The 922,746-nt window shown below is 42.9% G+C and carries 821 protein-coding genes, 1 tRNA gene, 10 pseudogenes, 2 riboswitches and 1 other annotated feature (2 of these 835 running past the window's edge); of the genes and pseudogenes, 587 read left to right on the top strand and 245 right to left on the bottom strand.

From position 1 onward, the window contains the following. A protein-coding gene (locus tag NST58_RS20660) for a DUF418 domain-containing protein (protein ID WP_076182853.1) crosses the window boundary here: on the bottom strand, positions 1-703 show its 5' portion. Its footprint begins 344 nt before the window's first position; 703 of the gene's 1,047 nt are visible here — the first part of the coding sequence; the start codon lies at positions 701-703; its stop codon lies off the left edge, out of view. Positions 704-887: 184 nt separating this feature from the next. Between NST58_RS20660 and NST58_RS20655 the strand changes: the two genes are divergently transcribed. From NST58_RS20655 to NST58_RS20640, 4 genes are all read left to right on the top strand, one after another. Next, positions 888-2,036, top strand: a complete 1,149-nt coding sequence (locus tag NST58_RS20655; protein ID WP_339244057.1) for a VanZ family protein — start codon at positions 888-890, stop codon at positions 2,034-2,036. 153 nt (positions 2,037-2,189) lie between these two features. Then, the gene (locus tag NST58_RS20650) at positions 2,190-2,957 is read left to right on the top strand and encodes an ABC transporter ATP-binding protein (RefSeq protein ID WP_038572078.1); all 768 of its coding nucleotides are present in this window, start codon (positions 2,190-2,192) and stop codon (positions 2,955-2,957) included. Continuing rightward, positions 2,944-4,863, top strand: coding sequence for an ABC transporter permease (locus tag NST58_RS20645; RefSeq protein ID WP_339244055.1), 1,920 nt, complete (start codon positions 2,944-2,946; stop codon positions 4,861-4,863). The genes NST58_RS20650 and NST58_RS20645 overlap by 14 nt, the downstream gene beginning before the upstream one ends. 5 nt (positions 4,864-4,868) lie before the next feature. Beyond that, the gene (locus tag NST58_RS20640; RefSeq protein WP_076301684.1) at positions 4,869-5,222 is read left to right on the top strand and encodes a YxeA family protein; all 354 of its coding nucleotides are present in this window, start codon (positions 4,869-4,871) and stop codon (positions 5,220-5,222) included. Between the two features lie 82 nt (positions 5,223-5,304). Here NST58_RS20640 and NST58_RS20635 read toward each other — a convergent pair whose 3' ends face one another. Then, positions 5,305-6,699, bottom strand: a complete 1,395-nt coding sequence (locus NST58_RS20635; protein WP_339244053.1) for a HAMP domain-containing sensor histidine kinase — start codon at positions 6,697-6,699, stop codon at positions 5,305-5,307. 6 nt (positions 6,700-6,705) lie between these two features. Beyond that, positions 6,706-7,407 (bottom strand): response regulator transcription factor, encoded by a 702-nt coding sequence (locus NST58_RS20630; protein WP_076127196.1) that lies wholly within the window; start codon positions 7,405-7,407, stop codon positions 6,706-6,708. Between the two features lie 341 nt (positions 7,408-7,748). On the opposite strand from NST58_RS20630, the pseudogene NST58_RS20625 reads away from it, so the two are divergent. From NST58_RS20625 to NST58_RS20570, 12 genes and pseudogenes are all read left to right on the top strand, one after another. Next, a pseudogene (locus NST58_RS20625) lies at positions 7,749-8,026 on the top strand (hypothetical protein); the annotation flags it as partial. Positions 8,027-8,320: 294 nt separating this feature from the next. Next, the gene (locus tag NST58_RS20620) at positions 8,321-9,184 is read left to right on the top strand and encodes a MurR/RpiR family transcriptional regulator (RefSeq protein ID WP_042129113.1); all 864 of its coding nucleotides are present in this window, start codon (positions 8,321-8,323) and stop codon (positions 9,182-9,184) included. Between the two features lie 573 nt (positions 9,185-9,757). Further along, positions 9,758-10,663, top strand: coding sequence for an N-acetylmuramic acid 6-phosphate etherase (gene murQ, locus NST58_RS20615; RefSeq protein WP_076278682.1), 906 nt, complete (start codon positions 9,758-9,760; stop codon positions 10,661-10,663). 57 nt (positions 10,664-10,720) lie between these two features. Continuing rightward, positions 10,721-12,175 (top strand): extracellular solute-binding protein, encoded by a 1,455-nt coding sequence (locus tag NST58_RS20610; protein WP_076190768.1) that lies wholly within the window; start codon positions 10,721-10,723, stop codon positions 12,173-12,175. A gap of 104 nt (positions 12,176-12,279) precedes the next feature. Then, the gene (locus NST58_RS20605; protein ID WP_060622964.1) at positions 12,280-13,182 is read left to right on the top strand and encodes a sugar ABC transporter permease; all 903 of its coding nucleotides are present in this window, start codon (positions 12,280-12,282) and stop codon (positions 13,180-13,182) included. Between the two features lie 18 nt (positions 13,183-13,200). Next, positions 13,201-14,061, top strand: coding sequence for a carbohydrate ABC transporter permease (locus tag NST58_RS20600; RefSeq protein WP_076127188.1), 861 nt, complete (start codon positions 13,201-13,203; stop codon positions 14,059-14,061). After that, the gene (locus NST58_RS20595; RefSeq protein ID WP_339244049.1) at positions 14,061-15,281 is read left to right on the top strand and encodes an anhydro-N-acetylmuramic acid kinase; all 1,221 of its coding nucleotides are present in this window, start codon (positions 14,061-14,063) and stop codon (positions 15,279-15,281) included. Before NST58_RS20600 ends, NST58_RS20595 begins: the two co-directional genes overlap by 1 nt. Further along, entirely contained in the window at positions 15,282-16,253 is a 972-nt protein-coding gene (locus tag NST58_RS20590; protein ID WP_339244047.1) for a GNAT family N-acetyltransferase, read from the top strand. It abuts the gene before it with no gap. A 2-nt stretch (positions 16,254-16,255) separates the two neighbouring features. After that, a complete protein-coding gene (locus NST58_RS20585) occupies positions 16,256-16,963 on the top strand; it encodes a PIG-L family deacetylase (RefSeq protein WP_076106428.1) in 708 nt (235 codons plus the stop codon). Between the two features lie 98 nt (positions 16,964-17,061). Further along, positions 17,062-18,204 carry a DUF1343 domain-containing protein gene (locus NST58_RS20580; protein ID WP_339244044.1) on the top strand — a complete coding sequence of 381 codons (1,143 nt, stop codon included), beginning with the start codon at positions 17,062-17,064 and terminating at the stop codon, positions 18,202-18,204. 17 nt (positions 18,205-18,221) lie between these two features. Beyond that, complete coding sequence (locus NST58_RS20575; RefSeq protein ID WP_339244042.1) at positions 18,222-19,784, top strand: glycoside hydrolase family 3 protein; 1,563 nt, start codon at positions 18,222-18,224, stop codon at positions 19,782-19,784. A gap of 128 nt (positions 19,785-19,912) precedes the next feature. Continuing rightward, positions 19,913-20,830, top strand: coding sequence for a BadF/BadG/BcrA/BcrD ATPase family protein (locus NST58_RS20570; protein WP_339244040.1), 918 nt, complete (start codon positions 19,913-19,915; stop codon positions 20,828-20,830). A 96-nt stretch (positions 20,831-20,926) separates the two neighbouring features. Here NST58_RS20570 and NST58_RS20565 read toward each other — a convergent pair whose 3' ends face one another. After that, positions 20,927-22,135 carry a GNAT family N-acetyltransferase gene (locus NST58_RS20565; RefSeq protein ID WP_339244038.1) on the bottom strand — a complete coding sequence of 403 codons (1,209 nt, stop codon included), beginning with the start codon at positions 22,133-22,135 and terminating at the stop codon, positions 20,927-20,929. A gap of 339 nt (positions 22,136-22,474) precedes the next feature. Between NST58_RS20565 and NST58_RS20560 the strand changes: the two genes are divergently transcribed. The 3 genes and pseudogenes from NST58_RS20560 (at position 22,475) to NST58_RS20550 (ending at position 23,710) form a co-directional block, all read left to right on the top strand. Further along, entirely contained in the window at positions 22,475-22,792 is a 318-nt protein-coding gene (locus NST58_RS20560; RefSeq protein WP_339244036.1) for a hypothetical protein, read from the top strand. A 90-nt stretch (positions 22,793-22,882) separates the two neighbouring features. Continuing rightward, positions 22,883-23,251 (top strand): annotated as a pseudogene (locus tag NST58_RS20555) (SIS domain-containing protein); the annotation flags it as partial. 114 nt (positions 23,252-23,365) lie between these two features. Continuing rightward, complete coding sequence (locus tag NST58_RS20550) at positions 23,366-23,710, top strand: GyrI-like domain-containing protein (protein WP_254848986.1); 345 nt, start codon at positions 23,366-23,368, stop codon at positions 23,708-23,710. Between the two features lie 222 nt (positions 23,711-23,932). On the opposite strand, the gene NST58_RS20545 is transcribed toward NST58_RS20550, so the two are convergent. Next, positions 23,933-24,154, bottom strand: a complete 222-nt coding sequence (locus tag NST58_RS20545) for a helix-turn-helix transcriptional regulator (RefSeq protein WP_076285355.1) — start codon at positions 24,152-24,154, stop codon at positions 23,933-23,935. A 115-nt stretch (positions 24,155-24,269) separates the two neighbouring features. Between NST58_RS20545 and NST58_RS20540 the strand changes: the two genes are divergently transcribed. The 13 genes and pseudogenes from NST58_RS20540 to NST58_RS20480 all read left to right on the top strand — a co-directional run bounded on the left by NST58_RS20540 (position 24,270) and on the right by NST58_RS20480 (position 34,902). Then, positions 24,270-24,560, top strand: coding sequence for a DUF6809 family protein (locus tag NST58_RS20540; protein ID WP_254848985.1), 291 nt, complete (start codon positions 24,270-24,272; stop codon positions 24,558-24,560). A gap of 423 nt (positions 24,561-24,983) precedes the next feature. Next, positions 24,984-25,421 (top strand): annotated as a pseudogene (locus NST58_RS20535) (recombinase family protein); the annotation flags it as partial. A 21-nt stretch (positions 25,422-25,442) separates the two neighbouring features. Next, complete coding sequence (locus NST58_RS20530) at positions 25,443-25,964, top strand: recombinase family protein (RefSeq protein WP_339244031.1); 522 nt, start codon at positions 25,443-25,445, stop codon at positions 25,962-25,964. Beyond that, complete coding sequence (locus NST58_RS20525; RefSeq protein WP_076306892.1) at positions 25,965-26,321, top strand: hypothetical protein; 357 nt, start codon at positions 25,965-25,967, stop codon at positions 26,319-26,321. Between the two features lie 113 nt (positions 26,322-26,434). Next, the gene (locus tag NST58_RS20520) at positions 26,435-26,737 is read left to right on the top strand and encodes a hypothetical protein (protein WP_076306891.1); all 303 of its coding nucleotides are present in this window, start codon (positions 26,435-26,437) and stop codon (positions 26,735-26,737) included. Positions 26,738-26,927: 190 nt separating this feature from the next. Then, positions 26,928-28,685 (top strand): GTPase, encoded by a 1,758-nt coding sequence (locus NST58_RS20515; protein ID WP_076306890.1) that lies wholly within the window; start codon positions 26,928-26,930, stop codon positions 28,683-28,685. Between the two features lie 187 nt (positions 28,686-28,872). After that, positions 28,873-28,942, top strand: a tRNA-Ala gene (locus tag NST58_RS20510). A 313-nt stretch (positions 28,943-29,255) separates the two neighbouring features. Further along, positions 29,256-31,157, top strand: a complete 1,902-nt coding sequence (locus NST58_RS20505; protein ID WP_076306889.1) for an AAA family ATPase — start codon at positions 29,256-29,258, stop codon at positions 31,155-31,157. A gap of 39 nt (positions 31,158-31,196) precedes the next feature. Then, positions 31,197-32,153, top strand: a complete 957-nt coding sequence (locus NST58_RS20500; protein WP_339244022.1) for a restriction endonuclease — start codon at positions 31,197-31,199, stop codon at positions 32,151-32,153. Between the two features lie 634 nt (positions 32,154-32,787). Then, positions 32,788-33,180, top strand: a pseudogene (locus NST58_RS20495) (DDE-type integrase/transposase/recombinase); the annotation flags it as partial. Positions 33,181-33,190: 10 nt separating this feature from the next. Continuing rightward, complete coding sequence (locus NST58_RS20490; protein WP_339244019.1) at positions 33,191-33,442, top strand: IS3 family transposase; 252 nt, start codon at positions 33,191-33,193, stop codon at positions 33,440-33,442. Between the two features lie 203 nt (positions 33,443-33,645). Next, positions 33,646-34,560, top strand: a complete 915-nt coding sequence (locus NST58_RS20485; RefSeq protein WP_076307480.1) for a hypothetical protein — start codon at positions 33,646-33,648, stop codon at positions 34,558-34,560. Positions 34,561-34,743: 183 nt separating this feature from the next. Continuing rightward, complete coding sequence (locus NST58_RS20480; RefSeq protein WP_175619035.1) at positions 34,744-34,902, top strand: hypothetical protein; 159 nt, start codon at positions 34,744-34,746, stop codon at positions 34,900-34,902. Here the strand turns inward: NST58_RS20480 and NST58_RS20475 are convergent. Continuing rightward, positions 34,899-35,321 (bottom strand): hypothetical protein, encoded by a 423-nt coding sequence (locus NST58_RS20475; protein ID WP_076307481.1) that lies wholly within the window; start codon positions 35,319-35,321, stop codon positions 34,899-34,901. The genes NST58_RS20480 and NST58_RS20475 overlap by 4 nt on opposite strands. A gap of 517 nt (positions 35,322-35,838) precedes the next feature. Here NST58_RS20475 and NST58_RS20470 point away from each other — a divergent pair. The 6 genes from NST58_RS20470 (at position 35,839) to NST58_RS20445 (ending at position 41,402) form a co-directional block, all read left to right on the top strand. Next, positions 35,839-36,912 (top strand): HEPN domain-containing protein, encoded by a 1,074-nt coding sequence (locus NST58_RS20470; protein WP_076307483.1) that lies wholly within the window; start codon positions 35,839-35,841, stop codon positions 36,910-36,912. A gap of 154 nt (positions 36,913-37,066) precedes the next feature. Beyond that, positions 37,067-37,600 (top strand): hypothetical protein, encoded by a 534-nt coding sequence (locus tag NST58_RS20465; protein ID WP_076307484.1) that lies wholly within the window; start codon positions 37,067-37,069, stop codon positions 37,598-37,600. 411 nt (positions 37,601-38,011) lie between these two features. After that, complete coding sequence (locus tag NST58_RS20460) at positions 38,012-38,989, top strand: hypothetical protein (RefSeq protein WP_339244014.1); 978 nt, start codon at positions 38,012-38,014, stop codon at positions 38,987-38,989. A 114-nt stretch (positions 38,990-39,103) separates the two neighbouring features. Then, entirely contained in the window at positions 39,104-39,316 is a 213-nt protein-coding gene (locus tag NST58_RS20455) for a DUF255 domain-containing protein (protein ID WP_339244012.1), read from the top strand. Between the two features lie 237 nt (positions 39,317-39,553). Beyond that, positions 39,554-40,396: an HNH endonuclease signature motif containing protein gene (locus NST58_RS20450; protein ID WP_339244010.1), complete on the top strand. Its 843-nt coding sequence runs from the start codon at positions 39,554-39,556 to the stop codon at positions 40,394-40,396. A 205-nt stretch (positions 40,397-40,601) separates the two neighbouring features. Beyond that, positions 40,602-41,402 carry a hypothetical protein gene (locus NST58_RS20445; protein ID WP_339244009.1) on the top strand — a complete coding sequence of 267 codons (801 nt, stop codon included), beginning with the start codon at positions 40,602-40,604 and terminating at the stop codon, positions 41,400-41,402. A gap of 171 nt (positions 41,403-41,573) precedes the next feature. On the opposite strand, the gene NST58_RS20440 is transcribed toward NST58_RS20445, so the two are convergent. Then, positions 41,574-41,816 carry a helix-turn-helix transcriptional regulator gene (locus NST58_RS20440; protein WP_339244007.1) on the bottom strand — a complete coding sequence of 81 codons (243 nt, stop codon included), beginning with the start codon at positions 41,814-41,816 and terminating at the stop codon, positions 41,574-41,576. A 333-nt stretch (positions 41,817-42,149) separates the two neighbouring features. Here NST58_RS20440 and NST58_RS20435 point away from each other — a divergent pair, with 333 nt between their 5' ends. From NST58_RS20435 to NST58_RS20395, 9 genes are all read left to right on the top strand, one after another. After that, positions 42,150-42,797, top strand: a complete 648-nt coding sequence (locus NST58_RS20435) for a hypothetical protein (RefSeq protein ID WP_339244005.1) — start codon at positions 42,150-42,152, stop codon at positions 42,795-42,797. A 45-nt stretch (positions 42,798-42,842) separates the two neighbouring features. Then, positions 42,843-44,597 carry a copper amine oxidase N-terminal domain-containing protein gene (locus NST58_RS20430; protein WP_339244003.1) on the top strand — a complete coding sequence of 585 codons (1,755 nt, stop codon included), beginning with the start codon at positions 42,843-42,845 and terminating at the stop codon, positions 44,595-44,597. A gap of 428 nt (positions 44,598-45,025) precedes the next feature. Continuing rightward, complete coding sequence (locus NST58_RS20425; RefSeq protein WP_339244001.1) at positions 45,026-45,568, top strand: hypothetical protein; 543 nt, start codon at positions 45,026-45,028, stop codon at positions 45,566-45,568. Positions 45,569-45,637: 69 nt separating this feature from the next. Continuing rightward, positions 45,638-46,081, top strand: a complete 444-nt coding sequence (locus tag NST58_RS20420; RefSeq protein ID WP_339243999.1) for a hypothetical protein — start codon at positions 45,638-45,640, stop codon at positions 46,079-46,081. Between the two features lie 161 nt (positions 46,082-46,242). Then, entirely contained in the window at positions 46,243-46,923 is a 681-nt protein-coding gene (locus NST58_RS20415; RefSeq protein ID WP_339243997.1) for a helix-turn-helix domain-containing protein, read from the top strand. A 460-nt stretch (positions 46,924-47,383) separates the two neighbouring features. Continuing rightward, on the top strand, positions 47,384-47,932 hold the full coding sequence (locus tag NST58_RS20410; protein WP_339243996.1) for a site-specific integrase: 549 nt from the start codon (positions 47,384-47,386) through the stop codon (positions 47,930-47,932). Positions 47,933-48,007: 75 nt separating this feature from the next. Next, positions 48,008-48,265 (top strand): hypothetical protein, encoded by a 258-nt coding sequence (locus NST58_RS20405; protein WP_339243995.1) that lies wholly within the window; start codon positions 48,008-48,010, stop codon positions 48,263-48,265. A gap of 166 nt (positions 48,266-48,431) precedes the next feature. After that, on the top strand, positions 48,432-48,758 hold the full coding sequence (locus tag NST58_RS20400) for a hypothetical protein (RefSeq protein ID WP_339243994.1): 327 nt from the start codon (positions 48,432-48,434) through the stop codon (positions 48,756-48,758). Positions 48,759-48,955: 197 nt separating this feature from the next. Further along, positions 48,956-49,567, top strand: coding sequence for a hypothetical protein (locus NST58_RS20395; protein WP_339243992.1), 612 nt, complete (start codon positions 48,956-48,958; stop codon positions 49,565-49,567). A 50-nt stretch (positions 49,568-49,617) separates the two neighbouring features. On the opposite strand, the gene NST58_RS20390 is transcribed toward NST58_RS20395, so the two are convergent. Continuing rightward, complete coding sequence (locus NST58_RS20390) at positions 49,618-49,791, bottom strand: hypothetical protein (protein ID WP_339243991.1); 174 nt, start codon at positions 49,789-49,791, stop codon at positions 49,618-49,620. A gap of 111 nt (positions 49,792-49,902) precedes the next feature. Here NST58_RS20390 and NST58_RS20385 point away from each other — a divergent pair, with 111 nt between their 5' ends. From NST58_RS20385 to NST58_RS20355, 7 genes and pseudogenes are all read left to right on the top strand, one after another. After that, positions 49,903-51,414: a recombinase family protein gene (locus NST58_RS20385; RefSeq protein WP_339243989.1), complete on the top strand. Its 1,512-nt coding sequence runs from the start codon at positions 49,903-49,905 to the stop codon at positions 51,412-51,414. A 525-nt stretch (positions 51,415-51,939) separates the two neighbouring features. Further along, positions 51,940-55,047, top strand: coding sequence for an ATP-binding protein (locus tag NST58_RS20380; protein WP_312148155.1), 3,108 nt, complete (start codon positions 51,940-51,942; stop codon positions 55,045-55,047). Further along, positions 55,040-55,945, top strand: a complete 906-nt coding sequence (locus NST58_RS20375; RefSeq protein ID WP_038593750.1) for an RNA-binding domain-containing protein — start codon at positions 55,040-55,042, stop codon at positions 55,943-55,945. Before NST58_RS20380 ends, NST58_RS20375 begins: the two co-directional genes overlap by 8 nt. 358 nt (positions 55,946-56,303) lie before the next feature. Further along, a pseudogene (locus tag NST58_RS20370) lies at positions 56,304-56,423 on the top strand (DUF255 domain-containing protein); the annotation flags it as partial. Between the two features lie 224 nt (positions 56,424-56,647). Further along, complete coding sequence (locus NST58_RS20365) at positions 56,648-58,429, top strand: hypothetical protein (RefSeq protein WP_312148150.1); 1,782 nt, start codon at positions 56,648-56,650, stop codon at positions 58,427-58,429. A gap of 949 nt (positions 58,430-59,378) precedes the next feature. Beyond that, positions 59,379-60,467, top strand: a complete 1,089-nt coding sequence (locus tag NST58_RS20360; RefSeq protein ID WP_248548598.1) for a DUF1648 domain-containing protein — start codon at positions 59,379-59,381, stop codon at positions 60,465-60,467. A 210-nt stretch (positions 60,468-60,677) separates the two neighbouring features. Beyond that, a complete protein-coding gene (locus tag NST58_RS20355; RefSeq protein WP_339243984.1) occupies positions 60,678-61,667 on the top strand; it encodes an aldo/keto reductase family protein in 990 nt (329 codons plus the stop codon). Between the two features lie 8 nt (positions 61,668-61,675). Here the strand turns inward: NST58_RS20355 and NST58_RS20350 are convergent, their stop codons facing one another. Continuing rightward, a complete protein-coding gene (locus NST58_RS20350) occupies positions 61,676-62,575 on the bottom strand; it encodes a LysR family transcriptional regulator (protein ID WP_248548599.1) in 900 nt (299 codons plus the stop codon). A 205-nt stretch (positions 62,576-62,780) separates the two neighbouring features. Here NST58_RS20350 and NST58_RS20345 point away from each other — a divergent pair, with 205 nt between their 5' ends. The 6 genes from NST58_RS20345 (at position 62,781) to NST58_RS20320 (ending at position 69,723) form a co-directional block, all read left to right on the top strand. After that, on the top strand, positions 62,781-63,788 hold the full coding sequence (locus NST58_RS20345) for a zinc-binding alcohol dehydrogenase (RefSeq protein WP_076127168.1): 1,008 nt from the start codon (positions 62,781-62,783) through the stop codon (positions 63,786-63,788). A gap of 15 nt (positions 63,789-63,803) precedes the next feature. Then, positions 63,804-64,637, top strand: coding sequence for a sugar phosphate isomerase/epimerase family protein (locus NST58_RS20340; RefSeq protein ID WP_076301669.1), 834 nt, complete (start codon positions 63,804-63,806; stop codon positions 64,635-64,637). 35 nt (positions 64,638-64,672) lie between these two features. Continuing rightward, a complete protein-coding gene (locus tag NST58_RS20335; RefSeq protein WP_076304571.1) occupies positions 64,673-65,512 on the top strand; it encodes a sugar phosphate isomerase/epimerase in 840 nt (279 codons plus the stop codon). A 41-nt stretch (positions 65,513-65,553) separates the two neighbouring features. Further along, complete coding sequence (locus NST58_RS20330; RefSeq protein ID WP_248548601.1) at positions 65,554-66,444, top strand: AraC family transcriptional regulator; 891 nt, start codon at positions 65,554-65,556, stop codon at positions 66,442-66,444. A gap of 161 nt (positions 66,445-66,605) precedes the next feature. Next, on the top strand, positions 66,606-69,035 hold the full coding sequence (locus NST58_RS20325; RefSeq protein WP_339243978.1) for an ATP-binding protein: 2,430 nt from the start codon (positions 66,606-66,608) through the stop codon (positions 69,033-69,035). After that, positions 69,004-69,723, top strand: a complete 720-nt coding sequence (locus tag NST58_RS20320) for a histidine kinase (RefSeq protein ID WP_339243976.1) — start codon at positions 69,004-69,006, stop codon at positions 69,721-69,723. Before NST58_RS20325 ends, NST58_RS20320 begins: the two co-directional genes overlap by 32 nt. Here the strand turns inward: NST58_RS20320 and NST58_RS20315 are convergent. Next, positions 69,707-70,255, bottom strand: coding sequence for a CDP-alcohol phosphatidyltransferase family protein (locus NST58_RS20315; RefSeq protein WP_076278672.1), 549 nt, complete (start codon positions 70,253-70,255; stop codon positions 69,707-69,709). The two genes, NST58_RS20320 and NST58_RS20315, sit on opposite strands and share 17 nt — an antisense overlap. A gap of 152 nt (positions 70,256-70,407) precedes the next feature. Here NST58_RS20315 and NST58_RS20310 point away from each other — a divergent pair, with 152 nt between their 5' ends. Further along, positions 70,408-71,541 carry an SGNH/GDSL hydrolase family protein gene (locus NST58_RS20310; RefSeq protein WP_076278671.1) on the top strand — a complete coding sequence of 378 codons (1,134 nt, stop codon included), beginning with the start codon at positions 70,408-70,410 and terminating at the stop codon, positions 71,539-71,541. 69 nt (positions 71,542-71,610) lie between these two features. Here NST58_RS20310 and NST58_RS20305 read toward each other — a convergent pair whose 3' ends face one another. The 3 genes from NST58_RS20305 to NST58_RS20295 all read right to left on the bottom strand — a co-directional run bounded on the left by NST58_RS20305 (position 71,611) and on the right by NST58_RS20295 (position 76,828). Then, positions 71,611-73,296, bottom strand: a complete 1,686-nt coding sequence (locus tag NST58_RS20305) for an ABC transporter substrate-binding protein (protein ID WP_076127158.1) — start codon at positions 73,294-73,296, stop codon at positions 71,611-71,613. A 105-nt stretch (positions 73,297-73,401) separates the two neighbouring features. Beyond that, positions 73,402-75,012: a response regulator gene (locus tag NST58_RS20300; protein ID WP_076278670.1), complete on the bottom strand. Its 1,611-nt coding sequence runs from the start codon at positions 75,010-75,012 to the stop codon at positions 73,402-73,404. 4 nt (positions 75,013-75,016) lie between these two features. Then, the gene (locus NST58_RS20295; RefSeq protein WP_076278669.1) at positions 75,017-76,828 is read right to left on the bottom strand and encodes a sensor histidine kinase; all 1,812 of its coding nucleotides are present in this window, start codon (positions 76,826-76,828) and stop codon (positions 75,017-75,019) included. Between the two features lie 144 nt (positions 76,829-76,972). Here NST58_RS20295 and NST58_RS20290 point away from each other — a divergent pair, with 144 nt between their 5' ends. The 18 genes from NST58_RS20290 (at position 76,973) to NST58_RS20205 (ending at position 97,988) form a co-directional block, all read left to right on the top strand. Then, a complete protein-coding gene (locus NST58_RS20290; RefSeq protein WP_036688682.1) occupies positions 76,973-77,929 on the top strand; it encodes an ABC transporter permease subunit in 957 nt (318 codons plus the stop codon). A 15-nt stretch (positions 77,930-77,944) separates the two neighbouring features. After that, positions 77,945-78,817, top strand: a complete 873-nt coding sequence (locus tag NST58_RS20285) for a carbohydrate ABC transporter permease (protein ID WP_036688680.1) — start codon at positions 77,945-77,947, stop codon at positions 78,815-78,817. 317 nt (positions 78,818-79,134) lie between these two features. Beyond that, on the top strand, positions 79,135-79,782 hold the full coding sequence (locus NST58_RS20280; protein WP_076278668.1) for a FusB/FusC family EF-G-binding protein: 648 nt from the start codon (positions 79,135-79,137) through the stop codon (positions 79,780-79,782). Between the two features lie 250 nt (positions 79,783-80,032). After that, a complete protein-coding gene (locus tag NST58_RS20275; protein ID WP_076127152.1) occupies positions 80,033-81,385 on the top strand; it encodes a sodium-dependent transporter in 1,353 nt (450 codons plus the stop codon). A 261-nt stretch (positions 81,386-81,646) separates the two neighbouring features. Further along, entirely contained in the window at positions 81,647-82,318 is a 672-nt protein-coding gene (locus tag NST58_RS20270; RefSeq protein WP_052097124.1) for a GntR family transcriptional regulator, read from the top strand. A gap of 20 nt (positions 82,319-82,338) precedes the next feature. Beyond that, positions 82,339-83,499, top strand: coding sequence for an amidohydrolase (locus NST58_RS20265; protein ID WP_076278667.1), 1,161 nt, complete (start codon positions 82,339-82,341; stop codon positions 83,497-83,499). Positions 83,500-83,526: 27 nt separating this feature from the next. Beyond that, the gene (locus tag NST58_RS20260) at positions 83,527-84,570 is read left to right on the top strand and encodes a methionine ABC transporter ATP-binding protein (RefSeq protein ID WP_076276173.1); all 1,044 of its coding nucleotides are present in this window, start codon (positions 83,527-83,529) and stop codon (positions 84,568-84,570) included. After that, positions 84,545-85,204, top strand: coding sequence for a methionine ABC transporter permease (locus NST58_RS20255; RefSeq protein ID WP_036688669.1), 660 nt, complete (start codon positions 84,545-84,547; stop codon positions 85,202-85,204). Before NST58_RS20260 ends, NST58_RS20255 begins: the two co-directional genes overlap by 26 nt. 30 nt (positions 85,205-85,234) lie before the next feature. Continuing rightward, positions 85,235-86,254, top strand: a complete 1,020-nt coding sequence (locus tag NST58_RS20250; RefSeq protein WP_036688667.1) for a uroporphyrinogen decarboxylase family protein — start codon at positions 85,235-85,237, stop codon at positions 86,252-86,254. An 11-nt stretch (positions 86,255-86,265) separates the two neighbouring features. After that, complete coding sequence (locus NST58_RS20245) at positions 86,266-87,093, top strand: MetQ/NlpA family ABC transporter substrate-binding protein (protein ID WP_076141012.1); 828 nt, start codon at positions 86,266-86,268, stop codon at positions 87,091-87,093. A gap of 17 nt (positions 87,094-87,110) precedes the next feature. Beyond that, positions 87,111-87,917, top strand: a complete 807-nt coding sequence (gene proC, locus NST58_RS20240; protein ID WP_076182764.1) for a pyrroline-5-carboxylate reductase — start codon at positions 87,111-87,113, stop codon at positions 87,915-87,917. Between the two features lie 2 nt (positions 87,918-87,919). Beyond that, a complete protein-coding gene (locus NST58_RS20235; protein WP_339243969.1) occupies positions 87,920-88,684 on the top strand; it encodes a VOC family protein in 765 nt (254 codons plus the stop codon). Positions 88,685-89,060: 376 nt separating this feature from the next. Further along, a complete protein-coding gene (locus NST58_RS20230; RefSeq protein ID WP_339243967.1) occupies positions 89,061-89,705 on the top strand; it encodes a Type 1 glutamine amidotransferase-like domain-containing protein in 645 nt (214 codons plus the stop codon). 310 nt (positions 89,706-90,015) lie between these two features. Further along, on the top strand, positions 90,016-91,164 hold the full coding sequence (locus tag NST58_RS20225; RefSeq protein ID WP_076309704.1) for a DUF3626 domain-containing protein: 1,149 nt from the start codon (positions 90,016-90,018) through the stop codon (positions 91,162-91,164). A 185-nt stretch (positions 91,165-91,349) separates the two neighbouring features. Beyond that, positions 91,350-93,926 carry a glycosyl hydrolase gene (locus tag NST58_RS20220; RefSeq protein ID WP_339243964.1) on the top strand — a complete coding sequence of 859 codons (2,577 nt, stop codon included), beginning with the start codon at positions 91,350-91,352 and terminating at the stop codon, positions 93,924-93,926. A gap of 404 nt (positions 93,927-94,330) precedes the next feature. Then, entirely contained in the window at positions 94,331-95,380 is a 1,050-nt protein-coding gene (locus NST58_RS20215; protein ID WP_339243963.1) for an iron-siderophore ABC transporter substrate-binding protein, read from the top strand. 1 nt (position 95,381) lies between these two features. Beyond that, positions 95,382-96,158, top strand: a complete 777-nt coding sequence (locus tag NST58_RS20210) for an IucA/IucC family C-terminal-domain containing protein (protein ID WP_339243961.1) — start codon at positions 95,382-95,384, stop codon at positions 96,156-96,158. Positions 96,159-96,266: 108 nt separating this feature from the next. Further along, a complete protein-coding gene (locus NST58_RS20205) occupies positions 96,267-97,988 on the top strand; it encodes a helix-turn-helix domain-containing protein (RefSeq protein ID WP_339243959.1) in 1,722 nt (573 codons plus the stop codon). A 93-nt stretch (positions 97,989-98,081) separates the two neighbouring features. Here NST58_RS20205 and NST58_RS20200 read toward each other — a convergent pair whose 3' ends face one another. Together NST58_RS20200 and NST58_RS20195 are read right to left on the bottom strand one after the other, a co-directional pair. Continuing rightward, positions 98,082-98,303, bottom strand: coding sequence for a helix-turn-helix transcriptional regulator (locus NST58_RS20200; protein WP_076127127.1), 222 nt, complete (start codon positions 98,301-98,303; stop codon positions 98,082-98,084). Between the two features lie 60 nt (positions 98,304-98,363). After that, complete coding sequence (locus tag NST58_RS20195; RefSeq protein ID WP_076100339.1) at positions 98,364-98,582, bottom strand: helix-turn-helix transcriptional regulator; 219 nt, start codon at positions 98,580-98,582, stop codon at positions 98,364-98,366. Positions 98,583-98,686: 104 nt separating this feature from the next. Here NST58_RS20195 and NST58_RS20190 point away from each other — a divergent pair, with 104 nt between their 5' ends. The 4 genes from NST58_RS20190 (at position 98,687) to NST58_RS20175 (ending at position 101,296) form a co-directional block, all read left to right on the top strand. Continuing rightward, positions 98,687-98,989, top strand: coding sequence for a DUF6809 family protein (locus tag NST58_RS20190; RefSeq protein WP_076100341.1), 303 nt, complete (start codon positions 98,687-98,689; stop codon positions 98,987-98,989). A gap of 372 nt (positions 98,990-99,361) precedes the next feature. Then, positions 99,362-99,640: a hypothetical protein gene (locus tag NST58_RS20185; RefSeq protein WP_339243958.1), complete on the top strand. Its 279-nt coding sequence runs from the start codon at positions 99,362-99,364 to the stop codon at positions 99,638-99,640. Positions 99,641-100,027: 387 nt separating this feature from the next. Then, a complete protein-coding gene (locus tag NST58_RS20180) occupies positions 100,028-101,020 on the top strand; it encodes a hypothetical protein (protein ID WP_339243956.1) in 993 nt (330 codons plus the stop codon). A gap of 15 nt (positions 101,021-101,035) precedes the next feature. Then, on the top strand, positions 101,036-101,296 hold the full coding sequence (locus NST58_RS20175) for a helix-turn-helix domain-containing protein (protein WP_076190848.1): 261 nt from the start codon (positions 101,036-101,038) through the stop codon (positions 101,294-101,296). Between the two features lie 31 nt (positions 101,297-101,327). On the opposite strand, the gene NST58_RS20170 is transcribed toward NST58_RS20175, so the two are convergent. Then, positions 101,328-102,161 (bottom strand): MurR/RpiR family transcriptional regulator, encoded by an 834-nt coding sequence (locus NST58_RS20170; protein ID WP_076127116.1) that lies wholly within the window; start codon positions 102,159-102,161, stop codon positions 101,328-101,330. A gap of 181 nt (positions 102,162-102,342) precedes the next feature. Between NST58_RS20170 and NST58_RS20165 the strand changes: the two genes are divergently transcribed. From NST58_RS20165 to NST58_RS20145, 5 genes are all read left to right on the top strand, one after another. Continuing rightward, complete coding sequence (locus tag NST58_RS20165) at positions 102,343-103,221, top strand: cell division protein FtsQ (RefSeq protein ID WP_076127114.1); 879 nt, start codon at positions 102,343-102,345, stop codon at positions 103,219-103,221. Continuing rightward, positions 103,214-104,956, top strand: a complete 1,743-nt coding sequence (locus tag NST58_RS20160) for an energy-coupling factor transporter ATPase (RefSeq protein ID WP_339243953.1) — start codon at positions 103,214-103,216, stop codon at positions 104,954-104,956. Before NST58_RS20165 ends, NST58_RS20160 begins: the two co-directional genes overlap by 8 nt. After that, entirely contained in the window at positions 104,943-105,776 is an 834-nt protein-coding gene (locus NST58_RS20155) for an energy-coupling factor transporter transmembrane component T (protein ID WP_076100351.1), read from the top strand. Before NST58_RS20160 ends, NST58_RS20155 begins: the two co-directional genes overlap by 14 nt. A 34-nt stretch (positions 105,777-105,810) precedes the next feature. Further along, positions 105,811-106,608 carry a PHP domain-containing protein gene (locus NST58_RS20150; RefSeq protein ID WP_305953529.1) on the top strand — a complete coding sequence of 266 codons (798 nt, stop codon included), beginning with the start codon at positions 105,811-105,813 and terminating at the stop codon, positions 106,606-106,608. 92 nt (positions 106,609-106,700) lie between these two features. Further along, positions 106,701-108,259 (top strand): IS3 family transposase gene (locus tag NST58_RS20145; RefSeq protein ID WP_143762009.1). Its coding sequence is split into 2 segments (ribosomal slippage): positions 106,701-107,334 and positions 107,334-108,259, totalling 1,560 coding nucleotides; the frame shifts between segments, so codons are not numbered across the junction. Between the two features lie 331 nt (positions 108,260-108,590). Here the strand turns inward: NST58_RS20145 and NST58_RS20140 are convergent. Next, positions 108,591-108,815 carry a hypothetical protein gene (locus NST58_RS20140; protein WP_076306639.1) on the bottom strand — a complete coding sequence of 75 codons (225 nt, stop codon included), beginning with the start codon at positions 108,813-108,815 and terminating at the stop codon, positions 108,591-108,593. Between the two features lie 170 nt (positions 108,816-108,985). On the opposite strand from NST58_RS20140, the gene NST58_RS20135 reads away from it, so the two are divergent. The 7 genes from NST58_RS20135 to NST58_RS20105 all read left to right on the top strand — a co-directional run bounded on the left by NST58_RS20135 (position 108,986) and on the right by NST58_RS20105 (position 115,246). Beyond that, positions 108,986-109,825 carry a DegV family protein gene (locus NST58_RS20135; RefSeq protein ID WP_036688632.1) on the top strand — a complete coding sequence of 280 codons (840 nt, stop codon included), beginning with the start codon at positions 108,986-108,988 and terminating at the stop codon, positions 109,823-109,825. A 155-nt stretch (positions 109,826-109,980) separates the two neighbouring features. Beyond that, on the top strand, positions 109,981-110,688 hold the full coding sequence (locus tag NST58_RS20130) for a response regulator transcription factor (RefSeq protein WP_170914177.1): 708 nt from the start codon (positions 109,981-109,983) through the stop codon (positions 110,686-110,688). Further along, positions 110,666-112,084: a HAMP domain-containing sensor histidine kinase gene (locus tag NST58_RS20125; RefSeq protein WP_339243948.1), complete on the top strand. Its 1,419-nt coding sequence runs from the start codon at positions 110,666-110,668 to the stop codon at positions 112,082-112,084. Before NST58_RS20130 ends, NST58_RS20125 begins: the two co-directional genes overlap by 23 nt. Before the next feature lie 41 nt (positions 112,085-112,125). After that, positions 112,126-113,232 carry an AI-2E family transporter gene (locus NST58_RS20120; protein WP_076306638.1) on the top strand — a complete coding sequence of 369 codons (1,107 nt, stop codon included), beginning with the start codon at positions 112,126-112,128 and terminating at the stop codon, positions 113,230-113,232. Between the two features lie 28 nt (positions 113,233-113,260). Further along, positions 113,261-113,611, top strand: coding sequence for an Asp23/Gls24 family envelope stress response protein (locus NST58_RS20115; protein WP_076127105.1), 351 nt, complete (start codon positions 113,261-113,263; stop codon positions 113,609-113,611). Between the two features lie 80 nt (positions 113,612-113,691). Then, positions 113,692-114,069: a hypothetical protein gene (locus tag NST58_RS20110; RefSeq protein WP_036688624.1), complete on the top strand. Its 378-nt coding sequence runs from the start codon at positions 113,692-113,694 to the stop codon at positions 114,067-114,069. A 160-nt stretch (positions 114,070-114,229) separates the two neighbouring features. Further along, complete coding sequence (locus NST58_RS20105; RefSeq protein ID WP_339243946.1) at positions 114,230-115,246, top strand: S66 peptidase family protein; 1,017 nt, start codon at positions 114,230-114,232, stop codon at positions 115,244-115,246. A gap of 48 nt (positions 115,247-115,294) precedes the next feature. Here NST58_RS20105 and NST58_RS20100 read toward each other — a convergent pair whose 3' ends face one another. The 4 genes from NST58_RS20100 to NST58_RS20085 all read right to left on the bottom strand — a co-directional run bounded on the left by NST58_RS20100 (position 115,295) and on the right by NST58_RS20085 (position 117,110). Continuing rightward, positions 115,295-115,579 carry a YxcD family protein gene (locus NST58_RS20100; protein WP_036689115.1) on the bottom strand — a complete coding sequence of 95 codons (285 nt, stop codon included), beginning with the start codon at positions 115,577-115,579 and terminating at the stop codon, positions 115,295-115,297. 8 nt (positions 115,580-115,587) lie between these two features. Then, on the bottom strand, positions 115,588-116,028 hold the full coding sequence (locus tag NST58_RS20095; RefSeq protein WP_076127101.1) for a hypothetical protein: 441 nt from the start codon (positions 116,026-116,028) through the stop codon (positions 115,588-115,590). 165 nt (positions 116,029-116,193) lie between these two features. Continuing rightward, positions 116,194-116,754 carry a carbonic anhydrase gene (locus NST58_RS20090; protein ID WP_036688619.1) on the bottom strand — a complete coding sequence of 187 codons (561 nt, stop codon included), beginning with the start codon at positions 116,752-116,754 and terminating at the stop codon, positions 116,194-116,196. A gap of 14 nt (positions 116,755-116,768) precedes the next feature. After that, the gene (locus tag NST58_RS20085) at positions 116,769-117,110 is read right to left on the bottom strand and encodes an iron-sulfur cluster biosynthesis family protein (protein WP_076127099.1); all 342 of its coding nucleotides are present in this window, start codon (positions 117,108-117,110) and stop codon (positions 116,769-116,771) included. A gap of 163 nt (positions 117,111-117,273) precedes the next feature. Between NST58_RS20085 and NST58_RS20080 the strand changes: the two genes are divergently transcribed. The 8 genes from NST58_RS20080 (at position 117,274) to trmD (ending at position 123,405) form a co-directional block, all read left to right on the top strand. Next, positions 117,274-118,791, top strand: a complete 1,518-nt coding sequence (locus NST58_RS20080) for a carboxypeptidase M32 (protein ID WP_076127097.1) — start codon at positions 117,274-117,276, stop codon at positions 118,789-118,791. Positions 118,792-118,847: 56 nt separating this feature from the next. After that, positions 118,848-119,495: a hemolysin III family protein gene (locus NST58_RS20075; protein ID WP_036688612.1), complete on the top strand. Its 648-nt coding sequence runs from the start codon at positions 118,848-118,850 to the stop codon at positions 119,493-119,495. A 149-nt stretch (positions 119,496-119,644) separates the two neighbouring features. Then, complete coding sequence (ylxM, locus tag NST58_RS20070; RefSeq protein ID WP_036688609.1) at positions 119,645-120,001, top strand: YlxM family DNA-binding protein; 357 nt, start codon at positions 119,645-119,647, stop codon at positions 119,999-120,001. A 21-nt stretch (positions 120,002-120,022) separates the two neighbouring features. After that, entirely contained in the window at positions 120,023-121,411 is a 1,389-nt protein-coding gene (ffh, locus tag NST58_RS20065) for a signal recognition particle protein (RefSeq protein WP_036688607.1), read from the top strand. A gap of 54 nt (positions 121,412-121,465) precedes the next feature. After that, a complete protein-coding gene (gene rpsP, locus NST58_RS20060; RefSeq protein ID WP_036688604.1) occupies positions 121,466-121,738 on the top strand; it encodes a 30S ribosomal protein S16 in 273 nt (90 codons plus the stop codon). Between the two features lie 22 nt (positions 121,739-121,760). Beyond that, positions 121,761-121,991: a KH domain-containing protein gene (locus NST58_RS20055; protein WP_036688600.1), complete on the top strand. Its 231-nt coding sequence runs from the start codon at positions 121,761-121,763 to the stop codon at positions 121,989-121,991. Positions 121,992-122,080: 89 nt separating this feature from the next. After that, complete coding sequence (gene rimM / locus NST58_RS20050) at positions 122,081-122,605, top strand: ribosome maturation factor RimM (protein ID WP_036688599.1); 525 nt, start codon at positions 122,081-122,083, stop codon at positions 122,603-122,605. Next, positions 122,605-123,405 (top strand): tRNA (guanosine(37)-N1)-methyltransferase TrmD, encoded by an 801-nt coding sequence (gene trmD / locus NST58_RS20045; protein ID WP_339248789.1) that lies wholly within the window; start codon positions 122,605-122,607, stop codon positions 123,403-123,405. Before rimM ends, trmD begins: the two co-directional genes overlap by 1 nt. Positions 123,406-123,998: 593 nt before the next feature. On the opposite strand, the gene NST58_RS20040 is transcribed toward trmD, so the two are convergent. After that, a complete protein-coding gene (locus NST58_RS20040; protein WP_155288145.1) occupies positions 123,999-124,175 on the bottom strand; it encodes a hypothetical protein in 177 nt (58 codons plus the stop codon). A gap of 205 nt (positions 124,176-124,380) precedes the next feature. Here NST58_RS20040 and NST58_RS20035 point away from each other — a divergent pair, with 205 nt between their 5' ends. Continuing rightward, complete coding sequence (locus NST58_RS20035; RefSeq protein WP_036688596.1) at positions 124,381-124,611, top strand: hypothetical protein; 231 nt, start codon at positions 124,381-124,383, stop codon at positions 124,609-124,611. Between the two features lie 58 nt (positions 124,612-124,669). Here NST58_RS20035 and NST58_RS20030 read toward each other — a convergent pair whose 3' ends face one another. Further along, positions 124,670-125,620: a hypothetical protein gene (locus tag NST58_RS20030; RefSeq protein ID WP_076301633.1), complete on the bottom strand. Its 951-nt coding sequence runs from the start codon at positions 125,618-125,620 to the stop codon at positions 124,670-124,672. 411 nt (positions 125,621-126,031) lie between these two features. Here NST58_RS20030 and NST58_RS20025 point away from each other — a divergent pair, with 411 nt between their 5' ends. The 11 genes from NST58_RS20025 to NST58_RS19975 all read left to right on the top strand — a co-directional run bounded on the left by NST58_RS20025 (position 126,032) and on the right by NST58_RS19975 (position 135,543). Next, positions 126,032-126,322, top strand: coding sequence for a hypothetical protein (locus NST58_RS20025; protein WP_051491579.1), 291 nt, complete (start codon positions 126,032-126,034; stop codon positions 126,320-126,322). 147 nt (positions 126,323-126,469) lie between these two features. Further along, entirely contained in the window at positions 126,470-126,814 is a 345-nt protein-coding gene (gene rplS, locus NST58_RS20020) for a 50S ribosomal protein L19 (protein ID WP_036688590.1), read from the top strand. Positions 126,815-127,112: 298 nt separating this feature from the next. Next, positions 127,113-127,721, top strand: coding sequence for a signal peptidase I (lepB, locus tag NST58_RS20015; protein ID WP_339243945.1), 609 nt, complete (start codon positions 127,113-127,115; stop codon positions 127,719-127,721). Between the two features lie 29 nt (positions 127,722-127,750). Further along, the gene (gene ylqF, locus NST58_RS20010; RefSeq protein ID WP_036688587.1) at positions 127,751-128,611 is read left to right on the top strand and encodes a ribosome biogenesis GTPase YlqF; all 861 of its coding nucleotides are present in this window, start codon (positions 127,751-127,753) and stop codon (positions 128,609-128,611) included. Positions 128,612-128,799: 188 nt separating this feature from the next. Further along, positions 128,800-129,411, top strand: a complete 612-nt coding sequence (locus tag NST58_RS20005; protein WP_076100429.1) for a ribonuclease HII — start codon at positions 128,800-128,802, stop codon at positions 129,409-129,411. A gap of 118 nt (positions 129,412-129,529) precedes the next feature. Continuing rightward, positions 129,530-131,719 carry a hypothetical protein gene (locus NST58_RS20000; RefSeq protein WP_076182698.1) on the top strand — a complete coding sequence of 730 codons (2,190 nt, stop codon included), beginning with the start codon at positions 129,530-129,532 and terminating at the stop codon, positions 131,717-131,719. Next, positions 131,716-132,018, top strand: a complete 303-nt coding sequence (locus NST58_RS19995; RefSeq protein ID WP_038571992.1) for an EscU/YscU/HrcU family type III secretion system export apparatus switch protein — start codon at positions 131,716-131,718, stop codon at positions 132,016-132,018. Before NST58_RS20000 ends, NST58_RS19995 begins: the two co-directional genes overlap by 4 nt. Continuing rightward, positions 132,015-132,401 carry a YraN family protein gene (locus NST58_RS19990; protein WP_076127091.1) on the top strand — a complete coding sequence of 129 codons (387 nt, stop codon included), beginning with the start codon at positions 132,015-132,017 and terminating at the stop codon, positions 132,399-132,401. The genes NST58_RS19995 and NST58_RS19990 overlap by 4 nt, the downstream gene beginning before the upstream one ends. 154 nt (positions 132,402-132,555) lie before the next feature. Then, complete coding sequence (locus tag NST58_RS19985; RefSeq protein WP_051491578.1) at positions 132,556-132,972, top strand: hypothetical protein; 417 nt, start codon at positions 132,556-132,558, stop codon at positions 132,970-132,972. 174 nt (positions 132,973-133,146) lie between these two features. Then, complete coding sequence (locus NST58_RS19980; protein ID WP_339243939.1) at positions 133,147-133,656, top strand: phosphoesterase; 510 nt, start codon at positions 133,147-133,149, stop codon at positions 133,654-133,656. A 207-nt stretch (positions 133,657-133,863) separates the two neighbouring features. After that, on the top strand, positions 133,864-135,543 hold the full coding sequence (locus tag NST58_RS19975) for a YifB family Mg chelatase-like AAA ATPase (protein ID WP_339243936.1): 1,680 nt from the start codon (positions 133,864-133,866) through the stop codon (positions 135,541-135,543). A 369-nt stretch (positions 135,544-135,912) separates the two neighbouring features. On the opposite strand, the gene NST58_RS19970 is transcribed toward NST58_RS19975, so the two are convergent. Beyond that, positions 135,913-136,341 (bottom strand): organic hydroperoxide resistance protein, encoded by a 429-nt coding sequence (locus NST58_RS19970; protein ID WP_036688575.1) that lies wholly within the window; start codon positions 136,339-136,341, stop codon positions 135,913-135,915. A 142-nt stretch (positions 136,342-136,483) separates the two neighbouring features. Here NST58_RS19970 and NST58_RS19965 point away from each other — a divergent pair, with 142 nt between their 5' ends. The 77 genes from NST58_RS19965 (at position 136,484) to NST58_RS19585 (ending at position 216,403) form a co-directional block, all read left to right on the top strand. Further along, a complete protein-coding gene (locus NST58_RS19965; protein WP_235219564.1) occupies positions 136,484-136,972 on the top strand; it encodes a MarR family transcriptional regulator in 489 nt (162 codons plus the stop codon). 352 nt (positions 136,973-137,324) lie between these two features. Then, entirely contained in the window at positions 137,325-138,485 is a 1,161-nt protein-coding gene (gene sucC / locus NST58_RS19960; RefSeq protein WP_038571984.1) for an ADP-forming succinate--CoA ligase subunit beta, read from the top strand. Between the two features lie 62 nt (positions 138,486-138,547). Then, on the top strand, positions 138,548-139,477 hold the full coding sequence (gene sucD / locus NST58_RS19955; protein WP_036688571.1) for a succinate--CoA ligase subunit alpha: 930 nt from the start codon (positions 138,548-138,550) through the stop codon (positions 139,475-139,477). A 223-nt stretch (positions 139,478-139,700) separates the two neighbouring features. Then, positions 139,701-140,819, top strand: coding sequence for a DNA-processing protein DprA (dprA, locus tag NST58_RS19950; protein WP_076127799.1), 1,119 nt, complete (start codon positions 139,701-139,703; stop codon positions 140,817-140,819). A 36-nt stretch (positions 140,820-140,855) separates the two neighbouring features. Continuing rightward, complete coding sequence (topA, locus tag NST58_RS19945; RefSeq protein WP_036688567.1) at positions 140,856-142,955, top strand: type I DNA topoisomerase; 2,100 nt, start codon at positions 140,856-140,858, stop codon at positions 142,953-142,955. Positions 142,956-142,963: 8 nt separating this feature from the next. Next, positions 142,964-144,346, top strand: a complete 1,383-nt coding sequence (gene trmFO / locus NST58_RS19940; RefSeq protein ID WP_076100371.1) for an FADH(2)-oxidizing methylenetetrahydrofolate--tRNA-(uracil(54)-C(5))-methyltransferase TrmFO — start codon at positions 142,964-142,966, stop codon at positions 144,344-144,346. A gap of 17 nt (positions 144,347-144,363) precedes the next feature. After that, a complete protein-coding gene (gene hslV / locus NST58_RS19935; RefSeq protein ID WP_036688562.1) occupies positions 144,364-144,906 on the top strand; it encodes an ATP-dependent protease subunit HslV in 543 nt (180 codons plus the stop codon). Positions 144,907-144,939: 33 nt separating this feature from the next. Then, positions 144,940-146,340 (top strand): ATP-dependent protease ATPase subunit HslU, encoded by a 1,401-nt coding sequence (gene hslU / locus NST58_RS19930; RefSeq protein ID WP_036688559.1) that lies wholly within the window; start codon positions 144,940-144,942, stop codon positions 146,338-146,340. A gap of 388 nt (positions 146,341-146,728) precedes the next feature. After that, positions 146,729-147,136, top strand: a complete 408-nt coding sequence (gene flgB, locus NST58_RS19925) for a flagellar basal body rod protein FlgB (protein ID WP_036688558.1) — start codon at positions 146,729-146,731, stop codon at positions 147,134-147,136. 6 nt (positions 147,137-147,142) lie between these two features. Next, complete coding sequence (gene flgC / locus NST58_RS19920) at positions 147,143-147,589, top strand: flagellar basal body rod protein FlgC (RefSeq protein ID WP_076127801.1); 447 nt, start codon at positions 147,143-147,145, stop codon at positions 147,587-147,589. A gap of 33 nt (positions 147,590-147,622) precedes the next feature. Further along, positions 147,623-147,934, top strand: a complete 312-nt coding sequence (fliE, locus tag NST58_RS19915; RefSeq protein ID WP_036688553.1) for a flagellar hook-basal body complex protein FliE — start codon at positions 147,623-147,625, stop codon at positions 147,932-147,934. Positions 147,935-147,968: 34 nt separating this feature from the next. Further along, complete coding sequence (gene fliF, locus NST58_RS19910; protein WP_076182681.1) at positions 147,969-149,555, top strand: flagellar basal-body MS-ring/collar protein FliF; 1,587 nt, start codon at positions 147,969-147,971, stop codon at positions 149,553-149,555. Positions 149,556-149,559: 4 nt separating this feature from the next. Then, positions 149,560-150,576 carry a flagellar motor switch protein FliG gene (gene fliG, locus NST58_RS19905; RefSeq protein ID WP_036688550.1) on the top strand — a complete coding sequence of 339 codons (1,017 nt, stop codon included), beginning with the start codon at positions 149,560-149,562 and terminating at the stop codon, positions 150,574-150,576. After that, a complete protein-coding gene (locus tag NST58_RS19900) occupies positions 150,569-151,417 on the top strand; it encodes a FliH/SctL family protein (RefSeq protein ID WP_036688548.1) in 849 nt (282 codons plus the stop codon). Before fliG ends, NST58_RS19900 begins: the two co-directional genes overlap by 8 nt. Beyond that, entirely contained in the window at positions 151,398-152,723 is a 1,326-nt protein-coding gene (fliI, locus tag NST58_RS19895) for a flagellar protein export ATPase FliI (RefSeq protein ID WP_235219563.1), read from the top strand. The genes NST58_RS19900 and fliI overlap by 20 nt, the downstream gene beginning before the upstream one ends. A gap of 9 nt (positions 152,724-152,732) precedes the next feature. Then, positions 152,733-153,176 carry a flagellar export protein FliJ gene (fliJ, locus tag NST58_RS19890; protein WP_036688544.1) on the top strand — a complete coding sequence of 148 codons (444 nt, stop codon included), beginning with the start codon at positions 152,733-152,735 and terminating at the stop codon, positions 153,174-153,176. 39 nt (positions 153,177-153,215) lie between these two features. After that, a complete protein-coding gene (locus NST58_RS19885; RefSeq protein ID WP_076127908.1) occupies positions 153,216-154,133 on the top strand; it encodes a kinesin in 918 nt (305 codons plus the stop codon). 24 nt (positions 154,134-154,157) lie between these two features. After that, complete coding sequence (locus NST58_RS19880; RefSeq protein WP_076182673.1) at positions 154,158-155,639, top strand: flagellar hook-length control protein FliK; 1,482 nt, start codon at positions 154,158-154,160, stop codon at positions 155,637-155,639. Positions 155,640-155,672: 33 nt separating this feature from the next. After that, positions 155,673-156,170, top strand: a complete 498-nt coding sequence (locus tag NST58_RS19875; RefSeq protein WP_036688543.1) for a flagellar hook capping FlgD N-terminal domain-containing protein — start codon at positions 155,673-155,675, stop codon at positions 156,168-156,170. Further along, on the top strand, positions 156,167-156,550 hold the full coding sequence (locus NST58_RS19870) for a TIGR02530 family flagellar biosynthesis protein (protein ID WP_036688541.1): 384 nt from the start codon (positions 156,167-156,169) through the stop codon (positions 156,548-156,550). The genes NST58_RS19875 and NST58_RS19870 overlap by 4 nt, the downstream gene beginning before the upstream one ends. A 104-nt stretch (positions 156,551-156,654) precedes the next feature. Continuing rightward, on the top strand, positions 156,655-157,473 hold the full coding sequence (gene flgG / locus NST58_RS19865; RefSeq protein ID WP_036688538.1) for a flagellar basal body rod protein FlgG: 819 nt from the start codon (positions 156,655-156,657) through the stop codon (positions 157,471-157,473). An 89-nt stretch (positions 157,474-157,562) separates the two neighbouring features. Next, entirely contained in the window at positions 157,563-157,787 is a 225-nt protein-coding gene (locus tag NST58_RS19860; RefSeq protein ID WP_036688535.1) for a flagellar FlbD family protein, read from the top strand. Beyond that, the gene (locus NST58_RS19855; RefSeq protein WP_076100380.1) at positions 157,784-158,251 is read left to right on the top strand and encodes a flagellar basal body-associated FliL family protein; all 468 of its coding nucleotides are present in this window, start codon (positions 157,784-157,786) and stop codon (positions 158,249-158,251) included. Before NST58_RS19860 ends, NST58_RS19855 begins: the two co-directional genes overlap by 4 nt. A gap of 39 nt (positions 158,252-158,290) precedes the next feature. Then, entirely contained in the window at positions 158,291-159,289 is a 999-nt protein-coding gene (fliM, locus tag NST58_RS19850; RefSeq protein ID WP_036688529.1) for a flagellar motor switch protein FliM, read from the top strand. Then, positions 159,279-160,583, top strand: coding sequence for a flagellar motor switch phosphatase FliY (gene fliY / locus NST58_RS19845; RefSeq protein WP_076182668.1), 1,305 nt, complete (start codon positions 159,279-159,281; stop codon positions 160,581-160,583). The genes fliM and fliY overlap by 11 nt, the downstream gene beginning before the upstream one ends. Positions 160,584-160,609: 26 nt before the next feature. Then, positions 160,610-160,975, top strand: coding sequence for a response regulator (locus tag NST58_RS19840; protein WP_076127811.1), 366 nt, complete (start codon positions 160,610-160,612; stop codon positions 160,973-160,975). Positions 160,976-160,984: 9 nt separating this feature from the next. Continuing rightward, complete coding sequence (locus tag NST58_RS19835; protein ID WP_036688521.1) at positions 160,985-161,509, top strand: flagellar biosynthetic protein FliO; 525 nt, start codon at positions 160,985-160,987, stop codon at positions 161,507-161,509. Then, positions 161,506-162,267, top strand: a complete 762-nt coding sequence (gene fliP, locus NST58_RS19830; protein WP_036688518.1) for a flagellar type III secretion system pore protein FliP — start codon at positions 161,506-161,508, stop codon at positions 162,265-162,267. Before NST58_RS19835 ends, fliP begins: the two co-directional genes overlap by 4 nt. Before the next feature lie 21 nt (positions 162,268-162,288). Next, the gene (fliQ, locus tag NST58_RS19825; RefSeq protein WP_076220246.1) at positions 162,289-162,558 is read left to right on the top strand and encodes a flagellar biosynthesis protein FliQ; all 270 of its coding nucleotides are present in this window, start codon (positions 162,289-162,291) and stop codon (positions 162,556-162,558) included. Positions 162,559-162,567: 9 nt separating this feature from the next. Continuing rightward, positions 162,568-163,353 (top strand): flagellar biosynthetic protein FliR, encoded by a 786-nt coding sequence (gene fliR / locus NST58_RS19820; RefSeq protein WP_076220245.1) that lies wholly within the window; start codon positions 162,568-162,570, stop codon positions 163,351-163,353. A 22-nt stretch (positions 163,354-163,375) separates the two neighbouring features. Beyond that, a complete protein-coding gene (gene flhB, locus NST58_RS19815) occupies positions 163,376-164,470 on the top strand; it encodes a flagellar biosynthesis protein FlhB (protein WP_076281607.1) in 1,095 nt (364 codons plus the stop codon). 17 nt (positions 164,471-164,487) lie between these two features. Further along, a complete protein-coding gene (flhA, locus tag NST58_RS19810) occupies positions 164,488-166,521 on the top strand; it encodes a flagellar biosynthesis protein FlhA (RefSeq protein WP_036688509.1) in 2,034 nt (677 codons plus the stop codon). After that, positions 166,518-167,903 (top strand): flagellar biosynthesis protein FlhF, encoded by a 1,386-nt coding sequence (flhF, locus tag NST58_RS19805; protein WP_339243928.1) that lies wholly within the window; start codon positions 166,518-166,520, stop codon positions 167,901-167,903. The genes flhA and flhF overlap by 4 nt, the downstream gene beginning before the upstream one ends. Further along, positions 167,900-168,781 carry a MinD/ParA family protein gene (locus NST58_RS19800; protein ID WP_339243927.1) on the top strand — a complete coding sequence of 294 codons (882 nt, stop codon included), beginning with the start codon at positions 167,900-167,902 and terminating at the stop codon, positions 168,779-168,781. The genes flhF and NST58_RS19800 overlap by 4 nt, the downstream gene beginning before the upstream one ends. Before the next feature lie 33 nt (positions 168,782-168,814). Then, complete coding sequence (locus tag NST58_RS19795) at positions 168,815-170,146, top strand: chemotaxis response regulator protein-glutamate methylesterase (RefSeq protein ID WP_076127819.1); 1,332 nt, start codon at positions 168,815-168,817, stop codon at positions 170,144-170,146. A gap of 34 nt (positions 170,147-170,180) precedes the next feature. Beyond that, positions 170,181-172,256, top strand: a complete 2,076-nt coding sequence (locus NST58_RS19790) for a chemotaxis protein CheA (protein WP_076127821.1) — start codon at positions 170,181-170,183, stop codon at positions 172,254-172,256. Positions 172,257-172,283: 27 nt separating this feature from the next. Continuing rightward, on the top strand, positions 172,284-172,745 hold the full coding sequence (locus NST58_RS19785; protein ID WP_036688501.1) for a chemotaxis protein CheW: 462 nt from the start codon (positions 172,284-172,286) through the stop codon (positions 172,743-172,745). Between the two features lie 3 nt (positions 172,746-172,748). Beyond that, complete coding sequence (locus tag NST58_RS19780) at positions 172,749-173,375, top strand: chemotaxis protein CheC (protein WP_076127823.1); 627 nt, start codon at positions 172,749-172,751, stop codon at positions 173,373-173,375. Next, on the top strand, positions 173,368-173,865 hold the full coding sequence (locus NST58_RS19775) for a chemotaxis protein CheD (RefSeq protein ID WP_036688499.1): 498 nt from the start codon (positions 173,368-173,370) through the stop codon (positions 173,863-173,865). Before NST58_RS19780 ends, NST58_RS19775 begins: the two co-directional genes overlap by 8 nt. A gap of 8 nt (positions 173,866-173,873) precedes the next feature. Next, entirely contained in the window at positions 173,874-174,278 is a 405-nt protein-coding gene (locus NST58_RS19770; RefSeq protein ID WP_076127910.1) for a hypothetical protein, read from the top strand. A gap of 90 nt (positions 174,279-174,368) precedes the next feature. Then, positions 174,369-175,157: a FliA/WhiG family RNA polymerase sigma factor gene (locus NST58_RS19765; protein WP_076127824.1), complete on the top strand. Its 789-nt coding sequence runs from the start codon at positions 174,369-174,371 to the stop codon at positions 175,155-175,157. A gap of 29 nt (positions 175,158-175,186) precedes the next feature. Next, positions 175,187-176,590: a FapA family protein gene (locus NST58_RS19760; protein ID WP_036688497.1), complete on the top strand. Its 1,404-nt coding sequence runs from the start codon at positions 175,187-175,189 to the stop codon at positions 176,588-176,590. A gap of 51 nt (positions 176,591-176,641) precedes the next feature. Beyond that, a complete protein-coding gene (locus NST58_RS19755; protein ID WP_076127826.1) occupies positions 176,642-176,956 on the top strand; it encodes a hypothetical protein in 315 nt (104 codons plus the stop codon). A 49-nt stretch (positions 176,957-177,005) separates the two neighbouring features. Next, on the top strand, positions 177,006-177,584 hold the full coding sequence (locus tag NST58_RS19750) for a hypothetical protein (RefSeq protein ID WP_076127828.1): 579 nt from the start codon (positions 177,006-177,008) through the stop codon (positions 177,582-177,584). Continuing rightward, the gene (locus tag NST58_RS19745; RefSeq protein ID WP_076127830.1) at positions 177,581-178,237 is read left to right on the top strand and encodes an endolytic transglycosylase MltG; all 657 of its coding nucleotides are present in this window, start codon (positions 177,581-177,583) and stop codon (positions 178,235-178,237) included. Before NST58_RS19750 ends, NST58_RS19745 begins: the two co-directional genes overlap by 4 nt. A 161-nt stretch (positions 178,238-178,398) precedes the next feature. Further along, positions 178,399-179,100, top strand: a complete 702-nt coding sequence (gene rpsB, locus NST58_RS19740; RefSeq protein WP_036688493.1) for a 30S ribosomal protein S2 — start codon at positions 178,399-178,401, stop codon at positions 179,098-179,100. A gap of 132 nt (positions 179,101-179,232) precedes the next feature. Next, positions 179,233-179,883, top strand: coding sequence for a translation elongation factor Ts (tsf, locus tag NST58_RS19735; protein WP_036688492.1), 651 nt, complete (start codon positions 179,233-179,235; stop codon positions 179,881-179,883). A 102-nt stretch (positions 179,884-179,985) separates the two neighbouring features. Continuing rightward, complete coding sequence (gene pyrH / locus NST58_RS19730; RefSeq protein WP_036688491.1) at positions 179,986-180,714, top strand: UMP kinase; 729 nt, start codon at positions 179,986-179,988, stop codon at positions 180,712-180,714. Further along, complete coding sequence (gene frr, locus NST58_RS19725; RefSeq protein WP_076127832.1) at positions 180,714-181,268, top strand: ribosome recycling factor; 555 nt, start codon at positions 180,714-180,716, stop codon at positions 181,266-181,268. The genes pyrH and frr overlap by 1 nt, the downstream gene beginning before the upstream one ends. A gap of 78 nt (positions 181,269-181,346) precedes the next feature. Further along, entirely contained in the window at positions 181,347-182,114 is a 768-nt protein-coding gene (locus NST58_RS19720; protein WP_076127834.1) for an isoprenyl transferase, read from the top strand. A gap of 20 nt (positions 182,115-182,134) precedes the next feature. After that, on the top strand, positions 182,135-182,938 hold the full coding sequence (locus tag NST58_RS19715; RefSeq protein WP_076127836.1) for a phosphatidate cytidylyltransferase: 804 nt from the start codon (positions 182,135-182,137) through the stop codon (positions 182,936-182,938). A 23-nt stretch (positions 182,939-182,961) separates the two neighbouring features. Next, entirely contained in the window at positions 182,962-184,101 is a 1,140-nt protein-coding gene (locus NST58_RS19710) for a 1-deoxy-D-xylulose-5-phosphate reductoisomerase (protein ID WP_339243922.1), read from the top strand. Between the two features lie 247 nt (positions 184,102-184,348). Then, positions 184,349-185,623: an RIP metalloprotease RseP gene (rseP, locus tag NST58_RS19705; protein ID WP_076127839.1), complete on the top strand. Its 1,275-nt coding sequence runs from the start codon at positions 184,349-184,351 to the stop codon at positions 185,621-185,623. 25 nt (positions 185,624-185,648) lie between these two features. Beyond that, positions 185,649-187,097 (top strand): proline--tRNA ligase, encoded by a 1,449-nt coding sequence (proS, locus tag NST58_RS19700; RefSeq protein WP_036688477.1) that lies wholly within the window; start codon positions 185,649-185,651, stop codon positions 187,095-187,097. 266 nt (positions 187,098-187,363) lie between these two features. After that, a complete protein-coding gene (locus NST58_RS19695; protein ID WP_076127841.1) occupies positions 187,364-191,692 on the top strand; it encodes a PolC-type DNA polymerase III in 4,329 nt (1,442 codons plus the stop codon). Between the two features lie 199 nt (positions 191,693-191,891). Further along, a complete protein-coding gene (rimP, locus tag NST58_RS19690) occupies positions 191,892-192,359 on the top strand; it encodes a ribosome maturation factor RimP (protein WP_339243921.1) in 468 nt (155 codons plus the stop codon). A gap of 26 nt (positions 192,360-192,385) precedes the next feature. Next, positions 192,386-193,483 (top strand): transcription termination factor NusA, encoded by a 1,098-nt coding sequence (gene nusA / locus NST58_RS19685; RefSeq protein WP_036688470.1) that lies wholly within the window; start codon positions 192,386-192,388, stop codon positions 193,481-193,483. A 28-nt stretch (positions 193,484-193,511) separates the two neighbouring features. Further along, positions 193,512-193,820: a YlxR family protein gene (locus NST58_RS19680; protein ID WP_036688467.1), complete on the top strand. Its 309-nt coding sequence runs from the start codon at positions 193,512-193,514 to the stop codon at positions 193,818-193,820. Then, complete coding sequence (locus tag NST58_RS19675) at positions 193,813-194,136, top strand: YlxQ family RNA-binding protein (RefSeq protein ID WP_036688466.1); 324 nt, start codon at positions 193,813-193,815, stop codon at positions 194,134-194,136. Before NST58_RS19680 ends, NST58_RS19675 begins: the two co-directional genes overlap by 8 nt. Next, positions 194,129-196,780: a translation initiation factor IF-2 gene (infB, locus tag NST58_RS19670; protein ID WP_339243919.1), complete on the top strand. Its 2,652-nt coding sequence runs from the start codon at positions 194,129-194,131 to the stop codon at positions 196,778-196,780. The genes NST58_RS19675 and infB overlap by 8 nt, the downstream gene beginning before the upstream one ends. A gap of 18 nt (positions 196,781-196,798) precedes the next feature. Continuing rightward, positions 196,799-197,146: a 30S ribosome-binding factor RbfA gene (gene rbfA, locus NST58_RS19665; RefSeq protein ID WP_076127845.1), complete on the top strand. Its 348-nt coding sequence runs from the start codon at positions 196,799-196,801 to the stop codon at positions 197,144-197,146. 72 nt (positions 197,147-197,218) lie between these two features. After that, positions 197,219-198,196: a bifunctional oligoribonuclease/PAP phosphatase NrnA gene (locus NST58_RS19660; protein ID WP_076106341.1), complete on the top strand. Its 978-nt coding sequence runs from the start codon at positions 197,219-197,221 to the stop codon at positions 198,194-198,196. Continuing rightward, a complete protein-coding gene (gene truB / locus NST58_RS19655; RefSeq protein WP_339243918.1) occupies positions 198,193-199,107 on the top strand; it encodes a tRNA pseudouridine(55) synthase TruB in 915 nt (304 codons plus the stop codon). Before NST58_RS19660 ends, truB begins: the two co-directional genes overlap by 4 nt. Positions 199,108-199,144: 37 nt before the next feature. Next, positions 199,145-200,092 carry a bifunctional riboflavin kinase/FAD synthetase gene (locus tag NST58_RS19650; protein ID WP_076127848.1) on the top strand — a complete coding sequence of 316 codons (948 nt, stop codon included), beginning with the start codon at positions 199,145-199,147 and terminating at the stop codon, positions 200,090-200,092. A 148-nt stretch (positions 200,093-200,240) separates the two neighbouring features. Beyond that, the gene (gene rpsO / locus NST58_RS19645; RefSeq protein WP_036656390.1) at positions 200,241-200,510 is read left to right on the top strand and encodes a 30S ribosomal protein S15; all 270 of its coding nucleotides are present in this window, start codon (positions 200,241-200,243) and stop codon (positions 200,508-200,510) included. Positions 200,511-200,802: 292 nt separating this feature from the next. Continuing rightward, positions 200,803-202,905 (top strand): polyribonucleotide nucleotidyltransferase, encoded by a 2,103-nt coding sequence (gene pnp / locus NST58_RS19640; protein ID WP_076127850.1) that lies wholly within the window; start codon positions 200,803-200,805, stop codon positions 202,903-202,905. A 235-nt stretch (positions 202,906-203,140) separates the two neighbouring features. Further along, positions 203,141-204,124 carry a polysaccharide deacetylase family protein gene (locus tag NST58_RS19635; RefSeq protein ID WP_076182607.1) on the top strand — a complete coding sequence of 328 codons (984 nt, stop codon included), beginning with the start codon at positions 203,141-203,143 and terminating at the stop codon, positions 204,122-204,124. A 78-nt stretch (positions 204,125-204,202) separates the two neighbouring features. Further along, complete coding sequence (locus NST58_RS19630) at positions 204,203-205,471, top strand: pitrilysin family protein (RefSeq protein WP_036688449.1); 1,269 nt, start codon at positions 204,203-204,205, stop codon at positions 205,469-205,471. Then, entirely contained in the window at positions 205,446-205,892 is a 447-nt protein-coding gene (gene dut / locus NST58_RS19625; RefSeq protein ID WP_172628834.1) for a dUTP diphosphatase, read from the top strand. The genes NST58_RS19630 and dut overlap by 26 nt, the downstream gene beginning before the upstream one ends. Positions 205,893-206,429: 537 nt before the next feature. Then, positions 206,430-207,326: a dipicolinate synthase subunit DpsA gene (gene dpsA, locus NST58_RS19620; RefSeq protein WP_339243915.1), complete on the top strand. Its 897-nt coding sequence runs from the start codon at positions 206,430-206,432 to the stop codon at positions 207,324-207,326. Between the two features lies 1 nt (position 207,327). Next, positions 207,328-207,924 (top strand): dipicolinate synthase subunit B, encoded by a 597-nt coding sequence (locus NST58_RS19615; RefSeq protein WP_036688443.1) that lies wholly within the window; start codon positions 207,328-207,330, stop codon positions 207,922-207,924. A gap of 260 nt (positions 207,925-208,184) precedes the next feature. After that, on the top strand, positions 208,185-209,408 hold the full coding sequence (gene dapG, locus NST58_RS19610) for an aspartate kinase (protein WP_036688442.1): 1,224 nt from the start codon (positions 208,185-208,187) through the stop codon (positions 209,406-209,408). Positions 209,409-209,424: 16 nt separating this feature from the next. Next, positions 209,425-210,300 (top strand): 4-hydroxy-tetrahydrodipicolinate synthase, encoded by an 876-nt coding sequence (dapA, locus tag NST58_RS19605; protein WP_339187540.1) that lies wholly within the window; start codon positions 209,425-209,427, stop codon positions 210,298-210,300. A gap of 510 nt (positions 210,301-210,810) precedes the next feature. Further along, positions 210,811-212,490 carry a ribonuclease J gene (locus NST58_RS19600; protein ID WP_076127859.1) on the top strand — a complete coding sequence of 560 codons (1,680 nt, stop codon included), beginning with the start codon at positions 210,811-210,813 and terminating at the stop codon, positions 212,488-212,490. A 203-nt stretch (positions 212,491-212,693) separates the two neighbouring features. Next, on the top strand, positions 212,694-213,461 hold the full coding sequence (locus tag NST58_RS19595; RefSeq protein WP_076136428.1) for an ATP-dependent Clp protease proteolytic subunit: 768 nt from the start codon (positions 212,694-212,696) through the stop codon (positions 213,459-213,461). Beyond that, a complete protein-coding gene (locus NST58_RS19590) occupies positions 213,458-213,670 on the top strand; it encodes a YlzJ-like family protein (RefSeq protein WP_076127863.1) in 213 nt (70 codons plus the stop codon). The genes NST58_RS19595 and NST58_RS19590 overlap by 4 nt, the downstream gene beginning before the upstream one ends. 78 nt (positions 213,671-213,748) lie before the next feature. After that, entirely contained in the window at positions 213,749-216,403 is a 2,655-nt protein-coding gene (locus tag NST58_RS19585) for a DNA translocase FtsK 4TM domain-containing protein (protein ID WP_339243913.1), read from the top strand. A gap of 89 nt (positions 216,404-216,492) precedes the next feature. Here NST58_RS19585 and NST58_RS19580 read toward each other — a convergent pair whose 3' ends face one another. Beyond that, a complete protein-coding gene (locus NST58_RS19580) occupies positions 216,493-218,457 on the bottom strand; it encodes an AraC family transcriptional regulator (protein ID WP_339243912.1) in 1,965 nt (654 codons plus the stop codon). A 172-nt stretch (positions 218,458-218,629) separates the two neighbouring features. On the opposite strand from NST58_RS19580, the gene sleB reads away from it, so the two are divergent. The 19 genes from sleB to NST58_RS19485 all read left to right on the top strand — a co-directional run bounded on the left by sleB (position 218,630) and on the right by NST58_RS19485 (position 237,934). Next, positions 218,630-219,496, top strand: coding sequence for a spore cortex-lytic enzyme (sleB, locus tag NST58_RS19575; protein ID WP_036688421.1), 867 nt, complete (start codon positions 218,630-218,632; stop codon positions 219,494-219,496). A 176-nt stretch (positions 219,497-219,672) separates the two neighbouring features. After that, positions 219,673-220,911, top strand: coding sequence for a pitrilysin family protein (locus NST58_RS19570; RefSeq protein WP_248548863.1), 1,239 nt, complete (start codon positions 219,673-219,675; stop codon positions 220,909-220,911). A 2-nt stretch (positions 220,912-220,913) separates the two neighbouring features. Next, on the top strand, positions 220,914-222,194 hold the full coding sequence (locus NST58_RS19565; RefSeq protein ID WP_339243910.1) for a pitrilysin family protein: 1,281 nt from the start codon (positions 220,914-220,916) through the stop codon (positions 222,192-222,194). Further along, entirely contained in the window at positions 222,195-222,962 is a 768-nt protein-coding gene (fabG, locus tag NST58_RS19560; protein WP_036688412.1) for a 3-oxoacyl-ACP reductase FabG, read from the top strand. 137 nt (positions 222,963-223,099) lie between these two features. After that, a complete protein-coding gene (locus NST58_RS19555; protein ID WP_036688409.1) occupies positions 223,100-223,363 on the top strand; it encodes a DUF3243 domain-containing protein in 264 nt (87 codons plus the stop codon). Between the two features lie 177 nt (positions 223,364-223,540). Continuing rightward, on the top strand, positions 223,541-224,308 hold the full coding sequence (locus NST58_RS19550; RefSeq protein WP_339243908.1) for a DUF3388 domain-containing protein: 768 nt from the start codon (positions 223,541-223,543) through the stop codon (positions 224,306-224,308). A gap of 93 nt (positions 224,309-224,401) precedes the next feature. After that, a complete protein-coding gene (locus tag NST58_RS19545) occupies positions 224,402-225,334 on the top strand; it encodes a RodZ domain-containing protein (protein ID WP_076179903.1) in 933 nt (310 codons plus the stop codon). Between the two features lie 79 nt (positions 225,335-225,413). Continuing rightward, positions 225,414-225,575: a hypothetical protein gene (locus tag NST58_RS19540; RefSeq protein ID WP_169744781.1), complete on the top strand. Its 162-nt coding sequence runs from the start codon at positions 225,414-225,416 to the stop codon at positions 225,573-225,575. A 210-nt stretch (positions 225,576-225,785) separates the two neighbouring features. Further along, a complete protein-coding gene (locus NST58_RS19535) occupies positions 225,786-226,277 on the top strand; it encodes a YajQ family cyclic di-GMP-binding protein (protein ID WP_076127877.1) in 492 nt (163 codons plus the stop codon). Positions 226,278-226,432: 155 nt separating this feature from the next. Next, on the top strand, positions 226,433-227,020 hold the full coding sequence (pgsA, locus tag NST58_RS19530) for a CDP-diacylglycerol--glycerol-3-phosphate 3-phosphatidyltransferase (protein WP_036688397.1): 588 nt from the start codon (positions 226,433-226,435) through the stop codon (positions 227,018-227,020). A 108-nt stretch (positions 227,021-227,128) separates the two neighbouring features. Then, positions 227,129-228,415 carry a competence/damage-inducible protein A gene (locus NST58_RS19525; RefSeq protein ID WP_036688393.1) on the top strand — a complete coding sequence of 429 codons (1,287 nt, stop codon included), beginning with the start codon at positions 227,129-227,131 and terminating at the stop codon, positions 228,413-228,415. Between the two features lie 300 nt (positions 228,416-228,715). Then, a complete protein-coding gene (recA, locus tag NST58_RS19520; RefSeq protein ID WP_076127879.1) occupies positions 228,716-229,780 on the top strand; it encodes a recombinase RecA in 1,065 nt (354 codons plus the stop codon). A 110-nt stretch (positions 229,781-229,890) separates the two neighbouring features. Then, positions 229,891-230,616: a RecX family transcriptional regulator gene (locus tag NST58_RS19515; RefSeq protein ID WP_248548830.1), complete on the top strand. Its 726-nt coding sequence runs from the start codon at positions 229,891-229,893 to the stop codon at positions 230,614-230,616. Positions 230,617-230,935: 319 nt separating this feature from the next. Beyond that, on the top strand, positions 230,936-232,477 hold the full coding sequence (rny, locus tag NST58_RS19510; protein WP_036689085.1) for a ribonuclease Y: 1,542 nt from the start codon (positions 230,936-230,938) through the stop codon (positions 232,475-232,477). 211 nt (positions 232,478-232,688) lie between these two features. Continuing rightward, positions 232,689-233,483: a TIGR00282 family metallophosphoesterase gene (locus tag NST58_RS19505; protein ID WP_076276224.1), complete on the top strand. Its 795-nt coding sequence runs from the start codon at positions 232,689-232,691 to the stop codon at positions 233,481-233,483. A 199-nt stretch (positions 233,484-233,682) separates the two neighbouring features. Further along, a complete protein-coding gene (locus NST58_RS19500) occupies positions 233,683-233,943 on the top strand; it encodes a stage V sporulation protein S (protein WP_019910496.1) in 261 nt (86 codons plus the stop codon). Positions 233,944-234,064: 121 nt separating this feature from the next. After that, positions 234,065-235,030 carry a membrane dipeptidase gene (locus tag NST58_RS19495; protein ID WP_076182593.1) on the top strand — a complete coding sequence of 322 codons (966 nt, stop codon included), beginning with the start codon at positions 234,065-234,067 and terminating at the stop codon, positions 235,028-235,030. 138 nt (positions 235,031-235,168) lie between these two features. Further along, positions 235,169-235,741, top strand: a complete 573-nt coding sequence (locus tag NST58_RS19490; protein WP_036688383.1) for a phosphate propanoyltransferase — start codon at positions 235,169-235,171, stop codon at positions 235,739-235,741. 804 nt (positions 235,742-236,545) lie between these two features. After that, on the top strand, positions 236,546-237,934 hold the full coding sequence (locus tag NST58_RS19485) for a DEAD/DEAH box helicase (protein ID WP_081383205.1): 1,389 nt from the start codon (positions 236,546-236,548) through the stop codon (positions 237,932-237,934). 150 nt (positions 237,935-238,084) lie between these two features. Here the strand turns inward: NST58_RS19485 and dapA (NST58_RS19480) are convergent, their stop codons facing one another. After that, positions 238,085-238,981 carry a 4-hydroxy-tetrahydrodipicolinate synthase gene (gene dapA / locus NST58_RS19480; RefSeq protein WP_339243906.1) on the bottom strand — a complete coding sequence of 299 codons (897 nt, stop codon included), beginning with the start codon at positions 238,979-238,981 and terminating at the stop codon, positions 238,085-238,087. 121 nt (positions 238,982-239,102) lie between these two features. Between dapA (NST58_RS19480) and NST58_RS19475 the strand changes: the two genes are divergently transcribed. Next, positions 239,103-239,978, top strand: a complete 876-nt coding sequence (locus tag NST58_RS19475) for a LysR family transcriptional regulator (protein WP_076127886.1) — start codon at positions 239,103-239,105, stop codon at positions 239,976-239,978. Here NST58_RS19475 and NST58_RS19470 read toward each other — a convergent pair. Continuing rightward, the gene (locus NST58_RS19470; RefSeq protein WP_076179899.1) at positions 239,949-240,371 is read right to left on the bottom strand and encodes a VOC family protein; all 423 of its coding nucleotides are present in this window, start codon (positions 240,369-240,371) and stop codon (positions 239,949-239,951) included. The genes NST58_RS19475 and NST58_RS19470 overlap by 30 nt on opposite strands. A 280-nt stretch (positions 240,372-240,651) precedes the next feature. On the opposite strand from NST58_RS19470, the gene htpG reads away from it, so the two are divergent. Continuing rightward, positions 240,652-242,532, top strand: a complete 1,881-nt coding sequence (gene htpG, locus NST58_RS19465; protein WP_076127889.1) for a molecular chaperone HtpG — start codon at positions 240,652-240,654, stop codon at positions 242,530-242,532. A 61-nt stretch (positions 242,533-242,593) separates the two neighbouring features. Here htpG and NST58_RS19460 read toward each other — a convergent pair whose 3' ends face one another. After that, entirely contained in the window at positions 242,594-243,058 is a 465-nt protein-coding gene (locus NST58_RS19460; protein WP_076190927.1) for a DUF4362 domain-containing protein, read from the bottom strand. 125 nt (positions 243,059-243,183) lie between these two features. Beyond that, positions 243,184-243,445 (top strand) — a binding site (T-box leader). Positions 243,446-243,489: 44 nt separating this feature from the next. Between NST58_RS19460 and metG the strand changes: the two genes are divergently transcribed. Beyond that, complete coding sequence (metG, locus tag NST58_RS19455) at positions 243,490-245,136, top strand: methionine--tRNA ligase (RefSeq protein ID WP_339243901.1); 1,647 nt, start codon at positions 243,490-243,492, stop codon at positions 245,134-245,136. Between the two features lie 9 nt (positions 245,137-245,145). Here metG and NST58_RS19450 read toward each other — a convergent pair whose 3' ends face one another. Continuing rightward, positions 245,146-246,015 carry a LysR family transcriptional regulator gene (locus NST58_RS19450; RefSeq protein ID WP_076179895.1) on the bottom strand — a complete coding sequence of 290 codons (870 nt, stop codon included), beginning with the start codon at positions 246,013-246,015 and terminating at the stop codon, positions 245,146-245,148. Positions 246,016-246,165: 150 nt separating this feature from the next. Here NST58_RS19450 and NST58_RS19445 point away from each other — a divergent pair, with 150 nt between their 5' ends. The 4 genes from NST58_RS19445 (at position 246,166) to NST58_RS19430 (ending at position 253,374) form a co-directional block, all read left to right on the top strand. Beyond that, on the top strand, positions 246,166-247,902 hold the full coding sequence (locus NST58_RS19445; protein WP_339243900.1) for an ABC transporter ATP-binding protein: 1,737 nt from the start codon (positions 246,166-246,168) through the stop codon (positions 247,900-247,902). Then, positions 247,899-249,638 (top strand): ABC transporter ATP-binding protein, encoded by a 1,740-nt coding sequence (locus NST58_RS19440; protein ID WP_076218623.1) that lies wholly within the window; start codon positions 247,899-247,901, stop codon positions 249,636-249,638. Before NST58_RS19445 ends, NST58_RS19440 begins: the two co-directional genes overlap by 4 nt. Positions 249,639-251,066: 1,428 nt before the next feature. Continuing rightward, the gene (locus NST58_RS19435) at positions 251,067-251,780 is read left to right on the top strand and encodes an ABC transporter ATP-binding protein (protein WP_076217841.1); all 714 of its coding nucleotides are present in this window, start codon (positions 251,067-251,069) and stop codon (positions 251,778-251,780) included. Beyond that, entirely contained in the window at positions 251,773-253,374 is a 1,602-nt protein-coding gene (locus NST58_RS19430) for a hypothetical protein (protein WP_339243898.1), read from the top strand. Before NST58_RS19435 ends, NST58_RS19430 begins: the two co-directional genes overlap by 8 nt. Before the next feature lie 85 nt (positions 253,375-253,459). Here the strand turns inward: NST58_RS19430 and NST58_RS19425 are convergent, their stop codons facing one another. Next, positions 253,460-254,164 (bottom strand): TetR/AcrR family transcriptional regulator, encoded by a 705-nt coding sequence (locus NST58_RS19425; protein ID WP_076301607.1) that lies wholly within the window; start codon positions 254,162-254,164, stop codon positions 253,460-253,462. A gap of 230 nt (positions 254,165-254,394) precedes the next feature. Here NST58_RS19425 and NST58_RS19420 point away from each other — a divergent pair, with 230 nt between their 5' ends. Together NST58_RS19420 and NST58_RS19415 are read left to right on the top strand one after the other, a co-directional pair. Next, complete coding sequence (locus NST58_RS19420) at positions 254,395-255,828, top strand: MDR family MFS transporter (RefSeq protein WP_339243897.1); 1,434 nt, start codon at positions 254,395-254,397, stop codon at positions 255,826-255,828. Between the two features lie 94 nt (positions 255,829-255,922). Beyond that, positions 255,923-257,533, top strand: a complete 1,611-nt coding sequence (locus tag NST58_RS19415) for an S-layer homology domain-containing protein (protein WP_339243895.1) — start codon at positions 255,923-255,925, stop codon at positions 257,531-257,533. 100 nt (positions 257,534-257,633) lie between these two features. Here the strand turns inward: NST58_RS19415 and NST58_RS19410 are convergent, their stop codons facing one another. The 5 genes from NST58_RS19410 to NST58_RS19390 form a co-directional block, all read right to left on the bottom strand. Beyond that, complete coding sequence (locus NST58_RS19410) at positions 257,634-258,350, bottom strand: glycosyltransferase family A protein (protein ID WP_076129813.1); 717 nt, start codon at positions 258,348-258,350, stop codon at positions 257,634-257,636. Continuing rightward, on the bottom strand, positions 258,347-259,084 hold the full coding sequence (locus NST58_RS19405; RefSeq protein WP_339243892.1) for a glycosyltransferase: 738 nt from the start codon (positions 259,082-259,084) through the stop codon (positions 258,347-258,349). Before NST58_RS19405 ends, NST58_RS19410 begins: the two co-directional genes overlap by 4 nt. A gap of 187 nt (positions 259,085-259,271) precedes the next feature. Further along, positions 259,272-260,258, bottom strand: coding sequence for a phosphotransferase (locus NST58_RS19400; RefSeq protein ID WP_339243890.1), 987 nt, complete (start codon positions 260,256-260,258; stop codon positions 259,272-259,274). A gap of 20 nt (positions 260,259-260,278) precedes the next feature. After that, positions 260,279-261,151, bottom strand: a complete 873-nt coding sequence (locus NST58_RS19395) for a glycoside hydrolase family 43 protein (RefSeq protein WP_339243888.1) — start codon at positions 261,149-261,151, stop codon at positions 260,279-260,281. A gap of 68 nt (positions 261,152-261,219) precedes the next feature. Beyond that, a complete protein-coding gene (locus tag NST58_RS19390) occupies positions 261,220-262,125 on the bottom strand; it encodes an AraC family transcriptional regulator (RefSeq protein ID WP_280753086.1) in 906 nt (301 codons plus the stop codon). A 155-nt stretch (positions 262,126-262,280) separates the two neighbouring features. Here NST58_RS19390 and NST58_RS19385 point away from each other — a divergent pair, with 155 nt between their 5' ends. Next, the gene (locus NST58_RS19385; protein WP_339243884.1) at positions 262,281-264,356 is read left to right on the top strand and encodes a beta-galactosidase; all 2,076 of its coding nucleotides are present in this window, start codon (positions 262,281-262,283) and stop codon (positions 264,354-264,356) included. Positions 264,357-264,405: 49 nt separating this feature from the next. On the opposite strand, the gene NST58_RS19380 is transcribed toward NST58_RS19385, so the two are convergent. Together NST58_RS19380 and NST58_RS19375 are read right to left on the bottom strand one after the other, a co-directional pair. Next, positions 264,406-264,951, bottom strand: coding sequence for a GNAT family N-acetyltransferase (locus tag NST58_RS19380; protein WP_076129818.1), 546 nt, complete (start codon positions 264,949-264,951; stop codon positions 264,406-264,408). After that, positions 264,948-265,598 carry an NUDIX domain-containing protein gene (locus tag NST58_RS19375; RefSeq protein ID WP_076190947.1) on the bottom strand — a complete coding sequence of 217 codons (651 nt, stop codon included), beginning with the start codon at positions 265,596-265,598 and terminating at the stop codon, positions 264,948-264,950. The genes NST58_RS19380 and NST58_RS19375 overlap by 4 nt, the downstream gene beginning before the upstream one ends. A gap of 142 nt (positions 265,599-265,740) precedes the next feature. Between NST58_RS19375 and NST58_RS19370 the strand changes: the two genes are divergently transcribed. Further along, positions 265,741-266,265, top strand: coding sequence for a hypothetical protein (locus NST58_RS19370; RefSeq protein ID WP_076217831.1), 525 nt, complete (start codon positions 265,741-265,743; stop codon positions 266,263-266,265). Positions 266,266-266,267: 2 nt separating this feature from the next. Beyond that, entirely contained in the window at positions 266,268-266,708 is a 441-nt protein-coding gene (locus tag NST58_RS19365) for a hypothetical protein (protein WP_076182543.1), read from the top strand. A 311-nt stretch (positions 266,709-267,019) separates the two neighbouring features. Here the strand turns inward: NST58_RS19365 and kduD are convergent, their stop codons facing one another. From kduD to kduI, 3 genes are read right to left on the bottom strand one after another with little or no spacing between them, the layout of a single operon-like run. Further along, the gene (gene kduD / locus NST58_RS19360) at positions 267,020-267,775 is read right to left on the bottom strand and encodes a 2-dehydro-3-deoxy-D-gluconate 5-dehydrogenase KduD (protein WP_036688326.1); all 756 of its coding nucleotides are present in this window, start codon (positions 267,773-267,775) and stop codon (positions 267,020-267,022) included. 43 nt (positions 267,776-267,818) lie between these two features. Further along, positions 267,819-268,574: a DeoR/GlpR family DNA-binding transcription regulator gene (locus tag NST58_RS19355; RefSeq protein WP_076129821.1), complete on the bottom strand. Its 756-nt coding sequence runs from the start codon at positions 268,572-268,574 to the stop codon at positions 267,819-267,821. Positions 268,575-268,608: 34 nt separating this feature from the next. Next, positions 268,609-269,442 carry a 5-dehydro-4-deoxy-D-glucuronate isomerase gene (kduI, locus tag NST58_RS19350; protein WP_036688322.1) on the bottom strand — a complete coding sequence of 278 codons (834 nt, stop codon included), beginning with the start codon at positions 269,440-269,442 and terminating at the stop codon, positions 268,609-268,611. A gap of 229 nt (positions 269,443-269,671) precedes the next feature. Here kduI and NST58_RS19345 point away from each other — a divergent pair, with 229 nt between their 5' ends. Both NST58_RS19345 and aspA read left to right on the top strand, forming a co-directional pair. After that, positions 269,672-271,348 carry a hypothetical protein gene (locus NST58_RS19345; protein WP_339243881.1) on the top strand — a complete coding sequence of 559 codons (1,677 nt, stop codon included), beginning with the start codon at positions 269,672-269,674 and terminating at the stop codon, positions 271,346-271,348. A 392-nt stretch (positions 271,349-271,740) separates the two neighbouring features. Then, positions 271,741-273,171, top strand: a complete 1,431-nt coding sequence (gene aspA, locus NST58_RS19340; RefSeq protein ID WP_094903409.1) for an aspartate ammonia-lyase — start codon at positions 271,741-271,743, stop codon at positions 273,169-273,171. A gap of 148 nt (positions 273,172-273,319) precedes the next feature. Here the strand turns inward: aspA and NST58_RS19335 are convergent, their stop codons facing one another. Further along, positions 273,320-273,862 carry a MerR family transcriptional regulator gene (locus tag NST58_RS19335; protein WP_076129823.1) on the bottom strand — a complete coding sequence of 181 codons (543 nt, stop codon included), beginning with the start codon at positions 273,860-273,862 and terminating at the stop codon, positions 273,320-273,322. Positions 273,863-274,075: 213 nt separating this feature from the next. Here NST58_RS19335 and NST58_RS19330 point away from each other — a divergent pair, with 213 nt between their 5' ends. The 5 genes from NST58_RS19330 (at position 274,076) to ybaK (ending at position 276,945) form a co-directional block, all read left to right on the top strand. Next, entirely contained in the window at positions 274,076-274,696 is a 621-nt protein-coding gene (locus NST58_RS19330) for a bifunctional transcriptional activator/DNA repair enzyme AdaA (RefSeq protein ID WP_076129824.1), read from the top strand. After that, positions 274,686-275,219: a methylated-DNA--[protein]-cysteine S-methyltransferase gene (locus NST58_RS19325; protein WP_339243878.1), complete on the top strand. Its 534-nt coding sequence runs from the start codon at positions 274,686-274,688 to the stop codon at positions 275,217-275,219. Before NST58_RS19330 ends, NST58_RS19325 begins: the two co-directional genes overlap by 11 nt. Next, positions 275,216-276,034 (top strand): radical SAM protein, encoded by an 819-nt coding sequence (locus tag NST58_RS19320; RefSeq protein ID WP_076301595.1) that lies wholly within the window; start codon positions 275,216-275,218, stop codon positions 276,032-276,034. The genes NST58_RS19325 and NST58_RS19320 overlap by 4 nt, the downstream gene beginning before the upstream one ends. A gap of 85 nt (positions 276,035-276,119) precedes the next feature. Further along, positions 276,120-276,371 carry a YolD-like family protein gene (locus NST58_RS19315; protein WP_036688306.1) on the top strand — a complete coding sequence of 84 codons (252 nt, stop codon included), beginning with the start codon at positions 276,120-276,122 and terminating at the stop codon, positions 276,369-276,371. Between the two features lie 100 nt (positions 276,372-276,471). Then, positions 276,472-276,945, top strand: coding sequence for a Cys-tRNA(Pro) deacylase (ybaK, locus tag NST58_RS19310; protein ID WP_076129827.1), 474 nt, complete (start codon positions 276,472-276,474; stop codon positions 276,943-276,945). On the opposite strand, the gene NST58_RS19305 is transcribed toward ybaK, so the two are convergent. The 3 genes from NST58_RS19305 to NST58_RS19295 all read right to left on the bottom strand — a co-directional run bounded on the left by NST58_RS19305 (position 276,934) and on the right by NST58_RS19295 (position 279,622). After that, entirely contained in the window at positions 276,934-277,686 is a 753-nt protein-coding gene (locus tag NST58_RS19305; protein ID WP_339243876.1) for a YdcF family protein, read from the bottom strand. The two genes, ybaK and NST58_RS19305, sit on opposite strands and share 12 nt — an antisense overlap. A 61-nt stretch (positions 277,687-277,747) precedes the next feature. Next, the gene (locus NST58_RS19300) at positions 277,748-278,983 is read right to left on the bottom strand and encodes an MFS transporter (protein WP_339187500.1); all 1,236 of its coding nucleotides are present in this window, start codon (positions 278,981-278,983) and stop codon (positions 277,748-277,750) included. A 156-nt stretch (positions 278,984-279,139) separates the two neighbouring features. Next, a complete protein-coding gene (locus tag NST58_RS19295; RefSeq protein ID WP_076304451.1) occupies positions 279,140-279,622 on the bottom strand; it encodes a MarR family transcriptional regulator in 483 nt (160 codons plus the stop codon). Positions 279,623-279,901: 279 nt separating this feature from the next. Here NST58_RS19295 and NST58_RS19290 point away from each other — a divergent pair, with 279 nt between their 5' ends. From NST58_RS19290 to NST58_RS19270, 5 genes are all read left to right on the top strand, one after another. Continuing rightward, positions 279,902-281,503, top strand: a complete 1,602-nt coding sequence (locus NST58_RS19290; RefSeq protein WP_339243874.1) for a response regulator — start codon at positions 279,902-279,904, stop codon at positions 281,501-281,503. 32 nt (positions 281,504-281,535) lie between these two features. Then, positions 281,536-283,317 carry a sensor histidine kinase gene (locus NST58_RS19285; RefSeq protein ID WP_076129832.1) on the top strand — a complete coding sequence of 594 codons (1,782 nt, stop codon included), beginning with the start codon at positions 281,536-281,538 and terminating at the stop codon, positions 283,315-283,317. Positions 283,318-283,519: 202 nt separating this feature from the next. Further along, a complete protein-coding gene (locus tag NST58_RS19280) occupies positions 283,520-284,869 on the top strand; it encodes an extracellular solute-binding protein (protein WP_339243872.1) in 1,350 nt (449 codons plus the stop codon). Positions 284,870-284,952: 83 nt separating this feature from the next. After that, a complete protein-coding gene (locus NST58_RS19275; RefSeq protein ID WP_076129834.1) occupies positions 284,953-285,891 on the top strand; it encodes a sugar ABC transporter permease in 939 nt (312 codons plus the stop codon). Position 285,892: 1 nt separating this feature from the next. Beyond that, the gene (locus NST58_RS19270) at positions 285,893-286,729 is read left to right on the top strand and encodes a carbohydrate ABC transporter permease (RefSeq protein ID WP_175619013.1); all 837 of its coding nucleotides are present in this window, start codon (positions 285,893-285,895) and stop codon (positions 286,727-286,729) included. A 78-nt stretch (positions 286,730-286,807) separates the two neighbouring features. Here NST58_RS19270 and NST58_RS19265 read toward each other — a convergent pair whose 3' ends face one another. Further along, entirely contained in the window at positions 286,808-287,722 is a 915-nt protein-coding gene (locus tag NST58_RS19265; RefSeq protein ID WP_076129835.1) for a helix-turn-helix domain-containing protein, read from the bottom strand. Positions 287,723-287,895: 173 nt separating this feature from the next. Between NST58_RS19265 and NST58_RS19260 the strand changes: the two genes are divergently transcribed. From NST58_RS19260 to NST58_RS19150, 23 genes are all read left to right on the top strand, one after another. After that, positions 287,896-290,007, top strand: a complete 2,112-nt coding sequence (locus NST58_RS19260) for a glycoside hydrolase family 52 protein (RefSeq protein WP_339248788.1) — start codon at positions 287,896-287,898, stop codon at positions 290,005-290,007. A gap of 184 nt (positions 290,008-290,191) precedes the next feature. Beyond that, entirely contained in the window at positions 290,192-291,046 is an 855-nt protein-coding gene (locus tag NST58_RS19255) for an AraC family transcriptional regulator (RefSeq protein WP_076190973.1), read from the top strand. A gap of 138 nt (positions 291,047-291,184) precedes the next feature. Then, a complete protein-coding gene (locus NST58_RS19250; RefSeq protein WP_076190976.1) occupies positions 291,185-292,075 on the top strand; it encodes a hypothetical protein in 891 nt (296 codons plus the stop codon). A gap of 33 nt (positions 292,076-292,108) precedes the next feature. After that, entirely contained in the window at positions 292,109-293,485 is a 1,377-nt protein-coding gene (locus NST58_RS19245) for an ABC transporter substrate-binding protein (protein WP_076190979.1), read from the top strand. A 104-nt stretch (positions 293,486-293,589) separates the two neighbouring features. Next, positions 293,590-294,480, top strand: a complete 891-nt coding sequence (locus tag NST58_RS19240; RefSeq protein WP_076307238.1) for a sugar ABC transporter permease — start codon at positions 293,590-293,592, stop codon at positions 294,478-294,480. Positions 294,481-294,492: 12 nt separating this feature from the next. Beyond that, positions 294,493-295,401 (top strand): carbohydrate ABC transporter permease, encoded by a 909-nt coding sequence (locus tag NST58_RS19235; RefSeq protein WP_256717181.1) that lies wholly within the window; start codon positions 294,493-294,495, stop codon positions 295,399-295,401. Between the two features lie 12 nt (positions 295,402-295,413). After that, positions 295,414-296,274 (top strand): metallophosphoesterase, encoded by an 861-nt coding sequence (locus tag NST58_RS19230; protein ID WP_339187493.1) that lies wholly within the window; start codon positions 295,414-295,416, stop codon positions 296,272-296,274. Continuing rightward, positions 296,271-297,473 (top strand): Gfo/Idh/MocA family oxidoreductase, encoded by a 1,203-nt coding sequence (locus NST58_RS19225; protein ID WP_339243868.1) that lies wholly within the window; start codon positions 296,271-296,273, stop codon positions 297,471-297,473. The genes NST58_RS19230 and NST58_RS19225 overlap by 4 nt, the downstream gene beginning before the upstream one ends. Before the next feature lie 2 nt (positions 297,474-297,475). Beyond that, entirely contained in the window at positions 297,476-297,991 is a 516-nt protein-coding gene (locus NST58_RS19220; RefSeq protein WP_339248787.1) for a GNAT family N-acetyltransferase, read from the top strand. A gap of 186 nt (positions 297,992-298,177) precedes the next feature. Then, positions 298,178-299,215 carry an ROK family protein gene (locus NST58_RS19215; protein ID WP_339243865.1) on the top strand — a complete coding sequence of 346 codons (1,038 nt, stop codon included), beginning with the start codon at positions 298,178-298,180 and terminating at the stop codon, positions 299,213-299,215. Positions 299,216-299,225: 10 nt separating this feature from the next. Beyond that, positions 299,226-300,428 (top strand): MFS transporter, encoded by a 1,203-nt coding sequence (locus tag NST58_RS19210; RefSeq protein ID WP_076129845.1) that lies wholly within the window; start codon positions 299,226-299,228, stop codon positions 300,426-300,428. Positions 300,429-300,493: 65 nt separating this feature from the next. Further along, positions 300,494-301,585, top strand: a complete 1,092-nt coding sequence (locus NST58_RS19205) for a glycosyltransferase family 2 protein (RefSeq protein WP_339243863.1) — start codon at positions 300,494-300,496, stop codon at positions 301,583-301,585. Further along, entirely contained in the window at positions 301,585-302,202 is a 618-nt protein-coding gene (locus NST58_RS19200; RefSeq protein WP_339243861.1) for a glycerol-3-phosphate acyltransferase, read from the top strand. The genes NST58_RS19205 and NST58_RS19200 overlap by 1 nt, the downstream gene beginning before the upstream one ends. Positions 302,203-302,426: 224 nt before the next feature. Continuing rightward, a complete protein-coding gene (locus NST58_RS19195) occupies positions 302,427-304,658 on the top strand; it encodes a helix-turn-helix domain-containing protein (RefSeq protein WP_339243860.1) in 2,232 nt (743 codons plus the stop codon). 195 nt (positions 304,659-304,853) lie between these two features. Continuing rightward, positions 304,854-305,828 carry an ABC transporter permease subunit gene (locus tag NST58_RS19190; protein WP_076217808.1) on the top strand — a complete coding sequence of 325 codons (975 nt, stop codon included), beginning with the start codon at positions 304,854-304,856 and terminating at the stop codon, positions 305,826-305,828. 30 nt (positions 305,829-305,858) lie between these two features. Then, on the top strand, positions 305,859-306,722 hold the full coding sequence (locus tag NST58_RS19185; RefSeq protein ID WP_076129850.1) for a carbohydrate ABC transporter permease: 864 nt from the start codon (positions 305,859-305,861) through the stop codon (positions 306,720-306,722). An 87-nt stretch (positions 306,723-306,809) separates the two neighbouring features. Further along, a complete protein-coding gene (locus NST58_RS19180) occupies positions 306,810-308,396 on the top strand; it encodes an extracellular solute-binding protein (RefSeq protein ID WP_076277781.1) in 1,587 nt (528 codons plus the stop codon). 104 nt (positions 308,397-308,500) lie between these two features. Then, positions 308,501-309,937 (top strand): glycosyl hydrolase family 28 protein, encoded by a 1,437-nt coding sequence (locus tag NST58_RS19175; protein WP_339243856.1) that lies wholly within the window; start codon positions 308,501-308,503, stop codon positions 309,935-309,937. Between the two features lie 31 nt (positions 309,938-309,968). After that, a complete protein-coding gene (locus tag NST58_RS19170) occupies positions 309,969-315,488 on the top strand; it encodes a discoidin domain-containing protein (RefSeq protein ID WP_339243854.1) in 5,520 nt (1,839 codons plus the stop codon). A gap of 214 nt (positions 315,489-315,702) precedes the next feature. After that, complete coding sequence (locus tag NST58_RS19165) at positions 315,703-316,125, top strand: SRPBCC domain-containing protein (protein ID WP_076129854.1); 423 nt, start codon at positions 315,703-315,705, stop codon at positions 316,123-316,125. A 1-nt stretch (position 316,126) separates the two neighbouring features. Next, the gene (locus NST58_RS19160) at positions 316,127-316,459 is read left to right on the top strand and encodes a metalloregulator ArsR/SmtB family transcription factor (protein WP_339243853.1); all 333 of its coding nucleotides are present in this window, start codon (positions 316,127-316,129) and stop codon (positions 316,457-316,459) included. A 109-nt stretch (positions 316,460-316,568) separates the two neighbouring features. Continuing rightward, positions 316,569-317,600 (top strand): ATP-binding cassette domain-containing protein, encoded by a 1,032-nt coding sequence (locus NST58_RS19155; RefSeq protein WP_339243851.1) that lies wholly within the window; start codon positions 316,569-316,571, stop codon positions 317,598-317,600. 2 nt (positions 317,601-317,602) lie between these two features. Then, entirely contained in the window at positions 317,603-318,418 is an 816-nt protein-coding gene (locus NST58_RS19150) for an ABC transporter permease (protein ID WP_038574573.1), read from the top strand. A gap of 140 nt (positions 318,419-318,558) precedes the next feature. Here the strand turns inward: NST58_RS19150 and NST58_RS19145 are convergent, their stop codons facing one another. Further along, positions 318,559-319,212: a TetR/AcrR family transcriptional regulator gene (locus NST58_RS19145; RefSeq protein WP_076220107.1), complete on the bottom strand. Its 654-nt coding sequence runs from the start codon at positions 319,210-319,212 to the stop codon at positions 318,559-318,561. A gap of 199 nt (positions 319,213-319,411) precedes the next feature. On the opposite strand from NST58_RS19145, the gene NST58_RS19140 reads away from it, so the two are divergent. Beyond that, complete coding sequence (locus tag NST58_RS19140) at positions 319,412-320,197, top strand: SDR family oxidoreductase (RefSeq protein ID WP_076277776.1); 786 nt, start codon at positions 319,412-319,414, stop codon at positions 320,195-320,197. Positions 320,198-320,246: 49 nt separating this feature from the next. On the opposite strand, the gene NST58_RS19135 is transcribed toward NST58_RS19140, so the two are convergent. Next, entirely contained in the window at positions 320,247-320,444 is a 198-nt protein-coding gene (locus NST58_RS19135) for a hypothetical protein (protein WP_339243849.1), read from the bottom strand. Positions 320,445-321,935: 1,491 nt separating this feature from the next. Between NST58_RS19135 and NST58_RS19130 the strand changes: the two genes are divergently transcribed. From NST58_RS19130 to NST58_RS19070, 13 genes are all read left to right on the top strand, one after another. Beyond that, positions 321,936-322,262: a PadR family transcriptional regulator gene (locus NST58_RS19130; RefSeq protein ID WP_076129753.1), complete on the top strand. Its 327-nt coding sequence runs from the start codon at positions 321,936-321,938 to the stop codon at positions 322,260-322,262. Between the two features lie 6 nt (positions 322,263-322,268). Continuing rightward, positions 322,269-323,231 carry a permease prefix domain 1-containing protein gene (locus tag NST58_RS19125; RefSeq protein WP_339243846.1) on the top strand — a complete coding sequence of 321 codons (963 nt, stop codon included), beginning with the start codon at positions 322,269-322,271 and terminating at the stop codon, positions 323,229-323,231. Positions 323,232-323,482: 251 nt separating this feature from the next. Further along, positions 323,483-324,241: a Wzz/FepE/Etk N-terminal domain-containing protein gene (locus NST58_RS19120; RefSeq protein ID WP_076194867.1), complete on the top strand. Its 759-nt coding sequence runs from the start codon at positions 323,483-323,485 to the stop codon at positions 324,239-324,241. Further along, on the top strand, positions 324,189-324,896 hold the full coding sequence (locus tag NST58_RS19115; protein ID WP_339243843.1) for a CpsD/CapB family tyrosine-protein kinase: 708 nt from the start codon (positions 324,189-324,191) through the stop codon (positions 324,894-324,896). The genes NST58_RS19120 and NST58_RS19115 overlap by 53 nt, the downstream gene beginning before the upstream one ends. A 5-nt stretch (positions 324,897-324,901) precedes the next feature. After that, a complete protein-coding gene (locus tag NST58_RS19110; protein WP_076281651.1) occupies positions 324,902-326,137 on the top strand; it encodes an oligosaccharide flippase family protein in 1,236 nt (411 codons plus the stop codon). A 64-nt stretch (positions 326,138-326,201) separates the two neighbouring features. Beyond that, positions 326,202-327,464, top strand: coding sequence for an O-antigen ligase family protein (locus NST58_RS19105; protein ID WP_339243842.1), 1,263 nt, complete (start codon positions 326,202-326,204; stop codon positions 327,462-327,464). Next, the gene (locus NST58_RS19100; protein ID WP_339243839.1) at positions 327,412-328,722 is read left to right on the top strand and encodes a glycosyltransferase family 4 protein; all 1,311 of its coding nucleotides are present in this window, start codon (positions 327,412-327,414) and stop codon (positions 328,720-328,722) included. Before NST58_RS19105 ends, NST58_RS19100 begins: the two co-directional genes overlap by 53 nt. An 82-nt stretch (positions 328,723-328,804) precedes the next feature. Further along, positions 328,805-330,715, top strand: a complete 1,911-nt coding sequence (locus tag NST58_RS19095; protein WP_076194875.1) for a nucleoside-diphosphate sugar epimerase/dehydratase — start codon at positions 328,805-328,807, stop codon at positions 330,713-330,715. A 3-nt stretch (positions 330,716-330,718) separates the two neighbouring features. Beyond that, complete coding sequence (locus tag NST58_RS19090; RefSeq protein ID WP_256721903.1) at positions 330,719-331,837, top strand: LCP family protein; 1,119 nt, start codon at positions 330,719-330,721, stop codon at positions 331,835-331,837. 24 nt (positions 331,838-331,861) lie between these two features. Further along, entirely contained in the window at positions 331,862-332,488 is a 627-nt protein-coding gene (locus NST58_RS19085; protein WP_076129746.1) for a sugar transferase, read from the top strand. Further along, positions 332,485-333,282, top strand: a complete 798-nt coding sequence (locus NST58_RS19080; protein WP_076277769.1) for a GNAT family N-acetyltransferase — start codon at positions 332,485-332,487, stop codon at positions 333,280-333,282. Before NST58_RS19085 ends, NST58_RS19080 begins: the two co-directional genes overlap by 4 nt. Next, the gene (locus NST58_RS19075; protein ID WP_076219539.1) at positions 333,275-334,408 is read left to right on the top strand and encodes a GNAT family N-acetyltransferase; all 1,134 of its coding nucleotides are present in this window, start codon (positions 333,275-333,277) and stop codon (positions 334,406-334,408) included. The genes NST58_RS19080 and NST58_RS19075 overlap by 8 nt, the downstream gene beginning before the upstream one ends. Beyond that, positions 334,405-335,571: a DegT/DnrJ/EryC1/StrS family aminotransferase gene (locus NST58_RS19070; RefSeq protein WP_076306137.1), complete on the top strand. Its 1,167-nt coding sequence runs from the start codon at positions 334,405-334,407 to the stop codon at positions 335,569-335,571. Before NST58_RS19075 ends, NST58_RS19070 begins: the two co-directional genes overlap by 4 nt. A 6-nt stretch (positions 335,572-335,577) precedes the next feature. Here the strand turns inward: NST58_RS19070 and NST58_RS19065 are convergent, their stop codons facing one another. Further along, positions 335,578-337,224 carry a glycosyl hydrolase family 28-related protein gene (locus NST58_RS19065; protein WP_076219537.1) on the bottom strand — a complete coding sequence of 549 codons (1,647 nt, stop codon included), beginning with the start codon at positions 337,222-337,224 and terminating at the stop codon, positions 335,578-335,580. A gap of 101 nt (positions 337,225-337,325) precedes the next feature. On the opposite strand from NST58_RS19065, the gene NST58_RS19060 reads away from it, so the two are divergent. From NST58_RS19060 to NST58_RS19035, 6 genes are all read left to right on the top strand, one after another. Further along, positions 337,326-338,270, top strand: coding sequence for an NAD-dependent epimerase/dehydratase family protein (locus NST58_RS19060; RefSeq protein ID WP_076277766.1), 945 nt, complete (start codon positions 337,326-337,328; stop codon positions 338,268-338,270). Between the two features lie 27 nt (positions 338,271-338,297). Beyond that, positions 338,298-339,416 (top strand): acyltransferase family protein, encoded by a 1,119-nt coding sequence (locus NST58_RS19055; protein ID WP_076277765.1) that lies wholly within the window; start codon positions 338,298-338,300, stop codon positions 339,414-339,416. Positions 339,417-340,257: 841 nt separating this feature from the next. Further along, a complete protein-coding gene (locus tag NST58_RS19050; RefSeq protein ID WP_076129739.1) occupies positions 340,258-341,313 on the top strand; it encodes an LLM class flavin-dependent oxidoreductase in 1,056 nt (351 codons plus the stop codon). Positions 341,314-341,395: 82 nt separating this feature from the next. Then, complete coding sequence (locus NST58_RS19045; RefSeq protein WP_076129738.1) at positions 341,396-342,079, top strand: Crp/Fnr family transcriptional regulator; 684 nt, start codon at positions 341,396-341,398, stop codon at positions 342,077-342,079. 108 nt (positions 342,080-342,187) lie between these two features. After that, entirely contained in the window at positions 342,188-343,000 is an 813-nt protein-coding gene (locus NST58_RS19040) for a DNA alkylation repair protein (RefSeq protein WP_076280222.1), read from the top strand. A gap of 240 nt (positions 343,001-343,240) precedes the next feature. Then, complete coding sequence (locus tag NST58_RS19035) at positions 343,241-344,791, top strand: acetamidase/formamidase family protein (RefSeq protein ID WP_339243833.1); 1,551 nt, start codon at positions 343,241-343,243, stop codon at positions 344,789-344,791. A 77-nt stretch (positions 344,792-344,868) separates the two neighbouring features. On the opposite strand, the gene NST58_RS19030 is transcribed toward NST58_RS19035, so the two are convergent. Next, positions 344,869-345,315 (bottom strand): Lrp/AsnC family transcriptional regulator, encoded by a 447-nt coding sequence (locus NST58_RS19030; RefSeq protein ID WP_339187433.1) that lies wholly within the window; start codon positions 345,313-345,315, stop codon positions 344,869-344,871. A 570-nt stretch (positions 345,316-345,885) separates the two neighbouring features. Here NST58_RS19030 and tyrS point away from each other — a divergent pair. From tyrS to NST58_RS19015, 3 genes are all read left to right on the top strand, one after another. After that, positions 345,886-347,145: a tyrosine--tRNA ligase gene (gene tyrS / locus NST58_RS19025; protein ID WP_076129736.1), complete on the top strand. Its 1,260-nt coding sequence runs from the start codon at positions 345,886-345,888 to the stop codon at positions 347,143-347,145. Between the two features lie 205 nt (positions 347,146-347,350). Continuing rightward, entirely contained in the window at positions 347,351-347,638 is a 288-nt protein-coding gene (locus tag NST58_RS19020) for a hypothetical protein (protein ID WP_036688213.1), read from the top strand. Positions 347,639-347,857: 219 nt separating this feature from the next. Then, positions 347,858-349,102 (top strand): anaerobic sulfatase maturase, encoded by a 1,245-nt coding sequence (locus tag NST58_RS19015; RefSeq protein WP_339243831.1) that lies wholly within the window; start codon positions 347,858-347,860, stop codon positions 349,100-349,102. A 59-nt stretch (positions 349,103-349,161) separates the two neighbouring features. On the opposite strand, the gene NST58_RS19010 is transcribed toward NST58_RS19015, so the two are convergent. Further along, positions 349,162-350,361 carry an ROK family protein gene (locus NST58_RS19010; protein WP_076129734.1) on the bottom strand — a complete coding sequence of 400 codons (1,200 nt, stop codon included), beginning with the start codon at positions 350,359-350,361 and terminating at the stop codon, positions 349,162-349,164. A 186-nt stretch (positions 350,362-350,547) separates the two neighbouring features. Here NST58_RS19010 and NST58_RS19005 point away from each other — a divergent pair, with 186 nt between their 5' ends. The 5 genes from NST58_RS19005 (at position 350,548) to NST58_RS18985 (ending at position 355,136) form a co-directional block, all read left to right on the top strand. Next, positions 350,548-351,210 (top strand): chromate transporter, encoded by a 663-nt coding sequence (locus NST58_RS19005; protein WP_254848924.1) that lies wholly within the window; start codon positions 350,548-350,550, stop codon positions 351,208-351,210. A gap of 11 nt (positions 351,211-351,221) precedes the next feature. Continuing rightward, positions 351,222-351,755: a chromate transporter gene (locus NST58_RS19000; RefSeq protein WP_076280220.1), complete on the top strand. Its 534-nt coding sequence runs from the start codon at positions 351,222-351,224 to the stop codon at positions 351,753-351,755. A gap of 35 nt (positions 351,756-351,790) precedes the next feature. Next, entirely contained in the window at positions 351,791-352,768 is a 978-nt protein-coding gene (locus NST58_RS18995) for a formylglycine-generating enzyme family protein (protein WP_076280219.1), read from the top strand. 39 nt (positions 352,769-352,807) lie between these two features. Next, positions 352,808-353,641: an AraC family transcriptional regulator gene (locus tag NST58_RS18990; protein ID WP_339243829.1), complete on the top strand. Its 834-nt coding sequence runs from the start codon at positions 352,808-352,810 to the stop codon at positions 353,639-353,641. Positions 353,642-353,747: 106 nt separating this feature from the next. Then, positions 353,748-355,136 carry a sulfatase gene (locus tag NST58_RS18985; RefSeq protein WP_339243827.1) on the top strand — a complete coding sequence of 463 codons (1,389 nt, stop codon included), beginning with the start codon at positions 353,748-353,750 and terminating at the stop codon, positions 355,134-355,136. A gap of 81 nt (positions 355,137-355,217) precedes the next feature. On the opposite strand, the gene NST58_RS18980 is transcribed toward NST58_RS18985, so the two are convergent. After that, positions 355,218-356,996: a histidine kinase gene (locus NST58_RS18980; protein ID WP_036688197.1), complete on the bottom strand. Its 1,779-nt coding sequence runs from the start codon at positions 356,994-356,996 to the stop codon at positions 355,218-355,220. Next, entirely contained in the window at positions 356,983-358,422 is a 1,440-nt protein-coding gene (locus tag NST58_RS18975; protein WP_339243825.1) for a response regulator, read from the bottom strand. Before NST58_RS18975 ends, NST58_RS18980 begins: the two co-directional genes overlap by 14 nt. A 249-nt stretch (positions 358,423-358,671) precedes the next feature. Here NST58_RS18975 and NST58_RS18970 point away from each other — a divergent pair, with 249 nt between their 5' ends. From NST58_RS18970 to NST58_RS18950, 5 genes are all read left to right on the top strand, one after another. Continuing rightward, positions 358,672-359,640 (top strand): ABC transporter permease subunit, encoded by a 969-nt coding sequence (locus NST58_RS18970; RefSeq protein ID WP_076129727.1) that lies wholly within the window; start codon positions 358,672-358,674, stop codon positions 359,638-359,640. Between the two features lie 24 nt (positions 359,641-359,664). Then, positions 359,665-360,564, top strand: coding sequence for a carbohydrate ABC transporter permease (locus tag NST58_RS18965; RefSeq protein WP_076129726.1), 900 nt, complete (start codon positions 359,665-359,667; stop codon positions 360,562-360,564). A 57-nt stretch (positions 360,565-360,621) separates the two neighbouring features. Then, positions 360,622-362,253 carry an extracellular solute-binding protein gene (locus tag NST58_RS18960; protein ID WP_339243822.1) on the top strand — a complete coding sequence of 544 codons (1,632 nt, stop codon included), beginning with the start codon at positions 360,622-360,624 and terminating at the stop codon, positions 362,251-362,253. Between the two features lie 121 nt (positions 362,254-362,374). Further along, positions 362,375-364,270, top strand: coding sequence for a family 20 glycosylhydrolase (locus NST58_RS18955; RefSeq protein ID WP_339168278.1), 1,896 nt, complete (start codon positions 362,375-362,377; stop codon positions 364,268-364,270). A gap of 15 nt (positions 364,271-364,285) precedes the next feature. Beyond that, positions 364,286-365,785, top strand: coding sequence for an arylsulfatase (locus tag NST58_RS18950; RefSeq protein WP_339243819.1), 1,500 nt, complete (start codon positions 364,286-364,288; stop codon positions 365,783-365,785). Positions 365,786-365,857: 72 nt separating this feature from the next. On the opposite strand, the gene NST58_RS18945 is transcribed toward NST58_RS18950, so the two are convergent. Continuing rightward, positions 365,858-367,312 (bottom strand): sulfatase-like hydrolase/transferase, encoded by a 1,455-nt coding sequence (locus NST58_RS18945; protein WP_339243817.1) that lies wholly within the window; start codon positions 367,310-367,312, stop codon positions 365,858-365,860. 154 nt (positions 367,313-367,466) lie between these two features. Here NST58_RS18945 and NST58_RS18940 point away from each other — a divergent pair, with 154 nt between their 5' ends. Then, positions 367,467-369,212, top strand: a complete 1,746-nt coding sequence (locus NST58_RS18940; protein ID WP_339243814.1) for a beta-galactosidase family protein — start codon at positions 367,467-367,469, stop codon at positions 369,210-369,212. Between the two features lie 131 nt (positions 369,213-369,343). Then, on the top strand, positions 369,344-369,733 hold the full coding sequence (locus NST58_RS18935) for a hypothetical protein (RefSeq protein ID WP_076141900.1): 390 nt from the start codon (positions 369,344-369,346) through the stop codon (positions 369,731-369,733). Between the two features lie 84 nt (positions 369,734-369,817). Here the strand turns inward: NST58_RS18935 and NST58_RS18930 are convergent, their stop codons facing one another. Together NST58_RS18930 and NST58_RS18925 are read right to left on the bottom strand one after the other, a co-directional pair. After that, positions 369,818-370,843 (bottom strand): serine hydrolase, encoded by a 1,026-nt coding sequence (locus tag NST58_RS18930; protein WP_339243810.1) that lies wholly within the window; start codon positions 370,841-370,843, stop codon positions 369,818-369,820. Between the two features lie 13 nt (positions 370,844-370,856). Then, positions 370,857-371,687 carry a MerR family transcriptional regulator gene (locus tag NST58_RS18925; RefSeq protein WP_076281665.1) on the bottom strand — a complete coding sequence of 277 codons (831 nt, stop codon included), beginning with the start codon at positions 371,685-371,687 and terminating at the stop codon, positions 370,857-370,859. Between the two features lie 173 nt (positions 371,688-371,860). Here NST58_RS18925 and NST58_RS18920 point away from each other — a divergent pair, with 173 nt between their 5' ends. Together NST58_RS18920 and NST58_RS18915 are read left to right on the top strand one after the other, a co-directional pair. After that, the gene (locus NST58_RS18920; protein ID WP_339243807.1) at positions 371,861-372,385 is read left to right on the top strand and encodes a sigma-70 family RNA polymerase sigma factor; all 525 of its coding nucleotides are present in this window, start codon (positions 371,861-371,863) and stop codon (positions 372,383-372,385) included. Then, positions 372,382-373,548: a hypothetical protein gene (locus NST58_RS18915; protein WP_339243805.1), complete on the top strand. Its 1,167-nt coding sequence runs from the start codon at positions 372,382-372,384 to the stop codon at positions 373,546-373,548. The genes NST58_RS18920 and NST58_RS18915 overlap by 4 nt, the downstream gene beginning before the upstream one ends. 247 nt (positions 373,549-373,795) lie before the next feature. Here NST58_RS18915 and NST58_RS18910 read toward each other — a convergent pair whose 3' ends face one another. Further along, complete coding sequence (locus tag NST58_RS18910; RefSeq protein WP_339243802.1) at positions 373,796-375,712, bottom strand: right-handed parallel beta-helix repeat-containing protein; 1,917 nt, start codon at positions 375,710-375,712, stop codon at positions 373,796-373,798. Positions 375,713-375,832: 120 nt separating this feature from the next. Between NST58_RS18910 and NST58_RS18905 the strand changes: the two genes are divergently transcribed. Beyond that, entirely contained in the window at positions 375,833-376,612 is a 780-nt protein-coding gene (locus NST58_RS18905) for a helix-turn-helix domain-containing protein (RefSeq protein WP_076194929.1), read from the top strand. Positions 376,613-376,687: 75 nt separating this feature from the next. Here NST58_RS18905 and NST58_RS18900 read toward each other — a convergent pair whose 3' ends face one another. From NST58_RS18900 to NST58_RS18880, 5 genes are all read right to left on the bottom strand, one after another. After that, positions 376,688-382,531, bottom strand: coding sequence for a bacterial Ig-like domain-containing protein (locus NST58_RS18900; protein ID WP_339243800.1), 5,844 nt, complete (start codon positions 382,529-382,531; stop codon positions 376,688-376,690). Between the two features lie 1,510 nt (positions 382,532-384,041). After that, positions 384,042-385,049 carry an alpha/beta hydrolase gene (locus tag NST58_RS18895; RefSeq protein WP_076216168.1) on the bottom strand — a complete coding sequence of 336 codons (1,008 nt, stop codon included), beginning with the start codon at positions 385,047-385,049 and terminating at the stop codon, positions 384,042-384,044. Then, the gene (locus tag NST58_RS18890) at positions 385,033-385,710 is read right to left on the bottom strand and encodes a GNAT family N-acetyltransferase (RefSeq protein ID WP_339187396.1); all 678 of its coding nucleotides are present in this window, start codon (positions 385,708-385,710) and stop codon (positions 385,033-385,035) included. Before NST58_RS18890 ends, NST58_RS18895 begins: the two co-directional genes overlap by 17 nt. After that, positions 385,707-386,495 (bottom strand): MerR family transcriptional regulator, encoded by a 789-nt coding sequence (locus tag NST58_RS18885; RefSeq protein WP_076305730.1) that lies wholly within the window; start codon positions 386,493-386,495, stop codon positions 385,707-385,709. The genes NST58_RS18890 and NST58_RS18885 overlap by 4 nt, the downstream gene beginning before the upstream one ends. A gap of 476 nt (positions 386,496-386,971) precedes the next feature. Further along, entirely contained in the window at positions 386,972-387,619 is a 648-nt protein-coding gene (locus tag NST58_RS18880; protein ID WP_076182320.1) for a transcriptional regulator, read from the bottom strand. A 215-nt stretch (positions 387,620-387,834) separates the two neighbouring features. On the opposite strand from NST58_RS18880, the gene NST58_RS18875 reads away from it, so the two are divergent. The 6 genes from NST58_RS18875 to NST58_RS18850 all read left to right on the top strand — a co-directional run bounded on the left by NST58_RS18875 (position 387,835) and on the right by NST58_RS18850 (position 398,612). Further along, positions 387,835-388,065, top strand: a complete 231-nt coding sequence (locus NST58_RS18875; RefSeq protein WP_248548775.1) for a hypothetical protein — start codon at positions 387,835-387,837, stop codon at positions 388,063-388,065. A gap of 645 nt (positions 388,066-388,710) precedes the next feature. Beyond that, positions 388,711-391,821, top strand: coding sequence for an ATP-binding protein (locus NST58_RS18870; protein WP_339243797.1), 3,111 nt, complete (start codon positions 388,711-388,713; stop codon positions 391,819-391,821). Between the two features lie 3 nt (positions 391,822-391,824). Continuing rightward, on the top strand, positions 391,825-392,916 hold the full coding sequence (locus NST58_RS18865) for a response regulator (RefSeq protein WP_339243795.1): 1,092 nt from the start codon (positions 391,825-391,827) through the stop codon (positions 392,914-392,916). 133 nt (positions 392,917-393,049) lie between these two features. Continuing rightward, complete coding sequence (locus NST58_RS18860) at positions 393,050-397,444, top strand: Ig-like domain-containing protein (protein WP_339243794.1); 4,395 nt, start codon at positions 393,050-393,052, stop codon at positions 397,442-397,444. A gap of 399 nt (positions 397,445-397,843) precedes the next feature. After that, positions 397,844-398,218, top strand: coding sequence for a DUF4180 domain-containing protein (locus tag NST58_RS18855; RefSeq protein WP_076128242.1), 375 nt, complete (start codon positions 397,844-397,846; stop codon positions 398,216-398,218). Positions 398,219-398,237: 19 nt separating this feature from the next. Then, entirely contained in the window at positions 398,238-398,612 is a 375-nt protein-coding gene (locus NST58_RS18850) for a DUF1801 domain-containing protein (RefSeq protein ID WP_076304056.1), read from the top strand. 127 nt (positions 398,613-398,739) lie between these two features. Here NST58_RS18850 and NST58_RS18845 read toward each other — a convergent pair whose 3' ends face one another. Beyond that, positions 398,740-399,672: a helix-turn-helix domain-containing protein gene (locus NST58_RS18845; RefSeq protein ID WP_254848923.1), complete on the bottom strand. Its 933-nt coding sequence runs from the start codon at positions 399,670-399,672 to the stop codon at positions 398,740-398,742. A 143-nt stretch (positions 399,673-399,815) separates the two neighbouring features. Here NST58_RS18845 and NST58_RS18840 point away from each other — a divergent pair, with 143 nt between their 5' ends. Next, positions 399,816-402,569 (top strand): sugar-binding domain-containing protein, encoded by a 2,754-nt coding sequence (locus tag NST58_RS18840; RefSeq protein ID WP_339243792.1) that lies wholly within the window; start codon positions 399,816-399,818, stop codon positions 402,567-402,569. A gap of 76 nt (positions 402,570-402,645) precedes the next feature. Here NST58_RS18840 and NST58_RS18835 read toward each other — a convergent pair whose 3' ends face one another. Further along, a complete protein-coding gene (locus NST58_RS18835; RefSeq protein ID WP_076184489.1) occupies positions 402,646-404,340 on the bottom strand; it encodes a M3 family oligoendopeptidase in 1,695 nt (564 codons plus the stop codon). 383 nt (positions 404,341-404,723) lie between these two features. Between NST58_RS18835 and NST58_RS18830 the strand changes: the two genes are divergently transcribed. The 7 genes from NST58_RS18830 (at position 404,724) to NST58_RS18800 (ending at position 412,805) form a co-directional block, all read left to right on the top strand. Next, a complete protein-coding gene (locus NST58_RS18830) occupies positions 404,724-405,908 on the top strand; it encodes a GntR family transcriptional regulator (RefSeq protein WP_076194647.1) in 1,185 nt (394 codons plus the stop codon). Positions 405,909-406,154: 246 nt separating this feature from the next. Beyond that, positions 406,155-407,420 (top strand): glycoside hydrolase family 125 protein, encoded by a 1,266-nt coding sequence (locus NST58_RS18825; protein ID WP_076194650.1) that lies wholly within the window; start codon positions 406,155-406,157, stop codon positions 407,418-407,420. A 44-nt stretch (positions 407,421-407,464) separates the two neighbouring features. Next, positions 407,465-408,769, top strand: coding sequence for an ABC transporter substrate-binding protein (locus NST58_RS18820; RefSeq protein ID WP_076184486.1), 1,305 nt, complete (start codon positions 407,465-407,467; stop codon positions 408,767-408,769). 64 nt (positions 408,770-408,833) lie between these two features. Continuing rightward, positions 408,834-409,721, top strand: a complete 888-nt coding sequence (locus NST58_RS18815; RefSeq protein ID WP_036688088.1) for a sugar ABC transporter permease — start codon at positions 408,834-408,836, stop codon at positions 409,719-409,721. A 33-nt stretch (positions 409,722-409,754) separates the two neighbouring features. Then, positions 409,755-410,642, top strand: coding sequence for a carbohydrate ABC transporter permease (locus NST58_RS18810; RefSeq protein ID WP_076142466.1), 888 nt, complete (start codon positions 409,755-409,757; stop codon positions 410,640-410,642). Between the two features lie 33 nt (positions 410,643-410,675). After that, positions 410,676-411,731: a glycoside hydrolase family 76 protein gene (locus NST58_RS18805; protein ID WP_339243789.1), complete on the top strand. Its 1,056-nt coding sequence runs from the start codon at positions 410,676-410,678 to the stop codon at positions 411,729-411,731. Between the two features lie 12 nt (positions 411,732-411,743). Further along, a complete protein-coding gene (locus NST58_RS18800) occupies positions 411,744-412,805 on the top strand; it encodes a glycoside hydrolase family 76 protein (protein WP_339243788.1) in 1,062 nt (353 codons plus the stop codon). A gap of 64 nt (positions 412,806-412,869) precedes the next feature. Here NST58_RS18800 and NST58_RS18795 read toward each other — a convergent pair whose 3' ends face one another. Continuing rightward, positions 412,870-413,976, bottom strand: coding sequence for a glycoside hydrolase family 88 protein (locus NST58_RS18795; protein ID WP_339243787.1), 1,107 nt, complete (start codon positions 413,974-413,976; stop codon positions 412,870-412,872). A gap of 212 nt (positions 413,977-414,188) precedes the next feature. On the opposite strand from NST58_RS18795, the gene NST58_RS18790 reads away from it, so the two are divergent. Next, positions 414,189-415,643 (top strand): glycosyl hydrolase family 28 protein, encoded by a 1,455-nt coding sequence (locus NST58_RS18790; RefSeq protein ID WP_339243786.1) that lies wholly within the window; start codon positions 414,189-414,191, stop codon positions 415,641-415,643. A 7-nt stretch (positions 415,644-415,650) separates the two neighbouring features. Here the strand turns inward: NST58_RS18790 and NST58_RS18785 are convergent, their stop codons facing one another. Then, entirely contained in the window at positions 415,651-416,508 is an 858-nt protein-coding gene (locus NST58_RS18785; RefSeq protein ID WP_076128265.1) for an AraC family transcriptional regulator, read from the bottom strand. Positions 416,509-416,629: 121 nt separating this feature from the next. Between NST58_RS18785 and NST58_RS18780 the strand changes: the two genes are divergently transcribed. The 3 genes from NST58_RS18780 to NST58_RS18770 all read left to right on the top strand — a co-directional run bounded on the left by NST58_RS18780 (position 416,630) and on the right by NST58_RS18770 (position 419,664). Beyond that, positions 416,630-418,213, top strand: coding sequence for a glycoside hydrolase family 43 protein (locus tag NST58_RS18780; protein WP_339243785.1), 1,584 nt, complete (start codon positions 416,630-416,632; stop codon positions 418,211-418,213). 92 nt (positions 418,214-418,305) lie between these two features. Further along, positions 418,306-419,139, top strand: a complete 834-nt coding sequence (locus tag NST58_RS18775) for a hypothetical protein (protein WP_139330181.1) — start codon at positions 418,306-418,308, stop codon at positions 419,137-419,139. Positions 419,140-419,301: 162 nt separating this feature from the next. Then, complete coding sequence (locus tag NST58_RS18770; RefSeq protein ID WP_076128270.1) at positions 419,302-419,664, top strand: DUF1304 domain-containing protein; 363 nt, start codon at positions 419,302-419,304, stop codon at positions 419,662-419,664. A 380-nt stretch (positions 419,665-420,044) separates the two neighbouring features. Here the strand turns inward: NST58_RS18770 and NST58_RS18765 are convergent, their stop codons facing one another. Beyond that, on the bottom strand, positions 420,045-420,932 hold the full coding sequence (locus NST58_RS18765) for a fructose bisphosphate aldolase (protein WP_076194668.1): 888 nt from the start codon (positions 420,930-420,932) through the stop codon (positions 420,045-420,047). Between the two features lie 2,741 nt (positions 420,933-423,673). On the opposite strand from NST58_RS18765, the gene zwf reads away from it, so the two are divergent. The 3 genes from zwf (at position 423,674) to NST58_RS18750 (ending at position 426,999) form a co-directional block, all read left to right on the top strand. After that, positions 423,674-425,209 (top strand): glucose-6-phosphate dehydrogenase, encoded by a 1,536-nt coding sequence (gene zwf, locus NST58_RS18760; RefSeq protein ID WP_339187351.1) that lies wholly within the window; start codon positions 423,674-423,676, stop codon positions 425,207-425,209. A gap of 71 nt (positions 425,210-425,280) precedes the next feature. After that, a complete protein-coding gene (gene gnd / locus NST58_RS18755; protein ID WP_036688068.1) occupies positions 425,281-426,174 on the top strand; it encodes a phosphogluconate dehydrogenase (NAD(+)-dependent, decarboxylating) in 894 nt (297 codons plus the stop codon). A 183-nt stretch (positions 426,175-426,357) separates the two neighbouring features. Further along, a complete protein-coding gene (locus NST58_RS18750; RefSeq protein ID WP_076194673.1) occupies positions 426,358-426,999 on the top strand; it encodes a methyltransferase in 642 nt (213 codons plus the stop codon). An 84-nt stretch (positions 427,000-427,083) separates the two neighbouring features. Here NST58_RS18750 and NST58_RS18745 read toward each other — a convergent pair whose 3' ends face one another. Continuing rightward, a complete protein-coding gene (locus NST58_RS18745) occupies positions 427,084-427,839 on the bottom strand; it encodes a DeoR/GlpR family DNA-binding transcription regulator (RefSeq protein ID WP_076100077.1) in 756 nt (251 codons plus the stop codon). 358 nt (positions 427,840-428,197) lie between these two features. Between NST58_RS18745 and NST58_RS18740 the strand changes: the two genes are divergently transcribed. From NST58_RS18740 to NST58_RS18695, 10 genes are all read left to right on the top strand, one after another. After that, entirely contained in the window at positions 428,198-429,349 is a 1,152-nt protein-coding gene (locus NST58_RS18740; RefSeq protein ID WP_076194676.1) for an iron-containing alcohol dehydrogenase, read from the top strand. Between the two features lie 27 nt (positions 429,350-429,376). Beyond that, positions 429,377-430,843 (top strand): rhamnulokinase, encoded by a 1,467-nt coding sequence (gene rhaB / locus NST58_RS18735; protein ID WP_076302637.1) that lies wholly within the window; start codon positions 429,377-429,379, stop codon positions 430,841-430,843. 39 nt (positions 430,844-430,882) lie between these two features. Further along, complete coding sequence (rhaA, locus tag NST58_RS18730; RefSeq protein WP_076280044.1) at positions 430,883-432,139, top strand: L-rhamnose isomerase; 1,257 nt, start codon at positions 430,883-430,885, stop codon at positions 432,137-432,139. Positions 432,140-432,183: 44 nt separating this feature from the next. Further along, the gene (gene rhaD / locus NST58_RS18725) at positions 432,184-433,029 is read left to right on the top strand and encodes a rhamnulose-1-phosphate aldolase (RefSeq protein ID WP_036688060.1); all 846 of its coding nucleotides are present in this window, start codon (positions 432,184-432,186) and stop codon (positions 433,027-433,029) included. Between the two features lie 148 nt (positions 433,030-433,177). Further along, on the top strand, positions 433,178-434,272 hold the full coding sequence (locus NST58_RS18720) for an NADH:flavin oxidoreductase (RefSeq protein WP_339243782.1): 1,095 nt from the start codon (positions 433,178-433,180) through the stop codon (positions 434,270-434,272). A gap of 273 nt (positions 434,273-434,545) precedes the next feature. Beyond that, entirely contained in the window at positions 434,546-436,132 is a 1,587-nt protein-coding gene (miaB, locus tag NST58_RS18715; RefSeq protein WP_076194685.1) for a tRNA (N6-isopentenyl adenosine(37)-C2)-methylthiotransferase MiaB, read from the top strand. A 25-nt stretch (positions 436,133-436,157) separates the two neighbouring features. Next, complete coding sequence (locus NST58_RS18710) at positions 436,158-436,607, top strand: YlbF family regulator (protein ID WP_076128288.1); 450 nt, start codon at positions 436,158-436,160, stop codon at positions 436,605-436,607. A gap of 242 nt (positions 436,608-436,849) precedes the next feature. Further along, entirely contained in the window at positions 436,850-437,620 is a 771-nt protein-coding gene (locus tag NST58_RS18705; RefSeq protein ID WP_036688055.1) for an NUDIX domain-containing protein, read from the top strand. Positions 437,621-437,649: 29 nt separating this feature from the next. Further along, positions 437,650-438,189: an isochorismatase family cysteine hydrolase gene (locus NST58_RS18700; protein ID WP_076280041.1), complete on the top strand. Its 540-nt coding sequence runs from the start codon at positions 437,650-437,652 to the stop codon at positions 438,187-438,189. 45 nt (positions 438,190-438,234) lie between these two features. Continuing rightward, entirely contained in the window at positions 438,235-439,686 is a 1,452-nt protein-coding gene (locus NST58_RS18695; RefSeq protein ID WP_339243780.1) for a nicotinate phosphoribosyltransferase, read from the top strand. 316 nt (positions 439,687-440,002) lie between these two features. On the opposite strand, the gene NST58_RS18690 is transcribed toward NST58_RS18695, so the two are convergent. Next, a complete protein-coding gene (locus NST58_RS18690) occupies positions 440,003-440,722 on the bottom strand; it encodes a hypothetical protein (RefSeq protein ID WP_339243777.1) in 720 nt (239 codons plus the stop codon). Between the two features lie 20 nt (positions 440,723-440,742). Further along, entirely contained in the window at positions 440,743-442,086 is a 1,344-nt protein-coding gene (locus NST58_RS18685; RefSeq protein ID WP_076277243.1) for an amino acid permease, read from the bottom strand. A gap of 322 nt (positions 442,087-442,408) precedes the next feature. On the opposite strand from NST58_RS18685, the gene NST58_RS18680 reads away from it, so the two are divergent. Then, a complete protein-coding gene (locus NST58_RS18680) occupies positions 442,409-443,419 on the top strand; it encodes a 2-oxoacid:acceptor oxidoreductase family protein (protein WP_038571642.1) in 1,011 nt (336 codons plus the stop codon). A gap of 25 nt (positions 443,420-443,444) precedes the next feature. Further along, complete coding sequence (locus tag NST58_RS18675) at positions 443,445-445,751, top strand: thiamine pyrophosphate-dependent enzyme (RefSeq protein ID WP_076128294.1); 2,307 nt, start codon at positions 443,445-443,447, stop codon at positions 445,749-445,751. Between the two features lie 305 nt (positions 445,752-446,056). Here NST58_RS18675 and NST58_RS18670 read toward each other — a convergent pair whose 3' ends face one another. From NST58_RS18670 to NST58_RS18650, 5 genes are all read right to left on the bottom strand, one after another. Further along, on the bottom strand, positions 446,057-446,875 hold the full coding sequence (locus NST58_RS18670; protein WP_076280040.1) for an ABC transporter permease: 819 nt from the start codon (positions 446,873-446,875) through the stop codon (positions 446,057-446,059). Next, a complete protein-coding gene (locus NST58_RS18665; RefSeq protein ID WP_076308373.1) occupies positions 446,872-447,882 on the bottom strand; it encodes an ABC transporter ATP-binding protein in 1,011 nt (336 codons plus the stop codon). The genes NST58_RS18670 and NST58_RS18665 overlap by 4 nt, the downstream gene beginning before the upstream one ends. Before the next feature lie 30 nt (positions 447,883-447,912). After that, on the bottom strand, positions 447,913-448,710 hold the full coding sequence (locus tag NST58_RS18660; protein WP_339243774.1) for an ABC transporter permease: 798 nt from the start codon (positions 448,708-448,710) through the stop codon (positions 447,913-447,915). Between the two features lie 24 nt (positions 448,711-448,734). Beyond that, the gene (locus NST58_RS18655) at positions 448,735-449,772 is read right to left on the bottom strand and encodes a metalloregulator ArsR/SmtB family transcription factor (protein ID WP_339243772.1); all 1,038 of its coding nucleotides are present in this window, start codon (positions 449,770-449,772) and stop codon (positions 448,735-448,737) included. A 503-nt stretch (positions 449,773-450,275) separates the two neighbouring features. Continuing rightward, entirely contained in the window at positions 450,276-450,794 is a 519-nt protein-coding gene (locus NST58_RS18650; protein ID WP_076128304.1) for a molybdenum cofactor biosynthesis protein B, read from the bottom strand. Positions 450,795-450,959: 165 nt separating this feature from the next. On the opposite strand from NST58_RS18650, the gene NST58_RS18645 reads away from it, so the two are divergent. From NST58_RS18645 to NST58_RS18595, 11 genes are all read left to right on the top strand, one after another. Beyond that, positions 450,960-451,979 (top strand): GTP-binding protein, encoded by a 1,020-nt coding sequence (locus NST58_RS18645; RefSeq protein WP_076128306.1) that lies wholly within the window; start codon positions 450,960-450,962, stop codon positions 451,977-451,979. A 91-nt stretch (positions 451,980-452,070) separates the two neighbouring features. Beyond that, positions 452,071-452,418, top strand: coding sequence for a four-helix bundle copper-binding protein (locus tag NST58_RS18640; RefSeq protein WP_339243770.1), 348 nt, complete (start codon positions 452,071-452,073; stop codon positions 452,416-452,418). Between the two features lie 211 nt (positions 452,419-452,629). Further along, positions 452,630-454,180: a response regulator gene (locus NST58_RS18635; RefSeq protein ID WP_339243768.1), complete on the top strand. Its 1,551-nt coding sequence runs from the start codon at positions 452,630-452,632 to the stop codon at positions 454,178-454,180. 200 nt (positions 454,181-454,380) lie between these two features. Next, positions 454,381-455,343 (top strand): ABC transporter permease subunit, encoded by a 963-nt coding sequence (locus NST58_RS18630; protein WP_076184463.1) that lies wholly within the window; start codon positions 454,381-454,383, stop codon positions 455,341-455,343. A gap of 18 nt (positions 455,344-455,361) precedes the next feature. Next, entirely contained in the window at positions 455,362-456,231 is an 870-nt protein-coding gene (locus NST58_RS18625; protein ID WP_076128315.1) for a carbohydrate ABC transporter permease, read from the top strand. Between the two features lie 29 nt (positions 456,232-456,260). After that, on the top strand, positions 456,261-457,934 hold the full coding sequence (locus tag NST58_RS18620; protein WP_076184461.1) for an extracellular solute-binding protein: 1,674 nt from the start codon (positions 456,261-456,263) through the stop codon (positions 457,932-457,934). 75 nt (positions 457,935-458,009) lie between these two features. Further along, positions 458,010-459,752, top strand: a complete 1,743-nt coding sequence (locus NST58_RS18615) for a sensor histidine kinase (RefSeq protein WP_076128319.1) — start codon at positions 458,010-458,012, stop codon at positions 459,750-459,752. Positions 459,753-459,755: 3 nt separating this feature from the next. After that, positions 459,756-461,051, top strand: coding sequence for an extracellular solute-binding protein (locus tag NST58_RS18610; protein WP_339168200.1), 1,296 nt, complete (start codon positions 459,756-459,758; stop codon positions 461,049-461,051). Between the two features lie 142 nt (positions 461,052-461,193). Then, on the top strand, positions 461,194-462,138 hold the full coding sequence (locus NST58_RS18605; protein WP_076128324.1) for an ABC transporter ATP-binding protein: 945 nt from the start codon (positions 461,194-461,196) through the stop codon (positions 462,136-462,138). 14 nt (positions 462,139-462,152) lie between these two features. Beyond that, a complete protein-coding gene (locus NST58_RS18600) occupies positions 462,153-462,866 on the top strand; it encodes a hypothetical protein (RefSeq protein WP_076128327.1) in 714 nt (237 codons plus the stop codon). A gap of 44 nt (positions 462,867-462,910) precedes the next feature. Further along, positions 462,911-463,375, top strand: a complete 465-nt coding sequence (locus tag NST58_RS18595) for a hypothetical protein (RefSeq protein WP_038571625.1) — start codon at positions 462,911-462,913, stop codon at positions 463,373-463,375. Here NST58_RS18595 and NST58_RS18590 read toward each other — a convergent pair. From NST58_RS18590 to NST58_RS18580, 3 genes are all read right to left on the bottom strand, one after another. Further along, positions 463,367-464,605, bottom strand: a complete 1,239-nt coding sequence (locus NST58_RS18590; RefSeq protein ID WP_339243764.1) for a winged helix DNA-binding domain-containing protein — start codon at positions 464,603-464,605, stop codon at positions 463,367-463,369. The two genes, NST58_RS18595 and NST58_RS18590, sit on opposite strands and share 9 nt — an antisense overlap. A 108-nt stretch (positions 464,606-464,713) precedes the next feature. Beyond that, complete coding sequence (locus tag NST58_RS18585; protein WP_076184457.1) at positions 464,714-466,801, bottom strand: ABC transporter ATP-binding protein; 2,088 nt, start codon at positions 466,799-466,801, stop codon at positions 464,714-464,716. A gap of 58 nt (positions 466,802-466,859) precedes the next feature. Continuing rightward, on the bottom strand, positions 466,860-468,608 hold the full coding sequence (locus tag NST58_RS18580; RefSeq protein WP_076184456.1) for an ABC transporter transmembrane domain-containing protein: 1,749 nt from the start codon (positions 468,606-468,608) through the stop codon (positions 466,860-466,862). A 493-nt stretch (positions 468,609-469,101) separates the two neighbouring features. Between NST58_RS18580 and NST58_RS18575 the strand changes: the two genes are divergently transcribed. Further along, positions 469,102-469,419 carry a HesB/YadR/YfhF family protein gene (locus tag NST58_RS18575; protein ID WP_036688019.1) on the top strand — a complete coding sequence of 106 codons (318 nt, stop codon included), beginning with the start codon at positions 469,102-469,104 and terminating at the stop codon, positions 469,417-469,419. A gap of 112 nt (positions 469,420-469,531) precedes the next feature. On the opposite strand, the gene NST58_RS18570 is transcribed toward NST58_RS18575, so the two are convergent. After that, positions 469,532-470,047: a hypothetical protein gene (locus tag NST58_RS18570; protein ID WP_036688017.1), complete on the bottom strand. Its 516-nt coding sequence runs from the start codon at positions 470,045-470,047 to the stop codon at positions 469,532-469,534. A 122-nt stretch (positions 470,048-470,169) separates the two neighbouring features. Here NST58_RS18570 and NST58_RS18565 point away from each other — a divergent pair, with 122 nt between their 5' ends. The 3 genes from NST58_RS18565 to NST58_RS18555 all read left to right on the top strand — a co-directional run bounded on the left by NST58_RS18565 (position 470,170) and on the right by NST58_RS18555 (position 473,554). Then, entirely contained in the window at positions 470,170-471,918 is a 1,749-nt protein-coding gene (locus NST58_RS18565; RefSeq protein WP_339243760.1) for an ABC transporter ATP-binding protein, read from the top strand. 189 nt (positions 471,919-472,107) lie between these two features. Further along, entirely contained in the window at positions 472,108-472,626 is a 519-nt protein-coding gene (locus tag NST58_RS18560; RefSeq protein ID WP_076128340.1) for a sigma-70 family RNA polymerase sigma factor, read from the top strand. Then, on the top strand, positions 472,619-473,554 hold the full coding sequence (locus tag NST58_RS18555; protein WP_076128342.1) for a DUF4179 domain-containing protein: 936 nt from the start codon (positions 472,619-472,621) through the stop codon (positions 473,552-473,554). The genes NST58_RS18560 and NST58_RS18555 overlap by 8 nt, the downstream gene beginning before the upstream one ends. Positions 473,555-473,625: 71 nt before the next feature. Here NST58_RS18555 and NST58_RS18550 read toward each other — a convergent pair whose 3' ends face one another. Both NST58_RS18550 and NST58_RS18545 read right to left on the bottom strand, forming a co-directional pair. After that, a complete protein-coding gene (locus tag NST58_RS18550) occupies positions 473,626-474,069 on the bottom strand; it encodes a DUF441 domain-containing protein (RefSeq protein ID WP_036688009.1) in 444 nt (147 codons plus the stop codon). Position 474,070: 1 nt separating this feature from the next. Further along, positions 474,071-475,075, bottom strand: coding sequence for a YpdA family putative bacillithiol disulfide reductase (locus NST58_RS18545; protein ID WP_339243758.1), 1,005 nt, complete (start codon positions 475,073-475,075; stop codon positions 474,071-474,073). 179 nt (positions 475,076-475,254) lie between these two features. Here NST58_RS18545 and NST58_RS18540 point away from each other — a divergent pair, with 179 nt between their 5' ends. From NST58_RS18540 to rsgA, 4 genes are all read left to right on the top strand, one after another. After that, positions 475,255-475,851, top strand: coding sequence for a metalloregulator ArsR/SmtB family transcription factor (locus tag NST58_RS18540; protein WP_036688006.1), 597 nt, complete (start codon positions 475,255-475,257; stop codon positions 475,849-475,851). Positions 475,852-475,971: 120 nt separating this feature from the next. Further along, positions 475,972-476,427 carry a DUF3939 domain-containing protein gene (locus tag NST58_RS18535; RefSeq protein WP_036688004.1) on the top strand — a complete coding sequence of 152 codons (456 nt, stop codon included), beginning with the start codon at positions 475,972-475,974 and terminating at the stop codon, positions 476,425-476,427. Between the two features lie 160 nt (positions 476,428-476,587). Further along, the gene (locus NST58_RS18530; protein ID WP_339187323.1) at positions 476,588-477,259 is read left to right on the top strand and encodes an HAD family hydrolase; all 672 of its coding nucleotides are present in this window, start codon (positions 476,588-476,590) and stop codon (positions 477,257-477,259) included. Between the two features lie 381 nt (positions 477,260-477,640). After that, positions 477,641-478,732, top strand: a complete 1,092-nt coding sequence (gene rsgA, locus NST58_RS18525; RefSeq protein ID WP_076133795.1) for a ribosome small subunit-dependent GTPase A — start codon at positions 477,641-477,643, stop codon at positions 478,730-478,732. Between the two features lie 103 nt (positions 478,733-478,835). Here rsgA and NST58_RS18520 read toward each other — a convergent pair whose 3' ends face one another. Further along, positions 478,836-479,462, bottom strand: coding sequence for an FMN-dependent NADH-azoreductase (locus NST58_RS18520; RefSeq protein ID WP_076128352.1), 627 nt, complete (start codon positions 479,460-479,462; stop codon positions 478,836-478,838). Between the two features lie 122 nt (positions 479,463-479,584). On the opposite strand from NST58_RS18520, the gene NST58_RS18515 reads away from it, so the two are divergent. Then, entirely contained in the window at positions 479,585-479,812 is a 228-nt protein-coding gene (locus NST58_RS18515; protein WP_038571602.1) for a hypothetical protein, read from the top strand. A 2,002-nt stretch (positions 479,813-481,814) separates the two neighbouring features. On the opposite strand, the gene NST58_RS18510 is transcribed toward NST58_RS18515, so the two are convergent. Beyond that, positions 481,815-482,054 carry a hypothetical protein gene (locus NST58_RS18510; RefSeq protein ID WP_036687997.1) on the bottom strand — a complete coding sequence of 80 codons (240 nt, stop codon included), beginning with the start codon at positions 482,052-482,054 and terminating at the stop codon, positions 481,815-481,817. A gap of 142 nt (positions 482,055-482,196) precedes the next feature. On the opposite strand from NST58_RS18510, the gene NST58_RS18505 reads away from it, so the two are divergent. Beyond that, positions 482,197-482,877 carry a hypothetical protein gene (locus NST58_RS18505; RefSeq protein ID WP_076128355.1) on the top strand — a complete coding sequence of 227 codons (681 nt, stop codon included), beginning with the start codon at positions 482,197-482,199 and terminating at the stop codon, positions 482,875-482,877. Here the strand turns inward: NST58_RS18505 and NST58_RS18500 are convergent. Further along, positions 482,864-484,567 (bottom strand): alpha-amylase family glycosyl hydrolase, encoded by a 1,704-nt coding sequence (locus NST58_RS18500; RefSeq protein WP_339243756.1) that lies wholly within the window; start codon positions 484,565-484,567, stop codon positions 482,864-482,866. The genes NST58_RS18505 and NST58_RS18500 overlap by 14 nt on opposite strands. 271 nt (positions 484,568-484,838) lie before the next feature. Between NST58_RS18500 and NST58_RS18495 the strand changes: the two genes are divergently transcribed. The 7 genes from NST58_RS18495 to NST58_RS18465 all read left to right on the top strand — a co-directional run bounded on the left by NST58_RS18495 (position 484,839) and on the right by NST58_RS18465 (position 492,036). Beyond that, positions 484,839-485,861: an ABC transporter substrate-binding protein gene (locus NST58_RS18495; RefSeq protein WP_339243754.1), complete on the top strand. Its 1,023-nt coding sequence runs from the start codon at positions 484,839-484,841 to the stop codon at positions 485,859-485,861. A gap of 50 nt (positions 485,862-485,911) precedes the next feature. Next, positions 485,912-486,688, top strand: coding sequence for an ABC transporter ATP-binding protein (locus NST58_RS18490; protein WP_076128362.1), 777 nt, complete (start codon positions 485,912-485,914; stop codon positions 486,686-486,688). Beyond that, positions 486,688-487,524 carry an ABC transporter permease gene (locus NST58_RS18485; protein ID WP_076128364.1) on the top strand — a complete coding sequence of 279 codons (837 nt, stop codon included), beginning with the start codon at positions 486,688-486,690 and terminating at the stop codon, positions 487,522-487,524. The genes NST58_RS18490 and NST58_RS18485 overlap by 1 nt, the downstream gene beginning before the upstream one ends. A gap of 93 nt (positions 487,525-487,617) precedes the next feature. Next, positions 487,618-488,604, top strand: a complete 987-nt coding sequence (locus NST58_RS18480) for an aromatic acid exporter family protein (protein ID WP_076128366.1) — start codon at positions 487,618-487,620, stop codon at positions 488,602-488,604. A gap of 164 nt (positions 488,605-488,768) precedes the next feature. Continuing rightward, positions 488,769-489,791, top strand: coding sequence for an HD-GYP domain-containing protein (locus tag NST58_RS18475; RefSeq protein WP_051491532.1), 1,023 nt, complete (start codon positions 488,769-488,771; stop codon positions 489,789-489,791). Positions 489,792-490,017: 226 nt separating this feature from the next. Continuing rightward, the gene (locus NST58_RS18470) at positions 490,018-490,575 is read left to right on the top strand and encodes an outer spore coat protein CotE (protein ID WP_036687755.1); all 558 of its coding nucleotides are present in this window, start codon (positions 490,018-490,020) and stop codon (positions 490,573-490,575) included. Positions 490,576-490,725: 150 nt separating this feature from the next. Beyond that, the gene (locus NST58_RS18465; protein ID WP_339243750.1) at positions 490,726-492,036 is read left to right on the top strand and encodes a hypothetical protein; all 1,311 of its coding nucleotides are present in this window, start codon (positions 490,726-490,728) and stop codon (positions 492,034-492,036) included. 14 nt (positions 492,037-492,050) lie between these two features. Here NST58_RS18465 and NST58_RS18460 read toward each other — a convergent pair whose 3' ends face one another. Next, complete coding sequence (locus NST58_RS18460) at positions 492,051-492,848, bottom strand: GNAT family N-acetyltransferase (RefSeq protein WP_339243747.1); 798 nt, start codon at positions 492,846-492,848, stop codon at positions 492,051-492,053. Between the two features lie 207 nt (positions 492,849-493,055). On the opposite strand from NST58_RS18460, the gene mutS reads away from it, so the two are divergent. The 13 genes from mutS (at position 493,056) to glnA (ending at position 510,043) form a co-directional block, all read left to right on the top strand. After that, a complete protein-coding gene (gene mutS / locus NST58_RS18455) occupies positions 493,056-495,785 on the top strand; it encodes a DNA mismatch repair protein MutS (protein WP_076184448.1) in 2,730 nt (909 codons plus the stop codon). A 42-nt stretch (positions 495,786-495,827) separates the two neighbouring features. Beyond that, positions 495,828-497,813, top strand: a complete 1,986-nt coding sequence (mutL, locus tag NST58_RS18450) for a DNA mismatch repair endonuclease MutL (protein WP_076184447.1) — start codon at positions 495,828-495,830, stop codon at positions 497,811-497,813. A 44-nt stretch (positions 497,814-497,857) separates the two neighbouring features. Beyond that, positions 497,858-498,637 carry a class I SAM-dependent methyltransferase gene (locus NST58_RS18445; protein WP_280753119.1) on the top strand — a complete coding sequence of 260 codons (780 nt, stop codon included), beginning with the start codon at positions 497,858-497,860 and terminating at the stop codon, positions 498,635-498,637. Next, positions 498,627-499,607: a tRNA (adenosine(37)-N6)-dimethylallyltransferase MiaA gene (gene miaA / locus NST58_RS18440; RefSeq protein ID WP_175619957.1), complete on the top strand. Its 981-nt coding sequence runs from the start codon at positions 498,627-498,629 to the stop codon at positions 499,605-499,607. Before NST58_RS18445 ends, miaA begins: the two co-directional genes overlap by 11 nt. Positions 499,608-499,626: 19 nt before the next feature. Continuing rightward, on the top strand, positions 499,627-499,866 hold the full coding sequence (hfq, locus tag NST58_RS18435; RefSeq protein WP_036687741.1) for an RNA chaperone Hfq: 240 nt from the start codon (positions 499,627-499,629) through the stop codon (positions 499,864-499,866). A 139-nt stretch (positions 499,867-500,005) separates the two neighbouring features. Further along, positions 500,006-502,564 (top strand): PBP1A family penicillin-binding protein, encoded by a 2,559-nt coding sequence (locus NST58_RS18430; protein ID WP_339243744.1) that lies wholly within the window; start codon positions 500,006-500,008, stop codon positions 502,562-502,564. A gap of 186 nt (positions 502,565-502,750) precedes the next feature. Continuing rightward, positions 502,751-503,305: a DUF402 domain-containing protein gene (locus NST58_RS18425; protein WP_076190185.1), complete on the top strand. Its 555-nt coding sequence runs from the start codon at positions 502,751-502,753 to the stop codon at positions 503,303-503,305. A gap of 2 nt (positions 503,306-503,307) precedes the next feature. Then, positions 503,308-503,964 carry a YdcF family protein gene (locus NST58_RS18420; protein WP_076218630.1) on the top strand — a complete coding sequence of 219 codons (657 nt, stop codon included), beginning with the start codon at positions 503,308-503,310 and terminating at the stop codon, positions 503,962-503,964. Positions 503,965-504,281: 317 nt separating this feature from the next. Further along, on the top strand, positions 504,282-505,256 hold the full coding sequence (locus NST58_RS18415; RefSeq protein ID WP_076098759.1) for an AAA family ATPase: 975 nt from the start codon (positions 504,282-504,284) through the stop codon (positions 505,254-505,256). A 254-nt stretch (positions 505,257-505,510) separates the two neighbouring features. Further along, the gene (hflX, locus tag NST58_RS18410; RefSeq protein WP_076308353.1) at positions 505,511-506,800 is read left to right on the top strand and encodes a GTPase HflX; all 1,290 of its coding nucleotides are present in this window, start codon (positions 505,511-505,513) and stop codon (positions 506,798-506,800) included. Between the two features lie 133 nt (positions 506,801-506,933). Continuing rightward, on the top strand, positions 506,934-508,208 hold the full coding sequence (locus NST58_RS18405) for a methionine gamma-lyase family protein (RefSeq protein ID WP_036687732.1): 1,275 nt from the start codon (positions 506,934-506,936) through the stop codon (positions 508,206-508,208). Between the two features lie 62 nt (positions 508,209-508,270). Beyond that, entirely contained in the window at positions 508,271-508,681 is a 411-nt protein-coding gene (locus NST58_RS18400) for a MerR family transcriptional regulator (RefSeq protein ID WP_019910684.1), read from the top strand. A 33-nt stretch (positions 508,682-508,714) separates the two neighbouring features. Beyond that, positions 508,715-510,043 (top strand): type I glutamate--ammonia ligase, encoded by a 1,329-nt coding sequence (gene glnA, locus NST58_RS18395; protein WP_036687730.1) that lies wholly within the window; start codon positions 508,715-508,717, stop codon positions 510,041-510,043. 105 nt (positions 510,044-510,148) lie between these two features. On the opposite strand, the pseudogene NST58_RS18390 reads toward glnA, so the two are convergent. Then, positions 510,149-510,430 (bottom strand): annotated as a pseudogene (locus NST58_RS18390) (tyrosine-type recombinase/integrase); the annotation flags it as partial. 189 nt (positions 510,431-510,619) lie between these two features. Between NST58_RS18390 and NST58_RS18385 the strand changes: the two are divergent. Next, positions 510,620-511,132: a hypothetical protein gene (locus NST58_RS18385; RefSeq protein WP_076277065.1), complete on the top strand. Its 513-nt coding sequence runs from the start codon at positions 510,620-510,622 to the stop codon at positions 511,130-511,132. Between the two features lie 275 nt (positions 511,133-511,407). Here the strand turns inward: NST58_RS18385 and NST58_RS18380 are convergent, their stop codons facing one another. Then, positions 511,408-511,749 carry a hypothetical protein gene (locus NST58_RS18380; RefSeq protein WP_076277064.1) on the bottom strand — a complete coding sequence of 114 codons (342 nt, stop codon included), beginning with the start codon at positions 511,747-511,749 and terminating at the stop codon, positions 511,408-511,410. A 728-nt stretch (positions 511,750-512,477) separates the two neighbouring features. On the opposite strand from NST58_RS18380, the gene NST58_RS18375 reads away from it, so the two are divergent. Further along, positions 512,478-513,017, top strand: a complete 540-nt coding sequence (locus tag NST58_RS18375) for a hypothetical protein (protein ID WP_339243740.1) — start codon at positions 512,478-512,480, stop codon at positions 513,015-513,017. 71 nt (positions 513,018-513,088) lie between these two features. Further along, complete coding sequence (locus NST58_RS18370; protein ID WP_339243738.1) at positions 513,089-513,766, top strand: hypothetical protein; 678 nt, start codon at positions 513,089-513,091, stop codon at positions 513,764-513,766. Positions 513,767-513,952: 186 nt separating this feature from the next. On the opposite strand, the pseudogene NST58_RS18365 reads toward NST58_RS18370, so the two are convergent. Then, positions 513,953-514,816 (bottom strand): annotated as a pseudogene (locus NST58_RS18365) (ATP-dependent DNA ligase). A 68-nt stretch (positions 514,817-514,884) separates the two neighbouring features. Further along, positions 514,885-515,877: a kelch repeat-containing protein gene (locus tag NST58_RS18360; protein WP_076220384.1), complete on the bottom strand. Its 993-nt coding sequence runs from the start codon at positions 515,875-515,877 to the stop codon at positions 514,885-514,887. On the opposite strand from NST58_RS18360, the gene NST58_RS18355 reads away from it, so the two are divergent. From NST58_RS18355 to NST58_RS18340, 4 genes are all read left to right on the top strand, one after another. Continuing rightward, entirely contained in the window at positions 515,876-516,061 is a 186-nt protein-coding gene (locus tag NST58_RS18355; protein ID WP_076220383.1) for a dUTP diphosphatase, read from the top strand. The two genes, NST58_RS18360 and NST58_RS18355, sit on opposite strands and share 2 nt — an antisense overlap. A gap of 263 nt (positions 516,062-516,324) precedes the next feature. Then, complete coding sequence (locus NST58_RS18350; protein WP_076220382.1) at positions 516,325-516,771, top strand: hypothetical protein; 447 nt, start codon at positions 516,325-516,327, stop codon at positions 516,769-516,771. Beyond that, positions 516,768-517,052, top strand: coding sequence for a hypothetical protein (locus NST58_RS18345; protein ID WP_076220381.1), 285 nt, complete (start codon positions 516,768-516,770; stop codon positions 517,050-517,052). Before NST58_RS18350 ends, NST58_RS18345 begins: the two co-directional genes overlap by 4 nt. Next, positions 517,049-517,357: a hypothetical protein gene (locus tag NST58_RS18340; RefSeq protein ID WP_076220380.1), complete on the top strand. Its 309-nt coding sequence runs from the start codon at positions 517,049-517,051 to the stop codon at positions 517,355-517,357. Before NST58_RS18345 ends, NST58_RS18340 begins: the two co-directional genes overlap by 4 nt. Positions 517,358-517,500: 143 nt before the next feature. Here NST58_RS18340 and NST58_RS18335 read toward each other — a convergent pair whose 3' ends face one another. Further along, positions 517,501-517,995, bottom strand: a complete 495-nt coding sequence (locus NST58_RS18335; RefSeq protein WP_076277060.1) for a GNAT family N-acetyltransferase — start codon at positions 517,993-517,995, stop codon at positions 517,501-517,503. A gap of 167 nt (positions 517,996-518,162) precedes the next feature. Here NST58_RS18335 and NST58_RS18330 point away from each other — a divergent pair, with 167 nt between their 5' ends. From NST58_RS18330 to NST58_RS18255, 16 genes and pseudogenes are all read left to right on the top strand, one after another. Beyond that, complete coding sequence (locus NST58_RS18330; protein WP_256719021.1) at positions 518,163-518,315, top strand: hypothetical protein; 153 nt, start codon at positions 518,163-518,165, stop codon at positions 518,313-518,315. Beyond that, entirely contained in the window at positions 518,312-518,506 is a 195-nt protein-coding gene (locus NST58_RS18325; protein WP_256719020.1) for a hypothetical protein, read from the top strand. Before NST58_RS18330 ends, NST58_RS18325 begins: the two co-directional genes overlap by 4 nt. A 193-nt stretch (positions 518,507-518,699) precedes the next feature. Further along, complete coding sequence (locus tag NST58_RS18320) at positions 518,700-519,038, top strand: hypothetical protein (RefSeq protein WP_339243733.1); 339 nt, start codon at positions 518,700-518,702, stop codon at positions 519,036-519,038. A gap of 3 nt (positions 519,039-519,041) precedes the next feature. Beyond that, positions 519,042-519,332, top strand: coding sequence for a hypothetical protein (locus tag NST58_RS18315; protein WP_076218006.1), 291 nt, complete (start codon positions 519,042-519,044; stop codon positions 519,330-519,332). Continuing rightward, positions 519,329-519,535 carry a hypothetical protein gene (locus tag NST58_RS18310; protein WP_076218005.1) on the top strand — a complete coding sequence of 69 codons (207 nt, stop codon included), beginning with the start codon at positions 519,329-519,331 and terminating at the stop codon, positions 519,533-519,535. Before NST58_RS18315 ends, NST58_RS18310 begins: the two co-directional genes overlap by 4 nt. After that, positions 519,532-519,978 carry a hypothetical protein gene (locus tag NST58_RS18305; protein ID WP_339243730.1) on the top strand — a complete coding sequence of 149 codons (447 nt, stop codon included), beginning with the start codon at positions 519,532-519,534 and terminating at the stop codon, positions 519,976-519,978. The genes NST58_RS18310 and NST58_RS18305 overlap by 4 nt, the downstream gene beginning before the upstream one ends. 14 nt (positions 519,979-519,992) lie before the next feature. Continuing rightward, entirely contained in the window at positions 519,993-520,133 is a 141-nt protein-coding gene (locus tag NST58_RS18300) for a hypothetical protein (protein WP_179087019.1), read from the top strand. Positions 520,134-520,175: 42 nt separating this feature from the next. Then, a pseudogene (locus NST58_RS18295) lies at positions 520,176-520,559 on the top strand (YopX family protein). A 15-nt stretch (positions 520,560-520,574) separates the two neighbouring features. Beyond that, complete coding sequence (locus NST58_RS18290; protein ID WP_081398147.1) at positions 520,575-520,787, top strand: hypothetical protein; 213 nt, start codon at positions 520,575-520,577, stop codon at positions 520,785-520,787. A 412-nt stretch (positions 520,788-521,199) separates the two neighbouring features. Then, complete coding sequence (locus NST58_RS18285) at positions 521,200-521,421, top strand: hypothetical protein (RefSeq protein WP_339243727.1); 222 nt, start codon at positions 521,200-521,202, stop codon at positions 521,419-521,421. A 57-nt stretch (positions 521,422-521,478) separates the two neighbouring features. Beyond that, positions 521,479-522,048 (top strand): sigma factor-like helix-turn-helix DNA-binding protein, encoded by a 570-nt coding sequence (locus NST58_RS18280; protein WP_339248786.1) that lies wholly within the window; start codon positions 521,479-521,481, stop codon positions 522,046-522,048. Between the two features lie 226 nt (positions 522,049-522,274). Continuing rightward, positions 522,275-522,460: a DUF3797 domain-containing protein gene (locus NST58_RS18275; protein WP_339243725.1), complete on the top strand. Its 186-nt coding sequence runs from the start codon at positions 522,275-522,277 to the stop codon at positions 522,458-522,460. Positions 522,461-523,187: 727 nt separating this feature from the next. After that, positions 523,188-523,436 carry a hypothetical protein gene (locus NST58_RS18270; protein WP_076218000.1) on the top strand — a complete coding sequence of 83 codons (249 nt, stop codon included), beginning with the start codon at positions 523,188-523,190 and terminating at the stop codon, positions 523,434-523,436. 162 nt (positions 523,437-523,598) lie between these two features. Next, complete coding sequence (locus NST58_RS18265; protein WP_076217999.1) at positions 523,599-523,898, top strand: hypothetical protein; 300 nt, start codon at positions 523,599-523,601, stop codon at positions 523,896-523,898. 291 nt (positions 523,899-524,189) lie between these two features. Continuing rightward, entirely contained in the window at positions 524,190-524,324 is a 135-nt protein-coding gene (locus NST58_RS18260; protein WP_256719019.1) for a hypothetical protein, read from the top strand. Positions 524,325-524,365: 41 nt separating this feature from the next. Further along, positions 524,366-524,968: a phage terminase large subunit gene (locus NST58_RS18255; RefSeq protein WP_076217998.1), complete on the top strand. Its 603-nt coding sequence runs from the start codon at positions 524,366-524,368 to the stop codon at positions 524,966-524,968. Between the two features lie 413 nt (positions 524,969-525,381). Here the strand turns inward: NST58_RS18255 and NST58_RS18250 are convergent, their stop codons facing one another. The 3 genes from NST58_RS18250 to NST58_RS18240 all read right to left on the bottom strand — a co-directional run bounded on the left by NST58_RS18250 (position 525,382) and on the right by NST58_RS18240 (position 527,054). Further along, positions 525,382-525,714, bottom strand: coding sequence for a hypothetical protein (locus tag NST58_RS18250; RefSeq protein WP_076217997.1), 333 nt, complete (start codon positions 525,712-525,714; stop codon positions 525,382-525,384). A 421-nt stretch (positions 525,715-526,135) separates the two neighbouring features. Further along, on the bottom strand, positions 526,136-526,483 hold the full coding sequence (locus NST58_RS18245) for a hypothetical protein (RefSeq protein ID WP_076217996.1): 348 nt from the start codon (positions 526,481-526,483) through the stop codon (positions 526,136-526,138). Between the two features lie 172 nt (positions 526,484-526,655). After that, positions 526,656-527,054 (bottom strand): hypothetical protein, encoded by a 399-nt coding sequence (locus NST58_RS18240; RefSeq protein ID WP_081387530.1) that lies wholly within the window; start codon positions 527,052-527,054, stop codon positions 526,656-526,658. A 461-nt stretch (positions 527,055-527,515) separates the two neighbouring features. Here NST58_RS18240 and NST58_RS18235 point away from each other — a divergent pair, with 461 nt between their 5' ends. The 6 genes from NST58_RS18235 (at position 527,516) to NST58_RS18210 (ending at position 531,753) form a co-directional block, all read left to right on the top strand. Next, positions 527,516-528,016: a hypothetical protein gene (locus tag NST58_RS18235; protein WP_076217993.1), complete on the top strand. Its 501-nt coding sequence runs from the start codon at positions 527,516-527,518 to the stop codon at positions 528,014-528,016. Between the two features lie 298 nt (positions 528,017-528,314). After that, complete coding sequence (locus tag NST58_RS18230; protein ID WP_339243721.1) at positions 528,315-529,004, top strand: hypothetical protein; 690 nt, start codon at positions 528,315-528,317, stop codon at positions 529,002-529,004. A 426-nt stretch (positions 529,005-529,430) separates the two neighbouring features. Next, the gene (locus NST58_RS18225) at positions 529,431-529,634 is read left to right on the top strand and encodes a DUF5316 domain-containing protein (RefSeq protein ID WP_076279299.1); all 204 of its coding nucleotides are present in this window, start codon (positions 529,431-529,433) and stop codon (positions 529,632-529,634) included. Positions 529,635-529,666: 32 nt separating this feature from the next. Beyond that, the gene (locus tag NST58_RS18220) at positions 529,667-530,158 is read left to right on the top strand and encodes a cupin domain-containing protein (protein ID WP_076128399.1); all 492 of its coding nucleotides are present in this window, start codon (positions 529,667-529,669) and stop codon (positions 530,156-530,158) included. Further along, the gene (locus NST58_RS18215; RefSeq protein ID WP_076128401.1) at positions 530,159-530,941 is read left to right on the top strand and encodes an MBL fold metallo-hydrolase; all 783 of its coding nucleotides are present in this window, start codon (positions 530,159-530,161) and stop codon (positions 530,939-530,941) included. Between the two features lie 35 nt (positions 530,942-530,976). Next, entirely contained in the window at positions 530,977-531,753 is a 777-nt protein-coding gene (locus NST58_RS18210; RefSeq protein ID WP_339243719.1) for a methyltransferase domain-containing protein, read from the top strand. On the opposite strand, the gene NST58_RS18205 is transcribed toward NST58_RS18210, so the two are convergent. From NST58_RS18205 to lexA, 4 genes are all read right to left on the bottom strand, one after another. Beyond that, positions 531,754-532,332 carry a hypothetical protein gene (locus NST58_RS18205; RefSeq protein ID WP_339243717.1) on the bottom strand — a complete coding sequence of 193 codons (579 nt, stop codon included), beginning with the start codon at positions 532,330-532,332 and terminating at the stop codon, positions 531,754-531,756. A gap of 222 nt (positions 532,333-532,554) precedes the next feature. Next, complete coding sequence (locus NST58_RS18200; protein ID WP_139329870.1) at positions 532,555-532,935, bottom strand: hypothetical protein; 381 nt, start codon at positions 532,933-532,935, stop codon at positions 532,555-532,557. Between the two features lie 150 nt (positions 532,936-533,085). Then, positions 533,086-533,424 (bottom strand): L,D-transpeptidase, encoded by a 339-nt coding sequence (locus NST58_RS18195; RefSeq protein ID WP_076128407.1) that lies wholly within the window; start codon positions 533,422-533,424, stop codon positions 533,086-533,088. A 179-nt stretch (positions 533,425-533,603) separates the two neighbouring features. Further along, positions 533,604-534,230, bottom strand: coding sequence for a transcriptional repressor LexA (lexA, locus tag NST58_RS18190; RefSeq protein WP_036687720.1), 627 nt, complete (start codon positions 534,228-534,230; stop codon positions 533,604-533,606). Between the two features lie 251 nt (positions 534,231-534,481). Here lexA and NST58_RS18185 point away from each other — a divergent pair, with 251 nt between their 5' ends. The 18 genes from NST58_RS18185 to NST58_RS18100 all read left to right on the top strand — a co-directional run bounded on the left by NST58_RS18185 (position 534,482) and on the right by NST58_RS18100 (position 552,472). Continuing rightward, the gene (locus tag NST58_RS18185; protein ID WP_036687719.1) at positions 534,482-534,895 is read left to right on the top strand and encodes a LysM peptidoglycan-binding domain-containing protein; all 414 of its coding nucleotides are present in this window, start codon (positions 534,482-534,484) and stop codon (positions 534,893-534,895) included. Positions 534,896-535,004: 109 nt separating this feature from the next. Beyond that, on the top strand, positions 535,005-535,214 hold the full coding sequence (locus NST58_RS18180) for a DUF896 domain-containing protein (RefSeq protein WP_036687717.1): 210 nt from the start codon (positions 535,005-535,007) through the stop codon (positions 535,212-535,214). Positions 535,215-535,263: 49 nt separating this feature from the next. Further along, entirely contained in the window at positions 535,264-535,785 is a 522-nt protein-coding gene (locus tag NST58_RS18175) for a hypothetical protein (RefSeq protein ID WP_076128411.1), read from the top strand. A 34-nt stretch (positions 535,786-535,819) separates the two neighbouring features. After that, the gene (locus NST58_RS18170) at positions 535,820-536,605 is read left to right on the top strand and encodes an HAD family hydrolase (protein ID WP_036687714.1); all 786 of its coding nucleotides are present in this window, start codon (positions 535,820-535,822) and stop codon (positions 536,603-536,605) included. Positions 536,606-536,867: 262 nt separating this feature from the next. Further along, the gene (locus NST58_RS18165; RefSeq protein ID WP_038571571.1) at positions 536,868-537,293 is read left to right on the top strand and encodes a FixH family protein; all 426 of its coding nucleotides are present in this window, start codon (positions 536,868-536,870) and stop codon (positions 537,291-537,293) included. A 119-nt stretch (positions 537,294-537,412) separates the two neighbouring features. Beyond that, positions 537,413-540,850 carry a methionine synthase gene (metH, locus tag NST58_RS18160; RefSeq protein ID WP_076128413.1) on the top strand — a complete coding sequence of 1,146 codons (3,438 nt, stop codon included), beginning with the start codon at positions 537,413-537,415 and terminating at the stop codon, positions 540,848-540,850. A gap of 143 nt (positions 540,851-540,993) precedes the next feature. After that, a complete protein-coding gene (gene rnz, locus NST58_RS18155) occupies positions 540,994-541,932 on the top strand; it encodes a ribonuclease Z (protein WP_339243714.1) in 939 nt (312 codons plus the stop codon). Positions 541,933-542,225: 293 nt separating this feature from the next. Next, positions 542,226-543,014 carry a TIGR01457 family HAD-type hydrolase gene (locus tag NST58_RS18150; protein WP_076128417.1) on the top strand — a complete coding sequence of 263 codons (789 nt, stop codon included), beginning with the start codon at positions 542,226-542,228 and terminating at the stop codon, positions 543,012-543,014. A gap of 45 nt (positions 543,015-543,059) precedes the next feature. Then, a complete protein-coding gene (locus tag NST58_RS18145) occupies positions 543,060-543,875 on the top strand; it encodes a DNA-formamidopyrimidine glycosylase family protein (RefSeq protein WP_076133771.1) in 816 nt (271 codons plus the stop codon). Beyond that, positions 543,865-544,722, top strand: a complete 858-nt coding sequence (locus tag NST58_RS18140; protein WP_339248785.1) for a deoxyribonuclease IV — start codon at positions 543,865-543,867, stop codon at positions 544,720-544,722. The genes NST58_RS18145 and NST58_RS18140 overlap by 11 nt, the downstream gene beginning before the upstream one ends. A 3-nt stretch (positions 544,723-544,725) precedes the next feature. Further along, a complete protein-coding gene (locus NST58_RS18135; protein WP_339243712.1) occupies positions 544,726-545,070 on the top strand; it encodes a cyclic-phosphate processing receiver domain-containing protein in 345 nt (114 codons plus the stop codon). After that, positions 545,067-545,390 carry a thioredoxin family protein gene (locus NST58_RS18130; RefSeq protein WP_076128425.1) on the top strand — a complete coding sequence of 108 codons (324 nt, stop codon included), beginning with the start codon at positions 545,067-545,069 and terminating at the stop codon, positions 545,388-545,390. Before NST58_RS18135 ends, NST58_RS18130 begins: the two co-directional genes overlap by 4 nt. After that, positions 545,390-546,172: an ATP-binding cassette domain-containing protein gene (locus tag NST58_RS18125; RefSeq protein ID WP_312148884.1), complete on the top strand. Its 783-nt coding sequence runs from the start codon at positions 545,390-545,392 to the stop codon at positions 546,170-546,172. The genes NST58_RS18130 and NST58_RS18125 overlap by 1 nt, the downstream gene beginning before the upstream one ends. Further along, the gene (locus tag NST58_RS18120) at positions 546,169-547,236 is read left to right on the top strand and encodes an SAM-dependent methyltransferase (protein ID WP_339243710.1); all 1,068 of its coding nucleotides are present in this window, start codon (positions 546,169-546,171) and stop codon (positions 547,234-547,236) included. The genes NST58_RS18125 and NST58_RS18120 overlap by 4 nt, the downstream gene beginning before the upstream one ends. A 124-nt stretch (positions 547,237-547,360) precedes the next feature. Then, positions 547,361-548,854 carry a serine/threonine-protein kinase gene (locus tag NST58_RS18115; protein WP_339243709.1) on the top strand — a complete coding sequence of 498 codons (1,494 nt, stop codon included), beginning with the start codon at positions 547,361-547,363 and terminating at the stop codon, positions 548,852-548,854. Between the two features lie 114 nt (positions 548,855-548,968). Next, on the top strand, positions 548,969-550,522 hold the full coding sequence (locus NST58_RS18110; RefSeq protein ID WP_339243707.1) for an ABC-F family ATP-binding cassette domain-containing protein: 1,554 nt from the start codon (positions 548,969-548,971) through the stop codon (positions 550,520-550,522). Positions 550,523-550,595: 73 nt separating this feature from the next. Beyond that, entirely contained in the window at positions 550,596-551,636 is a 1,041-nt protein-coding gene (locus NST58_RS18105; RefSeq protein WP_339243705.1) for a ThiF family adenylyltransferase, read from the top strand. Between the two features lie 116 nt (positions 551,637-551,752). Continuing rightward, positions 551,753-552,472 carry a response regulator transcription factor gene (locus tag NST58_RS18100; RefSeq protein WP_076128431.1) on the top strand — a complete coding sequence of 240 codons (720 nt, stop codon included), beginning with the start codon at positions 551,753-551,755 and terminating at the stop codon, positions 552,470-552,472. Positions 552,473-552,517: 45 nt separating this feature from the next. Here NST58_RS18100 and NST58_RS18095 read toward each other — a convergent pair whose 3' ends face one another. Both NST58_RS18095 and NST58_RS18090 read right to left on the bottom strand, forming a co-directional pair. Continuing rightward, a complete protein-coding gene (locus NST58_RS18095; protein ID WP_076128433.1) occupies positions 552,518-553,018 on the bottom strand; it encodes a C40 family peptidase in 501 nt (166 codons plus the stop codon). A gap of 294 nt (positions 553,019-553,312) precedes the next feature. Next, positions 553,313-553,954, bottom strand: a complete 642-nt coding sequence (locus NST58_RS18090; protein WP_036687693.1) for a thiamine diphosphokinase — start codon at positions 553,952-553,954, stop codon at positions 553,313-553,315. Positions 553,955-554,119: 165 nt separating this feature from the next. On the opposite strand from NST58_RS18090, the gene NST58_RS18085 reads away from it, so the two are divergent. After that, entirely contained in the window at positions 554,120-554,584 is a 465-nt protein-coding gene (locus NST58_RS18085; protein WP_076128445.1) for a low molecular weight protein-tyrosine-phosphatase, read from the top strand. A 137-nt stretch (positions 554,585-554,721) separates the two neighbouring features. Here NST58_RS18085 and NST58_RS18080 read toward each other — a convergent pair whose 3' ends face one another. Beyond that, the gene (locus NST58_RS18080) at positions 554,722-555,453 is read right to left on the bottom strand and encodes an alpha/beta hydrolase-fold protein (protein ID WP_339243703.1); all 732 of its coding nucleotides are present in this window, start codon (positions 555,451-555,453) and stop codon (positions 554,722-554,724) included. A gap of 265 nt (positions 555,454-555,718) precedes the next feature. Between NST58_RS18080 and pdhA the strand changes: the two genes are divergently transcribed. The 9 genes from pdhA (at position 555,719) to NST58_RS18035 (ending at position 567,605) form a co-directional block, all read left to right on the top strand. Then, positions 555,719-556,786: a pyruvate dehydrogenase (acetyl-transferring) E1 component subunit alpha gene (gene pdhA / locus NST58_RS18075; RefSeq protein ID WP_038571556.1), complete on the top strand. Its 1,068-nt coding sequence runs from the start codon at positions 555,719-555,721 to the stop codon at positions 556,784-556,786. A 15-nt stretch (positions 556,787-556,801) separates the two neighbouring features. Then, positions 556,802-557,779, top strand: coding sequence for an alpha-ketoacid dehydrogenase subunit beta (locus tag NST58_RS18070; protein WP_038571553.1), 978 nt, complete (start codon positions 556,802-556,804; stop codon positions 557,777-557,779). Between the two features lie 106 nt (positions 557,780-557,885). Then, the gene (locus NST58_RS18065) at positions 557,886-559,532 is read left to right on the top strand and encodes a 2-oxo acid dehydrogenase subunit E2 (RefSeq protein WP_076184428.1); all 1,647 of its coding nucleotides are present in this window, start codon (positions 557,886-557,888) and stop codon (positions 559,530-559,532) included. A 2-nt stretch (positions 559,533-559,534) separates the two neighbouring features. Next, positions 559,535-560,947 carry a dihydrolipoyl dehydrogenase gene (lpdA, locus tag NST58_RS18060; RefSeq protein WP_036687684.1) on the top strand — a complete coding sequence of 471 codons (1,413 nt, stop codon included), beginning with the start codon at positions 559,535-559,537 and terminating at the stop codon, positions 560,945-560,947. Positions 560,948-561,099: 152 nt separating this feature from the next. Then, entirely contained in the window at positions 561,100-562,074 is a 975-nt protein-coding gene (locus NST58_RS18055) for a S66 peptidase family protein (RefSeq protein ID WP_339248784.1), read from the top strand. Between the two features lie 141 nt (positions 562,075-562,215). Beyond that, positions 562,216-563,196 (top strand): thymidylate synthase, encoded by a 981-nt coding sequence (locus NST58_RS18050; protein ID WP_076184426.1) that lies wholly within the window; start codon positions 562,216-562,218, stop codon positions 563,194-563,196. A gap of 81 nt (positions 563,197-563,277) precedes the next feature. Continuing rightward, positions 563,278-563,769, top strand: a complete 492-nt coding sequence (locus NST58_RS18045) for a dihydrofolate reductase (RefSeq protein ID WP_076130027.1) — start codon at positions 563,278-563,280, stop codon at positions 563,767-563,769. A gap of 235 nt (positions 563,770-564,004) precedes the next feature. Further along, positions 564,005-565,492 (top strand): glutamate synthase subunit beta, encoded by a 1,488-nt coding sequence (locus NST58_RS18040; protein ID WP_076130028.1) that lies wholly within the window; start codon positions 564,005-564,007, stop codon positions 565,490-565,492. 400 nt (positions 565,493-565,892) lie between these two features. Next, positions 565,893-567,605 carry a proline--tRNA ligase gene (locus NST58_RS18035; RefSeq protein WP_339243700.1) on the top strand — a complete coding sequence of 571 codons (1,713 nt, stop codon included), beginning with the start codon at positions 565,893-565,895 and terminating at the stop codon, positions 567,603-567,605. Between the two features lie 15 nt (positions 567,606-567,620). Here NST58_RS18035 and NST58_RS18030 read toward each other — a convergent pair whose 3' ends face one another. Then, positions 567,621-568,484 (bottom strand): pentapeptide repeat-containing protein, encoded by an 864-nt coding sequence (locus NST58_RS18030; RefSeq protein WP_339243699.1) that lies wholly within the window; start codon positions 568,482-568,484, stop codon positions 567,621-567,623. A 164-nt stretch (positions 568,485-568,648) separates the two neighbouring features. On the opposite strand from NST58_RS18030, the gene NST58_RS18025 reads away from it, so the two are divergent. The 14 genes from NST58_RS18025 to NST58_RS17960 all read left to right on the top strand — a co-directional run bounded on the left by NST58_RS18025 (position 568,649) and on the right by NST58_RS17960 (position 584,222). Beyond that, complete coding sequence (locus tag NST58_RS18025; RefSeq protein ID WP_076130057.1) at positions 568,649-570,904, top strand: type IA DNA topoisomerase; 2,256 nt, start codon at positions 568,649-568,651, stop codon at positions 570,902-570,904. 510 nt (positions 570,905-571,414) lie between these two features. After that, positions 571,415-571,903, top strand: coding sequence for a YfbM family protein (locus NST58_RS18020; RefSeq protein ID WP_076130031.1), 489 nt, complete (start codon positions 571,415-571,417; stop codon positions 571,901-571,903). Positions 571,904-572,060: 157 nt separating this feature from the next. Beyond that, positions 572,061-572,516 carry a DinB family protein gene (locus NST58_RS18015; RefSeq protein WP_076304099.1) on the top strand — a complete coding sequence of 152 codons (456 nt, stop codon included), beginning with the start codon at positions 572,061-572,063 and terminating at the stop codon, positions 572,514-572,516. A 523-nt stretch (positions 572,517-573,039) separates the two neighbouring features. Then, positions 573,040-574,032 carry a helix-turn-helix transcriptional regulator gene (locus tag NST58_RS18010; RefSeq protein WP_339243696.1) on the top strand — a complete coding sequence of 331 codons (993 nt, stop codon included), beginning with the start codon at positions 573,040-573,042 and terminating at the stop codon, positions 574,030-574,032. A gap of 499 nt (positions 574,033-574,531) precedes the next feature. Further along, on the top strand, positions 574,532-575,080 hold the full coding sequence (locus NST58_RS18005; RefSeq protein ID WP_339243694.1) for a hypothetical protein: 549 nt from the start codon (positions 574,532-574,534) through the stop codon (positions 575,078-575,080). After that, positions 575,038-575,373 carry a GNAT family N-acetyltransferase gene (locus tag NST58_RS18000; RefSeq protein WP_339243693.1) on the top strand — a complete coding sequence of 112 codons (336 nt, stop codon included), beginning with the start codon at positions 575,038-575,040 and terminating at the stop codon, positions 575,371-575,373. The genes NST58_RS18005 and NST58_RS18000 overlap by 43 nt, the downstream gene beginning before the upstream one ends. Before the next feature lie 197 nt (positions 575,374-575,570). Continuing rightward, positions 575,571-576,131 (top strand): MarR family transcriptional regulator, encoded by a 561-nt coding sequence (locus NST58_RS17995; RefSeq protein WP_076279322.1) that lies wholly within the window; start codon positions 575,571-575,573, stop codon positions 576,129-576,131. Between the two features lie 116 nt (positions 576,132-576,247). Further along, on the top strand, positions 576,248-576,751 hold the full coding sequence (locus NST58_RS17990) for a hypothetical protein (RefSeq protein WP_179089435.1): 504 nt from the start codon (positions 576,248-576,250) through the stop codon (positions 576,749-576,751). A 2-nt stretch (positions 576,752-576,753) separates the two neighbouring features. Next, the gene (locus tag NST58_RS17985) at positions 576,754-577,620 is read left to right on the top strand and encodes an SDR family oxidoreductase (RefSeq protein WP_339187274.1); all 867 of its coding nucleotides are present in this window, start codon (positions 576,754-576,756) and stop codon (positions 577,618-577,620) included. Between the two features lie 549 nt (positions 577,621-578,169). Further along, the gene (locus NST58_RS17980; protein WP_076130036.1) at positions 578,170-580,311 is read left to right on the top strand and encodes a peptide ABC transporter substrate-binding protein; all 2,142 of its coding nucleotides are present in this window, start codon (positions 578,170-578,172) and stop codon (positions 580,309-580,311) included. 75 nt (positions 580,312-580,386) lie between these two features. After that, positions 580,387-581,349: an ABC transporter permease gene (locus tag NST58_RS17975; RefSeq protein ID WP_036687660.1), complete on the top strand. Its 963-nt coding sequence runs from the start codon at positions 580,387-580,389 to the stop codon at positions 581,347-581,349. A gap of 36 nt (positions 581,350-581,385) precedes the next feature. Beyond that, positions 581,386-582,288 carry an ABC transporter permease gene (locus NST58_RS17970; protein WP_081387748.1) on the top strand — a complete coding sequence of 301 codons (903 nt, stop codon included), beginning with the start codon at positions 581,386-581,388 and terminating at the stop codon, positions 582,286-582,288. Between the two features lies 1 nt (position 582,289). Further along, positions 582,290-583,276 (top strand): ABC transporter ATP-binding protein, encoded by a 987-nt coding sequence (locus NST58_RS17965; protein WP_076281726.1) that lies wholly within the window; start codon positions 582,290-582,292, stop codon positions 583,274-583,276. Then, positions 583,266-584,222: an ABC transporter ATP-binding protein gene (locus tag NST58_RS17960; protein ID WP_076184417.1), complete on the top strand. Its 957-nt coding sequence runs from the start codon at positions 583,266-583,268 to the stop codon at positions 584,220-584,222. The genes NST58_RS17965 and NST58_RS17960 overlap by 11 nt, the downstream gene beginning before the upstream one ends. A gap of 142 nt (positions 584,223-584,364) precedes the next feature. On the opposite strand, the gene NST58_RS17955 is transcribed toward NST58_RS17960, so the two are convergent. The 3 genes from NST58_RS17955 to NST58_RS17945 all read right to left on the bottom strand — a co-directional run bounded on the left by NST58_RS17955 (position 584,365) and on the right by NST58_RS17945 (position 586,881). Beyond that, complete coding sequence (locus tag NST58_RS17955; RefSeq protein ID WP_339243690.1) at positions 584,365-585,072, bottom strand: thioredoxin domain-containing protein; 708 nt, start codon at positions 585,070-585,072, stop codon at positions 584,365-584,367. A 108-nt stretch (positions 585,073-585,180) separates the two neighbouring features. Continuing rightward, positions 585,181-585,927: an HAD hydrolase-like protein gene (locus NST58_RS17950; protein WP_076098782.1), complete on the bottom strand. Its 747-nt coding sequence runs from the start codon at positions 585,925-585,927 to the stop codon at positions 585,181-585,183. Between the two features lie 36 nt (positions 585,928-585,963). Beyond that, positions 585,964-586,881 (bottom strand): helix-turn-helix domain-containing protein, encoded by a 918-nt coding sequence (locus NST58_RS17945; RefSeq protein ID WP_036687649.1) that lies wholly within the window; start codon positions 586,879-586,881, stop codon positions 585,964-585,966. A gap of 159 nt (positions 586,882-587,040) precedes the next feature. Here NST58_RS17945 and NST58_RS17940 point away from each other — a divergent pair, with 159 nt between their 5' ends. The 6 genes from NST58_RS17940 to NST58_RS17915 all read left to right on the top strand — a co-directional run bounded on the left by NST58_RS17940 (position 587,041) and on the right by NST58_RS17915 (position 593,545). Continuing rightward, positions 587,041-588,195: an MFS transporter gene (locus NST58_RS17940; protein ID WP_339248783.1), complete on the top strand. Its 1,155-nt coding sequence runs from the start codon at positions 587,041-587,043 to the stop codon at positions 588,193-588,195. A 90-nt stretch (positions 588,196-588,285) separates the two neighbouring features. Beyond that, complete coding sequence (locus tag NST58_RS17935) at positions 588,286-589,011, top strand: ATP-binding cassette domain-containing protein (RefSeq protein ID WP_036687647.1); 726 nt, start codon at positions 588,286-588,288, stop codon at positions 589,009-589,011. A gap of 34 nt (positions 589,012-589,045) precedes the next feature. Beyond that, positions 589,046-590,326 (top strand): hypothetical protein, encoded by a 1,281-nt coding sequence (locus NST58_RS17930; protein ID WP_248548717.1) that lies wholly within the window; start codon positions 589,046-589,048, stop codon positions 590,324-590,326. Then, positions 590,319-591,017, top strand: coding sequence for a response regulator transcription factor (locus NST58_RS17925; RefSeq protein ID WP_036687642.1), 699 nt, complete (start codon positions 590,319-590,321; stop codon positions 591,015-591,017). Before NST58_RS17930 ends, NST58_RS17925 begins: the two co-directional genes overlap by 8 nt. Next, a complete protein-coding gene (locus tag NST58_RS17920; protein ID WP_175618929.1) occupies positions 591,014-592,480 on the top strand; it encodes a HAMP domain-containing sensor histidine kinase in 1,467 nt (488 codons plus the stop codon). The genes NST58_RS17925 and NST58_RS17920 overlap by 4 nt, the downstream gene beginning before the upstream one ends. A 6-nt stretch (positions 592,481-592,486) precedes the next feature. Next, positions 592,487-593,545, top strand: a complete 1,059-nt coding sequence (locus tag NST58_RS17915) for a GNAT family N-acetyltransferase (RefSeq protein ID WP_339243688.1) — start codon at positions 592,487-592,489, stop codon at positions 593,543-593,545. Positions 593,546-593,645: 100 nt separating this feature from the next. On the opposite strand, the gene NST58_RS17910 is transcribed toward NST58_RS17915, so the two are convergent. Continuing rightward, entirely contained in the window at positions 593,646-594,869 is a 1,224-nt protein-coding gene (locus NST58_RS17910) for a glucose-1-phosphate adenylyltransferase (protein WP_076130041.1), read from the bottom strand. A gap of 216 nt (positions 594,870-595,085) precedes the next feature. Here NST58_RS17910 and glgB point away from each other — a divergent pair, with 216 nt between their 5' ends. The 5 genes and pseudogenes from glgB to NST58_RS17885 all read left to right on the top strand — a co-directional run bounded on the left by glgB (position 595,086) and on the right by NST58_RS17885 (position 602,812). Then, positions 595,086-597,023, top strand: a complete 1,938-nt coding sequence (gene glgB / locus NST58_RS17905) for a 1,4-alpha-glucan branching protein GlgB (RefSeq protein WP_282579835.1) — start codon at positions 595,086-595,088, stop codon at positions 597,021-597,023. Positions 597,024-597,070: 47 nt separating this feature from the next. Beyond that, the gene (glgA, locus tag NST58_RS17900) at positions 597,071-598,495 is read left to right on the top strand and encodes a glycogen synthase GlgA (protein ID WP_076308327.1); all 1,425 of its coding nucleotides are present in this window, start codon (positions 597,071-597,073) and stop codon (positions 598,493-598,495) included. Between the two features lie 452 nt (positions 598,496-598,947). After that, a pseudogene (locus tag NST58_RS17895) lies at positions 598,948-600,411 on the top strand (ABC transporter permease subunit); the annotation flags it as partial. Beyond that, positions 600,398-601,120 carry an amino acid ABC transporter ATP-binding protein gene (locus NST58_RS17890; RefSeq protein WP_076130044.1) on the top strand — a complete coding sequence of 241 codons (723 nt, stop codon included), beginning with the start codon at positions 600,398-600,400 and terminating at the stop codon, positions 601,118-601,120. The pseudogene NST58_RS17895 and the gene NST58_RS17890, both read left to right, overlap by 14 nt. Before the next feature lie 162 nt (positions 601,121-601,282). After that, a complete protein-coding gene (locus tag NST58_RS17885) occupies positions 601,283-602,812 on the top strand; it encodes a Ppx/GppA phosphatase family protein (RefSeq protein ID WP_076308326.1) in 1,530 nt (509 codons plus the stop codon). Here the strand turns inward: NST58_RS17885 and ppk1 are convergent. Continuing rightward, positions 602,760-604,874: a polyphosphate kinase 1 gene (gene ppk1, locus NST58_RS17880; RefSeq protein ID WP_076130046.1), complete on the bottom strand. Its 2,115-nt coding sequence runs from the start codon at positions 604,872-604,874 to the stop codon at positions 602,760-602,762. The genes NST58_RS17885 and ppk1 overlap by 53 nt on opposite strands. Positions 604,875-605,274: 400 nt before the next feature. Here ppk1 and NST58_RS17875 point away from each other — a divergent pair, with 400 nt between their 5' ends. Continuing rightward, entirely contained in the window at positions 605,275-605,931 is a 657-nt protein-coding gene (locus NST58_RS17875) for a 3D domain-containing protein (RefSeq protein ID WP_076130047.1), read from the top strand. 100 nt (positions 605,932-606,031) lie between these two features. On the opposite strand, the gene NST58_RS17870 is transcribed toward NST58_RS17875, so the two are convergent. Further along, on the bottom strand, positions 606,032-606,913 hold the full coding sequence (locus NST58_RS17870) for a polysaccharide deacetylase family protein (protein WP_076184412.1): 882 nt from the start codon (positions 606,911-606,913) through the stop codon (positions 606,032-606,034). 187 nt (positions 606,914-607,100) lie between these two features. Here NST58_RS17870 and NST58_RS17865 point away from each other — a divergent pair, with 187 nt between their 5' ends. The 8 genes from NST58_RS17865 to glp all read left to right on the top strand — a co-directional run bounded on the left by NST58_RS17865 (position 607,101) and on the right by glp (position 613,434). Then, entirely contained in the window at positions 607,101-608,135 is a 1,035-nt protein-coding gene (locus NST58_RS17865) for an NADH:flavin oxidoreductase/NADH oxidase (RefSeq protein ID WP_076308325.1), read from the top strand. 87 nt (positions 608,136-608,222) lie between these two features. Then, complete coding sequence (locus tag NST58_RS17860) at positions 608,223-608,927, top strand: dihydroorotate dehydrogenase electron transfer subunit (protein WP_076130050.1); 705 nt, start codon at positions 608,223-608,225, stop codon at positions 608,925-608,927. Beyond that, positions 608,920-609,852, top strand: coding sequence for a dihydroorotate dehydrogenase (locus NST58_RS17855; protein ID WP_339243683.1), 933 nt, complete (start codon positions 608,920-608,922; stop codon positions 609,850-609,852). The genes NST58_RS17860 and NST58_RS17855 overlap by 8 nt, the downstream gene beginning before the upstream one ends. Positions 609,853-609,876: 24 nt before the next feature. Next, positions 609,877-610,215, top strand: coding sequence for a hypothetical protein (locus NST58_RS17850; RefSeq protein ID WP_076218215.1), 339 nt, complete (start codon positions 609,877-609,879; stop codon positions 610,213-610,215). A gap of 70 nt (positions 610,216-610,285) precedes the next feature. Then, positions 610,286-610,954 (top strand): PspA/IM30 family protein, encoded by a 669-nt coding sequence (locus tag NST58_RS17845; protein WP_036687619.1) that lies wholly within the window; start codon positions 610,286-610,288, stop codon positions 610,952-610,954. 123 nt (positions 610,955-611,077) lie between these two features. Continuing rightward, entirely contained in the window at positions 611,078-611,482 is a 405-nt protein-coding gene (locus tag NST58_RS17840; RefSeq protein ID WP_036687618.1) for a DUF350 domain-containing protein, read from the top strand. 14 nt (positions 611,483-611,496) lie between these two features. Further along, positions 611,497-612,003, top strand: a complete 507-nt coding sequence (locus NST58_RS17835; protein WP_076130052.1) for a DUF4178 domain-containing protein — start codon at positions 611,497-611,499, stop codon at positions 612,001-612,003. 168 nt (positions 612,004-612,171) lie between these two features. Continuing rightward, positions 612,172-613,434, top strand: coding sequence for a gephyrin-like molybdotransferase Glp (gene glp, locus NST58_RS17830; protein ID WP_339243680.1), 1,263 nt, complete (start codon positions 612,172-612,174; stop codon positions 613,432-613,434). 669 nt (positions 613,435-614,103) lie between these two features. Here the strand turns inward: glp and xerS are convergent. Continuing rightward, a complete protein-coding gene (xerS, locus tag NST58_RS17825) occupies positions 614,104-615,186 on the bottom strand; it encodes a tyrosine recombinase XerS (protein ID WP_076130054.1) in 1,083 nt (360 codons plus the stop codon). A gap of 165 nt (positions 615,187-615,351) precedes the next feature. Here xerS and NST58_RS17820 point away from each other — a divergent pair, with 165 nt between their 5' ends. The 8 genes from NST58_RS17820 to NST58_RS17785 all read left to right on the top strand — a co-directional run bounded on the left by NST58_RS17820 (position 615,352) and on the right by NST58_RS17785 (position 621,797). Beyond that, on the top strand, positions 615,352-615,861 hold the full coding sequence (locus NST58_RS17820) for a GNAT family N-acetyltransferase (RefSeq protein ID WP_076184408.1): 510 nt from the start codon (positions 615,352-615,354) through the stop codon (positions 615,859-615,861). 363 nt (positions 615,862-616,224) lie between these two features. Further along, on the top strand, positions 616,225-616,326 hold the full coding sequence (locus NST58_RS17815; protein ID WP_197069683.1) for a sporulation protein YjcZ: 102 nt from the start codon (positions 616,225-616,227) through the stop codon (positions 616,324-616,326). A gap of 186 nt (positions 616,327-616,512) precedes the next feature. Continuing rightward, on the top strand, positions 616,513-617,136 hold the full coding sequence (locus tag NST58_RS17810; protein ID WP_339243677.1) for a TetR/AcrR family transcriptional regulator: 624 nt from the start codon (positions 616,513-616,515) through the stop codon (positions 617,134-617,136). A gap of 61 nt (positions 617,137-617,197) precedes the next feature. Continuing rightward, positions 617,198-618,049, top strand: coding sequence for a hypothetical protein (locus NST58_RS17805; protein ID WP_339168086.1), 852 nt, complete (start codon positions 617,198-617,200; stop codon positions 618,047-618,049). Between the two features lie 33 nt (positions 618,050-618,082). Then, on the top strand, positions 618,083-618,562 hold the full coding sequence (locus NST58_RS17800) for a flavodoxin domain-containing protein (RefSeq protein ID WP_339243675.1): 480 nt from the start codon (positions 618,083-618,085) through the stop codon (positions 618,560-618,562). Between the two features lie 241 nt (positions 618,563-618,803). Continuing rightward, a complete protein-coding gene (locus NST58_RS17795) occupies positions 618,804-619,676 on the top strand; it encodes an AraC family transcriptional regulator (RefSeq protein ID WP_339243673.1) in 873 nt (290 codons plus the stop codon). Between the two features lie 227 nt (positions 619,677-619,903). Further along, complete coding sequence (locus NST58_RS17790; RefSeq protein WP_339243671.1) at positions 619,904-620,878, top strand: aminoglycoside phosphotransferase family protein; 975 nt, start codon at positions 619,904-619,906, stop codon at positions 620,876-620,878. A gap of 178 nt (positions 620,879-621,056) precedes the next feature. Then, positions 621,057-621,797 (top strand): class I SAM-dependent methyltransferase, encoded by a 741-nt coding sequence (locus NST58_RS17785; protein ID WP_081387526.1) that lies wholly within the window; start codon positions 621,057-621,059, stop codon positions 621,795-621,797. A 158-nt stretch (positions 621,798-621,955) separates the two neighbouring features. Here the strand turns inward: NST58_RS17785 and map are convergent, their stop codons facing one another. After that, positions 621,956-622,702, bottom strand: a complete 747-nt coding sequence (gene map, locus NST58_RS17780; protein WP_076184402.1) for a type I methionyl aminopeptidase — start codon at positions 622,700-622,702, stop codon at positions 621,956-621,958. A 7-nt stretch (positions 622,703-622,709) separates the two neighbouring features. Next, on the bottom strand, positions 622,710-623,255 hold the full coding sequence (locus tag NST58_RS17775) for a TetR/AcrR family transcriptional regulator (protein ID WP_339243668.1): 546 nt from the start codon (positions 623,253-623,255) through the stop codon (positions 622,710-622,712). 527 nt (positions 623,256-623,782) lie between these two features. Between NST58_RS17775 and NST58_RS17770 the strand changes: the two genes are divergently transcribed. After that, entirely contained in the window at positions 623,783-624,055 is a 273-nt protein-coding gene (locus tag NST58_RS17770) for a hypothetical protein (RefSeq protein WP_076277024.1), read from the top strand. Positions 624,056-624,224: 169 nt separating this feature from the next. Continuing rightward, positions 624,225-625,178: a hypothetical protein gene (locus tag NST58_RS17765; RefSeq protein WP_076277023.1), complete on the top strand. Its 954-nt coding sequence runs from the start codon at positions 624,225-624,227 to the stop codon at positions 625,176-625,178. A gap of 29 nt (positions 625,179-625,207) precedes the next feature. Here NST58_RS17765 and NST58_RS17760 read toward each other — a convergent pair whose 3' ends face one another. Continuing rightward, positions 625,208-625,441, bottom strand: coding sequence for a hypothetical protein (locus NST58_RS17760; RefSeq protein ID WP_076217729.1), 234 nt, complete (start codon positions 625,439-625,441; stop codon positions 625,208-625,210). Positions 625,442-625,760: 319 nt separating this feature from the next. On the opposite strand from NST58_RS17760, the gene NST58_RS17755 reads away from it, so the two are divergent. From NST58_RS17755 to NST58_RS17730, 6 genes are all read left to right on the top strand, one after another. Further along, positions 625,761-626,168: a hypothetical protein gene (locus NST58_RS17755; protein WP_256721801.1), complete on the top strand. Its 408-nt coding sequence runs from the start codon at positions 625,761-625,763 to the stop codon at positions 626,166-626,168. 66 nt (positions 626,169-626,234) lie between these two features. Further along, on the top strand, positions 626,235-626,660 hold the full coding sequence (locus tag NST58_RS17750) for a hypothetical protein (RefSeq protein ID WP_076217730.1): 426 nt from the start codon (positions 626,235-626,237) through the stop codon (positions 626,658-626,660). A 547-nt stretch (positions 626,661-627,207) separates the two neighbouring features. Next, positions 627,208-628,020: a hypothetical protein gene (locus tag NST58_RS17745; RefSeq protein ID WP_339243663.1), complete on the top strand. Its 813-nt coding sequence runs from the start codon at positions 627,208-627,210 to the stop codon at positions 628,018-628,020. A 558-nt stretch (positions 628,021-628,578) separates the two neighbouring features. After that, the gene (locus NST58_RS17740; RefSeq protein WP_076190218.1) at positions 628,579-629,541 is read left to right on the top strand and encodes a YafY family protein; all 963 of its coding nucleotides are present in this window, start codon (positions 628,579-628,581) and stop codon (positions 629,539-629,541) included. Positions 629,542-629,650: 109 nt separating this feature from the next. Further along, positions 629,651-630,277 carry a type 1 glutamine amidotransferase family protein gene (locus NST58_RS17735; RefSeq protein WP_076217733.1) on the top strand — a complete coding sequence of 209 codons (627 nt, stop codon included), beginning with the start codon at positions 629,651-629,653 and terminating at the stop codon, positions 630,275-630,277. A 196-nt stretch (positions 630,278-630,473) separates the two neighbouring features. After that, positions 630,474-630,944, top strand: a complete 471-nt coding sequence (locus NST58_RS17730; protein ID WP_339243661.1) for a DUF3889 domain-containing protein — start codon at positions 630,474-630,476, stop codon at positions 630,942-630,944. Between the two features lie 356 nt (positions 630,945-631,300). Here the strand turns inward: NST58_RS17730 and NST58_RS17725 are convergent, their stop codons facing one another. Further along, positions 631,301-632,236, bottom strand: a complete 936-nt coding sequence (locus tag NST58_RS17725; protein WP_339243659.1) for a Gfo/Idh/MocA family oxidoreductase — start codon at positions 632,234-632,236, stop codon at positions 631,301-631,303. A gap of 111 nt (positions 632,237-632,347) precedes the next feature. On the opposite strand from NST58_RS17725, the gene NST58_RS17720 reads away from it, so the two are divergent. Then, positions 632,348-633,304, top strand: a complete 957-nt coding sequence (locus NST58_RS17720) for a WYL domain-containing protein (protein ID WP_076217735.1) — start codon at positions 632,348-632,350, stop codon at positions 633,302-633,304. 163 nt (positions 633,305-633,467) lie between these two features. On the opposite strand, the gene NST58_RS17715 is transcribed toward NST58_RS17720, so the two are convergent. Continuing rightward, entirely contained in the window at positions 633,468-634,712 is a 1,245-nt protein-coding gene (locus tag NST58_RS17715) for an MFS transporter (protein ID WP_076126732.1), read from the bottom strand. Positions 634,713-634,855: 143 nt separating this feature from the next. Between NST58_RS17715 and NST58_RS17710 the strand changes: the two genes are divergently transcribed. The 3 genes from NST58_RS17710 to NST58_RS17700 all read left to right on the top strand — a co-directional run bounded on the left by NST58_RS17710 (position 634,856) and on the right by NST58_RS17700 (position 638,255). After that, positions 634,856-636,628: an ABC transporter substrate-binding protein gene (locus NST58_RS17710; protein ID WP_248548704.1), complete on the top strand. Its 1,773-nt coding sequence runs from the start codon at positions 634,856-634,858 to the stop codon at positions 636,626-636,628. 255 nt (positions 636,629-636,883) lie between these two features. Then, on the top strand, positions 636,884-637,807 hold the full coding sequence (locus tag NST58_RS17705) for a ketopantoate reductase family protein (RefSeq protein WP_339243656.1): 924 nt from the start codon (positions 636,884-636,886) through the stop codon (positions 637,805-637,807). A 34-nt stretch (positions 637,808-637,841) separates the two neighbouring features. After that, complete coding sequence (locus NST58_RS17700) at positions 637,842-638,255, top strand: VOC family protein (protein ID WP_076217738.1); 414 nt, start codon at positions 637,842-637,844, stop codon at positions 638,253-638,255. Positions 638,256-638,452: 197 nt separating this feature from the next. On the opposite strand, the gene NST58_RS17695 is transcribed toward NST58_RS17700, so the two are convergent. Continuing rightward, positions 638,453-638,845, bottom strand: a complete 393-nt coding sequence (locus NST58_RS17695) for a hypothetical protein (RefSeq protein WP_076217741.1) — start codon at positions 638,843-638,845, stop codon at positions 638,453-638,455. Between the two features lie 186 nt (positions 638,846-639,031). On the opposite strand from NST58_RS17695, the gene NST58_RS17690 reads away from it, so the two are divergent. Beyond that, positions 639,032-639,904 carry a GNAT family N-acetyltransferase gene (locus tag NST58_RS17690; RefSeq protein ID WP_339248782.1) on the top strand — a complete coding sequence of 291 codons (873 nt, stop codon included), beginning with the start codon at positions 639,032-639,034 and terminating at the stop codon, positions 639,902-639,904. A 121-nt stretch (positions 639,905-640,025) separates the two neighbouring features. Here NST58_RS17690 and NST58_RS17685 read toward each other — a convergent pair whose 3' ends face one another. Both NST58_RS17685 and NST58_RS17680 read right to left on the bottom strand, forming a co-directional pair. Then, a complete protein-coding gene (locus NST58_RS17685; protein WP_175618918.1) occupies positions 640,026-640,193 on the bottom strand; it encodes a hypothetical protein in 168 nt (55 codons plus the stop codon). Positions 640,194-640,412: 219 nt separating this feature from the next. Then, complete coding sequence (locus tag NST58_RS17680) at positions 640,413-640,871, bottom strand: Hsp20/alpha crystallin family protein (protein WP_076126722.1); 459 nt, start codon at positions 640,869-640,871, stop codon at positions 640,413-640,415. A gap of 114 nt (positions 640,872-640,985) precedes the next feature. Here NST58_RS17680 and NST58_RS17675 point away from each other — a divergent pair, with 114 nt between their 5' ends. Genes NST58_RS17675 through NST58_RS17655 form a run of 5 tightly spaced genes read left to right on the top strand, consistent with a single transcriptional unit; the run spans position 640,986 to position 642,649 of the window. Continuing rightward, positions 640,986-641,210 carry a spore germination protein gene (locus NST58_RS17675; RefSeq protein WP_036687577.1) on the top strand — a complete coding sequence of 75 codons (225 nt, stop codon included), beginning with the start codon at positions 640,986-640,988 and terminating at the stop codon, positions 641,208-641,210. Between the two features lie 13 nt (positions 641,211-641,223). Further along, positions 641,224-641,451, top strand: coding sequence for a spore germination protein GerPB (locus tag NST58_RS17670; RefSeq protein ID WP_076277016.1), 228 nt, complete (start codon positions 641,224-641,226; stop codon positions 641,449-641,451). Positions 641,452-641,493: 42 nt separating this feature from the next. Next, on the top strand, positions 641,494-642,108 hold the full coding sequence (gene gerPC, locus NST58_RS17665; protein ID WP_339243653.1) for a spore germination protein GerPC: 615 nt from the start codon (positions 641,494-641,496) through the stop codon (positions 642,106-642,108). Further along, positions 642,086-642,262, top strand: a complete 177-nt coding sequence (locus NST58_RS17660) for a spore gernimation protein GerPD (RefSeq protein ID WP_111504304.1) — start codon at positions 642,086-642,088, stop codon at positions 642,260-642,262. The genes gerPC and NST58_RS17660 overlap by 23 nt, the downstream gene beginning before the upstream one ends. 3 nt (positions 642,263-642,265) lie before the next feature. Next, on the top strand, positions 642,266-642,649 hold the full coding sequence (locus NST58_RS17655; protein WP_076126717.1) for a hypothetical protein: 384 nt from the start codon (positions 642,266-642,268) through the stop codon (positions 642,647-642,649). Positions 642,650-642,655: 6 nt separating this feature from the next. Here the strand turns inward: NST58_RS17655 and NST58_RS17650 are convergent, their stop codons facing one another. From NST58_RS17650 to NST58_RS17640, 3 genes are all read right to left on the bottom strand, one after another. Continuing rightward, positions 642,656-643,969, bottom strand: a complete 1,314-nt coding sequence (locus NST58_RS17650; RefSeq protein ID WP_339243651.1) for a PQQ-binding-like beta-propeller repeat protein — start codon at positions 643,967-643,969, stop codon at positions 642,656-642,658. A gap of 188 nt (positions 643,970-644,157) precedes the next feature. After that, positions 644,158-645,114, bottom strand: coding sequence for an alpha/beta hydrolase (locus tag NST58_RS17645; RefSeq protein WP_076304127.1), 957 nt, complete (start codon positions 645,112-645,114; stop codon positions 644,158-644,160). Between the two features lie 198 nt (positions 645,115-645,312). After that, positions 645,313-646,635: an amino acid permease gene (locus NST58_RS17640; protein WP_076304128.1), complete on the bottom strand. Its 1,323-nt coding sequence runs from the start codon at positions 646,633-646,635 to the stop codon at positions 645,313-645,315. A 128-nt stretch (positions 646,636-646,763) separates the two neighbouring features. On the opposite strand from NST58_RS17640, the gene NST58_RS17635 reads away from it, so the two are divergent. From NST58_RS17635 to NST58_RS17625, 3 genes are all read left to right on the top strand, one after another. After that, positions 646,764-647,666, top strand: coding sequence for a LysR family transcriptional regulator (locus NST58_RS17635; RefSeq protein ID WP_076133707.1), 903 nt, complete (start codon positions 646,764-646,766; stop codon positions 647,664-647,666). A gap of 28 nt (positions 647,667-647,694) precedes the next feature. Beyond that, positions 647,695-648,600 (top strand): tyrosine-type recombinase/integrase, encoded by a 906-nt coding sequence (locus NST58_RS17630; RefSeq protein ID WP_076106781.1) that lies wholly within the window; start codon positions 647,695-647,697, stop codon positions 648,598-648,600. A gap of 113 nt (positions 648,601-648,713) precedes the next feature. Next, entirely contained in the window at positions 648,714-649,685 is a 972-nt protein-coding gene (locus NST58_RS17625; protein ID WP_339243648.1) for a glycosyl hydrolase family 53, read from the top strand. A gap of 191 nt (positions 649,686-649,876) precedes the next feature. On the opposite strand, the gene NST58_RS17620 is transcribed toward NST58_RS17625, so the two are convergent. Continuing rightward, a complete protein-coding gene (locus NST58_RS17620; protein WP_036687562.1) occupies positions 649,877-650,800 on the bottom strand; it encodes an L-lactate dehydrogenase in 924 nt (307 codons plus the stop codon). A gap of 172 nt (positions 650,801-650,972) precedes the next feature. Between NST58_RS17620 and NST58_RS17615 the strand changes: the two genes are divergently transcribed. The 15 genes from NST58_RS17615 to murB all read left to right on the top strand — a co-directional run bounded on the left by NST58_RS17615 (position 650,973) and on the right by murB (position 667,340). Beyond that, the gene (locus NST58_RS17615) at positions 650,973-652,355 is read left to right on the top strand and encodes an amino acid permease (protein WP_076302576.1); all 1,383 of its coding nucleotides are present in this window, start codon (positions 650,973-650,975) and stop codon (positions 652,353-652,355) included. A 30-nt stretch (positions 652,356-652,385) separates the two neighbouring features. Beyond that, positions 652,386-653,675: a hypothetical protein gene (locus NST58_RS17610; protein ID WP_081386226.1), complete on the top strand. Its 1,290-nt coding sequence runs from the start codon at positions 652,386-652,388 to the stop codon at positions 653,673-653,675. 223 nt (positions 653,676-653,898) lie between these two features. Further along, positions 653,899-654,075 (top strand): hypothetical protein, encoded by a 177-nt coding sequence (locus NST58_RS17605; RefSeq protein WP_169744776.1) that lies wholly within the window; start codon positions 653,899-653,901, stop codon positions 654,073-654,075. 194 nt (positions 654,076-654,269) lie between these two features. Then, the gene (locus NST58_RS17600) at positions 654,270-654,662 is read left to right on the top strand and encodes a DUF2500 domain-containing protein (protein ID WP_076190442.1); all 393 of its coding nucleotides are present in this window, start codon (positions 654,270-654,272) and stop codon (positions 654,660-654,662) included. An 896-nt stretch (positions 654,663-655,558) separates the two neighbouring features. After that, complete coding sequence (locus NST58_RS17595; protein ID WP_076126705.1) at positions 655,559-655,990, top strand: cell wall hydrolase; 432 nt, start codon at positions 655,559-655,561, stop codon at positions 655,988-655,990. A gap of 144 nt (positions 655,991-656,134) precedes the next feature. After that, positions 656,135-656,599, top strand: a complete 465-nt coding sequence (gene gerQ / locus NST58_RS17590; protein ID WP_036687556.1) for a spore coat protein GerQ — start codon at positions 656,135-656,137, stop codon at positions 656,597-656,599. A gap of 314 nt (positions 656,600-656,913) precedes the next feature. Then, positions 656,914-658,230 carry a hemolysin family protein gene (locus NST58_RS17585; protein ID WP_036687555.1) on the top strand — a complete coding sequence of 439 codons (1,317 nt, stop codon included), beginning with the start codon at positions 656,914-656,916 and terminating at the stop codon, positions 658,228-658,230. Positions 658,231-658,391: 161 nt separating this feature from the next. Continuing rightward, positions 658,392-659,144, top strand: a complete 753-nt coding sequence (locus NST58_RS17580; protein WP_081386224.1) for a DsbA family protein — start codon at positions 658,392-658,394, stop codon at positions 659,142-659,144. Next, on the top strand, positions 659,141-659,605 hold the full coding sequence (locus NST58_RS17575; protein ID WP_076126701.1) for a disulfide oxidoreductase: 465 nt from the start codon (positions 659,141-659,143) through the stop codon (positions 659,603-659,605). The genes NST58_RS17580 and NST58_RS17575 overlap by 4 nt, the downstream gene beginning before the upstream one ends. 194 nt (positions 659,606-659,799) lie before the next feature. After that, positions 659,800-659,959: riboswitch (cyclic di-AMP (ydaO/yuaA leader) on the top strand. A gap of 124 nt (positions 659,960-660,083) precedes the next feature. Then, the gene (locus NST58_RS17570; protein WP_339243645.1) at positions 660,084-661,901 is read left to right on the top strand and encodes an APC family permease; all 1,818 of its coding nucleotides are present in this window, start codon (positions 660,084-660,086) and stop codon (positions 661,899-661,901) included. A gap of 203 nt (positions 661,902-662,104) precedes the next feature. Continuing rightward, positions 662,105-663,112 carry an iron-hydroxamate ABC transporter substrate-binding protein gene (locus NST58_RS17565; RefSeq protein WP_081386223.1) on the top strand — a complete coding sequence of 336 codons (1,008 nt, stop codon included), beginning with the start codon at positions 662,105-662,107 and terminating at the stop codon, positions 663,110-663,112. 220 nt (positions 663,113-663,332) lie between these two features. Further along, complete coding sequence (locus NST58_RS17560) at positions 663,333-664,388, top strand: iron ABC transporter permease (protein ID WP_076184381.1); 1,056 nt, start codon at positions 663,333-663,335, stop codon at positions 664,386-664,388. Beyond that, positions 664,388-665,422 (top strand): iron ABC transporter permease, encoded by a 1,035-nt coding sequence (locus tag NST58_RS17555; protein ID WP_076184380.1) that lies wholly within the window; start codon positions 664,388-664,390, stop codon positions 665,420-665,422. Before NST58_RS17560 ends, NST58_RS17555 begins: the two co-directional genes overlap by 1 nt. Positions 665,423-665,477: 55 nt before the next feature. Then, positions 665,478-666,278: an ABC transporter ATP-binding protein gene (locus NST58_RS17550; RefSeq protein WP_036687549.1), complete on the top strand. Its 801-nt coding sequence runs from the start codon at positions 665,478-665,480 to the stop codon at positions 666,276-666,278. Between the two features lie 150 nt (positions 666,279-666,428). Further along, complete coding sequence (gene murB / locus NST58_RS17545; RefSeq protein WP_036687548.1) at positions 666,429-667,340, top strand: UDP-N-acetylmuramate dehydrogenase; 912 nt, start codon at positions 666,429-666,431, stop codon at positions 667,338-667,340. Between the two features lie 64 nt (positions 667,341-667,404). On the opposite strand, the gene NST58_RS17540 is transcribed toward murB, so the two are convergent. Then, complete coding sequence (locus tag NST58_RS17540; protein ID WP_036687547.1) at positions 667,405-667,740, bottom strand: hypothetical protein; 336 nt, start codon at positions 667,738-667,740, stop codon at positions 667,405-667,407. A gap of 313 nt (positions 667,741-668,053) precedes the next feature. Further along, positions 668,054-668,097: riboswitch (PreQ1 riboswitch) on the top strand. Positions 668,098-668,260: 163 nt separating this feature from the next. On the opposite strand from NST58_RS17540, the gene queF reads away from it, so the two are divergent. The 15 genes from queF to NST58_RS17465 all read left to right on the top strand — a co-directional run bounded on the left by queF (position 668,261) and on the right by NST58_RS17465 (position 683,501). Further along, entirely contained in the window at positions 668,261-668,734 is a 474-nt protein-coding gene (gene queF / locus NST58_RS17535; RefSeq protein ID WP_036687775.1) for a preQ(1) synthase, read from the top strand. 29 nt (positions 668,735-668,763) lie between these two features. After that, positions 668,764-669,426: a 7-cyano-7-deazaguanine synthase QueC gene (queC, locus tag NST58_RS17530; RefSeq protein WP_280753137.1), complete on the top strand. Its 663-nt coding sequence runs from the start codon at positions 668,764-668,766 to the stop codon at positions 669,424-669,426. Further along, positions 669,426-669,908, top strand: a complete 483-nt coding sequence (locus tag NST58_RS17525) for a 6-carboxytetrahydropterin synthase (RefSeq protein ID WP_036687544.1) — start codon at positions 669,426-669,428, stop codon at positions 669,906-669,908. Before queC ends, NST58_RS17525 begins: the two co-directional genes overlap by 1 nt. Next, on the top strand, positions 669,901-670,623 hold the full coding sequence (queE, locus tag NST58_RS17520; RefSeq protein WP_076279356.1) for a 7-carboxy-7-deazaguanine synthase QueE: 723 nt from the start codon (positions 669,901-669,903) through the stop codon (positions 670,621-670,623). Before NST58_RS17525 ends, queE begins: the two co-directional genes overlap by 8 nt. A gap of 135 nt (positions 670,624-670,758) precedes the next feature. Then, positions 670,759-671,280, top strand: a complete 522-nt coding sequence (locus tag NST58_RS17515) for a cysteine hydrolase family protein (protein ID WP_076126689.1) — start codon at positions 670,759-670,761, stop codon at positions 671,278-671,280. Further along, the gene (locus NST58_RS17510; protein WP_339243643.1) at positions 671,281-672,099 is read left to right on the top strand and encodes a VanW family protein; all 819 of its coding nucleotides are present in this window, start codon (positions 671,281-671,283) and stop codon (positions 672,097-672,099) included. It abuts the gene before it with no gap. An 81-nt stretch (positions 672,100-672,180) separates the two neighbouring features. Further along, on the top strand, positions 672,181-673,317 hold the full coding sequence (locus tag NST58_RS17505; protein WP_339243641.1) for a zinc-dependent alcohol dehydrogenase: 1,137 nt from the start codon (positions 672,181-672,183) through the stop codon (positions 673,315-673,317). Between the two features lie 142 nt (positions 673,318-673,459). After that, a complete protein-coding gene (locus NST58_RS17500; protein ID WP_339243639.1) occupies positions 673,460-674,374 on the top strand; it encodes a DMT family transporter in 915 nt (304 codons plus the stop codon). Between the two features lie 32 nt (positions 674,375-674,406). Next, positions 674,407-675,252, top strand: coding sequence for a class I SAM-dependent methyltransferase (locus NST58_RS17495; RefSeq protein WP_339243638.1), 846 nt, complete (start codon positions 674,407-674,409; stop codon positions 675,250-675,252). Between the two features lie 225 nt (positions 675,253-675,477). Beyond that, entirely contained in the window at positions 675,478-676,977 is a 1,500-nt protein-coding gene (locus NST58_RS17490; protein ID WP_076279360.1) for a sugar ABC transporter ATP-binding protein, read from the top strand. A 71-nt stretch (positions 676,978-677,048) separates the two neighbouring features. Continuing rightward, positions 677,049-678,002 (top strand): ABC transporter permease, encoded by a 954-nt coding sequence (locus NST58_RS17485; RefSeq protein ID WP_339248781.1) that lies wholly within the window; start codon positions 677,049-677,051, stop codon positions 678,000-678,002. 60 nt (positions 678,003-678,062) lie between these two features. Next, positions 678,063-679,043 carry an ABC transporter substrate-binding protein gene (locus NST58_RS17480; RefSeq protein WP_076184371.1) on the top strand — a complete coding sequence of 327 codons (981 nt, stop codon included), beginning with the start codon at positions 678,063-678,065 and terminating at the stop codon, positions 679,041-679,043. Positions 679,044-679,123: 80 nt separating this feature from the next. Next, positions 679,124-680,734, top strand: a complete 1,611-nt coding sequence (locus NST58_RS17475; protein ID WP_339243637.1) for a response regulator — start codon at positions 679,124-679,126, stop codon at positions 680,732-680,734. After that, positions 680,731-682,515 (top strand): sensor histidine kinase, encoded by a 1,785-nt coding sequence (locus tag NST58_RS17470; RefSeq protein ID WP_339243635.1) that lies wholly within the window; start codon positions 680,731-680,733, stop codon positions 682,513-682,515. The genes NST58_RS17475 and NST58_RS17470 overlap by 4 nt, the downstream gene beginning before the upstream one ends. Further along, the gene (locus NST58_RS17465) at positions 682,512-683,501 is read left to right on the top strand and encodes a substrate-binding domain-containing protein (protein ID WP_339243634.1); all 990 of its coding nucleotides are present in this window, start codon (positions 682,512-682,514) and stop codon (positions 683,499-683,501) included. The genes NST58_RS17470 and NST58_RS17465 overlap by 4 nt, the downstream gene beginning before the upstream one ends. Positions 683,502-683,555: 54 nt before the next feature. Here NST58_RS17465 and NST58_RS17460 read toward each other — a convergent pair whose 3' ends face one another. Then, the gene (locus NST58_RS17460) at positions 683,556-684,446 is read right to left on the bottom strand and encodes a LysR family transcriptional regulator (RefSeq protein ID WP_076306014.1); all 891 of its coding nucleotides are present in this window, start codon (positions 684,444-684,446) and stop codon (positions 683,556-683,558) included. Positions 684,447-684,774: 328 nt separating this feature from the next. Between NST58_RS17460 and NST58_RS17455 the strand changes: the two genes are divergently transcribed. From NST58_RS17455 to NST58_RS17410, 10 genes are all read left to right on the top strand, one after another. Further along, positions 684,775-685,710, top strand: a complete 936-nt coding sequence (locus NST58_RS17455) for a phosphate ABC transporter substrate-binding protein PstS family protein (protein WP_076126671.1) — start codon at positions 684,775-684,777, stop codon at positions 685,708-685,710. A gap of 90 nt (positions 685,711-685,800) precedes the next feature. Then, positions 685,801-686,703, top strand: coding sequence for a phosphate ABC transporter permease subunit PstC (pstC, locus tag NST58_RS17450; protein WP_036687519.1), 903 nt, complete (start codon positions 685,801-685,803; stop codon positions 686,701-686,703). After that, entirely contained in the window at positions 686,700-687,596 is an 897-nt protein-coding gene (gene pstA / locus NST58_RS17445; protein ID WP_076184366.1) for a phosphate ABC transporter permease PstA, read from the top strand. The genes pstC and pstA overlap by 4 nt, the downstream gene beginning before the upstream one ends. A gap of 38 nt (positions 687,597-687,634) precedes the next feature. Beyond that, positions 687,635-688,411, top strand: a complete 777-nt coding sequence (pstB, locus tag NST58_RS17440; RefSeq protein ID WP_036687516.1) for a phosphate ABC transporter ATP-binding protein PstB — start codon at positions 687,635-687,637, stop codon at positions 688,409-688,411. Between the two features lie 223 nt (positions 688,412-688,634). Continuing rightward, positions 688,635-689,237 carry a nitroreductase gene (locus tag NST58_RS17435; protein ID WP_076099095.1) on the top strand — a complete coding sequence of 201 codons (603 nt, stop codon included), beginning with the start codon at positions 688,635-688,637 and terminating at the stop codon, positions 689,235-689,237. A 1,458-nt stretch (positions 689,238-690,695) separates the two neighbouring features. Continuing rightward, a complete protein-coding gene (locus tag NST58_RS17430; RefSeq protein ID WP_076126669.1) occupies positions 690,696-690,926 on the top strand; it encodes a helix-turn-helix transcriptional regulator in 231 nt (76 codons plus the stop codon). Positions 690,927-690,928: 2 nt separating this feature from the next. Then, positions 690,929-691,396: a DUF6773 family protein gene (locus tag NST58_RS17425; protein ID WP_339243633.1), complete on the top strand. Its 468-nt coding sequence runs from the start codon at positions 690,929-690,931 to the stop codon at positions 691,394-691,396. 91 nt (positions 691,397-691,487) lie between these two features. Further along, on the top strand, positions 691,488-692,204 hold the full coding sequence (locus tag NST58_RS17420; RefSeq protein WP_339243632.1) for an MBL fold metallo-hydrolase: 717 nt from the start codon (positions 691,488-691,490) through the stop codon (positions 692,202-692,204). Further along, on the top strand, positions 692,205-692,777 hold the full coding sequence (locus tag NST58_RS17415; RefSeq protein WP_076190237.1) for a TetR/AcrR family transcriptional regulator: 573 nt from the start codon (positions 692,205-692,207) through the stop codon (positions 692,775-692,777). It abuts the gene before it with no gap. Between the two features lie 30 nt (positions 692,778-692,807). Further along, complete coding sequence (locus NST58_RS17410) at positions 692,808-693,500, top strand: hypothetical protein (RefSeq protein WP_339168005.1); 693 nt, start codon at positions 692,808-692,810, stop codon at positions 693,498-693,500. Positions 693,501-693,574: 74 nt separating this feature from the next. Here the strand turns inward: NST58_RS17410 and NST58_RS17405 are convergent, their stop codons facing one another. From NST58_RS17405 to NST58_RS17395, 3 genes are all read right to left on the bottom strand, one after another. Then, complete coding sequence (locus NST58_RS17405) at positions 693,575-693,757, bottom strand: hypothetical protein (protein ID WP_076126661.1); 183 nt, start codon at positions 693,755-693,757, stop codon at positions 693,575-693,577. Between the two features lie 227 nt (positions 693,758-693,984). Next, positions 693,985-695,214 carry an aminopeptidase gene (locus tag NST58_RS17400; RefSeq protein ID WP_076126659.1) on the bottom strand — a complete coding sequence of 410 codons (1,230 nt, stop codon included), beginning with the start codon at positions 695,212-695,214 and terminating at the stop codon, positions 693,985-693,987. A 44-nt stretch (positions 695,215-695,258) separates the two neighbouring features. Next, on the bottom strand, positions 695,259-696,491 hold the full coding sequence (locus tag NST58_RS17395) for an aminopeptidase (protein ID WP_036676902.1): 1,233 nt from the start codon (positions 696,489-696,491) through the stop codon (positions 695,259-695,261). A 178-nt stretch (positions 696,492-696,669) separates the two neighbouring features. Between NST58_RS17395 and NST58_RS17390 the strand changes: the two genes are divergently transcribed. Next, positions 696,670-696,945: a hypothetical protein gene (locus NST58_RS17390; protein ID WP_076280402.1), complete on the top strand. Its 276-nt coding sequence runs from the start codon at positions 696,670-696,672 to the stop codon at positions 696,943-696,945. Positions 696,946-697,002: 57 nt separating this feature from the next. Here the strand turns inward: NST58_RS17390 and NST58_RS17385 are convergent, their stop codons facing one another. Further along, positions 697,003-698,319 (bottom strand): TrkH family potassium uptake protein, encoded by a 1,317-nt coding sequence (locus NST58_RS17385; protein ID WP_076184980.1) that lies wholly within the window; start codon positions 698,317-698,319, stop codon positions 697,003-697,005. 191 nt (positions 698,320-698,510) lie between these two features. Here NST58_RS17385 and NST58_RS17380 point away from each other — a divergent pair, with 191 nt between their 5' ends. Genes NST58_RS17380 through NST58_RS17370 form a run of 3 tightly spaced genes read left to right on the top strand, consistent with a single transcriptional unit; the run spans position 698,511 to position 699,876 of the window. Further along, positions 698,511-698,864, top strand: a complete 354-nt coding sequence (locus NST58_RS17380) for a VOC family protein (protein ID WP_036677380.1) — start codon at positions 698,511-698,513, stop codon at positions 698,862-698,864. Positions 698,865-698,889: 25 nt separating this feature from the next. Then, the gene (locus NST58_RS17375; protein WP_076126653.1) at positions 698,890-699,318 is read left to right on the top strand and encodes a GNAT family N-acetyltransferase; all 429 of its coding nucleotides are present in this window, start codon (positions 698,890-698,892) and stop codon (positions 699,316-699,318) included. 24 nt (positions 699,319-699,342) lie between these two features. Further along, the gene (locus tag NST58_RS17370) at positions 699,343-699,876 is read left to right on the top strand and encodes a GNAT family N-acetyltransferase (RefSeq protein WP_076126651.1); all 534 of its coding nucleotides are present in this window, start codon (positions 699,343-699,345) and stop codon (positions 699,874-699,876) included. A gap of 51 nt (positions 699,877-699,927) precedes the next feature. On the opposite strand, the gene NST58_RS17365 is transcribed toward NST58_RS17370, so the two are convergent. Beyond that, positions 699,928-701,238: a hemolysin family protein gene (locus NST58_RS17365; RefSeq protein ID WP_076126650.1), complete on the bottom strand. Its 1,311-nt coding sequence runs from the start codon at positions 701,236-701,238 to the stop codon at positions 699,928-699,930. Between the two features lie 114 nt (positions 701,239-701,352). Here NST58_RS17365 and NST58_RS17360 point away from each other — a divergent pair, with 114 nt between their 5' ends. The 8 genes from NST58_RS17360 to NST58_RS17325 all read left to right on the top strand — a co-directional run bounded on the left by NST58_RS17360 (position 701,353) and on the right by NST58_RS17325 (position 712,852). Next, the gene (locus tag NST58_RS17360) at positions 701,353-702,120 is read left to right on the top strand and encodes a DUF1836 domain-containing protein (protein WP_036676915.1); all 768 of its coding nucleotides are present in this window, start codon (positions 701,353-701,355) and stop codon (positions 702,118-702,120) included. 81 nt (positions 702,121-702,201) lie between these two features. Beyond that, positions 702,202-703,413 carry an MFS transporter gene (locus tag NST58_RS17355; RefSeq protein WP_339243630.1) on the top strand — a complete coding sequence of 404 codons (1,212 nt, stop codon included), beginning with the start codon at positions 702,202-702,204 and terminating at the stop codon, positions 703,411-703,413. Between the two features lie 185 nt (positions 703,414-703,598). Continuing rightward, the gene (locus NST58_RS17350; RefSeq protein WP_339187183.1) at positions 703,599-705,155 is read left to right on the top strand and encodes a TerB N-terminal domain-containing protein; all 1,557 of its coding nucleotides are present in this window, start codon (positions 703,599-703,601) and stop codon (positions 705,153-705,155) included. 15 nt (positions 705,156-705,170) lie between these two features. Beyond that, on the top strand, positions 705,171-706,490 hold the full coding sequence (locus NST58_RS17345) for an ATP-binding protein (protein WP_076126647.1): 1,320 nt from the start codon (positions 705,171-705,173) through the stop codon (positions 706,488-706,490). Further along, positions 706,487-708,685 (top strand): DEAD/DEAH box helicase, encoded by a 2,199-nt coding sequence (locus NST58_RS17340; RefSeq protein WP_339243628.1) that lies wholly within the window; start codon positions 706,487-706,489, stop codon positions 708,683-708,685. The genes NST58_RS17345 and NST58_RS17340 overlap by 4 nt, the downstream gene beginning before the upstream one ends. A gap of 172 nt (positions 708,686-708,857) precedes the next feature. Continuing rightward, positions 708,858-710,528, top strand: a complete 1,671-nt coding sequence (locus tag NST58_RS17335) for a spore germination protein (protein WP_076126801.1) — start codon at positions 708,858-708,860, stop codon at positions 710,526-710,528. 37 nt (positions 710,529-710,565) lie between these two features. Further along, positions 710,566-711,669 carry a GerAB/ArcD/ProY family transporter gene (locus NST58_RS17330; protein ID WP_339243627.1) on the top strand — a complete coding sequence of 368 codons (1,104 nt, stop codon included), beginning with the start codon at positions 710,566-710,568 and terminating at the stop codon, positions 711,667-711,669. Then, entirely contained in the window at positions 711,662-712,852 is a 1,191-nt protein-coding gene (locus NST58_RS17325) for a Ger(x)C family spore germination protein (protein ID WP_339243626.1), read from the top strand. The genes NST58_RS17330 and NST58_RS17325 overlap by 8 nt, the downstream gene beginning before the upstream one ends. Positions 712,853-712,929: 77 nt before the next feature. Here the strand turns inward: NST58_RS17325 and NST58_RS17320 are convergent, their stop codons facing one another. Continuing rightward, complete coding sequence (locus NST58_RS17320; RefSeq protein ID WP_076218054.1) at positions 712,930-713,238, bottom strand: DUF4190 domain-containing protein; 309 nt, start codon at positions 713,236-713,238, stop codon at positions 712,930-712,932. A gap of 24 nt (positions 713,239-713,262) precedes the next feature. Further along, positions 713,263-714,042: a GNAT family N-acetyltransferase gene (locus NST58_RS17315; RefSeq protein WP_076126639.1), complete on the bottom strand. Its 780-nt coding sequence runs from the start codon at positions 714,040-714,042 to the stop codon at positions 713,263-713,265. 188 nt (positions 714,043-714,230) lie between these two features. On the opposite strand from NST58_RS17315, the gene NST58_RS17310 reads away from it, so the two are divergent. Both NST58_RS17310 and NST58_RS17305 read left to right on the top strand, forming a co-directional pair. Beyond that, positions 714,231-715,451, top strand: a complete 1,221-nt coding sequence (locus tag NST58_RS17310; protein WP_076106745.1) for an MFS transporter — start codon at positions 714,231-714,233, stop codon at positions 715,449-715,451. A gap of 45 nt (positions 715,452-715,496) precedes the next feature. Then, positions 715,497-716,021 carry a GrpB family protein gene (locus tag NST58_RS17305; protein WP_076184982.1) on the top strand — a complete coding sequence of 175 codons (525 nt, stop codon included), beginning with the start codon at positions 715,497-715,499 and terminating at the stop codon, positions 716,019-716,021. A gap of 10 nt (positions 716,022-716,031) precedes the next feature. Here NST58_RS17305 and NST58_RS17300 read toward each other — a convergent pair whose 3' ends face one another. Further along, the gene (locus tag NST58_RS17300) at positions 716,032-716,895 is read right to left on the bottom strand and encodes an AraC family transcriptional regulator (RefSeq protein WP_076184850.1); all 864 of its coding nucleotides are present in this window, start codon (positions 716,893-716,895) and stop codon (positions 716,032-716,034) included. Positions 716,896-717,152: 257 nt separating this feature from the next. Here NST58_RS17300 and NST58_RS17295 point away from each other — a divergent pair, with 257 nt between their 5' ends. The 11 genes from NST58_RS17295 (at position 717,153) to NST58_RS17245 (ending at position 727,838) form a co-directional block, all read left to right on the top strand. Continuing rightward, positions 717,153-718,451, top strand: a complete 1,299-nt coding sequence (locus NST58_RS17295) for an alpha-glucosidase/alpha-galactosidase (RefSeq protein ID WP_076303657.1) — start codon at positions 717,153-717,155, stop codon at positions 718,449-718,451. A gap of 180 nt (positions 718,452-718,631) precedes the next feature. Beyond that, complete coding sequence (locus NST58_RS17290) at positions 718,632-719,309, top strand: succinylglutamate desuccinylase/aspartoacylase family protein (protein ID WP_076126632.1); 678 nt, start codon at positions 718,632-718,634, stop codon at positions 719,307-719,309. 156 nt (positions 719,310-719,465) lie between these two features. Then, a complete protein-coding gene (locus tag NST58_RS17285) occupies positions 719,466-719,846 on the top strand; it encodes a GntR family transcriptional regulator (RefSeq protein ID WP_076126630.1) in 381 nt (126 codons plus the stop codon). Next, complete coding sequence (locus NST58_RS17280) at positions 719,843-720,712, top strand: ABC transporter ATP-binding protein (protein ID WP_076126629.1); 870 nt, start codon at positions 719,843-719,845, stop codon at positions 720,710-720,712. The genes NST58_RS17285 and NST58_RS17280 overlap by 4 nt, the downstream gene beginning before the upstream one ends. A 645-nt stretch (positions 720,713-721,357) precedes the next feature. Beyond that, the gene (locus NST58_RS17275) at positions 721,358-721,996 is read left to right on the top strand and encodes an ABC-2 transporter permease (RefSeq protein ID WP_076184854.1); all 639 of its coding nucleotides are present in this window, start codon (positions 721,358-721,360) and stop codon (positions 721,994-721,996) included. A gap of 81 nt (positions 721,997-722,077) precedes the next feature. Next, positions 722,078-723,172, top strand: a complete 1,095-nt coding sequence (locus NST58_RS17270) for a HAMP domain-containing sensor histidine kinase (RefSeq protein WP_036676951.1) — start codon at positions 722,078-722,080, stop codon at positions 723,170-723,172. Positions 723,173-723,361: 189 nt separating this feature from the next. Next, positions 723,362-723,778 (top strand): MarR family transcriptional regulator, encoded by a 417-nt coding sequence (locus tag NST58_RS17265; protein ID WP_248548678.1) that lies wholly within the window; start codon positions 723,362-723,364, stop codon positions 723,776-723,778. A 62-nt stretch (positions 723,779-723,840) separates the two neighbouring features. Then, the gene (locus NST58_RS17260; RefSeq protein ID WP_036676956.1) at positions 723,841-724,053 is read left to right on the top strand and encodes a DUF896 domain-containing protein; all 213 of its coding nucleotides are present in this window, start codon (positions 723,841-723,843) and stop codon (positions 724,051-724,053) included. A gap of 278 nt (positions 724,054-724,331) precedes the next feature. Continuing rightward, positions 724,332-725,270, top strand: a complete 939-nt coding sequence (locus tag NST58_RS17255) for an alpha/beta hydrolase (RefSeq protein WP_076126624.1) — start codon at positions 724,332-724,334, stop codon at positions 725,268-725,270. A gap of 147 nt (positions 725,271-725,417) precedes the next feature. Then, on the top strand, positions 725,418-727,295 hold the full coding sequence (gene asnB / locus NST58_RS17250; protein ID WP_076126622.1) for an asparagine synthase (glutamine-hydrolyzing): 1,878 nt from the start codon (positions 725,418-725,420) through the stop codon (positions 727,293-727,295). Positions 727,296-727,310: 15 nt separating this feature from the next. Then, positions 727,311-727,838: a putative immunity protein gene (locus tag NST58_RS17245; RefSeq protein ID WP_081383441.1), complete on the top strand. Its 528-nt coding sequence runs from the start codon at positions 727,311-727,313 to the stop codon at positions 727,836-727,838. A gap of 1,119 nt (positions 727,839-728,957) precedes the next feature. On the opposite strand, the gene NST58_RS17240 is transcribed toward NST58_RS17245, so the two are convergent. The 3 genes from NST58_RS17240 to NST58_RS17230 form a co-directional block, all read right to left on the bottom strand. Continuing rightward, entirely contained in the window at positions 728,958-730,229 is a 1,272-nt protein-coding gene (locus tag NST58_RS17240; protein WP_339243623.1) for a HAMP domain-containing sensor histidine kinase, read from the bottom strand. Positions 730,230-730,248: 19 nt separating this feature from the next. Next, a complete protein-coding gene (locus NST58_RS17235) occupies positions 730,249-731,994 on the bottom strand; it encodes a DUF885 domain-containing protein (RefSeq protein ID WP_076126608.1) in 1,746 nt (581 codons plus the stop codon). A 69-nt stretch (positions 731,995-732,063) separates the two neighbouring features. Continuing rightward, complete coding sequence (locus NST58_RS17230; RefSeq protein ID WP_076126794.1) at positions 732,064-732,741, bottom strand: response regulator transcription factor; 678 nt, start codon at positions 732,739-732,741, stop codon at positions 732,064-732,066. Positions 732,742-736,173: 3,432 nt separating this feature from the next. Here NST58_RS17230 and NST58_RS17225 point away from each other — a divergent pair. Beyond that, positions 736,174-737,217, top strand: a complete 1,044-nt coding sequence (locus NST58_RS17225; protein ID WP_305953553.1) for a hypothetical protein — start codon at positions 736,174-736,176, stop codon at positions 737,215-737,217. A 791-nt stretch (positions 737,218-738,008) separates the two neighbouring features. Here the strand turns inward: NST58_RS17225 and NST58_RS17220 are convergent. Then, the gene (locus tag NST58_RS17220) at positions 738,009-738,455 is read right to left on the bottom strand and encodes a hypothetical protein (protein WP_076126604.1); all 447 of its coding nucleotides are present in this window, start codon (positions 738,453-738,455) and stop codon (positions 738,009-738,011) included. A gap of 231 nt (positions 738,456-738,686) precedes the next feature. On the opposite strand from NST58_RS17220, the gene NST58_RS17215 reads away from it, so the two are divergent. Both NST58_RS17215 and NST58_RS17210 read left to right on the top strand, forming a co-directional pair. Then, a complete protein-coding gene (locus NST58_RS17215) occupies positions 738,687-739,007 on the top strand; it encodes a hypothetical protein (protein WP_143762384.1) in 321 nt (106 codons plus the stop codon). Positions 739,008-739,201: 194 nt separating this feature from the next. Further along, positions 739,202-739,348 carry a hypothetical protein gene (locus NST58_RS17210; RefSeq protein ID WP_179086259.1) on the top strand — a complete coding sequence of 49 codons (147 nt, stop codon included), beginning with the start codon at positions 739,202-739,204 and terminating at the stop codon, positions 739,346-739,348. 117 nt (positions 739,349-739,465) lie between these two features. Here NST58_RS17210 and NST58_RS17205 read toward each other — a convergent pair whose 3' ends face one another. Together NST58_RS17205 and NST58_RS17200 are read right to left on the bottom strand one after the other, a co-directional pair. Continuing rightward, positions 739,466-739,699: a transcriptional regulator gene (locus NST58_RS17205; protein ID WP_076106729.1), complete on the bottom strand. Its 234-nt coding sequence runs from the start codon at positions 739,697-739,699 to the stop codon at positions 739,466-739,468. Between the two features lie 408 nt (positions 739,700-740,107). Then, a complete protein-coding gene (locus NST58_RS17200; protein WP_076126602.1) occupies positions 740,108-740,659 on the bottom strand; it encodes a TetR/AcrR family transcriptional regulator in 552 nt (183 codons plus the stop codon). 148 nt (positions 740,660-740,807) lie between these two features. Here NST58_RS17200 and NST58_RS17195 point away from each other — a divergent pair, with 148 nt between their 5' ends. The 4 genes from NST58_RS17195 (at position 740,808) to NST58_RS17180 (ending at position 743,284) form a co-directional block, all read left to right on the top strand. Beyond that, complete coding sequence (locus NST58_RS17195; RefSeq protein ID WP_076126600.1) at positions 740,808-741,731, top strand: 2-dehydropantoate 2-reductase N-terminal domain-containing protein; 924 nt, start codon at positions 740,808-740,810, stop codon at positions 741,729-741,731. 134 nt (positions 741,732-741,865) lie between these two features. After that, a complete protein-coding gene (locus tag NST58_RS17190) occupies positions 741,866-742,435 on the top strand; it encodes an MFS transporter (RefSeq protein ID WP_076126599.1) in 570 nt (189 codons plus the stop codon). Positions 742,436-742,704: 269 nt separating this feature from the next. Beyond that, positions 742,705-742,944, top strand: coding sequence for a helix-turn-helix transcriptional regulator (locus NST58_RS17185; protein ID WP_036677000.1), 240 nt, complete (start codon positions 742,705-742,707; stop codon positions 742,942-742,944). Next, complete coding sequence (locus tag NST58_RS17180; protein ID WP_036677002.1) at positions 742,934-743,284, top strand: hypothetical protein; 351 nt, start codon at positions 742,934-742,936, stop codon at positions 743,282-743,284. Before NST58_RS17185 ends, NST58_RS17180 begins: the two co-directional genes overlap by 11 nt. 209 nt (positions 743,285-743,493) lie before the next feature. Here NST58_RS17180 and NST58_RS17175 read toward each other — a convergent pair whose 3' ends face one another. After that, positions 743,494-744,972 carry a serine hydrolase domain-containing protein gene (locus NST58_RS17175; protein WP_339243620.1) on the bottom strand — a complete coding sequence of 493 codons (1,479 nt, stop codon included), beginning with the start codon at positions 744,970-744,972 and terminating at the stop codon, positions 743,494-743,496. Between the two features lie 366 nt (positions 744,973-745,338). Beyond that, positions 745,339-746,832, bottom strand: a complete 1,494-nt coding sequence (locus NST58_RS17170) for an SMI1/KNR4 family protein (protein ID WP_339243618.1) — start codon at positions 746,830-746,832, stop codon at positions 745,339-745,341. Positions 746,833-747,178: 346 nt separating this feature from the next. Here NST58_RS17170 and NST58_RS17165 point away from each other — a divergent pair, with 346 nt between their 5' ends. Further along, positions 747,179-747,496: a hypothetical protein gene (locus NST58_RS17165; RefSeq protein WP_076302981.1), complete on the top strand. Its 318-nt coding sequence runs from the start codon at positions 747,179-747,181 to the stop codon at positions 747,494-747,496. 20 nt (positions 747,497-747,516) lie between these two features. Here the strand turns inward: NST58_RS17165 and NST58_RS17160 are convergent, their stop codons facing one another. From NST58_RS17160 to NST58_RS17150, 3 genes are all read right to left on the bottom strand, one after another. After that, positions 747,517-747,687, bottom strand: a complete 171-nt coding sequence (locus NST58_RS17160; protein WP_217696906.1) for an alpha/beta hydrolase — start codon at positions 747,685-747,687, stop codon at positions 747,517-747,519. A gap of 244 nt (positions 747,688-747,931) precedes the next feature. Then, on the bottom strand, positions 747,932-748,522 hold the full coding sequence (locus NST58_RS17155) for a YdeI/OmpD-associated family protein (protein WP_232061375.1): 591 nt from the start codon (positions 748,520-748,522) through the stop codon (positions 747,932-747,934). Next, positions 748,498-749,439 (bottom strand): alpha/beta hydrolase, encoded by a 942-nt coding sequence (locus NST58_RS17150; RefSeq protein ID WP_076281777.1) that lies wholly within the window; start codon positions 749,437-749,439, stop codon positions 748,498-748,500. Before NST58_RS17150 ends, NST58_RS17155 begins: the two co-directional genes overlap by 25 nt. Before the next feature lie 99 nt (positions 749,440-749,538). Here NST58_RS17150 and NST58_RS17145 point away from each other — a divergent pair, with 99 nt between their 5' ends. Further along, on the top strand, positions 749,539-750,450 hold the full coding sequence (locus NST58_RS17145; RefSeq protein WP_076126589.1) for a YafY family protein: 912 nt from the start codon (positions 749,539-749,541) through the stop codon (positions 750,448-750,450). A 546-nt stretch (positions 750,451-750,996) separates the two neighbouring features. Here NST58_RS17145 and NST58_RS17140 read toward each other — a convergent pair. From NST58_RS17140 to NST58_RS17030, 23 genes are all read right to left on the bottom strand, one after another. Then, complete coding sequence (locus NST58_RS17140; RefSeq protein ID WP_076190254.1) at positions 750,997-751,854, bottom strand: ABC transporter ATP-binding protein; 858 nt, start codon at positions 751,852-751,854, stop codon at positions 750,997-750,999. A gap of 9 nt (positions 751,855-751,863) precedes the next feature. Continuing rightward, complete coding sequence (locus NST58_RS17135; protein WP_076179405.1) at positions 751,864-752,877, bottom strand: iron ABC transporter permease; 1,014 nt, start codon at positions 752,875-752,877, stop codon at positions 751,864-751,866. Continuing rightward, a complete protein-coding gene (locus NST58_RS17130) occupies positions 752,874-753,851 on the bottom strand; it encodes an iron ABC transporter permease (protein ID WP_339243613.1) in 978 nt (325 codons plus the stop codon). Before NST58_RS17130 ends, NST58_RS17135 begins: the two co-directional genes overlap by 4 nt. Before the next feature lie 122 nt (positions 753,852-753,973). Then, complete coding sequence (locus NST58_RS17125; RefSeq protein WP_339243611.1) at positions 753,974-755,944, bottom strand: AraC family transcriptional regulator; 1,971 nt, start codon at positions 755,942-755,944, stop codon at positions 753,974-753,976. 261 nt (positions 755,945-756,205) lie between these two features. Beyond that, positions 756,206-756,481: a hypothetical protein gene (locus NST58_RS17120; protein ID WP_339243609.1), complete on the bottom strand. Its 276-nt coding sequence runs from the start codon at positions 756,479-756,481 to the stop codon at positions 756,206-756,208. Positions 756,482-756,540: 59 nt separating this feature from the next. Then, positions 756,541-757,092 (bottom strand): NADAR family protein, encoded by a 552-nt coding sequence (locus tag NST58_RS17115; RefSeq protein ID WP_339243607.1) that lies wholly within the window; start codon positions 757,090-757,092, stop codon positions 756,541-756,543. A 2-nt stretch (positions 757,093-757,094) separates the two neighbouring features. Next, positions 757,095-757,982: an NUDIX domain-containing protein gene (locus NST58_RS17110; protein ID WP_076277376.1), complete on the bottom strand. Its 888-nt coding sequence runs from the start codon at positions 757,980-757,982 to the stop codon at positions 757,095-757,097. Positions 757,983-758,008: 26 nt separating this feature from the next. Beyond that, positions 758,009-759,019 carry an AAA family ATPase gene (locus NST58_RS17105; RefSeq protein WP_076184878.1) on the bottom strand — a complete coding sequence of 337 codons (1,011 nt, stop codon included), beginning with the start codon at positions 759,017-759,019 and terminating at the stop codon, positions 758,009-758,011. Beyond that, positions 759,016-759,696, bottom strand: a complete 681-nt coding sequence (gene pnuC / locus NST58_RS17100) for a nicotinamide riboside transporter PnuC (RefSeq protein WP_076217644.1) — start codon at positions 759,694-759,696, stop codon at positions 759,016-759,018. The genes NST58_RS17105 and pnuC overlap by 4 nt, the downstream gene beginning before the upstream one ends. Before the next feature lie 398 nt (positions 759,697-760,094). Then, on the bottom strand, positions 760,095-760,301 hold the full coding sequence (locus NST58_RS17095; RefSeq protein WP_254848967.1) for a hypothetical protein: 207 nt from the start codon (positions 760,299-760,301) through the stop codon (positions 760,095-760,097). Then, positions 760,301-761,950 carry a DUF6138 family protein gene (locus tag NST58_RS17090; RefSeq protein WP_339243604.1) on the bottom strand — a complete coding sequence of 550 codons (1,650 nt, stop codon included), beginning with the start codon at positions 761,948-761,950 and terminating at the stop codon, positions 760,301-760,303. Before NST58_RS17090 ends, NST58_RS17095 begins: the two co-directional genes overlap by 1 nt. A 44-nt stretch (positions 761,951-761,994) precedes the next feature. Beyond that, on the bottom strand, positions 761,995-762,921 hold the full coding sequence (locus NST58_RS17085) for an ADP-ribosylglycohydrolase family protein (RefSeq protein ID WP_339243602.1): 927 nt from the start codon (positions 762,919-762,921) through the stop codon (positions 761,995-761,997). A gap of 306 nt (positions 762,922-763,227) precedes the next feature. Next, entirely contained in the window at positions 763,228-764,169 is a 942-nt protein-coding gene (locus NST58_RS17080; protein WP_339243601.1) for an alpha/beta hydrolase, read from the bottom strand. Positions 764,170-764,229: 60 nt separating this feature from the next. Beyond that, on the bottom strand, positions 764,230-765,282 hold the full coding sequence (locus NST58_RS17075; RefSeq protein ID WP_076279716.1) for an LLM class flavin-dependent oxidoreductase: 1,053 nt from the start codon (positions 765,280-765,282) through the stop codon (positions 764,230-764,232). Between the two features lie 63 nt (positions 765,283-765,345). After that, the gene (locus tag NST58_RS17070; RefSeq protein ID WP_076217647.1) at positions 765,346-766,215 is read right to left on the bottom strand and encodes an NAD(P)-dependent oxidoreductase; all 870 of its coding nucleotides are present in this window, start codon (positions 766,213-766,215) and stop codon (positions 765,346-765,348) included. A 156-nt stretch (positions 766,216-766,371) separates the two neighbouring features. After that, a complete protein-coding gene (locus NST58_RS17065; RefSeq protein WP_249267693.1) occupies positions 766,372-766,956 on the bottom strand; it encodes a TetR/AcrR family transcriptional regulator in 585 nt (194 codons plus the stop codon). Positions 766,957-767,146: 190 nt separating this feature from the next. Continuing rightward, positions 767,147-767,905 carry an ABC transporter permease gene (locus NST58_RS17060; protein WP_076126564.1) on the bottom strand — a complete coding sequence of 253 codons (759 nt, stop codon included), beginning with the start codon at positions 767,903-767,905 and terminating at the stop codon, positions 767,147-767,149. Next, complete coding sequence (locus NST58_RS17055; RefSeq protein WP_076217648.1) at positions 767,902-768,675, bottom strand: ABC transporter permease; 774 nt, start codon at positions 768,673-768,675, stop codon at positions 767,902-767,904. The genes NST58_RS17060 and NST58_RS17055 overlap by 4 nt, the downstream gene beginning before the upstream one ends. After that, the gene (locus tag NST58_RS17050) at positions 768,672-769,394 is read right to left on the bottom strand and encodes an ATP-binding cassette domain-containing protein (protein ID WP_249267692.1); all 723 of its coding nucleotides are present in this window, start codon (positions 769,392-769,394) and stop codon (positions 768,672-768,674) included. Before NST58_RS17050 ends, NST58_RS17055 begins: the two co-directional genes overlap by 4 nt. An 83-nt stretch (positions 769,395-769,477) precedes the next feature. After that, positions 769,478-770,485 (bottom strand): HAMP domain-containing sensor histidine kinase, encoded by a 1,008-nt coding sequence (locus tag NST58_RS17045; RefSeq protein WP_076126559.1) that lies wholly within the window; start codon positions 770,483-770,485, stop codon positions 769,478-769,480. Then, complete coding sequence (locus NST58_RS17040) at positions 770,482-771,159, bottom strand: response regulator transcription factor (RefSeq protein ID WP_076126558.1); 678 nt, start codon at positions 771,157-771,159, stop codon at positions 770,482-770,484. Before NST58_RS17040 ends, NST58_RS17045 begins: the two co-directional genes overlap by 4 nt. A 207-nt stretch (positions 771,160-771,366) precedes the next feature. After that, a complete protein-coding gene (locus tag NST58_RS17035) occupies positions 771,367-778,164 on the bottom strand; it encodes a stalk domain-containing protein (protein ID WP_339243600.1) in 6,798 nt (2,265 codons plus the stop codon). Positions 778,165-778,272: 108 nt separating this feature from the next. Beyond that, positions 778,273-779,214: a hypothetical protein gene (locus NST58_RS17030; protein ID WP_339243599.1), complete on the bottom strand. Its 942-nt coding sequence runs from the start codon at positions 779,212-779,214 to the stop codon at positions 778,273-778,275. A gap of 957 nt (positions 779,215-780,171) precedes the next feature. Between NST58_RS17030 and NST58_RS17025 the strand changes: the two are divergent. Both NST58_RS17025 and NST58_RS17020 read left to right on the top strand, forming a co-directional pair. Beyond that, a pseudogene (locus NST58_RS17025) lies at positions 780,172-781,320 on the top strand (glycosyl hydrolase family 8); the annotation flags it as partial. Beyond that, positions 781,297-782,013: a discoidin domain-containing protein gene (locus tag NST58_RS17020; RefSeq protein WP_339248780.1), complete on the top strand. Its 717-nt coding sequence runs from the start codon at positions 781,297-781,299 to the stop codon at positions 782,011-782,013. The pseudogene NST58_RS17025 and the gene NST58_RS17020, both read left to right, overlap by 24 nt. Positions 782,014-782,254: 241 nt before the next feature. Here the strand turns inward: NST58_RS17020 and NST58_RS17015 are convergent, their stop codons facing one another. From NST58_RS17015 to NST58_RS16970, 10 genes are all read right to left on the bottom strand, one after another. Continuing rightward, on the bottom strand, positions 782,255-787,810 hold the full coding sequence (locus NST58_RS17015) for a hypothetical protein (protein WP_339243598.1): 5,556 nt from the start codon (positions 787,808-787,810) through the stop codon (positions 782,255-782,257). A gap of 295 nt (positions 787,811-788,105) precedes the next feature. Next, complete coding sequence (locus tag NST58_RS17010) at positions 788,106-789,314, bottom strand: SGNH/GDSL hydrolase family protein (protein ID WP_076126551.1); 1,209 nt, start codon at positions 789,312-789,314, stop codon at positions 788,106-788,108. Positions 789,315-789,331: 17 nt separating this feature from the next. Further along, the gene (locus NST58_RS17005) at positions 789,332-791,563 is read right to left on the bottom strand and encodes an FAD-dependent oxidoreductase (RefSeq protein WP_339243596.1); all 2,232 of its coding nucleotides are present in this window, start codon (positions 791,561-791,563) and stop codon (positions 789,332-789,334) included. 84 nt (positions 791,564-791,647) lie between these two features. Further along, positions 791,648-793,273: a response regulator gene (locus NST58_RS17000; protein ID WP_339243594.1), complete on the bottom strand. Its 1,626-nt coding sequence runs from the start codon at positions 793,271-793,273 to the stop codon at positions 791,648-791,650. Continuing rightward, a complete protein-coding gene (locus NST58_RS16995) occupies positions 793,270-795,009 on the bottom strand; it encodes a histidine kinase (RefSeq protein ID WP_339243592.1) in 1,740 nt (579 codons plus the stop codon). The genes NST58_RS17000 and NST58_RS16995 overlap by 4 nt, the downstream gene beginning before the upstream one ends. Before the next feature lie 190 nt (positions 795,010-795,199). Next, on the bottom strand, positions 795,200-796,786 hold the full coding sequence (locus tag NST58_RS16990; RefSeq protein WP_036677074.1) for an extracellular solute-binding protein: 1,587 nt from the start codon (positions 796,784-796,786) through the stop codon (positions 795,200-795,202). A 66-nt stretch (positions 796,787-796,852) separates the two neighbouring features. Next, on the bottom strand, positions 796,853-797,722 hold the full coding sequence (locus NST58_RS16985; protein ID WP_036677077.1) for a carbohydrate ABC transporter permease: 870 nt from the start codon (positions 797,720-797,722) through the stop codon (positions 796,853-796,855). Positions 797,723-797,735: 13 nt separating this feature from the next. Next, positions 797,736-798,683 carry an ABC transporter permease subunit gene (locus NST58_RS16980; protein WP_339243590.1) on the bottom strand — a complete coding sequence of 316 codons (948 nt, stop codon included), beginning with the start codon at positions 798,681-798,683 and terminating at the stop codon, positions 797,736-797,738. A gap of 363 nt (positions 798,684-799,046) precedes the next feature. Further along, positions 799,047-799,628 carry a TetR/AcrR family transcriptional regulator gene (locus NST58_RS16975; RefSeq protein WP_076126541.1) on the bottom strand — a complete coding sequence of 194 codons (582 nt, stop codon included), beginning with the start codon at positions 799,626-799,628 and terminating at the stop codon, positions 799,047-799,049. Positions 799,629-799,719: 91 nt separating this feature from the next. Further along, on the bottom strand, positions 799,720-800,730 hold the full coding sequence (locus NST58_RS16970) for a fumarylacetoacetate hydrolase family protein (protein ID WP_339243589.1): 1,011 nt from the start codon (positions 800,728-800,730) through the stop codon (positions 799,720-799,722). A 166-nt stretch (positions 800,731-800,896) separates the two neighbouring features. Between NST58_RS16970 and NST58_RS16965 the strand changes: the two genes are divergently transcribed. Further along, positions 800,897-801,919: an MBL fold metallo-hydrolase gene (locus NST58_RS16965; protein ID WP_076184895.1), complete on the top strand. Its 1,023-nt coding sequence runs from the start codon at positions 800,897-800,899 to the stop codon at positions 801,917-801,919. A 201-nt stretch (positions 801,920-802,120) separates the two neighbouring features. On the opposite strand, the gene NST58_RS16960 is transcribed toward NST58_RS16965, so the two are convergent. From NST58_RS16960 to NST58_RS16945, 4 genes are all read right to left on the bottom strand, one after another. Beyond that, entirely contained in the window at positions 802,121-802,945 is an 825-nt protein-coding gene (locus tag NST58_RS16960; protein WP_076184896.1) for a hypothetical protein, read from the bottom strand. Between the two features lie 85 nt (positions 802,946-803,030). Next, the gene (locus tag NST58_RS16955) at positions 803,031-803,624 is read right to left on the bottom strand and encodes an RNA polymerase sigma factor (protein WP_076184897.1); all 594 of its coding nucleotides are present in this window, start codon (positions 803,622-803,624) and stop codon (positions 803,031-803,033) included. Between the two features lie 224 nt (positions 803,625-803,848). Further along, positions 803,849-804,724 carry a stalk domain-containing protein gene (locus NST58_RS16950; protein WP_339243586.1) on the bottom strand — a complete coding sequence of 292 codons (876 nt, stop codon included), beginning with the start codon at positions 804,722-804,724 and terminating at the stop codon, positions 803,849-803,851. A gap of 397 nt (positions 804,725-805,121) precedes the next feature. Further along, a complete protein-coding gene (locus NST58_RS16945) occupies positions 805,122-806,003 on the bottom strand; it encodes an AraC family transcriptional regulator (protein WP_076126531.1) in 882 nt (293 codons plus the stop codon). A 117-nt stretch (positions 806,004-806,120) separates the two neighbouring features. On the opposite strand from NST58_RS16945, the gene NST58_RS16940 reads away from it, so the two are divergent. Together NST58_RS16940 and NST58_RS16935 are read left to right on the top strand one after the other, a co-directional pair. Next, positions 806,121-808,238, top strand: coding sequence for a DUF5054 domain-containing protein (locus NST58_RS16940; RefSeq protein ID WP_339243585.1), 2,118 nt, complete (start codon positions 806,121-806,123; stop codon positions 808,236-808,238). 57 nt (positions 808,239-808,295) lie between these two features. Next, complete coding sequence (locus NST58_RS16935; protein WP_076302960.1) at positions 808,296-810,743, top strand: hypothetical protein; 2,448 nt, start codon at positions 808,296-808,298, stop codon at positions 810,741-810,743. Between the two features lie 445 nt (positions 810,744-811,188). On the opposite strand, the gene cydC is transcribed toward NST58_RS16935, so the two are convergent. The 5 genes from cydC to NST58_RS16910 all read right to left on the bottom strand — a co-directional run bounded on the left by cydC (position 811,189) and on the right by NST58_RS16910 (position 819,601). Continuing rightward, entirely contained in the window at positions 811,189-812,916 is a 1,728-nt protein-coding gene (gene cydC / locus NST58_RS16930; RefSeq protein ID WP_076184901.1) for a thiol reductant ABC exporter subunit CydC, read from the bottom strand. Continuing rightward, positions 812,913-814,757 (bottom strand): thiol reductant ABC exporter subunit CydD, encoded by a 1,845-nt coding sequence (gene cydD / locus NST58_RS16925; RefSeq protein WP_339243583.1) that lies wholly within the window; start codon positions 814,755-814,757, stop codon positions 812,913-812,915. Before cydD ends, cydC begins: the two co-directional genes overlap by 4 nt. A gap of 68 nt (positions 814,758-814,825) precedes the next feature. Further along, the gene (locus tag NST58_RS16920) at positions 814,826-815,842 is read right to left on the bottom strand and encodes a cytochrome d ubiquinol oxidase subunit II (protein ID WP_076184903.1); all 1,017 of its coding nucleotides are present in this window, start codon (positions 815,840-815,842) and stop codon (positions 814,826-814,828) included. Next, the gene (locus NST58_RS16915) at positions 815,839-817,203 is read right to left on the bottom strand and encodes a cytochrome ubiquinol oxidase subunit I (protein WP_076184904.1); all 1,365 of its coding nucleotides are present in this window, start codon (positions 817,201-817,203) and stop codon (positions 815,839-815,841) included. Before NST58_RS16915 ends, NST58_RS16920 begins: the two co-directional genes overlap by 4 nt. A 550-nt stretch (positions 817,204-817,753) precedes the next feature. Then, entirely contained in the window at positions 817,754-819,601 is a 1,848-nt protein-coding gene (locus NST58_RS16910; RefSeq protein WP_076184905.1) for a hypothetical protein, read from the bottom strand. A gap of 80 nt (positions 819,602-819,681) precedes the next feature. Here NST58_RS16910 and NST58_RS16905 point away from each other — a divergent pair, with 80 nt between their 5' ends. After that, positions 819,682-820,317 (top strand): TetR/AcrR family transcriptional regulator, encoded by a 636-nt coding sequence (locus NST58_RS16905; protein ID WP_217696907.1) that lies wholly within the window; start codon positions 819,682-819,684, stop codon positions 820,315-820,317. An 82-nt stretch (positions 820,318-820,399) separates the two neighbouring features. Here the strand turns inward: NST58_RS16905 and NST58_RS16900 are convergent, their stop codons facing one another. The 9 genes from NST58_RS16900 to nikB form a co-directional block, all read right to left on the bottom strand. Next, positions 820,400-821,389 (bottom strand): alpha/beta hydrolase, encoded by a 990-nt coding sequence (locus NST58_RS16900; RefSeq protein WP_339243580.1) that lies wholly within the window; start codon positions 821,387-821,389, stop codon positions 820,400-820,402. A 254-nt stretch (positions 821,390-821,643) separates the two neighbouring features. Next, positions 821,644-821,916 (bottom strand): hypothetical protein, encoded by a 273-nt coding sequence (locus tag NST58_RS16895; protein ID WP_076302957.1) that lies wholly within the window; start codon positions 821,914-821,916, stop codon positions 821,644-821,646. Then, a complete protein-coding gene (locus NST58_RS16890; protein ID WP_076302956.1) occupies positions 821,898-822,242 on the bottom strand; it encodes a class I SAM-dependent methyltransferase in 345 nt (114 codons plus the stop codon). Before NST58_RS16890 ends, NST58_RS16895 begins: the two co-directional genes overlap by 19 nt. Further along, positions 822,243-822,995, bottom strand: a complete 753-nt coding sequence (locus tag NST58_RS16885) for a class I SAM-dependent methyltransferase (RefSeq protein WP_076302955.1) — start codon at positions 822,993-822,995, stop codon at positions 822,243-822,245. It abuts the gene before it with no gap. Next, positions 822,995-824,668: a nickel ABC transporter substrate-binding protein gene (locus NST58_RS16880; protein WP_076302954.1), complete on the bottom strand. Its 1,674-nt coding sequence runs from the start codon at positions 824,666-824,668 to the stop codon at positions 822,995-822,997. Before NST58_RS16880 ends, NST58_RS16885 begins: the two co-directional genes overlap by 1 nt. Before the next feature lie 18 nt (positions 824,669-824,686). Then, complete coding sequence (locus NST58_RS16875; RefSeq protein WP_076302953.1) at positions 824,687-825,535, bottom strand: ATP-binding cassette domain-containing protein; 849 nt, start codon at positions 825,533-825,535, stop codon at positions 824,687-824,689. Between the two features lie 37 nt (positions 825,536-825,572). Then, the gene (locus NST58_RS16870; protein WP_076302952.1) at positions 825,573-826,358 is read right to left on the bottom strand and encodes an ABC transporter ATP-binding protein; all 786 of its coding nucleotides are present in this window, start codon (positions 826,356-826,358) and stop codon (positions 825,573-825,575) included. Beyond that, positions 826,355-827,191 (bottom strand): nickel transporter permease, encoded by an 837-nt coding sequence (gene nikC / locus NST58_RS16865; RefSeq protein WP_139329895.1) that lies wholly within the window; start codon positions 827,189-827,191, stop codon positions 826,355-826,357. The genes NST58_RS16870 and nikC overlap by 4 nt, the downstream gene beginning before the upstream one ends. A gap of 32 nt (positions 827,192-827,223) precedes the next feature. Continuing rightward, positions 827,224-828,162 carry a nickel ABC transporter permease gene (gene nikB / locus NST58_RS16860; protein WP_254857073.1) on the bottom strand — a complete coding sequence of 313 codons (939 nt, stop codon included), beginning with the start codon at positions 828,160-828,162 and terminating at the stop codon, positions 827,224-827,226. Positions 828,163-828,401: 239 nt separating this feature from the next. Here nikB and NST58_RS16855 point away from each other — a divergent pair, with 239 nt between their 5' ends. Beyond that, positions 828,402-829,097 (top strand): hypothetical protein, encoded by a 696-nt coding sequence (locus NST58_RS16855; RefSeq protein ID WP_076184911.1) that lies wholly within the window; start codon positions 828,402-828,404, stop codon positions 829,095-829,097. Between the two features lie 137 nt (positions 829,098-829,234). On the opposite strand, the gene NST58_RS16850 is transcribed toward NST58_RS16855, so the two are convergent. The 9 genes from NST58_RS16850 to NST58_RS16810 all read right to left on the bottom strand — a co-directional run bounded on the left by NST58_RS16850 (position 829,235) and on the right by NST58_RS16810 (position 841,548). Beyond that, complete coding sequence (locus NST58_RS16850) at positions 829,235-832,531, bottom strand: chitinase N-terminal domain-containing protein (protein WP_339243576.1); 3,297 nt, start codon at positions 832,529-832,531, stop codon at positions 829,235-829,237. 351 nt (positions 832,532-832,882) lie between these two features. Further along, the gene (locus tag NST58_RS16845) at positions 832,883-834,805 is read right to left on the bottom strand and encodes an AraC family transcriptional regulator (RefSeq protein ID WP_339243574.1); all 1,923 of its coding nucleotides are present in this window, start codon (positions 834,803-834,805) and stop codon (positions 832,883-832,885) included. Between the two features lie 133 nt (positions 834,806-834,938). Next, positions 834,939-835,886 (bottom strand): ABC transporter substrate-binding protein, encoded by a 948-nt coding sequence (locus NST58_RS16840; protein ID WP_339243572.1) that lies wholly within the window; start codon positions 835,884-835,886, stop codon positions 834,939-834,941. Between the two features lie 25 nt (positions 835,887-835,911). Further along, a complete protein-coding gene (locus tag NST58_RS16835) occupies positions 835,912-836,961 on the bottom strand; it encodes an NAD(P)/FAD-dependent oxidoreductase (protein ID WP_076130518.1) in 1,050 nt (349 codons plus the stop codon). A 25-nt stretch (positions 836,962-836,986) separates the two neighbouring features. Beyond that, entirely contained in the window at positions 836,987-838,297 is a 1,311-nt protein-coding gene (locus NST58_RS16830) for an NtaA/DmoA family FMN-dependent monooxygenase (RefSeq protein WP_280753600.1), read from the bottom strand. Positions 838,298-838,505: 208 nt separating this feature from the next. After that, positions 838,506-839,312, bottom strand: coding sequence for an AraC family transcriptional regulator (locus NST58_RS16825; protein WP_339243569.1), 807 nt, complete (start codon positions 839,310-839,312; stop codon positions 838,506-838,508). A 146-nt stretch (positions 839,313-839,458) separates the two neighbouring features. Next, positions 839,459-839,743, bottom strand: coding sequence for a hypothetical protein (locus NST58_RS16820; protein WP_076099150.1), 285 nt, complete (start codon positions 839,741-839,743; stop codon positions 839,459-839,461). A 23-nt stretch (positions 839,744-839,766) separates the two neighbouring features. Next, a complete protein-coding gene (locus NST58_RS16815; RefSeq protein WP_076184918.1) occupies positions 839,767-840,126 on the bottom strand; it encodes an iron-sulfur cluster assembly accessory protein in 360 nt (119 codons plus the stop codon). A gap of 18 nt (positions 840,127-840,144) precedes the next feature. Beyond that, on the bottom strand, positions 840,145-841,548 hold the full coding sequence (locus NST58_RS16810) for an MFS transporter (RefSeq protein WP_339243568.1): 1,404 nt from the start codon (positions 841,546-841,548) through the stop codon (positions 840,145-840,147). Positions 841,549-841,714: 166 nt separating this feature from the next. Between NST58_RS16810 and NST58_RS16805 the strand changes: the two genes are divergently transcribed. Continuing rightward, positions 841,715-842,398, top strand: a complete 684-nt coding sequence (locus NST58_RS16805) for a metalloregulator ArsR/SmtB family transcription factor (protein WP_076217678.1) — start codon at positions 841,715-841,717, stop codon at positions 842,396-842,398. A 309-nt stretch (positions 842,399-842,707) separates the two neighbouring features. Then, a complete protein-coding gene (locus tag NST58_RS16800; RefSeq protein WP_076130506.1) occupies positions 842,708-843,520 on the top strand; it encodes a class I SAM-dependent methyltransferase in 813 nt (270 codons plus the stop codon). A gap of 92 nt (positions 843,521-843,612) precedes the next feature. On the opposite strand, the gene NST58_RS16795 is transcribed toward NST58_RS16800, so the two are convergent. Beyond that, complete coding sequence (locus NST58_RS16795) at positions 843,613-843,804, bottom strand: hypothetical protein (RefSeq protein WP_076130505.1); 192 nt, start codon at positions 843,802-843,804, stop codon at positions 843,613-843,615. A 70-nt stretch (positions 843,805-843,874) separates the two neighbouring features. On the opposite strand from NST58_RS16795, the gene NST58_RS16790 reads away from it, so the two are divergent. Then, positions 843,875-844,000 carry a hypothetical protein gene (locus NST58_RS16790; protein WP_303047864.1) on the top strand — a complete coding sequence of 42 codons (126 nt, stop codon included), beginning with the start codon at positions 843,875-843,877 and terminating at the stop codon, positions 843,998-844,000. A gap of 351 nt (positions 844,001-844,351) precedes the next feature. On the opposite strand, the gene NST58_RS16785 is transcribed toward NST58_RS16790, so the two are convergent. From NST58_RS16785 to NST58_RS16735, 11 genes are all read right to left on the bottom strand, one after another. Next, on the bottom strand, positions 844,352-844,939 hold the full coding sequence (locus NST58_RS16785; protein WP_076184931.1) for a DUF1349 domain-containing protein: 588 nt from the start codon (positions 844,937-844,939) through the stop codon (positions 844,352-844,354). 137 nt (positions 844,940-845,076) lie between these two features. Continuing rightward, positions 845,077-846,087, bottom strand: coding sequence for a phosphotransferase (locus NST58_RS16780; RefSeq protein ID WP_339243565.1), 1,011 nt, complete (start codon positions 846,085-846,087; stop codon positions 845,077-845,079). 312 nt (positions 846,088-846,399) lie between these two features. After that, complete coding sequence (gene treR / locus NST58_RS16775) at positions 846,400-847,119, bottom strand: trehalose operon repressor (protein ID WP_036677129.1); 720 nt, start codon at positions 847,117-847,119, stop codon at positions 846,400-846,402. 164 nt (positions 847,120-847,283) lie between these two features. Beyond that, positions 847,284-849,254, bottom strand: coding sequence for a PTS system trehalose-specific EIIBC component (gene treP / locus NST58_RS16770; protein ID WP_076303695.1), 1,971 nt, complete (start codon positions 849,252-849,254; stop codon positions 847,284-847,286). A gap of 50 nt (positions 849,255-849,304) precedes the next feature. After that, positions 849,305-851,047: an alpha,alpha-phosphotrehalase gene (gene treC / locus NST58_RS16765; RefSeq protein ID WP_076303794.1), complete on the bottom strand. Its 1,743-nt coding sequence runs from the start codon at positions 851,045-851,047 to the stop codon at positions 849,305-849,307. 347 nt (positions 851,048-851,394) lie between these two features. Further along, positions 851,395-852,582, bottom strand: a complete 1,188-nt coding sequence (deoB, locus tag NST58_RS16760; protein ID WP_076278532.1) for a phosphopentomutase — start codon at positions 852,580-852,582, stop codon at positions 851,395-851,397. Between the two features lie 20 nt (positions 852,583-852,602). Then, positions 852,603-853,784, bottom strand: coding sequence for a NupC/NupG family nucleoside CNT transporter (locus NST58_RS16755; RefSeq protein ID WP_339243563.1), 1,182 nt, complete (start codon positions 853,782-853,784; stop codon positions 852,603-852,605). Positions 853,785-853,799: 15 nt separating this feature from the next. Further along, on the bottom strand, positions 853,800-855,104 hold the full coding sequence (locus NST58_RS16750; protein WP_339243562.1) for a purine/pyrimidine permease: 1,305 nt from the start codon (positions 855,102-855,104) through the stop codon (positions 853,800-853,802). 47 nt (positions 855,105-855,151) lie between these two features. Next, the gene (deoD, locus tag NST58_RS16745; protein ID WP_339243560.1) at positions 855,152-855,859 is read right to left on the bottom strand and encodes a purine-nucleoside phosphorylase; all 708 of its coding nucleotides are present in this window, start codon (positions 855,857-855,859) and stop codon (positions 855,152-855,154) included. A 161-nt stretch (positions 855,860-856,020) separates the two neighbouring features. Then, positions 856,021-857,454 (bottom strand): helix-turn-helix domain-containing protein, encoded by a 1,434-nt coding sequence (locus tag NST58_RS16740; RefSeq protein ID WP_339243558.1) that lies wholly within the window; start codon positions 857,452-857,454, stop codon positions 856,021-856,023. Positions 857,455-857,573: 119 nt separating this feature from the next. Next, entirely contained in the window at positions 857,574-858,125 is a 552-nt protein-coding gene (locus tag NST58_RS16735) for a biotin transporter BioY (protein WP_076307849.1), read from the bottom strand. 247 nt (positions 858,126-858,372) lie between these two features. Here NST58_RS16735 and NST58_RS16730 point away from each other — a divergent pair, with 247 nt between their 5' ends. Further along, positions 858,373-859,350: a biotin--[acetyl-CoA-carboxylase] ligase gene (locus NST58_RS16730; RefSeq protein ID WP_076190305.1), complete on the top strand. Its 978-nt coding sequence runs from the start codon at positions 858,373-858,375 to the stop codon at positions 859,348-859,350. 129 nt (positions 859,351-859,479) lie between these two features. Here the strand turns inward: NST58_RS16730 and NST58_RS16725 are convergent, their stop codons facing one another. From NST58_RS16725 to NST58_RS16710, 4 genes are all read right to left on the bottom strand, one after another. Beyond that, positions 859,480-860,832 carry an MATE family efflux transporter gene (locus NST58_RS16725; protein ID WP_076184945.1) on the bottom strand — a complete coding sequence of 451 codons (1,353 nt, stop codon included), beginning with the start codon at positions 860,830-860,832 and terminating at the stop codon, positions 859,480-859,482. Positions 860,833-861,066: 234 nt separating this feature from the next. Continuing rightward, positions 861,067-861,750 (bottom strand): MarR family transcriptional regulator, encoded by a 684-nt coding sequence (locus NST58_RS16720; protein ID WP_076281823.1) that lies wholly within the window; start codon positions 861,748-861,750, stop codon positions 861,067-861,069. 296 nt (positions 861,751-862,046) lie between these two features. Then, positions 862,047-862,829, bottom strand: coding sequence for an ABC transporter ATP-binding protein (locus tag NST58_RS16715; protein WP_076130491.1), 783 nt, complete (start codon positions 862,827-862,829; stop codon positions 862,047-862,049). 113 nt (positions 862,830-862,942) lie between these two features. Continuing rightward, positions 862,943-863,785 carry an AraC family transcriptional regulator gene (locus tag NST58_RS16710; protein ID WP_076184951.1) on the bottom strand — a complete coding sequence of 281 codons (843 nt, stop codon included), beginning with the start codon at positions 863,783-863,785 and terminating at the stop codon, positions 862,943-862,945. A 150-nt stretch (positions 863,786-863,935) separates the two neighbouring features. On the opposite strand from NST58_RS16710, the gene NST58_RS16705 reads away from it, so the two are divergent. Continuing rightward, positions 863,936-865,645, top strand: coding sequence for a glycoside hydrolase family 2 TIM barrel-domain containing protein (locus NST58_RS16705; RefSeq protein ID WP_076130489.1), 1,710 nt, complete (start codon positions 863,936-863,938; stop codon positions 865,643-865,645). Between the two features lie 221 nt (positions 865,646-865,866). Here NST58_RS16705 and NST58_RS16700 read toward each other — a convergent pair whose 3' ends face one another. From NST58_RS16700 to NST58_RS16690, 3 genes are all read right to left on the bottom strand, one after another. After that, entirely contained in the window at positions 865,867-866,439 is a 573-nt protein-coding gene (locus NST58_RS16700; protein WP_076130488.1) for a TetR/AcrR family transcriptional regulator, read from the bottom strand. 284 nt (positions 866,440-866,723) lie between these two features. Next, a complete protein-coding gene (locus NST58_RS16695; protein WP_339243555.1) occupies positions 866,724-867,476 on the bottom strand; it encodes an SDR family NAD(P)-dependent oxidoreductase in 753 nt (250 codons plus the stop codon). A 233-nt stretch (positions 867,477-867,709) separates the two neighbouring features. Then, positions 867,710-868,711: an NADP-dependent oxidoreductase gene (locus tag NST58_RS16690; protein WP_339243553.1), complete on the bottom strand. Its 1,002-nt coding sequence runs from the start codon at positions 868,709-868,711 to the stop codon at positions 867,710-867,712. A 183-nt stretch (positions 868,712-868,894) separates the two neighbouring features. Here NST58_RS16690 and NST58_RS16685 point away from each other — a divergent pair, with 183 nt between their 5' ends. From NST58_RS16685 to NST58_RS16675, 3 genes are all read left to right on the top strand, one after another. Continuing rightward, positions 868,895-869,443, top strand: coding sequence for a TetR/AcrR family transcriptional regulator (locus tag NST58_RS16685; RefSeq protein WP_076303704.1), 549 nt, complete (start codon positions 868,895-868,897; stop codon positions 869,441-869,443). 981 nt (positions 869,444-870,424) lie between these two features. Further along, positions 870,425-870,946, top strand: a complete 522-nt coding sequence (locus NST58_RS16680; protein ID WP_339243550.1) for a DUF3231 family protein — start codon at positions 870,425-870,427, stop codon at positions 870,944-870,946. Positions 870,947-871,066: 120 nt separating this feature from the next. Further along, positions 871,067-871,732: a LysE family transporter gene (locus tag NST58_RS16675; RefSeq protein ID WP_339248779.1), complete on the top strand. Its 666-nt coding sequence runs from the start codon at positions 871,067-871,069 to the stop codon at positions 871,730-871,732. On the opposite strand, the gene NST58_RS16670 is transcribed toward NST58_RS16675, so the two are convergent. The 7 genes from NST58_RS16670 to NST58_RS16640 all read right to left on the bottom strand — a co-directional run bounded on the left by NST58_RS16670 (position 871,650) and on the right by NST58_RS16640 (position 882,713). Further along, the gene (locus NST58_RS16670; protein WP_339243548.1) at positions 871,650-872,978 is read right to left on the bottom strand and encodes an amidohydrolase family protein; all 1,329 of its coding nucleotides are present in this window, start codon (positions 872,976-872,978) and stop codon (positions 871,650-871,652) included. The two genes, NST58_RS16675 and NST58_RS16670, sit on opposite strands and share 83 nt — an antisense overlap. Before the next feature lie 172 nt (positions 872,979-873,150). After that, positions 873,151-873,759 carry a TetR/AcrR family transcriptional regulator gene (locus NST58_RS16665; protein WP_076133162.1) on the bottom strand — a complete coding sequence of 203 codons (609 nt, stop codon included), beginning with the start codon at positions 873,757-873,759 and terminating at the stop codon, positions 873,151-873,153. Positions 873,760-873,851: 92 nt separating this feature from the next. Then, positions 873,852-876,467 carry a phosphoenolpyruvate synthase gene (gene ppsA, locus NST58_RS16660; RefSeq protein WP_339243547.1) on the bottom strand — a complete coding sequence of 872 codons (2,616 nt, stop codon included), beginning with the start codon at positions 876,465-876,467 and terminating at the stop codon, positions 873,852-873,854. A gap of 283 nt (positions 876,468-876,750) precedes the next feature. After that, on the bottom strand, positions 876,751-879,402 hold the full coding sequence (locus tag NST58_RS16655; protein WP_339243546.1) for a discoidin domain-containing protein: 2,652 nt from the start codon (positions 879,400-879,402) through the stop codon (positions 876,751-876,753). A 227-nt stretch (positions 879,403-879,629) separates the two neighbouring features. Next, entirely contained in the window at positions 879,630-880,553 is a 924-nt protein-coding gene (locus tag NST58_RS16650) for an aminoglycoside phosphotransferase family protein (protein WP_339243544.1), read from the bottom strand. A 71-nt stretch (positions 880,554-880,624) separates the two neighbouring features. Further along, positions 880,625-881,647, bottom strand: coding sequence for a phosphotransferase (locus NST58_RS16645; RefSeq protein WP_339243542.1), 1,023 nt, complete (start codon positions 881,645-881,647; stop codon positions 880,625-880,627). A gap of 151 nt (positions 881,648-881,798) precedes the next feature. Then, complete coding sequence (locus NST58_RS16640) at positions 881,799-882,713, bottom strand: ArsR family transcriptional regulator (RefSeq protein ID WP_339248778.1); 915 nt, start codon at positions 882,711-882,713, stop codon at positions 881,799-881,801. 174 nt (positions 882,714-882,887) lie between these two features. Between NST58_RS16640 and NST58_RS16635 the strand changes: the two genes are divergently transcribed. Beyond that, positions 882,888-884,384 carry a glycoside hydrolase family 43 protein gene (locus NST58_RS16635; RefSeq protein ID WP_339243540.1) on the top strand — a complete coding sequence of 499 codons (1,497 nt, stop codon included), beginning with the start codon at positions 882,888-882,890 and terminating at the stop codon, positions 884,382-884,384. Between the two features lie 118 nt (positions 884,385-884,502). Here NST58_RS16635 and NST58_RS16630 read toward each other — a convergent pair whose 3' ends face one another. Both NST58_RS16630 and NST58_RS16625 read right to left on the bottom strand, forming a co-directional pair. After that, complete coding sequence (locus NST58_RS16630) at positions 884,503-885,354, bottom strand: aldo/keto reductase (protein ID WP_339243538.1); 852 nt, start codon at positions 885,352-885,354, stop codon at positions 884,503-884,505. 36 nt (positions 885,355-885,390) lie between these two features. Next, positions 885,391-886,356, bottom strand: coding sequence for an aldo/keto reductase (locus NST58_RS16625; RefSeq protein ID WP_076219234.1), 966 nt, complete (start codon positions 886,354-886,356; stop codon positions 885,391-885,393). Positions 886,357-886,681: 325 nt separating this feature from the next. Here NST58_RS16625 and NST58_RS16620 point away from each other — a divergent pair, with 325 nt between their 5' ends. From NST58_RS16620 to NST58_RS16605, 4 genes are all read left to right on the top strand, one after another. Continuing rightward, positions 886,682-887,356, top strand: coding sequence for a response regulator transcription factor (locus NST58_RS16620; protein WP_076184972.1), 675 nt, complete (start codon positions 886,682-886,684; stop codon positions 887,354-887,356). After that, the gene (locus NST58_RS16615; protein ID WP_081386330.1) at positions 887,353-888,408 is read left to right on the top strand and encodes a HAMP domain-containing sensor histidine kinase; all 1,056 of its coding nucleotides are present in this window, start codon (positions 887,353-887,355) and stop codon (positions 888,406-888,408) included. The genes NST58_RS16620 and NST58_RS16615 overlap by 4 nt, the downstream gene beginning before the upstream one ends. Positions 888,409-888,527: 119 nt before the next feature. Next, complete coding sequence (locus NST58_RS16610; RefSeq protein ID WP_339243535.1) at positions 888,528-890,279, top strand: ABC transporter ATP-binding protein; 1,752 nt, start codon at positions 888,528-888,530, stop codon at positions 890,277-890,279. Continuing rightward, a complete protein-coding gene (locus NST58_RS16605) occupies positions 890,279-892,039 on the top strand; it encodes an ABC transporter ATP-binding protein (RefSeq protein WP_036677200.1) in 1,761 nt (586 codons plus the stop codon). The genes NST58_RS16610 and NST58_RS16605 overlap by 1 nt, the downstream gene beginning before the upstream one ends. A gap of 102 nt (positions 892,040-892,141) precedes the next feature. On the opposite strand, the gene NST58_RS16600 is transcribed toward NST58_RS16605, so the two are convergent. From NST58_RS16600 to NST58_RS16540, 13 genes are all read right to left on the bottom strand, one after another. Beyond that, complete coding sequence (locus NST58_RS16600; protein WP_076130604.1) at positions 892,142-893,704, bottom strand: ABC transporter substrate-binding protein; 1,563 nt, start codon at positions 893,702-893,704, stop codon at positions 892,142-892,144. Positions 893,705-893,794: 90 nt separating this feature from the next. Next, positions 893,795-894,730 carry a carbohydrate ABC transporter permease gene (locus NST58_RS16595; protein ID WP_081383287.1) on the bottom strand — a complete coding sequence of 312 codons (936 nt, stop codon included), beginning with the start codon at positions 894,728-894,730 and terminating at the stop codon, positions 893,795-893,797. Positions 894,731-894,743: 13 nt separating this feature from the next. Further along, positions 894,744-895,703: an ABC transporter permease subunit gene (locus tag NST58_RS16590; protein ID WP_038574490.1), complete on the bottom strand. Its 960-nt coding sequence runs from the start codon at positions 895,701-895,703 to the stop codon at positions 894,744-894,746. 121 nt (positions 895,704-895,824) lie between these two features. Next, complete coding sequence (locus NST58_RS16585; protein WP_339243533.1) at positions 895,825-899,175, bottom strand: glycoside hydrolase family 9 protein; 3,351 nt, start codon at positions 899,173-899,175, stop codon at positions 895,825-895,827. Positions 899,176-899,402: 227 nt separating this feature from the next. Further along, positions 899,403-901,145: an extracellular solute-binding protein gene (locus tag NST58_RS16580; RefSeq protein ID WP_076130602.1), complete on the bottom strand. Its 1,743-nt coding sequence runs from the start codon at positions 901,143-901,145 to the stop codon at positions 899,403-899,405. Continuing rightward, positions 901,142-902,737: a response regulator gene (locus NST58_RS16575; RefSeq protein WP_076278506.1), complete on the bottom strand. Its 1,596-nt coding sequence runs from the start codon at positions 902,735-902,737 to the stop codon at positions 901,142-901,144. The genes NST58_RS16580 and NST58_RS16575 overlap by 4 nt, the downstream gene beginning before the upstream one ends. After that, on the bottom strand, positions 902,734-904,476 hold the full coding sequence (locus NST58_RS16570; RefSeq protein ID WP_076130600.1) for a histidine kinase: 1,743 nt from the start codon (positions 904,474-904,476) through the stop codon (positions 902,734-902,736). The genes NST58_RS16575 and NST58_RS16570 overlap by 4 nt, the downstream gene beginning before the upstream one ends. A gap of 142 nt (positions 904,477-904,618) precedes the next feature. Further along, positions 904,619-905,830, bottom strand: a complete 1,212-nt coding sequence (locus tag NST58_RS16565; protein WP_339243531.1) for an FAD-dependent monooxygenase — start codon at positions 905,828-905,830, stop codon at positions 904,619-904,621. Between the two features lie 5 nt (positions 905,831-905,835). Further along, entirely contained in the window at positions 905,836-907,071 is a 1,236-nt protein-coding gene (locus tag NST58_RS16560) for an MFS transporter (protein ID WP_339243529.1), read from the bottom strand. Between the two features lie 25 nt (positions 907,072-907,096). Further along, positions 907,097-907,660: a TetR/AcrR family transcriptional regulator gene (locus NST58_RS16555; RefSeq protein WP_076184979.1), complete on the bottom strand. Its 564-nt coding sequence runs from the start codon at positions 907,658-907,660 to the stop codon at positions 907,097-907,099. A 323-nt stretch (positions 907,661-907,983) separates the two neighbouring features. Next, a complete protein-coding gene (locus NST58_RS16550; RefSeq protein WP_036677218.1) occupies positions 907,984-908,325 on the bottom strand; it encodes a helix-turn-helix domain-containing protein in 342 nt (113 codons plus the stop codon). Positions 908,326-908,840: 515 nt separating this feature from the next. Then, on the bottom strand, positions 908,841-909,698 hold the full coding sequence (locus NST58_RS16545; protein WP_339243528.1) for a hypothetical protein: 858 nt from the start codon (positions 909,696-909,698) through the stop codon (positions 908,841-908,843). A 136-nt stretch (positions 909,699-909,834) separates the two neighbouring features. Continuing rightward, positions 909,835-910,590 carry a hypothetical protein gene (locus tag NST58_RS16540; protein ID WP_143761892.1) on the bottom strand — a complete coding sequence of 252 codons (756 nt, stop codon included), beginning with the start codon at positions 910,588-910,590 and terminating at the stop codon, positions 909,835-909,837. Positions 910,591-910,963: 373 nt separating this feature from the next. On the opposite strand from NST58_RS16540, the gene NST58_RS16535 reads away from it, so the two are divergent. The 3 genes from NST58_RS16535 to NST58_RS16525 are packed head-to-tail and all read left to right on the top strand — an operon-like array spanning position 910,964 to position 912,791. Next, positions 910,964-911,404: a BlaI/MecI/CopY family transcriptional regulator gene (locus tag NST58_RS16535; RefSeq protein WP_036677226.1), complete on the top strand. Its 441-nt coding sequence runs from the start codon at positions 910,964-910,966 to the stop codon at positions 911,402-911,404. Then, positions 911,401-912,549 carry a M56 family metallopeptidase gene (locus NST58_RS16530; RefSeq protein WP_339243524.1) on the top strand — a complete coding sequence of 383 codons (1,149 nt, stop codon included), beginning with the start codon at positions 911,401-911,403 and terminating at the stop codon, positions 912,547-912,549. The genes NST58_RS16535 and NST58_RS16530 overlap by 4 nt, the downstream gene beginning before the upstream one ends. Next, positions 912,546-912,791 carry a hypothetical protein gene (locus tag NST58_RS16525; RefSeq protein ID WP_036677231.1) on the top strand — a complete coding sequence of 82 codons (246 nt, stop codon included), beginning with the start codon at positions 912,546-912,548 and terminating at the stop codon, positions 912,789-912,791. Before NST58_RS16530 ends, NST58_RS16525 begins: the two co-directional genes overlap by 4 nt. An 855-nt stretch (positions 912,792-913,646) precedes the next feature. Here the strand turns inward: NST58_RS16525 and NST58_RS16520 are convergent. The 4 genes from NST58_RS16520 to NST58_RS16505 form a co-directional block, all read right to left on the bottom strand. After that, complete coding sequence (locus NST58_RS16520; protein WP_339248745.1) at positions 913,647-918,569, bottom strand: S-layer homology domain-containing protein; 4,923 nt, start codon at positions 918,567-918,569, stop codon at positions 913,647-913,649. 25 nt (positions 918,570-918,594) lie between these two features. Next, positions 918,595-919,692, bottom strand: coding sequence for a hypothetical protein (locus tag NST58_RS16515; RefSeq protein ID WP_076190330.1), 1,098 nt, complete (start codon positions 919,690-919,692; stop codon positions 918,595-918,597). Between the two features lie 417 nt (positions 919,693-920,109). Further along, positions 920,110-922,275 carry a GH92 family glycosyl hydrolase gene (locus NST58_RS16510; protein WP_339248744.1) on the bottom strand — a complete coding sequence of 722 codons (2,166 nt, stop codon included), beginning with the start codon at positions 922,273-922,275 and terminating at the stop codon, positions 920,110-920,112. 63 nt (positions 922,276-922,338) lie between these two features. After that, positions 922,339-922,746 carry the 3' end of an alpha-amylase family protein gene (locus NST58_RS16505; RefSeq protein ID WP_339248743.1) on the bottom strand. It continues 1,767 nt past the right edge of the window, so the window shows 408 of its 2,175 coding nt (coding positions 1,768-2,175); its start codon lies beyond the right edge, outside the window; it ends in the stop codon at positions 922,339-922,341.

Raw genomic sequence — 922,746 nt, 5'->3', positions numbered from 1 at the left:
CTACATTGCTGTTCCCATTTTGGGAAGCGTTCCAAATCCATAGTGAAAAACCAATGAACAACAGAAATGATACCATTTGAATCCATCTAATGGGTCTTGTTAATTCTTGTATGTGTGTCAGCCAACCTGACTTTGCGGTTAAAAAACCAGCTAAAAACATAATAAAGATTTGTATAGCGTCATTAGAAAAAATATCAAGAATAGATGAGATTGCCCCTTGAGAAGGTAGGAATATTTTTACCACTAAGGAAATGATGTAAATGGATGTCATACCCATAAGCCACTTTTTAAGTGTAGAAACCGTTGTGTGATAAAAAGGGATCAGAAACAATCCGATAATGGCATATGCGGGCAGAATGGTTCCCCAAAAGATAAATACATGAATGATTCCCAGCAGCAAAAGGATTAGTAAACGTCTAGCCATACGCCATCTGGGTTTATCTCCCCGGCTTTCGGCTCTTGAGGCGAAAATGTATAGACCTACACCAAATAGGAATGAAAAAATAGAAAAGAACTTTTTTTGTACGAAGATGATTATCAAGCTATGGATGATTCCATTAATGCCACTATAGTCTGGTAAGGGATCTCCTTCCATAATAACTTTAAAGGCTCCAACATTTATAAGCAGAATGCCAAAAAGAGCAAGTCCGCGAATGATGTCGAGTGAAATGATTCTTTCTTTTTGCGAAATGGAGGGATTCATTAATAGTGCTCCTTTGAAAATATTTTTATTTGCCTAGGAGTCAGTATAAGTTGCGAACCTTACATTAAATTGATGCCAACATTACAGGATCCTTAAATTTGATAAAATGTTCCAACTCCAGTTGAATTAGAATCAGTTTTATGGTTAATATGAATACTAAATCATTTTGGGGTGTGAACTAGAAATGTCAGCATATACTCAACCGATCTTTGTGGCAGCGATCTTTTTTGTGGTTTTAGCATTTGCCTTTTTTATCCCATGGCTCATTTATACCTATAGAAAATATAATTACCTTCCCTTTTCTACCACGTTAATTTCGTTTTCATTTATCTTTTACTTTCTAGCAGCGTTATTTTTAGTATTGTTGCCGTTGCCGGAAATACGTAACACTTGTTCGCTACAAAAACCGGACACACAACATTATTCACTTATGCCATTTCAATTTATAGTGGGCACCTTTGGGAATAGTGGCATCGTGTTATCACAGCCTGCAACTTATAGGCTATTATTTAGCCAACCCTCATTCTATCAAGCGTTTTTTAATTTCTTGCTATTATTACCTTTTGGTGTTTATCTGCGATACTTTTTTCAAGATAAGAAATATTGGAAGAAAGCTCTAGGCTTCACGTTCTTATTAACTTTATTTTATGAGATAACACAGGTAACCGGCATTTACGGGATTTATAATTGCCCTTATCGTATTTTTGATGTGGATGATTTATTGTTAAATACTACTGGCGGTGTACTGGGGTTCTTTATTGCTCCAGCTGTGTTGGCGTTATTCCCGTCAAAAAAGAAAATTAAGGAGAAAGCGGAAAGATTATTAGCGCTTGATGAAGTAAGAGGGATGTCTGTGTTACTGGCTGTTATTATTGATCTATTTATCAGCAACCTAGTAGTTAAAGTTGTGTTGAGTATGACCAACGTTAATATGGTTAGTGAATTTATTGCGAGCACCATTACACTTTCTGTAACCTTTTTTATTATTCCGATGATTTGGAATGGATCGACAATCGGTACGAAAATAATGCGTTATCGCTATGACAGTAAAATAAGTCGAGTGGAAACTAACAAACGATTATTTAAACGCTTTGGTGCCATTTACGCGATGTACTTCATAACAGTCATTGCGAAAACGTTGAATAATGTGGAAATATCAATGGATTCTCCATTTTATAAGGCATCTATATTCTTAACGCTAGGTGCTGGATTGACCTCTCTCATTTTAACGATCGTATTGTTCGTTCATGTTATATTAGTCGTGTTTGGCAAACAAAAACGCCGCTTTTACTTTGATGAAGCTTCTGATTTATATACAACCAGAAAAAAATGAATGCTATTCAATAGCAAAGGGATACTCCGTAGTCTTAAATGGCTACAGGGTATCTTTTTTTTGTAGATTTAAGCTTGTTGTAAGGTTGGCATGAATTTGCTGTAAGGTTCGGTGCCTATAGTATAAGTATCAGCAAATTATGAGGTGAAATGAATGGAACCATTATTAAAAGTAGAAAACGTAAAAAAAGTGTACGGGAAGTTAAGTGCTGCTTACACAGCGTTGGAAAACGTGTCTTTTGACATTCATGAAGGTGAGTTTGTAGGGATTATGGGACCTTCCGGAGCGGGAAAATCAACCTTGCTAAATTTGTTAGCAACCATAGATTCTCCAACAGAAGGAAAGATATATATGAAGAACAAGAGTATTCATGATCTGAAGGAAGCAGCTTTGTCAGACTTCCGGCGTGAACATCTCGGGTTCATCTTTCAAGATTACAATTTACTCGATTCCTTGACGGTAAAGGAGAACATATTGCTTCCCCTGGCGATTGCTAAAATTCCAGCGAAGAAAATTAATCACCTTGTGACTCAGATCTCTAAAGTATTTGGGATTGAAGATTTACTGGGGAAATATCCTTACCAAATCTCTGGGGGTCAAAAGCAAAGAACCGCTGCGGCTAGAGCGCTCGTGACAGAGCCAGCACTGATTTTGGCTGATGAACCAACAGGTGCACTTGACTCTAAATCAGCAACAGATTTATTGGAAAGCTTAAGTACTTTAAATGAAAATAACAATTCGACCATTATGATGGTGACCCATGATGCCTTTGCCGCAAGCTTCTGCCGCCGGATCATTTTCATCAAGGATGGTTCATTTTCAACAGAAATCTATCGTCGTGATCAGACACGCAAAGCCTTCTTCCAAGAGATCTTAGATGTTCATGCGGCCATTGGGGGTGAGGTAGATGACGTTATTTAGTCTAGCAAGAAAAAATATAGCCAGAAACTTCTCGCAATATTTTTTATACATCGCATCGATGGTGTTTAGTATCATCATTTACTTTACATTTGTGACCTTAAAATATAGTGATACGATAGCAGAACAGACGGCTTCATCCCAAAAACTGGGTTCCCTAATGAGTGGAGCGGCAGTCATTCTTATCTTTTTCGTGTTCATATTTATAGCTTATTCCAATTCATTTTTTATGAAAAAACGTAAAAAAGAAGTCGCACTGTATGCGTTGCTGGGGGTACGTAATCGTCAAATCGGTTTTATGCTCTTTTTTGAAAATTTATTATTAGGATTATTCTCTTTAATAGTAGGGATTGTATTTGGCTTCCTTTGTTCAAAAGGATTTATGACGATTTTGATTCATTTAATGGGTTATGACGTTGTAGCACCCTTTACTTTTTCAATGGCGGCAGCGATGAACACGGCTATCGTATTTCTTGTTATTTTCTTAGTGACATCGTTTCAAGGCTACCGTTTGATCTATCAATTTAAGCTGATTGATTTATTTCATGCTTCCAAAAAGGGAGAAGTGGCGCCTAAACCATCTATGATAGTAGCTGTTCTTGGAGTGTTACTTATTGTCTTGGGCTATTGGCTTGCAATGCAGGACCTTTTCACTTCTAAGGTATGGGCAAAAATCGGATTTCTCATGACCGTATTAATTATTTTAACAACGGTAATTGTGGGTACATTTTTATTGTTCCACAGTGTGACTGGCTTTCTGTTAGCAATGATTAAGAAAAATGAAAAGTGGCTGTGGAAGGGCCTTCATGTAATAACCATTTCGCAGCTGCTCTATCGTATCCGTGGGAATGCACGTACATTAACTGTGATTGCTGTGTTGAGTGCTACAACAGTAACTGCCGGTGGAGCGGTCTATAGCCTGTATTACAATACGAATGACTCGGCAAAAACGATTAATCCGAATACCTTTATGTATCAATTAACAGATGCAGAAATGGATAAACAAGTAAGTGCTGTACTGCCAGCTACAAAATACGATGAAAATATCGAAGCGCTATCCATTACGTTTCATACGAAAGAATTAAACTCGCCATCCTCGTTCGATAGCTCTGATAAAAGAGGGTATACAGTTATCGATAAAAAAACATACAACAATTTAGCAAATGTACAGCATAAAGAAAAATTAAATGTAAAGGATGGCTACGCGGTTATTTTAGATATCGGATATAACAAAAGGCTCTCACCTATGTATACAGGAAAAACTATAACAACAGGCAACGGCCATCCACTCACATTCCAAAGCTTTAAAACACAAACCGTATTAAATGCAGGTACAGCAGGTATAACAGTTGTAGTCTCGGATGAACAGTATAAAGTATTACGGAATGATGGAGAAGTGCTACGCTATCGTGTTCTTGGGGTAGAGGATGCCTCTGTGGATTTATCTGCAAAAATTGCAAACCAATTACCTGAAGAAGCGCTATTTTCAAGCAGGCCTCAAGATTACCAAACAAGCTTGGAAAGTGTGGGTTCTCTACTTTTTATAGGAAGTTTCCTTGGACTCGTATTTCTGGCTGCAACAGGCAGTATCATTTACTTTAAAGTTTTAACTGAGGCAGAAGAAGATAAAGCACAGTACAATATGCTGCATAAAATGGGTGTCAGTGCAAAAGAAATGCGGAAATCCATTGCGTCACAGGTATTCGTTATCTTTGTTGTACCGCTTATAGTAGGGTTATTGCATAGTGTAGTGGCTTTAAAAGCATTCTCTAGTCTACTGATGATAGATTTAGCAAAGCCAGTGTTGCTCTGGATGATTGCTTATACCATAATTTATGGGTTGTATTATTTCTTAACCGTAGCTTCATACAATCGTATTATCACACTAAATAATAGAACAGAAGGATGATTGAGATGAAAAAATTTCTAATTACTATGGGTATTTTGTTTGTTATTGGGGTTGTAGGTGTCTTTGCTCTAGCAAAGATTGATTTCAATCGCATGAATGCCCAAAATTACTATTTACAAATTACAGAGGATGGGAAACCCCATGAATATAAACTGAGTGATGGTACAGTGATGACTTCCTATTCCTATACACTAGAAGCTACAAATGCCAAAGGTAATACGATTCCACTGGAATTTAATGCACAAAAAAATCTTCGTAAAGGCGCCTACTTAAAAATGTATGTAAAAAAAGGTGATCAAGTCTCCTCATATGATGAAGTGAAGGTAGAGGATATTCCGCTAAAAGCAATAAAAAACTAAAAAATTGAAGAAGGGCTGTCTCCAATAAAGGTAATGGAGCACAGCCCTTTTCTCTGCCTAATGAGTAAGTAAGGCATTTGTATTATAAAAGTATAGTAATGGTGGTTCCGGTATTCTCAATGCTCGTCATATCGAGTTTCCCCTCATGAGCCCAAATAATGTCTCTTGCGATGGCCATTCCTAAACCAGTACCATGCTTGCTGGCTGTATTTGTACCCCGATAGTAGCGTTCGAAAATCTGTTCCAGATCTTTAGCCGAAATACCCTGGCCATTATCAGAAATCGAAATTCGGGTATGAGATTCTGAACCTGTATCCACTCGAATCTTCACCACGACATTTTCATCGTTATGCACCAGCGCGTTGTAGATCAAGTTAAGGATCGCTCGTTTTAGTAACTTCTTATCTACTTTATGCATTGCTTTAGCCATATTCGCCTCAAACTCTATCTGCCGTTCTCCAAAGGTCGGGTCATTTAAAAGTTCAATCGTCATTTCTCGTAGAAACTGAACGAGATTCACCTCTTCAAATTGCAGGGATAGCTGGTGATTACGTAAACGTGTCGTTAAATTGAGGTCATCTAACAGATCTTTCATATACATCGATTTACTCTTGATAATTGACGTGTATTCCTGTAATTCTTGGGCTGTTAAATCTGTGGCACTGTCGTTAATAAATTCTGCATAACCTTGAATAGAAGCAAGTGGTGTCTTCATGTCATGTGAAACATTGCTAATCCATTCCTCACGCATTTGATCGAGACGTTTACGTTCCTCTTCATGTCGATCGAGCTTTTCAGATAGTTCATTCATATTACGAAAAACATCTTCATAAACACCTTTGGGAGTAGGCATTTTCTTAAAACGTCGTTCCCTGAGCTGTTGAATACCCTCTATTAATGTATGAAGGGGTGCAGTTAACTTTTTCCCAAATAGAAATCCAATGAGGATTACAATAAGCACATCAACGATTAAAAAAATGAAAAGAAAAACATTAACATCTTTGAAAATTTTAGCGTAGTCATAGGTCATTACGTAGCGGCCTATTTTAGGATTATTAATCCCTAAAAAGTAACTGAAATGTTGGGCTTCGCTGACAAAAACCGTCGTGCGTGCATCTAATTCTTTATATTTATACATTTGTACAATTTCAATAGGAGAATACTCTGTTTTCAATTCTTCAGGGGTATAAAATGCTGCTGCTTGCTCCCCTTGGTCATTCAAGAATTGTACCCAGGCGCTCATTTCTTGTAGTTTTTTGAGACCTTCTTCATTCACAATAGGTTTGCCAGCCTGTAATTCTACGTATTGTGAAAAGGTTCGGCTAAAGGTTTCTGCAGATGCTTCTTCAGTGCCAAAGTTATTATTATTTACCTTTATAACGAATAAGGAAAGGAACAAAATCGCGTTTACAATACCAACGATCACAACAATAGTCATAACCGATCTTAAAAAGCGGAGTGTCAATTTCCATTTCAACTAGTCTCACTCCTTGGTATTTAATTTATAACCTAACCCTTTAACCGTCAAAATAAAGGAAGGATTTGAAGGGTCTGCCTCAATTTTTTCGCGTAAGCGCCGAATATGTACCATCACTGTATTATCGGAGCCAAAAAAGTCCTCACCCCACGCCTGTCCAAACAAGGTTTCTTTGCTTAGAATCTGATTGGGATGATGCATAAAACAGCTCATTAAACCGACTTCTTTGGCGGTTAGCACGAGGACCTCGCCATTCTTTTTTAATTCTGTCTCATTGGCACTAAGCTCAAAGGGGCCAGCTTGTAAGCTTTTCGGAGCTTTTTTTTCTTCTGTAAAGCCAGCTCTTCTCAGTTGTGCCTTTACCCGATAAGCGACTTCTTTCGGACTGAATGGTTTAGTAATATAATCATCGCCACCTATCGCCAGTCCTAACAGCTTATTAATTTCCTCGTCTTTTGCAGACATAAATAAGATGGGTGCATTTGATGTTTCCCGAATTTTTCTGCATAAGTCATATCCTTCTCCATCTGGGAGCATAATATCTAGCAATATAAGCTCAGGATTATACTCCTGGAACTTGTCCCAACCCTCTGCAACGGTCCCGGCAGTTACAACGTCTGGAACACCTTCTTTATGTAAAACAGCCTTCATCAGACGCGCTAAATCATCTTCATCGTCTATGATTAATACCCATTTACGACTTGCCATTTATTTCCCTCCAAATCCGTCTTTATGTACATTATTACATTATAAAGAACTCTTTATTTCTTGCGCAAAAAAATCGCAAAAGAAAGGCTTGCATGAAGATGGATATTACTTAGACGAACATAGCAAAGCAATATTCGGTCATTTATTAAAATTCATTCTAGATATAGTCAAATCCGGTAAGGAGGAGAAATTGTTACGCCCCCTGCCTTCCATGGCATTGATCTGCACTGTATATGGCCCTTTGAAGATGTTCGCTAAAATGATGGAAGAAGGTGAGTTACTGTATTCGCTTGAGCTCGAAGAAGAACTTGCAGACAGCTTTTGGAATGCCATTAGATGGCTTGATTGCAGCCCTGGGCGTTGATTACTTCCTGATGATGCGGTATAACGAGCTTGAAGGGGATGTTGGATCACCTGCGCCGCGTTGATTCCTTCGGGCGTAACGACACTTATACAGGTAGCATTCGTATTAATCATTGCACTATTATTACTAAGTGTAGCGGCCATGCCGGTGTTCTTGACTACATTAAAGCAGCTTGCTAGCAAATTAAATGGTTCAAGTACGGTGCTACATCAAAGAATGTCGTTGACAAATCGAGTCATATTTAGACGGCAGTAAAATTTAAAAATACATGCGTATTACGTATGCTGAGAACAATAGAAAGAATCTTCGGGGACCTTTGTGGTCCCTTGTTTCACCATATCAGAAAGTATATAATTATCGACTATACCTTACAACTTTATTACGCTATAATCAACGTAAAGTCACCAGATGACCTAAGAGTAGGATGATTTTAATAGATTAATTAATATTAGCTTTGATATGCCGAAACGTATTTTGTTATTGAAATAGGTTGTTTATATTGTTTATGATATTAATAAAGGTGTTAATTAAATCTAGAGTAGGTAGATTATGAGTCTAAATGACAACGTATTAATTAAAATTCGTGATATGCGAGAGAGTTTTACACCAGTTGAACGATTGGTCGGAGATTACATTTTAGAAAATACGGAAGAGATCCCTCATTTGTCGATTAAGGAATTGGCTCAATCGAGTAAGACAAGCGATGCATCTGTCCTTCGTTTCTGTAAGACGATGGGTTACAGCGGATACCGCAATTTTATTGTGAGTATATCGGCATCTTTGGGTTCTCGTGATGAGGATTCAAAGGCTCAATATACAGATATTCAGCCAGGTGATGATCTCTCGACAATTATATCAAATATTTCATTGAATAATTGCAAGTCCATTGAGGATACGCTTAGTGTTATTGATCGAAAAGAAATTACAAGAGCTGTAGAATTACTATGTCATAGTAAGCGAATTGTTTTCTTTGGAATAGGTGCTTCGGGACTCGTTTGTATGGACGGGGAACAGAAGTTCTCGCGAATTAATAAGATGTGTCATGCCTATACAGATGGTCATAGTCAGCTCACGGCAGCAACTTTACTTGAGAAAGATGATGTTGCCATTTTCATTTCTAACTCTGGAGCAACTAGTGATATTATTGATGCACTGGAAATTGCCCAAAAGAATAGAGCGAAATGTATTGCGATTACGAAGTACAATAAAAGTGAGCTTGCGGAGCGGGCGGATATTGTACTGAGCATATCCACACCTGAAATAACAATCCGCAGTGGGGCTATGGGCTCGCGTATTGCGATGCTTACGATCATCGACATATTATTTGCTGGTGTCGCAAGTGCAGAATATGAAGAAGTAAAAACCTACTTAACAAAAACGCATAATATATTAAAGAAAAAACTTAGAAATTAGGTTCTGATAGAATGAATGTGAAGGAAAGCATTGATCATGGATCAATGCTTTCCTTTTTTTGTATTCCATTCGCTTATTCGTGTACTAAAATGTACTACATATCAATCCATGTTAGATTATCTACATGATGAATACGTCGATCTAATGAATATAATAAGTAGTTTAATTCAATAATTAATAGCTTGGCACACAATAATGAGGAAGAAAATGAATGGAATCGAAGACGAAACATCATCCGGTTGAACGCGGATGATGTAACTTTATGTTTCGTTTGGAGCGGTAATCAGCAAATAATACATTTTTTTAAATCGCTTTAACCTTAGAGCCATAGCGATCAAAGCAATTGGTAAAAATTTAAATTGTATCTTGTAAGCGCTTTATAAATGTGGTATAACATAGTATGTAAGAAATGAAATAAAACATCAGAATTTAATTTCTTTATGAAATTATATTTCAAAATCTATTGACGAAGCGATGGTGTTGTATTAGTATAAGAGCATAATAATTGTAAGTTAATATAACACGTTTTGTTAACTAGGTGACAGATTGAGACTGGGAAGAAGGAGGATGGCTATGAATGACTACCTTGCGGGATTGACAACAGAGGCTGTGAATCCAGACACATTAATGATTGATGAATGTACTACGGAAGAAATGATCCAGTTAATGAATCAACAAGATGCACTGGTCCCCAGAGCTATAACTGAGGAGATTCCGCAGATTGCAAAGGCGGTAGATATTCTACATCATAGGTTGTCTAATGGTGGAAGAATGTTTTACATAGGAGCTGGCTCATCAGGAAGATTAGGTGTTCTGGATGCTTCCGAATGTCCTCCTACCTTTGGTACAGATCCTTCCTTGGTGCAGGGCTATATCGCTGGTGGTGATATTGCTTTGCGTACTGCGGTTGAAGGCTGTGAAGACGATATGGATGAAGGGATCGCATTAATCGAAAGCATTGGTGTAACAAACAAAGATGTACTAATTGGGATTTCGGCAAGCGGTAGTGCAAACTACGTTATTGCAGCTTTAGCGAAAGCAAAGGAACTTGGAGCAGCCACTATCGGTGTTTGTAACAACAGAGGCTCAAAGTTCGAACCCATTGTAGATGTTTGTATAACACCTGTTGTAGGACCTGAGGTCATTAGCGGTTCGACTCGATTAAAGGCAGGAACTGCTCAGAAGTTGGTGCTTAATATGCTGACAACATGCACAATGGTCAAGTTAGGAAAAACGTACAACAACTTGATGGTTGATCTGAAGGCTAGTAATTTTAAGCTCGTAGATCGCTCGATTCGTATCATCATGAACACGACTGGTGTAGATACATCAACCGCCGCAGAAACACTTGAAAAAGCATCTATGAACTGTAAGTTGGCAATTATGATGATTAAATCGGGGTTAGATGCAAAAGAAGCAGAACAAGTACTTAACGCAAACGGAGGACGCTTGAAACAGGCAATCGCATCAATGGTTTAGGTGTGAAAAGTGGAATAACAGGATGGATGCTATTAATAATTGAGGAGGCTGTTTTCGATGAAAAAAAGATCACGTGGATTAACTCTGTTTTTGTCAGGAATCATGATGGTATCACTATTATCGGCTTGCGGAGGAAACGGAAATAACGCTACAACTTCTACAGATTCCGGTAATACAGGAACTAGTAACGGTGGTTCTGAGCCTAAAAAGGATACGATTACAGCACTTTTACCTCCGATATCAGCGAACTATCAAACACGTTTTGCTGATATGGAAAAAGAATTTAATACACTACATCCTAACTTGACTTTGAAAATCGAACCAGCGAGCTGGGAAGATATGACGCAAAAACTTGATACTCAAGTAAATGCAGGTTCTCCTCCAGATATTGCTTTTATCGGTGCTTCAGGAATTTCGAAATATGCAGCACTTAATGTACTAATCGACCTTAACGGTGCCCTTTCTGATGAAGCCAAGGCCGATTATGACGAAGTTCCATTGAAATATTTCCAACTAGGTGACGCTCAATACGGCCTACCAGCATATATGGAAATCCACACTATCGGTGGTAACAAACAATTCCTTGAAGAAGCCGGAATTGATTGGAAAAGCATTCAACAAAACGGTTGGACTTATGAAGAGTTCCGTAATGCAATTTCTAAAGGCGTAGTGAAAAATGATAAAGGTGAAACTACTCGTTATGGTTTCGTGTTCGCAACATCTGGTGTAGCATCTAAAGACTATCTAGCTATTCTTGCTAAAACTGCAGGTTTACCAGATTACTTCGATAAAGATCTTAAATATACGTATACAAGCAAAAACTTCTTGGGGCTACTTACATCTATTCGCGAAATGATCAACGATGGTTCTATGCCTAAAGAGCTAAGCTCTATCGATGCTGGCAAACGGTGGAACATGTTCCTAACGGGCCAAACGATGATCACAGGTAAAGGTTTATCTGCATTTGAAAACTCTGCTCGTCTAAACAATGAGAAGATTAAAGCGAACGATGGTTCAGCTGTTGCAGATTCTATTGAAGTTGATTATATTTCACTTCCAGTCCCAACATTCAACGGTGCCGATTATGTCCCTACTTCAATCGTTGATGGTTATATCGCACTTCGTGGTAAAAAAGCTCCATCTGAAGAGCACATCAAAAATATTGCCCTAGCAACGAATTTCTTGTCTTCTGGTTCAATTGCTGCTAACTACAGTAATGAACTGTTCTTATCACCAATTACTGAATCTGCACGTAATGCAGAAGTACTTGAAAAATTCCCTCGTAACGAAGATAACGTTGCTGCAGGTAAAGCTATGATGGCAAAAGCGCTTCCGGCTCGTACAGATATTCCTACTGATCTGGCTGCTGAAGCATTAAAAATTGAAACAGAAGTTATTATTCCTAAACTACAAGCCTTACTTGCAAATGAGATTGCTCCACAAGAAATGTATGATGCAGTTAAAGCAGCTGCAATTAAATCTTTCGGTAAAGATGGTATTGTAGTTGACTAGTCTGTCGTAGGCTGACATGTGAAAGCTGTGCGTAGCTAGAACGTACAGCTTTCCTTCTAAATTAGCTAGAGCTTGTACTGTTTTTAGAAGAGAGGTGCGACCCAATGAATCAAACGTTGACTAAAAGAAAAAAATTGAAGCTCGAAAGTGACTCAGGTTGGGGATACGCGTTTATCGCAGTAGCACTTATTGCGTTTTCTTTATTTACCGCATATCCAGTCATCAATGCTTTTATTATCAGCTTACAAAAATATGGTCCATTAGGATCCACTTTTGTCGGCATGGATAACTTCGTTAACTCGTTTTCAGATGAACTTTTCTGGAAAGCGCTGAAAAACACGTTAGTATATACGTTATTAACTGTTCCGTTTAATATTCTTCTGTCATTTTTAATTTCAATTTTGATTATTCCTTTCAAGAAAAAAACACAAACGATCTTTAAAGCACTATATTACTTGCCAGCCGTAGCATCTGGTGTAGCGCTTTCTGTTGTGTGGCTGTGGATCTTCGATCCTTTAAAATCAGGTATTGCCAATAAGCTCGTGAGTTTTTTAGGTATTGAAAATCAAAACTGGCTTGGTTCCAGTGCAACTGCAATGTTCTCACTTGTGTTAATGTCATGGTTATCAAGTCATGGTACAGCAATTATTATTTATATAGCCGCATTACTCGCTATTGATAACAGCTATTATGAAGCAGCTGAAATTGATGGCGCGTCTTTCCTGCAAAAGCTTTGGTTTATCGTTGTCCCTTTCCTTAAGCCAACAACGCTATTCCTACTTGTTACGGGTGTTATCGGTTCCTTCCAAGTATTCCAAAACGCTTATCTTATGACAGGCGGTGGACCAGACCATGCAACAACAATGGTAGGTTTGTTAATCTTTAACAATGCGTTCACATATTTTGAGTTTGGTGAGGCAGCGGCACAATCATTAGTTCTAGCAGCGATTATCGGATTTATCTCATTCCTTCAATTCAAGTTTATAGGTAAAGATGTAGAATACTAGGAAAAGGAGCAGAATACTATGGGTTTGTACAACAATAGCTTAAGAAGCAAAGGGTATCTGTTTATACGTAATGGTGCAAACATTACGTTCCTTATCCTATTCGCCGCAGCTACCATATTCCCGATATACTTTATGGTCATTTCCTCGTTCGGTGATCCGGTAGAAGCTGGTGCAATGAGCTATTCTATCCTACCAAAGAAGATTTCATTTGAATCTTATAAATTCTTTTTTAACTTTAGCCCACATACATGGGACTGGTTATTGAACTCTTTTATAGTGGCAGCGTGTATCACGGTATCTAACGTATTTTTTGCTACTCTTGCTGGATATGCTTTTGCAAAAATGAAATTTAAAGGGAAAAACATTTTGTTCGCTATTTTGCTGGGATCTATGATGATTCCTGTTCAAGTTACTCAGGTTCCACTATATATTTTGATCGTAAATATTTTTGAATTACAAAATACGTACACTGCGTTGATTATGCCGAGCATAGTAACGGTATACAATATCTTCTTGGTTAAGCAGTTCATGTCCTCCATTCCAGGTGAAATTATTGAATCTGCTAAAATCGAAGGTTGTTCCCAGCCTAAAATCTTCTGGTATATCATTATGCCTCTATCTAAAACAATTATGGCAGTACTAGCAATCCTAACGTTCATGGCGGCATGGAATGACTTTTTCTGGCCGTTCCTAGTAACGAATACGATGGATATGCAAACCATTCAGGTCGGCTTGAAAAACTTTCGCTTTGCGAATACAACTTACTTTGCACCGATGATGGCGGGGGCAACCATTTCAGCAGTTCCAATGTTTATTTTGTTCTTCAGTTTACAAAAATACTTCCTTGAAGGGGTAACAGTTGGAGCGGTGAAAGGTTAATGGACAAACAATCAAAAGTGGATGCAACATACTTTGTTGGCTTGATGTCAGGTACATCAGTAGATGGTATTGATGCAGCAGTAGTTAAGCTTTTCACATCAGCCGAAAAAGAGCATGGAGTAGAGATTGAATTACTGGCTTTTGAAAACACTCCTTTTGAGGTGCAAGTTAGAAACTCCATATTTGAGCTTTTTGATCCCGCTAGCGCTACGATTGATAAGGTTGGCGCAATGAATATGTGGCTTGGCGAATTATACGCCCAAGCCACATTATCCGTTATAGGGAAATGCGGCCTTTCGCCTTCGCAAATATTCGCAGTAGGATCGCATGGTCAAACAATCTATCATGCTCCGGAAGAGAATGTTATGGGCGGCTATAATCTGCATTGTACCGTTCAGATTGGGGATGGTGCAGTTATCGCCAATCGCACAGGGATTCCTTGCGTATCAGACTTTCGAGTTGCTGACATGGCAATGGGTGGACAAGGAGCTCCGTTAGTACCATTTACCGAATACTTATTGTTTAACAATCCAAAGAAAACACTTCTGATGCAAAATATTGGCGGAATAGGCAATGTGACTGTTTTGCCTGTAAATGCCTCACCGGATGAGGTATTTGCTTTTGATACGGGTCCTGGAAATATGATTATCGATGGCCTTGTATCGCAATTATTTATACCAATGACAATGGATGTTAATGGCGAAATTGGTGCGGGCGGTCAAGTGATTGATGAGCTATTGAAATGGATGCAGCAGGATAAATATTATACGATGCCGTTACCAAAATCGACAGGCAGAGAACGGTTTGGTCAACAATACGTGGCACAAATTATTGAAATGATGAAGGTTAATCACTGGAAAGCAGAAGATGTTGTTGCAACAGCTACGTACTTAACTGCCTGGAGCATCGTCGATAGCTATGAACGGTATATTGCACCGCAGCACCAGGCTGAGCAATTGTTAATTGGCGGCGGTGGAAGCTATAACAAGACGCTTTTGCGTGATTTGCAGCACTTATTTGCACCGCATAACGTGCAGGTGCTGACGCAGGAGGATATCGGTGGTAATAGTGATGCTAAGGAAGCAATTGCTTTTGCTCTGCTAGCGTATTACACGATGGAGCGCTTACCAAACAATATCCCGCTAGTAACTGGAGCTTCACAGCCAGTAGTAATGGGCAAAATTTCCTGGCCCTATATTGGACGTTCACAGGAGGCTTAAATGATGCAAATCAGATCCTTTTCAATTGAAGATCACTCTGCAGTTGTAGAGCTTTGGAATCGTGAGGCTACAAAATATGATTATAAGCCATTTACAGAGCGAGAGTTTCAAGATACATTCATCGACCATCCTTATTTTGACGCTGACTGTATATGGGTAGGCTGTGACGAAAAAGGGATTGTTGGTTTTGCAGCTGGCTGCTGCGGTGACGATCTCCCTCTTGGAGATGTGGCCGGTTATATTACGAGTGTTATTATAGATACCCATGTGGCTTCTCTGGAGCTTTACGATGCTTTTCTATTGCGTTTAGAAAAAAGATTCCAAGAACTTGGGAAAAGACAAGCGGATGTATTGTTTTTCAACCCTGTTAAGCTGAAGTGGAGTATACCAAGTGCACCTCAGCATGAGCATAATAATGCCCCGGGCATCAGTAAGGACCAGCCATTATATGAAGCTTTAATGGCTAGAGGCTACGAAGATCGAGCGACGCAATGCGGCATGTATTTAAAACTCGGAAGCTTTATAGTTCCCGAAGATATTTTAGATAAGGAAACCAATGCAAAAAGCAAGGACTATTACATTACGTCCTATGTCCCTGATTTACATACAGGGCTTGAAGCAACGCTTGCTGCCCTGCAAAATCCGCAGTGGAAGAAGGATATTGTTACTTATGTGAAGGTTGGCGCACCACTTGTAGTAGCTGTGTACGGCAACGAGGTTGTGGGCTTTGCAGGTCCAATTATTTCGCAGCCTGATGGAAGAGCATTTTTTTGCGGTATCGGAGTGCACCCAGAGCATGAGGGTCATGGTCTTGGCAGTGTATTATTTTTCCGAATGGTTGAAGCTTTTCAAAATGTGGGCTGTCAATATATCTCTCTATTCACTGGAAATAATAATCCGGCTCTTCGAATCTATCAAAAAGCGGGCTTTACTATTGAAAAACAATTTTCTATATTGCGGAGGGAACTTTAAAGATGAGCGAAAAATTCACAGTATTAGCAATTGGAGCGCATGTTGGTGATGTGGAGCTAGCTTCTGGTGGTGTACTCGCTAGTCATAGTTTAAAGGGAGATCGCATTGTGACATTAGCGTTAACTGCGGGTGAACGAGGGGTCCCGGCAGGACAGGATATGAAGGAATATCGTCAGCAAAAAGTGAAAGAGGCACAGGTTTTTGCGGATATGCTAGGTGGTGAAGCCATTGTATTCGATGATTATTGTGACGGAGAGTTGCCTGACAATCAAGAAATTCGTATGGAGGTTTGTGATGTAATTCGTCGCGTGAAGCCTAACATTATTATTACACACTGGAAAAACAGTATGCATAAGGACCATGCGCTAACGCATCATATCGTAAATGATGCCCGTTTCTTCGCAAGTCTATCATCCTTTGAACGAGCGCTCCCCGCGCACTTTGCAGCAAGATTATATTACTCCGAAAACTGGGAGGATGCGGTTGATTATGTCCCTTACGTATATGTGGATTTCGATCAAGCGGCATTTGATCTATGGATAGATGCTTTAAGCAAGCATTGGTTTGTGACGAATAGCAAATCTTTCAAATACATGGATTACTATAAAGCACTAGCAGTTGTTCGCGGCTGTGAAGCAAGAAAGACATATGCAGAAGCATTTATGGTGCCTGCTGAAACGGTGAAGGTTAGGCAGTCTAGTCTTTGGTAACTATTCAACTAGCTAAGAGGGAGTGTTTCTATGTATAGCAGGAAACATTCCCTTGTTCTATTCATTTATGCGAAAAAGCAGCTAGGAGGCAGCTTCATATGGTGTTAAATGGGATTGATTCTATAACGAATTATCGTTATTTGTTCGAAGGTAAGCGCGTAGGATTGATTACAGCGCCGACAGGTCTTACGAAGGATTTTGCATCAACGATTACTATATTACATGAAAATTTTAATCTTGCTGCGATGTTTTCACCTGAGCATGGCGTTCGCGGAGATTTGGATGCAGGGGCAGTAGTAGACACTTACATGGATCCTTTTACGAATGTTCCAGTCTATAGCTTGTACCGTAAAGACTCCAAGCGTTTAACAAAAGAAATGCTGAATGAAGTAGACATCATTGTATACGATATTCAAGATGTTGGTGTACGCTATTACACATTTATTTATACGATGCTGTATGCACTTGAAGATTGTGCAAATGCAGGTGTAGAATTTGTTGTTCTTGATCGTGTTAATCCGCTTAACGGGGTAACGGTAGAAGGGAATGTCTTGAAGCCCGACTTCAAATCATTTGTTGGAAATTACGATCTAGCCGTACGATACGGCTTAACAGCAGGTGAGGTAGCAACGATGGCAAATGATCAAATGAATTGGAATGCATCGCTGCATGTCGTTCGTTTGGAAGGCTGGGAACGGAGCATGTCCTTCCCGGATACAGGATTAACTTGGGTTCATCCTTCACTTGGAATACCACGATATGAAACGGCGTTATTATATACAGGAACATGTTTATTTGAAGGCACAAACTGCTCCGAAGGACGTGGAACAACGTTCCCTTTTGAAATGATTGGTGCTCCGTTCATTCAAGCGCAGCAATTGGCAGATGAGATGAATGCAAAAGGTATCCCAGGTGTGTTTTTTCGTCCAGTTCATTTCAAGCCAACGTCATCTAAACATTGTGGCGAGCTATGCGGCGGGGTACAAATTCACATTACAGATCTCCAAGTGCTGAGGCCTTTAGAAGTTGGGGTAACCTTATTATTTGCGATAAGAGATTTGTACGAGCAATTTTCATTCCTGCCTCCTGTGAAGGAGGGCTCTCGTCCATTTATCGATTTGCTGGGGGGAGACAACATGTATCGTACGGACAATATGCAAGCCAAGCAGCTGCTTGAACAGTTTGCAGCGGAAAGCAAGCAATTTGCAGAAATAACACAGCAGTATCATTTATATCGCTAGAGGAAGGTGAATAATTGATGAGAACAATAGAACATATGAGCTTGCGCGAAAAGATTGGACAAATGTTCGTAACAGGCTTCCCTTCAACCGAGATCACTCCTGAGCTGAAGGAAGTTATTGAGCATTATAAAGTCGGCAATATTATTTTATTCTCACATAATATCGACAATAAATATCAATTAGGCGAGCTTGTTACTGAGCTGCAGCAATGGTACACGACACATACTGGTATCCCGGGTTTTATTACGATCGACCAAGAAGGCGGTCGAGTCACTCGTATGCCTAAAGACGCGACCAATGTTGCTGGAGCCATGGCAATTGCTTCTTCAGGACGACCTGAAAATGCGTATGCAGCAGGCAGAATGACTGCCAGAGAATTGAAAGCATTAGGTATTAATTTTAATCTAGCTCCAGTTATGGACGTTAACAATAATACATTGAATCCAGTCATAAATGTTCGTTCCTATGGTGATACTGTTGCAACAGTATCCCAGTATGGAATTCAAATGATGAAGGGATTGCTCGATGGAGGCGTCATGTCCTCACTTAAGCATTTTCCAGGGCATGGTGATACAAATGTCGATTCACATATTGGCTTGCCTACCATTGAAAAAACACTTGAGGAATTAGAGCAGCTTGAGCTGCTGCCGTTTAAGGCCGCAATTGAGCAAGGCGCTCAAGCGATTATGAGTGCACATATTTTATTTCCGAAAATTGAAAAATCTGGTGTGCCCGGAACTATGTCTCATACCATTATTACAGAGATATTAAAAGGAAAATTAGGATATAAAGGGTTAGTTGTATCGGATTGTTTAGAAATGGACGCGATCAAACGATACTATGGTACGGCAAAAGGAGCGTTAGGAGCTGTTAAAGCAGGTATTGATTTGGTATTCATTAGTCATACTCCTGAGACAGTGAAGGAAGCGATTCATTTGATCGAAGAAGCTGTAGCCACCGGTGATTTGGATGAAGCGCTAATTGATGCAGCTGTTACAAAAATTTTAGCTTATAAAGCACAATATGCGACGATTGAGGAGCTGGATTATGAACTAGTTGGCTGCGATGTACATCGCCGAGCAAATGAGCTAATGCGTACGGAAACGATCTGCCTCATTAAAGGTGAGCTCCAGCCCATTCATACCGGTGACGAGCAAGTGTTATTTATGGGTTCCTATTCATACCGCACCGATCTTGCGTCCAGCAGCTTGAATCAAGCTCTTAGCTTTCCGCAATATATGGGGGAGCATTTCAATACAGCTTATGAGATTATCGACATTAACCCGAGCGAGGAGCAAATCAACGCTGCGCTGCCAAAGGTTCAAGGCTACAAGCATATTGTTATCGGCTTGTTCAATGCGCGTGAAAACAAAGGTCAGCTTGCGCTTGTTCAGAAGCTGCTGGCAGCAGGCTGCAAAGTAACGGCCATTACATTAGGTCGCCCGTATGACTTACCGTTAATCGAAGGCGAGTTCTGCGGAATTGCGGCATTTGAGTATACACTTGATGCATTCAAATCACTCCTTCCAATCCTAAATGGTGAGGTTGTACCCACCGCCAAGATTACGATACAGATGTAGATAAGCATAAACGCCTTCGGCGTCCTTTCAAGGACGGCAAGCGTTTCTGCGAGAAATATAAGGATAATATATCGCGTGAAACATATAAATTCTTATCTTTGAAAAAAGTACAACAAGGGGACATAGGTATGGCATTTATCGTTGGAATTGATGGGGGTGGCACGAAAACAGCTGTCACCATTACGCATGACCAGGAAGACTCTTTATTCACCTTTACTGTAGGGCCTATTAATTATAACGGTGGTGATGCTGATGCTATTGCCGCCTCCTTTGAGGAAATTTTTAGTCAAACGAAGCTCTACTGCGGTAATTTACAAGAAGTTGCTCATATATGTATAGGTGCGGCAGGAATAAGTAATCCGCTGGTCATCAATTTTTTGGAGCAGCATGTGAGAAATAACGGTTATATCGGGCCATTAACGATTACAGGCGATCAAGAAACCGCATTATACGGGGCACAAAATGCGATGCAAGGCATCATTCTCATTGCCGGTACAGGATCGATTTGCTTCGGGGTGAATGAAAAAGGAGAGCAGCATCGCACAGGAGGCTTTGGTCATTTGATTGATGACGAGGGAAGCGGTTATAGCATTGGGCGCGATCTATTATCCGCATTAGTTCAAGTGGAGGACGGAAGAATAACCGATACGGTCATCCCAGCGATGGTATATGAGCAGCTTGGCTTAAGCACTGTGAAAGAGATTATTGGCTTTGTTTATGATAAAAATACGACGAAAAAAGATATTGCGCAGCTCGCACCGATTATGACGACCGCATGCGAGAAGGGCGATGCACATGCAATAGCGTTAGCGGAGAAATGTGCAGCCAATCTATATGAACTTGTTGTGCCTGTTATTGAACGGCTTAAGCTATATGAAAGTCCGATTGCGATTGCAGGAAGTGTGCTGCAAAAGTCTCGCTTTGTGAAAGAAGCCTTGGAGCGAAAGCTCGCACAGAGCTACCCGCAAACAAAGCTGATTTTGCCGATTAAGGATGCAGCCTACGGTGCTGTCCTGTTAGGAAGATCAAAAATGAACAACGACTAGTTTTTATCGCTATGGAAAAATAAGGGTGTGTCATAAGTCCGAGCAGTTGGACTTGCGACACACCCTTATTTTAAAATGGTAGGAATCAAAAATGGCTTAAAATTTATCGGTCAAATAAAACACGGCTTGTTGTTTCGGAAATAGAGCTTGAAGGATGTTAGCGTCCTCCGTACTGTCCTTTGCTGCGCCTGCTTCATTATAGCCGAACATGATATAAGTCATTAGCTCGCGTTCATCTACTTCTATTGAAGTATAGGGATTGGTATGATTACTAGCATCGGAAACAGAAAGCTGCTTTTGCTTATAATCCAAGTAGATACAGTCCTCATTGCTGCGAAGTGCAATATGCAGCTCCTGGCCTGCAATTAGGTTGCTACGGTTTAGGCGATCTTCTAATTCAGGCTGAAGCTTATGGAAAGTTGAACTGAGATTGATCATTTTCCACATCGCCATATTGATTTGAATTGAATTTGCTTGATGCTGTTGGTAATAGGAATATAGCTTATGGTCCTCTGGGAGCATCGCTAATATTTGCTTTGCATTTTGGCGCAGCTGACATAAGGCATGAAACAAAGCTTCAACACCGTTTTCGGCTTCGTTCAAATACAATAATTCATTAATAAATACTTGTTCAGTATCTTTCTTTTCAATGATGCCATAAGCGACGATTTTTCCATTTCTGCGAAGGAGCAAGCAGTCAACTTTCTTCCATTCCGGCCAGGTCAATAAATCATTCCAATACGTTTTACTTCGGATCACGGTGTAGGTACGATTCTTATTAAATTGTTCATAGATGAAACGGATATCATCGAGATAACAGGCTTCAAAAGGAATGATTTCATCACTGCTTTGCTGCTGCTCCAAACTTGCTGGTTTTTCAATTGCGAAAGCAGTCTCGGGAATAAGTCTCCAGCCAGCTTTTTCATAAAACGCATGCTTACTAGCCAAAAGCAAGCTTATATCATAATCGGTTTCTTTCATATAGTTGGTCTGCGCATGAAGAATTTTGTGTGCAAGCCCCAGCCCGCGGTAATTTAGATCTGTACCGACACTCCCCATTGCACCCGTTTTCAAGATCGCTTGACCGACTCTAATATGAAACGGAAAAATTTGTACATTAGATGCAATCTTATCGTCAACCATCGCAAACCATGTTGTATCTGGATCATATGTGGTGTCTAGGTCTAATCTTTCTTGGAAATAAGCTCGGCCTACGGAAAAGCATTCATCTAAAATATCGTAAATATTTTCAAGCTGCTCTCTAGTTGGATGGTTCATTACGATGATGTTTGGTGTCGTCGTCATCTTCATTTCCTCCTGCGCCGTAATGTTGGGATAAATTTAATAAATGAAAAAAACGATTTTTTGGAATTTAATTTCTTATTTATAGTTTAATATTGAAAGAAAAATTCGTCAATAAAAGGAACGTGTGGAATCATAGAAGTGATACAAAATTTAGATTGCTCAATATAGTCTAAATGAGGATTAGGAAAATAGCGACTTCGGCTGAGCAATTACAAGCACAAAGCGCACAAATGAAGGCGCAGCTTAAAAAGAAGAATGATAAACCGTTCAAGAACTTTTTGCGAAAAATCGTAAATATTTTCATACCAATGATTCCTGCATTTGTTGGAGCGGGTTTAATTGCGGGGAAGTATGATTTCGCAAATTGAGCTAGACTTAAATGAATTGCCAGAATCAGAGAAAAAAGTAGCGGAGTACATTCTTGTAAATGCTAAAGAAGTGCTGCATATGACCATACATGAGTTAGCGACAAAAGCGGAGGCAAGCAGTGCGGCGGTTGTTCGTTTTTGTCGGTCGCTTGGAATAGAGGGCTTTCCAGCGCTGAAAATCCGTTTATCCGCGGAGGTAGAGAACACGCCGCATGTTAGATACTTTGATGTTGAATCGAATGAAACGTTGATTCCATCATTGATAAATTGCTGTCGAACACCATACTGACCTTTCAGAATACGGCCAGTTAACTCGACGCGCAGTCTATTGAGCAGGCAGAGGTTATTTATGTTTATGGGGTAAGGCAAAAATGTATATGCGATTTCAGATCGTCATTTATTGGCGGGAGCCGTGGCTATGAAATCAGAAAATGCCGTCTTCTGGGGGATTTCGTATAGCGGTGAAACGAGAGAGGTTATTCAATTATTAAAACGAGCTAAGGAACAGGGGATAAAAACAATCAGCCTCACTCGTCCTGGTAATAACAAGCTCTCTCAGCTTGCCGATGTTTCTTTATTTACATCACGTGCGCCGGAAGCGCAGCTTCGTAGTGCGGCAACAAGCTCAAGATTTGCGCAATTATTTGTGCTCGATATTGTCTTTAGCGCATATGCATCTGCTCAGCATGATTTTACTGTGGATCAGCTAGCGAAGACAAGAAAAATGATTGGAATTTTGAATGATTAAATTGCGATAAGAAGCTTCTACCAGAGTATGGTGGAAGCTTTTTTATTGTAAAGTGCTTTAAGCAGATCGAACTATTCTACCACTTAATAGTATAATCAAATAGTATTCCTTATTTTGAATGGAGGAGATTTTCTGGAAGCTAAAGTAGTAACATTATCCCCTTTTCATGTTGTAGGTTACAAAATTGAAGCGGATATTAATGAGTTTGAGTCTGGTCTTGGTAAGAACATTTATGATTCGCTATTTGAAAGAAAAGACGAAATTCAAGACAAGAAAAATGAGAATGTAATCTTAATACAGATTTATCCTATGGAGCCCGATTTTAATCCTCAGGTCGACAGGTTTACACATATTCTTTGTTATGAAGTAAGTAAACAAGGTGATGTTCCGTTAGATATGATAAGTCATGCTGTCGCTGAGAGTAAGTATGTTACTTACACACATCAGGGACTTGAATAGGAACTTAGTCGTTCATATGACTATGTATATGGACAATGGATTAGAGAAACTGGAAATGAACCAAAGGATTATGATTTTGAAATTTGGGATGAAAGATATAAACCAGAAAGTCTAGAGAATGAGATTGATTTGTTTGTTGCATTGAAGTAATTATTTATGCTTTAGCCTAGACGTGAACAAGCTCTTGTGAATATCACAGAAGCTTGTTTGTGTTGCGGATTATTATTTTTTGCTGGGATTGCGCTTAGGGTTATCTGTCTGACCTAAAATATAGTCGATGCTTACTTTATGGAAATTAGCTAGCGTAATTAAAACGGCGCTCGGAACATCCAAATTTCCATTCTCGTAGCGGGAGTAGGTGGCTTGTGTAATATGTAAAAGTTCAGCCATTTGTTGCTGTGTCAGATCTTTATCTTCGCGTAAGTCGCGGATTCTTGTGTACAATGCTCATCACCCAAGCCAAGTTTACTTTATGCGAAAATTGCATATTGTTATTTATGCGATTTTCGCATAAAATTTATATGTATTAGGAGTATTAGTTGCAAAAGGAGGCATGAGGGTGATCATTTTGGAGGATTTTTATTATGGAAGATTGAGTCCGAATGAGGTAATTAAGCCAAGTGATCCGGAATTGCAGAAGATTAATCAGAAAATCATTAATTTTTTGGAGATGCTCAAAGAGAGGTTATCCGAAGAAGATTTTGATCAAGTCGAAAAGCTATTAGATTTACAGAGTGACTCAAGCTCTTTGCATTCAGCATTATCTTTTATCCAAGGTTATAAAATAAGAGCATTAATGATGATTGATGTATTTAGTGGTGATAAAGATTCTATTTATGATGGCATATAATAAGTCAGTAAAGGAACCGGGGCGAAGTAAATATGCGTCGGTTCTTTTATTTCATGGCAAATAAGAATAGGATTTCAAGCAGAAATATCCGTGGAAGCAATCAGGTTAGACTGGAAGGTGAACAAACGATCCCAGAATAGCTTTAAAGTGAAAATGAGCAGTCAAGCATTGAGCATCAGGTAGAAGAAATTCAAATTCATGAAGAGATAGGGCAAGAACAAACTCAACAAGATGAGCGAGTCTCAATTAAGAAAGAATCAACTTCAACTGAAATAGTCAACGAGAATTCAGAGGAAAACCATTTATTAAGGATAAATTTGAAGATGTTCTCTCGAAGCATAATGATACCCTTCTTGCCTTGGTCGAGAATCGAAATTGGACCTATAGGTTATATGAAAAAGTGGCCTCTAGGGAAAGAGAGAATCCCGGAAAGAAATGCAGAAGTTACTTCGGCATGTTGAAGACCAGCTCTATGATGGAGTAGTGGTTATGGTTATTGATCGTTTGGGTCGGGGAGAAAACAAGGATTGGGCACTGATTAAAGATACATTCTTAAACTCAGAAACAGTCATTATCACACCAAACAAAATATACGATCTGAAAATAGAAAATGACGATGTATCATTTGACTTCATGTCCATTTTTGCCAGAATAGAATACAAAACGATTAAGCGAAGAATGAAGCAGGGCAAAGAGGCTGGAGCGAAGAAAGGCATGTGGACAAATGGAAAGCCACCGTTTCCATATTATTATGATAAACACACAAGGTTGGTACTGGTGGATGAAACGAAGAATCCGATTTATCGAGCTATTGTTGAAAAGTATTTGAATGGAACAAAACTTGGCCATATCGTAATTTGATTGACGGATAATAAGATACCCATGCCATACAACATTAAGCCGGATGGAAAGAACAAGGGCTGGTCAAATATTAAAGTTCAACGGTTGCTGGCAAGCGAAATCCATTTGGGTTACATTTCTTATGGAAAAACCCGCTCCAAGCGTGGTCAGGTGGAGCTAGTACCCGAAGAAGAGCGGATTAAAGTCATGGGAACACATGAAAAGCTGAAAACCCCGGAAGAACATGAAGCGATTATGGAACGGCTGCTTAACAAGAGAATGCTGAATCCGAATTGGAGGAAGAGCATTTTTCCGTTGTCCGGCTTGTTGTATTGTGAAAAGTGCGGTTCACGGATGAGATTCCGAGTAGGAGAGAATAAGAAGCAGGGGCAGCATTGGAGCGCATTGTGCTATCACCAATACAAAGACGGCAGCAAATGTGAGCAGCGCGGCAAAGTAATGGATGCTGATTTTTTCAATGTTCTGTATGATCGGATTATCCATGTTGATCCAAACATTTTGCGGGAGATTGAAATGCATGGCAGTCGGTATAATGATACGTAGGTGATCATCGAGGTTAAAGCGCAGGAATTGAAGAAGCAGAAGCGAGCGTTGGACAAGCTGCATGAATCTTATGAAGAGGACATGATAACGAAGCAAGTGTTTTTAGAGCGAAAGGCTGTTCGTTCAAGGCACATACAGAAGCTGGAGGAAGAGTTGAAGGATTTGCGGAAGGTTGTAGTAGATGAGGGAAATTATCCGACTGTGGAGCAGATATATGAACGGGTAGGGCAGTTTAGGGAGCTATGGAGTGAAGCGGTGACAAGTGAGGAGAAGAATCGGGCATTGAAGAAGCTGGTGGAGCGGATTGTGTATGATCGGGAAGGGAATCGGGTGGAGTTGACGGTTTGTTATAAATAAGAGTGAGAACCATTGGTGGTTATTTCAACTGTCTCACACATGTGGAGTGCTGTGTGTCGCTGGTTAGGAAATAACAATTAAGAGTCGCATTTACCTACTTAAAAGCCCAAACGTTGCATGCGTTCAGGCGTTTATATTTTGATAAGCAAGTTGAGCAAGCTAGACGCGAGGTTGAAGCCAAACGGATTGAGTGGAAGGAACTAGAGACATTGCAGCAGCACATCTCTAACTGGCGCAAGGTGTTTTATCAGGCTACAGTCCAGCAAAAGAAAATGATGCTCCGTACGTTCATTGATGGTATTGAGTTCCGCAGAGATGGAATAAAGATTCACTTCAAGTTACGAATCAGTCAGTTCACTGGTACGATGGGTGTCGAGGTGGACGGTCTAGTGGATTCAGATAAAGTGCTTGAGTAAGGTATATAGAACTAGATTAAAATGAGGCTCCTGCCGCTTGCGGGAGTCTTTTGTTCTGTAAAATTTGGGTATATTTTGTGGATTTTTGATTGAAGAACGGATATGATTAATACTGTGGTAGAAGGATGTTCTTTGGTTCGCATTTATATATCCTAAATTAGAACGTGTAACAAAAATCGGAGGAGATATTATGGGGAAAGCTATCGAATTAGCTGTTTTAGGAAGATCAAATGCGGGTAAATCAACGTTCATATCAGTTCTATTAGCTGATAGAGACTTAGGGAATAGCTTACATCAAAATAATGATAAAGGAAAAACTAAATTAAACGCTAAATATTGTTTATATAAAGAGTGTATTAATACCTCGTTTGAAATTAAAAAAAACGAAAAATTGCTAGATTATTATTTAAAATCTGAATCGAATATTGATGAACATGAAGTACAAAAAATGGGAGCAGCTTTAAAAAGAATTGAAAAAAATCTTGCTGATATAATACCAGAAGTGAAAAGCTTGCATGAAAGTAGTCTAACTGATTTACCAAATAAATTTAATGAAATTGTAAAAAAATATATAGATGAACTGAGTCAACTAAAACTAGTAGAGGTTTTAGCCTTATCTGAACAATCTCCTCATTTGCGAGACTTAATAGAACTAATTATTGTGCATACACAAGCATCCGATATTGCAAAGCGAATTATTGATGAAAATAAGCTGGACTATATTTCTATTATTGATACTAAAGGGTTTGGTGATGCAACTTCGTTAATTGACTATGAACTCCCGAAAGCAGATGCGATTATATTTATGATATCAGACAAGTACATTGATTCTGATTATAAAGATATGGAATCTGCAATTACTGATCAAGTAAAGAAAATACCAACTATATTATGTGCAAGGGGACAAAAATTAAGAATAAATGAAATAAATGAAATAAATGAAAGTGACAACATTGTTAGTTTCTTTAATGAAAATTATGCTGATGCTTTTTCAGAGGAAACGACTCCAGCGGCAAATCTCAAAAAGTATTTAAATGAAACAGGAATTATTCAAACTAAAACTAATTCAGATAAATCTATGATGGAACTATACCTCTTAGATGAAGACGTTTTCAGGACATTGCCTCATATTTTAAGAGAGAATGAAAAATCAGGGAAAGATATTGTTACAGAACGTATGTGTAATAATTCCAAAGATATTTATTGCAAAATTGTTGAAGATATAATACAACGAGCTGTTTATGCAAAAATTAAAGAGGATGAGTCCGTTCAAGGCTTAATCGAAAAAATGACTAATGAAAAGACAAATATGGAAATTATAAATTATATATTGTCAAAATGTAATAAATATGTTATGCAAGCAAGTGTTTCACCAGTAGTTAATGATAAAAACTTGCAAAGAGTATATTTCGACAAGACAGTTCAAAGTGTTTCAAAGTTCATTGATACTGTTCATCGATATATACATGGTCCACAAGGTGGTACAACGGGGTACTATGCATACAACTATGATAGATTAGCAATTTCCAGCTATGTTTGTCTCGAAAAATGTTTTGAAGACCTTCAGCGTGATGGAATTCCCAATTTGGATTTCGCTCAAATCGAGCTTATTATAAGGAAAGTTCGTAGAGATATTTGTAGGTATGGTAAATTAGCAGGATATCAAGAAGGTTATACAGCGTATATTGATTATGATAAACTGTGTTTAGCATATGATGAAGAATCAGATAAAGCTGGTCCTTGGAATGGTAATTTTTATAAATGGGAGTATGCTTATCAAAATGTTAGAAATGAAATAAACAATAACACTATTTTTAGTATAGATTTAAATAAGGCTCAACACGCTGCATCTATATATTACGGTGTCATAAATAGAACAGTATCAAATGCAGTTAATGGCTTGCTTAGTACTATGCCTCAAGAGATTAATGAATTTATAATTAATTGACACAATCGTATATTAAATCGCTTTCCCCGGAGCTTGCTACGGGAGACTTCGACAAGGTTTCCATGCTGTTATTCAACCGACTATGACGGATTCAGTTGAAAATCTGTTTATGGGTGTGTAAATGACTATCCGTGGGAGCACACCATGTAGCATTAACACACCTAGCAAAATGAAGCATTAAATATGTGGGGAATTAGCTCAGCAAGGAGAGCGCTTGCATGGCAAGCAAGCGGTCAGCGGTTTGTTAGTCCCCACCATACTTAAACCATCAGAACGGTAGAGATGCCGTTTTTTGTTTTGATAATCTTTTACGTAGCCTATACATGTTGAATGTGAAGTGTTGCTTATCAGGAAATAACTTTTTGAAGCCACATTTACCTATGATACAAAGCTCAGGCGCTGTTGGCGCCTGAGCTTTAATTTTTGGACCCCACAGTGATTACTGGGACGAATTGTGCAGAATGAGGCTATGAAGCTCTTTTTTTAGTTCCATATTCCTATCTCTTAAGGAGGATTTTGGGATTTCTTGGCGAACTATAGACATACAAAGGCGAAGAGGTGGAACTAACTATGCGGTTGCACAAATTGGAGATTGAGGGGTTCAGGAGACATACAGATTCAAATGTACTATTCTCAGACGCAACTTTTCTCATTGGAGAAAATAACGTAGGCAAAAGCTCAGTACTTGCAGCGCTTAACATACTTTTGAATGATGTGAAAAGAATTTCTGATGATGAGTTTTTCTCTTATATGGATGGAGAATTGACTAGACGTGGATCAGACAAGATAGTATTAACTGCTGAGTTTAGGGACGTGCCGGAAGAGGTCAAGCAATGGATCGGTTTTAAAGGAAGAGTATTACAGTATAATAAAGACGATGGAGAGATCGGACTAAGAGTGATTTATAGGAAGACGTTTACTCCCGGTAGAGATTGTGCTGTCGAATTGCGTCAGCAGGTGAAAAAAGTAAAAACACAGTTTGAAAATTGCAGCACAGTTGGCCAGTACATAGATGCGGGGCTTGATTTAACTCCTATAGAAACAAAAATCTCTGAAGTAGATCGTGACAAGAAATTGACTGCAAAAGTTAAAACTATTATTGAAGAAGTTGAAGAGTTGTATGAGTATGACGAAGAGGTTGAAGAGTGGTTTAAAAATCCAGGAGGCATTCCTGCAAACGTGTTGATTAAGCTTCCAAAGTTCTTATTGATTCCTGCTCAGGATAAGGCAGAAGAACTTTCAGGTAATTCAGGCGCGTTAGTTTCCACTCTAGTTGAACTATTTAATGATGTAAGAGACTCATCGAATAATTATAAACAAGCCCAGTTATTTTTGAATCAGCTTGCGGAGGAGCTTGATCCCACTAATGCCCAGAGTGAGTTTGGGCAAATGATGACGGAATTAAATGGTGTTATGAAAGAAGTTTTCCCTAATACTGGGTTAAAAGCGCTTACTAATCTTGCAGATGCGGATAAGGTAATAAAACCACAGTTTACTATTTCCATGTTCAGTAACATCAATACACCTGTAAATTTACAAGGCACAGGAATGATTCGATCCGCTGTTTTTGCCCTACTAAGGTATCGGAATATGCGGAATAATAGAAAAACCGCTGGACAAGAGCATAGACCTTTAATCATAGGTTTCGAAGAACCTGAAATATATTTGCATCCCAATGCCGCGAAGCAGATGAGGGATACAATATACGAGTTGGCAGGAACTCATAACAATCAAATTGTTTGCACAACTCATTCTCCTTATATGATCGATTTGAGTAAAAAACCTTTGCAGATTTTAAATTCTCTATCTAGAGAAAATGACGAGTACACAAGCGATAATCGTCAGATTAAAATAGAGAGATTAAGATGTAATGCGTTTAACGCCAGTGAGGAGTTCCTGAGGCTTCAAAAAGACGATAAAACATACGTTAAAATGCTGTTGAAGTTAGATGATCATATATCGAGAGTATTTTTTTCTAAGCATGTGTTGGTGGTTGAGGGAGATACCGAGGATATCGTGCTTAGGGAAACTCTAAGTCGAATGCCTGAGGTAGTAAGGAAGGATATAGAGTGTAATTGGCAAATTGTTAAGGCAAGGGGAAAAGCGACGATAATAGCTCTTGTAAAGTACTTAAGGGCTATGGGGATCAATCCAATCGTTATTCATGATAAAGATGAAGGAAAGGAACGGGCGGAAGTATTTAACGATCCGATTCTTGAAGTCGTGGGTGATGAAAATAGGAGAATAATGCTTTCGAATTGTATAGAGGATGTACTTGGCTACACTCCTCCATCTAGTGAAAAGCCTTATAAAGCATTTGCTCACATTAGCACAAATTGGACTAATGAGTGGGACTCAGTAGCTCCTATGTGGAGATTAATAGTAACTGATGTTTTTAGAGAGTCATTTAATTTGTTACCAAAAAAACATGAGACTGTAGATGCTAAGGTAGCAGCTGCGGAGGCTGAATAAGTGATGTATGTTATCGTTTAATGATTGGAGTTAAAATATATGTATTATACAGATAATTACAATACATTCGATGAATGGTTAGATCTAGTTCTTTGTGGCAAGGAGCAAGTATATCCTTCTTTAAGAATTCCTTATAATGAATGGGTTGAGGAACTTATTGAGGGAATTGAAAATAAGTCGACTGACTATGTTAAGGATTTATTAAGGTGTTTGCTATGCCCTATTACTCGAGGAAGTGACGTATCAGATTACAAAACTTTTTTGCTTTTGAAGGATTCAGACAATGAAGCTCACAGGGACTTTGCGAAAGATATGTTCCATAGTGAGAGATATAAAAGACTTGAAAATGGACAGTATGTCTGGGAAGGTTTGACGTGGATTTTAGAATTATTGCCACATAGTCCTTACAAAGCAATTAGGGCACTTGAAAGCTATATCTATTCACAGCCGAACCTGCTAGATGACAGAATTTATGGGGTTGACCAGAGTATTCAAATAATAGTGGCTAAGTTTATTCATTTTGAAAATTCGTTAGAGCATTTGACTAAATTGAAGTCTGTAGAGTTTGAATGGTTAATTGAGAATTTATATGAGAGTATGGGCTATGAAACGGTATGGACAACCGCAACTCGTGATGGAGGCAAGGATGTCATTGCAAAAATTGAAAGGACAGATGGCGAAGAACAAGTATATGTTGAATGCAAGCTGTATAAAACTACCAAGCTGGATTTAACGACCGTTAGAGCATTTCGAGATGTTATCCTCGAAAATAAAGTAAACAGGGGAGTGATATTCTGTACAGGTTATGTAAATGATAACATCAGAAATTTCGACAAGAGAATTCAAATATGGACGTTTGAAGATATTAGTGTTCTCTTTAATGCTCATTTAGGCAGTGACTGGGTATATAGATTGGATATTCTTATCGCAAATAAGAGAAAGAAGTATGGAAAGCAACAGCAATCCATTAGTAAACACTCAACACATGAGAAGTAATATTACTTATTGCTATGAGAGTTTTTGCAGCTAGAATAAAAAGTGGACAGTAGTTAACAGACTGGCGATAATGAGTCCACGGAGGTGTATTCACATGGGAGAACATCGACAACGGTATAACGAAGAGTTTAAAAAACAGACAGTGCAGTTCATTCAAGAGTAAACAAAGACAGTGGGCGACTTGGCGGAAGAGCTCAACATCCCAAAAAGTACCCTGCATCAATGGATGAGCCAGTATCGAGAACTAAAGAATGAACCGGCAGCTAGCGTGGATCGAGTACGGGAACTCTAGGCACAGTTGAAAGAAATGAGCCGTCAACTTCAAGAAAAAGATAACAAGATTGCCGATGTGGAAGAGGAATTAGCGATCGTAAAAAAAGCAGTGCGCATCTTCAGCAAACCAAGGAACTGAGATTCCAGTTTATTGAAAAACATCGCTCCGAGTTTCTCTTGGAGAAGATGTGCATGACCCTACATGTGTCACGGAGCGGGTACTACAAGTGGCGGACAGAAAAAACCAGTATGCATATGCTTCGTAAGGCTGCGATAATGAAGCGATTCAGTATCATTTTGCAGACCATCAAAAGCGGTATGGGAGTCCGAAGATCACCCGCCTGTTACATCAGAAGGTTATACCGTTACCGAACGCACGGTGAGTGTGTACATGCGACATATGAAGCTTCGCTCCATTGTCTCCAAAACGTATCGCGTACAGACCACCGACTCCAATCATGACCATCCGATTGCCCCGAATACGCTGAACCAGCAATTTAAAATACTCAAACCCAATTCAGTATGGGTTACCGACATTACATACATTCCTTGCCGGGGAGGGCGCTTGTACCTGGCTAGTGTGATGGACCTTTGCACGCGCGAAATCGTGGGGTGGCGCTTGGAGAACCATATGGAAACTAGCTTGATTTCGGGTGCCTTACAAGATGCTTACGAAGCTAAACAACCTGAAAAGGGTCTATTACATCACTCCGATAGAGGTTCTCAATATACTTCTCATGAATACACGAAGTAGTTGAAAGCGTATGTATGGCATGGAGTCCAGCATGAGCCGCAGAGGTAACTGTTATGATAACGCCTGCATCGAGTCGTGGCACAGCATTTTGAAAAAGGAGCTCATTTATTGTAATCCGCGATTCAAAACTAAGGAGCAAGCCTACCAGACACTTTTTCAATATATTGAGTTTTACTATAACCGCAAGCGAATGCATGGCGCGCTGGGTTATCTTTCTCCAGTTCGTTTTGCTGAGCAATTGACTAGAATGTCTGTTGCGTGACTGTCCACTTTCTTGACAGAGGTCCATTTAATGGGATTTTGCCGATGTTAACAGCAAAAGTATCGTTTTACTAGAGAATTTATACTTTAATTTAGATATACCTATTGAGACTTTCTTGATATCTATGAACGTGATTTCACTTGGTAGTGTTGTAGGAATGAATAATAGAAAGATAGCAGTTTGAAAAAGGAAGTGAAAACATCATGAGGGTTTTTGTGTGTGAAGAACTGATTAATGATCTTAGAGTCAACTTTGAGAAAATTAAAGATATGTTCGGGCAAATGAATAAACAAAACTATGAGGCTTTTTTTGTTTACTCATTTGCCCTATTTGAAAGCAGTATCTGTGAGGTTTTGAGGCGAATACTCGCTGCCTTCCCAGAGAAGTTATCAGATGAAAAGCAACCAAAGCTCAAATATTCAGATATACTGAATAATATCTATTCATCAAATTACATTCTTTATAGTATCATCGATGCTGAAATAAAATCTATTTCAAAAGGAGATGCAGTCGCGCTATTACAAAAAATGCAAAAACTTATATCGATTGAACTGTCATTTAATAAAAATGTTATAGATGAGGTATCTAAATATAGGAACAAACTTGCACATGATAATACAGTTTCAAAAAGGGAATATATTTTAGGTTCGGGAAGTCGAAATAACGATAGTTTTTCGCTTGAGAAAGCGAAGACTCTTATAGACGTCCTAATGAATGTGTTATCTGATTTGGAACTGTCTTTAAAAATTAAGTACCAAAAATATACAAAGTACAAACTTATAAAAGATTTGTGGGAAGAGATATTTGAGACTCCATTATTAAAATTTGAAGACTGTATAGAAATAAGAAAAAGTACAATGGATAGAAAAATGGATGTTGTTGGTTTGAATTTTGAGCATCTTAAAAGAGCGACACAATCTATATCTTCAGGTGAAAAGTTTTTTTTAGCGTTCTTGCTACATCAGTACTCTAGTAGTATAAATGATCAATTCTTTAAGTTTAGAGATATACCAGGTTTAGTTTCAGTAACTTCAAAAAAAAATATAAACAAAATTTTGCACGTTTTTGATATTTACCCAAACCTATTTAATGGAGTGCACATAGATGGTGCTACTTGAAGACAAAATTGACAGATGGCACATGTGGAGATTTGTGAGTTGTTGGTTAGGAAGCAGTGCTTAATGAACGCATTTACTTGCCTGAACAGCAAAACTTCCCGAAGCTTCTAAAGTTTGGGCTATATTTGTTAGTATAATCCTAAAGTAATTAAATGAGCGTAAGATTCAGTCCAGCAAAAGAAAATGATACTGCTCACGATTCTTGGCGGTATCGAGATTCAAAGAGATGGAGTTAAGGTACATTTCAAACTGCGGATTAGTCAGTTCATCGGCACGATGGGGGTAGAAGTTGGCGGTTTGGTAGGTTCGAATAAGGTTCTTGAGGGAGGTGTACAGAACTAGATTGAGATGAGGCTCCTGCCTGAAGGTGGGGGTCTTTCTTTTGTCGAAACTGGGGATAATTTCTGGATTTCCCAAAAGGAATAGGATATTATGACTATATAGCTTTTAAAGGAATATACAGAGTGTGGTGCTTCTATAAATATGAATTTTCTATTCTTTTCTTTAAGAAATCCCCCTAACATAGCACGAAATTGTGACAAGTATTCCTCGGGATTCTGTGAATAATTATCAGCTACATAAAGCGGACTTTTCATATTCCACATTTCATCAAAGCGAATATATATTTGTGGTAAGATTCTTACAATCCCCGAAAATAAAAAACCTAATCGAAATGGTACGAGTATTGTATCTAATTCTTTTTCGGGAACCACCGCGCCAAAGATCTGAATAACTGGGTTACGAACATTTTGTACATTCAAATAACATCTTCGTCCTGGACCATTGTTATTACGATTAATTGATAAAAACGAATTTCTAAATGCTCGCAATTCATACGGTGAAAAAACTCATTTGCTTTATTAGAGACATATCCATGAGGCAGTTTCGTAATGCTGCCCAATCCTGCGAGAATAAAGTGCTCTTGTGTTGAATGTTTCAAATCTTTTGCACTATTAGTGAAATAAATATATCTGTTCATAGTTACTCCATTTTATTTTGGAAATAACACTTTCTGATTACTTTTATCTAAAATTTTCCAGAATACAATATTCTCTCTAAGATATCCGATGATAATTTATCACGCTCATTTGTCTCAAACTATTATTTAACTAACATTTAGGAATAACGTTGGTTATATTCTTCAATTTTCTAATATGATAAGATTAAAGTCTCACTGCTAGACTTTCAGTCCCTGTTTGTTCGTTTATTTAATTGTATTCTGTAAATTTACGAAGTTTATGAATATTACATTATCGGAAATTAGAAAGGAGCATATTTATGAAATGGTATGCGCGTTTAGCTTTTTTCTTAGGTGAATATTCTGTCTTGGAAAAACAAACAGAGAAAGAGCTTTTTAGAAATGGAGAGGCAAGTTGTAAGGTGAAAGTTCAACATACTAAAAGAATTGGTTCAGAAAATAGTACGGAACAAAATCAAGACATTGATGTAGATGTGATGGTGATTTTTAGTTATGGTCCTTTTGTTACCGAAAGAATTGCGGTGGAAGAAGGCAAAAAGCTACTTTTTTCTGTTAGAAAATCATTTGTTAAAAATTGGATCCCTATAAGTATCTTCAACGAATTTGGAGTTCTTGATAGTGAGCATGACTATTTTGATAATGGTGGTCTGACAACTGAGGGAAAAGAAAATTCAGCGCTTATCCACCCCGAATTAGAGGGTTATGTGATAGAAAATGGAGTCCTAGGGCTTAAAATTTATCAGTTAGAAGAGGATATTTCTAAAGTGAAATTCTTTCATCAGTCTGCTGAAGTATGGTGTAAAACAGAATTCCCAAAAATTGAATTAAGTGATGTCGAGATTAATAGCAAGTTAAAAATAGCGTACTCTTTATTAAATTCTAGCCTGGCTATTAATGATTTAAGAACAAGTTTTATATTAAAAGTAAGCGCTGTTGAAGCGTTAGTTTCAGATCCTTCCTATCAAGAAAAGATTTATTGCGATGCTATTGATCAAATTATGAAGTTGATTAAAATTGAAAACATCCCTCTAAACGAATTGAATTCAAGCAATAAAGATGAAAATGAAAAAATTATACATCGATTAAAAAGTTCTATTGGAAGTTTGAAGAAAAAAACAATTGCAGAGAAATGTAATGATTTGATTGAAAAATGTGATTTGGTTAAAAATTACTACTCAAAAGACGCTACAATCTTCTTTAAAGATTGTTATCAAATAAGAAGCAATTTCGTCCACACAGGAAAAATAAATAAAACAGATGAAATAGAAGAGGCAATTAACATTTTGAAAAAGAAAACTGGTGTACTACATGAATTAGTAATTGATATATTAGAGAACTTTGAACAAATGGAAAAGAAAACAAACATCAGATAAACATAATATTCAGCTGCGCTCTTTACGCAGCTCTGGTCTGATGATGGATTTCAAAGAAGGATTTCAGCAGACATAACCAACTACGTCGGTCGTCATGAACACAGAAACGTTATAAGAAATCAATGTGAAATACATTTAGAAAGGATCTTTAATAATGAGTAACATTATTAGTTCTGAGGATGAATTTACAAGTGAAATGATTGATATTACTGATAAATATGAAATCCAATATGAAAAGTTTATTAGTGAAACAAGTGCTGAAAATTATTTTCAAATAATTTTACGCGCTCATTTATACATAGAACATGAACTACAGTCTATGGTTAATGGCAACATAAAATATCCAGAGTTACTGGGAAATAGATTAACATTTTCAGATAAAATGAGATTAGTATTTGCAATAGGTTTGTGGCCGATTGAGGATATGGACTTAATAAGTAAGATAAATAAATTAAGAAATAAGTTTGCCCACAATCGTGAATTTCAATTAAGTGTAGATGACGTGAATTCTCTTATAAGTTCATTAAGTACTCGTCAGCTAAGACAATATAAAATTTTAAATAAGGACAATGAAGATTTATCAACAACATTAAGGAATATATTATTTACAGTGTGGTCAGACTTGATCTCATACAATATTATTCCTAAACATATTAAGGATTATGTAGGTATAAAAGATTTTGAGTAATTTCTTCGAAGACATCGACTTCGGATAACAAGGTATTCATGCTATGGGACTCTTGGCCCGAAACGGGCTTGAGAAGGTAGGGAAGTAGAATTAGCGGACAACCCAGTAAGCGTAAGTTTGAGGACTCGTTCCCTGCCGAAGACAAATAAAACGGAGAGCCCTGCCTTAGGACTCTCCGTTTTATCGTTTGAAGTATAAGGAACATATCAGTGATATCCTTCCAATTAATAGTATAATAAGACAATAATTCATTGTGACGTTCAATCTAATAATATTTGTTTATTGTGATACTCTTGGTTGGGTATGAAACTGGATAATATACAGTGATTAATTATTAGAACGTTAATGTGGAATTTCTAAGAATATTTTTTTAAAAAAGTAAAATCGATTATAAGCGAAAGGAGTAAAGTTTTGAATAACACAATAGAAGCTCTTACAACTCCTTCAATTGCTCTTTCTGGGGTTATTGGAACAATTATCGTTGGCGTTGTTTCAGCACAGGCTAAAATAAAGAAGAATCCTTTACGATTTTTTATTCCTTCTGAAGAAAAAGAGTTTATGAGTAGTCCAATGAAATTGTTTAGGTTTACGTATATTTCATTTTTAATTTTTGTGTTTTCTACTGCTTACTCATTATTAATAACTTCTGTACCATTTGATTTGAATGAATTTTCCCTTAAAAAAACATTGAATTTTTTATTTTTTAATATTTATTCAATAATTATAGCAATTGTATTTTTAGCTTCTATGCAAATTTTATCTATGAAAAGTACTCAAAGAAAAATTACTGCCTTTGTTTACGCAAAAAATAGAAAAAGTAAAAGAAGACGTGATTTTATTCTTCTTTCAATGATCTTTTCGTTCGTATACATACTCTTCTTTTCATTGATATACGGTTGGATATGTAATCAACTATTAATTGAACAAGCAAAAATATTAAAGATATCGTACGGGAATTCCTTGGAGATACTATTATCTTTTAATTTTTTAGATAATACTATCTTAGGATTTCTATTATTTTTTACGATATTATATTGGATAATTATGTATCGTGCGAAAAACTTATTTACTTATTTAGGACACTCTAAAATTACAACCAATATATTCCTAAAAAATGGATTAACACTTGAAAATAAAAAAATACTTCATATTGATATCGAGAATAGTTACTTGATTTCAGATTCTGAAAATGATTATGAACCTAATAAATATTTAATTCCTAAAGCAAGCATTGATTATATACGTTTCACAAATATTTATTGTAGCTTGGGAAAAGACATACTTATAAATAATCCTACTATCGTTACTACAAAAGATTTCAATCATGAAGAATTATCTTTATTAAAATCAATAAATAGAAAGAATGAAGCAAATAAATTAGATGTGTAGGTTTTCTTTTCAGTGAAGGTATTGCTAATTTACTCTCTTCATGCGCCATCTCCCCCACCATTTTGGGTAAACTAACCTTAGGAAATACTTTACCTAAATCCAACACGAAACGAGATGATGCCCATGACAACTCAAAAGATACCCAATAGATTAGCCAAGGAAAAGTCACCATATCTGCTGCAACACGCACACAACCCGGTGAACTGGTTTCCTGGGTGGAAGCTTTTGAAATCTTCAAACGCGACAACAAGCGCATCTTCCTATCTATTTAATACAGTGTTAGTTATTGACCTACACGTACATGTCATTGATGAGAGGTTCGCGTGAATCAATTTTTAGAAGCTTTCGCCATTGGAATTGGCGGAGGCTTTTTGTTTAGAAGTAAATACCATTCGTCATATTTTTCCATTTCATTGTATAATAAAAGCATATTCTATGGGTACAATTTGAGTCTCGGTTGTCGTTTATTTAATTGGTTATATAGATTGACGAACTTCGTGAATATAACGTTAACTGAAATTCCCGCAAGGATTAATAATAAACAATTTTAGGAGGACATTAACCGTGTCAATTAATGAAGATATTGTTGCTGAGGTATTAGTTAAAGCTGCCAGACATTGTTGTGTTTGTAGGCAGTTTCTACCTCTAAGTATTCAAGTTCATCATATTATTGAGAGAAGTGATGGTGGAACTGATGAAATTGATAATTTAATTCCAGTATGTATTCAATGTCACGGTCACATTCATACCATTCCTCATATGACAAGGAAATTTACAACAAAAGAACTTAGAAAGTGTAGGGATACTGTATATGAGATGGTTTCAGTTGGAAAACTCCCTGCAACTAAAGCTATGACAAGTAATGAATTAGAAGTGGTTTCTGCTCTTTTGGCTGAAACCTTGAGGAACTCGAATAAAGACGAAGTATTAAGCGATGAAGCGATTAAGCTTTTATCCGCTACTCTTTGTGAAGAATCCAATATTAAGATAAACAAGATTTCAGAGACATCCTCTATGATTATTATTGGAAATCAGCATTTTATTCCGAATGAAAAGTACGTTGGACAATATCCAAAACCAATCATTGAACTATTAACCCATGGATTAATTAAATCCATGGGAGACACGCTGGAAATTACAGCTAAAGGATCGAGATTAGTAAGTGAACTAGTTCAAACAACCTCCACATACACTCAGAAGAAAGTTAAATGCTTAAATTGTAGTTTGCATTTTATTATTTGTACTTGGGATAAAGATAAACATGACAGTGATTCGTTATGTTGTCCTGAATGTGGGCAAAGCCATGGGTTATTTGTCATCTGGACTCAACAGAAATTTGGATTTATTTTTCAAGATGTTCCTGGAAATGCCATGTTATATGATTCTCCAAGATTGAAATCTAGGTGATAATAATTAGTCTGGAATAGCTTCGAAGAAGGGAGCCTCAGTTAACACCATATCCACGCATTCGGCATGCGTCCTCGATCAACTGGAAATGTCTTTGGCAGTGAAGCCTATTCAAGTGACAACCCTGCGAAGCTAAATCCGTCGGACCCGGCACAATGCTCCTTAAGCCTTTCGGATTCGTGAACACAATTTCACTTAGAAAGAGATGAGACTAATTCAAATAACAAATGAAATAACAAATGAGCAAATTTCATTACTTACAAAAGAAGGATACATTGCTTCTACTACCATTGGTTATGGATTAAATGCTTTGAGTAGAGCAGGAATTTATGCTCAAGGAGAATATTATCAAGCTTTTTTTCAGTTATCTATAGGATTAGAAAGATTAATGAAGCTTATTATCATCCAAAATTATAGAGGGATAAATAATTCATTTCCCAGCAATGGTATTTTAAAAAACTTTGGACATGATTTAGTAGAACTTTATGAGACTATCAACAACCTTGAGTCAAATGATGGAACAATAGTAGATGATGAATTATCCAAATGGATTTTAAGATTCCTATCAGAATTTGCTAAAACAACTCGATATTATAATCTAGATACTTTAACAGGAAGGACGCAGAGAAGAAACCCTCTTGAAGAATGGAACGATATCCAAGAAGAAATTTCAAAAAGACACTCCAAAAAAAATAAAATACAGACAGAGATGGATGATCGTCTAGCATTAGTCTTAGATGAAATTGGAATAGCAATGGTTTTTAATGAAAAAAATGAAGTAATCCGAAGTCCAGGAGACTTATTAAAAAAAGCAGCATTACACAAACACGTTCAAGGTTATGCTGTTTATTACACTTACCTAATAGTACATAAGCTTGTAAAGATATTAGATAATACGGAATCTTTGTACGGGTTATTTCCTTACCTATGGGAATTTTTCACATACTTTTTGGGTGGATTATCGAAGATGGAAGTACGAAAAAAGAAAAATTGGATAAGAACTTAAGATGAAACTGCGCATAACACAAATTCACGCTGTGGGGCTCGCGCCCCTTGATTCGAACCTGGCTTGAGAAGGCAGGGACGTAGAATTAGCCGGACAACCCTGTAAGCATAAGTTTGAAGACTCGTTCCCTGCTGACTACTATTACTGACAAACAAAACGGAGAGTCCTATTCTAGGACTCTCCGCTTTGTTTATTTAATTGGTCCTCAACCAATCCTACTAACTCAGCAGCTTTCATATCCAGCGCCGCTGCAATAGCAAGTAATGAATTTAAAGTGGGTTGATGAATTCCTCGTTCTAGCATGGATATGTATGTTCGATCAAGATTACTACGGAATGCCAATTCTTCTTGGCTCACCTTCTGCTTCTTGCGAATACTTTTTAATATCTGTCCAAAAATAGCTTCTGAGTTCAAAGGGATACCTCTTTTTGAACTCATTATCCTTGTGTTTGCAACTATATTTCCACGGAGTATACTCTACAAAATGATGTAAATATCTATTTTTTTGTGATATGATCTGACTGGAAGTAGTAACATATACCAATCGAAGAGGAGCATGAATGAAATGAAAAATTGTCCTAATTGTGGAGATCAAAAGCAACATCTGGATTCTTTGTACAAATGTACGAATTGTTTCAAGGTATATTGTTCTCGTTGTGGCAACAATAGCTGCCCACAATGTGGTAGCGGTGGAGTTACCTTAGAAATTGTTACAGACTAATTCAAATAGAGTGGAGAAGAACTGATATGGAACAGACAAAGAAGAAAATGCGAGGTAAATGGTTCATAATGTCATTGGTTGGCCTTATCTTGCTTGCTGGTGTCGTAGGTTATTTTTTTAATGACAAATACAATTGGATAAGTAGTGCTTCTACAACACCTAATTATGACTACACACCAGATCAATTTACAGCAATGGACTTATCTATCTTTGATACTAAAAAGAAAAAGCAAATCGGCTATGGAATGGAAAAGCCCGAGGTAGAGAGAATTATTGGAAAACCTATAGACAAAGGTATGGAATTTCCAGCATCGCATCCGCTCGAATCACTGATATATCCAGATGGATTACAGATCGTCTACAGGCTTGACCGAGTCGTGGAAATAATCGTGTCTGCTGATGGATTGAATAGATATGTAACTATGAGGAACATTGGACTCAGCAATGGCCCCAATGATCATCTGGTGGTATATGGACTTAAACCGACTGTATCAAGTGAAGATTGGGATACATACATGATTGAAAAAATAAATAACAGCTTCAATAAATTAAATGAAAATGCATATGCAGAAAATCAGGATTTAACGGTTTATCAAATTTCATTTCAAAGGGAAAATGGAAAACTTGTATCTATATCGATTTCAGATATGCTATTTGCAGTGAAACACTATTAAATAAGTTCCTACGATGTGATGTTTAAATGAAGGAGACAACAAAAAATGTGGAAAAGAATAAATAAAATGATAATGCTAGTATTGGTCCTAATATTAGCGGTAACTGCTATACCTCTAGGAGCATTTGCAACTAGCAATGACATCAAAGTTACAATCAACGGCAAACAGCTGTATTTCGATGTGAATCCGCAATCTATTGATAGTAGGATATTCGTTCCTATGAGAGGAATCTTTGAAGCTCTTGGCGCAGACATTAAATGGGATGGGAAGACACAGACTGTTACAGGCTCGAAAGGGGAAACGACGGTTAAGTTAACGATAAATCAAAAGCAAGCATACATAAACGGCAAAACGGTTAATTTGGATGCTCCGGCTACAATCGTCAAAGGTAGTACTTTGGTTCCAGTACGTTTTATTGCAGAAAGTCTTGGAGCTGATGTGAAATGGGATGCTTCGACTAGCACGGTGATTATTTTGCAAGGGGAAGTTACGGCAAGTGATTACTATTACTTCCTATATAATAGTAAAAGTGTTTCTGCTGCTGACTTGACGGAGATTAAAAGCTACATTGGAAAGTTTCGCAGCACAAACAACATATTGCTGGATGTGACAGAGGCAAAGGATGTAGTTGAAATCTACAAGAGGCTACAATCTGATTCTACTAAGCAATCAGGTAACCTACTGGGTATTCAAATCTTTGGAGCTTCTGAAGATGTTCCGGCATTCAATTATTTGAGTAAAACAGCCACCATTTTTCCAGATCGGAGTATGAGCAGATTTGATTTAGTTTTAAATGGAGAGCCGTTCCTTACAGATTATTTCTATTCAAATTTCAATAATGATTCTGCTCAGCTAAAAAAAGAAATAAGCCCTTATGCGGTATTCGATGAGAAAACAGTTAAAATTGACTTTGATCCTCAATGGAAAGTAGTTAGACTTCCTCTTTCTAAGGGTGAAATTGAAGGTTACTTCAAACGATTTGATGAATACACCACAAAACGTAACGCTCAAAAATCTGTTTCAGTTGTAAACTTCTCAAGTCCAACTTATGGAAATATCCCTGGAACGCCTGAGGATGGAGAAGATTTCCGAGATCTAAACGATGAACGTAGACTTCTTTATCAAAAAGATGATTATAGCTATGTACTTCAACGTCTGGATAAAGAATTTAACATCTTGAAGAATTATCGTTTGTATGGCAACCAACAAGGCGACATCAAAGTCAAAACAAATGTATCTGGAGACTACACCAAGGATAATGTTGCTAAAGAAAATGGAACTGGAATTGTTGACTTTTTCTTTAACGGAGCAGGTAATTTCACTAAGACAAAATTCAAGGTAGTTGAAAGAGGGGACGAAGCGCCTTCTATTGGCTCAGATTCATCTGAAAAGATTATGACACCTGATACTGTAAACAAAGTGCTATCAAAGAACTATTACACCATGATTATGATGCAAGCAGAAGACGCTAAAAATCTCAGCAACAAGAGTTTGGTCCATGAAATGATGGCAAATGGTAAAGCTATTAGCGTATTTGCAGGAAGCAATAAGGTTTTACCAGGTGGATTAAATAATATTGCTTCCTTGGAAGATATGAAACCAACTTTGTATTACTTCACATACAATTTCTACAAGAACCAAAGTGAAGGTTTAAATAGAACAGATAGTTATTTCAACGCTTCAAAAGTATTTGTAACTGAACTATTGAATCATCAAGAGTTGAAGTGGGACCCCAATTTTGAGTTTGGGATTACAAATATTGCTTCACTTCATAATCTTGGGGTTATCGAATACAACTAAAGGTAGCAACTATTCAAGCCGGCTCCCGTTGAGGGAGTCGGTTTTTTAATAAATGAAGACCAAGTAATAGTAAATGTGTCTAAATAGTGAACGTAAATAGATTTAAAATATAAATGTAAGCGGTTTAAAATATGAGTACTCATTTTCTGCAAAAATGTTAGCGTAGCGCCTAATCCTCTTCTCATGCATAATACATTTATAAGTTAATGACATGGAGTTGATATTATGAATTGAAGAAGATAAAAATGAAATTAATGAATCGATAAATTATCTGATCTTTGACAACAGAATAGTATGAATCGTTATGACCGCACAATACTACCTTTGGCTTGCGGTTATTTGGCATGTTTGTTTTAGGCAAACGAGGCAAGTACCAGTTATATAGCACCAAATGCCGATCAAATACACACTAAGGAGATGCGAAAAATATGAATATTGATAATGTGAAAAATCTTGATTGGAGTAATGACTTTACTTACGGAGCTGAGTTTGAATTTAAGAAAAATGAAATGTATGAAACATCAGAAGGTGAGTATGAACGTGATGAGGAAAAATACGTGCATGAAGAAGATTATGGATTTAATGATGAGGGAGCGGCAATGTCTATGTCGATGAAGCAGAATAATGATCTTAATTTGTATAACAGGGATCAATGCCGAATTAATGCACTATTGTATTACGCTGCTATCCATGGATTAGGAATTAGATTACATGAATCGGGAGCGGAGCAAGATATGTTTGAGTGCACTATTCACCTGACCTCCCAATGTGTTGAAGCAGAACTATCTGTGACATTCTTATGTGAGGAATTCTGTGAAGCGATATTTGAATTCGGCACAGGCAGGGTTGAAGTATTTACAGAGATTGCAGGGACGATGGAATGTGAATATTATAGCTTTTCAGATGCCTTCCAACTGATTATGGACTTCATTGAATTTGCAGCTACTGACAAAAAGGGTGAAATTATCTAGATAAATTGATGTAATTATAATTCTTGAAAAAAGCAGTTTAACAAAAATCGAAGAAATGAGGAATTAAGTATGGATTGGGTTGAAGGGACATTAAAAGTTCGTGGGGACAAAAGCGATATTAAGAAATTTTTGATTGGAGCAATTGAGTCTGTTGATGAGAAAGAATGTTTAATAACGGAGGACGAAAACGAGATCGTAGTAAGGCTCCCAGATAAAAGTGAACGATTTTATGTGAAGAATTCATACAGAAACTTTATTTATGGTTCGAAAATTGTTTGGGATAAAGTGTGTGAAGTGCTTCTCATTCCAGGTTATCACGGTCCCGCAAGCATTGATACTAAACATTTAGCAGCATTGTCTGCGGAATATAATGTGGATTTGAAAATATTAGCATATTTGCAAGGAATAGAATACAGCATTGATTTTGAAGTGCATAAGGGAAAAATCATTAAAGAAGAAGAAGCCACTGATGAGGATTATATATGGGAGTGTCCACACTATTATGATTGTTGACCAGGTTCCGCAATAGAAAATACAAGAGCTTAAAACATGATGAAACCTTGGTCTAGAAGTTCTCAGGCACCTCCCAGATGATTTAAAAGTCTAGAGGTAATAGATATCCATATTAAGTTAAATGCTCTTCTGGCGAGCTTTTGTCGCCAGAAGAGCTAAAAATGAAAATGAAAAACTGGAAAATGGTCTGGACGCTGGAAGGTTGTCTCTCACATCGCGGGCAATTTTCAAAAGTTTTTTCCAGAAATGACAAACAAGATGAAAGAGGTCGAAGAATGAAAATACAGCATGTGCGAGTTCCCTATTCATTAATTGAATTAGATATTTCAAATCAAAGTAAATATGTGTATATAGCGATCATGCGCGCACGTTCGGGACATAGCAAGAGAATTAAAATTTCGATGAATAAAATAGTAGAGAACGCAGGTCTTAATGAAAGAATGGTGCGTCAACATATATCAAAATTGTGTCGGTATAATATGTTGTCTCGTAAGCAAATAAATTATGGGGTCGGATTATATGGGTGTAACACCTATACGATTGAATGCGATGAACGTAAATTTGCGGAGATTCCTCTATGCATAGCCTATGAGAAACAACTAAAGGCTTCTTCTCTAATTGCATATTGCATAATGAAAAAATACACGGATATAAGGGAAAAGAACTACACCTGCTATTTATCTCAAGAAGAACTAGCAAAATATTTAAAATGCTCTTTGAACCATGTGAACAAGATAAAACGGGACTTGAAGAATACAGGATTGATAACCTATGAATATAATAGTAAAAAAATTGTATTAACCTATGAACAACAAATGAATAGCAACATTGAAAATCTTTAAATAGGGAGTATTCATTAGAGTCCATATTAATTAATTTTGCATGACAAAAAACGAAAAGAGAGAAGCTCGCAATATGCAGCGAAGTCATTTCGCTGCACTATTTCGAGCGCTGCGAGAAATAGTACTATCTAGAAAGAATATATAGATAAAGATATATAGAATAGTAGGCAATTTGGGATTATGCAGAGTGCAATTAAGGATTAAGTAAAGTGCAGTTTGGGATTAAAACTAATGGTTAAGTAAGTTAACTCAGAATGAAATTCCAGAAAGTTAAAGTAACTGCTTAATCATGAATGTAACACAACTAAATAGTGTTACATAGGCCAAATGACCACGAGGGTAGGCGGGGTAAGACATCCGGGTTCTTTTCGGCGCCATGCAGCTTTGCCGTTTACGTCGAAAGTAACACAATATATAATTATTATATAGTTAGTTACATATAGTTAGAGAGGTGTTTGGTATGGAATATGTAGAACCTATCCGTAGTAAGAAACAGATTGATGCTTTGAAGAAGTATCTGCGAGGGCAGAATATCCGAGATTATCTATTGTTTGTGCTTGGCATCAATTCAGGGTTGCGGATATCTGATTTGCTCAAGCTTCAGGTGGAAGAGGTGTACAATCAAGATCGAATCAGCCTTCGAGAGCAGAAGACAGGTAAGAGAAAAGATTTCCCCTTGTCGGATACCTGTAAAAAGGCCATCCAGGAATACGTAAAAGCAACAGGTCATAAGTCAGGAGCGCTGTTTGCCAGCCGCAAAGGTGGGAATCCAATTAGCCGAGTACATGCTTACCGGATACTGAGTGAAGGGGCAAGCCGTGTTGGCATTAAAGAAGCCGTTGGAACGCATACCTTGAGAAAGTCGTTTGCCTTTCATGCTTACCAAAGTGGTGTAGATATTACCCGTATTCAAAAGCTGCTCAACCATTCAGCACCGAGTGTCACTCTGGCGTACATAGGAATCACTCGACAAGAGCTGGATAATGTTTATTTCAATCTTAACCTATGAAGACGTTAACGGATGTAATACATCTGGTTAACGTCTTTTTCATTTTCAGTAGCACATGAGGGAGGCGCACTACTAATGAAGGAAATCATCAATGCCAAAGGAACGAACATTTATCCGGGACAAGTAAAGCTTATGTGGGTTGCAACTTGCTCTTGTGGGAATAAGCTTGTACGAGCAATGAAAGAATCTGGTTTAAACATGTATGTTGGTAAAGAACGTTTTTCCTGCAAACAATGTGGAGAACGCTTACAGAAGAAAGGACAACATTATTTTAAAGGAGATCAGATGATTAGTCGGGAGCAGGTATGGGCGGCAACTGATTTTGATGAATAGCTTTTTTCTAAGAATAGCCTTGAAGTGGTTAAAGTGTTAATTCTTTGTTCGATGAATCTTTACACTTTCATGTGAGGCTATTCCATCAGGTTATGTTCTGCTCAACAAGATATATGCTTAAACTGAGCCGCAGAAGTGGAAAAAACGTGTTCAGGAAGTGTCAATTATGGATAAACAAATGCTGCTGATGTTTGCAGATGCCATTAAGCGAAAAAGGTTACTACGAGTTACGTTTACAACCAGAAGTGGAGAGGAACGGAATAGACGATGTGCGCCGCTGGATTTGGCACCTAGTGAACGAGCAAAGAACAAATTTTACAAATATCATATGTGGGACTTGGATAGCGAGCCAAAACCGCATTTACTGAGTTTAAGTCCAGATCAAGTTATCCAACTGGAGATAACCACAGAGCCATTTATACCGGAGCAGATTGTAACCTGGACAAGGAAGAACCCTTGGACAATCATTAGGGATTGGGGAAGCTTGTCGTAAAGCGTGCAGGCTAAATTCATTTAAATCAAGCTTTATGAGCCTGTAGTGTAGAAATTCACTATGGGCTTTGTTTTGTCTTTTAAATGAAGATACATAGCAAAATAGTTACTATATTAAGCTGAAGAAACGGTGTACGTGGGTCAAGCATGTTGATAAGATCGACTCAAGAAAAATACCAATTTATAGGAGTTAAAGCGATGGCAAATAAGAATAGGGTTTCAGGCAGAAACAGCCGTGGAAGTAATCAGGTTAAACAGGAAGGTGAACAAACGATGTCAGAACAGCTTCAAAGTGAAAATGATCAGACAAGTATAGAGGCAGAAGAAATTCAAGTTCATGAAGAGACAGGGCAAGAGCAAGTCCAACAAGAAGAGCAAGTCCAACAAGAAGAGCCAGTCTTAGCCCAGGAAGAATCAACTCCACCTGAGGTAGCTGCTAATGAGAATATAAATGAAAATCCGATTATTCAAGAAGAACAGGCTATCGTCTCTGAACAAGGGGATGGTGAACAGCAGCATGAAGATTCATCACAGCAGGAAGTAATATTAAATGAAGCAAATATACAAGAGTTACAGAAAGAACTAAACGATGGCAAAGAAGAGCCGCCACTTGCCATTGAAGATATTGTAAAGCCAGGAAAATTTGGAGTAACGAACAGCCAAATGATCCCGGCCATTAAGCAAGTGATTGAGGATGGCTCAGTGGAAAAGCTAAGGATGCTTCGTTCCATGTATCTGTATTCCTTCGAGAATTCACTAAGGTATCTAAAGAAGTCGGAACGGGAATTCATTCAAAATAACTTGAAATAGAACGAGCCGGAGCATGCATTGGTCATGTGCTCCGGCTTGTTTTTATTTTGTTAATTTTTCTGACTGTCTTGCGTAGAATGATGCACTTTGGGGAGAGGTATGTCTATCTCGGCCTCGGCTTGGACAGTTTGGCTCAATATCTCGACCACATGCTCATGAAATTGCCGCAACGCTTTGCCGGATGGCTGATTAACTTCTTTGATTACATATTCACATTTCTTCATGAATCGTTCCTCCAAGATTTTACAGTTGTCATATTCGATGATGTGTCATCAAAAATGCTCAACATTCTACTTGGATGGCGACAAAAATTTAACAAGTTTGGAGTAGAAGCTATGATGGAAAGCAAAACAATTAAACACGTAGCCGTTTATTTAAGAAAATCACGAGATGATGGTGAGTTTGAAGACATTCTCTCGAAGCATAGGGATACCCTTCTGACCTTGGTCGAGAATCGCAATTGGACCTATAGGCTATATGAAGAAGTGGCCTCGGGTGAAAAGATCGAGTCCCGTAAGGAAATGCAGAAGTTACTTCGGCATGTTGAAGACCAGCTCTATGATGGAGTAGTGGTCATGGATATTGACCGTTTAGGGCGTGGAGAAAACAAGGATTGGGCACTCATTAAAGATACATTCTTAAACTCAGAAACAGTCATTATCACACCAAACAAGATATACGATCTGGAAATAGACAATGACGATGTATCCTTTGATTTCATGTCTATTTTTGCCCGAATAGAGTACAAAACGATTAAACGAAGAATGAAGCAAGGCAAAGAGGCCGGGGCGAAGAAAGGCATGTGGACAAATGGAAAGCCACCGTTTCCATACTATTATGATAAGAACACAAGGTCGGTACTGGTGGATGAGACGAAGCGTCCGATTTACCGAGCGATTGTAGAGAAATATCTTAATGGAACAAACCTTGGTCATATTGCCATTTGGTTGACGGATAACAAGATACCCACGCCATACAACATTAAGCCCGATGGAAAGAACAAGGGCTGGTCAAATATTACGGTTCAACGGTTGCTGGCAAGCGAAATCCATTTGGGTTACATCACTTATGGCAAAACCCGTTCCAAGCGTGGTCAGGTGGAATTGGTTCCCGAAGAAGAACAGATCAAAGTCATGGGCACACATGAAAAGCTGAAAGCACCGGAAGAACATGAAGCAATTATGGAGCGGCTGCTTAAGAATCGCATGTTGAATCCCAATTCAAGACGTAACATTTTTCCTTTGTCAGGCTTACTTTATTGTGAGAAATGCGGTTCGCGGATGAGGTTCCGGGTGGGAGAGAACAAGAAGCAGGGGCAGCACTGGAGTGCATTGTGCTATCACCAGTACAAAGATGGAAGCAAATGTGAACAGCGTGGCAAGATAATGGATACTGATTTTTTCAATGCTCTGTATGATCGGATTATCCATGTTGATCCAAACATTTTGCGGGAGATTGAAATGCATGGCAGTCGGTATAATGATACTCAAGTGATCATCGAGGTCAAAGTGCAGGAATTGAAGAAGCAGAAACGAGCGTTGGACAAGCTGCATGAATCTTATGAAGAGGACATGATAACGAAGCAGGTATTTTTGGAGCGTAAAGCTATCCGGTCAAGGCAGATACAGAAGCTGGAGGAAGAGTTGAAGGATTTGCGGAAGGTTGTAGTAGATGAAGGCAATTATCCGACTGTGGAGCAGATATATGAGCGGATAGGGGAGTTTAGGGAGTTATGGGGCGCTGCGGTGACAAGTGAAGAGAAGAATCGGGCGTTGAAGAAGTTAGTGGAGCGGATTGTGTATGATAGGGAAGGGAATCGGGTGGAGCTGACGGTTTGTTATAAATGAAGATTGATATATTCGTTCTTATTGCTTTCTCCTCACATGTTGAGTGCTGTGTGTTGTTGGTTAGGGAGTAGTGAGTTGGAGCCACATTCACCTGTTTAAATAGCTACTTTGCCCGAAGCTTCTAGAGTTCGGGCTATTTGTTATAACCAAAGTAATTAATTCAGCGTAAGACATTTGATGAAGATACCGTTTGTTGGATAGAGAATAGTATATATAGGACTACTTAAAAATGATGCTCCTGTCACTTGAGGAGGTCTTTTTTTGTTGCAAATGGGAAAAATTTCTGGAATTTAAAACCTAAATGGTCTATGCTTATTGTAGTTTTAGTATGTGTATAAATGATAGATTGTCAAGTTTTATTGATAGAAACCATCCAGAAGATTTTCCGGAATGAAATAAATAGGACATATAAAAATCTTCCTGCAAAGTAGGAGGATGTGAGTTTGGATAGATCAATGGAAGCTTTGTCCCATTTGTCTCGACGAATATCGAGAGGCTATTTTATTACAAGGGAGTAGATAGTTTATGACGTTTCGTGAGAAAATCCAACAATTGCGTAAAGGTGCAAGCGAGGCTCAATCTGCAACAAAAATTATCGATAAGCTCAAGGCCCTTAAAGACAGCAATGGTCCAGATACATCGTATAGATGGATATGGGAGTTGATTCAAAACGCTAAGGATGTCGTGAATGCAAGTGGATTCGTTGATATCGAGATTAAATTTAGCGAAGTTAATAAAACTATTGAATTTAACCATAATGGTCGATTGTTTACGACTGAAAACATAGTTTTTTTGATTGAGCAGGTTTCAACAAAAGAACGCTCATTGACCGCTGAGAACAAAAAGAAATCTACTGGTAAATTTGGAACGGGTTTCTTGACGACTCATTTGCTTTCTGAGAAAGTTCAGGTGCATGGATTTCTACAAGATGATAATGAAAGCCCTCGTTCCTTCAAGACGTTATTAGACAGGACTGGACAAGATAAAACATCAATTATGAATGCCATAAGTGACAGTTGTGATATGCTGGACAACGGAACAGAATGTGCTGTTGATGAGAGTCAAATGAATACAAAGTTTGTTTACGAATTGGATAGAGTAGGGATAGAAACAGCAAAGTCAGGCCTAAAAAATCTTCTAATTTCTATTCCATATGTATTTGCATTTGTGCCAGAGTTAAGTTCAATAACCGTTAGCATGGATAATTATGAAAGAGTGATTCGAAGAGGGGGGAAATTATCTGTAGAACTTCAATCTGCTAATGTTACCGAGGTACAAATCTCAACATCAAAAGGCGAAAACACTACTTTCGACAATAGGTATGTCTTTGTGCAAGCGAATAATGAGGTATCGATTGCTGTAGAAATTAAAAAAAACAGCACAAATGAAAAACATTTAATTGGGCTGCATAAGGAATTGCCACGGATTTTTTGCGATTTCCCCTTATTAGGCACTCATGACTTTGCATTTCCGGTAGTTGTCAATAGTCCATTGTTTAATCCCACAGAGCCCCGTGACGGCATCCCCTTGATTCATTCCGAGCGTTCAGGTGGTGACTCAGATGAGAACAGAAAAAGAATTATAGAAGCAATAAACCTATATAACGATATGCTTGACTATTTTTCAACGAAAGGTTACAAAGACCTCTATAATATTGTTAAGATTTCTGAACAATCCGAAAAAAATTGGCTCGATTCAGATTGGGTTGAGGAAATTCTTATTCATCCAATCAAAGAGCATATAAAAACAACTACTTTCATTCATAATAGTTTGGATGAAATTTGTTCTCTTTATGATGTTTGGGGTACCTCAAGCATTTTGATTATGAAAGATGAAACTCCTGAATATAGAAGTAAAGTTTGGGAGTTGTCAAATATATTGATGCCTGCGAAGATGACCCGAAAAGATGAAATCGAAAACTGGTACAACTCATTGTGGGTGGAGTGCCGCAATTTTGGCATTGTTGATCTAATTAAAGAGGTTGAGGACTGCGGTAATTTGGTGACCCTGAGTACTCGTTTGGGCTGTGATTCGATAAAATGGCTTAACGATTTAATTATTCTTCTATATCATAATTCAAGTAAGTTCATTGCTGAATTAGGGCGTAATCCATCCATTCTTCCTAACCAATGTGGCGATTTCTTACCTTTGGACAGAATATATGCTGAAAACAATATCGGCGAAATGTACAAGGATATAGCCTTAATTGCAGGTATTAATTTCAGAGAAAGATTGCTTGATAACAGGGTTTCAAAAGATTACCTGCAAGGGTTACAAGAATTTAACTTAAAGAATGTATTTAGTGAGCTTATTCAAACCCAAATTAATCAAGAAACAAAACCTGAATTTTATAAAGCTATCATCAATCTTCGTGCAGGAAAAAATGAAAAGCAAAATGAGTTTGTTGATATTGCTAAATGCCTATATCCAAATTGCTTTGATCATTACAGCAGAGTAAATTATCTTAATGATAAACTGCTCTCCGACGCATTGAAGTTTTGGAGGGAGAAGATTTGTATAGATTTAAGTGACTGTGCTTCTATTAGTAGTGTCCTTGTTCATTATGACTTTCAAAATGACAGAGAAGTAGCTGAATGGGTTTCAAAATTGGCAAACCATTTCAGAATATGTGAGGATGAAAACTTACTTGATAGATACGCTGTTTTACCAAATCAAATTGGGGAATTTATGTGTAAGAGTGAAATCTTTTTTGACGACGGAAGTCTTAATGAAATTCTAAAAGACGCGGCTACGTATTCAGGCAATGACGTAAGGGAAAAAATGTTGTTTGAAGGCATTGCAATTGAGTTACCCTTAAACCGAACTATATCGCTTGAAACTATAGCTCCAACAATCACTGACTATGTTAGAAATAACAATAAATCAATAAGACTAAACGATTTCGAGCTTAGAGAAACATTTAGAAACACTTGCGCATGGATTAGGGATAACCGCAAAGATAGTAGAGTTAGTAAGTGTTTTAAAGAACTTATAGAAAATCTTCATTGGTTCTATGACGATGAAGAAATTGCTGAAAGTATGGCAAAGTCAGAACAGTATGATGAAGTTTTAAAAAGATATAATGTAGCTGATATAAATGAATTGGCGAATATACTTGCAACTCAATCATCTGCGGTGAGCGAAGCTATTAGCATTTCAAAAGAACTTCTTGCTCAGTGGGGTATATCATCAGAAGAAGAACTTCGTAAGGCTCTGTCAAAGAACGTCTTTGGCTCTGCCCAGATTCATCAATCTACAAATAGTGCTGAGCTCTTTAGTTACGTTAAAAATATTCTAAATCGCTCAAGAACGAATATTGTAAACTTCTTATATGAACATGATGATTACGAGTTTGACAAAGACAATCTTCAGCTTATAGAAAATACAGCAAATACGATTTTTAGAGTTCGTAAATTAGGGCGAGAAATTTATATTATTGCTAGACCTTCGGATTTTGAACAAATAATTTTGTACTACGATACTGAAATAGATCTGCTGGATTTCGATAAAGATTGTGAACTATGGGTGGAGAATGAAGTTGATCCAATCCCCAAAAAAATTACTCTTGGCAGAATACTGAAATTGACGGGGGTAAACAAAATTCCATTGAGGAGTTTAAAGAATAATGATTGATAGACATACAATCAGTACGTTGTTAGGTTCAACATCTTTTAAGAACCTAGTCGGTGTAGGGATGGAATTAAAGCCGTATGAATTGGCTTTGCTTATGTTGCGTGCATTAGACAACTCCGAAGAATATGGGTATATCGTGATGGGTGTATCTAAGCTTATCAACAATTACGCGGTTGTTGGGTTAAGCCTCACGGTTAAAGACAGTGCTAAAGAACCTATCTCTACTGCATTGAGCCTTATATCCGTTGAACTTGAGGTTGAGTACGATAACATAGATGTTAATGGGAGAAATGTATTTGTAATAAAGTTGAAGAATAGCCCCAAAGCTCTTTCTATGAATTTTACAAGAGATCTCGATTCGCAAGAAGGTTTTATCAAAAATTTAATTGTAGCTTGTTTAACTTTACAAGCAAGAAATTATTATTCTAATGCAAGTGAAGACGAGCGTAATGATTATATTGGTGACATGCTTGCAGCCATCGGTTATAACATAAAAGACCAAACTAGACGAGGAAGTTCTTCGTCAGGCAAAGGTTCTGGTGAACTTGATATATTCGTGTCAAAAGACAGATTACCGTTTACTGTTATTGAAGCAATGAATCTTAGTTCTTTAAGTACAAACTACATTAACGAGCATTTGGATAAGATTTTTTCATACGATACTTCAGGTAATAAATTCAATGTATGCCTATCTTACGTCAAAATCGCAGACTTCAATTCGTTTTGGGAAAGATATTCTGCGCATGTGACGAATCACAGCTATCCTGCACCTTTGCTCTCATCAGATACAAGTATCGATGATGAATATGGGTATTCAGAATTAAGAATAATGAAGACCAATCATAATCGTTCGAGTAGAACGGTTATCTTGTATCATATTTGTGTCAAAATTCATTGATTTATATTAGATAATATGAAGGGTTGGAGTGAAGCTTGCTCTATGATATTTGGAACAATACATGATATGGCATCCTACTATAATAAAAGTTTTATAAATCAAAGAACCCCAGAAAACAGACAAGCATGCCTGGAAATGGCGATTACAAGGTATTTTTCTGATTTGGAAAGTGTTCGAATACTGACAAAAGAAACTTTTTAAAGATTGTAGTTACTTATGGGTATATTAAATGGTGGTGTTAATGACTATCATGAGCAAATACTTCAATTGTTTTCACTGCGCCTTCCCCCACCTTTTTGGGTAAACTACCCCTAAGCAATACTTTACCCAAATTCAACACGAAACGAGGTGATGCCCCATGACAACTCAGAAAGTACCCTATAGATTAGCCAAGGAAAAGTCGCTGTAATTGCTGAAACAGGCACACAATCCAGTTGACTGGTTTCCTTGGTCGGAAGAAGCTTTTGACAAAGTCAAGATAGCTTTAGTGCGCAAAAATTCTAGATAATAAAAAAATTCACCAATAAAACGTAACCACTTATTTTTCAATAGGTGGTTAGTTTTTAGTTTATAATAAAGTTACATAATGTAGAGCGACCTTCTACTAATTCTATATCTATTTTAGAAGAAATCAGAATCAGCCGCAAATAAAATTCGCTTGCAGGAAACAAAAATATTTCTAATGAAATGGGGGCTTTATGAATGGAGGTTAATCCTAAAGATCCTATTGTTCGTTATGCAATTTTGGAAGCACATGGTTTTCAATGCTATTATACTGAAAAATCATTGAATATGTTTAATGCAACAATAGATCATATAGTTCCGCAATCTTATGAAGGTAAATTAGACGAACTAAATGAATATAAGAGAGTACTTGGTCATGATGTAGACATAAATCATTTGTATAATTTGGTTCCTGCAACCTGGAAGATAAATTTATTAAAAAGCAACAAATTATACGAAGTACCACACGCAATTTTTTTAATAAATCGGGCAAAAGAAAAAGCCTCGGAAATAATAAAAAGAATCCAAGAGTTGAGGAATTTTAAAGATTTCGAAAGATATCTTGCGGCAATAAGCGCTTACATTAGTAGTTCAAATAACCCAAGGATAGAGTTTTCAAAAATAGTAGAATTATTACCTGAACAATTTGGTCCTTTTGAGAATAAAAGAGAAGTTACATCTGAGCATTTTTCAAGAAGTCTGCCTTCGGTAAGTCTTATGGCATTTTTACCTAGGATTTATGAGCAGTGTGGTAGTTGTTGTTTTGAATTCAGAAGTGTCTTTGTTAGTGATTGTATGATCACACTTTCACATAAGCAAATTACCCAACAACTGTTTTTAGGTTTGAATACTGATTACAAATTAGAGAAAAGAGGTTTTATAGTAGGTAAGCATTTTAATCTTCCAAATCTGTATTATATACAACTTGGTAATAATCGTTTTACATTAAAGGAAGAAGAAGTTGAAGATCTATGTAAAATAATTGATGACTTTGGAGGAGTTTTTGTTAAACGATTTCAATCAATTGAAAACAAATGGGGAGTATCAAATTTTTGTGAGTTTGATCCATATGAATGTTCAGTAAAACTTATTGAAATTAAAAGAAGTTTATGGAGGAAGATGATTGAGTTTTCGTGGGAATTTGATTATGCAAATGGAAATTCAGAATGGCATATATTTAATCGTACAAATGGCACTATAATGCTTTATCCAAATCGTATAATCTTGACAAGACTAGAACCTGAGAACATAGAATCTTATCATTATGAATCTTATATGAATCCCGATGAAACTTTATGGATTAAATGGAAGAGGTATGATAATCGATTAATAAAGGACGAAGAACCTTGGACGGCGGAACAGACATTTCATTGGTTGACAGAAAAGTTTATTCCTTATGTTGTCTATTACTATGAACTAGTCAATATAAAGAAACGCTGGTTTGAAAAAAGTATGGCTTTTCTTGAATTCAGTAACGATTTTAAAATTGACAACTACATAATAAATTCTAGTTTTCAGATAAAAAGAGACTTTAAACTTATTGACAGTGCTGATGATTTGTTATCTGAGATGTGTTCATTACAAATGTTTTTTAGTACTAACCCAAGTATTTCTTTATCTCTAGAAGAGATCAAGTCTATTTTTTTAGGAATAAAGTATATTCTGATGAATATAGAGTTACCAAACTACTCTTACTATTACATAAAAAAGAAAATTAATTATTCAATGCTTGAAAAAAATAATCATATGGATGCAATAGCTTTAATTAATCATAAATTAGAGACTATTGTTGAAGAAAATATAACTTTGGGGCAAATTGGTGAGTTATTTAAGTGCTATATTGAAGCACTTAAATGCAAGAATGCAATAAATAATCTTAATAAAATAGTCATTAAGGAAGTTATTAAACTACTCGAACCAATTTGGGAAAGATATTATTTTATTGAATACATAAAGCGAATTGGTAAAGATAACAATTAGAATTATTGTGTAGAGCAAGTTATTGACCCACACGTACCTGTCATTGATGGGATGTTCGCGTGAATCAATTTATAAAACACCTGCTAATAAATATTGGTGGGATTTTTTTGTTTTAAAGTATAGTTAGCAATCTTAATAATCTTCCATTTGATGATACAATATAAACATGATTTAAAAGGACTATTTCAAATACGATGTGTTCGTTTAATTTATTATTTTTCTTATACTTAAAAACTTCGTTATTACGATATGTGAAACATGTGGACTGGTTAAAAAAGAGAAGAAAGTAACCATGCAAGTATATGCATATGTGCAACAGTACTAGACGATATATCATTAAACAGAGGATCAAAAGTGTGAATGATACTAATTAGTATCTACTCCGCTTCATGAGTTGCATCAGTAGGAGATCCAACTATGAACTACATCATTGAAGAAGTAAAAAGAAATAAGCATATTACCCACACAAGTCATCCAAATTGCAGAATATTTAATTCAATATTGATATTGGTTAAGAGTTGCCGGAACGATACCTTGCGCATCACAGACTTCCATAGCACATGGACACAGGAACATGTGGAGTTGGATGAAAGTGTGGACAGCATGTACTATATTAAGCATGGACGGACTTATTTATACTCTGACGCAGTAATCCGCACCATTGCAGATAAGAGGCGAGTCCTTTACCAACACAGAATTTCAAACAGATGTAATTGCCATAATTGAGTTGTCAGATGAGTAGCTTTGCGCAGCAAAAAAACTGGATAAATTGTTAATTTCACCCCTATAGTCACTAAAATCGATTATAATAAAATTTATGTTCAAGTCGATCACCTATCCTAAGTTAATAGGATCATCATACGCAAAAAGGCATAGTGCTCAATTGCCTATGCTATAAGGGTTATAGAGTTTTCAAATACACACTTATGTATAAGAGGAGGCGAATGATATGACGATAATGCCTGTTATAGTAATGATCTTTGTATTTGTACCTGCCATTGTACTCATGGTATGCATGCCTTATTTAACAAAAGAGACGATTAGTTTTGGGGTCACCGTCAGCCCTGTACAATTCCATAGTGAGCCTCTGCGCCAGATGCGGAAGTCATATGCTAGGATTAGTGCTACCGTGCATACCATCCTATTCATGGTTTGTATCCTCTGTCTAATATACGGTGATGAACATTCCAAGCAACAAAGTTGGATCATTGTCACTTATTCACTCGCCATGGTCGGAATCTCCCTAGTCATAAACATTAGCTATCATTTCAAAATGAAAAGTTTACTACCTATGCTGCCTATTGCTCTGGAACCATCGATCATGGCAGTGGACACTGGATTTCGGAAAAGAAACATTGGCTTGTCTAATAATTGGTTCCTCATTCATGTTTTAATTACTGTTGTTAGTATTGTAACTGTGCTGCGCAACTACGATCTGATTCCTGATCAGATTCCGATCCATTACAACAGCAGTTGGAACGTAGACCGCTATGCAGCTAAATCTTTTAGTTCTGTGTTTATGCCTACGATCATGCAAGTGTTCATAACACTTTTGTTCATATTTGAGAATTGGAGTATTCGCAGAGTAAAGCAGCAGGTTCAACCCAATGATCCTAACCGTTCGATCAGACAAGACGCAGCTTACCGCCGTACTTGGTCATATTTTATGCTTACAGCAAGCTTCTTAATAGTTATCCTGTTTTCCGTCGTGCAACTAAACATGATATCTCTGCTTAACATGAGTTTCGCTATCCCTATTATCCTAATCATAATAGCCCTTGTCATCCTATACGCCTTGGCCTTAACGTTCTGGGCTGGTCAGGGCGAAAGCCGCTTGGAGCGATCTGCCGATAGCTCCAATGTCAGACCTGTCCATGACGATGATAAATGGCGATTAGGTATGATTTATTTCAATCGCAAAGATCCAAACCTAATCGTCAAGAAAAGGCTCGGAGTCGGCTGGGGATTAAATTTCGGTCACCCAGTAAGCTGGCTGTTTTGGCTCGGAATTATTGTACTGTTAGTTGTGGTGCGGTAACAAGGCTTGGAGGTTAATACTCACCGGAGTATAGGCGAAGTTAGAGTTTCGAAACAGAATATGTACCGAAAAAAACGCCTAAAGGGCGTTTTTTATTATCTTTAAGGATCTCAGTAATATCTTTTTTGAATTAAATCGCATCTTAAAGAGTATTTCTCGTATTAATATCTCTTTGTTACAATCAGATTGTTATCTAAAGGAGGGTATAAAATGAACTATCGTAAATTAGGAACGAGTGGCTTACATCTAAGTGAGATTGCTTATGGTAATTGGATTACACATGGTGCTCAAGTGGACAATGATACTGCCCATGCTTGTGTTCGCGCTGCATTGGATGTAGGGATCACAACATTTGATACTGCAGATGTATATTCCGATACGAAAGCTGAGATGGTGCTGGGCCAAGCATTAAAAGGAGTGCACAGAGCTGATATCGAATTGTGTACCAAGGTGTGCCATCCCACAGGGACGGGACGTAACGCAAGAGGTCTGTCTCGCAAGCATATTATGGAGGCGTGCCATGCTTCACTGAACAGATTACAGACCGATTATATTGATATCTATTATGCGCATCGCTTTGACGCATCAGTATCCCTTGAAGAGACCTTTTTGGCTTTTTCGGATCTGGTGCGTCAAGGTAAGGTTCTCTATGTCGGGATAAGTGAGTGGACGGCGGATCAGATAGCAGAAGGTGCTGCTTTGGCGAGAGAATTAAAGGTGCCATTAGTGGCTAGTCAACCTCAATATTCGATGTTATGGCGCGTGATGGAGACGGAGGTAGTTCAAGCTTGTGAGCGGGAAGGGATTGGACAGGTGGTCTGGTCACCGCTTGCTCAAGGGATTCTTTCAGGCAAATATATGCCAGGTCAACCATTGCCAGAGGGTTCTCGTGCTTCAACAGCTGCGGGCTCACCATTTATGAATAAATTGGCGGGGCAGTGGCTTCGGACTGAGGTGCTTGAGGCGGTCTCGAATCTCTCTTCCATCGCCAGTGAAGTTGGGTTGACGCTTCCGCAGTTGGCTATAGCATGGGTGTTGCAAAATCCACAAGTCTCATCTGCAATTATTGGGGCATCCAAACCTGAGCAGGTTATAGAAAATGCCAAAGCTGCGGGAGTTCGTCTGGATAGGGAAGTGATGTTGGAAATCGATAGGGTGCTAGAAGGACTCGTTGAACGTGATCCTAGAAAAACGGGCTGAATATTATATCATTCACCATTAATAACTTCTGAACTCATTTGTCCTATGATCTCTAGTAACGCGGATAAGGAGGCACGATCGCAATCGGTTCTCCAAGCGGCATAAAGGGGAATCGATGGTGTGCTTTCTTCAAAGGGACGAAATGCGACACCTTCACGCTGAAAAATAGCAACTGATGAGGGCACAATGGAAACTCCAAGATTAGCAGCTACCAAGTTTACAATGGTGTACATCTGAATGGCTTCCTGTACAACATTCGGATACATGTCGTGTTGGGCGCAGAAGCTCATAATGAGGTCATGAAAAGGAGCTCCTAAATGACGTGGGAACGATATAAATGGCTCTAAAGCTAAAGAGCGAATGGATAACACCGGTAAATGAGCTAGGTGATGCTGCTCTGGCAAAACGGCAATAAGCGATTCATTGACTAAGGGACGATGCTCGATATGTTTGCCCGACTCTGTATAACGTACAAATCCAATGTGAATCGTTCCTTCATGTAAAGCCTGCCACTGCTGAGCAGACGTCATCTCATGTAATGTGAGTTGTACTTGTGGATAACGTTCCCGAAACATTTTTAACATATCAACCAATACTCCACCAGCTGCAGAATCTATAAATCCAATGTTCAAATGTCCGATAATTCCTTGATCGACTAATTGTGTTGTTTTAATTGAGCGTTCCAGTTGAGATAAAATGGATTTAGCCTCTTCTAGAAATACCGCCCCCGCTGACGTGAGACGAACTTGTCTTTTATTCCGTTCTAATAGTTTCACACCAATCTCATTCTCCAGAGCTTGAATTTGCTGGCTTAAGGGAGGCTGCGTCATATTTAGCTTCTCAGCTGCACGGTTAAAATGCAGTTCCTCTGCTACTGCGATAAAGTATTGTAATTTTTTTATGTCCATATTTTTCATTCTCCCTTGAAATGCTTCTCCAAGCAAGTATAAGGATCTTTGAACGAAAATGAAAGGAATGACATGTCGTCTCCTCACTTAAACTCTACCTCCCATCTTACTTTTAGACAAAAAAACATTTTTGCAGTCAAAGACATGATGTCTAAAAACGCATACATTTAAATAGAAAGTTTGAGGATCATGGGAGGTAATGAGGATGAAAAATAGAAAGATAATGTTTATGAGCCCACACCATGTGGAAACGGTTGAAGAGGAGCTTGTACTTAAGGCTTTAGGTGACCATGAGGTACTCGTAAAATTGATTTATTCGCTGATTAGTCCGGGAACGGAGATGGCAATGTTATCTGGCAAAGAGGATTGGGCAAAACTCCCGCTGTGTCCAGGTTATGCAAGCGTCAGTCGTATCGTAGAATGTGGTAAAGGTGTTCAGGAATTTCAAGCGGGCGATGTGGTTTTTCATTACGGAACTCATTGCGAATATCAAGTGGTTGAAGCTAGGGATGTTTTCATTCGAGTGCCGGATGCGCTAGACTTGAAATGGGTACCGTTTACCCGGATGGCTACGGTAGCTTTTACATCGATACGTGTGTCGGATATCGAACTTGGAGACAAAGTGAGTGTGACAGGTCTTGGATTGGTAGGCAATCTTGCAGCTCAATTGGCGCGTTTGCAGGGGGCTACGGTAATTGGTATGGATTTGTCCAAAGAACGGCTGCGGACCGCGCGTCAATGCGGTGTGGATTACACACTGGACAGTGGCGAAGGATTGGTAAAAGAGCAGATTATGACGTTAACTAAGGGCAAGGGTGTTTCCAGTCATATTGAGGCAACCGGTGTTTCCAAAGTTGGGGTTGATAGTCTTCAATACATCGGCTCACAGGGAGAAATCATCTTTTTGGGTAGCCCGCGTGGAGAATACAATACAGATATTACGGATGTGCTTAATTACTGTCATCTGTATAACCGGGGATGCATTACATTTAAAGGTGCTCACGAATGGCGTTATCCAACAGAGCCTAATTCGTTTGTGAAACATTCCTTGGTGCGTAATTCTGGCATTGTCTTCGAGCTTATGCAACAACAGAAGCTGCACATCGAACCTTTGATTAGCCATGTCATCAAGCCGGAGCAAGCTAGCGAAGCCTATGAGGGATTAAGAACCAACAAAGATCAGTATAATGGCGTACTGTTTGATTGGTCATAAAGGGGGAGAACGACGATGATAAGAGGATTAACAACAGCGGGTTTGGGAGAAATTGCTTCTAATGAAGAATATATCAGACTTGCGAGCCAATTCGGGTTTCAGGCCATAGACGTCAATCCATTAGAGTTGGTACAGCAGTATGGCAAGGATGGGGCCATCCAATTACTGGAAAGTCATGGCATCATGCTAGGATCATTTGGTTTAGAGGTAGATTGGCGCACGACAGAGGAAAGCTTTAGGGAAAGTCTGAAATCGCTTACGCTGATGGCTGAGGCCGCTGCTGCATTAAATTGCACCACATGCTGTACCTATATTTTGCCTTCGACAGATCTTCCGGTCGCATCGTTCATGATTGCAGCCACTAGACGTTTAAGACTATGTGCAGAAATATTAGGCGCCTATGGTATTTCGTTAGCCTTAGAGTTCGTTGGTCCTCATCACTTACGTACACAATGGGCAAATCCGCTAATCTGGACGATGCAAGATACGTTGGACTGGATGGATACAATTCAAGTGAGAAATATCGGTTTATTACTGGATTCCTATCATTGGCATACGAATGGATTAACGAGTGAGGACCTGCTGAAATTACAACCGCATCAAATTGCGTATGTCCATATTAATGATGCTAAACCTCTGCCGATAGAGGAATTGCTAGATTCCGATCGATTGTATCCAGGGGAAGGATCCATTGATCTTACCGGATTCTTGGGAAGCTTGAAAAAGATCGGATACAAGGGCGTTATCGCTCAAGAAGTGCTAGCGCCAGCTTCATCACAAAGTTCATCTGAACTATTTTCTCGTTCCAAAACAGGCTTCGATAAAGTATTCTCATCACTGGAAATCTAACCCCATCGAATCCAACATTGGAAGGAGCGTTAAGGATGAGTCTGTTCAAGGGTAGAATCGCTGCACACACCATCACTTGGGGGCAAGCGCATTTCAAAGCGTTGGAGGAAGTCTCCAGACTGGGTTTCACGGGGATTGAGCCGTGGGCGTCTTTTGCACTTCAATATGAAGAAAGTCCAGAACAATTACAAGAGCTCATGGCTGGGTACGGGCTGGAGATGACTGCGTTGTATGGAGGTACGGCTGGGGGACAGCAGCAAAAATTCGGCAATGCCGCGAACACTTCGAGTATCATTGACTACAATGTGCGACTTGCTAAAATCATAGCGAAGTGTGGAGCAGACATCCTTGTCCTAGGGCCAGGTGGCACTCGGGATCAACCCTCATCGCTGGAAGAATTGAAGGTTGCCGCAGCCACGATGAATGAAGTGGCGAAAAGAACCTATGCCTTAGGGGTAAAGACATGTGTTCATCCGCATTTGTGGACGGAATTGCAAGACGAGAAAGAAATTGAGATTGTGATGAGCCTGACAGATCCGCGGGTGGTATATCTTGCCCCGGATTCAGCACATCTGCTCGGAGCGGGGATGGACCCGGCATCTATCATCCGAACGTATCAGGACAGGGTAGCTTATGTTCATTTGAAGGACCTGACAGACAGGTCTGCCGCTACACTTGATACACAGCTTCCTCATTTTTGTGAGTTAGGCAAAGGATCTGTTGATCTACACGCAACTATTGAAGCGCTGAATGAAATTGATTATTCCGGTTGGATGACACTCGAAGTGGACGAATCGCTAAATAGCCCGTACAATACCATGGAAATCTGCCGAGATTATGTAGAAGATCACTTAAAGATTCCGGTTAGGATATAAAATAAGATCAATAAAATGTCAGAAGAAGGAGAAGATTCGAGGTGAATGAGTCGTGGATGAACAGCATTTCCCCTTATGTTCGAGTAGCCAAAGTCATGGAATCCTCCTTACTAGCAGGTGAATGGTTGGATCAAGATCACGTGTATACCTATATAGATCAGGGAGAGGCGGAGTTTTTCTTGAATGGGGTGAAGTTCCTGGTTCGAGAAGGGGATGTGCTGCTCATGCATCCATGCTTGCCCCATATAATTAGGTCCACCTCGGCTTTACCCTTAGTGCAGTATATCTTTCATTTTGATTTGTACGATAACGAGGATAAAAGCTCATCGGATCAAGCGGATGGACTTAGGCCCGGGATCCAGGATATCATGCCAAGTGAAATGCAGCTTGCTGATATTTATCCGCTATCTCATCTGCAGCTCCCAGATCGAATCGAATTGAAGAGAAGATTCATGCAACTGCAAAAAGAGCTGCTAGATCCAACGTACGGCGGGGTATTAATCAACAAGTCTATCTGTTTGGAATTGTTGTTTCTGTTCTTTAGAAATCAGAACCTGTCCAAAGGAACGGAAGGGAAGAGAACCAAAGGATGGCCTTTAATTGAAGGCGCCATTCATCACATGCACCAGTGTTATCAAGATCCGCAGTTAAGTAATGAATCTATCAGTAGGCATGTTGGGGTGACTGCCAATCATTTGTCGTATGTGTTCAAGACTCAGCTTGGGGTGACCATTCATAATTATTTGAAGCATGTTCGTATCGAGCAGGCTAAATTGAGAATCATTCAGGGAAAGCAAAATCTAACGGAGATTGCCGAAGATGTGGGGTTTTCTAGTATTCATCTGTTCAGTCGGACGTTCAAAACAAATGTGGGAGTAATGCCTAGTAAGTTCGCGGCGATGCGATCTGCTTTAATCAATAAATCACAATAAAGGAATCGACCATCTGCTCTTTGGGATGGTTGGTTTTTTTCCTCTGAACATAGGATTACATACGTCTATAGGCCTCTTAATATAGTATAATCATACTGTATTGCTCAAAGTTGGAGATAGGGATATAGCACTATTAAATACTATTGACGAATGAGGAGTCTATGAGAACTTCGGAGAATAAAATTAAGTTAAGTCATATGTTGTACATAGTAGTATTCATCTGCCTGCTGATTGCAATACGCTGGAGCTGGTACAATCATTTTACTCTGTCCAATCCTCCTGTAGTGGAGCAAGGTGTGCTCGATTTGCGGGGAGTAGACCTTGAATCACTAAGCTCCTTTCCATTGGATGGAGAATGGGAGTTTTATCCTGAACAATGGGTGAATGCCGCCAATGTGGATGGTGTTTTAAAAGGCCAGATGCTTCAGGTGCCGGGTAACTGGAATTCTGTATTCAATTCTGCTGAGCAAAAGAAGGCGTATGGATACGGAACTTATCATTTGCGGATTCTGCTAGATCGTCCCTTGTCTGAGCCACTTAGCTTTTGGTTCCAATCCATCTATACTTCTTCTGAAGTGGAGATTAATGGAACAATTCTCTCACGGTTTGGAGTGTTATCTGACGAGAAGGAAGAGCATGTTTATGTGACGAAAGCATTCTTAATCAGTTATACACCTACAGATCAGAAGCATCTGGATCTGTTTGTTCGGACGTCAAACTATGAGTCTCCACTAAAAGGGGGCATAATTCGGTCCGTGGAGTTTGGCATTCAACATGGGGTAGACACTATATACTGGAATTCCATTGGCTTGCAGCTAGTCGTAGGGGTCATGCTTCTTCTACATGGGTTGTATTTATTGATTATCTATCTGATGGATGTACGAAAAACAGAGCTGATTATTTTTTTCCTAATGATGGTCGCTGCGGCTGTATCCATTGGGGTTGAACATAATGGACTGTTGTTCAGGTTTCTTCATGTTGATTTTGCCTGGATGCTGAGGTTAAAGGTTCTTTCGTATATAGGGTTTTGTTTATTCCTTTTATTGATGGGAAGAGAACTATTGGGGAATCGACGGAAAGGCAAGGCGTTTTATAGTTACATCCTGTCAGTTCTCATTTTTACTTTATTTATTATTGTAGGTCCTGAAGAGGCAGTGTTATATATCATCGGAAAAGGGTATTACATGATCCTGTATTACGTTCCAGTGTGTTGGACGGTATATTATTTTTGGAAGATGGTAGCCTTACGAGCTGAAGGTGCTCTATTTTTATTGTTTTCAGTGTTAGCAGTACTGAATAATATGTTGTGGGGGGCTGTCTACTATGCCGGTAGCTCACAATTTATGTTTTATCCCGTAGATTTAATTGCTGCCCTTGCCGCATTTTCCGCCTATTGGTTTAGGAGATATTTTCATCAATCCCATCAAAATGTGTTACTGAACGCTCAATTGGCGGAATCCAATAAATTAAAGGACCGTTTTCTAGCCAATACGTCACATGAGCTGCGCACTCCACTGCATGGGATTATGAATATTGCCCAAAGTGTGTTAACAAGAAAAAAACATGTGCTGGATGAAGAGAGCCAGCGTGACATGGAATTGCTAATTATGGTCAGTCGCCGGATGTCGCTTATGCTGAATGACTTGCTTGATGTTGTGCGATTGCAGGATAAGCGGATTGTGATGAATATAAAGGCGCTGCAAGTGAGGTCATTGGCTGAAGGTGTACTGGATATGTTGCGTTTCTTAACCGGTGGGACGAAGGTGGAGCTTCGAATGTCTATAGATGAGAATCTGCCGCGTGTTTATGCTGATGAGGAGCGATTGGTGCAGATTCTGATTAATTTGGTTCATAACGCACTAAAGTACACCGAACAGGGAAGTGTTGAACTGGCCGCAGAACAAGTGGGTGGGGATGTATGGATACATGTTACGGATACAGGAGTAGGTATGGATGAAGCTTTGAAAAAGCGTGTTTTTATGCGCTATGAACAAGGGGCTTACGGTCAAGGCGGCATTGGGTTGGGGCTTAGTATCTGTAAGGAGCTGGTCGAACTGCATGGCAGTGAATTATTGCTGCAATCGCAGCCGGGTCAGGGAAGTAAGTTCAGCTTCAAATTACCTGTAGCTAAAGGGAGCCTGAAGTCATCTATTCCAGATGTTCATACAGAAAAAGATTCGGATCCATTGTCACCATTCAGTACGTGGATAACTGCGGAGAAATCAGCTATGGTGGCTGCCACCTATAACACAAAGGAAGTAGAGGCACTCTCGAAGCTCGATACAGACGCTGACATCATACATGTGCTGGCGGTTGATGATGATTCGGTCAATTTAAAAGTTCTGCAAAATATTTTATCAGATGGAGCCTATCGGATTGATACAACGACTTCAGCCCGTGAGGCGCTGGATATGTTGCATCATGAGCAGTTCGATTTGGTTATCGCTGATGTGATGATGCCGGGCATGTCTGGATATGAATTGACAAGATTGATACGCGAGCGGTTCACGATGTATGAACTTCCTATTATTCTATTGACCGCTCGCAGTGAGCAGGAGGATGTCTATTGCAGGTTTCTTGGCTGGCGCTAATGACTATGTAACCAAGCCAGTAGATGCCATGGAATTGAAGTATCGTGCTTCGTCGCTCACTTCTATGAAGCAAGCAGTCAATGATCGTTTGAGAATGGAGGCTGCTTATTTACAAGCGCAGATCCATCCACATTTTCTCTTTAATACATTAAATTCGATTATGTCCTTGAGTGATTTTGACACTGTCAAAATGAAAGATCTTTCAGATGCATTCACTACTTATCTGCGGATCAGCTTTGACTTCTTAAATGCAGGCAAACTTGTTTCACTGTCGCAAGAGCTGGAGCTGGTCGAGAATTATGTATATATCCAGCAGCAGCGTTTTGAGGAGAGGCTGCAGGTTGAATGGGAGGTAGACGCGAATCTACAGCTTCTAATTCCTCCGCTGACCATTCAGCCACTGGTCGAGAACGCCGTCCGGCATGGGATCTTAAGTCGGGCAAAAGGTGGAACCTTGCGTATTCACATCGAGACACATGCGGAGGCTGTTCATTTTATCATTGCTGATACGGGGATTGGAATGGATGAAGCTCAAGTCAGTAAGTTATTGCAACCAAAAAGTCTTAAGGATCAAGGAATTGGGCTCCTTAATACAGATCGGAGATTAACACAATTATATGGACAAGGCTTGAAGATTCAAAGTATTCCTGGGGTGGGAACTACGGTGTCTTTCATAATTCCTGATTAGGAGGGTTGTAAAACCATCCTTTTCTGTCCAGCTGTAATTGAGTGGATGTGATTTGAATCATCAATTCTTCCACGGCGGATAAGGTTGCAACTATACAGACAATGGTTGTCCAAATGGTGGGGTTACTATGGGAAAGCCATATAGGAGTTACAAATAAGAGAAGCCCGGTGAGTTTATTGCCGTAGGTATGGATACTTGCGTAAGTTTTGAATCTGCGGAGGGCAATCCCTGTCGATGTTATGCGGATGGCCGCGATCAAGAAGATCCATAGGATGAATTCGAGGGTAAGACCCAGATACGGATACAAAGTAAATAAGCAGATCCCGATTAGTATCGTGTCGGCAGCGGAATCCAGCTTTGCTCCGAGATGACTTGTTGTGCCTGATTTTCGGGCAATTGGACCATCTATCAGATCGGTGACTCCGCAAAGGATATAAATTGCAAGAAAGGCCGAACTTAGCGGCTCGAAGAATAACAGCATTATTGCCAAAATAATTCTGCCAAGTGTAATACAGTTAGGTATAACTTTCAACTTCAATCCCACCTTTGTTCATGACCTCATTTAATTCTATTGTACCAGAGGAAGAGTATATGCTATTTGGAAAAGGATTATAAGATAGTATTGAAGAAGTAGTGAAGTAGAAGTATAGATTAGGATTCTAGCGGTAAATTAGGAGGGATTTTATGAAGCAGAATACAAACTTAAAGGTACATACATTAGCTGATATCGAACATCTGAAAATTCATGGCAGAACAACAGGGTCACTTTCTCCACTAACGTTATTTTGGACAGGCAGTGCGGTCGAATTAAATGTTAAAAGTTCTGAGCTATGGCTTGAAGTAGAAGCAGATTATGATGTTTATGAACCCTGGATTAGCATCCTGATCAATTCCGTTCCTGTTAGCAGACAAATGTTAGTAGCAGGCAGGTATTGGATTTGTGTATTTAGAGGCATGAATGATCGTGTTGTCAACAATATTCGTATTGTAAAAGATGTGCAGGCAATGAGTGGAGACCCTGGCTGCTCTTTGCAGATACATGCGGTGAAGATGGATGGAAAATTCCTGCCGGTTGCGGACAAACCCCACAAGATAGAGTTCATAGGTGACAGCATCACATCCGGAGAAGGAAGTATAGGTGCCAAGGCTGAAGAAGATTGGATTCCAATGTGGTTTAGCGCCATCAACAACTATACCAGAATGACAGCAGATGCTTTAAATGCAGAATATAGAGTTATTTCTCAAAGTGGCTGGGGCGTCCTTACTAGCTGGGATAATAATCCGCACGGTAATATCCCTGATTGTTATGAGCAGGTTTGTGGTCTTCTAACTGGAGCAAAAAACGAAGCTTTAGGAGCTTTTCAAGAACATTCTTTTGAAACCTGGCAGCCAGATGTTGTGGTAGTTAATCTAGGAACAAATGATGGGGGCGCTTTTCAATCGCCAGAATGGAAAGATGAGGTAACAGGGGAGAGCCATAAACAACGTTTAAATGAAGACGGGACCTATAATGAGGATGATATACAAGCTTTTGTCGATGCCGCCGAGAAATTTCTGCTGAAGCTTAGAAAAAATAATCAACATGCACATCTCGTATGGGCATATGGGATGCTTGGTATCCCGATGATGCCAGCGATCTACCGGGCGGTCGATGTTTATAGCAAGAAAACAGGGGACAAGCAGGTTTCTGTATTGCAGCTTCCAAATATGACGGATGAGACCATAGGGGCAAGAAGTCATCCGGGAGCATTAGCTCATGAACAAGCGGCAAAAGAGTTGACGGGGTATTTGAAAGGGATTCTAGCGAGCGAAAATTAATGAGGAATTCATAAAAAAACAAGCCGGAGCGAAAGGATCACGCTCTGACTTGTTTTTATTTACTTTAGTCTATTTGGTGGATACAGACTTGAACCATTCGTTAACTTCTTTGGTGATTTGATCACCACCATTTGCTTTCCAGTTGGAAACAAAGGAGTCAAAGGCATCTACAGGAAGCTTACCGTAAATGATTTTGTTGAAGGTTTCCATTTCGGATTGACGAAGCAGATTCCATTTGGATACCATCGTTGGTGTCGCAGCGCCAGTGAAATAGTTCTGTCTACGAATGTCTATTTGTGACATAACAACTTTTGCAGCGGCCCAGTTTTCCGGTTTACGGAACTCAGCCATTTGTTTTTCATAAGGAGTTACAGGGGTTTCACCATCAGCAAGTTTAACCAATGTCTTCATGAACAGATCAGGAATACGAGCCGGTCCAGTTAAGAAAGGAAACTCATTGGAGAAGTCTTTAATCTTCTCTTTATCACTAGTAGGCTTTCCATCAATCATGTCCCAATCGTAGCCTTTAGCAAAGCCGTATTCAAATTCACTACCAGCTGCTGGATTAGCTAGGTTATCAAGCAAGTAGTTGTAGTATAAGAAAATTGCTTCAGGGTGCTTAGCATCTTTGTTAATCATGATACTAGCGTTTACCCCAGAGTTCTGCCATTTGGTACCGATGAGTCCGTCTGGACCTGCTGGAACCGGATAAGCTTTGATCTTCGCTCCAGGTACATTTTTCATAAGATCGGGAGCCGGCCAGTCTGGAACCCAGTTTGCCCCTGGTAGAATACCTGCGGCGCCTTTTGTCCAGCTTTCAGCAGATTTACCTTCATCCCAAAGCGCAGAGTCTGTGTGAATATAACCTTTGTCCATCCACTCACTAAGCTTAGCAAGGGCTTGTTTAGCACCAGGGTTAATGGAACCGTATTCCAGATTGCCGTCGGCATCTTTATTCCATTGTTCCTCAATCGTACCGTAAGCACCGAATAACCAGTCGAGTTGGCCCATCCAGGTGTTTGTATTATTTTTCAAAGAAATCGCAAGTGGGAAAACATCTTTAGGTGCTAGACCATCAGGGTTTTCGTTCTTAAATTTGTCCATGATATTCTCAAGATCGGCGATTGTTTTTGGAGCCTGAAGGTTCAGCTTTTCCATCCAATCTTCACGTAACCAGAGAAGAGTATCGTCATTATCAGTATATTCAAGGATCGGCATATTGTATTTCTTACCGTCTTTTGTGAATGGATACCAAAGTTCTGGGTGTGCTGCAGCATGATCTTTTAGAATTTTATTAGCATATTTGTCGAACAACTCATCGATAGCAATGAACTGACCGGAATCAATCAATTGATTGGTCAATACTGCATTGGTTGGTACAGAAACGAAGTCAGGCAGCTTTTCGCCAGAAGCAATGGCAAGCTGAAGCTTTTGTCTGTATTGATCGTCATTGGCAGGATACCAAGTATCTTTATGCTTCATGCCCAGTGTTTCCAGCATCCAGCGATCGTGAACATTGTTTTCTTTGGTATCACCTTGAACATATTTCTTCGGCATCAATACCGAACTGAACTCGATGGGTGGATCGTATTTACCTTTTTCAAAAGCAGCATCTGCTTCAGATAAACTAGTCTCAGACGATGTGGTATTGTTTTGTTTGGCGTTTTCATTATTTCCGCCGCCACTGCCACAGGCTGTGAGTGTGATAAGTGCTGTGACCGTTAACAACGACCACATTTTTTTGAACTTGATCATTCTTTAATTCCCCCTACTGTGTATGATCTTTACAAGTGTAACTTTAACAACTAGTCGGGGATGGCATCTATATGAGATTTTTAGTTTCGATAGGACTCTATCATGCTATTTATTATTGTCTCGATATTCCTGCGGCGTTACTCCGAACTGTCGTTTGAACACTTTTATAAAATAAGCAGGGTCCATATAGCCAATCTCCATGCTGATTTCATAGACTTTTTTAGAGGTAGTCTTCAGCTTATGGCAGGCGCGATCCATGCGCAGGCGCGAGATATAATCGCTTATTCCTTCACCCGTTTCAATCTTATAAATTTTTGATAAATGAGTCGGATGGAGGTTTACATGGTCAGCCAGAACCCGTAATGAAACATCTAAATGCAGGTTTTTGTCTGTGAAATCTTGAATCTTTTTCACATATTCAGACCTGATGTCTTTAATTTCGTTAGACGTTCCTTCTTTCAATTTGCTCAGAATGCTGAGGGACCATTTTCTAAGTTTACCGATGGTCGAGAACGCTTCACCGCTTTGCAACCAACCGAGATCGTCTCCCGCTAAGTTAGCTAGAGTATGCCCATTTCGGTGTGCGAGATTCGTGAAGGATGCAGTGATTAAAAAACCGGCCTCCATGCAATGCTCCCACGATTCAGACCATTTCTCATCCAGCTCCGCGCAGACAGCGAGTAGTTTCTCTTCCGCAGCATCCCAATGCCCACTTTCAAGCAGGTGAATTAGTGTCGGCGGGGTGTAAAGGGCATCCAAAGGTCCTTGGGTAGTGGAAGGTTCAAATTCGCTGACCCGCATTACGAATTCGCGCTCGTCTCCCACGATCTGCCGGAAATAAGCTGTGGCCTGACGGAAACGGCTCGACACCTTCTCGGGAAACTGGAACCACTCGGTGATTACTATGGACAGGGAACCTTTCAGAAATTGCTTAACCTTATACTGAAGCTGTAAAGAAAGCTTTTCTAGGATGGTTTCTTTGCCGATGTCGGATCCTTTCTCTTTAAGCTGAAGCAGAAACACAAGATATCCATGTTCCTCTTTAACGCCCCAGACCTGCATAAACTCACCCATAATCTCTTCAGCCATATTGATGATGGCATATTCAATTAAGGTTTGATCATTATTGTTATAATGGCTAAATTCTTCTTCCATGCGTACAAGCATCAAAGCGCAATCGCCAGAATGGAAGGGCAAATCATAAGTTACGAGCTTCCGTTCCCATTCGCCAGCTTGAAATTGATGACCTTGCAAGGCATCAAGCAGCAGTTGACCACGTAAAAGCGGCAGATTCTCACGAAGGGTAAACTGGGTTCGTTTAAGCGAACTGATAAGTTCCCATTCTGTGTTCAATTGCTCGATGGCAGTTTTGACTGCACCGATAATTTCATCATCGGTAGGTGGCTTAAGCAAGTAATCGACGGCATTATGCTGAAGTGCTTTTTTGGCGAAATCGAACTCCGAATGGCCTGATAAAATAATACATTTGATCTTTTTATCACGTTTTCTTATCCGCTCTATTAATTCAATTCCCGTCATTTCGGGCATTTGGATATCCGAGATCACAATATCAATAGGGTTTGTATCGATAATTTGTAGCGCTTCACGTGCTGAATACGCTTTATGCACCTGTTCAATGCCTAGCGTATGCCAGGGTTTAGTCATGGCAAGATTATCTACCCAGTGTGCTTCATCGTCTACTATAATCATTTGCATGTTGTTATTCTCCTTGATGATTCTTAAATTTAGAATATTCATCCTCCGTAGGGATTTCCCAGATAATCTCTGTTCGGAAACCTCCAAGAGGGGATGGTTTAAAGGTTAGGCAGGATTGATTACCGAACAGGTGCATGATCCGCTGATTCGTATTCCAGAGCCCGCAGCCCATTTCTTCCTGCAATGGCTCCTGCATTTTACGATTCAAAGCTTCCAGCTGCTCCGGATTCAAGCCAGGTCCGTCGTCATCAATGTAGATCTTGCAGAAGCCGTTCGAAATCTCACCACTAATGCTGATCTCACCCGAAGAATACGATTTTGCCACTCCGTGAATGACTGAATTTTCCACAATAGGTTGTAGCATTAGACGTGGCACAGACTGGCTTAACATGTTCTCAGGGATTTCGATATGATAATCAATTCTGGCATTGCGCAGCTTTTGAATATCCAAATAGTTGACGAGCAGCTTGATTTCATCATCCAGTGACGCAGTTTCCCGTTCCATTCGGGTAGTATAACGGTAGTAAGCACTTAAATTATAAGCCATGGAGACGACAGCGTCCTCATCCTTCATTTGGGCCATATTGATAATATAACCAAGGCAGTTATAGAGAAAATGCGGATTGATTTGCGCCTGCAGTTGCTTAAGTGTAGCTTCGCGGGCACGGATTTTCTCATTGAACACATTCTCTATCAGGTCTTGAATTTGATGTGACATATCATTAAAGCGATGGAATAGAAACGAAAACTCGTTCCGGCCTTCATTATGAAGACGTACAGAATAATCTCCACGCTGCACGCGCCGTAAGCCTTTAATTAGCTTTTTGATAGGATATTGAACATTTCTATATAGTAATATGGAAGCGGAAATTCCCATAACAAACAGCAAAATCATCGAGATATAGAACAAATCCTGACTGAGCGAAATGGGTTTTAGGATTTGATATAGAGGGACAACATCTATTAAATTCCAATCCAAATAGGAGGACTTCACAGAGCTGACCAGGTAGTTCTTGCCATTGAGTTTGACTACATCCTGGGTAGTATTCTCAGGTGAGTGTTTATCCAGGTAACGAATGAGTTCTTCAGATAGCTGCTTGTCCGCACTGCGATTCAGAATTGGCGAGTTCCCTTTATGATAGAGAAAAGGATCACCTTGTCCACCTTCCTTGTACGTATCCAGCATGTTCTGAATATTCTCATAACTGAAGCTGGCCTCAATCACCAAGTTGCTTCCCGTCAACATCCCCGGCTGAGCTAAGGAATCTGTATAGAACCAGTAGAAGGATTTTAACTCGTCTTTAGATTCCAAGCTGTGATCGCCATACGTCCATTTTCCACTCATATTTCTTTTTAAGTAATCCTCATCATACCCAAATGCTCGATTGTAGTTGGAGATGACATCTTTATTTTGCTGTGAATGTACGGCATATCTGGCAGGCCAAATATCTGCAACCCCAGATTGAAGCACCATCTTTTCCTGAATGACATACCGGGTCTGCATCTGATCATATCGATCAGCCCAAATGTTTAATCCGTTGAAGGCTCTGACATTGGGATCTCTAGAAAGGATAAGGGTGAAGTCCATCATCTGATTAATACGCGAATCAATTTGACTGGACAGAAAAGTGAGCTGCTTCGTATTGGACACCTGCAGCTCTTTGCTTACAACATCGTATGTGACGTTATTTGAAAAGGTATACATGATAATGATGGGGATGAACAAGAGTATGATCAGGCAGTTTATTTTGGCAAACAAACTAAACCGGGATTGTGTTAATTCTCTCAGGGATGTAAAGCGCTTCCAAATATTCATAAATGTACCCTCCAGATGATGTCCTAATAAAACCATATCAAGCCTAACAATGTTATATAGTCAAACCTGAGAAACGCCTGATACTATTTATAGCAGAGATCCCCATCACACACAAAATATTTTTTTTGGGAACAGGAGAGAGCTATGGAGGCTAATTCAATACAGCAGGTAGGCCTGGAAAATAAACCAAGTATAAAAAGAAAAAGAAAAAAAGGCTATAAACAACCATGGGTGCTCCACTTCATGGTATTACCGGCGGCAATTATGGTTTTTATTTTTTCTTATATCCCCATGTCAGGAATACTCATGGCATTTCAGGATTATAAGCCTGCATTAGGATTTTTTGATTCCGAATGGGTCGGACTTAAGCATTTTAGGTACATGTGGGAGAACGATTATTTCCTGCAAATTACCTGGAACACACTGTTTTTTGCTTGCTCCAAAATTGTTTTGAACCTGATTATTCCTTTTATATTCGCCTTGTTGCTTAATGAGGTAAGGAATATGGGCCTTAAAAGATCGATTCAAACACTCGTCTATCTACCGCATTTCTTGTCATGGGTTACCCTTTCAGGAATTCTGATCGATATCCTAGCTCAAACAGGGATTGTGAATCAGTTTATTTCGTCCGTTTTCGGCATAAAACCGATCTTTTTTCTAGGGGACGGCAACTGGTTCCGATTTACCATCATAGCCAGTGATGTTTGGAAAGAATTTGGTTTCAACACGATCATTTTCCTAGCTGCGCTATCCGGCATTAATCCATCACTTTATGAAGCTGCTGAAGTGGATGGGGCAGGTCGCTGGAAGCAAACGATGTATATTACCATACCAGCACTTATTCCAATTGCTATTGTAATTGCGACCTTGGCACTGGGCAATGTATTGAACGCCAACTTTGACCAGGTATTTAACCTATATAGTCCTTTGATCTATCAACAAGGGGATATCATTGATACCTTTGTGTATAGAGAAGGTCTTCTCAGCGGACAATTCAGCTTTGCGACCGCAGTTAATCTTTTTAAATCAGCAATTAGTTTAATTCTAATCGTTATTTCATACCGACTTGCCTATAGATTTGCAGGGTACAGAATTTTCTAGAAAGGATGACAACAAATGTACCATAAAACCCTTCCATATCGAATATTTAGCATATTCAATAATGTGCTCCTAACTATCCTTTCGGTGCTCTGCTTGCTGCCATTGTATCACTTACTCATGGTATCTCTTAGTGCGTCCGCCCCAGCCAATGCTGGGTTGGTCACCTTTTGGCCAATTGGCTTCACTTTGGAGGCCTATGCAAAAACTTTTAACAACACTAATTTTCTTACATCCCTGTGGGTGTCGGTAGAGCGGACAATACTAGGAACAGCACTTGCACTGGTAGTAAATACGGTTGCAGCCTATGCTCTTTCTAAGGAAACTAGAGTTTTCCGGGCGCGTAATATCTATCTTTGGTATTTTGTCGTAACCATGCTGTTCAGTGGGGGTCTGATTCCGGGATATATCCTGATTCTAAAGCTCGGGCTGATGAATTCTTTGATGGCACTTATCCTACCTGGATTGGTAGCCGTATTTAACATCATTTTGCTGCTGAACTTCTTCCGTGGTGTACCTAAGGACCTTGAGGAAGCAGCCTTTATTGATGGAGCAGGACATTTTAAGACCTTTTTGAAAATATATTTACCAGTCTCCTTACCAGTCATTGCAACGGTTTCCCTATTCATGATGGTGGGTCATTGGAACTCTTACTTTGACGGTATAATCTATATCAGAGATTCGGATAAGCTGCCGCTGGCGACGTTTATGCAGACCATTATCGTTCAGGCAGATATGTCCAAGCTTGATCCGTCAGCCGTAGCTAACTTGTCTCAACGAACCATACGGGCTTCACAGATTTTCATAAGTGCGCTACCGATACTATTAGTTTATCCATTCCTGCAACGTTATTTTGTGACAGGGATCGTAGTCGGCGCTGTAAAAGAATAGTCAAAAAAGAGGGAGTTACTGGACTAGTCCATGTAGCTCCCTTTTTTTGTAGGTATGGCATGCAAATAAGCATTCCCAGATGAATTGCGCCTTCTAAAATACGGTGCTATACTTTTGGCATGAAATATGCTCGGAGGTGGTACAGTGCTAATGTTGAAATGCCCATTAGCTAGAAGTTCCTCACGCAAAGCCTAATATAGGGCGATACTTTGCGTGAGGTGCGATGGATGGATATATCGCCCAACTTAATTTTATCGTTTCTATAAATGGGCTTTGCACCTTATGAACTTTTAATATAAATAAGGGGCTGAAAAGCGATGTGTACACCATTTATTAGAAACCATCAATATAACTTAATTAAGAAACAAACGAAATTTGTTCTGCATACCCTGCGAACCGTTGCGGATCGTAGAGTCTTGGAGACTGTAAGATATAGTGCTGCTACGAACATTATTGAGGCATTTCCTTCTCTTACGGAGAATCACAAGCAGATGCTGCAACAAATATCGACCTTCGAAACTGCAGAAGATTTCCAGAGATATCTTAGTGAATTAGAACCATACCTAGAGTCATATCCGACGATTACGCTGAAGCAGATTCAGAAGCTATTCCCTAAGAATAAGAAACTGAAAGTACCTGATCTACAACTCATCGACTATCGCAACATAACGTATTTGAGTTGGATAGATATTGCCAGTAATAAATTATTCATTATCTATCCGTACGAAGGACAGTTCATTGGTATTGAGGGTAGAATCACACCAACGCACAAAAAAGGGTACTGCATGTTCTGCAATCGGCATCAAGAGCTTGCATTCTTTTATGTTAAGACCAAGAATGTGAACGTTTCGCCGGATAATATTTCTGCTGTGGGTCAATACGTATGTCTGGATAATCTGGAATGTAATCGGAGCATAACCGATACAGCTAAGCTTGAGAGGTTCATTCTCTCTGTCCGCAAATAATGTTTAGAAAGGGCTCCCTTAGTGGGAGCCTTTTTCGTTAAAAATATTGTCAGGATATAGACAATTCGTTTCATTGAAGCAATGGGGCACGACATTAGTGGATATAATGAGATTCAAGGGCCGAATGAATAATATAAGCGTTTACAAACAGAGAATTCGAGTGGTTATAAAAATAGTCAGAAAATTTCCATATGACGTGCTTTGTTACTTAAGCTATAATGAGGTCTAAAAAAGAAAACGGGGCGTTATAATGAATCAAATGAAGGGTAACAAAAATCTTCTCTCGGAGAAGGAGGAACGCTTCTCTTCCGCGGGCTTTATTTTTGCCGCCATCGGCAGCTCGGTTGGGCTAGGGAATATGTGGAAGTTTCCTTATATTACAGGAGAAAATGGGGGGGCAGCTTTTTTCCTGCTTTTCATCGTCTGTTTAGTGCTGATAGGGTTACCGGTGCTGTTGGCAGAACTGGCTATCGGACGCAGCGGGCGTGGTAGCGCGGCGACCTCTTTTATGCGGGCTGGAGGCGGGAAGAGTTGGTTTGCAGCTGGAATGTTGCAGGTACTTGCGCCGTTTCTAATTCTCTCCTTTTATATTATTGTTGCTGGCTGGACGCTGAACTATTCGATGATTGCTTTTAATGGACAACTATTCAGCACTACTGATTATGCAGGCGAATTCAATTCGTTTGTCTCTGGATATATGCCAATCGTTTGGCAGGGGATAGCCATTCTGATTACGGCGGGTGTAGTCATCCTTGGCGTATCAGGCGGGATTGAGAAATTTAACAAAGTATTAATTCCTGGTATGGTCGTACTCCTTGTAGTGCTAATGATTCGCGCGGTAACCTTACCGGGTGCATCCGCAGGGGTATCTTTTTTCCTAAAACCGGACTTTTCAGTGTTGACAGCGGAATCTGCGCTAGTTGCATTGGGACATGCCTTCTTTTCATTATCGCTCGGGATGGGGATTCTCCTGACTTACGGATCTTATGTTGATAAAAAACAATCGCTGGGTACCGCTGCAATCGCAATCGGTGCAGGAGATTTGTTATACGCGTTTATCGCAGGCTTGATTATTTTTCCGACGACCTTCTCATTTGGTATTGCTCCTGATCAGGGGCCTTCGCTGATTTTTATCGCTTTGCCAGCCGCTTTCTCGGCTATGCCTTTTGGTGCGCTCTTCGGCGGTTTGTTCTTTATCTTGCTGGCGATTGCTGCTCTAACTTCAGCTGTATCGCTGCTTGAAGTGCCTGTATCCTTCACAATGGAGCGCTGGAATTGGAGCCGGAAACGTTCGGTTTGGATTTTGACGCTGATCTGTTTCCTTCTTAGTATTCCTTTAGCGATGTCACTAGGGATGTTCCCGGAGCTAACGATTGGTGGCAAATCTCTATTTGATGGGCTGGATTTTATCACCTCTAACATTATGCTGCCGCTTGGAGGTCTGCTGATTACCATCTTCGCCGGTTATTTCTGGAAAGGTGCAGCGGAAGCCGCTGGACTACAGGCGCGCTGGTTCCGTGTTTGGCTGTTTATGCTCCGTTATGTGGCGCCGATCCTAGTGTTCCTAGTGTTACTCCATACCTCGGGGATTATTTCCTTCTAATTCTGAAATTTATTTATCCAAAAAAAACTCTACAACCCCTGAGGGTTGTAGAGTTTTTTTGTGTTGAAAAGAGGGGATTAAATTGATTTTTAATTCCTACTTGACTAGGTGGAATAATTGGAATATAGTATAAAAAAGCTTGAACGGTATGGAAGGGAATGTAACTAACCAATCCATTCTTAACTAATAATTGTATACAATTATACAAATATATTATTGGGATTCGGACCCCACAGATTATCGATGAGGAGCAGTATAGAAATGGCGATACGATCACGAAGGTTATCAAAGGATAATACCTACTATGAATTAAAACAAAAAATTATTGATAGCGAGTTTGAACCGAATCAACCTGTAAATGAAGAAAATTTGGCGGCCTTGCTCGGGGTCAGCCGCACACCTCTAAGAGAGGCGATACAGAGACTGGAGAACGAGGATTTTCTGGTTCGACAGCCAAATGGAAGACTGCGGGTAGCTTCAGTAACCCTTAAAGAGGTTGAAGAAATATTTCTTATTCGCAGCATGCTTGAAGGCTATATTGCAAGAAGTGCAGCTAAGCATGCCACAGAGAAAGATATTGTGAATTTAACGACGATGATTACAAAAATGAAACACTCGTTCCAGCTTGGTGATAATCAGAATTTTGTTACATATGGATTTGAGTTCCATGATTATTTGTCAGAAATCAGCGAACTAAAAACCTTCGAGAAGGTTCTGAATCAATTAAGAGATCATTCGCTTCGTTATTGTCGATTCGTCTCTATGCATGGGGATTGGAACACACAAGCGGATGAAGAACATGATCTTATTTTACAAATGATCGCTGCTAAAAATGAAGATGGTGCTGAAAAAGCCATGCAAGATCATATTTTAAGCAGTCTATCGACTGCGCTTGATCGCATCAAAGGGATTGAAGAAAAGCTGGAAGCATAACGAAAGGGGAGACATCACCTATGAAACCACTAAATGAGGTTGAGCAAGCTTTAGCTAATCAATTAATAGAGGTTCGCAGAAACCTGCATCGTGAGCCTGAATTAGCGTATGAAGAGTTTAAAACCACAACAAAATTACGGGAATGGCTGACCCAAGCCAATATTCACATCCTTGACTTACCTTTACAAACCGGACTCATCGCAGAGATCGGGCAGGGTCACGGACCCATAGTGGCCATTCGTTGTGATATTGATGCACTTCCCATAGAGGAACAAACTGAATTGTCCTTTGCCTCAGAGATCCCAGGAAAGATGCATGCCTGTGGTCACGATTTTCACACGGCTACTATTTTAGGTGCTGCATTATTATTAAAGGCTCGTGAAAATGAACTACCTGGAAAGGTTAGAGTATTGTTTCAACCCGCGGAAGAAACAGGGCATGGGGCGGAAAGTGTCTTAGCCTCGGGAGGACTCCAGGATGTGGCGGCTATATTTGGTCTCCATAATTCACCTGACTTGCCAACGGGAGCTTTTGGAACAAGAACAGGAGCTTTAACAGCCGGTGTTGACCGGTTTGAAATTACAATAAAAGGTGTCGGCGCTCATGCTGCTTATCCTGAAAAAGGTGTGGATACGATTGTAACTGCGGCTCAGATCATTACCGCACTACAAACCATCGTAAGTCGCCAAAACAGCACCACGGAACCAGTAGTGTTAAGTGTTACCCGAATTAATGGAGGCTTCACATGGAATGTATTGCCGGAAAAAGTCGAATTAGAAGGTACAGTAAGAACTTACAATGAAGAGATTCGCCGCAATATTCCAATACAAATGACTCGTCTTATCGAAGGGATTGCTGCGGGAGCTGGGGCAGAGGCCCAGTTACACTGGTATCCAGGTCCACCCGCAACGATAAATCATGGGGAATGGGCGGACTTTACCAAAGAGATCGCCTCAGATTTTGGCTATGAAGTACATGATATTCCTCCACAGATGGGTGGAGAAGATTTCTCTTTTTATTTACAACAGATACCGGGTGCTTTTGTGAATATAGGATCGGGTCCAGCCTATCCCTTACATCACCCTCGTTTCGATGTTGATGAAGCTGCGATATTGCCAGCTGCTAAGTACTTCGCTTTATTGGCAGAACAAGCGCTGGTGAAGCTGCAAGAGGAAGCTTAATCCTAAAGATGATTGAGGGGAATGGAAATGATTGAATTAAAGAATGTTTACAAATCGTTCACTCGGAAAGGGACCACTATTGATGCTCTTAAGGGGATCGATTTAAAGGTCGAAAAAGGCGATATATTTGGGGTTATCGGCTATAGCGGTGCTGGGAAAAGCACATTAATTCGTTTAGTCAATTATTTGGAAAGACCCACCAAAGGACAAGTTATGGTCGCTGGACGTGATTTGGGAACATACAACGATAAAGAGTTGCGTACCGCTAAGAAAAATATCGGAATGATTTTTCAACATTTTAATCTACTAGAATCTAAAAAAGTATTTGATAATGTGGCGATCCCTCTAGTTCTCCTAAAAAAGAATAAAAATGAAATCCGCCAGCGGGTAATGGAGCTGCTAGAGTTTGTTGGATTAAGTGACAAAGCGGGGAGTTACCCGAGTGAGCTATCAGGTGGTCAGAAGCAACGTGTCGGGATTGCCAGAGCGCTTGCCTCGAATCCGTCTATCCTTTTATGTGACGAAGCGACCTCTGCCTTAGATCCACAGACCACACATTCTATCTTACAGCTATTAAAAAAAATCAATGCTGAATACAACATTACCGTGATGATCATTACACATGAAATGTCCGTGATTCAAGAGATTTGTAACAAGGTAGCGGTCATGGAAGAAGGCCGGATTATTGAGCAAGGAAGTGTTCTGGATGTATTCGGAAGTCCAAAACATCTGACCACGCAAAATTTCGTGAAGACGGTTATTCAAAATAGCATGACCTCTAGCGTGCGGAAATCTATCAAAACAGAACCCGGAAGTCAGCTGTACAAGCTTAATTTTGTGGGAGCAAGTGCCTCTGAGCCTATCCTGTTTGAAATGATTCGCTCCTGCGATATAAAGGTCAATATTTTATTTGCGAATACGACGGAGATTCAAGAAACAACACTGGGAACAGTGATCATTCAATTCGATGGTGAGGCAGCAGAGATTAACAATGCATTATCTTTCTTAACAAGAAATGGAGTCGCTGTAGAGGAGGTAGAATCTAATGTTTTCGACCACAGTAACAGGTGATCAATTTCTGCAGGCGATTATAGAAACAATTCAAATGGTAGGGTTCTCCTTGTTTGTTGGTTCCCTGATTGGGATCCCATTTGGGATATTGCTTGTCATCACTCGTCCGGGTGGGGTTTTGGAGAACAAAGCGCTTTACGCCGTACTAAATCCAATTATCAACATCATTCGCTCATTGCCTTTTATTATTTTACTGGTTGCGATTGTGCCTTTCACACGATTGATTGTTCATACTTCAATTGGGACAAGCGCAGCGATCGTACCCTTGATTATCTATATCGCACCTTATATAGGACGGTTGGTAGAGAACTCACTGCTTGAAGTGAATCCGGGAATCCTTGAAGCCGCTGAGGCGATGGGAGCCACTCCTTTTCAAGTCATTTGGTACTTTTTATTGCCAGAGGCGGTTGGATCCTTAATCCTGTCTCTTACTACAGCGACGATTGGTTTGATAGGTGCAACTGCAATGGCTGGAACGGTAGGGGGAGGCGGCGTGGGAGACTTGGCGATTGTATATGGATACCAACGCTTTGACACTGTTGTCGTAGTAGCCACCGTGATTATCCTCATTATTTTAGTGCAAGGTATTCAGTCTTTAGGCAACACGCTAGCAAGAAAAATTCGTCGTTACTAGTTACTACATATTCTGGGAGGGACTCGACAGATGAGTGAATGGAGTAAGCAAGATCGTTTTAACGCATTATTATCTGGAGAACGGGCAGATCGTCCAATCGGAAGTGGTTGGCGCCATTTTATCGACAAAGAACAAACTGCAGATGATTTAGCAGAAACTACGATTTCTTTTACGAAAAAATATGATTGGGATTGGGTCAAGATTAATCCAAGAGCGACTTATCTGGCGGAAGCTTGGGGGAATCAATACGATTTTACGGATTATCAGACCGTATTTCCGAGACAGCAAACGACGGCTATTCCAACAGCGGCTAGTCTGTGGGATATCGACGTCAAAAAGGCAGTCCAGTCAGCCCCTTTGGCAGAGCATTTAGATGCGGTTAGAAAAATTCGTCAAGGGTTACCAGACACCCCGCTAATCCAAACTGTATTTTCACCATTAACAGTATTGCTATTTATTGTAGGGCGTTCTGCTTACGTTACTAAAACGGTGTTTGGTATTGAGCACCCGGTAACTTTGGAATCCTTGTTTAAAGAACATCGAGCGGCAGCACATCATGCGCTACATGCGATTTCCTTAACCTTAGCCGATTATGTACAAGAGTTACAGCAAGCGGGTTCTGACGGTTTGTTCTACGCAGTGACGGGCACAGCTCACCCAGGATTATTTGATGAAGCTATGTTTGACGAACTGTCCAGACCTTATGATTCTATTGTTTTAGAAGCAGCGAGCTATGGAAAAAACATTCTTCATACTTGTGGAGCCTACGCCCAGCCTGAGAAGTTTAACGATTATCGGATTGACGGGATCAGTTGGGATACGATAGCCGAGGGGAATCCAGGGTTAGAGGCAAATCTCAAGGCTACTAAAGTGGGTGGAGTCGATCATGGGTTGTTTGCGGTAAACGATATTGCCCAAATCAAGCAGCAGGCTGAAGATGCATTAAAGTTAATGAAAGACCAGCCGTTTATTCTATCTCCAAATTGCGCAATCCCACTCAATGTGACGGATGAGGCGTTGGCACAATTTAAAAAATCTATATTGGAATAGGGGAAATAAGTATGAAAAAGTTAATGTTAGTGATGATGATAGGTGTTCTTGCAGTGTTGACGGCTTGTGGCAATAAAGAGGCGGGGGATTCTGGAGATAAGAAAAAGCTTACCGTTGGATTTGGTGTCGGAACCTATGAGGAACAATTCCGCCAATCGATTCTACCGATTCTAGAGAAACAAGGGTATTCCGTTGACATTAAAACCTTCTCGCAAAACATGCAGGTCAATCCAGCAATGAAGGAAGGCTCCATTGACGCAAGCATATTCCAAAGTACAGCTTATATGGAGGCCATTAACGAAGAAATCAATGCAGATATGGTCGGAATTGCTTATGTTCCAGGTGCTCCACAAGGTCTTTATTCTGTAAATCATACCACGCTAGACGATGTTAAAGACGGTACAACCGTAGCTGTTCCGAACGATCCGGTAAACCAAGAGCGTGCACTGCGTATTCTGGAAGAATTGGGTTGGGTCAAAATTAAAGAAGGGGCAGGCGTAGCGGATTTTAATATTAATAGTATGGAACCGGATAAATATAATATTGATATTAAAATATTGGACCCCGCTCAAATCCTTGTCTCCCTTCAAGATGTTGATTATGGCGTTGTAAATGGTAATTATATTGCTAATTCGGACAGAAAGATTACGGATGCTTTGAAAATAGAAAACACACCTATGGAACACAGAATTATCGTATCGGTTAATAAAAAGGATGAAAATTCTCAGTGGGCTAAAGATTTGAAAGCTGCTTATGAATCCAAAGAGTTTGAAGAATATATTCTTGGATTAGAAAAATATGATGGTTTCATTCTACCTGAAGCTTGGGACAACAATTAATTAAGGAAGTGAACGAAGTGACCAAAGAAAAGATTCATTTTATTGGTGGCGGACAGATGGCGGAAGCGATCATCCGCGCATGTATAGCGAATAACACCTTGTCTGTAAATCAAATTAGTGTATCGGATATTAATGAAGCGCGTCTGCAGTTTTTAAATACCAAATACGGTGTAGATACGAAGAGTTCGCAAGAGCATAACCTGTCTACAGCAGATGTGATTGTAGTGGCAGTTCGCCCACAGGATGATTTAACTACCCTTGGTCAAAATGTACAACAATTCGCTACAGCTTCTGCCGCAATCGTATCGATTGTGGCGGGTGTGACGAATGATCAGTTAGCTGGTTATTTTGGAGCTGAACGGCCCATTATCCGGGTTATCCCCAATACTTTAACCGATACAGGATATGGCTATAGTGGTGTAGCGTTAAATGTTTATGCTACTCGTGATCAAGTGGAGCATTTCCTACTCGGCTTTGGAAAAGTACAATATCTGGATGAGGCGTTAATGGATGTTTTCACTGGATTTGGTGTGGCGGGTCCTAACTATATCTATTATTTCATTGAATCTCTCGTAGATGCAGGTGTACTTGCCGGACTGCCGCGTGACCAAGCCTGGAAGGTTGCACTGGAGAATATGATGGGCTCGGTAGCAATGCTGCAACAGACAGGGCTGCATCCACGACAGCTGCTGGATATTAATAATTCACCTGGCGGTGTCGGCATGCATGGCTTATACGAATTAAACAACAGTGATTTCGCAGCGGGTCTGCAAAGAAGTGTTCTGGCAGCCGTAAAACGTACTACTGAGCTGGGAGTGAAGTAATCATGGCAACGATGAAATGGGATCATTTAGTTCACTATGTCAATGATTTGGCCAAACCGGTTGAGATCTTTGGAGCTCATGGATTGGTTGCTTTTAAGGGAGGCTCTCATAAAGATTGGGGAACCTATAATGCCTTAAGTTACTTTGGGCTAACCTATCTCGAGTTTCTGGGCATTGAGAATCTTGAGCTGGCAAAGGCAACTGAACATAATTTAGTGGTGAAAGATGCAGTAAAACTTCTACCAGAACATGAAGTTCTAAGTAGAGTAGTCATCCGGACGGATGATATTGAAGAAGTAGCGGCTTCCCTGAAAGCAGCAGGCTTATCATTATCTCCAATTATCGATGGTAAGCGTCTAGATAACGAGGGAAGATTAATAGAGTGGCGGATGATGACCATTGCTGGTGACTTTGGGGGACTGGTCTATCCGTTCATCATTCAATGGAGCGGAACGGATACAGAGCGAGTGGAAAGATTAACATCATCTGGAGTCATTAAGCCTCATCCTGCGGGAGAAGTCGAAATCGTGCGTGCTGTATTCCATGTCTCCGATCCTGAAGCTGCAGCCAACCATTGGGGAACCATATTCGGACTGCCTGTTACGAAGTCAGAGGATGATACCTTCAGCCTTAAGATTGGCGATAGATCATTTGCTTTCGTGCAAGGAGACGAGAACCAATTCAAGCAGGTGGTTTTTGAAACGGATTCGTTAGAGCTGAAAGGGAAGACGATTTCGATTGGTGATGGGGAGTATGTTTTCGTTTAAGGGACTAGTATCTTTATAACTTTAGAAATAAAGACTTACTTGAAGGGATCGATACCTCGAGTAAGTCTTTTTGCTATTCACCGAAGGTACTAATGATGCTGGCATTTTTTTGTTTTAATCAATTTGTAAGATTTATTCAATTCCATTATATGGTACGATGTCCATGATATAAAAGGAGGTGAAGATAATCGGTGCAGAACAAAAATACGTGGCCCATTTCCTCGCCGGATAAGCTTAATGTGGATCTAGCGCAGATAAAAAACTTTGATTATGCCTCTAAATTTATATTACTATAGATATTTTTTCTCGCTCGGCACTATGGATTTTGATAAACATAATGGATAAATATAAATATTACATATGGAGGTAATTACGGATGAAAACTCACTATTACTTAGATTGGTTTTATGATAAGGGTTTTTCTGAGAAGCTAGTAAATGTGTTGCATGAGGATATAACAGACAGAAAATCGCTGGTTATGATTAGCGCTGAATCGTCTGATTTTAGTGATGAACAAGTTAATATTGATAGTGTTTTTGAAAGGACATGGTTTAATCAGGCTAACATTTATTTTGATGAATATCATTTCATTGATGACCGCACGCAGAAGGAAGATGCCCAGCGATTAATTCAAAACGCCTCTGTCGTTTTTTTATGTGGTGGAACCGCTCGGGACCAAAAGCACCTTTTGACGGAATATGAATTATCGGATTTGATTAAAAAAAGCAATGCTGTTGTAATGGGAACAAGTGCTGGTGGGATGAACATGTCTGATGAATATATGGATGAATGCACTGTTTGTGAAGGTATGGCTCTTAATCACTTTTCTTTTGAAGCTCATTTTGATCATGATAACACCGCGATGATTGAGGAGCGTTTCCCTTTATCGAATAAAATGGATATTTATGTGGCGGCAGACAAAGATGGTGCTGTACGTGTGAAGGGCAGCAAAATCGACATTATAGGCAATGTATATTTAATTTCCCACTCAAAGATTCAGAAATTGGCTGAGACGCTCTAATTATGGTTGAGTGGTTGTGACACTGACGGTTAACTGAATGGTATTTGTTTTGAGTCCCTATTTGACAGCACCTTACGAGCAAATCGAGTTGATTAATCCTGCCAAAAAGGAAGATTTCCCATAACGCGCATACGATGTTGAAGTCATCAGCATTCGATCTTGAATTTATATCATTCGAGATCCATGTAAAGTTATCGGAATCTGCGATGGTAAGGATATGAAGTTTTAAGTGAAGAAGCGTTTGATACAGTGAGAGGAGAAATCAAGTCTCTTTTCTTATGTACTGGGTCTAGAAAGGAGTGAATAAGCAATGGAGTGGAAAGGCGATGCAAATGCCAATAAACAAAGAGAGTCTCAGTTCACTGAGGAACTATCGGAGTCACAATTATCGGCTTTAGAATATGTTACGAATTACGCGCGAACTCGAAAAAGTGAAGCAGTTCAGACCATCCATGAAATTCTTCAAATGTCTAATGTGGATCGGGAAGAGTTTGAAGATGCTGTGGTCAAAATAAAGTCACATGCGAAGATTGCTCTACATTTCCATCCAGATCGACTAGATCCGGTAAAGAAAAGTGTTGCAGAGGCGCTATTGGAGCAAGGCGTGTACAAGAGCCAATTTGAGACCTTGTTATCCAGTGGTAGTGTATCAGCCTATTCTGGCGGTCCACGTGATTTGTGGGAGGAAAGACTATTTGGAGGGGCATACCAACAAGAGGGTGCTTCGAATAGCGAACGCCCTAAATATGGCGCTCTTGATTTGATGCGTCATTCGGATGGGCCAGCTCCGCGCTTTGGCTCCTGCTATTTCCTCCTATCCCCTGAGGTTTCTTATCGCAGTACATACACCTATATGGATTCGCATCAAAACCCTGTACAGAAAGGGACATATGCAGAATTTGATGATATGATGGCGGCATTACTAGAGGAGATTTTCTTAAGAGATTCCGCTCTAGGGGAAAAAGATCTTCAATCACAAAAATTAGTCGACCATCTTCGGGTCAACCTCACAATGCCGTTTACAGATCCTTCAAAGGGTGAAGCTAAACGTAATCTTAACCACTATATTGAAGCGCAAGTTCATGGAAACATCCGTCTAAAGGAAGATGTGGAAATCTTAGTAGCCGATCCTTCATTCAAGGGCACTCCAACAGGGCAAGACCTGGAGCAAATATGTTTACAGAATGCCATCCAACTCTATTGGCACATGGGATTCGCGATGTGGGTAGACGAAGTGCCTTCAGATTTTAGAGGGCCTACGATGCCTTCCTTGGCTAAGCGTATTGCTCATCACGGTTATATTGATGCGAGCATGATTGGATCTGCTGCTATGCACTTAAAGCATGATCCTGCAGCTTGGCGGGAGCGAGGAACCGAAAAAGAAGTACTTCAAGAATTAAAACTCTTATGGCATGTTTTGGTGCGGTACGGAAAGCCGCTCCGAAACTTTAAGTTGTAAGAAGCCAATGTTATTTAACTCCTCCTAATAAATATTGGTGGGAGTTTTTTTGCCTGTGGAAATTTTCTCGATTTGATAGATTTACAAAATATGGAATATATGCTATCTTATCTATGAAAGCGAATCCAAGAGATGGTATATTGAACTTTTATTTACCATATTTAACATAGGGAGGAAAGGTGGAAATGAAAAATTTGCTCAAGAAGGCAATCACAATGATGCTGGCATTTACTCTGCTACTTGGATTGATGACAGCGCCGCCCGTTCATGCAGACAACGCACTTTTCACAATTGAAAGCGAAAATGCTCAGCTCACCTCCGATCTTCAAGTGACAACCCAAATTTACGGACAGCCCAAACCCGGATACTCCGGAAGCGGATTTGTCTGGATGCAGAATTCCGGTACAATTACCTTCACAGTGACAGTTCCGGAAACCGGCATGTATACGATCTCCACACGTTATATGCAGGAGCTCAGTGCTGACGGCAGGCTTCAATCTTTGGCCGTTAACGGCGTTACGAAGGGGTCGTATATGCTGCCCTATACGACCACGTGGTCGAATTTCGATTTTGGCTATCACAAGCTGAATCAAGGCAGCAACACTATTCAACTGAAGGCTGGCTGGGGTTTCGCTTATTTTGATACCTTCACGGTGGATTATGCCGATCTTGATCCCCTGGATGTGCAACCTGTCCTCAGCGATACTCAAGCCACTCCGGAAACTCAGCTTCTGATGAATTATTTAACGGAGGTTTACGGCAATCATATGATCTCTGGTCAGCAGGAGATTTACGGAAGCGGAAATGACGGCAATTCCGAGCTGGAGTTTGATTGGATTCACAATTTAACGGGAAAGTATCCGGCGATCCGCGGATTTGATCTGATGAACTACAATCCGCTTTACGGCTGGGAGGATGGTACGACCGCCCGGATGATCGATTGGGTGAATAACCGGGGCGGGATCGCGACAAACAGCTGGCATATCACTGTACCCCGAGATTTCACCGCCTATCAGCTCGGGGAATTTGTAGATTGGAAGAAAGCCACCTACAAGCCGACAGAAACCAATTTTAATACAGCCAATGCGGTAGTTCCAGGTACGAAAGAATACCAATATGTACAACTGGCCATTGGGGATTTGGCGGAGCAACTGCAGATTCTGCAAAATAACAATGTGCCGGTTATCTTCAGACCCTTCCATGAGGCGGAGGGCAACGGTGGATTGAATGGAGAAGTTGCATGGTTCTGGTGGGCTTCGGCAGGCTCGGAGGTGTACAAGCAGTTGTGGGACCTGCTCTATACTGAACTTACAGAAACGTACGGTCTGCACAATTTGATCTGGACCTACAACAGCTATGTGTACAGCACTTCTCCCGCATGGTATCCCGGCGATGATCAGGTGGATATTGTAGGCTATGATAAATACAACACGATCTATAACCGCTATGACGGTTTGTCTGGTGTCCCCAATGAGGACGCGATTACCTCGATTTTCTATCAGCTTGTTGATTTAACCGGCGGTACGAAAATGGTAGCCATGACGGAGAACGACACCGTTCCAAGCGTTCAGAATCTGACAGAGGAAAAATCGGGCTGGCTCTATTTCTTACCGTGGTATGGTGAGCATCTCATGAGTTCCGCCTTTAATTATCCGGCTACCTTAACAACGCTGTACCAAAGCAATTATGTAATCACGCTCGATGAGCTGCCTGATTTGAAGGTTAACAATCCAATTCCAAGTGCGTCTATCACACCTGCAAACGTCGAATTTGATAAAAATGCCTCCAATCAGAATGACAAAGCCATCACCGTGAATTCAAACGGCAATACGTTAACCGCTCTCCGGACAGGCGCCAATGCATTGACAGCGACTCAGGATTATACCTTGAGTGGAAATACGCTGCTGCTCAAAAAAGCATTTCTGGCGACACTGCCGGTTGGCGAGCATTCGATCATCTTTGATTTTAATAAAGGACAAGATCCCGTATTAAAAGTGAAAATTGTCGATTCCACGCCAAGCGCATCCATTGCGCCCGTGAGCGCGGCATTTGATAAAGCGGCGAATCTAGCCCAGGATATTTCCGTAGCCCTTACCTTAAATGGACACCAGCTTGCAAGTATCACAAATGGAAATTCCACACTTTTAGCGAGTCAGGATTATACGGCATCAAGCGCTGCTGTTGTTCTGAAAAAATCCTATCTTTCCACGCTGCCGCTGGGACAGAATACCCTAACCTTTCATTTTAATGGAGGAAATAATGCTGTTCTTACAGTGAACGTAGCGGATAGTAGTGTTCCAGTACCCACTGGAGATTTGACGGTCCAAGCTTTTAATGGCAACACAAGTGCCTCCACCAACGGGATTTCACCCAAAATCAAAGTAGTCAATACCGGTGATTCAGCGATTCAACTAAGTGATGTGAAGGTCCGGTATTACTATACGATTGATGGCGAGAAAGATCAGAGTTTCTGGATCGACTGGGCCAGCATCGGAATTGAGAATGTAACCGGCAATTTCGTTAAGCTGGCGACTCCTGTTGCCAGTGCAGATTATGTTTTGGAAATTGGTTTCACGAGTTCGGCTGGAACACTTAATCCAGGTCAGAGCGCAGAAATTCAAACCCGTTTCTCCAAAACCGACTGGTCCAATTACAACCAGGCTAATGATTATTCGTTCAAGGCATCCAGCAGTCAGTTCATCAACAATGAACAGGTCACCGGGTATATGAATGGTCAGCTTGTGTGGGGGATTGAGCCGTAAGCTTTTAATGAAAAAAGGTATCTTTGTGTAATACAAAGATACCTTTTTTCATTTTGGGAAGAAGCAGGGAGTGCAATGGAAGAACCATTTCTGAAGTAGCCAGATTGCTCGATGATCAGTTTCTGGAGAAGGAAAAGCTTGAATTGAGCGAGATTACCATCGACTGTGTTGGCTATTTTCAGAACAGGAGCAAAGAAATTTTTGTTAAAATTAGGGATTTAGGTGCTTCTGTGGAATTTTTGTAGTCAGTCGCGATTCTCCTGAGTCGTTCCTATGGTGTGCAATGTCGCATTAATCCGGCTGCAATGTCGCAAAAGTACATGGAAATAGAGTATGAAGATAGATTATACTCGCTTTATTGATCTGATAATGAAAATCATTATCATACATAAGGGGGAGTCAGCATGAAAACAACAAAGAAGAGGCAAGCAACCGTTAGAAAGGTAGAAGCTGCCCAAAAAGCAGGACTATTAATGATATGGATGATGGCGCTGGTACTTGTGCTAACGGCTTGCGGTACTGGAGGAGGCGCAAATACGGGCACTGCCGCACTGCCATCTGCTTCAGCCGAGCCGTCACCTACATCTGAGACACAGGCTCAGACTACAGCCTTCCCGGTTACCATCTCGCATATGAAGGGTGAATATACGCTGACTGAGAAGCCGAAGGTCATCGCCGCGCTTGATGTGAAATTCGTCGATCAATTGTTAGCGATAGGCGAGCATCCGGCAGGCAGCGTTGTGGCTGGAGCGAAAGATGCAAAGTTTCCAGAATATTTAAGTGAACAATTGGGTGATGTGAAGGTCCTGGGCACACGCGATGAGCCCAATCTTGAAGCTATTGTAGCGATGAATCCGGATCTTATATTGATGACCGACTTTCAGGAGCAGGTGTATGACAGCGTCAGTAAAATAGCGCCCACAATAGTACTCGACTTCTATGAAGATTGGCGGGATACATCGGCTACCATCGGTATGATAACGGGCAAGCAGGCGGAGGCGAAGGTAGTGCGTCAAGCCTACGAGGACAAAATCGTCGGACTGCGGGAGCAGCTGTCGGCGAAGCTGGGCGACGAAACGGTAGCTCTGATTCGCCCAAGACCGGAAGGTATTCGCGTACACGGTCCCGAACATCGGACCGGAAGCATTCTTTATGAGGATTTGGGATTGAATATCCCTGCATTCGTTCAGGAGATCAAAGATGATACCTCCGTTGAAATTTCGATGGAGACCATCGCTGATATCGGAGCAGATCACTATTTCCTGTTATCGGATGAATTGTTTGCCAAAGAGGCAGAGGCAATGGCGAACAGTCCGGTCTGGAAATCTCATGATGCCGTTAAAAATAACCGTGTATACAATGTGAATTCAACGTTATGGATCGCTTATTATGGGCCAATTGCCCTCAACATTATTGTAGATCAAACCGCGGAAGCGCTGTTGGGATCGCATTAAAATGGACAACTATCTGTCGTCTGCCACCTGGAAGCAAATGGCGGAGGAATACCGTCTGTGGGTAGGTGAACCGCCTGAAGGCAACGTTCGGACAATTGCCCTTAGCCAGTTGCACGAAGAAGCTGCATGCCGCGAGTATGTAAGCTGGCTTAAGGGTTATATCGGTGCGCCTGATATGCAGGTTGCCGCTTCCATGCTGGCCAAGCGGATCGGTTATCTGTGGATCGCGCCGATGCTGACCGCTATGACCCTTCATAACCGGGAAGTCTCCATCCCGCTGGAGAACTGCTTCCTCTATCATCCGGCTTCCCCAGCTTTTAAAGGAGATACGCGTTTTCCTTTCCTTGCGCTGAACGGGCTTCGAGCGACGGCGGCACCGGAAGACAGGGAAGCGTGGCGAGAAGAGATCGTAGAGGAAATTTTCGCGGTACGTCTTGCGCCGCTGCTGCATACGCTTGCTGCAATTGGTCCCGTCTCCATGGCAGTACTTTGGGAGAATATTATGGTACGTATTGCTCCGCTGTATTCTCCTGGAACAGGTGAATTAGGGCAAGAAAGGCAACAAATACAAGCAGATTTTGCCTTCCTGACCCGGATAGCTCCCGGACAATTGTTCGGCGCAAGACGCAATCCATTTACCCGGTTCACAGAGAACAATGACCTAGCTCCGGTTGCAAAAAAGAAACGTATCACCTGCTGTTTTTATTACAGGATGTCGGCGGAATATTGCGGGAAATGTCCGAAAATTGACAATGAGAATGAATCTCAATTAAAATGACAACAGCAACGCACTCACTTATGTTGCGGACGCGCTTTCACTAAAGTATGTAATCCTATTCGAGTGCGCCCGTTTAACAGAGGATGCTATTGTCAGGAGATGAGAGAAATGCCGCTGAAAGAACAGGCAAGTTTATGGAGTGATACAACGATCAAGATGCTTGATGTGCGCAGCGGTACTTTGCCACCCGGCGGCGTTATGAGCGAAACCGGATTAACAGCCAATGTGTTGCTGCTGGCAGGCGGCGGGGAAGGTAGGCTTGTGATGAATGGCGAAATTTGCCATATCCAGGCCTATTTCGTTTGTCACGCAGTCAAGGGATCAGCATTTACTTTGACTGCTGGATCAGAAACCATTCATTATACCGTTATTATGTACAAGGCTTTTCCAATGTTGGGGGCTGCCCATGTTCTGTTTCCGCAGCGCAATCACCCATTACGCAGTTCATTTGTTCACCGTCCTGTGCTCCTGGCTGAACTGCATCAGACTGCGGAACAAATCGAAGCCAAATGGAGCCGGGGCGAAGGGCTGGAGCGTTTCCATGCGAATGCGCTACTGCAAGGAATGCTTTACGAGCTTATTATGGAGTATGAATGTGGTCAGAAAGGCACAGAGGCGGATATGGTGGATGTTGTCGCTGCCTATATAGCGGGGCATTATCGTCAGGAGCTGGAGCTTAAGGAGTTGGCAGCGCTTGCCGGATGCAGTACAAGACAGTTACAGCGGCGATTCAAACAGGAGAAGTTACTAGGACCGATGGAATATGTAATCCAGCTGCGGATGGAGAGTGCCGAGCGGATGTTGCGTCATACGGATGCTCCCATCGGCGAAATCGCAGAAAAAACGGGCTATCGCGACATGTATTACTTTAGCAGGGCATTTAAGAAATATCACGGAGTTCCCCCGCAGATCTACAGGCGCACTGCTGCTTCAGGGATCGGTGCTCTCTCAGCATATTCTGGGCTGCCGGATCGCCTGGCTTCATCGTACCAGTCGCTGCAAGGCCCGGTAATTTGTCATATGCGAGGCGAATATTGCGTCACCGCTTCTCCGAGGCGTATCGCCGTACTCGACGTTCAATATGCAGACCATTTGCTTGCGCTTGGGATATCTCCGGCAGGGAGTGTAGGAACGGGTAGTGCAGCGTTAAAATTCCCCCAATATATCAGGGAAAGGCTTAAGACAACGGAAATGCTCGGAACTTATGAGTACCCGGACCTGCAAGCTGTTGAACGGCTGCGGCCGGATTTGATTGTCTGTACTGAGGTGCATGCTCAGCATTATGAACGGTTAAGCCGGATTGCGCCAACCCTAATGTTTCAACGGAATGAGAGCTGGCAGACGATTCTGGGCCTGTTCGGTGAATTGACGGACAAGCGGACAGAGGTGGAGCGTATTATTGCGGATTACCTGCGCCGAACAGCATTGCTGTCTGAGCAGCTTGCAACGGCGCTGGCGGGTCAGAGCGTGGCCTTGATCCGTCCGCGTGAGTCGCTGGTACGGGTGCATACTGCCTCCCATCGCACAGGTGCCGTGCTGTACCGGGATCTTGGTCTGCCAGCTCCTCTATTTGTCGCAGACACTTCCGACACGGCTTATCATATTACAGTTGATAAACTGCCGGCTGTGCATGCCAGCCATTATTTTTTACTTAGTAACGAGATGATGCAGGAGGGGGTATCTGCGACAGAGCAAAGCGTCCGAGGGATGTTGGATTCCGATGAGCGGCCGTATATATACCCGGTAGATGCCGCTACATGGATCGGCTGCTACGGACCGACAGGTATCAATTACATTGTGGATCAGGTAGCCCGTACCTTGCTGGCCTGAGCGTATCTAAGAGCATCCCCTAATTTCAGGCTATTTTTAGCCTAAACGTGAACAGCTCCTGTGATTATCACAGGAGCTTGTTTGTGCTTCGGATTATTTTTTGTTGGGATAGCATTTAGAATTATCTGTCTGACCTAAAATATAGTCGATGCTTACTTTATAGAAATTAGCTAGCGTAATTAAAACGGCGCTCGGAACATCCAAATTTCCATTTTCATAGCGGGAGTAGGTGGCTTGTGTAATATGTAAAAGCTCCTCTATTTGTTGCTGTGTCAGATCTTTGTCTTCGCGTAAATCACGGATTCCTGTGTACAATGCTCATCAGCATAAGAATGAAATCCTTTGAAAACTGCGATATCTACTCATTCTTTAAATTTAACTTTTAGAGTAAGGAGTTTTTTGGTTCGTTCTGTTTAGTAAATAGTCAGTACTCGTCTTATGATAATCTGCTAGCTTAATCAGAATGGCCGTGGGAATATCAACATCACCGCGTTCATAATTACTATAAATCCTCTGGCTGCATTGCAAATACTCTGCCATTTGGGTTTGAGTTAAATCTTTATCTTCACGCAAATCTCGGATACGTTGATACATACTAAACACCTCCAAGGCAAGCATATCTTAGCGAATTATTCGCTATTGATTTTAGCGATAAATTCGCTAAGATGATTGAAGAGATGATTTGGGAGGGATGACTGGTGAGTCTTTTGGAGGATTTATATTACGGGAAAATCTGTCCAAGTGAACTTTTGTGTTTACGCGATCCCGAGTATATACAGAACTCCAAGCTAATCTCAGAGTTTATGGACATCCTAAAAGCAAAGTTATCTATAGAAGACTTTACTATGATTGAACAAGCCTTGGATCTGAGTGGCATGCAGAACTCTATCTCATCCGCTTCCGCCTATACTCTCGGATTCAGAACGGGGGCTGCTATGATAATAGAAGTATTAGAACATAAGGATGAACTTATACACTCTAAGGGAGAAGCTATGTCTTGAAAAAATAAAGATAGAGCTATTAGAGGGTAGAAATCGAGAAGAGGAGAACAAAAATTGAACAATATTCCAAACCGCATATGTTGATAGACGAACTTCTTCAGGCAGAAAGTTGGGGCATTATTCAAGCGAAGTTGGTTCCTGCTATTAAGGAAGCTATCGCTATGGGAGAGGTTGAAAAACTCTCTAAACTTAGGACTAAGATTCCATATTCTTTCGAAAATTCATTAAAGCATTTGAAAAAAGCGGAGCGGGAATTCATTCGAAACGGATGACGGAAGTGGGGGAACCTCTTAACATGCGCTGGTTATATGAAAAAGATAATTTGACGATCAGTTTTACCGTAGTGAGAAACTAAGCCAGTCGGAGGCGTAGTTGATATACCGATTAACTCTCTTTCTTCGCTTAGGACGGATAAAAATATCGGTATCAGAAGCAGTGAAAAGGATATCATTGCAGCTATCCCTGAGGTATCCCGCAGCTATCCCTGAGGTATCCCGCAGCGAAAAGAAAGTAGATGGTGTTGTTAACTATTGGGTGAACGTTATCAAGCTTGACGAAGGATTCTATCATCCTTCCCTTGTCTTTGTCGTCAAAGAAGACAAGGTTGAAAATCTAGAGTTAACCAAATTACTTATTGATCTGAGTAAATAAAGAAGGCAGGCTCACATGGCCAGCCTTCTTTATTTAGCTTTACAAGGCGACTTCTTTTTTGTGACCAGCCGGATGCTCCAATTGCTTCATTGGCTGCATAAATTCCCGTTAGAACTGATCCTCCTGTTTCTAAGATACCCTGGTTGATTACCGGAAGCAGCTTATAGCCTAGGGTCTTTTTTTTGGTGCCTGTAAAATCGGGGCTTGACCATTAAGGGCAGGGCCTTCTTTACGTTATTCCAGATCATTGACAATTATTGTAAAGATGGTGTATTGTAAGTGATAAGTAGTAAGTAGTAAGTAGTAAGTAGTAAGTTAATCAAACGCTCACCATACGGAATAAATATCATCCTGTAAATACGAATTAATGGATAGGGGTGGATGGTTATGATGGATCTTAAATTAGCACCAAGTTTTTCATTGATCGCGCTTAATGCACAGAGAAGTCTTCAGATGACTACTGTTAAGAAAGTGTCTTTGCGCTGCATGGCAGCAGCGGTTATATTGGAGCTTTACTTAGAGGGATGTTTTACACAATCTGAGAACAAGTTAACTTTGCACAAGGAAGCACTTGATCAATCTCATTCAACACTCTATAGAGAAACTGTTCTACAACCCTTACTTCATAATAGTGCAGAGGTAACGGGTGACCTAAATTGGTGGTTAAAGAAGGCTTCGAGGAAGTCTAACCATCAATTAAAAAAGTTCGAAACCGCGATTTCAGATTATCTTCAAGCAATGAATTTGCTTGAAGATATACCAAGCCTGATAGGAAGCGATATGTATTTTGATTCTGCTGAAGTTGAAATTAGAGCCTATCGCAGTAATATGGAGGCGTACACAAGCATTACAGAGAATATGCGGGCAGAGATTTTGGAAGAGGGCCCAGTAACAGATGAGGTCATTTGTATGCTATGGCTACTTCGTGAATGTGGATGTATGCATGATTTCTTCTCGCTGAACGAATTAGAAGAGGTGAATATCAAATTACATGATCTATACCAAAGTAACTTATGGGCAAAGGCGCTGTTTCCTATACAAATTCGCCAGGGAGTTGAGTTAGGTATCAAACGTTTTTTAGCATTGAAGACAAAGTTTGCGAAGACCTTTATCGGCAGTAGTCTCAATCTTATCTTCCCTGCCCTAGAGCGATCACGAGCTGTCTTTATAGAAACAGAGTCCTGGTTTGATAATTCTAATCAAAGGTTAGACGCAGTTATTACAAGATTAATGTCCTATGGACATGAAGTTAAGGTGCTGGAGAGAGGATCGATTGCGACTCTTAAAATTGATAATTTGCTCTACGATGCGATCCCACATTTTGTAATGATGAAAGTGCCAATTCAAGGTGTGCGTCTTATTCCGAAGCGCCCGCTGTAAAGGAGTTGGTTATCAATGTCTAGACAACGATCCATGGAGAATATTATGGCGTCAGAATATGTATCGATAGGGGAATTAGTAAGAATCACAAATACTCGTTATAGTACACTCAAACATTATACAGAAGAAGGCATGCTGCCCTTTGAACAGGCAGAGGAGAATTTAACACGCAGATATAAAAGAGAAGAAACCGTCGCGCGCATTCTTTGGATCAAAGAAATGAAAGCAAACGGTTTATCTATCCCACAAATTAAAGAAGCTTTAGGAATGAATTAAATTCCCCTTATCCTTGCAGTCAAATCTAAACCTAACTCCGTGGGAGCTTCCCCCCATACTGCGCGCGCAATTGCTGCAATTTATCCAGCTTGCTTAGACTACTGTCCCTGTTCGCTAATCCCACTCCAAGGATCAGATTCTCAATAATATAGGTGGGGCCAACCATGGAATGGAACTCCCAAACCTCACCTCTCCCCGCATAAAGCACGATATCTGCATCTTGGGATCGCGGGTAGACAAGTCTATCTGTGATCAGGATGACCTGGTAATTTGCTTCACGTGCATGGTTCAGTATGACTTCAATCTCAGGCAGTATTTGCACAAATCCAAAGACAAGCAAGACATCTTGTTTGTCAGCATGCATTAAGGTCTCTAGCAGCTCATGGCCGCTGGGGGCCATTTTTTTCATTTGAAGACCAAAACGCGCCATTCGATAGATCATTAGCTCTGCTAATCCGGCGCAAGGTCCAGGGCTGTATACATAAATAATCCGAGCTGTAGATATCGCATCTACTGCACGCTTTAGTACATCGTCGCTTAAATAGCGGCGTGTTTCTTGCAAATGATGTGAACAATTGTCCAGCAGCAGTTGAGGGAGTGAGGTATCGTCTGATCGCTGCATGGCATCACGCATTTTTACAGAAGGTGTGGATTCAAAGCGGAAACGGAGCCGGTTTTTAAAATCTTTGGCATGTTTGTATCCCGCAGCTTTCCAGAACCGTGAAACGGAGGCGATGCTCAAATGCAGCTCGTCTGCCATTTCTTGTTCGGTCATGTAGACCACACGTTGCTCATTTTTTTGAATAAAGTCGGCAATTATCCGTTGATTAGGCGAAAAAGCGCGGTGGTTCCAATCTTTATACAATCTCTCAATCCTCCTATGATGATGCGATAGATAGAATATAACGTGTGAATATGTTGTAAATATTTTTACAACGTTAAAAATATTGAAAAAAATATTACTCTCATTTAACAAATGAAAAAAGCTGTGATGACATGGCCTTCTTATAATGAAGATAAATTCTTATTGGGAGGCCAAATATTTCATGAGCACGATAAAAACGCGTTACACACTGACTCAGTCACAAAAAATGATGATTTTTGTACTGTCGATGTCGCTTTACGGGTTGTCCAATATGTTTACCGAGCTAGTGCCTGGGATCAAACTGGGCCCGATTGAATTATCCATTGAATATTTCGCCTTCATTCCTTTGACATTATGTATGTTGTTTCACCCCTTATATGCGGCGGTCGGAGCAGCTGTTGGTGAGGTAATCTTCGGGGAATTGATGTTAGGCCAATTTGGAGGTTTAGGGGAGCTAGAGAAATTCATTACCTTCTCACTGGCGATGTATACCGCAGGCCGCATGGTGTCTGATCCGAAAAATCGAAGACAAGTTGGAGTGGCTGCGATTACCGGCGTGGCGATTCACCAGTTTTTTAGCTCCGTTATAGATATTGTGAAGGTATGGGTAGGGGTAGAAGAGCTAGAGGCTGTTAAAGGGCTGGCAGAAAGTATCGTTGTAATTGAGGGAGTAGGGTTCCTGAATGATGTCCTTTTCTCCGGCATTTTGTTCGCGCTGATTCCTACCATGTATCTGGTTCCGCGTTTATATGGAAAAATTGAACCTTTGCTCGGCATGAAGCCACGTGAGCGGAATATGAAATATGCAACAGGAGCGTGGCTATCTCCTAAGCTGGTCATTGCCGGAACCTTTCTAGTGATGGTAGCAGTGGGTTCGGAATTGTTATCGGAATCGGGCTGGAACTTCGGTGATTTTGAGCTTGCAGGGGCGGAATCGAATGAAAAGACCTTGATTTGGCTCAGTATGTTGGTGGCGGCTGTAGTAGCGGCAACGGCGATTATTGCACTGCTTCGGCGTTCGGCACGAAAAAGACAGGAAGCGGGTCAAGCAGATGCGTAATACAATTCTTGAATTGAACAAAATTAACTTTACGTATCCGGGAGCTGAACAACCAGTACTGCAAGACGTAGACTTACGACTGGGAGAAGGAGATTTTATTGCGATCATCGGCAGTAATGGCTCCGGGAAATCTACTCTCTGCAAATGCTTTAACGGCTTAATTCCTCATTATTACACTGGTGATTTCAGTGGAGAGGTGACAGTTTGCGGCCAATCTGCGGATGGAAAAAGTGTAGCAGAGCTGTCCAAACGTATCGGTTATGTTTATCAGGATTTCGAGAATCAATTGGTACGACCGACTGTGCTTGATGATGTGTCTTTTACACCTCTAAATTATGGGTTTACGGATTACAAGGAACGGGGAGAGCGTGCGCTGGCGTTAACCGGACTTAGTGACTTGAGGCATGAATTTATTTGGCAGTTAAGTGGTGGGCAAAAACATCTGCTCGCTCTGGCTGGAGCCCTAGCTATGGATCCGGAAATTCTGGTGATCGACGAACCCGTAGCCCAGCTGGATCCGCAGCATGCCCGTCATATCTATGATATTTTGCAGCGTTTGAATGAGGAGCATGGAAAGACCATTGTAGTGATTGAGCATCATGCGGAATTTATTGCGGATTATTGCAAAAATGTTGTCCTGATGGATCAGGGGGAAATGCGCTGGCAGAAGCCTGTGCGTGAAGCTTTGTCATCTGTACAAGAATTGCTAGAGCTGGGCATATACCCACCGGATGTGACCCGGGCGGCTTGGCTGCTACAGCCTGATGATCAGAAGTCAAAGCTGCTTCCCTTAAATGCTGAGGAAGGCAGTACCCGCATGACGCTTCGTCAGGATGCCAAGGAGACACTTCCAATCGGACGTATGCAAGAGCAGCTCCCCATAGCTGCAAAAGAAGAAAATTCTATCGTTCAGCTGGAGAATGTTCACCTCTCTTACCGTACGATTCATAAGGTGCTGCATCCTGTACTGAATGGAATTCAGCTAGAACTGGGGCAGGGAGAGTCCATTGCTCTTATTGGCAACAACGGAGCAGGTAAATCTTCATTAATGAAGCTGATTGCTGGTATTGTCAGACCTACAGCTGGAACCGTAAAGGTTAAAGATATGACGGTGAACGGGCTGCCGCCTGAACGTCTCTCCGGTACGGTAGCTTACGTATTCCAGAATCCGGAGGAAATGTTTATCGAGGATTCTGTGCGTAAGGAAATTGCTTATTATCTGAAGGCGCGGAAACTACCAGATACGGATGGAAGAGTGGATGAGATGCTAAAGGCATTTCGCTTAAGCGAGCTGGCTGAACGGGATGCCCGACTGCTAAGTGGAGGGCAGCAGCGCCGGGTATCCTTGGCGATTGGTGCCGCGGTTAGGCCTGCTATCATGTTGCTTGATGAACCGACAGCTAATCTGGACATTTCGACCAAACAAGAAATGGTACATGTGCTGGAGACGCTTCGTAATCATGTGAAGACGGTCGTCATCGCAACTCATGATATGCAGCTTGTCTCTGAATGGGCCAGCAGAATAATTGTAATGCATCAAGGGCGGATAATTGCGGATGGGACGAAGGATGAAATTTTCGCTGACGGCCTTCTTTTACGGCGTGCGGGTCTGGCCCAGACTCAATTGATGGAGCTAAGTCGTATGCTCGGTCTCCCAAGAATTTGCAGTAGCTTAGAAGAGTTTGTGAGTTTAGTGGAAAAGAAGGAGGTAGCTGCAATCCATGGAAGCCGTTAAACGGGCACTTGACCGTATATCTGTAGAACAAATCAAATTGGAGTTACTCGGGACCGCATATAACAGCAGCAGCACTTTTCTGGGCAGGCTGGACCCGCGAACCCTGCTGCTCTGGTATCTCTTTTTTGCCATCGTGCCTTGGTTTGTACATAACCGGACAATCCTGTTAGGGATGTTCGTGCTTATGGTTTTAACAACCGTCCTCTCCCGGGTCAGCCCCTATATTATTTTTATATTATGTCTCGGCTTAATCAGCCAGATTGGCTGGATGTTTATATTGTCGCTCTTTTTCGGCGGGGGGATTGAATCCTTGCTGCCTATGCTGACACTGACGCTTAAGCTTTCGGTGATTTCGCTGGCGAGTATTACGGTTTTCTCTAGTCTTGATCCGGAACGACTTAGTGACGGCTTACTGTCTTTAGGAATCCCTGATACCTTTGCATTCAGCTTATCTTATGGCTATCGTATTTTGCCTACTTTACTAGAGGAATTCCATCAGATCCTACTTTCCTTTAGATTGAGAGGGCAACGACCGCTTCAACATGGAATTTTCTATTGGCGAACAATAACGTATTATTTGCGAATCGTCATTCTGGCATTTTACCCGCTCATGTTGAACACAGCTAAACGTTCTCGAACTACGATTGAAGCACTTGAGACTCGGGGATTTAGCTACGGGCTTAATAATAAGAAAGTGAAGAAGATCAAGTTATCTTATTTGAAAATGAAGCGGTCCGACTGGTACTTTTTATCCGGATCCACTGCTTATGTCATCTTGATATTCTGTATTGGTTATCTCTACCCTGAACTGGTTTATTAACATAACTTACAAGCTCAAAGGAGACGAATTAGACATGATGAATATTGATCTGCATACCCATGGTAAATTATCTAAAAAATCTACGTTTTCCCCCGAATATTTTGCGGAGATGATGTTCGAAGCCAAGGCAAATGGATTACAGGCTGTAGCATTGACCGAGCATTTTAATACTTCTAATTTCTTTGCGATGTATGATGCGCTGGATCAGACTTATCCCTATAACGGGCATTATTACGATGTGAACGGACTTAAACTGTTTCCAGGCATGGAAGTGGATATCGCGGAGACAGGTCATATCCTGTTGATCGGACTGAAGGAGAATGTTCTAGCTGTCCGCGCTTTACTAGATGAGCATACGCAGGAGGGGAATTTCATACCGTTTAAGCAGTTGCTTGATATGGCCGATGAACATAATCTTTGGAAAATCGGAGCCCACCCCTTCCGAACTTCTACGCCTTTACATCAACTGGATCCGGCATTGCTTCAGCGATTAGATGCTTTTGATTTCAACGCTAAGGATATTTACATGCAGGGGGTGGAGACTTATAAGAACCTGATCACGCCCTTTGCTGAGAAGCTGGGTGTGCCTGTGATTGCTGGCAGTGACAGTCATCAGTGTTTGCAGTATGGCAGTGTTGTGAATCGTCTGCAAGACTCCTGCTCAACTGTGGAAGAATTGAAGGAAGCTATCAAACAAGGGAACTATGAAATAGAGGTTTCTCCGTGTCTTCATACCAAAGTAAAGGCTTCGGTAATGATGAAAAAACTATTGAAGCAGTTAATTGGCGAAGCCCCCTCCAGAGATGAAGCGGAGTTAGGATATATGGCGTAGAAAATAGAAGAGGGTTGTTCCATAATGATATGCTCCCCATATAGTAGACAGGTGAAATAATAAAAACCTGTCGCTGTATGGGGAGCATTTTTATGGAACAAAAGAAGTTTACAGCACTGGAAAAGTTAACGATTCTCCAAGAAATTGAACGGGGCGACATTGGTTTGAAAACTGCGGCCCGGAAGTATGGAATATCCAAAAACTCATTAGTGAAGTGGCGGCAACGTTATCAATTGTATGGATACGAAGGGCTGGAAGTCCGAAGCTACAATCGTACATATTCTGCAGAACTTAAACTCCATGCCGTTAAGGACTATCTCGAGGGAGGATTGTCGCAAAACCAAATCATCTGCAAGTATAAGATTGCAAGTTCAACCCAACTTGCCAACTGGATTAGGAAGTATAATGGTCATAGCAACAGCTTAACAGCTCATTCAGGAGGAACTAAAGCTATGACCAAAGGACGCGTAACCACTTGGCAGGAACGGATAAATATCGTGCTGTACTGCCTTTCGAACAGAGAAGACTATGCGAAGACGGCAAGCCATTTTCACGTGTCTTACCAACAAGTATATAGCTGGGTAAAGAAGTACGAAGCTGGTGGTGAAGAGGCGTTACGAGACGGTAGAGGACGCACTAAAGCGCCTGAAGAACTTACGGAAGCAGATCGCCACAAACTCGCGATGCAAAAACTGGAATACGAGAATGCACGCCTGCGTGCGGAGAATGCTTTTCTAAAAAAGTTAGAGGAGCTCGAAAGGAGGAGACGTTAAGGACCATTCGCCAGGTGAACATTTACCTGGCCATTCAGGCCGTTCAGCAGGAACAATCTTGCTCCATTCGGCTTTTGTGTGACATCGCAGGGATTTCACGGTCAAGTTATTACAAATGGTTGAATCGCAAACCCAGTTCTCGAGAGGCTGACAACGAGAAACTGACAGAGGCTATGCTCCTCTTGTATGAGAAGGTGGAGCGAACCTTTGGGTATCGCCAATTGACCCTGCATTTGCGCAGACAAATGGATAAATCTATTAACGCAAAGCGAGTGTACCGGCTGATGAAATGCCAAGGCATCCAGTCAGTCATCCGCAGAAAGAGAAAGAAGTATGTAGGCTCCACGCCTCAGCAGGTTGCAGAGAATGTGCTGAACCGTAATTTTGAGGCTGAAGCTCCAAACCAAAAATGGGTAACGGATGTAACGGAATTCAAATACGGAAACGGCAAGAAGGCGTATTTAAGTGCAATAAAAGATCTGTATGACAAGTCGATTGTTGCTTACGTTCTGGGTCATTCCAATAATAATTCGCTAGTTTTTAACACACTGGAATTAGCTTTGAAGGCAGCACCGGAGAGCCGAACCTTACTCCATAGCGACCGTGGTTTTCAGTATACCTCTCTGCATTTTAAAAAGATGCTGGACGATGCAGAACTGAAGCAAAGCATGTCCCGAGTAGGCTGCTGCATTGACAATTCGCCGATGGAATCCTTCTGGGGAACATTGAAATGTGAGAAGTACTACTTACATTCCTACCAGACCTTTGAAGAACTCCAAACAGATATTGATACCTACATTCATTTTTACAATAACGAACGGTTACAGGCAAAACTAAACGGCCTCAGTCCCATTGAATTTAGGACTAAGGCCGCTTAAACTACTTTTATTTTTTTTGCTGTCTACTTGACGGGGTGCAGTTCATAAGCCATGAAATGATGAAATGGCTACTGGGACAACCCTTTTTGTTGTTCGCTGGATTTCATTACTTTTGCATGTACAAAGATAACTATCGGACACAGATGACCTTAAACGCAGTTTTATTCCGCATTTGGGATGCTAACGGACCGTATAGCCACTAATGGCACTAAAAACACCATATATGAACCTCATTCTACGGAATAACGGCTCTGGAGTCCGAAACTCTGCTCAAAAGGCTGGAAATTTGCCAATAACGTCATCTGGGTCCTCAAATCTTAGAATGTATGAATTATCGTTTGTCTTTCGAATCTTTATTGATGACTCGGGTGGGTCTGGTCACCCAATTCGTGCGATTCATCGGTTTTACGGTATCAATTCTTGAATTGGAAGGTTCATTCGAAGGTTCTGTAGATTCAGTTTCAGTAGAATCTGCACCCTCTTGATCTACAGTTTTTTTCCTCGATAGTCCTGTACCATCATGTTTGCCTCTGTTCCATACTCTACCCTTACTCATACATACACTCCATTTCTATACGCTTATTCATAAACCATATCATATAAGGACAAGTTAAGGAAGAAAGACATAGCACAGATCGAAGAATTTTTCAAGTTATAAAGGTTACTGGAGATTTCATTTTATGGTGGCTATAATAGTACTGATATTGAAAGGAGAGTACTTATATTATGGCAATCAAGATCATAACAGACAGCGGTTCAGACCTACCCCTTGACTACATGGAGAAGTATAATGTTTCCGTGATCCACCTACCGGTTCATTTTGGGCATGAGTTAATGCCGGCAGATACGGACACGAAAAGCTTTTATGCTCAAATGCGCGAATCCAAGGAGCTGCCTACCACAGCTAGTCCAAGTCCCAACGAATTCCTTGAGAAGTTCAAGCAAGTGGAGGAGGGAACTGACATTATGGTCATTTGTATGTCCTCTAATATTAGTAGCACTTATCAGACGGCTATGATTGCTATGGAAATGTATAAGGATGAAGGACATACCAATGCAATAGAGGTTATAGATTCCAAAAACTTCTCAGGCGGGCTGTCATTGATTGTAGGACTGGCGGCGCAGTGGTCTTTAACTTGTTCAAGCTTGCAAGAGCTCAAGGAAAAGGTACTTCAGCAGATAGAGGAAGTTAACGCTTATTTTACGCTGGACACTCTGGAGAATGTAATGAAAGGCGGACGTCTAAGTCGGCTCTCGGGAGCCGTAGCGTCTGTACTCAATATAAAGTTGCTGCTCAAAATCAGCGAAGAAGGCACTGTCGAAGTAGTGGAGAAGACCCGGGGTCTTCCAAAAGCACTGAATCGTCTGCTAGCGCATTTGGATGAGAAGCAGCATGATTACGAGAAAGCGGTTATCGCTATTGTACACAGTAATTGTGAGAAGCTGGCACTCGAGATTAAAGAACGCATTTTACTAAAGCATCCCTTCAAAGAAGTCTTACTCTCAAGCATGGGGCCGGTGATGGGAACCTATGCTGGGGAAGGCGGAATTGGCGTAGCTTTTTAAAGTAGTGATCCTCACAATCCAGACAAATTACGATCGTACATGGGACGGTTTCCCGTGTGCGATTTTTATTTTATTACTATGTGATAATTTAGCTATTCTTTAGATTGTGTTTAGGCTCTGTTAATAATCACAGAATATAGTTAGATGGGGGGATTATCATGTATACAATATTGATCGCTGATGATGAAGCAGAAATTGTGGAATTGCTAAGATTATATTTAGAGAAAGAGTACAACATTTTGGAAGCGAACAGTGGTACTGAAGCCTTAACGCAGGTACAGAACCATAAAGTTGATTTGGCAATTCTGGATATTATGATGCCGGGTCTGGATGGATTGCAATTATTGAAAAAGATCCGCGAGGTTCATCATTTTCCAGTGTTATTTTTATCCGCCAAAAGCGAACATCATGACAAGATTCTGGGTCTTGAACTAGGAGCCGACGATTATATTTCCAAACCGTTTAATCCATTAGAGATAGTAGCCCGTGTTGGAGCACTGCTGCGGCGTGTACATCATTTCGATGCGCAAGTTGTTGAGGAAAAAGAAGCTGAACAGATTGTATTAGGTGAATTAATGCTGGATCAAAGCCAGTGTCTGCTCTATCGTTCAGGTGAACCTGTGGTGCTTACTTCTACCGAGTACAAAATTTTGGAACTAATGATGAAGCAGCCTGGACGAGTCTTTACACGCAAAAAAATATATGAGGCCGTGTGGGAAGATTTCTATGTGTACGAAGATAATAGTATCATGGTACATATCAGCAATATCCGGGAAAAAATTGAGGAAGATTCCAAAAAGCCAGTATATTTAAAGACTATTAGAGGGCTGGGATACAAAATTGAAGCGCCTATGGAGCAATAGAGATCAACGACCTTTACAATCATCGCTGACGCTGGATTTTTTGTTGTTTATCTGTATTTTGTTTTTTCTCGTGATTGTATATTATTTGTTTATTAATCTTGATGTGACCCATATTTTTGAAAAAAATAAAATCGCTGATCCTGATTTGAAGGTGGAGGCTAGTGCTTATCGAGATAATCTGGAGCATGGGATAGAAACCAAACGTCTTCTGCGGAGCGGGGGATGGATCGAGGTCTTGGATCAAGACATGAAGGTCACCAAGGTTATTGGAGAAAAAAAAGACGGTGTAACCCAATATACCAGTAACCAGCTTTTAAAAAGTTTGGAAAATGGAGAAGATCAAGCTTACTTTTACTCGTTGACCACGCTAAATGCTCAGAGCGAATCGGAGTGGCTGCTCTTGAAGCTGCCGCGGGAAGCTATCACCATCACCATTAATAGTGATTCCTTCGTGGCCTACTTTAATCATTCGCTTTCATACTACGTCTTTTTGGGTGTGGGAATGATTCTTTTGCTAATTATCGTGTACAGCTATTGGGTAGCGCGGCGAATCAGGAAACCACTGCGTATCATCACGCTTGGATTGAAGCAGATGATTCAGGGGAATTATGATACTCGAATCGCTTTATATGCAGAGAAGGAATTTTCGCAAATTGGAGAGACTTTTAATTATATGGCAGACGTAATTGAAAAGACGACCAAAGAAAAACGCCAGGCAGAGGAAAGTAAGAAACGGATGATGGTTGATCTATCTCATGATCTGAAGACGCCGATAACGAGTATACAGGGCTTTGCCCAGGCGCTTGTAGAGGGTAGAGGCGAGGATGAAGAACGCCAAAAAAGATATTTAAGCTATATTTATAATAAATCCTCACAGGTTACTAAGCTGATTCAGAACATGCTGGAGCTGTTAAAAATAGATTCACCGGATTTCTTGCTACGAATGGAACATCAAGAACTGGGCGAATTTATTCGTGAAATCATTGCAGATACCTACGGAGAGATTGAACAAAAGAACTTTGTTTTGCATCTAAATGTTCCCGAAGAGGATGTGTTCTTGAACTTTGATGCGGAGCTGCTCTCGAGTGTGGTTCATAATTTGATCTCCAATGCACTGATCTATAATCCTCCAGGTACACATTTGCGTGTGGAGGTGATTCCTTTGGAGAAAGAAGTCACGATTGAAATCGCTGATACTGGAGTGGGTATTCCAGAAGAGCTGTGGTCCACAATGTTTGATCCGTTTGTTCGGGGAGATAAAGCGCGGACAGCTTCGGGAGGGACAGGGCTAGGTCTCTCGATAGCTATGAAAAATACAGAGAAAATGGGGGGTACGCTTCATCTCAGTCGCCGAAAGAAGGAACCTACGGTATTCACCATCCGGATTCCGAAATAACGAGCTGGAAGACATCCAAATCAGAAGACGGGAGAGAAAGTATGGCTAAACTGAACAATTTCATCAAAGTTTGTCTAGCGATTCTTTTAGTGTTAGGCATTGTATTTTTAGGCTCACGCGTAGATTTTTTATTCACACCGATCCTGTCTTTGTTCAGTGTCATTATAGTGCCTTTAATGCTGGCGGGTTTCTTTTATTACTTGCTGCGGCCACTGATCGATACCTTGGAGAAATATAAGCTGAATCGTTCTTTGGCGATTATCATCGTATATGTAGTTATTTTAGTGCTTCTGTTTGCTTTTATTATCGGCGTTTGGCCTTCACTTCGCACACAATTAGTTAATTTCGTCGATAATATGCCGAATCTCATTGCCTCCTTGAATCAACAGCTATTGAAACTAGAAGATAATGAATTTCTGTCTGCGTTGATCCCTGCTGATGCGAATCCAGCCTCCACATTGACGGATTATTTGAATAAAGGGTTTACGCTGTTAACGAATTACGTATCAGGATTGTTCTCTTTTGTTTCGAATTTCGCGATCATTTTATTCACCTTTCCGATTATGTTATTCTACATGCTTAAGGAAGGTGGGAAATTCGGACGTAAGATTGTAAGTTTCTTTCCAAAGAAGTATCGTGAAGAAGGAACTACAATGATGACTGAAATCGACAGTGCGCTTAGTGGCTTTATCGTGGGCCGGGTGCTTGTTAATTTAGCCTTAGGCGTTCTGATGTATATTGGTTTCCTTATTATCGGCCTGCAATATGCATTGCTGTTGACTGTAATCGCAGTTGTGATGAACTTCGTGCCTTTTATTGGTGCGATACTGTCTAGTATCCCTATTTTCATCATCGGATTCATTCAATCGCCGTCTATCGCCGTCTGGTCCATCATCATTGTTCTGGTAGCGCAGCAGATACAGGATAATTTAATCGCTCCCTACATCTTTGGGAAAAAGCTCGATATTCATCCACTGACAACGATTATCCTGGTATTAGTTGGCGGTGATTTAGGCGGGATCATTGCGATATTGCTGATTATTCCGCTGTATATGATTGTTAAAATCGTCTTGACCAAGGCCTATTATTTGTTTGTCAAGCAACGCCGGGTAGAGATAGAGGTAGAGGAGAGTCCTGATATCTCTTAAGTTAATAAAACATTATGGAGGGATTTCTATGAATGAAGGAACGGAGCAAGGACTAATTCATATTTCAGATGATGTGGTGACTTCGATCGTCGGGCAAGTGGTTCTGGACACACCGGGTATTGCCGGCATGTCAGGAAGCAGTATCTCGGACAACTGGGCTAAACGTCTAAGCGGTAAAAATGTAAAAAAAGGAATGTCCGTTGAAGTAAAAGAAGTGGATGTTGCCATCGATCTTCAGGTCATAGTTAATTACGGATGTGTGATTCAAGAGGTCTGCTATATACTGCAGCAAAATGTAAGAAATGCTGTTGAAAATATGATGGGACTGTCTCTAGTTTCTGTAAATGTTAAGGTTGAGAAGGTCGCTCTGCCATTCTAAGAATAGCCCATTTAATAGGCACCGTAATCTAGGCTTCTGCATAGAATGGAGCAAATCCATTTACGGAGGTCAGAACATCCATGTCGACATTTAACACTGGGCAGCAACAGAATGTGATTTATCAGGCTGATCCTGCTGTGATCCGGCACCTGCACGGTGTCCGCGATTCCCTACATCAATCTTGCAAGCCATACCTTAACCATAAGGTGAACGTACAGACAATAGATGGCTTTGTACATGAAGGCGTTATAGCCGGAGTAGATAATAAACACTTGTATCTGAACGTTGCAGCTAATGGGCAAATGCCCCGAGGGTTTTACAACCCTCATCAGCCTTATCATCCTCATCCGGGCCCGGGACCTGGCCCATATCCAGGACCTTATCCAGGTCCCCCATACAATAATAATGTGATTTTACCGCTTGTGTTGTTTGAACTGCTTGCTATCTCTTTAATCTAGTGTTTGGGTTTAATTGAAGAAGGACATGTGCAGGATTTGCGGTCATACGTTGACGCATCCCGCCAGGTCCTTTTTTTGTAGGCGTAAAGTATGTGTTAGAAGAAGGTGTTCTCATTATCACTTTAGGGATATAATGGGTACAAACTCTGGGAGGTGGCATATGATTAGATACCCTTTTTTGAAAAAGAATGCGACGATAGGCGTTACAGCACCTTCATCTGGAGTAGGCATTCAAAATGCAGAACTACTAACACTGGCCTCCAGCCGGTTGAAGTCGCAAGGATTTAATGTCATTATCGGCGAAACGGCATGGAAGCAAGATAAGGCTAAATCTGCACCAGCCAATGTTCGTGGTCATGAGTTTAATGAGATGATCAAAGATGATGGAATCGATGTCCTTATTCCGCCTTGGGGCGGGGAATTGTTAATTGAAGCTCTGGAATTTATTGATTTTGATGCTTTGCAGGACAAATGGATCGTGGGATATTCAGATATAAGCGTCTTGCTGCTTGCGGTCACGCTGACAACCGGGTTGGCTACTGCCCACGGAGCGAATCTCATTGATTTACGGGGAGAGTATTCGGATGATACTACAACCCTCTGGCAGGCGGTTCTAGAGACACCAGTGGGTGGGTCCATTGTGCAGCATTCATCTCTTAAATATCAGCGGGAATGGCAACATGATGTGCCCTCGCCATGCGTTTTTCATTTGACAGAGGAGACTTATTGGAAGTCTCTAACTACAGATGCTGTAACGATGAAAGGACGTCTGTTGGGTGGTTGTATAGATGTAATTAGGCATTTGATCGGCACACCTTATGGAAAGCTCCAGCATTTTCAGCAAGAAATGATTCATGACGAACCTATAGTTTGGTATTTGGAAAATTGTGAATTGAACACAGCGGATTTACGCAGATCTTTAGTGCAGATGAAGCTGGCAGGGTGGTTTGAGAATTGTTCGGGGATTATGTTTGGCAGAAGTCCAGCTAATCGGCCTGTGGATAACTATACTGTCGAGGATATCTATGCTGAACTATTTGAAGAGCTTAAGGTACCGATCGTTTATGATATCGATTGTGGTCATGTCCCGCCGCAGGTTACTTTTATTAATGGAGCTTATGTAGAAATTGAAGTGGCAGACGGAGTAGGGACGGTAAAGCAATATTTCTATGAATAGCGTTATATCAAAAAAGGACAACCCCTCGGGTTGTCCCTTTTACTATCATTAGTTCCCTGTATTTACAATCGCTGTGATTTCCTCATCCAGGTCCAGTCTTACATCTTCACGATAGGCGCGAACACCATATTCGCTGAGCATGTAACGCAAGATCGCTTCAATCATATTGGACTCCACTAGAAATTGACTGCGGCCCTGTACCCAAACCTCTGCAGAGTAACCGGTATCTTCTTCCCAGCTCAGTTCTACCTGAACATCCTCTGGGCGAACAGCCTTTCGTTCCGCCATGTGCAGACAGAGGGCATTGATGATCTCATCCATGCTTAGAACAATTGTAGACATTAGTAACGACCATCCTGTTCTTCTAAGCGGCGACGTTCTTTTCTACGACGGAAGAAGGACATCACGAGCATAACCAATACATAGATAGCTAGCATATTAACGGCAAAGCCTAGGAAGTCACCAAAAGCTCCCATTCCACCAAACATTCCACCGAATAATAATCCAGCCAAACCACCGATCATCATGCCTTTCATTAAGCTGCCGCCGCTGAAGAAGCCACGTTTTGTATTTGCAGCAGATCCTGCTGTGGAACTTTTAGTGCTGTCACTTTTTTTGATGTTATTTGTTGTTGTTGATTTTTTTGGAGTTGTTGAATAGCTGCGAGTGCCGGATTTGAATCCGCCGCCACCTCGACGTGCATCGGCAAAGTCTGGAGCAACCACTGCAAAAAACAGAGTGAAGGCCATTAGAATCATCATTACGCGTTTCATTGGTTTCATTTAGTACGAAAACCCTCCTGTGAGCATGAATTTTTGTGTATGGTCGGTAATACGCAGACATGCCCCACAAGGTTTCAATTTTATTTATCATAATTTATACTTTTATACACAAAAAAAGCGTGGATCCAGGATCCACGCAAACAGCAGTTAGAGAGTCGTCATTCGTTACTTATACCCATCAGCGACAAGCTCAAGCGCTCCGGTTGCCGGATCGATGATCATGCCATGGATAGGTACATTAGGGGGAAGCAGTGGATGACGTTTAATCAGGTCCACAGTCTGAATTACCCCTTCTTCGACATTGTCAAACCCACGCAGCCATTTTGTAAGTTTGATTCCGGAATTCTCCAGTGTAGACAGCACTTCTTCAGATACTCCACGTTCTTTAATGGAATTGATCATATGGTCCGCATTGAGGGAGGCCATACCGCATTCATAGTGTCCAACCACGATTACTTCTTCAGCATCTAGTTCATATAGAGCTACCATTACACTACGCATAACACTACCAAAAGGTTGAGAAATAACCGCACCAGCATTTTTGATGATTTTGACATCACCATTTTTGAAATTCATGGCTTTCGGCAATAATTCAACGAGTCTAGTGTCCATACAGGTGATGATCAGCATTTTTTTGTCAGGATAACGACTGGTTAAATAAGCTTCATAGTCCTTATTCTCTACAAAACTTTTATTAAAGTTAATAATTTCTGATACGTGGCTCATATTAGCTTCCTCCCTTAAATTCCTTGAATTGTACTTACGTTGCGCATATCTCTTACCATGATATTGTTACCATAAATCTGAGAATCACTGACCAGCTTATAGGAAGAGAAACGTTCCTCTGCATCGAGTCGCATCTTGTCTTCATAAAAGATTTCCTGTTGCCGGCTTACGATAAAGGGAAGAGAATTCGTCTCTATCCTAGAATCGCCTTGCTCCACTTCTGAAACAATCAGTAACACATTAATTCCGTCACACCCGCAGCCTACCGTATCATAAAAGAGCTTGAAAAATCCTGGCTGATCTCCAAGCCTTTCCTTCAACTTCCTTTCTGCGAGAGGTGTAACTTGAATCATCATAGCCCTGTTCACGCTCCTTGATTTTTGTTCGAAGCATGCTCTGCTTCTTATGTAACTCATTAAATATTTAAAATTAGAGATGTAATCTCTGAAGTTGATTATACTCATTCAAAAAAGTATCATCAAGAGGAGTCTGTAAAACAGAGAAAGCAGGTGGAGTAGAATGGAACAACAAGTAAAGGAACGATGGGAACAATTCAGCGAGTTATTAGCAAAAATTAGTGGATATTCAGAGGCCATAGAATTAATGCACTGGGATTTGCGCACAGGTGCACCACGTAAGGGAGTAGAAGTTCGTTCCGGTACGATTGGGATGCTGAGTGGAGAATTGTTCAGACTTGAGATTTCACAGGAGATGGGTGACTTCACAGCATTTTTCAGCCGTCCAGAAGTGTTGAGCCAGCTTACAGCTAATCAACAAAAGATCGTCAACGATTGCCGCAAAGAGTATGAGCGCAGTAAGAGTATTCCTTCCAAAAGATTTGAAGAGTACGCTGTCCTGTCTGCTCATTCCCAAACAATCTGGGAAGAAGCTAAGGAGAACAATGACTTTGCTACATTTGAACCTTATTTAAGTAAAATCGTAGCTCTGAAACAAGAGTTCATCGATTATTGGGGTGTAAATGGCACACGTTACGATACGCTACTAGATATGTATGAGCCTGATCTCACGGTAGAAAAGGTGGATGAAGTGTTCAGTCGCCTCCGCAGCCGCTTGGTTCCGTTAGTGGAAGCTATCGCTGCTTCACCTAATAAACCTGATACCAGCTTCTTGCAGCAGATTTTCCCTAAAGAGCAGCAACAAAAGTTTGGTAACTTTATTCTGAAGCAAATGGGCTATGACTTCGACGCAGGCCGCTTGGATGAGAGTGTGCATCCTTTTGCTACAGGGCTGAATCCAGGTGACGTTCGTATTACGACCGCTTATTTACTTGATAACGTGACTAGCGCCGTCTTCAGTTCACTGCATGAAGGTGGACATGCGCTTTACGAACAAAATATCAGCCAAGATTTAGTGGGAACACCGCTGGCTCAAGGCGCTTCGATGGGGATTCATGAATCTCAGTCGAGACTATGGGAGAATATGATCGGCCGCAGCCGTGCGTTCTGGCAACGTTATTACGGTGATCTGCAGCAGCATTTCCCAGAGCAGCTTGCTAATGTAGATGTAGAGGATTTCTACCGGGCTATTAACAGTGTGGAAAATTCATTCATCCGAATTGAAGCAGATGAGCTTACATACAATCTGCACATTATTGTGCGTTACGAGATCGAAAAGCTTATTTTTAATGAAGGTCTATCTGTCAAAGATCTGCCTCAGGTATGGAATGCTAAATATCAAGAATATTTAGGTATTACACCGCCTAATGATGCGCTTGGTGTATTGCAGGACGTGCACTGGTCCGGTGGAGACTTCGGATATTTTGCATCCTACTCTTTGGGAAATATGTATGCTGCTCAAATCTTGAATACACTCCGCAAGGAGCTGCCGAACTACGATGAATGGATTGCTGCGGGAAATCTTTTGCCGATTAAAGAATGGTTAACAGAAAAAATCTACCGTTTCGGAAAAAGCCTGACCCCTTCGCAAATTATCGAACAAGTAACAGGTGAGCCGCTCAGTCCAGATTATCTGGCTGATTATTTGGAGGAGAAATACACGGAGATTTACAAACTGTAATCCAGTGAGGTCCGCGTGGTATAATAGAAAGAAAGCTTAGACGGAAGGATATGGATATGGCAAATACTCACACCTACACCCGGAGAGAAGAAGTCGCGAATGCGATTACGCACGGGATCGGAGCTGTATTAAGCGTCGCTGCACTTGTCCTGCTTGTTGTTTTTGCAAGTCTGAAAGGAACGGCATGGCATGTAGTCAGCTTCTCCATTTATGGAACGACAATGCTGCTTCTGTATCTCAATTCAACACTTGTGCATAGTCTCAAAGAGGGCAAGGCGAAGGATTTGTTCGAATTTTTCGATCACTCCTCTATTTATCTGTTTATCGCAGGCACGTATACACCCTTTTTGCTAGTAGCTATTCGGGGAACACTTGGCTGGAGTTTATTTGGTGTTATATGGGGAATCGCAGTATTTGGCGTTTTCTTCAAAGCGTTTTTTGTTAAAAAGTTCTTGTTCATGTCTACGGTATTCTACATTGCTATGGGTTGGCTGATTGTTATCGCCTGGAATCCTCTTTCGGCAGTGGTAGCGGACGGTGGTATGATTCTGCTGATGGCTGGCGGAGTGCTTTATACTCTAGGTACAGTTTTTTATGTATGGAGAGGGTTTCCGTTCCATCACGCGATCTGGCATGTTTTTGTTCTTGCGGGCAGTGTCACACATTTCTTCGCCATATTGATTTATGTACTGCCAATCCAATAATTTCAAGCGGATTTATCGCGGAAAATATGGATTTTTAATAAAGAAAGAGATGACAAGCAAAAGTGCTTGACATCTCTCTTTCTTTTAGGTATCATAAGGGACGTTGTGAAGGTGTAAAGTGTTTTTCCTTGACGAAGGGGTTGTCCTTAATGAGTCAGGAGAATAGGCTCGAGAAAACGAATCGTATCAATTTGCTTTTTGCCTTCTATGAACGACTGCTTACAGATAAGCAGCAAACGTTTCTTAAATATTATTTTCACGATGATTTTTCCTTGGGAGAAATCGCCGCTGAATTTGAAATCAGCCGCCAAGCTGTTTATGAGCATATTAAGCGGGCTGAGCAAGTCCTTGAGAATTATGAAGAAAAACTTGGACTATTAGTGAAACATGAGAGTCGTACTAAATATTTAGAAGAGCTGCGCAGACTGCCGGAGAATGGGATGCTGCCTGAGCAATATAAACTTCGGTTCGCGGAGATCGTGGATCGCTTGCAGAGGTTAGAGTAGCATGAAGGGAGAAATCTGCATATGGCGTTTGAAGGTTTAACCGGAAGATTGCAGAATGTGTTCAGCAAGCTACGCGGTAAAGGTAAAGTATCCGAAGAAGACGTAAACGAAGCTATGCGTGAAGTGCGGTTAGCCCTTCTGGAAGCCGATGTTAACTTCAAGGTAGTTAAAGAATTCGTGGCTAAGGTGAAAGAAAAGTCCATCGGCAAGGAAGTCATGGACAGCTTTACGCCTGGCATGGTAATTATCGACATCGTCAACAAGGAACTAACCGAGCTGATGGGCGGAAGCCAAGCGAAGCTGGCCAAGTCGAACAAGCCGCCGACCGTCATTATGATGGCGGGTCTACAAGGGGCTGGTAAGACAACCACTTCGGGTAAGCTAGCTAAGCTGTTACAGAAGGGCAATCATCGTCCGCTCCTGGTTGCGGGAGATATTTACCGGCCTGCTGCTATCAAGCAGCTGCAAGTGCTGGGAGAACAGATTAAGGTTCCTGTATTCTCACTTGGTGATCAGACTAGTCCGGTAGAAATTGCCAGACAAGCTGTACAACATGCGAAGGATAACGGACTTGATTATGTTATTATCGATACTGCAGGCCGCCTGCATATTGATGAAGAACTAATGGAAGAACTCAAGCAGATTCACAATGTTGTAAATCCTGATGAAGTACTTCTTGTAGTAGATGCTATGACGGGTCAAGACGCCGTGAATGTAGCCGAGAGCTTTAATAAGCAGCTTGAGCTTACAGGGGTCGTATTGACGAAACTCGACGGCGATAGCCGTGGTGGTGCTGCACTGTCAGTAAAAGCTGTTACCGGTTGCCCGATTAAATTCGCCGCTTTAGGGGAGAAGATCGACGCGCTGGAGCCGTTCCATCCGGAACGTATGGCTTCGCGGATTCTGGGTATGGGCGACATGCTGTCGCTGATTGAGAAAGCCCAGGCGAACATTGATACTGACAAGGCTAAAGAAATGGAACGTAAGATGCGTAATGCAGAGTTTACGTTCGACGATTTCCTAGAGCAAATGGATCAGGTGAAGAAGCTAGGCCCTATCGATCAAATTCTTGATATGCTTCCGGGTATGAACAAAGCCAAGGGCATTAAAGATTTAAAGGTCGACGATAAGCAAATGGGACGCGTTGAAGCCATAGTTCATTCTATGACTAAGGCGGAGAAGCAACAGCCTGAGATCATTAACCATAACCGCCGCAAGCGTATTGCAACCGGCAGCGGAACCTCAGTCGCTGAGGTCAACCGCCTCATCAAACAATTTGATGAGATGCGTAAGATGATGAAGCAATTCTCCGGCATGATGGGCGGAGGCGGTAAAGCCTCCAAGAAAAATGCCATGAAGCAGCTTAAAGGTCTTGGTGGTGGAAAAGGGCTGAAATTCCCTTTTAAATGATCTTGAATGTCTGACCACCTAATGTTGGAAACTATTATAAGGAGGTGATTTTTCGTGGCAGTACGTATTCGTCTAAAAAGAATGGGAGCGCATAAAGCGCCTTTCTATCGTGTAGTGGTTTCCGATTCCCGGTCCCCTCGTGACGGTCGTTTTATCGAGGAAATCGGTTATTATAATCCGATTGAACAACCGGCAGTAGTTAAGATCGATGAGGAAAAAGCTCTTAAATGGCTTCAAACAGGTGCGCAAGCATCTGATACCGTCCGCAACTTGCTTTCCAAAGCAGGCGTGATGAAGAAGTTTCATGAGCTTAAGCAACAGAAATAATGACTGATTGCGAGGGTCCTCTATGGAAGAATTAGTTGGAGTAATTGCTAAGGCTTTAGTGGATCATCCAGAAGATGTGACGGTACGGGCTGTGGAGAAAGAGCATTTGATTGTCTATGAGCTGTCCGTACATCCAGATGATGTAGGAAAGGTCATCGGCAAGCAAGGCAGGATCGCCAAGGCGCTCCGTACAGTAGTCACATCTGCAGCAGTCAAGAGCGATAAACGCGTAACTGTAGATATTTTATCTTAAATAATGCGTACAATGAGGGGCTAGGGATAGTATATCCCGGCTCCTTTTTGTTCAAATATATAGATGAAGCTTGTAGAGGAGAGGGTTATATGACGGAAGAATTAACCGTAGGCCGGCTTGTGAATACACATGGAATTCGCGGGGAGATTAAAGTATTATCCCATACCGATTTTCCTGAGGTTCGTTTCGCTAAAGACAAGAAGCTGTTCGTCATTCCTGCGGATGGCAGTGCAAAATTCGAAGTGACTGTAGAATCCGCTCGAGAGCATAAGGGTATGTTTATCGTTAAGCTTAAGGGATATACCAATATTAACGAAGTGGAAAAGTATAAGGGAAGTTTGCTTAAGGTGCCAAGTAATGATCTGGTTGATCTGCCAGAGAACGAATATTACTTCCACCAAATCGTTGGCTGTGAAGTTTATACGGATGATGCTGGAAGTGAACCGCTTGGCACAATTACGGAAATTTTACAGCCAGGTGCAAATGACGTGTGGGTTGTTAAGCCTGCTAAAGGTCAAGACATCCTTATCCCTGTAATTAACGATGTAGTGCTGAACGTGGACATTGAGGCCAAACGAATTACGGTTCACTTAATGGAAGGACTATTGCCATGATCAGAATTGATGTGCTAACGCTCTTTCCGGAGATGTGCGAAGGCGTATTTAGCACAAGTATTCTTGGTAAGGCACGCGAAAAAGGGATTGTATCTTTGAATGCTGTGAACTTTCGTGATTTCTCAGGAAATAAGCACAACAGTGTGGATGATACACCGTATGGCGGGGGCGGGGGTATGGTACTAAAGCCTGACCCGATCTTTGCAGCGGTAGAACATGTATTGGGGATCGAGGCTAGTCCTTTGGAGAATGGTTCTGAATCTGCAGTCCCGTCGCCTTCCTCTGTGAAGCCGCGCATCATTCTTATGTGCCCACAAGGAAAGACCTATAATCAGAAGATTGCTGAGGAACTGGCACAAGAGCAGCATCTAATCTTTATATGTGGTCATTATGAGGGCTACGATGAGCGGATACGGGAGCATCTGGTTACAGATGAACTGTCGATTGGCGATTACGTGTTAACGGGTGGAGAACTACCAGCACTGACGGTTATTGATTCAGTAGTTCGGCTACAGCCAGGGGCGCTTGGAAATGAAACCTCTGCGATCACGGATTCGTTCAGTACAGGGCTGTTGGAATATCCTCACTACACTCGACCCGCTGAATTTCGCGGCTGGAAGGTACCAGATATGTTGCTGAGTGGCCATCACGCCAACATCGAAGTATGGCGGAGAGAGCAAGCGTTACAGCGTACACTTGAACGTAGACCTGATTTGCTCGAAAGTGCAGAACTAACATTGAAAGACAAGAAAACACTGGAACGTCTGAAAAATGAAAATCAAGCCGGAGTAAAATTTTAATAAAACAGGCATATTTTACGTCTTTTTAACGTATCTTACGTTAAGGAGGCGTTTTTGTTATGTTTACTTAAGTATAAGAAGGGCTATAATCTCGTATTTTTTTGCGCAATTTCCAAAACAAATGAGCATAGGTGCGTTGAACTCTTCTATTTGGGGTAATAGATAGAGGTGGCGTAATACTATATGCAGCTTACGATGCAGCAAGCTTAACTATTGAAAGGAATGAACTGAAGTGACTACGAAGACGCGTGAAGAATTCAAGCCTAGCGTGGACACGATCCACAAAGATGCGGAGCCGCTCCGCACCGTGAATGATATTATCGATTATTATACAAATCGCAAATCGTAATTCCCATTCGCCCTTTAAAGCTTGAACATATAAGATTAATAATTAAGTATGAATAAGCAAGTCCAATAAAACCATTAGAGTATAGCGAACGAAAGTTACTACATCTAATGGTTTTATTGTGCTCTACTAAGAGGTCAAACCCTGTGATTCTGATCAGAATGTAAACGCCCCCTCTTCAAGGAGAATTAAAAACTCTTTGGAAAGGGGGCGTTTGGTTAACTATAAAAATTCGTGGAGGCGCATTCTACTCTTTGCGAAAGAGGCGATATACTCCTGTAAGTAGAGCGTAAAGCGCAAAACATACGAGAACAGTAACTGCCCATGCATAGTTGCGAACGGTATAGGTAAGCGATGATAAAATAATAAAGATGGTAATACGCAGTACGCCTTCCTTAATAAACTGTTTACGTGCTACATTCATTCGATTGGCCTCCTTGAATGGATAGGATGGTACGGATAACAAGCCGAGAATATGTCTTTCCTTATATATAACCTTTGGGAATACAAAAAATGCAGAGAACGGAAAGTAAATATCGATCCAAACAAATGACCTATGTAACTTAGCCGTTACCGACCTGTACTCCTCACCATAGAGTATATCATTACGAATGAGGAGGAGTACACTAGTGGAGGCTTATTATAATTGCTTACGTTGTAAGAATAGAAGGGTACGTATCCTGACTACTGATGGCAGACAGCATGAAGGTGTGATTACAGATGTGGACAGATATAATGTTTACTTAAGAACAGGATCCAATGGACCTGTGCAGACTTCTGCATTTTTTGGTTACCCTTATGCTGCTGACAATATTTTAACTCTCAGCTTGTTCACACTGTTGGCTATTGCATTAATCTGATATGATGATGCAAAAACAGACCGTCCGCTAATCCGGACGGTCTGTTTTTAGTGGTTGGTTACTCTACTGTAATTGCACCTATATCAGAGCTTAAGGACAACAAAGGACCTCCTCCGTTAACATCACGTTTGCCACCCTCAACCCCGGTGATCTGGCCTAGATCACTTTTAGCCACCAAGCTACATTTCACGCCATCGGCTAGAACAGCATTGAGGCTACCTACATTTGTTGTCGCTTTAAGACGGCTATCACTCTTCATTCCGGCTATATCCATACGTATGCTTCCTGTATTAGACTCTAGAGTGGACTTACCGGTGATGTTAGCTCCTTCGATATCAATAGCTCCAACGTTGCTGACGATGCGGTAATTTCCGTCCAGATTGAGGAGACGAATTTGCCCGACATTATTGGTGATTTGATATTCATCCATACGGGTGGGGATCTCAATGGTATAGTTAATGCTAAAATCTGAATAACCGTATTTGTCTTGAGCCCAAGTCCATAAATCCTTCTTCGGATTTGATTTGGAATTTGTAGATACCTTCAGAGTATCGCCACTAACGTCTATTGAAATCTCAGCGTCATCCAAAATTTTCTGGCGGTCAGCTTTATGAGCGGAGCCGTTATGGGCTAAGATTGTCGCACTCACATTAATTTGATCACCCGTAGTTGATGTAACCTCTATTTCTCCCACTGCATTGTTCATGCTAAGCACTGAAGCAGAGCCGATCTCTTTAGATAAGGATAGTTCTTTGCTAATGCTGTTTGCTTTAACTTCGTCGACCACCTTGGTAGCTGTATCCTGAACGGCCTGCTCCACGCTTGCAGCGGCTTTACCCAGCTCTTGCTTCACAGCCTCACCAATATTTTGCTGCACATCTTCAGTAATATTCTTTCCTAATTCATTATTAGCGGATTGCCTACCCGGTAATTCTGTGCATCCTGCCAGAAGTACGATGGACAAGACGGCTACAGCTGCCATTACGCTAGTTGTATTACTCTTTTTCATTGAATAAAATCCTCCTTATTTTTGGGTATATGTGTTCTTCCCTAAGCGCTACGTTATGTACGTACTTCTGTAAGTATAGCCTATGGGGATTTATTGTAAAAACGGCTGTAGGCGGGTTAATATACTGGACCAAAGACTAGGTATTTAAAAAGTGTTCACTACACTTCAAATTTCAATTGTGCTAAAATGAAATATAGATCTTACGCTCACATTAAAATGGGTAAGGGTACATATAAAAAGAGCGAAGATGCTCTCATATATAATCTTCAGCAGCTACTGAAAAGCGCTTTTATAGTGAGATGTGCTAAGGCTAGTTTGCGAATACGATATAGACCGTTGCCTTACTTGCATCACAGGGCGGTCTTTTTATTTTCTTACCTCAAGTAAATCATGAAGAGCGGAGGGAGCCAGATGAAATATGTAGTTATTTTGCTTGTCTTGCTAGCGCTGGGTGTTGGGTATTATATCGTTCAGAAAAAGAAAACAAGCAGCTCAAGCGATCCTTTGCGCACGACTAGCAGTAATGTGATCTCAATGGATAGTCATCGCAAAGCCAAACAGAGTCCAGGGGAGCAACCTTGCTCTTCTTGCAAGAAGAAGAATGGGAAGTTGATCTTCTACGCTCAAGACAATGGAACCGTGGTCGGCTTGTGTAAAGACTGCCAGTCTAAGGCAAAAAAAAGAGATATGTTACCGTTATAAAATAGAAAAATAAGTTGTATTAGCCCGTCCTTTATGATAATATTAACTCTGTTGTGTGGAATACGGTGGTCCGCTGCGGATAATGAGGGAGAGCTCAGATCTCTCCGGAAGAGGCAAGAACACCTGTACGGAAGGAGGAAGTCCTTAATGAATATCCTACAAGCTATTACGCAAGAGCAACTTCGTAAAGATATCCCTAGTTTTCGTCCGGGTGACACTTTGAAGGTGCATGTAAAAGTTATCGAGGGAACTCGTGAGCGTATCCAGTTGTTCGAAGGCGTTGTAATCAAACGTCGTGGCGGTGGAATCAGTGAGACTTTTACGGTTCGTAAAATTTCTTACGGTGTTGGTGTGGAAAGAACATTCCCAATCAACTCGCCTAAACTCGAAAAAATCGAAGTGGCTCGTCGTGGTAAAGTGCGTCGTGCTAAACTTTATTACCTTCGTGAACTACGTGGTAAAGCAGCGAGAATTAAAGAAATTCGTCGCTAGAATAGTGACAGAGGAGAGGGGCTTGAGTTCAAGCCCCTTTCGCTTTATTTTTTTTTGGAAATATAAGAAAAGCATAAGTTTTACGTTATACATTATTCTTATATTTCTCGCATAAACGCATACCGTCCTTAAAAGGACGCTGAGGGCGTTTTAGCTTGGTATACAATGCGTGTGACATATACGCTTGGGGATAAGCTTCTCCGAAAAGGCCTCCTGAAGGAGTATCTGTGGAGGGGTTTTTGGCAGGAGTTTTTTTGTGTTGTATAGTAAGAGTAGTATTAAGAGAGGACGGTGAACTATGCAGCAGGAACAAAGCGAAACTTTGGAATCAAGCGAGCAGAACCCACGTAAACAGAAAAATGAAGTGCTGGAATGGGTCAAGGCCATTGCGATTGCTTTAGTTCTGGTTATACTGATTCGCTGGCTTTTATTCAAGCCTTTTATTGTAGATGGACCTTCCATGCAGCCTAATTTCCATACGGGAGAACGTGTTATCGTTAATGAAATTTTATACGATATAAGATCTCCGCAGCGGGGTGAGGTTATTGTATTCCACGTGCCATCTGAAGGCAGAGATTTTATTAAACGTGTAATTGGTTTGGCTGGAGATACTGTGAAAGTAGAAGGAGATGTAGTTACAGTTAACGGTGAGGTTGTTAACGAGACTTACATCCAAGGCGCTATTGATGCTGCGCATAGTAACAACGCTCTGTATAATAATAAAGATTTCCCAAATGAAAAATTCACGGATGGTACTGTACCAGAAGGACATATTTTCGTTATGGGGGATAATCGCTCGGATAGTACAGACAGCCGGATGATTGGCTATGTGCCGCTGGGTGATATTGTGGGTCGTGCAGATTTAATCTTCTGGCCGATAAAAGATATTACACTGATTAACCATTAAGTTGACAGAAGTCAAAGGAGGTGACGGCAATGGCCATTCATTGGTTTCCTGGTCATATGACGAAGGCTAGGCGGCAAATCGAGGATAAGCTGAAGCTGATTGATGTTGTTATAGAGTTGCTCGATTCCCGTCTGCCGCTTTCCAGCCGCAATCCGATGATTGACGATATTTTGCGGGACAAGCCGAGATTAATTATTTTGAACAAAGCGGATCTGGCGGATCCGGAAATTACTCGGAAGTGGCTGGCGTACTTTAAGGAACAAGGGCATGTTGCCCATCCTGTGGACGCATCTACTGGAACAGGCGTTAAGGAGATTCCGGAGCAGGTCAAGCTGCTGTTGAAGGAAAAGATTGATCGGCAGATCGCAAGGGGAATGAACCCACGGGCTATGCGCGCATTGATCGTCGGTATTCCTAACGTCGGTAAATCAACGCTGATTAATCGAATGGCTGGTAAGAGTATCGCTGCTACGGGTGATCGCCCGGGGGTTACTAAGGGCCAGCAGTGGATTAAAACAGGAGGTAATCTGGAGCTTCTGGATACTCCTGGTATCTTATGGCCGAAGTTTGAGGATCAAGACGTGGGTTACCGCTTGGCCGTGACGGGTGCGATCAAAGAAGAAATCCTGAACATTGAGGACATTGCTTTTTATGCAGTGAAGTATTTGGTCAAGGATTATGGTTCCAGATTTCAAGAACGCTTTGGTATTGAGAAGCTTCCTGAGGATCTTGAGAACCCTGATGAGATCGTTGCAGTTATGGAAGCCGTGGGCCGCAAACGCGGTTGTCTGATTAGCGGTGGACGTGTTGATCTGGAAAAAGCTTCACGTGCTTTGCTGCATGAGCTGCGGGCAGGTAAGCTTGGTCGTTTTACGCTGGAAACACCTTAAAGGCGTTTAAATGAATGGGTATGGAAGAGCCATCCGGAAATTTTCGGGGGCTCTTTTTTTTGCCGATTTGGATCAAATTGGAGTGGTTATTTGTACATGACCATGTGGGCTTTACTATGGTAAGCTGACTTATGTAGTTTATAGAATAATTTATAATTGGCGGTGACAGATTCGTGAGTACGATAGATATGTTGAGTTATGAAAAAGAGGGCTGGGAACAGTCTTATCGCCGTATAGCCGGCGTAGATGAAGTAGGCAGAGGTTGTTTGTTTGGGGATGTTGTTGCAGCAGCGGTGATTTTGCCGGAAGGGCTTATTATTGATGGCGTCAACGACTCTAAAAAGCTTACAGCGAAAAAAAGAGATGCCTTATTCGAGATTATTATGGAGCAGGCGATAGCTATTGGTGTAGGTTATGTGGATTCCCGCATGATTGATGAAATTAATATTAAACAGGCTTCTCGTCTGGCGATGAAAAAAGCGGTAGAAGGTCTTAGTCATACTCCGGACTATATGTTAATCGATGCTGAAAAAGTTGATCTTCCGTTGCCGCAGCAGGCGATCATAAAAGGGGATGCTAACAGCCAGTCTATTGCGGCAGCTTCGATTATAGCTAAAGTAACAAGAGATAGACTGTGTGAAGGGGTGTGGGAGGAATTATACCCTGATTATGGGATTGCGATACATAAAGGTTATGCGACCAAGCTTCACAGGGAACAAATTACGGCGTTAGGTCCGACACCTATGCATCGGCGCAGCTTTATTGGGAAGATTCTTGCTGAACAGCAAACCCTTTTTTAGAAATATCAGAATATAAAAGACGCCAAAGGCGTTTAAGCTTGGATAAATTCACCGCTCAAAAAAGTCGGATTAATACCGATATAGTAAGAAGAGAGAAAATGGAGGGAGGAGAAACGGTATGAATATCGGAACATTGATCCGTGGATTGCTCGGGGATAATAAACCGGGAGCAGCCAAGTCTTTGGAATTGAAGGAAGGGCAGGTTGTACGTGGTGTTGTATTGTCTGTATCGGATTCGGGAAAAGAAGCCGTTGTGCAGATTCAAGGCACACCTGTTCGTGCGGAGTTGGAAACACCACTACTGCCAGGAGAGACCCTGAACTTACAGGTTGGAGCACCCGGAGAAGGCGGATTGCCCGTATTGAAGCCGGTCTCCCTCGGCGAAACGGTGTTAGCCACCCCGCAAAACATGGGCGAGGCATTGGAATCGCTTGGGCTTACTGACTCCAAAGCGGGTCGGGAAATTGTGTTGGCGATGCAGTCGGGTGGTATTCCGCTTACCAAAGAGACAGCGGCGATTCTGGATGCTGTAATGAGTGCGAAACCTGCGGGCGTGCCGACCTCAGAATGGCTTGATGCAGCTGTCATTTCTGTAAAGCGGGGCTTGCCGGTTACCCCTGAAAGTGTGAAAGGATTGCAGCAGGCGGTTTTTGGTCCGCAGCTTCATCAGCTTTTGTCAGCGCTCGAAGAACAGATTACGATTTGGGCAGGTCAAGTCGCCGGTGAAGAAACAACAACAGCCGAAGCTAAACCTGGAATGGGTACCCCGACCGGAAAGCTGAATGCTCCTGTAACGACAGGTACGGGCGCTGTGATTAACGGGGAAGTGGTATCAGCAGGTGATGCTGATGCGGAAATGGACCAGGTTTCGATTAAAGGAACTGGACAACCTGTAAGTAAACCTGCTGAAGGTAGTGCTGGTGTTACTACTACAAGCGGAAGTGCTGCTGCAACAGGAGGGGCAACGGGAGCCGGAGTTATTTCTGATGAACCAATAATTCCTTTGAATTTAGTGAAATCAGAAATATCAGGAAGTGCAGCTGCAAGTACAGCTGAAACTCCTGAGAATGAAACCGGTATTGTAACTGCCAAGCCAGTGGTCCCCGAAGAGGCTGGTGAGGTAGTTCAGCTCTCGAAGAGTGGAAATACTGGTGAACCTTTGACTGGGAAAATAACTTCTACGCTTGCTTCAGGAACTCAGAGTAGTGCTGCTAACACGCAAGGGGACGGAATTGTAAGCAATCAAAATAGTTCTAATCAGAGCGAAACTCATGGCAATGAAATGAGTCTAAATAAAGATAGAGCGCAGGGTAGTATCAGTGGCGCGAATACAAGCGCCACTGGATCAGCTGGTGCAGATAGCCAAGCTGCTGCGGGAAGCCAAGCTGGTGCAGCAAGCCAAGCTGCTGCGCCTAGCGGGGCTGCCCTGCTCGCGAAGCTGCAGGGCGTGCTCACCGAGCTGCGCGGCAGCATGCCGCAGCTCGCGAACGTCCCGCCCGCTGACGCGGCGGGACAAGATCCTGCCCCCGCGCCGGCAGCGCCGCGCGGGGAGACCACGGCTGCTGCGGCTTCGCCGGTGCAGCCAGACACCGCCCCACCCGCGGATGCGGAGTCGTGGGTGGGGCGGGTGTTGAAGCTGCTCGGTGCGGAGCACGAGCAGCAGGCCGTGCGCGGCGGCGCTTTGCCGGCCGCGGAGACGGCGCGAGCGGCAGCGGGGACAGCTGCAGCCGCGCTAGGCAGTGTCGGCGGGGAGCAAGCTGCCGACACGTTGAAGGGCGTGCTGCTGCAGCTTATGAGCAGCAGCGAGGTGCCGCCCGCGGTAAAAGATGCCGCGAGCGGGCTAGTGCAGCAGCTGACAGGCCAACAGCTGCTGCTGAATACAGATCGGACTGCTCCCTTCGCGCAGGTTACATTGTTCTTGCCGCTGCAAGGTCCAGATGGGCAGGAAACTGCATCGGTTCATATCCAGTCCAGGCGGGGCCGCAAAGGGGAGTTGGATGCAGCTAACTGTCGATTGTGGTTCGATTTGGACATGAAGCAGCTAGGGCAGACATTGGTAGATGTGCAGGTTGTAGATCGAATCGTTAGTCTTAAGCTTCATAATGATCATCCGTGGGTGCTTGAGCTGCTGGAGACGCGGCGTGAAGATATAAAAACTGCAGTAGAATCTATCGGTTATCAATTATCAGGTTTAAGAACCGAACCCTTGCCAGAATTGAATTTGCCTAAAGAGCTTGCTGGCTCCAATACTAATAAGTTTGTTGATTATGTTCCTGAGGCTTACAAAGGAGTGGATTACCGTATATGAATGAGCCTGTACAGCCAATTTCACAAGGGCTCAAAAAAGCGGTCGCTCTCAAATATAGTCCCGGACAAAACGAGGCTCCTGTCGTAGTAGCCAAGGGACAAGGCGCGATAGCAGACCTTATTCTGCAAAAGGCTAAGGAGAGCGGGGTTGCTGTTCAGGAAGATGCAGCCCTCGTGGAGGTTCTTTCAAAGCTTGATCTGGACCAACAGATTCCGTCTGAGCTCTATCAGCTGGTGGCGGAAATCCTCAGCTTTGTGTATCAGAGCGATCGTTCCGCTGGTGAACGGGGACAAGAATGAAAGAGCCCTATGTAAGAAAGCACTATAACCGCAAAGAGAAAGGAACTGCTGCAGAGAACGGAGCTGTGCAGTACCTATCTTCTAGCGGGTATATGATATTGGAACGGAATTGGCGTTGTCGTACTGGAGAGCTTGATATCATTGCGGAGCGTGAAGACTGTATTGTTGTTGTCGAAGTTCGTAGCCGCAGTGGAGAGCTGCTTCAGGGAACTCCAGAAGAATCGGTGAATGCTCGCAAAATAAACCAGGTTCGGAGTACAACACAGGTTTATTTGCATATGAAGGGTTATGAGGAACGGCGGGTTTCTTTTGATGTAATTAGCGTCTTGTTAAATGACGATCTTAGCCTAGCTTCACTTAGTCATATTCGCGAGGCGTTTTAAGAGTAACTCTATTTTCTCATGCGATTCTTTATGAATTTGCTGCTGTTCTGATAAAAAAGTCTTTACATACCTTCCGCACTGTGGGTCATTTCTCAAAAGAAATGGGTAAACATTAGGAGTAACTTTTTAATGTCATCATGAGGAGGGCTGTCTAGTGAAGAATAAACCTTCTGAAATGCAGGTTAGTTTTACATGCCAATATTGCCAGCAGAAGATTGAAGTGAAATTTAAAGCAGAGCCAATATCTGTCGTCTGTTGCGATAATTGCAATAAGACCTTCACGGTAATGCGGCCCACTATAGCGGAGGAAATATTAATAGATTGGGAAAATGAAGCGTTATTTCAAAAAATCCGGGCTGAAAAGTCGCAAAACAGCAATAGCAGTCTCTTAGCGCTTGTAATTAGAGTTATTGAACTGCTTACATGGCGTGACAAAGGCAATGGACAGGTGGAAGCGATCAAGGAGATGCGTGGCTGGCTCATTGACAATGAGGAGGCGCCTCCTTTAGCTGAACTGATTCAGAGTGATGTTAATAAACGTTCGAGTAAGCGGCGCGACTGGGAAAAGTAACATTAACAATAAAGAGGTATTCCGTCATCGCCTCATGACATAGAATGATACGTATAATTTCGTGAGAAATTAGGCGGAAAAGTCCTCGGGGCTCCGAATTTCCTAGGGTTTATGGGTAGTCGGAGCTTTTTTCATACATACTGTCATTAGAATAGGAACAAAAGGAGGGTGCACATGGCTAAGGTTTTTTTCACATCAGATCATCATTTTGGGCATAAGTTGATCATTGATTTTGAATCCAGACCCTTCAACGATGTAGAGCAAATGAATGAAGTTATGATTGAAAGTTGGAATTCGGTAGTGAATCCGGACGACAAAGTATTTCATTTGGGAGACTTTTCTTTTCTGAATAAGGAGGCAACTCGTGCGATTGTGGCCAGACTGCATGGATACAAAATCCTGATCCTTGGCAATCATGATCGCGGCCGCAGCCGAAGTTGGTGGCTTGATGCAGGTTTTGATGAGGTTAGTGAATATCCTTTGATTTATAAGGATTTCTTTTTCCTCTCACATGAGCCTATGTACATGAATAAACATATGCCTTACGTAAATGTGCACGGCCATATTCATGCGCAAAAATATGAGGGAAACAATCATTTTAACATTTGTGTAGAGCATTGGAACTATAAACCGTTGACTTTTGAGCAGATTAGGGACTCGGTCGTAGTTAAAGAAGGAGATTGATGTAGGTCTTTAGAGATGTGCTTTCGCTTTTATGTAAAACTTGAATTTCTTATTCTAAAGATAAATTGCTCACAGATTGCGTTAGGACACAACTTCTATAATGTACTTAACAGCTAATATATATTTGGAAAATAAGGAAGCACCTTTTTTCTTGAAGCTATGACACCCCAAATTAGGGTGTAATTCAGGAGATGAGGTGTTTTTATTATGTATGGGAAAATGTTTAGCGCGTGTCTGTATGGGATTGAAGGGGTAATGATTGGTGTGGAAATCGATCTTGCAAATGGACTGCCGCAGACGAATATCATTGGCTTACCAGATTCAGCGATTCGCGAGGCTGTTGAACGAGTTAGGGCTGCCGTTAAAAATTGCGGTTACCGCTATCCACAGCAGCGTATTACGATCAATCTTGCTCCAGCTGACCTGCGTAAAGAAGGTTCCGCTTTTGATCTAGCGATTGCTTTAGGGATACTGATAACTAGTGGCCAGTTGATTATGCCTTCAGCTCAAGAGATGCTTTTGATTGGAGAGCTTGCGCTCGACGGCAGTCTGCGTCCGGTTTCGGGTGTGTTGCCGATGGTTGAAGCAGCGCGTAAAAGCGGGTTTAAAGCCGTTCTGCTCCCGCAAGGCAATGCGGCAGAAGCCGCTTTAATCAGTGGCATGAATGTTTATACCATCGACCATTTGCAAGCGTTAGCGAATGCTGCTGAATCTGTGGCTAGCTTTGGTCCGATTATAGATAAGCTAGTTCCTCTAGAAGAATCTGAAGGATCACTACTTCCTTTTCCTGTATCCGTGAGTATGGGGACGGGGGCAAAAGAACAACCTCCGGTGCTTGTTCTTTCTGTAGAGTATCTCAAATATAACCCTAAATATTCTGATTCTGAGGCTGCTTCTTCCGAAGCGAATGAAATAATGGATGATTACAGTGATGTGCTTGGACAGCAACATGTGAAAAGAGCACTAACTATCGCGGCTGCAGGGATGCATAATATTATGCTCATCGGTCCACCTGGCACAGGCAAAACGATGCTGATCAAACGCCTTCCCAGTATCCTTCCGCAATTGTCGGACAGTGAGGCACTTGAGGTAACCAAAATTTTTAGTGCGGCTGGAAATTTGAAGGATGCACACAACGGTTTGCTGCGAAGTCGTCCATTTCGTTCTCCACACCACACGATATCTTCTGCCGGATTAATTGGAGGGGGCGGTATTCCCAAGCCAGGTGAGGTAAGTCTTGCGCATCGAGGTATTCTGTTTCTGGATGAATTGCCTGAATTCTCCCGGAATGTGCTTGAAGTGTTGCGACAGCCCCTCGAAGATGGGGTGGTTACTATAAGTCGTGCCAGGGCTTCCTTTACTTTTCCTGCCAAATTCATGCTCGCTGCATCGATGAATCCGTGCAGCTGCGGCTTTTTTGGAAGCGGTATCTCCCAGCAAAATTGTACCTGTAGTCCATCAAGGATTGCCCAATATCGAGCCAAAATATCCGGTCCATTATTGGATCGGATCGACTTACAGGTTGATGTTCCCCGCCCGAAGGAATGGAATCGGCAGGGGCATGTTTTATCGTCAGCAGAGATGCGTGCGGAGGTGTTGGCTGCTCAGGCCATCCAAGCTAAACGTTACAAACGACTGGCGATTTCATGGAACAGCGAACTTTCCGGTGCTTCCCTTCGGAAATATGCAAGCCTAAACCGTGAGAGTGCTCAAATACTGTATGACATATTGGAGAATTTAGGTCTAAGCATGCGAGCGCATGATCGGATTATTAAGCTATCCCGTACCATAGCTGATCTGGAGGGTGCACAGGATATTTCTTCTGCACATCTCGCGGAAGCTGTGCAATACCGTAATCTGGATCGACAGGTATTAGTGGAGGAATAAAGATAAAAGAGCAGCGATTCCCGTTAATGAGAATCGCTGCTCTATACTATGGACCGGTAGTGACGAGCACCGCCGAACCATTATTATGCTCTGATGCTTACGGAACGGACCTAGAGGACGTTGTTTGCAAGTTTTTAGCCCTTGGAGCGTAGATTCGGACTCTGGAGACGCTATTCCTTCGGAAGAAGGTTATATTGAGTGGTTTTCATTCCAATAGCTGCTATGAGGTCCGATAGCATCCCAAATATGGGATTAAGTTGCGTTTAAGATCAACTGTGTCCGTTAGCGACTTCGAATGTGAAATGCCACGTATTCAAACGAAGGTTAGATCGTTTAGCAAATTTCACATATATTTTTCTCTATAATTTCTTACAGTACATTCAGTTCTACTTCGATATTGCCACGAGTGGCACGGGAGTAAGGACATGCGCCATGGGCAGCTTCTACCAAAGATGCTGCGGTTTCTCTGTCAACGCCTTTAACCAGCACGTCAAGCTTAACCGCAATGCCGAATCCGCCATCTTCAACTTTACCAAAGCTTACAGTAGCCGTAACTTCACTGCCTTCAATCTTCACTTTTCCAAGACGAGCCACCATGTTCAGAGCACTGTCAAAACAAGCGGAGTAGCCAGCTGCGAATAATTGTTCAGGATTAGTGCCTTCACCACCGGCACCACCCATTTCGCGTGGTGTACTGATCGTAAGGTTGAGTTTAGGGCTTTCTGATTCTATATAACCGTTTCTTCCCCCAACGGCTTTAACTGTGGTTTCATACATCTTTTGTTGAATTGTCATCATAATAAATCTCTCCTATTCACTAATTAGTTTGTGTACAATCTAATTTATCACAATTAATATAAAAGTCAAATTAATTTTTTGCTATTATTATGATATATGAGGGAATTATGATAAAATATAGAGATAAGGCGGGTGAATAAATATGAAAATGAGTGAAGAAGATATGCAGAAAATGACTACAACCCCAGAGCTGCTGATCGAGAATCAGCTCTGTTTTACCATTTATGCTTGCTCGCGTGAGATTACAAAGCTGTACCAACCGTATTTGGATAAGATTGGTTTAACTTACTCCCAATACTTAGTAATGCTTGTGTTATGGGAACGGCAGCAATGTACAGTGAAAGAGATTGGTGAAGCGTTATTTTTGGATTCAGGCACGCTGACTCCGCTATTGAAACGCTTGCAAGCTGCAGGCCTAATAATACGTGAACGCTCGATGCAGGATGAGCGAAAAGTACTAATCTCACTAACGAAACAAGGCTGGGCACTCCAAAGTGATGCCGTGTGTATTCCCGGCAAAATGATGGAAGAAACGACACTGACAAATAATGAATCCATAGAGCTACTTGATCAGTTTAAAGACTTACTGAATCGTGTTCACGAAGCTAATATCCAAGATAGTAAAAAGTAAGCGTAGTAAGGAGTCAATGCGATCGTTCGCATTCCGGCATGAAATCAAGCGAAAAAATGTGTACAAATCATGAATATATTTAAGGTAAGCGTTTTAAAAACATGTTACACTATTCTGGGTTCCTTTGTATGGCATATAGGTAAATATAAGCTTAGTCTTATAGATTTACACAATGTCTCTTGCAGAAACAATGCCATTCTTTTTACGAGTGGTAGATCAGTTTCTGCTGGTTCCGGAATAGTGCTGCATGTATAGCATCAGCCTATCCCTAACCCCGCGGCAATCAAAACGGAAAGCGAGATGACAACAGGCTGCCTGTTTAGTCACCACGCTACTTTAGGAGGCTACCGCTATGAATATCCACGAGTATCAGGGAAAAGAAGTGCTTAAGAAGTACGGTGTAGCCGTACCGAATGGAAAAGTAGCTTATACAGTGGAGGAAGCGGTAGAAGCCGCAGAGTCACTGAGCACACCGGTTGTTGTAGTTAAAGCTCAGATTCACGCAGGTGGACGCGGTAAAGCTGGAGGAGTAAAGGTTGCTAAGAATATCGATGAGGTGCGTAGTTACGCAACTGAGATTCTGGGTAAGACTCTAGTAACTCACCAGACTGGACCGGAGGGTAAGGTAGTAAAAAGACTGCTCATTGAAGAGGGTTGTCAAATTGTTAAGGAGTATTACATTGGTATCGTAGTTGACAGAGGTACTGGCCGAGTGGTCATGATGGCTTCTGAAGAAGGCGGTACTGAGATTGAAGAAGTAGCTGCAACACATCCGGAGAAAATTTTTAAAGAGATCATTGATCCGGCAGTGGGTTTGCAGACTTTCCAGGCGCGTAAGCTGGCTTACAGTATCTCTATTCCTAATGAGCTGGTAGGCAAAACTGTGAAATTCATGCAAGCGCTATATTTAGCTTTCGTGGATAAAGATTGCTCTATTGCCGAAATTAACCCATTGGTAGTGACTGCGGATGGGAATGTGATGGCACTGGATGCCAAACTGAATTTTGATTCCAACGCCTTGTTCCGTCATAAGGATATTCTAGAGCTGCGGGATTTGGATGAAGAGGATTTAAAGGAAATCGAAGCCTCGAAGTATGACCTTAGTTACATTGCACTTGATGGCAATATTGGGTGCATGGTAAACGGTGCAGGTCTCGCGATGGCGACTATGGATATTATTAAGTATTATGGGGGCGAACCCGCCAACTTCCTGGATGTAGGGGGCGGTGCAACGACCGAGAAAGTAACAGAAGCCTTTAAAATCATTTTATCGGATGAAAAGGTGAACGGAATTTTTGTTAACATTTTCGGTGGTATTATGCGCTGTGATGTTATCGCTAACGGTGTTGTAGAAGCGGCTAGTCAACTGGGTTTGACTAAACCGCTGGTTGTGCGTCTTGAGGGAACAAATGTTGGATTGGGCAAGCAGATTTTGGCTGGATCGGGACTTAATATTGTTGCTGCTGATTCTATGGCGGACGGTGCCCGTAAGATTGTGTCTCTTGTGCAATAATGGCCTGATTTAGGAAGCCAGTTATCGTATTTGACAATATAAGTAGGGATGTGACTTAAGGCATGAGCATTCTTGTAGATAAAAATACGAAAGTTATCACGCAGGGAATTACAGGATCAACGGGTTTGTTCCATACTAAAGGTGCGCTGGATTATGGAACACAGATGGTTGGAGGGGTAACACCGGGTAAAGGTGGAACATCTGTCAACATCACGCTTGAAAATGGCAGTGAGGTTAGCCTTCCGGTATTCGATACTGTTGTAGCTGCTAAGGCGGCTACAGGCGCAACCGCTAGTGTAATCTATGTACCGCCAGCATTTGCAGCAGACTCCATAATGGAAGCCGTGGACGCAGAACTCGACCTGGTGATTTGTATTACCGAAGGGATTCCAGTGCTTGATATGGTAAAAGTGTCCCGTTATATGGAGGGGCGCTCTACTGTATTGATCGGACCCAACTGTCCGGGAGTTATCACTCCTGGTGAGTGCAAAATAGGAATTATGCCGGGTTATATTCATATGCCAGGGTATGTAGGTGTTGTCTCGCGCAGCGGAACTCTAACCTATGAGGCTGTTCATCAGCTGACCACGCGTGGAATCGGGCAATCTTCAGCTGTAGGTATTGGCGGAGACCCTGTTAAAGGCTCAGAGTTTATTGATATTCTGAAGCTTTTTAATGAGGATCCGGGTACAAAGGCAGTCATCATGATTGGTGAAATTGGCGGAACCGCAGAGGAAGAAGCAGCAGAGTGGATTCGTGAGCATATGACTAAGCCTGTTGTAGGGTTTATTGGCGGTGCTACTGCCCCTCCTGGCAAACGTATGGGGCATGCGGGTGCTATTATTTCCGGAGGCAAGGGCACAGCGAGTGAGAAAATTGCCGTACTTGAATCGTGCGGAATCAAGGTTGCTCCTACACCTGCCGAAATGGGCTCAACGCTAGTAAGTGTGCTCGAAGAACGCGGTATTCTTAGCGCTTTTACAACGCATTAATTATTTTATTTAATTGAAGGAATTCACTCTACGCGAGTGGGCTTCTTTCGTGTATAATTATTTCAGAGGTAAGCAACCTTTTGTTCCTATCCAAGGGATAAAAGGTTGCTTTTTTGTTTTTTAACATAGAAAAATATTGAATTAAAAGAAAATATTGCATTCCTCTAATTCATGTTACAAAATAGGGAAGGCTAACCCTTCCATTAAAGGAGAGTAAGCTTATATGGAAGAAAAAGATCTGCTGTTTGGTTTTAATGAAGTGGAGGGGATTGGCTGGAAGAGTATCGACAAGATTCGCAGAGCCGGCTTAATGTCAGAACGAGCATTTTCCTGTAGTGCAAAAGATTGGGAAACGATCGGATTGAACGGAAAGCTGTCGAATTATCTTGCTTCCATATATACATTAGAATGGATCGCCAAAAGGCGCTTATTAATGGAAGAATGTGCAGTGAAGATGGTCACTGTGTTTGATGCGGCTTATCCTGTTTTGTTGAAAGAGACGGCACAGCCACCGTGGATCCTTTATTATCGAGGTCGTTTGGAACTGTTATCAACTCCTAGTGTGGCGATGGTTGGCACTCGTGTGCCAACAGCATATGGACGAAAGGTAGGGGAGATTCTCGCGGAGGAGCTTAGTGCAGCAGGTCTAACGGTGGTTAGCGGACTTGCGAGGGGGATCGATAGCATTTGTCATGAAGCGGCGCTAAGAAGCGGTGGAGGGACCATAGCGGTAGTGGCAACAGGGTTGGACAAAGTCTATCCAACTGAGAATATTGAACTGGAGCGGCGTATTTCTCAGGAAGGGCTTGTCATTACAGAGTATCCTCTTGGAACTAAAAGTCATCCTGGATTATTTCCACAGCGTAATCGGATCATAGCAGGTTTATCACGGGGGACAGTGGTCGTGGAGGCTGACAGTCGCAGTGGATCACTTATTACAGCCGATGCTGCCTTGGAAGCTGGGAGGGATGTCTTCGCAGTTCCCGGACCTATTACATCACCTAAGAGCAGAGGGGCGTTAGAGCTTATCAAGCAGGGGGCAAAGCTGGTAACCAGTGGATTAGATATTATAGAAGAATATACTTCTTATTTGCCGACAAACGTAATAAAAACAGGGAATAATAGCACTACCGAACAGACAGCAGACGACTTTATGATTGAAAAGAAATTGACAAATGAGGAGTCTCACCTATACCATATACTGCATCAAGGCCCTTTTATATTGGACGATCTGCTTGTAAGAACAGGATGGGATTTTGGACATTTGCATTCAGTTCTGTTATCTTTAATCATAAAAAAAGCGGTAACACAATTACCAGGAGCTATTTATAAGGTAATTTAATATAGAGGTGCGAGTGTTAACGAGGAGGAAGAGTCTATGGCAGATGCATTAGTTATTGTCGAGTCGCCTGCAAAAGCGAAGACAATTGGCAAATATCTAGGTAGTAAATATATTGTAAAGGCATCAATGGGACACATTAGAGATCTACCGAAGAGTCAAATTGGTGTTGAGGTGGAGAATGATTTCAGTCCCAAATATATTACTATCCGCGGTAAGGGATCTATATTGAAGGAATTGAAAGACGCTAGTAAAAAAGTTAAAAAAGTTTATCTCGCAGCTGACCCCGACCGCGAAGGGGAAGCAATTGCTTGGCATTTGGCGCATGCGCTGGATTTAGATAATACACAAGAATGCAGAGTTGTTTTTAATGAGATCACCAAACAAGCGGTAAAAGATGCTTTTAAGACACCGCGTAAGATTAATATGGATCTCGTGAATGCACAGCAGGCTAGACGTATTTTGGATCGACTGGTAGGGTACAAGATTAGCCCTCTATTATGGAAGAAAGTCAAAAAAGGTTTATCTGCTGGACGTGTACAATCCGTTGCCGTGAAGATCATTATGGATCGTGAGAATGAAATCTCCGCTTTTGTACCCACCGAATATTGGAGCATAACAGCGAAGCTTGGAATCCGGGATTCCGTCTTTGAAGCTAAGTTTCATAAGCTGAATGGTGTGAAAAAAGAACTGAACCAGGAAAGTGATGTTCAGGAAGTTCTTGAAGCCATTAAGAACGCATCTTTTAAGGTGAGTGATGTGAAGGAGAAGGAAAGACAACGTCATCCTTCGGCTCCTTTTACCACCAGCTCCCTACAACAGGAAGCAGCCCGTAAGCTTGGATTCCGTGCCGCTAAGACAATGTCTGTTGCACAGCAGCTATACGAAGGTGTGGAACTCGGTAAAGAAGGTACCGTAGGTTTGATCACTTATATGCGTACTGACTCCACGCGTCTCTCTGTCACCGCTCAGGATGAAGCTAAAGAGCTTATAACAGCTAAGTATGGTGAGAAGTTCTTGCCAGAATCCCCACGGCAGTATTCTAAAAAGGCAGCTGGAGCACAGGAAGCGCATGAAGCGATTCGTCCTACCTCGGCATTACGCGAACCAGAAATGGTCAAAGAGTTCTTGAGCCGTGATCAATTCCGTCTCTACAAGCTAGTGTGGGAGCGATTCGTATCAAGTCAGATGTCTTCTGCCCTGCTGGATACGCTTTCGGTCGATATTGCTGCAGGTACTGCTACATTCAGAGCTGTTGGTTCGAAGGTTTCATTCCCCGGGTTCATGAAGGTTTACGTAGAAGGCAACGATGACGGAACTACAGATGAAGACAAGTATTTGCCGCCGCTTCAAGCGGGAGATGCTTTAAATAAGCAGGAGATCGAGCCTAAACAGCACTTTACACAACCGCCTCCACGATATACGGAAGCAAGACTTGTAAAGACGCTTGAGGAGCTGGGTATAGGCCGTCCAAGTACATATGCCCCAACGCTGGAAACCATCCAGAAGCGTGGTTATGTGGCTATTGAAGAGAAAAAATTCATGCCAACCGAACTTGGCGAGCTTGTTATAGAGCAGATGGAGCAATTTTTTCCGGAAATCCTAAACGTTGAATTCACCGCGAACATGGAAGGGGATCTTGACCATGTGGAAGAGGGCTCAGAAGACTGGGTAAAGGTTCTTGCAGAGTTTTACGAATCGTTTGAGAAGCGTTTGGTATTCGCGGAAGAAGAGATGAAAGAAATTGAGATTGAAGATGAAGTCTCTGATGAGATCTGTGAGAAATGCGGTAAACCTCTCGTGTATAAGCTGGGTCGCTTTGGGAAATTCCTAGCATGCTCTGGCTTTCCGGATTGCCGAAACACGAAACCGATTATCAAGGATATTGGCGTAACTTGCCCTAAATGTCATGAAGGTAAGGTTGTGGAGCGACGCAGCAAAAAAGGGCGTGTTTTCTATGGCTGCGATCAGTACCCTGGTTGTGATTTCGTTTCATGGGATAGACCTTCTATAAAACCATGTCCATCATGTGGATCTTGGATGATTGAGAAACGTAATAAGCAAGGAACCAAGCTACAATGTACATCTTGTGATCATACAGAGGCGGTTCTAGACAACGAAGAAGAATTAGCAGATTAATAGTCTCTATGGGAGGAAAAAAGACAGTGTCAGATACAGCAAAAGTAACAGTAATTGGAGCGGGTCTCGCAGGAAGCGAAGCCGCTTGGCAAATAGCATCACTAGGAGTTCCGGTAAGATTATATGAGATGAGACCTGTAGTAAAGACGCCAGCCCATCACACGAATCAATTTGCTGAACTGGTATGCAGCAACTCCCTGCGTGCGAATGGATTAGGAAATGCTGTAGGTGTATTGAAGGAAGAAATGCGGCGTTTGAACTCTCTTGTATTAGGTGCTGCTGACCGACACGCGGTACCCGCAGGAGGAGCACTTGCCGTAGATCGGGACGGATTCTCAGGTGAGATCACCCATACTTTGCATAATCATCCGCTCGTGGAAGTCATAAATGAAGAACTTACGCATATACCGGAGGAAGGGATTGTTGTTATTGCAACGGGCCCACTAACTTCACCGGCATTATCTGCTGAAATAAAAGGGCTGCTGGGTGAAGAGTATTTCTACTTCTATGATGCAGCAGCACCGATTGTTGAGAAAGACACCATTGATATGAACAAGGTGTATTTGGCTTCCCGTTATGATAAAGGTGAAGCGGCTTATCTGAACTGTCCGATGACAGAAGAGGAGTTCGACGTGTTTTATGATGCGTTGATTTCTGCTGAGACAGCAGCACTCAAGGATTTTGAGAAAGAGATATACTTTGAGGGCTGTATGCCTATTGAAATCATGATGAAACGCGGCAAGCAAACAGCGTTATTTGGCCCAATGAAGCCAGTAGGACTTATCAATCCGCATACAGGTAAACTTCCTTACGCGGTTGTGCAACTCCGTCAGGATAACGCTGCCGGCACACTTTACAATCTTGTTGGTTTTCAGACCCATTTGAAATGGGGAGAGCAGAAGCGTGTATTCTCGCTGATCCCTGGTCTTGAGAATGCTGAATATGTTCGTTATGGTGTGATGCACAGAAATACATTTATTAATTCTCCTAAGCTTCTGCACCCTACCTATCAGATGAAAGGCAAGGAAAGACTCTTTTTTGCTGGACAGATGACAGGTGTAGAAGGTTATGTTGAATCAGCTGCTTCCGGGCTCATAGCTGGTATTAATGCTGCACGGGCAGCACTCGGTCAGGAAGGACTGATCTTCCCGCAGGATACTGTTCTAGGCAGCATGCCAGCTTATATTACTTCTGCCGATCCAGAGCATTTTCAGCCTATGAATGCCAATTTCGGTCTGTTGCCGAAGGTAGAGAAGAAGATCCGCAATAAGAAGGAAAAGAATGAAATGTTAGCTCATCGCGCTCTGGACAGTCTTGCCGAGTATGCCAACCGTACAGGACTCGCTTATTCGGAGCCGGAGGTTGTCGATAGCGAACAAAGCCCATCTTAAGGAGGTAACTTACAATCATGGTACCCAGCTTTCATGCGACTACAATTTGTGCGGTAAGACATAACGGACAGGCAGCTATAGCAGGTGATGGACAGGTTACATTCGGAGAGAGTGTTATTATGAAGACGACGGCCAGAAAAGTCCGTCGCCTGTACAGAGGACAAGTAATAGCAGGTTTTGCGGGATCCGTTGCGGATGCTATTACCCTATTCGAAAAATTCGAGGGCAAGCTGGAGGAGCATCATGGGAACCTGCAGCGGGCTGCAGTTGAATTAGCGAAGGATTGGCGTCAAGATCGTATTCTTCGGAAGCTTGAAGCTTTGATGATTGTTATGGATAAGGAAGGAATGCTCCTGATCTCCGGAAATGGTGAAATTATCGAACCGGATGATGACGTTCTTGCGATTGGTTCCGGTGGTAATTTTGCGCTGGCTTCAGGTCGAGCACTCAAACGTCATGCACCCAATCTTTCCGCTGCGGATATTGCTAGAGAATCGCTTCAGGTAGCTTCTGAAATTTGTGTGTACACTAATTCCAACATTATTGTTGAACAATTATAGACTCAGTGCCATAGAGATAAGGAGGAATTCACGATGGTGAATCAATCGCTTACACCCCGTCAAATTGTAGCCGAATTGGATAAATATATCGTAGGTCAGAAGCAAGCCAAGAAATCGGTAGCCGTTGCGCTTCGTAATCGGTATCGGCGCAGTCTGCTAGCAGAGGAACTGCGTGATGAAGTCGTTCCTAAGAACATCTTGATGATCGGACCTACAGGTGTGGGAAAGACAGAAATCGCCCGGCGTCTAGCAAAGCTTGTTAATGCACCGTTCATCAAAGTGGAGGCCACTAAATTTACTGAAGTCGGTTATGTAGGTCGAGATGTGGAATCTATGGTTCGTGATCTGGTAGAGACTTCTATTCGTATGGTGAAGCTTGAGCGTACGGAGAAGGTTAAGGATCGTGCGGAAGAACTGGCTAATGAGCGGATTGTTTCTATATTAGTCCCTTCCTCTTCCAAAAATAAATCACAAAAGAATCCTTTCGAGATGATTTTTGGAGGGAATTCTGCCCAAGAGGACTCTAAAGAAGACGCTGAGCAGGATGGAAGCCTAAGTGAACGCCGCCGTGGGGTTAGATTTAAGCTGTTAGCTGGTCAGCTGGAAGATGACATCATTGAAATTGATGTTGAGGATACAGCGCCAACTATGATGGATATGTTTGCAGGTCAAGGAAATGACCAGATGGGTATGAATATGCAAGAGATGTTCGGCAGTTTGCTGCCTAAGCGGACGAAGAAACGTAAGCTTCCTATTCGGGAAGCGCGCAAGGTACTCATTCAGGATGAGGCGGCCAAGCTGATAGATATGGATGATGTGATCCAGGAATCCGTGACTCGGGCTGAACAATCAGGCATTATTTTTATTGATGAAATCGATAAAGTAGCGAGTCAGGGAAAAGGGTCTGGACCGGATGTGTCGCGTGAAGGCGTGCAACGGGATATTTTGCCGATTGTAGAGGGCTCGACCATTATGACGAAATACGGTCCTGTGAAGACAGACTATGTACTCTTTATGGCTGCCGGAGCTTTCCATATTGCTAAGCCTTCCGATTTGATTCCAGAACTTCAAGGTCGTTTTCCGATTCGCGTAGAGCTGAGTAGTCTAACGTTAGAGGATTTCGTTTCTATTTTGACGGAACCAGAGAATGCTTTAACTAAACAATATGTGAATCTGCTTAAAACAGAAAATTTAGAAGTGGAATTCCAGAAGGATGCTATACATGAGATCGCCAAAATAGCGGCTTCAGTGAATCAAAATATGGAGAATATAGGTGCACGGCGTCTTCATACTATTTTGGAGAAGCTGTTAGAGGATCTTTCTTTTGAAGCACCTGAGCTGACTTTAGAAAAAATGGTTATTACCCCGGAGTATGTGCGCGAGAAATTGGCAAGTATAGCTCAGGATCGTGATTTAAGTCAGTATATTCTTTAAAGCGACAAAAAAACAAAAAATCTATGTATTTTGAATTTGGGCATAACGGATTAGATAAATTACAAATTGGTGTCGTGAAAACGTAAAATTATGTCAAAACATGCAATTAAAAAGAAAAAAATGAGTTGAAAATGTAAATAAATAGTAATAAAGTGCTAAAAGCCCTGTCTTTTCTAAAAAGATAGGGCTTATTTCTTATTGTAATAATATACAAATTAAATGAAAATCAATGTATGTGAAAATGCTAAGTGTTATTCATTGCGACAGCGTTCGACGGAATACCGTAAATTTAGAGTATTTTTTTCTTTATTTGTCGAAAGCAAGCAGGTTTTTTGATGGAAGTTGTGGAATTCTTTTCATTATGATAGCTTTGAAAGGAGGAATTGTCTTGGGATTGCTGAATAGTGTCAGTTTTCAACGATTGCAGGGAGGCATTGATGCTGCCTATAAACGACAAAATGCTCTAGCAAATAATGTGGCTAATCAAGATACGCCCAATTTCAAACGTTCTGATGTTTCATTCGAAAGTATCCTGCAACAACAGGAAAGTGGAATCCAATCTACACTTAGAGCGAAAGTTTCGGATACCCGGCATTATCAATTTGGCAGCAACACAATTGTTCCCGCTGCTGTTGAAAATACTGATGAAACTACCTCTATGAACAATAACGACAACAATGTGGATGTAGATCGCGAAATGGCGTTAAGCGCAGAGAACCAGCTTAGGTATAGTTCTTATGTTGAACAGATTAACAGTCAGATTTCGATGATGCGAGCCGTAATTCAAGGAGGATAAGAGAGTATGAACTTTGGTAGTAGTTTTGGGATCAGCGCATCTGCATTAACGGCTCAACGGTTGCGGATGGATGTAATTTCTTCCAACGTAGCCAATGCTGAAACTACAAGAGCATCCGTGGTGGATGGCAAGGCTGTTCCTTACCGACGTAAGTTGGTTGTTTTGGAAACGAACGAAAGTAATAAATTCTCGAATATACTAAATTCGAAAATGAATAATAGCAATGAAGGGGTTAAGGTGCAGTCGATCATAGAAGACTCTTCACCATTGAAGCCGGTGTACAATCCAAGCCATCCCGATGCGGATGCTGAAGGATATGTCTATATGCCAAACGTAGACATTACCAAAGAAATGGTTGATATGTTATCTGCATCTCGCTCTTATGATGCCAATGTTACGATGCTTAATGCATCCAAAGCTATGGTAAGCAAGGCACTCGAAATTGGTAGATAAATGAATGTTAATTAACTTAAGGGGGGGAAACAGTTGATACAGAATATATCTAATGGGGTTCAGGCTGTACAGCAGCTTGCAATGAAACCGACATCTTCCGAAGTTTCATCCACTCCTGCTAATTCGATGGAGAGCTTTGGCTCTTATCTTGAGGATGCGCTCAATAAAGTGGCTGATCAGGAACAACAAGCTAAGGATATGAGTAATAAATTTGTATTGGGAGAAGTGAACATTGACGAAGTGATGATTTCTTCCCAACAGGCTCTACTGAGTTTACAGTTGACTACACAAGTCCGGAACAAAGTGATTGAAGCCTATCAAGAAATTATGAGAACTCAAATATAATAAATCCTAGCTTAGTTTCGGATGGGGTGACACTGTGAATGAAAGATTTGCCCAATATCGGGAGAAGGTTCTCTTGTATTGGAACAGATTTAGTGGTAAACAGAAGATTTTATTCTTTTCAACATTGTTTATCATTCTAATAATAATCGTAGTTATGACCATGCAGCTTTCAAAAACAGAATATGAAGTAGCATTTCAAGATTTGGACAGTACGGATTCGGCTGGAGTAATGAAGGCCTTAGATTCAGCAGGTGTTTCATACCGATTAAGTCAAGATGGAAAGAGTATTTCTGTACCTAGTACAGAAGCAGCTCGGGTCAAGGTGGATATCGGTTCTCAGGGGATTGTTCAAGGTGGCTCTATCGGATATAAAGTCTTTGACGAAAATTCGTCAATGATAGGTACAACAGATAGCGAGTTTAACGTGAAGTACAATAATGCATTAAACGGTGAAGTTGAACAGTTAATGAGACGTATGCAAGGGATTAAAGATGCAAAAGTGCTGATTAATTTGCCTAAAGAGACAGTTTTTGCCTCACAGGCTGATCAGGAGCAGGCATCTGCATCCGTTGTGCTTTCATTTGATCCAGGATTTAGACCTACCCAAGACAATATTGACGGGTATTTCAATCTTGTGAAAACTGCTGTGCCTAATTTACCAATTGACAACATTACCATTGCAAATAATGAAATTGAATTAATGCCAACAGCTAAAGGTGGACAGGCTGGTGTCACAAACCAAGTTGAAGAAAACTTCGCTCTTCAGAAGAAATTCGAAGAAGAAGTAAAGAAAAATGTGAAACAATTCCTTAGCACTCTTACCGGTCCTGATAAAGTGGATGTTCTTGTGTTCTCAAAGTTGAACTTTGACAAGGAAAACCGGAAGGAAGATCTTGTTACCCCTGTGGATACAGAGAACATGAGGGGGATTGAGATCAGTTCACAAATAATTAGTAATTCGTATTCGGGTCAAGGTAACACGACTGGCGGAGTGGCTGGCACTGGTTCTCAAGATGTTACGGGCTATCCTTCTAATGCGGGTGCGGATACTTCTACCTCGGAGGAATCTTCGGAAACGAGGAACTTCGAAGTTAACCGAATTACTAAAGATGTTATTGCTAGTCCGTATACTGTTAAAGACTTAACCATAAATGTTGCAGTTGAACCACCTTCAGGAGAAAAAAGTTTAGATGATGCAACATCAGCTGCAATTCAAAATATTTTGGTGAATATTGTTCGCGCTTCTCTTGCAGATTCAGGTACTACATATACAGACGCTGATTTGACCAAAAAGGTTTCGGTCTACTCGCAACAATTTGGTGGCACCGATGCCAACACCGTTAAAGGTGGTCTCGCTTCTTGGATGATATGGGCTATCGGAGCAGCAGCATTGCTGGTTGGAGCAGGTGGAGGATATCTAATCTACCGGAGTCGTAAACAGACTGTGGAAGAGGAAGATGAAGACATTCCATTGCAGGTTCCTACTGAATTTCCTTCTATTAACTTGGAGAGCGTGACGAATGAAAGTCAAGTTCGTAAGCAATTGGAAAGTTTGGCCAAGAAGAAGCCAGACGAATTCGTAAATCTGCTGCGTACATGGCTTGCAGACGAACAGAGGTGAACTAATGGCAAAGGCTAGCCAGCAGGGACTTAGTGGCCGTCAAAAAGCTGCGATCCTGCTTATCACACTAGGGCCCGAGGTATCGGCGCAAATTTTCAAACATTTAAGAGACGAGGAGATTGAACAGCTGACTCTTGAAATTGCTAATGTTCGCAAAGTGGACAGCGGTGAAAAAGAGTCGATCATGTCTGAATTCCATCAGATATGCCTCGCCCAGGAATATATATCACAAGGCGGTATTAACTACGCTAAAGAAATTCTGGAGAAAGCGCTTGGATCAACAAAAGCAATGGAGGTCATTAATCGTCTGACTGCAACATTGCAAGTAAGACCTTTCGATTTTGCACGAAAAGCGGATCCTAATCAGATTCTCAACTTTATCCAGAATGAAAATGTACAGACTATTGCACTTGTATTGTCTTATCTGCAATTTGAACAAGCTGCTGCAATCCTTTCCTCGCTTCCTCAAGAGAAGCAGGCAGAGGTGGCTAGAAGAATTGCTGTGATGGACAGTACCTCTCCAGAGGTAATTACGCAAATTGAACGTGTGCTGGAGCAGAAGCTTTCCGCTACAGTAACCCAGGATTATACAAATGCCGGTGGTATCGAATCAATTGTACAAATCTTGAATGGGGTTGACCGGGGGACAGAACGTACGATTCTGGATTCTCTCGAAATTCAAGATCCAGAGCTTGCCGAAGAGATCAAAAAACGGATGTTCGTATTCGAAGATATTGTTAATGTGGACAATCGTTCAATACAGCGCATTGTTCGTGATATCGATAATGCGGATTTACAGCTTGCACTCAAGGTTGCCAGCGAAGAAGTACGGGATGTTATTTTCAGAAATATGTCCAAGCGTATGGCAGAAACGTTCCGAGAAGAAATGGAATACATGGGTCCTGTGCGGCTGCGTGATGTTGAAGAAGCACAGACTCGTATTGTAGGCACGATCCGCAGACTCGAAGAGTCTGGTGAAATTATCATCGCTCGTGGCGGAGGAGATGACATCATTGTCTAAGCTGATCAAACACTCCCAGTATGTTCCGGTTGATGTCTTTAAGAGACTGGAACAGGCCCGGCAATATGCGGGCCTAACTGAGGAGCCCGTTCCCGAGGAGACTTTAAGCGAGACTGACTATCATGATCCCGCACGTGAAGAGGCAGAAGAGACGCGTAAGCAAATGCTTAAGGACGCTCAGGATTTTGCTGAAGAGCAGGTTCGGAATGCATCTCTTGAAGCGGAACAGATTGTAGAGTCCTCGAAAGCGGAGGCTGAAGAGTGGTGGAAACAACGGCGTGAGCAGGATGAACATCTGATCGAAGCTATCAAAGCTGAAGCTCATCAGCAAGGTTATGAGGAAGGTGTTTCTCAGGCTGAGGAAGAGATGAAGCATAAGATCGCAGAGATGATGGAAGAAGCGCGTGCTGTTTTGACTGAGGCGTATAAAGCAAGAGAAGTGATTATTCAGGAAGCGGAGCCTTTTTTAGTAGAGTTAAGCTGTGATATTGCAGAGAAAATTGTGGACAAGCAGTTAACGGTAGAACCACAATTCGCAATGGACTTAATTCGCAAAAATCTGGCTCGTAAGCGAGAACAAGGTTTGATCTCACTTTGTGTATCCCCAGCGCAGTTCGCTTTTGTGAATGCTGCTCGGGAAGAATTATCACTAGCTGTTGATTCACAGGCTGAACTGCAAATCTTGCCCGACTCAACGGTAAAAGACCAAGGATGTGTTATCCGCTCTTCCTTTGGCAGCATTGATGCTCGAATCGACACTCAGCTCGCAGAGATCAAGAAAGAGCTGGTAAGAATTGCGCTGGACACCGATGAGCAGAGAAATGGGGAAGACGATGCTTAATAGCAACCGTTATAAGGAGCAACTTCGTAATCTCGATCCGGTGAGGATCAATGGGAAAGTGACGCAGGTAATCGGTCTAATGGTTGAATCGGAAGGTCCTGACGCAAGTATAGGTGATGTATGCTACATCTACCCTTCTAAAGGAAACAAACCGCTGCAAGCTGAGGTCGTTGGTTTCCGTGATAACAAGGTACTATTGATGCCACTTGGTGAACTGCAGGCGATTGGACCTGGTTGTGATGTAGTGGGCACTGGTAAGCCGCTTAGCGTGCAAGTAGGTTCTGAATTGTTAGGAAAAGTACTGGATGGTCTGGGGCAGCCGCTTGATGGCTCTCTCATTCCAGCACGAATGCCACATAGCTCTACCTTTAATATTCCTTCCAATCCACTTAATAGACCGCGGGTGCAGGAACCCATCAGTATTGGTGTGAGAGCGATTGACGGTTTGCTAACGATTGGCAAGGGACAGCGGGTCGGTATTTTTGCTGGCTCGGGGGTCGGCAAGAGTACTTTGATGGGGATGATTGCCCGGAATACATCGGCTGACGTAAATGTTATTGCTCTGATTGGTGAGCGTGGCAGAGAAGTATTGGATTTCATTGAACGGGATTTGGGACCAGAGGGCTTGCAGCGATCCGTAGTAATTGTTGCTACCTCAGACCAACCTGCATTGATTCGCATAAAAGGTGCGCTTATCGCTACAACGATTGCCGAGTATTTCCGCGATCGTGGCCTTAATGTAATGCTGATGATGGATTCGGTCACCCGTTATGCCATGGCCCAACGTGAAGTTGGACTTGCAGTTGGAGAGCCGCCAGCCATGCGGGGATATACACCTTCGGTGTTTGCCAGCTTACCCAAATTGCTGGAACGTGCCGGTACAGGTCCTACAGGCTCTATAACAGCCTTTTACACGGTACTGGTTGATGGTGATGACATGAACGAGCCAATCGCAGATGCAGTCCGAGGGATACTTGACGGACATATCGTACTCAATCGAAATATTGCTAACAAAGGACATTTTCCAGCAATAGATGTTCTTTCCAGCATAAGTCGAGTAATGAAGGATATTGCTCCAGAAGAACAGATTGCAGCAGCGGAGAATGTGAAGCGCCTTATGGCCGTTTACAAGGATTCAGAGGATTTGATTAATATTGGAGCTTATCAGAGAGGCTCTAATGCTCAAATCGACGAGTCGATGGAATTTATCGACAGTATATGGGATTTCACCAAACAAAAGGTGAATGAAAAAGTTACGCTGGCTGAAGTTCAACAGTCTTTAATTTCACAGTTCTCAAGGAGTTGATTCGGTATTATGAGGTTTCATTATACTTTTCAAAAAGTCGTTGACTTGAAGGGCAATGAGAAGACACAGGCAGAATGGATGCTCTCAAGCGCGCTTGGAGAATTGCAGGCACAGGAAAGAAGCCTGGATGAACTCATCTTTCAGCGGAGTGCTATCATGCTATCCTTACAAAATGCCGCAGAGCAAAAGACACCTATGATTAAGATTCGTGAAATGCAGGAGTATGTGGAATATCTGGATAAATGCATTGCCCGTAAGCATACGGACATTAGCCGTGCACATCAAGAAGTCCAGAAGAAACAAGATCAGTTAAGCACTAAGGTTTTAGATGAAAAAGTATGGTTGAAGGCAAAAGACAAGGCTGAGACACTGTTTCAGCAAAGTATGATTTTACGGGAACAAAACGAACTGGATGAGATGGCAACCGTCCGCTTCGCGATGAAATCCCTCTAACCCGGGAGGTTTCCGCTAGTGGCTAATATTGATAATGATATGGAACTTGAAAATGAAGGGTCAGCGGGGAAATTTGAGCGGTTCTTATTCTTAATGATACCGATTATCTTCACGCTAGTACTGCTTGGAGTACTGTTGACGCTTTTTAATATGGACATTCGTAATAATGTGCTTGAAGTTGCGAATAAAATTCCTATCCTGGAAAAATGGGTTCCTGATCCGCCTGCAGATCCTTCTAAACCGAAGGAAGAAAGCAAAAAGCAGGAAGTGAGCTCAGCGACAACGATTAAGGAGCTTAAAGCTCAGCTCGCCCAGCAGGAAGAAAACCTGAAGAAGGTTACAGATGAAAAAACAGCCCAGGATACCAAGGTTCAGGCGCTAGAGTCACAGATTGAGGGTATGAAGAAGGAAGCTGAAACCGCAGAGGCAAGCACAGAAGAAACTGAAGATCCTTATCAGAAACAGGTTTCTGATTTGGCTAAGCTGTATGCGGGCATGAAAGCTTCGAAGGCTGCACCGATCATGGAGAATTTAACTACAGAAGAAATGGTACAGATCTTCAGTGTCATGAATAAAGCGAGTAAAACTGCGATTTTGGAAAAAATGGATCCGCAAAAGGCTGCAGATGTAACGATTAAGTTAAAAGAAACCACATCTTCGAGTGACATGGCGATCGCAGCCCTTCAATCTAGATTGAAGAAAGATGCCGGCACAACAGCAACAGCAACAACCAGTAAGAATTTGGATAAGGAAAAGTTGAATCAGACCTTCAGCTCAATGACTCCTGCTAATGCAGCATCGTTACTAGGAGAAATGTACAAGATTAGCCCTGATAAGGTCGTGACGATTATGAATACCGTAAGTGATAGTGTTCGTTCATCTATTTTGGGAGAAATGACTAAAAATGATAGCGCGCAAACTGCGAAAATTGTTAATCGTCTGATGGGTGCTAAATAGATAGGGAAAGGAGGTGAAAAATAAATGAGTTTAGTCGTTCAATCGCTTGTCAGTGCAAACGCAACTGCAGTAAACGGGAGTTCATCGACTACAACGGGCACAACAACGACGGCTGCACCATTTGCTCAAACCCTGGTACAAACCATGGGAGGCAATACCAACACCCCGTCGACTCCAGCTGAACCCCTATTGGGAAATCTAGCTTCTTTGCTGCAAGGCCTGTTAAAGGAAGTGCAGCCGACTGGAGAAGAGCAAGCAGGGCAAGACACTCAGAAGGGTGAGCTCCTTGAAAAACTTGCTGCTGATGTTGAGAAGCTGGATGAAAGTATCAGTAGTGATCCAGCTCTGTTGGTAGCCTTGCAAGCTTGGATTCTTCAGGTATCTGCACTTCTATCTGGAAGCCATGCTGCAGAGAATGGTACTACTACAACGGAAGCAGAAGTGGCTGGAAGCTTGTCACCATTGGCACAGAATGCTGATACATTAAGATTTGCAGTTCAAGATGACTTGCAAAGTTTAGTTTCTATGATTCAAGAAGCTGCAGTAAGTGGCAATGAGGAAGTTGCAACTAAGGGAATCAGTTTATTGAATAATTTCACAGCGCTTTTAGAAGAGTCCTCCTCTAACACTAATAAGGGGAAGGGAAAGACCAGCAATGTGAGTATTAATTCTGATTCTTCCTTACAACAGCCCGTTATTACTGAAAGCAAAAATAACCAAACGGATAAAACAATTCAGAATGTGAGCAGTCGTTCCGGAGAAGCTGTTGTAGTGAAAAATGATACGGTTGTAAGCTCGCCTGTGACATCAGGAACTGTGCAAGAAGCTGAAGCAGAGACTGCGAACACACCGTTAATCAAGACAGGCGTAACCGGGGAAACGAAGACAACAGAATCTGCTCAAGATTCCCCGCTAGGAATTACAGCTAACGAAGGGGATCATGAGGTTGTTACTGCGGGGCAGTTATCTCTGCGCGGAGGAATTACAGCACCGCTGAAGGCTGAAGTGCCAGCAGCGCCTGTTCCGGTTCAGCAATTTGCTCAAGAAATGACAGGTTTCATTACAGGCAAATTAGAGATTGTGCAAAAAGGTGGGATCGCTGAAGCGACTATATCCCTTTTTCCAGAAAATCTCGGACAAGTTGATGTTAAGATCACCATGCAAAATGGTCATTTAGTTGCCCAGTTCATGACTGAACATACCGGCGCTAAAGATATGCTGGAACAACAAATGAACCAGCTTCGCGCTGCATTGCAATCTCAAGGTCTTCAAGTGGAGAAGCTGGAAGTTACGCAAAATAATACCCCACTCAATTCGCAATGGGGGCAGGAAGGACGCCAACCTAATTCCGGAAGTGGACAGCAGGGTAGACGTTCCAAAGAAAGCAGAGAGGAAGCCAGTGATGCTGTTCTAGCCGCAGAGCTGAATGGTGAATGGAAGGACTGGGTTTCAAATGCGGGACAAGAAGATCAGTCCCAAGGTGGATCTTTTTCTGCTAAGGCTTAACTTTAATAACAAAGGAAAGAGAGGTGAGTGGTTATGGCGACAACAGTTCCGGTCTCTACTAAAGATCAGTGGAATTATACAACTCCCGACTCTAGTGCACGGACAACGGGTAATTCTACTTTAGGTAAGGATCAGTTTTTGAAGATTTTGATTACTCAGCTGCAAAATCAAGATCCGATGCAACCGATGGAAGATAAAGAATTTATTGCGCAAATGGCCCAGTTTACATCCGTGGAGCAATTGATGAATATCTCTACTCAGCTTAATGCTATGAATCAGTCCCTTGGATCTGTATCCGGGTTGATTGGTAAAGATATTACTTGGACAGACACCGCCACAAAGCTGCCTAAGACAGGTAATGTTGAATCTATCGTTGTTAGCAATGGTATTCAATATGCGGTTGTGGGAAAAGACAGAATTGCTTTAACCGATATTACACAAATTCAGAATGCCGCAGCAACACCAGAAAGCGGTTCTGGTACAGATAGTAATACTCCGGAGAATAGCGGAGGAAGCGGGGCGAGCATATGAGTGACAGGCTTACTATAGGCCAACTGTATCCTGCGTCCCTGCATTCTACAACGTTACAACGATCTTCGCTGCCTAAGCAGTCTGTGGCGGGGGAAGCTTCTTTTGAGAGTTTACTGCAACAGAAACTATTAAAATTCAGCAATCATGCTGCTAAGCGCCTAGAACAAAGAGGGATAGAGCTTGGAAGCGGTCAGTTGGATCAAATTTCATCTGCTGTGGACAAAGCTGCTGCTAAGGGAAGTAAAGAATCCTTGATATTAATGAAGGATTTGGCGTTTATCGTTAGCGTTCCTAATCGCACAGTAGTTACTGCTATGGATGGTAACTCGATCAAAGATAATGTATTTACACAAATCGATAGTGCAATAGTGATTTCATAATAGGCTGGTCCTAACGGAAAGCCGAGGCGGCCGCTGACCGACTGACGCGGTCCCAATTCACTTGGAAAGTTATTAGGACTCTATAATCTGGGAGGACATTAAACATGTTAAGATCAATGTATTCAGGGGTTTCAGGAATGAGAGGCTTTCAAACTAAGCTTGATGTAATCGGTAATAATATTGCTAACGTAAACACTATCGGGTTTAAATCCGGACGTGTTATGTTCAAGGATATTATGAGCCAAACCGTTTCTGGTGTTACTGCGCCGGGTGAGGATGGTCAAGGTGGGGTAAATGCGAAACAAGTTGGACTAGGTGTTAGTATTGCTTCTATAGATACCCTACATTTGGCTGGTAGTGCTCAAACTACCAACAACCCAACAGATTTACGTATCGATGGAGATGGTTTTTTCCTGGTTAAGCTTACTGAGGATCAAGATACTGCATTTTTGACCCGCGCCGGAGATTTCCACATTGACGCTGCGCGTAATCTGGTTACCGCTGACGGACTTCATGTTTTAGATTCCGACGGTGGGATCATTCAATTAGGTGACGATGTAACGGCGTTTTCTATCTCTAATGATGGAACAATTGTTCAGACCATGGAAGATGGAACGACTGGAGCTGGGGTGAAGATTGGTGTAGCCAAGGTTACTAACCCATCTGGTCTGGAGAAAATCGGAGGCAATCTGTATCGTATGACACTTAATGCGAATGCAGAAGGCGAACTAGTTCCGACTACAGCGAACAATACAGAAGATGGCACCGGGGCAATCATCTCTGGACAGCTGGAAATGTCCAATGTGGATCTTACCAATGAATTTACAGAAATGATCGTATCACAGCGTGGATTCCAGGCGAATTCCCGTATCATCACAACTTCTGATGAAGTGCTGCAGGAAGTAGTAAACCTGAAGCGTTAATTTAATCAATAAATTTTATATTTTCTTAAATGGTTCATGCGGAGTCGTGGGGGAGTTACTCCTCCCCCTATTTTGTTAGGAGGCCTGTTATGATATCGGTAACAAGATTAAATGGAACACCGATGTGGATCAATGCCCTACTGGTCGAAATGGTAGAAGAAAGCCCGGATACATATATTACGCTCGTAACCGGAAAAAGACTGATCGTTCTCGAAAAAGCCGATGAGGTTATTACGAAGATCCGGGATTATAACAGGGACATAGGCACATATGCTGCCACCATTAAAATCCAGTCAATGGAGGAGCTAACATGAAAAAGATGATGCCGTGGCTCATCACGATATTACTAGCGATTACTCTGATCGTGGTCGCCGCATTTTTACTAATGGACAGGATCTTTCCGAAAGATACGAACGAGGTAAGTGCTGCTGTTCAAAATGTGGAAACAAAACATTTAACTGCAGATGAAATCGTCGAATTGACGGCAGAGATCATTGATATCAAAACAAATCTTGCTGATCCCGATTTTATCCTTCAAGTAGATTTCGCCTTCCAACTGAGTTCTGCGAAATCAAAGGAAGAATTCGAAAAAATAAAAGAGATCAAAATCAAACCAATAATTATCAAGACGCTTGCAGATACCAAACCTGAGGACCTTAATGGAGCGAATGGAAAAGATCAGCTTAGCAGTAAGCTTATTAATCTGATCAATAAGACATTGACTGAGGGCCAAATTACTCAGATCGAAATCACCAAATTCCTTTTGGCTTCTGTGTAGCTTTATTCCTGATAATTCTTTGATGGGGGGGTGATTGAATTGGTTGATGTACTATCACAAAACGAAATTGATGCTCTACTTGCTGCACTTTCTTCAGGTGAGATGGACGCCGATGAACTTAAAAAGGAAGAAACTCAGAAGAAAATCCGCTCTTATGACTTTAAACGGGCTGTCCGCTTTTCCAAAGATCATATCCGCAGTCTTACACGGATACATGACAATTTCGCCCGTTATCTTACAACGTATTTTTCAGCCCAATTGCGCACCTTCGTTCAGATTAATGTCGTTCAAGTAGAGCAGCTCCCTTATGATGAATTTATTCGCTCCATACCGAAAATGACGATATTGAACATTTTTGAAGCAGAACCTTTAGAGGGCCGCATGGTAATGGAAGTTCATCCTAACATTGCTTTTGCTATGCTGGACAGGTTGCTTGGAGGCTTTGGAACTGCACCTTCTAAGATTAATGCTCTAACTGAGATCGAAACAACGATTATGGAGCGTATCTTTAGTAGATGTTTTGAGAGTTTGCAGGAGGCTTGGAAAACGGTGCTGGATATTCATCCGCGGATGGAAGCTCTTGAGACGAACCCGCAGTTCATGCAGATTGTATCGCCCAATGAGACCATTGCATTAATCTCTCTAAGTACCAAAATTGGAGACACAACAGGCATGATCAATCTTTGTATACCGCATGTCGTTCTAGAGCCTATCATGTCCAGACTTTCTGTTCACCAATGGTTTGTGACAGAGAAGAAGACGCGGGATGAAGATGAGCTACTGGCCATTAGAGCTAGAGTTCATAAAGCGAAGCTGCCGATTGTTGCTGAACTTGGAGAATCGAGCTTATCCATATCTGAATTCTTAGGGCTTAGTGTCGGTGACGTGATTTCTCTCAACAGAAACGTAGATTCTGGACTGTCGATTAAGGTAGGGGAGAAGCTTAAGTTCATCGGAAGTCCCGGAATGGTTAAAGATCGGGTAGCCGTGCAAATAGACGAAATTGTCAATGAAGGAGTTGAAGAATTTGACGAGTAAAGATTATTTATCCCAAGAAGAAATCGACGCCCTTCTGAGACAATCTGCGGAGGGCTCATTAGCTCCTACGGAGAAAACGGTAGATGACTATCTAACACCGTTTGAACAGGATGCTTTGGGCGAAATTGGTAATATAACGTTTGGCAGTGCAGCAACAGCACTTTCCACTTTACTAGGGAAAAAAGTAGATATTACAACCCCTCAAGTTTCGATCATTACACGCGGGGAGTTTGAAATTGCTTTTCCTAAACCGCATGTAGCTGTTCACGTTCAATATGTGGATGGGTTTCAAGGGATTAACTCACTTGTTATTAAGATTAGGGATGCGCAGGTTATTGCCGATCTAATGCTTGGCGGTGCTGGCGAACCTAAGGATGAAGAGTTGAATGAAATTCATATTAGCGCTGTGCAAGAAGCTATGAATCAAATGATGGGTTCTTCTGCTACATCGATGTCTACGATTTTTAATCGTTTTGTTAATATCTCGCCTCCGGGTATCGACATTTTGAATATGTCCAGCGGAGAAGGAGTAGGCAGTCTGCCAGACGATGAGACCCTAATTCGTATTTCGTTCCGGCTTAAAATTGGTGATTTGATAGATTCTACTATTATGCAGCTCTTGCCTGTTCAGTTCGCAAAAGATATGGTATCCATGCTTCTTGGTGATGTTAGTCCTGCAGAGGAGGAGGCAGCGGTCACAATGGCTGAAACACCTGCCGTGACTAATTCTGCTGAGACACCACCTCCAGCACCTCCGGTGCAACAGGCGCCCTCACAGCCCGCAGGAGGAACGCAACCACCATATCCACCGCAGGGTATGCCACCGTATCCAGGGATGCCAGAAGGCGGGTATTATTATCCTCCAGCGGGTATGCCAGCATACGGAATGCCTGGGATGCCACCATACGGTATGCCACCGCAAGGGATGCCATATGGACAGACACCACCGCTTAATTCTGAGGCAAATCGCAATGTAAATGTACAGCCTGTGCAATTTGCAAATCTGAATGGTGGGGCCTTTGGTCATATTGATGAAAATAATTTAAATTTATTGATGGACATACCGCTTAGAGTAACCGTAGAATTAGGAAGGACCCAGAAGCAGATCAAAGATATTTTAGAAATGTCACAAGGCTCAATTATTGAGCTGGACAAGCTCGCAGGTGAGCCTGTAGATATTTTGGTTAACAACAAGCTTATTGCCAAAGGTGAAGTCGTTGTTATCGACGAAAACTTTGGCGTACGCGTTACGGATATCGTCAGCCAGTGGGACCGAATTCAGAAATTACAATAAGCATACTTAGGGAGGATTTTGTAAAAATGGCTAACCGAATTCTAATCGTGGACGATGCAGCATTTATGAGAATGATGATCCGTGACATTTTGTCGAAAAACGGATTTGAAGTAGTGGGCGAAGCTCAGGACGGTTCTCAAGCGATAGAAAAATTCAAGGAACTGCGTCCGGACCTCATCACGATGGATATTACTATGCCTGAGATGGACGGAATCGCCGCCCTGAAAGAAATCAAAAAAGTAGATCCGGCTGCAAAGGTTATTATGTGTTCAGCCATGGGCCAGCAGGCTATGGTTATCGATGCAATCCAAGCAGGAGCTAAAGACTTTATCGTGAAGCCTTTCCAAGCTGACCGGGTTATCGAAGCTATTAACAAAACGTTGGGCGCGTAGGATAAAGTCATGTTATATTCCGAAACGCTCGGAAGCAGTAACACCCTGCTGAATTTGTTTAAAGTTATTATTGTCCTGGCGATAATCATTGTACTTATAGTGGTACTAATTCGTTTTCTTGGACGACGTAATCAGACCTTTATGAGCAACCGTTCCATAAGAACGCTTGGTGCAATTGGGCTTGGACCTAATAAGTCGATGCAGGTTATCGAACTGGGAAGCAGTCTTTACTTAATCGGGATTGGTGAGAATATATCCATTTTGGATAAAGTCACCGATCCGGATGAGGTAGCATTGATCATTGCGGCATTTGAGGATCAGTCCTCTAACCAGAATAATTTCCTCGCACCGCTTATTGCCAAGGTAAAGGTAAAGCTGCGTGGGGAGGTTCCATCTCAGGAAATTGAACTTAGTGAAACATCATCTTTTTACGAGACTCTGCAATCCAAGCTTCGTTCTGCACCAGAGCGTAAAGAGAAAATGGAAGAGCTGCTTCGGGATGATGTTACTAAGGATGAGTCGAGGAATATATGAAAAAGAAGCTAATTCTTGCTATTCTGCTGTTCGGTATTATCAGTGTGGTTATGATGACGCCGATACATGCTGATCCTATACCTAATGTTAATATTCAGGTCGGTAATGAAGGTTCAAGCAGTGGTACCAGTTCCATATCAATTCTTCTTCTTGTTACGGTTCTGAGTATTGCTCCGGCGTTTCTGGTTCTTATGACTAGCTTTACTAGAATTGTAATCGTATTAGGTTTTGTGAGAACCTCGCTGGGTACTCAGGCAATGCCTCCGAACCAGGTGCTGGTAGGACTTGCTCTGTTTTTGACCCTGTTCATTATGTCACCAACGCTGGCCACAGTGAATGAAAATGCGTTGCAGCCGTATATGAAGGGGACAATCACCCAAACTGAGGCTTTTGATAAAGCTGCTGATCCGATGAAAGAATTTATGTTTAAACAGACGAACACCAAAGATCTTCTGTTATTTATGAAATACACCGGTTATACCGGATCTACTAAACCGGCTACATACAGTGATATTCCACTGACGGTGATGGTGCCAGCTTTTGCAATTGGTGAATTGAAAAAGGCTTTTACAATGGGCTTCTTAATTTTCATACCATTCCTGATTATTGATATTGTTGTGGCGAGCACACTGATGGCCATGGGAATGATGATGCTTCCCCCGGTTATGATTTCATTACCTTTTAAAATAATGCTCTTTGTACTGGTAGACGGCTGGTACTTAGTCATTAAATCACTACTTCTTAGTTTTAACACCTGACCTAAAGAGGAGGCATGAGGGATGAGTACGGAGTTTATAATCGGGCTAGCAAGCCAAGCCGTATATTTAGTGCTGGAAGTCAGCGCACCCATGCTGATTCTTGGTCTGGTGGTAGGACTAATAATCAGTATTTTTCAAGCTACGACACAGATTCAGGAACAGACGCTAGCGTTTGTTCCCAAAATCGTCGCAGTGCTACTGGCTTTATTGCTATTTGGTCCGTGGATCGTCACGAAGCTGATTGACTTTACAAGCCAAATTTTAGGTAATCTCTACATGTATATTGGTTAAACAATGAACATGGAGACCATACTGCAAAGTTTACCCGTCTTTTTGCTTATTTTTTGTCGAATAACCGCTTTTTTTGTTGTCGTTCCTGTATTTTCTTCACAAGGGGTCCCGACAACCTTTAAGATTGGCATTTCTTTTTTTGTAGCATTGGTTGTCTTTAGTGCTAACGGAACAGGACTTACAATCCCGCAGGATTTCAGTTATATTTTGCTGATTGCCAGAGAGGTATTAATAGGTTTATTGCTAGGTTTCATTGGATATTTGATGTTTATGGCGATTCAGACAGCAGGTTCGTTTATAGATATTCAGATTGGCTTCGGTATTGCTAATGTCATTGATCCTATGACTGGAACATCTGCACCTGTTATCGGTAATTTCAAATATATGATTGCCCTGCTAATGTTTCTGAGCATGAATGGTCATCACCATCTGCTAGATGCTATTGTGTACAGTTATAAATGGGTTCCTATGAATAATGATTTATTTCTAGGCATGATTGACGGTAGTTTATCAGAGTTTCTGGTTCGAACATTTGTGCAGTCCTTTGTACTCGCTTTTCAAATGTCGGCTCCTTTAGTAACTGCGCTGTTTCTGACTGATGTTGGCCTTGCTTTCTTGGCGAGAACGGCTCCGCAATATAATGTATTTGTTATTGGGGTTCCGCTCAAAATCATTATAGGTCTTGCACTGCTTTTAGTGCTCATGCCTGGTCTGGCTGTGCTGTTTCAGAATCTCTTCGATATCATGTTCGAATCCATGGAGAATTTATTGAGTCTCATGGGGAAGAGTCCGTAGGTGACCGTAAGGGGAGCGTATTATGCCTAAGACGAAGCGGTATAGACTGGATCTTCAACAATTCGCCGGTGAAAAGACGGAAAAAGCAACCCCGAAGAAACGGCAAGATGCTCGTAAAAAGGGTCAAGTAGCCAAAAGTGCTGAGCTATCCGGTGCAGTTGTATTGTTATCCGCAATAGTTAGCTTGATGATGTTTGGTGGTTTTATGAAAGAGCGTTTCATGAAGCTATATATGGACGTATTTCAGAATCAAATGACACTGGAGGTTACTCCTGAGAATATAACGCTGCTATTTAATCAATATGGACTACAAATACTGATTTTGCTAGCTCCATTACTTGGAATAGTTTTTGTTATGGCGCTGGTAAGCAATTTGGCGCAGGTGGGATTTATGACCACAGGAGAGGGGATCACCCCTAAATTCAGCAAGATTAATCCGATAAAAGGGTTCAAAAATATTTTCTCCATGCGTTCGTTTGTCGAGTTCCTGAAATCCATATTTAAGCTTCTAATTATCGCTTATCTGGTATATAGCACTTTATGGGGAGAAAAGAAGAACTTTGCATCCCTGTCGCATATCAGTGCGGAGGGGATTTTTAAATTTGCGGCCAAGCTGACGATGAGTCTTGGTTTGAAAATCGGGGCTGCCCTATTGGTTATGGCTTTTCTGGACTACATGTATCAGAAATACGAGCATGAAAAAAGCCTAAAAATGTCCAAGCAGGATATCAAGGATGAATACAAAAAAATGGAGGGTGACCCTCTAATCAAAGGTAAGATCAGGGAACGCCAACGTAGAATGGCCATGCAGCGTATGATGCAGGAAGTTCCAAATGCGGATGTAATCATTACGAATCCTACGCACTTTGCTGTTGCGCTTAAATATGACGGTACCAAGATGGAAGCACCGCAGATTATAGCAAAAGGGCAGGATTATGTAGCACTTCGCATCCGGGAGCTGGCTAAAGAGCACGGCGTCGTGACTATGGAAAACAAACCGCTGGCACGGGCATTATTCCAAAGGGCAGAGATTGGAGATGTCGTTCCAAATGATCTGTTCCAGGCTGTGGCTGAAGTGCTGGCATATGTATATAAGCTTAAAGGTAAGAGGAGATAAGGCGGGGGGTTAGGACATTGAAAGCTAAAGATTTAACAGTTTTGCTAGGCATCATCGGGATCGTGCTTATGATGATTCTGCCTATCCCGTCCTGGCTATTGGACGTTTTGCTTGTTATTAACATCTCAATCGCATTAATTATCATTCTGGTTGCTATGAATACGAAAAATGCACTCGAATTTTCAATTTTCCCTTCATTGCTCCTAGTAACCACACTGTTTCGTCTGTCACTTAACATCTCGACTACAAAACTGATCCTGACTTACGGAGATGCCGGTTCAGTGGTATCTACTTTCGGTAGCTGGATCGCTGGCGGACAAATTGCTGTTGGGTTTATCGTGTTTCTGATCTTGGTAGTAGTTCAGTTTATTGTTATCACCAAAGGTTCAGAGCGCGTAGCTGAGGTAGGCGCTAGATTTACCTTGGATGCGATGCCCGGTAAGCAAATGAGTATTGATGCCGATCTTAACGCAGGCATGATTAACGAAACCCAGGCACGTGAGCGTCGTCGTAACGTAGAACGCGAAGCGGATTTTTTCGGAGCCATGGACGGTGCGAGTAAATTCGTTAAAGGAGACGCGATTGCGAGTATTATCATCTTGCTGATCAACCTCATCGGTGGATTTATCATCGGTATGATGGTTCACGGGATGGACTTTGCTACTGCGTTATCCACTTATTCTGTATTAACCATCGGGGACGGTCTCGTCAGTCAAATTCCAGCTTTGCTGATTTCGACAGCAGCCGGCTTGATTGTTACTAGAGCTTCTTCGGAAGGTAATCTTGCAGAAGAGCTGACAGGACAGTTGTTGTCCTATCCGAAATTGTTGTATATTGTCGCAGTTACGGTAGCTTTTCTTGGACTCTTTACACCCATACATATGATTACAACGCTCCCATTGGCCGGATTGCTGGCTTTTGCAGCCTACCGTATGGGACAAAATTTAAATAAGAAACAGATTGCCGAAGAGCAACTTGTTGAAGAGAAGCAGATTGAAGAGGTACGAAGTCCGGAAAGTGTCATTAATTTGCTGTCAGTTGATCCCATTGAATTCGAGTTTGGTTATGGTCTTATTCCTTTGGCGGATACAGGTCAGGGAGGCGATCTGTTAGATCGTATCATCATGATTCGACGGCAATGTGCCCTAGAAATGGGTCTTGTAGTACCTGTTATTCGCATTCGCGACAATATTCAACTAAAACCGAATGAATATGTCATAAAAATTAAAGGAAATACAGTCGGCGGGGGTGAATTATTACTTAATCATTACCTTGCAATGAGTCCAGGATATGATGATGAATCTATAAACGGTATTGAGACCATCGAACCATCCTTTGGGCTTCCAGCATTATGGATTGATGAATCGGTTAAAGAGCGGGCTGAATTGTCCGGCTATACTGTAGTAGACCCTCCATCTGTTGTCGCAACACATCTGACGGAGTTAATCAAACGTCATGGACATGAGCTGATAGGAAGACAGGAAACTAAGATGCTGGTGGACAACCTTAGGGATAATTATCCAGTGCTCGTCGACGATCTTATTCCTTCCGTATTGGCGATTGGGGATGTGCAGAAGGTTCTTGCTAAGCTGCTTCGTGAGAAGATATCGATCAGAGATTTGGTTACGATTTTTGAGACATTGGCGGATTATGGGACATACACCAAGGATCCGGATATTCTCACTGAATATGTTCGTCAGTCCTTGTCCAGACAGATTACTCAGCAATTCTCACAAGTAGGAGAGACACTGAAAGTCATCACGGTTGGACCTAATCTTGAAAAGAAAATTTCCGAGAGTGTGCAGCAATCTGAACAGGGAAGTTATTTGGCCCTTGATCCAACTTCGACACAAACGATCTATCAGCGGTTAAGTGAACAGATCAATCGATTGCTGCAGACAGGGCAACAGCCAATAGTGCTCACATCACCAACCATTCGTATGTATTTGCGGCAGGTGATTGAACGAACGATGCAGGACATTCCTGTACTGTCTTATAGCGAGCTAGAGCCTAACATTGAAATACAAAGCGTCGGAGTGGTGAATTTATGAGAGTGAAGCGTTACGTGGTCGATTCGATGCCTGACGCCATGCTTTCCATTCGCAACGAGCTTGGGAGCGAGGCCGTCATTTTAAGTACAAAGGAAATCAAAATCGGCGGATTTTTAGGGTTATTTAAGAAGAAAAAAATAGAAGTTGTAGCAGCAGTAGAAAAGGCAGAGAAGAATAATGTTCCAAAAAAGCCGGCTGCGCCAGCGATGAACATTCCACGGAGTGCAGTACCACAGGCTTATCAAAAAGCGTCATCTGCTTCCACTACATCTTCTATACCTTCCGTACCTTCTGTTTCATTAGAAAAGCCAGAAGAGTCACGGACGTTTGCTGAGATTGCCGCAGCCTTATCGGAAGCTATCAATGTACAAGAATCGATAGCCAAGCATCCGGAGCCAGTACCTGAGCAAAAACTTCCTGAATTAAATCTGGAAGATGCACCTTCTGTATCAGCGTTGTATGAATCATTAGGATTAGAACAATCGCCAGAGGTTGCCACTGCTCTCGAAAATGATGTTCTTCGTGAGATTAGAGATATGAAGCTCTGGATGGAGCGAATTGCCAGACAATCCTCAGGTGGAAGAGAACTTCCAGACAGTCTGCAGGAGCTACGGGATCTTTTATTAGAGCAAGAAATGGATGCTGTGCTTGTTGAGGAATGGATCAGTAACATCTCGGAACGTTGGGTAGATGAAGGGCGTACTTGGGGACCAGAGAAATTTATGGGATCTCTTAAAGAACAGATTGATGGTTTCCTGACGGGACGAATTGCTGATGGAATTGCCCGGGATACTCAAATTGTATATATTGCCGGACCCACTGGAGTTGGAAAGACCACAACCATAGCTAAGCTTGCGGCAGAACAGCTATTTAAGCACGGACGCAAGGTAGGTTTTATCACCTCCGATACGTATAGAATCTCAGCTGTTGAACAGTTGCGAACCTATGCTGCTATCCTCAATATTCCACTGGAGGTTGTCCAATCGCCAGGAGATTTGCAAAGAGCACTCTTTCGCTTGGAGAGTTGTGATCTAGTATTAATGGATACAGCTGGCCGAAATTATCGCAATGATATGCTAGTAGCAGAACTGCAAAGCTTGCTTGCGAAGGAATTGAGAAGTGAAACCTATCTTGTGCTTAGCCTGACCTCCAAAAGCCGTGATATGAAACTTATTGCAGAGCATTTCGGCAGATATAGACTGGATAAGGTTATTTTCACAAAGCTGGATGAGACGGGGAGTTACGGCCCGCTCTTTAATGTCCTGAATGACTTCCCACTTACCTTGTCTTATATGACTGATGGTCAAAATGTACCTGATGATCTGCTTATGGCTACCAAAGGACAGCTTAGTGAGTTGCTTCTTGGAACAGGTGAAACATGATGGATCAGGCACAATCCTTAAGACAGCTTGTATCCAGTCAGGATTCTAAAGTAGCTGTAAGAGGGGGATCATCCGCCAGGATCATTACGGTGTGTAGTGGTAAAGGGGGCGTTGGTAAGTCGAATTTTACACTTAACTTCGCTCTAACTTTAAAGGCTATGGGCAAACGGGTTTTGCTGTTCGATGCAGATATCGGCATGGCTAATATAGATGTGTTGATGGGCGTATCGGCGAGATATAATCTTTATCATTTGTTAAAAAAAGAAGCGGATATCGAGCAGATTATTCAATACGGTCCGAATTCGCTCCCTTTTATAGCAGGTGGCTCTGGAATGGATGAGCTATTTACTCTTTCAGAGTCTGATCTTGATTATTTCACAAATCAGATAGCACTTATCGCGGACAGCATGGATTATATTTTGTTCGATACAGGTGCTGGATTATCTAAGGAAACGATGAAGTTTATAACTTCTGCCGACGATTGCTTAGTCGTTACTACACCAGAACCAACAGCTATCACAGATGCATACGCATTAATGAAGGTTGTGAATCGTACCTATCCTGAGACTTCCTTTAAATTGATTGTGAACCAGGCAGGTGATGAAAGGGAAGCTATAGCGACAAGCGACAAGATCCGAATGGCCGCCAGTCGTTTTTTGCAATTAGATATTTCTTATCTTGGTCATATAAGCTCAGATGCCCATGTAGTGCAGGCTGTCAAAAGGCAAACGCCTTTCACATTGGCTTTTCCAAACAGTATTGCTGCAAAGGATATACATCGGCTTGCCCTAAGTTATTTGACCATTGATTCTAAAAAGACCACAAAAGTCCAAGGGATTAAAGGCTTTATCCATAAATGGTTAAAGCGAAGTAAATAGTTGTTCTGAATTTGGGACAGAGGTGGAAATGATATGAAGCCATATAAAGTATTGGTTGTTGATGATTCGGCATTTATGCGCAAGATCATTTCCGATTTAATTGAAAATGACGCTGACTTTCAGGTGACGGCAACAGCAAAAAACGGTCGTGAGGCTATCGAAAAAATCAATGAGCTTCGTCCAGATCTGGTTACTATGGATGTAGAAATGCCAGAAATGAACGGCCTGGAAGCGCTGAAAATAATAATGGCCTCAGACCCTCTGCCAGTGATTATGCTGTCAGGGATCAATGAAGAGGGCATGAAGGAAACCATTCTTGCACTGGAATGGGGCGCTTTTGACTTTATTCGTAAACCTTCGATTACCAACTCTCAGGATATCATGGGAGTGGGAGAATCCTTAAGGGAACAAATGAAAGAGGCTATGATGGCCCGGGAGCAGCGCGAAGCACGTGCTTCTGCATTTAAGTTGCCAGACATACCGCCAGTAGAAGTCGCACCGCCAACTGTACCGAGAGTGATGCCCGGCAAACCCAAGGTAGAACCTAAAGCTTCACTCAAAAATGAAGTGACCAAAAAACCGCGGGTGAAGCAGCCGTTAGATCATACTGTTCCTAAAAGAGCAGCAAAACCATTAATCTCTACTCCACCACCTTTATCAGAAAAGAGTAATGCAAGGTCAAGAGTAGAGAATAACGCTACCCCACCAAAACCGTTGCCTAAACCTAAAGTGGAAGTGTCTTCTGACGCTCCTGCAAATCCTCAGGTCCGGAAGTATGGGAGTAATGATCTGCAAAAGTTGGTTGCCGTGGGATGCTCTACAGGTGGACCACGTGCTCTAAAGGTATTTCTGGAGAAGATTCCTGCGGATTTTCCAGCGCCTATTGTTATTGTGCAGCATATGCCGCCTAACTTTACCAAATCACTAGCCCAGCGACTGAATACCTTCAGCCCGCTAGAAGTGATTGAAGCTGAGCAGGGGATGATATTGCAAAAAGGAACTGCTTATATAGCACCTGGAGGCTATCATTTACAAGTTGTCCCATCCTCTAGAGGGCAATATGCGGTTGTACTCACAAAGGAGGAGGCACGTAATGGCCATCGACCTTCTGTGGATGTTTTATTTGAATCATTGCTGCCGCTCACATCGTTAGAACGTCATTTGTTACTAATGACAGGGATGGGTAGTGATGGGGCAAGAATGATGAAATCCTTATACGACTCTGGGGTAACCTCAACCTTTGCTGAAAGCGAAGAAACTTGTGTCGTATATGGAATGCCGCGATCTGCGGTGGAATTACAGTGCGTCCAGCACGTACTGCCTTTGCAAGAAATTGCTCCAAGGCTGGTGCAAGCTGTTAAATAACAGAAAAGCGAACTCAAAGGGGAGGTGCTCACTGATGGACATGAACCAATATTTATCCATGTTTATTGATGAGTCGAACGATCATCTGCAGTCATTGAACGAGAGCATGATGGGGCTGGAAGCGAATCCTGAGGACATTAGTATTGTACAGGTAATATTCCGCTCTGCGCATACCTTAAAAGGTATGGCAGCAACTATGGGCTTTGAAGATTTGGCTTCACTCACACACCAAATGGAAAATGTTCTTGATTTGGTACGCAACAACAAACTGCGCATGCAGGATTTCATTTTTGATACGTTGTTCAAAAGTTTGGATGCCTTGGAGTCTATGGTTGAGGATATTACGGGAGGAGGCGAGGGTAAAGCGGATGTTTCGTCTATCGTCTCCTCCTTACAGGCTATAGTCCGGGGAGAGATTCCTGTTGCGGGTGGTGAGGCAGCTTCTGTCTCAGGACCTGCTGCACAAGCGGTTGAAACCCCGATTCATTTAGATGAGTTTCAATTTTCTGTTCTAGAACAGTCGATTCAAGAAGGACATCAAGTATTATATGTGGACGTAACCATTCGCAAGGATTGTCAGCTTAAGGCAGTACGTGCATATATGGTGTTTGATCTTTTGGAGCGTTCAGGTGAAGTGGTTAAATCCTTCCCATCCGTTCAGGATATTGAACAAGAGAAATTTGATCAAAGCTTCTCTCTCTATTACATAACTCAAAAAAGTGCTGATCAAATTCAGGCTATGATACTAAATCTGTCTGAGATTGATAAGGTATCGGCAGTAGCATTGGATCAAGACTCTCTGCAACAGCTGGGTCAAGAAACAGCAGCAGCAGCCTCTGAAGTGGCTGCCACGACTACTGAGGCTCCAGCAGCAGCTGCACCTGCGGCTTCTGCCGCTAAACCCCTGCCAACCAAAGAAGAAGGGAACAAACCGGCAGCTCACAAAACAGGTGGGGCACCATCACGTACCATTCGTGTAGATATTGAACGTTTGGACGTGTTGATGAATTTATTCAGTGAACTTCTTATCGACCGTGTCCGATTGGAACAGCTGGCTTCTGAGGTTCAAAATGGTGATCTTACAGAAACGGTTGAGCATATGGGCCGGGTAAGCGGAGATCTCCAGAATATTGTAATGAAGCTGCGGATGGTTCCAGTAGATACAGTATTTAACCGATTCCCACGTATGATTCGTGATCTAGCCAAGTCACTAGACAAAAAAGTAGATCTTATCATCACAGGAGCAGAAACTGAGCTGGACCGAACGGTCATTGACGAAATCGGGGATCCGCTGGTGCATTTATTGCGTAATGCAGTTGACCATGGTATCGAATCCATTGCGGATCGTGTTGCTGCTGGTAAGCCTGAGACCGGAACGGTCTATTTGCGGGCTTTCCACAGTGGTAATCACGTCTTCATTGAGATCGAAGAAGATGGAACAGGGATTTATCCAGAGAAGGTTCTGAAATCTGCTGTGAAGAAGGGTGTTATAACACAAGAGCAGGCAGCCAGTATGTCGGACGATGAAGCTTTTCAGTTGTTATTTGCCCCAGGCTTCAGTACAGCAGAGGTCATTTCTGATGTTTCAGGCCGCGGGGTAGGGCTGGATGTAGTGAAATCTAAGATTTCTTCTTTAGGCGGCAATGTAACGATTTATTCTGCTCCAGGTAAAGGAACAAATTTCTCAGTGCAGCTGCCTTTAACTCTATCAATCATTGCTGCAATGCTTATCCGATTAGGTTCCGAGAAGTATGCCATTCCTTTGACCTCTATAGTGGAAACCGGAATCGTGAAGCAATCTCAGATCCGTACAATCCATGGCAATAAAATGGTAGAATTCCGTGATTCGCATATTCCTCTGGTTTCGCTAAGTCGTCTCTTTTCAGTACCAGATTATGATGAGAGTACCGAAGAAGAAACAGAAATCGTAGTGGTGCGCAAGGGAGAAAGATTAGTTGCCTTAGCAGTACAGGATTTTATTGGCCAGAACGAGGTTGTGATTAAGAATCTGGGTAAATATTTGCCTGATGTACAAGGAATATCTGGCGCAACCATTCTTGGTGATGGCCAAGTAGCACTTATTATTGATCCGAACGCTTTTATTAAATAACTAGGATAGAACAGGGAGGTTCATTCCATGGCTGAAGATATTAAAGTGATAGTGTTTAAATTAGGCGTAGAGGAATATGGAATTGAAGTTGAAAAGGTACAAACTATTGAGCGCATGATGCCCATTACTCGTGTACCTAAGACCTATTCATTTATCAAAGGTGTAATTAATTTACGTGGGGTTGTTATTCCTGTAATTGATCTACGGGGCCGTTTCGGCATCGAAGAGGCTGAACACACCGATCAGACAAGAATCATCATCGTGTCTGTTAATGAAATGGAAGTAGGCTTCATTGTAGACTCTGCAAATGATGTTATAGATTTGAACAGAGATTCTATTGATACACCTCCTGATGTTGTTGGCGGCATCAAGGCAAAGTATTTGGATGGGGTGGCCAAGATTGGAGACGAGCGCTTACTGATTATGCTTAACTTGTCAGAAGTGCTTAACAAAAGCGAAATCGTTCAATTAGAAAGCCTAGAGGGCTAACCTGTGGAACTATTTAAGCACTATAAGGATTTCAAAATGGATGTGCTTAAGGAAGTTGGGAACATTGGAGCTGGAAATGCAGCCACCGCATTATCACAGCTCTTGAATAAGCCGATAGATATGGCTGTTCCTAAGGTACAGCTCCTTAACTTTGAAGAAATAACAGATAAAGTTGGCGGAGCCGAAGAACTTGTATATGCGGTGTTTCTACGTGTGGAGGGTGAAGCACCAGGTAACCTGTTTTTCATTCTGTCACCAGAAGCGGCTATGAACTTGCTTAGTCGTATTGCGGGCATTGAGCTATCGAGTGATGAAGAGCTTGGAGAAATGGAGCTCTCTGCACTAAGCGAAATTGGCAATATTTTGGCAGGATCGTATCTTTCTTCTCTAGCAGATTTCACCGCACTTTCTATGTATCCAACGGTGCCGGCCCTTGCTATGGACATGGCTGGCGCTATCCTTAGCTACGGTCTGCTGCAATTCGGGCAGATGGGGGACGATGCATTGTTGATCGACACTACCTTCTTCGAAGGGAAAAACGAAATTGAAGGGCAATTTTTCCTTATTCCCGATCCGGAATCATTCCCGAAAATCTTCAAATCGCTAGGAGTTCCTTTTGAAAATGATTGAAGAACAAAGCATTATTAAAGTAGGGATGGCGGATCTTAACGTGGGTAGCCAAGACAGTTTAATTCGTACCACAGGTCTTGGCTCCTGCGTGGGATTAACATTGTTTGACCCTGGAAAAAAGCTCGCAGGGATGGCGCATGTAATGCTCCCATCATCTGAGATTGCTAGGGAAGGGCAGTTAAACATCGCTAAGTTTGCAGATACTGCAGTGCCGGAGCTCTTATCCCGTCTGCTAGAGCTTGGGGCGGTTCGGAGCCGGATCGTAGCCAAGATGGCCGGAGGTTCACAAATGTTTGCCTTTGCCGGGGGGAGCGACACCATGAGGATCGGGCCTCGTAATGTTGAATCTTGTAAACTAGCACTTGAAAATTTAAAAATTCCGTTAATCGCAGAAGACACAGGCGGCAATTATGGCCGTACGATAGAAATAGCCTGCAACACTGGTATATTGTTTATTCGCAGTGTGCAAAAAGGCGCTAAGGAACTATAATTATGAATATGATTGGAAACATTTTGATAAACTTGGTGTCGGGTTTGGTAGGTTTCATATTTACCTTTTTTGTAACCTACAGTAACAATGTATTGGGTACTAGTTTATTAAGAAGCCTAATTGCATTTATCATCTGGTTTCTGCTTGCTTTCCTCGTAAGATGGGTATTGGGTTTTATTATGATTCAAACATCGCCTCCGGATGAAGTGGATACTGGTGGTGAAGAACTTGGGGCGAAGCTGGATATCAGCACGCCTAATGAGGATGAAGAATTAATCAATCTACTAAAACCGAAGCCAGGACAAGGAAACGAAAATAGCGAGGGATTTAAGCCTCTTACACCTCCTAAGCTAGTTTCGATGAAGGATCCTGAAGAATTGGCCAAGGCCGTTCGTCACCTGAAAGAAGAATAAGTGAGGGCTGAGGCGGAATCGGTGATCTTATTGGAAGGTACATTTCGCCGCGAATGCTCGCTGACTAAACTTTGGGAAGGGTGAAAGCTATTGAACGAGCGTAAAGCTTCTCAATTGGAAACTGACGAGCTATGGGAACAGTGGAAAGAACACAGAGACCCTGATGCCAAAAAGAAGCTGATAGAGAGTTATCTCCATATTGTTGATTATGTATCCAGTCGTTTGGCTGTGGGATTACCCAAAAATGTATCCAAAGATGATTTAGCCAGTAATGGGGTTATGGGACTAATTGATGCGATTGAGAAATTCGACTACAAACGAGGATTGCAATTTCAGACCTATGCGTCCTGGCGTGTGCGTGGTGCGATATTAGATTCATTACGCCAAAGTGATTGGGTACCTAGATCCGTTAGGGAAAAAGCTAAAAAAATTGAGGACGCTTATCAGCAGCTGGAGCAGAAGCACTTAAGGTCAGTTAGTGACGAGGAAATGAGCCAATACCTTAATATTAGTGAACTGGAATTTCAAAATATGTTGCAGGATGTGGCTGTGATGTCACTTTGTTCACTGGAAGACCCGATTCGTGAAGAGGAATCAGAGACCCGAATGTCCATACTGGTGGACGATAAAGCTAAGAATCCGGATAGCAAGGTAAATGAATTCTACTTGCGCGAAGCGCTCACCAAAGGTATTGAGAAATTAACGGTGAAAGAAAGGACCGTTGTGTCCCTTTTATATTATGAAGATTTATCTTTAAGTGAGATTGCTGAGGTCATGTCGTTATCTCCTTCAAGAATTTCGCAGTTGCATTCCAAAGCTATTTTGCGGCTGAGGGGAACGCTCGAGAAGAACCGTGATCTCCTTATGCAGAACGATTAACCGTTAGCGGTGACAAGGGGGAGCAAAATTTGATCGGTCAATATGCTTTGAATCAGTACTTGAGTATAACTTTTTCGGAGGACAAAGGAATCGCGTATTTGCAGTTCTCCAAAAAGGATGAGAATTTTTCCTGCTCATCTACAGAACTGGAAGCCTTCCTGCACAGTCACAATATTCGCTACGGTATCAAGAGTGATGTTGTCGAACGTATTAGTAGTCATCCTGAGGAGTTTTTTTGGAGTAAAGTTCCGATTGCTGCAGGTTATCCTGCTGTGCATGGCACGGATGGACGAGTTATGCTTACAGTTGATCTGGAAGAGGACCGCAAACCGCTTGAGAAAGCGGATGGTAAGGTCGACTACAAGGACTTGGTCCGGCTTCGTAATGTGCTTAAAGGAAAGTTAATAGCTAAAATTATCCCTGCCCAGCCTGGAAAGTTAGGGATGACTGTAACTGGTGATGAGCTTGCTTTCAAGGCTGGAAAGGAAGCTCATTTTAAAATCGGGAAAAATGTACTCATTGATAACGATGGCACTTCGATGTACGCAGCGATTGATGGACTGGTCACGTTAACTGATAACGGGAAAATCAATGTGTTTCCTGTATATGAAGTGAATGGTGATGTCGATTACGGCACTGGAAATATTGATTTTGTAGGTACAGTCGTCATACGTGGGAATGTCCTTTCAGGCTTCACTGTAAAGTCTGCCGGTGATATTCGGGTTGTAGGCGGCGTTGAAGGTGCAGAGTTAATCTCTGGGGGCTCCATTGAAATTACTGGTGGAATTATCGGATATAACAAAGGCCAAGTTACCGCTGGAAAAAGTGTGAAGGTTTCTTTCATTCAAGATGGAAACGTAACCGCTGGTGAAGATGTAATTGTTTCTCAGAGTATTATGCACTCCAATATACGTGCTGGTAGAGATGTTATCTGTAACGGCTCTAAAGGTTTGATAGTGGGTGGAATCGTTCAGTCTGGAGAAAGAGTTGTAGCAAGAACTATAGGTAACACCATGTCCACTGCGACTGTGATTGAGGTAGGCGTGGTTCCAGAGCTTAGAAATGAGATTAACGAACTTCGTCAAGAGCTGCGGCAGCTGCTGGAGAACGAGGATAAAACCTCTAAAGCTTTGTATCTATTAAATCAATTGGCTACTAACGGTCAGCTCCCTGCGGATAAAGTGGCGCTTCGCGTCAAATTAAATGCTACTAAACAATCCCATCAACGTGAAGAAAAAAGAATTAAAGAACGGGTGCTAGAGATAGAAAGAATGTTAGAAGATACAGGTAGAGCGAGAGTTGAGGTTATCAAAACCATTTATGGCGGTTCAAAGATCATGATCGGCAGATATACCCGATTTGTTAAGGATGCTACGGAGCGGGTTGTGTTTATTTACAGTGATGGGGATATATCTTTAACGCCGTACAATTAATCGGGCGGGCAGCATTTGCGGCCGGCCATTACTTGTGAGAGAAGGGTTAAGATGAGCCTAAAACCGGTGGAACTGCAAATTGCTTTGCCTCGCACCACGGAGGCGGGTAAGCTTCAGAATGAATCTCAGCAACGTCCTGCTATCGACCAACATCAATTGGCTGGGCAAAATGTAAAACAAAGTCAGGAATTGGCCATGCGGAGCACTGAAGTGGATGAGTCTTCTGAATCAGCTTTACGGGATGGCGGTGGAAAAGGCAATCAGCATTCAGGTGGCAATTCTTCGTCAGATAAACATTCGAACCCGCCTGCAACCCGTGATGCTGAGCATCCTTACAAAGGCCAACGCATTGATCTAAGTCTTTAATAAGAATCTACACGAATCTACATCTGATATGTAAAAGGAGATAAGGCACTTGCAACCATGGGTTTATATTGTGCTAGTAGGTGTCGCCGCTATTCTTTATGCCCTTTTACTTCCCGCACGTGTAAAGGAAGGAAAAGCTAATCAGCAAAGCCTCAAAGATACAGAGGCTGCGCTTGAGCTATATATGGCAGACATAGAGCGCGAGAATGAGGAACTGGTACAATTAGTTAGTAGTATTAAACAACAATCGCAAACTAATCATAATGTACTGCAGGGACAGGTTAATGAATTACAGAGTCAAGTGGTAGAGTTGCAGAACAGCTCTTTAAAGCTAGAAGCACGAGTGGCCGAGGAAGAGAAGAGTTTGAAAGAACTTGCAGTGTCGGTTGAACAAGGTTCGAAGGTTAAAGTTGGTGTAAACGAAGATCCGTCTCTCCCAGCAGAGATGAGTTCAGTGTCGCCAGATGTGAAAGCGAAACCTATTAGTTCGATAAAATTACGTTACCCAAGATTGTTTGAACTGCATGAGCAGGGCAAATCGATAGACTCCATTGCCAAGACAGCTGGACTTCAGCGAGGGGAAGTGCAACTGATTCTGCAACTTGCCAAACAGGAGGAATCGGTATGATTAAGAACCGTTCATTCTTGTTCGGGCTAGGCACAGGACTAATTACTGGCGCTTTATTACTTCAATTAATGATCTCCGGTGGAGCGGCTCCACTTACCAAAGAACAAGTTCTACAGGGTGCGGAGAAACTGAATATGAAAGTCATCGATGAAGCTGCAGTACCTTCCTCAGGGGAAACTGAGAATGATAATAAAGAGGAAGTCACAGAGACCGGGGGGGCGACAGCAGAAAGCAAGGAGAACGTCAGCCCCTCTGCGCCGGCTGCTGCAGCCTCCCCCACGCCGGCAGTGTCACCTACAACGCCTGAGAGCTCTGATAAAGCCATTGCGCCGAACAAGCCATCTACGCCTACTAACGGCAAGGTTGAGCAGCCAAAGGTCACTCCAAAGGCCAGTGCCGCTCCAACCGCTGTAGCTCCTGTAACGCCTAAAGTCACAGCAAATGCTAGTGTTTCTGTTCGAATTCCATCTGGCAGCACATTGACCGCAACAACAGATATTTTAGCGAAGGCTGGCGTCATTAAAGATAAGTCTACTTTTCTAGAGGCTGCAAACAAACGTAAGATTAATACCAAAATTCAATCCGGTTCTTATAGCTTTAATAAGGGAGAAAGTATTGACTCGATAATAGAGAAATTAATAACTTTAAAGTGATCGTTGCATACACTGAGATAATATGGTATAGTAATTGACGGTGTTAAAACACACGCCGGTTGATTTCGACAAGGGGTGCTTTCTTCTGAAGAAAGTCTTGCTGAAAGATGACGCATGGCGGAGGAGACACACAATAAACCAAACTTAGGAGGTGTGTGAAGATGGCAGTAATCTCCATGAAACAGCTTCTAGAAGCTGGGGTACACTTCGGTCACCAGACTCGTCGTTGGAACCCAAAGATGGATCGTTATATCTTCACTGAAAGAAACGGAATTTACATTATTGACTTGCAAAAAACAGTCAAAAAGGTAGAGGAAGCTTACAACTTTGTAAAAAGCGTCGCTGGTGACAACGGCACAATCCTATTCGTAGGAACAAAGAAACAAGCTCAAGATTCCGTAAAAGAAGAAGCAGAACGTTCCGGTATGTTCTTCATTAACCAACGTTGGTTGGGCGGAACTCTTACCAACTTCCAAACTATCCAAAAGCGTATTGATCGCTTGAAGAAATTGGAATCTTGGGAAGAAGACGGTACTTTTGAAGTACTACCTAAGAAAGAAGTTATCCTTCTTCGCAAAGAGAAAGATCGTCTTGAAAAATTCTTGGGCGGTATCAAGAACATGAAAGGTCTTCCAAGCGCGCTGTTCATCATTGACCCGCGTAAAGAGCGTATTGCAGTTGCAGAAGCTCGCAAATTGGGTATTCCAATCGTAGCTATCGTTGATACTAACTGTGATCCAGACGAAATCGACTACGTAATTCCAGGTAACGACGACGCTATCCGCGCTGTTAAATTGTTGACTGGTAAAATGGCAGACGCTGTTGTTGAAGCTCACCAAGGCGAAGACACAACTACTGCTTAAGTAGCGACTAACACATACAAGAACTTAAATGAAAAGGGTGGTTGGCAGGTGGATAACCTCTCACTGCCCTTTTTTTAGGATAAAGGCCTTGAATAATGTAAGAAAACGACAATTACCTGGAGGGAATAAACAATGGCAGTTGATGCAAAAGCAGTAAAAGAACTTCGTGAAAGAACAGGCGCTGGTATGCTTGATTGTAAAAAAGCGCTTGAAGAAGCTAATAACGATATCACTAAAGCAGCAGAATTGCTTCGTGAAAAAGGTCTGTCTGCAGCAGCGAACAAAGCAGGACGTATTGCTACTGAAGGCGTTGTAGAATCTTACATCCACGCTGGCGGCCGTATTGGTGTACTTGTAGAAATCAACTGCGAAACTGACTTTGTTGGTAAAACAGATTCCTTCAAGGAATTTGCTCGCGATATCGCTATGCAAATCGCTGCAGCAAACCCGCGTTATGTTCGTCGTGAAGAAGTTCCACAAGAAGATGTTGAAAAAGAAAAAGAAATCCTGAAAGCTCAAGCTTTGAACGAAGGTAAGCCTGAGAAAATCATTGAAAAAATGGTTGAAGGACGTATTGGTAAATATTACGAAGAATATTGCTTGCTTGAGCAAACTTTCGTTAAAGACCCTGACAAAACAATCTCCCAATTGTTGAATGAAAAAATCAGCACCATCGGAGAAAACATCTCGATCCGTCGTTTTGCTCGTTTTGAACTAGGCGAAGGTTTGGAAAAGAAAGTGGATAACTTTGTTGAAGAAGTTATGGCACAAGTTAATCAATAATAGTTTCATCATAAATGTGAAGAATTGAATAAAGGCAAGCATCAGAAGAGCGGAACACGTACACGTAGTGTTCCGTCTTTTGCAGAAAGTGAGGGTATACATTTGGAACAGCCGGTATTTAAGAGAGTAGTCCTTAAGGTAAGTGGAGAGTCTTTGGCAGGACAAAACGGATATGGTATTGATGCCGACATGATTATTTCCATCGCTGAACAGATCAAGGAAGTTGTAGAACTTGGCGTTCAGGTTGCGATTGTTTGTGGCGGGGGGAACATTTGGCGCGGGATCGCGGGCAGCGCAAGCGGCATAGATCGCGCTACTGCAGATTATATGGGCATGCTGGCAACAGTAATGAACTCACTTGCACTGCAGGATGCATTGGAGCAAATCGATGTGCCAACAAGAGTACAGACTTCGATCTCGATGCAGCAAATTGCTGAACCATACATTCGTCGTCGTGCGATTCGCCACTTGGAGAAGGGCCGTGTTGTTATTTTTGCAGCAGGCACAGGTAACCCATTCTTCTCAACAGATACTACTGCAGCACTTAGAGCGGCAGAGATCGAAGCAGAAGTTATTCTGATGGCGAAAAATAAGGTTGATGGAGTATATTCTGCTGATCCGTTCAAAGATAGTACCGCTGAGAAATTCGAACAGCTTACTTATATGGATGTTCTGAACAAAAACCTCGGTGTTATGGATTCAACAGCTTCATCTTTATGCATGGATAACAATATACCGCTCATTGTATTTGCCATTACAGAACAAGGCAATATCAAACGTGTCGTTCTCGGTGAGAAGATCGGAACGATTGTTAAAGGGAGTGTAGATTAATGCCACAATCGGTCAAAAAAAATGCTGAAGAGCGTATGGAAAAAGCGATTTCATCGCTGAAACGTGACTTGGCGACATTACGTGCAGGACGTGCAACAACATCGCTTCTCGATCGTATTCAAGTTGAATATTACGGGGCACCTACTCCAATTAATCAGCTGGCCAACATTAGTACTCCGGATTCCCGGACACTGTTGATTCAGCCGTGGGACAAAACATCGATGTCTGATATTGAACGGGCGATCATGAAATCCGATATCGGATTGACACCTGCCAATGACGGCACCATTATTCGTCTTTCTATCCCTCCGCTGACTGAAGAGCGTCGGACGGACTTGGTTAAGCTGACTAAAAAGTTTGGTGAAGAAGCGAAAGTTGCGATCCGCAACATTCGCCGTGATGCCAACGATGATATTAAAAAGATGGAGAAAAACGGTATCTCTGAAGATGAGTCCCGTGGCCATCAGGAAGACATTCAAAAAACAACGGATAAGTTCATAGCCGAAGTTGACAAAGTGCTTGTTTCCAAAGAAAAAGAGATTATGGAAGTTTAATGATATTCAAGAGACTTAAGGCCCCTCCGTTAATGGTGGGGTTTGTCTCTTTCTGATAAGAGCTTGGAGGAAACGGAAATGATCAAACGGATTCAAGCGTGGCTGAGCCGTAAAGACAGGCAACAGTCAGTCGAGATTTCACCGGATAACATTCCCCGGCATGTGGCTGTGATAATGGATGGTAATGGACGCTGGGCTAAACGGCGCGGCTTACCGCGCGTTATGGGTCATCAGAACGGCATGAAGGCTGTCAAACGTGCTACGATCGCTGCAGACGAATTAGGTATTAAATACTTAACGATGTATGCGTTCTCGACAGAAAACTGGATACGCCCGAAAGAAGAAGTCGATTACTTGATGCGTTTGCCTGGGGAGTTTCTGGCGATTGAGCTTGATGAGCTAATCGAGAAGAATGTTCAAGTACGCATGATGGGTGACGCTGACGCTTTACCTTCATATACCCGTAAGGCTATGGAAGAGGCGGTAGCTCGAACAAAAGAGAATACTGGATTGATCTTAAATTTTGCTCTTAACTATGGTGGACGCAATGAAATAGAAGGCTGTATGCGCAGTTTAGGGAAAGATATCCAAGCTGGTATATTGTCGCCAGAAGAAATTACATCAGAGTTGATTAACAACAGACTATTAACTGCTGGTTTACCCGATCCTGATTTGCTGATACGTACAAGCGGAGAAATTCGGCTTAGCAATTTTATGTTATGGCAGGTTGCCTATAGTGAACTGTGGTTTACTGATGTGTACTGGCCTGAGTTCGACAAAGAGCATTTGCATCAGGCCGTTGCTGAATATCAACGACGAACACGCCGTTATGGTGGACTGAAGTAGCTTGTTAGGAGATGGAACCTTTGAAGCAGCGATTGATTACCGGAATTGTTGCCGGAGTATTATTTTTAGGGTTATGTGTACTGGGAAACTGGCCGTATCAGGTTCTGCTTATTGCTATGGCTCTTATAGGTTTTTATGAATTTGTCAAAATGATAGGTATTCCTACGCTTTCCGGTACTACTGTTCTGGGTTACGCAGCTATTCTAAGCTTCATGATCCCATGGAATTTGCTTGGTGTTAATGAGCCGTTGTCCTGGGAGCAAGGGATTTGGATTCTGCTGTTATTGTTCCTTCTGGTCACCGTTTTTACTAAAAATAAATTAGATATTCGAGTAACAGCCTTGCTGTTTACTGGCATTGTATACATTGGAATGGGCTTCTCTTATATGGCCGTGGCTCGTGCATCGGATGACGGACATGGTTTGTTCTGGACTTTTTTGCTCCTGTTCTGCATTTGGGGCAGTGATGCGGGGGCATATTTTGTAGGCAGAAGCTTTGGCAAGAATAAGCTCTGGCCGGCCATCAGTCCTAACAAAACGGTGGAAGGTGCTGTTGGCGGGGTACTGATCTCGATGCTTATTTCTATCGTGTTTGCGCTGCTTGCTCCTGAACACTTGACGATAGGACGAGCATTGCTTATTGGGCTTTCTTGTGCGATATTAGGACAGCTTGGAGATCTTGTGCAGTCAGCTTATAAACGTGCGTATGGCATTAAAGACTCAGGTACACTTTTGCCAGGGCATGGCGGTATTCTTGATCGATGTGACAGCTGGATTATCGTATTTCCATTCGTACATATTGTAATGCTTATGCCTTACTATTAAACGAAGGGAGAGAGAGTATAACTATGAAAAAAATAAGTGTTCTAGGTTCGACGGGTTCGATCGGCACTCAGACTCTAGATGTCATCGCAATGCACCCAGACTCTTTTGAAGTAGATGGCTTGGCGGCCGGAACAAATACAGCATTATTACTGGAGCAAGTTCGTCGTTTTAACCCGCGTAGAGTCTCTGTGGCAACGAAAGAGCTGGCAGATGAGATTAGATCCAGCCTACCTTCTGGTATAGAGCTTTACAGCGGGAATGAAGGGCTTGTTGAAGTGGCGGCTGGCGGCGATGCCGAAATGGTCGTAACGGCTGTTATGGGAAGCGTAGGGCTTCAATCAACACTAGCGGCAATTGAAGCTGGCAAACATATTGGACTCGCCAATAAGGAGACATTAGTAACGGCCGGACATTTGGTCACTGATCTTGCTAATCGTAAGGGAGTTAAGATGTTGCCGATTGATAGTGAGCATTCAGCTATTTATCAATGTCTCAATGGCGAGAACATCTCAGATATTGCCTATATTACTTTAACAGCATCCGGCGGCTCATTCCGTGACTTTACGCGTGATCAGCTTAAGGATGTGACGGTAGAAGATGCGCTTCGTCATCCGAATTGGAGCATGGGCGCGAAAATAACGATAGATTCTGCTACAATGGTGAACAAGGGCCTAGAGGTTATTGAAGCGCATTGGTTATTCGGTCTTCCGTATGAACAAGTGAATGTGCTGCTGCACCCGGAGAGCATCATTCACTCTTATGTTGAATTCCGTGATAGCAGTATTATTGCCCAGCTTGGCAATCCCGATATGCGTGTCCCGATTCAATATGCACTTACTTATCCAGCTCGTTGGGAATCTCCGGCACAGCGTTTGTCGTTAGCAGAGATAGGACGTTTGACCTTCCGTGAAATGGACTTTGAACGTTACCCTGCACTGAAGCTAGCGATAGATTGTGGAAAAGCTGGTGGAACAGCGACTACGGCTTTTAATGCTGCGAACGAAATAGCTGTTGCTCGATTCTTGAGTCATGAGATCTCGTTCCTGCGTATTGAGGAGATTATCGGAGAAGTGCTAGATCGTCATAATAACGAGCATAATCCGAATCTGGAACAAATTGAATCCTGTGATAGACGTGTTCGAGAACTGGCAGCTACGCTGTAGAACGTTGAAAGATCTCCTTTTAGAAATATAAGAAAGTATAAGTTTCACTTTATACAGTATCCTTATATTTCTCGCGTAAACGCGTACCGACTCCTTAAGGGACACCGATGGTGTTATTGCTTGACTGGAAATACTTACTTTGCCCTAAAAATAGGTTGGGACAGTTGATTCTCTTGTGCCTGATCGGAGAATAATGATAAATTAAGAGGACATACTTCGGTCTTACACCTAAAGGGGGATGATACGTTTGGAAATGGTTCAGGTCGTTTTTTTAACGGTGCTCATGTTTTTTGTACTTGTGACTGTACACGAATGGGGTCACTATTATTTTGCCAAACGCGCCGGTATTCTCGTGAGGGAATTTGCTATCGGTTTCGGTCCGAAACTGTTTTCTTATAAACGGAATGAGACTCAGTTCACTCTTCGCTTACTGCCTTTTGGCGGTTATGCCCGTATGGCTGGTGAAGATCCTGAGATTGTCGAGATTGGTTCTGGACAGACCATTGCGGTAAGGCTCGGACAAGACAATAAAGTTAAAAACATTTATCTGGATGCACTAGACACCCGTAGAAATGTTATCCGTGGTGAGGCGTTGAATACCGATCTCGAGGATAAATTGCAGATTACCTTAGATGTGGACGGAGAAGTTACTACTTATGATGTTCATCCGCAAGCGATGATGATTAAAGGAACGCAACAGACACAAATTGCACCTAAAGATCGTCAATTCGGCAGCAAGACCGTGGGTCAGCGTGCGTTGGCTATTGTTGCGGGTCCTGTGATGAACTTTCTGTTAGCCTTTGTACTCTTCGCCATCCATTTGCAAATGGTCGGTATTCAAGTTGAAAATCCTACTTTTGTTAAGATTGGCGACGTCTCCGAAGGAATGCCTGCGCAAGAAGCAGGACTCCAAAAGGGCGACATCATTGTCTCCATCAATGGTGAGAAGATCGGTGCTGATTACCAAAAAATGATTAGCTTGACCTCGGAGTCCAAAGGGAAAGAAATGAACTGGACGCTGCAGCGGGGAGAGGAAACCCTTAACGTTACGCTAGTTCCTCGTAGTATGGAAGGGCAAGAAGGCGGTAAAATAGGCATCACTCCTGAGCTGCCTACTCGTAAAGCTGGTTTTGGCGAGACGATAACAGGTTCAGGAAAAGCTATGGTCGATACGACAGAAGCTATCTTTTTGGGCTTTAAACAATTGATCAATAAATTCAATATGGATGATATTGGAGGTCCGGTTCGTACGTTTGAAGTAACCGGTCAAATTGCTCAACAAGGTATTCAGTATCTTACATACTGGGCCGCTATTTTGAGTCTATATCTGGGGATATTTAACCTCTTGCCGATTCCGGCACTCGATGGAAGCCGTCTGGCATTCCTAGGTGTAGAGGCACTGCGTGGCAAACCTGTGGATCCGGGTCATGAAGGCATGGTTCACTTTGTAGGTTTTGCACTGCTATTTTTATTAATGATTGCTGTTACGTATAATGATATTTTACGTTTGATCAGCGGCTAATTTTCTTCGGGAGGCATTCCATTACATGGCAAAAGATAAACAATTCGTTACGGAAATCACGCCGCAAAGCGAGGATTTCTCACGCTGGTATATTGATGTTATTAAAAAAGGAGACTTGATGGATTACTCTCCTGTTCGTGGCTGTATTGTATTTAAGCCAGAAGGCTATGAAATATGGGAGCATATTCAGGAGGAAATGAACCGTCGACTCAAGGAAACTGGGCATCGAAACGCTTATTTTCCAGTGTTCATTCCAGAGAGTTTCTTTCAGAAGGAAAAGGATCACATTGAAGGCTTTAATCCAGAGCTGCCATGGGTAACAGAAGCGGGTGGTGACGTACTTGAGGAACGTCTCGCAGTTCGTCCTACTTCAGAGACCATGTTCGGCCACATGTACTCCAAATGGATTCAATCTTATCGTGACCTTCCTGTACTTATCAATCAATGGGCGAACGTGGTTCGTTGGGAGAAACGTACATTGCCATTTATCCGCACTACTGAGTTTCTTTGGCAAGAAGGGCATACCGCGCATGAGAATGAAGCGGAAGCTCGTGAAGAAACTATGCGGATGCTGGATAACTACCGTGATTTTGTCGAGACCTATCTTGCCATTCCGGTTATTACCGGACAAAAGACACCTTCCGAGCGTTTTGCCGGTGCGGTAGATACGTATTCTATTGAAGCGATGATGAAGGATGGACGCGCTGTTCAGGCTGCTACTTCACATTACCTTGGCACCAAGTTTGCCACAGCTTTTGAGATTCAATATTTAAGCCGTGACAATAATTTGGAGTATGTACACACTACTTCATGGGGCTCAACCACTCGCTTGATTGGCTCCTTGATTATGGTACATGGAGATGACCGCGGTCTTGTTCTGCCGCCTAAGGTAGCTCCAACGCAAGTTATTATGATTCCTATCGGACCTCCTAAGACCCGCGAAGCTGTGATTGGGCGGACGGACGAGCTGTTTAAGGAATTGAAGAATGCTGGCGTTCGTGTACGTGTAGATGATCGTTCAGATGTTACCCCAGGCTGGAAGTTTAATGAATATGAAATGCGTGGAGTGCCAGTACGTTTGGAGCTTGGACCACGCGATATGGAGAATGGCGTCTGCGTTCTCGTCTCACGTGTCACTGGTGAGAAGAAGGTTATTCAACAGGAAAACCTCGTAGAAGAGGTTCAAACAATGCTTGAACAGGTTCACAATGAAATGTTCGAACGTGCGCTGAAATTCCGTGAGGACCATTTCTATTCTGTAGATTCCTTGGAGGAAATGAAAGCTTCGATGGACGAAAAACGTGGATTTGCTCTAGCGGGATGGTGTGGTTCCGAAGAATGCGAGTCCAAAGTTAAGGAAGAGACAGGTGCGGGTAGCCGCAATATTCCTTTTGATCCAGCGGAGACTAAGCAAGTCTGCATATGCTGTGGCCAACCAGCCAAGCATACTGTGGTTTTTGCAAAGGCATATTAATCTTTAGGCACCGATCAACAGTCTTGTAGTATTTTAATTTAGCTTCTGGCGAGAGGAGTCGGCGGGCCGTAAGAACCCAATGCTTTTTGAACCCAGAAGCTTTTTAAAATATAAGAATTTATAGGTTTTCACTATAAATTCTTATATTTTTACGAGAAACAGTTGTCGTCTTTAAAAGTCGACTACATCGTTTCTTCTTATCATATTGTACTTTCACTGTATATCATGGATAGTTTTAACTGGGTTATTAAAGGTGGGAGGAAAGCATGGAACAAAACCAGGAGAGAAGAAAAAGGTTCGAGCTCTTGATGAAGCAGGGTGAAATTCCACCTGCAATCATGGACCCCTACTTTTTGGATGGGTATATAGAACGTGTTGAGATCAGTCGTGGCAACCGGGACTGGCAAATCGTTATAGCGAAAGATAGTCTGGTTCCAGCACAGGTATATCGGACATTTTGCCTTAGAATGCGGGAGAAGCTACAGCATATAGCTAAAGTAAGCTTTTTGTTCCTATATGATGAGAAGGTTAGCAGAGCGGAGCTTGTCCAGGAATATTGGGGACTGTTTCTGGAGTGGGTACATCGGGAGATTCCATCGGTAAACGGCTGGCTGACCCGCTCCTCACAGGAGCTTAAAGAGGATACTTTAATGTTAACGATGAGTGATTCCACTTCGATGGAGTTAGCTCGCAAAAAAAGCATCGATGGAGCAATTATTAAATTTTATGATAAGTATTTCGGTCTCTCCTTAAAGGTTAAATTACTAATGGCGGAGAACGAAAATAATAATGTTGAAGCATTCGAAGAATTTCAGCAAAAGCTTCAGCAAGAACAACGCGAGATCGTTGAGCAGATGATGACTGCTGTGGAAACAGAAGCTCCTGCTGATGATAGCGATCCTAATGAAGTAATTAAGCTTCAAGTGGGGTATGAAATTAAGGAACAGGCCGTGCCGATTCTTGAAATTCAAGATGAAGAGAAGAAAATTACAATTCAGGGTACCATTTTTGGTCTGGATCGTAAGGAGCTTCGCAATGGCAGTACCTTGTTCACTTTCAGTCTGACCGATTTTACGGATTCTCTACAAATGAAGATGTTCGCGAAGACTAAAGATGATCTGAAGGTTATGAGTCAGCTAGCTAATGGCAAATGGGTAAGAGCACGCGGGAAAGTAGAATATGACCGTTTTATGCAGATTCCTGAGCTCGTGATGATCCCTTCGGATTTAACGGAAGTTAAGGCACCGCCTGCGCGTAAAGATACAGCTCCTAAGAAACGGGTGGAATTCCACCTTCACACTACGATGAGTACGATGGATGCGGTCACTCCGATCACTACCTATGTCAAAACAGCTGCCCAGTGGGGGCATCCTGCGATTGCGATTTCTGATCATGGCGGCGTTCAGGCTTTTCCTGATGCAAACCATGCAGCTCATAAGCATAAGATAAAAATGATTTATGGCGTGGAAGCTAATGTTGTAAATGACTCTGTGAATATTGTCGAGAACGCTCAGCCTTTGGACTTGAAGACAGCTACCTATGTAGTGTTTGATATAGAAACCACGGGTTTATCGATTACCCGCAATAATATTACGGAGCTGGCGGCCATTAAAATGTGCGAAGGCAAAGAAGTAGACCGTTATTCTACTTTTGTTAATCCGCATGAGAAAATCCCTTATCATATTCAGCAATTGACCAATATTACGGATGAAATGGTTAAGGATGCTCCTGATCTTGAGCCAGTACTGCGTAAGTTTGTTGAATTTGTGGGTGACAGTATCCTTGTAGCTCATAACGCCAGATTTGATATGGGTTTTATTCAGGCCTCGTTACGTAAAATAGGTGAACCTGTGCTTCCGAATCCATCTCTTGATACGCTTGAGCTCGCGCGGTTACTATATCCAAGCATGAAGAATCACAGGCTGAACACATTAGCCGATAAATATAAAGTTCTTCTGGAAAGCCATCACCGTGCGATTGATGATACCATAGCACTTGGCGGTATATTAACAGGATTGCTCGCAGATGCTGAAAAGATGAAGGGCATGACCCGCCTTGATCGACTAAACGATTATGTGGGTAATGATCTTTCGAACACAAGACCGTTCCACTGTAATATTTATGCACTTAATCAAATAGGCAAAAAAAATCTCTATAAGCTCATTTCCATGTCACATACGGAATATTTCAAACGTGTACCTTGTATTCCAAAATCCAAGCTGGAAGAGCATAGAGATGGACTGCTAGTGATTTCCGGTTGTGAACGTGGAGAGTTTTTTGAAGCAGTACTCAACAAAACGACTGAGGAAGCCATGGAGGTTGCTCATTTTTATGATGTGCTGGAGATTCAGCCATTGACCATGTACATGCACTTGGTGGACAAGGGTTTTGTAGCAGGGCCTGATGAGCTTCGCGATGTAGTCCGGAAGGTTTGCGAAATAGGGGAACAGTTGAATAAACCTGTTATCGCAACGGGGAATGTACATTATCTTGAACCCCGGGACAAGCTGTATCGTGATATTACGATTAATGGGATCACGGGCTTTAGTCCGCTTAAAGACCAACGCAAACCGGATGCACACTTCCGCACAACAGATGAAATGCTGTCTGAATTCGAATTTCTCGGTGCTGAAAAAGCGATGGAAGTCGTTGTCACAAATACAGTTGAGCTGGCGGAGCGTTTTGAAGAACTGGAGCTATTTCCAGATAAGCTATTTACACCAATTATTGACGGGGCGGACGAAGAAATTCGCGAGACCTGCTACAATACTGCCAAATCCATTTACGGTGAAGAGCTGCCTGAGGTAGTTATTGCCCGTTTGGAGAAAGAGCTTGCACCGATTATTAAATACGGGTTCTCTGCCAACTATTTGATTTCTGAACGTCTCGTTAAAAAGTCAAATCAGGATGGGTATCTCGTAGGCTCACGGGGTTCCGTAGGTTCTTCTGTAGTAGCTACATTTCTAGGAATTTCAGAAGTTAATCCTTTGCCTGCGCATTATATTTGCCTAAACCCCGAGTGTCGCCATAATGAATGGTTCCTGGACGGTAGTGTGCGGAGCGGATTCGATTTACCAGATAAAGTCTGCCCGGATTGCGGTCAGAAGCTCAAAGGTGAAGGCCAGGATATTCCGTTCGAGACCTTCCTTGGATTTAAAGGGGATAAAGTCCCCGATATCGACTTGAACTTCTCAGGGGAATATCAGCCGAATGCACATAACTTTACCAAAGAAATGTTTGGTGAGAAAAATGTATTCCGTGCCGGAACGATTGGTACCGTAGCTGAGAAGACAGCCTTCGGATTTGCAAAAAAATACGAAGAACTTCACCAGAAACGTTGGCGTGGAGCTGAAGTTGGCCGTCTGGCGGCTGGCTGTACAGGCGTTAAACGTAGTACGGGACAGCATCCGGGTGGTATAGTCGTTGTTCCAGACTATATGGAGGTAGAAGATATTACGCCAGTACAATTCCCGGCGGATGATGTCAATGCTGAATGGAAGACCACACACTTTGATTATCACGCTTTTGACGCGAATTTGCTGAAGCTTGATATTCTGGGTCATGATGATCCGACGATGATGCGGATGCTTCAGGATTTGACAGGTGTTGATCCAACTTCTATCCCGATGAATGATCCGAAAGTAATGAGCATGTTTAACTCTACAGATGCACTTGGAGTAAGACCTGACGAAATCAGATCACCGGTTGCGACCTATGGTGTGCCCGAAATGGGTACCAAGTTCGTACGTCAAATGCTTATTGAGTCGAAGCCGTCCAGCTTTGCTGACTTACTGCAAATATCAGGTTTGTCTCATGGTACTGGTGTTTGGCTTGGTAACGCTCAAGAGCTTATAAAGAATAACACTTGTAACATTAAGACCGTTATCGGTTGTCGTGATGACATCATGCTCTTCTTAATTTATAAAGCGGGAATGGATGCGAGCTTGGCCTTTAAAATTACCGAGAGTGTTCGTAAAGGTAAAGGTTTGTCTGACGAATGGATCGAGGAAATGAAAAAGTGCAAGGTCCCACAATGGTATATTGATTCTTGTCTAAAGATTCAATACATGTTCCCGAAGGCGCATGCTGCTGCATACGTAATTTCTGCAGTACGTACCGCCTACTTCAAGCTGTATCATCCTATTGAATATTATGCGACTTATTTCTCTGTACGTGCAGCAGATTTTGATATTGAATTGTGCTGTAAGGGGTATGAAGCCATCAGCCGTCAGATCGTAGAGATTGAGCAAAAAGGATTTCAAGCTTTGCCTAAGGAAAAGGCTATGTTGCCTGTCCTTGAGATGGCTTTGGAGATGACGGCACGTGGGTTTACATTCAAAAACATTGATCTTTACCGCTCAGAAGCGAATAAGTTTATTGTTGATGACAAGAGTTTGATTCCTCCGTTTTCTGCTTTAGCGGGAATTGGTGAGAATGCTGCTATCAACATAGCTGCTGCGAAAGATGCTGGCGAGTTCCTGTCAATTGAAGATTTCCAGCAGAAATCAAAGGCAAGTAAGACGGTTATAGAGCTGCTGACCGGCATGGGCTGCTTCCGCGGCTTACCGGAAAGTAATCAACTTTCCCTATTTTAAAGGCTTTATCAACACTTATTTCATGGCTAGAAAAGAGTGCTCCAAAGGGGGAGTCAAGGGCTAGCACTTGTCAGTCCAGTTTCCCTATGGTATAATTTCTTTGGTAATAATGAGATAAGTCCGTTGTGTAAAGAGTGGGGAAACCCACTCTTTATCTTTGGTATATAGCAAAAGACAAGTTCGTGGAGGTAATTTTCTTTTGAGCACACCCAAATCTAAAATTAAACAAACGGTAGAGCAGATGCTCGGGCCCTATCTCGACGACAATGGTTTCGAACTGGTGGACGTTGAATACGTGAAGGAAGGCTCCAATTGGTTTCTGCGTATATTCGTAGATAAAGAAGGCGGCATTGATATTGATGACTGCGGGATCATTAGCGAATATTTCAGTCAGAAGTTAGATGAGAATGATCCTATTCCTGAGGCATATTTCCTTGAGGTTTCCTCGCCGGGAGCAGAGCGTCCTCTCAAAAAAACTGCGGATGTAGCTAAAGCGGTAGGTAAGGACGTGTATGTGACTGTTTATGAGCCGATTCAAGGACTCAAAGAATTTGAAGGTCGTTTGCTCTCGTTCGAGAACGAGGAACTGCTCATCTCCGCGGGCAAAAAAGAACATGTAGTACCGTACGCCAAGGTCGCAAGTGCGAGATTGGCCATTATTTTTTAACGTCTTGAAAGGGGGGCCGGAAATTCATGAGTATGGAGTTTATTGAAGCAATGAATGAGCTGGAGAGGGAGAGAGGCATCAGTAAAGATGTGCTGTTTGAAGCGATTGAAGCGGCGCTGATCTCTAGTTATAAACGTAATTTCAATGCAGCACAGAACGTGCGTGTTGACATGAATCGCAATACAGGTGTCATTAAAGTGTTTGCCCGCAAGTTAATTGTTGAGGAGGTCCTGGATACAAGGACTGAAATCTCATTGCCGGCAGCCAGAGAAATTAACCCGCATTTCCAGCTGGAAGATATCGCTGAGCTTGAAGTGACACCGCGTGATTTTGGACGTATTGCCGCACAGACTGCTAAGCAGGTTGTAACTCAACGAATTCGCGAGGCAGAGCGTGGACTTATCTATAATGCTTTTATCGACAAAGAAGATGATATCGTTACTGGACTAGTTCAACGTCAAGATATGCGGAACATTTACATTGATCTTGGTAAAATCGAAGCGGTTCTTCCGCTTAGCGAATTGATGCCAGGTGAAAAGTTCAAACAAAGCGAACGCATCAAGGCTTATATCACAAAAGTTGAGAATACAACAAAAGGTCCGCAGATTATGCTCTCCCGCAGTCATCCTGGATTACTGAAGCGTCTGTTCGAGCTTGAAGTTCCTGAAATATTTGACGGTGTAGTTGAGATTCGTTCTGTAGCCCGTGAAGCCGGCTTCCGCTCGAAGATTGCTGTGTATTCCCGCAATCCAGAAGTAGATCCCGTTGGTTCTTGCGTAGGTCCAAGAGGCACACGCGTTCAGACCATCGTTACTGAGCTTCGCGGTGAGAAGATCGATATCGTCCGTTATTCTGATCTGGTGCAGGAATATGTTGCGAATGCACTTAGCCCTTCAAAGGTTCTTGAAGTTCAAGTCTTTGAAGCGGAGAAGATGGCGAGAGTTATCGTTCCTGATTATCAATTGTCACTGGCTATCGGTATTAAAGGGCAAAATGCACGTCTTGCCGCTAAACTTACCGGCTGGAAGATTGATATCAAGAGTGAAACTCAAGCGGAGCAGGAATACGGCAGACCGAAATCTTCTATTGATGAAATGCATCAGGATTCCGTCTCCATAGATTAATTAACCTGCTTGACGGGAGGCGTTTGTTATGAAACAAAAAAAGGTGCCGCTGCGTAAATGCGTTGCTACCCAAGAGATGATGCCTAAAAAAGAGCTGATTCGTGTGGTAAGAACGCCTGAAGGTGAAGTGCTGATTGATCTGACGGGCAAGAAGTCAGGCCGTGGTGCTTACATATGCGGCAAGCTTGAATGCTTTCAGCTGGCACAAAAGAACAAAGCACTTGACCGTGCATTGAAATGTCAAGTGAGTCCTGAAATCTACGCCCAGCTAGCCCGGGAGTTTACTTCCGTGGAAGAGCAGTTTCTAGCAGCAAAGGATAGTGAGGATAATGAGTAAGGCGCTTTCTTATTTAGGGCTTGCCATGAGAGCAGGCAAGATAGTCACCGGTGACGAGGCTGTACTCAAAGCTGTACGGTCTTCAGAGGCGAAGCTGGTCGTTCTGGCAGGTGACGCTTCAGATAATACCCAAAAAAAGTTCCGTGATAAATGCGGAACTTACGATATTCCACTAGTAATCGCATTTCACCGGGATGAACTCGGTGCAAGTATTGGTAAAGACCAGCGTGTAGTACTGGCCATTACGGATAAAGGATTCGCGGAAATGATCTCCAAGCAACTCGGAGATACTGTCGGAGGTGGATTTATTGACTAAAGAAGAGAACAAAGATAAATTGCGCGTGTACGAATACGCCAAGTCACTAAACATGAGCAGTAAAGAAATTATTACTATTCTGAAGCGTTTGAATGTCCCTGTGAATAATCATATGAGTGTCATGGAGAATGGATCCGTGAACAAAGTTGAACAGTTCTTTAAGGATATCAAATCAAACGCTGCAGCCAAGCGGGATACCGGCACCAGCAGCCGGCCGGTAACAACCGGTGCGGTAACAGCCGAACCTCAAAGTGCTCAGAATGCCAACAAAAATCAACAGGAAAAGCAGGTAGGTATGAACAGTAACCAAAACAACAACCAATCGACGACGTCCCCAAGGCCCCAAAGCGGACAAGATTCCCGCAGAACACAAACAGGTTCAACGCAGAATGCACGTCCGCAACAAAGCGGTGCTCCACGTACTAACAGTACTAGCAGCAGCCGCCCGCAAGGCAGCACTACTGGCGGCAATCGCCCACAAGGTAGCAATACCGGTGGCAGCCGTCTGCAAAGCAGTAATACTGGCGGCAACCGTCCACAAGGTAGCAATACCGGTGGCAGCCGTCCGCAAGGCAGCACTACTGGTGGTAGCCGCCCACAAGGCAGCAACACTGGTGGAAGCCGTCCACAAGGCAGCAACACAAGTGGCAGCCGTCCGCAAGGACAAAGCAGTGCACCACGCACTGACAGCCGTCCACAAGGTCAATCTGGCACAGGCGGAGGTTTCACACGCGGTGATGACAGAGGTCCTAAAAAGAACACAACTGGTGGCAGACCGAATAATAATCAAAGACGTTTCGATGATGGTAAAGGTGGTAACTACCGCGGTCGTGGTGGTAAGAACGGCCGTGGCAAGAACCAGCCAATGGTACACCGCGAGAAGATCGATAACACACCTAAGAAAATCATCGTTCGTGGCAGCATGACCGTTGGTGAAACAGCGAAATTGCTTCACAAGGATGCTTCTGAAGTAATCAAAAAGCTGATTTCGATGGGTGTTATGGCTACCATCAACCAAGAACTTGATATCGACACCATTTTGCTACTCGCTGCTGAATTTGGCGTAGAAGTAGAAGTGAAGATTCCTGTTGACGAGGACAGCTTCGAAACAGTGGAAGAGAATGACAATGAAGAGGATCTTCAGACTCGTCCTCCAGTAGTTACTATTATGGGTCACGTTGACCATGGTAAAACTACACTACTTGATGCTATTCGTTCGACCAATGTGACGCTAGGCGAAGCCGGCGGAATCACTCAGCACATCGGTGCTTATCAAGTCGAAATCAACCAAAAGAAAATCACGTTCCTTGATACACCTGGTCACGAAGCATTTACTGCTATGCGTGCTCGTGGTGCACAGGTTACGGATATGACAATTATCGTAGTAGCTGCTGATGACGGTGTTATGCCTCAGACCGTTGAAGCTATTGCACACGCTAAGGCTGCTGGACTTCCGATTATTGTCGCTGTTAATAAAATCGACAAACCGGGTGCGGATCCTGATAAGGTGAAGCAAGAGCTTACAAGTTATGAACTTGTTCCTGAAGAGTGGGGTGGAGATACCATCTTCGTTAACCTCTCTGCGAAACAACGTATTAACTTGGAAGAACTGCTGGAAATGATCCTGCTCGTAGCTGAAGTTAATGAGTACAAAGCGAACCCTGACAAACGGGCACGCGGTACTGTTATAGAAGCTGAGCTTGATAAATCCCGTGGACCAGTTGCTCGTATACTCGTTCAGAACGGTACGTTGAAAGTCGGCGATGCCTTTGTAGCAGGTAACTGCTTCGGACGTGTACGTGCGATGGTCAATGATAAAGGTCGTAAGATCAAAGAAGCTGGACCATCTACTCCAGTAGAAATTACTGGTTTGACTGAGGTGCCACAAGCTGGCGATCCGTTTATGGCTTTTGAAGACGAGCGTAAAGCGCGTGCGATTGCTGATAGACGTTCTACTTCCCAACGTCAATCTGAGCTGAATACGAACACCCGTGTAACTTTGGATGATCTGTTCCAGCACATTAAAGATGGCGAGATCAAAGACCTTAACGTGATTATCAAAGCTGACGTACAAGGTTCAGTCGAGGCCCTTAAAGGATCCTTGGCTAAGATCGAAGTGGAAGGCGTGCGCGTGAAGATCATTCACAGCGGTGCTGGTGCGATTACTGAATCTGATATTACGCTTGCAGCAGCATCGAATGCTATCGTTATCGGCTTTAACGTTCGTCCAGACGCACAGACCAAAGCAGCTGCTGAGCAAGAAAAAGTAGATGTTCGTCTGCACAACATTATCTACAACGTAATTGAAGAAATCGAAAGTGCCATGAAAGGTATGCTCGATCCTATCTATAAAGAGAATGTTATCGGTCACGCGGAAGTTCGCAGCGTGTTCAAAATCAGCAAAGTGGGTACCATTGCAGGATGTATGGTTACTTCCGGTAAAATTACCCGTAATGCTGAAATGCGCTTGATCCGTAGCGGAATCGTAGTGTTCACAGGTAAGGTTGATACTTTGAAACGTTTCAAAGATGATGCCAAAGAAGTGGCGCAAGGTTATGAATGTGGCATAACTTTGGAACGCTATAATGACGTCCAAGAGGGCGACATTATCGAAGCGTTTCTTATGGAAACTGTAGAGCGCTAAGCGAAGAGGTGAATATAGATGTCTAAAATTAGAGCAGGACGAGTGGGCGAGCAGATCAAGAAAGAGCTTAGTCAACTTATCCAAAGCGGTCTGAAAGACCCTCGAATCGGTTTTGTAACTGTAACTGGCGTAGACGTGACTAACGATCTATCGCAAGCCAAGGTATACCTAAGCGTGTTCGGGGATGAAGAGCAGAAGTCAGACTCGCTTAAAGCGATTGAGAAAGCCAATGGTTTTCTTCGCTCAGAGCTTGGCAAGGCCATTCGCCTTCGGCATACACCGGAGCTGATCTTCAAGTTCGACGAATCTGTCGCTTATGGCAGTCATATTGAGAAGCTTCTTGGAGAGCTTCATAAGAACGATTAGAAATAAGTGATTAAAGTGGGGTTCAAAATAGCGTTATGCTATTTTGAACAACCTTTAAAAAGGAGACGGCGAATGCAGAGCTATGAACAAAGTCTCCAGCAGACCCGTGAGTTTCTGCTGGAACACGACGATTACCTTGTAGTGTCGCATGTTCAGCCGGACGGAGATGCAGTCAGCTCCACCCTTGCGGTGGGCTGGCTTCTCTCATGTCTGGGCAAAAAATATACTATGCTGAATGAAGGACCGATCCCGAAGCGAATGGAATACCTATGGCATTCGGATGAAATCATCAATATGGCCTCTAGTGAACCGCCCCGTCAATACAGCAACGTCATCTGTGTGGATTGTGCGGATTTTCAGCGAGTAGGGCTGACAAATCGCTATTTTGCGAATGAGGCTCTTATCCTGAACATTGATCACCATCCAACAAATAACGGTTATGGATTCGTTAATTTAATCAAACCGGATGCAGCTGCGACAGCGGAAATTTTGTTCGACCTGCTGAAGACATTCGAGATCGAATGGGATATTGATATCGCCACAGCTATATATACGGGTCTGTTAACAGATACCGGTGGTTTTCGTTATACCAACACATCACCAAAAGTAATGGCAGCTGTATCTGAGCTATTATCCCTTGGGGTTAACGGTCCTGAACTCGCTGAGACATTGCTTGAAGAAATGACGCTGCCACAGGTTAAAATATTAAATAAAGCCTTAAATACGCTGGAATTATCTCCTGAAGGAGATATTGCCTGGCTATATGTTACACCCGAGCATATGATCGAATGTGCTGCTGCTAATGAAGATTTGGAAGGAATCGTAAACTACCCTCGTAATATTCGGGGCGTGGAAGTAGGCATTCTTTTTAAAGTTATTCACGAACATGCGGTCAAGGTTAGCCTGCGTTCTGCCGGTAAAGTTGACGTGGCTGCATTGGCGCAAACGTTTGGAGGCGGCGGTCATACCCGTGCTGCAGGTGCGCGTATAGAAGCTACGCTTGAAGAGGCAATAGCTCAGGTGCTTGAGGAGGTAAGACGTCATTTATGAGTGAATTAGAAGGTGTTCTGGCGGTTTATAAACCGGCAGGCTTCACTTCACATGATGTTGTAGCCAAGGCACGTCGGATTCTCGGCATGAAACGAATTGGTCATACGGGGACACTAGATCCCCAAGTGACTGGTGTATTGCCGCTTTGTCTGGGACGTGCGACTCGCGTTGTGGAGTATATTCAGGAGCTGCCCAAAGAATATGTGGCAACACTGAGACTGGGGATGTCCAGTGATACTGAAGACTTAACTGGAACCATTACGGAAACTGTTGATGAGGTTCATATAACTGAGGAAGAGATTCTTGCAGTACTTGCCTCTTTCAAAGGCGTAATTTCTCAGGTTCCTCCCATGTACTCTGCGGTGAAAGTCGACGGCAAACGTCTTTATGAATTGGCTAGAGAAGGCAAAACCGTTGAACGGAAAAGTCGCGAAGTAGAGATTTATGAAATCGAAATGACGGATATGACTTGGGAAGGTAATCATCCCGACATCACTTTCCGGGTATTATGCTCCAAAGGCACGTATATTCGTACACTTTGTGTAGATATCGGTCGTGCGCTTGAACTGCCGGGTGTAATGGTGAAGCTGGAGAGAACAATGTCGGCAGGAATTTCTGCCAGCCATTGTTTATCCCTTGAGGATATTGCCGCGCACAAGGAAGCCGGAACATTGGAAGATCATTTAATCGCTGCTGATGAGGCAATTTCGCATTTGCCTAAGCATACCGTTATGGATGAGAAGAAGAAGGCAGCACTGCAAGGGCAACGTTTGTCTTCGCGGTTCATTGCTCCAGAAGTGAAGACAACAGGTCAAATTCGGCTATACGATCTTCAGGGATTGTTTCTTGGCATTTATGAGCTGGAAGAGACAGGTGCTATTGCCCCAGTAAAGGTGTTTGCACAAGCTTAAATCAATTTTACCAAGTGAATTGTAGGTGAGAAACAGCGTGAGAACCGTAACGTTAACCTATCCGATGTCGCCGGAGACTGCTGCCGAATGGGCACAACCTCAAGTGGCTGCTCTAGGGCAGTTTGACGGCCTGCATCGTGGACATGCCAGCGTCATTACATCCGCTGTAGCCTTAGCCCGTAAACAAGGTGTGCCGGCTGCAGTCCTTACATTTCATCCTCATCCCAAAGATGTTATGGGTAAGGGAGATTATGAAGGGTACTTGACGCCACCCTTTGAAAAGCAAGAGATTCTTGCCAGCATGGGTGTCGATATCCTGTATGTTGTTGAATTTAATGAGCAGCTTTCCCGGGTTAGTCCACAGAATTTTGTCTCTGTTATGCTTTTACCGCTACATATTGTAACAGCAGTTGTTGGCTTTGACTTTCGCTTTGGCTACCAAGGTGAAGGCGATGTTGAGATGCTTCGCAAACTGGGTGAAGGTGTTATGAATGTGGAAGTTGCTCCTCCTTTTCTGCTTGAAGGTGAAAAGGTTAGCAGCTCCGGCATTCGTAAAAGTCTCCAAAATGGAGATCTGGGGCTGGCAAACTCCTGGTTCGGACGTTGCTATCATCTGCGTGGTGAAGTGGGGCATGGTGAGAAGAGAGGCCGCACAATTGGTTTTCCAACTGCCAATTTGAAGCTCAGTGATCATTTTGTCATTCCGACCAAAGGTGTATATGCGGTCCGAGTCTTTTATAAGGATAAAGTTCTGTATGGGGTTATGAATGTGGGTGTTAAACCAACCTTTCATGAGGGTGTGTTAACTCCGAGCTTTGAGGTTCATCTTTTTGACTTCGAGGGTGACCTGTATGATCAAGAGCTTAAGGTAGAATTGGTAGCTTACATTCGTCCAGAACGGAAGTTTGACTCCATTGGAGCATTGATTACTCAGATTGGCGAGGATGCAGAAACCGCGAAGAAGATTCTGGAGTATAATTTATAGTCATCCCGGACAAGCCGTTTACTTTTGTTAATGGAGATGCTATACTAAGTAACGTTGCTGGCTTACAGCATCATAACCTTAGCTTGGTTGCACGTTCTCACCGACGGTGACGAGGCTAGTGGCGATTATATTGAAGGAGGTGAACAGGATGGCATTAACTCAAGAACGTAAACATCAATTGATCGACGAGCACAAAACTCACGAATCCGATACTGGATCCCCTGAGGTGCAAGTTGCTATCCTAACGGAGAACATCGTTAATTTGACTGACCACTTGCGTACGCACAAGAAAGATCATCACTCCCGTCGTGGATTGTTGAAAATGGTTGGACAACGTCGTAAACTTCTGGCGTATTTGAAAAACAAAGACATCAGACGTTACAGCGCCCTGATCGAAAGACTGGGATTGCGTCGTTAATTTTCCATAAGATTACTCTTAAAGCAGCCTGGTTGTATACCGTATGTCCTTCTCGGAGCGACAGCGGGACAGCTGGGTTGCTTTTTGAAAATTTAGGGAAAACTTAATATTAGGATCGATGAGATTATTCGCAAAAACGGCGACTTTACTTTTCAGTAAGGCCCAGCCGTTTCTTCTTATATGCATACAGAATAGGCAGCCTCCTTTGGGACAAGCCTTTCCAATTCATTTAGATCGATATGTGAACCTGCTATTTTAGACTGCGGGTCTACTACTATTCAAGGAGGTATTTATGGAAAAACGTGTAGAAATGCAGCTGGGTGGAAGACGCCTTGTGCTGGAAACGGGCCGCCTGGCTAAACAAGCAAACGCAGCCGTTATGGTGCGTTACGGGGATACTTCGGTATTATGTACCGTTACGGCTTCAAAAGAGCCTAAGGATCTGGATTTTTTCCCGCTTACAGTTAACTATGAGGAAAGATTATATGCGGTAGGTAAAATTCCTGGCGGATTTATTAAACGGGAAGGTAGACCGAGTGAGAAAGCGATTCTGTCAAGCCGTTTGACAGACCGTCCAATCAGACCACTATTCCCTGAAGGATTCCGTAACGATGTTCAGGTATTGAATATGGTAATGAGTGTGGATCAGGACTGCGCACCAGATATTGCTGCTATGATCGGTACTTCAGCTGCACTTAGTATTTCCGATGTGCCTTTTGATGGACCCATCGGCGGCGTTGCTGTAGGTCGGATTAATGGAGAGTTTGTGATCAATCCGGATATGTCTCAGCAAGCAATCAGTGATGTTTATGTGGTGGTTGCTGGAACGAAGGATGCAATCATGATGGTTGAAGCAGAAGCGAACGAAGTGACGGAAGATGTGATGCTCGAAGCGATTATGTTCGGTCATGATGAAATCCGCAAGATCGTTGCAACCATTGAAGAACTGGTTAAAGTGGCTGGTAAAGAAAAAATGGCTGTGAAGCTGCATACAGTGAATGCTGACGTGAATACTGAGGTCCGTGCATTTGCTGAGGCTCGTCTGGTGGAAGCCGTTAAAATAGCTGAAAAACATGCGCGTCAGGAAGCGATTGATGTCGTTAATGATGAAGCGGTTGCGTATTTCGTAGAGAAGTACATAGAAGCACCGGAGCTTCTGAAAGATGTTAAAGAAGTCCTACATGATATCGTGAAGGATGAAGTAAGACGTCTAATCACACATGATAAGGTTCGTCCAGATGGACGTAAACTTGATGAAATCCGTCCGATTGAATGTGATACAAGTCTGTTACCGCGTACACACGGTTCCGGTCTGTTTACACGTGGACAAACACAAATCCTTAGCGTTTGTACTCTTGGAGCACTAGGTGATGTGCAAATTCTTGACGGAATCGATCCTACTGAAACGAAACGTTTCATGCACCATTACAACTTCCCGCCGTTCAGCGTAGGGGAAGCTCGTCCGCTTAGAGCACCAGGACGCCGTGAAATCGGTCATGGAGCACTTGGAGAACGTGCATTATCCAAGGTTATTCCTAGTGAAACTGAATTCCCGTACACGATTCGTCTAGTATCAGAAGCGATTGAATCTAACGGTTCTACTTCCCAGGCAAGTATCTGTGCCAGCATTCTGGCTATGATGGACGCTGGTGTGCCAATCAAAGCACCTGTAGCCGGCGTAGCAATGGGTCTGATCAAAGACGGAGAGCATGTCTCCATCCTGACGGATATTCAAGGTATGGAAGATCATCTCGGAGATATGGACTTCAAGGTAGCTGGTACAGCAGAAGGTGTTACAGCTATTCAAATGGACATTAAGATTGCCGGTATCGATCGCAAAATTCTTCAGGATGCACTTCAGCAGGCTAAAGAAGGCCGTCTGTTCATCTTGGACAAAATGAATGAAGCGATCTCTGCGCCAAGACCTAATCTGTCCAAATATGCTCCAAAAATCATTATTATCAACATCAATCCGGACAAAATCCGTGATGTTATCGGTGCTGGCGGTAAGATTATCAATAAAATTATTGAAGAAACCGGCGTAAAAATCGACATCGAACAAGATGGCCGTGTCTTTATCGGTTCTTCAGATGAAGAAATGATCCAAAAGGCGCGTTCGATTATCGAAGGACTTGTGCGTGAAGTACAAGTTGGAGAAATCTATGTGGGTACAGTTAGACGTATTGAGAAATTTGGAGCATTTGTTGAACTAATTCCGGGTAAAGACGGATTGGTACACATTTCCCAATTGTCTACTGAGCGCGTAGCTAAGGTTGAAGATGTTGTAGCTGTCGGGGATACAATTACCGTTAAAGTTACCGAAATCGACCAACAAGGCCGGGTTAACCTGTCGCGTAAAGCGGTATTGACTTCGGAAACTGGAGCTAAAGCTTAAGTTTCGATTGTAGAGGTACCTTTTCTAAAGTACCTAATAGCATAATAAAAGGAGACAGAAGCGATTGCGTTCTGGCTCTTTTTTTATATGAAATAAAGTAATGTGCATCACTATCACGCCTCTGGCCTCTGTTCTTATGACATAAATTCCTCTCTTGTTTCATAGATTGGGACAAAGTGTCTTTGTATTCGTGTGGAACGGACTACAAGTCGTTTCTACCGGGGAGGAAGTCGTCATGAAGACGGAAAAAGTGGCTTTAGTGGTTGCTTGTATTGCGATCGTGATAGGAATTGGCAGCACTCAGGGACCGGTAAAGGACATGCTTGCGCAATTGAAGCCGCAGGATGACCTAGCTGTGTGGAAGGATATTTCTAAGGCGGAGAACAATGATCTTCGGGCACGGATTGAGACCGCCGCAGCCAAGCTTAATGCCCCTCCAGTGAATGCTGTGGTTGATCGGGTATGGAAGGCGATTCCGGGTTATAACGGGCTTGAAATTGATGTAGAGAGTACATATCGGAATGCTCTTTTGGCACCAAAAGAACCTATAAAATTTGTGTATCGGCAGATCGAACCACAGATATCCCTGAATCAACTGGGGGCTGAACCCATATATCGTGGGAATCCGGCTAAGCCGATGGTATCGCTGATGATTAATGTGGCGTGGGGAAATGAGTACATTGTGCCAATGTTGGATGTTTTGGATGAAGAGAACGTTAAAGTTACGTTTTTTCTGGATGGGAGCTGGCTGAGTAAAAACCCGGAACTGGCTAAAGAAATGCTAAAACGCGGTCATGAGATGGAGAATCACGCTTATACCCACCCTAATATGAGTACTTTAAGTCGTGCACGAGCTACTGTAGAAATTGAGAAGACACAAAAGCTGTTAAAGGAATCGCTTGGAGTCACTAATAAATGGTTCGCCCCCCCTTCTGGTGATTTCGATCAGGAGACGGTAGAAATTGCAGGCAGCTTAGGGCTCAAAACCGTACTATGGACCGTAGATACCGTAGATTGGCGAAATCCGTCTCCTGAATCTGTGGTTGCCAAAATCACAAGCAAAGCGGAACCCGGCACTCTAGTCCTAATGCATCCCACAGCCGCATCCTCCAAAGCTCTGAAGGCCATGATACGTGGAATCAAAGCAAAAGGGTTACAGCTAGGCACAGTTAGTCAAACGCTCTCAGCAGAGCGGCTAATCCCCTCTAATGTTGAGTGAGAGATGTATTTCTGGTAGGATTATAGGCACGTGTAATTAAATTAGATAGAACATGGCTATTAGCCAGGAGGACTTGAAGTGGAAAAAATAGTGTTATCCAATGGTTTACGAGTGGTAATGGAGAAAATCCCGACCGGCCGGTCCGTTTCTTTCGGAATCTGGGTAAAGACAGGCTCTCGGAATGAACATCCTGGAAACAACGGGATATCCCATTTTGTAGAACATATGCTTTTTAAAGGTACGGATCGGTACAGCGCCAAGGATATTGCTGAGCAGTTTGACGCCATCGGCGGCAATGTAAATGCGTTTACCTCAAAGGAATATACATGTTATTATGCTAAAGTATTGGATGAGCATCTGCCTATCGCTGTAGATGTGTTAGCGGATATGTTCTTCCGTTCACGGATGGACGCTGAAGAGCTGGAGAAAGAAAAAAATGTCATCCTTGAGGAAATTTCCATGTGCGAGGACACGCCGGATGATCTTGTGCATGATTTGATGTGTGCTGCTGCCTACAAGGACCATCCGCTTGCGTATTCCATCCTTGGCTTGAAGGAACGGCTAATGGAAATGAAGCCGGATGATCTTCGGGCGTATATGAAGGAACAATACACGATTGAGAATACGGTTATAAGCGTTGCCGGCAACATTAGTGATGGATTGATTGAACTGCTGGAACAGCATTTTGGTTCTTTTGATAATCATGGTACAAGTGCGCCGCTGACTCCACCAGATTACTATGGAGAGCTCTTATTTCACCGCAAGAAAACAGAGCAGAATCACATCTGTCTTTCCTTACCAGGTGTCCGTTCTGGCGATCCCTTGCAGTATGCTATGGTGCTGATTAATAATGCCGTAGGCGGAGGGATGAGCTCCCGCATGTTCCAGGAAATTCGTGAAAAGCGCGGATTAGCTTATTCGGTGTATTCCTATCACAGCTCCCAGGCAGATTCTGGTCTGTTTACGGTCTATGCTGGAACAGCGCCCAAGCAAACAAAGGATGTCATGGAGTTAATCAAGGAAATGATGTACGAACTTGCTACCAACGGCCTCAGTGAAGATGAGCTGAGAAAAGGTAAGGAGCAGCTTAAAGGCAGCCTCATTCTTAGTCTCGAAAGCACTAGCAGCCGAATGAACCGTATCGGAAAAAATGAACTTATGCTCGGAAGACATAATACATTGGACGATATGATCGCCAAAATTCAGCTAGTGACGATGGACAATATCAACAGTGTGCTGGACCATATGTTCGCGGAGCCGCTTTCTTTAGCGATGGTAGGCTCATCAGATAAAGCTATTGCAAATGTTAGGAGAGATGATCTTGTCTTATTACGTACAAATCAATAAACTTGCTGGAAACGAGGATGTAAATCTTCCTTGTAAAATGTCGGAGCAAGCTTCCGGTTATGATCTTTATGCTGCCGTTGCGGGTGAAATTGTACTTGCACCAGGAGAGCGGGCATTAATTCCAACAGGGATTTCACTGGCTATGCCAGAGGGGCTTGAAGCGCAGATCCGTCCGCGTAGTGGACTGGCCTTGAAGCACGGGATTACCTGCTTGAATACACCTGGAACTATAGACGCCGATTACCGCGGAGAGATCAAAGTGCTCTTGATCAATCTGGGGCAGGAGCCTTTTGCTATCGCTCGCAATGAGCGGATTGCCCAAATGGTATTTCAAGCCGTTCCAGTGGTTAATTTGGTGGAAGTGGAAGAGTTGTCCGAAACTCAACGCGGAGCCGGAGGCTTTGGCCATACTGGCAAGTAAGATTGTTGTTACAATTCATTTAAAAAGCTTACGAATTCATGCCCAAGGCATGATTCGTGAGCTTTTTTTATTATGCAGAGTTAATTATCCAAAACTTTAATTTCTTCGATTGTTATACAACTAACCCCGACTTCCCCATCGAATAAACTCAGCATTTTCATTGGCGCTCTGCCACTACTCTAACCCTACCGTCAAAGTAAAGACGAAGCCCCTATCGGACCCCAGTGCTCTTATTTACAACAATTCTGCTTAATTCGGCTGTTTTCGGACCCCAGTGTCACTATTTGATCAATAACACCTGTTATCGAACCTATTTACATCGAATTAGAGCTCTCCAGTCCGAAACTCCTCCTAAAAGGCAAAAAATACACAAATAGTTGCATCTCGGTCCTTAACTCATCAGCCGTAACCCGTAACCCGTTAGTTCATCATCAGCCATGCGTGCCGGGGATTTCATTTCCGCTCTTCACCCATTAACTATGCCCAGCATAAGATGCTTTATAGTCGATAGTGTATGTTGAAAGGAGCGTCATCCCTATGCTTACTGGCGTCAGGATCGTGTTCCTGGGCGGGGACGCGAGACAGCTTGAAGTGATTCGGAAATGTGTGGAATTGGATGCGACGGTAAGCGCTGCCGGGTTCGATAAGTGGGAGGCCCCTAGCCCAGGGGTGAGCCTGGAACAATTGACGGTAGAGCTGCTGAGTAATGCAGATGTATTAGTGTTGCCTACGGTAGGCTGTGATGATGAAGGAAATATTAGTGCTCTATTTTCTTCTGAGCGTTTAACGATTCTGGAGGAGCATTTCACTGCGCTGCCATCCGATTGTTTAGTGTATACCGGTATGGCTAAAAGTTACTTGCGCGGGATGTGTACCCAGTACTCACTGAAGTTAATCGAACTGCTTAATCGTGATGATGTGGCTATTTACAACTCTATCCCGACAGCGGAGGGAGCGCTGGTAATGGCCATTCAGAACACGGATTTTACAATTCACAGCTCGAAGTCAATGGTGCTGGGTTTAGGTAGAACTGGATTTACAATGGCTCGAAGTCTACAGGGACTGGGGGCCAGTGTAAAGGTTGGTGTCAGAAAACAAGAACATTATGCACGTGCTGAGGAAATGGGCTGGAAGCCTTTTATGACCAATGAGTTGCTGCTTCACGTACCGGATGTGGATCTTATATTTAACACGATACCAAGTATGATCATCACCGCGCAGGTGCTCTCGCGGCTTGCGCCGCATTGCGTAATTATTGATCTGGCATCTGCACCAGGCGGCTGTGACTTTCGTTATGCTGAGAAACGTGGGATTAAGGCGATGCTGGCTCCAGGACTCCCTGGCATTGTAGCTCCAAAAAGCGCTGGGATTATTATGGCAAATGCGCTGGTACAGTCGATTTCGGACGAGGCTTTAATCAAGGGGGAGGAATAAAATGGATTGGCACGGAAAAACAGTAGGGTATGCGATCACTGGATCTCATTGCACTTTTGCTGAGGTAATGCCACAAATTCAGCGCTTCGTAGACGGGGGAGCAAACGTAGTACCTATAGTTTCTGCCTCTGTACTAGGAACAGACACCCGCTTTGGGACATCGCAAAATTGGTTAAAACAGTTGAAAGATATAACAGGGAATGATATCATTTCTACAATTGTTGAAGCGGAGCCGCTGGGTCCTTCCAAGCTGCTGGATGTGCTGACAATAGCACCTTGCACAGGAAATACAACGAGTAAACTGGCTAATGCCATGACGGATAGTCCCGTGCTAATGGCAGCTAAATCGCAGATGCGCAACGGACGTCCACTAGTTCTAGCGATATCTACAAATGATGGATTGGGCCTAAATGCCGCGAATATTGCTAAGCTTCTGGTGGCTAAACATATTTATTTTGTACCATTCGGTCAAGATAACCCTGAGGGTAAACCTAACTCGCTCGTGGCACGCATGGATCTTATCCCGGAAGCTTGCTATGCCGCTTTGCAAGGTAAACAACTACAGCCGATGATCATCGAACGGTTTCATTCAGCATAGAAAATTGACAGAGCTCGGCTGATTTTGTTGTGGACAATAAAAGGGGAGATGCACCAAATGAGCAATGAGAAGTGCCAAGATAACGTAGTGGAACCAGCTAAGTTCATTGCTATCAAAAAAATATAAGCAGTATTGCTACCGTCCTCAGGTTCGAGGGCGGTACAGCCATTTAACAACTTACTTAACGAATAAGCTCACGTACCGTAATCTTTTCACGAATGATTAGTGTGTTTGCTTTGATAATAATGGGGGAATTATACATGGGTATTCTGGTACAAAAATTCGGAGGAACATCGCTATCCACACCGCAAGCTAGAGAACACGTAATCCGCAATGTCAAAAGGGAGCTGGCTAGTGGCTATAGCCTTGTAATTGTTGTATCGGCTATGGGCCGTCGTGGAGAGCCTTACGCAACTGACACTTTGCTGGATTGGGCCGTGCAGAACGGAGATGCACTTCCAGACCGGGAAAAAGATCTCTTGATGTGCTGTGGTGAAATTATTTCAGCTACTACTCTATGTGGGCTGCTGGAGAATGAAGGCATCGCTTCTACAGTATTAACGGGAGCTCAGGCAGGATTTCTGACAGACAGCAACTACGGTAATGCCAGAATTCTGGATGTACGTCCGGAACGCATTCTCCGTGAGCTGCGTGAGGATAAGGTGGTTATTGTTACCGGGTTCCAGGGCCAGACTGAAGCGGGTGATTTGACAACTTTAGGCCGTGGCGGCAGTGATACCTCTGCTACAGCACTGGGTGCTGCTCTTCATGCTGATATGGTGGATATTTATACGGATGTTAACGGGATTCTTACAGCAGATCCACGGATCGTTGAAGATGCTAAGCCATTAACTTACGTTAGTTATACTGAAATTTGCAATATGGCTCATCAGGGAGCAAAAGTCATTCATCCACGTGCGGTTGAGATTGCTATGCAGGCACAGATCCCAGTTCGTGTTCGTTCAACCTTTTCAGAAGCTGAAGGTACGTTGGTTACGAATCCAGAAGGATTTAACGATATCCAAGCAGGGGGAATTGTGGATCGATTCGTTACAGGGATTGCTTATGTCAGCAATGTTACACAGATTTCTGTGGAATGCCCGGACGGTAACGGAACCGGAGTGCAGCTGCAAATCTTTAAGAGTATGGCAGATAACGGGATAAGCGTTGATTTTATTAATGTAACACCTACGGAAGCTCTTTATACGGTTTTTGATGACAAATCAGAGAAGGCTATTTCTGCTCTACAGCAGCTGGGTTTGCGACCTAAGAGTTTGTCGGGTTGTGCCAAAGTTTCTGTTATCGGGGGCGGAATTAATGGTGTGCCTGGTATTATGGCGCGCATTGTTGAGGCGCTTAGCTCGCAAAACATTCAAATTCTACAATCCGCGGATTCGAATACAACGATATGGGTGCTTGTGAAAAAAGAAGATATGGTGCAGTCCCTGCGTTCGCTGCATGCTATGTTTGAATTGCACCGCTGACAAGGAGGAATTCAAAGTGGATTTCGGAAGATTAATAACAGCCATGGTAACCCCTTTTGATGGGGATGGAGAAATCAACTGGGATGTAACTTCACAGCTTGTCGATTATTTAATTGAGGTACAGAAATCAGAGGCTTTGGTTGTCTGCGGAACGACAGGGGAATCGCCTACGTTAAGCGATGAGGAAAAGCTGCAGCTGTTTTCTTTTGTGCTGGAAAAGGCGAATGGACGTTGTAAAGTTATTGCTGGAACTGGCAGCAATAACACGAAACATTCCATTCATCTGACGAAGGAAGCGGAGAAAATAGGCGTAGATGGAGTGCTTTTGGTCGTTCCTTATTATAATAAACCGAATCAGGAAGGTCTTTATCAGCATTTTTCCACGATTGCTTCAGAGACTTCATTACCAGTGATTCTATATAATGTTCCAGGTCGAACAGGTGTAAGTATGAGCGTGGCCACTACCCTGCGGCTTGCTGAGATTCCGAACATCGTTGCTACGAAAGAATGCGCGTCTGTAGATCAGGTAACACTTATTGCCTCTGCTTGTTCAGATGATTTCCGTGTATATACGGGTGATGATGCCTCAGGTCTTCCCAGTCTGGCTGTCGGTGGATACGGAATTATAAGTGTATCTAGCCATGTGGTTGGTGCGCAGATGTCAGAAATGATTTACGCTTATACCTCCGGCAATGTTCAGCTTGCTGGAGAGATTCATCGCCAGCTGTTCCCGATTTTTAAAGGAATGTTTGAATGCCCACAACCGCTGCCCAATCCTTCAGCTGTAAAATATGCTTTAGGACTCAAGGGGATCCCTGTGGGCGGAGTCAGATTGCCGCTTATTTCGCCAACGGAAGCGGAAGCGGCTTTTATTGAAGCACTTTTTCACTAAGAATTAATCATTGCTGATGTACGTTCTAAACCGGCTACTCTATTGAGGGAGCCGGTTTTTGCATTTATATTTTTTTTCTGAAATATTGAGGCGAATTTAAGGAAAGAATTTGGATACGAGGCGGATGACTTGTCTTTTGCCAAAAAAATCATGTATAATGATCTTAAGTGACTGGGTGCGGTTAAAATTAAATATGCGGTAATCTTCCGTCAATGTAATACATTGTGAGACAGGATAGGTCCCAAGATGAGTCTGTTTAAATAAATGACATGTCTTCGCGCGAGGGGCGCGACGGTGAATTTTGACGGCGTTTGTCCGCTTCAATATGAACTTTACTGCCCGGAATCGGGAGCTTTCGCATTGCGCATTTTACAGATTTCAGGAATTTCCTCGTCGATTGGAAGTTATTGGCTGTTTGAAAGAAATGTGTTCAGCGCCGCTGAAATAATCGAAGTTCGATATTTACCAATAAAAGTATGACGTCCAACATCATAGGAGGGTTAGATTCATTTGTCCAAAAAAAACAACAACGATAAATTGACGATTTTCGCATTGGGCGGAGTCGGAGAAATCGGGAAAAACATGTATGTTATTCAATACGGAGCTGACATTGTAGTCGTGGATTCGGGACTCAAGTTTCCGGAAGAGGATATGCTCGGTATTGACATCGTAATTCCTGATATCTCGTATTTGACAGAGAACCGTGACAAGGTAAGAGGTATTGTGCTTACTCACGGACACGAGGATCACATCGGTGGTCTACCTTATGTCCTGAAGAATTTGAATGTTCCAGTCTATGGAACAAGATTGACTTTAGGTCTTGTAGAGAACAAATTGAAGGAAGCGAACCTGCTGGGTGACACCAAACGGATTCTGATCAACGAAGATTCAGAAATTCAATTGGGGAACTCACTTAAGGTAACTTTCTTTAGAACCAACCACAGTATTCCTGATTCCGTGGGTGTATGCATTGAGACTCCGGAAGGAAATGTTGTTCATACGGGCGATTTCAAATTTGACCACACCCCAGTCAACGGTCAATTTGCAAATCTGCATCGGATGGCAGAGATTGGCCAAAAGGGCGTACTTGCTCTTTTGTCGGATAGTACGAATGCTGAGAAACCAGGCTTTACCCCATCTGAGAAGAATGTCGGTATTGTGCTGGAAGATATTTTCCGCAAGGCTGAGCAACGTGTCGTTGTAGCAACTTTTGCTTCCAATGTGCACCGTATTCAACAAGTGGTTAATGCAGCAGAATCTACGGGTCGTAAGATTACAGTAATTGGCCGCAGTATGGTCAACGTTGTATCCATCGCTTCAGAGCTTGGATATTTGAACGTACCTGACGGAATGCTGATCGAACCGGAAGAAATGAATAGAATGGCAGCAAATCGTGTAGTTGTTCTTTGCACAGGCAGCCAAGGCGAGCCAATGTCTGCATTGACACGTATGGCACGTTCTAGTCATCGTAAAGTAGATATCCTGCCAGGCGATACCGTTATTATTGCGGCAACACCTGTGCCAGGTAATGAGAAGTATGTAGGCCGTACTATCGATGAATTGTTCCGTCTTGGTGCTAATGTGATTTACAGCGGTTCCAACTCCGGCGTTCACGTATCCGGTCACGGTAGTCAAGAAGAACTTAAGCTTATGCTTAACCTGATGAAACCGAAATTCTTCATTCCGATCCACGGTGAATACCGCATGCAGCGCAAACATGCTTTGCTGGCAGAATCGGTTGGCGTAGAGCCACAGAACATTTTCATCACTGAAATCGGTGAAATTGTTGAAATCCAAGGCGGTGCCGCTCGTAAGGCTGGCAAAGTAACAGCTGGTAACGTATTGATTGACGGACTAGGTGTAGGCGATGTTGGTAACATTGTATTGCGTGACCGTAAGTTGCTTTCTCAAGATGGTATCTTGGTTGTCGTGGTTACACTTAGCAAGCAGAATGGTGCAATTGTTTCTGGACCTGACATCATTTCACGTGGTTTTGTTTATGTTCGGGAGTCCGAAGGGCTGCTCGACGAAGCTAACCGAATTGTATCCAGTACATTGCAACGCCTGATGAGTGAAAAAGTAAATGAGTGGGCTTCCCTTAAAACAAGCGTAAAAGATTCACTGGGCCGTTTCTTATATGAACAAACGCGCCGCAGACCGATGATTTTGCCAATTATCATGGAAGTGTAAGGAGAGTTTCTCCTTCAATGAATATATAGCTAGGGCTGAGCCCCTTTTCCCCGGAAATATTGGACGGTTTCCACGGGAGAAGGGGTTTTTGTATGTTCATAATCTGAAATTTGCATAATGCAGCACCCTGAAACGTCATACTAAGGATTGTTAGTAAGGCAACAGCAGACTAGAGCTGCATATAACAAGGGAGAGCTGCGAAGATGAACTACATCGAAGGATCAAATGGAGCAAAAAATGAGGAAGTTGTCCCAGGAGAAACTAATCCGAATCCTAATGAAAATATGCCGCCCACTACAATGGGAGCGATTAAGGAGCTTGGACAAACAGTAGTCCCAAGTGGAGAGCCTGATATTTTTTGCTTAACGATTATTGGTCAGATTGAAGGACATATTGTTATGCCTCCACAGAACAAAACAACAAAGTATGAGCATATCATTCCGCAGCTGGTGGCAGCTGAGCAGAATAAAAACATCAAAGGCCTGCTTATCATTTTAAATACAGTAGGTGGAGATGTAGAAGCGGGATTAGCAATTGCGGAAATGATTGCATCCCTCTCCAAGCCAACGGTAACCGTAGTCATTGGAGGCGGGCACAGCATCGGGGTGCCGATTGCAGTTTCCTCCACTTATTCGATTATTGCTGAAAGTGCAACGATGACGATTCATCCGATTCGAATGAATGGTTTAGTGATCGGAGTGCCGCAAACTTTCGAGTATATGGAGAAAATGCAGGAACGTGTCGTTAAATTTGTGACTTCCCATTCGCGTATTTCTGAAGAACAGTTCCGTGATCTCATGTTTAAGACAGGTGAGCTCAATCGTGATATCGGGACGGCTGTGGGGGGCTTGGATGCCGTTAAATATGGTCTGATGGATGAGGTCGGCGGGATCGGAGCGGCACTTGCTCATCTTAACCGAATGATCGGCGGGGATTTCTCAGCATCGACTCCAGGAGGGATTACGCAATGACACTGTACACAGTAGTTGCAATGGAACAGGTGTGGGAGGGGGCATTTAACAATTATGCCGCAACCCGAGAAGTTAGTGTGCAGGGAATGCTGATGCAGGTTGAACCGATGGAGGAAGGACGTGCGCGGATTGTGAGATTATTGGATTGTCCGCTGAACCGTTATCTAGATCCGGCGTTCTCTCCAGGTTCGATAATTACATTAACATAAAGATTCATTTTCTGACAAAAGAGAACATAGGTACGCCACGCCATTATATGGTATAATGTTGTTCCGGGGGTGGCTGGCGTGGCTAAACGAAAAAAGAAGAAGAAAAAAGCGCTGCTCGGCAGCGTTTTAAAATATGAAATATATGGAATTTTATTAATAACTATTTCCGTCATTGCACTGTCTGGTGAAGCAGCCGTAGGGCGCTCACTTTCAAGTATGGCGGGTTACTTATTAGGGAGATTTTATTTTGTGTTGCCGCTTATCGGCATTTTTTATGGACTTATGGTGATGATCCATCGAAGATGGCCTTCCTCGTGGAACAGCAGGCATACTGGCGTGCTTCTGCTTCTATTGTCTATGTGCCTTATGAGCACAATATCTGCAATGGAGCAGAAGCTTGGCCCGTTGTCTTTGTTACATCCTGGCAATGTAATGACACAAATACATAATGATCTTTCGGGATCACTTTCACCTGGCTCGAACGAAAGCAATGTCTATATGCTGGGTAAGGATATAAGCGGAGGGTACATTGGCGGGTTGGAGTATGCAGCGCTGTTATGGCTTTTTGGTAGTCTGGGCGCTAAGCTGCTTATGATCGTCATGCTGGCGATCAGCTTTATGCTAATTACCAACTTGTCCTATGTGGAGATTTTTACGCTTTTGCGAGTGCGCTTGGTTAAGTTTGTGGAGGGGATTCGTCTCCATGCTGCAAACCGTCCGAAGGCGGTTCCGGTAGCGGCCAGACCTTCTAGAGCAGCTGCTCCAGCTAAAGCTCGGCAGATGAAGCAGCCTGTCTATGATGACGAGGAGGAAGAAGACGATCGGTATTTGCCTAATCGCAAACAACCTGTCCTTTTGAAAAAAATATCTGGCTGGTTCTCAGGCTCCACGCGTTCACAGGTGGAAGCAGATTCTGAGGATGACGATCAGGGTCCAATTGTGACAAGTGCTTCAACCGGTCCGATTATTTCGGGATTAACTCCAGATAGTCATGTAATTCCATTAGACGATATCGATCATGATTTTGATGATGCGGATCTGGATATTGAACCTGTGACGCCTATTATTCGTGACTTCTTTGAACATATCCGTTCAGAAGGGTTAAACGAAGAAGACCGGGAAGAGTGGAGTGAATTCTCACCCGCAGCTCGTGGTGAAGCAGCTAAACCTGCTGTAGCCGGACCTAATGCCGTTAAGCAGCAGCCTGCGGATGAGTCTGAGGAGAATGTAAGCATAGACTTGGAAGGCCTGCTAGGTGCTTCTCCAGATGGAGAGATTATTCCTGCTCCTCCAGCACCACCTCCACCGAAGCCATATAAGCTGCCATCGTTCCGTCTTCTAGCCAAACCTAACAATGGTGGCAAAGCTGGAGATCAGAATGATTATATGCAGACAGCCCGTAAGTTAGAAGCAACACTTGAAAGCTTTGGGGTACGGGCTAAGGTGCTGGAGGTAGTAAGAGGCCCAGCGGTTACGAGGTATGAGATACAACCGGATATTGGGGTTAAGGTTAGCCGTATTGTAAATCTGACGGATGACATTGCCCTTGCACTTGCAGCCAAAGATATTCGGATGGAAGCGCCGATTCCGGGTAAATCTGCAATTGGGATAGAAGTTCCGAACTCTGAGGTGTCTATTGTTACCATGCGCGAAGTTATGGAAACACAGATTTTTCAGGAGGCTGAATCCAGATTATCGATTGCTTTTGGCCGTGATATTTCCGGCCAGACCATTATTGGCAATCTGGCTAAGATGCCCCATTTATTGGTGGCCGGTGCAACAGGCTCCGGTAAATCTGTCTGCATCAACGGGATTATAACAAGCATCTTATACAAAGCTAAACCTGATGAAGTTAAATTCCTCATGGTCGATCCTAAGATGGTAGAGCTGAATGTGTATAACGGAATTCCCCATCTTCTGGCTCCGGTTGTCACAGATCCCAAGCGGGCAAGTCTTGCTTTGAAGAAGATTGTTGTGGAAATGGAGAAGCGTTACGAGCTATTCTCCAAATCGGGAACACGGAATATGGAAGGTTATAATAAGCTAATGGCTGAGAATCCAGCGGCAATTCTCCCGTATATCGTTGTTATTGTGGACGAGCTTGCTGATTTGATGATGGTTGCAGCCAATGATGTCGAGGATGCAATTTGCCGACTTGCACAAATGGCGCGGGCGGCTGGAATTCATTTAATTATCGCTACACAACGCCCTTCAGTAGATGTAATCACAGGTTTAATTAAAGCTAATATTCCATCCCGGATCGCTTTTGGCGTATCGTCCAATGTGGATTCACGTACCATTTTGGATATGCCCGGTGCAGAGAAGCTGTTAGGCCGAGGTGATATGTTGTTCTTGCCAATGGGCGCATCTAAACCTATTCGTGTACAGGGAGCTTTTATGAGCGACCAAGAAGTAGAGACTATTGTTCAATATGTCAGCAGTCAAGGTGAAGCCGAATACGATGAGTCCATCGTTCCTGAAGTGGATGATACAATCACTGAGGATCAGGAGCCACAGGATGAATTATACGAGCAGGCCGTACAAATTGTGCTGGAGGCTAAGCAGGCTTCAGTGTCGCTGCTACAGCGTCGTATGCGTGTCGGTTATACCCGTGCAGCCCGGTTGATTGACTCTATGGAGGCTCGTGGAGTCATCGGTCCTTACGAGGGCAGCAAGCCGCGTGAGGTGCTGGTGTCACTTGAGCAATATCAGCATAACAAGATCAGCTCCTAAGCTGGACAAGCCCGTCGAAACCTTCAATAGACAGTAAAAGAGATGGCCACTTTATGAAGTGGACCATCTCTTTTTTGTATCCTGAGTACTTATTTGACTCTTGGTGCAGCAAGCAAAGCTTCAACAATATAATCCAGTTGCACATTTAGAGAATAGATATCACTGTAATAACCTAATCCAAAATCAATTTCCATCAAACGGCCTTCTTTCACGGCAGGGATATTGTTCCAAATTGGGTTTTGGGTCAGATCAGCCATACCATCATAAGAGGAGCGGAAGATATAGTCACCGCTGTATTTGCCAAGGACTTCAAAGGATACGGATTCGCCATCCGCACCAGTCGCCGTATCTATTTTCTGTTGAATGATTTCCGGCGCCTTCATGCCTAAATATTCATAAATGATTTGCGAACCACGTCCGAATTGTTTGCTTGCCACAACAGCCATACTGTTGTCTTTACCACCTTCCATGATGGATATTGTGTGATCCAGAATACCAGCTTCTTGCAGCTTTTGTTTGCTGTCTTCAACTTTTTTATGGAAATCAGTAAATAATTCTTTTGCTTGATCTTCTTTGCCTACGACTTGTCCAATAAAGGACACCCGTTCTTCTGTTGACATTTTTTCATACGGAACTAACACTGTTGGTGCAATTTGGTGGAGGGCTTCATAAGTTTCCTCTGACGGCACGATGATAAGATCAGGATTTAGAGCAAGGATTGCTTCAGGGCTAGCCTCAAACCAGGTGCCAAGCTTTTGCACATCTTTTAGCTCATCTTCAAATGCAGCACCCTCGGACACATCGGATACACCTATAGGTTTAATGCCTAGAGCCAGTACATCACCGAGCAAATAAAGAACTACGACTCTTTGTGGACTAGTGGGAACGGCAATGTCTCCTTTAACTGTGGAAATTATCCGGGTTTGTTGTTCGACAGCAGCTTTGTCTGTATTTGCTCCTGTACTTGTTTCTGCTGAGGGGGTTGGTGTCCCATTGCTTGACGCATTTGAATTTGTGGTTCCCGTGGAACAAGCGCTTAACACTATGGTAAAGCATAATAACAGGGTGAGCAGTAATGATGGTTTGGCATTTCTAAACATTGGTAATTCCCCTTCTCCGTTATAATGATAATGATTATCATAATCAATATAACGGAGAGGTTGTGTTCGGGCAATGTCAGTTTGCGCACCTTGGGATGGCATATCACGCCAACTGGGTTGGGTGATCAATTTATTTTTGTATCGGACAGGGGAGGTTCCGTAATATTTTTTGAACATTTTTCCTAGATAATAGCCATCAGGATAACCTACTGCAATTGCGATGTCATGCAAGCTCGCCTCAGTGTTCAGGAGCAGTATTTTCGATTTTTCCATGCGGATGCTGATTAAGTACTGAGCAGGGCTAGTCTGCAGCCGTGTTCTGAATAATCTGGATAATGTTCTAGGGCTGCTGTTTACCGCTTTAGCTAATTTTTCAAGAGAGAAGTTTTCCTTATAATAAGTCTGCATATAGCGAATTGCTTGATCTAGCGGATCAGGTTGTATTAACTGTGTTCCCAACGTATGCAGCTGCCTAAGCAGCTCATAAATCCATTGATAAAACAGTGTTTTAACATGCAGCCGATCCAAAAGACCTGTTTTGCCCCAATCAGTAAACATGTTCTCCATCTTATCAAATAAGGGCAGTGGACTAGTAGGCGTAAATCCATATTGAAGATTAAAGGGATTATTGTGTTCCATAATTGCTTTTAGATTGTTGCGTGAGGCGAGTGAAAGGTTTGCTTTATATAAAATTAAGTAATACTCCAGTAGTTCCTCCGTGCGTAAAAATTGAATTTTCATTCCTTTTCCACCATGAAGGATATGAAAGTTGCCGATCTCGTGCGGGACCTCGTCAATCAGTATTTCGGCCTTGCCGTTTATGATCAACAAGAATGCGCTTGAGGGCAGCTGATAATGTGAATTCAGATCACTTGATCGTTGAAAAGTATGGCGTATATCAATAATTTCTATTAATGCGTGGTTCCACAATAAAATGTGGTCCTTTAAATTCATGATTAATATCAACTCCAACGTTTTCTTATTTCGATTATAGTTGATAATTATTCTCAATTACAATGAAACGCTATTACTTCTTTTTTAGTAATGCATAGGATGTCCTGACAGTCGTCATAATAACTTTAGCCATCCATGCAGAACTCACAAAAGAAAGGTAGAGCGAACCCCTATGAAGAAACATAAGTTGTGGATCTTTGCTTCTTTAACCCTTGCACTTGCTGCCGCGCCGTTTGCAGGAATGCTGCTCCAGGGTAATGGCATAGTACAGACCAAGCAAAGTGCTGCTGCGTCATTTGTCCATGAACTAAATCATCCTGAAGAAGAGGCCTTGCCTGCCTTCAGCACGACTCCGATTAAACTCGGTTCTTCTGGTCAGGATGTTTATGAGTTGCAAGGACGTTTAAAACATCTGGGCTTTTATGAAGGGAAAATAGACAGTCAGTTTGGTCCGAAAACGAAAAATTCAGTAACGTGGTTTCAATGGAAGTTTGGAATGAAGTCTGATGGCATCGTAGGCGCTAAGACTAAGCTGAAATTGTATAACGCAACTAAGAACTGGAAGCCAACAGAGTCGGCTTCAGCAACCGGAAATAATACAGCAAACAACAACACCGGTAACAAAACAAATACAACCAATAATTCGGATTCAGCGTCTCTGTCTTCAGGGAATACGATGGGATTATCAGAAAATGATCTCAAAATTATGGCTAATGCCGTCTATGGTGAGTCAAGAGGTGAACCTTTCGAAGGACAAGTTGCTGTTGCTGCAGTAATCTTGAACCGGGTAAAATCTCCGAGCTTTCCAAATACGCCGTCTGGCGTTATTTTTCAGCCGGGGGCTTTTACAGCTGTAGCTGACGGGCAGATTTATTTGGAGCCAAATGAGCAGGCACGAAAAGCAGTGCAGCAAGCGCTGAATGGCTGGGATCCTTCGGGTGGATGTTTGTATTATTTCAACCCTAAAACGGCGACCTCCAAATGGATTTGGACTCGTCCACAGGTCAAGACTATCGGCCAGCATATTTTCTGTATGTAGATAAGTAAAGAAGTAAATCCAGAGAGCAACCGGGAAGAGGCATCCGGTTGCTTCCTTACTTTGGAATGGTTTAGAATGGTTATTAATTCATAAACATGTTAATGAGCAACTATCCACGCGGTAAAGGAGTTTTGGACTTGACTAATAATGTATTTCAGCATGGCAACGTTGCAGGTATGCGTATTCACGTGATGCCTACCAAGGCGTTCAAGACCTACGCCATCTCACTTTATGCCGGCGTCCCACTTAATGAGGATACGGTCACCCCTACAGCACTTGCTCCATTTGTGCTCCGCAGAGGTACCGCTTCTTATCCAGAGACTACTCAATTCCGTGAGCGTTTGGAGGAGCTGTATGGCGCTGGATTTGGTTTTGATATTTATAAAAGAGGCGATTATCAGATTGTTCAGTTTCGCATGGACACCATTAATGACTCCTTCGTGCAGAGTCAGGAGAGCTTACTTGAACAATCCTTTGCTTTCCTAGGAGAAGTCCTGACCCGTCCGTTGGTGGAGGATGGAAGCTTCCGTCCTTCCTATGTTGCAACAGAGCGTGAAACAGTGCGCAAGAAGCTGGAATCTATCGTAAATGATAAGATTCGTTATGCTGCGGAACGCTGTATCGAAGAAATGTGCCGTAACGAGCCCTATCGTCTTCATCCACTGGGTCAAAGAGCAGATTTGGATCGGATTACCCCAAAAAGTTTGTACGAATCTTATAACTCATGGCTGGATGGAGCTATTTTGGATCTCTATGTTGTGGGAGATACGACTACTGAGGAAGTTGAAAAGCTTGTGCAGCAGCACTTCGGACGCATTCAGTCGGAGGTGGGCTTATATAGCTCCAAGTTTGTCCCAGTATCCGTCAGCGAGGTGCGGACGGTAGAGGAGAAGCTGGATGTCAGTCAGGGCAAGTTGAACATGGGTCTGCGCACATCGATTACGTATAAGGACGATACATATGCGTCCGCACTTATGTACAACGGAATATTAGGAGGATATCCGCACTCCAAACTCTTCGTCAATGTACGGGAGAAAGCCAGTCTTGCATACTATGCTTCTTCACGCTATGACGGTCACAAGGGGATTGGAACGATACAATCAGGCATCGAAACGCAAAATTACAACAAAGCTGTTGAAATTATAGAGAAACAACTGGAAGAGATGAAAGCTGGCAATATCAGTGATCTGGAGTTAAGCCAGACCAAAGCCATGATCCGCAATCAGCTTTCCGAGATTCCGGATTCTGCTTTTGAGATGATCTCTTACGACTTCAACCGCCAGTTGTCAGGAAAAGAACGGACAGCGGATCAGCTGCTAGAAGAGGTGGAACAAATCGGTGCAGGGGAAGTAAAAGCTGCAGCGGAGACCTTTCAGCTGGATACGATTTATTTCTTGACAGGGAAGGAGGAATAGAGATGGAACAGATTCAATACGACAGACTTCAAGAGACCCTTTATCATGAGGTGATGGAGAATGGGCTTCAGGTTTATGTATTGCCAAAACCAACATTCAAAAAAACTTACGCCACATTTGCAACTAAATATGGTTCTGTAGATAACCATTTTCATGTCGCAGGTGGAGAAGAGACCACTGTTCCTGATGGTATAGCTCACTTTTTGGAGCACAAAATGTTTGAAGAGCCAGAAGGCGATATTTTTGCCACTTTTGCCTCAAATGGAGCTTCAGCTAACGCCTTTACAAGTTTTGATCAGACGGTTTATCTTTTCTCGGCAACAGAGAACATAGAGACCAACCTTAGTACACTCGTTGATTTTGTACAACGACCTTATTTTACGGATGAAAATGTAGAAAAGGAAAAAGGGATCATTGGTCAAGAAATCAATATGTATGCAGATAATCCAGACTGGCGCGTGTACTTTGGCCTTATTGAGGCGATGTATTCGAAACATCCGGTTCGGATTGATATTGCCGGAACAATAGAGTCGATTAGTACGATTACGAAAGAAACACTGTACACTTGTTACAACTCTTTTTATCATCCCAGCAATATGCTGTTGTTCGTAGTGGGTGGTGTGGATCCGGAGAAGGTATTCTCGTTGATTCGCAGCAATCAGCAGGGGAAATCTTATGGTAAACAAGGTGAGATTAAGCGTATTTTTGAAGAGGAGCCGGAACAAGTCGCTACGAAGCGATTAGAAAGCAAACTCGCTGTTTCGATGCCTAAGATTATGTTTGGATTTAAGGAAAAAGTTGATGGTCTTACAGGTGAAACTGCGCTTAAGCGTGATCTCGCCACTAAGCTTATGCTTGATTTGCTGGTTGGCAGCAGCACAGCGTTGTACCAAAAGCTCTATGATGAAGAACTGATCTCAGACAGCTTTGGCCATGAATTTAATAGTTCAGAACAATATGCTTTTTCAGCTATGGGTGGAGATACCAAGGACCCGGATTTGCTGCTAAAACGAATAAAAGAAGAAGTGGACCAGATCTTAAAGTCTGGCTTTGCTGAGAAGGATTTCGAGCGGGCACGGAAAAAGAAAATAGGCGGATATTTGCGCATGCTGAACTCCCCTGAAAGTATCGCACATGAATTTACACGTTACCAATTCCGCGGTGGTGACCTGTTTGAAGTTCTGCCTATTTACGAATCGATTACTTTAGCTGAAGTGAATGAGCGTTTACATGCCCATGTAAATTGGGAGCAGCTCGCTGTTTCACTAGTGGTGAGTCCTTAAATGGCGCTTTTGGGAGAGAGCAACAAACCATTAGGAGAAATGACAGTTCTGGTGACAGGGGGCAGCGGGGGAATCGGTGGCGCCATTGCAGAACGGTTTGCCTCTGTAGGCATGAATATTGTTATTCACTACAAGCACTCACATGAAGCTGCTAATGATGTCGCTCGGCGTTGTATGGCCCTTGGAGCAAAGGTAATGACTGTAAATGCGGATATGAAGGATCGCAGTCAGATTGTACGAATGGCGGAGAAGCTTGAAAGTAATGGAATGCAGCCGGATATTCTTGTCAACAATGCCGGTAAATCTCATTATGGGATGCTGGCTGATGTGAGTGAAGAGGAATGGGACGATATTATGGCCATTAACTTGAAAGGGACCTTTATGTGCAGCCAGATTTTTATGCCGTACATGGTATCCCAGCGTTATGGTCGAATCATCAACGTTTCTTCCGTGTGGGGAATATCGGGAGCCTCTTGTGAGGTCGCTTATTCAGCCAGTAAAGGCGGAGTAAATGCTTTTACTAAGGCGTTAGCCAAGGAACTAGCACCTTCTGGCGTAACTGTGAACGCGGTAGCTCCAGGAGCGGTTAATACGAATATGTTGTCTAACCTACAGGAGGATGAGGTCCGGATGCTGGAGGATGAGATTCCGGCGGGACGTTTGGCTACACCGAACGAGATCTCCTCACTGATTTACTTTTTAGCATTGCCTGAATCCGGGTATATTACTGGGCAGATCATTAGCCCTAACGGTGGCTGGATTACGTAATGCTTAACTTGGAGAAAAGCTCCAGCATAAGAATCTATCGTCTGAGACATATTATAAGTGTTGTTTTTTAATCTCTCGTAAGGCGGCTTACAGCCTGTATGCAGGTGTTTGACCGTAAACATGAAGGAGGATTTAAGATGACACAAGACGATAGCGTAATCAAAAATTTTGACACCTGGAAGAAATTCCTAGGTAAACGGGTTGTACAGGCGGAGAAACTTGGGATGAGTCAAGACACAATCTCAAAGCTGGCTTTTGAAATCGGGGAATTCCTTGATGAAAAAGTGGATCCAGCAAACACTCAAAACCGTGCGATCAAAGAGCTATGGGATGTCGGCAACGATGAAGAAAAGCAAACGATTGCTAAACTCATGGTCAAGTTGGCGAAAGACAACGCCTAAGCTTGCGGAAAAGCTCCCCCTGTGGGAGCTTTTCTGCAATTATTACAGGACTGACCTTGCCTTTCATTTTTATTTTATATATCATTAACATGACCCGTGTAAAAGACCGCTTTGCCGGGGCAGCTTTTTTTGCTGTATTGGCAAAGGGTAGGGAAAAGGAATCTATGAGGTGTACAAGTGGAATATAAACAGTGGTATATGGAATACAAGATTCACAAGAACAGACCCGGTCTGCTTGGTGATATCGCTTCAATGTTAGGGATGCTGGAAGTTAACATTCTGACGATTAATGGAGTTGAAGGAAAAACTCGCGGAATGTTGCTGGAGACCAATGATGATGAGAAAATTATGCTGATGGGCGAAATGCTCAAAAAAGTTGATAATATTACAGTTTCAGCTCTGCGGTCTCCAAGGCTCGTGGACAAGCTGGCTGTGCGCCATGGGCGATATATTGAACGGGATTCAGATGATCGGAAGACGTTTCGTTTCACCCGCGATGAGCTAGGTCTATTGGTTGATTTTCTCGGTGAACTGTTTAAAAAAGATGGGAATCAGGTTATAGGACTTCGTGGTATGCCCCGTGTAGGAAAGACGGAATCCATTATAGCTGGCAGTGTCTGTGCTATGAAACGCTGGACATTTGTCTCCTCCACATTATTGCGGCAGACGGTGCGCAGTCAATTGGCTGAAGATGAGATGAACCCACATAATGTATTTATAATTGATGGTATAGTTAGTACGATCCGCTCTAATGAGAAACATTATAATTTATTGCAAAATGTTATGAGCATGCCAAGCACAAAGGTTATTGAGCATCCAGATATTTTCGTACGCGAATCTGAGTATAGTTATGAAGACTTTGATATTATTATTGAGCTGCGGAATAATCCAACGGAAGAAATCTTGTACGAGTCATTTACGACGAGCTACAGTGATGATTTATAGAACACAAACGATGAAGAATACACTTCCGAGCATGTTTTTTTATAAAGCTGGTTAAGGAAGTTTACATTCATAGAACTTACAGGAGGTGATGGTATGTCGGAACTGGGCCGGCAATTGAAAGAGGCACGTCTGCAAAAAGGGATGAGTCTTGACGATGTCCAGGAAGTAACAAAAATTCGCAAAAAGTATTTGGAAGCCATCGAGTCTGGAGACTACAAGGTGCTTCCAGGAAGTTTTTATGTGAGGGCGTTTATCAAAACGTATGCAGAAGCAGTAGGCATGAGTCCTGACGAACTGCTCGAGGAGCATGGGAACGTACCTGCACCACCCGCAGACACGACCATGGAGACGGTGATTCAAAAGCGCAGCCGTAGACCCGAAACCGAACGGAATGCAAAATGGCTGCCAACGGTGCTGATGTGGACATTCCCTATATTGATTATTGTGGTGATTTACATTTATGCTTCTAGTTTAAACAAAGCAGACCCTGATCAAGTTGATCAAACAAATATCACCAATAATGTGCAGGATCCTAATACAGCACAAACATCTCCACCCGCATCAGGAGGCGGTGTAGTAGCGCCTACTTCCTCGGCAGGTGCAGAAGCAACTACTGAGCCAACTACGGAGCCTACGCCAACACCGACACCAACGCCGTCTCCTCAATCGATCACAGTTACACCAGATGGGAAGTCAGGCAAAACAACGAAATTTAAGGTTACAGCTCCTGCCGGAAGCGAAGTTAAGGTTGAGATTGTTGCATCCGGAGTAAGCTGGCTTGAAGTTTACAAAGGCGAAAACTCTAAAGGTGAAAAACTCTCCTTCGGAAATACTGCAGCAGGAGAAACTATGAGCTTCGTTCTTGGTAGTGAGGGCATGTATATTAAGTCTGGGTATTCCCCAGCAACTGAAATTACCGTAAATGGTCAAGTAATCACGGATGAGAAGACGTCCTCACGTCTCCTGCTTAATCTTGACGACGGTTCTGGAAGTGAAGGTACCCAAAGTGACGGGACAGGCGAATAACAAATAGGATGTATAGACTTTGGCTTTAGGGAGAACATAAGACTGTTTTCAGTTTTAGCCAAAGTGAGGTGTACATCTTATGACAGTTAGCTGGATTGTAGCTGGCCTTGGGGTTGTTGTCAGTCTCATCGGATACTATTTGACACCAGGTGCTTGGGGATACGGAATTCTCGGATTCGGTATTGCACATATTGTGCTAGGAATTCTGGATATGTTTCGTAATCCGGTCCGAAGCAGATAGAAGCTGTAGAAATGAACGTCTCCAACGGCGTACTTCCGGTGGAGACGTGTTTCTACCCTTTGAACCAAACTCACTCGAAGGAAAAGCTCCACTTAGTGGGGCTGTTTTCTATGTCGGGTGAGCTACATAATGATTTATCCAAAATTAGACTTAATAGTACCATTCTCTTATAATAGTAGCAGACTAATTGTATAAAGGACGTGGAGTTTAATGAGTTCAGAATGTTCATTTGATATTGTATCCAAAATGGATATGCAGGAGTTAACGAATGCTATTCACCAAACAGAGAAAGAGATCGACAACCGCTTTGATTTTAAGAACAGCAAAAGCAGTCTGAAGCTGGAGAAAGACGCACTTATAATCGCCTCTGAAGACGAATATAAGCTCAACGCTGTTATTGATATTTTACAATCAAAGATGGTGAAAAGAGGCATTACCCTAAAAAATCTGGATTTCGGTAAAGTAGAACCGGCCTCCCTGGGATCTGTACGTCAACGTTTAGGGCTTAAGCAAGGCATTGATCAGGAGAATGCGAAAAAGATTAATATTCTGATCCGTGATTCAAAATTAAAGGTGAAGAGCCAGATCCAAGGGGATCAAATTCGTGTGACCGGTAAGAGCCGCGACGATTTGCAGCAGATTATTCAGATCTTGCGTAAAGCTGATTTGCCGCTGGATCTACAATTCATGAACATGAAATAGAATTTTGTGCCCCGCAGTGCTTATTAGCACTAACAACGCGGGGTGCTTTCTGTTTTTTTGACACCTATTTATTGCTATAATATACTTGCTTAAGTAGAAATGGATTAGCCTGATTTAGGCAATTTGTATGAACGATTTAGGGGAGGAAAACTTCAGTGAATTTGCCCAACCGCATCACGCTAGCTCGTATTTGCCTGATCCCGATTATGATGTTTTTTTTACTGGTAGATTTCAGTTTTTATCCAGAACCGATACATTGGGGCTCGTTTCAGCTATCTGTTAATCATTTGGTAGCAGCTGTAATCTTTTTGCTTGCGGCCAGCACGGATGGAATAGACGGCTACATTGCTAGGAAATATAATATGGTCACCAATCTCGGTAAACTCCTTGATCCACTTGCGGACAAACTGCTGGTATCTGCAGTTCTGATTTCACTTGTGGAGCTGGGCAGATGCGATTCATGGATTGCTATTGTAATCATCAGTCGTGAGTTTGCAGTCACCGGACTTCGCCAGATTGCATTGCTAGAGGGAAAAGTGGTTGCCGCCAGCAAATGGGGCAAGATAAAGACGGTTGTACAAATTGTTGCGATCTCACTGCTGTTGTTGAATAATTTCCCATTTCAATTTGTCAGTATTCCTGTAGACGATATTGCTATTTGGGCCGCAGCGCTGATCACTATTTATTCTGGAATTGATTATTTTGTGAAGAATAAGGATCTGCTACAGCTGCATAATGCGTAAGCATGTAAGCTGGATATACAAGGAAAGGTAATAGGTGAAGCACCTATTACCTTTTTTGAAATCCAAAAGCAGTGTACCTACATTATAACGAGGAGGCGAAAGCCAGGTATGAAAGCGGAGATTATTGCAGTAGGGACAGAGCTTTTGCTCGGTCAAATCGTGAATAGTAATGCCCAGTTTTTGTCTATCGAGCTAGCTGCCATCGGGATCGATGTATACTTTCAAACCGTTGTCGGTGATAACAGCAGCCGCCTACAGCAAGCCATCGAGATCGCTCAGAGTCGGGCTGACGTTATTATCTTTACGGGCGGAATTGGCCCCACTGAGGATGATCTGACTAAAGACGCACTGGCTGCATCGCTAGGTAGAACGCTCCATATTGATCGTTTGGCGATGGATCATGTACAACGTTTCTTTGATGATCGTAAGATCGTTATGACCGAAAATAACCGCAAACAGGCACTTATAATTGAAGGAACTACACCGTTGCCGAATGAAATCGGTCTTGCGGTTGGGATTGCTTTTGAGCATGAGAAGAAATATTATATTGTGCTTCCAGGTCCACCTCGTGAGATGAAACCGATGTTCGTTGATAAAGCAGTACCGTGGCTACAGCAGCACGCTTTGACGAACGAAACACCGCTTTATTCAAAAATGCTCAAATTTGCCGGCATCGGAGAATCACTGCTGGAGGACAAGCTCATCGAACTGATTCGCAGTCAGACTGATCCAACGATTGCTCCGTATGCCAAAGAGGGAGAGGTAACTGTTCGTATTTCGACAAAGGCCCCTTCTGAGCATGAAGCTACAAAAAAGCTGGAGATACTGGAACAACAAATCAAGGAGATTTTGCCGGAACATTTGTATGCGAACATTGATGTGCCGCTGGAGCAATTGATTGTGGATTGGATGGCGGATGCCGGCCTGACCTTAAGTGCGGCAGAGAGCTGCACCGGAGGTTTGCTGATGGAGAGCATAACAAATATTCCAGGCAGTGCATCGATGTTTGCCGGCGGAATCGTCTGCTATTCGAATGACCTAAAGAAAAAGCTACTGAATGTGCCAAGTGCTTATTTGGAGGGACCCAATGCTCCTGGAGCCGTAAGTCGAGAAGTTGCCGAGGTGTTGGCTGACCAAGTGAGAATGATTGCAGACAGCGATTTCGGCTTATCTGTTACGGGTGTGGCTGGACCGGGTTATTCTGAGCGCAAGCCTGTTGGACTTGTATTTATCGGCTTGGCTGAACGGGGACGTAAGACAGAGGTCTATGAGCTTAATCTTAAAGGTACACGGGAAAATATCCGGTTGCGTACTGTAAAGGCTCTGCTGTATCGTCTGTGGCGGAGACTTGAGGAACGCAAGGTGGAGACACCTCTTGAGGGTTCAGACTTGTAATGGGAGATTAGCCCAGTTATAATAAACACATACGGAAGAACCGTGGCACTGAGATTTCTTTGCTGCGGTTTTTTGTATATTTGCAGAGATTTTGATTACGATGACTACTCATGATCATAAGTCGTTGATGTCCGGTGAAGTGGGGAATTTAATTAACTTCTATCTCCGGAGGGAGGCTTACAATAAAAGGGATAAATAACGCCCAAGACAAAAAAAACGAATGTATGTTCGAAAAAAAGCTTGGCAAGACCTTAAAAACACGTTATTATATTACTATAAACAGTGAAGGAAGTGGTCTGATTGTCAGATCGTCGTGCAGCGCTTGATATGGCGCTTCGTCAAATAGAAAAACAATTTGGTAAAGGTTCGGTAATGAAACTGGGAGAATCCACGCATATGCAAGTGGAAGTTGTACCTAGCGGATCTTTGGCACTTGATATTGCGTTAGGTATAGGCGGACTTCCAAAGGGACGTATTATTGAAGTATATGGACCGGAATCTTCAGGTAAAACAACAGTTGCTCTTCATGCTATTGCAGAAGTGCAAAGACAAGGCGGACAAGCTGCATTTATCGATGCCGAGCATGCGCTTGATCCGAAATATGCACGTAACTTGGGCGTAAATATCGATGAGTTGCTGCTTTCTCAGCCAGACACGGGTGAACAAGCGCTGGAAATCGCCGAAGCACTCGTTCGTAGTGGAGCCGTTGATATTATTGTCGTTGACTCCGTTGCTGCTTTGGTACCTAAGGCTGAAATTGAAGGCGATATGGGTGATTCCCACGTCGGATTGCAGGCTCGCTTGATGTCTCAAGCACTTCGTAAGCTTTCTGGTGCCATTAGCAAATCCAATACGATCGCTATCTTTATCAACCAGCTTCGTGAGAAGATCGGTGTTATGTTCGGTAACCCTGAGACAACTCCGGGTGGTCGTGCATTGAAATTCTACTCTTCTGTACGTTTAGATGTACGTCGCGTAGAGAGCATCAAGATGGGGAACGATGTGGTTGGTAACCGTACTAAGATCAAGATTGTGAAGAATAAAGTAGCCCCTCCTTTTAAACAGGCTGATGTTGATATTATGTACGGTGAAGGGATTTCCAAAGAGGGGAGTCTTGTAGATATCGGTACTGAAATGGATATCGTGAATAAGAGTGGTGCATGGTATTCCTACGAAGGCGAGCGTCTCGGTCAAGGACGTGAGAATGCTAAACAGTTTTTGAAGGAACATCAGGATATTGCCCTTATTATTGAGAATAAGATCCGTGAAGCAAGTAATTTATCCACTATTGTTGCTGCGCCGAAGAATGAAGATATTATTGCAGAGCAAGAAGAAGAAGAGAAATTGCTTCTCGAAATCGAATAGTATATTAAGCAATAGGACGCCCTGTGATTGATTGTTGCAGGGTGTCTTTTCTTAACAAGTAACGAAAGTAAGACGATAACCGATCTATTGCTACGAGGTGACAAACAACTATGGTAATACAACTGGATTTTGAAGCAGAAGAACAAGATGAGCAGGTGTTATCTGATTTTCCTGAAGGAGAACTCTTAGAGATCACTAAAGTAGAACGTCAAAAGAAATCTGACCACCGTTATATCATACATTTCGGAGCATATAACATGACTGTGCACGAGGACGTCATGATTAAATATCGAATGATTACTGGTAATTCTTTTATGAAGGCTGATTTGGTGGAAATTGTTGTAGCTGATGAGCGTCAACGAGCTTATGTAGAAGGCCTCCGTTATCTAGAACGTAAACCACGCACCGCTATGGAAATGACTCGCCGTTTACGCCAGAAGGAAATAGGAGAGACTATTATTGCGGAAGTGGTGCAGCGGCTGCAGGAGGAAAGACTTCTTGATGACCCTTTATATGCTAAGCAATGGGCAGAGCAACGAATAGCGAACCAGCGGAAAGGGAAGATGTGGATTCGACAAGAGCTACGTGAGAAAGGGATAGACAAAACCCTTATATCGGAAGCTTTGGAGAATATTACTCCTGAACAAGAGCTGGAGAGCGCACTCGAAACTGGGCGCAAGAAATGGAATCTCATCCGTGGAGAAGCTTCAGATAAGCGAAGAAAGACTGGAGCCTTCCTTATGCGCCGTGGATTTTCGGGCGATATGGTTCGCCAAGTGATCAATACTTTACTTGCGGAAGACAATTATGAAGGTGAAGATGAGGATTTTTACTAGAATCACTGATTCTCTTGACATTAATGCGTATATCGACTCTCTTGACAATGTCTTTTTATAAATAATAAAATATAACATGAATCGGCATAAAATTAGAATCCTTTTTCCTTCCCAAAAAGGAGACTGTTTTAAACGGTTCACGTACAACTCATATGAAATGTAATCGCCGGATAAGGCGGGCAGTGTGCATGTGCAGCATGTGCAGTATGGCAATCGGTTGTTTACCGGTTTTTTGTATGGTGATGAACGGATAGTTAAACAACTGCACAATTCCCAGGGATATACCTTGGAGAGGAACCAACGAGGAGGTGAACAGATGCTGGAATCATGGATCTGGGTCATTATCGTTCTCGTTGTAGCTGCAATATTCTTTGGGTTCGGTTATTTTATTCGTAAATCCCTTGCAGAAGCTAAAATCCAAAGCGCAGAAAGAGAAGCCGTTGTCATCGTTGAGAATGCGAAGAAGGACGCTGAGGCGCTGAAGAAAGAAACAGTATTGGAAGCTAAGGACGAAGTCCATAGAATCCGTACTGAAGCTGAGAAAGAAACTCGTGAACGTCGGAATGAAATCCAACGGCAAGAGAGACGTTTGCTGCAAAAGGAAGAATCTCTGGATAAAAAAATGGAATCGCTTGAAAGAAAAGAAGAACAAGTAGCTAACAAAGAGAAACGAATTGATGAAACCCAACAGCAAATTGATGTTATTTACAAAAACCAAGTCACTGAATTGGAACGTATCTCCAATTTAAGCATCGAAGATGCAAGAAGTATCATTCTTAGCAATGTTGAGCAAGAAGTTCGCCATGAAACGGCACAAATGATCAAAGAAATTGAACAGCAGGCGAAAGAAGAAGCGGATAAGAAATCCCGTGAAATCATCACACTCGCTATCCAACGCTGTGCAGCTGATCACGTAGCGGAAACAACGGTTTCAGTTGTTACGTTGCCGAATGAAGAGATGAAAGGTCGGATTATCGGTCGTGAAGGCCGTAATATTCGTGCTTTGGAAACTCTTACAGGTATCGACCTCATTATTGATGATACGCCGGAAGCAGTTATTTTGTCAGGATTTGATCCAATCCGCCGTGAAGTGGCCCGTACTGCACTTGAGAAATTGGTGGCTGATGGACGTATTCACCCCGCTCGTATTGAAGAGATGGTGGAGAAATCCCGCAAAGAAGTGGACGAACGGATTCGGGAATATGGTGAACAAGCTACTTTCGAAGTGGGCGTTCACGGTTTGCATCCAGATTTGATCAAGATTCTGGGGCGTCTGAAATTCCGTACAAGCTATGGTCAAAATGTATTGAAGCACTCCATGGAGGTTGCTTATTTAACAGGACTGATGGCCGGTGAGCTTGGGGAAGACATCGTGCTTGCAAAACGTGCAGGATTACTCCATGATATCGGCAAAGCGCTGGATCATGAAGTGGAAGGTTCGCATGTTGAGATCGGCGTTGAACTAGCGAAGAAATATAAAGAACATCCGGTTGTTATCAACAGTATCGCATCTCATCATGGAGACTGCGAAGCTACCTCGGTTATTGCTATGTTGGTTGGTGCCGCTGACGCATTGTCGGCTGCTAGACCTGGTGCTCGCCGTGAAACACTGGAAACGTATATTAAACGTCTAGAGAAACTGGAAGAAATCTCAGAGTCATTCGAAGGCGTAGAGAAATCATTTGCTATTCAAGCGGGCCGTGAGGTGCGCGTGATGGTACAGCCAGAGAAGATTGACGATGCAGAGGCATTCCGTCTTGCTCGCGATATTACGAAGATGATTGAAAGTGAACTGGATTATCCAGGACATATCAAGGTTACCGTTATTCGTGAGACACGGGCTGTTGAATACGCTAAATAGGCAATAAGTAGATAACATACGCTTCGGAAATAACGATATTTATGATCGTTTCCTTGTACATGTTTCTGCTAGGAATATAAGGTTAAAGGATAAGATATAACTTATACTTTCTTATATTTGATGAAAATTGGCCCCTAAGCGGGGCCTTTTTTCTTTTAAATATGAAGACTTATCCGTTAGATGCAGAGGTTAAGATTAGGAGGAGAGAAACATTAAAGTACTATTCATTGGAGATATCGTAGGTAGTGTAGGTAGGAAGGCACTTCGGGAGATGTTGCCCTCATTAAAAAGCAAATATCAACCACATATAATCATAGTTAACGGTGAGAATTCTGCTGCCGGTAGAGGTATTACTAAAGCGATCGCAAATGAATTTTTTAACTGGGGCGTTCACGGAATCACCATGGGTAATCACACATGGGACAACAAGGACATCTTCGAGTTTATCGACGATGAGGCCCGGATTATCCGTCCTGCTAATTTTCCTCCAGGAACACCGGGAAGAGGATATACAGTTGTTAAAGGTAACGGCAAAGAGCTAGCTATAGTTAACCTGCAAGGCCGTACATTTTTGCCTGCGATTGATTGTCCTTTCCGTGTGGGTGAAGAAATTGTGGAAGAGCTACGTAGAGATCATAAATGCATTCTCGTTGATTTCCATGCAGAGGTTACCTCTGAGAAAATCGCCATGGGCTATTTCATGGATGGTCGCGCATCAATTGTAGTAGGGACCCATACTCACGTTCAGACGAATGATGATGTGATTTTGCCGGGTGGAACGGCTTACTTGACCGATGCGGGCATGGTTGGTTCAAGCGAAGGGATTCTGGGTATGGAAAGAGATGCAGTACTTTATAAGTTCACTACACAGCTTCCAGCACGATTTGTTGTTGATGAAGGCAAGTGGCAGCTTCATGGTTTATTTGCAGAGTTAGACGAGAGTACTGGCGCGGCTACCCGTCTGGAGAAAATACGGCTACGTGAAGATGAATGGGTAATGAGCTAGTAGTAGGATAAGATAAGTGATTTTCCGGGTAATTTCGCCGAATAAGGGTAAAGTGTGATATTTATTATATCGAAAAAGAGTATCTATTGTACCATTTTCTCCAGAGTAGTCCGCAAAAAGAAGGAATTATTTCTTCTCTCGCGAATAACATCTAAAGTAGTGGAAGAACACCATTATTTTCCCAGGGGAGGTACTTACTATGGATGTATTAAAAGTATCAGCTAAATCCAATCCAAATTCCGTCGCCGGCGCTTTAGCAGGTGTTCTTCGTGAACGTGGATCGGCCGAATTACAAGCTATTGGAGCTGGAGCACTGAATCAAGCAGTCAAAGCAGTTGCCATTGCCCGGGGATTTGTTGCACCAAGCGGAGTAGATTTGATCTGCATTCCGGCATTTACAGACATTGTGATTGATGGAGAGGATCGAACCGCGATTAAATTGATTGTAGAACCCAGATAATAGAAGCATAGAACGGATGAACCTGTTTACTTATGTAAACAGGTTTTTTGCTTTTCGTATATAGTCTGGCGTTTTTAAGCATAGAATCTGGAATAGGGCTGCATGAAAGCGAGGGCTTGGGATGAGAACCGATAAGCTACAGGTTGCGGATTTTCATTGTGATGTGCTGAGTAAAATGCAAGCATCACCAGATATGGATTTTAAGAATGATCCTCGGCTGGATGTTACCGGAGAGCGGCTGGTAGCGGGCGGTGTGGAATTGCAGATTTTTGCAATATACCTTTCGGCAAGTAGAGGAAGACCTAGCTTTGAGAATGTTTTAGGACAAATTGATTTGTTCCGGCAAAAAATAATAGGCGCAGAGAGCCTTCAGTGGCTGCGTTGGAAGGAGGAGGTAGGAAAACGAACAGCTGGAGCATCCCCATGGGGAATGCTCTCTCTGGAGGGTGTAGACGGTCTAGAAGGGAACTTGTTTTATGCACAGCTCTGCTTTGAGCTTGGCGTGCGGTTTTTGGGAATCACTTGGAATTATGCCAATTGGGCAGCGGACGGTGTTCTGGAGCAGCGCAACGGCGGATTTACGGAAAAAGGGCGAATGCTGATCGAATGGTGCAACGACAGTGGAATGCTGCTTGATGTGTCGCATTTGTCTCAGGCAGGTTTTTGGGAGCTAGCCGACTTAAGCACACGTCCGTTTATAGCTTCCCATTCGAACGCCGCAGCAATCTGTGGGCATGTTAGAAATTTAAATGATGAACAGATTAAAGCTTTGATTGCAATGGACGGAAGAATGGGCCTGACCTTTTATCCGTGGTTTGTATGTGATGATGGAAAAGCTCGTATGGATGATTTATTAAAGCATATTGATCATGTATGTAGTCTAGGTGGCGAGAAACATATGATGTTTGGTTCGGATTTTGACGGCATTGACACTTGGGTAGAGAACATGGAGCATCCGGGAAAATACCCTGAGCTCGCGGAGCACCTGCTTCGTTACTATCCAGAAGCTTCCGTAAAAGGTTGGTTATATGAGAATGCGGTCTCCTACCTGCGCACAAACTTACCTTCTCAGGTGTCTAAATCATGACAATCCTGTTCTAAAAGTATGAATTGTCGAAAAAAAGGCCCTCGTTATGATGTGGGGCTTTTTATTTTTGGTTAAGAAGATGTATAATGGTTAATGGCTTGTACAGATACTAGAGAAAATACAAGGAGTGACTTTACTATGAGTAAGACTGTACCCGTAGGTGTGTCGGCTAGACATATTCACCTTACGCAAGAGCATGTGGAGGCTTTGTTTGGCCCAGGATATCAACTAACGGAGTTCAAACCCCTCTCTCAACCAGGACAGTTTGCAGCAAATGAGCAAGTAGCAGTTATCGGCAGCAAAGGTAAATTTGACAAAGTAAGAATTTTGGGACCTGCTCGTCCGGCTTCCCAATTAGAAATTTCCCGTACTGACTCCTTCGCACTTGGCGTGAAAGCTCCAGTTCGCGAATCTGGAAATATTGATGGAACACCTGGCATTACGCTTAAAGGACCTGCTGGCGAAGTAGAATTGGAACAAGGCGTTATCATCGCCGCTCGTCACATTCACTTCCATACTTCTGAAGCTGAAGCTTGGGGCATTGCTGATAAGCAATTGCTTAAAGTTCGCCTCGGAGGCGACCGTGGTCTCGTATTGGAGAACGTAATTGCACGCGTATCAGACAGCTTTAAACTGGATATGCATATTGACACTGACGAAGCTAACGCTGCAGGTGCCAACAACGGCGATACTGCTGAAATCGTAGAATAGTCATCATAGTTATAGCAAAGATAAGAAGCGGGGGAGAAATCCTCCGCTTTTTTTGCGTGTCTGATCGGCGTGCTGTAAGGAATGCGTGGCTGATCGGCGCGCTGTAAAGATTGTGTGTCTGATCGGCGTGCTGTAAGGATTGTGTGGCTGATCTACGTGCTGTAAGGATTGCGTGGTTGATCCACGTGCTGTAAGAATTGTGTGTCTGATCGGCGTGCTGTAAGGATTGCGTGGTTTACCCGACGGCTTGTACTTATCGGACTGTATTGCAGCTATTTCAGCATTTTAATCTATTTTGCCAAGGTTTCGGACTGCATAGCTCTTATTGCCTTATATTTGTACTGAATTGGGCTTCGAAGGTGTGAATAACTGCATCTGAGTCCGATAACATGTCCAAAATCCACGAATTTTCAAAATAAGGGCGTCTGAGTCCGATGGCTCAGCAGACTCAGCAGTCTCAACAGTCTCAACAGTCTCAACAGTCTCAACAGTCTCAACAGTCTCAACAGTCTCAACAGGCTCAGCAGTCTCAGCAGTCTCAGCAGTCTCAACAGGATCAGCAGGCTCAACAGGCTCAACAAAAGATACGCCGCAGGATAAATTGAGGAGGAGTATTTTACGGTTAGTAAAAATATTTCTGTAAGAGCAGAACGGATAGTATCCTGAAATGGATTTTTAATGAAAATTGGTGTGATGATAAAGAAAATCTATTATTATGTAACTTATTGTGTTATGATTATGGTTTATGACGTGACAAAAGGATTTATTGTTAAGAATATATGTATTAGAAATTAAGGAGACCCAATGACATTTAATGAACTGAATATTGTGCCTGCAATTTTGAAGGCTTTAAGCAAAGAAAACTATACATCACCTACACCAATACAGGAGCAGTCGATTCCAGCTGTATTAGCGGGTAGAGATTTACTTGGATGCGCGCAAACGGGAACAGGAAAAACAGCTGCATTTTCCGTGCCTATTATTCAATTGCTAAGCGAACAATCGAGCCCAAACAAATCCAATAATGTGCGACGCATTCGCTCGTTGATTTTAACACCGACAAGAGAACTAGCGATTCAAATTGCTGATAACATAAAAGCGTATAGCCAATATACAGATATCCGCTCTGCTGCCATTGTTGGCGGTGTGTCACAGAAAGTGCAAGAGCGCGCACTGAATCAAGGTGCCGATATTCTTATTGCTACACCTGGTAGACTTATCGACCTGATCAATCAGAAACGTGTAGATCTGCAATATGTACAAATTTTAGTTCTGGATGAAGCTGACCGGATGCTGGATATGGGCTTTATTCATGATGTGAAACGAATCATCGCCAAAATGCCTACGAAGAAGCAGACTCTGTTTTTCTCGGCAACGATGCCAACTGAGATTTCTAAATTGATCAAAACATTGCTTGTGAATCCAGTGAAGGTAGAAATCACACCCGTGTCATCTACTGCGGATAGAATCAATCAATCGATCTATTTATTAGAGAACGGAAATAAGCAAAACCAATTGAACCTGCTGTTACAGGATAAATCCATCGTCTCAGCTTTGGTGTTTACTCGTACCAAACGTGGTGCAGACCGTGTTACCCGCGATCTGGCTAAAGTGAACATTGCTGCTCAAGCCATACACGGCAATAAATCTCAAAATGATCGCCAGAACGCCTTGCGGAATTTTAAAAGCGGTGCGACTCGTGTTCTCGTAGCTACGGATATAGCTGCCCGGGGAATTGATATTGATGAGCTGTCTCACGTAATCAACTTCAACTTACCGAACATTCCGGAAACCTATGTGCACCGGATCGGTCGTACAGGCAGAGCGGGATTGAGCGGAACGGCAATTTCTTTTTGCGAAGCTGAAGAGCTTCCTTTCCTTAAAGATATTGAAAAATTGATTGGAAAATCGATTCCGGAAGTTAAGGATCATCCTTATCCGATGTCTCGTAAAACGCAAATGAAGACAGATCGTTCGGCGAAACCGTCAGGTTCGAAAGCAGCAGCTTCGAGACCATCGTCTTCCAGACCGTCGAATTCCAAACCAGCAACTGCTAAACCTGCGGCAACAAAACCGGCAGCAACAAAATCAGCGGCATCTAAACCAGCTAAAGCAAAACCTAAGTCTAACCCTCCATTGAAGCCAAAGTCCGAGTGGTTCACAAAAGGAAGACAAAAAACGAGCAGCAGATAAGTTAGTTTGAATGCGTATCGTTTCTATAGCAAAATAAAAAAAACCGTCAGAGTAAATCTGATGGTTTTTTATGTTTTATTTCCTGAAAATTTACAACAAAAAACAGCCGCTAAACAGTTCCTCACTGTACAACGGCTGTTGTTATTTCATTTATGCGGTTGCTTCAATTGTATTGTCCTGAACATAGGGGCTCAGTTCTTGCTGAAGTCCTGCGCTGATGGAAGTCATAGGGAGGCGAAGCGTATCCGAGGACAGTAGGCCGTTTTGGCTAAGCATCCATTTAATTGGAGCGGGATTCGATTCCTTGAATAATAGGCGGATGATCGGCAGTAGTTGTTCAAAGCTTTCTTTAGCGAAGTCCACTTGACCAGATGTAAAGGCTTCAAAGATACATAGGCATTCTGCCGGGAAAACGTTGGCAGTAGCAAGCATACCCCCAGCTGCTCCGCAGCTAAGCATTTCATAAAAGAGGGAATCATCGCCGCCAAGCACAGGTTTAGCACCTGTACGGACTAACTCTGTAACCATTTTTGTACTGCCTGAGCAGTCTTTTAAACCGACAACATTATTCATTTCTAGGATTGTACGTGCAGTATCTACCGTCATGGCCGTACCTGTACGACTTGGAATATCATAAGCCATGATTGGTATGCCTACTTCTGCAGCTTTGCGGAAATGGGCAATGATACCCTCTTGTGAAGGACGACTATAATAAGGTACGACTACTAGTGCACAATCAGCACCAAGGTTTGCAGCAATTTCCGTGCGTGCAACCGTAGAGGCTGTATCATTGGTACCTGTACCAACTACTAAGGGGATTGATGTGGATTGTAGAAGCTCACGGGAAGTGTTTACTAGAAGCTGCATTTCATTTACGGTTACAGTGGGCGATTCTCCGGTGGTTCCATTAACGACCAGTCCTTGTATGCTGTTGTTAATAATGTTCTTTACATAACGCTGATACGAATCCAAATCAACTTCACCAGCAGCATTGAACGGGGTGACCACGGGGACATAAACTCCATAAATCTGTTGTTCTGTAAGCATAAATTATCGGCCTCCAAAATATTTTAATTCCTCTACATACACTTTACCATGGAAAGTAGCATCGTCGTTAGCTATAATAAATGATATGGATCATCAAAAATATTGATGTTAGGGTGAGGTAATGGATTTAACCTATTTACGAACCTTCCGCGAGGTGGCTAAACGTCAGAGCTTTACGCGAGCTGCTGAAGAATTGGGATATGCACAATCAAGTGTGACGATGCAGATACAGAAGATAGAGAAGGAATATGGAGTACCTTTAATAGAGAGGCATGGCCGTCAGCTGCGGCTTACCCCGCCAGGAGAAGAGTTATTGAAGCTGTTCGTGGAGATTTTGGATTTATATGATCGTTCAAAAGAAACCATCGCCCAGCAAATCGGAGGTACGTTAACTATTGGGACGATAGATTCTTTAGCGGCCTTTTATTTACCTCCTTACCTGCAGCAGCTAAGGACTAAATTTCCGAAGCTGGATATTCATCTGCAAACGATGCAGGAAGCTAATCTTCTTGCCAAAATAAAAGATGGCGAAGTAGATCTAGGCTTAATGTTGGATCGCACCACTGCGGATTCCATCCTTGAGCGTACGATCGTCAGAGATGAGCCGCTTGTTTTGATAGCTCCCATTCATCATCCGCTTGCCCAGATGGATACGGTAACCCTACAGGATCTGAATAACTGTGAGCTAATAGTCTCGGAGGAAAGCTGTATTTACCGGAGTTTGTTCGAGAATTTGTTAAAAGAGCACGGGATCATATTCCGCATAGGTTTTGAGCTTTCGAATCTGGAGGCCATTAAACGTTGTGTAATGAATGGTCTTGGAATTGCTTTGTTACCCAAAATCGTGGCAGAGGAAGAAATTGAACGGGGAAGCTTGGCTGAGCTGTCCTTTGTTCATCCCGAAATTCATTTTGATCTGCAGCTTCTGATGCACCCTAAGAAGTGGAAATCACAACCACTGCAATTTTTAATCCAAATGCTGTTTGCAAATCATTAGTTTATTCCCATCAGGGTCTTTTACTACAAACCATTTTTGATCTTGAATTTCGGTTACTATATTTACACCGAGCTCCTTTATATAGTTGAAAGAGGCTTGCAGATCATCGGTTATAAGCATAAGAGCAGGTGTTGTAATTGGAGGAGCCCCTTCAGGCTCTAAACCTCCCCACATGGGCATGGTGTCCAGAATGATCCCAGTGCTTCCTTGCATAGTTAACGGACATAAATGACCGTTTATAATCGAATGATCTGCTTCTTGGAGTCCTAGGACTTGGCAATACCAGTTACGGGCTTTTTCAATATCGTGTACGGGGATAAATACACTGCCAATCAAATTCTTAATGGGACTTGTTGCTGAAGAATTTACAATGGACTGTGCTTGTTCATGCATTTGAATCCCTCCAGAGAAGATGCTAGACCTTTATTTGTAATTTATGTATCTAATCTATTTAAAACATAGAATCATCCTATGTGCAAGTTGAATGTTATTTATCGATCAAATCCTAAATTTGTATGCAAAATACAGCTTTATTTAATGAAAGTCGCTGTAAATATTGACATTGAAAATGAGTTTATGTTATATAAAAAGAAGAATTAGCACTCATCTAAGAAGAGTGCTAATCACGATGTGCTGGATAAGAAGGTTATTTTGAAAGGAGATTTATTTATTCATGGCCAAAAAAGAGTTTAAAGCCGAATCGAAAAGATTGCTGGAAATGATGATTAACTCCATTTATACACAACGGGAAATATTCCTGCGTGAGCTGATTTCCAATGCAAGTGATGCGATTGATAAGATCTATTACAAAGCATTAGCTGATGAAGGCCTGGTCTTCAATAAAGAGGATTATTATATTAAAGTGACCGCCGATAAGGCGAACAGAACCTTGACGATTTCCGATACAGGTATCGGGATGACACAAGAGGAGCTGGAGAATAACTTAGGTACAATCGCGAAGAGTGGATCTCTTGCTTTTAAGAAAGAGAACGAAGCTAAAGATGGCCACAACATCATCGGGCAGTTCGGGGTGGGCTTCTACGCTGCGTTTATGGTGGCTGATGACGTTATAGTGATCAGTAAGGCATTAGGCAGTGACGAGGCCTTTAAATGGGAGTCTAAGGGCGCTGACGGCTATACCATCGAGACTGTCGAGAAGGATTCTGTCGGCACTGATGTGATTTTGAAGATTAAAGAGAATACGGAAGAAGATCAATATGATGAATATTTGGAAGAGTACCGCCTGAAATCCATCATTAAAAAATACTCCGACTTCATTCGTTTCCCAATTAAAATGGACGTGAAGGAGCAAAAGCCAAAAGAAGGCACGGAGAACGAGTTCGAAGAAGTTATTCAAGAACAAACCGTAAACAGCATGGTGCCTATCTGGCGCAAGAACAAAAGCGAGCTGACTACAGAAGACTATGATAACTTCTATGCAGAGAAACGTTACGGCTTCGATAAGCCGCTTAAACATATTCATATCAGTGCTGATGGTGCTGTAGTGTACAATGCAATCCTGTTCATTCCAGAAAATACGCCGTTTGACTATTACACAAAGGAATATGAAAAAGGTCTTGAGCTCTATTCCAATGGTGTGCTGATTATGAACAAATGTGCGGATCTGCTGCCTGATTACTTCAGCTTTGTAAAAGGTATGGTGGACTCAGAGGATCTTTCCTTGAACATTTCCAGAGAGATGCTCCAGCATGACCGTCAGCTGACTCTGATCGCTAAGAACATTAAGAATAAAGTGAAAAGCCAACTGCAAAGCCTGCTGAAGGATGAAAGAGAGAAATATGAGCAGTTCTATAATGCTTTTGGCAGACAGCTTAAGTTTGGTGTCTATAACGATTATGGGATGCACAAAGACACCCTTCAAGATTTGTTGATGTTCTACTCCTCTAAGGAGAAGAAGCTGGTTACGCTGGACGAATACGTCTCAAGAATGCCAGAAGATCAGAAATATATCTACTATGCTTCCGGAGAGTCGATCGACAGAATCGAGAAGCTCCCGCAAACCGAGCTTGTATCGGATAAAGGGTATGAAATTCTCTACTTCACTGATGATATTGATGAATTTGCGATCAAGATGATTCAGTCTTATAAGGAAAAAGAATTTAAATCCGTATCCAGCGGAGATCTGGGGATCGAAGCCGACGAAGCGGACAAGCCAACGGAAGCGGAAGAGAACGAAAACAAGGAGCTTTTTGAAGCGATGAAGGACATCCTGTCCGGCAAAGTGAAAAATGTCAAAGCTTCCAAACGTTTAAAGACTCATCCGGTATGTCTCTCTGCTGAAGGTGAACTGACAATCGAGATGGAAAAAATCCTGAAATCGATGCCGAATGGCCAAGAGGTGCAAGCGGATAAGGTACTCGAAATCAACATCCATCACGAAGTGTTCCAGTCCTTGAAGGCGGCAGCAGAGAACGACAAAGAAAAGCTCGGTTTATACACGAACCTGCTGTACAACCAAGCCCTGTTGATCGAAGGTCTACAGGTTAGTGATCCTGTTCAATTCACCAATGATATTTGCAAAATCATGAAATAATATGAAGAACAGAGACCATCCAATTGTATTATGATTGGGTGGTCTTTTTTATTTCAGTATTTCATTTTGTTGTGCGAAAAAGGTAGTAATCAATTTCAGAGGCATTATTTGTGCAACCGCTGATCGAATAGATAATTTCACCTTGTGTGCTTTTTTTACTCGTCACTTCGGAGCAGGTATCGGTTCTGACTCCTGTGTTGCTTCCACCGAATGCATCATTAGAAGTATCATAGCTGTAATTAATCACGTTACCGTCAAATTTTAAATCCTTAAATATGGGATCGCCTTCATCTGTGTAACTTGTAACGCGTATATTGTCTGCTTTTTTGCTGGAGAGATTAGTTATAAATTTCTCGAATTTATCGAGGTTGTACACTTTTTCAAAAGAAACAATATCCCCTCTACTGATGGCTTCTTTGGAAGTATAGGGTTCACTTTTGGGAACAGAATTAACTTTATGATCGGAACAACCCCATACTCCTGCTAGTAAAAGAACAGAGAGTGTAAGCAAATTTACTTTTTTCACTGAGGGACCTCCTTGTAACGTATTTATATAAAAGACGGAGATTAACTGGAAAAGTTACAGAGAGCTTGATGTTTCACATTGACAATAAACAACAAATTGAGTATTATTTTCTCTAACTTGAATATGTAAAAGCAAAGAAGAGAAAGAGTACCACGGCAATTCTTTCAACAGAGAGCTCCGGTCGCTGAAAAGGAGTAAAGAAAACCCTTGGGAATATGGTCTCAGAGCTGCGCATCGAAACCTTATGGGTTGTAGGCTGCGCCGGAACCTGCATCCGTTACAGTGCTAGGGTATAAACGTTAATTAACGTCGTACCTGAAGAGGTAAATGTCATGAGGCATTTATAAAATTAGGTGGTAACACGTGAGTAGAACTCTCGTCCTTTGTGGATGGGAGTTTTTTTGTTGTCTAAAAAAAGGAGGAGAAGGTTAATGAGTAATGTGTTTATAGGTGGCGCTTGGCCGTATGCGAATGGATCTTTACATCTGGGGAGATTATCAAGTGTGTTGCCTGGGGATGTGCTGGCACGATATTTTCGCTCCAAAGGGGATAACGTATTATATGTATCAGGCAGTGATTGCCATGGCACACCCGTAGCAGTTCAGGCTGCGAATGAAGGGATTACGCCGGGAGCTTTTGCAAGCAGATATCATGAAGAGTTTCTGAAGTGTTTTGAACAGCTGGGATTTAGTTATGATCTATATACTCGAACGGATCAACAGCAGCATCATAAGGTTGTGCAAGCGTTGTTTACAAAGCTGCTAGAGAATGGTCATTTATATAAAAAAACCATTGCGCAATGTTACTGCGAGGTGGATCAGCGCTTTTTGCCAGACAGATATGTGGAAGGGACTTGTCCGGTATGTGGTGAGCGGGCGCGAGGGGATCAATGTGATTATTGTTCTACGATTCTAGATCCTGCCGATTTGTTAGACAGAGTCTGCAAATTATGTGGGAATACACCAACAGAAAGGCCGACAGAACATTATTATCTTAGCTTATCTAATTTTCAGTCTGAATTAACGGAATATGTAGAGGAAGCACAATTTTGGAGAGAAAACGCTATAAAACTGACCAAACGCTATTTACAAGAAGAGCTGCAGGACCGCGCGGTAACAAGAGACTTGTCTTGGGGTGTAGATGTTCCTGTGGCTGGATTTGAAGATAAAAAAATTTATGTTTGGATTGAGGCGGTAAGTGGTTATTTATCAGCCAGTAAGCAGTGGGCTGCACAGTCCGGAGGAAGCTGGGAGGATTTTTGGTTAGAGGAAAAAGGGGCGATTACCGCTTATTATGTGCATGGTAAAGACAATATTCCATTTCACACTTTAATATGGCCGGCTGTGTTATTAGGAGCAGGAGGTCTGCATTTACCGGACAGGATTATATCTAGCGAATATTTAACCCTTGAAGGGCAGAAATTCTCCACTAGCCGAAATTGGGCGGTCTGGGTACCTGATATTTTAGAGCGGTATCAGCCAGATTCTATTCGTTATTTCTTAATTGCCAATGGACCTGAGAAGCGGGACACGGATTTTTCCTGGAGAGAGTTTATTTATAGCCATAATGGAGAGCTGCTTGGAGCATTTGGTAACTTAGTGAACCGTTCATTGGCTTTTGTAGAAAAGTTTTATGAAGGGAAAGTGCCAAATGAGCAATTAGATAAGGGGTGGAAGGACAATATTGACCTCTTGTATCTGGAATCAGGACGGCTTATTGAGGCTGGGAATCTAAAAGATGCGCTGGAGTTTATTTTTTCTTATGTGCGCAAGGCAAACCAGTATTTCGATCTGCAAAAACCATGGATACAGATAAAAGAGGATCAGGTTTCTTGTGATTCTGCAATATACACATGTGTGCAGATTATTGCGAACTTAGCGAATTTGTTGCATCCGTTTCTACCGTTCTCTTGTGACAAGATCAGGGGGTTCCTGTCGTTAGAACTACCGAATTGGCAGCCTTGCTCGGTGCCCCCTTACCAACAGGTTACTGATTTACAATTATTGTTTGAACGAATTGATATTAGCCGTATTAAAGAAGAAGAGGATAGGCTAGATCAACAGCAAGTGAATAAATAGAGCTGGTATTTATCCATTCCTGAAGCTTTCAATAAACTTGGAAGCCAATGATGATAAGTATTTATCCTTAATCCAGACGGCGGCGACCCGCGTGCGTAGTGATTCACTACTGATTTCTTTATAGACCAAATTACGGTTACTCGTTAATTCGAAAGCGGATTTGGGGATGATTCCAATGCCAAGACCAGCGTTTGCCCAGAGCAATGTTGTTCTAGCATCATCATTCATACAGAAAATCAGCGGATCAAAGCCGTTCTCAAGACATGTTTCCCGGATAAGCTGTTCAAAACGGCGGTAGATAATAAGCGGCTTATCCTTTAGCTCACCGATCTCAATAAAGGTTTCATCCGTTTTCCAGTCATACTCAGGTGTCATTACGGCAATCATAGGTTCAGCTTGTGTGTAAAGACATTCTAAATTTGTACCATTAAAGGGTGTCCTAACAATTCCGACTTCGACAATACCTTTATTCAGGAGGTCAATGATTCTAAAGGTATTTCCTTCATGAATCTCAAATTTCACACCTTTATACGTTTTGTGGAACTCACATAGCCGATCTTGAAGCAACGTAGCTCCAGAGGAGGAAACTGTACCAATGGCTAGGGTTCCTTTTAAACCTTTGACAAAATCAGTGAGCTCACGGGCAGTGGAATCTGCCAGCTCCAGAATTTGTTGGGCACGGTCCCGCAAAATAGCTCCAGCTTCAGTGAGCTGCACGCTGCGTGGACCTCGTTCCACTAGCTTTACACCGAGTTCTTCCTCTAGGAGCTTTAGCTGCTGGCTCAGCGGAGGCTGGGCCATTTGCAGTTTTTTGGCTGCAGATGTAATCTGTCCTTCCTCAGCTATCGCCATAAAATATTTAAGTTGTCTAATATCCATATAAAAATCCTCCGAACTTGAGATATGCTAATCGTATGGGAGCGATACGAATCCAATATTATTAATATGTGAGTAGATATGCCATAATCATAACTGTTCTTATACATATTTCAAGTGGTTAAATACTTCTTATGTTGGGTGTGGATGAATTTGTTCAAAATTGCAGTATATTTAAAGCCGTACAAAAAAGAAGCGATCATTGGACCGATCTTCAAACTGATGGAAGCGATTCTGGAGCTGATTTTGCCTACCATTGTCGCATTGATCATCAACAACGGGGTTGGTAATCATGACAGCGCCTATGTTTACCGCATGGGTGGCCTAATGGTGCTGATGTCACTGCTTGGCTTCGGCTGCTCCATGGTATGCCAATACTATGCAGCCCGGGCTTCACAGGGATTCGGTACGACACTACGCAATAAGATGTTTAGACATATCACCTCTTTGTCGTATGCTGAGCTGGATACCTTAGGTACGCCTACACTGATTAATCGGATTACCAATGATGTAAACCAGCTGCAAATTGCTGTGGCTATGCTAATTCGTCTAGTTATTCGTGCGCCGTTTATCTGCATCGGGGCTATCCTAATGTCCATGATTTTGGATTTTAGATTATCGCTGATTCTAATAGCGGCAACACCGGTTTTTGGCATTATTTTATATTTTATTATCACCCGCAGTGCTCCTTTGTACCGAAAATACCAGCAGAAGCTGGATGCCCTTGCGCTCGTACTAAGTGAGAATTTGTCGGGGATTCGAGTAATTCGTGCTTTTGCCAAAAGACGTACAGAAAAAGAACGTTTTGATGCTTCGTCCGATGATTTGACTACTACAGCGATCCGGGTTTCGCGGATATCTGCTTTGCTTGGGCCGATGACTACACTTGTAGTAAATGCGGCAATCATTGCTATTTTGTGGGTAGGCGGAATTCATATCGATGGGGGCCGATTGTCTCAAGGGGAGATCATTGCCTTCATCAATTACATCACTCAAATCTTGCTGGCGCTGATAGTGGTCTCCAACTTGGTCATTATTTTTACCAAAGCCTCATCCTCAGCTAATCGTGTAAATGAAGTGCTGGGTGTTAAGGTCTCCGTGTCTGAGGAAGGAAATGCTGTGATTGCTGAACCTGACCATGCTGCCCCTGCTATACAATTCGATCACGTATCCTTTGGGTATAATACGACAGGTGAATCGGCATTAGAGGATATATCTCTAGTAATTAATCGCGGAGAGACCGTGGGCCTGATTGGCAGTACGGGTTCAGGTAAGTCTACTTTTGTGAATTTGATCCCTCGTTTTTATGATGCGGTGCAAGGTGAAGTAAAAGTGGATGGTGTGAATGTCCGAGATTATAAGCTGCATCAGCTTCGTGAGAAGATCGGGATTGTACCGCAGAAAGCTGTGCTGTTTACAGGAACGATCGCTGAGAATATACGTTGGGGCAAGGAAGATGCAACTGAGGAAGAAATCATGCAGGCAGCCTCTATTGCTCAAGCGGAGGAGTTTATACGTAAATTACCCGAAGGGTTGAATACGCAAGTATCTCGTGGGGGATTAAATTTATCCGGTGGACAAAAGCAGCGCTTAACCATAGCTCGTGCAGTAGTAGGAAAGCCATCGATTCTTATTTTGGATGACTCCTCCAGTGCGCTGGATTTCTCCACAGATGCGGCACTTCGAAAGGCTCTCAAAGAGAGTAGTCAGGAAATGACCGTACTCCTTGTCTCGCAGAGGGTAAGCACTGTAAGACAAGCGGATAAAATAATGGTATTTGAGGAAGGGCGGATCGCCGGTGTCGGAACCCATGAGGAACTGATGCGTGGTTGTGAAGAGTATAAAGAAATCTGCCTGTCCCAGCTATCAAGTGAGGAGTCGGGCCAATGAACAAAAATAACATTTGGAAAAGACTTATTGTATACACAGGGCATTATAAAAAAATAGCTATAGGTGCAGTAATCTGCGCAATACTCAGTGTGATTGCCAGTCTAATTGGCCCGCTGCTCATCGGCAGCGCCATCGATTTTATGATCGGGCCGGGAGAGGTTGATTTTGACGCCGTACTTAGACTGCTTTTGATTCTGGCAGGGGTGTATATTGTCGGCAGCTTTTTCGGATGGCTTCTTACCTACCTGACTAATCGAATTGCCTATCGGACTGTATATGACTTACGGCGGGAGCTTTTTGATAAATTAAATGTTTTGCCGTTAAAATTTCACGATAACCACCCGCAAGGGGACAGCATCAGCCGGTTTGTTAATGACATGGATGCGGTCTCTGATGGACTGCTGCAAGGCTTCTCAACACTGCTCACGGGGATCATCACTATCGTGGGGGCAATTGTACTTATGTTGTACATTAGTCCTTTAATGACCCTAGTTGTTCTTCTGTCAGCACCCGTTACATTTTTTGTGGCAAGATTCATTACGATGCGCTCCCAGAAGATGTTTAAGGAGCAGGCTAAAATTCTGGGCGGTCTCAACGGATACGTGGAGGAAATGATTGGCGGACAAAAAGTGGTCACAGCTTATCATTATGAAGACCGTGCACTGACCCAGTTTGAAGAACGAAACGAGACTTTGTACCAGACTGGTGTGAAATCACAATTTTACGGTTCCTTGTCCAATCCGACAACACGGTTAGTAAATAATATTACCTTCTCTGTTATCGCGATGATCGGTAGTGTTATGGTGATTCGCGGGCTTGTGACGGTAGGGGATTTGTCCAGCTTTTTGATCTTCTCCAACTTGTTCGCTAAGCCGTTTAATGAAATTACAGGTGTGATTACGCAGCTTCAATCGGCAACGGCATCAGCGCAGCGGATCTTCGCCATTCTAGACCTCTCGCCTGAACCAGCGGATGCAACAGACGCCAAAATTATGAATACAAGCCAAGGGACGATTACCTTTGAAAAAGTATCCTTTGCTTATAATCCTGAACGTCCTCTGATTAATGATTTCAGTCTGGAAGTGAAACCAGGTACCCGGGTTGCAATTGTAGGGCAGACGGGAGCGGGGAAGACCACACTGGTTAATCTGCTTATGCGTTTTTATGATGTGGATAAGGGTTCCATCAAGATTGACGGTGTGGATATCAAGACGATTACCCGTGACAGTCTGCGGCGTAATTTCGGGATGGTGTTGCAGGACACTTGGCTGTTTGGCGGCACGATTAGAGAAAATATTGCCTACGGCAAACCTGAGGCTACCGAAGAAGAGGTCATCGCTGCTGCTAAGGCTGCAAATGCTCATAGCTTCATTAAACGCCTGCCTGAGGGATATGATACAAAGATTAGTGGCTCAGGAGATAATTTGTCGCAAGGACAAAAGCAGCTGCTTACCATAGCACGAGTGATGCTCGTAGATCCGCCTATGCTCATTTTGGATGAAGCCACCAGCAGTATTGATACGCTGACTGAGGTACGGATTCAGAAGGCTTTTCTAAAAATGATCGCTGGTCGGACCAGCTTTGTAATTGCTCACCGTTTGTCAACGATTCGAGAATCGGATCTCATTCTTTTCATGAAGGACGGAGACATTGTCGAAAGTGGCACGCATGACCAACTCCTAGCCAGCGGTGGATATTACGCCAGATTATATAACAGTCAGTTCGCATCAGCGTAGACTTTACATTTAGAAAAAGAGCATTCAATCCCTAATTTGGGGGTGAATGCTTTTTTTTTGGTTGGCTCGGCTTACCCTTACGGACTGTATTGCAGCTAAATTGTGTTTTTGGTGCCTTTTCCCAAAGTAACGGACTGCATAGCACTTATTCGGCTGATTTTGCAGGAAAAAGGAGTGGATATGGCACAATAGCTGCATCTGAGTCCGAACGGGGTGGAAAAGGGCGTGAATTTGCGAAATAAGGGCGCCTCGGTCCGATACGTAGCAATGGCTGCCACCACCAAAGGTAGATTGCTTCTGATCCGGAGTAGAACGCTTAGAAAGTAGTTTGCTCAGCGTTCCAATGTAGTTGGCTCATCGTCAGTTTGTTTAGCGTTCCAAAGTAGCTAACTCACCGTCAACAAAGTAGTTTGTTTAGCGTTCCAAAGTTAGCAATCTCATCGTCACCAAAGATTTGCTTAGCGTTCGAAAGTAGTTAGCTCCTCGTCACCAAAGTCAGTCTGCTTAATGTTCCAAAGTAGCTATCTCATCGTCACTAAAGTAATTTGTTTACCGTTCCAAAGTAATTGTTTACCCTTACGGACCGTATTGCAGCTAAATGGTGTTTTTGACGCCTTTTTTCAAAGTAACGGACTGCATAGCACTTATTCGGCTGAATTTGCAGCAAAAAGGAGTGGATATGGCAAAATAGCTGCATCTGAGTCCGAACGGAGTGGAAAAAGGCATGAATTTGCGAAATAAGGGCGCCTCGGTCCGATACGTTGCAATGGCAGCCACCACCAAAGGTAGATTGCTTCTGTTCTGGAGTAGAATGCTTAAAAAGTCGTTTGCTTAGCGTTCCAAAGTAGTTAGCTCATCGTCACTAAAGTAATTTGTTTACCGTTCCAAAGTAGTTTGTTTAGCCTTGCGGACCGTATTGCACCTAAATTGTGTTTTTGGCGCCTTTTCCCAAAGTAACGGACTGCATAGCACTTATTCGCCTGATTTTGCAGCAAAAAGGAGCAGATATGGCACAATAGCTGCAGCTGAGTCCGAACGGAGTGGAAAAAGGCATGATTTTGCGAAATAAGGGCGCCTCGGTCCGATACGTAGCAATGGCAGCCACGACCAAAGGTAGATTGCTACTGTTCCGGAGTAGAATGCTTAGAAAGTAGTTTGTTTAGCGTTCCAAAGTCAGCTATCTCATCGTCACCTAACTAATTATCTCAACGTCCCCAAAGTAGTTTGTTTGCCCTTACGGACCGTGTTGCACTTAATCGTAATTTTATCCCACCCGTTAGAGGTGAAAATCTCAAAATAAAATATTTGCAAACGAATGAACTATCTGGACGGGCTAAACGTATTATAAGAAACGTATATTGAACACGACGAAGCTACAGTAAATATGGCATATTGAGAGTGTTATGAGATTGGAAGGGGAGTGGCAAGATGTTGACAATCAAACATTTTACCAAAAGCTATAAGGGTGGCAAGAAGGCGGTAAATGATCTGAATTTGGTGGTCGAAAAAGGTGACATCTACGGCTTTATCGGTCATAACGGTGCAGGGAAAACAACGACTATCCGAGCAGTGGTCGGAGTTTTAGATTTTGAGGAGGGAGATATCGAGATTGGTGGGTACTCCATTAAAAAAGATCCCTTAGCCTGCAAAGCGATTACTGCGTATATTCCAGATAATCCGGATTTATACGATCATCTGACGGGCATTCAGTACTTGAATTTTATTGGTGATCTTTTTAGCGTATCGAAAGCGGATCGGGAGTTACTGATAAAGAAATATAGCGATGAATTTGAGATTACCTCTAATCTGGGGGATTTGATCTCCGCGTATTCTCATGGTATGAAACAGAAACTCGCGATTATCTCTGCGCTTATTCATAAACCGAAGCTGCTGGTTCTGGATGAACCCTTTGTGGGACTTGATCCAAAAGCGGCACACACGCTCAAGAGAATTATGGCGGATATTTGCAGCCAGGGCAGTGCGATCTTTTTTTCGACGCATGTACTGGACGTGGCCGAGAAGCTCTGCAATAAGATCGCCATTATCAAAGCGGGTGAATTGATCACTCATGGGAAAACAGAAGAGGTGAAGGGTGACAGCAGCCTTGAAGATGTGTTTTTGGAGTTGATAAAACATGATTAATATCTGGAGATTGACGAAAATTCAGCTAATCTCATCCTTTGGGTTAAATAAAGCTTTGCATACACGAGATATGAAAGAAAGACGAAAAATGCTTTTGCTGAGCATCGGTATCTTAATAGGGATTGTCATGATGGCAGTGGTTTCGTTTGGATATAGCTTCATGATAGCAGAGACCCTTGAACAGATAGGCCGTGCAGAGCTGCTGCTTGCGATTATGATGGCTGTTACATGCTTGATTGGATTTTTTACAACGATCTATAAGGCGAGTGGGGTATTATTTGGCTCCAAAGATTACGATCTCGTAATGTCGCTGCCTATCAAAACGAGCCATATCGTAGCAAGCCGTGTAGTTCAGCTCTACGTGCTGAATATACTGTTCTCATTGATGGTGATGGTGCCAGCAGGTGTAGTTTATGCTATAAAGGTAAATCCGGCAGTAGTATATTATTTATTTTTCATGATAACGCTGCTATTTATCCCATTAGTGCCGATCATTGCTGCAACGATTATTGGGGCATTGATTAGTTGGATTTCCTCACGGTTTAAAGGAAGTCGTTTAATAAGTCTCATTCTGACTTTTGCCGTAATCATTGTTATTATTTTGGGTTCAGGCCAAATGAATGGGAATGACCCGCAGTTACTTGCGGATATGAGCACACAAATTGCCGATCAAATCTTTAACTTATATCCTTTGACGGTCATATATGTAGATGCTGTCTGCTCGTATCAGGTTGCTCCTTTATTATTATTTATAGGGATTTCGTTACTTTCTTTTATGTTGTTTACCCTTATTCTTGGCAGCAAATATAAAGCAATACACACAGGCCTTACGACTTCTTACTCAAAGAATAAGTATCAAATGAGGTCACTTGCAGTCTCTTCACCTCTTTACACATTGTATAAAAAAGAGCTGCGCCGCTATTTCAGTTCTTCTATATATGTGCTAAATACGAGTATTGGTATGGTCATGTTACTTGTCATGGCGATTACCCTACTGTTTGTTAGCTCAGAGCAATTAGGAAAAATTATGGAAATACCAGAACTTTCTAACTATCTAAGCAGATTGGCGCCATTATTTGTTTCCCTCTTTGTTGCATTAAGCTGTACGACCTCGAGTTCGATTTCGCTTGAAGGTAACCATATTTGGATTTTAAAAAGCGCTCCCGTTCCGACAAAAACTATATTATTAAGTAAAATCGCAGTGAATCTCACCATTACTGTGCCGATTGTGATTGTTAGTAGTGTGCTTCTTATGATTTCTCTGGGCACTGGCTGGATGGAGAGCTTGTTATTGCTAATAATCCCCGTCCTATACGCTTGTCTTACCGCAATGGTAGGTGTGATCGTAAACTTGAAGCTTCCTAAACTGGAGTGGACCAATGAAGTCTCTGTAATTAAACAAAGTGCTTCGGTCCTTGTAGCGATGATTATAGGATTTATCAGCTTGCTGATTCCATTTGGTTTGAGTTTTCTTTTATCTGATCTAAATGGTGATCTCGTTATGTTAGGTATTGGTGTGGTGATATTAGTGGCGTGTGGAGTGATGTATAGATACATCCAGTCCACAGGAGAATTTTTATTTCGGGCTCTTTAAAAAAAGGGCATTCCAAAAGCCGAAATTGGCTGCTGGGATGCCCTTTTTTTGTGCAAGATTTATTTTCGTGAAAAATCCCTAAGTTCTACCGTCGCTCTTGTTGTTCTTGTTGTTCTTGTCGCTCATTAGCTAACTGTTCAATTCCGCCCACCATTATTTTTAGACCTGTATAGAACATCTTATCGGAGCCAATTTCATTAAAAATATTGTTTTCGTACATTCGTTTTATAACATTAGGTCCATCCCCGGATAAGTGCTCAAGCGATTGTTTAAAAACCACTCTAGCATCTCCATTAGGTTCATTTTTCATGGCTAAGTCTATTCGATCCTGCTCATATTTGTCCAATTCGAATGAGATTACATAGTTTAACACGCATGCAATCAAGGAGAATTTATCACTATCGCTTAAAGGAAGATGATCCACGATCTGAAGCAAAGTATTCAGTAAAGATAGATAATTAGGTTCAGAAGGCAAGGTTCTCATCATCAGCTGAGCCGAGCAAGGATACTTATGTAAAACCCCACGAATTCGGTCTACAAAATTAAATAACTGTTCTTGCCAAGCACCTTCGAGATTCGCAGTTTCGAGGGCTTCTTTGGCGACTTCATTAGCAAGCGTCTGGAAAATGCTCTGTTTACTCTTAAAATGCCAATACAGAGAGGCGGCTTGTATTTTTAGTAGTTCTGCTAATTTACGCATACTAAATGCCTCTATGCCGATATCATCCAACAGCTCCCAAGAAGCTTTTATTATATCTTGTTCAGTGATTTGCAGATTTTTGATTCTCATCGAAACGACCTCCTGTTACTGTCTTTCTTTATCATAAGCGAAGATGAATGGCTGGTCTACCATCGTTAGATTACTGTTTTATCTTACAGTGTTAGATATTTTTATTTACAAGCAAATAAACGGGTGCTATATTAATCTTACACTGTTAGTTTAAAGGTGCGATTTTTAAAAAAAGGAGGCAGCAGTTAGCAATTTTATTAGTAAAAATCAAAAAGGATGTGTATAGACCCATGAGTAATCTTCAAGTGGAACAATCCCAACCAGTCACCAAAGAATTTTCTATAAAAGCAATACTTCCCGTAATACTGGCACTTATAACAGGAATGCTACTGGTTATGCTCGACAGTACAATTATGAATGTAGCGATCCCGCAGCTTGAAAAAACCTTTGATGCCAGCCTAAAAACAATACAGTGGGCCATTACGGGTTATACGCTGGCTTTATCCGTAATTATCCCATTGGCCGGTTGGTTCTCGGATAAATTTACTGCCAAACGTGTTTTTTTAGCTTCGATCGTATTGTTTACCATAGGTTCTTTATTATGCTCAATGGCACAATCCACAACAGAGCTGATAATCTTTCGTATTTTGCAGGGATTAGGCGGAGGGATGATTGCCCCAATTGGTATGGCTATGTCATTCAAAATCGCACCTCCCGATAAAAGAGGTTCAATCATGGGATTGCTTGGACTACCGATGTTAATTGCGCCTGTTCTTGGTCCTGTACTGTCAGGATGGCTGTTGGAATATGCCAGCTGGCACTGGATTTTTCTGATTAATGTTCCCATTGGCATTATTGCAATGATTGTTGGAGTGAAATATCTTCCGGTAATAGAGAAGGGGAATAAAGCTAAATTGGATATTTGGGGTGTGATTTTATCACCGCTCGCCTTCTCCAGCTTGGTATTTGGGGTGCATAGAGGGGGAGTAGATGGCTGGGGGGATCGTATAACGATTATATCTCTTGCGTTCAGCTTCATTGCTTTAGCCTTGTTTATTTTCGTGGAATTGCGCCAAAAAGAACCGTTATTGGAACTTCGCTCTTTTCGATCTCTAGAATTTAGTAAAGGTATGATTTTGACCTGGATTAATCAGTTCGCCTTATTTGGTTCGATTCTGTTAATTCCAATTTTTTTGCAGCAGGTCAGAGGTTTTTCTTCCTTTGAATCGGGGCTTTTAGTAATTCCCCAAGCATTAATATCCTTTGCTGGCATGATTATTGGAGGAAAGTTATTTGATAAGTTTGGAGCTCGGCCCGTTGTGTTCTCTGGACTTGTGCTGCTGTCCACCGGACTCTTTCTCTTGTCACGTTTACAAAATGATACAAGTGTATACGTTATGATCAGTTATTTTGCCATTATGGGACTTGGCCAAGGATTAACTACTATGCAGCTCGGTACACATGTGCTTAAAGCCGCTCCGAAGGATCTGATCAGCCGTGTTACCCCACTTACTGCCTCTGCGCAACAAATTGTGGGTTCCTTTGCTGTCGCTATAATGTCGGGCTTATTGACTTCCAATATAGCTACACATATGAGTCAAGGGAATCAGAAACTACCCTCAGCGGCTATGGTTGCAGGATTCCACGACACGTTCCTAGTTTCATTGGGCTTGGCGCTGTGTGGTGTGGTTCTTAGTCTCTTTTTGCGTAATCCGAAGAGCTGATCCTATCGTACTCTACCAATATTTTAGCGATGTTTATTGATTGTATCCTTGGTATAATTCAAAGATTGATAACCAAGGGGGAATCTCTTAACCCGTGAAAAATATATTTGCTAGATTTACTATAATAACCCTCGCTGTCGTGCTAGCCGCCGGAGTATTTATTCAGCATATATCGGCCGATAACGGGGTTCCTTTTGAGGATATAAACACTAGTTATGCAAAAAAAGAAATCATAGATTTATATAACCGGAATATATTAACTGGCACCTCGAATACTAAATTTTCACCTACTCAATCGATTACTAGAGCTGAATTTATAACAGTTCTTGATCGACTGTTGAAGCTTGATCCAGCGTTGAGTCCGGTATCTCCTTATACCGACGTAGCCAAAAGCGCTTGGTATTACGGCTGGATCCAAGCCGCGGTTCAGCTTGAACTGGCAAACGGCACTTCGGCAACTACTTTTGCACCCGCAAAAGCAGTCACTCGGCAGGAAGCGGCTGTGTGGATAGCCAAAGCTCTAAAGCAAACAAACAATGCAACTGCCGCACAAACTAATTTTAAGGATCGGCAACAAATTGCTAGCTGGGCAAGTGCTGCTGTTGCTAAGGTTAATGATCGCGGATTAATGAAAGGCGATAATAGCGGGAATTTTCGGCCCACTGACCCGATAACCAGGCAAGAGACGGCAGTGCTGATGGATCGGGTGCTGCAACATACAAGCTGGGCGGCAGAGCTGGAAAGTAGTCCGGACAAACGTATTGTTATAGGCTGGCAGTATGGTCTCACGACGGCACAATTTGAGAATCATGTTCTGCAATCGAACGTCAATACATTATCACCACGTTGGTATTATGTTGGAAAAACAGGGGCAGTAACGGATTCGACAGATGCCTCGCTGGTAACTTGGGCAAAAAAGAATAAAAAGCAAGTCTGGGCGATGGTTGGCAATCGATCGGATCAAGAAGCGACGCATCAGATGCTGTTGAGTACAACCGCAAGGAATACGGCAGTCAATCAGTTAGCTGCTTTAGTGAGTAAATATGGATTAGATGGACTAAATATAGATTTTGAAAATGTAGCGGCCGAAGATCGTGTGTATTTGACTTCGTTTATTACTTTATTAGCCGAGAAAATGCATTCGCTCGATGTTATCCTGTCGATGGATGTATCTCCTGATCTTGGAACGGATTGGACAGAAGCTTTTGACTATGCTGCCCTAGGCAAGCAAGTGAATTATATGGTGATGATGGGTTATGATGAGCATTATGACGGGAGTCAAGTTCCGGGGTCCAATGCCTCACTTTCTTATGATCAAAAGGCTGTGAATACAATCCTAAAAGTTGTACCTAGTCAAAAAGTTATTTTGGCATTGCCCTTATATAATCGGGATTGGACATTGAATCAGAAGGGGACGGTTTTATCCTCTCAATATATTACGCTTCCGGAGCAAAATCAGATTATCAGCAGCTATGCATCGAGACCCGTGTGGAATCCTTCGCTGGGACAATATGTCGCGGGCTACTCGAAACAAGCTATAAAACATACGATCTGGATTGAGGATGGGCGTTCATTAATAACAAAATACAACTTAGCGGTTACTAAAAAACTTGCTGGAGTAGCTTATTGGTATATAGGCGGAGAAAGCTCTGATGTATGGTCCAGCTTAAGGAATGCAGAGAAATTTTACGATTATACTTTTTAAAAATATGAAAGACTGGATGCGAATAGCCGCTTAGCTATATTGCTGTCCAGTCTTTTTATTGGGTTACTAAGGCATAGCTGGTAGGATTAGATTGATTAAATCAGCCTCGCGTTACGTATTTTTTGAAGTTTTTCACGTTTAGAACTTTAACATTTTGAGCTAGAAGTTTCTTGTCGCTAACGACCCAAGTGTGATCTTTGGAGTTTTTTCTACGAATCGCAGCGAAGTTATACTTATTTCCTGCATAGATCTTAAAGCCCTGTGCAGCACAATCAGCACAAAACTTAACGCATTCACCTTTATTCCAATCTGGAAAGGAAATCTGCTGGAAGACATTTCGTTTTACGAGTAGGGTAGCACCCTGAACATTGGTTACCTGTTTATTTTCCATATGAAGATAACGAAGCAAAAGGAGCTTCTTATCAGTTAAATACATATAGTGAGCTCGTTTTCCAACGATATCAGCTTTAGTTTTATGGAGGGTGTTCATACTATCCGTTAAATAGTTGGCAGAGTAATAATCGTCGTCATCAAATTTAGCGATACAGCTATAATTCGCTAAGTGCACACCAAAATTCAGACAAAACCCCAGTGAACGATATTCAGGTAGTTTATAGATCCGTACATTTTTATGTTTTTTTGCAGCATGTATATAGTCTTCTATTTTCAAGCTATCATTATTAATGATCACGATAAGCTCTTTAGATTTGAAATTCTGTCGTTGATAGTTATCAAATATTGTTTTAATACAATCCATTCGTTTTGTACAAGTTAGAATAGACACAGCAGATGAAGTAGATTCAGCAGTTAATTTCATAACGAAATCTTTGGACGGCGTCCAACAAAATTCCTGTAGTTTTTAATATTCCGGATGATCTTATGGTTAGCTATTAGTGTACTATCACTGATGATCCATGTATGTTTTGAAGAGTTTTTTCTACGTATGGCAACGAAGTTATTTTTACTTGCAGAATAAACCTTATAACCTTTCTTTTTGCTTCTGCTGCAAAAGAGATCATCCTCACCTACGTTTTTATTAGGAAATTTCACATGATCGAATACTTTTCGTTTGAAGACGAGCGTAGCGCCAGGGAGATGGGTAACCATTCGGTGTTCATCATTTGCGAAACGAAGAATCAAAGTCTTTGAACCTAGTAAATACATATAGTGAGCCCGTTTTCCAAGGATATCAGCTTTAGTTCTTTTTAAGGTCAGAATACTTTCCGTCAAATAATAAGGGGCATAATAATCGTCGTCATCAAATTTGGCAATGGTATGATATTTGCATTTTGTTACGGCATAGTTTAAGCATGAACCGAGGGATTGCTGTTCAGGTTTACGATATATCTTAATATTTTTGTGTTTTTTAGCTAAGGTTTGGTAGGGGGATAGTGGAATTTTATTATTATTGATAATAATGATAAGTTCTTTATTGGCATATTTTTGTCTGCTGTAATTTTGAAATAGGTTGTTTAAATAATTATGGCGATTGGTACAGGTAATAATGGAAACACCTTGTTGCTTCGCTTTGTTGTGAGGTACAGCACTCATTTAACCAACCCCTCATATGCATTTTTGGGAAAAGTCTCATAATACGATATGTCCAAGTTAGGATAGAGTAACGGCATATCAACCTCTTAAAAGCAAAAATGGACTTGTTTAAAGAACACAAAACCCACAGTGATAGCTGTGGGTTTTGTAAGAGAGACAATTCATATGAAACGCTTTGGATGTTTGTTCAGAAATAAGATTCAATGATGGATACGCTATTCTCGATTCTCGCCTTACACTGCGTTAAATAATCTTTGGTCCAATCATCTAGGTTAGACATATCAAAACTCCGGTACATCCCTGTATAAACAATAATCTCTCTTAATCGAAGAAAAAGAGGAATTAGCTTCAGCTCATTTTCTGAAATCCTGTTCTCTTTAACGTAGCCTTTTAGAAAATGCTCCATAAAACGCTGACATTGAAGCTGCCTGTCCTCCATACTATCATCCCCGTAAACGTAGACTAGATAATACAGTTGAATGGCGATATCTTCTACAAACCAGCTGTATTGAGCTTCATCAAAATCAAACAAGGTCAGCTTGCCATTGTCGACCAAAAAGTTGCCTACATTGATATCCCCATGGATGAGACCATAGGTATTTATATCAGCGTCGAGATGCTTTAGCTGATCCATAAGCGCCTTACAGCTTTCCAAAACGCCACTTTGGGATGGAGGAATAAACCTGGTTACATTCTGCAGGTAGTAGTTCTGATGCCACGCATGTCTTTTGGACTGTGGTTTATAAGATTTTGCTAATCTGTGCATTTGTCCAGTGATCATGCCACACTGCTCATAGAGGTCTAGATCCTTCAGGCAGTCTGGGTAACCTATTCGTTTCCCTTGTGCTTTTTCAAAGGAAGATGCCATAAAGTATGAATCACCAATCTCTATTTGCTCAACTAGATTACCCAGAAGAGAACCTACGGGTCTTGATACGGAAACGCCATGATCTGCCAGGTATAGAATCCATTCAAGTTCAGCCGTTAACAATTCCATACTGCGCAGCGAGCTATGAGTAAATCTTAGAATATATTGATGATTGCTAAGTTGATATTCATAAACAAAATTTTGAAATCCGCCAATGAAGCTTAGCTCATCTATGGGGATACCGTATTTCGTGCAGGCAGCACTTACAATCTGGTCATTAAATAAAGACTTAATCTTTTGTTCCAAGGGTTCTACTCCGTTCTACATTACAATGATTTTATCGAAATCGTTCTGGAGCTTTCCTGGACCTTAATAAGCAGCGGCCGTTCTTGTGGGTTGAGATTTGGGGCATGAATGGCCAGCATAAGTCTGCCCGTCAAATCACGAAACAACATTCCATGTCCGCCATCTTTGGCATAAAGAGGCTCAGGATCATGTTGCCAAGGTCCGCTAATGTCACCGCTGACGGATCGGGCTAAACCCATGGCATAACCACTAGCTCCACTGCTAGACCACAACATAAGCAGCTCACCACTGCTAGTCTGATGCATAAAAGGACCGTCAGTTACGTATTGCCCTTCTTTGCCGCCTACCGTCCAAGGAGCTTGTGAAGCCTGGAAAAGCAGCATAGGTTCGCCAATAGTAGCACTTAAATCCTCCTTCAGCCCAACGGCATACATTTCTCCATCCGTCACTTCAATCCATTCACGGCAAAAGATCATCCAAGGTTTGTCTTCTTTATCTACATATAACGTTCCGTCAAGGCACTCCCAAGAAGCAGGGGTAATCGGATGATTGCTGATAGGGAGATAAGGACCCTCAGGTGTTTCCGCGCTTAATATTTGTGTCCCCCGTGGAACGCCATGTCTTATAAAAGAAGCGAACATATAATATTTTCCGTTGTAGCGGTGAACCTCTGGTGCCCAGAAATGATGATCAGCCCAAAAATCAGGATCTGGACGAAAGGCAGCAATGGGTCCGGACCATTCCTGAAGATCTGAGCTGATATATACATCGAAGCCGTGAGGTGCGCCACTCCAAGCTGTTAAGCCATCTGTGCCAAATAAATAGTATTGACCAAGTTCAGGAACAGATAGGATATAGGGATCTCTAAAGTTAATATCAGATAATGTTTTCATTAAGGTGCCCCCAATTTACAAGCTATCATCTGCTTAATTTTACAATATCTTCTTTAGGCTTGGAAGCGTTACTTCATTTGCTCGTCTTGTAGCAAACGTATTTTCATTACTCCGGGTGTACAGCCGTAGTTTTTTCGGAAGACACGTATAAAATAATTAGTCTCCATGCCCAGCTGAAGCGCTATATCTTGAACGGGGATCTCCACATCCTCCGTCATTAATTGCAGCGCCCGCTCCAGCCGCAGATTCTGCAAATACTTATGCGGAGTGACCCCATATTCCTGCACGAATAAACGCTGGAAATGCTGCACGGAGTACCCGACTGCTGCTGCAAGATTGGAGATCAGAAGCGGTTCTGTGTAATGTTCGTTGATCAGCCCGACGGCTGTAGTTAGGGCTTCATTTCGGACCGACTCGAAGGCTAGACGATTACCGGAGCCTTCTGAACTCTTGGCAGGGCGCAGCATTAAGAGCAGTCTATAGAGCGTGATAGACAACTCCTGCATCCACATCTCGTCCTGCCGATTGGGGGCAGGAGAATTCACCGTATGCCAGATTTGGCCGATTTCTTCCCAGCATTGTTCAAAACGATCCGTTCGATAAGGAACAGAAGGGAGCAGTTCAAGCGCTTCCAGCAATCCATGAGCTTGACTGCCTTGAAAGCCGATAAAGCCAACATGCCACGGTTCATGAGAGGTAGGATAATATTCATGACCACGATCGGGCGGGAAGGCAAAAGCCATCCCCGGTTCCAGTATGATTTCTGTGCCACTTTCCAGATCACGAAATAACCCGGTTCCGGTCCGGATTAAAAAGATTTGATACACAGGAAATCCTGCTGGGCGCACATGATGGAATTGGATATGGCGACCTACAGAGTAGGGGGATAGGGGCAACGTTCCAGAGTCGCGCGGTAATTCAATCAGAGAAAAAGGTAGCAGGTTTATCACCTCATCTTCATTTTGTGCTATCACTTCGAGACTATATTCCTACTGATTGAAATGAATTTTCTTATATTATAAATAGTATAAATGATGATTACTGAATAAGATAGCTTACGCTTCTAGCCTATCATCAGAGAATAGTCCCATTCTATAAATGGGCAGAATTGAGAGGATGATCGTACACAATGAATAAAAAACATTCCCCGATAAGCAGTAAAGCTGGTGTCATGCTGCACGGTGCTGATTATAATCCTGAACAATGGCTGAAATATCCGGAAGTATTGCGTGAGGATATCCGATTAATGAAGCTGGCGGGCTGCAATGTCATGTCCGTAGGCATTTTTTCGTGGGTATCTCTTGAACCTGAAGAGGGTGTGTTCACTTTCGAATGGTTGGATGGTGTACTTGATTCTTTTGCAGAGAATGGGATTTACGCTATCTTGGCAACGCCAAGTGGTGCCCGCCCAGCATGGATGTCGCAAAAATATCCAGAAGTCTTAAGAGTGGAGCGTAACCGTGTTCACAATTTGCATGGCTTCCGTCATAACCATTGCTTTACCTCACCAGTGTACCGGGAGAAAACTGCAATTCTGAATGCAAAGTTAGCGGAACGGTACAGCCAGCATTCAGCCATTATCGGTTGGCATATTTCGAATGAATTCGGTGGGGAGTGTCACTGCGAGCTCTGCCAGGATGCTTTTAGAGAATGGCTGAAAGTGAAATATAATAACAGTTTGGATGAGGTGAATCATGCTTGGTGGGCTACTTTTTGGAGCCATACCTACACTTCATGGTCACAGATTGAATCCCCAGCTCCACATGGTGAGACACAAGTACACGGCTTGAATCTTGACTGGCGGCGTTTTGTTAGTGAACGGACGATTGATTTCTGCCAGCACGAGATCAATACCGTTCGTCCTTATAATCCAGAGCTGCCTATCACGACGAATATGCATATGATCGATGGCATTGATTACCGCGAGCTGGCCAAAATCCTGGATGTGGTCTCATGGGACGCTTATCCAGACTGGCATTATACCGAAGACGGTGACGATACTAGATTGGCAGCATGGACGGCGATGCACTACGACTTAATGCGCTCTTTTAAAAAGAAACCGTTCCTGCTGATGGAAAGCACGCCATCCCTTACGAACTGGCAATCGGTCAGTAAGCTGAAACGTCCCGGAATGCACAAGCTGTCTTCCTTGCAAGCGGTAGCGCATGGTTCGGATTCTGTGCAGTATTTCCAATGGCGCAAAAGCCGCGGATCAAGTGAGAAGTTCCACGGCGCAGTTGTAGACCACAGTGGCCACTCCGAGACTCGAGTATTCCAAGATGTAGCGGAAGTAGGAAAGACGCTGGCGGGAATGACGGAAGTAGTGGGTACGTCCACTCCGGCGCAGACGGCGATTATTTTCGATTGGGACAACCGCTGGGCGATAAAGGATGCGCAAGGCATCCGTAATTCCGGATTACGTTATGAGGAGACGGTGCTACAGCATTATCGTGCACTTTGGGAGCTGGGCATTCCAGTTGATATTATAGGCTCTGGAGATGATCTGTCTGCTTACAAGCTGGTTGTTGCCCCTATGTTATACCTGATTAGTGAAGAGAATGGAAAGCGCATTGAGAAATATGTGGAGCAAGGCGGCACATTCCTCGCAACCTATTGGTCAGGAGTAGTTAACGAAACGGATTTATGTCATCTGGGAGGATTCCCTGGTCCACTGCGCAGAACACTGGGGATTTGGGCAGAGGAGACAGAAGGGCTGCACAGCCGTGATCTGAACGGGTTAGTGATGGAGGCCGGTAATAAACTTAAGCTAAGCGGTGACTACGATGCGCATGAGATAGCCGAGCTGATTCATTTGGAAGGTGCAGAGGCTTTGGGGCATTATCGCAACGATTTCTATGCGGGCCGTCCAGCGCTTACAGTCAATCGTTTTGGTGAAGGAAATGCGTACCATCTTGCTACCCGTGTGAAAGACACTTTGTTCTATGTTGAGCTATACGCAGCGATCACATCTAAGGCAGGAATTACCCGTGCGATGGATACTGAACTTCCAGCAGGTGTGACTGCACAACTTCGCACAGATGGCGAAAGTGATTATGTTTTTGTGCAAAATTTCAGCGGCAGTCCGCAAACGTTAGAGCTGGATGGAGCGGAATACACAGACTTGGAAACAGGTCTTTCAGCTCCGGCCCTATTGAATCTAGCGGTGAATGGACTTGCGATGTTGAAGCGTAAAGCATTAGTATAATAAAAAGGCAGGACCTGAGTTTCAGGTTCTGCCTTTTTTTTGAATAGAATCAGTTCTTAACTCTTCCCATCATAATGGTGTTATACAATTTGCCGTCCGATAGAAGTTTATCTTTCTTTAAAATCCCTTCAATTTCAAAGCCAAGCTTTTGATAAAGCTTAATAGCGTTGGTGTTCGTTTCCAGCACATTTAGGGTGATCTTTTGAATACCATTAGTGTCAGCCCAGGCAATCGATTCGGCGAGAAGATTTTTTCCAATACCATATCCCCAATAATCCTGCAGCACACATACTCCAAATTCTACTTTATGAGCAAATCTTTTTAAGGGATAACCTTCGCATCTGGAGAACGCAACGATTTGATTATCAACTACTGCGACTAGAAAAAGGTTATTATTTTTCTCAGAATCGGCTTGAATAAGCTGTTCAAACCCTTTTTCGTCAATAAAGGCTTCGCCTGGTTCCCGATCTAAATTCTCGGTTTCTCCATCGATCCGCACCCTTAATTCAGATAACACTTTAGCATCATGAGAGGCCGCAGATCTAATGCTGTATTGGATTCCATTCACTGTAAATGTTTGAGGATTAATGATCATATGTCCTCCGTGACGATGGGTGATGTTAGAATTATTGCTTCGATGCCCTCAATGATCCGAGTGAAATAGGCTGCTTCATGAGGCACAAAATGAGTCCGATCCACACTTTGTTGAATGTTGATTTTTTGTCCGTTTGAATCCACTTTGAAACCATTGATTTGTAGACTATGTATTTCTCCTTGCCAAAAGCTTCGGAAGTCGGCAAACTTTGTGATAACTATTCCTGCGACCTCTTCTTCTTGCAGCTTAAAATCGTCCAGAGGATAAGGATTGTTATAAACAAAAACATGCGCTCGTTCTTTATCGATAAGATTTTCTTTGATCATACTGTAAGGAATCGTACCTAAGGGAATCAGTTCATCAAAAGCTAGCTCCAAACCGAGTTCTTCTTGAACCTCGCGAATCCCGTCCTCTACCGTTTCGTGTGTCAGCAAATGTCCAGCGGCCGTGATGTCCAGCAATCCTGCATAATCTTGTTTCTGCTCACTACGAAGCTGTAAATAAATATAGGGGATTTCTTGAGTTTTGCTTATAAACCAGCAGTGGAAGGTCTCGTGCCAATGTCCTAACCGATGTACTTCTGCCCGTGGAGCTGTACCGATTCGGTGACCCGCTTCATCAAATATAGTAAGTATCTCATTATGCATAGAAAAGCTCCTTTGTGAAAATATCTACTGCTTAAAGCCTATCATAAAAACGATCGAATTGCTTAATGTCCCCAAGTGATTTTTATTGACATCGTTAAGAAATATATGTATATTTTTGGATGTTAATCAAAGGAGGAGTTAAATGAATTTAGTAGCCATGAAGCGGGAAGACTTGGACACTTTAAGTGATGAAAGGTTAGGATGGGCCTGTATGGAGCCTACCTTTCAGCTGATTCGCGGAAAATCGCCATCGACCAAATCAGAAGTGATCTCGAAGCTCACAGAGGGGCAACAAGCCTTATGCATGTTCAGAGTGCTATATGGTCACAGCTGTAATTCCGAAGGGGAATATTATGCTTGGATTTCCTACATGCAAGACCTGCCAGGGTATTGGACAGGGGTGATAGGAGGCATACGATTTTTTGACGATTCACCCATGATTCTTTTGCTTCAGGAAACAAAGACATTTCTCGAGGAAAGAAATCATCGACTGGGTAAAGAGTGGGCGGATGCGGCCATCACGGATTTGGATCGAGACCCTCAGCTGTTAGAAGTAATTAGTGAGTTATTCGAACGATATAAGAACCTGACACCAAATACGCATAGAATTATCGGCAATTATATTCGCACTCATCCAGAGGAGTTTGTAGAAATAGGGTGTTCATAATTATGAATATGAAGAAACGTTATGTATTTCTCGTACTCATTTTTTTATTAATCGAAATCCCTGTAATCATTAATCTCTACCATAGTTATAATTCATTTGAGAATTTAGTGTTGGATCAAATCGATGAAACTGAAATCACCTCAATCGAGATTGAGAAATCTTTAGTGGATGAAAAGGTAGTGATTGAAGATCCGAAGGAAATTGAAAAGATCATTTATGCTTTTTCAGATGTAAAATTGAGAAGAAGTAGTGCTTTGGACAAATCTACGGAGACCTACTGGATAAGTATTATTGTAAATAACAGCTTGAGGTTTGGCATGAATCTTACGGATACTAACTTCCTGTATGTGACGGATCTTGATAAGAAGGATAAATACAATTCGGGAAACTTTAGAATGACTAGTGATTTTGATGTGAATTCCATTGCAAGCTTATTTAAATGATGCAGAACGATCCACAACCACTGATACTGAGATTTTCGGACCCAGATGCCCCTATTTGCGAATTTATCGCCTTTTGAGCAGGTTTTCGGACTCCAACGACGCTATTGCTCATGAAAGAGCTTATAATTGGTGTTTTTTGCGCCAATAGCGGCTATGAGATCCGATAGCTATCCAAATAGCGGATAAAACGGTGTATAAGGTCAGCTGAGTCCTTTAGCCGCTGCGTGTGCAGATTGTTCAGTTGAGTCTGATAGTGCTTCATATCCACACAAAAAATGGGTGCCCCTATGGGACACCCATTTTTGTATGGATTATCTAGCCATCCATCCGCCATCCACATTAAGAACGTGACCGTTCAAGTAGTCAGATGCTGCGGAAGCCAAGAATACAGCAGGGCCTTTAACGTCATCAGGCGTTCCCCAACGTGCTGCAGGGATACGGTCTAAGATAGAGTCCGAACGACTTTGGTCGGCACGGATTGGAGCGGTATTTTCAGTAGCCATATAGCCTGGTGCAATTGCATTGATGTTCAGACCGGAGCCTGCCCATTCATTGGCAAAAGCTTTAGTAAGACCCGCAACCCCGTGTTTACTCGCAGTGTAACCAGGGACATTGATTCCGCCTTGATAGGAGAGCATGGAGGCGATGTTAATGATTTTGCCGGATCCTCTTTCCAGGAAGTGGCGGCCTGCGATTTGCGACAGAAGGAAAACTGTGTTTAGGTTCAAATTGATGACATCAAACCAGTCTTTTTCACTATGATCTTTTGCCGGTGCACGGCGGATCATTCCTGCGCAGTTTACGAGAATGTCAACATGTCCGGTCAGCTCTAGCGCTTGGTCAAAAGTGCTTTGCAGCTTGCTGTGATCACTTAAGTCAGATTCGATACTAACTGCTTTTACTCCAAAAGCTTTTGCTGCATTTACAGTTTCTTCACTCGAATTAAGGGAGACAGATGCAACGTCTGCACCGGCTTCTGCAAATGCAAGCGCGATTCCTTGTCCAAGACCTTGAGCTGCGCCTGTTACAATAGCTGTTTTACCTGCCAAGCTGAATAATGATGACATATAAATTACGCCCCTTTATTGTAAATGGATTGTTATTCCGGGTTTACCCGCATTCAATGGTAACGCCTGCACTGCGGAACTGATCTGCCGTTTCGGGGGAGAGTCCTTTGTCCGTCAGAATCACGTCAACTTCTTGTAGGGAAGCAAAGGTACGCAGTGCAGTATGGCCGAATTTATGATGATCTACAACCGCGAATACCTTACGGGCTGTAGATACAAGGGCTTGCTTGAACTCAATTAAATCTCCGGTATAAATGGAGAGCCCATGCTCTATATGAATAGCAGTCGATGAAAGGAATGCTTTTTGAATATTAAGCTTTTGTACATAGGAGACGGCTTCAGGACCAGCCAACATATTACGGACACGATAACCACCGGGAACGACCAGACGGATGTTATCTTTGGGAACCAGTTCGCTGATGATGTATACATCATTGGTGACTACCGTTAGTGGCATATTGTCCAGACGCCGAGCAATTTCAAGCGTAGTGCTACCGCCATCAAGAGCGATAATATCGTCCGGTTCAATATGAGCAAGCGCACGCAAGGCAATCTCCGTCTTCTCGTCAGAGTATTTATCCAGCGGATCCTTGGAGGGCAAAATACCAAACTGGTCGCTTTGTGCCAGCACAGCTCCGCCATGTACACGTACAATCAGCCCTTGTTCCTCCAGCCTGCTTAAATCCTCGCGTATTGTTTTTCCAGTAACCTGAAGCTTATCGCTCAGTTCATTCACCGTTACATCTTTTTGGTTCAGCATAACTTCCATAATCATCTCGTGTCGTCGTATCGGGTTCATCCGCCTGCCTCATCTTTCCGTAGTTGATTTATCTCTATTGTAATTCTTTCATGGATACGGGGTCCATATCATCATATCTTTTATTATCGCCAGCCATACTCCAGATAAAAGTATAGTTATGAGTGCCGACACCACTGTGGATGGACCAGCTTGGAGAAATAACGGCTTGTTCGTTATGCATTACGATATGGCGGGTTTCGTCAGGTTCTCCCATCAGGTGGAACACAACGGAATCGTCCGGAAGATCAAAATAGAAATAGGCTTCCATCCGGCGTGGATGGGTATGTGCTGGCATGGTGTTCCACATGCTGCCTGGTTTCAGTTGGGTCATACCCATAACCAGTTGGGCACTTTGCACACCATTTGTGTGAATGAAGCGGTGGATTGTCCGCTCGTTAGAGTTCTCCAGACCACCCATCGCACCGGATTCAGAATCGGCCAGTGTGGTTTTGGTAGTAGGGTAGGACTGATGGGCAGGAGCAGAATTCAAATAGAATTTAGCAGGCTTGGAAGCGTCTGCACTTTTGAAGACTACATCTTTAGAGCCTTGACCTACATAAAGACATTCTTTGAAATCCACTTCATATTCTGTGCCATCTACAACCACGGAGCCTTTACCACCGACATTGATAATGCCCAGTTCACGGCGTTCCAAGAAATAAGTAACCCCAAGTTCTTTAAGGTCAGTAGTTAGCGCAACCTCTTCTTTTACAGGATTAGCTCCACCAACGATCATACGATCTTCATGGGTTAGGACAAGCTTTAGCTCATCAGGAGCAAAAATAACGGGAATGTGGAATTCCTTACGGAGGCGCTCAGTGTCAAATTGTTTTACTTCATTAGGATGGGATGCGAAACGTCTTTCCATTGAATGTTCAATCTCCTTTGTGTACATATTATCGTTCGTATAGGTACACTTTAGTCCATTTATGTTCATTTTACAAGTACTAATCTTTTTTATTTTGTTTATTTATGTTTATTTATTGGTTTTTCCAATTGCAAAATGAACGAAAAGTGTGCACAATAGAGCTATTATGCTCGATTTTCATGAATGACGGAAGATGATATAAAACTGAAATGATGGAGGTTGAAAAGTAATGCCGGGGTTGAAAAATATCCAGAGTACTTATAAGGAACGTCAGCAAGAAATTATTTTTAATATAGCACTGGAAGCAGAGCAACGCCCTTTATTGGAAAGTGGACTCTGGTTCCATGATGATGTGCGAAATAACTTTTATTATGCTTCGTATCTTTTTGCAGCGGCTGTTGATGATTCTTTTGAGCTGCCTTTTGATCGTGAGCAAGCGAAACAGAAAGCACAGGATGTACTGCTGGAGATCTTAATGCTTCAGAACCGGCAGCCCGGCACAGAGTTATACGGTCATTGGCCGCTCGGTTTGAATCCGGTTCCGCGAGATGCGTCACCGCATGAGTTACCAGTGGAGCTTATGGGCAACCTGATGGCGTATTTTTGCAAAAGATACGGAGGAGCATTAAATGCTCAACTTCGCATAGTTCTGAATACAGCGTTTGGACATATTTATCGCAGTGATTTCTACCGTAAGCCGGTGGTTACTTTTGGGCATCATGAAGCTAAATATACAGCTGCTAAGCTGATTTTTGGCACCCTGTTTGCGGATGAAATATTGCTTGAGGATGGCCGGCAGAGTCTGAAGGATACGCTGGCTTATATTCGTACTAAAGGGATGCCGGAATACGGCAGTCTACCGTGGTTTTGGCATTGGGTGCAGGCATTCACCTGCGCGTTGGAACTTGTCCCGCCTGAGGATACGGAGCTTACTACGAGCCTTAAAGAAATGCTTGACCATTTATGGAATGTACGAGCTGAATTCTATCTGCGTGGCGCTTGGGTTGGTGCGCATTCTAGAGGCTGGCCGCATGATGTTCCCGGCGATGCTAATGTACTTCATGATTATGTTCAGTTTGGAGATTTCCAGCTGCCTGAGAGGATGCCGCGCACTGAGTATGCCGGTTTATTATTCTATCAAGCATCCGATGAAATATTAGCCGCAGCCATGAATCGCCAGACACCAGTGGAAGTAAGGAAGATTACTCAGAAGGTTGTCCCAACGGATCCACAGCCGCAGCCTTTGCTTCATTCCTATGCTTATATTACAGAGGAGTTTGCAGCAGGCGGGATGTGGGAGCGGGTTGAGGAATTCGATAATGAGCAGCTTCGCTGGGCTTTTTCGTTACCTGTGAGTGGAGAGGGAAGCGCAAATCAGCTGTATTTCTTCCATCCGGGACAAGGCTACAATGAGGGAGATCCCCGCCATCAAAGCCGTTATATGGAGGTTCTCTATCACAAGAATGTCATCATTTCTTTATTCCCAATCTCCCAGGGTGAGAAGAATACGATCATCGGTGTACTTCCCCAAGGGGAATGGAAACAAGAGCCGTATACATTGTACGGGCAAGTTGGTGAGACGTATTTTGTTATTTATTTATCTCACCCTTATCAGCTGCAGGAACGGTCCAGATTCATAGAGGTATCCGTCGCAGGGATGCCGGGCGGTGTGATCGTTGAAGCATTGGGCATTAAGAAAGCTGCCGAATGTGGTATTATTGGTTTAGAGGCTTTTGCCACAGCTATGGCTCATAAAGAAAGGAATTTCGAAGTGGGAGAGGTATTAGCAGCGAATTATACCAACATGGATGGTGAAAGCTTAGTTTTGAGTATTAGTAGGGAGTTAGAATTACCGCAAGCTCAGCTTAATGGAATTCAGATCTCATTAGATCATTATTCAGTATAAAAAACACAATTACTGTGATAAATAGTAATCCGAGTCGGCCTTTTTGGCCGGCTTCTTTAATAAGGAGCTACATGAAAGGATGTGATGCCCCATTGCACAGCCCGCAATAGATACCTAAGTATCCGTAAACGTGATTTTGTCCAGAATACTTATAATTGGGGTGAGCGACGATTTATCTGGATAAACTAGACCTAACGATTTGGTAATTCAATCCTTCCTAAGCACATTTCCCTTTAGAATAGCGGTGTTAGGTTACTAAATAGTAATTAATTACATTAAACCCTATTTTTCTGAGAGACATTTGTCACAATAAAGGTTAATATCTAAGTGAGATAGAAATGATTGCGCTTACTTATTTTCTAATAAACCTAATCATAATGAATGCGAGGGATATAACAGTGATTGAAACTGAATTTCGTGTAGAAAATGACTTTCTAGGCAGTAAACAGGTAGATAAGAACGCTTATTATGGGATTCAGACACTACGCGCAGTCGAGAACTTTCCTATTACGGGCTATCGGGTTCACAAAGAGTTAATCAAAGCGATGGGGATTGTAAAAAAAGCCGCTGCGCTTGCAAATATGGAAGTTGGCCGTCTCTATCGAGGGCTTGGAGAAGTTGTAGTGAAAGCAGCAGAAGAAATCATCGAGGGTCAGTGGCATGAGCAATTTATTGTAGATCCTATTCAGGGTGGTGCGGGTACCTCGTTAAATATGAATGCGAATGAGGTTATTGCTAACCGTGCCTTAGAACTGCTTGGCCATGAAAAGGGAGACTATCGTCACTTAAGTCCCAATTCACATGTAAATATGGCGCAGTCTACAAATGATGCGTTTCCGACAGCAATTCATATTGCCACACTTTCACTGCTGGAGCAGCTACTTGTAACGATGCACAGAATGCATGATGTGTTTGCGGTAAAAGCGGATGAATTCGATCCTGTGATAAAAATGGGTCGGACACATCTTCAAGATGCAGTGCCGATTCGTCTGGGTCAAGAATTCGAGGCTTATCGCAGAGTGCTTGAAAGAGATATCAAACGTATTGAGCATACACGCCATCATTTGTATGAAGTCAATATGGGAGCAACAGCAGTGGGTACAGGATTAAATGCTGATCCTCGTTATATTGAATTGGTGGTAGAGCACTTAGCTGAGATCAGTGAATTGCCGCTCGTAACGGCAGATCATCTCGTCGATGCCACCCAAAATACGGATGCCTATACAGAAGTGTCTGCTGCCCTAAAAGTGTGCATGATGAACATGTCCAAGATCGCTAATGATCTGCGGTTGATGGCCTCCGGTCCGCGGACTGGGTTTAATGAGATTTCATTGCCTGCACGCCAGCCTGGATCTTCAATTATGCCGGGCAAAGTTAATCCGGTTATGGCAGAGGTCATTAATCAGGTGGCTTTTCAAGTCATAGGGAACGATCATACGATCTGTCTGGCTTCCCAAGCGGGTCAACTGGAGCTGAATGTTATGGAGCCAGTGCTTGTGTTCAATCTCATTCAGTCCATCAGCATCATGAACAATTCCTTCCAAGTCTTCACAGACTTCTGTCTGGCTGGGATTGAAGCCAATAAGGAAAAGCTTGAGCGGGATGTGGAGCGGAGTGTCGGAATCATTACGGCTGTGAACCCGCATCTGGGGTATGAAGTGGTATCGCGGATCGCTAGAGAGGCGATTTTGACTGGGGAATCTGTACGGGAATTGTGCATTAAATATAATGTGCTGACCGAAGAAGAGCTTAATCTGATTCTGGACCCATACGAAATGACACACCCGGGAATTGCAGGAGCAGCTTTATTGCATAAAGAGTAGAATGTTCCGGAGGATCGAGCTTTTTGTTTGGAAAAAGCAAACCCCCGCCACCGTTTAGGGTGACAGGGGGAGAGCTTAAATATGTTTTTAATTTATATGAATCTACTTCGCGATTGTCTGAAGTAGGTTCTTTTTTTACATTTCAGGCTTAAAAGAAAAATAAAGAACGTAACAGGCCGCGTTTTCTTGGCGGAGCCGTTAGTCTGGTAGTGGCAGTGGACTGGGAATTTTCATAAGAGGTGAGCGGTTTGCCGTTAGACACTTGCAACGGTTCTATGGATGCCGCGATTTGCTTGATCATTATTCGTAGGTCCTCAAGCTCCTCACGCTGCTGGAGCAGTTGGATCAATACTACTTCATCGGCTTTTTGATCGAGTGCACGTTCAACATTGTTGATGCGAGACAAGATATCCTTCATAGGCTCAGCAACTGTGTGCTGTAGTGGATTTTCCTGTTGTGATGTGGAAATTTGCTGCTCATTCGTGAGTGTGAGTTGTATACATTCCAAGGCCTCTCCGTGATTAATACGGTCTTTAATATGATTGAGCAGGTCGATTTGCTGCTCCGAGAAAACATAATGGCCAAATCGGTCTTTTGGAAAAAAATCAGGGAACATGGCAGCCCAACGTTTAATTGTGGTTAGACTAACTGACAGCAGCTCTGCGGCATCTTTTGTTTTTAGAATATCCATTTCGATTCCTCCAGTTCACGTAGTCATGTTATGAGTACTATTCGTTGTCCAGCAGCGGCTCCCTGCACGGTTGACAAAGGTAGTGCGTATTCGCTAAACAAAGTGTAATTACGAGCAATCTCACCCTTTTGGATTTCACTATCTTGTTTTTCCATTCCAAATTGAGTACAGATGAGCCTGCTCAGGGGTATAATTGCATTAGAGGTGAAGGCGATGAACAGGATTGAAGATGAGGAACAAATGACTGAGGAGCAATGGCAGGCTATTTTGCAAAACGATGTTGCTTATAACGACATATTTTTTTATGCGGTGAAGACTACAGGAATTTTTTGTCGACCCTCCTGCAAATCCAAAGCACCCAATCGGGAGAATGCGTGTGTTTTTCAGAATGCTGAACAAGCGCTGGCAGCCGGATTTCGTCCTTGCAAAAGATGTAAACCGACAGGTGAGCGTCTTCCTGATAAGGAATGGGTAGCTGTGATGACGGAGTACATTGATCATAATTATATGGCCCCCCTCACCCTTGAAACGTTAGCTGAGGTATGTCATGGCAGTCCTTATCATTTACATCGAACCTTTAAGAAAGTAACAGGAATCACTCCCGTGGATTATATACAGCAAAAGAGAATCGCTAAGGCATCTGAGTATTTGCTTACTACAGAGCAGGCAGTTGCTGAGATTGCATTGCGTGTGGGTCTGCCCAATACATCATATTTTATTACTTTATATAAGAAAAAAACGGGGTATACACCCACACAGTTTCGTCAGCTTAACAAACAGAAAGTAACGTTGGCTTCTGATTTTATTTTGGAGGGACCGAATCATGGAGAATAAAAAAAATGCTATTCTATACTGGACATTATTAACCGATAAGGATTGGAGTTTTTATATTGCAGCCACTGAGAAGGGGTTAAGTTATGTGGGTTCGCAGCAGCAACCCTTTGAGGAATTAAGCGAATGGGTTAGACGTCGTTTTCCGGGGAGTGAACTGGTGCAGGACGATGAGAAGATGGCGCCTTATGTGAGGGAGCTTAGTGAATATTTGCAAGGGAACCGGCAGAGCTTCGGCATTCCTTTTGATTATCAGGGAACTCCATTTCAGCTTGCGGTGTGGAAGGCGTTATGTGAAATTCCATATGGACAAACCTGGTCCTATTCGGATATTGCCACACATATTCAAAGACCAGCTGCGGTGCGCGCGGTAGGGACTGCCATTGGCGCGAATCCGATTCTGATTACGGTGCCCTGCCACCGGGTTATTGGTAAGAATGGGACATTAACAGGATACCGGGGTGGTTTGGATATGAAGACCAAGCTACTTCAGTTGGAGAGAGGAGAGTATACAGCAGATATATGAAAATAGAGTCCAATTACACCTCCCCAAAAACCTTGCTGAATAAAGGAACAGGTTATCTGTCAGGCTACAGTCATTCCTTAAATCCATATACGGGCTGCACTTATGGCTGTTCCTATTGTTATGTACGTCAGATGCCTGTCTCGCTGTTCCGCAAAGAGGAGTGGGGGACGTGGGTAGATGTTAAACAAGAAGCGGCTGCAATATTACAAAAAGAACTGCACAAAGCGAAGGCCAAAGGTCCCGTCTCTATTTTTATGTCGTCAAGCACAGATCCCTATCAACCGGTAGAGCACAAGGAAGAGGTGACGAGATCTTTATTGGAGGTTATGGTTCAAGATCCGCCCGATTTCCTATTCGTGCAGACGCGTAGTCCGCTGGTTCGCAGAGATATAGATTTATTATTACGTTTAGAGGATAAGGTTCGTGTAAGTATAACTGTAGAAACAGACCGTGAAGATATTCGCCAAAAATTCACACCAAGCGCTCCTCCCATTGCTGCAAGACTGAAGACGTTACAGCTTTTACGTGAAGCTGGCATCCCCATTCAAGCTACTATAGCGCCAGTACTGCCAAGCAGTCCAACTTTTCCAGCAACCTTAAGGGCTTTGGTGGATAGAGTCTGTGTGGATGACTATTTTATGGGCGACGGCAGCGGCGGCAAACGCACACGGAGATTAGGGATTTATTCCCTATATGAAGAGCTGCAACTGGAAGATTGGTATGATCCTGCAGCATATCGCAGAGTGTATGAAGGACTTCAGCAAGTTTTTTCCGAAGAGGAGCTATTCTTGAGCCAGAAGGGGTTCGAGCCTTAATCTGAAACATGGTATAATAAATGAGAGCATTCATACTTAGTATTTAATATACTTAATATCCGTAATAGCTTATTGGAGGATTAGTGTGGCAAAAGCAAAGGTGGCCAAGCGGCCCACAAGAGATGAATTTGTGCTTGAGGAGTTAGGTAATCAGTTAGTTGAAGCTAAGCAAGAAGGTTCTGAGATTTTATTGACCGTATGGGGAAAAGAAGAAGAGGTACGCGGCATGATCGTGGAAATGGATTCGCGAACCGGGAAAGTACACCTCAGTAACCATGAAGAAATCATAAAAGTTCCTTTTATGGATATCATGCAGGTTAATTATCCCAGAGATTAATGGGCACGGCAGCAACAGGAGGTCCTGAAAGCTATCATAGCTTTGGGGCCTCTTTGATCATAAAGGTAAGGAATAGAGGATATAGAAAGGGAGGTCAACAATGCAAGTAACCAAAACCAACGCGATGCGAATGCTGGATGCCAAAAAAATCGGCTATGAAGTGTTCGCCTATGACAATGAAGATGGACTAATCCATGGCACGGCTGTGGCTGAGAAGATTGGAAAGGCGGCAGAGACGGTTTTTAAAACGTTGGTCGCTCATAGTGGTGCAAATCTTTATGTATTTGTTATCCCAGTTGCCGAAGAGCTGGATCTCAAAAAGGCGGCCAAAGCCGCCGGAGAGAAAAAAATTGAGATGCTGCCAGTGAAGGATTTGCAGAAATGGACAGGGTATATCCGCGGTGGTTGTTCACCTGTTGGAATGAAAAAGCTGTACCCCACGTTCATTGAGAGCAGCGCAGAAGGGCTGGAAACGATGGCTGTCAGCGCTGGGAAGATTGGCCAGCAAATGGATGTAGCCCCACAGTTACTCGCTGAGGTTGTACATGCGAAATTTACAGAACTAATCAAATAGCCGAGCAGCAAGCTGGCCTAAATATTCCTTCAATGCTAACCCTGTTGTGGAGATCGCTCCCGGGGATGGACTGAACTTGGCGGGCTGCAGTGCAATATCAGCGCTGGCGATATAATCCGTAGGATAGGCTTGCGCTGTTAGCCCTGCATTCTTAAAGTGCAACATCGCTCGGGACATATGAAAACCTGAAGTAACTAGTATAGGTTTTATAAGTCCGGTTTGTTGCAGGATGGCTGCGGTATTTACAGCGTTTTGCTCCGTGTTGAGGGATTGATTTTCGATCAGGATGTCCTCTTCGGGTATGCCGAGACCCAGTAGTTGTCTTTGCGCGATATCCGCTTCATTACCACTGTCGGAGAATACTTGTCCGCCAGAAAATAAGATTGGCAGACCTGTCTGCCGATGGAGGCGAACAGCAGTAAGCAGGCGATTTGCCGCTGATCCGTATAAATTGCCCTCGCCGTCTATATCCGGTGTGCCAGAGCTGGCGCCCCCGCCGAGTACGACGATGACATCTCCTTGCAAAGTTTCCGGCTGCGGATATTTCCGTTCTAGACTGCCGATCAGCGCATCGCTGACTAAGGGTGTCATGGAGAAATACATTAATAGTGTAACCCCGAGTAGAACTAGTGCTGGCCGGCGGTTTTTTTTCCATAACCAAATGACTAAACCTAGCAGAAGCACGATAAACAGGCCGGGAGGAAGCACAAAGCTGTATGCAAATTTGATGATGTAAATCAACAGTATCAACCGCCTTCTAAAAATATAAGTTCAGGTTGTATTGTAACATGAGATTGCAAGATTACATATTTACATGCGTATCCTTATACAAAACGGATATTGCCGCAGCTATCAGGATCATCCCCATAAAAGCGGGTGCAGCATGGCCAAGTGATACATATATTTGACCTCCAATGACAGGCCCGATCATTCTTGCTAAAGCCTGAATAGATTGGCTACCGCCTTGAATCCTCCCTTGTTCACTAGAATCGACAGACTTGGAAAGCATCCCATTGAATGAAGGCCCAAAGATCGAATCCCCAAAACCAAATATAAACATTCCAGCGATAAAAAGCGGATAGTATGAGAACAAAGCAGATAGTGCAATAAGACTGTAGCCTATAATCTCTGAAACCATTCCAAGAATTGCGATCTGTTTATCCCTAAATTTCAGCAAAAGCTTAGGCATGATGAAACCCTGTGAAATGATGTCTTGGAAGCCCATAATTGAAAACATCAGTCCGATTAGTGCAGGCTTCCAGCTGAAAGTATCCATTGTGAATTGTGAAAAAACAGCCTGTAAAGATCCGTTGGGTATCCAGAGTAAGAATGCTGAGACCAGTAGCCTTTTTAAGTTTTTTATGGACAATATGCTTGCAAGCTGTGTAAATGGATTCAGTCTTACCAAGGTAATTTCTTTTAGTCTATTGTTCTTGTCAAGGCTCTCAGGCATAAAAAAGAATCCGTAAACAACATTTAATAAGGTTATTATTGCTCCGAAATACATAGGTACAGAATAACCAAACTTGGCAAGTAAACCGCCTAGCGTTGGACCAATGACGGTGCCTACTCCTACAACCGCACTCACCCAGCCAAAGTATTTGGTTCTCTGTTCTGGAGGAATGATGTCAGCAAAATAGGCGAAGATAGTACCTATGCTTCCGCCAGTTATACCTTCTATTATACGTCCAACAAAAAGTACCCATAACGCTCCTCCTATCCCAAAAACTAAGTATCCAATCGCGGAACCCAAAAGGCATACCAAAAGTAATGGACGACGCCCGTATTTGTCACTCAAAGCTCCAAGTGCAGGGGCTGCAAAAAATACGCAGACTGCATAAACAGACGTCAGCAGCGTGACAACTATAGCCTGTTCTCCCGGATTGCTTATATAAGGCTGCACTAAAAATGGGACAACGGGCATGATGATACTGAAGCCTATTCCGCACAGAAACACAGAGATCAAACCGAAGATTAGAGCGTGTTTATCTACGGTTTGCTCTGTGTTCTGTTCATTATGTGATCTGAATTTGAACATTAAATTCTCTCCTCAAAAGCTGATTTTTTGATTCCTTGGAAACAAATCTGGTACATCACCATTTTTATCACGGTTTTGTTTCCGTGTCAACAAAATAACGACCATAAAAATGCAGCCTTTCTCATAAGAGCCCGGCTGCATGGAGTTTCATTTTCATTATTCGAATTTATTCGGATTAAAATCTATACCCTGTTTCTTTATTTCTGCATCCAAATGCCTACTATACTTTTCTACGAAGCTAAGCATACTGTCAAATTGCTCCTCAGTTACCTGCTCAAATACGGCTTTATCCCGCTCTTGGAACTCTTTGTGCAGGTCCTCATGGATTTTATAAATTACTTTCCCTTGCTCAGTAAGCTTAAAATAGATTTCTTTTTTGTTATCCGATTTTTGGTAGCTTTCGATGAGGCCCTTTTGGATGAGCTTCTTAGTTAATTTACTTATGGCACCGCGAGTCATATAAAAGGACTCTGCAAGTTTTGTGACGTTGGAATCTGCATTTTTTTCAATGTATTCGATGCAATGTACTTCAGAAGGTTTATAACCCTTAAGACTGTCTTCCATCTTATCCTTATTAAGCCAAACCATCTTGTTATATACGTCCCTGAAACCCATCATGACCTGATCTTCTTTGTTCATGGCCTGTCCTCCCAGCGCTCTTACATTAACAAATTATATTGATTTTTTGTTTCTATTTCAACAATATTAAAGTTGAGGATAGTTTGTTTCATTGAACTTTAGATAAAAATAACAGGTGAGTAGTAACAAGCGTAGATATAATATTCTTAAGAAACTGCGGTTTCTTCTTAAGAAAGTTCATCCGCTTGAAGCTGCACCAAAGATTGTTTGTCTGTTATCATAAGATTAAGATGATTGGACAGCTGTGGGATGATTTCTCTAAGGTAGGAGGACTGCATAATGAAGAGTATTCGGGTACTGCTCGCAGATGATGAACCGGTGATTTTGCGAGGCCTAAAAAAACTGATTTCATGGGAGAAGCTTGGACTCACCATTGTTGGAGAGGCCAGTGATGGAATTGAGCTGAAACAACAGATCGAGGATTGTGATCCTGATCTGATTATTAGTGATATAAGCATGCCAGGATATACAGGGATTGATATCATCCGCGAAATTCATGAAGCTGGCAGAGCGGTGAAGGTTATTTTTATAAGCGCTTATCAGGAGTTTACGTATGCCCGTCAAGCACTGCAATATGGTGCGCTGGATTATTTGGTGAAGCCCGTGAACAAAAATCAGCTGGAACAGGTTGTGAGCAAAGCCGTTTCCCTTATTCGTCAAGAAACAGAAGGTGAGCGCAACAAAGAGAAGCTGAACCATTATGAACAGAGAAACCGCAGATTAACGATCGAAGAATTGCTCGACAAGCTGACGGACGGCAATAAGGGAACAGCAGACACCTTGCTTGATATGGGGATTATTGCGCTAAGTCGCTACGTCAGTATTTGTTTGGTAGAGACGGACGAGTCGTCGGGGCAGCCTTCCAGATGGGAAGAACGCGAACGTAAGCTAATTGATTTTGCACTGTCTAACATTATTAAAGAAACCGTGGAGCAAAGCGATAATAGCTATATGTTCCGTAAAGGGGAACGTTTTTGTATCCTGCTCCAGCATGAATATGCTGAGGAACCAGCGAGAATTGCCTTAGACCTCCATGACAAAATTACAAGTTTTCTGAAATTAAAGGTGACTCTTGGGGTAGGCAATCCTGTTGACGGTATGGATGATGCTGATGAATCTTATCGCCAAGCTTTGAAAGCGCTAAATTATAAATATTTTACAGGGCCTAATCGTGTGATTCCTGTAAAAGAGAGCAGGTATGAGAGTGAATCATTGATTCAAGCTCCGCTGCATGAAATCCAGTCCACCCTTGGGATTGCCATGAAATTACAACACAAAGAACAAATTGAGCAAGAGTGCCTGCGATTATTTCAGACGATCCGGCAGACGGCAGGCGGGAATAGAAACCAAGCCGTTTCTACCGTATACAATACATTCTTGCAGCTTGAACAGGAGCTTATTCAATTCGGTGTGGAGGCAGGTCCATCACTTCAGGATACAAATCCGATTCTTGAACGATTGGCTAATTATTCTACCTTCCAAGAGGTGGAGGAAGATTTCCGTGTGCTTTTGAACAAAATGTCCGGGCAAATTGGCAGTCGCATGGGCAGTAAGGAACTGAAGCAGCTTTCCCAGGTGAAGACTTATATTGAGGAGCATTATCCAGAAAATATTACACTGGAATCTATGGCAGGGATGATGTTTATGAATTCCTATTATTTCAGCAGCTTTTTCAAAAAACATACCGGACAGAACTTTAAGAATTATGTCACTGAGGTGAGGATGAATCATGCCCTTCGTTTATTGCTGCAAAGCGATATGATGGTTTATGAGATTGCCGATAGTGTAGGCTACAACAATGCCCGGCATTTTAGCGATATGTTTAAGAAGAAATATGGCAAGCTGCCACAAGAATATAAGCAATCCTTCAAAAGCCAATAGTCAGATGGATAGCAAAGGGGATGCCTTCATTCATGTTTATCTGGGGCCGAAGATCCAAAAGTATATTTGTTAAATTCTCCGCTTCCTTTTTATTAGTCGGCCTAATTCCGCTTTTTGCACTTAGCTACATTTCTGTGCAGACGTTTTCCGGATATGTCGAGCGTTACACAACAAGCAATTTGCAGCAAATGGTGCTATATATGAGCTATAACCTGAATTCAGCCTTTAATCAGTACAATGAGGTCTCTAAGCTGATGTATACGGGACGATATGAAGGTTTTATCGAGAGTTATTCGCAGAATCAAACCTATAATGTAAATGAGCTGGAGCAGATCAATACGATTCCTATTGAAACCTTTCTAAAAACAGTTCTCTACAGTGATTCCTACATCACCAGTGTTTATTTTCATAGGGAGTCAGACGATAAGCTCTACTATCAGGAAAAAGAAAACAGAGGGGTCAATTTTGATTTGCTGCCTTATCAAGATTGGTTAACTAAAATGGCTCCAAATCCTTCACAAGTGGCAATTTTCCCTACCCATTCCGAAGAATATTATACAGGTTCAAAGCGCAGTGTGTTCACCATCGGCCGTACTTTAATTGATATTTCCGGGCGTGTCACCAAAGATCCCAAGATAGTAGGGACCTTGTTTATGGATGTGGATGTTTCGTTATTTAATCAGTTCTTCAGAGAATTAAATCTGGGGGGACAGGATGAATTATTCCTGCTGGATGGCGACGGAAATGTATATTTCACGAATGAGACAAGGTCAGCGAATGGAGAGGCTTTTCGGGCTAAAAAGGACGAGGAGATGATCGTTCTCAGTGAAGAGATTCCTTTTCTTAAAGGCACGGTGACTGCCAGAATTCATCGAGCAAATTTATTCGATCAGCTTTTTTCAGCTCGTACGACGGTGTTTATAGCGATGTTTATTTGTGCGATTGCAATGATCATCATGGGCGTCTGGTTCTCTAGGCGGCTGGCTGCTCCGATTCGGAACTTAATTAAGCAAATGGCTATCGTAGAATCCGGTAATTTGGATACCCAGATGGTCGTGAACAGCAATGATGAAATGGGTAGACTTAGCCATGGTTTTAACCGAATGGTCGAGCGTTTACAAGCCTATATCGATGAAGCTTACGTTGCCCAGATCAAGCAGAAGCAGACGGAGTTAAATGCTCTGAAGAGTCAGATTCGTCCGCATTATTTATACAACACCCTGGAAGTCATTCGAATGAATGCGGTGGATAAAGATAATGATGAGGTCGCAGATATGATTTTATCGCTCTCTAACCAGTTGAAATATGTAATCGACTATGGAGAGGACAGGGTAAGCATACGACAGGAGCTGGAGCATCTACGGGATTATTTCTATATTATCTCTGTGCGGTATGAGAATAAATTTGAGCTTGTAGTCGATCTCTCACCCGAAGTGGATCTGAACTGGTACATTCTGAAATTGTCACTTCAGCCGATAGTTGAAAATGCTATCCAGCATGGCTTACGCAGTCAAGGCAGAGGGACAGTTGGATTGACGATCGAAAAGAAAGATGAAATGCTGTTGGTTACGATCTATGATGATGGAATCGGTATGAGCAAGGAAAAGGTACAGCAGTTGGCTGAAACCTTGGAAGAGCCTAGTTCGCCTAGCAAAAATGTTGGACTAAAAAATGTACATGAACGAATTCGTACAGTGTACGGTGCAGAATACGGGGTATCTATCAGCAGCCGGGAGCATATTGGGACATCAATTCTATTGTTGCTTCCGATTGTAGAGGATCCGTATAAAATCTCGGATTCGGAGAATGCGTAAAGGATAGACGATGAACGGAAGACTGCGGTCTTTCGTTCTTTTTTTACTTATTCTTAAATTCACCGCATATCCCGCTTAAAAAAGTTCATTCTAACTATTTATAAGGAATGCTATTCTATTAGCAACGGAAACGCTTTCGAGAGATGATGCGCACATCTTGCTTCAGTTTCCACGGTTCACTAAAAGGGGAGGCTATTATGATATGTACAAAAAAACAATGATGAAACTATCCGTATTGTTACTTGCCACAACAACAGTTTTGACTGCTTGCGGTGGAAATAATAATAATGCAGGAAGTAAGGCAACTAATACGCCAGCATCCGAGACGCCTTCAAATACACCGCAAGAGACCAAAAAAGAGGTTAGCTTTACGATAGGTTACGCCTCCGGAGATCCGGCCACCAAAAAAGCTATCTCAGATACGGTCAAAAAGTTTACTGCAGCTAATCCGAATGTCACTATTAAAGATTTGAGCGAAACTTCATCCGCTGCCTATCTTGACTGGCTGAAAACCAAGGATGCTGTGGGTGAATTCCCGGACCTGGTGGAAATGCGGGATACAGAAGTTTTTGCCGATGCGGGTAAGATTGTAGAGCTGCCTTCCGATCTGCTAGATTTGTTCGAAGCCCCTCCACAAGTGGATGGTAAGGTGTGGAACGCACCGCTGCAAGTGAACGCTCCCCAAGGGATTATCTACAGCAAAAAAGCATATGCGGATGCAGGGATCACCGAGCTTCCAAAAACCTATGACGAATTCATCGCCATCCAAGAAAAATTGAAAACATCGGGCATTACTCCGATTGTAGTAGGCGGAAAAGATATTTTCCATATGGGCTTTTGGGTTAACAAATTCCTGATTGATGAGGTCTACTCGAAAGATGCAGATTGGAACTCCAAACGTACCGCTAAAACGGTCAGCTTCACTGATGCTAATGTAGTTCAAGGCATAACGGACTTCAAAGAATTGTTCAAGAATTATGTCGATAAAGGTTGGCTCAGCACGGGCGACAATCAGACCGCTTCGATTCTTGTTTCTGGCAAAGCAGCACAATTGTACTCCGGTACGTGGATGTTTACACAAATCGCTGAAGCAGACCCGAACTTTGAATTTGGCTTCTATGCTCTTCCTGACCGTGAAGGGAAAATCAATGTCATAGGTCTTCCGTCACCTGCAGGCTGGTCTTTATCGGCTGAAGCCGCTAAGGATGCAGACAAAACAGAAGCCATCAAAGACTTTATCCGTTTCTTCTTCGCCCCAGAACAGTATTCGAACTATTTAGCAACGATAAATGCGATTTCTTCAACAAAAGAGAAAGTAACCTATGACACAAGTGAACAAATGCAGGTGGCTTTGGATCTTATTGCTGACCCGAATGTAGTGAAATCGTTGGCGATCAATAACTGGTGGGGAGACAATCTAATCCCTCCACAATTCCGTAACTGGTACTACAAGCTGTTGCAGGATCTCGTGGTAAAAGATGGAGATGTAGCGAAGTACATGAAAGATGCGGATACAGAGTATGACAACCAAGTGAAAGCTAATCAGATGTAAGAGCAGCGCCTGAACGAGCAACCTCTGCTGCTGCAGAGGTTCTCTTTTTAACAAGCGCGGTCTTTAAGGGAGGGAGAGTAGCCATGGCTACATCCGCAGTAAATGCTGACAAGTCATTGATAGGCACTGTGCAGCACAAAAAGAAAAAGAAAAAATGGCAGTCCTACGCTCTGTTGTTTATATTACCATCATTTATTTTGTACACCTTGTTCGTTATCGTCCCTACGGTAGGCAGTGTCTATTTAAGTTTCACCTCATGGGATGGCATTAGCGACAACGTAAGGTATATCGGCTTCGCTAACTTTGTGGAAATTTGGAATAGTCCAAGGGTGCATAACGCACTGAAAAATACGATGATCATGACTATTTCACTTGTTGTTTTAGAGAATATTGCAGCAATTGCAATGGCTATGATGGTCGATAAGGTACGCTGGTTCCGGAATTTATTCAGAAGTGTATTTTATTTCCCTACGTTGCTTAGTGGAATCGTAATGGGTTTCGTCTGGGCGATGATCCTGAATTACAACTTTGGTGTATTTAATCAGATTCTGGAGTCTGTTGGGCTTGGAACCTGGATTGTGGATTGGTTGGGCAATCCTAAATATGCGATGCTGTCGATTATTTTGTCTACCGTTTGGAAAGGCGCGGGGTATTATATGATCATTTATCTCGCTGGATTGCAAGGTATTCCGCAGGAATTGAATGAGGCGGCCAGTATTGATGGAGCAGGGGGCTGGCAACAGTTCCGGCATATTACCTTTCCGCTGCTTGCGGGGTCAATGACTGTATGTATGGTATTATCGATGATCAGCGCCTTGAAGATTTTTGATCAGATTGCCGTCATGACGGATGGTGGTCCGGGCTTTGAGACGGAGACATTAACTTATATTATTTATAAGGTTGGGTTTGGTGAATTAAGACAAGGTTTTGGTACTGCGCTGGCGATGGTCTTGTTCTTAATCATACTCATCATTACAGTCTTCCAAGTGAAGGTTCTCCAGAAGCGGGAGGTGCAGCTCTAAGATGACGATGCAGACACGCAAAAGAGTTGGGCAAATCGCACTTTTCATTGTTACATTATTAGTGGCTATTATCTTTTTCTTTCCTATTTTCTTTAATTTGATGTCAGCCTTCAAGAGTAATGCAGAGATTATGAAGGATGCCATTGCTTTTCCGAAAACCCTTTATCTGGACAGCTTTAAATATCTGTTAACCGAAACAGAGTTTCCACGGGCTATTCTGAATAGTCTGATTTTGACAGCATTTTCTATTGCGGCACAGGTCTTGATTATTCCGATGGCGGGCTACGCAATTGAACGCAGAAATGCCAGATGGACCCGGTTCATGTTTGTTTACTTTTTAGCAGGAATGATGATCCCTTTTCAGGCGTATATGATTCCTCTGTTTAAAGAGCTTAGAATGCTGGGGTTATACGGCAGCCTTGCCGGTCCAATTCTAATTTATGTAGCCGGTGCGGTGGGCTTTGGGTGCCTGCTGTATACAAGCTTTGTCAAAGGCATTCCTAGAGAAATTGAAGAAGCGGCAGAGATCGACGGATGTTCTCGTTATGCGATATTCTGGAAAATTGTTTTCCCGCTGCTAGGACCCGTCACAGCCAGTATGGTGGTCTTAAACGGACTTGGAATCTGGAATGATTTCCTGATGCCGATGCTGGTATTGCCTTCAGGACAGGCTAAAACTATGGTCGTGGAAATTTACCGTTATATCGGAGAATTCTCCTCACGTTGGGATATGATTTTTGCAGGAACAGCAATGTCGGTTGTGCCTGTGCTGATTGTGTTTATCGCCTTGCAGAAGTATTTTGTTAAGGGGATTGCGTCTGGTGCAACGAAGGGTTAATTCATAAAAAGGGATATATCCTGTAACCACTTAGTGGGCTGCAGGGTACATCCCTTTTTTTTGTATGCGAAACAATCACTAAAGCGTATTTGGATTCGCGGTTAAACGGCGGTAGCCCATTGGCGGGAGACCTGTCCAGCGTTTGAATTGCTTGCTGAAATGGGACACATCCCGGTATCCTAGCCGGTGGGCGACCGATTCGACAGATAGACTATTATCCATTAGCAGCAGTTTGGCGTGACGAATGATCAAGCGGGATAAATATTGTCTTGGCGACATGCCATAAATTTGGTGGAAAACACGATTGCAGTGAGTTGTACTGTATCCGAGTTTTGCCGCAATGTGCTCAATACCGCCGCCTCTTTCGCCTGTGCTTGCAGCAGAGGAGACAGATCCTTGCAGCAATCCTTCGATGGCGTTAGCTAAGGCGACGGTATTTTCCGTAGCTTCTGTATCTGCCAGGAGGGGCATCTCCGAAAGTACCCAGCCGCTGAGCGCGGTTAGAAGTTGCAGCGAAGCATGCAATGTAATCAGGCGATTTCTGTGTGTGTCCTTTGACTCTGACAGGATGGAAGAATTTATGATGACATCTAGAGCGGAACGAATGGCTCGCAGCTCCGGGGTATTGCCACTTAGACTAACAGCGTCTGCTGTTAATAAAGCTCGCCGTAAAATCAGATCATCAATATCAAAATGTAGGCAGTAATAAGTCATGTCACGACTAGCATTCGAACCGAGGCTGCTATGTTCTACACCGGGACGAATGAACAAAATATCACCGCTTTGCTGGATAAAAGATTTATTGCCGACCGTCATATGTTGCTCACCCTGCAGTACAACGTTAATCTCAAACATAGGATGAGTGTGTACGGGATATTGCCAATCCGGATTTACTTTTCTCCAATGCGCGGCGAAGATATGGAAAGCCGCTTGGATGTCTGGAGACATCTGGCCATCAATAGAATTATGAAAAGCGGGATCATTCGAGATCATTTCAATCCTCTTTTACTGTAAAGTTTGGCTTCATTATAACATAGGTTTTTATCGATGTTTGATTTGCCCAAATAAAAGAAGGCTTTAACCCTGTTGTACTTCCGGAAAGATCGATAACATGGAGATATAGCCCGGAGGTATCCGGGACCATGCTGGAAGGAGTGTTATTATTTATGGCGCATAATCAATTTTTTAATGCCCATCATTCACCGATTGGTGCATTTGCGAGTTTCACTTTAGGATTCAAAGGAGCTAGTGGAGGTTTCGATCTGGAGATTGGAAAACCACCTAGACAAAATATATTCATAGGATTAGAACGTGCTGACGGGAAGGGATATGATACACTGCCATTTCATGAAATCGGGGGTGAGGACGAAAGCAAACGTTATGATATTGAGAATCCGGATCCTAATCCTGACAAGGAGAATATTCTGTTCCCTTTTCAAGAGAATAAGATTTCCAGAGATTTTCATGTAGCCACAGACAGCTGGAGTGCGGGTGATTTGACCTTCCGGATTCTGTCCCCCGTTCGTTCTGTACCGGATCCAGAAACTGCCTCTATAGAAGAAATGAAGGATGTGCTGCTGCCTGCAGTGCTGGTTGAACTCGAAGTGGACAACTCCTCATCCGCCACCTCGCGCGGTGCATTCTTTGGTTTTCAGGGAACAGATGTGTATAGCGGAATGAGAAGACTGGATGATGTATCATCGGAGATTACAGGCGTTGGCCAAGGAAGATTTATTGCGATTGCTGCGGAAAAAGGAACTGCAAAGTCCGCACTGCATTTCACGATGGAGGATATTCTAACGGAGGAGCTGCAGGAGAATTGGACCTTTGGACTGGGACGAGTCGGCGCTTTGATCATGGATGTTCCAGCCGGAGTAAAAGAAACTTACCGCTTTGCTATTTGTTTTCACCGTTCAGGTTATGTCACCTCAGGAATTGATGCTTCTTATTACTACAATCATTATTTCAACAATATAGAGGCAGTGGCTGAATATGCATTAGCTAGATTTGATATCCTTAAGCAAGAAGCGGAGCAAGCTAACGATAGATTTACTCATGATGACCTATCCGCAGATCAAACCTTTATGTTAGCGCATGCGATTCGTAGTTATTATGGCTCCACGCAATTGCTGGACTACAAGAATATGCCATTTTGGATCGTCAACGAAGGCGAATACCGGATGATGAATACCTTTGATCTTACCGTCGATCAGTTATTTTATGAGCTGCGTTTGAATCCTTGGACTGTACGTAATGAACTAGATATGTTCGTGGAAAGATTCAGTTACGAAGATACGGTGCGTTTCCCGGGTGAGGATACAGAGTATCCAGGTGGAATTAGCTTCACACATGATATGGGTGTAGCCAACGTAGTTTCACGTCCGGGATATTCTGCTTATGAGGTCTATGGCATTGATGGTTGTTTCTCACATATGACACATGAACAATTGGTTAACTGGGTGCTGAGTGCAGCAACTTATGCAGAGCATACAGGCGACCGCGGCTGGATGGAACGTAATCTGAGTATTATGGAGAAATGCCTGGATAGCATGGTAAATCGCGATCATCCAGATCCTGAACAAAGAAATGGTGTCATGGGGCTTGATAGCTCACGTACGATGGGCGGAGCCGAAATTACTACGTATGACAGTTTGGATGTGTCTTTAGGTCAGGCTCGTAACAATATTTATCTGGCAGGAAAATGCTGGGCTGCTTACTTGGCTATGGAGAAAATATTTGCAGAGCATGGGCGTGCGGAACAGTCCAAAACAGCAGGGGATCAGGCTGAAAAATGCGCCGCAACAATGGTGGCAAGTGTTACAGCAGACGGGTATATTCCGGCTGTCATTGGAGAAGGCAATGACTCCAAGATCATTCCGGCTATCGAAGGCCTTGTCTTCCCTTACTTTACAGGCTGCAAAGAAGCTCTTGATCGTAATGGACGGTTCGCCGCCTATATTGGCGCACTCGACAAGCATCTGCATGCGGTGTTACAGCCGGGAGTATGCTTATTCGAAGACGGAGGCTGGAAAATCTCTTCAACCAGCAATAATAGCTGGCTCAGTAAAATCTATCTCTCCCAATTCATCGCCCGCAGCATTCTGGGACTGGAATGGGAGGAACGGGGAGCGGCAGCGGATCGTGCTCACGTAGCTTGGCTCACCCATCCGGAGCTTTCCATCTGGAGCTGGAGCGATCAGATTATTTCCGGTGAGATCACGGGCAGTAAATATTATCCGCGTGGCGTTACAGCGATTTTGTGGTTGGATGAGAAATAAGAATAGATAGTTTCAATAAGTAGAAACGGAATATGCAAAAATACTAAGAGGGGGCTACCCCTCTATTTTGCTGTTTCGAAGTATACACCTTTTGAAGCTGAGAGGAAATTAATATAGCTTTTACAGCTCATTGACGCGGAGCGTATATAGGCTTGTTATATTGAGGGGAAAAGGGGGATGAAATATGAGAGAAATGGAAGAATCGTCCTTTACCACTACCCAGCCTGTTCTTGCAAGCGATACTTATGGTTGGGATAAGCTTCAGGTTTCACAATGGTATAGCCCGCAGCAAGCTTTCACCCCATCCTCGGAGTCAAAATATTTAATTGGGATTCACTGCACAGCCTACTACGAAAACTATTACACCATTCATATTACCCCTTGTAATGAGAGCCTTCTTTGTCCTTGGGGCAGAACCTCGCTCTATTTTTTGAAAATTGAAATTACACCAGCGGTCATCGAAGAGATTGCTCGTGAATCAGGTTATCTGAAGGAAGGCCATATCCAATTGGACCGCAAATTTCATGTCAAGGATTCCAAGCTGCTGCAATTAGGGCTTTGGATGCTGGAGGAATTGCAGAATGGCGGTGCCAAAGGGAAAATATACAGCGACTCTTTATCGAATATGTTAATTATTCATTTGTTACAACACTATTCTTCTGTGATCCCCCAGCACTCAAACAGTAAAACGCCCGCCAACCAAGAGATATTTCAGGTCATTCAATTTATGCGTGAGCGGCTGGAAGATGAGATTCAACTGACTGATCTCGCAACCATGGCTAATATGAGCCAATCACATTTTATTCGGATTTTTAAACAACAGACAGGGTATACCCCCCATAACTATTTAATCCGGCTGCGAATCGAACGTTCTAAATTTCTTATTCGTTCCGGGAAAATTGGGTTGAAGGAAATTGCGTCTCAGGTGGGTTTCGCTGATCAAGGACATTTTACTAGATTGTTCAAACGAGAAACCGGCCTAACCCCAAAGCTGTATGCGAATCAAAGCGCCTCCAAGCCTAATCATATGGTTTATTAATTTTATTCTTGTAAATGAGAGTTTTATTCAAGAAATGAAGTGTTTTGTTCAATTAGAGAGCTGCAGCCAGCTCCTATAATAAGGTTGAAGTAAGGCGTACAAATGCCGAACTACAACCTTATTAGGAGGAGAGAAAACATGAGATTAAAAAGATTATTCAGTCTGATTTGCGCGGGGGTACTTACAACCAGTTCTTTATCTTTAGTAGCATCTGCCACACCAGTCGGACCGGATAACCTAGTAAACACTGAGGTAGAAATCAGTGCAGAGTCAACTTCGACTTCAGCTACAACTGCTGGAACTTGGCATGAAGTATCTAAGCAAACCTTCTGGTTACTTGATGCCCTGGAACGGGGACAAGGGGTGGCTACAGACGGGAATTCATGGATCTTTAATTCCTCGTATGGGCTCTTACGGACTGGACTTGATGGAAAATCCGTAAAAGCACGGAATGAATTGGCTATTCCACTGGAGATAGCCTCCCAAGGTGGAGACCATATCGGTGATATTTCCTACTATAACGGTAAAATATACGCTCCTATTGAAGACGGCAATAACTATCAGCATCCTTACATCGCCCTCTATGATGTGAACACTTTGAAATATACAGGCACATCCTATGCTTTGCCGCTGAATTTGCATATTGGCGGTGTACCATGGGTAGCGGTGGATGCCGCTCGCGGTCAGGTTTATACAGCTCAGTGGAGTAATGCAAGCGTCTTGAATGTCCTTAGCCTCGACGATATGCATGTAATCACAACCGTTCCACTTTCCCAAAGCATTGATCGAATTCAAGGTGCCGAAGTGTACAACGGTATTCTATATGCCTCTACGGATAACGCGACCCAAACGATTTACCAGATTGATCCGGAGACTGGAAACGTATCTGTGGCCTTTGATCGCAATCTGCCTAGTGGTACAGAAGCTCAAGGAATTGCTGTATTGCCCACCGCTGATGGTGCACAGCTTCATATTCTTGATGTAGGCTCAAATCGTATTAGTGTGAACTTTCGCCATTATGCATTCTAATTCAAATCCAAGCGAAAAAAGGGGCTAACAGAAATGCTAAAGCAATCCAAAACCATTCTAACGTTATTATCCATTTCGATGTTGGCAGTAGCGGGCTGCGGTCAAGCCAATAACAGTACAGTTGAAGCCAAAGCGAAAGCTAATAACGCTCAGCCTACAGCAATCGCAGCAACTCCTGAATCCACAGAGACTCCAGCTACTAAGCCGGTGGAGATTACCTTTTATTATCCGGTTAATGTGGGGGGTCCTCTTACTAAAGTAATCGATGGGATGGCTAATACATTCATGGAACAGCACCCAGAGATTAAAGTTAATCCCGTGTATACAGGCAATTACGGAGATAATACCGTAAAAATCCAAGCGGGTGTACAAGCCAAGCAGCCACCGGATGTCGCGGTCATGATGTCAACAGAGCTATACAGCATGCTCGATATGAATGCGATTGTTCCGCTGGATGATTATATTGCGAAGGACAAGGACATTCAAATGGAAGACTTTTATCCCGCCTTTGTGGAGGATACTCAGTCTGAAGGTAAAACGTACAGCCTGCCCTTTCAGCGAAGTACGATTGTTATGTATTACAACAAAGAAATGTTCAAAGCCGCAGGACTTGATCCAGAGAAACCACCCACTACATGGGATGAGCTTGTAACCTATGCTAAGAAGCTGAACAAAGACGGTCACGTTGGGCTGGAAATTCCGGGCAATGATGATTCGTATTGGATGTTTCAAATGCTTGCTCGGCAAAATGCTTCTGATCCGAAGCAAAACATAATGTCTTCCGATGGCAAAAAAGCGATGTTTGATACACCGGAGAATGTGGAGGCATTGCAATTCTGGTTGGATTTATCCCATAAATATAAGGCGATGCCGGAAGGTGTTATTGATTGGGCTACGGTTCCAACGGATTTCATTCAAGGTAAAACAGCCATGATGATGCATACAAGCGGCAATTTAACCAATGTAAAAAATAATGCGAAATTCGAATTCGGTGTAGCGTTCCCACCTGCACAAAAGCAATTTGGATCACCCACTGGTGGCGGTAATCTGTATATTTTCAAGGACAGCTCTCCTGAAAAACAAGCTGCAGCTTGGGAATTCGCCAAATACATGACGGCTTCGGAACAGGCGGCCCTCTTCAGCAGCTCATCCGGTTATGTTGGCGTAAGAAAATCCGCATATGATACAGATGCAATGAAGAAATATACGGCGGATTTCCCGCAAGCATTGGTTGCAAGAAACCAGCTGGAATATGCGTTCCGGGAATTATCCACTCATAATCATGGTAAAGTATCGACGGCAATAACGAATCAGATTCAAGCGGCATTGGCAGGAGAGATTGATGCCGCAGGTGCGCTCAAAAAAGCGCAAGCAGAAGCAGATCAGGCACTAGCTCCCTTCAATAAGTAATTATTAAGGTATGGGGTACGCCAGGACAGCCTTGGTAGCATGTTCTGGCGTCATTCCATTATTCAATAATCTTAGAAACCTTTAACAGGGAAGGATTGAATGGTATGAATGCCGGATGGAGTGAGAGGCTTAGACGAAACGGATTCGGCTGGGGACTTGTGTTGCCTTCGCTGCTCTTTCTTTGCTTGTTTACTTATTACCCTATGTTTAAATCGCTTTGGCTCAGCTTTTATGAGAAAAACTTAGCAACTCCTGAGCCTTTGTTCGTAGGATTTGAGAATTACGCTAATCTATTGCATGACCATGTTTTTTTGAAGGTGTTCAGTAACAATATATGGTTCGCTCTTGGCACAGTACCAACCTCAATAGTTTTGGCTTTCTTGATGGCACTGTTTGCCGACAAAGCGATAAAAGGGCGGGGACTGGCACGTCTTTCCTTTTTCTATCCGAATATGATCCCAATGATCGCGGTGGCGAACATTTGGTTGTTTCTGTATACCCCTCATTTTGGTCTTTTCGCCAGACTGGCTTCTTGGATCGCAGATCAGCCTGTGAATTTGCTGGGAACACCTAATACGGTGATGGGCGCATTAGTCATCATGATGATTTGGAAAGAAGCCGGATATTTTATGATTTTTTATTTAGCAGGAATGCAGCAGATTCCTAAGGATTTATATGAAGCGGCTGCAGTAAGCGGAGTTGGTACGTTCACCTCCATCCGTAGAATTACAATTCCGCTTACGATGCCAACTACGCTGTTCGTGGCTGTTGTGGCGATAACGAATTCCTTTAAGCTGGTTGACCATCTCTGGATTATGACAAAAGGCGGCCCGAACAATGCAAGCAACCTGCTGCTTTATTATATCTACGAGTCCACTTTTAATTTCTACGATCAAGGAATGGCCGCATCGATGACGGTGGTCATGATCGTGTTGCTGCTCCTGATTTCCTCTTTGCAGTTTTTTGGCTGGGATCGGAAAATTCATTATGAATAGGAGGTGGAATCCGTGGAGGATAATCCATTAAAGCTGCACTTAGTATTAAGGCAGAATACACGTAAAGCTTTAGAAGAGGAGCGCATGTTGAACTTAGAAAAAACGAAGCGCCGAATCCAGCAGATACTGTGGCATGTGGTTGGATTTACTTTTGCCGCGGTCTGGATCATTCCCTTCCTATGGGTGGTCAGAACGGCTTTTTTACCTAAAGACGTCGCTATCGATTCGGGCTGGTCTTGGGGCTTTACGTTCGAGAATTTGATTCATGTCTGGAATGGAGCGCCTTTTGGACGATTTTTAATGAATACATTGCTGGTGTGCGGTGTTGTGCTAGCTGTGCAACTCGTTACGATGACAATGGCTGCTTATGCGTTCGCACGGGTACGTTTCTTTGGAAAAGAGCTGCTGTTCCTGTTATTTTTGGTGCAAATTATGGTGCCGCCGGATGTTCTTATCTTTTCCAACTATCAAGTGTTGAACGAAATGGGTCTGCTGGATACCAAGCTGGGGATTATACTGCCTTACTTTGCCTCCTCCTTTGGAGTGTTTCTCTTAAGACAATCCTTTAAGCAATTACCCTATGAGCTCGATGAAGCTGCCCGGGTGGAAGGCGCCTCACGGCTGCGTATTCTTTCCAGAATCTATGTTCCACTGTCACGCCCGATTTATGTGTCCTTTGCCATCGTGTCGGTCAGCTTTCATTGGAATGATTTCTTGTGGCCGTTAATTGTAACCAATTCAGAGGAAAATCGCTTGTTAACTGTAGGATTGGCGATGTTCGCAAAAGCCACGGAATCAGGCGCACAGTGGTCTGATGTCTGCGCGGCTACGCTGATTGTCTCGGCACCCTTAATGATTGGATTTTTATTGTTCCAACGGCAAGTGATAGGTAGTTTTATGAGCTCTGGCATTAAAGGTTAGGAGGAGGCATTTATGAGGCTGGCGATTATCGGAGACTTACATTATCCGGACGAATTGTTAAACAACAAGGTTTTGATTAAAGAGGCACGAGATGCTTTTTACGAGCAATTTATGAATCTATTTTTGTCCATCCCAGCCGATTATCATATTTCTGTGGGAGATATGGTGCATGCAGGAGAATTTAGCGAATTTAATTATATCATGGGTAAGATTAAGGACAGCAAGCATTCCAGGCGTTTTCTACATGTTCTTGGCAATCATGATACGTACACTTATCCTAAGCAAGAAATCCTTTCCGTCACCCGGCAGCAGCGATACAGTGTGATTGAAGAGACCCATGCGATCATTATATTGCTGGATACCGCACGGGAAAATCGTGACGATTGGAGCGGAACGCTTGATGATGAACAGTTAGCCTGGCTCGAAGCACAAATGAAGCGGACTACAGATAAGCCACTATTCGTTTTTGGCCATCATCCCTTGTATAATACGACGGCTAGATCAACCGAACCGATGATGTCACTGGATCCCAGCTTGGATATTTGGCCGATATTGAAGCAGTGGCAAGGTGTGGGTTTTTATTTTAACGGCCATAATCATGTACATTCCATCGTTAGACAAGAAAACTGGCATTTCATTCAAACGGCCTCCATTCTGGATATTCCTGCTGCTCGAATTCTCACTGTGCTTGAAGATGAGATCCGGTTAGAGATGGTGAGTCTGGCGAGCGAGCAATTAAGTAAATGGTCTTCATTATTTACCCTCAGCATTTTTGATTATGAAAAATATCCGCAGGCTGAAGGGGAGGCGAGAGATCAGGAACTAATCATCAATCGACTTCAAAGGGACAGAAAGCAGGTGGACCAGCAATGAATCGCCAGCCAGTAAGATTAGCCATCGTAGGCGGGAATCGCGGGGCCAGTTTTATGAATGCACTATACTCTCTATCGGATCGGATACATCTGACCGCCACTTGTGACTTGAATGAGTGGGTGCTTAATCAATGGAAAGAGAAATTTCCGGACATCCGAACCTATCGGGATTATCATGAAATGTTAAAAGATTCGGCGATAGATGCAGTGTTTATCTTAAGCCCCATGCATTTGCATGCCAGACAATCTATGGATGCTTTAAAAGCGGGTAAGCATGTCCTAAGCGAAGTGATTTCGATCCAATCTTTAGAGGAAGCTTGGGAGCTTATCGAAACTGTTGAACAAACTGGACTTAAATATATGATGTCTGAAAATTACTGCTTCTCGCGCTCCAATCTGACGATTAAACATATGGCGGATCAAGGCATGTTCGGTGAAATTACTTATCTGGAAGGCGGATATATCCATGATTTACGTCACTTGACTCATCATCCGGATGGATCTCTGACTTGGCGGGGGCAATTACATCAGCAGTATAACGGGATCAATTATCCGACGCATTCTATAGGTCCAGTTGCGCAATGGATTAACCTCAATAAGCCTGAGGGTGATCGATTAAAAAGCGTCTCGTCTTTTGTTTCCAAATCTAGATCCTTACAATATTATTTCGGAGAGCATTATGGAAAAGATCACCCAGCAGCACGGGAGGGATTCTGGCGGCAAGGGGATAGCGCGGTTGCGGTCATTCAAACGGAAAAGGGTGTACTGATTGAGCTGCGTGTAGATTGGAGCTCTGTACGACCTCATAATAAAACTCATTATTTGCTGCAAGGAACTGAAGGGGCGTATATTACGGGCCGCCATCAGCAAGAGGAAGATTTGATCTGGTTCAGGAATCTTTCGCCCAAAAATATAGAGGATGGAGAGGAATTGTGGGAGCCGTTAAGCAGCTATCAGCCACTTTATGATCATCCAACATGGAAAAAATGGGGCGAATACGCTGCTGGGACGAAACATGGCGGAGGTGATTTTATGGTGCTTGAGGAATTCATTTCCGCGATTCAGGAGGATCGCACCCCTTCGGTGGACGTATATGATGCCGTTACTTGGAGCTCTGTGTTTACATTATCTATGGAATCTGTAGAGATGGGTGGGAAAGTTATAGCTTTTCCTGATTATAGATCGAAGGTGAGAATTTGACGGTGGAACAGGCCCTTTCCAAACTTGTAATGAAAAAAGAAATGCTGTCCGACTTGCCTGCTTTTCTCTGTCCTACCGGGTATCTAATTCGTCATTTCGAGCCGGATGATGAACGGAACTGGGAAGAGCTTATACGCCATTCTTTTACAAGAGAAGTTAAATTTGCGGATAAAATCAGTGCTCATGTGCCGTTTTATTCTGAGCGCTTGTTGTTCATTTGCCGCGGGAATCAGCCTGTAGCGACAGCTACGGCCTGGGAATTAGACAGTGGAGACCCTAAGAGCTGGTACTTGCATATGGTTGGAGTGCTTCCGGAATATTCTGGCAAAGGCCTCGGTTATGCTGTAAGTCTTGCTATTTTGCACAAAATAAGAGAATCAGGTGGAGCGGCAGCCTCTTTAGAGACCGATGATTTCAGATTGCTTGCCATCCGTATTTATTTGAAATTAGGATTTCAGCCGGTGTACTTAGACGATAGTCATCCTGGAAGGTGGGACCGAATCCTGCAAAGGCTTTGATTTTGACGATGATAAATGCTAGGAATTAGGGGGGCTATACGCCTCCTTATTTCATTCTTGCACCTACTGAAGGAGCTTGATTCAAGAATTAACTTGTCGTTAGGTTTAATTGCTGCTATAGTCATACTGACTTATTAAACGCGTTTAATAAGTCAGTATGACTATAGGTGAGAGGGTGGGAGAGCCATGGCGAGTGAGAAACGACTTCCTTCACAGCAAATGAAATCTGAAATTATCCGAAATATTCGAACAGCATTATTAGAACTAGGAAAAGCAACGAAGGCAGAGTTAAGCCATAAATTGCAATACAGTTTCCCAACGATAAGTAAATTTCTAATGCAGATGGAAGAGGCAGGGGAAATAACGGTCAGCGGTCTGGATGAGTCAAGTGGGGGAAGAAGGGCAATAAGATACACCTATAATCCGAATTATCGGTTAGGGATGGCTGTTTTTTTGGAAAAAAATGAAACCAATTATACCATCTATAATTGCATTGGCGAGGTAATCAAAGAAGGGAGTTTGCCCAGTATTCTTGAGGAAGATGTTAGTAAACTGGTCATGCTTATTGAAGATGAAAAAAAGGCCAATCCTAAAATCCATTCTGTGGCTATTGGAGTTCCAGGTGCGGTGAATCATGGGCAGATTTTTCTGATTCCGGGTTATGAGAAATATCAGAATTTAGATTTGAAAAGACACATAGAAGATCAACTATCTATTCCGACAATCGTGGAAAATGATATGAATGCCGCTGTAATCGGCTATATGACGCAACGAAATTTGAAAGAGAATATATCTCTAATGTATCTGTATTTAGGGAAAAATGGTCCGGGGGCTGGGATCGCGGTTAATGGTGAAATCGTGCGAGGAAAGACGTTTTTTTCAGGAGAAGTTCAATTTTTGCCACAGTATGATCATAAAAATTTCATAGAGGCATTAACTGGAGATCCTGGTGGATCAAATATGCAATCGAATCATAGTGTGGATGCGATTAGTCGATTAGTGGCTACTATGACTTCTATTTTGAATCCGCATTATATTATTTTTTGTGAGGATGAATTAGCTCCAGCCATGCTTAATCAAATCTATGAACGGAGTGCAATATACGTTCCGAAGGAGCATCTTCCAGCGTTAGCGGTAAGTAACTTGAAACGTGATTATCTGAATGGATTACAAAGTCTTGGATTAGGCTTATTAGTTTCACAACAAATAGATGAGAACAATTAAGGAGATAACTATGGCAACTTTTTTTCTTATTATTATTTATTTAGCATTTATTAGTTTAGGCTTGCCGGATTCATTGCTTGGCTCCGCTTGGCCAGTGATGAGAATGGACTTAAATGCTTCATTAGGTACTGCTGGAATTCTTTCGATGGTTATTGCAGTAGGGACAATTGTCTCCAGTTTGATGAGTGGTGTTATCCTTAAACGTTTTGGTACAGGGAAAGTGACTCTTATTAGCTGTATCATGACTGCTGTAGCGTTGCTTGGTTTTGCAGGGTCACCTTCGTTAGTCTGGTTAATTATTGCTGCAATTCCACTTGGTTTAGGTGCAGGATCTGTAGATGCCGGATTAAATAGTTATGTGGCTACGCATTATAAAGCCCATCATATGAGTTGGTTACACTGTTTCTGGGGAGTGGGCGCCACGCTGGGTCCTATTATTATGGGCTCTTTTATCTCTGGAGAAGGTCTATGGCGGCAAGGCTATCTTACGGTTGCTTACATACAATTGAGCTTAGTCATTATTCTATTCGTTACACTGCCCTTATGGGATAGAGTGGCTGGGAGCAATAACCACCCGAATGCTGAAAGTGATCCTGAGTTCAACCATCCGGAGCTAGAGCATGCCGCAGAGAACACAAAACCATGGAAATTAAGAGGGGTAAAGCTAGCAATGTTAACCTTTTTATTTTATTCTGCCATCGAAACGAGTATGGGCTTATGGGGGAGCAGCTTTCTTGTAAACATTAAAGACATTCCTGCATCAACTGCAGCGACATGGGTATCATTTTTTTATCTAGGGATTACCTTTGGTAGAATGGTGACGGGTTTCATTACTTTTAAAATGAGTAATAAACAGCTAATTCGATATGGCCAGCTCATTGCTTTAATCGGTACGGTACTGTTAGTATTGCCGCTTCCAACTATAGTTTCACTTGTAGGATTTATGATTATAGGTTTAGGGTTAGCCCCCATTTTTCCGTGTATGCTACATGAAACCCCTGTACGATTCGGGAAGAAACATGCTCAGTCGATTATGGGCTTCCAGATGGCAACAGCTTATACCGGCACCACGCTGATGCCGCCTTTTATCGGCTTATTAGCTTCGAAATTCACGCTGGGTATTTTTCCTGCAATGATCGTTTTTTTCGCCATCGTTATGCTCTTGTGTACAGAAAAGCTTAATCAATACTCAGCAAAAGTAAATGTCGGTTAAATTTGAATTGAATATATTACGGACTAACCCTTCATATATATAGCTATAGGAGGGGGGAGCTGTAAATGTGGTTGTTAATTATTATAGGTGTTGGATGTCTCTCCGGTTTTATATTGTTTAGAAAGAATATATTGGCCGCCGATCACGAACATTTTCAAGGACCGGAGAAATTGTCCATCATTATCCCCGCAAGAAATGAAGAATACAATTTGCGTTTTCTGCTCGGCTCACTCCAGCTCCAAACCATTGCCCCCTATGAAATTATTGTTGTGGATGATTTCTCGGAGGATCGGACCAAGGAAATTGCCGAAAGCTATGGAGTTAAGGTTATTGCCAACAGCAGTCTCCCTGAGGGATGGACGGGCAAGAGCTGGGCAGTCTGGAATGGGTATTTACAAGCCTCGGGCGATATTTTTGCTTTCTTGGATGCTGATATCCGGTTAAAGCCTAACGCTCTGGCCTCATTATTAAAAGCAAGGGAGCTATCGAAAGGTGTCATTTCGGTAGTTCCTTTTCATCATACAGAAAAGCTGTTTGAGAAACTTGCCTTAATCATGAATGTGCTGGGGATCTTCACATTCACCTCTGTTTTTGAAAAGAATAACGCTAAAAAAGGATTATACGGTTCGTGTATTCTAGCTTTAAGGCAGGATTATGAAAAAGTTAATGGCCATCAAAGTATTAGATCTGAAGTGCTGGATGATTTGTCTTTAGGAGAGAAGTTTATCGCGGCAGGTGTTCCCATTAGAAATTTTATCGGTTATGGCTTAGTATCTTTTCGTATGTATCCGAAGGGGATAAAAAGTGAGATTGAAGGCTTCAGTAAAGGGGCTGTCTTAAGCACCTCAACGTTAAGCCCGCGGACAATTATTCCAATCGCGCTTTGGGTGATCGGACTCATCATCTCAGAAACTGTGTTTATTTTTGCGAATACTTCATGGTTTATGCCTTTATTGATCGGTTATCTCCTTTATATGTTCCAGCTCTTTTATTTTATAAAATATGTAGGTGTATTTGGCATCGTTATTCCTGTATTTCACGTGGTGGCAACTGTTTTCTTTATCTTGATTATGCTTTATTCGATATATCAGGTCGTTTTTCTGAGGCATGTAAGCTGGAAAGGAAGGCAGATCCAGGTGGGAGGCCCTAGGGACTAATGATCATATTGTGGGTCGCGGGTTTATTTTTGTCGGGATCTCTTATGTTTTCCTATTGGCTTGGGCTGGCGCGTAAAAAGAATTTAAAGGTCATAGGCGACGGTAATCCGGGGGCTTTGAATCTCTGGAAGTCATCTGGCTATAAATTCGGAATTTTTGGGGTGTTGTTGGATTTTTTAAAAGGATATTTGCCTCTTTTATGGGTAATGGAAAGTCATTATAGTCAGGGTTATTTCATTATTCCGCTAGCCTTAGCTCCTATTGCCGGTCATGCCTTCTCTCTATTTCTTAAAGGAAAAGGAGGAAAGGCGATTGCCGTAACCTTTGGGGTATGGAGCGCGTTGACAGGATTCAAGGCCTCTTTAGCGTTAGCAGTTATCCTGGCAGTGTTGAAAGTGCTCGGCAGCGGGTACAAAAGCAGAGGGAATTCACCTGTCTCGGATGGTGTGCAAGTGGTTAGCGGAATGCTGCTCCTTTTTGTCTATTTGTGCATCAGTAAGTGGTCTGCTCCTATCCTGTGGGTATGGTTTGGGAGCTTTGTGATCCTTGTGTATACGCACAGGTTAGAATGGATTGCATGGGTGAAGGAATATTCAAAAAGGGAGCGGGGGCATTGAAGTTACTTTCTTTGTCGCGATAGATGTTTTGTATAGGTTAATAAACAGGTTTCCAGCGATTAATTTCGGGGAAGCCTGTTTTTTTTCGGTTTTATAAGATGCGTTATCTTTAAACAGAAGATTTTATAATGGCTAAAGTTGGTGCATTTTAGTATCTTTAATTATAATTGCTTTCAATTTAGAAAGTTACAGAGATAGGGTTATGAACTAAAGGGGGGCTTGTGATGAAGATCGGCGGCAGAGTAAGAAATGGAGGCACATGGTTTACCCATCTGATTTTTTCATTCACATTATTAGCCGTTGTTTTAATCGGACTTGTGGGCAGTTATCTGTATGTTCAGGCTAATCGCTTAATGGTGGATGAGATTGCCAGAGACAGTAAGCAACGACTGATGACTTCAAGTGATTTTGTGGAGAATACGCTGCTGCAAAAATACGAAAACAGTATCCGCAACCGAGCAGTGTCTACCTTGTCGTTAGAAAATCAGTCTATGCTGAATTATTTACTGGACAGTGAATGGGAAGGCAATACGAGCAGAATATTAGCTTTTCGCAAGGATCTCGAAATTTTCAAGCTTACTAATGAAGGCGTTTACAAAATATCCACATACTTCGAGAAAGGAAATTATATCATCGATAACAGCCAATTTTATTCGAAGCTGGACAATTCTCCAGATGCTTCCTTCTTGAAAACTTCAGTGACACCAGCCTTAAACCGCTGGACATATAGAACGTTATCGGATGAAGAAGAGGTGTTGACTTACGCAATCGCCCTTCCCTATGGTGCTTTATCAAAAACATCAACAGGCACCATGTACATTGACGTTAGCTTAGAATACATCAATAAAATGATTTCCAGCACGATGAGCTCGCCGATGGAAAAGCTATATGCTTTTGATGAAAAGGGCAGCCCTATTATCCATACGGGCTCGAACGTCGAAGAGGGGCTTAAGACTGCTAAGCAATGGATGAAGTCAGCAGGGAATAATAAGGAAATTCATTATAATAAACGCGACAAATATGTGTTGTCTTTTAAAAATGACCAAACCTCGAATAATCAATGGAAATACGTATTAATACGGCCTATGAATTCATTTGTATCCTCATCAAAGCAGCTGAAGAGCCAAATATTTGTCAGCTGTATCCTGGTATTGTTAATTGGGCTTCTATTCGCTTATTTGATTTCCAAACGTGTATATGTTCCGATGAAGAAGCTTGTTAACAATGTTCGCAGCTTTTATCATCCAGGCACCGTAAACTATTCGCATAATGAATTCGCTATTATTGGTAGTACAATCTCAAAGCTAGGTCAAAAAATCGAAACCTTAGAATCTAAAGCTAAAGTGAATGAACTAAAAAATCTGGTATTAGGTGCAGGCGTTGGCTCGGATTACTACGATTATTTACCTTTGCAATGTCATTACATGACTAGCTATATTCGTATAACTAAGGGAGATTGCGAGGAATTCAGGGCTTTTTATGAACAGCATGCTGCCTATAGCTTTTATAAATTCGTCAGCTTAAATACCCAGGAAGCGGCGCTTATCTATTTCAGTGAGTTGAATAAGGATCACGAAGAGCTGGAGCTTTTATTATTGAAGGAACTGGAGCTTATAAAAAATGTGTTGCCTGAGCAACTACACTTTGGAGCAGCGCTTGGATCGAAGGTTCAGGCACCTGAAGAAATCCCCTTTTCGTATCAAAATGCCTTACATGCCTATCGATATCGGTTTATCTATGGTTCGGAAGCTATTGCGCGGTATTCACATATCCCGCTTAACGATGTTGCGCCACACTTATTCTCTTTTGATCTTTATAAAAACGCCTTAAAGGCGGGCAATGACGTTACGATGAACAGGTTTATGGACGATTTCCAAAGGGTCATGGAGAAAGGTGATGTCCAATTGGAGACGGTTGAGTTAGGCCTGCTTCAGTTGGTTACGGTCCTGTATCAGACCATTATTGAGCTTGATCTGCAACAAATCGTTTCGCCTTCCAGTCTGTTCGATGAGTTCAAAAAGGAGACGTTGGCCGAAACCCTTGATTCCATTCGTGATTTATCGGCACAAATTACAGCTTATATTCAAGAGTCAGGAAACCACGCACATACAGAGATCATTCATAAATTAAAAATCTTTATCGATGATAATATTCAAGAGGATTTATCGCTAAATAAATTATCTGAGGTTGCTTCGTTGGCGCCATCGTATATTTCTACCTTGTTCGGAACCGTTATGAATGAATCGTTCACTGAATATGTAACCCGAGTGCGGTTGGAGAAGGCGGCTGATTTATTAAGAGAAAAAAAGCAGCTGTCCGTAGCTGAGATTTCTGCTCAGGTGGGTTATCGTAACCCGCAATATTTTCACAACAAATTCAAAACACGTTACGGAGTTACACCGGTCCAGTATAGGAACGCAGGCAATGCAAACCATTCGAACCATTCAAGTGCATAATTCTCCAATCCATGTGGAAAAGGCAATCGTCTCGCGATTGTCTTTTCTTTTGTTCGAAAAATTATAGCCCCAATACGAAGATAATTTACTGATTTTAATGAATTTACAATAGAAAAAGCGCTTACAATGCCCTAACGTAAGGGGTGTTCAGACACAGTCTTAACGCAAAATCGTATTCGGAAGGAGAAAACAACTATGAACCCGGCAAGCACTGCTGGCATTCAAAAACAGGGAGAGAATCTTAAGCCGAAAGTCTCGAGGTGGACACATACTTGGCGCCAATACAAAAAAAACAAATATTTATTCTTATTACTAGCTCCCGTGATCATCTGGTATACCGTATTTGCTTATGGCCCGATGTATGGCATTCAACTGGCTTTTAAAGATTATTTTATTCGTGATGGAATTTGGGGAAGTCCTTGGGTCGGCTTAAAGCATTTCGAATATTTGTTCACAGCTTCACCCGACTTTTTGAAAATCATTAAGAACACGCTTATTATCAGTTTTTACCATATCATTTTTGGTTTTCCTGCACCGATCATATTGGCTCTGTTATTTAACGAACTTAGGTTTTCCTTCTTCAAGAAGGTTGCACAGACGATATCCTATTTACCCCATTTCTTATCCTGGATCGTTATTGGGGGGATATTGATCGCTTTGTTATCTCCGAATTCCGGTGTGGTCAATTATATTATTCAGTGGCTCGGCTTTGATCCCATTTACTTTTTAGGCAGCGAGAAATATTTCCGCTTTACGCTCGTTATGTCAGGGATATGGAAGGAAATCGGCTGGGGAACGATTATATACTTAGCAGCATTAGCAAGCATCGATTCCCAAATGTACGAAGCTGCAGTTCTGGACGGAGCCAATCGCTGGAAACAAACGTTATTTATCACCATTCCTTCGATCCTGCCGGTGATTGCTATTCTGCTTATTCTTCGGGTAGGGAGTGTGCTGGATGCTGGCTTCGATCAAGTCTTAACACTTTATTCACCAGCTGTATATGGGGTGGCGGATACGTTAGATACTTATGTGTACCGGATAGGTCTGCAAAACTTTCAGTTCAGTCTAACGACGGCTGTTGGATTATTTAAAAATGTGGTGGGTCTTATCCTGGTGTTATTTGCTAACTTCATAACGAAAAAAATGGGGCAGGAAGGTCTTTATTAATGAATGAATGTAAGGAAGGAGTAACTACAATTGAAGCTATCCACTGGTGAAAAAGTATTCCAAGTCTTTCTAATCCTATTTGTAATCATTCTTTGTATTACGATGATTTATCCCTTCTTGCATGTGCTTTCTATATCGTTTAGCACCCCTGCGGAAGCACTACGGCCGGGAATTCATTTCTATCCCAAAGAAGTTTCCTTCTTTGCTTGGAAGCGTGTACTGACAACAGATACGGTCTGGCAAACGATGGGGAATACGGTTTTCCGCACAGTTGTAGGAACAGTTCTGACACTCGTGTTTCTGTCACTGGGAGCATATCCGCTATCTCGTAAATATTTGCCGCACCGGGGATTTTATACAATGTTCATTGTCGTAACGATGTTTTTTGGCGGCGGGCTTATCCCTACCTATCTGCTAATCAAAAGTCTGGGACTTATAAATTCGTTATGGGTTTATATTGTCCCCGGCCTGCTCAGCACGTTTAATCTTCTGCTCCTGCGAAATTTCTTTATGGGTATACCGGAGGAACTGGAGGATTCAGCTAAAATAGATGGGGCTAATGATATGCGGATCTTATTTACGATTGTTATTCCGCTGTCGAAGCCTGTTCTAGCAACATTAGCCCTATGGACTGCAGTAGGGCACTGGAACGCTTGGTTTGATGCAATGTTGTATATGCAGGATCAATCAAAGATTGTACTGCAGCTTTTCTTAAGACGGCTTGTTATTTCAGCCGAAGGAGATCCGATGTTACCACTTCCTACCAATGAGCAGGCTCCTGAAATGGTCAAAGCGGCTATTATTATGTTTACAGCGCTGCCTATATTAATGATCTATCCATTCCTGCAACGTTTCTTCGTCAAAGGAATTATGGTTGGATCACTTAAGGGTTAGAAGGCTTAGAACGGTTTAAACAGTCCGCTATATCCGCGGGCTGTCTAAATATATAGATGAACAAAAAAAGGGAGGAAATAAAAGAATATGAGGCATACATCCAAGAAATGGTTGGAAATTGCTGCGATAGCCCTATCGGCTTCACTTGTCATGAGTGGTTGCGGCGGGAATGCGGCGAATAATAGCACTAACGAAGCGAAGGCGACGAATCAAGGTCAAGGGGGGGCATCAGCAGCTGAAGCTCCGATTGAAATTATTTGGGCGAACAACTTTAATACGCCAGAAGAAGACGGTAACTATGTGCAAACCGAGCTCGAGAAGAAATTTAATGTAAAAATCAAAAATATTAAATTGGAACGTGGAACTTGGAAAGAACAATTTTCGGTGCTTCTAGCTTCTGGAGATATTCCTGATATCTTCCCGGTCGATGCAAACGAAACGGATATGGTGCAATGGGCAGATCAAGGGATTATTGCGACGATTGATAAGGCTGAAATTGAATCCCTGATGCCGAAATATGCAGCAGCATTGGATTCGGTTGATTCCGGGGCATGGGGCGTAGGCTTATACAACGAAAAAAACTGGGGGATCCCGAAAATTTGGCCAGGTGGTCTTGATGGATTTATTCCGGGCTATAATGAAGCCTGGCTGAAAAATATTGGCTACTCAGAACCTCCAAAGACCCTGGAAGAGCTTGAGGATGTACTCACCAAATTTGTTAATGAAGATCCGGACAAAAATGGGAAGAAGGATACTTACGGCTTAATCGGCCGCGGCAAGCTTCCAGAGCAATTGTTCACAAGTGTATTCTCAGCATTTGCTGTTTCCCCTTATCAGTTCAAGAAGGATGCTTCCGGGAACGTAGTTTATGGAGGCATTACAGAAGAGACGCGATCAGCATTGGCGTTATTGAGCAAATGGTACAAAGCAGGTCTGATTGATCCTGAATTCATAACTAGTGATAATAACGAAATCAATATTAAATTTGCTGATCAAAAAGTGGGTATGGTTGATAACGGGAAGTGGGGAAATTTTTATAAAGAATCTGGGTTTGTCGCAAAACCTGGTCTAGAGAAAGGTCAAATATTCGTGCCTGGCAAGCCGTTTACAGCCCCAGATGGCGTTGCTTATTCTTTCGCGTATGGTGCAAGACAAGCACCGGTATTGTTCGGTGTTCAACTCGAAAAGGATGAGAAGAAACGTCATAAGATTATGGAAATTCTCGAATATGTGTCTACGGATTCCGAAGGTTTTCTGCTGACAGGTTTCGGTCAATTGGGTGTGAGCTATGATATGGAAGGGGACCTTGCCATTCCAAAAGCGGATGAAGAGGTTAGTGCTCCGAAGATGGGAGCAGGTAATTTCTATAATCCACTTAGCTCCACAGACACTTCAATGGAAAAACATACGGTAAAACAAGAATTGCTAGATTTGAGAGACAAGATCACTCCAGGTGTTACACCATTGCTAGATGTACTGGGACCAGCGGTATTAACAAGCAAACCCAAGTATTGGGGCAATCTGAAGACGTTGCAAGATACGTTTGTTATCAAAGCAGTTACAGGAGAAGCGAACACGGGTAAAGATTTTGATAATTTCAAGGATAGCTGGCTAAAGGCCGGAGGTCAGGAAGTAACGGATGAGGTAAATAAAGTGCTGGCAGATCGTAAATAGCAGGGTTCGCTGATTAGTACTGGATGATAGGCTGGAGCAAAAGCTTGCTCCAGCCTATTTATTAAACCCTTAAGTGAGTTGATTCTAAGATAACGGAGGTAAAAATGAGCGAATTAATTATTTATGAGCAGCCGAATGAAACCCTGGGGAAAGACGATTTTACAGTGAGTGTACGAGAGCCTGGTGGGGTATGGCAAGCACTGTTTGTTTTTGAAGCAAAGGTGGATATGCATCAGGTTCGATCGACATCGATGGTTTATTTTGATATGGAAGGCACGGTGGAGGTCTCTGTTCATTGTAATAACCGGCAGATTGAACAAGCGGTTATTCGCCCTTTGGCAACCCATATTCCCTTTCAAATCGAAGAGAATACCCTTTTGTTCACATTGGAGCACCCGTGTAAGCTTTCCATTGAAATCAATGGAGAACGTTTTAGTAACTTGCATCTTTTTGCCAACCCCTTGGAGACAGCCCCACCTATACTTGACGATGATAATGTAGTGCTTGTCCAACCAGGAATACATCAATTTGCGGCTATCGCAGAACAAGTTCAGTATTTGTCAGAAAGGGCTAATGGGGAGCGTCAGACGATATATTTTATGCCCGGGCTTCATCAATTCGAGAATCCAATGCTGCATATCCCTTCTGGGACCACAGTTTATATTGCCGGAGGCGCGCTCCTTTGCGGATCCATAATGATTGACCATGCTGAGAATGTTGTTGTTCGCGGCAGAGGTGTTCTGTATTTAGCGGATATGGAGAAAACCACTTATTTAAGAGGCGTTCAAATCCAGCATTCTGAACAGATTGAGATCGAAGGGATCATCACGCTTGATCCTCCGCATTACAGTATATATATCGGAGCGTCTAAACATATCCGCATTCATAACTTCAAAGCTTTCAGTACACGCGGCTGGTGTGATGGAATTGATATGATGGCTAGCTCAAATGTGGATATTAAAGATGTGTTCTTGAGAACTTCTGATGATTGCATTGCCATTTACGGCAGCCGTGGAGAGTATTATGGAGACTCACGCCATATCACAGTTAAAGATTCCATACTCTGGGCGGACGTTGCTCATGCCATGCATGTCGGTATTCATGGTGATCACCAACATATTGGCGATTTTATAGAAAATATTTGGTTTGAAAATATCGATGTGCTTGAGCATCACGAGCCGCAGGAAAATTATTGGGGGGTTATGGCAATCTGTGCAGGGGACAACAATACCGTTCGTAAGGTTACTTTCAAAAATATCCGGGTGGAGGATTTTGAACTGGGGCAGCTGTTTGATGTCCGCGTGGTGTGGAATAAAACCTATAATCCGGTGCCAGGACGATGTATCGAAAATATAGAGTTTAGCGATATCACCTACAATGGGAAGAATACCAATCCTTCCCGTATATTCGGCTATGACGAGGAAAGAGGTGTGAAGGATATTTATTTTTATAATCTTCAGATTAATGGAGAGGTTATTGTCGACCTGAATAATAAACAATTTGTAGTGAATGAATTTGCCAGCGGTATTTATTTGCATTAAATCAGAGGATGTAAATGAATGGAGGAGAACAATGAATTCATTTAAAGAGCTACTCTTTGGAAAATCGCTTAAACGTATTGTTAGGATCACAGTTTCCTTAAGTTTGTTGGTAACGCTAGTGCCTTTATCGGCAGAAGGAGCCGCAGTAGAATCGACAGAGCTGTCGATAATTACGGATTACCAACCTACCATTAATGAGGTTATAGATGAAAGCGGATTCAAACATCCGGGTGTTGGCCTGACCAAGGATATTCTTGAGAATATTAGGACACAGGTACGGGCGCAAAAAGAACCCTGGATCACTTATTATAATCAGATGCTTCTCTCTCCGGCAGCTTCAAGGACGGTCACTTCCAACAATCAAAGTGGTGCGGATCCGTTGAAACCAGCGAGCGATGCTTTTAATAGCCAGGGCTTTAATTCAAGATTTATAGCGGATGGTTTGAAGGCTTATACACAAGCTCTATTGTATGTAATATCGGGTGATGAGGTTTACAGAGCCAATGCCATGCATATTATCCGGATTTGGTCACAGATGGACCCTGAGAAATACGTGTATTTTAATGATGCACATATTCATACAGGAATTCCACTTAATCGAATGGTTACTGCGGCGGAAATCTTAAGGTACACAAGTGCTCAAACTGAAGAGCTGAAATGGACGGAAAAAGATGTCGCTGATTTTACGAATAATCTTATTAATCCGGTTATTGAAACGTTCCAACACACAAATGATCGTTTTATGAACCAGCATCTTTATCCGCTGCTTGGAGCTATGTCAGGTTATATTTTTACAGGAAATACAGAGAGGTACAATGAGGGAGTTGAATGGTTTACCGTCAATAAAACCGCTGTCGATCAAGGGCAAAATGGCGCGATAAAAGCTTTATTCAGATGGGTTGATACAAATATTGTAACAGGGGAAAAAGTTAATCCACCCGTAGTTCAGCATGTTGAAATGGGCAGAGATCAGGCGCATGGCGCTGGGGATATAACGAATGTAGAGATTTTATCACGTTTATTATTGGCTCAGGAAACAAAGGTAGATCCGGTAGAGGGGACTGTTTCTAGTGCGCCAAATGCGGTGGGTCCGTATGAATTTCTAGATCAACGGATTTTAAAAGCTGCCGACTACTTTGCTCAGTATATGATTGGCCATGATACACCATGGATTCCAGTGGCGGCACATACAGATGTAAATGGAAATCCAACGATTATCTATAAACACTTGGCTGGCGGTTACAGGGGGAGAATTGGGGGTAATGTCTATGATCTTTATTATTATTATAAATATACAGCTGGAATAAATATGGAGGTTGAAGCTCCTTATTTTAGCGAGATGTTTGCTAAGCGATTGCCTTTCTATTGGGAGTCTCCGGATGGAGGCGGGGATTATTGGCTGTACATTCCTAAAGAAGCAGAGGGCGAGGGTACGCTCAATTTGCCGAAGGTGATAACGAATCCAGATTTGAGAGAACTAGAAGACCGGTACACGAAGCTTGATGGTCACTCCACCACAAAACAAGAAGGAGACACTACTTACGTTGAAATTACCGCAACAGATGAGGGCAGTAAAATTGCTTTTGTGGGTGCAAGCAGTGGCGAAGGAATCATTGCTTTTAAGATTCGGACTAATGGCATAGCAACCATGGAGGTGTTTGGCGATACCGTTACGCTGCCTGATACAAAGGGGCAATGGAGGTATATTCAGTATGAGTTCAATGAGTTCCAAGGCTTCAGCGATCTTGTCTATTTTAATGTAAAAGGAAATGGAACAACAGTCGATATTGACCATATTAATTTAAAAGCTGGGGCACAGCTTACCCCTCCAGTATTTACAACAGGAAAGGCACCAGTATCTTTATTTACCTATGAGGGATCTACAGCTGCAATTCAATTTGATTTCTCTGCGACAGACGCAGGTGCAACGGATGTTGTTACCTATCAAGCGGATCAGTTACCTGAGGGTGCAGTGTTCAATGAGACTTCAGGTGTCTTCTCTTGGTCTGGAGCACATGCGGGAACCTACTCCTTTGTAGTGAGTGCCGCAGATGGAACTTCGGTTACAGCTAAGGATGTTAGTGTTGTAGTAGCGAATGATCGGCAATCTGCCGTCAACGCCGTCATTTCTCCTTATCATGTTGATGTGCCTTACACTTCGGCAACGTTAGCTTACTATAAGCAAGTGCACGCTGAGGTAATGGATGTAATTACTACTGCCACTGACGAGGTCTTCTATCAGAAGTTATTTGACCTGAATCTCGCAGTGCAAAGTCTTAAAGAATTGACGCCATTAATGAAAGATGGAAGTGTTAATTTTACGAATATGTTTGTTAGCTCAACCTTTGGTAACGCTGTCCCGAATCTGCTGGACAACACAAATGATAGTTTTGTGGGGTATTATACAGCGCAGGATCGGGCGCATTACATGGATTTAGGACCGGATTTTCAAATATCAGCAGAAAGCTTTGAGCTTCAGGTAAGAGCTAGTTTTCCGGAGAGAATTGGCGGCGTTGCAATGTTCGGATCGAATGACAAAGAAAATTGGACCCGCTTAACCCCCGGCTTGACAACAGTTACTGAAGAGATGCAGAGACTTGAGGTTCAAGCAGGCCTGGAGCATGAAAAATTCCGATTTTTGAAAATGGAAATGATAAAGCCTTCGAGTACTATGCTGGAAATTGCTGAATTTAGAATCTTTGGCCAGCGGTATGAGACAGTAAATCAATTAGAGTCCGTGTCCATTCACTCGGATCAAAGCTTAAGAAATCGAATTATACCAGGGGATACGATTCAATTATCCTTTAAGTCTACAGAAATGATCCATAATGCCACGGCCCATATACAGGGTCAACCTGTTGCAGTCAGTTCTGTGGACAATATCAACTGGACAGCTAAGCTTGTGGTGAATGAAAATGTTCCATCAGGTACTGTGAAATTTAAGATCAATTATAAAACGGCAGCTGGAGCGGATGCAGTAGAGACTATTTTTACAACAGATGGTTCTACTTTATTCATTGCAGATCAGACGGGACTTGTCGCTAATGTGCTTGAGATAGCAAACCTAATCGATTCCAGTGGGAGAAATCCGGCTGATCTTTTGGCAACAGCAAAAGTTTTATTTGATAATCATTTAGGTTCTATCACTGATTTTCGTTTAAATGGCAGTGGTTATGGTGCATATCTAACCTTTGACTTTAAAGAAGGCGGCCAGGCATTGCTGTCTAGGGTAGAAGTAATCGGAAGGCAAGATAATTATGCGGGCAGAATTAATGGAACAGTGTTGCAAGGCTCCAACGACAATGTGACGTGGATCACGATCTCTAATGTAGCAGGAAATACGCCGGAATGGCAGACGTTGACGATTAACAGCACAGAACCCTATCGTTATATCCGCATCACCAATGGAAACAACTGGTATGGAAACATGGCTGAACTACGTTTGTATGGTGATATTACAATCAATTCAAAGCTTGATGCGGTGTCCATTAGCTCCGACCAAAGTATCCAGAAACGAATTGTGCCTGGGGACACGGTGAAATTGTCTTTTAAAGCAAGCGATGCAATTAACCAAGTGAATGTCAATATTCAGGATCAAGTTGCAACCGTTGCTACTGTCGATAAGATCAATTGGACGGCTGAAGCGGTCATGGGCAATAACGCACAACCTGGACCTGTGAACTTTAGTATTAAATACAAGTCAAAGGAGGGAATCGAGGGGCCGGAAAAAACATCAACTACAGATGGTTCCTCTCTGTACATTCCCGATGAGACCGAGTTGATTAGTAATGTGCTTGCGATTACTAATTTAAGTGATTCCAGTGGGAGAACACCAACCGACCTCAGGAATGTTGCGGGATCATTATTCGATGGAAATGCAGGCACAATTACGGATTTTCGGGTAAATGGTAGTGGATATGGAGGATTTATAACGTTTGATTTTAAAGAAGGGAATAGGGTCCAGCTGTCCAAGGCAGAGGTGCTTTCCAGGCAAGATAATTATTTTACACGAATCAATGGGACTGTGGTTCAGGGTTCGAATGATCATACAAGCTGGACGACAATCTCCTCTCCTGCAGGAAAAACGATGGATTGGCAGACCTTAAGTATTAGTAACGCAGAAGCCTATCGTTATATCCGGATCTATAATAGTAGTAATTGGTTTGGAAACATGGCGGAATTACGCTTTTATGGCGTAGTGAAAGGGGCGGACCCAACAGCTCCGGTGACAACGGATGATGCGCCACAAGGTTGGACCAACAAGGATACGTTGGTAACCTTCACAGCTACAGATGCAGGCTCTGGTGTTGCGGCAACCTATTTCACAGTAAACGATGGCGAGCAGCAAACCGGGAATTCAGTTATTTTGTCCAATGAAGGAACACATAAGTTAGTTTATTGGAGCGTTGATAGAGAGGGTAATGTGGAACAGCCGCAGAAGCCTGCTGTGGTGAAGATTGATCGGACCGCACCACAGGTGGTAATTAAAGGAGAGAGTTCCTATACCATAGAGCAGACATTAAACATCACCTGTAGTGCAGCTGATACTGTATCAGGCATCACTTATTCGCCATGTGATTCAACGCTCGCAGATGTTAAAGCATATACGCTGGAAGCGGGAACTCATAGTGTAACTGCGAAAGCCGAGGATGCGGCGGGCAATGTCGGGCTGGCAGAGCATTCGTATAGTGTATATGCGACATTTGACAGCTTGTCGGCATTAACCGAAAATTTTGCAGCTGAGACGGGTGCTCCAGATTTAGAAAACGTAACCAATTCACTTAAGCAGCAGCTGGCTAACGCCAAAGAAAAGGCTCAGCAGCATGCTGGCGCAGAAGTTCATAGCTTGCTGGAAGCTTTTAATAGTGAAGTGAATCTCCAGAGCAATCAGGTGTTCACTTCTGAGCAGGCAGAGGTTCTAGTCCGTTGGTCACAATGGCTCCAGAGTACAACTCCGCTTGCTGGTGGAGCCCCTGGAAAGCCAGTGTTATCTGACAATAATGGGCACGACACCGGGCTTCGAGATGGCAGCTATGCCGTCACGATGAATCTTTGGTGGGGGAACAACGGTACCGAGTTTAAGCTCTATGAAAACGATGTACTGATCAGTACCCAGATGCTGACGGACAGCTCACCGAATGCACAAGCCATGAGTACGGATATTGTGGGCAAATCAAATGGAACCTACACGTACACGTGCGAGCTAGTCAACAGCTTCGGTTCGACTACCTGCGATCCGCTAATCCTTACTGTTACAGATGCAGCGCCGGGCAAGCCTATAGTATCCCACGACAACTGGAGTGGGGATGGAACTTACGACGTTGTGATGAATATGTGGTGGGGAACCAATGGTACTGAGTACCGTTTGTATGAGAACGGAGAAGTAATCGACACACAGACACTAAGCACGGCTACCCCTGCGGCTCAGATGACAGTTACGAAACTTAAAGATAAGACACCGGGTATATATGAATACTACGCGGTATTAGTCAATGCATCAGGCGAGACATCTAGCGAGAAAATCACAGTAACTGTCAAGCCAAGAAACTGACCATAGAGCTGATGTAATAGGAAGGCCCTTTCTTCGGGATGACCGAGGGATGGGCTTTTTTATAGCAGTTAAAGGATACTATTGAGGGATTGAGACGTTGAATAACGAACGGAGAATTAGGGAAATCTGTAAATTGACATAACACCTAAAGGTGTTATAATGAAAAGCGAACCCAAAAGGTGTTATATTAAATGAATGCTGGAGGCTATTTATTATGCAAACTCAAGAACCCTTACAAGAAATTCGTCAAACGATTTTACTAAATGCGCCAATAGAAAAGGTTTGGAAAGCTGTTGCCACGGCAGAAGGAATGGCAGCCTGGTGGATGCCTAGTACATTTGAGCCTGTTGTTGGGCATGAATTCATCCTGCATGCTGGACAATTCGGAGATTCTCCTTGTAAAGTAACCGAAGTTGATCCTCCGAATCGTGTTGGTTTTAATTGGGGGAAGGATTGGCATCTTGCTTTTGAACTGAAAGAAATCGAAGGGAAAACTGAATTTACCTTGATTCATTCTGGATGGGACCCTGAAAAAGTTACTGAATTTGGCCAACCACATCCAATCGTACGCGGCTTTATGAACAGCGGCTGGGAAAAAATCGTCCAAGAAAAACTTCCTGCTTATATCGAGGCTTAATATGCCGGTTGCTGAAGCAGGACATGATGTATTTCAAGCGATAGCAGATCCTACCCGCCGCAGTCTGCTCAAGCTGCTCGCTAGTAAGGAAATGTCTATTGCATCTATTACGGATTGCTACCCGATCAGCCGAACCGCTGTTAATAAGCATTTACAGGTATTGTCCGATGCGCAGCTTGTTAGCAGTCAGAAAGTCGGACGGGAGACCCGGTATAAGCTTCAGCCAGAACCTTTGCTGGAGCTGCAAGATTGGCTTGCCTTTTTTGAAGGTTACTGGGCTAATAAATTGTTTGCGCTTAAAGAATATGTTGAGGCTGACTCAGACGAGAAGTGATAAACCGGGTGGCGTGAGATCGCGCTCCCCGGTTTTTTGTGTTGTTTAAATTCAGTTTATAAAAGGGAGTTACCATCACAATACAAACTAAAACGTTGGAGGAATTGTAATGGTAAATGAACGCAAAAAAATAATTGAGCCCAACCCTGGAGATTGGGCCGTCGAAGCGCGTGGGCTCGTCAAAACGTTTGGTGACAATCGCGCAGTTGATGGAGTAAATCTGAACGTTAAGGCAGGCACGATTTACGGCGTTCTTGGTCCCAATGGGGCAGGAAAGACGACGGTAATTCGGATGCTGGCTACGTTACTTCGTCCGGATGCGGGGTCGGCGCGAATCTTCGGGCATGATGTGGTAAAGGAGTCGCAGATTGTCCGGCAATTGATAGGGGTTACGGGACAATATGCTTCTGTGGATGAGTCACTTAGTGCTACAGAGAATCTGATTATCTTTTCACGTCTTTTAGGGGTAGGGCGGGCAGAGGCGCGGCAAAAGGCAGCGGAGTTGTTAGAAGAGTTTGGTCTGACGGAGGCGGCGAAACGGCCGCTTCGAAATTTCTCTGGCGGTATGCGCCGACGTCTGGATCTTGCAGCGAGTCTGATTGCCCAGCCTCCGCTTATCTTTTTGGATGAACCAACAACAGGTCTGGACCCACGGACACGTTCGCAAATGTGGGATACCATTCGTCGGTTGGTGAACACAGGATCAACAGTGCTGTTAACTACACAGTATCTTGAGGAAGCCGATCAGCTGGCAGACCGTATTGCAGTTATTGATCATGGCCATGTCGTTGCAGAAGGCACCGTGGATGAGCTAAAAGCTTCAGTGGGCACCACCTCGCTGCACTTAAAAGTCCAAAATCTTAAAGATATCGCTCAAGCGCGCCGGATTGTGGAACATGTGCTGCATATCCAGTCTATTGTGCCGAATGAGGCTGGAAAAATTACTGCACCGATGGCGAACGCTGATTTAGTCACTGATTTGCTTATTGCACTCCGCGAAGCGGGGATTCCACTCGCGGAGATGAGTGTGCAGAAACCGACGCTTGATGAAGTGTTTTTGACGATCACTGGCCATGGAGTTACAGATGAGGCATCCCAAGCATCACAAGAATCAATGAATAAGGAGGCAGCAAGAGCATGAGTATGAGAACTTCTACTATTAGTCCAGGTGCGACCCGACAATTGAAAAACCATACGAGCTTCAAACAATCTGTTCGTAACTCGTTAACGATGGCTTATCGCGGGATATTGAAAATCCGTCGCACACCCGAGCAATTGTTCGACGTAACGCTGCAGCCAATTATTTTCACACTAATGTTTACTTATATTTTTGGTGGAGCCATATCAGGAGATGTAGTAAGCTATTTGCCCGTTATTATTCCTGGTATTCTAGTGCAGACTGTAATCACGACCTCCATCGTCACTGGTGTCCAACTGCGGGAAGACATGGATAAAGGGGTGTTTGACCGCTTTAAGTCATTGCCGATTGCCCGTATAGCCCCATTAGCCGGAGCTTTGTTGGCAGATACGATTCGATATACGATCGCTACTGTGCTTACTTTTGTCATGGGCTATATTATGGGTTACCGACCTGATGGCGGTCTGGAGCATGTCGCAATTGCTGCGCTTTTGGTTATTGTCTGCTCCTGGTCGATTAGCTGGATTTTCGCTTTCTTTGGTGTGATTGCCCGAACCGCTTCCAGCGTACAAGGGATATCAATGATTGTGTTGTTCCCACTCACGTTTCTATCCAACGCCTTCGTGCCTGTAGATACGATGCCTAACTGGCTGCAATGGTTTGTCAAAGTCAATCCAATCTCGCATCTTGTGTCAGCTGTCCGTGAGCTTGCTAACTCTGGAACCGTAGGCTGGGATTTCGCTATCTCACTTATCGGAGCCGCTGTGATTGTTGCAATTTTTGCACCTATTACTGTGCGTGCATATATGCGCCGGACATAATTAGAGAGAAGAAGAAAAGCGGCAGAAATGCCGTTTTTTTTGTGTTTTTTTAGCATGTTAAAAAAGCCGTGATCTAAGGATATCCCAAGATTACGGCTTGAATTTATTGAGTAGGGACTTGCAAAGAGGCCTTTTTAGAATTAATTATCTTTTTTAAAGAAGGTATGAATTAAATTGGAGACCGATCTATCATACAATATTTTAGCCGTTTCCTCGTTTTGAATATGTCCCCCTAAATGCAGATGAATGACGCCATGCAATGACGCCCACACCAGGTTCACAACAAGCAGAGGGTCTTTTTCGTTAATAAATCCTTGTTCGATGGCTTCTGTAATAAGGGCTATCACTTGTTGTAGTGCCGTAAAGATAGCATGTAAGCTTTCCTCCTCCGGTTTGAATTCGCTAAAGGCTCCTCCGAACATAACCATATAATAGCTAGTATGATTCCGTGAGAAATCCCAATAAGCTTGTCCAAGCTCGCGAAGATATAAATTTAGATTGTCTTGTTTTGGAACCGCTTGAAAGGCAGCAGCCAACAATTTACACCCTTGCAGAAAAAGCTCCTTCGCTAAACCTTCCTTGTTTCCAAACAAGTTATAAATGATTTTTGTGGGACATTCCATTTTTTCAGCAACCTTACGGATGGTTACACCTTCGGGTCCAGATTCATGCATAATGGCCGCAGCGGCTTCGATAATGTTCAGTCTTAATATTTCCGCATGCCGTTGCTTTGCTTTTGGGTAGGTTGTAACGGATTCAGCATCTATAGAAGATATTTTGGACGATTTTTGCATGTAGTTTCACTTCCTTAGAACTTTACTTTAGCTTTTTTTAGATAGCCGTTATTTCTAACCCTTATTTTACTGATGTAGAAGAGAAATAGCCAATAATTAAATGTGTAGAACTTTATTTGACAACACAACCTCACTTGGATACAATGATTCTTATTGAAACACTGTTTCTAAATGGTCGTTAAAGGGAGAGAGGATAGCAATGATTACAATTCAAAATAAATGGACGTTGATTACCGGAGCTTCTTCGGGGATAGGTGAAGCGTTTGCTCGAGAACTTGCAGCCAAAGGAAGTCACTTAATTTTAGTCGCCCGTTCTGAAGATAAACTGATTGCTTTAGCGGAAAAATTAAAACGAGAATTTCAAATTCAAGCGGAGGTTCTAGTTGCTGATTTATCTCAAGAAGGTTCCCCTGACAGGCTCTATCAACAATGTGTAGAACGTGGCTTGAACGTTGATATTCTTATTAATAATGCAGGTTTTGCTACGCATGGGCTTTTTGAACAACTATCTGGTTCGAGACAACATGAAGAAGTGATGCTAAATGTTTTGGCGGTTGTAGATCTGACCCATTTGTTTTTGCCAGAGATGTTAAATAGAAAAAGTGGAGTGATTTTAAACGTTGCATCAACAGCTGCATTTCAACCTCTCCCTAATATGGCTGTATATGGAGCGACAAAAGCTTTTGTATTATCATTTACTCAAGCGCTATGGGAGGAAAATCGGAAACGGGGCGTACAATTTCTTGCGTTATGTCCGGGGGCTACGGAAACAGAATTTTTTAATGTCGTGGGAGCCGATGAGGCTTCGGTAGGCAAACGAGACACTCCAGAAAATGTCGTTCAAGTGGCTCTTCGGTCACTTCAGGCTAAAAAAGTATTTGCTGTCCCAGGATTTACAAACTATATTTCTGCTCAAATGTCACGTTTTTTCACACGAAAACAAATGCTTTATTTTGTTGGACGCATGCTCCGTACACGACATTAATAGGTCAACGTATTCAAGTTGGTGTATTCGTTAGCAATGATCAAGTATTTTAATTATAAAAAAACAACAAAACAGCGGTTCTCCCCAATATGGGAGAACCGCTGTTTTGTGTTTTGACTTGCTGACTTTGACTCCGTTCGCTTGAATTTACATCATCAACATCAACATCAACATCACCATCACCACCAACAACAACAACATCATCACCAACATCAACAACATCATCACCAACATCAACAATATACATCTAATCACATCGCCGACTCATAATCATCCACCGTGGTACGGACCCAGATGATGTTATTAGCATGTTTTCGCAGTTCTAGCGTAGTTTCGGACTCCAGTGCAGCTATTCCCTAGAAGTGGGCTCGAAAATGGTGATTTGTGCGCCAATAGGTGCATTAGGGTCCGATAGGATCAGAAAAGTGGGGAATTTCTGCGAATAAGGTCAACTGAGTCCGATAGTATCTCGTCCAGGGTAATTAACTAACTAATGTATTAAGGTTCAATAAAAAGGAAAACAAACCAGCGTTGGTTTGTTGCTTCAATAGATAATGGGGCAAGCAAGGCTAACGGACCCCAATGACACTATTAGTATGTTTTTCGCAGTTCTAGCGTAGTTTCGGACTCCAGTGCAGCTATTCCCTAGAAAGGGCCCTAAATATGATGTTTTGTGCGCCAATAGGTGCATTGGGGTCCGATAGGATCAGCAAAATGGGGGATTTCTGCGAATAAGGTCAACTGAGTCCGATAGTAGCTCGTCCGGCAAAGTAAGGGGAAGTAAACACCTATGTTCTTGCAGTCAGCCTTATTGTATTAAGGTTCAAAAAAGGACAACAAACCAGCGTTGGTTTGTTGCTTCAATAGATAATGGGGCAAGCAAGGCTAACGGACCCCAATGACACTATTAGTATGTTTTTCGCAGTTCTAGCGTAGTTTCGGACTCCAGTGCAGCTATTCCCTAGAAGTGGGTTTGAATATGGTGATATGTGCGCCAATAGGTGCATTGGAGTCCGATAGGATCAGCAAAAAGGGGAATTTCTGCGAATAAGGTCAACTGAGTCCGATAGTATCTCGTCCGCCAAAGTAAGGGGAAATAAACACCTATGTTCTTGCAGTCAACCTTATTGTATTAAGGTTCAATAAAAAGGAAAACAAACCAGCGTTGGTTTGTTGCTTCAATAGATAATGGGGCAAGTAAGGCTAACGGACCCCAATGACACTATTAGTATGGTTTTCGCAGTTCTAGCGTAGTTTCGGACTCCAGTGCAGCTATTCCCTAGAAAGGGCCCTAAATATGATGTTTTGTGCGCCAATAGGTGCATTGAGTGAGGTCCGATAGAACCTGAAAAGTAGTAAAATGCCTCGAATAACGCCAACTGAGTCCGATAGTACCTCATCCGCCAAACTAAGAGTAGGTAAACGTCACCGTCTATGCACACAGCCTACTAGTAAACACCATCGTCCTGCAAACAGCCAATTGGAGAACACCATCGACTTCGCAAACAGCCTACTAGTAAACACCATCGTCCCCGCAAACACTACTGGCCTGCACCTTCGTATACCTAACCCCGTATTGGAAGCTACATCACGCGCAGACAGCAATTGTGATTTAATCAAGGAAGGTTCGGTCCTCAAATTATGTTGGCCTATTTTTCCATTAACTACTTCATCTGTCGTAGTAATTATGTTATACTGCAACTACTACGACAGATGAAGTAATCATGGGGGGATATTTTTGATCAGCAGTGATGTTATACGCGGCTACAATGATACGATGATCCTCTACATGCTGCTGGACGGGGAATCTTACGGGTACGAGATTTCCAAAAATATCAGGCAGTTAACACAGGAGAAATATGTTATGAAAGAGACAACATTATATTCTGCCTTCACCCGACTGGAGAAAAACGGGTACATAGAATCCTTTTATCTGGATGAGAGTCTTGGCAAGCGGCGTACGTATTACCGGATTACCCCTTTGGGTCTCGCCTATTACCGAGAAAAATGTGAGGAATGGAAGGTTACACAGCAAGTTGTAAACCAATTTATCAAGGAGTGGTGATAGAGCATGGAGACGATCATAGTATATCTGGATAATATGTTTGCGGGTCTGCCAAAGACTCCGGAACTGGAACATCTGAAGCACGAGCTGCTATCAGGGATGGAGGAGAAGTACCTGGAGCTGAAGCTTGCTGGCAAGTCGGAGAATGAGGCGATTGGTATCGTCATATCGGAATTCGGCAATATTGAAGAGCTGACAGCGGAGCTTGGCATCGATCCAGTTGCGCCAGAACAGGCTATTCCGGTGCTGACGGAAGAAGAGGTTTACGCTTATGCGGCGGCCAGACGAAGCGCTGGATTATGGACGGGGATCGGCGTTTTTCTCTGCGCATGCGGAGTGGCGTTTTTGATCACCCTGGATACAATATTTGAAAATAAGGCTGTTATGAGTGATAAAGGTTCGATGCTGGGGCTGGTCGGAATGTTCGTGCTGGTCGCTATCGCGGTCGGGATGTTTATACACAGCGGAATGAAGCTGGATCGCTTTAAGAGTCTGGAGCAAGGCTTTCAGCTGCCTTATGCTCTAAAAATGGCGCTTCAACGCAGCCAAAGTCTTTATGCTCCGACTTACCGTCTTTCTCTGATTACAGGAGTCTGCCTATGCGTGCTGTCGCCGGCTTTTATCTTTACCACTAGCTATGTCAACGATGACTATGCTCCCTATGGAGTCGCTACTTTTCTGTTTATTGCAGCTGTGGCGGTATTTTTGTTCATCTATTACGGGAATATCCAGGGTACTTATACGAAGTTGCTGGAGGAGCCGAATATCACTGCAGAGAAGCAGGAAGAGAACCGATTTGTTGGAGTTGTTGGGGCTGTATTATGGCCTTTGGCGACGGCGATTTTTCTGTTCACGGGTTTTGTCTATGGGCGCTGGGACGTCAATTGGGCAGTATTCCCAATTGCTGGAGTTCTATCCGGCATGTTAAGCAATGTTCATCATGTTCTGAAACGTAAAGATATCTCCTGATGGTGTTAACTGCACTTGTACATTCCTGAACTAGATAGATTATATGTAAGGTATTCTACCAGTTGATTTTGCTGGAAGAATGCCTTTTTTTGTTGGATTTTAACAGGTGAGCTAAATGAGCCCTTTAATATTTTGACATTTAAATTTTAAGTACGGACTTGGACATATGTTGAGAGAAAGAGAATATGAATATACAACAATAATCTTGTTAAAGAGGCGACAATACATTAACTAGTTAGGAGAAATGATCGATGGAATTCGAACTGGGCAGCATTTTGAAACTAGTAAAACGTAGGCTGCTGTTCATTATTGTATTATGTATCGCTGCAGTCGGGCTCGCTGGTAGTGTTAGCTATTATGTTTTACAGCCGAAATACGAGGCGACAGCTTCTATACTTATTCAAGGAGACAGGCAGCAGAAAGCAATTAATGACATTATGGCCGGACAAAAACTGGTAACCACTTACGGGGAGATCATTCGAAGCAGCAGGATAGCGGAAGAGGTTGTCAGAAAGCTGCAGCTAAAAATGACAGCGGAAGAGTTACTCAAAAATGTGAAGACAAGAACCAATAGTGAATCACTCGTAACAACGGTAATTGTGACCAATTCAAAAGCTCAACGGGCAACAGATATCGCGAATGGCTTCGGAGAAGCATTTAATGCGAATATTCAATCGATTATGGGAGTGGAGAATGTTGTATTTCTCGACCGTGCCAAGGTTCCTTCTGATCCTGTCTCACCTAAGCCGGTCTTCAATATGGCTGTTGCCTTCGGATTGGCGCTGATTACCGGGATCGCAATCTCTATCCTCCGGGAAATGATGGAGAAACCCGTGAGAAGTGCCAAAGATATTCAGCTTGATTTGCAGCTTCCGCTTCTGGGAACCGTGGGCAAATTGAAGCCACGTAAACGGCGGAATAAAGCGAAAACCAAATCAGCAGAAGGAGCCACAAGTTATGAAGAAGAAAACGCCAAAATTATATTGCCTGGAACAACCGAAGTCATCTAACGGAGATCAATTCCGAAGCATACGCTCCAATATTCGTTATACCCGCGTTGGTGGAGAGATCCGCTCTTTATTAGTCACAAGCTCGCTTCCGGATGAAGGGAAATCAACGGTAGCGATAAACCTGGCGATTGCCATGGCGGAAGCTGGTAAGACAGTTCTACTCATTGATGGGGATCTACGTACGCCAACGGTGCATAAGGCATTTGATCTGCCTAATTGGATCGGGCTTAGCAGTATCTTAGTGGATCATACCCGCTTAGAGGATTGCATTATTTCTATTGAGGAAGCAGAAGGTTTGTCTGTATTGACCTCTGGTCCGATTTCACCAAATCCCGCTGAATTACTAGGCTCTGAAGGAATGAAGCGATTGTTTGCAGAGCTGAGCCTGCGTTTTGATACGATTGTCATCGACTCATCCTCTGTATTAATGCCATTTTCGGATGCCCTTATTTTGGCAACGATGACTGAGGGGGTATTGCTAGTTGTGAAATCCGGAAAAGTACTCTTAAAGCACACGAGTTCTGCCAAGCACTTGCTAGAGCAGCAGGGAGCACATTTGCTGGGAGCCGTATTGAATTATCGGAAAAAGAGCAGGCGTTCCAAGATTCGTGGTGAAGATTTTGCCGAGTGGGCCTCTTCTTCAGGAATGGTCTGACGTCTATGTCATTTGCTTCTCTTCGTTATTTGCTCGGGAATATCACTTACGCTGGTGCTCAGTTTGTGATTGTGATCCTGCTGAATAAATTCGGGTCATCGGCAATCGTGGGGCAATATTCGCTAGGGCTTGCAGTTACTGCTCCGATCTTTATGCTGTCGCATCTACATCTTCGTTCCGTATTAATCGTTGATTCATCGGGGAAATACAGTTTTGGAGACTTTCTGGGCTTACGGCTGATAACAACCGCCCTTGCGTTTACGATTACCGCAGGTTTTTGCATAATGAGTGGTTTGGATTGGAATACAGCATTGGTTATTTTCTTCATCGGTCTGTATAGAATCGTTGAATCAATCAGTGATATTTTATTAGGCATCGTTCAAAAGGAGGAGAGATTAGATCAAATCTCAATCTCCAGAATGGCAAAAGGGTTATTCTCCATTCTAATCTTCATCCTCGTATTTATCCCTACACAGAGCCTTATTCTTGCCTTGTTAGTCATGATTATCGGATGGTTAGCGATAACGATTGGATATGATGCTCGTAAAGCGAGAATATACACTTCTCTCAGGCCACTCTTCAACAAAAGAAGCCTATGGAGTTTACTGATCGTCAGTTCACCGCTAGGCGTGGTGTTGGCGTTGATGTCGTTAAATACGAATATCCCATTATACGCGATTTCCTATTTTAAAGGGGAGCATGACTTAGGTATTTATGCTTCACTCTCATATATGATTGTTGCCTGTAATGTTGTCGTCACCGCACTTGGTGAAGCCATAACACCACGTCTTGCCAGGTGGCATTCAGCCGGGAGACACAAGGAGTTTGTCACTTTACTCAGCCGAATGATAGCGATGGGTTTGGGTTTTAGTGCGGTCGCTTGTTTGATAGGGTGGTTGTTTGGACACAAGCTGTTAACCTTATTATTCAGTTCAGACGTGGCAGGAGAGTTAGGGTTGTTTCATTGGCTGCTGGCGTCCACCATGCTGGTATTTATTTCATCCTACCTGTGGTACGCCATAACGGCTACCGGAAGGTACAAAGCCCAGATTCCATTGTTTCTGTGCACAGCATTCACTAATGGCTTATGTTGTCTGATCTTCGTACCTCATTACGGGGTAGTAGGTGCTGCGATGGGAGCTAGTTCGTCGTTATTTGTACAGATGATTGGCAGTGTAGTTGTGCTGTATCGTGTCATCGGAAAGGTAAGAAATCGGGAACAGTCGGAAGCGGCAGCATAAGTTCTTTGTTTTATAGGAAAGTAGGAAAGTAGGAAAGTAGGAAAGTAGGAAAGTAGGAACTTGTATGACATCTGTATCTGTTGTAGGGAAGCCCTACACCATGCATAATTTATTTCTGTTTGCGGTCATGGGGTATATCATATGCCTTCCGGCACAGTTTGATTTTGGTGGAGCCTTCCGTATCGCCCCGTCGGATCTCTTCTTAATGTTAGGTTTGTTTGCCGCTGGATTCCATCTCAAATTGGACCGGAGGATATTCAGTTCATGGCATTGGGGCATGTTGTTCATTTTTGTTCTAGCTTCCTTTGTATCCATTTGGCGCAACGGCTTCATAACCCAATACGCCTTACTGCAAAAAGATATTGGATTCATACTCCTATTGTTGACCTACATCATGCTTGTGCAAGCCGTAGATAGCTGGGAACGGTTATATAAGATGCTCCGATTTTTCCTGATCAGTGTGCTGCTCTTAAATGGTGTTGCCCTATTCGCTTTTTTCAGCGGAGTAAAGGTTCCGTTTATGGTGCAAGACGGGCGGTTGTCCGGCATGTTAATTGATCCCAATGCATACGGGGGATTGCTGGTGACGGCTTTTGCCATTCATATCATGACGAGTGGGGAGAAGATAAAGCTGCTGCGGGGATGGGTCAGCATACTAGCGACGATAAGCTTAGCCGGGGGCATTATGATGACTTTCTCGCGCTCGTCATGGATTGGTCTCTTCCTTGTATTACTTACACTTTTGATTACCAAACCTTCCAGACTGCTCAAGATCGGAATGGGGTTTGGTGTGGCTTTTATAGCTCTGCTGCTGTATAAAGGCACCGCTTATCTAAATGTGCTGGAGTCTATGTCCAGCAGACCTTCCCAGATCCAGTCGCGTCTTGACATCATTGACAAAGCGGTGGATTGGATCGCACAAAGTCCATTATTAGGCATTGGGCTTGGTTCCTATAATTACGAACTGCTCATTATTATCCACAACACGCCAATATGGTTTTTGACTGAATTCGGCTTATTGGGCTTGATTGTATATGGAGGATTTATGATTTGGTTCTTCATTGTGGGTATCCGTTCTTATCGTGCAGCAGATCCCATTCATAGGCCAATTATTATGGCATTGCTGTTGTCCCATGCGGCGATGATTGGGTTATCGATGGGTATTGAGGCGTTATTCCAGCGGTATTGGTGGTTCATGATGGCGATGAACGGAGCTTGCATCCGGTTAACAGACAAAAACCTGAAAGGAGAGATGCCCTATCGAACCCAACACGTTGAACGGTCAACTGGGCGCAAGCTTCGACAACGAGCAGAGCAACCTCAATAAAAGCTCAAGTAAGGACATCGGGAGTATTCCAGCTGAGGGTGGCTTACAAGCAAAGGTTGCTTTTGTAGCCTCCATATATGGGCATTTCGAGAGTTTTCATTTACCTTACATGGTGTTATTGCTGCAAAAAGGGTGTGAAGTCCATGCTTACGCTCAGCCGGGCGAAGCCAGACAGCGCTTGGAACAGCGGGGAATTGTATGTCACGACGTACCTATACAACGAAGTCCTTTACAGTTGAAGAATTGGACGGCTCTGCGGATCTTAACGAAAAGCTTCCAAGCGGAAAAATTTCAGTTCGTCCATGTACATACACCAGTGGCTTCGATTCTCGGACGGATTGCAGCCCATAGAGCAGGTGTCCCTAGCGTATTGTATACAGCTCATGGTTTTCATTTTTTTAAAGGTGCTCCTTTTCTGAATTGGATGCTTTATTATCCGTTGGAGTATTTGATGGCACGTTGGACGGATGTACTGATCACCATTAATAGTGAAGATTATGAGCGTGCTCAGAAATTCCCTGTCCGAAAAAAAGTAACTTATGTGAGCGGAGTCGGGCTTGATCTTCAGGTATACGGTAGCGGTGAGGGGGATGATGAAATTGCAAAAATGAAGGGGGTAAGTCGTCACCAGCTATTTGATTTACCTAAGAGTGACAATGATAATCCTTCATTCGTTGTTCTCTGCGTCGCTGAGTTAAATGCTAACAAGAACCAAAAACAGTTGATCGAAGCACTACATCATTTGGGTGATCAAGCAAGCGATATTCATCTAGCATTCGCAGGTACAGGTCCTTTCGAGCAAACCCTTATAGAACTTGCTACACGGTTAGGGGTTAGGGAACAGGTACATTTTCTGGGGTTCCGAAGAGATATACCGGATTTGCTACAAGCGTGTGATGTTGCGGCACTTGTGTCCTATCGTGAGGGGTTACCCCGGGCGATTATGGAGGCGATGGCAGCAGGCAAACCCGTGATCGGCACACATATTCGGGGCATTCGCGATTTGATTGAGCATGAGTCAACGGGCATGTTGGTTCCAGTGGATGATATTGCCGCTACGGCAAAAGCACTGGTTCAACTGCGAGCGGACGCAGCTTTGACCGCAGCAATGGGTAAGGCGAACAAGGACAGGATTATTCGCTATGGATTGCCAGCGGTGCTTCGTGAAATGGACTCGATTTATATAGAAGCGCTGAAAGAACCAGGGATAAAGCCATTTCCGTCTGAATTACAAACGGGTCTGACAGCAGATAGATAATTCATTCTCGCATATACGACAACAAACGAATAAACGAATAAACGAATAAACGAATAATTAGTTAATTAGGGAGAAAGAAGTGATGAAAATGCGGATCGTACGTTTAGTCATGTTGGATGCGGGAATTATAGCGGCTTCAGTGTGGCTTGTGTTTTTACTTCGGTTTGATTTTCAAATCCCTGAGCAGTACATGTGGATGCTTCCGTGGGCGATACTCATTCACATTATGGTGTACGCAGCGTTCTCATTTGGATTCAAGGTGTATAACAATATCTGGCGATACACCGGTATAGGTGAGTTATTGCAGCTGCTAAAAGTGAGTGCTTTAACACTCTGCGGAGTGGTCGCTGTCAATGTATCTGCGCATGTATTCGTCCCTTCCTATCGATTGCCGATTTCGATTTATTTTGCAGCGGGTTACGTATTTCTCGGCATTGCCGGCTTACGTTTAGTTAACCGCCTCATCAACGATAGATTCGAAACACTGGGAACAAAGGGTTCATCCGAAGGCAATCTGCTAATCGTTGGGGCAGGGAAAGCAGGCATCCTCGTTACCAAAGATATCAAGCATTCAAGATTTAAATTCATGAACCCAGTTGCCTTCATAGATGATGATATCTCAAAGCGCAAGCTGGAGCTTATGGGGTTGCCGATTGTCGGTAACCGTAACTTCATTCCCCAGGCAGTCGAGCAGCTGGATATTTCGTTCATTATCATCGCTTTGCCTACGGCTCCTCAAAAGGAATTACTGGAGATCATCGAAATCTGCAAATCTACCAAAGCTCAGATCAAGTTAATGCCTAGTATGACCGATATTTTGGACGGGAAAATGGCCATTAACATGATCCGTGAAGTATCCGTAAATGATTTGCTGGGGAGAAGTCCCGTAGAAATTAATACGGAAGAGATTCGTGAGAATTTGGGAAGCGAGTGTATTCTCATCACGGGTGCAGGCGGTTCAATTGGTTCGGAATTATGCCGGCAATTGGCTGCGTATCGTCCGAAGGAAATGCTGCTTTTGGGGCATGGAGAAAATAGCATTTATCTTATTGAACAAGAGTTGCGACAGTTATATCCCGATCAGATCATTCATCCCATTATAGCGGACATTCAGGATGTATCGCGGATCGATAACGTTTTTCAAAAGTTCCGCCCCTCCATTGTGTATCATGCCGCTGCGCACAAGCATGTTCCTCTTATGGAGATGAATCCAGTAGAGGCAGTTAAAAATAATGTGATCGGCACAAGGAATGTAGCGGAAGCGAGTGCTAAATATGGCGCTAAACGGTTCATCCTCATCTCATCGGATAAGGCGGTTAATCCTACCAGTGTTATGGGGGCCACGAAACGAGCCGCGGAAATGATCATTAATGATCAGAATTCCTTAAGTAAGACGGTTTTTGCCGCTGTACGTTTTGGTAATGTGCTGGGCAGTCGTGGCAGTGTCATTCCGTTATTCAAAAGACAAATCGAAAACGGCGGCCCGGTGACGGTTACACATATGGATATGGTGCGTTACTTCATGACGATACCCGAAGCGGTACAGTTGGTTATTCAAGCAAGTGTGCTGGCACAAGGGGGAGAAGTGTTTGTGCTGGATATGGGTAAGCCAGTTCGTATATACGATCTAGCGAGGGATTTAATCCGCTTGTCGGGTCTCGAGCCTGACAAAGATATTCCCATTGTGGTCACTGGCATTCGTCCTGGAGAAAAATTGTTTGAGGAGCTTTTGACTGAAGAAGAAGGGTTATTGGTCACTAACAACTACCGTATTATGATTAGCCGCCCGCAAAGTGTCTCCAGATCTGAACTGAATTTGGTGTTGGGGGTTCTGGAGAACTTGTGCAAACGGTATGAACTGATGCCAAGCAGTCATCAGATCAAAAAACTGCTAAAGCAGCTAATTCCAAGCTATTCGGGCTTTCAGGAAGAACCGCAGGTGGGCACACATGATCTTGAACGCATTAAATCCGAAGTTCATGCGGGAATCTGACCTATGAAGTCGACTAAGCATTCATGGATGACAAGATTATGGGGCAAGCGCGACAAGGCAATTACAGGTAAACGTTCACGCATGCGGCGGGTGGGACGATACAGCCTGATTGTTATTCTTGTTGTGGTTGTAGTTGGGGGGATCTGGATTGGAGGGATATTGAATCCAGAGCATCGTTTTAATAAGGCGATACTTAACCCCTTGACGATCCCTAGCTCTAATGTGGTTACGGACAATGAAGCGATGGTGCAATCGCTCAGCACACCAGCCCCACAAGCGCAAATGGATGAGCTTACCCTTACAACGTCTACACAGACTCCAACTGCGGTGACATCTCCAACAGACAAGAAAAGCTCATCCTTTAATGTAGTGCTAATTGGAACAGACACTTGGGGCGGAGAAAGCTCGCGGGCAGATACGATCATGGTTGCCCATGTGATGCCGGATCAACGGAAGGTGAATATCGTATCTGTGCCGCGGGACACGCGGGTTTATGTGCAGAACGTCGGTTATACCAAGATCAATCATGCACATATCGTTGGTGAAACAAAGGGTGGGAATCAGCAGGGTACGCTGACACTGATTCAAGCCGTTAGTGATTTTATGAATATTCCTATTCATTACTACATCAAGACGAACTTCTCCGGTGTTCGTGATTTCATCGATTCGATCGGCGGGATCGATATGCTGATTGATCAGGATGTGACCATCACTCCGGAGATCACCATCAAGAAAGGTGAGCAGCATCTGGATGGTGCCCACACGCTTTATTTAGCAAGGGAGCGCTACTCGACTCCGGAGGGTGACTTTAGCCGCCAACGGGAGCAATTCAATATCGTTCGGGCTGTAGCCAAAAAGCTATTAAGTCCGGAGCATATTCCTGATCTAGCGGGACTGCTACTGCGTGAAAAGAAAGACATTATTGATACGAGTTTTAGTGACAGTGATTTGATGAGCTTAGCTTGGCTATTCAAAGGAATGGATTCCGCAGATTTTGCTTACGAACAGATTCCTGGCCATAACAGCTCTGCTCTAGATCCGCTCGTCCGAACCAAAGTGTATTATTGGAGTGCAAATCCGGAAGAGGTAAAGTCACTTACAGAACGTCTTTTTACGGAATAAGAGAAAGGCGGGGGAAAGACTACCATGTATCGCCATATGAAGCGGGGCTTCGATTTGGTGGGAGCGATCGTTATGTTAGGTGTGTTTAGTCCGGTCATGGCTGTGGTGGCGTTGCTGCTTCGGATAAAGCTGGGAAGTCCTATTTTGTTCAAGCAGCAGCGGCCGGGAATGGGAGAAAGACCCTTCTACATCTACAAGTTCCGAACCATGGCTGAAATGTATGATGCGCAGGGCCAGCCGTTATCGGATGCTCGGCGTTATATCAAATTCGGCGGATTGATTCGAAAGCTGAGTCTGGATGAGCTCCCGCAATTAGTAAATGTTGTGAAGGGAGAAATGAGTCTGATCGGACCAAGACCTTTGCTCATCCGTTACAGCCCGCATTACTCTGAACGGGAGCGGCTGCGATTTACTGTAAGACCCGGAATAACGGGATTGGCGCAGGTATCTGGACGTAATACTTCGGAGTGGAAACAGCGGCTCTCCTATGACGTTACCTATGTTGAGAAGCTAAGCTTTAGATTAGATGCGTTGATCTTATGCAAAACTGTGCTGAAGGTGATCCGCCAAGATGACGTTGTGGCCAATCCGGGTGAGCATAGTCTGCCGCTCGATGAGTACAGAATGAACCAAAAGGAGGGGTCGGCATGAATTTGCGGTTTAGTCCGCTTCAGGAAGATGATATTCACCTTGCATGCCGGCTCTTACAGAGCAACTTGCCAGAGTCGGTCTACAATCAAACCATATTCGCCTGTGGCGGTTATCCCGAATATTTGAAAGCAGCATGTAAATGCGGAAGCCATTCAGCAACACTGCTGATTGGTGCCTATTCTGAAGACCTTCTTATTGGATTCGCTGAATGGCGAAGAATGGAGCAGATGCTGGTTCTGAATAACTTGAATGTGGACGCAGCTTATCGAAAAGACGGCATCGGCGGCAAGCTTATGGCGTACGGGGAGACGTTGGCCCAAAAGGATGGCATTTCGAAGCTGGCACTTGATGTATTTTCGTGGAATGAGCAAGCTCATGCTTGGTATTTGCGGCTTGGTTTTGCAGAGGAAGGCCGGACTTACTGGTATGTAAGAGATTTGGCTCCATCGATTGATAGGGATAGAGAAGCATTGGCGTACATCATAGATGATTATCCGATGGCAGAGGCATATCATCAAAAGTATGGATTCTCTTCTCTTAAGATTAGAACGAAGGAAGAGACTTCAGTTGTGGGCCGGTTAGGTGAACAGTATTATCGTATCCAACTGCAAAGTGGAGGGTGGAGTGGCTGCAATCTTTTGACAGACGTATTAATGGATTTAGACCGGGAGAAAAGGCTATTGTTGCTTTCTTCAGATGCTTATTTGCGTGAGCGAGACCCCGGGCTAATCTTAAGCACTGAAAGTATACGTATGATCAAAATATTGGAGAATCAAGAGGTGTTGTATGAGTAACTTTATCGTGTTAGGCAGCTCTAGTTCAGCGGAATGGGATGCCTATTTGAACCAGTTAGAGACGAAGGATATCTATTTCTCCTCAGCGTTTTTTCGGCTGTTTGAGGATGGAGAGCATCAGCAGGCAGAGCTGTTTGTTTTTAAGCAGGGAGACCAGCTCATAGTTTATCCTTACTTACTTCGCTCCATAAGCCATCTTCCTGCCGTAATCCAACTGGGGCTTGAAGGCGATTGGTACGACATTAGTACACCCTATGGATACGGGGGACCGATATCGAATCTCCCTCCGGGAGCCGAACGAAGTGAGCTGTACCGGCAATTCAGTGAAACGTTCACGGATTACTGTAGAGAGAAAAAGATCATGACCGAGTTTGTAAGATTTCATCCCTTGATTGGCAACGCTACGGAATATCAAAGTGGTCTGACCACCGAATGGAATAGGAATACAATTTATATTGATTTGACTGTGGGTTCGGAGTCAGAGCTCATCCGGCATTATGGCAGCAATCATAAACGGAATATTCATAAATTAAAGTCCGCACCCTTTACGATTCGAAATTCGAATCTGAAGGATCGTATTGAGTCCTTCAGTGAATTGTATTACGGAACACTAAACGATTTACAGGCGGATTCTTTTTATTATTTTCCCAAAAAATTTATAGAAGATACTAGTCATCTACTTGAGGGGAGAGTAGAGCTATTCGAAGCTATGGATGGGGAGAAAACGGTGGCGACCAGCATCGTGTTACATGAACGACCGTGGATGCATTATCACCTATGTGGTTGGGATCGCGCCTATCTGCAGTGGTCACCTACCAAATTGCTAATACACGCAGCAGCCAAGTGGGGGATGGAAAATGGCTTTGAATGTTTTCATCTTGGCGGGGGATATAAGGGGAATGACGACTTATTTCAATTCAAGCATAGATTCGCGACACAACTGGAACCCCTTGACTATTACTTAGGTAAACGAATTTTTTACCCAGAGTTGTATGAGCGGATCATATCCTTTTGTGACACCAGAATATCAGGAAATTACTTTCCGCTCTATCGGCATCCAGATCTCGATATGATATGTATTCCATCTGAAGAAATCGGTCCAAATGGAGAAAGGAGCTTCGCATGAGCATTAGTCAAACGAGCATTCTGCCACGAATCTTGTTATCCCCGCCGCATATTAGTGGTCGTGAGCAGGTCTACATGGAGGAGGCGATACACTCTGGTTGGATTGCTCCTATTGGTCCGCAAGTTGATGCGTTCGAGCGGGAGATGGCCGCCTACACAGGATCAAAGGGTGCACTAGCGTTAAGCTCTGGCACGGCGGCGATTCATCTCGCACTTCGTCTAGCCGGTGTCACACAAGGAGATTACGTGATCTGTTCTACGCTCACGTTCGTTGCTAGCGCCAATCCTATTTTATATTTGGGGGCCACCCCCGTATTTGTCGATTCAGAGCCTGAGACCTGGAACATGTGTCCGCTAGCTTTTCAGCGGGCCTGCCAAGCTTTGAATGACAAAGGGCTGCTGCCAAAAGCGGCTGTTGTCGTCAATTTATACGGACAAAGTGCAGACATGGCGCCCATTGTAGAAATAGCTAACCGATATGGAATTACCTTGATTGAGGATGCTGCCGAATCACTGGGCGCTTTCTACCAAGGCAAGGCCAGCGGAACGTGGGGCCAATTCGGAATCTATTCTTTCAACGGAAATAAGATTATTACGACGTCAGGTGGGGGCATGCTCGTATCCGACGATACCGAAGCCTTAGATCAAGCGCGCTTCTGGTCTACGCAAGCCCGAGACACTGCCCCTCATTATCAACATTCCGAAATGGGATACAACTATCGGTTAAGCAACCTGTTGGCAGCCATAGGACGCGGTCAATTAGAACTGCTTGAAGAGCGAGTAGAGCGTCGCAGATCTATTGGCCGGCGATATAGGGAACGGTTAGGTTCCATACCGGGTCTTCATTTTATGCCGGAAGCGCGCAATTGTCGCAGCACGCACTGGTTGAGTGCGCTGACCATCGATGAAGAAGTGGCGGGGTTCTCTTCACAACAACTCCTGTCATGTCTGGAACAGCACAATATCGAAGCTAGACCTGTATGGAAACCGCTGCATTTACAACCCTTGTTCGAGAGCAATTACTACTATCCTTACAGTGAGGAATACAGTGTATCGGATAAATTATTTTCAACAGGTGTCTGCCTGCCTTCTGGAAGCTCTTTATCGGATGAGGATTTGGAACGTGTCGTTTATGCGATAGAGACATGTAACCAATACCGTTGATTCATCTTATTTAGCCTTCCATCCGCTGGCAGCTGATCCGCTTTCCTTCACATAAAAAGTGGCTTGTGCCGTGCCATCCGTTCGCATGGCCAGACTGCCAACTGGGGCGGTTACGACTCCCTCGGGCGAACCCTCTACTATGAACACCGCGGGCAACACTGCCCCCCCAGTGAGGCGAATGGCCCGTTTGAAGTTACCGTAGGTCGAGAACCATTCAGGGAGCGAATATGGATTATACAAGGTTCCTAGTGATGTGCCTTGCATGCCGATTAGTGTTTCGAATTCTAGAATTCGCTTTACCTTCACTGCTCGGGTATCAAACACCGCTACATTATTGAGGCGCAGAGACGGTTTAGCTGCACCGTAAGAAGAGACTAGCACTACCTGATTGGTTCCGCTATTGCGGACGATCATATTGTCGACAGTAGCCATCGCGTCAGACTCCGTTGTGAATAAATGCAAGGTATTGCCCGTTAAATCCTGTGCATCTATCGTCCCCACATAAAGATCTCCTCCGTCGATTCGGACACCACTTGCTAAGGTGGAACCCGAACCGTACATTCCTAACGAACCGATATGCAATCTTGGTTTACCTCCGGCAGCATTAAACGCTGTATAGATCGCAGGGCCCCCGATGCCATCGAACTTGGCGCTAGCGATATCAATAAATTGTGAATAGATCGTCTGTAGACCGAAGCTAGCTTTATGATCGGTGGAGCGGATAGCCAAGTGATTGATTTTCAGCGTCAGTCCATAGGACAGTAAGGCTGGACTTACCGATCCGCTTACACGCATATCTAGTGAACCGATGTCGAGTGTCCAGAGTCTAGCGATAGCATCTGTAAGCCCTGCTGATAGATCGTTACCGAAACCTATGGTTGTCAAGGAGTCGAATCGCTGATAAAAGCTGCGCGTTCCTTTAAAGACATCGGGTTCAAGATCGAGAGAGTTAGCACCAGTAAAACCAGGCGCGCCACCGCGGCTATTATTCAGAACCGCTCTGTTGACATGAAGCTGGTCTACAAAATGGACCACAAAGTTCTTTCGTCCAGCAGTCTCACAGCGTGCGTATCCGATGTGCACATTAACGGAGGGGATTTCTTCTGTCCCCCCAATGAAGATATTATCCCCATAGCAATCGTGAGAGTACACTGACTCTATCGTTATATTTTGCGAAGAAGAAATGAACAAGCCGTGAAGCTGATCGTTGACGGCTGTTTTAACAGTCGATGCACTTCCATCAATTTCAAGGGTGCCCGCGATTGTAATATTTGAGGCATTTAAGATTACTAGAACCCTAGTGTCTGAGGGTGGGTTCGGGGCAAGCACAAGTTTGGAGCCGGCTTCAAAGCTTAAATTCGTTTTGGCTGGAATTCGAAGACACCACCAGTCGAGGATGGAGGGGTTACGCATGCGTCCCGAAGATACCTTATATACACCTGGAGGAAAGATTACTACTTTGTTTTTGGCGTTTCCCGCATTGATAGCATTTTGAATCGCTACTGTATCGTCCTTAATACCGTTTCCTACAGCGCCGTACGATCGGACGTTCACATAACCGTTAGTCTCAGGGTCTATTTTAATAGATGTGACCGCACCATCAGAAAGGATGGACGTAGTCACCGAGCTGTCTGGAATAGGGGCAGTAGCCATATACTTCACTCCTTTATCCTTTGATTTTGTATTTTATGTGAATTTTTCGGGGAATGCACGGTACAAAGATCACTCTTAGCGGGCGAAAGGAGTTTTTTATTTTGAAGGTATTGGTAACTGGGGGGGTAGGCTTTATTGGATCCCATGTGGTTGATCGGCTAATAAAAAAGGGCATAGAAACTGTGATTGTAGATAATGTATCCGGAGCCTCCGGTCTGACTTATATGAATCCTGCTGCGGTTCTGTATAAGTACGATATTCGGGATGAGACTTTGCATGAGGTGTTTAACCTTGAAAAGCCAAATGCAGTCATTCATCTGGCTGCACAGATCGACGTCAGAGAATCACAGCGGAACCCGTTATTTGATGCGAATGTGAATATTGTTGGCACGCTGAATGTACTGCGCATGTGCGAGATCCATCAGGTTCAAAAGCTAGTTTATGCCTCGTCGGCAGCGGTTTATGGGAACCCGGAATATTTGAGCATTGATGAGCAGCATCCCTTAAATCCCGAGTCCTGCTATGGTGTATCCAAAAGTGTACCAGAGTCATATATTCGGATGTTTGCCAGCTTACATGGGCTGAAATATACGATTCTGCGTCTCGCTAATGTATATGGGCCAAGGCAAAGTTCGCATGGAGAAGCTGGCGTTGTATCCGTTTTTCTGGATCGCATAAAGCAAGGGAAGGATCTCGTAATCTATGGGGACGGTGAGCAGACTAGAGATTTCGTCTATGTGGAGGATGTGGCGCAAGCGTTCGTTGACGCGGTTCAGACCGAAGGCAGGGTGAATAATGAGACGATGAATATTAGCTGCGGAATACCAACCTCGATAAATACGATGGTTCGGATGTTAGGGGACATCACGGGTCGGGATTTCTTGACAACCTATGCGGAGCCCCGTCCGGGGGATATTCTCCATAGCTATTTAAACAATCAAAAAGCCCAGGAATTATTGTCTTGGTTCCCTAACCATAACTTTCATACCGGGCTGGAAAAAACAATTACTGACCGCTTAAGTGTAGGAAGCGCAGTAGATCATTAAAAGCACCCATTGAAAGGGGCACTCCGCATGGAACGCAAAATGAACTCGGAAATGTTCGTTCTTCGTAGTGTAGCCTGCTTAAGTATAGCCCTGCTGCATGCTCTTTACCGGGTTTATGACGATGGAAATACATCTTGGGTAGAGTCGGTGGGTTTACTGCTAACGTTTGGCACACCTGTATTCGTATTTATCTCCCAATTCGTGTTGTCATTTGCCTATCCCAATGAAATTCCAGCGAGATTTTGGGAGAAAAGAATCAAGTATATTTTATTTCCTTACTTTTTTTTCGGGACCTTGTATGCAGGACTAAAAGGATTGGAGCTGTCGAGTAGTGACGGCATTCCTTTGCTGCAGGCTTTTTGGTATTACCTCTGGCGTCATTTGCTGATTGGAGATTTCCATGGCTATTTTATACTGATTATCTTTCAGTTTTATGCTTTATTCCTCTGGTTTCAGACGTATGCGAAGCGGCTTAACCCCCGCAATGTTCTAATTGTATCGTTCCTTATTAACGTTATCTATTTGGGTTTCTTCAACTTTACTACGCCCGCAGATACGGCAGCCGCCCATTATTTCTGGGATAAAATGTACTGGATTTTCGCACCTGGTTGGATTTTTTACTTTACAGTAGCCTATTACTTGGGACGAAATGAGCTGTGGTTCCGGGAAAAATTAAAAAAGTTCCGCATAGCCGTATACACGCTCCCGGTTCTGACAGGTGCGCTAGTGCTGTTCGTGAATAGTCAAGGCTGGATAACGGCGCATAGCTCCAAAAGAATTGATATGCTTCTATTCGCCTTAAGCATGATTTTGCTGCTCTTCTCCGTGGCATCGAAAATGAAGAAAGTGCCACGTGTACTGGAATGGAGCAGCAGATATTCTTTTGGCATATACTTGCTTCATCCTTTGCTATTGGCTATATTCGTTAAGCTTCCAGCTTCATTTGGGTTGCAAAACCTTGGACTATTTAGTGTTCTGCTGCAATTTGTCGGTTGTGTGGTAGGCTCGGCACTTATAATGAATTTAGCGAATCGTATTCCTGGCGGAGCGTATGTATTCGGTCGGATCGGCGTTGGGATAAACCCAAGCAAACCACCGAAATCGCTGGATAAGCCGATAACTCCGAATATTGGGAATGCAAACTAGCTTGGATTTGAGCGGCCGCTAATCGTCTGTGTTAAGGTGATTAGTGGTCTTTTTTGTTTTTGTATTATTGCGATTACTTCGCTAATTACATTGCTAATTACATTTGCTATTACATCGCGATTACATCGCACTAGCAGCACCCTCTCAATTCTCATTTAAAAAGCAAAATAGTTGTAAAAAGTACATTTAAGCTCTTATGCTCGCAGCTTTAGGGCAGTTTAATTGCATATTTTACAACTATTATTCTAGAATCCCGCCATATTGAGGCAAGTGCTCGTATTTAAGTGTACAGAGTGCAACTAAATCCACAAAGGCTACCCTCAAAGCATATATAGTTGCACAAAATGCAATTAAACAAACTTCGTCGTTACCACGCCTTAGCTGCACTGTGCGTTGGTGGTAAATGCAATTAAACAAACTTCGTCGTTACCACGCCTTAGCTGCACTGTGGCGCATTGGCGGTAAAGTCCCAGTATAATTGTTGTATTATGGTCAGTTCACACGAGGTCTTGTTTGTTCGGACCGTATTGCAGCTATTTTCACTTTTTAGTTCATTTTGCGATAGTTTCGGACTGTATTGCGCTTATTTCCATAAAAACACACATTATGGAAGCTACTTTGCACGAATAGCTGCATCTAAGTCCGATAATTTAGCAAAATGAATGAAATTATTAAATTAACGGCTCCTCAGTCCGATCTATAGTGAGGGGGATCTAATTAGATGAACTTCGATTATAGTCGAAGGGACCTATATTAGTTAGTCTATAATTAGGTAGTCCCTTTATGGTTTTTTACATCCAGAGAATAATGCATCGTGCAGAATATTAGGAGGAAATGAATAGTGGAACTTGGAGTAAGCACATTTGTCGAGACCACACCTGATGTCCAAACGGGTGAGACAATAAGTCATGCAGAACGACTACGTGAAGTAGTGGAGGAAATTGTACTTGCCGAAGAGGTGGGATTAGATGTATACGGAGTAGGTGAGCATCATCGGCATGATTATGCGGCGTCTTCACCTGCGGTTGTACTGGCTGCGGCTGCTTCGTTGACTACTAAGATCCGGTTGAGTAGTGCTGTAATGATCCTGTCTTCAGCCGATCCGGTGCGTGTGTTTCAGGACTTTGCAACGCTGGACGGAATTTCAAACGGACGTGCGGAGATTATGATCGGCCGGGGTTCGTTTACAGAGTCTTTTCCTCTATTCGGATATGATCTGAAGGATTATGAAGAACTGTTTAATGAGAAGCTGGAATTGTTATTAGCCATCCAAAAGTCAGAAAAAGTGACCTGGAAAGGCAAACACCGAGCAGCTATAGAAAATTTGGGGATTTACCCGCGTCCGGTTCAAGATCCTTTACCGATTTGGATCGGGAGTGCAGGAAGTCCAGAGTCTGCGATCCGCACAGGATCACTAGGTTTGCCTTTTGTTTTAGCGATTATAGGGAATGTTCTACCACTGGATTATGCGTCACATGTACAGCTTTACAAAAAAGCAGCAGCTGAAGCCGGGCATGATATTTCAAAATTTCCAATCGCTTCGCATTCACACGGGTTCATAGCGGAGACTAATCAGTTAGCGCTGGAGAAATTTTTTCCTTCAACGCATGCCCGGACCAATGTGCGGGCGAAGGAAAAAGGAACACCTCCGTACCATCGTGCAGATTATGATGCAGCGTGTAGCTTAGAGGGCGCCCTTTACGTAGGTGATCCAGAAACTGTCGCTAATAAAATCATTCATCTACGCAAGCATGTGGGAATTACGCGATTCTTTTTACATGTGCCGCACGGCACGATGCCTCATGAGGATGTTATGCAGGCGATTAGACTGCTGGGCACCGAAGTGGCCCCACGTGTGCGGGAAGAAGTAGCGCGCTGGGAAGCAAGTAACCGGTAATTTAGTAAGCTGCGTCCTTAGGACGTGGCTTTTTTTGTAAGGTATACTGAAGAAATGAATAGCGTTTTATACAGGAGGGGCAATGGAAAAAAATCATTATTTATCTCAATTCAATTTGCTTCAATCGTTAGGACTGGAAGATCTTATTGAAATGGAAGAATTAACGCGAATAACAGTAGTCCCCAAAAATACATATATCCAAACACCGTCAACCTTTTCTGAAGGACTGTTTTTTGTGAAAAAAGGAAAGGTTCGCTTATACCAATTAAACGCAAACGGTAAGCAATTTACATCGGATATCCTCAGTGAGGGTAATGTTTTTGGTGAAATGGGTATGATTTCTTTTGGAACGAAGGAACATTATATTGAAACGATTGAGGAAAGCCATATCTGCACAATTGATCCTGCAAGGTTTGAAGAATTCATCTCTCACCGGCCTAGGTTTATGATGTCATTATTGCAAGTATTGAGCGACCGCATAAAAAGTATGAGTCAGTTAACTCAAAATCTAGCCATCGGAAATCTGCATGATAAAATATTGTGCGTTCTTTTAAAGCTAGCGGATCAGCATGGGGTTGAGCATAAGGATAATTGTTACAAAATTAATGTTCCTCTATCGCATCAAGAAATCGCTAATTTAATTGGAGCCAGCAGAGAAGCTGTAACAGTGGCATTGCAAGAATTGGTGAAAGCGGAGGTTATTCAGACAGGGTTCAGAACTATCTATATCCAGCGAGACAAGATTTTGGAAAGAAATATAACATAGATATCGAGTTGTAAACGAGATTACAGCTTCATTTTTAGAAACAACGGTATCCTAGCTATGACATGAAGGTGATTTAAGCTTTCAAATCATAGTGAAGGGACGATTTCCATGGAACACAGGAAGGGCGCTCGGAGGGTTACTGAAATCCCCGTTGAGATTGTAGAACTGCTGAATAAAGGATATTTACAGAGCGTGAATTTAACGGAATGGCTTGCTGTGGATCATCTTGTCTTGTTGGAAAATGTACTGAATGAGCTAGGTTTTGAACAGGAAGCTAAACCAATTTTACAAAGGCTGAATGCGTTATCGGAAAAGAAAATCATGAAGCTCATCCCGGTGATTTCACGTGAGTGGCAGCTTCTATTTGACTGTAAATCAGAGCTGGAACGTTCCCGGCTATTTGCTGTGTTAGCTCATCATAAATCCGATAGTGTTCGCTGCTGGGCTGCTTATATCGTGGGCCAGAATCATCAATGGAGTCTAGTTCAAAAACTAACAGCAATCCGTCCTTTTGCAGCGGATGGTCATTTTGGGGTGCGTGAGATTTCATGGATGGCTTTAAGGGAATCAGTCATTGCCGAGCTGGATGCTTCCATTGAATTATTAAAGGCTTGGATTCATGATCAGGACGCGAATATTAGGAGATTTGCGATCGAATTGACGCGCCCACATGGGGTATGGGCAAAGCATATTACAGCGCTCAAAGAAAATCCAGCGATTGCCCTTCCGCTATTAGAACCGCTTAACTCTGATCCGGCAAAATACGTTCAGGATTCTGTAAGCAATTGGTTAAATGATGCTAGCAAAAGCCATCCGGCATGGGTACAGCAAATTTGTGATGAATGGTTGAACCTATCAGGGACCAAGGAAACAAAGCGGATTGTAACCCGGGCAACAAGAAGTATTACTGATCAAAAATAAAATTAGTGCATTACTTTAGACTGGATAATCCAACGCCAAACACTATGAGCTAATAAGTGTTGGCGTTTTTTTATTGTGGAGTTAACTTGGATAATTCAAGAGAAAGACTCCTTCGTGTTTATTATTTAAACCGAAATTCATGAAAATATTTATATTGTTAATCCTCAAGTCATCTGTTATACTCAGAAACACCAAATGTTATAAAAACTAACACTTATTAAAGGAATGGAGGATTTTCGTATGAAAAAACAAATAATTCGTAATGTAGGTGTCACGTTATCCCTATTTTTAGGGGTGAATTCGTTATCTTGTGTTATGTATGCTAACACAACAAACGATGCGTATAAACCAAAAACCCATGTTCTGAAGGCGAATTCGGAGACTGTTCGATGGGGGAATATAGGTAAGGGAGATCCAGCTCTAACTGTGCATTCGGGAGACATCGTAACGGTTGAGGCCATTACACATCACTCTGGTGATGATTACGAGCGGATGATTAAAGGAGATGCGGGAGTAGAGGATATTTTCCACTGGATTGAGGGGGAGAAGAACGAAGCGCTCCGCGGGCCAGGCGTACATATTATGACGGGTCCCATCGCTGTTGAAGGTGCTGAACCAGGAGATGTGCTGGAAGTTAAGATTCTGGACATGAAGCTGAGACCAAATGGGAATGACCAATACGCTGGCAAAACATATGGCGTGAATGCCGCAGCGAACTGGGGTTATCTATATGGAGATATGGTGGAGGAGCCGAAAAAGCGTGAGGTAGTAACCATCTACGAGATGGATACGGAGGGTGGAACAGATTATGCAACAGCTGTATATAACTACAAATGGTCTGTGCAAACCGATCCAGATGGTCAAGTGCACCCGACAATTGACTACCCGGGTGTTATCGTTGACCATAATACGATTGATAAAAACTTCGATGTGCTAAAAGGTGTGAAAATTCCGGTTCGTCTCCACTTTGGTACAATGGGTGTGGCGCCGAAAGAAGCGGATGTTGTTGACTCCGTTCCACCTTCTTACAACGGCGGTAATGTAGATGATTGGCGGATTACCGAAGGTGCAACAATGTATTATCCTGTATCCGTAGCTGGTGCACTACTGTCGATCGGTGACCCGCATGCCGGTCAAGGCGATTCGGAGATTAACGGAACTGCGATCGAGACATCGGTCACTGGGGATATACAAGTCATTCTTCATAAAAAAGCATCGCTTAACAACAAGCTGAAAGGTTTAAACTTCCCATTACTTGAAAATGAGAACGAGTGGGTTGTGCATGGATTCAGCTACGCCAATTATTTGGAGGAGCTGGGGGCTAGTGCTCAGACGGATATCTTCAAAAACTCGTCCATCGACAAAGCCATGAAGGATGCCGCTCATAAAACAAAAGATTTTTTAATGGCTGGAATGGAATTGAGCGAAGATGAAGCGTACTCTCTGATGTCTGTGTCAGCTGATTTTGGGATTACACAAGTGGTGGATGGAAACTGGGGCGTACACGCCTTAATTGATAAAGGTCAATTCGGCGATTCCGAGCGCAAGCCCGTGGTTTTACGGAGCAGCTTTGAGAACTTTGGAGCAAAGGTTGGCTGGCAGCCAGCCACTAAGACAGTTACGCTAAGTTACAATGGCAATGTTCTGGTGATGAAGGTTGGAGCGACAACGGGGATTTACAACGGAGAGACAGTGAAGCTTGCAGCCCCAATAAGTGTTGTGAACGGGAAGATCGTGGTCAGCGAATATTTCGTGAACTTTTATAAAGCTAAGCTGGCTAAGACAGAGTAGGACGAAATAGCAATTATTCGATAATCCTAAAAAAATCCATATGAGAAAAGAACCGTCTTTATAGGCGGTTCTTTTTCTTATATATTCATTCCGTCCTGATTTTTGTGGCGTTTTAATAAGATTTGGTTTTCTACACGTACCAGTCCATCCAGACAGTAGATTGATTCATGCATAAACCGTTCCATCTCTTCAAGATTCTCTACCAAGATGTGAATATGTAGAATACATGGTCCCGTCATTTCGTATAATACAGCTACGCGTTCGTTTTCCTTTAATACATCGACGATATGATTTAAATGAGCAGGTTCTACTTCAAGTTCCAGGTAGGCGGAGATTTTCTTTCCTAGCTTTTCAGCACTGATGACAATCGAGAACTGTTCAATAATCCCTTGATTGACTAGCCGATCAATACGATCTTTCACCGCGACACTTGATAAACTGACTTCTTTAGCTAGATCAGTATAGGAAATTCTGCTGTTTTGGGCCAGCCGCATCAAAATATGGTTATCGATAGGATCTAGCATGCGGATTCGTTCACCTCTTTTTTCGTAATTGTATCAGAAAAAAAGTGGAAATGCCTAGTAGCGCTTTACAGTAGAAGTGTGTGACGGCATTCTCTGCTGAAGATAGTTGACATAAAAGAATTATTTCACTATACTGGCTGTAATCTTATATACGATATACGTTGAAGGAGCCCAGTAGTAACTTAGTCCCTGTTCCAGAAAGCCGGGGGTTGATGAAACCCGGTACACACTAAGCTTGCGAATTACACTTTGGAGTATCTCGGGTAATACCGAGCGGAATGGCGAACGATATCTCGTCAAGAGTGGTATCAATGGTATGCTTGAGCATAAGCGTTTCATGGGTGCAATCTGGGTGGTAACACGGTTATTCAATCGTCCCTATGTCTACAATAGACAAGAGGACGATTTTTTTGTTTTTAAATATAAGGATTTATAGGGTTCGCTTCATCAATGCTCCTTATATTTCTCGCTGAAACGGTACCGTCCTAGTCAGGGGGGCAAAGCCGTTTCCGCTTGGCGGACTGATGTTTCATTTATAGGATAACTACTAATTTTGAGGGGTGTAAGGCAATGAATATTATCGACGAACTAGAATGGCGCGATGCCATCAATCAACAAACAGATGCCGAAGGGCTTAGAGAACTGACCAATCAAAAATCGGTATCCCTGTACTGCGGTGTAGATCCAACAGGTGACAGTATGCATATTGGCCACTTGATTCCATTCATGGTGCTCAAAAGATTTCAACTGGCAGGACATCGTCCGGTGATTCTTATTGGTGGGGCTACGGGAACGATTGGTGATCCAAGTGGACGTCAATCCGAACGCTCTTTGCAAACGCTGGAGCAAATCCAAGCCAACGTTGACGCACTTACAGCACAGATGAAAAAACTGTTCGTGACTGATGGCGACAATCAAATCCGCATGGTGAACAACTACGATTGGACGCATAAAATCAATGTTATCGAATTTTTGCGTGACTATGGTAAAAACTTCAGCATCAATTCGATGCTTGCCAAGGATGTTGTAGCGAGCAGATTGGACAGCGGAATTTCCTTTACGGAATTCTCCTACCAAATCCTGCAATCCTTGGACTACCTGCACCTGTTCCAGCATGAAGATGTGCAGCTGCAAATCGGTGGTTCTGACCAATGGGGGAACATCACAAGTGGCTTAGATCTGATTCGTAAAAAAGAAGGTTCTGAGGCGGTAGCATTCGGACTTACCATCCCGCTTATGCTGAAAGCCGATGGTACAAAATTCGGTAAAACAGCTGGCGGAGCCATTTGGCTGGATCCGAACAAAACGACAGCTTTTGAATTCTACCAGTTCTGGGCGAATACAGATGACCGTGATGTTGTGAAATACCTGAAGTACTTTACATTCCTCTCTAAAGAACAAATTGATGCACTTGCAGAAAAGGTGCAGACCGAACCGCATAAACGTGAAGCGCAAATAACACTGGCTGAAGAAATGACCAGATTCGTGCATGGTGAGGAATTGCTGGAGCAGGCTAAACGTATTACTGCCGCTCTGTTCAGTGGAGATATTAAATCTCTAACCGCTGACGAGATCGAGCAAGGCTTCAAGGAAATGCCGACCTACGAAACGACATTGGAGTCCAAAAATATTGTGGAGTGGCTGGTAGATCTAGGAATTGAGCCATCCAAACGTCAAGCGCGTGAAGACATCACCAAAGGCGCAATTTCCATGAACGGTGAAAAAGTTAGCGATGTAGCATTTGAAGTTACAGCCAGCGAAGCCATCGGCGGACGTTTTATCATTATCCGTAAGGGTAAGAAAAACTACAGCCTGGTGAAATTGTCCTAATAATAAGAAGCCTTCCTTATGAATAAGGAAGGTTTTTTGTTGTATTTTAAGTATAGAGGCCGACTATTTGCATAATAAGTGAAATTTGAAAGGTGAAATCGTCAAAATTATGGTAAGCTTAGGATTCGTGTGATTTATGGATTAACATGATATTCTACAACTATAACAGAAAATTAGGAGTGGTAATTTGAGAAGACAAAAACCAATGACCATGGAAGAATTGATGAATGAGTTACAAGGACAGAAAACGTATCAAGAAGATCCCAATCACATCTCTTTCGAGAAATTGTTTAATGAAGCGTTTATGAGTAAGTATTCCAATTACAAAAGTTTCGATGAGTTTGTAACCAAAGGGAACTTTCAAGTAAAGACAGAAGAAGATGTTGCTGACATACCTGATGAACTGTTTGATCGTCATGTTGTTAGGGAGACGAAGTTTGCGGATTGGAAATCCATGTTGGAAACAGCAAATAGAGAATACGTCCGTAATTAATAAGACTAGTCTCTAACTACCGTTAGACTCATCCACAAAGAAACTGCACACCCTTATTGCTTTGTCCCAACGGACAATGGGGAGTGCAGTTTTTTTGTGCCCAGTTATTTGACCAGCTATGATGTTTTACTCATCGTTGACTCGCAGATCTATGATTTAATTGAACAAATAGGAATTAGGTTTTACAAAGATAGTATTACATAGGAGGGGCAGAATCGTATGACTGCATGTATACAAACCTCTAAGCAGAAGACCCTTCATGTCATGTGGAAAACCGTCTCAGAGGATTGTAATCTAGCCTGTGATTATTGCTATTACAGTACTGCCGGGGGACATCCTCAGCAACCGATCCGAGTGATGGATACGGAGCTTCTGGAGCGGTTTATCGCTCAGTACATGAAAAGATCATCAGGGATAGCGACTTTCTCTTGGCAGGGTGGGGAGCCATTATTGGCCGGACTTCCGTATTTTGAACAAGTGATTTCATTTCAAGCTAAGTACGCTCCGCCTCATACGATGATCAGTAATGCACTGCAGACCAATGGAACGCTTATCCATGAGAAATGGGCGAAATTTTTTAAACGGTATAACTTTTTGGTCGGGATTAGTCTGGATGGTCCAGAGCCTATTCATGATGCTCATCGTGTAACGGGTTCGGGGAAAGGCAGTTATGATCTAGTTATGCGTGGGATTCGTCATTTACAGAATGAGGGTGTGGAGTATAGTATTCTGACAGTGATTCATGAAGATAACGTGACGAAACCAGATGAGTTGATGGCATTTTACCAAGAACATAAATTTCCTAATATTCAGTTTATCCCCTGCATGGATTTTGTTTCTCAGAAAAGTGATGTAGCGGGACGCTTCCGAATTACACCTGAACAATACGGAGTCTTTTTATGCCATACATTTGACCTGTGGTACAACGGTGGGTACCCAGAGCTTCCTATTCGTATTTTTGAGAATATGCTTCTTGTATTCATGCATCGTGAGGCAGAGTTATGCGTTCACAACTCATGTTGCCCGAAGATGATGGTGCTTGAAACGAACGGGGATGCCTACCCTTGCGATTTCTTTATTGATGAAGAGCATAGGCTAGGAAATATCGGCCAAACTGACTTGGAAGCACTGCTAAGCAGCCCAGTATATGATGATTTTTTGTTAATGAAGCCCAATATGAATGAATCATGCTATAAGTGTGAGTACCTTAGCTTTTGCAATGGGGGATGTCCGCGCAACCGGAATTGGCTTGATGTTAATGATCGGACTGAGGTTGATTATTTCTGCCACAGCTACAAAATGTTCTACTCATACGCCTATGAACGCATGCTATTACTGGCGAACCGACTTAGATCGGAGCGGATGCTGGAGTACAGGAAAAGTGCAAAACCACTTCCAGGTCGAAATGATCCATGTTTCTGCGGAAGCGGGAAGAAATTCAAAAATTGCTGTCAGGCATTATAGCTTTGACTAGATAAGGTTGTCCCAACATGCAAAGGATTGGGAACAACCTTTTTGTTATGCTATAGAACCATATGATTTCTCACCATTATTGCCGCACCCGTCACCACAGCTTCTTCTTTTAATATACCTAGGGAGAAGTGAGGTTGGTATTCAGGATAACGGTAAGTGTTTCTCTGTGCCACCTCCACCGCTGTTTGGAAAAACAACTCGTGAGAGTGAATGAGTGCACCACCTAGAATGATGGTCTCTGGATGAAACAGGTTGATAACGTTGGCGAGCCCGATCCCGAAGAGGCTGGCAGCTTGGGTAAATAATTCACGCGCGTGTGGATTACCGTCTCTAAAGGCTTGTACCAATACATCATAAGTCAGCTTCTCAGGCGCCACTTTATATCTTTGGAGGATCAGATCGTTGTCCATTTTCGCCTCTGAGCGCGCACTTTGTTCTAGTGCCTGCACAGATACGAATGCTTCCAGAGCCCCGTAGTTCCCGTCATGATTTAATCGGGGTCCATCTGTCTGGATGATCATTTGACCAATTGCATCTTCCATATCCATTGTGCCATGAACAATACTTCCATGAGACATCATCGCATAGCGGAGTCCTGCTCCAGCATGTACATAAAGCATATGCTGAATGTTTGCGTGACGGATAGACCATCGTTCCCCAAGCAGTGCAGAATTGGCACCGTTGTCCAACCATGCCTTGAACCCCGTCCGTTCCTCTACCAGTTTGCAAATCGGCAGATTGTTCCAGCCTGAAGAAGGGAAGTGTAGCGGTTTTAGGATCAAGCCTTGTTCCCGATCAAGTGGCCCCACAGCCCCTATTCCTATCCCGATGATTTGACTGTCCACTAACTGATGGTCCCTAAGGAAAGCGCGTATTTGAATACTGATATGATCTATAAATCTTTCAGGTGTGAATGCCTGATCCATTCGCCAGTGAACTATTGATTTTGGGTTCATTTGCATATCAAATAAACCAAGGGAAGAATACACCCTGGAAATCTCTAAACCGATTATATAACCGTAGGAAGGATTGATCTGGTATAAAATAGGTCTTCTGCCTCCGCTAGATTCTCCAAATCCGCTTTCTATCAGCAAGCCTTCTTCCGTCATCTCATCTAATATCCGGGTCATTGTGCTTTTGGTAAGCGAAAATGTCTGTAAAAGATCCAACTTGGAAACAGTGCCTTGTTCGGCGATTCGGTCGTATAGGAGTTTTTTTGGTGATGGAATATGTGTCGAGCGCTTTTCCACGATATACCTCCAAGCTATATATAGGATGAACTTGTAAGATCGTTTTTTATATAGTTTGTATTTATTAACATGAATATAGTATAACTCATAAACTCTTGGTTGTATTTTACCGTTCAAAAAACTTAATTCCATTTTGGGAAAAAGTGATATAATGAAATTACGACAGATTATATAAGGGTGGATTCCATGAGAACAACTATGAAAACAAATATGATACCGAATACAGACCTGAGGATAAGTCTATTGTTTCAGTTGTTTTGGGTATTTGTTCGAATTGGTCCTGTAACCTTCGGGGGAGGTTATGCGATGATCCCTATGATCGAACGGGAAATTTCCGCTAAACGAAAATGGCTGGCTGAAGAGGAGATGGATGAAATTCTATCTTTAGCTGGTGCTGCACCTGGGGGTGTAGGTGTAAATGCAGCAGCATTCATTGGTTATCGTCTTGCTGGTGTGAAGGGTGCGATTGCTGCAATCGCAGGGATAACGATTCCGACCTTTATCATTGTTTGTTTGCTTAGCGCCGTATACTCCCAACTGGCAGACCAGCCAAAAGTCATTGCCGCTATGAAAGGGATAAATGGTGCTGTTATTGCCTTGATCCTAGTAGCTGCATATCGAATGGCCAAGAACGCTATAATTGACAAGACTACCGCTGTTACGGCGTTAGTTATACCGGTTGTTTTACTGGTTTTCGGAATTAATCCCATTTACGTGATTGCAATTGGTTTATGTATTGGGTTTGTATATCTGCAAATTAAACAGCTCTTAGGGCTCCAAGTTCGAACGGAGAAGGAGTCCTTGAAAGCTTCTGATGAAGAATCGAATTATCCGGAGTATTACATCTAGGGGGAAGCGATGTGATTTGGAGTTTGTTTTTCACTTTTATAAAAATTGGCTTTCTTTCTTTTGGAGGAGGGTACGCCATCATTCCGATGATTCAGCATGAAGCCATGGCTGGGGGGTGGTTATCCGAAGGGGAATTCCAAGAGGTAGTTTCCATCGCAGGGATGTCACCCGGGCCTGTTGCAACGAACAGTGCAACCTTGATCGGATATCGTATAGCCGGAATCGAAGGAGCGATTGTGTCAACATTAGGCATGGTTCTGCCCTCATTTTTAATCATCATCGTTATTTCCGTCTTCTTTTATCGGGTGAGGGACAGTCAATGGATTAAAACGTTATTTTATGGTTTGCGGCCAGTGATTACAGGCTTGATTGCCTATGCTGCGATTCGTTTTGGCTTAAATAGCGTGGAACATGCTTTTATTACTTGGCAGACCCTTGGCATGTTGATCATTGTATTCGCTGCACTTTATGGTTTAATGAAATATAAGCTGCATCCGCTCACCATTATCGTTGCTTCTGGCATTCTTGGGGTAGCTTTTTTTTAGACAGAGCCGGGACAATCCCAGATTGGAGGTAAATCATGTCAGAGAATATACGGGCTTGTTGTTCAGCTAGTCGAAATCAAGTCGCGAAACAAGAATCTATTGATGTTTGTAAGGAGAACACAACGGTTCAAGGAGTAACAGGGGTGAAAGATTTCTCGGACATGATCCTTATCCCTGGAGGCACTTTTCTTATGGGGACGGATGATAAGGAAGGGTTCCCCGCTGATGGAGAAGGGCCGACTAGGAAGGTTACCTTATCTTCCTTTTTGATGGATGCAACGGCGGTTACGAACAAGCAGTTTGCTGCTTTTATCAAGGAAACAAACTATGTTACAGATGCGGAACGATTTGGATGGTCTTACGTGTTTCATTCTTTTGTTTCCATGGAGACTGGGAAAAAGGTGACCCAAGTAGCCACTCAAACCCCCTGGTGGTGGGTGGTGGAGGGAGCGGATTGGTGTCATCCTGAAGGTCCGGATTCCCATGTAGATGAACGACTTGATCATCCGGCTATTCACCTATCATGGCATGATGCGGATGCATATTGTCGTTGGGCTGGTAAACGTCTGCCTACGGAAGCGGAGTGGGAGTATGCCGCACGAGGAGGACTGGTTCAGAAACGGTATCCTTGGGGGGACGAATTAAAACCAGGCGGAGAACATCGCTGTAATATATGGCAGGGAAAGTTTCCCGATAAAAATCATGCCAGCGATGGTTTTGCAGGTACCGCACCTGTAAGGTCCTATCTGCCTAACGGCTATGGTCTTTATAATATGTCAGGAAACGTGTGGGAATGGTGCGCGGATTGGTTTACTAAGGACTATCATTTATCTTCCGAAGCCGTGAATCCGAAAGGTCCAGTAAGTGGTGTCGCAAGATCGATGCGTGGAGGATCATATTTGTGCCATAAATCTTACTGCAACCGTTATCGGGTGGCGGCTAGAAGCAAAAATACTCCAGACAGCTCTGCCGGAAATATTGGCTTTCGATGTGCGGCTGATTATACAGGTTAGAGCACTTTTACGACTACTACATAAGAAGGAGGAACTTCCTTGTCCTCTATCATCCATAGTCAGTTTGACATCAGCGTGCTGGACGTCCTAAAGATTCAATATCAGAAGCGGATCCTGTTCGATTACGTCCAGTCTTGTTATACCGTCTCTTATATCCAAAAAGGTGAGGTATTGACGACATCCTCCGAAGGAGAATATGTTGCTTCTGCCGGAGACGTGATGATCCACCGTCCTAACGAGCCTTTTAATGTGATCTCCAAAACGGATGGGATACATTATCTGTTTAATATTAACGCTAAAGTTAAAGACGGAGATGACTTCTTTAAGTTATTCCCTCTAGGCAAGGTGATTCGGGTCCGGGATCGAAGCGAATATGAGCGGAGATTTGACGAATTGCGGAGCCTGTGGTTGCAGGAGGAAGATGATTTCAGGAATGTTCAGGTCGGTTCATTGGCATTTTTTCTTCTTTATGAAATTATGGAGAGTACCAAGCTTGGCGGGCGCCGCTCTTCACGAGATCCCTTTATCTCGGACCGCTTTAACGAAGCGTTGCAATATATGGAGGAGAGGCTTGATCAGGAGATTAGTAGAGAGGAGCTTTCCAAGCTCTATCATATGAATCCTGTTTATTTTAGCCGGGCATTTCAGAAAATATATAAACTGACACCCATGCAAATGCTGCGAAAATTGCGGCTGCAGCAAGCTAAACAAATGCTGGAATATACGGATTATACAATCGAGCATATCTCCCAGAGATGTGGTTATTATGATGCTTCACACTTCAGCAAGGTATTTCGTGGCGAATACGGCAAGGGGCCGGCAGAGTACCGGAAAAGTATCGAATTTACAAATACAAACATCGCTGCTCCATAGCGGAGTTTTCCATATTCATTTACTCTTATAAGCATGAGCAGATCATTCTAAGCTCCCCGAATCGAGCGTAACCATTTCGATGAAAAGGAAAGGCAGGGAATAACTCATGAGAATCTTGTATTTGGATTTGGATTCGCTTCGCCCGGACCATCTGGGATGTTATGGCTATCATCGGAATACCTCCCCGAATATCGATTCAATCGCTAAAGAAGGTGTCACCTTTACCAACTACTATTGTTCAGATGCTCCTTGCCTGCCGTCTCGTTCCGCCTTAATGTCGGGGCGATTTGGCATTCATAATGGGATTGTAGGGCATGGCGGAACCGCTGCTGATATGCGTAGAGAAGGAGCCAAACGTGAATTCAATGACCGTCTGGGGATGGAGAGCCTTCCGGCTATATTAAGGCAAGCGGCGATGAAAACCGCATCGATCAGCACCTTCTCCGAACGTCACTCGGCGTGGACCTTTAACGCCGGGTTCCAAGAAGTGTTTAATGTTGGTGGCAGAGGGCATGAGACGGCAGAGCAGGTGCTTCCAGTGGCACTTAAATGGCTTGAGGATAACGGGGAGTCCGAAAATTGGTTTCTGCACCTGAATTTCTGGGATCCGCATACACCTTATCGTACACCCGAGAGCTACGGTAATCCGTTCGAGAAGGAGCCTTTACCCGATTGGATCACGGAAGATGTGTTTGAGCTTCACCGAAATAAGAAGGGGCAGCATAGTATTGAAGATATGAATGCGCTCGCGAAATCGCATTATCAGCAGCATTTCAGGCATCAGCAGGAGATAGAGAACCGTGATGACCTGCGTGTTATCTTTGACAACTATGATGCTGGAGTTAAGTATCTGGACGAGCATCTCGGGAAAGTTTTTTCTAAGCTGAGAGAACTTGGCGTGATGGAAGATACGGCTATCTTGATCTCTGCGGATCATGGAGAGAGTCTGGGTGAACTAGGAATTTACTCCGAACATGGCACAGCAGACGAGGCGACTTGCCGTATTCCGATGATTGTTCGCTGGCCAGGGGGCAAGAAGGGAATTGTGGAGGAGGGGCTACATTATCACCTTGATCTAGGACCTACATTAGCGAGCCTTTTGAATTTGAAAGCGGCTGTTTCTTGGGATGGTGAAAGTTATGCAGGTGCCATTCTGGAGGGGAATTTGGGAGGGCGTGAGTATCTCGTAATCTCACAATGCGCGCATGTGTGTCAACGCAGCGTCCGGTTTGCGGATTGGTTATATATACGTACCTATCATGACGGACACCATGGATTCCCGCAAGAAATGCTGTTTGATTTGAAGCATGATCCTTATGAACAACATAATCTCGCCGAAGTGCGTAAAGACGTTTGTATGGAGGCTGTCTATCTGTTGAATGAATGGCATGATCATATGATGGGCTCCATGGATTGTGATATCGATCCATTATGGACGGTACTTATGGAAGGTGGACCCTACCATGCCAAAGAGTATCTGAGCTCATCCTTATAGGATGCTTAATAATATCCTAATAAATGCGGCGAATGAAAGACATATGAAAGGGAGGTTGCCCTGAATGGGCAACCTCCCTATTTATGTTCTCGCTTTTTGTGGATCTATTAAAGATCCGGGAAGCCTCAAAACGGTCTTCGTCCCGCTACCCTCCTTACTGTACAGCAGAACGCCGCAAGGATCGCCATACTTAAGATTTAGACGATTATTGACATTTAGGAGACCGATATGATCTCCTGATTCTATATTCTTACCAGCCAGCAACTCCGTAAGTTGTTCCAGTCTTGTTGTATCGATACCTACACCATTATCTTCAACCACGATTTCAAGCAGCCCCGCTTCGTTTTTCTCTACGGAGATCAGCAAAATTCCTTGTCCTTGTGCCTCAAGCCCATGACCAAGCGCATTTTCAACAATAGGTTGAAGGATCATTTTAGGCACGGGAATGTGTAGCCATTCCTGTGGACACAACAGCTTGTAAGTAAATTTGTCCGGGAAACGGCCTTGGTAAATCCTCACACAAGATTCCGCGATTTTCAGCTCTTCCCCAAGAGTTACCTCCTCTTTGCCTTTGATGCTGTACTTGAGCATTGTGCTTAAGGCGGTAGTCATCTCGAAGATATCCCGATTTCCTTTTACGATCGCAACGCCCTTGATTGTATCTAAAGTATTGCTTAAGAAATGCGGATTAATTTGACTTTGTAAATACGAATATTCCGCCCGCTGCTTTTCCAGATCGGTCAGATAAAGTTGAGTTGAAGCATCGATTAATTGGTCCGTCAAATCGTGGATCCGTGTGGTCATATCGTTGAACTGTCGAGAGATGATTTCAATCTCAGCATAGCCCTTTAAATCGACCTTGTTGTTCAATATCCCCAGACTTCCACCCTTTAATTGATTCATATAGCGCATAAGCCTAGACAACGGTCTTAAGAGATTCATCATAAGTACAGAATAGGGAATAGAGACGACCAGCAAGATTAAGGCTAGAAGAGCATAGCTGACTTTCTTCAATTTCTCCAGTTCTTTCATTAAATTATGGACAGGAACAGCAGTTATGATTTTTCCAGAGATCTCCGGTAAGCTAAAGGACTGAATTGCATATTTCTTTCCATGAACCGTCTCGACGATGGACTCTCCATCCCTTCCAGTTGCCCGAGTTTGAAACTGCTGGAGCATATCCTCCGGCTCATTGCTATTAGAGTAGATCATGCCTTTATCATCCATCATAAAAAAGCTGGTTCCGACCAATCGGGGATACTCAGAAATTTCAGTTTGAATGGCTTTCATATCTACAATAACTGCGAGATAGCCAATTTTTTCACCATATAGGGACGTGTCACCTGAAGCGAAGATGTTCATCCCGAAAAGCAGTTTTCTCTTGTCGATGACTTTGTCTGGAGGACTGTATCCGCGATAATGAACGATTCCATCCTCCTCAGCTGTTTTCATAAGATCGATAGCATATTTTGTTCTTCCTGCTAAGGAAATACGTGTGTTTGAGCTACCGATAACAATAATATCTAAGATATCCGTGTTCATATTTCGGGCGATGCTCAACAATCCTTCAACTTTCTGGGATAGATCGTAGACTCGAAGCTTATCATTCTCGACTAGGAACTTTTGGACGGTCGAATCGTAACCCACATTCATCATCATGGAAGAGACGTTGGCATAGTTGTCAGAAATCCGTTGTTTGAGGAGGGAGACTAGCTCCGTATTGTATTGCGTATTTTGATTAATGATAGTCTCGCTTGATAGTTGGTAGACTCGTGAAACGATGATTGGGATAATGGCAACAATAAATAACCCGAATAGCAAAACCTGAGTACGGATGGATAGTCTCTTAAATGTCTTCATTGTTTTGTTCCCTATATTGTGTAGGTGTCATTTTGAGATGCCGCTTAAAAATTCGTGTGAAATAGAAATAATCCTGAAAACCGCATTTCTCACCGATTTGGTAAATGGAAAGGTTGGTTTCGATTAGCATTTTACAGGCGTATTCAATTCGTAAACGACTGATATGTTCGATGATGGTCTCGCCGACCTCTTTTTTGAATAATTGGCATAAGTAATTTGGGCTTAAAAAAAACTGATTGGCTAATTGCTGGATCGAAATTTCTTGATTGAAATGGTTGCGGATGTATAACATGATTTCTTTGACTTTGTGGTTTGAGATTCGTGAAATATCAGATTCGTTTCTGTTCATAAAAATATCAAGTGTCATAAGAATCAGATCATCGATCATAGCTTCAGCCGTGCCGTACCGATAATAGAGCTGTTCATATCCTTCAAAAAAACGGCCGCTAACCCGAGTCCCTTCCCGAGGAAATAAGTAGAGGATCGATGTATAGAGCAAATAGGCTTCTTTAATGGTGAACGTTCCCTCTTTGAATAATTTCTTTATCGATTCCATGGCTGCTATGAAACCGAGCCGGTCTTTATTATGAAGAATCCGGGAAATCTCTTTGAGCTTCTCGTCGATCGGTATTTCCTGTTGTGGATTCACCCGGTAACATCCGGGCATCCCCGTTGTGAACATACTGAAAGCAGCATGAGAGGCGGACTCTAAAGACGCATCCAATTGGTGTATATCCGAAATAGGAGGACCGATCCCGACTCCGCACTCTTGTACAACTTCTGTTTGTTTAAGACCCTGGAGGAAGACTTCGTATTGGCACTCTTCCAATAAGTAACCATACCGACGGCGGCTCATTGGGAAGACCAGGGAAGAGAACTGCCTGACATCTACAGGTGAACTTAACCCTTGGATAACAATGGGGATATGAGGGGTATCTTTCGACAAGGGTATTTTCTTCTCATCCAACCATAAGTTAATTCGTTCAAGATCTCCGGAACAAACCGCTTCATAAAGTTCGAAGTCGTGGATAGGTTGTTCTTTAACTGTCTTGGAATCGTGTTGCTGGGATATTCGGTTGAGCATTCCTTCAATTTCTTCGATTTCAAAGGGTTTGAGACAATATCCGAAAGTACCATAATTCATTGCTTTTTGTGCATAAGCGAACTCGGCATGTCCGCTGAGTACGATAAAGATCGTATCCGGCGCGATGGCCTTGCCACGTTGAATGAGCTCTAGTCCATTCATAACAGGCATCTTGATATCTGTTAGAACAAGGGTGGGGCGAAGCGATTGAATTAATTGAAGGGCTTCTTGCCCGTTTTCGGCATCGTCGATCACTTCAAAGCCGTATTTCTTCCAATTCACTCCTGCTTTAATTCCTTCTACAATCCACTTCTCATCATCTGCAATAATTACTGAACGCATAAGTGAATCCCCCTCTCTTTATAGAGCTCTTAGATTTATCCTAGCGATTGTGGACCAAGGGGGGTATGGACGATCTTACGCTCACTATGTCCGATATTACGTGCCACAGGAAGGTCTCCCGCAAAGGTGTGAAAAATCCACATAATCGGAGTTGTATTCTCTATACAAGAGAATTTACACTCCCGATATAATTTACCATATAAATCGCTTACAAGCATAACAAACTCATACAGAAAGGTGGGGAGAAGATTGGCTGATTCTGTAACCGCTCGTACGCCTAAACGAAGCTTAAAAACTCGTGCTCCAAAGCAAAGTTTAGGAAAAACGATTTTACAGTACAAGTATTTTTACCTCATGGTTCTACCGGTGTTAATCTGGTATGCCCTCTTCAGCTATGCTCCCATGTACGGTGTAACGCTAGCGTTCAAAACATTTAATTACAGTGAGGGGATTCTGGGAAGTCCTTGGGTTGGGTTGGAGAATTTTCAAACGCTGCTGACCGACCCCGATTTTCGCAAGGCGTTTTGGAATACGGTCATTATCAGCTTGATGAAGCTGGTCACTCATTTCCCGATGCCCATTATCCTGGCGATAGTTTTATATGAGTTTTCCAGGACAAAAATGAAGCGGTTTTTTCAGACGATCCTGACGTTCCCGCATTTTATATCGTGGGTTGTACTGTCGGGGATTATTATCAATATTTTAAGCAAGGACGGGATTTATAACCAGATCATCATGCTGTTTGGTGGAGATCCGAATTCTCCTCTTGTCGATGAAAGTGCATTCAGACCCGTTCTGTATATCACGCATGTGTGGCGAGAGATCGGTTGGGATTCAATCATTTACCTGGCGGCTCTGGCAGGGATCAATCCTGAGCTGTTTGAAGCGGCTGAAGTGGACGGAGCGAACCGGTTTCGCCGTTTGCTAAACATCGCATGGCCGGGTTTGAAGAGTACAGTCGCAGTTCTGTTAATCCTTCAAGTTGGACAACTACTAACCCAAGGTTCGAGCTTTGAGCAAATTTTCAACCTGTATAGTTCGCCGGTATATTCGGTTGCCGACACGATCGATACTTACATTTATCGGACTTCCTTCACGATTGGAGGAGACTTTGGATATATGACCGCCGTGGGTGTCGTCAAGTCCATTATCAGCCTAATCCTTTTATGGGCGGCCAATACGTTCGCTAAGAAGATGGGCGAGGAAGGGCTGTATTAATCTGTAGGAAAAGGGGAGAAGCAAGTGACCGACACAACGGTTAAAAAGAGAAAAAAGTGGAGTGTCTTCGATATCGTCGCATTCGTGGTTCTGGGGCTCCTAGCAATAGTAACATTTTTTCCTTTCTATAATGTTCTTATTATCTCTGTGGCAAAGTTCGAAGCGATTAGTAAAAGTGACTTTTATATTTTTCCGCTTTCGTTTGACCTGTCCGCTTACAAGCTTTTGCTTCAGGATATGAAGTTTTGGACTTCCATCTTTAATTCTGTCATCGTAACTGTGGTTGGCGTGTTGTTCAGTATGACAATCTCTGTGGCGGGAGCCTACGCATTATCCAAGCGGGGTATGCCCGGCAGAAACATAATGCTCAGCTTGATCTTGTTCACTATGTTTTTCAATGGCGGTTTAATTCCTTTTTACTTAGTCGTTAAGGATCTAGGATTCGTAAACAATATACTCGTCATGATCATCCCCGCGGGTCTCAATACGTTTTATCTAATCATTATGAAAAACTATTTCAATACCATTCCAGAAAGCTTGGAAGAATCGGCTAAGCTGGACGGGGCGAATGATCTGTACATTCTTTTCAAAATCATTATTCCGATCTCTGCTCCATTCATGGCGACTTTTGCTTTGTTCTATGCTGTGGAAAGATGGAATGAATGGTGGTATGCGCTGATTTTTATCAGTGACGCTGCAAAAGCACCACTTCAGATTTATCTGCGGGAGACACTTATTACTTCGAATTCCTTGCTAAGCCAAATGGCACAAACGATGGCCGAGCAGGAGCAGACGGGGAAGGTCTACACACCTGCACTTCAAATGGCAGCGATTGTAGTTTCGAGTATTCCGATTATTGTTGTTTATCCGTTCCTGCAGAAGCATTTTAATAAAGGGATTATGGTGGGTTCAATAAAAGGATAAGAAAGATTTTAAATAGATTGATTCTATCCTAAAATAGTATAAAGGGAGGTTTCAAGCATGCATAGAAAGAAAATAATGACATTGGCATTATGTATAACTTTGTTGGCTTCAGTACTCACGGCTTGCGGTGGAGGCAATAACGGCAAAGGGCAGGCTGGTTCAAACGGTGAAACATCTCCGAATTCTTCTAACTCCACGGATAATCCTTACAAGGATCCAATGACCATTTCTCTTGGGTTTTGGGATGCGGATGCCGAGGTTGCTAACATCGAAAAGGACCCGATCGCTAAACAAGTATTGGAGAAATTCAACATCACACTAAAACCTGTCAATTTGTCTTGGGATGACTATACCCAGAAGATTCAAATGTGGGCCGCTTCCGGCCAATTGCCAGACATTTTCGCGATCGACGCCGTCGGCACGCAATATCAGCGCAAATGGGTGAATCAAGGCGTTGTCAAAGCGCTCCCGGATCTTTCAAAGTATCCAAACCTTGCAAAATACTTCGAATCGCCAGATATTAAAGGATTAGGAGTAGATGGAAAGTATTATACTGTGCCTCGCCGGATGTTCCCGAGTGTTGATTGGAGCGCACTGGATCGTATGGTCTTCTATCGTTGGGATCTTGCTCAAAAGGCTGGGATCACCAAAGAGCCAGAGACATGGGAAGAGTTTGAAGCCATGCTTGATGCAATCGTAAAGTCGGATCCGGAAGGCAAGCATGTTACTGGTCTTACGACGACAACTACCAAGATGCTGGGCGGATTCTTCTGGTTGTATGGCAACCCGGTTGCTACTAGTGATGGAAGCGGCAGTGATTTTAAATGGATCAAAGAGGATGGAAAGTTTATCCCTGCTGTATTCTCTAAAAATGCGCTGCCAGCGCTGCAAAACATGAAGAATATGTACGAAAAAGGATTGATCGATCCAGACATCGCGCTCGTCAAACCAGCAGAGTCCTATGACAATTTCGTAGCAGGCAAAGCAGCTGCTCTTCTAAGCGGTGGAGGTTTCATAAATTTAAATAGCGATATGTATGAAAAACGCTGGAAAACAGCTTATCCGGATAAGGATATGACGGAGAGTGTGAAGGCGCTCAAGCCGCTTATCGGTCCTGATGGTGAACGCTCACATGCCATCTTTAAAACATACTGGTCAGAAAGCTATTTCAGTAATAAGATTGACGATAAAAAGATGGATCGCATCATGGCACTCTATGATTATGTGTTGTCTCCTGAAGGCAAGGATCTGTTGACTTATGGCATCGAAGGTGTAGATTATAAGCTCGAAAATGGGCAGAAGGTTGTCATTGAAAAGGGTTCATTAAATGAGAAGTATCCAGCTAGCAGATTTCTGAAGAATTTGGTGGCTTATGAAACTTCAGATAGCTATAACATGGATAACCCGACGATTGCTAATGAAGGAATCCGCAAAGAAGCTGTCGATTACATCGACTGGATTCAGAACAATACAAAGGTGCCAGAATACGACATTCGGTTAACTTATATGTCCACCCCAACAAAGGATAAATTTACTGTGCTTGACCATGACGATTTGCTTAAGATCATGCTTTCCAAAGAACCCGTTGAGAGTTACTGGAATAGCATTGTGAACGATTATAAGGCTAAAGGTCTTGATAAAATGATAGAGGAAGTAAATGAGAAGGCCAAGGAACAAGGTATTGAATAATGGATGAATAGAGAAGATCCGGGCGCTAGTAGCCCGGATCTTCCGTTTAATTATTTGAAGTATGGCTTAGACTGTGCGGCGCTACTGACCGCATACTTATAAGATTGGGAGGGTAAAGTCTATGAACCTTAGCATTCACTTGACAGGGTTAACCGAGAAACAGTTAGCAGCTGTTTCAGAAGTAGCGGGAATATTGAGTATTCGAATGGAACGCTCAGGGATACCAGTGATTTGTAAGAAGCAAGGGAAGGGCATTCAAATATCTTACGATGAGGCTCAGGTCACCATTGCGTATGAACAGGAGCATCAATTGTTCCGGGCACTCAGCCGATTTCTTGAGAACGTACGCCGTGGAGAACGAGTTGAAATTAATGAACGGCCGGTTTATGAACAGTTAGGCTTCATGGTAGACTGTTCGCGAAATGCGGTTCTTAACTATGAAGGATATAAGGAATTGATCCGGCGTTTAGCGCTTATGGGATATTCAACGGTTCAGTTGTATACGGAAGACACCTACGAACTGGAGGGATACCCTTATTTCGGCTATTTGCGAGGCCGATATACAGGAGATCAAATTCGGGAGCTGGATCAGTATGCCGCGTTATTTGGCATAGAACTGGTTCCTTGTATTCAGACCCTGGCCCATCTCGGCCAAGCGTTGAAATGGCAGGCACATGCACCGCTTGTGGATTTCCAGGATATTCTCCTTATTGATGATCCCAGAACTTATGAGTTAATTGATCGAATGTTTGCTTTTATGTCGGCTCATGTAAGCAGTCGCCGCATAAATATCGGGATGGACGAAGCTCATATGATGGGACTTGGTAAATACCTGGATAAGCATGGGTATCAGGATCGCTCCTCGTTAATGTTAAAACACTTTAGCACTGTTATGGAGATCGCCAGAAAATATGGTTTCCAGACGATGATGTGGAGCGACATGTTTTTTCGTCTGGCCAGTTCCGGAGAATATTACGATGCTGAAAGTCCAATTAGCCCTGATATTGTAAAGCTGATTCCTGAAGATGTTACCTTGATCTACTGGGATTATTATTCGGAAACGCAGGAGAAATACGACGGGATGTTAAGCAAACATAAGCAGCTGAATGATCATATTGGATTTGCAGGTGGTGCTTGGAAATGGATGGGCTTCGCTCCAAACAATGAATTCAGTCGCCATGTCAGTCTGCTGGCTCATGATAGCTGTGTTAAGTATGGAATTCAAGAAGTGTTGATTACCGCATGGGGAGATAATGGCGCTGAAGCTTCCGTTTTCTCGGTTCTTCCTACCCTTCAACTTTGGGCGGAGCTCTGCTACACGAGATGTTTCGTGGAGAACCATGTCAAAGAAAGATTCAGTAGCTGCGTGCAAGGCAATTATGATGACTTTATGGCACTCGATGCGGCCAACTTGGTTCCGGGTAATTCGGCACCGGGGGGATGTTCTATCAATCCGGCTAAATACTTGCTTTATCAAGATATTTTATGTGGTTTGTTCGATCGACATGTTATTCCTAGCTCGTATTCGAAGCATTATCAGCAAAGTGCAGAAAAGCTCGAACAGGCGATCACTCGCAATTCGCCTTGGCAATCCTTATTCTCTGTACAAGCCAGCTTGTGTCGCTTGCTCGAAATAAAGAGCGAAATCGGGATTTCTATACACGAAGCTTATCATCGTGGAGATTTAGAGGAATTGGCTCACTTTGCCAAGGTGACTTTGCCACAATTATCTGATTTGGCCAGACAATTCATGGACGACTATCGAGTGCAATGGGAGCAGGAAAATAAGGTGTTTGGTCTTGATGTCTTTGATCTTCGTATGGGAGGATTGCTTCAGAGAATCAGAACGGCGATTCATCGAATCAATCGTTATGTCGAAGGGAACGTGGAACAGATTGCTGAATTAGAAGAGGAGCTTCTGACGTTCGACGGCCTTGTTGACGAGGGCAACCCCAGGGCGATAAGTGCGAATTTATGGCACACGATTGCAACACCATCCGTGATCGCTGGGGTTTAAGAAGGGGGTGAGGTTATGATTGATACTAATCTGGACAATCAAAAGGGCACAAAGCAGCCTAACCTTCTGCTTATCACCGTAGATCAGATGCGTTTTGATTGCCTGAGCATTATGGGACATCCCGTCGTTGAGACACCCAACCTGGACGCTCTGGCATCAAGGGGGATCTTATTTGAGCACGCGTATTCGGCTACCCCCAGTTGTATTCCCGCCAGGGCTGCTATCATGACAGGAATGAGGCAAAGATCACATGGCCGGGTTGGTTATCAGGATAAGGTTGAATGGAATTACGCCCATACGATTGCCGGCGAGCTTGCTCAAGCTGGTTATCATACGCAGTGTGTTGGCAAGATGCATGTGTATCCTGCACGTAATCTATGTGGATTCCATAATGTTGTGCTTCATGATGGATATCTTCACTACAATCGGGATAAGAACCAAACGTTCCATGATGAACACTATGATCAAGTGGACGATTATTTGCAGTGGCTGCGAAGACAAACTGATACCAATTCGGATATCACTGACTTAGGCCTCGATTGCAACGCCTCAACGGTTGCCCGCCCCTGGCACTTGCCGGAAGCGATGCATCCAACGAATTGGTGCGTAACCGAGTCGCTAGACTTTTTGCGAAGAAGAGATCCTGGGAAACCATTTTTCCTATGGTCTTCCTTCGTTCGCCCGCATTCCCCCTTGGATCCGCCACAATGTTATCTAGATATGTACAAGGACTTGGAATTTCCTGATCCTCCAATCGGAGACTGGGTGGACGAGAGTGCGGCCTTAAACGCAGCTAAGGATCCAACTTCTTCGTTCACTAATTTGCCAAAGCGCAGATTGGATCGTGCCCGTGCCGCGTATTACGCGCTAATTACGCATCTTGACGACCAAATTGGGAGGTTGATCAATGGGCTGCAGGAGTATGGAGTTTTAAATGAAACTTTGATTCTATTTACTTCTGATCATGGTGAAATGATGGGGGATCACCATTACTTCCGCAAATCTCTTCCTTATGAGGGAAGTGCTAAGATTCCCTTCATAGTGTTTGATCCGGGAGAAACGCTTGGACTTCTTGCCGGCTCCCGGCTTGATTCCATTGTAGAGCTTCGTGATATTATGCCCACATTTCTTGAAGCTGCTGGCGTCCAAATACCATTTACAGTAGAAGGGCAAAGTGTGTTGCCGCTGTGCAGGGGAGATCAGACATTATGGCGATCTTATATTCATGGGGAACAAGCCTATGGAGAAAAGTCCCACCACTTCTTAACGGATGGAAGAGAGAAATTTATTTGGTATTCTCAGACAGGGGAAGAGCAGTATTTTGATTTAGCGGCAGACCCCTCTGAGAAGATTAATGCGATAGGCTGTATTGATAAATTCGAGCGCATAAAAGAATGGAGAGAGCGTCTTATTCACGAGCTGGAGGGACGAGAGGAAGGGTTTGTAAACAACGGTGAATGGATTGCCGGACGCCCAATTTCTCATATTCTAAAGGCATCCCAATTGGGGGAATAATCATAACTTAGGGCAACCTGAACTTTCAGGTTGCCCTAAGTCTGTTAAGGATAGAAAGAAAGGTTAGTGAATTTACCAGCTACTCCGGCGTTCAGGCAAAGGGTCCTGATCTTGAATCATTCGATGGACGAGCAATTCAACCATCGAATGGCGAATATCACTATAATCGGGATCTTCAAAACGATTGGAGTTCTCATGAGAATCCTCTTTCAAATCATACAATTCACCGTAGGTCTCACCTGCGAAGATTATCAGCTTATAGCGTGTTGTACGCAAACACTTAGCGTTAATGCCGCGATCATGAGCAATATAAGCGGTTAGGGCAGAATTACGCACATGGGACTTTCTTCCAGCCAGCACCTCCATCTGTGACACACCTTGAATTCCGTAGGAAGTTTTGAGACCTGCGGCTGCAAGCAGTGTGGGGACAATATCAACATGTTCCATCAAAGCAGGGACCCGTTGCCCGGAAGCAATCCCAGGACCGCGTACGATCATCGGGATTCGTGTTAACCCTTCATAAAACCACGGCCCTTTGTAAATCAGCCCATGGTCACCGAGCAGTTCTCCGTGGTCGCTGGTGAAGAGGATGACTACATCATCGTACATATCTTTTTGACGCCAAGCTTTTATAATACGTCCGATCTGCTCGTCAATGAAGGTAATCATCGCATAATAATTTCGGGTGAGCCGTTTCATATGCGCTTCATCAAGAGAATGCTCCTCACCGCCACCAGGCCAATATCCTCCCTGACTCTGACGCAGCAGATGTGGAGGACGAAGATGCACGTCGTCTGCTTCGCTGGCTGGAGATGGAATGTCAGTGTCAGCGTACATATCCGCATAAGCTTTTGGAGGGTCAAAGGGGTGATGTGGATCGACGAAACTGGTCCATAAAAATAGCGGTTGTTCGGTTTTGTGAGAGAGGATCACATCGATGCTCCGTTCAGCAATCCAGTATGACTGGTGTAGCTCTGGAGGGATTTCGCTCTCCCACACATCGTTTTGAGCATTAGAAGCTCTGTAACGGTCCTTGCTGAAACGTTCTGCCGCTTCAGGGTTGCGCTCTCTAAGCCACTCCATATATTCCCCGATACAATTGTCTTCCGTAATATGATGTTCATCAAATCCGTAGTACGTTCCATCGGAAGCTCTTCCGCGGTCACGATAAGCAGGCTCTTCATATTCTTGTGAAAAGTCCCCCTTCATCTGAGGGCGGAAATGCATCTTTCCTATACCGATGGTTTTATAATCCGCTTTCTTTAAATGATCGCATAAGGTAAGTTCGTCTTCTCTGAGTGTGGTACCGATGTTCCAGGCACCGTGAACATGCGGATACCTGCCTGTAAAAATGGAAGAACGTGAAGGCGTGCAAACAGGACTAGCGCAGTAAGCACCAGTGAAGAGTGTGCCTTCCGAAGCAAGCTTGTCAAGCTCAGGTGTCAGTACGGAAGCGTTTTCGATACCTAGTGCGTCCGCACGCATTTGATCTGTGGTAATTAACCAAATATGAGTTCTTTTTGACATCCGTAACAACCCCCTATGAATATAGTGTATAGCATCACAAAAGCCTCTAGCAACCAATGAATTCTCCATATATTTCATTAGAATCGTCCATATGGGTTGATATTTTTATTACCTATAATTAAATAGTCTATCTCAATGTTGGAGGAAAAATTATATGCGGAAGTTATCCATATCAGGGGATCATTTTACATTAGACGAACAACCCATCCGGTTGCTTTCTGGTGCGCTTCATTATTTCCGGATCGTTCCGGAATATTGGCAGGATCGTTTGCTGAAGCTGAAGGCTTGTGGATTGAATACTGTTGAAACCTATATTCCTTGGAATTTACACGAACCAGAAGAGGGGAGCTTCAATTTTGCTGGATTTGCTGACATCGAGGCTTTCGTTAGACTTGCTGGAGAGCTTGGTTTGCACGTGATTTTGCGGCCAAGTCCTTATATTTGTGCGGAATGGGAATTCGGTGGATTGCCAGCTTGGTTACTTGCGGACAATAACATACAGCTGCGTTGTAATGATAACGTCTATTTATCTAAGTTGGATGCCTATTTCGATGAGTTGCTTCCACGTCTGCGGCCTTTGTTAAGCACTAACGGTGGGCCTGTGCTTGCTCTTCAGGTAGAGAACGAATATGGAAGCTTTGGTAGTGATAAGACTTACCTGAATGATCTAAAAGCAGGAATGATCGCCCGCGGCATGGACGTTCTGCTGTTTACTTCAGATGGAGCTGAAGATCATATGCTCCAAGGGGGTATGATTGACGGAGTGTTCGCCACCGTGAATTTCGGTTCACGGGCAAAGGAAGCCTTTGCTAAACTACGTGAATATCAGCCTACGGGACCGTTGATGTGTATGGAATTCTGGAATGGATGGTTTGACCACTGGATGAAACCGCATAATACACGCCCCGAATCTGAAGTAGCGGAGACTTTGGATGAAATGCTGGCTTTAGGAGCCTCTGTTAACTTCTATATGTTCCATGGGGGGACGAATTTTGGATTTATGAATGGGGCAAATCTTTTTGACAAATATGAGCCCATCGTAACCAGCTACGATTATGATACGCTGCTGGACGAATCCGGCAAGCCAACTGCAAAATTCTATGCAGCTCGAACAATAATTGAGAAATACGTAACGTTGCCGCCCCTGGAATTACCGCCGTTAATAAAGTCACAAGCTTATGGTAAAGTGTTGATGACAGAAGCAGCACCACTGTTCACTCAGTTAGACGTTTTGTCTCACCCAGTACATAGAGCATGTCCCGAGCCAATGGAGAAACTGAATCAGAATTATGGGTTCATTTTGTATTCGACGAAGATCAGTGGACCCCGCAGCAGTACGGAGCTCTTCCTTCAAGAAGTACGTGATCGTGCGCTTGTATTCGCGAATGGGGCCTTTGTCGGTACAGTTGAACGCTGGGATCCGCGAGGAATTCCATTAGAGGTTCCAACGGAGGGACTGCAGATCGACATCCTTGTGGAGAATATGGGGCGTGTAAATTATGGCCCGCTGCTTCGTGATCCAAAAGGCATAACCTGTGGCGTTAGACTCGGCTATCAATTCCTGCATGATTGGACGATTCGTTCTTTGCCTTTAACCCATCTTAAGGGATTATCATTCACACCGATAGATTGCGAGCAACGTCAGCAGCCCACTTTTTACCGGGGGAGCTTTCAAGTCAGTAAGCCTGAGGATACTTTTTTGCAGCTGGATGGATGGAGTAAAGGTCAGGTTTTTATAAACGGCTTTAATTTAGGGCGCTACTGGGAGCAAGGTCCCACTAAAACACTGTACTTACCAGCGCCGCTTCTGCGTCAAGGTGATAACGAGCTAATCTTATTCGAACTACATGGCGTAATGGAGCCAGTGGTTACTTTTGTGGATACACCGGAGCTCACATGATATTTAACGGGTGAGGAAGTATCATGATTCTATAGTATGGGTCTGATGATTTTTAATATATAATCAAAACAGCCCAACAATTTATAGGAACTGAAAATGCACGATTAGGGTAGGTTAGAGGAGGATTTTAAATGAGCTATGATTTGATGGCATTCGAGACGTCTAAAGCACCGCAAGAGAGAGCAGCGTTTATGGAGTGGTATGAACAGCAAGTGCAGTGGTCGGAAGACCATGCCTATAATGATCCATCAGTTTTATCGGAGGCGTTGCAACGCTTTTATAGTGAGTTGTCTGAGCAATTTCCTAATATGAATGTAGAGGACGAGATTTTTGAGGCGATGGAGGAAGCCGGAACGGATAACCGGTTGACTGACTACTCACTTGGCTCATCCGTCATCTATGCAGCTTTCGCTTATTCTGTAGCTGAGGAAGCTTATATGGCGATGCGGGAGTTGGCTATAAAATACAAAGTAGGATTTTTTGATGTAAGCAGCAACGAAGGCGATATTATTTTTCCTTGAAGCAAAATGATTTAGAGTGTAGACAGCTGGTTGCTCTACTAGTTGTTAATAAAGTAGTGGCAACCAGCATGTTTTCTATCTTCTTTACTCTACAACAGACGGAATAATACAATCCTTAATCAGAGGCCACCGGTCACGAGGCTGAAGTGTGAATTCTGAGGCGATGGCTACGACAAGTTTTTTTTCTGGAATGCAGCAAATGACATTACCACCATCACCTAACGCTGAGTAGGTGTAAACCCCGTCTTCTTCGCGTAGCCACCACAAGTAACCGTAATGATTAGGGTTCATCGCTGTTGATTTCTCAATCCATGTCTCCGAAATGATCTGATTATTCTCCCATTGTCCATGGTTCAAATATAATAAACCAAAACGCGCCATATCGCGTGGAGACAACGTAAGTCCCCAACCTCCTGTGGTGATACGATTGGGGTCTTCCACCCACCCCTTCACCTTAACCCCAAACAAATCATCGAACCCAAATGAGCTCATCTCATAATCCGGGATTTCATTCATTCCGATAGGTTTAAATAAACGTTCGTTGGCGAACTCACGGGCACTTTGTCTAGTGCTGCGCGTGATGATGGCAGAAAGCAGATGTGCTCCAGCGGTAGAATATTTGAAATCCCCAATTGTTCCTTGTTGGCCTAGCATATCCAGCGTATATTTTACCCAGTCAGGCTGCATACACATTTGCTCCAGCGGTTCGTGCCAATCTGCAAAAGCATAAGGTGCGGTCATCGTCAGGAGATGGCGTAAGGTGATTTCTTGTTTTTGCGGATCTTGAGCAGCGTTTGGAACATAGTCCGGGAAAAACTCCAGTACCTTTTGATCTGCATTGTTAATAAAGCCAGCCTCTATGGCAATGCCTATGAGCGCGGATATGATACTTTTTGTTACAGAGGCCACATGATGTGTGTCATTCGGGCTAGCGCCATTATAATATTTTTCATAAGCAATAGTTCCATTTCTTACCACAACAATCCCGTTGATATTGCTATACTCGGATTTGATCCTTGATTCTAGCTCTGAAAGCATATTAGCATCCATTCCTAAGTTTGCGGGGGCTGAGATTTGCCAATCTGAAGTTGGATAATTGTTTTTGAGCATGAAAGTTACTCCTTTATGAATTTTTTTTCTTTACTGGAAAATAGACCTCGGTAACCAGATCCTCAGGCACAGCAACCTGTGTCGGGTCCGTTAAGTAGATTTCATAAGGTGAGTTCACCCATTCATAACCTTCATTTTCTATCCATTCTCTCAGCTGAGCATAGACCGAGGTCAATTCTGAATAGGCGCCTTTAAGAACAGATCTCGCACAAAGAGCATCAGGCAAATCTCTTGTACCTTTTACACCCTCTTTTATGGGGAGAGCAAACTCTGTATCATTTCCGGCTGGATTATATTCATGGCTGTGATATATCGTTATTGGCGTACCGAGCAAAGTGAGTTTTTCCGTGGCGATTTTTTCATATAGCCTGCTAAAATAATGTCCATAACCTAACGCATAGTCATCACTGCTCAACATCTGACGCATAAAAAGAATATTCATAGGCTGAGTTTCAACAAGCTCTACTTTTATCTCATTCAGGTAAGACATCATGGGAATACCTTTCTCCAGATTTAAAACATCACTATTGATTTGTTGTAAGGTGTATTCATAAGCGCTTATTTTCTCCTGTATTTCTTTTTTCTTGAGATTAAGGGCTGAGTAGAGCTTCTCTTCTGAATGATTCTGTTCCCCTTGTAAAATGTCTTTGATTTCTTCCAGCGAGAAACAATAACCTTTCAGACGATTGATAAAAAGCATTTTTTTAAGTTGTTTAATGGAGTAATACCTATAACCGTTCTCAGGGTTAATCTCATCGGGATGAATTAATCCGATCTCATCATAATATCGAAGCGTCTTCGTAGAAACTTCGCATATCTTCGAGAATTCTCCAATCGACAGCAAAAAGTCATCTCCTTTTTTCGTTTTAATTAAGCTTCCAAGCCAAAACATCGATGTTTGGTTCTAGCTCTACTTAACACCTTACCCTAAGGTCAAAGTCAACAGCAAAATAGTGAACCGATTCTAAGGTTACGACAATATATAGGTGAATGGCCATTCAGAAAGGAGTAGCCTACTTGGAAATTGAAGAGTTGAGTGACCTAATAAAATTACATGGCAAAGCAATTTACGCATTTTGTTTTACGCTTGCGGGGAATAGGGTGGATACTGACGATCTCTATCAGGAGACTTTTTTAAAAGCTATGGAAATGCGGCATAAAATGGACCTGAACCAAAATCCGAAAGCGTTCCTTATCTCGATTGCTATCTCATTACGCAAAAACAAACGCAGAAAATGGGCATGGCGGCAAAGAATTGCACCTACAGCAGATTATAATGAAGCGGTCGATCTGGCGTGTACTTCCGATGGAGAGGTTATGCCAGAGGATGCATTGCTGTCCCAGGAGCTTCGGCACATGATTCATGCTGCCGCAGACCGGCTGAATGAGAAACTGAAAATACCGCTCTATCTGTACTATACCGCAGAAATGACCGTTGATGAGATTGCTTCAGCGCTAAGGATTCCACCGGGCACAGTTAAAAGCAGACTTTTCCAAGCCCGCAAGGTGATGAAAAAGATTTTGGAGGTTGAATCCCAATGAATAACTCCGAAAAGTTGGATCAACTGCTAAAGCAAGCGCTAGCTTCTACAGCAGAGCCGACAGAGGAATTAAACGAAAGAATCATCCAACAGTTTAAGGAGACTAAACCAATGAAACCAGCCTATAAAAAAAGAGTTTCGATTGGACTAATGGTTGCTATATTCACGCTTGTAATGTCTTTAACGGCTTATGCAGCTACACAGCTATTTAGCCCCAAGCAGATTGCTGAGCATCTGGGCCAGCAACTGCTGGCAAAAGCATTCGAAAGCAGGGATGCTGTTGAAATCAACCAATCGGTTATATCTGGTGATTATAACGTGACGTTGAATGGAATAGTCTCGGGGGAAGGTCTTTCAGAACTGAGTAAGTCTGATCAGAATATTAACCCAAACAGAACCTATGCCGTTGTATCCATCGCCAGAATAGACGGTGGCCCCATGCCTGCTACAAGTGAACCGGAGTATGGCCAGGATCCATTCTTTGTGTCACCGCTTATAAAGGGACTAAAACCATGGCAGGTTAATATCACAACAATGAATGGTGGCTATAGCGAGGCTGTTATAGATGGAATTATGTACCGGCTGATTGAATGTGATGGAGTGGAGATGTTCGCTGACCGAGGGGTATATCTAGCTGTCAGTAATGGTAGTTCTTTTTTCAGCAAAGATGCGTTTGCTTATAATGAAAGTACAGGGGAAATTAGCGCTAATAACGATTACAAGGGAACCGCTATTCTATTTGAACTTCCGCTGGACCCAACCAAAGCTGACCCTGTCAAAGCTGAGAGCTATTTACAGGAGCTGTTGAAAGAACCCTCTGCCGACAGCAAAGTTGATTCAGCGGTTTCAACAGATGCAGCTGCCTCTATTGATGATGATGAGAAGGAACTAATTAAAAAAATAGAGGACATGAAGAAAAAAATCTCCACCGGCACGATTATCTCTGAATCTGTAAAGGAAGTGCGTGTTGATGAACAAGGGGCTTTCAATTATGAATACGATAACTGGAGTGTTAAGCTTTTTGTCCAAAATATGTTTGAGGAAGGGCAAATCGGTTACTCGGATTCCGTAAGCTTCAGTGCGGACGATAAAGAAACTAGGGCACTTCAATTTTCCAGAGATGAAAAGGGTGTAATCACGGGCAGGATTATTATTTTGAATTAGAGTATCATTCAGATAACTTTTCACAAGACTTATCTATATTCGTTTTATTTATCGTCCATGACCTTCAGATCAATTCTTTGATCGGTCAGTAAAGAATTTAACGAAGAATTTAAAGCAGGAGAGATTGTTGAATATCAAATCATAATAGAACAAAACGAAGTATCTATTCAAAAGATTAAGGCCAATAAGTAGCAGACTCAATGATTGCAATGAAAAAAGCAGGTGGACTAGCCACCTGCTTTACCGATCACCACACTTTAATATAATTTTTGCCCTTATTCAAAAGTGTAAGAGGTCCTAAAGTGCTTTTATTCTCTTTCTTGTTATCCAGAAAATCTGTATCCAGAATTATATTGCTGCCATCCGGATTCTCAAACTCGGCATCCACGATGCGCACCCGCGGCAAAGTCTCAGTTGAATGTACCTCACCTAAGAAGTTAACGAAGCTTTCAGGCAGAGCAATGGAAAGGAATCCCTCATCTCCTTGATCTACAATAAAGAAGTCTGGATCAAAGCTTTCTTCAACCAGCTTTACATTCTCTCTTTCGAAAGGCTCTGCACTGTTTAAGTAAGCGTTGTTATTAATGAACATAGGCTGTTCAACGAGTTCAAACTCCTCAAGATCACCGTGTAACTTATGGACATTCTCGATATACTCCGCCAAAGAGGTGGTGTAGTTATTGAAATGTGATGTGCCCACGCCTGTCCATCCGTCTTTTCCAACAATGATATTGTTATAGAACCGATCGTCCCCACCATAAATAAGTGAGAAACCGGCAATTTTTGTACTATGCGGAAGATGATATTGCGTGGACCGGTTTAGTACCTTTCGATGAACCATCCTGCCGCCGATCAGATTGTTGATATAGGCCCCACCTTGGGCTACATTCTCTAAAGCATGTTTAGCTGTCAAGATATTATGGTCAACAATGTAAGGGCCATGGCTTACTTCTATAAACAAATCCCGATGATTTTGATAGAACAGATTTTTGCTGATTCTTGTCCCTTGGGTCTGCCAATCCAGCCATAAACCTAAAGTACAATCGTGAATCCGGTTATGGTGGATGTGAGTATCGATCGGTGCGTGAAGCTTGATCCCCGCAATTTCGTGGCCCCAGAATTCCCGTTTTGTCGCAATGTTGTAAATATGGTTATGATGAATTTCGCTGAAAATACAACCTAAGTGGCCGACGATGGCATTTTGGCCGCAATCATAAATGGTATTATGGCGGATAAGATGTGAACCGATCGATTCTTTGCTCCAGCCCTGTCGCTCAGCAGTAAAGACGGATTCAAGCTGATATTGATATCCGGGTTTGTCTTTTCGAAGGGTGCGGTAATTATGGCCTGTGGAAGCTTCTTTGCCGATACTGATAGCGCTGCATTTGGCATCGTGAATGATATTATTTTCAATAATCCAGCCTTTGCTCCAGTTAGTGCCCAGCAGTCCGGGCTGGTCTGCCGTTGGAGGTGCCCAAGGTGTTGCCGCATGCGCCATTTCAAAACCTTTTACAGTAATATAATCAATTCCGGTTTCTTCAGGGTAGAAACAAGATCTGCGTACATTGATTTCTACCAGTTCTTTGTTCGGGTTGGCACCTTGGAAATTAGCGTAAATCGTGGTGTGGTCAGGGCTTACTTCGGCAAACCAAACGTAGGTCGTCTGTTTTGGATTTTGGACCGGAACCATCTCTTGTGTCCAGAGATCCTTGAACTCCAGCTTTTCGACAGGAGCTGCCAGTTGATCATACTGACTGACCTCATAAAAAGACATGCCATTTAGATATACATCCCCTAAGTGTCTTGTCTCCTCTATAGTGACGAGCCAATCGCCAGACACTTCCTCAACATACGGATTAAAGCTGCCAAAAAACGTGTTCGGCAAGATCACTTTCCATATTTGGTTCTCAACCTGCTGCCAATCTTGTATATGCTCAGAGCCTTTTATGACAACCTGTTCGTCTTCAGCGGCTTGATAAATAATTCTTCTTTGTTCGCTTAATCCTTTGTATCTCGGTTTTACCCACTCACGATATATCCCTTCATGAACGATAACCTTATCCCCAGCCACAGCTACTGAAGCCGCTTTATTGATGGTTAAAAAGGGATTATGTTGAGTGCCTTGACCTTGATCTGAACCAGTTTTTGATACGTGATATTCCATTGTCCTATAACCTCCGCTTGGTTGACTTTATCCAATATTATAGGAATTAACGTTGTTAGTTCTATACTTTATATAGTACACTTTAAGACAAAATTAGTGTTTTCGTGAAGGAGAATCTACTTGTGGCCCTTTTTTGAAAAACATGGTGTCGGCGAAAAAGATTACTTTAAACTCATTCCATTGAAAAACTATCATTTTCCACTTCATTTTCATCGGGCATTTGAGATTATTTATGTCAAAGACGGGCAGTTATCTATCACCATTGATGGGAAAAGCTATCAGGTACAGAAAAATGATCTGGTTTTTATTTTTCCTAATCAGATGCATGAATTTGAGACGATTGATTTTTCGGAGATTATGGTAATCCTCTTCTCCACAGAATTGATAGGTGATTTTCACATGAATTATAAAAGCTTTATACCAAATGATAATGTTCTCCATGCTGTGAATGAACCTGATTGTACAAAGCTGGATTCAATTTATAGCCAGAAAAGTTTCCTGTATGGTGTATGCGCGCAGTTGATCTGTCAGACATCATTTGCTCCGGTCAAACAGTCCCCGCAAACAAAGGTGCTCTATAAAATCCTGCTTTTTGTAGAACAAAATTATTCTGCCGATTGCACATTAAAAGCTGTAGCAAAACATCTGCAATATGATTACCCGTATTTATCAAAGCTATTTGTCCAGCTGATGAAAATGCCCTTCACAGATTACTTGAATCACTATCGGATCTCACAAGCATGTTATATATTAAAAAACTCGAATCTGACTATTGGTGAAGTTGCCAACCTTTGCGGCTATAGTAACTTACGGTCATTTCATCGGAATTTCCAGAAAATCACCCATCAATCGCCGAAAGGGTATCGGGTTTCCAATCCTCCTGATAAGGAAATGAACTAGAAGACTTAAAGGGGGGAGGGAAGAGGATAAAAAGAACTCCAAAACCACGAGTATAGTGGTCTTGGAGTTCTTTTTTTATTTTTGCATCATAATTCTGTAAATCAGCATGGCGGCTTCGGCACGTGTGGAATGGGCAGTTGGTGTAAGCTGCTGCTGAGAGTCTCCTTTAATGAGACCTGCTGATACCAGCGTTGCAATATCATTTGCCGCATAATTAGAAATTTGATTATGGTCGGTGTAGCTGTCTAATGCAGAGGGGGAGGAAGAGGTCGTATTCGATTCCCATACCTCAGCAGCCTTCAATGCCCTAGCTGCCATAACAAACATTTCTTGTCTGGAGATGGAGTCATGAGGGTGGTAAAGGCCGTCGGTTTGGCCCGTAACGACCCCTAATTTCTGAGCTGTCATAAGTCCCTCATAAAAATAATCGTTAGGTGACACATCAGCAAAGCTATTTCCTTCTGCTGCAGATAGACCTAAAGCTCTAACCAATAAAAGTGCGAAATCTGCACGTGTAACAGTCTGGTCGGGCCTAAACTCTGTTTCTGTTACACCATTAATGACACCTTTTGATGTTAGTACTTCTACAATAAACTTCGCCCAATGAGAATCAGATATGTCCCTGAACGTTTTGTGATTGTAAACGGCGGCGTATTGTCCAGATAAATTTGTTGTTGAGAAAATAGCTTGCTTCTTATCTGAATCATAATTCCCGCCTACTACCGGTTGGATGACTCCGTGCTCATTGACGTTCCACACTACAATAAAGGCGTTGTTCAATGGAGGTACAGCTGCTGGATAAGGAAGCCCAATTTGTATGGCCGAATTTAAACTCTCTAATTGAACTGTTGTACCATCCAAAAGTAACTCGTAATCAATAAGCAAACTTTCACCCAATTGCTTCTTTAAACTTCCTGTTGTATCGACAGGCTTGAGGAGCAAGGTAACCGTCTTCACATTGTCCAGTGTCTTCGCCGGGAATAGATTATCCGGAAGTACAAAGGTAGCTAGTGATGTATTGATCTCCAGCTGCAATGTGGATGCTCCAACAAGAAATGCTGCAGCAGGGAGAGTGACTTCAAATGAGCCAACATTTGACGATTGTTCCTCTGCGAGCTGAATTCTTAGGATTTTGTGGCCTGCGGAATTAGGTTTGGCTAAAGCCATAATCTTTTGTAAGGAAGATTCAGTCAATATTGCGCTAGCTTTTTCTCCATTCATAGTAGTAGGTATCTCAATCCTTACGCTACCGTCCAAATGGAGTATAGTAGTGGCCGAATCTCCAACCGATGATCCGGAACTGCCTGAGCTCGCGGCAGCCGTCGGACTTGGAGAAGCGGTCGGACTCGGAGAAACAGTCGGACTCGGTGAGGCCGTCGGACTTGGAGAAGCCGTTGGGCTCGGAGAAACAGTCGGACTCGGAGAAGCCGTCGGACTTGGAGAAGCCGTCGGACTTGGAGAAGCGGTCGGACTCGGAGAAGCCGTCGGACTTGGTTCCGGTCCATCCAAAGGAATGAACTTCAAGAAATCGCCCCAGATTATATTCCCGTCAGCATCCCGAGAGTAATTGACTACAGGATTTAAGCTGACAAAGTTAGAATCGCTCAGTTCTAAACCTGATTTATTCGCCGATCGCGTACCGTCAAACATGAAATTATTGTCCGCAGCTAAAGAAGCTGGATATTGGTCTTTTGCAATGTTGGCAGTTCGGTAAGATAAGAAACCGTCAATCGTAAAGTCTGCAGTAATGTGATCATAAGTGGTGAAGCTTATATTACCACGCGTATTGTTAAATCCGATGTTGTTGATGGCGATCACACCTGGATTACTATTGCTTGTAAAACCATAAGCGCCATTACCAAAGGCGATGGAATCGCGGATGGTATGTGTGACATGAATGCCTTCGCCACCAAGCTTGAAGCCATTTTTATCACCGGCACCTATGGTTCCGTCTGTTAAGAACCCATTGTTGAAGGCGGCGCTGTGCTCAATCAGCACTGAACCTATTGCACCTGAGCCTGCTTTCGTATATAAGTCCCAGCCATCGTCGATATTGTTATGCGCCAGACAACCTCTAAAAATATTACCAACACCCGCAGTCAATTTTGCCGCAAAGCCATCGGCATTATTGTCGGATGGATCACGGTTGTCGAAGGAGGTACTGTTGAGAATTAAGTTGTAGGAAGGCCATTCATTGATTTCTATCGCGGTACCATCAGTTCGGCTGATTTGTAGACCAGTGTCACCATTCGCATAGAAACGGCTATTTTCAACGATGTTATAATTGCCTCCCACTGTAAAGCCCTTGGTATTCCCAGCTGAGCGAGTGAAATCAAGTCCCTTCACATGCCAATAGTTTCCGCTCAAGAGAACACCTTCTGTTTTTTTGTCAAAATCAAAGATAGGTCTTGCTCCTGGTGCTGCTTCTATATACTTTTTGGCGGAGGCTTTGCCATCATTGTACTTTTTAATCTCAAGTGGTGATTTCCGCACATAACGACCCTCAAGCACAATAATATGCTGACCTGGTTTAACGAAATCAATCGCAGTATCGATATCAAGTGGGAGATTGATTGTTCCATCTCCGGAGCTTGATCCGGTGGGGGATACGTAGATATCATCATCTTCGTTATAACTTTTTAGGGTGACGGTAAAGTTGCTGATGATCTTCTCATAAGAGGTCAAATACTGAGTATCATCTGGTAAAAAAGTAATGCTGAAGTTCGTATCTCCTTGATCAAGAAGTCTCGTGGGAATAGAAAGACGTTTACCAGCTATTGCCTCGATATCCTGAGCGATGATCGTAGAACCTTGCTTCAACGTCACCGTTCCGTTGACATTAGAGCGCACAATCATTTGGTAAGCTGGATCTGAGGTTTTACTTAGTGAAAGTATATTTAAGCTAGGTGTGACGGGAGTCGCAGGTGGTTCTATTTTAGGAGAATCTGTAGCTGCTGAAGTGACTGTTAATTGAATATTGCTTACATTAATTGTGGCTAAACGAGCAGCATAGAATCCGACATACATTTTTGAATCCTGTACGCTTAGAATGTCTGGTGTGAAATGAATAGCTTGTTGGCCATTATTGAGCTGTCCTGTAAAACCACTATTCGTCTTTGCTAAGGTTAAATGGTAAGGTGCTGCTGGAACAGTATTGGCAGGTGCAGGACGTTCTTTTTGAAGCATGATGGTTTGAATCCCTTTACTGCCAGTCCCATCCGTTTTTTCAACTCCCGTACGGACAAAAAGCTGTGTGCCCAGATCGCTTTTCGTCCCGCCGCTATAACCACCGATGGCAGCTATATTGGATGCAAAGACGCTAGAATTTCCTTGTGTGCCGATGACGTCACGTGCCATAATGCCAAAAGATTCTTGCCCGTCATATGGATTTTTTGCAAAAGCCAACACTTGGATATCCGCAGACAGCACGAAATTATCTTCCGCAGCATCTAGCTCGGTGTAATAGAAGGTAATGCCGTCATGATCTTCGGTGACTTTACCGCCGCCTTCCAAAGCGATCAGTTGGGCGGATCCATCCTCGTTGACAATCGTCTGATTGTTAGCAGCTGAAGTGGACTGACCGAATTGAATGCTTTTCCAAACGGGTTCCATCTTTTCTTTTACTGTAACGGAATACGTAATGGGCATAATAGAAGAATCGGTAGGGAGTATGCCAATTTCATACACTCCAGCTGCCTGATTGTTGAACTTGGAAGTGTCGAGCGTATAGCTGTTTAGCTTCTCTCTATCTGAATTATCATACACTTTGGATACGAAGAGATCTTTGCTGTCAAAGTTTTCGTTAATAAAAAAGGTAGTTTTAGGATAGCTGGTGACTTCGATGCCAAGTAGTTTTTTAACGTTGACCTTAACTTGAAAAGAGGTTGTTAAGCCTTTATGCGTAATTGTGATTTTTTTATCCCCAGATGTCGTGGTGTCGAGAAGAGAGACCTTGTATTCATTGTTCAACAGCCGAATCTGTGTACCATCACTGTAATGAGCATAAACCACAAGTCCTTCTAGTTTGAGGGAGTCACCGATATAGTAGAGTGTTTGTTTAGGTTCATTTCGAATTTCTAAAGCGGATAACGTCGCTGCTTTTACTTCCACGTTAAAGGTCGTTGTGATTGCCGGCGCCTCTGTTGAAGTAACGGATACCGCTGTGGAGCCTGATTGCGTAAATAGATACGGTAATAAATCGCTGACCGGTTGTCCGTTAATGGAGAGGGAATAAAGATCACTGGTCAGTTCTTTGGTCAGGAAGCCGTCGTTATAATTGGCAACAAGAACAAGACCTTCTGGATCGAAGGTATCCCCTGGGTAATATACGGTTTTAGCTGGATAATACTTCACTGATAATGAGGTCATAGATAATGGAACGATTTGCAAAGGAATGCTCACGAAAGCACCGTTGTAGTTAATGGTTATGATATTTTCTCCAACCTTGCTGCTATCAAAGCCTGTAACAATATAATCCGTAGAAGATAAAACTGCCTCGCTCTCATCAGAAAAAATAGCCTTAACGACTAATCCAGTCAAATCAAGGGGTTCACCAACCAGATAAGTGGTTTTCGTCATTGCGCTCGTATCAGCGGTTAAGCTGGTTACGATTTTGGATTCAAGCTGGATGTCTATGTCACTGAAAGTAACAGTTGCATCTCTAGCTACATAAATTCCGGCAAAAAGAGTATCTGTGAACGTATCGTCCAGTGTTATGATTTCGGTCTGATCACCCACACTTAATCGATAAGTATCTCCTGATTTTTTAATACTTAGCGAATATACAGCTCCTGCGGACGGAGCCTGGATATCGCTAAAAGGATTTAACTTCACTTGGGTGTCTTTTTTATAAAAACCTTTCATTACCTGATCCAAAGCACCCACCGCCGCATAGTTAGAAGTGGTTGTGCTTGTATCTCCGTTCGTCCCAATACTGTCGCGGAGCATAAGACCGAAGGATTTCTGGTTAGGTGTGCTGACAGTGCTATTGCTATTAAAAGCAATCACTGAAGCGGTCGCTTTCAGTTCAAAGTTCGCTTCCACAGGAATCTCTTTCGAATAAAAAGATAATCCCTCATCGCTGCTGGAGATTTTGCCGCCGTAAGTCGTCATCGTTACAGAGGTTGGACTTTCAATTATAGGTTCGGGGTTCTTTGCTGGGCTAGTATTGCCTCCGAAGGCGCTGAAGCCCCAAGGTCCTAGCTCGATTTGACCTTCTTGACTGAATTGAATATTTTGGAACGTAACCGTAGTATTTCTAGCAGTATAAAGGCCCGCATATTGAATGGAGCCGTCAAAGCTTTCGATCGTTTTGGTTTCATTGCCGATGCGGACAATATACAGATTTCCGGTCTTTTTGATGCTTAATTCGTAATTCCCTCCTTGGGCAGGGCGATTGGCGTTATCAAACACGTACCCAAGTTTCTGTAGGCTTGTATTTTGCAATTTATGAAACGCTTTCATTTCTTGATCCAAAGCACCCAAGGCGACATAATCTCCAGAGTAGGCTCCGAATTGGTTATCCCACACATTGCCGCGCAGCATTATTCCGAAGGAAACTTGGTTATTGGCTGTCCAAGCATCCACGTGAGCCGTTGCCTTCAATTCAAAATTAACACTTGGATCAACTTCTTTAAAGTAATAAGCGATACCTTCCGTGCTGCCCGATACTTTACCTCTGTCGTTCGAGCTTCGCAGTGTTGCTGATCCATCCGTGTTCTCCGTAATGCTAAAGTTGGCCGCAGTAATCTTGTCTTGCCCCCCAACATCACCAAATACGCTGCCTTGCCATTCACTTTGAATGTTAATCATTCCTTCATAAGGATCTGGTGCTTCCTCTGCAAACATCGATAACGGAAAAGAGGAACACAAAAGCAGGAAGGTTACGAGCATGGCTAACAAACGTTGTTGTTTTCTCAATGATTAAAACCTCTCCTTATATGATCGATTTTGACCAAAGCTAAGCTTGATCATCCGAAATTATACGTTATCACTAAAGCGTACAGCTATAATCAATACGCCATATAACGCTGTTTATGCAGCAGGAGAGGGAGAATCTGAGTTAATGACACCCGGTTTATGCCTTTGCTTCTGCTACTTACGTGGAGTTTTCGGAGTCTGTTGCTGGTGGTTAGTACGCTGGCGTGGTGGTTACGGGCGCCGAAGCTGCCGATAAGTATGCTCGCAGTAGAAGTCCGCGACCGTTTGAACAATAATTACATACTCGGTTGTCGTTAGTGAACCTAAGCTGCCGGAAAGAACGCTTGCAGTGGAAGTCCGCGACCGTTTGAGCAAAAATTACGCCCGCGATTGTCGTTACGGACCGTAGTGCAGCTATTTCAGCTAATTCGCTCATTTTCCCTGAGTTTCGGACTGCATAGCTCTTAATGAGCTGAAAAAGTGGATCAGAGCAGTGTTTTTGAGTAAATAGCTGCGTATGAGTCCGATAGTGCGGAGAAATCGAAGATTATTGGCAAATAAGAGCTATACGGTCCGAACGTATGGAGTGCATTGGTGATAGACCTAGGTATTCTATAAGATACGTAGATTCTGAGGAAATCATAGCCAATACGCGGGCTTGTGCTGTTGTTAAGTACTTTCCGCGTGGTGGTTACGGACCGTAACGCAGCTATTTCAGCTAATTCGCTCATTTTCCCTGAGTTTCGGACTGCATAGCTCTTAATGAGCAGAAAAAGTGGATCAGAGCAGTGTTTTTGAGTAAATAGCTACAACTGAGTCCGATAGCGTGGCGAAAACGAGGAAATTCAGCAAATAAGGACTATACGGTCCGAACGTATGGAGTGCATTCGTGATAGTTGCAGGTATTCTGTAAAATGCTTAGTTTCTGGAAAAATCAAATCTTTTACATGGGCTTGTGCTGTTGTTAAGTACTTTCCGTGTGGTGGTTACGGACCGTAACGCAGCTATTTCAGCTAATTCGCTCATTTTCCCTGAGTTTCGGACTGCATAGCTCTTAATGAGCAGAAAAAGTGGATCAGAGCAGTGTTTTTGAGTAAATAGCTACAACTGAGTCCGATAGCGTGGCGAAAACGAGGAAATTCAGCAAATAAGGGCTGTACGGTCCGAACGTATAGAGTGCATTGGTGATAGTCGTAGGTATTTCTGATAAGAAGCGTAGATTCTGGGGAATCAAAGCCTTTACACGGGCTTGTGCTGTTGTTAAGTACTTTCCGCGTGGTGGTTACGGACCGTAGTGCAGCTATTTCAGCTAATTCGCTCATTTTTCCTGAGTTTCGGACTGCATAGCTCTTAATGAGCTAAAAAAGTGGATCTGAGGAGTGTTTTTGAGTAAATAGCTGCGTCTGAGTCCGATAGCGTGGTGAAATCGAAGATAATTGGCAAATAAGAGCTGTACGGTCCGAACATAGGGAGTTCAGCTGGCGAGAGTGCATAATGGATGGCAAACAGATTAAAACTGGCTTACAAAGTGAACCAAATCATCTAAATATGGCTCAACAACAATATGTCGTGGAAAAAAGACAGCGGTCAAATATGTTCTTAATGGTGATGAGGCATTCTTTTTTGAGAGCATAGAGTGATCAGCATCAGGAATATAGAAGACTGAAAGCAGATTTTCAGGAATTTTTTCACGGTAAACACGTTCGGTTTCCTCAACATCTACATTTATATCTTGCCCGCCAAGAACTAAATGGACAGGCGTAGTGAAGTTTTTTAAATCCCCGCTCGCATCAGACTGATAATTTTTAGCGAAAAACCCCCATTTTTCTTTGGAAATTAAATCGTCCGATTGTGCAATTCGCAAGTACTTTTCATACGACGCCTGTTCTTTAAGTAGCAGTAGGATTTGCGCGTTATAATCTTCTCTCTTTTTTATCTCCTGTTCTGAAAAACCTTCTAAAATCATCTCTTGTCTGGTATTGTATTGTCCTTGAGAAATCCATTGAATGGCGGGGGATACAAGAATACTGAAGGCGAGATCAGGCACTTTTTTAACAATCTTAGGAATCACCCAGCCCGCCTGACTTGCTCCCCACAAACCAATAGCTTGAGCATCAATCATAGGTAAGGATTTAGCCCAGTTAATCGCATAAATAGTTTCTTGCGCTCTATCCTCCATGCTTTGTTCTAGCCAGTTCCCTGAGGAACCCCCAATACCCGGTTTGTTAAGAGATAAGGAAGCATATCCGGCAGAGGCGAGCTTTTCCCACAAAGGTTTATATCCATCATCGTAAGTATCATTAACTGGGCCATCCCCATGAACAAAAACTACCAGTCCGACGGTTCCAGAGTAACTTTCAGGCAGAACTAAGGTTCCTGTTAGTTGACCTTGAGGCGTATCTATTTCAATTTTTTGCTCAGTCATTGAAAAAGAATGTTGCTGTAGTACGAACAGGACCGCTGCAATCAACAACGAAATGGTAATCATCCAGACAGTTAGCTTAATTTTCTTTTTCATTCATTGATCCCCCAGATTGTAGCGATGTTTTTCTTATCATGTAATGCCAAACAGGCTCTTTAAAAAGTAAATGTCTTACCGCGCTATAGTCAGATTTATGGATCTCAAAGTTCAACTGCTGGTACATATTAATGGCACGTTTATTCTTGTTAGCAACATGTAGCGTTAATTTTTCAATTTCAGAATGACTGTTTACAAAATCTTCCGCCCAACCCAGCAACTCTTTGCCAATTCCCTTATTACGGTGACTGGACCGAACAGCCAAATGAGCCACATAACACTCTTTTGCTCTAGGTTGATAATCCAAAAAATATAACCCAAGGATTAACTTACAAACATTTAAGTATCCAAATTTCTTGAATAGCTGCAAAAAGGGAGCCCGATTCAGTGGTTTAATTGATCCTTTTTTAAGGGAGATTGTATCCTGCCATTTTAAGTAGATAGTGCCAACCACTTCTCCGTTTTCATAAGCGATTATTTGTTTAGATGATAAGGAAGAAGAATCTTGTTCCCAAAGTCTTATAAGTAGATCAGCAATTTCATTGTCCTCGAGAGAGAGGAGAGAGTGAAATTTCCCGTGAAATGCATCTACCAAAAGCCTGCTTACAGCCTCACGATCTTGTTCCTGGTAATGGGCGATGATAACCTCGTTTGTACTCATTTAGTGGTATCATCTAAGGCATGCTCGATTTGAATTTGAAGCTCATAATGAAGCTTGTCGTTGTTAAACATGGATAGGTACGATTTCTCCAAAATGATGATTGGTCCCAATACCATGTAGTGATGCCCATTTAAAAAGTGTTCCAGCTTGGCAATCTCATGATCTACATCCTGATCGTCTGTTACAAAAAATGCTTTATAGAGATAACACCCTTTTTCTAAAACAATGTCAGGGGCGGGAGTGGTTTCAATGGTTTCAAAGCATAAGGTTACTTGTTCAGAATCGTATACATAATGCAAATCTGTTTCAAATAAATGATGGTATTGCGGTCTTTTTTCATATAAACTTCGTGCAGTTATTGTTTCGTTATCCTCTAGCACCAACCACTTTTTCAGATAACGATTGTCCACATGTTTAATTTGATAATCCCCCTTCATGTTGCCATAATCTGCATGCTCTTTTAGTACCTTTTGTATAAATTGTTGCAGCATTATTAATTGGTTTATTTCTGAGTTGATTTTGTTTAACGATTTCTCTAACAGCAGTTGGTAGTCATTCGTTGCGGATTTATTCATACTTTGGTTAATGGTGCTGACAGGGATGTTTAATTTGCGGAGCAACAGGATATGTGCCAATTGATAGATCTCATCGATGCCGTACATCCGGTACTGATTATTGTCTATATAGGATGGAAACAGGATTTCTTTTTCTTCAAAATATCGAATCTGGTGGATAGATACATTCATAAGTTTTGATAGTTCGCCAATTGTAAGGTACGGATTCAAGGGCGGTGCTCCTAACTGTAAGTTATTTGATAAAATAACTATAAACCTTAGGTCAGACCTAAGGTCAAGTGTTGATTAAAATACGGACTAAGCAGAGCACTTTTTTTCTAAATAATGATTAGTAATAGTAATGGGTGGTATTGAAAAAGACTTAGATTTTGGAAGGACAATGCGGGGGTGCAACGGATTAGATTCAGGATCATTTTTTTGTATGAGCCTTGCTGGTATGACCCTAGAGTTGCCATTACGGACCGTAATGCAGCTATTTTAGCTAATTCGCTCATTTTCCGTGAGTTTCGGACTGCATAGCTCTTAATGAGCTGAAGAATTGGGTCAGAGCAGGGTTTTTGAGTAAATAGCTGCAACTGAGTCCGATAGCGTGGCGAAAACGAAGATAATTGGGAAATAAGAGCTATACGGTCCGAACGTAACTTTGTTAATCAAACCATACTAATCAAAACAAACTAATCAAGTCATCACATTCTAAGCTGATAGGTTCGATTGCGTACTTTTCCACCGACGATCTCTAGTAGCTGCTGTTCAACTAACTCATGTAAAACACGTCGGGCATGGCGATTAGTGACTCTAAGATGGTGGGTGAGCTCTACAGGTGTGAACGGACGCAGAAGACGTCTTGCGAAACGAAGTGTTTCAGCTTCTAACCAAGTTAATGAAGAGGGCGCGTCTGAAGCCATGAATTTGCCGATGAATGCGAGTACTAGTTGTTGACATAGCTGAGGCTCGTCCGTGATTGAGGGATAGGCGATGGATAGGAAGGTCCAACCGTCTAGCGATAATAAGGAATGGCGTCTACATAAATCTTTGAATCGTCGTACATCAAGATCTCTAGCATGCGGACCGTAGCCTTGAATCTCAATTCCACCCTTTGCTCCACCTGGCATATAGGCCAGATCAAGATAACGATAACCATTGTTGAAATCGCGCACTTCCCATTCGGGGAACAAGTAGTTGAAGTTTCCTACAGCAGGAAACCATACGGCACGCAGAAATTCGACTGTTCCATAGCCCAACCCTTTTGCAAGAAGCTCCTGTCTGCGGGGATTGTTCTCCTTATCCAAGTTGATCTGTAACCATTCCTCTAGTTGCTGTTCGAATCTGGACATTTTGTATATCCTCCTTAAGTAATTTTTTGAAAAAAGAAAAAGCCGCTCCCATACAATTCCTCCTGAGCTTAACCCAGGATAGAGATTGTATAAAAGCGGCGTGTTCTTCACGTCCTATAGTTGCTATTATAACGAGTGCTGGGGATTTCTTCAATGAGTTACTGTGTATAAAGATGACGAATTCTAGTAGGTTTTAAAGGAAGGAAGCTAGCAGGGTGAACGAGCTGAATTTGCTGAAGTTAATAGTTACTCTAAAAGCGGATTCTTCCCCCGCGCGGCCGCATGGCTTTTCTAGGACGATCATCATATGCTTACTGATCCGCAAAAATGGATTACGTGCTCTGCGCAATATCATTATTCATTTTCGAACGTTGCGGACCGTATTGCAGCTATTCGTACATTTTCGCTCGTATTCCAAAAGTTACGGACTGCATAGCTCTTATTAGCTGCAAATCGACTCAAAATTGGGCAGTTATGTGCGAATAGTTGCAACTGAGTCCGATAGCGTGTCAAAACCCTCGTTTTTCAACAAATAAGGTCTTTTGAGTCCGCAAACGCGCGGTGTAAGTATTCAGAGTTCCCAACGACGTCAGAATTGTCTATCTAGTCCAAGATGTCAGATATCATTGTTTTCATGTCTTCCATGTCACCAAAGTCATGTAACTCCGGGATGAACGGACCGTATTGCAGCTATTCGTACATTTTCGCTCGTATTCCAAAAGTTACGGACTGCATAGCTCTTATTAGCCGCAAATCGACTCAAAATGGGGCAGTTATGTGCGAATAGTTGCAACTGAGTCCGATAGCGTGGTAAAACCCTCGTTTTTCAGCAAATAAGGTCTCCTGAGTCCGCATACGCGTAACGTAAGCATTCAGAGCCGCAAGAATTCTCAGACCCTCTTTTCATACAAGTCCCGCTTTTTCCGAAAAAAATCCTAATAAAGGCCTATTACTTTGTCGAATTGTGAAGGAAATTAGAAAATTTTATAGAATTATCTATGTTCATCTAAACTTTTTACTCTACATCACGTGTTGCAGGATGGCCCTGGTGATTGCTGCAGCTTTACTCTTCCATAAAAGGGGCCGATACGATGCTCAAAAGGACATTACTTATCTATCTGATTGGTTTAATTTTATTATCTGCGATTCCTCTATCCATTCTTATGGGTCACGATAAACAAGGAAGTCACCTGCAAGTGCAGCATGGAGTCATGGATCTCGCGGCTTGGGATTATGAACAGGATAAGATTATCAAGTTAGACGGTGAATGGGAGTTTTATTGGAACCAGCTATTAACTTCTGAGCATTTTAGGGCGGGTAGCGCAGATATACCTGATTCTACAGCTTGGATGGAGGTGCCCTCCCGGTGGAACGGCAACATCGTTAATGGAAGCCCTTTACCCGCCTTCGGTTCCGCCACCTATCGGATGGTTCTAAAAAACCTGCCTGTAAGCGGGGTATTCGCCTTGAAAAAAACTAATATCCGCTTTTCAAGCAGGATTTTTGTTAATGGACAGTCAGTTATTGAGGATGGTAATCCTGCTGCTAATGAAGCTGATTATCGGTCAGGGAATATCCCGCTGATAGGGCTTTTTTCGTCTGATAAGGGAGATGTAGAAATCATAATTCAAGTCTCCAACTTCGATTATGTGAATGGGGGCATTCCGGTTTCTTTATCCTTTGGTGAGGAAGCAGCAATGATGGAGGTTCAGCAGAAGAGTACGGCCCGTGAATTTAGCACCGTTGCTATTTTAGGCACACTTGCCCTTATCTTTTTTATCTGCTTTGGGGCAGCGTCCTTATACCGTAAGCAGGATTACTCTTTACTTGTGTTTTCAACTATTTGTTTGCTGTTTGCGATATATCATGGGTTGATCGGCGAGCGTTCACTCTTACTCTTTTTCCCTAAACTTTCGTTCATAGTGCTCTACAAAGTAAAGGATATAAGCTCCATCTCCTGCTTTATTGTGCTCGCAATATTTTTTTACCAAATGCACAAAAGCATAATATCTTTAAAATTTACTCAAGCCATAACGATTGTTTTAGGCAGCTTTATAATTCTGGTCGCCATCCTGCCGATTCGTTCTTACACGGTCATTTATCCGTATGTGATTATTTTATATGAGCTGATGTTAATTTGGATGTTATGCAGAGTGGCTACCCTATATATCAGAAGCGCAGAAGTAAATAGAATCAAATTGCTGCTGATGTTTATGGCGATTCTAGCTATTAATTTATATTCCATAGACATTATTTTGTTTGCTCTTTCTATAAAAGAGAACCTTTGGCTCGGGCAGTTTTACATTGTGGCTTTTAATATCATCATGATCGTGCTGATTGTTCTACGTTTTTTTGAAGCCTACCATACCATAGACGAGATGAAAAACCAGCTGATCGGGCTGGATAAAATTAAAGATGAATTCCTTTCCAACACCTCACATGAACTAAAAACACCTCTAAATGCCATAGTGAACATTACAGCTACGCTGCTGGATGGGGTTGAGGGTCCAGTTAATGAAAAACAAGCGCAGAATCTAGCGATCGTAATAGGGAGCGGCAGAAGATTAACACATATGGTAAATGAACTACTTGATTATTCCAAAATGAAGTATGGAGACATCACATTATACAAAAGCAACCTGGATTTGAAAGCCGTTGTTGATTCCGTCATGGGTATTCATTCTTTTTTGCTCGGAGAAAAGTCGATCCTGCTCGTTAACAGAGTCGCTTCGAATTTCCCTATGGTGAATGCAGATGGCAATCGTCTGATTCAAATTTTCCACAACTTGGTTGATAATGCGATTAAATTTACGGAACAGGGTGAAATAGAGATTAGTGCCAGAGTTATTCAGGAGTGGGTGGAAGTACGTGTGGCAGACACAGGTTTGGGAATCTCACCGGATATGCAGGAGCGTATTTTCAAAGCTTTTGAGCAGGTGGATGAGGCGGAGATTCATAGTCATGGTGGAACAGGGCTCGGATTAAGTATTACTAAGAAGCTAGTAGAACTGCATGGTGGGAACATAGCTGTGGAATCTACAGTGGAAAAAGGTTCGGTGTTTATTTTTACACTTCCACGGTGGGATAAAGCGGTTAAGCCAATCTCGAGGCCAACCCTTAAGGCGGCACATTCTTATAAAAAATTAAGTTTCTCTCATGGTGATTATCCCCTTTATATCAAAGGCGAGATCGATGAGCCCATTTTAGTAGTGGACGATGATTTTGCCAATCTGCAATCTATGATCAATCTGTTTAAGCTAGAGAAATATTCTATTGTGGTTGTCAATCGCGGGCAGATGGCACTTGAGGAGCTAGCGAAAAACACAGACTTTTTTCTGGTGGTACTGGATATTACCATGCCGGACATTTCGGGTTACGAGGTTCTGCAAAAGATTAGAGAGAGATTTACTCCTTTTGAGCTACCTGTGTTAATGCTGACGGCCAAGAACAGGGTGAGCGATATGAAGATGTCCATGGATAACGGTGCAAATGACTATGTGGGAAAACCTTTTGAAGCTGAAGAGCTAATGGCACGTGTTAAAAGTCTGACTCGATTGAGAGCTTCCGTGAAGACTGCTAAAGACGCCGAAATTGCTTTTTTACGATCCCAGATCAAACCTCATTTCTTATACAATGCTCTGAATTCAATTGCTGAACTATGTGTGGAAGAACCTGAGAAGGCCGAAGAGTTGACACTGCAGCTGTCCCAGTATTTGCGAAGCAGCTTTGATTTCAAACAACTGGATTCACTAACGAGTCTGGAGAATGAGCTTGAGCTGGTAGAGGCTTATATCAATATTGAAAAAGCACGCTTCGGTGCCAGATTAAATGTGGAATATGATGTGAGAGTGAATACGGATTACCGGATTCCTCCGCTGATTCTACAGCCTTTGGTCGAAAATGCAATAAGGCATGGCCTAATGTCCAATTTGCGGGGTGGCACGGTAATTATATCTGTAAAAGAATTAGAGAATTCTGTGATTAGCTTTATTGTGGAGGATGATGGATCTGGAATGAGTGAGCATAAATTGAAAGAAGTAATGCAGTCAGATGTAGATAAAAGAGGGGTGGGGCTGTGGAATATCAGTCAGCGCATCAAGCTATTATATGGAAAAAATATTCATATTCAAAGTGCTGAAGGATTAGGCACAACGGTATCTTTTGAAATTCCAATACAGCAGCTTAAGCGGATGGGAGGTTGAGGCATGCTGCGAGCGATTATTGTAGATGATGAGGAGTTATCGGTAAAACGCCTGAAGCGGATCTTATCGCAGAGCGGAGAGATTGATGTCTATGAGACGTTTTTGAATCCTGCGGAAGCCTATGCTTTTGCGAAGGCCAATCCGATAGATGTAGCTTTTTTGGATATTTCTATGCCTGAGACGAATGGGATGAAGCTTTCTAGCCTTTTGCAAGAATTGGATGAATCGATAGATGTGGTTTTTGTAACCGGATTTGATGAGTATGCGCTGCAGGCTTTTGACCTGAGTGCAGTGGATTATCTTTTGAAGCCTGTAACTGCGGAGCGGTTGTCTAAGACGTTAGAGAAACTCAAAAAAATAAATCGAAATACAACGGCTGAGCCTACGTTAGAAGTTTTTTTATTTAATGGTTTAAAAGTGTACCGCAGAACGCAGAACAGAGAGCTAATCAAGCTGAGAAGTCCAAAAACAGAAGAATTATTTGCTTTTCTGGTTAGTAAAGGGACGGTTAGCCGGGAGGAAATTATCGACACGTTGTGGAGCGGATTGGAGCCTGAAAAAGCATGGAAGAATCTGAACTCGACGCTGTATTATATTCGAAAAGCAATCGGCGCCAATTATATAAAAGCTAGCAGGAATGAAATTCATGTAGTAGAAAGCAGCATTTATTGTGATCTGTATGAATTTGAGCGATTGTTAAAGCAAATCAGGCAAACCTCTGAAAGACATGTTGAATGGATGATTCAAGCAGAAGGTTTATACACAGGAGCATTACTCAAAGGAAAAGCCTATGAATGGGCCAGTAGCAGGACGCGCAGACTCGAGCATGAATATATAGGATTGGTGGAGCTGGCTGCAAGATTTCATTTGGAGCAGAATCAGCAGCAGCAAGCACTGCATTATTTTGGAGAAATAATAAAATTAGATTCCTTGCGAGAGGACATCTATCATGAAATCATCAACTTATTAATTGAATTAGGGCGAATGAATGAAGCACAGCGGAAATTTGGTCAATTGGAAGAGATGCTGCAGCAAGAGCTCGGAACAACACCCGATCCTAAACTTAAAGCGTTAATGAAACAGAAGTTATTGTAATGGAAGGAACCTTCGAAAGGATGGCTATCGAGGGTTCTTTTTTTGTTTATTTTTTGTTTATCTTAATTTTGTATAATACTCTCGATTATTGTCGAATTAAGGACATGATTTATGCTAGAGGGGGAAATAGAGATTGAAGCCATCATTTATGAAAATAGGCATTAGTATTTCGTTATGTACTGGACTTGTGGTGCAGGGAGTGGGTCCTATGCAAACTCCAATCATAAGTGCAAAAGCTAGTTTCGGTTGGCTCGAGAATAGCCCAGCTATAATAACGTCCATCAATGAAGATGACTATTCCAACGCAGGAGTTGAGGTAGCCAGCTTTTTGACAGGAAAAGTATCGGATCCAGCGTCAACAGGGATTGCTGTAGTAGCTTTAGATAATACCAAAGGGGCCTGGCAGTATTACAACACGGTGGGACGAATTTGGTATAATATCGAGCCGGTGTCGAACAGTAATGCTTTTCTGCTGCTGAAATCGGAGAAAATCCGTTTTGTCCCGGCGAAAGACTGGAACGGAACGGCATCCATTAGCTTTAAGCTATGGGATACAACAGCATCCGGTTATCAAAATTATCAAAAAAATGCGAATACCACAGTATCTGCCGCGTTCAGCTCAGATCCGGGTATAGCCGTAATTACTGTAAATCCAGTGAACGATGCACCTTATCTGACAGAACTAAATGGTGGGGACTATCTTAGTTTTGACGGTAACGGGGATTATGTGACCTTCCCGGATCAACGGATTTATGGGAATTCTTTTACAGTTGAAGGATTTTTGAAAGTAGATGCTTTTCAGACATGGATGAGATTTTTTGAATCATCGATCGCAGAGCAGAACCACAATATTTTTGTGGGTTTTAACGGTAAACGGATGAATTTCACTGCCTACACTAATAAGGGAGATATTAATGTCACTGAGGATTTCCCGATTTCTAAATGGGTTCATGTCGCAATTGTTTATGATCACAGTCAGAAAAAGGGACGGATTTATTGGGATGGTGTACTTAAGGCAGAAGGGGCCATGGATTTAAGTACAGTAGGAAACGTTGCACGTCCGAATAACTGGCTTGGAAAAAGCACGTGGAGACAGGACGGAGATTATAACGGTGGAATGAGAGACGTGAGGTTCTGGAGTAAAGCCAAGACCCAAAGTGATATTGTTCGAGAAATGAATGTCGACTTGACAGGCTCGGAGCCTAATTTGGCTTTAAACTATAAATTAGCGAATAGCAATGATGGGAATGTCGCTATTAATACCTCTGGTCTTCCCCTTAAGAACGGCACAATTACTGGGGCAACCTGGAAGCAGGACACAGGTTTTATGGGGAATACTACAACCGATAAAAACAAGTCGGTCTCACGATCCTTTAAGGTCCTCGATGTGGATGGAGATGACCTACAAGTATCAGCTACTTCCTCGAATACGCTCTTAATTCCGAATAATGGACTGAAAATAAGTGGAAGTGGTGAGCAACGAACTTTAGAAATAACACCCGCAGCGAATGCTTTTGGCACCAGTGTGATTTCTGTTAAGGTAAGTGATGGAGCATTAAGCAACACCTACACTTTTAATGTGACCGTGAACAATACGGGGGATGTAATCGTAACCGGAGTGACCCTGGATAAACCAACACTCAGTTTAACGGAAGGAGAAGCAGGAGACACGCTTAGTGCCGTAATAGCACCTATTAATGCCACGAACAAAACAGTAATTTGGAGCTCGAGTGATGAGACAGTTGCGACCGTTGTGAACGGTGTGGTAACTCCGGTTGGTGAGGGGACAGCAGTTATTACGGTAACGACCAAAGATGGAAGTTTTACAGCTACAACCACAGTTAGTGTGAGTGCCCCAATCCCGCCTGTTGTGGATGTAACTGGAGTGAAGCTAGATCAGGAGACACTGAATTTAACAGCTGGTGAAGCTGATGGACTCCTAAAAGCAACAATAGAGCCTGCCAATGCAACGGATAAAGACGTGATCTGGAGCTCGAGCGATGAAACAGTCGCGACCGTTGTGAACGGAGTAGTAACTCCGGTTGGAGAGGGGACAGCAGTTATCACGGTAACGACTACTGATGGAAGTTTTACAGCTTCGTCTGTAGTAAATGTGAGTGCCCCAATCCCGCCCGTTGTGGACGTAACTGGAGTGAAGCTAGATCAGGAGACACTGAATTTAACAGCTGGTGAAGCTGATGGACTCCTCAAAACAACAATAGAGCCTGCCAATGCAACGGATAAAGACGTGATCTGGAGCTCTAGTGATGAGACAGTTGCGACCGTTGTGAACGGTGTGGTAACTCCGGTTGGAGAGGGGACAGCAGTTATTACGGTAACGACCAAAGATGGAAGTTTTACAGCTACAACCACAGTTAGTGTGAGTGCCCCAATCCCGCCCGTTGTGGACGTAACTGGAGTGAAGCTAGATCAGGAGACACTGAATTTAACAGCTGGTGAAGCTGATGGACTCCTCAAAGCAACAATAGAGCCTGCCAATGCAACGGATAAAGACGTGATCTGGAGCTCTAGTGATGAGACAGTCGCGACCGTTGTGAACGGAGTAGTAACTCCGGTTGGTGAGGGGACAGCAGTTATTTCGGTAACGACGAAAGATGGAAGTTTTACAGCTACAACCACAGTTAATGTAGCCGCTCCTAAGCCACCTGACGTTATCGTAACTGGGGTGACTTTAGACCAGACAGAACTTAACTTAACATTGGGTGAAGGCGAGGGAACTCTACAAGCGACAGTAGCACCTGCTAATGCAACAAATAAAGGTATGATCTGGAGCTCGAGCGATGAGACAGTAGCTAAGGTTGTTTATGGAGTAGTAACGCCGATTGGTGAAGGAACAGCCATCATAACGGTAACGACGAAAGATGGTAGTTATACGGCTTCTACAACCGTTACTGTGAAGGCACCTGTTAAACCAGTTACAGCACCTGGAATTCCAACATCCGTAACTGCAACTGCAGAGAATGGTCAAGCAATCATCACCTTTATCCCGCCGGTGAACGATGGAGGCAGCGAAATCACAGGATATATTGTAACTGCTAATCCGGGAGGTTTGACGGTTACAGGAACTGGAAGTCCTCTGACAATCAGTGGTTTGACGAATGGAACAAGCTATACCTTCACGGTACAGGCAATCAATAAAGCTGGCATCAGCGAATTCTCTGCTGAGTCCAATGCAGTTGTTCCTAGCACTCCATCTGGTGGTGATGTTGTTGTTCCGTCGCAACCAACCCCATCACCAACTCCGGCACCTGTGGTAAATGCTGCTTCCATTCTAATCAATGGTAAAGCTGAAACAGTTGGAACCGCAACGAATGGTAAACGGAATGAGCAAACGTTAACCACTATTGTGTTAGATCAGAAGAAGCTAGAGGACAAGCTCGCCACTGAAGGTAAAGGTACAGTAGTTTCTATCGGTGCAAATAGTAAATCTGATGTTATAGTTGGCGAATTAAATGGACAAATGGTTAAAAATATGCAGGGTAATCAAGCGATTCTTGAGATTAAAGCGGGAAATGCGACATTTACACTGCCTGCTCAACAAATTAATATTGACGCTTTGAACGAGCAAATCGGCAAGTCGGTAGCTTTGCAAGATATTAAGATACAGATTGAAATTAGTGCTCCTACAGCCGATAAAGTTAAAGCTTTAGAAGCAGCTGCGCAAAAAGGATCCTTCTCATTAGTTTCCGCGCCAGTTAATTTTACGGCTAGAGGTATCTACGGAGATAAGAGTATTGAACTTTCCCAATTCAATACGTATGTTAAACGTACCATAGCCATTCCTGAAGGGATGGACCCGAACAAGATTACAACGGGAGTGTACGTTGATTCCGAAGGTTCGGTACACCATGTTCCTACTAAAGTGGTTGTAATTGATGGCAAATATTTTGCTACTATCAACAGCTTAAGCGGAGGTACTTACTCCGTAATCTGGCATCCGCTTGAATTTAGTGATGTAGCTAATCACTGGGCAAAAGAGGCAGTGAACGATATGGGCTCCCGATTAGTCATTGAGGGAACAGGTAGTGGTCAATTTACTCCGGATCAAGTCATTACCCGTGCTGAGTTTGCGGCGATTGTTGTGCGCGGTCTGGGACTTGAGATGGAACAAGCTGCAACACCATTCTCAGATGTAAAGACCACGGATTGGTATAACAGTGCGATCAACACGGCATTTACTTATCAATTAATCAATGGTTTTGAAGATGGCATGTTCCGCCCTGATGAACATATTACCCGTGAACAAGCGATGTTAATTATTGCTAAAGCGATGAAAATTACAGCGCTACAGACTAAGCTTTCTGTTCAATCGGCTGACGTTTTGTTAGCTCCATTTACAGATAGTAGTAAGGTTTCTAACTGGGCAATCAGTGGAGTTACTGACACTTTGCAGGCAGGCATTATCAAGGGAAGAAGCAGTAAAGGGCTTGCTCCGAAAGATGATATGACCAGAGCTGAGGTTGCAGAGATCGTGAAGCGGCTACTTGAAAAGTCGGATTTAATCTAATCTACTGAGCTCCAGAATTGTGATCATTAGAGGATTCGTTCAAAGAACATTGAACGAATCCTCTTTTCTTTTTATGGCTTAGCTCGTTTATACGATAATTAATCATTAATGATGTATTTCAGACAGCACAATCAGGCCATGCAGAACGGCTGAAAGAAATCCTGAAAGCTCATCCGCACCTTGCGAGTATGGAGAATAATATATTCGATAGTGATGGTTATACTTCCTTACATTCTGCTGCTTTTCATACGGATAATGTAGAACTAATAGAGTTGTAAATCGAACATGGCGCCGACATTTCTGCTAAAATAAAAAGTGGTGAATCTGCATGGTCGGTTGCGATTAAGCAGAGTAATCAAAATGTTGCAGAAATTCTTTGCGGAAAAGGAGTAGTCTTGAATGAAAATCACAGTGGATGATAAGAATGATTCAACGGTAGCTATAATCTCTGGTGAGGAGATCATAATCAATAATGTAAGGGATGCCTTAGACTTAATGATGAATGTGAAATACCAAGGATGCGATAAAATGCTTCTGAGGAAGGAACAGATTACGGATGATTTTTTCGAGCTAAAGTCTGGAGTTGCTGGTGAGATTGCACAAAAATATACAAACTATCAGATGAGAGTTGCTATCGTAGGAGAATTTACAAGCTATAACAGCAAAAGTCTGAATGATTTTATTTACGAATGCAATCAAGGCGATAAAATGTTGTTCAAAAGTACTGAAGCTGAGGCTTTAGCGGCCCTACATTTATGCAAATCGTGGAGATGATCCAGAGAGGAGTTATATCATGGATGAAAGTAAAATCACATATGAATCGATCGATGCCTATATTTCCGGGTTTTCGCTTGAGGTTCAGGAAATCCTTAATACGTTAAGAAAGGTGATAAAAGAGGCGGCACCGGAAGCAGAGGAAAAAATAAGCTATCAGATGCCTACTTTTGCATTACACGGAAATTTGGTGCATTTCGCTGCTTATCCCAAGCATATTGGATTCTATCCAACTCCAAGTGGAATTAATGCTTTTAAAGATGAATTATCAGGCTATAAAGGTGCTAAAGGTTCCGTTCAATTCCCTATTGATAAGCCTATGCCTTATGAATTAATTAGCAAGATTGTAACCTTCAGAGTCGCTGAGAATCTAAAAAAAGTTGAAGCAAAATAATGTCTCTACTGGTATGAAATAGAGAGGTCCATCTGGTCAGGGCTGGAAGTGTGCATCCATTGTTGATGTTCTTCTTGATGCTGGTGAACATTGGATCCACTTCCGAGGCACTCCTGCCTCTTTTTCCTCATTTCGGACGTCGTACAAACGCCAGTATGATATCCTGGGCATAGTCCCCGAACCCACTTCCGAACAGATTTAGTCCTCGTTTATTGAGTGCATCCTCCCGAATTTCAAAACGTACACGAATAGGTTCATTAAACGCCAGCTTTAAAGAGCTGATTGTAGTGGAAGATGAGAGAGAACCATTACAGCTGCTGCCCGATTCCGAGACACTCCATGTAGTAAGAGCTCCATATTCAGTTCCACTTCTCCAACGTTCAGGGGTCAGTTTCCCTTTGCGGTTCCCGAAATCGGAGGGACAGGTCCAAGTCCCGACTAACTGGTCATTGATGGATAAGCTGATATCACTGGCCCAATCCTCTCGAAATGAAGGGGCTTCTGAGCATACTTCTGCCGAAATGCGGATTTCGTCCAACTCGACGCCTGGAGGCAGGGGGTTGGCAAAATAGTATTCGACATAACCGGCTTCTGCGAACCATAAGAGAGAGGCATCGACTCGTTCAGGCATGTAGAATGCTCTTGGATCATCTTGGGAGCCAATGACACCACCATCTTTTCCGGCCATCCCGCAGGACGGTTGTATGGAGCAGTGGGAGAACATTCCGATGGGCATATGTATTTCCTCAGTTTGATGCAGCCCATCCCCTAGCTTTGAAGGGAGATCGAGTTGAATAGAGCGACAGGTGACCGCACAGATTTTTTCGCGATTTGCTCCTTGTGTAGATGAGATAAGATTAACCTGTTCTAACGTCTGCACATTGATAGATATCGTTGGCTGAGCTACACCTAACGTCTCAGCTAATTGACTGACACTCATAGGCTTCTCTCCAAGGGCTTCAAGAATGCGGACGCGGACGTCACCAGACAGTGCTTTAGCTACATCTAAAATTCGTGACGCGGGATAACGTATCGTTTCTTGTGAAATATCATTCATCATATTTGTTCCTTTTCGTATAGGATGGGTTGAGGTTATTGTACAATGAAGAACGAGTATTGTAAAATCATAATAAACATTGCGAAAAACATATACTGGTGCTAAAATGGGCTCAACTTCTTATTTTGAAAGGCTGTGCTCGCCATATGACAACTTCTATATTAGCTTCTGAGACACTTGCGATTCCTCGTTCTGAACACCCTCATCCAAATTGGCAACGTCATGAATGGATGAATTTGAATGGGCAATGGTCATTTAAGTTTGATCCGAACAATGAAGGTATGAAGGCGTTATGGTACTCCAATCCTGAAATCGCTTACGACTCAATGATCACTGTACCTTTTTCTTGGGTAAGTCCCTTATCCGGAATTGGCTGCGATCAACAAGGAATAGGCTGGTATCGCCGCACCGTGAATGGGCAGGCTGTTGACCAACAAACACGATTGTTTTTACGTTTTGGGGCAGTAGATTATTCATGTGATGTGTGGATAAATGGAGAACATGTAGGTTCACATCAAGGTGGATATGGTTCATTTGAATTTGATATTACACCTTACTGGGCAGCTAATTGTGAGAATAATATTGTCGTAAGAGCTGAGGATTTCGATCATGCTTATCAAGCGCGGGGCAAACAAGGATATGGAGAAATCCGTGGAATTTGGCAGCCTGTATGGCTTGAAGTACGTCCCGAAACTTATATGAAAGATGCAAAGTTTGTGACCCGTATAGATGGACAGGTGAAGGTAACTACAAGAATAATTGCGCATGAAACGGGTTCGGCAGAGTTTACGCTGCAATTCGCTGATCATTCTGTTGTTCATACAGAGAAGCTGCAGCTTATAGCAGGGGTGAACGAATGTAAGCTGTCTATCGATGTTCCCAATCCGCATTTGTGGAGTCCAGAAAATCCTTATTTATATGAAGGTGAATTGCAGCTTAGTGGATCGTTTGGTACAGATACAGTCAGCACTTATTTCGGAATTCGCGAAATTCAGACTGCCCGCTTTGAAGATCGTGATTATCGGTGGATCACCTTAAATGGTAAGCCGATATATTTGAACGGTACTCTTGATCAGTCCTATCACAAGACAGGGTTTTTCACCTATCCAACGGATGAAGACATGCGGGATGAAATTTATCTAATGAAACGTTTAGGGCTAAACATGGTGCGAATTCATATTAAGCCCGAAGAACCCCGTAAGCTGTATTGGGCGGATAAGCTTGGCATTCTTGTTATGGAAGATATGCCTTGTTTCTGGGGTAATCCGGATGACAAGGCCAGAGCCTCCTATGAGAGAGAAGCCCTTGAGGTGATTGAACGAGATTATAATCATCCATCTATTTTTTCGTGGGTTATGTTCAACGAGACCTGGGGTTTGAAGACAGATGCTCAGGAGGCTAGCCTCACAAGTGATATACAGCAGCAGAGTAGTTATCTTAAAGAGACACAGGAATGGGTGCGGGAGAAATATCGCTGGGCGAAGCAGCTTGATCCGACTAGAATTGTTGAGGATAACTCGCCGTGTAATTATGATCATGTGGAATCGGATATTAATACATGGCACTTTTACATTAATGGTTACGAGCAGCTGCAAGCCCACTTAAATGAGGTTATAGATAAAACATTCCCGGGATCGGAGTTTAACTGTATTGGCGGCAACGTACAGTCTGATGCCCCTCTAATGAACAGCGAATGCGGTAACGTGTGGGGGATAGAAGGTGGTGCAGGGGACAGTGATTTGGCATGGCATTACCGCTATATGATGAATGAATTCCGGCGGCATGATAAGCTATGTGGATTCGTATTTACTGAATTCCGTGATGTTACGAATGAGTTCAATGGTTATTACCGGCTAGACGGGAGCGATAAGGATTTTGGATATGGGGATTTTGTTCCCGGGATGACGATTGCGGATCTGCATTCCCCAGATTTTATCGTGATAGATGCTCCTCCATGCCAGACAGTAGAAGCAGGGCAGAGTGTTAAAGTACCTTTGCTAGGTTCGAGCTTCGCGGACAGCTATCACGGTCATAATTTGAAGCTGAAATGGGAACTGTGGTACGACAATTTGGGGACTCGGGTCACTGCGCAAAGTGGACATATGTCTGTGAAATGGGATAACTTTGGAAACACTATACTTCCTTCTTTGAACATTACAATGCCTGGTCAGGAGGCGGCTGCAATACTTGCTGTTTCTCTGATTAATGAGAAGGGTGAAGCGATCACGCGGAATTTCATTACTTTTGATGTAAGAGGCGGTAATAACACTGTATTGTTTAAAGGTGAAGGAGAATTTATTCAAATTCCAGTGGGAGCTTATACCGATCATAACTTTAAGCATCAATGGGATGCTATCCAAGGATCTAAGATCAATGGTGCTGGGCAAGGTCAGTATGTATACGAGGTTACACTGCCAGATGCAGCAGATAAATCAATGATTGGTGAGATCGAAATCATCTTCGAAGCAAGTGCTAAACGATTGCTGGCGCGGCATGTTGAAGGTACGAAGCTTAATGATATGGGCCTTGATCTTATGCATGGGGCAGATGCGAGGGTGGAATATAATCCGAATACGTATTATATGACGGATGAAGAGCGTCATCCTTCCCGAGTGAACGTTCTGGTGGATGGGCAGCGGATTGGTTCTTTCTATTTACCGGATGATCCGGCTGATAGCAGAGGGATTTTGTCTTGGCATTATCAGCCAATAGCGAATAAGCTGGATGAGGCTGGATCTTATGGCTACCTATGCAAGGCAAGTGTACCGGGGCAGTTAGCAGCGAAGCTGGATCGCAATCGTGTTTTCCGTTTGGAGCTGCAAGCAGAGGACGGCGGGCTAGCTTTGTATGGCCGTAATGCAGGTCGTTATCCACTGGACTTGTTGATTCGTTATCGCTAAATAACCTTAATATGAAAATAAAGCAATCCCAGCTAAGAAGCAGGGATTGCTTTTTTATCGGTATTGCAAGGTATTATTAAAGTTCTTTATCATTAATGCTGTTTAACCAGCTTTCAATCTCCCCAATGACCGAACTAATGCAGCCATCTTCAAAAGGTGAAGTCAGGCCCGCAAGTTCAACCAGCTTGATAAAGGATTTGCTTCCTCCAGCTTGACATAACTCTAAATAATCACTCCAAGCGGATTTAAAATCTTCATTTGAACGTTTCCAGAACTGGAAGGCACATAGCTGTGCTAGTGTATAGTCAATGTAATAGAACGGGGAGGCGAAGATATGGCCTTGCTTATGCCAAAATCCACCCTGTTCCAGATAAGCATTACCTTCATAATTGCGGTGCGGCAAATATTTTTTCTCGATTTCTCGCCATGCTTGCTTACGTTCAGCAGGGGTTGCTTCAGGATTGCTGTAAACAAAATGCTGGAATTCATCTACAGTAACTCCGTAAGGAATAAACTGAAGGCTATCTGCCAAATGATTGAAACGGTATTTGTCTGCATCCTCTTCAAAGAACAATTCCATCCATGGCCAAGCAAAAAACTCCATGCTCATGGAATGGATCTCACAGGCTTCATAAGTAGGAAAAGCATATTCAGGTACATTAATATTTCGGCTTTCATACACCTGGAAGGCATGCCCCACTTCATGGGTCAAGACATCAATATCCCCTGAGGTTCCATTGAAATTTGAGAAGATAAAAGGTGCTTGGTATTGGCTGAAGTAAGTACAATAGCCACCGCCTTGCTTACCTTTTTTACTTACTAAATCCACTAGATTGTTATCCAACATAAAAGTAAAAAATTCATCAGTTTCCGGAGAGAGCTCTTTGTACATCTTGGATCCGTTAGCTACAATCCAGTCAGGATCTCCTTTAGGAGTGGCATTGCCAGTCTTGAAGCTGAAGTTCTCGTCATAAAACTTCAAGGCATCCAGACCTAGGCGTTCAGTCTGCCGTTTCTTAAGCTGTTGGGAGACGGGTACGATATGCTCCAGAACTTGTTTCCGGAAGTTGGCTACCATGTCGGCGTTATAATCGGTACGCATCATCCGGTCATAACCTAGCTCAACAAAGTTGCTGTAACCAAGCTTTTTAGCAATGCGGTCACGGACTTTAACTAGCTCGTCATAGATTCGATCAAAGTCACTCTCATGTTCAGACATAAAATCATATCTGGCTTGTGAAGCACGTTTGCGCATATCGCGGTCCGTGGACAATTCAAATGGAGTAAGCTGAGTCAGTGTCCGTTCTTCGCCTTCGAATGGAATCTTGGCGGACGCGATAAGCTGAGCGTATTCTGTAGAGAGTTTGTTCTCCAATTGTAAATCTTCGATGATTTCTGGACTAAAAGTACGCAGAGCTACTTCTGCAAGCTGAAGCAGCTGCGTGCCCCATTCTTGTTCGAATTCGGCTCTGTATTTGGAATTGACGAGTGCTTTGTAGTAGTCCGTTATGTATTCCTGAACGATAGGGCCAATCTCGTCCATGAATTCCTGTTCAGCCTTGTAGAATTCATCTGTTGTATTGATCGAATGGCGAACGCTAACCAATGTCTGCAGGGTGTCAAACTCATTGCGAAGCTTGTTAATAGCGGTAACGGAAGCCTTTTGCACTTCTAATGGCTCGGTGTCATTGAGATCTTTAAGCAGGTTGTTAAAATCCTGTTTGAACTTCTCTACATCCGGGCGCTCATAGCGATAATCATTAAATTTCATTAACTATTCAACTTCCTTTCTATACCAGATAGTCTCTATTATATATTCTGAACAGCAATTTACGATAGACCTGTGTTAGCTGTTTTTGAATAAAAAAAGAACAAATGGACAAAAGTGTAAAAACTTGTTAGATGAAATACGGTTTGATATTATCTAAGAATATAGTAGAAATGATATTTATAGCGATTACTTAGCCTTTATTTAACCAGCATTCACTGCATACGGGTTATCTCTGTTTATATACGAAGTTTTGTATTTTTCCACTTTACATCCTTCCTCCCTCTTTTTTTGCTGTAGCCGCACAACTGTCGACAAACTTAATATATCATGATATATTATTATGTATAAGATGAAAAAATTAGAGTCAGGAGATAACGAAAGTCATGAGTGAGACAACATCATCCAAACCGATGTATGAAAAAATATTTGATGAAGTGAAGCAGCTTATCGTTAATAAATCCTACGGACAAGGGGAACGGGTTCCCTCAGAGAAAGAACTGGCTGAAGCCTATAATGTTAGTCGGATTACGAGTAAAAAAGCTCTGGAAATGCTCGCCGCGGAACAATTAATTGTGAGAAAACCGGGGAGAGGTTCATTTGTGGCAGATCCAGCAGTCGATTACATGGAATCAGCGATATCTCCGGGGACGGTCTCCGACGGAACTGTTTTCAATTCCTTTAACCATGAGGAAAAGACGATCGGTCTGGTTATTACCGACTTTGGCAACAGCTATGGCACAGGCTTAATTTATGGCATGGAGCAGGCTTCACGTGACAATGATTGTTTTCTGGTTTTAAGAAGAACGTTTGGGGTGCCGGAGAACGAAGAGAAATCTATTCAGAAGTTGCTCAGCTTAGGTGTAGATGGTCTGATCATTTTTCCGGCTCAAGGTGAATTTTTTAATGCGGAGATTCTAAAATTGGTGATAGGACGGTTCCCGCTAGTTCTGGTAGATCGCCATTTAAAAGGAGTGGCAGCAGCATCGATCAGTACTGATAATATGCAGGCTGCACTCAAAGGTACGGAGTATTTATTTGATCTCGGGCATACTCATATCTCCTTTCTCTCTCCACCTCCAGCGGATACCACAGCTCTTGAAGAGCGGGTAGAGGGATTTATTCAAGCGCATGCGGAACGGGGAATAGCTGTAGACAAGGGATTGTGGGTCAGCGATTTGACCTCAACACTACCGGATTCCTTCAACGATGAGAATATTGAACATGACATTTCACGGTTAATTTCTCATTTGCAAAAGAATCCAACAATAACGGCGCTTTTTGCTGTGGAATATAATATTGCGCTGCTGGCTAGAACAGCGGTCCAACGACTTGGGCTACGGATTCCAGAAGATATTTCGATCATTTGCTTTGATAGTCCGCCAACTCCACTCGGTTCGGGTTATGCATTTACCCATTTACGGCAAAATGAAGAAGAGATGGGGCGGCTCGCAGTAGAAAATGTATTGCGAATTATGAACGGGCAGAGTGTGTCCAATAAGATAATGCTGGAAGCTGAGTTAATTTCTGGTGAATCCACAAGCTCCGCTAAACAATCTATCTCTAAATAGAATTTTGGCTTATTCTCCAAATTAAACATATATTAGTTGTTATAAAAACCTATCTTTTTGGATGGGTTTTTTTATTTGTTTTAGATATGTATTTATCATTATAGATGTATTGATATATCATTATAATAAAATAAACATATTGACATACTAATTACATGACAATATACTAATCAATGAAAGCGCTTCAAATTTAAAAAGAAAAAGGGGGTATTATAACTGAAAGCAACTAGAGAAATACCCGAGTCAATGCATAAACTGGCATCTAGCGTAAAAGCACAGCTGAGTGATCGCCCGAAATTAGCCGAAATGTTCGAGAAATGTATGGCCAACACCTGGAACACAACCTTAAAACGAATGCCAAACGGAAGCACTTTTGTTATTACCGGAGATATTCCAGCGATGTGGCTACGGGATTCCGCCGCACAGGTCAGACCTTTCCTAATCCTTGCCTCCGAAGATGAAGAAATTGCAGACATGATTGAGGGACTTGTACGTAGACAATTTACTTACATCCAGCTTGATCCGTATGCTAACGCATTCAATGAAGAAGAAAGTGGGCATGGCCACCAAGAGGATCTGACGGAGATGAGCCCGGGAGTCTGGGAAAGAAAATATGAAATTGATTCGTTATGTTATCCAATCCAACTGAGTTATCTGCTCTGGAAGAATTCGGGCCGTACTAGTCAGTTTAATGAGTCGTTTGTAACAGGCGTAGAAAGAATCATAACATTATGGACTACCGAACAGAACCATGAGCGCGATTCAAAATATCTTTTTCAACGGATGAACTGTCCGCCCACGGATACGTTAGCTCGAGAAGGCAAAGGGACGTTGACGGCTTATACCGGAATGACTTGGTCTGGATTTCGTCCTAGTGACGATGCCTGTGAATATGGGTATTTGGTTCCGGCCAATATGTTCGCGGTGGTTGTTTTACGATATGTGTGTGAAATTGCCCGTGAGATTTTAGGTGATCAGGAGCTGGAAAAGAAAGCTAGAAAACTATCTGACCAGCTTAATAAGGGAATAAGTGAGTATGGAATTGTAGAACATCCAGAGTTTGGAGCGGTCTATGCTTATGAAGTAGATGGTCTGGGACAGGTGAATTTTATGGATGATGCAAATGTACCTAGTCTACTCTCTATCCCTTATTTGGGTTATGTGACTGCTGATGATCTTATTTATAAAAATACCCGTGAACTTATTTTAAGTAGCACTAATCCTTATTTTTTCGCAGGAAAAGCAGCTGCTGGCATTGGAAGTCCGCATACGCCAAATCGGTATATCTGGCCCATAGCTTTAGCGATGCAGGGAATGACATCTACCCGCTTTGAGGAACAGGAAGCCTTACTTCATCTGCTGGAGAAGACGGATGCAGGAACTGGATTTATGCATGAAGGGTTTCATGTGGATAATCCTGATGAATTTACACGTCCATGGTTCTCTTGGGCAAACATGATGTTCTGTGAGCTTGTACTCATGCGCTGTGGTAAGCAGATTAAGCGCGGATGAGACCAACAAGGTTTGAATAATCGACTCTAAAGGGGATAGAGAACATGAAAAAATGGCTGGTTACCTCAATTGTTTTGGTAATGACTACTGCACTTGCTGCGGGCTGCGGCGGTAATAACGGATCTGCGGACAAAGAGACCGGAAACACAAGCAAAGCTGGGAGCAGTACCGGGAAAAAGACAGAGCTTACCTTCTGGGGAGATTGGGGCGGTGAGGGGCAGAAGCAATTCGAGACCATGGTGGATGCTTTTAATAAATCGCAGGATAAAATTCACGTAAAATATGTGCTGCAACAGGATATGATCACGAAATTCCTAACTTCTGCGACCAATGGCGGCACTCCTGATGTACTGTTTTGGGACCGTTGGAGAACTTCGCTGTATGCCCCGAAAAATGTACTGCATCCGGTGGATGAATACTTAACGCGTGACGGTATTTCCGAAGATGATTTCTACAGTGAATCCCTACGGGAGCTTTCATACGATGACAAATTATATGGGCTGCCGCTTACAGTAGATGCCCGTGCTCTTTTCTATAATAAGAAGCTGCTCGCAGAAGCAGGACTTCAGCCTCCAACAACTTGGGATGAGTTAGAGGCAGCGGCTACGAAGCTAACGAAATGGAATGGAAATAAATTGGAGACTGCAGGTTTTTCTATGGGAGATTTGGGACTTTTTAATATGTATCTCCAACAGGCTGGCGGCACCATGCTTACAGAGGATGGAAAGACCAATTTTAATAATGAGCAGGGCAAGCAGGTGCTTGAGTTCTGGGATCGCCTAATGAACAAGGACAAAGTGTATAAAGTAGGGTTCGAACTTGGACTTGGTGAAGGGCAAGATGCTTTTGTCACAGGTAAAGTGGCTATGCTGTATTCCGGTCCGTGGATGCTCAGCACCTATAACAAATATGGTAAAGACCTGGATTATGGAATCGTTCCTCCTCCGGCCGGACCAAATGGTGATAAAGGTAGTGTCATGGGTGGATTTGGGCTAGTGATTCCAGAAGGCTCCAAACATAAGGAAGAAGCATGGGAGTTCATCAAATGGTGGACAGCGAACAAGGATAACGCGTTGCTCTGGGCAAAGACGAGTCTAAACCTGCCGGGTTATAAGCCATCGATGGAAGATCCATTTTTCAAGGATGATCCAAAGTGGCAGCCGTTTCTGGAAACGTTGGAGTTCGCCAAGGTTCGTCCGAACCATCCTGGATATTCCGTGATGGAGACTGATGCTTTGGCCCCTAATTTGCAGCTTAATCAGCAAAACAAGATGAGCATTGATGAGACCTTGAAGAAATCGCAAGAAGAGGGCGACAAAATGCTGAAGGATAATGAAGTAGTGAAATAATAAGTAAGACATTTGAAGTGAAGGGAGGTTTCGCCTCCCTTTTGCTTAGGAGGGGGTAGCTGAAATGGCTTCCATCAGAAAGCTAGAGAAACATCAGGCGCGGACGGCTTATCTGTTTATTACACCCACGGTATTGCTGTTTACAGTATTCACAGTCATCCCTGTGGTAATGGCGCTATATTTAAGCTTTACCAACTACGATGTACTTAGTAGAAACGATTGGATCGGTTTTGATAACTATCGCCGTTTGATAGAGGACAGTTTGTTATGGAAAACATTCCGAAATGTATTTCTGTATTCCATCATTTTCGTTCCATTTAATATTCTGATTTCGCTTCTCCTCGGGATTCTGCTTAGTCGATCCTGGCGTGGGGTAAAGTTGTTCCGCACATTGAATTATCTGCCTACCCTTACATCCGCCGTTGCTGCTGCTACCGTTTGGATCTGGCTTTTGCATCCTGAATTTGGTTTGGTTAACGGATTGTTGTCTTATGTTGGGATTACGGGTCCAGCTTGGTTATCCGAGACCCGAACGGCGATGTTATCCATTATTATGCTTACCCTCTGGCAATCGGTAGGTTCTAATATGATTATCTACTTGGCAGGTCTGCAGGGCGTGCCCGACTATTTGTATGAATCTGCACGGCTGGACGGTGCTAATAAGCTGGCTTGTTTCCGGTTTATTACTTGGCCGCAGCTGCGACCAACAACCTTTCTTGTCAGTACGATGTCAATCATTGGTGCGTTGCAGTTGTTCGACCAAGCTTTTGTGCTGACGCAGGGTGGTCCGGCGAATATGACAAAGACTCCAGTTTATCTGATCTATCAGCAGGGCTTTAATCAATTGCAAATGGGGTATGCGTCTGCACAAGCATTTGTGCTTGCTGTGGCGATTCTCATTTTCTCACTAATAAACATGCGGATCACAAAGGCGGAGGAGTCCATTGTATAAGCCGGGCTTGCCATGCAGAAGGGAGATAGAGGTATGGATACTAGCGGAAGTTCGTTATTAAAAAGAAGCTTAAGCAAATCTATCTATTATATAGTGTGCATAGTTATTGCTATCGTAATGTTTCTACCTTTTTATTGGAGTGTTCTTACATCCTTGAAGCCTGACGAAGAGATCTTCGCCATGCCCATCCGGTGGTTTCCTTCACATTTGACCTTAGAACACTATCGTAAGGCATTTACTACGGTTCCGTTTGCGCTCTATTTCTGGAATTCGCTTGTACTTGCAGTAGCGGGTGTATTGGCGAATCTGTTCTTTGGTTCTATCAGTGGTTATGCATTCGCAAAATTGAATTTTAAGCTCAATAAGCCGATATTCCGCGTGCTGCTTGCGGCGATGATGATACCAGGCATTGTGACGATGATCCCCACGGTTTATGTCATGCGCCATATTCCTCTTTTTGGAGGAAATGATATTTTTGGTAGCGGGGGTAACGGGCTGATGAACTCATTCTGGGGGATTATTCTTCCGGGCGCTTCTGGAACCTTTGCTGTGTTCTTCATGCGGCAATTCTTTCTCACCTTGCCTAGTGACATGATGGAAATGGCCCGGATCGAAGGCTGTGGAGAGTTTAAAATATTTTGGCGGATATATTTGCCGTTGACTAAACCTGCGCTGGCTACTTTAAGTATCTTTACCTTCCAAGCGGGCTGGAACAGTTTCTTGTGGCCAATGATTGTGCTGAATGATCCTGACAAAGCAACGATTCAGATGGGACTTCAAGCTTTTTCTTATAATTTTCAAACAGACTACGGTCCAATGATGGCTGGAGCGCTAGTAGCAATCTTGCCGATATTGGTGTTGTTTTTAGCTCTTCAGCGTTATTTTGTACAGGGGATAGCCTTCAGTGGTATTAAGGGTTAATGCAATAAAAATCGAACCAGGGAGAGAGTCTATATGAATCAATTGGAGATAGGGATTTGGGAGGAACGGGCGAATCAAGCACAAGCTGCATTGGATTCATTCTTCTGGAATGAAGCGATCAAAATGTACAATATAGAAACACCTTGTCCAAATGGAGAATGCAACACGATTTTTCATTATTGGTGGATGGCCCATGCTGTGGATGTATTGGTAGATGGACTACAGCGGACTGGAGAGAACTGGTATGCCAAAAGGCTTTCCGCACTTCATGAAGGTCTGTTACAACGAAATGGTGGTATGTGGCCAAATGAGTTGTATGATGATATGGAATGGATGGCTCTCGCGTGGCTTCGTGCTTATCAAGCAACAGGAGTGGAAGGTTATAAAGATACAGCCCTTCTTTTATGGAACGACATTCAGACAGGTTGGAACGAGCATATGGGCGGTGGAATTGCTTGGCAGAAATCACAGTTGGATTATAAAAATACACCAGCCAACGCACCGGCAGCTATACTTGCGGCACGCTTGTATCAAGCTTTTGGTGAAGCTGGCAATCTTGAATGGGCGTTAAAAATATACAGATGGCAAAAAGAGCATCTAGTAGATCCGGCAACGGGTTTTGTATGGGATGGCATGAATCGCACTGGCGATGGAAAGATCGATAAAGATTGGAAATACTCCTACAACCAAGGTGTTTTCATTGGCGCAGCAGTTGAACTGTACCGTATCACTAAAGAGCAGGAATATTTAGAGGATGCTCGTCTAACCTTTGCCGCCGCAGCCCATGAACTTGCTGACTCTGAGGGAGGTGTGCTGCCAGATGAAGGAAATGGTGATGCGGGACTGTTTAAAGGAATCCTGATTCGCTATACAGCTGAATGGGTCAAAGCTGATTCCGCAGCAGTTAAAGCTGGAGCTTTCCTGCGAGCGAATGCAGAATGTCTCTGGGAACAAGGAAAGTCAGAGGATAAAGTGTTGTTTGGCACAGATTGGACTTCGTCCTCTGCTGGTGTAATTCAGCTCAGCTCCCAGCTTAGTGCGATTAAGCTGCTGGAGAAGATGGCTGAATTAACTAAGGAACAGGGTTGAGGTGAGTTCTTAATGACACAAGCAAAGGAAGCCATAGAAGCAGTCAGTTGGCAGGAAAAGTCCGAGTGGTTCCAACAATGTCTACTACGTAATTATTATAATGCTGAGACGGGGATCATGAACCAATGGTATCCCAGAGCGTACAACGTTGCGGGGGAAAACTTTTATTATTGGTGGCAGGCTCATGTCATTGATATTTTAGTAGATGGTTATGAGCGTAGTGGAGATCCTGTGTATTCCTTGAGATTTAAGGAGATAAGTCAGAGTCTGCAAGCTTATAACGGGGGGAATTTCAGGCATAATTACTATGATGATATGGAATGGACAGCATTGGCGTTGCTGCGTGCTTATCGGGTAACAGGACATGAAGCCTATTTAAATGCTGTGCTTGATCTATGGGAGGATATTAAGACGGCTTGGAATGAACAGTTGGGTGGAGGTCTGGCGTGGAAGAAGGATCAGCTAGATTATAAAAACACACCTGCCAATGCACCTGCCGTCATCCTTGCAGCCCGGTTATATGAACTTTTTCATAAGCAAGAGGATCTGGAGTGGGCGCTCCGTATCTATGAATGGAACAAGATATATTTGATGGATTCTACGACTGGTTTTGTGTGGGATGGGATGAATAGACTCGGGGATGGCCAGATCGATTACGACTGGGAGTTTACTTACTGTCAGGGGGTGTTTCTAGGCGCTGGCCTAGAGCTTTACAAGAATACGGGTGATGTTCATTACTTAGAAGATGCGAATCGAACGGCTAATACATGTATTGATCGGTTATGCGATCCAATTAATCTGATGTTGCCTGATGAAGGCATTGATGATACTGGATTGTTCAAGGGCATTCTGATTCGTTATTTGGTTCAGCTCTGTAAAATATCTCCTGTAAATATCCGTATTCGCGAGGTCATATTGGCCAATGCAATGCAGTTGTGGGAAAAAGGTCTGGATAAACAACTGGGTCTGTGCAGTTCATCGTGGGAAGTGAAACCGGAGCTTCCGGTTCAGCTGAGTATTCAACTCAGCGGCTTGATGCTACTGGAGGGTGCTGCGGCACTGGTGAACGAATAGCCTGAAATATATAAAGACACCTCAAGAGAGGTGTCTTTTTGTTGTTTAAATTAACTATCTGCAATTAGAATATCCGATGTTTCCAGCCATTTAATTTAGCGACAGCTTCAATATAATAGTAGTCTCCATAGATCAGGGATACATCAATGAAGGAATTGCCACTGCCAGTTCCGTGCAATAAAATCGCTTCATGCTCTGGCAGCTCCCAGGTTGCGTAATTTTCCGTCAGTGAGCGCAGAATTCGCTCCGCTGCATTTGCATATAGACTTTTTTCGCCTAAGGGTACGATATCTGCAAGCTCTAATAATCCTGAAGCGGCTATAGAGGCTGCGGAGCTATCTCGGAACATCCGGGTGTCATCCTCTAGGCGGAAATCCCAATAAGGGACTTGATCCTCAGGCAAAGCAGAGATGAAATAATGTGCGATCCGCTTAGCAGTGTTCAGGAAACGTTCATCATCAGTGTGGCGATAAGTATTGATAAAGCCGTACAATCCCCAAGCTGTTCCTCGGCTCCAAGAGGATTCAGCCGAGTAGCCTTGACCGCCAAAATTCTCAAGATAAGCACCTGTCTCTGCGTCAAAAGAAATAATATGTTTGGTGGATCCATCCTCACGTATGCCATATTGCATTGTCGTTTCGGCGTGGCTAATTGCAATATGCTTATAGCGGGGATCACCTGTCACTTTGCTGGCCCAAAACAGCAGGGAGATATTTAACATACAGTCGATAATTACCCAGCCGTATTTATCTTCATTCCATGCGCGGATGAATTTGCCTACAGGATTATAGCGGGCGGCGAGGAAATTCGCTGCTTCAATCCCTCTGCGCAGGGCATCTTCGTCACCTGTAATTGTATGTTTGATTACAGCTGTCGGAAGGAATTGGAATCCCACATCGTGATGCATCTCAACCGTTGGTTTAACAAACCATTCCTCCAAGGTACCGTCCCAATGCCAAGCAGCCTCCTTGTAAAGATCTTTTCCGGTCATATCATGCATGATCCAGAGGAGTCCAGGCCAGAAACCTGTGGTCCACCAGTCTGAACCGATATCATCAAATTTGCCATCTTTTCCGGCGAAATGCGGGCACTTATCACCGATTTGCTCTATCATACGTTCCACTTTTGTATCGAGTCTCCCCATGATCTCCTGCCAATAAAGGTTTTTCATTATTACTGCCTCCAGTGAAATTAGGATGTTATGAGTATAGCTTTCTAAAGCTCAGGAAAGTTGTGTTTTGATATAAGGAAATGTTTGATTATTGTCATGTTGAAGTTGGCTTATAATCTAAAACTGACAAAATACAAACATTTCTGCATAACACATTAAAACTTTATCGGTGTTGGAAACGATACAATCGAAATGAACAGGAGGATGGTAAAGTGGATGATTTACAAGTATATAAAGCATCTAAAGATATCCCGGGACGTGAGGATTATAAGGTTAGAGTACGGCAGCCTGAAGGAGAATGGCATAGCTTGTTTATTTACGAGGTTAAGGTAGATATGCATGAGGTGCGTCCTGCATCCATGGCTTATTTTGATCTGGAAGGTACAGTAGAAGTTGAAGTCACCTGTCTTTATACGGAGATTGATTGTGTGAACATTGCTCCGGCTTCGCGAGGGATCTCTTACGAATATCATGGAAATACCATTTTGTTTAAGCTAACAGGTCCGCAAAAGTTATCGATTGAGATCAACGGTGATATTTTTCGAAATCTGCATTTATTTGCTAACCCTAAGGAGAAGGATGCCCCTCAACCAGAGGATGCTAATGTTCTAGTAGTCCAACCGGGTATACACCGGAAACCTGATCTTTTACGGCTGCTGGATAATGCCGCTGCTGATCCTCGTGAAAAAAGGAAGGTGCTTTATTTCGCTCCAGGCACACATTATATAGAAGAAACAGTATTGCCGGTCCCTTCGGAAACCACGGTGTATCTTGCCGGAGGTTCAGTGCTTGTAGGTTCCTTGGTATGCGAGGGAGTTCATGATGTATCCATTCGTGGTCGCGGTATAATTTATCTTGCGGATTTTCATCGATTCTCGGCCTTTCGAGGGATACGAATTGTTTTTTCACGATCTATAAATGTGGAAGGTATTACCGTGATTGATCCGCCACATTACAGCATTTTCATCGGGCAGTCTGAGCAGATTGTGATTGATAATTTCAAATCGTTTAGCACTCGGGGGTGGTCTGATGGCATTGATATTATGTCTAGTTCCGAGGTTAGAATCCGGGATGTTTTTATGCGTAATTCGGATGATTGTATTGCTATTTACGGCTCGAGATGGGATTTTTATGGGGATACCCGTAATATTAGAGTTCGTGATTCCATTCTGTGGGCGGATGTCGCTCATCCATTAATGATTGGTACACATGGGGACCATGAACGGAACGGGGACACCATTGAGTCTATTGTTTTTGCAAATATTGATATCTTGAATCATCACGAACCGCAAGAGAACTATTGGGGGGCACTGGCGATTAATGCCGGGGATCGAAATAGGGTATGTAATGTTCTATATGAAAATATACGTGTAGAGCGTATTGAGCGGGGGCAGCTAATTGATGTGCGGGTGGTCTATAACAAGGATTACAATCCAGAGCCGGGGACAAGCATCCGGGACATTACATTTCGCGACATCAGCTATAGCGGGACGGCCAACCCTTCACGAATTTATGGATATGACGAAGAGAGAGCTGTTGAAAATGTGACCTTTGTCAATTTAAGGATCAATGGTGAACTGGTGGACGCCCCCCGCCCAGAGCTGATAGATATTAATCATTTTGCTAAAAATATACTCTTCGTGACTGAAAAAAATACGGTTGTGTAGATTGGATCTAATTACTTTTTCTATATTTTAATGGCGTCGTCCCTAGGACTCTTTTGAACAGTTGATTGAAATAAGAGGCATTTGGAAAACCAACAGTGATTCCGATTTGCTCCACAGGCAGGTCTGTCGTTCCTAACAAGCGGCAGGCCTGTTTGATCCGGCGGGCAGTCAGATAATCAACAAGCCTTCCTCCGGTTTCCTGATGAAAGATTCTGGAGATATAGGATTTGGACAAGTGAATCTCCTCAGCCAACTGATCCAGATTAACCTCCTCATGATAATGCTCTTCGATAAAACTCATGATTTTCTCAGAATAACGCAAGGTTCGCCGTTCTCCGGATTGGAATACATGCTGATCTTCAGTTCCTATATTGCTCAATAATTGAAGAATTAACAGTGAAATGTCTTCGGTATCCTCAGTCAGACTGACTTTTTTATTGTGATTATATTGCTCCAGAATCCACTCCACAGACTCAACGTGATCCTTAAGATCAAAGGCACAATGTGTATTTTTCCCTTGCCAAAGCGCTGTGAATAAAGCCTTCCTTTTCGCAAAACCCTCCAGCAGGTGTTCAGCAACATGTGGATCAATGTAGAAGATAGTTCGTTCAAAAGGACATTCGGGAGAAACCTCAGAATAGATCCGGTGCAGCTGATAGGGCTGGAAAAAGAATAACATTCCCCTGCGGATATCGTACATCTGCTGATTCACAACAACGTTTCCCTGTCCGCCATACACGAACATGACTTCACAGCATTGATGCCAGTGATAATAACCTTTGTAATAGTCGTCGGTATATATTTTATAATCCCAAATCAAGGTCTTATGTTCTTCAAAAACAACAGGTTCGAACAGCTGCTTCATAGGCCCTCCAAGATGACAAAATACAAACATTTTCTTATATCTCATTATAACTTTAATCGTTATGAAAGCGATACAATAAATACGTTAAACTATGAAAAATCCGGTAGTGGAGGGTAACATTATGACGCAAAAAATTGTTAATCCGGTGTTGGCAGGTTTTCATCCAGATCCGTCTTTTATTAGAGTAGGGGATGATTATTATATCGCAACCTCTACTTTTGAATGGTTTCCAGGTGTAGAAATTCATCATTCCAAGGATCTGGTTCATTGGCATTCCATTTCACGTGTTCTGACAGAAGCCTCACAAGTAGATCTGCGTGGTAACGTAAGCTCTGGTTCCATTTGGGCACCCGCGCTTTCTTATGACCAAGGCGTATTTTATCTGCTATTTACAGATGTGAAATCTCGCAAAAGTGTATATAAAGATCTGCATAATTATTTAATTACAGCGACGGATATCATGGGCCCGTGGAGTGAGCCGGTTAGACTTAATGGCAGCGGATTTGATCCATTTTTGTTCCATGATCTGGAAGGGACCAAATGGCTGCTTAATATGCGTTGGGATTTCCGTAAAAATCACAATAACTTCTCTGGCATCATTATGCAGCAATATGACCCGGAGACTGGCAAATTAACGGGACCTATCCATGAAATTTATAAAGGGACACCTATCGGAGTGACCGAAGGTCCGCAATTGTACCAGAAGGATGGGTACTATTACTTACTGACAGCTGAAGGAGGCACCGGCATCAACCATATGGTCACCTTAGCTAGAAGCCGAAGCCTCACAGGTCCTTATGAGACTGATCCGGATTTCCCGATTATGACCACGGCACATGATCTGACCTACCCGTTTCAGCAAGCAGGGCACGGATCGCTCGTAGAGACTCAGAATGGGGACTGGTACATGGCGCATTTATGCACACGCCCGATTCCGGGAACGTCAACGATGAATCCGTTAGGCCGGGAAACTGCGATTCAACGTTGTGAATGGACAGAGGATGGCTGGTTGCGATTGGCCCACGGAGGGAAGCTGCCTGCATTGGAGACCGTGGCTCCTGAACTGCCGATATTCACTTTTGAGGAGCTGCCAAACCGAGATGAATTTGATGGAGAGGTTCTTGGACTTCCATACCAAAGCTTGCGTGTGCCTTTTGATGAATCTTGGGTTAGCTTGAAGGAACGTCCGGGTTTTCTTCGTCTGCGCGGCAGAGAGTCATTAGCTTCACTGCATGATCAGAGTTTAATTGCCCGGCCGATTCAACATTTTGAATGCTCAGCTACAACCTGTCTGGAATTCGAGCCGGATAGCTTCCTGCAAATGGCTGGGTTAGTCCTCTATTATGATGACAGTGATTACTATTATTTGCGTGTTACCGCAGATGAGATTCGTGGAACTAGTTTGGGCGTTGTGCTGTGTAGAGGTGGCAAATACGATGAGATTTCCTCTATGCAGCTATCTGTGAAAGATTGGGATCGTTATTATCTAAAGGCGGAAATTCATGGACGTGATCTGTTGTTTTATGCTTCATCAGACGGGGTGAATTGGACAGCTGTCTGTACTCCCTTAGATTTTGGTACGCTTTCGGATGAATATGGCGGCAAGCTTGGCTTTACCGGTTCCTATGTCGGGGTATGTGCTCAGGATTTGGATCAGCAAGCGAAGCCGGCTTATTTTGACTACTTTGAATATAAAGCTTTATAGGTGTTCGGAAAAACCATAACATTCTTCATAGTCTATTTTAGGATAAAATGTTAATTTTTACTTATCTTACATAGAAAGGGATGTTTATGATTTTGAAAAAGACTTATAAAGCCGCAATAACCTGCACGCTCTTACTGAATCTGGCCCTGTCCTCTGCTGCAATGGCCGCACCTATCGACGTCGACGTCAGTAATTTGAAAGAAGTCCAAACTTCTGGACCGGAAAAGGTTTGGGTTGGAGAATGGAAGGGCGACGATACGATTATTGTGGACACACAAGGAAATGTTACTACAGTTGGAGAACTCAAAGAGTCATCAAGCTTTGTACCCCCGGCAGATGACAATCTTATTAATAATGAATTGTTAGCACCGGAGCTAATAACACCTACTTTTGAACCTGATTCTCCGCAAGCAACTCTAGCTTCCGCTTATGGTCATGCGTGGCCGTATACAGCCGAAAATAGTTATGGGATTAACTGTTATGGTTATGCCTTAAGATTTCCAGGGGCAATCAACCCTGGTGATGGAGACGGGGTCTCAAATGTCAGAGATCCTGCCTATTTTACTAACGTGTATTATACTGCTGGTCTTGTGGTTCAAGATGGCAATACGAATCCTTTATACTTTAAACCGGGTTGGCGGATACTTCCGGGCCGAACTGCAGCGATTAATTCCGATGAACATCGAATTGCACTAAGAGTGGGATGGATCGACTCAAATGGTAATGGTAAAGTCGATATTCCTGAGGATAACGTAGATTACCACTTCATGCTTCAAAATAGCTCAGGTCTATGGTCAGAGAAACATGGACATCAAGCGTCTCAAAATACGGGAATTTCAGATCCTAGCAATTTCGTCTGGAGCAATGGTTCTCTTTATGGTTTTTACAATAGCGTAACCGTTTATATTGCTGCAAAAGTATTTTAGAATTTCATAAAACATTACGTATGGAATAGCGATAGTCTTTTTTTTGAAGATTATGGCTATTCTTTTTTAGCGTCGAATTGTTTATGAGATGTTGTATACACTTTTGAGTTTTAATGTGATACAATTAAATTGTACACAAATTAAAATAAGGTGGTTATTTTGATGGTATGGGTAGCTAATATTATGGTCGGTGTTGTTGCGTTAATACATATCTATATTGTTTATTTAGAAATGTTCGCTTGGTCAAAGCCAAAAGGGCTTCGAGTCTTTGGAATGACACAGGAAGTTGCGGATGCTTCTAAAACACTGGCAGCGAACCAAGGGTTATACAATGGATTTTTGGCGGCAGGTTTAATTTGGGGATTGGTTCATCCGAATGTAAATTTCGGTCATCAAATTGAAATCTTCTTCTTATCAACTGTTATAGTGGCAGCGTTATATGGCGGACTGACGGTGAAAAAGTCTATTTTATTTATGCAAGGACTGCCAGCTTTAATTGCATTAATCCTCGTGGTTTCGATTTAAGATAACATAGAAGTAATCGATTAGGTTTCTACCTCGCGTACTTGCGTGGTGGAAGCCTTTTTTGCGTAAGATCAAGAAATTATTGGGTAATGAAATGCGCTGGATTAAAAACAGGAATTATGGATGGTGTACCAAGAAACAACAGAGAATTGGTTGATTAATGTGTTTTAGGTACAGGTGTGGTCCTTAGATAAGATGTAAGGGACTTTAACAAACCCATTGCATGCTTGTGTGGGCTGAATGAGTAGATGAAATGGCGTTTAATCTGAAAGTTCTAGACTTTTAAAGTAAATTCTCATCATAAAAAAAGAGCTGCTACCCAGCAGGGAACACCTGTCAGGGAAACAGCTCTTTTTATGTGTCTGGTTTAAATGAGGATCTTATTTAATAGAGGCTGCATAAATCGCTTCTACAGATTTGGAGAGGAGCGCGTTAAACTCTTCTTCTGACTGCCCAGCGCTTAGTCCCTGTGATAACGCACGTGAGAAGCTGGCGATCAGTCCTTGATTATGGGCGAGCTTATCGTTGGCCTCTGCTTGTGTGTAACCGCCGGACAAAGCGACAATTCGCAAAACATGAGGATTCTCCATTAATTCACGGTAGAAATTATTCTCCGTTGGGATGGAGAGCTTAAGCATGACCTTCACGTCTTTGCCCAGCGTAGACAATTGGGCCGATAGTTCTTCTTTTAGCAGCTTCTCTGAAGCCGTTTTATCAGCACTGTGGATATCAACTTCCGGTTCGATAATAGGTACGAGTCCCGCTGCTAAAATCTGCTTACCGATTTCAAACTGCTGTTCAACCACCTTTTTGATACCGGAAGGATTAGCCTCTTTAATCACCGAGCGCATTTTTGTACCAAAGATGTTACGTTCGTTGGCCCGCTTCAGAAGATCACTCAAGCCGGGAATAGGCTTCATTAGTTGTACTCCGTCTTCAGGGTCGGCAAGACCTTTATCGATTTTCAGGAAAGGCACAATCCCTTTTTTCTCCCATAGAAAATCGGCAGTATATTGCCCGTCTATGGAACGATCCATTGTGTTCTCAAATAAGATTGCACCCAGTATATGCTTTGAATCAAATGCAGGGCTCTTGATAATGCGCGTTCTCATCTCGTGAACCAACCCATACATTTGATCTTCATTAGAGTAACTGTCCTCTGCAACACCATATTGCAGCAGCGCTTTTGGTGTACTGCCACCACTTTGATCCAAGGCAGCTATAAATCCCTGTCCCGTCCGAATTCTTTCCCATTGCTCCATATTCATGAAAATACTCCTTCCTTTCGTGAACTGAATGAAAAATCTTATGTTCATTAACTATAACACTTAATGTACCGGCTCTAAACAAATGGCATTGTAAACTTGGCTGGTAACTAGTCTATTGTGAGGTGGTTTGAATCTGCGTTATAAGGACTTCCGGATCTGATTGATCCATGGGGATGACGAGGTATCTACGTGTAAGGTCTCCTGAGTCCGATCTCAAGATGGTGCAGACTTGCAATCTTAGCATACGAGAACGAATCGACGTTTGAGGTCACCTGAGTCCGGACTAGCCAAGATTGATGATACTACAGCATCGTTCGGACTGTATTGCAGCTATTTAGATTTTTTGGAGTATTATTCAGAAGTATCGGACTGCATAGCTCTTATTGCCAAGTATTTGCTCCAAAGAGGGGTGGATTTGGTTCAATAGCTGCATCTGAGTCCGATAGCATGGCGAAATGGGCTAAATCTGCGAAATAACGTCTCCTGAGTCCGAACTCATAGTTAGTGTGGACATCCAGTCTAGGTTGACGAGTATGAATCGATGTTTATGGTCATCTGAGTCCGGACTAGCCAAGATTGAAGATACTACATCATCGTTCGGACTGTATTGCAGCTATTTGGTGTTTTTGGAGTATTTTTCAGAATTATCGGACTGCATAGCTCTTATAGCCAAGTTTTTGCTCCAAAGAGGAGTACATTGGGTCGAATAGTTGCATCTGAGTCCGATAGCATGGCGAAATGACCTGAATCTGCGAAATAGCGTCTCCTGAGTCCGGACCATCGATGGCGAGGACTCGAAGCCTCCGCAGACGAGTAAGTATCGAAGTAGAATGTCACCTGAGTCCAAACCCATAGTTAGTGTGGACATACAGCCTAGGTTGACGAGTAAGTATCGTCGTATAATGTCAGCTGAGTCCGGACTAGCAAGATTGAAGATACTAGATCACCGTTCGGACTGTATTGCAGCTATTTGGTGTTTTTGGAGCATTATTCAGAAGTATCGGACCGCATAGCTCTTATTACCAAGTTTTTGCTCCAAAGAAGAGTGAATTTGGTGCAATAGCTACATCTGAGTCCGATAGCATGGCGAAATGACCAAAATCTGTGAAATAGCGTCTCCTGAGTCCGGACCGTCGATGGCGAGGACTCGAAGCCTCCGCAGACGAGTAAGTATCGAAGTAGAATGTCACCTGAGTCCAAACCCATAGTTAGTGAAAACATGTAGCCTCAACTGACGAGAACGAATTGACGTCTGAGGTCATCTGAGTCCGGACTAGCAAGATTGAAGATACTACATTACCGTTCGGACTGTATTGCAGCTATTTGGTGTTTTTGGAGCATTTTTCAGAATTATCGGACTGCATAGCTCTTATAGCCAAGTTTTTGCTCCAGAGAGGAGCGAATTAGGTTTAATAGCTGCATCTGGGTCCGATAGCATGGCGAAATGGGCTAAATCTGCGAAATAGCATCTCCTGAGTCCGGACCATCGATGGCAAGAACATGTAGCCTCCGCAGATGAGTAAGTATCGACGTATAATGTCACCTGAGTCCGGACTAACCAAGATTGAAGATCTACATCATCGTTCGGACTGTATCGCAGCTATTTGGTGTTTTTGGAGCATATTTCAGAATTATCGGACCGCATAGCTCTTATTGCCAAGTTTTTGCTCCAAAGAGGCGTAGATTGGGTCGAATAGCTGCATCTGGGTCCGATAGCATGGCGAAATGGTCTAAATCTGCGAAATAATGTCACCTGAGTCCGAACCGATAGTTAGTGTGGACATAAGGCCACGGCAGACGAGAACGAATCGACGTTTGAGGGCACCTGAGTCCGTTTCCTCCATGGTGTGGACATAAAACCACCGCAGATGAGTAAGAATCGACGTCTAAGGACTCCAAGGTCTGATCTCGCCGTAGCCGGAGATGCGGGTAAACATAAATGTTACTTCAAACTGGATCTAAAGACGCTCTATGCGAACTTTTAAGTGATCCCCCAAAGCGCACACTTAGCAAACTACACTCACAGGGTACTCTTAGCAAACTTCAGGACATTCCCAATGGTTCACCTAGCAAACTCAAGACATCCACACGGTTCACCTAGCAAACTTCAGGACAATCCTAATGGTTCACTTCATTTCACAAGGTTCGCTTAACCTATCCCCAATGGTACTCTTTGCAAACGTCATCTCATCCCCAATCGTTCTCTTCACAGACTCCAGTCACTCCAATGTGCTTAGCAAAAATTCCTTCGAGCATTCTCAAGTAATATTCCTCGAAGCAGTCACTTTTTATGCTTAATTCCCAAACTTGGAATCAAATCGCATAGTCTTCATCAAGGCGCGCGAGACCAAACCACTCTATTACTTAAAGTTAGTTTGAAACACAGGGGAAGGATGAGCTTATTTAAGCGACTGGGAATTTTGTTTATGTTGTAAACAGCTTTGGATGAAGAATTTTAAATCAGAGTGTGTAAAGTCAGAACGCCAAAAGCCATGCTGGGAGCGGGTTGTTATCTTATTTTTGGATTATTTCCTAGTAAATTAATACGAATAATCCAATAAGATAATTGGTGTGACATTAATCATAATTACCAATTCGAAGCTTTGTGAAAATAATAACTTTTCGTAAATGTCGAAATGAGGTTGACGAATAAAAATATCAGTCGTATGATTGATTCTACTGAGTATGCTAGTAATTAAAAGTAAGTTAATAAATAATATATAATAGCGGGAGGAATGAAAGTGGAATCATCAACATTTGTGCTTTTTGGCGCTACAGGAGATTTAGCAAAACGTAAAATCTATCCTGCACTATATAACCTCTTTTTAGATGGTCAAATTTCAGGTCCTCTCTCAGTGATTGGATTAGGAAGAAGAGAAGTTTCAACTGAAGCTTTCCGTAAGCAAGTCCTGCAATCTTTGCAGACATTTTCTAGACAGCCAGCAGTAGAATCTCCACAGTTGCAGGTTTTCTTGGAAGCTTTTGAATATAGCGTTCTAGATGTAGGTAATACAGAGGATTATTTGAAGCTCCTGGAGCATGTTAAACGTCGTGAGCAATTTTTTAACATTCCGGAGAATCGGATGTTCTATTTATCGGTGGGTCCTGAGTTTTTCAAGGAAATTGCCGCCAATATTCACTCTAGTGGTCTGGGATCTACGAAGGGCTGGAAGCGTCTGATTATTGAGAAGCCTTTTGGTACAGACTTGCAAACAGCAAGAGAGTTAAATGACAGCTTGAATGCCGTATTTACTGAAGAGGAGATTTTCCGAATTGACCACTTCTTGGGTAAACCGATGGTTCAGAATCTGGAAGTTCTAAAATATTCAAATCCTGTGCTTAGAGCACTGTGGAAAAATCGGTATATCGCAAATGTGCAAATTACGGCGAGTGAGATTGTTGGCGTTGAAGAACGGGCAGGCTATTATGATAAAGCTGGGGCACTTCGTGATATGTTCCAGAACCATATGCTTCAATTGCTCATGATGATGGCGATGCAGCTTCCAAAAGGCAGTACACCTGAAGAGATCCGTGGGAAGAAAAGATATGTCATGGAGCGCCTCATTCCGCTAAGTAAAGACGAAGTTAATCAATATGTTGTCCGCGGACAATATGCTGAAGGTGAAATTAAAGGTAAATCTGTTGCAGGCTACTTGGATGAACCCGGAATTAGCCAATCCTCACAAAATGAGACGTTTATTGCAGCGCGTTTGTTTATAGATGATCCATTGTGGAATGAAGTTCCGTTCTATATCCGTACTGGCAAGAGAATGAAAGAGAAATCAACAAGAATCGTTATAGAATTTAAAGAACCGTTTAATGATAACAATAACAAAAATAAAGGGAATGACGTTCCAAATCTGCTCATCATCGAGATCGGTCCAACTGAAGCCATTACGCTTCAGTTGAATACGAAGGATCAGCTGCAAAAAGGGAAACTTGAACCTGTCCTCGCTACTTATGAAGCCGGAACTTCAGACGTACCAGAAGCTTACGAAAATCTGATCTTTGATGCACTTCGTGGTGACGCCACTTTCTTCGCTCATTGGAAAGAAGTCGAGCTGTCATGGCAATGGGTTACACCAATCCAGGAAGCTATGGAAGAGGGGCTAATGCCACTTCATACCTATGCTTCAGGTTCTTATGGTCCAGATGCGGCTATGGAGCTTTTGGGTGAAGACCGCTGGTGGTTTGATGATACAGATCAGGAGTCAGATCTTCTCGACGCTCAAGCAGAAGTTGCAGCAGCGCAGGAATCTATACGGCCAGGGGCTTAAGCCCCTGCCTGTTTTTTTTGCCAATTTAGCTAAAATACATCACAAGAATCTATAAATCGGAGGGAATTTACATGAAAGTAGGATTAGTTGGGTTAGGAAAAATGGGTTTTAATTTGGGTCAAAATTTGCTGGATCATGGACATGAGGTTGTTGCTTTTGATCTGAATGCACCTGCTGTAGAAGAAATGAAAGCTAAAGGCGCTAGTGGAGCAGTAACGCTTCCAGAATTGGTACAGCAATTGGAAACACCAAGAATCATTTGGATCATGGTTCCGCATCAGGTCGTTGATTCTGTAATCGCTGAACTTACTCCACAGTTGTCTAAAGGTGATATCGTTATTGAAGCAGGAAACTCGCATTATAAGGAATCGATTCGTCGGTATGAGGAATTGAAGGAGCACGGAATTCACTTTATGGATGCAGGTACCTCTGGCGGTATGGAAGGGGCGCGTAATGGCGCTTGTTACATGGTTGGCGGAGATCCCGAAGCTTGGGAAGTTGTGGAGCCTATTTTCCGTGATACAGCTGTAGAAAGCGGCTTTTTATATGCTGGTAAAGCAGGTAGCGGCCATTTTCTAAAAATGGTGCATAACGGTATCGAATACGGCATGATGGCTGCTATCGGTGAAGGTTTTGAGGTTCTGGAAAAGAGTGAATTTGACTACAACTTTGAGGAAGTAGCTCGGGTGTGGAATCACGGCTCTGTAATCCGTTCGTGGCTGATGGAACTTGTGGAACGCGCCTTCTCGAAGGACGCTAAACTAGATGAGATTAAGGGCATTATGCATTCGTCTGGTGAAGGCAGATGGACGCTTGAAACCGCCTTTGATTTACAAGCGGCGACTCCGGTTATCGCAATGGCGTTATTGATGCGTTACCGTTCCCTTGAGACCGACACATTCACTGGCAAAGTAGTTGCTGCACTGCGTAACGAATTCGGCGGACATGCTGTGGAAACTAAATAAGATTGGCTGACTCTGAATTGAGTGTTTACAAGCTCGAATTTCCCGCAATTTATGTTGCGGAGAAATTTGGGCTTTTTATTTTAAGGGGAATAGATAATGGGAAGTATAGATGGAGTACGAATTTAATGCAGTTTACATATTTTAGGGGTAGAAGGGTAAGTTAGGAAGCAAGGGGGAGATTTCATGCAAAGTGGAATTCGTGAGCGACTTCATTTTCTAAATAAATTTCTGCATGCGCCCCGACAATATGGTAGTGTGACTCCCAGTTCACATTGGCTGGCCCAGACGTTGCTTGATCCAGTGCCTTGGAACCAAGTGCATTCTATGGCTGAATTGGGTGCGGGGACTGGTGCAATCACAAGGTTTATTCCGCGTGGAGAAAAGACCGGTATGAATGTTCTTCTATTTGAAATAGATCCTGATTTTCGCAGTCAGTTAAGAGAGGAATTCCCCGGATGTTTCTGCAACAACGATTGTCTCCGGCTGCGTCTTGCGCTTCATAACAGCAGTCTGGAGAAGCTGGATTGTATCGTGAGTAGTTTGTCTTTGATGAATTTCTCGAAGCCAGACCGCACTAGGTTTATGGAACAGATCATTTCTTCTTTAAAAGAAGGAGGGTGGTTTATAACCTATGAATATTTTCCGCGGATGAAAACAGAGTTGAGCCAGCATTTTGAGATCCTACACACGAAGTGGGTACTGCTGAATTTTCCACCAGCGCTTATATATATTTGCAGGAAAAAAACTACAACGCAAGTGCAACGCGAAAATCCCAAATCAACAGTCAACGTAGTCCCAATCTCTCAGGTTTATACAAAAAGATAATCATCTCCATACAACAAATGCCGTCACCCATTACTCATTGGGGAACGGCATTTTTAAATGGGCTGCGAAGGCGTTTGAGCCCGATTAATAGAGAAGCTCAATATTCTCTTTGTTCAGGCGCTTCAACCAAACCTCAGAAGGCTGGCGGTCTGTGATCAAAAAGTCGATTTGGCCAAGCTCGATCAGCTTCGTAAAGGCGGTCTTATCGAATTTGGTGTGATCGGCCAGGAGTATGACCTTGTTAGCTTGACGTAGCATATATTTCTTGAGCTCACACTCCGGTTCATTAGAATCTGTGATGCCTCGCTCCATATCTATTCCTTTACAACTGATAACCGCAGTGTCCACATTGTATCTTTGAATGGTGTCATGTGCTACAGGACCAACGAGTGACATGGATCGGTAACGTAAAGAACCTCCGGTAGAGATGATATCCATCCCAGAATTCGAGAACTCATGCAAAATATTAATCGAGTTCGTAATAATGGTCAGATTGTTTTTATTGCCAAGCAGTTTTAGAAACTCAAAGGCTGTGGAGCTAGGATCCACCATTAACGTATCTCCATCATTGATTAAATCTAGCGCCTTAAGAGCGATTCCCCGTTTGATATCTGTATTCAGCGCATTGCGAGTAACAAAAGGCAAATCCTCGTTCGTGTGACGATTCAGCATGGCCCCGCCATAGGTTCGGCTTAGAATGCCATCCTTCTCCAGCTTCTCCAAGTCTCTGCGTATCGTCTCTTCTGTAACTTCAAACATCCGGCTTAGATCAGAGACTAATACTCGTTTATCCTGATGAACAAGATCAATTATTTTTTTGCGTCTTTCAGCTGCAAGCATAGGAGATCACCTTTCCGAAATCTGTATATTCCTTAATCATAGCTCCAAATATCTGTGTTTTGCAATAAAATCAACGTAAAATCATGTTTGTTTTCCAATAATATTCACAAAACGGATATAAAACAAATAAAAACAACATAAATAATATTTAAAATGTTGACAACAAAGATTTGCGGGCATACGATGAAGGAGAAAAGAAGTCCTGTAGTGGTAATTAGATTTGAAAGATACCAGAGCCGGCCCAGTTGCGATTTAGAGGCCAGCCTGAGGCGCTGCAGCCGGAATACTACGCTCTAGCTTGCAGAGTTGTGTGTAAAACTTTGGTGTTGATAAATTAACTTTAGGAGGCTGGTCAAGCATGAGCACGCATGTGTATTATGTTCCATCGATCAATATTATGGGCAAGGGATGCTTGCAGGAGATTGGTCCATACATCCAAGAGCTTAAATTAAAAAAGGCGCTTGTTGTTACGGACAAATTCCTTATGAAAAGTGGCATTGCTGGTAAATTGCTGACGGTATTGGACGAAGCGGAGATTGAATATGCCATCTATGATGAAGTGAAACCCAATCCGACCTGTAAAAATGTCCACGATGGCGTTGATTATCTCAAAGCGCAGAATTGTGATTATCTGATTTCCATTGGCGGTGGATCACCACAGGATACTGCCAAAGCCATTGGTATCATTGCCACAAATGGCGGTCATATCAAAGAATATGAAGGTGTACACAAGTCTAAGCATAAATCACTGCCGATTGTCGCCGTGAATACCACTGCTGGTACTTCGGCTGAAGTGACCATTAACTATGTAATCACAGACGAAGAACGCAAAGTGAAGATGGTTATGGTAGATAAGAACAGCCTTGCGACGATTTCAGTCAACGATCCTGAGCTTATGGTTGATAAACCCGCTGCACTTACCGCGGCCACGGGTATGGATGCATTGACTCATGCGATTGAAGCGCTGGTGACGCCGGGAGCATATCCGGTAACCGATGCTACGGCACTAGCCGCAGTGGAGCTTATTTTTGCTAATCTGGCTCGTACTGTGAAGAATGGCCATGATATCGAAGCGCGTGAACAGATGGTATACGCGATATTCCTTGGCGGATTGGCTTTCAATAATGCGGGGCTTGGTTATGTGCATGCGATGGCGCATCAGCTGGGCGGCGTATACGATCTGCCGCACGGCGTATGTAACGCGATGTTGCTGCCTTTTGTGGAAGAAGAAAATGCCAAATATGTGCCTGAGAAATTCAGATCCATTGCTAAAGCGATTGGACTTAATGTAGAGAACCAAACGGATAAACAATGCGCAGATTTCGTAATTGAGTCGATCAAGGCGTTGTCTAAAGAAGTAGGGATTCCAGCCAAATTATCCGAGCTTGGTGTAGAAGAAGTAGATCTTGATCTTTTGGCTGAAAATTCGATGAAGGATGCTTGTGCACCAGGGAACCCTTTTATTCCTACTAAAGAAGAAGTTATTACACTGTTCAAAAAAATATTATAAATCACCCCTTATCATAGGAGATTGTTTATGAATAATCACATCGCGGTTGACATCGGTGCCTCAAGTGGGCGGCTGGTGCGCGGAATATTGCAAGAAGGTATTCTTTCCTTAGAAGAGCTTCATCGCTTTAGCAATAGCTTTACGGAACAAGAGGGTTCCTGTTTCTGGGACATTGATTATTTAGTAGAGCAGATTATGATCGGGCTTCGGAAGGCTAAAACCGATGGAATTACTACCTGTACGCTCGGTATTGATACATGGGGTGTAGATTATGTGCTGGTAGATGCGGACGGGAATCGTGTTCAGGAAGTATACGCCTACCGGGACCGCAGAACGGATCTGGCTGTGGATCAGGTGGCACAGCAGCTTTCACCACAAACCGTCTATGAAAAGACAGGAATCCAGCAGTTATCCATCAATACCTTGAATCAGTTATATGTTCATAAAGAAGAAGAGCTAGCGCAAGCGGATCAGATTTTACTTGTACCAGATTATCTATATTACCGACTGACTGGCCGTAAAATCAACGAGGTTACGATTGCATCTACAACACAGCTGTTGAATCTGGAAAGCCGGGATTTTGACGATGACCTATTAGAATTTTTGAATATCAGGAAAGATCAATTTGCAAAATTAACTGAGCCTGGTGTAGTGGTTGGTCCTCTTGACGAAGCTTTAATCCAACAATATGACCTGCCTGAATGCCAGCTGATCTGTGTTGCATCCCATGATACGGCTTCTGCAGTGCTAGGTGCTCCACTTCAAGAAGGCTCAGCTTATATCAGCAGTGGAACTTGGTCTTTACTCGGTGTAGAAAGAACGGAGCCTCTAAATTCTCTAAAAGCCATGCAGGCTAACTACACCAATGAGTGGGGAGCCTACGGAACTTATAGATTCCTCAAAAATGTAATGGGCTTATGGCTTATTCAAGAGGTTCGCAGATTACTGAACAATTGTTATAGTTTTGCGGAGCTTGCAGAGCTTGCACAGGGAGAAGAGGGGTTTCGCAGCCTGATCCCTTGTAATGCACCAAGGTTTCTTAATCCATCGAACATGATAGAAGAAATCCGCAGTGCCTGTATGGAGAGTGAGCAGCCCGTTCCGGAGACACCTGGACAGTTAGCACGTTGTGTTTTTGACAGCTTGGCGTTATCCTATCTAACTTATTTGGAAGAGTTGGAGGAGCTGACAGAACGTCGGATCGAGGGATTGCAAATTGTCGGCGGCGGGGCGAACAATCGGCTTTTATGCCAACTAACCGCTGACGTTATCGGCAGGGAAGTAAAGGCTGGACCAACGGAAGCGACTGCTCTAGGAAATATAGTAGTGCAGATGATTAGCACAAATTCCATTGCAGACATAACTGAGGCAAGAGCTATTATCGAACAATCTTTTGAAATAACATCATACATTCCGCAGCCGATCAAGCATTTTAATAACATTCTAAATCGCTGGAGAAGCCTTCATCTGTCCAAGGTGAATGAGCTTATCTAAGCGAAACAGACGTTGCACTAATTTAGGAGGATAAACAGCATGGATCAGAGCATTATCACTAGTTATAACGAAGCCAAAAAACTATACGCAGCCCACGGTATTGATGTGGATAAAGTGCTGGAGCGACTCGCGCAAATTAAAATTTCCATACATTGCTGGCAGGGTGATGATGTAAAAGGTTTTCTTTTTAAGGAAAAAGAACTAAGCGGGGGCATTGCGGTAACGGGAAGTTATCCGGGCCGAGCGGGTACACCAAATGAACTACGTCAAGATTTAGAAAAGGCGTTATCTCTTATTCCTGGTAAACATAAGGTTAACCTGCATGCTATTTACGCAGATACAGATGAACCTGTAGATTTGGATGAACTAGAGCCACGACATTTTCAATCCTGGGTGGATTGGGCGAAGGAACAGGGCTTAGGGCTTGATTTTAACCCTACTTGTTTCTCACATCCGAAAGCAGCCGATGGATTCACTCTCAGTCATTCGGACGCGGAGATTCGGAATTTCTGGATCAGACACTGTAAAGCTTCACGTACGATCGCTGAGCATTTTGGGCGGGAGCTGGGTCAGCCTTGTGTGACGAATTTTTGGATTCCAGACGGATATAAAGATACGCCAGTAGATCGGCTAGCTCCGAGAGTACGTTTAAAAGAGTCGCTGGATGAGATTTTTAGTCAGGAAATAGATCCGCTTTATAATATGGATGCCTTGGAAAGTAAACTGTTTGGAATTGGTTCTGAAAGCTATGTGGTTGGCTCTCATGAATTCTATATGGGTTATGGTTTAACAAATGGAAAAGCGATCTGTTTGGATGCGGGACATTTTCATCCTACAGAAGTGATTTCGAATAAATTATCTTCGATTCTGATGTTCAGTGAGCAGCTGCTGCTGCATGTCAGCAGACCTGTCCGCTGGGACAGTGACCATGTGGTAACAATGGATGATGAGCTGCTGGAAATCGCCCGTGAATTGGTTCGCGGGGATTTACTTCCTCGTACGAATATTGGATTGGATTTCTTTGATGGCAGTATCAATCATCTCGCGGCATGGGTCATTGGCACCCGCAACACTATTAAGGCGTTGCTGCGTGCGATGCTGGAACCAGTGGAAGAACTTAAGCAAATCGAGCGGTCCGGGGATTATACTTCACGTCTTGCTCTGGTAGAAGAGTTCAAATCGTATCCGTTTGGAGCGGTCTGGGATTACTACTGTGCATCACAAGGTACACCGGTGCGTGAGCAATGGCTTACTGAAGTGAAAAATTATGAACAAGACGTTTTGTCTTTAAGATAGAAGTGGATACGGAGAGCAGCAAATACCAAAGGAGAGAATAGACTATGAGTACATCCTTGTTAGAATCAAAAGGTTATATTGCCAGCAGTGAAGCTCCATTTATTCAGGAAATGTCAGAGATCACCCGTCATATGTGGGAGCTTGGCTGGGATGAACTGAATGGTGGGAATGTCAGCTATTTACTGGATGAGAATGAGGTGGCTAAGTATATTAATGTACTGGAGCCGTTGCGCACGATCAAACTCACCTTTCCCGTAAAAGAATTAGCAGGCAAGTATTTTATCGTAACAGGTTCGGGCAAATATTTCAGAAATGTGATTAAAGACCCTGAAGCGAATCTGGGTGTGTTAAGGGTTAGCGGCAATGGCGAAAGTGTGGAAGTATTGTGGGGATTGCGGAATGGTGCAGTTCCTACGAGTGAGCTCGCTTCGCATTTTATGAGTCATATTGAACGTCTGAAAGTAGATCCCACACACCGTATCGTGCTGCATACACATGCTACAAATGTTATCGCGATGACCTTCACGCATGATCTGGACGAACTGAAGTTTACCAAAACGTTATGGGAAATGTGCACAGAGTGCCTTGTTGTTTTCCCTGATGGCGTCAGTGTTATTCCGTGGATTGTTCCGGGCAGCAGTGAAATCGGCCGTGAGACTGCCAAAAAAATGAAGGATCACCGTTTAGTCATCTGGCCGCAGCATGGGATTTTTGGCACTGGCTCCACCATGGATGCTACCTTTGGTCTAGTAGAAACGGTTGAAAAGGCTGCGACGATCTACAACTTGATTGGCGGTAGAGAAATCAAACAAAAGATCACAGACCAACAGCTATGGGATTTAGCTAAAGCATTTGGAGTTACACCTAAAGCGGGGATTCTTGAAGTCTAGAGAGTCATTATAATTTGGTGAAACCGGGCAATCGTAGATTCTGCGAGGTCCGGTTTTTGTTGTCTTTTTCTTAAAATTTGCATTTCCCATCTTTTGGGTAGATAATAAGCTTACTTAAAGTAATCAATTAATAAATTGGAGGTAACATATGAATACAGAGCAACTATTTTTACCTTTTCAAGTGGGGAATCTTTCGCTGTCGAACCGATTTGTAATGGCGCCGATGACACGCGCGCAGTCTCCGAAGGGTGTGCCGGGAAGCAATGTTGCCGCTTATTATCGTAGACGTGCAGAGGGTGGAGTGGGATTAATTGTTACTGAGGGTACTGCGATAAATCATCCAGCGGCTGTCAGTCACCAAGATATTCCTAATATACATGAAGAAGCATCTTTAGAAGGCTGGAAGAAGGTTGTGGAAGAGGTTCACGCAGCTGGCGGCAAGATCATCCCGCAGCTTTGGCATGTGGGGATGGCGCGTACAATCGGCGAGTATCCTAACGTTGAAGCCCTTCCTGTAGGCCCTTCGGGTCTGAATTTAGCAGGTGAGCCGGTGACAGAGCCGCTGACCACAGAAGAGGTTGAAAGCTTAGTAACAGCCTTCGCTCAAGCGGCGGCAAATGCCAAAAGCGTTGGCTTTGATGGCATTGAGCTGCATGGCGCACATGGGTATCTGATAGACCAGTTCTTCTGGGATAGAACGAATAAACGTACCGATCGTTACGGTGGCGATTTGGTAGGAAGAACAACATTCGCTGTCGAGATCATTAAAGCATGCCGTCAAGCGGTTGGACCAGACTTCCCAATCGTGCTGCGCTTTTCCCAGTGGAAGCTGGGGGCGTATGATGAGAAGCTGGCGAAGACTCCAGAAGAACTTGCAAGTTTCCTGGCACCGCTTAGCGAAGCGGGTGTAGATATCTTTCATTGCTCGACCCGACGCTTCAGTCAAGCTGAATTTGCTGGCTCTGATCTTAATTTAGCTGGGTGGACTAAGAAGCTTACCGGGAAGCCGTGTATTACAGTAGGCTCTATTGGCCTGCAAAGCGATTTCTTCGAGGAAGATAAAGCTCAGAAGCCTGAGGATAATATTGACGAGTTAACTGAAAGGTTCGATCGGGAGGAGTTTGATTTGGTTGCAGTGGGCAGAGCGCTTATTAGCGATCCTGCTTGGCCTGCCAAAGTACAAAGTGGAGCGATAGACGAAATCATCCCATTTACTCCTGAAGCGACGAATACGCTTTACTAAAACTAGCAGAATATACAATGACTATTTTTTTAGGTAAGAGGTTGTGTAACTGTTTCAAGAGTAGTGTATCTGCTTATAATAGTAGCATACCCCCCTTAATATGATAGAACTTGACCCTGCCAAACGTTGGCGGGGTATTTTTTTGTCGATATGCAACGCTTCATTACATCATTAATAGACCGGGCACTTCTATGTTAGGCCAGCATTATGTTATAATTTTAAATTAGCAAAGTATAAAAATAATTGTTGAACAATAGAGGACGTGAAAACAGCATGACAAAGGGGAACCATAACTCACCGGACTTAAAATCCGGCAAGGGTTCTAAGGATTATTCGAAATATTTTGATTTTAGTGATGCAAAGGTAATTAGTGAAGAGGAAGGTAAGGTTACTTACCGGATTAAAGGAAGAAATGTGCAAATTAATAGCCAGCCTGACTATAAAGAAGGAAAACGGCGCGGCAAGGAAGAAATAGAAGTGCATTATGATTTCGAGATTCCTGAAGAGATGCAGAATTTCGGAGTGGGCAAATATTATCATATAACGACTTATGGCTGCCAAATGAATGAGCATGACACGGAAACGATGAAGGGCCTATTGGAACAGATGGGCTACCGCAGTGTCGCTGACCGGAATGACGCGGATCTCATTTTGCTGAATACTTGTGCGATTCGGGAGAACGCCGAGGATAAGGTATTTGGAGAGCTAGGACATCTTAAGAACCTGAAGATCGAGAAGCCGGGTCTGTTGTTAGGGGTATGCGGTTGCATGTCCCAAGAGGAAGGCGTAGTCAACCGGATTATGTCAAAGCATGGCTTCGTGGATATGATCTTCGGTACGCATAATATTCACAGGTTGCCACACCTCATTAAAGAAGCGGTATTTAGTAAGGAGCTTGTGGTTGAGGTATGGTCCAAAGAAGGCGACATTATTGAGAACTTGCCGAAGAAGCGGGAAGGCATGCGCGCTTGGGTGAACATTATGTATGGTTGTGATAAGTTCTGCACGTATTGCATCGTACCGTTTACACGCGGTAAAGAACGCAGTCGTCGTCCAGAGGACGTTATCGCTGAGGTGAGAGAGCTTGCGCGCCAAGGCTTCAAGGAAGTAACGCTATTGGGGCAGAACGTAAATGCTTACGGTAAAGACTTTACGGATATTGATTACACCTTCGGGAACCTGATGGATGATATGCGTCTGATTGATATTCCGCGCATTCGTTTTATGACATCGCATCCACGAGATTTTGACGATAAATTGATTGAGGTTTTGGGCAAAGGCGGCAACTTGGTGGAGCATATCCATCTGCCGGTTCAATCGGGAAGTACTGCCGTTCTTAAGAAAATGAGCCGTAAATATACCCGGGAAGCTTATCTGGAATTAGTACGCAAGATTAAGATAAGTGTGCCGAATGCTGTATTAAGTACCGATATTATCGTTGGTTTCCCTGGGGAGACTGATGAGCAATTTGAAGATACCCTATCGCTTGTGCGTGAGGTTGGGTATGATATGGCATATACGTTCATTTATTCTCCACGTGAGGGCACACCAGCAGCGGCGATGGAAGATAATGTACCGATGTCGGTGAAGAGTGAACGTCTGCAAAGATTAAATGATCTCATCAAAGAGAACAGCCGGATTATTAATGACCGAATGCTGGATGAAGTTGTAGAGGTGCTGGTTGAAGGGGAGAGTAAGAATAACTCCGAAGTCCTTTCCGGCCGTTCCCGCGCTAACAAGCTGGTTCATTTTGAAGGTCCTAAGGAGCTTATCGGCACATTTGTAAACGTGAGAATTACAGATACCAAAACATGGTACATTAAAGGGGATATTGTGGTCGAGGCCGCAGCTGTTCATTAATCACATACGAATGGGGAGATGACTAATGAGTACAGAAGAACAACAGTTGAATAAATATGGAATGAAAACTTATAATACCCGTGATCTGATCGTTCGCGAGGATATTATGGGCAAAGCTAAAGAACTAGCATCATTAATCTCAACCAGTGAAGAGGTACGCCATTTTCAGCAGGCTGAGCAAAAAATTCTTAATCACGAGCGTGTGCAAGGACTGATTGCAACCATTAAGAAAAAACAAAAAGAAATCGTGGCCTTCGAAAGCTTCAATAATAAAGATATGGTCGCCAAAATTGAACGTGAAATTGAAGTGCTGCAAGATGAGATCGACGGTATTCCAGTCGTGAACGAATTTCAGCAAAGCCAGAGCGACATTAATTATTTGCTTCAGCTGGTAATTTCCGTGATTAGAGATACCGTTTCGGAAAAAATAAATGTGGAAGCCGGCACTGAAGCGCCTCCGACCACATGCGGATAACCCACACTCAGTTCAGGGGGCGGATGCAGATCCGTCCCTTTATTTCAATATAAGAGGTAGAAGTAAAGTACATGAAAATACATAATCCTTATAATTCAACGACAACGTCGTTTCTCATATAGTCTTTTTTGTAGGATGATGTAAAATAATGGAATTTAACTGTTGATTTATGAAGAACATGTTTGGTACATTTAAAGATACGAATAAGTAAAACTACAGCTTCGGAAAAGGATGGGGCAATTATGAGCGACAATGGGGAATTAACCTATAACGCCAAAAAATATCGTACACCGGATGGTGTTCCGGCCGACATTGTAATGTTTACACTGACCAAACGCGAGCGGAAGACGGTCACCAAGACGCTGCCTTTACGTGAGTTGAAGGTAATGTTAATTAGACGGAAAAAATGGCCATGTGCAGGTATGTGGGCTCTACCAGGCGGATTCTGTCAGGAAGATGAGTCTATATATGATGCTGCAACTCGTGAGCTGAAAGAAGAGACCGGTGTCGATGGAGGTCACTTAGAATATCTTGGGGTTTATAGTACACCTGGCCGCGACCCTCGGGGATGGATTATCAGCCATGCCTTTTTCGCTTTAGTAGAAGAGTGGATGCTGGAGCAAAGACAAGCTTCCGACGATGCGGGTGAAGTGGGTTTATTTACGTTACAGGAAGCGTTAGAAGAACTGGAGCTCGCTTTTGACCACCATGAAATCATCAAGGATGCATACGTACGTATCCAACAGCAAATGCTGCAGACAACGATAGCAAGACAGTTTTTGCCTAGACATTTTACGCTAAGTGAGCTTTATCAGGTGATTCAGACAGTAGTGCCGGAATTTAAAGAGCCAAATTTTATTCGTAAAATCACGTCAACACGCAGCCGTCAGGGTATATTAAAAGAAGTGAGAGATGAAGAGGGCAATGCACTCAGCTCCAATCAATACTCACAACGACCGGCTCAGCTGTATATGTTTACAGATCACGAGCCATTGTTGTCTATTTATACGTAGTGTCTTAAATCAGGGGAGGGACGATTCTCATGAGAGCACTAATAGTAATTGACTTTACCAATGATTTTGTCGATGGGAATTTACCGGTTGGGCAGCCTGCAATCGATATCGAGCCAAGAATCAGCCAATTAACGTCTGAGTTTGTCCAAAATGGCGATTATGTTGTAATGGCTGTGGATTTACATGAAGACAATGATCCTTATCATCCCGAGAGTAAACTGTTTCCACCTCACAATGTACGAGGGACTAGAGGGCGGGAGCTTTATGGAAGTTTGAAAACTGTTTATGAAGCTGACCAGGATTCCATCTATTGGATGGACAAAACTCGATATAGCGCTTTTAGTGGAACTGATCTGGAGCTTAAGCTGCGGGAACGTGGCATTACTGACCTTCATTTGATTGGCGTATGTACAGATATATGTGTTTTGCACACTGCGGTGGATGCATATAACAAAGGTTTTACTATTACTGTGCACGAAGATGCGGTCGCCAGCTTCAACGCGGATGGACATAAATGGGCACTAAATCATTTCCGGGGAAGTTTAGGAGCAGACGTTGTTAAGGCATAATACTATAAAAAACATACAGCAACGTGGATATTAGGAGATGAGGACTTGAAGAGAGAACTTGCGCTACATACAGATAAATATCAGATCAATATGATGTATGCTCACTGGGTGAATGGAAGCCATAAGCGAAAAGCTGTATTTGAAGCTTATTTCCGCAAATTGCCTTTCGGAAACGGCTATGCCGTGTTCGCAGGATTAGAGCGTATCGTGGGGTACATCGGCGGCTTGCGTTTCACCGAAGATGATATCCGTTACTTGTCGGAGCAAGAAGAAAATTACGCTCCTGCTTTTTTGGAAGAATTGCTGCAATTTCATTTTCAGGGCAACGTTTATTCGATGAAAGAAGGGGCGTTGATTTTCCCGGATGAACCGCTAATCCGTGTGGAAGGGACGATCATGGAAGCGCAGCTGGTGGAGACCGCTATTCTGAACTTCATGAACTACCAGACGCTGATCGCTACAAAGGCTTCCCGAATCAAGCAGGTAGCTCCGAATGATATTCTGCTGGAGTTTGGTACCCGTCGGGCACAAGAAGCGGATGCGGCGGTCTGGGGCGCTAGAGCGGCCTATATCGGCGGCTTTGATGCAACCTCCAACATGCTGGCAGGTAAAATGTTTGGCATCCCTACCAAAGGTACACATGCTCATTCTTGGGTTCAGAGCTTCAGCAGTGAGCAGGAAGCTTTTGATGCTTATGCCAAGGTGATGCCGGATGAAGTTACACTATTAGTTGATACCTTCGATACGTTGCGCAGTGGTGTGCCGAATGCGATTAGAACCGCCAAAAAGCTTGAAGATCAAGGTAAAAAGATGATCGGTATCCGTTTAGACAGCGGTGACTTGGCCTATCTATCCCGGCAGGCACGGAATATGCTGGATGAAGCGGGGCTCGATTATGTGAAGATTGTGGCGTCCAACGATCTGGATGAGAATACAATCATGGATCTGAAGCTGCAAGGTGCAGCCATCGACACATGGGGTGTAGGCACACAATTGATTACGGCTTCGGATCAACCCTCTTTGGGTGGGGTCTATAAGCTGGTAGAAATTGAGTCCGCAACTGGAGAAATGGTACCGACAATCAAGATTTCTTCTAACCCTGAAAAAGTATCCACACCAGGCAGCAAGGACGTATTCCGGATTATCGGGAAAAATGGCAAAGCGCTAGCAGATTATATCTGCTTCCCGGAAGAGGAAGCTCCACGTAACGGCGGTCGGGTGAAGCTGTTTAATCCGCTGCATCCATACATGCACAAGTATGTGGAGCGTTATGAAGCGCTGCCTATGCTTGAGCCGATTTACGTGAACGGCTTCCAAGTTTATACTTTGCCGGATCTGAATGAAGTTCGCCGTTACCATCGGGAGCAGAAGGATCTGTTCTGGCCGGAATATCTGCGTAAGCTCAATCCAGAGGTGTACCGGGTGAATCTGAGTGAGAAGGTCTGGACCAGCAAGCAGCAATTGATCGCGGAGCATATTCAGCCGGAGATCGAGTAGATTTTGTAGTTTCGATGGAAAGAAGCACGGGAAGATTAGATTCCTGTGCTTTTTTGCGTTTGGGTGAAGCCGACGTTTGGGTGAAGCCGATGTTTGGGTGAAGCCGACGTTTGGGTGAAGCCGATGTTTGGATGAAGCTGATGTTTGGTGAAGCTTGCGTTTGTTAACTTTGATCGCCGCGAGTTTATTTTCTGAAAGTATATAAGAGAGCTTGTCTGCGTATATCTGTTTTGGCTTTTGTTGTATTTTTTGCAACAGAACACTACTTAAAGTACATCGAGAAATTACCATACCCCCAAAAGAATTAGTAAATCCCTTAAAATGGGGCGAATCCGGTGCGAGTAGGCAAATCAACGGTATAAATCCCGCAGAATGAGGCGCATCCGGTGCGAGGAGGCAAATCAACGGTATAAATCCCGCAGAATGAGGCGAATCCGGTGCGAGTAGGCAAATCAACGGTATAAATCCCGCAGAATAAGGCGCATCCGGTGCGAGTGGGCAAATCAACGGTATAAATCCCGCAGAATGAGGCGAATCCGGTGCGATTAGGTAAATCAACGGTATAAATCCCGCAGAATAAGGTGCATCCGGTGCGATTAGGTAAATCAACGGTATAAATCCCGTAGAATGAGGCGAATCCGGTGTGAGTGAGCAAATCAACGGTATTATTCCCGTAGAATGAGGCACATCCGGTGCGAGGAGGCAAATCAATGGTATAAATCCCATAGAATGAGGCGCATCCGGTGTGAGTGAGCAAATCAACGGTATATATCCCGCAGAATGAGGCGAATCCGGTGCGAGGAGGCAAATCAACGGTATAATTCCTGCAGAATGAGGCGAATCCGGTGCGAGTAGGTAAATCAACGGTATAAATCCCGTAGAATGAGGCGAATCCGGTGCGAGTGGGCAAATCAACGGTATAAATCCCGCAGAATGAGGCGAATCCGGTGTGAGTGGGCAAATCAACGGTCCCATAAGAAAAGGTGTATCCCCGTTCTACGCAATCGCGAAGAACAATGGATACACCTTTTTTCATGTTAGTGCGAGATATATAGTTTAGTTCTTCTTCCGGAATTTAGCGAATGACCAGATGGTAAGCATCAGCAGGAAGCCCAGACATGTGCCTATGCTGATCCGGTTCTGAGTGTCGAAAAGGAAGGAAATCGTGATAATCGACAAACAGATAAGCGTCAAAATCGTAATATAAGGGAACCCCCACACTTTAAAGCTTGGCTCTTTAGGATAGGTTTTCCGCAGCTTCAGCTGTGATAGACAGATGCTGATCCATACCAAGCTTACTACGAAGCCGGGAACAGCCATCAGCAGCCGGAAAAGTCCATCCTGTGCGAAGTACGCTAACATAGAACCAACAAAAAGAACTATAGCGCAAAGTTTAAGACTGTTGATCGGCACACCTTTTGCTGAGGTCTTTGCTAAGCTACGTGGAGCTTCACCCTGTGAAGCCAAAGAGTGCAACATCCGTGTGGCGCCGTAGATACCAGAGTTAGCAGCAGAGAGCACAGCCGTAATCAGTATGAAGTTCATAACATGGTCAGCACCCTTAAGTCCTGTAGCTGCTAATACCTGCACAAAGGGGCTGGTATGCTCGTTAAGCTGATTCCAAGGAATTAACCCACAGATGATCAGAATTGGAATGGTGTAGAACAGAATAACACGCAAAATGAAGCTTTTGACAACTCTAGGCAACACTTTTTCTGCATCTTGAGTTTCTGTTAAAGTTAGTCCAATCAGCTCAGATCCGCCGTAAGAGAACATGACGACCAGAAGGGCAGAGAAGATAGGTGTCCAGCCTTGTGGGAATAATCCGCCATAATCCGTAAAATTACTTAAATAGGGAGTCCCTTCAGACATAGGCAATAGCCCAAACAATAATGCAGCTCCCAGAATAATAAAGATAATAATCATAGCTATTTTGATTCCTGCTAACCAAAACTCCGTCTCTCCATAACCGCTTACACTCATCATATTGATGCCAATAATTAAAGCACCACTTGCTAGACTCAGTAGCCATAATGGAACATCCGGTAACCAGTACTGCAAGAAGCTTCCTGCCGCCAGCACTTCGATTACGCAGACAGTCAACCACATGAAGCAATATAGCCAACCCACGATAAAGGAGAGCCGTTCTCCAAAAGCCTCGCGGATGAATTCCTTCATATTTTTGTTCGGGTATACCGTGGCCATTTCGGCAATTGCACCCATAACGACTAGTAGCAGCAAGCCTGCCAATACATAGGAGAGAACAACCCCTGGTCCAGCAATGCTTATCGTCTCAGAGCTTCCTTTAAAAATCCCCGTACCGATTACGCCGCCCATCGCCATAAAGCTGATATGCCGTGGAAGCAATTTTTTCTGTAATGATGCTTCGTTTGACTTCACATTTAATGCCTCCTAAGTAGGTTCAAAAAATTACACCAAGAATCAGTTTATCCTGAAATGGACTAGTTGAAAAGTATAAATGATACACATTTGTAGAAATAGAGGTGATTTTTCATCGGTGTGTGATATTTATCATGAAGAATGTGATGAATTTAACATCTTAATTTTTAATTTTATTGCTAAATGAAAGTAGATAAATAAGCTTAGGCAACACTTGGAAAATGCAAGATTTGTCACTTCGCGTCTTGCAAAATCAAGTTACAATCGTTGAAAAAGTCAAAAGGATATTATACTAGATGACATTCTGAAAGGGGCTATGTCGGTGGTACAGTTACCAAAAGTGAACGAGCTCGGATTTTTTGAGATTCGTCTGGAGTCAATTGGAGGGTTGGGTGCGAACCTGGCTGGTAAAATGCTTGCAGAAGCAGGTGTTGTCGGTGCTGGAATGAATGGGGTCAGCTTTTCGTCATATGGTTCGGAGAAGAAGGGATCAGCGGTAAAAGCGCATATCCGGTTTTGTGATTTGAATACGCCTATTCGTGACACGTCTCCGGTTGAGCGTCCGCATGTTGTTGGGGTATTTCACGAAGCATTAGCAAAGACAGTTAACGTAATTAGCGGAATTTATGAACATAGCACAGTATTGGTGAACTCAGCAAAATCGCCGGAGGAATTGAAATCCTCCCTGAATATGATGGCAGGAACTATTGCAGTCGTTGATGCTACAACTATCGCCTTAGATGAGAAAAACCGCGTTAATATGGCGATGCTAGGCGCGTTGTTCCGGATGTGTGATTTCTTGGACCCTGAAATTATGAAAGGCGTTATAGAGAAATCACTAGGCAAAAAATATCCACAGGCAGTACAGTCAGCACTGACTACTTTCGACCGTGGATTTAATGAAGTTAAGTTTATGCATTTTCCACTGCCTGCGGGCGTGACAATGCCTGAGTTCGTGCGGTCTGATATTTCCGCATTGGGTTATGAAACACAGCCAATCGGCGGTACCATTACGAATCCTGGCAGCAGCTTTTTAAAGAACTTGAGCATTTCTCGCTCCGGTTTGCTGCCTCATTTTAAGCAGGAGGATTGTATTCATTGTGCGCAGTGCGATACGGTGTGTCCTGATCTGTGTTTTGTTTGGGATGAGCAGCCTGATAAGAAGGGGCGTCCACAAATGTTCCTGCAAGGTATTGATTATCAATACTGCAAAGGCTGTTTAAAATGTGTAGAAGCTTGTCCTACAACTGCCTTGTCTGGCGAACGTGAGGAAGAGGGCTACGCAGAGAGTCATACGGTCCGGCATATTTTTGATCTCGTTACTGAGGCCTAATTAACGGAGGAAAGGTGGAATACACGTGGCTATAGATTATGAAAAAGAAGTAGGCTCTGCTAAAGTAGAGCAGAAATTCCTATATGAATCCGGCAATGAAATGGCGGCTTATGCTGCTCATCAGATTAATTATCATGTAATGGGGTATTTTCCGATTTCTCCATCGACAGAAGTAGCGCAATTTCTTGATACGATGAAAGCGAATGGCCAGCATGATATTATGCTGATTCCGTCAGATGGCGAGCATAGCTCTGCTGGAATCTGTTATGGCGCTTCAACGGCTGGCGGACGTGTATTTAATGCTACCAGTGCCCAAGGTTATATGTTCATGCTTGAGCAATTGCCTGTACAAGCTGGTACGCGTATGCCTATGGTTATGAATCTAATCTGCCGTTCGATCTCTGGACCGCTGAATATTCACGGGGACCATTCAGATTTGTATTTTGCTTTGAATACAGGTTGGCCTATTTTAATGTGCCGGGATCCACAATCTGTTTATGATATGAACCTAATGGCATTGAAGCTTGCGGAACATGCTAAAGTTCGTCTTCCGGTAATGGTGGCTTCAGATGGATATTTCACCTCCCACCAGAAACGCCGCGTTCAAGCTTTTACTCATCGGGAGGATGTTCATAAATTTGTTGGACCGCAGCCTCCAACAGGCTTTACCGATACTTTAGACCGCAATAATCCGGTAACGGTTGGCCCTTATATGAACGAACCTGACTATATTAACAACCGCTATCAGCAGTCCGTAGCTATGTACAATGCGGGTGAAGTTTTTGAAGAAATTGCGAAGGAATTTGCTGAGTTAACCGGACGTCATTATCCAATGATCGAGGAATATCGGATGGAAGATGCTGAAGTAGCCGTATTCTTGATGAATTCTGCCTCTGAGATTATTAAGGATGTTGTGGATCAGCTTCGGTTGCAAGGGATCAAAGCCGGTGCAATCTCGCCGAATATGATCCGTCCTTTCCCGCAGAAGCAAATTGCTGAAGCACTGAAAAATGTTAAAGCAATCACCGTTGGTGACCGCGCAGATTCTGTAGGCGGACATGGTGGTAACATGGTCAATGAAATCAAGGCAGCGCTGTTCACATATGGCAACACTACGACTAAAGTAATTAGCCGTATCTATGGTTTGGGTGGTAAGGACTTCTACGCAGAAGATGGTCATGCCTTTTTCCAATTAGCAATAGATGCTGTTGCTGCAGATCGAGTAGACATACCATTTGATTATTATGGCCACAATCCGGGTACACCAGATAAAGCTCCGCAACGTCTTCTGAAGCCAATGGACTTTGACTCACTGAAGACAGGCTTAATCACTGTGAAACAGGATGAAGCAACAGGCAAATTAAGCGTACGGATTCCGCCACTGCGCAGCTTAACGAAGAAACCTAAACGGCTCTCCCCAGGGCATGGTGCGTGTCCAGGTTGCGGGATTTTCTCAGGACTGGAGACTTTCTTCAAAGGGATTGAAGGGGATATCGTCGCACTTTATCATACAGGCTGTGCCATGGTAACGACTACGGGGTATCCGTATTCCTCCCATAAATCAACGTTTATCCATAATCTTTTCCAAAATGGAGCGGCTACCTTGTCCGGTGTCGTAGAGATGTTCTGGGAACGCAAACGTCGCGGTGAGCTGGATGGACTAGGGCTTAAAGAGGACTTTACGTTTGTTATGGTAACCGGAGATGGCGGTATGGACATCGGGATGGGACCGGCAATTGGAGCTGCACTGCGTGGTCACAAAATGATTATTGTAGAGTACGATAACGAGGGTTACATGAATACTGGAGCACAGCAGTCCTATTCGACACCACTGGGTCACCGTACTTCAACCTCCAGTATCGGCAAGCAGCAGCAAGGTAAAGTTACTCAGCATAAAGATACAGCACAAATTATGGCGGCTACTAACATTCCTTATGTCTTCACGGGTTCGGAGGCTTATCCGCAGGATCTGGTGAAAAAAGCGGCAAAAGCACAGTGGTACGCACAAAACGAAGGTTTGGTGTATGGTAAAATCCTGATCGCATGTCCGCTAAATTGGATGTCTGATGATAAGGAAGGCACGAACATCGTATCATTAGCTGTTGAGTCTTGCTTCTTCCCGTTATATGAAGTAGAGCATGGTTCTACGAATATCACATATAACCCTGAAGATAAGGGCAAACGTGTTGAGCTCTCAGCATGGCTGAAGACAATGGGTAAAACTCGTCATTTGTTGAAACCTGAGAATGAGCCAGCTTTACACAGCTTCGAAGAAGAAGTTGAGCGCCGTTGGAATCGTCTCAAGGCAAAACACGAACATCCTGACTTATAAGCTGTGTTTATCTCCAGTATATAAAATATGAAATAACCCGGCAGATTTGTCTGCCGGGTTATTTTGTGGTTAGGGAGCATTTGCGCGTAAGAAGCAGTTTTCGGACACCACTGACCTTAAACACAGCTTTCTCTCCCGTTTGAAATTCTAACGGACTCCATAGCAGTTATCGGCCCTAAAACTCCCAAAATGAACCCTTTTTGAAGGAATAGTGTCACTGGAGTCCGCGAAACTTTTGAAAAAGCTAAAAAACCAGCAAATAACGTCTCTTAGGTCCTATGTGTTAAAGACTTGGTCATTTACAGTTAGAATAAAGTCCAGTTTCCTTTTACTCTTGCATGTTGCTCTGCTCTAACCAGAAGATAGCGGGTACAAATGACAAGACAAGCACTACCTACGATTAAAGCGCCGAGAGCCCACCACCAGCTAGTACCGATATTATCGTATAACGCCCCGCGCACAAGAACCAGACTATATGTGAGTGGAAACAGAAGGGATAAACCCGTTGCCCATGCTGGGAATACTGCTGGTGGAATACGAACCCCGCCAAACAGCTCCATTGGTGCTTGAAAGATGTAATAGAGTAGCCCTGAATCCCTTGAGAAGAGAGATATCGCACACAGCAAAGCTCCCCATATAACCGCTGATATCATGATAAGTATTAATACAGGTATTAAGGCGCCCCAGTTAACAGTCGTTACGTCCGCAAGAAAAATGAAAGTCAGAATGGAGAAGCAAGCGAACATCCATATTCCGTGAAATAGTGAATATACGGAACGTCCATACAGGAAGGCCATTTTTGACGCTGGCGTTAGGAACACTACCTCAAGTGTGCCCCCTTTGCGTTCTTGTTCGAATAACCATGCGGCTTGCACAACCGTCCAGTATAACTGAAAGACGAGATATCCGCTCAGCAGAAAAAGGGGAATCCGTCCATCTGGTATTACTGTTGAGAGTGCTGATCCTGCTCCGGTTCTAAAGGGCTGCATAGTAAAGTAGGTGGTTAAAAAGGTGAGCGCCGGCCAGAGTAGAAGTGAAAAAAACACTGCGCGTCCCTTAACTCTATTTCGATGCTGCTTAGTGATCTCCGCGCTAAGGGTAAACCATAAGCTATGTAAGTTCATGATACCCTTCCTTCCGAAAGGAGGATAATCGCATCCTCCAAAGTAGGTTTTTCGGATGCGAAGCTTTTAATGCTAAGCCCCTGCTCAGTAGTCCATGGCAGGAGCTCTGTAATGATTCTATCAGCCGAAGGTGTCTTTACAGAAATGCGCTGCAGTCCATCATTTTGAAGTTCTAGTTTTTCTGTTGCGCAGACACCCATTAATTCCGCAGGCTGAGTAAATGTTCGTAGATGCTCTAGTAGCTTGGGACGAAGTGATTCATGCCAGCCTGTAACCTCTAAATGAGCAGTTTGCGAGCCTGCAACCTGATGGACAATCCGTTCAGGTTTGTCACAGAGCAGAAGCTCGCCTCGATTCAGTACATAAACTCGGTCACAAAGTTCTTCGACCTCCTGTAAATAATGGCTGGTCAGAAGGATACCCTTTCCACTGTCCAGTGCAAGCTTTCTTATCGTACTGCGAAGCTGCCTGGCAATAGGGGCATCAAGACCAAGTGTGGGTTCATCTAGAAATAAGTATTGTGGATCATTGATAAGTCCGCGGGCGATTTGCAGCCGTTGCTTCATCCCTTTAGAATATTGTTCAACGGGTTGGTCAGCAGCTTGGGTCAAACCTACTTCCTCCAGAAGACGTTCTGCTTCTCTAGCGATTTGAGGGCTGTTCATTCCATAGAGTTTACCGAAGTATTCAAGATTCTCTCTACCAGTGAGCCGCCAGTACAACATTCGTTCTCCTCCGGCGATCATATTTACTTTTTGCTGAATGGCCTGTCGATTCTTGTGTAGTAACATTCCATCGACTTCAATACTGCCGGAGGTTGGCTCTAGGAGAGTAGAAAGCATACGTATTGTAGTGGTTTTTCCAGCGCCATTTAGACCGAGAAGACCTACGATTTCCCCCGCAGCGATATCTAAAGATAGTGATTTCACTGCTGTCACTGATCTTTTTTCCGAACGGAACCAGCTCAGTTTATGTTTGCTCTCGTAAATCTTAGTAACTTCATGCATATTAATCAATGGTTTCACTCCTCCAAGGTTTTAGAATCGTTCGAACAACCCGCGCTCTATGCGCCGGTTTGTCCATTGACCAACCGTTATGTATACAACAATAAGCAGTATGATTGGCCATATGTCAGGTAATCGTATTGCTTCTCCAGTTAGCAACGAGCCTCGAAGGAGTTGTAGCGCATAGGTCAATGGGAAAATCTCACCTATAACCTGCAAGTAGTCAGGCAAGTATTGCCTTGGAAACTGAAATCCACACAGTAGAGCAGTTATCGTAAATAGAGTATTTTGCACAATGAAGGTGTCCCTTGTATAAAGCATAATGCTTCCTAGCACCAGCGCCATCGCATAACACGATAGTAAAAATAGCAAAATTCCCACGAAGACAGATAGGAAGTCAACTGAGGGGAGTCGAAGTCCTGCTAAAAGGCCAAAGAAGAGAACTACCAGCAATTCCGCCCCACTTCGATACAACTGCTGGACTGCGTTTCCTAGAAAATAACCGCTCCGGCTTGAAGGAGAGAGCAGCAGTGCCTCAAGTGTACCTTCCCTCCATTCGGTAATAAGTGCCCTGGATACATTCATCATCATACTGACGGAAAATATACTGAGCATACCTCCAATAATTACATAGGTCAGATAGTCCTCACTGCCACTATAGATAGCAAATTTTGAATCTATATCCCCTTTGATTAGATACACATAAGAAAAATAAGAGATGATGACTAGATAAACTCCATCAATAATGTGCCCGAATGTAAAGGTCCAGGGAAAGGCTCTAAGATTAGATTTTTGGTTTCTTTTTAGGGTTGCGATAGCGATATGCCACATATGTACTCACACCTTTCATTAACCTCATTGTTCAAGGTACTGCCTTTGCAGGATGAGCAGATTATCAAAGACTTCTTTGTTCACTGAATAAAATAAATAATTCCCTTTTCGCTGTGATTGGGTAAATCCTGCTTCACTTAGTTGTTTTAGCTGTTTAGAGACCGCAGCTTCAGAAATACCCAATATTGGCGCAAGCTGCTTGGTACAATGCGGCCCGTTCCACAGAAGTTTCAGAATTCGCATCCGCGTATCATCACTTAAAGCTTTGAGTTGGCGCAACAGGTCACTCGGCGGTCCCTCACTAAAGGCAAGACCGGGAACATCCACCGTGAGAGGCAAAAATAAAGTGTCCTCGAACCAGCCAACAAGCAGATGCGGAAATATGAATGTAGAAGGAAAAACGTACACTTGTCCAAGCTGGTCATAAGGAAAGTAATACGTTACAGCCTTTTGTACTGTCAGAGTCCCGTTCTCTGAGAGGAGGCGTGGGTGGAGCGTATTTAATGCCTTTTCCGGGGAACGACTGGCTAAGTCTTGAAACTGAGCGGCTGAGATGTTCATAAATGGTTCAATATAGTCCCATTCCTGCCCGAAATAATCATGTTCGTATGTAATTAATGTTGAGATTAACAGCTTGCGAACACTAGCCAGATTGTTTATCAGGTACTTCACGTTTCCACTCAACTTCATCAGCGAACGTTTGCTTTCAGATTCATTCAGCCATTCGACTATGGTACTTAGTGCAATTTCTTGATTCATAAATAGATACACTAGCTCTGCATCCGGAAGTTTTTTGAGTAGAGTGATTCCTTGATTGCAAGAAATAGGGATACCCATACGGTCCGGTAAATCTAGCAGAGCAATCCAACGTTCTGACAACTGCCCAAGAGTGTGGATGTTCTCCTGTAGAGCAAGAGGCATTCTTTTCTTGAGCTCCAAAGCCCATTGTAATCTTGTTGGATGGTGTTCTGGTTGATGGAAGACATGCAGACTGCATAATAACTCATGAAAAGGACTGACGACCGTTTTGATCTTTCGATTTAAAGTTTGGAGTGAGCTCATCTCTTTCCTTTCCGATTAACTGTTTGGTTAATCAAAAACCACTTTCGCGTAAAGTGTTCAAAATTATAGGGGGAATGGTCAGGATTGTCAAATCTTTTATGCAGAAAAAAGCGAGAGCACATCTCCATGTGTTGGACATGGATGTTTCTCTCACTTATAGGATTCTTTTAATAGAGTTATGAAGTAGAGTTTTATCTTCTGCCTCTAGGCATCATGGAGTTATCGCACATGATATCTTTAACAGAATAGGTGTAGCAATGGCGAGGAACTGGGACACAGTGATGGCGTCTAACGATTTCTACCGGGTGAATAACATTCACAACTTGAGGGTGGTAATAATCTTGATAAACCACCTTAGGTGGGTCAGTGACAGTTTGGGCCGGACATTTTGGACATTCTTCTGACATTTCCTTCAGCTCCTTTGTGTGTGAACTTACCGTATTATACGCACAGAACAAAGGTATGCTTGGTTATTTGTCTAGTTTATAAAAAAATGGGTGGGATTATTGTTTGTATATCTCTCGCATTACATGACGAAGCTCCGGGATAATTAGCCGTTCCATAGCCAATTTAACGGCTCCAGTGGAGCCGGGCATAGAAAAAATAGCTGTGTTGCCAATCGTACCTGCAATTGCTCGACTAAGGATTGCCGCCGAACCTATATCTTCTGTGTAGCTTAACATTCGAAAAATCTCACCGAAGCCCGGCAGCGTTTTATCCAGCAAGGATGAAACTGCTTCGTAGGTGGTATCACGGGGAGAAATTCCTGTTCCACCCGTGAGCAGTACGGCTTCAACTCCAGTGTGATCAGCGTTTTTATAGAGTAGTTCACGAATGTCTTGATAGTTGTCTTTGATAATGGTACGGCCTATAACTTCATAACCGGCAGCCTCAAGCATGGATTGGATTAAAGCTCCACCGGTATCTGTTTCAGTAGTTCTGGTGTCTGAGACGGTAATGATATAGCAGGACACGGACTGTGGTGCTTCCTTCCGATGTTCTTCAACGGATGACAATGAGATCAGCTCCTAAATTAGAGATGTTCTCATGATAGGGTATGGGGGAAGCAAAGACAAGTTTCGTTATCCAGCGCTAATCTTTTGAGGATATAGGGGTGCCGCTTGCGTGCTTTGGCATCATGTAGTAAACTCGCTACCATACCCGTAATTTGCAAGGAGCGATGAATCATGGAACAGGTTGTACCTGTGTATATATTGTCAGGATTTCTGGGAAGCGGCAAAACTACCCTGCTGCAGCGCCTGCTGGAACATTGGAAAGATCAGGGCTTACGCCCGGCAGTAGTGATGAATGAGCTGGGTGAAGTGAATCTGGATGGGCTGCTGGTTGAGCAAACCGTTCCTATGGCAGAGCTGCTCGGCGGCTGTATCTGCTGTTCTATTCGAGGGGATCTCAGCACAGAGCTAACAACTCTTATCAAGAAGGAATCACCGGATGTTGTTGTTATTGAGGCCACAGGTGCGGCGAACCCGCTGGAAATTGTAGATGGCGTAACCGAAACTTCACTGTATCAAAAAGTAGAGCTGAAAAGCTTGATCACCGTCGTTGACGCCGCGCATCTGCTCGAATTGTACCGTGCGCAACAGGGCGCAACCTATCGACTGATGCAGGAGCAAATTCGCTGCGCCTCTGTTTTGATTCTGAATAAAACTGACCGTGTCTCAGCAGATGAAGCGGAAGAGATCACAACCGTTCTGCGAAAATGGAATTCTTATGCACCGATTATGCCAGCGGAGCGTTGTGAGATCGACACAGAGGAGCTCCTGCGTAGCGCAGGTGGAGTTCTTACGGATACACAGCTTGAAGAGAGCGACAGCGAAAGCCATGTGCATGAGGAAGCTCTGCAATCTTCAGGAGCCACCCACGCTTCCCACGATCATGTGATGGCATACACACATTACTTCAAACGACCTGTCAACAGCGAGACCTTTGAACAGTTCGTCAAGGAGCTTCCGCGTGATGTTTATAGGGCTAAAGGCATTGTGACCTTTAATGACACCTCCAGTCGTTTTCTTTTTCAATATGCTTACCGTGAAGCTGATTTTATGAAAATCACACCTCAAGGCGAAGTGCCAGACGTAGCTGTATTTATCGGGGAACATTTCTCATCCAGTGAGTTACGCACGAAGCTGCTGGAGATGGAAGGACGTATTTTAGTTCGGCCTGGAACGATCAAAAGAAGCCTGTAATCCGTTCTGCTTCAGAAGAAGCTGTGGTTCATTCCTAATCTTGTAGGTTAATAGTAAGGCATACCATTAAAAATGCAGGAGGTTGAAGGCTATGACCCGAATTCAATATCAGGAGTGCATTGACGCTTGTCTCGAAAGTATGAATGCCTGTAACTACAGCTATGTCTCAAGCCTAAAAGAATATGATCTTGCATCTCTTCGTGAGAGCATGCGGCTCGATCGTGAATGTGCGGATATTTGTTCTTATGCCATTCAAACAATGACCCGTCAAAGTCCGTTTGTATCTGGAATTCTAAAACTATGTGCAGAAATATGTGAAGCATGCGCGGATGAAAGCAGCAAGCATATACATAATCACTGCCAAGAATGTATTAATGCCTGCCGTAAAGCTGCAGAGGCATGCCGTTTGATTAGCGATGCTGTTGAGGTATACGCGTAAAATCGTATAACTTAACTCTCATATATGAACTGATAGCCAGATTGTTGCTGTAGAAATATAGCAATAGTCTGGTTTTTTATATCCAGATCTGTTTGATTCATGCTATTGGTAGAAAAATAGGAAACAAGCATGTAGAATGCTAAATACATACAGATTTAACCTTTTACATATTATTGTTAGCGCTTACAAAAAAGATTGGAGGAGCAGTATCATGCAAAAGGTCCTTTTAGTTGATGATGAATTTATTATCCTGGATGGCATCTCATCGGTAATGAACTGGGAAGCATTGGGCACAGAACTTATTGGAACCGCGCAAAATGGCTTGGAGGCATTAGAATTAATCAAGCAAGCTATACCTGATATTATTATTACCGATATTCGTATGCCGGGAATGGACGGGCTGGAGCTGGTGGCGACGGTTACAGCGCTTCATCCTGAGACCTCTTTTATTATGCTGACAGGCTTCTCAGAATTCGATTATGCTAAGATGGCGATGCAGTATGGGGTTAAACATTATTTACTGAAGCCGTGCAGCGAAGAGAGCCTGAATGAAGCGCTAAGCGAGGTAGTTCAGAAGCGAGAGGAACGGCAGTACGAGGAGAACTTTATCCTATCGATAAAATATGGACTGGAACGTGTACTTCCACATGCCAAAGAACAATTCCTGAAGGAGCTTGTAACGAACAAGACCTATGGTGTGGAGGAATGGAAATATTTTGGTGAGCTGTTTGGACTGAATTTTCAGAGTCAACGTGTTCGGCTACTGCTGGTAGAGATTGAAGGAGAACATGAATATGAGCATTTGTTCGCGGTCAGTAATATTGCGGGAGATATTTTTCAACATCATATTTTAAGCTCCACTGTAGGGCGGCGTGTTCTGTTATTAATGGAAGATGACCTGTCTGAAGCTGCTTTATTTGAGAAAATAGACAGCATCCGCACTACCTTTATGAAATATTATCATATTGATCTGACGGCCGCATTAAGTGAACCTGGAGAGCTGACGCAAGTAAGGCGTTTATTCACGCAGACGATTGAATGTCTTAGCCATAGATTTTATCTGGGGGAAGGGAGCTTAATTACAGAAAAAGATATCAGCATTCCAGAGGATGAGGAAGGTCTAGAGCTGCAACTGGATCTCGAACACCTCGTTATGCTCATTAAAGCGGGGCACTGGGCAGATGCTGAATGCGAGCTGTTGTCACTTTTGCATCAACTTCTGAATTTTAGATATGACATTGCCAAGACCAAATCCTATCTGATCCAGATCTTCATGGAGATTATACGTTTGAGTGATCAAAACAAGATGCAAACATATATTGATAAGCTGCCCCGAATGATGGAGACTAGCACGCTCCAGTCTTTTCAGCAGTTTGTAATGAGTATTGCAGAAGAGATTACCCTTGATCGTTATAGCCGCAATCGCAGTAAGCAATCGCAAATGGTGGCAGAGGTAAAGCGTATCGTGGATAGGCGTTATTGTGAAGAGACATTAACTTTGCAGACTGTTGCACAGGAGATTTATATGAATCCTGATTATGTTAGTAAGATGTTCAAGAAAGAAACGGGGGAAAAGTTTACGAATTATGTTATGAAATACCGGATGCAAAAAGCGCTCGAAATCATCGAAGGATGTGCACATTTTACGATTGGACCTCTAGCTGAAGAAGTCGGTTTTGGAGATAATGTATCCTACTTTAGCAAAGCCTTCAAGAAATTCACGGGTTTTTCTCCTTCCGAATATAAAAAAACGGCTCCATAATTGTTTCATTTAAAGATAGCCCATATACCCTACGTACTTGATCGATAAGTACTGTGGGGTATTTTTGTGTGCGAGGACAAAGAGGGTTCCACGGTTTTGAACAAATAATTACCGGATATGAACATGGGGAAAGGACAGCTTTACCTGTAAAGTTATGTGCATAAGGAAGCTAGTCATATTACATACGGGGAGGCCAACCAATGGAGCTTAAGCATCAGCTGCTGACCAAGAAGTCCGGTATGAAACCCGGCAAATGGTCTTATGTGAAAAAAGAACTGCAGCGGAATAAATATGTGTATATCATGTTAATTCCCGTGGTGCTCTTTTATCTGATTTTCAGCTATGGGCCGATGTACGGTCTGCTAATGGCTTTTCAGAAATCCTATAGTCCTATAAAAGGGATTATGGCGGGGCAGTGGATCGGGTTTGATAATTTTAAAATGTTTTTTGAAAGCTACTACTTTTGGCGGATTATTAAGAACACACTGATTCTTAGCTTTTACAGTATTATTTTCGGATTTCCGGCACCCATTATATTGGCTTTACTGTTAAATGAGGTCCGGAATAAGTGGTTCAAAAGCACGATTCAAACCGTTAGCTATATGCCGCATTTCATTTCAGTCGTGGTTGTTGTCGGTATGTTAAAAACATTCTCAGCACTTGATGGCGGGTTGTTTAACGTAGTTCGTAGCTTTTTTGATCTACAGCCTGTGATGTTTCTGGCAGAGAAGGATATGTTCCGGCCACTTTATATTCTCTCCAACATCTGGCAAGGTGCGGGCTGGGCTTCCATCATCTTTTTGGCGGCGCTTAGCGGAATTGATCCCCAATTATATGAGGCTGCCAAAATAGATGGCGCAGGTCGCTGGAAACAGCTTCTGAACATTACCCTGCCGGGAATTATGCCTACTGTCGTCGTTATGCTGATTCTGCGTCTGGGCGCGGTTATGAATTCCGATTTTCAAAAAATATTACTGATGCAGACCGCTCCAACCTATGAAACCTCGGATGTTATCTCAACCTTTGTATACCGTTCTGGGGTGCTGGAAGGCAATTATACGTATTCCACAGCCATTGGATTAATTAACGGGGTTATAAATTTCTCACTGCTTTTGCTTGCCAACTCTATTAGTAAAAAAGTGAACTCCACCAGTCTTTGGTGAGGAACAGGAGGTGAACCTATGCGACGTTCGGCAGGTGAACGTATCTTTGACTGTATTAATGTGTTGCTGTTGTTAGGCATCATGGCTGTATCGATTTATCCGCTCCTGTATGTGCTGAATTCCTCTGTGAGTGATCCGAACGAACTGCTGCGTTCCAGGTCATTAATGCTGCTGCCTGAAGGCTTTCAGCTCGAAGCTTACAAAGCGGTATTTCAAAATTCGAAAATCTATAGTGGATATTTAAATACACTTTTTTATGTAACTGTTGGGACAATCGTTAATTTATTGATGACATCAATCGCAGCGTATTCCTTGTCCAGATCAGATCTTTTCGGTAGAAAAACACTGATGAAGTTAATCACATTCACGATGTTTTTTGGCGGAGGGATGATCCCGACTTTTCTGCTCATTCAGAACCTCGGGATGGTCGATACCCGCTGGGCGATGATTATACCTGGAGCGATTAGTACTTTTTATTTTTTGATAATGAAAACTAGCTTTGAGGGAATACCGATCAGCTTGATCGAGTCGGCGAAGCTTGACGGAGCTAATGATATCTTGATTTTATTCCGAATTGTACTGCCACTGTCCAAATCTATTCTCGCGGTTATGACTCTTTATTATGCGGTTGACCATTGGAATGATTATGTAGCCCCGATGCTGTATTTGCGCAGTCAGGATCTCTATCCGATTCAAATTGTAATGCGGGATATTCTGATTAGCAGCAGTACAGAGTCAATGGGAGCTGGGGTAGATACAGGCTTCGCTATCGGTGAGAACATCAAATACGCCACTATCATAATCTCAACGTTACCAATCATGCTGGTGTATCCGTTTATCCAGAAATATTTTGTTCAAGGCGCTTTAATCGGTGCCGTGAAACAATAAATAACATTTATTTATGGAGGCGATTTTGGGTGAAAAGAAAAATAGGGGCCATGATGTTAAGTTCCGTCCTTCTTTCTACAATGCTGGCTGGCTGTTCAGGCAATAATGATGGAACTAGTGCGGGTAATAAGGCGGGAGATCATAAGGGGAATACTACCGCAACTAATACGCCGGTGGAGAAGCTGACAGAAATTCCACTGCCAATTACAAAAGACGGAATGACGATTAATTACTGGCGTGCCAATGATGGTAAGCTTACCGCTTCTTTGGAGAGTTTTGGTGATATGGCCAGCTATAAAAAGAAAGAAGAGTTGACTGGCATCAAAGTGAAGTTTACGCACCCACCACTTGGACAGCAGAAGGATCAGTTCAACCTGTTGATTTCTACGAAAGAGCTTCCAGATGTCATTTATTATAATTGGGCGGATGCGGTTGGTGGGCCGGAGAAATTAATTGAGGATGGCCGAATTATCCGTTTAAATGAGCTGATAGAACAATATGCACCGAATCTTCGCAAAATCATTGAATCCGACCCGGATGTAAAAAAACAAATCACACTGGATGATGGAACGATCTATATGTTCCCTCTTCTGAAGCTGGATGCGCTGAAGCTGAATGCCACTTCAGGGTTGATTATGCGCAAGGATTGGCTCGATAAGCTGGGACTGAAGCCGCCGACCACCATTGAGGAATGGCATACTGTTTTGAAAGCGTTTAAAGAAAAAGATCCTAATGGCAACGGGAAGGCCGATGAGCTGCCGTTCACTGGAAACTGGGGTCCTGGTGACCTGACGAAGCTGCACGATTTCTCACCAGGGTTTGGGGTAATCGGCGGTTTTCAGATGAATGGGGATAAGGTCGAATACGGGCCGATTCAGCCAGGTTATTCAAGCTTCTTGGAAACGATGGCCACATGGTATAAGGAAGGGCTTATTGATCCGGAAATTATGACCAACGATGGCAAAGCCTTTGATTATAAAGTGACGAATAATTTAGCCGGTTCTTATGGCGGTGGTGTCTTTAGCGGTATGGGCAAATTCTTCAACCTGATGCGCGATACCGATCCGAACTTTAATCTTACAGGTGTACCTTGGCCGGTTTCTCCTAACGGAACAGCTTATGCTACTTTTAATATGAACAATAAAGTATTGACGTATGGTGAAGCAATCACTACCGGAGCGGATAAGGATAAACTGAAGGATATTGTCCAATGGATGGATTTCAATTACAGCCCACAAGGACATGAATTGTTCAACTTCGGAATTGAAGGTGAGAGCTATGTGAAGGAAGGAGAAGGAATAAAATTCACAGATGTCATTACCAACAATCCTAAAGGTTTGACTTACGATCAAGCGTTAGCCTCATATGCGCTTTCGATTATGGATGGACCCATCAATCAGGATAGCCGTTATTTGGATGCTTTATTGTTCGATGAGGGGCAACGAGAGGCTAATGCTTCTTGGATGAAGGCTAGCTCTGATTTGACGCTTCCTCCGTTTCGTTTGAGCGTTGACGAAGCCAGCAAAAGCACTTCCATTATGAGTCAGGTCAACACGTATCTGAATGAAACGATGACAGCAATCATTAATGGCCAGAAACCAATCTCAGAATTTGAAAAAATGGTGGATACGATCAAAGGAATGGGCATTGAAGAAGCTATAAAAATCCATCAGGCTGCGTATGACCGTTACATGGCTAAATAAGCGGATTAAGAAGACTATCCGGGTTATCCATAATGTGGTATACAAGTTATATTACAGTGACAAAGGAGAGCCCGGATGAAAGTTTATCGGAATTTGAGTATTAAAATGAAGGTGTTCCTGATGATTGTTCTGATACTGATTCTGATTATATCCATGGCGTTCGGTTCTTTATATTATGCCTACTCTATTTATGACAAGCAGCTTTATGACAAGTCGTATCGGCTGCTTAATTTGTCTTCGACTACGATTGATATGGAGCTTAAAAAGCTGGAATCCATGACTTTGACGATGATTGCTGATCGGCAAATTCAAGAAGGCCTTAAGGAATTGCGCAAAGATGATTCCGATTTTACTGGATATGTTACACGGCAGATGATTGCTGATCGGTTATGGACGCATATCAGTATGGACGAACGTTACATTCAGTCTGTACATTTGATCGATTCCCAAGGGAAGGTCAGCAGATACGGAGAGACGATTCTGTTCACAGAGGAGAAATCGGCACGAATGACCCGAGAGGCAGAAGCGGGGAATGGTGCTGTACGTTGGTTGTATCCTGACGATTCAGATCCGATGCTGGTCATGGTCCGAGAAGTGAGAGCTTATGATCCAATGACGCTAGATAAGCTGGGCACGCTCTATTTACGCATTAATATAGGGAGGTTAGCCCAAGATTACGCTGGTGTGGCCGCAGAAGACAGCGATATTATTTTGAAAGCAGGTCAGGAACTGGTTTATCCTTATCGGAAAGTGGCGGACGGTGTAACAGCGGTTTTACAACCTTTAAAATCAGGGGCTGGATACGAAATCAAAGAGATGAATGGAGAAGTTGCCTTTGTATCACAGAAGCAATCTTCCTACTCTGGATGGACTTACTACAACTATGTTTCTTATAATGATATTTTTGAAAAAACCATTTGGCTGAAGAATACAATGATCATTGTATTTGGAATTGCGATTGTGATTATAATTGCGCTAGGGATGAGCTTTGCCCGTAATCTGACACAACCGATTCGCTCGCTGATCAGTCAAATGAAAGAGGTTCAATATGGAGATCTGGACAGTATGGATACTAAGCTGATGGCTCCTCCACTTCAGCAAATGGATGAGGTGGGGTTATTACAACGGACATTTCGTCAGATGATAACACAGATTAACACATTGATCAAAGAGAACTATGCCAACCAGCTGATTATAAAAGAGACAGAATTTAAGGCTTTGCAAGCGCAGATTAATCCTCATTTCCTCTATAACTCACTGGATTCGATCCACTGGTTAGCTAAAAAAAGTGAACATGCACAGATTTCGAGCATGGTTGTCTCGCTTGCTTTTCTTCTTCGGTCATCGATCAGCTTGAAACAAAATGTAATCACAGTCGCGCAAGAGCTAGAAATTGTGAAGCATTATATCACTATTCAGAATTATCGGTTTCAGAAACGTTTGGATTTTCATATGGAGATTCCAGAGGTCTTTAATACTGTCTCTATTCCAAAGCTAACCCTGCAACCGCTGTTGGAGAATGCTATTCAATATGGTGTTGAGACGATGATTGAACCTTGTCAAATTCTATTATATGCTGAACCATTTGATGGCAAGCTAGCGATTGTAGTTGAGGATCGTGGCCCCGGAATGGAAGCAGATTTCCTCAAACGATTACTAAATGGGGAAGTAGAGACTAGAGGCACAGGTATTGGCTTGCTTAACATCCGTGACCGGGTCAGACTTGCCTTCGGTGAGGAATATGGCATTTATGTTGAGAGTACGGTTGGGTTTGGAACAAAAGTCAGTGTTCTTTTGCCGTTCCCGCAGGAGGTGTAGGTGATGCGCAGATTCATACTTAGCTTGGCACTGCTATGCATGATTACAACTCTCGGAAGCTGCGGGCAACAAAAGGACCTTCCACCAGAGAATGCAGTAGAAAAAATTAACCTCCGGATTGCCTGGTGGGGAAGTGACTTCCGGAATAACGCTACAATTCAGGTTATCCAAATGTATGAACAACAGAATCCTCTGGTGAAAATTGAATATGATTACAGCGCCTTTAATGAGTATTGGAAAAAGCTTGCACCTAGTGCAGCAGGCAATGTTCTTCCAGACATTATCCAAATGGATATCTCTTACCTTTCGCAATATGGAACTTTGAATTTATTGCAAGACTTGTCACCTTATATTAAGAGCGGACTTATAGATACGAGCAGCATCAGCGACAACAATCTTGCCGGAGGTAAACTAGGTGAGCAACTATATGGTTTTAATCTAGGGATTAATGCTTTGTACAGTGTGTATGATCCAGAAGTTTTTAAGGAGCAGGGAATTGAGCCTCCAGGGACGGATTGGAGCTGGGAGGATTTTGAGCAGATCGGCGTTACTTTAAAGGAACAGGGGAAAGGAATTTATCTGGGAACTTATCTGACGCCAGAACAGTTTTTTGCTTATTATTTACGGCAGAATGGAGCGTCATTGTTCTCGGAAGATGGAATAACCCTTGGCTATAGCGATGATCGCTTGTTTGTAGAGTATTTCGGACGTATGCAGCGTCTGATGCAGGAAAAACTGATTTTCGAACCTGATATCTGGACGTTAGATGTTAACAAACCGGATCAAGACCCTTTTTACAAAGGGGAAGCATTGCTGGGTTGGGGATATTCTAATCAGTTTATTAGCACTGTTCAGCGTTACGGAAAACCGCTGGCTTTAGCCACCATGCCAGGCCCGCACAATGATCGCGGCTTATTCTTGAAACCAGGGATGTTTTTTTCGATTTCAAAAAGCTCTAAGCAAAAGGAGGAAGCAGCAAAATTCATTAATTTCTTTGTCAATAATCTGGAAGCTAATAAAGTGCTTAAGGGAGAACGTGGCGTCCCGGTGTCCTCAGCTATTAAAGAGCAGATGAAGCCATTTCTAGAGCCAGAGCTTGCACAGGTTTTTGAATATATTGACTGGGTGGAGCAGAATAGCAGTCCGATGGATCCACCGGATCCGGTGGGTGCTTCAGAAGTAACTAGCGTATTACGTCAATTATATGATCTGCTTATGTTCAGCAAAATCACTCCTGAAAAAGCTGCCGAACAGTTCCGCCTTCAAGCCGATGAGATTTTATCTCAGAATATAAAATAAACAAAAAAAGGGGAGAAATACTGGATTGAAAGTAAATTTTAGAAAGGGCTGCTATGGCAGTTCTTTCTTTTTTTTGATTCCTAGAAGAGGAAATTCGTAGGGAACCGGAGAATTAACAGTAGATATGAAGGGAGAATGTTAAGTGGCGAACTTAGTAGATCGTAACTTTGCCGGCGGTAGTATAGGTGTTGCTACTTCCCTAATTGAATTAGAGCAGATCAGTAAACAGTATGGACGCCGACCCGTATTGGAGGATGTATCGTTCACTATTGAAAAGGGAACTGTAACTGCTCTGATCGGACGAAACGGATCCGGCAAAAGTACCCTGTTGTCAATCTTAGCTGGACTTGTCCACATTTCCTCAGGAAAGCTGAGTTGTAAGGATCCAAATCTGAGAATTGGTTATGCACCTGAGATGTTTCCAGGGTTGAAGCTGACCCCAGAACAGTACTTACGAAGTATGGGTCAGATTAGCGGCCTTGCGCCAGTCCTGATCGAACAGGAGCTAACAACGTTATTTCAACTTTTTAAACTGGAGCACTTTCGCAAGCAGTCGATGCTAAATTTCTCCAAAGGAATGCTGCAAAAAATTAATTTGATTCAAAGCTTGTTGGGAAGTCCCTCGTTGCTGCTTCTTGATGAACCTATGTCGGGCCTTGATCTCCCCTCAATGAATAAGTTAGCTGATCTTCTCATCGTTTTGAGAAATAAGGGGACTGCTATAGTCTTCTCTGTACATGAACCCCAATGGATTGAATTGCTTGCGGATCAGGTTCATGTGATACATGAAGGGAAAATTGTAAAGTCAATTCAGGGGTCAGAGAAGCTAAACATAAAACCCTCTACATACATACTATTGTCTAATCTGTCGATTCAGAAACTGCAGCAATTGAAGGAAATGGCAGGTTTCATTTCAATAAATACGTTTAAGGATAGTTGTAACATAGAACGTACGGCGTTGACAGTAACAAGTTCAGAATCAGATACTTTTTTGCGGGTTATCTTGGAGTCGGGTGGTTCAATACAATCGGTAGAACCTCGCGGAGGATCGCATGACTTAGAAAAATGGATGAATCCTAGGAGTTGAACAGGGGGTCTTACGTGTATCCGTTTATCGTTTACATGCTGCGAAGTTATACTCGATCTCAGCGTTATTTCGGCCCGTTAGCAGGGATTGTGATTGCAGTCTTGATATTGTATTCTTATAAGCCCAATCCAGTTATGAATAGCTATGCCGCTACAGCAGTAATGCTCTTTATAAGCTGCGCTTGGATGAGTCTTAGTTTTTTGAATCATGAGCACGCTGTTCATCGGCAGATTGCAGTTGTTCACATGCGAAGTGCGGCTAAACATAGTGCAGGTGGTATCTTAACGCTTGCATTTCTAACGCTGCTGCTAGATCTATTGATTGTCCTTTATCCTTGGGTAACGGGTCATTTTGCAGAATCACCCGGGGGATATCGGTTAATTCTCGCGCTCATAGGACATGGATTATTGGGTATGCTTGGTGTGGCTATTGCCCTATTCTTTCAATCTTCTTGGGTTCAAAAAGGCAGTCATGCGACAGGTATGTTGTTAGCTATCGTTATACTATCACTGGGCGGAGCACAAATCAGCGAAAGTTTGCCTGGTATATTTCATTTTTTGATCTGGTTGTTGCCGCCAGTAACTCCTGTAATGGAGGCCATGATGAAAGCTGATACATTGTCATTAGCGGAGTTGTTAGGTTCCTTTGCACAAGCATTAGTATATATAACACTGCTTATCGGTTTTTATTTGTACAGATCAAGACAGAGGGATTACAACAAAACATAACTTGTATAGATAAAAGGAACAAGGATACAGAAGTGGGGGAAAAGATGAAGGATACATATGTACCTGAGAGTGAACAATCAAAAGAGTTATTCGCCTATTTTGGACTGGCAGTTTATTATGGACAGGCCCTCGAGCAGCAGCTTACCAACTTGCTATTGCTTACTAAGCTATCACAAGGAAAAACGCCAACAGAAGCAGATCTGACAGACCTTTATCAGCGAAAACTCAGCAATTCACTCGGCCAACTCATCAAAGAAATCCAACATCATTTTCCTTTCTCGGAGCAAGAAACCGCTCAGTTGGAGGAAGTGTGGAAACAACGTAATTACATCGTTCATGATTACTTTAAAGAGCGTATACAGGAAACCTTTACGCCTGCCGGAAGGGCTAAAATGATTCGGGAGCTGAAACGTTTTAAAAATAAAGCAAGTAGACTTGAAGTTAAACTGCAAGGCTACTGCACAGAGATGTTCACGAAACTTGGATTAGAGGAGGAAAACTTATTGTAATAATCCTTCTAATCCGCAAGCTGTTACAACCTCTGGTCTAAAATGAACCGAAGAAGCTCTAACACAGCGAGAGAGTGCAGTTAAAGCTTCGCCTAATGCCGGAATCATCTCCGGTGTTAGGCTTTCTCCAGGTTCCCACCACCAATTGTTAATATTCAATGTTTGGCTCTTCTTATCCATCACCGGTTCAAATCTGCCAACAAAACGATCATTATATAATATAGGCAGTACATAGTAACCATATTCTCGTTCTATTGCCGGCTTATAGACCTCCCAGCGGTAATGAAATCCGAATAATTGCCGAACCAGCTCACGTTCCCACAACAAATTATCCAGCGGAGCCAAAACGGCCGCAAATGAATCACGTGGTTGAAGCCCAATCTCTTCAGATTCTTGCAGTATCACAGACTCCAAGGTTGGAGCATCTATACTGCGGATATAAAGCGGAACCTTAATCCCCTCGACCCAAACTTTTCTGAGACTATCCTTCTCCAGCAATCTCTGAATCGCCGCCGCACGCTCTTTGCTCTTCAGTCCGGATATGCCCAGCCATCCGTCTCCAGATTTATTCCATAACAAGCCGATACTTCCTATTCTACGTAACACATACCAATCATGAAATTGTTCTTCCGTGACATTTGGATCGGCTGAACTCAGCAGCTCTGAGGGTAACAAACGTTCAGCGAAATCATAATATCGCCGGGTATGTACACGATGGTGGACAACAATCTCTCCCCAAAAGTACATGCTTTCCATTGCAGCTCGTGATAATCTTGTCGGAGCCCAAGCCCAATCTACTTTTTCCTTTCCGTCTAAATCCAGAGAGGAGAGGGGGCCACGCTTCTGAAGCTCTTCACGAACCTGTGCTACAGCGACCATTACAGGCTCATTAGCCTGATGGTGGGAGGCAGCAGCTGTTCTTCTCCGCTTAAAATAAGGCCAATCCTCTGTACAATAAATTGACATGTTCTTGTCCCAGCCATCAACGAGCAGTCTGTCTTCATACAGAAGCTCTTGGACCAGTTCTGGCGTAAATCCCGGAATCCGTGCCTGGAGGACCAGCTCATGATTATGGCCAGCGATATTAAGGGGGTCATATTGGATGCAGCCTACGTGACGAACATAGTCATAAATACTAAGTTTTCCAGAAGGGATAGCTCCAGCAGTTAACTTTTGATGAGATAGCATAAAAAGCCTGGCTTGTTTCTTAGTCAAATTATAAGTAAGCATCGTTTGCTCCTCCAAGGTTATGTATTAATTTCCATAATACAGAACATCTGTTCTAAGATCAAGCAGGAAAAAACCCTGAATCACAATGAAGTGACTCAGGGTTGTAAATTACATTTTCTCAAGAGAGGGTTGCAAGTTTCCGAGTGCTGGACGGTTGCTTGCGCCAGCGTTATCGTCAGAGCTGTTAGCAGCGGCACCTACTTGCAGCTGGTACATACGGAAGTATCTTCCGCCAAGCGCCATCAGTTCATCGTGGCTGCCGCGTTCTACGATCTCTCCGTGATGCAGGACTAGAATCTGATCTGCACTGCGAATCGTGGATAAGCGGTGAGCGATGATGAAAGTGGTGCGTCCTTTTTTGAGAACTTCCAGCGCATCCTGAATGACGCTTTCCGTTTCTGTATCGATGTTGGAGGTAGCTTCATCTAGAATGAGAATAGCTGGGTCAAAGGAGAGAGCTCTCGCAAAAGAAATCAATTGCCGCTGACCCGCAGATAAAGTACTTCCTTTTTCGATGACAGGTTCATCAAATCCTTGTGGAAGATGAGCGAGTAACTTATCCGCACCAACCTCACGCAAAGCACGTTCTACCCGTTCACGGGAAATTCGTTCATCCCCTAGGCTGACGTTCGAAGCAATGGTGCCCGTGAAGAGGTACGGATCCTGCAGCACGATGCCCATGTGATTCCGCAGCCACTGCTTCGGAATATCCGTAACCTTTTGACCGTCAATCGTAATATCGCCTTTTTGTGGATCATAGAACCGGAACAGCAGATTGATGATTGAGCTTTTGCCGGAACCCGTATGACCTACAAGAGCGACAGTTTCACCCGGGCGTGCTTCAAAGGAGATATCGCGCAGGACGTAGTCTTTTTTATAAGCAAAAGATACATTCTTAAATTCCACTTTCCCTTTGTAGCGTGGCATGGAGCCGTCCGTAACATTCTCTCCAGGTTCATCCATAAGCGTAAACACACGTCCTGCAGATACCATAGAAGTATCCAGGTTCGCCAACTGGTTCACCATACCTGTGATAGGCTGGAACAAACGTCCGAGCACATCGACAAAGGCATACAGAACGCCTAAGGATACAAAGGTTGAACCAGTAATACTGCCATGTCCGAAATACCAAAGCACCATCACAAAAGAGAGACTGCGAAGTGAGTTCACCAGATTGTGGGACGTGAAAGCATTCAGATTTAACATTTTATTCTGATATTTCAAGTAATCATCGTTCAGGTTCTCAAATTCTGCACTAAGCTGCTTCTGACGGCGGAATATCCGGACGATTGACATCCCCTGAATCGATTCATTAATAATGGCGTTAATTTCACTTAGACGTGAGCGAATGATCGTATTGTATTTGGTCGCAATTTTGCGATAGAGCACGATCCATAACACAAGAATAGGTACAATGAACAAGCTGATCAGACCCAGACGGACATCAAGTAAGAACAGAGCGATATATACGCCAGTTATATTGATAATACCGGTGCTGAAATTGGAGAGGACGGCAATGAATAGATCCTTAATCGCCTCGGTATCATTTGTAACCCGCGACACTACCTTACCAGCAGGCAAATTGTCAAAAAAATGAACGGGTAGTCGCTGGATATGCGCGTATACATCTGTCCGCAGCTTCCGGATTACCTGATTCGCCGAAGATTGCAGCCAGTAGGTTTTTCCGAATTCAGCAAAGATGGAGATTACAAGAAAAATAGCATACATTCCGACCAACTGATAGATTCCAGGAAGCTCGGGTTTGTAAAAAGCGAACAGCTCATCGGCCGACAGCTTAACCGCGGGATAGATAACTTCGTTATCACCACGGGTGATATGCATCTCTCCATCGATGAACTTTCGTTCACCGTCAGGCTGTGTTACAGCTTCGTTAATAAAATAGAAACTTCTCCCTGCTTGAAGGACACGAATTTCTTGGCCTTTAGTTTCACCAGGCTCAAAGCGATCGCCGCGTTTGTATAAATTATTGTTATATTCAGCCGCCTTATCGGGAGACGTGGTGCTGAAATAGGGCTTCTCGATGGCCAGCATGTGATTGTCGATCATGCTTTTGGCTATAAATGGACCTGCCAGCTCTGCCGCTACCCCGATTGAAAGCAGCAGAAGGGCTGCGATAAAGGTTTTCTTTGCGGTCAATGCATATTCCAGCAGGCGTTTGCCTGTACTTTGTGTCAACCGTGACACCTCCTAAAATGTTTTGCGTAGTCGTAGCTCGTTTATTTATGGTTGTAGTTTAATCATTCGATAAGTTATTTTCGACTTGCTGCCGATCATATTGCTCACGGTACCAGCCATTCAAATCCAATAGTTCCTGATGTGTACCTCGCTCAACAATTTGTCCGTTATCCAGTACAACAATCATGTCGGCATGTTGGACGGCAGAGAGACGGTGAGTAGAGATTAATGTGGTTTTTCCGGCACGTTCATTTCGGATGTTGTCGATAATCTGAGCTTCCGTACGAGCGTCAACGGCTGATAAGGCATCGTCCAGAATAAGAATATCTGGATTAGCGATAAAAGCTCTGGACAGAGAGACACGTTGCTTTTGTCCACCGGAGAGGGATACACCACGTTCACCCACCAGAGTATCCAGACCATCGGACAATGTGCCCAGGTCGTTCTGGAAAGCGGCAGCTGTAATGGCTTGCATAATCGTATCGTCATCGGCGTTGTCTAGACCAAACTGAATGTTTTGCCGAACGGATTTGGAGAAAAGGATTTGCTCTTGTGGAACATAACCCATCCAGCTATGCAGCTGATCCAGGGAAATCTGTTGAATAGGCACGCCAGAGATAAGGATTTCTCCATTACCTGTCGGATATTCGCGGAGCAATTGTTTGAGCAGTGTAGATTTCCCGCTTCCTGTACGCCCGACTACACCTAATGTCTGCCCTTGGTTCAGGGTTAGGTTGACATGGGTTAGATTGTCTATCGTCGAAGAAGGATAACGGAAAGTCACATCGTTAAGCTCGATTCGAGTAGGGTGGGGAACTTGAACGGGATGGGCAGCATTTTGAACATCGGGTTTGGAGTTTAACGTCTCGTCGATACGTTCGAGGGAAGCTCCACCACGCTGCATAATGTTGATCAATTCTCCAATAGCGAACATCGGCCATACAATCATACCGAGGTACATATTAAAGGAGACTAGATCACCCAGTGTGATCTGATTGCGGAATACAAGGTATATCCCATAAGTAAGACCAATAATGTAGCTGAGTCCGACGCAGAAGCGGATGGTTGGTTCGAAGAAAGCATCGACACGAGCTACGGCCATATTTTTGTTGTAAACATCTTCAGTAATATCCGAGAAACGTTTTTCATCAAGACGCTCTTGGACATAAGCACGGATTACGCGCACACCAGAGACAGATTCGAGCACTTGGTCATTCATATCTCCGAATGCATCCTGCGCTAAGCTGTACCGATCATGAATAGCTTTACCATAAAAAATCATAGCTATTGCAATTAGGGGTAATGGTAATACTGCTGCAAGGGTCAATTTCCAACTCACGAGAAAGCCCATCGCAAACAGCACAACCGTGAGGTAGATTGTAGAATCCACCAGTGTAAGCATCCCGAATCCTACGGTAGCTGAGACGGCTCTGATATCATTGGTTGCCCGGGCCATGAGGTCACCAGTTCTATTTTTTTCGAAGAACGAAGGTGTCATAGTCATAAGATGATTCATAAATCGGGAGCGCAGCAGGCGCTCAACAAGGTTGGAACCTCCGAAAAGTTTGTGCATCCATATGTAGGTAATCCAATAAATAACTAGCAGCAAAATGAATATCATGCCGATATATTTGGCAAGCGAAGCTGTAGTAATCGAACCGCGTACTATGTCGTCAATGGCATTGCCTAGCAGACGTGGAGGGAGTAATTCAAGAACGCCCACACCTATGAGTAATATGAGTCCAATCAGGTAACGCCTTTTTTCTCGGCGAAAAAACCAGCCGAGATCGCGAAGAACAGAGAACAAGTAAATCCCTTCCTTTCAGGTTGTAATGATTGCTTGTGATGCTGATAAAAGCGCAAGTGATTATCTCTTCAGCAAACAAAAAAGGCATATCATCCGAAAACGGACGATATGCCTGTAATTTACAGCTATCATGCGCACGGTGCGTTACAGCACCAAGCATGTGAGAGACCTTCAAGAACTAAAGTTATACGGTCCATAAGACTCGCAAAAACTTCAGGATGGCTTAATCACTTGGGCTGCTTCGGTATTCGGTTGAGTAAAAATTCCAACAATAGTAAAATAATATGGCTGTAACTTCGTAAACACCGCGCTCACCCCTTTCATTAATTTGGTAATAACTAGAAGACGTTTAGTTATGTTCAGAGTTTATCATCCGGTTCGCGAATTTGTCAAACTTAATTTTAAATGGATTGGGAAATCATTAATTGCATAAAGTTGTTTGAATATCGACTTATTTTCGTTATGATTAGAATATACAAAGGAGCTGAGAGAAATGAACATGGAAATTAGTCAAGCAGCGGCAGCTTGGTTTAAGAGAGAATTGGACCTTAAGAATGGAGACTATATTCGTTTATTTCCCCGTTATAGCTCGGGAGGTGGACTTCACCCCGGTTTTTCGCTGGGCATTGCTACAGAAGCACCTGGGCGTCCTGCTATTCAGGTCAAACAGGATGATATTGTGTTCTACATGGAGGAGCAGGACTTGTGGTATATGGAAGGTTATGACCTATCTATCGTATACTCTGAGTCAGAGGATGACATTGAATATAAGTACGAACCAAAGCCGGTATCCGGTGAAGTGCAGGTATAGTTGTCTTAATGATTGTTTATTTTAATCAGGAAAAGCCCTTGCCAAAAGGCAGGGGCTTTTCAAATGCTGTCTTTAAAATGAGGGTATTCCAGTTGGAGATACATAGGTGTTATCAGTGCAAATTGCGAGAGGTTTCTTCCTCCAGAGCGAAGTCGAAGTCGTCAATATCGTACACCTGAACTGGAACTCCACCCTCGATGATCCGTTGAATCAATTCAAATTGATCCGTTAGGATAGGTACTTTCTCACGTTGTGAGGACAGCAGAAGCTCTGTTTCGATGGGATCGAACATCTCACCGTAGGCAGCGGTATCCATACTGTTAATGATGGTGATTTTGGATTGCCCGCCAAGGAGAATACCTGAGCTTTTCGCCCAAGGCACAGCTAAACAGCGGTTGATCTTCTTCGCGTTGAGCGGTTCTTCAAAATAAGCAATGAGCTCGCTAATCTTCAACTTAACATGCTTGTCGTCGTCCGGACGGTTCATCAACGGATCATCGCTGTCTCGCAGTTCGTATAGTTCCATCACGGTAGTATAAGGCACTATATATTCTACAGGGCTGCTCGATACGAGAAGCTGGCCGTAAATCGCCATCATGACGGCTTCCGTCACAAATTGTCTAGACATCGTTATCCTCCTGAAGTTCGGTACTGCAATTGTACTTATGATCTAAAATTATAAAAACACTGTAGAGAGCAAAAGTCAACTGTACTTAGCAACTCACTAAAGAGAAGGGACAGAATATTCCTGTGAAGCAATGGAAATCATATTTTACTTTTGTACGACCTTATATGAAATTGATTGTGTTTACGCTGTTTATCGGCATGATCAAATTCAGTATTCCGCTAACACTGCCAATGATTCTGAAATACGTGGTCGATGACCTGCTAATGAACCCGAGCATGGGGATTGAGGAACGGGTATCACATTTGATGCTTATTCTGGGTGGTGCCTTAATTTTATTTGTTATCGTAAGAGGGCCCGTAGAGTACTATCGCCAATACTTTGCTCAGCTTATCACAAGTAAAGTGTTGTTCGATATGCGAAATAAGCTTTACAGTCATTTACAGCGGCTGTCACTGCGGTATTATCAGAATACCAAGGTGGGAGAAGCCATTTCCAGATTTATTAACGATGTTGAGCAGACCAAAAATTTGGTCGAAGTCGGCATGATGAATGTATGGCTCGACACGTTCACACTAGTTTTTGCTTTGGGATTTATGTTTTATTTAAATCCGGTGCTGGCGCTCGTGTCTATCTCGGTATTACCTTTTTACGCAATTGCAGTTAACAAATTGTATAAGCGGCTTAAGCTGTTAACGAAAGATCGTTCCCAAGCTCTGGCTGGCATTCAAGGTTATCTCCATGAACGGATTCAAGGGATATCAATCATCCGCAGCTTTACGATGGAAAAAGTGGATCAGAAGCAGTTTGAGGACATCAACGGTAACTTTCTTAAAAAAGCGATGGCGCAAACCCGCTGGAATGCTATGACCTTCGCAATTATTAATACATTAACGGATATAGCACCTCTTTTGGTCATCGGATATGGTGGTTATCAGGTCATTCATGGCAATTTGACAGTAGGTACCTTTGTAGCTTTCTTTGGCTATCTGGACCGGATGTATTCCCCGCTGCGGAGATTGATTAATTCCTCGACGGTGCTTACGCAAGCCTCTGCTTCTCTTGAACGGGTGCTTGAGCTGCTGAATGAGCCTTATGATATTGTAGACAAGCCGGGAGCAAAAGTGCTAAAGGATGCACGTGGTGAGATTGCTTTTGAGAATGTATGGTTTAAATATAACGAAGAGAATGATTGGGTCTTAAAAGATATTAATCTGAGTATTCAGCCCGGACAGACCATTGCGTTCGTCGGAATGAGCGGTGGAGGAAAGTCCTCCCTTATAAGCTTGATCCCGAGATTCTATGACATCAGTAAAGGCAGCCTCCAAATGGATGGTTATGATATACAGGAATTAACACAGGAAAGCTTGCGAAGGTCTGTCGGCATGGTCCTGCAAGATAATTTCCTATTCAGCGGATCTGTGCGTGAGAATATTTTGTTCGGTAATCCTAATGCCACGGAAGAAGAGGTCATTTCAGCAGCAAAAGCTGCCAATGCGCATGATTTTATTGAGCAGCTGCCACTGGGTTATGAGACAGAAGTGGGAGAACGTGGTGTTAAGCTATCCGGAGGACAGAAGCAGCGGGTTGCTATCGCAAGGGTATTTCTCAAGGATCCGAAGGTTCTTATATTTGACGAAGCTACTTCGGCGCTGGATCTGGAATCGGAGCATTTAATTCAACAAGCGCTGCAGTCTCTTTCTTCGGAACGTACTACACTAATTGTAGCGCATAGACTGTCAACGATTACACATGCGGATCAGATTGTCGTACTTGAGAATGGTGAAATTACTGAACGGGGTACGCATGAACAGCTGATGGCGATAGAGGGTAGTTATGCGCGATTATTTAACGTACAGCATTTAGACGCTTAATATTTTTTGGGAAAATACTTGAACACCTTAGTGGTCCTCTCGAAAGAGAAGGCCACTTTTTTTGAATTCCAATCAGGGTGGCGGCACACAGTAACTTATACTATGGCAAAAATTCTAAACGGAATCTGAGTCTTTTCGGAGATCATGTGCGTCTAAAGCTTATAAACATCATGAAAGGAAGTGAGGAACGTGAATAAAACCACGCTTGAGGAAAAGGCGATAGCAGGTGATGAAGACAGCTTTACTGCGCTTATTGACGGCATGCAGGAGCGTTTATACCGAATGGCCTACTCCTATGTGCGGAATCAAGAGGATGCGCTGGAGATTGTGCAGGAGACCGTCTTCAAAGCCTATATCTCCATTCATAAATTGAAGCAACCGCAATATTTTAAAACTTGGCTCACCAAGATCGCTGTCAACTGTGCGCTGGACTTTATCCGTAAATCTAAAAAAATCGTGTATATAGATCAAGAGCTGGGAGGCAGCTATGCTCCGAAATCTAGGGAAGAAGTTATGGACTTGCATGAAGCGCTCAGCGGCCTTGATGAAAAATCAAGAATGGTGATTGTGATGAGATATTTGGAGGACTTGCCCATAAAGGAAATTGCAGAAGTTCTCGATATGCCCCTGAGCAGTGTCAAAACCGTTATTTATAGAGGTTTGGAAAAATTAAAAATAAGTATGGAGGAGAGTGAGTACTTTGGATAAGCAACTAGAACGTCTACAGCAAGCCTATAATGAGATTGAAATTCCTAAAGAACTATCATTCGCTTCTCGTAAAGGAATTGAAAGAGGGAAAATCTATAAACAGAAAAATAGTTCTTCAAAACGTGCCTTGAAATGGACAGGATCAGTAGCTGCGGCTGTATTGATTTCTTTTACGGTGGGTGTAAATACGGTTCCTGCTTTTGCGAGTAGTATGGATCAAATACCGGTTCTAGGTAAGCTGGTCAGTGTTCTGCAATTTACGGAAGGAAGTGCAGGCGGTGGAACCATTCAGGATGGAGTAGATGTGAACTTTATTTCGGTGAAACAATTGAAGAATAGCGATCAATTGATTTTGAATTTTGCAAATCCAGATGAAACACAACAGTTAGCAAGCTCATATAACGTAAAGTTTACGGAAAATCCGGCAACAATGACGATTACAGTAAGTGGGGCCAGAAAATTCTCAGCAGTCAAAGATCTGGAGACATTAAAACAAAGCCGATATGTTCAGGATGCTTATCCACTAATTACACTAGATGATTCGGCTATTCGGTTCAATGTCACGCTTACGGACTCGGTTGCTTATGAGGTAAAGGAATATAAAGAGCCAGCACAGGTAGTGATTACGTTAAAAGAGAAAGGAGACGAAGTAAAAGGGGGCTCTGTATATTCGTTAAGAACGGTCTCACAGCCTTCTGGTGAGGCGCTGGGTATGGCTGAAGAAATGTTATATGGGTTAGAGGATGTGCGGATGTTAAAGGATGAGAAAGGCTTATATCTCGTGGAAGCAGGATATTTTAATACAGAAGAAGAGGCTTTGAAGCAGTTGCAGAAAATTAAGACAGAGTATGGCGTTGAAGATTTATTAGTCGTTGAAAAAAGAGCGGTGCAGCAAATTCCGCAGTCCATTTCTCAGGTGGAGGAATAGTGATGTAGTGGCTTCTATAAAAGGCACACAAAAAAGACCGCCAAAAGCGGTCTTTTTTGTGTGCTGTTCTATTACATTTTGCCGATCATAAGTGATAAAATGCCGGCTGCGATCAGCGGACCGACCGGAACGCCTTTAAATAACGCAACCCCGATCACCGTGCCAATCAGTAGACCTGCAACAACTGTGGGTTGGTTGGTCATGAGCGTAGCACCGCGGCCTCCAAGAAAAGCGACAAGAATGCCGATAGCGATAGCAAGCAAGGACTTCCAGTGCAAGAAGGATTGACCGACTGTCTGCAGCGATATTTTGCCGCTGGCTAATGGGGTCATGACCCCGATGGTCAGGATGATAATCCCGATGGTTAAACCGTATTTTTCTAGCCAAGGAAAAGTTTGCTGTAAGCCAAGTACTCTTAGCAATAATAGGACGACCATTGCTATTGTTACAGGGGAATTGCTGCTGATAATTCCAAGCGCTGCAAGTCCAAGCAAAAGCAAAGAGGTCATGTCCATCTTAATGTTTCAACTCCTTAGGATTAGAACTTTCTTTTGACACAATGTGATCTGCAATAAGCTTACCATGCCCTCTTCCGGTCTCAATAAACACTTCGTTAGCATTGCGGCCGGAGGCGATTACTCCAGCAACATACAATCCTGGAACATTACTTTCCATGGTAGAGGTGTTAAAAGCAGGCTTATCCATGTCGTCATCCATGATCACACCCGCTGAAGTGAGGAGGGTACGGCTCGGACGGAAGCCAGTCAAGGCAAGAACGAAATCATTATCCAATGCTTTTTTGTCCCCCTTATGATCCGTAACAATTACTGAGCTTGCAGTAATTTCAGTGACACGCGCGCCTAAGTGCAGAGTGATTTTCCCTTTTTGCACCATGCCTTCAAAGATTGGCCGAACCCAAGGTTTAATATTCTCTGAGATGCTTTCACCACGATATACCATATCTACCGTAGCTCCTACACGCATAAGCTCCAGTGCTGCATCTACTGCGGAATTACTGCCGCCAATTACAGTTACCTTCATTCCCGTGTAAGGATGGGCTTCACCGAAATAATGAGTAACTTTAGGTAGTTCTTCACCTGGAATGCCAATCATATTCGGCTGATCAAAATAACCTGTTGCTATAACTACATTTGCAGTGATACGTTTCTGATGCTCACCACGCATATTTGACGTATGTACGGCAAAGGTTCCATCTTCAAGCGGCTCAATGGATAAAGCTTCTTCATAAGCGGCGATCTCTAGACCATATTGCTCGGCGGCTCGGCGATAATAGACAAGCGCTTCATGACGGTAAGGCTTGTCGTTGGTCGAAGTGAAAGGAATATCCCCGATTTCTAATAACTGAGCCGTACTGAAAAATTGCATATTTGTTGGATACAAATAAATGGAGTGCACAATAAAGCTTTTTTCAATGATAAGGCTGGACAAACCTTGGCGTTGGCATTCAATAGCTGCCGAGAGGCCGCAAGGACCTGCACCGATAATAATGACATCTTTCATAAAGCGGGTTACCTCCTGATTGTTACTATCTTTTCTTTAAATCCTACCCTAAATTCATGAATTTTTCCATAAGAGCAGATTGAGTATAATAACCATTGCAAGAACAACGTTGATTATTATATAATTAGATATATATCTAATGTATCAATGTATTGTGAAATTCTAGGAGCGTGAACCCAGTGCAGTTGGAGAAAATCGTGAGTTATCATAAAGCTTTAGCTGATCCAACGCGTCTTCGCTTATTGTTGCTTCTGTCCCAAGGAGAAATGCACGGGCAAGCGCTGGCTGAGAAGTTGAATTTATCGCAGCCTACAGTCACTCATCATGCGGCTAAATTACGTGAAGCGGCTCTAATAAAGGAAAGACGCGACAAAAATACAGTTTACTTTAAGTTGAATCCGGAGTTTATCAATAATGGGGCTGAAGCTTCACTGCAATTTATTTTTTCGAAAGGAGCTGAGAATATGGAAGAGCAATTGCCTGAGAATAGTCTTCAGGATACTGTAATTCGTAATTTTTTCTCTAAAGATGGCCGGCTGCGGCAAATTCCCGCACAATACAAGAAGAAATTGATAGCGCTTCAATACATGGTTGAGAAGCTAGAGCCAGGTGTTGTTTATACGGAAAAGGAAATCAATGAGTTTATTAAGCAGTTTCATGAAGATTTTGCCACTATTCGTCGTGAATTCATCATGCATCAGTTTATGTATCGTGAGAAGGACAAGTATGAACTAAATCCTCGAGAAGTATGGACTCGGTGGGAATATGTCAAATAATGATCTTTTAAATATTAACATTCTGTGTCGATTTGAAATGTACTGATTAATTATTCGAATTTCGAATAAAATGGAATTGTAAGCGTTATCTGAGACATATTTAGAAAGGAGACTTTCGTTATGTTATTTAAACGCACAAAAAAGCAACCCAAATCAGATCATGTAACCGTCACATTACCTCAAGTGAAACAGGCGATTCGAAAGTTCGAAGAAGATATGCCTGGACCTATTAATAGAACAGCATTAATCTTAGAGGACAAAAGAATCGATATGAGTCGTCTGAAACGTTATTTGGGTGGAATACCCGAACGGAATTTCTATATGTCTCGAGAGACCTATGAAATTTTCGAGGAAGAAGACAAGTTAGTACCGTATTATCTGGATTTAGTTCAGGCTGCTGTAGACAGTTATATTAGTGATACAGGCAAGCTACCGCTGCTTGAAGACACCTGGTTGCCAGAGGTTCATTATCGGTTGTTATCTACAGAAAGTTATCTAAAAGAAACACCTCCTTTTCCGCTGTATATTACGGATGAAGAAATGATGCTGACCCATCGGGCAGAGCATTTCGAGTAAAGGAATGACGTAGATATGAATCTTCACAAAGACTGTTCAGTAAAATGGAAGCCACAAATCCTTTTTGTTGAATAGTCTTTTCTTTGTCTCTAAAGGCATAGTACAATTACATTCTGTAGGTTAGGTTTGAAAATTAACAGCATGTAAGGGGAATTGCTTGATGAAGGAAGTACAAGCTATTTTATTTGATCTGGACAATACTTTAATGGATCGCGACTATACATTTCGCAGCTTTAGCACTCAGTTCGTGCAGGATTTTCTTGGGCATCTTGAACCTGCGGAAGCGCAGGCCGTGATCGAGGATATGATCCACAGAGACGCTGATGGCTACCGTGATAAAGACGGATTTTTCTTAGAACTTAGTGAGATCCTGCCTTGGGAAAAGCCTGTGTCGGCTGAACATATCCGAGCGTATTATGATGCGAGCTACATCAATCATGGTGCAGCCATGGAGCATGCTTTGGAGGTTCTGGAGTATTGCGTGGAGCGTGGATATACTTTGGGGCTGGTCACCAACGGTAAAAAAGAAATCCAGAACACCAAAATTGATATTCTCGGCCTGCGAGAGTACTTCAAGGCTATTGTTATATCTGGAGAAGTTGGCATTGCGAAGCCTGATCCTGCGATTTATCAATTAGCTTTAGACAGGTTGGGTGCCTCTGCGGATCAAACCTTGTTTATAGGGGATCATCCGATAAATGATATCTGGGGTGCAGGTAAGGCTGGCCTTGAAGGGATATGGCTGCAAAGGAAACATCCTTGGGATGATCAGCTGGACATCCAACCTTGGAAAATGATCCGTGAGCTGAAAGAATTAAAGGCTATTTTGTAATCTGGAAAATTTGGGGTTGACATTTTACTGCTGCACCAATTATGATAACAGCATCTTAAATTTCGGAAGGAGACGATGTTTTATGACAGTTTTAAATGTAATGAACTTAACTGTTGTGGATACGTGTCTTCCGGGAACAGCTGCTGCCGAATAATTGATTCGTGCAGTTTAGCGGGTAAGCTCAATTACGCTTATTAGAGCCACCGGGAACCGTATAGGGTCCGGTGGCTTTTTTGCGTGTGTAGAAAGATTGGATTTGGTGTAATAAATCCACATGTCTATATACCGCCGCCGGAGTCTTTATTTCCGGCGGCTTTTTGTGTTCTCGGAAAACGCCAAGGGGCAAGAAAAAACATAAACATATCTTTTAGGAGGAAATGAATGAATAGCATAAAGCAATATGGTTGGAATGAAAACTGGAGTACAAAATGGAATGAAAAGTGGAGTCATGCAGAGGATAAACAATTTATTCCCGGGAGAATCGTTGGTGACTTTGGCAGTAAGTACAAGGTGTTAACTGATGTAGGAGAGACGTGGGGAGAGCTTGCCGGGAAGCTGAGACACACATTTGTAGCCTCGGGTGATTTTCCTGCCATTGGAGATTGGGTAGCATTGGCGATGCAAGATGGCGGCGAGCATGGAATCATACATGGCGTATTGCCTCGGCAGAGTGTGATCTCACGCAAGGTCGCAGGAAATACACAAGATGAGCAAATTGTTGCCTCCAATGTAGACACATTATTTCTGGTCAGCGCGTTGAATGATGACTTTAATGTTCGCCGGATGGAGAGATATCTGATCATGGCTTGGAATAGTGGGGCAAATCCAGTTATTCTACTCACTAAAGCGGATCTTTGTCCTGATGCAGACAGTAAAATCGCTGAAATGGAGAGCGCGGCTCCCGGAGTATCAGTACATGCTGTTAGTGCAATACAAGATGAAGGACGCGAGAAGCTGCTGCCTTACATTGGTGAGGGTCAAACAGTAGCTCTTACGGGCTCTTCCGGTTGTGGGAAGTCGACAATGGTCAACTGGCTATGCGGGAAGAACCTTCAGATTACGCAGGATGTTAGAGAAGGGGATAGCCGCGGACGTCATACTACTACCCACCGTGAACTGTTTGTTTTGCCGGATGGGGGGATTATCGTAGATACACCGGGGATGCGGGAGCTGCAGCTCTGGGAAGATGAAGGTGGTCTTGATCTAGCGTTTAGTGATATCAGCGGTCTAGCTTCTAAGTGCCGGTTTAGTAACTGTAGACATGAACGCGAAGAGGGCTGTGCTGTACTGGAAGCAGTCCAAACAGGTGAACTGGAAGAGAAGAGACTATTCAACTACCGAAAAACACAACGAGAAGTATTGTACCAAAATAATAAAGAAGCCAAGCTTAAGAGAAAAAGCGCAGCTTCCACTAAAGTGAGTTCATCCAGAACCAGAGGATACGGATGGCGTAAAGAGCTGGATGAATATTAAAAAGAATTGATATAACGGCATAGACATTGAAAAAGGGCGCCCCTTAGCTTTTGAAAGCTAAGGGGCGCCCTTCATTATTGAATTGAATCTAAACGGTTATGGTTTAGAAGGATGCAGCAGTTTCCTTAGCCAGTTGCAATCCGTTTTCAATGATTTCAGCGGATTGTGCTGGAAGTTGGTTGTGGCCTTCGATGATTACTTGTGTAATATCTTTAATTCCCCACAGGTTAAGGTTACCAACGATGAAGTTTACTGCCATTTCAGCACTTGCAGCAGGACCTTCAGAGTAGATACCGCCTCTTGCATTCAGAACGATTGCTTTTTTACCTGTCAAAAGACCAACTGGACCTTCAGCAGTGTAAGAGAATGTTTTACCAGCTTGGCAAAGGTAATCTACATAAGTGTGCAATACAGCAGGTACAGTCATGTTCCACAGTGGGAAACCGAATACTACCTTATCTGCAGCGATGAACTGATTAAGATATTTATTAACGATAGCGGCACCAGCTGCTTCCTCAGGTGTTGCTTCGTATCCTTGAGCGGCTTTATACATACCAGTGATCAGGGTATTGTCGTAGTATGGAAGTTGCTCTGCGAACAGATCAAGCTCAGTGATTTCATCTTCTGGGTGGTTGAGTTTGTAGCTCTCCAAGAATTCATTGTACAGCTTAACACTTACGGATTGTTCTGCTGGACGGTTGTTTGCTTTAATAAATAGAACTTTAGACATTATGATTTCTCCCTTGCATGTGTGTATTTAATATTAACTATATTTAATATAGCATGTAATCTTTTGTTTGTAAATTATTTTTTTGTTCTTGAAATTTGTTTGCGGTTAAGGAGTTTGAAAAAATGAAAACAAGGTTAATAGGTGATACAAGAGAACAGGAAATAATTTCCTGTCTCTATAAGTTCCAGAATGATCTAAAAGGAGCGATTGACATGTCCATCGATCGGTTTATCATTAAAAAATTGGACAGCTGTCACGAAGAGCATACGCGTCAGAATTTAGTGAAGCTATTTAGACTTCGAATCCAGAAAGCTGAAAAAGCAGAGCAGAAGAATTACAAGATCAGCTGATAATTGCTTAGCTCTTCCTAATAGTAGATTTTTCGCTGAATGAGACAGAGTCCTTGGGTTAAAAAAGTGCGTAAATATAGCAGAGCAGTGATCCTCCCGTTAAGGGGGGGATCACTGCTCTGCGTTTTTTAGTCCTGGCAGATTGCTTCAGCATAAAGGGGCAGCAAATGAAAGCCAACCTACGACAAACGTCACTTTTGGCAGGTGTCATAGTAGGGTCAGGCCACCCGCTACATCTAATCTGATGACCCATGCAAAGTCATTTGTTGAGTAACATACCAAGTCAACTGCTAAGTTACACACTGAGTCAGTCACACGCCAAGTTAACGGCTAAGTTACTAACTGAGTCACACATTAAGTCAACCGCTAAACGACTTACTAAGTCACACAACAAATCTCCCGCTGAGTTACCCACTGAGTCACACACCAAGTTAACGGCTAAGTCACCTCACTGACTAACACAACTAATCACCCGTTGATTAACTCACTGAGCTACACACCAAGTAACACCAAGTCACCCGCCGAGTAACCCACTGAGCTACACACTAGTAACAGCAAGTCACCCGCTGAGTAACTCACTGAGCTACACACCAAGTCACCCGCCGAGTAACCCACTGAGCTACACACCAAGTAACACCAAGTCACCCGCCGAGTAACCCACTGAGCTACACACCAAGTAACACCAAGTCACCCGCCGAGTAACCCACTGAGCTACACACTAGTAACACCAAGTCACACGCTGAGTAACCCACTGAGCTACACACCAAGTTAACGGCTAAGTCAGACAACAAATCACTCGCTAAGTGACCTTCCAAGTATCCTCAGCGGCCAACGGACTCAGATGACGCTATATGCGAATTTTCAGTCATTAGAGCAGAGTTTCGGAACCCAGCGCAGCTATTCAGCTTTTTGAGGTCGATAATTAGTGCTTTTCGCGCCAATAGCGCCCCTGGGGTCCGATAGGATTCCAAATGAGCCCAAAATTTACGATTAAGGTCATCTGAGTCCGAAAGCATCCAACTATGAGTCCAAAAGCAGTGGCTATGAGTTCAAAAGCAGAGACTAAAGCTACAACAGTAACAACTATGTACGCGACAGTAGCAACTATGTACACGATAATAGCAACTAAAGCAAACTGAGTTTCGAATTTTGATTACCGCGGACTCAGATGACGCTATATGCGAATTTATGAGCATTAGAGCAGAGTATCGGACTCCAATGCAGCTATTCGGCTTTTTGAGGTCGATAATTAGTGTTTTTCGCGCCAATAGTGACTCTGGGGTCCGTTAGAATTACAAATGAGCCCAAAAATTACGATTAAGGTCATCTGAGTCCGAAAGCAGTGGCTATGAGTTCAAAAGCAGCGACTAAAGCTAAAACAGTAGCAACTATGTACACGACAGTAGCAACTATGTGCACGATAGTAACAACTATGCACGCGACAGTAGCAACTATGTACGCGACAGTACCAACTATGTACACGACAATAGCAACTAAAGCAAACTGAGTTTCGAATTTAGATTACCGCGGACTCAGATGACGCTATGTGCGAATTTATGAGCATTAGAGCAGAGTTTCGGACTCCAGCGCAGCTATTCAGCTTTTTGAGGTAGATAATTAGTGTTTTTCGAGCCAATAGTGACCCTGGGGTCCGTTAGAATTCCAAATGAGCCCAAAAGTTACGATTAAGGTCATCTGAGTCCGATAGCAGCCGGCTATGGGGATGGCCGGCAAGCAGCAATCCAAACGTGCCATGAAATAGCACAAAATCAGTACAAAGTAGCACCAAGCAGAACCAGCGAACCAAGGTCCCTGACTTTGAGAGTTGAAGCTATGTTTGCCTATGTATGCGCAAATAGTATCTAAATCAAACGGAGTGTCATTTTTGATCAAGTTAGCATCAAAAAGACAACGGGTCCAAGCAGCACCTCTTGGCTACTTAGGACGTTCCTTATTAGAAAGCTGAGGACAGCAATGTTGTGACAAAAAAACTACCCCTCCATTAATAGAGGGATAGCGCCAATGAATCATTTTCACTGTAACTGTGCAATATAGCTTCAGAGCCTTTAATTTCGATACTAATCAGAGAATTGAGGCATTTCTGGAGGGCACTTTTGCCCTTTTGAATTTTGAGCTCCAGCGTACTGTTAAGTAATCTAAGTACTTTTTGAGTGGGCTGTTTATTTTCTGTTGTGAAATACACAGGTACAAGTTTGTTCTGAAATGTGATGAGCATTCTCATTTTGAAATCACCTCGCTACAAGTATTTCATGTTAATGATCATACCCCTTGTTTCTTAATTTTACCTTAAAATTAGCTTATGATAACATAAAGATTGCTAGTTTAATATACATTTATATGTAATACAGGAAGGATACAATAATGTGAATGAGAAAGAACGAACGGATTTAACGGATTTAACGGAATTTTTATTTCCAGATCGGGTAACCGACCAAGTAGTTTTAAATGAATTGTTAAATACTGCGTCTACAGCAGAAAGGATAGGTAGATTCAAATATAGAGAGAAGGAGAAAACTAAAGATCTGTGTTTACAAATACATAAGGATAAAATACTAGCCTACTGCAATAATACACCGGACTCTCCTCCGTGTGTGCTGAAGAACAGAGAGGAAACAGAGAGCTTTTGTCTCGAGTTGTTCGAATGTGAGAGAGCAATGGAGCCCTTTGCTCACGGGATTCCGGCGTTACTAATGTCAAAAAAAAGGTTCGAGGAGCTGAAAAAAGGCTCTGATTCCTCTACGGTTCACAGACTCTCAGAGTGTTTAGCTGCAGAGACAGGAGATGATGTCCATTCCAACCATCTTGCACAAGTGATGAAATGCTTCGACGCAGAGGGAGAATTGCGACTCTGTATTTCTAGTGAAAATGGCTGGAAGTTTCAGTATGCTAGCTTCATAAGTGATCATTCAAGTGGCTGGTTGCTGCGAATGAGCAGCGATCCTTCCCAAGACTGGATTGTAGCTCTTCCTATATCGAAAGCACAATTATGTGGTTCTGTGGCAGAGTGGGTGTTTCATTCCTCCTCTTTTCCTAGTCCACAATAACCGTTGAATAGGGAGGAAGAGTAAGCTGATCTGAATTTAAGGTCACTTTGTCAGCAGTTGTCTTTTGGATCTTGGTGTAAGAGATACCCTCAACATTTGGATGAAGCGTAATGATTTGTTCATCTCCAGTTAGGTTATGAACAACGAGGACTTGATCCTCTGTTGTTATACGTTCGTAGGCCATTACCCCTGCATTGCCAGAAGTGTAGTCTCGAATTCCGCCATCACGGAGCGCAGGGACTTCGTTTCTTAACGCAATGAGTTCGCGGTATCTTTTAAGCAGTGAGCTGCTGTCGTTAGTCTGGCTTTCGACATTAATGCTAACATCATCAGCGTTATTGCTGCCGACCTCCCAAGTAGTCTGCCCCTCACCCTGATCCGCTGTCATCCATCTCATGGGCTCACGAATTCCTTCATCTGGTTTTACACCAAGCATTCCTATTTCTTCACCATAATAAATAAAAGGATTTCCAGGCAAGGTTAACAGCAGGGCTGCTGCCATTTTTGCATGATCCAGATTGCCGTCTAATTGACTCATGACTCTGTTTTGATCATGGTTTGTCAAAAAAATTGCATCGGTAAAATGGCTATCAGATATTTTGGAGTACAAATTATACGTACGTTCCAGCGTAAAGGCAGTCCCGCTGTCTTTTTCAGTTTTCACGGAATTAATAAGGGTCTCGGCTAACCCAAAGTTAAAGCTAGAGTCGAAAGCTTGATCCAAATAAGCCCCTACGGTGACTGCAGAATTCTCCCATACTTCGCCGACAATATAAGCTTGAGGATTCACTTCATTCATCGCTTTGCGGAAATCCTGCCACCAAGATACATTTTTATTGGTTGTGGCTTGGCTTTTGTCGCTTAGAAGGTCTTCGTAAATATGTTTAGCAGCGTCTAAACGGAATCCATCAACCCCTTGTTCCAGCCAAAACTTACCGATATCCTTCATTTCATTACGAACTTCCGTATGATCAAAATTTAGATCAGGCATGCCTTCCCAAAAGCCACCTAGATAATGACTACCCAGTAAAGAGTGCCATGTACTGCCACTACCAGCGGCACTAGCTCCATTGGCAGGGCGTCCTTGATCTTCAGCCCATATGTACCAGTCGCGATATTTGCTGTCTTTATTTTTAGCGGAATCTACGAACCAAGGATGTTCTTTGGAGGTATGATTCACGACCAAATCCATAATTACTTTAATCCCACGTTTATGCGCCTCCGTAACGAGCTCTTGTAAATCCTCAATCGTCCCATAATCTGGATTGATTGCACGATAATCTGTCACATCGTAACCATGATAGCTTGGTGAAGGGTTAATAGGCATAAGCCAAATCCCACCGATCCCCAGATCGTCTGTGGTGTCAGGATTTCCGTCATTTAAGTAATCTAATTTCTTGGTAATCCCTTTGAGGTCACCGATGCCATCCCCGTCAGAGTCATAGAATGAACGAACAAAAATCTCATAATAAACCGTTGAGGGCTGTTCGTCAGTGGTAATCGTTTTTGCAGCGGGAGGTGTTGTAGTATTCTGAGCTGTATTTGCTTGTGGCGATGGAGAAGGGGAGGCAGAGGAAGGAATATTGTTATTATTTCCTGAACAACCGGATAGCAGAACGGCAGTTAAGCTAAGAGTCAAAAGTCCGTTTATTGTGTGTTTTTTGGCGATAGATGTTGCTCGTTTATCCATATAAAATAACCCCTTCTGCTGCAATTTTCCTATAAAGGAAATGGTAAGCGCTTTAATTCTTATAGTACTGTAATCAAATCCTCAGGTAAAACGTTTGCACAGATATAAAAACAGCAAATCCAGTGATATTTATCCATAAAATCAATAAAAACCGCTGATATCATGGATATTCTTTTAATTCCCCACGATATTCGGGATTTTAACCTTTCAGTAGGCATGTGCATATGCTTTAAGCAAGGGCGAAGGACCCGGTAAGAAAGGAGAATGAAGAATGAAGATTCGGAAAAAGCTGTCATTGTCGCTCATGATCATTACTTTATGCTTTTCAGTACTTGCCGGTTGCGGCGGAAAGTCAGAGACGGTAAAGGTGAAGATTGGGGAGGTTACCCGCTCTGTCTTTTATGCACCCGAGTATGTTGCCTTGACTCAAGGTTTCTTCAAAGATGAAGGGCTGGATGTAGAACTGCAGACGATTCCCGGTGGAGATAAAACCATGACTGCATTGCTCTCAGGAGCTATTGATGTGGCGTTGGTTGGTTCAGAAACCTCCATTTACGTGTATCAGCAGGGCTCGGATGATCCGGTCATTAATTTTGCACAGCTGACTCAAAGGGATGGAACATTTCTGTTCGCCCGGAAGGCTGATGGAGATTTTAATTGGGATAAAGTGAAGGGCTCTACCTTCCTTGGTCAAAGAAAAGGCGGAATGCCACAAATGGCAGGCGCGTTTACTTTATCTAAAAAGGGAATTGATCCTGCGAAGGATATTACCTTGATCCAAAATATCGATTTTGCTAATATTGCCGGTGCATTTGCTTCAGGTACTGGGGATTATGTGCAGCTGTTTGAGCCGCAGGCCTCTATCTTCGAACGAGAAGACCGGGGAGCTGTAGTGGCATCGTTTGGGGTGGAGAGCGGTTATTTACCTTATACGGTATTCATGTCAAAAAACAGCTACATTAGCAAAAATGGAGACACCGTGCAAAAGTTCACTAATGCCATCCAGCGTGCTCAGCTTTGGGTGAAGGAACATAGTCCTGAAGAAATTACGGATGCCATAATAACTTATTTTGATAAAACGGATCGTGACATTGTGATTTCTGCTGTAAAACGCTACAAGGAACAGGACACCTACGCCATTAATCCGGTTGTTGATAATGAAGAATGGAATAATCTGCTAGGTGTTATGGACAACGCAGGTGAACTTAAAGAACGTGTTCCAGCAGAAAAGATCGTGAATAATACTTTTGCTGAAAAAGCTGAAAAGACCATAAAGAGCAGTAGCTCTAAATAAGAGAGATAAGATCCTAAATGGATTTTGTTAACTATAAGGAGGGGATGACCTTGCTTCCAGTAGTGCAATTAAAGGGAGTAACGCATGCCTATCTCGGCGATCGGGAAGCTTCACTGGCCGTTGAGGATCTAAATCTTAATGTCGAGCAAGGAGAATTCGTCAGCTTAGTAGGCCCAAGTGGCTGTGGTAAGACGACTCTCCTATCGATTATTGCCGGACTGCTGCAGCCCTCTGAGGGAGAAGTATTCGTAAATGGCCAACCCATTCTAGGCCCTTCACCTGAGGTTGGATATATGCTGCAGCAGGATTATCTTTTTCCTTGGCGGAGTATTCTTGACAATGCCGTGCTTGGACTGGAGCTGACCGGAAGCTTAAACGAGGAGAGCCATAACCGGACTTTGGAGCTGCTGCGCGAGATGGGATTAGAAGGGAAAGAACAGGCCTATCCTTCTCAGTTATCCGGAGGGATGCGGCAACGGGTGGCTCTTGTACGAACATTAGCTACCAATCCAGGACTGCTGCTGTTAGACGAGCCGTTCTCGGCACTTGATTATCAGATCAAACTTCAGCTGGAAGATTTAGTCTCAGAGACCTTACGCAGCCGGGGAACCACGGCTATTTTGGTCACGCATGATCTGTCAGAAGCGATTGCGGTCAGCAGTAGGGTTATTTTATTGCAGCGAAATCCAGGGAAGATTCGTAAAGTTTTTCCTGTTCCGGAGCTAATCCGCTCAGCCCCACCGCTGTATGCGCGTGATCAGCCAGGGTTTGCGGAGCTTTTTCATGAAGTATGGACAGAGATGGAGATCGCAGGGAGGGAAAGCTAATGAAACGAACAGAGCAAGCGGGTGTCTTAGCTTCCCGTGAACTGTGGCTGCAGCAAATGCATGTGGATTTCAAAAAAACTAAACAGCGCCGGCGTAATCAGGTTATTGCTGTAAGAAGCAGTCTGTTGCTGCTGTTCTTTGTGTTGTGGGAAGCGGGAGCAAGAATGGGCTGGATTGATGAGTTATTGTTCAGCTACCCGACAAAAATCTTCAAACAGATTTGGCAGGATATGATCAGTGGAAGCTTGTGGCCTCATTTGGGGATGACGGTAGGAGAGACTGCGGTAGGCTTTGTTCTGGGAACCTTGTTAGGAACGCTACTGGCAGTGATTATTTGGTGGTCTCCGTTTTTATCAGCGGTGCTTGATCCATTTATGGTTGTCTTTAACAGTATGCCGAAGGTGGCCTTGGGGCCGATTTTTATCGTAATGTTCGGGGCGGGTTTCACCGCTATCGTTGTGACAACCTTATCGATTACGGTGATTATTACTACACTTGTTGTTTACAATAGCTTTTGCAGTGTGGATCCTAATCTGGTGAAGGTGGTCCGCTCTTTTGGAGCTTCTAAAGTTCAGGTGTTTTTTAAAGTGATTCTTCCGGCATCTTTTCCAACGGTGGTCTCTACCCTAAAGGTGAATGTGGGAATGTCATGGGTCGGGGTTATCGTAGGAGAGTTTCTAGTAGCAAAATCCGGTCTTGGGTACCTGATCATATATGGATTCCAGGTGTTTAATTTCACGCTTGTAATGTCCAGTCTGCTGATTATTGCAGCCGTAGCAACGGCAATGTATCAACTGGTAGTGTATCTGGAGAAGCGCTTGTTATACCGTCGGTAAGTCTAATGTAACGTTGTGTCCATTCACAAAATCTTGTAACATGTCTATATCTTTACCTATTAACGGTTAGTGCTTTTAAGGAGAGATAGGGTTATGGGATTTCGTGTGATTAAAACAGCTGCTGCGACGTTAATGTCCGTTCTTCTCGCGTCTGCAGTAGGCATACCCAATGCACAGAGTGCAGGGCTTTTAGCCATTCTGGGTGTGGAGGTTACCTTGAAAAGGAGTTTCCGGACGATAACGGCGCGTTTTTTGGCCTCGCTCGTGGGACTCTTTTTTGGGTGTATTTTATTTTGGATATTAGGGTTTCATTACTGGGTACTTGGACTGTACGTTCTTGTTGGCTTTCCGATGATTGTGAAGTCTGGCTACAAGGAAGGGATTGTCACTAGCTCTGTTATTGTGTTTCGTGTGTTTGGACAAGCTGAGTTATCGCTACATGTGTTGTTGCAGCAAGTAGAGCTACTGGCCATAGGTCTCGGTTCAGCGGGGGTGGTCAACTTAATTTACATGCCACAGACTGGGGGAGTTATTTATGGAATCCGCAAGGAAGTGGATCGATACTTTTCAGTTATTTTTACTCAAATGGCCCGTACTTTGCGTGAGCCTGCGTATATGTGGGATGGCAAAGAATTAATTGATGCGGATAATGCAGTGCAGCGGGGATTGACAGCAGCTACTCGCGAGATGGAGAATCATGTAATTCATCCTGATGAAGCTTGGAATGTCTATTTCTATATGCGTAAGGAGCAGCTGGAATCGATACAAAGCATGATGCAGCTGATTTCTCAAGTATATCGCCATTTACCGCATGGAGAGATGGTAGCTGAATTGTTCGACCAGCTTAGCGGAGATGTTTTGGCTGAAGAATATACAGGTCGAACGGAACATTTGCTGGAAGAGCTTGAACATGAGTTTGAAAGCATGGATTTGCCAGAGACACGTGAGGAATTTGAAGTGCGATCAGCGATTCTGCAGCTTTGCAGAGAATTGGCACTTTATTTAAAAATTGCGAAACGCCATAAAATACCGGTCAGTTATAAGCCTGAGAAACGTTTGCTCACCCGGAAAAAAGCTTAAAATTAGGCTTTAATAAAGTGAAGTATTAACATTCGCCCCTGAAATCACGATAAAATATGTATGAACTAAAAGTTGATCTTCGAAAGAGATTAACAATTATAGGGTGAGTTCAAATTCAAGCAGGGAATTCATATACGAATTTTCCGCATTGGCAGGTGAGGCGTATGGACAAAGATATGGAATCATTTATCGGAAAACAACTTGTAGCTAACCTCTTTAATGACAAAGGAGTATTTGTTTTACCCGCATTGACTTTATTGAGTGCTGAACATATTAGATTAATTCGTCAACATAAGATCACTCTGGAATCTCATGACGTCGTCCAGCTGGATAGCGCGGAATTTTTCCAGCTCGCAATTGATGATTGTACAGCTGCGATTGAGAATATTTTTGAACAGATTCGTCATAACAAAAATAAAAGAATTCCTATGCTGGAAGTTAGAAATGAAGTGATTCCGTTTATCCAGCAGGTAAGCGAAAAGAATGACTTCTACGGAGTATTGGCTGCTTTGCAGACCAAAGATGATTATACATACAGACATAATGTAGCTGTGGGCATAATATCTACCCTGCTAGGCAAATGGCTGAAGCTAAAGTCTGAGGATTTGAGCATGTTGACCATTGCAGCAACTCTTCATGATATCGGTAAAATGAGAATCCCGGATGACATATTAACCAAGCCCGGTCCATTATCCGACGAAGAGTTTCAGCTGATGAAAAAGCATACGACCTTTGGGTATGAGATGATCAGGGATACGGTAGGCACAAACCATACCCAAGCGCTAGTAGCCTTACAGCATCATGAAAGAATGGACGGCAGTGGTTATCCATTTGGTGTGCTTGGAAACCGGATTACTGATTTCAGTAAAATCGTTGCTGTGGCTGATGTGTTTCACGCGATGACCTCCGACCGTTTTTATCGCAAAGCGGCTCCTTTATACGAAGTATTACTGCAAATGGAGGAGAGTGTGTTCGGTAAGCTCGACCCTTATATTTGCAGAGTGTTTATTAATAAGTTAATGCAGTCAATGCTAGGGAACGAAGTGGAATTGACAGATGGGCGAAAAGGAAAAATTGTTATGATTCTTGCTACAGACCCTTTGCGGCCGCTGGTGAATATTGATGAGGATTTTATTGACTTAAGCAAACATAGATCGCTTGGAATTGTGCGGGTAATCCCGCAATAGCTGGTGTTTTAAGGTTTTTTGAGGGGTTAGGAATGGCTCTGGAACAGGTTGGACCATTTTTGGAATCTACTCATATATGTACAAATTTTGAAATAAAATGAACTATGAGTCTCCTGAAAAAGCCTTCTTGAGGGCTTACTCAAATTTATTTATAGTCTAACAATCAACAAATGCCTAGAACCTGCATACACTTGATAGTGAATGATTGTATGGAGGAGGTTCAAAGATGTCATTAAGCCATAAACGTCAAACAAGGGAGATCATTACGAAGGCAATTTGCGGCAAAGGTCGTAAGTTCTCTACAGCAACCCATACCGTGACTCCGCCACATCATCCGACTAGTATTTTGGGGGCTTGGATTATCAACCACCAATACGAAGCGGTTGCCGCCGGGAACGGAATCGAAGTAATTGGTACTTATGATGTAAACATCTGGTACTCGTACGACAAGAACAAGCAGACCGAGGTAGCAAAGGAAACAGTCTCTTATGTGGAGCTCATTCCGCTTTCCTACCTGGACACGAGACACCGCACTTCAACAGTTGAGGTCTCTGCGGAGGCAACGCAGGAACCCAACTGTGTAGAGGCGGGCGTATCGCCAGGCGGAGGCAGTGTGACACTTCGCGTAGAGCGCGAATTCGAAGTGGAGTTGGTGGCTGAGACCAAAGTCCGTGTGTATGTCACTGAGCAAAGTGATGATCCAGAAGACAAGGATTATGATTTTGAAGGTGATAGCTTCGATTACGATGATCTGGACCCTGACAATCTGGATGATGAGCTGTAAGGAAGGATACGCCGCCGTTAACTGAGTATCAATGGGTTATGGTCCATTATATGTAGGGAGTGCGGCGGCGTAGAGGGCGAATGCCCTCCTTTTTTTTATTTATTTTTAGGATGAAAAAAGGTTCACGCTCGGATGGAGGCGCTAAAGAGTATGAATGAAGGTCTTAAGGTGTATTCAGAATTGTCTGTGGCAGAGAGAGAGTCCAGATTGCTTAGAAGCGGGGTTGAAGCAACGCTGACGCCATCTGGAAAACATTTTGTCGATACATATGCTTCGGATGCTACTGAGAAGGGTCACAGGCAGTGTTATAAGATATTGGTTTATCATTTGACTGTCCTCCACATCTCTTTGCTTGGAGCAGGTCTTGGAATGCGTGCGGCCACCGATAATTACAGCGAAGCAGTGAGCTTTGCTAATGCCGAGAGCAATACCACGGGAGGCCGAGTGCGGGGAGAGCTTCGCGGAGTGATGAAATTGCTCCAGCGGATTGCTGTCCGCACGCTGTACAGCTTGGGGCTGGATAGCGGTGAGGTCCTGCTGAGGGCAATGGGGAACCGGAGGTATGTGGTGGAGGGAGTCACTCCACTAGTAAAGACCTCCGGGCAACGATTGCCCGAGCCTTATCGTTCCGCAGCGCTAGCGCTGGAACGAAAGCTGGCTCTGGAGCAGCCGGGCCGCAGCGGCCTGCTGATGGGCATGGACCCGGAGTTTATCATCCTCCGGGAATCCACCGGCCGCGTCGTGCCTGCGTCGCGGTACCTGCCCACGGACGGCGTCGCTGGCTGCGACGCCGGACCTCCGGGAACGCGCGGCGCGTTCCCGGTCGCCGAGCTGCGCCCTCAGCCGCGCGGGGAACCGCGCGCACTGCTGGCGCAGCTGATGTCCGCCGCGGCGCTGGCGGACCGGCTCATCGCCGACCGCTCGCTGCGCTGGCGGGCGGGAGGCATGCCGCTGACGGGCTGGGCCCTCGGCGGCCATCTGCACTTCAGCGGCGTGACGCTGACGGCGCCGCTGCTGCGCGCGCTCGATAACTATCTCGCGCTGCCCATGCTTCTGCTCGAAGACGTCCGCGCAGGGGCGCGTCGTCCCCGATACGGTGTGCTCGGCGATTTCCGGACTCAGCCGCATGGCGGCTTCGAGTACCGGACCTTACCGAGCTTCCTGGTATCCCCGGTCATCGCTAAAGGCGCGGTCTATCTGGCTCACCTAATCGTGAGCCATTATGAGGACCTGACGCAACGCCCGCTCGACCGGGAAGACCTGCATATCGCCTACTACAGCGGCGATAAATCTCCGCTGCGCGCCGCAATCCCCCCATTGCTGGCGCAGCTGCGTTCCCTAGGCGGCTACGAGATTGCCGCCCCCTATATTGAGCCTTTATTCGAATATATTGCCGCTGAACGGACGTGGGATGAATCACGGGATATACGTGAGTTATGGTGCAGCAAAGTAAAAGTATGATTTTACTATTTGGTCTACATGTTAACGATGGTCCATGAACCGATATCTTGAAAACCAAGTCGTTTATAAATAACTCCGGCATGCGGGTTGTCATAAAAGAGGCACAATGACTTTCCTTCATGGAGCAGGTCTGCACATAGCTGTGCCATTACGCGCGAAGCAAGGCCTTGCTCTCTGAATGCTTGATGTGTGGCAACCCCTACAATCATCGCTGACATGGAATTTTCCGCTGAAGTTGAAGCGGTGACAATGACCTTATCTTCCCGTTCCATATAATACGTGCGGCCGGTGTTGCTTTCCAGCGTTTTACGCAGGCTGGTTCTAGAACCATTCCGGCTGCTTTCAAATTCTTCAATGGTATCCGTAAGTGCGCAAATCGCTTCTACATCCTGAACCGTAGCTTTTTTAATAGGCTCAGCTGAAGAGAAGGACTCACTTATTTTATTGTTCATTTCTTTTAATTCAGCAAAATACAGCTGTTTTACTTGTTTGAAATTAATTTCCCCGTCAAAAGCCTTCACCACCTCTGAGGCTCCGGAGATCATATGTATGTCATTATCCTTTCGGATAATCTCAGCGAACCCCTCGACATCAAAAGGGCCATCTGCATAAGGAAGGTAACTTCTATAGAAGCGCAGCAGAACGGCTTTTATCCGCCCGTCGGCTGGGTCAATCTCTCCCCATAAATCCATGAAATCCTGCTCAAACCCAAAATTCTCCACATCGCCAATGATAAATAAATTAAGCGCCGGCTCTTTCCGCAGCAATGCCATCAGCAGCTCTTGATCATCCTTCGTTAGCTTTCGTATCATATTGTATTCTCCTTTGATTTTTATATGGGCTGACGCTCTGTGTTAAGATTTTACAATATTTAAAAGCAGAAGAATATACCTCAAGTAAGTGTTTGTCTGATAAGTATTCTAGTCTTTCGTTGTACTAATGTGAGGTTTCAGGGTAACTTTGTCCATCAATTTTCTGTTATAATGGGGGACAGCATTAAATAGGCATGGAGGTTGACCATGGCACAATATACGCCGATGATAGAGCAATATTTAAAGGTAAAGGAAGGGGCTAAGGATGCCTTCCTATTTTTTAGACTGGGCGATTTCTATGAAATGTTCTTTGAAGATGCCATATTGGCTTCCAAGGAGCTTGAGATTACGTTAACAGGCCGCGAAGGCGGGGGCGAGGAGAAAATCCCTATGTGTGGAGTGCCTTACCACGCCGCCGAGGGATATATTCAACGCTTGATAGAAAAAGGATATAAAGTCGCCATTTGTGAGCAGTTAGAGGATGCTTCAGTCACTAAAGGCATGGTGAAGCGGGATATTGTACGCGTCGTGACACCAGGAACCGTGATGGATGGAAAAATCATTGCTGACAAGAGCAATAACTACCTCGTTTGCGTCACCGAAAGTGACGGAATGATGGCATTAGCTGCCTGCGATTTAACAACTGGTGAGCTGTATGTTACTTCGGTATTATCTGGAGCCGAATGGCTGCGTGATGAGATTGGCATCTATGAACCGGCTGAGATCATCGGAGACGCTGCACTTTTGGAGATCCTGCGAAGCGAAACGCCGCTGTTAGCCAAACCTGTAGTTTACACCCCTTGGGAGAAACGCGAGGAGGAGCTGGCACGTCGTCAGTTCGGTGAAGCGGCATGGGTACGTCTAGAGAAGGAACGTGGACAATGTCTGGCGCTTCTGATCTCTTATCTGAATGAGACCCAGCGGCGTTCATTAGGGCAGCTTAGTCAGATTTCTCCTTATGAACCAGGCAATTATATGATTCTAGATCCATTTACACGCCGGAATCTTGAACTAACCGAGACGGTTCGCGAACGCTCCAAAAAAGGATCCCTGCTCTGGCTGCTGGATCGAACGGAAACGTCGATGGGCGCCCGTCTGTTGCGCCGCAGAATTGATAAGCCGCTATTGCAGCGAGCTCCGATCGAACGGCGCCTAGAGGCTGTCGATTATTTGTACAATCAGTTTATCGTTCGCGAGGACCTGCGTTTAGCGCTTAAAGAAATTTATGATTTGGAGCGTTTGGTGGGTCGTATTGCTTTTGGCAGCGCCAATGGCCGTGATATGAATGCTCTGAAATTATCGCTGGCACAAATTCCTGCATTGAAGGATTTATGTATGACCTCCGGTTCAGCTACTTTACGAGAGATCGGTGCAAGTATGGATGAATGCGCTGAGCTGCGAGAGGATATTGACCGCGCAATCGTCGAGGATGCCCCGGTGTCTGTGCGCGACGGTGGCATTATCCGTTCCGGTTATCATGAACGTTTGGACGAGCTTAGGGAAGCTAGCAGTAACGGTAAACGTTGGATCGCTGAACTGGAAGCTAAGGAAAGACAGGCCACTGGCATTAAGTCACTGAAGATCGGCTATAACAAAATCTTCGGGTATTTCATAGAGATCACCAAATCCAATCTGGCTGCACTGCCGGAAGGAAGATATGAACGTAAGCAGACGCTTGCCAACGCAGAGCGTTTTGTCACTCCTGAGCTTAAAGAGAAGGAAGCACTCATCCTTGAAGCTCAGGATAAAATGACGGATTTGGAATACAGCCTGTTTACCGAGCTGCGTGATCGCATCAGCGGGCAAATTCCCCGCCTGCAAAATCTTGCGGAAAAGGTTGCCGAAATTGATGTATATCAATGCTTGGCGGCAGTTAGTGCCGAACATCGTTTTGTGAAGCCAGTCCTTTCGGATGGTTATGATCTTCGGCTTGAAGGGGGCCGTCATCCCGTTGTGGAGGCGGTGCTTAAAGATTCTGCTTTTATTGCAAATGGAAGCACGCTGAGTAAGGAAGAAGGTAATATTCTTCTAATTACAGGTCCTAATATGGCGGGAAAAAGTACTTACATGCGTCAGGTGGCGCTGATCTGCATCATGGCTCAGATTGGATGTTTTGTACCAGCAAACAGTGCTGAAGTTCCGCTTATAGACCGGATCTTTACTCGTATTGGAGCAGCTGATGATTTGATCGGTGGACAAAGTACATTTATGGTGGAAATGGCTGATATCCAGGTTATGACAGAGAAAGCAACAGCTCGTAGCTTGATTATTATTGATGAGCTGGGAAGAGGTACCTCGACCAGTGAAGGTATGGCCATCGCTCAGGCGGTTATTGAATATGTACATGATGTTATTTCTTGCAAAGCTCTAGTTTCGACGCATTTTCATGAATTGGCTCATTTGGAAGGGAGTCTTAAAGGACTGCGGAATTACTCTATGGCTGTTCAGGAGAGCGGTGATAAAGTAAACTTCCTGCGCAAGCTAGTTCCTGGAGCGGCTGACAGCAGCTATGGGATCTATTGTGCACGTCTTGCAGGTCTTCCTGAAGGGATTATTGACCGAGCTTATGGTCTCTTGCAGAGCATTGAGCAGGCAGCCCATCCTGGTGGTTCTGAACTTCATTACGGGGGAAGCCTCGAAAGACAGGCGGCTGTAAGAGAAGTTGCTAGCGCATCCTCGATAGCGCAAGCCGTAAGTGTCATCACTGAGGCACCTGTAGAAAATGAGGTTGTTCAGTTGTCTATCTTTGGTGAGGAAGAACCACGCAAGAATCGCAAAGGTAGTGCACATCAAGTTGCGGTAACTGAAATCCAAGAGAATCCTGCGCTAAAAGAGTTCATTTCTTCTGTGCGTGACGCTGATCTTATGAATATGACGCCGCTGCAGGCGATGAGTCTGTTGAACGAGCTGAAGATGAAGGTTAAGGATCTGCAATAAAGATTTTATAATAATTGATTGCCTAAATAAGAGGTGAATGAAATGGCCAAAATTCATATATTGGACGAGCATATTGCCAACCAGATAGCTGCGGGTGAAGTAGTAGAGCGGCCAGCTTCTGTTGTAAAGGAGCTTGTCGAGAATGCAATTGACGCTGGCAGTACAAGAATTGAGGTATCGGTAGAAGAGGGGGGCTTGCAGAGCATCCGCGTTAAAGATAATGGCTCCGGGATTGATCCTGAAGATTGCGAGACCGCCTTTTACCGGCATGCTACAAGTAAAATTCTGAATGGCCGCGATCTATTTCAAATCACAAGCTTAGGCTTCCGCGGAGAGGCACTTCCCAGTATTGCCGCGGTCTCCAAGGTATCGCTTCTAACTGCAACTGCCGATGACGGCAAAGGGCGCCTAGTAGACATTGAGGGTGGCAATCTCATACGAAATGAGGACGCTCCTTCCGGCCGGGGAAGTGATCTTGCCGTTCGTGAATTGTTTTTTAATACGCCGGCAAGGCTGAAATATATGAAGAGTATTCAGACGGAGCTGGGCCATATCTCAGATGCCATGTACCGCATGGCGCTGGCTCATCCGGGGATCTCTTTTACCTTGCATCATAATGGCAATCAACTGCTGCATACGCTCGGAAATGGTGATCTGCTGCAGGTCATCGCAGCTGTTTACGGAACCAATGCCGCCAAAGCAATGCTGCCGATTACGGCAGAAGACTTGGATTACCGGATTTCCGGATATATTAGTCGTCCAGAATGGACACGTTCCAATCGAAATGCAATCACTACTATTGTCGGTGGACGTTATATTCGCAGTAATGGACTGAACGCAGCAATCATGCGTGCTTATCACACCTTGCTTCCGATTAACCGTTATCCGTTATTAGTTCTTGAACTGGATATGCACCCCTCTTTGGTAGATGTCAATGTACATCCAGCAAAACTCGAGGTTAGATTCAGTAAGGAGAATGAGCTTTACACCTTTGTTGAGCAGGAGATCCGCAAAATACTGCTGGGGCAAAGTCTGATTCCACGTCCAAGCAAGGAAACAATCGGACCCAAGGGCAGCAGCTCCTTTATCCAGGAGCAATTTGCTTTTTCCAAAGGAGCTGTTCCGCCGTCATCTTCGAATGGTGATGAGAAGGATACAGCCCCTACGGGATCAGCCAGCTTCTTAAGTGGACTACAGTCATCGAACCCTGACCGTAATTCCCGTGATTTTAGCAAGGATGGTCAGGCGGATCATCAGGTAGCTCGCGAGGTAGCTCCAGCTTACGGATCAGGCTATCCGTCTTCATCTTCGCAGGGGCGCCAAACTAATGCGAATACTAGTTATTCCAATAGCTATCGCCCGCAAGAAACGTCAATGGCGCAGAAGCAGCTCCCTTCGGTTGAGAAGCTATGGGCTCCACCACAACAAGAAGAGCCTGGACTTCCGGCCTTTCCTGAGCTTAATTATATAGGCCAGCATCATGGGACCTATATTATTGCCCAGAATGATGGAGGACTCTATTTAATCGATCAGCATGCGGCACATGAACGTATTAATTACGAATACTTCTATGAGAAATTTGGTCGGCCGGAGGATGCCTCACAGGAGCTGCTACTGCCGATTACACTGGAGTTCACGCCTTCTGAAAGTCGTCAGCTTAGTGAACGTCTACATTGGTTTCAGCAGGCCGGGGTATACCTTGAGCACTTTGGCGGACAGACCTTTCTTGTTCGTTCTTTGCCCTATTGGTTTCCTGAAGGGGATGAGAAGGCGGTCGTTGAAGAAATGGCGGAGTGGGTCTTAAGCGAGCGTATGATTGATCTTGCGAAGCTACGAGAAAAGTCATCGATTCTGTGTTCATGTAAAGCCTCGATTAAGGCCAACCATAAACTAACAGAACAGGAAGTGGAGGCTCTGTTGTCCCGACTGGCAGAGTGCAAACAACCGTATACTTGCCCACATGGACGGCCGATTGTGATCTCTTTTTCATCCTATGATTTAGAGAAATTGTTCAAGCGGGTTATGTAATTATACATTTTTTGAAATTTGTTAAGAGCAAGACTGGAGGCACCATGATTATAACTACGGGGTATAGCCCGATAATGGAAATAGTAGAACGCGCGCAAAGCCTTGCGGAGAGAACGGGTTGTAGTTATGCTCCACGTGAGAAGCTCTCCATTACAAGGATGGTTGAACATTACGGAGATGAGGATATTCTGATTCTATCTCAGGACGCTGTCCGACTACACCGCTTAGGAATGGAGCCTATGGAGTTTCATCCGAGCATGGGCTTCGTTCGCGCTAAACGAATTCTAAAGGGTGAGATCGAGCCGATGCTTGTTGCCGCTCGAATGCTTCCCGGAGATAGCGTATTGGATTGTACAGCTGGATTAGGAGCTGACTCCTTACTGTTTGCTGTACATGGTGGTGAGTCCTCAGAGGTTACCGCTTTGGAGAGCTCATTACCGCTGTACGCACTGCTCAGTGAAGGGATGTCTCATTACATCTCTGGGCAAGTAAAGGTCAATGAGGCTTTACGCAGAGTTAATGTCGTGCATAGTGAACATTTGGATTATTTACGGTCTCAACCAGATCGAAGTGTGGATATTGTTTACTTTGATCCTATGTTTCGCGTGCCTCTGACGGGTTCTGCCTCGATTTCCCCGCTGCGGCAATTCGCTAACCGTGCAGCCTTATCGACAGAGAGTGTAACCGAAGCGGTTAGGGTCGCCCGTAAGACTGTTCTTTTAAAAGAAAAGGCTTTGAGTGGGGAATTTGAACGCCTAGGGTTTACTGAGCTGCTCCGAAGCAACTCCAAAACATCGTACGGGGTGATACACATTGACAACTAAAGAAAGGCATAAGGTTCTAGTGCTGTTAGGACCAACTGCCGTAGGCAAAACCCGGTTAAGTCTGGAGCTGGCAGCGGCTTATAACGCTGAGATTATTTCCGGCGATTCGATGCAGGTTTATCGTGGTATGGATATTGGTACAGCTAAGATTACACCCGCCGAAATGAACGGCATTCCCCATCACCTGATCGATATTCATGATCCGCAGGATGCGTATTCTGCCGCTGAATTTCAAGAGCAGGGCACTAGACTCATCGAGGAGATAAGCGCTAGAGGGAAGCTTCCCTTTATCGTAGGGGGGACTGGACTGTATATTGAGTCTTTATGTTACGGCTTTCAGTTCTCGGAAGCAGTGGCTGATGAAGCTTTCCGTAAAGAGCAGGATCAATTTGCGGAAGAACATGGAGCGCTTGCACTGCATGCCAGACTCGAGGCGGTTGATCCAGTCAGCGCAGCCAAACTTCATCCTAACGACCGTCGCAGAATTATCCGTGCACTGGAAATTCAACACCAGACAAACACTACACTTTCCGCTTCTCATGCTGCTCAAAAGAAGGAATCTCCCTATGACTTATGTCTCATAGGTTTGACAATGGACCGGAAAATACTATATAAACGTATTGAGGACCGAATTGATAGCATGCTGGCGGATGGTCTCGTTGCTGAGGTGAAGGGACTGCTGGATAACGGTTACAGCAGAAGCCTTGTGTCCATGCAGGGATTGGGTTACAAGGAAATTGCCGCTTACCTGGCGGGAGAGCTGACGCTGGAAGAAGCTGTGATACTGCTTAAACGCGATACTCGCCGATTCGCCAAAAGACAGTTGTCATGGTTTCGCCACATGAAGGAAATCGAGTGGATCGATGTCGAAGGTGAACAAAACTTTTCTGAGAATTTCTCAAAAATACGTGGTATAATAGCAGGAAAGTTTCTCTCAGGTCTTGAATATACTTCTGAACAATCTAATTGAACCATTGGGGGTACGTCATATGAACAAGTCCATTAACATCCAAGATACATTCTTGAACCAACTACGCAAAGAAAATATCCCTGCTACGGTATATCTGACCAACGGTTTTCAAATCCGGGGAATAATTAAAGCATTCGACAATTTTACAATCGTCATTGACAGTGATGGACGCCAGCAAATGGTGTATAAACACGCAATTTCCACGTTCACACCACAACGTAGTGTATCACTGATGCAAGACAGCAGTAGTGAAGAATAACATTTATCAAAAATGAATTGAAACCTTTCTTGTTTATAAATCGTTTGAATAGAGTGTGAGAGAGCAACCTGTGAAGGTTGTTCTTTTCATTCATGGCAGACCATTTATGTTTATTTCCGAAAGGGAGTCAGGAGGCATTATGTCTAGAGACGATACATCCAGGACGAATCACAATAGAGATAGAGGATCGTCCAGTTCCAAATCAAAACCAAAATCAAAAACAAAAAAGAAAAAGAAATTTTTGACGAAGAAGCGTGTGCTGTGGAGCTTGTTCTTCGCTACGGCATTGGCCATTTTCTGTGCATTAGGTGGATATCTGTTCATTATGCTAAATGGTCAAAAGCTTCTGCTTGAGAACCAGGATAAGCTAACAGTGAATGAAACGACTAAGGTATATGACCGCAATGCTAATTTAATCGGCGAATTATCACTGGAGAAAAGTGATCCAGTAGAGTATGAAGAAATTCCACCGTTATTGGTTAACGCTTTTGTAGCCACAGAGGATAAACGTTTCTTCGAACATTCTGGTGTGGATTTATGGTCGATTGGCCGGGCAGCAGTAAAGGATATAGCCGCACGAAGTATGGTAGAGGGCGGTAGTACCATTACTCAACAGCTCGCCAAAAACATCTTCCTGACACGGGACAAGACGTTTTTCCGTAAAGCAACTGAGGTGTCGATTGCCGTAGCCCTGGAGAATCAGAAATCTAAAGAAGAGATTATTACCATGTATCTGAACCGGATTAACTTCGGGGGTACAATTTACGGAATTAAAGCAGCGTCAGTAAGATATTTTGGTAAAAGTGATTTGAGTCAGCTTAAGGTTTGGGAAATCGCGACATTGGCGGCCATGCCAAAAGGCCCGTCTCGTTACAACCCGCTGCGTAACCCTGATCTTTCGAAGGAACGCCGGGCAGTAGTGCTTCAGCTTATGTATGAGCAAGGGTACATTACGGAGCAGGAAAGAGACGAAGCAAAAGCCGTAGATTATAACTATAAGCCGCCAGAAAAGAAACAGCGTTATCAAGCATTTATTGATTTTGCAGTAGATGAGGCGGAAGAAAAATTTGGATTGTCAGAAGATGATCTGAATATCGGCGGATACAAAATTTACACTACCATGGATAAGCATGCTCAAGAAACGGTTGAAGATGCTTTTGCAGATAGTGATAATTTTGAAAAGAGTGTAGATGAAGAGCTGGTACAAGGCTCAATGACGATTGTGAATCAGGAGAATGGCAGCATTGTCGCACTCCTTGGCGGACGGAATTATGAGAAAAAAGGCTACAGTCGTGTAACTGGCAGCCGTCGTTCTCCAGGTTCTGCTTTCAAACCAATTGTCTCTTATGCTCCAGCGCTGGAAACTGGGAAATTCACCATGAATTCAACGCTAAGCAACGAGAAGCAATGTTTCGCGAACTATTGTCCAACCAACCTGCACGGATATTCTAAGAGCATCAACATGAGTGATGCCATTCAGAAATCAGAGAATATTCCGGCTGTTTGGCTGCTCAATGAAATTGGTGTGAATACCGGATTTAAATTTGCCAAGAAACTAGGCATTGGATTGGAAGATGAGGATAAGAACCTATCGCTGGCTCTTGGAGGCATGAGCAAAGGGACCAATACGCTGGAAATGGCGCAAGCCTACAGCGCTTTTGCAAATGGCGGCGAACTAAGAGAGGCTTATTCCATTAAATCCATCTCTGATAGCAGTGGTGAGACGGTCTACAAAGCGAATACAACGCCTGAGCGAGTGATGAGTAAGGAAACAGCTTATCAAATGACTGAGATGATGCAGAAGGTCGTGGAGAGCGGTACGGGTAGAAAAGCTAGGATTGACCGTCCTGTTGCCGGTAAGACCGGTACGACGCAAAGTGGATATTCTGGAATCAGCTCGAACCGTGATGTATGGTTTGTAGGCTATACGCCAGAATGGACTGCAGCAGTCTGGATGGGTTACGACAAGCCAAGTAAAAAGCATCTGCTTAAGAACAGCAGTCCGCTTGCCGCTGCTTTCTGGGGTAAGGTCATGGAGGAAGCGCTGAAGGATGTTCCTAAGAAATCCTTCCCGCAGCTCGATAACGAGATTGCTCCTGAGCCTACTGAAACACCAGAAACAGCTCAGACCGTTACTGGACTATCAGCAGCATATGATCCTTCTACGATGACTGTAAATCTCAATTGGGAGGCAGTTCCTGTTGCCGGCGTTGAGTATCGTATTTATCGTAGAGAGACATCGGAAGCTGAATTTGCCTCACTGTTAAATACAGTGACTACCAGCGCAGGCGATTTTAGTGCACTGCCTGGTTTGGTTTACGAGTATTATGTAACTTCTTATGACCCTGCGCTAAAAGTGGAGAGCGAGCCATCCAATGTGGTTAGTGTATCCGTGCAGGATGAAATGCCGACCCCTGAACCCACCATAGATCCTAATCTTCCGACCCCGACCCCAGAGGACGGTGGCAACAACGGAGAGAATGGAAATGGTGGCAATAACGGAGGCGGCAATGAGGGTGGCGGAAATGACGGTGGTACTACAATCCCTGAAATCACCCCGCCACCGCCAACACCAATGCCGACCCCAACTCCAGAACCCACTATCGGTGGAGAGGGTTCCGGCGATGAGAGTGGGAATGTATCCACAAACCCTGATCCAGAGACAGGTTTTGTGAACGGGGATTCTTCCACTCAATAAAACGAATTTGAATTTCAAACAATGGCTTTATCCATGGCAGTCCAGCTTTGCTTTATTTATAGAGCGAAGCTGGACTGCCGTTTTTATTAGGTTTAGAAGAAAAATTTCTTGTATTTTGCGGGATATTTTGAGTGTATCCTCTAAATGTGTTAAGCTGAATAGACCATACTGGAGAGGGTAATTTCTATGAAACGTAAATTCGGAGACCGGGCCAACTGGCGCCGGATTACGCGTCGCCATTTTGCCTGCCGCTATGTGGAGAGCCGGGAATTCAGCGGATATATTACGCTTTATACCATCTACGGGCTGAAAGAACCACTGTGGAAGAGCTATGGACGACATACATATCGTATTGCAGATAAAGGTTATTCCTGGCTGCAATATTTTCCGAAAGATAGTCACTATATTGTGACGGCTATGTTCGACGAAAAACAAAATATTGTTCAATGGTACATAGACACCTGTAAAGTGCAAGGCGTTACTGACCAAGGTGTGCCTTGGTTTGACGATTTGTATCTGGACGTGGTAGTACTTTGGAACGGCGAGGTGTTTTTGCTCGATGAGGATGAACTGGAGGAAGCACTGGAGAGGCAAGACATCTCAGAAAACGATTATAAGCTAGCCTGGGAGACAGCCCATACTATTTTACGTGGCATCGATGCTCATGCTTTCCCTTATTTCTCACTCTCTTTGAAACATCGTGCCGAATTATTTCATCATGGAGAATTCAGGAGGAAATAAAGATGGAATGGTACGTTTATGGAAGAGACTCTTCCCCGATTCGGATTGTTCGCAAAAAACGCCGAATTTGGTCTAAACGAACGTTGCTTATTGCTTTAATGGTTATTGTTGTAGTTGGTTTGTTGTGGTGTGCGTACGCATTGAGGAATATCAATAAAGCCGCAACGACAGATCCTATGCTCAAAGCCGATACAGGGATCATTCTTGGCATGTCGATGTGGGGAGAAGAACCTAGCCCGGGATTGAAGGAACGATTGGATTACGGGCTTAAGCTTTATCAAGAGGGGATGTTCCCGCATATCATAGTTTCTGGAGGTTTGGATAAACCTGATCTGAAATATACCGAAGGTCAAGGTATGCGCAATTATTTAGTAGCTCATGGAGTTCCGGATAGCGCCATTTCTGTTGAAAATAAAGCTACCAGCACTTACGAGAATCTTCTGTATAGCAAAGCAATTATGACAAGTGAGGGATTGTCCTCAGCAATTATTATTACGCATACATATCATGGATGGCGTTCACACGAAATCGCGGACGAGCTCGGTTATGTGAATCCTGAACTGGGGCTTACTGAATCCACTGTTCTGTCGATGACAAGGCATAAGTCGCGTGAAATTCTAGCCTATACGAAATGGAAAATCCAGCAGTTGTTCCTGTAATTGTTCTCAATTATCAGAATCTTCTAATAATGCTTCCTATTCCGGAAGAGACTTGATTAGAAAAGCCAGCCCCCAAATGGACTAAACTCTAAAGGGGGGCTATTTGTTATTTGTATATCAAAAATAATGGGGTTGTGAAATGATAAAAAAATAAAGTTCTGCTTATGACTTTTATGCATTTCGGTCATTCTATCCTCGTGTACCATCGTAGAAGATGCGAGAGATAGCAGGGAATCCAATGTCGAAACCCCATTCTTTAAAACAAGTGCATGATGTCATTCAGTTATTGCATATAATGCTCTAACGAGGTGATTACAATGGGTGAAGAAAATTTAAGAAAGATAACCATTAATGATTCCAGAATGAATATAACTTTCAAAAATCAAGACCCAACAAATATTACGAATGAAACATTGGAGAGCGCGCTGGCTCAAAATAATCATTTAGAATCTACAAAAGAAATCCTGCAAGAGCTTCATGAGCTTATCGGTCTTGAAAAGGTGAAGGATCTCATATATGAAATTCATGCGCTTATCCAAGTGGAAAAAATGAGACAAGAACTGGGGTTAAATGTAGTTAATCAGGTTTATCATATGTTGTTTAAAGGCAACCCCGGGACTGGGAAGACAACTGTAGCAAGAATCGTTGCCAAGCTGTTAAAGAATATGGGCATATTAAGTAAAGGTCAATTAATCGAAGTAGAGAGAGCGGATTTAGTGGGGGAATACATAGGGCATACAGCTCAAAAGACCAGAGACCTTGTTAAGAAGGCTATGGGTGGCGTATTATTCATTGACGAGGCTTATAGCTTGGCTAGAGGCGGGGATAAAGATTTTGGAAAAGAGGCAATCGACTGTCTTGTAAAGGTTATGGAGGACAGGAATGATGATCTCATCATTATCTTAGCGGGTTATCCAAATGAAATGGAGATGTTCATGGAGGCTAATACCGGGCTTCCCTCACGATTTCCAATTCAACTCGATTTTCAGGACTACACAACAGATGAACTGATATTGATTGCACATAAAATGGCTGCTGAAAGAGACTATATAATTACTCCAGAAACAAACGGGAAACTAAAAGAGTTAATCCTTAATGAGAAAATTATTGAAGAAAACTTTAGTAATGCCCGTTATGTACGCAATATCCTCGAACAGGCAATCCGCCATCAAGCGGTTAGATTAATAAGCAGGCATGTCAAAATATCTAAACAATCTTTGATGGAGATCTTACCGAGAGACCTTGTTCTTCCGGTCGATGATTATTCAAAAGGGGAGAGTATAATCTCTTAAATAAATTGACACCGGCTAAGTTTATACGTGCTTAGTCGGTTTATCTTTTATAAAAGATTGAAGATTATCATAATGAAAATGCGGACAGAATGGTGAGCCGTTCCATTATCAGCCTATATTACCAATGAAACTTATGATAAAATGTTTTGAAGCGCTGTGAATGAACAGGTTCATCTGTATAACATCAGCAAGAAGTGAAAAACTGATTAAATGGTACACAAAGATTCTATTACCGTCATAAGGAGCATGAATAAATGGCAATAACTACGCATGATACAGAAACGGATATTCAAGATCGGGCGATATTGGTCACTCTCGTCACAGATAAAATTAAACGTACCGGTATTGACCCAGAGCTTTCTCTGCAGGAATTAGTACAATTAGCAGAAACAGCAGGTGTTGAAGTCCTGGATGTGTTGCGTCAGAATAAGGAAACACCGGATTCGAAATGGTTTATCGGGAAAGGTAAGGTAGAAGAGCTCCGCATGGCCGCTGATGGTCTTGGAGCTAATACGGCTATTTTTGATCAGGAATTATCTGGAGCGCAGGTACGGAACCTTGAAGAGTCTCTGGATCTGAAGATTATTGATCGGACGCAGCTCATTTTGGATATTTTTGCTGGGCGGGCCAAAACACGAGAGGGTATTATTCAAGTAGAGCTGGCACAGCTGTCCTATCTTTTGCCGCGGTTATCCGGTCAAGGCAAAAACTTATCCAGATTAGGCGGGGGTATAGGAACCAGAGGGCCAGGTGAAAGTAAGCTTGAGACCGATCGCCGTCATATTCGCGGTCGGATTACGGAGTTGAAACGCCAGTTGGATGAGGTAGTTAAAACCCGTGAATTGCACCGTGAACGCCGCCGTAAGGCAGGGGCAGTGCAGGTTGCTCTAGTCGGCTACACGAATGCTGGTAAATCGACGCTGCTTAAGCAGCTTACGGATGCGGATGTTTATATTGAGAATCAATTGTTTGCTACGCTTGACCCTACTTCACGTGTGCTTCAACTAACGGGTGGCAAAGAGGTAGTGCTTACGGATACTGTAGGCTTCATTCAGAATCTTCCGCATGATCTTGTAGCATCTTTCCGCGCAACGCTGGAGGAAGTCAATGAGGCCAATCTGGTGTTGCATGTAGTGGATGCCTCATCTCCAATGCGTGAGGAGCAGATGGAGATTGTACAAACTATTTTGCAGGACTTAGGGGCAGCTAGCAAACCGCAAATAGTACTTTTTAATAAAATCGATCTATGTGAGCCTGAGCAACTGGAAATGCTGCCAACAGGCATAGGGTTTTTGAAAATCAGTGCGTTTAACCCGGAGGATTTAACCCGGATTATTGAAATTATCTCTGATGAGTTGGCTGGAGATACGCTGAATTTTCGCATTCCTGGAGACCGAGGCGATATTTCTTCCCTGCTTTACAGAGTAGGTGAGGTTCTGGAAACCACCTATGATGAGAACGATGTTATCTATAACGTCCGTCTTAATAAAGAGGATTATGATAAATGGGGTTACATGCTTGCTGATTTTGTGGACCAGCCGTAATCTTCTTTGTTCCCCTAAAGTGGAAATGCTTGTTGTATAGGTATAAAATAATAGCTAATGACAAAAAGCGTCAGGCAACTGTCGCTTTCTGTCATTATGATGGCAAGTAAATGTAAGGAGCGAATAAGAACTAATGGCAGTTTTTGCAGAAGATATTTTAGGAGCGGCAGAGTCCGCAGAAGTTGAAATCGAAGGTGCAGTCAAAGCTCTTGATCGAATTGTCGATAAGAATCAATGGAAGGTTATTGAAGCGTTTCAACGTCATCAGGTCAGTGATTATCATTTTGCGGGTTCAACGGGGTATGCTTACAACGACCGTGGACGCGAAGTGCTGGATCTTGTCTATGCTGACGTTTTTGGTGCGGAATCAGCCTTGGTGCGCCCGCATTTTGCTTCAGGAACACATACCATTTCAACAGCCCTCTTTGGTGTGCTGCGACCAGGAGACGAGCTTTTATACATCACAGGTCGTCCGTACGATACCTTACACAAGGTGATTGGCCAAGCAGGAGATGGGACAGGCTCACTCGCAGACTTCGGAATTACATATCGGGAAGTTGCCCTTACAGCAGAGGGTAAGATTGATTGGGAAGAGGTAACTCTCTCTATCAATGAGAAAACTAAAGTAATTGGAATCCAAAGATCGCGTGGTTATGATTGGCGTGCTTCCTTCACAGTAGCCGAAATAGGTGACATGACAGCGAGAGTGAAGTCATTGAAACCGGATGTTATTGTGTTCGTTGATAATTGCTATGGTGAGTTTACTGAAGAGCTTGAGCCTCCGCAGGTTGGAGTGGATTTAGTAGCGGGTTCATTAATTAAAAATCCTGGTGGTGGAATTGCTGAGACGGGTGGATACATCTGTGGGCGCAGAGATCTAGTAGAGCTTACAGCGTACCGTCTTACAGCTCCTGGTATCGGTGGCGAGGTAGGCGCAATGTTAGGAACTACCCGCGGGTTATACCAAGGCCTATTCATGGCTCCGCATACAGTTGGACAAGCCCTTAAAGGCAGTATTTTTGCGGCAGCTGTATTTCAGCGCTGCGGGTTTGAGACGAAACCAGCGTGGAATGAACCTCGTACAGATTTGATTCAGGCGGTTTCCTTTGATGGACCGGACCACTTGATTGCCTTCGTGCAGGGAATTCAACGTGCTGCGGCGGTAGACAGCCATGTAGTTCCAGAACCATGGGATATGCCGGGATATGAACATCCTGTCATCATGGCGGCAGGTACGTTTATACAAGGTGGTAGCTTAGAGTTATCGGCAGATGCGCCTATCCGTGCGCCTTATATTGGCTATATGCAAGGGGGATTAACCTACTCCCATGTCAAATATGGCGTTTTGATGGCACTCCAAAGTATGCGTGATCGAAAATTACTGTCAGAAAATCTTACACACCATTGACACGCTGTATTAGGAAATGTACAATGAGATCAGAAAAAGATCATTGGAAGGTTGGATGAGTCATGGGTGATGAAATCCGCAGAAATATGGCATTATTTCCTATTGGAATTGTAATGAAGTTAACTGATTTATCTGCAAGACAAATTCGTTATTATGAACAGCACAGTCTAATCGTACCTGCACGTACCTCTGGGAATCAACGTTTGTTCTCTTTTAATGATGTTGAGCGCCTATTAGAAATTAAGGCCTTGATTGAAAAGGGTGTTAACATTGCTGGCATCAAGCAAGTAATGAACCCAGTCTCGAAGGAATCCGAAGAAGCTACAGTGATTACCCCTGACACAGAGGTTAGACGTAGAGAGCTATCAGATTCGCAGCTTCACCGTTTGCTGAAGCAAGAACTAGTTTCCGGTAAAAGACCGGGACAGGTATCGCTTATTCAAGGTGAGTTATCCCGGTTTTTTAATAAATAATAATATACAGAGTTTTGAAAGGGAGAGGATCACGTGAGCTTTTCTAAAGAGGATATTTTACGCATTGCCAAGGAAGAGAATGTTCGTTTCATTCGTCTGCAATTTACAGATTTGTTAGGTACTATCAAAAATGTAGAGATTCCGGTTAGCCAATTGGAAAAAGCACTCGACAACAAAATGATGTTTGATGGTTCCTCCATCGAAGGTTATGTACGGATTGAAGAATCCGATATGTATCTCTTCCCAGACCTTGATACTTGGGTAATCTTCCCTTGGGTGACTGATAGCCGTGTTGCACGTCTGATTTGTGACGTGTATATGCCGGATGGTACTCCATTTGCTGGAGACCCACGTGGTATCCTGAAGCGTTGTCTGAAGGAAGCCGAAGAAATGGGCTTTACAGCGATGAATGTTGGACCTGAACCTGAATTCTTCTTGTTCAAAACAGACGAAAGAGGTAACCCAACTACAGAATTGAATGACCAAGGTGGTTATTTCGACTTAGCTCCTACAGACTTAGGGGAAAACTGCCGTCGTGAAATCGTATTGACCCTTGAAGAAATGGGCTTTGAAATCGAAGCTTCTCACCATGAAGTGGCTTCCGGCCAGCATGAAATTGATTTCAAATATGCTGACGCGATCACTTCTGCTGACCAAATTCAAACTTTTAAGCTCGTTGTGAAGACGGTTGCCCGTCAACATGGCTTGCATGCAACTTTTATGCCTAAACCATTGTTTGGTATTAACGGATCTGGTATGCACGCTCACCAATCCTTGTTTAATGGCAAAGAAAACATGTTCTACGATGAAAGTGACAAGCTAGGTCTGAGCAAAACTGCACGTTATTATATGGCTGGTATTTTGAAGCATGCTCGTGCTTTTGCAGCGATTACTAACCCAACAGTGAACTCTTACAAACGCCTTGTTCCTGGTTATGAAGCACCTTGTTACGTAGCTTGGTCTGCAAGTAACCGTAGCCCGATGATTCGTATCCCAGCTTCGCGAGGGCTTAGCACACGTGTTGAAGTTCGTAACCCGGACCCGGCAGCTAACCCATACCTCGCACTTGCTGTTATGTTGAAAGCAGGGCTAGACGGAATTAAGCGTAAGCTTGATCTTCCAGCTCCAATTGACCGTAACATCTATGTGATGTCTGAGGAAGAGCGTATTGAAGAAGGCATCCCAAGCTTGCCATCCGATTTGAAAGAAGCGCTAAGCGAAATGATCCGCAGCCATGTAATTACCGAGGCTCTCGGTGAACATGCGCTGGCTCACTTCTACGAGCTGAAAGAAATCGAATGGGATATCTACCGGACACAAGTTCATGAGTGGGAAAGAAACCAATACATGACACTTTACTAGAACCTTTAAACCCTTAACGCCTTAGGCGTTGAGGGTTTTTTTAGTGTGTGGACGTGGGAGTAGTAAGGGACCTCTGTAATGCCGGTGCCCACAAAATAGTGGGTGCTATTCGAGGATAGATCTCATGTGGGCTTCGTACTTTTCCATACTACTTTCTTCGATTTTCTTGGAAATGTGAGAATAGACATCAGATGTAATTGTAATACTGCCGTGTCCGAGTCGCTCCTGAACATACTTCATATCATTGCCTGCTTCTAGCAGTAACACTGCATGAGTGTGTCTTAGTGAGTGAATCGGCATAGGTGGATGACCGATCCGTTTCAAAATTCTCGAAAAGGAATTGAATAAAGAACACTTTGGCATGAAGTTTCCATCATCTCTACAAAAAAACTAAATTATTGTATAAACTCATTTTATGAGTTAATATCTATTTATGGATTAAATGCGACAAAAAACCTCAATTATCCTTTTATTTTCGTGAATTATTTATAGTAATTAAATACTATATTATTAATACAAATAATGGTTTGATACCATTAAAATCCAAACTATTCATAATATTGGGAGGTAGTTAGTTTGATCAAATTTTTAGGACTAGGTTTGGCCGCATCATTACTTTTTACTCCTATAACAAGCTTAGTAGATTCACCAACGGTTCAAAAACCTTCAGTATCTGAGGTTTCTTCTGTAGAAAGTTTTACTTTTAATAATAATATTTACGAAGGACCAGGAACGAAGATTTTGGTGGGAGACGGAATTGAAGTACCAGAAATTTCACTTTTTTCAGAGGCATATAAGATAATCCCTGTGAACCATACTGGTGGAGCTTTTAATGATGAATTCACTAATACACCTTCAGATGGGGTTAACTTAAACATCTGGATGCGAAATAACAGTGGTCATTCGGTTCAATTTCAAGTAAAACGAAATGGGTTACTATTCACTGATCAAGAAATTGCTGCTGGCGCACAGAAAACAGTTTCTTTCAAAGATTTGTTAGGTAATGGTCTGGATGGAACTTATAAAGTGTATATATATAGTACATCTGGATATTCGCTTGATGTTGATGTAAGTGCTAGACAATTCTAAAAAAAAGCGCTTTAGAACACATCATCTACCCTCATGGTAGATGATGTTTTTTTATATGGCGCTTTGTTGATAGCGGATTCCGTAGCAAGCTTTATTCGTTTTGGTTTTCGCAGTAGGTCATCTTATGGATTATGGAGGAATTGTAGAAGGGTATACACCAGACTCTATTAAGCTCGCTGGAGCTCATTTTGTTCGAGGGCGATTTGAATTCAGAGCATACATAAAGTAGCCCGCTAACCTTACACAGGTTGGCGGGCTTTTTTTTCATAATATTTTTATTTATCTCTATCTACTAGAATTGTAAATGACTTTATGTTTCCTAATGCATCATAGGCAAATATATTTGCAGTTCCATATTGAACGGCACTAACCCATCCATTTTCATGCAATATAATGGCTCCATCATTATAAATTAGTTCACGGAGAACGCCAGGGATGCATCTCTGTTCTCCTGAATCCATGTAAATAGTAATTTGTTCAAAAGTAGGTCCACTTGCTACACTAGAAACTGGTATTGGGTCAGGAGCTGTGGTGGGAGCAGTTGCTGCAAATGAGGTAGACCCTAAAGCGAAACATGCAGATACAGTTAATAGGCCAGCTAAGATTTTCTTTTTCATAATTCAACCTTCCTTCCTATATTTGGGATACACACCAATTATGATACATATATATCCAAATAGATTATTTATAATATATTTGGGATATTAAATATTAATTTAATTCTAATTCGAGTGATACTCTTATCGTATGACATAGTAATGTATACATAATGTTCCAATTCTAGTATTCTATATGCAGGCGGGGTGTTGTGGATAACCTGAATGTAAATGATGTGAAATACATATGAGTTCTAAAACTTATCTTTATCAAACTTAATTAATACAAATGGAGTGATCGTATTGAGTAATGTATACAAAGTCTTGAAGACGGATGTAGAATTTCTAACAGCTAATTACAGGTAGATATACTTGAACGCCGTGGTGATCTAGCTGGCTGCATAATTGATTGTGGAGGTCCAGTCCAGAAATGGAGCCCAGTTAGCGTTAAGGTTGCTGATGCTTATTACATGAGAAGTGAATTTGAATTTAGAATGGTTTTGGCATAAGCATGTATAACAAATACCCCGTCAACCTTAAGTGGTTGGTGGGGTATTTAGAGTTCAGGAAAATTTTCCTTACAAGTGAATAGTTAAACTAGTTTTTAAAAGTTTACAAACTTATTTTTTTAAAAAATTTGCAATTTCACCCATCTTATAATAAAATAAATATTTTAATATAAGTAATAAAATTCCAATTTAAGAATAAATCTTATTTATTAAAGAAATTTACCGAAAAAGGAGTGCATTATGATTAAATCGCTTTTTTTAGCCATTTGTGTGTCTATTCTTTTAGTAGGTTGTTCTATTCAGAAAATATCTGGTCCGATGGAGAAAGATCTAGAGGGACCCAATATTGCCTTGAAGATAGCTGTAGTAGGTGCAAATGATTTGGTAAAAGTGGAAAACGTAGATTATGTTAAAAAAGACCTAAAAGAGCTAATAAGTCACTCAGAAGAGATATTCGATGGTTTAATCATTTCTCAAGATAGTATTGAAGAAGCTTCGAAAAAAGAGTATAGAGATTATTTTAAATATATTAAATATCCAGTTTTCTTTATTGGAACAGAAAACATACTTGTTGCAATGTTTCGCGCAGATAATGTGACACTAGAAGATGTTCAAATTGATGGCTGGGGTCCCCATGTTTCGGGGTTTGTTAATTCAAAAGAGGGATATAGGACTTGGGAGTTTCATTTACCAGATAATCCTACGAGGTTTGATGAAAAAGATCTAGCTAATAGAATCTCTAAAATAATGGAAGAAAATAAAATTTATAGTAGAAAATGATAAAAAACGCTATACAATTCCTTATTATGTGCGTTATAGTATAAATATTCCAAAAAAGGAGGATTTATATTATGAAGAAGCGTTTATCTATTCTATTATCTAGTGTATTAACTCTCGGTATGTTATTGTCCGTACCACTTCCGACCTTTGCCCAAAGTACTTCGAGTGAAGTTCAATCAGTTCCAAGTCTAGAAGGAGTAATCGATCTCAACAACATTGACGATCTTGGCGATGAAGTGAAAGTCAGAGATATTAGTTATGAAGAAGCTGTTACTGAGGTTGCAAGAATGAGAGGTGTTTCAAAATCGGAAATTGAAAGGACTCATCCGGACAAATCAGCTCAAAATTCAGCGAAAAATGCTTCTACATATGCTGACACATGGATTAAAGAAATTAAACTTCCACAAAGCGTAGGTACTTTGTATAAGCCAGAATTAGTAATATTGGTTTGGTATTATAACTCAGGTTCCTTTAGTCAATTTAATGAGTTGTTTGATGTACAATTCGATCTCGGTTCGCATAAAGCTTTAGGACCTGATAAGTCGTTCATAGGGACTGCTAGTGCAAAAATAGCTACTGCCCAAAGTATATACTGGGTAATCAATGGACATTTCTATGATTTAGGAACGACTATTGTGTCAGGCGGAGTAGAAGTTGGGGGCAAATTATGGACCGGAGTATTCACTATGTCGTATTCCACAAATCATTTTAAGTATTGGTATGAAAAAGACTTTTACAATATTCAATAATCTTAATCTGGTCAAGTCCTATTAAACAATGAGTAGTTTTCGAATTCAGTTCGCGATGAATTGATACTTCCGATTGGTTAGGATCAATAAAAGAATAGTATTGAACTAACAGTTCGGTCGAACTGATCTGTGAAGTCTGAAAGCTAAACACCCCACTGACCTTAATTGGTCGGTGGGGTGTTTTGTCTATACTACAAACTTCGTAAACACTGGACTTCTAAGCATACCTGACTTGGTCCAGTTCCTCATTCTTACCTTCGCTCTTAAGCGCGCCTCCAGATGTACAAACTCCTTATCCTCGCCTTTTACAAGCTGTTGGGCAACGCCTCTGAATACTTGCTTATGGATCGGTGACGCGCCGAGCTCTATAATCCCAGCTGGACGTAATTTACCAGATGAACCGAACGGTACAGCAGCTAGCCAACCAAATTCCTGTTTGCGATATCCGGTTATAAAAACATCTGCATAGGTCCAGTTGATAACCTTTTGCCACACGTGAGAGCGGCGACCAGTCTCGTATACGCTGTTTTTACGCTTACCTACTATGCCTTCCATACCCCGAGTTTCGATCTGCTCAAACAATGCCTCTCCAGCACCTTCCACGTGCGGCACTACTCCAAAGCTATTAGATGGTAGAGTTAATCCCGCTAGTATTTCCTAACGGCTCATCAAGGGCAACCCGAGCAGATCCTTGCCTTTGTACATCAAGATGTCGAAGATTGCATAATATGCTGGGAGCGTCCCAGTGAGTTGTAATATCTTATCTGCTCGCCTCGTCTGAAATCGGCTCATAACAGATTCGAAATCTGATACACCAGTCTCTGGATCAACGCAGGCGACCTCGCCGTCCAAAATAACATCGTCCATAAAGAGTAGGTGTAATTCAGGATACTGCCGAGTGCAATCATTATCATGCCGTGTATATAACCGGATCTTCCCGGACTCTTGAGAATAAATAAGTCGATGGCCATCTATCTTCGGTTCAAATATACAATCGCTGTGACTAAATGGTCCAGCAGCAGTTTGTAACAACATAGGTGATATAAACATATAAAACCTCCTTCATGCAATTATAGCTCGTGACTACAAAGGATAAAGGAGGTAAGTGATGGGAAAAGCTATTTTGTTAAGGTATATTCACTGACTTCAAACGATAGGATCTTGTCATGCACAACGTATTCGGTTCGTTTAGTGAACGGGCCTTTGTTGTTACCATGCTTATCAATTCCGTAACGAGCTGATCCGGAAGCTGAGTCATACCAGTTTAAAAATGCTTGAACCTCTGACATTGACAAGTCGTATTCTTTCTCAAGGTCGGTATTCATTATTATTGTCAGAATTGCACGATCGCCTGACTGCTGCCCTGGAGTTGGTGAAGGTGTAACTGTTGGGGGTGGCTCCGATGTCGCCGTTGGCGTTGAAGTCGGTTCGGGTACAATCGAAAGCTTCTCCACTGTTTTTGTACTACCTCCAAAAACATATATAGAGTCGTTTAATACTACACTTCCAAATCCCCAACGTCCCGTATTAAGACTTGCACTTGTTTCCCATGTATCATTTGTTGGATTATATATTTCAACTGTATCGAGTGCAGGGTTTGAATATCCACCAATTACATTTATTTTATCCTGATAATTTATGGCTGAAACAGTATCTCTACTGGTTGGGGCGCTGCGTTTACTTGACCATGTGTCAGTCGCTGGATCGTACACTTGCACTTTATTATATGTATTGCTTGAGTAGCCTCCATCAAATAAATATATTTTCCCATTGTTCGTAACCGCCCCTGCTGCATGCACTGGTGTAGGAATGCCGGTTTTAGTTGACCACGTATTCGTTATAGTATTATACTCTTCAACTGTTCCTAAACCTTCAGATGTTTTATTTAATCCCCCAAAATAATAAATCTTACCATTTAGATTAGCTGAAGCTCCGACTCCTCTTTGAATAGAAGCATTACTTCCGACAGTCCAGGAGTCAGAAGCAGGATCATAAATTTCAACTTTATTTGAGTAATCAGAATCCAAATTCACAGGATTTCCAAGCGTCCCACCAATTACATATATCTTACCATTTACAACTTCTATAGCAAAGAAAGATGCGGTGGGCATGCTTTTTTTGTTATACCAGGTTTTGGAGAATTTCGATATGCATCGAAAACATTTTTTCAAAGGGGCACTATATGCTTTCTACGCTTTGGGGGAGCAAAGATTAGGATTTACCTTCGAGCAGATTGCAGAAGCCTATACAGCCAAGAACAAAGTAAACCATGATCGTCAATCCAATGGATATTAGGAATGAGATCGGCTGAAGAAACACTTGAACTGCTCCTGCAAGGTATGGATAAGCGGCGGCAGTATCTACGTCGGAAGCTCCGTAGGATTGACAAGCATGGTACTAAGCCGCGGCGCGGTGGAGGAAACGAACTAATAGGCTCAAATACTCCGGGCGCGCCGGCATGCTATCCGAGCACGCGACAATCCTTTGTATGCTTGAGGACATACGCCACAGCCGCCAACACCCCGACAATCTATATAACGAGGAGGATGACACGGACGATGACTAAGCCTATGATACCAGAACGGATAGAAGAGAAGAAACAAATAGCAGTGACAGTATCACGGATGCCGGAGGAGAAAATTAACGATTTATACGACAAAATATGCGAACTAGCGCATGCAGAAGACGGAGAACAGCTTGAAGATATTCTGAGTGAATTCAATCTTATGAATGTCGGATACGATGCTGCATGGGATGAGGTAGAGCGGCTGCTGGCTGCTCTAGAAGAGTCACAACAAAGCGCAAAAAATTGGGAAGAAAGCTATCTATCACTCCACGAAAAATTCAGGGAGAAGCGCACAGAGCTTGCAGAGGCACAGCAGACCATAGCCCGGCAACAAGAGGCAATGGATAGAGCGTCTGACATGATGAATCATAAGCACCCAGCTTACAGATTGTTACAAGACGCACTGCTACCAGCAGAGGAAGGGAGCGACAAGGCATGAGTAACATGGGATTTGGAATATGGTGCGAATGTGATACTCGATCCTGCTATGTAGCACCAAAATTAAGATATACCAAAGAAGAGTTTGAGAAAGAAATCGCGATTGAGGTTGACGGATGTTACGAACTGGGAGAAACAAAGGAGCTATACGCAAGATGGTATCCAGTAGCACCTGAAGGGATTGATAGAGAAGGTGGTACTTATGCTTTCTGTGAGCCAAATAGAGGATCGTTTCCAGTGTGGGTTGCTGACGTTAAGCCACTTAGGGAGGGTAAGTCATGACACAAGTAAAGGATAAGACAGTAATTGAATTTGACGGAAACGCATATATACGCGAAGAATTTTCAGAAGGGTCAGCAAGGTGTTTTCTTATTACTGACTATTGCACCGACCCTGCTGCCAGCTTAGAGGTACAGACAAAGGCTATAGAGGTAGATGCACAAGGATATCTGTACAACTTAGCGACCGTTGTTAACGGGTACGAGGCGGCAGATATATGGGAAGATGATGAAATCATATCTATGTTAAAAGCCGCTCCCCGAGAGAGGGTAGAAGCGGCATATATCACGCTAAGTAGTTTGAAATAGACGCATACTGCGTAACAAGAAGTGGACTCATAAAAAGACGGCGCATTATTTACGCCGCTTACGTTTATGTGAAAATACTAGTGATAGTATTACAAAATATAGCTATCAATAATCTCACTCATTTGTAATTAATTCGACATTGATTAGACTCTCAAATGTAGTATATGTTGAGGACCTTTTGGACCTTCATAAAATTCGTTTTCGTCAATAAAACCAGATTTTAAGTAAAGGTTCAAAGCAGGCTTGTTTCTCTTATTTACACCTAAGACAATTTCGTCAGTTTGAGGAATATTATTTTTTACAAAGTCAGGTAATAGTTTAAGAGCGATCTTTGCTAATCCCTTTCCTTGATTACCTGAATCAATAGAGAAGGATGTAAGCAAACGAGCATTAGAATTATTACTATATTTTAAAAGCTTATCGCCATCTTCTAAAGCAAAATAACCCACGGGAACACTATTTTCAAGAATCAAGACATGTTTTGTTCTATTGGAAATATTAGGATTGTTAATTTTGTCCAAAGGCATACTGGTAAATTGGAGTTGCTCTTTAGGTAAGTGGAAGTTGGATAATTGTTCATCATAAGTATTAGTGTACATTTCTAATACAACTAACGATTTTAAGGCGTCAGACAGCATTGTATTATACCCCCGGAATATTTAATGATTTAAGTATAGTTTATTAAACCATTATAAGAAACATAGAACATATATTAGTTTTATTGAAGAGAAATAGTGATGCACAGTACGAAGATACAGGGACAGAGAGGGTTAATAGCCCTCCTCTCCCAAAGGAGGTTATAAACGTGAACTCCATATCAGATTTACTCGGAAAAACAGTAGTTGATATAACACAGGTTCTGAATGACGAACTGATCTTCAAGACTAACTGTGGCAGAGCATACAAAATGTATCACTACCAGGATTGTTGTGAATGCGTTGAGATTGAAGAGACTTGATTAATTCGCCAATCCTTATGGCAGAGGAAGTATCGCAAGACGACGATAATGCCAGCGAAAGTGGAACGTGGACGTTCTACAAACTTGCCACACTTCAGGGATATGTGACGATTAGATGGTACGGACAATCCAACGGATACTATTCGGAAAGCGTTGATCTCAAAGAAATGGCATTGCGGGAGGAAGCCTAATGACACAAAGGGACTGGCAAAAGGATATGGAGAGAATCAAGATTTTCGAACATGCAAAAACACTGTGTAACAACCCGTTTCCACCATCATTGAATATGAACTAACAGAGGTAGCTTTAGGGTACTGGCTCCAAGAAGCCAAAGAGCGCGGAGAACGGGAAAAAGAGATTAAACGGGCAATCGGTAGATGTTTGGTGGCAGGTAATTCACTTGGCAGCATTATCATGAATTACAATTTGCCAGAAGGTCATGAAGAATGGTCATTCCAAGAAGCAAACTCATATTTCTTCAGTAAATTCTACAATGATCGTCCATCTGCTTACGAGAGTTACGAAACGTGGCTTGCTTGGAAGGCGATCATGGGTGTATCAGAAATTATGTCCACCCTTTACCCAGATACCCCAGCACCCAAGGAGGGAATAGATTGGCTTAATGAAGAGTCTTGTGCCCGCTGTGGAAGAAATAAGCCCGTTGAAGGATATGAATGGTGTTCAGAGTGCAGACCGGATTTGGAAGCCAAGGAGGGCGAATAGATCATGAACGCATATTTCACAAATCAGCTATTGGATGAACTTAGTAAGGAATACCGCACAATGTCCAGAGATGGCGAAGGTAACAGCATTGAACAAGAGTACAACAGCACGGCAGTACGGGGAGACATTACAAAGCTTGTGTCTGACGTGAAACTGGCACGTAAACAGTTAGATGACTCTGAAATTATCCTTGCTACCATTGTCAATAATTATCACCATGTGCTACCGTATGACCTTACTCAGGCTGCGTTGAAGATTGCTAGGGGGCATGTTGAGGAAGGAGATAACCAATGACTACAGTAAAGATCATTTTCCACACTCCACCTGCACCGATTATTCCATGGTGGTACCACGAACATATTGGTGAAACCTTTGAAGTCGATGAAGATATCAAACATCCCAGTCTATTCCTAATACCGAAAAATGATTACTATCCATACGGACGGCACATACAGAAAGATGATTGCCAAGTAATTAAGGAAGTTGGTGCCCAATGACACTCACAAGGGAAGAGATACTGGCGAAGGAGCCGGGAGAAGAATTGGATGCTCTTATTGCTGAACATATCTTCGGTTGGCGAAGCATAAAAGGGCCGAAATTCGATTATGACGACCCTTGCGAGTCGAATGATGTAATTGTTCCGCCAACCATCACCAGCGCAGAAGAGGCATTCAGGTACATGCAACCAAAGGGAGAAATACCGTTCGCCTACTTTGTAAATCGGGGTTGGTCTACGGACATATCCTCAGCATGGGAAGTAGTAGAGAATATCATTAGCAGAAATATGGATGTGAAGATCTACTGCGAGTCAATGAAAATGAATAAGCTGTTCGACTGTGTGATACATGAGGGTGATGTTGATAAGGTGGTCGTTTCGATGCAATCAACAGCACCAGAAGCCATTTGTAAAGCAGCCCTCTTGGCTGTACTGAACTTATAAGGGGGCTGAGACACATGAAACAAAAAGTGAAGAAGTGCCGAAAGTGCAAGACTGAGATGAAATACCAATGGTCTGATGGAGACGATTGCGGCGGTGTTGAGGAATGGATGGAATGTCCGGAGTGTGGATCTACAGCAAAAGTTCCGAAAAAGTGACATTTAGGGGGCTGAGACCCCAATCAAAGGAGACGATACACGATGGGCAGAGAGATTAAGTACCGGGCGTGGGACGGTTTGACATTCTATTCACCATGGTTAGACGCGAAAGGTAACGTTTACCGTTCAAAAACTGATTTGATTGATGAAGACAACGCGCTTAATGATACGGTACAGCAATTCACCGGAGTGAAAGATAAGAACGATAAGGAGATTTATGAAGGAGACATTTTCGTTGATACAGCTGAGAACATTCACCTTGTCACTTTTGACGAACATTCTTTTTACTTTTAAAAGGTTTACGATAGCTGGTTAAAACGAAATGTCCTTGAAAGAAAAGAACGAACTTGGCTCAGTAAAACATTTACAAAAGGGTTTGAGTTGATCGGCAACATCTACGAGAATCCAGAACTAATAGAGGTATAAGGGGGAGAAGAGGATATGAGCACTGATATTGAATTCTTGAAGGAACTGCAGGCTGAACTGAATAACCAAGCTAACGACTGCCAAGCAGCCCCAGGCTTCTGGACAGTAGGCGATTACAGATGGGTGGAATGCTCATCCGATAATGCAGAACGATTTTCTGTGTATCTACCAAATGACGGCGAATCACATGAAATCAATTATTTTCTGGTTGAAGTCGTGGATAAATAAGAACTATCTGAGGAGGCGCTGGAAGCGTTTGAGGAAATCAGTTGTGAGGATAGTGCATTTGAATGGATACAGGATCATTATGACGAAGGAGCAAGCCTTCATTCGGAAAAGAAAGAACATTTCGTCCGAGAAAACACCATGTTCCTGACCAAAGCAGAAGCCAAGTAGCATATTGAAGCGAATCATTACCATTACACTAAAGAAGCTCATACATGGGCAATGACAGCATGGAGAGCAACAAAGGTAGAACGTCTTCTTAAAGTGCTGAGTGAATTTGATTTTGGGAGTTTGCGCGCAGCGCCATCGAGTCAGACTGAATAATCCCAGTGAAACGAGGGCCGGATAAGGGTTTATGGCTTATCTGCACCCCATAAAGAGAGGAACAAGATACTCTAAAAGTGAGGTAAGTAGAATGAGATACAAGGACACTCAAAAAGCATTAGCAGAAGGTCAAAGACAGTTCATCTTTACTGCAAGCCCTGGAGAGCCTGTTAATTTACTGGCGTGGGGTCCGAGCTGGGTTAGATTCAAAGATCCGTATAACACATATCCTATCAGTACGAATATGAAGATGTTCTCAATGTTGGTGAAAGGTATTTATACAGAAAAAAGCCCTGAAGCATCAGGGCAATAGCAGCTTTATCCTCACCATATTATAGCATAAAGGGGAGGGGCATTAATTGTGGATGAGATGTTAATTAGTTATCGGAAAACTAGGACGATTCTAAGAAATTGCAAAGCCCCAATAGTTGAAATTAAAAGGGAGCTTGAGAAACTTATTGAAGCAAAAAGAGAAGCTAAAGAAGACTATGAGGAAGCAGAAAAGGAACTCGCTGCAATAGAAAGTCATATATCCGTGTTGAATAGCATGTTATCAGATGTGCAGTTAGCTATTGATTGGCTGAGATTAGGACATAATCCAGGACCACGGCGTGGCATACATCGGTTATCAATCGATCAACTAACAATTCCAGTAGATCCACTGCGAATGCAATCTTATGCCCAACCAGCAGCGTGTGGAAGCCCTACGACTTTAACGGATTCAGAACGATTTCAAATAGATGATGCTTTATCCACTTTATCCACTTTATCCAAGAGAGAAAAAGAGTGCTATGTTTTAAAACACGGGATGTGTTTTTCTCTTAAACAAATTGCTGAGGAACTATCAATATCTAAGAGCACAGTTCAAGAATATGTAGGAAATGCAGAAAGGAAAGTAAAAGATTCAACGGAAAACAGCCTGTTTCTCATTAGCAGTTAAAAAAGCTAATTTCCCCATCCGGCTGCCACATATATATAGGAGGAACCTATTAACGGTTTGACTCTTATAATGAATGACGTGTAAAACCCACGCCAACCGTTGAGCTCACGGTTAATTGAGCTCAACCACATAAAACATTAAACGGTATGCCGACAATGTCCTACGGGCGTTAGAGCGGCATACTTTTTTAATATTCCCAAGCGGTTGGAAATTGGAGGTGAAATCTATGAATTTCACAGAGGCGATTAGGCTTTCAAAGAAGAATGCTGAGTGCCCAAAGTGTGGGAATGGAAATATTGGAGCAGGTGAAGGAACAATCAATATTGACGAAAACTCATTTGAACGCACCTGTAAGTGTGGCTGGAGCAAAACGATAAAGGTTAATCCAAATTCACAGCGCTTTACATTTTAGTTGTAAGGTTTTTGCCTAAATCATGCTGATTTGTAAAGTGATAATCCTGTATATGGTAGTGTGGTTGTTAAATATCCGGTAATAAGGCGAAATGGTTGTATTGCTGATGGCAGGAAAAAATTTCCTTAGTCGAGAATCGCTGAAAGCGGGAAATTTATTTTTTTTATTGTAAATCAGAAACAGATCACAAATATTAATAATAAAGGATTTATACTAAAATTTGCTATATATCTAAAATATGATAGCATTATACAGATAATAAAATACATTTTAGGAAGTAACAACGAAGAAAAGTGAAATTTCGAGAATTGTTGTCATGACTCTAATGTTTTTATCACTGATTATTTCGGTTGTTCCAAGCGGTGCTTCAGCGGCAGATTGGCCAATGGGTTATGAGGAGGCAAAAGCGAATGGTACGCCTTCACCTTACGGACATTCGGTCCAATCAATAGGGACATCTTTACCGGTAAGGAGTCAAAGTGCATACAGTAGTATGGACTTAGTAGTAAGTGGCGACTTGATTCAAAGAAGATATTTCGATTCTGAAGGAAAAGTTTAAATGGATATTTATTATACTAATCATGGGAATCCGGTGTTACATCCGGTAGTTCCACATAGACATAACTGGACCTTCCCTAATGGAGTATTCGGAAATCCAGTACGAGGACCTTGGTATTAAATAGAATTTATTGTATAATCAATAGATTTTAAGATTGGGGGTGGTTTAATGGATTATGGTATAACTGATTTAGAAAGCGATCTTTCTATTGGCAGGGAAATCGAATTTACTTTTGAGAATGAAAGATATTCAATAAGTAGGGTTAGTACTGGATTTTCTTTTACAAAATACAATGAACCATCTACTATGCAAAATTATACCGACCACACTGAGCTTTTAGGTAATGCAAAGATCGGGAATGAGTTATTAACTGATATTTTTAAGGAAAGGAGAATTAAAATTGAAGTAATATTTTGAACTCGGGGAGTCGCTGAAAAGCGACTCTTTTTGTATTGTAAATAACCCATAATCTAAACCCCAAAAGCTGCAGGGGTGACGGCGAAGTAAGGTACATGGGTATTGAATAGCAGGTGAATTTTCCTTGTGCGTCGAATTATGACGATGAGGGGGGTGATCATTTTGAATTGGGCAGAAAATATACAAAAAGCAATAAAAGCACACGAAATACTGGCTCAAGAAATTGAATTAGCGTTAAACGAAAGCATATCTGAATTAGAAGGTTTAGGCTTGGCTGCTCGTTATGAATATCTTACTCTGCATCCGCTTGAATGGAAGGTCTCTATTAACAATAAAGAAGTTATAATGACTAAAAAGAACGTTCTGGATTACAAGGAACAGCATGAAGCAGGTAGATTTGTTAATTATGATGGAGACACAAAACAAGCAGTTCAAAAATTCTTAGAGAATAGATTTGCATAGGCACCTTCGGGTGCTTTTTTCATGCCTTAAATACGGGGGGGGGGATAATATAATGCCAAGAGCACGTGATCCAAACCGGGACCGCTCACTAGAGATATGGCGTGAACACGGTGGGAAATAACAAACAGGCAGATAGCCGAGCAACTGGACATTGACGAAAAGAAGGTAGTCGTCTGGAAGCAGCGTGATAAATGGAGTGTTGTACAACAATCATCAAATAACGTTGTACAACAGCCAAAGAAAAGTGTTGTACAACAAAAGAAACCGAAATCCAACAAACAGGAAAAAATAGTGGCTCGAGGCGATCCACCAGAAGTAGAAGCTGATCTAACTGACAAGCAAAGAATGTTTGTACTTAAATATATGGATGAAGAGACTAAGCTCCGCGTGAAGAAGATGCAGCTTGAAGTTGCGGGCCATCAGTAAAGAAGTCCAATCTGAGGTTGTATTCATAAAGGATGATCTTCATGAGTAAAGTTATTAGCTTACAGGAGAGCGTCGGCAAGGGATACGCAAAGTTTTGGCATTTTAAAGGGCGTTACCGGGTAGTCAAAGGCGGTAGGGGTTCGAAAAAGAGCACTACAGCCGCTTTATCTATTATTGCAAAGATGATGGAATATCCTTTAGCGAATACTTTAGTTCTGCGTAAGACGTTCAATACTCATAAAGACTCTACCTGGGCACAGCTTAAATGGGCAGCTAATAGGCTAGGAGTGGGTAACAAGTGGCAATTTAAGAAAGTGCCACTAGAAGCTATATATAAGCCAACAGGTCAAAAGATATTGTTCCGAGGTCTAGATGATCCGATGTCAATCATCTCTATTACGGTGGACACCGGATATTTGTGTTGGGCATGGTTTGAAGAAGCCTATCAGATCCTTAATGAGGATGATTTCGATAAGCTGGATATGTCAATTCGTGTTCTGCTGCCGGAAGGATACTATAAGCAGCTAACGATTACTTTTAACCCATGGAATGAAAAACATTGGTTGAAACATCGCTTCTTTGATACCGAGAACCCAGATACATTTGTGGATACTACAACATATCGATGTAATGAGTTCCTGTGAGACGAGGACCGCAAGCTATTTGAGTGGATAAAGAAGCATAAATAAACCAAAGCATCATAGGGTTGAGAGTGACTGAGATTGGGGTATCGCTGAGGGTGCTATATATGAAGACTGGGGGGAAGAAGAGTTTGATTATCGAGTTATTGCCAGGCAGTGATTAATTGAGTGCTACAAAGAAAGTCTTAGAGAGCGATACGGAATTTTTGACAGCAGCTCTATCCTAATCCAAGGTATCCGTATGGTTCGGCTGGAACCTGATCCAATTGGCCATCTTATAGATTATGGTGGGATTGTAGAGGGGGATACACCGGAATCAATAAGATCAGCGGATCTCGTTTATCCATGAAAGGTTCGAGTTTAAAGTGTGCATAAATAAGACCTCCCTATAGTAAAGAGAGGTCTTATTTTGATTATTATTTAACAAGAACTATATAATACATTGTATTTCCATTTCCAAAATCTGCGGCTACAGTGCTTGCCCCCGGAGACAAGGCTGTAATCAATCCGTCTTGCCTTACTTCAATACTACCATCCGTATGGATATACCAAAAGTCATACCCTGTTACCCACATTGTATCCCCGACTTTAAGATTAAGAATAGCCTGATAATATTCTCCCGCAGCAACTACCTCGTTTGCGGAAGGTGACGAATTCGGAACTGTAGAAGTACTGGATGCAAAAGAGGTCGACCCTAACGAAAAACAGGTAGCAACAGTTAATAGACCAGCTAAAATTTTCTTTTTCATAATCCAACCCTCTTTCCTAATTTTGGAACACAAACCAATTATGTAGTATAAATGTATAAAAGTAAACATATTTAGTAGATTAATAGACTATTGAATATTAATTTAGGATATATAACAATTAAATGGTTTGTTTTTCGTGGAATTGTCTTATTGTGTGACATAAAGCTTGTTTAAATAATGTTCTAAATAAAGTTAATTTAACAGTTCAGAAACACCTAAACCCTGCGGAGTGGATGGGTATTTTATTGTTTAGGGAGTTGATTAATTGAGTGCTGCATAGGATTATTCAACAGATTCTATTAAGCTCGCTGGAGCTCATTTTGTTCGGGGGTGGTTTGAATTCAGAACATACCTAGAATAACCCGCCGGGCTTATGCCTGACGGGTTATTTTATTGAGTTTTATTAATAAAAGATATTTTTTTAATAACTTACATGGAACCTAAAAAGAAATACAACGGCATTGCCCATCTCTGCGCTTACAACGGTAATACCAGGTTCAACCGGAGTAACTACGAAGCGATCTGTTCCTACAATAGTAGAGCCATCATTATAAATTACATTCCAAGTTATACCCGAATATTCAGAACCAAAATCTCCTACTTTTAAGTAAATGTCTTTCTCATAATAAACATAAGGTGTCACTTCAGAAGTTACCGATGGTGAAGAGTTAGTAGGCGTTGGAATTGTGGCATCAGCAGCAAATGAAGTAGATCCTAAAGCAAAACAAGCAGAAATAGTTAAGAGGCCAGCTAAGATTTTCTTTTTCATGATTCAACCATCCTTCCTATATTTAGGATACAATCCAATTATGATGTATTTATATCCAAAAGTAAACATAAAATGTATAATTATATATTATTAAATATTAAAATGGGATAATAGATAGAGAAAGGGTTATTAAATTCATTTAATACATACTATCTTCTAATAGTACATGAATTTAGGAAATGTCTATCATTAGGTGCAGTCCACGTAGATCCTTACCTTTGTACATTAAGATATCAAAGATGGCATAATACACTGGGAGAGTCCCTGTGAGTTGAGTTATTTTATCAGTTCGTCTCGCTTGAAAGCGACTCATAACAGCTTCGAAATCTGATACTCCAGTTGTAGGGTCAACACAGGCAACTTCTCCATCCAAAACAACATCTTCAGCAAATGGGAGATGTAATTCAGGATACTGCCGAGTGCAATCATTATTGTGCCGTGTATATAGCCGGATTTTTCCGGACTCTTGAGAATAAATAAGACGATGCCCATCTATCTTTGGTTCATATATAAAATCGCTATGACTGAATGGTCCAGCAGTAGTTTGTAATAACATAGGTGATATAAACATAAAAAACCTCCTTCATCCAATTATAGCTTCTGGCTACTAAGGCTGGAGGAGGGAAGTGATAGGAAAAGCTATTTTGTTAAGGTATATTCACTAACTTCAAATGTAAGTATCTTATCGTGTACAACATATTCAGTACGTTTGCTAAAAGGGCCTTTGTTGTTCTCGTGCTTATCTATTCCATACTTAGCAGATCCCGAAGCACCGTCGTACCAATTTAGGAATGTAGTGATGTGGGCAACTGATAAATAACTTTGGATATAAAATCCTGCACAATTATGTATATCTAGATGTCGAATAACAGAAATAGACGTTTTTCATTTTATATTTACACTAAAGGACAGTATTTGCGATATTCTATTAAATAATTTGGAAACTTATGAACTATATGTATATTTTCTAAAGAATGATAATATTAAAATGTAATCGGCCGATTAACTATCTTATCGAAGGATGGAAGCATAGTGAAAATAAAAAAATATCTATCTGTACTTCTTGTTGCAGCAGTAGTTTTGATTCCATCGGCCTCCGCATTTGCTGACGAGAATAGTTCAACGTCCCAAATCACTCCTTATGTTGTTGGAGTTGGCGATAGTAGAGCGAATGCAATAACAATAACACCTAATGAATATGGCGGCCAAATTTTTGATCTGTTCATCCAAAGTGCTACCGATCAAGATTGGTTTAAATGGACAAATACATCAGCAAATTTCAAAAGAATTGTAGTTAATGTGGGAGGGTATAGTGGTAATGGTCCCACAAGAGCAGGTGTGATAGTTAGTTATAACGGCGTCAGTGAACTGGGACCTATATATACTGCTAAAGCGGGAACTTGGGAGACTCAGTCTTTTAGTAATATTATACTTCCACCTGGAGCAAGCATTTATGTTGTTGTAGACAATCCAAACTTTACTTCTATGTCGCAGTATCGTTTGAACTTTTCTCATTACGATTACAGTATTTAATTTTAGCAAAGAAGCATCTCAATAATAGATTGAGGTGCTTCTTTTTTTGATACTAATAATTATATAGACACGCCCATTGAGGCTTTTTTTATTTTGCTCTCTGAACTTAAAATAATAGGTGCCCGAACCGTCCTAGAACAATTTGAATTTCGAGCACAACTCCATAGCTGTAAATAAGAACGAGTCGATTGTTTGAAATTTTTCAATCCGTAGCAATAAAATTGAGAAAAGGTTTGAAGAATAAGAGGACACGTCACTCATGTGGGTAATAACTAATATAGTAATAAGGAGGTGCGTAATGAAAAAAATATTATTAATTACAGTTACTAGTATTCTTCTGTCTGCCTCAATTCTCGGTGCATGTAGTAACAATAAAACAACAGACGAGGCAAAACCTACAGCGTCAAGTGCAGCGACAATGCCAGTTGTTGAAGCTACAAGCACTCCTGAACCTTCTGCTACTCCTTCTATGGAGGCGCAGGAGTCCGCCAGTCCGGAGGCCACTGATCCTCTAACATCCGATCGGCCAAAGACCAAAGCATTTGGTGAACAGGAGGGAGGGGTCTCAGGGCAAGAAGGTACACTTGGGAAAGGTGATGGATATTCCCTGTATGTTTTTCAGGGTTTCACACTAGACTCACAGTCTGGTCGTTTATCATTAACTGAGGATCCAACCTATTATGCCGAAATTAAACACTTACCTGCCGATTACGATCTCACAGCTTTGAAGCAGCAGGGACAAACCGAGCTTTCTGCAATTGGCAAAGCAAACGACCATAGCGGGGAACTAATTGAACATCCTCTAGGTTTTGCAGAATTATATCTGCAGGCAACCGGTGATAAAGGGATAGAAGATTATATGGTCTGGAAGAATCAGGCGGGGGAAGCTTTTCTTTTTCGGATACACAATCCTAAGGGGGATTCGTCGAATAAGTTTGCACCTTGGGTGATGGTTTCACTGGCAACACTTGAACTTGAAAGGAATTAAGTGTGATCAGAGCCGTAGGAGTTGTGCGGAGTAGAAGGGGTGTGCCATAACCATAATCAAAAAATGGTTGTTGGCTCACTTCTTCTTCTTTTTTGGTACCTTACTTCATTCGAACGCCAATTTCCGTTTGCTGAGGTTGCAAATTTCGCGTATCAGCCCGCTATAGGACCCAACAGACCTTATATGAAGCTTTATCTCACATTTGGGATACTAAAGGACTCCATAGTCGCTATTGGCATTAAAAACGCTCAATATGAGCCTCATCCTTAGGAATAACGTCACTGGAGTCCGAAACCATGCTTCAAAGGCTCAAAATTAGCAAATAGCGTCATCTGGGTCCGAAAGTCATGGCACGTAGTAGAGGGATTTAATGTTAAAATATCTTATATATAGATAACTAATTCTTTCCTGGGAAGGAGTAAGTTCATGCAAATTTTTATTTACATAGGATTGGGCTTTTTTATAATTGCAGGTATATGTGTTGGAGCCTTCACGACAGGTACACAACAAAGAGGTAACTTTTATTCGGAATCTAAGCAAGACCGTAAAGCTAAAAACAAAGTAGCGAATTGGTCCGCTTTAGGTGGTCTTATTTCATTAGCTGTAGCTGGGATTCTTTATTTGTTGTAAATGAACGCACAACATAAGGAGGAGTGTTGCAGATGGTGAAGATTTTTAATGAAAATACGGTCTCTTTTACACAAAAACAGTCCCCGATCCCAGAGTTTGCTTGGCATACGAGTGAAAGGTTAGCTGAAATGGTGGGCTCCAAGCATTTAGTTTTTGATATCAGATCTTTAGATCCTGATAAATATTCTTTTCCTTATCATTTTCATAGAAATGCTGAAGAAATATTTGTGATTTTAACGGGAAAAGCGATGTTAAGAACACCCGAGGGTTTTACGGAGGTTACTGAAGGGGATGTAATATTTTTTGAAATGGGACCGGAAGGGGCGCACCAGCTTTATAATCATTCCGATGCACCATGCAGGTATCTGGATCTCCGAACGAATCAGGGAATAGATGTTTGCGAATATCCAGACTCAGGCAAAATCAACATTTTGCCCTATCAAGAAATCTATCAAGCAGATGAACAGGCGGATTATTGTAAGGGAGAAGAGCATGTAAGGGGAAAATGGAATGGGGGAGCGTAATTGAGTAAAGATCGTTGGTTTACAGTAACGGAAATTGATCCGACCACCTATGCAATCAGTGAATATGGACATTGGGAAAAGGTGCATTCTTTTTTACTCTTGGGGCAAAAACAAGCCGCGTTAATTGATACGGGATTAGGTATTGATAATATAAAAAGAATAACGGATCAGTTAACGGATTTACCTATCGCTGTCATAACTACGCATGTGCATGCAGATCATATTGGCAGTCATGGGCAATTCGAGACAATCTATGTTCATAAAGCGGATGAGGATTGGCTGATTAACGGAATAAAAGGCTTGTCCCTTGCCCAGATTCGAAAAGATATGAGCCGGGACATCACCCTTCCTGTTCCTGAAACCTTTGATCCTAACACCTACATACCTTTTCAAGGGAAGCCAACAGCTCTTTTACAAGAAGGGGATGTGCTCGACATAGGCGGGCGTAAAATAGAAATATACCATACACCAGGTCATTCGCCAGGTCATATCAGCCTTTTTGATCATGCCAACGGATATCTGTTTACAGGTGATTTATTGTATGACGTTACGCCAATCTATGCCTTTTACCCTTCGACTAGTCCGGTTGATTTAGTGGCATCCTTAGAAAAGATTACGGAAATTCCAGGAGTTACCCAAGTATTCGGTTCTCATAATACACTGGGTTTAGATCCATCTATTTTACAAGAGGTCAAAAAGGCGGTTCGTGAGTTACGTGAGCAAAAGGTAGTGGCACATGGTACGGGCATTCACCAGTTTGATGGGTTTAGTGTGCAATTTTAGATTTTTATGTCGAAAACAAATGGGGGTATGGCGATATGGCGTCTACATCAAAGGCTTTTGCTAGATCAATGGATTCTTATTTAAACTACATTAAAATGCCTTGGGGGAGATTGTTTTATCATTCCGCTTGGCAGCAAATTGACAATCACTGCAGCTCTGAAGAGGTTCAATCTATTTTAGATATCGGCTGTGGTTTTGGGATAACCAGTCGTGAATTCGCAAAAAAAGGTTATACAGTTACAGGGATAGATCCGACTCCAGAGATGATAGTCATTGCGCAAGAGTCTGCATGTAAAGACGGTCTTAACATAGCCTTTAGATCGGCAACGCTACAAGATGCAGATGTATTAGCGGACGGATATGACTGGATTTTTTGCCATAATGTGCTTGAATATCTCGATGATCCAAAACAATTGTTAATGGACATTAGTAAAAAACAAAATGAAAACGGAATGCTTTCTCTTATAACTCATAATCCAGTGGCAAAAGTGATGAAAAAAGCCGTTATGAATAAAGATCCTATGGGGGCTATAGACAGTATTGGAAACACGCAGGAATATAGCGGCATTATTCAAACAGACATTACCATCTATACAAAAGATCAATTAGTGGAATGGCTCGCGGAGTGTGGTTATGAGATTAGAAGTATATACGGAATACATAATATCTACGGATATATTGTGGATAATGAAATAAAAATGGATGAGCAATGGCATGTAGAAATGGTGGAGCTAGAGCTTAAGTTAAGCAGTTTATCTCCATACAAGGACGTTGCTATTTTCACACATCTTATTGCGCAAAAAGCAACTTAATTATTCAGAGACGATTGACCTGAACAGTGCATGCAATTGCTGTACTTGGGAGAAAGCTTCCTTGTACTGGTTGTCGGATTGTCGAATAGGCAATAAACCCGGCAAGAAGGAGATACAATACACAGGCATTTCTTTGCTGTTCATATATATTTTAAGCGTAAGCTCTTCAATCACATTAGCTTCTTCATCAGCTTCCTTAAGGACGTTAATATCTGCACTTGTTGCAGTAGTTTTGCTGTTTTGATGTCTTTTGGAGACTTTTGAAAGGGTGAGTGCGTTAACCACAATCTCGGATCCCATTACATTATCAAAAGAGTATAGCTTTGCTACTGCTTTTTTGTTACTCTTCGGATTTTTGGTACCGATTGCCAATTTTTTATTAGGCTCGTTAAGTGCAATCAAGTGAGATTGATTGGGGGGAATGAATGTTTTGGTGAAGCTGATGTTAAAAGATGAGGTCGCATTAACTAGCTTAGAAATTTCAGATGAAGCAGATAGCGTTTTCAATTTTATAATGGCGGCACTTAGAATTAAAACAACTCCTAAAATAGCAAATAAGTACATCAGGATAATCAGCATATAATCACACCTCCTAGTTATCTCATTAGACTCAAATTGTTGCTTATTGAAAGATATGCCTGAATGATCTCCACTAGTATCTTTTAAAAGGGAAATTCGTGGAATTATAGGATCGGCTTCACGATTAACCCAAAAAAAGCACCCAGAGAAACCTTCCGATTCTGCAAATGATGCAAAATTGGGGGTTGCTGCAAGGGTGCTTTTTAAGATGATTATGAAAACCTATAGAAAATTGAAGGCAGTGATATGATCGGTATAAACAATCAGCTGTTTGTATTCGATCGGAGTCCCATAACTAGCATAAGGTCTTACAGTAACGTCATTGAGGACAACAAAGTTATAGCTGAAATTTTTATCAGGGTGTTCTGCTCCCAAATAAGATATGTATTCGTCTACAATTACATCATCCATCAAAGATTTTAAATCAAATACATCCTCTTTGTTGGAGACGGTTGGAGAGACGATTCCCTGAATGCTGCCAAAAGAGGTGAGCAAATTCACTTTTTTTCCACTAGCTTGTTCATCATTTAAAAGTAAACCGGACAGCTTACCCAGTGCATCGACTTTAAAATCGACGAGGGTTCTAATTTTTGAATTATTCAAACTAAACACATCCTTTTCAGTTTGCAATCCTGTTAACAATATTCGACATATAATCACCAAACTCCTAGTATGCTAATGAAAAAATACTTACTTATGTAATGACCCCCATTTTTTAATGTGATTTGGGGGTTGCCGAGCCTCCATTCGAATTTAATTTCTTATCGTTACTCGTGTGCCTATAGGGACAATAGCAGCGAGTGCTAACACATCCTCGTTGTACATCCGGATGCAGCCGTGGGACACCTCTTTCCCAATGGAGGAAGGGTCATTGTTTCCATGAATTCCGTAGTGTGGTTTAGACAGTCCCATCCAAAACACACCGAAGGGACCCCCTGGGTCGGGTTGTTTGTTAATAATAGTGAATTCACCCACTGGGGATTGGGTTAACATCTTACCGATGCCGACAGGGAAACCTCTAATCACAATATCATTGTCCAGAAGATATAACATTCGTTGGGTCAGATCTACAATAATTCGGTAGTTGGGCATTATACGCAACACTCCTTTCTAATTAGGATATGAGCAGAACGCCTAAAGGGTTATTCATAGAAAATGGCCATTTTAGCCATTGGGAACAAATGTTCGTAAGTGGTTGGAAAAGCAAAAAAAACGTAGAAAAAAGGCTGTTCCGCATATGCGGAACAGCCTTTTATGTTAGAAGTGCATACTTAGTGGATATCTCGAAACAATCCGATGACTCTTCCGAGAATAGTTACGCGATTAAGGCGAAGCGGCTCATAAGCTGGATTCTCCGGCTGAAGCCGTATATGATCACGTTCCTTGTAAAAGGTCTTAACGGTTGCTTCATCTTCTTCGGTCATGGCTACAACGATATCTCCGTTGTCCGCTGTTTGTTGTTGGCGAACAATCACATAGTCACCATTCATAATGCCTGCGTCAACCATACTATCACCCATGACAGACAGCATAAATACTTTGTTGTCACCTACATAGTGAGTAGGAAGTGGGAAGTAGTCTTCGATATTCTCTGTAGCAGTGATAGGTACCCCGGCGGTAACTTTACCTACGACAGGAATCCGTGAGATGGTCTGCGCGAATTGGTGAACATTCTCTGAATCCTCTTGGCCTAGTAATTCTATTGCACGTGGCTTCGTTGGATCTCGACGAATAAGTCCCTTCTTCTCAAGCCGGTCCAAATGACCGTGAACTGTGGAGCTGGAAGCAAGGCCAACAGCTTCTCCAATTTCCCGGACGGAAGGTGGATAACCCTTGCTGCGGACTTCGCTTCGTATAAATTCCAGGATCGCCAGCTGGCGACTTGAAATCTTTGACATTGGAATCAACCCCATATAGTAATGTTTGGGAAAATTATAACATAGAACTACCGTTCGCACAAACATAAGTTCTAACTATTATAAATATTAATCTGCTAGAGTTAAAAAATGGTAGATGAATGATAATAAAATGAACCGTTTGAGTCTCTCGAAAAAAAGAGAACAATTGTTCTGAAATAGTATTGAACAAAACACATGTTCGTGTTATTATGGATTCGAAAGTAAGAACAAGTGTTTGGAGGATGATAATTATGCTAAAATACAGTACATACCGCAGCATCTACGATAAGGCCCCAGTGGTTGAATCTTTAGGACATAATGACGTTGCCCGTAATTCCGCTAAGGTGAAAGAGATAACGGAACGTTTGCTTGGAGGGATGATTTCGTTGTTCCGTCAAGATTTCTTTATTAAGTTAATATTGATTATCGTGCTAGTATTTTCTGGCCTAACAGTAGTGGGAAATGTGTTTGCAGGATCGACGACTATAATGAAGGAAGAGAAGCGGATTGTGGTTGAACGTGGAGATACACTATGGAGTATTGCTCTTAAGAATAAACCTGCTGATATGAAGACAGTTGTTTATATAGAAGGAATTAAACGTTCAAGTGGGATTAAGAGTAGTCAAATTAACGCTGGAGACATACTTACTTTACCTATTTATTAATTTTCTGAGAACATAATAGAATGACCAGTAGAGCTTGCAGGGAGTAGACCTTGACAAGCTCTTTTTCTCATGGCAGAGTTAGAATTAATTTATAGGGGGAGGGAAAGTATTGAATATTGATGAGTTGGTCGCGCGAATTAACGAATTGGCACGCAAACAGAAGAGCGTAGGCCTTAATCAAGAGGAAGTGGCGGAACGCGCCAAGCTTCGTGAAATTTACCTGGGGAATATCCGCAATAACTTCCGAGCACAATTAAATACTATTGAAGTAGTAGATAACGATGAGCATGAACAAGGTAACAAGGGGCTTAAACATTAGCTCGCTGTTCCTTTTCATAGATATTTCAGGATGACTAGGGGGAACGCACATGGCCCGTTCTTGGGAAAGAATGGTTCAACGCAACACACAGCAAATCAACAAGCAAAGAAAGAAACAAGGCAAGGATACGATTTATGCCTCTAAATCTCCTACCCAGAATGCCGAAGTCTTTAAAGGTCGCAACATTGCATTTCCGGTAGTGTTAGTGATACTTGGCACTATGTTTTGGGTAGTTGGTTCTATTGATCAGGCCAAAGGCAATGGCATGCTGGCTAATTGGCTGGGAGTAGTACTGTACTATTTGCTGGCAGCGCTATTGTTCTTCCGTCGTCCGTACTTGAAGGTGGAAAAAGCAAGACTGTCCACTATTAAATTCAATCGCGAACGCGGGCTTCCAGCTGCAGATATTGAGAAAATCACCCTTTCGCGTGGAGCTGTAGTCATTAAGCACAAAGGGAAACGTACGAAATGGATTTTCACAAAACTTATGAATCGCTATGATACTAATGCGATGAGTACAAGATTAGAAGCATTTGCTAAAGCTCACAACATTGAAGTAGTTCACGAATAGAACTAGACCAGTTAAAGGGAGAGGGAGACCTGTAATGCCAATTTCTGCTGTACTATTTGACCTTGATGATACATTGCTGTGGGATGATCGGAGCGTCGAAGAAGCATTTCGTTCTGCTTGTGAAGCCGCCGGGGATACGATTGATCCACAAGAACTAGAAGTTGCAGTTCGTAAGGAAGCAAGTAGCTTGTATGAATCTTATGAGACGTTCCCATTTACAAAGATGATCGGAATTAATCCATATGAAGCACTCTGGGCTAACTTTACGGCAGGTGAACAGCCAGAATTCCGTCAATTGGAGCAGCTTGCGCCGGTATATCGTAAAGAGTCTTGGCGTCGCGGACTTGCAGCGTTAGGGGTGGAAGACGAAGCACTAGCTGAGACCTTGGCAACTAAATTCGCAGCAGAGCGCAGAAAACGTCCATACATCTATGAAGAAACAATGCATGTACTGGAGCAGTTACGGGGTCAAGTGAAGCTTTTGCTACTTACGAACGGCTGTCCTGCACTGCAACAAGAGAAACTAGATGGTGTGCCAGAGTTAATTCCTTTCTTTGATCATATTGTGATTTCCGGAAGCTTTGGTAAAGGCAAACCGGATAAGGAAATTTTCCTGCATGCTTTAGAGCTTCTTGATGTAACTCCTGAGCAAGCAGTTATGGTCGGCGATAAGCTTACAACGGATATCCGTGGGGGGCTGGCAGCAGGGTTGACCACGGTCTGGATCAATAGAAAAGGTAGAGCACCTAGTCTTGATATTCATCCGGATCATGAAATCAATCACCTTGAGGAACTTCTTCCACTAGTTCAATCTTTGTAAGATTTACAGAGCTATTAGCTCCAATATAAAGACTTTATAAAAGCAGCGAGTTTCTGAGATCCTAAGAAACTCGCTGCTTTTCTGTACATACATACTAACATAAGGATTTCATTAGATTTTTAAGTAAATGATTTAAGTCACAAGACTAATGCGGAATTGATGCAAAATACTGAAAAACCAATAATAATGTGTATAATAGATGGAGATGTATAACATGAATTGGTAGATTTTTATTATTCGATAATGATTGGGAGGGCTCCAAATGATGAGATCGAAGAAATTAGTCGCTGTATTATTAGGTGCAACACTTCTAGTACTAGGTGGATGTTCTTCAAATGGAACCAAGCATTCAGAAATACATAACATGAATATGAACATGTCTATGGAACCTATCAAAGTCGAACTACAATGGAGTCCTGAAGAAGTTGTTGTAAATCAAAAGGTAACCTTTGAAGCTGTGGTGACCCAAGATAACGAGGCAGTAGATGATGCAAAAGAGGTTCTGTTCGAAATTGTGAATAAAAATGATGAGGGACAGAAAATAGAGCTTAAGGGAAAGCTAATTGGTAAAGGAGTCTATCAAGCAGAAGGGACCCTTGAAAAGGAAGGACAATATAATGTCACTTCACATGTGACAGCCCGGACACAGCACTCTATGCCTAGCAAAGAGCTGTCTGTGAAACCATGATTCAAAGGTTCGCAAAGGTTACTGAGCAATAACAGATAAAGCAGAGTGGAAAGGAAGGCTTTTCGAAATTCCTTTATTCTGCTAAACTTACTCTAATGTTTTACTGGGGGGACTATTAGTTGGCTAAATATACACTTGAGGAAAGCTTACAACAAAGGATTTTGATCCTTGATGGCGCAATGGGCACGATGATCCAACAGGTGCCTCTTACTGGAGAAGATTTTGGAGGCGATGAGCTGGACGGCTGTAATGAAATGCTGGTATTAACACGTCCAGAAGTCATTCAGACGATTCATGAGCAGTACCTCGAAGCAGGGGCTGATCTCATTGAGACTAACACATTTGGTGCAACCTCTGTTGTGCTAGCTGAATATGATATTCCTCAGCGGGCACGTGAGATCAATCTAGCGGCAGCAGAGTTGGCTCGCAGAGCAGTAGACAAATATGACACACCTGACCGTCCGCGATACGTCGTGGGGGCTATGGGTCCAACAACAAAAACGCTCTCAGTAACTGGAGGCGTTACTTTCCAAGAGTTAGTTGATAGCTATGAGGAACAAGCAGTGGCATTGATCGACGGTAAAGTAGATGTTTTGCTGCTGGAGACCTCTCAAGATACACTTAACGTTAAAGCTGGAAGTATTGGTATTCGTAATGCTTTTGAAAAGACTGGCATCACATTGCCGGTTATGATTTCCGGAACAATTGAACCAATGGGTACTACATTGGCGGGTCAGAATATTGAAGCATTTTATATCTCATTAGAACATCTGAAGCCTATCTCTATGGGCCTCAACTGTGCGACTGGTCCTGAGTTTATGCGGGATCACATTCGTTCGCTTTCGGAGATCTCCTCCGCAGCCGTGAGCTGTTATCCAAACGCAGGGTTGCCGGATGAGAACGGACATTATCATGAATCTCCAGACTCTTTAGCTCGCAAGATTGCAGCCTTTGCCGAAAAAGGCTGGCTGAACATTGCGGGGGGGTGCTGTGGAACGACACCAGAGCATATCCGTGCGATGAAGGAAGCACTTTCTGAATATCCTCCACGCCCGCTGACAGGTAATCATCCGCCTGCACTTTCAGGCATCGAGCCTATCTATATTGAGAACGACAACCGTCCATACATGGTTGGTGAACGTACGAATGTACTTGGCTCTCGTAAATTTAAACGTCTTATCGTCGAAGGTAAATATGAGGAAGCCTCAGAAATTGCCCGTGCTCAGGTGAAGAGTGGGGCACAGGTTATTGACGTGTGTGTACAAGACCCTGACCGTGATGAGATTGAAGATATTAAGCTTTTCTTAGAACTGGTTGTGAAAAAGGTTAAAGTACCCCTGATGATCGATACTACCGATCCTAAGGTTATCGATTTGGCTTTGCAGTACTGTCAAGGTAAGGCGATAATTAACTCCATTAACCTTGAAGATGGTGAAGAAAAATTCGAGCTGGTGACGCCGATCATTCATAAATATGGTGCAGCTATTGTTGTGGGTACCATCGATGAGACGGGACAAGCCATTAAGGCGACAGATAAACTGGAAGTGGCTAAACGCTCCTATGACTTGCTAGTGAATAAGTACGGTTTAGCAGGAGAAGATCTTATTTTTGACACGTTGGTGTTCCCTGTAGGAACCGGAGATGAACAATATATCGGTTCAGCAAAAGAAACGATTGACGGCATTCGTTTGATCAAGGAAGCACTTCCAGGCGTTCATACGATCTTGGGCATTAGCAACGTCTCCTTTGGATTGCCGGAAGCGGGTCGTGAAGTGTTGAACTCCGTATTCCTTTATGAATGTACAAAAGCTGGATTAGATTATGCGATCGTAAATACAGAAAAAGTGGAGCGGTATGCTTCCATTCCTGCTGAAGAACGTCATCTTGCTGAGGAACTGATTTATAATACGAATGATGAGACGCTTTCTGCTTTTGTAGCTGCTTTCCGTGGTAAAAAAGTAGAGAAAAAAGAGAAGATTTCCAACCTGTCACTTGAAGAACGTTTAGCTTCCTATGTGGTTGAAGGTACGAAGGAAGGACTCATTCCTGACCTTAATGAAGCATTGACTAAATCTGGTCCGCTGGAGATCATCAATGGACCGCTGATGGCAGGGATGTCGGAAGTCGGCCGGTTATTTAATAATAATGAATTGATCGTTGCTGAGGTGCTGCAAAGCGCTGAAGTGATGAAGGCTTCTGTCAATCATCTAGAGCAGTTTATGCAGAAGGATGAGACAGCGGTTAAAGGAAAAATTATGCTGGCAACCGTAAAAGGGGACGTGCATGATATTGGTAAGAATCTAGTGGAGATCATCCTCTCCAATAATGGTTATCAGATCATTAATTTGGGTATAAAAGTACCACCAGAGACCATTATCGAAGCCTTCCGTCGAGAAAAAGCTGATGCGATAGGATTGTCCGGGTTGCTTGTGAAATCTGCTCAGCAGATGGTCCTCACCGCTCAGGATCTACGTACAGCAGGGATCGATGTTCCGATTATGGTTGGCGGCGCAGCTTTGACCCGTAAATTTACGAAGACCCGTATTCGTCCAGAATATGACGGTCTAGTATTGTATGCTAAGGACGCTATGGACGGGCTGGATATTGCCAATCGGCTTATGAACCCTGAAGAACGGGAGAAGATTGCCGAGGAAATTCGTGTGGAGGCAGAAGCAGCGGTTGCGGTGGCGCCTAAGCAAGAACTGCCGAAACTAACCAGAGCAGTGCGTTCCAAAATATCTCCAGATGCACCTGTATTTGTTCCACCGGATTTAGAACGCCACGTACTGCGTAACTATCCATTGGGGCATATTATCCCCTATGTGAATATGCAAATGCTGCTGGGTCATCATTTGGGGTTACGGGGTTCTGTAGAAGCCCAATTAGCTGCTGGAGATCAGCGGACTGTTGAACTGAAGGGTACCGTAGACGATATTCTCCATCAAGCGATGCTAGAGGGTACCATTACTCCACATGCTATGTATCAATTCTTCCCTGCACAATCGCAAGGGAATGATATTATAGTGTATAATCCACAGAATACGTCCGAGATCCTGCATACCTTTACTTTCCCGAGACAAGGGGTAGAGCCTCATCTGTGCTTGGCGGACTTTTTGAAACCTGTTGACAGTGGTATTATGGACTATGTTGGATTCCTAGTTGTAACAGCAGGTCACGGTGTACGTGAATTGTCTACTCAGCTGAAAGAAAGCGGAGATTATCTGCGTTCACACGCCTTGCAGTCGGTTGCACTTGAAGTGGCAGAAGGACTGGCGGAACGCGTCCATCATATGATGCGCGATACTTGGGGTTTCCCGGATCCGGCGGATATGACGATGAAGCAAAGACATGGGGCAAGATACCAAGGAATCCGTGTTTCATTTGGTTATCCTGCATGCCCGGATTTAGAAGATCAAGGTCCACTGTTTAAGTTGTTATCTCCGGAGGATATCGGTGTTCACCTTACAGAAGGCTTTATGATGGAGCCCGAAGCTTCCGTTTCGGCTATGGTATTTGCCCATCCAGAAGCGCAGTATTTTAATGTAGAGAAGCTGTAATTCTTTCATTTATATACCTGGTCTGTAGGGGATTGTATCCCTTTCAGCGGAACCTCCCGTAACTGGGGGGTTTTTTGCTGGAAGAAGGTCGTTTAGAATTGAAAAGAGATGGTTGAGCCAATAAGCAGAAGGGAGGAAAAAGAATGGATTTATATTTTTTAGGTACTAATGCAGGTGTGCCAACGCTACAACGCAATGTAACGTCCGTTACATTAAGACTGCTGGAAGAACGTCGCAGTATTTGGATGTTCGATTGTGGGGAAGGTACACAACATCAGGTTCTTCGTTCACCGATTCGGCTAGGAAAGCTGGAAAAGCTATTCATTACCCACTTGCATGGTGATCACCTATTTGGTCTTCCAGGTCTATTATCAAGTCGTGGTTATCAGGGAGGGACAGCGCCGTTAACGGTGTACGGACCCCCTGGATTAAAAGCTTACTTAGAGATCTCCTTAGCTGTGAGCCAATCCCGAATTCCTTATAAGATTGAGATTGTTGAGCATACAGGAGGAATTATATTCGAGGATGATAGCTTTAAAGTTGAGGCTGCATTACTTGAGCACCGGATTGACAGCTATGGCTACCGGGTAACGGAAAAGGATAGTCCCGGAAGCCTCAATACGGAATTGCTTAAGAGTTATGGTTTAAAACCGGGACCGATTTATGGGAAATTAAAAAAAGGTGAAGATGTTGTTACGGATGAAGGTGCACGAATCTGTGCTGCTGATGTTGTCAGGGAACCCAAACGAGGACGTATTGTTACTATCCTTGGAGATACAAGACCTTGTTCGGGAGCCTTAGAACTCTCTCTTAATGCAGACCTTATCGTTCATGAAGCAACCTTCGCCCATGTTCTGGCTGACATGGCGTATCAATATCATCATAGTACAGCCCGTCAGGCTGCAGAGTTAGCAAAAGAAGCCAAAGCAGGACAGCTGTTGCTGACTCATTTCAGTTCTCGTTACAGCTCGCATGAAGAGTTAATTCCTTTGCTTGAGGAAGCTGAACTCCTATTCCCAGAGACATTATTAGCTGAGGAATTTAATGCATATCCGGTACCTCGCAGACTAAATGGGCAATAGGGGGAATGATTATTTTCCGGGAAAGCGCAGGAAATGACAGTGCTATGCTAAAAAATGCTGGATGGGACGGTTGTTCGATTTCATTCGACGAAGTGTGTTAGATTTAAAGTAATCACGGAGTAAAAGACGAACGAATGGCTGGACATATTGCCGAAAATCAGTAGGTGATATCTTCCACCTAAAGGGATTGAGTTTTTCTGTAAATCCAAGCAGGGCAAAGGCTACAAGTTTGTTAATACTATTATTTATTTATTATATTAATTAAATTTATTGTGGAAACTGAGGGGTTAGTGATGGAACAAATTGAAGGATTATTGATTGATCTAGATGGTACATTGTACCATGGGCATAAAATGATTCCCGGTGCTGATCTGCTGATAAAAGCTCTTCGTGAAGCGGATATCCCTTTTTTATTTGTTACTAATAACTCATCGCGTACGGCAGCTAACGTTGCTGCCCACTTAAGTGGAATGGGAATTGAGGCGAAAGCTGAGGAGGTATGTACCTCTTCTATGGCAGCCGCACGTTACATAGCTGAGGAATCACCTGGGGCTACAGTGGCGATACTTGGAGAAGAGGGACTGCGTATGGCTTGCATTGAGGCAGGGCTCCAAATCGTCACAGAATCCCCTGATTATGTGGTGCAAGGTATCGATCGTTCTTTTAATTATGCTTCGTTAGCTCAAGCTTCGCGTTGGATTTTGAGCGGGGCAAAGTTTGTGCTCACCAATCCAGATTTAATGTTACCATCAGATGATGGGGTTATGCCGGGTGCGGGTACGATTGGTGCAGCAATTGAGGCTGCAAGTGGAGTGAAGCCAGTAGTGATCGGTAAACCTGAATCCCACCTGATCAAATATGCGACAGATCTTCTGAACATTCAACCTGAACATGCTGCTGTTGTTGGGGATAATATGCGTACGGATATCGCTGCCGGTGTTAATGCGGGCTGTCGTACAATCCTTGTTCTTACCGGTTTAACCACTACAGAGAACCTGGAGCACTATAAAAGCATCACAGGGATCACTCCCGATGAAATATGTGCCGATTTAGCTGAACTTAAAATGTTTCTCGGTGTATAATAGCTAGGGTCTTATTACTTCACCAACTTAGAGGGGACGATGAGTATGCCAGAATTGCCGGAAATGGAGAATTATAGACAGCTGCTTAGCCAGCGTATTATAAATGTTCCGATAACTAATGTAATTGTGAACAGAGAAAAAACAATTAACATGGAAACAGAAGCTTTCATTAATGCCTTGATCGGTGCGCGTGTTGTTTTTGTAGAGCGGCGCGCCAAGTACATTTTGTTTCATCTCCATGATGGACGAAGATTACTATTACATTTAATGCTGGGTGGATTGCTTTTTTATGGTTCAGAAGAAGAGCGGCCGGATCGTAATACGCAAGTAGAAATCGCATTTGGTGATCAGATCCTTTATTTTATGGGCCTGCGGTTAGGGTTCTTACATTTAGTATCCGTGAAGGAAAGCGAAGCAACGATGGGTAAGCTTGGACCTGAGCTGCTGGATCGACGGATGACGCCGGAACGTTTTGCAGGAATATTAAAAGGGCGGCGTGGTGCGTTAAAAAGTCTGTTAGTGAATCAGCATGTAATGGCGGGTATTGGAAATTGTTATGCGGATGAGATTGCTTTTGACGCAGGGCTTCTGCCTTCAGTTTTAGTACAAAATTTATCACCTGAAGCCATTTCCCGCCTGTATCAAAGCATTCAAAAAGTATTAACTGATGCGACAGAGATTGGCGGATACATGGAAATGCCTTTTATGACCGGTGATACGGTTACGGGTTCTTATAATGACCAATGTAAAGTCTATGACCGTGAGGGTGAGCCTTGCCTACGCGATGGGGGAACGATTATCAAAACAGAGCTGTCTGGACGCAAAGTATTTTATTGCCCAGACTGTCAGCATGAAGCCTAAACCCAAAATAGGGGCTCATGTCAGCATTCGTGGTGGATATGGGAGAGCTGCCCGATTTGCTTGGGAGAGCGGTGCAACAAGTTTTCAATATTTTCCGAAAAATCCGCGCAGTCTGAAGTTAAAGACGGTTGATATTCGAGATACAAGGGATTGTGCACTCTTTTGCCAAGAAAAAGGGATCACCTCTATCGCCCACACCCCTTATGCAATCAATATGGCTGCGAATAGGGATGACGCTACCCCGCGAAAGGTGTATGTAGACTCCCTACTTAATGATCTGGAAATTGCTGAAGCCTGCGGTTCCTTAGGCATTGTTGTTCATTTTGGACATTTTGCTGGAATGGAGCCGTTACAAGGCTATCAAAATATTATACAATGTATGAATGAGACGCTGGAGTCCTGGGAAGGTAACGCCAAGCTGTTAATCGAGAATCAAGCGGGCAACCATGGTACCGAAGGGATTACACTTGAAGAATTGGTGAAGGTTCGTGAGCTTAGCCAGTTTCCCGAGAAGATTGGATTTTGTCTGGATACCTGTCATGCTTTTGCAGCGGGAATTTGGAATCCTGAGCATACGGAAGACTTGCTTGAACGAGGAAACCAGCTTGGATTTTGGCCGCATCTTGTAGCTGTTCATCTAAATGATTCTAAGTTTCCCTTTGATTCGAGACGGGACCGGCATGCTGGAATAGGAAAAGGTTATATCGGCGAAGAGGGTCTTAAGCGCTTAATAACTTCTGATCCATTACGTAAAAAATCTGTTGTTTTGGAAACTGAAAAGGGTCCAGATGGCAGTCATCGGAATGAAATAGCTACTGTTCGCAGTTGGTTTGAAGCGGGGGGCTAGAAAGTGATTCATATCTATATGGACGATCTCCGTAAAGGTCCGCTTGGATTTGCTTTAGCCAGGACAACAGAAGAATGTCTTCTGATGCTGCGTGAGTGTGAGGTTGGTATTTTATCGTTAGATTATGATATGGGACCGGATGATTATTCTGGTGGGGAAGTGGCTAGACGGATTGTTCTGGAAGGGCTGTACCCCCGTGAAATCTATCTACACACCTCTAGTGTTTTAGGGAGAAAAGAAATGTATGAAATCTTATACGCGGCTAAACCTGAGGGGATGATCTTGTTTAATGGTCCCCTAAGTTCTGATAAGCTTTATGATATCGCTAGGGAGACGGATCTGAAATGAAGGAAATGAATGAAGCGGATTTACTGGAGATACTCACGAGACCTGGAGAACCGCTGGTAGTATTTTTGCATACTCCGCTGTGTGGTACCTGTAAGGCTACAGAACGCATGTTGGAAGTAGCGGCACATCTATTGCCTGCTGAACTCCAAATGGTTGCCGGAAATGTGAACATGTTGCCTAATCTGGTCCAACAATACCGTATTACCAGTGTCCCTGCTCTACTTGTGGCTTCTGCTGACCGGATAGAGAATCCGCATATTTATTATTCAATGGTTTCAGTTGAGCGGATTCTGGAATACATAAGGAGTGTTATATCATGATCATTTCATTACAACATTTATCTCTGCGCAGAGAAGAAAGCCTAATCTTGGACGATGTATCGTTAGAAGTGAAGGAAGGCGAAAACTGGGTCATTTTGGGACGAAATGGTTCGGGCAAAACAACCATTTTGGAGATTATGACAGGTTATTTATTCCCTAGCAAAGGAACTGTTGAGGTATTGGGGAATAAATATGGTCAATGTGATTTACGCGAGGTTCGTAAAGAAATTGGTTATATTGGTCCTTCCTTAATGGAGAAGATGTCTTTAAATGATCCGGTGTGGGAGGTTGTCGCTACAGGAGCTTACGCTTATTTACGTTTCTACGAGAGCATTCCACACGATGTGAAGGAGAAGGCAATCCGTTTGCTAGAGGATATGAATCTGGGCAATATGGCACTTCATCCTTTTGGAACCTTGTCACAGGGAGAGCGAAAAAAAGCAATGCTGGCAAGATGTCTTATGGCTGACCCCAAACTTCTGATTATGGACGAGCCTTGTGCAGGTCTTGATCTGTACGAAAGAGAAAAAATGCTGGCTGAAGTAGACAAGCTGAGACAACGTAATGTCTCCGTTGTATATGTAACTCATCATGTGGAGGAAATCGTCCCGCTTTTTACACATGTTGCTTTAATTCGCGACGGTAAGCTAGCTGGTTCCGGACCGAAAGAAGAAGTATTAACCAAAGAAATGATCTTGGCCACCTATGATATTCCTGTTGATGTAGAATGGGATAGCGGTCGTCCCTGGATTAAAATTAGACCTGGAGGCAAAACGATTTGAACGAATTAAGACATGATAACGAAGAGCAGACCACTGCTCCGGAAGAAATAGTGTACTCCCGATATATTTGTACAGCTAATCACGGCTTTGCGCCATATGCTCAGGAAGAGCTTCGGCGCTTATTCGGAGCAGTAAAGAGTACGCTGCTGTTGCCGGGAGAAATCTTTCTGGCCACCTTGCAGTCTGAACCCGAGGAAGTATCACGATTGCTCACACAGAATCTGCCCATTTTCCTTCGTCATATACAGCCTGTGCAGTTTCAGGATGAAGGAACCATTGATGGGTTACAGCGTTTGGCTGTGTATTTAAGCCGCCGCAGTGAGCTAGAGGGGGAGAAAATATCCCTAAATGTTCGTAAAGGGGATCCTTCCTTCTGGCAGGAAAGTCCGGGCGAACTACGTGAATGGCTGCAGGAGCAATTGCAAAGCTTGGGTGCAGAATTTACAGTACAAGATCCGGCATGGGTCATTTCTGTCTACGCAGACGGGAATGCCTTATATGCAGGAGTGTCCAGACCAGAAGAGAATCTATCCGGTTGGAATGGCGGTGCAATCCGTTTCCGCAAGGAAGACGGACAAATCTCACGTGCTAAGTTCAAGCTGATGGAAGCGGAGAAGGAGTTCGGTATTCCTTTTTACAGCTTCCGTAATGCGCTTGATATCGGTGCCTCTCCAGGGGGCTGGACTTCTTTCTTGCTGGAGCGTGGAATGAAGGTAACAGCGGTTGACCCTGCTTTGATGCATGAATCGCTGCGTAATTACCCGGGTCTGAAGATCCTGCGCAAAAATGCCGGAGAAGTGAAATTCCGCGATAATGAATTTGATCTGCTTGTATGTGATATGAGCTGGAGTCCTAAGCTGATGGCGAAGCTTGTAACCGGGCTGCTGCACAGCCTGTCCCCAGGCGGAACAGCGATTGTGACCGTAAAGCTGATGCATAAGAAACCTCTAGCGATGATCAAAGAGATCATCGCAATGTTTGAGGGCGAACGTATGCAGATTCAACGGGCCAAGCAGCTGTTTCATAATCGTGACGAAATAACACTTTATATGATTAAATACTAAGTTAGATCCTAATTTAAAAATCTTAAGGGAAAGCATCCCGTTATTAACGTTATCGTAATCTGCGGTAACAACGTTAATGGCGGAAGCTTTCTCTTTTTTTTATGTGAAAAAGGGGGAAGTTCAGGTGGATTTTGCATCGAAGCTTGGGGTAGGGCAGATAATGGACGCCAGATACAGAATTATTGATCAGATTGGAACAGGTGGAATGAGTATTGTCTATCTTGCGGAGGATCTGCGTTTAAAGGGGAAACGTTGGGCTGTAAAAGAAAGTGTAAGCTCAGATGAGATGCCTTCAGACATTAAAGCTGAAGCGGAGATGCTAATGTGTCTGGATCACCCGCGGCTTCCACGTATTGTTGATTACTATCTTTCGGATCAAGAAGGGTATTCTTATTTAGTTATGGATTATATTGAAGGGATAACTTTAAGTCAGCTGATGAAGGATAATCCCGGACCATTGCCTTGTGAATTCATCCTACAAATAGCTAAACAGCTTTTAGAAGTCCTGCAATATTTACATGGTCATCATCCGCCCATTGTTTATCGTGATTTAAAGCCCTCTAATCTTATGTTAACTAAGCAAAAAGAATTGATGTTAATCGACTTCGGAATCGCTCGAAATTATAGAAAAGGAATCGTTGAAGATACGGTGAAGCTAGGTACAGTTGGGTTTGCGGCTCCTGAGCAGTATGGGAACGGGCAGAGTCAGCCGGTTTCTGATTTATATGGTCTTGGTGCATTGCTTTTATATATGGCTACCGGAGGCTTATGCAGCCACTGGGAGTCTGGAATGGAAAATAAGTTGCGTGACCATGTTCCCGCAGCTTTTATTCCTATAATTAGACGTTTATTACGGCCTCATCCGGAGGAAAGATATCAGGAGGCAACAGCTGTTATTCAAGCGCTGGTTCGTGTGGAGAATGATATGGATGAAGGTAATCCTTTAGCAGTGTCTGTGCCCCTAGCGGTTGATAAACGGAAGGCTAAAGTGATCGCCTTACTTGGAGTAGGGCCGGGACTTGGAACAACACATACTTCATTTGCAATTAGCAGTTATCTGGCACAGATCGGTTCAACAGCTTGGGTTGATCTATCACCGGATTCATCGGTTTATGAGCGTATGCACAATATGGTTGATGTGCAGAGCGCTTCAGTTCCTGATGAGAGCTCTGAGTCTGTATTTTCCTGGAGGAAGGTTCATTACTGGAAGCGACCTCACCATGGGGATGTAGCAGAGCTTATGAGAGGAGCTTATCAATTTGTGGTATTAGATCTGGGCACGGGTGGATTTGATGGAGCGCTGGAAGAAATCAAGCATAGCGATATTCCCATTCTAATTGCTTCTGGCGCCGATTGGCGATTGGAGGAATCTTTATTATGGATTAAACGGAGTGGGCTGCAGCCTGAACGGGAATGGAGAGTGGGTTTACCACTTGCTGAACACCAATCTGTTGAACTGTTGCGAAATTCTTTAGGTATAGATAGGGTTTATAATTTACCATGTCAGCAAGATCCATTTTTACAAAAAGGGAAGTTGGCAGAAGTAATTGCTGAGCTGTTAGGGGACATTAAGGGCGAGCGAAACGTTGGAAAACGCCGTGGTTTTTTCTTAAGATAGGCTATTGGGACTAACATTTAATTCAGTGTTCTGCTAAAGTGTGATAAAATATATATTTATACGTGATTTGATTTACGCATTATTTAAGTATAGACAGGAGCTTGCGGAGAATTTATGAGTTTACTTACTGTAGAAGACGTTTCCCACAATTTTGGGGATCGGACATTGTTCAAGAACGTGTCTTTCCGGTTGTTACCAGGAGAACATGTTGGAATTGTTGGAGCAAATGGCGTTGGTAAATCGACGCTAATGAACATTTTGACAGGAAAGCTTTTGAAGGATAATGGTAAAGTAGAGTGGACCCCTCGGGTGCGTTACGGTTATTTGGACCAACATACGATTCTTACACCGGGCAAAACGATTCGCGATGTTCTAAAGGACGCTTTTTTGCCACTGCTTGAGTTGGAGCAGGAAATGCTGAAGATCACAGAGCAGATGGGTGATGCTTCGCCTGAGGAACTAGAAGTACTACTGGAGCAGATGGGAGACATTCAGGAACAACTGGATATCGGAGATTTCTATCTGATTGATGTAAAAGTAGAGGAAATGGCCAATGGTTTAGGCCTGTCCGTGATTGGGCTAGATCGTGATGTTGCTTCTCTCAGTGGTGGTCAAAGAACCAAAGTGCTGCTGGCGAAGCTGCTACTGGAGAAACCCAATGTACTATTGCTTGATGAGCCTACCAACTATTTGGATGTTGAACATATCGATTGGCTGACCAACTATTTGAAACAGTACCCATATGCATTTATATTGATTTCCCATGACACTGAGTTTATGAATAAAGTCGTTAATGTCGTTTATCACTTAGAGTTCGGTAAATTGACCCGTTACACGGCGAACTATGAGAAATTCCTCGATATGGCGGAGATGAACAAAAACCAGCATATCGATGCCTATGAGAAGCAACAAGATTTTATCAAAAAACAAGAGGACTTCATCCAGCGGAATAAAGCGCGTGCTTCAACTTCAGGCCGGGCAAAAAGCCGTGAGAAGCAGCTTGATCGTATGGACCGAATTGATCGTCCTGAAGAAGCTTCTAAGCCGACCTTTAAGTTTAAAGAGAGCCGGGCAAGCGGCAAAACCGTCTTCGAAGGAATTGATTTTGAGATTGGTTATGATCGTCCGCTGCTGCCACAGCTAAACATGGTCATTGAACGTGGAGAGAAGATTGCTATTGTTGGCTGCAATGGTGTGGGTAAATCGACACTGCTGAAGACAATTCTGGGAGTGATCCCAACATACAGCGGCAAAACCTATCTTGGGGATTATCTGAACCCTGCATATTTCCAACAAGAAGTGAAAGCAGCTAGTCTTACACCCATTGAGGATGTCTGGAATGAATTCTCCAGTTTAACTCAGAACGAAGTTCGTGGACATCTGGCACGCTGTGGCCTAAAAAATGAACATATTACACGTCCGCTTAGTATGCTGAGTGGTGGGGAGCAAGCGAAGGTGCGTCTTTGTAAGCTTTTGATGCGCGAAAGCAACTGGGTGCTGTTCGATGAACCTACCAATCACCTTGACGTTATCGCTAAAGCAGAGTTGAAGCGCGCTTTGCAAGAATATAAAGGCACAGTCCTGCTTGTATCTCATGAACCTGATTTTTATGAAGATTGGGTTACGAAAATTTGGGATGTTGAGCAGTGGTCAGCTGTACAGGTATAGAATAATCATAAATCCGGAGAATAGCAGAGATCCTGCTGTTCTCCGCTTTTTGGATATGGGGAGGAGATAATGCATGTTTCATAACGCTGGGCGAGAAGATCGATACTCACGGCAGATACGTTTCACGCCATTTGGTACTGAAGGACAGCAGGGTCTCGCAAAATCAAAAGTGCTTGTAGTTGGTGCGGGTGCGTTAGGTACAGGGATTGCAGAGACATTAGTCCGCTGTGGGGTTGGGCATGTTCTCATCGTTGACCGCGATTATGTAGAGTGGAGTAACCTGCAGCGCCAACAGCTGTATACCGAGATGGATGCGCAGGAGAGAGCTCCAAAAGCCATTGCAGCCCAGAACAGACTGCAGCAGATTAATTCTGAGGTTGTCATAGAAGCGCATGTTATGGATGTGCGGAAGGAAGAGCTGGAAGGACTCATCTCAGGGGTGGACCTGATTATGGATGGGACTGATAATTTCGATACACGTCTCATCATTAATGATATTGCCCAAAAGAATAATATCCCTTGGATTTATGGAGCTTGTGTAGGAAGCTATGGAATTACATATACGATATTGCCTGGAGAAACGCCATGTCTTCATTGTCTTTTAGGTACAGTTCCACTAGGGGGAGATACCTGTGATACAGCGGGTATTCTCCCACAGGCCGTGCAATTGGTTACTGCAAATGCTACAGCTGAGGCGTTAAAGCTTCTCGGTAACCGTAAGGACCAATTACGGAATAAACTGCTGACTTTCGATGTATGGCGTAATGAACATCAAGAAATTGGCGTGAAAAGTGCTAAAAAGGAGAATTGTCCTTCTTGTGGGACTCATCCGATCTACCCTTATCTAACAGCCTTAAATACGGAACGAAGTGATGTGCTTTGTGGCAGGGATACCGTACAGATCCGCCCTGCCCGGCCGCAGAAACTTAACTTGCAGGAAACAGCCAGTCGTCTGTCTAGTTTAGGAGACGGTGAGGTAGAGAGCAATCCTTATCTAATTTCCTTTAAGGAAGGTCTTTACCGGATGGTGATCTTCGCAGATGGCCGGGCATTGATCCATGGAACGAAGGATATTGCCGCTGCCCGTAGCTTTTATCATCGATATTTTGGATAAAAAGCATAATAAACAGATCTTCAGGCCATTTCATAGGAATGGTCTCTTTGTTTTCCGGGGATTCTATATCTATTAATGGGATGCTGATGCATGTCTGATGGATACGGGGGATCTTCGTGAGTGAGCAAATGATATGGTACATGTCTGCGGGAAACGGAAGAGGAGAGGAAGAACTAGACGCTATTGCGAAAGTGTTTAATGATATCGGTCTGCAAATAACAAAAAGCGAAGATCCCGAAGATCTTCGCTTATCCATTTCTGAAGTAGAACCGGTATTACTGCTTGCTGATTTAGGCGAGGTGGGAACATGGGAAGGATGGAAAATCATTTCCGCAGTAAGAGATGAGGGAATGATTCTTCCGGTCATGGTGATTTCCGAAGAATTATCTGGTAACGGAGCAGTTGCAGCCTTTTTAGCCGGAGGGAATGATTTCATGACAAAACCACTACATACCGGTGAATTTAAATGTAGAATTCTAAATTTATTAACCCTCACGGGTCGGCGTCGAAATTTAAAACATCTGTTAAAGGTAGATGGTTTAATGCTCGATCCCAGCCGCAGGCTGGTCACCCGTGAAGGGATCGAGCTTAAGATGACGCATAAAGAATTCGATCTTCTATATTATCTCGCTGCGAATCGAGGGATTATATGTTCCCGCGAGGAAATACTCAAACAAGTATGGGGATATCAATTCCATGCAGATACCAATGTTGTAGATGTATACATCAGGCATATCCGCTTAAAAATTGATAAAGGGTACCGGAACAAGTTGATTCATACTGTTCGCGGAACAGGATATGTAATGAGGGTGCCCGAAGGCAGCACCACATCCTGAGACTAATTCTCTTTTATAGAAAAGACTCTACTATAGAGCTGTTGTTTACAGTACGCGGCGAGCCTTTAGATAAGTCTTTTTCCATGTACCAGAATTAAGATCAGAAACCGTAACACCTGGTTTACCGTAAGTGTGCAGAATTTTACCGTTTCCAGCGTAAACAGCTACGTGAGTTACATTTTTACCAGTTGCTCTGCTGCCGCTGGAGAAGAATACAAGATCGCCGACACGAAGGTTAGCTTTGGATACAGCAGTTCCTACTTTTGATTGAGCCGCAGCTGTGCGGGGTAATGATACATTATATTTATTAAAGATATGTTTCATAAAGGAAGAGCAGTCAAAAACCTTAGTAGTAGAAGTAGAGGCTCCGAATTTGTATGGAGTTCCCATAAAGTTTTTTCCGAAATTGACAACGCTTTGTCCTTTGGACACCGTAGCGGCTTCAACTTTAGTTGCACCTACACCAGTTGCCATCATTGTTCCTAAGCCCATTGTAGTAACCATTCCTATAACAATCGCTTTTTTTATCCATTGTTGTTTATTCATGTTGTAAGTACCTCCAAAGTTAGTATATCAATCTGTCTTGCTTGGCTTGTCTTGCTTGCCTGATTCGTAGTATAGCAGGTTATCTATGTCATAAAATTTGGTAGAGCAGCAATAAAGTGAGGCTGGGCCTGGGTTGTAAACGTTTTATTAAAAATTCATTAAAAGTTACAAAAAATTAATAACTTGATATTTTGAGCAATAAAATAAGCCGCAAACCCCTTGATATATAAAGGATTTAACGGCTTTTTAATTTTGAAACAAAAGTTACAAGGATGTTTCTATATCACTATGTATTTAGTCTTTGCTCTGGATAATCAGCAATAATCCACTACGTATTCTAACTGTTCCAGTGGAGGAAATCAGTTTGTTGCTTACACCTAGAGATTGCCCTAGCTTTAAAGTAGCATCATTCAAAGGATATTGAAATCCTTCTAATGTAATCCCTGTTACTTCAGGAGTTAATGGAAGCAAAGATACATAGGTGTAGCCCAAATCTTCAATGACTGTTTGGGATCCGGTAAGTGTCACATAGTTATTAGAATCCATCACGTAGCAATTGATTTGCCGTTGCAGAGCCCTTGTCATCATTTGAATGCTGGCTAAGGAGTGATCAATTCGAGTGCCTGTAACTCCTAATAGTAAAATAGAATCAGGTTGCTGATTCATTGCAATATCGAGTGCCATCTCACTGTCGGTTAAATCCTTGTTCACGGCGTCACAAGTGATTGTTTTTTTACTTTTGGATTGAATATCCTGAAAAGCCTCAGGCGATACAGAATCAAAATCACCTACCGCAATATCGGGTATATATCCATGTGAGATGAGGAATAATGCACCCCGGTCCGCACCGATAATAAAATCTTCTTCATCTAATAGAGCGAAATAATCCGGAGATAGTTCTCCACCGGCAAAAATAACAACTCGTTTGGATGGCATAACATCCATTCCTCCTCTAAAACTCTAGTTGGTTATCCTGTCCCAGTATAATGCAGATCGAAAAGTTGCACAATTGACCAAGACAACGCTAAAATGATAGTGTGCGATTTTTTATGTGCATAAATTCATATTTACTAATGTTTTAACAATTGGGAGGTGAATGAAATCGTAAACGTGCTATTTGTCTGTCTGGGTAATATTTGTCGCTCACCAATGGCGGAGGCCGTTCTGCGCCATAAGATTGATGAACGAGAGCTTTCACATAAGATTCTGGTTGACTCTGCGGGAACTGGAGATTGGCATATAGGTAAGGAACCGCATGAAGGGACTAGACGTATACTTGATCAAAACAAGATTAGTTATGCAAATATGGCAGCGCGTTTGGTCAGTAGCGAGGATTTTCAGAAGTTTGATTATATCGTCTGCATGGACAAGTCTAATGGAGAGAATGTTCGAAAGGTTCCTGGTGGGGAAGAGGCTAAGCTTTTGTTCTTCATGGATTTATTGCCTGAGGAAGAATTGAGAGAAGTACCAGACCCTTATTTTACAGGTAATTTTGAACAGGTATATGATTTGATCAATGCAGGCTGTGACGTGTTGCTAGAAATGTTGATAAGAGAAAAGCTGTAACCCGGTTGGGTTCCAGCCTCTCTGATTAGTATTAAAGTGAATTAAGGAAATTTTCTGGATTAAACTGTAAGCGTAAACACGGCTGAAATCTACATACGTTCTTTAGATGTTCATTTTTTGCTTCTATCAATAAGGCATTATGTGTTTAAAAAATAGAGTAGAGATACAGGGAGTTCCTTTTGCCAAAAGCCCCAGAGATGACGACCGTCTTTCTCCCGGTAGGATACGGTAGCTCCACGTGCTTCAAGCAATGCTTTTGTTTCTCTGTTCATCTGAACAAAATCATAGGTCCCAGTATCAGTCTGGTAATCTGTTTCCTGCAGTCCAACGACCATATTAATATTAAGCCAGGAGAGATCTTCCTCTTTAGCCAGCATGGCTTGTGATTCGGGATAGAATGCACCGGATAGGCTGATGATACGTGTGAAGATAGCTGGATAAGCAAGTGCCAGATGGAGGGAGACGCTGCCTCCAAGGGAATCGCCGGCTAAGATTCGTTCGTCGGGTGTACGGCGTACGGGATAATTTTTTTCAATGAAGGGAATAATCTCTTCGGAAAAGCAAGATAGGTACTCCTTGAATCGGCTGCCGAACGGAGCGTATTCTTGAGTCCGAACAGCGACGTTAACTTCTACACCAACGATAATGAAGGGCTCGACATCTTCTTCTATAATAAGTTGTCCAGCAAGTGTAGCAATGCGTCCAAAGTTGAAAAATTCTTCTCCGTCTTGGCAGTACACCACGGGGTAACTCAGAACTTCATTGTAGCCTGGGGGCAGATAGATACGTAATTTACGTTCCTCCTGCAGATGTTCACTCCAAAGCGTTTCTTTTACAATTGTGCGTTTCAGAAAAACAGAATCGCTCATCGTTGTCACGTCACCTTTCTTGTCGAATTTTGCAATACACACAGGGTTACGCTAAAATTATTAAATGTGTAACTGTGTTATTAATCATTTACTTGTTGGAAAAGTGTTAAACTGTTATATAAAATTTCCTCACCTGTTATACATACAAAATTTGAAGGAATATAAATTTTATAAGTATTTCTTTGACGAAAGTAACTAAACAGGTGTATAATAATATTATAACAGAGGCAGCTGATATTCAAATTTTTTTATTGAGGTGAAGATAATGAGTAAAGTTCCTTATGAAGTGTATACAGAGGACGTCGAGGCTCTATCGGTACTTTCCCCGGATGGAGAAATTATCAATAAGGATAAGATGCCAGATTTAACCGACGATCAACTGAAAGAAATTATGTATCGTATGGTATTTACCCGTACTTGGGATGATCGTGCAGTAAACCTTGGCCGTCAAGGTCGCCTTGGTTTCTACGCACCGGTATCCGGTCAAGAAGCTACCATGATTGGTAGTGAGTTCGCTTTGGAGAAAGAAGACTTTTTATGCCCAGGCTACCGTGATATTCCGCAGCTAGTATGGCACGGACTTCCATTGTACCAAGCTTTCTTATATTCCCGCGGTCACCAACATGGTGGAGCTATTCCTGATGGGGTTAATGTATTGATGCCACAAATTATCATTGGTGCGCAAATCCTGCACGCTACTGGTATTGCTATGGGCTTCAAATTGAAAAAACAAAAGAATGTTGCAATTACTTACACTGGTGATGGCGGTTCTTCAGAAGGTGACTTCTACGAAGGCTTGAACTTTGCTGGTCGTTTTAAACTGCCTGTAATCTTCTTTGTTCAAAACAACGGTTATGCGATTACGACTCCGTTCGCTAAACAAACGGCTTCCAAATCGATCGCTCACAAAGCGGTTGCAGCTGGTATTCCAGGGATTAAGGTTGACGGTATGGACATCTTTGCAGTAATCAGTGCTGTACGTGATGCTGCAGAACGTGCACGCAACGGCGAAGGTGCTACATTGATCGAAGCTGTAACTTACCGTTTCCGTCCACACTCCCTTTCTGACGATGCAAGTAAATATCGTTCGAAAGAAGAAGAAGGACAATGGAGTGAAAAGGATCCAATCGCCCGTCTTGCCAAGTATTTGGAGAAGAAAGGTCTTTGGACTGAAGAAGATACACTGCGCGTGAAAGATGAAGCGAAAGCTACTGTTAACGAGCAGATCAAAAAAGCTGAACAAACCGAAAAAATGACAATACCTGGCTTGATCGACAGCATGTTCGAAGTAACACCTAAACATCTGGAAGAGCAAAAAGCCGATTTTGAATAAGGGGGATATCAGGCAATGGCACAAATGAATATGAAAGAAGCGATTCGCGACGCGATGCGCGTTGAACTGAATCGTGACCCTAACGTTCTTATCTTCGGAGAGGATGTTGGTAATGTAGGTGGCGTTTTCCGTGTAACTGAAGGTCTGCAAAAGGAATTTGGCGAAGATCGTATTTTTGATACACCACTAGCTGAGTCTGCGATCGGCGGTCTGGCATTTGGTCTTGGTGTACAAGGCTTCCGTCCGATTGCTGAAATTCAATTCGTAGGTTTTATCTTTGAAGCACTGGATCAAATCGTTGTTCAAGCAGCACGTTTGCGCTGGCGTTCTGGCGGTAAATATAACGCTCCAGTAGTATTCCGTACTCCTTTTGGTGGCGGAGTTAAGGCTGCTGAGCTTCACACTGACTCACTCGAAGGTTTGATCGCACAAAGCCCAGGGATTAAAGTTGTAATTCCTTCAAACCCATATGATGCGAAGGGACTTCTAATCGCGTCTATCCGCGACAATGACCCTGTCTTCTTCATGGAGCACTTGAACCTTTATCATGCATTCCGTGCTGAAGTGCCAGAAGGTGAATATACAGTTGAACTTGGTAAAGCGAACGTAGTACGTGAAGGTTCTGACGTTTCGATCATTACTTACGGGCTGATGGTACATACAGCTACCAAAGCAGCCGAGCAACTCGAAAAAGAAGGCGTTAATGTTGAAATTATCGACCTTCGTACTGTAAGTCCAATCGACATCGATACTATTGTAGCGTCTGTGAAGAAGACTAACCGTGCTATCGTGGTGCAAGAAGCACAAAAGAGTGCGGGTGTAGCTGCTGAAGTTATCGCACAAATCAATGAAAAAGCACTACTGCACTTGGAAGCACCTGTGCTTCGTATCGCAGGTCCTGATACTGTGTATCCATTCGCACAAATAGAAGATACATGGCTTCCAAACCCTGCACGTATTATTGCAGGCGTGAAGAAAGTTTTGGAATTCTAAATATTTTTACGAGAAACAGTTGTCATCCATATGGATGACAACGTTGTTTCATCTTATAAAGTTTAAATCATAAGGTTAGTCCCAATTTCACGAGGAGGTTTTCAAAGTGGCAAAGTTTGAATACCGATTTCCTGAACTAGGTGAAGGTCTGCATGAAGGTGAAATCATCAAAATGCATATCAAAGCCGGTGACAAGGTAACGGATGATGATATCGTAATGGAAGTTCAAAATGACAAGGCGGTAGTTGAGGTGCCTTGCCCAGTAAACGGTACTGTATTGGAAGTTCTGACTAAAGACGGTCAAGTATGCCGTGTCGGTGAAGTAGTGGCTATTATCGAAGCAGAAGGTGACGTGCCTGATCAAGAGGGTGCTGCTACTGAAGCTCCTGCTGCTCAAGCGCCAGCTGCACCAGCTGCTCCAGCATCTAACAAAGCATCGAATTTTGAATATCGCTTCCCTGAGCTGGGTGAAGGTCTGCATGAAGGTGAAATCATCAAAATGCATATCAAAGCCGGTGACAAGGTAACGGATGATGACATCATCATGGAAGTTCAAAATGATAAGGCTGTAGTTGAGGTTCCATGTCCAGTGAATGGTACTGTATTGGAAGTTCTGACTAAAGATGGCCAAGTTTGCCGTGTAGGCGAAGTTGTTGCTATTATCGCTGCTGAAGGCGACGTTCCTGAACAAGAAGGTCATGCATCTGCTGAAGCCGACGCAGCAAAAGGAAGTGCAAACACTACTTCTTCCCCTGCAGCAACAAGCCCTGCTGATGCTAAAGAAGGCGGATCTGCAAGTGTAACTCCAGCTCCTGACCGCGATGTATTGGCTACACCAAGCGTTCGCAAATTTGCTCGTGAGCAAAAAGTGGATATTTCCAAAGTGAACGGAACTGGTAAAGGTGGTAAAATCACTCGTGAAGACGTAGAAGCCTTCTTGAAAGGTGGTTCTACACCAGCAGCTCCTGCAGCAGCAGCGTCGTCTGAAGCTCCTAAGGCTGCTAAAACCGAAGCTAAAGCAGCACCTGCAGCAGCTAGCGGTAACGTTAGTCTTGAAGAAGAACGTGTACCATTCAAGGGTATTCGTAAGGCGATCTCCAACGCAATGGTTAAATCGGCTTACACTGCTCCACACGTAACCATCATGGATGAAGTAGATGTTACTGAACTGGTAGCATTCCGTACACGTATGAAACCTATTGCTGAGAAAAAAGGCGTTAAGGTTACTTACCTTCCATTCATCGTTAAGGCACTTGTTGCAGCTTCCCGTCAATTCCCAGCACTCAATGCTATGATTGATGAAGAAGCAGGCGAAATTGTCTACAAGAAATACTACAATATCGGTATCGCTACTGATACACCAAACGGTTTGATCGTTCCAGTTATCAAAGACGCTGACCGTAAGAGCATTTGGATGATTGCTAGCAGCATCACTGACTTGGCCGTTCGTGGCCGTGACGGTAAATTGTCTGCTAACGAAATGAAGGGCAGCACGATCTCCATCAGTAACATCGGTTCTGCTGGCGGTATGTTCTTTACTCCAATCATCAACTTCCCTGAAGTGGCTATCCTCGGAACTGGCCGTATCAGTGAAAAAGCAGTTGTGAAAAATGGTGAAATCGTAGTTGCTCCAGTAATGGCGTTGTCACTCAGCTTTGACCACCGTATTATCGATGGTGCGACTGCTCAAAACTTTATGAACTACATTAAATCGCTGCTCAATAATCCTGAGCTGCTGGTTATGGAGGTATAATTATGGTAGTAGGAGACGCTTCACTAGATATTGATACATTGGTCATTGGTGCAGGTCCTGGTGGGTATGTGGCGGCAATTCGTGCCGCCCAGCTCGGCCAAAAAGTCCTCATCGTGGATAAATCGGAACTCGGCGGTGTATGTTTGAACCGTGGATGTATTCCTTCTAAAGCCTTGATCGCTGCTGCGCATCAATTTGAATCCGCACAGCATGGTGAAGTTTTCGGCGTTACAGCTGAGAATGTTAAAGTGGATTTTGCCAAAACTCAAGAATTCAAGAACAGCGTAGTTAAAAAAATGACTAGCGGTGTGACTAGCTTGATGAAGGGCAACAAAATTGAAGTATTTAACGGCGAGTGCATGTTTATCAGCGACACAGAAGCACGTGTGTTCAATGATCATGAATCTCCACGTTACCGCTTCAAACACTGCATCATTGCTACAGGTTCCCGTCCAATTGAACTTAAACCTTTCCCATTCGGCGGACGTATTCTGTCTTCGACTGAAGCTCTGGAACTTCCAGAAATTCCGAAGAGCATGATCGTAATCGGTGGTGGATACATCGGTGCCGAGCTTGGTCAAATGTACTCTAAATTTGGCACTAAAGTAACAATCATCGAAGGTTTGGATACTGTACTTCCAGGCTTTGATAAAGATATGACTCGTCTTGTAGCGAAAAACATGGCTAAAACTGGCATCGAAATCGTAACTAACGCTAAAGCTGAAAGTGCTGTTCAGAACGACAAAGAAGTAACCGTGAAATACTCTGTTGGTGGCGAGTCCAAAGAAGTTACAGCAGATTACTTGCTTGTAACTGTAGGTCGTCGTCCTAACACTGACGGTGAACTTGGTCTGGATCTGATCGGTCTTGAGCTCGACGAGCGCGGATTGATCAAAGTTGATCACCAAGGACGCACAAGCATTCCTACCATCTTCGCTATCGGCGACGTTGTTCCAGGTCTTGCTTTGGCTCACAAGGCTTCTTACGAAGGTAAAATCGCTGCTGAAGCAATTGCAGGACTTACATCTGTTGTTGACTACAAAGTCATCCCAGCTGTTGTATTTACAGATCCTGAGTGTTCAAGCGTTGGTTTGACTGAAAAAGAAGCAAAAGACAAAGGCTACAAAGTGAAAAGCGGCAAATTCCCATTCGCAGGAAATGGTCGCGCAGTATCTTTGAACAGCCCAGAAGGCTTCATCAAAATTGTTGCTAACTCCGAGAACAATTTGGTACTGGGAGCTCAAATCGTTGGTATCGAAGCTTCCAACTTGATCGCTGAACTTGGTTTGGCAATCGAAATGGGCGCAACGCTTGAAGATATCGCTTTGACTATTCATGCGCATCCAACCCTTGGCGAAATCGTCATGGAAGCTGCTGAATTGGTTGAAGGTCACCCAATTCATGTAATGAAATAATTTTTCTCCAAAAATTGCTCTAGCAGGCAACAGAAAGGCGGACGCAAATGCGTTCCGCCTTTTTTTGTGTTTTCCACTTTTTTGAAAAGAGATATACTGGGAGGAAGAGCAATTACTTAATCTGTATTTTATAAATATAGGGAGGTTCAATGATGAGAGCTGATAAATTAAAGCCTGGAGATGAGCTGCGTATTATCTCTCCTTCCAGAAGTTTGTCATTAATCGATGCTCAGCAAAGAAAAATCGCTAAAGAGCAGCTTGAACGGTTAGGTTTTCGGATATCCATTTCAACAAATTCTTTTGAGACGGATGATTTTGTTTCCTCTTCTATTGATTCGAGAATTGAGGATTTGCACGAAGCCTTTTTAGACCCCAAAGTGAAAGGAGTATTAACGACCATTGGGGGCTTCAATAGTAACCAGCTCCTGCGTTATATAGATTATTCAATCATTGCAGAGAATCCAAAGCGTTTATGTGGTTATTCGGATATTACTGCACTAAGTAATGCGATTTATGCTCAAACAGGATTAGTTACATACTCCGGACCGCATTTTTCCACATTTGCGATGCTCCACGATAATGAATATACCATCGAATATTTCCGCAAGCTGATGATGGACAATAAAGAAATTCTAGTGCAGCCTTCCAGGCATTGGAGTGATGATGAGTGGTATCTGGATCAGGAAAACCGGATATTTATTAAAAATGAAGGTCCGTTCATTATCAATGATGGGGAAGCGAAAGGAACGATTATTGGTGGCAATTTATGCACTTTAAATCTTTTGCAGGGAACAGAGTATATGCCAAGTTTAAAAAATTCTATCTTGTTCATTGAGGATGATTATGAGTCAGCACCTGCAACCTTTGATCGAGATCTGCAATCCCTAATTCATCAGCCTGAGTTTGAAGAGGTCAAAGGGTTGGTGATCGGCAGGTTCCAAAAAGAATCGCGTATGTCAAAGAAGCAGCTGACCACAATTATCCGCTCAAAAGAAGAATTATCCGATATTCCTGTGATTGCAGACGTGGACTTTGGACATACATCGCCGATGATTACCTTTCCTGTGGGTGGACAAGCAAGCCTTCGGGCTTATGGGGCAAGAGTGGAGCTTAGGATAGCGGAGTAGAGATACAATTGCTGAATCAATCCTTTATAATTGAATAGGTAACCCGATTATTAAATATATTTAAAAATTATCTTACCTTCTACAAAAATCGGATTTTTCAGATATAATATATGAGGTGAAATATTACGGAGGTGCAATACTTTGACGAATGAGTTAGAACAAACCTATTTGAATTTTTTACAATATATTTTGGATCATGGTGTGAAAAAAGAAGATCGTACAGGAACTGGTACAATTAGTGTATTTGGTTATCAGATGCGATTTGATTTATCAAAAGGCTTCCCGCTGTTTACAACAAAACGTACACCGTTTCGCTTAATTGCAAGTGAGTTATTGTGGTTTATTAAAGGTGATACCAACATTCGTTATTTATTGAAAAATAATAATCATATTTGGGATGAATGGGCTTTTAAAAGATGGGTTGAATCGGACGAATATGCTGGCCCGGATATGACAGACTTCGGGAATCGTTGTTTAGTTGATGAAGATTTTAATCAATTATATCAAGCAGAGATGAAAGCATTCTGTGATCGTGTCTTAGAAGATGATGAGTTTGCTGCCAAATATGGCGAGCTAGGAAACGTTTACGGTAAGCAATGGCGGAATTGGACATCTTCTACTGGCGAATCAATTGACCAATTACAAGATGTTATTCATCAGATCAAAACAAATCCTGATTCTCGGCGTTTAATTGTCAGCGCATGGAACCCGGAAGATGTTATAAATGCTGGGACGAAAGGAAGCAAAGCAGCGTTACCGCCCTGCCACGTTATGTTCCAGTTCTACGTTGCAAATGGTAAACTAAGCTGTCACTTGCTGCAACGCAGTGCGGACTCTTTTCTCGGGGCAAACTTCAATATTCCATCTTACTCCTTGCTTACGCATTTAATCGCATACGAATGTGGGCTAGAAGTAGGCGAGTTTGTATATAGCATTAGTGATGCGCACATCTATTCAAACCATGTTGAGCAAGTGAAAGAGCAATTATCAAGAGAATTAAGAGCATTGCCTACACTGGTTATTAATTCACAGAAGAAATCAATTTTTGATATTGAACTGGAAGATCTGGTCATTGAGGGGTACAATCCGCATCCTTCGATAAAAGCGCCGATCGCAGTATAACGTAATTGTAAATGAAGATTCGCAAATATAATTTTTGGCAATATAGTTTTTTACTTTAGTATGGAGGAAGGAGAGAACTTCATGAGTATTAGCTTAATATGGGCAATGGGTGCCAATCATGTCATAGGAAAAGATAACGATATGCCTTGGCATTTGCCGCTGGATTTTGCTTATTTCAAAGCAGAAACATTGGGCAAAAGAATGCTAATGGGCCGCAAAACATGGGATTCGCTCGGAGGCAAGCCCTTGAAGGGCAGAACGAGCCTAATTCTAACTAGGGATACTGATTATTCAGCTGAAGGTGCAGAGGTTCTACACACGCTTGAAGAGGCTCTCAGCGAGGGTAGAAAAGAAGATGAGCTGATGGTAATCGGTGGTGCGGAAATTTACCGGTTGATGTTGCCGTATGCTGACAAGTTGATGTTGACGCAGATCGAACAGGATTTTGAAGGAGATACCCGGTTTCCTGAGATTGACTGGAGGATGTGGAAAGAGGTCTCCAATATCAAGGGAATTCGTGATGAGAAGAATCCGTATGATTACCGTTTCCTTGTTTATGAACGTACGGAATAGCAATAAAACGTTTTCTCTGACATAACATGTGAAATAGTACAAATAATCAGTAGATTTATCCATTACTGTGCAAAAGTGATGAATGTTACTATAATTAAAATTAGAAATGATTATGTATAGGTATAGAATAGAATGTGCAGGTACTTCATTGCGTTGCTGACAACCATACGAAGCCGCAATATGCTACAATGTACTATACTTCAACACGAAGAGAACGGATGGGGGAAACGTAAACATGTCTACACCTACAGGTTTTATGGAGTATAAACGGCAGCTCCCAGGTGATCGGGATCCTGAGCAGCGGGTAAAGGACTGGGAAGAATTCCACCATCATTTATCCGAGGACGAGCTTCGGACACAGGGCGCACGTTGTATGGATTGCGGAACCCCCTATTGCCATACAGGTATTGATATGGCTGGCGGGACCTCAGGTTGTCCAGTACACAATTTAATTCCGGAATGGAATAACTTGGTGTATCGTGGACTCTGGAAAGAAGCACTGGAACGTCTGCATAAGACAAACAACTTTCCTGAATTCACAGGCAGTATTTGTCCCGCTCCCTGTGAAGGCTCTTGCACAGTGGGCTTGATCGGACAGCCGGTAACCATCAAAACAATTGAACTTGCGATCGTTGATAAGGGTTTTGAAGAGGGCTGGGTTGTACCTAATCCTCCGGAGAAACGGACTGGCAAAAAAATTGCAATCGTAGGCTCTGGACCTGCTGGACTTGCCGCAGCAGCACAGCTTAACAAGGCTGGACATTCTGTAACTGTATTTGAGCGCAGTGACCGCATTGGCGGACTGCTGACATATGGAATACCTACTATGAAGCTTGATAAAAAAGTTGTACAACGTCGTGTAGATTTGCTGGCTGCTGAAGGGATTAACTTCGTAGTGAACACTGAGATTGGTAAAGACATTCCGGCTCAGCAGCTTGTTGATGAGTATGATGCGGTCGTTCTGTGTGGTGGAGCTACTAAAGCACGCCGTTTCAACATTGAAGGCAGTGAGCTTAAGGGCGTTATGTATGCCATGGATTATTTAAATGGCACGATCAAGAGTTACTTGAATTCCAATCTGGAGGATGGTAACTATGTATCCGCTGAAGGTAAAGATGTAATCGTCTTGGGTGGCGGGGATACAGGATCTGACTGTGTTGCCACAGCGCTTCGTCATGGCTGCGGCAGTATCACTCAATTTGGTACACATGAAAAAGCGCCTCTGCAACGGGATCCGATTGCTAATCCTTGGCCACAATTTCCGAATGTGTACAGCTTGGATTATGCGCAAGAAGAAGCGAAAGCTATTTTTGGCGATGATCCGCGTGAATTCTCTATCATGACCACTAAATTTGTTGGGGATGAAGAGGGGAACTTGAAGGAGCTTCATACGGTGCAGATCCGCCGGATCGTGGATGAGACAGGTCGTAAAATCTACCAGCCCGTTCCTGGAACGGAAGCTGTATATCCTGCTCAACTCGCTCTCATCGCTATTGGTTTCGATGGACCGGAGCAAGATATTGTTGAGGAGCTTAACCTGGAGACTGATCGTCGTACCAATGTGAAAGCACGTTACGGCAAATTCAATACGAATGTGGATAAAGTGTTTGCTGCTGGCGATATGCGTCGTGGTCAAAGCTTGGTGGTCTGGGCCATCAATGAAGGTCGCGAAGCTGCACGTGAAGTGGATAAATACCTGATGGGCTCAAGCGTTCTTGTCTAGGCATTAATTCAAGAAGCCGTTTCAAAAGCAGTTTACCTGCTGGAGAAGCGGCTTCTTTTTGGAGCTGACGCTTGACGGAAATATTATTTTCATATAGATTTAATAAAATATCTAAATGACAAAAGCATTGACCAAGGACTTACGATCCTAGTAGCGTTAGAACAGAGAGGGAACTCACCGGCTGAAAGGTTCCTCAAATACGTGTGGATGGTATCCTGCCTGGGTAGCTGCAGCGTATAACCGCTGCCGGAATCGGCCGTTATTCGATCGAGGATCGCCAAATCAAGTGTAGACTATGTACGGGCTGGCGGTTAAATAAGGGTGGTATCACGACACATTCGTCCCTGACGAATGTGTCTTTTTGCGTTTAGAGCGTTCATTTTTTAGGGAGGGTATAAATATGCGTCAAAGTAATCTTTTATTAACAACTCTGCGTGAGGCACCTTCAGAGGCGGAGACAAGCAGTCATCAACTACTGCTGCGTGCGGGATATATCCGCCAATTAGCAGCGGGTGTGTATACTTATTTACCGCTTGGAAGAAGTGTTTTACGGAAAATAGAAGCGATTGTGCGGAATGAGATGGATGTCTCTGGGGCTCAGGAGGTATTGATGCCATCTATGCAGCCTGCGGAGCTCTGGAAAGAATCAGGCCGGTATGAGGTATACGGTAAGGAGCTGATGACGCTGCGGGATCGTCATGAGCGGGAATTCATACTAGGTCCTACACATGAGGAAGTAGTATCCACACTCGTACGGAATGAGATCAGCTCCTATCGAAAGCTTCCTATTACCGTATATCAGATTCAGACCAAGTTCCGAGATGAACGCCGACCACGTTTTGGACTGCTGAGAGGCAGAGAGTTTTTGATGAAGGATGCTTACTCTTTTGACACAAACCTGGAAGGTCTAGATAAATCATATATCCAAATGTTCGAGGCTTATCACCGGATATTTGAGCGATGTGGATTGAAATTCCGTGCTGTCCATGCGGATTCCGGTGCGATTGGAGGCGAGGGTGGCAGTCATGAATTTATGGCGCTGGCTGATATTGGGGAGGATACGATTGCTGCATGCACCGTTTGTGATTATGCGGCCAATCTGGAACAGGCAGAGTCCGTGCGGCCTGTAAAAAATGAAGTTGTCATACAAGTACCAGAGATAGAGAAATTCCTCACTCCTGATTTGCGCACAATTGAGCAACTAGAGCAGGAGCTAGATATCCGGCCAGACCAGATTATCAAAACATTAATCTATGAAGGTGACGGACAGATTTTTGCTGTATTGGTCCGGGGTGATCATGAAGTCAATGAAATAAAGGTAAGTAAATATTTAGGAACGAATGAGATTAAGCTTGCTGACTACGAGTCTGTGAAATCCTTAGCGGGCGTTGAAAGTGGATTTGTAGGACCTGTAGGCTTAACGCTTAATGTCCTAGCAGATGCGGCAGTAGCTGATATGACTCAAGGGATTACAGGGGCGGGAGAAAAAGATTATCACTTCTGTAATGTCGTACCCGGCAGAGATTTTTCGCTTGGGCATGTGGGGGATTTTCGGAATGTAGCAGAAGGTGAAGTTTGTCCGCATTGTTTGGAGGGTATTTTGCATTTTCATCAAGGGATTGAAGTGGGTCATGTCTTCAAATTAGGTACTAAATACAGTGAAAAGCTAGGCGCTTCTTACTTAGATTCTTCAGGCAAAAGTCAACCTATGATTATGGGCTGTTACGGAATTGGTATCTCACGGCTTTTATCCGCTATTGCTGAACAGCATCATGATGAGGATGGATTAATATGGCCAGCAGCATTGGCACCTTATCAGGTTCATATCTTGATAATGTCCGTCAAGGATAGTGAGCAGCGGACGGTTGCCGAAGGTCTCTATGATCAACTAACCAAGCTTGGCATAGAGACGCTGATTGATGATAGGGATGAACGCGCTGGCGTGAAATTTAAAGATTCAAGCTTGATCGGGATACCTCTATCAATAGTTGTGGGCAAGGAAGCATCACAGGGAAGAGTAGAGTATCTGAACCGAAACACAGCGGGGAAAGAAGTCTTAGAAATTATGGAAGCTGTGTCTCGGATCAAACAATTCTATTCACCGCTGATATAAATGATCTTTTTTCATTTAATGGGAATGCCAATGATCAGGGCAGGAGAGTGTTGCTGGTAATTTTGTGAGAGTATTGCCTTTTGCCGCATTGATCTGTGCCTGAGTGAGAAAGAGAGCTTCTGCTAAATTAGCACCTCTGAGGTCAGTATCGCGAAAGTCTGCCCCAATAAGGTCTGCACCTCTGAGATCAGCGTCCCTAAGGTCTGCGGCTATTAAATAGGCTCCTCTCAAATTGGCGCCTCTGAGATCGGCTCCTTTGAGCTTAGCTCCCATAAGGTCGGCACCTCGACTGAAATTCTTCGCTGATTTTTTTAGTTTACGGCGAGCCTCAGTTCGTACAAGGTCACTGACCTGCAACAGTAACATATTGATTTTTGCTCGATGAGCGGCAACATCCACTTTTGCAAGTGCTTCAGGATTAAGTAAAGTGAGCTGTTCCGTTTCATCGAGAGCTGTTTGCAGCTCCGTATGGATTGTACGGGTTATTTCTAAGTTTAAAGATTCATGTAAATACCAGAGCAGCTCGTGCAAATGCCACATGATCGGAAATACCTCGAACATTTGCTTCGCAGTTTTCGGATTTTTCCTCCAGTCTTCTCCAGCATAAGGGACTTGAGAAATCTTTTGCCCAGCTCCAAAACAGTCATAGACCGTGCAACCACGGTAGCCTAATTCTCTTAGCTCTGTATGTACACCACAGCGAAAGTCCGACTGTAGATTGTGACATGGCTGTCCAGCGTCTTTGTCTCTAGCGAAATCTATGGAAGCAGCAAAAGGCAATGCGGCACAACACAAGCCAAAGCACTGCTCACAATCCGCCTTCAGGGCAGAGAGCCTTCGATCAGAAAAAGGTTCAGTAAATCTGTGATTCTCATACAAGGTTTGTTTCCCTCCGATATATGAATACGCTTATACCAACTTATTTTAAATCAAACGAAAGATTATGAAAAGTCCGGTCGATTAAAAAAAACTGAGGTTAATGTTATAATAGAGTACTGGACCTATTTTGGACTTAAGAACGAGAAGGTAAGGAGCGAATGTTTTTGAAGACACTTATTATTGCGGAGAAACCGGACATGGGGCGGAATATCGCCGCCGCAATAGAACCAAAGGCTAAAAATTACCGTTCCTATCTTGAAGGGGAGCAGTACATTATTACATGGGCAATAGGGCATCTAATCGGATTGGCTGAGCCGGATGCATATGATGTGAAATACAAAAAATGGAATATTAATGATCTTCCCATTATTCCGGACCCATTCAAGCTAGTTCCTAATGCGCGCACCATTGATCAGCTGAAGGTAATCGGAGAGCTGGCTAAACGAAGCGATCTGCTAGTAAATTCTTGTGATGCCGGGCGAGAAGGCCAGCATATATTTTCGCTCATTCAGCGGCATTTGAAGCTTGAACATCCTGTGAAGCGGCTGTGGATTTCCGATTTGACACCAGAGACAATCCGCAAAGGCTTTCAAGAGCTAAAGGATGGGGCGGAGTACGAGAATCTAACCAAAGCAGCAAAAGCGCGCAGTGAAGCCGATTGGTTAATCGGTATGAACGGATCACGTGCATTTACTACGAAACATAATGTGCTGCTGTCGGTGGGGAGAGTTCAGACCCCAGTACTTGCACTTATTTATGATCGCCAGAAGACGATTGAGGCGTTCTCATCCCTTAAGTTTTTTGAGGTGGAGGGCCATTTTACACAAAATGAAATGACCTATAAAGGCATGTGGCAGGGTGACCGGCTGACTGATGGTGAGAAGGCGGAGGCGCTGGCTGCCAAGGTCAAAGGAAAACCGGGACGTATTGAATCTTATGAGGTTAAGGAAACGAAAGAGTACCCGAATAAACTGTATGATTTAACGCTGTTGCAGCGGGAGGCGAATGGGAAGTACGCTTTTTCCGCTAAAAAAACACTCGATATCGCACAAGCCTTATATGAAAAGCATAAGGTGATATCCTATCCGCGGACGAATTCTAACTATGTTACAGAACAAAATATTCCGGAGATGCATAAGACTTTATCTGCGCTCCAAGGGACGGCTTATGATGAATGGGTGAAGGGCGCGAATCGTAATCTCGTTCATAAAGGAAACAAATTTATCTGCAATCCCTCCAAGGTAGAGGATCACCATGCGATTTTGCCTACATATCGGAAAGCAACAGGGCTTAGTGCGGATGAGGGGAAGCTGTATGATTTGATTGTGCGGCGTTTTTTGTCACAGTTCTATCCGGCTGCGGAATATAAAGTGCATACGGTTATGACTGATGTAGAGGACGAAAAGTTCAAAACTACTGTTAAGGAATTATTAAGTCTCGGCTGGAAGGTCATTTACGCGGACCAGAAAAAAGATAAAGCGAAGTCGTCCAAGGGAAAAAACAAGGATGATGAGGAAGACGAAGAGATTGAAGTGAATGAACCGTTCGCAATCGCTCCGGCAGATGAGGTGATCTGTAGTGACGCTATCGTTAAAGAGAAAGATACACAGCCGCCAAAGCATTATACGGAAGGCACGCTGCTTAGAGCGATGGAAAGTGCCGGAAAGCAGATTGAAGACGAAGAGCTTCGGGATGCTATGAAGGATTCAGGGCTGGGTACTCCAGCCACACGAGCAGCAACCATTGAACGGCTTAAGAATGTCGGATACATTGAAATGCAAGGCAAAAAAATCGCCATCACGCAAAAAGGACGAACGGCTATTGAACTGATACGTGGAGCGGGCATCGAGCTGTTGACTTCACCTGAAATGACCGGCCAGTGGGAACGTCGCTTGAACGAAATATCAAGAGGAACGGCGTCGGACGGACAATTTATGGAGAATGTAAAAAGATTTGCCTGCATGATCGTGGACAAGGTTCGTGTGCAGTCTCGGGCGTCCAAAACTTCTTTTGAAGGGGAAACTCCTTCTGTGAATACAGGGGCTAAAGGTCGGAGTGGTGGAGGTACATCTCGTAAAACCAGCGATAAACCTGCCGCGCCAAGAAAACGTAAACCAGCTAACGAAGAAGAATCAGCAAATTCAGGTCCGAAAATTATCGGAAACTGCCCGCGTCCTGGCTGTGGCGGGATGATTTTTATGGGTAAAAAAGGCTACGGCTGCTCTCATTACAAAGAAGGCTGCAAGTTCGTGATCTGGAAAGAGAACCACGGGCGTACCCTTACAGATACACAAGTAAAGGCATTGATTGAAAAGGGCCGTACGGGTAAGCTGAAGCTTGCGAGCGAAGACGGCACCCCGCTGGAAGGCAAACTTGTGCTTAATAATATGGATACGGGTCAATTAACAGTGGAGTCATAGTCTAACTAGAAGTTTGTATGGATCACGGGTGATTACATCACATTTGCATGTACGAAGCCGCTAGCGGACACAGATGACCCTAAACGCGGGAATACGTCCTTTTTGGACTGCTATCGGACCGCATAGTCTTTATTGGCATGAAAAGGGCTATATATGCACCGCTTGCGGGAGAATAGCAGCACTGGAGTCCGCAAACTTGCTCCAACGGCAATAAATTCGCCAATAGATTCAGCTGGGTCCGTAGTCAAGACTATTAGTCGGACTCGCCGTATATGGGATATGGTTTCAGTGTCGGCTGTGGGAGACTATATATTTTACACATAAAATTCATTAGTTAAAGAGTGTAGGACATACCTATCTTAAACGGGATGTAGTAACTTGTGCGCACAAGATATTATGATTACGTAGGGGGCTGATCTTCACTCTTTTTCTATCCTGCGGGATAAATCCAGAGGTTACATTATGATAGGGCAGTATAGTCACTACTAGAATGGAAGGAAGGATGACAACATGGGAATGCGTGGATATTACTTTGCTATGGATGACAACCTAGTGCAACAAATTGTTACAGGCGACATTGCATTGAATAGCTTGAAAATAGACGATTATCCCGGACTGGACATTGATAGATCCTGGGAGGCGATTCACTACTTGCTTTGTGGAGTTATTTCCGATGGAGATGCCCCTCTTAGTTATGTTGTTCCGCTGACATCAGACAAAGGCATCGATTTTGGCTCATTCGGGGCGTTTTCCTTACGTGCCAAGCAAGTTGCAGAAGCGCATCAGGTTATTTCTGAGCTGGATGAAGCGCAGCTCCGCTTGCGGTATGATTTCCCGGCCATGGTTAAGGAAGAAGTATATCCTCTTGAACCTGATATTGTTTCAGACGAGGATAAGGATGCGTTCTTTGCCTACCTGCTACAGCATTTTAACGAAATCCGGCGCTTCTACAGCCAAACTGTAGCCGAGGGCAAAGGTCTCATCTTTTATATTTTCTGATTCTAACCAAAAGACGACACACGTCTCCTGATTCCATTGAGCGAGATAAAAAATAGAACCTTGGACTGATGAAGATTATGACGATTTGAGAAATAATGACCAATTACGGGAAACGGTAGGTTCAATTAATCAATGAGACGAAGAGGGGGAAACAAAAATGAAGACGATCAAGTGTATGATGGACCACCTTTACTGGGCGGACGCACGAATCTTAGAAGCGCTCGAGGAGAGTGAGATGAAGAACAAGGACCTTCTGAAGCTGGTTCGGCATGTCGCGGTTGCGGAACGAGTCTGGCTGTCCCGATTGCAGGGCAAGGGTAGTGCGCAATATTCGTTGTGGGAGGAAGCAGAGGACCTGACGGCGATCCGAACGATGTTCGAAGAAAACGCCGAGCAATATCGTGTGTATATCGAAGGGCTCGAGGAATCTGATTTGGACGTGAGGGTCGATTATGCGAACCAGAACGGAGTCCCGTTCCAAACGTCCGTCCGGGATATCTTGTCGCAGGTCATTTTACATGGGCAATATCACCGGGGACAGATCAACCGGGCACTTCGGATGGAATTGGCAGAACCTGTCCAAGTCGATTACATCACGTTCGCCAGACTCTAACAGGGCCTAATCATCACCATTACCCGGAATGAGATGGGCATTGAACTCCTCCGAAATGATTTAGTTTACTCATGCAGGCTCATGAATTCGTAGGATTTTACCTTTAGCTAAATGTGAGATAAGAAGGAAATTGAAGAGGCGGTGGCTTGGAACAACTGTAAGGGCATGTGATTTTCACTCCCATGTCTCAACGGGTCCGAGCCCTTTTGTTTAATGCCTCCCGAACTCCATGCTTCTTGTCCATCCTGCGAATGCATGACACGCTTAAGCTGCTTGCGGAAATAACTTTGACAGAACGATAGGGTTATACACCGACCACTAAATGCAAAGGGGAAATCTGAGATTCAATATGTATTCCTTAACGATCCAAACGAAATAGTGGTACCGTTTCATGATGAGATTCCGAAATAGTAGGACCAAAACGTTTGAATTGTCATCTCTTTTCCGCAAGTAGAATCAAGCAATGCAAATTCCATTACTCTACAATGACTATAGAGTGGTTGAAACGAGGTGAACAGACCAATTGTACGAGTGGCACAAGCAAATCCAAATAATCGTTAATGAAATTGACGAGTGTATTAAGAATCGTAACAGTGAAGCAATAACGCTACGATTCCTTTCTCACAAGTTAGGTTATTCCGAATTTCATACTACGAGAAAATTTAAGGAAATATCGGGAATGCAATTTAGGGATTATCTACGGCATAGAAAATTAGCCTTTGCACTAAAAGAGGTTCGGGATAGTGAAAAGAGCATTTTGGATATTGCTTTTGATTATGGTTTTTCATCACATGAAGCTTTTACCAGGGCTTTCAAGGGAACATATGGTGTAACTCCAAGTGAATACCGGAAAAAGCCTATGCCTGTCGCCCTTCGTACAAAAATAAACTCTTTCGACCGCTACTTTTTCGGATTTGGAGAGATTGGTATGATGAAATCTACAGATGATCTTAACATTTATTTTGTAACCATTCCCACTCACAAATTTTTGCACATTAAAAACTATGAGAGTAATGGGTATTGGGATTTTTGGCAAAAGCAAAGTCTTATTACAGGACAGGACTGCGAAACAATTTGCGGCTTACTCGATAGTATCAAGGGCAAATTGGATGACGATGGCGGGAGTGAATCTAACGGTGGCAGCGGTCAGATTATGGCTTACATTAATGACCCGGATGGCAGACTCTGCGATTGGGGTATTCCACGTACAGAGTGTTTTGGTGTACGTCTTCCTTTTGATTATAAAGGTGAAGTACCTCCACAAATGCTTATGATTGATGTTCTCGAAGCCGAGTATATTGTTTTTGAACATGGGCCATTCAATTATGAGCAGGAAAATCGTAGTGTAGAGGAAAAGATGGAAAGGGCTATGGCAACTTTTAATTTTGCAGACACTGGTTACTGCTTTGATACTTCCCCTGGGAGAATCATTTACGTTTATCACGATCCGGAGTGGTTTTTGAAGTATATCAGGCCAGTAGTGAAGTTGACCTCCAAGCTAATCGAAACAGATTAAGCAGGTAAGTAAAAGGTTGGTGCTATGTGCTGATGAAGAAAATAAGCAGACTGGAGTGTAGTCTCCGCATTCATATCGTCGTATGATTAGTTAGATTATCTGCTTTAGAAGCAATATAAGTTTAAAGGTCTTTATTGTTGTTTGAATTATTGACAGATAGATCTGGAAACGCCGTTCAGAGAACTGCCGGTTGGTGCGAGGCAGCGGATATCCGAATCCAAAAATCACCTCAGAGCAGTCCCCCGAATTATAGTAGATGGGACCGGGATTCTACCGTTACAAAGAAGCATCGTTGTTGGACGATGGCAAAGAGGGCGTTTATTATAAACGTCAATCAGGGTGGTAACGCGGAGCAACTCCGTCCCTAATGGGATGGGTTTTTTTGCGTCTTCATTAATTAATTATTAAATTGGCAGGCGAAAAATCAACAAACTGTAAGAAGAACGATTAGTTCGGAAAATCCGGAAAAACTTTGACCAGATGAAAGGGGGATATTGCAATGCAATTCAAGTTGTATACGGATGTGCATGAGTTTTACAATGATACCTATGGTATGCTGATGCGTCATGAAGCACAAAATTTGATTCCTCTTGGCAATATCATAATTGGGCATGAAGGAAAAGACAAAACAGACTGGCGTGACCCTGTAAATTGGCTTATGGTAACGATTTCGGATGCTAGGGGCATACAACTTACCGCCATAATGACACCGCCACACAATATTACGCTTTATGCAACAGACAACATAATTAACCCAGAAGCTATAAACTGTCTGATAGATGGGCTGAAAGACCGTGAAATTCCAGGTGTGATGACCGAAAAAACCTTGGCAGAGTATTTTGCCAAAGAATATACCTTGCGCAAGGGAATAACCTTTAAAACAATGATGACCCAACGTATATATGAACTTACGGCAGTAAACCCAGACATTCAAAAGGTTGGTATCGTTCGATTGCATACTGGGCTGAAGCATTTTATGCAGCGGGGAGTTATGGTAAAACAGAAATGTCCATCCCGCAAGATGCAGACCCTTACCTCTACCGAATAGCATCGAAAAAACTATATATTTTAGAGGACAACGGGATACCCGTTTCTATGGCAGGATATACAAGGGAGATGCAGACGGCTATTGGCGTGGCATTTGTATATACCCCTCCATATGAGCGCGGAAAGGGTTACGCAACTTCAATTGTGGCGCAAATAAGCCAACTTGCATTGGATAAAAGGTTTACTAGATGCGTCTTATATACCGACTTAGCAAATCCCACATCTAATAGTATCTATCAAAAGATAGGCTATATGCCAATCTGTGATTCGCTTCAGTTAAAATTTGAATACTAGAATGATGCGGACAGAACTTCTACTACTTTTGGAAATAAGAGCAGAATATTCACTGCGGATTGAAGATCTTGAAGGTCGATTGATCGAGCTTTGGGAGGAATATAGAGTTACAACCAAATCCAACTGTATAACTCCAGGGTTGACGAGGTATAAAAAAATGAGTTGACACAAAAGTAGTTAGGAACCATACTACATATATGAACAACAATAATAAAAAAATAAACGACATTGAGGCTATTCCCTCGCTTGTACAATCCAAGCGTCAGATTGATCGCTATAACCTAGACATAGACGCACAGGCTATACTCGTCGCGTCTAGGCTAATGGCAGCGGGAGCCATGCTTGGACACGCCTCGGAGATTCATTTCTCTAGATTCGGTTTATCAACAGGGCGTTATCGTTTATTGGCAGATCTTGAAGATAACGAAGGAGAAGAGTTGCCTTCGCAATTAGCGGAGCATCTAGGAGTTACACGTGCTACAGTGACTGGTCTTATCGACATTCTTGAACGAGATGGGCTAGTATCTCGGCGATTAAGCTCAGACGATGGCCGTCAGAAATCAGTCGTTTTAACGGAAGAAGGAGCGAAGAAGCTTCGTGAAATGGCTCCTGAGCATTTCGCTCGGCTGGAAGCAATGGTGGGGTTGCTCAACATCGAAGAACGGAGCGTATTTCTCGACTTGCTAGGTCGAGTTACACAAGGCATTTCAGCACTTACGGGCGAATTAGGCTCGAAACCAAAGGGGAAACATCAGTAATGAGTAGAATTGGGCTAGTGAAGCTAGCCTATTTTTACTCTTATATAGTTAGGTGCCTAATTATAGTTCGCTGAAATCAATCGTTGAACTATTTCAAAGAAGAAGGGAGCAAGTAAATGAACCAGATGAAAAACCCGAATCAGACAGATGATGTTTACAGCATCAAGGCTGTTGGTTCCAAGAAAAAGACTTTTGTACTATGGCGTGAAGTTGTAATGGCCTATGCTGCTCCTGCCATTATGGCAGGTATCGGGGGATTGGTTACTGCAGATAGGGGGCTTCAAATAGCGGCATTGACCACTATTGGCGGTGCATCCGCCTTGATGGCCTTGATGATTGGACTTTTGTTGCATAGTCGAGTGGGCCATTTGCGATGGGTCATCGGTGCACCTCACTTGGTTGTGGTAGGGGTATTCGCAATGGCCGGGTCCTCATTTGGGCTATACGCTGCATGGGTGACATCTGTTGTAGTAGAAATTATGATTCCGAGTAATCACTTGGTCTGGGTAAATCGTGTCTGGATCGATTTCCCGTTGTCTGGATTCATAGCGAGCACGATAGTGACATGGCGGTGGCGACTTGCCGTCACAACTGATTTTTCATCCAAAAGGAGAAGATAAAAATGATAGTTATTATGGGAGCAACAGGTACGATTGGAAGTGCGCTTTTGGAACGTTTGGTTGATCTTGGTGTACCTGTCAGGGCGCTGAGCAGAGAGCCAGAGAAGTTGCGTGATCAAATCGGAGAAAAAAGCCGATCAATTATCGAGGTCGCTTTTGTGGATGCTTCTGACCCTACATCGGTGCGCCGCGCGTTTACAGGTGCTAGCCAGCTCTTCCTTGCCATGTCCAACAGTCCAAGACAAATCGAATTGGAAACCTCAATCATTCAGATTGCCACCGAATCTGGAATCAAACATATCGTAAAAATATCCAGTCCAGCCTTTGAGCATAGCGCTCCAGTGGCAGTGGCGGGCTGGCATCAAGAAATTGAGAACACGTTGAGGGTATCGGGTATCACCCATACCGTATTGCGCCCTTATGCGTTCATGCAAAATTTAATGCGCTTTGCACCAACGATCACAACCCAAAATGTTTTCTTCGGCTCTATGGGCGTTTCACCGTGTAACTTTATTGACTGTCGCGATATTGCAGACGTTGCCGCAGAAGTTCTGACCAACGACAAGGTATCAGGCCATATATATACGCTTACTGGTTCGGAGATTTTCAGTTATCCCCAGATCGCGAGTCGACTATCTGCCCTGCTTAATCGGCCGATAAGTTACATCAACATGGACCCTCAAGTACTACTCCGTAATCTTATTGAGCATGGGAATCTGCCTCTTTGGCTCGCGAACCACGTTGTGGAAATTCAAACCATGTCTAGGATGGTGCCAGAAAGTCCAAATGACACTGTGAAGCGTTTACTCGGCAGAGATCCACGCACACTAGACGCCTTTCTACATGAGTGTGTAGATAATTTCCGGTAGAGGCAGAGTCCACCTATTCTGATATTTGTATCGATAACAGTATTTTATTCCGATTCCCATATCTAAATGGTTCAGAGTGTATCCCAAAGGTCATAAAATGACTGCCGGGATGCACTCTTTTTATTATGTCCTAAGGAACTCAACTCATAGAACTAGTTCTTCTATAGCATTTATATCAGCATTACAAGAAATAAGCTAAAATTCGTCAATAAGTTAGTGTTATTTACGAAATAACACTAAAAAAGCTAATAAAAAATTAACGAAAAATTCATATTATAAGATTAAGTTATATTAATAATAACTAGTTATGCTAACTAACGTAACATTTTTTCTTGACAATCTTTGTGGAAAATTTTAGAATGTAAGCGATTACCCTTAGTTTCCTGAGTGATATTCAAAAGAAGATATTCGTAAGTTCACCAACAAACATCGGAGTTTAAATTTAGGGGGGCAAAGCATGAAAAGGTGAAGGATAACATCATAGATAACAAGATAATAAAATGTTAGTTTTTTTGTTTCAAGACTATGTATGAGGGGGTTCACTTGAGGATGAAAAAAAAGAACGCGTTCTTAGCTCTACTTCTGTCATTTTCTTTGTTATCTGTGACTGCTTGCAGTAATTCCTCTAATAGTGCCAATGAGAACGGTAAAAATGCTGCAGGTAATAGCAATACTTCGGTAAAAGCAACCAGTGATGTGGGTCAAACGGCAGTTAAGAATGAGGGCGCTTCTGATCTTGAAATTAAAGCGGGAAGTTCGGTAACCGTTTTCAATCCAAAGATCCCGACGCTCGATCCTACACAATGGCAAGGACAAATTCTGGTAGGGCAAGGAACTTTGCTCGAAGGGCTTTATGGCTACAATCAGGATAATGAAATCGTTCCGAAAATTGCGACAGGTTATACCGTTTCCGATGACAAAAAAACTTGGACATTTACCCTCCGTAAAGATGCCAAATGGTCAAACGGCGATCCAGTAACCGCCCATGATTTTTATTTTTCTTATATGTATCAATTGGATCCAGCTAACACAACCGCACAACTTTGGCTAAGCGTACTTAATTTTGTGAAGAACGGATATGCATACCATGCCGGATCTGTAAGTAAAGAAGAAGTTGGTCTAAAAGTAGTTGATGATTACACGCTGGAAATTACGACCACGCTGCCTCACGCTATTCTGGGGGATATGGTTCTTTCCGGGTCGATGCCTATGAATCCTAAAGCGGTCGAAGCGAACCCTGGTAAGTGGTTTGAACCGGGGAATTTTGTGAGCAATGGCCCTTACATGGTTAAATCTTTTACACCTAACGGTGAACTCGTCATGGTGAGCAATCCGAATTATGTAGGTGCAGCCGGCCAGCTTAATCACGGCAATGTAGAGACCATCCATGTTCTTCCGGCGACAACCGTGCCGGTGGAGGATTATATGTCCGGCCATGCAGATGTCGTTCTAATCCAAAGCGCGTCTGATTTACAATACGTGAAGAAAACGGAGGAGCTAAAGTCCCAGCTGTATACTGCAGCGACTTATGCGATCAAATATTTGCTCTGGAGCAACCCGACAACGGAATCTCCATATGACAAAAAAGAGGTGCGCCAGGCTATCGCCAAAGCGATCCAGCGTAAACCGATCGTAGAATCGGTGCTGAACGGCATGGGCGGGGCGACCAATATCTTTGCTTCACCAGGTTGGCCAACGGAAAAACTGGAGCAAGGACTTCCGGAAGATCTCGAGGCAGCCAAACAATTATTGAAGGATGCTGGTTATGAAGGCGGTAAAGGTCTGCCAACCCTATCGTTGTATGTTGGGGTCAAGCAAGTAGATGCTCAGGGTGAACAAATCGCTTTGGCGTTAGGTCAATTACTGCAACAAAATCTTGGTATCAAAACAGAGCTAGTTCAGCTCAATGAGGCGCAGTTTAACGCTTATCAGTACAGCGGACCTCAGGGCGATGCAAAACCAGGCTTTATTCTGGCGTCGGGCGCAACCAACTGGAGTGAACCAGGAAGTTTGGACATGGGTGCTACGCAGCAACTATATTCCATAGGAACACTGGATGCCCCGCTAGAAGCTACGAAACAATTCGTGGATTGGACCAAGGAAACTTATTATAAACCGGCTATTGAAAAATATGGGGATCCGGATAATAAGAACGCCGGTGTAGAATGGAGCGACTGGGCAGCATTAGAAAAAGCTGCTAAAGAGGATATCGCCTTTTTGGATAAATGGACAGCAGAGCAGCCTGCAGATTGGCAGCCTTATTTGAAACAACCGGGGCTTCCAACGGCCGCTGAACAATGGCAACAGATTGTAGACCTTTGGAAAAATGCTAAAAATAACGATGAAAAACATGCCGCCTTTGTAACCGCTTGGACCTTCGTAGCACCAAACGCGCCAGGTGGCAAGTTGAATCAAAATGCACTTGATGTACAGGTATATTACAACAGTTATCAATCTGATACCTTAAGAGATTTGAGAATGTGGCAAGCGCAATTCGTAAATGCGCTGACCGTCGAAGACGCTGCTCCTATCGCGGCTAAGGTAGTTAATAACCTGCTCGAAGAAGCTTATGCTGTTCCGTTGTATTATCAACAGCAATACTTCTTGGTAAAACCCGGCATTACAGGAGTGCAATCAAATCCTTGGGCATGGGGCAACTTCTATGGGCTACATCTTTTATCTGTAGAATAATCCTAAATGGGTTGAATAATTACCAATCGCGGGCGCCAATTATGGTGCCCGTGAATCGGTAAAGGAGGTTCGAATTTGACCATATTGAAATTTATTTCAAAGCGCATTTTACAAATTATTATCACTTTAATCTTGGTCATTTCAGTTAGCTATACCATGATGTATTATTCACCTGGCGGTTTCATGAATACGAATACCATGGCTACGGCACTGGCTCCGCTGCAAGGGCAAAACCCTGTTCTCTATCAACAAGTCATGGACCAGTTTCAAAGCCGGTATGGTTTGAATTTACCGCTGTGGCAACAAATCATGAAGTATATATGGCATCAATTAACCTTCGATTTCGGTAATTCGATGCAGAACCCGTCTTTGCAAATTGCGACTCAACTGAAGCAGGCTTTGCCGATCAGTACACTTTTGGCCTTTGGATCTGTTGTTCTTTCGGTAATTATCGGGGTTCCGCTTGGCATTATTGCAGCACTCAAACGTAACACTTGGATTGATTATGTGGTAAGCACCATCTCATTGACGGGTCAGGCCATTCCGGCATTTGTTCTCGCGGTGATTATGGTTTTGTTATTTGGTGTTGTGTTTCAAGGAATTCTGCCTGTAACGGGATGGGGTCACTGGAGGCAAGCAATTTTGCCGATTATTTGTTTATCTGCGGCGAATGTCGGTGTTGTTGCCAGATATATGCGGGGCAGTCTGATCGAAACCATGAGGTCGGATTTTATGCGAACCGCAAAAGCTAAGGGTGTCAAATATTGGCCGATGATTTTTAAGCATGGTGTCAAAAACTCGCTGACTGCGATGATAACCGTCATCGGACCTCAATTTGCTTTTACAGTGATGGGCACGATCTGGGTGGAGCAAATTTTCGCCATTCCAGCGCTTGGTCAGGTGATGCAGACGGCATTTACCAGTTTCGACTATCCGCTCGCCATCACATCTGTATTTCTGCTGGGATCCATGATTATGATTATGAATTTACTCGTTGACATTATTTATGCCTTTATTGATCCGCGTGTCAGATTATAAGCGGCACAGACTATACGAACCTAGGAGGGGGAGCAATTGGCTGGCACAGTTGCAGCAACTCAATCGGATGTAGCTTTGAAGAGAAAAAAGAATCTTCAGAGATCCCAGTTTTATCAAGGTTGGAAGCGATTTAAAAGACATCGTCTTGCCGTTATTGGTTTGGTCTGGGTTATCCTTTTTTTGATCGCGGGGATCATTGGACCTTGGGTGGCCCCATATGACTATCGCACGGGAGATTTTTTGGCTATCAATCAAGGGCCGACCTGGCAGCATATTTTTGGTACGGATAATGTGGGGCATGACATGTTCAGCCAGATTCTGTTCAGTGTTCGAAGCGCTCTGATTATTGCTTTTGGCGCGACTTTGGTCAGCTTCATTATCGGGATCATATTGGGCTTGTGGGCCGGATTGCGCGGCGGAATCGCCGATATGATTATTATGCGTGCTGTGGATTTTATGATGACCTTGCCGGGATTTTTGTTCGCCTTGATATTAGTCATTATGCTGGGACGTGGGTATTTATCTTTGATTCTAGCAATTGGAATTCCGGGTTGGGCGGGGTATGCACGCTTGATCCGAAGTCTGGTCCTAAGTATGCGGGACGGGGAGATGGTGGAAGCGGCAAGAGCGTTAGGCGCATCTCAGGCGCATATTGCCAGACAGTATATGTTGCCGAATGTTATCGGCAGTATGGGTGTCTCTCTCGCCTTCGGGATTCCCGGTGATCTCATCCAGATTGCAGGCTTAAGTATTTTTGGCATGGGGCTTCGGCCGCCAATCCCTTCATTTGGGAGTATGATTGCTCAAGCCAGTGAGAATATTCTCGGCTTTCCATGGCTGCTGTATTTTCCGGCAGGTATCTTTGCAATAACCTTGCTTTCGTTTCTGTTTGTAGCAGACGGTCTCCAGGAAGCATTCAGTCCGAAAGGAGGCAATTAATATGGGTGAACCGCTACTTTCTATTGATGACCTTCATGTGAAGTTCTCCCGCAGTGAAGATGAAGTTTATGCCGTAAACGGCGTCAGTTTTTCGATCAATGAAAATGAATCCTTGGGGATTGTTGGTGAAAGTGGCTCCGGTAAGTCAGTTACATTGATGTCATCAATTGGGCTCATCCGTGAAAATGGAAAAATAACATCGGGGACAGCTCAGTTTAATGGTAAGGACTTACTTAAAATGCGTCCCAAACAATTAGAAGATATTCGTGGACGTGACATCGGCGTTGTTTTTCAAGATCCGATGACCAGCTTGAACCCGATCATGCGTATCGGGGATCAAATAATGGAAGCCATGCTGACACATCAATATGCAAACCGGAAGGAAGCTTTTGACCGCACCATTCAGCTCTTGCATGAAATGGGGATTCCGGATCCTAAATCACGATTTAAAAGTTATCCTCACGAATTTTCCGGGGGGATGCGCCAACGTATCATGATTGCTATTGCTTTGGCATGTGAACCGCAATTATTGATTGCCGATGAGCCAACAACCGCGCTTGATGTCACTGTGCAGATGCAGATTCTTGCACTATTGCAGGATTTGCGCAGAAAACATGGGATGAGCGTAGTGATGGTAACGCATGATTTTGGCCTTGCGACCAACTTTTGTGACAAAATCATCGTGATGTACGGGGGCCAAATCATGGAGAAAGCCACTACGGACAAGTTCATAAGTGAGGCGGCGCATCCCTATTCACTTGGATTGAAACGCTCCATTATCGAAGTGGGCCACAAGGGAAAAGAAATAATGCCTATTCCAAAGACGGCAAAGACACTTACACAGACATTGACCGGCTGCCCATTTGCCGATCGTTGCTTCTATACAACTGAACGGTGTCAGAATGAAGTTCCCAAGCTTCGTGATTTTAGCACCGATCATCAGATCGCCTGCCATCATGCTGAGGAGGTCGCTTCCTATGCCCAATAATCCGCTCTTGCGCGTAGAAAATGTCTCGAAAACTTTTCGGGTACAAGGAAAAAAGCTGCATGCCATCGAGAATGTTTCTTTTACCCTGGAAGCGGGGAAAACACTGGGGCTTGTTGGGGAAAGTGGCTCAGGAAAATCAACCTTAGGGCGAATGGTTCTGCGTCTACTCGAATCTGACAAAGGAAAAATATTTTTTGAGGACGTGGAGCTCTCAAAGGCAAATAAAGAGAAGCTGCGGGCGATGCGCCGGGATATGCAAATTATTTTCCAGGATCCCAAGGCGAGCCTCAGTCCGAGAATGACGGTAGGAGACGCTATTGAAGATGCAATGGCTATCCACAAAATCGGAACTAAAGTAAGCCGGCATGAGCGTGTGATCGAACTACTTGAGCGGGTCGGTTTGCCTTCTGAAGTCCAATACGCTTATCCGCATGAACTGTCAGGGGGACAATTGCAGCGGGTTGGGATTGCCAGAGCGTTGTCACTGAATCCCAAATTGCTCATTTGTGATGAACCGGTGTCCGCATTGGATGTATCTATTCAGGTTCAAGTCATTCAACTACTAAAGGATTTGCAGAAGGAGTTTAACCTGACTTATATCTTTATTTCGCATAATTTGGCAGTAGTGGAGTATTTGAGTGATGATATCGCGGTTCTTTATTTAGGAGAGGTGGTTGAGCAAGCTCCGGCGGATGAATTGTTCAAGAAACCTACGCATCCTTACACGCAGGTCCTGCTAAATTCGATTTTGAAGATTCCGGATAGTGTGGAGCAGAAGCAGCAGATGGTATCGATTCAAGGCGAGGTGCCATCACCGCTTAATCCACCAAGTGGTTGCACTTTTCATCCGCGGTGTTCTTATGCCTCGGATGTATGTATGGCTGTCAAGCCTGAACGGAAAATCGTGTCAGAAGGCCATAGTGCCGTGTGTCATTTGGTAGAATAAGCAGTGGCTTAATTAAGTAATCAGCAGATGACTTCTGTTTATCACAGAAGTCATCTTTTTTAATTCATACACACAAAAAAGCCCTGTAAGAAGGTCACTTTTTTCAAAGTGAACAGCTTATAGGGCGCAGTTTAAAGACTGATTACTGCTTGGCAATCGCTGCTGCTAACCCTTCATAGGAAGAATCCTGAAGCAGCACTCCGTTCACCATAAATTTAGGAGTACCGTTGACTCCGTAGGAACCAGCGATCTTAAAGTCTTCTTTTACATCGAACATGTAGGTATGATTCTTGAGATCTGTTTCAAATTGGGCGTAATCAATGCCCTCGATGTTATTCTTAACGAATTTTAAAATGAATTTCTGAGTGGCCCAAATTTCGCTCTCATCGCCTTGATTAGCGTACAGCTTATGAAGGTATTCCCAGAACTTCTCGTTGCTTTGCTTGTAGATGGCTTCGCCGGCGCTAGCGGCAAGATAAGAGTCCCGGTCCAAAAATGCAAAGTTCATGAAGAAAAGTTCCACTTTTCCGGTATCTACGTAGTCTTTAATAAAAGTATCCAGATACTTTTCAGTCCACATTTTGCAGGCGGGACATTTGAAATCTGCGAATTCGATAACTTTAACTTTGGCATCAGGACTTCCAAGATGAGGTTGCTTCTCATATTTCAGCCCATCAACAACAATGCTTCCCTTTACGTCGGTGTAGTTGGGTAGATCTGCTGTATCATCAGTCTTATTGCTTAAGATGAAAACAATTACAGCGAGAAGGATTACAACAACGACACCTAATATCATGGGAAGCAAAGGTCTTTTGGTCTGAGATTGTTTAGCTGACACTTTCTTATTCATATCTCACCTCCTAGACAATATAGGAATACTATAAAAATAGTATAATCATCCAGTAGGTAGTGAAGATATGTCATTTGTAACAATGCTACGTAACGTTGTAGCTAGTTATTAGTTTTTGAATTTAGCGGCTGAGCGAATGACAGGGGGCACCTCGTGGATGGACGAAATAGTCATCACGGCTTGCTGCATCTCTTGCTCCAGCTCGATAAGGTTATAGCTCCATTCATTTTGCTGCTTCAGGTAAATACTGTTGATGCCTGCGGTAACTGCGGGAAGTACATCTGTACGTAACGAGTTGCCAATCATCCAGGTACGTTTGCGGTCAAAGCTTTGGGTAGCCAAAATATTTTCAAGCGCCTCAACATTTTTATGCTTCCGAATATAGATACGATCGTCAAAATAAGCATCCAGCTTCATTTGTTCAATTTTACGTTGCTGAATGGTGTCGTCCCCGCCAGTATACAAGAATAAATGGTGACCCTCTTGCTTCAGCGTATCGAGTGTTTCAACCATGCCAGGGTAAGCTTCAATTTCTTGGTCATAGACGCTTAGGCCGAGCTTGTGTAATTGCTGCTCTTGAAAGCGATCTGTCGGACGGTTATATTTGGCGCAGAAATAACGGTAGGTGGCGATTAAGGATTTGGGAAAGTTGTCGCTGGCCAGGCCACTTGTGTTGACGGTATCAACATCAATTTCTATTTGCTTGCTGCGTAATTCACTGGTGCTTGGACCAAATTCATTAAACCAATCAGTCATGAGCTCGAAATATTGCCCTAAAATTAAATCGAAATATTTGTTGCAATGAACCAGCGTATCATCTAGATCGAAAATTACTTGTTGAGTTGTGTATTTCATATCTCTCACTCCTTGGATCTGTATCTGTATAGTGTTCTATAGGTGAATATAAGATTCTAGAAACATTTGAAGCTCAGAAGCGCCGTCTGGACGGATACTGAAGCGCTCGTCTTGTTCCCCGCGAAGATGGATACGGAGTAAACCGGCTACGCGTAGGATCATTAGGTGATGCATAAGCATTTCTCTGGATTGATTTAGATCGGACTGCATCTCCCATAGAGATTTGGGTTCATGGGCGACATACCGAAGCAATCGGAGTCTGGTTGGATCTGACAGTGCCTTGGTCATGCGCAATAGCACCATCGGTGGTTCATTTTCATCTTCCAATGGCACATCTACAGGATACTGTACAATCACCATAGTTTTGTAGAAGCAGTAGGTGTTAATTGGTCGATTATGAACGGTAGGCAATAATACTATAGTCTTAAGATCCCGTATATCCTCGAAAACTACACCACCGGATGCATATTCAATTAAAGAAATAGGGTCCATTTTGCTTTCCAGCATTTTTTTCTCAGAGGCATCTTCAATTAATAACGGTAAAATCTTGTGTTCTACATGACGAAAATATTGCTCATACCAGAGTCTAAGAAGCGGACTATAGCTGCTCTTGATCCGGGAAGCTTCATCTATGGTGAAATCATGAATTAACGGTGCGATCTGCTGATAACACTCTTCTATAGAAGCTGAATCCAGATCATCCAGGAAATGCAGCACTGATGTTGCGGGCCCTCGGCTGTAAACCCAAGCATATAACACATCATAATCTGTAAATGGCCACTCGGCAGCTTGCATGAGAGCTGTTACTTTATGAGGAGTAATGCGATCTTCCACATCACTAACCCAGTGGGGACCGAGGTCTAAATTGGAGATCCATTTTCTGGTTACATATATCATAAAACTGTCCAACAGTTCATAAACCGGCGATACGTCGATTTTTAATTCGTAATCCATGTAACATGCACCCCCAGAAATCCGTAACTTCTCATATTATCTCTTGTTTTGAAGAGGGTTGTCCACTATAATGTTCGGTGTTTGCCAATTGGCGTTAGATCACATCATTGTTTTTATTATAGGGGGATATCATCCGTGTCAGACCGGCTTAAAGTATCTATACGAAGTAATAGCAAAATGACTTTCATGATTCTTATTACCGCTACTATAGCCGCAGGGCTTAGCCAAGGGCTGTTGCTGCCCATTCTATCCATTCTTTTGGAGCAAAAAGGAGTCTCCTCGTCACTGAACGGATTGAATGCTGCTGCACTATACATAGGATCATTTGGGATGACCTTGATTGCTGAACGTGTTCTTGGAGCGGTTGGATTTAAAAAATTGATAGCTGGTGGGATTAGTTTAGTCTTAGTAAGCTTGCTCATGTTTCCCTTTTTTACAGGGATCAAGGTATGGTTTGTATTGCGTCTGCTTGTGGGTGTGGGCGATGCTGCGATTAATTACGGGGCCCAGCTTTGGGTTCTGCTTATGACACCTGCCGAGCATCGCGGACGTAATCTTTCACTATATGGCATGTCCTATGGTCTGGGTTTTAGCTTAGGACCACTTGGGATAAGTCTGCTGCGTTATGGACAGGCCGTGCCTTTTATTGTTCTCGCATTTCTATTTTTGTTAGTCTTAATCCTTGTGACTACAATTCTGCCGGATTCCCGGCCAGATAAAGCGGAGAGTGGTGAAAGCCAGGTTCGCCGTTTCGGTCGTTGTTACAGCTTAGCCTGGTTCGCTTTAATTCCAGCCCTTTTATATGGCTTTATGGAAGCCAGCTTAAATAGCAGCTTTCCGGTATATGGTCTGCGTATCGGTTACAGCACAGATCAAATTGCAGCGTTATTGCCTTTTGCGGGGATTGGAGGACTGCTTCTGCAGTTTCCATTAGGTCTGTGGAGCGACCGGTTTGGCCGCAAGCGGGTACTGATTATTGCCGGGATCGGAGGCGGGATCGCCTTTGCGATGTTGCCGCTGGCAGGTGATCATTTTACATTGACAATGGTGCTTCTGATGATCGCAGGAGGACTAGTGGGCTCCTTTTTCTCATTAGGGCTAAGTCTGGCCGCGGATATTTTGCCACGACATCTACTGCCTGCTGCTAATGTGGTTGCTTCTTTCCATTTTAGTATTGGCAGTATTATCGGCCCCGGCATTGGTGGTTTGATGCTGCAAGTGGGCTTAAGCGGCGGTATTTTTGCCCTGATGGGTGGTTTATATATCGTGTTCGGCTTGCTTGGGTTATTATTCTCGCCACAACCTAGAAATTGAGGTAAGATAAGAACGAGTGCTCGCATGGAAATTGAACTCACATTCAGAGTACACTATAGATTATAGATGAAGACAGGGAGAGGCTGAACTATGATCACAGTTGAACACTTAGCCAAGGCAGTTGGGGAAGACAAAAATCCGGTCCTGCAGGATATAGGATTTCAATTAGAGCCGGGTGAGCTCGTAGCCATACTTGGAGCGAGTGGGAGCGGTAAGACCACTTTATTACGCTGTTTAGCGCTGCGAGAGAAGTGGGACAGAGGGAATTTTAGAGTGGACGGTACGGATATTATGGCGAGTGCCTTTTCCGGAAAAAGAAAAATTCGCCGGGAGTGGGCTTACCTGGAGCAGAATGCAGAGCTCAATCCTAACCGCACAGCGCTGAAAAACGTGCTGATCGGCCAGTCCGCACAGACGCCAATGTGGCGTATGGTTACAGGGATGGTTCGTTCAGATGATTATATGGGTGCGATGGATGAATTAGATGCCCTTGGACTTCTAGACAAAGCGAAGATGAAGACTAGCCAGCTAAGCGGTGGAGAACGTCAGCGTGTAGCGATTGCTAGAGCATTAACTCATGGTGCCAAAGTAATTCTAGCGGATGAACCGGTTACGGGTCTGGACCCCAAATCGGCAGAAAGTGTATTGGAAACTTTGCGCAGACTGTGTAAAGAGACGGGTCTTACCGTAGTGACGGTGCTGCCTATTGAACTGGCTGAACGTTTCGCTTCACGTATATGGGTACTAGAAGATGGACGAATTAAGCATGATATAAAGGGACGTAGATTAACGTCTCAGGAACGCGCAAATTTGTAAAGTTCGGACACGGATAAGGAAAAGAGTGATGAGGTTGAGTATAAAAAGTCTTAGGTGCCTGGCAGCTGCAACACTGTCGTTATCCGTACTTTCGGGTTGTACTTTCATCAGTGATCCTGTTTCGAAGATGAAGGCTCCGCAGCTGTCTGCTGACAAAGCAACACTTATGGCTGCTATTAATTCACATATTCCAGCGGGTACGGAGTTGATCCGCCCGGTTAATGATGAGAGCTCAATTTTCACAGAGGATCTCAATAACGATGGAATTATGGAGTCGTTGGTGTTCTATAGAACGCCAAGCGAAGCTGTAGAGATTCACGGGATGATCTTAGAGAAGCAAGGAGATGCCTGGGTCAAAAAGCTTGTTTTTGATGGGGATGGAACTATGCTGGAGTCCGTCGATCTGAAAGATATGACAGGTGACGGGAAGCTGAACATCATTACAGGTTATTCACGCGGGGAAGAAAAAGGCCTCGTCGTGTATAGCTATTCCAGCGGATCATTGGAAGAAGTGCTTTCACTTCCTTACACCAAATATATGCTTGATGATCTTAACAAGGATGGAATTGAAGACATCACCGTTGTTTATTTTAAAAGAAATGAATTTGCAACCATTTCGATCTATCAGTACAATGATGGCTTTAAGGTACTCGATAAGATTGAGGATATCGATCCGTATTTTTTTAATTATTACAATATTGTCGCAGGAAAGATTGCCAAGGATAAAGAAGGAATCGTATTGGACGCTTCGGTGGATTTCCAATCCGCCTACAGTTTAATTGTTCTTATGGAGCATAACAAGCTGCGTGTGGTTTTGCCAGGTGATACGAGGACTTACAAAGATCGTCTGATTGCAAGCGAAGATATCGATCATGATGGCATTATTGAAGTTGGATTGCTTGAAGCGCCAAAAGGATGGGAGTATTTCGACCCCGCAGATATTCCTTATTTCACCTCCTATTATAAATGGGATGGAAAAGATGGTCTAACCTTTGCAGTCCAGCTATATCGTGATCCATCGGATCGCTTTACTATTAATTTTGATCCAGAGCTGCATGGAAAGGTAAGTATTGATACGAAATCTGTTCTGGATAAAAACCTTAAGTTCATCATGACTGATACCGGAGAGACTTTTGCTGAGGTTTCCTTCTTTTCTCCTTCGGAATGGGATAAGGCTAAGAATGAAGGCTGGGAGCTGCTTGGACGGGATTTAGATAAAGTCATCGGCTACCGTGGTGAGCTAGAACAAAGTACAACTAAAGAAGGAAGCAATAAGATTGCCTCCCCTATTGAAAGGAAGGGAATAGATGAGTAAAGTTCTGATATTGGAAGATGAAGAGTCCATTCGCAGTTTCATAGTCATTAATTTGAAGCGTAATGGTTTCGAAGTGCTGGAGGCTGCTGACGGGAATGAAGCATTGCATAAATTAACCACTATACCTGATATTGATATTGCGTTATTGGATGTTATGGTTCCCGGCATTGATGGATTTGAAGTTTGTAGACGGATTAGGGAGACTAATGAACGCTTGGGAATTATTTTTCTTACCGCCAAGGTTCAGGAGCAGGATAAAGTTTACGCTTTGTCCGTAGGTGCAGATGATCATGTTAGTAAGCCATTTAGCCCAACGGAGCTAATTGCGCGTATTCAATCTTTGCTGCGCCGTGTAAATGTGCATCGTGAACAGTCGGCCAAGGTTTCTTTTCATTCGGGGCCTTTCAGCTTGGATCTTATTACCAAACAATTCAAACGTGATAATGTAGCCATTGAACTGACGCCCACGGAGTTCTCTCTGATTCAATTCTTTCTTGAAAAAGAAAACACTCCACTTAGCCGCGATCTTCTGTTGGATCATGTGTGGGGCAAGGAGTATATGGGTGATCCCAAAATTGTAGATGTAAATATCCGGCGCTTACGCCAGAAGATTGAGAACAATCCTTCGGAGCCGGAATTTTTGCAGACTGTATGGGGGCACGGATATAGATGGAAAGGCCAAGGACAATGATTAAGAAGGGGATGCGCAGACAGATTGTTCTGCACTACATTCTTGTAGTTTTTTTGGCGCTTCTCCTCGTAGAAGTTATCTTCCTGCTGGCCATCAGAACATATTATTATGACAGTGTATACAGCAAGATTAAAAATCACATTTCTGTTTCAGAGTCGTTTTTTCAAAAGAACATGATACCCAGCGATAATAGCATCTATCTGCTACAAGAAGTACTGGAGAGGTTCTCATTGAGCAAGACGGAGCTGGAAATCTTATCGCTAAATGGGGATATCATCACTAGTTCCACTGGCTTTCAGCCGGATCGGACCATTACGACCAGTGATGTACCAGAAGCCGTTGGCGGCAGCGTTGGGCGCTGGGTAGGGCGTCAGGCAGGCACGAATGAGAGCGTGATGGCGGTTTCCAAAATGCTGCAGATTCATGGACAGGATAAGTATGTCCTAAGGTATATTACTTCACTAGAAGAAATCAATAATGATTTGCTTAATCTAACTTTATTGTCCACTGCTATTGCTGCAGCTGTTATGGCTGTAGTTGTTGGGTTTAGCTTCGGACTGGCCAACTCGATTGTGAAGCCGCTGAATAATATTACGGCAGTTTCAGCTCAGATGGCGAAGGGGAGATTCAACGTACGGATTAAGGGAGACTATAAATTTGAGATTGGTGATTTGGCTTCAACGCTGAATTATATGGCTCAGGAAATTGTACGCAGTAATCAGATTAAGGATGATTTTATCTCGTCCATTTCTCACGAGCTGCGGACACCTCTTACAAGTATCAAGGGCTGGAGTGAAACCTTGGTATCCGGCGGGTATGATCCGGAGGAGACAAAACTTGGAGTCAGCATCATTTCCAAAGAAAGTGAACGCCTGATTGGGCTGGTGGAAGAAATTCTCGACTTTTCTAAGCTACAGCAGAACCAGATGAAGCTGTCGATTGGGGTTGTAGATGTAAAGGTGCTGCTACAAGAGACGATACTGAATGTTTGGGCTAAAGCGGAAAAGAAACGAATACATCTGTTGCTGGAATGTGAAGATGCGATCTTTGTTAAAGGGGATGCCAATCGGCTAAAACAGGTATTCTTAAACTTGGTAGACAATGCAGTGAAGTTCTCACATGAAGATTCCAGTATTGAACTGTCAGCAAAGAGACTGTCTGCTACAGAAACAGCGATTATGGTACGAGACAGCGGGATAGGGATTAGTGAAGCACATATATCCAGAGTGAAGGACCGTTTCTTTCAAGTGGATGCACTTAATGGAGGAACAGGCTTGGGGTTAGCGATTTCACAGCAACTTGTAGAACTTCATAATGGGACACTTGATATGGTAAGTGAGCTTGGAAAAGGAACGGAAGTTACCGTCATCTTGCCTCTTACAGAACCACAGCCGGAAGTTATCACAGAAGAGGTAACTCAAGTGACAGCTACCTTTCCTGAATTAGATGATTGGGAGGCCTAACGTGAGATGGGGGTAACGAAGAATTCGATCCGTATAGTTCGTGGAGAGCCAGATCGGGTTAGCGACATCTTGAGGCTACTGCAAGAAGCGGCGGGGTGGATGGAGCTTAATGGAATTAAGCAATGGACACCCGGACAATTTACCGAGACCGATATAGCAGGATATTTTGCTGACAGACATGTTTATTTAGCCCTTGACGATGGGACTGTAGTTGGCATGTTCACGTTGCAATTCAGTGATCCACAGTACTGGGGCAGTAAAAATGATGAGTCCTACGCTTATTTGCACCGATTGGCTGTGAAAGACTCCCACCGCGGCCGAGGACTCGGACAGCAAATGCTTAAATATGCAGTAGTTCTAGCCAAAGATCTAGGCTGTAAGAGCCTTAGGTTTGACACTGTGGCACATAACATTAAGCTCAATCGTTATTATCAGAGCATGGGTTTTCACTACATGGGCACTAACGATATGGGAATTGGTCGTTTAGTGAACTTATATGAACATTTTGAGGAAGGTGCTGAGTCAGACCGTCTGACTCTCAGATTTATATCAGAATCTGATTTTGAACACTTAAAGCGCTGGAGTGTTTCTCCAGAGTATCTGAAGCAGTGGGCAGGACCTTCGCTAACTTATCCTTTAGAGGATGAGCAGCTTGTTAAATACTTAAAGGATGCTAATCATCCAGGCTTATCCGATCGTCTTATCTTCTGTGCAATTCAAGAAGCTACGCAGCAGGTAGTGGGCCATATTAGCTTTTCAGCCATTGACCGGGTTAATCGTTCTGCACGTATCGGCAGGGTAGTAGTAGATCCTGAGTTTCAAGGTAAAGGCATTGGCAAACGTATGATGCAAGAAATGCTTCGAATCGGATTTGATGGTCTGGACCTGCATCGTCTGTCTCTGGGTGCTTTCGATTTCAATACGGCTGCCCTGAAAGCTTATGAAGCTGTTGGCTTTAAGCGGGAGGGTGTTCAACGTGAGTCTGCTTTATTCGGTGAGCAATATGTAGATTGTGTGGAAATGAGCATATTAGACAGAGAATGGACGGCTAGCCGTAATTCATAAAATCACTAATTCTTTACAACCGAAGGGGCTGTTGCTCTGGTCATGATCGACCAGGACAACAGCCCCTTTTTATATAAAGTATTTTTCTATATAATGGTTGTTATGAAGGAAGAACTTCACGCAAACGTCCTGTCTTCTCATACACATCCTGAAACAGACGGGAAGGTTGGTTTCGGACCGCCGGCTTGGCAGCCACAGTCTCATGTGGTCCAACGACAACGATATTATTTATGCTTCCCTTGATGACTGCTCCATCCTTAATGATTGCCCCTTCACCAATAATGGCATTCTCAATCAGCACTCCACGGCCAATGCGAACTCCAGGCATAATAACACTTTGTTTGATCTGGCTCATCTTACCGATTTCTACCCCATTAAAGACTACAGAACGTTGTAGACTACCTTCTTGGGAGCAGGATTCATTCACGAGAGAGTCCGTTGCTGGGTTCTGAACACGTGGTTTATGAACTGCAAGCTTAGTCCGGCGAACCCGACTATACATAGGCCAATGAGTCTTGTCTAACTTCATGCCATTGTCTTTTTGCAGAAGGTCCATATGTGCTTCCCAAAGACTGCCGACTGTACCTACATCTCTCCAGTAACCCTTGAAACGGTAAGCGAATAAATCATCGTTCTGATCCAGCATGGTAGGAATTACGTCTTTACCAAAGTCATGACTGGAATTAGGATTAGCTGCATCCCGCAACAAGTGCTCCTTCAGATAAGCCCACTCGAACAGGTAGATACCCATTGAAGCAAGATTACTTTTTGGTACTTTAGGTTTTTCCGCGAATTCGGAAATTTTCAGATCATCGTTTACGTTCATTACTCCAAAACGACTAGCCTCATCCCAAGGAACCTCCATTACGGAGATGGTTGCTTTTGCTCCTTTTTCAATATGATAATTCAGCATCTTACGGTAATTCATATGGTAAATATGGTCACCGGATAGAATGAGCACATGTTCTGGGTTGCGGCTATCAATAAAGTCAATGTTTTTATAAATCGCATCAGCAGTCCCTGTATAACTGTCTCTGCCTTCAACACCTGAAGGAAGCAGTGTGACACCTTTATCCTTTTGACTAACTAAGCCCCAAGGCTCACCTTCACCGATATGATTATGCAAAGAGTCAGCTTCGTATTGTGTCAGAACACCTACTGTATCAATGTTCGAATTTACACAGTTACTTAGCGGGAAATCAATAATTTTATACTGTCCACCGAAAGGGACTGCAGGCTTAGCCATACTGGAAGTCAAGGGAGCCAATCTGCGGCCTTCCCCTCCTGCCAATAACATGGCGATACAATCTTTTTTGTTGTTCATTTGTTATCCCTCCCATTATTTTGTCAATGCTTGTAATATAAACTTACGACAAGCGCTTGAAACGACATAGGTGAAATATATTGCTTTGTAAACAGAAAAATTACAATTAATATTTCTTTATCAGAAAATCTTTTCTTTTAACATCAAAACATTTTCAAAATGGTAATATTCGGGTAAGGTAATAGGTACAAGCACATTGAAAAAGGTGGTGTAGAATTGGCTGAAAAAGCAAAAATCGAGACCCTTCCGTCAGCTGCTGATATCTATCTGTTCCATGAGGGCACCAATTATCGCAGCTATTCTATGCTGGGTGCACACACTGCCGCTGAAGAAGGCGTTACCGGTGTGCGCTTTACCGTGTGGGCTCCTCATGCGACATATGTAGGACTAGCTGGTGATCATAATGATTGGGACGGAACACAGGGCGTGGACTCGTTATATAAGATACCCGATTCAGGATTTTGGAGTCGTTTTTTTCCGGGAATACAGCCGGGAACTTTTTACAAATACAGGATTCTTGCCTCAGATGGATCAAGTTTCCTTAAAGCGGATCCTTTTGCTTTTAAAGCTGAGGTTCGACCGGCAACGGCTTCGGTAGTAGCAGAACTGGATGGCTACCGCTGGGGAGATGCAGCATGGCGTCGGAAAAGCAAAGCTCCATATCAACAACCAATGAACATTTATGAAATGCACTTCGGTACCTGGCGTCAAAAAGAGGATGGAGAGTTCTACACCTACCGGGAAATGAGCGAGCTGTTGATTCCTTATTTGGTGGAGATGAACTATACACACGTGGAATTTATGCCGCTGGCAGAACATCCATATGATCTATCCTGGGGTTATCAAGGGACGGGGTATTTTGCGGCAACCAGCCGTTATGGCGAACCCCATGAGTTGATGTATTTGATCGATCAGCTGCATCAGGCAGGTATCGGTGTGATTTTAGATTGGGTTCCCGCTCACTTTGCCAAAGACGCACACGGATTACGTATGTTTGATGGAGCGCCACTTTATGAATATGCCGATCCAATGTTAGCTGAAAAACCAGGCTGGGGGACACTTTCGTTTGATTTCAGTAAGCCGGAGATTTCTTCATTTCTTATTTCTAATGCGCTGTTTTGGTTCGAGTATTATCATATCGACGGAATGCGTGTAGATGCGGTTACCAGTATGCTTCGATTAGATTTCGAAAAGCGGGATCATCAATATCGGCGGAATGTTAATGGTGGATTGGAGAATCTGGAGGCCATCAAATTTATCCAGAATCTGAACAAGGCTATCTTTCATTATTTCCCAAAAGCATTGATGATGGCGGAGGAGTCCAGTGCTTGGCCAGGGGTTACTGCACCAGTGCATGAAGGGGGCCTTGGCTTCAATTACAAATGGAATATGGGTTGGATGAATGATACGCTAGGCTACATAGAACATGATTTTGGTGGGCGCCCTTATCATCATAATTTACTTACGTTCCCAATATGTTATGCTTATGCCGAAAATTACGCATTGCCGCTATCGCATGATGAGGTTGTTCACGGCAAGAAGTCTTTGTTAGACAAAATGCCGGGTGCTTATGAACAAAAGTTCGCAGGCCTCAGGCAGCTGCTGGGATATCAGATCTCTCATCCCGGTAAAAAGCTTCTGTTTATGGGTGGGGAATTCGGTCAGTTTATCGAGTGGAAGGATCAGGAGCAGCTGGACTGGCTGCTGTTGGATTATGAGAGCCATAGTCGTATGCTTGCCTACACGGCTGCACTTAATAAACTGTATCGCTCCGAAAAAGCGTTGTGGGAGCTGGATCATTCTCAAGAGGGTTATCAGTGGATTGATGCGGATGACAATGATCAAAGTGTGATTTCGTATATACGCCGAGGGAAGAAACCAGGAGATACGCTGCTTATAGTCATCAATTTTCAACCGGCAGAACGGCACAATTATCGTATAGGCGTGCCACGGGCCGGGACTTATGAAGAGCTCTTTAGCTCAGAAAATGTAGAGTATGGTGGCTCCGGATTGCACAATGTCCCTCAAAAGAGCGTTAAGCTGGAATGGCACAATCAGGTGAACAGCATAGAGCTGACTCTTCCGCCCCTTAGCTTCCTGGTGTTTAAAAAAACGTCACGAATGGGTAAGAATAAAGAGGCAAAAGAGTTATAGATCTAAGTACGAATAGAGAATCCGTACAGTTTAAGGGGGAAATAATCATGAAAGTTTTATTTGCCGCAGCTGAAGCCCATCCTTTTGTCAAAACGGGTGGTTTGGCCGATGTCATTGGAGCATTACCTAAAGCGCTGAAGGCTGCCGGGGTAGATGTACGAGTGATTTTGCCTAAATATCGTGGGATTCCTGACAAGTTCACCGCTCAAATGGAGCATTTAACGGAAGTGTATGTTCCAATTGGCTGGCGAAAACAATACTGTGGAATTGAACGCATTATCTATGAGGGTATCCCCGTTTATTTTATCGACAACGAGTATTATTTTGGCCGTGATGGAATTTATGGTTATATGGACGATGGTGAACGGTTTGCGTTCTATAATCGTGCAGTGCTGGAGTGTCTGCCAGCCATTGATTTCCAGCCTGATGTACTGCATTGCCATGATTGGCACGCGGCCGTAATTCCAATGCTGCTACAGGGGCATTATCGCCACAATCCATTTTACAGTGAAATGCGGAGTGTATTTACAATACATAACCTGTTGTATCAGGGAGTGTTTCCTTATGAGGTACTTGGAGAGCTGTTAGGTCTGGATAGCAGCTATTTTGGTAGTGTGGAGTACTATGGTAATGTGAATTTCTTAAAAGGCGGGATTGTATTCAGTGATCGGGTCACGACCGTCAGTCCGACTTATTCAGAAGAAATTCGCACACCTTATTATGGTTACGGCCTGGATGGTTTGTTGAACGCACGGTCAGATGTTTTAAGTGGGATTGTGAATGGCATTGATACTAAAAGTTATAATCCAGCGACAGATTCGAGCCTTGTTACCCGTTATCGTTCTAATTTGACCAAGAAGACGGAGAACAAAGTAGCCTTGCAGGAAGAGCTGGGATTACCTGTGGATGCTAATATCCCAATGGTAGCCATGGTCACGCGTCTCGTGGACTCCAAAGGTTTAGATCTGCTTACCCGAGTGCTGGATGAGCTGCTATATCACGAGGATATTCAATTTGTGCTGCTTGGAACAGGTGATGAATCTTACGAGCGTTGGTTCAAGGAAGCGGCATGGCGGTATCCGACCAAGCTGTCTTCACAGATCTTATTTAATGATGCACTCTCACGAAAAATATATGCTGCCAGCGATATCTTCCTTATGCCGTCTAAGTTTGAGCCCTGTGGCATCAGTCAGCTGCTCGCTTTACGGTATGGTAGCATACCCGTTGTCCGTGAGACAGGTGGCCTAAATGATACTGTGCATGCTTATAATGAAGAAACCGGTGAAGGCAATGGCTTTACGTTCAGCAATTATAATGCACACGATATGATGTTTACGCTGCGCCGGGCGCTTTCTTTTTACAAGCAGCCTGAACATTGGAAAAAGATCACAAAAAATGCTTTCGCGGGAGATTATAGCTGGAATGTATCCGCTCAGCAGTACATGGATATCTACGATGATATAACCAAATAAAGTTTAACGAATTCTGTAATGGGTTAATAAGGGATTGCACCTGGGAGTATGGTAAATACTCTGGGAGCAGTCCTTTTTTTATGAAATTAGGAATAAACAGTCGAATGATTTAGCTAGTATAGGGGATAGTAAAAATGTATAAATTTAGCTTCAACGTGAATAAAAGTGATTTTTTAACTGCGTATTATAGAATTCCCCTCATAGAAATCCATTAAAAGGAAGTTATTGTCACAATTATGCCTTTGCATATTCATGCGTTCTGATTTATAATAAGTCAGTCATTGGGTCAACTTAGATTTTTTCATATGAATAGGGGAGATATAGAAATGAACAAATGGGGTAAACTTAGTTTAGGAATGGTATTAGCGGTAGGTCTGCTCTCAGGCTGCGGTCAAAATAAAAATGATAATGATACCGCTGCTAGTGGTAATGCAAATTCCGGTGCAGTTACTAAAAAGCTGATTATGGGAACAAGTGCAGATTTTCCTCCGTACGAATTCCATAAAGTAGTGGACGGAAAAGATACCATCGTAGGTTTTGATATCGACATCGCTAAGGAAATTGCTGCCGACATGGGCGCTGAGCTTGAAGTTAAGGATCTGCCTTTTGATTCACTGCTTAACGAATTGTCCAGTGGACGCGTAGATATGGTGATTTCCGGTCTTAGCCCGACTGAAGAACGCAAAAAAGCGGTTGAACTTTCAGATATTTATTACAAAGCAGAGCAAGCTATTGTAGTGCGCGAAGCAGATAAAGATAAATACGCTACTATGGATGCGGTGAAGGGTACCAAAATTGGTGTACAGACAGGCTCTATTCAAGAAGAAATCGCCAAAGAGATTGAAGGCGCAAAAATCACTTCTCTTGGTAAAATCTCCGAGATCGTTCTGCAATTGCAATCTAACCGTATCGATACAGCAATTATTGAAGGACCTGTAGCCAAATCTTTTGTTAAGAATTTAGCGGGTCTTGTAATTACCGATGCTAAGCCTGAAGTAGAAGATGATGGATACGCAATTGGGATTAAAAAAGGCAATACAGAGCTTCTGGATAAAGTAAATGCTACACTTAAACGTCTAGAATCAGAAGGTAAGATTGATGAATATGTAGCGGCTGCCAGCGAGCTTGCTGAAAGCACGAAGTAAGGAATGTATATTGTTTTAGGTCTGCTGAAGTAAATTGTATGTGTATTACAGAAAATAGCGGAACTTTGCTATTTTCTATTTTTTTGGAGATAGGAGGATAAGATATTGGATATTACTTTATTTAGAATGGCTTATGATTATCGTGATCTTTTCTTGACTGGACTACAATATACCTTGCTACTTGCTGTTCTTGGTGTATTATTTGGCTTCATTCTTGGGATTATCGTCTCTCTACTACGCATGTCAAAATGGAGAGTGTTACGTTTCTTAGCCACAGCTTGGGTTGAATTTTTGCGGGGCACTCCAATGCTTGTGCAATTGTTTCTCATCCATTACGGGCTGGCGACATTTGGGATTGAGTTTACTCCGATTCAGTCCGGGGCGATTACACTCTCCATTAACAGTTCTGCTTATCTGGCAGAAATTTTTCGTGCCGGGATTCAGGGTGTCGATCGTGGACAAACGGAGGCCGCACGTTCACTTGGAATGAAACAAGGGATGACCATGCGTCATATTGTACTTCCTCAGGCACTTAAAAGTGTTCTTCCGGCAATCGGTAATGAGTTCATTACCATTATCAAGGAATCATCGATTATTTCATTTATCGGAGTAACGGATTTGATGTTTCAAGCTCGTACAGTTACAACGATTTCGTATGATGGCATGACACCACTCGTGATTGCTGCATTTATGTATTTTGTTCTAACATTTACGCTTTCCAAGATCCTAGGTAGACTCGAAAGGAGGCTGAATACCGATGATCGCCGTTAAGAACCTGCAGAAGCATTACGGAAAGCTGGAGATTCTCAAAGGAATCGATTTGGAGATTAAAAAGGGTGAGGTTGTCGTTGTAATCGGGCCCAGTGGTTCGGGAAAAAGTACCTTTCTGCGCTGCTTGAATTTATTGGAGCAGCCTACAGGTGGCGAGATCACTTTTGAAGGGGAATCGATCACCTCAAAGAAGCATGATATCAATGCAACGCGTGAGAAGATGGGGATGGTTTTTCAGCAGTTCAACCTTTTTCCGCACAAAACCGTTCTGCAAAACATTACGCTCGCACCGATTAAAGTAAGAAAACAGCAGCAGGCTGTGGCCGATAAATTCGCAATGGAGCTCCTCAAGACTGTAGGCCTTGAAGATAAAAAGGATGTTTATCCAGCTCAATTGTCCGGTGGACAAAAGCAGCGGATCGCGATTGCTCGTGCATTAGCCATGCAGCCCCATGTGATGCTTTTTGATGAGCCTACCTCAGCGCTTGATCCGGAAATGGTAGGAGAGGTACTTGAGGTTATGAAAAAGCTTGCCGAAGACGGAATGACAATGGTTATTGTTACACATGAGATGGGCTTTGCCCGTGAAGTGGGTGACCGCATTCTGTTTATGGATGGCGGGTTCATCGTTGAACAGGGTACTCCTGAACAAGTATTTGGTAATCCTACACATGCTCGGACTAAGGATTTTTTAAGTAAAGTATTATAAAGAATTCGTCAAAACGGCCCTGGACAAGTATCCGGTGGCCGTTTTGTTATAGGGTCCTGAGGGTAATGTGGGAATATATCGCTGGGGGCTGAGTTCATTTATTTATGTAAACCATGTATAATAGATGGTCAGTCAATCAACAGGAAAAGGAGTACATACATAATGAGAGATGATCTACGCCGGATAGGCATTATTGATATTGGTTCGAACTCCATTCGTCTTGTAATTTATGATACAACGCGCGAAGGAGGCTATAAGATCATCAAGGAGTGTAAGTACTCCGCTCGCCTTAGTGAGAAGATTACAAAGGAGAATAGACTGGAACAAAAGGACATGGAAACGATAGTTCCGGTCTTGCGGCAGTTTAAGGAAATCTGCAACGCTTTTGCAGTGGAAACCATTCGGGCGGGTGCAACGGCAGCCATTCGTAATGCGGCTAACTCAAGTGAAATAATAAGCTTTTTGTCACAATCCTCTTCCATTCCGATTGAGGTGATCAGTGGCCACCAGGAGGCATATTATGGCTTCTTGGGTGTTATTAATGCCTTTAATGTAGAGGATGGTTATGTCATTGATATTGGTGGCGGGAGTACTGAAATCACTCTTTTTTGTGAGCGGCGTTATCAACACAGCATTTCTTTCCCGTTCGGGGCAGTAAATACCAACCTAATGTTCGGTCAAGGTGGGAATTGGAGCGATGAGCAGATTCACAAGCTGCAGACCTTTGTTCTGGGCAGACTGGTTGAGCATGATTGGCTAAATGCCAAAGCTGGACTTCCTTTATTCGGTTTAGGAGGGACGGTTCGTTCCTTAGGGAAGCTGGATCAGAAGACACGAGCATACTCATTGCCTAACTCCCATGGCTATACGATGACCAGTGAGACGATCGAGCACTTTATGAACACCCTACCTTCAATGCCTTACGAAAAACGTAAGGATTTAGATGGATTATCTAAGAGTCGGGCGGATATCATTGTATCCGGGTTGATTATTTTCCATACGGTGTATCAGTATATTGGGGCGAGTGAGGCGGTAATCAGCGGGGAAGGGCTCAGAGAAGGCTTGCTGCATGATCTGCTGGAGCCGGAGCAGCCAGTGCGTGATAGTGCATTGGAATATAGCTTAAACACGATCATTCGCTTTGATATTCATACTTCTAAACGGTATTTAGATCATATCAACAAGCTAGCACTCAGCCTGTTTGACGCATTTAAAGATGAATCGAATAGAGCAGAGCACGAGATGTTAATTTACGTGTCCATCATGCTGCATCGTACGGGAACGAATATTAACTATTACCAATCCAAAAGACATACTTTGTATTGGTTGATGAATTCACCAATTCGTGGACTTACCCACCGTCAGCTTATTCTTTGCGCCATGATTGCCTCATACAGCACAAAAAGCCGGAAGCAGAAATTGTTCCAACAACATAAGGACATTTTGCTGCCATCCGACGAAGAGTGGATTCATAAGCTCGGGTCGCTTGTCCAGCTTAGCATTGCGTTGGACAGCACGGAGATTGGAATTGTAAGCGGCCTGAAGGCCAATCTGCACGGCAATACGCTTCATCTGGACTTAGAGGGCGCATCGTCACTGCTAATTGGCCTAGAGGACATTGAGAACGCGATAAAAGCATTTAAGAATGCTTGGGCGGTGAAGGTAAAACTCGGCTTCCCTTCCAACGTGTAACATCCATTGCAGCAAACTGGCTCCGGAAAGGGGCCTTTTTGTCGTCTGGTTGTTCGTAATATCCATTAGCCTGCAAGAAGCTGGCTTTAACATTATCTTTTAGAGACAACTCTAGAATCTTGACGATCTGTTTACGGATGCCGCTGTCTCTGACAGGACACATCAGCTCAATCCGGCGGGTTAGGTTTCTAGTCATCCAGTCGGCACTGGATAAATACACCTCAGGTTTGCCGCCATTTTCGAAATAATAGATCCGGGAGTGCTCCAGAAAACGGTCTACAATACTGCGTACGGTAATGTTTTCGCTTAAGCCCTCTATTCCCGGACGTAGGCAGCAAACCCCTCGCACGATTAAGTCAATGGAGACTCCGGCTTGGGCTGCGCTATATAAATCGTCTATTACTTGCTGATTAGAGAGCGAGTTCATCTTGGCGATTATGCGAGCGGGTCTGCCTGCCCGTGCATGTTCAGCTTCACGCATCATTAGCTTTTGCAAGGATAAGCTCATATTCGTCGGTGCAACAATGAAGGAATGCCAGTCAAAATTAGCCGAATATCCAGTCATTTGATTAAACAGCTCAGAAGCGTCCAGTCCGATATCGCTTTGGGCGGTGAATAGACTGAGATCCGTGTAGGCCTTGGCTGTACTGTCATTATAATTTCCTGTGCCTACATGCACGTAACGGCGCAGTTCAGGGCCTTCCTGGCGGACAATCAAGGTCACTTTGGCATGCGTTTTGAGTCCGATCAGACCATAAACGACATGACAGCCTGATTTTTCAAGCTGGCGTGCCCAAGCGATGTTCCGTTCCTCATCAAATCGAGCTTTTAACTCTACAACCACTGTAACTTGCTTACCAGACTCCGCAGCATTGGCTAGTGCAGTAATAAGTGGAGAATTTCCACTGACACGGTATAAGGTCATTTTAATCGCCATCACTTGCTCATCCTCTGAAGCTTGAATGATAAAGTCTGTCATTGCATCAAAAGACTCGTAAGGGTGGTAGACTAATACATCCCGTTCACGCAGCACCTCGAAGAAATCCTCATTTTCTTGAAATTCAGCAGGATAAACCGGCTCAATAGGTGGATAGTTCATGTAACCAAAACCTTTTAAGCTTCCGGCAAAATTACGAAGAAAGCCTAGATCAAGCGGACCTTCAATTTCAAATACGAAGTCCTCCAGCTCAAATTCCGCTTGCAGCTGCTCAAGAGCATAGGGATGGATACCTTTTTGTACTTCCAAACGGGCTGGCACCCCGCGACGACGCTTGCGCAGCTCTTTTTCGATCTCTTCCAGCAGATCCTCTGCACCTTCCTCATCGATCGTAAGATCTGAGTTACGAGTCAAACGAAACTCACTAACCGCAACAGGTTCGTAACCGCTGAATAAGGTTTGAATGTGATGGCGGATCACATCTTCAATAAATACAAATTGTCTTTTCTTACTATTAGAGCGGTGGGGAAGAGGGATACATCTTGGCAGATTCGAAGGAATTTGCAGGATAGCAAAATAAGGCTCCTCTTCAAGACCATTCTTACGAGTAAGAACAACAGCTAGGTAGATAAACTGGCTGTGCACGAGTGGAAACGGCCGGCTCTGATCAACAGCCATTGGCGTTAGTACAGGATAGATGATATCCCGGTAATACTGTTCTATGGACTGCTCTTGGGCATGGGTAAGATCCTCATAATCCACAAATACGATGCCTTCTTTATGCAAACTCCGCGAAATATCACGGAACGTCCGGTATTGATCGGCAATGATTTTGGTTACGCGTTTGATGAGGCGTTTATACAGCCCGGAAGGGGTGTAGCCTGTGAAATCTTTTTTAGTATAGCCCGCCCGGATCTGATCCTGAATTCCCGCCACACGAACGCTTATGAATTCATCCAGATTGCTCGAGACGATCGCCAGAAATCTGGCACGTTCCATTAAAGGGTTATCAGGGTCCTGCGCCTCCTTGAGTACGCGGCGGTTAAACTCGATCCAGCTCAAATCCCTATTGAGGTAAGCAGTGGCTGGACTGCTCTGATTGTTTTTAATCTCTTCTGTATTCATGGGACCTCCAAATATGCTTCGATGTCTATATCTCAAATCTATTTATCATATTCTATCATTTTACTATTGGATGAGGCACGAAATGTTAAATCTATGTAAAATCTCAAAGAATATTATTTAATTATCTTATATAATAGGATGTGATTGTCGCTATTTAGTTAACATAATCAAAATTACGTTAACTTCTTAATGGACAAAAGACAATAATTAAACATGTTATTTCAGAATGGTAACAATTACATACGCATAGGTTACAAAATTGTGATATATTAAGTCCTGTCAGTTTTACAAATGACAACAATACATCAGGACATCACACAAGATGTACATAAGTACAGGAAATGTACACGAGCGTATACGGAAGTCATACCGCTTACGCCCATCTAAAGAGGAGGCATTTATGAAGAACAAGTTCAGAACCATTAAAACCCTTGCTGCAGTTATGGGAATTAGTGCATTGCTGCACACCGCTCCTGCTTTTGCAGACAGCGTTCATATTGCAAAGGAAGGCAATACTTTCTATACTCTATCTCAGCAATACAATGTCGGTGTTAATGATTTAATGAAAGCTAATCCAAACGTTGCTGCTCTTAATATTTACGATGGACTTAAAATAACGATCCCAAGTAAAATGCAAGCAGAGTCTGTGGCTACGACAGAAACTCCAGTGCTTACACCAAGCCTGAATGTTACTCCAGAATCAAAAACAGTTGAAGCATGGGGCAAGTCCTTTAACTACGAGAAATCGATACAAGTTAAGGCTTCTGCTTATTCCTCAGCGGCTAGTGAGAATGGAGGCTGGGGTGCCGTTGATTATTTCGGGAACCCACTCAAGCTAGGAACCATCGCAGTTGATCCAAGTGTAATTCCTCTCGGAACAAAAGTATTGGTTACCGGACATTCACACGCAGGATTGCCTAAAGAAGCTTTTCTGGCTACTGCAACCGATATGGGAAGTGCCATTAAAGGTAACCGGATCGATATCTTTATCCCAGGCAGCCAAAGCTTTGTAGCCGATTTTGGTTATCAATATGTACAATTATACATTGTTAAATAGCTAGATAAAAATATAGAGATTTATTATAAAGATATGAAATGGGTTAAAAAGGTTAAACAAGAAACGGAGGGAGTCCTTAGCGGCTGCCTCCGTTTCTTGTTTATTTATTTTTAGAGACCTGCAGCAATTGAGGAACGGTAACAAAAGAATAGCCACGTTTACGCATAATCGTGATTACCTCAGGTAAAGCCTGAATCGTTCCGCGAAGATCACTACCCGGCCCACCTCCACCATGCTGAAGGATAATTGCTCCTTTTCCAGCATTAGCTAAGATGTTATTTCTAACTTGAGTTTTGGAAAGTCCCTTCCAGTCCAACGAATCCACATTCCAATTTACAAGCTTATAACCATGATTTTTTGCCCATCTCAACTGTTGCTCAGAGATATCTCCATAGGGTGGACGAATCAAGCGTGGTTTATATCCGGCTAAGGTTTGAATAATGTTCTCGGTCTCAATGATCTGTGATCTGAAATCATGCATCTTTAGCTTTACAAACTGAGGATGATCATAAGAGTGATTTCCAATAGCATGTCCTTCTCTAATCATTCTCTTCACTAGAGCGGGATGTTTCTCAGCTCGGCTTCCCACCACGAAGAAGGTTGCTTTGACATGATATTTCTTAAGAACATCTAGCAATTGGGGTGTAAACCTTGGGTCAGGCACATCATCAAAAGTTAAGGCGATGACTTTATTCCGAGGACCGCTGGTCTTAAAGGTCTCGGGATATTTGTGTAATAGCTGACTCAGAGACAAGCCCTTAGTGTTCTTATTGTTGCTGCTCGTTGAATTATTTGTAGTAGAAGTTCCCGCAGATATCGCCTTGTCTTCGTCAGTGGTTTGCGTGCTTTTAATTTGATCCTGTGAGGATTTCTGACTCTGAGCTGGGGCTGAAGCAACCTCTGCTGAAGAGGTTGGAAATAGCAGGACAATGATTGATCCTAATACTACTAGCAGTTTCTGGACTCTCCGTTGATCATACATCCCCATATGCCTCCTTTACTACCTGATCATCACCATATTCTTCATTGTTATCTCCATTGAAGGATGAATTTATGCCGTTTCTTCAAGGGCTCTGGTAAAGATTTCTTGCACACCCTAATGCGTGTATACTAAATAGAACGGGATATTCCCGGGCCAATTATAGACAGGTGGAAGGATGGGGACAAGGATGTCAGAATTGTTTGCACCTTATGAATTGAAGGGTTTAACGCTGAAAAATCGTATTGTTATGCCGCCTATGTGCCAGTATTCGGTGGATAAAGAGGATGGAATTCCTAATGATTGGCATTTTGTTCATTATGTTAGCCGTGCTGTTGGAGGTGCTGGTCTAATCATTGTCGAGATGACTGGAGTCCACCCGGACGGTAGAATAACGAACCGGGATACAGGGATTTGGAGTGATACACATATAGAGGCTTATCGTAAGCTCACAGAAAGTGTACATGCCTATGGGGCAAAAATAGCCATTCAACTAGGTCATGCTGGACGTAAAGCAGTCGATGCTGAACCGCCGATTGCCCCTTCTGCAATTCCATTTGATGCTCGTTCTAAGCAGCCACAGGCGCTTTCTAAGGAAGGCATCCTTGAGATGATAGAAGCCTTTCGTGCTGCCGCTCGTAGAGCTGTGGAGGCAGGATTTGATACTGTGGAGATTCATGGTGCGCATGGCTACTTAATTCACCAGTTTCATTCACCTCTGACCAACATCAGATTGGATGAATATGGACAAGATCCAGCACTTTTTGGAGTACAAGTAGTTGCAGCAATCCGAGAAGTAGTGCCAGTAGATATGCCCTTGATCATGAGGGTTTCCGCGAAAGAATATGTTGATGGTGGATATGATGCTGACTATGCCCTGGCGTTTTGCCGCCGATATAAGGATGCTGGAGTGGATATGTTCCATGTGTCTTCAGGTGGTGAAGGTCCCATTGGCTCTAATGGTGGACCTAATGCGGGCCCAGCCTACCAAGCAGATCTGGCAGAATATATTCGCAGTGGATTACAAGTGCCAGTAATTGCGGTAGGACGGCTTGAAGCCTATTCTGAGGCACAGTCCATCATTGCAGAAAAAAGGGCGGAGCTTGTAGCTATTGGCCGTGGGATGTTAAGTGATCCTTATTGGGCTTTACATGCTGAAGAAGCGCTTGGTGGCGTACATGATGTACCTAAACCTTATGAACGTGGGATTTGGAAAAGAGGCTAGACCATTTTCGGTGTGAAGTTTGTCACAGATTTTATGCTCCTTCTAAGGCAATCTTAATAAAGATAAAATTTGAAGGAGCTTGATAACGTGGGGACGGTTCTAAGTAACGAACGGCTGACAGATGGTGTGTATCACCTTAAGGTAGAGACGAATAGTGGCGGAGCAATGGGTCAATTCTACATGTTACGGGCATGGGGAGCTTACCCCATCCTATCCAGACCCTTAAGTATACATGAAGTACACGAGGATAGTGTTGAATTTCTGTATCACGTCGTTGGGGAAGGTACGGAGATATTATCACGACTGGGTTCAGGTGATTCGGTAGAGCTTGAGGGCCCTTTTGGAAATGGATTTCCACAGGTCGAAGGGAAGGTTGCACTCATCGGCGGTGGGATCGGAATTGCACCGCTTTATTATTGCGCGAAGCAGCTTCCGGGGAGTGATATTTTTTTGGGCTTTAGCCGTGAAGCTTACCGGACAGAAGCGTTTCGCCCACTTGCAAGTGAGCTTGTAGTCGATGTTGGCGGTTTAATTTTGGATAGTGTGGATTTCAGCCAATATGATCATGTCTTTGTCTGCGGCCCACACCCTATGCTTAAAGCTGCTCAACGTAAAGGCATTGCTGCTGAAGAAGCAGGCAGTAGAACGAAAGTATACCTTTCTCTAGAGAACCGAATGGCTTGTGGGATTGGAGCCTGTCTGGTCTGCAGTGTATCCTGCCGTGATGGCCAAAAGAAGGCCTGTGCAGACGGACCTGTGTTTCTTTCTGAGGAGGTGCTTTTCCATGACTAAGTTGAACACAACAATTGCTGGCGTTCATTTTAAAAATCCAATTATAATAGCCTCTGGAACGTTTGGTTTTGGCCGTGAATATGGCAAGCTGTATGATGTGTCTCTGCTGGGCGGAATCTCTGGCAAGGGGTTAACCCTCAATCCGAAAGCGGGGAATCCCGGCACTCGTGTATACGAGACAGCTTCTGGTATGCTGAATAGTGTGGGACTCGAGAATCCGGGTGTAGCTGCATTTTTAGATAAAGAATGCCCTTATTGGGAAACACTCGACACCGCTCGTTTGGTCAACCTGGGTGGAGGCACACTTGAAGATTATGTTCTTGGAGCTGAGATGATTCAGCGGGATGCAGATGCTCGTGCGAGTGCAGGTAAGACAGCGGTAGACATGATTGAATTGAATATTTCTTGTCCAAATGTTAAAGAGGGCGGCATTGCGTTTGGGATCCAAACTTCAGAAGCTCAAAAAGTAGTACAGGCTGTTAGACGCGCAACTAAACTGCCCCTCGCTGTAAAGCTGTCGCCGGGAGCCGAAAATATCGTTGAAATGGCACAAATGTGTCAGGAGGAGGGTGCAGACGCTGTCTCGCTCATCAACACTATCTCAGGAATGAAGATTGATGTCCGCCGTAGAAGCAGTGTATTCAATAACTTATATGCTGGATTGTCTGGACCTGCGATTAAGCCTGTCGCTCTGCGTATGGTGCATCAAGTTGCACAAAACGTAACGATTCCCGTGATCGGAATGGGTGGCATCACTTCAGCAACGGATATCATCGAGTTTATTATGGCAGGTGCTGCAGTTATCCAAGTGGGAACTTATAATTTCATGAACTTGCGTGCAGGTAGTCAGCTAGTTGCAGAGCTTGAGCAATTTATGGTTGAAGAAAATATTCAATCACTAGAGGAAATACGGGGCATTATATAAAGTGAAGTAGTGAGGGGAATACTATTGACTACTAACCAGATTGATCCTGAGGATATTGAGCTGAAGGCGACGGCTGTCGGACGTGATCTCTTGCTCTTAATTAGTGGAGGGGTTCGGCATATTGGTGCGACGAGTACTGCTTATCTGGAGGGGGAGCAGGTTAAAGTACTGACTTCAGCGGTTCCTCATCATAAAGAGCACACGATAAGCGAGCCCATTGCGATCAGAGTAGCTGAAGCGCTGAACAAGACGGTCACAGTAGTGATGGGGATTCATTACGACAATCTCACGAAAGAAGGTATTATGGAAGTCGTGGAAATTGTGAATTTAAAAGTAAATCAATATTTAGCGCAACAAATATGAAACGGTAGTGGCAATTCTACGTAAAAGATAGCATGTGAGGAATTAAATTATCTTTTGGAGGAATGAAACCATGTCTATATTTAAAAGATTGCGCGATTTAACCATGTCTAATGTGAACGCGATTATTGACAAAGCAGAAGACCCGATTAAAATGACAGATCAATACATTCGTGATATGACCGAAGATTTAGAAGATGCAGAAAAAGCTGTAGCGGCGCAAATCGCCATTGAGAAGAAATTCAAACAGCTGTATGAAGAACAAGAAGCGCTTGTTAACAAACGTACCCAACAGGCTCATGCAGCAGCTCAAGCGGGTAATGTTGACCTTGCTCGCCGCGCTCTGGAAGAGAAAAATGCTGCTGAAGCTAAACTGGTAGAATACAAAGCCAGCTTTGATCAGAACAAAGCCTCTGCGGATAACCTTCGTGGCAAGCTTGAAGAGATGCGCAAACAGCTTACCCAAATGAAGAACAAACGTGAGACATTGGTTGCACGTTATAATGCTGCCAAAGCTCAAACCGAGATCAACAAGGCAATGAGCGGATTTAGTTCCGATTCAGCGTCTGCAGGACTCAAACGTATGGAAGATAAAATGCTGCAAGCAGAAGCTCAGGCTGAAGCCAGCAATGAGATGAGTTCAGGCAATAAATCTCTGGATGATGAATTCGAGAAGCTGAACAAAGATCAAGCGGTTGAAGATGAACTGGCGGCTCTGATGAAACAATACGAGAAGCAATAACATTTGATCTTTAGCCGGTTCACGGCTGGTGTTCACAGGCGAAGGGGAGACAGAAATTCGTTTCTTCTTCGCTTTATCTATGCTTATGAAAGGCATGCAAAATGATTAAGCGGGGGCTATAGAATGGATCTCCATATTCTGGTGTCCATGGTCGTGTGGACGGTGAGCGGCGCTGTGTTGCTGTTTGTACTGATGTATATAGATTCACTTTTTACTCGTTATAACGATATAGAAGAGTTAAAGGCTGGAAATATGGCGGTGACTACACGGTTTGTAATGAAGCTTTTAGCTCAGGCCTTCATTTTATCTTCATCGATAGCGGCTTCCAATAGTTTGCTAGATGCGTTGCTGATTTCGTTGGTATCATTTTTGCTTTTGTTAATTTTAGAAAGAACGGTTCGACTTCTACTAGCAAATTGGGGGAAGCTGGATCTGGATCATGGTACACAGCTTGGTAAAATCGGATATGGCCTGCTATCAGGTTCACTGCAAATTACGGGTGCTTTAATTATTACCGCCTTTATGTAGGAGGAACGATCAAGTTGAGTATGTGGAAACGTATAGGTAACCTTTTCTCTAAGCCAGCGCCTCAGGAAGTTCAAAAAAGTATGCTTAATTTGTCTCCCGGAGACATTTGTGAAGTATCGCTTGTCACCTATGAAGTTACTGGCCGGACACATAATCGGGGCCGTAATGCTGTAGTTCTGACCCTTAGAGATGGAAGCCAGATAGCTTATCTTCATATAGAAGAGCGGGAACAGCTGCAATATGGATTGTACAGACCTATCGATGGGCGGTTAGATAATCCTGCTGAGGTTCCAGCGACACTTGAGCTCGATGGCTATACATTTTTCCTGGAGGAAGAATATGAAGGTTTTGTCGCTGTTGCAGGTCAGACGCCATTTATGAATGGTGGAGAGCAGCATGTGTGGCAATATCAATCAGATGATTCACGTCTACTGCGTGTAGAGTGGCAACATGGACGGTTTATGCTTTATGAAGGGGAGAAAATAATCCCTGGGGATGTAAAGGTAATTAGAGCATCCTAGCCTAGTAGAGAAGTAATGGATCACTATACCGGAAAAAATATTGTAGAAAAGGCTGCTGCCCATAAACATGGATGGTGGCCTTTTGTGTTTATAATTTTACTTCAAGAGGTCTCATGTTAAAATAATACCTATTACTGCAAACATCGACGATTCAGAGCGGAGGTCTTTATGAAGGATAATAAATTTCAGCGTGAAGCACTGCAAGTAAAAGAAGCTCAGGCCAAAATAATCAAATATGCCAATCCGCTAGAATCAGAAGACGTATCGCTGGATGAGTGTTGTGGACGTTATTTGGCTGAAAAAGTGATCGCTCCACACCCATTTCCTGCGTTTAATCGTTCGAGTATGGATGGATATGCGATTATCGCGGGGGATACCCGTAACTGTGTTAATGGACAAGTGGTATGGTTAGAAATTGTGGATAATATTCCGTGTGGCGCAGTGCCTGCGGTAGATATAACTCCGGGAACAGCCGCAAGAATTATGACGGGTGCACAAGTACCGGTTGGTGCAGATGCTGTGGTGATGCTGGAGGTCACGGAGAGACGTGAAGAGGAAGGAAAGACTTACGTTGGAATTCGAAAAAAACTAGAAGCAAACAGCAATATCACACCTCAAGGTTTCGAATTAAGCCAAGGTGATCTTGTATTGCCTACAGGAAGGTTAATCTCTGCGGGGGATATAGCTGTTCTTGCAGCGTTTGGATTACATACCGTGAAAGTCTATCGTCGTCCCAAGGTAGCCATCTTTGCCACAGGAACAGAGCTGCTGGAAGTGCATGAGCCGCTGGAGCCTGGCAAAATCCGCAATAGCAACTCCCCTATGCTCGAAGCTTTAGTCAAAGAGACAGGGGGGGTTCCAGTAATGTTAGGTTCTGTTGTGGATGATCTGGAGCTGGCTAGAAGTAAAGTACAGATGGCGCTGGAAACTTATGATTTTGTGATTACAACTGGTGGTGTTTCTGTGGGGGATTATGATATCATGGGCGACTTGGTTCGCGAACAAAGTGGTAATATGTTATTCAATAAAGTGACGATGCGTCCGGGAAGCGTAACTACTGCTGCGGTTAGAGGGGGTAAGCTGCTGTTAGCTTTATCAGGAAATCCGGGGGCTTGTTTCGTTGGGTTTCAACTGTTTGCACGGCTTGTGATTTCACTGATGCAAAGTGCTTCTAAGCCTTTTTTACCGGAATGGAGCGCTACACTCGGCACAGATTATAAAAGAGTGAATAATTTTACTAGATTTGTGCGAGCTCGGTTAGAAATTAAAGACGGCAGCCTGTTTGCTTATCCGGCACTCATTGATGAATCTTCCGTAACGGTCACGATCAAGGATAGCGACTGTTTGATAGTTGTACCCCCAGAAGAAAAGGGGCTATCTGCCGGAGATAAGGTAACAGTGATCAAGCTGCCAGGAGAGATTCGGGGCTAGATGTGGAGGGTACTCTGGCCATCGAGGATTAAAAGGTAGTTGATATCCACGCACGCACAGAAATCGCCATATAATTGCTGGGTCAACGGGATTATTTCCAACATTTCAACATATGAAAAATTCACAATAGATAAGCAAAAAACAGTTTTCGTGCTAACCCAATAGTCGCTTACAACCGGTTTAAAGGGAGATTTTACCCCAGAAACTAGAATAAGAAAACCCACTTGCGTACCGTAAGTGGGTTTTTAGTGCAACAATAAAAGGGTTAGGGGTGCCCGCCGGTTGTACTCAAATTTGAAAAAAAGCGAGAATGAAATGTCCGGGTAGGCGACACTATCATAGCAATTCTCCTATCGGAAGAGTCGCAACTTTGCTGGTTGGAGTTATTAGCCTGCACCACTGCCGAGATTAATCCCCCGCGGATGCTTAAGGACTCAGATGATCTTATTTGCAAATTTATCACTTTTTAAGCGGGGTTTCGGACCTCAGCGTCGCTATTTCATAGAATGGAGCTCATATTTGCGTATTTCAGGCCAATAGCGACCTTGGGGTCCGTTGGCAATCCAAATGTGAGATAATCCTGCGTTTAAGGTCCGCTGCGTCCGATAACAACTCTGCACTAGCGAAGAGCGGCTACTCATCCGAAGTATAAGCTCCCCTTGGTGATGATTAATTATCGGCACGCCGCTCGATCGCCTCGGACATCGTTTTATCCGTTAGATGAGCGTAGATCTCAGTTGTTTCGGTGGATGCGTGCCCGAGCTGTTCCTTCGTTTTATAAATATCATTTTGCAGATAATAATCTGTTGCAAAAGAATGACGCAGCTTATGAACCGTAAGATACGGTTTACCAAAGCGTTTAGCGTACTTAATAATCATTTCTTGAATCGCACGTTTGGTCATACGTTTGCCTTCTTGACGCCCGTTAGGGAGAGAGATAAACAAGGCCTTTTCTCTCTTGGGTGTTTTGTAGCGAGATTGGCGCAGACTAAGATAAAGAGCTAGATCATCTTTAGCTTGCTCTCGAAAATAGACAGGTGTCTTAAACGTTTCGTCATTATTCCCTTTGCGGGTGACATAGAGCAGCTTGTTGTTAACATCCAAATCGTCTACGTTTAGATTAACTACCTCAGATACACGCAGGCCAGAGTTCAGAATCAAGCTGGCAATACAGGCGTCGCGCTCATGATTTAATTGAAACGAATAATATGCCTGTTTGTTACCTTCCACATCCCGTCCATAACCTTCATAAATGTACCCCACAAACTCCAGTAATTCCTCATCTTCCAAAATCTTACCCTTTAACTTAGCGGCAGTATCCTTTGGCTTATGTGTTCGTTTGACTTCAACCTTAGCCATAATGTTGCGTTTAAGCAATGGATAAAAGTTCTCATCCTCGGCGATTTGACTTAAATAATGAAATAAGGAGCGTAATGCAGATAACTTACGGGATACAGTAACTCGAGTGTTCGTTCCCTCGGCGCGAGTAGTTAGATGCAACCGATATCCGACAATACTGTCCATATGTAGGGTTTCCAATTCTAGAAGTGTGATCTCGGTATTTGAGCCGGCTTGAGATAAGCCCTCTGCACGCAACCAGCCGAAAAAAGATTCATAATCCCGGATATACTCCAGCAGTGTGGAAGGGGAGAGATCAGGGCGTTTATAATCAATAAACTGCTGAACGAACCAGGGCATGAGGGGTAGCTTTTGATCAAGTTTTTTACGGTCATCGTTCTTTTGAACGCTCATGTGATTCACCTTTTTCCATAGATTGCATAAAATCTCTTCCTTCTATCTTAACATGTTTTGTCCCGGATTGGACTTCGAATGAAGGGGAAACTAGGTCCGAGCCTTGCTCCTGATGCCGCTAAGCTTTATGATGTGAAGTAAACATAAATGTCAGAGGTGCACATAATGAAACTTGAAATTGAGCTGGTTCCCAAAGAACGTAAGCATACTATAAGCAGATTAATGCAGTTCTACCTATATGATTTCACCCGTTATTTAGAATTTGATGTCAATCAAGACGGGGTATTTCCGGCCTATCCAGGACTAGAAGCTTATTGGAGTAGCGGAAATAATAAATTCGCATATTTGTTTAAGGTGGACGGGCATATTGCTGGTTTTGCTTTGGTGGACAGGTTATTGCGTAATCCTGAAGGCCAGTTTTATATGACTGAGTTTTTTGTGATGCAAAAATACCGCCGAAGTGGTGTAGGTACATGGGCTGCGCATAAGCTCTTTGATATGTACTCTGGGGAATGGAAGGTTTCACAAGTCCGTGCGAATATACCTGCTCGTGATTTCTGGCATAAAGTGATCGGGGACTATACCCATGGAGAGTTTCAAGAGCGCTTTAATCCACAGCAAGGCAACCCCAGCCAATACTTCAACACATTAACTATTAATAGGATTAAGAAATAAAAACCGTTATATTGCTGGTTTCTTTTAGCTAAGGAGCTTGCTACTAACGGCAAATGGATTGAAAAAGGGGCTAAGCGAGTGAGCGCTAGACAGTAGAGAATGACAAAGAGAGCGTCAAGACGGAAGGTCAGGAAATTGTGATTTTTTATAAAACTGGCTAGCTATTAAGAACATATACGAATTGTGATGTAGGGAGCATCTTATGCTCTCTATTGAAGTTAACATAACATTTATTATGTCAACCTATTAAACCATTCACCATAAAAAAGGTCGTTGGTTTATTTTTTGTGTTCAAAATACCCAGTCAGTGAGGGCAATATTGCATATCTTATGATGTACTCAATTACAAAGGAGGAGTCAACAATGGGCGAATTTGCAGGAGGATACGGTGGTTTCACTTCCACAGGAGCTATTCTGGTTCTGTTTATCCTGTTGGTTATCATTACTAAAACCCTCTGTCTGTAGTCCTTTAACTTCACAAATTAAAGGTTCCGTCAGTCTATATAGACTGGCGGATTTTTTATGTCCAGATATGTAGATTGGAGGAGGGGAATACATGTGACTAAGGATATTGACATAATACTAATCCAAAACATATATTAAACAGTGTTCAAAGATTAAACGGTGTTCAACACATGAGGAGACAAATTTATGACTAAAGAACAACGAAAAGTACGTGAGCGTGAAGAAATGAGAAATCTAATCCTGCAAAATGCAGCTTTATTGATTGCCGAAGAGGGAATAGAGAAGCTGTCTATCCGAAAAATCGCTGAGAAAATCGAATATTCACCGGGAATTATTTATCATTATTTTAAAGGCAAAGAAGAGATTATCGAGAACTATTTGCAACAAAAATATACGGATATGCTTTCTGAGCTTCAGTCTGTGCAACAAGAGGTACAGCAGGAATTACCTCCAGATACACTTTTAAAACGATCATTGGAGAAGTTCATCAGGATGTCTCTTTATATGGGTGTAGAATACCGGAATGTCATGCTAAACGATACACCGGCTGTTCTTAGTTACACGGCTGTTCTATTTAGAGGAGCTGCACAGGAACGTAAAGCGATTGGGATGCTCTGCCAGGGCTTGCACAGATTTGAAGCACAAAAAAACCGTCAAGAAGCTTTCGTAGAACTCACAGCTCAGGTGATATGGAGTGCAGCATTCGGTTTAATTATGCGGTTGCTTGTCGAAAAGGATCTGCCTGATGATCAGGTCGAAGCTCTGATTTCATGTCATTTGGATTCAATGGTTGCTATTGCTTCCAGGTGAAATCTAAATATTTTTATGAAGGGAGGGGGCGGTTGTTATAAAACATATAAGGAAAGTCGTAGTGCTGTCGGTGTTGATTTCGGTTATTGCAGTGTTTGCAACAGCGGTTGGATTGTTTTCAGATGGGATAAGTGATGGAACAAAATATACTTTCACGTCAATATGGGGCGAGGATGTAAAGCTTCAGGGGTCAGGAGTGTACAGCCATGATTCTGTCTCTGCGGCGGCACAAGCTAAAGCACAGGATGGAGTTACATTATTTCTTGCCATACCTTTACTGCTCAGTTCGCTCATCATGACAATTAAAGGCTCGATAAAGGGGAGGATGCTCCTTACGGGCACTTTGGGGTACTTTTTATATACTTACGTATCCTACAGCTTTCTGACGATGTACAATTCATTGTTTTTAGTTTATGTGCTGTTGTTTTCTTTAAGTTTTTTCGCATTCATCCTAGCCTTATTTTCCTTTGATAAAGAATCCATACATACTTACTTTAAAAACAGTTTACCTTCTAAAGGAATCGGCTTTTCCCTAATGGTTATTGCTTTTATGATTTTATTGCTCTGGCTAAGGAAAATACTGAATTCACTACTGGGGGGAACACCGCCACAAGGGCTAGAGCACTATAGTACATTGGTAATTCAAGTTTTGGATCTTGCGATCTTAGTCCCATTAGCAATTGTAACGGGGATTATGGTCATTCGTAGACAACCTTTTGGGTACCTACTGGCAACTGTCGTTGTTTTTAAAGGAGTTACATTACTGCTAGCAATTACGGCAATGCTGGTGGCAATGATCTATAGCGGTGTGGCTGTGTCTATAGCCGAATGTGTAATTTTTCCGACGATGACTGTAGCTATTGCTGCTTGTATGGTTATTTTGTTAAAGCATGTACGTGAACCCTTAAGATAATATGTGACCAGCGAGCGGCAGGGAGTGATTAGAATGAAGACAATAATTATGTATACCTCGAAATATGGGTGTGCGGAGAAAGCGGCTTATTTATTAAAATCTCAACTGGGCGAAGAAACCGAAGTAGTTAACCTGATGCATGCTAAAGAGCCGACACTGGAACGATATGATACGGTCATCTTGGGAGGATCTATTTATTATGGAAAAATCCAAAAACAAATGACTGATTTTACAACAAAACATCAAAATGAACTAGGGAAAAAACGAGTAGGATTGTTTGTTTGTGCAGGAGCAACAGGTGAACAGGCCTCACAAGAATTGAAATCTGCGTTTCCAGAAGTGTTATATGACCAATCGGTGACGAAAGAAGTTTTTGTAGATGAGATCTATGAAGAGAAGCTAACTTTGTTAGACCGGTTTGTACTGCGGATGGTAAAAGGAAAAAATAAGAACGTAAATGGGTTATCCAAAGAGACGATAGAGCGTTTTGCTCTTGCTATGAAAAGGTTGTGAAAGTGAGTGGACGATCGAGCTTCTGAACGCACTTCGGATCATAGTTAACATAATTTTTATTATGTTAACTATGATTTTGACATTCAAAAAAAGTAGTCCTTCTTGTGAGAAGAGAGTAACTTCCTCGTATTGAGTCTCTGTTCATCGAAACATGAAAAAACCCTACAGAATCGTGCAGATAAAGTCGGGAAGATAAAAACCATCTCTGATAACCTTATAATTAACGAGGGGAGGCAACGTCATGGATACGCTGGTACAACTGAACAAAGCAATAAACTATATTGAGGAGAACCTAACAAATCCCATTGATTATCAGGAGGTTGTGAAAATAGCCTGCTGTTCGGAATATCATTTTACTCGCATGTTCTCATTCCTAGCAGGCATTACTCTGTCGGAATACATCCGGCGTCGACGTCTAACTTTGGCAGCACTCGAGCTTTCACAAAGTAATATCAAAATTATCGATACCGCTCTGAAGTATGGTTATAATTCGCCGGATTCCTTTTCTAGGGCTTTCCATAGCCTGCATGGGGTTAGTCCTTCAGAAGCTCGGGTCCATGGACATTCCCTTAAGGCGTTCCCTCGGATGTCGTTTCAGCTGACTATCAAAGGAGGAAATGAAATGAATTACCGGATTGAAAACAAAGAGTCTTTCCGCATCGTGGGCATAAAAAAACGGGTTCCAATCATTTTCCAAGGGGTCAATCCGGAGATTGCGTCTATGTATGAAGGGTTGACGCCGGAAATGATTGATGAGATGAAGAGATTTTCTGATGTTGAGCCCTCAGGGTTTATAAGCGCCTCTACAAATTTTTCTGAAGGACGTATGGAGGAAAAAGGAGAGTTCGATCATTATATTGGCGTTGCCACTACGAAAGACGCATGGAATAGCTTGGATCAGTTGGAAGTGGCGGCCTCTATGTGGGCTGTGTTCACAGTCGTCGGCTCTTTTCCGAGTGCGCTACAAGAGATCTGGGGGCGAATATATTCGGAATGGGCTCCGTCATCGGGATATGAGCTAATTAAAGGGCCTGAAATTCTATGGAATGAGCACAAAGATATCACATCGCCAAATTTTAAAAGTGAAATATGGGTGCCTATCACTAAGAAATAAAAGAGTTTGGTTGGACTATTGAAACTGAGCGCTGAATATCCTTTCACAACGAAGCTGCCGCGAAAAATCATTCCGGCAGCTTCGTCAAGCTATAGGCAGGATATTTCGAAAATGTTGTAGAAGTACAATTGGTGAATTGAATGATTTTTAGAATGTAGTAGATTTCAATTTTTATGACTCAGACGAAGATTGAATCAATGAATCCTTCTATTTTAAAGGAGTCCCTTATGACGAACGAGAAGATTTTGGACTTACTAGGCAGGTACGATATCCAACAGCCTGAGATTATTTTCTTAAGGCATAACGAGAACAGAACCTATCGTGTTAATGACAGAACGGGAAAATCATATTTACTCCGCATTCATGAACCTTTTATAGAGGACATGAAAGGTCTGCAACATACATACAGCGGCATTCTTGGAGAATTGCAAATGCTTGAGAAGCTTGGAAGCTGGAGCACCAACGAAATACAGACTCCCGTAAGAAACAATGAGGGTGAACTTATTACGATCATTGAATACGAAGGTGAACTGCTAAACTGCTCCGTCCTCACCTGGTTGGATGGAAGAGACATGAATATGAATGATGTTAACAATCTTGAACTGGTAAAAGAACTGGGATCTCAAATAGCAGAACTGCATACTTTTTTTCGGCAGTACGAACATTCAGGTATGGAGATTCGCCCGAGTCAAGGCAAAGCTTATAATGAACGGATGATCCGTGTGATTCATTCGGGTGTGAAAAAGAATTTATTTACGCCTTCTGATGCTAATGTCATTGAACAAACGCTGCAATTGATCAACTCCCGGTTAGATGACCATGGCGGGGAGGCTGGCCCGGACCTTATTCATGGGGATTTGTGTATGGGTAATATCATCATCACAACCGAAGGGAAGGTGCGTTTTATCGATTTTGGCTTTTTCGGAAAAGGTTATGCTTTACTTGATGTAGCCATGGGAGCTATGATGCTGCCTTCCGATCGAAGAGATATTTTCCTAAAGGGTTATTACAGAGAGTGTGAAAATACAGTGAATGATCTACTGCAGTTGGAAGGTTTAATGTTGGTCGCTATTATTGGGTATTACGTCTTCCAGATAGAGAATGTACATGTTCATGACTGGATGCGTGAAAGAATGCCCAAATTATGCGCTGAGTATTGTCGCCCCTTCCTCAATGGTGAAAGTATATTTTATAAAATGTAAAATGGAACGTTCAGGGTTGAACTAACGAGGACTGGTATGTTTGATGAAAATTGATTATAACCGTTTATCACCAAACGTGTTATCAAAAAAATAGAAAAATAATACTGTTAAGCGCGATGGCTGTCGATTAGCATTTATTTCGATTATATTCTAACAAGGAATGAAAGGGGGAATGGTGTTGATTGAACATAGCAATCTTGAAGAATTTCAAGATCCGGTAAATTACGATCTTGAATTTGACGATGAAATGGACAAATATCAGTTCTATCTTGAGCTTGCCAGATCGAGTTCTGGGGAAGTGTTAGAACTTGCTTGTGGTACAGGCTTAACAACGATCCCCCTCTCGAAAGCCGGTATAACAATGACCGGTGTAGATATCTCTTCAGCGATGATTGCGTATGCGCGGTTGAAGGCGAAAGGGCTGACTGTAACTTTTATGGAAGGTGATGCCCGTACCTTCGAATCGGACAAGCGATTTTCGATGATTTATTTGACTGGTAATGCTTTTCAGGCATTTTTAAGTGATCAAGATCAAAGCGATTTGCTTACGACCGTTCACAAACATTTACAACCTCATGGAATCTTTGCATTTGAGACCCGAAATCCGGAGGGAACGGATTTATCTGATCAAGAGGAGACAGAATGGGGATCATTTATTGATAAGGATGGAAATAACGTCAAGGTATCAGGCACCCAATGTTACGATGCTGGCCAGCATATCATGCATTGGGTCACGATGCGTGATTGGGGGTATAAGCGAACGACCTCCCGAATTGCTTGTCGGTTCACGGATCCGAATACGCTACATGCTTTATTAACTCGTCACGGCTTTTGCGTCGAACATCAATATGCTGACTGGGATAAAACGCCGTTTTCTCTGTCATCTTCATCTATCATTAGTGTTTGTAGGAAATGTTAGTCGAAACGTAATGCATTGCGATAGAACCCCCCCTCAGATTGAGGGGGATTTTTCGCATCCTTTTCGCATTAAGAATTCAATCGGTCCGCGGGCCATTCGTTTTCTGCTCAATAAATAAAAAAGAAGTCGACCCTCTCGTTGGTCGGCTTCTAATTGTTCTATTGCGCGGTCAGGATTTGTGGTCCTTCAGCGGTGATGGCGATCGTATGCTCGTATTGGGCGGCGAGCTTGCGGTCCAGCGTCCGGGCGGTCCAGCCGTCCTGGTCAATTGTCATGTTGTAGGTGCCTTCAGTGATCATGGGCTCGATCGTGAATACCATGCCTTCCTTGATGCGGGGGCCTTTGCCGGGCTTGCCGACATGCATATAGGTCGGCTCCTCGTGAAGGTCACGACCGATGCCATGAGCGAGAAGGTCGCGCACGACACCGAAGTTGTTCGATTCGGCATGCCGCTGGATTGCGCTCGTCACGTCTCCGAGCCGATTGCCGGGCTGTGCCTGCGCGATGCCGAGGTCAAGGCACTCCTTCGTGATGCGCATCAGCTTCTCAGCCGTCGGTGAGATCTTCCCGACCGCATAGCTCCAGGCTGAATCGCCGAGCCAGCCGTCGAGCTCCGCTACCGTGTCGATCGTCACAATATCGCCTTCCTCAAGTGGCTTATTTGTAGGGAAGCCATGTGCAATTACGTCGTTGACGGAGGCACAGGTCGCATATTGATAGCCATTGTAACCCTTCGTGTATGGTTTGGCGCCGTGCTTCAAAATAATATCCTCGAATATGCGCTCAATCTCGTTCGTTGTGATGCCCGGTTTGATGAGCGGGGCAATTGTGCGATGGCATTCGGCCACAACCTGGCATGCCTTGCGGATGGCTTCGATTTCATACTTGCTTTTTAAGATAACCATGTTTGTATTAGGACTCCTTTGTAATGGCTTGCATTGCGAGCTGGGCAATTCGATCGATGTCCAACTCGGAAGTGTTCGCATAGTAGTGCAGCCCGCAGCAGCCGACCAACACGGCAAGCATAAGGTCGACGCTGTCGTCTTCGCGCTGGATGATCGATTGGAGTGGAACATACAGTCTTTCCGTGAATCGTCTTTTGGCAGGATGCCGATCTTTTTCTGGCAAGCCTGTATAATGCTCCGCCGCCATTTTGTAGACGAGATATGCGCGGGCATCTGACTGCCACAACCGGAGTAACGACTTGCAATACGTTAACAACTTCCTGTCGTCAGGGGTGTCCCGGCTGATGTTCGCCCATTGAGTCAGGGCTTGCTCACATCGCTCGAAGCCGCTGCTCAGCACATCTTCTATTAGTAAATGCCGGTTGGGGTAATAATGGTATACCGTGCCATAACCGAGACCAGCCTCGCGGGCGACATCGCGAATATCAAAGCTTCCGCCCGTAAGGAAGTAGGTGCGCGCGGCGAAGTCGAGGATCTGTTCTCTGCGCTGCATACGTATGAGCTCATTTTGTTCTTTGGTACGGGGACACATGGCACGTTAACCTCCTTTTTATAGACCTGCAAATTTGTCAATATAAAGAGTGTAACGTATGAGGCGGAGAAATGCAATTATCTGTTGGCGTTCGATGAAAACAACAAGGACACCATCATTGCGTCCTTAAAACGAAAGATGAAGAAGCTCGAAGAAGAAAATAAAAAGTTGCGAGAACAACTTAAGTTTTCCTATGCGGATGTCTATCAAAGGATTCGAGGGAATGAATGTTAACTTATTCACTTACGGGCAGCTTAGTTTAAGATCAGACTCGGTGAACCGTACCACAAGTAGTGGTAAAGCGGAGAGTTGAATTGCCTGTGTTATCGTCTGACATATGGAAGTAGGAATTGATGAGGTGGTAAAGAGATAGTAACATACCGTATTCGGTGGAGGGGCGTAAAGCCTCTCTTTTTTTGTTGACTTTTTTTGAAAGTGAAGTAGGATTTGAAAAACTTACCTGCAAATATGAGGAAGGAGGTGAATGTGTGAACGAGGGAATACAACCGAATAAGTACGGGATGTATCTTAAGCAAGATGTGATTAACAGCCAAAAGCCAATTTATGATTTCACAAAAGATGAAGAGCCAGATATGGACGTTATTGATATGTGCACATTAGCGGAGATAAAAAATCTGGCTAAGATTAACCTATCAGCAGAACAAAAAGAGCAGTTAACCATCGTCGGATTTTTAAGAATGTCTGGATACAGAGGTTACGCAGCATTATACAGTTTAAAACAAGTGCTTGAAATAGTTTAAGAAACCAATATGTGTTTTTAGGTGTTTGCGTCTCCTTACGTGATGAGACGCCATAAACAACTTAAAAACACTTTATTGTTTCCGTTTTTAAAAAAGCCGGCACACTCTAATAGCCGGCTAGGTTCAGATTTTTACCGAAGTGCCTTTTATGAAGAAGTGAAGTGGTGTCTTGAAATCAGAGATAGAGAAGTGGCTTGAACGGTTTGATAACGATAAGAAACCGAATGTGTTTGAAATAAGCATTGATAGACTAACATTATTAGGAAACTGGACTTATAAAGGTCCTGACAAATTTCAAAAATTATTAGATAACTATAAATATGACATCAGAATTACTAAAGGTAATAAAACAAGAACACCGTCAGGTTTTATTTTTTACGATAAGTGTTTTTTCGAAATCATAGATAAACTTAAATTTAAAGATGCGCGTTCATTTCGTCTTGATTTCAATCCAAATAAGTTAACAGCAAAAGAAATACAGTTTTTAAAAAGAAAAATACTTCCTTTATTGTCTGATGTATCTGCGACCAGAATAGATTTGGCTTTTGACATAGAACTTAATTTAGAAGAGTATCAGTTTATCGAGGATAACCATCCTAGAAAGCGAATGTATATAAGAGGTAGGGGCTTGGAATTACAGACGCTGAATATTGGCTCTCAAGAATCCGATTATAGGGTTACCATTTACAATAAGCTGTTGGAACGTAAAGCAAAATTGAGTATGAACCCAGAAGAGGTTTCAAGAGAAGAGGAAAATCTCCTTGAAACTAAGAAAAATTGGTGGCGAGTGGAGTTTAAGCTTGAAGGTCAGGCAGCCCTAGTTGAAACAAACCTTAACGCTTTTTCGGAGTACAATGTATTTCGAGGGCTAAAGATATACAAACCCAACTACAAAGCTGTGGATGATATCAGAACGCGAGCAATGATGTTTTATTTAATCAATCATGAAAATGAATGGGGTAATCTAACGTGGGAAAGTAAGAAGAAATATAAAGAGTGTTTTGAAGCATTTTCAGAGTATGATTTAGTAGATTATCTTAAAGACCGCTATCTACTAAAGCGTGAAAAATTAGAAGCACAATACATGGACTATATTCTTTCGGATTCAAGTAAAATCAGATAAGCAAGTTAGACCCTTGCCTATCTGTTTATTTATTCACTAACTTCAGTAATCGCATGTACAAAGACACTAAATCCGGTGTCTTTTTTTGATAGAGTAAACGACGCAACGACCTTTGACCTATCAGGGATATCCTTCGTAAGATTCTGATTACCGAGGAACTGATATCTTTCCCAACTCGCTAAGTCCACAAATGTATAGATAGCAAATTTATCATTTTTAGTAGCTCTGCAAGATACAAAGACCATATCATTGGTATAGAACATTGGCTATTCACCTCCTTCGTCGAAGATAAAATAACTTAAATTTTTGGAAAGTCAATAATTGCGTCAAATTATGTGATGGAGTTTGCAAGCGGAGCGGTTCATTGATGTGGAGGGGCGGACATTGTAGGCTGTCCTGCTGTCAGACCCCTAGCGTAGCGTCCTAAAGGGAATGGCGGCTGGGCTGACATACAGTGTCTAGCAGAGGCTCCGAGTCAATGATGCTAAGGTATTGTTGAACTGACAAATAGTTATATGACGCAGTGTTTTATGGTACATTTTATTTATGTAAGTTTTTGGTTGATAAGAAGGGTGCTGTGTCATGGAAGTGTGGGTTCCGTATGAGAAGGTTAGAAATCTTCCTCCGGATTTTAGTATTAAATATCTGATTTATTCCGAAGAAGAGGGTGGAAAAAAGCATCCCGTGTTCCAGGGATTGCGTTGTGATTTTGCATATGACGGAGACGACATCAAAGAGACTGGCATATTTGCAATTCATCCTGAATTTGAAGATAAATGCGGAAGCATTATTCTAGATAGAAATCTTCCGGTGCCTAAACAAGGTACTGCAAGAATGTGGATACTTTTCCCCGAGATGAGAAGAGAGGTACACATAAATCGAATTAAAGTTGGAGTCATTGGTTATTTCATGGCAGGTTCAAGAAGGTTGGGACAAGTCGAAGTGATTGAAATTTTGGGCTTAAACTCGAATGCGGAGTCTTTAAGTTAATATGGAACAGAGTAATGATTAGAACGTATACAATACAGATGCGATGTTAATAGGTAGGGGAGTTTAATGGAAATTAAAGAAATAGCTATTGTTGGTGGAGGAACTATATGTTTCATAATAGCTGGATTATTAATTAATAGAGCTGCAAACGGGGACCATATAAGGTTATTAAAATGGTCCATCACTACGAGTTATGTACTTCTAATTCTTAGTATTACGTTTAGTCTATACAACGATTATCATATTGATAGGTCGTTTGATTTTTATCTATTCGGTGTTTATGACACCAAAACATTCATAAAGAGCTATTTCTTCGTAGCATTCAATTTGTTTTTCATTATGTTACAAGTGTTAATGAAAATGATTGTGCGCTGGAGAGGTGTTAATAATATAACAGTAGAGCAAAAGGTTAATATGTTAATCACAACCTCCATTGTTGTAAATCCAATATTACAAATCGGATACATCGGTTCTGTATTAAACTACTGGTGAATGAAATAGTTTTGGTTGACCGCCTGCTGTTTTGGGGGCGGTTTTCATTTGCTCAAAATCAATTTCAAACAGTTACATATCAATAAGGACATGGTTCATGAAGCATTGAAACAATTTAACGAGTTGTTCAATGATACGTCGAATGAGGAGAAGAAAGCATTACTTCGTGCATTGATAAAAGAAGTGCACATGGAAAGCGATAGAACGACCCTTAAAAAATCGTCTTCTGGTTTCTGGAGGACGATGATTTTTCGGAAAGTGGTTTACCAGTTGGTGATGCAAGGAGAACCGTATCATAAATAGGGGCAAGTTTAACCTTTGAAACCAGTGAGCTAGGATCAATTTCGTTTCGAGTTAATGTAAATAATAGCCGTTATTTTAAAATATGCGACTAGAATTGCATTTAAGGAAACATTATTGTATGATTTTGGTGTGTTAAAAATTGGAAAATTTAATCGTCATTGTGTGGACAGTACGGAAACTACTTCAGCAGTTAATTATGGCGTAACCAAAGTTTCTTATACTCATTAACTAAGGAGAAGCAGCCTTGCGTAAGAGAAAATATGTTAGCATAGCCTTAATTACATTGATTGTGATGATGGTCGTTCTATTCTTCAGTATGAAAAATGTTCTTTTCGACGGCTCTTCTAACAAATCAGAGGAACAGGCCGCCACAACAACCAGTGAGATGATTAACGAGACAGATAAACCAGCTGCCACAATAACGAATAAGGGAACCAATGAAAAGAAGAGCGTAACCGCGATGGAGGCACTGCGCCTTGGGTACTCAGAGGCGAAGAAGCTGACGGAAGAAGAGCCATTACTTATTAACATAACAAGCACGGATGACACTTCTGTTTCCCAGGAACGAACCGATGGTTCGGATGGAACAAGAGATGCTTGGAATCTCGAATTTGGCAGCAAGAAAGGGAATGTTTTTATTTATATCAAGATCGATAATGGAATGGCCATTAAGACTGATGTGAAAAAGCACGATAAGAATTTACTTGTAAAAGGACAGTATGCGATATCTGATATTCAAATTGATTCTTCCGATGCAGTTAAACAAGCTGTTGAGAGACTGGGGATGAAACCAGGAAATCCTGCTATAGCAGATGACTGGATCAAGGGGTATCATTTTACTATCAGCGGGTATAATACTGATCCTAACTCCTCCAAAACACGTCTGCTGCTAAGAGTTATGGGTATCTCGCCGAATTCTCCTAATCGTGAGAATGATAGTTTGAGAATGAGCGCTTTCTTTGATGTCAAAACAGGCGAATTGATGAGCGCTACCGAGATGACAGGCTTCGACAAGGATGGGAATACCATGTGGAAGGATATTGAGCTTAAATACTGATGACGGCATAAATAAATGAAGAAGGAAGATATTTTCATAAAAATACAACATATTACCAAATAAAGAGTTATTATTGATGGAACTTACCGTGCGTTACTGCTCATGAGCAGACGCATGGTAAGTTTGTTTTTGTGTAAAGGCGTTATTAACTGTCTACTTGGTAAAGGCTATACGCATCACTCAAGTTTATTGAAACTGGGAATATCCATTCTTCCAGGTGATGTATATGCTGTGTATATTCTTTAGTCCCCTGAACGGCGGTTAGGGCAATTGGAACCTAGCGGATCAAAGAAAGAGCATTCTGCAAAGGATGGCCCAAAAATTTACCGTTACAAACAGCGCGGTGAACTGTATCACAAGTTGTGGTAAAGTAGAATGTTGAGTTGAGCTAAGAGCAGCAATGTTAAAAATTGCAGATTGTTCTTAAGTTACGGGAGTCGACACACATTGAATGCTACGTTAGGATTGAAAGGCTGCAAGATTGATGAATAAAGGGATGCAGGCGATTCGCAAAACAAATAATTTTGAGCGATCCTAATAAAAGATGAGGTATATGTGATGCCAAAAAACGATAATATGCTGGCAATCCTATGGATGCTGAATTCGGGTGTTAAAATGACCGCAAAACAAATATCCGAAAAGTTAGAAATAAATATAAGGACAGTCTATCGGTATATTGATGCGCTAAGTGCCAGTGGAGTGCCTATAATATCCGACACTGGTCATAATGGCGGGTATAGCTTACTGAATAATTTTATCAGAGCACCTCTGCTATTTGATATTGAAGAAAAAAAAGCACTTCTTCATGCTGCTGTTTTTGCAAAAGAAGCGGGATACCCTTTGAGTGAGGCTTTAGGTAATGCGACATCCAAATTGAAAATGTATTCGAATCAGGAACAGGAAAGTGTTCTCAGCCATCATTTAGCCGGATTTGAAGTTATAAACCGTAGGGGAGACCCTTCTATTCAGCCAGTATTGGCGGAATTGGAGCAAGCTGTAGCAAACGAATTCTCTGTAGAAATTGATTATCACACACGCCGTGATGATCAACCCAAGACTAGGGTGATAGATCCCTATGGAATGGTGTACTGGAACAATAAATGGTATATTGTTGCATTTTGCCACCTGAGAAATGAGATCCGCAGCTTTCGGGTAGAACGGATTTTACAAATCAAGCGGACTCAAAACATATTTAAACGTTCCGAAGCTTTTTTGGCTCGGGAATTTTTTTTGCGAAATCTATTACCTGATTTAGTCGGCAAGGACGGGTTAATTGCTTTAATTATCGAAGGTAGGTCAGAGGCGTTGGATGACTTATGTCTGCATTGGTTTTTGGGGCATCATCTGAAAGAGCGTACATCAAATCAAGCAATCTTTTTACTTGAGGAAAAATCAATTCATACCTATGTTCCTAATTTTCTCTTATCCTACGGGAAATCCATTCAAGTAATCGAACCACAGAGTTTGAAGGAAAAACTTGTTGGTGTTGTGTCGGAGTTAATGGAATATTATCAACTTTAAAAACTTTACTGACAGCGGATGTCAGTGAAGTCATTTTATAATGATGATAATCATTGATTACCGATGGTTGGTATCACTTGATGAATTGTAAAATAGGGAGAACTTGCAAATGAATAATACGGTATATCTTTATGTGTTTGACACAATGGCAGACTGGGAAATAGGTTACTTAACTGCCGAACTGAACTCGGGAAGATATTATAAAAAGGGGCTGGCCCCATCAAAAATAGTTACCGTGGGAATTGATAAGACTCCAATAACTACAATGGGCGGATTGAAAATATTGCCTGACATCAAATTGGATGATTGCAGTATTGAAAGATCCGATCTATTGATTTTACCCGGTGGAGATACATGGACAGAAACCATTCACCACCCCCTCTTAAAAATCGCTGAAAGGTGTTTAAGGGAAGGTATATGGGTTGCAGCGATTTGTGGTGCTACAATGGGACTTGCCCAGACAGGATTGCTGAATTCACGCGGGCATACAAGCAATGATCTGGAATACCTTAAAATGATCTGTCCCACTTATACAGGAGAAAAGCATTATAAAATGGAGTCTGCTGTAACTGATGGAAAACTGATCACAGCATCTGGGATAGCTCCGTTGGAATTTTCTGCACACATCTTGAAAGCTTTGGATGTGTTTTCTCCAAAAACATTAGACGCTTGGTATAGCCTTTATAAGACTAGTGATTCTAAATATTACTATGAGTTGATGAATTCAATACAATAAAAGATATGGGAGTGTCAGGTAAATATACAAGAATGGAACACCCAACGACTTTACATCTATTACCCATATATAACAGTGTGTTATATATGGGTAAGGACAAGATGCCGTATGAGTAACAACGCGATTTAAAATATTCGTTCCACAGAAATCCTAACGGAGTACGATAGTTAAGCATAAAGGGTTCCACATATTAGTCATGACTAATATGTGGAACCCTTTATTATATCTGACTTTCCTAAATCTAGATCTTGATAAATTTAAAAATAAAGTTGTAGACTGTACGCTGGCGTTAAGTTGTCTAAGAATACATTTGGATAAAGTGGGAGATATTACTGGAAACTTCTCCAGATGGGCGGTTATTATGAAAAAAATACTGATATCATTTTTGGCGATACTTATTTTTTCTACTGTTACAGTAGAGGCTGCGCCTGAATACGCAAAATGGGGCAAAATTGCAGTAGAGGAAACACAAAAACGATACAATGCAGTCATAATTGATTATAAGCACATTGGTCGTACTGAACTAACACCTAAAAAGTCTGAAGAGAAATTCAAACTATGGATTAGAAGCAAAGCAGGTAACGAGTTTGGAGTTTTTGTATCGATCCAATTTGACCCGCTAACTGATACAATCCAATCGATTCAGTTTTCTGAAACTAATCGTTAGATTTAATAAATCTCGCGATTACGCTAATGGGGCACGATAGTACAATGACAACAGACTGCCGAGATCATAGGCAGCCTGTTCAGCTAACTTATCCTCTAATTGAACGACCTTAATCCCAAGGATGAAACCCCTCCAAAATGCTGTGAAATAACAGCTTTTTATGAACAAGAACTAACCATAGCGTACCAAAAAGGACTGAATTTACTACTTTATTCTACAATTTCAACATATGAAAAATTCACAATAGAAAACTCAAAACCTATTCCTCTCCCTAGCTACTATCCACTAATTCCATAAGTTCTACACCCCCACAAACAAAACCCATGAAAAAGGATACCTAACACCAACCCCTATGTTTACACAAGCCTTTTTTCTATTTTTATTGCTAATTCCATAGCTTGTAAGGCATAGTCTAACTCGATTATTGATGTAGAACCCTCCTCTAAGCATTGGAGAGCATGCGTAATACTCTTTTCAAAAGGATTAGCTTGTTCTAACAAAAGTTGCTGTTTACCTGCAGAGGTATATTCAATTAATGATCCTTCAACCGTGCCGTTCATGTCGTCACTTTCTTGATAGACTAGCTTTCCTTGTTCAAAATAAGCCTCATACCCTACGGAAAAAGGATAACCCGTTGGCATTTGTGAGGATACAACGATCTCTGCGGAGACATTCGTTTTCTGAAAATGGGTACGCACTAAAGCTTGTTCACTTCGTCCACCATCGGTTCCCCACACAAAGTATTCTTCTAACGATCCAAGCAGCCACGTTACAAAATCAAGTTCGTGAATCATCAGATTTGTGGAGATAGAATGAAGTCCGAGATCCCCCCAGAGAGGAGACGTTTCTCTTTTTAAGGTGAAGGCTAAAAGCTTTCCATATTTCTCATTAGAAGTGGTTTCGTATAAATATTTGTACGCAGGATCAAATTTAATAAATTGGTTCACGAGAATTCGTCTGCCATACAATTGTTCTGCTTCCTTCATCGCAAGGGCATCTTCAATGGTAAAGCATACGGGGGTTTCACAGAATACATGTTTTCCATGTTTAAGCGCCTCAACGGCATACTGTCTATGTAAAGTCACGGGCAGACAGATATCGATCACATCAATCGTGGTATCAAGCATGATATCCTCTATATTTGTGGTAATCTCAACGCCTAACGTTTGTTTTAAATTTTGCAGCTTAGCTTCATTTCTACCATAAACAATAACTTTGTCTACACGCTCATTTTTCGTCAATAATTCTGCATGATAAGCTCCGAACCCTGTTCCTAATACGGCAATTTTCATATGTTTCAGCTCCCTTTATGTAATGAACTAATCATAACCTGTTATTGCTGACAACATCATGGCAAGAATTTTGAAGTATACTAGATAAAAAAGAAAAGCTCGGAGGTTCTCATGCGCTTGCATCGTTTGATTGCTATTTTATTATTAGTGGAATCGAGAGGGAAAATGAAGGCCAATGAACTAGCTCAAGCCTTGGAGACCTCTGTACGTTCAATCTATAGAGATATTGATGTGCTAGCTGAAGCTGGAATTCCTTTGTTGTCTATGTCGGGGCCCAATGGTGGCATCTCCTTAATGGAGGGATACACAGTTAACCTGAAGCAGTTACATGGTGAAGATGTAATCAATCTATATTTAACAGGTATGGGCATCTATTCTGGGGGACATTCTGAATCGGGTCTTAAGCTGAAAACGACGCTGTTGAAATTAGAAAAAACATTGCCCGCATCCTACCAACCTGACATTCAGAAAGCGCAAAAACGCTTTTATTTCGATGACACACCTTGGTGGACAGAACGAATAGAAATTCCCTGTCTGGAATCTATTCGGACAGCTGTTTGGCGATCTCAGAAACTACAGATTGCGTACCAAAAGGTTAGCGGAGAAATATCATGCAGGAAATTACAGCCCTATGGTCTTGTGGTGAAAAAAGAGGAATGGTATCTTATAGCCTACTGTGAAGAAGCTAAGCACATCCGCACATTTAAATGTGAGCGAATTGCCTCTACGCAGCTTTTGGAAGAAGAGTACTCTATACCTATGGATTTTTCATTAGAAGAGCACTGGAAGCGGCAGGGACAGGTTTTTAAGCAAGCTTGTAAAGAGGAAGAGGTCTATCCTGTTGTGATTAGAGCCGATAAGAGAACAAGGTCTTCTTTATCTCAGCTAGAGGTCATGGAAATGAGGGAAGAAGGGGATGCATTCATTTTAAAGGTGAATATGTTTGGTTATGAAAGTGCATGTGCTAATATCTGGAGCATAATAGGACATTCCGAAATCATTGAGCCCTTAGAGCTAAGGCAATATGTGAAAGGTCAGTTGAGTTTTCTGCAGGGAATATATGATTAACCGTTTTTTCTATGTAAAAGAGACCGTAGCTATTGCATATTCTGCGAAGATACGGTCCCGATTTTCTGATAAATGAATTAATTCATATAGTTAGTTAACATAATAATGATTATGTTAACTAAGGTGAATATGATCCAGTAAATGACATTTTTAATTAGATAAGTTATCCTTTTATTGCTCTAGTTTCAACACCAAGTGTTAATTTCTCTCTGGCAACAAGTCTTTTGTGCGCTACGAGAAGAAAAGGAAGACCAAAAGCTGTTGTTAAAGCCAACGGTACGAAGATCGCAAGGCCATTCTGAGCGCCATAATGGTCTAACAACACCCCCCCGAAGATAGGTGCCATAACACTCCCTAAATTATTAAAGCCAATCGTACCAAAGTACGTCCCTTTCATTTCAGGTTTGGCAATCCGATCGATCAACATATCCATCATCGTAAAGAGTAAGACTTCCCCTATAGTGAACAGAACTACACTGATCATTAATAGAGCCACACCACCTGCAAGCCCCACTAAGAGAAGACTAAGTGCAACGCAGATATTCCCAAGGATTAAAGGGACAATCGGCGGGAATTTACTTGCCGTTCGTACAATGGGATACTGCACTACTAACACGGTTATAGCATTCAGTGACAACATATAGGAGAACAATTGCCCACCATTGGTGAAATGCGTATTCATCGCTAAATATTGAGCCATTGTTGAGCCGAAGTGACCGTATCCTAACACACAAAAGATGGTACCCAGAAGTACAGGTAGGAACACACGGTCTTTACCGGTGATTGTCAAAGCTTCGAGTAAACGTGGTGCTTGAGCTTGTGTACGGGCGGGCATGCTTGAACGATGTGCCTTAAATTGCATGAATAATACAATTCCATATGCAACATAAACGATTCCTGCGATTAGAAAAGGAAAAGTTGATTCCGCAGAGCCGAGCTGTAGCCCAATTATCGGACCAAATACTACACCAAGATTAATTGCTGCATATCTAAGATTAAAGACAAGCAGCTTACTCTCGGGTGGTGTAATATCGGACAAAAGTGCCCGTGAAGTAGGCTCGAATACAGATCGACATAAGCCGTTCAAGGTGTTCACCAGGAAAAATACCCATAGATGTTGAGCCACTGAGAATCCGAAGAAGACGGCTGCCCAGCCAAATACCGAGATTAACATGACGATTTTGCGGCCAACAATATCAGAAATATAACCGCCATAAAAACTGGCCAATACGCCTGCCAGCGAGCTAACCGCGACCGTAATCCCTGTTTGTGTCGGGGAAGCTCCGAGAACTTGGGTTAGATAGATGGATAAGAACGGGATGCTCATCGAGGTCACCAGACGTCCGAACATGGTGCCGATGATAATTGTCCAGGCTAGTGGGTGAATGTGCCTTAGATGCTGATTCATAATGATTACGATCTCCTAGTCTTATTGCTCTAATATTGTTGCTGCATATTCCTTGTTGATTTATGTATAATTATAATGATAAAAGGGGGAAGGAAAAGTGTAAGAATTACATTGATCATTTCACCTTTAAAGGAGTGAACCATTTGGACCAGATAAGTAATCATTTTTTATGTTTAGCAGCAGGCGTTACTAGTTCCTTCAAAGTGAATGAACCTGTTCCTGTGACGATAGATTTATTGGCTTCGATCCTGATTTGCACTCCACGTAATGTTAAATTCGTGCTGCGGAAACTGGAAGAGCAGGAATATATTCAATGGCAGCCGGGGAGAGGCAGGGGGCATATCTCTCAACTTACTTTTTTAAAAAGTATTGATGAGGTATTCGAGGATAGCTTTCAGGAGTTAGTTAGTAAAGGCAAGATAAAAGAAGCTATCGAATTGATGAGCAGCGATCAGGTGACCGGTCCCTTAAAGGAACGATTGTTAACGATGTTAAATAAACAGATGGGTTTCCGTAGTGAAGCAGAGTCAACCTCAGGGCTGGACGTCCTGCGGATTACCCGTAACCGGCATATGGAAGTACTGGACCCTGCTTATGTATACACCGCTTTTGAATCCTATTTGCTGGGTCAGATCTATAGCACACTAGTTACTTATGACGCAACGACCGATACCTTTCTTCCTGGTTTGGCCCATATGTGGGAAGCTAATGAGGGCCATACAAGTTATATTTTTTACCTCCGTAAGGGGGTGCGCTTTCATCACGGAAGAATCATGACCTCGAGAGATGTAAAAGAGACGCTGCAACGGCTTATCGACTTGAACAGCCCTGCGGTTAGCCTTTATAAGGATATCGAACGAGTAGAGGTTGAAGGAGATCATCGAATCCGGTTTGTGTTGTCACGTCCAAATCTCTTTTTTCTGCATCTGTTCAGTTGTATTCACATGTCCATTCTCCCTTACGATATAGACATCACTAGTGAAGTAAGCGGTACAGGTCCCTACCGTTTATTGGATCTGAATGAGGATGTTTTGGTGCTCGCAGCTTTTGATTTTTATTTCGGAATTCGGCCGCTTCTGGATCGTGTTGAGATTTGGTATTTGCCAAAAGAGGCTTCTAATGAACGCCAATACCAGCTGCCAGATCCTGAACATGGGGAACTTTTACCTGATATCATCAGCAATCACAGTATAGATTACCCAGCCTTAGGCTGCAGATATATTCTGTTTAATTTTCATAGAGAGGGAATTCATCAGCAGCTATGGTTTCGCCAAGTGATCCGTATCCTTTACAGTCGAACGGCTTTAATAAAAGAATTGGGTGGCAATCGTATCACTCCAGCAGATAGCTTTTTGCCATGGGAGAGCAGTAAGAGAGAGCTTCTAGATCCAACTTTGGAACATGCCCGAGCGCTTTTAGCGGAAAACGGGTATCAGGGAGAAGTCATTACTTTAGCAACTAAGGATAAAAAAGAAGAACGAGAAGAAGCGTTATGGCTCCAAACACGCGCTGCCTCCGTAGGTTTGCAAATTGAGTTATATTTTTTCAATGAATTTAAGGCAGATCATATACAGACAACAGCCGAGATCCAGCTTGCTGAAGAGGTTTTAGAAGATGATTGGCAATGGGGAATGATTAACTACTTTAATAATAAATCTAATTATTTATTCTCTTTGCTTAGAAAGGACCAGATTTCATTGTTTTCGAAGGTATTAGGTCCTTTCACAGAATCTCCAAAGGATGAACGGGTGAAACTACTGAATCAAGCAGAGGAGATTCTTCGAGACAATTACTGGGTGCTACATGGCTGTCATATGAATAAAAAAGCTCAGCTAAATCAAAGCCTGTTTGGTCTGCACACCGGTTCCTTCGGGTTTCTGGACATCTCTAAGTTATGGATTAAAACTAGGCTTTAAGGTTTTCTTTTGTTATACTTTCCAGGGAGGCTGTATCGATAGAATCGAATGGCGCTCTAGATGGATCAGATTTAAGAATAGTAATTTATTTGTAGCCATGGAGGTGAACTCGTTGGATTTTGCTCAGATCCGTATGGACCGAGACAAAAGAACGGTCGATACTTGACTCTTTTTTTGCCATTCGGACCTGTTTAGCGGATAAGCTAAGCGGTCTTTTTATTTGTTAAAAATTAGGTGAAAAAAGGGGAGACTTACATGCGTTTTCTATTCGTGGGTGCAGGAGCTATTGGTGGTTATTTTGGAGGGCGTCTGGTTCAAAAAGGGGAAGATGTAACTTTTCTAGTCCGTTCTACTAAACAAAAGCAGTTAGAAGATGAGGGTCTGGCAATAAAAAGTGTGCATGGTGACTTTAAGACTCCCGTTCGGACGATTACATATGGGGAGAAGGCAGAGCCTTTTGACTGTATTATTATTGCAGTGAAGGCCTATCATTTGCCTCAGGTGATGATGGATCTTACCCCTTTCGTCGGTGAACAGACTATGATTCTCCCGCTCCTTAATGGGTATAAACATTTTGGTATTTTGCAGCAGCATTTTGGAGCAGAAAAGGTACTGGGTGGTCTTTGTTATATCGAGACAACGTTAGGTTCTAATGGAGCTATCATACAAAGTAGTTCTTTTCATAGTATTGTGTTTGGTGAATGGGCGGGTGGGGAGTCAGAACGAACGCAGAAACTTCTCAGTCATTTGGATAAAGCAGGTTTCACTGTGATACTAAGCTCTGATATTCAGCGCGAAGTGTGGCAGAAATATATATTCGTAGCTAGTTTAAGCGGGATTACAACTTTAATGGATAGCTCGGTTGGACCCATTTTAGCCTCATCTACAGCGCGTACTATTTATGAACAGCTTCTGAATGAGATCGTGAGTATAGCGCAAAGTGCAGGAATGCCTGTTGGAGCAGATATGGTGACTGCTACGATGCAAAAGATGGATTCGGTCCCACCCGAATTTACTTCCTCTATGCATAGGGATATGCTAAAACATCTGCCAGTGGAAGCTGAGCATCTGCATGGTGCTCTTTTGGCGATGGCTGTATCTGGTCAAGTTGTGTATCCTATTCTCGAAACCGTATATGCCCGTTTGAAAGTATACGAAAGCGTTAATGATATGAGATGATCTGTATAAAATTACTTTAAGGAGCTGGACGATTATGAAGGAACTGAATCAAAAGATAATGACATTTCTAATGTTCGAAGGAAAGGCTGAAGAAGCTATGAATTTCTATACTTCTTTATTTGATCACTCCGAAATCATCAGTATTAAACGTTATGGAGCAAATGAAGCAGGCCCTGAAGGGAGTGTCATGCAGGCTACTTTTTCATTACATGGACAAGTCTTTATGTGTATAGATAGCTACGTGAAGCATGGATTCACCTTTACTCCAGCGGTATCCTTATATGTGAATTGTGAAAGTGAAGCCGAAATTGACCGCGTCTATGCAGCATTATCCCAGGGTGGACAGGTGCTCATGCCACTAGGCGAATATCCATTCAGTTCGAAATTTGGCTGGGTAGCGGATCAATTTGGTGTGTCATGGCAATTAAATCTTTCGGGGAATGTGTAATCGATTGATGTGTTGCACGGTCAGATAATATTCTGTATCACAAGGGTCCGAGTTCGTCTGTAAAATGACGTACTCGGACCCTTAGTGTTCAGGCAGCGGAAAGGTCTGAGGAATCTTCTGATTTTTAAATTACGGTTGCAGCCCGCTTATGACTAATGAAGAAATTAGCTGTATATTAGCAATTAAAGTAACAGCTGTTAATTACATTGCTGAACAACGGTTGTGCGTTCATTAGTAATCGTGACTTTGGAATGACCTGATAAATATTCGGTATAACCGCACACGGTTTGTTCTTTAGACTGTCCGTTAGAGTTGGTATATCGAAGATATATAGCACCTTCACCATTTAAACTCAATTTTGGTTTGAATTTTTTCTTTTGTCCTGCTTTTATTGGACTTGTATACAATTTCTTTGAATCCGCACGAATTAATCCTACTTCGATAGAGCTAATATCAACATCAGATTGATTATCTACGATGACTGAGAAGCTTTTAAACGGACTCAGAAGATTTGATATCGTCCCTACACCAAGAGCAACTCCACAAGTAATCAGAAATAGCGTAATCCCTATAAAAAATCGTTTTCTCATTTTTCGGTCCCCCTATATAAGTAAGACAGGGGTTACTTAAAAAATGTTACAACAAGGAGAAGTTAGTTATAAAAATTCATTACCGAATCAAGCGTGGACTTGCATGTTATTATAAATATATTCCATATTAATGATTTGAAAAGGGGTTTTGTATTGACTACTATCCGTCATTTTGAACAAGGTGACATGCCATTACTTGGTGAACTTTATAACACAGTATCTTCAAAGGGGAATGTTGTTTTTTGGTGGGTTGGCACTGAGGAAAATTGGGAAAATGTATATTGCGCTTTCGAGGACGGTAAAATGGTGGCCAAAGGTCAAGTGAGCATCATCAATATTGTTCCGCCCGGCCGTTCCAAGGATAGCAGACATTCGATCTACCTGAACTTAAAAACAATACCAGAACGTGAAGGCGATTATGATTTATTAGAAAAAGTTTATCAGTCACTCTTATTAAGAGCACTCGAATTAAAAGAAACGTTATCAAAGGATTACAAAACCACTCTATGTGTAGGGAACGATTCGGCAGAAGTCTTGAATACTCAATTTTTCGAAAAAGTGAAGGGCTTCTCTCATTATAATAGCTTATTTAAGATGAAACACAATCTAAGTGATGGCTTGTCTGAACCCACTCTGGCTAAGGAACTTGAATTCGCAACCTGGAATATGGAGACGCCTGAAGAAGACGAGCATTATTTGGAATTAGAAGCTGAGATTTGGCCGGAAACTCCGCTAGGGAAAGAACGGTTAGCTGAATTTAAACAAAATCCGCTCTGGACATCACTTGTTGTTCGAGAAGGGGAGAAGGTTGCGGGTAGCTTAATGGTCTGGCAGGAAGAGAAGGGTGGCTACATCGAAAATGTATTTGTACTTGAGCCATGGAGAAGATCCGGAATTGCTAAGTACATGCTTTTTCAAGCATTAAGCTATTTTAGAACCCACGGACTGGAAGAGGCATGTCTGATGGTGCTTACGGAAAATGATTCTGCATTACGGCTATATGAATCTGTCGGATTCATTCTAACGAATGAGGAAAGACGCTATCGGATTGAACTATAAAAGTTTTTGAAAGTGAAGGATTACCAAGCAAAGTGCGATAGCTTTTTTGTCGAGCTTAGGTTCGAGGTTAAGGTCGCACTTTATTTGGTAACCCGTTCTGTGAATTATCTGCTAAATGCTTTCATACCTTTTGCTTCCCATCACATTTCTTACATACGTTAAGCTTTTCACCTGAAATGCCTTTCCCGAAGTACAACAGCTTAATACGTGTGCTGCCACAGATCGGACATGTTCCTCTGGCCCGGGATGGAATGCGCCAAAGTGCTTTGCCGCGTTTGTTTTTAGACATGATTTGCCCCCACCTTTACTCTGGATACTCCATCTTATGACCAAGAGGAACTTAAAGTTCGAAGAGCGAAAAGAATAGAAAATCGGATGAAAAAGGGGCAAAAACACCCTCAAAAAACAGCGTATAACTTAAATTATACGCTGTTTTGATTTTAAGACGTTTTTTTAGGGGGAATGGGGCACTTGGACGAGTAAAACAGGTGGATTTTAAAGGGATATTTTATAAATATCGGATGTCGATATCTTTGAATCTTCCCGCTGACATTTTAGGCATTCTGAATTGCAGGGAACCTTGTTTATAAGTGCCTCTGCTCTGATCTGGAATGACGGGAACTGGCAACTGAATAATCTCGCTATGATCTTTTCCTAAACCTGTTAATTTAATTTGTGTGCGATTGATTTGTGCCCATATACTTTCGGGGTGAATTCCGTTCGGAATACGAATTTTGGTAATCAGGTGATTATGAGTGTCGATATGCTCAAAACTTAAACTTGTGGTTTCGTTCATAAATGAAGAGGAGGTCGCTGCAGTTGCTTCACGGATTACTTTTTCGACATACCCGTCAATTTGGTTAGGATCCAACTTCCACTGCTCTTCAAGAGCTTTCAAGGATAACTTTTTCTTAAAAAAGGGATCTTCATTCATCCAATCTAAAGGGTTCGTCTTATTCGGACTCATAGCTCTGCGCCTCCTACGGTTTTTATCCATTGTATGGGCGTTTGACTTATTCAGTGACATCTGGGCGAATATCTACATAGAATAGCTTATCATTCCGAAAGGAGGAGTGGTTTGGTGGTTTCAATCATCGGCAATATTAAAATCAATAGCGTAGGCCCCAGCTCCACAGTCTTAGTAGGAAATACGGCATCCGTTATCCTGAGCAGCAACTCTAAAATTTATGCCGGTGCCAACTCCTTCTCCATAGGTGACTCTATAGGTACGAATATAACGAATAATGCGGCCAGCAGTACAAATACGATGGATTCAGATGTGGTGGATCAAGTATCACCTCCTTAAGGGTGGGGTTTAAATGAACATTACGGTATATCAATGCATATCGATCTATAATCTAAAAATCGGCACTATCTCTAATTCCTCGGTACTTCAGATTGGTACATCGGGACGAATTAATACTTTGTCTCATAATTATGAGACCTCTGGAGCTCCATCATCGGCTCCAACGACTCCAGCGGAAAAAATGGCTTCACCCCTTGTTTCCTTACCGCCAGCGGCGGAACTATATGCACATCTGAATTAGGCTCTTTGTCCCTGCATACAATAAACCATAGGAGGGGGTTGTATGCATCCGTATTACGCTCAGCAGGTTTTTAATACACTAAGATTGCAAGCGGAGAAGATTCAACAGTTAGAGAAGCAGCTTCGCGATTTGCAAGGCGATGTAGACAGCATAAAGAACAATAAATCTGCAAGTATAGGACCTATCAATTATCATTTTGAACAATTAAAAATCGAAAAGCTGGAAGGCACTTTAAATATAGGCATTACACCGAATGAGGGAAACAATCTGGATGAAGCGATGATCAACGGTAAACCTATTGGAGAGCAGGAGGTAGGTACAACTGATTTATCGGATCAGATTCGCCCACAGATTTTGAAGTATGTGCAAGAAGAGGTTCCCTCGCAATTTTCACGTTTAGAAAAAGAGAAGAATTTAAGCATTGATGAGCAATATATCCAAATGGTGACTCAGGATCTGCTGAATCAGATGGATGGACGGATTAACGAGTATGTAAACCAACTCCCTACCTCAGAAGAAGGGCGTGGATACACTGACGAGGAATGCGCTTCTATTGTAGAGCAAATCAAACGAGATATCGTTATGGCAGTAGAGCGGCATTTGGAAATAAATATAACCGGAAGGCGGGAGACGAATGAAGATAACGGTGATCAATAGAGATATTAGTGTCAATGCAGTGAAAGTCGTTTCGATCTCGGGTTCATCAGTATTTTTAGTAGGGGATACTCAATCCATTCATTGCTCCTCGGCGTTTGACAGCGTAATAGAATATACTCAGAGCGCTCCAGATCAAGTCAAAAAAGGCAGTTAACCTATGCACACCTCACGCATACAAGATGTTTATATCAACAATCTGTCCGACAGTTCTATTTTTATTTGTGGATCTGTAGACCGGGTTCAATCTAAATTCCTGGGAAGCAAGGAGAATTATCTTTTTAACATAAGGGAGATTAATAATCACCCGAAAGATACTACACTCATAGACATCCCTATCCCTGTATGGACTAAGCAAGGGAATGAAGCGGATGAATTTGTGATATTAAAGGATTCCGCAGAATCAATGATTAATATACAATATATAAAAATTCTGTCGATTGGGTCTGGCACGACCTTCCAGATTGGAAACAGCGGGTCAGTTCATCTGGAGAGTCGAACCAGTGAGTTTAAACGAGAAGTGGCTGCAAAAGATGAGGAGTAACAACAACTATTTTAATTCTTTTGGCAGGGAAATCGCGAATATATCATGCTCCGTCTGGATGTAGAGAATACCATTCGCACTAAATAGTGTGCCGTATTGTTGTGCTCCGGTCTTTACTTTGCCAAGCGCTTTGCCTGTTTCTGCATTTATGATATAGAAGTAGCCATTCTCATAGCCAGTGTAAATCCCCTTACCGATCAATTGAACACTAAGCGCTGGACTGTCCGGTCCGTTGAAGCTTATAATGCGATTATCGTTCATTTGAACGCCAGTGATCTGTGCACCCTTTTGGAAAAAAGCCATGTTATTTACTGGTCCAGCCACCCAATTTCCGTACTCCTGATAACTTTTGGGTTCACTCGTTGTTTCTTGACCTAAGGTAAAGCGGTATAGTGGATGACCACCCCATTGGTCTAAACCTCCATCGACTGTATATAGATACGAGCCTTGAAGTGATGTGAAATAATTACCGAGTCTACTGACATCTTCGAGCGGTTTATAGTTCTTATTGGTCTTCGCTTTTCCAGTTTTAACATCAACATGTACCAGGGTCAACTGATAGCCTTTAAGAGGCACATTAGAGGCATCATTTGCAGCATTGGCTTGTTCGCGGAGTAATAATTCACCATCCCGGTAAGCAACAAAGCTATAAAATCCCTGAATTCTCCATAACTTCTTGCCTGTAGCCGGATCGAGACCGAAAAACTGTGTGCGTCTATTATCAACGGTACTGGATACTACCAATACCCCGTTATAAAGGCCGTCGATACTTCCTACATACATAGGGATGTCTTTATTCTCCCAGATCTTTTTACCAGTAACCGGATGATAAGCTGCAATGCCACCATGCTCGTTCCGGAAGTATAATACTCCGTTAACTAACTCCGCGAAAGCACCGATCTCAATCGGATCTTTGGCAGCCTTAACCTTCCAAAGCAAATTCCCCGTTTGAGCATTAACTTTTACAAGATAACCCTCATAAGTGATAAAGAAAACCGAGTTATTCGTTATAATCTCAGGATTTGTTCCGTTTTTGTAGGACCATTTAACTTTGCCTGTGGTGAGATCGGCGGCCTTTAGTGTCCCGCCTGATGAATAATAGAATAATCCATTTGCAATAGGGGTCTGTTGGCTATAAATCCCTTGACCATCTGCCTTGTCGTGCCATAAGGGTTGAATTGTGGTGATAGAGTCGACGGTTGTTGAAGAGGAGGCAGAGGTTGTTACTGCTGCTTGAGCACTAGACAAATATATACCAGCTCCAGATACGAGCAAGGAGGAAGATATAACGGTCTTTAGGATAAACGGTACATATTTCACGATTTTAGCTCCTTATACATCATTTATAATATATTGACGCAGAGAATGGATATTTGTTTCTCAATTGTAAAAATACACTTGTTAACATAATAAACATTATGTTAACAATAAAAAGCGAATCAGTTTCGCACAAGAATTCTGTGTGAACCAATTCGCCTAGTAAAAGAATATGTCAACAGTTGATTTGTTTAGAAACCTTCACGAAGCCATGTTGTCGCTAACTTGATAGCTCCTTTTTTAGCATGAGTCTCGGCTAAAGGATTCAGCATGACAAAATCATGAATGATGCCTTGGAAGCGGACAGCCGTAACATTCACGCCAGCTTCCCGCAATTTGGCGGCATAAGCTTCACCCTCATCCCGTAGCACATCTGCTTCACCAGTAATGACCAGTGCATCTGGTAAATCCCGTAGCTGTTCTAGGCTAGCCCGAAGAGGGGAGGCCGTGATTTGATTACGTTCCTCAGGGTCAGTAGTATATTGATCCCAGAACCATTTCATGCCGTCCCGCTGCAAGAAATAGCCTTTGGCGAACTCATGATAGGATTCAGTATCAAACGAGGCATCCGTTACCGGATAGAATAGTAGTTGTTTCGCTATCTTCGGCCCACTCCGTTCTTTAGCCATTAGAGTAATAGCAGCGGCCATATTCCCACCTACACTGTCTCCGGCTATAGAAAGCTTGCTAGTATCTAATCCGTGCTCGCTTCCTTTTTCAGCTGTCCACTGGAGTACTGCATAGATTTCTTCAATAGCTGTAGGATATTTAGCTTCTGGCGAGAGGCTGTAATTTGGGAAAACAATTGCGGCCTCCGCTCCGACAGCTAGTTCACGGATCAGGCGATCATGGGTATGAGCATTCCCAAACACCCAGCCTGCGCCATGGATGTACAGGATAACAGGCAGCGACGCTGATGAGGAGCTTGGGGGACGAACGATTCTTATGGAAACATCACCGTTAGGTCCACCTGGCACCATTAGATCTTCAATATCAACTTCAGGTTTATATATATCACTGGATTGTACGCTATCTACCGTTTCACGGCCTTTTTCTGGCCCAAGGTCAGGTAGAAAGGGAGGTTTCGTATTATCATCGGCAAATTTTTGAGCAGCTGGCTCAAGAATAATCTTAGTTTTGTTTGGCATGATTTATCGTCTCCTTTGACTGGTCATAGTCTAGTATACCCTCTTCATTCCATAACCATCTAAGCAGCTGCTGAAACGAATGCCCGTTTAGGACTAGTTAGAGATTTGACGCTATTTGCACATTTATCGCCTATTGAGCACGGTTTCGGACACCAGTACAACTATTCCTTAAGGAGAAGTTCAAACGCAGTTAGAGCCTTACAACACCTTTTGTTGTTCCTTATGCATTTCAGGACCAATCTCTTCAGTGACACGCATCCTCTGTTTACGCTTATTACGGATAATCCAAACGAATACCAAAGTAATGAGTAGCGGATAGCCTATTGCCCAGCCCGTAAAAGGAAACACAGCAGCTGTTGCTAAAAAGGAAATCCAACTTATCGTCACACCTAAGCGACTTCCTTTGAGCAGACGTATTCCTGCAGCACAACCTCCGATATAAGTCAGGATAAAAGTAGCATTCGGAAACTGGATCAGAGTGGTGATGGAGAGGGACCCGCTGCCATATAGCGTCATCACCGATACAAAACAGAGCAGAAGAAAAGCTATGCCACCGATAGGGGTATGATACTGTTTGGATATTTTACCCATCCATTTCGGCGCAGAGCCTTGGCGGGATAAAGCATAAGCCACACGTGAGGCAGCTCCTGCATAGGCAATAATTGTGGCTGTACAGATGAACAGACCGGTAAGTCCGGCAATAAATCCTCCCCAGCGCCCAAGAGGCTGACTAATAATCCAGACGAGTGAAGTGCTTGATCCACCTTTGAGGTAGCTTTGTGTACCAACAGTTGCTAGTGCGGAGAGAAAATATAGAATCCCTACTATAATAGCGGCGATAGTTACTCCTTTAACGGCTGCACGCTGTGGGTCCTTGAACTCCTCAGATAGGTGTGAGACAGCCTCCCAGCCAATAAAACACCAGAATAAGATTGCAGCAGCCTGGCCAATGCTCATCCATCCATGTGGGATAAAGGGAGTGAAGTGTTCGACTTCCATACGGGGCAGTGCAGTAGCAAAGGAGAAGACCAGCACAGCAACAATCGCTATAACTACCGCTATTTGTACCTTTCCAGCTACCTGCATACCAATCCAGTTCGTAATCAGGCCAGTGACCAACATAATAGCGGCAATAGTAATTCTTGCAGATTCGTCCCAGCCCATAGCGGCGGTCATATAACCAGCTCCAGTCAGTGCAGCAACAGGTGCGCCAATCGGAACGGACATCAGAAAGAACCAACCTACCAGTGAGCCAGCTTTTGGACCAAAAGCAAGCGTTACAAAATGGGACACGCCTCCAGCGTTAGGGAATTTAGCAGAGAGCAGACCCATTGATAAGGCCATCGGCAAAATCAGCAACGACATAAATCCCCACGCCAGTAATGAAGCGGGACCCGCCATTTCTGCAGCTAAACCAGGAACAATTAAGACCCCAGAACCCAACACAGCCCCGATGTAAAGGGCAATAGCCTGAGGCATGCCAATGTTTTTTTGTAAAGTGTTTGAACCGGATTCCTTCATGTTTTTTTATCCTGCTTTCCTTGTCTTTTGTTCTAGAGTAGCAGATAATAGATCCATTGGAAAAACAGAATTTTTGAATAGTATCCATTCGATATTCCGATGGTTCATTTTCATTTAGGGGGAAATTCATGGAGTCACGTCATCTTTTTACCTTTTTAGTGGTAGTGGAGACGGGCAGTTTTACTAGAGCAGCACAGAAGCTTGATTATGCACAATCCAGTATTACTGCACAAATCCAAGCACTAGAGTCTGAAATTGGTCAGCCATTATTTGATCGGATCAGTAAAAAGATTATCCTAACCGACGCAGGGCGTCGGTTGCTCCCGTTCGCTCAAGAAATATCCAGAATGCACACTTTAGCAGAGGACGCGTTACGCTCGGATAGTGAGCTTACGGGTTCTTTACGGATTGGGGCTCCTGAATCTCTCGCTGCTTTTCGCTTACCAGGTATTATTAAGGAGTTTCGCGCTAAATATCCGAAGGTGCAAATTCTTCTGAAGCCTGGAGCTTGCTGGGAACTATCAGATTTTGTCCGTTCGGGTGAACTGGATTTAGCGTTCTTGTTGCAACCTGAGACGGAAGATAAAGATTTAAATATAGAAACATTAGTACATGAGCCGATGACGCTGATCGCAGCGCCAGATCATCCCTTATTAAACCTTGCTGAGGTAGAACCCCTTCATTTAAAAGGAGTGACCATACTTCATACCGAAACGGGCTGTTCCTACCGGACTTTATTTGAACGGCATTTGAACAGTTACGGTGTTTTTCCTGACCCCACGTTAGAGTTTTGGAGCATCGAGGCGATAAAGCAATGTGTGATGGCTGATCTTGGCATTGCCTTTCTTCCATTAATTACTGTGAAAAATGAACTCTCCGAAGGCAAACTTGCCAGGTTGAATTGGAATGATGAATCACAGCGTGTGGCGACGCAGATCGCCTATCATCATAAGAAATGGAAATCGCCCGTACTGACGGAGTTCTTACTTGCGATACAAAAACATGCTGAGCAATGGAGAAGTCTAATATAGATCAACGTTAACAAGGAGGCTCTAAGGCATGAATGAGTGGTGTGAAGACTACGAAGAAGGGCTGGAGGCCTTTCTCATCTGGATGAAGGATGCCGGGTACACTCCCTATACGCAAAAATCCTATTTAGTAGATGTGAAACAATTTTTAGACAGCCTGAATGGTAAAAAGCTTGAGACGGTGAAGAAGCTGCATGTCATTTCTTTTTTGACCTCTGTCCGCGAACGTGGAGTGAGTGATGCGACCCGTAACCGGAAGCATGCTGCGATTAACTGTTTTTTCAAGGCATTGATCGAGCTGGAATTACTTCAGAACAACCCGGCAGCCGGGATTAAGAAATCCAAAACGGAGATCAATCGTGAGCCGGTCTACTTAGATGAAAGTGATCTGGGTCGGTTTTTATCTTCTATAGATGGTAAATACAAAAAGCGCAATTTAGCAGTTTTTTTGTTGATGTCCTATATGGGGCTTCGGGTGGGGGAAGTCCACACACTGAATTTGAGTGATTATAATGTAGAAAGACATTCTCTCCGTGTGTTTGGGAAGGGGCGTAAATGGCGTAATGTGCCGGTTCCCGAGGATGTAGTGCCTTTTCTCGACTCTGCGTTAGCAGAAAGGTTAGATCCTTGGCGCAGTAAAGAGGAAGCGATGTTCATTTCACAAAAAGGACGCAGGTTGTCGATCCGCGGCATTCAGCAAATTGCAGCAGATACCTTTGATCGTTTCCAAAGGGATGTGCCAGCAGCACAGCGACGTCCGTATTCAAGTCATAAGCTCCGACATTCCTTTGCAACCATGCTGCTGAGAAAAGGGGCAGATCTGCGAACTGTACAGGAACTGCTTGGTCACTCCTCGATCCAGACTACAACCGTATACACACATATTACCAGTCGTGAGAAGGAAGAGGCTATGTCTAAATTGCAAATCCAGCTGTGATAGAAAAGAAAGAAACCTCCTTAGAAAATTGATAACAAAAAAATAACTTGTTATTATAACGGTATTGATTTATTCTAACAGTTATTAAGAGTTTTTTATAGGAGGTCCTAATCGTGAAGGATGTATTTCTAAAAGGGATGACTTATGGCTGGGGATCAAAACGAGGCGAATACCGCACAGAATATGCAGAAGATTCGATGAGAAAGCTGGCGGAGACAGGAAGTGAATGGATCGCCTTATCTTTTTGGACATGGCAAGACACAGTGCATTCAACAGAAATTCATTATGATTACGGTTACACGGTGACAGATCGTGATCTCGCACATGCGGTACAACTGGCAAAACAGCTTGGTCTTAAAGTTTGTCTTAAACCTGTTGTGAATTCGAGGGATGGCATTTGGAGAGCTAGGATTGGATTTCCGGAAGAGGGAGAGGTTTATTGGGCTGCATGGTTCCGTTCTTATACAAATTTCATTAAACACTATGCAGAGTTGGCGGAAGAGCTTGAATGTGAGATGTTCTGTATCGGCTGCGAAATGGTAGGCACAGAGTCTAGAACTACGGAATGGAGACAATTAATTCAAGAGGTCACCAATCTTTATACAGGGCCGATCATTTATAATGCTAATCATGGCAAAGAAGAAGGAATCGAGTGGCTGGATGAGGTGGATTTTATCGGAACCAGCGCTTATTATCCGGTAGCTTCCGTGCCGGGAGATTCTTATGAGAATATGCTGGCAGGTTGGGAGCGGCAGAAACCGCGGCTTAAGTCACTTTCTGAGCGATTTGGCAAGCCTCTCGTATTCATCGAGATTGGATGCCGAAGTGCGCATGGATGTGCCACCATGCCATGGGACTTTACATACACAGACTTACCGTATTCAGAAGATGAACAAGCCAACTTCTATCGGTCAGCGCTGGAAGCATTCTGGAATGAACCTTGGTTTGCCGGTTACTTCTGGTGGGACTGGAGCACGAAATTATATGCCTTGGAAGAGGCTTCCATTGACCGTGGTTTTGATATTTATGGCAAAAAAGCCGAACAAGTTCTCAAAGAATATTACAAGCAACCTATCACTAAATAAATTGATAAAAAAGATCCGGAATTTCAGGTGAGCCTGATCTGCTATAGGATCTTTTTGTCATTGGCAGGCTAAGTTAATTCGTGTTATATTAAAAACCGTCCTTTTCATAGTGGAGGCAACGCTCCACGCATAAAAAGGACGGTTTCTTGTGTCTTTTGTATTCAAAAAAGGCTGTTTCCAGCCATATACGCTTACAATTCTAGCTTAGCTATTTCTGCTTTTAGCTTCTCAGCGGATTTCTGGAATAAAGCCTGTTCGGTTTCATTGAGTGGGAGGTCCAGTACCTGCCGAACACCCGAGCGGTCTACTACGCAAGGTGCACCGAGATAGACATCCGAAACCCCGTTATAGTTGTTTAATAAAGTAGAAACATTCAACACGGCGCCTTCATTATGAAGAATGGAGACTACAATTCGGTCCAGTGCAAGAGCTATTGCATAAGAGGTTGAGCCTTTGGCATCAATAATTTCATAGGCTGCATTCTTGGTATCTTGGAAGATTTCTTCGCGTTCTGCTTCGTCAAAACCAAGATCAATCCCAGCTACATTCGCAAGACTCCAAACCGGAAGCTCTGAATCTCCATGTTCACCGATGATCTGTCCGTGAATACTGCGAGGATCGATTTCTTTGTGAAGACCGATCAAATAACGAAAACGAGCACTATCAAGTACCGTACCAGAACCAATTACACGTCTGCGGTCAAACCCACTTATTTTCAAAGTCGCGTAAGACAGAATATCTACAGGGTTAGTTGCAATAAGTAGAATGGCATGTTGGTTATACTTTGTAATTTTTTCAATGATATCTTTAAAAATCGAAATATTTTTACGAAGCAGATCTATCCGGGTTTCTCCCGGTTTTTGTGATGCACCGGCAGTGACTATAATGATATCTGCTTCACGGCAGTCTTCATAAGTACCAGCCCATAACTTCACACCACCGACAAAAGGCATGCCGTGATTCATATCCAGTGCTTCGCCAAGTGCTTTCTGATGATTAACGTCAATAAGTACGAGTTCGGGCATACGTCTACGTAACAATAATGTATAGGCTGTAGTTGTACCAACTGCTCCAGTACCGATAACTACGACCCGATTGGGTTTTGGGGGGGCCATGTCTCCATCTCCTTAATATTTCAAATTTTTGGTTTCAATCTTGTCCATCATAATCGTTAACGGTAGTGTTTTCAAGCTGATCTTATTTAATGCATTACCCTAATTAAGGCCATACTAAAATGTGATTTTTATTTCATTATCTTAGCAAGACTAGACAGGAGAGAATGTAAGGATGGATTTATTTCGTAAAAAGGCTCTACACATACCCACAAGTTCTGAGGGGACGCAGTTAAACAAGACGTTGGGTGCCCTGGATCTAACAATGCTTGGGGTAGGAGCCATTATCGGCACAGGTATTTTTGTAATGACAGGAGTTGCCGCAGCAGAACATGCAGGTCCTGGTCTTATAATTTCTTTTTTACTAGCGGCGTTTGCCTGTGTGCTCTCGGCATTATGTTATTCGGAATTTGCTTCGACCATTCCTGTTTCCGGGAGTGCTTATGCTTATAGTTATGTAGCCTTTGGAGAACTATTAGCTTGGATCTTAGGCTGGGATCTTGTCTTGGAATACGGAGTTGCCGCAGCGGCTGTAAGCAGCGGTTGGTCAGGGTATTTTCAGGGGTTATTAGAGGGCTTTGGGATACATCTTCCAACCGCACTATCGGGGGCTTATAATGCACAAGCGGGTACAATAATAAATCTGCCTGCAGTAATCATCATTTTGTTAATTTCCTATTTACTGACTCGGGGAACCAAAGAAACGGCACGCTTTAACGCAATCATGGTTTTTATCAAAATAGCAGTGGTGCTTCTATTTATCGTAACAGGATTTTTCTATGTGAAGCCAGAGAACTGGACTCCGTTTCTCCCTTTTGGGTACCATGGCGTGATCAATGGCGCGGCCACAGTGTTTTTTGCCTACATAGGTTTTGATGCGCTAGCAACCGCTGCTGAAGAGGTGAAAAGACCCCAACGCGATTTGCCGATTGGAATTATTTCATCCCTTGCTATCTGTACTGTCTTGTACGTTCTTGTCTCACTCGTATTAACGGGTATTGTTCCATATACTGATCTCAATGTTAGTGATCCTGTATCTTATGCGCTTCGCTTTGTAAATCAGGATATGATTGCCGGTCTGATCTCTGTTGGAGCCATTGCGGGAATGACTACGGTACTGCTCGTGATGTTATTCGGTCAAACTCGGCTGTTATTTGCCATCTCACGTGATGGCCTGCTGCCCATAAGTTTATCTAAGATTAATGCTAAAACACAGGTACCTGTACGAAGCACATGGATGGTAGGTATCTTAATAGCTGTGTTAACGGGTTTCATCCCACTGGACCGGTTGGCAAATCTGACAAGCATAGGAACATTGTTTGCCTTTTTTGTAGTGTCTTTAGGGGTAATCGCGCTTAGATATATTCATCCGGATTTAAAAAGAGGGTTCAGAGTTCCTTGGGTACCTTTCATTCCGCTGTTAAGTGCGGCAACTTGTGGTATTTTGATGTATAATCTAGGAAGTGAGACTTGGATTGGTTTTCTAATTTGGACAGTTGTTGGACTTCTAATCTATGCACTATATGGCTATCGTAATAGTAATTTGAATCATAAATAAGATTCAATCCATCCGAGAGGAGAGAGGTTATTGGCATCTAAGATTGCTGGATTGAAGGGAATAAGATTAATATTGATGCTGATTTTGTTAGCGTGGGTGGTCACGGCTTGTTCATCTCCTCCCCCGGAACCTACTCAGCAGCCCCAGCCGACAGAGGCACCTGAAGAAGGTCAGACGATAACCCTGATTACTCCAGACGCCAATCATATTGACAATGATAGCGCTCCGAAATATCAAATTCAGACTCGTCTTACAGATTTTCAGCTACTTAGTGAAAGTGAGGGTCTGGCCTGGGGGGTTACCAAAAACGAACTCCGGTTGTACTTGACCCGGGATAACGGAGCAACTTGGGCTAATATTTCACCAGCACCAAATGTGCAGTTCCTCTCCAATCCTGTGTATGGGAAGGGGATTTTCTTCACGGATCCATCTCATGGTTGGATTATAAGAAGTGCTTTTGGCTCGACAGAAACGATTGTGCTGCGAACCACAGATGGTGGCCAAAGCTGGAAAATCTCATCTTTAGGAGATGTGAATACAGTATCCTCTGTATATTTCAACTCACCCAGAAAGGGTTGGCTGATGACCTCATGGAACGCTTCTTCCAATAAAGAGAACAAGGCACTTTTTTCAACGACAGACGGTGGGGCCACTTGGGAAGAAGTGATGCAGAATGAGCAATACAATCCGAATTTCCCAAATGATTCGATACCGTTTGCCGGGGTCACCACTGGAATGATTTTTCGCAATAGTACACATGGATTTGTGACACTACAGACAGGTGCTCTTCCCAAAATCTTTATGACAAAAGATGGCGGTAAGAGCTGGAGTCTCGGGCCAGCTTTTCTAGTTAACGAACGTTTAGAAGATTGTGACCGAGTAATTACTGGCAAACCGGAGTTCTTCGATGCTACTAAGTCTACTGGTTGGATGTCTGTTGGCTGTCAAAAGGATAAAGAAAAAACGATCACTTACCATGGATATTTTACAGCTAACGGCGGCGCTAATTGGAAATTCGCTTCCTTTGGATTGAACGCACAAGCTGGTGTTAATCGTCTAATTGCTCCGACTTTTTTGAATTCACAGATCGGTTGGACCATACTCGGCGACACCCTTTACCATACGATTGATCAAGGAGCGACCTGGTTACCGCTTAAAGAGAGCAGTGTACTGCGATCTAAGCTTTTGGAATATCCGGAGATTGTAAAGCTGCAGTTTTTTTCCACTGAGGTGGGGTGGCTTTTGATTGAGAAAAAAGAGGACAAGCGCTCGATACTGTTACAGACTACGAATGGTGGTATCAGCTGGCGTGTAATGTAATAAGGAATAAGAACCTGCCTGATGGTAGGTTCTTTTGTTGTTAGCAGAGTGGGGGTTTATTGTTGTTTGTGAATGATTGAATATAAGGAAAAAACTTATTTAAAATTTTCTTTATAAATGTGAAAAAAATCACATGACATTTAAAGAATCCTGTGATATATTTAACACATAGAAAACAAGTTCAAATTTTCACAAACTCAGACATCGAATAGGAGAGATTACAATGAAAACATTCGAAACAGATTATATGACAAGAAACCTTTTGCAACTTTGCTACAACTGTGATGACGCTCATCTTTGTGAAACTGAAGAACAATGCAGAGCTTGCTGGGCTGAGAATGGAATGTTAGACGATCAGACGGACGAAACTAAGAAATTGCTAGACCTAGTTCATGCTTAATTTAATAACTGAAAACTCTGTATAGAGACCACTCGAATTCTTGATTTCTAAGAAAACGAAGTGGTCTTTTTTGCATCTAGTCTCACTTATTTAATGCTTTCTGGACTAGATGAGGCATATACATGTACAGAAGTACCCAGAACGCAGCAATTAGGCTGAATAACAAGAGGAAGAAGGGGGAAACTGTCATGGGAATGGGCCCGGATCTTTCATGGATGTTTGATTTTGCCGGAACGGTGATGCCGATCTTTATCGTTGTTATGATTGGTATTCTTGCTATATCAGCAGGCAGGGGCTTGCTTCAATGGGGCAGGAACAATGGCTCCCCCATACTAACAATCCCTGCGCATATCGTTAGCAAACGGACTGAAGTACGACAGCAGCAGCTTCAGGAAGAGAATGGCTCAACTCGTACTAGTACAACTTACTATTTAACGTACGAGCTGGAGGGCGGTAGTCGCATGGAATTTAAAGTAGATGGCCATGAATATGGCTTGAGTGCTGAAGGCGATAGAGGAATGCTTACTTATCAAGGAACCAGATATCATGGATTCCAACGACAGGCACAATACTCAACTGCGGAGTAGTCATATGTATTAAATCAAAACAGCGATCCTCATGCTCATGGTGGATCGCTGTTTTGCGTTTTGGTTATGTACCATTCAAGCTCATTGATCCTGTAGCTCTCAAAGCTAACTGATCCCGTAGCTCTCAAAGCTAACTGATCCCGTAGCTCTCAAAGCTAACTGTAGGTGCGATCATCTATTAAGTGTCAGATCTTCATTACCCTCTCACCTTGCGGACCCAGATGACGTTATTTGCAAATTCACAGTCTTTTGAGCCTAGTTTCGGACTCCAATGCAGCTATTCATTAGAAAGAGGCTTATAATCGGTGCTTTGCGGGCCAATAGGGGCTTTGGGGTCCGTTAGAATCCGAAAAGTGGATTAATATCGCGAATAAGGTCAGCTGTGTCCGATAGCGCCTTCTGAGCGGGTGCTGACGTTGACGCAGTTGCTAACAAGGAAATTGATCTAACGTGGACATTGTTGCTAACACCGAGCCCGATTCCAGCACCGTTCGACGCTACCACCGACGTCGACTCTGATGCTAAAGCTGTCGTTAACAAGAACATCGAAGCTGACGTTGATAATTGTTGCTAACACAGACACCAATTCCAGCACCGATTCGACTCTAACACTGATGTCGACTCTGATGCTGGCACTGAGCTAACCCCGACGTCAACTCTGATGCTGCCACCGACCCCGACACCGACGCTGTGCGCAAATGTAATTGGACATACACAGCATATGGACATACGCAGCTTAGAGTGTAGATAATGGGGATTTGCTGAGTGGTTAAAAGGAAAGATCCCTACTCTAAAAAATAGGCGGGAACTGTCACCTCTTAGGCGAATGCACATACTATACAGCATGCAGTTAAGAACGAGGTTGCTACAAGAAGTGACCCCAAGGAGGAGACAGCGTGGCCGTCATCAAAACGAACTCGGAAGATGTGAAGGTGCTGGCGCGGTTGATGAGAGCGGAAGCTGAGGAAGATGGAGATCTCGGCATGCTCATGGTCGGCAATGTTGGCGTCAACCGGATTCTTGGCAATTGCTTGGACTTTAATAACATTCGGAATGTGAATGATATGGTCTATCAAAGTCCTGGAGGTTTCGAAGCGCCGCAGAAGGGATACTTCTACCAGCGAGCCAGAGAAGCAGATATCCGTCTAGCTAAACGTGTAATTGCTGGTGAAAGAACCTGGCCAGCTACCAATGCTTTGTGGTTCTTCAGACCCGCAGGTGATTGTCCTGCAACCTGGTATAACCAACAAAACACAGGCCGCTTTAAAGCCCATTGCTTCTTTACTCCGACCGGAGAAGATTGCCCGACTGTATTTATCGGCAATTAGCATGGTAACTGTGCAAAGAGAATTACTCAATAAAATGAGTAATTCTCACAGAAAGTTAGTTTGATTTCAATTGTGTCCAAATGTAAGTTTCAGTAGTGTCCAAAGGAGCTTATGCTCTGATAAACATTTAGGAGGTTTCAGTAAATGATCGTTCAACCTTACCGCCCCGTAACTTATACCATCGGTAGTGTCTCTTCTTCAGGTATGCCAATGTCTTCCGGAATGCCGATGTCATCTGGAATGCAAGGCATGGGCAGCATGCCACCCCAAGTAAGCAGTGGCAGTCCAATGACTCCAGGGGGAGTAGTAGTTCAGAATCCACCACAAACGTTCGAACAATCCTACATTGAGAATATTTTCCGCCTGAATTTAGGAAAAGTAGGTACGTTTTATTTTACTTATGAGAACAATAAAGACTGGAATGCCAAAGTTTACAAGGGTGTGCTGGAAGCGGCAGGCCGTGACCACATTATTATCAGTGACCCTGCGACCGGCCAACGCACCGTCTTACTTATGATTTATTTTGATTATGCTACCTTCGATGAGCCCCTTACTTACCAATACCCAGGTGTAATTGGCAATCCTCCAACGATGAGAAATTGTCGCTAAATTTAACCCATCTTCGATGAGAAGAACTCCAACGCCAAACGGTTAGGAGTTCTTTTTATTTGTGATGAATTTATGGAACAATCTTGATAATCATCGCCCATTTTTTTTCAAAAGGACACGCATGCTTGCGGTTTGCCCCAATATATTAATATAATAAAGTATATATTCAAAAACGTGATTCTAGACTGGAGATGAAACCATTGGGAAATTGATACTGAAAGGGACAAACGGCAAGCATTTTGCCAATACTCTGAAAAAACGAAGGAGGTGGGCCTATCCATCCATGTACGGAAAATGGTGGATAGGAGTATAAATTGAGCGACCCTTTACCCGGTATATTACATGTTGGTCTTATTATTTTGTTGGTATTGTTAAACGGATTTTTTGTTTCAGTCGAATATGCAATGGTGAAAGTACGAAGTGGTAGAATTGATACCCTGATTGAAGAAGGTAGTAAAAAAGCTTTTAATGCAAAAAGCATTGTCAGCAACCTGGATGGCTATCTCTCAGCCTGTCAGCTCGGCATTACATTGGCTTCGCTTGCATTAGGGTGGCTGGGTCAACCAGCTATAGCTAATCTTATCGGGCCTTTATTAGGAAGCATAGGTTTAGGAGAAACTGCTGTTAATGTTGTATCTTTGGTTATTGCTCTTATGTTCATTACTATCTTGCATATCGTATTAGGTGAGCTTGCACCTAAGACCATTGCTGTTAACAAGGCTGAATCTGTCCTTTTACTAACAGCAGGACCGATGAATGTATTTTACAAAATCATGTATCCAGTGATATGGATCGTTAATGGGCTGGCGCGTGGTTTACTGCAAATTTTCCGATTAGCCCCGGCTTCAGAGCTGGGAACGGCGCATACGGAAGAAGAAATTCGTATTATCATGCAGGAAAGTAACAAAAGCGGCTTTATAGATAATACTGAAATGGCGTTAGTTGACAATATTTTTGAATTTGTGGATACCATGGCTCGGGAGATCATGATTCCGCGGACAGAGATGATCTGTCTGAATAATCATGTTTCTGCTGAGGAGAACCTTGAGATTGCCTATGATGGCATGAGGACACGTTATCCCGTCTGTGACGGTGATAAGGATCATATTTTAGGCTTCATCCATATAAAGGACTTAATTAAGGATCGTCCACAAAGTTATCAGAAATTAATTCGTCCAATATTGACCGTGCCGGAATCCATTCAGATTAGTGCTTTGCTGAAAGTTATGCAGCGTGCGAAGACACAAATCGCCATATTGATCGATGAGTATGGGGGTACTTCAGGAATGGTGACACTGGAAGATATCATGGAGGAAATTGTTGGAGAAATTCAGGATGAATTTGATGAGGAACGTCCCGGTGTTGAGAAGCTTGGCGAGGATGAACACTCCATTGACGGTTTGATGCTTATTGAAGAGATTAATGATCTTTTAGGTCTTCATATGGAGACTGAGGATTACGATACGATAGGCGGCTGGCTGTATTCTAAATTGGAGGTTAATCCACCTCAAAAAGGGCAATCCGTAGAATTTGATGATCATCTATTTATTGTAGAAGAGACTGAGAATAAGCGAATTTCTCGAATTAAGCTATTGCGGTTACAGTTATTGAATGAAGAAGCTGGAGCTTAATGGAATTATATATTTTTAAAATAAGAGCAGCGTTTCTCCTTTTGGAGTTACGCTGTTTTTTTTGACCATACTGTTTGCCAAAAAGAGATTAATAATTATATAATTTTAAATGTATATGATAAAAACTACATTAGTCCCTAGAGGACAGAAAGGAATTCTCCTTGAGTAAACCTAAAAAAAGTCCAAATGTTCCCCAGTTGAGCAAACAAGAGAAACGACGGGTAGAACAGGAGCAACAGAAGCAGAAAACGAGAATTTTAGTTATTAGTTCAATAGCTGTAGTAGTTATCATTTTTGTTGGATTGTTTATGTTAGCTTCGAAAGATGCAGCAAAGAATGTCTCTACAGGAGAACCGGTAGAATTCAATTATAGTGAGCTACCTAGGATTGGTAATGAGGATGCACCTGTTAAGCTTGTTGAATTTGGTGATTTCAAATGTCCAGCTTGTTCCCAATTTGCTGGCTCCATGAAACCGAAAATTGTTCAAGATTTTGTCAACGAGGGAAAAGCAGCTCTTTACTTTGTAAATATGGCTTTCGTTGGTCCTGACTCTGAGACAGCTTCACTAGCTGCATTGTCTGTATACCATCAGAATAAGGATGAATTCTGGAAGTTCTATGATGCTGTGTATGCGCAGCAAGGGGATGAGAGTGTGGAATGGGCCACTGAGGATTTCTTGGTAAGCCTTGCTGAAAAAGAGAAATTAGCGATCGATTACGATCTGTTGCGTAAAGACATCCAAGAGAAAACTTATGCAGATGAGCTGAAGAAAGACATTCAGTTGGCAACTGACGCAGGCGTGACAACTACGCCTTCGCTCTACATTAATGGAGTGAAAACGGCTGAACCTTTCGATATTGAAGCGATTACATCTGAAATTAACACCGCCGCAAAAGCAGTGGAGGCAAAGTGACAAAATTCCTATCTTTTTGCAAGCGTAACTGCCTCTATCTGGCCTGGTTCGTCTCTTTGGTTGCTGTAGCTGGTAGCTTGTATTTAAGTGAAGTCTTGAAGTATGAACCTTGTAAGCTTTGCTGGTTTCAGCGGATTTTTATGTATCCGCAGTTATTTTTGTTGGGAATTGCCACTTTCCGTGGAGATAAGCGCATCATTCCTTATGTGCTTCCATTAAGTTTGATTGGTGGCAGTATCTCAATCTATCATTATGCGGAACAGAAGATTCCAGCGTTAAGTAAAGTTCTACCTTGTACAGTTGGTGTTCCTTGTAATAAAGATTACTTGAACTACTTCGGATTTATAACGATTCCTTTGTTAGCTTTAATAGCGTTTGCTCTAATAAGTCTCCTTCTTTGGTATGGACGTAGGGAAGAAGAAGTGATTGAAGTAGATGCTGAGGAGAGCTTAGGATTTTAGTTTTTACTTTGGAAGGTACAAAAAAGCTGAAAAGGTATTAAAATCACGGGCTAGAGGGATAATTGAAGATAATGAAAGAGAGCATCCAATAAGACGCTATATTTGAGCTTATTGGATGTTTTTTCATTCTTTTTTCATTTTTTTCAACGCTTTACTGTAGGCACTTTGTAGACTAATATTAGACCTTGTGAGAAGTTGAATATGCGCTGAATTTTCTTAGGAAAAACGGGGGAACCAAACTTGGCATTCATGCCAATGGGGTGAATCGGAACCGGGTCGAACAGACCTCTACCGTAGGGCTATAACCACAGCCCGAATCCGCCAGCTAACCTCGTAAGCAAGGTGGGAAAATGACCATGCATAAGCATGCGGATCATTTCCGTATGCTTATTTTTGTGTCTGCATTTATGAAATCCACCGATGAAAACAGCGCACGGAAATTCCGTTTCAGCTCCCAAAGAAAGGAACTGTATCCACCATGGTAAGCAAGGTAAAACGACTATTGATCGGACGTCCGATGAAGTCGAATGAACTCGATCATGAAAAGTTATCCAAGGTTAAAGCACTGGCTGTTCTGTCTTCTGATGCGCTCTCGTCTGTAGCCTACGGAACGGAACAAATTCTGATTGTACTAGTGGCTGCCGGGTTTACTGCCATCTGGTATTCCCTGCCAATTGCATTAGCCGTATTGGGCCTGCTGGCCATCCTGATTTTATCCTATCGGCAGACGATTTTTGCTTATCCGCAAGGAGGCGGAGCTTATATCGTAGCCAAGAGTAATCTTGGTATTCCGACAGGGCTGCTCGCTGGGGGTTCATTATTGGTGGATTACATTCTTACCGTAGCGGTTAGTGCCTCGGCAGGGACGGATGCGATCACATCGGCTTTTCCAAGTCTTCATAATCATACTGTTCTCATCGCTGTATCTGTTATCGTTTTATTAACAATCATTAATCTTCGCGGAGTGACTGAATCGGCTTCATTTATCGCAATTCCAGTGTATTTGTTTGTGGTTTCGATTGTTGTTCTGATTATCTCCGGTATCGTTAAATATGCAATGGGTGGCGCGCATGCGAATGTTCCTGAAATAGGCAGCGCCGTATCTAATGTAAGTTTGTTTCTACTATTAAAAGCGTTTAGCTCTGGTTGTTCAGCCCTAACGGGGGTTGAGGCCGTATCTAATGCGATCCCAAACTTTAAAGCACCCGCTGAGAAGAATGCAGCCAAGACGCTAATGATCATGGGACTTATCCTTGGCTTTATGTTTACCGGAATCACTGTGCTGGCGTATTGGTATGGGATTGTGTCAGATGAAAAGGCTACGGTTGTCTCTCAGATCGCTGAATCGACCTTTGGCCGTGGCGGATTGTACTTTTTCATTCAAGGGATTACAGCAGTGATTTTGTTCTTGGCAGCTAATACAGCATATTCAGCGTTTCCGCTGCTTGCCTTTATGTTTGCAAAAGATAAATATCTGCCACATGCATTTATGGTCCGTGGTGACCGCCTTGGCTTCTCAAACGGCATTATTTTTCTAGGAGTTATGTCTATCATACTTGTGACTGCATTCCATGGGAATACGGAAGGTTTGATTCCACTATATGCGGTAGGCGTGTTCATTCCTTTTACCTTATCCCAACTGGGGATGATGGTGCATTGGATCAAAACAAGACCCGCTGGATGGGTGAAAAGATTTGTAGTAAATACCATCGGTATGCTGACTACATTGACGATTACGCTTATATTTATCATTACTAAATTCTCGAGCGTATGGATGGCATTCATTTTCTTACCTGCTGTAATGTTCGTGTTCCACCGTATTCATAAGCACTATTTGAACACTGCGGATCAACTGCGTATATGTCCGGCTACGGATAAACCTGTAATTAAAGGAAGTACTGTAGTTGTTCCTGTTGCAGGGGTTACACGTGCTGTATTACATTCCATCAGCTATGCGAAGTCTCTAACAGATAATGTTGTTGCTGTGTATGTAGGCTTTGATGAAGAAGACATTCATAAGATGGAGCAACGGTGGGAGGAATGGAATCCAGGTGTACGCCTGATTGTACTTCGTTCCAGATATCGTAGTATCATTCGTCCGTTAGTGAAGTTTATCGATACGGTAGAGTGGAAGACCGCTGCGACGGATCACATCACGATTCTGATTCCACAGTTTATTACCAAACATTGGTGGCAAGCCGTGCTTCATAATCAGACCAGCTTTTTAATCCGCTCGTATCTAATGAATCAAAAGGACGTTGTAGTAGCGACTGTCCCGTATCATTTAAATAAATAAGTAGAAGATTAAAGATGAGGTTATATCCGGAACGTTCGGAATATAACCTCTTTTGTATTTTATATGAAGAAAATTGTTGCAAATCCACAGAATTTGAAATTTATATGTTGACACAGAGAATGAGAATCAATATCATTTAAAAGTGAAGCAGAGGTAAAGGTCACCTTTGAATATCAAAGCAGTTACATATAGGAGGGTTTTTAATGTTTTGGCTTAACAGAAAAAGATCAGGAAGCATGAAAGTGACGATGAGCGGACTAATAGTGATGACGCTAATACTTTCCGCTTGTGGTAATAATAATGCTGAAAGCTCATCAAATGCAGGAACAGCGCCTACAACAGCGCCTACAGCAGAATCTACAGAGGCACCTGCTGCACCTAAGACGTTAACAGATGCAATGGGTCATAAAGTAACGATTCCGGCTAATCCACAGCGCGTTCTGGGTTCATATTTGGAAGACTCTTTGGTAACTCTGGGTGTAACTCCAGTAGCTCAATGGTCAGTTACAAATGGCGTTCAGGATTATCTGGCCACTGAATTGAAGGATGTTCCTACAATTAGTTACGACCTTCCGTTAGAGGCTGTAACCAGCTTTGCTCCGGATCTTATTATCATCCCATCGGAGTCTTCTGTTCAGAACGGGATTTACGATCAGTTGAATAAGATTGCACCCACTTATGTAATTGGGGATGAACTAAATCAAGATTGGCGCAAATCGTTGCTCAAGATGGGTGAGATTTTGAACAAAACCCCTGAAGCAGAAAAAGCCATTAAAGATTATGATGTTAAAGCAGCGGCTGCGAAAGAACAGCTTGCAGGAGCTATTGGACAAGAGTCCGCGGCTATTTTATGGTTGGTGCAAAAAAACTTCTATATTGTAGACGAAACCCGCAGCAGTGGAGCTGTATTATATACAGACCTTGCCGTAACGCTGCCTAACTTAGTAACAGAGATCCCAGTAGGAACAAGAGCAACTTGGAATCCGATCTCACTAGAGAAGCTTTCTGAGCTGACCGCAGATCATATTTTCCTTGTAAATAGTGATAAGACTGAGGGTTCGGAGATCCTAGATAGTGCAATCTGGAAGGGCATCCCAGCTGTAAAAGCTGGAAATGTGCATGAAATGAGCTCAACAAGCAGCTGGCTTTACAGTGGGGCGAACGCTGGCAGCAAAATCATTGACGATGTGCTAAAAAGTCTTGTGAAATAAAAGTCGTAATTCACCATGAATGAGACTGATCATTTCGGTGGGGAAGGGCGTGCAGATCAAGTATCTCGGGATACAAAGATCTGCACCATTTTTTTATAAACCAATCCCATAGTACGGAAAAATCGTTCCTGCAATTGTACAACATAAATATTTTTGCGATAATGAGAATGATTGTTGTTATCATATAAACCATTGTAACTATTGAATAAGGAGACGACTCATGGTTTCACCCTCAGATTTCGCAAATCGTATTAAAAATGAACCCAAAAAAGCTCTACATACCCGACCGGCAGCTGCCATTGGTATTCTTATTTTTGGACTTGCTGCCATTGCCTTCGGATTGGCACTTTCGGTCTCAGTAGGTGCAGCAGATATCAAGTTAGCTACGGTATGGGAAGCTATATTTCATTTCAATCCAGATTTACAAAAACATCAGGTAATTAGAGAACTGCGATTTCCACGTGCTATTGCTGGCGCCTTAGTCGGTGCTTGCTTCGCAGTAGCAGGGGCTATCATGCAGGGGATGACAAGAAACCCGCTTGCGGATTCAGGGCTGTTAGGCTTGAATGCAGGAGCAGGGGTAGCGCTGGCCATAGTATTTGCTTTTGCACCCTCACTCTCATTCACTTCACTAATGTTGTATTGCTTTATCGGTGCCGCTGTGGCCTCTTTTATCGTATTCGGAATCGGTTCGCTTTCTTTTAATGGCCTGACCCCCTTGCGATTGACATTAGCAGGTTCGGCTGTTAGTGCTTTATTGGTTGCTATTAGTCAGGGAGTAGCTATTCTTTTCAACTTATCTCAGGACATAGCCTTCTGGTTAGCTGGTGGGATGGGTGGAGCTAGCTGGACTCAGATCAAGATTATATTCCCTTGGGTGGCCGTAGCCTTAATTGCAGCAATGATGTTATCACGATCCGTCACATTGCTCAGCTTAGGAAGAGAAGTAGCGGTTGGTCTGGGGCAGCGGACAAGGATAGTTCAATTGGCATGTATGATTGTTGTGGTTATCTTAGCTGGAAGCGCGGTTTCAACGGTTGGCCCGATTGCTTTTATAGGACTAATTATTCCACATGTTACACGTTATTTCGTTGGAGTGGACTACCGCTGGATTATCCCTTGCTCGGCAGTTCTAGGGAGCTTATTGATTATCTTTGCAGATATTGCCGCAAGAATGATAAATGCACCTTATGAGACACCGCTAGGAGCTTTAATTGCCATCATCGGCGTACCGTTCTTTATTTATTTAGCGAGTAAGCGGAAGGGGGAGCTGTAATGCCCAAATTAACCCTTACTCCAGATGAAAAAGAACGCCGCACACGCGCCTTAACGGTGTTAGCGCTCCTTGCTATACTGATCGTCGTTGTGTTTATAGTCAGTATGAATACAGGGTTTATGCGTCTATCCCCACTAGAGGTATTACATACACTCATGGGTGATGGAACACATCAGCAAAAGCTTATTTTATTTGATTTCAGATTACCCCGCATCGTAATTTCATTGTTAGTTGGAGCGGGCTTTGCAGTATCGGGCTGTATTCTACAAAGTCTCGCACGTAATGCACTCGCTGAACCGGCTACGCTGGGCATAAGTGCTGGTGCAGGTTTTGCGGTAATCATTTTTATCTCGTTTTTTCCGGCTACAACAGCAGCTCCGGTATTTGTCTTGCCTCTCTTAGCGCTTGGTGGGGCTGGCCTGACCGCAGCTTTAATCTATATTCTTGCCTACCGGAAGGCAGATGGTCTGTCTCCTACAAGGCTGATCCTTATCGGGATTGCGGTCGCTGCAGGAATCAATGCTTGCCAGCTTGTATTGGCACTTAGGCTTGATCCTAATAATTATCAATTTGTAGCTACTTGGATCGCCGGGAAAATATGGGGTGGGGATTGGAGATTCGTCCTTGCTTTGCTGCCTTGGATCGCGATTCTGTTACCGTTCGCCTTCTATAAAGCCCGGGTTCTAAATGTATTGAATCTAGGGGACCACACTTCATTAGGTCTAGGAATGCGTGTGGAGAAGGAACGTATTCTCCTTCTGGTAACAGCCGTAGCGCTTGCCGGCTCCTGCGTCGCGGTAAGCGGAGGTATTGGCTTCGTCGGCCTGATAGCACCACACCTGGCTCGCAGGCTCGTGGGACCCCGCCATCAAGTGTTATTACCTGCTAGTGCTTTGACAGGGGCGCTTCTTATGATTACCGCTGATACCATCGGCAGATGGGTGCTGCAACCTGCGGAAGTTCCGACTGGCATTGTGGTTGCGATTATTGGCGCACCTTACTTTTTATATTTACTCGCCAAGTCTAAAGCGTAAATTAGTTCATACTTAGGAGCATAGCTCCATAAAACTTTTAAGGGAGTTGTAGATCATGTCAGAACGTTTGAATACAGAAGAATTAAGTATTGGGTATGCAGAGGCTACTATAGTTAAAGGCTTGAACTTGTCTATCCCTACGGGAAAAATCACCGCACTAGTGGGCGCTAACGGCTCCGGTAAATCTACAATCCTCAAAACGATGGCCCGGATTATGAAGCCGAAGAGTGGCACCGTAATGCTGGACGGCAAATCGATCCATAACTTTTCAACTAAAGAGGTTGCTCGTCAGCTAGCGATTCTACCGCAGAACCCAACGGCTCCTGACGGTCTGACGGTATCTGAGCTGGTCAGTTACGGTCGTTTCCCTCATCAAAAGGGATTTGGCACGATGACCGCAGAGGATCGCAACATCATCTCCAACGCCATCTCTGTTACGGGCATGGAATCTTTTCATGATCGCCCTATTGACCGTCTCTCTGGTGGACAACGTCAACGCGCTTGGATCGCTATGGCGTTGGCTCAAGAAACAGATATTTTATTCCTTGACGAGCCTACAACGTTCCTAGATATGGCGCATCAGCTCGAAGTTCTTCAGCTTTTGCAAAAGCTGAATGAGGAAGAAGGCCGTACCATTATCATGGTCGTGCATGATTTGAATCATGCTACTCGTTATGCGCAGCATATGGTAGCGATTAAGTCCGGTACTGTGGTTAGCGAAGGCTCACCTACTGAGGTTATGACACCAGATGTATTGCGGGAAGTGTTTGGAATTGAAGCGGATATCGTTCCGGATCCACGTACGGGTGTGCCACTGTGTCTTCCTTACGAGCTTGCTGCCTATAAAGCTGTGTAATTATCATCTAAAATCATATAACGAACAGGCTCCCGTCATTGACAAGGGAGCCTGTTCGTTGTTACAGTTGTGGTTGCCTACAATTTCATAATAACTCTTTAAAATAGATCAAGGACCATCATTTATACATGGTTAAAGGAGCATGAAAACATGAATATTGACAAAATTCAAGATGACCTAGAGCAGCTAATGACTGCAGGAAAAGTGAAAAGTCATGAGAATTTAAAAGATCACGTGTACACTAAAATGGGCGGAAAAGCTGATATTTTGGCTGCACCAGCTACTTATGATGAAATTCAAAAGATTGTTACATATGCAGAACAAAATGGGATAACCCTTACGGTACTTGGGAATGGCTCCAATGTGATTATCCGTGATGGAGGGGTACGTGGAATCGTTCTGCAAACGGCAGGACTGACCGAAATGGGAATTCGCGACAATCTCTTATATGCGCAATGTGGTGCCAAAATAATTGATGTTTCCAGATATGCGCTTGATAAGGAGCTTACGGGTCTTGAGTTCGCCTGTGGCATTCCAGGAACAGTTGGTGGAGCGCTCTATATGAACGCAGGTGCTTATGGCGGTGAGATCAAAGATGTCCTGCATAGTGCACTAGCTATAAATAAGAACGGGCAATTGGTAACTCTGCAAGGAGATGAGCTGCAATGGGGATACAGAAAAAGTGTATTCGCAAGCGGTGAGTATATTGTACTTGAGGCCAAATTTGCTATGACTTCCGGTGATGTTTTAACGATCAAGGCAAAAATGGATGAACTAACATATTTACGTGAATCGAAGCAACCGCTTGAGTATCCATCCTGTGGGAGTGTATTTAAGCGGCCTCCAGGCCGTTTTGCAGGACAGTTAATTCAAGAGAGCGGCTTACAGGGTACAAGAATCGGCGGTGCTGAGGTATCCAAGAAGCATGCGGGATTTATTGTGAATGCAGATAATGCAACAGCCAGTGATTACATCGGGCTAATCCACCATGTAAGAGCGACTGTGAAGGATAAATTCGGTGTAGAGCTTGAAACTGAAGTGGAGATCATTGGAGAAGAATAAATGATAAGCAAAAAGAGCCCGCAGATCGCTGTGGGCTCTTTTTGCTTATCATAATCATGTTCGTTTAATCTACTGAAAGGGTGTAATTAGCTCTGTCCGTAGTTATTTCTGCCTTGCGGTCGGCTAAGTCTACGATTTGAAGACCTTCAACAGCTAAATCATAAGTGGATTGTGGCAGGGATACCAGTTCACCATCGGCGTTAAGTGTGCTGCCGAAACCTCTTAATATCAGTGCACTTCCAAGATATTCATCAATTACGTCATCTGCACTCCGGAAATCTACGGACTCTAAATTGAAATGAACTTTATCCAAATCACGAAGTTCTTTCTTTTCAATAGCGATTGTTTCATTTAAATGATTGTTAAGCCAATCCATAAGCTGCTGTATACTTTGTTCCATAAAATGCTCCCACCCTTAGCTCGAAGATTATTATGAATAAGTTACCCTTTTCTTAGGATTTGAATCCTTTTTTTTGCCACATCTTAATTAACTGTATGAATAATTCATGTGATTAAAAAAGAAATTCACGACCAAATTGGCATTGTTTTTGAACTTCATAAACTCTACATACGCAGATCTATCCGCGGTAACCTGGAGTTATTTGCTGATCTATATAAGGTAACAGTAAAGAGTAGAACTTGTCAGGAGCGGGCTACCCATGGTATAGTTCAAGACGCAATATGCTTTAAGAAGAAGTCTGCGCTAAAGTTGTGCAGGAGAGGTTCGCGAACTCCCTCTATAAAAAACTAAGAATATATTAAACAGTACAAGCGGTTGCTGTCCTTTATACGGACGTTGCTTCCGTTTCTTCTTAGTGGAGCCAAGTTTTCGAAATCTCGTTCTTCTTTCCATTACCGGCCAAGGCCGAAGGAAAAGAGAGGGGTTTTTTGTCGTGTCAGAAGGAAGATTGAAAGAGGAAATGCAAGAAGTTACTTTGCTTGGTAATCAGGGAACACAGTACAAGTTTGGTTATGATCCAGACATTCTGGAGGTGTTTGATAACAAACATCCCGGGCGTGATTATTTTGTTAAATTCAACTGCCCTGAGTTCACTAGCTTGTGTCCTGTAACGGGTCAGCCGGATTTTGCCACGCTGTATATTTCGTATATTCCTGAACAAAAAATGGTGGAATCCAAATCATTAAAGCTGTATCTGTTTAGCTTCCGCAACCATGGTGATTTTCATGAGGACTGTGTCAACATTATTATGAATGATCTGATCTCTCTGATGGATCCGCGTTACATTGAGGTATGGGGCAAGTTCACTCCGCGCGGAGGCATTTCAATTGATCCTTATTGCAACTATGGAAGACCGGGTACGAAGTATGAGGCGATGGCGGAACACCGCTTAATCAATCACGACCTCTATCCAGAAAAAGTGGACAACCGCTAAATTCCAACTTGTGATAAGGAGAGATTCATATGAACAAAAAAGCACTCGTCGTATTCAGCGGCGGACAAGATAGCACCACTTGCCTGGTTTGGGCATTGCAGCAGTATGAGGAAGTGCAGGTAGTTACCTTCAACTATAATCAACGTCATGCGGCTGAAATCGAAGTTGCAACAGAGATAGCAGCTAAGTTTAATGTAAAACAGCATATTCTTGATCTGGGGCTGCTCAATCAGCTGGCACCCAATGCACTTACCCGTCAGGATATAGATATCGTGGCTGGTGAAGGAGATGAGCTTCCAAGTACTTTCGTCGATGGACGGAATTTGTTGTTTTTATCTTTTGCCGCAATATTAGCTAAACAACTGGGGTACTCCCATATCGTCACTGGGGTTTGCCAAACGGACTTTAGCGGTTATCCGGACTGCCGTGATGTTTTTGTGAAATCATTGAATGTTACGCTGAACTTATCTATGGACTATGAGTTTGCGATCCACACTCCCCTAATGTGGCTGGATAAAAAAGAAACGTGGAAAATGGCCGATGCACTGGGGTATTTTGATTATGTTCGCGAACACACACTGACCTGTTACAACGGTATTATTGGCAGTGGCTGCGGTACTTGTCCAGCCTGTCTATTGCGTCAGCGTGGTCTTGAGCAATATGAGGCGGAGAGAATGGAGGCCGGTTCTTAATGCTTAACGAGGTTTCAGTCTGCAAAATATTTACGTTCGATGCGGCACACCAGTTAGTGGGACACAAAGGGAAATGCAGCAACCTGCACGGACATACTTATAAGCTCGAAGTAGTGCTTAAGGGCAAACCTATGGCCGCGGAAGGCCACTCGGATGAAGGTTTCGTCATTGATTTCAGCGATATCAAAATGACAGTACAACAAAGCCTTGTAGATCGTTTAGATCACGCTTTTCTTGCCATGGGAAATGAACCTGTGTTAGAGACGTTAACGAATACGGGCTCCAAAGTAGCCTTGTTGTCTTTCCGCACCACAGTAGAGAATATGTCTTCATATATTGCCTACAAGCTTAAGCAAGCAGGGTTGCCTTTGTACTCGGTAAAGCTATGGGAGACTCCAACCTCTTGGGCAGAGGTGCTGGCTGAAGATGTTCCGGATGAAGGGCCATCCTACCGTTTGTATGGAGGCTGTGACTGTGAGTAAGATTCCTGTCATTGAAATGTTCGGTCCAACTATTCAAGGCGAAGGTGCGGTAATTGGAGTGAAGACAATGTTTGTCCGCACCTATGGCTGCGATTATCGTTGCGGCTGGTGTGACTCCGCTTTTACTTGGGATGGTACGGCTAAGAATAAGGTTCGCATGATGGAAGCAGAAGAAATCATAAATGAATTATTGGCATTAGCTGGAGATAATTTCGACTGTGTTACGATTTCAGGCGGTAATCCTGCCTTGATTGGTGAAGGAATGGGTACCTTCATCAAACTGCTTCATGAGCGTGGAATAAAAGCAGCGATAGAAACTCAGGGGAGTAAATGGCAGGATTGGTTCAATGACGTGGATGTGCTGACAATCAGTCCTAAACCCCCAAGCTCAGGAATGACAACGAATTGGGAAATGCTAGATAACATCATGAGTAAGATGGAGAAACTGGGTCGTTCTACGCATAGCTTGAAGGTCGTAGTGTTTGATGATAAGGATTTTGATTATGCGAAAAACGTTCACCAGCGATATCCGAATGTGCAGCTCTTTCTGCAGCCTGGTAATGATGATGTCACGGAAGAGGGCAACATTTCTGCTCGACTTCTGGGAAGGCTGGAGTGGTTGTTTAATAAAGTAATCGTGGATTCGGATATGAACAAGGTTCGTGTACTTCCACAGCTGCATGCATTGATCTGGCATAATAAGCGTGGCAAATAAATGATTGATGAAATCGTCCGGGTATCTGCTTACAGATACTCGGTTTTTAGTTTTAACATTTGTAACTTCTAGCAGGTAGATAGTCTGTCCCAGTTTCTGGTATGATTTTGAAAAAAGCTCTTGGAGGTTATTCATTTGGAACAATCAACAGCATTATTAATTATCGATGTTCAAGAAGCCATGTTCTCCTATGATCTAAAGCTGTACGATGAAGAGGGTGTGATGGAAAGGATTGTCTCCCTTCAGCAAAAAGCTCGATTAGCAGGTACTCCTATTGTGTATATTCAACATACCGAAGATGAGGAGTACACAAAAGGTACACCCACTTGGCAGATCAGTCACCGCATCACACCGCAGGAAGGCGAAGTTATCGTTGAGAAGCCTACTTGGGATGCTTTTCACCGAACGGAACTGCAAGATGAACTCCAAAAGCTCGGGATCACGGATCTGGTGATCTGTGGGATGCAAAGTGAATTCTGTCTGGATACGACAATAAGACGCGCATACAGCATGGGATATAAAAGTGTACTGGTCTCAGACGCTCATAGCACCTTTGATAATGGGGTTCTGAGTAGTAGGGAGATCGTTAAGCATCATAATGCGATAATTGGAGGTAGATTCGCCCAGTTACGAGCTGAAAGCGAGGTTCAGTTCTAGATGAATACACCCCAGGCTGCCATGAAGCCTATTCAGCGTTCTCGCCTTAGATTGTTTGCTGGCAAACGATATTTTATTTGGAAAAGATATTTGAAATGGTGCACTGGACGAAGCAAAATAGCGAGGCAGCGTACGGATGAAACATTATCTTATGCAGCTATGACTCATGCTACCCCGTTATTAAGAAGTCTTCGGAATGTAGATATGGTGCTTCAATACAATAAAATAACTAACTTACGGCTGGCAATTGCGAAGCTGGATGGACTTGTTGTGCAGCCGGGGGAGACTTTTTCCTACTGGAGAAGTATTGGTAAGCCCACTAAGCGAAAAGGGTATCTGCAGGGTATGGTGCTGCATTATGGTGGTTTTCATTCCGGGGTTGGAGGAGGCTTATGCCAGTTGTCTAATCTGATCTATTGGATGGCACTGCATACGCCACTTACCGTTATGGAACGGCATCGTCACAGTTATGATGTATTTCCAGATGAACAACGTACGCAACCTTTTGGAAGCGGGGCGACCTGTTCTTATAATTATTTGGATCTTCAATTAAAAAATAACACCGCTCAAACGTATCAACTAAAGCTCTGGCTGGACGATAGCCATTTACACGGGGAGTGGAGATGCAATGAGCAGGCGCTTTATGATTATGAAGTATACGAAAGTGATCATAGGATTAGTCTAGAGCCTTGGGGCGGATATATACGCAGTAACAAGATCAGTCGAAAAGTATATACACGCTCTGGAGATCTAATTGGAGATGAAGCTGTAACTGATAATTACGCACTAATGATGTATTCTCCGCTTCTTCATGGATAAGGGGTTAGGGCTTAGGGATATAACATAGAAAGGCATGAAAATTATATCTCTAGACCATCTCCAAAGGAGCGGATTAACAGCATGAAAGCACTAACCTACCAAGGGAAGAAAAAAGTGAAAGTTAAAGAAGTAGCTGATCCGACGCTTGAGAAAAAAGATGACATCCTTGTTCGGATTACCACTACGGCGATTTGTGGCTCGGATCTGCACATTTATAACGGGGAAATTCCAGGTATGCATGATGATTATGTTATTGGTCATGAGCCAATGGGGATTGTTGAGGAAGTGGGACCTGACGTAACTAAAGTCAAAAAAGGTGACCGAGTCATCATCCCCTTTAATGTCGCCTGTGGGCAGTGTTTTTTCTGCCAGCATGAGATGGAGAGCCAATGCGACAATGCTAATGACGCCAAGGACACAGGCGGTTATCTTGGTTATTCCGATACTTATGGCGGTTTTGCAGGCGGACAAGCTGAATTGCTGCGGGTTCCTTATGGTAATTTCGGCCCTTTTGTCGTTCCGGAGGATGCAGAAATGGAAGATGAGCGGCTTCTTTTCTTATCGGATATCGTTCCTACTGCTTGGTGGGGAGTAGAAAGCGCGGGAGTGAAGCCGGGAGATACAGTCATTGTTCTCGGCTGCGGGCCCGTTGGACTGCTAACTCAAAAGTTTGCTTGGATCAAAGGTGCCTCTAGAGTCATTGCTGTTGACCATATCGGCTACCGATTGCAACATGCGAAGCTGACCAATAATGTTGAAGTTTATAATTTCGAAGAGATCAAGGACATTGGGGCTCATTTGAAGGAGATCACTCGTGGGGGCGCAGATGTGGTTATTGACTGTGTAGGTTTAGATGCCAAAATATCTGCTTTGGAGAAAGTGGAAACCACTCTGAAGCTACAGGGAGGCTCACTCAGTGCATTTAGAATGGCCTCGGATATCGTACGTAAATTCGGAACTATTCAGCTTGTGGGAGTTTATGGGCTTAATTACAATATGTTCCCTTTGGGTCATCTATTTGAACGCAACATTACTTTAAAAATGGGACAAGCGCCGGTGATTCACTATATGCCGTTGCTGTATAAGATGATTAAAGAAAATAAATTTGATCCTACAGATATCATTACGCATCGCCTGCCAATTAGTAAAGCGGAGCATGGCTATGACGTTTTTAGTGAGAAAAAAGAGGATTGCATCAAGGTTGTTCTGAAGCCGTAGCCTTTTAAGAAGCATGAGCTTTCGTCAGAAATGACATTGCTTGTGCTTTTTTTAGTGAAATCTTATGAAAATAGATGCATTTTTTCACGGTCTGCGTTAAATTAACATAAGTGACTTAAGATATTGAAAGGACGCGTAACATGTGAAACTTAAAAAACCGCCACTTCCGATTCCACTATTAATGTTGATAGGGATTGTGGCCATCTCTTTTTCCGCCATTTTTATTAAATGGTCTGATGCACCTGAATCTATACAAGGCATGTACAGATTATTATTTACCTCACTGCTGATGCTGCCTTTTGCAAGACCCTATAGTGGAGCTGCTTTTGCTCTTCGTAAAAAAGACTGGCTAATGCTCATCCTCTCAGGCGCAATGCTTGCGCTGCACTTTTTGCTATGGATGGGATCATTGAAGTATACTTCGGTAGCTAGTTCAACAATGATCATGGCGCTGGAGCCTGTATTCATTATGCTGGGTGTTTATTTTTTGTATAAGGAAAAGACAGCTCTGTCCGCTATTCTAGGGCTTGGCATTGCGATTGGCGGTGTCGTGTTTATCGGCTGGGGTGATATTGGAATCTCTGCAGATAATCTAAAAGGTGATCTATTATCGGTCGGAGGCACTGTCGCGGTAGCTGTACATATGCTGATCGGTCAAAAGCTTGTGGTGCGCATGCCCTCTTATTTATATAGCTTGATTGTCTTCTTATCAGCCGCTGGCGTGTTTGCCGTATACAATCTGTTCATGGGGATTTCCTTTTTTAATTATCCGGCCAAGGAATGGGGAATCTTTGTATTGTTAGCAGTGGTGCCAACGGTGTTTGGCCATATTTTGTTTAATTGGTTACTACAATATGTATCCGCGACTACGGTTTCAATGAACATTTTAGGAGAACCAGTGGGTGCCAGTATCTTAGCGTATTTACTCTTGGGTGAGCAGCTAACAACCTTACAATGGGCAGGTGGGCTGCTCGTTATGATTGGCCTCGCAGTATATTTGTACGCGGGAAGAAGGAAAACTATCCGGATGGCTGATGCCATTCAGAATGCTTCATAACAGATATTTTACACATAAAGGGGTAGCAATGGATGGAAGAGCAGAATCAATATTCAAATAATCAGGCAGAAAAAAACGCTGTGCCAACAAGCGAAGAGCTTTGGAACGAAGATACTTATACCGCTTGGGTAACTCGGTTTGGTACACCGTCAGAAGCAGCTGCAAAATTAATAAAGGAACCAAGTGCAAAGCTTCACCCGCTCCTTTCTTTTTTTGGAGAGGTGAAGAGTAAGAAAATGATGAATTTAATGGGCTCAAACGGGATGAAGGCCGTGGCACTCTCATTACTAGGTGCGGAAGTAACGGTTGCTGACTTCTCGGAAGCCAATGCGCGATATGCGGCTGATCTTGCCCAAGAAGCAGGGGTACCACTAACCTATATCGTCTCAGATATTCTTAAGCTGCCAGAAGACGTCCTTGATGGTTCATATGACATCGTCTTTGCAGAGTTAGGAATTGTTCATTACTTTACCAACCTTACACTATTCATGGAAACAGCTCGCCGATTGCTATCTCCTGGAGGCGTATTTGTACTCCGCGATTTTCATCCGGTAACGACCAAGCTTATTTCCTCGAAGGGATCTACTGCGAAGGTACGCAAACACAAAGTAAACGGAGATTATTTTGACTCATCATTGGAAGAGAAGAAGGTATCCTATTCCAAGTATTTGCCTTCCACAGGTAAACCAGCAGGTGAACAAGAGCATAGTGTTGTGTATTGGCGCCGCTGGACACTCGGAGAAATTGTAACCACAGCAGCTAATAGCGGACTAGTGATCCGCCAATTAGTAGAAGAACCTAATCTATCTTCCGACGTGTATGATAAGGGAATTCCTAAGACCTTCACATTGGTGGCTGGAAATGGCGCAAGCCTTTAGGAGGGTTCGCTGACATGTGATTTTTAGGGTATAACATTTGTGCTGAACTGAGGTGCTCTCGGTTCAGCTTTTTTTGTATGTAAAACATAAAATTTTAAACTTTTTTACGGAGATTATTCCATTACAATGGCAACTTATAGGGAATACAATGATTTTACATTCCGGATTGAAAGCGATTACTTTAAGGGTTAAGGCATTCTCAAAGAATTTGAGGTGGATATCAAAATGAACGAAGTGTTGCTTCGTATGGAGGGAATCAACAAGTTTTTCCCAGGTGTTCATGCTTTGAATGAATGTCAATTTGAGCTGAAGCGTGGGGAAGTTCATGCGTTAGTAGGAGAAAATGGCGCTGGCAAGTCTACCCTTATGAAGATTGCGACAGGTGTCTATTCCAAGGATGCTGGTCAAATGTGGTACAAGGGAAATGAAGTGGAGATTGTTAATACCCGTGAAGCACAGGAGCTTGGAATTAGTATCATCCATCAGGAATTGAATTTAATGCCTCATCTTACGGTCGCCCAGAACATTTACATTGGACGAGAGCCGCGTAAAGCTCTGAAATGGTTCGTTGATGATGTGGAGATGAATCGCAGGGTACAGGTACTGTTTGATCAAATGAATCTGAAGCTGGATCCCAGAGTTTTGGTATCAGACCTGACCGTTGCTAATCAGCAAATGGTTGAAATCGCTAAAGCCTTGTCTTTCCAAGCCGAGGTATTGATCATGGATGAACCAACCGCCGCGTTAACAGATACAGAAATTAACGAGTTATTTCGAATGATTGAGCAGCTACGAGATAAAGGTGTGGGAATTATTTATATCTCTCACCGCATGGATGAATTGAAGCGAATTACAGACCGCATTACAGTTATGCGTGATGGTTGTTATGTAGATACCGTTCGTACCGATTCAATAACGATTGATCAGATCATCAGCATGATGGTTGGACGTGAATTATATCAAACGTCGAAACCAACGATTGCAAAACAGACTCAGCAAGTTGTCTTAGAAGTTCGGAAGCTTTCTAGAGGGCATGCGTTCAAGGATATTAGCTTTCATCTGTATAAAGGTGAGATTTTGGGCTTCGCTGGTTTAATGGGAGCTGGACGTACCGAGGTTGTACGTGCCGTATTTGGTGCGGATCCCATCGATGAGGGTGAAATTATGCTCCATGGAAAATCGGTTCGGATACGTCAGCCACATCAAGCGGTACAGCATGGTATTGGGTATTTGTCCGAAGACCGCAAACGTTTCGGATTGCTTGTGGATATGGATATCAGCATGAATAATGCGATTGCCTCCTTTTATAAATTCCGTAATTCATTTGGCTGGATGAAGGAGCGGGAGATGCGAAGCTCAGCGGAGCAGCATGTTGAAGCGCTAGCCACCAAAACTCCAAGTGTAGGTCAAAAGGTTAAGTTTCTGTCCGGAGGTAATCAACAGAAAGTGGTCATCGGCAAGTGGTTGACTAGAGACTGTGATGTACTCATCTTCGATGAGCCCACACGAGGTATTGATGTAGGCGCGAAAAGTGAAATTTATAAGCTGCTGGATCAGCTTGCGAGCGAAGGGAAGGCGATCATTATCATTTCTTCAGATCTTCCTGAGATTCTAAGAATGAGCCACCGGATTATCATTATGTGTGAAGGGCGTATAACAGGAGAACTCCCCGCAGAAGAAGCATCGCAGGAGGCGATTATGAAATATGCGACGAAACGTTCATAACTGTTCAAGAGTTAACCGGAGGTGTCAGGACTATGAAGATCGCGGATAAAGAGATTAGTCAGCCAGCGGGTATGAAGCAAACGGGAGGGCAATCCGGATTCAAACAAAAATTATTGGCATTTGCCAGTCTGATCATATTGGTCATCGTATTTTCTATATCCTCCAGCAACTTTTTTCAATTCTCAAATCTTGTCGGAATTCTAGTTTCTACAGCTGTAATCGGAGTATTAGCGCTTGGAGCTACCTTTGTTATTATTACGGGCGGCATCGACCTTGCTCTCGGTACTGTAATGACATTTTCATCTGTTATGGTTGGAGTCATTATTACCTTCTGGGGTCTGCCCGTCCCGTTAGGCATTGTAGGTGGGATTCTGGCTGGAGTACTGTGTGGCTTTATCAGCGGTTTGATGGTGGCGAAGATGAACATTCCACCCTTCATCGCCACTCTGGCGATTATGATGGTCACCAAAGGCTTGTCGCTTGTCATCACCGGAGCCAAACCTATTTATTTCAACGATGATCCGATCTTCGCCAAGATCGCCATGGGTAAAATGATCCCCGGTATACCCAACACCATCGTTATCTTCTTATTACTCGGTATGATCGCAAGCATAATCTTGTCTAAGACGATTATTGGGCGTTATAACTTCGCGCTTGGCAGTAATGAAGAAGCTACTCGCTTATCTGGTGTGAACACAGTCAAATGGAAGATTATTATCTATTCCATTACAGGGATTTTTAGTGGAATCGCAGGTATCCTGATGGCATCACGTCTGAATTCAGCTCAGCCATCACTGGGCACTGGCTATGAACTAGAGGCTATTGCGGCAGTGGTCATTGGCGGAACTTCCTTAAGTGGAGGTGTAGGTTCTATTCTAGGCACGATTATTGGCGCACTGATTATGAGTGTGCTGACGAATGGCTTACAGATTATGTCCGTGTCTCAGGAATGGCGGACGGTCATTGTCGGTGTTGTAATCATCATTGCGGTTTACGCTGATATTCTACGCCGCCGTAAGCAATAAACTTGGTATGATCTCCATCCGGAGTGATATACAAAGCAAATGACGAGGGGGAAGATTCAAATGAAACTGCGTCGTAGAGGGTTTATTATGCTTGCCAGTCTATTGTTAGTCACTACTTTGCTGAGTGCATGTAACAACAATGATAGTAACAAGAGTGCATCCGGTTCAGACAAACCATACATTCCAGTCATATCAAAAGGGTTCCAGCATCAATTCTGGCAAGCGGTGAAGCAAGGAGCGGAGAAAGCTGCTAAGGAATTTGATGTTGAGATTACCTTCGAAGGTCCAGAAAATGAGAGTCAGGTGGATAAACAAATTGAGATGCTGCAAACCGCTCTCGACAAGAAGCCAGCTGCAATTGCGCTTGCCGCACTGGACAGCAAAGCTGCGATTCCTTATCTAGAAAAGGCAAAGGAAAATAAGATTCCGGTCATCGGCTTTGACTCTGGTGTAGACAGTGATATCCCTGTAGCAACGGCAGCGACTAACAATAAAGCAGCAGCGGCGTTGGCCGCAGATAAAATGGCTGAACTGATTGGCAAGAAAGGTAAAGTGGGTCTTGTCATACATGACCAAACAAGCAGCACGGGGCAACAGCGTCGCGATGGCTTCTTAGAACAAATGAAAGAAAAATATCCGGATATTCAAGTGTTAGAGCCGCAATATGGGGGTGGAGATCAGTTAAAGTCCACAGACCTTGCGAAAGCGATGATGCAGGCAAATCCGGATCTGAAAGGAATCTATGGCTCTAATGAAGGCTCTGCTGTAGGTGTGGCTAATGCAGTAAATGAATTGCAAATGAATGGTAAGATCGTAGTCGTCGGCTTTGACTCTGGCAAGCAGTTGATGGATGCTATCCGCAGTGGTGTTGTGGCTGGTGCCGTTACACAAGACCCCATTGGTATTGGCTATCAAGCTGTGAAGGCAGCTGTGCAAGCGATTAAAGGGGAAGCGGTTGAAAAGAACATCGACACGGGGTTCCACTGGTATGATAAAAACAATATGGATTCCGATGAGATCAAACCTCTACTATACGAATAGAGTTTAATAATAGAGGTTGCCTCCCGCAGGCGGCCTCTATTATGCTTATGCTGATAAGTTCAAAGTTGTGGAGGTGTTGGATGTATAAAATAATTCTGGTTGATGATGAAGATGAGGTTCGTGAAGGGATCAAACAAAAGATCTCATGGAGTAAATATGGGTTTGAGCTGGTTGGTGATTTCGATAATGGCAGAGATGCACTGGATGCAATCGAGCAGCATCGTCCTGACGTAATTATTACTGATATTTGTATGCCTTTTATGGATGGACTAGGATTGGCCAGAGCTGTGATGGATAGGTACCGGGATATGAAGGTCATTATCGTCACTGGATATGAAGACTTCGAATATGCGAAGCAGGCCATAACACTGAAGGTGACTGAGTACTTATTAAAACCGATTAATGCACGTGAGTTTGCTGAATTTCTAAGTAAGATGAAGCAGGATTTAGATGAAGATCATCTACAAAAAGCGAATTTAGTTAAGCTTCGTATGCAACTTAATCAGAGTCTTCCATTGCTGCGGGAACGATTCTTGGAGCAGCTTGTAACTACTCGAATGAAAAGCGAAGAAATCGAGAATAAATTGAGTTATTTTCATATTCCGTTGCAGGGTCAAGTGTACCTTGCGCTCGTTATAGATATAGAACTGGAGAAACGAAGCCAGGACCTAGCTTTTGATGCAGAGCTACTGTGTTTCGGCGCCTTTAACATTGTTCAAGAGCAGCTGGAGAAAGAGCAAGACGGAGTGGTATTCCAGACGAGAGATGGAAAAATCGCTGCGATATTATCCGGCAATTCAGAGACGGTAGAAGTAGCAACGCAGCATCTTGCAGAGCAAGTCCAGGGTAGCTTAAATAAATATTTGAAGCTGTCATCCACCATAGGCATCGGTAGAAAATATAATACTTTGCAACAAATTCCACAATCCTTCCAAGAAGCGATCTCCTCCATAGAATATCGTTACCTTTTAGGCATAGATAAAGTTATCTCCATACAGGATCTTGAGTTTGGGAAGGGATTGGATCAGGCGCATTTCACCTCATGGGAAAAGCAATTTATATCCGCTTTAAAGACAGGTAAAGCTTCTGCTGTATCGGAAATTCTGTTGAAGTGGTTTCAGGAGCTTAAAAGTAATACCTCCTCTATAGAAGGCTGCCGTAGCAGCATCTATCAGCTGCTGGTTTCTTTGATGAACTATGTGGTCGACATCGGCTTCCCAAATACAGTAGTTGTTTCGCATAATATGTTCGCAGAGGTTGCTACGCTTAAGACGTTAGATGAAGCAAGGCATTATCTGGAGAGGACTTGCCATGCGCTGATACTTAAACTATCGGAACAGAGAACAACGGTTCGGACTTCTCAGATGCAAGCCGCAGAAGCTTATATTCGCGAGAATTATTGTAATGACAGCTTTTCACTCAATGAGCTGTGCAGCCATATTTTTATGAGCATCAGTTATTTCAGTGCAACTTTTAAACAGCATACCGGTGAAACATTTATAGAGTATCTGACTCGACTCCGTTTGGAAAAAGCAAAAGAACTCCTTACGGTCACACAGTTGAAGACATATGATATCGCTGCCAGAGTTGGTTATGCTGATCCACAGTATTTTAGTGTTATTTTCAAACGTAATGTAGGAAGCACACCGAAGGAATATCGACACCGGCAGAAGGAGAATCTCTCTCTATGAGATCACAGCGCTTTTTCCGCAGCCGAAGTATTCATACTAATATTGCAATCTCCTTTTCACTTCTTATCCTCTGCACAACTATTGTCCTGAGTTATACTTCCTATCGCCTGTCCTCAGCCGCGGTCAAGGGCAATTCTGTAGCCTATACTTCACAATTAATAGAACAAGTAAAACTAAATATCGAGAATTACATTGGTAATATGGAGAGCATAGCTGCTCTGGTGTTAACTAGCAGTGATTTAGAGAAATATATAAAAGGCTCGAAATTAGATGAAGAAGAGGCGCTTAAGAATAAACTGCTTGCCAGTCATTATCTCCGGTCAGTCGTTCAGTCCCGCTCGGATATTTCCTCTATATTATATGCAGGCTCAGATGGCATGACCGTTTCGGATCGACAGCATGCTGTTTTGAAACCGCTTCCTGAACTAATAGCTCAAGATTGGTATCAAAAAGCTATGAATCAACTTGACGTTGCAGTTTCTTCCTCTCATGTGCAGCACATCTTTCAAGATGAATACCGGTGGGTAGTCTCGATCAGCCGAAAACTCTCGAATGCGAATGCTATGACGGAAGCGGATCAACAAGGTGTACTGCTCGTAGATCTCAATTACAGTGTAATTAATAATCTATGTAAACAAATCGAACTGGGAAAACGAGGTTATGTTTTTATCGTCGATCCCGCAGGTAGCCTTGTCTATCATCCACAACAGCAGTTGATCTACTCCCAGCTCAAGTTCGAACAATTGGAGACGGTCCTTGGGATCAAGAGTGGATCTGTTACGGTTAACACGGGGAATGATCAGAAACTGTACACTGTGGACACTACCAGCTTTGGCTGGAAAATAGTTGGAGTCACTTATCCGGATGATTTGGTCGCGAACAAGCAACGTATGCAAGGAACCGCCGCCTTATGGGGAGCAATTAGTTTGATTTTTGCTATGGCTATATCGATATTTCTCTCTTACGCACTGACCAAACCGCTGAAGAATTTGGAGCTGAATATGAAAAAAGCGGAACGTGGAGAGTTCGACATACGCGTGGAGATTGAGAGCACGAATGAAATCGGCAAGCTTGCTCGTACGTTTAATCTTATGATTATGAAGATTAAAGAGTTAATGGGACAGATCGTTCTGGAGCAAGAGATGAAACGTGTGAGTGAACTGAAGGCACTGCAAGCGCAGATTAAACCTCACTTTTTGTACAATACACTTGATTCGATTATTTGGATGGCAGAGACAGGAAAGATGGAGGAAGTGGTTGAGATGACTTCATCTCTATCCAAGCTGCTTCGTTCAACAATTGGTGAGGGTGAGGAATTGATTCCGCTGGCCAAAGAATTAGAGCATATTCGGCACTATTTAACGATTCAGAACATGCGTTATCGTAATAAATTCACTTATTCCATAGAGGTACAAGAAGATATCCTAACCAGCAGCATTTTAAAAATGGTACTTCAGCCTTTGGTTGAAAATGCGATCTATCACGGCATAAAACATAATCCTGAGCAAGGGCACATTCTGATCCGAGCAAGACAAGAACAGAACGATATTATCGTACAGGTCATTGATGACGGTATTGGGATGGATGAAGAGCAAATGGGTAAGGTACTGCTGCAAAAATCAGATTTCAAGACTGGCAGCGGTGTAGGTGTCGCGAATGTGAACCATCGTATCCAGCTGTATTTCGGTGTGAAATACGGTTTGTCTTTTGCAAGCGAGATGGAGGAAGGAACGACGGCCACTTTACGAATACCTGTGATTTATGAGGAGGAGAGTCAATGAGCGCTTTACGGTCAAAAATTGGCCTGTATACTCTGCTACTGCTCTTCATTGTTACTTTGGGTTCATTAGCCTATCGTATGTTTACAAATGAGCTTGACGCAAAGGTTAGGACCATTATTTATGTGCCCAAGACTATCGATAGCAGTATTGAATTCTGGGAAGTGATGAAACAAGGTGTGGCAACTGCGGCTAAGGAGTTCGGCGCAGAGGTTCGCACGATTGGAACGGATACAGAGCTTGATGTAGATCAACAGATAGAACTGCTGGAGCAAGCAATTAAGGAAAAGCCTGACGCCATTATTTTATCTGCTACAGATTATTATCGCCTCATTCCAATCGCGGAACAGATCAAATCAGCTGGCATTACACTTATTACTGTAGATTCGGGCTTGAGCGGTGGTGTATCAGAGAGTTTTATTGCTACAGATAATTATGAAGCAGGACGTAAGGCAGGGCAGGAGTTAAGAAAATATATCGATCCAGAGGATAAAGTCGCTATCGTTAACTTTGTACAAGGCTCTGCCACCGCAATAGAGAGGGAAAGAGGGGCTCGTGATGCCCTTTTAGAGAATGGAGTTCATGATGTGCAGCCTACATTATACAGTGATGGTTCCGTGCGAAAAGCGTACCAGTTAACTGTTGATTTACTAAAGGACGAGCCAAATCTAAAGGGGATAATAGGTCTTAATGAACCTTCTACACTAGGTGCTGGGCAGGCGATTATGGATATGGGATTTCAGGACAAAGTGAAATTATTTGGGTTCGACAATTCTAGCAATGAGGTGAAGCTCCTCGAAAAAGGGATCTTGCTTGGCACGGTAATGCAGAAGCCTTTTAATATGGGGTACTTAGCTGTGAAGACGGCGATTGAAGCTGTTGAGGGTGAGAAAGTGGAACGGATAATAGATACAGGCTCCGTGATCATCACAAAGGAGAATATGTATTTAAGTGAAAATGAGAAATTAATGTTTCCTTTTATAGAATAAATGAACAAGGAAGCTTCTAAAACCGTTTGCGGCTTTAGAAGCTTCCTTGTTTTTTTAAAGATCAAGAGTCGTTACTATATCAACAAAGGATTGCTGCAACGGTGTTAAAATATGATCTTTACGCCAGCCGAGCACAAACCCGCCGCTTTCAGGCAGAATCCCTGGCAGGTTGGCATAGCTAAGCTTGCCTAGCTCAATCTCAGCTTTAACCGCCGCTTTAGAACATATGCCAACACAGTCACTCCCGCTAACTAGCTGCTTAATCACTTCTGGAGAATTCAACTCGGATCGGTTCCATAAACGGATTTGATTGAATTGTGCCCATTGATCGGCATACCCTCGTAAACAAGATCCTTGCTCATGCTGAATCCACGGCTCATTGGCAATTAGTTCAGGTGTTAATTTCTCTAGGCCTTCAAATGGATGACCAGTTGCAAAAATTAGGACAGGTTCATCACGGACAATAAGCTGAAAATCAAAAGATTCGTCCTGCCAATCCGCAGTATGTAAAATGGCCATCTGAATATCCCGACTACGGAGACGCTCACGTAACAAAGCATCGCTTTGAACAGTCAAAGAGTTGTTAATCCCCGGATAGAGTTTCATGAATTGGATTAACACATTAGGTAAAATATAAGTTGCAGGAATAAAACTGGCTTCCAGCTCTAATATTCCTTTTGAGGGGGAAGAAAATTGTTTAACTGTGCGCTCAGCTTCTGCTGTGAGAGAGACGATTTTGAGGGCGTATTGATAAAGGGCTCGTCCAGCATCCGTAAGCAGCACTCTTCCGCTTCGGTAAAGAAATAGAGGGGTTCCGAGCTCAGCCTCCAGATTCTTCATATGAAAAGAAACAGTTGGCTGTTTAAGGCCTAATTCTGCGGCTACATCGGTTACTTTTTTATATTTTTCAATTAGAACTACGATGTTCAATTTCATAATATTCATGACTTTCCTCCACATAATGCTAAGTTGGATTATAAATTATATCTCCATTATAGATTATATCTATATAGATATACACTTTATATTGGTATTTTTTTCGTTCGCTTTACAAAGATAAGAAGTTTCTCTAACGAACGAGCTCTAGAATAAGAAGAGTCAGAGGGGCCAAGAAGTCCCGGACAACATATAACATATGCGTTTGATGAACTTTTACAGTAACCATGCATATGGGGGCCAAGCTCCACAACACCATGTTAAAGCTTTCGAAGCCAGTTTGGTATGAACTGATCAGGGAGCCATGCTAACAAACCATTTAGGAGGAGACAAAACAATGCAATTCAAAAAATCATGGATCATGACTTTGGCTTTAACAAGCGTACTGGCACTATCGGCTTGCGGTAACGGCGGGGCAAACAACACAGGAGGAAACGCTGCAGCAACTAACGAAGGAAGCGGCGGCGCTGAAATAAGTGGTTCGATTCTGGCTTCAGGTTCAACAGCATTACAACCCTTGGTTGAGCTGGTAGCAGAGAATTTCATGGATAAAAACACTGGCGTGGACATTCAAGTTCAAGGCGGTGGCAGTGGTACTGGTCTTACTCAAGTAGCTGAGAAACAAGTAGATATCGGAAACTCTGACGTATTCGCAGAAGAAAAATTAAAAGATGCAGATGCAGAAAAAGCAGCAGCACTCGTAGATCATCAAGTAGCAGTAGTAGCGATCGCAGCAGTATCTCATCCTGATGCTGGTGTGGATAGCTTGACTAAACAACAACTGGTGGACATTTTCACTGGTAAAATCACTAACTGGTCTGAAGTAGGCGGAGCGGATCAAAAAATCCAAATCATCAACCGTCCAGGCAGCTCCGGTACTCGTGCAACCTTTGAAAGCTTTGCACTTGGAACCAAAACAGAAGATATCCCAGGTTCGATTCAAGAAGATTCCTCCGGTACGGTTAAGAAAATGATCGGTGAAACTCCAGGGGCAATCGGATACCTTGCTCTTTCTTACCTGGATGATTCCATTAAAACACTTAGTCTTGACGGTGTAGAAGCATCTGTTGACAATGTTGTTTCTGGTAAATACCCAGTATGGGCTTACGAGCATATGTACACAAATGGTGAACCTAATGCAACAGTAAAAGCATTCCTCGACTTTTTCTTAACTGACGAAGTGCAAACAGGTGAAGTTGTTGAACTTGGATACATCCCAGCTGTTAAAATGCAAGTTGTTCGCGACGTTGCAGGAACTGTTACCGCTAAGTAATTTAATTCTAGGCAATGTTATTGATTAGAATCTCAAGTGATTAGAGGCGGATACATCTGCCTCTCTTTTCACTTTAGAAAGAGGGAGCAATTGAGGGTGAAACTAAAGAACTCACGATTCGAAAAACATCATATTGAAGATTTTGTTGGACGTACTTATATGTCCTTCTGTGTATTACTGTTGATAACAATCATTGTATCGATGGTATATTTTGTAGCGTCTAAAGGAATTTCAACCTTCACAAGTGGCAATGCTACAGTTTCTGAATTTCTATTCGGTACAAAGTGGTCGCCAGAAGCGGATACGCCTTCCTTCGGAGCCTTTCCATTTATCTCGGGTTCCTTCCTGGTTACTTTGCTTGCCGCATTGATTGCTAGTCCACTTAGCTTATGCGCTGCGTTATTTATGACTGAGATTGTTCCAGGGTGGGGCAAAAAATTACTTCAACCTGTTATTGAGCTTTTGGCAGGGATTCCTTCGGTAGTATATGGTTTCATCGGATTAAGTGTAATTGTACCGTTTCTACGCAACAACCTGCCGGGCCAAGGCATCGGGGTAGCTGCAGGCGCGCTTGTGCTCTCGGTAATGATTCTTCCGACGATTACAAGCGTGGCTGCAGACGCGCTGGCTTCATTGCCGCAAAACTTAAAAGAATCTTCCTATGCGCTTGGTGCCACCCGGTGGCAGACGATTTCGCGGGTGATTATTCCAACAACCTTTCCTGCCATTATGACAGGGATTGTATTGGGAATGGCTCGTGCTTTCGGTGAAGCACTCGCTGTACAAATGGTTATCGGGAACGCGCCATTCGTACCAAAATCACTCTTTGAGTCAGCTTCTACCTTGACCAGTGTGATCACACTCGGTATGGGGAACACGACCATGGGCTCACCTCACAATAATGCACTGTGGAGTATGGCACTGGTTCTCATGCTGATGACTTTCGTATTTGTCTTCTTTGTGAGAATGCTTGAAAGGAGAAATAAAATTTGAAGCCGAGAACCGTAAATAAAATTGCCACCAGTCTTATTGTATTTTTCGCGATGCTCATCGTTGTCATTCTACTTGGACTTTTGGGATATATCCTCTTTAGAGGCTTAAGCCATATCAGTTGGGATTTTCTTTTCTCCGCACCGCAAAAGATTCGTGCAGGTGGAGGGATCGGACCGCAGCTATTTAACTCCTTATTCCTGTTGGTACTGACACTTATTATTACCGTTCCGCTTGGACTGGGTGCCGGTATTTATATGGCGGAATATGCTCGTCCCGGTAAGATTACCGGCTTTATTCGCTTGATTGTTGAAGTGTTGTCATCTTTCCCTTCCATCGTAGTCGGCTTGTTTGGTCTATTGCTGATTGTTAACTATTTCAATCTGGGCTTCTCCTTAATCTCTGGTGCGCTGGCATTAACGGTCTTTAATCTGCCGCTGATGGTGCGGATTACGGAGCAAGCTTTCCGTAGTGTTCCAAAACAACAAAAAGAGGCTGGTTTTGCATTAGGATTGTCCAAGTGGAAAATTGTTACCTCGGTGTTGTTTCCGGTAGCATTACCTACAATTATTACAGGTACTATCTTGTCCGCTGGCCGTGTCTTTGGGGAAGCAGCTGCGTTGATGTTCACAGCAGGGATGAGTAGTCCAAGATTGGATTTCACCAACTGGAATCCACTTAGTGCGAATTCACCACTGAATCCCTTCCGTCCAGCGGAAACGCTGGCTGTCCACATTTGGAAGGTCAACAGTGAAGGTCTAGCTCCAGATGCTGCACAAATTGCTGCGGGAGCTTCGGCGGTGCTTGTAATTATGGTGTTAATCTTCAATCTGGCAGCACGTTATTTCGGAAGATTTATTTATCGTAAGCTTACAGCTTCAAAAAGAATGAACTAATCATACAAATTAAAGTAGAGATGTAGGAGGAGTAATCGATGGGAACGTCGGCAACAGCAGTGCGTGAATCTTTTCAAACCGAAGACCTGAGTATTTTTTACGGAACATATGAGGCAGTAAAGGGGATAAGCCTTCCATTTGCTGAAAATACGGTTACTGCACTGATCGGCCCCTCCGGCTGCGGTAAATCAACCTTTCTTCGTTCTTTGAACCGGATGAATGACGAAATTTCTGGCTCAAAAACAAAAGGAAGCATCTGGATTGATGGAGTGGATATTAATGCTCCGGGTACGGATGTGATTAAGCTGCGTCAGAAGATCGGGATGGTATGGCAAAAGCCAAATCCGTTCTATAAATCGATTTACGATAACATCGCTTTTGGACCTAAATATCATGGCATTAAAGGTAAAAAGGCTCTTGATGAGATTGTTGAGAGCAGTCTTCGCAAAGCAGCATTGTGGGATGAGGTAAAGGATCGTTTAAAAGATTCAGCGCTTGCACTTTCCGGTGGACAACAGCAGCGTCTTTGTATTGCTAGAGCGTTGTCGGTTAACCCGCAAATTCTGCTCTTGGACGAACCAGCATCAGCTCTAGACCCGGTCTCCACAGGTAAAGTAGAGGAGCTAATCAAGGAGTTAAAAGAAGAGCTTCGCATCGTTATTGTGACACATAATATGCAGCAGGCAGCTCGGATCTCTGATTATACCGCATACTTTTATCTTGGCTCCCTTGTCGAATATGATAAGACGGATAAAGTCTTTACCAATCCAGAGAATCAAATGACGCAAGAATATATCATGGGCCGATTCGGCTGAAGCTGTGAACATCGTTCCTTCAGGAACGGTGTTTTTTTTGTGAATTCAAAAGTTAATATGCAGAGAAACAATAACATCCGAAAGTTTCTGCGAAGTATATCGGTTGTTTTTATATGAAATTAACTGTGATTCGAAAGGTTACCTGTTATTTGCAAAAGGCAGAAAGATGCTGTATTATTTGTGATAATGATTATCATTATTACTATAATAGGGAGTGGATCTTATGACGCAATCTCAACAGACTCAACAGAATAGTGTGGCCGAAATAATAAAAGAACGACGCTCGATTAAGCTTTTTAAAAAAGATCCACTTCCACAAGGCCTTTTAGAGGAATTATTAAATGTAGCGGTATGGGCACCGAATCATGGTGTGCGTGAGCCGTGGAGATTTATTGCTTTTCAAGGGGAAGGTTCGAAATTCCTAGCTGAATCTGCATTTGCTTTTGTAAAACGTGCTATAGCTGATCCAGAAGTGGCTGCTAAACGTAAAGAATATATCTCGAATATTCCATTAACAGTAATCGTAGTAATGCCTGAAGATCCTCGGCAGAGAGAGTGGGACGAGGATTTTGCAGCAGCGTCCGCACTTGTACAGAACTTCCAGCTCGCAGCTTGGGAGCAAGGTGTAGGGACAATTTGGAAGACTGATCCATACATCAACAACCCTGAATTCCGCACTAAAATTGGTGTGAAGCCCGGCGAAAAAATTGTAGCCATGATCCATGCCGGATATCCGGAGACTGTACCTGACAGCCGTCCACGCACAGACGCTTCGGAGCTGCTGAAGATCGTAGACTTCTATCCAGAGAATGGCGTAGTGGAATAAGGAAAGTCGAAGGCATTCGTATATTAAAAGCGGCGAAAGATCAAAAATATCGAAAAAGCGTCGAAAGATCAAAAAGATCGAAAGATCGAAAGATCAAAAACATCGATAGATCATTAGCATCGAAAGATCAAAAAGATCGAAAGATCGAAAGATCGAAAGATCGAAAGATCGAAAGATCGAAAGTATCGTAAAAGCGTCGAAATATCAAAAAGATCATAAGCATCGAAAGATCAAAAGTATCCTTAGGGATGCTTTTTTTGTTGCTTTGACTAGCCGTAGTCGGGTGGGGGGGAGGGCTACTGGGTGCTGATCACGATTCGCTGCCGGTTCCTCTGCTGATGTGGCTCAACCTTCTACTTACTTCCTAGTGATCTCCTATTGACCTTCTGCGGGCTTCCTACTGACCTCCTAGTGGCTTCCTAGTGATCTCCTATTGAACTTCTGCGGGCTTCCTACTGATCTCCGTATCGGACTGTATTGCAGCTATTTGAGCTTTTTGAGTCACTTTGCAGATGTATCGGACCGCATAGCTCTTATTACCATGTAACGTCGCAGAATTGGTGTGATTTTGAGTAAATAGCTGCAATTGGGTCCGATAGCGCGGCAATTAGCTGCAAATCTACGAAATAAGGACTCCTCAGTCCGATGCAACGGCGAATAAGTGAACTAACTCCAAACTAACCTAAACTACCCAAACTAACTAAAGACCCTCAGTATGTTACGGACCGTATTGCAGCTATTTGAGCTTTTTGAGTCATTTTGCCGATCTATCGGACCGCATAGCTCTTATTACCATGTAACGTCGCAGAATTGGTGTGGTTATGAGTAAATAGCTGTAACTGGGTCCGATAGCACGTCAATTAGCTGCAAATCTACGAAATAAGGACTCCTCAGTCCGATGCAACAGCGAATATGTGAACTAACTCCAAACTAACCTAAACTACCCAAACTAACTAAAGACCCTCAGTATGTTACGGACCGTATAACAGCTATTTGAGATTTTTGAGTCATTTTGCAGATGTATCGGACCGCATAGCTCTTATTACCATGTAACAGCGCAGAATCTGTGTGGTTATGAGTAAATAGCTGCAACTGAGTCCGATAACCCGCAGAAAACAATCGAATCTGCATAATAAGGTCATCTGAGTCCGAACTATTGGCAAAAGTGTGCTTACATACTAGCAAAGGCGGCGAGTTAGGCATCGCAGCTGACTGGCTATGGACTCAGTTACAATCACTCTTCACCATTTGATCCAACGGTGGGGAGAAAGTATTTCCTGACGGAGAGGGAAAGGAAAATGAAGTCTGGATCCTAATATGAAACGTTGATCTTAATAAGAAACGTCGATCCTAATATGACACGTCGATCCTAAAGTCAAACGTTGATCCCACCAATTAAATGCAATATATAATGTACATAATGACCGATATAGATTACAATGGTGGAAAATGGAATGCATGACAAACATTAAAAGGGGTTATGGAGTGGGAGAGAACAAAAACATCAAGTTAAAGCTGGCTAGGATCCAAAAGAATCTTTCCCAAGAACAGTTAGCGGAAGTTGTAGGGGTTACACGGCAGACGATCGGCTTGATTGAAGCTGGTAACTATAACCCGACGATTAAGCTGTGCATAGCCATCTGCAAGGCGTTGGATACGTCATTAAACGATATTTTTTGGGAGGATTAGTTGTGAAAGGGCCAAAGATTAAAGATGAACGAATTATCACAGAAATTCAGAAGTTTAGTACGCACGGATTGTTGATTGTGTTAGTGGGATTTATGATTAGCCTTTTGGTAAAAGTATTTATCCTGGAGTGGGACATCAAATATTGGGTTGATACTTTTGGGATTATGCTGTTAGGTTGCTTGTATGTTACCGTTCGTTGTGTCAAAGATGGGATATACCTGCCGCCAAGTAAGGAAGGAGAACTCAAACGGTTTAAGAAGATTCATTTAATATCGGGAGTTATCAGCACGATTATTTGGGCCACGCTAACATTTTTGCTTGATTTTAGAGAAGCGGGAGAAGTGGATATTAGAAAAAATATATCGAGTACTCTCGTGGGGGCGGTTGTATTTTTCATAGGGGTCACTTGGGCGATGTGGTACATAATTAATAAATCCAACAAAAATGCTGACAAGAACATTGAGAATTAAATATTAAATATTAAAGATAACCACCTCTTGCAAAACTAATGTTATTAGTTTATATTTAAGCTAATACCATTAGTTTATCGGAGGGGTAAGGATGAGAGTAACACGTGAAGGTCATTTATTGCAGTTGACTTGGATGCCTAATTTTTTTCCAGTGAATTGTTACATTATTGAGGAAAATGATGGATTGACTTTAATAGATGCGGCTATGCCATTTAGTCTAAAAGGAATTATGGAGACTGAAGCGAAGCTAAATAAGAAGCTTACACGCATAATCTTAACGCATGCGCATGATGATCATATTGGGGCACTGGATGGACTAAAAAAGCAACGTCCAGAGGCTCAGGTGTTCATCTCTGAGCGAGATTCGGCATTACTACGCGGAGATCGTTCACTTCGGGAAGGAGAACCTCAGACCCCTATTAAGGGAGGCGTGCCGAAGAAGATAGCTACCAAGCCAGATGTCCTTCTCCACGAAGGGGATACCATTGGCTCATTATCAGCGATTCACACTCCAGGACATACCCCCGGCTCTATGTCTTTCCTTGATTCACGCAGCGGTGCTGTAATCGTGGGGGATGCTCTTCAGACCTTCCGGGGAACTGCGGTGGCAGGAACCATCATCCCCCTGTTTCCTTTTCCAGCAATGGCTACATGGAATAAAGCTCAAGCTCTGAATAGTGCGATTAAGCTTCTAGAGTTATCTCCAGCTTTACTTGCTGTGGGTCACGGCAACTTACTTAAAGCGCCAAAGCAAGAGATGGAGAAAGCCATACGTAAGGCACAAATGATTCAGGATAGGAGTAATTAAATGTCACCTAGAGCAGGATTAGATCGTCACACGCTAGTGATTAGAGCAGCAGAAATTGCCGATGCTGAAGGTATAGAAGCTGTTACCTTGGCTGCACTAGCAGCTAAACTAGGTGTTCGTTCCCCGTCACTATATAACCATATAAATGGCCTGCAGGATTTGCGGACTGGGCTCGCCATTTACGGTTTAGAGTTATTATTTACATGCATGTCGAACGCAGCTGAGGGATTAAATGGAGATGCTGCTGTACACGCGATGGGCCGAGCATATGTGGATTTTGCTAGAAGTAGACCAGGTTTGTATGAGACTACACTACGAGCGCCTGAACAGGAGAACACGGAGCTTGAAGCGGCTGGTGAGCATATTTTGCAGTTTATAATTCAGGTGATGAAGAGTTATCAATTAGGTGAAGAAGGAGAACTTCATGCCGTAAGGGGATTACGGAGTATCCTACATGGATTCGCCTCTTTGGAGCAAAAGGGTGGATTTGGTATGGCGCTCGATACTAACGAGAGTCTAACCCGCTTGATTAGCACTTTTATAACCGGAATTGGAAATATGAAATCAGATTAAATTAGATTAGATCTAGGAGATGATGAACAAATGGGTCAGGAATATGAACAAGGTAGTGTCACCACTTATGGGGAAACAGCAGAGATTATTGCGAAATTGGGGATTTTACCGCTTGCTGCGCTGATTCCCGGGCACCCGTCTTTAAACGGCTTGACTAAGCCCGAGAATTGGCATACTGGGACAGATTTAGATCCGTGGTCATGGCGTGCGCAGTTTCCAGGTGAGGGCCTTGCAGGATACGGAAAGTTTATTAAGAAAAAGGCTATTTTGGTCTCAAGGGAGTGGTTCCCGGCATTTGTAGCAGCAGTAGGCAGTACCAAATCTATTGAAGAGCGGTATAAGGATGGGTTGGCTAGTAAAGAAGCTGTGACCTTACTGCAGATTGTTCGTGAACATGAAGGCATTGATACACGTAAACTTCGGGCAGAGGCTGATATGAAGGCAAAAGAAAAGAAAACAGCCTTCGATAACGCGGTTACTGAGCTGCAAGGATCGTTAGATATGGTGATCTCAGGCATCAACCAACGCCTGAATGATGAAGGTGATGTAAATGGTTGGAGCAGCACCTCGTTCGAGACGGTCAGTCACTGGATGTCAGATAACGGTTTATCCGCTTTTGAAGGGGATAGAGAAGAGGCCGTAGCTTGGATACAAACGAAGATGAACGGGGTATGGTCGCCAACAGCAATAGCTTGGACAAACAAAGCATTCTCATGGAATTAATAAAAACGGTTAATCACTGCTCCATAGAGAGTGATTAACCGTAAGCGTTTTCCAATAAAATTATATCCATCACATTAAGGTTCCAACATAGGCGCCAAGTAAGCAATCAGGAAATACAAGAATCCAAAAAGCAGCATAACATAGGCAGTGTATTTAATAGCATTAGATGCAACAATTCTTGAATCTACCGGTGGTTGAATTTCTAGCTGTTCTTCTTCGAGGCTGTCAACTTCTTTGGATACTGGGTCTCTCAACATGATAATCCCCTCCTTGGAAATTCAATCCTTAACTGTATTGTGACATATTTGTGAACAGAAATCAACAATAGTGTGAACAAATATTGAACTTTTGTTCAAATTTGGGCATTTTACCACCTGAAATGTTGCTGTTAAAACAAAAACAACCCGCTTACTCTCTAATTAGAGAGCTAAGCGGGTTATTTGAAATTGGTTCTACCTAGGATCTAACGGGTGTTGTTTATGCCTTAAGCCCAATCCCCATTACGGAAGATAGGTACTGTTGTTCCATCATCGTTAATTCCGTCAATATTCATTTCAGGAGAGCCCATCATAAAGTCAACATGGGTATGGCTTTGATTCATTCCTTTTTCCAACAGCTGTTCTTTAGTCATCGTAATTCCTTCTTGAATTGTGAAGGCATAAGCTGCACCTAAAGCCAAATGACAGGAGGCATTCTCATCATACAACGTAGTGTAATAAAGAATACCGCTCTCAGAAATCGGAGAGTGGAAAGGCACCAAAGCAACTTCACCAAGATAGGAAGATCCTTCATCCAGTGCGATTAGTGATGCCAAAGTTTCTGCGCCTTCTTCAGCAGTAAAATCAATCACTTTACCGTTCTCAAAGGTCAGCGTGAAGTTATTGATTAGATTGCCGCCGTAGCTAAGTGGCTTAGTGCTGCTCACTTTACCATTAATACCAGACTTCAGAGGGGCAGTAAACACTTCTTCCGTTGGAATGTTGGCTAGGAAAGGGACGCCCTTACCGTTCACAGCTCCTGCCTGACACCAGATGTGTCCTTCCGGCAACTCAATAGTTAAATCTGTACCAGGTGCTGTATAATGCAGCTTGCGAAACTTACTTTCATTCAAGGAAGCGCAACGAGTTTTGAGTCCATCTAAATGGCGGCTCCATGCTTCAATAGGATCTTCCTGATCCGCACGTGTGGCTTTAAAGATGGCGTCCCATAATAGTTCAACCTGCTGCTCTGATGGAGCGTCAGGGAACACTTTTGCCGCCCAAGAGGCTGATGGGAAGGCAAGGCCGCTCCAGCTCGCATGATTCCCCATTAAGTACTCACGATAAGGTGCTAGGGTCTGCCCAGAAATACGTTGATTATCGGCAATTCTTCCCGGTTCAACGCCTTTTAAAAGATCTGGGTCAGCGGAGATAATGGTTAGAAATGCGGCTCCCTTTTTAGCAAGATCCTCTAATTCATCGGCTTGCCACTGCGGCGGCTCCAGGAAGGAATCAGATGGAGCAAGATCATAACGTGTACGTAATACAACTTCATCACTATAATTCACCTTTACAAGTCTCGCGCCGGCTTCATAGGCTTTGCGAACCACAAGTCGCACAAGCTCTGCGGATACAATATCTGCATTCACAACGAGTGTCTGACCCGGTTGAATATTAACGCCAATCTTCACGGCCAGCAATGCGTAATTCTCCAGCTTTTGCTTGAAATCCAACATAGTTTCTATTCCTCCCAATATCCTGTATCTCTTGTGTGCTTAAATTAGAACGCCCAGTTTCCATTCAGGAAGACAGGTTCTTCAGTTCCATCAGCAGTTATCCCGTAAATGTTCATCTCAGCTGACCCGATCATGAAATCCACATGGGTTACACTATTGTTGAGACCATGCTCAATTAACTGCTCTGGATTCATGTCTTTACCGCCTTCTAAACAGAAGGCATAAGCCATACCTATAGCAAGGTGATTAGAAGCATTTTCGTCAAACAATGTGTTGTAATAAAGAATGTTGGATTCAGAAATAGGGGATTTATGAGGAACCAAGGCAACCTCCCCTAAGTATTTCGCTCCTTCATCCATGCTAATGAGGTGCTCTAGCGCTTCTTGACCTTGCTCAGCAGTAACACTTATAATACGGCCGTTCTCAAAGCTAATAGAGAAGCCATCGATGATGTTGCCGCCATGACTAAGTGGCTTTGTACTTCTTACAGTGCCATTAACACCAGTCTTTAGTGGTGCAGTGAAGACTTCTTCGGTAGGCATATTGGCTACAAAAGAATGACCTTTTGCATTAATGCTGTCTCCTTGTGCCCAGATATGGCCTTCAGGAAGCTCGATGCTAAGGTCAGTGCCAGGTGCTATGTAATGCAGCTTTTTATATTTTTTTGCGTTGAGTACATTCGCTTTTTGCTCCAAGGTGTCAAGATGCTCCTGCCATGCAGCTACTGGATCTTCACGGTCAAGACGCACAGTGTGGAAAATGGCTTCCCAGAGTTTATCTACACGTTCTTCGGCTGGAACCTCAGGGAATACTTTATCCGCCCAAGCTTGACAAGGAACAGCTACAATACTCCAGCTCACTTTGTCAGACATTTGCATTTCACGATATTTGGTGAGGGCAGCTCCTCGTACTTTTTGAAAATTGGAGATACGTACTGGATCAATACCTTTAAGTGCATCAGGATCTTCAGCGATCACGTTAAGGATAGCCGCACCTTTTTCGGCGAATTCAGTCATTTCACCTGCGTACCAAGTAGGAGGCTGAGTGAATACCTCTGGTGCAGCGTGTTCAAACTGTTGGCGTGTAATGCTTGCATCACTCCAGTTCACCTTAACTAAACTTGCTCCGATAGCATATGCCTTAGCGGTAATTAGACGTACGAAATCAGCGGCAAGAATCGGTGCATTCACCACTAGAATTTGCCCGGGTTGAACATTAACACCTATTTGTACAGCTAAATCTGCATATTTACTAAGCTTAGCCTGAAAATCAGTCATTGTAATTTCCTCCATTTACTAATAGTTTAGTACTTTACAAGCATTGTACTAAATTATTAACCGCCGGATGAAAAAAGTCAATTACGTGGAATTTACAGTGCAAAGAGAAGGAATTACATTCATTTCAATGATATACTGAAAGGGTAGCTGATTTGATGATAGGAAGGAAGATAAGTGGATGAATTTAGAGATCGTAAGTGCTGAAATGAGCCGTAAAGAAGATAAAAGTTATGTAGGGAGGACTGTATTCACTCTCGAAAATCATAAGGCTCCATATGAAATTACTTTCTTCAGTACAAGAGGAACGGAATGGGATTACAGTCTAAGCTTTGCGGGTGAGCCTGGGAGCGAGGAACAGTTCTTAGAAACGGATGCATTGCTGGAGAATAACGATGATGTGTACAATCAGTTGCTGGATGCTGCACTTGATCAACAAGAAATCGTGGAAGAATAATACTTTTATTGATATGACGCCAGCGGCATTATCTGGTAGCCGCTGGCCATATCATGACTATCCAATCGTTATCTTACCTTCTGGGTAACGATACAGTTCTTTACTGCCTTTTGGTTTCAAAGCATAAGCAAGTGTAAGTGGTCCGGTCCGGCCCATAAACATCAGGATAATCACTAGAACCTTTCCTGCCGTAGTCAGTTCCGGAGTAAGGCCCATAGATAAGCCTGAGGTTCCAAAAGCAGATACTGCTTCAAAAAGTACAGTTAGAAATTCAGCGCTCTCGGTTAAGGATAATAACATCGTAGCGATGACAAGCAGCATAAGAGACATTAATGTGATAGTAAGGGCTCTATATACATTTTCTTTAGCGATCCGGTGGCGGAACATTACAATATCTTCTTTCCCCCGTAATCGCGCAGCTACTGCAGTAACCAGTACGGCGAATGTAGTGATCTTGATTCCTCCACCCGTCGACCCAGGTGCAGCTCCGATAAACATCAATAGAATCATTAGAAATTGCGTTGATTGCCGTAAAAGTGGAACTTCAATGGTGGTGACACCACCAGATCGCGGAGTTACCGCTTGTAAAAAGGTCGCCCAAAACTTTCCGCTTGCACTCAAGGGCTTCAGCGTAGAATTAAACTCCAGTAAAAAAAACAGCCCCGCACCAATAACAATCAATATAAGAGAAGTCCAAAGAACAACCTTTGAATGAAGAGTGAGTCTTCTACGTTTAGGAAAGTCCATAAGATCAGACAGAACGATAAAACCAATCCCTCCAAGAAATATGAGACTCATTGAGGTGAAGTTAACAATGGGATCATTTACAAAACGAGTAAGTCCGCTAAACGGCCCATGAATATCACCGAAGAGATCAAAGCCTGCATTATTAAAGATAGATATACTGTGAAAAATCCCATAATATGCTGCTTTCCCAAAGGGCATATCCATCATAAACCTTCCAGCAAACAACACGGCCCCCGACAGCTGAATAACAAGAGAATAGATCAGGACTCTACGGATTAAGAGTACAATTCCCTGCATCGAATTTTGGTTCATGGATTCTTGCAAAAGGATTCGCTCTTTCAAGGATATCCGTTTATTAAGGACCAAGGTAATCAAAGTAGCCATCGTTACAAAGCCTAATCCTCCGATTTGAAATAAAATGAGTAGAACAACTTGTCCGAAGGTAGTTAGCTGAGTTCCCGTATCAATGACCGCAAGGCCTGTTACACAAGTGGCTGAAGTCGCCATAAACAAGGCATCGATAAAGGATATTTGTCCGGATGTTGAGGAGACCGGGAGACTAAGCAGAAAAGTCCCGGCAGTGATAAGGATTAAGAATCCTAGTGATAAAACTTTGGGTGGGGTCATTTTAAAACCACCGAAGTTCAGGTTAGCCAATGTAATTCTCCTGACGTACGTGATATTGGAGTAATGCTCACAGAATTATAACACAACTTACCAGCCCTTCCCTAAATGGAGGGAGGTAATTGACATATTTTATCGAATTATTCTAGAATAACACCCTATCCGTCAACTTAAAAGAGGAGGCTTTCTTAATGATGATAAGTCCGATTCTGAATCAGATTGGTGCTGTTTTTATTCCGGTAAAGGATATTGAGAAATCAAAACAATGGTATTGCCAATTGCTTGGACTCCCATTAGATGGAGAGGTATTATTCGGTCATTTATATGTTGTCCCTATGCAGGGACCGGGCATCGTTTTGGACAGTAAGATTTACACCGCTGAATCTGTTCTAAACATCCCTTCGTTTCATCTTAACACCGAGGATATTGATGCTGCTTATGATTATGTAAAGGCCAACGGAGGAGAGATTCTCACGGATATTGAGCATGATCATTGGTTTAATTTTAAAGATCCCGATGGAAATGTGATCATGGTCTGTCGTTGTTAATCGTTGTATAGAAGGGAGTAGACGAATGATAAGAGAAGCTAGGACCGAAGACGCTACCTACATTGAAGAACTTTATCGGATTTTGCTGCCTGAGCATCCAGCTATTCATGTATCTCCTGAGCGGCTGAAGCAGATAGCAGATCATCCGGAGAGTTTTCTATATGTGTGCGAAGAACAAGAAACAATTGTCGGGTCGTTACATCTTCATTTTTGTATGGATGCTTTGTGTGACGATAGGCCCTTTGCTGTCATAGAAAGAGTCATTGTGGCTGAAAAAGTACGAGGAAAAGGGTATGGCGCAATGCTAATGAGACATGCCGAGAATGTAGCGATCTCCAAGGGAGCCCTTAAGATTATGTTATCAAGTGCTGCAAAGAGAGAAGAAGCGCATCGTTTCTACGAAATTCTTGGTTATGATAGCAGCTCCAGCAAGGTATTCAAGAAGTATTTATAGTTATTTACGATTGGAAGTGATGATATGATGGTTACACTTAGAGAACTGGTGCCGGAGGATGCAGGTGAACTGCTTCGACTTCAGCATCAGTTAGACCAAGAGTCCAAATTTATGTTATTGGAACCGGATGAAAGACAAGCTAGTCTTTGTCAGGTCAAAGAAATGCTCGAAAGCTTTCTGGCAGCAGAAACTTCAATTCTTATAGGGGCAGAGGTTGACGATCATTTGGCAGGTTACTTGTCTGTTAGAGGTGGAAGTGTTAGACGCAATAGACATAGCGCGTACATAGTGATTGGGATTCAGAAACAATATCAGGGGAATGGGATTGGGGCTGGCCTGTTCCGTGAGATGGACATCTGGGCTATGAACAATGGGATTGTTCGTCTTGAGTTATCCGTCATGACCCATAATCAAGCTGCTTTGGGGCTGTATACCAAGAGCGGGTTTGAAATCGAAGGGACGAAGCGGAAATCTCTTATTGTCGATGGTGAGTGGGTGGATGAGTATTATATGAGCAAAATTCTCCAAAAAGAAAAAAGGATAGAGTGTCAGATTTAATCTGATGACCCTATCCTTTTTTTTTATGAATAAAGGTTATGATTTCGTGATTTATGATGATTCAGTGTTGCTTGATTGTTCGATAACAACTTCAACCTTGCGGACACGGTATCTGTTCATCTCGCGGATGGTCAATGTTACATGGTCACGAACAATACTTTTGCCAATGGCTGGATCTGCGATATGACTGTATACCCAGCCTCCAACTGTGGTCACTTCTTCATCTTCGAAATCAAGCCCTGTAAGATCCTTGACCTCTAACAGAGATACCTTACCGTCGAACAGATAGTTGGTATCGCTTATTTTTTCGACTTCTCTGCGTTCATCACCGTCAAACTCGTCACGGATTTCACCAACGATTTCTTCCAAAATATCTTCAATCGTGATGAGACCGGATGTTCCACCATATTCATCAAGCAGCAAGGCAATATGCACACGCTCCAACTGCATACGAGTTAGAAGATTCTTGACCGGTGTCACCTCAGATACTGTCAGTACGGGTTGAATTAAGCTATGAAAATCAAAATCAGGATTGTTATCATACTGCAAATAGAGCTGTTTCGTGTTGATCATTCCGATAATATTATCCTTGCTGCCTTGTGCCACAGGGAAACGAGTATATTGCTCCTTGCGGATAATTTCGAAATTTTCTTTCAACGAATGATTGGTGAAAAGACATACCATATCGGTTCGCGGAACCATGATTTCTTTGGCGAGCATCTCATCAAAAGTAAAGATTCGGTTAACATAGCCATATTCGGCTTTATTGATTTTCCCGCTTTCGTAACTCTCGGACAGGATCAAACGAATCTCATCTTCACTATGCGCGTCTCCATGCTCACTAGCTGGTTTCATCCCAAAAAGACGAACAAGCATATTAGCGGAACCGTTCATGAACCAAATGAGAGGGTACAAAATTCTGTAGAACCAAATAATCAGCGGTGAAGTAATTTGACCGATTTTTTCCGGAATGTTTATAGCTGCCGTCTTCGGAGCAAGTTCTCCGACAACGACGTGCAAGAATGTTGCAATGATGAATGCGAGTAAAAACGCAAGAGGGTGACTCACACTAGAACTGATATTGGCCCAGTCGAAAATAGGAAGCAATAACTGTTCGAATGCAGGCTCTGCCAGTGCACCAATACCCAGCGCAGTGATAGTAATCCCGAGCTGACAAGCGGATAAATAGCCATCAAGATTAGCGGATACCTTCTGTACTGCCAAGGCATTCTTCTTTCCGTCAAGCACCATTTGACTGATCTGGCTACCTCTAAGTCTCACCAATGCAAATTCTGTTGCTACAAAAAAAGCGGTTAAAATAATCAAAATAACCACCAACGTCAAACTAAGTCCTATACCCATATAATCTTTACCATCCCTTTCGTTCCTAAAATAGGTTATACTCATTATTATGAGTTCTTATGAACTATTCTACGAACTTTTCAGTAAAATATCAAATGGTGGAGGGAAACAGATATGGAATCATTTGCATTGACTCGTGTGGAGATGTCCAGTCTACTGCTCTCATTGACCGGATTGTCAGACCGGAAACCGCTGAATATCCTCCAAGAGGCATGGGCAAAGTTTCACCGTGAAGAATTACAAAAGGGGACTTCGTTACCCGCTTTTTTATCAACCAATGTTCCACCCATATTACAAAAGATCATTAAAGGTGGCCATGTAAAAGGCTTTTCACTTGGTGAAATTGCTTCATTGGGCCATCTTATAGAGTATTCCACATTGACCGTCACAGCTATGCAAAATTGGGTCAAGCGCGACTTCAAGGAATATCTCGGTTCGCCTAAAGAAGGAAAGAAATATTCGGTTAATCAGGCGGCGCTTTTGTTTATTATCGATGATCTCAAATCCGCTCTTAACTTTGAAAGTATCCGCCAACTGTTCCAGCTAATGTTCCTAAAGCCGGATCGCGATGATGATGATCTAATTGAACCGGCCAAGCTGTATTACGCCTATGCAGGGCTTTTTGAGGAGATCAAAAGCAATCCATCGATTCAGACGCAATGTAAAGTAGATCAAGTGTTGCACAAGGAGTTCTCTTGGAAAGAAGATACCTCGTTAAAAAGCTCTATAGATCGTGTAATTAACCGGCTGACACATTTATCGAGAGCGCAGAGAGAATCCGTTCGTAATATGCTGCTTATCGCCACAATTTCTGTGCAGACCTGTTATTTTCAATCGCTGGCTAGGCAATACTTTAATGCTGCTTTATTTCTTGATTTTTGAGCACTTCAATTTTAAAATGTATAAGTGAAACAATCAAAAGTAAGTTTATTGGTTAACAGGTTGAAATAAGGGGGCTTCGATGTGAATCAAATGACACTGCTGCGGAATCCGAAACAAAGGAAATTACTCTTCAGCGCTGGCTTGAGCTGGATGTTCGATGCGATGGACGTCGGAATGATTTCTTTTGTTGTAGCAGCTTTAGCTAAGGATTGGAATCTGGGACCGGAGCAGATCGGTATATTGACTAGTATTAATTCCGTCGGTATGGCAGTAGGTGCTGCAGCGGCAGGGATATTAGCAGACCGCTTTGGCCGTAAACCGGTATTGCTGTGGACACTCCTTATTTTCTCGGCGGCAAGCGGATTATCTGCATTTGCAACAGGCTTTGCGATCCTCTGTGTGCTTCGTTTTATCGCGGGGTTTGGACTTGGCGGTGAGCTGCCTGTCGCTTCTACCTTGGTCTCAGAGAGCATGCCTGCTCAGGAGAGAGGCCGTGCGGTTGTGCTTTTGGAGAGCTTTTGGGCAGTCGGTTGGATTGCTTCGGCATTAATCGCGTTCTTCATTATCCCTGATTATGGCTGGCGTATAGCTTTCGGAATTGGGGCTGTACCTGCACTCTACGCTTTATATCTAAGACGGGCGATTGATGATTCACCGAAATTTGCTGAGATTAAAAAGGCACCCGTTTCCTTAAAGAAACGAATCGCTACCGTATGGTCGCCAGAATATCGCCGTTCTACAATTATGTTGTGGATTTTATGGTTTACGGTGGTGTTCTCGTATTATGGCATGTTTCTATGGCTGCCTACAGTTATGGTACTTAAAGGCTTCAGCTTGGTCAAAAGCTTCGAGTATGTGCTTATTATGACGCTCGCTCAGCTGCCTGGATATTTTACTGCCGCTTACTTTATTGAAAAGTTCGGACGTAAATTTGTCCTAGTCATCTATATGCTGTTCACTGCAGTTAGCGCCGCATGGTTCGGAAATGCGACTACTGAAGGCATGCTGATGGCTGCAGGAATTTGTTTATCCTTCTTCAATCTTGGCGCTTGGGGTGGCATGTATGCTTATACGCCAGAGCTGTACCCAACGGCTATTCGTTCCACAGGCGCTGGTTTAGCAACTTCCTTTGGCCGGATTGGGGGCATTATCGCACCTTTGCTGGTAGGGGTTCTAGTAGGTAAATCTATGGAGATTGGCTCGATCTTTATGCTATTTTTTGTAACGATTATTATCGGTGCATTAGCGGTATTGTTCCTTGGCAAAGAAACAAAGGGAACCGAGCTTCTATAAAGTGTGATTCTGCATTACATACTTGATGTTAATCTATCAACAATGCTAAAATATCAAGAAGAAACGATGTTATCGTCCTGTATGGATGACCACTATTCACGTAAGAACAAAACGGTTCCTTCACAGTTGTGAACAGGACCGTTTTTTTACATTAATCCTTATTTATAAGGACGGAGCGATCGCACATGAGTAATGATAGGAAGCAACCGCATTTCACAGAATTAGTCTGGGAAAGTACGGAACAAAATGTACCGATTCCGCCGCGAAATTCCCCTGAACCTGCGCTGCCTAAGTCATCTTCTAAGAATAATGGCAAAACAAATTCAACCCCTGAACCTTCATTACAGCTGCAGCTTTGGGATACAGAGATGGAAACGCCGGAGCCTGTGACTACCACCGAAGGGCAGTTCGTAACAAGAGCGAAGGAATTAGTTGAAAGAACTGAGGACTCAGCGCTTTTTGTTCCTTTTAAGAGTTACTGGCCTACATATGGCCATATGACAGGCACGCAAAGCAGATGGTATTTTTATTGGCGGAATGAAGTTAGACAAGGCAGATATCTGAAAACAGATCTTTCTTATATTTTTCTGCATGTATATGAGCTTATTAATGGCGTGGGGTGGACTGACCCTAATGATGGCTATAGGCAGCTAAATCTGATCTGGGAAGCTTACCGGGAAAGTTATAAACGTTTGGATCAATATCTTGGCGGCTGGATCGCGGACTTCTCTTTTGTACATCATTTGGATGTCCCGCTTTCTATCATTGTGGCTCGTTCACGTGGTCTTGCTGGGGATCTGGCGGAGCTTGAATTAATGAGAGGACTGACGACTGCTCCTGAGCAGCTAACCTTTGCAGTATTAACGGCAATGTCGGACTATGATATTAGTAAATCCAAGTTCTACATCGGAGAAGGCAATGAGGCTCTTGAACAATACATTCCGCAGGTCGTGGCGTTAATTAATGCTTATGTCACCCGGAAACACGGCTCCAATCTAGTTGAAATGTTTCCGCCTGGACCAGCGGTGATGCGGGAGCGTTATTTATTCCGAAGTGCCGTATATGATATTTCATTATATGGCTATTCTGTTCTTATACCGGTTGTACGTATTAGTAAATCTCCACCACTTCGCAGTCTGATTACAAGGTTATTTCGTCTGACTGAGAATAAACTCCGGGAACTGATGGGCTACCGCGGACGACTTAAAGGTATTAATGTAGAGGCCGATATGGATGATTTGATCACTCGTTTTCTAAAGCGTGAGTATCTTAAAGAGACGCAGGAAGACAAAGGGCCGACAGTCGTCATAGATCCGGAGAAGCTAGAACGCCTGCAAAGTGATTCTGAAATTGTACGGACGATGCTTACGGTTGAGAATATGGACGAGCAAGATTACGAGGCTAGCGAGCTCGAAGCAACTATCGGTGAAATCGATCCAATACAAGATAGTAAGGAAGAATTGTTGCCTGTAGAGGTGATTGAAGAAGCTCAAGCGGTTAGCATAGGATCGGAGGCAGAACAGTTTGCCAATGCTTTAAGTCCACTACAACGGGAAGCACTGCTTGCTCTTTTGGATGAGGATGGAAGTCAAGCTTTACTGAAGCTGGCTGCTGCTAATGGCACGATGTCAGAGCTTCTAATTGATGAGATTAATGAAATCGCAATGGACATTCTTGGTGATCTGATCATTGAGGGGGAAGACATTGTTGAGGAATATATCTCTATGCTGCGCAATATTTAATGAGGTGAACTTTGGATGAGTGAATTAAAAATACCTAAACGAATGACAACTGCGCTAGTCAATTCGTTGACGGCTGGTGTTGTTCCGCGTATCGGACTAGAGCACATAGCCGTTGGCCGTCGGCCGGAGATTGAAGCCATATTAAGAGATATGGAGAACATTGCAGAGGGTGGAGCAGCTTTTAAGCTGATTACAGGCAAATTCGGCAGCGGTAAAAGCTTTCTGCTTCAGATGATCCGTAATTACGCGATGGATCGGGATTTTGTAGTAGCAGATGCTGACCTGTCCCCTGAGCGTAGGTTAGTAGGAACTAAAGGACAAGGCCTAGCGACTTACCGGGAGCTAATGAGCCATTTATCGACCCGCACACGTCCAGATGGTGGAGCGTTGGAGATCATCCTGCAGAAATGGATTATTACGCTACAGCAGTCCGTGATGCAGGAGAAGGAATATGGGCCTGATCACCCTCAGCTTGGTGAAGAAGTAGAGAAGCGAATTTACGCTGTAGCCTCTGAAATGCGCGGTCTGGTACATGGTTTTGATTTTGCCAAAGTACTCGCCTCTTATTGGAATGCACACAAGCTGGCCGATGATGACCAGAAACAGGATTCGCTTCGCTGGTTGCGTGGAGAATTTGCAACTCGGACAGAAGCCCGCAAAGCGCTTGGAGTTGGCGTGATTATTGATGATGATAATTGGTATGACTATATGAAGCTTTGGGCGGAATTTACTGCGGCTATTGGCTATAAAGGTCTGCTGCTGTTTATTGATGAAGGTGTCAATCTTTATAAAATTACGAACAGTATTTCCCGTCAGAGCAACTATGAAAAGCTGCTTACCATGTTCAATGATACGATGCAGGGGAAGGCAGAGAACTTAGGGATTTTTATAGGGGGAACTCCGCAATTTGTGGAAGATGGACGGCGTGGTTTATTTAGTTATGAGGCACTGCGATCGAGATTGGTTGCTGGCCGGTACGGGGCGGCGGGTCTGAACAATTATACTGGACCTATCATTGCTCTGGACATGTTATCACACGAGGAAATTCTGGTACTGCTGCAAAAGCTTAAAGAGATTCACGCCCTACATTATGGTTATGAAGCGCGTTTATCACAGGAACAATTGGTTCATTTTATGGAGGAAGCGGTTGGAAGATTAGGGGCTGAGGAACTCTTAACTCCACGGGAGGTAGTTCGTGATTTCATGGATCTGCTGCATACGCTCCACCAGCATCCGGAGATTACTTTTGAACAGCTAGTGGGCGAAAAAACTGCTAAGCCAGCTGAGACTGAGCAAAATGAACTGGATGGATTCCTGGCGGAGTTTGAATTATGAGTGATAATCCGTTCTATAGGCTGGCTCCCTTCATTAAAGAGTTTATTTATAAGAACCGCTGGGAGACTTTGCGTGAGGCACAGGTGGATGCCTGCCGGGTGCTTTTTGATACCCCGCATCATCTGCTGATTGCCTCAGGTACCGCTTCAGGTAAGACAGAGGCAGCATTTTTCCCAGCGCTTACTGAGCTGTATGAACGTCCTTCCGGTTCGGTTGGCATTTTGTATATCGCCCCTCTGAAAGCTTTGATCAACGATCAATTTACACGTTTGAATGATTTGCTTCGTGAAGGCAATATTCCGGTGTGGTACTGGCATGGAGATGTACCTCAAGCCGATAAAACAAAACTGGTGCAGAATCCTTCAGGCGTGCTGCAAATCACCCCGGAATCGCTTGAGGGGTTATTAATGAACCGCCCGAATGCTATTCCAGCGTTGTTCCATGATCTACGTTTTATTGTCATTGACGAGGTGCATGCCTTTATGGGAGCTGACCGGGGGATCCAGGTGTTAAGCCAGCTGGCGAGAATCTCACGAATGGCGGGATGTCATCCTCGCAGAATCGGTCTATCAGCTACGCTGAGTGACTACGCTTCTGTCACAGAGTGGCTGGCGGCGGGCACACGGGAGAGCGTTGAAGTGTCCGCTCCACAAGGCGGGCGTAAGCTCCGTTTAAGTGTGGAGCATTTCTCTTTCCCGGATGCACGGGATGAGGTGCAGGCGGAGCATTTAGAACGTGCGAAGCAGTCTTATTACGATTTTATTTATGATCATACGCATCTGAAGAAGGCGTTGATCTTCACCAACAGCCGCTCAGATGCGGAGACGGCGACCCTAGAGATGCGGAGGACGGCCGCGAAGCGTGGTGAACGGGATGTATTTCACGTTCACCATGGCAGCATCTCCGCGATGCTGCGTGAAGAAACGGAAGCCGCGCTGCGGCAAGGCACCGGACCGGCTGTTGCCGCAGCGACGTTGACGCTGGAGCTGGGTATTGATCTGGGCGAGCTGGAGCGAGTGCTACAGGTCGGCGCTCCCTATAGCTGCGCAAGCTTTGTGCAGCGGTTAGGCCGCTCGGGCAGGCGTGGAGACGCTGCATCCGAGATGATCTTTGTCACGCCCGAGGAAGAGGACGAGGAAGCTCAGCTTCCGGCGCGGATGCCGTGGACACTGCTTCGAGCGATAGCGGTAATTGAGCTATATGTGCGCGAGAAATGGGTGGAACCCCTGGTCGTGCGTCAGCTGCCAGTTGGACTGCTGTACCATCAGACGATGAGCATTTTGAAAAGTATGGGTGAGGCCGAACCGGATGATTTAAAAGAAGCGGTTCTGAGTTTGCCTTCGTTTAAAACCATAGATCCTACTGATTATGATATTTTCATGACCTATATGTTAGGCATGGGACAAATTGAGAAGATGGACGAAGGCAGCTTGATCATCGGGATGGCGGGAGAGAAGATCGTGAATAACTTCCGCTTCTACGCGGTCTTCAAAGATGATGAAGAGCATGTGGTCTATAACGGGACTGAGGAAATCGGATCGATCACAACGGTTCCACCACCAGGCTACTGTTTTACTCTGGCAGGTAAGCTTTGGAAGGTAGAAGAGGTGGATAATCGCCATAAAGCCGTTTATGTGAAAACCTCACGCGGCAAAGTAGATACGTTGTGGCTTGGTGCGGGTGGGGATGTACATACACGCATCATGAACAAGATCCGTGAAATCTTAGGAGCCACTTCATTGTATCCGTATTTAGCTCCGAGTGCGGCTGCGCGGCTCGAACGAGCCCGTCGTTTAGCGAAGGAAAGCGGAATGCTTGTGCGGTCCGTTATGCCGGCGGGTGGAGATTCCATGTTCATTCTGCCCTGGGCCGGTAGTCGGCAATTCCGTACGCTGGAGCGCCTTCTGAAGAACAACCTGAAGAGCCCTCTGGGACTGCGTTCTATCGTTCCCATGGAACCTTATTATATGGTCGTTGCGGGTAAAACAGATGCAGAAACGCTGGAAGCAGAGATCATTGCCGAAAGTATGGCTGCCAGAGATCCATTATCATTGTTATCCCCAGATGAAGCACCCTACCTCGGAAAATACGATGAGTTCATCCCGCATGAGCTGCTGCGCAAAGCTTTTTCCTTGGATGGATTAGATGTCCCGGGTCTGATTGAGGTTTTAAAGCAGTGGCAGCAACCTAATTAACCTTAAGCAGTACCTGTTGAAAATACTCTAAATTGCAGACGTCCGCTTATGCGGGCGTTTTGTTATGTCCGGACCAATGCTGATATATGAACTTTCCTTAAGTTTCAAATGTTGCATAAGAATAGGGTGGAAGGAGAATAGTACTAACAGATTCCTATAGAGGATGATTGCGATGTGGCCTAAAATAGTCTCTTATATTCCGGACTGGACAATTTTTATGCAGGCGGCGATTACGCTGCTCTTTCCCGTTGGGATTTTTTATCTTTACAGGCATTTGTATTTTTATGTTGGAAGCGGACGCTCCAAGGAAACAGAGGCCAAATCACAGGATGCGGAACTGAAGAAGAATGACAATCGGGAAGTAAATCCGCAGCCTCCTGTGTCTACTGCTTTTACCCAGGACTATGATGCCGATCTGACAGCGATAAAAACGGCATTGGGGGAGAACAGTGATGTACATTTTCGTGAATTCTCAGTTAAAGGTATACAGGCACGTGCCGCATTGGTCTATGTAGAGGGGATGCAGCACGAGGAGCTAATCAATCAGCAGGTGCTGCAGAATCTGATGTATGCCGGCGAAACGCAGGCTTCAGAAGGAATATACAACTACTTGAAACAGAATATGCTCCCCTTAGCTCAGCTTAGTGAAGCCAAGGATTTAGACCAACTGCAGGAGTTTGTCCTATTCGGATACACTGCGCTGATTGTCGAAGGCATGCGTGAGATGTTGCTGGTGGGTTCTCCGCATGGATCCGTGCGTGCGATTACTGAGCCAACCTCGGAGGCTTTACTGCGTGGGCCTCGGATTGGCTTTACCGAGGTGCTTAGTGAGAATACCTCTATGCTGCGGCGCCAAGGGCTTAATAAGAATCTGGAAATGAAAATGGTTGAAGTAGGCAGCGAAATCAAGAAGAACCTGGTTATCGCTTATATGAAAAACATTGTAAATCCTGATCTGCTCCAGGAAGTGAAGGAACGTATCTCCAAAATTGATATGGACTTTATTCTGGAATCCGGCTATGTGGAACAGTTGATCGAGGATGATTATTTAAGCCCGTTTCAGCAGACACAGAATACGGAAAGACCCGATCGGGTAATTGCATCCTTGTTAGAGGGAAGAGTCGCGATTTTGCTGGATGGCACACCGTTTGCACTCGTTGTTCCAGTGACGTTCAGTATGCTTTTGCAGTCTCCTGAGGATTATTATGAGCGCTGGATTCCGGGTACACTTTTGCGGATACTCCGGTTTTGCGCATCATTTCTGGCTCTGTTGGCTCCGGCGCTGTATATTTCCTTTATCTCTTTTCATCCGGGACTGATTCCTACACAACTGGCGATCTCCATTATCGAAACACGCCAAGGTGTACCCTTTCCTGCATTAATTGAAGTGTTGATTCTGGAAATTTCCATTGAAATCTTGCGTGAAGCTGGAATTCGGCTGCCGAAGCCCATAGGTCCGGCAATGGGGATTGTCGGAGGTCTAATCATTGGAGATGCCGCGGTACAGGCTGGTATTGTAAGTCCCTTTTTGGTAATTGTTGTAGCTGTGACAGCGATCTCTTCGTTTTCCATACCGATGTACAGTGCGGGGATTACTCTCCGGATCTTACGATTCGCAGGCATGTTATTTGCGGCGGTCCTGGGCATGTTCGGAACCATCCTTTTCTTCCTGCTTATTTGCAGCCATCTGACTCGGCTTTCAAGCTTTGGAGTTCCTTACGTCACCCCTATTTCCCCTTTCCGCTTAAGTGACTGGAAGGATTTGTTCGTTCGTGCACCGTTATCGATCATGAAGCGAAGACCGGAGATGCTGAAGACCCAGAAGAAAAAGCGCAGGTCCTAGAGAATGTATTCTTAGCAGGAGCAGAGGGGAGACCACAGTGTTTAAACGAACTGATGATAAGATCACAACCTCGCAGGCTTCCATAATCTTGACCAATTCAATGCTAGGTGCGGGAATTTTGACTTTGCCCAGAAATGTTGTTAAGGCTGTGCAGACTCCCGATGCCTGGATTTCAGTAGTGCTGGGAGGTATCATCGTATCTTTGGTGATATTGGTTATGGTGAAGCTTAGCCAGCAATTTCCAGGGAAGACTGTCTTTCAGTATTCCAAAAGAATTGTTGGGAATCTTCCAGGCAGTGTAATGAGTACAATATTGATTCTGTACTTTATTGTGATAGCGGGTTTCGAAATCCGCGTTTTGGCGGAAGTAACGTTGTTTTTTCTTCTGGAAGGGACACCGATCTGGGCGATTGTGATGCCGTTCATCTGGGTGGGCACTTATCTGGTTTATGGCGGGATTAATTCCATGGCCCGCGTGTTTCAGATTGTATTTCCGATCAGTATTTTTATCCTGATTATTTGTTATATCTTAAGTACCAGAATATTTGATATCCAGCATTTGCGTCCTTTTCTGAGTGAAGGCATGATGCCGGTGATCCGAGGCATGAAGTCGAGCATCCTGATTTTTACCGGTTGTGAGGTTGTGATGACAATGACTGCCTTTATGGAGCATCCGCAGCAAGCGGTCAAGGGAATGTTGGTTGGTTTAAGTATACCATTTGTATTATATTTGGTTACTGTTGTGATGGTTATCGGCGGCCTATCTATCAATTCTGTAATCACAAGCACCTGGCCTACGATAGATTTGGTACGGAGTTTTGAAATATCAGGGTTCTTTTTTGAACGATTTGAATTTCCGTTGCTCGTCATTTGGCTGATGCAGATGTTCTGTAATTTTTGCAGCTTTTTCTTTAATGCATCACTTGGCATCTCCCAGGTATTCCACCTAAAGATCCATCCGGTTATGTTCGCTTTAATGCCCATCATCTTCATCTGTACGATGATCCCTCAACGCATTAATGATGTCTTCAGTCTTGGCGATGCGATTGGCTATATGGGTTTGCTGATCTTTATATTGCTGCCACTGTTATTGTCGATTGTATTAATCATTAGGAAGAAAGGACTCAAGCAGAATGTTTAGACTGCGGGATATTCGCTTACTGTTGGTATTCGTGATTCTGCTTACGCAGTCTGGCTGCTGGAGCAGTAAGGAGATTGAAGACTTGAGTGTTTATACGGGATTGGCGCTTGACAAGGGGGAGCCGAAAGGAGTCGAACGGGAATTCGAGGAACTTGGAGGAAGCTATTCAAAGAAAAATAAATTGACGGCTACGGTACAAATTGTGCCTGAAAAAATACTCGGAAACTCTGGCAAAGATGGCGCAACACCACAAACTCATTATCACAATATTTCTGAGACAGGGGATTCTCTGCTTGAGATATTCCGCCAAATCTCAATACGTAAGAACCGTCCGATTATAGGTCATCACCTCAAGGTTGTTGTCATATCTGAGAAACTGGTGCAACAGGAGAAGATCAGACGGCTAATGGACTTTTTACTGCGAGATAATGATATCCGCCCTAGCTGTCTTATATTTCTTAGCCAAGGGCCTGCATCCGACACACTTAAAACAACCTCGGAGGAGATTCCTTCTTTTCGTCTTGCAGACATGATTCATAACCACTTCAGAACCAGTAAAGTTATGAAGGGCATAACGTTGTCTAATCTAGATGCACTTATGTACTCCAGGCAAAGCTTTGTTTTACAGAACGTTGTGGAGGCACAAGGTGAGGTGGAATTTTCCGGAGCAGGTATTATCAAGGGAGACACAGGACAGTGGATTGGCAATATTGATCAACAGGATGTGGAGAGTATTGCCTGGATCAAAGGGGACATAAAAGGTGGGAGCATTAAAGCCTATAATCAGTTGAATGAAGCGATTACTTATGAAATTAAATCAGTTAAGAGCAAGATTACGCTGAAGGAGACTGCGGATGAGAAGTTCTCTATTCATGTAGCCATTGAGTCTGATGGACGTCTTATTGAGAATTGGGATGATAATGAGCATTCCGCGGAAGTTGCCTATTTCAAAGAATTGGAGAAGATATTCGAGGAAAAATTAACCGAAAAAATCAATGCTCTTATTCACAAAATGCATTCTACCTACAAAGTGGATATAGCAGGGTTCGGAAATTGGTTCAGCATAGAAAAACCGCAGGTTTGGAAAAAGATCAAGGATCATTGGGACGAGGAATTTATTCGGATGCCATTGACCTTTGATGTAAAGCTTAAAATCACCGATTTTGGTTCCACGACTGAATGAAGAGTTCACTTGGATAAACGTGTTAACACAAAAAGGATCTCAGCAGCCGATGATGGCTATTGAGATCCTTTTCGTGGTTAGTAAGTAGAAGCTGCAAAAACAAACACAACGACGAATAATATAATAATTGCGTACATCAGCGTGCCCACAATTCCACATACCAGGCCTGCAATCGCTAGGCCTTTGCCTTGTTCATAACGATTACGGATTTCCTTCAGCGATAAGGCGGATAGAATAATCGCAATAATTCCTAACAGAAAACCAATATAAGGCACAACAATAGAGAGGATTCCCAAGACAAAACCAGCGATTGATTTACCATTCGTCGGTGCCGGAGGGGGTGGAGGCTGATAATAGTTCAAATTGTCGTTTGTTGGATAGCTCATTAAAATCACCTCCAATAGAAATTGTTATTGAATGTAGTTAATCCAGTGCTCTAGCTGCACACAAGGGACAAGCCCGATAGATTCAGCTAGACGAATGGACGCTTGATTTCTTTCAAGGACGTGATAGCGTGGAATAAAGCCTCGTTCTAACGTTTCTTGTATGGCTGTGCGAACTACCATTTTCGCGTATCCGTATCTTTGAAATGCTTCTAAAGTATGAACAGCGCCGATTTCCCAAATCTGCTCTTCATTTCGGAACGCTAGGCAGGTACTAACCGGATTGTCGCCCTGAAAGATTGAAACGGAAAACGCTCCTTTTTGGAAATATTCCTCAATTTCTTCCTTATTGTAATGGTTAGCAGCCCAAAGTGGAAGTAGTCTGTCGTCAAATGAATGATTGATTGACACCTCTTTGTCCTTACTATACCTTAACCCCTCAGTTGTGCTGTAAGAGAAAAACCCTCGAGTTTTTTCTAAAGAAAAATGCGCAGACAGTGCCTCTTGGTACTTCACATCCTGTAGTTTAAAAACAAGCTTCGCCTGTGCTGGGAGCAGTGGTAGTAAAGCTGGAAATATATCGGGGCAGCTGTAATCCAAAAATACGATGTAATCCGCTTGAGGATATACCCTATGATCATATGCGTATGCTGTGGCTGGAAGAAGTAATACAATACCCCACTGATCACCATGCTCAACTAGATGTGTTTCCATGACTTCGTGGAAGGAGTTTAACATTTTTAACAAGCTTACATTCTTTAAGGGATTCGTTTGTAATTTGTTTATGATTCGTTCGTTCTGGTGCACGTTCATCCACTCCTAGCTCAGATTTATATATTTTACTATAAATAGTACTTATGCAGATATTTATATTTTTCCCTTTACTAATCATTAATCTATTGAAGAAGGAAGGTTGACATTGACTGTTATAATATATTAGGGAAAATAAAGCTCGCTGTTTGAAGCAGCATACGTGAACGGAGGCACATAATTTCATGACACAATCTATCACAGGCGCTGCTGTTCGTGTAGGAGAAGGTCTATCTAAGCAATTCATCCTAATTCTAGCCATTGCATCAGGACTAAGCGTGGCAAATATGTATTATAATCAGCCGCTCCTAGCTGAGATAGGACGCACATTTAATGCTTCCTCTAACGCAGTGGGATATGTATCGATGCTTACTCAAATCGGCTACGCGCTGGGAATGTTATTTTTTGTTCCACTAGGTGACATTCGTGAACGCAGAACACTGATATCAGGACTTCTTATTGCTGTATCACTGTCACTAATTGGTTTCGCTACCGCACAAAACCTCACTTGGATGTATATCGCCAGCTTTGCTATCGGCATAACTACGGTGGTGCCGCAGGTCATCATTCCTCTCTCGGCTGAGTTAGCTTTACCGGAGGAGCGGGGGAAGGTTATAGGCACAGTAATGAGCGGATTGTTTTTTGGTATTTTGCTAGCAAGAACAATATCCGGAATTATAGGGGATATGTTCGGCTGGAGAGCGATGTACTGGATTGCCGCAGTAGTCATGTTATTGTTATCCCTTATTCTTTATCGGCTAATCCCGGCAACGAAACCAGACAATAATTCCTCGTACTCAGATCTGCTGAAATCAATGGGACAACTGATTCGCAGATATTCGACGCTTCGTGAGTCATCTTTAATTGGGGCTTGCATGTTTGGCGGCTTTAGTGTGTTCTGGACTTCTCTAGCTTTCTTTCTGGAAGGAGAACCTTATCACTACAGTAGCTCTATTACAGGATTGTTTGGTCTTATTGGTGTAGCAGGTGCTGCTGGTGCTCCATTTATCGGGAGGTTAGCAGACAGAATTGCTCCCAAAAAGATTGTAGGAATCCTACTGTTAATTACATTAATTGCTTACGGATTTTTTGGTTTAGCCGGATTTACGATCTGGAGTTTGATTGCTGGAGTTATTATTCTGGATCTTGGGGTACAGGGGTCACAGGTCAGTAACCAAACACGGATATATGCACTTGAACCAGCGGCTCGCAGTCGTATTAATACTGTTTTTATGGTCAGCACTTTTACAGGGGGAGCGATTGGATCCACGCTGGGAAGTTTTGCATGGCAGCATTGGGGCTGGAGTGGTGTCTGCTTAATGGGGGGAACGCTAGTTGTAGCCGCTTTATGCATATGGATCGTCTATAGAGTGATCGAGAAAGAGGATATACCAGAGATTAGCTAGAAACGGATTACAGTACCTTTTATTATACCCGGGAGGTGTTTGATCATCGCTGAGAAGACGAAAGTTATAGAGGTTGTCCCGTATAACCCAGAGTGGAAGGCAGAATTCAATAGATTAAAAGAACAGCTCTTATCTTATGTCGGAGATCTTATTATTTCTATCGAGCATGTGGGCAGTACTTCGATTGAAGGGCTAGCTGCTAAACCTATCATCGACCTTGATCTTGTGATGGACAGCTACGATGTACTCCCACAAATCATAGAACGTTTACAACAGCATGGATATGAACACCAAGGGAACTTGGGAATAGAGGGAAGAGAAGCGTTTCAAAGACTTCAGGATGATGGATTTATGAAATATCATCTGTATGTATGTCCTAAGGATGGAAAAGGCTACTTGGAGCATATCGCTTTCAGAGACTATCTGCGATCGAATACAGCAGCGCGTCAAGCGTATGCAGAGGTTAAACAACGCTTGGCAGAACAACATCGTTATGACATTGATGCTTATTGTGAAGGAAAGACAACGTTTGTTAGCTCAATTTTATCTAAAGCCATGAAAGAAACGTAAGAAAGATCAATCATTTGCCCGTTCGAAGATGATTTCGAAATTCACTAGGAGACATGCCACTCCATTTACGAAACTGCTTGGAGAAGTATAACGCGTCATTGAAACCGACCGAGGAAGAGATCTGGTCGATGGTCAGCGTTCCTCCTAGCAGTTTTTTTGCGTTATCCATACGAACCTTTAATAAATATTGTTTGGGAGACATGCCGATCTTTTGTTTAAAGACTTTAGAGAGATGCGCTCTATGATAGCCTAGAGACGATGCCATATGGTCGATACTGATCTGTTGATGAAACTGCAGAGAAATCCAACGGATCGCTTGATCGATCTGGCGGTCGATAACATCCGGTAATTCTATCGATTGAGAGGGAAGCGAACTTATGTTCGCAACGCCGAATTTGTGCACTAGCAGCCGCAGCCAACCCGAAGCTTCTAAGCTCTCCAGTCGAGGATAAGCAGATTGCTGAAAGGATAAACGAATATGTTCATATACTTTATGTATCTCTATTAGGTTATCTAAGTGGATTATTGGCTTGTCCCTTGTAATTCCCACTTCGTGTAGTAGCTGTTCAACCGCTTCCCCTTGTAAGGCCACCCATACATATGTCCACGGACGATCCATGTCTGCCTGATAGCTAAATAACGCCCCCGGAAAAATAACAAAGGTATCCCCCTTACTACATCCCTGCGAATTACTGCCACTTTGAAAAACTCCTTCCCCATCAATTACTGTATGAATGAGATAGTAATCATGAACAGATGGGCCCATTTTATGGCCAGGAACGGGTTTGCCTTCTCCGCTGAATAATACAGATAGGTCATGATCATCGGGAGCCAGATTAAACCCTGCTGTAAAATGATAATGCTCTGAAGCCATTTACTTAGAACCTCCCCAAGATTGCTTTTATAATACATTTAGATTATAGGATTGAATATACAAATGCAACAAACGTCCATATATCTCTTGTATTTCTCCATACTCATTGGGACCGCTCTCATTTATAGTGATTAGTGAAGAGAGCAGACGGTTATGACCTGACATCCTAGTGTTTATAAGGGAATTATAGTTTACTCTATTCCATAAAACTGCGATGTTAATACCGTTCACCTCACCTATAAGGAGGAATATTTCACATGTCTAAAATTACATTTATCGGAGCGGGTAGCACCGTATTTGCCAAAAACGTGTTGGGAGATTGTATGAGAACGCCAGCCCTGCAAGGGTTTGAACTTGCCCTGTATGATATTGATCTACAACGCCTGAAAGATTCCGAGAATATGCTAAATAATATAAAAGAGAGCAGCGGCAGCACTTGTGTTGTGAAATCCTATACGGATCGTAAAGAAGCTTTGCGTGGAGCTAAATATGTCATTAATGCAATCCAAGTGGGAGGTTACGATCCTTGCACCATCACAGATTTTGAAATTCCGAAGAAATATGGCTTGCGGCAAACGATTGCGGACACAGTTGGCATAGGTGGGATTTTCCGTAACCTGCGTACTATTCCAGTGATGCTGGACTTTGCTGCGGATGTACGGGAGGTTTGTCCGGACGCACTCTTTATGAACTATACGAATCCTATGGCAGTTCTGACCAATGTGATGAATACCTATGGCGGTGTAAAGACGGTGGGATTATGTCATAGTGTGCAGCATTGTATTCCGGGCTTGTTCGAGCATCTGGGTATGGATCAGACAGGTGTTCAGGCTAAGATCGCTGGGATTAACCATATGGCTTGGTTATTGGAGGTTACTAAAGACGGCGAGGATTTGTATCCGGAAATTAAACGCCGTGCCGCTGAGAAGCAACAAGAACATCACGGAGACATGGTCCGTTATGAAATGATGCTTAAATTCGGTTACTACATTACGGAATCTTCGGAACATAACGCAGAGTATCATCCTTATTTTATCAAACGTAATTACCCAGAGCTTATCGAACGGTTTCAAATTCCACTCGACGAGTATCCACGCCGCTGTGTAGATCAAATTGAACGTTGGCAACAAATGCGTGAAGAATTGGTTAATAACAAAGAACTTAAACATGAACGTTCGCATGAATATGCGTCTTATATTATGGAAGCTATCGAAACTAATGTGCCTTTCAAAATAGGTGGCAATGTTATGAATACAGGTCTTATCACTAATTTGCCAAAAGAAGCATGTGTAGAGGTCCCTTGTTTAGTAGATAGAAGCGGAGTAACTCCGACCTACGTGGGAGATCTGCCTCCACAGTGCGCCGCACTGAATCGTACAAACATTAATACACAGTTGTTAACGATCGAAGCAGCGATTACCCATAAGAAAGAGCATATCTATCACGCCGCAATGCTCGATCCACATACAGCAGCTGAATTGTCGATGGATGACATTACAAATATGTGCGACGAGCTGATCACAGCCCATGGAAACTGGCTCCCGGCGTATAAATAAATTAACTAGTTAGGACTAAGGAAGCCTGAGAAATCAGGCTTTTTTTGATTGTATTTCTACGAAAACCGAATGCTATCTTTAAAAAAGACCACGTCGTTTCTTCTTGCTTATCTGTCTAGGACAACTGGGAGACATCGGAATACACATATATGGATTATCTAAATGTGGAGGTGATCCTTTATGATCGTTGAAAGCTATACCTTAGCATCGTCCACAGCTTATGCTACTCCTTATTATGTGATTAGAGGTGAGCTTCCTGGTCCTGTCTTTATGGTGGTGTCGGGGATACATGGGAATGAGACAGGAAGTATTCGTGCCGCACAGATCATTGTAGAACATTTTAACCAGAGAAGGTTGTATATACACCGGGGCACGATCATTGTAGTACCTCTAATGAATCAAAAAGCTTACCGCAAACGGATCAGAGGTGTACCCGATTTAAATCGCACCTTTCCACGTTCTAGCAAAACGGCGGCAAAACATCCATTAGCTTCAGCTTTGCTACAGCTAGTACTAAGATATCGTCCCACCTGGTTTCTGGATCTTCATGAAGCAAATGGGTTGTCACAAAAAAATCCGAAGCGACTTGGCCAGTCGATCATCGTCACTCCGGGAAGCCGAGGAACAGGTACAGCAAAACGTGTCATCAAAGGCATTAATCGAACGATTCCCAAAACCGCTTATCATTTTAATATCCGTTTACGGGAGCGCCCCGGCTCCTCAAGGGCAGCCGTTACCCGTATATTAGGGGCTAAAGCATTTACTGTGGAAACCTGCTGGAGCCTTGATCGTGAGCTACGGATTCGCTATCAGATAGATATTGTTAGCCGTTTTTTAAAAAGTGCGGGATTATTGTGATAGAGAAAATATCTGATAACTGTGTTAGCTGGTTCTTAGATCCTAGGAATCAGCTTTTTTGCCGATACAAGAAAGGTAATTGACAACAATGGGTATAGTGTATATATTACATATATACATTGATAACACATAAACTAGGAGTGAGGGCACGATTACATGAACATATTGATATCCAACACTTCCGGTGAACCCATCTATGCACAGATTGTCAGCCAGATCCGCCAGATGATTCTGCAAGGAGAGTTAGTGTCTGGCACCCCATTACCTTCTATCCGGCTATTAGCCAAAGAGCTGCAGATTAGCGTAATTACAACGAAACGAGCCTATGAAGAACTGGAGAGAGAAGGGCTTATCAATTCAATTGTGGGGAAAGGTTCCTTTGTTTCTGGTGCAGATCAGGAGTTTATTCGGGAACAACGGCTACGGATTATGGAGAACAAAATGAAGGAGATTATCGACGAGAGTAAAATGCTGGGGATTAATTTTGCTGAGTTTAGTGAGATGTTGAAATTGCTTTATGAGGAGGAGACAGAATGAAAGAAGTCATTCAATTGGACCAAATATCTAAAAAATATGGCCATTTTAGCCTATGCGAACTTACGTTCGGTATCAAAGAAGGGTATATCACGGGGCTAATTGGACCGAATGGGGCAGGGAAAACAACATTAATAAAAATGATGATGGGGATGGTGTTTCCTGATCATGGCAGCGTCAAGATTTTTGACCAAGAGATGTCTATCCATGAAGCAGAGAATAAGGATCGGATTGGCTATGTCTCCGATGAAAATTACTTTTACGATCAATTAACCATCGATCAGATGAGTAAGATTATTGCTCCTTTTTATAGTCGTTGGGATCAAGAAACGTATAGGAAATACATAGAGATGTTCAAGCTTTCCCCGCGGAAAAAGATTAAGGAGCTCTCCAAAGGAATGAAAATGAAGTATTCGCTCGCCATTGCCTTATCACATGGTGCAGATCTGCTTATTATGGATGAACCTACTGCAGGACTTGATCCTATATTCCGAAGAGAGTTGCTTGATTTGCTTAGTGAGCATATCCAGGATGAGAAGAAGTCTATTCTTTTTTCAACGCATAATACGACTGATTTGGACCGGATCGCGGACTATATTGTTTTTGTGAACGAAGGGCACCTAGTATTTAATGAAATGAAAGAATCTCTAGCCAACAAATATATGCTGGTAAAAGGCAATAAAGAGTTGCTTGATCGGGATGTACGAAAATGGTTCATCGGGCTTAGAGAGACGGAAGTTGGTTTCGAGGGTCTTCTGAACAATCGCTCTGAGGGGGAACACTTCTTTAGAGGTCATGCCATATGCGAAACGCCTACTCTGGAAGAAATCATGTATTTTACGGTAAAGGGAAACGCTTTGTATGTTTAATCTCTTGTTGCTGATTCGAAAAGATTTTATTCTCCTGCGGAATTTTATCCCTATATTTCTCTTGAGTATCTTGTTCATCGCATATGTTCAACTGGATAACTCCAGCATGTTTGCTACTTTTCAATCTTTACTGTTGCTCGTATACTCCTGTTCTATGGATGCACAGAATAACAACACAAAGTTTGTGATAGGGTTACCAGTAAGACGGCAAGAGATTATCTTGGCTAAATACTTATCACTTATTCCTTATTGTTTCATCGGTTTGGTTTGCTCTTTAGCTTTGTTACTAATTTCCTTTTCATTTGGATATTCCATTAGCCCGTTTTATTGGATAGGGGTATCTTTAACGTTACTTATGATTCCTTTGGCTGCGTCTATTTATCTGCCGATTCATTATTGGCTTGGTTCCAAAAACTATTACTTCAATATCCTTTTTAATGTAGTAATAACGATTACCACCCTGAACACTGGATCTTCACTCTCAAATTCATCCTTTTTCTTAACAATTACCGACATAAAGCTGCAGGATCATCTGTTGTCGATTGGTTTGATAGGGATTGTTTATCTCTCCATATTGTACTGCTCTTATAGGATTTCACTACGATTGTTTAGCAAGGAAGAGTTATAAGCTAAGGAGGACGTAAAGTGTATAAATCATTTTTTTTAATTCAAAAAGACTTCATTCTTCTGCGTAAATTTCTGATGCTGCTAATCCCCTTTTTTATTTTTATAGCTTACTCGAACTATCATAGCTTCAGTTTATTTACGGTAATGCCACCCATGCTGTTATTGATAAGCTCCTGCTCAATGGATACTCAGCAGATGACGCAACGGTTTCTCGTTAATCTCCCTGTAAGGAGACAAGAGCTTGTCCGTGCCAAATATTTTTCGATCCTTCCGTATGCGCTTGTTGGGCTGGCAGCCACGTCCTTTACTTATCTCCTGATTATTGTAACAGGTAAAGCCGTAACCCCTCATTTTTGGCAAGAGGTTGGTATTACGTTATCCATTTTCCCTCTCCTTGCGATGCTTTATTTACCGATTCATTACTGGTTAGGGGCAAAGGGAGCGCAAGTGGTTAATCTTGTTTTTATGATGATTGTTATGTTTGGACCGAACGTGTTTAGCTTTTTGATCCAGTGGATACCTGATGTGAACAGATGGTTGAGTTTTGGAGTGAAAGGTACGGTCATTCCCTTTATAATCCTAGGTCTGGCTTATGTATTCTTGCTTAGCTGTTCATATATCATTTCTCTGCGGATTTTTGTGCGGAAAGATCTTTGATTCGAAGGATTTGAGATTTTGAATGAATTCATATACCATTGTCACTACAAAGATAAATAGTAGGGGAAGGGTATATAACCAATGCCTAAAATGATCTATAGCTTTCGCACAAAAATGATTATGCTGCTGATGGCCAGTATGCTTGTATCCGGTGGAATTACCTTTTCAATCTATAAAATTCTGCAGAGATATTATCGATCAGAGGTCTTATTAGAAAATCCATTGACTAAAGTTCGCTACTTGATGCGGGATATCGGTGATGTTAATGCGTTTTTGATTATCTTCATTCCTTTGGCCATCTTATTCTTTTTTATATTTACTAAACCATATGCAAATTATTTCAAGGAAATCTCGAAAGGGATCCATCAGCTGGCATCGGGTGATTTCTCGGAGCGGGTGGATATCCCATCTAAAGATGAATTCGGCCTTATTGGCCATGATATCAATCTGGCTATTGACCATCTTCAGGAAGCTATCGAGCGGGGCGACTTTGCGGAGAGCAGTAAAGATCAACTTGTATTAAATCTGGCACATGATCTGCGTACACCACTTACCTCCGTTATAGGTTATTTGGATTTTATCCTGAAGGACAATGAATTAACGCCAGAACAGACCAGACATTATACAACGATTGCTTATACTAAATCTCAACGTTTGGAAAAATTAATTGATGAGCTATTTGAAATCACAAGAATGAACTATGGTAAGCTTACGCTTGAAAAAACCTCGATCGACCTGAGTGAGCTTCTTTTGCAGTTAAATGAAGAGTTATATCCCGTTTTTGAGAAAAATGGTCTTACTTCCCGCTTAGATGTAACCCAACCTCTGAAGATAGAGGGTGACGGTGAGCTGCTGGCACGTGTATTTGAGAATCTCCTCACCAACGCAGCGCGATATGGAAGCGACGGTCAATTTATTGATATTCATGGGTATTTAGAGGAAAACGAAGTCGTTATTGAGATCATTAACTATGGAGATTGTATTGATCCGGAAGAGCTGCCGCGTATTTTTGATATGTTCTACACCGGGGATCGAGCGCGAACGCATCCCACAGGGAGTACGGGACTGGGCTTATTTATCACTAAAAACATTGTGGAACAACATGCTGGAACAGTTTCTGCACAAAGCAGTGTAGTGCGGACGATGTTTGAAGTACGGCTTCCACAAAATAATTGAGAACGAAGTCAAGTGTCGACTAAGCAGGAGTAAAACCGAGATCTATGTGATCTTGTGGTTTTACTCCTTTTTTAATGGTTTGGTCAGCAGAAAGGATGAACGTTACCGGACATTTATTTGAAATTTTTAATAAATCGTGATATTATTAGCTTGCTAAGTAATTTGTAAGGCAGTACGGAGGAAATATCTGTGATAGAAGATGAGATAAGGGAACTACTGGATAGAATATCAGCGGAAATGCGTAGAGATTATGCAGAACTGCTTAGAGAACTTAATCTTCATGTGGGTCAAGAACAGTTATTATGCCGGTTATGGAGAACAGATGGAATGACACAAATACAGCTAAGTGAACGCTTGAATTGTGAGCCTCCAACCATAACAAATATGGTGAAATCTCTTGAAAATCATGGGTTTGTTGTTCGAAAAAGAGATTCTGAAGATGGCAGAGTTAGCCGAGTGTATCTAACCCCAGCCGGACGTAATCTCTGCGAACCTGTGGAACAGATCTGGAACAAACAGCTGGATAAATTACTAGCCGGAATTATACCTGAAGAACGTTTATTATTAAGAAGACTTATGAAACAAATGGCCGATAATTTAGCTTGAATCTGGAACTAATCGCCATAACCGTTAGTAAGCTAATTAAAACTAAGAAAAGAGGAACATAGATGATTACAAGTTTGACTCGCATCAATGAATTAGCTAAGAAAGAACGTGAAGTAGGCTTGACACAAGGCGAATGGGTTGAACAGATCGCATTGCGTGAAGACTATCTGCGTGAAATTCGTGGACAAGTTCGTAACAGTCTTTCTGGAGTGACAATTTTAGATCCGGATGGAAATGACGTAACCCCTGAGAAGCTTCGTGCAGCGCGTAAATAATCAATGAACTAATAAGTGGAAACTACACCTTTAGATAACGTTAGATTAGCCTATGGCTGATCGACGGATATCTAGAGGTGTTTTTTGTTATATAAATCTTAACAGAAGCTTAATTCGTTATCATTAGGAGCTGTTGAAAGTTAAGAATCAATTAAACTTGCGTTACACAGGATCTAAGACTGGATTGTTAGAATGAAATAGACAAAAGATAAGGGATAACATGAAGGGGTGCAGAAGTTGGAGAAACTAAAAGAAACATCAAGGAAGGAAATGAAAGTATGAAAAAAACATTATTAATTTTACTTAAAGTAATAGTCGCTATAGTCATACTCCTAGCACTTTTTCTGGTCATCGTTTTTACAGTCAATGTGATCAGCAATAAAGTGGAGAAAGGAAAAATAGAACCCTATGGTCAGCTTGTACCTGTCGACGGGAAAAAGATGAATGTTACCATACAAGGGCAAGGCAAGGAAACAGTCGTGTTACTCCCAGGGTTTGGAACCGCATCACCCGTAATTGATTTCAAACCACTTGTAGATGAACTGACTCCTTTCTATAAAGTTGTAGTAGTTGAGCCGTTTGGTTATGGACTAAGCGATGTCACCACAAAAGAACGAACGGTCGACAATATCGTGAGTGAGCTTCATGAAGCCTTACAAGAATTAAAGATAGATCGTTATATTCTGATGGGACATTCTATAGCGGGAATTTACGGACTGGACTATGTGAACAAATACGAAAACGAAGTTAGTGCATTCGTAGGCATCGACAGCAGCGTACCCACACAAGGGGGCAACGATGAAGAATTTCCATCAGGAACCTATAAGCTGCTTAAAAACTCAGGATTTATGAGATTGCTGGTAAAGCTCAATCCAGCCCAAATCGTTACACCAAGTGATGATGAGGAAACTAAAGAACAAAATAGAATGATTTCACTTAAAAACATGATGAATCCAAATATCATCAGCGAAGCAGAGCATTTTAAAAGTAATTTCAAAGCCACGGAAACATTAAATTTCCCAAAAGATCTTCCTGTTATTTTCTTCCTAGTGAAAGAAAATACGGATGTTCCAGGCTGGGAATCCCTGCATAAAGAACAGATTAAAGACTCCTTACACGGGAAATTGATGTTGCTTGATGGGGAGCATTATTTGCACCATACCCGATCCAAAGATATCGTCGAGAACTTTAGAAGTTTTATGGGAGAGATAAAGTAAGAATGAATGAGAAAAGCCTGCTAATACAGGCTTTTCTTTTTTTGTATTTTCAAATAAGTGAATCCTTTAGAAAAAAATGATAAATTTATCAAAGCAATTATGGGCACTCTATATCCTAATCTTTATTATAGGAAGGACTACCATAGTATGTGCGGAATAGCAGGAATATTAAAATATAATGGACAGCCACCACATGAAGAAACCTTAAAACAAATGACAGGGGTTATGAATCACCGAGGTCCCAATCATGAGGGAGTATGGCTCGATTCTCACATTGGACTTGGTTTTCGCAGATTGTCTGTAATTGATTTACGTGATGGTAATCAACCGATGACGAATGAAGATCGTACCCTTTGGATTGTTTTTAATGGTGAAATCTATAATTATAAAACACTACGAAATCAGTTAAAGCTAAAAGGACATCACTTTCAGACGCAATCAGATACAGAGGTCATTGTGCATTTATTTGAGGAATACGGCAAGGACTGTGTCCATCATTTACGTGGAATGTTTAGTTTTGCGATTTGGGATCTTAAGGAACAATCTCTTTTTGCTGCCAGAGATCATTTCGGGATCAAACCTTTTTATTATTACAAAGACGAAAATAATCTTTTATTTGCTTCGGAAATTAAAAGCATACTTGCAGTGCAAGGGGTACCCAGAAAGCTTCAATATCAAAGTTTATTCAGCTACTTAACTTTTCAGTATGTCCCGCATCCTGATACGATGTTTGAACACATTCATAAATTAGGACCTGCGGAGCGATTATTTGTTAACTCGGATGGTGAAATGAAGATCGAGAAATATTGGGAACCCCATTTTCAACCGGTAGAACGATCTTTAGCAGACTATGCCGAAGAAATTCAGTGGAAATTGAAAGAGTCTGTAAACCTTCATTTACAAAGTGATGTGGATAGAGGATGTTTTTTGTCCAGTGGAATTGACTCCACCGCAATAGCTGCAATGATGAGAGCAGAAGAATCAACAAAAACCTTTTCGATTGGATTTGAAGGGCTGAACAATGAAACAATCATCGCAAATCAAACGGCAGCCAAACTGGGGACAGATCATTATTTTCACATTTTATCGCAAAAAGATTTTTTTGAAAGTATCCCGAAAACGGTCTGGCATCTAGATGAGCCTGTTGCAGATCCTTCCGCTATTGCACTCTATCATCTAAACCAGCTTGCAAAAGAACATGTCACGGTGGTCCTATCAGGGGAAGGCGCTGACGAATTATTCGGAGGGTATAGAATCTATAGAGAGCCAAATGCATTAAGACCGATAACCTGGATGCCTAACTTCATAAAGGATTCGTTACGAAAATCATTATCTGTATATCCCTATCATTTTTATGGCAAAAATTATTTACTTCGGGGTCTGACACCTTTAGAAGAGCGTTTTTTCGGAAATGCTAATATTTTTAACAAAAGCGGTAAAATGAACTTGCTTCACGAATCGGTACACGCTCAGAATAGCTTTTTACATCCCATGGATATCGTTAAGCCTTTTTATGATAAGACAGCTCACCTAGACCCTACGACAAGAATGCAGTTTATTGATCTGAATTTTTGGTTACCTGGAGACATTTTATCAAAAGCAGATAAGCTGTCCATGGCACATTCATTAGAATTAAGAGTCCCGTTTTTAGATAAAGAGGTTTTCGAAACGGCTAGTAAAATACCTGTGTCCAATCGGATTGGGCAAAAAACAACAAAACTTGCTTTGCGTAAAGCTATGGAAGGAATCGTTCCGGAAGCAATTGTGAATCGCCCGAAACTAGGATTTCCCGTACCCATTCGTGATTGGCTCAAAACTCCAATTTCAGATATAATGTTCGAACAAATACGCTATAGTGGCATTGAAGAAATATTCAATATGAATATCATCGAAGAGATGTTTACCCAGCATCGGAGTAATAAAGGCGACTATTCGCGTAGAATATGGATAATTTACATTTTTTCAGTATGGTACACTCTTTTTATAAAAGAAGATCTGAAGCAATTAAATAGTGCCGTGTTGTAATGGGGGAGTGATTCGTTGAATATTGAGGAATATGCATGGAATAAACATGAACAGCAATTAAGAGAAACTAACATGTTTACTTATACTAGTCCAAAGATAAAGATTGTAGATAACCATGAATTAAGAAATCGGCTTGAAGAAACGCTTGAAGAGCTGCCGCAGAAGTTTCTGGCCAAATGGGCTTTGAAAGTAGCAGTTGAGCACCTGGATCATCTGGTCCAGCAGCTTGTAAATGACCCGCGGATTGATTTAGGTATAGAAACGCTAGAAAAGCGTATAACTGGTGAGATTAGAGCCTTTGACTTAAGAAAAGTTGGATTTATTGTCAATGAATTAGCCAAAGAGTCCACAACCGAGGCTAGTAAGTATGCTGCCCGTTCTTTTGCACAAGCCATTGCAACTGGACATATGCGAGGACACGCTATGGTTTGCAGTGACTATGCAGTAAAACTGGTGAATTACATATCAGATCATTCTTCAGTTGCAGAGGCAGCTACTAAAGAACGGGAAAGACAATTAAGGATAGCTGAAGAGTTGCTTTGAAATTAAAGCTTTAAAGATGAACATGTATGAGGATGATTATAAAAGTTAAATACTGGTAATAATTAACTTTTTATAATCGAGAGTTATGTAATCTAATGCAAACAATAAAAACATTATTAGTACTTAAAGTTTTATGCGTGACTTGATGAGCTTTAAAGCTTAATACTCGTTTTAGATAATACGATTACTAAATAAGAATCAATTGCTAAGGAAAGGGCAGTTATTTTGAACAGGTTTGAACATTGATTAGATAATCATTAATAGACAGTAAATTGGCAATAATTTGGATCAAATTGGTTGGTTCCTTTAATTTATACACTACTTCCTCACAAAACCCGTATTTTGTACATATGTCACTAAGATGCGTTCTACTTAGATTATACATAGTTCTATATGAATCTCTTGGCTCGGCTCGCTACCAGATTCGACCAGCGCTAGTATTACCATAACAATAGCGTTTAAACTTCTTCTAAGAGTAATGTTGGGGCCATTGCTGAATGACATAAATATCCGAATTAGATATTCGCCAAATCGTCAATAGTACCATGTTCTTGTCCATTTTCGGCAATCGGTACAAGTTCTTGTCCTAAGCAAAGGACAAGAACTTGTACCGATAAAACAAAAAAGCCGCGCCTAGCGCGGAATCCAATAGGTCTATGTTCTTGTCCTCTTACAATAGATTATGGTCACAATCTAGGGGTTTATATTATTTGATCTATTTATCACTTCCTCTTCCGAATTCCGAGCAATAACCACATCATTAATTAGAGCCTTGCGATTTCGACTGGCCATATCAATTGCTCAGAGTTTCATCAACCACTTATAGGACGACACACAAATGCATTCAAAAAAACCGTTGAGCTGATTCAACGGTTTTTTTGAAATTCGTACAAGGCATCACATCCAAGTTAAACATTGAGCGATAATCACTCTTTGTTTATATGCGCTAATAACCGGTAGCGAAGCCAGATAATCTTCTTCGCTTATTGCACAGTATGTACTAGTTTCCCTTTTTAGAAAATAATGGATAATAAAGAACTTTGCTGCGTTCTATAGATATCCCCAAACCCAAAAGTCCCGACAACAATTGTAAGTCTCTTTTGAAGAGTACTATTATTTTTAACTAATCACCGGAAAACGAATCATAACTGTCGTACCACACCCTACCCCGCTGCTAATGTGGACAGTACCTTGATGTTGATCGACGATCCAACGTGCGATCGATAGCCCTAGACCTGCTCCATGATCCCCTCTACTTCTAGAGGAATCTCCCTTATAAAAGCGATTAAATACGAGTGGTAATTCATGTTCCGAAATACCCACTCCGTTATCCTTGACGGTTACAAGAACTGATTTCCCCTGCCTAAGACACTCAAGATCGATTTGCCCATCCACCTGCGTAAATTTAATGGCATTGTCCAACAAAATCATGAACAACTGTATGAGACGATTCTCATCTCCATTCATGAGCAATTCCGAGCCTTCGACATGAAGCTGTACCCGCAACTGCTTGTAATCCATTATTGGCTCCATTTTTTTGGCGATCTCTTTAATGATCACGTCAATACGAACAGGTGTGCATGAGATAACCTCCTCATGTGAATCACCTCTTGCCAGAAGAAGTAGGCCGTCTACCATGTTGCTCATTCTTTTGGTTTCTTTCAGAATGGCTGAAATTGGAGCGCTTTCTTCCTCGATCGTATGATCGGGATGGCGTAACAATATTTGTGTTTGCCCTCGGACGACCGAGAGCGGACTTCTCAACTCGTGAGAGGCATCTGCAACGAATTGCTGCTGCTTATCCCAAGCCTTCTGAATTGGTATGAGCGCCCGTCTAGCCAAAGCGTAACCTGCGATGATAGATAATAACGCGCCGACACCGATTCCAATACTAATACACCATAATAACCGGTTCAAATAATACACCTCGGCGGAAATTTCCGTAAATATCTGAATTGTTTTCAAAGGAATGTTCGACAGTTTCTCGACTATTGGCAATTTACCCTGATAGGGTCTGCTCACGAATCGATAGGTTTTCTTACCCACGAGTATCGACTCGGGCCGCATGTGGTTTTGTTTTTCCCGAAGCATCGAACTCAATTCGATATATGGTACTTTATAATATACGCTTTGAATCAATGCATCGTTGGAATCCCAATAAAATGACATCATAAAACGTTCCGGTTCCTTCGAATCAATGTTAAGTACTTGCTCCCCGTTACTTAGAGAAATTTGTTGCAAGTGGTCAATATTAAACACCAGATGACGGTCAATATCGGAATAGATCCGATAATGTGCCAACCCATATAATCCTCCCCCCAGTGTGACGAGCAAGCAAAATACAACCGTGCTGTTCCATATCGTCATTCGTACTAACGTGCGTTTAATCATACCGGGGTTTGCTCTCCTTTTATTTGGCGGATTTGATGTATTGATTCACTTGCTGTTCCAATATTGGAAATGGCATATTCCCGTTTCGAAGAAGAACGGAATGAAATGCCTTGATATCGAAGCGATCCCCGAGTTCGCTTTCCGCCTTCTCCCGAAGGGATTGGAATTGCTCCGATCCGATCGCATAGTTTTCGTTAAGTCCAGGATAGGCAATGACACTGTCGATCAAAGCATCGTTCCCCGTTCCGGTAACCCTAACCAGATACTCATTAGCTTGTTCTCTTGTCCACTTCAGCCCATGGATACCCGTATCTATCACGGTACCCATGGAATTGCCCAGCAAACGGTTTAGTACCATATTCCGATCAAGCAACCCCTTCTCCGCGCATAAGCTTTCCATATAGACCGCCCATCCCTCTACGTATCCAGCCGTCATCGTTATTTTGCGGATTAATGGAATGGATGGTTGATCATATTGAATCGAGAATTGAAAGTGATGTCCTGGAATACCCTCATGCAAGGCAAGCAATTTAACTATTTCTTCGGAGGTCGGATTTTCGAGTGGAATGACAAATCTCCCGCTCCTATCACCATTTATAGATAAGGGGATATACATTCCACCAGCCGATGCGAAAAGAGCCGAATACGCCCGCACATCCACGGGATGGTCCGGGATAAGCTCCTCTTCAAACCAATCGGACAAGTAGGGCGTGGCATCCGACAAACTACTGTTTAACGCTTGCAGCAATTTATCTCCAGTTAGGAATCTGGCTGCAGATGTAGTTTGTGCGTGACCCGAAGCCCCGCTTCTTAGCTCCTTCTCGATCTCTTCTACCTTGCGTTTAGCGATCTCGTGAATTTTCTGAGGACTAAGGTCAGTACCCGTAGTAAGTTTGAGCCTTGCAGAATAATATTCGCTGCCGCCCGGCTGATTCCAGATTCCTTGGTTCACGGATGCTTGCTTCATAAGATCATTCTTGATCACATCGGCAAGTTTGCCGTAAGAAGCCAGTACATGATCGGTTAGGGTTTGCGCTAACGTTTTTTTCAGCGTTTCCTCTTCGGAGGGATCGAGTTTTAACTCGGTTAATTTCTCTGCATACAAACTGTACAGAATCGTTTCTTCCGGTTTCGTATTCTGCAATTTGCTGTAACTCGTAAGCATTTCCTTAAGAAATTCAGAAGCAGGGACAATACCTTTCTCCCGTCTGTCTTGAATTCTATTAATGACATGTGCGACTTTATCTGAAAAACCGTTCAGCGCAACGATATAATTCTTTGCATCTGCTTGGCTGCGAATCGGATAGTTGTTCGCGAAATACGGCGGAAAATTGGTTAGGGAAAGGTAGTCATTCGTGTTCAAATCCCAATATTTATATACCTGCTGCGCCGCGCTTAGGTCCCATTTTAGGATATCGTAGGTGAGTTTGTCTTCCGGGGAAAGCATAGCAGCATCATAGTTATTCAATTTTTTTAACAAGTCATTTCTCTTATCGTTTAATAATTCGTAATCGGCATCCGACAGGTCCGTAAGCTTAGTGGGATCCCATCGGATTCCCTCCACATTTTTCACGTCAAAATAAAGCTGTGTCTCAGGGTCATTCTTAAGCGTATCTACCGCCATCTTCTGAATCAATCCGTCTAAACTCTCTGGCTGATGTTGGGTCTGCCCAAACAAACCGCCTGCAATCAGCAATACGAGAAGTACCACAGCTAATAAAATAGTCAATCGGGTGTTCTTAAACATCTGTCTTACAAGGTTCATTCATCAATCTCTCCTTTATAGAGTATAAGAAGAATATATAAGATGAACCTTTGATTTCCCTTTGAAAAACTACTTGTTTATTCTGAGTATGTAGCCCAAACCTCTTACGGTTTGGATATATTGATCGGCATGCCATGAAGACAGCTTCTTTCGAAGATAATGGACATAGAGCTCGACGATGCCAATCCCCGCTTCCGAATCCAGTCCCCAAATTCGGTTATAGATTTGCTCTTTCGTCACGATCTGCTCTTTATTCATGAGCAGGTACTCAAGCAGCTCACATTCCTTTTCTGTTAAAGTCAGCTCTTCTCCTGCGACCGTTATTGCTCGATTTCGAACTTGAATAGCAATCGGGCCGTAGCTAATCTGCTCTTCTTGATTAACCTTGCCATAACGGCGCAACAGCACTTTAGCTCTGACAATCAGCTCTGGAATTTCGAATGGCTTCACCACATAATCGTCCGCTCCGATCGTTAACCCCTTTACCCGGTCGTTCAATCCGTCTTTTGCCGTCAGACAAAGAATCGGGGTATCCACTCTTTGCTTCCTCAGCTCTTGGATGAACGTAAATCCATCAACCTTAGGCAGCATAATATCCAAAATAATTAAATCGAACTCGCCGTACAATGCGTGATGCAAGCCCTCTTCTCCGTTATGACACTCCGTAACCTTATGCCCTTCATCCTGCATAACTCTTGCAATTGTGTGCGATATTCCAATATCGTCCTCTACGATCAACAGCTTCATAAGTCCCTCCATGAATGAACAAATATGGGGTTAGACATCTCAGTTCCTCCTAAATAGTACCATATTGCCTGCCCGTCAGCTTAAGAACAATGGCATCTTTTAACTTTCTGCAGTAGATGAAATCATATCGGGAATGTAGCAAAGTTCGTGTCAACCATTAAAAAAGAACCCTTAAAGTACTTTGGGTTCTTTTTATTAAACTATTTATTTGAAGTATTTACTAATGAACCCTTCCAGCTGGAGTTTTGCCCCTGTCAGATAGTAGTTATGTATTTCTTTCAACTCAGCATTATTGGGCTTGAGGTTTTTTAACCTGGATACAAACTTAGTATAGTTGGGCACTACAGTATTGTTTAAAGATAGGAAGAATGTTTTTCTTGTTGAATTGTTTGGGCCTCAATTTTGATGTAACGCAGTTATAGCTTTCTCTTCATTGTTTACTAGCGGCTTCAACTGATATGGATAAGGTCTGATGGTGTATAATTACTTATTGATTATTGTACATGATTATGTATTTTAATGGTTTTCAAATCGGCAATAGTACCAAGTCCTTGTCCTTCGACATTGTCGCACAAGAACTTGGTCCCATTGCCGAAAGTTCCTCCTTCTAATGAAACAGCAACCGGTCAAAGAACGGTTGCTGTTTCATTCGTTAACTACAAATATTTTTTGATTTTGAATTTATCTGTCATGTTTTTTTATAAACGAATCCATGTACTCCTTAGGTCACTTATACTTTTTAAAGTCTGAATCAGCACTATTCTATTTCTTGTATAAAACATCCACTTTAATTTTTGTCATTGATTCTACTAGCTTAAAAGCAATTTTGAATTTAGATTTTGTTAACTCAAGAACTTCTATCCATCTAATATTAGATTTTTGCGTTAACCTTGACTCTGAATAATTTAAACAGTTGCAGAAAAATAGTATAGAGAAACTCGCAACCACTGATCGTGAATCCATAATAGAATATTTTTACTAATCCCCTTCTCCTTGTTCTGTCTAATTATAGATTGGAGTATTCTTTCACTTAACTTTGAATTGCACTGGTCATCATTTCAAAACCTGAACTTCCTCCATTTAAAGCTGCATCATTACTTCTTGTACTTATACTATAAAAATGATCTTTCTCTAAAAGATACTTCCTCCATATAATTCAACTTGAAATGTTATTTCAATCACAGGGCTAAGGTATATTTTATAAAAATTGGATAATAGATCATACGTATTGTCTCTCCCCTTAATATACTGTCTTATCTTGTGTAAGGAGGTAAGTTCAATGTCATGTAAATGCAGAAAAACAACCAAAAGTAAAACAGTTCGCCTAAAAAAAATCAATCTTTCTGAAATTAGAGTCCCAAGAAAAAGAAAGGTTCGATCTACAGAACTGAGTGAGACTTTTGATTTTTCAGGAAATTGTGGTCAGCTCTTGATTTTAGCTAGAACTAATGGACTTTCTGCTGAGTTTAACACAATTCGTAACGTAGGAAATTGTGCATTCACACTACTCGCGGTAGATCGTAATGGAAATGTAATTCAAAATTCGGAGTACACGCTACAACCAGGCAATGTACTAGCTAGGTATGTTTTTGGTCCTAACGCATTTCCTCCACATCAGATTTTATTCCGTTGTCAATCTGGTACAGGTGGAAGATGTATACTAAGGACTTCTTTTTGTTAAGGTGAGTTACGTATAATCTAGACTAAAACTACGAGGTGATAACATATGTCATGTAATTGTTCTAAGAAAGTTAAGAGAATTACAAGTACTCGTACAAATGGTAAACGAAAACGAGCTCCCATTACTCGCGCACCAAAGTTATCCAGAGTTAGATCGACTATAAGTGAAAATACAGTGGACCTGATAGGTGCTTGTGGTGGAAACTTCACTCTTGTGAAAAGATTTGGGGGGCCTGCACCAAAATTAAAAGCCATTTCAAATATTGGTAGCTGTACATTTACACTGGTTGCAGATGATGGAAGGTTTATTATTCCTGGATCAGAGATCTCTTTAAATCCTGGTGGCACACTAGCGACTTATCAAGTTCCTGCCACTGCACAAACTGTATCTTTTAGATGCTCTGGTTCAGGAGGAACTTGTCGTCTTCGAATGACACCGTGCTAATTCAAGTGATTTAATTTTATTAATGGCAGATTAAAGGAGAGTCACAAATATTCACGCTTAACTTGCTAAGTAGTAACAACAATAACATTTACCTCATCTAGAAAGAGGTCACTTAAAAAGTCCTACGCCCCCCAAAAGAGACAATTTCTCATTTTTATGAGGAATGTCTCTTTTTTTTCTTTTTTAAAGTATCCAATTAAAGGCTGGTGGTTTTGATGCTCCCTGAGCAGCAGAGTTTCTATATTGAGCCCGTTTGCAAAGCTTAACCATATTTTGATTCCTAACGATCACCTGCTGCGTCAAATGAACGAATTATTTTAGCTTTGTATATTAAGAATTGAACAAAACTATTGCCACGATAACGGGCGAACCGTAGTTGATCCGGTGCGGATGTTTAAATATCTGCTGCTCAAATCCAATTTTGGCTTATCGGAAATGGAACTGGTGGGACCTACTATTTGCTTAAGGGCTACAGGTGGGCTAGGTTTGATGATTACGAATCAAATGTATATTTAACAAATATTCTTTACTTATTTCGAACACTTGACTCTTGATCCTAAAACCTAAACCAGTTGTATCAAACTCCACAATTACATAATCGAGATCTAATACATAACATTCTTTATACTCATGTTCCGATGACTGAAATATTTTTTTGAAATCTTTATTATATGGGGCTTAAAATAGTTGATTAAAACAACTTCAGCAACAGCAATATTTTATTTATCAGATTTTTGTAGAAATCGAGTATATATCTTTTCGATTCAACAAAATCATGGATGTAAATTTCCAAGATGTCAGCCAAATATCGATATCCCAACTTCTTTCACTATATATCTTCTGTACAGTTTCATGATGGTGGTTTAAATGATCGAAAACATTACGTGTACGTAGTGCCTCGTACCAAAAGTAAGACCAATATGCTGAAATATTGACTTCACAAGATGTAATCAGGCATCCTTTCCACTCTAACCCCTTATTTTATTCCCTTTTCCGTGCCTTAGGCATCCTCGTCTCCAGCATTCAAGCTTTGCATCGGTTCGGCCTCTCTTGACGTATATGAAGGTTTTTTCAGTTAAATGGCCGGCTATTAGCACGTTTAGAACTATGTCGCTCATATAAGCAGTATTTCGACAAATCGCTCACAGCTTAAATTAAAGAGGAGATAATGGCTGGACAGATATAACTGTCGTCAATCTTTATTAACCAATTTCACCATTATCACATAAATGCAATGATTAGTGCCCATTCCTTTTGTGCGCATGGTTAATATACTATCTTATTCTAATGAGATTAGGTGATGAATAGTGGCCTCTTTTGCTGAAGCTCTTGTGATCAAGAATAACATTTCGAAAACAGTACTTAAGAACCGGAGAATTCATGGGATCGGAGTCGGATACTATGATCCCAAACATCCTAAAAAGGGCGCAGCCGTGATCCTCTATGCTAATGCGGTCAGCAGCACGACGCTAGGCTTTGGTTCGAAGCTCTCCTCACAAATTAGAGGCAAGACTGTAAAAGTCCCGATACGAGTAGTGAAAACCCAAAAAATCCGCAGCAACGCAAGTTACATGGACCGGATTCGTCCGGTAATCGCAGGATACAGTATCGGTACCACAGGCGGATCAGGAACCGTAGGCTTAATTGTAAGCAGGGGCAATCAACAGTATTTATTCAGCAATAACCATGTGCTCACCAACCCGACCAACTCCCGCAATCGCGCAGAAACACTGCAGCCCGGCGGATCGGATGAAAGCAGGACACCAAGGAACCGTGTCGGGTATTTATCGCAGTTTATTACCCTGACTACCAGCGGTTCAAACCGGGTTGATGCAGCCTTGTCCCGTCCGCTAAGCAACAGCATTGTCAGCCCACAGTATGCAACGATAGGCACTATTCCCGGTCATGTCACCTCCTACCGTGTAGGCGAACGCTTCAAAAAAGTAGGACGGACATCTGGACTGACCAGAGGAAAAGTAGATTCGGTAAATACGGATGTACAAGTAGATTATGGTTCGGATATCGGCGTGCTTACCTTCCTCAATCAATCAATTATTCTGAGCAATACACCTATATCACTTCCCGGCGACTCGGGCTCAGTCTGGCTGAGAAGTTCAGATAACTATGCGGCCGCTGTAAATTATGCCGGAACAACGGATGGAAAGACTTCGGTTGCCTTTCCCATCGATTGGGCATTAAGTGCACTCCGAGTCCGTGTGGCACGTCCAGCGGGTCAGAGTGCGGGCCGAATCAAGATAGTCGATACGCATAACGGCAATGCTGCCTATACCCGGCGCCTCACAGCGAAAGAACTATCCAGGCTTAAGATAATCCAAGCAAAGTCGAGATAAGAACATGCCCGCGTAACGACATCTTCCTGTCACGTTCAATAAGTTGGATGAACGTTACGTAAAGTCATTTTTTTTTTTTTTTTTTTCATAAGATAGATTATCCTACGAAAAAGTAGGCGAGCACCAAATGACAATAAATCTCAATCGCTTAGAAGCAAAGCCAAACGTAAAGGCAAGGTACTGTTCCTTTTACACGGGACAGTATCTTTTCATTTTTTCTGATTGAGCCATTTATTCCTTATATTACAGAACCATTAAACGCGTATTGTACTCATCCAACACTTCCACTCGTGTTGGTGGCACTCACAAATTTTTGTCGGATTCGATGAGATCAATTTTTATAATTTCACACTAACGCTTATAAATGGAACAAATAGTAGATCTAAGTTGAGAAACACTTTGGCATCAAAAAAGGAGCCCCCAAATTCAAATTTGATAAACCATGCATAAAAAGTTACCCGAAAAAGTGAGTGAGTTAGGTAAGGTGATTAAACCGTCACTTGGCTAATAAAAGATGAATTCAAAGGCCGGGAAAAGAGTATAAAATGCGAACTCTGATAATACAACCTAGAGGACTAGAAATCAAAACAAGCAACCTACATAAAAATCAACTGTAGGTTGCTTGTTTTTTTATATGAAATAACTTGATTTACGAGAATACATATTATCACTAGCCGAAATCTTTAATGGAGTTTGAAGCTAGAAACTAACATCACATGTTACTACTTTCTCTTTTTGTAATCAGTGGTTAAATCGAAGTGTTACTCCCTCTAAAGATATTGATGACAACATTAATTCTTAGGAATATGAACAGGTACCCAGTACGTATCATAGCCTCTATAATACTGATAGGGGCCTTCAGCGCGCCAGCAAGCCGGATGCCAAGGTGCTGAAGAACACCATACGGGCTTAGGTTGTGTAACAGGAGGTGGCGGTGGGGTAACAGGCAATACTGGACCGATATATTGCAACCCAACTATATCTTGGTTACTTACTTGAGTAAAACTCATTGTACCATCGGGATTGATAATATTCATTGAGATTGTACCTGATCCAATATCAGCTCCAGGTGCTGGCACCGTGAAACTTACAAGTTGCCAAGTTACTAATCCAAACCCAGGAATTGAAGATTTATAGTAGTGCCCCACTCTACCTTGTGTAATTTGGTCACTAATAACTTGAGGAGCTATAAAGGGAAATACTGTAGTTCCATCTGGTGTAGTTAAATTTCTAGACAAGTTTATCATCCTTTCGACTTTTAAATTATAGAATTAGTTATATGCCCATATACATATTTCGGTAACAAAAACGATGGGAGTTCACTCAAATTACACAATTAATTGAGGCTCAAAATCAAATTTTGCGGTTGAAAATTAAAACGGAGTAAAACCGAGGATAGAAATGGAAAAACATCTGCAAATCTTGTAATGTTGTAAGTCCAACCAAACAACACGAAAAGGCTATGACAGATGCCCATCCAGTATATTAACGAACTGCTTGGATTACCAGAACTACAACATCATAGCGTTGTCTCGATCCATGAAACAGAAGTACATTTGGAAGCCTCACTGGTAGCCTACAAACAGGCCTGTCCTCTATGCCACTCCGAAGAAGTTATAAAGCGAGATGGCCGTAATACGTCGAGCAAGATTCGTCATTTCAGCATCTTTGGTAAAAAGTGTTTTTTGCACGCTTGGCCTGTTCGCGGTGCAATATTGGTTTTGTTTGGTCTTATTCGTGTGTTGGCTCCAAGGAACAATACAGTCTTGTTTTTCGTTTGCAGTCCGTAAACTAGGCACTGGTCTCCACGGCAACACATCGTGCCAGAATGCAAGAAGCATCATTTGCTCAAGCAAGCATGGCATCAAGCGAAAGACCAGACGGAACTGATACTTTGCAATTAAAAAGGAACACACTTACAACACCGGTATTCACGATATTCGAGGCGAAACCAAACTCGACCTGCTTTTGGGAAGAAAGCTGGATGCGCTACACGCGTATGCCGAGCAGCATCATGGATTTTAAATTCTTCAATCCCAAGGCTGTCGTCATGGATCTGGCTCAAGCTGTTCCGCCAATTGTGATTCTCGTCATCCTCATCATGAGTAATCTAAACTGCCCGTTATTTTAACAAAGGCAGCCGATCATTTGACCGGCTGCCTTCTTATTTTGATAGAGCTATCGTTTCCCATTATCTTAGCTTAATGGATCACATTCGTAGTCTTAATGCAACCTACCACTTATTCCATTAATCTCCCTTTACTTCATTATCATTCGGAATTAATTCATACAAGGCACGAACATCACAACCGATGGAATCGGCGATCGATATGGCAATTTTGAGTGGCATCACTCTTTTGTTTTCAATAAAGTCGTAAACTCGTTCCGGTTTAAAAAGCAAGTCTTTTGCCAGCCATTCCGCTGACTTCCCGGATTCCATCAATCGTTCATTCAGTAAGCAACGTCCTAGTTCAAATTTCAAGAAGTGATGACCTCCCGCATAAGATAATACTTAACCTTAAGCGTTGTCCATTGCCAGCATGAATATACTTCATTAAGGGTCCTATAACGATGAAGTTCCCCATGTTTCCCGTTAGTTCAATCTGTGGTTTTCCTATTATCAGCCCAATTTTCCTGTTCACAATTGAGATTAATGATGCATAATAGCACTGTGTAGAAAATCTGCTAAATCCTCATTGCTATATTGATTAATGATGTTCATATCTCTCACTCCGTACATATATAAGCAATAACGCCCCATCTCTTGGTCTATAACATCGTCCACCTTAAGAGTAAGTTAGGTCAGTTTTTATGGAGTATATTGTGTAAACAAGCTTATGCGCGCTTTTTTATTGTTATAGAACATATGGATTTGGTTTGAATGACAGACTCATTCTTTAAAATAGGGCGTAATCCCTCTTGAATATAGGTTCTCCACTAACTTGAAAAATTCTTCTGACGATAAATCCTTTTGACGCTGGAGCCAAAGACGAAACAAAGAAAGAGCAGTTGTCAGGTAAAACTCAATGAAGTATGGCGTTAAGGATTGGTTTTGCGGAACGTCTAATTCTAATTGATCCAAAGCGATTTCTTTTTTTAAGCGTTTTAAAAAACGGGCACTTCCATAATCACCCAAAAGGGCGTTGAGAACCAGGAGATGTTCTTTTTTGTCCAGACAATAGAGTGTATCTTGAACCGTATCCATCGATAACTCTTTATTCGCCAATTCTTTTTTCATGTCATTTAATAAGTCATTTTCAACAGAGTCTAACAATTCGTAAATGTCAGTAAAGTATTGATAAAAGGTGCTGCGGTTATATCCTGACTTATTCGAAATTTCCTGAATCGAAATTTTCTCAATCGGCTTTTGGCTATATAACTCACAAAAAACTTCTACAAACTTTTGTTTTGTTTTCTCCGTTATTTGGGGTTGCTTTTTCATGTTTCCCTCCTACTGGTGAATAAGAATACCATCCGACAAATCATAAAAAACTGATGGTTGATCAAGGAATAATGAAGATTTATAATCACATCATACAACACGTTGTCGGATAATCCAAAGGGAATATTAATAAGTAGGGGTGGTTTATATGTCAGCAAAACAAGATAGAATTTTAATTTTTGGTGCAGGTGTCATCGGGAGCATGTACGCAATTAAGCTTATTGAAGCAGGGTTTGACGTTAGCCTGTTTGCACATTCGAATAGATATAAATCATTAAGAGAAAATGGCCTGCAGTATATAGAAAAAGGTACAGTTAGATCGATACAAGTGAATGTCATGGATACGCTCGAAAATGACGATGTATACGATTTTATTTTCGTTACCGTTCGTTATGATCGGTCCGAAGCAGCGTTGTTAGCGCTAAAAGATAATCAAAGCAAAAATATAGTTACGATGACTAGTAATTCAAATGGATTTTCTTCGTGGCTGGATATCGTAGGGGATAGACTTTTACCAGCTTTTCCCGGCTTCGGCGGACAGATTAAAGATGGGGTATTGCATGCTCGATTTCTACCAAAGTTTATAGCGGCAACTGCATTTGGAGAAATTAATGGTGTAGCGACAGAACGCATAGAAAACCTCGCAAAACTATTTAAAACAGCAAAGCTTCCCTACGTTATTAAAAAGGATATGCAAGCGTATCTAATCACACATTCCGTATCAGATATTGCCATGTTGAGTTTTTTGCATTCTGAGAATAAGATTATTGACAAAAAAACAGCCAGAACCAGAAAGACGGCACGCAAAATAACAGTCACTTTAAAAGCGTATCTTAGGGAAATACAAAAAGCGGGCGTTTTAATTGATCCTCCAATACTTAAAATGGTGCTTAAATTTCCAAACTTATTTTTGGATCTCTTCTTTATGACATGGCTACGAACTAAGATGGTTAGGGATATGATGTTGCCGGATTATGCGAATAATGCTAACAATGAGATTGTACAGCTGAGTAATGATTTAATGAAATTTTTAAGTCAACATGATATCAAATCGGAAATACATGTTCCGTAATTTTTTGTTAAAATAGTATGGTATTTTTTAATTTATTTTCATTAAATCCTTCAATCAGGCATTAATCTGAATATGAAAATCTAAATATATAGTTTTTTCGTAGCATCCTTGAATAAACTACCGGGAAATGATAATTGAACAGCGGCAGTCCAAGACTTTATTTATCAAGTCTTGGACTGTCGCTGCTTTATTATCCGGGACAGTCGGCTGATAAACGCATTTCATTATTCAAAGTTTTACTCACACCTGGGGTGATTCCTATCTTGGTTGTGGTTCTTGCCTGGATGCTGGCTCATAATATTTTGTATACCTATATCTCTCCTTTCCTGGATGATATGGGGCTTGAACCCTATCTCGGACAGGTTCTGCTTGTTTTTGGAATTATGGCACTGGTGGGAATCTGGGTGATTGGGATTTTCATTGATCGTTGGTTGCGTCCGTTGGTTCTCATCAGTCTTACCGGATTTGCTCTGATATCTCTTGTACTAGGACTTTGGAGTGAGCATGGTACTATTATCTTCATTTTTGTTGCGCTGTGGGGGCTGACATTCGGTGGTGCGGCAACATTGTTGCAGACAGCACTTGCTCAGGCTGCGGGGAAGCAAGGTGTGGGTATCGTGATGCCTATCAATACCTTCTTGCTCTGTTTGTTGCCTGGTGTGCTAAAAGGCATGGATTTCGTCCATCCCAGATCCGTTAAGTAATCCGATTGCGATCCGTCTGCTATTGACTGTGAATTGTTCTTGCACGATCGTGGCAATCATTCATCGATTTGCACCACAAAAAACATAAATTACATTAGATCGATATGTGAACCAGGCGGAATCATGAATTTCGTCAGGTTTTTTCTGCATTCTGGCTTTTGTTAAATAAAAGTAGTCCAGGTAAACATAAATGTATTATGTAACGAAGTATAAGTATACTTTACATTTGTTAAAAATCAGTTTATAATTTGATTCAAGAGGTGATGGTCATGAAGAAAGATTTCGGTGATTCGATATCCAATAAGGTTTATGAATATCGTGTACTTGCCAGAATGTCTCAGCAAGAATTAGCAGAGAAAGTCGGGGTTTCCAAACAAACCATTTTCGTAATGGAAAAAGGGAATTATGTGCCGACTCTGCTATTGGCTTTTCGAATTGCCGATTTTTTTAATGTTGATGTAAACGATGTTTTTACTTATTTGAAAGGAAATGATCAAAATGAAAATTAAGTCTATTTCTGATATCCATAACGCAATTTTCCACCCTTTAAAGTCCTGGGCTGAGCAATCTACGGGAAATTGGAATATTCTCATTGGAGTAGGTTTTTTACTGCTCATGGGTAGTGCGATTTTTACCTATGTATTTTATAAGAAGATTGGGCAAGACGATGAACGGACAAATAAAATCTTTTTGAAAAGCAGTTACTTTATGCTGTTGACAATTATTCTATGTGACATGATTTTTCCTAAAGAGTATATGTGGAACATCTTTTTCTTGTTCAAATATGCGCTAGCGTTTTTAGCTGGTGGAATTTACATGGCCATCCAGTATAAAAAGGATTTGTCGTAAGGAAGGGTCAGAGCGAGGACCAGCTAAGGATGGGGATTAGACAATGTTGATAAATATGCTAACTAAGTGGTATGGAAGTTCAATAGGTGCAATCGGGTTGTAAAATAAATTGCTAAAATCAAAAATATCCTTTTATGTTCCTTCCCCCCTCTGCTTCTAGCGGCAATGGTTACATGTTCTTGTCCTTTGATCGCGACAAGAACATGTATTCATAAATCAAAAAAACCGCGCTCTGCCCCGCCTCTTATGAGACTATTATACCGTTGAGTGTATACAAACCATGTAATGCTTGCTGTTAATAATGCTGAAGAAATCAAGGCTGTAAGAACACTATATGTTTGCCAAATAAGTATCGTTGGCCAATCTAATGCACAGCACATTATACACAGGGCAATCGTAGCAATCAGCAAAATAGCTGTTACGATTATTCGCTTTTTTGTCATTGGCTGCCGCTCATTCGTCTTCCTTCTGCGTAATCCTAAGAGAAAGAACAGAACGGCCAATAGGCAAAGAATAATTGTGGTAGACGATAAAATGATGTCCAAAAGCTGTGTGCCGCTTATTTCATATGACTGCGTTAGATTGCCGTCTAATATCTCTTTAACTTTTAGTACCATGCTTCTATTGATATTTGCGCCATTGGTCAGCAAGCAGACGGCTGTTCGTTCATTTGGCAGTATGATCACTTCGGTTCCAAAATTGGGATTTCCCCCGGGGTGCTCTATAATCGTTTGGTTGGCGTTTACCGTCCAGCCCGCTGCATAATACATTTCGTTGACAGCCGGAACAGACATATCACCCTGATGTGATTTTTCTATAACCGTATGGAATATTTCGGGTATGTCCTTCACAATACCCATCTGTATGCCCATCCAACGCGCCATATCTTTTGTACAAGAAATGATGTAGCCTGCGGGTTTATTCCCGGAAAAATCCGGCGCGTTATATGGAGTTGTCATAAAAAAGGAAGAACGGTAGCCCTGTGCCAACTGTCCGGTGGCTTGAGCATCTTCTTTATAAACATACGTCTGGTGAAGACCTAACGGCTGAAATACCTGTTCCCTCATAAAGTCTTCATAGCTTTGTCCCGACACAATCTCAATAACCAAACCCAATACGTCATAATTAACGGTCCCATAGTTGTACTGTTCACCGGGAGGGAACGCCAACTCAACATCTACCAGCATTTCCACAGTCTTTTGCAGCAAATCTGGTGTATTGCCTTGTGGAATATTTTGAGAATGCTTACCATTTGTTAGGCCGCTAGTATGGTGAAGAAAGTTATTGAGTGTAAGGCTTTGCATATCAACAGGTTTTCCTTGATACTTTAACGTAAACCAAGGTAAATATTTTTGGACAGTGTCAGTCATTGACAGCAGCCCTTGTTCCTCCAACAGCAGAATACCCATGCCGGTAAAGGCTTTACTGACCGAGGCCAGTTCATATAGTGTGTTCTCACTTGCAGACAACCCACTTTCACGGTCTGCATACCCGGAAGAAAAGTAGAAAATTTCATCATCAGCTAGTATCGAGATTGACATTCCCGGCACACCTGATATACGACGGGCATCATCCAGCAACGCGTGTATTGCCGCAGATTGCGTATCTGACAACGCCGCATAACTTTGTGTTGCGAATCCTGAGAATACGATAAGTATCGCTATTACACAAACAATAGTCTTTTTCATAAGCTCTCCATTTCGAGTAAATTATGCGAGGATAATATAAACAACCTGTAGTACGCCTTATCCGCCTAATGCGTCGCTCCAATATACTTAATGCTAGACGTTCAATAATTAGATTACAATTGTAAACTTCACAGACCCATGTATATTATTTCTTGTTTCGCAAAAAAGGCCCCTCTGATTACTTAGCGGAAAGGTCAATGGTTTAAATCTTATGTCTACAATTTTTCTGCTTCATCATTACTATTTTATTAGGTATCAGCGTTGGTCTAACGACAAAAAGAAAGGAGACTAACCAATATGGCTAGTCTCCTTTCTTTTATAAAAATTTCACCCTATAATGATAAAGCTCAGTGCAGGCAAGCTTCATTAATCTTTCCATGTGACCTGCCATCCATATGACTGAAGTTTAAAGTATTTATTAAACTCCGCAACTACGGACTTCGCGTTCTCTTTCGATGTTGCATGAAATATAGTTATATCGACTATATTACAGTCTGAAATTTCCTCCAAACCTTTAAGTCTTGATGCATCTACTCCAATCTGCTTTAGACTCATACAATTTTTGAGTATTGTTAAATCTCCAACCGGATAAGTGAACTGCTTTAATTTCTTCAATTCTCCTATAACCTCTATATGTGATTCATCTATTGCACAGCTATCTGTCTCAAAAACCGTTAGATTCTTTAAAGCTTTTAAGAATGATAAATGTGGTATTGTCACTTGTTTGAGCTCTAGTTTTATTAACTTACTAAGGTTTGAAATATAAAGCAGGTCGCCAACCTCCATTTCTTCTAAGCTTAGTTCCTTCAAATTTTTTATAGTTCCAATTAATCCCCTATCAATTGAGTTCATTCTACATAATCTCAAACTCTTTAATTTCTTTATATCTTTCAGTGTATGTATATCTTTTAATGGAAGTCCTATTAATGTTAGCTTCCTTAACCCATCTAAAGAAACCAAGTACTTCAAATCAGATTCTTTAAAAGCTTCTGATCCTATCACAAGTTCTGCTAAAGAAGTCAACCGTTGAAGTACATCAAAATTAGTAATTTCATCCGCATGTATAATAAGTTCTTTAAGATTAACCATATGGGTTAAAATATCCAAAGATATTGCTCCGTATTTTTGAGCTTGATCAGCTCTAATAAATACCAGTCTCTTTTTTTTCAATGTTTTTGAAGATACAAAACCACTTTCAACATCGTCTTTAAAATACTCTTCCCAAAATCCGCTTACAGGGATAAGGCTGTTCTCTTCGATATTCAAATTAGTCAAAGCCAAAATATCATCTAACAAACTTCCACTTTCACGGGATAATATGATTACATCTTCTTCTTCACGAATACCAATACTACTATTTCTGAGACTCGAATCGATAAATTCAAAGAAATGTCCCAAACTTTCTGCAATAACATAGGAAAAATGAGAATTATGATCTATCGTAATAATTTGCCCATAAACGCCCTTTTCTCCGGGGTCTAAATCTATTGCCAAAAATGAGCCACCACCATCTTCAGCAAAAGGAATCCAGCCTTCTCTGTAGTTCCCGTCTTTTATTACATCTGATTTGCTGGATATAATATCGTAAGCTGATTCCAAAAGGGACTTCCAGTTACTTACTATCGATTCAATGTTCATCCAACCAAGACCAGCCATTATGCCAAAAATCTGCTCTCCTTCTCCATTAAAATTCATGTATAGCTTTCTGAAATCTTCTGGAAATTTGCAGTTCATCATGCTCTCGAAAAGATTTATTTCTGATTCCTCAACTGCTGGATTCAGTAATTCCTCTACATTTGGTATATGCGATTTTAATGTCTCTATAAGTAAACACTCTTCTTTTTTATTAGCTAATGACATATATTGGCCCCCATTCTACAGAGTCATAATAGTTTCAGTAAACATTCTTGGTTGATCATCAATCATTTTGTTATGATTCATCTTCAACAGTTCTATCAATAATTAATTCTATCTTAAATATGGAGCATCTATCTCCCGATTTAGCAATATCGTATCATGAATTTGTAAATATTGTTGTATTAAGTCATATGAAAAAAACTAAGAGTCATCTTAGGGGTTAATTTTATCTCTATATAAACTTCATTCACAACTAATTTTCACCCTATTTAATGGTACGGTTCAGCGTAACATCTATAGAACGCAGACACCTACACAAACACCTGCACCATTGTCTCCACAAGCCGCGTTGGATACGATTAATGCTTACTACGTTCAGCAAGCTGGCGATGCGCCTGACCACTCAATATTTGACACTACTGGAGTAACAGATGTTACTCCGTCGAACTTAACCTATGTTGATTATGCATTGAGCGTGGACGAGACATCTCCATGGACAGTACTTGAAATTCAAGAGATTGTTAATGAAGTTCATTCAGGACTCGTATTGACAGCGATCGGCACGGGGCTTTCCCATGCCGTTTTGAATTCCATTTTTATTCCCGTTCTTACCTTTGAGCTTAACTTAATGACCTTGCCTGTTTGGGTGTCCTTATTGTTTTTCTAAGTTTTGCTTGCTAAGCGACTCTATTCAGCATCATTCTGCTCTTCCAGCCATCTCAAAATCGCTTGGTTTGTTTCTTCCGGCTTTTCTTGCTGGATCCAATGACCGCAATCCAGATTGACCACTTCTGCATTAGGCACGAACTTTGTCAGGTTTTCAGACCTCTGGACCGTATCCCGGTCACCATAGATCATGAGGGTCGGCTGTACCATGAAAATGAAGGGGGTTGCGATTTTGGATGAGCTGTTTCATCCCTTCTTCATTTAGCGATTTGATTTATGCCTCGCATTTAAAACGTTCTGACTTTTGATGAGAATGAAACCCTAATTGATTGAGAAATACAGTAGCTCCTCTCTCCTATAGATCAGGGAAACAATAGACCCAGATTTATGCAGTACCAAAAATCCTTTTAACCATTCTTTTGTTATTTATATTTCCTTATTCTGTAATATATTTTTTGCAATGTTGAAATTTTAGCCCTTCTTCAGATGAAGCGATCAATATTCCAAGCCTTCTTAATCGTGTTTCTTCTTTCTTAGCGCTCATTACCCACCAGATTGAATCTCTTTTATAGGATGGTGATAAATTAGTGAAGAATAGCCAGGCTGTTTGATTTGCCTTGATTTGTTCTTCATATTCTTTAGCAAGTTCCACGTTTCTTTGTTCAGAGGAATAGCCTTGTGCATCGGTTCTGTTGTTAAAGACGTGCATTCCTTCTGGTCTCATCTTTCCAAACTGTATTAGTGCTTTTACCTTCTTTACGTTCACAGCACTCCATACACTATTTACTTTGCGCGGAGTAAAGCGAATCTTATAGCTTTGTTTATCAATGGTTTTTCGTATACCGTCAATCCACCCAAAACAAAGAGCGGCATCTACTGATGCAGACCAAGTAAGGCTTGCACGACCTGTACTTATCCCAAAATAGCCCACCCAAATTTCACTAGCTTCAGCATGATGTTCTTCTAACCAATCGTTAAACTCTTCTTGGTTGTTGAAAAAAACTACATCTCCCATTGTTCCAGCCATTTTAAAATCGCTTGGTTTGTTTCTTCCGGCTTTTCTTCCTGGATCCAATGACCGCAATCCAGATTGACCACTTCCACATTGGGCACGAACTTTGTCAGGTTTTCAGACTTCGCAACCACATCCCGGTCGCCGTAGATCATGAGGGTCGGCTGCTGGATGATTGGGTTCACTTTCGCCAATAAGCGCCAGTTGCGGTCAAGGTTCCTGTACCAATTTATGCTGCCCGTGAACCCTGATGTTTCAAAAGCGGAGACGTAAACGGCCAGCTCGCTTTCGCTCAATACGGGCTCACCGAGCGGTGTTTCTGCTCTGGCGAGATTGATCAACGCCATACCTGGCTCAGGTGCTCTGAGAGGCTCGTTCTTCCGGTACAGGTTGCGAAGGAACCTGTATGTATTGTCTTCGAATACGGCGTCCGCGACGCCTGGCTGTCGATTGAAGTGGACGAAATAGAAATCGCCGCCAAGTATTTCTTCCATGAACTCGATCCAGGGTTTTTCTCCGCGCTCTTGGTAAGGCAAGCTCAGATTTATCACTTTATTGACGCGGTTTGGATGCAACAAGGTCAGTCCCCAAACGACGAATGCACCCCAGTCATGACCGACAAAGGTAGCGTCCTCGTATCCATAGTGATCGAGAAGCGCGATGAGATCACCCGACAAGTGTTCAATGTCATAGTCTGTTACTTCGGTCGGACGGGATGAGTTGCCGTAACCCCGCTGGTTGGGGACGATGGCATGGTAGCCCGCTGCCGCAAGTGCGTCCATCTGATGGCGCCAAGAAAAGGCATGCTCTGGCCAGCCGTGGCAGAGTACAATAGGTTTTCCTGCGTTTTCTCGGCCTGCTTCAAACACTTCGAGTTCCACACCGTTGGCTGAAATAAGGGTGGGCTTGGGAAAATCGGTTGGATTAAACATTGAATTAAAACCTCCTTCTTGTGATACTTGTAGTATAATGAATAAAAGGTGACATCTAGGTGTCACCTTTCTGAAATCATGTAAAAAAAGAGGGCAATTATGGACAAAGTGGAGAGACTCATTTCGATTATCATGATATTGCTGAAAAAAGAGGTTGTTTCTACAACGGAATTCTCACAACTATTCAATGTCTCCAAAAGAACGATCCTTCGCGATATGGAAACATTGAGCTTATCGAACATCCCGATCTACTCTGTCAATGGGGTCAAAGGGGGCTACGGCATAATGGATGAATACAAGGTTGATAAACGCCTTTTAAGCAGCTCCGATTTACAGAATATATTAACTGCGCTCGGCGGATTGGAACAAATCCTCCGTACTGAAGAAGTTGAAAGAACGATAAAAAAAATAGAGGCAATGGTTAGTCCATTGTCTCTAAATCGTTCCATTCAACTGTCGTTTTATGATTGGGAAGGTCGGTCCGAGATTCTTGAAACCTTAAAGACATATCAAGAATCCATTTCAAAAAAGAGGCTGGTTTCGTTTGATTATACAGATAAGGACGGGGCTGTAACGAATAGAATGGTCGAGCCCTATGAGCTGCATTTTAGCGAATCGAGTTGGTACTTGAAAGGATTCTGTTTACATCGACAGGGATATCGAACTTTCAAGTTATCTCGGATCGATCATATTACTATGGATGAACGCGCGTTTCATCCTAGAGACGATTGGTCAGAGCAAGTACACGAAGCAAATTATCTACCTGAATTCGTCACGATTAAGGCCTGGATATCGCCTAGCATAAAAGATCAAATCATCGAAAGGTATGGTCGAAGAAGTATTGAAGACCATAATTCTGGATTTTTATTAGCAACCATTTATGTCCCACAAAATCGTATGGGATTTCAACTTTTAGCAAGCTTCGGCACTCATCTAAAAGTTGTAGAGCCCAAAACCTATGTTGAAGACTTTCGAAATTATTTATATCAAATGATGGAGAACTATTCCTGATATATTTAGCATTAAAGCTTCAACCTTCAACTCAACTTTTCACCCTATTTATGGTACGGTTCAGCCCGATTTGTCTTCACCGTGGGATACATCTGTTCCAAGATTTCAGCCACGTTTAGATTCTATTGTGATTGTGCGCCTGAGTCTGAACTAGCTGATCTTCTCAACTGCTGTGTTGCGGTCCCCATCTGCAGTTTCCGGGCAATCTGCTTGTTGCGCATTCCTCTGATACCTTCAATAGTCCTCCTTGCTTCATTTAGAGTTATATATACTGGTTCTCTCAAATTAATCACGTAATCTAGTGCTCCGAATAATAAAAAAAGCCCGCAAGCTAGTTACCTGCGGCTGTGAATTTAGGATATGTTGTTATTTATTATTATCTCTCCCCTCTGCAACAAGCCTTAGCCCACTTTCATGGAGTTAGTTGCTTGTGGAAGCTACACCAAAGGCTATACGCGTTGAATCGTGGCTATCATGACACCGGCAAATCCAATGCCTAACTGCACCAGTATTTCCGTGCGCCTAGGAGGACACGCTATGCGATTTTCAAGTGGCAATCGCCTCCTTCTGTTCCTTAGCTTTTGGGAATCCTTGATCCACACCTTGTTCTCTACGATTATCACGCAAGAGCTCGTACGTCACATACACCGGTCGCCCTGTTCGTGGTTCCAGCATAATCTCGGCATCAATGGCAAATACCTCACGCAGCGTCCGTACCGTCATTACACGCTCTGGCGAACCATGCTCCACCACCTGACCCTCACGAATCGCCACCATATAGTCGGAGAAGCGTGCTGCCAGATTCAGGTCATGCAGCACCATCACAATCGTCACCTGTTGACTGCGATTTAGTTCATAGAGCAGTTCCAGCACTTCAAGCTGATGCGCCAGGTCCAGATAGGTTGTGGGTTCATCCAGCAGGATCAGATCGGTTTGCTGGGCGAGCGCCATCGCAATCCATACGCGCTGACGCTGACCGCCAGATAGCGTATCGACCTCACGATGCTCAAACGCTGTAAGCTGTGTAACCGATAGGGCCCAGGCTACTACTTGCTTATCCTCTTTGGAGAGCTTGCCGAAGCCCCGTTGATGTGGAAAACGCCCATAGGCGATTAATTGACCGACCGTCAAACCGCTCGGTGCGGTCGGCGTCTGCGGCAGAATCGCCATCTGCTTGGCCACTTCCTTGGTGGACAGCGTACGGATATCGGCGCCATTCAGATAAACCGTACCATTATTCGTCTTGAGCAACCGACCGACTGCCTTTAGTACGGTTGATTTGCCGCATCCATTGGGACCGATAATCGAGGTAATCTGTCCACGCGGAATCTGCAAGTTCAGTTCTTTTACGATAAGCGTGTCATTATAGGCAATATCGATTTGTTGCGCTGTAATACTTTCCATGACGTCCTCCTAATTGGCCTTCGATAGTAAATAAAGAAAGTACGGAACACTGATGACCGTAATGACGATTCCCGTCGGCACATCTCCCCCCAAGCTAACCGTGCGCGTAATCGTGTCAGCCAGCACCACGACTAATCCTCCGGTCAGGCTGGCAGCCGGAACGAGCAATTTGTGATCGGGCCCGACCAGTTTTCTTGCCACATGCGGAGCGATCAAGCCAACGAAAAAGAAGCTTCCGCCCACGGCCACACTGCCAGAGGATAAAGCAACCGCAGCGATCGACAACCCCAAAAACTGCCGCTTCACGGCAAGACCCAGCCCTTCTGCCGTCTGATTGCCCAGATGGAGGGTGTTAAGTATGCGAGACTTGTAGAAAATATAGCCGAGTAAAATCAAGACCCATGGTGCCAGTACGGAAATATAACGCCAATCAGCGCCCCATAAGCTTCCCGCCAGCCAATGCAGCATGAAATCCATCTGCGAATCATTCAGCTTGAGAGTCAGGAAGGTGGTCAGCGCTTCATACCCGCTTCCGAGTGCGACCCCGGTTAAGATCAAACCGATTGGCGAAATATCTCGCCCACGGCGATACGACAATAAGAAGATCAATCCCGCCGCCAATAATCCGCCAACAAAGGCCAGTAGTGGTAGGGCAATAAAGGAGCCCTTTCCTGTCGATGCGATGAATACGACGAAGAACAGGACAAACAAACCCGATCCCGAACTAATCCCCAGCGTCCCTGGACTAGCCATGTCATTACGCAGCAAACTCTGCATCACGACCCCAGCCGCTCCCATTCCCAGACCTACCAAGATCGACAGTGTGATTCGTGGCAGGCGAAAATCGAACACGATCAGATTTTGCTTATCTGTACCGTTTCCGAGGAGAACATTCAGCACTTCTAGCGGTGAAAGATTCATTTTGCCAGAATTCATGCTAATGACAGCAAACATAAGGATGAGCACCATAAGCACTATATTGACGATAATGCCCCTTTGCACCGTATAACGCTGCTTGATCATTTAGATTCCCTCCTTTGCTTGCGAGCCAGGAAGAGAAAGTACGGCACACCAATGATAGAAAATATAATGCCAATCGGTGTTTCGAACGGCTTATTGATCAAGCGTCCAGCCAGATCGGCCGACACGGTCAGCAACGCACCATATAGAGCAACTGCCGGAATAATGTAACGATAGTCGACACCGACCATGTATCGCACAATATGTGGGGTAATCAGACCAACAAACCCGATCGGACCAACTAAGACAACAGCCAATCCAGTCAGCACGAGCACGATAATCGTCGATAAACCTTTGACCAGTCCGCTACGAATACCGAGTCCACTTGCCACATCATCCCCCAAACTGAGCAGTGTAACAGAAGGAGATAGCGCCAGCGCCAGCAGTACACCACCAACAAATAGCGGTGAGACGATCAGCAATTCCCCCCACTTAACCCCCGCTGTACTGCCTGCCGTCCAGAATGCTAATGCTCGACCCAGATTATAATTGATCGCTAAATACTGACTGAGTGCGCCAAATAGCATAGAGATGGACAGTCCTGCCAGTACCAGCCGCTGAGGCGTCATCCCGCGCTTGCCCAGTGACGCGATGAAGTAAGTGATCCCGGTCGCGAGTGCTGCTCCCAGACAAGCAAACAGCATCATATGCCCATACGAATAACCCGGCAGAAAGGCCAGGCAAAGAGCAATCGCGAATGCTGCACCAGAGCTGATGCCCATCAGCCCGGAGTCAGCCAGCGGATTTCGCGTCGTTCCCTGCATAATAGCCCCACATACCGCAAGGCTGCATCCGACGATCAGATCGGCTACGGTACGCGGAAGACGTAGGGTTTGTATAATTTGATGCTCAGTGAGCGTTGGATCAAATCGGAAAATAGCCTCCCATGCAGTCGCTAACCTCATGTCGGCGGCGCCGAAGCTAATCGACGCCGCCGACATGAGAACCGTTAATCCAAGCCCTACCACCATGTACATGGTGAAATTCACCGCCCCACGGCGTTTTTGTTCAGGCTTGTTTTTCATTACGCTTTCCTTTCCTTACCTACTGATAGTCATATTTACAAATTGGAGTACTTCTTTTTACCTCGTCAAAATCCTTATCTAGCCATAGCCAGCAATTGATTTACAATATGATCAATCAATGCACTGGAAGTCATTATATCCGTGGACCAAGATAGCGATGTACCCACCGATATGATCCGATTATGTTGCACAGCAGGTAGCGATTTCCAGACCGCATTATCAGTAGGGACTTCCGTATCTCCTATAGCGATTAGATAATCCCCTATGTAAGCAGCCAAGACCTCCATAGAGATATCTCCCCAATATTTATCTGTGTCAATAATATCAGTTTGAACTTTTGAAGGTGCCTTCATTTTAAGTCCATTATAAACAAGCTCGCCAACCGCATGCTTGGCTCCAGCGATGTAGTTACTTTTATCACTGAATTCCCCCATAGTAATTGTCACGTCTGAAAGACCTGCATTCTGAAGGGCTAGCTTCGCTTCTTCTATTTTTCCGGCATAAGCACTCAGAACAGCCTTAGCCTCTTCCTGCTTGTTCAAAACATCACCAATAAAATGTATCCGCTCTTCTGTAGTCATATCACCATAAGGGACATAAATTGTCGGGGCAATTTTGGATAAATCTTCATAATTTTCATCGCCCCATGCTAAAATGATCAGATCAGGCTCAAGAGTCATGACATCTTCCGGCTCCATAGCTATTTTAATAGAGTCTGTAATCTGGTTAGCAAAAACAGCCTCTTTCCCGTCCCTTGCCGCTCTCGCCACTCCTAAAGGAGTTACACCTAGGGCCACCACATCACCAACCAAATAATCGACTACAACACGCTGAGGGTTGTTCGGTACCTTAACGTCACCCTTTACTGTGGATATCGTTCTCGTCTGCGAGACTGCTTCTGAAGCATTCGTCTCCGATACTTCCGGTTGTGTCGTCTGTTGTGTCTGCGCAGGGTTTGAATTCACCGTTCCCCCGTTATTCGATGGCGTTCCCGACGCACATGCCGACAATAACAGCATCAAGCTCATCGTCGCCGCCAAGATCATTTCTTTACTTCTTACTTTTCCAAACATGGTTGATTCCCCTTCTCTATAAGACTGGACTAGACCCGCTAGTTCCCTCTCATAGTAAAGAAAATGAGAATCATTATCAATACCATCAACCTGCATAGATAGTGCGTTTATTTTCCGATAATCACTTGGCGTCATCTTGTAATACTTCTTAAACATCCGAAACAAATTTTTCTCATCTGCAAAACCAGATCCTGTTGCGATCTCTTTAATGGTTGCTTCTGTATGTTTCAAGTCATGGCAGGCAGCTTCAATCCTTCTCTGAATGAGGTACTCCTGTAAGCTCATGCCTTCCTTTTTTTTGAACAGCCGCGTCAATTGCCCGCCACTGATCCCAAACATATCAGCAATTTCTTGGAACATAATCGGCTGCATGTAATGTTTATCGAGATATATCTTGGCAGAACAGGCTGGATCTGGCTGGAGATACCGAATTTCACCACTCTCAAAATCTCTGTACACCCCATGTATCAATTGATATAGAAAACTTTTGGCCTGCAGCTGATCCATCGCTTTGCCGCGGTTCCAGCCATTCATCATCTGTTGAAACCAATCGAGTAGCAAGATAGGATTACTTGGTGTATAACCATACTGTTGAACAAATGGATTTACTTCCTCCAGTAATTGCTGCAGGTGCCTCTTGAAAAAAAGAGGTAATTCTGCTTTATAAAATACCATAAAGGTCTTCACATTCTCCCCTTTAGGCGAAATACTGAGCAGGCTCCCCTTCCCTCCGTGAACTAAACCAAAGCGTTCCATTCCAAATGTGGTTTCATTCAGTTGAATTTGTGCTTCTCCTCCACATGCATAGATAAACATGCTACTAGGCATTTTATACTGCTCCAACGGGTATTGGGACGCTACATTCTGGAAACGTACATCTATTAATGTAATGATCGAACGTGTCCAAATGTGGGCCATCGTATCGATCATCTCCGGTGTAAATACCTGGCTTGCTGCTGCTTCGTCTTGCATCTATCTGCGCTCCTTCATCTCACCTTTTGCAATTTATATATCACCTATCAATTCAATTGATATTGATTATCAATATCATAATTCATGAGGTAAGTATATCATCATTAAGTGACATTGGGGACAAGTTCTTGCCCTAAACAAAAGACAAGAACATGTACCGATAAAAAAAGCCGCGCACAGCGCGGCATCCAGTGAGACTATGTTCTTGTCCTCTGAGCGAAGAATCGTTTCTATACTCTCAGTAGAAGATATTATTTACAGCTAAATATTCCGAAGCAGTGAAGGATCAAGTTCCTCTCTCCCTAAGTAGCCGCTGCAGATAACGGGACGGTTAATGATTTCATACATTTTTTTAAGATCCGAAATGTACTCTTGGCTCCAAGTTTCAAAAGAATCGAATTCCGCCTTAGAAATTTGATGGTACTCCGGGGAGTCGGTTACCCCCGTAAGGATCTCATATGCATAAATATTATCGCCAAACTTTCCTACTGATTGGTATCTTCCTGTTTTCAGGCAGATATAATCGGTATATTTCACGGTCATCCCTCATCCTGTCATTGATTTCCTCAAGTCCATTAATTTAATCTTGTATAAATCTAACTCCGCAGCAACTCGTCCCGCGCTTCCGTCAGTGCGAACCCCAGCAGATTTCTGCCCCGCCATTTCATGGGATTCTCCGCATCCGGATTGGACTGGCCCATGCCGATCCCCCAAATACGGTCCCGCGGGCTAGCCTCGACGAGGATGCGGTTCTTCGTCGAGTTAAGATAATCGTTAAGCTTCGGATTCTGCGAAAATTTGGCCAAGCTGGCTCTTTTGACGATGCTGTAACATTCCTTATCCCAAATATCTTTGTCAAAGTTTTGGACCGCACGTCCAAAAGCCTTCATCTCCTTTGGATGCTTAGCTTTAAGGATGGACTCCAGCATTTCGTCATCGCCGAACAACCTTGCCTTCTCGGCCATCATAAACTGCTCGGCGCATGAGTACTGCGTTCCCTCTAACGTGAACGGGCACAGCCACCATTGGCTGAAGCAGCTTTTATCAACGCTCCCGTCCTTAGGCGGTGTATGTCCCCAAAAAAACACGAATTTGAACTTTTTTCCTTCGTTATATACTTTTCTTAACTCATCGATATTGTAAATCATCGTTAACCCTCCAAATTTCTCCGATATAAGCGGGATGGTCTATGCCCCGCATTTTCGGTATAATGATCGGTCTCCACTACAAGATCGGCTACTTTACGCCGGAAGGCCGCCTTCAACAGCTCTTTATCCATAATTACCTCATAAACCTGCTGCAGTTCCGTCAAGGTAAAAAGCTTCGGCATCAAGTGCAGTGCAATATCGGTGTAATTCACTTTTCCCCGTAACCGATCAATAGCGCATGCTATGATCTTCGCATGGTCGAAGGCCAATCCGTCATTCGATACGATCTCATAATCCGTGCCAGTCGATGTAGTCTTCGCTGTCATAGTCCTCGCCACGACCGCCGAAAGTTCTTCTTCTTCACTACTTAGTTTGAGTTCGTACTCCAGCGTCTTGATGTATCCGTCCACAATCAGTTCTTTTTGCTCCCGCAGCGGCCGATAGGATACCTTGAACCAGGCGGCGTCTGCTGCATCATCTCCTGCCTTAAGCTCCAACTTGTCGCTATTGATCAAAGCCATATAGCTGCAGCTTATTACCCAGGTTCGTGGGTCGCGCCCGATATCACTGAACGTATACAACTGCTCCAGATAAACGTCTTCTACGCCAGTTTCCTCGCATAGTTCCCTTACTGCTGCCTGCTCAGTCGTCTCATTCGGTCGGACAAAACCGCCAGGCAGCGCCCATTTGCCCAGGAAGGGGTGAGCCCCCCGGCGAATTAGTAGGACGCGTAGCTCTTTTTCCGGTAGTTTGCGATAACTGTCAGCCTCGTCTTCCGTCACAGTGAAGATAACCATATCCGTTGTCACTGAAGGACGCTCGTAATCGCCTGCCTTGTATTGCTTCAAAAATTCAGATTCCGTAAGTCCATCCTTATCCAACAAATCCAAGTGGGTATGCCTCCTTTATATTTGATTTAACCGTTCAGCTCTCCGAAATAGTTCCCGTAGGGCTCGAACTTTGCCAACACTTCATCTACCTTGCGTATACGTTCCTCCAGGCTCCCCCGCAGCGTAATATAGGGGATCCGCCGCTCCTTCAAATCCGCGATAATCTGTTTATGAAAGACATGCCGCTTCTGATCCCCGCTGCGGTCCCACGTATCGTCGTAAGGAATATCGTCAGCGCATAAGAAGAACAGATCATAACGTTGCGCGTTCTCCAGAGCGATCCGGGTTAACAGCTCGGGGGCTCGGCCGTGGTAATCTAGGGCGAACATATACGTCGTGATCGCATTGGTATCGACGAACAGAACCCGGTTCGCCGCAAGCATTGCCTGTTCTTCGCGCTCGATATGACCCACCGCGATTTCATCGAACGCTTCCAAGCCGATTCGGCGGTCCACCTGATGTTCGGTCCAATAATCGCGTCCGTATTCGCTTGCGAACGTTGTGCAATATCGCTGTGCCAGTGCTTCGGTGATCGTCGACTTACCCGTTGACATCGCTCCAACGAATACCAATTTCGTGATCAAATCCCGGTACACGATATCACTTACGAACTCCCTGTACTGATATGGATTGGAACGGACCATCGTCGCTGAGATCGGGACCCGCTCTCGAGCTTCATCCACCCGCCGGTCTATTGCACCCAAAGCGAGACTCATATGTTTGCCGTAGAATTCGCTCGAGTAAAAATGCGTTACTTGCTCTCCGTTCAGCAAACCGAGTATATACTGTTCTTCCCGAACCTCATGCTCCCTGTCATCCGAATATCCATCCGGACCATCCCAAGCTTCGATTACCCGGACTTCCGGATAGAGCCTGCGAATCCAATTTGCCCGGACATGAAGCGGGATCGGAGTGACTGTCGTTTCGTAAATGACTAGGATCAATTCATCGACCTCTTGTAGCGCCGTTTCAATCATGAACTGATGGCCTTTATGCAGCGGGGCAAACTTCCCCAGTGTTAGTCCAAGCGTGTTCATGCCGCCACCTCCTTCGCCCCTTTATTCCAAATATAGTACCCGTAAACTGCGTTGACCAGATACGCGCTCCACATCACGATCATCAGTAGGCCTTCCCCGCTGCCCTCCAGCATGCGAATCGCCCATAGCAGCACCGTAAAGAGATTTAGCACGATATAGACCAGCCATTGTTCCTTGAATCTTCTAACCATTAAGAAGGTCGCCACAACAGACAGCACCGTTGTAGTGGCATCAATGTAAGGCGAATTCTGTCCCGGAATGAACGAAAGCCCAAATCCGAGCACTAAACAGCCGATTACACAGACCATCCCAACGAGGAGCAGTCTTCTAAGATCCATCTGCCGCATGGTCAGTCTACCGTCTTTTTGGCGATTATTTTTCCACATGTAGAAGCCAATGACATTCATTGGAACAAAGAATAGCAGATTCAGCATAACCTCTCCAAACAAACCGTTAATATAGGCCAAATAAGCATAACCGATGGTATTGTACATGCCGAAAACATAGCTCATCAGGTTGCCCTTCGCTGCAAGCACCACGCATAACACCCCAGTAATAAATACCGTGAATCCGAATAAAGAGTCCTTTGTAATCACTGTAAACCCGACAGCGATTGAGGTAAATAGTATCAACCACGTAATTTCGAACAGATTCCAGTTAGCCGCTACCTTTTTCATCTTACATCCCTCCGCTTTTTCCACTCATTCATAGAGCGAAAAAAATTAGTTGTACTTAGTATCATTTTGTTAATAACATATTGTTACTATCAAAAATAACAGAAAATTTTGCGAAGGGCAAGCAAATTCTTCCTATTTCCACAGGCAGGTACTTATTTAAGGCTTCTCAACAGAACTAACTTTAAATTTGTAAAAATAAAAAGAAACCCCTATTAAAAGGGATTTCCTCTAATCTTGTTCAACTAACGTACCAATAGGTGGACTGTTTTTTTAAGGTTTACTATTCCGTCTTTCTACTCAAATAAATAATCACCCTCTTTTTCTAAGAGAACAGGTAAATACTGAGTTACCATTTCAGTAAACACGAAATCATCCCCACAATTAAATTGTGCACTTCATTACATAAACCCGTCTTCGGGTTCACCAACATCAAATCCTAATACTTTTGTCGCTTCCAATTTAAATCTCTCTATCCAAGAACTCCAATCACTATTACTCATCTGTGCATAAAATGATAAACCACTTGGCTCCACTGAAGCCACAATAAAAACATCATCATCTTCCTGCCCGAACCAATAGGGAATTCCATTTTTATATATCGTCATCAACTTATAAGAGTCAGTAGCTCCGATAGAATAACTCTAAGCTCAAGCTCCGTTTGCTCTGACTTCACGGCTTTTTCCAGCTTTGCACGGCTTCCGAATATCCGGTATATAACCTGCTCCCGTTCATATATTTCTTTAGGCGACAGCTCTTGAAGCAGCGCTTCTGCAAGCTCGACCCGATCGATCACGAAGTTTTTGACAGCTCTTGCTTCCTCATTTCCTGCTAGCAGAATGTCGACTAGGACTGGCATAAGCTCAGCCTCTACACCGTGCGTATCAATAAAGGTCTCCGCATAACCATCCTGTATCATTTGGTGCTCCGAATCTACCATCTCCATATAACGAGAGACGAGTGAGAAATATTCCTTGCTATATAATCCTAATCCGAGTACAGCATAGGTACCAGGCATGACCGACTTTTCACCCGGTTCCGTGTCCTTGTACCACGCATAGGGCTCCATAGCGATATCCGCATACGCAGCCAGCTTAGGAAAAAGAGACGGATAGGCTAGTGCACCAGCAAAAAACTGATGAAGACCTGATTTAGCCATTTTTTTTAGAGGAAGATAGTTCTTTTGTTTGCTTTTCAGCTTCAGGTGATATTCCTTCGGGAATCCCTGCTGCAGCAATTCGGTAAGGTGATCCAATGCTTCTCCATAAGCTGGTTCCTCCTCGTTCAAAATCCGGACTTCAATGCTCTGTGTTACATCATTATTATCAACTTCAACACGGGTCCCTTTATATACTGGAGTGAATTTCCCGCTTCCCCCCAGGATATACTCCGCTGCGTGTTTTGAACCAAGCTGGACAGCTAGTTTCAAATATTGTTCCCGGATGTCCGGTTTCGTTTTTCCAATTTGCAGAGCGGCATATACAAAAAAGGAAAGTTGATCTGCATTCGGATCCATAAGCGCCATATCCTCTTTAGGTATCCAATCCATTCTAAAGCTGCCTGTAAGCACAAAATAGCGTGGAAGAAAAATATTTTGAATCCAATTATCCATAGCCAAAGTATACTGGCCAGTCCATTCGTCTAAGCGTCGCCTATTACTTCTGAGCTTGTCGGATAAATGCTCAATTAATGGGCCAACTGCATTTTCTTCTTGCTTCATAAGATCAGGGTTCATCAAGTGATGAGAAAAGAAAAACTGGTCATCAACACTAGGCAATACGGGAAGATCAGACATGATTTTGGATGTTATAAACTTCTGTAATGATTTGCGGAGTTCGTTCAGCTTCTCTTCGTTAACCAGATGCACGCAAAGTGTTAAGTCTTCGTCCTCCATTTCAAAGGAAAGTACGATCTGGAATCGGTAATCAAAAAAACGAGGACCTAACTTCTCTGATAAAAAAAGCTCCTCCACTCTCTTGCATAATGCCGGGTAAAGTTCAGATCTAATTAATTCATCCGTGAGTTCGGCGATATAAGGACCTGCTTCGATTTCATAAGAGCTGTCCGTCCAATCGAACGGTTCTTCAACATCAATATGTATTTTTCCGTCACGCCAAGCTACCTGAAGATAATCCTTTATCCCTGCCTGGAGCGGACGATTTCCTATGAATTCATTTATTCTTATAGTCTCTTTGTTATATATGGTTATCATCTCGCTCCACACATCGTCTATAAACCTCTGTACTGCTGCGTTCATTCCCATTCCTCCTCATAGTTAGTGCTAATAGAACCTAGTACTCCTCATGCAGATTGAAGACGGAGCAGCAGTTGATCAACCAGATCTGTCTCTCGCAGCTGGTTGATCCAGCGCTGAGGGATATGCTCATACCCATATCGGATTCCGGCAAGACCACCTGTGATACAGGCTGTTGTATCCGTGTCGTTGCCTAAGGCAACTGCTCGTTTGACGGCATCTTCGTAGGAAGTGCAGGTTTGGAGGATCATACACGCACTGAACAAGGAATCCACAACATAACCAGATCCTTCGCCATAGAATACTTTATCTGGATGAATGTTCTCTTCGAGCTCCCGTTCATGCTCAGGCATCTGCTGGTAGATCGTTCGAAGCTTGCTAAGAGCAGTTCGGTAGCACAGATTGAAGTCTTGCTCTTGCAACAGTTCACGTGCAATTAACACATAGAAGGCACAACATACCTGATTACAGATATGTGCATGAGTTACAAGGCATTGAGTATGTGCATCCTGAACGAGTTGTTTATCTGTTCCTTTGTGCCACAAGGCAAGTGGTAGCACGCGCATTAGCGCCCCATTCCCTTTCCCATCAGGAACTGTATTTCCACTCTCGTAAGGGGACATTCCTTGGTAATAAGTAGACAACGTACGACTGGTTTGTATTCCAACATCAAAAACTTGTTGGGCTACTGCCCATCTACCTTCATGATACCAGTCGACCAATTTGTCAGCAAAATCAGTTAGCTCCAGTGTACCTTTATCGATCAGACTCTCCAGCAGACATAGTGCCTGCGCACCATCATCCGACCAGGTGCCGGCTAGAACATCTCGGTAGGTGGGCTGAAAGCCCACAGGAGGAGTAAACTCAATCTGCTCCAGAGGTGGGAGCTGCTCCGCTGATCTGAATTCATAGGGGACACCAAGAGCATCTCCAATCAATAAGCCGTAAAGCCCACCCTTAATCTTATCCCACATGTTGTATTCTCCTTATCACTAGATATAATTTGGATCAAGCTGTCTACAAATATATAAGCCTACCCTATCAATATTTAAACTGTTTTGCATCATGTAAATAAAAATTGAAGAAATAAGCTTCCAATGAACAATACGATAGTAATTTAAGCCTTTTTTGAAATCAATAATATATAACAAAAGATGAGGCTGTTTTTAAAATCAACAACCTCATCTTTTTTATGAATCTTTCCCGAATAATCACGTGTCTCTACTTAAATAACCATTCAACTTTTTCTGCGTATTCGCAGTTTATTTTAGTCCCTATAATTAGCTAGGATGAAGTGCCCGGGCCATCGCATCCATATAGCCCTGAACAGCGCGCTGACTCACTTCTGTTTCTGGAGCGAAAATTTCGAAAAGGTGAAAACAACCGGGATACAGGTGGAATTCAACATCTACACCTGCTTGTGCAAGTTGTGCCACATACTCCATTGTCTCGTCTCGGAATAGATCGAGCTGACCTATACAAGTATAGGCTGGCGGCAAACCTGCCAAGTTCTCCGCTCTCGAGGGTATTGCATAAGTAGATTCTCCTCTGACATCGCTCTCCTTGCCCAGGTACATGTTCCAAGCTGCTATGTTGTCTGTTCGGTTCCAGATTGCACCTGCTTCCGTAATCTCATGACTGGACGGTGTGATGTTACGGTTGTCAAGCATCGGGTATAATGGCATTTGGAAAATAAGAGACGGTCCTCCTTTATCACGCGCCATCAGCGCGAGTGCTGCTGTCAGTCCGCCGCCACCGCTAGCACCGGCAATTGCAACCCGATCCACATCAATGCCAAGCAAGGCTGCCTCCTCCGTCATCCATACCAATCCAGCATAACAATCTTCGATCGCCGCCGGATAAGGGTGCTCGGGAGCAAGCCTATAATCAACCGATACGACTATACATTCAGCTGTCTGAACAAAACGTTCGCATAATTCGTCGTCCATATCCGGATGTCCTAACACGTATCCTCCCCCGTGAATCCATAGCATGGCAGGTAACAAGTCATTCGTTCGCCCGGCAGGCTCATAAATTTTCACCAGCATCTCGCCTCCATCCCTCGGGATTTTGCGCCTGGTTGTGTTTACATGCTCTGATCCTTCCACGGATGCAGCTGACACTAAGCTCCTGCTCCACTCTAAATTCTTCTCCAATTCAAACCCAGGAAATTGTGAATAAACCTCTCTTAATTCTGGTAGTATACGTGGTTCAACACTCATAATAATCCCTCCAAATAAAATAATGAATTCGTTCGTTTACGTCTTATTCATAGATAATCCTTATCCCATTTGAGCTTCCCACTTGGCAATTTCCTCTCGTACTCGCGGCGCAACTTCTGTACCGAGCAGTTCTATAGCCCGCATAACCAACTCATGCGGCATCGTACTTAAGGGAACATACATCATGAATCGTGTAATCCCTACATGCTTACGCAGATGGATTATTTTTTGGGCGACTGTTTCCGGATCCCCTACATACAACGCACCATCAAAGCGTCGGGCAGCATCATAGCTGGAACGATCGTAGTACGCCCACCCCCGTTCTTTGCCGAGCTTATTCATACCGTACTGGGTTGACGGAAAAAAGAGTTCTGCTGCCTGTTCCGTATCTTCTGCAACAAATCCGATGGAATGTGAACCTACCTGAAGCCGTGATGCATCATGTCCGGCATGAGCTGCCGCCTTTTTATACAGTTGTACAAGCGGTGCAAAATTGGTTGGGTTTCCACCGATAATCGCCAGGACTAATGGCAGGCCCAGAAGTCCTGCACGCACGGCAGACTCCTGGGTACCGCCGCTACCAATCCATACGGGTAAAGAGTGCTGAACAGGGCGCGGGTATACACCCAGATTATTTATCGCTGATCGATGTCCTCCACTCCATGTAACTTTCTCAGATTCCCGTATTTTCAGAAGCAGCTCGATGTTTTCATTAAATAAATCCTCATAGTCATGCAAGTCATACCCAAAAAGCGGAAAGGATTCAACAAAGGAACCCCGGCCCGCTATAATCTCGGCACGTCCATTGGATAAGCCGTCAAGCGTGGCAAAATCCTGAAACACACGGACAGGATCAGCTGATGAAAGGACCGTCACAGCACTCGTCAATCGAATCCGCTTTGTTAGGGGGGCTGCAGCAGACAACACCACTGCGGGTGATGAAGCTGCATAATCTTCACGATGATGCTCACCTATGCCAAACACATCAAGTCCTACCTGATCCGCAAGGACGATTTCTTCGACGACTTCTCGTAATCGCTGTGCGTGACTCATCACAACTCCGGTCTCAGTATCAGGCTTTGTTTCTATGAACGAAGTAACACCTATTTCCATAGTTAATCTCTCCTTATATTTTCTCTTGCAATTCGCCCGACATCATCGGTGCAACCCGATTTTTTAAGAAGAATGCTCAAGACAACGGATTAAAGCCGTCCAATCCAACTCACCATAACCATTGGCAATTCCTTCAGACAAGTGATGGTGGATAAGCTGACCTAAAGGTAGAGGAGTTTGAACGGACTTCGCTGCCTCAATAGCCAATGCAACATCTTTTAACCCAAGCTTCATTTTAAAACCGGCCGGTTCAAAGCGCTGTTCGCTCATGATCGCTCCATAGTTCTGATATATTGGAGATTGAAAAAGAGCATTCACGACATTCATAAATCGGGACGAATCAATACCGTGCTTTTCTACCATTAGCTGCACTTCCGACAAAGCTTCCAGCATTGAAGCAATTAGAAAGTTAACGCCAATTTTCACAACGTTCCCTTCTTCGCCGTGATCCCCAATCTCTACTATCTCTTGACCCAATACTGTCAAAACGGGAAGTACCCGTTGTCTTGCTTGTTCCGGACCAGCTAAAATAATACGCAATTTAGCTTCTTTAGCGGCATCTGGGCGCCCCATCACCGTGGCAGACACAAAGTGTTGCTTTCGCTCCGCATGCGAGACGGATAATTTTCGAGCCAGATCTACGCTGATTGTACTGGCAGAGATATGAATTCCATTTTCCGACAATCCATTCAGAACACCATCTGGTCCCTCGACGACCTCCTTCAAAGCAGCATCATCAGAAAGCATGGTAATTACAAGATTGCTTTCTTTCACTGCCTCTAGCGGTGTTTTGGCATATCGTGCTCCCTGTTTCATTAAGGGTTCAACTTTTTCAGGGGTCCGATTAAAGATGACTAATTCATAACCCGCTTTCAACAGATTTTGGGCCATTGGGAGCCCCATATTTCCAAGCCCAATAAACGATACTTTCATTAGACACCTCTCCTTATTTTGAGGGATTTCTCAATAACGGAATGATCATTCCATAATAATTAAAAAAATATAGTCTAACACATACTCCTTAATTAGCACCTTCAAAATATGGGGAATATGATAACGGAACGATCGTTCCGAAATAATTAAAAAAAATTAGATTCCTGCTATTACAAAGCTAATCATCTCTTTTGCACGTTCCGGATTCTGATCTGCTTTGGCCATAATATTAATGCTTTGATGTAAATTCAACAATAAATAAGACAACGCTTTGATATCAGTCGTTTTATCAATTTCTCCCCGTTGCTGGCCCTTTTCTAAAAGGTCACAAAAAGCTTGCTCTAATTCCAAAAAACTAGTCTTTATCAACTCATTAATTTTTTCATCTGGCGACTCCAATGTTGTAGCTACATTCGTAACAAAACACCCGCCCGGCAGGCTGGTATCGTATGCTGAAGCAATATGATACTCAAAAAATTGAAGAATTCCATCTCTAACACTAGATGCATGTTCAAGAATAGCCTGCTTATTGAAATTCCCCTTTTTATAATGCTCAAGGGCATCTGTATACAAGGTTTGCTTGTCGGAAAACGTATCGTAAAGGCTGGATCGGCTAATGCCCATCACCTCTAGTAAATCCGGTATGCTAGCCGCTTCGTATCCTTTTTTCCAAAACAACAGCATGGCTTGATGCAGCGCTTGATCTTTGTTAAATTCTTTTGTCCTAGCGATAAGTAACACCTCCCGTCATTGAAATATAACATATCTGAACTGATCAGTCCAGATTTATAAAATAAACGGACACTCATATTGGTGTCCGTTCTTAAGAGCAAATACTTAGTCATTGAATTGCTCATAAACATCTTTTATCCAAACATCAATGTTTGTTTCATATTATTCTAGTTTAATGATCAAATCAGCTAGCTCAGAATTAGGCATCTCGTTTACGGTAAAATATAATAGCTGCTGTAATAAAGATCAGTGTCCATAACAGGGAAATACCTGTCCCTTCCATTGGTGTAAGGACATTTATTTCATCGGAGGAAGGCGGCATATACATATAATATCCTGCTGTATCTGGAAAAAAATATTTAGTATTGTGTAGAAAATCTTTCGACAATGGACTGACAATGAAGTAATAGCCAAGCAGTACCACTAAAGCAGGAGTAGTTCGTCTTAATAAAGCACCTATAGCTGCACTGAGAAGTGTGGTTAAAGTTAGATAGCCTGTTGCACCTGCTAATGATTTTATCATTTCGTCTATTTCAATCACTACTGCTGTGTCTTTCATCATGATAAAGGTATATAGTACACCTGATGCAGTAGTAAAAGACGCCGCAGGAATGGTTATAATGGTCAAGGCCAAATACTTCGTGGATAATTGAAACCCTCGCCAAGGTATCGTAGTTAAAGTAGTTCGAATCTGTCCCCCTGTATACTCTGAACAAGTAGCTAAGATACCAAGAATAATGAATCCTGCTTGAAGATATCCCATAGAAGAAAGTCCTGTATTCAGTATATTTTGCGTTCCTGCTGCCCCTTGTAGATCAACAGAAGTAAAAGCAGCGGCTAAACCTAAATTAAGAATGAATGTAACCAAAAGAGTGAGCCCTATCAATGGTAATGTAACTAATTTATCCAGTTCAGCACCCAGGATTTGTGTTATCTTTCTACTAGATGAGACACTCATGCTGCAACGTCCCTCCTATGGAATACAATAGCTGCAATAATGAAAACAACGACTACCCAGGCAAACATGACTAAACCGCCTGTGAAGGGGGTGTGAAACCTGTCGAATAAACTGCCTGTGGACGTGTTGTCCGTAAACATAAACATTTCAGCGCCAGCCCTATCTGGTAAGTAAAACGCCAACTTTGTAACCCTATACAACAGGACACTAAATGATACAACGGATGAATTTATTATGAGCACAGCAAGCGGGAGGATGCCATTCTTAGTTAGAAAAGTAATTCCAAGTGCTAAAAGAGCAGTGAATGTCCAGTAACAAATGGCACCGATAAGTCTGGACCATTCAAATGCAGGGGCATATTCACCAAGAATAAGATGACTTACAGACACAGTTGTCATAATAGCAACAATACAAAGCAGTATGCTGATCACAGTCACAGCACCTGCTTTTGCCAATAAAAAATGAATTCGGGATGAAACAACAGTTAAACTCGTTGTAATCTGTTGTCCTCCACCAGATTCACTGCTCTCTGTCAAATACTCACTGCTGACAGCAAGCACACCAAGAATAATAACGCCTTGCACACCAAGAGCTAACCCGATATAGCCAACTTCCGATAGCCGCGTGCTAACTCCAGCTATAATCTCCTCTTTTTGTGCTATGCTGTCCAAGGCAGAAATAAGCGCTGGGGCAAACGCTCCAATGAGAAAAGCAAGCCAAATACCCGGTAAGGAGAACAATTTAGAGAGTTCCGCGTTGAATGCTCTCATACAACTTCACCCGCATTTTCAGATGTCAGGGCAAAAAAGGCTTCCTCCAGCGTGGAATAGTTACCTATTACTTCTTCCAATGTTCCATCTGCAACGATAGTTCCATGCTTAATAATCACCACATCATCAACCGTCTCTGCAAGCTCTCCCATTAGATGACTGGATAACAACACCGTATTTCCAGACTCAGCACGTTCACGTAAAAATGTCCGAATCCACCGAATTCCTTCTGGGTCGAGCCCATTTACGGGTTCATCTAAAATCAATACTTTTGGATCACCGAGTAGCGCAGCTGCTATTCCAAGTCTCCTCCCCATACCAAGAGAATACTTCCCAACTCTTTTTCCGGCTGCATTAGTAAGACCTACTATTTCCAGAACTTCCTCGACACGTGAGTTAGACAATCCTGCGGCACGAGCAATCCAACGCAAGTGTGCCCGTCCTGTTCGCATACGATGAGCTCCAAATCCATCAAGTGCGGCACCTACTGTGGATACAGGATTATGTAATTCTGCGTATGGCTTTCCATTGATTAGTGCACTCCCTGAGGTAGCACGATCTAATCCAAGCAGGATGCGAAGTGTAGAGCTTTTACCTGCTCCATTTGGACCTAGAAAACCAGTTACTCTGCCAGGTCTAGCTTTAAAACTGATACCTGATAAGATTTTCCCAGTTCCGCGATGTTTGACTAAGTTATTAATTGTAAGCAACCATAACACTTCCTTTCTGTTATGGTTCTAATTATAAAGAAGCAAAGTTACATCTCGGTTATCCTGCTGTTTACTTCTGGTTTAACTTTAGGTTAAGCTCTACCAATAGCCACTGTTGTGCCGTTTTCATTTGATGTAAAGTCAGCTTTAAGCTTCATTTTATTCAACATATAATTTGAAGTCGATAAACCTATCCCCGCCCCACGCTCATAGGAAGAGTTATCCATCCCCGGACCTCTGTCTGCAACAATGATCTGTTCTTTTTCTACATCAACCACAATGTTTACATATTTCCCCTCTGCTGCATGGCGAAGAATATTCTGAAATAAATTATCCAGAACACGTGTCATCCATTTAGGATCTGCTTCCCAATAAAAAGTCTTCTCTGTCGGTAAATCAACCTCGATCCGGATTTCTTTTTCTTCAAATACAGGATACCACGCAGCAACAGATGCTCTTACTAAACGTCCAATATCTGTTGAAGTGGGCTCAAAAGGATGTTTTCCTGATGTAAGCAATGTATAGGAAAGTAAATCATCCATTAGATCTCCGACTCTAGTAATCGTATGGTTCATCTCTGATAATGAGTTTTGTCCTTCTAGACTCATTGATTCTTTATTTAATCGGGTGACATGTCCTCTCAAAATGGTAAGCGGCGTTCGTAAGTCGTGAGATAAATTCGCGATGAGTCGATGTCGTAACAATTCCTCTTCATGTTCTCGCTTGCGACTGTCTTCAAGCTGTTGAATCATCCAATTAAAGGAACTTCCTAACTGGTCTATTTCATCCATACGATCACTTTGAACAGCTATTGGTTTAGGAAATGAGTTATAATTAGCTGAAAATGACATGACTTCCTGTAAGCAGGTGAGACGTTTACGAAGTCTCAAGAAGAAAATCCAAGAGATTACCACAAATGCGACAATAATAAAACCAAACACAAGAAGTACAATGTAAAAATAATTTAACTTATTCAGCTCTTCTTCATTAAAAGGAGACGCAATGAACGCAGATAAGAAAATAAGTACGATCGGAGGTAAAAAGATAAATAGAAAATGTCCTTTTAGAAAACGACGAAATAATGATTTAGTCTGTTTCATAGTTTCACCCGATAGCCTATTCCCTTCAATGTTTCAATAATCTCTGGGGAGTCTGGATGGCGTTCCAGCTTTTGACGCAGTCGATGAATATGTACCATTAATGTTTTATCACCTGTGATATAAGCTTCTTCCCAGATGGCTTCATAGATTTGTTCTTTTGGTAAAACTTGATTAGGGTGGCGTAAGAAGTACATCAAAATATGATGTTGTTTCCCTGTCAATATAATTTCTTCTCCTGTGTGTTTGTCAAATACCATTTGGATGTCTGGATCAACTTCAATATAATTCCCTAATGAAATGCGTTCGGAATGTGTTCCGCCCTTTCGACGGATTAATACTTCTAATCTAGCAATTAGTTCATCCGTATGGAATGGTTTCGTTAAATAGTCATCAGCAAATTGTAACCCTTCTACCTTATCATCTATCGATGTTCGAGCAGTTAACAGCAAAATAGGAACAGCAGGAGCTGCCTTTTTTAATCGTTTCCCCACAGTAAATCCGTCTAAACCGGGTAACATGATATCCAAAATAACGATTTCATGCTGATTTACTTCTTTTTCAGCTCCTTCACCAGAAAGCAGCCACTGTACTGAAAATCCTCGTTGTTCCAATTCTTCCTTTACCCAACTGCCTATCTTCTCATTATCTTCAATATATAACACGTTTCTTTTCAAGTAACTTCCCTCTTTCTAAACCGAGTTCACTATTAGACAGATTAACACAATCTAAAGAATTGTTTCCAGTTAAGACAATTTTATTGTTCGTTAATAGAGGACTTTCACCGCCAAGTTATCGTCTATGCCGGGCGCACACTAGAAAACCCTCTAACATGGCAGTGCATGTTAGAGGGTTTCGAGCGTAGCTGCTAATTTTAGGAAATACTACTTCGTGATACTAATGGATTTCGAAGTATTATCGAAGAATATATTTGCACCAAAATACTCAGCAATGAAACGTAATGGGAGCATAGTACGACCGTTTACAAGTTCAGCTGCTACATCCATTCCTGGTGCAAGTTCACCGATCTTAATCGACAAAGTCTGACCTTTCAAAGTAATCATTACGGTTTTCGTAACGTTATCCCAGCTTACGTTTGCTCCTAAGCTCTCGGCAACGAAGCGCAGTGGGACTAACGTTCTGCCTTTAACTACCGTTGAAGCAACGTCCATACTCATTTCGATTCCGTTTAATTTATATCCTGTCTTTCCTAAAGTGAATTCCAATTTCACAGGTTCAGGCTTGGCTGTAATGAAGAGATAACCTAGTCCTTTTGCCGTGAAAGTAAATTTACCTGTCTCACGCTCATAGTTGCCGCCTAAACGCTCCATGTTACCGTTCAATTGAAGCATAACACCGCATAACATGTTAAGCTCGTTTGTCGACAACTTCTCTTTTGACAGATCGAAGGTTACGGGTATAAGCCCTGTATAATCCGTTACTTCCCGGCCATCCACGAAGATCTTTAATTCATATCCCCGCCCTATAGCTCCGCCTCTTTCATCTACAGGTTTAATGACAATCTTCATCCGCTTTCCTGTATTCAATTGCTTCAACAATTCAGCGGATAATTTAACAGATACGGTGTCATTCGTAACGATTAGTGGTTTGTCGGCATTAATAATCGCACCGATCGTATCGCTTTGAATCTCAAGCTCATCTTTTCCGGCTGACATCGTCAATGCAATGGAATTGCCCTTCTTCAGCTGCTCTTTGATTGTAGCATCAATACGCTCCGCTACTGATGACTCTGGCGAAGGAGTCGGCGTACTGCTGTGGCCATTTGAATTGCCGCCATTGTTATTGCCATTATTGCCACCACTGTCATTTGTAGTAATTACAATAGTTAACTCTATCGTATCCATGCCAGCATTATTGGAAGCCGTAATATTGAATTTGTAAGTTCCCGCTTCAGTAGGCACGCCTGAAATAATACCCGTAGCTCCTTCTAAATTCAGTCCAGCAGGTAAATAATTATCACTCACTTTCCAGGTAATCGGTTTGTCGCCATAAACCGCTAATGTTACCGTATACGGTTGTCCAACGTTGCCGCTTGGCAGATTTTTAGTGATAATCTCCGGAGCTGTATCCACTGGCTTATCTTCTTTAATCTCGATGCTCAATTCTCGCTCATCTCTACCAAAATCATTCGTTGCTGCAACAGTGAATTCGTAATATCCTGCCTCTAGAGGCGTACCCGAGATAACGCCTGTTGCTTCATCTAGGTTCAAATCTACTGGCAAATCTCCTCCCTGGACCTTCCAAGAAATCGGTTCACTGCCATATACCGCTAGTGTTACTGTATACGGTTGTCCAACTTTGCCATTTGGTAAATTCTTAGTGATAATCTCCGGAGCTGTATCAACTGAGACATCTTCAGTGATCACTATATTGAACTGTTTTGTGTCACTGCCAACGTCATTGTTTGCTTGAACTTTGAACTTAAATTGACCCCATTGATCCGGTGTACCAGAGATAACACCAACATCTTCATCCAAGCTCAATCCTGATGGTAATTGCCCCTCTACAACGGCCCATTTGATCGGCTTATCGCCATCAGTGGTAAGAACTGCCGAATAAGGTTGTCCTACCTTGCCATCCGCAAGCGAATTCGTCATTATCGTTGGTGCCGTACCTGCGTCTTCAGCCCATTTCGCATATAATTCAATATCCCTTGTAACAGGATCCGCATCGAAATTCCAAGCATCGTTTAATCCTTTATCTTGATACCAACCGCCGAAAACAGTTTTATCTTTTGTCGGCGCTGTTGGCTCGGTAATTGTAGCGCCCATGTCAGCGAACTTCACCGCAACTTCGCTGCCCCCATTGGAATCAAAAGTTACCGCATAAGGGTTGTGCGCGCCGATGGAATGCGTTCTAGCGCTAAGTGAATTGCCGAAGAAGTCTGTTCTCTCCGTCATATGAGGCAGAGCATTCGCCCGATCCACATATGGGCTTACAATCTCGGCACCTGCACCATAGGCCAGGTTATTACCATCCGCAAGACGGAACCCGTTCATCGCACTGTAATCAAGCTTGGCATCCACTGTCCCACTGTTGGTAATCCAATGTTCAGGCGCAGATTTATAGTCTTTTAATATAGAATTCAGTTCCTCTTCCGTTACATAGCGGTTGTCTGTTGCTGTTACGCCTGCACCTAGATATCCGCCTCCACCTGCGTTCATGCTGCCAAAAAGATTAGCCGGATACACAATGTTGTTCGTAAACCGTCCGGCTGCAAATGGAGCTGATGTTCCCCCGCCTTTCAGACCAACCTGGTTGTTTGCCCCAGTGTAGGCAAATATATTATTTTGGAAATAAATGTGCAAGTTGGAGGCTGTCGGGTCAAATACTAACGAACTGCTATTCTTCAATGGTGTGACGATGACATTGTTATAGTATAAGCCACTTAATTCCTCGCTCGTTGAAGAACCTCCTGCAAGCAATATTAGACTGTTAAAGCTCTTGTTAAAATCGGGGCTGCGGCCGTCGTTCACGCTAATATTATAGCGAACGATATTGCCCTTGGCAGCATTCATCTGTAAGTACCAACCACCATAGTTATTTCGGCTGTAATTGTATTCATACACATTGTCCTGACAATAGTTGTCAATGTCCCAAGCCATACCGTCATTACTTGCATGATAAGGGTTATCCACAGCTTCATTATAGCGGAAGATGGTGCCTTTACTTGCCATAATCCACGCAGCCGCATAGTTTTGCGAACCTAGATATGTTGGTGTTGTATTATTTGGCCCCCAGTTCGTAACCAGATTGCCGCTCTTATCGCTTAAATAGCTATAACCGTTGTCTGTGACCACATTTCGTTCCACAAGGGAGTTGTTCCCGCCGGACATGACAATGCCATCTCCAACCGAACTAGAAACCCAGTTGTTTCTAAACACAGCGTTGGATGCCCAAGGATAGCTAGAATTACTCCAAGTAATGCCTGTGTTATTAGTCCCAGGATTGCTTGGCCCGTAGGCATTATTGCGAATACCTTCGTTATCACAACGAAGGGTTTTGTTGCCTTCAACCAATATATCCACATAACCATTAATAATGATGCCGCCGGATACCTTACTTGCTCCATTTGCTTGGTGCAGCCCATTAACATCATGAACATAGTTATCTCGAATGACGATTCCTTGCATACGAGCATCAGCATAATCTTGAATATTAAACTGACCTTGTCCCAGCTTCGAAATCCTTGACATTACAGCGATACCGGAGCGGCCGTCACCTGCCGCATTGCCGATGTTCGTTACTTTAATTCCACTGACTACCCAATAGTTTACGTCATATAACTCAATGGTACCGTTTAAGGATATGCCTGATGGGCTCGACGCTGTTCCTCCACCATTAATTACCGGGCGTTGGTTAGGGTCGGTCGTATTATATTTTGTAAGCGTAATCGGATTTCCTTCCTCACCATTGCCGCGCAGTCTGATTTGTTCGTTCCATACGCTATTCGCATCCAGATAAATAGTTGAACCTGGCATAAATACATATTCATTAATCTTGGAGATTGATTTCCATGCCGTAGCTGGTGTGCGTCCATCTGCATGATCGTCACCGTTATTGGAGAGATAATAATCACGGACTTCAAGGGGTACAATGTTCAACTCGAAGGTGATTTCGGCAGGATACAGATCAAGTCTAACGGTATATTTTCCCGGCACGATATTATTTCTTGTGAATGATTCTTTGTTAATCTTCAATACATTACCGCTAACCGTATAATCCACATCCCGCAGCAGAGTTACAGCGCCGATCTTCACTCCAGCCAGATCCGTTAAATCAGGATTTACGGTGATATTATAGTCATCCAGACCAATAACATATGTGCTGTCTTCCAAGTGACTATACTCTTTAGGCAAGAGCTTTAGCGTAATAGAAGCTGTTCCGGTTTGGGCTGCTATTCCACTATCGATAACATATACGTCATCGATAAAATGCCTGTTCTGTATATCCTTAACCGTTCCAGGCTTGTTGCCCCAGTTCGTAGCAAGCTGCAATGCATCGATCTTGGAAATATTGTTCTTAACTGGAGTATCAAAATTTCCGCCAGCTGTTGTTTGCCTTTGAATGTCTTGTCCATCGATTTTATAGGTTGTTCCTGTTGATGTAACGAACCATTGAAATTTATGCCAACCTTCGCTTCGCTGGACATCTACAGGATAGAATCTCCCGGATGAACCAGGCCTGACTGCGTAATTGGTCAGATTTTCCGCCCAGTCACCATCTCCATTGCCATAATTTATTGCGATATGTTCATTGGACGATGGGGTTAAGCCAAAGACAGCGTGGTCATTGGAAGCCGCTCTGCCATCATCATAGTACCAAGCAGTAACGATTGTTGTCTTACCGGTTGCAGGGGCATAATTATAGGTACCTGGAACAGTCGCCACCTGACCGGCGCCGCTTGATGTCGCGGCCTTTCCTCCGGTACGGGACATCACATCGCTGTGAACATATCCGTTCGCACCATTTGAAAATTTCTTCTCCCCTTCAAATCCATCGTAAAACTTAGTGTCAGCCTTATTGAAGTAATCAACGCTCACATGTACAGTAACTTCTTCGTTCCCTGTCGGAATATAACCTTTCTTAACCGTCACGAATCCGGCATCATCAACTTCAATCTTATCCTTGTCTTGATCCGCCGGACTGAAGCTGATGTTATCAGCAACGAACACATCAGCTGTGTCAACCATTAACCGCGTTCTATCTCCTGCCCGTAATGTATCGTTCTGGCGAATTAGCGCAATGTTCGCTGAATATTGTGCACTCTCCCCTGACTCATCAGAGTCTAAGAATCGTGACGTTGCGTTGCCGTTTGCTTTTATTTTAAATGTATCATTTAAAGTCGGGGACAAAGCCGCATCATTGCTTGTTGCTGCAATCGGGCTTCCATTAACCACTCCATTACTGAAGAGTTGAACCGAATAGGCAGATGCGTTAGCGACGCGATCCCATGTAGCGTATGTGCCGTTCCATCTGGCATTTGCCGGTGTAGGCAATTTCTCGATTTTCAATATTCCGGATGCTGCAACTTCTTCACTGATATCTCCCGCATTATTTATGACAATAGCTGTAACAGTGTAGTTGCCCACTCCGAGTGCCCTTGCATAGGGCAGAACATGATGCCTTTCATGATTGTTAGGCTGGTCGGGTCCCCCATTTTTCGATAAATAATAACCCACAGGTCCACCGTCTTTGAACAGTGTTACTAGAGTATCGCCGTAATTGGAAGCACCACTATAAATACCCGTGTCCGAGTCAAGCGTTGGATTAATTGGTGCATTCACCTGCGTATTGGTGGTTATCAACAACGGTACAGCATGGGATTTCACCACAACTCCCTCTGCCGAGGAAACCTCGCAATAATAAAAATTGCCTTGTTGTGAAGCTGCGTCCACATTGGAAAGTGTTAATACTGCCTTGTCAGCTCCGCTGACTTTTGTCCCGCTCAAGCCAGTCTCGTCATCAGATACATACCATTGATAAGCAGTAGCAGCGGCTGATGCCGTAATGCTAAATGTTGCTGTCTCACCTTGTTTCACTTCTGCCGCTGTTGGCTGAGTGCTTATTTCTAAATTTGGCAATCCGCCGGGAGGTACCAAATTCACTGTTAATGTTCTGGTTCCTGTTGTTGTAGCCACATCTTTTACAACATAAAAATCGTCGATTAGATGTTTATTTTTAATATAAGCTTTATTCCCTGATTGGCTGTTCCATCCTCCAGCTATTTTAGGCTGAATGGTTGTACCGCTCTTCATAGCTTTGTAAATATCACTTTGCGCTGAATCGGATATTAATGTTCCGTCTATTTGTAACGTCGCACCATTTGGTGTAATAAGCCACTCGAATTTATGCCAGCCTGTGGAACGTAAAGCCCCGCTATCTTTCCAACGGTTGCCTGCTGTACCCGCTGATGATGGTGCATAAGCCCAAGTATATTTCGTCGGGTTATGAATAACATCAGCCTCTGAACTTTGATAGAATATCCCGGCAAAGGTGGCATTTTTACCATCTACAATAGCAAATTGCGTTCTATCCGTCGCAGTCTTCTCCTCATTAGGATACGGGTCAAAATACCATGCCGTCATCTTATAATTGCTGCCAGCCGGCAATGCCACATCTTGAGCTACCTTTTCATTATTCGTATCATCCGAAGGTGTAATCGCTTTCAATCCAGAACGGGACTGTGCATCGGACAGCGTGAATGACGAGCCTAATTTGCTCATAGATGTCATCGGACCATTGTTGTTCTCGAAGTCCTCCATGAATAACACTTCTGAGTCAGGGTAATAACCCGCCCTGGCCGTGATTGTCACCGGGACGCCCGGAGCATCTGGCGACGCAAATGTATAACCGTTAGATAACGTAATGTTCCCCTGATTATTAACAGTTAAAAGTTGCGAATTGCTGGAATCATAACTTACCTCGTCAATAACCGGTCCTTTAACCAGACTGCTTAAAGGTGAACCTTTATACGTAAGATTTACCCTACCTGTTTGACCTGCCGCTTGTGTCAATTCTAGTACAACGGAGTCAAAAGATTCGCTCCCTCCCGCAGCTGACACTTCGGATGAAGGTGCCAAGCCGAACAGAGCAGGGAATGCCAACGTTGTAGCTGTAACTATCGACAAAGCTTTTTGCATCCATTTCCATCGTATCATTCCAAAATTTCCTCCCTTTGAAATTAATAAATTTATACTTTATAAAAAATCTGTATCTATGGAAGTCTCAATAGACATAGATTTTTATAAACTTAAAAACTAACTATTCTAGTTCACTACAAACTCACTGAATCGATTACCGTTATACACGATCTTCAATTCATTCGTATTTGCAATTAACGCGCGCAAGTCAGACTCCGCCGATCCGTATAGAATGGAATCTTTCACTTCTTCCAGTTTAAGCTTGGTGATTTCCGGTTTTGTGGTTAATGTAGCAACGACATCCTCACCCATATATTTACCGATTACTGTCTCACCTACAGAAGCAGCAGCTAAAGACTCCCAGAACTTAAGAGACTCGGTATCTTCTTTGGATATATCTAAACGATTTAGCACTTTCTCTTCTTTGACTTGTCCCGCTGTCGCTAACGCAGCCGTTAATTTATCAGCTACACGAATATAATCCGCACTTTTTGATGCATACTCAACTTGTAACTGGGCGTCGCTCATTTTCGTTTTCTTTACCTGGGTTTCTATCAAATCCGGCCAACGGGCGCCACTTAAATATTGCATGTATTGATATAAATCAAACTGAGGCAACCCATAGTAAGTCTCTCCTGAATCATCCATCTTAGCTCGCTTAACATTTTCTTCTTGCATGTCGGATTTAAGCTCATCAAAGCTTTGGTAAGGGGCGATTCCTCGCTTGTCTGCAATAAATTGCTCCTGCTTGGACATTAGCAATGCTGTCATCGCAGAATTTTTGGCGTATTCAGAGGGGGTTTCATGATTTTTGCCGTATTGATATGTCCAGAAGCCCTCATCTACTTGGACCCCATAAGTTCTGAAGAAATAGTCTACCGTTATAGCTCTCTGCTCTTTGACAAAAGATTGAAATTCTTCCTCTGTTACGGCGTATCCATCTACTGTAAATATCCAATTTTCAGGCAGTTCCACCTTTTTGTTAGTTAAGCCCAACATGAGTAAAGCAAGAACAATCAGAGCGGTAAACAAGATAATCACTGTTGGTTTTCGTCTTGTAATCCCCATGACAGCCTCCTCTCCAATATTCAACCTAGCTTTGCATGAAAGCCATGACAGTGAAATTCTTCTCCGTTGCAGGAGAAGTTCCCAAATTTAAATGGTTAGACATTATTGTAAGTTTAGCCACCCCCTAATGTAAGCGCTTATTTAGACTGAATTAGAACAAATTTGACTTATAAAAAACAGTCCTAGTTCGCAACTTTGTGTGTGCTAGGGGATCAATATCTTAAAAAGGAACTGTCGTTTGGTGTAAACGCTTTTATTTATGAATATTAATTTTTAAATTTTATTTACAAACACCTAGACACGGCGAAAATAGTTGTGATACATTTGAGCATAAGTAATGCTGCTGGGTTAGCAATTTCTACCTATAGGTGAAAAGTGACGTTGAGGATGCGATGATTTCCTATTGAAGCGCATATCTTCAAATCTCTTTAGCATATAAGTGAAGTGTCACTTACACCTTAAAGTTAAAGCGCTTAAACTTTATAGGCATGTGTAGCACTAATTGTTAAGCGTCTTACTTTGGAGATCATTCTATAGGGAAGGAGGATTCATTGACGTTAATTAAACTAAGCATCACTTAAGGAGGAATTTTTGTGTACTCATTGAAATCGACCTCAGGCACAATGAAAGTGATAATAGTGACGTTGAGGATGCGATGATTCCTTATCAAAGCGTGTATCTTCAAATCTCTTCAGCATATAAGTGAAATGTCACTTCCGCCTTAAAGTTAAAGCGCTTAAACTTTATAGGCATGTGTAGCACTTATTAGATCATTCTATAGGGAAGGAGAATTCATTGACGTTAATTAAACTAACCATCACTTAAGGAGGAATTTTTATGTACTCATTGAAATCGACCTCAGGCACAATGAAAGTGATGTTACTTGTTATGCTTTCGGCGGTTATGCTTCTATCGACATTAGCCGCACCTGCACCGCTTCAACCAAAAGCTCATGGAGCGGGTGAATTGAAACCGTTTCCTCAACAAGTCAGTTATCCGGGTATCATTAAACCAAACCACGTCAGTCAATCCTCGTTGAACAGTTCAGTAGCTTCCTACTATGACTACTGGAAGGCTACTTATCTTAAAAACAACTTATCCTCGCTGCCAGGAGGATACTATGTAAAAGGTGATATTACTGGCGAAGCGGACGGCTTCGATCCGCTAGGCACATCGGAAGGCCAAGGATACGGTATGGTCATTACTGTGCTTATGGCCGGTTACGATACGAATTCCAGAATAATCTATGACGGTTTGTTCAAAACGGCCAGAGCATTCAAGAGCTCTAACAACCCGAACCTGATGGGATGGGTAGTAGCAGATAATACTGGGGCTCAAGGACACTTCGGTTCGGCAACAGACGGGGACCTTGATATCGCTTACTCCCTTATTCTAGCCGATCGCCAATGGGGCTCGACCGGAACGATCAATTATTTGGCTGAAGCCAAAAAGATGATTGGCGCTATTAAGCTTAGCAATGTGACAACTAACAACAGACTGAACCTTGGTGACTGGGATACGAAGAGCGCCTTGAATACGCGTCCCTCCGACTGGATGCTCAGCCATCTACGGGCTTTCAATGAAGTAACTGGAGATTCAACTTGGCTAAATGTCATCAACAATCTGTATAACGTATATAGCCAATTTACTGCAGCTTATTCGTCTAGAACAGGCCTGATATCGGACTTCGTGGTAGGAAACCCGCCTAAGCCGGCTCCTCAAAATTATTTGGAAGAGTTCCCTGAAACAAATGAATATAACTACAATGCAAGCCGTGTACCGCTTCGTATCGTAATGGATTACGCCTTGTACGGAGATACCCGTGGAAAGGATATTGCCAATAAAATGGTGGTATGGATCAAAGGAAAAGCAAGCAACAATCCGAACAATGTGAAGGACGGTTACCAATTGAACGGTGCGAATCGTGGTACTTATGCAACAGCGGTATTCGTAGCGCCTTTCATCTCCGCAGCGACGACTACCAGCACGCATCAAGCTTGGGTCAATGCAGGATGGGACTGGATGAAGAATAAAAAGGAAAGCTACTTCAGCGACTCCTTTAACATGCTGAACCTACTGTTCATCTCGGGTAACTGGTGGAAGCCTACCTACAGTGCTGCGGATACACAAGCTCCCTCAGATCCAACGAATCTGACCGCAACAGCAACTTCAAGCAGCCAAATCAGTCTGAGTTGGACTCCTTCCACGGATAATGTCGGAGTAACCGGCTATCGGGTATTGCGTGGCGGTTTGGAAGTAGGCACACCTACAGACACATCCTTTAGCGATACCGGTCTTACCGCAGCTACAGCTTACAGCTATACGGTGAAAGCTGTAGATGCCGCAGGCAACCTGTCTGCTAACAGCAATACCGCTATAGCAAATACAAATCCAACTCCTTCTGACAGCACCAACCTTGCGCTAGGCAAGACAGCGGTAGCCAGCTCTATCGAAGGTGCAGGATTTGAAGCTTCCAAGGCAACAGACGGCAACTCTACTACCCGTTGGGCTAGCATGGAAGGAAGCAATAATGAATGGATTTATGTCGATTTGGGTACAACCCAAAGTGTGAACCGCGTCAAGTTGAATTGGGAAGACGCTTACGCTAAAGGCTACAAAGTTCAGGTATCTAATAACGCAACAACATGGACGGATGTTTACGTAACAACGACCGGTAATGGTTCTATTGACGATATTACATTTACTGCAAATAGTGGACGTTACGTCAGAGTGCTGTGTACTGCTAGAGGTACCGTATACGGATATTCGATATTCGATTTTGAGGTTTACGGCTCTTAGTTGAACAAAGCCTGGCGGATATGAATCCGTCAGGCTTTGTTTGTTTAAGCCAGCGACGGTTCTATAAACCATATTACCACTGGATACACAGACATATTGGACTTCACTTCGAATATAGAAAAATAGATCATACTAAATTCCAGGAAATAAAAAAGCCGAATGGATTGTTCTCATCCACTCAGCTCATAAGTTTATTTTACAATAATCTGTATCGTATCACTTTCCGTTGTTCCACTTCCATTCATAAACTCACCGCGATATTGATAGATGCCAGGAGATTTTCCTGAAATTTGTGTAATGGCCGATTGAGCACTTGGTGTTTGTGAAGATAAAGATTGCGTTTCAATAAGTTCGCCATTTCATATAATCGATACTGTTCTGCGTTCGTGCCCCACCACATATTAGCAGTAATACTATAGTCGCCATCTTGATCCCAGTTGTCACTAGACAACACAGGTTTGCCGGGATTCGCCTCAGCCACGGTGACGGTGTGTGGATCACATGAAGTCGTTCCATACAAATTCGATAACTCACATGTATACACATAGGTTCCATTCGGCTTTCCTTGAATAGGAATAATGGAAGTCTGGGCGGCTGGCGAAACATCGGCCAGTGACTTCGTTTGGATCAATTGACCATTCTCGTACAACTTATACAGTGAGCCATTGTTTCCCCACCACATATTCATTGTAACCTCATAATTGCCATCATTTATACCTGTCGCAACACCGCTATTATTCGAAAGTATCGGTTTACCTGGCACCCCATTTGCAAGCAATTCCGGGCTAACGGAATGCCGTTCGAACTTGACTGCATCAGCCCTCGTATAAATCATATCGGCAGGTAGAGTTGGCGGATCTACCGTTGTCGGAGTAACCCTGGTTAGACGAACGTACTCGCTGCCGTCTCCAGTAAAGTCGAACGTTCCTAGATTAACCCAACCTGATGAGCCGACGGTTGCATCAATATACGTAACCTCGGTAACCGACTGATGCTTCACTTCCACTTTGACATAGTTATCGTTTGCCGTCGTATGGACGAGCTTGTAAATGGAGACCGTATATTTCCCCTCTGGGAACTGGCCTTTCCACGTCGCTGATGAACCTTGAACGGTAGAATAACGGGACTTAACCCCAATTTTGTATCCAGCTAAATTGCTTTGGCTCCAAGATCCTTCTGTCGTGTATAACCCAGTCGTATTCGTGCTGTCAACAATAACCGTTAAGTCCCTGATCGCAATTGTCATAGAAGGTGTTGTTAAGGTCACCCCGTCAATCGTTACAGTGGCCCATACCTCAATATGATCCGTTTCTCCGTCGAGACTTAGAAGGGTCAACATACCGCTACTGTCCACTTCAGCCAGATCGGTTCGATCAACGAAATACTGCACATTTGCCTGTGATAGATCACCAATCAGACCGTTATCCAAATAGCCGGTTACGCTTAGTTGTGCGGTTTGAGTCATTTGCAGTTCACCCCGATCCGACAGGATCACCACAGACTCCAATTGCGGCATACTGTTTGGATCCACCCACATCATCGCATCGGCAACTACCCGTGACTTGTTGGCCTTATTGGTTAATTCGACATATCCGCTATCGCCTGCTGCAAAAGGATAATCTCCCAGGTGCACCCAAGTCCCATTGGCCGTTGTCTCATCAACGGTAACCGTCTCGGAGCCTCCACTATAATAAACGGTAAATGAGGCATTCGTTGCCCAATTTTCACTTGTAGCGGTTATTTGCGGAAGCTTGTAATACACACTGTAAGTAACACTTTCCGGCAGCTCAGGCCGCCATTTAATTCTGCTTGTCGCTGTGCCGGCAGTCGATTTGGCGTACACATAGTTATCATAGTAATAGTCGTTAGCCGTTGTATCCCGTATCCAGACGCCTTCTGTCTCTGCCTCCGTATTATCCACAATGATCGATGAACTCTCCTGCCAATCCGGTTGAACTGGAGTTTCTTGTACTTGATCAGGCAAATAGAGTGTCCGCTTGCGGGTCTGTTTCCCATCCGATTCCACATAATAAGTGAAGGTTTGGGATAAATCGTTTACCCGTATCGACCATTCCATCGGATAGATCGTATCTAGAATGGTTGTATACGTTACTCCGCCATCCAAGGAATAATGGATCGTCGCTGGTTTTGTCGTTTTTGCCTGCACATAAGCATCATAGGCCGTTTCGTCGGGCTTGACGATCAGCATACCTTTAACCGCATCTATTGGACTGTGGATATCGAAGAAATAGCTTGCATCCGATGTATCAGCAGTTCTGACCTGGTGCAGCGGCACATCAATGTTGAGTCCTTCTACAATGATAGCGGTTATTCCTTTGCTTGAAACCGTGGCTTGAATGATTCCACCACTCATAACCGCTTGCTCTGGTGTGCCATTGTCGCGGATGATGGTTACGGTATAATCTTGTGCCGGGTTGAACCCAATGATTTGCGCATTCAATTCGATCGGAGTCTGGACTTCAGCTGATGATTCGTTGCTTAACCCGATGTAGAATTTATTCCCGCTCTCTCCCGTTATCCAGTTCAATTGAGGATGGTTGGTCTTGATAATCCCCTTGGGCATCCAGAGCCAAACGTCGGAATTACCGTAAAAATTCCCTGGTTTATTTCCATAGAGGTGATATTTGAACCATAAAAAATTAGTTTCAAAAACAGAAGGAAATGTAATACTACCATTCGATTTCAACGTTTGTTCGCTGATCAAATAATCCATCGTTTGCCCGAGCTGTCCCGGGATATGGTGATAATAGATGGATGTAGCCCCGCTTGGGCCTTCCAGAGGAAACTCTGGCTCAAGTTGGCTAACGGCGAAGCCCTTATAGTAATAACCTGGATAACTAGAATATCGTCCAATAACTGCATTATGAGCAATATCCTGCAGCAGTTTATCACCTGTATAGAGCGACAATCTCAGCATGAATGGAGCTTCCTGAGCATTCATCCGATAATAGCCAGTTGTACTTCCCGCTTCAAACGTCAATCCATTGGGAGAAACAAGCCAACTATCCGCTTGTACGCCTCCGGCTACATCTTCTGGGAGCTTGATCCGAGGATATTGATATTTACCACTTTCCGGCCAATGGAACGACTCCGCGTAATTATACGTCTCAGGCTGCGGAATCGTAACGCTACCTTCAGGAACCGGACGAGCAACGAACATCGTTGCATACCGTTTGGCTTCCTTATAAGCAGCATTCAAGTATTTGGGATCCTGAGTTTCCTCGTAAAGCTCCAAGATCTCCATCCACAGCTTGCTATAATAATAAATGAACTCATTTTTACTCACATTGACGGATGCAGGCGTATCAATTTGCTGCATGATATAGCTGTCGGCTGCATCCTTGGCAGCCTGTAAATACTGCGTATCTCCCGTCATACGATACATCATCAGGGGTTGAATGACAGGACCCCGGTCTTTCTGGTCAGGATCACGCACGAGGTATTCTTCCTGTGCCAGTGCTCCAATTCCTGCCGAAGTACCCATCATCTGATTGAGAGCGGTTACGCTTGAAAAATCAAACGGCAAGGTTGCCATTTTCCATAACGACGGCACACCGTATACTGGCTTTTGCGTAGGCGACCAGCCTATACCATTTCGCGATAAGCCATACTGGACGGACGGCAATGCTCTCGTATCGTAGAGCTGGTCATCCCCAGTCAAATAGTAAGCCCCCAAAAGAACTGCATTCGAGCTTGTTCGAACGCTATCCTCGTTTTCGATGTCAATAAAGCCCTTGGCACGGCTCCACCACCCGCTGGCTGACGGGACATAATCAACAGAGTCATCCCCTTGCGGCTCTATCTTAAGTAAATCGATCATATTGAACATCGCGTCAGTAAGCGACTGATCTGATACATTTTCCCGGTAAGCAGAATAACCGTACTCTTTGCGAAGAATATCCGCGTAGGACTCATACAATTTGCTTTTTTGAGTGATTAGTCCCATATGAAATTGATAAGTGCTTTCTGCGTTCATTTGAGAATAGGTCCCTAATTGAGGAGCGTACAAGATTGGCTGCACGCTGCCTTCGTTGTTGACAAGGCTCATGCCAAGCCTTTGCTTAGTAACGCCTCCCGTCGGTTCAAATTCAACCGGAAGCTCATCCGACGGTACAAATACCCCATATGTCAATGGATTCCCCGAACCGTCATTCTTCTCAATTAGACTCATCGGAGCGCTTAGTTCCCTTAAGCTTGTTGATTCCACTGAACCTACCATTTTGGCGTGTGATCTGAAACCATTTAACACTTCATTGACGTCTGAGATTTGCTCTGTTGTGAAGGACTGATAACCGATTACATAATTGCCATCCTTGCGAGGTGTAAAGGCGAAGGAAACATCAGGTTTGTCCCCTGACATAGACCAGTTCACTTGTAAATCGTAATCGCTTTCATGTGAAGAATCGGTTAATATCGCCGTGTGGCTGTCTGGGAAATTGATCTCGTCGAATGTAATCCAGCGTTTGTTCATCGTATCGTAATAATTGGTTCGACTCCCCGCATTCCCATCCAATAAGACCCATTGTTCTTCAAGTCTTTCCGCCACATTATTAACAGGCATCCAGTTCCCCGTATCCGTATCCTTGTAGAACATATCACGAACGATGGTTTTGCCTTCATCCCAAGCAGCTTCATAAAAGGTAGCCTTATAGCTGGCATTCTCGATGCTGCCTTTTTCCGTGTAACTGAGATTCGCCAATGTACGGCTGCGCAGCGGAGGCAACGGCGGAGCTTGCTGCCGTATATTCCCTTCAAATTTGACCGCATCGGCCCGCGTAATGATTTTTCCGGTCGTAGGTTGTGTTCGAGTCAGTCTGACAAATTCGCTATCATCACCACTGAAATAATAGGACCCCAAATCAACCCATCCGGCCGATGGCCCCGACGAGGGTCTCAGATCCATAAACATGACATCCGTAATCCCATTGTGAACAATTTCGATTTTAACATTACTGTCTGCTTTATCCGCCCAATCAAGCTTGTTGAATGAAATTTTCGCCGTCCCTGCTTCTAATCGCGGATTCCATGTGATGCTTCTTCCTACTGCATCGGTAAATTTGGAACTAGAATTATTATATCCCTTCACTCCCGTACTTGTAGTCCAATCAGGAGCGGAGAACCCGTTATTTGCGTTATCTACATCAGTGGTGACGACATCATCAATCGTGAGGCTTCCATCATCAATGATGATCGTCTTATGAGGCTTTTTTTGCTGAATATTCCCTTCGAACTTGACCGCATCTGCACGAGTAAGTATCGTGCTGGTTGTGCTGGTAGACCGAGTTAATCTAACAAATTCGTTACCAACTCCGGAAAAATAGTACTCTCCCAAATCAACCCATCCCACAGAAGCGCCAAATGAAGGTCTCAAATCCATAAAGAGAACATCCGTCGTTCCATTGTGGACGATTTCAATTTTTACATTGCTATCCGCTTTATCTTCCCAGTTAAGCTTGTATAACGAAATTCTCGCCGTTCCTGCTTCCAATCGTGGATTCCATGATATCGTTCTGCCTGCTGTACTCGTATATTTGGAGCTGGAGTTATCATACCCCTTCACCCCGGTACTTGTGGTCCAATTTGGAGCCGAATATCCGTTGTTCTCGTTACCCACATCAGGTGTCACAACATCATTGATCGTGATGCTCCCGTCATCGATGATAATCGTCTTATACGGTAAGGTCTCTGCATAAGCGGTCCTTATTCCGTCTAGGCTGAAAGGAACTAATATCGTCACGATGAAAACGATTAAGAAAAACAGCTTCCTTTTTATCATACAACTCACAGCCTCCCTTAAGTTGATAACGCTTTCAAAATAATAAAACCCTCCTTTGTTCGAAGATCATAAAGAAGCAATCAGCCGTATTCTTCTGGCTAATCCCGCTCCGTCGTTTTTATCATAGCATGTCACATCACTGTGAAATTTCTTTGATTTCAAGAATTTCTTATAAGATTTTAAGCAAGAAGAAACGACATTGTCTTCCTTTAAAAAGAGACCTACATCATAACTGGCCGCTCAACTGCAGTCAGTATGATATAGGTCTTTCAATTGGAGAAAACCTTATGATTAATTATAATGGCGGCTGCACCAATAACAACTTTCCAAGCTGGATCACCGTTTGATCATACCAATCTGGATGCTGCCGAACATGCTCAATACTTCGTTCATTGCCGCATGCCTCAAATACAGCCGCTTTGTCTGTCTTTTCGGTATCGACTTCGAAGCGCACCGTATGTTTCCCATTCGGGAGCTCCGGCAAGAATACATACTGATTACGATTATGATCGTTGTGTAGTGTGAATCGATCGACAATAAAGGGTTCCCCACCATCCACCGACACCTTCAATCTGCCAGAATCAGGCCCCCCGATATCGAATAACCCGATATGGGTTCCCTCGAACTGCACCGTAATAGCCTCTCCAGGATCGACTGCTCGCCACAGGCCGGGGAACAACCAATTGTACTCGCGTACTAAAGCACAATCATCGGGAGTCATGTAAGACCATCCTGCGGAAAAATCGGTAAGACTATCCAATGACAGCATGCTCGCATATTCCCAAGGATTAGCCGGGACCAACGGATTCTGAGGTAAGTGATGTACTGACCTTCCTGGATGATCCTGAAGTTCTCTAATTTTCTCAAATGACCGGGTGATCGTATCCGTGTAAATCTGATGTCCTTCGGGAATAGTCGGATGGATCGAATCATGTGTAAAAACAACGGCTCCGGAAATGGACACGTCTTCCCTTGAGGTGAAAACGAGTTTTCCCTCCGACACCAAGTGACTGACCGCTACGCCCAGATGAATCGAAGGAATACCGTAATAGTCGGCCACTTCCTCTTGCATTAGAGCCCCCTTCTGGTATTCTCCAGACTGAAATAAGGCCACATCCCGCTCCTTCAGCGTATAAACGAACAGGATATCAGTAAACCGGCTCCGCTTGCGGATCTGACGGACAATCCCTTCGATCCGCGCCTTGGATTCGGGATCTCCGCCATCATTACCGACAAATTCAACAAATACTAGATCAGGTCGATGACGCAGTACATCTGTCTCCAAACGGGCACAGCCCAAATCCGATCCTGTCCCATCAATGCCTGCATTCACAGAGCGGATATCCGCCTTAGGATATTGCTTACGAAGCCAATCCGCCGTCATAACCCTGTAGCCTTCAGAACGTGTATTACTGCCGCCGAAATAGACGATTGTTACGGTATCCCCATTTTCCAATTTTTGAATTATATTGGGGAGCCCTTTACGAGGGAATAATTCCTTCATCGTGACTTCACCTGTCCTCATTTATCGATTTTAGGAGCAAACAATTTTACAGCAAACACTTCAAAATAAGGCGAACCATAAGTTGCGCAGAAATTAATCCGGATTCGGGTTACACCGTTCGCATTTATCTTATGTTTATTCAACGTGAGATAATTTCCACGAGTTATGATTGTCCTCTCGGTTCCGTCTTCTAAGGTCAAGGTCATATCATAATCTTGGATAAGGGACTCAATCGGGTCGTTGAAATGCTCCAAATCCAGCTGCGAATTAAAAACAAGATGGATTTCGTCCAGATTTTTGGGGCTTGCAAAACAGAATTCCAACCATTCCTGTCCTTCCGAATGTTCAGAAATCCAGCCATTCGGTTGGCCATAAGGTCTGGAGTAGCCATTGACAACATTCTCAGGACTATACATATTCTGAGCTGGCACCAGGTCCTTAAAGCAAATGCTTTTATTGAATTTCTTCAGCCTGGACGGCTCTTCCGGCCTATAGTGGAAGCTGACCGCTCCTGTCAATTTCTCTTCATTACCGTATATGGCAAGGCTCGCCGTGCCCTCCAATATGATGTAGATTTTGTCGTCAGCCGGTTTCTTGCAGTCCAAGTCTAGCGTAATCCAGTCGTCATGACCGGCTGTAATAACCAAGTGGTAGTCTCTCAACTCGCTGGTTGGAATGTAGTTTTCCTTTCGTTCCCCGCCAAAAAGCTTCACATGTAGAGTTTCCGAATGCTTGGAGCTATTTTTAATTTTGAACCGTACGCTTTCAGCCACGGATGTCTGAATCGGCAAGACCAAACATAACCCTTTCTCCAAGGAAATCTCTTCGGTTGGATGAAGATTGTCATAGCTGCGCTGAGACGAGGCACGAATAGTTAATCCGTCAGCGAAGTAAGGATCCAATTCCTCTTGAAGGCCTACAATGGTTTGTCCGTCTCGAAGCAATAGCGCCTGCAGCTCCCCCATATGAGCTTCGACTATAGCCGCAGGGTCTACCTCATATTTTGAGCACAACGAAGCAGCTGTTCCAACCGCCTGCCCCATACAACCGCAGGTTGCCATAACCCTTGTAGATCCGAAAGCCACATGGGTAGCACTTATATTGCGACCAGCGAACATGAGATTAGGAATATTTCGTGAATATAAACTGCGGAAAGGGATATTGTACAATCCAGGCACGAAATTCCAAGCTGTAGCCGGTCCCTCATCGTAGATGCCCTTATTAGCATGTAAATCCATATACCATCCACCGACGGATACAGCATCTTCGAAATGCGGCTTTGCTGTGAGATCGTTCTGAGACAACATGTGATGCCCAATAAACCGCCTCGACTCCCGCTTTCCCGGGATCGGGCATACATAATCCAAAATGAGATTGTCTACATCATCAAATTCACCGCTATTTTTGAGATAATCCCAAATCCCGTATACCAATTTCCGCAGCTCCAACGCGATGTCTTCATTATTTTTGATAATATCCATATGTCCGCCGTATTCCAGCCACCACAATCCGCCAAGCCCGTTGATTTTTCTTGGAAAAGCCCGATGGTTTAAGCCTTTTCTGATACTATCGAAAAAGGCCAACTTCGTAATATCATACGCAAAGCCAGGTCTTTTGTATGGAACGGAATATCCTACGTCACGGGCTTGAAACAGGATCGTATCGCCCATGGTGTAATGGTCCGCCACTTCAGGAGCCAATTCTTCCTTGTATTCATGTTTCGCTTCTCTCCCCCATCGGAAGAGAGCACCTGCCTGATATCCGACAACTCCATCTCCAGAGCAATCGATATAGGTTCGGCTTTCAAAACGGAATTTCCTTTCGGAAGCCAATTGAAGGCCCTCCACCCATTTAATTCTGCCGTTCTCCATGCCCGTCTCATGCACGCATGTATTCAGAAATAGAGAAATGTTAGGCTCAGCATAGACCATATCCAACAAGACCGTATCCGAAAGCGAAAGCATCAGCTTCTTGTTGTATAACGGATTATAGTGGAAAATCTTCAACTTGAGTTCTTCCACCAACCCTCCTTCGCGTGCATAATAGGATGGACTGTTTCCGAGATATGCCGACCCGTTGATATGAACCCTGACCTCGCTGCTTGCATTTCCCCCAAGAACCGGTCGATCATTAATAAGTGACACTTGCAGCCCTTGGCGTGCGGCAGCAATAGCAGCGCATATCCCAGCAATACCTCCGCCGACGACGGTTACATCTGCTTTAATAAGCTCCATTTTGATAACCTCCATGATTAGATCCTTCTATCATGGTAATCCTTTTGCTTCCTTTTTTTTTACATGATTTCGCGAAAAAATCACACATTTTTTGCAACCTTAATTGGATTCATACCGTGTCATTTTTATCCGATATTGCTTAGGAGTATCACCCGTATATTCTTTAAATAATTTACAAAAATAACCTTCATTCACAATTCCTACTTCCTCACACAATTCCAATATAGAATAATCCTGAACATTTAACAGCTCGAGAGCTAATTGGATTTTTTTACGATTGATGTAGCTGATAACACCTTCGTTCATTGTTTTTTTGAATAAGCTGCTAAAATACGATGGAGCTAAATTCACTTCCTCGGCAATCGCCTCGAGCGTTAATCGCTGTTTCAGGTTTTTCTCTATAAACCGCATAGCACTCATGATTTCTATACGATGTAAAAGTTGGCCAGCGTGTACATATTCGAAGGTAAAGTCGCCAATATAGGCAAGCTGCTCCCGAAAAGCTAAAAATTCTATGGGAAACTCTGCTACTTCCGTGGCCAACTTGTTCCCCGATTTAAACTTCACAATAATGTCTCTGTACAAGTCTCTTAACATAGGCGCCATGATGGACTTATGGATTTTATGGTCCGTAACAAATTGGTTCAGATCAGCAAATGCTTTCTCCAGCTCTTCCTTGGAAACCTTTCTTTTCACCCCAGCAAGAAAATCAGCCAATTTCTGCTGAAATTCTTCTTTTCTGTCATTATGGTAATGGAACCGATGCATGGGTGTTTTTACTACTTTCTCTGAATGATAATAGAAATCATCACTCACATTTTGTGCTTCCGTGTAAGCTTGTTTGATGGATTCCCAGCCTCGGTGCGGACCTCCAAAAGCGACGGATACCCTTTGATTCAAATATTGATGCAAATGGGAGACGATCTGCCCCCCCAATGTCTGGCAATCATATTCCGTTTCCAGATCACTACGATTATTTTCCCAGGATAGAAAGCCAATAAAACGATTATCGGATAGATCCGCAGCTACACCACTGCCACCATTCATCACCGTTTCTTCGATTATATTTGTAATCGCATACCTCAATATGTTCTGATCAGACGCTGAATAATCATTTCGGAAACTTTCATACATATTCATTTCGACAATAAAGCAGCGATAGTTGGCTTGAAAGAAATGGAACTGCATACGATTGGCAAAATCTGATGCCCGATGAGAAGGGATTTCGCCTCTGATAAGCTCGTTAAAAAATTGCTTGCGGACTCTATATTTATTTTCAAGCACGGATACGTTTAAAGATTGAAATTCCGCTTCTTTTTTCTTAACTTCATTTAAAATCCCGGCTGCCTTATCTAAAGCTCGATCCAAATCCGCATCTCTGAGCGGAACCTTAACAATGTACTCCAATACGTTGGCTTGAATAGCTCTCTGGGCGTATTCAAAGGATGAATAAGCGGTCAAAAGAATGAATTGGGTATGGGGAAGCTTTGGCTTTAGCTGCTCAATCATGGAAATCCCATCCATTCGCGGCATGACGATATCAGATATTACGATATCCGGCTTAAGCTTTACGATCTCCTCTATCCCCTTCAGCCCATTATTCGCTTTTCCCACTAAATGAAATCGCTTATCCCTAAGGGAGCGCTCGTGAAAAAACAATTCCAATCTCTGAATGATTAGATCTTCATCGTCAACAATGAAGCAGGTGTAGTCTCTCATCATCATGCATCTCCTTTAAACAAGCCTGCTGGGAATAAGGCGCGAACCCGGGTTATTTCCTTAGGTATGCTTATGATTTGGAGCCCGAACTGTTCTCCGTAGTGAAGTCTGATTCGGTCATGAATATTGTTTAACCCGATTCTTTTCCTTTTCAATTCCACATCCCCCGGTTCTGAAATTAAAATATGCTTTATTTTATCAGTTGGAATTCCCTCGCCCTGATCAACTACTTCTATGATGACGTTGCCACCCTCCCTGTACGCATGAATAGTAATAGGGCCTTCGATCCCCCCTCCGTTATAACCATGGAAGATACTATTCTCCACAAGGGGTTGCAACAGCATTCGAAAAACCGGAAAATCTATTAGCCCTGCTTCGATATTTTCGATTAATTGGAAGTTTCGGTTATAGCGGATGTTCTGGATCGCGATATAGTCTGATACATTTTGCAATTCCTGACGCAGTGATACCTTCTCCGAAGCGTCGGCTATCCCATATTCCAATATTGAAATGAGAGACTCGATCACCACATCTACTTTCTCTATTTGTCCGAGTCGTATGACATTGCTGATAGAACCAAGCGTGTTATACAGAAAATGAGGGTTTATTTGAGACTGCAGCACTTGAATTTCCAGCTTTCGTTCAAGTTCGTTATGAAGCTCTGCTCCCCGAATCAGTTCCACAATTTGCTGCAGCATACGATCGAATGCTCGGGAGAGATCTCCAAACTCATCATTTCGGTTAATCGATATTGTAGTTGTGAGGGAGCCTTGCTCCACCCGCTTCATTTTTGTTTTGAGTGCATAGAGCGGGTTCCTTATATATTTGGCAATAAAGAAGGAAACGAACAGACTTAAGAGAAAACCAGCAGCTAGAAGCTCGATATAATAGGTTTCCAATCTGGATAAAGCAGCTTTCAAGCGTGATTCATCGTTGATTGAGATGATGGTCCAGTTGAATTTTTCAGTCGGTTTTTTTAGAAGGGAGACTTGAATCCCCTCCTTGGTGTGCAGTTGAAGGTTTGTTTCTGTAGTATCCAGAATTTCTTCTGCTGACGTTTCACCGATTGAAAAAGTATGATCTTGAACATTCAGGGGGCCTTTATTTTCCGAAAATCCGGCAATGATTTTTCCCGATGCGGTGATTAGAGCCAGATTCATTTGTTCTTTTTTATTAATCTTGAACAAGGTATCTTCAATGGCATTTAGATCTAAATCTACTGCAATGGCCATAGGAAACGGAGCACTGTTCAGATATCGGACCATCGTAACTGTCCAGCCGGAATATTTAGATTTGTAAGGATCACTGACAAATGTAATCCTTCTATTCTTGTCAGCTGCATCAAACAATGGTTCTCTTTCAGCTAAAGGTTCATCAAATATTCGGGTAGGTGTACTTCCGCCTAGAATAGATAAATCGCTTTTGATCAAATAAATATTACTGACGTAATTACTGTTGAGTTCATAGAGCTCTCTTAATTGCTTTTTAATCACGTCCGGATTGTCAATGTTGGCTTTCACCGATGACTCGACCGAGAACAGCATCGTCTGGAAGGAGGAAAAATTAACTGTGAAATACTGATCAATCTTATCAAGTATTTGGTTGGTGTAATAAATGTCAGAGGTTCTTATTTCCTTTTGGACATAACGATAAGACAATTGGCTTATCAAGATTATGCAGCTTAATACAAATGCAAATACGATAAAAAATAGTTTTAAAGGCAAGCTGATTCTTCTTCGCATCGATCATCTTCCTTTTAAATCTGTAATAAACAAATAATAGCATATGATAAGAAGAAACGCCTTCGGCGTCCTTTTTAAGGACGATAAGCGTTTCTTCGAAAAATAGAAGGATTAAGTATAAAGTAAAACTTATACTTTCTTATATTTCAATAAAGAGAGGGGCTAATTATAGCCGCTCTCTTCGTTTGATTTACTTGATTAAGCCTGCTTCTTTAAATTGCTTGATTACTGAATCTTTATACTTCTGCATGTCAAACTTAGTTTCCAATGTATTGAGGAAATTATCCCAGTTCGAAAGAGGCTCTTTGCCAGTCATAAATTTGACCAAGCTTTCATTAATGTAGCGTTGGCGGTCAGCAGCCAATGAATCGTTCGGGTCTTCAGTCAATAAATTCCCGGGCAACGTAGCCGCCACGTATTTCTGATTGTTCTCAAAAGCTTCTGCCGTCTTCGGATTTTGGAAGCTGAAGTACTCAGCATCATCACCACGACGCGGCATTCTATAATGATCGACCCATAAGTACTTTTCTTTCATTTCCTTTGATAATTCGGAGGTTTTATTTTTGATCTTGCCGTCTACCAAATCCCAATGAATCCCTTTAATTCCGTATGCAAAATTCGGATAGGCTTCTTTGTCCGTAAAGAGATAATTCAGCATGGACAAGATCCGAATGATTTTGTCCTTATCCGCTTTCTTGGATATGGCCCATGAATTGCCTTGGAACGATTTTCTCTCTACAATTTGATCACCATAAGGACCTGTCATTGGAGGAATGACGATCCATTCCGGCACCTCTCCACTGATTTCTTTCATTTTTTGCTGATAATCTGGTTCCAGCCTGCGGGCATCTCTTATCATGAAGCCAACTTTACCCTTAAATAGCTTTTGGTCCAATAAATCGGGAGTATTCATCGTCACCCAGTCTGGATCTACAACTTTAGCTTCCATCATTTTATTGATATAAGCGAGTGCTTCTTTCATTTTTGGGTCGGTAAACAGGAACACTGGTTCATTGTCTTTCACATCAATGGCTGAGGGAGGATTGACACCAAACATCCACATCAAACTATCGAAGCCATAGGTTTGCAGATTGCCTTCTTTATTCATACCGCCTATGAATCCGTACGTATCATTTTTACCATTGCCGTCCGGGTCTTTCTCTGTAAAGGCTTTCATAACTTCAAATAGCTCGTCAGGTGTTGTTGGCACTTCCATATTCAGCTTTTTCAGCCAATCATTACGGATAAAGAAGCTTCGACTAATACCGTTTACATTATCATAACCTGGAACTCCAATGGTTTTTCCCTGATAGGACATCGCCTCCCAGGAGTCGTTGCTAAAACGTTTCTGCAATTCAGGAAATTGATCCAGATACGGTGTCAAATCCGCAAGAACGCCTTGGTCATAATATTGCGCGAGATCAGCCCGGCTCTTCAAAAAGATCAAATCTGGAATATCTCCGCCAGCAATGAGCGTATTTAATTTAGTCGTTGCTTGCCCTGATTGAGGAATCATCATTTCCAAGTCGATATTTACTGCTTTCTCCAACATTTGGCGTTGGATATCTTCTTCACGGGGAGGAATCGGAGCAGCAGCATTGAAAGTTCCTTGGTTAAACATCGAAATTTTCAATTTGGTTTCAAAGGGACTAGACTGGCCTTGTGAATTACCCGAAGCTGTCGATGTAACCTCTTTTTGTTCCCCACAGCCTGACAATACTGTTCCCACACCGACCATTGCTGTCAGAATAGCAAATGTAATCGCTTTACGTTGCATAATGACCTCTCCTTTGCTTCTATATTATCACGGTTTCCCCGTAACAACTCAGGTTGGAATATCTTTTTAACCTTTAACCGATCCCAAGAGCACACCTTTGGTAAAATGCTTTTGCATAAATGGGTAAACGATCAAAATCGGAACTGTAGTTACGACAACTGCTGCCATTTGTATAGCGAACGTACTAACAGCTCCGGTATTGGCAAGCGAATCAGCACTTTGTGTTGCGACGTTAAGCAGGATGTTGCGCAAGATCACTTGAAGCGGCATTAAGTTGGAATCATTGATATAAACAATAGCATCGAAGTAACTGTTCCAATGCCCGACTGCGTAAAATAATGAAATTGTGGAAAGGACGGGCAAGGACAGAGGTAAAATGATCCGCCATAACGACTGAAGTTCACTTGCACCGTCTACCCTCGCTGATTCCTCGATTTCAGCAGGCAATTGCTCGAAAAAGCCTTTAATGATCACCAGATTAAATGCACTAATGAGATTTGGAATGATCAATACCCACGGACTGTTTAGCAATCCCAGAGAGCGGACTAGTAAATAAGTCGGAATTAATCCTCCTCCAAACATCATGGTAAAGACAATGAATAGTAAAAATGGGCTGCGACCCGGCAAATATTTTTTGGATAACGGATATGCCGCGATTACCGTAAAGAACACATTGAGAGCAGTGCCTACAATCGTTCGAAACAATGTGATTTTATACGCCTGCCCAATACCATGAGAAATGAATACTTCTTTATAGGCTAGAAAGGTAAAGGTTTCTGGTATAATAACAATTCCTCTTCTTAGCACTTCCGATTCTGGCGTTACTGAAACAGCAACCACATATAGAAAGGGTAATAAGCAAAGTAGAGCTAGCAAAATAAGAATAAAATAAACGAATGCTTGCCAGACCTTTTCTCCGATTGTCAGATTGATCATTTTGATAACCACCTCACCAAATTTGCCCATCGAATTTTTTGGCGAGCTTATTCGCTGCCAACACTAAAACAAATCCGATGACCGCTTTAAATAATCCCACAGCAGTAGCCAAGCCAATCTTAAGTCGCTCGAGCCCTTCACGGTATACCCATGTGTCGATAATGTCGATCTTCTCCTGATTAAAGCTGTTGGCAAACATGAATATTTGGTCAAAACCAGCATCCAGAATATGGCTTAATTTAAGGATCAGCATCAGAATCATCACGCCTCGAATGCCGGGAAGTGTTACATGCCATAGCTGTCTCCACTTGGAAGCGCCATCAATTCTAGCCGCTTCATATAAGCTTGGATCGATTCCTGCTAATGCTGCAAGGTACAATATCGCTCCCCATCCAATATCCTTCCATATTTCAGATAAGATGATCAGCAGTCTGCCCCAGGCAGGTTCCGTTAGGAATGAGATGGGTTCAACTCCAGTTTCCTTCAATATCATGTTAAAAAGACCATCCCCTGGGGCTAATAATGCCACCATCATTCCATAAACAATGACCCATGATAGAAAGTGGGGTAAATAAGTGATCGTTTGAACGATTTTCTTAAACCATTGGGTATAAACTTCATTGAGCAGCAAAGCAAGTATGATAGGAGCTGAGAAACCGAACAACAGCTTATACAGGGATATGATAATCGTATTTCTCATGATGTCCCAGAAATAAACGCCGTTCATAAAATCTGTAAAATTTCTAAATCCCACCCATGGGCTATCCCATAGTCCCAAAGCCAGATTATAGTTTTTAAAGGCAATAATGATTCCCGCCATAGGAATGTATTTGAATACGGCAAAGTAAACTAATGCCGGGAACAAGAGAGCGTACATCACTTTATACTTTTTTAACGTCCTTATCCATGAGTTCCGCTTTTTGGGGAGGGGAATGGCGTCCGCTGCCAATTTTGCTTGCATATCATCACCTCGTCTTTATTTGTATTTGTATAATAGCATCCCCCTATTGGATAAATTTCTGTAATTTCAAGAATTTCTTATAAGATATTAAGTAAGTACAGCCCTGGATAATTCCAATGCAATAGGCATGATTGTCTTGCATTTAAGCTCGTACAATAACTCTGACTCGAAAGTTTGGGTATAGACTAAATACAATCCTGAGTCCCCAAAAAAAAAAGCCCCTAAAAAAATTGGGCTTAATTAATGGTCAGTTTCTATATAATGCATCCACGTATTTTATTTTCCATTACTAAAAATAATCACCACATCATCAACCGTCGCTGCATGCTCTTCCATTAGATGAATGGGATAAATCAATAATGCTTATGACTGGGCTAAAATTCCTTTAACAAACAATGAGACACTATGCTTGTAGAACTCTTCCTCGGTGACGAATTGGGATTGATATTGCCGGTGAATCAGCTCGCTCATCTGAAATCCGTAGCACATCGAGAGAAAAGACATTGCGACAAGACGCTCATCCTGTCTGGCGATAACTTTTTTCTTCTGCAATCGTTCAAAATATTCAACCAGCAAGGAGTGAAGCTTCGCCGGCGGATCCGCGAGCACTCTGTCTAATTCGGGAAGCATTCCTTTGTCGCGGATGCCAATCAAAATGATGTCAGCATTTTTATGGAAAAACAAACGGTACTGCTGACTTACATTCAGCAGATCGACTTCCGGATTATCGGTCGCTTCCTCTTTTAACAGCTTCTCAAATTGCGGAATATCCGAATGTCTTTCAATGATGGCTTCCAATATGCCTTGCTTGCTTCCAAATTGCCGAAAAATCGTAGATTCATTGACTTTAGCTTCCGTTGCAATGGCTTTGGTGCTTACTCCTCTATAGCCATTCTTTTTGATGAGCTGTGTCGCGGCTTCAATGATTCTGTCTGAAGTTTGCATTGTAGTTCTCCTTTTGCATATGTTAATCCTATTCTACTACAAGTTCTGCATATGCAGCAGGGTCGGGGTTCATCATTTTGATAAACGTTTTTTAAGGCAAATCGCTTCTTTTTTCCCAGCGGCTTGGTTCCGTAATCTTGACATGATCAGGCACCAATTGCGTGAGCGTGCCTAATTTATCAAATGTAATCTGGATTCGGTCAGAGGGCAACAGCCATTCTTCGGTCTCGATTGCGCAGCAATCCGGTATCGTCCCCATTCCTATAATCGTGCCCGGGAGCGGCGTGAAAACTTTGAGAACCTCCTCCATCACTTTTGCAGGGTGTGCAGCATACTCGGATGTGCTCCCCTTCCAGTGCAGTCTCTCCCCGATGCATACATTCACATCCAGTACCAGCGGATTGTCGATTTCATCCGGCGTAACCAGAAATGGCCCTATGCCTTTGCTGCGATCAAAATCTTTGCAGCGCGTCGGTCCGGTCAGCCCCTGGAAATCCGGCCATTGCACATCGCGGACAGTACTGTCATTAAAAATAACATAACCTGCAATGCAGTTCTCCATCCCTGTAACAAAGGCCAGCTCCGGCTCAATATCCAGGTAGGAAGAGTACGAAGGCCAATGAATCGTATCTCCATCGCCAATTAATGCATTATGGTTACATTTGTAATAACTGAAAGTTACTTTATTCGGATCTTGCTGGAATTTTTCAGCGATTTTTTGTTTAAGCTCTTCTCTTTCCGGCCCTGTATATTCTCTTTGCAGCAGATTTACGCCAGCATTTCTCAGATGTCTTGGCGTCAGCCCGAAATCGATAAGCGCAGCCGGATTTGGAACTGGCGGCAGCAGTTTTACCGTTACAATCGGGCAGATTTCATTTTCATTAAATTGATGCGACTGTTCGACAGCATATTGCATCAATTCCTTAGCGGCATCATAACTTGCCGGCAAATAATGAAGATAGCTGTCCATACTTTCAAGGCTGTCAACGAATGTTCCCTGCTTTTTCATGATTGCGGCAAAAGACACGACAAATTTCTCGTTAATTACAAGCCCAAACAAAGGTTCCTGGGATATTTTGGTTTGAAAGGTTACTAGCTTCATGTTGCAGCGCCTCCATACATGTAGTGTGATGTTGTTCTGTTACTATCATATCGCACAGCATAAATGCATGCAAGTACTTGCTTGCATTTATGTTTTCCGTTCTCTATAATAAAGCCATAGTCAGTATGCCTTACCCCAAAAACATATACGAAAAAGGAGAATTTTCATGAAGTATGGACGTATTATCCAAAAACCTCGCGTTAAATTTATTGAAGTCGCAGATGGCGTTTTTGCCGGTATTTCGCCGTATCGCGGGATCAGTTGGGCCAATGCCGGGTTCATCAACAAGGGTGAAGGGCTGGTGTATGACACGTTCTTCGATTTGTTCCATGCGCGGGAAATGAGAGAGGCTTTTATGGAAGTAAGCAACGGCGGCTCTCCCGCATATGTGGTGAACTCGCACTATAACAGCGACCATGCCTGGGGAAACAAAGTGTTTGAAGATGCTTGCATTATTATGCACAAGGAAGCCTCCAGAGAGCGTCTCACCGAAAATATCACCTGGATGGACAGCGTCATCAGAAGAGGAAAGGATTCTACGGAATCGACTCCGGGCGAGCGATTTTTTGCAGCGGAATTTGAAGGATTCGACCTGGAAGGCGTAGAATGGGTGCTCCCGAATATTGAGATAAAGGATGATATCAACATCCGTCTTGGCGATACGGAAGTTATGATTTACAGCGTAGCTCCAGCCCACTCTGATAGTGACTTGCTGTTGTGGATGCCAAAAGAAAAAGTGCTGTTCGCTGGCGATGTCGTGTTTAATGGTTGTACGGCATACAGCGAAGAAGGAACCCTCAATTGGGTTAAAGTGCTTGATCGCATTATTGATGAAATTAAACCCGAAATCGTTGTTCCAGGGCATGGCGCCATTTGCGGTTTGGATTTCGTGAAGGAACAGAGAGACTACCTCTTGAACCTGATCAGCGAGTTCAACAAGCATTACAATGACGAAATCGATTCCTTGTCTCTGACCAAGCAAATGCATATTTCCCGCTTCCTTCATTGGATTCAGCCAGAACGCTTGTATGTTACAGTGGATATCCTATTGAAAAGCAAACGAGGGTTACCACCCTTTCCAATTTGGAACGAGGTGCCTGCTAAGCTGGAAGACATGAAAGCTTTTTTGGCTGGAAAATATGGCAATCAGATCAAGCCATGGGACCCTATGAGTGTTTGGCAAGAATAGCAATTTACAGCTAACCTATGAAAAACAAAAAAACGGCCCTGTCGCAAATGATGCGAACAGCGGCCGTTCTTTTGCATTGTTCCACGGAATTAAAATCGGTGCTTAGAAACGATTATGATAAAAAATGAAGAAGGACTATGGTTTACTAGAGGGGAATCCCCCCAATTGGATAGGAGGAGATTCCCGTTGTTGTTGTATTTATTATTCCAAATAGCCTTCGGCAAGTTTCATTAGGGTTTCTTTGCTTACTTTATTTAGGTCACCCCGTAAAGTATAGGCGTATTTCACCTTTTTGTCTGGGCTCTCGTATACCCATTTCAGCTCGTGCGTCTGCGAAGGAGCAAATTCTGTATGCAGCATTTCTACTCCCTTCACTTGAACCATCTCCTGCTTAAATTCAACCTTCTCGTCAATATACATTGTAGGATCGCTCTTTCCACTCAGATTAGTGATATCAACCCCGATTTTATCTTCGCCATTTTGATACGTAGCAAAGAGAAGGAAAAACTGATCTGTCATTTCAACCGGCATCATGGCATATCCCTGATTGGATTCTTCCGCCTGCCTTCTCAGCTTTTCTGCCATTTTCTTTTTTTCTTCCGAAGAAGGAGGATTCACTTCCTGAGCATTTTTAAAGATTACGTCCGCCTTTTGGAATGTATAATTTCCATTGATGTTGTCTGCGATCTTAATGGATTTATCCGTAATCTTATCGCGCAATTGAGATGGATCATGGAAGATCGTCAACTTTGTTCCAAGATCTGTTTGATGATTCGGGTTATTGGCAACCATATAGAACAGCCCAGCTTCCCCGTTCTTAAGCACCTTTTCCTTCAGTTCAAAAAATGCCTTGAACCGCGCTGCCTCATCTTTCGTTTCTGTTTTTACGTAATCATTTGTAGATTTAGTTTCATATACGACTTTGCCATCTTTATTGGTCAAAGAATGATATTGAACTGCCGCATAACCCGTGGAGGCCATTAACATCATCCCTAGACACGCAGTCAGAACAACTTTATATTTCATAAAAAACCTCTCCTTTTCTTTTGGCTTAGCATGTAATATTCTCATTACTTTTCCTGTCAAGTCGGCGTCGGGAATGCGCGGGTCATCAAACAGTTTTTTCAAATCCCGATCCCTGTCCATATTCATACACTCCCACTCCCTTCACTTGCGCATAATACTTTCGAAATTTTGCAGATGTACGTTCGTACCTTTTACGAAGGCTGGCGCTGTTTTTACCGAGAATCAATCCAATCTCCTGATAGCTTTTATCCTCGACACAACGTAAGATTAACAAATTACGCTCTTCCGCCGATAATTTTGCCATGGCCTGATGTACGGATTCATCAAAATAGTTGGCTTCAATATGCAAATCGACTTCATTATTTTCTTTCTCATCTTGGTAAAAGAAAGGCAAATATTTCACCAACTTTCGCTTACGGATGATGTCGATACATTGATGGTAGGCAATCTTGTATACCCAGGCGCCAAAATCCATCTGATATTGGGTATATTTTTTCAAGGTGCGGAAGGTCTTCAAAAATACCTCCTGTGCGTTTTCCTCGGCTTCGGCATAATTGCCCAGCATGTGATAACAGTAGAGAAAAATCGGCTTTTGATAAATCTCCATGATTTTCTCGAATTGTTCTGTGTTCCCATCCAACACATCTGCAATGATCTGATTTAACTCCGTATCATTCAAGCTGTCTCCCCCCCTTTCACTCTATACAACGAAGAGCTCAACCTAAAATGTGACTGCAATAAAAATCTCAAGAATAAATCTTCTTTATTAACCCCTCGTTTTTTAGCATCTCCCCTGGCACATATTGCTTTTCAAACTTTAATATTAATAAACATAACAAAGAAGCCCTTCTTGTGAGGGCTTTCTTTGTTTTTCTTACTCAAATATCAGGAGCCTATGAATAATTATTGAGGTTGAAAATCTGAGAACCCTGAGATTAGTACCCTCAACCCCTTGCTGACGCTATCGACCTTCCATACACCATTCGTAAATACGAGAGTGATCGTACGATCCTCGGCATATTGATCTTCTCCTGTTAGACCATTTGCCAATATAACCGATTGCGCAAGCGTGGCTAAAGTCTTGTTAATGTATACTGGCGACGAGGCAGGCGATTCATAGGTACTAGCTGTATTCAAGCCTTTATTTTGAACGATAGACTTAATTAATTTATCGGTAAAGTACGGTTTGAAGTAGGAACTAATATTTTTAATTGAAGAGATATCAGCTGCTTGATTTAATTTATCGGAGAGTTGTTTTAACCGTGGATCCATAATTTTCTGCTTATCAGAGATTTGAATAGATTGTTGCTCCATGTTGACTACGAGTTCCTTACCCCCCAATGTTATGGTCGCCTGCTTAGACTGTTGGTTCCATAAGACATTTGCACCTAGCGATTGACCGACAAAGCGTAGCGGAACATAGGTTGTTCCTTTAATGACCTGCGTGGCAGTATCTATATCAATATATTCCCGGTGCGGAATATCCGGGTTATCTGTAGTCGGTGGTGATTCAATAATTGCGCGTTTGAAATTTGCAGCAAGCCAGAGGGTCGTGTCTCCATTTTTAATCTTTACTTCTTTCTCCGTTTGAAACCATTCCACACTTGCGCCTAAATTTTCTGAAACAGCTCGTAACGGAATGAGAACTCGACCGTTGTTAATTTGGCCGTTATTTATGATCGTAGGTTTGGATGTATCCGCTGCAAAGCTATACACCGGTATTACTGGAAGCACAAGTAAAGCTGAGGCAAATAAGGAAATCATCAATTTTTTCTTCATAATAAAACCTCCCATAATAGATTTATCTTAATAATAGAAGTTTTCCTTTCTTATTTTGTTTGAGTTGTTTGAATACCCAAATTGTTATAAGTTTATCCAATATTTATACACTATTACATGCAACGAATCTAGAGAAACTTCCATACTATTAATGAGCTGTAGCGTAAGCGATGCTGTATCTCAGAATCGCGTCCGTAGAAACATCAACAAATTGCCGAAAGCTTTAAGCGCTTTATTTGACTTGAAAGATTTAAGTACATCCAATGCGCTAGTTGAGAAGCACTGTCCGGGCCGGCGTTCGAGAATAAACCTGTTCATCAAGTCCTGCCGATCAATCTTTAAGTTCATATGACCACTCCGTTATATGACGAGTGTTTTCAAAATTTCAATACCAAATTCATCGCTGCATATTCTGCTTTCTCCAGGCCTTCGGTGTCACCCCTATCATTTTTTTAAATACTGTAGCAAAATGCTGACTTGTCTTAAATCCAAGTTCCATGGCAATATCCGTGATGGACATCTTCGATTCCTTCAGCATCTGGCTTGCACAATCTATACGAACTCGTTCCATATACACTATAGGCGATTGTCCATTCGTCTCTCGGAACACACGATAGAAATGCGACTCACTCAACCCGAACTCCTTTGCAAGCTGTTCAATTGAATAACGAGCAGATGGATTCTGCTGAAGTCTGTCCTTCAGCTGCTGCGTGTAGGTATGCATGTTTGGGGAATGCACAACAAGCTGCGAATGATGAAATAGATGCAGCAAAATTTCCATGACATAATGCCGAAGTTGAAATTCCAGCAGTACCGTACTCTGGTTCTGTAGAAGCTGCTTCAATTGTTTGAAATAGACGACAACGTCCTTGCTGACCAATTGAATGCGTGGACAGTTCTGCATCCAATTAACGAAGATCTGACGCTCCTCCTCTTGAAGCCCGAACCATTCCTTGTTTCGGGCTGGGTCGCGAATAATCATCCACCAAATGGTGGATGGACCAATATAATCAAATTTGGCACGGTGCCGCTCCCCCGGACTTGTATGTATAACTTGCTGGGCATTCGTATGGTATGTTTCGTCTCCGATCTCCCAGTCGACAGCCCCCTGATCAACATAGACGAATTCGTATGCATCCTCATGCACATGATTCGTTAAAGGCATCGCTTTGCTAAAATGGTCATACCCCATTAACAATAAATCCTTTACTCGAGCCGAGTTGCCATTCTCTCCCTCTATGACATATACCCACCGTTCATTTTTGATATGATTCGCCACAATCTATACTCCACCTCTGCTTGATTTGTTTCTGATCCTATTCAATATAAATCGAAAAGTCAAATGAGATAAATTGCTATACACTGAAATCGTGATTATGAGGAAGGAGCGATGAACTTGAATCAGAGCGCAACACACATTCACGTTATATTCAAAACACACTTGGATATTGGCTACACGGATTTCGCGAAAAATGTGACGGACCGATATATGGGGCAATTTTTTCCAAGTGCGATTCAAACAGCGAAATATTTTGCCGAGAACCCGGAGAAAGGTTCCTTTATCTGGACAACGGGCTCATGGTTAATCCATCATCTATTAAAGCACGGTTCCAACGAAGTAAGACAACAAGTCGAAGAAGCGATTGCAAAGGATTATTTTAGATGGCATGGTCTCCCTTTCACCACATATACCGAGTTATATGATCGCGAATTGCTTGACTATGGCATTCAAATGGCGACGCGACTTGATGAGCGATTTGGCAAGCGTACGATCGCAGCCAAAATGACGGACGTTCCCGGTCATACACGCTCGTTAATCACGCATATGGCAAAGGCTGGTCTAAAGTATTTGCACTTAGGCGTTAACCCTTCCAGCTATGTTCCTCACGTTCCTGAAATGTTCTTATGGCGAAATACGGACGGATCTGAAATTGTTGTCCACTACAGCAAAGATTACGGCACAACCTTTGACATCGAAAGTTTGAACGATATCCTTTACTTCGCGCATACCCATGATAATCATGGCCCTTCTACGGTGCAGCAGATTGAAGCTGAGTTCGCCAAGCTGCGAGAAGCTTATCCGCAGGCAGTGATACAAGCTTCCACATTAGACCAGTATGCCGAAAAGGTATGGGCTATTCGTAATACCTTAACTGTCGTAGAAGAAGAAATCGGCGATAGCTGGATTCACGGTTCTTCCACCGACCCTTACAAATTAGCATGTTACCGAGAATTGCTACGCTTGAAGAGTAAGTGGCTGCAAGAAGGGGCGTTAACAGACAGCGATGAAGAATATCGCAATTTCTGTGATGAGTTAATTATGATTCCTGAGCATACGTGGGGTGTAGATATCAAAAGATATCTTGCAGATTATATCCACTATGGTAAAGATGACTTCCAAGAAGCACGCAAACGCGATAAGGTCGATATCAACTTAAACCCGCTGGAATATCGGTTCTACGAAATGAACTCCCGCGCTGAAATGATTGAAATGTTTGGTGAGGAAGCCGATGCCAAGCTGAATGCACGTTCCTTTAGTCTTATAGAGAAGTCTTGGCAGGAACAGCGTGAATACTTGAAACAAGCAATCCAAGCACTTCAACCTGAACGACAAGAGAAAGCCGAAGTTGCCCTGCTCGCGTTGAAACCATCTCGTAGCACTCTAACGGATGCAACTATCTTATCAAGTGACCAGCCTTATGTATTAGGAGATTTTGAGGTTGTGTTTGAGGATAGTGGCGCAATTGTCGGACTGAAAGATGCTCGCGGTCGGGCATGGGCCGGTCCAAAAAATCAAATTGGTTTATTCTCCTACGAAACTTATTCGCAGGCCGATTATGACCGATGGTATCGTGAATATCATCTCAGATGGAGACATACGCATGTGTGGGCAACCGGAGATTTTGGGAAACCAGGGATGGACTTAACCCACGAGTGGATAGCACATGAAGTTATGACACCAAGGCTTCAGTCCTTGCAGGCTGTCTTTTGTGAAGAGCAGGATGTCGTGCTTGCAAACCTACGTATGCCGAGAGCGGCATGTGAGCGTATGGGCGCTCCACGGGAATTAACGCTTGAGTATGTCTTTAAAAAACATACGCATACAGTGGAATGCAAGCTGCAGTGGTTTGACAAAGATGCCTATCGCCTTCCTGAAGCTTCTTGGATGAGCTTTAATCCGATCGTGAACAATCCAAATCAATGGAAGCTGGACAAAATCGGACAACTCATCTCACCTTTGGATGTCGTTCAAGGTGGAAATCGCAACATGCATGCGGTTCAGCAAGGGATGTACTATGCAGCAGCAGATGGAAAAGTGCAAATCGATACGTTGGATGCTGCACTTATCTGTCCTGGGAAGCCACGCTTGCTTCAGTTTGATCATACTTTTGCTCCGCTTACCGGAGGTATGCATGTGAATTTGCATAACAATGTATGGGGAACGAACTTCCAAGCATGGTATGAAGAAGATGCTTTGTTCCGCTTCAAGCTGTATTTTCAATCACATATATAATTTCCCTTCGTTTATATCTCGATTCGATAATCCTGTAATTCCGAAAGGAGCTCTACGATGAATCAGCACAAACCTTGGACAATTTACGTCATTCAACATTCCCATACCGATGTCGGCTATACCGAGCGTCAAGAAAAAATTCGTCAATATCATGTCAATTATATTCGGCAGGCTCTGCAAATTGTACGTGATATTGAGAGCGGCGCCAGACCTGACTTAAAAGGCTATAAGTGGGTATGTGAAACCTATTGGCCTGTTGAATCCTTCCTATTGAAAGCCACAGACATAGAAAAAGAAGAACTCGCTCATGCGGTGAAGAAAGGTTATATCGGTCTCTCCGGCACCTATCTCAATTTCGGTGAGCAATTAAATCAAGAGATACTCTCTATCATGATTAAGCGGATAACAGATTATGGACAATCGATTCAATTCCCGGTACGTTCTGCGATGACGGCAGACATTACAGGCTTTGGTTGGGGATACAGTCAAGTGCTGGCGGATGCAGGTATCGAGAATTTGATTACATGTATTCATACGCATCATTCCATGTTTCCACTGTGGAAGAAGCAGATTCCGTTCTGGTGGGAAACGCCGAAAGGAGATCGTATTCTCACCTGGAGCGGTGAGCATTACATGTTCGGCAATGATCTTGGATTGACCCCAGGCATTGGCGGATCTTATACGATTCGCGATGATCATGATGTCCGAAACGGTGTATCCTTTGAAGTGGCCGAAGCACGTTTTGATCGTTATTTACAGCAATTGGTTGCTGATGGTTACACGTTCCCGTTCGTACCGGTGATGGTGTCCGGACTTCCTACCGACAACGGCTCGCCGAACGCAGCGTTGATGGATTTTGTGAATCCATGGAATGAGAAGCATGGCGAACGCATCCGGATTCAACCGGCGACCTTGGACGATTTCTTTGCAGATTTGAGAGCTTATGCAGAGGAGCATCCCGAGGAAATCGAGACCTTCCGTGGGGACTGGCCAGATTGGTGGACAGATGGCTCGGCGACGACGCCGATGCATGTACAGATTTTCCGTGAAGCACAGCGTGTCTATACAAAGGTGAAGCTATTAGATCCCGCATGCGAGATCGTCTCCAAAGAACGTCTTGAAGCAATGGAATATGAGCTAGCGCTATTCGCTGAGCATACATGGGGTTATCATTCCTCGGTCACCGAACCTTGGAATCCGTTCGTTCAAGAGCTTGGCTGCAGGAAAGAAGCCTATGCGGCCAATGCCAGCTCACTCGCTCATACCGCTTTATACGACATCCTTGAGGCTCGCGGTGACGCTTTGCTTCGTCCTAATTGTCCAATGAAATTTGAGTTATATAATCCTAATGATTTTTTGCAAACTGATTATGCTGAACTCATTATGGAAGGCTGGAATATATCGGAATTGAAGAACGGTTTTGAAGTCATGGATGAATCGACGGGCACTGAATATGAGGTGCAAATGGTTACAGGGCACCGCGGTGTCATCCTTACCATTCCGGTAACGCTTCAGCCAAAGCAGCAGGTACAATTGACGATCAAGTCTCTTATCAATCACAAACCTGTAACTGCGTATCGAACAGATTATGTAGGCTCGGATCGTATGTTGGATATCATCCCGCCAGTCGCACCGAAGCTTCAGGTTACGCCGAAATATATGGAATCGCAATACGTAAGACTTGAATGGGAGATCGGTGCTGGCATCACGAAATGGATCGACAAGACCGTGAATCAGAACCTGCTTCGTGCAGATCGGAATCACCATGCATTTTCTCCTGTTTATAATGTGACTCGGGCAGCTAACGAATTTGGTATGTATGATGTTCGGCGCAAGATGGGACGCAATCGTAGAGGCCCTGATGCAATTACTTCTGTGGGAACACTGGTTAATGTTGATATTGTTGAAAAAGGCGCACTATACGCTAAAGTTCGTCTGACATACAGCGTCAATGGCTGCAGTCATTATTCCTTACTTGTCACCTTATACAGTGATCGTGCGCGAATTGATGTTGCCGTACGCATGCATAAGGAAAGTGTATGGGACCCAGAAAATCTATACATTTCTCTTCCGTTCGGAAGTGCTCCCTCTTCACCGCAGCAAGAACTATGGATTGAAAAAACCGGTGCGTCAGTACGACCGCGTATCGACCAACTCCCGGGTTCCCTTGCCGATTTCTACTGTGTTGATGAGGGTGTGGCGTATATCAGTGAAGGACGAGGGATTGCGATTGCCATGCCGGACACGCCGCTGATTCAAATCGGTTCATTAGACTATGAGGATCGTCTTCTGAGCGGCCATCCGGAGCTTGCCCATGATCCAGCCCACCTGTACTCATGGCCCATGAATAATTATTGGGAGACAAACTTTAAGGCGACACTGGGAGGATTCTATGAATTCCGATATTATGTTACTTGGGGTGAGGAACTTCATACCCCAGAATCTGCAATGAAGGCGTGCAGGAGCATGAACGCGGGTATCCTGTCTTGGAGAACAAATTTATAAGCAATAATCATTGAAAATAATCTCCCTACAAGATGTCTCTTCTCCCTTAACATAGTAAACTAAAAAGTTGATCTGCAAAATAGATCAACTTTTTAGTGTCACGTAAATTGAGGGCTTCTCCGAGATTAAACCTCCCCATCGTTCAACATGCCATCATTAATGGATATAATGGATATTTTACTGTTTAATTTTATATATTTCTTCTTCCAGACGTTCCAATTTACGTGTGCTAATACAATTTGAGCCGGTTTAGCGTTTTTCTCTGAAGCGATTTTTATTACCAGTTTTTGAAGAACTGCTCATCGTTTAAGACAAACGTGGATTATAGTCTAGGCGAGAATCGCAAAACAGGCTAAAGAACTGCTCCCGATATTACACCGGAAGTTATTCTTTAGCCTGTTGCTTGGTAAGATTGATCGAATGCTCAGAGGAGCTCTTGCTTTTTTTACACTCCAACTTCTCCGATCATTTGCTGTTCGATTTGTTTCATCTCATAAAAATAGCCTTTTTGCCCCATCAACTCCGAATAGGACCCCGTTTCGACTACCCTGCCTTGGTCCATGACCACAATCTGGTCCATCTCTTCCAATCCGGTTAGCCGATGACAAATCAGGAGAAGCGTATCATTAGCCGCCTGTGCGTAGAGATGCTTCAAAACATGATGCTCTGTCACATAATCCAGCGATGAAGTGGGTTCGTCCAGAAGCCATACCCGTCCTTTGCGGAGCATCGCTCGCGCCAGAGCCAACCTCTGCTTCTCGCCGTCTGACAGATTCTCCCCTTTTTCATACACCATATCGGTCAACGATGTATCGGGCAGCTGCATTTTTGCTAGCACATCCAACAATTGTTCGTCTGCATGTTCTTCTCCATTCAGCAGCAGGTTGTCCCGGATCGTTCCCCGGAAGAAATGACTTTGCTGAAACACTACAGTAGCCGTTTGCCAAATGCTCGTTTCATCCAGTTCCTTCACCGAAATGCCGTTTAACCGTATATCACCGGCCGTTGGTGTTCGCAGCTTGAGCAGCAATTCGATAATCGTTGATTTTCCTGATCCACTCGGCCCGACAATCGCCGTTTTGGAACCAGGTAAAATGTGCAGGGATACATCCCTGAGCGCCGGTCTCCACTCCCCTTCATATTGAAACGTAACATCGGATAGCTCCATCGTAACGGCATGATCAACAGACAATGTGCCACTTGGCTGCGAAGACTGCTCATCAAAGGTCTGAACTGTTTCCGTCAGTCGTTTGGCTGCGTGTTCGCTATCCTCTTTATACGCGGGTAATGTGGCCATAGCCGCCGCTTCTTCAAATACGGTTTGTGATGCCATAACCAGCATGGCAAGAAATACGCCTGCAAGCGCTCCTTCCATAATTAAATAGGCGCCAAGCGTAAGCACTCCCCAGGAAACGAAAAACGTAACAAAAGTGTGCATCGATTGCCCGCGCAGCAGTTGCCCGGCTGCTCGTTGCTGCTCAGCTGCCAATACAGTGGAAGCATGCTGGAGATGTTCCTCCCGCTGTGCCAATTGACCATATACTTTTAAATCCCGGAAACCGTACAACACTTCGGTAACTTCCGTGGACAGCTGCGCCCTCTGCTCACGAACGCGTCCATGTATTCTCCGCTGCCCGAGTAACACAATTCCCGGTACAACGAATGCCGTTACCAGCATACCTATTACAAACAAAACGGCAATCCAGATCGAAAAGGTAGAAGTAAACAGCACCGTAGCCAAAAACACCATGACGACCATGATCGGAGGATAAGCGACTCGCAAAAAATAATTTTGCAAACTTTCCACATCCCCAACGATCCGCGCAAGCAGATCCCCGCTTCGATTTTTGTTCAATATACCAGGCGTTAAAGGAATAAGCTTGGCAAAAAAGGATGTACGTAAACGGCTAAGCATGGAGAATGTCGCCCGGTGAGAATACAAGCGTTCTCCATAACGACTCGCCGCCCGAAGCAGACCCAGCAGTTTGACCATGGAGGTGAGTACAATTAAAGTATAAAGCGGTGGCGCAAATACCGTTTGCGAAATCAGATATCCGCTCGCAGAAAAGAGTGCCACACCGGCTATGCCGGCGATAAATCCACCCAAAATCGAAAGAATGATATCCTTGCGCTCCTGAATCATCGCCTTTGACAGAACAGCCAGTTCATTCATGAGGATATCCCCCCTTTCCGCTCTACATCAATCATCTCGGCATACTGAGGCAGGCGCTCCAGAAGCTCGTCATGTCGTCCCGAGTCCACCAACACTCCATTGTCCATAAACAAAATCTTGTCGGCTTGTTGAATCGTATATAATCGGTGAGCTACCGTAATCATTGTAGCCGTTTTTGCCAGTTTGGCTATGGAGCGTTGCAGTACCCGCTCGGTGTGCAAATCAAGTCCAACTGTGGGTTCATCAAACAAAATGATAGCAGGACGCTTCAAAAAAGCGCGTGCTAAGGCAAGCCGTTGCTTTTCCCCACCAGACAGTCCCCGGCCTCCTTCACCAACAAAGGTATCAAATCCATGCTCTAATTGGGCTGTAAGCGCAGCGAGTCCTGCTTCTTCCCCCGACCGCTCAATTTCTGCTCTGGAGATGCTCCTACGAGCACCAATCGCAATATTTTCAGAAAATGTGCCTGCAAAAATATACGGATGCTGTGTAATGTAGCTAACATGTTCGAACCATTCGGTTTCATCGTATTGCGAGAGTGGACTTCCATTCACCAGAAGCGTTCCCGATTCTGGTTTCAGCAGACCGGCAATGAGATGTAGCAAAGTCGTTTTGCCGGAACCGCTTTTGCCAACAATGGCAATGTGTTCTCCTGGACTAAGCTGGATCCGCCCCGTCTTAAGCTCGAAAGAATCTGGAGCATACTGAAACCGGAGTTGGTCAATTACGATGGACGGCGGTATTAAAAGGTCTCCAGAATGGGCGAGTTCCAATTTGCTTATTTTGTCGGTCCTATCACCGACCTTATCCATGCTGTCGATCTCGTCGATTCCATCGGTTGTTAATGCTCCTTCAATGCCATTAGCGTCCCTGCTCCCCCCTGACGTTTCCTCAAGCATCTGTTCTACCTTACGAACCGCACCCATACTTGTCCGGCCGCTGTGAAAGGCCGTTCCCGTATTCTTTAACAGGTTGTAAAACTCGGGAACGAGCAGCAAAACGAGAAAGGCGGTGTGGAACGTCATAGATTTGAAAACGAGCAACTGGATGGCCAGTTCAAGAGCGACAATGCCAATGCTTAGCATCACGATCGATTCCAGCATGAAGGTATTCGTAAACGCAATCTTCAAAATGCCCATTGTGGCATCACGATAACCCAAGCTACTACGCTCAATCTCCTGTTGCTGACGGTGAGCCCGTCCAAATATTTTCAATGTCACCAGTCCTTGAAGAGAGTCTAGAAACGTCCCTGAAAACTCAGCCAGTTGCGCGTATTTTTCTTCGGACTTGTTCTTCGTTTTCAGCCCTACCAAAATCATGAACAGCGGGATGAACGGAGCAGTAAACAATAGAATGAAACCTGTGTTGGCATGTTGGATAAATGTAACGACCAAAATCAGAACCGGGATGATAGCTGCTTCCATCATACGCGGCATGTATTGACTGAAATAACTATCGGCCTCATCCACAGCATCCAGAGCAATACTGACCTTTCCTCCCGTCTGTCCACGAAGGGTTGAAGGCATGGAGGCATGAGTCAAGTTTTGCAGCACGGCAGCGCGCATATTTGTCTTAGCAGTGGCAGCCATATGTAAGCCAACTATACCGTTTCCATAAGACAACAGTGTGCGTAGAGCCATAACAGTTAGAAGTATGCCGAGCAACAGGATAACCGATGAAAATGAAGCTTTCTCGACAAAAATCCGTTGGACTGCTTCAGCAAGCAGTCCAGCCTGACTCACAATAGCTATACCGAGCGCGAGCGAAATGATTGCGAGGAGAGCCCTGTTTTTCCTTTGTGAAGACATTTGTTGAGAAATCAGACTGGATTTCCTCTTCACAGATCACACCTCCCTTATCTATAGGCTTGTAGGGAAACCTCAAACATGCCGTAATGGATTAAACAGCTTTATTTTTTCCCTTTTACATAATCCGCATCAAACAGGAAGAGTTTGAAGACCAGAATAAGGGATGGGATCAACAGGCATAGACCGCCGATAAACACAATTACTAACGCTAAACCCATTGCCGGTGAAGTTGCACTGCTCTGAATCGTGATATACGGATCAAGAATATAAGGGTATTGCCCAATCCCATAAGCGAAAAAGGCACAGAAAAACTGCAACATGACGCATATAAAAGCTAATCCGTAACGGCGTCCGTTATATAACAGCCACATCGCGATCATAAAGAAAGCAACGGAAAGTGCCAGCAACCACCATAAATCCATCATATTTTGAAAATGGCGCTCATTGTGTTGACCCAAATAGATAAATGCTGTCAGTGCGAGGATTATCGTCGGTGTGCTCCAAAACAGGGCGTAGTTGCGCATCAGCTTCAACGCGGAATGATCCTCCGCCCGAGAAGCGTAAAATGTCAGAAATGAGCCGCTAATGAACAAAACGGACACGATTGCCAGTCCAACGATACTCCACGATAACGGATTGGTAAACAGCGCCCAGTAATCCAGAGAAACCGTCTCCCCCTGCTTCACGATAAAGCCGCCTTCAGACAAAGTTAGCGCCACTGACAACGATGCTGGAATAAGCAAACCTGTAGCTCCGTACAAAAAAAGATATACTATGTTTTTCTTGGAACCGTAATTTTCAAAAGCATAGAATGAACCGCGAATCGCAAGAAGAATCACTGCAATGCTTCCCGGAACAAGTAACGCGGAGCCATAATAATAGGCTGTGTCCGGAAAAAATCCGACGATGCCAATATAGAAAAAGATAAAAAATACATTTGTAATCTCCCATACGGGTGATAAATATTGGGAAATCAGACGATTAATGAGATGATCCTGCTTCGTTAAACGTGCATAAAAGGCGAAGAAGCCCGCTCCGAAATCAATGGAAGCTATAATTAAATAGCCGTACAAAAACAGCCAGAGCACCGAGATGCCAATCAATTCGTAACTCATCATTCAGTGCCCCCCTTTTCCGCAGATTGATTAGGATGATCCTTCATCCATTTCTCCATCTCAGCTTCTGCCGGATTATTGTTGAACAAGCGTCTTAGCACGATTACACACATACTGCCGAGTACGATGTACAAGAGCAATAAGGCGAAGAATATAATTCTTACATTCGGTGAAGACGTGGCCGCCTCCTCAACACGCATATATCCACGGATAATCCACGGCTGTCGGCCAACCTCTGCATAAAACCAGCCCAGCTCAACAGCCAGAAAAGCGAGAGGGGCGCTCAGTGTGATGATGCGAAGCATCCACTTGTTAAGCTCATTACGCTTTTTCCAGAACACAAACAGAAAATATAGAAACGAAATCGCGAGCAGAGTAAATCCAATTCCGACCATTAAATCAAACAGATAATGAACGAGAAGCGGTGGCCATTCTTCCTTGGGGAATTCCTCGAGCCCCGTCACCTCTGCATTAAAGTCTCCAAAGGCCAGGAAGCTGAGCAGCTTCGGCAGATGAAGAGCCCCTAGAACTTCATGCTCTGCATTTAGCCATCCCAATAGTACCAAATCCACACTGCTGCTCGTCTCAAAATGCCACTCTGCCGCTGCAAGCTTCTCTGGCTGATGCTCGGCCAAAAACTTGGCGGACACATCACCGGCTAACGTGTTCAGCAAACCGAATAGTAAAACGACCGCCATCATTAGATTTAAAGATTTTTTGTGGTATGCGGACACACCTTTTCTCAGCATCGCGAAGGCTGCAATCCCGGCTAACAAGGCAGCTCCAGTCAAATAGGCCGAGCTTAATACATGGAACACTTTGGAGAACGTCGCCGTATTCAGCATCGCTTGCACCGGGTTAATCGCTGTGAATTGGCCTGCTTCCATGACAAAGCCCTCAGGCTGGTTCATGAATCCGTTCACCGTCGTAATAAAAACGGCAGACATGCCTGCCCCGGCGACAATCGGAATCGTCAGCAGCCAATGGATATACGGATTTTTGAAGCGATCCCACGTATACAAATAAATGCCCAAGAAGATAGCTTCAAAAAAGAATGCGAACACCTCCATGAATAACGGAAGTGCAATGACATTCCCAGCCAGTTTCATAAAATTCGGCCATACCAGGGCCAGCTGTAGTGAAATCGCTGTACCGGTCACGACACCAACCGCCACAGAAATGACAAATCCTCGAGACCACCGCTTTGCCATAAGTGTATAATGGGGGTCCTTCTTCCGAATCCCGATAAACTCTGCTATAGCGATCATTAGCGGTATACCGACGCCAATCGTCGCAAAAATAACGTGGAACCCGAGAGTCAAGCCTGTCACCAGCCTGCTCCATAGCACCGTATCAATTGCCATTCTTTAATGCTCCCTTCAAAACACTGTTCATTTTTCTATGATTAGGCCTGCTAACTGTTGGCTGCATTCAATATCAGGTTTAGCAAGGTTCAGCGACATCGTTGCCTGTTCGTTTTAGTATGACGTTCATCGTTCTTTGCTATGTAAAAAGAGAAAAAATTCACAAAGCAAGAGTTGGCGAGCCCGATTTACCTGATACTGAACAGTCAAAATTATAATGTGACCTAATGATTAAAATCATCTTATCTTAAATTGCAAGTAATTCAATCACAGATATCTCTTAATCCCTAAACGTTCAAGAAAGGGTCAAATCTTTCTGACAACTCAGTGAATAACACAAAAAGTACCCGAAGGAGCTATTGATTGATTAGTGCATATGTGATGTCACAAGTTCCCTCCTACTTCGATGCTAGCAAAAAAACGATATTTTCTCATTTTGAGCCGTAATATATCCCCTTTTTTGCAACAAAAAACACTGACTCAAATCATCAGTGTTTTTTGAATTAAAGCTAATTTCATCTTTGTCATGACAAATCTTGAACTGCTACTATCATTTAGTACGACCGTAGAAAAAAGAATACCCATCTGATTTCCCAAGCTTAGTCGTCTCCGTTCCGTCCACTAGCTTGACCGCTTTCAGCAACGATACAATTTGCGTATGCATTAGCTTTGCATCAAATTTGTCCATCTCTCTGTTGTCACTATCCACGAGCAGATAGTCGGGCATTGGAATGAAACCAATCACCGGTATCCCTGCTTCAAATAAGGGCTGACTCTCTCCAAACTCAAACTTGTTATGTCCACGCAATAATACAGTACGTGTGCTATCTGTCTTTTCAATAGCCTTCAGCCAAATGCCTGCCATCATTTCATTGCCTGCATAGGTATATTCTGTACTTATTTGTCCAGTTGGACCATAATGACCCGTATCATCGTCCTTCCACTCCATGCTGCCTAAATGCTCAACCGTAATTCCAGCTACAGCTTTTAAATGGCCATTCTTGCCATCCCACAGCTCTCGATGCCCCTCCATCCAGGTGGAAGTTGCCTGAGAGGAACCTTTGAACTCCGGTAATCTAAAATGCCCTGTCACAAAAGCAAATATCATCGTACGTTCCGGCTGCTCCTGCTGTAAGTAACGAATCATAGACAGCATGCCCACAGCGCCATTCTCCTCCACCACATTTATCCCATCCGTATGAGTATTTACGATAATTGCTTCGTCTTTATTCTTACCGTCAATTTTCACATAAAAGGATTCTGTTGGGGCATCTTTTTGTATTTCCGCTTCTAAAATAACCGTACCTTCTTTATGCTCCTGAGCTGCGCTGATCACCTTTTTCCCTTCCGTTTCATTAACCCAAATCGCAGGGATTCCAGCATAATCGGTGGTAAAAGGCACATATTGCTCTTCAACCTTATCGTCAGATACCCCTTTCCAGACTAAAACAACAGCTTTTACGCCCATTTCCTTCGCTTGCTCCAATTTAGCTTCTTTTAATGCTGTAGTGAGGACCAGATCGCCTTCATTTGGGGCAATTTGGTTGTCCATTGGTGATGAATCCCGCATATTCATAACGATCCCACTTGGAAAATTTCTGAAATTCTCAATTTCAATGACAGCAATTTTTCCGCTGGCCTGGCCATATTCACCACGCTTCGTATACACCAGCTCCCCAGTTACACCTTTTTCGTCAGTTTCCCCGGAATAGGGAAAAGCTGAAGAGACATGAATTTCCTGCTGATCAATCATTAAAGTACTGTTCTTTTCTTCCCATCGGTCAAAAGTATAGCGATCACGATAAACTTGCAGCCCCATATCAGATACCTGCTGCTCCAGCCAAGCAATAAACTGATTGTGACCCTCAGAGCCGGTTGTACGGCTTCCAAAAGAATTCATTACTTCAATATCTTTGAGCATCACTGCTGCAGAATCCAAATTGCGTTCATCGATCGTCACTGTCGTATCAGCAGCTAATGCTACAGGTGTTGTAATAGGTTTTGCATAGACTCCAATACCCCAAAGTGCAGTAACGATAAGTGCAGCAATGCTGAATAACACTTTACGAACCACTAGAAACGGAGTAACTCTTCTGCTTACCTTTTGCCCCAAGAGTCCTCTCCATATGCCCGCTATGATCAGCAAGAGGATAGAAAGCGCAAGCAGCCAAAAATTTCTTGTTAGTAAGAATAACCCTTCTGCCACCATCGCACTAATAAATACTACATGTAACTTCTCACGCTTCTTTAATAGTAAAAAAGAGATGCCTAATTCTGCTAATAAAAAGATGATGGTCACGATTGAGATTACCGTTTCTTCGCCAATGAATACCGTAGCACTTAGTGCTAGGATCAAAAGCAGCACTGCTGACAATCGTCTATATAAGATTTCTAACATGACGCCCTCCCATTTTAACTAACGATTATTTTGACATTACATTTGTAATGCCTTATGGTTTTAGCATATTGAAAAGACTCATGAAAAACAATGAAACGAACATCAGAATGTACAAACGGAGGGGAAATGTCATCTCAAATCATGAATTATACAGTCCAAATACCTCTCAGCATCGTTCCAATAAAGAAACCAACCGTTTGACAAGAGAAGCCATCTGTACGGCATTAGTCTTCTTGATCCAGGAACAGCCTTTTGACAAAATCACCATCACCGATATTGTGAAGCGCGCAGGGGTTTCTCGAACAGCCTATTACAACAACTATTCCTCCAAGCAAGAGATCCTGGTGGATTTGGTCGATTCGCTTATTTTTGAAATTAATCAAAAACTCTTACCTTACACCAATGAATTAACAGGCAAAGCTAAAGAACCTCAAAAATTTATCAAAGTGCTTTTTGAAGTTATTTTTCAGCAGCGGAACATCTACAAAGCACTTCAGAGTGCAAAGTTTGATCATGTAATTCTGGATTGCTTGAATGAAATGATGCTTTCTACTGCTCATGACAAAAGCGACGAGAATGTGTACCGAATATACTTTAAAGCGGGGGCCCTCTATAATGTTCTCCTTAAATGGATACAATCAGACTTTGCAAAATCCATAGACGAAATGACCAAAATTTGTCTTGAGGTATACCATACTCCAATGTCCCAGGAATAAGGTTTAAAAATCGTGTTTATAAATGAAAAAACAAAGAAACCACGGAACCAAGTTCGGCTCCGCAGTTTAATTATCAACCCTACTATTGAATTTGAATTTGTTTCATGTACTCTTTGAATGCCTCGTCGATTTCTTTGTATTTTGTATGATGCAGATAATGTGAACCTTCCATTGGGATCATTTTGCCCTGTGCGGATTGTTTGACTTGCTCCTCATGCAGCGGAATCCACTGTTTATTGTGCTCGTTATTTGATTGAACGAAGAGAAGCAGCGGCAAGTCATTTGGCATTGTGATTTTTTCTCCATTTTTGAAATTGGAACCGAGGTGGCCCAGTTCATTCATCAACGTTGGATTGGTCGCGACTTGATTCGAAATCAAACGCATCTGTTCTTTGGTATGCTCATCGAACGCAAGCGATTCATAGGGATCTCCGCTCACTTTTTGGACCAATCTCATTAGACCTGATTTTTGAAGAAATTTCATGGCGTTCAAAGGTAATTTGACATCCATTCCGGGTTGATTGGGAACGCTGCTATCGATGCCGACAAAAGCAAGAACTTCATCCGGATATGTGTTCACATAGGTCGCTCCGTAAAGTCCCGCGATGGAATGTCCCATTAGAATGTAACGGTCTAAACCCAGTTGCTGCAATGCTTCGTGAACCTCACTTACTATATTCTCAGTCGTTCTCTCCTTCTCGGTTTCATCGCTCAAACCATAACCGAAAGGCTCGACCACCACGACTTTATAATTAGGGGTAATTTCATCGATCAGCAATTTGAAATCAAGTGCAGGCGTCGGGGTTCCTTGTCCCGGTAGGAGTACAACAGTTTGTTCTCCACTGCCTTGAATAAGCACATTCATCTTTTTCCCATCCACATTGACATACTGGCCATACGATTCGATTTTCTTTTTCTCTACCCCGTCGCTGATTGCATCAACGATAAAAACGATGCCCATGAACAGCACGAGCGCCCCTACAATACCTCCGATTATTTTTAACCATAGGTTCCGTTTCTTGTGGCTCTTAGTCCCTGTTGTTTTTATTTCTACCTTATTTGCCACGTTCATCTCTTCCCTTCCTTGTCCCTGTATCTGAAGTGCCGCCTTGACGACATATTCAAAGTGTAATCAACCAAGATGTACTCTTCGTGACGACAATATGAACGGAATATGAACAAGACAAAAAAAGAAGTTTTAGATTAACATCAAATCGGAAATGAAATAATGTTCTTGTCCTTTACTCAAAAAGCAGCGTTTCTCATTAGAGATCGCTACTTTTTATTGTATACTTCATTTAATATGTGTAGGTTCTCACTATTCTATTATTTCTCAGCACAAATCATGAATATCGGTGTTGACCGGTTTAAGACTTGCTGTTTCTCATCCAGAATTTTTGCGTTCAAATTCTCTTCAGCAAAAATATTAGCGAAGCCTTCTTTTTTGAGAGTCCGTATATCCCACTCGGGACGCCATTCTCTGGTCAGCGGCAATACAAGACTCAGACGGTCTGTCTCCTCTATGTCCTTATGATGCGGGAGTTCACCAAAGCCCTTATCTACATAGGTTTGCTGATCCTCTACTCGCTTTTGCTGCATCTCTTCGTCCCAGAGATGGCGATTCCAGTTGGCATCAAAAACCAGCAGCCGTCCCCCAGGCTTAAGTACACTTCTCCACTCTTTGTAGGCTGACTGCGGGGATCGGTAAGGCTCCAGGTGACATTGCGGCACACGATTAGATCGAAGCTCTCCGCAGCAAAGTCAAGCTTGTGCGAATCCATCTTGCGGAAAGTAACGGTTACACCTTCCCGAATGGAGTGGGCACGTGCTTCTTCCAGCATATTGTCGGTACAATCGATCGCAGTAACCAGATGCCCGGCACTCGAAAGAATCACAGAGAAGAAGCCAGGAAACCCATTTATCATTCACTCCTTCTTGGCAAGTATCATGAACCGGTTTACATTCTGGTAACCGTATTTCAAATAATCTAGCGGCATCGCACGGGCAGGGATAAAGTTCCGGTGAACATCTATGGTTCGGAACCCGGCCTGTTTCAGCGCTGTCTCGTCAGCTTCAGGCCGTAATACATTAACATATGGCAACTCGCTTAGCAGGCTTTTATCTTGACTGCTTCGCTGGCGGATTCTTTGTTCTGTGAGTAGAATCAGTGTCCAGGACAAGGCATACCAAAATCTATGGAATACAGTCTTGCTCTCTTTATACAAATAGTTGCCGTCAAAAATAATCAGGGTCCCGCCCGGTTTTAGAATCCGATACCATTCAGCATAAGCCCTCTGTGGATCAGGAAGCGTCCATACTACATCCCTGCAGACCACTGCCTCAAAGCTATTCTCTAGCTCCATATGCAAATCGGCAGCATCAGCGACATAAGCTGGAACTTTATATCCATAACTCTCAAAATTTCGTGAAGCTCTATCGATCATTCCCTGAGAGGTATCCACCGCTGTAGGCAGATGACCCATCTGTGATAAGAGTATGGAGAAAAAGCCAGGCCCTGTTCCCACATCCAGCACCTTTTGCTGGGTAGTTGTTCCCAACCCTTTAATAAGCAGTTGTTTCCAGAGGTTTATGGTTTTTTTGCTGCGGAATTGAGTCTGTATGACTTTGTCATAACTCTCCGAGCTTGATGTCCAGTATTTCGAAATCTCTTTTAACATCATTTTTCTCCTATGTCGAGTAGATTCCAGAAGACCGGCATAAAGGTGGAGTACCCCGGTTTAAATCCAGTCACTCTATTATTTACTGCTAAGATATCGTCAGGGAAATAAATAGCTGCAAACATAGCCTCCTGATACAATTTGGAGAAAATGGAGTCATATGCGGTCTGACGTTCCTGAATATCGGTTGTTCCTACTGCTGTGTCAATCAGTGATTCTAGTCCAGGATCAGACCATACGACAGCAGATGCGTCAGCTGTTTTATGAAATAGGGACAGCAAGAATGCATGCGGATTATAAGCATCATCATAAGTCCGGTACATGATTAGATCATAAGCTTTGCTTGTCCATAAGGCATCATAATAAGCATTCGGCTCAAGAACCTGAAGATTCACTCTAATGCCAATCTCCTTTAACTCAGACTGAACCAGTTCACTGATGGACTTCCATTCGGGATATTCAGCCTGCTGCAGCACGAAATTAAGCTCAAGCTGGGCTCCGTCCTTCTGTACAATTCCATCTCCGTCCGAATCCGTGTAACCGGCAGCTGCTAGTAGTTGCTTCGCTTCCAGCGGATTGAAGCCGTACCAAGTATTATTGGACTCCGTCACATAAGGAACTGTCAGCGGGAACAGGCCTTGAGCTTCACTGCCGATACCGTCCATAAGATCTTCGACAATGCTTTTTTTATTAATTGCCAAATTGATAGCTTTGCGCACATTCAGATCTTGAAGTGCGGGCGTTTTGTAGTTAAAGATCATGAAATGAGAGTTTGTTCCTTGTGCTTTTTGCAAAGTTAGTGAAGAATCCGCTTCAATCACTGGCACGCTTTCGACTGGAATCTTTCCCATTTGTCCCCCGGCAATGTCAATGTCTCCAGCTTGCAGCGCTAGTACTCTGGACTGTGGATCTGGGATTACCTTCAAAATAATTTTCGACAGCTTCGGCATTTCTCCCCAATAATTCGGATTTCTGACGAGTATGGCTTCCTGATCTGTTTTGTAGCTCTCTGCCATCCATGCGCCAGTTCCAATCGCTTTGATGAATTTACCCGTAATATCTCCTGCGGGTTCCACAGCGGAAGGGCTGATAATTCGGACCGGTCTTGCAAAGGATAACTCGGTTAAGAAGGGATAATACGCTTTGTTGAATGTCATTGTGATCGTATGTTCGTCCACAACAACAAGGGATTGCATCGCAGTTGCTACATTTAACGAATTGGCTGGATCCTTAATCCAGCGTTCGAAGGAGAATTTAACTGCGTCGGCATTAAACTCCGTACCGTCAGAGAATTTGACGTCATGGCGAAGATGGAACGTATATACTTTCCCATCTTCTGAAATATCCCAAGACTCCGCAAGCGACGGCAGTATTTCGCCTTTTTCACCATACTCCACTAACCCCTCATATATCATCGCGTGCACATTCATCGAACCATCATAGGCACCGGCATCCAATCGGTCTATACCGGCATCAGACGATATAGCAACAGTGACTGTCTTGTCCTGAGCTTCAGATCCTTGTGCAGCTTCATTATTGGCGGTATTATTGGCTCTAGCCGTAGAATTGCTGTTATTACTGTTGCTGCAACCTGATATCAACACAACTATTACAAGAAGCATAAAGAATAACGATTTTGATAATAGGTTTTTTGTCTTAGGGTTCGTTCTCATTCTTGGTACATCCTTTCTCTACTTAACATCATAGGAATGGCTGGGTTGCCACTCTTCTCCCAGTCTCTTCTTTCTTAAGCGGGGGTCCTGCACAGGTACCGAGGAGAGCAATGTTTTTGTATAAGGGTGGTTTGCTTGCTGCAACATGGTTGCACCCGATTGCTTCTCTACAATTTCCCCTTGACACATCACAGCCACACTGTCGCAAAAACGATTTACAACTGACAAGTCATGTGTAATGAATACATAGGATAATCCCAGCTCATGCTTCAACTCCTGCAGCAGATCCATCATTTGCTTTCGCAGGGTGACATCGAGACTTGAGAAAGGTTCATCGCAGATAATCAGCTCCGGCCGCAAGGCGATTGCGCGCGCAATTCCGACCCTTTGCTGCTGTCCGCCGCTGAGTTCATGCGGATAGCGGTGAATATGCTGCCGTTCAAGTCCCACAAGCTCAAGTGTGTCTGCTACCGTGGCCCTGCGGGCTCCAGCCTTCCTCTCTCCGTAGTTCTGAAGAGGCTCCCCGATAATCTGCTCTACCGTAAACAACGGATTAAATGAAGCCAGACTGTTCTGAAACACCATCTGCATCTTCCTGCGGATCATGCGCATTTCGCTAAAGGTCCAATCCGTATAATCCTCGTTCCGGTACATAACTCTTCCGGAGGATGGTTTCTCCAGTCCCAGCAGAAGTCTGGCCAAAGTGCTCTTACCACAGCCACTTTCCCCCACTAAACCAAGGGTCTCACCGCTCTCCAGACTGAGAGACAGGTTGTTGACGGCATGAACACTTCTGACATTACGTGTGAACCACCCCCTTTCCATCCCATATTTCTTGTTCAGGCTTACCGCTTCCAATATCTTCAAGATCACCACGTCCCTAAAAAATGTAATATTACCGTTGTTATCTGCACTCAATTAAATATTTAGTATAGGGATGCACGGGATTAGAAAAGAGTTCAAACACATTGCCTGATTCCACAATCTTCCCGGACTTCATCACATATACATAATCTGCAAGCTCCGCAACAACGCCAAGATCATGGGTAATTAATAGAATGCCGACATTGTTCGTCCATCTGATTCGGTCCAGCTCTTTAAGAATCTGGGCTTGAATGGTTACATCCAATGCCGTTGTAGGCTCATCTGCAATTAGCAATTGTGCTCCGGATACCAGGGCGATGGCGATCATTACTCTTTGACACATACCACCGCTAATTTGAAAAGGATATTTATTGAAAAGCAATTTAGGCTCGCTGAGCCCTGCTTGCTCCATCTGCCTCATGGCAAGCAGCTTTGCTTCTTTTCCCGATATACGCTTGTGCAGTTTAATCGTCTCCATGATCTGCCTGCCAATAGTAAGTACCGGATTCAGCGCGTTCATAGGATCTTGAAAGATAACAGCCATTTCTGTTCCCCGAAGTTTCTGTAACTGACGGCTGGAGCACTCACGAAGATTGTTACCCTTAAGCCAGATTTCTCCACTCTCAACTATGCCTGGAGAATCTACTAATCCTAATATGGACATTGCCGTAACACTTTTACCGCTGCCGCTCTCACCTACAAGTGCGACAATCTGCCGGGATTTCACCTCGATACTGACATCATCAACCGCTGTAACTTTATAACTGCCTGTGTGAAAGCAGGTGCGTAAATGACTGACCTTCAGCAGTGGAGACTCTGCCATCATATTCTGGCCCCCCACTTTACTACAGAATTGAAAGCACGCTCTGGTTGTCGCAAGCCTTCTCCCAACAGATTAAAGCCCAGAACCGCCAGCATGATCATCATTCCCGGAAATAGCATCAACCGCGGCTCCGTTTGAATATAGGCACGGCTGTCGTTCAGCATTACTCCCCATTCCGGTGTAGGCGGCTGAGCTCCCAAACCCAGAAAGGACAAACCCGCAATGGAGAGCATAATCGTACCCACTTCCATAGAAGCAAGAACCAGAATAGGCCGGGCTGCGTTCAGCAGAATATGCCTGAAAATAATTTGTAAATGAGAAGTGCCTGACGCTTTGGCCGCTGTAATATATTCACTTTCCTTGATTTGAAGGACCATACTGCGTATCACTCTGGCATACCCCGTCCACCAGACAGCAGCAAATGCGATTAGCAGATTCTTCATACTGGGACCTAGCATGGCTGTAATAGCAAGGGATAGGATTAAGCTGGGAAAGGCAAGCAATATATCTATGATCCGCATAATCAAATGATCGATCTTGCCGCCAGCGTAACCAGCCAGTAAACCAACAGGGATGCTAATCGCAAAAACAACGATCAACACCATAAACGAATCATTCAGGGAGGTTCGGGTCCCATAGATTAATCGGGATAAGACACAACGTCCCAGATGATCCGTACCGAGCGGGTATTGCCAGGAAGGTGTAGCCAGTTTGAGTTCCATGTGAATCTGCAGCGGATCGGAAGGTGAAAGCCATGGGGCAAAGAGTCCAACGGATATGAACAAAAGTACTATGCCCGCTCCTAACCTTGCTCCCTTATTCTTAAATAAGCTAATACGAAATATGACAATCCGCTCCTTCTAAATCGTCACCGCAGCCTGATTCGCGGATCCAGCAGCAGATGTAATAAATCCACTGTCAAGTTAATCAGGACAACGACAACAGCCATCCATAATACGTAACCCTGAATGACAATATAGTCTTTCGCAAAAATCGCCTCAATGGCATACTTACCAATTCCCGGCCAAGAAAATATAGTTTCAACAATAACGGAACCGCCTAATAGCCCCGCTATGTTAACCCCAAGGAGGGTAAGACTCGGAAGAAGCGCATTACGAAGTGCATGCCGAATGATTATTCTCCATTCCTGCAGCCCCTTAGCTCTAGCTGCTGTGATGTAACGCTTGCCCAAAACGTCTAGGAGACTGGAACGAATCAAGCGGATGTAGACTCCTGCCATACCAAATCCTAGTGTGAGGGCAGGTAGAATGACACTGGATACCTCATCCATTCCCATCACAGGAAATAGCTTAAACTTCACCGCACCATAATAAATCAGAAGCAGACTTAGCCAGTATCCTGGCATTGAAACACTGAGCATTGCACATACTCTTCCCAGTCGATCAAGCATTCTACCTGGATATAATGCAGACCCCACTCCTATCGGCAGGGCAATAAGAATAGCGGACAATACGGAACAGGCACTGAGCAGTAAAGTTGCCGGAAAACGACTCATCAGCTCTGTGAACACTGGACGACCGCTGCTGTAAGATAAGCCAAAATCGAGATGGGATACCCGGTTCAACCAGTGAAAATATTGCTTATGTACAGGACCATCCAGACCAAGTGTATGTCTGGTCGCCTCAATAGCTTCCTGCGTAGGTTTGATGCCGTCAGCACGCAGCATGATCTCCGCTGGATCACCTGGTGTTAAATGCATCAGCGCAAAGGTAATGCAAGAGATGCCGAGCAGCACGGGGATGAGCTGCAATAAGCGTTGCAACAAGTATCGATTGATGGCATTCAACTCCAAAATCTTAATCGTAATAATTACGATTATAGCATAATCTATTTAAATTAATAGTCTTAAATTGATTTATTTTATGTAGGACATAAAAAAATCAACCCCTATTAAATGAGTTGATCTTTAAACATTTGGTCTCTGCACAGTCGCAACTATTTTTCACAATAATATTGTCAAATCCTTAGGAATCATGTCATTATAAGTAGGTTCATATTAAAAATAACAATAAAGGAAGTGTGTATTTGAGTCGGTTCAATCTAGTCCTCATCTATGTTTTATCCATCATGATAGCTTTTCTTTTAGGGATTTACGTGGCCCCTAGCGTTGAAACACGCTTGAATGGGCAGACTGTGGCAAGTAATCCCGTTATCGAAGAAATACCGCCTAGTACCGTAGATAAAGCTGCTATTGCTGCTGAATCCAACACTACTGGATCCAATCCTATTGAATCAAATCCTACTGAATCTTCACCTTCACCTTCCCCGGAAGCCGTTGTCTTGGAAGATATGCCTTCGGACGATGATACTGGACCCGTTGGTGATGACTCTGAAGATCTGTCAGTAGCAGATACCCCATCCGGGCAAGGGATTGGTGCGCCATTAGAATTCAAGTATAGTACGAACTCTGCCGATGCTGTTAAGCTTACTTGGGAAGCTGACAACTTAACTGGAAAAAGGATCAATTATTACACAGCCCACATCAGCACGTTTAATCCAGTAGGCGATCCTTCCAATGATCAGCTGAACGGCAAGAGCAGCTTTTCACTTAAATATGTGGGGCCGGTTGAGCCCAATGATACTTTATTTATTTTCAGTGATTTTACATATCAGAATACAATACATACGATTATTATTGACCAGCTCACACTTCAATATGATGATGGTACTATCGAGACCTTCGACTATGGTTACGAAACTACCGATGATAGCGGCCTATAATCCACATGATTTGCAGCCCTGGTGCGAACCAGGGCTTTTTGCGAGGCACAATTGAACTAATGGTAAAGTAAAAAACGAAGAGCGGCCTGGAATCCGGCGCTCTTCGTTTTTTACTTTTATTGTTACTGTCAGTCTGTTTAGCGGATGACCGTTACCTTGATCGTATCACTGGCAGTCACTCCCGCCGCGTTGACCAGCTCCGCCCGATATTCGTACACACCGGCAGTGCGTCCGCTGATAGTGGTTGCTGCACTTTGTGCCGAAGGCGTATGGGCATTCAGCGGCTGCGAGTCGATGAGCTCCCCGTTCTCATACAGGCGGTATTCTGTAGCGTTAGTCCCCCACCACAGATTCATCGACACCTTATAGGTGCCATCTCCGTCCCAGTTATCTTCGGATAGTATCGGCTTGCCCGGCGCGGAGTCACTTATGGTGACCGTAAGCGGATCGCTCTTGGTCGTGCCATATTTGTTGATTAACTCCGCAGTGTAAACATAAGTGCCGTTCACCTTACCATGAAGCTCTGTACTTGCCGTCTGGGCAGCCGGCGATACATCTTTCAGTGTCTTGGAATCAATCAGTGTGCCGTTCTCATAGAGTTTGTAACTCGTGCCGTTATTACCCCACCATAGGTTCATGGTGACTGTATAGTTACCATCACTAAGTCCATTAGCATAGCTGCTGTTGGAGGATAGCACAGCTTGTCCTGGCTTACCAGTCGCAATCACCTGGCCGCCAATAACCTGGAACGTATTGCTCTTTTCAGTCGTATTGCCGGCTGCGTCATGCACGATGTATTTCACGGTGTGGGGGCCGGCGCCTAAATCGGCGGCGCTCAGGGTCTGGCCTTCGGCAATCGGTCTTCCATCTAATAGAAGCTGTTTCGAGGTGACACCTGACAATACATCGTCAGCAGTCAATTCAAAGTAAAGCTGTGCTCCTTCTTCTACATCTCTCACCTCATGACCGGATTCTTTCAGTTCGGCAACCGGTGGAGCCGTATCAATATTAAGGTTCAGCGTCTTTAGATCTTCCACTTTGCCTTTTGCCGGCACAGCATGGTATGTCAATGTATGCCGCCCATCTTCCTTCAGGTCCACAGGTGTACTGTACTCAGCTTCCTTGTTGCCGTTCAGCGAGTAATAAACATTAGCTGTATCTGTATTCGCCTTCAGGGTAACGGTGACCGGCTGGTTAAACCAGCCGGAATCATTAGGCTCGGCAGAAAGCGTCGCCGTTGTTACCGGAGTCCCCTCTTCTGCTGCTGCGGCGAAGTCATCGAGGCTTCTCGGCTTGAGCTGGTAGATGCCTTTAAAAATTGCGGCAACACCTGTAATATTAAGTTTCTGTCCCTCTGTATAAGGGAAGATATCCTTAGTAATGCCTGTCCGGGCATCCACGCGCACATGATTGCTTGTCCCGTCGGCATTGACGGCGTCGAATTCAAAGGAGCCGCTTGGCGTAGCGTTGATAATGTTCGCCACGGTCACACCGTTCAGTTGAACCAATTGGCCTTGGTTGGCATCATTCACCATGCTCGCTGCAATCGGCTGCGGCAGTGTCGCCGTGCCCGTCTTCGCAATTTGCACTGCTTCTGTCAGCTCCTGCTCTGTGTTGTACAATGCGGTGGATGCTGTTACCTTGACCTTATCGCCCACGTGGAAGCCGCTCTGACTCTGAAAGACATAAACCCCACCGGTTCCATCTTGGAGATAGAAGGACTGTCCGCCGAAGATACCCGGCTCAGTCGTCACGGTCCCCTCCACCGTTACCAGTGATCCGGCTGCCTTAGCCCGGGAGTCGCTGATAGAGATTGTAGCCGGAATGGGATCTTCCTCAGCCGGAAGCGGTTCAGCAGGAACATTGCCCAGCGTCACCGATTCAGTCTTGAGGTTTGTACTGTTCTGGCGAAGGCGCAGATTGGATGCAGCTGTGGTGCCCGGCTTGATCTGGATCGTCAGATCCTTATAGGCATGACCGTTCAGATCAGCTGTCAGATTGAATGAGGAGCTATAGCCGTAGCTGCTTGGCCAGGTACCGTCGCTGTTCTGAATCTTGGCGATTTGGGCGCCGCTGCTTACCTGGTAGACACCTACCTGGAAGCCGGATACGCTTGTGCCTGCAGGAAGATTATCTGCACTCACCCGAATCTGAAAATTCTGTGCATTTGGCAGCACAGCCTGGTGCGTGAAGTTATAAACCGCACTTGCAGTGGCTGCCGGTCCGCCGTAGGAGCCTGCTTTGAAGGTGCTGCGATCATACCATTTGTAGCCAGCATTAGGTTGAGCCCAAGGCTCCGGCTGCGGCTCAGTGGACAGCGCCGGCTCCTCGAATGGCAGCAGTGTTGTCGGCTGATCTAGCGTCAGGCCATTCACCTGGGTGAAATCCGTATAGCTCTCCTGCTCGGCGAGCCAGTTCACGGTGTTAACCAGCAGTGTGGCATCGTCCACTTCCTTGAAGCCATCGTAAGTTGTTTTCTTGGCGCCGGTATCTTCGCGCAGGTATTTCGGTGTTGCATCCTCTACAGGAGATGAGTCACCGATGAAGGCTGCCTTGCCGGCGCCTTTTTTAGCAACTGCCACATAGGGACCTTCTGCCACACCGCCGCCGTTATAGACCCCCTGGTCTACGGCATTGGCCCAGGCAGCATTGGTTTGCGGCAGGTAGACGATACCTTTCGCACGGGCTGGGTCTAGAATGGCCAGCGTGGAACCGGCATGCATAGCTACCGCTGATACGCCCGTTGTAATGCCGAAGGCTTGATCGGGAGCCACGACGTTGGTTGCGTTAATGTCGCCAAGCGCATTGTAGCGGAAACGGACACCGAACTCGTCCGCCAGCCAGTCAGAGCTAACCACACCCTGCATGGCTGAAGAAGCGACCTCATCGGCATTCATGCCTTTGGCTGGATTGTCCCACGCTCCACGGCGGTAGCCGTTGAAAGCTTCTGAACCATCCCAGCGGTTTTTGTTGCGGTCGGCGTTATAATGGTCGCCGATGAAGAAAATACTGCCGCCATCCTCCACATATTCCGCCATCGCAAGCTGCTCGCTTGCTTTGTAGGGCACGTTGGATTCGGCGACGATGTAGACATCATAATCGGAAAGATCACTCAAAGTAATTGGAGTCGTCTTGCGGAGTTCTTTGACATAATAGCCTTCCTGGGCAAGGGCATTCCCAAAGTCTGAAAAAGCGCCGTCAATCACCCAATCGGCTGCTCCCGCAGTCTGCTCATGGGTGTTGTCGAACAGGATCTTCTGGCCTGCATGCTCATTGACGACTTTGGCCTCAATGTACGGCGCAGGATCGTTTGGTCCTTCTGCGAATACCGCCGAACCGGCTCCGAACGTGAACAGCTGAAGTGGTACGGCCACCGCCACAGCTAGAGTGCTGTTCATCAGCCTCTTTTTCCAAACTGAATTCTTCTCCTTCATACCCTTCCTCCTCAAGATATAGTCCGGTGAGTAATTACCATAAATACCCACCTGCTAGACATCTACTATCCTATCTCAAAACAATTAAAAAAAAGATAGATTTATGTAAACTGCTGTAAAAATTATACTTTTGGCCTATAAAACGGGTCGAATATAGAAAGGGTATTATGAAAAAAGTCACAGTTGCTGAGGCTTATGATGAAGGATTGGACTATCGGGATATTAGCAAAAAAAAACGAAACGGATAAATGCTCCGTTTCGCTCTCTTCCTATGTCGCCGCTGGCAGTTTCTGCTTGTTGTCCTGGTATCAATATTCCAGAAACATCAGTGGCTTAAGTATATCTATTAAACTATTTACTAGTGCCAAGTAACAAATTCACAATCGTATCAAGCTGAAGCTCTAATGAAAAAGGATCTTCCATTACGAATTCATCATGATAATTATCACCATACAAATAAACTTTGCCCTTTTTCACTGCAGGGATGCCTTTCCATATGTTACTTTCCATTGCTTTATTGGTAGCATCCGCATCGCCATTATAAACAAAAACATAATCACCTAAATATTCTGGAAGCACTTCTAATGAAATCGATTCAAATCCCTCCGCCATATTTTTTGCACTTTCTGTTGGAGGCAGCTGAAGCATATTGTATATAGTGGAAGAACCATAGTTTCCTCCCTTTGCCGCTAAGACGTATACCGCCTTTTGTGAAAACTGAACAATCGAAACGGTTTCCCCTTCCTTGATAACCCCGGCAAGTTTAGACTTTGCTTCAGCTACTTTCTGTTCATATTCCGTAATCCATTCTTCTGCTTCTTTTTCTTTTCCGAATATTCTGCTTACACTCCTAAATTTATCAAGCGGCCCTGCTGTTTTTAACCCCTCCCAATAAGGCAGAAAAACAGTGGTCCCAATTTTCTCATATTGTTCTATGTTCTCATCGATCGAACCGATAATTAAGTCCGGATCTAGCATCGTTAATTTTTCCAGATTTAAAGGGAAATCCCCTAAATCCTCAATTTTCTCGATCGTTTCTTTGGGTATGTCCGCTTTTTCCATCCAGCCTTCATCCAGCATAAACGTTCTTGCTCCGATGGGTACAATTCCTAATTTCAATAAATGCCCCATATATTGGTCAGCCGCCACTCTTTTCGGCTCTGCTGGTACTTCCACATCTCCCTTAGGCGTTGATACTATTCGAGTGTTCGTACTTTCTTCTGATGTTGCTTGATTTACGGTTCCATTCCCATTACTTTGTTCCTTCGTAGCAGTACCCGTCCCACTTGAGCAAGCACCTAATAATAGAGAACCGCAAAGCAGTAAAGCGGCCGTCGTCTGAGATTTTGTCATTTTAAACATATGTAATTCCCCTTTTTCCGTATTATGATAATGATTATCATTATTAATATACTGTTGAACGATGGGTTCAAAAATAGAGGATGTGGGGAAGTTTAATGGACTTTCAGCAACTTTTGGCCGCTGTGACTCTTTTGTTCTAAAATGTGCAGGGGATACACCTTTTCTTTTCTTGAAAATTCGGCTGAAATAATATACGTCTTTATAACCAACGCTTGCTGATATTTCACCGACCGAAGCATCTGTTGTTATTAGAAGCTCTGTTGCAAGTTCAAGCCGAAACCGAATTAAGTAATCAATCGGACTCATACCTGTGTACTCTTTAAACAAGGATGACAAATGATAAGCACTGAAATTAAATACTTCCGCAAGAGAATCTAATGTAATTGGCTCCGCATAGTACTCCTGAATGTAGGTGATTACTTGGACTGCAACACTGGTCTGTTTCACCTCAGTCTCTTTTCTATGTAATTCTTTTAAAACCTGATGAATGAATTGATAAAAAAGTGATTTTACGTTGAGTCTCTCTTCTTGCTCGTTCCATTTTAGATACATCAATTGCATTTTGTTATAAAGTAAAATGGGTGCATCAGGGGAAAAACAATATTGTGATTGGAACAGATCCTCCTCTTGAATCCATGCACGGTAATAAATGATATAGTAAACAAAATTCTTACTTGTCGGAACAATATTAAGTATCGCCCCTTTCCCGCTATGCAGGACTTGAAATCCTGTAAAAGAAAATTCAGAGTGATCTAACTGAACTTGAGCGCTCCCTTGTACCGAAAGTAAAAATATACTGGCAGGAATCTTGTACTTATGAAGAATTTCGCCTTGAACCCTTTCAATATGGCGCACATCCAATAACTTGACCGTCGCTTGGTCCCAAAGCAATATTTGATTGCTTTTGTGCATAATGACTACCCCTCCGTTATCTGTCTAATCCTCATCATAAATGATAACCATTATCAATAATAGTCAAGATATTTAACTTAATAACAAAAATCCGATTGCCCTAAAAGGTGCAATCGGATTTTTTAATATAAATTTATTGTTCAGACGCCAATTGCAGAAAATGATCTGCAGCCAAACGGACAGCCAGGATACTTGCGCTATTAAGTGAGTTATCAAAGATAAGAACATGATTATTTTTCACTGCTTCCAGTGAGTTCCACACGTTCGAAGTTTCCTTGTCCTTGATGGCTGCCTTTGCGATATTCATATCATGCTGGATAATAATATAATCAGGATTCATGCTGTATATCCCTTCCAGAGAAAGGGCCCCTCCCTCTTCAGGATATCCCTTCGGTCGCAACAACCCGAAGCCTACAGTTTGATTGTAGTACATCGTGTTTTTAGAGCCTTGAGCATTAAAATTAGCTTTTCCGTCGACCCGTAGTAAAGCAAAGGTTTTATTCTCAAGACTACTTAGCTGTTCTTTTGTTTTTGCAATCATTTCTTGGGTTTCCTTAATGGCTTGTTCCGCTAATGTCTCTTTACCAACAATCTGAGCACACAGCATCGTCGTTTTTTCCCAGGTATCGGTGTAGTCAATTAAGATGACTGGTGCAATCTTATTCAACTCTTCATAATTGCTATCAACAGAACCCTTGAAGGTTACAATCACATCAGGCTTTGCTTCCATGATCATTTCCAGATTCGCATTGCTGCTGCCCAAATCAATGATTTCAGCAGTTCCAGCGTAAGGCTGTAAAGTAGCAAAATCCTTCATCGCTTCCGCTGCGTTAGTTGATGCGATTGGAGGCGTATCAAGAGCAAAAAAGTAATCTAAATACAAGGGATGCAGAACCGCTATACGCTCAGGTCGTGTCTTGAGCACCACTCCATTGTCGCTGGCATCCGCAATTGTTCTTGGCCATCCTGCTTCTTCGATCTTGCCAACTTCTGGTGTAGGCGTGACTGAAGTTTCGGAACACCCAGCCAGTAATCCTGCTAGTATAATTAAGGATGCAATCCATCCATATAGTCTTTTCATTTGGCTCCCCCTTGAGTTGTTATCATTACTGTCTGTATAAATGCTTCATTAAATCACGGTTTTTCTGCGTGAACAGGTCATTATGTGAAGACACCATCCCGGACGAATTTGCCTCCGGTGTGATGTATTGTTTGGCTTGGTTTACCGCATTGGCAGCATCCTGGAATGCCCCCGCGATCAGGTGCAGTTTCCCCTCATGATGTAGAACATCCCCTGCCGCATAAATACCCGGCACGGATGTCCCGCTCATTACTGATCCTGAAATCCGGTGTTCCCACAGATCCATTTTAATTTCACTGTTCACCAGCAGTTCTTTGTCGCGCTCATAACCGTGATTAATGATGACCTCATCGACAGACAGCTCAAATCCCTCTCCGTTGTCATTACTTTTTAGCAGTACAGTCCCTATTCTTTCGTGATCCGGTGTGGCAATCAACTTTTCGATTGAAGTATTTAACAAGCACTCTACGCCATTGTTTGCCAAGCGTGAAATATCGGCTTCATGCCCCTTTAAGTTCTCTTTCCGGTACGTCAGAAACACCTTTTTGGCAATCGGAGCCAGTTCATTCGCCCAGTCTACAGCAGAATGGCCGCCTCCCGATATTAGGACAGTCTTCTCTTTAAAGCGGGCAAGTGACTTCACCGTATAATGCAAATTTGTGATTTCGAATCTTTCGGCACCCTTGATTTCGAGCTTGACCGGCTTCAGAATGCCTCCTCCAATGGCCAATATGACAGTTTTAGTGAAATGCTTCCGGTTTGCGGCCGTGTGTAAAATAAAGTAACCTGCTTCATCTTGCGAGATGGATGTGACCTTTTCATTAAAGGCAACCTCCGGTTGGAAAGTCATCCCTTGACCAACCATTTGTTCAATAAGCTGCGAGCCAAGAATAGGCTGTAAGCCTCCCACGTCCCAGATCATCTTTTCCGGATAGACATGCACTTTGCCGCCAAGCACAGGTTGGAATTCTATAATTTTGGTTTTCATTTCACGGAGTCCGCTATAAAATGCAGCAAATAATCCAGCCGGACCACCGCCAATAATCGTAACATCAAACAATTCCTCTTCATGCATCGTTCAATCGCCTCATTTCTCTTTTTTAAATCCCTAAATGCTCACGGAAAGTGCTACCCGTATATTCGCTCCGGAATAAGTCTCTTTCAACCAGCTGCGGTACCAACTTCTCAAAAAACAGCTCCATAGATTGTTCCGAACCGCCTGGCAGGGCGATGAAGCCATCTATAGCCCCCGCTTCAAACCGTTCAATAATATCGTTCAGCACATCCTCGACTGTCCCGACAGATACCCAATGTGCAGATCCGACAACCTCCGGCCTGTCCAAGATTTCTTTCACTGTAGGCTGATTTTTAATAATATAACGCCGTAACAACTCAGCATGAGTCCGGCTGCGGACGGCCTGACTGGAATCGGGTAACATATCGGCAGTTACTCGCTTATCTAAGGGATAACCGCTTAAATCAAGACCCAGCACCGATTTAAGCGAAGCATGTCTGCGTTCAAGGCTTAAATTCGCATGTGCAGCCTTATGTAATTCAAGTGCTTCTTCGCGCGTATCGGCCAGGAAAAAATATAAGCCCGGCAAAACTTTGATAGCATCCGGATCACGGCCCTGCTCAGCCGCTCTTCTTCTCAGATCATTCCTTAGTTCCACTCCCGATTCGATATCCGGCATTGCGGCAAAAATAGCATCAGCTACAGATGAGGCGAAATTCCGTCCAATATCCGAAGCCCCAGCTTGGAATAGCGGCGGCGTTCCTGACTTGTGAGCAGGCAAAGTAAGCGGCCCTTTTACACTGAAAAATTCCCCGGAATGATTAATGGCAGTCACTTTATCCTTATCCGAAAACATACCTGACTGACGGTCGATAACAATCGCTTCATTCGGAAAACTCTCCCAAAGCTTGCATACAACATCCGTGAACTCCATAGCCATGGCATATCTCTCTTCCGGTGACGGCATGGGTGAGGCGCTGAAATTATCGGCGCCTTCAATAGAAGTGACAATATTCCAGCCGGCGCGTCCATTGCTCAGCCAGTGTAAGGACTGCAGCTGCCTTGCAACAACATACGGCGGATTAAAAGTAGTGGAAATCGTCGTTACCAGTCCGATCCGCTCGGTTTCACGAGCTATCGCTGCAAAAAACAATGCAGGGTCTGGGCTGCCGAAATTTGAGGAATCTCCTAACATCTGCGGGCTAACATACAGATAATCAGCTCTGAAAAGAAAATCGAGCTTTGAATTCTCAGCCATTTTTGCCAAATCAATATAGTAATCAATAGAATCCATCTTTTCTACTCCGCTATCCGGGTGCCGCCAGCCGCCTCCTTTCATCCAGGTTGCATTTAAGGACAGGCCAATACATAATTGTTTGGGTCTTTTTTCTGTCATATCTACCAGCCTTTCATTTATAAATCAATTTACTGATAATGATTCTCAGTTACAAAGGTGAGTTTATCAAAAATTTAAATAAATTCAAATGTACAAATCTCAAATCCAGCATGCATCATTATTTAATCTAAATAAAAAAAGTCTGCACTTCTGGCTTATCACCAATAGCTGCAGACGTAGTTCAAGTACAAGAAGCTCATTATGTACATTATTTATAGGCAGAGGGAGAAACACCGAATTTCTTTTTGAATAATCGGCTGAAATATAGTGGATTGTCATAACCGACACGGTCAGCAATCTCGCGGATAGGAAAATTACCTGCTTTGAGTAATTCACAGGCCCGTTCCAAACGATAATTAACGACATAGTCGATTGGACGCAGTCCCGTATATTTATGAAAGAGGTAAGAGAAGCGGTTGGCACTCATTGCATGCTGTTCCGCTAACTCACCGAGTGTAAGTGAATTCATATGATGAAGTTTAATATATGCAAGGGCTTCGTCTACCATTCTTTGATTCGGAGAACGATCGTTCTCTCTGTAACTGCACGCAATCAGAACCTGGTGCATCAGGCTTAAGAACAACTCCTTGATACGCAGCTTCCCAATTTCTCCGGATGGATGGGCATTCTGATGGAGCATAATTAGTAATTCAATAATTTTTAGATTCGCTCCCGGCTCCAGCTTGAAATGAGAGTCAAATTCGTGAGTACTATTCATTTCTTCCGGCATATCCAATTTATAAAAAAGGGAGTAATACTCGAGCTCAGATTGTCCTATAACCTGCGAATCCAACTGCATGCCCGGAGCAGCATGAAAAACTGATCCTGGCCGTAATTCATATACCGTTCCATTCACACGAATTCTGGCTCCCCCGCGAATGATAAATAGAAATCCATGCTTAACGGTGGTGAATTCACTTAATAAGCTTTTGGGCTGGATGACTAAGCGGCTTCTATCTTCTATTTCATAGACACCTTTAGTAAATGCCTTTGCTAATTTGTCCAAATTTATCAATGCTCTGCACCTGCTTCCTAGCACCATGCTTCTTATAAAAATCAGATCCAATTCTGATATTTATTTAAAACAGTATAGACAATAGTATGCGAAATTGCTAGAAGTGTAGTAGATATTCTACTGTAAATTGCAACCCAAGAAGATGCTCAGGAGATTTTGGTTGAAAATATGCCGTTTTCATTACAATCAATTTGAAGAAGTTCATCCTGTAAAATCCAAACATCAGTTTTTTCAACAAAGAAATGAAATCCGCCAATGGATTGAACCCATGCGGGATCGATCGGTGTAGCACTTGCATTAATTCCAACAGTGAAAGCATCAGAGCCTCCACCGGCATATTTTGCATAAATTCTTACATATTGCCCCTCTTCCAAACCCCATTCATTCTTAAATGAATCCAATGCTTTTTCGGATACTGCAAATGATATCATTCCTCTTCTCTCCTTCCTGCTGTTTAATCACATTTTTTTATTTCGCCACGATAATTGGCCATTCTGAAACTGGCTCCGCATCCACATGAAGCTTTTGCATTAGGGTTATTCATAGTGAATCCGCCTACCATTCCACTCTCTTCATAGTCAATTTCAAGACCGTCAATATATGGAATACTATTCGGGTGAACCAATATACTAAAATCTTGTTTATTTAATATAATATCCTCTTCTGCTTGCTGCTCATCCACGACTAGGGTATAGGATAGTCCACTGCATCCTCCTTCATCAACACCCACTCTTAGAAATGGATTTCGGATATTCGCACTTGATAAGATTTCGGCGATTTTTTCTGATGCTTTGTCACTGACCTCGATGAACATTGTGAACTCCTCCTTCGTTTATTTGTTTTTCAAACCTAAAGATTGGATACCCGTTCCTATTTGTTCAGCTACTGGTGAGATCCGAGTGCTCGCAAATAAACTCATTACAATCAACAAGAGATGGAAACCCATTGCTACAATTAATCCGGATTGGAGTGACATTCCGCCAGCCTGACAAACCACAAGGATGGAACCGCCGATCCCGATAACTACACCGGGTGTAAAAGAATCCGCAAATTGCAGATTAGCCGAGGTGTTGCCGACACCTCCTTCTCCTGTCTGAGAAAACGCCACAACACCGCTAATCGGATGCGCCAATCCAATACCGATTCCAGCGATGATCTGTCCAATAACTGCTACGGTAACGGTCACAACGGGTATCCAAAATACGATAGTAATCCCTATGGCAAGCAGCAATACACCCAGAATAATTCGCGTATGCCGTCCACGGCCCTGATCTGCTGAATCCCACCGTCCTTGCAGATACGCTATGACGCACCAACTCAACGCAGCACTCGCTACAATCAATCCGGCCTGAGAAGGCGTTATTCCTTTCACATCGATTAGAGCCAATACCAAGAAATTCTGTGTGCTGGTATAGGCAGCGAAGAACAGCCCACGTGTTGCCAGAATAGCTGGCATGCCTCTTCTAAGCGTAAGAGTTCCCTTCGGTAGCAGTTTGCGGAGCGGAAATATCATAAGTACTAAGCCGATAATGACTAAAACAAATCCCATAATGCTCGGAAGCATGCTTAGACCAACTAAGAAAATCCCTGTACCCATCGTTAACAGTAACGCATTCCAAGTTGATGAAGCTCCGATATCCCCTTGCGTCTTCGGTGTTTTTAATTTCGTGAACGCAGGTAAACTAAGCAGTGCTGAAATCATCAGGATCGGTAATATTCCCCAGAAAACAAACCGCCAGGACCACTGATCTGCAATAAGACCTGCAACGTAAGGACCGAGCATGGACGGAAGAACATAGGCCGTACCAAATGCTCCGAGTATATTGGCGCGTAATTCATCCGGGTAGCTTAAGGATATTGCTGTGTACACACAAGTCATCATAGCTCCGGCACCCAAACCCTGCATGGCCCGTGATCCTATCATGGTATACATATCGCCTGATGTTGCGGCAGCAATCAACCCAACGATAAACAAAAGAAGTGCGATAGTGAACGGTACTGCAGGTCCTCTTCTATCTATGATTCGACCGACGACCAGAGTCCCGATAATCTGCGCAAGCAGATACGTACTGAATATCCAGCCAAACAGGCTAAGGCCGTTCAAATCTCCAGCAATTGAAGGGGCAATGGTGGTTACGGACAGGCCTTCGAATCCAACGGCCATCACTGACAGAATAATACCTATGGATAGTGCAAAATAACGTGGGCTGAAAATACTTTGATGATTAGACGACATGAAATGTGACCTCCAAGAAAATTGGTATGTATACATCGTATCCGGACACTTAGTAAACATTTTTGTTTATAATGTCTAAGCTACAGTTCAGCTTTGACTTTGTCAACATTTTTGTTTAAAATGTAGTCTGTGATGTAGATTTAGTTGTTTCAGTAGGAGGTGCAACGTGAGCCGAAATCAAACCAAAAAGGATGTCTCAACCAAGACCCGAAGAGCGATCATTGATTTGTTAAAGCAACAAGGGGGAATGGATGTTATGGCACTCTCCTCCCAGTTTTCGCTATCTGGAATGGCTATTCGTCAACATTTGAATGCGCTGAAAGAAGAAGGGCTGGTTACTAATATAGAAGAGTCCCGTCCCATGGGGCGGCCCACCAAGCTATGGATCTTAACCCCCGCGGCCGATCGGTTTTTTCCAAGCGGATATTCGGATTTATCCGTCAGTCTGATCCATTCCATGAAAGAAGCTTTCGGAAATGAGGGGCTGGACAAGCTGCTGGCTGTTCGAAATAAGAATATGCAAGAACAATATCTTCAGCATCTTGGTGATACAGCAGACGTTAGAGAGAAGCTGGAGAAACTGGCCGAGATTCGAACAAATGAAGGGTATATGGCCGAGGTTAAGGAGCAGGATGATGGCAGTCTTTTATTCATTGAGAAACATTGCCCGATCTGTGAAGCTGCTGCTGTATGTACCGGGTTATGCAAAAATGAGTTACATCTATTTAAAACTGTTCTAGGTAATAATGTTCATATTGAACGGGGGGAGTACATATTAGCGGGAGGAAGAAACTGTGTTTATACGGTTAGACAAAATAAGCTCTTGTTTCCAAGCTGCCATGCCGAATGACCGCGCCACTAAGGGAAGGTGTTCCCGTTGAAATATTCATAATTTGAAGCGGTACCCTGCAGCGGTTTTACATATTGTAACAAATTCGTGGGGTATAACTTTCCTTTTCTGATACGGTCATATCATGCTTTATTTCACAATTGGGAATTTTAGTGGGAAATTTTGGATGGATATGTTCATGGGAAAATGGTAGATTATTCTATGGTTAATCCCTCAGCTTGTTCGTGTTCGATATATGTTATTGGGATTACGCGCAAGTCGGGAGATATGTTTAGGCTTATATAATCTATATTTGGGGCGGGTGTCTGCATGGACAAAAATTCTGGTTATAGAACAAATGTTATAGGCGCTGGTGAGGTTGGCGTTGCCATCTCGGTCGATATGGATACGAACACTATTCATGAAACAAACAGCTTATTTTGGGATACAAAAGGAAATGAAGTTTTAGGAGCTACTGCACTTCCTCTTTATGGAGCATTTGTATCGGAAGAACAATGCCAACTTTTTGGTGATGTCTCAGGGAAAAAGTTGCTGGAGATAGGCTGTGGAAGCGGTCAATCTTTGCAATATCTGGGGGAACGCAATGCATCTGAACTATGGGGTACGGATATAGCAGAGAACCAAATCGAAAAGACTAGGCAACTTTTGACGGAGCACGGTCTTTCAGCAAAATTGATCTGCTCACCCATGGAAGAAGAATGTGGCCTGCCAGAGGATTATTTTGACTTTGTATATTCGGTTTATGCCATAGGCTGGACAACTGACCTTGAGGGTACTTTTAGCCGGATTGCTTCTTACCTTAAAAAAGATGGATCATTTATTTTCAGCTGGTCTCACCCTATACACAAATGTGTTGTTGCAGAAAATGATATGCTTGTTTTTAAAAAATGTTATTTCGATGAATCTTGGTATTCAGTATCTCTTGATGAAAGTACGCTAACTTTATCGGATCGTAAATTATCAACTTATGTGAATGCGCTATCTAAAGCTGGATTTGTTATTGAGCAAATGATTGAGCAATCTGATGATGAACTTATGCAGTCGCGGGACGATAAAAGCGATTTTGCAAAAAAAGCAAAGATGCTTCCTGTAACTTTTGTAATTAAAGCAAGAAAACTCTAGCATCCGATACCTATTGAACAACCTTACAACGTAAAAATTATTTTTCTAAGCCGATCCAGAAAAGGATCGGCTTATTTGATAGCTTTTTAAGATCAATCTTGTCTGTTCTCAACAGATTTCATGCGGTTTTGATCATCTGGCACTCGGTCATTACTGAATTCCTGGCCTGCTTCTGCTTCACCATGACCGGAAGCACTTCGGGCAAAATTTGTGAACTGCCTCTTCTGCTCATCCAGCTTGTGTTTACTTTTAAGAAGCTCCTGCGGATCTTGATTTGTCATCATTATCACCTCGCAAAATAGATTCATGCTGTTTATTCGCACTACATAAGTTTTCCATAATAGGGCGGTGCTTATGCAAGATAAAAAAACTCCTGCTCACCATAAGCAGAAGTTTCTAAATGAAGTTCTAGTTAACGAAAAATATCAATTATTTTATGCAAAACAAGGTATTCCAAAACAACAATCCCACCGCAAATGAGTATAAAAAACTGAAGCCTTGCCGTATTCATTCTATCCTTCCAATACTCTCCCCGGAATAATGAAATGATGTTAGGTGTAAAAGTATGCCTAATCGATTCGCTATAATCATCTTTATTCACGAAGAACACGCGAAATAAAAATTTATATACTGGAATATTTAAGAACAGTAATAAAATGATCATCACAAGACTAAATGTCCTCGCCTCCCAAGATCCAATTATCCTAATTTTACCACATGGATAACTATAGAAATCGCAAACTGATGACAACTTTATAGCCGCTCATAAAAAAAGACCTTCCTTTTAGGAAGGCCCTTTTGAGTAATATTCACTTTCAGCTGCGTAAACGACTATTTATGCTCCAACCACTTACACTCTGTAATTTCCATTTCGGTGAAAACACCTTTAAATGAAGAATTCTCTGGGCTACAAGCATATAAGCCAAAATTTATTTCCTCATTCCCTTCAAACAAATGAAAAATACGCATCTGTTCAAATATAGTCCCGTCCAAAGAGCTTTCAATACAGAAATCACTTTCGCGTCGACTTAGTCTATAATACATAGTTTTAATGTTTGCATCGATATCAGTTGTTGCCCAATCTGAATATCCGTGATTTGTAACCACACTTCCAAGTCTTTGGAATTCCTCATTTTCATATTCTACCGATGCCTTGAACCAATTATCACTGTCCTGATAGATGACTATCCCACACTGCTCGTATCTATGTGTACTATCATAATCTGTTCTTACTATAAATGAAAAATACTTCTCAGCAGTTTTCATTAACAGTGCAGGTGAATTATCATTTCTAAAACCATAATAGGTTCGTTGCCAAAAATCTGTATTCGGCATCGTTACAAATTCAATCCTGTTTTCTGTAATAGAATAATCATTGATTGGATTTATCCAAAAAAGCTGTTCTTTATCAAAGTTCATTGCTCTACTCCTCACTTTTTATAAAGTTTTGTCAACCATTTTCATTGCTAAGATTCCAAATACAATTTAAATAGTTTTCAGCAGTTCATCCTAATAATACCATTTGAAAAATATAACGCACATCATTTTCTAATCTTTTATATTGAAATATCCAGAGAATTAAATAAAAAGGTTGTCCCGTTCACATAAGCTCTCAAAATCGCTTGAGCATATGGCTGCTCTTCAATCAACCCCTCGGTCTCAAGCGGATTCTCTGCATGAAAGCTATAGGCTTCGATTATCGCCATGACTAAGAAGCACTCTAGCTTCATTATATGTTCATCTTCCAGCTTCCTGATTCTCTGATATCCTTCGACGAAATAAGCTCTTTGTGTTGGGTATAATCCCATAATAGCCTGAGCTATATCGTAAAGATGATAGCCGAAGCCACACCTGCCAAAATCGATAGGATAAGGTTCATTATCCCGAAAAATGACATTTTTATTATGTAAGTCCGCGTGGATCATCCCATAATTTTGTTCATGTCTTGTGAACGTTTCGAGACAAGCTGCCACTTTAGTGGCGGCTGCGGAATACAACTTAAAACCCTCATCCGATATGAAATGTTTGCGATGTAGACTTAGGTGATCCCAGTCCCGTTTAAAGCTCAGTGCACCCCAAGAAGGACGAGTAAAGCCGCTGGAAGGACTAAAATCAGAGCTGGCCTCATGAAGCTTTGCCATCAATGATCCTGTTTTACGGATGCCCTCCTCCGTTAGTTCGCTTTTGTCTACATGCTTTCCCTCGACCCATCGCATTAAGCTCGAATAAAACCGTTGTCCGTCACACACCGATGTTTCCGTAATAAAGGCCCCTTCACGATTGATTACAGCTTCGGGCAAGAGGAGGCCCTTGCTCTTCAAAGCGAACAACCACTCAATTTCTGAAATGGTTCCTTCGCGTTGTTTGTTATCCGGGTGAATGCGGAGCAAGAACTGTTCCCCCACATCGCTTACAATGCGGAAGGTGACATGTTCGGATACTTGAATGAAGTGAATGGAGTTCCAGTCTATTTCATATTCCTGTAAAGCATGAAACGCCGCTTGTTTTACTTGCCTCAGAGTTCGGTGTCGGTTCTCCTCAGTATTGATCCGAAAGCCATTATTCATTGCTTATCTCCTTTGTCTACCATACTTCCATCATTTTAACAGTCTAGACGGATAGCTGTAATGATAAAGAATGAATATGAAAAGAGTTTTCTCTTTTTGACTCACCTATAAAAATAGGGAATTCATTGCCACTTAGGCATGAAATTCCCTACTCTTCAAATCTAATAAGATTCTTCTACAAGCGAAATTGCAACAGGTTCTGCTGGCCCTCATTGTTCGCTCCCCATATCCATACGTTTCCATCGCTTTTCAGAGCCATGCTATGCAAGGCACCAGCGGATACACTGATAACTGGGACACCCTCGGATAAGCTTATCGCCTCACCCTTCGAGCAAAATCCACGAACTGGAATTTATCCAGCCGGTGTCTAGACTCGGTATATTGGTAAAGCACCGTGTTCTCCAAATACACATAGTTTCGTACTACTACAATATGCGTAAAATTCTTCAAATCGAGCAGTCTATGATCCTCCTCGGTAGAAGGCTCAACGGATATCAGCTTCTTCGCATAACTGATCTTAAGTCCCAATTCCAGCTCCAGATATTCATAGATTGAGCCTTCCGCGATTTCCTCACTTAGAAAGGAAACAATATCCGCACGAAAATAATCCTTATCCAAAATGATCCGTTCACCTTCAATTTCTCTGGCGCGAACAACCTTCCAAATCAGAGTTTCAGGTGGAATCTGCAGATGTCTTGCGATTGCGGAGCCTGCCGGCTCTTGTATCGTCCGCTCTACCAGTGTCCGTGAGGCAGTACCCAGGGTATCGGCCATCTCTTTAAATGAAATCAAACCGGTAACAGGGAAATCCATTCGGGTCATGTCAAGCACAAAGGAGCCTCTGCCCTTAATTTTGTGAATATATCCTTCACGGAAAAGTAGATTCAGCGCTTTGCGCACGGTCTCTCGTGAAGTGGCGTAAGCTTCGGCGAGTTCACTTTCGGAAGGCAGCTTGGTTCCCGGCAGCAATTGTCCAGAATGGATTTGATTGCTGTATTCATTATAAATTTGCAAATATTTATTTTCTCTCAATTTTGATCACCGCCCTTTATTGTATCACGTCATGCCTTTGGAAGCATCGATTCAATTGGAGGGGAATTTATAGCGTTAAACATATAAATTCTTATATTTATAGAAAAACAGCCCCCAAGGGGCTGTCTTTCTAAAGTATAAAGTCTTTGCCAATATAGCCTTTATCAACCCTTGAGATGAATAGTCAAGATGCTTGTTTGTTTGGCCGTAGCTGGTCCGGTCTTCTCCTCGATCTTCTCGACCATCTCCTGACCTGCAGGAATGATGATTGGAGTAATCACCGGGTAACCTGCTGCGCGGATAGCTTCCATATCAAATTCTAGTAGAAGCTCTCCTGCTTGCACCTTATCACCAATATTCTTCAGGCTGGTAAAACCGCTACCTTTAAGCGCCACCGTGTTAATTCCAACGTGGATTAATACCTGAACACCGCTGGCATGCTCCAGTATAAGCGCATGTTTGCTCTTAATCACATGGGCTACTGTAGCATCAAAGGGAGCATATACTTTCCCTTCAGAAGGTTCGATTGCAATTCCCTCACCCATTTGCTTTTCAGCAAAGGCAGGATCGGGCACCTGTTCCAGCGATACTGCAGTTCCACTAAGCGGGGAGACAAGCTCCAGAATATTAACTGATTCCTGTGACCCTTGAACGGAATGACGGCTACTCAATTCCTCTGGTTCGCTCGTAGTACTAGAAGCCTCTGTAGCTGTGTTCTTTTCGGAACGACCCACTACAGAACGTCCGTACAATACTGTGGCGGCAAATGGCACAACGAGAACAATAACCATGCCAATAAAGAAAACGCCCCACTGATTCGGGAAAATCGAAAGGAAACCGGGAATTCCCCCTACGCCAATGGATGAAGCTCGAACCTGGTTAACGGTAAGGAGCATACCGGCAATTGCTGAGCCGATCATCCCGAAGATGAAAGGATAGCGATAGCGGATATTCACCCCAAAGATTGCCGGTTCAGTCACGCCGAGGAATGCAGAGACGGAAGACGTAGCCGCCAAACCTTTTGCCTTTTGTTCTCTAACAACGAACATCATCGCCAGTGCCGCAGCGCCTTGCGCAATATTGGAGAGCGCCAGCATCGGCCAGAGGAAGGTGCCACCCTCACTGCCGATGAGCTGAACATCGACTGCCAAGAAAGTATGATGCATCCCAGTGATGACCAGAAGTGCATAGAATCCACCATAGATCAAACCACCAAGGAGCGCAAAATGATCAAATACATAGATCAAACCCGAGGTGATAGCATTGGCAATGGCGAACGTAACGGGTCCGATAATGGTGAAGGCCAGAAAACCTGTAACCAGCAGGGTCACTGGAGCAACGACCAGTAGTTTAATGGAATCAAGCACCCGGCGGTTGAGGAACTTCTCCAGTCTAGCCAGAATATAGGCCGAAACCAGTACAGGCAATACTTGCCCCTGATAACCGATCTTCTCCAAATGCCAGCCGAACAAATTCCAGGTCGGAACGGTTCCCTCAGTTGAAGCACTTGCATAACTGTAGGCACTTAATAGATCCGGATGTACGAGAATGAGACCCAGCACGATTCCGAGTAGAGGACTGCCCCCGAAACGTGTAACAGCTGCCCAACCGATAAGGGCTGGTAAAAAGGTGAAGGCTGTGCTGGCAATCGTGTTAATAATCGCAGCAATGTCTTTCCATGCAGGATAGACATCTACCAATGACTTACTATCAAAAAAGATACCAGGTCCGGTCAAAATATTATTAATCCCAAGCAGCAAACCTGCGGTTACGATGGCCGGAAGAATCGGAATAAAAATATCAGCCAGTGTTTTGATCGCCCGCTGCAGTGGATTCTGTTTCCGTGCTGCCGCTGATTTCACCTCATCCTTGGAAGAGCGGGCACCACCAGTGATCTGAATCATTTCATCATATACTTTATCCACAGTTCCTGGTCCGATAACGATCTGGAACTGCCCTTGCGTAGAGAATTGTCCTTTTACGAGTTCGTTACGGTCCAGGGCTTCCGAATCCACCTTGCTCTCGTCATACAGCGAGAATCTCAGCCGGGTTACACAATGCGTCGCAACCTCAATATTCTCCTTGCCCCCAACCGCCCGTACAATATCTTCAACATTTTTGCGGTCTATAGCCATATCTTCACTCCTTACAAAATTGATGTGTGCTCCTTCTCAAGTACACCTCGTTAGCGGACTAACCACATGTAGGAAGCATAAGGACTAAGCTGAAGCTCTTGTGTTAATGATGGTGCATCTGCTGTATTCCCAATCAGAAGCTCGTCCTTACCACTTGGCGACAATTCAGTCCAGTGATTATCTTTAAAGCGGAAAGAGATCTCTTTACTACTGAAGTTCGAGACCACAACAAGTGTCTCTCCAACTCCTGTTCTGGCGTAAGCGAAGACTTCAGGATGTCTTTCATCGAGTCTCTTGAAAATACCTTCTATGAATACTCCATACTCCTTGCGTAGTGCAATCAGTTTGCGGTAATGGTGGAAGATGGAATCAGGGTTTTCCAGTTCCTTTTGCACATTGATGTCTGGATACCGCTCATCTACCTTCAACCATGGAGTACCAGTGGTAAATCCGGCATTCCGGCTGTCATCCCACTGCATCGGCGTACGTGAATTGTCCCGCGAACGCTCCTGTAGAATGCTGAGGGCAACCTCCGGGCTTTTCCCCTGTTCACACAGAATGCGGTACATATTTAGTGACTCAATGTCGCGGAACTCATCGATACTTTTCCATACCGGATTCGGCATACCGATTTCTTCCCCTTGATATACATAAGGTGTTCCCTGAAGGCCATGCAGAGTTGTCGCGAGCAGCTTGGCGCTTTCCACACGGTAGACCTTATCATCAGTGAATCTGGAAAGAGCACGCGGTTGATCATGATTGTTAAAAAATAGTGCGTTCCAGCCTCCGCCTTTCTGCATTCCGGTCTGCCACTGCGCAAACAACCGTTTCATTGCCTCGAAATCATAAGGCATCAGTTCCCACTTCTGTCCATTCGGATAGTCGACTTTTAAATGATGAAAATTGAAGGTCATGGAAAATTCCCGCTCTTCGGGACTTGAGTACCGGATACAATGCTCCAGTGTAGTTGAGGACATCTCTCCTACAGTCACCATCTCAAACGGACCAAACACCTCTTCATACATTGCTTTGATGTATGCATGGACCTGTGGACCGTCAGTATAGAATTTACGTCCATCCCCCGGTGGAACACTCCCGTCATCGTTAGGGAAGCGCTGATCTTTGGAGATTAAATTAATTACATCCATGCGGAAGCCGTCGACACCCTTTTTAGCCCAGAATAACATCATATCATTCACTGCTCTACGTACCTTCTCATTCTCCCAGTTCAGATCCGCTTGGGTTTTATCGAAGAGAGTAAGATAATATTGTCCCGACGCTTCGTCGAACTGCCAGGCAGGCCCCCCGAACTTCGACTGCCAGTTGTTGGGTAAACCGCCGTCCGGAGCCGGGTCCTTCCAAATATAGTAATCACGGAAAGGGTTGTTCCTGCTTGAAATGGACTGTTTGAACCACTCATGTTCAGTCGAGGTATGGTTAACCACGATATCGATCATTAGCTTCATTTCGCGTCTATGCAGTTCCTGTATTAGCTCGTCAAAATCCTCCATCGTACCGAAATCCGGGTTAATATTTTCATAATCTGCTACATCGTAACCGTTATCATGTTGCGGCGAAACATAAACCGGCTGTAACCAGACAATATCGATTCCAAGCTTCTGCAAATAATCTAATTTCTCAATAAGTCCTTTAATATCTCCTGTTCCGTTGCCTGTAGTGTCCTTAAAGCTCTTCGGGTACACCTGATACACCGTGGAGCGGCGCCACCATTCCGAATACTGGGACTGACTCAAGTTGAACACCTCCAAAAAGAATTCCTTTATTTCAACCATTAAACCTGTATATACAAGTTCAAACACTTCACACAGTTTAAACCTGTATATACAGGTTGTCAATACTATAACTATAGAAGGAGTGGTATGAGTAGAAACTAGATTATTTATAACGTTGTATTAGAATGCGATTCATCGAAAAAAGGGTTAACGACAGGTGGCTCTAAAATTAACCCCTTTAATAATTGATTATTACCCTAATATTTGATCCGTAATAACAAAAAAAGCCGCTTTCTCGGCAGCTTTTTAGATACAAAGATATGTAGATAAAAAAACAAACAGGATACCTTTTACTAATACAAGTTAGGTATCCTGTTTCTATTCAAAGTGTCTATTCAAATTATAGTTTATTTAAGCTCCTGTAGGAGGCTCTTACCAAATTGGGGCATGGTCACAACAAAGTTATCAGCAACTGTTGCTCCAATATCCGAAAAAGTCCTCGATATAGGCAGCTCCCCTTGTCGATTGAAACTCTTACTGTAGAGGAGTAAAGGAACATATTCACGGGTGTGATCCGTACCCGCATGAATGGGATCATTGCCATGGTCTGCCGTAATTATAAGAAGATCATCTTCGCATAGTTCTGCTAGAACTTCATGTAAACGATCATCAAATTCTTCCAGCGCTTTCCCATACCCGATCGGATCTCTACGATGGCCATAAAGTGCATCAAAATCAACAAGATTCAAGAAGCTAAGTCCTGTAAAATCAGTATGAAGGGTCTCCATGAGTTTATCCATGCCATCCATGTTAGACACTGTTCTGAAAGACTTGGTGACACCTTCCCCATCGTATATATCTGAGATCTTGCCAATCGCTAGTACATCGAACCCGGCATCCTTGAGCTCATTCATCACGGTTCTTCCATAAGGCTTCAAGGCATAATCATGACGGTTCGATGTTCTTTTGAAATTTCCGGGCTGCCCGAGGAAGGGTCTAGCAATCACTCTGCCTAGCATGTACTCCTCACGTAAAGTAATCTCTCTGGCAATCTCACAGATTTGATACAGTTCTTCCAAAGGAATAACCTCTTCATGAGCCGCAATCTGAATCACGGAATCTGCAGAAGTATAGACAATGAGTGCGCCTGTGTTCATATGCTCTTGTCCAAGCTCATCGAGAATAGCTGTACCACTAGCGGGTTTATTCCCAATCACCTTTCGTCCTGTTCTTTCTTCTAATTCATTAATTAATTCATAAGGAAACCCTTCAGAAAACACTTTGAAAGGAACATCAATTCGTAGGCCCATGATTTCCCAGTGACCTGTCATCGTATCCTTTCCATTAGAAGCTTCCTGCATTTTGGTCCAATAAGCTAAAGGGCGCTCCACTTTGGGAACTCCGGGTATTGAGTCAATATGACTTAACCCTAGCTTGGATAACGCAGGAACATGTAGCCCATTCATTTTTTCTGCAATATGCCGTAATGTATGTGATCCTGCATCCCCAAACTTTTCAGCATCTGGAGCTTCACCAATGCCTACAGAATCCATAACGATGACGAAAATCCGCTTAAACCGGGGTGTTTGTTTCATGTTAATACTCCTTGCTACAACTAGAATATGATACCGATAATCAAAGCTGATAAAACGCTTACAAGTGTGGCGCCAAATAACAGCTTTAATCCAAATCGTGCGACGATATTCCCTTGCTTTTCATTCAATCCCTTCACTGCACCCACAATGGTACCAATCGACCCAAAGTTAGCAAATGAGATTAGAAAAACGGAGACAATGGCTGTAGTACGGCCACTTAAACCTTCTTGAATCTTAACAAAGTCAAGCATAGCAACGAATTCATTCGCAACAAGCTTTGTCGCCATAATACTACCGGCCTCAACAGCTTCATACCATGGCACACCGATAAGAAAGGCGATGGGTGCAAAGACGTAGCCTAACACTCCTTGGAACGAAATTCCGAATATGCCACTGAAGACCCCGTTAATCAAAGCAATGATTCCCACAAAACCAACTAACATTACCCCAACTACTATGGCTACTTTAAAGCCATCCATAATATATTCGCCTAGCATTTCAAAAAACGTTTGTTTTTCTTCTACCTGAACTTCAACAATATCTTCTTCAGGTGTAACTTCATACGGATTAATGATGGATGAAATGATAAATCCGCCAAATAGGTTTAATATCAATGCAGCTACTACATACCGAGGTTCTAGCATCGTCATATAGGAACCAACGATTGACATGGATACCGTAGACATTGCAGACGCACATAATGTATACAAGCGATGTTTTGGCAATAGTCCAAGCTGGTTTTTCACCGAAATAAATACTTCATTTTGTCCGACAATTGCGGCTGCAACTGCATTATAAGATTCCAATTTACCCATGCCATTTATTTTACTCAGTACCAGTCCAATATACTTTATAATGAATGGCAGTATTTTGTAATGTTGCAAAATCCCTATCAATGCTGACATAAAAACAATGGGCATCAAAACATAAAGGAAAAATGTATGCGCCCCTTCATTTGCAATGCCGCCAAACACAAAGTCAGTACCTTCATTGGCGTATCCAAGTAATTTTGCAAAACTATCAGCAAACCCTTTAATCAAAAATTCTCCAATGCTCGTTTTTAGGATAATTAATCCCAAACCTATCTGAATAGCAATCATTAAAATGATTGGACGATATTTAATCTTTTTCTTATTGTTACTTCCTAGCCATGCCAGTAATAGAACAATAACCAGACCAGCAATAGAAATTAGATAATGCATTTTTAGCCCTCCAAATTATCGGTTAATATTCTTGGAATCCTCATATCGAAATGCATCTTTCCACATTAACCCTTGTTCCAAAATAATCGCTAACAGGCTCCCGCATATTAATCCATTATTTAAAATGGCAATCACGATCGGAGATAAATGGGCCGTAGCTGATGCAGGAATAAACATTAAACCTACACCCACTAAAAGGGAAAGCCCACTGACAATAAATGTTCTCTCTTCATGAATAACCTTTTTCAATTCCTTTAGCGCTAGTCCGACCATCTTCACAAAAATGACGAAGGTAACAGAATAGCCTATGGGAGCTGGAATCGCAGATATGAAATTCATCATAGGCGGAAACAAGGATATTGAGATCACTAAGCTGCAGCCTATTAAAAATGATTTGCGCTCCCTCATCCCTGTTTGCTCAACATATCCCGCCGCTCCCGAAATAGGGACTGAGCCGACCGCTCCTAAACCACCACTTATAAGATGCGTAATTCCAGAAGTAAACCCGGCGCGCAAATAACGACGATGATCCCCTTGCTTTGGTTTCATAACGGTCTCCATCAAACGGATGGATGCCACTGCATTGGTTATTAATAATAGGGTTAGTAAAAATGCAGTAGTAATTGTCCCGGCATCGAATCGGGGTGTTCCAAATGGGAATATTTCCGGCAGCTTAAATAGAGTATCCGCACGAGAAACCGCCGGCATACTACCGCAGATTATAAATAATAGGCAGCCTATCACTATACTGAGAATTATTGAAAACTGGCTTAGTAATACAAAGCGGCTGTTGCCTAACCAAAAGGTAATGCAGACCACGATCACACTAAGGATGAATACTTTAACATCTAACATGGTGTGGGCGATGGTAATCCCCATCATCCCTTTCATAAAAGATCCGCTTAATTGAAAGATCAATAAAAGTAAATAAATAAAGGTGATGGTTGGAGTAAAAAGACGAGCGATTTTATCCATTAGCTTAAATGCTGAAATTAGGATAAACAACACTCCGCTAATGATCATCGCTCCACTTAAAGCCTGTAAAGCGCCGTTGTTAGAGGAATAGAGTCCCCCCACTAAACTCGCGTAAATGGTAAAAATGCTCCACCATAACCCTGCCGGACCTTCATGAATAGGGAATTTATGACCCATCAGGCCTTGTAAAAATCCAGCTATTGCTAAAGTAATCATGGTGCTCTGAATGAGTCCAGAAGTCTCTATGGGTGTTAAGTTATATAAATCTGCGATAGCAATGGGTGCAGCAATTGCACCAGCGATCATAAAAATCATCCACTGCAATCCTGACAGTATTACCTTCATTTCTTTCTCACTCTCTTTTCTAACAACACTGCACTCTTATCAATAAATCAGCCTTCAACGACTGTGTTAAGAGCTACTTCGACCATTTCATAAAAGGATTGTTCACTTTCTTTATGAGTTAGGTGCTCCTGTCTTAACAATTGACTGCCGACGGTCAAAATCGATAACGCTTTTACACCATATTTAGCGGCTAAAGTGTATAGGGCGGTACTTTCCATTTCTACAGCTAATACACCGAAATCCAAGAACTTATGAAGCCGATCTAAATTTTCACGATAGAATTCATCAGAATTATAGATGTTACCAACAAACACCTTTGCATTTTTAGCTTGTGCTTGTTGATATGCTTTCATTAGCAATGAGAAATCTGCCGTTGGTGCAAAATTACAGCCATGAAAGATCTTTTCCGTCATATTACTGTCTGAAGATACTGCTTGGGCTAATATAATATCGCGGATATTGATATCTTCCTGCATCGCGCCACATGTACCAATGCGAATCAATTTCTTAACTTCATAATCGACGATCAATTCTGTTGCATAGATACTCATCGATGGATTTCCCATCCCTGTCCCCTGAACCGACACAGGCACACCCTTGTATAATCCAGTGTATCCATACATCCCTCTTACTTCGTTATAACAATAAGCCTCCTCTAAAAAGTGTTCTGCCACAAACTTTGCACGTAAAGGATCTCCTGGGAGCAAAACGAGTTCTGCTATTTCTCCCTTATTTGCACCTAAATGCCTACTCATAGTTCTTCCTCCAACTTTTAATAGTAAACTGAGGTTTACCGAAATCGCTTTCCACTTGCCTTCAAGTAAAATCAGTTTCGAAACTAGATTGAGCATAAGGTTTTTTAACATTACAAACTAGACCAAAAACTTACGGAGCTTACGGAAAATAATTGGTCAAATTATAAAAGCAGTTCTTTACGAATGTTGTCTAAATCTCTTTTAGAGGGGATCGTGGAAATAATAACAACAGGCACTGTCGTTAATGCAACCGGGATATTACTAATGACAAGATCGATATTATTTTGCTGCATGATCTCGTCGGTCAGACCTTTCATTATGGAAGTATTAAGGATCAACTGATCCCCAATCTCCTTCTTTATCAAATCTGCTATGTAATGACGAATTGAAAATTCTTCCCCGATCACTAAAAAGGCCCTCTTACTTTTATAACGTAAACTCGAGCGGACAATTAAGGTTAGCTTTGTTAAATGAAAATGATTAAACAAAACGGAAGGGTAAGTTTTATTCCACGTTTGCATACAGGTTTGCAATTCTTGATAAATCTGCTGGCATTCCTTTTGAACATATGTTGTTAAATGACTTGTTGAAATCATCATCCATTCCGGAATGGCATTTTCGATTAATAGCTTGTCAAAGAACCCGTAAATCTCCAAAATAAACCGTTCTTGCATATCTAAGTTCGGGTATACCTTTGCTAATAACATTAGAAGCAGATTCCCCATTTGATATTCTTCTTTATCCTTGTGTAATTCGACTTCTTTCATCGGAGTGATCTCTGACCCTTCATAATAATGATATTGGCTGAGACTAACCATGGATTGCATAAAGAATATTTCACTGTTTGGAAATTCAACGGACAGCATATCCTCAAGACGTTTTGCAATAGTTTTCACTGGAAAATAAAACATCCCCTTTTCCCAAGGGTAAGCATTTTCGTCGATTTTCACACATTTTCCTTTAGCCACTCTTTCTATAACAATGGCCAACAAAAACGATAATCTCCTTTTGGAATTGATAAAATATACAATGTTATTCTCATTTTCTATATTTGTGATTAACTGATTAATATAAGCAAAATCAACATTCGCAAAGGGCCAGCCTGTAAACTCATACGCATCACAATATAACTTCCAATAAAAATATCGAATATTCATTTCATTCCCTTTGATCATGGGGGTAGAAAAACTAATGCGTAGCTTATAAGCTTTTAGATCATCATTATTTAATTGCACAATCAATTTCTTCAAAGACGAGGTACTCATAAACATGGCTTCGGAGAGCTCTTCCACTGACAGTCGACCCACATTCGTAAACAAAAAATCCATCAGCCGATAAAAGATGGTTTGTCTGAACATAGAAGAAATCACTTCACTAATCGTACTTCGCCCATCACGTTGAAGAACTATTCCCTTTCCTCTAGAAACCTCAATGGTTACAGTAGATGGTAATTGCTTGCTGATTTCCTCCACCATCTTCCGGATGGTCTTATCAGAGATCCCTAAACTTTTTTCTATTTCCGCTAAGGTAAACCATCTATGTTCTGTATCAAGCAGCGTTAATAGTTGACTAGCTAAATTAAATCCCTTATCCATTTTTCTCCACCCACTTCAATTTCGTTTTAATTTTTATAGTATAAACAAATTCGCAACCATAACCCTATTATTTTTCAATAAAAAAACCCGGGTTTTATTTACCCGAGTTTCAAATCACATTATATTTGTGTTTTTTCTTCAATAGGGCTAATTGCTTTCAACTGCATCGTTATGATGGCTGCAATAACGGCTTTGATGATGTCTCCCGGAAGAAAGGCCAACGCTCCGACAAGACCAGCCCAGATCGAAGTATTGGTTATCAATGCCATGACAGGGGCACCAATCAGACTCACTAGTAATACACCGAAGATTATGTTGATAGCTACCAGCTTCCAAGTTCGAACCTTCGGCCAGATTTTTTCGGAATACCAGCCAATAAGGCCGGCCGCGATTGGAAAACTAAATATGTATCCTGCAGAAGGTCCAACTAACACCGCGATTCCGCCGCGACCGCCAGTCAGTACAGGCAGCCCAATGGCTACTAGTATGATGAAAATAATGAGACTGAGGGCGCCCATCCGTTTCCCCAGAAAACATCCAGCCAACATGACGCCAAGCGTCTGGGCAGTGATCGGAACGGGGATGAAGCCGAGGGGGATGGGCGGTATCATCCCCAACACCGCGATAAGTGCTGCGAATAATGCAGCATAAATTAGTTCTTTTGTCTTCAAAAAAATGACCTCCATTGGATATCAATGATTGTATTCTGGTTAGTAAATACGTCCAGTAAGCTGAATTATAATGGAGTTATTCTTTATTGTAAACCATAAATTAATATATGGTTTACAATAGAATAAAATACCATGCTTGAGTTTTTCCTATTGTTATATAGAATTAGAGTATTCAGTCGCAATCGTTGGATGTTAATCTATTCAATGGGTTTTGGTCGGAGAGTTATACTTTTGGAGGTTTAAGTTCATGACAGTAAAAGAACATATTCTTGCCTTGCTCGACAGTAATAAGGGTGAATATTTTTCCGGCGAGGAAATAGCCGTTCAGTTATCCGTGACGCGCAGCGCGGTCTGGAAAGCCATAAAATCTTTACAGACAGACGGTTATTCCATACAAGCTGTAACCAATAAAGGATATTCCATGTCACCACAAACGGATATCTTATCAGCCAGTGCAATTTCAAAGTACCTGGATACTCAGGGGCAAAAGTTACGTGTTGAAGTCTTTAAGACCATATCTTCCACGAATGAAGCCGTAAAAAACCTTGCCTCAAATGGAGAAGCTGAAGGTAAAGTGATTCTTTCGGAAGAACAAACAGCTGGTCGCGGGCGAATGGGCCGGAAATTTTTTTCTCCACCTGGAACGGGTATCTATATGAGCATCCTGCTACGTCCCAAGCTGTCCGCAACAGACTCAGCTTTATTGACCACTTGCGCCGCAGTAGCTGTAGCCCTTTCTATCGAGAGCGTATCCGGTAAAGAAACGCAGATTAAATGGGTAAATGACGTTTTTATGGAAGGTAAAAAAGTATGCGGGATCCTTACCGAAGCATCCGTGTCATTGGAAAACGGCTGGCTTGATTATGCTGTCCTCGGCATCGGTATCAATGTAGTCCTCCCTTCCGAAGGCTTTCCCAATGATCTTACCGAGATTGCAACAACTGTAATTTCAGAAAACAATCCTTATGGTGATCTGCGCAACCGTCTCGTTGCAGAAGTACTAAACCATTTCATGAGATATTATGAACATTTAACGGACAGATTGTTTCTTTCCGAATACAAAAAAAGGTTAATTTCACTTGGCGAACCTGTGACCGTGATAAAGGATAATGAACAACGTAAAGCAACAGCTATTGATATCGATGACGATTGCCATCTGAAAGTCAGATATGAGAATGGTGACGAGGAATATCTTTCAAGTGGAGAAGTCAGCATTAAAATTTAATTGGAGCTTCGCCTCCAAAGCAGCTAGTGCTGCCTCATGGCAGGCTGCTTCATCATACGAGCCAAAAAAACCTTGCTGATCCAAGGTTTTTTTAGATGAACTTAAAATATCAACTTAAAGCTTAGGATTCTACTGTACTAAAGTATCTAAATCAGGCTGCAATTTGTTCCGCAGAACATACAGCATGATGGCACCCACAAGGAACGCAACAGCATCTGAAATGACGAGCGACCAGACTACTCCGTGGAAACCGTTCATTCGATTAGCGATATACAATACTGGAATCAGAGTAACACCTTGAATAATTGACATAATAAAGGCGGCGGTTCCTTGTGCTGTCGCTTGGAAGATCCCCGTAAACAACGCGGTCGTTCCTGAAATGAACAGGGATAAGAACGTTACATGAAGAATATAGCTGCCCAGTTCAATTAATTGCGGGTCATTCGTAAATAAACCGATTAAGTGGTCGGAAATCAGATATACAATAATGCCGAACACGGCTGCTAATGCCACAGTCACTTTGATTGTGAATGTAATGGTATGCTTCATGCGTAATTTATTGGCTGTAAAAGAGAAGGCAATCAGCGGCACGACTCCCTCACATAAGCCCATCAGAATAACCTCTGGAAATTGTAATAATCGTGATGAAATTCCGAAGGCCGCAATAGCCTGCTCCCCGTATTCGACCAGAAAACGGTTAAAGATAAGTGACATTGCACCCATGAAGAGACTCATAACAAAAACGGGTACTCCAATTTTAAATACATTGCTGAGAATGTCTTTGGAAGCTTTGAACCATTTAACAGAGAGGGTTAAGAATTGGCTCTTATATCCCATGTGGAAGGCGTAGAATGCACTTGCAACCAAGTTAGAAATGACTGTAGCAGATGCAACCCCGATCACATCCCAATGGAAGACGAAAATGACTAGCGCATCGAGAATAATATTCACAACAACACTGAGAAGCATACCAATCATCGAAGTGATTGCTGCCCCCTCCGAGCGCACGATATTCTCCAGCGTGAAGAATAAAACGACGAAAGGTGAACCAATAAGCATAATCGTGACATAGTCCTTCGTGAATCCGAAGGAGTCAGGCGTCGCTCCCAAGCCATGGACGATTGAATCGATCAACGGGATGCCGGCAGCCATCAAAATAAGACCGAGAGCTAAACTGCTGTAAAAAGCGAATGAAGACACATGCTTTACATCATCATATTTTTTCTCTCCCAGCAAACGGGAGATGAATGCACTGCTACCGATACCAATCAAGTTACCTAGCGCCATAATGGCGGCGAATAAGGGTAAAGTTAGTGCGAGTGCGGTTAACATCGCAGTATTGCCCAGTGTACCAAGGAAATAGGCATTCAAAATGGAATATATGACACTCATCGACATGCCTAGCATCATCGGTACTGCGAAGTGAGCTACGGCTTTTGCGACAGGTGCTTTTTCAAAGTAATGGAGGTTTTCTGCATCCATAAGGTTCACCACTATCTTTCTTTATTTTGTTTTTTGAAATTACTTAGAATTCTAACTATCGGTCCAATATGATCCGTGACGCAGCAACAAGCAAACCTGTACCCTAACGACGAGTTTTCAGATTTGGCGTACGAAATTTGACTATTCTTCAGTTTCACATTACGCTGCCTTTGCCGTTCATCTTTCTCTGGTGGAAAGGCAGCGCCTCAGCTACTGTTTGCTAAAAGACTTTAATTACTTATCGTCTGGGCCATGTGACTTGTCAGGTGACGAATTACTGTCATCGCTGGAAGGCCAGCCGAATCCGCGCATGTCACCACGCCCTTCTCCGCCAAATCCAGGGAACCTTCCGCTAAAGCGTTCGTCCCTAGAATTTCCCCACATTCTGTGCATTTGTCCGCGCATAGCCATCATTTTTTCAAATTCCTCTGTTCCCATGCGCGCCTTGGCAGCTTCCATCCACATAGCCATCACATCACGTTCTTCGCCCGATCCAAGTTCTTCCTCCAAAGCTGTAATGACGCGAGTTAGGTAATCCCCGAAAGCTATCTGCTCTTCTGGCGATAAGCGAGAAAATATGTTGCCGCTGTCTATCTCTTGTTTCTCTTCCTCTTGTCCTTTTTGCGTTAGGTAAATCAACATGATACGTTTGTCTGTTTCTGAGGGTTTACGGGTGATGTATTCTGCTTTCTCCAGTTTACCAAGCAATTCATTGAGGGATGATACACGGATGTCCAACATATAGGATAAGTCTTTGGTGCTGATACCGTCTTTCATCCGAAGGAACGCTAATATCCTCCCTTGCCCACGTGATGCGTCGGCCATAGGACCAACCGCGGCATGAGACTTCAAGTGTTGCCTTTGCAACAGCCATTGCAGTTTCGCGAGTTTTTCGTACAATTCAGTATTCATGTCCATAATGAATCCTCCATTAAGTTTTTACGGTACCTGTTTAACTTTATAACGGTACCTGTTGATTTGTATTATAACGGTACCTGTTAGATATGTCAAAATGTTTTTTTACAGGTACCGTTAATATGTTGTTTGACTGTTTATGGACGTGGCTTATAAGCTTGCAAACAAATACAAAACCCGCGCATTGCGCGGGTTATTTTAAAATTATATTGTGATCAGTTTTCATTTTTTATATCTGCAAGCAATCCTTCAAACCACTTCAGAGCGGTTTGCTCGCCTATTCGATGTGCCTTGATATTCTACTTATCACCGGCAAGTGTAAGCCACTTGCGGTTATGATGTTCCTGTACTTCAACGGGGGTATCGAAGAAATCACTCAAAACATCTGACTGCAAGCAGTTTACTGTCTCGTCACCTTTGTAGATTTCACCGTTCTTTACCAGCAGCGTGTGCGTGAAGCATGGTGTTATCTCCTCGATATGATGGGTTACATACAGCAAGGTTGGTCCACCAGGTTGCTTTGTTATCTTCTCGATCATCTGCAGCAGCTGTTCACGTGCAAAAATATCTAGTCCCGTGCACGGCTCATCAAGGATTAGTAGATCTGGATTGGCCATTAGTGCGCGTGCAATGAGGACTTTCTGACGCTGTCCTTGCGACAAGGTATCATATGTACGACCAGCCAAAGAAGAGCAGTCTAGAAACTCCATTAACTCCTCGGCTTGCTTTTGATCCTCTTCATTCGTCTTATCATACAGACCAATCGTCGCGAATTTTCCGCTTAGGACGATGTTCAGGGCAGTCTGATGGCCGTACAGCTTCTGCTGCAAGGAGGTGCTTACCCAACCGATTCGTTTGCGTAGCTCTCTCAAATCCACATCGCCAAAGCGATGGTCCAGCACTTCGACTTGTCCTGTTGTCGGCCAGATATAGCCGTTCACGACGTTTAGCATCGTCGTTTTTCCTGATCCATTCAGACCGACGATACACCAGTGTTGTCCCTGCTTCACTTCCCAATTCATATCGCGTAAGATCATTGTCGTATCACGTTGCCATGATACATTTTTGAGTGATATAATCATGCCCAATTTTCCCTCCTTAAACATGCTTCAATGAGTTCAATATTATCATGGTAAAGTCCTTCCCGTAAAAAAACATAAACGCAAGATTTTCTCGCCAGCGGTTCTAAGGACAATTAATCTTTGATTCTCTGTTTGTTTCGGTATACTGTCGGAGGGATCCCGTTAAGCTGTTTAAAAATCTTACTGAAATGATATTCTTCGTAGTACCCGCATAATTTGGCGATTTCCTTAACTGGATAATCGGTAAAAACCAGATAACGACAAGCTTGCTGGTTCTGTAAGTGCATATGGTATTCCTTTGGCCCCATCCCCGTAAATTTCAGGAACATCTTCCGCAAGTAAGATGGCGAAATGCCGTATTTCTCCGCCAATTTCTCAATCCGGTGATGATCCTTATAGTCGTTCTCGAGAGTTTTCTTGATCTGTTCGAAGGCGGCGAAAGCTCCAGACTCCATCAGATTCCAGTCCGGTTGTACGGTCTGGTGCAGCATATGCAGTAGGATCTGCATTTTAGCCCGGGATACAGCTATGCCATCGGTTAGTCCGGGCAGCCAGTCCTGGTGAATCCCCCAGACCAGCTGGCTAATTTCCTCAGCTTGCTGTTGGTTATATTGGCTTAAGAAGGGAAGTCTCAGTTTTACGATTGGCTTGACTTCCTTCCATACCGCATCATAACCAAGCTCTGCACAATCGAAGAGCAGCATCGTTATGCGAAGTGGAGCATCCATCTGCGAGCGCATGGACAGTTTAAGGCCTGGTTTTAAATAGATTAGCATTCCAGCCTCTACTTTGTGCTCAACATTGGTCAGGAAAACCCCTTTACCTTCATGAATCCAGTACAAGCTGTGCACATTTACCATGTTACGGATGTCCTCCCAGCCGGGATAAGTAGCTTTGTCGAGTACAAAATGGATATGCACTGTGAGGTCATTCAGCTTGTAATCATTTTCTTCCAATTAATAATCCCCTCCTGCTGCTAAAAGAGCGATTTAAACAAGACGGTAACGTTTTTTTCTATTTAATGCTTAAACTCCAAATGTTACTATCCATATTATCAAGATGTCTGAAATTCACAATACATTACAGGAAATAAAGGAGGAACACACTTGTTAAGGACTTTTAGCGAGTATCAAATTCGGAGAACTGCGCTGTTGGATGGGCCTTGGGATTTCATGAAGGATCCGTTAAATACGGGTGTTCAAGAAAAATGGTTTGAGCGATTTCCACATTCTTGGCAGTCTCTTTATGTGCCCTCGTGCTGGAATAATGAACTGGGAATGTACGATTATGAAGGTGTCGGTTGGTATCGTAAAAAAATACAGACTGTGAATTCGCAGCATGTCAGACTCATCTTTCATGCCGTGCTGGGCCACGCCGACGTCTATTTGGACGGGCAGCACCTTGGGTATCACTATGGAGGATTTACACCTTTTGAATTTATTGTTCCTTCCTTAGGGGCAGGAGAACATGAGATTATCGTCCGGACGGACAGCACCTTGGACCGACTTACGATTCCTACGGAGCAGGTGGATTGGTTTCATTATGGGGGAATCATACGGTCGGTGGAGCTGCAATATTTGCCTGAACTTTACATCGAACAACTGAAGATTGATTATGAACTGCATGGACCAGATGCCGATGTCACTGTTCAGGTGAGGCTCCATTCCTTCTTTAAGGAGCAGCACACTACAAAGATCACATTCTCCGAAAGCGGACATGAATTGCACTCGGAAGAAGTACAGATTGAAACTGGCCAGACCCTCAGTCATACGTTCAAGTTGCTTATGCCTGAAGTACGTTTGTGGAACGTAGGTCTTCCAGAACTGTATACCTTTCAACTGCGGACAGAGGAAGACGACAAGATTGAACGGATCGGTTTTCGCTATATCGAAACAAAGGATCATCGGATTCTAATTAACGGTTCACCCGTTTATCTTAAGGGTGTGAATAGACATGAAGAGCATCCTGAGTGGGGTTTCGCCTTCCCTCCGAAGCTGATGCACAAGGAGCTCAGTATCATTTTGGAGTTAGGTTGCAATTCCGTCCGGGGTTCTCATTATCCCCAAAGCCCATATTGGCTTGATCTACTCGATGAGCAAGGGATTGTATACTGGAGCGAAATTCCGATATGGGGAGCCTTTCTGCCGAACGAAACAGTAAGTGAGCCGCTCTTCCAGGAGCGTGCACTGACTATGATTGAAGAAATGATCAGCTTGCATATGCATCACCCAAGTGTGATCTTTTGGTCCGTTCATAATGAGATTGATACCCGGACGCAAGAAGCATATGCTTTCACACAAGCTCTAGTCGGATTGGTGAAGAAACTCGACAGTACTAGGCTTGTCACCTACGCTACGATGCATCCACTCGAAGATATTCTACTTCCTTTATTCGATGTTATCGGTATTAATAAATATTTTGGTTGGTACGAAGGCGATACAGCCAGCTTTAAAGACATGCTGGAACAGTTCCATGTGCGTGCGGAGCAGATGGGAGCCGGTGACAAGGTAGTGCTCATGACCGAATTCGGTGGTGCTGGACTATTTGGGGATGTGGGCTGGGAGCAGAGATTGTTCAGCGAGGATTATCAGGCAGATATTGTAACTGAAGCACTGGCGATCTTCAAAAATGATTCGAAAATTGGCGGGACTTACATCTGGCAGTTTGCAGACATCCGCGGCGATCTGAAGAGCAGCAGCAAGAACTTTCGCGACCGTGCCCGCGGCTTCAACAACAAGGGTCTGGTTAATGAATACCGCAAACCTAAACAATCCTTCCGTGAAGTGCGCCGTATCTATCAATCTTGGACAGATTAATATCCACATTGACTAAGAAGCCCATCGTCAGCATGGGTTTTTTTAGTGTCTGCATTCTTAGTTCCTTACAGCTGGTGTCGGACGCGATATTTATATAGTTAAGCTGGGCGTATTAAGTCGGTTCTATTCTTCGCGTACTCGGGTAGCAGTAAGTTGATTGTCTATTTTCGGCATTCGATACAAGTGCTTGTCCTCTTACACTGCAGATAGATAAAGGAGTTTTAATCTAGAGTGATCAGTATGGTATGAATAATACTTGTTAATTTCCCATGGTCCGTTGCCGTTTTTACCATTGTACGTAGTCCTAACCAGGCATTCATTAAATAATGGGAAATAGCCTCGGGCTCCAGTGAAATTCTAAGTTCACCTCTTTGCTGGCCAGTCTGAACGAGGTCATATAACAACTTCTCCGTTTTTGAATAGCTATTCTCAACAAAGGATGCAACCTCCGGATCCAGTACTCCCAACTCCACACCCGAATTAACTATGAAACATCCTTGAGGTTCTCCTTCGCTCCTCATCGAAGATTCTAGAAATTGTCGAATGATCTCCTTTACGGGTTCTTGTTTCTCAACCAAGAATCTCATTTTTTTGTTTTGAGTAGATTCGTACCGTTGGAGTGCCGTCAAATATAAGGCGTGCTTATCACCAAATGTATCATAGATACTTCTTCTGTGAATTCCCATACAGTCTACCAAATCTTGCATTGAAGTTTTCTCGTAACCTTGCATCCAAAATAGTTTTATCGCTTTATCTAGTACTTCATTAATTTCAAATTCTTTGCTTCTTGCCATTGTAATCACCTCAAGCAATCATTATACATTTAAGTAAACGATCCGCAAACTAATATATAAAACGTAAATAAAATCAAGCAAGATGCTTGATTTTATTCATAACATGATAACTTAACTGATGCTTACCGAAGAATTCTTACTTTGTCTGCTTATAAACAATCCAGAGTCCAATCTTTTTCCAGCGTATGCAAAAAAGTTGTACCCCACGTTTAAGAATAGGGAAGCCAGTTCTTTTTGCTCCAGTTTCTTCAACGATCGTTTTAGTGACTAATATCTAATTCGATTTAAAACTCAGATATAATTGGATAGATTTGATCTCTCAGATTGAAATCATAGTTCTGGTCAACAATCCCTATCATATCATTGCTATCATAAAGCTCTACCATGAAACTCGCCATTTGTTTGGCAGTGTGGTATTTAGGCATGTTTGCTTTGTAATCAAATTCTTCAGCATCTATAGATTTCTTTACAAATTCCGTTTCAGTTATTGCTGGTGCTAAAACCTTTGCTTTTAATTTCGCGCCTTTAAGCTCTAGTTCCTTTGCAAGCCCTTCGGTGAAGGCACTAACATAATATTTAGATGCAGAATAAGCAACGCTCCCAACAGCAATGGCATATCCGAGTGCGGATGATACGTTAATTAACTGAGTTCCTTCTACATCAGCATAATCTCGCACAAATAGTGTTGAAAGGATCGTCAAGGATTCGATGTTAACACGTAACATAATTTCAACTTTATCTAAATTCTGTTCTACCACAAAAGAAGCTTCACCAAGTCCTGCATTATTAATCCAGGTTTCTATTTGGTATTCCTTCAAAGTGTTATACAGTGTGTAAGCCTGCTCTGTAATAGACAGATCATTTGAACGAACAATAACATCTACATTAGGATCAATATTCTGAATTGTTGATTTAAGTTCTTCTAATTTATCTAATCTTCTAGCTACCAAAATTAAATTTTTACCGCGTGCAGCAAACGCCAATGCTGTTTCATACCCAATTCCTGAGCTTGCTCCTGTAATCACTGTATATTTCATATTATTCTCTCCCTTTTAAGTTTTTTGATCAATTAACAACATTTCAATAGAGTTTATATTCACGATTAAACTTGTATCTCATTCACCCCCTCCCTTAATAAATTTCTTCAAAATATTCAAGAACGATCATTCTAGTTAAGGTAAAAAAACTACACTATTAACTCTAATTTGCATCAGTATATCAATTCTAGAATGATCAGTAAAGAAATTTTTGACAACAATTGAGACCCTCCTTAAAATCTGATAATAACTTTTCCTTTAGGATGACCTTCAGCAACAAAAGTCAGTGCTTCATTAATATCTTCTATGTGGAATTCTGTAGGGTCCACTGCTGGTACAATCCCATTATCTTCAATAATCTTCGTAATTTTCTTTAATTGTTCGCCATCACTGCGAACAAAAATGAAATGATATTGAATCTTCTTTTTCTTCGCTTTATGATCATACTTAGCCCCGGCGATGGTGAAGAGCTTTTGTTTCCAGCCAGAGAAGCCCAAATCTTCTGCAAAACGTTTGTTAGGACCGGTCCGCAGAGAAAGAAGGCGGCCTCCTGCTTTAATAATTGAAAGTTCATGATCAAATTCGCTGGGTCCCAAGGTATCCATCACATAATCAACATCACTAAGCTGTTCCCAATAGTTCGTAGTCGTATAATCAATATATTGGTCTGCACCAGCGGCCATTGTCCGTTCACGTGCTTCTGGATTTCCACTGATGATGACCTTGAGCCCCATGCTTTTGGCGATAGGAATGGCCATTTGGCCAAACGAACCAGACCCTCCAGGGATAAACACGCTTTCGCCAGCTTTAGCATTTAATTCTTCATTTAATCCTTGATAGGCTGTCAATCCTGTTAATGGCGCAGCAGCACCAGTCACAAAATTCAGATTGGTGGGTAGGTACCCGATGGCATCTGCATTAATTGCCGCGTATTCCGCAAAGGCACCGATTTTTTGTAGTGGCAGACGTGAATAAATTGCATCGCCAACTTTGAAACCTTGCACCTTCTTACCCACTTTTTCAATAACACCCGTCAGCTCGTTACCAAGTACTAATGGGAATTCATAATCCTGAATCAGCTTTACACTTCCGGTACCAATAAGCAATTCCAAATGATTAACTGCTGCTGCTTTCACCTGAACCAAGACTTCGTTATCACTTATTTCTGGGATTGGAATATCGTTCACTTTTACTATGAACTTTTTTGAATATTTGGTGATCTGTGCTGCTTTCATAATTAATGACCTCCTATGCGTTAAAAAAGTAACATTTATTTGTTTTTGTAACTTACACAACAAGCATAAAACAATTAGTTACAAAAATCAACAATTGTTACTGAATATTTTATATGTTAGAATACTCGCAAGTGTATTAACGATAAAAGGGAATTTATTGAAGAAAGAAGGGTTAGCAGTACGGTGGCTAAAATCACTCAAGAGCTCATTATTGAAACAGCTGAGGCATTAATTAAACGCACGGAAAAATCCGAAGTGACACTCTCACAAATTGCGGATGAATTAAGTATCACCCATGCAGCGCTCTATAAGCACTTTAAAAATAAGCAAGAGCTCTGGGCAGCTGTATCTAAGAGCTGGTTCAACCGGATGATTTCAGAACAAATTAAATTAGATATGACTAATTTAACTAAACCGCAAGAATTGCTTCACGATTGGCTATGGGCATTTGTTAACGCAAAAAAACGCGCTTATAACGAGAATCCCAAGATGTTTGCCTTGAATACTCAATACGTGGATAGCAATCCACTGGTATTACGCGATGTTCTCTGGGATTCCTACCAAATCATTGACGGCTTCATGGACTATCACGATCCCCACTTGGAACGGGCTGAGGCGATTCTCTCTGCGTTTGCAGTATTTAGCCTCCCATCCTTCAAAGAATCCTGGAATTTACCTGACTACCAAGACAGGTTTGAACGCATCTGGAGTTTAATCAAACAGGGTCTATGAATTCAAATCCCTTAGTTTTAAAAAAATTATTCTTCAATCATAAACATGGTCCAGAAGCTTCTGTCTTCTGAAGTACTGCAGTTACTCTCCCACTTTTGTCCGGTTCCGCCAATTTTCGTAAACTCGGAATAAAATTATCATTACGAAGTCCTGCTCCGATGGAATACGCGGAACTCCTCACTGAGTATGCCAACATGTGCAGGTTACGGACGACTTCTGGAACCTGTGGCTGGTGCTAGATATGCGCCGCACGGCGTAAACCTTTATTGGTTCTTCTAAGATTACAACTTATAAAAAGAGGTCTGTTGTAATAAGACAGATCTCTTTTTTATTCCTTATTTTCATTCAGCGGATTATCGAATTAATAAATATCGTTAAAGTGCAAGCGGATTACAATATCCTGATCGTAATTGCCGAATCTCGAACCATAGAGTGTCCATTCCCCCTACAGTTCCCTTTAGCTCTAAAAAGTTTAGCTTTTTTTTCTCGGCTTCTATTCCGCAAGCTTGTAAGTCCAAGCAACTCTAAGAGACCAACCACCTCCTATTCTCGATACTCATCCCCGACTGCCTGCGCTCGGTTCTACCGCTGTTGAATTATGATTACCCGTTGCATTAATATTCCTTGCATACAGGTTATCTTTTGTTTGATTAGCTGAGTACTTACCAAAGGTGTTGGAAGTCTCAATGACTCCCCATCAATCCCTGCCTCGGTTGGAGATACACTCCACCATCTCCAGTGATAAGCAACTTCATTGAATGCAAAAGGCATTTATACTTCCAATCATCACGTTGAAAAACATTTGATTCCTCCACAACTCGTGTTCAATTTTATCGTTCCTTATTTTCACATTTATCCTTAAACTTGCACGAATGACGACGCCTCAAATTTACATACCTATTTTATGCGAAAAGCTGCAATTTCCGTGTTTTTGTGGGCATGCTAATGTTTGTTCAAATTCAACAATAAAGGAGACTGTTTATGACAGGGATTCTAAGCGGTAACCCCAAAGAAGAACCGATGCATTATGGAGAGATTTTTACGGTTTGGCAAGCCTCAATGGTAGCAAAGGGAGCACTCTCTTGTTACAGAGCTTATATGTATCACGCTGGTGACAATGACCTGAAAAAAATATTAGGAGCTTTAATTGATCAAGCGGAGCTTGAAATCAGTGAGTGTGATACACTGCTCTCAGAGCAAGGTATTGCATCTGCACCAGTAATGCCAAATCGGCCCGATGCCAAGCTTGAAGATATTCCTGTAGGGGCACGTTTCACAGATCCTGAAATTGCTGCCAAACTTGCAGCTGATAATGCTGTTGGACTTGTGGCATGTAGTCAGGCAATGGGACAATCGATCAGAGAAGATATAGGGGCTTTGTTTGCTAAATATCACCTTACCAAAGCAGCCATCGGCCTTAAAATTCTACATTTGACTAAGAAAAAGGGCTGGTTGATTCCTCCACCTCTTCTTGTCAAAAGACCTGAATCCGTTAAGGCGTAATCCTACTTCACTCTTCAGCTTCTTATAAAAGAAGGCCTGCAATCACTCGCGGGCCTTCTTTTGCTTGTCCTACTACGACCTTTATTGGAATATGTTATCTATATAAAGGAGGAGGACAACATTAACGTATTTATAGGTTATATGATTCTAGGATTATCCCTCTCGGCACCTCTCGGACTCATTAATGCAGCACAGCTGGACAAGGGACTCCGCGGAGGATTTATGCCTGCCTGGATAGTTGGTTTAGGGGCGGTTAGTGCCGATATCATCTATATGCTGCTTGTTTATTTTGGCCTCATTCATCTGCTGGATGCTCCGTTTTTTAAAGTGTTTTTATGGTTGTTCGGATTCTTTGTCCTCGTCTATTCAGGTGTAGACAGCATTAAAAATACAAGAGAAATTTCAGGGATTGAGATGAGGGGAAACGATGTCTCACTGTCCAAATCTTATCTTTCGGGATTTCTGATGTCCTTGTTTAATCCCCTCTCCATCCTTTTTTGGCTGGGTATATACGGCTCAATATTAGCTAAGGTGGTTAGCGAGTATCCAATGCAGCAGTTATTGATCTACAGTGGAGCGATCGTCCTCGGGATTTTACTCTGGGATGTAGTCATGGCTGCCGCCTCCAGCCTCTTTCGGGGCGCTGTTCTTTTAAGAATAGCTAGGATACCCAAACGTGCTTCTACAATCATTCATCTCACTCCTAAATACTCCAAACCGTATCCAGCAGCTTGTCCACTGCTTGAATTCTGTTCACAGAGGGTGTTTGTATTAAATTCCCTCTGACCATAACCATAGCTACATTCGACAAAGCTTTTATGTTCTCCAATGGGTTTTGCTCCATCATGATTAAATCCGCATATTTGCCAACTTCTATTGTCCCTGTCTGGTGATCGATTCCCAAAATCTCTGCATTTGATTTGGTTACTAGTTCAATAACCTGACTTGCGTTCAGCTTTGTTTGTCGCATGAAATGATCAAGCTCACGCCAAAGATCATAGTGGGTTACATAGGACATAGCGGCATCCGTGCCCACACCAATTTTGATATCATGTTCTATAGCCTGCTGTAGCCCTTTTAACATAGAGCCATACACAAGCCGGGCATTTTCCTTAACGGTTGTATTCAACTTTGTCAGGCTCGGGTCTAATTTCGCACTGGGATAAGCTGCTTGTAAAGTAGGGATCACAGCGGTGTAGCCCTTTAAGGCTCTGGGATTATTTTTGTACAGCCTGATCATTTCCTCATCCATCTCCGCGCCGTGTTCAATAGTATCCACCCCACCCTTTAACGCAACTCTTACACCTTCGGTACTTTCTGCATGTGCCGCCACACGCATCCCAATTTTATGAGCTTCCTCGCAAATCGCAGCCACCTCTTCTTCCGTCATTTGCAAGCGGCCTGCTTCTCCGACCCTTTTGGCATCGGTAACCCCGCCAGTTACACATATTTTGATTAGGTCCACTCCGTTTTTTACATTGATTCTTACATTTCTTCTCCCTTCCCATGGTGAATCACCGACCAAAGCCAAATAAGGTGCACCGTGGCCATTCGTTACGCTCAGGAAATACCCGGATACCAAAAGATTAGGTCCAATAAATTGATTTGCCTTAATCTCATCCCTCAAAAGAACATCAGTATAAAAAAATTCACCTATGCTACGCATCGTTGTTACTCCGGAATGCAGTGCGGTTAGGGCATTGTTTTTCATCCGTTTCTTCAATACGTTTCTGCCCAGTCTCGTATCCAAAATATGATGAAACGCAAAATTCAGCAGCCCTTCACTGGCAGATAGCGTAAATGGCTTCCCATCGGCAAAAAGATGAACATGCGCGTTGATGAGACCGGGCATCACATATTTCCCCGAACAATCGATCGTTTGGTAATGGTTCGGAACAGTTACAGCGCTTGCTTTCCCGATCTCTTGAATCAACCCGTTTTCCTGAATCAAAATAGTCATATGGGTATCTGTTCCTTTTATTGCATCTCCATATATAACATTGCAGTCCTTAAACGCATAACCTATCTTCATCGTAGCTTCCCCCGTTTCATGATTACACCTTTCAATAGTGAATTCATTATTCAATATTGGATTAAAAAAATAGGGACCCTCGTAGATGCTTAATGTGCATATCCACTTAGTTGTCCCTCATTGCAGCGTTGTGCGCCAGTTCCACCCCACACCTAAATTCGGCGCATTGACGTTATTCGTTTAAGCTTTTTAGTCCATGCAGCCAGTATAAGCTTAATGCCTCAAAAATCCGTTTCCGGCTATCGGCGCTCATCTCGTGCTTTAATAAATCCAGAATCATATTGATGACATTGTTCGCGATGATCTTCAGCAGAATCATATTTTCTTCGGTTCCGATTTCGTATCTTTTATAATGATCCTTAATATAGGGCCTTTTAGTTTCGATCATCAGATCGATCAGCTCGTTTTTGGCATTGCTATATACGGTCCCTTTATTCTTTTCAAAAATAATAACAATCTGCCTGCTGTACTGAGTTAATATAGTTATTTGCTCTTGAACGATAGCTGATTTTTTCTCATTATTAACATCATCAAAAAAAGTCTGGTTATCGATGCGAATATTTTCCACTAACACATTCTTCAAATAGTCCACTAAAGACGGCGGAACAACCGAATAGAACAACTCTTTTTTATTTTTAAAATAAGTATAAATATTTCCAACAGAAATTTGAATTTCATCGGCAATATCATTCATTTTGGCATCAGAGAAGCCTTTTTGGAAAAATACCTTTAAAGCGGCGGATTCAATTTCCTGTTTCACTTCATCTTTTTTAGACTGCATATTGCCCCTCACCTTTAATAATGAATTGATAATTCACTATTAAAAATAATTCAAAAGATTGAATTTGTCAAACCACATTCGTGATTCAGCCATTACAATATCTCGATATAGCCTTCTGTTCCATGCACACGAATTCGTTGCCCGTCTTTTATCAATTTGGTAGCATTCTCCACTCCGACAACTGCTGGCAAGCCATATTCACGCGCAATAACTGCCCCATGGGTCATTAGTCCACCAACTTCAGTAACTAGGCCTTTTACAGATACAAACAATGGAGTCCAGCTAGGGTCAGTAAATAAGGTAACTAATATATCTCCGTTTTCTAGATCAGCATCCTCCATGTTTAAGATGACACGCGCACGTCCCTCTATAACACCGGCAGAAACCGCTAAACCTACAATAGCTTCAGTTGGGAGGTTTTCTCGTTTATACTTACCCGCAATGATTTCACCTTCAGACGTAATAACACGTGGTGGAGTTAGTTTTTCAAATAATTTGTACTCTTCTTTGCGTTTGCTGATGATCTGGTAATCCAATTTATTTGTGCTTACAACTTCGCATAGTTCTCCAAAAGTGAGATAGTATATATCTTCTTTTTCAGGAATAACTCCCGCTTGTATTAGTTGTTCAGCTTCTTTCAGTAAAGCTTGTTTATAAACGAAGTAGCGATTAACCATACCGTATTTGGGGTATTCCCTATACCCGCTGAAATTCCGGATGAGATCAATCATTCGTTTTGTTTCATTCGCTTTTTGTTCACCATCGGGTAATTGCTTCAATCGATCTAATAGCTCTTGTTCTTTTTTCAAAGCTTCCTGTCGACCTTGCTCAAATTTCCGATGGCCAGCATTAGGTTTAAAGTTTTTGATATTACTGAGAATCATGGGGACAAGTGTAGTTGGCTTTTCGCTCCAACGAGTTCTTGTAAGATCGATTTCTCCGGTACATCGCATTCCGTATTTACTGAGATAGTCATAGAAAGCGTCTTGGGTTTCCTGCCCACCCTCAAAGCTAACCAGTTCATTTAAGAAATTTTCATCTTTAACCTGCTGTAAGTAATCAATGACTTCCGGATAAGGCCGAATCACATCAGCGAGATTGAGTAGCGCCAGACCCATTTCTGAAGTTATATTGCCTTGTACAGATTGAGAAAGCGTATCCGCTGCGTTTTTTTCACCCAACCACTCATTTATTTTTTCATTGATCCACGCTGAAGCATCCATAGCCGCCATAATCACACGCATACTTTGTGGGTTGAATAGAATCTTCTTTAATTGCTGCATATCTTCCAGAATAAAATCAAACAACTCCGCCCCTGATTTGGTTTGAATGATTTGTTGCAACTCTTCTATCGAGGCTTGGTTGCTCTTAATGAGGTCAGAAACGATTGTCGGATCATTTTCGAGTTGTACTTGAGAATCACTAGGTGGCAGGCTTGTATTGCTTTTACTCGGAGTAGAAGCTTTTTCATTATCTGCCGAGAATTTTATAAAATCTTCTCGCTCTACGATGGTTATGAGTGCGTCTTTTATGAGGGGATCAGATTTACCTAAGGCTTCTATGATCATTTCTCTGCTGCCAGATGAAGCAAGACTTGGTGTGACATCAACAAACAATCTTCCGCCAGCTGTACGCATAGGTGCAGGAGTCGTTAACAGGTAAAAGGCCAATCCCAGCGGTTTCATGGGATCTGTCATCATTTGTTGATGACCAACAGATACATAAACGTGGTTTTCTTGATCATTCGCTTCTGGGATGGGGAATAAAGTCGTGATTGGCCGACTCTGGACGATATAAAATGTATCCTCGGTCAAACACCATTCGATATCTTGTGGGCAACCAAAATAAGCTTCAATCTGTCTGCCTATCCTTGCTAATTGTAAAATTTGTTGTTCAGTAAGTGTTTGAGTCTCTTGCTGATCGATTTCGATCTGCCGGGTCTCTGTTCCGCCTTCTTTTAGTCCGTAAATAGCCAATTTTTTGGTTGCTATTCTCTTATCGACAATTTTCTCTTGCTGTACTTTATAACCATCGGCAGATACCAAGCCAGAGACCAGAGCTTCGCCAAGTCCAAAACTGGCATCGATGGATAGCAGTTTTCGGTTAGAAGTAATCGGATCAGCGGTAAATAAAATCCCTGAAGCCTGTGGAAAAACCATCCTTTGAACGATAACGGATAAATAAACTTGACTGTGGCCAAATCCATTTTGCATACGGTAGATTACGGCACGATCCGTAAATAGAGAAGCCCAACATTTGCTGATATGCTGAAGGATTGCTTCTATGCCGATGATATTTAAATAGGTATCTTGTTGACCTGCAAAAGAGGCATGTGGTAAATCTTCAGCGGTGGCACTAGAACGCACTGCATAAGCATGTTCATCACCCAGCTGGGTGAGATAGTGAGAAACTGCCTTCACAACATCGGAAGGAATTTCTGCTTCCATAATGATTTGCCGAATCTTCCTACTGATTTCACCGATTTGATCTCGATCTTCTACTTTTAGCATAGTTAGTTGATCCAACAAAGCATGATACGTTTGGTTCTGTTCGAGGGCTTGGTGATATCCTACTGTTGTAATACAGAATCCTTCTGGTACTTGTATTCCTTCTATTTGTGATAGTTTCCCTAAATTTAACCCTTTTCCGCCAACGAGCAAAAGCTGTGTATTGTCCACTTCCTGAAAACCGAGAACTAAAGAACGCATTTATTATCGCTCCTAACTATTAAATTGAGAAAAAAATTGACAAGAATTTAACGGCATGATAAACTAAATATATAAGATGCAATTATTATGCCACTATAGAATATCAGTCGTGAGTTGATTATATCATCGTGTCTTTTCATATGCAATATATAAGAATCTGATGAGATAAATCAGGTTCTTTTTTTGATTTCAGCTATCATTAGTGTTAAAACAAATAAACCGTAGCCCCTCAAGTGGCCTACGGTTTATTTGCTTTAATATTAGAATGACGTAATAGGGTATATTATAATCCCTTCACTTCAAACTCATAGATCCGCGCTGCCGTATCGGCTCCCTGCGTAGGTTTGAGAATCAATAATTTTACATAGCGGGCTTTTACTAACGCAATTGAATCAGTCGACTCGGCAGCCGAGCTTCCTTGGACGTTGACGACATCCGTCCAGTTCGTTCCGTCACTGCTGACCTGAATCGTATAATCACTGGTATTAAAACCGGACCACTCTCCTCCGCTCTCGGCATGCTTGATAACAAAAGCGCTGAGTTGATGTTCGGCGCCAAGGTCGACCTGAAGCCAATGGGGCAGATTACCAATTGCGCACCATTTACTGTTATCCGTCACTTTACCATCTACGGCGTTAGGTGCACCTTCCTTTTCCCCGCAGGCATGATCGGCTGTTGCAGTTTTACCAAGTGCCAGATTTTTCACTGCTCCAGCTTCCTTACTCACTGTGATAAGCGCTTTTTTCGTAATTGTGTCTTGGCCCGAGCTGTTAGTTGCAGTCAGCGTCACACTATAAACGCCTTCCTGAGCGAACGTCACAACTGGGTTCTTTGATGTGCTGACCGCGGGGCTTCCGCTTTCGAAGGTCCATGACCATCCTTCTGTCACTTCAGTCGACAGGTCGGTGAAGTTTACGCTCTCGCCTGGAGCGACTAGGGTTCGATCAGTTTTGAACTCCGCAGTCGGCTTTGGATAATCCGGCCAGCTGATCTTCACGCTAGAGGATTGACCTTGCTCGTATCTTCCATTGACGGCAACAACCTTCAATACTGTGATAGTTTCTTTGTCTATTCTTCGCATCTCAGGAACGTAAAACACATGATTTGGTGTTGCACCTATGAACATCTCACTGCCATCTGGAAGCACTCGATAGATTTCGTATTGCTTGACCTGTTGGTCAAGCTGTTTCCACTGTAATCTGGCATCTCCATAAATACCATTGCGAAAATCAGTTTGAGTGACCTTAAGATCGCGAACCGCGGGTAGTGGTTTGATCGGGTCATTAGCATTTTGAATGGAGAGCTGGCCAATTTGAATGTTGTAATTATTAATCGCATTCTTAGAATCAAAATACAGTGACAACGCTACGATCCGTTTCCCTTTGTATGGGGTCAAATTCAATGTTTCAGTTGTCCAGTCTGGCGATGTCTTATCCTTCACATTAAGGAAGATATTTTGATCGGGCTGATCTGCGAATGAAAGACCAACCTTCAGGCTTGGCTTATTTTGTGTTTTGTACGTAATAGACAGCTTTGTGCTTGCTTCGATCTTAAGGTTGGTCTTGTAGAGCTTCAGATGTGTCGCATTGTTAGGGTTCAGTACGCCTGATACCATCAACGAACTGCCGCCGTAATAGGCATCGGACCAATCGAGCACTGGTGAAAGCGGGGTACCTTTGCTGTCTGCAATCCAACGCCAGGAGGGAAGAATATCCTGCAGACTCCGGTTGTTCCAGCTTTTATCCCGCACCTGCTTCCCTCTTACAAAATATTTCTGTCCGCTTCCCGTGTTGAAGTTGGTGGTGAAAGGCAGCTCATTGATTGGTGATGATTCGATCACATCGTTAGCGATACCTTTCCAGGCTTGATCGCTCGAGGTGTTACTCGGATTCCCGTTTGGACCCACCCAAAATTTGTTCTCGCGTACGAAGAAATCTTCCATACTCTCTGCGCTGTTAAAAGCCCAATCGGGGCGGTAAATACCAAGGGAAGTAACGGCAGGATCTTTATCCGGAAACAACAGATTCCAGTTCACCTTTGTATCGTAACCCTTGGCTTCGACATCGATGCCTGCATACAAGTCATAAGGACTTCTGCCCAAGCTTCTAGCCTTCTCTGCCGAGCTTTTAAGATCCTTCCACCAAAAGTTCAGGAACATATTGTCTGTTATTTGCTTTTTATTGTCTTGCAGGAACATCGCATTCTTGTCGTTAAGTGCATTTTGCCAACTAATACTGCCCTCATTGGTCATGGAATCATACCATACGATGTGCATAGAATTTGACTTGTGCGATTCCAGATAACTTAGGAAAGCTTTCATTTGCTGTGCGTCAGCCGGCGTTCCGCCCTCAGTCTCCTGGTTAATAAACCAGCCGTCAAATCCGTAATGGCTCGCAACCTGGATCAACTTGTCAGCAGCAGGAAAGGATCCGTCACTATTCTGCTGAAGCATCTGCTTGACCCATTCATACTTCCCGCCATATACGGTTGGTGGGAAGAACACCGTTCCGATGATCGGCACGCCATTTTTATGAGCCGCGTCGATCGTATCAGCGCTTGGAGGTACGATGATCCCTTCGCCCGCGGAACCACCCCAATAGACCAGCTTGTCAACATATTGCCAATAGGTAAATGTGTTAGCTTCGAATTTGCTTGAACCCTGCGATGGAACTCCGCTTGTTCCCGGGTTCAGTGCTGATAAAGCCATGACTTTTGGCGCTTTGGTTGCATGAGCGTTGACTCCATCTGCTACAAAACGGTCCTGCAGCGGGACTGTGCTCCGGTTAAATGCCGCATCCGGGTCGGATGCCGGACTCCACTGAAGCAATTGCTCCGGAAACCAATAGGATGAATAAGGCTGTTTCGCGAACGCAGTTGTGGATAAGGCTGCGCACATCACAAGTAAGAATATAAAACCTGCCCCAATCTTTTTCATGCCATACTCCTCCAATCGATTGATTAAATGATTGCGCTTACATTTTATCAAGTTGGACAAAGCTATAGATAGTGGATTAATGGCAAGTTCAGGTGCATTTATTACAGGTTGTCAGCCTAGGCTATAATCCCAGTGGAGAATTTGCTCCTAGAAATTTGATATTTATATACAAAAAGCCGCAATTATGCGGCTATTAAATGTATAGGATAAGGTAAAGTGTTCAGTTATTACGCTTTTAGGTTTAAAAGAAAATGCCGTGTGTCCTGATAAGCCTCTGTCCAGCCCATCTTAGCATAGAATCGAAGTCCATCGAGTCCCTTAAAATAATAGGCACCGATTAGCCGCTCCTCAAAATTCGGGGTTACTATTATAGCTTTCTTTTGATAATTTTGATACGTGTTAATGACATCACACCAAGGCATATGCTTGTCGAGAACCGCAAGGTCTATGAGAGAATCGCCATACATGTAATTACCATCAATAATGCCGGTTATCCGTGTTCCGTTGGACAACATATTCCACTGTTGAAAATCTCCGTGTATAAAGCTTCTATTAGATTCATTATAGGGTACGTAGGTCATCAAACGACTATAGATTTCTTCGTATACGTCTCTTTCCAAGCAAGACGTGCGGAAGAGTTCATGCCAATTTTCCCAGAATGTCCCCGTCTGATCTTCCGCATTTACGGCAATGACGAAGTCTTTCCAAGATGAATAGGAACCATTGCCGTCAGGTCCGATCCAACCATAACCGTTAGTTCCCCCAATATCCGCTTCGGCCATTCTTGTTAAAATGCCGATAATTTCTGGCATCAGACGGGTTTGTTCCTCTGCTGTACAATCGGATAGATTGCGACCTTCCATTCGCTCCATGATCAAATAGGTTAACTGATTAGTCCTCCCTAACCCCAAACATTTTGGGAAAGGGATACCTTGGTCGAGTAGCAAATTAGATACAAATTGTTCGGTCTCATATGCTCGTTCCAAATCGCTGAATTTCACAACATAGTCTTTTCCTTCTAAAATAAAAGAAAACACGTTGCTTATATTGCCGCCAGACAACGGTGTAATCTCAGCCGCTCCCTGTCCAAGATGATTCCACAGTACTTTTTCAATTTCACTCATGGTCAATTCCGGTTTTTCGTAAGCCATATTTACTCCAACTCCTGCTTATTTGAGTCTACATATGAATTTATCCGCAGCATATCAAAAACACCCTCATCCTAAATATCTCGTTTCTCATACTCAAAGGGTTCATCACATGAGTAAATTTCATGGAAAAATCCTACATATGGGATATCGTCTTCTAGACATTTTATACGATATGACAGCTCTTCATCGCATTCCGGGTCTTCACCATTGTTCCGCATTACCTCGAATGCATCAACGATGTTTTCCATGAGGGTTACTTGGATAAACAATGGCAATGTGTCTAACATCGAATCTTCGATCCTGGTCTCGGATCTGTAGCCATCAAGGACTGTTTTAAAATAATCATCCATAAACTGTTTGCGTTTATCAGTGTCTTGTTCAAATTGTATCCAGCCCACTCCAAGTGTCCAGAGATTTGCCAGGTCATACATATACCAACAAAAGCAGGAGTTATCGAAATCAAAAACAGTTATTTGCCCTGTATCAAAATCGATCATATAATTCCCATCGCAGTAATCAAAATGAACCATCCCAAAAGACTCGTGATCCCTGTCCATCCCTTCTAAGGTTGTAAGGAGGTCTACCAGTTTCTCTTTCAACAGAGGTAACGAGTCAGGTATTAGCTTATCTATATAATCGGCATTGTATTTATCAAAAAAATCATACCGAGAATGGACAGGTGTATAACCCTTCGATAATTGATGCATTTTTCCAAGAACTTTGCCACAGTTATAATAGTATTCCGTAATAGGAACGCCTTCCCGATACTGATAATTATTTTCCACGAGCATACCCCCCTTGGCCTTTTCAAACAAGCAGACAAAAAAGGTATGATTATTAAGAGTTATCGTTTCCAGCAGATTCCCCTTCTGGGAGTTGACCACATTCGAAACACTGCCGCCATGCTCGTACAAATACCTGATATATTCCACTTCACCCAAAATATCTTCTCGGCTTCTGTCACTTAAGAAGGCAATTCTGATTATTTTTGCTTCAGAATCAGCTTTATCACAGTTATATGCGACATTCCGTCCTCCTTCATGTGCATTGATAAGCCTGATTTCACAACCTTCCAATCCGTACAATTCATTCACTAATGGAAGTAAGTGTGTATCAGCGATTTTAATAACCTCGTTATAATTCAGAATATCTCTCCTTTCAACTTCTTCAATATATGGATAGTTTACCAGCTCCAGCTGATAAACTGGATGGAGAAAACAACTATAACTGAACTATCCTGCTTCATTAGGTCATCGTTCCTAGGTACACACGAATTAAAATATCCTGGTCATGGTTACCGAATCCAGCCCCATAAAGTGTCAAACCACCAACATTAACAGCCTTCTCGTCAACTGCGAACCGAAGCGTCCAGAATTGTTCCCGTAGCAAAATATCTGCGACAGTAATGTCCGACATCTTTTCTTCATCAATAAATGTGCCCGAAGTGTCAATGCGGATCGTCTTCAATAACCCGTATTGATTTACATTCCGATGCCACCAATCCGGAGTATATATGCCTCGTGCCGCTCTTCCAAAGTCTGCCGGACTGGTCCAAGTTCCAAGCTTCACACCGTTAAAAAAGAACTCAATATCCGAAGGCCAATGATCTTTCAAGCCTGGCGCTTCAGAAGCAATTTCCATTGAAATCTCGATGGCCTCGGGCATTTGACCGGGAAGTAAGTAGTTAGGCGTTTTGTACTCTACGTAACCTCTCCCAAACCACAAAATGCCGGCGTTGACCCGCTCGGGATCGAGAAAATAGCGGGGATCGTCCCAAACCCCAATCTCTTTCTCTTGTGTCCCAAGACCACATGTAGGATGGACATCAAACGAGGTATAATGACCGACTGAAATGGTCTGCTCTCTGATCCTCGGAGTTTGAGTGGCAGTGGGGAGTTCGATTTCAACTCTTTTTTGTTTAAGGAAGCACATTTTGTGTGTTCCTCCGTTTAGGCGTATCCTGTGACTTCCTGTAAGTCCAGCTTGTTCGAGCTTTCGGATATGCATAGTAACTATGGAAGGGCTAAGCTCTAACTTAGCCGCGATCTCCTTCACATTCATTTCATTATCTGCAATGAGGCTCATAATCCTCCATCTGACTTCGCTTGCCAGCGCTTCATACAACGACATGAATTTTGCTTCGCCGTTTGCTTTGATCATCATCTTAATCACCTGACCTGTGCTTATTGAAATTACATATATATTAATTTAATAAATATAACGTATATCTTCAACCCCGATTCATTGAAAACCTATAAGCAATAGTGTTTAATTTTCTTAGTAGTTAAATATATTGAATTCTTATTTATATGAATTTATTAATGAGGTGGAGAAATGAAATACAATAACCCGGTCATCAAAGGGTTTTATCCTGATCCCAGCGCATGTAAAGTTGAAGACACTTATTATTTGGTCTGCAGTTCCTTTCAGTATTTTCCCGGTGTTCCGATTTTTGAAAGCAAAGATTTAATTAATTGGACCCAAATCGGTCATTGCTTAACCCGAAAGAACCAGATTCAACTGGATACTGTGGACAGCTCCGGTGGTGTATTCGCCCCCACCCTGCGGTACAATAATGGACGATTCTACATGACGACCACTAATGACACTCTGCGCCAGAACTTCTATGTCTGGACTGACAATATTTACGGCGAATGGTCTGATCCGATTAATGTAGATCAAGGCGGTATTGATCCGGATTTGTATTTTGAAGACGGCAATACGTATTTCATGTGTAATGGGACAGACGATTACGGAGTTAATGGTATAGTCCAATGTGAAATTGAAATTGAAACTGGGCAGAAGCTGTCGCCAAGCCGTTCAATCTGGCAAGGATCCGGTGGGCGTTATTTGGAGAGTCCTCATTTATACAAAATTAATGGACAATACTATCTGCTAGCTGCTGAGGGTGGAACCGAATATGGGCATATGGTTACTTATGCAAGAGGCAATTCTCCTACTGGTCCATTCAAAGCCTACCCTCATAACCCCGTATTGACTAATCGAAATTTAGGCGGTTACGAGCTTCAGGGAGTTGGACATGGAGATTTGGTACAAGACCATGAGGGGGATTGGTGGCTGTTACATCTCGGATTCCGGCAGACTGACCAGTATCTTACCTATCACCATTTGGGGCGCGAGGTTTTTCTAACTCCGATTACCTTTGGCGAGGATGGATGGTTTACAGCAGGTCATGAAGGTACCACACTTATAAGTTTCGAGACTGATCGTATTGCGGACACAGTCATTCAGCAGGAGAAAAGAGTCTTTACGTTCGAGAATACAGATTGGAATTTGGACTGGTGTTACCTGCGTCACCCGGTTACAGAAAATTATCGGTTAGAAGCTGATAAAATAAAGCTTAAAGGAACAGCAGTTACGTTAGATATCCCGGCTACTCCGACATTTATTGGTATACGTCAAAAAGATTTTAACGCAATTATTTCGTGCCAAGTCAGCCTTACGAATGGTGAAGCCGGAATTACACTTTACATGGACGAAAATCACCATTATGACTTGGCCTTGCGTAAACATCCAGAGGGTTATGAAATTATCGAACGGCTGAATATCGGAGATATCAAATCCATTGAAAAAACAAAAAATATAGGTCAGTGCAACCATGCTTCATTAGTTGTCAAAAGCAGTCCAACGCATTATCACTTTTATATCCAGGTAGACGGTACTGAGATCTTACTCGGAGCTGCGCAAACCAAATATCTATCCTCTGAAATAGCCGGAGGATTCACAGGTGTGCTTATTGGTTTGTACGCCACTGGAGAAGATCAAGATTATAATGCGATATTTACAAACTTTAGCTGCCTTTATTCTTAAACCTTCAAATTAGAATGAACTGTTCAAGGCTAAGGGTGTTCTTCTAAATAAAAGAGGGGTTAACCCCTTAATTTTGGTTAACCCCTCTTTTATAAAAACAACAAAATCCTAAGAAAAATTAGATATCCAGCTTCCTGGTACTTAACGCTTTTACCATTACAGGATCTCTATGTGAAAAGAACAAGCTCTCTTTTGTGTCTAACAGCGTAATTTTTTCTATATCCTCTGAGTGTAATTCAAAGTCAAAGATATTAAAGTTTTCAATTATTCTTTCTTTCCGGACAGACTTTGGAATCACAACAACTCCTCTTTGCGTCAACCAGCGTAAAACCACTTGGGCAACAGATTTATTATATTTTTGGGCTATTGATACTAAAACTTCGTTCTGGAACATGTTGTTTTTACCTTCAGCAAATGGACCCCATGATTCAATCTGAACATTGTTTTCTTTCATGAATGCAGCACTTTCAATTTGTTGGCAGAAGGGATGTGTCTCAACTTGATTAACGGCAGGTGTTACTTCATTATGAATAATCAAATCAATCAGACGATCGTTCTGGAAGTTACTTACGCCAATCGCTCTGATTTTTCCTTCACGGTACAATTCCTCCAGCGCCCGCCAAGAACCATGCACATCGCCAAATGGCTGATGAATTAAATACAAATCCAAATAATCAAGTTGCAATCTTGAAAGGGATTTTTCAAATGCTTCCTTTGTACGTTCGTATCCTGTATCTTGAACCCATAATTTTGTAGTAATAAATAGATCTTCTCTTGGTACTCCACTCCGTTTGATGGCTCTTCCCACCGCTTCTTCGTTTAGGTATGAGGCTGCGGTATCTATCAGTCGATAACCTGACATGATCGCATCGTAAACAGCTTGTTCACATTCAGCTTCATCTTGAATTTGAAAAACCCCAAAACCAAGTATCGGCATTTCAACACCATTGTTCAAAATAACTTTTTGCATAAAAAATCCTCCTATTAGTTGATGATATAGCTCTATTTAAAAGTGTGAACTATCAATATCCATTTTAGACAAAGCTTCATTTAGACTATCTACATCTTCCTTTGTTAATTTGAGATCAGCTCCATATAGGTTTTCTTCTAATCTGTTTAATTTTGTAGTGCCTGGAATTGGAATGATATATGGTTTTTGAGCTAATTCCCACGCGAGTACGACTTGAGCTGGTGTTGCATTTTTACTTTTTGCAACTTGAGTAATTAAATCTAATAACACTTGATTATGATCAATCACATCAGGTTTGAATCTTCCCATGAAACTTCGATAGTCACCTTCATCATATTTGGTTTCCTTGGTATATTTACCACTTAAGAAACCATTTCCTAATGGACTGTAAGCGATAAAAGCAATTCCTAACTCTTCACAAAGCTCAAACAACTCTTTTTCCGGTTCACGCCACATCATGGAGTACTGATTTTGGGTTGCAGTAATCGAACATACAGCATGTGCTCGTTTCATATAATCAATCGGTGCATTAGAGACTCCCCATGTTTTAATCTTCCCTTCAGCTATTAAATCTTTCATTGTTTCTGCGACAGCTTCAGGTTCGACATTCGGATCCACTCGGTGCTGATAATATAAATCAATGCAATTGACCTTCAACCTTTTTAATGAGCCTTCTATTTGTTCACGAATAGAATCTGGTGTGCTATTCAAAATAAGTTGAGGTTGACCGTCTACAGCTTCTTGTCCTAAAATTCCAAATTTAGTTGCAATCACAACTTGATCTCTTAGTGGTGCAAGGGCTTCGCCTACTAATTCCTCATTGGAATCTCCATAAAAAGCAGCAGTATCAAAGAAATTACATCCTAGTTCAACTGCTCTGCGAATTAATTTAACCATTTCATTACGATCTGCTGGCTTTCCATAGGCATGATCCATTCCCATACAGCCAAACCCTATTGCCGAAACTTCCAAGCCACTATTTCCTAATTTACGCATTTGCATCTGTGATCTTCCTTTCGCATGAAGTTCAGTCAAAGTTCAACGCTCGACGTAGTCTGCATTATTTTCAGCACGTTAATCCAGCTAAATTAGTTTGGGTACTATTTTAGTATGCAACAATTTTTCACAAAACAGATATCATAATAGTATTAAATCATTGCCTATTCCTCTCATTTCATTGAATCCTCCCTATGTATGAGTCACTTTATATCGACTACAAGGATTTCAAACCAAATCTTAAGATTAGATAAATATTGATTCTGCTCCCTTTAAAACAAATTCCCCACAGGTAATAATGGATACAAACCTACTATTGGAGTGAACAGTAATGATTAACATACTCGTTGTTGAAGATGATAAGCATGTAAGAAGACTTCTTGAAGCTGTTCTGAAACGCGAAGGATATGATGTTGTAACTGCTGAAGACGGAGTTAAAGCTTTGGAGGTCCTTGATTCACAGCATATTGATCTAATCATTCTGGATATCATGATGCCTAATATGGATGGTTATGAATTCGCCAAGGAAGTAAGAGATGCCGATAGCTTGGTCCCCATTCTTATGGCTACAGCAAAACAGCTGCCTGAAGATAAGAAAAAGGGGTTCCGGATTGGAACTGATGATTATATGACCAAACCCATTGATACCGAAGAAATGCTGCTCAGAATCCAAGCGCTGCTTCGCCGTTCACAAATCGCAAGTGCCCGCAAATTAGTAGTGGGTAAAGTGATCCTTGATTATGACGCATTGACAGTAACCCGGGAGGACGAGAGACAAACGCTACCGCAAAAAGAATTCTATTTGTTGTATAAGTTATTGTCTTATCCTGAACGGATTTTCACGCGCATCCAGCTTATGGACGAGATATGGGGCATGGAAAGTGAAAGTACGGATACAACCGTTAATGTGCATATCAATCGCCTGCGGAAACGGGTTGACGCTTATCCAGAGTTTGAACTGGTTTCCGTCAGAGGTCTTGGATACAAGGCGGTGCGAAGCCAGTGAGCAAAATAAGTAACAAGCTCAGCAACAGAATCAGCCTTCCCATCTATTTTTCTCTTATCATATTTTTCATCTTTCTTATTACCGTTGTGATTACAGGACTACTCTTCTTTCTCGCACAGGTTTTTGGTTTGTTGAACGAAGAGCTTGCCCAGGATGGATTCGTACTACCCATAATGGTATTAATCGCTTGTACAATTATCGGTACCACGATATCAGCCATCACAAGCCGGAAAATGGTAAAATCCATCCGGTTATTTATTGAGGCCACAGAGCGTCTTGCCAGCGGTGACTTCTCCATGCGGCTCCAGCTCAAAAGCCCGCCAGAGTTTGAAATTTTATCAGAGAATTTTAACCGGATGGCTGAAGAGCTTGGGGGTATCGAAATTCTGCGAACCGATTTTGTGAATAATTTTTCCCATGAATTCAAAACACCGATTGTATCTATTAAAGGGTTTGCCGAAGTCTTAAAGAACGATGATCTTACCAAAGAAGAACGGAATGAATATCTAGATATTGTCATTGAGGAATCGACCAGACTTGCCTCCCTTGCTTCGAATGTACTGGAGCTGACGCAGGTTGAGACGCAAAAGATTCTGACAAACAAAATGCGGTTTAATGTTGGGGAACAAATTCGCCAGTCTGTGCTTTTACTGGCTGCCAAATTTGAGAAGAAGCACCTGAAGCTGAATGTTAATATTCAGGATTATGAACTCTCCGGCAATAAAGAGCTTTTAAATCAGGTTTGGTTAAATTTATTGGATAACGCGATCAAATTCACTCCTGAACATGGCGAAATTGAAGTTAACATGAAGAAAAACGAAGATAACCTGTTGATTCTAGTTCGTGACTGCGGAAGCGGTATTCATCCTGAGGCTCTTCCCAAGATATTCGATAAATTTTATCAGCAGGATACTTCCCACTCTACTGCAGGCAATGGACTTGGATTAGCAATTGTTAAAAAAATCATTCATCTACACCATGGAACCATTTCTTGCGAAAGCATTCCATTACAAGGAACCACATTTACAGTTACGATTCCGATTGGAATGTAGTACGAGCCCTGGAGAACCTCATCGTTCTTTCAGGGTTTTTTTATTTTTCAGAAAAGTTAACTTTCAGTTTATCTTCTTTCGTTATCATTTAAGCAACGCCACATAAAGGAGTCAGATGTATGGTAACTATACTTAAGTACTTAAAACCGAAGGAATGGGCCCTAATCGGTATCAGCATCCTATTCATTGTCACACAGGTATGGCTGGATCTGGAATTGCCCGGTTATATGAGCGAGATTACTCGTCTTGTACAGATACCAGGGAGTGAAATGAGCGAAATCATTGCAGCCGGAGGCTGGATGTTGCTCTGTGCCCTTGGCAGCTTAGCCACATCAATTATAGTGGCAGGGATCGCCGCTAAAATTGCCGCCAACTTCTCTTCAAGATTACGCTCCAAATTGTTTGATAAGGTACAGTCTTTCTCTATGGAAGAAATCAACAACTTCTCTACAGCTAGTTTAATTACCCGTTCAACAAATGACATTACACAAGTGCAAATGCTGATTGTCATCGGTCCGCAACTGCTGGTGAAGGCTCCCATCCTTGCCGTTTGGGCAATGCTCAAAATTACAGGCAAGAGTTGGCAGTGGTCGCTTGCTACCGGTGTCGCCATTGGGGTATTGATTCTTATTGTCGGCATAGTGATCGTGCTAGTGCTTCCGAAATTCCAAAAATTGCAGCAACTGACTGATAATCTTAATCGTGTTGCAAGAGAGAATCTTACCGGCCTTCGTGTCATTCGTGCGTATAATGCGGAAAGCTACCAGGAAGATAAATTTAGTGTAGCCAACAGCGAGCTTACCCGAACGAATTTATTCGCCAATAATGTACTGTCCATGATGATGCCAAGTATTTCTCTGATTATGAGCGGTTTAAGTCTCGCAATATATTGGATTGGTGCTATTTTGATTCAAAATGCCAATGGTACGGCGAAGATGGGCTTATTTTCAGATATGATTGTCTTCTCATCCTATGCGATGCAGGTGGTTATGGCATTCATGATGCTGATCATGATTTTTATCCTGATGCCTCGTGCCCATGTATCCGCTAAAAGAATCAATGAAGTGCTGGATACTAAGCCAAGCTTAGAGAACGGATCACTTACTTCCTCCAGGGCAAATCGGTTGGGTGAGGTCGAATTCAAAAATGTCAGCTTTAAATATCCGGATGCAGAAGAATACGTTATTAAAGATATCAGCTTTACGGTGAAAAAAGGAGAAACTGTAGCCTTTATCGGTTCAACCGGATGCGGAAAAAGTACCGTCGTGAACCTGATTCCTCGCTTTTATGATGCTACAGCAGGTGAAGTGTTGGTGGATGATATTAATGTTAACCAATATGAGCAAACTGCACTGCGCAATAAAATGGGATATGTATCTCAGAAAGCGATTTTGTTTGGCGGCACGGTGAGCTCTAATGTTGCTTTTGGCGATAATGGCAGTGATCTGTCCTCTGATGTTGTTGATGCCATTTACACCTCTCAAGCTTCAGATTTTGTTGAAAAGATGGAAGGAAGCTACGAGGCTCATGTCTCTCAAGGCGGTACAAACTTGTCTGGCGGTCAAAAACAACGTCTTTCCATTGCCCGAGCCATTGCCCGTCGTCCTGAAATATTAATCTTCGACGATTCCTTCTCAGCGCTTGATTATAAGACGGATCGCAAATTGCGAAGTGAATTGAAGAAAAAATCTAGCGGTACAACGATACTAATCGTTGCCCAACGGATCGGTACAATCAAAGACGCAGACAAAATCATTGTACTGGAAGCCGGACGAATGGCAGGCATGGGAACACATGATGAATTGATGCAGACCTGTGATGTCTACCAAGAGATTGCTTACTCACAACTTTCAAAGGAGGAACTAGCTTAATGAACAAAAGCAAAGAGCAACTCAACACGTGGAGCAAACTTCTCCACTATTGCAGAAAATATATCCCTGTAGTTCTTATAGCTATTATTAGTGCAGCAATCGGTACGGTTCTGACTCTGCTTGGACCGGATAAGCTTTCGGAGATGACAGACTTGATCACGGCCGGCCTCGTCACCGGAATTGATATGGAAGCAGTAACTTCTATCGGCCTTTTCCTTGTATTTATCTATATCCTTAGCGCTGTGTTATCTTTGGTACAAGGATTAATTATGTCCGCAGTTACGCAAAAGGTCTCCAAAAACTTAAGAGCCGATCTCTCACGCAAAATGAACAAACTTCCGATCTCTTATTATAATAATTCTACAACCGGTGACATCCTGTCCCGGGTTACCAACGATGTGGATACGATCGGGCAAGCTTTAAACCAAAGCGTAGGCACATTGGTAACTGCCCTTGCCCTCTTTACGGGATCCATCATCATGATGTTCAAAACAAATGTGATCATGACTATTACGGCGGTAGTTGCAACTATCATTGGCTTTGGCCTCATAGCGGCAATTATGAAAAAATCCCAAAAGTATTTTCAAAGTCAGCAAGAATACTTAGGGAAAATCAATGGCCATGTGGAGGAAGTATATACAGGACATACTGTAGTGAAAGCCTACAATGGTGAATCACAAATGCGCAATACATTTGAATCCCTGAATATGAATCTTAAAGATAGTGCATTTAAAGCGCAGTTCCTCTCCGGTCTTATGATGCCGATTATGATGTTTATAGGCAATCTAGGTTTTGTGGCCGTTTGTGTAGTTGGTGCTGTTCTAGCTATGAACGGAACGATATCCTTTGGGGTCATTGTAGCCTTTATACTGTATGTCCGTTACTTTACACAACCGCTCTCTCAGATTGCTCAAGCCGCACAAAGTCTGCAATCGGCTTCCGCGGCAAGCAAACGTGTATTTGAGTTCCTCGATGCTGACGAAATGGACAATGAAAGTCATAAAGAAAGACATCTTAAAACTGCTGTGGGCAAAGTTGATTTTGAACATGTGCAATTTGCTTATGAAAATTCAGATAAACTTGTGATTAAAGATTTTTCTGCAGAGATTAAGCCTGGGCAAAAAATTGCTATAGTCGGCCCTACCGGCGCAGGTAAAACTACACTGATAAATCTTCTAATACGGTTTAATGAATTAAAGGGCGGAGAGATTTATATTGATGATACCCCCATCAGCAGCTTAACAAGAGAAAACATCCATGATCTATTCTGTATGGTCTTGCAGGACACCTGGCTTTTTGAGGGCACTATCAGGGAAAATCTAGTGTACAACAAAACAGGTGTAACCGATAAAGAAGTTGAAGATGCTTGTAAGTCGGTAGGCTTGCATCATTTCATTCAGACCTTAAGTGCCGGTTATAATACCATACTAAATGACAAAGTTAATTTATCCACGGGCCAAAAGCAACAGCTTACGATCGCCCGCGCGATGCTCAAAAATGCCCCAATGCTCATCCTCGATGAAGCTACAAGCTCAGTCGATACAAGAACAGAGCTCTTGATTCAGCAGGCAATGGATAAGCTCATGGAGGGAAGAACCTCTTTTGTTATTGCGCATAGACTCTCAACCATTAAGAACGCCGATGTGATTCTGGTTCTGAAGGAAGGCGATATCCTGGAAAGCGGCAGCCACGAAGAACTACTTGCCAAAAATGGTTTTTATGCGGAGCTTTATAATAGCCAATTCGACCAAGCCTCTTAAAGCCTAGTTGACACTGTGAATTATATAGCGAAAGTCAAAAAGACCTACTCATTGTTCTTATCCAGAACAATGAGTAGGTCCTTTATTTGCTATGAACACATATCATCTACTGGCAAGGAATTCATCAAGCTGTTTTTGCTTTTCAGCAATGACTTTATCTAGGCCGGCCGATTTTTGGGCGGCGATAAATTTCGGCAATTCTTTGTCCAGATCAACCGATCCGGTCTCAAGCATCTTTTGATATTCTCTTAGAACGTTTGCTAGTGCTCCGACTTCGGATTTGACTGGCTCGCTGTCAAAGGTGAAGCCCAGTGCCGGCGATGATTTAGCGCCTTCGTTGAACTTTTTGAACTGCTCCCACTTGTCTGGAGCTTCCGAACTCCAGACATAGTTCAGGAATTGATTTCCCAGCTCCCAAGCGACGCCCGGTGCGTACTGTCCTGACTTCTCCGTCTGCGTCATAACATTACCATTAAGTGTAAAGTGTGTACCTTCAATACCGAAGTTAAGCAGATTAATAATCTCTTGATCTGTATGAAGCAGGTTAATCAGCATCATGGCGCGTTCCGGGTTCTTGGAAGTTGATGAGATGGCTAACATGGCGCCGGTAGTCTCCGATGTGGCGACCGTTTTACCTGTTAAAGTAATTTGTGCAAGCTTGCCATCAAGTCCTGTCGCGGATGCGATTTCTTCTGCTTTGCCTGGCTTAAGAGGCTCTACAGTGGAAAATACATTGCCCGTCTTATAAGCATCAAGGGATGACGTTTGGGAAGTGGCCGCATCTTTGTTAAGATACCCCTTCTGGAAGAAATCACGGGTTACTTTTAATGCATTTAAGTATTGTGGATACTCTTCGGCCGGTTTGACTGTCGCTTCCGTGCCATTCTTATCGATAGCGCCAGGTATCGTCGTATCACCTAAAAAATCCAATTCCACAAAGGAGTGAGAGGCGAACGTGCCACCCGTTGTATACAGCGGATACATGGTTGGCTTCTTCTCTTTAACGATCTTATAAACGGCATCTAAATCTTCGATCTTTTGCACTTTACTCATGTCAATGCCGAGTTCATCAGCGATATCCTTCCGGTACACAATGCCCCCTGACGATGCCAATTCTTTATTCGTAGGGACTGCATAATTTTTGCCGCCGATTTTGGAGCCATCGAGAAAAGCTGGATCTAAGCTATCCTTAATGCCCTGGCCATACTGATCGAGCAAGGGACCGAGATCTAAGTAAGCACCTTTGGCAACGTTCTTTGCATACCCGTTCCATGAGGCTGTAAATAGAATGTCTACGGGCTCTCGAGAAGCGATGATGAGGTTAGTCTTATCATCCCATGCTCCCCAATCGATTGGTGCGATATCTACCGTCGCGTTGATTTTTTCGGTCAAGATCTTGTTCAGCGCTTCCTCGACGATAGCCTCGTCCGCCTGTGGAGCTCCTTCGTAGACCAGCTTTATTTTATAAGGCTCCAGCTTCGAGGGCTCATTGGATGTGTTATCGGTGGTTGAGTTCGCTGATGAGCTCGGTGCGGCGCTTTCTTTTCCGGCATTATCTGGTGTAGCGTTGTTCGAGTTGTTTGAATTGCCGCAAGCCGTAGTGGCTAATGCTGAAATAAGCATCAGTGTGAGAAGCAGTGAAGCCTTGCTTTTCGTATCCTTCATTTTCAAGTAATCCCCCCATAAAATAAAATGATATGCTAAACCATATACTGGTTTTAGCCGTTTCCGTGCCCACGTAAGTGATCGGCAATCTTAGCCTTTAACGGAGCCTACTGTCAGGCCTCTGATAAAGTATTTCTGGAAGAACGGGTAAGCAAATACGATAGGTCCAACACCTACAACCACCATCGCCATACGCACGGTTTCACTTGGGAAGTTGATCATTCCGCCAGCTCGGGTAATTTCAGCCATCGCGTTCGGGTTACTGGATAAGTACTGGATGTTGACCATCATCTTGTAAAGAAAGTACTGCACGGATATATTGTGGTTGTCTGTAATAAACATTAGGCTTAGGAACCAGTCGTTCCAGTATGTCAGTGTTTGGAACAGTGCAACGGTTGCCAGAACCGGCAGAGATAATGGCAATACAATTCGGATAAATATCCGTAGCTCCCCTGCCCCATCTATTTTTGCTGACTCCAGCACAGCTTCAGGTACGGTCTCCTTAAAGAAAGTGCGCATGATCAGTACCCAGAATGCGGACATGATCAGCGGCATGATCAGTGCCCAAAGTGTATCTTTTAATTCCAGCATCTGTACGTATACCAAGTACCAAGGGACTAAGCCACCGGAAATCAGCATCGTTAGAAAAACAAAAAATGTAAAATACTTTGCCTGCGGAAAATTATTCCGTGAAATGGGGTACGCATACAGAGCTATTATGATGACACTTAGTATCGTACCTATCACCGTGACGGTTAGTGAGATTCCATAGGAATGAACGATTTGACTGATATCTTTCATTAGGAATCGATAGGCTGCCAGATTGAAATTTTCGGGCATAAATCGATATCCGTGTGTCATAACGGACTGCTCATCGGAGAACGATACCGAAAGAATCAGCAAAAGCGGTAGGATACAGAGCGCCGAATAGATGACAAAGAAGATGTTGATGAGGGTTGACGCCCATCCCGACAGCTGATTCTTTGGATTGGACCCAGATAAGGATTTACTCATTGTATTGGTCATAAGGGCTCCTCTCTTAGAACAGCGCGTTCTCGCGGTTAAAGCGGCGAACGACCCAATTAGATACAAAAACCAAGATGAAACCAACGACTGATTGGAACAGGCCTGCTGCTGAGGAAAGTCCGATATCCCCAACGGTCAGGAAGGTGCGGTAGACATAGGTATCGATAACGTTTGTCACAGGGAACAATGCCCCCGATTCACGTGGCACTTGGAAGAATAGGCCAAAGTCGGCATTGAAGATCCGGCCAACCTGCAGCAAAGTCATAATCGTGAGGACAGGCATGATCAAGGGAATCGTGATTTTCTTGATCTGCTGCCACTTGTTTGCCCCATCAATTGTCGCGGCTTCGTAGTACTCCTCGTCGATACCAATGATTGCTGCCATGTACACAACCGTGTAGTACCCCATGTTTTTCCACGTGTTAATGATCGGCAAAACGATCGGCCACACTTCTTTCGTGAAGTACCAGCGTACGGAATCAAGACCAAGCGCCGGCAGCAACGTGCCGTTGAAGTATCCTCGCTCGTCGCTCATGAACCCATACACTAAGTACGAGATGACGATCATCGACAGGAAGTATGGCAGGAACATGATCGTTTGGTGTAGCTTCGAGAGGAAGCGGTTCTTCATCTCGTTAAGCATCAAGGCGAACCCTAGAGGAAGCGCCATGTTCAATACAATAAACAGCGAATTATAAAGCAATGTGTTGCGAATGATGATGTACGAATCCTTCGAGGCAAACAAATATTCGAAATTCTTCATCCCTGTCCATGGGCTTCCCAGGATTCCGTCCTGGTAATTGATTGTTTTAAAGGCAATAACGATCCCGAACAAAGGGATGTAGTTATTTATTACAAGCAGAACGATTCCCGGCAGCATCATTGCGTAGAACATCCAGTAAGTACGAAGATTCTTCACGATGGAAAAATTACGTACAGTACGTATTGGTTTCCTATTTGTAGGAAGCGGCATAGCTTTCAATAGAGTTGTTGCACTCCTTTCACTGTCTTACACACTCCCCACACCGTTGTTTAGGCGGTAATGGGGAGTTCAGGTTTTCACTATTGAGCCGTAACGTCAATTGTGACGTTACTTATTGAGGTTCTGTTCCCCACTGAAGAGCGCCTGCGATATAGCCAGTTGTATGGCTCCAATCGGTGTAAGTCGAATCGGTCGGATCGAAGGAGTAATCTCCCGTCTGCGTGTAGTTCGTCCAATCGGTCTTGTTCACGCGGATCTGAAGCTCAATGCTGGCTCCAGCTGCCAAACTTCCGGCTCCGCTCGTAAAGCCGATTTCCAGATAATGATCAGCTCCTGTCAAAGGAGCCGGCAACTTGACGAAGTCGCCAGTTACGTTGCTACTGCCGACAGTGGACCAATCGCACCAGAAATTCTGGTCCTTCTCCCCATCGATCGTGTAATAATAATGAAGCTTCACGTCGGACAGATTGATGGCAGTGGTACCGGTGTTCTTCAGCTTTATCCGTGGGCTCAACGAATTGCTCGTTGCCGTAACAGGAGAATTGTACTGCTGCACTTTGATAGATCCACTTTCGGCAGTGGGGGTATCGACCACGGAGACCTCAAGATTCGCACTTGCTCCTGCGCTAAAGTTGAACGTCAGCGTCGTTGTTCCCACCGGTTGGGCAGCCAGATATGCCTTCTGAATCGTCACTGTCGTGCCTGATACGGTGTAGTCCGTACCAGCAACTAGGGCAGTCGTGCCATTATTAATGCCGATGAGTGTGTTATCGTTCAGCGTCAAGGTCACCGGAATGTCGGTCTGATTCGCGATTTGCTTGTCAAAGGCAGCGGTCGTCGGACTGATCGCCGAGTTAATAACCGACGAATCGTTCACAGCAACGGATAGCGTAGCAGATGAACCGGCGTTAAACAGGAAAGTGAGGTTCGCCTTGCCGATTGGCTGCTGCGCGAGATAGCTCTTGTGTAGAGTGACCGTGTTGCCCGAAACGGTATAGTCCGTGTCCACAACGAGAGATGTCGTACCGTTCTTAATGTCGGTGAGCGTGTTGCCGTTCAACGTTAGAGTCACCGGAATATCAGCTTGATTTGCTGTTTTCTTATCAAAGGCAGCAGTCGTTGGACTAATGGTCGAGTTGCTGCTATTTCCGGTTGCGAATGCGGCAATGAATACCAACCCTGAATTCCAATAAACGGTATGTTCATTTGTAGTCCATTCTTGGAAGTTATCGGTATAGTTTTTGGCTGCAAATCTTGATATCTGGTTTCCTACGGTTATGTCGTTGGAGTATTTATTCGGTCCTCCGACAAGATATCCCTTAGGTACACCAGGTAATCCATCTGTTCTATACATGATGCTGAACGGATATTTCACGCTGTTATCACCGTAACCTGATACAAAAGATACGCCTACCGGGTTCTGGCCAAGAATCCAGTCTAACTGACTATTGTTAATCTCATTAATGATAGCGCGGTTGCTCTCAAAAGTTCCCAGTAACTTCGTACCGATGATCATTTCCATCGGTGTGTCCGCAACCTGCATGGTGATTCCCCAATAGTAGTTACCATCTTTTATGATGCTTTTCCAAGGGCTATCGTTATATCTGCTCACTTTGTCATTGAACCATTGCTGGAATTTATCCGAATACCAGCTTAAGACTCCGGAGTCCGGATTAGCGGCTTTCAGATAACTGAAGAAGCCTGTATTCCAGGTGTTTGCCCAACCACTGGCGAAATCAAGGGTATCCTCAAAAAATATTCCCATATCGGTGTAATTCGCCAGGAAATAATCATTGTATTCGGCATCGCCGGTCGATCGGTACAGGGAGCCTGCAGCCCACAGACGATTCGAAGCGTCATCCGTCACATCGTAAGGCCATCTGCCCGTGTTAGGCGTCCGAATATTTTCCGGATGTGCTTCCAGGTACCCCCATGCGTCTATTGCCGCATCCAAGCAACTTTGGGCAAAAGCCGGATCAATATTCTGATAAATTAAGTAGGCATGTGCCAATACACCGGCTGCGGTAGCTGTATCGGCGGTCGTTTTGATATCAGTCCGCGAGCTTACCGTATCCTTATCGATAATTTCTCTGTCTACCATATTGTCGTCATCCTGAAAGGTCACTCGCGCATAGAAACCGCCAGTTGCAGCATCCTGCATTTTGAGCATCCATTCCAGTTCCCACCTTGCCTCATCCAGGATGTCGGGAATGCCGTTTCCGCTCTCAGGAATATTAAATTGATTGTCTGTAAATTTCTCCGGCATCATTTCATAGGCCCAGAAGAGATCCGACAAGGCTTTGGCTCCTGCGTTAACGTACTTGCCTTTATCGCCCGCATCGTACCATCCCTTGGAAACATCTTTTTTGATGGAAGGGTTGGACATTAAAGGTACTGCGGTGTCAGGAGTAAAATCTGTTCTTTGATAATTTTGAGTGTATGGGCTGGTAATATTAATCCCGGTTCTCTGGTAATAGAAGTATCTCGTTACGTCATTTAAAAAGGGTTCATAGATTTCGTTAGCTTCGCCGATAGTGAACTTGGGCGAATTCTGAAGACCCTGCACTGAAACATAATATTTTCCCGGAATCGTTAAATTTGTGAAATCGGCGGTAAAAATACGCTCCCCGCTATCGATAGCATCATAATTTTTGGTGAGTACAAGCGTTCCGGAGTAAGCTGTCGAATTATTTGTGGCGTTAATAATGTTAAACGTAGTACCTGCATCGACCGTGAGCACATCCTCAAAACCGGTTACAAGCGCTTGCTTTACTCCATCTACGGGATACCCTAATTGATTGACCTTGATGGGGGCGTACTCTTTCTCCTTATCGGGAGACGTAACCCTAATGTCATTAAGCCACACTTTTAAAGGTTGAAAACCATTATTCTTGATGGATAATGCATCTATGGAAGATACATCAATTCCTTGGGAGACCTGAATTAGATCCTTTAACGGGATCTTCACATGGGTCCAACTTGTAGTAATGTTGACGTAGTTGTTAATGTTTACTGTAGTGGTAATTTCATTGCCGGCAGCTCTTTCGAATACCCGGTCTTTGAAGCCCAGTAAAAAGGACTCTCCGCCCGCATTTCCTTTGATATTAAACTCAAGGAATCCATTTGGATGATAAGAGGTAAAGTCATATGCTTTCCAGCCGGCAACCGTAATTAAAGCGTTGTACCAGGAAGGACTGGTAGGCGTCTTCGCATTCAACAATAATGAAGGCAATCCATTGTACATTGCTGTAGAATCAATGGGAAGCTTGCTGTTCTCCGTCTCCAATCCAAACCCGCTATCTCCTGCCCAGCCGTCGGATATATTACTGAATATTTGGTAATCTAGTAAGTCTCTCCACCCTGCAGGCGCTTCTGGGGTTGCCGCATTAGTCTTGATCGGATTTGAAAAAAAGATAGTCACAAACATAGTTAATGCCAGAAACACGCTTACTTTTTTCCTCATTACCTCTCCTCCTAAAAAGTTTTGTGAGCATAAACTGCTTCGCTCCGCTTCATACAAAAATCAGTTCGAAAGTTTACACTTAGTTAGTGAGAGTTACTCTATGATTAACTTCGTATACCATCACCTCTTTTTTTGAAAACGCTTTCTAATAAAATCATTTTAATTCACGAAGTTAATCCTGTTATATAGAAGAAATAAAGGAACATAGAAGAAAACAAGCCACAATATTATGGCTTGTTTTCCATGTACCAATTATTTACTTCTCTCGTGATTACGTCGCCGCCATTCTTGTAAAATTGGGCTACGAACTCATCAAAGTAGGAGATCGGCTTCTCGCCATAAATGATGCTCAGATAACTCTCCGTTGCGAGTTTCTGCAGGAACACTCCGTGTTTCTCCATCCCGTCCGTTAAAGGTCCGTGGTATCGGTTTGGGATTTCGAGTCCCTGCTCGGCAATCGCCACCCCAGCCGCCGTAAGTTGAGCTGAATTTAAACCTTTAATAGCTTGTTCGATCGGCGTCGTCACTATGGCTTCCGAATTTTCAGATAATTTTCTGATTGCATCCGCATTCATATAAGGTAAGGCTGGAGCACCACCTGTCAACGGATAGAGCATCCAGCGCATATCCATTGAAGACCCGTCCGCAAGCGGCCACTTATCATTTGGCACGCCTTCAGTGGCGAAATTGACAGTAATGACCTTGTCGTTCATGATCACATAATCGTAACCTTCGTGAAACCCTTGTGCGAATCGGGGATCGAAGTACGGGTCATCCGGGCCGAAATTTTTGGCAAGCAACTTGTTATAATAAGCGAACCAGGCTTCCATATTCGTGAAATCCTTGCTGAACACCGTGTAGATACCGTACAACGGCTTTTGTGCCTTGCCCTTTAACCCATCTGGTCCGGCAGGAAGGGGGTAAGCCTGCCAAGCCGCTTCGGGATCGACCTTCACTGTATCGCCGAGCGGCCAGGCTCCCATCCAAAACGGGCCGAACATGACACCGGCCATTCCGTTAACCGCCAGTTCGGACGCTTGGCTCGGGTCCTGCATGCCTGCATCCCTGTCCATATAGCCCTTCGCCATCCAGGAAGCCATCGTTTCCAGGTATTTCTTAGCATCCGGGTGTACGGCGCCAAAGATCAAGCTGCCCTTCTCGTCTTCATTCCAGAACAGTTTGATGTCAGACGTGCTAATCATCTGCCTTGAAAAAGCTCCGGCAATCGCATCTGTCTGCCCCATCCAGCTCCAGGGACCTTCCTTCAGCGGAACCGCTAGACCAACTTCGTCATCTTCGCCATTCCCATTAGGATCTTGTTCAGAAAATGCCTTCAGCACATTCTCCAACTCACTTATCGTCGTAGGCGGGTTCAGCGACAGTTTCTCAAGCCAATCCTTACGGATCCACATGACCGTTCCCTCATCTCCTGCACTAAAACGGGGAAGTCCATATATCTTGCCGTCTTTGGTCACTTCTGCCATGGTATAAGCGTACTTCTCCAGCGCTTCTTTTAGCTTAGGATGAGCATACTTCTCGATGGCATCATCCAGCGGAAGCAACTTGTCGGCTTTGAGCAGATACTTCAGGATGTCTCCTTCAGCGCTAAGGGTGTCCGGCAGCTTGCCATTCACAGCCAGCGCGAGCCGAATTTTGGTATCTGCATCTTCGAACTTGCTGACAATCCAATCAAACTTCGTGACGATTCCCAGATTATCTTCCATCCAGCGGGTATGCACGTTGTCTGTAAGGCTTTCATCTGGCTTGAATGCGTTAGGCCGATTCTCGTCTACGATTCCTGTTGTGATCGTTATAGGCGGATCGTATTTAAAGTCCCATACCGGCTTCTTTTCCCCATTGGATGTACTGTTTTGTGCCGTTTTCCCTGTGCTACTTAAACAGCCGGAAACTAGCAGCACTCCGCTCAGAACTGCCCATAGAAAGATGGCCTTTCTTTTTTGTTTTTTCACCGGCCCAATCCCTCCATTCCCGATCGGTATCTATCCCTGAATTCCTGCGGCGTCACCTGATAATAGTCACGGAATTTCCGAATAAACCAGTTAGTATTGGGATAGCCAATGCTTTCACCAATATGGTAGATTTTATTATTTGTATGCTTGAGCATCTCGCAGGCTTTGAGCATACGCTGCTCGTAAATATATTGGGATACGGTAGTGCCTGTACACTGCTTAAAGATTTTTGACAGATGGTTAGGATGTACGAAGACGCGTTTGGCCAGCAAAGTAAGTGACAAGTCCTTGTCCAGCTCCTTCTGGATGTAGAGTTGCGTCTTCCGGACGATCACCTGGCTGTGGTCCTCGGTCTCCTCCCCTAGCTTATCGCGAAGTGTGCGTAGTAAGTCGAGCGCCCAGCTTTCCAGCTGCGACGCGTGCAGCATTGCTTTTCCTTTTACGAAAGCCGATTGCTCAGGAGTGAGCATTTGGGCCAGCGTCCTGCCACTACGATTCGCGATATACTGGAAGGCATTGGAGAGAAAGAAAAAGACGTCGCGCATGAGGTAAGGTGAACCCGTATGCATAAGCGGTGACACGAACGCTCGGATCTTAGCTTCCGCCGCTTCCCATTGCTCCGTTTCCAAAAGATGTGTCAGCAGAGGCGTTTCATAGAGCTTGCGCATAAGACGCGCTTCCTCTTCATTCCGCTCTGGCACCTGCCCATCCGAAAAACTGTCACTATCCAATCGTGATTTAGCTGTCATATAACTAGCTTGCAGTTCTTCCGGGAATAGACAGTCGGTTTCTCCTACAGAAATTTCACCTTTAAGCAAACGCTGTACTTCTTTCTTTAATCGCTCTATCCGCTCAAGCACCCATTCCGGTTCGGGAGGTGCTCCTGATAGGTCGTATACCAGAGCGAGCAGGTTTCCTTCATCATCCGCAGCCGACCAGCAGTCATAGCGGTCCATCAGCAATTCTTCCAGCATGTTTGTTACCGCGAACCGGATCAGTGACTGCGAATAGAGATCTTGTCCGTCGAAAGGGGAACCCAACCGAACAAGGCACATCGAGACATGACCTGGTATTGGAAGAGGGAGGTCAAACAGCTTTAACTTCTCCGCAAGCGCCTTGCCATTCAGATTTCCGCTGAGCACTTTGAGCAACAACCCTGCTTTCAGTTCTGCACTATTGTCTCGGTAGATACGGAAGCCCTGTTCGATTGATCGCTCCTGCTCAAGCTGCTTAATGATCCGGCCCATTGCCGTAAGTAGCTGCTCGTCCTTCGCGGGCTTCATCAGGTAATCGAGCGCTTGCAGCTCAATCGCTTTTCGGGCGTAATCGAAGTCCGCATAACCTGTGAGCAGCAGGCACTTCAGCCCTGGAATACGAAGCCTGGCCTGTTCGATCAGTTCCAAGCCGTTCATGCGTGGCATACGGATATCCGTCATAAGGATGTCAATGGGGAAGGAGTCTATCAGAGCAAGTGCCTCGCTCGCGCTGTAAGCCTTCCAAACGCGGGAGATACCAAGTGTCTCCCATGGAATCGTATCTGCCAGACTGTCCGCATAATGTTTCTCGTCATCAACTACAAGCAGGCTATTCAATGCTCTTCCTCCTTCGTTTCTTCTTTCATCCCCTGTCTCCAAATCAGCCTCACGTTTAGACCACCCAGTCTGGACGGGCAAAACTCAATTTGAGCGTCTGAACCGAAGTTGCCTTGCAGTCTTTGATATACGTTCCAAAGACCGCAGCCTGCATATTCGCTGGCCGGAATATGAAGCTCCATTTGCAGTTGGTCCATCCGTTCTTTATTTAATCCTTTTCCGTTATCCTCCACTTCCAAGTGCAATTGGTCTTCATTGACGTAAACTCTAATTTCAACCCGGCCTGGATATTCGACGTTCTCAAGTCCATGCACGATCGCATTCTCCACGATTGGTTGGATAAGAAGCCGGGGAATTCGCAGCTCCGCCAACTCTTCAGGCAGTTCGATGCTGTAGGACAGTGTCTCATTGCGAAGCCGTAGAATCTCGAGGTGAATGCGCACGAACGCCAGTTCTTCACCCAGGCTGACTCCTTGATTATCCATTCGCGTCGTATACCGGTAATAGTCGGCCAGATGATACGCCATGTCTATAACTGCCCGATTCTTTCCCATTTTGGTCATATTAATGATGAAACCCAAACAATTGTACAGAAAATGAGGATGGATCTGTGCTTGTAGCTGTTTTAGCGTGGCATCGCGCGCAAGGATACGCGATTGTAGGACATTCTCGATGAGATCTTGGATCTGCGTCGCCATCTCGTTAAAGTTCTGCATCAGGAACGTGAATTCATTGTTTGATTTCTTCGGTAGCCGGTACGCGTAATCGCCCTCCTTAATCCGCTGCACCGCACGCACAAGTTGGAAGATAGGTCGATGTACGTTCCAGTACAAAGCAGACGCGGCGGTAATACAGGATAGGAGCAAAATAATCGAAGAAGCTCCAAATAATAACCTCTGTTGCTTGATAGGTCCGATAATCTGGTTAAGTGGAACAGAATCGACGAGATGCCACTCAAGAATATTGGAATAATAATAGGTAATCAGATAAGGCCTGTCGTCGAAGGAATGAATTAAAAAACTTGAATCCCGGCTATTGATCCTGTCGCCTAATTCCGCGATAATTTGGTCCATCTTGGGCCCATCTGCGGATCGGCTGGCGATGATGGCATGTCCTTCTTTGTAAAAAAACGGGTTGTCAGAGTGACCAGATTTGTAGGTATCAAGCAAATTTTCAAAGCTCCACTTGTAGAGGTTAATGCGAACGGCAACATCCAGATCGTCCGGACGGGCTGGTTTGTAACCCGTAGTGACATAAGTTCGAGTAAAACCGGAGCCAATTTCCAAATCTTCGCTGTAGCTCCACCCTAGCGAAAATCGGCTATCAAACTCTTTAAGGTCATATTCATAGGAGGGGGAAGAAGAAATACTATCGTCTCGTTGCGGGAAATAGACGGTCACGTCATTGCGCCAGTTGCCCGATGCGCTGGCCAGCGACAGCTTCTCTTGGATCAGCAGCCTTGTCTTCATTAGGGAATAATCGCTCATGTTGAGGTTGTAAAGGTATTCCAGCACGTTCGTGTCAACGAGCATAGGTGCGGAGACTAAGTCGAACTTCTCAATGCTGGCATCCAGTTGTGCCACGAAAAGCTCCATCCGGTTCAGGCTGGCTTTGATAAGCTCCTCCTGTATGACGTTGATGCTCTTAGAGGTAGAATAATAGTACAGCGCCACGACCGGAGTTAGCAGAATCAGCAACAACACTAACATTTTCTGAAAAATATTAAATTTGATCCGCATGGGATTTCCATCCTTGTTTTGTAATTACACCTCAACCTGTATTTTACAATGGATAGAAAGCGTTTTCTATACAAATTCTTTGCGTTTCAGCAAATTAAAATAACCTCATTCCCAATGAACTCTACTTAGGAATGAGGCTGCGTTAAAATTTGAAGGCATTATCAACCGTTATTTTAGGACTCCCCAAAAAGAATCTCCGCATTAAATATCTTGCGATCCTGCTATTTCCCATCAGTTTCATGCAGGCTAGCGAGAATTTTTTAACCCCTTTAGGGGATTTAACGGTCATGCTGATTATCAACTGTTGAGCAAAATGCACAAAACGAATTTCCTGATTACGAATGGGCTGCAAACGATCTAAACACTTGTATTCATGATTTGGCTCTAATTTTGATGCAACAATAAGTTCAGCAGCGACCAGCGCTGTTTCAAAAGCCAAGGACAATCCGATAGCTCCGAGTGGTGAGGAACAATGTGCAGAATCACCGATTAGAATACAACCCTTATTATGCCAATTGTCTACCATAAAAGTCTCTGATTGGATAGAAACAAACGATTTGAAATCAATGATCTTTTCAATGTCTTCTTTAAGCTCAGGAAAGGCCTTTATGAATTCAAGCTTTAATGGTTCGATGCCTTTGCTTTTTATGGAATTCCATTGGTCTTTCCTCATTGTAAAACCTATCTGCACACAATCAGAAGAATAAGGAAGCCCTATGAAGTTACTAAAATCAGACAATCTGAAAAGGAGTTTTTGATTTAGCTTTAACTCATTAGTCGATATTTTGCACCAGATTAAATCAAAATCTTCTTTTTTATACTTAAAAGAAAAATCGCTTGTCTTCCTAACCGTCGACATCCGTCCATCCGCTCCGACTACTAAAGAAGCATGGATCGCAGTCATTTGTCCATCTACTAAGGCGTTTACTCCGACTGTTCGATTTGCACTTTTAATAGTTGAAGTGACCTTTGCGTTAAAAATGAGCTCGAAATTACTAAAATCCTTTGCTAGATCATAAAGAAAAGTTAACAGGACGGATTGTTTTATTTTAATTGCGTAAGGTGCCTCCGGCATTTCTTTTTCATAATCAATTTGAGTGATATATTTCTTATTATTCCATATTTCAGCATTAAATAATTTTATATGCTCATACTTTTCAAGACGCTGTTCCAGATTCAACTCTTTCATGAGCCTTACAAATCGAGGCTGAAGAACTTCTCCTCTGAACTTGCGATTAAAGCTTGTTTGACTTTCCAGTACGGTAACTCTAATTCCGTTTTTGGCTAACAGCAGCCCTAGAAAGAGACCAGAAGGTCCACCACCAACAATGCAAATCTCCGTTTCTTTATTCATTCCTATCACTCTGTGGGTAAAGTAGCAGCCCGTTCATTTTTCACTACTGGAACCCTAGCCGATAATCTAAGAAAAAGAGAGATTAAAAAACCTAATAAAAGAATAGAACCTAATATAGTAAAGGATAACGAATAATTTTCTGTTTTTAGTAATTTCAAAGCTAATATCGGGCCTGTGCTAGCGCCTAGGAATAGAATAAATGCATTGAATGAAATCGCAGACCCTCTTGCATTTCCCCCTAATTGACTGACGATTGAGATGATAACGGGAGTTACCAGCGCGATACCAGCCACAAATACAACGCTCATTAGGACAAGAAGTGGCAGGTTCGTACTAAAACCTAGAGCAAGCAACCCAATTGCAGCTAAAGCTAAGCCTCCCCTTAGAACAGCGGCCATTCCAAGTTTTTGAGCAATTCTTCCGGAAAAGGGTGATAAAAGCATCCCCGCGATTCCAAATGCACGAATATAAAGGATATCCTGTGAGGAAAGACCAAACTTAGCTGAGCTTAAATAACTTCCCAAAACGGTGTACATGCCAACTAAAGTTAATAGAAGCATAAAGGTTATCGCAAAAGCCAAAAGCAATTGTGATTGTTTTAGCAGAATTATCATTTGTTTAAACTTCCGCAGAACATTTTCTTTCGGTCTTAGTATTTCATCTTTAGGAAGGAACCTCATTACTATTACTGAAGTAATACCATACACAATCCCCAAAATAAAGAAAATAGCACGCCAGCCAAGAGCTTCGTTAACAATCCCACTAAAAACCTGGCCTACTATACCTGCCATTAACAGTCCTGAGCTTATAAATCCAACGGCTGTTAGTCTTTTATGAGGCGGGAACATCTCCCCTGCATACACTAACGCAATAGGTGCAAAAGCAGCAGCCACTAGGCCTTGCACTCCTCTGAGCATAATAAGCCCGTAAAAACTATCCACAAATCCTAATGCAAGCGTAACTACGGTTAACCCAATAATGCTGGCTACTAAAAATACTTTACGTCCATATCTGTCTGAAAAAGGTCCATACAAAAGACAGCCCAGAGCATAACAAAGAGAAAATGAACTCCCAATCCAAGCCGCCTCACTCGAGCTAATCTGAAAGGCATGTGAAAATACTTCGGATAATGGAATTGTAATATACATGCTAGTTAAAATAACTAATCCACACCAAAATAAAATAATCGTCATTAATGAATAGTTCTTATTGTAATTCTGAACGTCTATCGTCTGATTCATAAAGTAAATATCCCCCGGTTTACTATTAATTTGCAACAGTGATGCCTTCCAAGACATGGATCAACAAATCGTTTATGTAATCCGCATCCGGAATTTGTTTATAGATGAGAATTTGAAAGTATATGGGACCATAAAGCAGATCTAAAGTTATATCAAGGTTGATTGCTGGTTTCAATTCTCCCATATCTATGGCTGCTTGGAGTAATTGTTTGGCTTCATTTCTTTTTGTCATTAAAAACAATACGTAAAAATCTTTCGCGATTTCTTCGCTCTCTGTAACTATAGTTAAAGTGGATTTCCCGATTTTGCTATTGAGGATACGAGCTAAAGCTTCAAGCTGTTGTTTGAAGTTATCCTGAATGGATTTATTACTATCAAATTCAAACTCTGATTCTACGGTCATTAGAAAAGCGTCCAGTACAAGACGCGCTTTATTTTCCCACCATCTATAGATGGTTGTTTTGCCTACTCCAGCTTGTGCTGCAATCGCCTCAATCGTTAAAGATGAATAACTGTTGGATTCTAACATTTCAAGTGTTGCAGTAAGAATCTCTTTTTTACTTCGAGGTTCTTTGTTTTTCACGTTCATATTCATTTCACCTCCTAGATGTTATTTAAATTATTAAAAGGATGTAATTATAGAACGATACGTATCGTTTCATTTGTTACACTATCTTATATCATTTTCATAAAATTTAAAATAGTTAATTTGAAAATTATTATTTTCTGGATTTAGGCATGCGGTAGATGACGAAACATAACTTGCGCATACAAAAATTAACGCTTCGGAATGGTCCGAAGCGTTAGTTTTCGTGGATATTTGCAATTAAGGATTCGATGACTAGTCCAGATACATCATTCCACTGATGATGGCTAAAACTTGAGCTACATCTGTTATCGGTGCAATATCCTTTAAAATTCTTTCCTTTGTTGGATAGATTCTTTTATCCAATCATTTAAAACGGATGTACTAACAAAAATTTCATCTCCGATTTTAATAATGGGAAACAACACACCGGTATATGCACCTTGTGTTTTCAACATTGTTTCTTCTGTAGTAATAATCTTGCGCACTTGAGATTCAGTGATGTTTAAATATTTAGCAGTTTCTTTAAGTGTCATTAATGGTTTATTTGAATATTCATTGTTAATTGTTGGACTTATAGATGACTGACTGCCTTTGATGATAAAACAACCAGTAATGATTGCAATTCCTAAAATTATTGAACTAATAACGTTACTAAGATTTTTCATAGATATTCCCCCGCTTATTTAGTTCTTGTAATTTTTGCAGCTAATAAACTTCTTAATTTTATTTAGTTTGCTACCTTTAATAGAAACTTGTTCGTTTTTTCAATAAAGCACCATTTCTAATTCTTATTGTAATACATCAGGAAAAGATGAGTGTTGTACTTAGTTACATATTACTCCTCAATTTTATTCGACACACCACATATTTTCAGCTGCTCTCATTTTAAAGTGAAATAACTAAAACGTTCAGCAAATCATTAGACCCATGAAGATTGTGATAAAAGACAAGCAAAGGGAACGCGATCGTTACAAAGTTGCATCTGGAGAGAAGTGCCGCTTATCATACTTCCATCGTAAAACACTCTGGATTAAACGAAAAATGTGCATATTACTATTCATTGTTTCTTTTCTTTTAGATTCTATATTAGCATTTAATACTTTTAGTATAAGCAACTATTACAAGTCATCTTCATGAAATAATTACTTATCTCCTATTTTTATATTAATAATATATTTTTCTAAAAATTAAAAAAACTTATTGGTGTAAATGGTGCTAAACTTTGTTCTTTATTATTATAAAGAAGTTTTATTTCTGGTTGAAAAACTATATTCTCCTTTTTCTTAATAATATAATTACATTTAATTTCATAAACTTTCAGTTCTTTTAAAATTTTTTTATCAACTTTATTTCTGAATTCTTCCTTAATTTCTTCCTCTGCATATATATCTGGATTAACTTCTATAGTAACAATTTCAATAAAACTCTTTACTTCTTTCGGATAAATTAATTCTGCTTTTATATTACTAGTAATAATATGATTTGAATCTAATATCTTATACGAGTATGAATACTCTTTATTTAGTGCTGTTACATTTTTAGGAGATATCGGAGATTCCATTACGGAAATTCCATTTTCCTCACCAGAATAAAATTGTAAATATACTGGACTAATATTTTTTTTAAAGGTTTTACTTCTTAGTTTTATTTTGATTTTATCAAAACCCAATTTTTCTAAACCTAATATCCTATCAGAATTTAACCTTATAGAAAATCCTTCTACTAAAAAATTCTGGTCAGTCAATTCCCATTCTATATCGTCTGGGCTAAATTCAATTTCATCCTTTTTTTCATTGGATAAAGTTATTGTTATATCCGATTTATTTAATTTTTCAAAAGTATCTTTTTTTAAATTTGATGTTGATCCAAATAACAGCAATGACGAACCATTATTTTCTGAATGTTTTATATTGATCGTATATATCCCAACTGCTTGGTTGAATTCTAGCTTATTTAGTATATTACTAATGCTATTAGATTCACACCCAAATACTATTAATAGAAGAGCTACTTCAATCAAAAACATTATTTTTTTCAAATAGTGTCAATTCCCTTCCAGTTATACAGATATAAAAAAGGAGTGAATAGTATGTATCCACTCCTTTTTTACATTAACTAAACTCTTAAACTCTCAAACCTATTTCTGCTGTTATAACTCATCTTTAATATCAAATCTATAGAGCAACCTGCTGTAATGCGTAATATTGGTCATGTGCTTCAGTAAAAGCGCTGCCTGCATATTTAACACCTAACTTAGTAACATCATAAGTATACTGTTCTTGGTAATATCTTAAAATAATCCTACCTTTGTATCCTTTAGTAGTTGGGTACGAAATAGTCTGTGTCGTTGTGAATGCAGCACTTGAACCGATCGTTCCTGAAATATTGGTTTTTAAAAACGCTACGTCCACTCCACCACCACCCGTAACTGAAGCAGTGACAGTTGTGGTTACTCCTTTCGAAACTGAAACAGTACCAGGATAAGCAACGTAATCTGAGACTGGCTTAAATAAATTATAACTTATAGGCTTACTTACATTAGAAAGTGTGTATGTCGCTCTTGCCAAATAATTTGTTGCATCGGGTTCATTCGGCGTAATTGTTTCCAGTTCTGGTGTAAAGCTGCGCTTGGTTGAATAGTCACCGATATATGTTTCAATTGCACCTGGTTCATTTACAGTAATTGTATCCTGTTCGGATTTAAAGATACTCTCGGATGCATAGTCACCGATATAAGTTTCAGTTGCGCCGGCTTCATTTACAGTAATTGTATCCTGATATTCTGATGCTGCAAAAGCGGTTGTGCTTAGACCAAAACAAAAAGAGCATGCAAGCAGCATTGTAAAAACTTTCCTAGTTTTTTGTGTTCTTACAGCTCCACCCCTTTTTTTTAAACCACCTATCTTAGTACAGTTTTTTTCATATCGCATCAAAGTCACCCTTTCGAATTTATGGAATTTTTCGTTAAAATGTGTTATCCAAATAATAGTTATTTACATCATCAACAATTTAGTTTCAAAAAATATCACAAGAAAAAAGTAACAACAATTGTACTTATTAATAAATCAATATGACCACCCACCTTCATATGAATAAAATAAAGACATGTATATACTTTTAACATTAACGCTTAACATTTAATGTGTATGGATAAATTACCATTTAAATCATTATTTTGTCAACAATAGCTTAATAGATACCATTATTCTCTTAATTATTAATATAAAGTAAAAATCAACGGTTGATATAACGTGAAAATCGATCTATAATTTTAAGATACTATATTATACTGGGGGAACCTTTATGTCCTATACAAAATTGACTAATCGGGAATTAGAAATCATGCATATTTTATGGAAGGAACCCCACCCTCTTACCGCGACAAATATTTTTGAGAAAATCGAGGAGAAATTTAGTATATACAGCATACAAAACGCCTTACAATCGTTACTTACTAAAAATGCAATTGAAGTTGCAGCTTATACAAAGGTTTTTAAAACAACTGCAAGAAAGTACAGACCTATTATCACTACAAATGATTATGCAGTTATGCAATTTGCTCAATATTACTCAACGGATGATGCTCAAACTGGTATTACAGAATTAATCTCAACATTATTTAAGTTCGAGGATGAAAATATTGATATACACACGATTGATAGATTAGAAAAGTTAATAAAAGCGAAAAAAACAGAGCTTGAACAAACGAAACTGACGCAAAAAAATGGGGAGGTCGATAGATGATAACCATTTGGAGTATACAAACTACTCTATTAGTAAGTAGTTTGTTTATTTGCTTATATTGCCTTATAACTAAAAAATCATCTACTATTAGTAAAGTTGGTGTTCCGGTTTTATCCCTATTGCTGTTACTTATTACAATCAGATTACTTGTTCCAATAGAAATACCTTTTGCTCATACTATCGAATTACCAAAATTCCTACCCATAATAAATGATTTTTTTAATTTTTCTATTTATTCATTCAGCGATCAAATAAAGATTAACTTATATCTTTTTTTGGGTGTTATTTGGTTATCGGGAACACTCATAAGTGTTAGTCGGATTTTTCAAAGGTACTCTAATTTGTGTAAATTAATAATGACGTGTTCTATCAAGAAAAATATAAACTCTGAACTTTTAAGTGTCCTCCAGAAGGAAATTAAAATACCTAAAAATTTAAAGTTAATTGAAACCTCATTGACTTCAGTTCCCATGATGTATGGTTTTTTTAGACCCACAATTGTTTTTCCAGTACATAATTTTACTGATCAAGAGGAATATTTTATTATTCGGCATGAATTGCATCACTATTTTAATAAAGATAATTGGATTAAAACTATCATTGAACTGTTATGTGCTTTTTATTGGTGGAATCCTTTTGTATATCAATTGCGTAACCAAGTGGATAGAATTTTGGAAATAAAAAATGATCTTACCATAACAAAAAATTGGGAGGAATATAAACGGCTTAATTACCTCGAATTTCTTGTGAATACCTATAAAAACTCTATAAAATCTAAATATATGCCCTTTACTATGGACCTTATTGATAAAAACAGATCTACTTTCATGAACCGCTTTGAGCTACTGTTATCAAACAATAAACCTAAAGAATCATGGTTAAGGTTTTCAACCACGAGTATATTAGCCTTATCATGCTTTGTGTCTACATTATTTTTTGTTGTACAACCACGATATTCTTTTCCAGATAATTACGCTAGCACAGCTATTGATATAACGCCTGATACAGCTTACATAATAAAAAACAAGGATGGTACTTTTGATATTTATCTCAATAAATTAGGTTATTTCACTACCATACAAGAGATTAATCCGTTTTACGATAAGTTACCTATCATAAAAATGAAAGAGGACGATATTAAATGAAGAACCAGAAGATTTTCAAGAGGATCATTGGAAGTATTATAATCATTGCTTTTTTTAGTAATTTTTTGAGTGTACATATAGAAGCTAGTTCATATACAACACCACTCGAACAAAGTGACTTTAAAATATTTGCAGACGTACTGGAAAATAAGATAGTACTTATTGACGGTAAATGGTATGAAATCGTATTTAATAGAACTACGGGGAAGATCATTAGTAAAAAAGAAATTAAGCGGAATTAGATTATCTGCACGAATATAATTTTCTGAAAAATGATAAATGAGCTAAAAAAACCTTAAGATGCACGAGCTACCAAAGTCAAAAATTAAAGCGAGACCGTACTTCAATATAGAGAGTACAGTCTCGCTTTTTCAATATAAATTCAGATCATGGATAAACAATACCTAGCAATTTCACAGAAAAGTGTGGCTACACTAGCTGCGCGGCTCGGGTAATTTATCCACTAGAATTGTAAGGTCAACAACATCGGATAGTTCAGTTAGCGAGCTACAATTCCCTTCAGAATAATTACCTTTGAAGGGAATTTTGTAATAGATACGCTTTAATACCATTCACAGACGAAAAACGAAAATGGTTTTATTCTGTGTTTTACCACTAATCATTAATTATATTATAGTGTCTCAGTTCACAATCTTCCATTTATTACCAGAGTATATTTTTGCTCCGTTGTATAGGAGTCACATTCATCATTAGTGATATTCGCTTCGAAGAAGTTATCGTACTCTATGACTGTAGCATCCAAGTAAGAAGTAACCTCAGCATCACAATAAATTCACTAGTAACACTGCCTCCATCCAAAGACTCGACCAAAGGGCTGGTTCGTCCAACCCAACGATCCTTAATAACAGAAATAAGTGGCTGAATAGCGTCCTGTGATTAGTGTGATAAATGCTATTCTTCCATGTTTACCACTCCTTACTTCAAAAGATATTTATTAATAATTGTAGCTGTTAATGGATACATGTGAAAGGAAACAACATTTTTAATTATTAGATCTTTCGCCACCTATTAATAAACACTTTGTAAGCAAAAAAAGCTAGAGCCAAGTGAACTTGGCTCCAGCTCTTTTGTGGTGCTTACAATTCCATTACTCTGTAAATTAAAGCAGCGGCTTCCGCACGTGTGGTCAGGCTCAGTGGTCTGAAGGTACCGTCGGTATAACCGTTGACAATTCCTGTCTCCCGCAGGTACTCAACCGCATCCATCGCGTAAGAACCGATTTGATTCTCATCGGCAAAAGTTGCTGCCTTGCCGGAGATATCCGACTGGAGAGCAGTTAAGCTCAGAGCGCGAAACAGAATAACAGCCATTTCTTGGCGGGAAATAGGTTCTTTTGCGGCAAATACGCCTTCGCTACGTCCGTTAACAAGCTTTAGCGCCTGAGCTGTTGAGACAGCTTGGTAATACCAAGCATTTGAACTCACATCTTTGAAAGTACTGCTACTCTCGGCTTGAAGTTCTAGCGCTGATACTAACAGCTGAACAAATTCCGCTCTTGTAATTTGCCGGGCAGGCTCGAATTTGCCCCCGCCTGTGCCATGAATAAGATCACGGGAAGCCAAAGCTTCCAAGATGACTGTGGAGCCTGAATCAACATCAGAGAAGTGGATATTTGCATTAGCTGCAGCATAGAGTCCAAAATCCCTTGTTGTAAACGTTGTTTTGCCTGTACCTGATACGTATTTGGAGTTTTTAACCACTTCGGCCACTCCCTCGCCGGTAACAGAGTAGACGATGGCTTGATGTGGGACTTCACCAAGGTTTAATTCATATCCAAATGATACCTTCATTGCCGCAGAAGGGCTTAATGTTTCTTTGGACTTACCGTCTACCGTCATTGAGATCCGGAACAAAGCATGCGTTTTCCATTTCTCTTTTAAGGCAACTGGAAGGGTTGACGCATCAACAAAATGGATAGATAGCTCCAACTGCCGGGCACCCTCTGGAATATTCTCACCTAAAGTGTTAATTGGAAGTGTTATTGTGGCAGCACCTGCTTTTACAGTTAGGGAAGTAACATTATCTTTTAGTTCGGGAATGGGCACTTGAAAAGCCACACCACTGGCAGTCGCATCCTCTTCAGCAAGCTCAAGTACTAAAGCTCCATCTTGCACTCCCTTCATCGCTTTTTGGAGTTCTCCTGTGGGAAGCTGTGCAATTTTCATTCCTTCAGCACCGGGTGAACCCTGAATGCGAATACGGCCCGCTGAAATTATATTCACTGGACTATCTATTTTTCCTCCACTACTCTCATTTGTGTTGCTATTATTGCTGCCGGACGAATTGCCAGGCGTATCTGTTCCCCCACCTTCTTCACTCCGCACTACATTCAAAGTGTAGGTCTTAGTTGTTATGCCGTTCGCAGCGGTAACTTTAACATCGATTCTGTTATCTCCTACCTTAAGCTCACTTCCGCCCGTTACCGTCAATTTGGCTTCTGCATCAGAAGGTGTCCCAGTTACAGCCACCGCTGTCTTGGAAAAGGGCACATTTATTGTATAGGTCAGTTTCTTACGGTCAAACCCAGGGATGTCTGTACCGTCCATACTCAAAACGCTCAAATCGGCATTATCACTCAGTGGGGTCTCTTCTTCACCTTCTACGTTCATAAACTGGAAGGTGCGGAAAAGTGAGGCGTCCTTCGCAGCGCCAATGCCTGATCCCCATTCAATATATCCTTTTCGACCCGCGCCATCATTATCGTTAACCAGCATGGTGAAGCTTAAGATATCGCTCGCCGCTGGACGGATCGGGCTTACCTCGCTCCAAGGTAGTGCCAGTGCATATGAGGTAACCTTGGTCGCCTCATCTCTGGTCACACTTAAAGTTCCCTTAGTCAACACTCCGGTAGCTGCACCTTTCATGGACAGCCAACGATATATTTGCGGCCCCTCTGGTGTTTGCGAGATTCCGTATTCATACCAGGATTGACTATCGCCCGGTACACCGGGAGCAAGACTGAACTGAATACTGTCATTTTGCCAAATATTAATCCCGGCGGCATTATGGCTGAATACATCATCGCGGATATCGGCGGTCAAATAAATGTGTTCTTCATCCCAGCGTAGTTGCGCTGTTCCACTAAGATCATCCGCACCCTTATATCCGTTGAGCAAAGGGGTTCCATCCGCAAGATCAATCAGAGCTGGACTTCGTGTATCGGACTGATGCTGCATCCGGTTAATATCTATGTTTTGCTTGAGGTGAACTGTCTCATAACCTTCAAGGTCAACTGTCAACTCAAGAGGATATTTAACCCCTTCAGAGAATCCCGGCAGTGGAATTGAATAAGTAAATCCACTATTTGGGGCAATTTCAGACAATTGCGATTCACTACCGCTGATCTGACCAGTCTCTTCCCCTAGGGTCCAGGAAATCTTTTTAATTCTCAGAGGATCCACACTGGAACTGTTCGTAAATTGAAGTTGTAGCGACATGCCGCCGTTATTACCATCTGTAATATGAGGAGCAATTTTTAAACCTTGAAAATATAGTCGCAGATCATCTACAGGGGCTTCTGGAAGAGTAGCAGGATCAAGTCCGGGTCCATTATAAGCTCCAATATTCGGTGGAGTTGCTGCTGAAACGGGATTGCCCCAGTAGTCCCGCCCACCGTTGTCTGCAATGACAGCACCGGCCCCAAGTGCAGGAGACCCCTCTCTCAACTTGTAACCGTCCACTGTATTCCAGCCCATTCCGGCGGTGCCCTGAGCAACTAAGAGTGGATTTGCTGTGATAGGATTGGTATTTTCCGGCTCGCTTACTGGATGGTTGCCATATAATAGATTATGGTCGAAGCTACCGTTCACCCCTGGCAGATTATAACCTCCTTTACCAAGGTTGTAGACCAGATTGTTCCTAAAAGAATATGGAGCGTTAATATTTCCTGCGTCATCCCATTCATGATCGATAATTTTGGTGTTTTGCCCAGCTCCGATATAGATAGTATTGTTATAGATTTGTGTATCTGGCGTAACCCCGCCTGCAAAATTAAACGTATGCGTTAGATCATTCTGGCTGATGTTGTATCTGACTACATTGTTAGAGGAGCCTGTCAGCACGCCTGGAGTCAAACGGGCATCGACAAAAAGCATGAATCCGCCTTTGTTGCCATGGCTGTAATTATATTGAACCACACTGTCCATCGTATCGATATCCAGATTGAAGCCTTGACCATCTCCCTCTGGTTTGTTCGTGTTAAAAGACTCATTGAACTGGACGATATTATTCTTGCCGCGAGTCGGCCAAATTGCGGCAGAGCCGTTAAACTCGCCTTCTTCGGAATAATTTCCGCCTTCCTCCGCTATGTTATGCTCAATCACCGCTCCATCCGCACCGAAGGTGAGAATACCGTCGCTGTCGGCTTGTTTGACATAATTTCCACGGATCGTAACATTGACCGTAGCATAGTCTGCTCCGTTAAAACGCTGATCCCATACCACAATACCGGTCCGGCCTATCCGTTCCACTGTATTGCCCTCGATCCATACCCCATCGAACTTGTCCGTGCCCGTCGTTCCGCCCACATATACGGAGATACCTCCAAACGCATGCGGGCCACCTTCGGCTCCGGAAACCGTTGGATAACGGAAACTGCTTGATACATCATGGACATAGTTATCCTGAATGCGGATATTACTTAATGTTCCTCCATTTGCGTTCTCCACCATAATACCTTCCCGGTAAACACTTCCCCTCTCGGAAGCATAATTAGTGACCTCAAGATCCCGAATCACCCAGTTCGAAGCGTTACGTAGGTATACAGCTGCTCCGGCCATGCCTCCACCGTTGATAATCGGTTTGCTTCCACTCCCATAGGCAGATATTGTAATCGGTTCTTCATCTGTGCCGCTGCCCTTAGGATATAATTGTTCGTTCCAGATTCCACCCTTCTTTAACAAAATACGATCCCCAGCTTCAAAGGTAGTCTGATTCACTACAGAGAAGGTCTTCCAGGCAGTCTCCGGTGTTTTTCCATCGTTGTTGTCGCTGCCTGCAAATGAATCCACATAATATTCTCCGTCTCCACCGCTGCTCCCTCCATCTCCAGGCAAGCGGTTGGATAAAGTGACCGATCCTAGTTGCATCAGCCAGGGTGCGGAATCACCGCTAAGCTCGATTTTTAAATAATGAATGCCGGAAGGTATCCCTTGTGCCGGAGTATAATTCGTCCCAGTCCAAGCCGCATCACCAGTGGCCTGTGGAGGTTCATGAACAGCAGAAAGTTCTGTCCAAGTGGATGCATCCGCCGAACCATAGAACTTGATAGTCTCGCTAGACCCGGCAAAGGAATGCATGCGGGCTGTGAAATGTTGCAGATTATGCAAATGGTACACGAGTGATTCTGCTGAGTCTGCTGTTCTCACCGCACGAGAATGATCTCCACCAAAAAAAGCGGGATTGCTTGTATCTAAAGACCAATTTGTACTGTGTGCATAAAGCTGTGCAATGTCGTCAAGCTCATCAACAATCGTTTTTGGTGCAAGCGACACATTGGAGAGCGTAAGGTGCCCAAGCTGCATCAGCCAGGTATCGAGGTCACCACTGACTTCAATTTTGAGATAATTGACACCATCCGGCAGCACCCCCGAGGGTGTATATACTGTTCCGTACCAGCCAGAACCGGTTGCGGTGGGACTGTCGTTGATGGCTGGAAGCTCCGTCCAGATATCTGCATCTGGCGATCCGTAGAACTTGATAACAGCCGTGGAACCAGAGAAATAATATGCTTGAAGCGTAAACGACTGAACTCCAGTCAAAGTGTAAATGGCATAGCCAGTCTCCGTGGAGGTTCTGACCAGCCGGGCTGCATCTCCTTCGAAAAACTGAGGATTACTACTGTCAATTAGCCAGTTCTCGGACCTGTGTTCCGCTGCCGGTAGGGTTGAGAAATCATCGGCATTCGTCTCTTCAGCATGGGCAGAAACGCCCATTACGGGAAGCAGCGCTGTGAAGATCAGCACCATTATAAGCAGTGATTTTGCGAGTTTTTTGAACATTATTGTATTATTCCCCCTTGAACATTTATTGGATGGTTTGGTTTGCGAGATCTTCAGCCATCGGGTAATTCCATTCCACGACAGCTTCGGACAGCTTTTCGTCCACAATGGATCTATACTTCTGCTGCGCCAAATTCAGTGCGATGGCATCCTTCACATGATCGAACGGCTGAATAGCTGCATCATCTGCCGACAGGCAGTAAAGTAGGTGAATAGCCCCATTTTCAGTAAACAAACCGCTAAACTCTCCCGGCGCCAGTTGCTCTGCGGTAAGCAATACCTTTGGATTTTCCAAAGCTGCTGTTCGCCGTGAAGCACTTGTTATTTTCACCTCGCCAACGTTTACGCCAAACTCTTTTGCCTGGTCTTGGAAGCCTGTGCCTGAAGAATCTGTTGCTGCTGTCGCTGTTGCTATTGCATGGAGCTTTTCCATTCTTTCTAAGGCTTTTTGCTGATCTTTGTACTCTGTTTCTGGGCCAAAGGGAAGCGTTGCCCATTCCAGACGAATCGTTCCCGGCAGAGAATATTTCGCAATTAGATTTGCTGCATATTCCAATTTCACCTGTTCGTCTGAAATCACGATACTTCCGTTACTGCGCATGGCCTCAATCGTAGCATCCTCAAGGTTGCTCATGTAATAACTGAAATAGGCCTGCGCCTCCAGATGAAGAGGACCATACACCACCTCCTTATTCGCTGCTGCCTGACTCCGCCGATTATTCTCGCGCTCCATCTCCTTGAGAAAACCTTCAAAACTGATATCCGTTACGACTCCTGCTTCTTGAGCAAGCTGTAGCTCCATCCGCTTCGTCAAAAGCTGAGTTTGAGCTGTATTGATCCATTTCTGCATTGGATTTTCGCCGGAATAGTAGGCAGACCAGAAGTCTTTTGAATAGTCGGCGTTGTAAGTTTGTTTAAAATAATCAACAATCAGTGCCCGATTCATTTGAAGATGCCAGTTGAACTCCGCTGCTGTGGCCTCCTGCCCGTTAAGGGTCAGAAGCATTTCTTCTGCTTGTGGAGCTTGCAACTTCTTCGCACCAATCAGCAGCAGGCTTCCTGCTAACAGAGCGGTCAGAATAACGATTAGCTGATTTCTTTTGGAATGAAGTTTTAGAGTCATAAGTTATTTCCTCCTCTCTCATCCTCGATGTTAAGCGCTTTCATTCTCTTCGATATTAGACATGTTTACGTTGAAATAACAGGCGGGAAAGCTGCGAAATGGTTTGCCATTTCACGATTTGACCGTAAAGCTCAGTTTTCGCCCTATAAAAAAATGCTGTCGGAGAATAGAGAAGTTACGTATTCGAACGTGGAATGTTGTACAATGTGCAAAAATTCAGCGCGTTTGTCGGGAGTGAGCAGCAGCTTGTTGTATATCAAGCATGATTTCCATGCAATTACGGGATCGGAGTGATTTATAGAAAAGTCGATTTGCATTCATCACTGATTCAGTGTGTTCCTCAATTTTTTTTGATTGTAAAATCATCTAATAAAAACAAAGGCAGTCCGGAATTTTCCAGACTGCCTTGCATTGTTCTTAAGACTGATCTGTGCCCGAAAACATACAGAAATTCAAGACTCCACCTTTGACAATCTCATCATGTGACAGAGAGTGGTGCTGCCATAGCGATCCGTTCCAGTGGACGGATTTACTGTACACATTGGCGGGGCTGTTGTTCTCTGCTTCAATGATCCATTGCTGCCCATTTTCAAGCTGAATAGTTACCTTATCAAAAAGCGGGCTGCCGAGCACATATTCAGGAATTCCAGGACTTAAAGGGTACAGGCCGATGGCGCTCCAAATAAACCAAGCACCCATGCTGCCGTTATCTTCGTCGCCGGGTAAACCATCCATCTGGCTGCTGAACAGTTCGGCCATGGTTTTGCGGACCCAATATTGCGTTTTGGACAGCACACCCAGTCTGGCAAATATATAAGGAATGTGGAAGCTCGGCTGATTGCTGATGGCAAACTGCCCCAGATCGGCGGAGGCCATTTCCGACATTTCGTGTATTTCCAAACCATAGGATCCCACTTTAAATACCGGTTCCTCGGTCATCAACTGATCCAGACGCTGGACAAAAGCCTCTTCACCACCCATCAGCCCGGCTAGTCCCGGGAAGTCGTGGGGCACTGCCCAGCTCCCCTGCCAAGCCCCGCCTTCACAAAACGGATTACCCCACTCCAGAGGATCAAATGCTTCCTGCCAAGTACCGTCCTCATTGCGACCTCTCATAAACCCAACTGTTGGATCAAACAGCAGCTTATAATTCTGTGCCCGAGCCATAAAACGCTCATAATCATCCATTTTGCCAAGTGTTTTGGCCATCTGCGCAATACAGAAATCTCCGTATACATAATCCAACGTGTTGCTTACACTTTCATGGAAACGGTCATGCGGCAGATAACCATGCTGCAAGTACAATTCAAGGCCCCTTCTGCCCAGCTTCTCGTCCACTGATGGACGATCTGCATGCTTCAGAAGACCTTCATACAGTACCTCTGTATCAAATCCGCCGATGCCTTTAACCACGGCATCCGCAGCTGCGGCATCAATCAGTGTGCCGGGCATGGCACTGCGCTCCCCTGGTGACAGCCACTTTGGCAGCCAGCCGCTCTCCTTGTATGCCAATGTCCACGCCTGCATAATCTCACCCAATAAAGATGGGAATAGGATACTGTATAAAGGAAGGCTGGTTCGGTATACATCCCACAGCCCGATATCCGAATACATTGGACCCTGGCAGATGCTGCCATTAAAAGGGCTGTAATGGATTTTCTCGTTCTGCTCGTTATATTCATGCCACGTTCTCGGGAACAGGCAGATTCGGTACATGCAGCTGTAAAAGGTGCGGAGGTTCTCTTCATCTGCGCTTTCAGCAACAATGCGCCCCAACCGTTCTTCCCAGCTTGCCTCTGCTCTATTCAAGATCTCTCCGAAGCTGTCTTCCCCAATCTCTCGGTTCAGATTAAGCAGCGCCTGCTCTCCGCTAATAAAGGAAGTCCCGCACTTCACTCCCACTATGCCAGATTCCGGTGCAGCTATTCCTACGTAAGCGCCCAGTCGTTCGCCAGTCCCTTCATGGGTCTCCAGTGGCTGATAATCTCCGTTAAAGATTCCCGACTCCTCCATGTGAAAATCCCTATCGAACTGGAACACGAAATACATCGCGAAATTATCAGGCACCCCGGCGGTATGGCCTCTTGTGTAGCCGGTGATTCTACGTTTATCCGGCTGGAAGGTGAGATGTGAATCACCTTTCAGAGGTGCTATAATAAGCCTGTTCTGCTGCCTCTCAGCGAAAGTTATTCTTATCGCTGCACAACGTTCGGTTGGAGTCAGCTCCAGCCGGGTGCGGTAACGTTGAAGAAACACATCGAAATAGTGAGGGAACACTTGCATCTCTTCCGTTTTGAAGGAAGAAGAACGTGAACCGGGACTGAGGAGCAGTGGACCTGTCTGCGGCAACAGGGTCAGATGCCCATAATCTCCGATCCACGGGCTGGGCTGATGGGTCAGCCGGATGCCCTCTAGGTGGCGATGGCGCGGGTGGAAGAACCAGGTTCCACCTGCTTCATAGGTTTGCGGGCACCAAGCCGCCATACCAAATGGCATCGCTGTAAGTGGCAGTGTATTGCCATGTGAATACCGGAAATCTGACTCCGTCCCCTGTAATGGATTTACATAATCTAACCAACCCAAATAGATACACTCCTTTAGCCAGTTTTCACCGGCTCTATATTCTCCGCTCTTTACTGATACCGGTTAAGATAATCGGAATACTTGAACATCTCCAGCTTCCACCCGCACAGTCAGTTTTGTAGTTGTGGGTTTCAATAGATTCATTGGTTGAATTTCAGCGCTGCCATCATCAAACCACGGTTCGACAGAAGTATAAACAATACCCAGCGTAACGTCAGCCTTAACCGCCATACCCCCTTCATTATGAACATAAAGAAATGCCCCTCGGTCCTGCTCACCTTCCCACTCGGAGAGATCCGCGCGGACACCGCCGCTTGCTTGTACATACGGCTGCAGCTTTAGTTCCTTCTGTAATAGATCCCGCACCAGCTGAAGCGTTCCGGGATGTCCATCCTGCCAGTAGGCAGCCGCAAGCAAGGTACCGAACCATACGGCACGCCCGTTGCCATAAGCGGCGGTAGTCAACACAGG

Origin of the sequence: Paenibacillus sp. FSL R10-2796 (assembly GCF_037965315.1) — a bacterium.
Lineage (GTDB): Bacteria > Bacillota > Bacilli > Paenibacillales > Paenibacillaceae > Paenibacillus_AQ > Paenibacillus_AQ odorifer.
The sequence above is the reverse complement of the archived record's forward strand: the minus strand, read 5'-3'. Positions and strand labels throughout refer to the sequence as shown.

Excerpts from the sequence above, each read along its gene's own strand:
- NST58_RS17280 (WP_076126629.1), top strand. The coding sequence starts at position 719,843 with ATGAAAGAAGTCATTCAATTGGACCAAATATCTAAAAAATATGGCCAT.
- NST58_RS20250 (WP_036688667.1), top strand. The coding sequence starts at position 85,235 with ATGAGTGAATGGAGTAAGCAAGATCGTTTTAACGCATTATTATCTGGA.
- NST58_RS17005 (WP_339243596.1), bottom strand. The coding sequence starts at position 791,563 with ATGGAGGTTATCAAAATGGAGCTTATTAAAGCAGATGTAACCGTCGTC.
- NST58_RS18855 (WP_076128242.1), top strand. The coding sequence starts at position 397,844 with ATGAAAATCACAGTGGATGATAAGAATGATTCAACGGTAGCTATAATC.
- NST58_RS18275 (WP_339243725.1), top strand. The coding sequence starts at position 522,275 with ATGAATTTCACAGAGGCGATTAGGCTTTCAAAGAAGAATGCTGAGTGC.
- NST58_RS17310 (WP_076106745.1), top strand. The coding sequence starts at position 714,231 with ATGACACAATCTATCACAGGCGCTGCTGTTCGTGTAGGAGAAGGTCTA.
- NST58_RS17200 (WP_076126602.1), bottom strand. The coding sequence starts at position 740,659 with ATGAAAAAGCAACCCCAAATAACGGAGAAAACAAAACAAAAGTTTGTA.
- NST58_RS19800 (WP_339243927.1), top strand. The coding sequence starts at position 167,900 with ATGATGGATCAGGCACAATCCTTAAGACAGCTTGTATCCAGTCAGGAT.
- NST58_RS20180 (WP_339243956.1), top strand. The coding sequence starts at position 100,028 with ATGATGGATCTTAAATTAGCACCAAGTTTTTCATTGATCGCGCTTAAT.
- NST58_RS18995 (WP_076280219.1), top strand. The coding sequence starts at position 351,791 with ATGTCAGAGAATATACGGGCTTGTTGTTCAGCTAGTCGAAATCAAGTC.
- NST58_RS18930 (WP_339243810.1), bottom strand. The coding sequence starts at position 370,843 with ATGCTCAAAAACAATTATCCAACTTCAGATTGGCAAATCTCAGCCCCC.
- fliQ (WP_076220246.1), top strand. The coding sequence starts at position 162,289 with ATGAGTACGGAGTTTATAATCGGGCTAGCAAGCCAAGCCGTATATTTA.
- NST58_RS20025 (WP_051491579.1), top strand. The coding sequence starts at position 126,032 with ATGAAATATGTAGTTATTTTGCTTGTCTTGCTAGCGCTGGGTGTTGGG.
- ylqF (WP_036688587.1), top strand. The coding sequence starts at position 127,751 with ATGGCCATTCATTGGTTTCCTGGTCATATGACGAAGGCTAGGCGGCAA.
- NST58_RS17560 (WP_076184381.1), top strand. The coding sequence starts at position 663,333 with ATGGTTTCACCCTCAGATTTCGCAAATCGTATTAAAAATGAACCCAAA.
- NST58_RS16655 (WP_339243546.1), bottom strand. The coding sequence starts at position 879,402 with ATGAAAAAGATTGGGGCAGGTTTTATATTCTTACTTGTGATGTGCGCA.
- NST58_RS18805 (WP_339243789.1), top strand. The coding sequence starts at position 410,676 with ATGAATCAATTGGAGATAGGGATTTGGGAGGAACGGGCGAATCAAGCA.
- NST58_RS17865 (WP_076308325.1), top strand. The coding sequence starts at position 607,101 with ATGTCAGAATTGTTTGCACCTTATGAATTGAAGGGTTTAACGCTGAAA.
- NST58_RS17640 (WP_076304128.1), bottom strand. The coding sequence starts at position 646,635 with ATGAAGGAATCCGGTTCAAACACTTTACAAAAAAACATTGGCATGCCT.
- tyrS (WP_076129736.1), top strand. The coding sequence starts at position 345,886 with ATGAATATTATCGACGAACTAGAATGGCGCGATGCCATCAATCAACAA.
- NST58_RS17620 (WP_036687562.1), bottom strand. The coding sequence starts at position 650,800 with ATGGCCCCCCCAAAACCCAATCGGGTCGTAGTTATCGGTACTGGAGCA.
- NST58_RS20580 (WP_339244044.1), top strand. The coding sequence starts at position 17,062 with ATGGTGTTAAATGGGATTGATTCTATAACGAATTATCGTTATTTGTTC.
- NST58_RS19320 (WP_076301595.1), top strand. The coding sequence starts at position 275,216 with ATGAAAATAGAGTCCAATTACACCTCCCCAAAAACCTTGCTGAATAAA.
- NST58_RS20645 (WP_339244055.1), top strand. The coding sequence starts at position 2,944 with ATGACGTTATTTAGTCTAGCAAGAAAAAATATAGCCAGAAACTTCTCG.
- NST58_RS19535 (WP_076127877.1), top strand. The coding sequence starts at position 225,786 with ATGAGTTCAGAATGTTCATTTGATATTGTATCCAAAATGGATATGCAG.
- NST58_RS19115 (WP_339243843.1), top strand. The coding sequence starts at position 324,189 with ATGAAGAAGAAAACGCCAAAATTATATTGCCTGGAACAACCGAAGTCA.
- NST58_RS19555 (WP_036688409.1), top strand. The coding sequence starts at position 223,100 with ATGACACAAGACGATAGCGTAATCAAAAATTTTGACACCTGGAAGAAA.
- NST58_RS17290 (WP_076126632.1), top strand. The coding sequence starts at position 718,632 with ATGATCGTTGAAAGCTATACCTTAGCATCGTCCACAGCTTATGCTACT.
- NST58_RS17060 (WP_076126564.1), bottom strand. The coding sequence starts at position 767,905 with ATGAGTGTCTCATCTAGTAGAAAGATAACACAAATCCTGGGTGCTGAA.
- NST58_RS19295 (WP_076304451.1), bottom strand. The coding sequence starts at position 279,622 with ATGAACAAAGAAGATCAGGTCATGATGGGTTTCAGGGACGTATATAAC.
- NST58_RS17870 (WP_076184412.1), bottom strand. The coding sequence starts at position 606,913 with ATGTATGATCAACGGAGAGTCCAGAAACTGCTAGTAGTATTAGGATCA.
- NST58_RS18250 (WP_076217997.1), bottom strand. The coding sequence starts at position 525,714 with ATGAAAAAGAAAATTTTAGCTGGTCTATTAACTGTTGCTACCTGTTTT.
- NST58_RS18425 (WP_076190185.1), top strand. The coding sequence starts at position 502,751 with ATGAAACGTAAATTCGGAGACCGGGCCAACTGGCGCCGGATTACGCGT.
- NST58_RS19980 (WP_339243939.1), top strand. The coding sequence starts at position 133,147 with ATGGCTAAGGTTTTTTTCACATCAGATCATCATTTTGGGCATAAGTTG.
- NST58_RS20105 (WP_339243946.1), top strand. The coding sequence starts at position 114,230 with ATGATTAGATACCCTTTTTTGAAAAAGAATGCGACGATAGGCGTTACA.
- NST58_RS20505 (WP_076306889.1), top strand. The coding sequence starts at position 29,256 with ATGCGGTTGCACAAATTGGAGATTGAGGGGTTCAGGAGACATACAGAT.
- NST58_RS19040 (WP_076280222.1), top strand. The coding sequence starts at position 342,188 with ATGGAACACAGGAAGGGCGCTCGGAGGGTTACTGAAATCCCCGTTGAG.
- NST58_RS19495 (WP_076182593.1), top strand. The coding sequence starts at position 234,065 with ATGAGAACCGATAAGCTACAGGTTGCGGATTTTCATTGTGATGTGCTG.
- NST58_RS16815 (WP_076184918.1), bottom strand. The coding sequence starts at position 840,126 with ATGTTCATCGAGGTCAGTGACAAAGCATCAGAAAAAATCGCCGAAATC.
- NST58_RS16700 (WP_076130488.1), bottom strand. The coding sequence starts at position 866,439 with ATGGCAAGAAGCAAAGAATTTGAAATTAATGAAGTACTAGATAAAGCG.
- NST58_RS16565 (WP_339243531.1), bottom strand. The coding sequence starts at position 905,830 with ATGAATAAAGAAACGGAGATTTGCATTGTTGGTGGTGGACCTTCTGGT.
- NST58_RS17465 (WP_339243634.1), top strand. The coding sequence starts at position 682,512 with ATGAGCGCTTTACGGTCAAAAATTGGCCTGTATACTCTGCTACTGCTC.
- NST58_RS19635 (WP_076182607.1), top strand. The coding sequence starts at position 203,141 with ATGAAGACGGAAAAAGTGGCTTTAGTGGTTGCTTGTATTGCGATCGTG.
- NST58_RS20005 (WP_076100429.1), top strand. The coding sequence starts at position 128,800 with ATGTTGAGTTATGAAAAAGAGGGCTGGGAACAGTCTTATCGCCGTATA.
- gnd (WP_036688068.1), top strand. The coding sequence starts at position 425,281 with ATGAAAGTAGGATTAGTTGGGTTAGGAAAAATGGGTTTTAATTTGGGT.
- NST58_RS17945 (WP_036687649.1), bottom strand. The coding sequence starts at position 586,881 with ATGGATTACGAATTAAAAATCGACGTATCGCCGGTTTATGAACTGTTG.
- NST58_RS18415 (WP_076098759.1), top strand. The coding sequence starts at position 504,282 with ATGGGTGAAGAAAATTTAAGAAAGATAACCATTAATGATTCCAGAATG.
- NST58_RS18815 (WP_036688088.1), top strand. The coding sequence starts at position 408,834 with ATGGCTTCCATCAGAAAGCTAGAGAAACATCAGGCGCGGACGGCTTAT.
- NST58_RS17685 (WP_175618918.1), bottom strand. The coding sequence starts at position 640,193 with ATGTCTAAAAACAAACGCGGCAAAGCACTTTGGCGCATTCCATCCCGG.
- hfq (WP_036687741.1), top strand. The coding sequence starts at position 499,627 with ATGAACAAGTCCATTAACATCCAAGATACATTCTTGAACCAACTACGC.
- NST58_RS18750 (WP_076194673.1), top strand. The coding sequence starts at position 426,358 with ATGCAAAGTGGAATTCGTGAGCGACTTCATTTTCTAAATAAATTTCTG.
- dpsA (WP_339243915.1), top strand. The coding sequence starts at position 206,430 with ATGCTTACTGGCGTCAGGATCGTGTTCCTGGGCGGGGACGCGAGACAG.
- NST58_RS19155 (WP_339243851.1), top strand. The coding sequence starts at position 316,569 with ATGGTAAATGAACGCAAAAAAATAATTGAGCCCAACCCTGGAGATTGG.
- ylxM (WP_036688609.1), top strand. The coding sequence starts at position 119,645 with ATGAGTCAGGAGAATAGGCTCGAGAAAACGAATCGTATCAATTTGCTT.
- NST58_RS18355 (WP_076220383.1), top strand. The coding sequence starts at position 515,876 with ATGCTTTTTTTGTTATACCAGGTTTTGGAGAATTTCGATATGCATCGA.
- NST58_RS20575 (WP_339244042.1), top strand. The coding sequence starts at position 18,222 with ATGAGAACAATAGAACATATGAGCTTGCGCGAAAAGATTGGACAAATG.
- NST58_RS18810 (WP_076142466.1), top strand. The coding sequence starts at position 409,755 with ATGGATACTAGCGGAAGTTCGTTATTAAAAAGAAGCTTAAGCAAATCT.
- NST58_RS20405 (WP_339243995.1), top strand. The coding sequence starts at position 48,008 with ATGAAGGAAATCATCAATGCCAAAGGAACGAACATTTATCCGGGACAA.
- NST58_RS17390 (WP_076280402.1), top strand. The coding sequence starts at position 696,670 with ATGAATTTAGAGATCGTAAGTGCTGAAATGAGCCGTAAAGAAGATAAA.
- NST58_RS19045 (WP_076129738.1), top strand. The coding sequence starts at position 341,396 with ATGGAAAAAAATCATTATTTATCTCAATTCAATTTGCTTCAATCGTTA.
- flhB (WP_076281607.1), top strand. The coding sequence starts at position 163,376 with ATGCCTAAGACGAAGCGGTATAGACTGGATCTTCAACAATTCGCCGGT.
- NST58_RS19525 (WP_036688393.1), top strand. The coding sequence starts at position 227,129 with ATGAAAGCGGAGATTATTGCAGTAGGGACAGAGCTTTTGCTCGGTCAA.
- NST58_RS18015 (WP_076304099.1), top strand. The coding sequence starts at position 572,061 with ATGAAGACGATCAAGTGTATGATGGACCACCTTTACTGGGCGGACGCA.
- NST58_RS16885 (WP_076302955.1), bottom strand. The coding sequence starts at position 822,995 with ATGTTAAAAGAGATTTCGAAATACTGGACATCAAGCTCGGAGAGTTAT.
- NST58_RS19420 (WP_339243897.1), top strand. The coding sequence starts at position 254,395 with ATGAGTAATCTTCAAGTGGAACAATCCCAACCAGTCACCAAAGAATTT.
- NST58_RS19595 (WP_076136428.1), top strand. The coding sequence starts at position 212,694 with ATGAACTACATCGAAGGATCAAATGGAGCAAAAAATGAGGAAGTTGTC.
- NST58_RS18500 (WP_339243756.1), bottom strand. The coding sequence starts at position 484,567 with ATGGATAAACGAGCAACATCTATCGCCAAAAAACACACAATAAACGGA.
- NST58_RS18020 (WP_076130031.1), top strand. The coding sequence starts at position 571,415 with ATGGGAATGCGTGGATATTACTTTGCTATGGATGACAACCTAGTGCAA.
- tsf (WP_036688492.1), top strand. The coding sequence starts at position 179,233 with ATGGCAGTTGATGCAAAAGCAGTAAAAGAACTTCGTGAAAGAACAGGC.
- rpsB (WP_036688493.1), top strand. The coding sequence starts at position 178,399 with ATGGCAGTAATCTCCATGAAACAGCTTCTAGAAGCTGGGGTACACTTC.
- NST58_RS20150 (WP_305953529.1), top strand. The coding sequence starts at position 105,811 with ATGATGAATATTGATCTGCATACCCATGGTAAATTATCTAAAAAATCT.
- hslV (WP_036688562.1), top strand. The coding sequence starts at position 144,364 with ATGGTACCCAGCTTTCATGCGACTACAATTTGTGCGGTAAGACATAAC.
- NST58_RS19265 (WP_076129835.1), bottom strand. The coding sequence starts at position 287,722 with ATGATCTCGAATGATCCCGCTTTTCATAATTCTATTGATGGCCAGATG.
- NST58_RS18175 (WP_076128411.1), top strand. The coding sequence starts at position 535,264 with ATGGCCCGTTCTTGGGAAAGAATGGTTCAACGCAACACACAGCAAATC.
- NST58_RS17010 (WP_076126551.1), bottom strand. The coding sequence starts at position 789,314 with ATGAAGGAATTATTCCCTCGTAAAGGGCTCCCCAATATAATTCAAAAA.
- NST58_RS16915 (WP_076184904.1), bottom strand. The coding sequence starts at position 817,203 with ATGGCAATTGATACGGTGCTATGGAGCAGGCTGGTGACAGGCTTGACT.
- NST58_RS17260 (WP_036676956.1), top strand. The coding sequence starts at position 723,841 with ATGATTACAAGTTTGACTCGCATCAATGAATTAGCTAAGAAAGAACGT.
- NST58_RS17660 (WP_111504304.1), top strand. The coding sequence starts at position 642,086 with ATGAAGATAACGGTGATCAATAGAGATATTAGTGTCAATGCAGTGAAA.
- NST58_RS20265 (WP_076278667.1), top strand. The coding sequence starts at position 82,339 with ATGAAACCACTAAATGAGGTTGAGCAAGCTTTAGCTAATCAATTAATA.
- NST58_RS17145 (WP_076126589.1), top strand. The coding sequence starts at position 749,539 with ATGGACAAAGTGGAGAGACTCATTTCGATTATCATGATATTGCTGAAA.
- NST58_RS16715 (WP_076130491.1), bottom strand. The coding sequence starts at position 862,829 with ATGATTATATCACTCAAAAATGTATCATGGCAACGTGATACGACAATG.
- NST58_RS19720 (WP_076127834.1), top strand. The coding sequence starts at position 181,347 with ATGATCAAACGGATTCAAGCGTGGCTGAGCCGTAAAGACAGGCAACAG.
- NST58_RS17815 (WP_197069683.1), top strand. The coding sequence starts at position 616,225 with ATGGGCGAATTTGCAGGAGGATACGGTGGTTTCACTTCCACAGGAGCT.
- NST58_RS16870 (WP_076302952.1), bottom strand. The coding sequence starts at position 826,358 with ATGATGGCAGAGTCTCCACTGCTGAAGGTCAGTCATTTACGCACCTGC.
- NST58_RS16520 (WP_339248745.1), bottom strand. The coding sequence starts at position 918,569 with ATGTTCAAAAAACTCGCAAAATCACTGCTTATAATGGTGCTGATCTTC.
- trmFO (WP_076100371.1), top strand. The coding sequence starts at position 142,964 with ATGGGAGGAAAAAAGACAGTGTCAGATACAGCAAAAGTAACAGTAATT.
- murB (WP_036687548.1), top strand. The coding sequence starts at position 666,429 with ATGAATATTGACAAAATTCAAGATGACCTAGAGCAGCTAATGACTGCA.
- NST58_RS18205 (WP_339243717.1), bottom strand. The coding sequence starts at position 532,332 with ATGCTGATTATCCTGATGTACTTATTTGCTATTTTAGGAGTTGTTTTA.
- NST58_RS20295 (WP_076278669.1), bottom strand. The coding sequence starts at position 76,828 with ATGAATATTTGGAAGCGCTTTACATCCCTGAGAGAATTAACACAATCC.
- NST58_RS16880 (WP_076302954.1), bottom strand. The coding sequence starts at position 824,668 with ATGAGAACGAACCCTAAGACAAAAAACCTATTATCAAAATCGTTATTC.
- NST58_RS18310 (WP_076218005.1), top strand. The coding sequence starts at position 519,329 with ATGACTACAGTAAAGATCATTTTCCACACTCCACCTGCACCGATTATT.
- NST58_RS19245 (WP_076190979.1), top strand. The coding sequence starts at position 292,109 with ATGCTAAAGCAATCCAAAACCATTCTAACGTTATTATCCATTTCGATG.
- flhF (WP_339243928.1), top strand. The coding sequence starts at position 166,518 with ATGAGAGTGAAGCGTTACGTGGTCGATTCGATGCCTGACGCCATGCTT.
- NST58_RS16895 (WP_076302957.1), bottom strand. The coding sequence starts at position 821,916 with ATGCAGCAAAAGCGAGTAGAGGATCAGCAAACCTATGTAGATAAGGGC.
- NST58_RS19775 (WP_036688499.1), top strand. The coding sequence starts at position 173,368 with ATGATTGAAGAACAAAGCATTATTAAAGTAGGGATGGCGGATCTTAAC.
- NST58_RS17740 (WP_076190218.1), top strand. The coding sequence starts at position 628,579 with ATGCCAAAAAACGATAATATGCTGGCAATCCTATGGATGCTGAATTCG.
- NST58_RS17775 (WP_339243668.1), bottom strand. The coding sequence starts at position 623,255 with ATGCAGCGCAGAGAACAGATCCTCGACTTCGCCGCGCGCACCTACTTC.
- NST58_RS18705 (WP_036688055.1), top strand. The coding sequence starts at position 436,850 with ATGAGCGACAATGGGGAATTAACCTATAACGCCAAAAAATATCGTACA.
- NST58_RS16650 (WP_339243544.1), bottom strand. The coding sequence starts at position 880,553 with ATGGCTTACGAAAAACCGGAATTGACCATGAGTGAAATTGAAAAAGTA.
- NST58_RS18185 (WP_036687719.1), top strand. The coding sequence starts at position 534,482 with ATGCTAAAATACAGTACATACCGCAGCATCTACGATAAGGCCCCAGTG.
- NST58_RS20655 (WP_339244057.1), top strand. The coding sequence starts at position 888 with ATGTCAGCATATACTCAACCGATCTTTGTGGCAGCGATCTTTTTTGTG.
- flgC (WP_076127801.1), top strand. The coding sequence starts at position 147,143 with ATGAACTTTGGTAGTAGTTTTGGGATCAGCGCATCTGCATTAACGGCT.
- NST58_RS16985 (WP_036677077.1), bottom strand. The coding sequence starts at position 797,722 with ATGATCAATCTGACAATCGGAGAAAAGGTCTGGCAAGCATTCGTTTAT.
- NST58_RS16790 (WP_303047864.1), top strand. The coding sequence starts at position 843,875 with ATGCAAGATAAAAAAACTCCTGCTCACCATAAGCAGAAGTTTCTAAAT.
- NST58_RS19290 (WP_339243874.1), top strand. The coding sequence starts at position 279,902 with ATGAAGAGTATTCGGGTACTGCTCGCAGATGATGAACCGGTGATTTTG.
- NST58_RS16965 (WP_076184895.1), top strand. The coding sequence starts at position 800,897 with ATGAAGTATGGACGTATTATCCAAAAACCTCGCGTTAAATTTATTGAA.
- NST58_RS20620 (WP_042129113.1), top strand. The coding sequence starts at position 8,321 with ATGAGTCTAAATGACAACGTATTAATTAAAATTCGTGATATGCGAGAG.
- NST58_RS17320 (WP_076218054.1), bottom strand. The coding sequence starts at position 713,238 with ATGAGCTATCCAACAAACGACAATTTGAACTATTATCAGCCTCCACCC.
- NST58_RS18370 (WP_339243738.1), top strand. The coding sequence starts at position 513,089 with ATGAAGAAGCGTTTATCTATTCTATTATCTAGTGTATTAACTCTCGGT.
- NST58_RS19260 (WP_339248788.1), top strand. The coding sequence starts at position 287,896 with ATGGCGCATAATCAATTTTTTAATGCCCATCATTCACCGATTGGTGCA.
- NST58_RS17925 (WP_036687642.1), top strand. The coding sequence starts at position 590,319 with ATGAGTAAAGTTCTGATATTGGAAGATGAAGAGTCCATTCGCAGTTTC.
- NST58_RS20430 (WP_339244003.1), top strand. The coding sequence starts at position 42,843 with ATGTGGAAAAGAATAAATAAAATGATAATGCTAGTATTGGTCCTAATA.
- NST58_RS17755 (WP_256721801.1), top strand. The coding sequence starts at position 625,761 with ATGGAAGTGTGGGTTCCGTATGAGAAGGTTAGAAATCTTCCTCCGGAT.
- NST58_RS19385 (WP_339243884.1), top strand. The coding sequence starts at position 262,281 with ATGAATAAAAAACATTCCCCGATAAGCAGTAAAGCTGGTGTCATGCTG.
- NST58_RS16785 (WP_076184931.1), bottom strand. The coding sequence starts at position 844,939 with ATGAACTTTGATAAAGAACAGCTTTTTTGGATAAATCCAATCAATGAT.
- NST58_RS17285 (WP_076126630.1), top strand. The coding sequence starts at position 719,466 with ATGAACATATTGATATCCAACACTTCCGGTGAACCCATCTATGCACAG.
- NST58_RS19090 (WP_256721903.1), top strand. The coding sequence starts at position 330,719 with ATGAAGTCGACTAAGCATTCATGGATGACAAGATTATGGGGCAAGCGC.
- NST58_RS19860 (WP_036688535.1), top strand. The coding sequence starts at position 157,563 with ATGATATCGGTAACAAGATTAAATGGAACACCGATGTGGATCAATGCC.
- ppsA (WP_339243547.1), bottom strand. The coding sequence starts at position 876,467 with ATGCGTTCTTTAGTTCTCGGTTTTCAGGAAGTGGACAATACACAGCTT.
- NST58_RS20360 (WP_248548598.1), top strand. The coding sequence starts at position 59,379 with ATGACGATAATGCCTGTTATAGTAATGATCTTTGTATTTGTACCTGCC.
- NST58_RS18960 (WP_339243822.1), top strand. The coding sequence starts at position 360,622 with ATGCATAGAAAGAAAATAATGACATTGGCATTATGTATAACTTTGTTG.
- NST58_RS18745 (WP_076100077.1), bottom strand. The coding sequence starts at position 427,839 with ATGCTTGCAGCTGAAAGACGCAAAAAAATAATTGATCTTGTTCATCAG.
- NST58_RS20350 (WP_248548599.1), bottom strand. The coding sequence starts at position 62,575 with ATGGACATAAAAAAATTACAATACTTTATCGCAGTAGCAGAGGAACTG.
- NST58_RS18405 (WP_036687732.1), top strand. The coding sequence starts at position 506,934 with ATGGCAGTTTTTGCAGAAGATATTTTAGGAGCGGCAGAGTCCGCAGAA.
- NST58_RS19325 (WP_339243878.1), top strand. The coding sequence starts at position 274,686 with ATGGAGAATAAAAAAAATGCTATTCTATACTGGACATTATTAACCGAT.
- NST58_RS17230 (WP_076126794.1), bottom strand. The coding sequence starts at position 732,741 with ATGAAGCTGTTGATCGTAGAGGACGATATTGGAATATCGCACACAATT.
- NST58_RS19615 (WP_036688443.1), top strand. The coding sequence starts at position 207,328 with ATGGATTGGCACGGAAAAACAGTAGGGTATGCGATCACTGGATCTCAT.
- NST58_RS19790 (WP_076127821.1), top strand. The coding sequence starts at position 170,181 with ATGGACATGAACCAATATTTATCCATGTTTATTGATGAGTCGAACGAT.
- NST58_RS16555 (WP_076184979.1), bottom strand. The coding sequence starts at position 907,660 with ATGAACGTGAAAAACAAAGAACCTCGAAGTAAAAAAGAGATTCTTACT.
- NST58_RS20300 (WP_076278670.1), bottom strand. The coding sequence starts at position 75,012 with ATGCAAATGATTATAGTAGACGATGAAGCACACTGGGTAGATAATCTT.
- NST58_RS18545 (WP_339243758.1), bottom strand. The coding sequence starts at position 475,075 with ATGAAAGATGTCATTATTATCGGTGCAGGTCCTTGCGGCCTCTCGGCA.
- NST58_RS19580 (WP_339243912.1), bottom strand. The coding sequence starts at position 218,457 with ATGAATTTAAAGGACCACATTTTATTGTGGAACCACGCATTAATAGAA.
- NST58_RS18590 (WP_339243764.1), bottom strand. The coding sequence starts at position 464,605 with ATGCTTACTTATAATTTGACTAAGAAACAAGCCAGGCTTTTTATGCTA.
- NST58_RS16665 (WP_076133162.1), bottom strand. The coding sequence starts at position 873,759 with ATGCAGTCTAAAAAAGATGAAGTGAAACAGGAAATTGAATCCGCCGCT.
- NST58_RS17405 (WP_076126661.1), bottom strand. The coding sequence starts at position 693,757 with ATGTTGAGAGACCCAGTATCCAAAGAAGTTGACAGCCTCGAAGAAGAA.
- NST58_RS18615 (WP_076128319.1), top strand. The coding sequence starts at position 458,010 with ATGAAAGTTTATCGGAATTTGAGTATTAAAATGAAGGTGTTCCTGATG.
- NST58_RS20205 (WP_339243959.1), top strand. The coding sequence starts at position 96,267 with ATGCCGCTGAAAGAACAGGCAAGTTTATGGAGTGATACAACGATCAAG.
- NST58_RS19270 (WP_175619013.1), top strand. The coding sequence starts at position 285,893 with ATGACGATGCAGACACGCAAAAGAGTTGGGCAAATCGCACTTTTCATT.
- lpdA (WP_036687684.1), top strand. The coding sequence starts at position 559,535 with ATGGTAGTAGGAGACGCTTCACTAGATATTGATACATTGGTCATTGGT.
- NST58_RS18880 (WP_076182320.1), bottom strand. The coding sequence starts at position 387,619 with ATGTCCAGATTCGAACAGCAACTAGAGGAATGGTTACAGATCAACTTG.
- NST58_RS17375 (WP_076126653.1), top strand. The coding sequence starts at position 698,890 with ATGATAAGAGAAGCTAGGACCGAAGACGCTACCTACATTGAAGAACTT.
- NST58_RS20165 (WP_076127114.1), top strand. The coding sequence starts at position 102,343 with ATGAGCACGATAAAAACGCGTTACACACTGACTCAGTCACAAAAAATG.
- NST58_RS19875 (WP_036688543.1), top strand. The coding sequence starts at position 155,673 with ATGGCGACAACAGTTCCGGTCTCTACTAAAGATCAGTGGAATTATACA.
- NST58_RS18535 (WP_036688004.1), top strand. The coding sequence starts at position 475,972 with ATGTTATTTAAACGCACAAAAAAGCAACCCAAATCAGATCATGTAACC.
- NST58_RS18865 (WP_339243795.1), top strand. The coding sequence starts at position 391,825 with ATGCTGCGAGCGATTATTGTAGATGATGAGGAGTTATCGGTAAAACGC.
- NST58_RS20375 (WP_038593750.1), top strand. The coding sequence starts at position 55,040 with ATGATTGATAGACATACAATCAGTACGTTGTTAGGTTCAACATCTTTT.
- NST58_RS16935 (WP_076302960.1), top strand. The coding sequence starts at position 808,296 with ATGAATCAGCACAAACCTTGGACAATTTACGTCATTCAACATTCCCAT.
- NST58_RS18655 (WP_339243772.1), bottom strand. The coding sequence starts at position 449,772 with ATGAGCTCACTCCAAACTTTAAATCGAAAGATCAAAACGGTCGTCAGT.
- NST58_RS17400 (WP_076126659.1), bottom strand. The coding sequence starts at position 695,214 with ATGTTGGATTTCAAGCAAAAGCTGGAGAATTACGCATTGCTGGCCGTG.
- NST58_RS18950 (WP_339243819.1), top strand. The coding sequence starts at position 364,286 with ATGATTGATACTAATCTGGACAATCAAAAGGGCACAAAGCAGCCTAAC.
- NST58_RS18255 (WP_076217998.1), top strand. The coding sequence starts at position 524,366 with ATGAGTAAAGTTATTAGCTTACAGGAGAGCGTCGGCAAGGGATACGCA.
- NST58_RS19885 (WP_076127908.1), top strand. The coding sequence starts at position 153,216 with ATGGAACTTGAAAATGAAGGGTCAGCGGGGAAATTTGAGCGGTTCTTA.
- NST58_RS16570 (WP_076130600.1), bottom strand. The coding sequence starts at position 904,476 with ATGCGGATCAAATTTAATATTTTTCAGAAAATGTTAGTGTTGTTGCTG.
- NST58_RS19075 (WP_076219539.1), top strand. The coding sequence starts at position 333,275 with ATGAGTAACTTTATCGTGTTAGGCAGCTCTAGTTCAGCGGAATGGGAT.
- NST58_RS20565 (WP_339244038.1), bottom strand. The coding sequence starts at position 22,135 with ATGACGACGACACCAAACATCATCGTAATGAACCATCCAACTAGAGAG.
- NST58_RS19165 (WP_076129854.1), top strand. The coding sequence starts at position 315,703 with ATGCAAACTCAAGAACCCTTACAAGAAATTCGTCAAACGATTTTACTA.
- NST58_RS20445 (WP_339244009.1), top strand. The coding sequence starts at position 40,602 with ATGAGACTAATTCAAATAACAAATGAAATAACAAATGAGCAAATTTCA.
- NST58_RS20470 (WP_076307483.1), top strand. The coding sequence starts at position 35,839 with ATGAAATGGTATGCGCGTTTAGCTTTTTTCTTAGGTGAATATTCTGTC.
- NST58_RS19190 (WP_076217808.1), top strand. The coding sequence starts at position 304,854 with ATGAACCCGGCAAGCACTGCTGGCATTCAAAAACAGGGAGAGAATCTT.
- lexA (WP_036687720.1), bottom strand. The coding sequence starts at position 534,230 with ATGTCAAAGATTTCAAGTCGCCAGCTGGCGATCCTGGAATTTATACGA.
- NST58_RS16690 (WP_339243553.1), bottom strand. The coding sequence starts at position 868,711 with ATGAAAGCAGCACAGATCACCAAATATTCAAAAAAGTTCATAGTAAAA.
- NST58_RS18460 (WP_339243747.1), bottom strand. The coding sequence starts at position 492,848 with ATGATACGAAAGCTAACGAAGGATGATCAAGAGCTGCTGATGGCATTG.
- NST58_RS17525 (WP_036687544.1), top strand. The coding sequence starts at position 669,426 with ATGCTTAACGAGGTTTCAGTCTGCAAAATATTTACGTTCGATGCGGCA.
- NST58_RS17175 (WP_339243620.1), bottom strand. The coding sequence starts at position 744,972 with ATGAAAAAGACTATTGTTTGTGTAATAGCGATACTTATCGTATTCTCA.
- NST58_RS17915 (WP_339243688.1), top strand. The coding sequence starts at position 592,487 with ATGGGGGTAACGAAGAATTCGATCCGTATAGTTCGTGGAGAGCCAGAT.
- NST58_RS17195 (WP_076126600.1), top strand. The coding sequence starts at position 740,808 with ATGTCAGCAAAACAAGATAGAATTTTAATTTTTGGTGCAGGTGTCATC.
- NST58_RS16910 (WP_076184905.1), bottom strand. The coding sequence starts at position 819,601 with ATGTTAGAAATCTTATATAGACGATTGTCAGCAGTGCTGCTTTTGATC.
- sucD (WP_036688571.1), top strand. The coding sequence starts at position 138,548 with ATGAGCATTCTTGTAGATAAAAATACGAAAGTTATCACGCAGGGAATT.
- ybaK (WP_076129827.1), top strand. The coding sequence starts at position 276,472 with ATGCAAGTAACCAAAACCAACGCGATGCGAATGCTGGATGCCAAAAAA.
- NST58_RS18640 (WP_339243770.1), top strand. The coding sequence starts at position 452,071 with ATGACCCGAATTCAATATCAGGAGTGCATTGACGCTTGTCTCGAAAGT.
- NST58_RS16890 (WP_076302956.1), bottom strand. The coding sequence starts at position 822,242 with ATGATAAATGGGTTTCCTGGCTTCTTCTCTGTGATTCTTTCGAGTGCC.
- NST58_RS17540 (WP_036687547.1), bottom strand. The coding sequence starts at position 667,740 with ATGGAACAAAGTATACAGCAGCTTATGGATTGGCTTAACAATCATTTA.
- NST58_RS18150 (WP_076128417.1), top strand. The coding sequence starts at position 542,226 with ATGGAACAAATTGAAGGATTATTGATTGATCTAGATGGTACATTGTAC.
- NST58_RS20320 (WP_339243976.1), top strand. The coding sequence starts at position 69,004 with ATGTCTATTGCAGGTTTCTTGGCTGGCGCTAATGACTATGTAACCAAG.
- NST58_RS18000 (WP_339243693.1), top strand. The coding sequence starts at position 575,038 with ATGTCCATCCCGCAAGATGCAGACCCTTACCTCTACCGAATAGCATCG.
- NST58_RS18630 (WP_076184463.1), top strand. The coding sequence starts at position 454,381 with ATGGAGCTTAAGCATCAGCTGCTGACCAAGAAGTCCGGTATGAAACCC.
- NST58_RS18230 (WP_339243721.1), top strand. The coding sequence starts at position 528,315 with ATGAAAAAAATATTATTAATTACAGTTACTAGTATTCTTCTGTCTGCC.
- NST58_RS19855 (WP_076100380.1), top strand. The coding sequence starts at position 157,784 with ATGAAAAAGATGATGCCGTGGCTCATCACGATATTACTAGCGATTACT.
- NST58_RS18915 (WP_339243805.1), top strand. The coding sequence starts at position 372,382 with ATGAATAACTCCGAAAAGTTGGATCAACTGCTAAAGCAAGCGCTAGCT.
- NST58_RS18935 (WP_076141900.1), top strand. The coding sequence starts at position 369,344 with ATGAGCTATGATTTGATGGCATTCGAGACGTCTAAAGCACCGCAAGAG.
- NST58_RS20080 (WP_076127097.1), top strand. The coding sequence starts at position 117,274 with ATGGAACAACAAGTAAAGGAACGATGGGAACAATTCAGCGAGTTATTA.
- NST58_RS16800 (WP_076130506.1), top strand. The coding sequence starts at position 842,708 with ATGGACAAAAATTCTGGTTATAGAACAAATGTTATAGGCGCTGGTGAG.
- NST58_RS17990 (WP_179089435.1), top strand. The coding sequence starts at position 576,248 with ATGAACCAGATGAAAAACCCGAATCAGACAGATGATGTTTACAGCATC.
- NST58_RS18780 (WP_339243785.1), top strand. The coding sequence starts at position 416,630 with ATGACGCAAAAAATTGTTAATCCGGTGTTGGCAGGTTTTCATCCAGAT.
- NST58_RS17435 (WP_076099095.1), top strand. The coding sequence starts at position 688,635 with ATGACGCAATCTCAACAGACTCAACAGAATAGTGTGGCCGAAATAATA.
- NST58_RS18850 (WP_076304056.1), top strand. The coding sequence starts at position 398,238 with ATGGATGAAAGTAAAATCACATATGAATCGATCGATGCCTATATTTCC.
- hslU (WP_036688559.1), top strand. The coding sequence starts at position 144,940 with ATGGTGAATCAATCGCTTACACCCCGTCAAATTGTAGCCGAATTGGAT.
- flgG (WP_036688538.1), top strand. The coding sequence starts at position 156,655 with ATGTTAAGATCAATGTATTCAGGGGTTTCAGGAATGAGAGGCTTTCAA.
- NST58_RS16560 (WP_339243529.1), bottom strand. The coding sequence starts at position 907,071 with ATGAATCAGACGATAGACGTTCAGAATTACAATAAGAACTATTCATTA.
- NST58_RS18845 (WP_254848923.1), bottom strand. The coding sequence starts at position 399,672 with ATGATGAATGATATTTCACAAGAAACGATACGTTATCCCGCGTCACGA.
- NST58_RS18645 (WP_076128306.1), top strand. The coding sequence starts at position 450,960 with ATGGAACAGGTTGTACCTGTGTATATATTGTCAGGATTTCTGGGAAGC.
- NST58_RS17820 (WP_076184408.1), top strand. The coding sequence starts at position 615,352 with ATGAAACTTGAAATTGAGCTGGTTCCCAAAGAACGTAAGCATACTATA.
- NST58_RS19835 (WP_036688521.1), top strand. The coding sequence starts at position 160,985 with ATGTTATATTCCGAAACGCTCGGAAGCAGTAACACCCTGCTGAATTTG.
- NST58_RS20380 (WP_312148155.1), top strand. The coding sequence starts at position 51,940 with ATGACGTTTCGTGAGAAAATCCAACAATTGCGTAAAGGTGCAAGCGAG.
- NST58_RS17095 (WP_254848967.1), bottom strand. The coding sequence starts at position 760,301 with ATGACGATATATAAAAATGGAATTCCCTATTGGTTCGGGCAGGAAGAT.
- NST58_RS18870 (WP_339243797.1), top strand. The coding sequence starts at position 388,711 with ATGCTCAAAAGGACATTACTTATCTATCTGATTGGTTTAATTTTATTA.
- NST58_RS20590 (WP_339244047.1), top strand. The coding sequence starts at position 15,282 with ATGATGCAAATCAGATCCTTTTCAATTGAAGATCACTCTGCAGTTGTA.
- NST58_RS18690 (WP_339243777.1), bottom strand. The coding sequence starts at position 440,722 with ATGAAAAAAGGTGTATCCATTGTTCTTCGCGATTGCGTAGAACGGGGA.
- NST58_RS17080 (WP_339243601.1), bottom strand. The coding sequence starts at position 764,169 with ATGAGTGTTGAACCACGTATACTACCAGAATTAAGAGAGGTTTATTCA.
- NST58_RS17410 (WP_339168005.1), top strand. The coding sequence starts at position 692,808 with ATGGGTCAGGAATATGAACAAGGTAGTGTCACCACTTATGGGGAAACA.
- NST58_RS19500 (WP_019910496.1), top strand. The coding sequence starts at position 233,683 with ATGGATGTATTAAAAGTATCAGCTAAATCCAATCCAAATTCCGTCGCC.
- NST58_RS17700 (WP_076217738.1), top strand. The coding sequence starts at position 637,842 with ATGAAGGAACTGAATCAAAAGATAATGACATTTCTAATGTTCGAAGGA.
- NST58_RS18140 (WP_339248785.1), top strand. The coding sequence starts at position 543,865 with ATGAAGCCTAAACCCAAAATAGGGGCTCATGTCAGCATTCGTGGTGGA.
- NST58_RS20595 (WP_339244049.1), top strand. The coding sequence starts at position 14,061 with ATGGACAAACAATCAAAAGTGGATGCAACATACTTTGTTGGCTTGATG.
- NST58_RS19105 (WP_339243842.1), top strand. The coding sequence starts at position 326,202 with ATGACATCTGTATCTGTTGTAGGGAAGCCCTACACCATGCATAATTTA.
- NST58_RS16550 (WP_036677218.1), bottom strand. The coding sequence starts at position 908,325 with ATGAAAAATCTTAGTAACGTTATTAGTTCAATAATTTTAGGAATTGCA.
- NST58_RS19565 (WP_339243910.1), top strand. The coding sequence starts at position 220,914 with ATGGAACAGATTCAATACGACAGACTTCAAGAGACCCTTTATCATGAG.
- NST58_RS19250 (WP_076190976.1), top strand. The coding sequence starts at position 291,185 with ATGAGATTAAAAAGATTATTCAGTCTGATTTGCGCGGGGGTACTTACA.
- NST58_RS17270 (WP_036676951.1), top strand. The coding sequence starts at position 722,078 with ATGCCTAAAATGATCTATAGCTTTCGCACAAAAATGATTATGCTGCTG.
- NST58_RS18495 (WP_339243754.1), top strand. The coding sequence starts at position 484,839 with ATGAAGATTCGGAAAAAGCTGTCATTGTCGCTCATGATCATTACTTTA.
- NST58_RS17045 (WP_076126559.1), bottom strand. The coding sequence starts at position 770,485 with ATGAAACAGACTAAATCATTATTTCGTCGTTTTCTAAAAGGACATTTT.
- NST58_RS18610 (WP_339168200.1), top strand. The coding sequence starts at position 459,756 with ATGCGCAGATTCATACTTAGCTTGGCACTGCTATGCATGATTACAACT.
- NST58_RS20075 (WP_036688612.1), top strand. The coding sequence starts at position 118,848 with ATGGCAAATACTCACACCTACACCCGGAGAGAAGAAGTCGCGAATGCG.
- rpsO (WP_036656390.1), top strand. The coding sequence starts at position 200,241 with ATGGCATTAACTCAAGAACGTAAACATCAATTGATCGACGAGCACAAA.
- NST58_RS17965 (WP_076281726.1), top strand. The coding sequence starts at position 582,290 with ATGGGTGAACCGCTACTTTCTATTGATGACCTTCATGTGAAGTTCTCC.
- NST58_RS20275 (WP_076127152.1), top strand. The coding sequence starts at position 80,033 with ATGAATCAAATGAAGGGTAACAAAAATCTTCTCTCGGAGAAGGAGGAA.
- NST58_RS17845 (WP_036687619.1), top strand. The coding sequence starts at position 610,286 with ATGTCTATATTTAAAAGATTGCGCGATTTAACCATGTCTAATGTGAAC.
- NST58_RS18350 (WP_076220382.1), top strand. The coding sequence starts at position 516,325 with ATGACTAAGCCTATGATACCAGAACGGATAGAAGAGAAGAAACAAATA.
- NST58_RS16950 (WP_339243586.1), bottom strand. The coding sequence starts at position 804,724 with ATGAAGAAAAAATTGATGATTTCCTTATTTGCCTCAGCTTTACTTGTG.
- NST58_RS17935 (WP_036687647.1), top strand. The coding sequence starts at position 588,286 with ATGATCACAGTTGAACACTTAGCCAAGGCAGTTGGGGAAGACAAAAAT.
- NST58_RS20530 (WP_339244031.1), top strand. The coding sequence starts at position 25,443 with ATGCCATACAACATTAAGCCGGATGGAAAGAACAAGGGCTGGTCAAAT.
- NST58_RS18045 (WP_076130027.1), top strand. The coding sequence starts at position 563,278 with ATGAGTATTAGCTTAATATGGGCAATGGGTGCCAATCATGTCATAGGA.
- sucC (WP_038571984.1), top strand. The coding sequence starts at position 137,325 with ATGAATATCCACGAGTATCAGGGAAAAGAAGTGCTTAAGAAGTACGGT.
- NST58_RS19280 (WP_339243872.1), top strand. The coding sequence starts at position 283,520 with ATGTACAAAAAAACAATGATGAAACTATCCGTATTGTTACTTGCCACA.
- NST58_RS19030 (WP_339187433.1), bottom strand. The coding sequence starts at position 345,315 with ATGCTAGATCCTATCGATAACCATATTTTGATGCGGCTGGCCCAAAAC.
- NST58_RS17715 (WP_076126732.1), bottom strand. The coding sequence starts at position 634,712 with ATGAATCAGCATCTAAGGCACATTCACCCACTAGCCTGGACAATTATC.
- NST58_RS16900 (WP_339243580.1), bottom strand. The coding sequence starts at position 821,389 with ATGAACGTGGCAAATAAGGTAGAAATAAAAACAACAGGGACTAAGAGC.
- NST58_RS19215 (WP_339243865.1), top strand. The coding sequence starts at position 298,178 with ATGGCGAGTGAGAAACGACTTCCTTCACAGCAAATGAAATCTGAAATT.
- NST58_RS16845 (WP_339243574.1), bottom strand. The coding sequence starts at position 834,805 with ATGCACAAAAGCAATCAAATATTGCTTTGGGACCAAGCGACGGTCAAG.
- rhaB (WP_076302637.1), top strand. The coding sequence starts at position 429,377 with ATGAATAATCACATCGCGGTTGACATCGGTGCCTCAAGTGGGCGGCTG.
- NST58_RS20415 (WP_339243997.1), top strand. The coding sequence starts at position 46,243 with ATGAAAATGAAAAACTGGAAAATGGTCTGGACGCTGGAAGGTTGTCTC.
- NST58_RS17130 (WP_339243613.1), bottom strand. The coding sequence starts at position 753,851 with ATGTACATGGTGGTAGGGCTTGGATTAACGGTTCTCATGTCGGCGGCG.
- NST58_RS17750 (WP_076217730.1), top strand. The coding sequence starts at position 626,235 with ATGGAAATTAAAGAAATAGCTATTGTTGGTGGAGGAACTATATGTTTC.
- NST58_RS19540 (WP_169744781.1), top strand. The coding sequence starts at position 225,414 with ATGACAGTTAGCTGGATTGTAGCTGGCCTTGGGGTTGTTGTCAGTCTC.
- NST58_RS19395 (WP_339243888.1), bottom strand. The coding sequence starts at position 261,151 with ATGAAAACATTATCTGATATTAACTTTAGAGATCCCTATATCCTATCT.
- NST58_RS18635 (WP_339243768.1), top strand. The coding sequence starts at position 452,630 with ATGCAAAAGGTCCTTTTAGTTGATGATGAATTTATTATCCTGGATGGC.
- NST58_RS19840 (WP_076127811.1), top strand. The coding sequence starts at position 160,610 with ATGGCTAACCGAATTCTAATCGTGGACGATGCAGCATTTATGAGAATG.
- NST58_RS18245 (WP_076217996.1), bottom strand. The coding sequence starts at position 526,483 with ATGAAAAAGAAAATCTTAGCTGGCCTCTTAACTATTTCTGCTTGTTTT.
- NST58_RS17790 (WP_339243671.1), top strand. The coding sequence starts at position 619,904 with ATGACGAACGAGAAGATTTTGGACTTACTAGGCAGGTACGATATCCAA.
- NST58_RS20340 (WP_076301669.1), top strand. The coding sequence starts at position 63,804 with ATGATAAGAGGATTAACAACAGCGGGTTTGGGAGAAATTGCTTCTAAT.
- NST58_RS17680 (WP_076126722.1), bottom strand. The coding sequence starts at position 640,871 with ATGAGTCCGAATAAGACGAACCCTTTAGATTGGATGAATGAAGATCCC.
- NST58_RS17125 (WP_339243611.1), bottom strand. The coding sequence starts at position 755,944 with ATGCAAGACGAAGCAGCAGCAAGCCAGGTATTTACACCGGAGATGATC.
- NST58_RS20455 (WP_339244012.1), top strand. The coding sequence starts at position 39,104 with ATGATGCCCATGACAACTCAAAAGATACCCAATAGATTAGCCAAGGAA.
- pnp (WP_076127850.1), top strand. The coding sequence starts at position 200,803 with ATGGAAAAACGTGTAGAAATGCAGCTGGGTGGAAGACGCCTTGTGCTG.
- NST58_RS19770 (WP_076127910.1), top strand. The coding sequence starts at position 173,874 with ATGATTGGAAACATTTTGATAAACTTGGTGTCGGGTTTGGTAGGTTTC.
- NST58_RS18070 (WP_038571553.1), top strand. The coding sequence starts at position 556,802 with ATGGCACAAATGAATATGAAAGAAGCGATTCGCGACGCGATGCGCGTT.
- htpG (WP_076127889.1), top strand. The coding sequence starts at position 240,652 with ATGGCCAAAAAAGAGTTTAAAGCCGAATCGAAAAGATTGCTGGAAATG.
- NST58_RS20345 (WP_076127168.1), top strand. The coding sequence starts at position 62,781 with ATGAAAAATAGAAAGATAATGTTTATGAGCCCACACCATGTGGAAACG.
- NST58_RS20490 (WP_339244019.1), top strand. The coding sequence starts at position 33,191 with ATGTATGGCATGGAGTCCAGCATGAGCCGCAGAGGTAACTGTTATGAT.
- NST58_RS17370 (WP_076126651.1), top strand. The coding sequence starts at position 699,343 with ATGATGGTTACACTTAGAGAACTGGTGCCGGAGGATGCAGGTGAACTG.
- NST58_RS19230 (WP_339187493.1), top strand. The coding sequence starts at position 295,414 with ATGAGGCTGGCGATTATCGGAGACTTACATTATCCGGACGAATTGTTA.
- rsgA (WP_076133795.1), top strand. The coding sequence starts at position 477,641 with ATGAATAGCATAAAGCAATATGGTTGGAATGAAAACTGGAGTACAAAA.
- NST58_RS20090 (WP_036688619.1), bottom strand. The coding sequence starts at position 116,754 with ATGAGCCACGTATCAGAAATTATTAACTTTAATAAAAGTTTTGTAGAG.
- NST58_RS18835 (WP_076184489.1), bottom strand. The coding sequence starts at position 404,340 with ATGAAATTTAATGATTATCGCTATGAGCGCCCGGATGTAGAGAAGTTC.
- NST58_RS19080 (WP_076277769.1), top strand. The coding sequence starts at position 332,485 with ATGAATTTGCGGTTTAGTCCGCTTCAGGAAGATGATATTCACCTTGCA.
- NST58_RS17910 (WP_076130041.1), bottom strand. The coding sequence starts at position 594,869 with ATGAACAACAAAAAAGATTGTATCGCCATGTTATTGGCAGGAGGGGAA.
- NST58_RS20390 (WP_339243991.1), bottom strand. The coding sequence starts at position 49,791 with ATGAAGAAATGTGAATATGTAATCAAAGAAGTTAATCAGCCATCCGGC.
- NST58_RS16995 (WP_339243592.1), bottom strand. The coding sequence starts at position 795,009 with ATGCGAAGAAGAATCAGCTTGCCTTTAAAACTATTTTTTATCGTATTT.
- NST58_RS20485 (WP_076307480.1), top strand. The coding sequence starts at position 33,646 with ATGAGGGTTTTTGTGTGTGAAGAACTGATTAATGATCTTAGAGTCAAC.
- NST58_RS17920 (WP_175618929.1), top strand. The coding sequence starts at position 591,014 with ATGATTAAGAAGGGGATGCGCAGACAGATTGTTCTGCACTACATTCTT.
- NST58_RS17605 (WP_169744776.1), top strand. The coding sequence starts at position 653,899 with ATGAAAACATTCGAAACAGATTATATGACAAGAAACCTTTTGCAACTT.
- NST58_RS17840 (WP_036687618.1), top strand. The coding sequence starts at position 611,078 with ATGGATCTCCATATTCTGGTGTCCATGGTCGTGTGGACGGTGAGCGGC.
- NST58_RS19205 (WP_339243863.1), top strand. The coding sequence starts at position 300,494 with ATGTGGTTGTTAATTATTATAGGTGTTGGATGTCTCTCCGGTTTTATA.
- NST58_RS18475 (WP_051491532.1), top strand. The coding sequence starts at position 488,769 with ATGGACAAAGATATGGAATCATTTATCGGAAAACAACTTGTAGCTAAC.
- NST58_RS17395 (WP_036676902.1), bottom strand. The coding sequence starts at position 696,491 with ATGACTGATTTTCAGGCTAAGCTTAGTAAATATGCAGATTTAGCTGTA.
- NST58_RS19355 (WP_076129821.1), bottom strand. The coding sequence starts at position 268,574 with ATGAACCCGATACGACGACACGAGATGATTATGGAAGTTATGCTGAAC.
- NST58_RS19085 (WP_076129746.1), top strand. The coding sequence starts at position 331,862 with ATGTATCGCCATATGAAGCGGGGCTTCGATTTGGTGGGAGCGATCGTT.
- pnuC (WP_076217644.1), bottom strand. The coding sequence starts at position 759,696 with ATGAAAAAGGTAGCGGCTAACTGGAATCTGTTCGAAATTACGTGGTTG.
- NST58_RS18035 (WP_339243700.1), top strand. The coding sequence starts at position 565,893 with ATGCGTCAAAGTAATCTTTTATTAACAACTCTGCGTGAGGCACCTTCA.
- NST58_RS17180 (WP_036677002.1), top strand. The coding sequence starts at position 742,934 with ATGAAAATTAAGTCTATTTCTGATATCCATAACGCAATTTTCCACCCT.
- fliI (WP_235219563.1), top strand. The coding sequence starts at position 151,398 with ATGGGGAAGACGATGCTTAATAGCAACCGTTATAAGGAGCAACTTCGT.
- NST58_RS19300 (WP_339187500.1), bottom strand. The coding sequence starts at position 278,983 with ATGTTCAAATTCAGATCACATAATGAACAGAACACAGAGCAAACCGTA.
- NST58_RS17340 (WP_339243628.1), top strand. The coding sequence starts at position 706,487 with ATGAGTGATAATCCGTTCTATAGGCTGGCTCCCTTCATTAAAGAGTTT.
- NST58_RS19135 (WP_339243849.1), bottom strand. The coding sequence starts at position 320,444 with ATGTATATTGTTGATGTTGGTGATGATGTTGTTGATGTTGGTGATGAT.
- NST58_RS16725 (WP_076184945.1), bottom strand. The coding sequence starts at position 860,832 with ATGGATGCAGAAAACCTCCATTACTTTGAAAAAGCACCTGTCGCAAAA.
- NST58_RS20230 (WP_339243967.1), top strand. The coding sequence starts at position 89,061 with ATGAAAACTCACTATTACTTAGATTGGTTTTATGATAAGGGTTTTTCT.
- NST58_RS17690 (WP_339248782.1), top strand. The coding sequence starts at position 639,032 with ATGCCATTACTTGGTGAACTTTATAACACAGTATCTTCAAAGGGGAAT.
- NST58_RS18830 (WP_076194647.1), top strand. The coding sequence starts at position 404,724 with ATGAGTGAGACAACATCATCCAAACCGATGTATGAAAAAATATTTGAT.
- NST58_RS16810 (WP_339243568.1), bottom strand. The coding sequence starts at position 841,548 with ATGTCGTCTAATCATCAAAGTATTTTCAGCCCACGTTATTTTGCACTA.
- fliJ (WP_036688544.1), top strand. The coding sequence starts at position 152,733 with ATGAGGTTTCATTATACTTTTCAAAAAGTCGTTGACTTGAAGGGCAAT.
- NST58_RS19795 (WP_076127819.1), top strand. The coding sequence starts at position 168,815 with ATGAAGCCATATAAAGTATTGGTTGTTGATGATTCGGCATTTATGCGC.
- NST58_RS20500 (WP_339244022.1), top strand. The coding sequence starts at position 31,197 with ATGTATTATACAGATAATTACAATACATTCGATGAATGGTTAGATCTA.
- NST58_RS19140 (WP_076277776.1), top strand. The coding sequence starts at position 319,412 with ATGATTACAATTCAAAATAAATGGACGTTGATTACCGGAGCTTCTTCG.
- NST58_RS16840 (WP_339243572.1), bottom strand. The coding sequence starts at position 835,886 with ATGAAAAGACTATATGGATGGATTGCATCCTTAATTATACTAGCAGGA.
- NST58_RS17810 (WP_339243677.1), top strand. The coding sequence starts at position 616,513 with ATGACTAAAGAACAACGAAAAGTACGTGAGCGTGAAGAAATGAGAAAT.
- NST58_RS19435 (WP_076217841.1), top strand. The coding sequence starts at position 251,067 with ATGTTGACAATCAAACATTTTACCAAAAGCTATAAGGGTGGCAAGAAG.
- NST58_RS17670 (WP_076277016.1), top strand. The coding sequence starts at position 641,224 with ATGAACATTACGGTATATCAATGCATATCGATCTATAATCTAAAAATC.
- NST58_RS20270 (WP_052097124.1), top strand. The coding sequence starts at position 81,647 with ATGGCGATACGATCACGAAGGTTATCAAAGGATAATACCTACTATGAA.
- NST58_RS17030 (WP_339243599.1), bottom strand. The coding sequence starts at position 779,214 with ATGGGGATTACAAGACGAAAACCAACAGTGATTATCTTGTTTACCGCT.
- NST58_RS17800 (WP_339243675.1), top strand. The coding sequence starts at position 618,083 with ATGAAGACAATAATTATGTATACCTCGAAATATGGGTGTGCGGAGAAA.
- NST58_RS19330 (WP_076129824.1), top strand. The coding sequence starts at position 274,076 with ATGAACAGGATTGAAGATGAGGAACAAATGACTGAGGAGCAATGGCAG.
- NST58_RS17345 (WP_076126647.1), top strand. The coding sequence starts at position 705,171 with ATGAGTGAATTAAAAATACCTAAACGAATGACAACTGCGCTAGTCAAT.
- NST58_RS18375 (WP_339243740.1), top strand. The coding sequence starts at position 512,478 with ATGATTAAATCGCTTTTTTTAGCCATTTGTGTGTCTATTCTTTTAGTA.
- NST58_RS17090 (WP_339243604.1), bottom strand. The coding sequence starts at position 761,950 with ATGAACGCAGCAGTACAGAGGTTTATAGACGATGTGTGGAGCGAGATG.
- NST58_RS20225 (WP_076309704.1), top strand. The coding sequence starts at position 90,016 with ATGGAGTGGAAAGGCGATGCAAATGCCAATAAACAAAGAGAGTCTCAG.
- NST58_RS18770 (WP_076128270.1), top strand. The coding sequence starts at position 419,302 with ATGGTATGGGTAGCTAATATTATGGTCGGTGTTGTTGCGTTAATACAT.
- NST58_RS18210 (WP_339243719.1), top strand. The coding sequence starts at position 530,977 with ATGGCGTCTACATCAAAGGCTTTTGCTAGATCAATGGATTCTTATTTA.
- NST58_RS19145 (WP_076220107.1), bottom strand. The coding sequence starts at position 319,212 with ATGCAAAAATCGTCCAAAATATCTTCTATAGATGCTGAATCCGTTACA.
- NST58_RS17140 (WP_076190254.1), bottom strand. The coding sequence starts at position 751,854 with ATGGAAAGTATTACAGCGCAACAAATCGATATTGCCTATAATGACACG.
- NST58_RS20055 (WP_036688600.1), top strand. The coding sequence starts at position 121,761 with ATGGAAGAATTAGTTGGAGTAATTGCTAAGGCTTTAGTGGATCATCCA.
- NST58_RS18240 (WP_081387530.1), bottom strand. The coding sequence starts at position 527,054 with ATGTTTATATCACCTATGTTATTACAAACTACTGCTGGACCATTCAGT.
- NST58_RS20465 (WP_076307484.1), top strand. The coding sequence starts at position 37,067 with ATGAGTAACATTATTAGTTCTGAGGATGAATTTACAAGTGAAATGATT.
- NST58_RS17760 (WP_076217729.1), bottom strand. The coding sequence starts at position 625,441 with ATGTTCTATACCAATGATATGGTCTTTGTATCTTGCAGAGCTACTAAA.
- NST58_RS18515 (WP_038571602.1), top strand. The coding sequence starts at position 479,585 with ATGAAAACAAGGTTAATAGGTGATACAAGAGAACAGGAAATAATTTCC.
- NST58_RS20220 (WP_339243964.1), top strand. The coding sequence starts at position 91,350 with ATGAAAAATTTGCTCAAGAAGGCAATCACAATGATGCTGGCATTTACT.
- NST58_RS17655 (WP_076126717.1), top strand. The coding sequence starts at position 642,266 with ATGCACACCTCACGCATACAAGATGTTTATATCAACAATCTGTCCGAC.
- NST58_RS19755 (WP_076127826.1), top strand. The coding sequence starts at position 176,642 with ATGAGCCTAAAACCGGTGGAACTGCAAATTGCTTTGCCTCGCACCACG.
- NST58_RS19695 (WP_076127841.1), top strand. The coding sequence starts at position 187,364 with ATGGAACAAAACCAGGAGAGAAGAAAAAGGTTCGAGCTCTTGATGAAG.
- NST58_RS19125 (WP_339243846.1), top strand. The coding sequence starts at position 322,269 with ATGGAGACGATCATAGTATATCTGGATAATATGTTTGCGGGTCTGCCA.
- asnB (WP_076126622.1), top strand. The coding sequence starts at position 725,418 with ATGTGCGGAATAGCAGGAATATTAAAATATAATGGACAGCCACCACAT.
- NST58_RS19015 (WP_339243831.1), top strand. The coding sequence starts at position 347,858 with ATGACTGCATGTATACAAACCTCTAAGCAGAAGACCCTTCATGTCATG.
- NST58_RS16835 (WP_076130518.1), bottom strand. The coding sequence starts at position 836,961 with ATGCATGAAGAGGAATTGTTTGATGTTACGATTATTGGCGGTGGTCCG.
- NST58_RS19180 (WP_076277781.1), top strand. The coding sequence starts at position 306,810 with ATGAGGCATACATCCAAGAAATGGTTGGAAATTGCTGCGATAGCCCTA.
- NST58_RS19490 (WP_036688383.1), top strand. The coding sequence starts at position 235,169 with ATGAGTAAGACTGTACCCGTAGGTGTGTCGGCTAGACATATTCACCTT.
- NST58_RS18305 (WP_339243730.1), top strand. The coding sequence starts at position 519,532 with ATGACACTCACAAGGGAAGAGATACTGGCGAAGGAGCCGGGAGAAGAA.
- NST58_RS19110 (WP_076281651.1), top strand. The coding sequence starts at position 324,902 with ATGTCATTTGCTTCTCTTCGTTATTTGCTCGGGAATATCACTTACGCT.
- NST58_RS18335 (WP_076277060.1), bottom strand. The coding sequence starts at position 517,995 with ATGCTGTCTGACGCCTTAAAATCGTTAGTTGTATTAGAAATGTACACT.
- NST58_RS18270 (WP_076218000.1), top strand. The coding sequence starts at position 523,188 with ATGGATTATGGTATAACTGATTTAGAAAGCGATCTTTCTATTGGCAGG.
- NST58_RS19880 (WP_076182673.1), top strand. The coding sequence starts at position 154,158 with ATGAGTTTAGTCGTTCAATCGCTTGTCAGTGCAAACGCAACTGCAGTA.
- NST58_RS17980 (WP_076130036.1), top strand. The coding sequence starts at position 578,170 with ATGAAAAAAAAGAACGCGTTCTTAGCTCTACTTCTGTCATTTTCTTTG.
- NST58_RS19120 (WP_076194867.1), top strand. The coding sequence starts at position 323,483 with ATGGAATTCGAACTGGGCAGCATTTTGAAACTAGTAAAACGTAGGCTG.
- NST58_RS18290 (WP_081398147.1), top strand. The coding sequence starts at position 520,575 with ATGAGCACTGATATTGAATTCTTGAAGGAACTGCAGGCTGAACTGAAT.
- topA (WP_036688567.1), top strand. The coding sequence starts at position 140,856 with ATGGCAGATGCATTAGTTATTGTCGAGTCGCCTGCAAAAGCGAAGACA.
- NST58_RS19175 (WP_339243856.1), top strand. The coding sequence starts at position 308,501 with ATGAGCGAATTAATTATTTATGAGCAGCCGAATGAAACCCTGGGGAAA.
- NST58_RS19095 (WP_076194875.1), top strand. The coding sequence starts at position 328,805 with ATGAAAATGCGGATCGTACGTTTAGTCATGTTGGATGCGGGAATTATA.
- NST58_RS17430 (WP_076126669.1), top strand. The coding sequence starts at position 690,696 with ATGACAAACATTAAAAGGGGTTATGGAGTGGGAGAGAACAAAAACATC.
- rnz (WP_339243714.1), top strand. The coding sequence starts at position 540,994 with ATGGATTTATATTTTTTAGGTACTAATGCAGGTGTGCCAACGCTACAA.
- NST58_RS17885 (WP_076308326.1), top strand. The coding sequence starts at position 601,283 with ATGAGAGATGATCTACGCCGGATAGGCATTATTGATATTGGTTCGAAC.
- NST58_RS17255 (WP_076126624.1), top strand. The coding sequence starts at position 724,332 with ATGAAAAAAACATTATTAATTTTACTTAAAGTAATAGTCGCTATAGTC.
- gerPC (WP_339243653.1), top strand. The coding sequence starts at position 641,494 with ATGCATCCGTATTACGCTCAGCAGGTTTTTAATACACTAAGATTGCAA.
- NST58_RS19200 (WP_339243861.1), top strand. The coding sequence starts at position 301,585 with ATGATCATATTGTGGGTCGCGGGTTTATTTTTGTCGGGATCTCTTATG.
- NST58_RS16755 (WP_339243563.1), bottom strand. The coding sequence starts at position 853,784 with ATGCATTATCTAATTTCTATTGCTGGTCTGGTTATTGTTCTATTACTG.
- NST58_RS17075 (WP_076279716.1), bottom strand. The coding sequence starts at position 765,282 with ATGGAAATAGGTGTTACTTCGTTCATAGAAACAAAGCCTGATACTGAG.
- NST58_RS16670 (WP_339243548.1), bottom strand. The coding sequence starts at position 872,978 with ATGAAGATAGGTTATGCGTTTAAGGACTGCAATGTTATATATGGAGAT.
- NST58_RS16625 (WP_076219234.1), bottom strand. The coding sequence starts at position 886,356 with ATGCAAATGCGTAAATTAGGAAATAGTGGCTTGGAAGTTTCGGCAATA.
- NST58_RS18095 (WP_076128433.1), bottom strand. The coding sequence starts at position 553,018 with ATGAATAAACAACAATGGATAAAAAAAGCGATTGTTATAGGAATGGTT.
- NST58_RS18520 (WP_076128352.1), bottom strand. The coding sequence starts at position 479,462 with ATGTCTAAAGTTCTATTTATTAAAGCAAACAACCGTCCAGCAGAACAA.
- NST58_RS19195 (WP_339243860.1), top strand. The coding sequence starts at position 302,427 with ATGAAGATCGGCGGCAGAGTAAGAAATGGAGGCACATGGTTTACCCAT.
- NST58_RS19995 (WP_038571992.1), top strand. The coding sequence starts at position 131,716 with ATGAATGAGCCTGTACAGCCAATTTCACAAGGGCTCAAAAAAGCGGTC.
- NST58_RS17160 (WP_217696906.1), bottom strand. The coding sequence starts at position 747,687 with ATGATCTATGGTGACCGGGATACGGTCCAGAGGTCTGAAAACCTGACA.
- NST58_RS18945 (WP_339243817.1), bottom strand. The coding sequence starts at position 367,312 with ATGTCAAAAAGAACTCATATTTGGTTAATTACCACAGATCAAATGCGT.
- NST58_RS19440 (WP_076218623.1), top strand. The coding sequence starts at position 247,899 with ATGAACAAAAATAACATTTGGAAAAGACTTATTGTATACACAGGGCAT.
- NST58_RS18315 (WP_076218006.1), top strand. The coding sequence starts at position 519,042 with ATGAACGCATATTTCACAAATCAGCTATTGGATGAACTTAGTAAGGAA.
- glgA (WP_076308327.1), top strand. The coding sequence starts at position 597,071 with ATGAAAGTTTTATTTGCCGCAGCTGAAGCCCATCCTTTTGTCAAAACG.
- NST58_RS19055 (WP_076277765.1), top strand. The coding sequence starts at position 338,298 with ATGGAACGCAAAATGAACTCGGAAATGTTCGTTCTTCGTAGTGTAGCC.
- NST58_RS17635 (WP_076133707.1), top strand. The coding sequence starts at position 646,764 with ATGGAGTCACGTCATCTTTTTACCTTTTTAGTGGTAGTGGAGACGGGC.
- NST58_RS18550 (WP_036688009.1), bottom strand. The coding sequence starts at position 474,069 with ATGGACATGACCTCTTTGCTTTTGCTTGGACTTGCAGCGCTTGGAATT.
- NST58_RS18285 (WP_339243727.1), top strand. The coding sequence starts at position 521,200 with ATGAGATACAAGGACACTCAAAAAGCATTAGCAGAAGGTCAAAGACAG.
- NST58_RS18890 (WP_339187396.1), bottom strand. The coding sequence starts at position 385,710 with ATGAGTACAAACGAGGTTATCATCGCCCATTACCAGGAACAAGATCGT.
- NST58_RS19870 (WP_036688541.1), top strand. The coding sequence starts at position 156,167 with ATGAGTGACAGGCTTACTATAGGCCAACTGTATCCTGCGTCCCTGCAT.
- NST58_RS19570 (WP_248548863.1), top strand. The coding sequence starts at position 219,673 with ATGCGTATTCACGTGATGCCTACCAAGGCGTTCAAGACCTACGCCATC.
- NST58_RS19785 (WP_036688501.1), top strand. The coding sequence starts at position 172,284 with ATGGCTGAAGATATTAAAGTGATAGTGTTTAAATTAGGCGTAGAGGAA.
- proS (WP_036688477.1), top strand. The coding sequence starts at position 185,649 with ATGGCAAAAGATAAACAATTCGTTACGGAAATCACGCCGCAAAGCGAG.
- NST58_RS17725 (WP_339243659.1), bottom strand. The coding sequence starts at position 632,236 with ATGAAAATTGCCGTATTAGGAACAGGGTTCGGAGCTTATCATGCAGAA.
- NST58_RS20255 (WP_036688669.1), top strand. The coding sequence starts at position 84,545 with ATGTTTTCGACCACAGTAACAGGTGATCAATTTCTGCAGGCGATTATA.
- NST58_RS18225 (WP_076279299.1), top strand. The coding sequence starts at position 529,431 with ATGCAAATTTTTATTTACATAGGATTGGGCTTTTTTATAATTGCAGGT.
- NST58_RS19150 (WP_038574573.1), top strand. The coding sequence starts at position 317,603 with ATGAGAACTTCTACTATTAGTCCAGGTGCGACCCGACAATTGAAAAAC.
- rbfA (WP_076127845.1), top strand. The coding sequence starts at position 196,799 with ATGTCTAAAATTAGAGCAGGACGAGTGGGCGAGCAGATCAAGAAAGAG.
- NST58_RS19710 (WP_339243922.1), top strand. The coding sequence starts at position 182,962 with ATGAAAAAAATAAGTGTTCTAGGTTCGACGGGTTCGATCGGCACTCAG.
- NST58_RS19020 (WP_036688213.1), top strand. The coding sequence starts at position 347,351 with ATGACCATGGAAGAATTGATGAATGAGTTACAAGGACAGAAAACGTAT.
- NST58_RS19275 (WP_076129834.1), top strand. The coding sequence starts at position 284,953 with ATGGCTACATCCGCAGTAAATGCTGACAAGTCATTGATAGGCACTGTG.
- NST58_RS18660 (WP_339243774.1), bottom strand. The coding sequence starts at position 448,710 with ATGTGGCATATCGCTATCGCAACCCTAAAAAGAAACCAAAAATCTAAT.
- NST58_RS20085 (WP_076127099.1), bottom strand. The coding sequence starts at position 117,110 with ATGATGATTCAAGTTACACCTCTCGCAGAAAGGAAGTTGAAGGAAAGG.
- NST58_RS18700 (WP_076280041.1), top strand. The coding sequence starts at position 437,650 with ATGAGAGCACTAATAGTAATTGACTTTACCAATGATTTTGTCGATGGG.
- NST58_RS17055 (WP_076217648.1), bottom strand. The coding sequence starts at position 768,675 with ATGAGAGCATTCAACGCGGAACTCTCTAAATTGTTCTCCTTACCGGGT.
- NST58_RS16850 (WP_339243576.1), bottom strand. The coding sequence starts at position 832,531 with ATGAAGGAGAAGAATTCAGTTTGGAAAAAGAGGCTGATGAACAGCACT.
- NST58_RS19430 (WP_339243898.1), top strand. The coding sequence starts at position 251,773 with ATGATTAATATCTGGAGATTGACGAAAATTCAGCTAATCTCATCCTTT.
- glp (WP_339243680.1), top strand. The coding sequence starts at position 612,172 with ATGAAGGATAATAAATTTCAGCGTGAAGCACTGCAAGTAAAAGAAGCT.
- NST58_RS19345 (WP_339243881.1), top strand. The coding sequence starts at position 269,672 with ATGCCGGGGTTGAAAAATATCCAGAGTACTTATAAGGAACGTCAGCAA.
- kduD (WP_036688326.1), bottom strand. The coding sequence starts at position 267,775 with ATGTCATCATTATTCAGCTTGGCAGGTAAAACAGCTATTGTAACAGGC.
- NST58_RS17565 (WP_081386223.1), top strand. The coding sequence starts at position 662,105 with ATGTTTTGGCTTAACAGAAAAAGATCAGGAAGCATGAAAGTGACGATG.
- NST58_RS18055 (WP_339248784.1), top strand. The coding sequence starts at position 561,100 with ATGAGAGCTGATAAATTAAAGCCTGGAGATGAGCTGCGTATTATCTCT.
- NST58_RS18530 (WP_339187323.1), top strand. The coding sequence starts at position 476,588 with ATGAAGGAAGTACAAGCTATTTTATTTGATCTGGACAATACTTTAATG.
- kduI (WP_036688322.1), bottom strand. The coding sequence starts at position 269,442 with ATGGAAAGACGTTTCGCATCCCATCCTAATGAAGTAAAACAATTTGAC.
- NST58_RS17135 (WP_076179405.1), bottom strand. The coding sequence starts at position 752,877 with ATGATCAAGCAGCGTTATACGGTGCAAAGGGGCATTATCGTCAATATA.
- NST58_RS18800 (WP_339243788.1), top strand. The coding sequence starts at position 411,744 with ATGACACAAGCAAAGGAAGCCATAGAAGCAGTCAGTTGGCAGGAAAAG.
- NST58_RS16640 (WP_339248778.1), bottom strand. The coding sequence starts at position 882,713 with ATGATCAAAGCAAACGGCGAAGCAAAATTCATGTCGTTGTATGAAGCG.
- NST58_RS17210 (WP_179086259.1), top strand. The coding sequence starts at position 739,202 with ATGCGCTACACGCGTATGCCGAGCAGCATCATGGATTTTAAATTCTTC.
- ffh (WP_036688607.1), top strand. The coding sequence starts at position 120,023 with ATGGCGTTTGAAGGTTTAACCGGAAGATTGCAGAATGTGTTCAGCAAG.
- NST58_RS16525 (WP_036677231.1), top strand. The coding sequence starts at position 912,546 with ATGAAGAACCAGAAGATTTTCAAGAGGATCATTGGAAGTATTATAATC.
- NST58_RS20280 (WP_076278668.1), top strand. The coding sequence starts at position 79,135 with ATGTGTACACCATTTATTAGAAACCATCAATATAACTTAATTAAGAAA.
- NST58_RS18430 (WP_339243744.1), top strand. The coding sequence starts at position 500,006 with ATGTCTAGAGACGATACATCCAGGACGAATCACAATAGAGATAGAGGA.
- queF (WP_036687775.1), top strand. The coding sequence starts at position 668,261 with ATGCAAGAAGTTACTTTGCTTGGTAATCAGGGAACACAGTACAAGTTT.
- NST58_RS20365 (WP_312148150.1), top strand. The coding sequence starts at position 56,648 with ATGGAGGTTAATCCTAAAGATCCTATTGTTCGTTATGCAATTTTGGAA.
- NST58_RS18080 (WP_339243703.1), bottom strand. The coding sequence starts at position 555,453 with ATGAGCGATTCTGTTTTTCTGAAACGCACAATTGTAAAAGAAACGCTT.
- NST58_RS19335 (WP_076129823.1), bottom strand. The coding sequence starts at position 273,862 with ATGGATATTCTAAAAACAAAAGATGCCGCAGAGCTGCTGTCAGTTAGT.
- NST58_RS19365 (WP_076182543.1), top strand. The coding sequence starts at position 266,268 with ATGAATATGAAGAAACGTTATGTATTTCTCGTACTCATTTTTTTATTA.
- NST58_RS17600 (WP_076190442.1), top strand. The coding sequence starts at position 654,270 with ATGGGCCCGGATCTTTCATGGATGTTTGATTTTGCCGGAACGGTGATG.
- NST58_RS20410 (WP_339243996.1), top strand. The coding sequence starts at position 47,384 with ATGGAATATGTAGAACCTATCCGTAGTAAGAAACAGATTGATGCTTTG.
- NST58_RS17115 (WP_339243607.1), bottom strand. The coding sequence starts at position 757,092 with ATGATTTACAATATCGATGAGTTAAGAAAAGTATATAACGAAGGAAAA.
- NST58_RS18420 (WP_076218630.1), top strand. The coding sequence starts at position 503,308 with ATGGAATGGTACGTTTATGGAAGAGACTCTTCCCCGATTCGGATTGTT.
- truB (WP_339243918.1), top strand. The coding sequence starts at position 198,193 with ATGAGTGAATTAGAAGGTGTTCTGGCGGTTTATAAACCGGCAGGCTTC.
- NST58_RS20480 (WP_175619035.1), top strand. The coding sequence starts at position 34,744 with ATGATACTGCTCACGATTCTTGGCGGTATCGAGATTCAAAGAGATGGA.
- NST58_RS20245 (WP_076141012.1), top strand. The coding sequence starts at position 86,266 with ATGAAAAAGTTAATGTTAGTGATGATGATAGGTGTTCTTGCAGTGTTG.
- NST58_RS20325 (WP_339243978.1), top strand. The coding sequence starts at position 66,606 with ATGAGAACTTCGGAGAATAAAATTAAGTTAAGTCATATGTTGTACATA.
- NST58_RS17795 (WP_339243673.1), top strand. The coding sequence starts at position 618,804 with ATGGATACGCTGGTACAACTGAACAAAGCAATAAACTATATTGAGGAG.
- NST58_RS17460 (WP_076306014.1), bottom strand. The coding sequence starts at position 684,446 with ATGAATATTATGAAATTGAACATCGTAGTTCTAATTGAAAAATATAAA.
- NST58_RS16695 (WP_339243555.1), bottom strand. The coding sequence starts at position 867,476 with ATGAAATATACAGTGATTACAGGAGCAAGCTCAGGAATTGGGTATGAA.
- rhaA (WP_076280044.1), top strand. The coding sequence starts at position 430,883 with ATGGATCAGAGCATTATCACTAGTTATAACGAAGCCAAAAAACTATAC.
- NST58_RS19380 (WP_076129818.1), bottom strand. The coding sequence starts at position 264,951 with ATGATCATTAATCCTCAAACATTTACAGTGAATGGAATCCAATACAGC.
- NST58_RS16980 (WP_339243590.1), bottom strand. The coding sequence starts at position 798,683 with ATGCAAGCAAAATTGGCAGCGGACGCCATTCCCCTCCCCAAAAAGCGG.
- NST58_RS17000 (WP_339243594.1), bottom strand. The coding sequence starts at position 793,273 with ATGATGATGAGAGACTACACCTGCTTCATTGTTGACGATGAAGATCTA.
- NST58_RS17555 (WP_076184380.1), top strand. The coding sequence starts at position 664,388 with ATGCCCAAATTAACCCTTACTCCAGATGAAAAAGAACGCCGCACACGC.
- NST58_RS17485 (WP_339248781.1), top strand. The coding sequence starts at position 677,049 with ATGAAGCAAACGGGAGGGCAATCCGGATTCAAACAAAAATTATTGGCA.
- NST58_RS18570 (WP_036688017.1), bottom strand. The coding sequence starts at position 470,047 with ATGTCTAGACAATTTGTGACGGAAGCCGTCATGATGGCGATTTACGGC.
- NST58_RS20215 (WP_339243963.1), top strand. The coding sequence starts at position 94,331 with ATGAAAACAACAAAGAAGAGGCAAGCAACCGTTAGAAAGGTAGAAGCT.
- NST58_RS20600 (WP_076127188.1), top strand. The coding sequence starts at position 13,201 with ATGGGTTTGTACAACAATAGCTTAAGAAGCAAAGGGTATCTGTTTATA.
- nusA (WP_036688470.1), top strand. The coding sequence starts at position 192,386 with ATGAGTATGGAGTTTATTGAAGCAATGAATGAGCTGGAGAGGGAGAGA.
- NST58_RS16830 (WP_280753600.1), bottom strand. The coding sequence starts at position 838,297 with ATGACAGAAAAAAGACCCAAACAATTATGTATTGGCCTGTCCTTAAAT.
- NST58_RS19240 (WP_076307238.1), top strand. The coding sequence starts at position 293,590 with ATGAATGCCGGATGGAGTGAGAGGCTTAGACGAAACGGATTCGGCTGG.
- NST58_RS18090 (WP_036687693.1), bottom strand. The coding sequence starts at position 553,954 with ATGCCATCCAAACGAGTTGTTATTTTTGCCGGTGGAGAACTATCTCCG.
- NST58_RS17475 (WP_339243637.1), top strand. The coding sequence starts at position 679,124 with ATGTATAAAATAATTCTGGTTGATGATGAAGATGAGGTTCGTGAAGGG.
- NST58_RS17365 (WP_076126650.1), bottom strand. The coding sequence starts at position 701,238 with ATGGGTATAGGACTTAGTTTGACGTTGGTGGTTATTTTGATTATTTTA.
- NST58_RS20135 (WP_036688632.1), top strand. The coding sequence starts at position 108,986 with ATGGCAATCAAGATCATAACAGACAGCGGTTCAGACCTACCCCTTGAC.
- NST58_RS19970 (WP_036688575.1), bottom strand. The coding sequence starts at position 136,341 with ATGATGACAATTCAACAAAAGATGTATGAAACCACAGTTAAAGCCGTT.
- NST58_RS17015 (WP_339243598.1), bottom strand. The coding sequence starts at position 787,810 with ATGATAAAAAGGAAGCTGTTTTTCTTAATCGTTTTCATCGTGACGATA.
- treP (WP_076303695.1), bottom strand. The coding sequence starts at position 849,254 with ATGGCTATAGACCGCAAAAATGTTGAAGATATTGTACGGGCGGTTGGG.
- NST58_RS17735 (WP_076217733.1), top strand. The coding sequence starts at position 629,651 with ATGAATAATACGGTATATCTTTATGTGTTTGACACAATGGCAGACTGG.
- NST58_RS17985 (WP_339187274.1), top strand. The coding sequence starts at position 576,754 with ATGATAGTTATTATGGGAGCAACAGGTACGATTGGAAGTGCGCTTTTG.
- NST58_RS20640 (WP_076301684.1), top strand. The coding sequence starts at position 4,869 with ATGAAAAAATTTCTAATTACTATGGGTATTTTGTTTGTTATTGGGGTT.
- NST58_RS19660 (WP_076106341.1), top strand. The coding sequence starts at position 197,219 with ATGCAGAGCTATGAACAAAGTCTCCAGCAGACCCGTGAGTTTCTGCTG.
- hflX (WP_076308353.1), top strand. The coding sequence starts at position 505,511 with ATGGCAATAACTACGCATGATACAGAAACGGATATTCAAGATCGGGCG.
- NST58_RS17490 (WP_076279360.1), top strand. The coding sequence starts at position 675,478 with ATGAACGAAGTGTTGCTTCGTATGGAGGGAATCAACAAGTTTTTCCCA.
- NST58_RS17350 (WP_339187183.1), top strand. The coding sequence starts at position 703,599 with ATGAGTAATGATAGGAAGCAACCGCATTTCACAGAATTAGTCTGGGAA.
- NST58_RS16990 (WP_036677074.1), bottom strand. The coding sequence starts at position 796,786 with ATGCAACGTAAAGCGATTACATTTGCTATTCTGACAGCAATGGTCGGT.
- NST58_RS19990 (WP_076127091.1), top strand. The coding sequence starts at position 132,015 with ATGAAAGAGCCCTATGTAAGAAAGCACTATAACCGCAAAGAGAAAGGA.
- NST58_RS20140 (WP_076306639.1), bottom strand. The coding sequence starts at position 108,815 with ATGAGTAAGGGTAGAGTATGGAACAGAGGCAAACATGATGGTACAGGA.
- NST58_RS18980 (WP_036688197.1), bottom strand. The coding sequence starts at position 356,996 with ATGAAGACATTTAAGAGACTATCCATCCGTACTCAGGTTTTGCTATTC.
- NST58_RS16535 (WP_036677226.1), top strand. The coding sequence starts at position 910,964 with ATGTCCTATACAAAATTGACTAATCGGGAATTAGAAATCATGCATATT.
- NST58_RS17955 (WP_339243690.1), bottom strand. The coding sequence starts at position 585,072 with ATGAATAAGAAAGTGTCAGCTAAACAATCTCAGACCAAAAGACCTTTG.
- rplS (WP_036688590.1), top strand. The coding sequence starts at position 126,470 with ATGAATATCCTACAAGCTATTACGCAAGAGCAACTTCGTAAAGATATC.
- NST58_RS20310 (WP_076278671.1), top strand. The coding sequence starts at position 70,408 with ATGAAGCAGAATACAAACTTAAAGGTACATACATTAGCTGATATCGAA.
- NST58_RS18380 (WP_076277064.1), bottom strand. The coding sequence starts at position 511,749 with ATGAAAAAGAAAATCTTAGCTGGCCTATTAACTGTATCTGCATGTTTC.
- NST58_RS19225 (WP_339243868.1), top strand. The coding sequence starts at position 296,271 with ATGAATCGCCAGCCAGTAAGATTAGCCATCGTAGGCGGGAATCGCGGG.
- NST58_RS19675 (WP_036688466.1), top strand. The coding sequence starts at position 193,813 with ATGAGTAAGGCGCTTTCTTATTTAGGGCTTGCCATGAGAGCAGGCAAG.
- NST58_RS17070 (WP_076217647.1), bottom strand. The coding sequence starts at position 766,215 with ATGAAAGTATCGTTTATTGGGCTTGGAAATATGGGGCTCCCAATGGCC.
- NST58_RS17335 (WP_076126801.1), top strand. The coding sequence starts at position 708,858 with ATGTGGCCTAAAATAGTCTCTTATATTCCGGACTGGACAATTTTTATG.
- NST58_RS19405 (WP_339243892.1), bottom strand. The coding sequence starts at position 259,084 with ATGAGTGCTGTACCTCACAACAAAGCGAAGCAACAAGGTGTTTCCATT.
- NST58_RS20160 (WP_339243953.1), top strand. The coding sequence starts at position 103,214 with ATGCGTAATACAATTCTTGAATTGAACAAAATTAACTTTACGTATCCG.
- frr (WP_076127832.1), top strand. The coding sequence starts at position 180,714 with ATGCCACAATCGGTCAAAAAAAATGCTGAAGAGCGTATGGAAAAAGCG.
- murQ (WP_076278682.1), top strand. The coding sequence starts at position 9,758 with ATGAATGACTACCTTGCGGGATTGACAACAGAGGCTGTGAATCCAGAC.
- NST58_RS20120 (WP_076306638.1), top strand. The coding sequence starts at position 112,126 with ATGGCTAAACTGAACAATTTCATCAAAGTTTGTCTAGCGATTCTTTTA.
- NST58_RS20000 (WP_076182698.1), top strand. The coding sequence starts at position 129,530 with ATGAATATCGGAACATTGATCCGTGGATTGCTCGGGGATAATAAACCG.
- NST58_RS16585 (WP_339243533.1), bottom strand. The coding sequence starts at position 899,175 with ATGAGGAAAAAAGTAAGCGTGTTTCTGGCATTAACTATGTTTGTGACT.
- NST58_RS17480 (WP_076184371.1), top strand. The coding sequence starts at position 678,063 with ATGAAACTGCGTCGTAGAGGGTTTATTATGCTTGCCAGTCTATTGTTA.
- NST58_RS17960 (WP_076184417.1), top strand. The coding sequence starts at position 583,266 with ATGCCCAATAATCCGCTCTTGCGCGTAGAAAATGTCTCGAAAACTTTT.
- cydC (WP_076184901.1), bottom strand. The coding sequence starts at position 812,916 with ATGAATGAACTGGCTGTTCTGTCAAAGGCGATGATTCAGGAGCGCAAG.
- NST58_RS16540 (WP_143761892.1), bottom strand. The coding sequence starts at position 910,590 with ATGCGATATGAAAAAAACTGTACTAAGATAGGTGGTTTAAAAAAAAGG.
- NST58_RS17950 (WP_076098782.1), bottom strand. The coding sequence starts at position 585,927 with ATGAAATACACAACTCAACAAGTAATTTTCGATCTAGATGATACGCTG.
- NST58_RS16595 (WP_081383287.1), bottom strand. The coding sequence starts at position 894,730 with ATGACCAATACAATGAGTAAATCCTTATCTGGGTCCAATCCAAAGAAT.
- NST58_RS20395 (WP_339243992.1), top strand. The coding sequence starts at position 48,956 with ATGGCAAATAAGAATAGGGTTTCAGGCAGAAACAGCCGTGGAAGTAAT.
- NST58_RS19065 (WP_076219537.1), bottom strand. The coding sequence starts at position 337,224 with ATGGCTACTGCCCCTATTCCAGACAGCTCGGTGACTACGTCCATCCTT.
- NST58_RS16960 (WP_076184896.1), bottom strand. The coding sequence starts at position 802,945 with ATGAAATATAAAGTTGTTCTGACTGCGTGTCTAGGGATGATGTTAATG.
- NST58_RS17185 (WP_036677000.1), top strand. The coding sequence starts at position 742,705 with ATGAAGAAAGATTTCGGTGATTCGATATCCAATAAGGTTTATGAATAT.
- NST58_RS17415 (WP_076190237.1), top strand. The coding sequence starts at position 692,205 with ATGTCACCTAGAGCAGGATTAGATCGTCACACGCTAGTGATTAGAGCA.
- NST58_RS18360 (WP_076220384.1), bottom strand. The coding sequence starts at position 515,877 with ATGCCCACCGCATCTTTCTTTGCTATAGAAGTTGTAAATGGTAAGATA.
- NST58_RS16680 (WP_339243550.1), top strand. The coding sequence starts at position 870,425 with ATGACAGGGATTCTAAGCGGTAACCCCAAAGAAGAACCGATGCATTAT.
- NST58_RS17995 (WP_076279322.1), top strand. The coding sequence starts at position 575,571 with ATGAACAACAATAATAAAAAAATAAACGACATTGAGGCTATTCCCTCG.
- NST58_RS20570 (WP_339244040.1), top strand. The coding sequence starts at position 19,913 with ATGGCATTTATCGTTGGAATTGATGGGGGTGGCACGAAAACAGCTGTC.
- NST58_RS19975 (WP_339243936.1), top strand. The coding sequence starts at position 133,864 with ATGTATGGGAAAATGTTTAGCGCGTGTCTGTATGGGATTGAAGGGGTA.
- NST58_RS17300 (WP_076184850.1), bottom strand. The coding sequence starts at position 716,895 with ATGGCTTCAGAGCATTATCATTTTACAGCAGGGTTTAATCTGGCTCCC.
- NST58_RS19370 (WP_076217831.1), top strand. The coding sequence starts at position 265,741 with ATGAATTTAGTAGCCATGAAGCGGGAAGACTTGGACACTTTAAGTGAT.
- NST58_RS18005 (WP_339243694.1), top strand. The coding sequence starts at position 574,532 with ATGCAATTCAAGTTGTATACGGATGTGCATGAGTTTTACAATGATACC.
- pstB (WP_036687516.1), top strand. The coding sequence starts at position 687,635 with ATGGGAACGTCGGCAACAGCAGTGCGTGAATCTTTTCAAACCGAAGAC.
- NST58_RS18840 (WP_339243792.1), top strand. The coding sequence starts at position 399,816 with ATGACAACTTCTATATTAGCTTCTGAGACACTTGCGATTCCTCGTTCT.
- NST58_RS17360 (WP_036676915.1), top strand. The coding sequence starts at position 701,353 with ATGGAATCATTTGCATTGACTCGTGTGGAGATGTCCAGTCTACTGCTC.
- NST58_RS17385 (WP_076184980.1), bottom strand. The coding sequence starts at position 698,319 with ATGACCCCACCCAAAGTTTTATCACTAGGATTCTTAATCCTTATCACT.
- NST58_RS16590 (WP_038574490.1), bottom strand. The coding sequence starts at position 895,703 with ATGCCGCTTCCTACAAATAGGAAACCAATACGTACTGTACGTAATTTT.
- NST58_RS17550 (WP_036687549.1), top strand. The coding sequence starts at position 665,478 with ATGTCAGAACGTTTGAATACAGAAGAATTAAGTATTGGGTATGCAGAG.
- NST58_RS18955 (WP_339168278.1), top strand. The coding sequence starts at position 362,375 with ATGAACCTTAGCATTCACTTGACAGGGTTAACCGAGAAACAGTTAGCA.
- NST58_RS18170 (WP_036687714.1), top strand. The coding sequence starts at position 535,820 with ATGCCAATTTCTGCTGTACTATTTGACCTTGATGATACATTGCTGTGG.
- NST58_RS19375 (WP_076190947.1), bottom strand. The coding sequence starts at position 265,598 with ATGCATAATGAGATACTTACTATATTTGATGAAGCGGGTCACCGAATC.
- mutL (WP_076184447.1), top strand. The coding sequence starts at position 495,828 with ATGGCCAAAATTCATATATTGGACGAGCATATTGCCAACCAGATAGCT.
- NST58_RS20175 (WP_076190848.1), top strand. The coding sequence starts at position 101,036 with ATGTCTAGACAACGATCCATGGAGAATATTATGGCGTCAGAATATGTA.
- NST58_RS20155 (WP_076100351.1), top strand. The coding sequence starts at position 104,943 with ATGGAAGCCGTTAAACGGGCACTTGACCGTATATCTGTAGAACAAATC.
- NST58_RS20305 (WP_076127158.1), bottom strand. The coding sequence starts at position 73,296 with ATGATCAAGTTCAAAAAAATGTGGTCGTTGTTAACGGTCACAGCACTT.
- NST58_RS17730 (WP_339243661.1), top strand. The coding sequence starts at position 630,474 with ATGACTAATATGTGGAACCCTTTATTATATCTGACTTTCCTAAATCTA.
- NST58_RS18665 (WP_076308373.1), bottom strand. The coding sequence starts at position 447,882 with ATGCATGAAGTTACTAAGATTTACGAGAGCAAACATAAACTGAGCTGG.
- fliP (WP_036688518.1), top strand. The coding sequence starts at position 161,506 with ATGAAAAAGAAGCTAATTCTTGCTATTCTGCTGTTCGGTATTATCAGT.
- NST58_RS17215 (WP_143762384.1), top strand. The coding sequence starts at position 738,687 with ATGCCCATCCAGTATATTAACGAACTGCTTGGATTACCAGAACTACAA.
- NST58_RS19210 (WP_076129845.1), top strand. The coding sequence starts at position 299,226 with ATGGCAACTTTTTTTCTTATTATTATTTATTTAGCATTTATTAGTTTA.
- NST58_RS18485 (WP_076128364.1), top strand. The coding sequence starts at position 486,688 with ATGAAACGAACAGAGCAAGCGGGTGTCTTAGCTTCCCGTGAACTGTGG.
- NST58_RS18765 (WP_076194668.1), bottom strand. The coding sequence starts at position 420,932 with ATGAATATGGAGCAATGGGAAAGAATTCGGACGGGACAGGGATTTATA.
- NST58_RS17155 (WP_232061375.1), bottom strand. The coding sequence starts at position 748,522 with ATGGCTGGAACAATGGGAGATGTAGTTTTTTTCAACAACCAAGAAGAG.
- NST58_RS20515 (WP_076306890.1), top strand. The coding sequence starts at position 26,928 with ATGGGGAAAGCTATCGAATTAGCTGTTTTAGGAAGATCAAATGCGGGT.
- NST58_RS17855 (WP_339243683.1), top strand. The coding sequence starts at position 608,920 with ATGACTAAGTTGAACACAACAATTGCTGGCGTTCATTTTAAAAATCCA.
- NST58_RS16600 (WP_076130604.1), bottom strand. The coding sequence starts at position 893,704 with ATGAAGGATACGAAAAGCAAGGCTTCACTGCTTCTCACACTGATGCTT.
- NST58_RS20095 (WP_076127101.1), bottom strand. The coding sequence starts at position 116,028 with ATGAAACCAATGAAACGCGTAATGATGATTCTAATGGCCTTCACTCTG.
- dapA (WP_339243906.1), bottom strand. The coding sequence starts at position 238,981 with ATGCTTACAGAACAACAGATTTATGGAGTTTATGTCCCCGTGGTCACC.
- NST58_RS19680 (WP_036688467.1), top strand. The coding sequence starts at position 193,512 with ATGAAACAAAAAAAGGTGCCGCTGCGTAAATGCGTTGCTACCCAAGAG.
- deoD (WP_339243560.1), bottom strand. The coding sequence starts at position 855,859 with ATGAGTAGGCATTTAGGTGCAAATAAGGGAGAAATAGCAGAACTCGTT.
- NST58_RS19485 (WP_081383205.1), top strand. The coding sequence starts at position 236,546 with ATGACATTTAATGAACTGAATATTGTGCCTGCAATTTTGAAGGCTTTA.
- NST58_RS18465 (WP_339243750.1), top strand. The coding sequence starts at position 490,726 with ATGAATGAAGGTCTTAAGGTGTATTCAGAATTGTCTGTGGCAGAGAGA.
- NST58_RS17615 (WP_076302576.1), top strand. The coding sequence starts at position 650,973 with ATGGATTTATTTCGTAAAAAGGCTCTACACATACCCACAAGTTCTGAG.
- NST58_RS18595 (WP_038571625.1), top strand. The coding sequence starts at position 462,911 with ATGAAGGATACATATGTACCTGAGAGTGAACAATCAAAAGAGTTATTC.
- NST58_RS17420 (WP_339243632.1), top strand. The coding sequence starts at position 691,488 with ATGAGAGTAACACGTGAAGGTCATTTATTGCAGTTGACTTGGATGCCT.
- NST58_RS18280 (WP_339248786.1), top strand. The coding sequence starts at position 521,479 with ATGTTAATTAGTTATCGGAAAACTAGGACGATTCTAAGAAATTGCAAA.
- NST58_RS18895 (WP_076216168.1), bottom strand. The coding sequence starts at position 385,049 with ATGAAAAAGAAAATTAAGCTAACTGTCTGGATGATTACCATTTCGTTG.
- NST58_RS16920 (WP_076184903.1), bottom strand. The coding sequence starts at position 815,842 with ATGATGAGTTACGAATTGATTGGCATCTCGGTGCTCTGGCTGTTTTTG.
- NST58_RS18985 (WP_339243827.1), top strand. The coding sequence starts at position 353,748 with ATGAGAATCTTGTATTTGGATTTGGATTCGCTTCGCCCGGACCATCTG.
- queC (WP_280753137.1), top strand. The coding sequence starts at position 668,764 with ATGAACAAAAAAGCACTCGTCGTATTCAGCGGCGGACAAGATAGCACC.
- NST58_RS17875 (WP_076130047.1), top strand. The coding sequence starts at position 605,275 with ATGAAGAACAAGTTCAGAACCATTAAAACCCTTGCTGCAGTTATGGGA.
- NST58_RS18795 (WP_339243787.1), bottom strand. The coding sequence starts at position 413,976 with ATGAAAAACCTTTATTGGCAGGAGATCATGGGGAGACTCGATACAAAA.
- NST58_RS17510 (WP_339243643.1), top strand. The coding sequence starts at position 671,281 with ATGAATACACCCCAGGCTGCCATGAAGCCTATTCAGCGTTCTCGCCTT.
- NST58_RS16720 (WP_076281823.1), bottom strand. The coding sequence starts at position 861,750 with ATGGACATGAATACTGAATTGTACGAAAAACTCGCGAAACTGCAATGG.
- NST58_RS18445 (WP_280753119.1), top strand. The coding sequence starts at position 497,858 with ATGATTATAACTACGGGGTATAGCCCGATAATGGAAATAGTAGAACGC.
- NST58_RS20285 (WP_036688680.1), top strand. The coding sequence starts at position 77,945 with ATGTACCATAAAACCCTTCCATATCGAATATTTAGCATATTCAATAAT.
- xerS (WP_076130054.1), bottom strand. The coding sequence starts at position 615,186 with ATGAGCGTTCAAAAGAACGATGACCGTAAAAAACTTGATCAAAAGCTA.
- NST58_RS18195 (WP_076128407.1), bottom strand. The coding sequence starts at position 533,424 with ATGCCCAACTACCGAATTATTGTAGATCTGACCCAACGAATGTTATAT.
- NST58_RS18110 (WP_339243707.1), top strand. The coding sequence starts at position 548,969 with ATGAGTTTACTTACTGTAGAAGACGTTTCCCACAATTTTGGGGATCGG.
- NST58_RS20030 (WP_076301633.1), bottom strand. The coding sequence starts at position 125,620 with ATGAAAAAGAGTAATACAACTAGCGTAATGGCAGCTGTAGCCGTCTTG.
- rimM (WP_036688599.1), top strand. The coding sequence starts at position 122,081 with ATGACGGAAGAATTAACCGTAGGCCGGCTTGTGAATACACATGGAATT.
- gerQ (WP_036687556.1), top strand. The coding sequence starts at position 656,135 with ATGATCGTTCAACCTTACCGCCCCGTAACTTATACCATCGGTAGTGTC.
- NST58_RS20420 (WP_339243999.1), top strand. The coding sequence starts at position 45,638 with ATGGATTGGGTTGAAGGGACATTAAAAGTTCGTGGGGACAAAAGCGAT.
- NST58_RS17645 (WP_076304127.1), bottom strand. The coding sequence starts at position 645,114 with ATGCCAAACAAAACTAAGATTATTCTTGAGCCAGCTGCTCAAAAATTT.
- NST58_RS16970 (WP_339243589.1), bottom strand. The coding sequence starts at position 800,730 with ATGAAGCTAGTAACCTTTCAAACCAAAATATCCCAGGAACCTTTGTTT.
- NST58_RS17240 (WP_339243623.1), bottom strand. The coding sequence starts at position 730,229 with ATGATTAAACGCACGTTAGTACGAATGACGATATGGAACAGCACGGTT.
- dapG (WP_036688442.1), top strand. The coding sequence starts at position 208,185 with ATGGGTATTCTGGTACAAAAATTCGGAGGAACATCGCTATCCACACCG.
- deoB (WP_076278532.1), bottom strand. The coding sequence starts at position 852,582 with ATGAAACAAACACCCCGGTTTAAGCGGATTTTCGTCATCGTTATGGAT.
- ppk1 (WP_076130046.1), bottom strand. The coding sequence starts at position 604,874 with ATGAATACAGAAGAGATTAAAAACAATCAGAGCAGTCCAGCCACTGCT.
- NST58_RS19070 (WP_076306137.1), top strand. The coding sequence starts at position 334,405 with ATGAGCATTAGTCAAACGAGCATTCTGCCACGAATCTTGTTATCCCCG.
- NST58_RS19515 (WP_248548830.1), top strand. The coding sequence starts at position 229,891 with ATGGTAATACAACTGGATTTTGAAGCAGAAGAACAAGATGAGCAGGTG.
- fliR (WP_076220245.1), top strand. The coding sequence starts at position 162,568 with ATGGAGACCATACTGCAAAGTTTACCCGTCTTTTTGCTTATTTTTTGT.
- NST58_RS18165 (WP_038571571.1), top strand. The coding sequence starts at position 536,868 with ATGATGAGATCGAAGAAATTAGTCGCTGTATTATTAGGTGCAACACTT.
- NST58_RS18510 (WP_036687997.1), bottom strand. The coding sequence starts at position 482,054 with ATGAGAATGCTCATCACATTTCAGAACAAACTTGTACCTGTGTATTTC.
- NST58_RS20385 (WP_339243989.1), top strand. The coding sequence starts at position 49,903 with ATGATGGAAAGCAAAACAATTAAACACGTAGCCGTTTATTTAAGAAAA.
- NST58_RS16795 (WP_076130505.1), bottom strand. The coding sequence starts at position 843,804 with ATGATGACAAATCAAGATCCGCAGGAGCTTCTTAAAAGTAAACACAAG.
- NST58_RS19005 (WP_254848924.1), top strand. The coding sequence starts at position 350,548 with ATGAGAACAACTATGAAAACAAATATGATACCGAATACAGACCTGAGG.
- NST58_RS19425 (WP_076301607.1), bottom strand. The coding sequence starts at position 254,164 with ATGAGAATCAAAAATCTGCAAATCACTGAACAAGATATAATAAAAGCT.
- NST58_RS17890 (WP_076130044.1), top strand. The coding sequence starts at position 600,398 with ATGATCGCCGTTAAGAACCTGCAGAAGCATTACGGAAAGCTGGAGATT.
- NST58_RS20335 (WP_076304571.1), top strand. The coding sequence starts at position 64,673 with ATGAGTCTGTTCAAGGGTAGAATCGCTGCACACACCATCACTTGGGGG.
- NST58_RS18740 (WP_076194676.1), top strand. The coding sequence starts at position 428,198 with ATGAGCACGCATGTGTATTATGTTCCATCGATCAATATTATGGGCAAG.
- NST58_RS17035 (WP_339243600.1), bottom strand. The coding sequence starts at position 778,164 with ATGATACGATGGAAATGGATGCAAAAAGCTTTGTCGATAGTTACAGCT.
- NST58_RS19255 (WP_076190973.1), top strand. The coding sequence starts at position 290,192 with ATGAGAGAAATGGAAGAATCGTCCTTTACCACTACCCAGCCTGTTCTT.
- NST58_RS18785 (WP_076128265.1), bottom strand. The coding sequence starts at position 416,508 with ATGAAGCAGCTGTTCGAACCTGTTGTTTTTGAAGAACATAAGACCTTG.
- NST58_RS19965 (WP_235219564.1), top strand. The coding sequence starts at position 136,484 with ATGAAAATGAGTGAAGAAGATATGCAGAAAATGACTACAACCCCAGAG.
- NST58_RS20650 (WP_038572078.1), top strand. The coding sequence starts at position 2,190 with ATGGAACCATTATTAAAAGTAGAAAACGTAAAAAAAGTGTACGGGAAG.
- NST58_RS17695 (WP_076217741.1), bottom strand. The coding sequence starts at position 638,845 with ATGAGAAAACGATTTTTTATAGGGATTACGCTATTTCTGATTACTTGT.
- NST58_RS18670 (WP_076280040.1), bottom strand. The coding sequence starts at position 446,875 with ATGAACTTACATAGCTTATGGTTTACCCTTAGCGCGGAGATCACTAAG.
- NST58_RS18975 (WP_339243825.1), bottom strand. The coding sequence starts at position 358,422 with ATGCGTTCAGTAATTATTGCAGATGATGAGAAGTGGATTGTAGAAGGA.
- NST58_RS16820 (WP_076099150.1), bottom strand. The coding sequence starts at position 839,743 with ATGATATCATTTGCAGTATCCGAAAAAGCATTGGATTCATTTAAGAAT.
- NST58_RS20115 (WP_076127105.1), top strand. The coding sequence starts at position 113,261 with ATGAATGAAGGAACGGAGCAAGGACTAATTCATATTTCAGATGATGTG.
- lepB (WP_339243945.1), top strand. The coding sequence starts at position 127,113 with ATGCAGCAGGAACAAAGCGAAACTTTGGAATCAAGCGAGCAGAACCCA.
- NST58_RS17380 (WP_036677380.1), top strand. The coding sequence starts at position 698,511 with ATGATAAGTCCGATTCTGAATCAGATTGGTGCTGTTTTTATTCCGGTA.
- fabG (WP_036688412.1), top strand. The coding sequence starts at position 222,195 with ATGGCGCTTTTGGGAGAGAGCAACAAACCATTAGGAGAAATGACAGTT.
- metG (WP_339243901.1), top strand. The coding sequence starts at position 243,490 with ATGAGTAATGTGTTTATAGGTGGCGCTTGGCCGTATGCGAATGGATCT.
- NST58_RS16610 (WP_339243535.1), top strand. The coding sequence starts at position 888,528 with ATGGTAACTATACTTAAGTACTTAAAACCGAAGGAATGGGCCCTAATC.
- NST58_RS17455 (WP_076126671.1), top strand. The coding sequence starts at position 684,775 with ATGCAATTCAAAAAATCATGGATCATGACTTTGGCTTTAACAAGCGTA.
- NST58_RS18480 (WP_076128366.1), top strand. The coding sequence starts at position 487,618 with ATGGGATTTCGTGTGATTAAAACAGCTGCTGCGACGTTAATGTCCGTT.
- NST58_RS18820 (WP_076184486.1), top strand. The coding sequence starts at position 407,465 with ATGAAAAAATGGCTGGTTACCTCAATTGTTTTGGTAATGACTACTGCA.
- NST58_RS20435 (WP_339244005.1), top strand. The coding sequence starts at position 42,150 with ATGGAACAGACAAAGAAGAAAATGCGAGGTAAATGGTTCATAATGTCA.
- NST58_RS16975 (WP_076126541.1), bottom strand. The coding sequence starts at position 799,628 with ATGCAAACTTCAGACAGAATCATTGAAGCCGCGACACAGCTCATCAAA.
- NST58_RS20585 (WP_076106428.1), top strand. The coding sequence starts at position 16,256 with ATGAGCGAAAAATTCACAGTATTAGCAATTGGAGCGCATGTTGGTGAT.
- NST58_RS17630 (WP_076106781.1), top strand. The coding sequence starts at position 647,695 with ATGAATGAGTGGTGTGAAGACTACGAAGAAGGGCTGGAGGCCTTTCTC.
- NST58_RS20400 (WP_339243994.1), top strand. The coding sequence starts at position 48,432 with ATGGATAAACAAATGCTGCTGATGTTTGCAGATGCCATTAAGCGAAAA.
- NST58_RS16740 (WP_339243558.1), bottom strand. The coding sequence starts at position 857,454 with ATGGATAAGGGATTTAATTTAGCTAGTCAACTATTAACGCTGCTTGAT.
- NST58_RS18145 (WP_076133771.1), top strand. The coding sequence starts at position 543,060 with ATGCCAGAATTGCCGGAAATGGAGAATTATAGACAGCTGCTTAGCCAG.
- NST58_RS19035 (WP_339243833.1), top strand. The coding sequence starts at position 343,241 with ATGAAAAAACAAATAATTCGTAATGTAGGTGTCACGTTATCCCTATTT.
- NST58_RS16515 (WP_076190330.1), bottom strand. The coding sequence starts at position 919,692 with ATGACTCTAAAACTTCATTCCAAAAGAAATCAGCTAATCGTTATTCTG.
- NST58_RS17150 (WP_076281777.1), bottom strand. The coding sequence starts at position 749,439 with ATGTTTAATCCAACCGATTTTCCCAAGCCCACCCTTATTTCAGCCAAC.
- NST58_RS19745 (WP_076127830.1), top strand. The coding sequence starts at position 177,581 with ATGATTAAGAACCGTTCATTCTTGTTCGGGCTAGGCACAGGACTAATT.
- NST58_RS18345 (WP_076220381.1), top strand. The coding sequence starts at position 516,768 with ATGAGTAACATGGGATTTGGAATATGGTGCGAATGTGATACTCGATCC.
- NST58_RS19410 (WP_076129813.1), bottom strand. The coding sequence starts at position 258,350 with ATGAAATTAACTGCTGAATCTACTTCATCTGCTGTGTCTATTCTAACT.
- NST58_RS18105 (WP_339243705.1), top strand. The coding sequence starts at position 550,596 with ATGTTTCATAACGCTGGGCGAGAAGATCGATACTCACGGCAGATACGT.
- NST58_RS18340 (WP_076220380.1), top strand. The coding sequence starts at position 517,049 with ATGACACAAGTAAAGGATAAGACAGTAATTGAATTTGACGGAAACGCA.
- NST58_RS20630 (WP_076127196.1), bottom strand. The coding sequence starts at position 7,407 with ATGGCAAGTCGTAAATGGGTATTAATCATAGACGATGAAGATGATTTA.
- NST58_RS19160 (WP_339243853.1), top strand. The coding sequence starts at position 316,127 with ATGCCGGTTGCTGAAGCAGGACATGATGTATTTCAAGCGATAGCAGAT.
- NST58_RS17495 (WP_339243638.1), top strand. The coding sequence starts at position 674,407 with ATGGAAGAGCAGAATCAATATTCAAATAATCAGGCAGAAAAAAACGCT.
- NST58_RS20610 (WP_076190768.1), top strand. The coding sequence starts at position 10,721 with ATGAAAAAAAGATCACGTGGATTAACTCTGTTTTTGTCAGGAATCATG.
- NST58_RS20355 (WP_339243984.1), top strand. The coding sequence starts at position 60,678 with ATGAACTATCGTAAATTAGGAACGAGTGGCTTACATCTAAGTGAGATT.
- NST58_RS19450 (WP_076179895.1), bottom strand. The coding sequence starts at position 246,015 with ATGGATATTAGACAACTTAAATATTTTATGGCGATAGCTGAGGAAGGA.
- NST58_RS17170 (WP_339243618.1), bottom strand. The coding sequence starts at position 746,832 with ATGTCATTAGCTAATAAAAAAGAAGAGTGTTTACTTATAGAGACATTA.
- NST58_RS16620 (WP_076184972.1), top strand. The coding sequence starts at position 886,682 with ATGATTAACATACTCGTTGTTGAAGATGATAAGCATGTAAGAAGACTT.
- NST58_RS17085 (WP_339243602.1), bottom strand. The coding sequence starts at position 762,921 with ATGTGGGATAAGATTAAGGGTGGGCTTTACGGCTTATTGATTGGAGAT.
- NST58_RS20260 (WP_076276173.1), top strand. The coding sequence starts at position 83,527 with ATGATTGAATTAAAGAATGTTTACAAATCGTTCACTCGGAAAGGGACC.
- NST58_RS19475 (WP_076127886.1), top strand. The coding sequence starts at position 239,103 with ATGGATTTAACCTATTTACGAACCTTCCGCGAGGTGGCTAAACGTCAG.
- treC (WP_076303794.1), bottom strand. The coding sequence starts at position 851,047 with ATGGTTGAAATAAAGGAATTCTTTTTGGAGGTGTTCAACTTGAGTCAG.
- NST58_RS18940 (WP_339243814.1), top strand. The coding sequence starts at position 367,467 with ATGCGGAAGTTATCCATATCAGGGGATCATTTTACATTAGACGAACAA.
- NST58_RS17105 (WP_076184878.1), bottom strand. The coding sequence starts at position 759,019 with ATGAACACGCTTGGACTAACACTGGGGAAGTTTGCCCCGCTGCATAAA.
- NST58_RS18910 (WP_339243802.1), bottom strand. The coding sequence starts at position 375,712 with ATGGAATATCACGTATCAAAAACTGGTTCAGATCAAGGTCAAGGCACT.
- NST58_RS16905 (WP_217696907.1), top strand. The coding sequence starts at position 819,682 with ATGAAAAACAATGAAACGAACATCAGAATGTACAAACGGAGGGGAAAT.
- NST58_RS18040 (WP_076130028.1), top strand. The coding sequence starts at position 564,005 with ATGTCTACACCTACAGGTTTTATGGAGTATAAACGGCAGCTCCCAGGT.
- NST58_RS16530 (WP_339243524.1), top strand. The coding sequence starts at position 911,401 with ATGATAACCATTTGGAGTATACAAACTACTCTATTAGTAAGTAGTTTG.
- NST58_RS18720 (WP_339243782.1), top strand. The coding sequence starts at position 433,178 with ATGAATACAGAGCAACTATTTTTACCTTTTCAAGTGGGGAATCTTTCG.
- NST58_RS18300 (WP_179087019.1), top strand. The coding sequence starts at position 519,993 with ATGAAACAAAAAGTGAAGAAGTGCCGAAAGTGCAAGACTGAGATGAAA.
- NST58_RS17235 (WP_076126608.1), bottom strand. The coding sequence starts at position 731,994 with ATGAACCTTGTAAGACAGATGTTTAAGAACACCCGATTGACTATTTTA.
- NST58_RS19170 (WP_339243854.1), top strand. The coding sequence starts at position 309,969 with ATGAATTCATTTAAAGAGCTACTCTTTGGAAAATCGCTTAAACGTATT.
- NST58_RS16730 (WP_076190305.1), top strand. The coding sequence starts at position 858,373 with ATGACAGTAAAAGAACATATTCTTGCCTTGCTCGACAGTAATAAGGGT.
- NST58_RS19590 (WP_076127863.1), top strand. The coding sequence starts at position 213,458 with ATGACACTGTACACAGTAGTTGCAATGGAACAGGTGTGGGAGGGGGCA.
- NST58_RS16750 (WP_339243562.1), bottom strand. The coding sequence starts at position 855,104 with ATGAAGGTAATACTGTCAGGATTGCAGTGGATGATTTTTATGATCGCT.
- NST58_RS19285 (WP_076129832.1), top strand. The coding sequence starts at position 281,536 with ATGTTTATCTGGGGCCGAAGATCCAAAAGTATATTTGTTAAATTCTCC.
- rhaD (WP_036688060.1), top strand. The coding sequence starts at position 432,184 with ATGAGTACATCCTTGTTAGAATCAAAAGGTTATATTGCCAGCAGTGAA.
- NST58_RS18400 (WP_019910684.1), top strand. The coding sequence starts at position 508,271 with ATGGGTGATGAAATCCGCAGAAATATGGCATTATTTCCTATTGGAATT.
- NST58_RS20290 (WP_036688682.1), top strand. The coding sequence starts at position 76,973 with ATGGAGGCTAATTCAATACAGCAGGTAGGCCTGGAAAATAAACCAAGT.
- NST58_RS17570 (WP_339243645.1), top strand. The coding sequence starts at position 660,084 with ATGGTAAGCAAGGTAAAACGACTATTGATCGGACGTCCGATGAAGTCG.
- sleB (WP_036688421.1), top strand. The coding sequence starts at position 218,630 with ATGAAGAAACATAAGTTGTGGATCTTTGCTTCTTTAACCCTTGCACTT.
- mutS (WP_076184448.1), top strand. The coding sequence starts at position 493,056 with ATGGCACAATATACGCCGATGATAGAGCAATATTTAAAGGTAAAGGAA.
- NST58_RS17295 (WP_076303657.1), top strand. The coding sequence starts at position 717,153 with ATGTCTAAAATTACATTTATCGGAGCGGGTAGCACCGTATTTGCCAAA.
- NST58_RS18825 (WP_076194650.1), top strand. The coding sequence starts at position 406,155 with ATGCATAAACTGGCATCTAGCGTAAAAGCACAGCTGAGTGATCGCCCG.
- pdhA (WP_038571556.1), top strand. The coding sequence starts at position 555,719 with ATGAGTAAAGTTCCTTATGAAGTGTATACAGAGGACGTCGAGGCTCTA.
- NST58_RS17720 (WP_076217735.1), top strand. The coding sequence starts at position 632,348 with ATGCGCTTGCATCGTTTGATTGCTATTTTATTATTAGTGGAATCGAGA.
- NST58_RS17325 (WP_339243626.1), top strand. The coding sequence starts at position 711,662 with ATGTTTAGACTGCGGGATATTCGCTTACTGTTGGTATTCGTGATTCTG.
- NST58_RS16630 (WP_339243538.1), bottom strand. The coding sequence starts at position 885,354 with ATGCAAAAAGTTATTTTGAACAATGGTGTTGAAATGCCGATACTTGGT.
- dprA (WP_076127799.1), top strand. The coding sequence starts at position 139,701 with ATGGAAGAAAAAGATCTGCTGTTTGGTTTTAATGAAGTGGAGGGGATT.
- NST58_RS18575 (WP_036688019.1), top strand. The coding sequence starts at position 469,102 with ATGAACATGGAAATTAGTCAAGCAGCGGCAGCTTGGTTTAAGAGAGAA.
- NST58_RS20040 (WP_155288145.1), bottom strand. The coding sequence starts at position 124,175 with ATGAATGTAGCACGTAAACAGTTTATTAAGGAAGGCGTACTGCGTATT.
- NST58_RS19545 (WP_076179903.1), top strand. The coding sequence starts at position 224,402 with ATGTCGGAACTGGGCCGGCAATTGAAAGAGGCACGTCTGCAAAAAGGG.
- NST58_RS20110 (WP_036688624.1), top strand. The coding sequence starts at position 113,692 with ATGTCGACATTTAACACTGGGCAGCAACAGAATGTGATTTATCAGGCT.
- fliG (WP_036688550.1), top strand. The coding sequence starts at position 149,560 with ATGGCAAAGGCTAGCCAGCAGGGACTTAGTGGCCGTCAAAAAGCTGCG.
- NST58_RS16635 (WP_339243540.1), top strand. The coding sequence starts at position 882,888 with ATGAAATACAATAACCCGGTCATCAAAGGGTTTTATCCTGATCCCAGC.
- NST58_RS16605 (WP_036677200.1), top strand. The coding sequence starts at position 890,279 with ATGAACAAAAGCAAAGAGCAACTCAACACGTGGAGCAAACTTCTCCAC.
- NST58_RS18220 (WP_076128399.1), top strand. The coding sequence starts at position 529,667 with ATGGTGAAGATTTTTAATGAAAATACGGTCTCTTTTACACAAAAACAG.
- NST58_RS16780 (WP_339243565.1), bottom strand. The coding sequence starts at position 846,087 with ATGAATAATGGCTTTCGGATCAATACTGAGGAGAACCGACACCGAACT.
- NST58_RS17705 (WP_339243656.1), top strand. The coding sequence starts at position 636,884 with ATGCGTTTTCTATTCGTGGGTGCAGGAGCTATTGGTGGTTATTTTGGA.
- NST58_RS20195 (WP_076100339.1), bottom strand. The coding sequence starts at position 98,582 with ATGTATCAACGTATCCGAGATTTGCGTGAAGATAAAGATTTAACTCAA.
- NST58_RS20235 (WP_339243969.1), top strand. The coding sequence starts at position 87,920 with ATGGCAACGATGAAATGGGATCATTTAGTTCACTATGTCAATGATTTG.
- NST58_RS20605 (WP_060622964.1), top strand. The coding sequence starts at position 12,280 with ATGAATCAAACGTTGACTAAAAGAAAAAAATTGAAGCTCGAAAGTGAC.
- miaB (WP_076194685.1), top strand. The coding sequence starts at position 434,546 with ATGACAAAGGGGAACCATAACTCACCGGACTTAAAATCCGGCAAGGGT.
- NST58_RS18625 (WP_076128315.1), top strand. The coding sequence starts at position 455,362 with ATGCGACGTTCGGCAGGTGAACGTATCTTTGACTGTATTAATGTGTTG.
- NST58_RS17505 (WP_339243641.1), top strand. The coding sequence starts at position 672,181 with ATGAAAGCACTAACCTACCAAGGGAAGAAAAAAGTGAAAGTTAAAGAA.
- map (WP_076184402.1), bottom strand. The coding sequence starts at position 622,702 with ATGGTTATCTTAAAAAGCAAGTATGAAATCGAAGCCATCCGCAAGGCA.
- NST58_RS17470 (WP_339243635.1), top strand. The coding sequence starts at position 680,731 with ATGAGATCACAGCGCTTTTTCCGCAGCCGAAGTATTCATACTAATATT.
- NST58_RS18710 (WP_076128288.1), top strand. The coding sequence starts at position 436,158 with ATGAGTACAGAAGAACAACAGTTGAATAAATATGGAATGAAAACTTAT.
- NST58_RS20425 (WP_339244001.1), top strand. The coding sequence starts at position 45,026 with ATGAATATTGATAATGTGAAAAATCTTGATTGGAGTAATGACTTTACT.
- NST58_RS18470 (WP_036687755.1), top strand. The coding sequence starts at position 490,018 with ATGTCATTAAGCCATAAACGTCAAACAAGGGAGATCATTACGAAGGCA.
- NST58_RS20210 (WP_339243961.1), top strand. The coding sequence starts at position 95,382 with ATGGACAACTATCTGTCGTCTGCCACCTGGAAGCAAATGGCGGAGGAA.
- NST58_RS19470 (WP_076179899.1), bottom strand. The coding sequence starts at position 240,371 with ATGCATGAACAAGCACAGTCCATTGTAAATTCTTCAGCAACAAGTCCC.
- NST58_RS18130 (WP_076128425.1), top strand. The coding sequence starts at position 545,067 with ATGAAGGAAATGAATGAAGCGGATTTACTGGAGATACTCACGAGACCT.